The sequence below is a fragment of the Klebsiella aerogenes genome, from assembly GCA_029027985.1.
GTDB classification, from domain to species: Bacteria; Pseudomonadota; Gammaproteobacteria; order Enterobacterales; family Enterobacteriaceae; genus Klebsiella; species Klebsiella aerogenes_A.
Genome location: CP119076.1, coordinates 3,341,650 through 4,264,395, shown reverse-complemented (window position 1 = coordinate 4,264,395; position 922,746 = coordinate 3,341,650). Strand labels below are relative to the sequence as shown.

Annotated in this window: 852 protein-coding genes, 23 tRNA genes, 3 rRNA genes, 1 other RNA gene, 8 pseudogenes, 2 riboswitches and 2 other annotated features (2 of these 891 cut by a window edge); of the genes and pseudogenes, 452 read left to right on the top strand and 435 right to left on the bottom strand. The window is 55.4% G+C overall.

Annotation, left to right across the window (positions count from 1 at the left end; translation table 11 throughout):
* The 4 genes in view from hpaD to PYR66_20290 are tightly spaced (at most 1 nt apart) and all read right to left on the bottom strand, a layout consistent with a single transcriptional unit that may run on beyond the window.
* Positions 1-242: the 5' portion of a 3,4-dihydroxyphenylacetate 2,3-dioxygenase gene (hpaD, locus tag PYR66_20305; protein WEF27598.1), read on the bottom strand. The gene continues 616 nt to the left of window position 1, outside the view; 242 of the gene's 858 nt are visible here — the first part of the coding sequence; the start codon lies at positions 240-242; its stop codon lies beyond the left edge, outside the window.
* 1 nt (position 243) lies between these two features.
* Complete coding sequence (gene hpaE, locus PYR66_20300; protein ID WEF27597.1) at positions 244-1,710, bottom strand: 5-carboxymethyl-2-hydroxymuconate semialdehyde dehydrogenase; 1,467 nt, start codon at positions 1,708-1,710, stop codon at positions 244-246.
* Positions 1,707-2,471 (bottom strand): fumarylacetoacetate hydrolase family protein, encoded by a 765-nt coding sequence (locus tag PYR66_20295; protein WEF27596.1) that lies wholly within the window; start codon positions 2,469-2,471, stop codon positions 1,707-1,709. The genes hpaE and PYR66_20295 overlap by 4 nt, the downstream gene beginning before the upstream one ends.
* Positions 2,468-3,100 carry a fumarylacetoacetate hydrolase family protein gene (locus tag PYR66_20290; GenBank protein WEF27595.1) on the bottom strand — a complete coding sequence of 211 codons (633 nt, stop codon included), beginning with the start codon at positions 3,098-3,100 and terminating at the stop codon, positions 2,468-2,470. Before PYR66_20290 ends, PYR66_20295 begins: the two co-directional genes overlap by 4 nt.
* A 288-nt stretch (positions 3,101-3,388) precedes the next feature.
* On the opposite strand from PYR66_20290, the gene hpaR reads away from it, so the two are divergent.
* On the top strand, positions 3,389-3,829 hold the full coding sequence (gene hpaR / locus PYR66_20285) for a homoprotocatechuate degradation operon regulator HpaR (protein ID WEF27594.1): 441 nt from the start codon (positions 3,389-3,391) through the stop codon (positions 3,827-3,829).
* A 3-nt stretch (positions 3,830-3,832) separates the two neighbouring features.
* On the opposite strand, the gene PYR66_20280 is transcribed toward hpaR, so the two are convergent.
* The 4 genes from PYR66_20280 to PYR66_20265 are packed head-to-tail and all read right to left on the bottom strand — an operon-like array spanning position 3,833 to position 7,389.
* The gene (locus tag PYR66_20280) at positions 3,833-5,095 is read right to left on the bottom strand and encodes an FAD-dependent oxidoreductase (GenBank protein WEF27593.1); all 1,263 of its coding nucleotides are present in this window, start codon (positions 5,093-5,095) and stop codon (positions 3,833-3,835) included.
* Positions 5,076-5,339: a (2Fe-2S)-binding protein gene (locus tag PYR66_20275; GenBank protein WEF27592.1), complete on the bottom strand. Its 264-nt coding sequence runs from the start codon at positions 5,337-5,339 to the stop codon at positions 5,076-5,078. The genes PYR66_20280 and PYR66_20275 overlap by 20 nt, the downstream gene beginning before the upstream one ends.
* Positions 5,336-6,445 (bottom strand): FAD-dependent oxidoreductase, encoded by a 1,110-nt coding sequence (locus tag PYR66_20270; protein WEF27591.1) that lies wholly within the window; start codon positions 6,443-6,445, stop codon positions 5,336-5,338. Before PYR66_20270 ends, PYR66_20275 begins: the two co-directional genes overlap by 4 nt.
* Positions 6,442-7,389 (bottom strand): 4-hydroxyproline epimerase, encoded by a 948-nt coding sequence (locus tag PYR66_20265; protein ID WEF27590.1) that lies wholly within the window; start codon positions 7,387-7,389, stop codon positions 6,442-6,444. The genes PYR66_20270 and PYR66_20265 overlap by 4 nt, the downstream gene beginning before the upstream one ends.
* 310 nt (positions 7,390-7,699) lie before the next feature.
* Here PYR66_20265 and PYR66_20260 point away from each other — a divergent pair, with 310 nt between their 5' ends.
* From PYR66_20260 to PYR66_20240, 5 genes are all read left to right on the top strand, one after another.
* Positions 7,700-8,524 (top strand): AraC family transcriptional regulator, encoded by an 825-nt coding sequence (locus PYR66_20260; protein WEF27589.1) that lies wholly within the window; start codon positions 7,700-7,702, stop codon positions 8,522-8,524.
* Between the two features lie 151 nt (positions 8,525-8,675).
* Positions 8,676-9,596, top strand: coding sequence for a dihydrodipicolinate synthase family protein (locus PYR66_20255; GenBank protein ID WEF27588.1), 921 nt, complete (start codon positions 8,676-8,678; stop codon positions 9,594-9,596).
* A 14-nt stretch (positions 9,597-9,610) separates the two neighbouring features.
* Entirely contained in the window at positions 9,611-11,215 is a 1,605-nt protein-coding gene (locus tag PYR66_20250) for an aldehyde dehydrogenase (NADP(+)) (protein WEF27587.1), read from the top strand.
* 15 nt (positions 11,216-11,230) lie between these two features.
* Positions 11,231-12,832, top strand: coding sequence for an APC family permease (locus PYR66_20245; GenBank protein ID WEF27586.1), 1,602 nt, complete (start codon positions 11,231-11,233; stop codon positions 12,830-12,832).
* An 11-nt stretch (positions 12,833-12,843) separates the two neighbouring features.
* Entirely contained in the window at positions 12,844-13,851 is a 1,008-nt protein-coding gene (locus tag PYR66_20240) for an Ldh family oxidoreductase (protein WEF27585.1), read from the top strand.
* Positions 13,852-13,874: 23 nt separating this feature from the next.
* Here PYR66_20240 and PYR66_20235 read toward each other — a convergent pair whose 3' ends face one another.
* On the bottom strand, positions 13,875-15,095 hold the full coding sequence (locus tag PYR66_20235; GenBank protein WEF27584.1) for an amino acid deaminase: 1,221 nt from the start codon (positions 15,093-15,095) through the stop codon (positions 13,875-13,877).
* Positions 15,096-15,138: 43 nt separating this feature from the next.
* Complete coding sequence (locus tag PYR66_20230) at positions 15,139-15,318, bottom strand: hypothetical protein (GenBank protein WEF27583.1); 180 nt, start codon at positions 15,316-15,318, stop codon at positions 15,139-15,141.
* Here PYR66_20230 and PYR66_20225 point away from each other — a divergent pair.
* The 5 genes from PYR66_20225 (at position 15,296) to PYR66_20205 (ending at position 20,279) form a co-directional block, all read left to right on the top strand.
* Positions 15,296-16,735: a D-aminoacylase gene (locus PYR66_20225; protein ID WEF27582.1), complete on the top strand. Its 1,440-nt coding sequence runs from the start codon at positions 15,296-15,298 to the stop codon at positions 16,733-16,735. The genes PYR66_20230 and PYR66_20225 overlap by 23 nt on opposite strands.
* 10 nt (positions 16,736-16,745) lie before the next feature.
* Positions 16,746-17,138, top strand: coding sequence for a RidA family protein (locus tag PYR66_20220; GenBank protein ID WEF27581.1), 393 nt, complete (start codon positions 16,746-16,748; stop codon positions 17,136-17,138).
* 185 nt (positions 17,139-17,323) lie between these two features.
* A complete protein-coding gene (locus tag PYR66_20215) occupies positions 17,324-18,811 on the top strand; it encodes a sodium:solute symporter family protein (protein WEF27580.1) in 1,488 nt (495 codons plus the stop codon).
* Between the two features lie 9 nt (positions 18,812-18,820).
* Positions 18,821-19,693, top strand: coding sequence for a 2-dehydro-3-deoxygalactonokinase (locus tag PYR66_20210; GenBank protein WEF27579.1), 873 nt, complete (start codon positions 18,821-18,823; stop codon positions 19,691-19,693).
* Positions 19,680-20,279, top strand: coding sequence for a 2-dehydro-3-deoxy-6-phosphogalactonate aldolase (locus PYR66_20205; GenBank protein WEF27578.1), 600 nt, complete (start codon positions 19,680-19,682; stop codon positions 20,277-20,279). The genes PYR66_20210 and PYR66_20205 overlap by 14 nt, the downstream gene beginning before the upstream one ends.
* Here the strand turns inward: PYR66_20205 and PYR66_20200 are convergent.
* The 52 genes from PYR66_20200 to PYR66_19945 all read right to left on the bottom strand — a co-directional run bounded on the left by PYR66_20200 (position 20,276) and on the right by PYR66_19945 (position 57,153).
* Positions 20,276-21,139, bottom strand: a complete 864-nt coding sequence (locus PYR66_20200) for a MurR/RpiR family transcriptional regulator (protein WEF27577.1) — start codon at positions 21,137-21,139, stop codon at positions 20,276-20,278. The two genes, PYR66_20205 and PYR66_20200, sit on opposite strands and share 4 nt — an antisense overlap.
* A gap of 135 nt (positions 21,140-21,274) precedes the next feature.
* Positions 21,275-22,033 carry a hypothetical protein gene (locus tag PYR66_20195; GenBank protein ID WEF27576.1) on the bottom strand — a complete coding sequence of 253 codons (759 nt, stop codon included), beginning with the start codon at positions 22,031-22,033 and terminating at the stop codon, positions 21,275-21,277.
* Positions 22,034-22,038: 5 nt separating this feature from the next.
* Complete coding sequence (locus tag PYR66_20190) at positions 22,039-24,267, bottom strand: hypothetical protein (GenBank protein ID WEF27575.1); 2,229 nt, start codon at positions 24,265-24,267, stop codon at positions 22,039-22,041.
* Positions 24,260-24,883: a tail fiber assembly protein gene (locus tag PYR66_20185; protein WEF27574.1), complete on the bottom strand. Its 624-nt coding sequence runs from the start codon at positions 24,881-24,883 to the stop codon at positions 24,260-24,262. Before PYR66_20185 ends, PYR66_20190 begins: the two co-directional genes overlap by 8 nt.
* On the bottom strand, positions 24,883-25,626 hold the full coding sequence (locus PYR66_20180; protein ID WEF27573.1) for a tail fiber protein: 744 nt from the start codon (positions 25,624-25,626) through the stop codon (positions 24,883-24,885). The genes PYR66_20185 and PYR66_20180 overlap by 1 nt, the downstream gene beginning before the upstream one ends.
* 11 nt (positions 25,627-25,637) lie before the next feature.
* A complete protein-coding gene (locus tag PYR66_20175) occupies positions 25,638-26,294 on the bottom strand; it encodes a DUF2313 domain-containing protein (GenBank protein WEF27572.1) in 657 nt (218 codons plus the stop codon).
* Positions 26,291-27,352: a baseplate J/gp47 family protein gene (locus PYR66_20170; GenBank protein ID WEF27571.1), complete on the bottom strand. Its 1,062-nt coding sequence runs from the start codon at positions 27,350-27,352 to the stop codon at positions 26,291-26,293. Before PYR66_20170 ends, PYR66_20175 begins: the two co-directional genes overlap by 4 nt.
* On the bottom strand, positions 27,352-27,708 hold the full coding sequence (locus PYR66_20165; GenBank protein ID WEF27570.1) for a phage GP46 family protein: 357 nt from the start codon (positions 27,706-27,708) through the stop codon (positions 27,352-27,354). Before PYR66_20165 ends, PYR66_20170 begins: the two co-directional genes overlap by 1 nt.
* 65 nt (positions 27,709-27,773) lie before the next feature.
* The gene (locus tag PYR66_20160) at positions 27,774-28,355 is read right to left on the bottom strand and encodes a phage baseplate assembly protein V (protein WEF27569.1); all 582 of its coding nucleotides are present in this window, start codon (positions 28,353-28,355) and stop codon (positions 27,774-27,776) included.
* Positions 28,339-29,574 (bottom strand): phage tail protein, encoded by a 1,236-nt coding sequence (locus tag PYR66_20155; protein ID WEF27568.1) that lies wholly within the window; start codon positions 29,572-29,574, stop codon positions 28,339-28,341. Before PYR66_20155 ends, PYR66_20160 begins: the two co-directional genes overlap by 17 nt.
* Positions 29,558-30,871, bottom strand: a complete 1,314-nt coding sequence (locus tag PYR66_20150) for a DNA circularization N-terminal domain-containing protein (GenBank protein WEF27567.1) — start codon at positions 30,869-30,871, stop codon at positions 29,558-29,560. The genes PYR66_20155 and PYR66_20150 overlap by 17 nt, the downstream gene beginning before the upstream one ends.
* Positions 30,871-33,021, bottom strand: a complete 2,151-nt coding sequence (locus tag PYR66_20145) for a phage tail tape measure protein (GenBank protein WEF27566.1) — start codon at positions 33,019-33,021, stop codon at positions 30,871-30,873. Before PYR66_20145 ends, PYR66_20150 begins: the two co-directional genes overlap by 1 nt.
* A 113-nt stretch (positions 33,022-33,134) precedes the next feature.
* Positions 33,135-33,530, bottom strand: coding sequence for a hypothetical protein (locus tag PYR66_20140; protein WEF27565.1), 396 nt, complete (start codon positions 33,528-33,530; stop codon positions 33,135-33,137).
* Entirely contained in the window at positions 33,530-33,904 is a 375-nt protein-coding gene (locus tag PYR66_20135; protein ID WEF27564.1) for a phage tail protein, read from the bottom strand. Before PYR66_20135 ends, PYR66_20140 begins: the two co-directional genes overlap by 1 nt.
* A gap of 13 nt (positions 33,905-33,917) precedes the next feature.
* Complete coding sequence (locus PYR66_20130) at positions 33,918-35,336, bottom strand: phage tail sheath C-terminal domain-containing protein (GenBank protein WEF27563.1); 1,419 nt, start codon at positions 35,334-35,336, stop codon at positions 33,918-33,920.
* Positions 35,336-35,506, bottom strand: coding sequence for a DUF2635 domain-containing protein (locus tag PYR66_20125; GenBank protein ID WEF27562.1), 171 nt, complete (start codon positions 35,504-35,506; stop codon positions 35,336-35,338). The genes PYR66_20130 and PYR66_20125 overlap by 1 nt, the downstream gene beginning before the upstream one ends.
* Entirely contained in the window at positions 35,496-36,146 is a 651-nt protein-coding gene (locus PYR66_20120) for a DUF1834 family protein (protein WEF27561.1), read from the bottom strand. The genes PYR66_20125 and PYR66_20120 overlap by 11 nt, the downstream gene beginning before the upstream one ends.
* Complete coding sequence (locus tag PYR66_20115; GenBank protein WEF27560.1) at positions 36,143-36,571, bottom strand: DUF1320 domain-containing protein; 429 nt, start codon at positions 36,569-36,571, stop codon at positions 36,143-36,145. Before PYR66_20115 ends, PYR66_20120 begins: the two co-directional genes overlap by 4 nt.
* A 12-nt stretch (positions 36,572-36,583) precedes the next feature.
* Positions 36,584-36,940 (bottom strand): HI1506-related protein, encoded by a 357-nt coding sequence (locus PYR66_20110; protein WEF27559.1) that lies wholly within the window; start codon positions 36,938-36,940, stop codon positions 36,584-36,586.
* Positions 36,941-37,849 carry a Mu-like prophage major head subunit gpT family protein gene (locus tag PYR66_20105; protein ID WEF27558.1) on the bottom strand — a complete coding sequence of 303 codons (909 nt, stop codon included), beginning with the start codon at positions 37,847-37,849 and terminating at the stop codon, positions 36,941-36,943.
* Between the two features lie 11 nt (positions 37,850-37,860).
* The gene (locus PYR66_20100; protein ID WEF27557.1) at positions 37,861-38,256 is read right to left on the bottom strand and encodes a hypothetical protein; all 396 of its coding nucleotides are present in this window, start codon (positions 38,254-38,256) and stop codon (positions 37,861-37,863) included.
* A complete protein-coding gene (locus PYR66_20095) occupies positions 38,249-39,334 on the bottom strand; it encodes a phage protease (GenBank protein WEF27556.1) in 1,086 nt (361 codons plus the stop codon). Before PYR66_20095 ends, PYR66_20100 begins: the two co-directional genes overlap by 8 nt.
* Before the next feature lie 234 nt (positions 39,335-39,568).
* Complete coding sequence (locus tag PYR66_20090; protein WEF27555.1) at positions 39,569-40,111, bottom strand: phage virion morphogenesis protein; 543 nt, start codon at positions 40,109-40,111, stop codon at positions 39,569-39,571.
* The gene (locus PYR66_20085; protein ID WEF27554.1) at positions 40,101-41,372 is read right to left on the bottom strand and encodes a phage minor head protein; all 1,272 of its coding nucleotides are present in this window, start codon (positions 41,370-41,372) and stop codon (positions 40,101-40,103) included. Before PYR66_20085 ends, PYR66_20090 begins: the two co-directional genes overlap by 11 nt.
* Entirely contained in the window at positions 41,365-42,933 is a 1,569-nt protein-coding gene (locus PYR66_20080) for a DUF935 domain-containing protein (GenBank protein WEF27553.1), read from the bottom strand. The genes PYR66_20085 and PYR66_20080 overlap by 8 nt, the downstream gene beginning before the upstream one ends.
* Positions 42,933-44,636, bottom strand: coding sequence for a phage terminase large subunit (gene terL, locus PYR66_20075; GenBank protein ID WEF27552.1), 1,704 nt, complete (start codon positions 44,634-44,636; stop codon positions 42,933-42,935). Before terL ends, PYR66_20080 begins: the two co-directional genes overlap by 1 nt.
* Positions 44,637-44,638: 2 nt before the next feature.
* On the bottom strand, positions 44,639-44,968 hold the full coding sequence (locus tag PYR66_20070; GenBank protein WEF27551.1) for a DUF6527 family protein: 330 nt from the start codon (positions 44,966-44,968) through the stop codon (positions 44,639-44,641).
* A gap of 3 nt (positions 44,969-44,971) precedes the next feature.
* Positions 44,972-45,181 carry a hypothetical protein gene (locus PYR66_20065; GenBank protein ID WEF27550.1) on the bottom strand — a complete coding sequence of 70 codons (210 nt, stop codon included), beginning with the start codon at positions 45,179-45,181 and terminating at the stop codon, positions 44,972-44,974.
* Positions 45,174-45,674 (bottom strand): DUF1804 family protein, encoded by a 501-nt coding sequence (locus tag PYR66_20060; protein ID WEF27549.1) that lies wholly within the window; start codon positions 45,672-45,674, stop codon positions 45,174-45,176. The genes PYR66_20065 and PYR66_20060 overlap by 8 nt, the downstream gene beginning before the upstream one ends.
* Before the next feature lies 1 nt (position 45,675).
* On the bottom strand, positions 45,676-45,990 hold the full coding sequence (locus PYR66_20055; protein WEF27548.1) for a hypothetical protein: 315 nt from the start codon (positions 45,988-45,990) through the stop codon (positions 45,676-45,678).
* Positions 45,987-46,232, bottom strand: a complete 246-nt coding sequence (locus tag PYR66_20050) for a hypothetical protein (protein WEF27547.1) — start codon at positions 46,230-46,232, stop codon at positions 45,987-45,989. The genes PYR66_20055 and PYR66_20050 overlap by 4 nt, the downstream gene beginning before the upstream one ends.
* Positions 46,229-46,864 carry a hypothetical protein gene (locus PYR66_20045; GenBank protein ID WEF27546.1) on the bottom strand — a complete coding sequence of 212 codons (636 nt, stop codon included), beginning with the start codon at positions 46,862-46,864 and terminating at the stop codon, positions 46,229-46,231. The genes PYR66_20050 and PYR66_20045 overlap by 4 nt, the downstream gene beginning before the upstream one ends.
* On the bottom strand, positions 46,854-47,102 hold the full coding sequence (locus PYR66_20040; protein WEF27545.1) for a DUF2644 domain-containing protein: 249 nt from the start codon (positions 47,100-47,102) through the stop codon (positions 46,854-46,856). Before PYR66_20040 ends, PYR66_20045 begins: the two co-directional genes overlap by 11 nt.
* On the bottom strand, positions 47,084-47,737 hold the full coding sequence (locus tag PYR66_20035; protein ID WEF27544.1) for a glycoside hydrolase family 19 protein: 654 nt from the start codon (positions 47,735-47,737) through the stop codon (positions 47,084-47,086). Before PYR66_20035 ends, PYR66_20040 begins: the two co-directional genes overlap by 19 nt.
* Positions 47,738-47,818: 81 nt before the next feature.
* Positions 47,819-48,316 (bottom strand): hypothetical protein, encoded by a 498-nt coding sequence (locus tag PYR66_20030; protein WEF27543.1) that lies wholly within the window; start codon positions 48,314-48,316, stop codon positions 47,819-47,821.
* A gap of 11 nt (positions 48,317-48,327) precedes the next feature.
* Complete coding sequence (locus PYR66_20025; GenBank protein WEF27542.1) at positions 48,328-48,762, bottom strand: Mor transcription activator family protein; 435 nt, start codon at positions 48,760-48,762, stop codon at positions 48,328-48,330.
* Positions 48,707-49,183: a regulatory protein GemA gene (locus PYR66_20020; GenBank protein ID WEF27541.1), complete on the bottom strand. Its 477-nt coding sequence runs from the start codon at positions 49,181-49,183 to the stop codon at positions 48,707-48,709. Before PYR66_20020 ends, PYR66_20025 begins: the two co-directional genes overlap by 56 nt.
* A 59-nt stretch (positions 49,184-49,242) precedes the next feature.
* Positions 49,243-49,461 (bottom strand): hypothetical protein, encoded by a 219-nt coding sequence (locus PYR66_20015; GenBank protein ID WEF27540.1) that lies wholly within the window; start codon positions 49,459-49,461, stop codon positions 49,243-49,245.
* The gene (locus tag PYR66_20010) at positions 49,439-49,678 is read right to left on the bottom strand and encodes a hypothetical protein (protein WEF27539.1); all 240 of its coding nucleotides are present in this window, start codon (positions 49,676-49,678) and stop codon (positions 49,439-49,441) included. Before PYR66_20010 ends, PYR66_20015 begins: the two co-directional genes overlap by 23 nt.
* Positions 49,679-49,680: 2 nt before the next feature.
* Positions 49,681-50,370 carry a hypothetical protein gene (locus tag PYR66_20005; GenBank protein WEF27538.1) on the bottom strand — a complete coding sequence of 230 codons (690 nt, stop codon included), beginning with the start codon at positions 50,368-50,370 and terminating at the stop codon, positions 49,681-49,683.
* A 148-nt stretch (positions 50,371-50,518) separates the two neighbouring features.
* Entirely contained in the window at positions 50,519-51,058 is a 540-nt protein-coding gene (locus PYR66_20000; protein ID WEF27537.1) for an HD family hydrolase, read from the bottom strand.
* Positions 51,055-51,279, bottom strand: a complete 225-nt coding sequence (locus PYR66_19995; protein ID WEF27536.1) for a hypothetical protein — start codon at positions 51,277-51,279, stop codon at positions 51,055-51,057. The genes PYR66_20000 and PYR66_19995 overlap by 4 nt, the downstream gene beginning before the upstream one ends.
* A 12-nt stretch (positions 51,280-51,291) precedes the next feature.
* The gene (locus PYR66_19990; protein WEF27535.1) at positions 51,292-51,810 is read right to left on the bottom strand and encodes a hypothetical protein; all 519 of its coding nucleotides are present in this window, start codon (positions 51,808-51,810) and stop codon (positions 51,292-51,294) included.
* On the bottom strand, positions 51,811-51,972 hold the full coding sequence (locus tag PYR66_19985; protein WEF27534.1) for a hypothetical protein: 162 nt from the start codon (positions 51,970-51,972) through the stop codon (positions 51,811-51,813).
* An 11-nt stretch (positions 51,973-51,983) separates the two neighbouring features.
* Positions 51,984-52,358: a hypothetical protein gene (locus PYR66_19980; protein WEF27533.1), complete on the bottom strand. Its 375-nt coding sequence runs from the start codon at positions 52,356-52,358 to the stop codon at positions 51,984-51,986.
* Between the two features lie 262 nt (positions 52,359-52,620).
* Complete coding sequence (locus PYR66_19975; protein WEF27532.1) at positions 52,621-53,259, bottom strand: DUF3164 family protein; 639 nt, start codon at positions 53,257-53,259, stop codon at positions 52,621-52,623.
* Complete coding sequence (locus tag PYR66_19970) at positions 53,252-53,443, bottom strand: hypothetical protein (GenBank protein WEF27531.1); 192 nt, start codon at positions 53,441-53,443, stop codon at positions 53,252-53,254. The genes PYR66_19975 and PYR66_19970 overlap by 8 nt, the downstream gene beginning before the upstream one ends.
* A 1-nt stretch (position 53,444) precedes the next feature.
* Positions 53,445-53,678 carry a hypothetical protein gene (locus tag PYR66_19965; GenBank protein ID WEF27530.1) on the bottom strand — a complete coding sequence of 78 codons (234 nt, stop codon included), beginning with the start codon at positions 53,676-53,678 and terminating at the stop codon, positions 53,445-53,447.
* Positions 53,679-53,691: 13 nt separating this feature from the next.
* A complete protein-coding gene (locus PYR66_19960; GenBank protein WEF27529.1) occupies positions 53,692-53,910 on the bottom strand; it encodes a hypothetical protein in 219 nt (72 codons plus the stop codon).
* A gap of 8 nt (positions 53,911-53,918) precedes the next feature.
* On the bottom strand, positions 53,919-54,812 hold the full coding sequence (locus PYR66_19955) for an AAA family ATPase (GenBank protein ID WEF27528.1): 894 nt from the start codon (positions 54,810-54,812) through the stop codon (positions 53,919-53,921).
* A 12-nt stretch (positions 54,813-54,824) separates the two neighbouring features.
* The gene (locus PYR66_19950; GenBank protein ID WEF27527.1) at positions 54,825-56,885 is read right to left on the bottom strand and encodes a Mu transposase C-terminal domain-containing protein; all 2,061 of its coding nucleotides are present in this window, start codon (positions 56,883-56,885) and stop codon (positions 54,825-54,827) included.
* Positions 56,886-56,889: 4 nt separating this feature from the next.
* The gene (locus PYR66_19945) at positions 56,890-57,153 is read right to left on the bottom strand and encodes a helix-turn-helix domain-containing protein (GenBank protein WEF27526.1); all 264 of its coding nucleotides are present in this window, start codon (positions 57,151-57,153) and stop codon (positions 56,890-56,892) included.
* 197 nt (positions 57,154-57,350) lie between these two features.
* On the opposite strand from PYR66_19945, the gene PYR66_19940 reads away from it, so the two are divergent.
* A complete protein-coding gene (locus tag PYR66_19940; GenBank protein WEF27525.1) occupies positions 57,351-58,076 on the top strand; it encodes a helix-turn-helix transcriptional regulator in 726 nt (241 codons plus the stop codon).
* Positions 58,077-58,324: 248 nt separating this feature from the next.
* Here the strand turns inward: PYR66_19940 and PYR66_19935 are convergent, their stop codons facing one another.
* On the bottom strand, positions 58,325-58,858 hold the full coding sequence (locus PYR66_19935; GenBank protein WEF27524.1) for a GNAT family N-acetyltransferase: 534 nt from the start codon (positions 58,856-58,858) through the stop codon (positions 58,325-58,327).
* A 32-nt stretch (positions 58,859-58,890) separates the two neighbouring features.
* Here PYR66_19935 and PYR66_19930 point away from each other — a divergent pair, with 32 nt between their 5' ends.
* A complete protein-coding gene (locus tag PYR66_19930; protein ID WEF27523.1) occupies positions 58,891-59,706 on the top strand; it encodes a GNAT family N-acetyltransferase in 816 nt (271 codons plus the stop codon).
* A 27-nt stretch (positions 59,707-59,733) separates the two neighbouring features.
* Here PYR66_19930 and opgB read toward each other — a convergent pair whose 3' ends face one another.
* The 6 genes from opgB to PYR66_19900 all read right to left on the bottom strand — a co-directional run bounded on the left by opgB (position 59,734) and on the right by PYR66_19900 (position 65,457).
* Positions 59,734-62,025: a phosphatidylglycerol--membrane-oligosaccharide glycerophosphotransferase gene (opgB, locus tag PYR66_19925; protein ID WEF27522.1), complete on the bottom strand. Its 2,292-nt coding sequence runs from the start codon at positions 62,023-62,025 to the stop codon at positions 59,734-59,736.
* A 255-nt stretch (positions 62,026-62,280) separates the two neighbouring features.
* Complete coding sequence (locus PYR66_19920; protein ID WEF27521.1) at positions 62,281-62,778, bottom strand: DUF2501 domain-containing protein; 498 nt, start codon at positions 62,776-62,778, stop codon at positions 62,281-62,283.
* 65 nt (positions 62,779-62,843) lie between these two features.
* Positions 62,844-63,581, bottom strand: a complete 738-nt coding sequence (dnaC, locus tag PYR66_19915; protein ID WEF30512.1) for a DNA replication protein DnaC — start codon at positions 63,579-63,581, stop codon at positions 62,844-62,846.
* A gap of 2 nt (positions 63,582-63,583) precedes the next feature.
* Positions 63,584-64,123: a primosomal protein DnaT gene (gene dnaT, locus PYR66_19910; GenBank protein WEF27520.1), complete on the bottom strand. Its 540-nt coding sequence runs from the start codon at positions 64,121-64,123 to the stop codon at positions 63,584-63,586.
* 93 nt (positions 64,124-64,216) lie between these two features.
* Entirely contained in the window at positions 64,217-64,690 is a 474-nt protein-coding gene (locus PYR66_19905; GenBank protein ID WEF27519.1) for a threonine/serine exporter, read from the bottom strand.
* Entirely contained in the window at positions 64,681-65,457 is a 777-nt protein-coding gene (locus tag PYR66_19900) for a threonine/serine exporter ThrE family protein (protein WEF27518.1), read from the bottom strand. Before PYR66_19900 ends, PYR66_19905 begins: the two co-directional genes overlap by 10 nt.
* Positions 65,458-65,742: 285 nt before the next feature.
* On the opposite strand from PYR66_19900, the gene pobA reads away from it, so the two are divergent.
* The 4 genes from pobA to bglJ all read left to right on the top strand — a co-directional run bounded on the left by pobA (position 65,743) and on the right by bglJ (position 69,411).
* Positions 65,743-66,927, top strand: a complete 1,185-nt coding sequence (pobA, locus tag PYR66_19895) for a 4-hydroxybenzoate 3-monooxygenase (GenBank protein WEF27517.1) — start codon at positions 65,743-65,745, stop codon at positions 66,925-66,927.
* 24 nt (positions 66,928-66,951) lie between these two features.
* Positions 66,952-67,821, top strand: a complete 870-nt coding sequence (locus PYR66_19890; GenBank protein WEF27516.1) for a helix-turn-helix domain-containing protein — start codon at positions 66,952-66,954, stop codon at positions 67,819-67,821.
* A 235-nt stretch (positions 67,822-68,056) separates the two neighbouring features.
* Positions 68,057-68,779, top strand: a complete 723-nt coding sequence (locus PYR66_19885) for a response regulator transcription factor (protein ID WEF27515.1) — start codon at positions 68,057-68,059, stop codon at positions 68,777-68,779.
* Entirely contained in the window at positions 68,740-69,411 is a 672-nt protein-coding gene (bglJ, locus tag PYR66_19880) for a DNA-binding transcriptional activator BglJ (protein ID WEF27514.1), read from the top strand. Before PYR66_19885 ends, bglJ begins: the two co-directional genes overlap by 40 nt.
* Positions 69,412-69,419: 8 nt before the next feature.
* Here bglJ and PYR66_19875 read toward each other — a convergent pair whose 3' ends face one another.
* Entirely contained in the window at positions 69,420-69,878 is a 459-nt protein-coding gene (locus PYR66_19875) for a YbaK/EbsC family protein (protein ID WEF27513.1), read from the bottom strand.
* 390 nt (positions 69,879-70,268) lie between these two features.
* On the opposite strand from PYR66_19875, the gene PYR66_19870 reads away from it, so the two are divergent.
* Positions 70,269-71,612 (top strand): PTS sugar transporter subunit IIC, encoded by a 1,344-nt coding sequence (locus PYR66_19870; GenBank protein ID WEF27512.1) that lies wholly within the window; start codon positions 70,269-70,271, stop codon positions 71,610-71,612.
* A 40-nt stretch (positions 71,613-71,652) separates the two neighbouring features.
* Here the strand turns inward: PYR66_19870 and fhuF are convergent, their stop codons facing one another.
* Together fhuF and PYR66_19860 are read right to left on the bottom strand one after the other, a co-directional pair.
* On the bottom strand, positions 71,653-72,441 hold the full coding sequence (gene fhuF / locus PYR66_19865) for a siderophore-iron reductase FhuF (protein ID WEF27511.1): 789 nt from the start codon (positions 72,439-72,441) through the stop codon (positions 71,653-71,655).
* 111 nt (positions 72,442-72,552) lie between these two features.
* Positions 72,553-73,599 (bottom strand): GGDEF domain-containing protein, encoded by a 1,047-nt coding sequence (locus tag PYR66_19860; protein WEF27510.1) that lies wholly within the window; start codon positions 73,597-73,599, stop codon positions 72,553-72,555.
* Positions 73,600-73,863: 264 nt separating this feature from the next.
* On the opposite strand from PYR66_19860, the gene PYR66_19855 reads away from it, so the two are divergent.
* Positions 73,864-74,103, top strand: a complete 240-nt coding sequence (locus PYR66_19855; GenBank protein WEF27509.1) for a DUF1435 family protein — start codon at positions 73,864-73,866, stop codon at positions 74,101-74,103.
* 21 nt (positions 74,104-74,124) lie between these two features.
* Here the strand turns inward: PYR66_19855 and PYR66_19850 are convergent.
* From PYR66_19850 to rsmC, 4 genes are all read right to left on the bottom strand, one after another.
* Positions 74,125-74,211 (bottom strand) — tRNA-Leu (locus PYR66_19850).
* Between the two features lie 29 nt (positions 74,212-74,240).
* A tRNA-Leu gene (locus PYR66_19845) sits at positions 74,241-74,327 on the bottom strand.
* Between the two features lie 28 nt (positions 74,328-74,355).
* Positions 74,356-74,442 (bottom strand) — tRNA-Leu (locus PYR66_19840).
* Positions 74,443-74,613: 171 nt separating this feature from the next.
* The gene (rsmC, locus tag PYR66_19835; protein WEF27508.1) at positions 74,614-75,642 is read right to left on the bottom strand and encodes a 16S rRNA (guanine(1207)-N(2))-methyltransferase RsmC; all 1,029 of its coding nucleotides are present in this window, start codon (positions 75,640-75,642) and stop codon (positions 74,614-74,616) included.
* A gap of 102 nt (positions 75,643-75,744) precedes the next feature.
* On the opposite strand from rsmC, the gene PYR66_19830 reads away from it, so the two are divergent.
* The 12 genes from PYR66_19830 to deoD all read left to right on the top strand — a co-directional run bounded on the left by PYR66_19830 (position 75,745) and on the right by deoD (position 86,827).
* Positions 75,745-76,158, top strand: a complete 414-nt coding sequence (locus PYR66_19830) for a DNA polymerase III subunit psi (GenBank protein WEF27507.1) — start codon at positions 75,745-75,747, stop codon at positions 76,156-76,158.
* Complete coding sequence (gene rimI, locus PYR66_19825; protein WEF27506.1) at positions 76,127-76,573, top strand: ribosomal protein S18-alanine N-acetyltransferase; 447 nt, start codon at positions 76,127-76,129, stop codon at positions 76,571-76,573. Before PYR66_19830 ends, rimI begins: the two co-directional genes overlap by 32 nt.
* 14 nt (positions 76,574-76,587) lie before the next feature.
* On the top strand, positions 76,588-77,265 hold the full coding sequence (yjjG, locus tag PYR66_19820; GenBank protein WEF27505.1) for a pyrimidine 5'-nucleotidase: 678 nt from the start codon (positions 76,588-76,590) through the stop codon (positions 77,263-77,265).
* Positions 77,266-77,356: 91 nt separating this feature from the next.
* Positions 77,357-78,946, top strand: a complete 1,590-nt coding sequence (gene prfC, locus PYR66_19815; protein ID WEF27504.1) for a peptide chain release factor 3 — start codon at positions 77,357-77,359, stop codon at positions 78,944-78,946.
* Between the two features lie 220 nt (positions 78,947-79,166).
* Positions 79,167-79,778, top strand: coding sequence for a molecular chaperone OsmY (gene osmY / locus PYR66_19810; GenBank protein ID WEF27503.1), 612 nt, complete (start codon positions 79,167-79,169; stop codon positions 79,776-79,778).
* Between the two features lie 122 nt (positions 79,779-79,900).
* Positions 79,901-80,062 carry a DUF1328 domain-containing protein gene (locus tag PYR66_19805; protein WEF27502.1) on the top strand — a complete coding sequence of 54 codons (162 nt, stop codon included), beginning with the start codon at positions 79,901-79,903 and terminating at the stop codon, positions 80,060-80,062.
* A 154-nt stretch (positions 80,063-80,216) separates the two neighbouring features.
* Positions 80,217-81,290: a patatin family protein gene (locus PYR66_19800; GenBank protein ID WEF27501.1), complete on the top strand. Its 1,074-nt coding sequence runs from the start codon at positions 80,217-80,219 to the stop codon at positions 81,288-81,290.
* A complete protein-coding gene (locus tag PYR66_19795; protein ID WEF27500.1) occupies positions 81,287-82,072 on the top strand; it encodes a TatD family hydrolase in 786 nt (261 codons plus the stop codon). Before PYR66_19800 ends, PYR66_19795 begins: the two co-directional genes overlap by 4 nt.
* 442 nt (positions 82,073-82,514) lie before the next feature.
* Positions 82,515-83,294 carry a deoxyribose-phosphate aldolase gene (deoC, locus tag PYR66_19790; GenBank protein WEF27499.1) on the top strand — a complete coding sequence of 260 codons (780 nt, stop codon included), beginning with the start codon at positions 82,515-82,517 and terminating at the stop codon, positions 83,292-83,294.
* Between the two features lie 113 nt (positions 83,295-83,407).
* Positions 83,408-84,730, top strand: coding sequence for a thymidine phosphorylase (deoA, locus tag PYR66_19785; protein WEF27498.1), 1,323 nt, complete (start codon positions 83,408-83,410; stop codon positions 84,728-84,730).
* A gap of 52 nt (positions 84,731-84,782) precedes the next feature.
* Entirely contained in the window at positions 84,783-86,006 is a 1,224-nt protein-coding gene (gene deoB, locus PYR66_19780; protein ID WEF27497.1) for a phosphopentomutase, read from the top strand.
* Between the two features lie 101 nt (positions 86,007-86,107).
* A complete protein-coding gene (gene deoD / locus PYR66_19775; GenBank protein WEF27496.1) occupies positions 86,108-86,827 on the top strand; it encodes a purine-nucleoside phosphorylase in 720 nt (239 codons plus the stop codon).
* An 85-nt stretch (positions 86,828-86,912) separates the two neighbouring features.
* On the opposite strand, the gene lplA is transcribed toward deoD, so the two are convergent.
* Positions 86,913-87,929 (bottom strand): lipoate--protein ligase LplA, encoded by a 1,017-nt coding sequence (gene lplA, locus PYR66_19770; GenBank protein ID WEF27495.1) that lies wholly within the window; start codon positions 87,927-87,929, stop codon positions 86,913-86,915.
* A gap of 17 nt (positions 87,930-87,946) precedes the next feature.
* Positions 87,947-88,579: a YtjB family periplasmic protein gene (locus PYR66_19765; protein WEF27494.1), complete on the bottom strand. Its 633-nt coding sequence runs from the start codon at positions 88,577-88,579 to the stop codon at positions 87,947-87,949.
* A 104-nt stretch (positions 88,580-88,683) separates the two neighbouring features.
* Between PYR66_19765 and serB the strand changes: the two genes are divergently transcribed.
* The 3 genes from serB to nadR all read left to right on the top strand — a co-directional run bounded on the left by serB (position 88,684) and on the right by nadR (position 92,347).
* Complete coding sequence (serB, locus tag PYR66_19760; protein WEF27493.1) at positions 88,684-89,655, top strand: phosphoserine phosphatase; 972 nt, start codon at positions 88,684-88,686, stop codon at positions 89,653-89,655.
* 9 nt (positions 89,656-89,664) lie between these two features.
* Positions 89,665-91,047: a DNA repair protein RadA gene (gene radA / locus PYR66_19755; GenBank protein ID WEF27492.1), complete on the top strand. Its 1,383-nt coding sequence runs from the start codon at positions 89,665-89,667 to the stop codon at positions 91,045-91,047.
* A 67-nt stretch (positions 91,048-91,114) separates the two neighbouring features.
* Entirely contained in the window at positions 91,115-92,347 is a 1,233-nt protein-coding gene (gene nadR, locus PYR66_19750; GenBank protein ID WEF27491.1) for a multifunctional transcriptional regulator/nicotinamide-nucleotide adenylyltransferase/ribosylnicotinamide kinase NadR, read from the top strand.
* A 96-nt stretch (positions 92,348-92,443) separates the two neighbouring features.
* Here nadR and ettA read toward each other — a convergent pair whose 3' ends face one another.
* Positions 92,444-94,111, bottom strand: coding sequence for an energy-dependent translational throttle protein EttA (ettA, locus tag PYR66_19745; protein ID WEF27490.1), 1,668 nt, complete (start codon positions 94,109-94,111; stop codon positions 92,444-92,446).
* A gap of 219 nt (positions 94,112-94,330) precedes the next feature.
* Here ettA and sltY point away from each other — a divergent pair, with 219 nt between their 5' ends.
* Complete coding sequence (gene sltY / locus PYR66_19740; GenBank protein WEF27489.1) at positions 94,331-96,268, top strand: murein transglycosylase; 1,938 nt, start codon at positions 94,331-94,333, stop codon at positions 96,266-96,268.
* Between the two features lie 87 nt (positions 96,269-96,355).
* Complete coding sequence (gene trpR / locus PYR66_19735) at positions 96,356-96,682, top strand: trp operon repressor (GenBank protein WEF27488.1); 327 nt, start codon at positions 96,356-96,358, stop codon at positions 96,680-96,682.
* On the opposite strand, the gene yjjX is transcribed toward trpR, so the two are convergent.
* Positions 96,669-97,184, bottom strand: a complete 516-nt coding sequence (yjjX, locus tag PYR66_19730; protein WEF27487.1) for an inosine/xanthosine triphosphatase — start codon at positions 97,182-97,184, stop codon at positions 96,669-96,671. The two genes, trpR and yjjX, sit on opposite strands and share 14 nt — an antisense overlap.
* Before the next feature lie 113 nt (positions 97,185-97,297).
* On the opposite strand from yjjX, the gene gpmB reads away from it, so the two are divergent.
* Complete coding sequence (gpmB, locus tag PYR66_19725; GenBank protein WEF27486.1) at positions 97,298-97,945, top strand: 2,3-diphosphoglycerate-dependent phosphoglycerate mutase GpmB; 648 nt, start codon at positions 97,298-97,300, stop codon at positions 97,943-97,945.
* Here the strand turns inward: gpmB and robA are convergent.
* Complete coding sequence (gene robA / locus PYR66_19720; protein WEF27485.1) at positions 97,942-98,811, bottom strand: MDR efflux pump AcrAB transcriptional activator RobA; 870 nt, start codon at positions 98,809-98,811, stop codon at positions 97,942-97,944. The genes gpmB and robA overlap by 4 nt on opposite strands.
* Positions 98,812-99,019: 208 nt before the next feature.
* Between robA and creA the strand changes: the two genes are divergently transcribed.
* Positions 99,020-99,493 (top strand): protein CreA, encoded by a 474-nt coding sequence (gene creA / locus PYR66_19715; GenBank protein WEF27484.1) that lies wholly within the window; start codon positions 99,020-99,022, stop codon positions 99,491-99,493.
* A gap of 125 nt (positions 99,494-99,618) precedes the next feature.
* Here the strand turns inward: creA and arcA are convergent, their stop codons facing one another.
* Positions 99,619-100,335, bottom strand: coding sequence for a two-component system response regulator ArcA (gene arcA / locus PYR66_19710; GenBank protein WEF27483.1), 717 nt, complete (start codon positions 100,333-100,335; stop codon positions 99,619-99,621).
* A 95-nt stretch (positions 100,336-100,430) separates the two neighbouring features.
* On the opposite strand from arcA, the gene yjjY reads away from it, so the two are divergent.
* The 7 genes from yjjY to PYR66_19675 all read left to right on the top strand — a co-directional run bounded on the left by yjjY (position 100,431) and on the right by PYR66_19675 (position 107,195).
* Positions 100,431-100,571: a protein YjjY gene (yjjY, locus tag PYR66_19705; protein WEF27482.1), complete on the top strand. Its 141-nt coding sequence runs from the start codon at positions 100,431-100,433 to the stop codon at positions 100,569-100,571.
* 396 nt (positions 100,572-100,967) lie between these two features.
* On the top strand, positions 100,968-101,654 hold the full coding sequence (locus tag PYR66_19700; protein ID WEF27481.1) for a tRNA/rRNA methyltransferase: 687 nt from the start codon (positions 100,968-100,970) through the stop codon (positions 101,652-101,654).
* 209 nt (positions 101,655-101,863) lie between these two features.
* Positions 101,864-101,935, top strand: coding sequence for a thr operon leader peptide (thrL, locus tag PYR66_19695; GenBank protein WEF30511.1), 72 nt, complete (start codon positions 101,864-101,866; stop codon positions 101,933-101,935).
* Positions 101,871-101,992, top strand: a sequence feature (Thr leader region). Its footprint overlaps the gene before it by 65 nt.
* Positions 101,993-102,017: 25 nt before the next feature.
* Complete coding sequence (gene thrA, locus PYR66_19690) at positions 102,018-104,480, top strand: bifunctional aspartate kinase/homoserine dehydrogenase I (GenBank protein WEF27480.1); 2,463 nt, start codon at positions 102,018-102,020, stop codon at positions 104,478-104,480.
* A 1-nt stretch (position 104,481) separates the two neighbouring features.
* Entirely contained in the window at positions 104,482-105,411 is a 930-nt protein-coding gene (gene thrB, locus PYR66_19685) for a homoserine kinase (GenBank protein ID WEF27479.1), read from the top strand.
* A gap of 3 nt (positions 105,412-105,414) precedes the next feature.
* The gene (gene thrC, locus PYR66_19680; GenBank protein WEF27478.1) at positions 105,415-106,695 is read left to right on the top strand and encodes a threonine synthase; all 1,281 of its coding nucleotides are present in this window, start codon (positions 105,415-105,417) and stop codon (positions 106,693-106,695) included.
* 194 nt (positions 106,696-106,889) lie between these two features.
* A complete protein-coding gene (locus PYR66_19675) occupies positions 106,890-107,195 on the top strand; it encodes a DUF2502 domain-containing protein (GenBank protein WEF27477.1) in 306 nt (101 codons plus the stop codon).
* A 36-nt stretch (positions 107,196-107,231) separates the two neighbouring features.
* On the opposite strand, the gene yaaA is transcribed toward PYR66_19675, so the two are convergent.
* Together yaaA and PYR66_19665 are read right to left on the bottom strand one after the other, a co-directional pair.
* Positions 107,232-108,005: a peroxide stress protein YaaA gene (gene yaaA, locus PYR66_19670; protein ID WEF27476.1), complete on the bottom strand. Its 774-nt coding sequence runs from the start codon at positions 108,003-108,005 to the stop codon at positions 107,232-107,234.
* Positions 108,006-108,083: 78 nt separating this feature from the next.
* Entirely contained in the window at positions 108,084-109,514 is a 1,431-nt protein-coding gene (locus tag PYR66_19665) for a sodium:alanine symporter family protein (protein WEF27475.1), read from the bottom strand.
* A 202-nt stretch (positions 109,515-109,716) separates the two neighbouring features.
* Here PYR66_19665 and tal point away from each other — a divergent pair, with 202 nt between their 5' ends.
* The 3 genes from tal to PYR66_19650 all read left to right on the top strand — a co-directional run bounded on the left by tal (position 109,717) and on the right by PYR66_19650 (position 112,786).
* Entirely contained in the window at positions 109,717-110,670 is a 954-nt protein-coding gene (tal, locus tag PYR66_19660; GenBank protein ID WEF27474.1) for a transaldolase, read from the top strand.
* Positions 110,671-110,780: 110 nt separating this feature from the next.
* A complete protein-coding gene (gene mog, locus PYR66_19655; GenBank protein WEF27473.1) occupies positions 110,781-111,368 on the top strand; it encodes a molybdopterin adenylyltransferase in 588 nt (195 codons plus the stop codon).
* A gap of 113 nt (positions 111,369-111,481) precedes the next feature.
* Positions 111,482-112,786: an MFS transporter gene (locus PYR66_19650; protein WEF27472.1), complete on the top strand. Its 1,305-nt coding sequence runs from the start codon at positions 111,482-111,484 to the stop codon at positions 112,784-112,786.
* A gap of 56 nt (positions 112,787-112,842) precedes the next feature.
* Here the strand turns inward: PYR66_19650 and satP are convergent, their stop codons facing one another.
* Positions 112,843-113,409, bottom strand: a complete 567-nt coding sequence (gene satP / locus PYR66_19645; GenBank protein WEF27471.1) for an acetate uptake transporter — start codon at positions 113,407-113,409, stop codon at positions 112,843-112,845.
* A gap of 442 nt (positions 113,410-113,851) precedes the next feature.
* Between satP and dnaK the strand changes: the two genes are divergently transcribed.
* From dnaK to nhaR, 4 genes are all read left to right on the top strand, one after another.
* Complete coding sequence (gene dnaK, locus PYR66_19640; GenBank protein WEF27470.1) at positions 113,852-115,768, top strand: molecular chaperone DnaK; 1,917 nt, start codon at positions 113,852-113,854, stop codon at positions 115,766-115,768.
* 87 nt (positions 115,769-115,855) lie between these two features.
* The gene (gene dnaJ / locus PYR66_19635) at positions 115,856-116,998 is read left to right on the top strand and encodes a molecular chaperone DnaJ (protein WEF27469.1); all 1,143 of its coding nucleotides are present in this window, start codon (positions 115,856-115,858) and stop codon (positions 116,996-116,998) included.
* Between the two features lie 342 nt (positions 116,999-117,340).
* Positions 117,341-118,516 carry a Na+/H+ antiporter NhaA gene (nhaA, locus tag PYR66_19630; protein ID WEF27468.1) on the top strand — a complete coding sequence of 392 codons (1,176 nt, stop codon included), beginning with the start codon at positions 117,341-117,343 and terminating at the stop codon, positions 118,514-118,516.
* 50 nt (positions 118,517-118,566) lie between these two features.
* Entirely contained in the window at positions 118,567-119,466 is a 900-nt protein-coding gene (gene nhaR / locus PYR66_19625) for a transcriptional activator NhaR (protein ID WEF27467.1), read from the top strand.
* A gap of 103 nt (positions 119,467-119,569) precedes the next feature.
* Here the strand turns inward: nhaR and rpsT are convergent, their stop codons facing one another.
* Entirely contained in the window at positions 119,570-119,833 is a 264-nt protein-coding gene (gene rpsT, locus PYR66_19620; protein WEF27466.1) for a 30S ribosomal protein S20, read from the bottom strand.
* Between the two features lie 330 nt (positions 119,834-120,163).
* On the opposite strand from rpsT, the gene ribF reads away from it, so the two are divergent.
* The 6 genes from ribF to rihC all read left to right on the top strand — a co-directional run bounded on the left by ribF (position 120,164) and on the right by rihC (position 126,963).
* A complete protein-coding gene (ribF, locus tag PYR66_19615; GenBank protein WEF27465.1) occupies positions 120,164-121,096 on the top strand; it encodes a bifunctional riboflavin kinase/FAD synthetase in 933 nt (310 codons plus the stop codon).
* 51 nt (positions 121,097-121,147) lie between these two features.
* Complete coding sequence (gene ileS / locus PYR66_19610) at positions 121,148-123,964, top strand: isoleucine--tRNA ligase (protein ID WEF27464.1); 2,817 nt, start codon at positions 121,148-121,150, stop codon at positions 123,962-123,964.
* Complete coding sequence (lspA, locus tag PYR66_19605) at positions 123,964-124,464, top strand: signal peptidase II (protein WEF27463.1); 501 nt, start codon at positions 123,964-123,966, stop codon at positions 124,462-124,464. Before ileS ends, lspA begins: the two co-directional genes overlap by 1 nt.
* Positions 124,465-124,580: 116 nt before the next feature.
* Positions 124,581-125,030, top strand: coding sequence for an FKBP-type peptidyl-prolyl cis-trans isomerase (fkpB, locus tag PYR66_19600; protein ID WEF27462.1), 450 nt, complete (start codon positions 124,581-124,583; stop codon positions 125,028-125,030).
* A gap of 1 nt (position 125,031) precedes the next feature.
* A complete protein-coding gene (gene ispH / locus PYR66_19595) occupies positions 125,032-125,982 on the top strand; it encodes a 4-hydroxy-3-methylbut-2-enyl diphosphate reductase (protein ID WEF27461.1) in 951 nt (316 codons plus the stop codon).
* 66 nt (positions 125,983-126,048) lie between these two features.
* Complete coding sequence (rihC, locus tag PYR66_19590) at positions 126,049-126,963, top strand: ribonucleoside hydrolase RihC (protein WEF27460.1); 915 nt, start codon at positions 126,049-126,051, stop codon at positions 126,961-126,963.
* On the opposite strand, the gene PYR66_19585 is transcribed toward rihC, so the two are convergent.
* A complete protein-coding gene (locus tag PYR66_19585; protein WEF27459.1) occupies positions 126,944-127,870 on the bottom strand; it encodes a LysR family transcriptional regulator in 927 nt (308 codons plus the stop codon). The two genes, rihC and PYR66_19585, sit on opposite strands and share 20 nt — an antisense overlap.
* A gap of 92 nt (positions 127,871-127,962) precedes the next feature.
* On the opposite strand from PYR66_19585, the gene PYR66_19580 reads away from it, so the two are divergent.
* From PYR66_19580 to PYR66_19570, 3 genes are all read left to right on the top strand, one after another.
* Positions 127,963-128,592 carry an alanyl-tRNA editing protein gene (locus PYR66_19580; GenBank protein WEF27458.1) on the top strand — a complete coding sequence of 210 codons (630 nt, stop codon included), beginning with the start codon at positions 127,963-127,965 and terminating at the stop codon, positions 128,590-128,592.
* A gap of 125 nt (positions 128,593-128,717) precedes the next feature.
* Entirely contained in the window at positions 128,718-129,281 is a 564-nt protein-coding gene (locus PYR66_19575; GenBank protein ID WEF27457.1) for a glucose-6-phosphate isomerase family protein, read from the top strand.
* Positions 129,274-130,056, top strand: coding sequence for a glucose-6-phosphate isomerase family protein (locus PYR66_19570; protein ID WEF27456.1), 783 nt, complete (start codon positions 129,274-129,276; stop codon positions 130,054-130,056). Before PYR66_19575 ends, PYR66_19570 begins: the two co-directional genes overlap by 8 nt.
* 42 nt (positions 130,057-130,098) lie before the next feature.
* Here the strand turns inward: PYR66_19570 and PYR66_19565 are convergent, their stop codons facing one another.
* From PYR66_19565 to PYR66_19545, 5 genes are read right to left on the bottom strand one after another with little or no spacing between them, the layout of a single operon-like run.
* Positions 130,099-130,917 carry a PTS system mannose/fructose/sorbose family transporter subunit IID gene (locus tag PYR66_19565; GenBank protein ID WEF27455.1) on the bottom strand — a complete coding sequence of 273 codons (819 nt, stop codon included), beginning with the start codon at positions 130,915-130,917 and terminating at the stop codon, positions 130,099-130,101.
* Positions 130,917-131,714, bottom strand: coding sequence for a PTS sugar transporter subunit IIC (locus PYR66_19560; protein ID WEF27454.1), 798 nt, complete (start codon positions 131,712-131,714; stop codon positions 130,917-130,919). Before PYR66_19560 ends, PYR66_19565 begins: the two co-directional genes overlap by 1 nt.
* A gap of 10 nt (positions 131,715-131,724) precedes the next feature.
* Positions 131,725-132,219 (bottom strand): PTS sugar transporter subunit IIB, encoded by a 495-nt coding sequence (locus PYR66_19555; protein WEF27453.1) that lies wholly within the window; start codon positions 132,217-132,219, stop codon positions 131,725-131,727.
* Positions 132,220-132,230: 11 nt separating this feature from the next.
* Complete coding sequence (locus tag PYR66_19550) at positions 132,231-132,659, bottom strand: PTS fructose transporter subunit IIA (protein WEF27452.1); 429 nt, start codon at positions 132,657-132,659, stop codon at positions 132,231-132,233.
* A 4-nt stretch (positions 132,660-132,663) separates the two neighbouring features.
* A complete protein-coding gene (locus PYR66_19545; protein ID WEF27451.1) occupies positions 132,664-134,409 on the bottom strand; it encodes a class I mannose-6-phosphate isomerase in 1,746 nt (581 codons plus the stop codon).
* Positions 134,410-134,598: 189 nt separating this feature from the next.
* On the opposite strand from PYR66_19545, the gene PYR66_19540 reads away from it, so the two are divergent.
* Positions 134,599-135,615, top strand: coding sequence for a LacI family DNA-binding transcriptional regulator (locus PYR66_19540; GenBank protein ID WEF27450.1), 1,017 nt, complete (start codon positions 134,599-134,601; stop codon positions 135,613-135,615).
* Positions 135,616-135,630: 15 nt separating this feature from the next.
* Here PYR66_19540 and PYR66_19535 read toward each other — a convergent pair.
* Positions 135,631-135,723 (bottom strand): annotated as a pseudogene (locus PYR66_19535) (response regulator).
* 216 nt (positions 135,724-135,939) lie between these two features.
* Between PYR66_19535 and dapB the strand changes: the two are divergent.
* The 4 genes from dapB to PYR66_19515 all read left to right on the top strand — a co-directional run bounded on the left by dapB (position 135,940) and on the right by PYR66_19515 (position 141,987).
* The gene (gene dapB / locus PYR66_19530) at positions 135,940-136,761 is read left to right on the top strand and encodes a 4-hydroxy-tetrahydrodipicolinate reductase (protein WEF27449.1); all 822 of its coding nucleotides are present in this window, start codon (positions 135,940-135,942) and stop codon (positions 136,759-136,761) included.
* A gap of 456 nt (positions 136,762-137,217) precedes the next feature.
* Positions 137,218-138,366, top strand: a complete 1,149-nt coding sequence (carA, locus tag PYR66_19525) for a glutamine-hydrolyzing carbamoyl-phosphate synthase small subunit (GenBank protein WEF27448.1) — start codon at positions 137,218-137,220, stop codon at positions 138,364-138,366.
* Between the two features lie 18 nt (positions 138,367-138,384).
* On the top strand, positions 138,385-141,609 hold the full coding sequence (gene carB, locus PYR66_19520) for a carbamoyl-phosphate synthase large subunit (protein WEF27447.1): 3,225 nt from the start codon (positions 138,385-138,387) through the stop codon (positions 141,607-141,609).
* 144 nt (positions 141,610-141,753) lie between these two features.
* Positions 141,754-141,987: a YgdI/YgdR family lipoprotein gene (locus tag PYR66_19515; protein WEF27446.1), complete on the top strand. Its 234-nt coding sequence runs from the start codon at positions 141,754-141,756 to the stop codon at positions 141,985-141,987.
* A 72-nt stretch (positions 141,988-142,059) separates the two neighbouring features.
* Here PYR66_19515 and idnO read toward each other — a convergent pair whose 3' ends face one another.
* Positions 142,060-142,824: a gluconate 5-dehydrogenase gene (idnO, locus tag PYR66_19510; protein WEF27445.1), complete on the bottom strand. Its 765-nt coding sequence runs from the start codon at positions 142,822-142,824 to the stop codon at positions 142,060-142,062.
* 276 nt (positions 142,825-143,100) lie between these two features.
* Here idnO and PYR66_19505 point away from each other — a divergent pair, with 276 nt between their 5' ends.
* The 6 genes from PYR66_19505 (at position 143,101) to folA (ending at position 149,741) form a co-directional block, all read left to right on the top strand.
* Positions 143,101-144,093 (top strand): LacI family DNA-binding transcriptional regulator, encoded by a 993-nt coding sequence (locus PYR66_19505; protein WEF27444.1) that lies wholly within the window; start codon positions 143,101-143,103, stop codon positions 144,091-144,093.
* Between the two features lie 163 nt (positions 144,094-144,256).
* Positions 144,257-145,207 (top strand): 2-hydroxyacid dehydrogenase, encoded by a 951-nt coding sequence (locus tag PYR66_19500; GenBank protein ID WEF27443.1) that lies wholly within the window; start codon positions 144,257-144,259, stop codon positions 145,205-145,207.
* A gap of 65 nt (positions 145,208-145,272) precedes the next feature.
* Complete coding sequence (locus PYR66_19495) at positions 145,273-146,577, top strand: MFS transporter (protein ID WEF27442.1); 1,305 nt, start codon at positions 145,273-145,275, stop codon at positions 146,575-146,577.
* Positions 146,578-146,672: 95 nt separating this feature from the next.
* The gene (kefF, locus tag PYR66_19490; protein WEF27441.1) at positions 146,673-147,206 is read left to right on the top strand and encodes a glutathione-regulated potassium-efflux system oxidoreductase KefF; all 534 of its coding nucleotides are present in this window, start codon (positions 146,673-146,675) and stop codon (positions 147,204-147,206) included.
* Entirely contained in the window at positions 147,199-149,064 is a 1,866-nt protein-coding gene (gene kefC, locus PYR66_19485; GenBank protein ID WEF27440.1) for a glutathione-regulated potassium-efflux system protein KefC, read from the top strand. Before kefF ends, kefC begins: the two co-directional genes overlap by 8 nt.
* Positions 149,065-149,261: 197 nt before the next feature.
* Positions 149,262-149,741, top strand: a complete 480-nt coding sequence (gene folA / locus PYR66_19480) for a type 3 dihydrofolate reductase (protein WEF27439.1) — start codon at positions 149,262-149,264, stop codon at positions 149,739-149,741.
* 178 nt (positions 149,742-149,919) lie between these two features.
* Here folA and apaH read toward each other — a convergent pair whose 3' ends face one another.
* The 6 genes from apaH to lptD form a co-directional block, all read right to left on the bottom strand.
* The gene (gene apaH / locus PYR66_19475) at positions 149,920-150,768 is read right to left on the bottom strand and encodes a bis(5'-nucleosyl)-tetraphosphatase (symmetrical) ApaH (protein ID WEF27438.1); all 849 of its coding nucleotides are present in this window, start codon (positions 150,766-150,768) and stop codon (positions 149,920-149,922) included.
* Positions 150,769-150,775: 7 nt separating this feature from the next.
* Positions 150,776-151,153 (bottom strand): Co2+/Mg2+ efflux protein ApaG, encoded by a 378-nt coding sequence (apaG, locus tag PYR66_19470; protein ID WEF27437.1) that lies wholly within the window; start codon positions 151,151-151,153, stop codon positions 150,776-150,778.
* Between the two features lie 2 nt (positions 151,154-151,155).
* The gene (gene rsmA / locus PYR66_19465; protein WEF27436.1) at positions 151,156-151,977 is read right to left on the bottom strand and encodes a 16S rRNA (adenine(1518)-N(6)/adenine(1519)-N(6))-dimethyltransferase RsmA; all 822 of its coding nucleotides are present in this window, start codon (positions 151,975-151,977) and stop codon (positions 151,156-151,158) included.
* The gene (pdxA, locus tag PYR66_19460; protein ID WEF27435.1) at positions 151,974-152,954 is read right to left on the bottom strand and encodes a 4-hydroxythreonine-4-phosphate dehydrogenase PdxA; all 981 of its coding nucleotides are present in this window, start codon (positions 152,952-152,954) and stop codon (positions 151,974-151,976) included. The genes rsmA and pdxA overlap by 4 nt, the downstream gene beginning before the upstream one ends.
* Positions 152,955-153,066: 112 nt before the next feature.
* Complete coding sequence (surA, locus tag PYR66_19455) at positions 153,067-154,353, bottom strand: peptidylprolyl isomerase SurA (protein ID WEF27434.1); 1,287 nt, start codon at positions 154,351-154,353, stop codon at positions 153,067-153,069.
* Between the two features lie 54 nt (positions 154,354-154,407).
* The gene (lptD, locus tag PYR66_19450) at positions 154,408-156,807 is read right to left on the bottom strand and encodes an LPS assembly protein LptD (protein WEF27433.1); all 2,400 of its coding nucleotides are present in this window, start codon (positions 156,805-156,807) and stop codon (positions 154,408-154,410) included.
* Positions 156,808-157,048: 241 nt separating this feature from the next.
* Between lptD and djlA the strand changes: the two genes are divergently transcribed.
* The gene (gene djlA / locus PYR66_19445) at positions 157,049-157,876 is read left to right on the top strand and encodes a co-chaperone DjlA (protein ID WEF27432.1); all 828 of its coding nucleotides are present in this window, start codon (positions 157,049-157,051) and stop codon (positions 157,874-157,876) included.
* 36 nt (positions 157,877-157,912) lie between these two features.
* Here the strand turns inward: djlA and PYR66_19440 are convergent, their stop codons facing one another.
* Together PYR66_19440 and PYR66_19435 are read right to left on the bottom strand one after the other, a co-directional pair.
* Positions 157,913-158,611, bottom strand: a complete 699-nt coding sequence (locus PYR66_19440) for a response regulator (protein ID WEF27431.1) — start codon at positions 158,609-158,611, stop codon at positions 157,913-157,915.
* Positions 158,601-160,226, bottom strand: coding sequence for a sensor histidine kinase (locus PYR66_19435; protein WEF27430.1), 1,626 nt, complete (start codon positions 160,224-160,226; stop codon positions 158,601-158,603). The genes PYR66_19440 and PYR66_19435 overlap by 11 nt, the downstream gene beginning before the upstream one ends.
* A 289-nt stretch (positions 160,227-160,515) precedes the next feature.
* On the opposite strand from PYR66_19435, the gene PYR66_19430 reads away from it, so the two are divergent.
* Together PYR66_19430 and citX are read left to right on the top strand one after the other, a co-directional pair.
* Entirely contained in the window at positions 160,516-161,880 is a 1,365-nt protein-coding gene (locus PYR66_19430) for a 2-hydroxycarboxylate transporter family protein (protein ID WEF27429.1), read from the top strand.
* A 169-nt stretch (positions 161,881-162,049) separates the two neighbouring features.
* Positions 162,050-162,589, top strand: coding sequence for a citrate lyase holo-[acyl-carrier protein] synthase (gene citX, locus PYR66_19425; GenBank protein WEF27428.1), 540 nt, complete (start codon positions 162,050-162,052; stop codon positions 162,587-162,589).
* Between the two features lie 57 nt (positions 162,590-162,646).
* Here citX and rluA read toward each other — a convergent pair whose 3' ends face one another.
* From rluA to araB, 6 genes are all read right to left on the bottom strand, one after another.
* Positions 162,647-163,306, bottom strand: a complete 660-nt coding sequence (gene rluA / locus PYR66_19420; protein WEF27427.1) for a bifunctional tRNA pseudouridine(32) synthase/23S rRNA pseudouridine(746) synthase RluA — start codon at positions 163,304-163,306, stop codon at positions 162,647-162,649.
* A 12-nt stretch (positions 163,307-163,318) separates the two neighbouring features.
* Positions 163,319-166,225: an RNA polymerase-associated protein RapA gene (gene rapA / locus PYR66_19415; GenBank protein ID WEF27426.1), complete on the bottom strand. Its 2,907-nt coding sequence runs from the start codon at positions 166,223-166,225 to the stop codon at positions 163,319-163,321.
* A 134-nt stretch (positions 166,226-166,359) separates the two neighbouring features.
* Positions 166,360-168,717: a DNA polymerase II gene (gene polB / locus PYR66_19410; GenBank protein ID WEF27425.1), complete on the bottom strand. Its 2,358-nt coding sequence runs from the start codon at positions 168,715-168,717 to the stop codon at positions 166,360-166,362.
* A 740-nt stretch (positions 168,718-169,457) separates the two neighbouring features.
* On the bottom strand, positions 169,458-170,153 hold the full coding sequence (gene araD, locus PYR66_19405) for an L-ribulose-5-phosphate 4-epimerase (protein WEF27424.1): 696 nt from the start codon (positions 170,151-170,153) through the stop codon (positions 169,458-169,460).
* Between the two features lie 53 nt (positions 170,154-170,206).
* A complete protein-coding gene (gene araA / locus PYR66_19400; protein WEF27423.1) occupies positions 170,207-171,709 on the bottom strand; it encodes an L-arabinose isomerase in 1,503 nt (500 codons plus the stop codon).
* Between the two features lie 10 nt (positions 171,710-171,719).
* Positions 171,720-173,429, bottom strand: coding sequence for a ribulokinase (gene araB, locus PYR66_19395; GenBank protein WEF27422.1), 1,710 nt, complete (start codon positions 173,427-173,429; stop codon positions 171,720-171,722).
* 335 nt (positions 173,430-173,764) lie between these two features.
* On the opposite strand from araB, the gene araC reads away from it, so the two are divergent.
* Both araC and PYR66_19385 read left to right on the top strand, forming a co-directional pair.
* Complete coding sequence (gene araC / locus PYR66_19390) at positions 173,765-174,610, top strand: arabinose operon transcriptional regulator AraC (GenBank protein WEF27421.1); 846 nt, start codon at positions 173,765-173,767, stop codon at positions 174,608-174,610.
* 128 nt (positions 174,611-174,738) lie between these two features.
* Positions 174,739-175,506: a DedA family protein gene (locus PYR66_19385; GenBank protein WEF27420.1), complete on the top strand. Its 768-nt coding sequence runs from the start codon at positions 174,739-174,741 to the stop codon at positions 175,504-175,506.
* Here the strand turns inward: PYR66_19385 and thiQ are convergent.
* The 4 genes from thiQ to sgrR form a co-directional block, all read right to left on the bottom strand.
* Positions 175,493-176,194 carry a thiamine ABC transporter ATP-binding protein ThiQ gene (thiQ, locus tag PYR66_19380; GenBank protein WEF27419.1) on the bottom strand — a complete coding sequence of 234 codons (702 nt, stop codon included), beginning with the start codon at positions 176,192-176,194 and terminating at the stop codon, positions 175,493-175,495. The genes PYR66_19385 and thiQ overlap by 14 nt on opposite strands.
* Positions 176,178-177,788, bottom strand: a complete 1,611-nt coding sequence (gene thiP, locus PYR66_19375) for a thiamine/thiamine pyrophosphate ABC transporter permease ThiP (GenBank protein ID WEF27418.1) — start codon at positions 177,786-177,788, stop codon at positions 176,178-176,180. Before thiP ends, thiQ begins: the two co-directional genes overlap by 17 nt.
* Positions 177,764-178,747, bottom strand: coding sequence for a thiamine ABC transporter substrate binding subunit (gene thiB / locus PYR66_19370; protein ID WEF27417.1), 984 nt, complete (start codon positions 178,745-178,747; stop codon positions 177,764-177,766). Before thiB ends, thiP begins: the two co-directional genes overlap by 25 nt.
* A gap of 31 nt (positions 178,748-178,778) precedes the next feature.
* A riboswitch (TPP riboswitch) is annotated at positions 178,779-178,869 on the bottom strand.
* A gap of 37 nt (positions 178,870-178,906) precedes the next feature.
* Positions 178,907-180,562 carry an HTH-type transcriptional regulator SgrR gene (gene sgrR / locus PYR66_19365; protein WEF27416.1) on the bottom strand — a complete coding sequence of 552 codons (1,656 nt, stop codon included), beginning with the start codon at positions 180,560-180,562 and terminating at the stop codon, positions 178,907-178,909.
* An 87-nt stretch (positions 180,563-180,649) separates the two neighbouring features.
* Here sgrR and PYR66_19360 point away from each other — a divergent pair, with 87 nt between their 5' ends.
* Positions 180,650-180,802, top strand: a complete 153-nt coding sequence (locus PYR66_19360; GenBank protein ID WEF27415.1) for a glucose uptake inhibitor SgrT — start codon at positions 180,650-180,652, stop codon at positions 180,800-180,802.
* Between the two features lie 164 nt (positions 180,803-180,966).
* Entirely contained in the window at positions 180,967-182,145 is a 1,179-nt protein-coding gene (locus PYR66_19355) for a sugar efflux transporter (GenBank protein ID WEF27414.1), read from the top strand.
* A gap of 76 nt (positions 182,146-182,221) precedes the next feature.
* On the opposite strand, the gene leuD is transcribed toward PYR66_19355, so the two are convergent.
* The 5 genes from leuD to leuL all read right to left on the bottom strand — a co-directional run bounded on the left by leuD (position 182,222) and on the right by leuL (position 187,083).
* Entirely contained in the window at positions 182,222-182,827 is a 606-nt protein-coding gene (gene leuD / locus PYR66_19350) for a 3-isopropylmalate dehydratase small subunit (GenBank protein ID WEF27413.1), read from the bottom strand.
* Between the two features lie 10 nt (positions 182,828-182,837).
* Positions 182,838-184,238 carry a 3-isopropylmalate dehydratase large subunit gene (gene leuC, locus PYR66_19345; GenBank protein ID WEF27412.1) on the bottom strand — a complete coding sequence of 467 codons (1,401 nt, stop codon included), beginning with the start codon at positions 184,236-184,238 and terminating at the stop codon, positions 182,838-182,840.
* Between the two features lie 2 nt (positions 184,239-184,240).
* On the bottom strand, positions 184,241-185,332 hold the full coding sequence (gene leuB, locus PYR66_19340) for a 3-isopropylmalate dehydrogenase (GenBank protein ID WEF27411.1): 1,092 nt from the start codon (positions 185,330-185,332) through the stop codon (positions 184,241-184,243).
* Complete coding sequence (gene leuA / locus PYR66_19335; GenBank protein WEF27410.1) at positions 185,332-186,903, bottom strand: 2-isopropylmalate synthase; 1,572 nt, start codon at positions 186,901-186,903, stop codon at positions 185,332-185,334. Before leuA ends, leuB begins: the two co-directional genes overlap by 1 nt.
* Before the next feature lie 93 nt (positions 186,904-186,996).
* Entirely contained in the window at positions 186,997-187,083 is an 87-nt protein-coding gene (leuL, locus tag PYR66_19330) for a leu operon leader peptide (protein WEF30510.1), read from the bottom strand.
* Positions 187,084-187,688: 605 nt separating this feature from the next.
* Here leuL and leuO point away from each other — a divergent pair.
* The 23 genes and pseudogenes from leuO (at position 187,689) to mutT (ending at position 215,019) form a co-directional block, all read left to right on the top strand.
* A pseudogene (gene leuO, locus PYR66_19325) lies at positions 187,689-188,656 on the top strand (transcriptional regulator LeuO).
* A 388-nt stretch (positions 188,657-189,044) separates the two neighbouring features.
* Positions 189,045-190,769, top strand: coding sequence for an acetolactate synthase 3 large subunit (ilvI, locus tag PYR66_19320; GenBank protein WEF27409.1), 1,725 nt, complete (start codon positions 189,045-189,047; stop codon positions 190,767-190,769).
* Between the two features lie 2 nt (positions 190,770-190,771).
* Positions 190,772-191,263: an acetolactate synthase small subunit gene (ilvN, locus tag PYR66_19315; GenBank protein WEF27408.1), complete on the top strand. Its 492-nt coding sequence runs from the start codon at positions 190,772-190,774 to the stop codon at positions 191,261-191,263.
* A 198-nt stretch (positions 191,264-191,461) separates the two neighbouring features.
* The gene (gene cra, locus PYR66_19310) at positions 191,462-192,466 is read left to right on the top strand and encodes a catabolite repressor/activator (protein ID WEF27407.1); all 1,005 of its coding nucleotides are present in this window, start codon (positions 191,462-191,464) and stop codon (positions 192,464-192,466) included.
* Positions 192,467-193,105: 639 nt separating this feature from the next.
* Positions 193,106-193,564 (top strand): division/cell wall cluster transcriptional repressor MraZ, encoded by a 459-nt coding sequence (gene mraZ, locus PYR66_19305; GenBank protein WEF30509.1) that lies wholly within the window; start codon positions 193,106-193,108, stop codon positions 193,562-193,564.
* A gap of 1 nt (position 193,565) precedes the next feature.
* Positions 193,566-194,507, top strand: a complete 942-nt coding sequence (gene rsmH, locus PYR66_19300; GenBank protein ID WEF27406.1) for a 16S rRNA (cytosine(1402)-N(4))-methyltransferase RsmH — start codon at positions 193,566-193,568, stop codon at positions 194,505-194,507.
* Complete coding sequence (gene ftsL, locus PYR66_19295) at positions 194,504-194,869, top strand: cell division protein FtsL (protein WEF27405.1); 366 nt, start codon at positions 194,504-194,506, stop codon at positions 194,867-194,869. Before rsmH ends, ftsL begins: the two co-directional genes overlap by 4 nt.
* A 15-nt stretch (positions 194,870-194,884) precedes the next feature.
* Positions 194,885-196,651 carry a peptidoglycan glycosyltransferase FtsI gene (locus PYR66_19290; GenBank protein WEF27404.1) on the top strand — a complete coding sequence of 589 codons (1,767 nt, stop codon included), beginning with the start codon at positions 194,885-194,887 and terminating at the stop codon, positions 196,649-196,651.
* The gene (gene murE, locus PYR66_19285) at positions 196,638-198,125 is read left to right on the top strand and encodes a UDP-N-acetylmuramoyl-L-alanyl-D-glutamate--2,6-diaminopimelate ligase (protein WEF27403.1); all 1,488 of its coding nucleotides are present in this window, start codon (positions 196,638-196,640) and stop codon (positions 198,123-198,125) included. The genes PYR66_19290 and murE overlap by 14 nt, the downstream gene beginning before the upstream one ends.
* Positions 198,122-199,480 (top strand): UDP-N-acetylmuramoyl-tripeptide--D-alanyl-D-alanine ligase, encoded by a 1,359-nt coding sequence (gene murF / locus PYR66_19280; GenBank protein ID WEF27402.1) that lies wholly within the window; start codon positions 198,122-198,124, stop codon positions 199,478-199,480. Before murE ends, murF begins: the two co-directional genes overlap by 4 nt.
* Positions 199,474-200,556, top strand: a complete 1,083-nt coding sequence (gene mraY / locus PYR66_19275; GenBank protein WEF27401.1) for a phospho-N-acetylmuramoyl-pentapeptide-transferase — start codon at positions 199,474-199,476, stop codon at positions 200,554-200,556. Before murF ends, mraY begins: the two co-directional genes overlap by 7 nt.
* A gap of 2 nt (positions 200,557-200,558) precedes the next feature.
* Complete coding sequence (gene murD, locus PYR66_19270; protein WEF27400.1) at positions 200,559-201,875, top strand: UDP-N-acetylmuramoyl-L-alanine--D-glutamate ligase; 1,317 nt, start codon at positions 200,559-200,561, stop codon at positions 201,873-201,875.
* Positions 201,875-203,149, top strand: a complete 1,275-nt coding sequence (ftsW, locus tag PYR66_19265) for a cell division protein FtsW (GenBank protein WEF27399.1) — start codon at positions 201,875-201,877, stop codon at positions 203,147-203,149. Before murD ends, ftsW begins: the two co-directional genes overlap by 1 nt.
* Entirely contained in the window at positions 203,146-204,216 is a 1,071-nt protein-coding gene (gene murG / locus PYR66_19260) for an undecaprenyldiphospho-muramoylpentapeptide beta-N-acetylglucosaminyltransferase (GenBank protein ID WEF27398.1), read from the top strand. The genes ftsW and murG overlap by 4 nt, the downstream gene beginning before the upstream one ends.
* Before the next feature lie 47 nt (positions 204,217-204,263).
* Complete coding sequence (murC, locus tag PYR66_19255) at positions 204,264-205,739, top strand: UDP-N-acetylmuramate--L-alanine ligase (GenBank protein WEF27397.1); 1,476 nt, start codon at positions 204,264-204,266, stop codon at positions 205,737-205,739.
* Positions 205,732-206,652 (top strand): D-alanine--D-alanine ligase, encoded by a 921-nt coding sequence (locus PYR66_19250; protein WEF27396.1) that lies wholly within the window; start codon positions 205,732-205,734, stop codon positions 206,650-206,652. The genes murC and PYR66_19250 overlap by 8 nt, the downstream gene beginning before the upstream one ends.
* A 1-nt stretch (position 206,653) precedes the next feature.
* On the top strand, positions 206,654-207,487 hold the full coding sequence (gene ftsQ, locus PYR66_19245; protein ID WEF27395.1) for a cell division protein FtsQ: 834 nt from the start codon (positions 206,654-206,656) through the stop codon (positions 207,485-207,487).
* Positions 207,484-208,746, top strand: a complete 1,263-nt coding sequence (ftsA, locus tag PYR66_19240) for a cell division protein FtsA (protein WEF27394.1) — start codon at positions 207,484-207,486, stop codon at positions 208,744-208,746. Before ftsQ ends, ftsA begins: the two co-directional genes overlap by 4 nt.
* Positions 208,747-208,808: 62 nt before the next feature.
* Positions 208,809-209,960 (top strand): cell division protein FtsZ, encoded by a 1,152-nt coding sequence (gene ftsZ, locus PYR66_19235; protein ID WEF27393.1) that lies wholly within the window; start codon positions 208,809-208,811, stop codon positions 209,958-209,960.
* Between the two features lie 100 nt (positions 209,961-210,060).
* Complete coding sequence (gene lpxC / locus PYR66_19230; GenBank protein WEF27392.1) at positions 210,061-210,978, top strand: UDP-3-O-acyl-N-acetylglucosamine deacetylase; 918 nt, start codon at positions 210,061-210,063, stop codon at positions 210,976-210,978.
* Between the two features lie 322 nt (positions 210,979-211,300).
* Positions 211,301-211,798, top strand: a complete 498-nt coding sequence (secM, locus tag PYR66_19225; protein ID WEF27391.1) for a secA translation cis-regulator SecM — start codon at positions 211,301-211,303, stop codon at positions 211,796-211,798.
* A 62-nt stretch (positions 211,799-211,860) separates the two neighbouring features.
* Positions 211,861-214,566, top strand: coding sequence for a preprotein translocase subunit SecA (gene secA, locus PYR66_19220; protein ID WEF27390.1), 2,706 nt, complete (start codon positions 211,861-211,863; stop codon positions 214,564-214,566).
* Positions 214,567-214,626: 60 nt separating this feature from the next.
* Entirely contained in the window at positions 214,627-215,019 is a 393-nt protein-coding gene (mutT, locus tag PYR66_19215; protein ID WEF27389.1) for an 8-oxo-dGTP diphosphatase MutT, read from the top strand.
* A gap of 53 nt (positions 215,020-215,072) precedes the next feature.
* On the opposite strand, the gene yacG is transcribed toward mutT, so the two are convergent.
* Genes yacG through coaE form a run of 3 tightly spaced genes read right to left on the bottom strand, consistent with a single transcriptional unit; the run spans position 215,073 to position 216,641 of the window.
* Complete coding sequence (gene yacG / locus PYR66_19210; protein ID WEF27388.1) at positions 215,073-215,267, bottom strand: DNA gyrase inhibitor YacG; 195 nt, start codon at positions 215,265-215,267, stop codon at positions 215,073-215,075.
* A 10-nt stretch (positions 215,268-215,277) separates the two neighbouring features.
* Positions 215,278-216,021, bottom strand: a complete 744-nt coding sequence (gene zapD, locus PYR66_19205; protein ID WEF27387.1) for a cell division protein ZapD — start codon at positions 216,019-216,021, stop codon at positions 215,278-215,280.
* Positions 216,021-216,641 (bottom strand): dephospho-CoA kinase, encoded by a 621-nt coding sequence (coaE, locus tag PYR66_19200; protein ID WEF27386.1) that lies wholly within the window; start codon positions 216,639-216,641, stop codon positions 216,021-216,023. Before coaE ends, zapD begins: the two co-directional genes overlap by 1 nt.
* Before the next feature lie 337 nt (positions 216,642-216,978).
* Between coaE and PYR66_19195 the strand changes: the two genes are divergently transcribed.
* Positions 216,979-218,022 carry a GMP reductase gene (locus PYR66_19195; protein WEF27385.1) on the top strand — a complete coding sequence of 348 codons (1,044 nt, stop codon included), beginning with the start codon at positions 216,979-216,981 and terminating at the stop codon, positions 218,020-218,022.
* A gap of 30 nt (positions 218,023-218,052) precedes the next feature.
* On the opposite strand, the gene hofC is transcribed toward PYR66_19195, so the two are convergent.
* From hofC to nadC, 4 genes are all read right to left on the bottom strand, one after another.
* Entirely contained in the window at positions 218,053-219,258 is a 1,206-nt protein-coding gene (gene hofC, locus PYR66_19190; GenBank protein ID WEF27384.1) for a protein transport protein HofC, read from the bottom strand.
* Positions 219,248-220,633, bottom strand: a complete 1,386-nt coding sequence (gene gspE / locus PYR66_19185) for a type II secretion system protein GspE (GenBank protein WEF27383.1) — start codon at positions 220,631-220,633, stop codon at positions 219,248-219,250. Before gspE ends, hofC begins: the two co-directional genes overlap by 11 nt.
* Before the next feature lie 10 nt (positions 220,634-220,643).
* Positions 220,644-221,075, bottom strand: a complete 432-nt coding sequence (gene ppdD / locus PYR66_19180; GenBank protein ID WEF27382.1) for a prepilin peptidase-dependent pilin — start codon at positions 221,073-221,075, stop codon at positions 220,644-220,646.
* A 180-nt stretch (positions 221,076-221,255) separates the two neighbouring features.
* Positions 221,256-222,149 carry a carboxylating nicotinate-nucleotide diphosphorylase gene (gene nadC, locus PYR66_19175; GenBank protein WEF27381.1) on the bottom strand — a complete coding sequence of 298 codons (894 nt, stop codon included), beginning with the start codon at positions 222,147-222,149 and terminating at the stop codon, positions 221,256-221,258.
* 137 nt (positions 222,150-222,286) lie between these two features.
* Between nadC and ampD the strand changes: the two genes are divergently transcribed.
* Together ampD and ampE are read left to right on the top strand one after the other, a co-directional pair.
* The gene (gene ampD / locus PYR66_19170) at positions 222,287-222,850 is read left to right on the top strand and encodes a 1,6-anhydro-N-acetylmuramyl-L-alanine amidase AmpD (GenBank protein ID WEF27380.1); all 564 of its coding nucleotides are present in this window, start codon (positions 222,287-222,289) and stop codon (positions 222,848-222,850) included.
* Positions 222,847-223,701, top strand: coding sequence for a beta-lactamase regulator AmpE (gene ampE, locus PYR66_19165; protein ID WEF27379.1), 855 nt, complete (start codon positions 222,847-222,849; stop codon positions 223,699-223,701). Before ampD ends, ampE begins: the two co-directional genes overlap by 4 nt.
* 161 nt (positions 223,702-223,862) lie before the next feature.
* Here ampE and PYR66_19160 read toward each other — a convergent pair whose 3' ends face one another.
* The 3 genes from PYR66_19160 to aroP all read right to left on the bottom strand — a co-directional run bounded on the left by PYR66_19160 (position 223,863) and on the right by aroP (position 227,766).
* On the bottom strand, positions 223,863-224,813 hold the full coding sequence (locus PYR66_19160) for a family 43 glycosylhydrolase (GenBank protein WEF27378.1): 951 nt from the start codon (positions 224,811-224,813) through the stop codon (positions 223,863-223,865).
* On the bottom strand, positions 224,813-226,219 hold the full coding sequence (locus PYR66_19155; protein WEF27377.1) for an MFS transporter: 1,407 nt from the start codon (positions 226,217-226,219) through the stop codon (positions 224,813-224,815). The genes PYR66_19160 and PYR66_19155 overlap by 1 nt, the downstream gene beginning before the upstream one ends.
* Before the next feature lie 176 nt (positions 226,220-226,395).
* On the bottom strand, positions 226,396-227,766 hold the full coding sequence (gene aroP, locus PYR66_19150; GenBank protein WEF27376.1) for an aromatic amino acid transporter AroP: 1,371 nt from the start codon (positions 227,764-227,766) through the stop codon (positions 226,396-226,398).
* Positions 227,767-228,411: 645 nt separating this feature from the next.
* Between aroP and pdhR the strand changes: the two genes are divergently transcribed.
* The 5 genes from pdhR to PYR66_19125 all read left to right on the top strand — a co-directional run bounded on the left by pdhR (position 228,412) and on the right by PYR66_19125 (position 235,981).
* A complete protein-coding gene (gene pdhR, locus PYR66_19145) occupies positions 228,412-229,191 on the top strand; it encodes a pyruvate dehydrogenase complex transcriptional repressor PdhR (protein ID WEF30508.1) in 780 nt (259 codons plus the stop codon).
* A gap of 139 nt (positions 229,192-229,330) precedes the next feature.
* A complete protein-coding gene (gene aceE, locus PYR66_19140; GenBank protein WEF27375.1) occupies positions 229,331-231,994 on the top strand; it encodes a pyruvate dehydrogenase (acetyl-transferring), homodimeric type in 2,664 nt (887 codons plus the stop codon).
* A 14-nt stretch (positions 231,995-232,008) separates the two neighbouring features.
* Positions 232,009-233,904, top strand: a complete 1,896-nt coding sequence (gene aceF / locus PYR66_19135; protein WEF27374.1) for a pyruvate dehydrogenase complex dihydrolipoyllysine-residue acetyltransferase — start codon at positions 232,009-232,011, stop codon at positions 233,902-233,904.
* Between the two features lie 206 nt (positions 233,905-234,110).
* Positions 234,111-235,535, top strand: coding sequence for a dihydrolipoyl dehydrogenase (gene lpdA, locus PYR66_19130; protein WEF30507.1), 1,425 nt, complete (start codon positions 234,111-234,113; stop codon positions 235,533-235,535).
* 161 nt (positions 235,536-235,696) lie between these two features.
* Positions 235,697-235,981: a hypothetical protein gene (locus tag PYR66_19125; GenBank protein WEF27373.1), complete on the top strand. Its 285-nt coding sequence runs from the start codon at positions 235,697-235,699 to the stop codon at positions 235,979-235,981.
* A gap of 44 nt (positions 235,982-236,025) precedes the next feature.
* Here the strand turns inward: PYR66_19125 and PYR66_19120 are convergent, their stop codons facing one another.
* Together PYR66_19120 and PYR66_19115 are read right to left on the bottom strand one after the other, a co-directional pair.
* A complete protein-coding gene (locus PYR66_19120; protein ID WEF27372.1) occupies positions 236,026-236,832 on the bottom strand; it encodes a DUF2950 family protein in 807 nt (268 codons plus the stop codon).
* A gap of 10 nt (positions 236,833-236,842) precedes the next feature.
* Positions 236,843-238,483 (bottom strand): DUF3300 domain-containing protein, encoded by a 1,641-nt coding sequence (locus tag PYR66_19115; protein ID WEF27371.1) that lies wholly within the window; start codon positions 238,481-238,483, stop codon positions 236,843-236,845.
* Between the two features lie 433 nt (positions 238,484-238,916).
* Between PYR66_19115 and acnB the strand changes: the two genes are divergently transcribed.
* Entirely contained in the window at positions 238,917-241,514 is a 2,598-nt protein-coding gene (gene acnB / locus PYR66_19110) for a bifunctional aconitate hydratase 2/2-methylisocitrate dehydratase (GenBank protein ID WEF27370.1), read from the top strand.
* Between the two features lie 186 nt (positions 241,515-241,700).
* Entirely contained in the window at positions 241,701-242,063 is a 363-nt protein-coding gene (gene yacL, locus PYR66_19105; protein ID WEF27369.1) for a protein YacL, read from the top strand.
* Positions 242,064-242,229: 166 nt separating this feature from the next.
* Here yacL and PYR66_19100 read toward each other — a convergent pair whose 3' ends face one another.
* Positions 242,230-244,278 (bottom strand): alpha-galactosidase, encoded by a 2,049-nt coding sequence (locus PYR66_19100; protein ID WEF27368.1) that lies wholly within the window; start codon positions 244,276-244,278, stop codon positions 242,230-242,232.
* 15 nt (positions 244,279-244,293) lie between these two features.
* Entirely contained in the window at positions 244,294-245,697 is a 1,404-nt protein-coding gene (locus tag PYR66_19095; protein ID WEF27367.1) for a sugar porter family MFS transporter, read from the bottom strand.
* Positions 245,698-245,940: 243 nt separating this feature from the next.
* Here PYR66_19095 and PYR66_19090 point away from each other — a divergent pair, with 243 nt between their 5' ends.
* Positions 245,941-246,939: a LacI family DNA-binding transcriptional regulator gene (locus PYR66_19090; protein WEF27366.1), complete on the top strand. Its 999-nt coding sequence runs from the start codon at positions 245,941-245,943 to the stop codon at positions 246,937-246,939.
* Between the two features lie 25 nt (positions 246,940-246,964).
* On the opposite strand, the gene speD is transcribed toward PYR66_19090, so the two are convergent.
* The 3 genes from speD to PYR66_19075 all read right to left on the bottom strand — a co-directional run bounded on the left by speD (position 246,965) and on the right by PYR66_19075 (position 249,338).
* Positions 246,965-247,759 (bottom strand): adenosylmethionine decarboxylase, encoded by a 795-nt coding sequence (gene speD / locus PYR66_19085; GenBank protein WEF27365.1) that lies wholly within the window; start codon positions 247,757-247,759, stop codon positions 246,965-246,967.
* 24 nt (positions 247,760-247,783) lie between these two features.
* Entirely contained in the window at positions 247,784-248,644 is an 861-nt protein-coding gene (speE, locus tag PYR66_19080) for a polyamine aminopropyltransferase (protein ID WEF27364.1), read from the bottom strand.
* A gap of 346 nt (positions 248,645-248,990) precedes the next feature.
* Entirely contained in the window at positions 248,991-249,338 is a 348-nt protein-coding gene (locus PYR66_19075) for a YacC family pilotin-like protein (protein WEF27363.1), read from the bottom strand.
* Between the two features lie 145 nt (positions 249,339-249,483).
* Between PYR66_19075 and cueO the strand changes: the two genes are divergently transcribed.
* Complete coding sequence (gene cueO, locus PYR66_19070) at positions 249,484-251,088, top strand: multicopper oxidase CueO (GenBank protein ID WEF27362.1); 1,605 nt, start codon at positions 249,484-249,486, stop codon at positions 251,086-251,088.
* A 78-nt stretch (positions 251,089-251,166) separates the two neighbouring features.
* On the opposite strand, the gene PYR66_19065 is transcribed toward cueO, so the two are convergent.
* Positions 251,167-253,557: a glucose/quinate/shikimate family membrane-bound PQQ-dependent dehydrogenase gene (locus PYR66_19065; GenBank protein ID WEF27361.1), complete on the bottom strand. Its 2,391-nt coding sequence runs from the start codon at positions 253,555-253,557 to the stop codon at positions 251,167-251,169.
* 202 nt (positions 253,558-253,759) lie between these two features.
* Between PYR66_19065 and hpt the strand changes: the two genes are divergently transcribed.
* Positions 253,760-254,296, top strand: coding sequence for a hypoxanthine phosphoribosyltransferase (gene hpt / locus PYR66_19060; GenBank protein ID WEF27360.1), 537 nt, complete (start codon positions 253,760-253,762; stop codon positions 254,294-254,296).
* A gap of 57 nt (positions 254,297-254,353) precedes the next feature.
* Here hpt and can read toward each other — a convergent pair whose 3' ends face one another.
* Positions 254,354-255,016 carry a carbonate dehydratase gene (gene can / locus PYR66_19055; GenBank protein ID WEF27359.1) on the bottom strand — a complete coding sequence of 221 codons (663 nt, stop codon included), beginning with the start codon at positions 255,014-255,016 and terminating at the stop codon, positions 254,354-254,356.
* 164 nt (positions 255,017-255,180) lie between these two features.
* On the opposite strand from can, the gene PYR66_19050 reads away from it, so the two are divergent.
* The 4 genes from PYR66_19050 to PYR66_19035 all read left to right on the top strand — a co-directional run bounded on the left by PYR66_19050 (position 255,181) and on the right by PYR66_19035 (position 258,749).
* Entirely contained in the window at positions 255,181-256,107 is a 927-nt protein-coding gene (locus tag PYR66_19050) for an ABC transporter ATP-binding protein (protein ID WEF27358.1), read from the top strand.
* The gene (locus PYR66_19045) at positions 256,104-256,874 is read left to right on the top strand and encodes an ABC transporter permease (GenBank protein ID WEF27357.1); all 771 of its coding nucleotides are present in this window, start codon (positions 256,104-256,106) and stop codon (positions 256,872-256,874) included. The genes PYR66_19050 and PYR66_19045 overlap by 4 nt, the downstream gene beginning before the upstream one ends.
* Before the next feature lie 123 nt (positions 256,875-256,997).
* On the top strand, positions 256,998-257,438 hold the full coding sequence (locus PYR66_19040; protein ID WEF27356.1) for a PTS sugar transporter subunit IIA: 441 nt from the start codon (positions 256,998-257,000) through the stop codon (positions 257,436-257,438).
* A gap of 57 nt (positions 257,439-257,495) precedes the next feature.
* On the top strand, positions 257,496-258,749 hold the full coding sequence (locus PYR66_19035) for a polysaccharide deacetylase family protein (GenBank protein WEF30506.1): 1,254 nt from the start codon (positions 257,496-257,498) through the stop codon (positions 258,747-258,749).
* Positions 258,750-258,784: 35 nt separating this feature from the next.
* On the opposite strand, the gene panD is transcribed toward PYR66_19035, so the two are convergent.
* From panD to thpR, 9 genes are all read right to left on the bottom strand, one after another.
* The gene (panD, locus tag PYR66_19030) at positions 258,785-259,165 is read right to left on the bottom strand and encodes an aspartate 1-decarboxylase (GenBank protein ID WEF27355.1); all 381 of its coding nucleotides are present in this window, start codon (positions 259,163-259,165) and stop codon (positions 258,785-258,787) included.
* Between the two features lie 79 nt (positions 259,166-259,244).
* A complete protein-coding gene (panC, locus tag PYR66_19025; GenBank protein ID WEF27354.1) occupies positions 259,245-260,099 on the bottom strand; it encodes a pantoate--beta-alanine ligase in 855 nt (284 codons plus the stop codon).
* Between the two features lie 11 nt (positions 260,100-260,110).
* Positions 260,111-260,902 (bottom strand): 3-methyl-2-oxobutanoate hydroxymethyltransferase, encoded by a 792-nt coding sequence (panB, locus tag PYR66_19020; protein WEF27353.1) that lies wholly within the window; start codon positions 260,900-260,902, stop codon positions 260,111-260,113.
* Positions 260,903-261,022: 120 nt separating this feature from the next.
* Positions 261,023-261,502, bottom strand: a complete 480-nt coding sequence (folK, locus tag PYR66_19015) for a 2-amino-4-hydroxy-6-hydroxymethyldihydropteridine diphosphokinase (protein ID WEF27352.1) — start codon at positions 261,500-261,502, stop codon at positions 261,023-261,025.
* Positions 261,499-262,899 (bottom strand): polynucleotide adenylyltransferase PcnB, encoded by a 1,401-nt coding sequence (gene pcnB / locus PYR66_19010; GenBank protein ID WEF30505.1) that lies wholly within the window; start codon positions 262,897-262,899, stop codon positions 261,499-261,501. Before pcnB ends, folK begins: the two co-directional genes overlap by 4 nt.
* Positions 262,900-263,075: 176 nt before the next feature.
* Positions 263,076-263,957, bottom strand: a complete 882-nt coding sequence (gene gluQRS, locus PYR66_19005; GenBank protein ID WEF27351.1) for a tRNA glutamyl-Q(34) synthetase GluQRS — start codon at positions 263,955-263,957, stop codon at positions 263,076-263,078.
* A gap of 60 nt (positions 263,958-264,017) precedes the next feature.
* Positions 264,018-264,473, bottom strand: a complete 456-nt coding sequence (gene dksA, locus PYR66_19000) for an RNA polymerase-binding protein DksA (protein WEF27350.1) — start codon at positions 264,471-264,473, stop codon at positions 264,018-264,020.
* Between the two features lie 163 nt (positions 264,474-264,636).
* On the bottom strand, positions 264,637-265,353 hold the full coding sequence (gene sfsA, locus PYR66_18995) for a DNA/RNA nuclease SfsA (protein WEF27349.1): 717 nt from the start codon (positions 265,351-265,353) through the stop codon (positions 264,637-264,639).
* Positions 265,353-265,889 carry an RNA 2',3'-cyclic phosphodiesterase gene (gene thpR / locus PYR66_18990; GenBank protein WEF27348.1) on the bottom strand — a complete coding sequence of 179 codons (537 nt, stop codon included), beginning with the start codon at positions 265,887-265,889 and terminating at the stop codon, positions 265,353-265,355. Before thpR ends, sfsA begins: the two co-directional genes overlap by 1 nt.
* A gap of 72 nt (positions 265,890-265,961) precedes the next feature.
* On the opposite strand from thpR, the gene hrpB reads away from it, so the two are divergent.
* From hrpB to fhuB, 6 genes are all read left to right on the top strand, one after another.
* Positions 265,962-268,391 (top strand): ATP-dependent helicase HrpB, encoded by a 2,430-nt coding sequence (hrpB, locus tag PYR66_18985; protein ID WEF27347.1) that lies wholly within the window; start codon positions 265,962-265,964, stop codon positions 268,389-268,391.
* 369 nt (positions 268,392-268,760) lie between these two features.
* On the top strand, positions 268,761-271,310 hold the full coding sequence (mrcB, locus tag PYR66_18980; GenBank protein WEF27346.1) for a bifunctional glycosyl transferase/transpeptidase: 2,550 nt from the start codon (positions 268,761-268,763) through the stop codon (positions 271,308-271,310).
* Between the two features lie 241 nt (positions 271,311-271,551).
* Positions 271,552-273,777: a ferrichrome porin FhuA gene (fhuA, locus tag PYR66_18975; protein WEF27345.1), complete on the top strand. Its 2,226-nt coding sequence runs from the start codon at positions 271,552-271,554 to the stop codon at positions 273,775-273,777.
* Positions 273,778-273,822: 45 nt separating this feature from the next.
* Positions 273,823-274,620 (top strand): Fe3+-hydroxamate ABC transporter ATP-binding protein FhuC, encoded by a 798-nt coding sequence (fhuC, locus tag PYR66_18970; protein ID WEF27344.1) that lies wholly within the window; start codon positions 273,823-273,825, stop codon positions 274,618-274,620.
* Positions 274,620-275,510, top strand: a complete 891-nt coding sequence (gene fhuD, locus PYR66_18965) for a Fe(3+)-hydroxamate ABC transporter substrate-binding protein FhuD (protein WEF27343.1) — start codon at positions 274,620-274,622, stop codon at positions 275,508-275,510. The genes fhuC and fhuD overlap by 1 nt, the downstream gene beginning before the upstream one ends.
* Positions 275,511-275,515: 5 nt before the next feature.
* Entirely contained in the window at positions 275,516-277,492 is a 1,977-nt protein-coding gene (fhuB, locus tag PYR66_18960; GenBank protein WEF30504.1) for a Fe(3+)-hydroxamate ABC transporter permease FhuB, read from the top strand.
* Positions 277,493-277,578: 86 nt separating this feature from the next.
* Here the strand turns inward: fhuB and hemL are convergent, their stop codons facing one another.
* A complete protein-coding gene (gene hemL, locus PYR66_18955; GenBank protein WEF27342.1) occupies positions 277,579-278,859 on the bottom strand; it encodes a glutamate-1-semialdehyde 2,1-aminomutase in 1,281 nt (426 codons plus the stop codon).
* 179 nt (positions 278,860-279,038) lie between these two features.
* Between hemL and clcA the strand changes: the two genes are divergently transcribed.
* Entirely contained in the window at positions 279,039-280,457 is a 1,419-nt protein-coding gene (gene clcA, locus PYR66_18950; GenBank protein WEF27341.1) for a H(+)/Cl(-) exchange transporter ClcA, read from the top strand.
* Between the two features lie 81 nt (positions 280,458-280,538).
* Positions 280,539-280,883: an iron-sulfur cluster insertion protein ErpA gene (gene erpA, locus PYR66_18945; GenBank protein WEF27340.1), complete on the top strand. Its 345-nt coding sequence runs from the start codon at positions 280,539-280,541 to the stop codon at positions 280,881-280,883.
* A gap of 40 nt (positions 280,884-280,923) precedes the next feature.
* Here erpA and PYR66_18940 read toward each other — a convergent pair whose 3' ends face one another.
* From PYR66_18940 to mtnN, 3 genes are read right to left on the bottom strand one after another with little or no spacing between them, the layout of a single operon-like run.
* The gene (locus tag PYR66_18940) at positions 280,924-281,547 is read right to left on the bottom strand and encodes a TRIC cation channel family protein (protein WEF27339.1); all 624 of its coding nucleotides are present in this window, start codon (positions 281,545-281,547) and stop codon (positions 280,924-280,926) included.
* A 34-nt stretch (positions 281,548-281,581) separates the two neighbouring features.
* Positions 281,582-282,382, bottom strand: a complete 801-nt coding sequence (btuF, locus tag PYR66_18935) for a vitamin B12 ABC transporter substrate-binding protein BtuF (GenBank protein WEF27338.1) — start codon at positions 282,380-282,382, stop codon at positions 281,582-281,584.
* A complete protein-coding gene (gene mtnN, locus PYR66_18930; protein ID WEF27337.1) occupies positions 282,375-283,073 on the bottom strand; it encodes a 5'-methylthioadenosine/S-adenosylhomocysteine nucleosidase in 699 nt (232 codons plus the stop codon). The genes btuF and mtnN overlap by 8 nt, the downstream gene beginning before the upstream one ends.
* Before the next feature lie 83 nt (positions 283,074-283,156).
* Between mtnN and dgt the strand changes: the two genes are divergently transcribed.
* The 3 genes from dgt to PYR66_18915 all read left to right on the top strand — a co-directional run bounded on the left by dgt (position 283,157) and on the right by PYR66_18915 (position 287,578).
* Positions 283,157-284,671, top strand: a complete 1,515-nt coding sequence (gene dgt, locus PYR66_18925) for a dGTPase (GenBank protein ID WEF27336.1) — start codon at positions 283,157-283,159, stop codon at positions 284,669-284,671.
* A gap of 141 nt (positions 284,672-284,812) precedes the next feature.
* Positions 284,813-286,246, top strand: a complete 1,434-nt coding sequence (gene degP / locus PYR66_18920) for a serine endoprotease DegP (GenBank protein ID WEF27335.1) — start codon at positions 284,813-284,815, stop codon at positions 286,244-286,246.
* A 174-nt stretch (positions 286,247-286,420) separates the two neighbouring features.
* Positions 286,421-287,578: a CdaR family transcriptional regulator gene (locus PYR66_18915; GenBank protein WEF27334.1), complete on the top strand. Its 1,158-nt coding sequence runs from the start codon at positions 286,421-286,423 to the stop codon at positions 287,576-287,578.
* Between the two features lie 70 nt (positions 287,579-287,648).
* Here the strand turns inward: PYR66_18915 and PYR66_18910 are convergent, their stop codons facing one another.
* The 4 genes from PYR66_18910 to map all read right to left on the bottom strand — a co-directional run bounded on the left by PYR66_18910 (position 287,649) and on the right by map (position 292,566).
* Positions 287,649-288,035: a DUF3461 family protein gene (locus PYR66_18910; protein WEF27333.1), complete on the bottom strand. Its 387-nt coding sequence runs from the start codon at positions 288,033-288,035 to the stop codon at positions 287,649-287,651.
* A gap of 107 nt (positions 288,036-288,142) precedes the next feature.
* A complete protein-coding gene (gene dapD, locus PYR66_18905) occupies positions 288,143-288,967 on the bottom strand; it encodes a 2,3,4,5-tetrahydropyridine-2,6-dicarboxylate N-succinyltransferase (protein WEF27332.1) in 825 nt (274 codons plus the stop codon).
* Between the two features lie 30 nt (positions 288,968-288,997).
* On the bottom strand, positions 288,998-291,661 hold the full coding sequence (gene glnD / locus PYR66_18900; GenBank protein WEF27331.1) for a bifunctional uridylyltransferase/uridylyl-removing protein GlnD: 2,664 nt from the start codon (positions 291,659-291,661) through the stop codon (positions 288,998-289,000).
* 110 nt (positions 291,662-291,771) lie between these two features.
* Positions 291,772-292,566 (bottom strand): type I methionyl aminopeptidase, encoded by a 795-nt coding sequence (gene map / locus PYR66_18895; protein ID WEF27330.1) that lies wholly within the window; start codon positions 292,564-292,566, stop codon positions 291,772-291,774.
* Positions 292,567-292,889: 323 nt separating this feature from the next.
* On the opposite strand from map, the gene rpsB reads away from it, so the two are divergent.
* The 20 genes from rpsB to tilS all read left to right on the top strand — a co-directional run bounded on the left by rpsB (position 292,890) and on the right by tilS (position 316,715).
* Positions 292,890-293,615, top strand: a complete 726-nt coding sequence (rpsB, locus tag PYR66_18890) for a 30S ribosomal protein S2 (protein WEF27329.1) — start codon at positions 292,890-292,892, stop codon at positions 293,613-293,615.
* Positions 293,616-293,734: 119 nt separating this feature from the next.
* A complete protein-coding gene (gene tsf / locus PYR66_18885) occupies positions 293,735-294,586 on the top strand; it encodes a translation elongation factor Ts (protein WEF27328.1) in 852 nt (283 codons plus the stop codon).
* 147 nt (positions 294,587-294,733) lie between these two features.
* Complete coding sequence (gene pyrH, locus PYR66_18880; GenBank protein WEF27327.1) at positions 294,734-295,459, top strand: UMP kinase; 726 nt, start codon at positions 294,734-294,736, stop codon at positions 295,457-295,459.
* A 151-nt stretch (positions 295,460-295,610) separates the two neighbouring features.
* Entirely contained in the window at positions 295,611-296,168 is a 558-nt protein-coding gene (gene frr / locus PYR66_18875; protein WEF27326.1) for a ribosome recycling factor, read from the top strand.
* Positions 296,169-296,386: 218 nt separating this feature from the next.
* Entirely contained in the window at positions 296,387-297,583 is a 1,197-nt protein-coding gene (ispC, locus tag PYR66_18870; GenBank protein ID WEF27325.1) for a 1-deoxy-D-xylulose-5-phosphate reductoisomerase, read from the top strand.
* 255 nt (positions 297,584-297,838) lie between these two features.
* Entirely contained in the window at positions 297,839-298,600 is a 762-nt protein-coding gene (ispU, locus tag PYR66_18865) for a (2E,6E)-farnesyl-diphosphate-specific ditrans,polycis-undecaprenyl-diphosphate synthase (protein WEF30503.1), read from the top strand.
* Positions 298,601-298,612: 12 nt separating this feature from the next.
* Positions 298,613-299,470, top strand: coding sequence for a phosphatidate cytidylyltransferase (gene cdsA / locus PYR66_18860; GenBank protein ID WEF27324.1), 858 nt, complete (start codon positions 298,613-298,615; stop codon positions 299,468-299,470).
* Positions 299,471-299,481: 11 nt separating this feature from the next.
* Entirely contained in the window at positions 299,482-300,834 is a 1,353-nt protein-coding gene (rseP, locus tag PYR66_18855; GenBank protein ID WEF27323.1) for a sigma E protease regulator RseP, read from the top strand.
* 31 nt (positions 300,835-300,865) lie between these two features.
* Positions 300,866-303,295, top strand: a complete 2,430-nt coding sequence (bamA, locus tag PYR66_18850; GenBank protein ID WEF27322.1) for an outer membrane protein assembly factor BamA — start codon at positions 300,866-300,868, stop codon at positions 303,293-303,295.
* A gap of 123 nt (positions 303,296-303,418) precedes the next feature.
* Positions 303,419-303,904, top strand: coding sequence for a molecular chaperone Skp (gene skp, locus PYR66_18845; GenBank protein ID WEF27321.1), 486 nt, complete (start codon positions 303,419-303,421; stop codon positions 303,902-303,904).
* A gap of 3 nt (positions 303,905-303,907) precedes the next feature.
* Positions 303,908-304,933: a UDP-3-O-(3-hydroxymyristoyl)glucosamine N-acyltransferase gene (lpxD, locus tag PYR66_18840; GenBank protein WEF27320.1), complete on the top strand. Its 1,026-nt coding sequence runs from the start codon at positions 303,908-303,910 to the stop codon at positions 304,931-304,933.
* A 106-nt stretch (positions 304,934-305,039) separates the two neighbouring features.
* The gene (fabZ, locus tag PYR66_18835) at positions 305,040-305,495 is read left to right on the top strand and encodes a 3-hydroxyacyl-ACP dehydratase FabZ (protein WEF27319.1); all 456 of its coding nucleotides are present in this window, start codon (positions 305,040-305,042) and stop codon (positions 305,493-305,495) included.
* Between the two features lie 3 nt (positions 305,496-305,498).
* Positions 305,499-306,287: an acyl-ACP--UDP-N-acetylglucosamine O-acyltransferase gene (gene lpxA, locus PYR66_18830; GenBank protein ID WEF27318.1), complete on the top strand. Its 789-nt coding sequence runs from the start codon at positions 305,499-305,501 to the stop codon at positions 306,285-306,287.
* On the top strand, positions 306,287-307,435 hold the full coding sequence (gene lpxB / locus PYR66_18825) for a lipid-A-disaccharide synthase (GenBank protein WEF27317.1): 1,149 nt from the start codon (positions 306,287-306,289) through the stop codon (positions 307,433-307,435). Before lpxA ends, lpxB begins: the two co-directional genes overlap by 1 nt.
* On the top strand, positions 307,432-308,031 hold the full coding sequence (gene rnhB / locus PYR66_18820; GenBank protein ID WEF27316.1) for a ribonuclease HII: 600 nt from the start codon (positions 307,432-307,434) through the stop codon (positions 308,029-308,031). Before lpxB ends, rnhB begins: the two co-directional genes overlap by 4 nt.
* 18 nt (positions 308,032-308,049) lie before the next feature.
* Positions 308,050-311,532 (top strand): DNA polymerase III subunit alpha, encoded by a 3,483-nt coding sequence (gene dnaE / locus PYR66_18815; protein WEF27315.1) that lies wholly within the window; start codon positions 308,050-308,052, stop codon positions 311,530-311,532.
* Between the two features lie 12 nt (positions 311,533-311,544).
* Positions 311,545-312,504, top strand: coding sequence for an acetyl-CoA carboxylase carboxyl transferase subunit alpha (accA, locus tag PYR66_18810; protein ID WEF27314.1), 960 nt, complete (start codon positions 311,545-311,547; stop codon positions 312,502-312,504).
* A gap of 250 nt (positions 312,505-312,754) precedes the next feature.
* The gene (locus PYR66_18805) at positions 312,755-314,893 is read left to right on the top strand and encodes a lysine decarboxylase LdcC (GenBank protein WEF27313.1); all 2,139 of its coding nucleotides are present in this window, start codon (positions 312,755-312,757) and stop codon (positions 314,891-314,893) included.
* 62 nt (positions 314,894-314,955) lie between these two features.
* Positions 314,956-315,345, top strand: coding sequence for a VOC family protein (locus PYR66_18800; protein ID WEF27312.1), 390 nt, complete (start codon positions 314,956-314,958; stop codon positions 315,343-315,345).
* Positions 315,346-315,413: 68 nt separating this feature from the next.
* Entirely contained in the window at positions 315,414-316,715 is a 1,302-nt protein-coding gene (tilS, locus tag PYR66_18795) for a tRNA lysidine(34) synthetase TilS (GenBank protein ID WEF27311.1), read from the top strand.
* A gap of 15 nt (positions 316,716-316,730) precedes the next feature.
* Here tilS and rof read toward each other — a convergent pair whose 3' ends face one another.
* On the bottom strand, positions 316,731-316,991 hold the full coding sequence (gene rof, locus PYR66_18790) for a Rho-binding antiterminator (GenBank protein WEF27310.1): 261 nt from the start codon (positions 316,989-316,991) through the stop codon (positions 316,731-316,733).
* Positions 316,978-317,226, bottom strand: coding sequence for a YaeP family protein (locus PYR66_18785; GenBank protein ID WEF27309.1), 249 nt, complete (start codon positions 317,224-317,226; stop codon positions 316,978-316,980). The genes rof and PYR66_18785 overlap by 14 nt, the downstream gene beginning before the upstream one ends.
* 196 nt (positions 317,227-317,422) lie before the next feature.
* Here PYR66_18785 and PYR66_18780 point away from each other — a divergent pair, with 196 nt between their 5' ends.
* From PYR66_18780 to nlpE, 3 genes are read left to right on the top strand one after another with little or no spacing between them, the layout of a single operon-like run.
* Positions 317,423-317,968, top strand: a complete 546-nt coding sequence (locus PYR66_18780; protein WEF27308.1) for a YaeQ family protein — start codon at positions 317,423-317,425, stop codon at positions 317,966-317,968.
* Positions 317,965-318,378 (top strand): alternative ribosome rescue aminoacyl-tRNA hydrolase ArfB, encoded by a 414-nt coding sequence (gene arfB, locus PYR66_18775; GenBank protein ID WEF27307.1) that lies wholly within the window; start codon positions 317,965-317,967, stop codon positions 318,376-318,378. Before PYR66_18780 ends, arfB begins: the two co-directional genes overlap by 4 nt.
* 42 nt (positions 318,379-318,420) lie before the next feature.
* Positions 318,421-319,119 (top strand): envelope stress response activation lipoprotein NlpE, encoded by a 699-nt coding sequence (nlpE, locus tag PYR66_18770; GenBank protein WEF27306.1) that lies wholly within the window; start codon positions 318,421-318,423, stop codon positions 319,117-319,119.
* 69 nt (positions 319,120-319,188) lie between these two features.
* Here the strand turns inward: nlpE and proS are convergent, their stop codons facing one another.
* The 6 genes from proS to metN all read right to left on the bottom strand — a co-directional run bounded on the left by proS (position 319,189) and on the right by metN (position 324,776).
* Positions 319,189-320,907, bottom strand: coding sequence for a proline--tRNA ligase (proS, locus tag PYR66_18765; protein ID WEF27305.1), 1,719 nt, complete (start codon positions 320,905-320,907; stop codon positions 319,189-319,191).
* Positions 320,908-321,019: 112 nt separating this feature from the next.
* Positions 321,020-321,727 carry a tRNA (N6-threonylcarbamoyladenosine(37)-N6)-methyltransferase TrmO gene (tsaA, locus tag PYR66_18760; protein ID WEF27304.1) on the bottom strand — a complete coding sequence of 236 codons (708 nt, stop codon included), beginning with the start codon at positions 321,725-321,727 and terminating at the stop codon, positions 321,020-321,022.
* Entirely contained in the window at positions 321,724-322,131 is a 408-nt protein-coding gene (rcsF, locus tag PYR66_18755) for an Rcs stress response system protein RcsF (GenBank protein WEF27303.1), read from the bottom strand. The genes tsaA and rcsF overlap by 4 nt, the downstream gene beginning before the upstream one ends.
* Before the next feature lie 108 nt (positions 322,132-322,239).
* Entirely contained in the window at positions 322,240-323,055 is an 816-nt protein-coding gene (metQ, locus tag PYR66_18750) for a methionine ABC transporter substrate-binding lipoprotein MetQ (GenBank protein WEF27302.1), read from the bottom strand.
* Between the two features lie 43 nt (positions 323,056-323,098).
* The gene (locus tag PYR66_18745) at positions 323,099-323,752 is read right to left on the bottom strand and encodes a methionine ABC transporter permease MetI (protein ID WEF27301.1); all 654 of its coding nucleotides are present in this window, start codon (positions 323,750-323,752) and stop codon (positions 323,099-323,101) included.
* Positions 323,745-324,776 carry a methionine ABC transporter ATP-binding protein MetN gene (metN, locus tag PYR66_18740; GenBank protein ID WEF27300.1) on the bottom strand — a complete coding sequence of 344 codons (1,032 nt, stop codon included), beginning with the start codon at positions 324,774-324,776 and terminating at the stop codon, positions 323,745-323,747. The genes PYR66_18745 and metN overlap by 8 nt, the downstream gene beginning before the upstream one ends.
* Before the next feature lie 188 nt (positions 324,777-324,964).
* Here metN and gmhB point away from each other — a divergent pair, with 188 nt between their 5' ends.
* From gmhB to dkgB, 8 genes are all read left to right on the top strand, one after another.
* Entirely contained in the window at positions 324,965-325,531 is a 567-nt protein-coding gene (gene gmhB, locus PYR66_18735) for a D-glycero-beta-D-manno-heptose 1,7-bisphosphate 7-phosphatase (protein WEF27299.1), read from the top strand.
* A gap of 372 nt (positions 325,532-325,903) precedes the next feature.
* A 16S ribosomal RNA gene (locus tag PYR66_18730) occupies positions 325,904-327,443 on the top strand.
* Positions 327,444-327,514: 71 nt separating this feature from the next.
* Positions 327,515-327,591, top strand: a tRNA-Ile gene (locus PYR66_18725).
* A 106-nt stretch (positions 327,592-327,697) separates the two neighbouring features.
* Positions 327,698-327,773, top strand: a tRNA-Ala gene (locus tag PYR66_18720).
* 171 nt (positions 327,774-327,944) lie between these two features.
* Positions 327,945-330,849 (top strand): 23S ribosomal RNA (locus PYR66_18715).
* Positions 330,850-331,044: 195 nt separating this feature from the next.
* Positions 331,045-331,160, top strand: a 5S ribosomal RNA gene (gene rrf, locus PYR66_18710).
* The 16S, 23S and 5S rRNA genes sit together here with 3 tRNA genes alongside, the layout of an rRNA operon.
* A 55-nt stretch (positions 331,161-331,215) precedes the next feature.
* Positions 331,216-331,292 (top strand) — tRNA-Asp (locus PYR66_18705).
* A gap of 168 nt (positions 331,293-331,460) precedes the next feature.
* The gene (dkgB, locus tag PYR66_18700) at positions 331,461-332,264 is read left to right on the top strand and encodes a 2,5-didehydrogluconate reductase DkgB (GenBank protein ID WEF27298.1); all 804 of its coding nucleotides are present in this window, start codon (positions 331,461-331,463) and stop codon (positions 332,262-332,264) included.
* Between the two features lie 49 nt (positions 332,265-332,313).
* Here the strand turns inward: dkgB and yafC are convergent, their stop codons facing one another.
* The gene (gene yafC / locus PYR66_18695; protein ID WEF27297.1) at positions 332,314-333,216 is read right to left on the bottom strand and encodes a DNA-binding transcriptional regulator YafC; all 903 of its coding nucleotides are present in this window, start codon (positions 333,214-333,216) and stop codon (positions 332,314-332,316) included.
* A gap of 173 nt (positions 333,217-333,389) precedes the next feature.
* Here yafC and PYR66_18690 point away from each other — a divergent pair.
* From PYR66_18690 to PYR66_18680, 3 genes and pseudogenes are all read left to right on the top strand, one after another.
* Positions 333,390-333,497, top strand: a pseudogene (locus tag PYR66_18690) (hypothetical protein).
* A gap of 103 nt (positions 333,498-333,600) precedes the next feature.
* Positions 333,601-334,398, top strand: a complete 798-nt coding sequence (locus PYR66_18685; protein ID WEF30502.1) for an endonuclease/exonuclease/phosphatase family protein — start codon at positions 333,601-333,603, stop codon at positions 334,396-334,398.
* Between the two features lie 86 nt (positions 334,399-334,484).
* Complete coding sequence (locus PYR66_18680) at positions 334,485-335,255, top strand: methyltransferase domain-containing protein (protein WEF27296.1); 771 nt, start codon at positions 334,485-334,487, stop codon at positions 335,253-335,255.
* Positions 335,256-335,311: 56 nt separating this feature from the next.
* On the opposite strand, the gene mltD is transcribed toward PYR66_18680, so the two are convergent.
* Entirely contained in the window at positions 335,312-336,679 is a 1,368-nt protein-coding gene (gene mltD, locus PYR66_18675; GenBank protein WEF27295.1) for a murein transglycosylase D, read from the bottom strand.
* 71 nt (positions 336,680-336,750) lie between these two features.
* Entirely contained in the window at positions 336,751-337,506 is a 756-nt protein-coding gene (gloB, locus tag PYR66_18670) for a hydroxyacylglutathione hydrolase (protein WEF27294.1), read from the bottom strand.
* A 33-nt stretch (positions 337,507-337,539) separates the two neighbouring features.
* Here gloB and PYR66_18665 point away from each other — a divergent pair, with 33 nt between their 5' ends.
* Entirely contained in the window at positions 337,540-338,262 is a 723-nt protein-coding gene (locus PYR66_18665; GenBank protein ID WEF27293.1) for a class I SAM-dependent methyltransferase, read from the top strand.
* On the opposite strand, the gene rnhA is transcribed toward PYR66_18665, so the two are convergent.
* Positions 338,259-338,726 (bottom strand): ribonuclease HI, encoded by a 468-nt coding sequence (gene rnhA / locus PYR66_18660; GenBank protein WEF27292.1) that lies wholly within the window; start codon positions 338,724-338,726, stop codon positions 338,259-338,261. The genes PYR66_18665 and rnhA overlap by 4 nt on opposite strands.
* Before the next feature lie 64 nt (positions 338,727-338,790).
* Here rnhA and dnaQ point away from each other — a divergent pair, with 64 nt between their 5' ends.
* Both dnaQ and PYR66_18650 read left to right on the top strand, forming a co-directional pair.
* On the top strand, positions 338,791-339,522 hold the full coding sequence (gene dnaQ, locus PYR66_18655) for a DNA polymerase III subunit epsilon (protein ID WEF27291.1): 732 nt from the start codon (positions 338,791-338,793) through the stop codon (positions 339,520-339,522).
* A gap of 133 nt (positions 339,523-339,655) precedes the next feature.
* A tRNA-Asp gene (locus PYR66_18650) sits at positions 339,656-339,732 on the top strand.
* 109 nt (positions 339,733-339,841) lie between these two features.
* Here the strand turns inward: PYR66_18650 and PYR66_18645 are convergent.
* Both PYR66_18645 and fadE read right to left on the bottom strand, forming a co-directional pair.
* A complete protein-coding gene (locus PYR66_18645) occupies positions 339,842-340,612 on the bottom strand; it encodes an amidohydrolase (protein WEF27290.1) in 771 nt (256 codons plus the stop codon).
* Between the two features lie 179 nt (positions 340,613-340,791).
* Positions 340,792-343,236, bottom strand: coding sequence for an acyl-CoA dehydrogenase FadE (gene fadE / locus PYR66_18640; GenBank protein ID WEF27289.1), 2,445 nt, complete (start codon positions 343,234-343,236; stop codon positions 340,792-340,794).
* A 240-nt stretch (positions 343,237-343,476) separates the two neighbouring features.
* On the opposite strand from fadE, the gene lpcA reads away from it, so the two are divergent.
* Positions 343,477-344,058: a D-sedoheptulose 7-phosphate isomerase gene (gene lpcA, locus PYR66_18635; GenBank protein WEF27288.1), complete on the top strand. Its 582-nt coding sequence runs from the start codon at positions 343,477-343,479 to the stop codon at positions 344,056-344,058.
* Between the two features lie 208 nt (positions 344,059-344,266).
* Entirely contained in the window at positions 344,267-345,034 is a 768-nt protein-coding gene (locus tag PYR66_18630; GenBank protein ID WEF27287.1) for a class II glutamine amidotransferase, read from the top strand.
* Here PYR66_18630 and dpaA read toward each other — a convergent pair.
* Positions 345,005-345,745, bottom strand: a complete 741-nt coding sequence (gene dpaA / locus PYR66_18625) for a peptidoglycan meso-diaminopimelic acid protein amidase (protein ID WEF27286.1) — start codon at positions 345,743-345,745, stop codon at positions 345,005-345,007. The two genes, PYR66_18630 and dpaA, sit on opposite strands and share 30 nt — an antisense overlap.
* 410 nt (positions 345,746-346,155) lie before the next feature.
* Here dpaA and PYR66_18620 point away from each other — a divergent pair, with 410 nt between their 5' ends.
* The 9 genes from PYR66_18620 (at position 346,156) to PYR66_18580 (ending at position 353,919) form a co-directional block, all read left to right on the top strand.
* The gene (locus PYR66_18620; protein ID WEF27285.1) at positions 346,156-347,502 is read left to right on the top strand and encodes a Na(+)-translocating NADH-quinone reductase subunit A; all 1,347 of its coding nucleotides are present in this window, start codon (positions 346,156-346,158) and stop codon (positions 347,500-347,502) included.
* A 3-nt stretch (positions 347,503-347,505) separates the two neighbouring features.
* Positions 347,506-348,744: an NADH:ubiquinone reductase (Na(+)-transporting) subunit B gene (locus PYR66_18615; GenBank protein ID WEF27284.1), complete on the top strand. Its 1,239-nt coding sequence runs from the start codon at positions 347,506-347,508 to the stop codon at positions 348,742-348,744.
* The gene (locus PYR66_18610) at positions 348,737-349,531 is read left to right on the top strand and encodes a Na(+)-translocating NADH-quinone reductase subunit C (GenBank protein ID WEF27283.1); all 795 of its coding nucleotides are present in this window, start codon (positions 348,737-348,739) and stop codon (positions 349,529-349,531) included. The genes PYR66_18615 and PYR66_18610 overlap by 8 nt, the downstream gene beginning before the upstream one ends.
* A complete protein-coding gene (locus PYR66_18605; protein ID WEF27282.1) occupies positions 349,524-350,162 on the top strand; it encodes an NADH:ubiquinone reductase (Na(+)-transporting) subunit D in 639 nt (212 codons plus the stop codon). The genes PYR66_18610 and PYR66_18605 overlap by 8 nt, the downstream gene beginning before the upstream one ends.
* A 6-nt stretch (positions 350,163-350,168) precedes the next feature.
* Positions 350,169-350,765 carry an NADH:ubiquinone reductase (Na(+)-transporting) subunit E gene (gene nqrE / locus PYR66_18600; GenBank protein WEF27281.1) on the top strand — a complete coding sequence of 199 codons (597 nt, stop codon included), beginning with the start codon at positions 350,169-350,171 and terminating at the stop codon, positions 350,763-350,765.
* Positions 350,766-350,777: 12 nt separating this feature from the next.
* The gene (gene nqrF / locus PYR66_18595; protein ID WEF27280.1) at positions 350,778-352,001 is read left to right on the top strand and encodes an NADH:ubiquinone reductase (Na(+)-transporting) subunit F; all 1,224 of its coding nucleotides are present in this window, start codon (positions 350,778-350,780) and stop codon (positions 351,999-352,001) included.
* Between the two features lie 2 nt (positions 352,002-352,003).
* The gene (nqrM, locus tag PYR66_18590; GenBank protein WEF30501.1) at positions 352,004-352,219 is read left to right on the top strand and encodes a (Na+)-NQR maturation NqrM; all 216 of its coding nucleotides are present in this window, start codon (positions 352,004-352,006) and stop codon (positions 352,217-352,219) included.
* A 180-nt stretch (positions 352,220-352,399) separates the two neighbouring features.
* Positions 352,400-353,455 (top strand): DNA polymerase IV, encoded by a 1,056-nt coding sequence (gene dinB, locus PYR66_18585; protein ID WEF27279.1) that lies wholly within the window; start codon positions 352,400-352,402, stop codon positions 353,453-353,455.
* Positions 353,456-353,457: 2 nt separating this feature from the next.
* Positions 353,458-353,919, top strand: a complete 462-nt coding sequence (locus PYR66_18580; GenBank protein ID WEF27278.1) for a GNAT family N-acetyltransferase — start codon at positions 353,458-353,460, stop codon at positions 353,917-353,919.
* 195 nt (positions 353,920-354,114) lie between these two features.
* Here PYR66_18580 and pepD read toward each other — a convergent pair whose 3' ends face one another.
* Positions 354,115-355,572, bottom strand: coding sequence for a cytosol nonspecific dipeptidase (gene pepD / locus PYR66_18575; GenBank protein WEF27277.1), 1,458 nt, complete (start codon positions 355,570-355,572; stop codon positions 354,115-354,117).
* 257 nt (positions 355,573-355,829) lie between these two features.
* Between pepD and gpt the strand changes: the two genes are divergently transcribed.
* From gpt to crl, 3 genes are all read left to right on the top strand, one after another.
* Complete coding sequence (gene gpt, locus PYR66_18570; GenBank protein ID WEF27276.1) at positions 355,830-356,288, top strand: xanthine phosphoribosyltransferase; 459 nt, start codon at positions 355,830-355,832, stop codon at positions 356,286-356,288.
* 107 nt (positions 356,289-356,395) lie between these two features.
* Entirely contained in the window at positions 356,396-357,640 is a 1,245-nt protein-coding gene (frsA, locus tag PYR66_18565) for an esterase FrsA (GenBank protein WEF27275.1), read from the top strand.
* A 57-nt stretch (positions 357,641-357,697) separates the two neighbouring features.
* Positions 357,698-358,096, top strand: a complete 399-nt coding sequence (gene crl, locus PYR66_18560; protein WEF27274.1) for a sigma factor-binding protein Crl — start codon at positions 357,698-357,700, stop codon at positions 358,094-358,096.
* Between the two features lie 140 nt (positions 358,097-358,236).
* Here crl and csiR read toward each other — a convergent pair whose 3' ends face one another.
* From csiR to ampR, 12 genes are all read right to left on the bottom strand, one after another.
* The gene (csiR, locus tag PYR66_18555) at positions 358,237-358,947 is read right to left on the bottom strand and encodes a DNA-binding transcriptional regulator CsiR (protein WEF27273.1); all 711 of its coding nucleotides are present in this window, start codon (positions 358,945-358,947) and stop codon (positions 358,237-358,239) included.
* A gap of 45 nt (positions 358,948-358,992) precedes the next feature.
* Complete coding sequence (gabP, locus tag PYR66_18550) at positions 358,993-360,393, bottom strand: GABA permease (GenBank protein ID WEF30500.1); 1,401 nt, start codon at positions 360,391-360,393, stop codon at positions 358,993-358,995.
* A 113-nt stretch (positions 360,394-360,506) separates the two neighbouring features.
* The gene (gabT, locus tag PYR66_18545) at positions 360,507-361,790 is read right to left on the bottom strand and encodes a 4-aminobutyrate--2-oxoglutarate transaminase (GenBank protein WEF27272.1); all 1,284 of its coding nucleotides are present in this window, start codon (positions 361,788-361,790) and stop codon (positions 360,507-360,509) included.
* Between the two features lie 14 nt (positions 361,791-361,804).
* Positions 361,805-363,253 carry an NADP-dependent succinate-semialdehyde dehydrogenase gene (gene gabD / locus PYR66_18540; protein WEF27271.1) on the bottom strand — a complete coding sequence of 483 codons (1,449 nt, stop codon included), beginning with the start codon at positions 363,251-363,253 and terminating at the stop codon, positions 361,805-361,807.
* 23 nt (positions 363,254-363,276) lie between these two features.
* Positions 363,277-364,545 carry an L-2-hydroxyglutarate oxidase gene (gene lhgO / locus PYR66_18535; protein ID WEF27270.1) on the bottom strand — a complete coding sequence of 423 codons (1,269 nt, stop codon included), beginning with the start codon at positions 364,543-364,545 and terminating at the stop codon, positions 363,277-363,279.
* 27 nt (positions 364,546-364,572) lie between these two features.
* Positions 364,573-365,550: a glutarate dioxygenase GlaH gene (glaH, locus tag PYR66_18530; protein WEF27269.1), complete on the bottom strand. Its 978-nt coding sequence runs from the start codon at positions 365,548-365,550 to the stop codon at positions 364,573-364,575.
* A gap of 287 nt (positions 365,551-365,837) precedes the next feature.
* Positions 365,838-366,542: an EAL domain-containing protein gene (locus PYR66_18525; protein ID WEF27268.1), complete on the bottom strand. Its 705-nt coding sequence runs from the start codon at positions 366,540-366,542 to the stop codon at positions 365,838-365,840.
* Positions 366,543-366,551: 9 nt separating this feature from the next.
* Complete coding sequence (locus PYR66_18520; protein ID WEF27267.1) at positions 366,552-367,586, bottom strand: fimbrial protein; 1,035 nt, start codon at positions 367,584-367,586, stop codon at positions 366,552-366,554.
* Between the two features lie 19 nt (positions 367,587-367,605).
* Complete coding sequence (locus tag PYR66_18515) at positions 367,606-370,131, bottom strand: fimbrial biogenesis outer membrane usher protein (protein WEF30499.1); 2,526 nt, start codon at positions 370,129-370,131, stop codon at positions 367,606-367,608.
* Between the two features lie 90 nt (positions 370,132-370,221).
* Positions 370,222-370,905: a molecular chaperone gene (locus tag PYR66_18510; GenBank protein WEF27266.1), complete on the bottom strand. Its 684-nt coding sequence runs from the start codon at positions 370,903-370,905 to the stop codon at positions 370,222-370,224.
* Positions 370,906-370,960: 55 nt separating this feature from the next.
* Positions 370,961-371,488: a fimbrial protein gene (locus tag PYR66_18505; protein ID WEF27265.1), complete on the bottom strand. Its 528-nt coding sequence runs from the start codon at positions 371,486-371,488 to the stop codon at positions 370,961-370,963.
* A gap of 432 nt (positions 371,489-371,920) precedes the next feature.
* On the bottom strand, positions 371,921-372,823 hold the full coding sequence (gene ampR, locus PYR66_18500; protein WEF30498.1) for a LysR family transcriptional regulator AmpR: 903 nt from the start codon (positions 372,821-372,823) through the stop codon (positions 371,921-371,923).
* 141 nt (positions 372,824-372,964) lie between these two features.
* On the opposite strand from ampR, the gene ampC reads away from it, so the two are divergent.
* Positions 372,965-374,110 (top strand): CMY2/MIR/ACT/EC family class C beta-lactamase, encoded by a 1,146-nt coding sequence (gene ampC / locus PYR66_18495; protein ID WEF27264.1) that lies wholly within the window; start codon positions 372,965-372,967, stop codon positions 374,108-374,110.
* Between the two features lie 900 nt (positions 374,111-375,010).
* A complete protein-coding gene (locus PYR66_18490; protein ID WEF27263.1) occupies positions 375,011-375,637 on the top strand; it encodes a helix-turn-helix domain-containing protein in 627 nt (208 codons plus the stop codon).
* Positions 375,638-375,707: 70 nt separating this feature from the next.
* Here the strand turns inward: PYR66_18490 and PYR66_18485 are convergent, their stop codons facing one another.
* Positions 375,708-377,048 carry a carbohydrate porin gene (locus PYR66_18485; GenBank protein ID WEF27262.1) on the bottom strand — a complete coding sequence of 447 codons (1,341 nt, stop codon included), beginning with the start codon at positions 377,046-377,048 and terminating at the stop codon, positions 375,708-375,710.
* Positions 377,049-378,606: 1,558 nt separating this feature from the next.
* Between PYR66_18485 and PYR66_18480 the strand changes: the two genes are divergently transcribed.
* Positions 378,607-379,815 (top strand): site-specific integrase, encoded by a 1,209-nt coding sequence (locus PYR66_18480; GenBank protein ID WEF27261.1) that lies wholly within the window; start codon positions 378,607-378,609, stop codon positions 379,813-379,815.
* A gap of 59 nt (positions 379,816-379,874) precedes the next feature.
* On the opposite strand, the gene PYR66_18475 is transcribed toward PYR66_18480, so the two are convergent.
* The 10 genes from PYR66_18475 to PYR66_18430 form a co-directional block, all read right to left on the bottom strand.
* Complete coding sequence (locus PYR66_18475) at positions 379,875-380,276, bottom strand: hypothetical protein (protein ID WEF27260.1); 402 nt, start codon at positions 380,274-380,276, stop codon at positions 379,875-379,877.
* Positions 380,277-380,375: 99 nt separating this feature from the next.
* Positions 380,376-380,588 carry a hypothetical protein gene (locus tag PYR66_18470; protein ID WEF27259.1) on the bottom strand — a complete coding sequence of 71 codons (213 nt, stop codon included), beginning with the start codon at positions 380,586-380,588 and terminating at the stop codon, positions 380,376-380,378.
* Positions 380,589-380,659: 71 nt separating this feature from the next.
* A complete protein-coding gene (locus PYR66_18465) occupies positions 380,660-381,685 on the bottom strand; it encodes a major capsid protein (protein ID WEF27258.1) in 1,026 nt (341 codons plus the stop codon).
* 11 nt (positions 381,686-381,696) lie between these two features.
* A complete protein-coding gene (locus PYR66_18460) occupies positions 381,697-382,029 on the bottom strand; it encodes a hypothetical protein (protein WEF27257.1) in 333 nt (110 codons plus the stop codon).
* A 639-nt stretch (positions 382,030-382,668) separates the two neighbouring features.
* Positions 382,669-384,834 (bottom strand): chemotaxis protein, encoded by a 2,166-nt coding sequence (locus PYR66_18455; GenBank protein WEF27256.1) that lies wholly within the window; start codon positions 384,832-384,834, stop codon positions 382,669-382,671.
* Positions 384,834-385,181 (bottom strand): hypothetical protein, encoded by a 348-nt coding sequence (locus PYR66_18450; GenBank protein ID WEF27255.1) that lies wholly within the window; start codon positions 385,179-385,181, stop codon positions 384,834-384,836. The genes PYR66_18455 and PYR66_18450 overlap by 1 nt, the downstream gene beginning before the upstream one ends.
* Before the next feature lie 117 nt (positions 385,182-385,298).
* Positions 385,299-385,841, bottom strand: coding sequence for a hypothetical protein (locus PYR66_18445; protein ID WEF27254.1), 543 nt, complete (start codon positions 385,839-385,841; stop codon positions 385,299-385,301).
* 15 nt (positions 385,842-385,856) lie between these two features.
* Entirely contained in the window at positions 385,857-386,447 is a 591-nt protein-coding gene (locus tag PYR66_18440) for a hypothetical protein (protein ID WEF27253.1), read from the bottom strand.
* Positions 386,422-386,598 (bottom strand): hypothetical protein, encoded by a 177-nt coding sequence (locus tag PYR66_18435; GenBank protein WEF27252.1) that lies wholly within the window; start codon positions 386,596-386,598, stop codon positions 386,422-386,424. The genes PYR66_18440 and PYR66_18435 overlap by 26 nt, the downstream gene beginning before the upstream one ends.
* A 152-nt stretch (positions 386,599-386,750) precedes the next feature.
* Entirely contained in the window at positions 386,751-387,197 is a 447-nt protein-coding gene (locus PYR66_18430) for a hypothetical protein (protein ID WEF27251.1), read from the bottom strand.
* Between the two features lie 1,899 nt (positions 387,198-389,096).
* Between PYR66_18430 and PYR66_18425 the strand changes: the two genes are divergently transcribed.
* Together PYR66_18425 and PYR66_18420 are read left to right on the top strand one after the other, a co-directional pair.
* Entirely contained in the window at positions 389,097-389,717 is a 621-nt protein-coding gene (locus tag PYR66_18425; protein WEF27250.1) for a tyrosine-type recombinase/integrase, read from the top strand.
* A 204-nt stretch (positions 389,718-389,921) separates the two neighbouring features.
* Positions 389,922-390,386 carry a GNAT family N-acetyltransferase gene (locus PYR66_18420; GenBank protein WEF27249.1) on the top strand — a complete coding sequence of 155 codons (465 nt, stop codon included), beginning with the start codon at positions 389,922-389,924 and terminating at the stop codon, positions 390,384-390,386.
* A gap of 90 nt (positions 390,387-390,476) precedes the next feature.
* On the opposite strand, the gene PYR66_18415 is transcribed toward PYR66_18420, so the two are convergent.
* The 4 genes from PYR66_18415 to proB form a co-directional block, all read right to left on the bottom strand.
* The gene (locus tag PYR66_18415) at positions 390,477-391,904 is read right to left on the bottom strand and encodes a carboxylesterase family protein (protein WEF27248.1); all 1,428 of its coding nucleotides are present in this window, start codon (positions 391,902-391,904) and stop codon (positions 390,477-390,479) included.
* 728 nt (positions 391,905-392,632) lie between these two features.
* Positions 392,633-392,705: transfer RNA gene (locus PYR66_18410), tRNA-Thr, on the bottom strand.
* A gap of 114 nt (positions 392,706-392,819) precedes the next feature.
* Positions 392,820-394,073: a glutamate-5-semialdehyde dehydrogenase gene (gene proA, locus PYR66_18405; protein ID WEF27247.1), complete on the bottom strand. Its 1,254-nt coding sequence runs from the start codon at positions 394,071-394,073 to the stop codon at positions 392,820-392,822.
* A 10-nt stretch (positions 394,074-394,083) separates the two neighbouring features.
* Positions 394,084-395,187 (bottom strand): glutamate 5-kinase, encoded by a 1,104-nt coding sequence (proB, locus tag PYR66_18400; GenBank protein WEF27246.1) that lies wholly within the window; start codon positions 395,185-395,187, stop codon positions 394,084-394,086.
* 288 nt (positions 395,188-395,475) lie between these two features.
* On the opposite strand from proB, the gene phoE reads away from it, so the two are divergent.
* Positions 395,476-396,528 (top strand): phosphoporin PhoE, encoded by a 1,053-nt coding sequence (gene phoE / locus PYR66_18395; protein WEF27245.1) that lies wholly within the window; start codon positions 395,476-395,478, stop codon positions 396,526-396,528.
* A gap of 64 nt (positions 396,529-396,592) precedes the next feature.
* Here the strand turns inward: phoE and PYR66_18390 are convergent, their stop codons facing one another.
* Both PYR66_18390 and PYR66_18385 read right to left on the bottom strand, forming a co-directional pair.
* A complete protein-coding gene (locus tag PYR66_18390; protein ID WEF27244.1) occupies positions 396,593-397,159 on the bottom strand; it encodes an NlpC/P60 family protein in 567 nt (188 codons plus the stop codon).
* Between the two features lie 238 nt (positions 397,160-397,397).
* A complete protein-coding gene (locus tag PYR66_18385) occupies positions 397,398-398,183 on the bottom strand; it encodes a helix-turn-helix transcriptional regulator (protein ID WEF27243.1) in 786 nt (261 codons plus the stop codon).
* 101 nt (positions 398,184-398,284) lie between these two features.
* Between PYR66_18385 and PYR66_18380 the strand changes: the two genes are divergently transcribed.
* The 3 genes from PYR66_18380 to PYR66_18370 all read left to right on the top strand — a co-directional run bounded on the left by PYR66_18380 (position 398,285) and on the right by PYR66_18370 (position 401,009).
* Positions 398,285-399,091, top strand: coding sequence for a sulfite exporter TauE/SafE family protein (locus tag PYR66_18380; protein ID WEF27242.1), 807 nt, complete (start codon positions 398,285-398,287; stop codon positions 399,089-399,091).
* Between the two features lie 279 nt (positions 399,092-399,370).
* The gene (locus tag PYR66_18375; protein ID WEF27241.1) at positions 399,371-400,240 is read left to right on the top strand and encodes a DMT family transporter; all 870 of its coding nucleotides are present in this window, start codon (positions 399,371-399,373) and stop codon (positions 400,238-400,240) included.
* 103 nt (positions 400,241-400,343) lie between these two features.
* The gene (locus tag PYR66_18370; protein ID WEF27240.1) at positions 400,344-401,009 is read left to right on the top strand and encodes an HAD-IB family hydrolase; all 666 of its coding nucleotides are present in this window, start codon (positions 400,344-400,346) and stop codon (positions 401,007-401,009) included.
* Positions 401,010-401,697: 688 nt separating this feature from the next.
* On the opposite strand, the gene phnE (PYR66_18365) is transcribed toward PYR66_18370, so the two are convergent.
* The 4 genes from phnE (PYR66_18365) to phnC form a co-directional block, all read right to left on the bottom strand.
* A complete protein-coding gene (phnE, locus tag PYR66_18365; GenBank protein ID WEF27239.1) occupies positions 401,698-402,582 on the bottom strand; it encodes a phosphonate ABC transporter, permease protein PhnE in 885 nt (294 codons plus the stop codon).
* Positions 402,579-403,451, bottom strand: coding sequence for a phosphonate ABC transporter, permease protein PhnE (gene phnE, locus PYR66_18360; protein ID WEF27238.1), 873 nt, complete (start codon positions 403,449-403,451; stop codon positions 402,579-402,581). The genes phnE (PYR66_18365) and phnE (PYR66_18360) overlap by 4 nt, the downstream gene beginning before the upstream one ends.
* Positions 403,452-403,519: 68 nt before the next feature.
* Complete coding sequence (gene phnD / locus PYR66_18355; GenBank protein ID WEF27237.1) at positions 403,520-404,461, bottom strand: phosphonate ABC transporter substrate-binding protein; 942 nt, start codon at positions 404,459-404,461, stop codon at positions 403,520-403,522.
* 32 nt (positions 404,462-404,493) lie between these two features.
* Complete coding sequence (phnC, locus tag PYR66_18350) at positions 404,494-405,336, bottom strand: phosphonate ABC transporter ATP-binding protein (protein ID WEF27236.1); 843 nt, start codon at positions 405,334-405,336, stop codon at positions 404,494-404,496.
* An 841-nt stretch (positions 405,337-406,177) separates the two neighbouring features.
* Between phnC and PYR66_18345 the strand changes: the two genes are divergently transcribed.
* Genes PYR66_18345 through PYR66_18320 form a run of 6 tightly spaced genes read left to right on the top strand, consistent with a single transcriptional unit; the run spans position 406,178 to position 412,944 of the window.
* Positions 406,178-406,720 carry a LuxR C-terminal-related transcriptional regulator gene (locus PYR66_18345; GenBank protein WEF27235.1) on the top strand — a complete coding sequence of 181 codons (543 nt, stop codon included), beginning with the start codon at positions 406,178-406,180 and terminating at the stop codon, positions 406,718-406,720.
* A gap of 60 nt (positions 406,721-406,780) precedes the next feature.
* Positions 406,781-407,368 carry a common pilus major fimbrillin subunit EcpA gene (locus tag PYR66_18340; GenBank protein WEF27234.1) on the top strand — a complete coding sequence of 196 codons (588 nt, stop codon included), beginning with the start codon at positions 406,781-406,783 and terminating at the stop codon, positions 407,366-407,368.
* A gap of 59 nt (positions 407,369-407,427) precedes the next feature.
* A complete protein-coding gene (locus PYR66_18335) occupies positions 407,428-408,096 on the top strand; it encodes a hypothetical protein (GenBank protein ID WEF27233.1) in 669 nt (222 codons plus the stop codon).
* Between the two features lie 25 nt (positions 408,097-408,121).
* Positions 408,122-410,647, top strand: coding sequence for a CS1-pili formation C-terminal domain-containing protein (locus PYR66_18330; protein ID WEF27232.1), 2,526 nt, complete (start codon positions 408,122-408,124; stop codon positions 410,645-410,647).
* A 40-nt stretch (positions 410,648-410,687) separates the two neighbouring features.
* Entirely contained in the window at positions 410,688-412,280 is a 1,593-nt protein-coding gene (locus PYR66_18325) for a hypothetical protein (GenBank protein WEF30497.1), read from the top strand.
* Entirely contained in the window at positions 412,249-412,944 is a 696-nt protein-coding gene (locus tag PYR66_18320; GenBank protein WEF27231.1) for a fimbria/pilus periplasmic chaperone, read from the top strand. The genes PYR66_18325 and PYR66_18320 overlap by 32 nt, the downstream gene beginning before the upstream one ends.
* Positions 412,945-412,961: 17 nt before the next feature.
* On the opposite strand, the gene PYR66_18315 is transcribed toward PYR66_18320, so the two are convergent.
* On the bottom strand, positions 412,962-414,143 hold the full coding sequence (locus tag PYR66_18315) for an amidohydrolase (protein ID WEF27230.1): 1,182 nt from the start codon (positions 414,141-414,143) through the stop codon (positions 412,962-412,964).
* Positions 414,144-414,154: 11 nt separating this feature from the next.
* Positions 414,155-415,348: an MFS transporter gene (locus PYR66_18310; GenBank protein ID WEF27229.1), complete on the bottom strand. Its 1,194-nt coding sequence runs from the start codon at positions 415,346-415,348 to the stop codon at positions 414,155-414,157.
* A 133-nt stretch (positions 415,349-415,481) separates the two neighbouring features.
* Between PYR66_18310 and PYR66_18305 the strand changes: the two genes are divergently transcribed.
* Positions 415,482-416,390 (top strand): LysR substrate-binding domain-containing protein, encoded by a 909-nt coding sequence (locus PYR66_18305; protein WEF27228.1) that lies wholly within the window; start codon positions 415,482-415,484, stop codon positions 416,388-416,390.
* Here the strand turns inward: PYR66_18305 and PYR66_18300 are convergent.
* Genes PYR66_18300 through PYR66_18285 form a run of 4 tightly spaced genes read right to left on the bottom strand, consistent with a single transcriptional unit; the run spans position 416,350 to position 419,429 of the window.
* Entirely contained in the window at positions 416,350-417,054 is a 705-nt protein-coding gene (locus PYR66_18300) for an ABC transporter permease subunit (GenBank protein WEF27227.1), read from the bottom strand. The two genes, PYR66_18305 and PYR66_18300, sit on opposite strands and share 41 nt — an antisense overlap.
* Positions 417,044-417,796, bottom strand: coding sequence for an amino acid ABC transporter permease (locus PYR66_18295; protein WEF27226.1), 753 nt, complete (start codon positions 417,794-417,796; stop codon positions 417,044-417,046). Before PYR66_18295 ends, PYR66_18300 begins: the two co-directional genes overlap by 11 nt.
* On the bottom strand, positions 417,793-418,611 hold the full coding sequence (locus PYR66_18290; GenBank protein ID WEF27225.1) for an amino acid ABC transporter ATP-binding protein: 819 nt from the start codon (positions 418,609-418,611) through the stop codon (positions 417,793-417,795). Before PYR66_18290 ends, PYR66_18295 begins: the two co-directional genes overlap by 4 nt.
* A 5-nt stretch (positions 418,612-418,616) precedes the next feature.
* Complete coding sequence (locus tag PYR66_18285; protein ID WEF30496.1) at positions 418,617-419,429, bottom strand: ABC transporter substrate-binding protein; 813 nt, start codon at positions 419,427-419,429, stop codon at positions 418,617-418,619.
* Positions 419,430-419,720: 291 nt separating this feature from the next.
* Between PYR66_18285 and PYR66_18280 the strand changes: the two genes are divergently transcribed.
* From PYR66_18280 to tauD, 7 genes are all read left to right on the top strand, one after another.
* Positions 419,721-419,882 (top strand): hypothetical protein, encoded by a 162-nt coding sequence (locus tag PYR66_18280; protein ID WEF30552.1) that lies wholly within the window; start codon positions 419,721-419,723, stop codon positions 419,880-419,882.
* 227 nt (positions 419,883-420,109) lie between these two features.
* Positions 420,110-421,519, top strand: coding sequence for an S-methylmethionine permease (gene mmuP / locus PYR66_18275; protein WEF27224.1), 1,410 nt, complete (start codon positions 420,110-420,112; stop codon positions 421,517-421,519).
* Positions 421,506-422,438 (top strand): homocysteine S-methyltransferase, encoded by a 933-nt coding sequence (gene mmuM / locus PYR66_18270; protein WEF27223.1) that lies wholly within the window; start codon positions 421,506-421,508, stop codon positions 422,436-422,438. Before mmuP ends, mmuM begins: the two co-directional genes overlap by 14 nt.
* Positions 422,439-423,733: 1,295 nt before the next feature.
* Entirely contained in the window at positions 423,734-424,696 is a 963-nt protein-coding gene (gene tauA / locus PYR66_18265) for a taurine ABC transporter substrate-binding protein (GenBank protein ID WEF27222.1), read from the top strand.
* An 11-nt stretch (positions 424,697-424,707) separates the two neighbouring features.
* Positions 424,708-425,475 (top strand): taurine ABC transporter ATP-binding subunit, encoded by a 768-nt coding sequence (gene tauB / locus PYR66_18260; GenBank protein ID WEF27221.1) that lies wholly within the window; start codon positions 424,708-424,710, stop codon positions 425,473-425,475.
* Complete coding sequence (gene tauC / locus PYR66_18255; protein WEF27220.1) at positions 425,472-426,299, top strand: taurine ABC transporter permease TauC; 828 nt, start codon at positions 425,472-425,474, stop codon at positions 426,297-426,299. The genes tauB and tauC overlap by 4 nt, the downstream gene beginning before the upstream one ends.
* The gene (gene tauD, locus PYR66_18250) at positions 426,296-427,147 is read left to right on the top strand and encodes a taurine dioxygenase (protein WEF27219.1); all 852 of its coding nucleotides are present in this window, start codon (positions 426,296-426,298) and stop codon (positions 427,145-427,147) included. Before tauC ends, tauD begins: the two co-directional genes overlap by 4 nt.
* A gap of 52 nt (positions 427,148-427,199) precedes the next feature.
* On the opposite strand, the gene PYR66_18245 is transcribed toward tauD, so the two are convergent.
* The 3 genes from PYR66_18245 to PYR66_18235 form a co-directional block, all read right to left on the bottom strand.
* The gene (locus PYR66_18245) at positions 427,200-428,900 is read right to left on the bottom strand and encodes a GNAT family N-acetyltransferase (GenBank protein ID WEF27218.1); all 1,701 of its coding nucleotides are present in this window, start codon (positions 428,898-428,900) and stop codon (positions 427,200-427,202) included.
* A 233-nt stretch (positions 428,901-429,133) separates the two neighbouring features.
* Positions 429,134-429,625, bottom strand: coding sequence for a transposase (locus PYR66_18240; GenBank protein ID WEF27217.1), 492 nt, complete (start codon positions 429,623-429,625; stop codon positions 429,134-429,136).
* Between the two features lie 75 nt (positions 429,626-429,700).
* Complete coding sequence (locus PYR66_18235; GenBank protein WEF27216.1) at positions 429,701-430,132, bottom strand: hypothetical protein; 432 nt, start codon at positions 430,130-430,132, stop codon at positions 429,701-429,703.
* A 204-nt stretch (positions 430,133-430,336) separates the two neighbouring features.
* Here PYR66_18235 and PYR66_18230 point away from each other — a divergent pair, with 204 nt between their 5' ends.
* Complete coding sequence (locus PYR66_18230) at positions 430,337-430,591, top strand: hypothetical protein (protein ID WEF27215.1); 255 nt, start codon at positions 430,337-430,339, stop codon at positions 430,589-430,591.
* Here the strand turns inward: PYR66_18230 and hemB are convergent.
* Both hemB and ampH read right to left on the bottom strand, forming a co-directional pair.
* The gene (gene hemB / locus PYR66_18225; protein WEF27214.1) at positions 430,588-431,562 is read right to left on the bottom strand and encodes a porphobilinogen synthase; all 975 of its coding nucleotides are present in this window, start codon (positions 431,560-431,562) and stop codon (positions 430,588-430,590) included. The genes PYR66_18230 and hemB overlap by 4 nt on opposite strands.
* A 108-nt stretch (positions 431,563-431,670) precedes the next feature.
* Positions 431,671-432,831, bottom strand: coding sequence for a D-alanyl-D-alanine-carboxypeptidase/endopeptidase AmpH (gene ampH / locus PYR66_18220; protein ID WEF27213.1), 1,161 nt, complete (start codon positions 432,829-432,831; stop codon positions 431,671-431,673).
* A 199-nt stretch (positions 432,832-433,030) separates the two neighbouring features.
* Here ampH and PYR66_18215 point away from each other — a divergent pair, with 199 nt between their 5' ends.
* The 3 genes from PYR66_18215 to PYR66_18205 all read left to right on the top strand — a co-directional run bounded on the left by PYR66_18215 (position 433,031) and on the right by PYR66_18205 (position 436,023).
* A complete protein-coding gene (locus tag PYR66_18215; protein WEF30495.1) occupies positions 433,031-433,564 on the top strand; it encodes an isochorismatase family protein in 534 nt (177 codons plus the stop codon).
* Between the two features lie 116 nt (positions 433,565-433,680).
* Complete coding sequence (sbmA, locus tag PYR66_18210) at positions 433,681-434,901, top strand: peptide antibiotic transporter SbmA (protein ID WEF27212.1); 1,221 nt, start codon at positions 433,681-433,683, stop codon at positions 434,899-434,901.
* An 18-nt stretch (positions 434,902-434,919) separates the two neighbouring features.
* The gene (locus PYR66_18205) at positions 434,920-436,023 is read left to right on the top strand and encodes a DUF1615 domain-containing protein (GenBank protein WEF27211.1); all 1,104 of its coding nucleotides are present in this window, start codon (positions 434,920-434,922) and stop codon (positions 436,021-436,023) included.
* Here PYR66_18205 and PYR66_18200 read toward each other — a convergent pair.
* Entirely contained in the window at positions 436,020-436,325 is a 306-nt protein-coding gene (locus tag PYR66_18200) for a DUF2755 family protein (protein WEF27210.1), read from the bottom strand. The genes PYR66_18205 and PYR66_18200 overlap by 4 nt on opposite strands.
* 252 nt (positions 436,326-436,577) lie before the next feature.
* On the opposite strand from PYR66_18200, the gene PYR66_18195 reads away from it, so the two are divergent.
* Together PYR66_18195 and PYR66_18190 are read left to right on the top strand one after the other, a co-directional pair.
* A complete protein-coding gene (locus PYR66_18195) occupies positions 436,578-436,781 on the top strand; it encodes a DUF2754 family protein (protein WEF27209.1) in 204 nt (67 codons plus the stop codon).
* A 109-nt stretch (positions 436,782-436,890) separates the two neighbouring features.
* Positions 436,891-437,352: a hypothetical protein gene (locus tag PYR66_18190; protein ID WEF27208.1), complete on the top strand. Its 462-nt coding sequence runs from the start codon at positions 436,891-436,893 to the stop codon at positions 437,350-437,352.
* On the opposite strand, the gene ddlA is transcribed toward PYR66_18190, so the two are convergent.
* A complete protein-coding gene (gene ddlA, locus PYR66_18185) occupies positions 437,341-438,438 on the bottom strand; it encodes a D-alanine--D-alanine ligase (protein WEF27207.1) in 1,098 nt (365 codons plus the stop codon). The genes PYR66_18190 and ddlA overlap by 12 nt on opposite strands.
* 302 nt (positions 438,439-438,740) lie before the next feature.
* Between ddlA and PYR66_18180 the strand changes: the two genes are divergently transcribed.
* The 4 genes from PYR66_18180 (at position 438,741) to PYR66_18165 (ending at position 442,433) form a co-directional block, all read left to right on the top strand.
* Positions 438,741-439,940, top strand: a complete 1,200-nt coding sequence (locus PYR66_18180) for a multidrug efflux MFS transporter (protein ID WEF27206.1) — start codon at positions 438,741-438,743, stop codon at positions 439,938-439,940.
* Positions 439,941-440,253: 313 nt separating this feature from the next.
* Positions 440,254-440,514 carry an anti-adapter protein IraP gene (gene iraP, locus PYR66_18175; GenBank protein WEF27205.1) on the top strand — a complete coding sequence of 87 codons (261 nt, stop codon included), beginning with the start codon at positions 440,254-440,256 and terminating at the stop codon, positions 440,512-440,514.
* 100 nt (positions 440,515-440,614) lie between these two features.
* Positions 440,615-442,030, top strand: a complete 1,416-nt coding sequence (gene phoA, locus PYR66_18170; protein WEF27204.1) for an alkaline phosphatase — start codon at positions 440,615-440,617, stop codon at positions 442,028-442,030.
* A 91-nt stretch (positions 442,031-442,121) separates the two neighbouring features.
* Complete coding sequence (locus tag PYR66_18165) at positions 442,122-442,433, top strand: PsiF family protein (protein WEF27203.1); 312 nt, start codon at positions 442,122-442,124, stop codon at positions 442,431-442,433.
* 42 nt (positions 442,434-442,475) lie between these two features.
* Here the strand turns inward: PYR66_18165 and proC are convergent, their stop codons facing one another.
* Positions 442,476-443,285, bottom strand: a complete 810-nt coding sequence (gene proC, locus PYR66_18160; protein ID WEF27202.1) for a pyrroline-5-carboxylate reductase — start codon at positions 443,283-443,285, stop codon at positions 442,476-442,478.
* Between the two features lie 115 nt (positions 443,286-443,400).
* On the opposite strand from proC, the gene PYR66_18155 reads away from it, so the two are divergent.
* On the top strand, positions 443,401-443,859 hold the full coding sequence (locus PYR66_18155; GenBank protein ID WEF27201.1) for a YaiI/YqxD family protein: 459 nt from the start codon (positions 443,401-443,403) through the stop codon (positions 443,857-443,859).
* Here PYR66_18155 and PYR66_18150 read toward each other — a convergent pair.
* Positions 443,856-444,566, bottom strand: coding sequence for a DUF2076 domain-containing protein (locus tag PYR66_18150; GenBank protein ID WEF27200.1), 711 nt, complete (start codon positions 444,564-444,566; stop codon positions 443,856-443,858). The genes PYR66_18155 and PYR66_18150 overlap by 4 nt on opposite strands.
* A 335-nt stretch (positions 444,567-444,901) precedes the next feature.
* On the opposite strand from PYR66_18150, the gene aroL reads away from it, so the two are divergent.
* From aroL to ppnP, 3 genes are all read left to right on the top strand, one after another.
* Positions 444,902-445,432, top strand: a complete 531-nt coding sequence (aroL, locus tag PYR66_18145) for a shikimate kinase AroL (GenBank protein ID WEF27199.1) — start codon at positions 444,902-444,904, stop codon at positions 445,430-445,432.
* 282 nt (positions 445,433-445,714) lie between these two features.
* Entirely contained in the window at positions 445,715-446,392 is a 678-nt protein-coding gene (locus PYR66_18140; GenBank protein WEF27198.1) for an AroM family protein, read from the top strand.
* A gap of 87 nt (positions 446,393-446,479) precedes the next feature.
* Positions 446,480-446,764 carry a pyrimidine/purine nucleoside phosphorylase gene (ppnP, locus tag PYR66_18135; GenBank protein WEF27197.1) on the top strand — a complete coding sequence of 95 codons (285 nt, stop codon included), beginning with the start codon at positions 446,480-446,482 and terminating at the stop codon, positions 446,762-446,764.
* 55 nt (positions 446,765-446,819) lie between these two features.
* On the opposite strand, the gene rdgC is transcribed toward ppnP, so the two are convergent.
* Positions 446,820-447,731 carry a recombination-associated protein RdgC gene (gene rdgC, locus PYR66_18130; GenBank protein WEF27196.1) on the bottom strand — a complete coding sequence of 304 codons (912 nt, stop codon included), beginning with the start codon at positions 447,729-447,731 and terminating at the stop codon, positions 446,820-446,822.
* 91 nt (positions 447,732-447,822) lie between these two features.
* Here rdgC and mak point away from each other — a divergent pair, with 91 nt between their 5' ends.
* Complete coding sequence (gene mak / locus PYR66_18125; GenBank protein WEF27195.1) at positions 447,823-448,728, top strand: fructokinase; 906 nt, start codon at positions 447,823-447,825, stop codon at positions 448,726-448,728.
* 48 nt (positions 448,729-448,776) lie between these two features.
* Here mak and sbcC read toward each other — a convergent pair whose 3' ends face one another.
* Both sbcC and sbcD read right to left on the bottom strand, forming a co-directional pair.
* The gene (gene sbcC, locus PYR66_18120) at positions 448,777-451,911 is read right to left on the bottom strand and encodes an exonuclease subunit SbcC (protein WEF27194.1); all 3,135 of its coding nucleotides are present in this window, start codon (positions 451,909-451,911) and stop codon (positions 448,777-448,779) included.
* Positions 451,908-453,110, bottom strand: coding sequence for an exonuclease subunit SbcD (gene sbcD / locus PYR66_18115; protein ID WEF27193.1), 1,203 nt, complete (start codon positions 453,108-453,110; stop codon positions 451,908-451,910). Before sbcD ends, sbcC begins: the two co-directional genes overlap by 4 nt.
* A gap of 220 nt (positions 453,111-453,330) precedes the next feature.
* Here sbcD and phoB point away from each other — a divergent pair, with 220 nt between their 5' ends.
* From phoB to malZ, 5 genes are all read left to right on the top strand, one after another.
* The gene (gene phoB, locus PYR66_18110; GenBank protein WEF27192.1) at positions 453,331-454,020 is read left to right on the top strand and encodes a phosphate response regulator transcription factor PhoB; all 690 of its coding nucleotides are present in this window, start codon (positions 453,331-453,333) and stop codon (positions 454,018-454,020) included.
* A 21-nt stretch (positions 454,021-454,041) separates the two neighbouring features.
* Positions 454,042-455,337, top strand: a complete 1,296-nt coding sequence (gene phoR, locus PYR66_18105) for a phosphate regulon sensor histidine kinase PhoR (GenBank protein ID WEF27191.1) — start codon at positions 454,042-454,044, stop codon at positions 455,335-455,337.
* Positions 455,338-455,749: 412 nt separating this feature from the next.
* Positions 455,750-457,069 carry a branched-chain amino acid transporter carrier protein BrnQ gene (brnQ, locus tag PYR66_18100; GenBank protein ID WEF27190.1) on the top strand — a complete coding sequence of 440 codons (1,320 nt, stop codon included), beginning with the start codon at positions 455,750-455,752 and terminating at the stop codon, positions 457,067-457,069.
* Positions 457,070-457,192: 123 nt separating this feature from the next.
* The gene (gene proY, locus PYR66_18095; protein ID WEF27189.1) at positions 457,193-458,566 is read left to right on the top strand and encodes a proline-specific permease ProY; all 1,374 of its coding nucleotides are present in this window, start codon (positions 457,193-457,195) and stop codon (positions 458,564-458,566) included.
* A 147-nt stretch (positions 458,567-458,713) separates the two neighbouring features.
* A complete protein-coding gene (gene malZ / locus PYR66_18090) occupies positions 458,714-460,531 on the top strand; it encodes a maltodextrin glucosidase (protein ID WEF30494.1) in 1,818 nt (605 codons plus the stop codon).
* Here the strand turns inward: malZ and PYR66_18085 are convergent.
* Positions 460,528-461,430 carry a LysR family transcriptional regulator gene (locus PYR66_18085; GenBank protein WEF27188.1) on the bottom strand — a complete coding sequence of 301 codons (903 nt, stop codon included), beginning with the start codon at positions 461,428-461,430 and terminating at the stop codon, positions 460,528-460,530. The two genes, malZ and PYR66_18085, sit on opposite strands and share 4 nt — an antisense overlap.
* A 280-nt stretch (positions 461,431-461,710) precedes the next feature.
* On the opposite strand from PYR66_18085, the gene PYR66_18080 reads away from it, so the two are divergent.
* From PYR66_18080 to PYR66_18070, 3 genes are all read left to right on the top strand, one after another.
* Entirely contained in the window at positions 461,711-462,352 is a 642-nt protein-coding gene (locus PYR66_18080) for a hydrolase (GenBank protein ID WEF27187.1), read from the top strand.
* 185 nt (positions 462,353-462,537) lie between these two features.
* Positions 462,538-463,083, top strand: coding sequence for an antibiotic biosynthesis monooxygenase (locus PYR66_18075; GenBank protein WEF27186.1), 546 nt, complete (start codon positions 462,538-462,540; stop codon positions 463,081-463,083).
* Between the two features lie 21 nt (positions 463,084-463,104).
* Positions 463,105-464,973 (top strand): amidohydrolase, encoded by a 1,869-nt coding sequence (locus PYR66_18070; protein ID WEF27185.1) that lies wholly within the window; start codon positions 463,105-463,107, stop codon positions 464,971-464,973.
* Between the two features lie 352 nt (positions 464,974-465,325).
* Here the strand turns inward: PYR66_18070 and PYR66_18065 are convergent, their stop codons facing one another.
* Positions 465,326-466,174: an SIS domain-containing protein gene (locus PYR66_18065; GenBank protein WEF30493.1), complete on the bottom strand. Its 849-nt coding sequence runs from the start codon at positions 466,172-466,174 to the stop codon at positions 465,326-465,328.
* Between the two features lie 229 nt (positions 466,175-466,403).
* Between PYR66_18065 and PYR66_18060 the strand changes: the two genes are divergently transcribed.
* Genes PYR66_18060 through pbp4b form a run of 5 tightly spaced genes read left to right on the top strand, consistent with a single transcriptional unit; the run spans position 466,404 to position 471,774 of the window.
* On the top strand, positions 466,404-467,486 hold the full coding sequence (locus PYR66_18060) for a porin (protein WEF27184.1): 1,083 nt from the start codon (positions 466,404-466,406) through the stop codon (positions 467,484-467,486).
* Between the two features lie 52 nt (positions 467,487-467,538).
* Positions 467,539-468,120, top strand: a complete 582-nt coding sequence (locus tag PYR66_18055) for a DUF2057 family protein (protein WEF27183.1) — start codon at positions 467,539-467,541, stop codon at positions 468,118-468,120.
* Positions 468,121-468,135: 15 nt separating this feature from the next.
* Positions 468,136-469,044: an N-acetylmuramic acid 6-phosphate etherase gene (gene murQ / locus PYR66_18050; GenBank protein WEF30492.1), complete on the top strand. Its 909-nt coding sequence runs from the start codon at positions 468,136-468,138 to the stop codon at positions 469,042-469,044.
* Positions 469,044-470,465 (top strand): PTS N-acetylmuramic acid transporter subunit IIBC, encoded by a 1,422-nt coding sequence (murP, locus tag PYR66_18045; GenBank protein ID WEF27182.1) that lies wholly within the window; start codon positions 469,044-469,046, stop codon positions 470,463-470,465. The genes murQ and murP overlap by 1 nt, the downstream gene beginning before the upstream one ends.
* 10 nt (positions 470,466-470,475) lie before the next feature.
* Positions 470,476-471,774 (top strand): penicillin binding protein PBP4B, encoded by a 1,299-nt coding sequence (gene pbp4b / locus PYR66_18040; protein WEF27181.1) that lies wholly within the window; start codon positions 470,476-470,478, stop codon positions 471,772-471,774.
* Between the two features lie 45 nt (positions 471,775-471,819).
* Here pbp4b and PYR66_18035 read toward each other — a convergent pair whose 3' ends face one another.
* On the bottom strand, positions 471,820-472,422 hold the full coding sequence (locus tag PYR66_18035) for a peroxiredoxin (protein WEF27180.1): 603 nt from the start codon (positions 472,420-472,422) through the stop codon (positions 471,820-471,822).
* Positions 472,423-472,591: 169 nt separating this feature from the next.
* Positions 472,592-473,173 (bottom strand): ACP phosphodiesterase, encoded by a 582-nt coding sequence (gene acpH / locus PYR66_18030; GenBank protein ID WEF27179.1) that lies wholly within the window; start codon positions 473,171-473,173, stop codon positions 472,592-472,594.
* Between the two features lie 208 nt (positions 473,174-473,381).
* Between acpH and queA the strand changes: the two genes are divergently transcribed.
* The 7 genes from queA (at position 473,382) to PYR66_17995 (ending at position 480,115) form a co-directional block, all read left to right on the top strand.
* On the top strand, positions 473,382-474,446 hold the full coding sequence (gene queA / locus PYR66_18025) for a tRNA preQ1(34) S-adenosylmethionine ribosyltransferase-isomerase QueA (GenBank protein WEF27178.1): 1,065 nt from the start codon (positions 473,382-473,384) through the stop codon (positions 474,444-474,446).
* A 109-nt stretch (positions 474,447-474,555) separates the two neighbouring features.
* Entirely contained in the window at positions 474,556-475,683 is a 1,128-nt protein-coding gene (tgt, locus tag PYR66_18020; protein ID WEF27177.1) for a tRNA guanosine(34) transglycosylase Tgt, read from the top strand.
* Between the two features lie 22 nt (positions 475,684-475,705).
* On the top strand, positions 475,706-476,038 hold the full coding sequence (gene yajC / locus PYR66_18015; GenBank protein WEF27176.1) for a preprotein translocase subunit YajC: 333 nt from the start codon (positions 475,706-475,708) through the stop codon (positions 476,036-476,038).
* Between the two features lie 26 nt (positions 476,039-476,064).
* Positions 476,065-477,912: a protein translocase subunit SecD gene (secD, locus tag PYR66_18010; GenBank protein ID WEF27175.1), complete on the top strand. Its 1,848-nt coding sequence runs from the start codon at positions 476,065-476,067 to the stop codon at positions 477,910-477,912.
* Between the two features lie 10 nt (positions 477,913-477,922).
* Positions 477,923-478,894: a protein translocase subunit SecF gene (secF, locus tag PYR66_18005; protein ID WEF27174.1), complete on the top strand. Its 972-nt coding sequence runs from the start codon at positions 477,923-477,925 to the stop codon at positions 478,892-478,894.
* 135 nt (positions 478,895-479,029) lie between these two features.
* Positions 479,030-479,395 (top strand): VOC family protein, encoded by a 366-nt coding sequence (locus PYR66_18000; GenBank protein WEF27173.1) that lies wholly within the window; start codon positions 479,030-479,032, stop codon positions 479,393-479,395.
* A gap of 24 nt (positions 479,396-479,419) precedes the next feature.
* On the top strand, positions 479,420-480,115 hold the full coding sequence (locus PYR66_17995) for a YafY family protein (GenBank protein WEF27172.1): 696 nt from the start codon (positions 479,420-479,422) through the stop codon (positions 480,113-480,115).
* Positions 480,116-480,169: 54 nt separating this feature from the next.
* On the opposite strand, the gene PYR66_17990 is transcribed toward PYR66_17995, so the two are convergent.
* Both PYR66_17990 and PYR66_17985 read right to left on the bottom strand, forming a co-directional pair.
* The gene (locus PYR66_17990) at positions 480,170-481,054 is read right to left on the bottom strand and encodes a nucleoside-specific channel-forming protein Tsx (GenBank protein WEF27171.1); all 885 of its coding nucleotides are present in this window, start codon (positions 481,052-481,054) and stop codon (positions 480,170-480,172) included.
* Between the two features lie 291 nt (positions 481,055-481,345).
* Positions 481,346-481,885: a DUF3251 domain-containing protein gene (locus PYR66_17985; GenBank protein WEF27170.1), complete on the bottom strand. Its 540-nt coding sequence runs from the start codon at positions 481,883-481,885 to the stop codon at positions 481,346-481,348.
* Positions 481,886-482,032: 147 nt separating this feature from the next.
* Between PYR66_17985 and nrdR the strand changes: the two genes are divergently transcribed.
* The 6 genes from nrdR (at position 482,033) to pgpA (ending at position 486,132) form a co-directional block, all read left to right on the top strand.
* The gene (gene nrdR, locus PYR66_17980) at positions 482,033-482,482 is read left to right on the top strand and encodes a transcriptional regulator NrdR (GenBank protein ID WEF27169.1); all 450 of its coding nucleotides are present in this window, start codon (positions 482,033-482,035) and stop codon (positions 482,480-482,482) included.
* Between the two features lie 3 nt (positions 482,483-482,485).
* Positions 482,486-483,589, top strand: a complete 1,104-nt coding sequence (ribD, locus tag PYR66_17975; GenBank protein ID WEF27168.1) for a bifunctional diaminohydroxyphosphoribosylaminopyrimidine deaminase/5-amino-6-(5-phosphoribosylamino)uracil reductase RibD — start codon at positions 482,486-482,488, stop codon at positions 483,587-483,589.
* Positions 483,590-483,676: 87 nt separating this feature from the next.
* Positions 483,677-484,147, top strand: coding sequence for a 6,7-dimethyl-8-ribityllumazine synthase (ribE, locus tag PYR66_17970; GenBank protein WEF27167.1), 471 nt, complete (start codon positions 483,677-483,679; stop codon positions 484,145-484,147).
* A gap of 21 nt (positions 484,148-484,168) precedes the next feature.
* Entirely contained in the window at positions 484,169-484,588 is a 420-nt protein-coding gene (gene nusB, locus PYR66_17965) for a transcription antitermination factor NusB (GenBank protein ID WEF27166.1), read from the top strand.
* Between the two features lie 73 nt (positions 484,589-484,661).
* On the top strand, positions 484,662-485,639 hold the full coding sequence (gene thiL, locus PYR66_17960) for a thiamine-phosphate kinase (protein ID WEF27165.1): 978 nt from the start codon (positions 484,662-484,664) through the stop codon (positions 485,637-485,639).
* 25 nt (positions 485,640-485,664) lie between these two features.
* On the top strand, positions 485,665-486,132 hold the full coding sequence (gene pgpA / locus PYR66_17955; GenBank protein WEF30491.1) for a phosphatidylglycerophosphatase A: 468 nt from the start codon (positions 485,665-485,667) through the stop codon (positions 486,130-486,132).
* A 46-nt stretch (positions 486,133-486,178) separates the two neighbouring features.
* Here pgpA and PYR66_17950 read toward each other — a convergent pair whose 3' ends face one another.
* From PYR66_17950 to xseB, 4 genes are read right to left on the bottom strand one after another with little or no spacing between them, the layout of a single operon-like run.
* Positions 486,179-487,153 carry an aldo/keto reductase gene (locus tag PYR66_17950; GenBank protein ID WEF27164.1) on the bottom strand — a complete coding sequence of 325 codons (975 nt, stop codon included), beginning with the start codon at positions 487,151-487,153 and terminating at the stop codon, positions 486,179-486,181.
* Positions 487,154-487,213: 60 nt separating this feature from the next.
* Positions 487,214-489,076: a 1-deoxy-D-xylulose-5-phosphate synthase gene (gene dxs / locus PYR66_17945; GenBank protein WEF27163.1), complete on the bottom strand. Its 1,863-nt coding sequence runs from the start codon at positions 489,074-489,076 to the stop codon at positions 487,214-487,216.
* Positions 489,077-489,094: 18 nt separating this feature from the next.
* Positions 489,095-489,994 carry a (2E,6E)-farnesyl diphosphate synthase gene (gene ispA, locus PYR66_17940; protein ID WEF27162.1) on the bottom strand — a complete coding sequence of 300 codons (900 nt, stop codon included), beginning with the start codon at positions 489,992-489,994 and terminating at the stop codon, positions 489,095-489,097.
* Entirely contained in the window at positions 489,995-490,237 is a 243-nt protein-coding gene (gene xseB / locus PYR66_17935) for an exodeoxyribonuclease VII small subunit (GenBank protein ID WEF27161.1), read from the bottom strand.
* 236 nt (positions 490,238-490,473) lie between these two features.
* On the opposite strand from xseB, the gene thiI reads away from it, so the two are divergent.
* Positions 490,474-491,922 carry a tRNA 4-thiouridine(8) synthase ThiI gene (gene thiI, locus PYR66_17930; GenBank protein ID WEF27160.1) on the top strand — a complete coding sequence of 483 codons (1,449 nt, stop codon included), beginning with the start codon at positions 490,474-490,476 and terminating at the stop codon, positions 491,920-491,922.
* 64 nt (positions 491,923-491,986) lie between these two features.
* Here thiI and PYR66_17925 read toward each other — a convergent pair.
* The 3 genes and pseudogenes from PYR66_17925 to panE all read right to left on the bottom strand — a co-directional run bounded on the left by PYR66_17925 (position 491,987) and on the right by panE (position 493,582).
* Positions 491,987-492,070 (bottom strand): annotated as a pseudogene (locus PYR66_17925) (polyketide cyclase).
* A gap of 44 nt (positions 492,071-492,114) precedes the next feature.
* Entirely contained in the window at positions 492,115-492,708 is a 594-nt protein-coding gene (gene yajL / locus PYR66_17920) for a protein deglycase YajL (GenBank protein ID WEF27159.1), read from the bottom strand.
* The gene (gene panE, locus PYR66_17915; GenBank protein WEF27158.1) at positions 492,671-493,582 is read right to left on the bottom strand and encodes a 2-dehydropantoate 2-reductase; all 912 of its coding nucleotides are present in this window, start codon (positions 493,580-493,582) and stop codon (positions 492,671-492,673) included. The genes yajL and panE overlap by 38 nt, the downstream gene beginning before the upstream one ends.
* 138 nt (positions 493,583-493,720) lie before the next feature.
* Between panE and PYR66_17910 the strand changes: the two genes are divergently transcribed.
* Positions 493,721-494,212, top strand: coding sequence for a YajQ family cyclic di-GMP-binding protein (locus PYR66_17910; GenBank protein WEF27157.1), 492 nt, complete (start codon positions 493,721-493,723; stop codon positions 494,210-494,212).
* A gap of 65 nt (positions 494,213-494,277) precedes the next feature.
* Here PYR66_17910 and PYR66_17905 read toward each other — a convergent pair whose 3' ends face one another.
* The 8 genes from PYR66_17905 to PYR66_17870 form a co-directional block, all read right to left on the bottom strand.
* Complete coding sequence (locus PYR66_17905) at positions 494,278-495,642, bottom strand: MFS transporter (GenBank protein WEF27156.1); 1,365 nt, start codon at positions 495,640-495,642, stop codon at positions 494,278-494,280.
* 214 nt (positions 495,643-495,856) lie between these two features.
* The gene (gene cyoE / locus PYR66_17900) at positions 495,857-496,744 is read right to left on the bottom strand and encodes a heme o synthase (protein WEF27155.1); all 888 of its coding nucleotides are present in this window, start codon (positions 496,742-496,744) and stop codon (positions 495,857-495,859) included.
* An 11-nt stretch (positions 496,745-496,755) separates the two neighbouring features.
* Positions 496,756-497,085: a cytochrome o ubiquinol oxidase subunit IV gene (locus PYR66_17895; GenBank protein ID WEF27154.1), complete on the bottom strand. Its 330-nt coding sequence runs from the start codon at positions 497,083-497,085 to the stop codon at positions 496,756-496,758.
* Positions 497,085-497,696, bottom strand: coding sequence for a cytochrome o ubiquinol oxidase subunit III (locus PYR66_17890; protein ID WEF27153.1), 612 nt, complete (start codon positions 497,694-497,696; stop codon positions 497,085-497,087). The genes PYR66_17895 and PYR66_17890 overlap by 1 nt, the downstream gene beginning before the upstream one ends.
* Positions 497,686-499,680 carry a cytochrome o ubiquinol oxidase subunit I gene (gene cyoB / locus PYR66_17885; GenBank protein WEF27152.1) on the bottom strand — a complete coding sequence of 665 codons (1,995 nt, stop codon included), beginning with the start codon at positions 499,678-499,680 and terminating at the stop codon, positions 497,686-497,688. Before cyoB ends, PYR66_17890 begins: the two co-directional genes overlap by 11 nt.
* A 19-nt stretch (positions 499,681-499,699) precedes the next feature.
* A complete protein-coding gene (gene cyoA / locus PYR66_17880) occupies positions 499,700-500,644 on the bottom strand; it encodes a cytochrome o ubiquinol oxidase subunit II (protein ID WEF27151.1) in 945 nt (314 codons plus the stop codon).
* Between the two features lie 480 nt (positions 500,645-501,124).
* Positions 501,125-502,600 (bottom strand): muropeptide MFS transporter AmpG, encoded by a 1,476-nt coding sequence (gene ampG / locus PYR66_17875; GenBank protein ID WEF27150.1) that lies wholly within the window; start codon positions 502,598-502,600, stop codon positions 501,125-501,127.
* Positions 502,601-502,644: 44 nt separating this feature from the next.
* Positions 502,645-503,223, bottom strand: a complete 579-nt coding sequence (locus tag PYR66_17870) for a lipoprotein (GenBank protein ID WEF27149.1) — start codon at positions 503,221-503,223, stop codon at positions 502,645-502,647.
* Positions 503,224-503,604: 381 nt separating this feature from the next.
* Between PYR66_17870 and bolA the strand changes: the two genes are divergently transcribed.
* The 9 genes from bolA (at position 503,605) to PYR66_17825 (ending at position 514,045) form a co-directional block, all read left to right on the top strand.
* Complete coding sequence (gene bolA, locus PYR66_17865; GenBank protein WEF27148.1) at positions 503,605-503,922, top strand: transcriptional regulator BolA; 318 nt, start codon at positions 503,605-503,607, stop codon at positions 503,920-503,922.
* A 345-nt stretch (positions 503,923-504,267) separates the two neighbouring features.
* The gene (gene tig / locus PYR66_17860) at positions 504,268-505,566 is read left to right on the top strand and encodes a trigger factor (GenBank protein ID WEF27147.1); all 1,299 of its coding nucleotides are present in this window, start codon (positions 504,268-504,270) and stop codon (positions 505,564-505,566) included.
* A 313-nt stretch (positions 505,567-505,879) separates the two neighbouring features.
* Positions 505,880-506,503: an ATP-dependent Clp endopeptidase proteolytic subunit ClpP gene (clpP, locus tag PYR66_17855; protein ID WEF27146.1), complete on the top strand. Its 624-nt coding sequence runs from the start codon at positions 505,880-505,882 to the stop codon at positions 506,501-506,503.
* Positions 506,504-506,637: 134 nt separating this feature from the next.
* Positions 506,638-507,912, top strand: coding sequence for an ATP-dependent protease ATP-binding subunit ClpX (gene clpX / locus PYR66_17850; GenBank protein ID WEF27145.1), 1,275 nt, complete (start codon positions 506,638-506,640; stop codon positions 507,910-507,912).
* A 183-nt stretch (positions 507,913-508,095) separates the two neighbouring features.
* Entirely contained in the window at positions 508,096-510,450 is a 2,355-nt protein-coding gene (gene lon / locus PYR66_17845; protein WEF27144.1) for an endopeptidase La, read from the top strand.
* Between the two features lie 206 nt (positions 510,451-510,656).
* Positions 510,657-510,929, top strand: coding sequence for a DNA-binding protein HU-beta (gene hupB, locus PYR66_17840; protein WEF27143.1), 273 nt, complete (start codon positions 510,657-510,659; stop codon positions 510,927-510,929).
* 214 nt (positions 510,930-511,143) lie between these two features.
* The gene (gene ppiD, locus PYR66_17835) at positions 511,144-513,018 is read left to right on the top strand and encodes a peptidylprolyl isomerase (protein ID WEF27142.1); all 1,875 of its coding nucleotides are present in this window, start codon (positions 511,144-511,146) and stop codon (positions 513,016-513,018) included.
* 148 nt (positions 513,019-513,166) lie between these two features.
* A complete protein-coding gene (locus PYR66_17830; GenBank protein ID WEF27141.1) occupies positions 513,167-513,532 on the top strand; it encodes a helix-hairpin-helix domain-containing protein in 366 nt (121 codons plus the stop codon).
* Positions 513,533-513,643: 111 nt separating this feature from the next.
* Positions 513,644-514,045 (top strand): YbgC/FadM family acyl-CoA thioesterase, encoded by a 402-nt coding sequence (locus tag PYR66_17825; GenBank protein ID WEF27140.1) that lies wholly within the window; start codon positions 513,644-513,646, stop codon positions 514,043-514,045.
* Positions 514,046-514,522: 477 nt separating this feature from the next.
* Here the strand turns inward: PYR66_17825 and queC are convergent, their stop codons facing one another.
* Together queC and PYR66_17815 are read right to left on the bottom strand one after the other, a co-directional pair.
* Positions 514,523-515,224 (bottom strand): 7-cyano-7-deazaguanine synthase QueC, encoded by a 702-nt coding sequence (gene queC, locus PYR66_17820; protein ID WEF27139.1) that lies wholly within the window; start codon positions 515,222-515,224, stop codon positions 514,523-514,525.
* A gap of 66 nt (positions 515,225-515,290) precedes the next feature.
* The gene (locus tag PYR66_17815) at positions 515,291-516,991 is read right to left on the bottom strand and encodes an SgrR family transcriptional regulator (protein WEF27138.1); all 1,701 of its coding nucleotides are present in this window, start codon (positions 516,989-516,991) and stop codon (positions 515,291-515,293) included.
* Positions 516,992-517,099: 108 nt separating this feature from the next.
* Between PYR66_17815 and cof the strand changes: the two genes are divergently transcribed.
* On the top strand, positions 517,100-517,918 hold the full coding sequence (gene cof / locus PYR66_17810; GenBank protein ID WEF27137.1) for an HMP-PP phosphatase: 819 nt from the start codon (positions 517,100-517,102) through the stop codon (positions 517,916-517,918).
* A 44-nt stretch (positions 517,919-517,962) separates the two neighbouring features.
* Here cof and PYR66_17805 read toward each other — a convergent pair whose 3' ends face one another.
* Complete coding sequence (locus PYR66_17805; protein ID WEF27136.1) at positions 517,963-519,015, bottom strand: PLP-dependent cysteine synthase family protein; 1,053 nt, start codon at positions 519,013-519,015, stop codon at positions 517,963-517,965.
* 115 nt (positions 519,016-519,130) lie between these two features.
* On the opposite strand from PYR66_17805, the gene PYR66_17800 reads away from it, so the two are divergent.
* From PYR66_17800 to amtB, 5 genes are all read left to right on the top strand, one after another.
* The gene (locus tag PYR66_17800) at positions 519,131-519,589 is read left to right on the top strand and encodes an Lrp/AsnC family transcriptional regulator (protein ID WEF27135.1); all 459 of its coding nucleotides are present in this window, start codon (positions 519,131-519,133) and stop codon (positions 519,587-519,589) included.
* 43 nt (positions 519,590-519,632) lie between these two features.
* On the top strand, positions 519,633-521,402 hold the full coding sequence (locus PYR66_17795; protein WEF27134.1) for a SmdA family multidrug ABC transporter permease/ATP-binding protein: 1,770 nt from the start codon (positions 519,633-519,635) through the stop codon (positions 521,400-521,402).
* Complete coding sequence (locus PYR66_17790) at positions 521,395-523,173, top strand: SmdB family multidrug efflux ABC transporter permease/ATP-binding protein (GenBank protein ID WEF27133.1); 1,779 nt, start codon at positions 521,395-521,397, stop codon at positions 523,171-523,173. The genes PYR66_17795 and PYR66_17790 overlap by 8 nt, the downstream gene beginning before the upstream one ends.
* Positions 523,174-523,541: 368 nt before the next feature.
* Positions 523,542-523,880: a P-II family nitrogen regulator gene (gene glnK, locus PYR66_17785; protein ID WEF27132.1), complete on the top strand. Its 339-nt coding sequence runs from the start codon at positions 523,542-523,544 to the stop codon at positions 523,878-523,880.
* 32 nt (positions 523,881-523,912) lie between these two features.
* Positions 523,913-525,202 carry an ammonium transporter AmtB gene (gene amtB, locus PYR66_17780; GenBank protein WEF27131.1) on the top strand — a complete coding sequence of 430 codons (1,290 nt, stop codon included), beginning with the start codon at positions 523,913-523,915 and terminating at the stop codon, positions 525,200-525,202.
* Positions 525,203-525,277: 75 nt separating this feature from the next.
* On the opposite strand, the gene tesB is transcribed toward amtB, so the two are convergent.
* A complete protein-coding gene (tesB, locus tag PYR66_17775; GenBank protein ID WEF27130.1) occupies positions 525,278-526,141 on the bottom strand; it encodes an acyl-CoA thioesterase II in 864 nt (287 codons plus the stop codon).
* Positions 526,142-526,361: 220 nt separating this feature from the next.
* Between tesB and PYR66_17770 the strand changes: the two genes are divergently transcribed.
* Positions 526,362-526,874, top strand: coding sequence for a YbaY family lipoprotein (locus PYR66_17770; GenBank protein ID WEF27129.1), 513 nt, complete (start codon positions 526,362-526,364; stop codon positions 526,872-526,874).
* Between the two features lie 38 nt (positions 526,875-526,912).
* Here the strand turns inward: PYR66_17770 and PYR66_17765 are convergent, their stop codons facing one another.
* A complete protein-coding gene (locus tag PYR66_17765; GenBank protein ID WEF30490.1) occupies positions 526,913-527,224 on the bottom strand; it encodes an MGMT family protein in 312 nt (103 codons plus the stop codon).
* A 59-nt stretch (positions 527,225-527,283) separates the two neighbouring features.
* Positions 527,284-527,682 (bottom strand): dTDP-glucose pyrophosphorylase, encoded by a 399-nt coding sequence (locus tag PYR66_17760; protein ID WEF27128.1) that lies wholly within the window; start codon positions 527,680-527,682, stop codon positions 527,284-527,286.
* 287 nt (positions 527,683-527,969) lie between these two features.
* Between PYR66_17760 and PYR66_17755 the strand changes: the two genes are divergently transcribed.
* From PYR66_17755 to PYR66_17740, 4 genes are all read left to right on the top strand, one after another.
* Positions 527,970-528,209: a late histone H1 gene (locus tag PYR66_17755; GenBank protein ID WEF27127.1), complete on the top strand. Its 240-nt coding sequence runs from the start codon at positions 527,970-527,972 to the stop codon at positions 528,207-528,209.
* A 145-nt stretch (positions 528,210-528,354) separates the two neighbouring features.
* Positions 528,355-528,451: signal recognition particle sRNA small type (ffs, locus tag PYR66_17750), an RNA gene on the top strand.
* 311 nt (positions 528,452-528,762) lie between these two features.
* The gene (locus tag PYR66_17745) at positions 528,763-529,020 is read left to right on the top strand and encodes a hypothetical protein (protein ID WEF27126.1); all 258 of its coding nucleotides are present in this window, start codon (positions 528,763-528,765) and stop codon (positions 529,018-529,020) included.
* The gene (locus PYR66_17740; GenBank protein WEF27125.1) at positions 529,017-529,232 is read left to right on the top strand and encodes a hypothetical protein; all 216 of its coding nucleotides are present in this window, start codon (positions 529,017-529,019) and stop codon (positions 529,230-529,232) included. Before PYR66_17745 ends, PYR66_17740 begins: the two co-directional genes overlap by 4 nt.
* A 132-nt stretch (positions 529,233-529,364) precedes the next feature.
* Here PYR66_17740 and PYR66_17735 read toward each other — a convergent pair whose 3' ends face one another.
* Positions 529,365-530,792: a PLP-dependent aminotransferase family protein gene (locus PYR66_17735; protein WEF27124.1), complete on the bottom strand. Its 1,428-nt coding sequence runs from the start codon at positions 530,790-530,792 to the stop codon at positions 529,365-529,367.
* Between the two features lie 87 nt (positions 530,793-530,879).
* Between PYR66_17735 and PYR66_17730 the strand changes: the two genes are divergently transcribed.
* A complete protein-coding gene (locus PYR66_17730; protein ID WEF27123.1) occupies positions 530,880-531,494 on the top strand; it encodes a hypothetical protein in 615 nt (204 codons plus the stop codon).
* Positions 531,495-531,584: 90 nt separating this feature from the next.
* Complete coding sequence (locus tag PYR66_17725; protein WEF27122.1) at positions 531,585-531,938, top strand: DUF1428 family protein; 354 nt, start codon at positions 531,585-531,587, stop codon at positions 531,936-531,938.
* A 41-nt stretch (positions 531,939-531,979) separates the two neighbouring features.
* Here PYR66_17725 and PYR66_17720 read toward each other — a convergent pair whose 3' ends face one another.
* Positions 531,980-533,539 carry an EAL domain-containing protein gene (locus tag PYR66_17720; protein WEF27121.1) on the bottom strand — a complete coding sequence of 520 codons (1,560 nt, stop codon included), beginning with the start codon at positions 533,537-533,539 and terminating at the stop codon, positions 531,980-531,982.
* Between the two features lie 331 nt (positions 533,540-533,870).
* Between PYR66_17720 and PYR66_17715 the strand changes: the two genes are divergently transcribed.
* Both PYR66_17715 and ykgO read left to right on the top strand, forming a co-directional pair.
* Complete coding sequence (locus tag PYR66_17715; GenBank protein ID WEF27120.1) at positions 533,871-534,131, top strand: type B 50S ribosomal protein L31; 261 nt, start codon at positions 533,871-533,873, stop codon at positions 534,129-534,131.
* A 2-nt stretch (positions 534,132-534,133) separates the two neighbouring features.
* Positions 534,134-534,274, top strand: a complete 141-nt coding sequence (gene ykgO, locus PYR66_17710) for a type B 50S ribosomal protein L36 (protein ID WEF27119.1) — start codon at positions 534,134-534,136, stop codon at positions 534,272-534,274.
* Here the strand turns inward: ykgO and PYR66_17705 are convergent.
* On the bottom strand, positions 534,271-534,981 hold the full coding sequence (locus PYR66_17705; GenBank protein WEF27118.1) for a GNAT family protein: 711 nt from the start codon (positions 534,979-534,981) through the stop codon (positions 534,271-534,273). The two genes, ykgO and PYR66_17705, sit on opposite strands and share 4 nt — an antisense overlap.
* A 101-nt stretch (positions 534,982-535,082) precedes the next feature.
* On the opposite strand from PYR66_17705, the gene PYR66_17700 reads away from it, so the two are divergent.
* Positions 535,083-536,534: a PLP-dependent aminotransferase family protein gene (locus tag PYR66_17700; GenBank protein WEF30489.1), complete on the top strand. Its 1,452-nt coding sequence runs from the start codon at positions 535,083-535,085 to the stop codon at positions 536,532-536,534.
* On the opposite strand, the gene PYR66_17695 is transcribed toward PYR66_17700, so the two are convergent.
* The 6 genes from PYR66_17695 to acrA form a co-directional block, all read right to left on the bottom strand.
* Positions 536,512-536,979 (bottom strand): YlaC family protein, encoded by a 468-nt coding sequence (locus tag PYR66_17695; protein WEF27117.1) that lies wholly within the window; start codon positions 536,977-536,979, stop codon positions 536,512-536,514. The genes PYR66_17700 and PYR66_17695 overlap by 23 nt on opposite strands.
* A gap of 125 nt (positions 536,980-537,104) precedes the next feature.
* A complete protein-coding gene (maa, locus tag PYR66_17690; GenBank protein ID WEF27116.1) occupies positions 537,105-537,668 on the bottom strand; it encodes a maltose O-acetyltransferase in 564 nt (187 codons plus the stop codon).
* A gap of 133 nt (positions 537,669-537,801) precedes the next feature.
* A complete protein-coding gene (locus PYR66_17685; protein ID WEF27115.1) occupies positions 537,802-538,020 on the bottom strand; it encodes an HHA domain-containing protein in 219 nt (72 codons plus the stop codon).
* Positions 538,021-538,046: 26 nt separating this feature from the next.
* The gene (gene tomB, locus PYR66_17680) at positions 538,047-538,421 is read right to left on the bottom strand and encodes an Hha toxicity modulator TomB (protein WEF27114.1); all 375 of its coding nucleotides are present in this window, start codon (positions 538,419-538,421) and stop codon (positions 538,047-538,049) included.
* Positions 538,422-538,869: 448 nt separating this feature from the next.
* Entirely contained in the window at positions 538,870-542,016 is a 3,147-nt protein-coding gene (gene acrB / locus PYR66_17675; protein ID WEF27113.1) for a multidrug efflux RND transporter permease subunit AcrB, read from the bottom strand.
* 22 nt (positions 542,017-542,038) lie between these two features.
* Positions 542,039-543,238 carry a multidrug efflux RND transporter periplasmic adaptor subunit AcrA gene (gene acrA / locus PYR66_17670; GenBank protein ID WEF27112.1) on the bottom strand — a complete coding sequence of 400 codons (1,200 nt, stop codon included), beginning with the start codon at positions 543,236-543,238 and terminating at the stop codon, positions 542,039-542,041.
* A 141-nt stretch (positions 543,239-543,379) separates the two neighbouring features.
* On the opposite strand from acrA, the gene acrR reads away from it, so the two are divergent.
* Both acrR and mscK read left to right on the top strand, forming a co-directional pair.
* Entirely contained in the window at positions 543,380-544,030 is a 651-nt protein-coding gene (gene acrR / locus PYR66_17665; GenBank protein ID WEF27111.1) for a multidrug efflux transporter transcriptional repressor AcrR, read from the top strand.
* A gap of 127 nt (positions 544,031-544,157) precedes the next feature.
* Complete coding sequence (gene mscK, locus PYR66_17660) at positions 544,158-547,502, top strand: mechanosensitive channel MscK (GenBank protein WEF27110.1); 3,345 nt, start codon at positions 544,158-544,160, stop codon at positions 547,500-547,502.
* Between the two features lie 37 nt (positions 547,503-547,539).
* On the opposite strand, the gene rsmS is transcribed toward mscK, so the two are convergent.
* Positions 547,540-547,713: a pleiotropic regulatory protein RsmS gene (rsmS, locus tag PYR66_17655; protein ID WEF27109.1), complete on the bottom strand. Its 174-nt coding sequence runs from the start codon at positions 547,711-547,713 to the stop codon at positions 547,540-547,542.
* Between the two features lie 12 nt (positions 547,714-547,725).
* A complete protein-coding gene (priC, locus tag PYR66_17650) occupies positions 547,726-548,253 on the bottom strand; it encodes a primosomal replication protein N'' (GenBank protein WEF27108.1) in 528 nt (175 codons plus the stop codon).
* A 69-nt stretch (positions 548,254-548,322) separates the two neighbouring features.
* On the opposite strand from priC, the gene PYR66_17645 reads away from it, so the two are divergent.
* The 9 genes from PYR66_17645 to PYR66_17605 all read left to right on the top strand — a co-directional run bounded on the left by PYR66_17645 (position 548,323) and on the right by PYR66_17605 (position 557,718).
* Positions 548,323-548,700 carry a DUF454 family protein gene (locus PYR66_17645; GenBank protein WEF27107.1) on the top strand — a complete coding sequence of 126 codons (378 nt, stop codon included), beginning with the start codon at positions 548,323-548,325 and terminating at the stop codon, positions 548,698-548,700.
* 150 nt (positions 548,701-548,850) lie between these two features.
* The gene (gene apt, locus PYR66_17640; protein ID WEF27106.1) at positions 548,851-549,402 is read left to right on the top strand and encodes an adenine phosphoribosyltransferase; all 552 of its coding nucleotides are present in this window, start codon (positions 548,851-548,853) and stop codon (positions 549,400-549,402) included.
* A 92-nt stretch (positions 549,403-549,494) separates the two neighbouring features.
* A complete protein-coding gene (dnaX, locus tag PYR66_17635; GenBank protein ID WEF27105.1) occupies positions 549,495-551,405 on the top strand; it encodes a DNA polymerase III subunit gamma/tau in 1,911 nt (636 codons plus the stop codon).
* Positions 550,738-550,802 (top strand) — a sequence feature (DnaX frameshifting element). (Overlaps the previous gene by 65 nt.)
* Before the next feature lie 57 nt (positions 551,406-551,462).
* A complete protein-coding gene (locus PYR66_17630; protein WEF27104.1) occupies positions 551,463-551,795 on the top strand; it encodes a YbaB/EbfC family nucleoid-associated protein in 333 nt (110 codons plus the stop codon).
* Positions 551,795-552,400, top strand: coding sequence for a recombination mediator RecR (gene recR / locus PYR66_17625; GenBank protein ID WEF27103.1), 606 nt, complete (start codon positions 551,795-551,797; stop codon positions 552,398-552,400). Before PYR66_17630 ends, recR begins: the two co-directional genes overlap by 1 nt.
* Positions 552,401-552,514: 114 nt before the next feature.
* Positions 552,515-554,389, top strand: coding sequence for a molecular chaperone HtpG (htpG, locus tag PYR66_17620; protein WEF27102.1), 1,875 nt, complete (start codon positions 552,515-552,517; stop codon positions 554,387-554,389).
* A 225-nt stretch (positions 554,390-554,614) separates the two neighbouring features.
* A complete protein-coding gene (gene adk / locus PYR66_17615; GenBank protein WEF27101.1) occupies positions 554,615-555,259 on the top strand; it encodes an adenylate kinase in 645 nt (214 codons plus the stop codon).
* A gap of 128 nt (positions 555,260-555,387) precedes the next feature.
* Entirely contained in the window at positions 555,388-556,350 is a 963-nt protein-coding gene (hemH, locus tag PYR66_17610; GenBank protein ID WEF27100.1) for a ferrochelatase, read from the top strand.
* 63 nt (positions 556,351-556,413) lie between these two features.
* On the top strand, positions 556,414-557,718 hold the full coding sequence (locus PYR66_17605) for an inosine/guanosine kinase (GenBank protein WEF27099.1): 1,305 nt from the start codon (positions 556,414-556,416) through the stop codon (positions 557,716-557,718).
* Positions 557,719-557,780: 62 nt separating this feature from the next.
* Here PYR66_17605 and ybaL read toward each other — a convergent pair whose 3' ends face one another.
* Both ybaL and PYR66_17595 read right to left on the bottom strand, forming a co-directional pair.
* Positions 557,781-559,457: a YbaL family putative K(+) efflux transporter gene (gene ybaL, locus PYR66_17600; protein ID WEF27098.1), complete on the bottom strand. Its 1,677-nt coding sequence runs from the start codon at positions 559,455-559,457 to the stop codon at positions 557,781-557,783.
* A gap of 235 nt (positions 559,458-559,692) precedes the next feature.
* On the bottom strand, positions 559,693-560,913 hold the full coding sequence (locus PYR66_17595) for an MFS transporter (GenBank protein WEF27097.1): 1,221 nt from the start codon (positions 560,911-560,913) through the stop codon (positions 559,693-559,695).
* A gap of 170 nt (positions 560,914-561,083) precedes the next feature.
* Between PYR66_17595 and ushA the strand changes: the two genes are divergently transcribed.
* A complete protein-coding gene (gene ushA / locus PYR66_17590) occupies positions 561,084-562,736 on the top strand; it encodes a bifunctional UDP-sugar hydrolase/5'-nucleotidase UshA (GenBank protein ID WEF27096.1) in 1,653 nt (550 codons plus the stop codon).
* Between the two features lie 61 nt (positions 562,737-562,797).
* Here ushA and ybaK read toward each other — a convergent pair whose 3' ends face one another.
* The 3 genes from ybaK to copA all read right to left on the bottom strand — a co-directional run bounded on the left by ybaK (position 562,798) and on the right by copA (position 566,903).
* Positions 562,798-563,277 (bottom strand): Cys-tRNA(Pro)/Cys-tRNA(Cys) deacylase YbaK, encoded by a 480-nt coding sequence (ybaK, locus tag PYR66_17585; GenBank protein WEF27095.1) that lies wholly within the window; start codon positions 563,275-563,277, stop codon positions 562,798-562,800.
* 201 nt (positions 563,278-563,478) lie between these two features.
* Complete coding sequence (locus PYR66_17580) at positions 563,479-564,273, bottom strand: TraB/GumN family protein (GenBank protein WEF27094.1); 795 nt, start codon at positions 564,271-564,273, stop codon at positions 563,479-563,481.
* Positions 564,274-564,401: 128 nt separating this feature from the next.
* A complete protein-coding gene (gene copA / locus PYR66_17575; GenBank protein WEF27093.1) occupies positions 564,402-566,903 on the bottom strand; it encodes a copper-exporting P-type ATPase CopA in 2,502 nt (833 codons plus the stop codon).
* Between the two features lie 106 nt (positions 566,904-567,009).
* On the opposite strand from copA, the gene cueR reads away from it, so the two are divergent.
* Positions 567,010-567,420: a Cu(I)-responsive transcriptional regulator gene (gene cueR, locus PYR66_17570; GenBank protein WEF27092.1), complete on the top strand. Its 411-nt coding sequence runs from the start codon at positions 567,010-567,012 to the stop codon at positions 567,418-567,420.
* Here the strand turns inward: cueR and PYR66_17565 are convergent.
* Positions 567,417-567,875 carry an NfeD family protein gene (locus tag PYR66_17565; GenBank protein WEF27091.1) on the bottom strand — a complete coding sequence of 153 codons (459 nt, stop codon included), beginning with the start codon at positions 567,873-567,875 and terminating at the stop codon, positions 567,417-567,419. The two genes, cueR and PYR66_17565, sit on opposite strands and share 4 nt — an antisense overlap.
* A complete protein-coding gene (locus tag PYR66_17560) occupies positions 567,872-568,789 on the bottom strand; it encodes an SPFH/Band 7/PHB domain protein (GenBank protein ID WEF27090.1) in 918 nt (305 codons plus the stop codon). Before PYR66_17560 ends, PYR66_17565 begins: the two co-directional genes overlap by 4 nt.
* A gap of 203 nt (positions 568,790-568,992) precedes the next feature.
* On the opposite strand from PYR66_17560, the gene fetA reads away from it, so the two are divergent.
* Together fetA and fetB are read left to right on the top strand one after the other, a co-directional pair.
* Entirely contained in the window at positions 568,993-569,670 is a 678-nt protein-coding gene (gene fetA, locus PYR66_17555; GenBank protein WEF27089.1) for an iron ABC transporter ATP-binding protein FetA, read from the top strand.
* Entirely contained in the window at positions 569,657-570,439 is a 783-nt protein-coding gene (gene fetB, locus PYR66_17550) for an iron export ABC transporter permease subunit FetB (GenBank protein ID WEF27088.1), read from the top strand. Before fetA ends, fetB begins: the two co-directional genes overlap by 14 nt.
* A gap of 98 nt (positions 570,440-570,537) precedes the next feature.
* Here fetB and PYR66_17545 read toward each other — a convergent pair whose 3' ends face one another.
* The 3 genes from PYR66_17545 to tesA are packed head-to-tail and all read right to left on the bottom strand — an operon-like array spanning position 570,538 to position 572,870.
* Entirely contained in the window at positions 570,538-571,392 is an 855-nt protein-coding gene (locus PYR66_17545; protein WEF27087.1) for a co-chaperone YbbN, read from the bottom strand.
* Between the two features lie 58 nt (positions 571,393-571,450).
* Positions 571,451-572,257: an SDR family oxidoreductase gene (locus tag PYR66_17540; protein WEF27086.1), complete on the bottom strand. Its 807-nt coding sequence runs from the start codon at positions 572,255-572,257 to the stop codon at positions 571,451-571,453.
* A complete protein-coding gene (tesA, locus tag PYR66_17535; protein ID WEF30488.1) occupies positions 572,247-572,870 on the bottom strand; it encodes a multifunctional acyl-CoA thioesterase I/protease I/lysophospholipase L1 in 624 nt (207 codons plus the stop codon). The genes PYR66_17540 and tesA overlap by 11 nt, the downstream gene beginning before the upstream one ends.
* Between tesA and PYR66_17530 the strand changes: the two genes are divergently transcribed.
* The 3 genes from PYR66_17530 (at position 572,841) to PYR66_17520 (ending at position 577,265) form a co-directional block, all read left to right on the top strand.
* Positions 572,841-573,527, top strand: coding sequence for an ABC transporter ATP-binding protein (locus PYR66_17530; GenBank protein ID WEF27085.1), 687 nt, complete (start codon positions 572,841-572,843; stop codon positions 573,525-573,527). The genes tesA and PYR66_17530 overlap by 30 nt on opposite strands.
* Positions 573,524-575,938 (top strand): ABC transporter permease, encoded by a 2,415-nt coding sequence (locus PYR66_17525; protein WEF27084.1) that lies wholly within the window; start codon positions 573,524-573,526, stop codon positions 575,936-575,938. The genes PYR66_17530 and PYR66_17525 overlap by 4 nt, the downstream gene beginning before the upstream one ends.
* A 181-nt stretch (positions 575,939-576,119) precedes the next feature.
* Positions 576,120-577,265: a porin gene (locus PYR66_17520; protein WEF27083.1), complete on the top strand. Its 1,146-nt coding sequence runs from the start codon at positions 576,120-576,122 to the stop codon at positions 577,263-577,265.
* Between the two features lie 106 nt (positions 577,266-577,371).
* Here the strand turns inward: PYR66_17520 and mnmH are convergent, their stop codons facing one another.
* The 5 genes from mnmH to ppiB form a co-directional block, all read right to left on the bottom strand.
* Positions 577,372-578,448 (bottom strand): tRNA 2-selenouridine(34) synthase MnmH, encoded by a 1,077-nt coding sequence (gene mnmH / locus PYR66_17515; protein WEF27082.1) that lies wholly within the window; start codon positions 578,446-578,448, stop codon positions 577,372-577,374.
* Positions 578,449-578,557: 109 nt separating this feature from the next.
* Positions 578,558-579,625 carry a 5-(carboxyamino)imidazole ribonucleotide synthase gene (gene purK / locus PYR66_17510; protein WEF27081.1) on the bottom strand — a complete coding sequence of 356 codons (1,068 nt, stop codon included), beginning with the start codon at positions 579,623-579,625 and terminating at the stop codon, positions 578,558-578,560.
* On the bottom strand, positions 579,622-580,131 hold the full coding sequence (purE, locus tag PYR66_17505) for a 5-(carboxyamino)imidazole ribonucleotide mutase (protein ID WEF27080.1): 510 nt from the start codon (positions 580,129-580,131) through the stop codon (positions 579,622-579,624). Before purE ends, purK begins: the two co-directional genes overlap by 4 nt.
* A 119-nt stretch (positions 580,132-580,250) precedes the next feature.
* Positions 580,251-580,973 carry a UDP-2,3-diacylglucosamine diphosphatase gene (gene lpxH, locus PYR66_17500; GenBank protein WEF27079.1) on the bottom strand — a complete coding sequence of 241 codons (723 nt, stop codon included), beginning with the start codon at positions 580,971-580,973 and terminating at the stop codon, positions 580,251-580,253.
* 3 nt (positions 580,974-580,976) lie between these two features.
* The gene (ppiB, locus tag PYR66_17495) at positions 580,977-581,471 is read right to left on the bottom strand and encodes a peptidylprolyl isomerase B (GenBank protein ID WEF27078.1); all 495 of its coding nucleotides are present in this window, start codon (positions 581,469-581,471) and stop codon (positions 580,977-580,979) included.
* A gap of 173 nt (positions 581,472-581,644) precedes the next feature.
* On the opposite strand from ppiB, the gene cysS reads away from it, so the two are divergent.
* The gene (gene cysS, locus PYR66_17490; GenBank protein WEF27077.1) at positions 581,645-583,030 is read left to right on the top strand and encodes a cysteine--tRNA ligase; all 1,386 of its coding nucleotides are present in this window, start codon (positions 581,645-581,647) and stop codon (positions 583,028-583,030) included.
* Positions 583,031-583,090: 60 nt separating this feature from the next.
* Here cysS and ybcJ read toward each other — a convergent pair whose 3' ends face one another.
* Both ybcJ and folD read right to left on the bottom strand, forming a co-directional pair.
* The gene (gene ybcJ / locus PYR66_17485) at positions 583,091-583,303 is read right to left on the bottom strand and encodes a ribosome-associated protein YbcJ (protein WEF27076.1); all 213 of its coding nucleotides are present in this window, start codon (positions 583,301-583,303) and stop codon (positions 583,091-583,093) included.
* A 1-nt stretch (position 583,304) separates the two neighbouring features.
* Entirely contained in the window at positions 583,305-584,171 is an 867-nt protein-coding gene (folD, locus tag PYR66_17480) for a bifunctional methylenetetrahydrofolate dehydrogenase/methenyltetrahydrofolate cyclohydrolase FolD (GenBank protein WEF27075.1), read from the bottom strand.
* 321 nt (positions 584,172-584,492) lie between these two features.
* Between folD and PYR66_17475 the strand changes: the two genes are divergently transcribed.
* Together PYR66_17475 and PYR66_17470 are read left to right on the top strand one after the other, a co-directional pair.
* A tRNA-Arg gene (locus tag PYR66_17475) sits at positions 584,493-584,569 on the top strand.
* Positions 584,570-584,782: 213 nt separating this feature from the next.
* Positions 584,783-585,544 (top strand): IclR family transcriptional regulator, encoded by a 762-nt coding sequence (locus PYR66_17470; GenBank protein WEF27074.1) that lies wholly within the window; start codon positions 584,783-584,785, stop codon positions 585,542-585,544.
* 12 nt (positions 585,545-585,556) lie between these two features.
* Here PYR66_17470 and PYR66_17465 read toward each other — a convergent pair whose 3' ends face one another.
* The 5 genes from PYR66_17465 to PYR66_17445 form a co-directional block, all read right to left on the bottom strand.
* On the bottom strand, positions 585,557-587,173 hold the full coding sequence (locus PYR66_17465; protein ID WEF27073.1) for a glycoside hydrolase family 43 protein: 1,617 nt from the start codon (positions 587,171-587,173) through the stop codon (positions 585,557-585,559).
* 10 nt (positions 587,174-587,183) lie between these two features.
* A complete protein-coding gene (locus PYR66_17460; protein ID WEF27072.1) occupies positions 587,184-588,563 on the bottom strand; it encodes a glycoside-pentoside-hexuronide (GPH):cation symporter in 1,380 nt (459 codons plus the stop codon).
* Between the two features lie 330 nt (positions 588,564-588,893).
* Complete coding sequence (locus PYR66_17455) at positions 588,894-590,861, bottom strand: YjhG/YagF family D-xylonate dehydratase (protein WEF27071.1); 1,968 nt, start codon at positions 590,859-590,861, stop codon at positions 588,894-588,896.
* Positions 590,862-590,877: 16 nt separating this feature from the next.
* On the bottom strand, positions 590,878-591,786 hold the full coding sequence (locus PYR66_17450; protein WEF27070.1) for a dihydrodipicolinate synthase family protein: 909 nt from the start codon (positions 591,784-591,786) through the stop codon (positions 590,878-590,880).
* Positions 591,787-592,191: 405 nt separating this feature from the next.
* Complete coding sequence (locus tag PYR66_17445; protein ID WEF27069.1) at positions 592,192-592,965, bottom strand: SDR family oxidoreductase; 774 nt, start codon at positions 592,963-592,965, stop codon at positions 592,192-592,194.
* 125 nt (positions 592,966-593,090) lie between these two features.
* On the opposite strand from PYR66_17445, the gene PYR66_17440 reads away from it, so the two are divergent.
* Positions 593,091-594,005 (top strand): LysR family transcriptional regulator, encoded by a 915-nt coding sequence (locus PYR66_17440; GenBank protein WEF27068.1) that lies wholly within the window; start codon positions 593,091-593,093, stop codon positions 594,003-594,005.
* A 34-nt stretch (positions 594,006-594,039) separates the two neighbouring features.
* On the opposite strand, the gene PYR66_17435 is transcribed toward PYR66_17440, so the two are convergent.
* Genes PYR66_17435 through PYR66_17410 form a run of 6 tightly spaced genes read right to left on the bottom strand, consistent with a single transcriptional unit; the run spans position 594,040 to position 600,077 of the window.
* Positions 594,040-595,050: a fimbrial protein gene (locus PYR66_17435; GenBank protein ID WEF27067.1), complete on the bottom strand. Its 1,011-nt coding sequence runs from the start codon at positions 595,048-595,050 to the stop codon at positions 594,040-594,042.
* Positions 595,050-595,568, bottom strand: a complete 519-nt coding sequence (locus tag PYR66_17430) for a fimbrial protein (GenBank protein WEF27066.1) — start codon at positions 595,566-595,568, stop codon at positions 595,050-595,052. Before PYR66_17430 ends, PYR66_17435 begins: the two co-directional genes overlap by 1 nt.
* Positions 595,559-598,087 carry a fimbrial biogenesis outer membrane usher protein gene (locus PYR66_17425; GenBank protein WEF27065.1) on the bottom strand — a complete coding sequence of 843 codons (2,529 nt, stop codon included), beginning with the start codon at positions 598,085-598,087 and terminating at the stop codon, positions 595,559-595,561. Before PYR66_17425 ends, PYR66_17430 begins: the two co-directional genes overlap by 10 nt.
* A 15-nt stretch (positions 598,088-598,102) precedes the next feature.
* On the bottom strand, positions 598,103-598,783 hold the full coding sequence (locus PYR66_17420; protein ID WEF27064.1) for a molecular chaperone: 681 nt from the start codon (positions 598,781-598,783) through the stop codon (positions 598,103-598,105).
* 55 nt (positions 598,784-598,838) lie between these two features.
* Positions 598,839-599,423, bottom strand: a complete 585-nt coding sequence (locus PYR66_17415) for a fimbrial protein (protein ID WEF27063.1) — start codon at positions 599,421-599,423, stop codon at positions 598,839-598,841.
* A 51-nt stretch (positions 599,424-599,474) separates the two neighbouring features.
* Positions 599,475-600,077, bottom strand: coding sequence for a LuxR C-terminal-related transcriptional regulator (locus tag PYR66_17410; GenBank protein WEF27062.1), 603 nt, complete (start codon positions 600,075-600,077; stop codon positions 599,475-599,477).
* An 880-nt stretch (positions 600,078-600,957) separates the two neighbouring features.
* On the opposite strand from PYR66_17410, the gene PYR66_17405 reads away from it, so the two are divergent.
* The 7 genes from PYR66_17405 to PYR66_17375 all read left to right on the top strand — a co-directional run bounded on the left by PYR66_17405 (position 600,958) and on the right by PYR66_17375 (position 607,814).
* Positions 600,958-601,806: a winged helix-turn-helix domain-containing protein gene (locus PYR66_17405; protein ID WEF27061.1), complete on the top strand. Its 849-nt coding sequence runs from the start codon at positions 600,958-600,960 to the stop codon at positions 601,804-601,806.
* A gap of 1 nt (position 601,807) precedes the next feature.
* Positions 601,808-602,275 (top strand): hypothetical protein, encoded by a 468-nt coding sequence (locus PYR66_17400; GenBank protein ID WEF27060.1) that lies wholly within the window; start codon positions 601,808-601,810, stop codon positions 602,273-602,275.
* Positions 602,276-602,549: 274 nt separating this feature from the next.
* Positions 602,550-603,551, top strand: a complete 1,002-nt coding sequence (locus tag PYR66_17395) for a helix-turn-helix domain-containing protein (protein WEF27059.1) — start codon at positions 602,550-602,552, stop codon at positions 603,549-603,551.
* Positions 603,552-603,988: 437 nt separating this feature from the next.
* Positions 603,989-604,987, top strand: coding sequence for a 2-keto-3-deoxygluconate transporter (gene kdgT / locus PYR66_17390; protein ID WEF27058.1), 999 nt, complete (start codon positions 603,989-603,991; stop codon positions 604,985-604,987).
* Positions 604,988-605,045: 58 nt separating this feature from the next.
* Entirely contained in the window at positions 605,046-605,882 is an 837-nt protein-coding gene (gene kduI / locus PYR66_17385; GenBank protein ID WEF27057.1) for a 5-dehydro-4-deoxy-D-glucuronate isomerase, read from the top strand.
* A gap of 144 nt (positions 605,883-606,026) precedes the next feature.
* The gene (locus tag PYR66_17380) at positions 606,027-606,593 is read left to right on the top strand and encodes a YceI family protein (GenBank protein WEF27056.1); all 567 of its coding nucleotides are present in this window, start codon (positions 606,027-606,029) and stop codon (positions 606,591-606,593) included.
* An 18-nt stretch (positions 606,594-606,611) separates the two neighbouring features.
* A complete protein-coding gene (locus PYR66_17375; GenBank protein ID WEF27055.1) occupies positions 606,612-607,814 on the top strand; it encodes a lactate oxidase in 1,203 nt (400 codons plus the stop codon).
* 55 nt (positions 607,815-607,869) lie between these two features.
* On the opposite strand, the gene PYR66_17370 is transcribed toward PYR66_17375, so the two are convergent.
* Positions 607,870-608,736 carry a GNAT family N-acetyltransferase gene (locus tag PYR66_17370; protein ID WEF27054.1) on the bottom strand — a complete coding sequence of 289 codons (867 nt, stop codon included), beginning with the start codon at positions 608,734-608,736 and terminating at the stop codon, positions 607,870-607,872.
* Positions 608,737-609,133: 397 nt separating this feature from the next.
* On the opposite strand from PYR66_17370, the gene PYR66_17365 reads away from it, so the two are divergent.
* The 6 genes from PYR66_17365 to PYR66_17340 all read left to right on the top strand — a co-directional run bounded on the left by PYR66_17365 (position 609,134) and on the right by PYR66_17340 (position 614,616).
* Positions 609,134-609,919: an alpha/beta hydrolase gene (locus PYR66_17365; protein ID WEF27053.1), complete on the top strand. Its 786-nt coding sequence runs from the start codon at positions 609,134-609,136 to the stop codon at positions 609,917-609,919.
* A gap of 5 nt (positions 609,920-609,924) precedes the next feature.
* Entirely contained in the window at positions 609,925-610,299 is a 375-nt protein-coding gene (locus PYR66_17360) for a RidA family protein (GenBank protein WEF27052.1), read from the top strand.
* 45 nt (positions 610,300-610,344) lie between these two features.
* Positions 610,345-611,538: an aspartate/tyrosine/aromatic aminotransferase gene (locus PYR66_17355; protein ID WEF27051.1), complete on the top strand. Its 1,194-nt coding sequence runs from the start codon at positions 610,345-610,347 to the stop codon at positions 611,536-611,538.
* Positions 611,539-611,549: 11 nt separating this feature from the next.
* Positions 611,550-612,959 carry an amino acid permease gene (locus PYR66_17350; protein ID WEF27050.1) on the top strand — a complete coding sequence of 470 codons (1,410 nt, stop codon included), beginning with the start codon at positions 611,550-611,552 and terminating at the stop codon, positions 612,957-612,959.
* A 358-nt stretch (positions 612,960-613,317) separates the two neighbouring features.
* The gene (locus tag PYR66_17345) at positions 613,318-614,238 is read left to right on the top strand and encodes an LpxL/LpxP family Kdo(2)-lipid IV(A) lauroyl/palmitoleoyl acyltransferasee (protein WEF27049.1); all 921 of its coding nucleotides are present in this window, start codon (positions 613,318-613,320) and stop codon (positions 614,236-614,238) included.
* Positions 614,239-614,343: 105 nt separating this feature from the next.
* On the top strand, positions 614,344-614,616 hold the full coding sequence (locus PYR66_17340) for a DUF1471 domain-containing protein (GenBank protein WEF27048.1): 273 nt from the start codon (positions 614,344-614,346) through the stop codon (positions 614,614-614,616).
* 270 nt (positions 614,617-614,886) lie between these two features.
* On the opposite strand, the pseudogene PYR66_17335 reads toward PYR66_17340, so the two are convergent.
* Positions 614,887-615,146, bottom strand: a pseudogene (locus tag PYR66_17335) (hypothetical protein).
* A gap of 204 nt (positions 615,147-615,350) precedes the next feature.
* On the opposite strand from PYR66_17335, the gene cadC reads away from it, so the two are divergent.
* From cadC to lysS, 5 genes are all read left to right on the top strand, one after another.
* Positions 615,351-616,865 (top strand): lysine decarboxylation/transport transcriptional activator CadC, encoded by a 1,515-nt coding sequence (gene cadC / locus PYR66_17330; protein WEF27047.1) that lies wholly within the window; start codon positions 615,351-615,353, stop codon positions 616,863-616,865.
* A gap of 365 nt (positions 616,866-617,230) precedes the next feature.
* Positions 617,231-618,565: a cadaverine/lysine antiporter gene (cadB, locus tag PYR66_17325; protein WEF27046.1), complete on the top strand. Its 1,335-nt coding sequence runs from the start codon at positions 617,231-617,233 to the stop codon at positions 618,563-618,565.
* An 82-nt stretch (positions 618,566-618,647) separates the two neighbouring features.
* Positions 618,648-620,795 (top strand): lysine decarboxylase CadA, encoded by a 2,148-nt coding sequence (cadA, locus tag PYR66_17320; protein ID WEF27045.1) that lies wholly within the window; start codon positions 618,648-618,650, stop codon positions 620,793-620,795.
* 60 nt (positions 620,796-620,855) lie between these two features.
* On the top strand, positions 620,856-622,373 hold the full coding sequence (locus PYR66_17315; GenBank protein ID WEF27044.1) for an oligopeptide:H+ symporter: 1,518 nt from the start codon (positions 620,856-620,858) through the stop codon (positions 622,371-622,373).
* Positions 622,374-622,595: 222 nt separating this feature from the next.
* Positions 622,596-624,113 (top strand): lysine--tRNA ligase, encoded by a 1,518-nt coding sequence (gene lysS, locus PYR66_17310; GenBank protein ID WEF27043.1) that lies wholly within the window; start codon positions 622,596-622,598, stop codon positions 624,111-624,113.
* A gap of 192 nt (positions 624,114-624,305) precedes the next feature.
* Here the strand turns inward: lysS and PYR66_17305 are convergent, their stop codons facing one another.
* The 6 genes from PYR66_17305 to PYR66_17280 form a co-directional block, all read right to left on the bottom strand.
* Positions 624,306-625,694 carry an amidohydrolase family protein gene (locus PYR66_17305; protein ID WEF27042.1) on the bottom strand — a complete coding sequence of 463 codons (1,389 nt, stop codon included), beginning with the start codon at positions 625,692-625,694 and terminating at the stop codon, positions 624,306-624,308.
* Between the two features lie 31 nt (positions 625,695-625,725).
* Positions 625,726-626,676 (bottom strand): carbamate kinase family protein, encoded by a 951-nt coding sequence (locus PYR66_17300; protein ID WEF27041.1) that lies wholly within the window; start codon positions 626,674-626,676, stop codon positions 625,726-625,728.
* A gap of 127 nt (positions 626,677-626,803) precedes the next feature.
* Positions 626,804-628,222, bottom strand: a complete 1,419-nt coding sequence (locus PYR66_17295) for a DUF1116 domain-containing protein (protein WEF27040.1) — start codon at positions 628,220-628,222, stop codon at positions 626,804-626,806.
* Positions 628,222-629,769, bottom strand: a complete 1,548-nt coding sequence (gene fdrA / locus PYR66_17290; GenBank protein WEF27039.1) for an acyl-CoA synthetase FdrA — start codon at positions 629,767-629,769, stop codon at positions 628,222-628,224. Before fdrA ends, PYR66_17295 begins: the two co-directional genes overlap by 1 nt.
* Positions 629,759-630,622, bottom strand: coding sequence for a DUF2877 domain-containing protein (locus PYR66_17285; protein WEF27038.1), 864 nt, complete (start codon positions 630,620-630,622; stop codon positions 629,759-629,761). Before PYR66_17285 ends, fdrA begins: the two co-directional genes overlap by 11 nt.
* A gap of 39 nt (positions 630,623-630,661) precedes the next feature.
* On the bottom strand, positions 630,662-631,267 hold the full coding sequence (locus tag PYR66_17280; GenBank protein ID WEF30487.1) for an ankyrin repeat domain-containing protein: 606 nt from the start codon (positions 631,265-631,267) through the stop codon (positions 630,662-630,664).
* 262 nt (positions 631,268-631,529) lie between these two features.
* Here PYR66_17280 and PYR66_17275 point away from each other — a divergent pair, with 262 nt between their 5' ends.
* From PYR66_17275 to PYR66_17245, 7 genes are all read left to right on the top strand, one after another.
* On the top strand, positions 631,530-632,024 hold the full coding sequence (locus tag PYR66_17275) for a DUF1097 domain-containing protein (GenBank protein ID WEF27037.1): 495 nt from the start codon (positions 631,530-631,532) through the stop codon (positions 632,022-632,024).
* Positions 632,025-632,126: 102 nt separating this feature from the next.
* Positions 632,127-633,065 (top strand): LysR substrate-binding domain-containing protein, encoded by a 939-nt coding sequence (locus PYR66_17270; protein ID WEF27036.1) that lies wholly within the window; start codon positions 632,127-632,129, stop codon positions 633,063-633,065.
* Between the two features lie 118 nt (positions 633,066-633,183).
* Positions 633,184-633,825, top strand: coding sequence for a helix-turn-helix domain-containing protein (locus PYR66_17265; GenBank protein WEF27035.1), 642 nt, complete (start codon positions 633,184-633,186; stop codon positions 633,823-633,825).
* Between the two features lie 95 nt (positions 633,826-633,920).
* Positions 633,921-634,256, top strand: coding sequence for a DUF3302 domain-containing protein (locus PYR66_17260; protein WEF27034.1), 336 nt, complete (start codon positions 633,921-633,923; stop codon positions 634,254-634,256).
* Positions 634,256-635,398, top strand: coding sequence for an HlyD family secretion protein (locus PYR66_17255; protein ID WEF27033.1), 1,143 nt, complete (start codon positions 634,256-634,258; stop codon positions 635,396-635,398). Before PYR66_17260 ends, PYR66_17255 begins: the two co-directional genes overlap by 1 nt.
* Before the next feature lie 127 nt (positions 635,399-635,525).
* On the top strand, positions 635,526-635,951 hold the full coding sequence (locus PYR66_17250) for a hypothetical protein (GenBank protein ID WEF27032.1): 426 nt from the start codon (positions 635,526-635,528) through the stop codon (positions 635,949-635,951).
* Positions 635,952-636,127: 176 nt separating this feature from the next.
* Complete coding sequence (locus tag PYR66_17245) at positions 636,128-636,568, top strand: RcnB family protein (GenBank protein ID WEF27031.1); 441 nt, start codon at positions 636,128-636,130, stop codon at positions 636,566-636,568.
* Between the two features lie 153 nt (positions 636,569-636,721).
* On the opposite strand, the gene PYR66_17240 is transcribed toward PYR66_17245, so the two are convergent.
* Positions 636,722-637,312 carry a YSC84-related protein gene (locus PYR66_17240; protein ID WEF27030.1) on the bottom strand — a complete coding sequence of 197 codons (591 nt, stop codon included), beginning with the start codon at positions 637,310-637,312 and terminating at the stop codon, positions 636,722-636,724.
* A 235-nt stretch (positions 637,313-637,547) separates the two neighbouring features.
* Here PYR66_17240 and PYR66_17235 point away from each other — a divergent pair, with 235 nt between their 5' ends.
* From PYR66_17235 to PYR66_17225, 3 genes are all read left to right on the top strand, one after another.
* On the top strand, positions 637,548-638,726 hold the full coding sequence (locus PYR66_17235; GenBank protein WEF27029.1) for a M20 family metallopeptidase: 1,179 nt from the start codon (positions 637,548-637,550) through the stop codon (positions 638,724-638,726).
* Positions 638,727-638,745: 19 nt separating this feature from the next.
* Entirely contained in the window at positions 638,746-639,522 is a 777-nt protein-coding gene (locus PYR66_17230) for an ABC transporter substrate-binding protein (protein ID WEF27028.1), read from the top strand.
* A gap of 128 nt (positions 639,523-639,650) precedes the next feature.
* Positions 639,651-640,604, top strand: a complete 954-nt coding sequence (locus tag PYR66_17225; protein ID WEF27027.1) for an aldo/keto reductase — start codon at positions 639,651-639,653, stop codon at positions 640,602-640,604.
* Between the two features lie 989 nt (positions 640,605-641,593).
* On the opposite strand, the gene PYR66_17220 is transcribed toward PYR66_17225, so the two are convergent.
* The 4 genes from PYR66_17220 to PYR66_17205 form a co-directional block, all read right to left on the bottom strand.
* Positions 641,594-642,385, bottom strand: a complete 792-nt coding sequence (locus PYR66_17220; protein WEF27026.1) for a MoaF C-terminal domain-containing protein — start codon at positions 642,383-642,385, stop codon at positions 641,594-641,596.
* Positions 642,386-642,406: 21 nt separating this feature from the next.
* Entirely contained in the window at positions 642,407-643,183 is a 777-nt protein-coding gene (locus PYR66_17215; GenBank protein WEF27025.1) for an SDR family NAD(P)-dependent oxidoreductase, read from the bottom strand.
* 88 nt (positions 643,184-643,271) lie between these two features.
* Complete coding sequence (locus PYR66_17210) at positions 643,272-645,005, bottom strand: arylsulfatase (GenBank protein WEF27024.1); 1,734 nt, start codon at positions 645,003-645,005, stop codon at positions 643,272-643,274.
* 45 nt (positions 645,006-645,050) lie between these two features.
* Positions 645,051-646,238 (bottom strand): anaerobic sulfatase maturase, encoded by a 1,188-nt coding sequence (locus PYR66_17205; GenBank protein ID WEF27023.1) that lies wholly within the window; start codon positions 646,236-646,238, stop codon positions 645,051-645,053.
* 425 nt (positions 646,239-646,663) lie between these two features.
* On the opposite strand from PYR66_17205, the gene PYR66_17200 reads away from it, so the two are divergent.
* From PYR66_17200 to PYR66_17180, 5 genes are all read left to right on the top strand, one after another.
* Positions 646,664-647,347: a helix-turn-helix transcriptional regulator gene (locus PYR66_17200; protein ID WEF27022.1), complete on the top strand. Its 684-nt coding sequence runs from the start codon at positions 646,664-646,666 to the stop codon at positions 647,345-647,347.
* 116 nt (positions 647,348-647,463) lie between these two features.
* Positions 647,464-648,657, top strand: a complete 1,194-nt coding sequence (locus PYR66_17195; protein ID WEF27021.1) for an MFS transporter — start codon at positions 647,464-647,466, stop codon at positions 648,655-648,657.
* Entirely contained in the window at positions 648,654-649,769 is a 1,116-nt protein-coding gene (locus PYR66_17190) for a class II histone deacetylase (protein ID WEF27020.1), read from the top strand. The genes PYR66_17195 and PYR66_17190 overlap by 4 nt, the downstream gene beginning before the upstream one ends.
* A gap of 84 nt (positions 649,770-649,853) precedes the next feature.
* Positions 649,854-650,156, top strand: coding sequence for a type II toxin-antitoxin system HigB family toxin (locus PYR66_17185; protein WEF27019.1), 303 nt, complete (start codon positions 649,854-649,856; stop codon positions 650,154-650,156).
* A 3-nt stretch (positions 650,157-650,159) separates the two neighbouring features.
* Positions 650,160-650,519, top strand: coding sequence for a helix-turn-helix domain-containing protein (locus tag PYR66_17180; GenBank protein ID WEF27018.1), 360 nt, complete (start codon positions 650,160-650,162; stop codon positions 650,517-650,519).
* A gap of 18 nt (positions 650,520-650,537) precedes the next feature.
* Here PYR66_17180 and PYR66_17175 read toward each other — a convergent pair whose 3' ends face one another.
* The 4 genes from PYR66_17175 to PYR66_17160 form a co-directional block, all read right to left on the bottom strand.
* Positions 650,538-651,092 (bottom strand): DUF3156 family protein, encoded by a 555-nt coding sequence (locus PYR66_17175; GenBank protein ID WEF27017.1) that lies wholly within the window; start codon positions 651,090-651,092, stop codon positions 650,538-650,540.
* Positions 651,070-652,569, bottom strand: a complete 1,500-nt coding sequence (locus tag PYR66_17170; GenBank protein WEF27016.1) for an APC family permease — start codon at positions 652,567-652,569, stop codon at positions 651,070-651,072. Before PYR66_17170 ends, PYR66_17175 begins: the two co-directional genes overlap by 23 nt.
* A 316-nt stretch (positions 652,570-652,885) precedes the next feature.
* Positions 652,886-653,251 (bottom strand): cupin domain-containing protein, encoded by a 366-nt coding sequence (locus tag PYR66_17165; protein WEF27015.1) that lies wholly within the window; start codon positions 653,249-653,251, stop codon positions 652,886-652,888.
* Positions 653,252-653,264: 13 nt separating this feature from the next.
* Complete coding sequence (locus tag PYR66_17160) at positions 653,265-654,566, bottom strand: FAD-binding oxidoreductase (GenBank protein ID WEF27014.1); 1,302 nt, start codon at positions 654,564-654,566, stop codon at positions 653,265-653,267.
* Positions 654,567-654,724: 158 nt separating this feature from the next.
* Between PYR66_17160 and PYR66_17155 the strand changes: the two genes are divergently transcribed.
* The 5 genes from PYR66_17155 (at position 654,725) to pheP (ending at position 663,037) form a co-directional block, all read left to right on the top strand.
* A complete protein-coding gene (locus PYR66_17155; GenBank protein WEF27013.1) occupies positions 654,725-656,209 on the top strand; it encodes an aldehyde dehydrogenase family protein in 1,485 nt (494 codons plus the stop codon).
* A gap of 331 nt (positions 656,210-656,540) precedes the next feature.
* Complete coding sequence (locus tag PYR66_17150; GenBank protein WEF30486.1) at positions 656,541-657,845, top strand: NAD(P)/FAD-dependent oxidoreductase; 1,305 nt, start codon at positions 656,541-656,543, stop codon at positions 657,843-657,845.
* Between the two features lie 368 nt (positions 657,846-658,213).
* A complete protein-coding gene (locus PYR66_17145; protein WEF27012.1) occupies positions 658,214-659,296 on the top strand; it encodes a YncE family protein in 1,083 nt (360 codons plus the stop codon).
* A 59-nt stretch (positions 659,297-659,355) separates the two neighbouring features.
* On the top strand, positions 659,356-661,554 hold the full coding sequence (locus PYR66_17140) for a TonB-dependent siderophore receptor (protein ID WEF27011.1): 2,199 nt from the start codon (positions 659,356-659,358) through the stop codon (positions 661,552-661,554).
* 106 nt (positions 661,555-661,660) lie between these two features.
* Complete coding sequence (gene pheP, locus PYR66_17135; GenBank protein WEF27010.1) at positions 661,661-663,037, top strand: phenylalanine transporter; 1,377 nt, start codon at positions 661,661-661,663, stop codon at positions 663,035-663,037.
* Positions 663,038-663,074: 37 nt separating this feature from the next.
* On the opposite strand, the gene PYR66_17130 is transcribed toward pheP, so the two are convergent.
* The 3 genes from PYR66_17130 to PYR66_17120 form a co-directional block, all read right to left on the bottom strand.
* Entirely contained in the window at positions 663,075-663,491 is a 417-nt protein-coding gene (locus tag PYR66_17130) for an Exc2 family lipoprotein (protein WEF27009.1), read from the bottom strand.
* A gap of 140 nt (positions 663,492-663,631) precedes the next feature.
* A complete protein-coding gene (locus PYR66_17125; GenBank protein ID WEF27008.1) occupies positions 663,632-664,876 on the bottom strand; it encodes a mechanosensitive ion channel family protein in 1,245 nt (414 codons plus the stop codon).
* Between the two features lie 77 nt (positions 664,877-664,953).
* A complete protein-coding gene (locus PYR66_17120) occupies positions 664,954-666,381 on the bottom strand; it encodes an MFS transporter (protein ID WEF27007.1) in 1,428 nt (475 codons plus the stop codon).
* A gap of 109 nt (positions 666,382-666,490) precedes the next feature.
* On the opposite strand from PYR66_17120, the gene PYR66_17115 reads away from it, so the two are divergent.
* Together PYR66_17115 and PYR66_17110 are read left to right on the top strand one after the other, a co-directional pair.
* Complete coding sequence (locus PYR66_17115) at positions 666,491-667,360, top strand: helix-turn-helix transcriptional regulator (protein WEF27006.1); 870 nt, start codon at positions 666,491-666,493, stop codon at positions 667,358-667,360.
* A 25-nt stretch (positions 667,361-667,385) separates the two neighbouring features.
* Complete coding sequence (locus tag PYR66_17110; protein WEF27005.1) at positions 667,386-668,423, top strand: DUF2157 domain-containing protein; 1,038 nt, start codon at positions 667,386-667,388, stop codon at positions 668,421-668,423.
* 92 nt (positions 668,424-668,515) lie between these two features.
* Here PYR66_17110 and nfsB read toward each other — a convergent pair whose 3' ends face one another.
* From nfsB to PYR66_17095, 3 genes are all read right to left on the bottom strand, one after another.
* On the bottom strand, positions 668,516-669,169 hold the full coding sequence (gene nfsB, locus PYR66_17105; protein ID WEF27004.1) for an oxygen-insensitive NAD(P)H nitroreductase: 654 nt from the start codon (positions 669,167-669,169) through the stop codon (positions 668,516-668,518).
* A gap of 120 nt (positions 669,170-669,289) precedes the next feature.
* A complete protein-coding gene (locus PYR66_17100) occupies positions 669,290-669,658 on the bottom strand; it encodes an MmcQ/YjbR family DNA-binding protein (GenBank protein ID WEF27003.1) in 369 nt (122 codons plus the stop codon).
* Entirely contained in the window at positions 669,658-670,239 is a 582-nt protein-coding gene (locus tag PYR66_17095; GenBank protein ID WEF27002.1) for a TetR/AcrR family transcriptional regulator, read from the bottom strand. Before PYR66_17095 ends, PYR66_17100 begins: the two co-directional genes overlap by 1 nt.
* A 173-nt stretch (positions 670,240-670,412) precedes the next feature.
* Here PYR66_17095 and PYR66_17090 point away from each other — a divergent pair, with 173 nt between their 5' ends.
* Together PYR66_17090 and PYR66_17085 are read left to right on the top strand one after the other, a co-directional pair.
* Positions 670,413-671,528 carry an MBL fold metallo-hydrolase gene (locus PYR66_17090; protein WEF27001.1) on the top strand — a complete coding sequence of 372 codons (1,116 nt, stop codon included), beginning with the start codon at positions 670,413-670,415 and terminating at the stop codon, positions 671,526-671,528.
* A gap of 32 nt (positions 671,529-671,560) precedes the next feature.
* The gene (locus PYR66_17085; GenBank protein ID WEF27000.1) at positions 671,561-671,902 is read left to right on the top strand and encodes a RamA family antibiotic efflux transcriptional regulator; all 342 of its coding nucleotides are present in this window, start codon (positions 671,561-671,563) and stop codon (positions 671,900-671,902) included.
* Between the two features lie 71 nt (positions 671,903-671,973).
* On the opposite strand, the gene PYR66_17080 is transcribed toward PYR66_17085, so the two are convergent.
* The gene (locus PYR66_17080) at positions 671,974-672,222 is read right to left on the bottom strand and encodes a DUF1158 domain-containing protein (protein ID WEF26999.1); all 249 of its coding nucleotides are present in this window, start codon (positions 672,220-672,222) and stop codon (positions 671,974-671,976) included.
* A 500-nt stretch (positions 672,223-672,722) separates the two neighbouring features.
* Between PYR66_17080 and PYR66_17075 the strand changes: the two genes are divergently transcribed.
* Positions 672,723-675,446 carry a cation-transporting P-type ATPase gene (locus tag PYR66_17075; GenBank protein ID WEF26998.1) on the top strand — a complete coding sequence of 908 codons (2,724 nt, stop codon included), beginning with the start codon at positions 672,723-672,725 and terminating at the stop codon, positions 675,444-675,446.
* A 55-nt stretch (positions 675,447-675,501) separates the two neighbouring features.
* Here the strand turns inward: PYR66_17075 and PYR66_17070 are convergent, their stop codons facing one another.
* Complete coding sequence (locus tag PYR66_17070; protein WEF26997.1) at positions 675,502-676,230, bottom strand: phosphodiester glycosidase family protein; 729 nt, start codon at positions 676,228-676,230, stop codon at positions 675,502-675,504.
* A gap of 136 nt (positions 676,231-676,366) precedes the next feature.
* Between PYR66_17070 and PYR66_17065 the strand changes: the two genes are divergently transcribed.
* Positions 676,367-677,062, top strand: a complete 696-nt coding sequence (locus tag PYR66_17065) for a GNAT family protein (protein ID WEF26996.1) — start codon at positions 676,367-676,369, stop codon at positions 677,060-677,062.
* A gap of 136 nt (positions 677,063-677,198) precedes the next feature.
* Here the strand turns inward: PYR66_17065 and betA are convergent, their stop codons facing one another.
* From betA to betI, 3 genes are read right to left on the bottom strand one after another with little or no spacing between them, the layout of a single operon-like run.
* Entirely contained in the window at positions 677,199-678,863 is a 1,665-nt protein-coding gene (gene betA, locus PYR66_17060; protein WEF26995.1) for a choline dehydrogenase, read from the bottom strand.
* A gap of 14 nt (positions 678,864-678,877) precedes the next feature.
* The gene (gene betB / locus PYR66_17055; GenBank protein WEF26994.1) at positions 678,878-680,350 is read right to left on the bottom strand and encodes a betaine-aldehyde dehydrogenase; all 1,473 of its coding nucleotides are present in this window, start codon (positions 680,348-680,350) and stop codon (positions 678,878-678,880) included.
* Between the two features lie 11 nt (positions 680,351-680,361).
* A complete protein-coding gene (gene betI / locus PYR66_17050; protein WEF26993.1) occupies positions 680,362-680,955 on the bottom strand; it encodes a transcriptional regulator BetI in 594 nt (197 codons plus the stop codon).
* Positions 680,956-681,083: 128 nt separating this feature from the next.
* On the opposite strand from betI, the gene PYR66_17045 reads away from it, so the two are divergent.
* Together PYR66_17045 and PYR66_17040 are read left to right on the top strand one after the other, a co-directional pair.
* Complete coding sequence (locus PYR66_17045) at positions 681,084-683,117, top strand: choline transporter (protein WEF26992.1); 2,034 nt, start codon at positions 681,084-681,086, stop codon at positions 683,115-683,117.
* A gap of 148 nt (positions 683,118-683,265) precedes the next feature.
* Positions 683,266-684,165 (top strand): SGNH/GDSL hydrolase family protein, encoded by a 900-nt coding sequence (locus tag PYR66_17040; GenBank protein WEF26991.1) that lies wholly within the window; start codon positions 683,266-683,268, stop codon positions 684,163-684,165.
* Here PYR66_17040 and PYR66_17035 read toward each other — a convergent pair.
* Together PYR66_17035 and PYR66_17030 are read right to left on the bottom strand one after the other, a co-directional pair.
* Positions 684,158-684,259 (bottom strand): annotated as a pseudogene (locus PYR66_17035) (LysR family transcriptional regulator). The gene PYR66_17040 and the pseudogene PYR66_17035 sit on opposite strands and share 8 nt — an antisense overlap.
* A 111-nt stretch (positions 684,260-684,370) precedes the next feature.
* Positions 684,371-684,952, bottom strand: coding sequence for a cytochrome b/b6 domain-containing protein (locus PYR66_17030; GenBank protein ID WEF30485.1), 582 nt, complete (start codon positions 684,950-684,952; stop codon positions 684,371-684,373).
* 121 nt (positions 684,953-685,073) lie between these two features.
* Here PYR66_17030 and chrA point away from each other — a divergent pair, with 121 nt between their 5' ends.
* Positions 685,074-686,273: a chromate efflux transporter gene (chrA, locus tag PYR66_17025; protein ID WEF26990.1), complete on the top strand. Its 1,200-nt coding sequence runs from the start codon at positions 685,074-685,076 to the stop codon at positions 686,271-686,273.
* Between the two features lie 142 nt (positions 686,274-686,415).
* Here chrA and PYR66_17020 read toward each other — a convergent pair whose 3' ends face one another.
* From PYR66_17020 to PYR66_16975, 10 genes are all read right to left on the bottom strand, one after another.
* Positions 686,416-687,447: a methionine synthase gene (locus PYR66_17020; GenBank protein ID WEF26989.1), complete on the bottom strand. Its 1,032-nt coding sequence runs from the start codon at positions 687,445-687,447 to the stop codon at positions 686,416-686,418.
* A 29-nt stretch (positions 687,448-687,476) separates the two neighbouring features.
* On the bottom strand, positions 687,477-688,460 hold the full coding sequence (locus tag PYR66_17015) for a DUF1852 domain-containing protein (GenBank protein WEF26988.1): 984 nt from the start codon (positions 688,458-688,460) through the stop codon (positions 687,477-687,479).
* A 339-nt stretch (positions 688,461-688,799) separates the two neighbouring features.
* Positions 688,800-689,585, bottom strand: coding sequence for an SDR family oxidoreductase (locus PYR66_17010; GenBank protein WEF26987.1), 786 nt, complete (start codon positions 689,583-689,585; stop codon positions 688,800-688,802).
* Between the two features lie 89 nt (positions 689,586-689,674).
* The gene (locus tag PYR66_17005) at positions 689,675-690,472 is read right to left on the bottom strand and encodes an SDR family oxidoreductase (GenBank protein ID WEF26986.1); all 798 of its coding nucleotides are present in this window, start codon (positions 690,470-690,472) and stop codon (positions 689,675-689,677) included.
* A gap of 64 nt (positions 690,473-690,536) precedes the next feature.
* Positions 690,537-691,604: an ABC transporter permease gene (locus tag PYR66_17000; protein ID WEF26985.1), complete on the bottom strand. Its 1,068-nt coding sequence runs from the start codon at positions 691,602-691,604 to the stop codon at positions 690,537-690,539.
* Between the two features lie 17 nt (positions 691,605-691,621).
* Positions 691,622-693,166, bottom strand: a complete 1,545-nt coding sequence (locus tag PYR66_16995) for a sugar ABC transporter ATP-binding protein (protein WEF26984.1) — start codon at positions 693,164-693,166, stop codon at positions 691,622-691,624.
* Position 693,167: 1 nt separating this feature from the next.
* Positions 693,168-693,788, bottom strand: a complete 621-nt coding sequence (locus PYR66_16990) for a DUF2291 domain-containing protein (protein ID WEF26983.1) — start codon at positions 693,786-693,788, stop codon at positions 693,168-693,170.
* A 43-nt stretch (positions 693,789-693,831) separates the two neighbouring features.
* Positions 693,832-694,767, bottom strand: a complete 936-nt coding sequence (locus PYR66_16985) for a D-ribose ABC transporter substrate-binding protein (protein ID WEF26982.1) — start codon at positions 694,765-694,767, stop codon at positions 693,832-693,834.
* 171 nt (positions 694,768-694,938) lie between these two features.
* Positions 694,939-696,459, bottom strand: a complete 1,521-nt coding sequence (locus PYR66_16980) for an FGGY-family carbohydrate kinase (protein WEF26981.1) — start codon at positions 696,457-696,459, stop codon at positions 694,939-694,941.
* A gap of 350 nt (positions 696,460-696,809) precedes the next feature.
* On the bottom strand, positions 696,810-697,760 hold the full coding sequence (locus PYR66_16975) for a sugar-binding transcriptional regulator (protein ID WEF26980.1): 951 nt from the start codon (positions 697,758-697,760) through the stop codon (positions 696,810-696,812).
* Positions 697,761-698,192: 432 nt separating this feature from the next.
* Between PYR66_16975 and PYR66_16970 the strand changes: the two genes are divergently transcribed.
* A complete protein-coding gene (locus tag PYR66_16970) occupies positions 698,193-699,023 on the top strand; it encodes a transketolase (GenBank protein WEF26979.1) in 831 nt (276 codons plus the stop codon).
* Complete coding sequence (locus PYR66_16965) at positions 699,016-699,957, top strand: transketolase C-terminal domain-containing protein (protein WEF26978.1); 942 nt, start codon at positions 699,016-699,018, stop codon at positions 699,955-699,957. The genes PYR66_16970 and PYR66_16965 overlap by 8 nt, the downstream gene beginning before the upstream one ends.
* A gap of 46 nt (positions 699,958-700,003) precedes the next feature.
* Here the strand turns inward: PYR66_16965 and fepA are convergent, their stop codons facing one another.
* The gene (fepA, locus tag PYR66_16960) at positions 700,004-702,232 is read right to left on the bottom strand and encodes a siderophore enterobactin receptor FepA (protein ID WEF26977.1); all 2,229 of its coding nucleotides are present in this window, start codon (positions 702,230-702,232) and stop codon (positions 700,004-700,006) included.
* A 284-nt stretch (positions 702,233-702,516) separates the two neighbouring features.
* On the opposite strand from fepA, the gene fes reads away from it, so the two are divergent.
* From fes to entF, 3 genes are read left to right on the top strand one after another with little or no spacing between them, the layout of a single operon-like run.
* Entirely contained in the window at positions 702,517-703,737 is a 1,221-nt protein-coding gene (gene fes / locus PYR66_16955) for an enterochelin esterase (GenBank protein WEF26976.1), read from the top strand.
* A 3-nt stretch (positions 703,738-703,740) separates the two neighbouring features.
* Complete coding sequence (locus PYR66_16950) at positions 703,741-703,944, top strand: MbtH family NRPS accessory protein (GenBank protein ID WEF26975.1); 204 nt, start codon at positions 703,741-703,743, stop codon at positions 703,942-703,944.
* A 10-nt stretch (positions 703,945-703,954) separates the two neighbouring features.
* On the top strand, positions 703,955-707,836 hold the full coding sequence (gene entF / locus PYR66_16945; protein WEF26974.1) for an enterobactin non-ribosomal peptide synthetase EntF: 3,882 nt from the start codon (positions 703,955-703,957) through the stop codon (positions 707,834-707,836).
* 123 nt (positions 707,837-707,959) lie between these two features.
* Here entF and fepC read toward each other — a convergent pair whose 3' ends face one another.
* From fepC to fepD, 3 genes are read right to left on the bottom strand one after another with little or no spacing between them, the layout of a single operon-like run.
* Positions 707,960-708,754 carry an iron-enterobactin ABC transporter ATP-binding protein gene (gene fepC, locus PYR66_16940; protein ID WEF26973.1) on the bottom strand — a complete coding sequence of 265 codons (795 nt, stop codon included), beginning with the start codon at positions 708,752-708,754 and terminating at the stop codon, positions 707,960-707,962.
* On the bottom strand, positions 708,751-709,740 hold the full coding sequence (gene fepG, locus PYR66_16935) for an iron-enterobactin ABC transporter permease (protein WEF26972.1): 990 nt from the start codon (positions 709,738-709,740) through the stop codon (positions 708,751-708,753). The genes fepC and fepG overlap by 4 nt, the downstream gene beginning before the upstream one ends.
* On the bottom strand, positions 709,737-710,744 hold the full coding sequence (fepD, locus tag PYR66_16930) for a Fe(3+)-siderophore ABC transporter permease (GenBank protein WEF26971.1): 1,008 nt from the start codon (positions 710,742-710,744) through the stop codon (positions 709,737-709,739). Before fepD ends, fepG begins: the two co-directional genes overlap by 4 nt.
* A 112-nt stretch (positions 710,745-710,856) precedes the next feature.
* Here fepD and entS point away from each other — a divergent pair, with 112 nt between their 5' ends.
* The gene (gene entS / locus PYR66_16925) at positions 710,857-712,098 is read left to right on the top strand and encodes an enterobactin transporter EntS (GenBank protein WEF26970.1); all 1,242 of its coding nucleotides are present in this window, start codon (positions 710,857-710,859) and stop codon (positions 712,096-712,098) included.
* Positions 712,099-712,156: 58 nt separating this feature from the next.
* Here the strand turns inward: entS and fepB are convergent, their stop codons facing one another.
* Complete coding sequence (gene fepB, locus PYR66_16920) at positions 712,157-713,083, bottom strand: Fe2+-enterobactin ABC transporter substrate-binding protein (GenBank protein ID WEF30484.1); 927 nt, start codon at positions 713,081-713,083, stop codon at positions 712,157-712,159.
* Positions 713,084-713,303: 220 nt separating this feature from the next.
* On the opposite strand from fepB, the gene entC reads away from it, so the two are divergent.
* The 7 genes from entC (at position 713,304) to PYR66_16885 (ending at position 720,783) form a co-directional block, all read left to right on the top strand.
* Complete coding sequence (entC, locus tag PYR66_16915; protein WEF26969.1) at positions 713,304-714,479, top strand: isochorismate synthase EntC; 1,176 nt, start codon at positions 713,304-713,306, stop codon at positions 714,477-714,479.
* Between the two features lie 9 nt (positions 714,480-714,488).
* On the top strand, positions 714,489-716,096 hold the full coding sequence (entE, locus tag PYR66_16910) for a (2,3-dihydroxybenzoyl)adenylate synthase EntE (protein ID WEF26968.1): 1,608 nt from the start codon (positions 714,489-714,491) through the stop codon (positions 716,094-716,096).
* A gap of 13 nt (positions 716,097-716,109) precedes the next feature.
* The gene (entB, locus tag PYR66_16905; GenBank protein WEF26967.1) at positions 716,110-716,961 is read left to right on the top strand and encodes an enterobactin biosynthesis bifunctional isochorismatase/aryl carrier protein EntB; all 852 of its coding nucleotides are present in this window, start codon (positions 716,110-716,112) and stop codon (positions 716,959-716,961) included.
* Positions 716,961-717,716 carry a 2,3-dihydro-2,3-dihydroxybenzoate dehydrogenase EntA gene (gene entA, locus PYR66_16900; protein ID WEF26966.1) on the top strand — a complete coding sequence of 252 codons (756 nt, stop codon included), beginning with the start codon at positions 716,961-716,963 and terminating at the stop codon, positions 717,714-717,716. The genes entB and entA overlap by 1 nt, the downstream gene beginning before the upstream one ends.
* A complete protein-coding gene (entH, locus tag PYR66_16895) occupies positions 717,717-718,130 on the top strand; it encodes a proofreading thioesterase EntH (GenBank protein WEF26965.1) in 414 nt (137 codons plus the stop codon). It begins immediately after the preceding gene.
* Positions 718,131-718,415: 285 nt separating this feature from the next.
* Positions 718,416-720,521, top strand: a complete 2,106-nt coding sequence (cstA, locus tag PYR66_16890; protein WEF26964.1) for a pyruvate/proton symporter CstA — start codon at positions 718,416-718,418, stop codon at positions 720,519-720,521.
* A 64-nt stretch (positions 720,522-720,585) separates the two neighbouring features.
* A complete protein-coding gene (locus PYR66_16885; GenBank protein ID WEF26963.1) occupies positions 720,586-720,783 on the top strand; it encodes a YbdD/YjiX family protein in 198 nt (65 codons plus the stop codon).
* Here the strand turns inward: PYR66_16885 and PYR66_16880 are convergent.
* Positions 720,780-720,932 (bottom strand): annotated as a pseudogene (locus PYR66_16880) (transcriptional regulator). The gene PYR66_16885 and the pseudogene PYR66_16880 overlap by 4 nt on opposite strands.
* 119 nt (positions 720,933-721,051) lie before the next feature.
* Between PYR66_16880 and PYR66_16875 the strand changes: the two are divergent.
* Positions 721,052-722,197: a pyridoxal phosphate-dependent aminotransferase gene (locus PYR66_16875; GenBank protein WEF30483.1), complete on the top strand. Its 1,146-nt coding sequence runs from the start codon at positions 721,052-721,054 to the stop codon at positions 722,195-722,197.
* Here PYR66_16875 and PYR66_16870 read toward each other — a convergent pair whose 3' ends face one another.
* The 4 genes from PYR66_16870 to dsbG form a co-directional block, all read right to left on the bottom strand.
* Complete coding sequence (locus tag PYR66_16870; protein ID WEF26962.1) at positions 722,198-722,824, bottom strand: ParB/RepB/Spo0J family partition protein; 627 nt, start codon at positions 722,822-722,824, stop codon at positions 722,198-722,200.
* Positions 722,809-724,032 carry a DUF3440 domain-containing protein gene (locus PYR66_16865; protein WEF26961.1) on the bottom strand — a complete coding sequence of 408 codons (1,224 nt, stop codon included), beginning with the start codon at positions 724,030-724,032 and terminating at the stop codon, positions 722,809-722,811. Before PYR66_16865 ends, PYR66_16870 begins: the two co-directional genes overlap by 16 nt.
* 148 nt (positions 724,033-724,180) lie before the next feature.
* Positions 724,181-725,083 (bottom strand): LysR family transcriptional regulator, encoded by a 903-nt coding sequence (locus PYR66_16860; protein WEF26960.1) that lies wholly within the window; start codon positions 725,081-725,083, stop codon positions 724,181-724,183.
* 189 nt (positions 725,084-725,272) lie between these two features.
* Entirely contained in the window at positions 725,273-726,028 is a 756-nt protein-coding gene (dsbG, locus tag PYR66_16855; protein WEF26959.1) for a thiol:disulfide interchange protein DsbG, read from the bottom strand.
* A 401-nt stretch (positions 726,029-726,429) separates the two neighbouring features.
* On the opposite strand from dsbG, the gene ahpC reads away from it, so the two are divergent.
* Positions 726,430-726,993, top strand: coding sequence for an alkyl hydroperoxide reductase subunit C (gene ahpC, locus PYR66_16850; GenBank protein ID WEF26958.1), 564 nt, complete (start codon positions 726,430-726,432; stop codon positions 726,991-726,993).
* Between the two features lie 239 nt (positions 726,994-727,232).
* The gene (gene ahpF, locus PYR66_16845; protein WEF26957.1) at positions 727,233-728,798 is read left to right on the top strand and encodes an alkyl hydroperoxide reductase subunit F; all 1,566 of its coding nucleotides are present in this window, start codon (positions 727,233-727,235) and stop codon (positions 728,796-728,798) included.
* Positions 728,799-728,866: 68 nt separating this feature from the next.
* Here ahpF and uspG read toward each other — a convergent pair whose 3' ends face one another.
* Positions 728,867-729,295, bottom strand: coding sequence for a universal stress protein UspG (uspG, locus tag PYR66_16840; protein ID WEF26956.1), 429 nt, complete (start codon positions 729,293-729,295; stop codon positions 728,867-728,869).
* 199 nt (positions 729,296-729,494) lie between these two features.
* The gene (gene rnk, locus PYR66_16835) at positions 729,495-729,905 is read right to left on the bottom strand and encodes a nucleoside diphosphate kinase regulator (GenBank protein ID WEF26955.1); all 411 of its coding nucleotides are present in this window, start codon (positions 729,903-729,905) and stop codon (positions 729,495-729,497) included.
* A gap of 240 nt (positions 729,906-730,145) precedes the next feature.
* Between rnk and PYR66_16830 the strand changes: the two genes are divergently transcribed.
* Positions 730,146-730,976 (top strand): alpha/beta hydrolase, encoded by an 831-nt coding sequence (locus PYR66_16830; GenBank protein ID WEF26954.1) that lies wholly within the window; start codon positions 730,146-730,148, stop codon positions 730,974-730,976.
* 29 nt (positions 730,977-731,005) lie between these two features.
* Here the strand turns inward: PYR66_16830 and rna are convergent, their stop codons facing one another.
* Both rna and dcuC read right to left on the bottom strand, forming a co-directional pair.
* Entirely contained in the window at positions 731,006-731,803 is a 798-nt protein-coding gene (rna, locus tag PYR66_16825; GenBank protein ID WEF26953.1) for a ribonuclease I, read from the bottom strand.
* A gap of 93 nt (positions 731,804-731,896) precedes the next feature.
* Entirely contained in the window at positions 731,897-733,270 is a 1,374-nt protein-coding gene (gene dcuC / locus PYR66_16820) for an anaerobic C4-dicarboxylate transporter DcuC (protein WEF26952.1), read from the bottom strand.
* A gap of 292 nt (positions 733,271-733,562) precedes the next feature.
* Between dcuC and pagP the strand changes: the two genes are divergently transcribed.
* Together pagP and cspE are read left to right on the top strand one after the other, a co-directional pair.
* Positions 733,563-734,138 carry a lipid IV(A) palmitoyltransferase PagP gene (gene pagP / locus PYR66_16815; GenBank protein WEF26951.1) on the top strand — a complete coding sequence of 192 codons (576 nt, stop codon included), beginning with the start codon at positions 733,563-733,565 and terminating at the stop codon, positions 734,136-734,138.
* A 193-nt stretch (positions 734,139-734,331) separates the two neighbouring features.
* Positions 734,332-734,541, top strand: a complete 210-nt coding sequence (cspE, locus tag PYR66_16810; GenBank protein ID WEF30482.1) for a transcription antiterminator/RNA stability regulator CspE — start codon at positions 734,332-734,334, stop codon at positions 734,539-734,541.
* A gap of 57 nt (positions 734,542-734,598) precedes the next feature.
* Here cspE and crcB read toward each other — a convergent pair whose 3' ends face one another.
* The gene (crcB, locus tag PYR66_16805; GenBank protein ID WEF26950.1) at positions 734,599-734,982 is read right to left on the bottom strand and encodes a fluoride efflux transporter CrcB; all 384 of its coding nucleotides are present in this window, start codon (positions 734,980-734,982) and stop codon (positions 734,599-734,601) included.
* Between the two features lie 89 nt (positions 734,983-735,071).
* Here crcB and PYR66_16800 point away from each other — a divergent pair, with 89 nt between their 5' ends.
* Both PYR66_16800 and tatE read left to right on the top strand, forming a co-directional pair.
* Positions 735,072-735,860: a deaminated glutathione amidase gene (locus tag PYR66_16800; GenBank protein WEF26949.1), complete on the top strand. Its 789-nt coding sequence runs from the start codon at positions 735,072-735,074 to the stop codon at positions 735,858-735,860.
* A gap of 138 nt (positions 735,861-735,998) precedes the next feature.
* On the top strand, positions 735,999-736,205 hold the full coding sequence (gene tatE / locus PYR66_16795) for a twin-arginine translocase subunit TatE (GenBank protein ID WEF26948.1): 207 nt from the start codon (positions 735,999-736,001) through the stop codon (positions 736,203-736,205).
* 219 nt (positions 736,206-736,424) lie between these two features.
* Here tatE and lipA read toward each other — a convergent pair whose 3' ends face one another.
* From lipA to leuS, 15 genes are all read right to left on the bottom strand, one after another.
* On the bottom strand, positions 736,425-737,390 hold the full coding sequence (lipA, locus tag PYR66_16790; protein WEF26947.1) for a lipoyl synthase: 966 nt from the start codon (positions 737,388-737,390) through the stop codon (positions 736,425-736,427).
* A gap of 181 nt (positions 737,391-737,571) precedes the next feature.
* On the bottom strand, positions 737,572-738,522 hold the full coding sequence (locus PYR66_16785; GenBank protein WEF26946.1) for a YbeF family transcriptional regulator: 951 nt from the start codon (positions 738,520-738,522) through the stop codon (positions 737,572-737,574).
* Between the two features lie 143 nt (positions 738,523-738,665).
* Positions 738,666-739,307 (bottom strand): lipoyl(octanoyl) transferase LipB, encoded by a 642-nt coding sequence (gene lipB / locus PYR66_16780; protein ID WEF26945.1) that lies wholly within the window; start codon positions 739,305-739,307, stop codon positions 738,666-738,668.
* A gap of 99 nt (positions 739,308-739,406) precedes the next feature.
* The gene (gene ybeD / locus PYR66_16775; GenBank protein WEF26944.1) at positions 739,407-739,670 is read right to left on the bottom strand and encodes a DUF493 family protein YbeD; all 264 of its coding nucleotides are present in this window, start codon (positions 739,668-739,670) and stop codon (positions 739,407-739,409) included.
* 113 nt (positions 739,671-739,783) lie between these two features.
* Positions 739,784-740,983, bottom strand: a complete 1,200-nt coding sequence (gene dacA, locus PYR66_16770; protein ID WEF26943.1) for a D-alanyl-D-alanine carboxypeptidase DacA — start codon at positions 740,981-740,983, stop codon at positions 739,784-739,786.
* A gap of 142 nt (positions 740,984-741,125) precedes the next feature.
* Positions 741,126-742,247: an endolytic peptidoglycan transglycosylase RlpA gene (rlpA, locus tag PYR66_16765; GenBank protein WEF26942.1), complete on the bottom strand. Its 1,122-nt coding sequence runs from the start codon at positions 742,245-742,247 to the stop codon at positions 741,126-741,128.
* Between the two features lie 10 nt (positions 742,248-742,257).
* Positions 742,258-743,370 (bottom strand): peptidoglycan glycosyltransferase MrdB, encoded by a 1,113-nt coding sequence (mrdB, locus tag PYR66_16760; GenBank protein ID WEF26941.1) that lies wholly within the window; start codon positions 743,368-743,370, stop codon positions 742,258-742,260.
* Positions 743,370-745,271 carry a peptidoglycan DD-transpeptidase MrdA gene (mrdA, locus tag PYR66_16755; protein WEF26940.1) on the bottom strand — a complete coding sequence of 634 codons (1,902 nt, stop codon included), beginning with the start codon at positions 745,269-745,271 and terminating at the stop codon, positions 743,370-743,372. Before mrdA ends, mrdB begins: the two co-directional genes overlap by 1 nt.
* A gap of 27 nt (positions 745,272-745,298) precedes the next feature.
* Complete coding sequence (gene rlmH, locus PYR66_16750) at positions 745,299-745,766, bottom strand: 23S rRNA (pseudouridine(1915)-N(3))-methyltransferase RlmH (GenBank protein WEF26939.1); 468 nt, start codon at positions 745,764-745,766, stop codon at positions 745,299-745,301.
* Positions 745,767-745,769: 3 nt separating this feature from the next.
* On the bottom strand, positions 745,770-746,087 hold the full coding sequence (gene rsfS / locus PYR66_16745; GenBank protein WEF26938.1) for a ribosome silencing factor: 318 nt from the start codon (positions 746,085-746,087) through the stop codon (positions 745,770-745,772).
* A 243-nt stretch (positions 746,088-746,330) separates the two neighbouring features.
* Positions 746,331-746,939, bottom strand: coding sequence for an adenosylcobalamin/alpha-ribazole phosphatase (locus tag PYR66_16740; GenBank protein WEF26937.1), 609 nt, complete (start codon positions 746,937-746,939; stop codon positions 746,331-746,333).
* 52 nt (positions 746,940-746,991) lie between these two features.
* Positions 746,992-747,642 (bottom strand): nicotinate-nucleotide adenylyltransferase, encoded by a 651-nt coding sequence (gene nadD / locus PYR66_16735; GenBank protein ID WEF26936.1) that lies wholly within the window; start codon positions 747,640-747,642, stop codon positions 746,992-746,994.
* The gene (gene holA / locus PYR66_16730) at positions 747,635-748,666 is read right to left on the bottom strand and encodes a DNA polymerase III subunit delta (GenBank protein ID WEF26935.1); all 1,032 of its coding nucleotides are present in this window, start codon (positions 748,664-748,666) and stop codon (positions 747,635-747,637) included. Before holA ends, nadD begins: the two co-directional genes overlap by 8 nt.
* Entirely contained in the window at positions 748,666-749,256 is a 591-nt protein-coding gene (gene lptE / locus PYR66_16725) for an LPS assembly lipoprotein LptE (GenBank protein ID WEF26934.1), read from the bottom strand. Before lptE ends, holA begins: the two co-directional genes overlap by 1 nt.
* A gap of 14 nt (positions 749,257-749,270) precedes the next feature.
* Positions 749,271-751,853, bottom strand: a complete 2,583-nt coding sequence (leuS, locus tag PYR66_16720; protein WEF26933.1) for a leucine--tRNA ligase — start codon at positions 751,851-751,853, stop codon at positions 749,271-749,273.
* A gap of 226 nt (positions 751,854-752,079) precedes the next feature.
* Here leuS and PYR66_16715 point away from each other — a divergent pair, with 226 nt between their 5' ends.
* Positions 752,080-752,562 (top strand): zinc ribbon-containing protein, encoded by a 483-nt coding sequence (locus PYR66_16715; protein WEF30481.1) that lies wholly within the window; start codon positions 752,080-752,082, stop codon positions 752,560-752,562.
* 56 nt (positions 752,563-752,618) lie between these two features.
* Here the strand turns inward: PYR66_16715 and PYR66_16710 are convergent, their stop codons facing one another.
* The 4 genes from PYR66_16710 to PYR66_16695 all read right to left on the bottom strand — a co-directional run bounded on the left by PYR66_16710 (position 752,619) and on the right by PYR66_16695 (position 755,833).
* Positions 752,619-753,344 carry an amino acid ABC transporter ATP-binding protein gene (locus PYR66_16710; GenBank protein WEF26932.1) on the bottom strand — a complete coding sequence of 242 codons (726 nt, stop codon included), beginning with the start codon at positions 753,342-753,344 and terminating at the stop codon, positions 752,619-752,621.
* The gene (gene gltK, locus PYR66_16705; protein ID WEF26931.1) at positions 753,344-754,018 is read right to left on the bottom strand and encodes a glutamate/aspartate ABC transporter permease GltK; all 675 of its coding nucleotides are present in this window, start codon (positions 754,016-754,018) and stop codon (positions 753,344-753,346) included. The genes PYR66_16710 and gltK overlap by 1 nt, the downstream gene beginning before the upstream one ends.
* The gene (locus PYR66_16700) at positions 754,018-754,758 is read right to left on the bottom strand and encodes an amino acid ABC transporter permease (GenBank protein ID WEF26930.1); all 741 of its coding nucleotides are present in this window, start codon (positions 754,756-754,758) and stop codon (positions 754,018-754,020) included. The genes gltK and PYR66_16700 overlap by 1 nt, the downstream gene beginning before the upstream one ends.
* A gap of 163 nt (positions 754,759-754,921) precedes the next feature.
* On the bottom strand, positions 754,922-755,833 hold the full coding sequence (locus tag PYR66_16695) for an amino acid ABC transporter substrate-binding protein (protein WEF26929.1): 912 nt from the start codon (positions 755,831-755,833) through the stop codon (positions 754,922-754,924).
* 310 nt (positions 755,834-756,143) lie between these two features.
* On the opposite strand from PYR66_16695, the gene PYR66_16690 reads away from it, so the two are divergent.
* Positions 756,144-756,266: a hypothetical protein gene (locus PYR66_16690; GenBank protein WEF26928.1), complete on the top strand. Its 123-nt coding sequence runs from the start codon at positions 756,144-756,146 to the stop codon at positions 756,264-756,266.
* Here PYR66_16690 and lnt read toward each other — a convergent pair.
* The 5 genes from lnt to miaB form a co-directional block, all read right to left on the bottom strand.
* Positions 756,263-757,801, bottom strand: coding sequence for an apolipoprotein N-acyltransferase (lnt, locus tag PYR66_16685; GenBank protein WEF26927.1), 1,539 nt, complete (start codon positions 757,799-757,801; stop codon positions 756,263-756,265). The genes PYR66_16690 and lnt overlap by 4 nt on opposite strands.
* Positions 757,802-757,824: 23 nt before the next feature.
* Positions 757,825-758,703, bottom strand: coding sequence for a CNNM family magnesium/cobalt transport protein CorC (gene corC / locus PYR66_16680; protein ID WEF26926.1), 879 nt, complete (start codon positions 758,701-758,703; stop codon positions 757,825-757,827).
* A 97-nt stretch (positions 758,704-758,800) separates the two neighbouring features.
* Positions 758,801-759,268, bottom strand: coding sequence for an rRNA maturation RNase YbeY (gene ybeY, locus PYR66_16675; protein ID WEF26925.1), 468 nt, complete (start codon positions 759,266-759,268; stop codon positions 758,801-758,803).
* Complete coding sequence (locus tag PYR66_16670) at positions 759,265-760,311, bottom strand: PhoH family protein (protein WEF26924.1); 1,047 nt, start codon at positions 760,309-760,311, stop codon at positions 759,265-759,267. The genes ybeY and PYR66_16670 overlap by 4 nt, the downstream gene beginning before the upstream one ends.
* A 156-nt stretch (positions 760,312-760,467) precedes the next feature.
* Positions 760,468-761,892, bottom strand: a complete 1,425-nt coding sequence (gene miaB / locus PYR66_16665) for a tRNA (N6-isopentenyl adenosine(37)-C2)-methylthiotransferase MiaB (GenBank protein ID WEF26923.1) — start codon at positions 761,890-761,892, stop codon at positions 760,468-760,470.
* Positions 761,893-762,075: 183 nt separating this feature from the next.
* Here miaB and ubiF point away from each other — a divergent pair, with 183 nt between their 5' ends.
* Positions 762,076-763,251 carry a 3-demethoxyubiquinol 3-hydroxylase gene (gene ubiF, locus PYR66_16660; GenBank protein ID WEF26922.1) on the top strand — a complete coding sequence of 392 codons (1,176 nt, stop codon included), beginning with the start codon at positions 762,076-762,078 and terminating at the stop codon, positions 763,249-763,251.
* Positions 763,252-763,363: 112 nt separating this feature from the next.
* Here ubiF and PYR66_16655 read toward each other — a convergent pair.
* The 12 genes from PYR66_16655 to nagB form a co-directional block, all read right to left on the bottom strand.
* Positions 763,364-763,438: transfer RNA gene (locus PYR66_16655), tRNA-Gln, on the bottom strand.
* A 35-nt stretch (positions 763,439-763,473) separates the two neighbouring features.
* Positions 763,474-763,548: transfer RNA gene (locus tag PYR66_16650), tRNA-Gln, on the bottom strand.
* 46 nt (positions 763,549-763,594) lie between these two features.
* Positions 763,595-763,671, bottom strand: a tRNA-Met gene (locus PYR66_16645).
* 23 nt (positions 763,672-763,694) lie between these two features.
* Positions 763,695-763,769: transfer RNA gene (locus PYR66_16640), tRNA-Gln, on the bottom strand.
* Positions 763,770-763,805: 36 nt separating this feature from the next.
* Positions 763,806-763,880, bottom strand: a tRNA-Gln gene (locus PYR66_16635).
* Between the two features lie 23 nt (positions 763,881-763,903).
* Positions 763,904-763,988: transfer RNA gene (locus PYR66_16630), tRNA-Leu, on the bottom strand.
* A gap of 8 nt (positions 763,989-763,996) precedes the next feature.
* A tRNA-Met gene (locus PYR66_16625) sits at positions 763,997-764,073 on the bottom strand.
* A 224-nt stretch (positions 764,074-764,297) separates the two neighbouring features.
* A complete protein-coding gene (gene asnB, locus PYR66_16620) occupies positions 764,298-765,962 on the bottom strand; it encodes an asparagine synthase B (GenBank protein ID WEF26921.1) in 1,665 nt (554 codons plus the stop codon).
* Between the two features lie 280 nt (positions 765,963-766,242).
* Positions 766,243-766,995 carry an HAD-IIA family hydrolase gene (locus tag PYR66_16615; GenBank protein ID WEF26920.1) on the bottom strand — a complete coding sequence of 251 codons (753 nt, stop codon included), beginning with the start codon at positions 766,993-766,995 and terminating at the stop codon, positions 766,243-766,245.
* 45 nt (positions 766,996-767,040) lie between these two features.
* On the bottom strand, positions 767,041-768,261 hold the full coding sequence (locus tag PYR66_16610) for an ROK family transcriptional regulator (protein WEF26919.1): 1,221 nt from the start codon (positions 768,259-768,261) through the stop codon (positions 767,041-767,043).
* 8 nt (positions 768,262-768,269) lie between these two features.
* Complete coding sequence (gene nagA / locus PYR66_16605; protein ID WEF26918.1) at positions 768,270-769,418, bottom strand: N-acetylglucosamine-6-phosphate deacetylase; 1,149 nt, start codon at positions 769,416-769,418, stop codon at positions 768,270-768,272.
* 57 nt (positions 769,419-769,475) lie between these two features.
* Positions 769,476-770,276 carry a glucosamine-6-phosphate deaminase gene (nagB, locus tag PYR66_16600; GenBank protein ID WEF26917.1) on the bottom strand — a complete coding sequence of 267 codons (801 nt, stop codon included), beginning with the start codon at positions 770,274-770,276 and terminating at the stop codon, positions 769,476-769,478.
* Positions 770,277-770,591: 315 nt separating this feature from the next.
* Here nagB and nagE point away from each other — a divergent pair, with 315 nt between their 5' ends.
* Positions 770,592-772,544, top strand: a complete 1,953-nt coding sequence (gene nagE / locus PYR66_16595) for a PTS N-acetyl glucosamine transporter subunit IIABC (GenBank protein ID WEF26916.1) — start codon at positions 770,592-770,594, stop codon at positions 772,542-772,544.
* A 63-nt stretch (positions 772,545-772,607) separates the two neighbouring features.
* Here the strand turns inward: nagE and PYR66_16590 are convergent, their stop codons facing one another.
* On the bottom strand, positions 772,608-773,522 hold the full coding sequence (locus PYR66_16590) for a LysR substrate-binding domain-containing protein (GenBank protein WEF26915.1): 915 nt from the start codon (positions 773,520-773,522) through the stop codon (positions 772,608-772,610).
* Positions 773,523-773,755: 233 nt separating this feature from the next.
* Between PYR66_16590 and PYR66_16585 the strand changes: the two genes are divergently transcribed.
* From PYR66_16585 to glnS, 5 genes are all read left to right on the top strand, one after another.
* Positions 773,756-775,117 carry an MFS transporter gene (locus PYR66_16585; protein WEF26914.1) on the top strand — a complete coding sequence of 454 codons (1,362 nt, stop codon included), beginning with the start codon at positions 773,756-773,758 and terminating at the stop codon, positions 775,115-775,117.
* A gap of 20 nt (positions 775,118-775,137) precedes the next feature.
* The gene (gene fae / locus PYR66_16580) at positions 775,138-775,641 is read left to right on the top strand and encodes a formaldehyde-activating enzyme (GenBank protein WEF26913.1); all 504 of its coding nucleotides are present in this window, start codon (positions 775,138-775,140) and stop codon (positions 775,639-775,641) included.
* Positions 775,642-775,652: 11 nt separating this feature from the next.
* Positions 775,653-776,696: an aldo/keto reductase gene (locus tag PYR66_16575; GenBank protein ID WEF26912.1), complete on the top strand. Its 1,044-nt coding sequence runs from the start codon at positions 775,653-775,655 to the stop codon at positions 776,694-776,696.
* Positions 776,693-778,138, top strand: coding sequence for an NAD-dependent succinate-semialdehyde dehydrogenase (locus PYR66_16570; GenBank protein WEF26911.1), 1,446 nt, complete (start codon positions 776,693-776,695; stop codon positions 778,136-778,138). Before PYR66_16575 ends, PYR66_16570 begins: the two co-directional genes overlap by 4 nt.
* A 156-nt stretch (positions 778,139-778,294) precedes the next feature.
* On the top strand, positions 778,295-779,962 hold the full coding sequence (gene glnS, locus PYR66_16565) for a glutamine--tRNA ligase (GenBank protein ID WEF26910.1): 1,668 nt from the start codon (positions 778,295-778,297) through the stop codon (positions 779,960-779,962).
* Between the two features lie 250 nt (positions 779,963-780,212).
* On the opposite strand, the pseudogene PYR66_16560 reads toward glnS, so the two are convergent.
* Positions 780,213-780,290: pseudogene (locus tag PYR66_16560) on the bottom strand (methionine synthase).
* A gap of 110 nt (positions 780,291-780,400) precedes the next feature.
* Between PYR66_16560 and chiP the strand changes: the two are divergent.
* Both chiP and chiQ read left to right on the top strand, forming a co-directional pair.
* Positions 780,401-781,801, top strand: a complete 1,401-nt coding sequence (gene chiP / locus PYR66_16555) for a chitoporin (GenBank protein WEF26909.1) — start codon at positions 780,401-780,403, stop codon at positions 781,799-781,801.
* Between the two features lie 53 nt (positions 781,802-781,854).
* The gene (gene chiQ / locus PYR66_16550) at positions 781,855-782,187 is read left to right on the top strand and encodes a ChiQ/YbfN family lipoprotein (GenBank protein ID WEF26908.1); all 333 of its coding nucleotides are present in this window, start codon (positions 781,855-781,857) and stop codon (positions 782,185-782,187) included.
* A gap of 65 nt (positions 782,188-782,252) precedes the next feature.
* Here chiQ and fur read toward each other — a convergent pair whose 3' ends face one another.
* From fur to ybfF, 4 genes are all read right to left on the bottom strand, one after another.
* On the bottom strand, positions 782,253-782,705 hold the full coding sequence (gene fur, locus PYR66_16545; GenBank protein ID WEF26907.1) for a ferric iron uptake transcriptional regulator: 453 nt from the start codon (positions 782,703-782,705) through the stop codon (positions 782,253-782,255).
* A gap of 291 nt (positions 782,706-782,996) precedes the next feature.
* Positions 782,997-783,527 (bottom strand): flavodoxin FldA, encoded by a 531-nt coding sequence (fldA, locus tag PYR66_16540; GenBank protein WEF26906.1) that lies wholly within the window; start codon positions 783,525-783,527, stop codon positions 782,997-782,999.
* A gap of 150 nt (positions 783,528-783,677) precedes the next feature.
* Complete coding sequence (gene ybfE, locus PYR66_16535; GenBank protein WEF26905.1) at positions 783,678-783,971, bottom strand: LexA regulated protein; 294 nt, start codon at positions 783,969-783,971, stop codon at positions 783,678-783,680.
* A 133-nt stretch (positions 783,972-784,104) separates the two neighbouring features.
* Entirely contained in the window at positions 784,105-784,878 is a 774-nt protein-coding gene (gene ybfF / locus PYR66_16530; protein WEF26904.1) for an esterase, read from the bottom strand.
* Between the two features lie 227 nt (positions 784,879-785,105).
* Here ybfF and seqA point away from each other — a divergent pair, with 227 nt between their 5' ends.
* Together seqA and pgm are read left to right on the top strand one after the other, a co-directional pair.
* Entirely contained in the window at positions 785,106-785,666 is a 561-nt protein-coding gene (seqA, locus tag PYR66_16525; GenBank protein ID WEF26903.1) for a replication initiation negative regulator SeqA, read from the top strand.
* 32 nt (positions 785,667-785,698) lie between these two features.
* Complete coding sequence (gene pgm / locus PYR66_16520; protein ID WEF26902.1) at positions 785,699-787,339, top strand: phosphoglucomutase (alpha-D-glucose-1,6-bisphosphate-dependent); 1,641 nt, start codon at positions 785,699-785,701, stop codon at positions 787,337-787,339.
* A gap of 58 nt (positions 787,340-787,397) precedes the next feature.
* Here the strand turns inward: pgm and kdpE are convergent, their stop codons facing one another.
* Genes kdpE through kdpF form a run of 6 tightly spaced genes read right to left on the bottom strand, consistent with a single transcriptional unit; the run spans position 787,398 to position 795,183 of the window.
* Positions 787,398-788,075, bottom strand: a complete 678-nt coding sequence (kdpE, locus tag PYR66_16515) for a two-component system response regulator KdpE (protein WEF26901.1) — start codon at positions 788,073-788,075, stop codon at positions 787,398-787,400.
* Complete coding sequence (gene kdpD, locus PYR66_16510; protein WEF26900.1) at positions 788,072-790,759, bottom strand: two-component system sensor histidine kinase KdpD; 2,688 nt, start codon at positions 790,757-790,759, stop codon at positions 788,072-788,074. Before kdpD ends, kdpE begins: the two co-directional genes overlap by 4 nt.
* Positions 790,760-791,335 carry a potassium-transporting ATPase subunit KdpC gene (kdpC, locus tag PYR66_16505; protein WEF26899.1) on the bottom strand — a complete coding sequence of 192 codons (576 nt, stop codon included), beginning with the start codon at positions 791,333-791,335 and terminating at the stop codon, positions 790,760-790,762. It abuts the gene before it with no gap.
* Between the two features lie 10 nt (positions 791,336-791,345).
* A complete protein-coding gene (kdpB, locus tag PYR66_16500; protein ID WEF26898.1) occupies positions 791,346-793,394 on the bottom strand; it encodes a potassium-transporting ATPase subunit KdpB in 2,049 nt (682 codons plus the stop codon).
* A gap of 20 nt (positions 793,395-793,414) precedes the next feature.
* Positions 793,415-795,094 carry a potassium-transporting ATPase subunit KdpA gene (gene kdpA, locus PYR66_16495; GenBank protein ID WEF26897.1) on the bottom strand — a complete coding sequence of 560 codons (1,680 nt, stop codon included), beginning with the start codon at positions 795,092-795,094 and terminating at the stop codon, positions 793,415-793,417.
* Positions 795,094-795,183 (bottom strand): K(+)-transporting ATPase subunit F, encoded by a 90-nt coding sequence (gene kdpF, locus PYR66_16490; protein WEF26896.1) that lies wholly within the window; start codon positions 795,181-795,183, stop codon positions 795,094-795,096. The genes kdpA and kdpF overlap by 1 nt, the downstream gene beginning before the upstream one ends.
* A gap of 312 nt (positions 795,184-795,495) precedes the next feature.
* Here kdpF and PYR66_16485 point away from each other — a divergent pair, with 312 nt between their 5' ends.
* Complete coding sequence (locus PYR66_16485; protein WEF30480.1) at positions 795,496-795,705, top strand: DUF2517 family protein; 210 nt, start codon at positions 795,496-795,498, stop codon at positions 795,703-795,705.
* Between the two features lie 169 nt (positions 795,706-795,874).
* On the opposite strand, the gene dtpD is transcribed toward PYR66_16485, so the two are convergent.
* Positions 795,875-797,353: a dipeptide permease DtpD gene (gene dtpD / locus PYR66_16480; protein ID WEF26895.1), complete on the bottom strand. Its 1,479-nt coding sequence runs from the start codon at positions 797,351-797,353 to the stop codon at positions 795,875-795,877.
* A gap of 268 nt (positions 797,354-797,621) precedes the next feature.
* Between dtpD and PYR66_16475 the strand changes: the two genes are divergently transcribed.
* The 8 genes from PYR66_16475 (at position 797,622) to nei (ending at position 803,949) form a co-directional block, all read left to right on the top strand.
* A complete protein-coding gene (locus PYR66_16475) occupies positions 797,622-798,365 on the top strand; it encodes a type 2 GTP cyclohydrolase I (GenBank protein WEF26894.1) in 744 nt (247 codons plus the stop codon).
* 14 nt (positions 798,366-798,379) lie between these two features.
* Positions 798,380-799,036: a 5-oxoprolinase subunit PxpB gene (gene pxpB / locus PYR66_16470; protein ID WEF26893.1), complete on the top strand. Its 657-nt coding sequence runs from the start codon at positions 798,380-798,382 to the stop codon at positions 799,034-799,036.
* The gene (locus tag PYR66_16465; GenBank protein WEF26892.1) at positions 799,030-799,965 is read left to right on the top strand and encodes a biotin-dependent carboxyltransferase family protein; all 936 of its coding nucleotides are present in this window, start codon (positions 799,030-799,032) and stop codon (positions 799,963-799,965) included. Before pxpB ends, PYR66_16465 begins: the two co-directional genes overlap by 7 nt.
* Complete coding sequence (gene pxpA / locus PYR66_16460; GenBank protein WEF30479.1) at positions 799,955-800,698, top strand: 5-oxoprolinase subunit PxpA; 744 nt, start codon at positions 799,955-799,957, stop codon at positions 800,696-800,698. The genes PYR66_16465 and pxpA overlap by 11 nt, the downstream gene beginning before the upstream one ends.
* A gap of 72 nt (positions 800,699-800,770) precedes the next feature.
* Positions 800,771-801,496 (top strand): DUF969 domain-containing protein, encoded by a 726-nt coding sequence (locus tag PYR66_16455; protein ID WEF26891.1) that lies wholly within the window; start codon positions 800,771-800,773, stop codon positions 801,494-801,496.
* Positions 801,493-802,488, top strand: a complete 996-nt coding sequence (locus PYR66_16450) for a DUF979 domain-containing protein (protein ID WEF26890.1) — start codon at positions 801,493-801,495, stop codon at positions 802,486-802,488. The genes PYR66_16455 and PYR66_16450 overlap by 4 nt, the downstream gene beginning before the upstream one ends.
* Before the next feature lie 9 nt (positions 802,489-802,497).
* Positions 802,498-803,142, top strand: a complete 645-nt coding sequence (gene pcp / locus PYR66_16445) for a pyroglutamyl-peptidase I (GenBank protein ID WEF26889.1) — start codon at positions 802,498-802,500, stop codon at positions 803,140-803,142.
* Positions 803,143-803,157: 15 nt separating this feature from the next.
* A complete protein-coding gene (gene nei, locus PYR66_16440) occupies positions 803,158-803,949 on the top strand; it encodes an endonuclease VIII (GenBank protein WEF26888.1) in 792 nt (263 codons plus the stop codon).
* Positions 803,950-804,049: 100 nt separating this feature from the next.
* On the opposite strand, the gene gltA is transcribed toward nei, so the two are convergent.
* Positions 804,050-805,333, bottom strand: coding sequence for a citrate synthase (gene gltA, locus PYR66_16435; GenBank protein WEF26887.1), 1,284 nt, complete (start codon positions 805,331-805,333; stop codon positions 804,050-804,052).
* Between the two features lie 638 nt (positions 805,334-805,971).
* On the opposite strand from gltA, the gene sdhC reads away from it, so the two are divergent.
* The 8 genes from sdhC (at position 805,972) to sucD (ending at position 815,650) form a co-directional block, all read left to right on the top strand.
* The gene (gene sdhC / locus PYR66_16430; GenBank protein WEF26886.1) at positions 805,972-806,376 is read left to right on the top strand and encodes a succinate dehydrogenase cytochrome b556 subunit; all 405 of its coding nucleotides are present in this window, start codon (positions 805,972-805,974) and stop codon (positions 806,374-806,376) included.
* A complete protein-coding gene (gene sdhD, locus PYR66_16425) occupies positions 806,370-806,717 on the top strand; it encodes a succinate dehydrogenase membrane anchor subunit (GenBank protein WEF26885.1) in 348 nt (115 codons plus the stop codon). Before sdhC ends, sdhD begins: the two co-directional genes overlap by 7 nt.
* Positions 806,717-808,483, top strand: a complete 1,767-nt coding sequence (gene sdhA, locus PYR66_16420; GenBank protein ID WEF26884.1) for a succinate dehydrogenase flavoprotein subunit — start codon at positions 806,717-806,719, stop codon at positions 808,481-808,483. Before sdhD ends, sdhA begins: the two co-directional genes overlap by 1 nt.
* Before the next feature lie 15 nt (positions 808,484-808,498).
* Positions 808,499-809,215 carry a succinate dehydrogenase iron-sulfur subunit SdhB gene (sdhB, locus tag PYR66_16415; protein ID WEF26883.1) on the top strand — a complete coding sequence of 239 codons (717 nt, stop codon included), beginning with the start codon at positions 808,499-808,501 and terminating at the stop codon, positions 809,213-809,215.
* A gap of 255 nt (positions 809,216-809,470) precedes the next feature.
* Positions 809,471-812,278, top strand: coding sequence for a 2-oxoglutarate dehydrogenase E1 component (gene sucA / locus PYR66_16410; GenBank protein ID WEF26882.1), 2,808 nt, complete (start codon positions 809,471-809,473; stop codon positions 812,276-812,278).
* 14 nt (positions 812,279-812,292) lie between these two features.
* Entirely contained in the window at positions 812,293-813,510 is a 1,218-nt protein-coding gene (gene odhB, locus PYR66_16405; protein ID WEF26881.1) for a 2-oxoglutarate dehydrogenase complex dihydrolipoyllysine-residue succinyltransferase, read from the top strand.
* A gap of 104 nt (positions 813,511-813,614) precedes the next feature.
* Entirely contained in the window at positions 813,615-814,781 is a 1,167-nt protein-coding gene (gene sucC, locus PYR66_16400; GenBank protein ID WEF26880.1) for an ADP-forming succinate--CoA ligase subunit beta, read from the top strand.
* On the top strand, positions 814,781-815,650 hold the full coding sequence (gene sucD / locus PYR66_16395; protein ID WEF26879.1) for a succinate--CoA ligase subunit alpha: 870 nt from the start codon (positions 814,781-814,783) through the stop codon (positions 815,648-815,650). Before sucC ends, sucD begins: the two co-directional genes overlap by 1 nt.
* Positions 815,651-815,849: 199 nt before the next feature.
* Here the strand turns inward: sucD and PYR66_16390 are convergent, their stop codons facing one another.
* Positions 815,850-816,566 carry a GntR family transcriptional regulator gene (locus tag PYR66_16390; protein ID WEF26878.1) on the bottom strand — a complete coding sequence of 239 codons (717 nt, stop codon included), beginning with the start codon at positions 816,564-816,566 and terminating at the stop codon, positions 815,850-815,852.
* A gap of 172 nt (positions 816,567-816,738) precedes the next feature.
* Here PYR66_16390 and mngA point away from each other — a divergent pair, with 172 nt between their 5' ends.
* The 22 genes from mngA to pnuC all read left to right on the top strand — a co-directional run bounded on the left by mngA (position 816,739) and on the right by pnuC (position 834,480).
* Positions 816,739-818,655 carry a PTS 2-O-a-mannosyl-D-glycerate transporter subunit IIABC gene (gene mngA / locus PYR66_16385; GenBank protein WEF26877.1) on the top strand — a complete coding sequence of 639 codons (1,917 nt, stop codon included), beginning with the start codon at positions 816,739-816,741 and terminating at the stop codon, positions 818,653-818,655.
* Between the two features lie 23 nt (positions 818,656-818,678).
* The gene (gene mngB, locus PYR66_16380) at positions 818,679-821,312 is read left to right on the top strand and encodes a mannosylglycerate hydrolase (GenBank protein ID WEF26876.1); all 2,634 of its coding nucleotides are present in this window, start codon (positions 818,679-818,681) and stop codon (positions 821,310-821,312) included.
* A 683-nt stretch (positions 821,313-821,995) separates the two neighbouring features.
* Complete coding sequence (gene cydA / locus PYR66_16375) at positions 821,996-823,564, top strand: cytochrome ubiquinol oxidase subunit I (GenBank protein ID WEF30478.1); 1,569 nt, start codon at positions 821,996-821,998, stop codon at positions 823,562-823,564.
* Positions 823,565-823,579: 15 nt separating this feature from the next.
* Positions 823,580-824,719: a cytochrome d ubiquinol oxidase subunit II gene (cydB, locus tag PYR66_16370; protein WEF26875.1), complete on the top strand. Its 1,140-nt coding sequence runs from the start codon at positions 823,580-823,582 to the stop codon at positions 824,717-824,719.
* 15 nt (positions 824,720-824,734) lie between these two features.
* Positions 824,735-824,851 (top strand): cytochrome bd-I oxidase subunit CydX, encoded by a 117-nt coding sequence (cydX, locus tag PYR66_16365; GenBank protein ID WEF26874.1) that lies wholly within the window; start codon positions 824,735-824,737, stop codon positions 824,849-824,851.
* Positions 824,851-825,141: a cyd operon protein YbgE gene (gene ybgE, locus PYR66_16360; protein WEF26873.1), complete on the top strand. Its 291-nt coding sequence runs from the start codon at positions 824,851-824,853 to the stop codon at positions 825,139-825,141. The genes cydX and ybgE overlap by 1 nt, the downstream gene beginning before the upstream one ends.
* 160 nt (positions 825,142-825,301) lie before the next feature.
* Positions 825,302-825,706 (top strand): tol-pal system-associated acyl-CoA thioesterase, encoded by a 405-nt coding sequence (gene ybgC, locus PYR66_16355; protein ID WEF26872.1) that lies wholly within the window; start codon positions 825,302-825,304, stop codon positions 825,704-825,706.
* A complete protein-coding gene (gene tolQ, locus PYR66_16350; GenBank protein ID WEF26871.1) occupies positions 825,703-826,395 on the top strand; it encodes a Tol-Pal system protein TolQ in 693 nt (230 codons plus the stop codon). The genes ybgC and tolQ overlap by 4 nt, the downstream gene beginning before the upstream one ends.
* Positions 826,396-826,398: 3 nt before the next feature.
* Positions 826,399-826,827: a colicin uptake protein TolR gene (gene tolR / locus PYR66_16345; protein ID WEF26870.1), complete on the top strand. Its 429-nt coding sequence runs from the start codon at positions 826,399-826,401 to the stop codon at positions 826,825-826,827.
* A gap of 87 nt (positions 826,828-826,914) precedes the next feature.
* Entirely contained in the window at positions 826,915-828,210 is a 1,296-nt protein-coding gene (gene tolA, locus PYR66_16340) for a cell envelope integrity protein TolA (GenBank protein WEF26869.1), read from the top strand.
* A 132-nt stretch (positions 828,211-828,342) separates the two neighbouring features.
* Entirely contained in the window at positions 828,343-829,635 is a 1,293-nt protein-coding gene (tolB, locus tag PYR66_16335; GenBank protein ID WEF30477.1) for a Tol-Pal system beta propeller repeat protein TolB, read from the top strand.
* A gap of 34 nt (positions 829,636-829,669) precedes the next feature.
* On the top strand, positions 829,670-830,194 hold the full coding sequence (gene pal / locus PYR66_16330) for a peptidoglycan-associated lipoprotein Pal (protein WEF26868.1): 525 nt from the start codon (positions 829,670-829,672) through the stop codon (positions 830,192-830,194).
* Between the two features lie 9 nt (positions 830,195-830,203).
* Positions 830,204-831,007 carry a cell division protein CpoB gene (gene cpoB / locus PYR66_16325; protein ID WEF26867.1) on the top strand — a complete coding sequence of 268 codons (804 nt, stop codon included), beginning with the start codon at positions 830,204-830,206 and terminating at the stop codon, positions 831,005-831,007.
* Positions 831,008-831,168: 161 nt separating this feature from the next.
* A tRNA-Lys gene (locus tag PYR66_16320) sits at positions 831,169-831,244 on the top strand.
* 137 nt (positions 831,245-831,381) lie between these two features.
* Positions 831,382-831,457 (top strand) — tRNA-Val (locus PYR66_16315).
* Positions 831,458-831,459: 2 nt separating this feature from the next.
* Positions 831,460-831,535: transfer RNA gene (locus PYR66_16310), tRNA-Lys, on the top strand.
* 151 nt (positions 831,536-831,686) lie between these two features.
* Positions 831,687-831,762, top strand: a tRNA-Val gene (locus PYR66_16305).
* A gap of 3 nt (positions 831,763-831,765) precedes the next feature.
* Positions 831,766-831,841 (top strand) — tRNA-Lys (locus tag PYR66_16300).
* Between the two features lie 146 nt (positions 831,842-831,987).
* Positions 831,988-832,063: transfer RNA gene (locus PYR66_16295), tRNA-Lys, on the top strand.
* Between the two features lie 141 nt (positions 832,064-832,204).
* Positions 832,205-832,280: transfer RNA gene (locus PYR66_16290), tRNA-Lys, on the top strand.
* Between the two features lie 401 nt (positions 832,281-832,681).
* Complete coding sequence (gene nadA / locus PYR66_16285) at positions 832,682-833,725, top strand: quinolinate synthase NadA (GenBank protein ID WEF26866.1); 1,044 nt, start codon at positions 832,682-832,684, stop codon at positions 833,723-833,725.
* Between the two features lie 35 nt (positions 833,726-833,760).
* A complete protein-coding gene (gene pnuC / locus PYR66_16280) occupies positions 833,761-834,480 on the top strand; it encodes a nicotinamide riboside transporter PnuC (GenBank protein WEF26865.1) in 720 nt (239 codons plus the stop codon).
* Here the strand turns inward: pnuC and zitB are convergent.
* A complete protein-coding gene (zitB, locus tag PYR66_16275) occupies positions 834,477-835,415 on the bottom strand; it encodes a CDF family zinc transporter ZitB (GenBank protein WEF26864.1) in 939 nt (312 codons plus the stop codon). The two genes, pnuC and zitB, sit on opposite strands and share 4 nt — an antisense overlap.
* A gap of 322 nt (positions 835,416-835,737) precedes the next feature.
* On the opposite strand from zitB, the gene aroG reads away from it, so the two are divergent.
* On the top strand, positions 835,738-836,790 hold the full coding sequence (aroG, locus tag PYR66_16270) for a 3-deoxy-7-phosphoheptulonate synthase AroG (GenBank protein ID WEF26863.1): 1,053 nt from the start codon (positions 835,738-835,740) through the stop codon (positions 836,788-836,790).
* Between the two features lie 110 nt (positions 836,791-836,900).
* Here aroG and gpmA read toward each other — a convergent pair whose 3' ends face one another.
* The 7 genes from gpmA to modE form a co-directional block, all read right to left on the bottom strand.
* Entirely contained in the window at positions 836,901-837,653 is a 753-nt protein-coding gene (gene gpmA, locus PYR66_16265) for a 2,3-diphosphoglycerate-dependent phosphoglycerate mutase (GenBank protein ID WEF26862.1), read from the bottom strand.
* A gap of 203 nt (positions 837,654-837,856) precedes the next feature.
* The gene (galM, locus tag PYR66_16260) at positions 837,857-838,900 is read right to left on the bottom strand and encodes a galactose-1-epimerase (GenBank protein WEF26861.1); all 1,044 of its coding nucleotides are present in this window, start codon (positions 838,898-838,900) and stop codon (positions 837,857-837,859) included.
* Positions 838,894-840,042, bottom strand: coding sequence for a galactokinase (gene galK / locus PYR66_16255; GenBank protein WEF26860.1), 1,149 nt, complete (start codon positions 840,040-840,042; stop codon positions 838,894-838,896). The genes galM and galK overlap by 7 nt, the downstream gene beginning before the upstream one ends.
* The gene (gene galT / locus PYR66_16250) at positions 840,039-841,091 is read right to left on the bottom strand and encodes a galactose-1-phosphate uridylyltransferase (GenBank protein WEF26859.1); all 1,053 of its coding nucleotides are present in this window, start codon (positions 841,089-841,091) and stop codon (positions 840,039-840,041) included. Before galT ends, galK begins: the two co-directional genes overlap by 4 nt.
* Positions 841,092-841,123: 32 nt before the next feature.
* Entirely contained in the window at positions 841,124-842,140 is a 1,017-nt protein-coding gene (galE, locus tag PYR66_16245) for a UDP-glucose 4-epimerase GalE (GenBank protein ID WEF26858.1), read from the bottom strand.
* Positions 842,141-842,346: 206 nt separating this feature from the next.
* Complete coding sequence (modF, locus tag PYR66_16240) at positions 842,347-843,822, bottom strand: molybdate ABC transporter ATP-binding protein ModF (protein WEF26857.1); 1,476 nt, start codon at positions 843,820-843,822, stop codon at positions 842,347-842,349.
* Positions 843,823-843,889: 67 nt separating this feature from the next.
* Positions 843,890-844,678, bottom strand: a complete 789-nt coding sequence (gene modE, locus PYR66_16235) for a molybdenum-dependent transcriptional regulator (GenBank protein WEF26856.1) — start codon at positions 844,676-844,678, stop codon at positions 843,890-843,892.
* Between the two features lie 153 nt (positions 844,679-844,831).
* Between modE and PYR66_16230 the strand changes: the two genes are divergently transcribed.
* The 4 genes from PYR66_16230 (at position 844,832) to modC (ending at position 847,644) form a co-directional block, all read left to right on the top strand.
* Positions 844,832-844,981 (top strand): AcrZ family multidrug efflux pump-associated protein, encoded by a 150-nt coding sequence (locus PYR66_16230; protein ID WEF26855.1) that lies wholly within the window; start codon positions 844,832-844,834, stop codon positions 844,979-844,981.
* Between the two features lie 139 nt (positions 844,982-845,120).
* Positions 845,121-845,897, top strand: coding sequence for a molybdate ABC transporter substrate-binding protein (modA, locus tag PYR66_16225; GenBank protein ID WEF26854.1), 777 nt, complete (start codon positions 845,121-845,123; stop codon positions 845,895-845,897).
* Positions 845,894-846,583, top strand: a complete 690-nt coding sequence (modB, locus tag PYR66_16220; GenBank protein ID WEF26853.1) for a molybdate ABC transporter permease subunit — start codon at positions 845,894-845,896, stop codon at positions 846,581-846,583. Before modA ends, modB begins: the two co-directional genes overlap by 4 nt.
* Positions 846,584-846,585: 2 nt before the next feature.
* Positions 846,586-847,644 (top strand): molybdenum ABC transporter ATP-binding protein ModC, encoded by a 1,059-nt coding sequence (gene modC, locus PYR66_16215; protein ID WEF26852.1) that lies wholly within the window; start codon positions 846,586-846,588, stop codon positions 847,642-847,644.
* Here the strand turns inward: modC and PYR66_16210 are convergent, their stop codons facing one another.
* Positions 847,645-848,463, bottom strand: a complete 819-nt coding sequence (locus PYR66_16210) for a pyridoxal phosphatase (GenBank protein WEF26851.1) — start codon at positions 848,461-848,463, stop codon at positions 847,645-847,647.
* A gap of 367 nt (positions 848,464-848,830) precedes the next feature.
* Here PYR66_16210 and pgl point away from each other — a divergent pair, with 367 nt between their 5' ends.
* Positions 848,831-849,826, top strand: coding sequence for a 6-phosphogluconolactonase (gene pgl, locus PYR66_16205; GenBank protein ID WEF26850.1), 996 nt, complete (start codon positions 848,831-848,833; stop codon positions 849,824-849,826).
* A 60-nt stretch (positions 849,827-849,886) separates the two neighbouring features.
* Here pgl and PYR66_16200 read toward each other — a convergent pair whose 3' ends face one another.
* Genes PYR66_16200 through PYR66_16190 form a run of 3 tightly spaced genes read right to left on the bottom strand, consistent with a single transcriptional unit; the run spans position 849,887 to position 851,765 of the window.
* Complete coding sequence (locus PYR66_16200; protein ID WEF26849.1) at positions 849,887-850,684, bottom strand: hypothetical protein; 798 nt, start codon at positions 850,682-850,684, stop codon at positions 849,887-849,889.
* Positions 850,681-851,223, bottom strand: coding sequence for an RNA polymerase sigma factor (locus tag PYR66_16195; GenBank protein ID WEF26848.1), 543 nt, complete (start codon positions 851,221-851,223; stop codon positions 850,681-850,683). The genes PYR66_16200 and PYR66_16195 overlap by 4 nt, the downstream gene beginning before the upstream one ends.
* A 2-nt stretch (positions 851,224-851,225) precedes the next feature.
* Positions 851,226-851,765 carry a tetratricopeptide repeat protein gene (locus PYR66_16190; protein ID WEF26847.1) on the bottom strand — a complete coding sequence of 180 codons (540 nt, stop codon included), beginning with the start codon at positions 851,763-851,765 and terminating at the stop codon, positions 851,226-851,228.
* Between the two features lie 454 nt (positions 851,766-852,219).
* On the opposite strand from PYR66_16190, the gene PYR66_16185 reads away from it, so the two are divergent.
* Positions 852,220-852,726: a hypothetical protein gene (locus tag PYR66_16185; GenBank protein ID WEF26846.1), complete on the top strand. Its 507-nt coding sequence runs from the start codon at positions 852,220-852,222 to the stop codon at positions 852,724-852,726.
* 13 nt (positions 852,727-852,739) lie between these two features.
* On the opposite strand, the gene PYR66_16180 is transcribed toward PYR66_16185, so the two are convergent.
* Genes PYR66_16180 through PYR66_16170 form a run of 3 tightly spaced genes read right to left on the bottom strand, consistent with a single transcriptional unit; the run spans position 852,740 to position 857,865 of the window.
* A complete protein-coding gene (locus PYR66_16180) occupies positions 852,740-853,663 on the bottom strand; it encodes an acyltransferase family protein (protein ID WEF30476.1) in 924 nt (307 codons plus the stop codon).
* 54 nt (positions 853,664-853,717) lie between these two features.
* On the bottom strand, positions 853,718-856,780 hold the full coding sequence (locus PYR66_16175) for an efflux RND transporter permease subunit (GenBank protein WEF26845.1): 3,063 nt from the start codon (positions 856,778-856,780) through the stop codon (positions 853,718-853,720).
* Positions 856,780-857,865, bottom strand: coding sequence for an efflux RND transporter periplasmic adaptor subunit (locus tag PYR66_16170; protein WEF26844.1), 1,086 nt, complete (start codon positions 857,863-857,865; stop codon positions 856,780-856,782). The genes PYR66_16175 and PYR66_16170 overlap by 1 nt, the downstream gene beginning before the upstream one ends.
* 532 nt (positions 857,866-858,397) lie before the next feature.
* Between PYR66_16170 and PYR66_16165 the strand changes: the two genes are divergently transcribed.
* Together PYR66_16165 and PYR66_16160 are read left to right on the top strand one after the other, a co-directional pair.
* Positions 858,398-858,829, top strand: coding sequence for a universal stress protein (locus PYR66_16165; GenBank protein WEF26843.1), 432 nt, complete (start codon positions 858,398-858,400; stop codon positions 858,827-858,829).
* Between the two features lie 51 nt (positions 858,830-858,880).
* A complete protein-coding gene (locus PYR66_16160) occupies positions 858,881-861,568 on the top strand; it encodes a cation-transporting P-type ATPase (GenBank protein ID WEF26842.1) in 2,688 nt (895 codons plus the stop codon).
* Positions 861,569-861,607: 39 nt separating this feature from the next.
* On the opposite strand, the gene PYR66_16155 is transcribed toward PYR66_16160, so the two are convergent.
* Positions 861,608-862,891 carry a putative acyl-CoA thioester hydrolase gene (locus tag PYR66_16155; GenBank protein ID WEF26841.1) on the bottom strand — a complete coding sequence of 428 codons (1,284 nt, stop codon included), beginning with the start codon at positions 862,889-862,891 and terminating at the stop codon, positions 861,608-861,610.
* Positions 862,892-863,105: 214 nt separating this feature from the next.
* Between PYR66_16155 and hutI the strand changes: the two genes are divergently transcribed.
* The 6 genes from hutI (at position 863,106) to PYR66_16125 (ending at position 870,968) form a co-directional block, all read left to right on the top strand.
* Positions 863,106-864,365: an imidazolonepropionase gene (gene hutI / locus PYR66_16150; GenBank protein WEF26840.1), complete on the top strand. Its 1,260-nt coding sequence runs from the start codon at positions 863,106-863,108 to the stop codon at positions 864,363-864,365.
* The gene (gene hutG / locus PYR66_16145) at positions 864,362-865,318 is read left to right on the top strand and encodes a formimidoylglutamase (GenBank protein WEF26839.1); all 957 of its coding nucleotides are present in this window, start codon (positions 864,362-864,364) and stop codon (positions 865,316-865,318) included. Before hutI ends, hutG begins: the two co-directional genes overlap by 4 nt.
* A gap of 79 nt (positions 865,319-865,397) precedes the next feature.
* A complete protein-coding gene (locus PYR66_16140; protein WEF26838.1) occupies positions 865,398-866,123 on the top strand; it encodes a histidine utilization repressor in 726 nt (241 codons plus the stop codon).
* A 142-nt stretch (positions 866,124-866,265) separates the two neighbouring features.
* Positions 866,266-867,954, top strand: a complete 1,689-nt coding sequence (hutU, locus tag PYR66_16135; GenBank protein ID WEF26837.1) for a urocanate hydratase — start codon at positions 866,266-866,268, stop codon at positions 867,952-867,954.
* Complete coding sequence (gene hutH, locus PYR66_16130) at positions 867,951-869,486, top strand: histidine ammonia-lyase (GenBank protein ID WEF26836.1); 1,536 nt, start codon at positions 867,951-867,953, stop codon at positions 869,484-869,486. The genes hutU and hutH overlap by 4 nt, the downstream gene beginning before the upstream one ends.
* Before the next feature lie 99 nt (positions 869,487-869,585).
* Complete coding sequence (locus PYR66_16125; protein WEF26835.1) at positions 869,586-870,968, top strand: amino acid permease; 1,383 nt, start codon at positions 869,586-869,588, stop codon at positions 870,966-870,968.
* Between the two features lie 84 nt (positions 870,969-871,052).
* Here the strand turns inward: PYR66_16125 and PYR66_16120 are convergent, their stop codons facing one another.
* The gene (locus PYR66_16120) at positions 871,053-871,529 is read right to left on the bottom strand and encodes a kinase inhibitor (protein WEF26834.1); all 477 of its coding nucleotides are present in this window, start codon (positions 871,527-871,529) and stop codon (positions 871,053-871,055) included.
* 70 nt (positions 871,530-871,599) lie between these two features.
* Entirely contained in the window at positions 871,600-872,889 is a 1,290-nt protein-coding gene (bioA, locus tag PYR66_16115; protein WEF26833.1) for an adenosylmethionine--8-amino-7-oxononanoate transaminase, read from the bottom strand.
* Positions 872,890-872,974: 85 nt separating this feature from the next.
* Here bioA and bioB point away from each other — a divergent pair, with 85 nt between their 5' ends.
* The 5 genes from bioB to uvrB all read left to right on the top strand — a co-directional run bounded on the left by bioB (position 872,975) and on the right by uvrB (position 879,213).
* Entirely contained in the window at positions 872,975-874,015 is a 1,041-nt protein-coding gene (bioB, locus tag PYR66_16110; protein WEF26832.1) for a biotin synthase BioB, read from the top strand.
* A complete protein-coding gene (gene bioF, locus PYR66_16105) occupies positions 874,012-875,169 on the top strand; it encodes an 8-amino-7-oxononanoate synthase (protein WEF26831.1) in 1,158 nt (385 codons plus the stop codon). Before bioB ends, bioF begins: the two co-directional genes overlap by 4 nt.
* Positions 875,153-875,908, top strand: a complete 756-nt coding sequence (bioC, locus tag PYR66_16100) for a malonyl-ACP O-methyltransferase BioC (GenBank protein ID WEF26830.1) — start codon at positions 875,153-875,155, stop codon at positions 875,906-875,908. The genes bioF and bioC overlap by 17 nt, the downstream gene beginning before the upstream one ends.
* Entirely contained in the window at positions 875,901-876,581 is a 681-nt protein-coding gene (gene bioD / locus PYR66_16095) for a dethiobiotin synthase (GenBank protein WEF26829.1), read from the top strand. The genes bioC and bioD overlap by 8 nt, the downstream gene beginning before the upstream one ends.
* A 610-nt stretch (positions 876,582-877,191) precedes the next feature.
* The gene (gene uvrB, locus PYR66_16090; GenBank protein WEF26828.1) at positions 877,192-879,213 is read left to right on the top strand and encodes an excinuclease ABC subunit UvrB; all 2,022 of its coding nucleotides are present in this window, start codon (positions 877,192-877,194) and stop codon (positions 879,211-879,213) included.
* Between the two features lie 205 nt (positions 879,214-879,418).
* Here uvrB and pmrB read toward each other — a convergent pair whose 3' ends face one another.
* From pmrB to yvcK, 4 genes are all read right to left on the bottom strand, one after another.
* Entirely contained in the window at positions 879,419-880,516 is a 1,098-nt protein-coding gene (gene pmrB, locus PYR66_16085; protein ID WEF26827.1) for a two-component system sensor histidine kinase PmrB, read from the bottom strand.
* A gap of 4 nt (positions 880,517-880,520) precedes the next feature.
* Positions 880,521-881,192: a two-component system response regulator PmrA gene (gene pmrA, locus PYR66_16080; protein ID WEF26826.1), complete on the bottom strand. Its 672-nt coding sequence runs from the start codon at positions 881,190-881,192 to the stop codon at positions 880,521-880,523.
* Positions 881,189-882,832 (bottom strand): phosphoethanolamine transferase EptA, encoded by a 1,644-nt coding sequence (eptA, locus tag PYR66_16075; protein WEF26825.1) that lies wholly within the window; start codon positions 882,830-882,832, stop codon positions 881,189-881,191. The genes pmrA and eptA overlap by 4 nt, the downstream gene beginning before the upstream one ends.
* A 110-nt stretch (positions 882,833-882,942) precedes the next feature.
* Positions 882,943-883,848, bottom strand: coding sequence for a uridine diphosphate-N-acetylglucosamine-binding protein YvcK (yvcK, locus tag PYR66_16070; GenBank protein ID WEF26824.1), 906 nt, complete (start codon positions 883,846-883,848; stop codon positions 882,943-882,945).
* A gap of 208 nt (positions 883,849-884,056) precedes the next feature.
* A riboswitch (molybdenum cofactor riboswitch) is annotated at positions 884,057-884,194 on the top strand.
* Here yvcK and moaA point away from each other — a divergent pair.
* The 6 genes from moaA to PYR66_16040 all read left to right on the top strand — a co-directional run bounded on the left by moaA (position 884,182) and on the right by PYR66_16040 (position 887,643).
* Positions 884,182-885,171 (top strand): GTP 3',8-cyclase MoaA, encoded by a 990-nt coding sequence (gene moaA, locus PYR66_16065; protein ID WEF26823.1) that lies wholly within the window; start codon positions 884,182-884,184, stop codon positions 885,169-885,171. It overlaps the preceding riboswitch by 13 nt.
* 23 nt (positions 885,172-885,194) lie before the next feature.
* Positions 885,195-885,707, top strand: coding sequence for a molybdenum cofactor biosynthesis protein B (gene moaB, locus PYR66_16060; protein ID WEF26822.1), 513 nt, complete (start codon positions 885,195-885,197; stop codon positions 885,705-885,707).
* A gap of 3 nt (positions 885,708-885,710) precedes the next feature.
* A complete protein-coding gene (gene moaC, locus PYR66_16055) occupies positions 885,711-886,199 on the top strand; it encodes a cyclic pyranopterin monophosphate synthase MoaC (protein WEF26821.1) in 489 nt (162 codons plus the stop codon).
* Positions 886,192-886,440: a molybdopterin synthase sulfur carrier subunit gene (moaD, locus tag PYR66_16050; GenBank protein ID WEF26820.1), complete on the top strand. Its 249-nt coding sequence runs from the start codon at positions 886,192-886,194 to the stop codon at positions 886,438-886,440. Before moaC ends, moaD begins: the two co-directional genes overlap by 8 nt.
* A 1-nt stretch (position 886,441) precedes the next feature.
* Complete coding sequence (gene moaE, locus PYR66_16045) at positions 886,442-886,894, top strand: molybdopterin synthase catalytic subunit MoaE (protein ID WEF26819.1); 453 nt, start codon at positions 886,442-886,444, stop codon at positions 886,892-886,894.
* Between the two features lie 44 nt (positions 886,895-886,938).
* Positions 886,939-887,643, top strand: a complete 705-nt coding sequence (locus PYR66_16040; GenBank protein WEF26818.1) for a Bax inhibitor-1/YccA family protein — start codon at positions 886,939-886,941, stop codon at positions 887,641-887,643.
* 211 nt (positions 887,644-887,854) lie between these two features.
* Here PYR66_16040 and clsB read toward each other — a convergent pair whose 3' ends face one another.
* Positions 887,855-889,090, bottom strand: a complete 1,236-nt coding sequence (clsB, locus tag PYR66_16035; GenBank protein WEF26817.1) for a cardiolipin synthase ClsB — start codon at positions 889,088-889,090, stop codon at positions 887,855-887,857.
* Positions 889,091-889,372: 282 nt separating this feature from the next.
* Here clsB and PYR66_16030 point away from each other — a divergent pair, with 282 nt between their 5' ends.
* Positions 889,373-889,783, top strand: coding sequence for a YbhQ family protein (locus PYR66_16030; GenBank protein ID WEF26816.1), 411 nt, complete (start codon positions 889,373-889,375; stop codon positions 889,781-889,783).
* On the opposite strand, the gene PYR66_16025 is transcribed toward PYR66_16030, so the two are convergent.
* The 5 genes from PYR66_16025 to cecR form a co-directional block, all read right to left on the bottom strand.
* Entirely contained in the window at positions 889,745-890,851 is a 1,107-nt protein-coding gene (locus PYR66_16025) for an ABC transporter permease (protein ID WEF26815.1), read from the bottom strand. The two genes, PYR66_16030 and PYR66_16025, sit on opposite strands and share 39 nt — an antisense overlap.
* A gap of 127 nt (positions 890,852-890,978) precedes the next feature.
* On the bottom strand, positions 890,979-892,112 hold the full coding sequence (locus PYR66_16020) for an ABC transporter permease (GenBank protein WEF26814.1): 1,134 nt from the start codon (positions 892,110-892,112) through the stop codon (positions 890,979-890,981).
* Entirely contained in the window at positions 892,102-893,841 is a 1,740-nt protein-coding gene (locus PYR66_16015) for an ATP-binding cassette domain-containing protein (GenBank protein ID WEF26813.1), read from the bottom strand. The genes PYR66_16020 and PYR66_16015 overlap by 11 nt, the downstream gene beginning before the upstream one ends.
* Positions 893,834-894,829: a secretion protein HlyD gene (hlyD, locus tag PYR66_16010; GenBank protein WEF26812.1), complete on the bottom strand. Its 996-nt coding sequence runs from the start codon at positions 894,827-894,829 to the stop codon at positions 893,834-893,836. The genes PYR66_16015 and hlyD overlap by 8 nt, the downstream gene beginning before the upstream one ends.
* Positions 894,826-895,503 carry a transcriptional regulator CecR gene (gene cecR, locus PYR66_16005; protein WEF26811.1) on the bottom strand — a complete coding sequence of 226 codons (678 nt, stop codon included), beginning with the start codon at positions 895,501-895,503 and terminating at the stop codon, positions 894,826-894,828. The genes hlyD and cecR overlap by 4 nt, the downstream gene beginning before the upstream one ends.
* Positions 895,504-895,761: 258 nt before the next feature.
* Here cecR and rhlE point away from each other — a divergent pair, with 258 nt between their 5' ends.
* The 3 genes from rhlE (at position 895,762) to ybiB (ending at position 900,463) form a co-directional block, all read left to right on the top strand.
* Positions 895,762-897,102, top strand: a complete 1,341-nt coding sequence (rhlE, locus tag PYR66_16000; protein ID WEF26810.1) for an ATP-dependent RNA helicase RhlE — start codon at positions 895,762-895,764, stop codon at positions 897,100-897,102.
* Between the two features lie 197 nt (positions 897,103-897,299).
* The gene (gene dinG, locus PYR66_15995) at positions 897,300-899,444 is read left to right on the top strand and encodes an ATP-dependent DNA helicase DinG (GenBank protein WEF26809.1); all 2,145 of its coding nucleotides are present in this window, start codon (positions 897,300-897,302) and stop codon (positions 899,442-899,444) included.
* A 50-nt stretch (positions 899,445-899,494) separates the two neighbouring features.
* Positions 899,495-900,463 (top strand): DNA-binding protein YbiB, encoded by a 969-nt coding sequence (gene ybiB, locus PYR66_15990; GenBank protein ID WEF26808.1) that lies wholly within the window; start codon positions 899,495-899,497, stop codon positions 900,461-900,463.
* 101 nt (positions 900,464-900,564) lie between these two features.
* On the opposite strand, the gene ybiJ is transcribed toward ybiB, so the two are convergent.
* The 4 genes from ybiJ to PYR66_15970 all read right to left on the bottom strand — a co-directional run bounded on the left by ybiJ (position 900,565) and on the right by PYR66_15970 (position 902,533).
* Positions 900,565-900,825 carry a DUF1471 family protein YbiJ gene (ybiJ, locus tag PYR66_15985; GenBank protein WEF26807.1) on the bottom strand — a complete coding sequence of 87 codons (261 nt, stop codon included), beginning with the start codon at positions 900,823-900,825 and terminating at the stop codon, positions 900,565-900,567.
* Positions 900,826-901,108: 283 nt separating this feature from the next.
* Positions 901,109-901,375 carry a DksA/TraR family C4-type zinc finger protein gene (locus PYR66_15980; protein ID WEF26806.1) on the bottom strand — a complete coding sequence of 89 codons (267 nt, stop codon included), beginning with the start codon at positions 901,373-901,375 and terminating at the stop codon, positions 901,109-901,111.
* 118 nt (positions 901,376-901,493) lie between these two features.
* On the bottom strand, positions 901,494-901,757 hold the full coding sequence (locus tag PYR66_15975; protein WEF26805.1) for a DUF1471 domain-containing protein: 264 nt from the start codon (positions 901,755-901,757) through the stop codon (positions 901,494-901,496).
* A gap of 161 nt (positions 901,758-901,918) precedes the next feature.
* Positions 901,919-902,533, bottom strand: coding sequence for a flavin reductase family protein (locus PYR66_15970; GenBank protein WEF30475.1), 615 nt, complete (start codon positions 902,531-902,533; stop codon positions 901,919-901,921).
* A 97-nt stretch (positions 902,534-902,630) separates the two neighbouring features.
* Between PYR66_15970 and rlmF the strand changes: the two genes are divergently transcribed.
* Positions 902,631-903,545, top strand: a complete 915-nt coding sequence (gene rlmF / locus PYR66_15965; protein WEF26804.1) for a 23S rRNA (adenine(1618)-N(6))-methyltransferase RlmF — start codon at positions 902,631-902,633, stop codon at positions 903,543-903,545.
* Positions 903,546-903,660: 115 nt separating this feature from the next.
* Here the strand turns inward: rlmF and glnQ are convergent, their stop codons facing one another.
* The 5 genes from glnQ to rhtA form a co-directional block, all read right to left on the bottom strand.
* Positions 903,661-904,383, bottom strand: a complete 723-nt coding sequence (gene glnQ, locus PYR66_15960) for a glutamine ABC transporter ATP-binding protein GlnQ (GenBank protein WEF26803.1) — start codon at positions 904,381-904,383, stop codon at positions 903,661-903,663.
* Positions 904,380-905,039 carry a glutamine ABC transporter permease GlnP gene (gene glnP, locus PYR66_15955; protein WEF26802.1) on the bottom strand — a complete coding sequence of 220 codons (660 nt, stop codon included), beginning with the start codon at positions 905,037-905,039 and terminating at the stop codon, positions 904,380-904,382. The genes glnQ and glnP overlap by 4 nt, the downstream gene beginning before the upstream one ends.
* A 127-nt stretch (positions 905,040-905,166) precedes the next feature.
* Complete coding sequence (gene glnH, locus PYR66_15950) at positions 905,167-905,913, bottom strand: glutamine ABC transporter substrate-binding protein GlnH (GenBank protein WEF26801.1); 747 nt, start codon at positions 905,911-905,913, stop codon at positions 905,167-905,169.
* Between the two features lie 391 nt (positions 905,914-906,304).
* Positions 906,305-906,808 (bottom strand): DNA starvation/stationary phase protection protein Dps, encoded by a 504-nt coding sequence (dps, locus tag PYR66_15945; protein ID WEF26800.1) that lies wholly within the window; start codon positions 906,806-906,808, stop codon positions 906,305-906,307.
* Positions 906,809-907,047: 239 nt separating this feature from the next.
* Positions 907,048-907,935 (bottom strand): threonine/homoserine exporter RhtA, encoded by an 888-nt coding sequence (rhtA, locus tag PYR66_15940; protein ID WEF26799.1) that lies wholly within the window; start codon positions 907,933-907,935, stop codon positions 907,048-907,050.
* Positions 907,936-908,289: 354 nt separating this feature from the next.
* On the opposite strand from rhtA, the gene ompX reads away from it, so the two are divergent.
* Positions 908,290-908,805 carry an outer membrane protein OmpX gene (gene ompX / locus PYR66_15935; GenBank protein ID WEF26798.1) on the top strand — a complete coding sequence of 172 codons (516 nt, stop codon included), beginning with the start codon at positions 908,290-908,292 and terminating at the stop codon, positions 908,803-908,805.
* 100 nt (positions 908,806-908,905) lie between these two features.
* Here the strand turns inward: ompX and PYR66_15930 are convergent, their stop codons facing one another.
* Together PYR66_15930 and mntS are read right to left on the bottom strand one after the other, a co-directional pair.
* Entirely contained in the window at positions 908,906-910,483 is a 1,578-nt protein-coding gene (locus PYR66_15930) for a phosphoethanolamine transferase (protein ID WEF26797.1), read from the bottom strand.
* A 268-nt stretch (positions 910,484-910,751) separates the two neighbouring features.
* A complete protein-coding gene (gene mntS / locus PYR66_15925; protein WEF26796.1) occupies positions 910,752-910,877 on the bottom strand; it encodes a manganase accumulation protein MntS in 126 nt (41 codons plus the stop codon).
* Between the two features lie 185 nt (positions 910,878-911,062).
* On the opposite strand from mntS, the gene mntR reads away from it, so the two are divergent.
* The 5 genes from mntR (at position 911,063) to PYR66_15900 (ending at position 916,107) form a co-directional block, all read left to right on the top strand.
* Positions 911,063-911,530: a manganese-binding transcriptional regulator MntR gene (gene mntR, locus PYR66_15920; GenBank protein WEF26795.1), complete on the top strand. Its 468-nt coding sequence runs from the start codon at positions 911,063-911,065 to the stop codon at positions 911,528-911,530.
* Positions 911,527-912,639: an anion transporter gene (locus PYR66_15915; protein ID WEF26794.1), complete on the top strand. Its 1,113-nt coding sequence runs from the start codon at positions 911,527-911,529 to the stop codon at positions 912,637-912,639. Before mntR ends, PYR66_15915 begins: the two co-directional genes overlap by 4 nt.
* A gap of 107 nt (positions 912,640-912,746) precedes the next feature.
* Positions 912,747-913,787 (top strand): aldo/keto reductase, encoded by a 1,041-nt coding sequence (locus PYR66_15910; GenBank protein ID WEF26793.1) that lies wholly within the window; start codon positions 912,747-912,749, stop codon positions 913,785-913,787.
* A gap of 157 nt (positions 913,788-913,944) precedes the next feature.
* Positions 913,945-915,321, top strand: a complete 1,377-nt coding sequence (locus tag PYR66_15905; protein WEF26792.1) for a glycoside hydrolase family 1 protein — start codon at positions 913,945-913,947, stop codon at positions 915,319-915,321.
* A gap of 69 nt (positions 915,322-915,390) precedes the next feature.
* Complete coding sequence (locus tag PYR66_15900) at positions 915,391-916,107, top strand: GntR family transcriptional regulator (protein ID WEF26791.1); 717 nt, start codon at positions 915,391-915,393, stop codon at positions 916,105-916,107.
* Between the two features lie 115 nt (positions 916,108-916,222).
* Here the strand turns inward: PYR66_15900 and ldtB are convergent, their stop codons facing one another.
* The gene (ldtB, locus tag PYR66_15895; protein ID WEF26790.1) at positions 916,223-917,137 is read right to left on the bottom strand and encodes a L,D-transpeptidase; all 915 of its coding nucleotides are present in this window, start codon (positions 917,135-917,137) and stop codon (positions 916,223-916,225) included.
* Positions 917,138-917,335: 198 nt separating this feature from the next.
* Complete coding sequence (locus tag PYR66_15890) at positions 917,336-918,118, bottom strand: tyrosine-protein phosphatase (GenBank protein WEF26789.1); 783 nt, start codon at positions 918,116-918,118, stop codon at positions 917,336-917,338.
* 179 nt (positions 918,119-918,297) lie between these two features.
* Here PYR66_15890 and PYR66_15885 point away from each other — a divergent pair, with 179 nt between their 5' ends.
* The gene (locus PYR66_15885) at positions 918,298-919,890 is read left to right on the top strand and encodes an ABC-F family ATPase (GenBank protein ID WEF26788.1); all 1,593 of its coding nucleotides are present in this window, start codon (positions 918,298-918,300) and stop codon (positions 919,888-919,890) included.
* A gap of 224 nt (positions 919,891-920,114) precedes the next feature.
* Here PYR66_15885 and PYR66_15880 read toward each other — a convergent pair whose 3' ends face one another.
* Both PYR66_15880 and PYR66_15875 read right to left on the bottom strand, forming a co-directional pair.
* The gene (locus PYR66_15880; protein WEF26787.1) at positions 920,115-922,478 is read right to left on the bottom strand and encodes a glycoside hydrolase family 31 protein; all 2,364 of its coding nucleotides are present in this window, start codon (positions 922,476-922,478) and stop codon (positions 920,115-920,117) included.
* 15 nt (positions 922,479-922,493) lie between these two features.
* Positions 922,494-922,746 carry the 3' portion of an MFS transporter gene (locus PYR66_15875; GenBank protein WEF26786.1) on the bottom strand. Its footprint extends 1,049 nt past the window's final position, so only the last 253 of its 1,302 coding nucleotides appear in the window; its start codon lies beyond the right edge, outside the window; the stop codon is at positions 922,494-922,496.

Genomic DNA, 922,746 nt, shown 5'->3' with positions numbered 1-922,746 from the left:
AGTTCGTTACTGGTGTAGATGCCCTGGAAATGGTCAGCGCAGTTGATGTGATAGGCGCTATTCACCAGCCAGTGGGTATCGAACACGATGATGGTGTCGACGCCCATTTCGCGGCACCGCTTGCCAATCTCTTTATGACCGTCGATGGCGCCCTGACGACAGCCGTGGTTTTTCCCCGGCAGCTCAGAAAGATACATTGACGGTACGTGAGTGATTTTTGCTGCTAACGCTAACTTACCCATATCAGACTCCCCATTTCGGGATCGGATGGTCGCCCATCGAGATGCAGACGTTTTTCATTTCGGCGAACACTTCAAAGCTGTACTCGCCGCCTTCGCGGCCGGTGCCGGAGGCCTTCACGCCGCCGAACGGCTGACGCAGGTCACGCACGTTCTGGGTGTTGACGAACACCATCCCGGCTTCAATGCCGCGGGCCAGACGCAGCACTTTGCTGACGTCCTGGGTCCAGATGTACGACGCCAGGCCGTACTCCACATCGTTGGCCAGGCGTAACCCTTCTGCTTCGTCTTTGAACGGCAGCAGACAGGCGACCGGGCCAAAAATCTCTTCCTGGGCGACGCGCATCCGGTTGTCGACATCCGCCAGTACCGTCGGGCGCAGGAAATTGCCGGATTTGAGGTGTGCTGGCAGATCGGACGGCTTATCCGGGCCACCTGCCAGCAGGGTCGCGCCTTCTTCGATACCAAGGCGAATGTAGCCGGACACTTTTTCCCAATGCTGCTGGCTAATCAGCGCGCCGACCTGGGTATTCGGATCGGTCGGGTCGCCGACGCGCAAGCGGTTGGCGCGCTCGGCGAAGCGTTTGACGAATTCCGGATAGATGCTTTGCTGAATGAAAATGCGCGAACCGGCGGTGCAGCGTTCGCCGTTGATCGAGAAGATGGTGAATAGCGCGGCGTCGAGCGCGCGCTCGATGTCGGCGTCTTCAAAAATCAGCACCGGCGACTTCCCGCCGAGCTCCATCGAGTACTTTTTCAGGCCGGCGTTTTTCATGATGTTGCGCCCGGTGGCGGTGCCGCCGGTGAACGACACCGCGCGCACGTCATGGTGACGTACCAGCGCATCGCCCGCCGTCGCGCCGTAGCCCTGCACGACGTTGAGCACGCCTGCCGGGATCCCGGCTTCCAGCGCCAGCTCGCCCAGACGATCGGCGGTCAGCGGCGACAGTTCGGACATTTTCAGTACTGCGGTATTGCCCAGCGCCAGGCACGGCGCCACCTTCCAGGTGGCGGTCATAAACGGTACGTTCCACGGCGACACCAACGCGCACACGCCGACTGGCTGTACGAGGGTGTAGTTGAGCATTTTGTCATCGACCGGATAGGTCTTGCCGTTCATCTGCTGGCACACTTCGGCGAAAAATTCGAAGTTGTGCGACGCGCGTGGGATCAACACGTTTTTGGTCTGGTGGATCGGCAGGCCGGTGTCGGCGGTTTCCATTGCCGCGATCTCCGGGACGTTCTGATCGATCAGATCGCCTAAACGGCGCATCAGACGCGCGCGCTCTTTCATCGGCAGGTTAGCCCACTTCGGGAAGGCCTCTTTCGCCGCCGCTACCGCCTGGTTAACTTCGGCTTCACCGCCGGAGGCGACGTCAGCCAGCACCTCGCCAGTGGCCGGGTTGGTGGTATGAAAATAGTCTGCGCCGGCAACGTTTTTCCCGTTGATCCAATGGTTAATCTTTTTCATGACAGTGTCTCCTCATACGCTTGCTGGCTGATGATATGGTTGACCAGGCGGCCCACGCCCTCGACTTCGACGATCACCTCGTCGCCCGGCACCACATCGGACAGCCCTTTCGGCGTGCCGGTGGCGATCATGTCGCCCGGTTGCAGGGTCATAAATTCGCTGAGATAGGCGATGAGGAACGGCACGCTGAAGATCAAATCGGCAGTAGTGCCCTGCTGGCGCAGTTCGCCATTAACCCAGGTACGCAGGGCCAGGTTGTGCGGATCCGGGATCGTCTCTTTCGCCACGATCCACGGGCCGATCGGCGTCAGGGTGTCGCGGCTTTTTACCCGCAGGTTCGGGCGATAGTAGTTTTCCAGATAGTCGCGGATCGCGTAGTCGTTGCAGACGGTATAACCCGCGACGTAGTCCATGGCATCGGCTTCGCTGACGCGGCGCGCGGTTTTCCCAATCACCACCACCAGCTCGGCTTCGTAGTGCATGTACTCGACGTTATCCGGGCGCACCGACTGCTGCTGGTGGCCAATAAAAGTATTCGGCGCTTTGATAAACACCAAAGGCTCGGTTGGCGGCTTAAATTCCAGTTCGCTGGCGTGGTCGGCGTAGTTCAGTCCCAGCGCGAACAACGTACCGTCGGCAGGCGGCAGCCAGCGGAATTCACCAGCTTGCAGCACGGTGCCGTCGTTCAACTGTACCTGGTCGCGTTCATCGACCAGTACGTCGCGAACCTGTCCCTGCCATTCAATGCGTGCCTGTTTCATGCCAGTTCTCCTTCTGCGACAACCGGGTTTTCGAGCGCCGGGAAACCGTCGGCGAGAATACGTACGCGATCGCCCGGGCGCAGCGTGACGCGAGAGTGGGGCGTACCGATCAGAATCGCATCGCCGGGATTGAGGGTCGCAAACTCGCTCAATGCGCTCAGCAGCTGCGCGGCGTTGCGCTGTAGATCGGCGGTGTGCCAGCTATCCGCTTCGCGGCCGTTGATTTCGGTGATGATGGTCAGGTCATCGACGTTGCGTACCGCCGAGAGCGCGCCGACGGGGCAGAAGCCGTCGCGGCACTTAGCTTTGATCGCCGGGCGATAAAAACTCTCTTCCGGCAGGCTGACATCGTTGGCCAGCGCGTAACCGGCGATATAGTCCGCCGCCTCTTCTGCCGTCACTTTACGCGCGGTTTTGCCGACGATCAGCGCCACGGTCGCGCCGCTTTGTACGGTTTCGCCCTGCGGATGGGGAATCGCATCGCCATTGCCAATCACGGTGTTGCGGGGCTTGATGAACCACACCGCGGTTTTCGGCGGCGTCTTGTAGGGGGCCTGTTGAAACGCCTCGCGCCAGGCGTCGAGCTGGCTGCGATGATTTAGCGCAACGGCGAAGATGGTACCTTTCATTCACCACTCCTCTGGTACTGATTTCGGATTCGAAGGGATTTCATTAATATGTTAATGATCATCTTTTATTCTTTGCCGAACGGTTTGGCAACTGGAAGTGAATGTTTTGTGATCTGATTAACACAATATTTACATGATTAAAATTTATTATTTATATTTCAATTTAATATGTGTTTTTTGCGGCGTGACTGGTACTTTTCAGGTGCAGAAACCGGTTGTACATGGCAGGATGACGGCTAATTATTAAATTGTTAATAAGTTTTTTGTGAGCGTTGTTGAGGGGATACCATGCATGATTCATTAACCATTGCGCTGCTGCAGGCGCGGGAAGCGGCGATGGGGCATTTTCGGCCGATTGTGAAACGTCATAACCTGACGGAACAGCAGTGGCGTATCGTGCGTATCCTTGCGGAAAATCCGTCGATGGATTTCCACGACCTGGCGTGGCGGGCCTGCATTCTGCGCCCCAGCCTGACCGGTATTCTGACGCGCATGGAGCGTGATGGTTTAGTGCTGCGCTTAAAGCCGGTTAACGATCAGCGCAAGCTCTATCTGTCGCTGACGCCTGCCGGACTGACGTTGTATGAAAGCGCGCAGGCGCAGGTGGAAGAGGCGTATCGGCAGATAGAAGCACAGTTTACGGCGGAAAAGATGCAGCAACTGACGATGCTGCTGGAGGAGTTTATTGCGCTCGGCGTCCCTACCGGGCGCAATGATGAAGAAGCGTAGCGTTTACGGCTCGGGCCTCAGGTTAGCAAGGGCGATAAGCGTTTCCGCGCGGGCGGGAGCCAGCGGTTCTCTCGGCTGCGGCAGCGGCCAGCCGTACAGCCAGCGGGCGCTGGTGGCGCAGGTTCGCCCCTGACAGGCGCCCATTCCGCAGCGCTGGTGAAGCTTGGCCTGCTGCCAGCCGTCGGCGGCGGATACGTCGCCGCAGCGCACATCTTCGCAGCGGCACAGCAGGCTCTCCGGCGTGGCGGCGTTTTTCAAGGACTCCGGCAGTTGGAAGGCGCGATTTATCGCATTGGCGAAACGCTGCCAGCGGGCGCGGCGGGCAAATACGGCCTGCGCTTGTTGGCTGGCGTCAGCGGCGGCAAAACCGGCGATTTCCCCCTCCGCCAGCGCCAGCTCGCTACCGCCGAAACCGGTACATTCCCCCGCGGCGTAAACATCCGCGACGCTGGTTTGCTGCCAGCGGTTAACCTGTATCGCGTCTTGCCTTATCTCGCAGCCAAATAGCAGTGCCACCTCGATGTTAGGCACCAGCCCATAGCCGATGGCCAGCCGATCGCAGGCGATGGTCCGCTCAACGCCGCGCTGGCGCAGCGTGACGGCTTCCAGCCGCGTTGTGCCGTGGGCGCGGATCACCTGCGCGCCACTGAGATAGCCTGTGGGCGCCAGCGTCGCTAACTGGCGCAGTTTCTGCGGCCAGCGCCAGAGTCCTGCGGCGAAGCGCAGCAGCGCAGCGAGCGGCGCTTGCTCGACGATTTGCACCACCTGCGCCTCGGCCTTGTTCACCGTCTCCGCCACCGCCAGCAGCAGCGGGCCGCTACCGGCAATCACCACGTTTTCCCCTTTCAGGGTCAGGCCATGTTTGATTTGCGCTTGTAGACCGCCCGCGCCGGTCACGCCAGGTAAGGTCCAGCCGGGGAACGGCAGCGAAAGTTCGCGCGCGCCGCAGCAGATAATCAGTTTGTTCCAGTCGATCATGCCGCTGGCGTCGGCGGTTTCAAACAGCACGCTGTGTGCTGAAGGGCGGGCAATCAGCCGCGCGCCGTTAAAAACACGGATAGCCGATGAGGCGGCGACGGCATCGCGATATCGCCGGGCCAGTTCGGGTAGCGCCGCCTGCGGCCCGGCGCGCCAGATTTGTCCGCCGGGGGAGGGGTTATCGTCCAGCATAATGACCTGTTTATGACAAGCGGCAGCGGCGAGCGCGGCCGCCATGCCGGCAGGCCCCGCGCCGAGGATTAACATGTCACAACGCAGCGTTTGCATAACTGCTCCTTTCTATTTGCATGCCTGTCCGACACAGGGTCTGGCAGGCCAATACCCGCCGCCCGTCGACGGTGACCCGGCACTCCTGGCATACGCCCATGCCGCAAAATGGCGCGCGGTCGTCGCCGCTGACCGCCTGGCGGGTCGTGGGGTTACCGGTTAACGCCAGCGCCGCCGCCACGCTAATCCCTTCCGGCACCGCCAGCGCGTCGCCATCGATAGTGATGTTGAGCAGGGTATTCATGCGATCGCCTCCTGTTTGTACAAACGGGCGGGTAGCCAGGGCTCGGGGGCCAGTGGGCAGCGTTCGCCGAGGATCTGTGCGGCCAGCAGCTCTGCCGTCGCCGGGGCGGTGGTCACCCCCAACCCTTCGTGGCCCAGCGCCAGCCACACACCACGGCGCGTGGGATGCGGGCCGATCAGCGGGTTGCCGTCCTGTGACGCGGCGCGCAGGCCGCTCCAGCAGCGAATGATATTCAGCGTCGCCAGCGCGGGCAGGAAATGGCGGGCGCGGTCAAGCATCTGCGCCAGTAGCGGTAGATCCAACTGGCGATCGGTATTATCGAACTGGCGGGAAGAACCAATCAGCAACTGGCCGGTTGGCCGCGGTTGCACATTGAAGGCCACCGAAGTGCCGCCGCCGTGGGCGCTGGCGCCATAACCCAGTTCGACCAGTTGGTGGCGTACCAGCGGGCCGTAGCGATCGGTAATCGCCAATTGGCCCTTCTTCGGCCGCAACCAGTGTTCCGCCAGCAGCGCATTGGCCTCAAGGCCGCAGGCCGCCACAATCGCCCGCGCCTGCAGTCGTTTGCCGCTGGCGAGCAGCACCTGCGGCTCTTCAATCGCCTGCGCGCTATCGTTCAGGCAGGTAAGATTGTCTCCGGCATCGGCAATCAGCCAGCGGGCGACATTCGGCGCGTAGACGATCCCGTCGCCGGGAACCCACAACCCGCCTGCCAGCCCGCTGCGCAACAGCGATTCGCGCCCGGCGATCTGCTGCGCGGTTTGTAATTCGCTGTGCGCCTGATAGCCAGCCATCCGCTGCTGTTTTTCGCGGGCGACGGCCATCTCTTCATCGTTTTCCGCCAGCCACAGCGTGCCGCAGCCGCGCCAGGCACAGCTGTCCGGCAGCTGCGGGGTGATGGCGCGCCAACGCGCCAGTGACCAGGCTGATAGCGCAAGCTCGGTGGGGTCGTCATCCATGCACACCAGATGACCCATACCAGCCGCCGTCGCGCCGGGCTGACCGTTGTCGATCAGCACCACGTTCTGCCCCCGCTTCGCCAGCTGCCACGCGCAGGCGGCGCCGATGATCCCGGCGCCGATCACGATGACATCGCTCTGCTTCACGGCACGATCCCCCAGCAGAAAGGATCGTCAGGGTTGAGGATCAGCCGGTTGTCGCCGCACACCCAGGCTTCGCCGCGGATCGTCGGAATAATGCCCTCGGCGGCGTGCTGGTAGCTGGCGGTGAACTGGCTGCCGATGATGCTGGCCTGATGCCAGGTTTCTCCCGGTTGCAGTTTGCCATCCTGCGCCAGGCAGGCGAGCTTGGCGCTGGTGCCGGTGCCGCACGGCGAGCGATCCCAGGCTTTACCCGGGCAAAGTACGAAGCTGCGGCTGTCGGCGACATCGTCATCGGAAAACAGCTCAATATGGTCGATAACGCCGCCGTCGTCGCCACGGATCCCCGCCGCTTCCAGCCCTTCGCGTACTGCCCAGGCGTAGTCGGTCAGCTGTGGGATGTGCGCAGGCGCAATGCTGAACGGGTGGTCGTTAATCAGGAAAAACCAGTTGCCGCCCCAGGCGATATCGCCGATGACGGTGCCGACCGCGGTTTCGACGCTGACCTGCTTTTTCCAGCGGCGGGCAGGGACGTTTTGCACCGATACGCTGCCATCTTCATGCAACGTGGCGCGAACGTCGCCAACCGGGGTTTCAATCAGATGCACGCCGGGCTGGATACGGCCAAGCCAGGCCAGCGAGGCGATAAGTCCAATGGTGCCGTGGCCGCACATATTCAGAAAACCGGCGTTGTTAAAGAAAATGACCCCGGCGGTGGCCGCCGCGGAGACCGGTTCGCACAATAGCGCGCCCACCAGCACATCGTTGCCGCGCGGTTCGAGGATGGTCGCCTGACGCCAGTGGTCGAAGTCGCGAGCGAAGCGTTCGCGGCGTTCCGCCATGCTGCCGCCGCCGAGGTCGGGGAATCCGTCAACGATCAGGCGGGTGGGTTCGCCGCCGGTGTGTGAATCAATGGCTCTCAACGCAATAGGGGGGCGTGTCGCGGTCATCTGGCTCTCCGGAAGTTAACAACATGTTTCATCATGCTGGCGCAACCTGTCCTGGCCCGCTTGAGCGCTTTCGTCAGTGGAAATGACGAAATCAGCATAATAGCGATCCTGCTATTTACCCATGCAACATCATTATTTCTTATTAATCATTCAGTTAATGTTGTGGTAAACCGAAAGTCGCTATCGCGCCAGTAGATAAACCAGGGGAAGACGTAAAGCGGATCCAGGATCGCAAAACCGACGGTTGCCGCTTGAGGTGTTAACGGAAAGTGAATAAATATCCTTCGGTCACTTACCATGAGGAGGCCTTATGATCGGTGTTTCTGATGCGGCGCCGCAGCGTGCTGTTAACCAACCGGAGCTGGCCGTCGATGAACTAAGCCAGATCTGCGAAGGTCTGGCGCGCCAACGGCCGGACAATATGCCAGCGCTGCTGAATGCGTTGGCGTTGATTGCGCCCCTGCTGAATGCCATCCCCAACGTGGTCTTTTTTATCAAAGATAGCCAGGCGCGTTATCTGCTGGCGAACCTGACGTTGGCTCGTCGCTGCGGTTTTAAAACCGTTTCTTCGCTGCTGGGGAAAACCTCCGCCGATGTCTTTCCTTCCGCGCTGGGCCAGGGCTATACCGAACAGGATCTGCGCGTATTGCGGGAAGGCGTGACCCTGCGCGATCAGCTGGAAATGCATCTGTATAACGGCCGCGAACGCGGCTGGTGCCTGACGCAAAAGCTGGCCCTGCGCGATGTCAGCGGCCAGGTGATCGGCATGGCTGGGATCTCGCACGATCTGCAGGAGGCTCATGCCCGTCACCCGGCGTGGCAGCGGCTGGCGATCGTCGACGATCATATTCGCCGCCACTATCATCGGCCGATCGCCATGGAGGAGTTGACCGCGCTAAGCGGCATGTCGATTGCGCAGATCGAACGCTACTGCAAACGGATCTTTCACCTCACGCCGCGGCAGATGATCCATAAAGTTCGCCTGGAAAAAGCCACCGAGCTGCTGGCCGGCGATACGCCGATTACCGATATCGCGCTGCAGTGCGGCTATACCGATCACAGCGCATTTAGCCGTCAGTTCAAGGCCATGACCGGCTCGACGCCGCGTGATTTCCGCGTGACATTGCTGGGATAAACGCTGGCTCACACTTTTGTCGACTGTGCTAATTTCGTCATCGTATTGAGGGAAAACCGACAAGCCGCCGGTTCCGCGAAACGTCAATCTGTCAGTGAATATTCACCATTCATTCACCTCGACTTAACAAAATGACGACAAGGAACCGAGCATGAGCAAAAAAGCGATTCACTGGAGCGGCGTATTCCCGGCGGTCACCACGCAGTTTCGTAGCGATTACTCCCTCGATTTAGACGCCACCCACGCGGTGATGAAAAACCTGGTTAAAGATGGCGTTTCCGGGCTGGTGGTGTGCGGCAGCGTAGGGGAAAACACCTCGCTGAGCACCGATGAAAAATTGCAGATTATCGAAGTGGCGAAGGATGCCGCTGGCGGCAAAATCCCGGTCATCGCCGGGGTCGCCGAATTTACTACCGCCTTTGCCCAAAAGATGGCGAAAGAGGCGGAGCGCGTCGGCGTTGACGGGATCATGGTGATGCCGGCGCTGGTGTACTCATCAAAACCCCACGAGACCGCCGCCCATTTCCGCAGCGTGGCGACTGCCACCGACTTGCCAATCATGGTCTACAACAACCCGCCGATTTACAAAAACGACGTGACGCCGGACATTCTTGCGACCCTGACCGACTGCGACAACATCGTCTGTTTTAAAGATTCCTCCGGCGATACCCGTCGCTTCATTGACCTGCGTAATACCGTTGGCGACCGCTTCGTGCTGTTTGCCGGGCTGGACGATGTGGTCGTGGAAAGTATCGCCGTTGGCGCGGAAGGGTGGATTTCCGGGATGTCCAACGCCTTCCCGCGCGAGGGCGAGACGTTGTTCCGTCTGGCGCGCCAGCAGCGTTACGAAGAGGCGATGGCGCTGTATCGCTGGTTTATGCCGCTGCTGCATCTCGATGCGCGTCCGGATCTGGTGCAGTGCATCAAGCTGTGCGAAGAGCTGCTTGGCCGCGGCGGCGCCATTACTCGTCCGCCGCGTCTGGCGCTGGAAGGCGAAACGCGCCAGCAGGTGGTGGCGATCGTTGAACAGGCGCTGGCGACCCGCCCAACGCTGCCGGATGTCGGTCTCTGAACACAGGAGCGAGTATGAATTCATCTCAGACCACGGCGGGACGGCAATTTATTGCCGGACGCCGCATTGCCAGCGGTGAGGCGACGCTATTGAGCCTGCGGGCGGTGGACGGCGAAGCCACCGGCCACCGCTTTTACCCGGCCTCCCGTGAGGAGGCCGCGCTGGCGGCGCAAGCGGCGCAGAGCGCTTTTACCGCCTATTCGCACACCACGCCGCAGCAGCGGGCGCATTTTCTCTGCGCCATTGCCGATGAACTGGATGCGCTGGGCGAGGCGTTCTTCGCCATCGCCGGGCAGGAGACCGCGCTGCCGCTGGCGCGGCTGCAGGGGGAAAGGGCGCGTACCAGCGGCCAGTTGCGGATGTTTGCCGAGGTTATCCTGCGTGGCGATACCTTCGCCGCCCGTATTGATACCGCGTTGCCCGACCGCCAACCGTTGCCGCGTCCGGATCTGCGTCAGTATCAATTCGCGCTGGGACCGGTGGCGGTGTTCGGCGCCAGTAACTTCCCGCTGGCCTTCTCCACCGCGGGCGGCGATACCGCCTCGGCGCTGGCGGCCGGTTGTCCGGTGGTGGTGAAGGCCCATCCGGGCCACATGGCGACCGCCGAGCTGACCGCGGAGGCGATCGCCCGGGCGGTTGCGCGGTGCGGGTTGCCCGGCGGCGTGTTCAATATGATTTTCGGCACCGACATCGGCGCGGAGTTGGTGCGCCATCCGGCGATCCAGGCGGTCGGCTTTACCGGCTCGCTGGCTGGCGGCAAGGCGCTGTATCAGCTGGCGCAGCAGCGCCCGCAGCCGATCCCGCTGTTTGCCGAAATGTCGGCGATTAACCCGCTGATTATTCTGCCGCAGGCGCTGAGGACGCGGGCCGACGTGCTGGCGAAAGATCTGCTGGCGTCGTTTACCCTCGGCGGCGGACAGTTCTGCACGCGTCCGGGGCTGATTCTGGCGCTGCGCGGCGAAGGACTGGAACGCTTTAAATCGGCGCTGTGTACCGCGGTGGAGGCGTCCGCGCCGCAGGTGCTGCTCAATGCGCCAACGCTCAGTCACTATCGCCAGGGTGTCGCGGCATTGCAGGCGCATCCGCGCGTTGCGTTGTTGGCAAGCGGTCTCGCCGCCAGCGAGGGACAGGCGCAAACCCTGTTGTGGCAGGCTCAGGCTGAGGATCTGCTGGCGCAGGATACGCTGCTGCAAACCGAAGTCTTCGGCCCGTTGTCGCTGCTGGTGGAAGTGGATGACGACGCGCAGCTTCAGGCGGTGGTGAAAGGGCTTCAGGGGCAGCTTACCGCCACGCTGCATGCCGATGCGGACGACGGCCCGCTGGCGGCGAACCTGCTGCCGTTGCTGAGCGAAAAAGCCGGACGGGTGCTGTTTAACGGTTATCCCACCGGGGTGGAAGTGTGCGATGCGATGGTGCACGGCGGACCGTGGCCAGCGACGACCGACGCACGCGGGACGTCGGTCGGCAGTCGGGCGATTGAGCGTTTTCTGCGCCCGGTATGCCTGCAAAACGCGCCCGCCGCCCTGTTACCACCAGCGCTGCAGGATGCGAACCCATTGAACCTGCTGCGCCTGGTCAACGGCCAGTGGACCCGGGAAGCGATTTCCCCCTCTCATTGACGCAAGGGCATCACCATGACCATTCACTCTACGCATAACAGTCAAACCCGCGTTGTTGAGTCGGGTAAGTTTAAAAAACAGCTGACCCTAACGGATCTCACGTTTATTGGCCTGGGGGCAATTTTTGGCTCCGGATGGTTATTCGCCGCCAGCCACGTCGCGTCGATAGCTGGCCCGGCCGGTATTGCCTCGTGGGTGATCGGTGGTTTTGCGGTGCTGCTGCTGGGGATTGTCTACTGCGAATTGGGGGCGGCCCTGCCGCGCGCTGGCGGTATTATTCGCTACCCGGTTTTTTCCCACGGCGAGCTGATGGGCTATCTGCTGGGGTTTATCACTCTGATCGCCTTCTCCAGTCTGATCTCAATTGAAATCGTCGCCGCCCGACAATATGCCGCCGCCTGGTTCCCGGCGCTAACCCAGCCGGGATCCAGCGCGCCGACGCTACTGGGGTGGGTGGTGCAGTTCCTGCTGCTGTGCTTCTTCTTCGCGCTCAATTACTACAGCGTGAAAACCTTCGCCCGCTCGAACAACTTCATCAGCGTGCTCAAGTTTCTTGTGCCGCTGCTGGTGGTGGTGACGTTATTCACCTTCTTTAAACCAGAAAACTTACATGCTCAGGGTATTGCGCCGTTTGGCATGTCCGGGGTGGAAGCGGCGATCAGCGCGGGCGGTATTATCTTTGCCTACCTTGGCCTGACGCCGATTATCTCGGTGGCAAGCGAGGTGCAAAAACCGCAGCGGACTATTCCCATCGCGCTGATTTTATCGGTGGTGTTGTCGACGATTATCTATGTGCTGTTACAGCTGGCGTTTCTCGGCAGCATTCCTGGCGAGATGCTGCATGGCGGCTGGGCAGAGGTGAGCAAACAGTTCTCGCTGCCGTATCGCGATATCGCCATTACCCTCGGGATGGGCTGGCTGGCCTTTATGGTCATTAGCGACGCGATTATTTCGCCGAGCGGTACCGGCAATATTTATATGAACGCGACGCCGCGCGTGATCTACGGCTGGGCGAAGGCGGGAACCTTCTTTAAGGCCTTTACCCATATCGATAAAGCGTCCGGTATTCCACGCCCGGCGCTGTGGCTGACCTTCGCGCTTTCTATCTTCTGGACGCTGCCGTTCCCCTCCTGGGAGCAGCTGATCAGCGTGGTGTCGGCGGCATTGGTGCTAAGTTACGCCATCGCGCCGGTGACCGCCGCCGGGTTACGCCGCAATGCGCCCGATCTCCCGCGTCCGTTCCGCGTGCGCGCCTTCGGCATCATCGGCCCGGTGTCGTTTATGATCTCGGCGTTGATTGTCTACTGGTCCGGCTGGAGTACGCTCTCCTGGCTGCTGGGGCTGCAGATTGTGATGTTTGTGGTGTACGTAATGTGTAAAGGTAAGGTGCCGGAACATACCGTTAGCCTGGCGCAGCAGGTGAAGTCGTCGCTGTGGCTGATTGTTTTTTATGCGCTGATTATCCTCTTTTCCTGGCTGGGAAGCTTCGGCGGGCTTAATGTCATTGGTCACCCCTGGGATACGGTGCTGGTGGCGGCGATGTCGTTAGGGATTTACTACTGGGGCGCGCGTAGCTGCCTGCCGCAAGCTAACTTTAGCGGAGACGAAGAAGAGTAGAGGAGAGCACTATGGAGTCGGTAACCCTTTCGTTACCTGAAGCTTATGCCCTGGCGTTGCAGGTGCTAAGCGCCAATGGATTCAGCGCCGACCATGCGGCGGCTATCGCCCGCAATGTGGCCTCCGGGGAGCGCGACGGCTGCGCTTCCCACGGTCTGTGGCGGTTATTGGGCATTGTCGATACCTTGCGTAAAGGCAAGGTATCGCCCGACGCCGAACCGCAGATTAACGATCGGGCGCCGGCGATTGTGCGGGCGGATGCCGACGGCGCCTTTTCGCTGCTGGCCTTTGAACGCGCGTTGCCGTTGCTGGTGGAGAAGGCGCGGCACAGCGGCATCGCGGCGTTGGCGATTAACCGTTGCGTCCATTTTTCCGCGCTGTTTGCGGATATCGAACCGCTGACTGACGCGGGTCTGGTGGGGTTGGCCTGCACGCCAAGCCATGCCTGGGTCGCGCCAGCGGGCGGCATTCGCCCATTGTTCGGCACTAACCCTATCGCCTTTGGCTGGCCGCGGCGGGAAAAGCCGCCGTTTATTTTTGATATGGCGACCAGCGCCGCGGCGCGCGGCGAGATCCAGCTGCATCAGCGCGCCGGTAAACCCTTGCCGGAAGGCTGGGGCATCGATAGCCAGGGGCAGCCGACGACCGAAGCCGCTGAAGTGCTGAACGGCGCGATGTTGACCTTTGGCGGCCATAAGGGCTCGGCGCTGGCGGCGATGGTCGAGCTGCTGGCCGGGCCGCTTATCGGCGATATGACCAGCGCCGAATCGCTGGCGTGGGATAACGGCGCGGGCGGTTTACCCTACGGCGGCGAGCTGATCCTGGCGCTGGACCCGCAGCGTTTTCTGGGCGCGCAGGCGGAGGAGCAACTGGCGCGCGCCGAAACGCTGTTTAGCGGCATGCAGGAGCAGGGGGCGCGGCTGCCGGGCGAGCGGCGTTTCGCCTGTCGCCAGCAGAGCGAACGACAGGGAGTGACCATCAGCCGTTCATTGCATGATGAGATTTGCGCTTTGCGGTAACCTGACCTTATCCGGGATCTTGATCAAAACAGCGTATCGAGCTCGTCCAGCACGTTGTAGTCGTCGTCAACCAGCAGCAGCGTCTTCCACTTGTCAAAAGTCAGGCACGGGTGCGAGGTGCCGAACAGCAGAATATCGCCGACCTGTACATCGCTGTCCGGCGCCAGACGCAACATACAGTGCTGATCCATAATACCGATGCTGACGATCGCCTCCGCCCGCAGCGGCAATGCCCGCCCGTTGCGATAGTGGGCGATCGGCTGTGGTAACCCGGCGTCAAAGGCGCAGTCGCGCTTGCCGAAATTCACCACCGCACGATCCGCCTCCGGTACCGATTGCACCATTGCCATCAGTTCCAGCGCCGAGGTGAGATCGCCGGCGAGATCGCAGGCTATCGGATCGCGAGCGATCAACTCCTGCTGAGCGAGATCGTAGATCCCGCGATCGTGAGTGATATAACACCCCGGGCGGATCACTATCCGGCAATGGCGCGGTTTTTCCGCCGCCAGCCAGATGTTGCAGACCACGTCATACCACACGGTGCCCGCGCCGGTGAGGATGAATTCGCCGTCAACTAGCGGTTCCATACGGCAGGCAAGCGCTGCGGCCTGCCGCAGTAGCGCTTCCACCTGCGGCTGTGGATCGTCGCCGTGCAGCACCCCTTCATACAATTCCAGGCCGCGTAGCCGCAGGCCCGGCAGGCCGCTAACCAAATTCGCCAGCGCCAGCGCGTCATCAACGCTGCGACAGCCGCAGCGCCCGCCCGGTACGCCAAGCTCGATCAACACATCCAGCGTCTGGCCCCGATCGGCGAAGAAAGCTGAGAGGGTGCGGACGTTGCTTTCGCTATCGACGCAGCAGATAAAATCGACCGCCCGGTAGTGCGCTTTTAGCTGGGCGACGACCTGCATATTGGCTTTGCCGACCAGCTGATTGACCATCAGAACACGATGAATGCCGCTGGCCATCGCCGCGCTGGCCTGCCACGCGCTGCCGACGCCGATCCCCCACGCCCCCGCCTGTTGCTGCGCCTGAAAAATCCATGGCGTCATCGTGGTTTTACCGTGCGGCGCCAGCGATACGCCGCGGGCGTCGGCATAGCGTTGCATCCAGGAAATATTATTTTCCAGCGCCTTTCTTTTGAGCAGCGCGGCGGGCAGACAAACCTCTTCGGCCAACAGATTCGCAGGTGCGGACATGACGGCGGATTTGTGCGGGATGAGCGGAGTGGAATGGTATTTCATAACACTATCCTTACAGGGTTTATAATCGGATGTTATTGCGGTATCAGTTATAACTAATTGATAAATATTGTTTTAATATAATATTGTTATTCGTTTTGAATAAAAGTATCACAAAATGATCTGGATTTTGCGTAGTTTTCCACTGTTTTTTGCGCTTGTAAATGGTTAACTTGTCGGCATGTCGAAAGGGAGTAATTGCTATGAAAGTTGACTGGCTTTTCAAAAACGTCACGGTGATCGACGGGAGCGGCGGGCCGCAATACCGTGCTGATGTGGCGGTGAAGGGCGATCGGATTATCGCTATCGCCCCGGCGTTGGACGTCGCGGCGGAGCGGGAGATTGACGGCCAGGGGCGGGTACTGGCACCAGGTTTTATCGATGTCCACACGCATGACGATATCAACGTTATTCGTATGCCGGAGTATCTGCCGAAGCTCAGTCAGGGGGTGACGACGGTGATCGTCGGCAACTGCGGGATCAGCGCGGCGACCGCCACCATGCGCGGCGAGGTACCGGACCCGATGAATCTGCTCGGCGAGCCGCAGCACTTTATCTATCCCACCGTGGAGGCTTACGCCCATGCGGTGGAGGCGGCGCGGCCATCGCTAAACGTCGGCACGCTGATTGGCCATACCGCGCTGCGCAATAATCATATGGATGACCTGTTCCGTCCGGCGAACGAGACGGAAATCGCCGGTATGCGCGTACAATTGCGCGATGCGCTGCGCCAGGGCGCGCTGGGCCTGAGCACCGGCCTGGCCTACGCCAGCGCCTTCCAGTCGACGACCGAAGAGGTGATGGCGCTGGCGGAAGAATTGGCCGCGGGACAGGGCGTTTACACGACTCATTTACGCTCGGAGTTTGAGCCGATTCTTGAGGCGCTGGACGAAGCCTTCCGCATCGGTCGTCACGGCAACGTGCCGGTGGTGGTCTCGCATCACAAATGCGCCGGAGCGAAAAACTGGGGGCGTACCAAAGAGACGCTGGCGTTCTTTGATGAGATGCGCCAGCAGCAGGATATCGCCTGCGACTGTTACCCCTATTCCGCCAGCTCGTCGACGCTGGATATGAAGCAGGTCACCGATGAGTTCGATATCGTGATCACCTGGTCAGAAGCGCAGCCGGAGCAGGCGGGGAAAACGCTGCGGCAGATCGCCGATGAGTGGCAGGTCAGTCTGCATGATGCCGCGGCGCGGCTGATGCCCGCTGGCGCTATCTACTACAACATGGACGAGCAGGATGTACGGAGAGTGATGCGCTATCCGGTGACCATGATCGGTTCGGACGGCCTACCGAACGATCCGATGCCGCATCCGCGCCTGTGGGGAGCCTTCCCGCGCGTGCTCGGCCACTACAGTCGCGACGAGCAGCTATTCCCGCTGACGACCGCAGTGCACAAGATGACCGGGCTGTCGGCGGCACGCTTCCAGCTGGCGGATCGCGGGCTGGTGAAAATCGGCTACTTTGCCGATCTGGTGCTGTTTGACCCGCAGACGGTGCGCGATGTCGCCAGCTTCGCCGACCCGAAACGACCGGCGGACGGTATTGAGGCGGTGATGGTAAATGGCGTGATGAGCTACGGCAGCGACAAAAAAATTACCGGGCGGGCAGGGCGTTTCCTGCGCCGTCGGATGGACTAAGGAGTTGAGTATGAGTATTAAACGTTATGGCGTAGAAGGCGGTACCGGAACCGGCGGTCAGCATCTGCCTTTCGCCCGCGCGGTGGAAGCGGGCGGCTGGTTGTATGTCTCCGGGCAAACGCCGATGAAAAATGGCGAAGTGGTGGAAGGCGGGATCGTCGAGCAGTCGCGTCTGGCGATTCAGAACTGCGTCGACATCATGACCGAAGCAGGCTACGGCCTGGCGGATGTGGTGCACGTCAAAGTGATCCTCACTGATTCGCGCTACTTCCAGTCGTTCAATAAAGTATTCCGCGAGTTCTTTGGCGATAACCCGCCGGCGCGTATTTGCTGCGTGGCGGATCTGGTGGTGGATTGTAAAGTTGAAGTTGATGTGACCTGTTTTAGCGCCGCGCGTCTGTAGCGTCCGACGCCAAAAATAAATCCCTCCCTTCCCGGGAGGGATCGTCAAAAAAGTGTGATATCGGCACCAGAGTGAATAAATAAATCGGTGCCACTGGGTTCGCTATGCCTTTTTTCAGGCATGGTTCCTGTTAACTCATAATATTCAGCGGCACGAATATTATTTATTACGTCTGGATGTGAGCAATGAATAATATGTCATTTCTGATTTGGTTTTCCATTTATGCCTGCGCGATGATTACCTTAGGCTGGTACGTTTCGCGTAAACAAAAAACCGGTGAAGATTTTTTACTTGGCGGCCGTTCGCTGCCGATGATCCTGACCCTCGGGTCGACGGTCGGCACCATGGTGGGTACCGGCTCCAGCGTCGGCGCCGTCGGCTTTGGCTACAGTAACGGCTGGGCCGGAATGCTGTACGGCCTCGGCGGCGCGGTGGGCATTCTGCTGGTGGCATGGCTGTTCGCCCCGGTACGTAAACTTCGCTTTATGACCATGAGTGAAGAAATGTCTTATTACACCGGCGGCAGCAAAATTATTAAAAACCTCGTCGCGGTGCTTATTTTTATTGCCTCTATCGGTTGGCTGGGGGCGCATATATTAGGCGGCGGCTTATATCTGGCGTGGGCCAGCGGCATTGATATTAATGTCGCGAAAATTATTATCGCGCTGGCCTTTGTGGTTTATGTCGGTATCGGCGGCTATTCCGCGGTGGTGTGGATCGATACCATTCAATCGATCGTATTGTTCGTAGGCTTTATTTTAATGGCGGTACTGGCGGTGCATCATGTTGGCGGCTGGAGCCACATTCAGCAGGCGGTAGACCCGGCGGCGCAAAGCCTGTTTGCGGTCGACAAATTAGGCGTGCTGCCTGCGCTATCGCTGGCAATGGTTATCGGCGTCGGCGTGCTGGCGACCCCTTCCTATCGCCAGCGTATTTATTCGGCGAAAACCGTCTCGTCGGTACGCCAGTCCTTCACTATTACCGGCCTGCTGTATCTGGGCTTCTCCTTCCTGCCGGCGATCATCGGCATGGCGGTATGGACCATGAACCCGCAGTTGGAAAACAGCGGTTTCGCTTTCCTGTTTGCCACTCAGGTGCTGCCGCCGGTGCTGGCGATGGCGATCCTGATTGCCGGGATGTCGGCGAACATGTCTTCCGGAAGCTCTGATGCTATCGCCGCGGTATCCATTATGCTGCGTGACCTCTATACCCTGGTTACTGGCCATATGCCTGCGCCGGAGAAGGCGATTCGTCTGTCGCGGATTTTCCTCGTGCTGGTGATTGCGTTGGCGCTGCTGTTCGCGCTGACTTCCAACGACATCATCAGTTACATCACCAAAATGATTTCGATGATTATGTCCGGGATGTTTATCTGCACCATGCTTGGCCGTTTCTGGAACCGCTTTAACTGGCAAGGTGCGGTCGCCGCACTGGCTGGCGGCGCTGGGGCATCAATTGCGGTGCTGATGGATAGCGACTGGTTGGCCTTCTGGGGCAACCCGTGCATTCCGGCGGTACTGAGCAGCCTGGTGGCATCGGTTGTGGTGACGCTGCTGACGCCGGCCAGCAGCATGAGCCGCGAGCAGGCGCTGGAGATGATCACCCGCGAGCGTGAAAGCCGCCCAACGCCGCCGCCGTTGCCGATCGGCAAACGCCACACCTCGCGTGGTTAAGGGGCGACGATGAACGAGTATATTGCCGTTGACTGGGGCTCGACGCAGCTGCGCGCCTGGCGTATCCGTAACGGGGAGTGTATTGATAGCCGACAGTTGCCCTACGGGGTGACGCGTCTGAACGGGCAAAGCGCTGAGGCCATTTTCAACCAACATCTGGCGCCCTGGCGCGGCGATGATTCTCTGCCGGTAGTGATGGCGGGAATGATCGGCAGCGACGCTGGCTGGCGCCCGGTGCCCTATCTGGCTTGCCCGCTGGCGATAGACGCCCCTGGCGGCGAACTGTATGCGGTGGCTGAAAACGTGTGGATCGTACCGGGACTCAAGGTGGCGCAGGCCGGGGATTATGATGTGATGCGCGGCGAAGAGACGCAGTTGCTGGGAGCCTGGCAACTGATGCCCGCAGAGTGTTACGTGATGCCCGGCACCCACTGCAAATGGGTACAGGTACAGGATGGCGTGGTGCGTCATTTCGCCACCGCAATGACCGGCGAACTGCACCACCTTCTGCTTAACCACTCGCTGCTGGGTAAACAGCTGCCCGCGCAGCAGATTGATGAGACCGCTTTTGCACTCGGCCTGGAAAAAGGGCTGACTCAACCAGCGCTGCTGGCCGGGCTGTTTAGCGCCCGCGCCGCACGGGTGTTGGGGGCGCTGGCGCCCACTTCGGTTAGCGATTATCTCTCCGGGTTGCTGATTGGCGCGGAGGTGGCGACCTTTAGCGAGCGCTACCGCGCCAGCCGCGTGGCGCTGGTTGGCGATCCGGCGCTGAATGCCCGCTACCAGCGGGCGATGCTGGCGCGTGGGATGACGGTTTCCTGCTGCACCGGCGATGCGGCGTTTCTTTCTGGTATGGCGAGGATGATTGATGGACAAGGTTAAACTGGTGGCGATTTTACGCGGCATTCTTCCCGTTGAGGCAGCGGAGCATATTGCGGCGCTGATCGATTCGGGTTTCCGCTATATCGAAATCCCGCTCAACTCACCGGACTGGCAGCACAGTATTCCGGATATGGTGCGCCAGTTCGGCGAACGCGCGGTGATTGGCGCCGGTACGGTGCTTAAGGTTGAGCAGGTCGATTTTCTGGCTGACGCCGGGGCGAAGCTTATCGTGACGCCGAATACGGCGCCGACGGTGATCCGCCGTGCGGTAGACCGCGGGATGTTGGTTTGCGCCGGTTGTGCGACAGCATCGGAGGCGTTTAGCGCGCTGGATGCCGGGGCGCAGTGGCTGAAAATCTTCCCGTCATCGGCATTCGGCCCGGAGTATATTCGCGCGCTGAAAGCGGTATTGCCGCCGGAGGTTCCGGTGCTGGCGGTAGGCGGCGTGACGCCGGAGAATCTGGCTAGCTGGCGGCAGGCGGGCTGCGCGGGGGCTGGGTTAGGCAGCGATCTGTACCGCGCCGGGCAGTCGCTGGCGCGCACACGCCAGCAGGCGCAGCGCTTTATCGCCGCCTGTGACGACTAGTCGCCGAGCGGCAGGCGGTCGACGCCGTCGCGGTGGTCGTCGAGCGCCAGTTTGATGCGGCGCAAACGATCTTTCGCCTGCGGTTTGTTGGCCATCGCCAGTTCGGTGGCCAGCACATCGACCATCGCCAGCATCGCGTAGCGCGAGGCGCTGGGCTTGAAGATATAGTCGTTTTCGCTGACCAGCAGCGGCAGCAGCAGATCGGCCTGCGCCGCCAGCGGCGTATCCGGCGGGGTAATGGCGATAACTTTCGCCCCATACTGTCTGGCGATGGCGGCGCTTTCAATCATCTCTTTGGTATAGCCGCCCAGCGACAGCACAATCACCACGTCTTTCGCCGTGACCGCGGAGCTCATCATACGCACCAGCAGGCCATCGCTTTGGCTGACGACCGGTAAACCGAGGCGGAACAGGCGATACTGGATCTCCTGCGCGCAGATGGTCGAGCCGCCGCCCATGCCAAGGGCGAGCACCTGGCGCGCGTCGCTAATCCAGGCCACCGCGCGTTTCAGGGCCTCCAGATCCAGCGCCCGACGGTTGGTCTCCAGCACGCTGATGATGGATTCATAAATTCCCTGAACCCCTTCCAGGTCCGGCACATCGAGAATAAAGCGTTGACCAATCGCCAGCGACTGGGCGAGCTTCATTTTTAGTTCACGTACGTCTTTACACCCCAGCGCGCGGGCGAAGCGGGTCACTGAGGCCTGGCTGGCGTGGGTCAGGCGCGCCAGTTCGGCAATCGGCATTTCCGCCGCGGCGGCGACATCGTCGAGAATAAATTGCGCGATGCGTTTTTCGGTCGCCGTCAGCGCCATAAAGCGGTCGGTGATGCAGGAAATGATATCGATCGAATAGGCCATACGGGGTTTCAGATTATTTATAATGGTACTTGTAGCGCGGCGATTTTTTTTGCATTAAAACGCACAAAAAAGTGCACTACCAACATTACTGATAATGCACTATGCAAAAACAAATAAGTAACTACCCTATACGCTCTAAAGCGTAACTCCATAACAGGCTTTAAGGTATGCTTTAATTTTATTCAGTAGAGTGGCTCCATCTGTTGTATTCAGCGCAACGTTGCACATAAATAAATCACCTACATCACCATCCCAGAACTGTGATCCGCCTGGTAATGCGCCAAGGGCAAATGCTGATAATGACGGACTGCCGGCAGCGGCGACAGAGGAGGCGATGCCGTTAACGCGCAGGAAAATATTTGTGCCGTCGTATCCACATACGAACGCAAACGGCGTATCCAACTCCAGCGTCGGGCCAACACATGTCGCCGTACCAACCTGAAACGTTAATTTTCCTGCATTACCACCGGATACCGATACATTGAGAATGGCCCGTACTGATTGGGATGTGAAAGTACCGCAAAGGTTGCTGGTTGCCGCCAGAGTACGTAGTGTTGCAACACCAGCCCAACTAAATGACTGAGTTAAATCCAGTGCATCGCCATTGAAGATCGAGCGATCCGACTCTGATGAATTAAATCTGGCCCCAGAATAGTCCCCGAACAATTCACTTACCAAGGTTGCCCCGGAGGTATCGGATGAGCGAGTAAGTTTGCTGGCTGTGTCTTTTCTGTCATTAAACGAAAGGATATCGTTTCCACTCAGTGTCACATGGCTGGCGTCAGCCTGAAACCAGTGAAGCAATCCCGTATCGGCTTTTAAAGCCTCTGCGATACTTCCCCCAGGCAGTAATGCGGGATTGTTAAATCGTTGAGGAATTCTAAAACCGGCCATAATAGTTACTCCGTAACTGTGATCTCAAATCGGATTAAATAGTGACGAACGTTGCGCGGGATATTCACCCCCTGCCCGTTCCACCAGGATTTTCGGTTGGTTTCGACCATGAGGTTACCGCGGCGAGTCGGCCAGTACGTGACATCATCAAATGCGTCGATCGCATATCGCAGCGTTCTGTTACCTGCCGCCGGCGCTGACGAAAGTGTCAGGCGCGCTGTTTTGACTCCAGTGACTTCAACAGCTGTGATGGTCGCGCCGGGGAAAGAAAATCCATGGTTAAGCGTATCAGGCACCCAATCGCTATCGATTTCGAGTTTCGCACCGAACTGCTCCAGTGGTGTCCCCTCTAACGTCACATCAATAACGTTGCCGGTCAGTACGGCAGATGCAGGCTGTACCGGTTGCCATCCCCCTTTATCCACGATACTGCTGTAAACGTCCGCGTAGGTTTCACCCAGCATCAGGCGACCCTCAGGCCCGGTGTGGACCGTACTCGGGCCTGTTGACTCGTCGCCGAGTTTAAACTGATACATAGGCCCTGCGAGGAAACAATCAGAACGGTTGTTGGCTACGTCCCATTGTCCCTGGCTGGCGTAGTTCTCTCCGCTAGCTGCTTTGCTCATGTTGGTTTGCCAGATAGCGACCTTAACGTCACCAGCCTGACCAGTTGCTGCTTTAAAACCGGGAAGAACCGTATTGAACAAATCATTCAGCTGCGTGGCGTAGTTCTCCCGCCCGGTCGGTCCTGCCTCTCCCTGAATCCATTGCAGCACGTCAAGAATAGCTGTACGCCCATACTCCGCAGCAATCTCTACAGCACGTTGCAGGAACGTCACGGCATTCTCGTAGTTCCAGTAGCCTGACTGTGCATTTGGGTAAAATGAGCTGATTGGCTGACTACCATGCCAGGCTGTTGCGGCAATATAGCCGGGGTCATCCCGTCCAAGCTCTGCGTTTCGTTGCGTAATGCTGTACACCGAGCAAATTGCCGGGGACTGCGCCGCAGAGTAATCCAGCGCTGGTACGAAATCGGTGAGTGATGCAGGGGATAGATGAACCGTCCCCTGCTGGCTGCTGCCGTTGACTCCCGAAAAACCCCATGTAGAAAAAGCCCAGGGTGCAGTATCAACAATGCGGCCGGTTGAGCCTCCCAGCCCGGCATTTGACTGCCCGTATACGAGCGCAATGCGGATTGCCGTAGCCAGGGGCGAGGCCATAACCAGCGTATCCTGTACACCATCACGCAGTTGGCGCGCGTCGAAAGTGCGAGAGCCTTTATCTAAAATTGATGCCGTATTGAATTCGTCGCCGATATAGTGCCGGGGATTAAAAACACGTGCCCCCCATTCCCCACGGATGTCTGGGACAGTAGTTCCGCCTCCGCCGATTCGGTCAGCGATATACGCTACGGAATCATCATCCAGTAGCGCGAACGTTAATCCTGTTTTAGGGTTAAAGCCGATACCGACGAACCCATCCAGTGTCGAATCGACGATGGGGACACAAAGTGGGGCATCGCGAGGAGGGATTTTTTCGAAACTCGGTATTTCGACGCCTCCGACAGCAAGGGACCCGTCATCTTTGAATCCAACCACCGTCCCGTCTGCAGATAAAACAGGGACAGAAAAACCGGCCACACCATCACGATAGAGAGACTGACCTTGCATTTGCTGAATAATGCTCAGGAGTAAGTCAATGATCGCTTGCGACGGAATTTTCCGCCCGGTAGCCTCCAGCGTACCGCCGTTGTTGATATACTCGTCTGCAAGGGTGATATCTTCAATGCTCGTTACCCAGCATTTAGAAGCATTCAGAATATTGCCGACAAGAACATCATTTTGAGCCTCAGGCAAGATGGTATAAAAGCGGACGTTATTAGTTATTGACCCCATGCCAGGCATGGATGCAATGTTAAATGCCACTCCATCATCATTGAGGTAATAATTGAAGGACAAACTGCTGCCAACTCCCTCAGCAACACGAAATATTTTACCACGCGGCGTATTAGCCAGGCCTGTGATTGTACCATCCGGGTCTGATACAGTTTTATAGAACGTATATTCACGGTAATCACTGGCTGATTCTACCAGATTACGTAGCCAGTTAGTCCTATTGGCAAGTTGTAACGCCTGAAGGTTCAATATACCACCAGGACCAGCTTTAGCTCTTTCTGACTCTTCAAGTTGATGAATACCGGATTCCCATGCTGATGTTTCAGGTAAACTAGCCATTATCAACCTCCGAATAGGTAATAAGCGGCCAGACAATATCAGGGGCAAGCGAAGTATCAACACGGTTAATTAGCACTCGGTACGCCTGCAAAGAAGTCAGTCGGGATTTTTCTTCATCAGTCGCCATATTAAGAGCCACTGCATCCTGAAGAATGGAAATATCAGCCGATGCCTGAGCAATCAGCTCTTTTTTCTGCAAATCAGCAACAGCAACATCAGCCGCATGCTGAGCGTCTGCGTCGGTTACCCAGGCAGAGCCGTCCCATTTGTCGTATGGGGTTGATGGTGCAGAGGTGGTTACAGTGTCAGGTATGGGGCCGGGCTCGGTAATAACGTGGCTGGCCAGCGTCTGAATGTCATAGACGGTGATACCGCGATAATCATCAGTAACAGACCAGGACGAATTATCTTCAGAACGAACAGCAACCTGATATTCACTTTGTACCGGTGGTTCTTCAAGGCATGAAAATGCAGGCAGTCCGACACCAAAATGAATATAAACATCCTCGGTACCGATAAACTCACGGGAAGTCATATCAAAATGAAATACCTGAACAGTACCTGCCTGAGTTGCAATCAGATTGCTGTCAAATACTGCTTTAATATCTCCAGACATTATGCCGCCCTCACAATATAATGAAATGCCATGTTTTTAACCGTGGTTTCGGAATTACCGGACGCATCAATAGTTATCGTGTGACCATGTGGGCCGATATAAACTGTGTGTGAATGCGGGGGTTGCACAGAGGTCCGCCCGAATCCAGTACCGCCATTGCTACCAACTTCCTGGTCGCTGCCACCTTGTTTTTGCATCGCGGACCCCCAGCCGTGATCGTGCTCGTTGTCTTCGCTGGTGGTTTTTGTGCCCAGGTCAGTCTGGGACGCTGATGCTCCATGGGTATGCGTTTTATTGCCGTCAGCTTCAAGACTGAGCAGCGCACGGCCAGAGGCCGGTAACCCTTTGATGGTTTGTCCCCGTAAATCAGGTAACACGCCCCCGGTATAAACTGCAGCCAGATTCGGATAGGTCGCCGCGCTGAATGACGCACCGTTGCAGATTAAATATCCCGTCGGCGGTGTACTGGTTGGCCAGGGTAGCGGTATGCCGTAAGGTACCGACATATTTGAATCGACCATGATTTTATTAATGGCCTGCAAAACCTGCGTATTACTGTCGCCATCAGGATTGATATTTGCAGCAGCCAGAATAGACAGCAGTTCACTTTGTACAGACCGGATGGCACCCTGCACATTATTCAGGAACAATGCTCTGACAATGGTTCCCAGCGTCCCCAGCGAGGGGTTACCGTCGCTGAATTCATTATTTGGCGCATCAACCGGAGGCATCAGGCTTTGCATATAATACTCCGTTAATCGTTGGTTTTTTCTACGTAGCCGGTCATTGGCTGTTCGCCATCCAGCGCAAATGAACCATCCAGATAAAGCGGATAGGTCATTTCGGATTCGTAGAGGAAATAACAAAGGGTATGTGCGGGCTTTAATTCATTGAATGTCGTTTCAAGAACTTTATCGCCCAGCGTCATGAGCCGTTCGCCAACACGGGAAGTCCCGGTGCGGAAATAATAAAGCGGAACCTCTAACCCATAGACGTTTACCCGCCACGTAAAAATAATATCGTCGATATAGAGCGTGTCACCGCAGCGACTGGAACCGACCCTGAAGGGCTGTAATTCATCAATGGTGATGGTGTAACCAATCCTGCTGGCCATGGTGATGAAATACGGAATACTTAAACCACCAATTTCTGACAGCTTAATCAGGACGCGATCGAGACGCTGCTGATAACCGTCATCCTCATTAGGCGTGACATCTAAAACACGCTCCCAGTCTGTCAGCAGGTTATCAGCAAAAAATGGTGCAACAGCATTCAGTGCATTATTTGCGGATTCATCCGTTGCATCGAATGCGTTACCTTCTGCCGATAACTCAGCAGATAGGGCTGGCTGCTGCGTATCGTAGGCAACCGGCGGCAGTAACAGGGATAAGAGGCTCTTCGCATTGCTCATAGCTGCGATACCTCGATGCTGCCGACACGGATCCATTCCACGACGGTTTCACTGACGTCAGGAAATACGTTCGACGTCGGCGAGACGATGACACGGTCCACGACACCGGTCACGATAGAAATTAACATCTCGGCCTGAGAACGAATAAAGGGCTCACCCGGCGGTAATTTATTGATATAGTCGGTCAGCGTGGAAATAATATTTTCACGCGCCACATCAATTGTTACACCATCAAGCGAAACCTGAATAACGAGGTCTACCGTTTTAATCGTTGGCCCCAGTACCAGGCAGTTCTTTGCCGTTACCGGACGTACATCGTCGATATATGCCTGCGTGGCGGCGATAATTTCGGCTGAGGGTAAGCCGTCGGCCGAGGTAATAACCACATCAACGGTACCCAGACCGCGCCGCAGAGGATAAACATAAGCGGCCGTGACGCCATCCACGGACATCGCCCAGCGGCGGTAGTCGTACTTATTCCCGCCGGCTGGAGCGCGACGAATAATGTCAAGCAGACGGTCCAGCAGCTCGGTATCCGATTCCTGGTCAGTCCCCCCGGACATAATCCCGATAATAACGGTACTGTCGAACCCTGTCGGCGTGCTGGTAAACGTGCCTGTTGTGATAGCCGTGGTATTACCGGCAGCGCCGGCAGTGGAATAGCTCGCCGCTACCGTGCCGTTACCGTCACTATCAAGCGTCACGGCAGCCGTGGTGGTATACGTCAGGCTACCGCGCGTCACACTGTAGCCGGCCGCTGCCGTCGCGCCGGGTTCGCCGGTGACCGTCAGGGTGCCGCTGGCCGTAGTGGCCGACTTGCGATACAAGCCGCGTGTGCGGGCGTGCCATTCGAGAAACTCGGTATCGGCGGTGTCGGGAAATATCTGGCGAACTATCCAGCCCTGATACTGATAAATACCGGTGGCCACGCTGGCTACTGCGCTGGCCCGGATATATAAGTCGCTGTCAACGCCGATATCCGCGTCTGTATTCAGGTTTTTAATATCGCGCAGAATATCACTGCGGATATTGTCAAACGTCGGCGTGATAAACGGCATTAAATAACCCTCACAAAATGCTTAAAGGTGACGGTAATACCATCGGCCTGAATAACGGTGATCAACAAAAGGAGCCAGCCCGGCTCCCCCTGAAAGGTTTCTACTGTGATACTTTTTGCCCGACCGTCGGTATCGGCCGTCAGCGGTGCCAGCGCCTCTTCGGCATACTGGCGAGCGAGCTTATGTACGCGGGTTACATCTTTCTCTCTCCTCAGCAGGTAAAGCTTTGAACCGACAGCCGGCTGCGCCCACCACGAGCCGAGCGGGATGGTCAGACGCAGATACACTGCGTTAGCCAGGGTGCTGGTGCTCGTGCCGGCGTAGTCGCCGGTTGTCGGGTCTAATAGTCTGTCCACGCTGCCATGATGGCAGCGCGGTATACACGGATTAAGCTGAAGAGGTTCAGTGGGTTCGGAGGGGGTTACATCTGCTGGTTCGGTTTATCCGTTGTGCCGGCGTCGCCGCCATGTTCGTGGTCATGGTCATCATAGGTCTCGCGTATCGCATCGAGCGTCGATTTACCGTCGGCCAGCTGGTCAGAGGCTTTGAGTAATGGCGTCTCAAATGTTGCGCCGGCGGTGGCGGTGACGCCATAGTCCTCTGCGTCCACGGTATATTTTTTTGTCTTCACGTGGTACTCGTCGCACTCCACCTCGACAATACGGCCCTTTTTGATATGCACAAAAGCGCCTTCGTCAGAGTAGATGGCCACTTCACCGCTCGCCACCTGCAGGCGGTATGCGCCGTTCTCCGTGGCGATGATGATGGAATGGGACGTCTGGCCACCGATAGGGAGCACGATACACTGAGTGCCGGCAGGCGGGCAACTGGTAAACCCGAAGTGCTGGAACAGTTCGGCGTCCTGCAGCTTCTCGCCGGCGAGGCCGTTAACCTGCACCTGCTGGATACTTAAATCGCTTTTAACACGGGTTAAACGCCCCCTGAAAGCGAGCCTGATACCGCGCAGTGCGGAGCGGATACGTTGATCAACCTGGTTCCACATCGACTATTCCCGTTTCCAGTTTTTTCTTTTTCCGTCCCTTACGGGCCTTTTTCTTCTTCGGCCACGCGTCAGGTATCCAGACGCCGTCTTCTTTCAGCCTGAGCGTGGTCACCGCGCCGCCCGGACGTCCGCCGGTGAACTCCCGCCCCATCAGAAAATAGACGGCATCGATGCCGTGAGGCTCGCTGATAACGTGGATGCGCTGCCCGGGCTCCCATAACACGCCGTCGCTGGTACGGTGGCCCTGAACCCGGGCAATCAGGCTGTAACCCTCCAGGCGAGCATCGGCCATCATCTTGCGGGCGCGGTAGCGGACCTGGTCCAGGTCATCGGCGTCATGCATAACCACCACCTGCGGCCGGTAATACGTGACCGTCGGATCCTCAACGATAAACTGCAGACCGTGCTGTCCGGTCTCGGCGATGCCGGTTTCCATCTCGATCGCGGTGTCATCATCTTCTGCCACAGTCGCAGTGGTCACACTGTCAACATCAACTATCCCCAGTTCTTTCTTGTTGTTAGTCGAATGTGCATGCCCCTGCGCCAGCACGGTGAGCCGGGAGAAGCTGCGCTCCATGCTGCTTTCATCGGTGAGGCTGAGCAGGTTATTGCCCTCGCCGGAACGGCGCATCACCAGCGTGGCCACCGGCGCAGTGGTGTAATCCGGGCCACCGATAACCAGCGTGCCATCCGGGCGGAACCACGGCCAGAGCCCGCGACCGGCACAGGCCCGCAACAGGATATCCCAGGCACGCTCGCCCGGTTCGGTGGTGATTTTGTCATTGCGGATCGAGCTCTCGGCGTGCAGCTCGATGTTTTTGATACCCAGCGGCCGCACGACCTGGGCGATGACTTCTTCCAGGCTGGCCTGACGGCTGGTCAGCAAAGGTGATGCGCAGTCCACCAGGATGGCTGCACCGTCACGGCCGGTGACGGACAGCGATACCTGATCCCGGCTGACTGTACGGGAAACCCGGTCTATGCGCCCGGACATCACAACATCCGGCCCGACGCGAACCTGAACAGGAACACCCCGGGCCACGCCTTCAGGGAAGATGCCGGCCGGCAGACCGAGACGCATCGACCAGGCATCGGCGGGGATAAGAAAGTCGCTGTCGATACCGTAGCCGGACCAGTCGGAATGCACCTTACCACCGACGATCACAGAGACTTTGTCGAGGTCGATATCCTGCGCGGCCTGTTTATTCTGCGTAGCCATTCAGCACGTCCCCCGGGATGATGTTGTTAGGGTCCCGGAGGGACGGATTCAGGAGCTTCAGCTCGCCGGCGCGGGTGTAGTCGCCGTACCACAGGTGCGCAAGCAGGTGCAGGTTCGAGGCGCTGGCCACAGTGCGCTGAATCATCGGCGGCCGGGCATTAATCAGGGCCACAGCCATCGACTGCAGGGATAGCGCAGTATCGCGCAGGCCATCAATCACCGGCTGATACTGCAGGGCGATCGACGTCTCTGAACTGCTGACGTTTTCCATCTCCGCCGCCCAGGTACTGCGCACGCTGTCGATGGCGTTCTGTACCGCCTGACGGGCATCACCGGCGATCAGACTGATATCAGCGGGACTGAGTGAAGCCGTGATGGTCTCATCACTAAGAAGGTCTGACGCCTGCTGCGCCAGCTCGATGGCCACGCTGATCATGGTCATCGCGATGAGCTCGCGGATATCACTGGTGGTCACGTTCGCCGGCATCTCGACTGATGCGGTTACATCGCCAGTGACCAGACCCGCCGGCAGTGCGGCCACTTCATCGGCCTGTGTTTTTACCGCCGCCCAGTCCGCGATGACCACGGCCGGCGCTGACGCATAGACGGCAGAGTCGCTGCTGATAGAGCTCATCGCCGCTGAGCTCTGCAGGCTAAGGGCTGACTGAATATCGTTCATAAAGGCCGACGGGAAATTCACAAAATCGGTGGTGCTGCTGATAAAACCGGTGATATCGCCGCGCAGAACAGCAACCATATTCAGCGCCGTCACGCCCAGCGCTTTGGCCCGGGCCAGATACTGCCGCGCCGTTCGTAGCGGCTTCATGGCGTTATCCAGCAGCGTCGCGGCGTTATCGAGAATCCCCTGGGCCTGGTTAAAGATGGCGTCAGCCTGGCTGAGTGGCCACTCGCGTACAAAGAACTCGACATCCAGACCATCCTGCAGGAACTGCAGATCAACGGTGCAGTAATCGGGGTTCTCCGCGTCGTGGTTTACCTGGTAGACGTAACACAACATATCCGGCATGGAGCCGAACACAGGGTGAATCAGCTCGCCCGGGCCACGCGTATCGAGGGCGGCGATAAACGCCTGCAGCCTGCTTTCGTAGTCGTCACCAAAGAACACCGCCTGGCACTGCAGGCTACGGGGTTTACCGCCGAGGTCTTCAATATTAGCCCCGTTGCGATACGGGTATTCATGTTGGGCGATATCGCGCTGCACGCTGTCACGCGCGGTAATGATATCGAACGCGACGCCCCGGAAGCTGGCGTCCTGCAGGTCTGTTTCCCATGCCATCAGTGCGGTCCTCCCTGCGGCCCACGCGCAGCAGACTGGCCGTTAGCTTCGTTAACAACCTCTGCCAGTACCCGGCCATCGACCTGTAGCTGGGTGGTGATGTTGATGAGGGGCTGCGCCGCTGGCTGCTGCGCGAACGGAGGCACCGGGTAACCGTTGGCAGACTGAGGGATGCTGATACTTGATGGTGAAGCCCACCAGGCTTTTACTTCATCCCATGCATCCATGAGCCCCGGGCGGGATTTCAGTGCATCAAGCATCCTGGCCTGATCGTTAGGGTAATTACCTTTTTCAAGCCGGGCGCGCGCCTCGGCATCACCACGACTGACCTGCAACAGTGGCGCGGCGTCAGCACCTTGCCAGAGTGCAAACGGTGCCAGTACACGACCACCGATGAGGCCGAGCCGGCCAGCCCAGCCCGGAATACGGCTGGCTGCTCCAGCACCTGCCGCTGCAGTACCGCCGGCTGTTGCTGCCGCACCTGCAGAGGAAAGAAACTTGATGCCGGCGAACGCCCATGCTGCGGCCGTCATTGCTTTGATTGCGGTTTCAGCGCCAGCTAGTGCTTTTGTCAGGCCCGGATACGCGCCAGCGTAATCGTTGAGTTCGCCAGAGAGCTTACCCAGCACATCTGACAGCGGCTGGATAGAGTCCATCTGCGCAAAATCCCGGGTATTGTTGAGCTGGTTGACCTTGAAAAGGTTTGTCCCTTTGATTAACTCAAAGTTCTGCTCACCAGCTGTCTGCCCTTCAGGCAAATCCCGCTGAAGGTTGGCGCTATCTCGGACATCGTAGGCATATTTGCGATTCGCTCTGTAGGCAACCAGGGCCATCAGTGCTTGCTGATCTGCGATAATTCGCCCAACAGAAGAGCCTTCCAGTACTTTTGCCTGAGATGCCATTATTTGTTGGCGGGTAGACCCGTCAGTCGTACCCGCTAGTTGTTTCTCAAGTTTCTGATATGCAGGATTACTCGCGACGATCTTGTCTACTATCCCACTAAATGCATCAAGAGCATTCAATCCCTTACCCTGGGCGGCAACAATGGAGCCCGGAAGATCAATACCTTTACCGTTATAAACGATACGGGCAGCAGCATTTGCTGCATCCTGGCTCGTTATTTTTGCCAACAATTGAGTTACGTTCGTACCCGCCTGATCACTGGAACCTGCAGTAATAGCAGCTGCCTGATTAAAACCCAGGAGGGAAGCGAAATCGTCCAGGCCTCTCATGCCGGCATTACTCGCATTCGCAAGCTGAGCCGGTAAGAACTTCGCCATATCGGCAAGCTCGAATGAGCCAGCCTGGCCAGCACTTATCGCCATGTTGAGAGCTTTAGGTATATCACCATCATTGAGGCCGAAAGTTTGCTTCAGACGAATCGCTATCATGGCGAGGTCTTTAGAATCAGCACCTGTTGCCGTTGAATATTTTTGCAGTGTGGGGAGTAGACGTTCTGCTGAACCGTAATCAACAGCCCCGGAGGCCAGGAGCGTATCAAGCGTATCAGCAGCCGTCTCCTTACTACCACCACCAACAGAAACGGCACGGCGGATCAACTTATCCATCGACTGCATGCCTGCCTGACGGCCGGCAAGGTTATCATCTGCAAACGCAGTGTTGGCCATCATGGCCAGACGTTGCTGATACGTCATCTGGTTACGCACTGAGGGGGCGACAATAGCCCCCGCGGCTGCGATACCGCCGGCGAACGCTGTGACATTACCACCCCACATACGGGCGCGTTCCATGCGTGACATTGACTGACCGGCACCATTGAGCTCGGTGCGCAGCTGCGCGACCTGGTTCGTCATCGCACGAAACGCGCGGGTCTGTTCATTAGCGGTGAGGGTGCCGGTTCGGAGCAGACGATTATAGGCGGCCTGCGTCTGCGCTATCTCGCGCTGGATGTCGCGTTCAGAACGGATCCCCAGCACAGAACGGGCATTCGCTGCCCGCTGATACTCCTGCTGCAGGGTTCGGGATGCGCGGATGCCGCTCTGTGCCGACTGTTCACGGACGCGGGCGGCTTCTTCCTCGGCTTTCTTATTGGCATTGGTCTGCTTTAAGACGTCGGCCAGAGTCTGGCGCAGTACCTTAGACCCCTGGTCTTTTGCCATCAGGGTCATGGCAAGCTGTAGAGCACGCATTTACCTTTTCCCCTTCTTTTTCCTGCGGGATTTTACATGAGGAGTACGGGAAGCCGGCTTCCTGCCGTGCAACCCGTCGAGATCGTCAAGCCAGTTGGTCAGCTCGCTGACTGTCATTCCTTCGATGCGGTCTGCGCTGATGCCAAATCGTCCGAGGATGAGGGTGGCTCGTCGGAGCCCTGAGAGACCGGCGGTACGCGCATCCGCTTTTTTTTAAGCCCGGCCAGCTCTGCATCTAGGAGGTCCATGTCGTCATCGGTCAGGCCATCCAGTAACAGCTCTGCCGTGATGTCTTCCTTTTTCAGGTCGCCCAGAGACTCGATGACTTCAGCCATGACCGCCACGCGGTAGTACATCGAGGCTGCAGGCGATTCCGTTTCGCCAAAGGCTTCGTTTGTCGCCGCCAGGGCATTGACGGTATGCCGTATTACCGGAACCGTCACGGTGTAGTCGTAGAGGATGACGTCACCGTGAGGCACGCCGTAGAGTAATTGTCCTGATGCTTTCATTAGCCTTGTACCTTACGCAGTGACTGGATCGTGATATCGCGGCGGGCTTCGTTATCCACGGTGTACTGTTCGCCGGTCTGGGTGGAGAAGCAGTCCAGGTAGCTATACAGCGGGTTACCGTCCATATCCATGGTGGTCAGTTTTGCGCCCACCATTTCATCCCAGTCCGGCTGCGCGACGTTTTTCGGCATCACAACGGTGATCTGCAGCTGGTGCTCGGCGATACCTTTTGCGTAACCTTTAGCGCGGCCGGTGCGGTTCATGGTCTTCACCAGCTTGCGGCCGGTGTTCGTCTGAGGACGAATATCGGTAACCTCAATCTCCTGGCCGTCCACGTACAGGACGATTGAGCCGACGTATTCTTCAAGTGCCATTTACATGCTCTCCTTACAGAAGCAAATCGATACGACCGGCGAAGACGTGGAGACCGTTCACCACATCCGACGGAATACGGGCATTCAGGCGGTTAACATCCTGGCTGTCGCGTTCGACAATCAGCGCATCCTTATTGGCGTCAACTTCCTCAATGATTTCGAGCTCTTCCAGCTTCAGCAGCACGTCATAGAGCTCGCTGCGGACCAGTGGCGGCGTACGCGTAGAGAGCTTTTCACGCGGGAAGCGCAACGCAATGCGCTCACGGCAGGCTTTACGCACGTAATCCAGGGTTCGGATGGTCGTCAGGTCCAGCAGAGACACGTCATCGACGCCGCTGGCATTGCGGGTATAGGTCGTGATGGCGCGGACGATCTGCACCGTCTCACCGGAACCCACTTCAAACGGAGTCAGGCCGTTATGCAGTGCGTTTTCCTGCTCGGTTCGTCCCGGGCGGCTGGCGAGGTCCGTCACATCCAGCGCGAGCGTCAGGGTGTTCAGCGGTCGGGCCGGGTCTTCTTCACTGGCAATACGTGCGCCATATGCCGCCGCAATCTCTGCCGGCAGCATGACGGAACCGTTATGCCAGCCCACCGTAATACGTCCGCTGTTGATTTGTGACGCCAGCGTGGTACCGGCGGCAAGCGTACCCGACCAGCCGGCGACGCCCACCGCGCCACGTTGCTCCATCGGGCCGGAAACAAAATCCAGATGGGTACGCAGTGCCGTCAGTGTTGCCTGGGTGCAGAACGGACTGATGATGATGTTGTGACCTGCAGCCACGACGTTCGCCAGCGCCGGCGCGATATCCGGGTCAGTCGCTCCGCTGGCCATCGCAACGATGGCAGTCGTCGTACCTGACGCGCTGGTCTGTGCACGCAGGCGAATATCGTTGCCGGCGGTACCTTTGTTCTTCGCGGTCAGCGTAAGGACACCAGCAGCCACTGCAGCAGTAACTGGCAGTTCCGGCTGATTGTCGATCGCAGTTTTCATTGCTGCGGCGATGGCCGTTGCAGTGTCTGCCGCACTGACGGCCACATCCACACGGGTTTTACCGACCCACAGGCTGACAACGCCCTGCGAACTGGCAGGCCCTGTGATGGTCAGCGTACCGGCGGCGGCAACGCCTGCGCTCGCATCGCTGACACCGATAACGGTCAGGTCAAGATAGGCATAGGTGCTAATGGCCGTCACGACCATAAGGTGCGCAACGGACCCGTAGCCAAAGTAAACCGCAGCCTCATCGCCGCTGAAGACACTGGTAGCCACAAGCGGATCAAGGCTACCGCTGGCGAGCATCGGGGCGACAATCAGTACCTTCTGCGCATTCGCCGGCAACGTGCGTACCGCAAGTCGCGTGTTGAACTCGAAATACTGCCCCGGCTTGCGGATGCTCGACGGGATATTGTCGAAAGAAATATTCGGGCTGGACATTATTTAGTTCCTTTGCCGGTAGTCGCTTCAGTCACTTCGACCAGGTCGCCCTCGTTAAGACGGCGCTGGTAATAGGTGCTCCCGGGAACCTCTACAGGCTCCTGCTCGATGTAGCGGCGGGGGTTATCCTCGCGCGGTACTCGGATCCCTTCACGGGCTTTAACTTTCATGATGAATAATGTCCTCAGCAGCGAACGGCTCCCGGCCGTTCAGGAAATACTGCAAATCAGTGGTTAGCCAGGCCGGATCGTCTTCGCTGCTTGCACCGCCATACTCGCCAAAAATCTGGTCAGGATGGCCGGGCGGCAGGTCTGCAGGAGCCAGCGGGAAGCGGCCATTTTGCAGTGATTCAGAATCAAAACGGGTGTCGAACTCGCAGGCAAATACGGACATAGCGGCCTTCTGGACCTGCGTGTTAAACAGGGTTCGCACCTTGCCGGGCATCAGGTGGTCAATCGGTAACCCTAAATCCTGCCGCGCCAGCAGCCGGCGTATGGCGTAAACCAGCTGGTAGGAGCCGACCTCGTTGAATGACGGCCCACCGTGCCGGGTAGCCTGGTCACTGCGCACGCTTCGCGCGCCCGCGATGACCACAAAACGCCCGGTATCACGCCACTTATTACGGGCGGTGCTCAGCAGCTCTGAACCCTGTACACCGCCAAACGTGACCCATACCCCCGGCAACTGGCGAACCACCTCAGCAGGTTCGCCATCGAGTTCGCCACTGTAGGAACGCACCTCGCGGACCAGTTTGCCGAGCCCCCGGGTGAGCCTGTCGATAATGGCGGATTCGATTTGCGTGATAATCAAAATGCACCCCCATCCGTTTCACTGCGCCCGAAAACCCGGCCATTCGAGGAAAAGCGGGAAACACTCCCGCCCTGAGCGACTGAGCCATCCGGGAGACGGCCCAGCGTGATGCGGCCATCAGCCACACGCTCCAGATACCTGATTGCGTCTTCATAACGTTGACGTATCTCCTCCGTGTTCTGCGTCTGTGCGCCGGTCAGTTCGTACCGGGCGATATCGCAACATTTACCCGTCAGGATCCCGGGCGTATCGGTCCATGGCACCGGATAACGGCCAGCAAGGTAGCTGTCGATGGTGGCGGTGGCCCGTTCTAGGCCACCGTTCAGCACGTCGTCGTCAATCTCACCGGTATAGTCACGATCGGAAAGCGCGATACATTCCGTTTCACCAAACTGACTGACCATATCGTCCCGGGTTGCGTACATAGCTGGCTCCACTTACTTTTTCGCTTTAGCCGAAGACTCAGCCGCTGCAGTATCGTCAGCAGCGTTATCCTTCGCCTCCGGTGACAGGCTCGCCGTCTGAAGTGCCAGCGCTGCCTGCAGACGATCGCGGTCAGTGGTCACTTCCTCCAGCTGGGTCTCCAGCTCCTGAATGCGTCCCAGTGCGGCCTTCAGCTTGTCATCATCGCCGCTGATCGCGCCGGTATGCACGACCAGCGCAGGCTCGGCACGCAGGATGGCGATCTGCTCTTCGGTAAAACTGCCATCCGGCCAGGTCACAGGCACGTCACGGTGTGCCACGCCACAGCGACGGAACCCGTCGCGCTTGGAGGTAATCGTAATTTCAGGCATTTATGCATCCACCCCGGTTGAACCAAAAGCCATCTGCCAGAAGCCATAACCGCCGTTGGAGCGGGCTTCGGCACCAAATTTGTATTTCTTCAAAAGGAAAACGTCGTCGCTGTCCATATTCGTCTGCTCAACGAATACCGGCTTTTTACGCTCCTGGTAGACCAACGGCTTGACGGGCTTGGTGGTATCAAAGAGATACCATTCGGTATCCGTCGCCAGCCCTGGCCAGACCAGTACTTTCGCTGTCCCCTTGTAGATGTTCGGCGTGTTATCCGGGAATCGGTCAGCCGTCATCAGGTAGTTGGCGGTATCTTCCAGCGCCGGCGGGACAACCAGTACGCCAGGATTGATACGCAGACTTTCCCCTTCATCGTCCTTGAAATCACGCATCGCTGAACGACCGGCACCGTAGGATGCCTGAGCCGCTGCGAACGTCGCCGCAGACAGTTTTTTGGTCCCTTTGTTGGAAGCCGAGTTTTTACCCACCGGATGATCGGTATCGAAGAAATACTGACCGTCATAGCAAAGGTTGGTGAAACCACCACTCATCAGTCGCCCGATGATATCGGCCGGCAGTTCTGCTGCCGACTGGCCCGCGCCCTGTGCCTGCTGTGCATAGCCCAGCATAGTGTCGTCTTCGATGTCGTTACGCTCGACCTCAATGGTCGCTTCCCAGTCTTTGTTACGGATGGTGTAGCTGAAGCCTTCAAGGGCTTTCACCACTTTTTCACCAATCCACTCGCGCATTTTCGGGAAGCGCGAAAGCCAGGCGTAGTTTTCTTCTTTGGTGGTGGACGGCACGACCATCGCAATCTGCTGCCAGTCGTTTGGCGTCTGATCAAACGCATTCTGAAAGGTCTTCTTGAGACCGATAAAAATGGTTTTCAGGTTCTGCTTGTTAACAATCACGGCTGCTCTCCTTAAATTTCAACCCAGACGCCGTCGGACTCGACGGCAATAACTTTACCGGCCACCGGTCGTGCATCGGTGTTGCTGGTTTTTGCCACGGTGATACTGTCGGCGACATAACAGGACTTACCGACATCTGCCTGGGTTACGGCGTCCCCGGACAGGTTCGCCAGCTTCCACGCCTTACCTCGACGCACGAGAACAGACGTCGCCCCGGCCGCGCCGGCAGTGTTATCGGCATACTCATCGGAGACGCCGAAGATGGTCAGGGTCGCAGTGGCTGCCCCCGGAACGGCCAGACCACTGGCGTTAACGCCGACCAGGTGTCCGCCATAAATCATCGTGGCCGCAGCCACAGGCACGGCGACCAGATCGCCGTTACGCCAGGGAGTGTTACGATCAGGCATTGCCGGATTCCTCTTTAAAGTTGTTCGGATCAAGCCCCATGATGCTGAGCATCGCCGGATTCAGCTCATCGTCCGGGGCGGAAATAGTGCGGGATGGCTGACCTGCAGGAGCACGGCCACCAGTCTGAGTAGTCGTCAGCGCGGCGATGCGAGGCTGCTTACTCAGATGATCACGGAGTTTGTCGGGGCTGGATTTGGCCAACGCCTCCGCCCATCCTTTTTGCGCCGGCAACAGACGGCCGTCAGACAATGCAGCCTGAATCAGGTCAGCGGACTGCTGGTTCGTCAGCTGTGCAATCTGCTCTTCACCAGAGGCGCGGGCCTGCTCGATAGCCTGATTCATGACTTCAACAGAGACCCAGCGGGACGGGTCCGGAGTTTCAACCTGAGATGTCAGCGCAGCGACGCTGGCTTCCAGCCCATTAATCCAGGCAAGACCGGCGGCAGCCTGGCTGTCCGAAGCCTTAATTTTGTTAATGAGCTTCTGCAGCTCGTTTAAAATGTCGGCTTCCGTTGACGAAAGCGGCAGTCCCAGAAACCAGCGGAGCTGCTCCAGTAAATCTTCCATTGTTGAATCCTCAGTTGAATTGATGGCCAGCAGAGACGCGGCGGCAAGCATCGCCTCATCCATACCGTCCAGGGCGGGCGTATTGGTCAGGGCCGCGTTGATTAACGTGGTGACCAGACCACTGGTGTCGTACAAAAATACGGGGGAAATAAATTTGTATTCGCCGGCGTCGATAGCGGCGGCGGCGGCCTCAGTCCATTCGACATCGACCGCGAACAGACCCACACCCTCGCGCCATTCCAGCTTTTTGAACCAGCCGGAAGCCGGAGCCGGCAGACCGTTCTTCGCCGATCGCAGGGTCTGGTGTTCGTAGTCGATGACATAGGGGGTCTGGCGGGCGTCAGCCGCCGCGATAAGCGCGGCCGCGATAGTGCCGTCAATAAACCAGCCGTCAGGGCATTCAGCCGGGCGACCATCGCCGGCACGGAAGGTGCCGGCCGGTAACAGCTGGATCACGCCGCGAGTGGCGGCGTTGATAACCTGTGAGAGTGACGCGATACGAGTTTTCATGACGCTGACATTACGGGGATGCCGGCGACGATTTCAGTTGAAGGACTTCAGTGGGTATATAAAGGAAGGAACCGCGTCAACATCATGTCACTCTGTCAGGGTGCAGGGCAATAGCGCTAAACGCTTTTAAACCGCTTTTAAAAACGCCTGAACACCCTTTGAAGGTAGTTCCGTTCCGTTTAAGACAAAGAAACGCCCTGTGATGCGTTACAGAGCGTTTTTGGTTTTCGCGGGTTATCGGTAGATCTGACTGAAATAATTCGCCGATTTTTCTTCCATAGCGCTGACGTCGGATTCGGCCAGAAAAAGAAACGGGCGGGCAGGCATTTTAATCTCATACGCCGGGATGGTATTCCACTCTGCGTAATTAGCTTTACTCTTGCGGGCAAACTGATTGTTCAGGGTGCCGTCCTTGTTCTGGTGGTAATAAGCCTGCTGGCTACGGGCAGGGATGCTAATCTTACCACCCGACTGGTGAATGCCGGCATAGATGACATTGGTCCCGACGGTCGCCATATCGTTGTCGCTGTACTGAACGATGCTCGAAGCCAGCCGACCAGACCGCTGCAGTATCTGACCTGGCCCCCGCCGCTTAGCATAACGTGGGCTCCATCCGAGCCACTTAGGCCGGCCTTGTTGCTCGAAGTTCTCCTGTACGGCATCCTCCATCATCCCGGCCAGCATTCGCATCAGTGGCGCACGATCCTCAAAGCTCCTGATGAGCTCGCCCAGCGAGCGCTCAAAGTCGGTGACGTCAAAAACGATTTCATAGGCCATTTAACGCGCCCTCCAGTAACGGTAATTCAGCCAGCGACTGCAGGGACGTCGGTGTCAGTTCTGCGCCGCCGTCCGGTAACTGCAGCGTGTAACCGGCAGCGTTCTGCCCGGGAACGGCCCGCACCTGGTGGAGTGACTCGCCATTGCGGATGACATAAAGCAGATCGTCACCATCAGCCAGTACCGCTGCAGGCTGGCGCAGCTGTGCCGGCAACAGCTCCCAGAGCGGCCCGGGTGACTGTACCACCGCGCTGTCGGTCACCGTCATCACTGCGGCGTCGGGCATTCGGCCACGACCGGCCAGCGCATCAAGCGTGCGGGTACTGAGTGCGCCGGCATGACGGAAAGCACCGGCGGGCTCACGCAGCAGCGACTGGTTCACGAAGCGGCGCATGTCGGACGTGATCGCGTCAAGCAGCTGCGGCTCCGAAAGTGTGTGCTGAACAGCCAGCGCGGCCATCTGTGGTGGTGCTGTGGTTGAGCGGTCCATCAGGCGTTGACCGAGACCAGCCAGCCAGCCCTGACCCGGATTGTGGCCAAAGCCGGCATCAGGGGTATAGAGCTGGCCGTTGTAGCGGAACGCCTGCACCTCGCGGGTATCCTGCGGCCCCCATGCCTGCTGCACGGTTTCCAGATGCCCCTCGCTCGACCAGACGGAGATGCTTTTGCTGTCGATATCGTTTTGCGAACGTGCCCGGACGCGGCAGCGGCATCCCCAGCCATCGGGCGGATAGGCAAACTGCCAGATGGGATCGTCATAACGGGCCGTCAGTCCGTTCAGCGCCGCGTGTGCGGGCCGTGTGCGCAGGTCCATGACCGCCACGCGCGTCCAGTACGGGCGGTCGGCGGCGTTCTCCATCTGCTGGGCGTAGCGGCCGGCACCATAGGAGGACTGCATATTGGTTTCAAAGATGGTGCGTAGCCGGCGCGGGGTTAACTGCTTGCCCTCCAGTACGCCATCCTCATCGGCGACCAGCTTCGCCTTATCGGCCAGCCAGCCTTTCTGCGTCAGCTTCTGCGTCATCTGCCGGCGGAACTGTTCCAGCGTCAACCCGTTGTCCAGTGAGTCCTGCAGTCCTGCGCGAACGTCCTGCAGGATATCCTGGCGAAGGATGCCGGCGACGGTGAACGCCGTCGCGTGCGCCCGCGCCTCCACCTCATGCCAGTTAAAGCCTATGGTGTAGCCCTTGGACTGGAAATACTCGATGGCCTGCGCCGGCTTCAGGCCAATCGCATAGCTCAGGTCAACGCTGTCAGGCATCGGAATTCAGCCGCCCCCATACGTCCGCGACAAAAAGCGCCTGCTCCAGCAGGGTCACCAGCTCGCTGTCGTCCAGATCCGGGTAACTGCCGGCAATAATATCCATAGCCTCATCAGGCAGGCGGCCATCCTGCAGGGCAGCGACCAGCGGCGCAATGAGGTTCTGCATGGCGGCGGCGATCTTCTCCGGCACCGGACGGCCGTTATCCAGCGCCTCCTGCGCCGGGTCTGACAGCTCTGCGGCGGTGGTCAGGGCAGCAATGCGCCGGAACCGCTGACTCAGTGCAACGGGTAACGGTGTGCCGGTCTGGGCCGGGGCCACCAGTACGGCCTCATCTTTCTGGGGAACAGGAATACCCAGCTTTGTATGCACCCAGGATGCCGGAATGGTTTTCACACCCGATTCCACCAGGTTTTTCACCCCTGCAGAGAAGGTTTCGATATCTTCGATATCCCGGGTATCAAATACCAGTTTAGGCAGCTTGCGGCGTGAAACCTCATACCCGTTAATCCGCAGCAACATATCAATCATGTTGCGGAAGAAACCCTCCAGCTGGCGGGCATCCGCGACCAGGATATCGTGGCGGACGTCGTTATGGACGTTACCCAGCGCATTGGTGGAGGTCTTGCCATCGGCCTGGCTGGTAAGCGTGGCCCCGAGAATGACTTTGGATTCGGTGCGTTCACACCAGTCCATCATCGCGACGAACGGGTCGGCCTGGCCGGATGCTGCCGATTTGAAGTCAATATCAGTACCCTGCGGAATAATACCGGCCGCGTTATGGCCCAGGGTGACCAGCGCTTCGAACAGAGCGTCTTTGTCCTGGTCCGTTGCGCCGGCCATATATTTACCGACTCGTGCCGGCAGACCATAAATCTCCAGAAACTCCGCCAGATCACGAACCGCAAAGTTCTTGAACAGGTACGGCCAGACCAGCACGCGATACAGGCCAGACTGACCGGTAAAGCCTGTTTTCGCGTTATGCTTATGTACCATCCAGCCGAACGGCATCAGCTCGGCACCCTCGATGCTGCCATCATTCAGGCGGATAATATCGCCACGGTCGGGGCGAGCCTGGAACCAACGATGCGGCCGCAGGTGGGCTTCGCTGGGTAGCCAGACATTCTCTTCAAGCTCCCACTCCAGCTCCTGACAGCTGAAACCATGCCCGATCGCGTCCGCTGCCTGCAGGATGATATCTTCCAGATTATCCAGTGAGTCGAACCACTCCTGAACCATCGCCGCGAGGTTCTTCTCTTCAGCTGTCGCGTTACGGCGCGGCTCGATGCTCCAGTCGAGACCCAGCAGCGCATTCTTACGCTTGGCCATCTCCGAGAAAATATGGCCGTCCTTTTCAACCATATCGTCAAAAAGGTCTGCCTGCGCGGAAAGATAACCTTGCTCGGCTTCCTGCAGTAGCCGGGGCAGACGGCGAATCGTCAGCCCCCGCGACGGGTGATCGGGATACGTGCTGTTAAGCTGAATCATCCGTGCTGTCTGCGGCGCTTTGGTTACCGCCTTATCAAATGGGCGGCCCCACTGATCAACTATCTTGCCCATTACCATCCTCCGTTACCAAAGCGCGAGCGGGAACGCTGGCGCTGCTGGCCTGAATGTCTGTTGTCATCATCTCTGTCATCGTCCTGCCGGCGAGGAACGTGGCGGAAACCGTCGCGCGTCCCAAAGGAATTGCACAGCGCCCAGAGCATATGCAGGGCATCCGGGCCATCGTCATGGTCTGCCATCGGAAAATGGCGGAGCTGCTCTATCAGGGTGACCTGAGTCGGGCTGAGCCGAATTAGTTGGTTGAACACGTAGGGCTGCAGCGACTCGATACGCAGGATTTTGTCCGAGTGCGGAATAACCGGCATCGCCGGTACCGGGACCCCGAGTTCTGCCGACTGTCGGACCAGCTCGGTACGCAGGAACTCCTGAAACTGGACCGCCTCAACCGACCAGCACAGGCATCCGTATTCGCGCTGTAGCGCGATGGTGTCGCTGATAATCACGCTCGGCAGACGCTTTTTGATGCGGGCTTCGACGACATCCAGGACTCCGGTCATCCGGTTAAACCCGCCAACCAGGATCGCCGACGGGTCGCGGGAATTGCCGTTCTTACCCAGGCTGGGGTCGATGCTGCCAAAGAATGACCATTCCTTCAGCCGGTTAACCCAGAAGGAGATACAGGTGGCGAACGGCGCATCATCGCCGCTGACCGGGTCATTCTGGTATTCACTGTCGAAGGTGCTGTGACCGTCACGGGCGCGGATCAACATCAGGGTATAGAGTGGCCGCGCTGACCAGGAAACTACCGCGCCGGCTTCCATTGCCTCCCGATGTTCATCGTAGAACGCCCGGGCCAGCAGCTCGCCGTCCTCGTCATTGTTACGCAGGACTTCTTCCCACTTATCCCACAGTGTCATGTCTGACGGCCAGGTGATCAGCGCTTTAAAGCGTTTACGTTTCCACAGGGGATTCTTCAGGGTGCGTGACAGCACCGAGTCGTAATGCAGAATAGTCCCGATGTAGATCACATCGAACTTGGCCCCCGCGCCACCCAGCGGCAGGACGGTCTTTTTCAGCCAGTTATCCAGCTTGTCGCGCTGGTCCGGGTTGCGGACCAGCTCATCGTTCTCGATATCATCCAGTACAGCCAGATCGGGACGATACGGACCATGACGCAGGCCGCGCAGCTTTTTACCGCTGCCGGCAACCTGCACCTTGATGTCGGTGGCGGTCAGGATGGTACCCATCTGCCAGACACGGCCAGCCCCACACGCTTCGGGAAAATCCATCTTCAGACGCGGGTTCCAGCAGAGCTCAGCCTTAATGGCTTCCAGCATCGGATACGCCTGGTCGATACTGTCCATGATGATGACCGGGTATTTTTTCAGCTCCAGGATGATGCACCAAAGCGTACAGAGCTGGCTGACAATGGTCGATTTGGCCTCACCGCGCGGGGCCGCTATGGCATCCTGCTGACTGACGGTCGAGGTGACGATTTCAGGCAGACGCTGAAACAGGAACTTATGCAGCTCCGACTCATCTTTATGGCGGATATAGTGCGGGAAGTAATTCTGCACGAAGTAACGAAAGCCGTTAACCGGATCCCTGACCGCCTCACGGCGCTGATTGACGGCCTCCTGAGACGGGTCAAAGCCGACCTGTTCCGCCTCGATGGACCGGCGCAGCGATGCGGCCAGCTCGTTGAGCTGGGCCTCAAACTCCTTTTTGTTCAGGGAGACATTCTTTTTACGCGCCACAGTTATTCCCCGATACGCGAAAGCGGGACCGTCTGCCCGGCCAGTTCGTGCGTGCAGTCCGCCAGATACTGGATAAGGCCATCGCGCACAAAACTGTGACAGACACGGTGCTGGTCCTTAGCCCGGTCATCAAAAAATGCCGGGTTATCGCTCGGCTCTTCCCAGGTCACCAGGATACTGGGGTTAAAAGTCGGGCGAACATAATCATGGCTCCAGTCCCAGCGCGGGCCGTCGCCCTGGCCAATGGTCACCTGATGGGGAAAACCGCAGCCCGGGCAGATGAAAGACAGGCGATCGTGAGACACATTTTTCACAACGGCGGAAATAAACATGATTTATTCCCCCTTTAAAGCGTCGTTAACAGCCTGTTCAAAGCGGTCTTTAGCGCTCCAGCGTTCGTTACGCATAGAGTATTCCAGCTCTTCAACGCGGCCATCGAGCAGGTGAACGTCGATACGATCCTTAAACTCCGGCGCGATGACGTAAGCCACCTGGCTGGCCATCACGCTGACGCGGGAATTCACCCGGATTAATTTGTCAGCCATAGTGTTTTTGCACCTCATTACCAAAGGGTTCCAGCACCTGGACAAAGGCTTCCATATGCTTAGGGTATTTTTCACTGATGAAGGTACTGAGCATCGTCAGCACTTCCATTGCCGTGGCCAGTTGCGAGGTCTCCGGCAAAACGCGCTTGCTCGCCACCGTCGCTTTGTTGAAGGCATCACTGAGACTGGCCAGCAGCTCAACCCGGGCCTGTGGTGGCAGCTGTGAATCAACGTTGAGCTGTTCAATGGTGGTCTGATACTGGACCAGCAACCCCATCAGGATGGCCCGGCCGACGTCCTCCATACCATTACCCGCCAGCACGTTCGCGGCACGGAGCTTGTCCCAGTCGTCGCCGCTGTCCTGCGCGTCTTTCTTCCAGCGGGCGGCCGTCGCAAAACTGACGCCGCATTGCGAAGAAACGATCTGCAGGGACAGCTGGCTCTGAATATAAAGCCGCCGTACTTTTTCCCTTGTCTCGGGCGGATGCGCCATATCAGAACCCCATCTTGGCCTTGATTAAGGAAATGGTCGTCACGACCAGCCCGCCCGACAGCGCCCCGGTCAGCCCGCCGGAGATAGCACCCTGACGGATAACCCGGCTTTCCATCGCATCAATACGCCGATCGATACGCATCACCGCCCCGGATATTTTCTCCAGCTCCGGCATGATGTCGGGGGAGAACGGCCGGCGCTGTTCCGTCAGCAACTGCTGCAGAAGCATTAACGGGTCATCGCTGGCCAGCCTGACCGACGGCGTCACGTTTGCTGTGGTAATACGACGCTGCCGCCGCTTTTGTCTGGCCTTCATGTCCTGTCTGCCTTCTTGTCCAGTTTGTCGAGGATGCGGTTCAGTGAGTTCTTGATGTCCCGGATGTTGTCCGATACCAGGCTGTAATCACGCGAGGCATCGTCCCGGCGCTGGTATTCGGTTCTGATACGGTCAACCGATTCTTCCAGATCGCGGATATCGAGCTGCAGGCGGCGGATCCAGATACCGCCGAACAACGTGACAAGACCGAGAAGTAACTGGTAAAGCTGGTCTGGGTTCATTGTGGCTCCTTACCGTAGAGCTGGCGGATGGTGTTCAGTTTGTTGCGGATGAGCTGGCACCATTCGCCGTATTCGTTGCTGTGGCCGAGGATTCCCCGGGGAGAGAGTCCGCCGCCGGCGCTGCCGGCATCGCCGGAATATCCAGCATTTCCGCTGTTGGCTGCTGACAGGTATTGACTACAACCGGGTCCGGCTGGATAGCCGAGGTTCTGCTGGTACAGGCACAAAGCGCCAGGACCGATGCCAGTCCAGCCAACACCATCTTTGCGTGCGAGTTCATCAATTTTTTCCTTCAGTTTTTGCTGTGCGATCGTCAGCGCTTTGCCTTTGGCCAGCAGCTCCCCGGACAATTTGTCCGCCTGCTGGCGGTAGTGTTCAGCAAGATTTACCTGAGCCTGCAGCTGTGACTGGTTCTGCCTGGCCTGATCGGCATCCGTTTTTTCGCGCTCAATCTTGTAATCGTCGAACGCCTTCTGGACGGTCGCCGTCGCGTTGTTCGCCGTCTGTACATCTCCACGCATCTGGCTGGCGCATACCTGAATACCAATCCAGATCCCCGCAAACAGAATCAGCGCTATAGCAACCAGCCAGGGGAGCAGCGGTTTAACCAGCGTCCAGAGTTTACTGACCATCAGGAGAACCTCCGTTTGTACCGGTGGCAGGCTGATCGCGCTTCATGGCCACCAGTTTTGACCCGATGTTATGGCCCGCCCACGCGACGATGTAGGCGGTAAACATCCACTCCTGCAGCTGCAGGCTGTAGCCGTACCAGATGACGATCGCGGACGTGACCAGAAAGGTAAAAAACGTAATAGTGTCGCTGGTGCTGAGCCGGCCCGACGGGTTAGAAATCAGTTCTTTGAGGGACATAACGCCCTCCGGGCTTTCTCGAAGAGCATGGCGCGGTCGTTAAGTCCGACCAGCGCGGGGTTAATCTTGCGCGTGACTTCGACCACGTTGGCCGCATCCGCCGGCGCATTACAGCCGTGCTGATACCAGTACCAGGCGGCAGAACGGGAGGCATTCACCGGTTCAAGTAACAGGTCGGGATTGTTCAGCAGGTCCAGCCCCAGCGCCTGCCCGCAGGCCCGATAGTTGTTTTTGAGGGTGACCTGAATTAGGCCACGGCCGCGATAGCGCCAGCCGTCGCCGGAGGATTCCGGGCCGTTCCCGCCCTGGTTGGCATAGACAAAGTTAGCTGTGGCCTGCGGTTTACCGACAAAGCCCTTGGCAAACTCCAGCTCAGCCGGATCAATCTTGCGGTTTTTATTGCTGTCGAAGTCAGAGCGAAAAATCAGCGCCAGACGCGCAGCGTCACGGTAGTTCAGGTTTTCGCTGATGACGGCAAAACGGGTGCTTTCATGGCCGAGCTGCGCGATAAAGCCAGCCTGACGCAACGGGGTATTGATAAAGAATTCGGCCATGGCCGCATTCAGCGGATCAAGCCATTGCTGCGCTCGCTGTTGCGTAATGCCGGCGGCACGCTGGAAGTCGTTGAGATTCATGTACTGACACCACGGAAAATAAAGGTGGTGTCAGTATCGCGGGAGGGGGATCAGGGAATCAGGTGAAGGGGTTCAGTGGGTTTAATTATCGAATTTAACAACGAACTGATCTTTATCTTCACTGTACCATTTGACTGTGTAGGAAAAAACTTGCTCTGACGTTGTGAGGTTACAGTGTCTAATTTCATCTACCTTATCGTAACTAACCTGTGCCGCATCGCTAAATTGTTGACCATTTAGAAGCTTGGTAATGACGCTGGCTACTTCTGGCGAGTTACATCCAGGAAGATCACCTTTGACAAAACCCAAAAAAGGCCCAATAAAAGACAGTACGAACATCAAAATGTAAGCGGCAAAGGGGTTAAGATTTTTCCCTCCCTGTATACCCGGAGCGTCTGTAATCTCCAGAGCAGAACCTGCTATTTTTTTTCGTTTAAAAAGATACAGGGGTAAAAAAATAATAAAAATAAAAGCTACGCCAATACCCCATCGTGCCGGACGTGCAATATTCTTCGCAAGAGCATCTTTGTACACTGCGACAGAAAGTCCAAAAATAATCAGTGCTACTAAAAATTCCATTTTATTAACCTTTAAAAAAGTGCTTGTTGTCTGGTTGATAAATCTTGCCTACGTTTGCTAAGCAATTCCCATCCAAAGCGATCACTAAAACCATAACGCGGGCATAGCAGAGTCATGGCCATCAGTGAAGACGTCCCATCCTGACGAACGGTGTCAAACTCAGCCAGGAACCGACGGTTACGCAACTCACGTAACGCCCGATCGCAACGAGGAAGATAAAGCACCTCACCGCCAAAGTTTTTGATCAGGAGTTGGGTATTGTGGTCGCCGATGGTATCGCGGAGAAGAGCGGCGCGGTTAGCGCCGAGAGCGCGGAGACCTTTACCAATCGGGAAAGTGGTACCACCGAACGCGGATAGCAGCTGCTCGGTGGCCGGGAAGCCAATCAGGTCAGCTATCTGTATTACTGCCGGGGGCAGTAGTTCTGTCACCTGTTGCAGATTCATCTGTTGTCTCCCGTTTTTTACGCCGTTTTGCGTCTATGGCCAGCGCCTGCATCAGCTTGGTTAACTGTTCATCCGTCAACCATTCCACACGCTTTACCTGAAACATATGATCGCACATTTTCTCGGCATAATTCCACGGGCGTTTTGCATCTGCAAGCAAAGCTTCAATTTTGCTGAGCATCGTTTTGCGCGAACGGGCCACATTTGGCCGCTTGCCGTGACGGGCTGACTGGCGGGGGAAGCCCTGCTCATGCATGTATTCACGCACGGCCTGCAGTTCGTCGAGAGAACATTTTGTGGATGAGGTTTTGCCGTTACACAGGCGGGCCAGAACAGCGCGATATGTCGCGTCATCCCAGCCCAGATGAGCCTGACCGGCTTTGATGGCCCCGATAAGGCCGCGTTTTGCTGGAGTGGACATATTACCTCCTGTTGGTTGCCATTACGGCAGGCACTCCGCAAAGTGCCTGCAAGAATGACTCACTGAATGGGTTCGAGTTTATTAACCGACACGCCCCCGATTTTCCCGGCAACCCGGACGACCAGCCGGCCGCTGCGTACATGCCAGGCTTCAGAGGTGGTGACGACTTCTTCTACTTCAGGCATCCCGGGAACGATGTAATACCGGAAACGGGAGCCCACCGGATAACGCCGGTTAAAGTTACCGGCGGTCATATTACGCAGGAGACTCTTCATCATCGTCATCCCCTAGTTGAAATAACTCTACCCGCTGATTAACTACAATATGCGTACGCAAATACTCGATGTTTGCTGCATTTTTAGCTAGCTCAGAAGTAATCATGTAATTACTGGATTTGAGTTCTTCGTTTATTTGAAGCTCTAACCGGTCAAGATGTACCGCAAGTGCATCGGTAATAACATTGCCCATGACGGTAGAAATATATTCCCGACTCATAATTACTCCTTTTTCATGTTAACGAACTGAAAGGCCAGCAAAGTATTGATTGCTTTGTCCGTCAGTTTGGCGGTGCGGTAACGCTCAACTCCCCACACAATCGCATAACAGACCCAGAGATAGTGGACGCTGTACGCCTGGAGACCTTCAATACCATCCCAGATGTCGAATGCACTGACATTGCCTGGAAAATAGGCGCTATCGAGGGCATGATACGCATCGCTCTCTGTGGTGAAGTTGTTACCCTTCAGCTCATCTATAGCGTCTCTGACCTCTTTAGCGTCATCATCGTCGTCACACTCTTCGAGATAAGCATCAAGCCACTGCTGTAACCCGCTATCAAAGGCCTGTGCATCGAACTCGAAACAAGGCGACTCACGCCGACCACGACCTGCACCCGCTTCAAATTTCTCTGACCAATAGCCAGGGTTAATAAGAAAACTTTCCTGCCGCCCGAAATGGCTGGCCGTGAAAAAATCGAACATGTCTGTGATGCGGCTAAAGGTCCACGTTCCCATATCGCCGGTGACGCACAGATAGCCTGGCCATGTAACCAGATCAAACCGATAACTGTTACTGCCATTACGTGAAAACTCCAGATGACGATAAATACCATCATCGCGGTGAACCTTCATTGTGTGATTGGCAGTATTTATCAGGAATCTATTTAAAACATCTTTGTCATGACTCATTTGGTAATTTTCCTAAAAAATAAAGTTAAAAAGGACGATAGCTAATGCTGAAATAAACGTGATGAAGATGACTGACCAGAAACTACGACGTTCGGCCGGATCCCTGAATCTCGATGCGTCAGTCATCAGCTTTTGTTTATCGATATCTTTATGCTGCTGGTTTAAGTTCATGCCAACGCTCCATAAACAACTTTCTGGCCTGACGTGGATTAAGCGGGCTGATGATAAATTTATCCGTAGGCTGAATGCCCCTGAGAATGGCCCACTCGGTATCGTCGTCAATAAACAGGTCACGGCGTTCTGTGGCCAGCATGATGAGATCAGCCTGTTTGACTACCGGACTCATGGTTTCGGGAAGGCCAAACTTCTGGCTGATTAAGCCCTCAACCCATTTTTCAATACCGCGATAATCCGGCAGTAAGGCTTTAAGCGGCGCGGCAATATCATTGCAATAAGCCTCGCTGGCGTCGTGCAGCAGCGCTTCAAGTGCCAACTCAGGCGGCACCAGATAGCTCGCCAAAACCGAATGCTGAGCGACGCTATAGAACTCATCGAGATGACCCGTAAAGCGACACAGGTTGGAAAGCGCCTGGGCGATATCATCAATATAAATAACGTCAATACCTGAATTACAAAAATAAAAGTGCTGACCTGACCAGGTGGTAATAAAACGGTTTTCGGTATTCATGCTAATCTCCAACGTTTCTTATGACGTTCTACGGCTTGTTTCATTGCGGTTTTATCAGCCGGTTTACGGATTGACTGACCGCTACGGGTATAAAATTGAAATCTTGTCTTTCCTGGGTAATCGGGATGCTCAATTACAACGGAATTATCGTTAAGGTGATAAATACGCTTACTACCCATATCCTGAACTTCGCACCCGGAGACACAGAGATATCCAGCCATAATCGCCCCCTGTTATGAGCCCAATGTTTTTTCAGCGGCTTTAAATTCCGATTCAACAATTTCTATTGCACCGGAATCCGGGGATGGTCTGGCTTCGGTTTTGAAATAAATCACATCCCCGACCCGATAGTGGGTAATGCCACACAGGATCAACATTCCCCATTCAAGACCCAGGGCTTTCCAGTAAGGCTCCCTTGAGATTCTTTCCGTGGGGCGACCGTCATCCCATGCGTCCAGCAGCTGCTGATGTTCCTCGCGGCGCTCGCGGGGAATGCGGGTCTTACCACGGGGCTTGCGGGTATAACCATTCTGCGAACGGGAAAGCGTCCAGAGACTGCTATGTCCAATAAGTGGCGCGACATCGAATGACAGACCGTGAAAGTGATAGTCTGTAGCGCTACCAGAAAAGACAGGCTTACCGCCAAATTTTTTAGCGAATGCGTCCGCTTTTTCTTTTAGAGAAATTCGTTGGTTAATTTCATTATCCCATGCGCCAAGCGCCTTTTTTGTGGATGTTTTATAAAAGCCCATTTAAGCCTCCTTAAATACGGTTAATAACAGCTCAATCATTTTCAGGCTGTAGTGAATACCTACACCCCATACAGCGATGCAAAATAAAACGCATAAAGTTAAGGTCACCGGACGAAGGTAAGGATTGAGCATAATCCGATCGTAAAATGATAATGCTTTCATTTTATTAACCTTTAAAAGTCGATGGTTTTGGTGATTTTCAGAGTTACACTCTCTGAATAATAACCATTACTTTCACCACACCAGCGAACAACAACATGTCCTTTCGCTGTTCCAAACTTGAAAAAAGTCCATGTTCTGGAATCGCAGGAATCATCAGTTTCTTTATTACTTACCACCTCTGCTTCAAGAATGGGTGAATCTTCAAGGTCGCTCAGGTCACCTTCGATATCTTCAATCCAGACGCTTTCACAGCAATCCTGCTCATGGAAGAAAGTAAATATTTCATCCCATCCGTTATTACGAAAAATGAGTTCTGTACCCTCATTGTTTTTTTCAACAGAGCCAAAAACCTTAAATAGCATTTCGTCTATGACAGTTACTGACATGGTCTTATCCTCGGTTCAGGCGTAAGCGTGCCCCTGACGCATTACGCCATTTAATAAGTAATTAAGGTTTAATTAGTCCTGACGCGTAAGAGAGTTCACGTTTGCAAGCCAGGGCTCTACGTTAATTTCCACAATTGTCGCTGACTTCAAATCCATAGCCGCAGCAACAGTTCTTACTGCCCGACGTTCGGTTTCTTTTGGGCGTTGATGCCAGAACGCGGTACCTGATTTATATTTACGGTTAAACTCATTCGCGTTCATATCACACCGCCGCCATATCCAGAGAAATCGGCCTGTACTGACCATTATCACCAACCCGCTCATAAATGCGGATATATGAACTGGTGTTCAGAACCTGCAACGACTCGCCGATAATCACCATTGCTTTTTTCCAGCGCTCATCGTCGAATTCATAACGACGCAGGGAAAGAACTGCACTGACACTGATTTTCCCTTCTTTATCGACATCGAACGCACGATCAATGATCGCCTTTATTTCCTTGCGGGCATTCTCTGTCCACTCATTGAGACACGCATCAATTAACGCTTTTGCTGCCTGGATGCGTTCGTCAAACTGCATTCTGTCAGCCATTGCCCGCTGAATTTTATAACGACCGTCAAAGGTAAAGAGGGTGACATTCCCCTTTTTACCACCAACTGTCACGCCATATTCATTAGCCGAAAGGTCAACAAACGCCGCAATATCGGCAAATGTCACCGCTTTGAAAGCCGCCATCAGTTTATTCAACTCAATAGCTTTAGTTACAATCTCACCAACCAAAGCATCACGAGCCTTGTCAATGGGCTTAAGGAGTTTCTCCGGGATTAATGCACCTTTAGCATCAACCCAGTAATCAGCCGGAACAGTCGTTGCAGTAAATTGTGTTTCTTTCTTATCCATGATGGACCTCATTTAAATGTTGAAAAAATTTAGCGATTTCAGCACTCGCAGCCGCCAGCATTAACGGTGCAATAATGTTTGAAACATCTTTAACTAAACGGGAGTCCTTTTTCTCTGCGGATATAATCGCGGATATATTCAGGTTCTCGCCGCTTTCACTTATCGTAATAACTATCTCAGCCATGCTACCTCCAGATAACATGCATCCCGCGCCAGATAAGCATCTTGACCTGCGAGCTTTTACCGTCCTTGCGCTCGGTAATCTCGACTTCCTTTCCGCGCCACGCCTCAAACGGACGGTCTACTTCAACAATCGGACGGCGAAATCGGGTGTTAATGTCCAGAACCTGCAGGCCACCGCGCATAAGACGATTAATCGGGGCCATCATTTTTGGATCGTTTATAGGTAAACGGCACATAGTGACTCCTGAATTAATGAAATGAATCATTACCTTTCACTGGAACGGTCGAAAAATCTTTAACCGTTCCGAACATTTTTCTCAGAATTGAATGGATAAAACCGCCGAGTGAAACCAGAATAACCCGAGCTGCTTTCTTAACCAGTTCTGAGTCAGAATCGTCTTTGATCATGCGGCACTGGACATCAATGCCGTTTCCTTTTCGGGTTACAGATATTTCAATCTTTGCCATAGTTCCCCCTAATTAATCAGCATTTCAGCAAACTTACGTACCGCACCAGCACTGACAGCATTACCACTAATCTCGCTGTGACGGCTGACGCCACGAACCAGCTTGAACAAACGACGCGCATTGCCGTTGCTGGCTTTAAACAGGGCATCATTCACATCGGCCTTACTGGCATCAGGCAGCATGCTGATCGCAATATCGCTAATATCGTCCTGTGGCAGTGAATCACCGATGCAGAAAGCCAGGCCAACACGGCTATATAACTGCTGGTACTCACCGCGCTTACCCTTCAGGTTAATAATCAGGCGGTGCATTCCTGCGAGAACAAGGCCAATACCAGACTTATCATGGATACGTCGCAGGGTCTCAAGTGCCCGGTATGGCAGGTTTTCCGCTTCATCCACCATCAGAATGCGACCAGACTCGCGTAACGCAGCAATACAGGCTTCACTGAGTTCGTGCATGTTGCCACGCTTGCTTAGCCCCAGCAGGCCACAGAGCTCTTCCAGTACCACGCGGGCGGTATATCCCGGGTCTGCTTCAATAAGCAACGCATCACGATGCTGTGCGGCGTACTCACGTAGCATCATGGTTTTGCCAAGCCCGGCTGCGCCATAGATAACGTTAAGGTCACCATCAAGATGAGCCAGGCGGATAACTTCCATTCCTTTTCGGGAAGTGATGGTGGGAATAAAGCTGGCGGTAATACGCTGTGATTTTTCTTTTTCTACTTCACGGTTAATAAAGCTACGAGCCAGCTTATCAATAGCGGGAACATCACCGGCATATTTCCCCTGCAGGTATTGATTAATGGTGGCGGTACTTTTGCCAATTGCTCTGGCTACCTGAGTCTGGCTGTAGCCTTTGCGGGTCATCAGGTCATTCAGTTCAACATGTATGCTCATATTTTCTCTCTCTTACCGGGTATTACCGATTTTTTTCAGATATTCATCGCGGTCAGTCTCAAGGAAGAAATAAGGTTCTTCTTCTTTCTCAACGGTATATTCAGCAGGGATGAAACTCCCCAGGTCATCGAATCGTTGCCCCGGTAACACAGAGCGGCCCTCGGCTTCGATCTCCTGAACTTTATCTTCAACGCGTTTCATACGACGCTGACGGCGTTTCTCAACGGCCACATCCATTGCACTGACCGGAATCGCAGCACGTTTATTGCCGTTCCAGATTGCAGTACAGACATAAGAACCATCCATCCGGCGCACGATGACGGACTGCGGGTCGTGGATATCGAAGGCCACACGCACATCTTCGCTGTCGACCTGGATCAACTCTTCAGAGAAATAATCGTTATTGAACAGACGAAGCCAGCCACGCTGCGCGGTGCGCACCATCTCAGGCATGAACGCCTCCCGAAGTTCAACGTCGGTCAGATACTCTGTTTCGTCACCTTCGAGCTCAAGAACGGCCCGGCGGTACGCTGCTGGCGTCATATGTTTACCGTTGCGCCTGGGCAGTTCGCTGTGTTCGTGGGTATTGTTGTAGACGTCCACTTCCTCAGCGATGGCGTCAAGCAGCTGCTGCCACGAAGGGAGTTTCCCCAAAGCAGTACGCTGTACTGGTGTTAGTTCGCGGCCGTTCTCCTGCGCTTTGACGGCCGACTGAATAGCACGAGCGGTAATGCGTGCGTGCTCACGGTCGGCGCTGTCGCCGCTGAAGGTGTCAAACTGCATCGCTACGCGGCGTGGAATGCCCTTATTCAGACGCTCAATGATCCCGCGAGACTGAGGACGTCCTGGAATGCTGGTCGGGTGCTCAATACCCAGGCGGCTGAAAATACCAGTCACGTCAGCATCAAGCGTTTTGTTGGTTTCACCACCACCGTTATCGGAGTAAACAAACAATGGCTTACCGAAGTGGCGCATGGCGTACCGGTAGGCATCGGCCACCGCGATTACGCTTTCAGATAATGCCAGGCTCCAGCCAACGACAAAGCGTGTCCGGCCATCAATAATCAGGGTCAGCTCGGGTGTGAACGGACGACCATGATCGGGGTGGGCGACCTTCATTTCCAGCGACTTACCGTCCGCAATCCAGCAACCATTAACCGGCATTTGCGACCAGTCACGTTTTTGGAAGCATTCATATGCCAGCGCAGCAGAACCACTGACACGGCCACGCGCTTTCTCTCGGCGCGGCAGCTTCTCCATCGCCCGGCGAACCGCGTCATAGGAGGGACACGCCGCAATCATTGCCGGTTGGTCAGCATAGAGAGCTGTCCATTCGGCTTTAAAATCTCGGTACGCCTCAGTAAGACAAGGACCTTTGCGACTGCGCCAGTGAGCCAAGAAGTCAGGAAGCCACTTAATCTGCTCTGGTTTCTTCGCTTTAAGATGACCGGGAGCCAACATGGCCATACGCTCGATACCTGGTTTCGTTGACTCAAAAACGCTGACCCATTCCTGAAGGCTGCGGGTACCGACGCCAGCACGACTGCTGCCTTTACGGGCATTGGCCAGTTCAGAGGCTTTCATCAGATGTTCCGGGAGCGTTCCTTTGCGTGAACCCATGGAGACGAAATTAACCGCTGCTGTGCGTGACAAACCCGCATCTCTGAGCTTTTCGACTTCCATGGCCAACACCGCCCGGGCATCTGCGATTTGCTTTTGCTTCACTGTAAGTGAGTTCACTTCACGCTCCAGCAATGCAGGACATTGACGAATCAGCGTCAGCTCCCTACGTGGCTTTAGGCTCTTAATATCACTTGAACGATCGACCACCATCGTCGTCTTATTCGCTAAGACCGATTGATAAATTTTTTCCCTAAGAGCGTTCTGGGCCTCGTTAGGTAAACTATTAATCGAATATTCGTTTCCACCTCCACGACCAGCCCTTGCTCGTGAATCCCATCCATGGCTTTTGGCCCTTGCAACAATTCCAGGCCTGGTTTCAGGTAATCCAGGAAGCCGCAAATCAGCTAATTCCTGAGCGGTATAATGCGTTTTCAGGTTAATCTGGTTCATATGCTTAATTCCATTCACCTGAAAATGCTTTATGATAACGAGTGGGCCATATCTCATCGGGAGAGATCCCGATAGCATCAGCGATGATTTTTTGGCCTTTTGGCCATGGGCGATCTAGGGCATTCTTCAAAGCCCCGGCGCTTTTGTAACCATGATGCAGGGACAGACGACGCAACGACCATCCTTGCTTATGAAGAGCTGCAACGATATCGGCCCTGTGCCAGTCAGATTCTTTCTGGCTTTTTTTTGCGCTCTCTAATGTACTCATTGGTTAATCTCCGTGATTCAACTCATAAGTACAATATGATCAAAAACGAGTTATATCAACCCGAAAACAATCTAAATTTTCTGTTTTCAGGTTTGCCTGTGACCGTAAAAGCCAAGATAAAGTCTTATTTGTATTGAAAACAGATACTTGAAAACAACATGAAACACTCGAAAATAAACCAGAGGAATTTGCGTGATATGACGGATAAACCTGAAAACAACCTAAAGAGTGAAATAGGTAAGCGTATAAGAGCTCAAAGAGAAGGTTTAAAACTGTCCAGGCAGCTTGTGGCCGAACAGCTGGGTGTGGCGTTATCAACCTTGCAAGCATGGGAGAACGAGGATAGAGAGCCAAGCGCTACACATATCTTAAAGCTTTCTGAATGCTTAAAGGTATCTGTGGAATGGTTGATTACTGGCGACGAAAAGAACGACGCCTTACAACTCCCTGCGCCAATAAACGGTTCAACAGCCGTTGATGTGCAAGGGAACCATGTTGATCTGGAAGAGTTTGTTTTTGTTCCTCGATACAACGTATCTGCTTCTGCCGGGTATGGGGCGTGGAACGATGATGAAAGTCCAATGTTTACAGTTAGTTTTCGCCGCTATTGGGTCATAAACCATCTGAAAGCTGACCCACGAAAGCTTTCCGTCATTAGTGTAATCGGCGATTCCATGATGGGCGTCCTGAACGACAAAGATATCATTCTCGTAAACCATGATGATAGGGACCCAAGAGAAGGCATTTATGTTATCCGCCTGGATAGCCAGCTGCTGGTGAAAAGGGTACAGCGCTTGCCTGGCTCTCAGTTGCGCATAAGCAGCACTAACCCTGCGTTCGAGCCTTTTGTTATTGATCTGGATAACATACCCAGTGATTTTGATGTTGTCGGAAAGGTTGTTTGGTATGGGCGGGTTATTTAAAAGCGATTAAAACACTATTAATAACTAACACTAACAATCAAGAATAGTGCAAAACTCATCGCATAAATCATAAAAAAATCTCATTTTCCGACCAGCCGTGCAGATACGGCTTGTCCGGCCCCAAGCCTTGTCCCGTAAGGCTTCTCGCTGTTTTCGCGGCGACGATCCATCCATGCATAAACGATCACCTCCCCACATACTTTGTACCATAGACAGGCGACAAAAGCAGTGCGGCGCTTCCCGTGGTGTTAAAAATCCAGACGCATCGCGCAGCGGGTTTCCGCCGCCAGACCGTGTTCGGTTTCCAGCGCGCGTTTCGCCGCGAGGCCTTCGGGCAGCTGTAGCTCATTGAGCATGCTGAATCCCAGCCGGGTATAAAACGGCGCGTTCCACGGCACTTCGCGGAAAGTGGTGAGCGCCACCGCCGGGAAGCCGACGCGGCGGGCGTTATCAATCGTTCGGGTCAGCATGGCGCGACCGATGCCTTGCCCCTGCCACTGCTGATGTACCGACACCTCAACGATAAACAGCGCATCGTCCAGCGGCTCGCTTAACAGAAAGCCGACTGGCTGGTTGTCGGCGAGCGCCAGCAGACTGTGACCGGTTTCCAGATACTGGCGATGGCTTTCGACGCTCATCACCGGGCTTTCCGCCAGCCAGGCGAAAGCCGGGATGCGCGCAAAGGACAGCGCTGCCGAACGCTCCAGCACGGGCAGTAGCGGCAGATCGCGTTCTTCGGTCAGGCGAAAAGTGATAGCGGGGTTTATAGTGTTAGTTTTCATCGCCTCAGCATAGCAGTCCCGGGGAGAAATGCATGGAATTCACCGCCGTTCCCGCCGTCCAGTTTAGCGGCGCGCAGTTGACTACGATTCTGAACGACTGTTTTGACGATTATCTGCTTCCTGTATCAATGTCGGTGGAACTGTTTGTGCAGCGCTTTTGCGCCGAAGGTTTGAGCCTGCTGGAATCCCGCGTCTGGCTGGCGGGGGATGAACCCGTCGCCATCGCCCTGATCGCTCGTCGCGGGCGCGAGGCGCGGCTGGCGGCATTCGCCATTCGTCCCGCTTTTCGCGGTAAGGGACGTGGGCGACAGTTGATGGCACCACTTATCGCTGATTTACGCGCTCAGGGCGTGCAGCGCATGTGGCTGGAAGTGATCCGCGATAACCATTCGGCGGTGGCGCTGTATCAGTCATTGGGGTTCGAGGTGCGCCATGGGCTGTGCGGCTATGTCAGCGAGGCGCAAGCGAGAGAACACGAATCCACGCTGGCGGATTACGATCTGCTGAACCTGATGCGCCATGCTGGCGCGGAGCTGGGAGGACAACTGCCATGGTTGCTGGATCCGCTGACGTTTATTACCTTGCCCTGCCGGGTGCTGACGCTGCAGCAGCAGGCGTTCGCCGTACTGGCGACCACCAGCAGCAAGCCGCAGCTGCAGTTTTTGTGGCTGACGCCAGCGGCGCGAGGACGTGGGCTGGCGCGGGAAATGCTGCTGACCCTGGCGCGACAATTTCCGGGGTTGAGTACCTCGGTGACGATCCCGGAAACCTTTACGCCGTTGTTTACATCGGCGGGCTATGTGCCGATGGCGTTGCAGCAATATGAAATGTGTCTGTCGCTGAACTAGCCCGGCGGAGGCGCCGGGCTGGAGGGATTAGCCTTCGCGACTGACGATTTTAATGTCCACCATGCCGATACCCAACTGGCGCGGCGCGTGGCCGACGATATTGCCTTCGTTGGTGGACTGCGGGTCCGGCGGAGTGATGGTCAGGGTATGGCTATGCGACGGGTTGTCGAAATGCAGCGTGGTGGTGGTCACCTCATTGGCTAAAGTAAGCACTTGCTCACTTTTCCCGACGCGCACTGGTATCGGCTGGTTGGCGTTCGGGCCAAAGGCTTTGGCGGTGATCACCACATCGAATTTTTCCGGCAGCGGCGCTTTATACTCAATCTTCACTTCGTGACCGAGCTGGGCGTTGGACCAACGTCCCCACAGTTCAGGACGCGAGATGCCGCTGAATTGTTTGACCTCTTCCGGCGCGCCTGCAACGTTAAACACAAAGCTGTCGGCCTTGTAGCGAATATCGTTATCGACGATTTTCAGCGTATCAACGTTGCCTTTATAGCGTTCCATATCGATGACGGTATCTTTGAAGGCGGTTTTGCCCTGCCACTGCGCTTTATCGACGTGCTGTACCTTTTGTTCGCCGCCCAACTGCCCCTGAGAAACGCACCAGTCGGTGGACAGCGCCAGCTCCGGTCGCCACAGTTGGCCCATCTTGTAGCAACGGTCAACCCACACGAAGTTATCGCGAGGGGCGAAGTCCGCTAACTGGAAACGCAGCGGCGCGGAGTACTCGCTTTCAGGAATTGGCTCGACGCGCTGATCCGAAACGCGCAGCAGCAGCGGCAGGCGGAAATGGCTGCCGGAGAACGACATCATGTTTTTCTGCGAGTCGATACTGAAGTTCTTAATCTCTTTCGGGAAATTCCACAGGCGGATGACGTCCGGTTTCCATGCCAGAACTTTCTCTTTCATGTTAATGAAAATACCGGAGAGCGACTGGCCGGAGAGGCTGCTGCGGCCAAGGCCGATATAGTTATCGCCGCCGAGGATATCCAGCACCGTCGCGCCATTATCCATGGTGTTGCGCTTCACCCCGAGAATGCTTTGCTCGGGCTGGTCGCCGCGCAGAATAAAGAACAGATTGCTGCGATCCTGCTTATTCAGGTAATCCCAGGCGGTGTTTTTCATCGCCAGGTGATCGGACGAGACCACGATGACCGTGTTTTTGAAGTACGGTGAGGCCTTAATTTTTTCAATCAGCGCGGCGATGTGCTCCTGGCTACAGGCCACCGCGCTGAAGGAGAGGTTCTTTTTGCCATCGATGTCATAGCGTTTACGCTCGCAGGTGCGCGAGATAAAGCCGTCAGGATGGTGGGTATCGACGGTGAGCGCGAACAGCGAGAAACGTTTGCCGGATTGGGACAGTGCTTCGAATTTTTTCCAGGTCTCGTCGAGCACGGTGTCGTCATAGAAACCCCAGTCGTTACGGTAAGCCGGATCGGCAACCGTGGTTTTCAACTCGTCCGCGCCGTACAGGTGATCGAAGCCGTGGGATTTGAGGAACACGTCTTTACCAGCAAAGCGCAGGTTGGCCCCCTGCACAAAGTAGTTTTCGTAGCCGGAGTTTTTCAGGATATCGCCAAGGCAGATATTCTGCGGGAAGAAGCTGGATACCGCGGCGGAGGCGTTACCTTCGAACGGCGCAAAGAGCGGGATACCGCACTGGGAAGCGACCATCCCGGCGATGGTGTAGTCGGTGCCGGGAAGCTGCGTGGTATTGCTGAAATCCAGTCCTTCGTTTTTGATTTTACCGAGTTCCGGCGTCAGGTCCGGGAAAGCATCGTTATTAAAATAGGTTCTCTCCAGACTTTCGCCATAGATATAAACCAGGTTCAGCTTAGGGTTCGCGATGCTTTTCGACGGCTCTTTGTAATAGGCCGCGAAGTCAGGATCGCCGTCGCGAGACTGTGATTTCACCAGTTCGCTGATTTGGCGGAAAGCCGGGCTGGCGTCAACGGAAGCCAGTGCCAGCACCAGCGCAATCAGGCTGTAGCCAAAATGGTGCGGATGGTGGCGACGACGGCGCAATACCCAACCAAGGGCGCCGAAAACAGCAACCAGCGCCAGCACCAGACCGATGCCGGGCAGAATATATTTACTGACGCCCGCGCCGGTCAGGCTGTTGGTCAGGGTGTAGAGTACCGCGTCGTTAATCCCGTCGCCGGTGAAGTAGTCGCTGGCGTACAGGGTGATATTGAGCACGACAAACAGCCCCAGCACCGTAAGCGTAGCGGAGAACCACCAGGTGTTGCGACCGGCTTTCCAGGCATAGATCACCACCGAGGCGAGAAACAAGGCGATGGATAACAACTCTGACACAGCTAATCCTCATTAGCGCCAGCGGGAGGCTGGCCGGATAGATCGATTTTCACGCTACACTGTAATGGCAGTGCCATTCTGCTGCAATTCTAGTGTCATGAAAGTGTGCTGTGATTCAGAATTGGTTTAGAAAACGTCTTTTTTGAACGAGATCTCATCCTGCCGTCGTGCGGGAAAATGGCGGCAGAAAAGCGAAAACAGCGATTGCGGCCGCGTTGGCGATGCTAAAGCACCAAACGCGGCATTGGCGGGATATCAGGAGAGGAAGTTAACGCCCTGTTTCAAGACCAGATCGCAGGCTTTCGTTTTCACTTTCTCCGCCAGCGGGCTGCTGCCGAGCGTTTCAAGGTTCAGCTGTTGGCCGTTACTGCTGCTCAGCAGCCCCTGCAGGCCTTCCAGATAGCCGGTATCCTGTTTCTGTTTCTCTGGCGTGCTCAGACCCAGCTTATCCAACACCTGATCTTTCACGTTGTCGGCGTTGGTGACTGAGGTCAGCTTTTGCTGAGCGCAGTAGGAGAGGATGCCTGCGGCGTTATTCATGCTGCTGGATGAGAGCGACTGGCTGCCGCCGTTGAGCAGACTGGTTAAGGACGACATCGACATGCCGCTGCCGTTCTGTTGGGCGCTACCGCTACCGGTGAGCTGGCTGGCGGCGCTATTCAGGGAGTCCTGCCAGGAGGTGGCGTGAGCGCCTGCCGCCATCAACGCGCCGGCTGCGATAGCGGCGCAAAAAGCTTTCTTCAAAGATTTCATGGACGTACTCTTCGTCGTGACTTAAGAATCTCTTTAGTATAACGCTGCTTGAGTTCGGAAAACTCTCAATACTCTTTACCGGTAACCCGATCGCGATAGCTATCCCAGGTGAAATTCACCCACAGGCTATTGCCAAGGCGCATGCGGTCCATGACGCGCTCGCCGAGCAGCTTGTTCATTTCATCCATCGTACTGTTGGTCAGCATGCCGGTGGGGCGTTTTGATGACGAACGACGATCGACGATCTGGTTGATAATCACTTTTTCGTAGCGCGATTCGGTCTGCATGCCAATTTCATCGATAACCAGCAGATCGACCCGGCTCAGGTCGCTCAGTAACTGCTCCTCGCTGGTTTCGCGATTGCCGAAGGTATCTTTCATCGCCGACATAATATCGGCCACGGTAATGATTAATACCGATTTGCCGCGCAGCAGCAACTCATTGCAGATGGCGGCGGCAAGATGGTTTTTACCGGTGCCAGGTTTGCCGGAGAAGATGAAGCTGGCGATGTTGCCGTCAAACTCTTCCACGTACTGGCGGGCGCGGGACAGGGCGATCATCTGACCGTCGGACTCGACCCGGTAATTATCGAATGAACAGTTCTGATGCAGCGGACGAATACCGGAACGGTTAAAGGTGCGCTGCATTTTCATGGCGCGATTTTCCCGCTCCAGCGCTTCCGAACGCAGTTTCCCTTGCTCTTTCTGCCAGGCCAGCAGCTCTTCGCCCGTTTTGAAGGCCGGTTGGACGTGGGCTGGCATCATTTTTTGCAGGCGTTTCATCAGGTCGCCAACGTTTTTCATGCTCATCCTCGGAAACCTCGCGGGATCTGGTTATCGGGCTCGCTGATGGCGTTCACATCGCGCTTCGGCTGTCCGCCATTGCTGGCGCGGCCAATTTGCACGCTGCGCGCCAGCTTCTGCTGCCACTGCACGTGGTGGAAGACTTTGCCCTCGGCTTGCCAGTAGGCCACGAAGGCGGCCAGTTCTTCCGGCGTGACCGACTGCGCCAGAGCGATGCCCCACAGCGCGGCCAGGCGTTGGAAATCCGCGTCCGGCTGCCAGCCGGCGTACATGGCGAATTTACCCATCGGCACGGCGACGGGCGCGGCGCTCGGCTCTTCAAAAAACTGCGCGTCCAGGGCGATATCGCTGGTGGGACGAGCCAGCCTGGCTTCCAGCTCCAGCAACTGCGCCAGGCGTTCCGGCGTCAGTGCGTAAAACGCCGGGGCGTTATTAGCAAATACGGCAACGGCGCCGCTGGCTGATTTCTGCAGTCGGGCCGCGTGGTTCTCGACGAAATCGTCAAGACCGCAAAAGTCGGTGGTTAAAATTCGCGAAGACATAACTCTATCTCAACTCTGAACAGCAAAGAGTGGGGTAACTGCTGACATAGTAGCATAGTGAGAGGTCAGGAAGCAGCGCCGCGGCGCTGCCGGTTATACGCGCGGGCGCTTGCGATACAACCATAGCCCTGGAATAGACAGCCCGATAGAGAGCGCGCCAACGATTGACGAGGCTTTTAAAAAGTTACTCAGCAGCATAATCATCATCTCTTCAGAATAGCCAAAATGACTGATTTTTACTGCGGAGATCATTGCTGTATAAGCCGGGATCCCGGGGAACATCGGGATCACCGCGGCGACGGTAAAAATCTTCGGGTGCGCCAGATACCAACGCGACCACTGAATGCCGATACTGCCGACAAGCAGTGCGGCGAGAAAGGTCGCCCATTCGATATTGAACCCGGCGCCCATCATCACCATTCGCGAACCGTGGCCGATGGCGCCGAGTAGGGCGCACCAGCGCAGCGCGCGCTGTGGAACGTTGAACACCATCGCAAAGCCGACGGCGGGGATCGCCGCTAGCGCCATATCCTGCGCCAGAGCGAAAAGATAAGAGATTATGCCCATCCGCGCAGCCCCCACATGGTCATTGCCATCACGACCCCAATACAGGTCGCCAGCGTTAACAGACTGGCGATAGCCCAGCGGGCTAGCCCGGTATTGATATGGCCTTTGAACATATCGGCCACGGCGTTAATTAACGGAAAACCGGGGACCAGCAGCAGCACGCTGGCGGCCATCGCAATCGTCGGCGTGTCGCTAAACGCCGGTAGGCGCAGCATCAACCCGGAAATAGTCGTGGCGACAAAAGCGGTAATGCAGAAGTTAATCTGCGGATGCAAGGAGCGATGCGTCAGCAGTTGGCGAATATACATGGCGACGGAGCTGGCGAAGAAGGTCACCACCGCGCCATCCCAACCGCCGTTGTTCAGCTTGCAGAAGCAGGCGCAGGAGAGGCCGACCATCAACACCAGCAGCCAGCGCGGATAGCGTAAGGGTTTAATTTGCGTAAAACGCTTCTCGACGTCTTTATAATCCAGCAGCTTATGCTCGGCCATGATCACAATATGCTGCACCTCCGTCACGACGTGCATGTTAATACCGCGATCGCTGTTTTTACGTGTGGAGGTCAGGCATTCACCGTCTTTGATCGTTGTCAGCACAATGGCGTTAGAGGAGATGGCGCTCTCTACGCTGTCCATGCCTAACGCCCGCCCCAGGCGGGTTGACAGCTCTTCAACCAGCGCGCTTTCCGCGCCGTGCTGGAGTAAGTAAAGGCCGCACTGAATGCACAGTCGGGTGACTGCGCGTTGCTCTGATTTGTCTGCCTGCATAAATACCTGCTGTCCGTCACGCCCGCTGCCCAAGTCTCTGCAGATACTTTTACCTGAACTCCGCCCCTTCGTGTGGCGGGCGGGATCAAACAATGTGCAAAAATCATTCTGTCGGCGCGTCTGGCGAATATTTGAACTGCACCACACTTTCATCAGTTTGTTGGAAAGTGCAATTTTTGCCGCCATTCATCCCTTCTTTTTCCCCGTTGAGTTATCAAAAATGCAGGAGAACACTTTTAACAAACAAAAAATAAACAAATAATTAACCTTCGCGAGTAAATACCTATGAAAACACAGGTTGCTATTATCGGCGCTGGCCCTTCCGGACTGTTGTTAGGCCAGTTGCTGCATAACGCCGGGATCCGTACCGTTATCCTCGAACGCCAGACCCCGGAGTATGTGCTCGGACGCATTCGGGCAGGCATTCTCGAAAGCGGCACCGTCGATCTGCTACGCGAAGCGGGTGTGGCGCAGCGAATGGATGCTGAAGGGCTCATTCATCATGGGGTTGAGTTTTTATTTGAAGGTCAGCGGATAGCGGTGCCGCTGAGTGAATTGACCGGCGGTAAAAGCGTGATGGTCTATGGGCAAACTGAAGTCACGCGCGACCTGATGGCGGCGAGACGCGACTGCGGCGCGCCGATTATTTATGGCGTTAACGACGTTGAGATTGTGGATGTCAGCAGCGATCGGCCATCGGTATCTTACGTGAGCGGCGGTGAAAAGTGCCGACTGGAGTGCGATTTTATTGCTGGCTGCGATGGCTTTCACGGCGTTTCGCGACAGAGCATCCCGCGTGAGGTGCTGAAAGAGTATGAAAGCGTCTGGCCGTTTGGCTGGTTGGGGCTGTTGGCGGATACGCCGCCGGTTAACCCGGAGCTGATTTACGCGCATCATGAGCGTGGGTTTGTATTGTGTAGTCAGCGCTCACTAACCCGTAGTCGCTACTATTTACAGGTGCCGTTAAGCGATAGCGTGGAGATGTGGTCCGATGAACGCTTCTGGGGCGAGCTGAAACGACGTTTGCCGGAGGAGCTGGCAAATAAGTTAGTGACTGGTCACTCACTCGAGAAGAGCATCGCGCCGCTGCGTAGTTATGTGGTTGAACCGATGCAGTATGGCAGGTTGTTCCTTGTCGGCGATGCCGCGCACATCGTGCCGCCAACCGGCGCTAAGGGGCTCAATCTGGCGGCGTCGGACGTCAATTATCTGTGGCGGATCCTGCGTGAATATTATCATCACGGGCGCGATGATCTGTTGGCCAGCTATTCACGCTTTGCTCTGGATCGCGTGTGGAAAGGGGAAAGATTCAGCTGGTTTATGACCCGACTGCTGCACGACTTTCCGCAGCAGAATGAATTCGATACAAAAATGCAGGCCGCCGACCGCCGCTACTATCTGGGGTCGCGCGCCGGGCTAACGACCATCGCCGAAAACTACGTCGGTCTGCCGATGGAGCGTGTCGTGTAACGACTGACAAAAACTGGAGGCGAGATGTCAACCGCGAGCACGGTTCCTGTTTTTAAATTGTATGGTGAAGAGCTCGGCTGGCCGACGCCGGATCTGCTGCACTGCGAGTCTATTTTACAGCGCAGCAGCCTTTATGAGTGGCACATCCGCGTGCATCAACATGCGGAAATGGTGCAGCTTTTGTATCTGCATAAGGGACGGGCGGAAATCGAAATAGAAGGGGTGACCAGGGTGATGAGCGAGTCCTGCATCCAGGTTGTGCCGGCGCTCTGCATCCATGGTTTTCGTTTCTCTCCCGGTACCCAGGGGTTTGTCTTGTCGCTATCTCTGCCGTTGCTGAGCCGCTTTGAAAGCCAGTTTGGCCGCCCGCTTGATGTGTTGGCGCAGCCGCAGTGCGTGACGGTGAAACGCTCTCGCGGCCATATTCGTTCGTTGTTTACCGCGCTGCGTGAAGAGTACTGCGAAGAGCACGATGCGCGTGAAATGATGCTGCATTCGCTGTTAGGCGCGCTGCTGGTGTGGTTGAACCGCCAGTGTCAACCGGCCAGGGTAACGGAGGATAAAGCCGAACGTAAGCGCAGCGTGATGCGTCATTTTTCCCGTCTCATTGAAAGTCACTACCGTGAACATCTGCCGTTGGCGGAGTATGCCAGGCTGGTGGGGCTTTCCGCGACGCATTTAAATTATTTGTGTCGTGAATTTCATGGCTGTAGCGCATTAGGTGTATTACATCAACGTTTAATGTTAGAGGCACGGCGTAACCTGCAATATACCAGCATGACTATTACACAACTTTCTGATTATTTAGGGTTTACAGATGCCGCCTATTTTTCCCGATTCTTTCGGCGTTATAATGGGGTATCTCCTAAATCATTTAGGAAAGAAATGAAATAATGGTAATTTTTTCTAACGGGGATGTTAATTTTTTCTAATTTATTGATGACGCTGTTTTGTGTTAGTGTGAATTTTTAGGTTATATATCCTCCACTGTTATGGAGTTAACGTCAGGATATATATCCTGTCCATCAGGGACGATAAAGATTTATATGGTGAAATAATATTAATAGCAACCATATGTTCATCCATTATTTATTCCGGATGTGAATCTTTGACAGAAAATGGAGGATTTATGTTACCAGGGCACGGTAAATTTGGCGTCATCATCAGTAGAATTCCGGTCATGCAGTCCGGTCTGAAGGCTATATTAAAGGAACACCTTCCTGATTATGAGCTTAGTTTCTGCGGTTCGCAGGATGAGCTCACACTCCTTCAGCTTCGCCGCGCAGTGTTGGTTCTTGTCGATCTTTCCGGTCACATAGAACACCCACGGAATATTTGTGAACATTATTATTCGTTAATGAATCAATACCGGGATATTCACTGGATTTTTATGATTGGCCAGTCGTGTTTCCCACTGGCGGTCGAATTCCTGATACGGCCAGACAGCTCCCTGGTGTCGGATAACGAACCGGTCAGGCATCTTATCGACGTGATTCGTACGGGTGGGCTTTCCGCTGAGAGAATCAGCCAAATGCTATTTTCACCCGAGATGGAAAACTTAGGCGATGAAGCGAGTGGTATGGTTATTTTGACGCCTTCTGAGCGGAAGGTGTTACGGCTGTTGGCAAAAGGGTGGGGCATAAACCAAATTGCTGCGTTGCTGAAAAAAAGTAACAAAACGGTAAGCGCACAAAAAAATAGTGCAATGCGTCGGTTATCATTGCGCAGCAATGCAGAGATGTATGCCTGGATTAACAGCGCTCAAGGAATGAAGGAGCTGAACCTGTATTCAGCCTATGGAGATCACACGGAATGGAAAAAAATCTCACAACACAATGTGTCGCTATCGTAGAAAAATGCGCAATGACTGAAACGGCGCTTCGTTATATTCTGAATAACGAAGCTGGAAAGAAATATACAATTTCTTTTTACAAAGATATCCAGGAATTAAGACGCGAATTCTCTTCCAAAAAATTTAGCGCCGTTATTTTTTCTCTTTCCGGCAGCCGTTGTTCCCGGCTGGAAAGCCTGCTTTTTTTACACGAGATTGCCCGAATCTGCCCAGAGATGCAGCGTATCGTTCTGGCGGATAACTCGGCGGAAATGAGTCTGATTAGTCATCTGACGTCCTTAAGCACGCAGACTATTCTCAATAAATCATCATGCCTGAGCCACCTGCAGGAACGTTTATTACAACTGATTGAACAGGCGCCGCTAGACAAAGACGGCCACAGCCACAGCTCCTGTGGGCAGATACTTAGCCCTACGGAGCAAACGATATTGCGTTACATGACCTACGGCTATTCTTTACCTGAAATCGCCACCCAGCTTGATAGAAATATCAAAACCATTCGCGCGCATAAGTTTAACGCAATGACTAAACTGGGTGTCAATTCCGATATTGGCCTGCTCAGCGCGGCAGATATACTGCTGTGCCTGCCAGTCAATAACAATGACGGCAGAGGGCTGTGCCTTGCACAGTAAGCGGTCATTTACAGGCAGACGTCTACCCAATCTGCTTCCGTCAACTGCGCCATGCGCTCAGGCGAAATACGTACGGCGCTATGAATAGCGCCTGCTGCCGGTAGAACTTCGGGATATTGTTTGAGTGAGATATCGCAATACACCGGCAGCGGATTCTCGAGTCCAAATGGGCAGACGCCGCCGACGGGGTGGCCGGTGAGTATAACCACTTCATCGCTGCTGAGCATGCGCGCTTTCGCGCCAAAAGCATCCTTCAATTTTTTGTTATCCAGGCGAGCATCGCCTTTGGCGACGATCAATATGACCCGGTCTTTCACCTTTAAGGATAAGGTCTTAGCGATTTGTCCCGGCTCGACCTGGTGCGCAGCGGCGGCAAGCGCAACGGTCGCTGTACTTTGATTCAACTCGATAATTTCAATATCGGGGGCATGTTCAGCAAAAAACTGCCTCACGGACTGCAGACTCATGGGGTTCTCCTGATTATACCCGTCATATTTCAAGCGGCAGGTGTATTGGCTTTCCTGCGACTGGAATTATTTAGGGTATAAATCTGTCATAAGCCTGGAAATCTGTAAATATTGCCGATGGATAATCAAGAATTATTCTGATTTCTGGATCTTCTTCACAATCGCTGCAACCGGTTACTGTAACCGGTTGCGGTTGCGCATTCGACGATGAATACTGGAACGGTAACTCCCTGCGTCACTGATAACTAAGAGCCGCGCATGAGATGCCACTGCTGAACAGTATAGCGACCCGATACCCCGGCCAGCCAATATCCGTACACAGTCAATTTCAGCATAGCGGCAAGATTACCGTTGTTGGGCCTGTTTCTATAGCCTGTCAGGAGGGCTGCTATGTCTGCTAACCATGCTGCGTTTAATCTGATATTTCGCTTTGTAGAAAATTACATCAGCCCCGTCGCCGGGCGTATTTCATCGCAGCGCCACGTCATGGCTATTCGTGACGGTTTCATCTCGGCCATGCCGTTTATGATTGTCGGTTCATTTCTCTTAGTCTTCGCTTATCCGCCGTTTTCCCCAGATACCACCTTGGGCTTTGCTCGCGCCTGGTTGGATCTGGCCAAAGAGTTCGAAGGGCGCATTTTGACGCCGTTTGATATGACAATGGGCATCATGTCCATTTATATCTGCGCGGCGATCGCTTACAACCTGGGCAAACACTATGAAAAGGCGAATCAACTTGATCCTTTCATGTGCGCCATGCTCTCGATCATGGCATTTCTGCTGATCGCAGCGCCGAAAACGAATGGCAGTCTGCCGGTAGATAGCCTGGGAGGAACCGGGATCTTCACCGCGATCCTGGTCGCGATCTACTGTGTGGAGATGATGCGCTTTTTGAAAGCGCACAATATCGGGATCCGCCTGCCGGATCAGGTGCCGCCGATGATCAAAAACTCTTTCGATCTGCTGATCCCGGTTTTAGTGGTGGTGCTGACGCTTTATCCGCTGAGCCTGTTTATCCAGCATCATTTCGACATGCTGATCCCGCAGGCCATCATGGCTATCTTTAAACCACTGGTTTCTGCTGCTGATTCATTGCCGGCAATTCTGCTGGCGGTGCTGATTGGCCATCTGTTGTGGTTTGCGGGGATTCATGGCGCGGCGATTGTTTCCGGTATGTTGCAAATGTTCTGGCTCACGAACCTTGGTATGAACCAGCAGGCCCTGGCGCAAGGCGCGCCGCTGCCGCATATCTTTATGGAGGCGTTCTGGACATTCTTTATTGTCGTTGGCGGCTCTGGCGCGACGATGGGATTGGTATTCTGCTATCTGCGGAGCCGTTCCGCGCATTTGCGATCTATCGGTCGTTTGAGCGTGGTGCCGAGCCTGTTTAACATTAATGAACCGGTTATCTTCGGTACACCCATCGTGATGAACCCGGTGTTCTTTATCCCATTCTTGCTGGCGCCAATGGTCAACGCGGTGATCGCCTGGGTGGCAATGAAGCTGGATCTGATTGGCCGAGTGATTTCTGTGGTGCCGTGGACGGCGCCAGCGCCAATTGGCGGCGCATGGGCACTGGGCTGGGATTTCCGCGCGGCGATTCTGGTGATTATTCTTGCCTGCATATCGGCCGTCATTTACTTCCCGTTCTTTAAGGTTTACGAGAAGCAGCTGTTGGCGCAGGAAGCGGAAGAGGCGCAGCGCGCGGCGCAAGAGAGCGAACAGACGGCGTAAAATGACCGCGGGCGGCATATTCATTGCCGCCCGTCGCCGATTATTTTAACGTACAGTCACCACATTGCTGCACGTCCGGCAGCCGATAGCGCTGGCAGCAGGTACGACGTACCAATAGCCCTTCGCGCAACACCACCGTCCGCCACAGCGGATTATCCTGACCGTTGGCCAGCTGTTTTTCAAAGAAACAGTGCTGACGCAACGCGTTCACCTGTTCCTCGCCGAGCAGGGATTTCATTTCACCGAGATACCAGTTAATCAGATAACCGGTATTGCTCCAGATAAGCTTGCCGTTAATCTCGCCGGTGGCTTCCAGTGCTTCAACCACCGGCGTCAACGCTTTTGTGATCAGCGTTTCCATACGCGTCTGTGGAGAATGGGCATGCGCATCGCGATCGGCATGGACATCGATCCAGAAACAGGCTGCTCGCCCGGTTTCATGGAATTCAACGCGAAAATGTTCCGGCTCAAGGCTAATCGACTGCGTTTCACTTAATAGCGCCAGCATCAGCGGCGGCACCAGCAAGCCGATATACCATTGCGCCCAGAGAGAAAGTAGCGGTTTCTGCTCGCGTGGTTGGGTTGGCTGATGGCGATAAATATGGTCGGAATAGGTGGCCAGCAGAGAATGCAGGGCGACGGGTTGCGACCATTCGGCGAGCGTTAAGGCGTGCTGAGGCGCGTCTTCATCCAGACGCAGGAAATCCAGCAGATGTGGACGCAGGGCGGTGATTTTTTCCCGTATGGCATTCGCCAACGCATGCTCAGCTGGTACAAGCGGCGCTCGCCAGATGATTTCATCGCTGAATGGAATGGTACGGTAAGCCATCAGATTTCCAGATACAAATCTAAATGATAATGATTTCTGATACTAATTGTTCATGGCAGGGAGCGCAAGCGTTTTTCCACGCCGCGCATCCCGCGCGGCGGGTCGGGAGGATTAGTGGACCAGGATGATATTGCGTCCTTGATTTTTGGCCTCGTACAGTGCGTTATCGGCGCGTTTTATCGCGCTGTCGATGTCGGCGTCGATAAGTGGCGTCATGCCGATGCTGATGGTGACGTTGGTGGCGACGCTGTCGTTAAAGCGATGGGCGATTTTTAAATCGTAAACCCGCTGGCGAATGCGTTCGGCAGCCTGGAAGGCGATTTCCGCCGAGCTACCGGTCAGAATCACCATAAACTCTTCGCCGCCAAAGCGAGCGACAATGTCGCGTGAGCGTACGGAATTACGAATCGCCGTCGATACTTGAATCAACGCCTGATCGCCCATCATGTGACCGTAGTGATCGTTGTAGGCTTTGAAATGGTCAATATCCAGCAGCAGGATGAAATGTTCGCTGTTATCCAGCGCCAGGAGAGTATCCATGCGGTTTTGCAGGCCGCGCCGGTTATACAGGCCAGTAAGGGGATCCAGCATGCTGAGATCGTTCAGCGTGTTACGTTCTTTCAGCAGTTTATCCATTAGCCCTTGGGTAAAGCTATCACTGCGTTTCTGCATGATGCTCTGCAAGGTAATCCCGGCAACAGGCAGGACGAAGCAGTAAAACATCCGCAACCACTGTTCACCGCCATCCAGAGCCAGACAAGCAACAAAGGTCGGGAGAGAATGTAGCGTAAAGGCAATGATATTGTTAGAAAAAGCGATAGTGCCAATAAACAGAATGCTTAATAAAGCGATGACCAAAAAGTTAAAATGCGGCGGTGGCAGCAGCGAGGCTTTTATTACGACATGCCATGCCCACAGCATGCCAAATAACAGAGAAATAAAAGGAATATTTATTTTATGTTTTGGGAATTTCCAATTCCACGATAAGAGGGCAATGCTGGCCGCGCAGATCAGTGCGCTGGGAAGCGTGAGGGCAACGATAGTAAACAGCGGGCTAAGTAAGGATAGTGCGGCGGAAACAGAATTAAGAAGCAAAAAAAGTCGTAAGGAATACTGATATTTTTGCTCATAGTGAGCCCGCCAGGTTTGTGCAGTCATATTGGTAGTATCATTATTAGTAGTTAAATTTCAAGATGATGGCTGCCAAAGATGAAAAATAAAAAACAATAAATAAAATAAGGCTATCTGCAAAAATAATCAGACAATTTAATGTATAGATTTAACTTGCTTAATTTATCATCTCGATGAATGTATGTCATTACCCTGGTTGAAAGAGTAATAAAAGTTAAACGCTGCGGCATGACAAATGATAAAAATTACCATATGATATTGGTTATCATTATCGTTGTAAGAGGCGAAACCATGTTACAGCGAGCGTTAGGTAGCGGTTGGGGGATTTTGCTCCCGGGCGTACTGGTGATGGGGTTAGGGGTGGTAGGCCTGCCGGCGGAAGCCTGGCGTGCGATGATGACACTGGGATTATTGCTATCAGCGGCGATGATCTGGCACCGTCAGTTACGTCATTTCGTACTGTTGCCGTCAAGCGTCGCGTTAGTTAGCGGTGTCATGTTGATAATATTGAATTTGAAACTGATGGGATAAAACAGAGAAGGGTAAGAATATTGGTGCGAGGGGGGGGACTTGAACCCCCACGTCCGTAAGGACACTAACACCTGAAGCTAGCGCGTCTACCAATTCCGCCACCTTCGCACAGTATTCTTAATTTGATATCGCCTCGTTGGTGCGAGGGGGGGGACTTGAACCCCCACGTCCGTAAGAACACTAACACCTGAAGCTAGCGCGTCTACCAATTCCGCCACCTTCGCACAGTGCGAGCGATATCATCGTGGATTATGGTGCGAGGGGGGGGACTTGAACCCCCACGTCCGTAAGGACACTAACACCTGAAGCTAGCGCGTCTACCAATTCCGCCACCTTCGCATACCATCGACACTATGAAAGTATCGTTACCACGGAGGCGCATTCTAGTGGTTTTCGGCGACACGTCAATAGTTAATTATGCAGGTTGCATCGATTGCTGCAAAAATGGACTGATCTGCGGTGGGGAGGTACCGACGGCACATTAGCGGCGCCGCCGGAGAGAGGCAAAGATTATTTTTTCGCCTGACGCGTCATCACCGTACGGTAGACTTTGAAACGACCAGTCTGGGCGATGACCTCATGGAAACCGAATGTTTCATCCAGCACCTGCGGATATGGCAGGAAGGCGTTGGCGACGATACGCAGCTCGCCGCCGCTATTCAGATGGCGAACCGCGCCGCGGATCAGCGCCTGTGCCGCTTCGAGGCTGGTCTGCAGACCATCATGGAATGGCGGGTTCGAGATGATCATGTCGAAGCGACAGTTGACTTCCGAAAAGACATTGCTGGCAAACACATCGCCTTCAAAACCGTTTGCGGCAAGCGTGGCGCGGCTGGCTTCGACCGCCGGGGCGCTCACGTCGCACAGCGTCAGGCGAACCTTCGGCGAATGGCTGGCTAACACCGCGGCGAGCACGCCCGCGCCGCAGCCCACGTCCAGCACTTTTCCTTTGGTATGTGGCTCAAGGGTTGAAAGCAGCAACTGGCTGCCGACGTCGAGACCATCGCGGCTAAAGACGCCCGGCAGGGTTTTGATAGTCAGATTATCCAGCGCGTACTCGTTCCAGTGCTTCTCGGCGTCGAAGGACGGCTGTTTTTCCAGACGACCATGGTAGAGACCGCAGCGGCGGGCGCTATCCACTTTGTTCAGCGGTGCATATTCGGCGAGCATTTGTTCGGCGCTACGCACGCCGCTACGGTTTTCACCGATCACGAAAATATCGCTACCCACTGGCAGCAGAGAGAGCAGATTCATCAACTGGAACTGCGCTTCCGGCTTGTTCTTCGGCCAGTAGTAGATCAGGGTATCGCACTCGGCGACGTCCGCGGCCTGCGCCACTAGACTAAAACGAACGTTGTCGCCCATCTGGCGGTTCAGTACCTGCCAGTGGTGGAACTGTTGGGTGTGAGCGCGGCTGGCCGCGGTATCCAGACGCGCAGGCAGGTCATCCTGCAGGTCACCGGCAAACAGAACGCGGGCGGACTCGAAATCATCACTGTGGCGCAGCAAGACTTCACTTGCCGGGGTAAAAGCAGACATGAAACACTCCTTCAATAAGACTGGCGCCGATTATAGTAGTTTGTTGGCGCAGATACGACGGATTTGCTATATTGCGCGCTTGTTTAACAGGAGTGTTTCGCTATGACTTCCCGACGAGACTGGCAATTACAGCAACTGGGGATTACCCAGTGGTCGCTGCGTCGCCCGGCGGCGTTGCAGGGTGAAATCGCTATCTCGCTTCCTGAACATATTCGTCTGGTGATGGTGGCGGAAACCCCGCCGTCGCTGACTGAACCGCTCATTAGCGACGTCCTGCGCGCGCTTTCTCTTCGCGCCGAGCAGGTTCTGCAACTGACGCCGGATCGCGTGGCGATGCTGCCGCAGAATAGCCGCTGCAACAGCTGGCGACTGGGCTGCGAGGCGCCGCTGTCGCTGGCGGGCGCCCAGGTCTCGACGCCCGTTTTCGATGAACTCCAGACCAGCGCGCCGGCTCGCATCGCGCTCTGGCAACAAATCTGCGCACATGAACACGATTTCTACCCTCAGCACAGCTGATTTATCCAAAGCCTGGCAAATCGAAACACGCGCCCACGCTTTTCCGTGGAGTGAACAAACTTTTGCCAGTAATCAGGGCGAACGTTATCTGAATTACCAGCTGGCGGTTGATGGGGAAATGGCGGCATTCGCGATTACCCAGATCGTCCTCGATGAAGCGACGCTCTTCAATATCGCCGTCGACCCGGCTTACCAGCGTCGCGGCCTGGGACGGGCACTGCTGGAACATGTCATTGATGAAGTAGAAAAACGCGGCGTTGTCACGCTGTGGCTGGAGGTGCGGGCATCTAATGTCGCCGCCATCGCGCTTTATGAAAGCTTAGGCTTTAACGAGGCGACCATCCGCCGCAATTATTACCCTACGGCCGACGGGCGTGAGGACGCAATTATAATGGCTCTGCCAATCAGTATGTAAGACAAGGTGATACGATGAAATGGGACTGGATTTTCTTTGATGCCGATGAAACGTTATTTACGTTTGATTCCTTTACCGGTTTACAGCGGATGTTTCTCGACTATAGCGTGACGTTTTCCGCCGAAGATTTTCAGGACTATCAAGCCGTTAATAAGCCGCTGTGGGTGGATTATCAAAACGGCGCGATTACCTCGTTGCAGTTGCAGCACCAGCGTTTTGATAACTGGGCGGAGCGCTTGAATGTGTCGCCGGGCGAACTCAACGATGCCTTTATGAATGCGATGGCGGAAATTTGCGCGCCGTTGCCTGGTGCGGTGTCGCTGCTTGATGCTCTGCAGGGCAAGGTCAACATGGGGATTATCACCAATGGGTTTACCTCGTTGCAGCAGACTCGCCTGGAACGTACCGGCTTACGCGATCACTTTGATTTGCTGATTATTTCTGAGGAAGTCGGCGTCGCTAAACCGGATGCGCGGATCTTCGATTATGCGCTGGCGCAGGCAGGTAACCCGTCGCGTTCAAGGGTGCTGATGGTCGGCGATACCGCCGAGTCGGACATTCGCGGCGGCGTCAATGCCGGGCTGGCGACCTGCTGGTTGAATGCTCATCAGCAAGCGTTGCCGGCCGACCTGCAGCCTGACTGGACGGTGGCCTCTTTAAGCGAACTGGAGCAACTCCTGTGTAAACACTAATTGCCTCCCCCCCATTGATGGGTAAAATAGCCGCAATTTTTCGTATTCCACATGCGCGGCCCATTGCCGCGTTTACTTAGAAGATTGAATTATGACGTTGTCTCCTTATCTGCAAGAGGTGGCCAAACGCCGCACTTTTGCCATTATTTCTCACCCGGATGCCGGTAAAACCACCATCACGGAAAAAGTGCTGCTGTTCGGACAGGCGATTCAGACGGCGGGTACCGTGAAAGGTCGCGGCTCCAGCCAGCATGCTAAATCCGACTGGATGGAAATGGAAAAGCAGCGTGGTATCTCGATTACCACTTCTGTGATGCAGTTCCCGTATCACGACAGCCTGGTTAACCTGCTGGACACCCCGGGGCACGAAGACTTCTCCGAAGATACCTATCGTACTCTGACAGCGGTCGACTGCTGCCTGATGGTTATCGATGCGGCGAAAGGCGTCGAAGATCGTACCCGTAAGCTGATGGAAGTGACCCGTCTGCGCGATACGCCGATCCTCACCTTTATGAACAAACTTGACCGTGATATCCGCGATCCAATGGAACTGCTGGATGAAGTCGAAAACGAGCTGAAAATTGGCTGCGCGCCGATTACCTGGCCTATCGGCTGCGGCAAGCTGTTTAAAGGCGTTTATCATCTCTATAAAGATGAAACCTATCTGTATCAGACCGGTAAAGGTCACACGATCCAGGAAGTGCGCATCATTAAGGGATTGAACAACCCGGACCTGGATGCGGCAGTCGGCGACGATCTGGCCCAGCAGCTGCGCGATGAACTGGAGCTGGTGCAGGGCGCCTCGAACGAGTTTGATAAAGAGCTGTTCCTGGCAGGCGAAATCACGCCCGTGTTCTTCGGTACGGCATTAGGTAATTTCGGCGTTGACCATATGCTCGACGGTCTGGTGGAGTGGGCACCTGCACCGATGCCGCGTAAAACGGACAGCCGCGAAGTGACGGCAGCCGAAGAGAAATTCACCGGCTTTGTCTTTAAAATTCAGGCCAACATGGATCCGAAACACCGCGACCGCGTGGCGTTCATGCGTGTGGTTTCCGGAAAGTATGAGAAAGGCATGAAGCTGCGTCAGGTACGTATCGGTAAAGACGTGGTGATTTCCGATGCCCTGACCTTTATGGCCGGTGACCGTTCTCATGTTGAAGAAGCGTATCCTGGCGATATCATCGGCCTGCATAACCACGGCACCATCCAGATTGGCGATACCTTCACCCAGGGTGAAATGATGAAGTTCACCGGTATTCCGAACTTCGCGCCGGAGCTGTTCCGCCGTATCCGCCTGAAAGATCCGCTGAAGCAGAAACAGCTGCTGAAAGGGCTGGTTCAGCTGTCTGAAGAGGGCGCCGTGCAGGTGTTCCGCCCGATCGCCAACAACGATCTGATCGTCGGCGCCGTCGGCGTGCTGCAGTTCGACGTGGTCGTGGCGCGTCTGAAAAGCGAATATAACGTTGAAGCGATTTACGAATCCGTCAACGTGGCTACCGCGCGTTGGGTTGAATCGACTGACGTGAAGAAATTCGAAGAATTCAAACGTAAGAACGAAATTCAGTTGGCGCTTGATGGCGGCGATAACCTGACCTATATCGCTCCAACGATGGTTAACCTGAACCTGACGCAAGAACGTTATCCTGACGTGGTGTTCCGCAAAACGCGCGAGCACTAATATCTCTCTGGAGCGCGGCCACGCTGCGCTCCAGTCTGTTTTTCCCGTCTTAATCCTCACGATAGAAAGTTCTGAAAGCAGTGCGATCTGTATGTTTTTTGTTCATATCGCCCGCGATGCCGCTCACCATCTACTATATTTATTAAGCACTTTCCAGAAACCAGGCCTGATAAACGACTTGTTTTTGCCGTACTGAAGTAGAGATTGCGAGGGCATAACAATGACCAGACAACAGAACGCCAGGCTGCTGCTGGCCCTGTTCTTGAGTTCAGCCATGATCGGCGCCTCAGCATATGCGGAAACTACTGCAACCGATAGCGCTAAAGCCGCGGCCGTCAGCGCCGGACAGAGCGTCGATAAATCAATCAATAAAATCGGCGACTTTATGGATGACAGTACGATCACCGCGCGCGTCAAAGCGGCGCTGATCGACGATAAAAGCATCCATAGTACCGATATCTCGGTGAAAACGGAGAACAAAGCGGTGACCTTAAGCGGCACCGTTGAGAGCGATGCGCAAAAAGCGCAGGCGATCGGCGTGGCGAAAGGAATTGAAGGCGTAGCTTCGGTGAGCGATCGACTAACCGTTGCCGCCGAAAAATCGGCGACCCTGAAGGGTTATGCCGGCGACACCGCGATTACCAGCGAAGTGAAAGCCAAACTGCTGGCGGACGATCTCGTTCCGTCACGCAAGGTGACAGTAGAAACCAGTAATGGGGTGGTACATCTCTCCGGAACCCTGGAATCCAGCAAACAGGTGGATCGCGCGGCAGATATCGCTAAAGCGATCGCCGGCGTCAAAAGCGTGAAAAACGATCTCAAGGTGCAATAAATCCGTTCATTACCAGACAGTCGCCTGCGGCGGTATCGCCGGCGAATGGTACGCAGTGTTGATGTATGCGCGGCCTGAGCGCGCAGAAAAACGACCGTTAATCATATGGTAAGGAGAACAGTATGTTTAGATGGGGCATTATTTTTCTGATCATCGCGTTAATTGCCGCCGCATTGGGGTTTGGCGGCCTGGCGGGTACCGCGGCATGGGCGGCTAAGCTTGTCTTTATCGTCGGTATTATTCTGTTCCTGGTTAGCCTGTTCACCGGGCGAAAACGGCCCTAGACGCGTTGGCTAACCCATTGTGCGAATCGATAAAAACGCGTTAAAGACATAACGTCTTACATAAAGCCAGTCCATGTGACTGGCTTTTGCAGTTTCAGGGGGTAACAATTTGCGTTACTTTATTGTTAGAAAATAAGCAGCACAGGAAAGCAGGGTGGGGCATCGAATTCCCGTTACGCTGGGCAATATTGCCCCGTTGGCGGTAAAACCCTTTCGTCCAGGCAAACTTGCTCTGGTGTGCGAAGGCGGTGGTCAAAGAGGTATTTTTACAGCCGGGGTTCTGGACGAATTCATGCGCGCCGGATTCAACCCTTTTGACTTGATGCTCGGCACCTCCGCCGGGGCACAAAACCTCTCCGCTTATATGTGTAACCAGCAGGGCTACGCCCGCAAAGTGATTACACGTTACACCACTTCACGGCAGTTTTTCGATCCCATGCGCTTCGTGCGCGGCGGCAACCTGATCGACCTCGACTGGCTGGTAGACTCTACCTCCCGGCAGATGCCGCTGGCGATGAACTACGCCGAAGAGCAGTTTGCGCTGGGCAGAGAACTGTGGATGTGCGCCTGTCGCGGCGATGATTACTCGGCCAACTACTTTTCTCCCACCCGTCATACCTGGCTTGATCTGATCCGCGCCTCCAGCGCCATTCCCGGATTTTATCGCAGCGGCGTGATGCTGGACGGTGTGAGTTATCTGGATGGCGGCGTAAGCGATGCTATCCCGGTGCAGGAAGCGGCGCGGCGCGGCGCACAGACGATTGTGGTGATCCGTACCGTCCCTTCGCAGATGTTCTACACCCCGCAGTGGTTTAAGCGGATGGAGCGTTGGCTTGGGGAAAGTAGTTTGCAGCCGTTTGTGAACCTGGTGCAGCACCATGAAATGACCTATCGCGAGACACAACAGTTTATCGAGAAACCGCCGGGCAAGCTGCGGATCCTGGAAATTTACCCGCAGCGGCCGCTCAGAAGTATGGCGCTCGGCAGCCGCCTGCCAGCGCTGCTGGAAGACTATAAAACCGGACGCCAGTGCGGCCGCTACTTCCTGGCGACGGTCGGTAAGCTACTGACCGACCAGCCGCCGCTGTTGCGTCATGCGCCGCGCGTGGCAAGAGCGGCGCCGGTGGTGGTGCCGCCGTTGCCGGTCGCGAATGAAACACCGCAGCCGGCGATGACGACCGCGCCGCAGGCTAATGACTCCAGCTTTGATAATGAGGATCTGGCGTGACGTTACGCTTTATCGATACCCACTGTCATTTCGACTTTCCCCCGTTTACGGATAATGAAATCGCCAGTATCGCAAGAGCGGCGCAGGCTGGCGTCGGGCGCATCATCGTGCCGTCGATTTCCGCCGCGCGCTTTGCCCGCGTGCTGGAACTGGCGGAGCAACATGAGGCGCTATATGCCGCGTTGGGGATGCACCCGATAGTTATCGAGCAGCATGATGACCGGGGTTTGGCGCAGCTGGAAAGCTATCTTGCGCAGCGTCATCCGAAGCTGGCGGCGGTAGGGGAAATTGGTCTCGATCTTTATCGCGACGATCCGCAGTTTGACCGCCAGCAGGCGCTGCTGGAAGCGCAGCTGCGGTTGGCGAAGCGTTACGATCTGCCGGTGATCCTGCATTCACGACGTACTCACGACAAACTGGCGATGCTGCTGAAAAAACACAATCTGCCGCGCGCTGGCGTAGTGCATGGTTTCGCCGGTAGCCTGCAACAGGCCGAACGCTTTGTGCAACTGGGCTATAAGATTGGCGTCGGCGGTACGATTACCTATCCTCGCGCCAGCAAAACTCGCGAGGTGATGGCTCGCCTGCCGCTCACGGCGCTGTTGCTGGAGACCGATGCGCCGGACATGCCGCTGAACGGTTTCCAGGGGCAGCCGAACCGCCCGGAGCAGGCGGCGCGCGTATTTGAAACTCTTTGTGAACTGCGCGCGGAACCGGCGCAGGCGATCGAAGCGGCGTTGCTGGCGAATACGACAAACCTGTTTTCCGCGCTGGCGCGCTAACTAATCATCTACAGCGCCCGATCGGTATACCATGCTGGATACCGCAGACGGTGCGGCGTGCCTTACGTCGCTATTGTGATAATCCCATCATTTTTTCCTGAAACTAAAATTAATTACATTTCAATGCGTAGGTATATTTTCTGCCTGCATAACGCACAAATCGTGCGCCATGATGTCGAGAATTCTTAGCTGGTTATGTTAGAATAATAACATTGTCGCGGAATAGACTTTGCTGATTATGCTTAGAATGAGTCTGGCGATAAGAGCAGCAATACATCATGATTAAATGTGATAAATATCACGTTACAGCAATGCAAATTAGTAATTAGTTTTCATTAACTGTGATGAATGTCGAAGTGTGGCGGCGAGTGGATGTTACAATAGTAACAGGCTCGCAAAGTGAACAAACTATTGAACCGGCAATACGCCGTCGGAGTATGAAATGACTGATTTAACTGCAAGCAGCCTGCGCGCGTTGAAACTGATGGACCTGACTACCCTGAATGATGACGACACCAATGAGAAGGTGATCGCGCTGTGTCATCAGGCGAAAACCCCGGTCGGCAATACCGCCGCGGTCTGCATCTACCCACGCTTTATCCCGATTGCCCGTAAAACGCTGAACGCGCAGGGAACGCCGGATATCCGTATCGCGACGGTCACTAACTTCCCGCACGGTAACGACGATATTGATATTGCGCTGGCGGAAACCCGCGCGGCAATCGCCTATGGCGCGGATGAAGTTGATGTGGTCTTCCCGTACCGCGCGCTGATCGCCGGCAACGAACAGGTTGGTTTCGACCTGGTGAAAGCCTGTAAAGATGCCTGTGCGGCGGCCAATGTACTGCTGAAAGTGATCATCGAAACTGGCGAACTGAAAGAAGAAGCGCTGATTCGTAAAGCGTCTGAAATCGCTATCAAGGCGGGCGCCGATTTCATCAAAACTTCGACCGGTAAAGTGCCGGTGAATGCGACGCCGGAAAGCGCACGCATCATGATGGAAGTTATCCGCGATATGGGCGTTGAGAAAACCGTCGGCTTTAAGCCAGCGGGCGGCGTACGCAGCGCGGAAGATGCTCAGCAGTTCCTGGCGATTGCCGATGAACTTTTCGGCGCTGATTGGGCCGATTCCCGTCACTACCGTTTCGGCGCATCCAGCCTGCTGGCTAGCCTGCTGAAAGCGCTGGGCCACGGCGACGGCAAGAGCGCCAGCAGCTACTAATCCCTTGATTTGCCGGATGGCGCTGCGCTTATCCGGCCTGCGAATTGATGCCTGTAGGCCGGATAAGGCGCTCGCGCCGCCATCCGGCAATTTATTCCCTTTGGGAGGTTACCGTGTTTCTCGCACAAGAAATTATTCGTAAAAAACGTGATGGTCATGCCTTGAGCGATGAAGAAATTCGCTTTTTCATCAATGGCATCCGCGATAATACTATCTCTGAAGGACAGATCGCCGCACTGGCGATGACGATTTTCTTCCACGATATGTCTATGCCGGAACGCGTCTCGCTGACCATGGCGATGCGGGATTCAGGAACCGTTCTGGATTGGAAGAGCCTTAATCTGAACGGCCCGATCGTGGATAAACATTCGACCGGCGGTGTCGGCGATGTCACGTCGCTGATGCTGGGCCCGATGGTTGCCGCCTGCGGCGGTTACGTACCGATGATCTCCGGGCGCGGCCTTGGCCATACCGGCGGTACGCTCGATAAACTGGAAGCGATCCCGGGCTTCGATATCTTCCCGGACGATGCGCGCTTCCGCGAAATTATTAAAGACGTCGGCGTGGCGATCATCGGGCAAACCAGCTCGCTGGCGCCGGCAGACAAACGTTTCTACGCCACCCGTGATATTACCGCGACGGTGGACTCCATCCCGCTGATTACCGCGTCGATTCTGGCCAAAAAACTGGCGGAAGGTCTGGATGCGCTGGTGATGGACGTGAAGGTCGGCAGCGGCGCCTTTATGCCGACCTATGAACTTTCTGAAGCACTTGCCGAGGCGATCGTTGGCGTCTCTAATGGCGCTGGCGTGCGCACCACTGCGCTGCTGACTGACATGAACCAGGTACTGGCGTCCAGTGCCGGTAACGCCGTTGAAGTTCGCGAAGCGGTGCAGTTCCTGACCGGTGAATACCGCAACCCGCGCCTACTCGACGTCACGATGGCGCTGTGCGTGGAAATGCTAATTTCCGGCAAACTGGCCGCGGATGATGCCGATGCTCGCGCCAAACTGCAGGCGGTACTGGATAACGGTAAAGCAGCGGAAGTCTTTGGCCGGATGGTCGCGGCGCAGAAAGGGCCGAGCGATTTCGTGGAAAACTACGCGAAATATCTGCCGACGGCGATGCTGAGCAAAGCGGTCTATGCTGAAGGCGCCGGTTTTGTCTCCGAAATGGATACCCGCGCGCTGGGGATGGCGGTGGTGTCGATGGGCGGCGGTCGTCGCCAGGCTTCCGACACCATCGACTACAGCGTTGGCTTTACCGATATGGCGCGCCTTGGCGATAACGTCGATGGCGAACGTCCGCTGGCGGTGATTCATGCAAAAGATGAATCCAGCTGGCAGGAAGCGGCCAAAGCCGTGAAAGCGGCAATTAAACTGGACGCTAAAGCCCCAGAAATTACACCGACGGTCTATCGCCGAATCACTAAGTAGCGATATACTGATCTGATCGCTTTTTTGCAGCGCATGATGTATGGAGAACAAGATGAAACGTGCATTTATTATGGTGCTGGACTCCTTTGGGATTGGTGCAACGGAAGACGCTGACCGCTTTGGCGATGTCGGCGCCGATACGATGGGCCACATTGCAGAAGCCTGCGCCAAAGGCGAGGCTGACAATGGCCGTAAGGGCCCGTTGAATTTACCTAACCTGACCCGTCTGGGTCTGGTGAAAGCGCATGAAGGCTCTACGGGGAAAATTGCCGCCGGTATGGACGGTAATGCGGATGTGGTTGGCGCATACGGCTGGGCGCACGAGCTCTCTTCCGGTAAAGATACGCCGTCTGGCCACTGGGAAATCGCCGGCGTGCCGGTACTGTTTGATTGGGGCTACTTCAGCGACCATGACAACAGCTTCCCGCAGGAGCTGCTGGATAAACTGGTTAAGCGCGCCAACCTGCCGGGTTACCTCGGCAACTGCCACTCTTCCGGTACCGTGATCCTCGATCAACTGGGTGAAGAGCATATGAAAACCGGGAAGCCGATTTTCTATACCTCTGCCGACTCCGTGTTCCAGATCGCCTGTCACGAAGAGACCTTTGGCCTCGACAAGCTGTATGAACTGTGCGAAATCGCCCGTGAAGAGCTGACCGAAGGCGGCTATAACATCGGCCGCGTAATCGCGCGTCCGTTCGTTGGCGATAAAGCCGGTAACTTCCAGCGTACCGGTAACCGTCACGACCTGGCCGTCGAGCCGCCTGCGCCGACCGTGCTGCAGAAGCTGGTTGACGAGAAAAACGGCCACGTGGTTTCCGTGGGGAAAATTGCTGACATCTACGCGAACTGCGGCATCACTAAGAAAGTGAAAGCTACCGGGCTGGATGCGCTGTTCGACGCGACCATCAAAGAGATGAAGGAAGCGGGCGACGAGACTATCGTCTTCACTAACTTCGTCGATTTCGACTCCTCCTGGGGTCACCGTCGCGACGTCGCGGGCTATGCGGCTGGTCTGGAGCTGTTCGACCGTCGTCTGCCGGAGCTGATGGCGCTGGTTGGGGAAGATGACATTCTGATCCTCACCGCCGACCACGGCTGCGACCCGACCTGGACCGGTACTGACCACACCCGTGAGCATATCCCGGTGCTGGTTTACGGCCCGAAAGTCAAACCGGGTTCGTTAGGCCACCGCGAAACCTTCGCGGATATCGGTCAGACGCTGGCGACCTGGTTTGGTACATCGCCAATGGAATACGGTAAAAACATGCTGTGATGCAATTGCCCGGTGGCGCAAGCTTACCGGGCCTACGATTTTGTAGGCTTGATAAGGCGTAGCCGCCATCAGGCATGAACAATTCATATAAGGATAAAACGATGGCAACTCCACATATTAACGCCGAGATGGGTGATTTCGCTGACGTCGTGCTGATGCCGGGCGACCCGCTGCGCGCAAAGCACATTGCAGAAACCTTCCTCGAAGACGTGCGTGAAGTCAACAACGTGCGCGGCATGCTTGGCTTCACCGGCACCTATAAAGGCCGCAAAATCTCCGTGATGGGCCACGGTATGGGTATCCCATCCTGCTCTATCTACACCAAAGAGCTGATTACCGATTTCGGCGTCAAGAAAATCATCCGCGTGGGTTCCTGCGGCGCGGTACGTGAAGATGTCAAACTGCGTGACGTGGTTATCGGCATGGGCGCGTGCACCGACTCGAAAGTGAACCGTCTGCGTTTCAAAGACCACGACTTTGCGGCGATTGCCGATTTCGGCATGGTACGCAACGCGGTAGACGCCGCGAAAGCACTGGGCGTTGACGCGCGCGTCGGCAACATCTTCTCCGCTGACCTGTTCTATACGCCGGACCCGTCAATGTTCGACGTGATGGAAAAATACGGCATCCTGGGCGTGGAAATGGAAGCGGCTGGTATCTACGGCGTGGCGGCTGAGTTTGGCGCGAAAGCGCTGACCATCTGCACCGTTTCCGACCATATCCGTACCCACGAGCAGACTACTGCCGCTGAGCGTCAGACGACCTTCAACGATATGATCAAAATCGCGCTGGAATCCGTACTGCTGGGCGATAAAGAGTAAGACCTGTTATGCCGGGTGGCGGCTTCGCCTGACCCGGCCTACGGTTTGGTAGGCCCGCTAAGCGCAGCGCCAGCGGGCTTTTTTATTAGCGCACGGCAAGTGCAATCCACGCCGACAGCTCCCGCAGCTCTTTTTCCTGTTCCGGGAAATCCCCAATCAACGCGTCGCATTTCTGCTGCAGCATATCCGCCCGGTACAAACAGCCCTGCAAACGTGCTGCCAGCGCCTCCAGCGGCGCCGGATTCAGGCTATCGGTAAAGGCCTGCGCGCGGGTGATATGGCCCTTCTCGACGTCAAAATGCAGCTCGACGCCGCCCCAGCGAAAGCGTTCGCTCAGCAGGTGAGAGAAGGCTGGCGCCTGGCCGAAATTCCATTCCCAACTGCTCTGGCGGGCGAAGGTCTCGGCAAAGTTCGGTAGATTCGGCGTGTTGTCCGGTGAAATCACTTCGGCTTCTACCCGCTCGCCGTAATGGCTGAAGAACGCCTCCTGAATGGCTTCGCTAATCTGCTGGTGGGTAATACCCGGCAGCAGTTCAACGAGGTTGGCGACGCGTCCGCGCACTGAAGTAATGCCTTTGGCCTGCAGCTTTTTCTTGTCCGGGTTGAGGTAGTTGGCAAGACGGCTTAAATCGGCGTTCAGCAACAGGGTGCCGTGGTGAAAGCCGCGATCCAGGGTTTCGCGATAGGCAGAACCTGAGACCTTGCGATCGCCGTTGTCGGTTTTCACCACCAGATCGTTGCGCCCGGAGGCCTCGGCGGTGACGCCGAGCGAATTCAGCGCCGCCAGTACGATATGGGTGGAAACGGTTTTGTCGTACTCTGGTTTGCCCGCCATAAAGGTAAAACAGGTGTTGCCGAGGTCGTGGAAGACCGTGCCGCCGCCGCTGCTGCGGCGAGCCAGACGCACGTTGTCTTCTTCCATACGCCGGGTATTACACTCTTTCCACGGGTTCTGCGCGCGGCCGATGACCACGGTATCGGCGTTACGCCACAGAAATAAGACTCGCTGGGTCGCGGGCATCTGGCGGAAAATACACTCCTCGACCGCCAGGTTAAACCAGGGGTCGTAAGAATCGGAGAGCAACAGGCGTAGCGTCGGCATGGGATATCCTTGTCTGGTTAATCTTTATCTTCGTCCTGGACGGGCTTATTGGCGGTAAGCAGGAAGGGCGATTGTTGCCAGCGGGTACGTTTACCCTGCAGCAGCGTGCGGGTCAGCACCACGCCGATAGCCAACGACAACAGCAGCATCAGGCGTAAGATGTTGGTGGTATTATCCACCTGTTTCGCCTCGGTAGCCAATGTATGGGTATCCAGCGTCAGGCGCAGATAGCCAACCGGGCCGTTTTTCCCGAGGATCGGCTCGACAATTTGCTGGTTAAAGTAACCGCCGGCTTTTTTGCCATCCAGCGCCAGTCTGTCGCGCACGTCGACACGTTCGCCAGAGCGGGCCACCAGATAGCCCTGTTCATCATAGACCCCGGCATCAAGCACCCGGCTTTTATTCGTCAACTGTTCCAGCAGGTGAGTCATGCGTTTTTCGTCGGGCGTTTCGCTGCGCATCATCGGCGCCAGGTTCAGCGTAACCTGCTGCGCCAGCGTCCGCGCCAGCTCTTCTAACTGCGGATTACGCTGCTTTTGGCTATTCTGACTAAACCACGAGGCGCCCTGCATCAGAGCGACGAGAAGCGCGAGACAGATCAGAACAATGACGGCGCGATGCAGCCGGAATTTCAGTTTTGCTCGTACCATATTCCACCTTTGAAAATTTGCAGCTTAATGTTGCCAGAAGCGCTGGTTACAAGGTAGCCTCATGCGTTATTTTCCTCGCCTGAATGAAGAGATGTGGAGCCGTAATGCCTAACAGTTTGACCTGGTGCGACCTGCCCGAAGATGTTTCCTTGTGGCCTGGGTTGCCGCTTTCCCTGAGCGGCGACGAGGTCATGCCGCTGGATTATCACGCCGGGCGCAGCGGCTGGCTGCTCTATGGTCGCGGTCTGGATAAGCATCGGCTGACGGCCTGGCAGCGCGAATTAGGCGCGGCGTTGGTTATCGTCTCCTCCTGGGTGGTGGAAGACTATCAGGTGATTCGCCTGGCGGGCTCGCTGACGCTGCGCGCCACTCGCCTGGCCCATGACGCCGGGCTGGACGTCGCGCCGTTGGGGAAAATCCCACACCTGCGCACGCCGGGCCTGCTGGTGATGGACATGGATTCCACGGCGATCCAGATCGAATGTATCGACGAAATCGCCAAGCTGGCGGGTACCGGCGAGCTGGTCTCGGAAGTGACCGAACGCGCGATGCGCGGCGAGCTCGACTTCACCGCCAGCCTGCGTCAGCGCGTCGCCACCTTGAAAGACGCCGATGCCAATATCCTGTTGCAGGTGCGTGAAGCGCTGCCGCTGATGCCGGGGCTGACCCAACTGGTGCTGAAGCTGGAAACGCTGGGCTGGAAAGTGGCGATCGCCTCAGGTGGCTTCACCTTCTTTGCTGAGTACTTGCGCGACAAGCTGCATCTGGACGCGGTATTCGCCAATGAGCTGGAAATCATGGACGGTAAGCTCACTGGTAACGTCATCGGCGATATCGTCGATGCCAAATATAAAGCCAACACCCTGCGCAAACTGGCGGAGAAATATGAAATTCCGCCAGCGCAAACCGTGGCGATTGGTGATGGCGCCAACGACCTGCCGATGATCAAAGCGGCGGGCCTCGGCATTGCCTATCATGCTAAACCGAAAGTGAATGAACAGGCGGAAGTCACCATCCGCCACGCTGACCTGATGGGGGTATTCTGTATTCTCTCCGGTAGCATGAATCAAAAGTAAGAGGTTAACGTGGCGAAAGCTCCAAAACGCGCATTTGTCTGTAATGAATGTGGTGCAGATTATCCGCGCTGGCAGGGGCAGTGTAGCGCCTGTCATGCCTGGAACACCATCACCGAGATGCGCATCGCCGCGTCGCCGCAGGTGGCGAGAAACGAGCGTCTATCAGGCTACGCCGGTAACGCCGGCGTCTCAAAGGTGCAGAAGCTATCGGATATCAGCCTTGAGGCGCTGCCGCGTTTCTCCACCGGGTTTAAAGAATTCGATCGCGTGCTCGGCGGCGGCGTGGTGCCGGGAAGCGCCATCCTGATTGGTGGTAACCCCGGTGCGGGGAAATCTACGCTACTGCTGCAAACCCTCTGCAAGCTGGCCGAGGGGATGAAAACACTGTATGTCACCGGGGAAGAGTCCCTGCAGCAGGTGGCGATGCGCGCGCATCGTCTCGGGCTGCCGACGGCGAACCTGAATATGCTGTCGGAAACCAGCATCGAACAAATCTGCCTGATTGCCGATGAAGAAAAGCCGCAACTGATGGTGATCGACTCCATCCAGGTCATGCACATGGCCGACGTCCAGTCATCACCGGGCAGCGTCGCCCAGGTGCGTGAAACCGCGGCTTATCTGACGCGCTTTGCGAAAACCCGCGGCGTGGCGATTGTGATGGTCGGCCACGTCACCAAAGATGGCTCGCTGGCGGGTCCGAAGGTGCTTGAACACTGTATCGACTGTTCAGTGCTGCTGGATGGCGATGCCGATTCCCGCTTCCGCACCCTGCGTAGCCACAAAAACCGCTTTGGCGCGGTCAATGAACTCGGTGTTTTCGCCATGACCGAACAAGGTCTGCGCGAGGTCAGCAACCCATCCGCTATCTTTCTGAGCCGCGGTGACGAAGTCACCTCCGGAAGTTCGGTCATGGTGGTGTGGGAAGGCACGCGCCCGCTGCTGGTTGAGATTCAGGCGCTGGTCGATCACTCAATGATGTCTAACCCGCGCCGCGTGGCGGTGGGATTGGAGCAGAACCGCCTGGCGATCCTGCTGGCCGTGTTGCACCGCCATGGCGGCCTGCAGATGGCCGACCAGGATGTCTTCGTTAACGTGGTTGGCGGGGTGAAGGTCACTGAAACCAGCGCTGACCTGGCGCTGCTGCTGGCGATGGTCTCCAGCCTGCGCGATCGTCCTCTGCCGCAGGATCTGGTGGTCTTTGGCGAAGTTGGGCTGGCTGGCGAGATCCGTCCGGTGCCGAGCGGCCAGGAGCGCATTTCCGAAGCGGCGAAGCACGGCTTCCGTCGCGCCATCGTCCCGGCGGCCAATGTGCCGAAAAAAGCGCCGGAAGGGATGCAGCTCTTTGGCGTAAAAAAACTGGCCGATGCGCTGAGCGTTTTTGACGACTTATAATGATACCCGTCATACTTCAGGGTATGACGGGTATCAAACCCAAGTTTGCAGGAGGCACGCATAAATTATGTCGTCATTCGACTATCTGAAAAACGCCATTAAGCAAAAGGGTTGTACGCTGCAGCAGGTGGCGGACGCCAGTGGGATGACCAAGGGTTATCTCAGCCAGCTGTTGAACGCGAAAATCAAAAGCCCGAGCGCCCAGAAGCTGGAAGCATTGCATCGCTTTCTCGGCCTTGAATTCCCGCGCAAGCAGAAAAGCGTCGGGGTGGTTTTTGGCAAGTTCTACCCGCTGCATACCGGCCACATTTATCTGATTCAGCGCGCCTGCAGCCAGGTTGATGAGCTGCATATCATCATGGGCTACGACGATCCGCGCGATCGCGAGCTATTTGAAGAGAGCGCCATGTCGCAGCAGCCGACGGTGCCCGATCGTCTACGCTGGCTGTTGCAGACCTTTAAGTATCAGAAAAACATTCGTATTCATGCCTTCAACGAAGAGGGGATGGAGCCGTACCCGCACGGCTGGGACGTCTGGAGCCATGGGATCCGTACGTTCATGAGCGAAAAAGGGATCGAGCCGAACTGGATCTATACCTCGGAAGAGGCGGATGCGCCGCAGTATCTGGAGCATCTGGGGATCGAAACCGTGTTGATCGATCCGAAACGTACCTTCATGAGCATCAGCGGCGGCCAGATCCGCGAAAACCCGTTCCGTTACTGGGAATATATTCCAACCGAAGTGAAACCGTTCTTTGTCCGTACGGTGGCGGTCCTCGGCGGCGAATCGAGTGGTAAATCGACGCTGGTGAATAAGCTCGCTAACATCTTCAATACCACCAGCGCCTGGGAATATGGCCGCGATTACGTTTTCTCGCACCTCGGTGGAGACGAGATGGCGCTGCAATATTCCGATTACGATAAAATCGCGCTGGGTCATGCACAGTACATTGATTTTGCAGTGAAATATGCCAATAAGGTGGCGTTTATCGATACCGACTTCGTCAGTACCCAGGCCTTCTGTCTGAAGTACGAAGGTCGCGAGCATCCGTTCGTGCAGGCGCTGATCGATGAGTATCGCTTTGACCTGGTGATTCTGCTGGAAAACAACACGCCGTGGGTGGCCGACGGGTTGCGCAGTCTCGGGAGCTCCGTGGACCGCAAAGAGTTCCAGACGCTACTGGTATCGCTGCTAAAAGAGAACGAGATCGAGTTTGTGCATGTGGAAGAATCGGACTACGACGCCCGGTTCCTGCGCTGCGTCGAGCTGGTGAAGCAGCTGATGGGCGAGCAGGGATAAACTTTTTGCCGGATGGCGGCGTAAACGCCTTATCCGGCCTACAAGCGACACATGCCTTGCAGGCCGGATGGCGCAGCGCCATCCGGCATTGACAGATTACTTCGCGATACGCTTGTACTTGATACGCTTCGGCTCCAGAGCATCGGCGCCAAGGGTGCGTTTCTTGTACTCTTCGTACTCGGTAAAGTTACCTTCGAAGAACTCGACCTTGCCTTCATCCTGGTAATCCAGAATGTGAGTGGCGATACGGTCAAGGAACCAACGGTCGTGCGAGATAACCATGGCACAGCCCGGGAACTCCAGCAGGGCGTTTTCCAGCGCGCGCAGGGTTTCGATATCCAGGTCGTTGGTCGGTTCATCGAGCAGCAGTACGTTGCCGCCGACCTGCAGCAGCTTCGCCAGATGCAGACGACCGCGTTCACCGCCGGACAGCTCGCCAACGCGTTTACCCTGATCAACACCTTTGAAGTTAAAGCGGCCTACGTAGGCGCGGCTCGGCATTTCGGTGTTGCCGATCTTCATGATATCCAGCCCGCCGGACACTTCTTCCCACACGGTCTTGCTGTTGTCCATCGCATCGCGGAACTGATCGACGGAAGCCAGCTTCACGGTGTCACCCAGCGTGATGGTGCCGGAATCAGGCTGTTCCTGACCGGACATCATGCGGAACAGGGTGGATTTACCCGCGCCGTTCGGACCGATGATGCCGACAATGGCGCCTTTCGGCACGGAGAAGCTCAGATCGTCGATCAGCAGACGGTCGCCGTAGGATTTACGCAGATTGCTGACTTCCAGAACTTTATCGCCCAGACGCGCTCCTGGCGGAATGAACAGCTCGTTGGTCTCGTTACGTTTCTGGTATTCCACGTTGTTAAGCTCTTCAAAGCGCGCCAGACGGGCTTTGCCCTTGGACTGACGGCCTTTCGCGCCCTGGCGAACCCACTCGAGTTCTTTCTCGATAGATTTGCGACGCGCGGCTTCCTGAGAGGCTTCCTGCGCCAGACGCTGATCTTTTTGCTCCAGCCAGGAGGAGTAGTTGCCTTCCCACGGAATACCTTCGCCGCGGTCAAGTTCGAGGATCCAACCGGCGACGTTATCGAGGAAGTAACGGTCGTGGGTAATCGCCACAACGGTACCTTCGAAGTCGTGCAGGAAGCGTTCCAGCCAGGCGACGGATTCGGCGTCAAGGTGGTTCGTCGGTTCGTCGAGCAGCAGCATGTCTGGTTTTTCCAGCAGCAGACGGCACAGCGCGACGCGGCGGCGTTCACCACCGGAAAGGTTGGCGATTTTCGCCTCCCAGTCCGGCAGGCGCAGGGCATCGGCCGCGCGCTCCAGCTGCACGTTCAGGTTGTGGCCGTCGTGCGCCTGGATAATCTCTTCAAACTTGCCTTGTTGCGCGGCAAGCTTATCGAAGTCGGCATCCGGCTCGGCATATTTAGCATAGACTTCGTCCAGGCCTTTCAGCGCGTTAACCACTTCGGCGACCGCTTCTTCCACGGATTCGCGAACGGTGTGTTCCGGGTTCAGCTGCGGCTCCTGCGGCAGATAGCCGATTTTGAGACCAGGCTGCGGACGCGCTTCGCCTTCGATCTCGGTATCGATACCGGCCATGATGCGCAGCAGGGTGGACTTACCGGCGCCGTTCAGACCGAGAACACCGATTTTTGCGCCAGGGAAGAAGCTGAGGGAGATATTTTTCAAAATATGACGTTTCGGCGGAACCACTTTGCCGACACGATGCATGGTATAAACGAATTGAGCCACGTTGGACTTCGCCTCTTTCTATTCTGATAGATAGTTCAAAGGCGAAGTGTAGCCTTTTTCGCGCTTTAATCCCAGCGAGGCGACAGGATTCACAGAAGCGTAAAAAAATGTTCAGGACGTGGCATGTTTGCCGTTGTCTGATTAGCATATCTAATCAACACCCTGATTTTTTTGAAGCGGCACGACGCCGCTGTGATGCACCAACTAGAGGAAGAGCTTGTGGAAAAAGCCAAAATTACGGCATGGCGTCTTCTGGCTGCCGGCGTGAGCCTGCTGACGTTAAGCCAGCTGGCGCATGCGGATTCACTGGATGAACAGCGCAGCCGCTATGCTCAAATTAAACAAGCGTGGGACAGCCGCCAGATGGATGTCGTCAACCAGCTGATGCCCACGCTCAGCAGCTATCCGCTGTATCCGTACCTGCAATACCGACAAATCACCGATGATCTGATGAACCAGCCCCCGCTGGTGGTCAAAAACTTCATTGAGGCGAACCCGACGCTGCCAGCGGCACGTTCGCTGAAATCACGCTTTGTTAATGAGTTGGCGCGGCGCACTGACTGGCGCGGCCTGTTGGCGTTCAGCCCGGATAAGCCAGCGACCACCGAAGCGCAGTGTAACTACTACTATGCCAAACTCAGCGTCGGCCAGTCGCAAGAAGCGTGGAGCGGCGCGAAAGATCTCTGGTTGACCGGGAAGAGCCAGCCAAATGCCTGCGACCCGCTGTTCAGCGCGTGGCGCGATTCGGGTCAGCAGGATCCGCTAGCCTATCTCGAAAGGATCCGTCTGGCGATGAAGGCTGGCAATACCAGCCTGGTCAGAGTCCTCGCCCAGCAGATGCCGTCAAATTACCAGAGTATCTCTTCAGCGGTGGTCGCGCTGGCCAACGATCCTAATAGCGTGATGACCTTTGCCCGCACCACCGGAGCGACCGATTTTACTCGCCAGATGGCGGCGGCCGCTTTTGCCAGCGTTGCGCGTCAGGACGTGGAAAATGCCCGCCTGATGATCCCATCGTTGGTACAGGCGCAGCAGTTGAATGACGATCAAACCCAGGAACTGCGCGATATTGTCGCCTGGCGTTTGATGGGGACTGATGTAACCGAAGCGCAGGCGGAGTGGCGCGATGATGCGATCATGCGCTCGCAGTCGACCTCTCTGGTAGAGCGTCGGGTACGTATGGCGCTGGGCAATGGCGATCGCCATGGCCTGAATACCTGGCTGGCGCGTCTGCCCATGGAGGCGAAAGAGAAAGATGAGTGGCGCTACTGGCAGGCGGATCTGCTGCTGGAGCGTGGGCGCGATGATGAAGCGAAGGCGATCCTGCGTTCCCTGATGCAACAGCGCGGCTTCTATCCGATGGTCGCCGCTCAGCGTCTGGGCGAAGAATATACCTTCCGCATCGATAAAGCCTCCGGCACCATTGACCCTACGCTGGCCTCCGGCCCTGAGATGGCGCGCGTTCGCGAGCTGATGTACTGGAATATGGATAACACCGCGCGCAGTGAATGGGCGAACCTGGTGAGCAGCCGCAGCAAAGCGCAGCAGGCGCAGCTGGCGCGTTACGCGTTCGATCAACATTGGTGGGATCTCAGCGTACAGGCGACGATCGCCGGTAAACTGTGGGATCAGCTGGAAGAGCGCTTCCCGCTGGCGTACAACGATCTGTTTGCGCGTTACATTAGCGGCAAGGATATCCCGCAGAGCTACGCGATGGCGATTGCGCGTCAGGAGAGCGCGTGGAACCCGAAAGTTCGCTCGCCGGTCGGCGCCAGCGGCTTGATGCAGATTATGCCCGGCACCGCGACGCATACCGTCAGTATGTTCAGTATTCCCGGCTATAGCAGCCCATCGCAGCTGTTGGATCCGGACACCAACATCAACATCGGCACCAGCTATCTGCAATATGTCTACCAGCAGTTCGGTAATAACCGCATCTATGCGTCAGCGGCCTATAACGCCGGCCCTGGGCGCGTACGGACCTGGCAAGGCAACAGTGCCGGGCGTATTGATGCCGTGGCCTTTGTCGAGAGCATTCCGTTCTCGGAAACTCGCGGTTATGTGAAGAACGTCCTCTCCTACGATGCCTATTACCGTTACTTTATGGGCAAGCAGGATAGCTTGTTGAGCGACGCGGAATGGCAACAACGTTACTGATCGTCTGGAAGTATGTTATCCTTTGTACTCGTTGATGAGTACACTCGACGGGCAGCCTGGCTGCCCGTCTCAACATGGCGACGTAACATGACCCAACAATCCCCTTATTCAGCGGCGGTGGCCGAACAACGTCATCAGGAGTGGCTGCGCTTCGTGGCGTTGCTGCAGCAGGCCTACGCTGAGGATCTTCACCTGCCGTTGTTGCAACTGATGCTGACGCCCGACGAGCGTGAAGCGCTGGGCACCCGAGTGCGTATTATTGAAGAGCTGCTGCGCGGCGAGATGAGCCAGCGCGAGCTGAAAAACGAACTCGGCGCCGGTATCGCCACCATTACCCGCGGCTCCAATAGCCTGAAATCGGCGCCGGCGGAGCTGCGCCAGTGGCTGGAACAAACGCTGCTTAACGATAAATAGCGTTATGGAACGGACTGAGCGCCAGCACGACCGCCTGATGGTAGACGCTGCTGCGCGTTAGCCTGCCGCCGGTAAAGACGCCGATAGCGCCTTCTTTACGGCCGATCTGGTCGATACCGGTATGCTGTGACATGACCGGCCCCAACGCCTCCCCGGCGCGAACCTGTTCAAGAATCACCTCCGGCAGCGGCAGCGTGGCCGAGCGCGCTTCACCGCGCTGATGCCGATCCTCAATCACTACCCAGCTGAAGGTGCTGCCTTCATCGATCCCGGCTTCAATCGCGACCCAAAAATCGGCTTTCGGCTGCGCGAGACGGGCATTGGCGACGCGATTTCGTGCGCCAGCCCGCGTTTCCTCGCTGCCGAAGGGCTGTTCCGGCACGCCGCTCTCGACGGCGACGGACTCAATGTGGCAGGATCCTTCGCCGAAGATCTCGTTAAAAGCCTGCAGAATTGCCTGAATTTTGGCGGGATTAGTGGTAGCTGAGACAACATGGTGCATAATCAAAACAACTCAGAATTAATTAACGTCATCGCAGTATACTCCAAATCATTCTGACGACAGGCAATAGCGCCGATCGACAGCTGATGAAGGGTTCAGAACGGAAAATAAGCATGTTACAGGTATACCTTGTTCGCCACGGTGAAACGCAGTGGAACGCCGAGCGACGTATTCAAGGCCAGTCCGATAGTCCGCTGACCGCCCACGGTGAGCGCCAGGCATGGCAGGTTGGCGAGCGCGCCAGAACGTTGGGGATCACCCATATTATCGCCAGCGACCTCGGGCGTACCCGCCGCACAGCCGAAATTATCGCCGAAGCCTGCGGCTGCGGCGTAGTCACCGATTCGCGCCTGCGCGAGCTGGATATGGGCGTGCTGGAGAAACGCCATATCGACTCGCTGAGCGAGGAAGAAGAGGGCTGGCGCCGTCAGTTAGTCAACGGTACGCCGGACGGACGTATTCCACAGGGTGAGTCAATGCAGGAGTTGAGCGAGCGTATGCGCGCGGCGCTCGCTACCTGTCTGGAGTTGCCAGCCGGTAGCCGACCGTTGCTGGTCAGTCACGGGATGGCGTTGGGCTGCCTGGTCAGCACGATCCTCGGGCTACCTGCTTATGCCGAACGTCGCCTGCGTCTGCGCAACTGTTCGATTTCACGCGTTGATTACCAGCAGAGCCCGTGGCTGGCGTCGGGTTGGGTAGTCGAGACGGCGGGGGACATTTCGCATCTCGATGCCCCCGCAATGGACGAACTGCAGCGTTAACGGCGAATCGGAATCAGGTACTCGCAGCGCAGCTGAATTGGCGTGGCCTGGTTCCGGTTGTCATCTTCCGGATAGAAGCGCTCGATATCGAGCCCTTTGCGGCGGGTGAGGTTCAGCATCGGCATACAGGTGCCGTATACCGTCAGGATAAACTCCTGCAACCCGGTTCCTAATCCTTCGTAGGTGAACATCACATATTCGCCGCCTTCCAGAATCACCGGCTGGGAGTTATGCAGGTGGCCGTTAGCCATCTCCGGCGTCAGCGCGGTGGTGTAGAACACCTCCTGCTCATCGTCTTTTTCCAGACTTGGACGCGGTTCATGCAGACCGTACAGCGTCGGTGGAATGCTGGGCGCGTTGCCGAGGAATTCGCGCCAGAACTGGACCCGCATCTGATTACGGAATTCAGAAATTTCTTCCAGCTTGCAGGTATAGCTTTGGGTGACGCCGACCAGCTGTGTGGTGTTCAGCGTCACGAACTCATGCTTCGGCATGGCAAATTCACCGAGACGCAGCGGCGGACGCATACCAAACGAGCTCCAGTCCGGAGAGCGGCGATACAGCGCAGGGGTCAGGTTGAACTGTTTTTTAAAGGCGCGGGTGAACGTTTGTTGGGAATCGAAACGATACTGCAGCGCGATATCGAGAATCGGACGAGCGGTCAGGCGGAGCGCAACAGCCGACTTAGACAGACGACGCGCGCGAATATAGGCACCAATAGCTTGACCCGTGACGTCTTTAAACATACGTTGCAAATGCCACTTGGAATAACCTGCCTTCGCCGCCACATTATCCAATGAAAGTGGCTGATCCAGGTGACCTTCCAGCCAGCTCAGGAGATCGCGAATAATCCCAGCTTGATCCATAAAATGTCCCCATCCTTTAAACTCAGGTACCTATATTAAGGTAGCGGATAATAGCATTTTTTGATGTTTTAGCATTCAGTGTTTTTTTTGCTTTTAAATGCGATCATCTGGCAGCGATCGTGGGTAATTTTGTAAAGCTGTGATCTTTAAACCTTTTCCACAACGTTGCTGATCATCACGTAGCGGAATTTTAAGAAATGGTAACAATATGAAATACAAGAAGTTAGTGGCAGGACTGTTTTTACTCGCCGCGGGCCAGCTGGCGCATGCCGAGCAAATCGGCTCCGTCGATACGGTATTTAAATGGCTGGGTCCGGATCATAAAATCGTGGTCGAAGCCTTCGACGATCCGGATGTGCAAAACGTCACCTGCTATATCAGCCGGGCGAAAACCGGCGGTATTAAAGGCGGGCTGGGGCTGGCGGAAGATACCTCTGACGCCGCGATTTCCTGTCAGCAGGTCGGGCCGATCGAACTGACCGACAAAATCAAAAATGGTAAAAGCCAGGGCGACGTCGTGTTCCAGAAACGCACCTCGCTGGTATTCAAAAAGCTGCAGGTCGTCCGTTTCTATGATGCGAAGCGCAATGCACTGGTTTATCTGACTTATTCGGATAAAGTGGTCGACGGTTCGCCGAAAAATGCCATCAGCGCCGTGCCGATCATGCCATGGAATAAATAAACGGCAGCGCCGTCGCCGCTACGCTTTGCGGATGGCGCCACGTGACATATCAGGTAGTAAAAACCGTAATAAAAAACGGCGCCGAAGGGCGCCGTTTTTGCGTTGTGACTGCGGGATAAACTGAATTATTCCTGCAGATCGCCACAGAAACGGTAACCTTCACCGTGAATGGTCGCGATGATTTCCGGGGTGTCCGGAGTGGATTCGAAATGCTTACGAATGCGACGAATAGTCACGTCCACGGTACGGTCATGCGGCTTCAGCTCGCGACCGGTCATTTTCTTCAGCAGCTCTGCGCGTGACTGAATTTTGCCCGGGTTTTCGCAGAAGTGCAGCATCGCGCGGAATTCACTGCGCGGCAGCTTGTACTGCTCGCCATTTGGGCTCACCAGCGAACGGCTGTTGATATCCAGTTCCCAGCCATTGAACTTGTAGCTCTCAACGCTGCGACGCTCTTCGCTCACGGTACCCAGGTTCATGGTACGGGAGAGCAGGTTGCGCGCGCGGATAGTCAGTTCACGCGGGTTAAACGGTTTAGTGATATAGTCATCGGCGCCGATTTCGAGGCCGAGAATTTTATCCACTTCGTTGTCGCGGCCGGTAAGGAACATCAGCGCGACGTCAGCTTGTTCACGCAGTTCACGCGCGAGCAGGAGACCATTTTTACCTGGCAGGTTGATATCCATGATCACCAGGTTGATATCATTTTCAGACAGGATCTGATGCATTTCCGCGCCATCGGTCGCTTCGAATACATCATAACCTTCTGCTTCGAAAATACTTTTTAACGTGTTGCGTGTTACCAACTCGTCTTCAACGATAAGAATGTGCGGGGTCTGCATGTTTGCTACCTAAATTGCCAACTAAATCGAAACAGGAAGTACCAAAGTCCCTGACCTGCCTGGTACATGCTACAAATTAACATGTCCGGCGTAACATGACTAAAGTACGTAATTGCGTTCTTGATGCACTTTCCATCAACGTCAACAACATCATTAGCTTGGTCGTGGGTACTTTCCCTCTGGACCCGACGGTGTCAAAAACGGCTGTCATCCTAACCATTTTAACAGCAACATAACAGGCTAAGAGAGGCCGAACACCCAATAAAACTACGCTTCGTTGACATATATCAAGTTCAATTGTAGCACGTTAACAGTCTTGTGAAATCATTGCATCGATTTGCGATTTATCGTCACATTTCTTACACAGCTCAATTAGTTGCAGCTATGAATTAATAAATGCAATGAATCCAAAGTCTGTGGGCAAATGAAAACTGAAATATCATTGCCAAACATATGGATAAATGCGTTCTGTTAACATACTCCGTATTGGTGTCCAATGTGAACAGTTTAGTTTTTTTTAAGAGTAATAAAGCCCATTTTTAGTGATTTTTGTTGCAAATTTGTAAATTTTCGCCGCGTAAAATGGGGGTAACCGCAGATTAGCGCCGCGTAAGAGGATAAAGAGAAGCACAATGCGTTTATCGATTGTTTTGGTGGCGCCCGCCAGGGCTGAGAACGTCGGCGCGGCGGCGCGGGCGATGAAAACGATGGGATTCAGCGAATTGCGGATCGTTGATAGCGAGGCGCATTTGCAGCCCGCGGCCCGCTGGGTCGCCCACGGCTCGGGAGATATTTTAGATAATATAAAAACTTACCCGACGCTTGCTCAGGCGCTACACGACGTTGATTTTACCGTCGCCACCACCGCCCGCAGCCGTGCGCGTTTCCATTACTACGCGACGCCGCAACAGTTGCTGCCGCTGCTGGAAGAAAAAGCGCAATGGATGAATCACACCGCGCTGGTATTTGGTCGCGAGGACTCCGGCTTAACCAACGAGGAGCTGGCGCTGGCCGATGTGCTTACCGGCGTGCCGATGGTTGCCGATTATCCTTCCCTGAATCTCGGACAGTCGGTGATGGTGTATTGCTATCAGTTGAGCTCATTGCTACAGCAAGCGGCCCCACAGGGGGGCGACACTGATGAAAATCAGCTGCAGGCCTTACGCCAGCGGACATTGTTGCTACTTGGTCGTTTAGGGGTGGATGAAGACGTTAAACTCGTCGACTGGTTGCAGCAGCGGATCGGACTGTTACAGCAACGCGACACCGCGATGTTGCATCGTTTGTTGCATGATATTGAAAAAAATCTACCAGAGTAAAACTCTATCGTAATGTGTTTATATGGATGTATCTGCTAATTGCAACCGCAACCTTTTGGCTATATGGCGGAATTCACGGGGTGCTGTGGCGGAATGCCAAGGTTGGCCGGAAAAGGACGAATTTAGAAATTCGTTGACTTAAGCAGGCAGATACTTTAACCAATATAGGCAGGACACAGACAGATAAAAATACAGAGTACACAACATCCATGAATCGCATCGGCATGATGACTACCATTATCACAACCATCACCATTACCACAGGTAACGGTGCGGGCTGACGCGTACAGGAAACAACAGAAAAAAGCCCGCACCTAAACAGTGCGGGCTTTTTTTTTGACAAGAGATCAAGGGGTAAGAACCATGCGAGTGTTGAAGTTCGGCGGTACATCAGTGGCAAATGCAGAGCGCTTTCTGCGAGTTGCCGATATTCTGGAGAGCAATGCCAGGCAGGGGCAGGTTGCGACCGTGCTGTCTGCCCCGGCGAAAATCACCAACCATCTGGTCGCGATGATTGAAAAAACGATTAGCGGTCAGGACGCTCTTACCAATATCGCCGATGCCGAACGCATCTTTGCCGACCTTCTGCAGGGACTGGCCGACATTCAGCCTGGCTTCCCGCTCGCACAACTGAAAACCTTCGTTGACCAGGAATTCGCGCAGATTAAACACGTCCTGCACGGCATTAGCCTGCTGGGCCAGTGCCCGGACAGCGTTAACGCCGCGCTGATCTGCCGCGGTGAAAAGCTCTCTATCGCCATCATGGCGGCGCTGCTGGAGGCGCGCGGCCACAAGGTGAGCGTGATTAACCCGGTCGAAAAACTGCTGGCCGTCGGCCACTACCTTGAATCCACTGTCGATATCGCTGAATCCACCCGTCGCATCGTCGCCAGCCAGATCCCGGCTGACCACATGGTGCTGATGGCGGGCTTTACCGCTGGTAACGAGAAGGGCGAGCTGGTGGTGTTGGGCCGCAACGGCTCCGACTACTCCGCCGCCGTACTGGCCGCCTGTTTACGCGCCGACTGCTGCGAAATCTGGACCGACGTCGACGGCGTCTATACCTGCGACCCGCGCCAGGTGCCGGACGCGCGCTTGTTGAAATCGATGTCCTATCAGGAAGCGATGGAACTGTCCTATTTTGGCGCCAAGGTGCTGCACCCGCGCACCATCGCGCCTATCGCTCAGTTCCAGATCCCTTGTCTGATTAAAAATACCGGTAACCCTCAGGCGCCGGGCACGCTTATCGGCGCCAGCCTTGATGAAGACGGCCTGCCGGTCAAAGGGATCTCGAATCTTAACAATATGGCGATGTTCAACGTTTCCGGGCCGGGAATGAAGGGCATGGTCGGCATGGCGGCGCGCGTCTTCGCGACGATGTCCCGCGCCGGTATCTCCGTGGTGCTGATTACCCAATCCTCCTCGGAATACAGCATCAGTTTCTGCGTGCCGCAAAGCGACTGCGCGCGGGCGAAGCGGGTGATGGAAGATGAATTCTACCTTGAACTGAAAGAGGGGCTACTGGAGCCGCTGTCGATCATGGAGCGGCTGGCGATCATCTCCGTTGTGGGCGATGGGATGCGCACGCTGCGCGGTATCTCGGCGAAATTCTTCGCTGCGCTGGCGCGCGCCAATATCAATATCGTGGCAATAGCCCAGGGCTCTTCCGAACGCTCTATCTCGGTGGTGGTGAGCAATGATGACGCCACCACTGGCGTGCGTGTGACGCACCAGATGCTGTTTAACACCGACCAGGTTATCGAAGTCTTCGTGATCGGCGTCGGCGGCGTCGGCGGCGCGCTGATCGAACAGATTAAGCGCCAGCAGAGCTGGTTAAAGGGCAAGCATATCGATCTGCGCGTGTGCGGCGTGGCGAATTCACAGGCGCTGCTGACCAGCGTGCACGGTCTGAATCTGGAAAACTGGCGCGCCGAACTGGCGGAAGCCAAAGAGGCCTTTAATCTGGGACGCCTGATTCGCCTGGTGAAAGAATACCACTTGCTGAACCCGGTTATCGTCGACTGTACCTCCAGCCAGGCGGTGGCCGATCAGTATGCGGATTTCCTGCGTGAAGGTTTCCACGTGGTGACGCCGAATAAAAAGGCCAATACCTCTTCGCTGGACTACTATCACCAGCTACGTCACGCCGCCAGCAGCTCGCGGCGCAAGTTCCTCTACGACACCAACGTCGGCGCGGGCCTGCCGGTGATTGAAAACCTGCAGAACTTGCTTAACGCCGGTGATGAACTGCTGCATTTCTCCGGGATTCTCTCCGGCTCGCTATCGTTTATCTTTGGTAAGCTGGATGAAGGCATGAGCCTTTCTGAAGCCACCAAATTGGCGCGTGAGATGGGCTATACCGAACCAGATCCGCGCGACGATCTTTCTGGCGTGGACGTGGCGCGTAAACTGCTGATCCTCGCTCGCGAGACCGGCCGCGAGCTGGAGCTCTCCGATATTATTGTTGAACCTGCGCTGCCAGCCGACTTTGACGCCAGCGGCGACGTCGAGAGCTTTATGGCCCGCCTACCGACGCTTGACGATCAATTTGCTTCGCGAGTTGCTAAAGCGCGCGACGAGGGTAAAGTCTTACGTTACGTCGGCAACATTGAAGAAGATGGCGTCTGCCGGGTGAAAATTGCCGAAGTGGACGGTAATGATCCGCTGTATAAAGTGAAAAACGGCGAGAACGCGCTGGCGTTTTATAGTCATTATTATCAGCCGCTGCCGCTGGTGCTGCGCGGCTATGGCGCGGGTAACGATGTCACGGCCGCCGGTGTGTTCGCCGACCTGCTGCGTACCCTGTCATGGAAGTTAGGAGTTTAAGATGGTCAAAGTATACGCCCCGGCTTCCAGTGCCAATATGAGCGTCGGGTTTGATGTGCTGGGCGCGGCGGTCACGCCGGTCGACGGCACGCTGCTGGGGGATAACGTTTCGGTAGAAGCGGCGGCGCAGTTCAGCCTGCGTAACGTAGGCCGCTTCGCCAGCAAATTACCGTCGGCGCCGCAGGAAAATATCGTCTATCAATGTTGGGAAACCTTCTGCCGGGAGATTGGCAAAACGGTCCCGGTGGCGATGACTCTTGAAAAGAATATGCCGATTGGCTCGGGCCTCGGTTCCAGCGCCTGTTCAGTCGTCGCCGCGCTGGTGGCGATGAACGAATATTGCGGCAAGCCGCTCAATGAAAACCGGATGCTGGCGCTGATGGGCGAGATGGAAGGGCGCATCTCTGGCAGCATTCACTATGATAATGTGGCGCCGTGCTATCTTGGCGGCATGCAGCTGATGATCGAAGAGAATGGCATTATCAGCCAGCAGATCCCGGGGTTTGATGAATGGTTGTGGGTGCTGGCCTATCCTGGCATTAAAGTCTCCACCGCTGAAGCGCGCGCGATTCTGCCAGCGCAGTATCGTCGTCAGGATTGCATCGCCCATGGTCGCCATCTGGCGGGCTTTATTCACGCCTGCTATAGCCGCCAGCCGCAACTGGCGGCAAAGTTAATGAAAGATGTGATTGCCGAACCGTACCGTACCAAACTGCTGCCGGGCTTCAGCGAAGCGCGTCAGGCGGCGATGGAAATCGGCGCGCAGGCTTGCGGGATCTCCGGCTCCGGCCCGACGCTGTTTGCGTTGTGCGATAAACCGGATACCGCGCAGCGCGTCGCCGACTGGCTGGCCGCGCATTATCTGCAAAATCAGGAAGGCTTCGTTCATATTTGCCGGCTGGACACGGCGGGCGCTCGAGTAGTGGGATAAGTGATGAAACTGTATAACTTAAAAGATCATAATGAACAGGTCAGCTTCGCGCAGGCCGTGACACAAGGGCTTGGCAGACAACAGGGGCTGTTCTTCCCGCACGATCTGCCGGAATTCAGCCTGACCGAAATCGACGAGATGCTGGCGCAGGACTTCGTCACCCGTAGCGCAAAAATCCTGTCGGCGTTTATTGGCGACGAGATCCCGCAGGATCAACTGCAGGCTCGCGTCGGCGCGGCGTTCGCCTTCCCGGCACCGGTAAGTAAAGTGCAAGACGATGTCGGCTGCCTGGAGCTGTTCCACGGCCCGACTTTGGCTTTTAAAGATTTTGGCGGCCGCTTTATGGCGCAGATGCTGACGCATATCGCGGGCGACAAACCGGTGACTATTCTGACCGCCACCTCCGGCGACACCGGCGCGGCAGTCGCGCATGCCTTCTACGGTTTGCCGAATGTCAAAGTGGTTATCCTCTATCCGCACGGCAAAATCAGTCCGCTGCAGGAGAAGCTGTTCTGCACCCTGGGCGGCAATATTGAAACCGTAGCGATCGACGGTGATTTCGATGCCTGTCAGGCACTGGTGAAGCAGGCGTTTGACGACGAAGCGCTAAAAGCCGCTTTGGGCCTCAACTCCGCCAACTCCATTAACATCAGCCGCCTGCTGGCGCAGATCTGTTACTACTTCGAAGCGGTCGCACAGCTGCCGCAGGACGCGCGTAATCAGCTGGTGGTATCGGTGCCGAGCGGCAACTTCGGCGATCTGACTGCTGGCTTGCTGGCGAAATCGCTGGGGCTGCCGATTAAGCGCTTTATTGCCGCGACCAACGTTAATGATACCGTGCCGCGCTTCCTGCAGGACGGTAACTGGGCGCCGAAAGCGACTCAGGCGACCCTGTCTAACGCCATGGACGTCAGCCAGCCGAACAACTGGCCGCGCGTGGAAGAGTTGTTCCGCCGTAAGGTCTGGCGTCTGAATGAGCTGGGCTATGCCGCAGTTGATGATGACACCACCAAAGAGACCATGCGCGAACTGAAAGCCATCGGCTATACCTCTGAACCGCACGCGGCGATTGCTTACCGCGCGCTGCGCGATCAGTTGCAGCCGGGAGAATACGGTTTGTTCCTCGGTACCGCGCATCCGGCTAAGTTCAAAGAAAGCGTAGAAGCGATCCTGCAGGAGACTCTGCCGTTGCCGAAGGAGCTGGCCGATCGCGCCGATCTGCCGCTGTTGTCGCATAACCTGCCGGCCGATTTTGCCGCGCTACGTAAGCTGATGATGGGCTAACGTTGCCGTTCAGTCGCTAGCGAAACCGGGCTTCGTGCCCGGTTTTTTTGCGTCTGAAAATGGAGAAATTGTGCATAGATGACCAATAAATGCGGCTGGCTGTAGATTAGGATTGCGGAGAATAATCAGAATAATTTTGCGGGGGTAATATTTTACTATCGACCCATAATGGGCACTGATGGAAGGAGTAACCTATGTCAACGCTGAAACCTGTATTACTGGCGCTTTCTATGCTGCTGGTGGCTCCTGCGGTAGTTCATGCTGATGAAATCACGCTGATCCCGGCGGTAAAACTGCAAATCGGCGATCGCGATAACTACGGGCATTATTGGGATGGCGGCCACTGGCGCGATCATGACTGGTGGGCGCGCCATTATGACTGGCGTGACGATCATTGGCGCCCGCACGATGATTATCGCCATCACGATCGCGGCGATGATAACGATCAGGGTCATCATGGGCATGGCCACGATCGCGACTGGCATCATCACGACAACTAATTATCCCGCCCCGGTCTCAGGCCGGGGCCTTCTGGTTTATTGCTCGCGGCGCTTAAAGACCAGTTCGCCTTTCTCCGACGCTTCCCCATCAAAGAAATAGCCTTCGCTATTAAACGCCTGCAGCTGCTCCGGCTGAGTTAAACGGTTTTCAATGATGTAGCGGCTCATCAGACCGCGCGCTTTTTTCGCATAGAAGCTGATAACCTTGAATTTGCCGTTTTTCTCATCAAGGAACACTGGCTTAATCAGCTGGCCCTGCAGTAGCTTCGGTTTCACCGACTTAAAATACTCATCAGAAGCCAGGTTGATGACGACATCGTCGCCCTGAGCCTGCAGCGCCTGATTCAGTTTATTGGTAATGGTATCGCCCCAGAACTGATACAAGTCTTTGCCTTGCGGGTTCCCGAGCTTAATTCCCATTTCCAGGCGGTATGGCTGCATCAGATCCAACGGACGCAACACGCCGTAAAGGCCGGAGAGCATACGCAGATGCTGCTGAGCAAAATCGAAATCCGCTTCGCTAAAAGTTTCCGCCCGCAGGCCGGTATAGACATCGCCTTTAAACGCCAGAATCGCCTGACGGGCATTTTGCGGCGTGAAATCCGGGTGCCAGTCGTGAAAACGGGTGGCGTTGAGGTCGGCCAGTTTATCGCTGATGCTCATCAGCTTGCCGATTTGCGGCGCCGTCAGTTGGCGGGCGATACCGATAAGCTGTTGAGAATGCTCCAACAGTTCGGGCTGGGTATAGCGAGTCGTCGCCAATGGGCTTTGATAATCGAGCGTTTTTGCAGGTGAAATCAGAATCAGCATATCCAGTCCTTGCAGGGAATTTCGACGAATTTTAACAAAAAAAGACCACGGTGGGAGCGATTGCTGCGATTACTCGCGCTATTCGCGCTGAACCTCATCCCAGGCGCCGGGCGCCAGATGTTGTTGGATTTCCGGATAGCGCGCAGGGTCAAATACCGGCTGCACGCCGAGTTTGCGCTGACGCAGGTAGTCGCTGGCGAGGATCCGTACCGTTGGCGACAACAGCAGAATCGCCGTTAAGTTAGTGATCGCCATCAGCGCCATAATAATATCCGCTAACTGCCAGACGACCGGTAGGCTCACCAGCGTTCCTGTCAGAACCATCAGCATGGTGATAATCCGCAACGTCCAGATATGCAACGGTTTATTGAGCTGCAGGAAAATCAGATTATTTTCGGCATAGATATAATTGGCGACAATCGAGCTGAAAGCGAAAAACAACAAGATAAACGCGACCAAACCCGGCCCCCAACCGCCGATCAGATCGCCCATTGCGTGCTGCATGGCTTGAATGCCGTTGGCGACGTTATCGCGGTTATCGCGCGGCGCCAGCATGATGATCACCGCGCTGGCGGTACAGATAACGATGGTATCGATCAACACGCCAATCATTTGCACGATGCCCTGCGCAGCCGGATGCGGAGGCCAGGAAGCCGCTGTCGCGGCGGCGTTTGGCGTAGAACCCATACCGGCTTCGTTGGAAAACATGCCGCGCTGAAAACCGCTGGTTAACGCCTGACTGATGGTATAACCCACCGCGCCAGCCGCCGCTTCCTGCCAGCCAAAGGCGCAGCGGAAGATAGTTTCAAAGACCGCCGGTAGGGCGGTGAAGTGCCAGAAGCCAATCAGTAAGCTGGTGCCGACCCACAGCAGAGCCATCAGCGGTACAAACCACTGCATCAGGCGCGCTACGCCGCGTAACCCGCGAATAATCACCAGTAGCGTCACGGCCGCCAGCGCGCCGCCGACGGCGACCATCGGTAAATCGAAGGCATAAGCCATGGCATGCGCTACCGAATTGGCCTGCACGGTGTTGAAAATAACGCCATAGGCCAGCAGTAACAGTACTGAGAAGACTACGCCCATCCAGCGCATCTCCAGTCCGCGCGCCATATACCACGCCGGGCCGCCGCGGAATTGCCCCTCGGCATCGCGTTCTTTGTACAGCTGGGCGAGAGAGCACTCGGCAAAACTACCGGCCATACCGAGCAGCGCGGAGACCCACATCCAGAACACGGCGCCGGGCCCGCCCGCGGCGATCGCCAGCGCTACGCCTGCCAGGTTGCCGCTGCCGACGCGCGCCGCCAGGCTGGTACACAATGCCTGGAAAGAGGTCAGTCCGCCGGGTTGGGGACGCAGGCTTTTTTTAAGACTTTGGCCGAACTGGCGAATATATCGGAATTGAATGAATTGCGTTCGCCAGGTAAACCAAATACCGGCGCCCAGTAACAGGTAAATCATTACCGAGCCCCAGAGTATTTCATTGATAAACGAGAGAAAATCAGGCATTAAACATCCTCTTGTCCATGCCGGCGCGCCCGATCAGCGTTCCCACTGCGGTGACAATCCTTTAGCATTCAGATAATTAATATGTCGAGTTTATCACACTCTGCGCTCTTGCATTGTCGGCGGTTGCGCTGACCCGATGGCGTGTTATCATCTTGGCAGACCGGTTACATCCCCTTAACTGCTGTTTAAGAGAAACACTATCATGACGGATAAATTGACTTCTCTGCGTCAGTACACGACTGTCGTAGCTGACACCGGAGATATTGCGGCAATGAAGCTGTATCAGCCTCAGGATGCCACCACCAACCCTTCTTTGATTCTCGGCGCGGCTCAGATTCCTGAGTACCGTAAGCTGATTGACGACGCTGTTGCCTGGGCTCGCGGCCAGAGCAGCGATCGCGCGCAGCAGATTATCGATGCTTCCGACAAACTGGCGGTGAACATCGGTCTCGAAATCCTTAAGCTGATCCCAGGCCGTATTTCTACCGAAGTTGATGCCCGTCTGTCCTACGACACCGACGCATCCATCGCCAAAGCGAAACACCTGATCAAACTGTATAACGATGCGGGTATCAGCAACGATCGTATTCTGATCAAGCTGGCTTCTACCTGGCAGGGCATCCGTGCCGCCGAGCAACTGGAAAAAGAAGGCATCAACTGTAACCTGACTCTGCTGTTCTCCTTCGCTCAGGCTCGCGCTTGCGCCGAAGCGGGCGTATTCCTGATTTCTCCGTTCGTTGGTCGTATCCTCGACTGGTACAAAGCGAACACGGACAAGAAAGAGTACGTTGCCTCTGAAGATCCGGGTGTGGTTTCCGTGAGCGAAATCTACGAGTACTACAAGCAGCACGGTTATGAAACCGTGGTGATGGGCGCAAGCTTCCGTAACGTTGGCGAAATCCTTGAACTGGCTGGCTGTGACCGTCTGACCATCGCGCCTGCGCTGCTGAAAGAGCTGGCGGAAAGCGAAGGCGCTATCGAGCGTAAACTGGCGTTCAGCGGCGAAGTGAAAGCGCGTCCGGAACGCATCACCGAATCCCAGTTCCTGTGGCAGCACAACCAGGATCCGATGGCGGTAGACAAACTGGCGGAAGGTATCCGTAAGTTTGCCATCGACCAGGAAAAACTGGAAAAAATGATCGGCGACCTGCTGTAATCATCCCAGCGTGACCGGGTTCCCGGTCACGCTACTTCTTTTGAATCCTGTCTGTAATTCTCTCCAGCGTGTATCATTCCGACTAATTGCACTATTTGAACGGAATGAATATGAATAAATTACGCATCGGCTTAGTTTCTATTTCTGACCGCGCCTCCAGCGGCGTTTACCAGGATAAAGGCATTCCTGCGTTGGAAGAGTGGCTGGCGCGTGCGCTGACAACGCCCTTTGAGCTGCAAACTCGCCTGATCCCCGACGAACAGCCGATCATCGAACAAACGCTGTGCGAGCTGGTTGATGAGATGGGTTGCCATCTGGTGCTGACCACCGGCGGCACCGGTCCAGCGCGTCGTGATGTGACCCCGGACGCAACTTTAGCGATTGCCGATCGCGTGATGCCCGGTTTTGGCGAGCAGATGCGTCAGGTTAGCCTACACTTTGTGCCGACAGCTATCCTATCCCGGCAGGTTGGCGTCATCCGCAAGCAGGCGCTGATCCTCAACTTGCCCGGCCAGCCGAAAGCCATTCAGGAGACCCTGGAAGGGGTTAAAGATGCTGACGGCAAGGTGCTGGTGCATGGTGTCTTCGCAAGTGTACCTTATTGTGTACAGCTGCTTGAGGGGCCGTATGTGGAGACGGAAGCGAGCGTGGTAGCAGCTTTTCGCCCGAAAAGCGCACGACGTGAAACTTTATCCTGAATTTTATTCATTGCTGATATAACCTGAATTGCCGGTGGTGTGCTGTTTTATTTACGGTATAGTGTTTTTTACTTTACACATTGCGTAATATTACTGCGGACGAAGCGCCAGTTATGTCACAACACACTCGACCTCTGAATCGACAAGATTATAAAACTCTGACGCTGGCCGCCCTCGGCGGGGCGCTGGAGTTTTATGACTTCATTATCTTTGTCTTCTTCGCCGCCGTTGTCGGCGAATTGTTCTTCCCGGCCGATATCCCTGAATGGTTGCGCCAGGTGCAAACCTTCGGCATTTTTGCGGCAGGTTATCTGGCTCGTCCGCTGGGCGGGCTCATCATGGCCCACTTTGGCGATCTGGTCGGGCGCAAGAAAATGTTTACTCTCAGTATTCTGCTGATGGCGCTGCCGACGTTGGCGATTGGCCTGCTGCCGACCTATGCCTCGATGGGCATCGTCGCGCCGCTTCTATTACTCCTGATGCGTATTTTGCAGGGGGCGGCGATTGGCGGCGAAGTGCCGGGCGCCTGGGTTTTCGTCGCCGAACATGTACCGGAAAAGCGTATCGGGATTGCCTGCGGTACTCTGACGGCTGGATTGACGGTCGGGATCCTGTTGGGTTCGGTGGTGGCGACGCTTATCAATACCAGCATGACACCGCAGGGCATCCATGACGGCGGCTGGCGTATTCCTTTCCTGCTTGGCGGCGTCTTCGGCCTGGTGGCGATGTATCTTCGCCGCTGGCTACAGGAGACGCCGGTCTTCCTCGAAATGCAGCAACGTAAAGCGCTGGCCCAGGAACTGCCGGTAAAAGCGGTGGCGCTCAAACATCAGAAGGCGGTGGTGGTGTCGATGCTGCTGACCTGGCTGCTCTCCGCCGGTGTGGTGGTGGTGATCCTGATGTCGCCGGTCTGGCTGCAAAAACATTATGGCTTTGCGCCAGCGATAACCCTGCAGGCCAATAGCATCGCCACGATCATGCTGTGTATCGGCTGTTTGCTCGCCGGACTGGCGGCGGACCGCTTCGGCGCCAGCCGCACCTTTATTGTCGGCAGCCTGCTGTTAGCGGCCGCCAGTTGGGCCTTCTATCACCTGTCCGGCGCCAGCTCGCAGCGGCTGTTCTTGTTGTACGGCACCGTCGGGCTGTGTGTCGGTGTGGTTGGGGCGGTACCTTATGTGATGGTGCGCGCCTTCCCGGCGGAAGTGCGTTTTACCGGTATCTCGTTTTCCTACAATCTGTCATACGCGATTTTCGGCGGTCTGACGCCGATTGCCGTCACGATGTTGATGGGCGTCTCGCCGATGGCGCCGGCCTGGTACGTACTGGCGCTGTCGCTGATGGGGCTGGGATTAGGTATCTGGCTGCGCCAGGGGCTGGCGACGCAGGCGGTGTTGCCGGAAGGGGAACTGCAGCGTTAATCCTCTTACGAGGAAGGTGAAAGGCCGCCGCTCTGTGTCAGGGCGGCGGCAGAGCATTAGCGTGGTTCGCCAATCGGCAGAACGGTACGGCCGAACTGCTCGTTCAACACTTCACCCATCGCCAGATAAATAGCGCTCGCGCCGCATACCAGGCCGATCCAGCCGGCAATTTTCACAATGCTTTCGTTATCAATCAGGTGACCAATCGCCAGCAATGCGAACAGCACGGTCAGGCTCAGGAAGACGAACTGCAGCATCCGCGGGGATTTCAGCGTGCCGAAGAACATGAACAGCGTGAAGATACCCCACAGGCCGAGATACATGCCCAGGAAGTGCGCATTCGGCGCATCAGCCAGGCCCATTTTCGGCATCAGGAGGATCGCGACCAACGTCAGCCAGAAGGCGCCGTAGGACGTAAAAGCGGTTAAACCAAAGGTATTGCCTTTTTTATACTCAAGCAGGCCTGCAAAAATTTGCGCAATGCCGCCGTAAAAAATGCCCATCGCCAGGATAGCTACATCGAATGCGAAAAGGCCGCTATTCGCCAGGTTAAGCAGAATAGTGGTCATGCCGAAACCCATAAGGCCCAGCGGTGCCGGATTAGCCAACTTAGTGTTGCCCATAATTCCTCAAAATAATGATTAGAAAGGGAAGCATTACCCCGCCACTTACGGTGGGGCGCGGCATAATAATGAGGCGCGTAAATACTGTCTATGATCTGGCGGGGTATTTTTCATCAATTTACTTTTCGCGGCGATAATGACGAATTCTTCCGCGAACGTAGTCGATATCCCACCAATATGTTCTTATTTATTATTTATGTTTCACAGATGTTATGAGTGTGATTTTATCCGTCAGAATCGCTTTTTGCGCCCGCGCCGCCGTTTTGCCATAAAAATTTTTTTTGCCTTCCCCCTTGAGGAAAAGAAGGGCGACCCCATCTTGTAGTCAACCGCAGTGAAGAACCTGAAAAAAAATGATGTTTGGGCAGTTGAAACCGCACGTTTCGCCCTTATTACAGGTTCACAACCACATGTTGATCGAATTTTTAGTGGAGACGTTTAGATGGGTAAAATTATTGGTATCGACCTGGGTACTACCAACTCTTGTGTAGCGATTATGGATGGCACTACCGCTCGCGTGCTGGAAAACGCCGAAGGCGATCGCACCACGCCTTCTATCATTGCTTATACCCAGGATGGTGAAACTCTGGTTGGTCAGCCGGCTAAACGTCAGGCAGTGACAAACCCGCAAAACACCCTGTTTGCGATTAAACGCCTGATTGGTCGCCGCTTCCAGGATGAAGAAGTTCAGCGTGACGTTTCCATCATGCCGTACAAAATCGTTGCTGCAGACAATGGCGACGCCTGGCTTGATGTGAAAGGCACCAAAACCGCACCGCCGCAGATTTCTGCTGAAGTGCTGAAGAAAATGAAGAAAACCGCGGAAGATTACCTGGGTGAGCCGGTAACTGAAGCTGTTATCACCGTACCGGCGTACTTCAACGATGCTCAGCGTCAGGCCACCAAAGATGCCGGTCGTATCGCGGGTCTGGAAGTCAAACGTATCATCAACGAACCGACTGCCGCAGCGCTGGCTTACGGCCTGGATAAAGAAGTCGGCAACCGTACTATCGCGGTATACGACCTCGGTGGTGGTACCTTCGATATCTCTATTATCGAAATCGACGAAGTTGACGGTGAAAAAACCTTCGAAGTACTGGCAACCAACGGTGATACCCACCTGGGCGGCGAAGACTTCGATACGCGTCTGATCAACTACCTCGTTGACGAGTTCAAGAAAGAGCAGGGCATTGACCTGCGTAACGACCCGCTGGCGATGCAGCGTCTGAAAGAAGCCGCAGAAAAAGCGAAAATTGAGCTGTCTTCCGCTCAGCAGACCGACGTTAACCTGCCGTACATCACTGCAGATGCGACCGGTCCGAAACACATGAACATTAAAGTGACCCGTGCGAAACTGGAAAGCCTGGTAGAAGACCTGGTTAACCGTTCCATCGAGCCGCTGAAAGTTGCGCTGCAGGATGCCGGTCTGTCCGTTTCCGATATCAACGACGTTATCCTCGTTGGTGGTCAGACGCGTATGCCGATGGTGCAGAAGAAAGTTGCTGAGTTCTTTGGTAAAGAACCGCGTAAAGACGTTAACCCGGATGAAGCTGTCGCTATCGGCGCAGCGGTTCAGGGCGGTGTACTGACTGGTGAAGTTAAAGACGTTCTGCTGCTGGACGTTACCCCGCTGTCGCTGGGTATCGAAACCATGGGCGGCGTGATGACTGCGCTGATCAACAAGAACACCACCATCCCGACTAAGCACAGCCAGGTGTTCTCTACTGCGGAAGACAACCAGTCTGCAGTAACCATCCACGTGATTCAGGGTGAGCGTAAACGCGCTTCCGATAACAAATCACTGGGTCAGTTCAACCTGGATGGGATTAACCCGGCGCCGCGCGGTATGCCGCAGATCGAAGTCACCTTCGACATCGATGCTGACGGTATCCTGCACGTTTCCGCGAAAGACAAAAACAGCGGTAAAGAGCAGAAGATTACCATCAAAGCGTCTTCCGGTCTGAATGAAGAAGAAATTCAGAAAATGGTTCGCGAAGCAGAAGCTAACGCTGAATCTGACCGTAAGTTTGAAGAGCTGGTGCAAACCCGTAACCAGGGCGACCATCTGCTGCACAGCACCCGTAAGCAGGTTGAAGAAGCAGGCGACAAGCTGCCGGCTGACGACAAAACTGCCATCGAGTCTGCGCTGACCGCGCTGGAAACTTCACTGAAAGGCGAAGACAAAGCGGACATCGAAGCGAAAATGCAGGCGCTGGCTCAGGCTTCCCAGAAGCTGATGGAAATTGCTCAGCAGCAGCATGCACAGCAGCAAGCTGGTGGCGCTGATGCTCAAGAGAGCAACGCGAAGGACGACGATGTTGTCGACGCCGAGTTCGAAGAAGTGAAAGACAAAAAATAATCGCCCTTTGAACGGGTAAAACACTGGCACGGGCGAAGAGGTTTCCTCTCCGCCCGTGCACGCATGTTAAGGGGCTGAAAAACACCAATGGCAAAGCAAGATTATTACGAGATTTTGGGCGTTTCCAAAACAGCGGAAGAGCGTGAAATCAAAAAGGCGTATAAGCGCCTGGCCATGAAGTATCACCCGGACCGTAACCAGGGTGACAAAGAGGCCGAAGCCAAATTTAAAGAAATCAAAGAAGCGTATGAAATCCTGACCGATGCCCAGAAGCGCGCCGCTTACGATCAATATGGTCATGCCGCGTTTGAACAAGGTGGTATGGGCGGTGGCGGTTTCGGCGGCGGCTTTGGCGGCGGCGCGGATTTCAGCGATATCTTTGGCGATGTGTTCGGCGATATCTTTGGCGGCGGTCGTGGTCGTCAGCGGGCGGCGCGCGGCGCGGATCTGCGTTACAACATGGATCTGACGCTGGAAGAAGCGGTCCGTGGCGTCACCAAAGAGATCCGTATCCCGACGCTGGAAGAGTGTGAAGTCTGCCATGGCAGCGGCGCCAAATCCGGCAGCCAGCCGCAAACCTGTCCAACCTGCCATGGTTCCGGCCAGGTGCAGATGCGCCAGGGCTTCTTTGCCGTTCAGCAGACCTGTCCGCACTGTCAGGGGCGCGGTACGCTGATTAAAGATCCGTGCAACACGTGTCATGGTCACGGTCGTGTCGAAAAAACCAAAACGCTGTCGGTGAAAATCCCGGCGGGCGTCGACACCGGCGATCGCATTCGTCTGGCTGGTGAAGGTGAAGCAGGCGAGCACGGCGCGCCGGCAGGCGACCTGTACGTTCAGGTGCAGGTGAAACAGCACGCCATCTTCGAGCGTGAAGGTAATAACTTGTACTGCGAAGTACCGATTAACTTCACGATGGCCGCACTGGGCGGCGAGATCGAAGTACCGACTCTGGATGGCCGCGTCAACCTGAAAGTGCCAGGTGAAACGCAGACCGGTAAGCTGTTCCGCATGCGCGGTAAGGGCGTGAAGTCCGTGCGTGGCGGCGCGCAGGGCGATCTGCTGTGTCGCGTGGTTGTTGAAACGCCGGTTGGCCTCAACGACAAGCAGAAGCAATTACTAAAAGAGCTGCAGGAAACGTTCGGCGGCCCGACGGGTGAGAAAAACAGCCCGCGTTCCAAAAGCTTCTTCGATGGCGTGAAAAAATTCTTCGATGATTTGACGCGTTAATCGCGTTTACCCACGTTATGAGCATAAGCCTGAACATTCCTGTTCAGGCTTTTTTCGTTATGAGAGGCTGACAGTGGATGGGATCGAAGGTGCCAATAAGAGCTTTGATTGTAATTTAATCAAAATTCTTGACGCTGTCATTTCGGCATCAGCGGCACGTTGTTGGCTCGAAACTTGATGAAGACAAACCGCTGACGTTGCAGCGCGTGGTCTATGATTAACGGAGTAATATAATAGATCGGAAAAAATGAATGTAATGGCAATTTTAATCTGATTTTTTCGATGTGTTTGCGGCGGTATCATACTTTTATCGAGTTATTGACCTACAAGGTGAGAGTAAAAGTGAAACATCTGCAACGATTCTTCAGTAGCGATGCTTCCGGGGGCATTATCCTAATCTGCGCCGCCGTGCTGGCGATGATCATGGCCAACAGCGGTATCACAAGCGGCTTGTATCACGCCTTTTTAGACACGCCGGTGCAGCTGCGCGTCGGCGCGCTGGAAATCAACAAGAACATGCTGTTGTGGATCAACGATGCGCTGATGGCGGTGTTTTTCCTGTTGATTGGCCTGGAAGTTAAGCGTGAGATGGTTCAGGGGGCGCTGGCCAGTCGCCGTCAGGCGGTCTTCCCGGTGATTGCCGCCATTGGCGGTATGGTCGTGCCAGCGCTGGTGTATCTGGCGTTTAACGCCCAGGACCCACTGGCGCGGGAAGGGTGGGCTATTCCGGCGGCAACCGATATCGCCTTTGCGCTTGGCGTACTGGCGCTATTAGGCAACCGGGTACCGGTGGCGCTGAAAATTTTCCTGATGGCGCTGGCTATCATCGATGATCTCGGGGCGATCGTCATTATCGCGCTGTTCTATACCCACGATCTGTCGGTGCTGTCGTTGGTAGTCTCCGCCGGAGCGATTCTGGTACTGGCGGCGCTGAATCTGAGCGGCGTGCGCCGTACCGGCATTTATATTCTGGTTGGCGCGGTGCTGTGGACCGCGGTGTTGAAATCTGGCGTACATGCGACGCTGGCGGGGGTCATCGTCGGCTTTATGATTCCGCTGCAAGAGCAAAATGGCAAGTCGCCGGCGAAGCAGCTTGAGCATGTGCTGCACCCATGGGTTGCCTTTCTGATCCTGCCTCTGTTCGCCTTTGCCAACGCTGGCGTTTCGCTGCAGGGCGTCACCTTTGAAGGGCTGACCTCGCTGTTGCCGCTGGGCATTATCGCCGGGCTGTTCATCGGTAAGCCGCTGGGCATTAGCTTGTTCTGCTGGCTGGCGGTGAAATTGAAGTGGGCTTCGTTGCCGCCGGGGACGAGTTTCCCACAGATCATGGCGGTCGGCGTGCTGTGCGGAATCGGCTTCACGATGTCGATTTTCATTGCTTCGCTCGCCTTCGGCAGCGTAGACCCCGGACTGATCAACTGGGCTAAGCTGGGCATTCTGATTGGCTCTATCTTGTCGGCTGTCACGGGATATATGATTCTGCGTAAGCGCGTAACGGATTTGGCTCATAGCGTGTAACTTCATCAGGGGAGCCTGCGGGCTCTCCTGGGCATATCAGGGAGAGAAGCATGTCGCATATCAACTACAACCACCTGTACTACTTCTGGCACGTCTACCGGGAAGGTTCGGTCGTCGGCGCGGCCGAGGCGCTATTTCTGACGCCGCAGACGATTACCGGGCAGATTAAGGCGCTGGAAGAACGGCTGCAGGGGAAGCTCTTTAAACGTAAGGGGCGTGGCCTGGAGCCGAGCGAACTGGGGGAACTGGTGTTTCGCTACGCGGATCGTATGTTCACCTTAAGCCAGGAGATGCTTGATATCGTCAACTATCGCAAGGAATCGAACCTGTTGTTTGATGTCGGCGTCGCCGACGCGCTATCAAAACGGTTGGTGAGCGGGGTGCTGGATGCTGCGGTAGTGGAGGATGAGCAAATTCATCTGCGCTGTTTTGAATCCACTCATGAGATGCTGCTGGAGCAGCTTAGCCAGCACAAACTCGATATGATTATCTCGGATTGCCCGATTGACTCAACCCAGCAGGAAGGGCTGTTCTCGGTAAAAATCGGCGAGTGCGGCGTCAGCTTCTGGTGCATGAATCCACCGCCGGAAAAACCGTTTCCGGCCTGCCTGGAGGAGCGTCGTTTGCTCATCCCGGGCCGCCGTTCGATGCTGGGTCGCAAGCTGCTGAACTGGTTTAATTCGCAGGGACTGAAGGTGGAGATTCTCGGCGAGTTTGACGATGCGGCGTTAATGAAGGCGTTCGGCGCGGCGCACAATGCTATTTTCGTGGCGCCTACGCTCTACGCTCACGATTTCTACTCTGACGAGTCGATTATTGAAATCGGGCGTATGGAGAACGTAATGGAAGAGTATCACGCTATTTTTGCCGAGCGGATGATTCAGCACCCTGCGGTACAGCGTATCTGCAACCGCGATTACGCCTCGCTGTTTGCCCAACCGCAAAGCTAACCGTAAGGGTTCTTCCGGACGGTGTTTGTTCGCCTGGCTAAACGGCAGACATAAAAAAACCCGCTTTCGCGGGTTTTTTTAACAAAGTTCAGCAAGCGGGCGATTAAGCCAGTTTGTTGATCTGTGCAGTCAGGTTTGCTTTATGACGCGCAGCTTTGTTTTTGTGGATCAGACCTTTAGCAGCCTGACGGTCCACGATTGGTTGCATTTCGTTAAATGCTTTCAGTGCAGCAGCTTTGTCGCCAGCTTCGATAGCTGCGTATACTTTCTTGATGAAAGTACGCATCATAGAGCGACGGCTTGCGTTGTGCTTGCGAGCCTTTTCAGACTGAACGGCGCGCTTCTTAGCTGATTTGATATTAGCCAAGGTCCAACTCCCAAATGTGTTCTATATGGACAATTCAAAGGCCGAGGAATATGCCCGTTTAGCCTTCTTTTGTCAATGGATTTGTGCAAATAAGCGCCGTTTAAGATAACGAGGCTTCATTACGTATTGATGGCGCAAGATTCTACCAGCTTGTTGTGGTCGAATACAGCCTTTCCGCCATAAAAATCGACGGCTGCACCGAGTTTTTCCTGCATTTTTACGCTGAGTGAATGAATTAGCGGGAACTTTCGTAGATGAGGTGCAATCGCTGGTTAACGTCGCCAGTTGTACAAGGTATACTCGGACGATTTTCACTGTTTTGAGCCAGACATGAAGCTGATACGCGGCATACATAATCTCAGTCAGGCCCCGCACGGGTGCGTGCTGACCATTGGCAATTTCGACGGCGTGCATCGCGGGCATCAGGCTCTGCTGCAGCGCCTGCGCGCAGAGGGCCGCCAACGCGGTCTGCCGGTTGTGGTGATGATTTTCGAGCCGCAACCTCTGGAGCTGTTTGCCGCCGATAAAGCGCCGGCGCGAATAACACGGCTGCGCGAAAAGCTGGGTTACCTGGCGGAAAGCGGCGTCGACTACGTGCTGTGCGTGCGTTTCGATCGGCGCTTCGCGGCGCTGACCGCGCAAGATTTTATTAGCGAGCTGCTGGTGCGCCGCCTGGGCGTACAGTTCCTCGCCGTAGGCGATGATTTCCGCTTTGGCGCTGGTCGCCAGGGGGATTTCTTGTTATTACAGAAGGCTGGGGCGGAGTACGGTTTTGATGTCACCAGCACCCAAACCTTCTGCGAAGGCGGCGTGCGTATCAGCAGCACCGCGGTGCGTCAGGCACTGGCCGACGATGACCTCGCGCAGGCGGAAAACCTGCTGGGGCATCCGTTCACTATCTCCGGCCGCGTCGTCCACGGCGACGAGCTGGGGCGCACCATCGGTTTCCCGACGGCGAATTTACCGCTGCGTCGTCAGGTTTCCCCGGTGAAAGGGGTCTTTGCGGTAGAAGTGACAGGGCTCGGCGATATGCCTTTACCCGGCGTCGCCAACATTGGCACCCGTCCGACGGTTTCCGGCGTGCGTCAGCAGCTGGAAGTTCACCTTCTGGACGTTGTAATGGACCTCTACGGTCGCCATATAGATGTAATACTGCGTAAAAAAATACGTAACGAGCAGCGATTTGCATCGCTGGATGAGTTAAAAGCGCAAATCGCGCGTGATGAGTTAACGGCCCGCGAGTTCTTTGGGCTCACCAGGTAGGGATAATCCTACTGGTATTTATCAAACCGAAATAACGGAACCGAGAATCTGATGAGTGACTATAAATCCACCCTGAATTTGCCGGAAACAGGGTTCCCGATGCGTGGCGATCTCGCCAAACGCGAACCGGGAATGCTGGCGCGTTGGACCGATGATGACCTGTACGGCATCATCCGTGCGGCGAAAAAAGGCAAAAAAACCTTCATTCTGCATGATGGCCCTCCTTATGCGAATGGCAGCATTCATATTGGTCACTCGGTTAACAAGATTCTGAAAGACATTATCGTTAAGTCCAAAGGACTGACGGGCTATGACTCGCCTTACGTTCCGGGTTGGGACTGCCATGGTCTGCCGATCGAACTGAAAGTCGAGCAGCAGTATGGCAAACCGGGTGAGAAATTCACCGCCGCTGAATTCCGCGCCAAGTGCCGCGAATATGCCTCTGAGCAGATCGACGGTCAGCGTAAAGACTTTATCCGCCTGGGCGTACTGGGCGATTGGTCGCGTCCGTACCTGACCATGGACTTCAAAACCGAAGCCAACATCATCCGCGCGCTGGGTAAAATCATCGGCAACGGCCACCTGCACAAAGGCGCCAAGCCGGTGCACTGGTGTGTAGATTGCCGTTCCGCGCTGGCGGAAGCGGAAGTGGAGTATTACGACAAAACGTCTCCGTCTATCGACGTGGCCTTCCACGCGGTAGACAAAGCGGCCGTGCTGGCGAAATTCGGCGTAGCCGACGTCAATGGCCCGGTTTCGCTGGTTATCTGGACCACCACTCCGTGGACCCTGCCGGCTAACCGCGCTATCTCCCTGTCCGCGGAGTTCGACTACGCGCTGGTGCAGGCTGACGGTCAGGTTCTGATCCTGGCGAAAGATCTGGTTGAAAGCGTTATGAAACGTATCGGCGTCGCGGATTACACCATCCTGGCGGCGGTGCAAGGCGCTGAACTTGAGCTGATGCGCTTCAAGCATCCGTTCCTCGACTTCGACGTGCCGGCGATCCTTGGCGATCACGTGACGCTGGATGCCGGTACCGGTGCGGTGCATACCGCCGGTGGCCACGGCCCGGACGACTACACCATCAGCCAGAAATACGGTCTGGAAATCGCCAACCCGGTTGGCCCGGACGGTTCTTACCTGCCTGGTACTTACCCGTCTCTGGACGGTATCAATGTCTTCAAAGCCAACGACATCATTGTTGACATGCTGCGCACCAGCGGCGCGCTGCTGCACGTCGAAAAACTGCAGCACAGCTATCCGTGCTGCTGGCGCCACAAGTCGCCGATCATCTTCCGCGCTACCCCGCAGTGGTTCGTGAGCATGGATCAGAAAGGCCTGCGCGCGCAGTCGCTTTCCGAGATCAAAGGCGTGCAGTGGATCCCGGACTGGGGCCAGGCGCGTATCGAATCGATGGTTGCGAACCGCCCTGACTGGTGTATCTCCCGTCAGCGTACCTGGGGCGTGCCGATGTCGCTGTTCGTGCACAAAGAAACCCACGAACTGCACCCGCGCACCCTGGAACTGATGGAAGAAGTCGCTAAGCGCGTTGAAGTTGACGGCATCCAGGCGTGGTGGGATCTCGATTCCCGCGACATCCTCGGCGATGACGCTGACAGCTACGAGAAAGTGCCGGATACCCTTGACGTCTGGTTTGACTCCGGGTCTACCCACTCCTCGGTGGTTGACGTGCGTCCGGAATTCGCCGGTCACGCTGCGGATATGTATCTGGAAGGCTCCGATCAGCATCGCGGCTGGTTCATGTCTTCGCTGATGATCTCGACGGCGATGAAAGGCAAAGCGCCGTACCGCCAGGTGCTGACCCACGGTTTCACCGTTGATGGTCAGGGCCGCAAAATGTCCAAGTCTATCGGTAACACTGTTAGCCCACAGGACGTGATGAACAAGCTGGGTGCCGACATTCTGCGTCTGTGGGTGGCATCCACCGATTACACCGGCGAAATGGCGGTCTCTGATGAGATCCTCAAACGCGCCGCGGACAGCTATCGTCGTATCCGTAACACCGCGCGCTTCCTGCTGGCGAACCTTAATGGTTTCGACCCGGTCAAAGACATGGTGAAACCGGAAGAGATGGTGGTGCTGGATCGCTGGGCGGTCGGCTGCGCGCAGGCGGCTCAGGAAGATATCCTGAAAGCCTACGAATCCTACGACTTCCACGAAGTGGTGCAGCGCCTGATGCGCTTCTGCTCCATCGAAATGGGCTCGTTCTATCTCGACATCATCAAAGACCGCCAGTACACCGCGAAAGCGGACAGCGTGGCGCGTCGTAGCTGCCAGACCGCGTTGTTCCACATCGTGGAAGCGCTGGTGCGCTGGATGGCGCCGATCATGTCCTTCACCGCGGACGAAATCTGGGGTTACCTGCCAGGCGAGCGTGAGAAATATGTCTTCACCGGCGAGTGGTATGAAGGTCTGTTCGGCCTGGCCGACGACGAAGCGATGAACGATGGCTTCTGGGACGAGCTGCTGAAAGTGCGTGGCGAAGTCAACAAGGTGATCGAACAGGCGCGTGCGGATAAGAAAGTCGGCGGTTCTCTGGAAGCGGCGGTGACGCTGTATGCCGATGCTCAACTGGCGGCTAAGCTCAACGCGCTGGGTGAAGAATTACGATTTGTCCTGTTGACCTCCGGCGCCAACGTTGCCGATTATGCGCAGGCGCCGTCTGATGCCTGGCAGAGCGATCTGCTGAAAGGGCTGAAAGTGGTCCTGAGTAAAGCCGAGGGCGAGAAATGCCCACGCTGCTGGCATTACACCAGCGATGTCGGCAAGGTAGCGGAACACGCAGATATCTGCGGTCGCTGTGTTAGCAACGTCGCCGGTGACGGCGAACAACGTAAATTCGCCTGATGAGTAAATCGATTTGTTCAACGGGGCTACGCTGGCTGTGGGTCGTCGTAGCCGTGCTGATTATCGATCTGGGCAGTAAATTCCTGATCCTCCAGAACTTCGCTCTGGGGGAAACGGTATCGCTGTTCCCGTCGCTTAATCTGCATTATGCGCGCAACTATGGCGCGGCCTTTAGCTTCCTCGCCGACAGCGGCGGCTGGCAGCGCTGGTTCTTCGCCGGTATTGCCGTGGGCATCTGTGTGGTGCTGACGGTGCTGATGTACCGTTCGAAGGCGACGCAAAAGCTGAACAACATTGCCTACGCGCTGATTATTGGCGGCGCGCTGGGTAACTTGTTCGACCGCCTGTGGCATGGCTTCGTGGTCGATATGATCGACTTCTACGTCGGCGACTGGCATTTCGCCACCTTCAACCTTGCCGATAGCGCTATCTGCATCGGTGCGGCGCTGATCGTGCTGGAAGGCTTCTTGCCGAAACCGACCGCGAAAGAGCAGGCGTAAATGTAAATGCCGGGTGGCGCTACGCTTACCCGGCCTACAGAATTTGTGGCCCCCGTAGGCCCGGTAAGCGTAGCGCCACCGGGCAACAGGCGGCTTAAAACAAGCGAGCAATTGGCATGTCTAACTCTGTACAGAGCAACAGCGCGGTGCTGGTGCACTTCACGTTGAAACTGGATGATGGTTCCACCGCCGAGTCCACACGCGGCAACGGTAAACCGGCGCTGTTTCGTCTTGGCGATGCGTCGCTTTCTGAAGGTCTTGAGCAGCATCTCCTGGGGCTGAAAGCGGGTGATAAAACCACGTTCTCGCTGGAGCCTGACGCCGCGTTCGGCGTGCCGACCCCTGACCTGATCCAGTATTTTTCTCGTCGCGAGTTTATCGACGCCGGCGAGCCGGAAATTGGCGCAATTATGCTCTTTACCGCAATGGATGGCAGCGAAATGCCTGGCGTGATCCGCGAAGTGAACGGCGATTCCATCACCGTTGACTTCAATCATCCGCTGGCCGGGCGCACCGTTCATTTTGATATTGAAGTGCTGGAAATCGATCCGGCGCTGGAGGGGTAAGATGCAGATCCTGTTGGCTAACCCGCGCGGTTTTTGCGCTGGCGTTGACCGCGCTATCAGCATTGTAGAGAACGCGCTGACGCTGTATGGCGCGCCGATCTACGTACGTCACGAAGTTGTCCATAACCGCTATGTCGTCGATAGCCTGCGCCAGCGAGGCGCGATTTTTATCGAGCAGATTAGCGAAGTGCCGGACGGCGCGATCCTGATTTTTTCCGCGCACGGCGTTTCACAGGCGGTGCGTAATGAAGCGAAGAGCCGCGATCTGACGGTCTTCGATGCCACCTGTCCGCTGGTGACCAAAGTCCATATGGAAGTCGCCCGCGCCAGCCGCCGTGGCGAAGAGTCGATTCTGATCGGCCACGCCGGGCACCCGGAAGTCGAAGGTACCATGGGCCAGTACAACAACCCGGAAGGGGGGATGTACCTGGTCGAGTCGCCGGAAGATGTGCTGACGCTGGAAGTCAAAAACGATGCCCGCCTGTCGTTTATGACCCAGACCACGCTCTCCGTCGATGATACTTCCGACGTCATCGATGCGCTGCGCGAGCGCTTCCCGAAAATCGTCGGTCCGCGTAAAGACGATATTTGCTACGCCACCACCAATCGTCAGGAAGCGGTGCGTGCGCTGGCCGAGCAGGCCGACGTGGTGTTGGTGGTTGGTTCGAAAAACTCCTCTAACTCCAACCGCCTGGCTGAACTGGCTCAGCGGATGGGGAAAGCGGCCTATCTTATCGACGATGCGACCGATATCCAGGAGCAGTGGGTTAAATCCGCAGGTTGCGTCGGCGTCACTGCGGGCGCCTCAGCGCCGGATATTCTGGTGCAGAACGTGATTGCCCGCCTGCAGGAATTGGGTGGCGGCGAGGCGGTACCGCTGGAAGGCCGTGAAGAGAATATCGTTTTTGAAGTGCCGAAAGAGCTGCGTGTGGATGTCCGTGAAGTAGAGTAAGTTCTTCCACCCGTCAGTATGAGAAGATGCCAGACTTAACGTCTGGCATTTTTTTTGGAGAAAACCATGCGCTTACCGATTATTCTCGACACCGATCCGGGTATTGACGATGCCGCGGCGATTGCCGCCGCGCTTTTCTCACCGCAGCTGGATTTGCAATTGATGACCACGGTGGCAGGCAATGTCTCGGTGGAGAAGACCACCCGCAACGCGCTGCAGCTGCTGCATTTCTGGAATGCCGATGTACCACTGGCGCAGGGGGCGTCGATGCCGCTGGTGCGCCCGCTGCGCGATGCCGCCTCGGTGCACGGTGAATCCGGCATGGAAGGCTATCATTTTGTCGAACATAACCGCCAGCCGCTGGCGAAACCGGCCTTTCAGGCGATTCGCGATGCGCTGATGCATGCGCCGGAGCCGGTCACGCTGGTGGCGATCGGCCCGTTGACCAACATTGCCCTGCTGCTGACGCAGTATCCGGAGTGCCAATTCAATATTCGTCGGCTGGTGCTGATGGGCGGCTCTGCCGGGCGCGGCAACTTTACCCCTAACGCCGAATTCAATATCGCCATTGATCCGGAGGCCGCCGCCAAAGTCTTCCAGAGCGGGCTGGATATCGTGATGTGTGGGTTGGATGTCACCAACAAGGCGATGCTGGCAGCGGACTACCTCGCGACCCTGCCGACGCTGAACCAGACCGGCAAAATGCTCCATGCGCTGTTTAGCCACTATCGTAGCGGCAGCATGGCCAGTGGCCTGAGAATGCACGATTTATGCGCCATCGCCTGGTTAGCGCGACCGGAGCTGTTTACGCTCAAATCGTGCTTTGTGGCGGTAGAAACACAGGGGACCTGGACTTCCGGCGCCACCGTTGTGGATATCGAAGGGCGTCTGGGGCAACCGGCGAATGCGCAGGTGGCGTTAGATCTGGATGTCGAAGGCTTCCAGCGTTGGGCGGCGGAGGTTATCGCTCTGGCGCCATAGTCGGTAGCAGCGCCGGCACCTTCTCGTTAAGATAATCAATCATCGCCCGCATTCTGGCGGGCATATGCTTATGGCCCGCCCACAGCAGCCACAGGTTGCCGGAGTAGCTGCTGATAAACTCCCACTCTGCTAACACCTGCACGATTTCACCGCGCGCCAGCGCCTCACGGGCGGTAAACAACGGCAGGCTGCCGATACCCAGGTGTTGCTTAACGGCATCAAGGCGAACGGCGGTATGGTTGGCGGCGTAACGCCCGTGTGTTTGGATGGTTTCGGTTTTGCCCTCGCGACGGAATTTCCAGCGCGCGTCGGCGGGCGTTTCGCCAAGGCTGATGCAACTATGCGCGCGCAGATCCTGTGGTGTGTGCGGCATGCCATGGCGCTGTAAATATTCCTCGGTGGCGCAGATAACATGGGTGACCGGCATCAGCGGTTTGCCGTGCAGACCGGGGGAGGGGGTATGGGTGATGCGCAGCGCTAAATCAATGCCGTCGTCGATAAAGTCGAGATCGCGATCTTCCAGCCGCAGGCAGACGTCCACCTGCGGATAACGGCTGAAAAACTCCATCATCAGCGGATGGATCACAAAGCGCCCGACGGCTTTTGGCACGCTCAGGGTCAGCTTACCCTGCGCCACCGCCTGGGTGCTGCCGGCGGAGTCCATCGCCTGCCGCGCCGCCTCCAGCATCTCCAGCGCATGTTCATACACCGTTTTTCCGGCATCGCTCAGGCGAAGCTTGCGGGTAGTGCGATGCAGTAGTTTGCAACCCATTTCCTGTTCCAGTCGCGAGACACTGCGGCTGACGGCGGAAGGAGTGAGTCCGTTCTGGCGGGCGACGGCGGAAAAGCTTCCTTGTTCGACGATCTGTACGAAGAGGGCGAGGTCCGGCAGGAGGTTCAGGTTCATTTGTGCTCTCAAAGCAAAAGTGCATTGGTTGTCGATGGGATTATCGCTGTCGGTAATATCAATATACTGTGTTGACAGAGAGGAGAACAACCATGACTGAACGTCTTTATTACACCAGCGACGCCACTGAAGGGCGCGCGCAGGTTGTTGGCTGCACCGCCGAAGCCGATGGCCGTTACGCTATTGAACTGGACCGCACCCTGTTTCATCCGCAAGGCGGTGGCCAACCGTCCGATGGCGGCTGGATTGCCGGTCAGGCGGTGATGGCGGTCGCCGCACGCGGCGATAGCGTACTGCATATCGTCTCACAGCCGCTGCCGTTGGGCGAGGTGGAGATGCGAATTGATGCACCTGCGCGGCAGTTGCATGCCCGCCTGCATTCCGCTGGCCACCTGTTGGGTCTGGCGGGCGAGCAGTTTGGCTGGCGGCCGGTGAAAGCGCATCACTGGCCGGGAGAAGGACGGATTACTTTTACCGCCGGGGCCGGCGCGGTGTTGCCGGAAGCCAGCGCCCTGCTGGCGCAGGTTGCGGCGTGGCAGAGGCAGGATTTACCGCGCCGCGTGACCTTCGCCGACGGTTTGCGCACGGTGGGGTTTGGCGAGCTGCCGGCTTATCCCTGCGGCGGCACCCACGTTGCCAGCCTTTCTGAGCTAGGAAAAGTGATGGTGACTCAGGTGAAGATGAAGAAGGGCCAGATGATCGTAAACTACGCTCTGGAGTGAAAAAGAAGAGCATGCGGCTGCGATCTGTTTGTGTGATTTCGCCAGCAAAGCCGCCATTTTGATAGAAGGTTAATCGATTAATCTGCTATTCTGACAGTGCTGTTCTCCTCGGGCCGGAGACACATATGAACCCTGTTTTTATCCAGCCACCGCAGGTGGCATGGGCCAGCGGAGCATTATCCGACGGCCCGCTATTACGTAAATCAACGCGAATCGGAGATCTTGCTGGGGTTTTTGTTGATGAACTCGCCCGGCAGGCAATGCCCGGCGATCTCAGCGTTTATGATGTTGAAATGCTAGCCACTTCACCGGCAGAGGGAGAACTCTACACCGGTGTAACTCACCTTTATCCCGGCAAAGTCGGCCATGAATTTTTTATGACCCGCGGCCATTTCCATCACCGTCGCGAGCAGGGCGAAGTCTATTTCGGCCTGCGCGGAAGCGGCTTGCTGTTATTGCAAAATGAGCAAGGTGAGGCACGACTGGAAAAGGTCTTTGCCGGTTCGGTCCATATCATTCCTGGTTTTACCGCTCACCGGCTTGTCAATACCGGTGACGAGGTGCTTTCCGCGCTGGCGGTTTGGCCCGCCGTCGCCGGGCATGATTATGCCGCGCTGGCAGACGGCTTTGCGCTGCGGGTGATTGAGGAAAATCAGACCTTTCAGGCAAAGGAGGTGCAGAATGGTTGACTCAGCCCGCCGTTACGGCCTGGATATGGCGATTCATCATCAGCCGCTGGGTTTTAGCTATGGCGAAGATGTCACCGGGCCGATGCCGGAGATCCGCCGCCTCGATCAGATTCGCGCATCGCTGCGTGACCCGAATTGCGACGGGCCGCAGGACGTTTACGCTATCGCTATGGATGTGGCGCGCATGCAGGATCGCGACGAGCTGCAAAAGCGGATGCTTTTGTTCGGCGTGGTGACCTATACCGCCGGACGCTTGGGTGAAGAGCCGATTCGCAGCCAGGGGCATATTCATCGCGTCAGCCAGCATAGCGGCTGGTCGCCGCCGGAGCTATATGAAATCTGGCAGGGCAGCGCGATTATCTATATGCAGGAGTACGTTGAGGACGATCCGGGCCGCTGCTTTGCGGTGATTGCTGGGCCAGGAGAAAAAGTACTGGTCCCGCCGGGATGGGGGCATGCCACAATATCAGCTAACCCGGAAGTGCCGCTTACCTTTGGCGCCTGGTGTGACCGTGAATATGGTTTTGAATATGAGGCCGTACGGGCGCATAAGGGGCTGGCGTGGTATCCGCTATTGCAGGATAAGCATGTGGTCTGGCAGCACAATCCGCGCTACGTTCCGGGACGTTTACAGGCGGTCACCCCTCGGGAGTACACCGAGTTTGGTATAACCTCCGCCCCGATTTATCAGCAGTTTATTGACGATCCGGCACGCTTTCAGTTTATCTCCCGCCCGGATAAAACGGCGGAGCTGTGGCGCAACTTCCATCCATAAAAAACCGGGGCTGAACGCCCCGGCGTGTCACATCCACAAAAATTAACCGGCAAACAGGCCGCTGGCGACGCCAAGCGCTGCCAGCACCAGCAGCAGTACCATCGCTTTCACCGGTGAAACGCCGCGCTTCGCCATTAAATACCAGGTCCCTAACACCACCACCAGCGGCAGCAGCTGCGGGAAGATGCCGTCCAGCATCTGCTGAACGTGGATATTGACGCCATCCTGGGTGATAAATTCCAGCCCGGTACCCAGCTTAACGTAGCTGGCCGCCACGCCGCCCATCACAAAAACACCTAATAGCGACAAGGCTTCGCGCAGGCGGGTTGATTTGCTGCTGACCAGCATCTCCACCGAGCCGGAGCCCATCTTGTAACCTTTGAGAAACAGGAACCACGAACCGGGCAGGATAATCGCCAGCCAGGCGACGGTGTAAAACAGCGGCCCAAGAATATTACCGCCCGCCGCTAGCGCCATGCCGATACTGAGCAGAATAGGGATCAACATTCCAGGGATCATCGAATCCCCGATCCCGGCAATCGGCCCCATCAGACCCACCTTAAGGGTGTTGATCGTCTCGCCGTCGATTGGTTCGCCGTTGGCCTTTTTCTCTTCCAGTCCCAGTGCCATACCGTTAACGATCGCGCCGATCTGCGGCTCCGTATTATAGAACGAAGCGTGGCGACGCAGCATCTCGGTACGCTGGGTGGCATCCGGGTAGAGTTTTTTCGCCACCGGCAGCATGCTCAGGCAAAAGCCGAAGGACTCAAGGCGCTCAAAGCTCATTGACGACAAATTATGCATCATCCACGCCCGCCAGCAGCGGCGCAGATCTTTACGGGTAAGAGTGCGGTCTTCCATCAGAATTCATCCTCATCATCGACCACCGGTCTCGCGCCCGCAGCCTGCGGTGGTTCCGGCTTATAGTTGTAATGAATAAGCGCCAGTAGCGAACCGACGATCACCAGTGCGACCATGTTGAGCTTTAAAAAAACGATGCAGACGAAACCGACCAGAAAGTAGATCAGCATGGTGTAGTTTTTAATGATTTGCTTAAGCAGGATCGCGATCCCGACGGCAGGCAGGATGCCGCCCAGCACGTTCATCGTCGACAGCACGATTTTCGGTAGGCTGTCCATAAAACCACTGATGTACTGTGCGCCGAAATAGACCGCGATAAACGTGGGTACGAAACGTAAAATGAAGTTAGTCACCTGAGGCCAGATAGCGCTGTTCAGATACAGCCCGCGCTCATCGCTACGATCCAACGCCACGTCGGCCCGGTGGTTCCAGAAGGAGTTCAGCACCATCATCGCGTTGAATAAAATGGTTCCGGCGATACCGATTGTTGCCGCCAGCGCCACCGCCACTTCCGGCCCTTTGCCCGACAAAATACCCAGCGCGATGGCCGGATAAGCGACAAAGTTGAGATCCGCAGGCATTGAGCCGCCTGGCGTCACCATTGCGATATATACCGCCTGTACCGCAACGCCTATCAGGATCCCGGTTTTCAGATCGCCGAGAATAAGCCCGACCAGCATTCCGGAAACCAGTGGTCGGGTAATCAGGTACCAGCCGCCGGTCAACCCCAGAAGCCAGGGACTGCTCAGCGCACCCAGGTAACAGAGAATGCCAATTAGCGTAGCTTCGATAATCATCGTTTGCTCCTTATTTCAGCTTCTGTCGGGCGTCCTGCCAGCTGTAGCAGCTGGCATCCGGTACCAGGCGGAATTCCACGTGATGCCCGTGCTGAACCAGCCAGTCAAAGGCAGCGATCTCGTCCGCGTTGACCGACTGATTCGGGCCGATGGTGGTGGTATCGGCACGTGCGCTCATCGGGCCAACGTTGATTTTGCCGTTGGCGTTTTTTAGGCTAATCCCCGCTTGCTCAATGCGTTGCAGAGTGAGCGGGGATTTGCCGATAACGAAATAGTGCTTCTCGCTGGCGATCACCTTGGGCAGCTTTTCAATTGCCGTTGCGGTATCGAACAGCCAGACTTTGGTGTCCTGTACGGCTCCTTTCATCACCGATGAGAGCAGCGGGTCGGCCGCGACGGCATCATCAATAGCGATAATCCCATCGCAGGGCAGCTCTTTGGCCCAACGTGTCACGAGCTGCCCGTGGATAACGCGGTCATCAATACGAACAAAAGAGATACTCATAGCGGTTTCCTTTAAAAATCATCTGACTGAATAGATAAAACCGGGGCGGCTTTTATCAGCGTCGGGACGGCCATTTCCAGCAGTTGCTCGGCTGCGGCATGAACGTCAGTGAAATGGCTAATGTCTTCACTTTGCAGCAGCATGGGAAAATTCACTCCCGCGATGACGGCGAGCGGAGGCGTTGTTCCAGCGGAAAATGCATACTGGCAGGCGACGTTCCACGGGGTCCCGCTTTGCATATCGCATAACACCAGCACGCCATCAGCGTTGTGCCCTGCGTTTTTCAGCGTCGTGGCGAAATCCTGTTTAAAGCCTTCAATGCCCGCCTGCTCGCTAAGCGTCACGGTGAAAACATGCGGTAATTCACCGTAAACCATCCGACTGCTGGCGAGCAGAGCGTCAGCGAGAGGACCGTGGCTGGCGACAATCACGTTGATCATGTATTTATCCTCTTACCCAGGCTTTTATAGTGGCGAGCGGTTGCCTGACGCCTTCGCCTGCGGGTGAAATCCGGTATTCACCGACTGCGGCGGGAATAATAAAGGTCTCGGCATAATGAACGGTGAAGGGCTCGAATGCTCCGCTTGGGCTATCGACCACCGCCTTCGCGCCCTCCACCAGGTTCAGCACGTTAACGCCGCCTTGCGTGTGGTGAATAACCGGTTTGGTGAACCAGTGGCGACGGGTTTCGATAAACTCGCGTTCGTGCATCCCGGTTCGCTCTTCCCGCCAGCCTTCACCTTCGGCGATGAGATCGATACGGTTCACCAGGTTCTCCTCGACCCACTGTGTATCACGCTGCCAGTCTATAACCTGCTCGCCGTGATCGAGATGTACGGGACGTGGTAAACCATCGAGGCCCAGTCGGCCCCAGTCCCATAACTTGAAGGTGAAAATATACGGTGTGGCGCTGATCTCCAGTACCATCGTGCCGCTACCGGAGCAGTGGACCGTTCCGGCCGGGATCAAAAAGTGATCGTGCTTCTGCGCCGGGATCGAGTTAACAAAACGCGCATCGTTGAACGCTTTTTCTCCACGACCGGCGGCGCGAAGGTCGTCCAGCATCGCCTGCGGCTCAATGCCGGTTTTGGTGCCGAGATAAACGACCGCATCTGGCTCTGCTTCGAGAATGTAGTAGCTCTCATCCTGGGTGTAATGCATACCAAACTGCTGCTGGATATATTCGGTTAGCGGGTGGACCTGAAAACTCAGATTTTGCCCGCCGATGGTGTCGAGAAAATCAAAGCGAATCGGAAATTCCGCTCCAAATCGGGCGTGAACCTTTTCACCAAGCAGCGCACGAGGGTATAGCAGTACCAGGTCCTGAGAGGGGATCTCGATCCGCACGTTGCCAAAACGCAGTAACAGGCTGTTTTCCTCGGGCACGCAATCAAAACACCATGCGTAGTTGGGCGCCGTGGGATCGAGATCGAACTGTTGTTTCATCCACTGCCCACCCCAGACGCCGGGGTCGAAGAAGGGAGCAACGCGGAATGGACGAGTGGTGGTTTGTTGCAGTCCGGCGCGCAGCGCGTCTCCGCTGATCAGCATCGGGACATTCTCTATGGTGGTATCGAGTAAAAAATCGGTTCGCTTGAGCAGCGGTGTTTTATGGCGATCGAAGACCCGCCATTCAATAAAAAAGGCGCGCTTGTAGCGGCGAAGAATATCTTCATCCTGGTTCTTAGCCCCCCAGTTGCCCAGCCCATCGTGGCGCATACGTTGCTGAATTTCCCAGCGCGGCAGGTCGGCGTAAATCAGAACATCGCCCGGATGAACTAATGTCGCGCCTGGCCCGTAGACGACAATGACGCCCTTGCTAGTGGCGTCGATTTGCTGGCGCATCCGGCATAGTTTTTCCTCATCAAAAAACTCATTCAGATGATGACAGGAGAGGACGCCGAATACGCGGTCGTCGGTGAGGTTGCGGGCCAGCAGGTCGTGTAGCGCTTGTTCATCCCGGCGGGCAGATTCGACGTTGAGCGCCAGTGTGGCATTGAGTAACGGCAGCAGGCGTTGCTCCAGCTCAGCAAGCCAGACGCCTGGATAACAATCCACAACCACAATAGTTCTGGACTGGGTGGCGATTCGGGTATTAAGCGCCGTGGAGATGGCCTCCCAGCCTTGCCAGGCTTGGTCGTCGTAACCCTGAACAACCACTTCAGGGAATTTATCATAGGTCGTTTGCATATTTTCTCTCCGTATTCGCTAAATTAAGATTAATCGATTAACCTCATTTTGATAGTGTGGTTAACGCGATTAACCCGGCATAACCAGCAACGTAGTGGGTGAAATGGGTGTTAATGTGAGTGTGGTCACAGGGAAAAATGCAATTTTTAGGTTATTCGATTAATCTGATGTGAACGAACAGGAGGAATCATGACGACAGTGACGCTGGCGCAGGTTGCCGAACGGGCCGGGGTCTCTACGGCAACCGTCTCAATGGTATTGCGTAATCGGGGACGTATTTCGCAGGCCACGCGGGACCGGGTATTGAAAGCGCTGGATGATACCGGCTATGTCTACAACCAGACTGCCGCCAACTTACGCAACCGTAGCAGTAACCAAGTTGGATTACTGTTACATGACATCACCAACCCGTTTTATGGCGAGATGACGGCGGGACTGAGCCATGAAATGGAACGCCATGATTTACTGCTGTTTCTGGCTAACAGTGAAGAGTCTGGCGAACGCCAACAGAAGTTTGTTGATTCGCTGATGCGCAATAGTGCCTGCGGGATGGTGCTGTGCGCGGCACGGGAAACACCGTCCTCGTTTTTCGATGCGCTGAAAAGACGCAATATCCCGGCCATTATGGTGGTACGTCCGCTGAGCGATCCGGACTTTGATTTTGTCGGCACCGATAACTTTCTTGGTACCCAGATGGCGACGACGCATCTGCTAAAAATGGGTCATCAGAATATCGCCTTTATTGGTGGTAGCCCGAGTTCCGGCACCCGGGCGCAACGCATTGGCGGTTTTACCAGCACGCTGTTGGAAAGCGGTATTTCTCCAAATCCACAGTGGATCGTCACCGCGCAGGCAAGCCAGATTGATGGTGCCAAAGTGGCGGAGTCGCTGTTATCCCAACATCCGCAAATTACCGCTGCCGTTTGCTATCAGGATATTGTCGCTCTGGGAGTGATGCAGGCGTTGCGTAAAATGGGCCGCGAGCCGGGGCGAGATTTTGCGTTGGTGGGCTTCGATGATATTACCGAAGCGGCGTTGGTCCAGCCTGCGCTAACCACCGTTTCGGTGGCAGCGAAAGAGATTGGGCGTAAAGCCGGCGAGCTGCTATATAGCCGTATTCAGGGCAATGATGAGCCGCCGAAACGTATTATTCTTCCGCCCGCGCTGGTGATCCGCGAATCTTGTGGTTTTCGCCGGGGCGATTAAACGGTATCGGTCACTTTACCGTGTATAAAGGCGCTCCAGTCTGTCGACTTTGCCATAACTGATTTCCGCTTCCAGAAAATCGCTTTTAACCCCTTGCTCCAGATGGCGGGGGACGGGGCCTCGCCCCTATGGGGCCAGCGCAAGCGCCGTTCAAAACGGCCAGCCGTTTTGTCCTGCAACTCGAATTATTTAGGGTATAGTTTTTACTGATATCGACCGCCGTTTGTCATAAATTTCTAATTATCGGCGTTTTTGAGTAGCGGCTATGCAATGGGCTGGTTACTCTGAAAACAATTCACGTGAAGTTAACAAAAGAGAATAGCTATGCATGATGCACAAATCCGCGTGGCCATCGCGGGCGCGGGCGGCCGGATGGGGCGCCAGTTAATTCAGGCCGCGCTACAGATGGACGGCGTGGCGCTGGGCGCGGCGTTGGAGCGCGAAGGTTCAAGTCTGGTCGGCAGTGACGCGGGTGAACTGGCGGGCGCGGGAAAAGCTGGCGTTGCGGTACAAAGCAGCCTGGCGGCGGTTCAGGGCGATTTCGACGTGCTGATTGATTTTACCCGCCCGGAAGGCACGCTCAACCATCTTGCTTTCTGCCGTCAGCACGGTAAAGCGATGGTTATCGGCACCACCGGCTTTGATGACGCCGGCAAACAGGCGATCAACGATGCCGCACAGGAGATAGCGATCGTCTTCGCCGCCAACTTTAGCGTTGGCGTCAACGTCCTGTTAAAGCTGCTGGAGAAGGCGGCGAAGGTGATGGGCGACTACACCGATATCGAAATTATCGAAGCTCACCATCGGCATAAAGTGGATGCGCCGTCAGGCACTGCGCTGGCGATGGGCGAAGCGATCGCCGGGGCGCTGAACAAGGATCTGAAGGACTGCGCGGTCTACAGCCGTGAAGGCTACACCGGCGAGCGCGTGCCGGGTACCATTGGCTTTGCCACCGTTCGTGCGGGCGACATCGTCGGCGAACATACGGCGATGTTCGCCGATATCGGCGAACGTATCGAAATTACCCATAAAGCCTCCAGCCGAATGACTTTTGCCAATGGCGCCGTTCGTTCCGCATTATGGCTAAAAGATAAGAAAAATGGTCTTTTCGACATGAGGGATGTGCTTGAACTGAACACTTTATAATGATTATTACCCATCGTGATGTGGTTATTGCATTCAATATGTGATTGATTGCAAAGGGCAATATTTTATTGCCCTTTTTTATTTTACCTTTATCTCATGTTTTATTTATTTAAACCGGTATAAAACTAACTTATCTATTGTTTTTTGGTTATTGAATTGTAAATTTTGACCATCTGGTCCACTTTTTTAGCGCCCCTCGCCCGATTTTACAATCTTTCTCGCCCGCAAGCGTTTTCTCAACCAGGTTAGTTGATCTTTTTAGCGTTAAAATCGACAGTTACGCTCCAGTGACGTAAAAGAAGATTAAAAATATCCGCTTTAAGTTGACTTTTACCCGACATCTCTCCAGAATGCCGCCGTTTGCCAAAATTCTGCGGGCAAAAATTTGCATTGATTCAGATCTAGTTTCTGCATTAATATGCAAATAAAGTGAGTGAATATTCTCTGGAGGGTGTTTTGATTAAGTCAGCGCTTTTGGTTCTGGAAGACGGAACCCAGTTTCACGGTCGGGCCATCGGGGCAACCGGCACGGCGGTTGGGGAAGTCGTTTTCAATACTTCAATGACCGGTTATCAAGAAATCCTCACTGATCCTTCCTATTCCCGCCAAATCGTCACTCTTACTTATCCCCATATTGGTAATGTCGGCACCAACGCCGCCGATGAAGAATCTTCTCAGGTACACGCTCAGGGTCTGGTCATTCGCGACCTGCCGCTGATTGCCAGCAACTTCCGCAATACCGAAGACCTTTCTTCTTACCTCAAGCGCCATAACATCGTGGCGATTGCCGATATCGATACCCGTAAGCTGACGCGTCTGCTGCGTGAGAAAGGGGCGCAGAACGGCTGCATCATCGCGGGCGACAACCTCGACGGGCAGCTGGCGCTGGAAAAAGCGCAGGCGTTCCCGGGCCTGAATGGCATGGATCTGGCGAAAGAAGTCACTACCGCAGAGACTTACGCCTGGACGCAGGGGAGCTGGTCGCTGGCAGGCGACCTGCCGGAAGCGAAAGCGGAAAGCGAGCTGCCGTTCCATGTCGTGGCTTATGACTTCGGCGCCAAGCGTAACATCCTGCGTATGCTGGTTGACCGCGGCTGCCGCCTGACGGTGGTACCGGCGCAGACCTCTGCGGAAGAGGTTCTCAAGCTCAATCCGGACGGTATTTTCCTGTCCAACGGTCCTGGTGACCCGGCGCCGTGCGATTACGCTATCGCGGCGATTGAAAAATTCCTCACCACCGATATCCCGGTATTTGGCATCTGCCTCGGCCATCAGCTGCTAGCGCTGGCGAGCGGTGCGAAGACCATTAAGATGAAATTCGGCCACCACGGCGGTAACCACCCGGTTAAAGATATTGATAACAACGTGGTGATGATTACCGCCCAGAACCACGGTTTTGCGGTTGACGAAGCCACGCTGCCCGCCAACCTGCGCGTGACCCACAAGTCGCTGTTCGACGGCACCCTGCAGGGGATTCATCGTACTGACAAACCGGCGTTCAGCTTCCAGGGGCACCCTGAAGCGAGCCCGGGGCCGCACGATGCCGCGCCGCTGTTCGATCACTTTATCGAACTTATCGAGCTTTACCGTAAGACCGCTAAATAATCAGGAGCCGAGAAGACCATGCCAAAACGTACAGATATAAAAAGCATCCTGATCCTCGGCGCTGGCCCGATTGTTATCGGCCAGGCGTGCGAGTTTGACTACTCCGGCGCGCAGGCATGTAAAGCCCTGCGTGAAGAAGGCTACCGCGTCATTCTGGTGAACTCCAACCCCGCCACCATCATGACCGACCCGGAAATGGCCGATGCGACTTACATTGAGCCGATTCACTGGGAAGTAGTACGTAAAATCATCGAAAAAGAGCGCCCGGATGCGGTGCTGCCGACCATGGGCGGCCAGACCGCGCTGAACTGCGCGCTGGAACTGGAACGTCAGGGCGTGCTGGCAGAGTTCGGCGTGACCATGATTGGTGCTACCGCCGATGCGATTGATAAAGCCGAAGACCGTCGCCGTTTCGACGTAGCGATGAAGAAAATCGGCCTCGACACCGCGCGTTCCGGTATCGCGCACACCATGGAAGAAGCGCTGGCGGTTGCCGCTGACGTCGGCTTCCCATGCATCATCCGCCCAAGCTTCACCATGGGCGGCACCGGTGGCGGTATCGCTTACAACCGTGAAGAGTTCGAAGAAATCTGCGAACGTGGCCTGGATCTCTCGCCAACCAACGAGCTGCTGATTGATGAATCGCTGATCGGCTGGAAAGAGTACGAGATGGAAGTGGTGCGTGATAAAAACGACAACTGCATCATTGTCTGCTCGATTGAAAACTTCGATGCGATGGGCATCCACACCGGCGATTCCATTACCGTTGCTCCGGCGCAGACCCTGACCGACAAAGAATACCAAATCATGCGTAACGCCTCGATGGCGGTACTGCGTGAAATCGGCGTAGAAACCGGTGGTTCTAACGTGCAGTTCTCGGTGAACCCGAAAGACGGTCGCCTGATTGTTATCGAAATGAACCCGCGCGTATCCCGCTCCTCGGCGCTGGCCTCGAAAGCGACCGGCTTCCCGATTGCTAAAGTGGCTGCCAAGCTGGCAGTGGGTTACACCCTCGACGAGCTGATGAACGACATCACCGGCGGCCGTACTCCGGCGTCGTTCGAACCGTCCATCGACTACGTTGTGACTAAGATTCCACGCTTCAACTTTGAAAAATTCGCTGGCGCCAATGACCGCCTGACGACTCAGATGAAGTCCGTCGGCGAAGTGATGGCGATTGGCCGCACGCAGCAGGAATCGCTGCAGAAAGCGCTGCGCGGCCTGGAAGTGGGCGCGACCGGCTTCGACCCGAAAGTGAGCCTCGATGACCCGGAAGCGCTGACCAAAATCCGCCGCGAGCTGAAAGACGCCGGCGCTGAGCGTATCTGGTATATCGCTGATGCCTTCCGCGCGGGCCTCTCCGTCGATGGCGTGTTCAACCTGACCAATATCGACCGCTGGTTCCTGGTACAGATTGAAGAGCTGGTGCGTCTGGAAGAGAAAGTGGCGGAAGTGGGCATCAACGGCCTCGACGCGGACTTCCTGCGTCACCTGAAGCGTAAAGGTTTTGCCGATGCGCGTCTGGCGAAGCTGGCGGGCGTGCGCGAAGCGGAAATCCGCAAGCTGCGTGACCAGTACAACCTGCACCCGGTCTACAAGCGTGTGGATACCTGCGCGGCGGAATTCGCTACCGACACCGCCTACATGTACTCCACCTATGAAGACGAGTGTGAATCCAACCCGTCCGTCGACCGCGACAAAATCATGGTCCTCGGCGGCGGCCCGAACCGTATCGGCCAGGGTATCGAATTTGACTACTGCTGCGTACATGCCTCGCTGGCGCTGCGCGAAGACGGCTACGAGACCATTATGGTCAACTGTAACCCGGAAACCGTCTCTACCGACTATGACACTTCCGACCGCCTGTACTTCGAGCCGGTAACCCTGGAAGACGTGCTGGAAATCGTGCGCATCGAGAAACCAAAAGGCGTTATCGTGCAGTACGGCGGCCAGACTCCACTGAAACTGGCGCGCGAACTTGAAGCCGCAGGCGTACCGGTTATCGGCACCAGCCCGGATGCGATTGACCGCGCAGAAGACCGTGAGCGCTTCCAGCATGCGGTTGACCGTCTGAAGCTGAAACAGCCAGCCAACGCCACGGTGACCGCGATTGAACAAGCGGTTGAGAAGGCGAAAGAGATTGGCTACCCGCTGGTAGTGCGTCCATCCTACGTACTCGGCGGCCGCGCGATGGAAATCGTCTACGACGAAGCCGACCTGCGTCGCTACTTCCAGACCGCGGTGAGCGTTTCCAACGATGCGCCGGTGCTGCTGGACCGCTTCCTTGACGATGCGGTGGAAGTCGATGTCGATGCCATCTGCGATGGTGAAATGGTGCTGATTGGCGGCATCATGGAGCATATCGAGCAGGCAGGCGTACACTCCGGCGACTCCGCGTGTTCTCTGCCAGCCTACACCCTGAGCAAAGAGATTCAGGATGTGATGCGCGAGCAGGTGCAGAAGCTGGCCTTCGAACTGCAGGTTCGTGGCTTGATGAACGTACAGTTCGCGGTTAAAAACAACGAAGTGTACCTGATTGAAGTCAACCCGCGCGCAGCGCGTACCGTACCGTTCGTCTCGAAAGCTACCGGCGTGCCGCTGGCGAAAGTGGCGGCGCGCGTGATGGCCGGAAAAACCCTGGCGCAACAGGGCGTCACCAAAGAGATCATCCCGCCGTACTACTCGGTGAAAGAAGTGGTGCTGCCGTTCAACAAATTCCCGGGCGTGGACCCGCTGTTAGGGCCGGAAATGCGCTCTACCGGTGAAGTGATGGGCGTGGGCCGCACCTTCGCGGAAGCATTCGCTAAGGCACAGCTCGGCAGTAACTCCACCATAAAGAAACAGGGCCGTGCGCTGCTCTCCGTTCGCGAAGGCGATAAAGAGCGCGTTGTCGACCTGGCGGCGAAGCTGCTGAAGCAGGGCTTCGAGCTGGATGCGACCCACGGTACCGCGATTGTGCTGGGCGAAGCGGGTATCAACCCGCGTCTGGTGAACAAGGTGCATGAAGGCCGTCCGCACATTCAGGACCGTATCAAGAATGGCGAGTACACTTACATCATCAACACCACCGCAGGCCGTCAGGCGATTGAAGACTCCAAGCTGATTCGCCGCAGCGCGCTGCAGTACAAGGTGCATTACGACACCACCCTGAACGGCGGCTTCGCGACGGCGATGGCGCTGAATGCCGACGCCACCGAGAAGGTGACTTCGGTTCAGGAAATGCACGCGCAAATCACCAAATAAGCGCGCCGGGCCGACGATATCGTCGGCCCGTTTTTTTTTGTGTCGGTCATCTTCGGAGAGTTCTGCTTTTATCCACCTGTCGGGTCAGGCTAACTAGAGTTAGCATGATAACGATATCAATTGATGAAAAGACAGGAGGATACAATGCGGAACAACATTCTGGTGGCATCCGCGCTGGCGGCAACGGCGATATTATTTGTTGCTGGTTGCTCATCGAATCAGTCGATCAAAACGACGGACGGCAAAACGATTGTGACCAGCGGTAAGCCACAGGTCGATGACGATACTGGACTAGTGTCCTACAAAAACGCCGAAACCGGCCGCGTGGAGCAGATTAATCGCGACCAGGTGAAGTCAATGGACGAACTGGATAACTAAGTTTACGCGGCTCCGCAACAGGTTGCAGAGCCGTTGTCCGCGCCCTGTTATAAGCCAGGGCGCGGTCGATCCTCAGACAGCGACCAACATGCCGCCGTCAACAAACAGCAGATGGCCGTTGACGAAGTCGGATGCCTTCGATGAGAGAAATACCGCCGCGCCGACCAACTCCTGCGGATCGCCCCAGCGGGCTGCCGGTGTGCGTTTGCATAACCAGTCGGTGAAGGCGCGATCGTCGACTAATGCCTGCGTCATGGCGGTTTTGAAGTAACCCGGGGCGATACCGTTGACCTGAATATTGTGCCGCGCCAGCTCAACGCACATGCCGCGAGTCAGCATTTTTACCGCCCCTTTGGCTGCGGCATACGGAGTGATGGTGTCGCGGCCAAGTTCGCTTTGCATCGAACAGATGTTGATGATTTTTCCTTGTTCCCGTTTCACCATGCGCTTCGCAACAGCCTGAGAGACGAGGAACACCGCCGTTTGGTTAACGGCAATCACATCATTCCATTCCTGTACCGGAAATTCGGTAAAGGGATGGCGGCGTTGAATACCGGCGTTATTAAAGAGCACGTCGATGGCGCCGATTTCGTTTTCGATGCGGGTAATCGCGTTTTCTACCGAATCGGGGTCGGTGACGTTAAACACCGCAGCGTGCGCCGCAATGTCTTCATCGCGTAATTTCATCACCGCTTCATCGGCGCGCGGCGCGGAAATATCGTTGATAATAATTTCTGCGCCGTACTGCGCCAGCCCCTGCGCCATCACGAAACCAATTCCCTGTCCTGAGCCAGTAATTAAAATGCGTTTGCCTTGTAAGCTGAAAAGATCTTTCATCCTGATATCCTGATTAACCGCTGAAGATAAATGACGTTGCTGATTTCACGCATCGTGGAGTCGGAATCGCCTGACCTCTATCTCACGGATTTTTACCCGGTAAAACCGTGATGGCGATCACTCAAAACCGTGTTACGAAAAGGGGTTACGCTAAACGTGAAGCAGGATAGAAATTCCTCCAGTTCAAAGGGTTAACTCCGCCGCGGCGAGATTCTCTTTTTCCGCGCCGACAGGCATAATGGCTTGATGCTGTGGAAGTAATTGACGGGTCGAAAGATGAAAGCACAACGTATTACGCTCAATGATATTGCCGCGCTGTCCGGCGTAACCAAAATGACCGTCAGCCGTTATTTACGCACCCCGGATAAGGTTAAACCGGAGACGGCGGAGCGTATCGCCAGCGTCATTGCCGAGATTGGCTATCAGCCCGATCCGGATAACCCGGCGATGAGCAGCGTCAGCGTGCCGCGCATCGGCGTGCTGATCCCTTCCTTTCATAACCAGATTTTTGCCGATTTACTGGCCGGTATCGAAGCGGTCACCGCCGTTCACGGTTACCAGACATTGGTCGTTAATTATGACTATGACCGGCAACGGGAAGAGGAACAGATTGCCGCCGTGCTGGCCTTTAACGTTAAAGGGATACTGCTCACCGATTCCGTGCATACTTTGCGGGCGGAGAAGTACCTCAATGCGGCGAAGATCCCGGTGGCGGAAGTGATGGGGCTGGCGGATAACCCCGGGCGCATCAATGTCGGTTTCGATAACGTTAAAGCGGGATTCGATATGACGGCGATGCTGCTGGCGAGCGGTAAACGGCAGGTCATCTATTTTGGCTCCATGTCGGATGTTCGTGATGAACAGCGCTACGCTGGCTATTGCCAGGCGATGGAAAACGCCGGATTAACGGCCGGGCGTATTGCACCGAACAAGGTGTCGTCGGTTTCTATTGGCACCGGCATGATGACCCTTGCGCGGCAGATGTATGCCGACATGGACGCTATCCTCTGCACTAACGACGATCTGGCGGTCGGCGTGTTGCAGGAGTGTCTCGCCAGCGGCATCAGGGTGCCGCAGGAGATGGCGATTGCGGGTTTCCACGGTCTGGAAATGGGGCAAATCGTCTCCCCGCGCCTCGCCAGCGTGCTGACCCCGCGTTTTGAAATGGGGAAGGTCGCGACTGAAATCCTGATTAAGAAAATGAAAGGATTACCGACTATCGAGAAAGTCGATCTCCATTATCGTCTGTCGATGGGCGAAACCATCTAACCATCTCCTGATGCCCGCCAGACGCGGGTTTTGCCTTAGCGATCACGGACGGCGTAACAGCTATTTTTAACACGATCCAGCGTGATGTAGGTCGCAAAATCCCCCACAGAAAACCCGTTTGATAATGGCAACCGTCATTAAGCAAAGTTAAACAGGTGATCTGATGAAACACGTTCTAACCCGCGCCGTACTGTTGGTGGCTCCTGTCGTTGATTCGCTGCAGGCGCAGCTGGCCGCCGACTATCCGCTATTCCGCCTGTATGAGCAGGATGATCCGATCGCCTTTCTGCGTGAGCAGGGCGAAAATATCGCTGCCGTCGTGACCCGCGGCGATGTGGGCGTCGCCAACAGCATACTGGAGTTACTGCCGCACCTTGGGCTGATCGCGATTTTTGGCGTCGGAACCGATGCGGTCGATTTGCACTATACCCGTTCCCGTGATATCGCCGTCTCGATTACCTCCGGCGTGCTGACGAATGACGTCGCCGATCTGGCGATGGGACTACTGCTGACAGGCGCTCGTCAACTGTGTCAGGGCGATCGCTTTGTGCGTGAAGGCCGCTGGGCGAATGGCGGTATGCCGCTGGCGACCCAGGTTAGCGGTAAACGCATCGGTATTTTCGGCATGGGCAACATCGGTCAGGCGATCGCCCGCCGCGCCAGCGGTTTTGATATGCAGGTGCGTTATACCGACCGTAAGCCACAGGAAGCACTGGGTTATCAGTGGTGTGCCGATCTGCACACCCTGGCACGGGAAAGCGATTTTCTGGTGATCGCCGCTTCCGCAGGCGAGGCCAATCGGGGAATTATTGATGCCTCGGTATTCAACGCGATGCCAAAGCACGCCTGGCTTATCAATATTGCTCGCGGTTCGTTGGTCGATGAACCGGCGCTGATTGCGGCGTTACAAAACGGTGTTATCGCCGGCGCCGGGCTGGATGTTTTTGCCGAGGAGCCGTGGGTACCTGCCGAGCTTATCGCGCTGGATAATGTGGTTCTGCAACCTCATGTCGCCAGCGCCACGCACGAAACGCGGCAAAAAATGAGTGACGTCGTATTCGCTAATATCGCAGCCTATTTCTCCGATCGCCCATTGCCGAACGCTATCGACTAACGCCTGTTGCTGTACCCCACTCGATTTTCATTACAACGTTAACCTCTGTAGAGAGCGTGCGAAATATGAACGATAACATTCCCGGCACTCGCTGGCTGCGCATCATCGCGCCAGTTTTAATCGCCTGTATTATTTCGTTTATGGACCGGGTCAATATTAGCTTTGCGTTGCCCGGCGGTATGGAAGAGGATTTAGGCATCACCAGCCAAATGGCGGGGGTGGCGAGCGGGATCTTCTTTATTGGTTATTTATTTCTGCAAATTCCCGGCGGGCGGATTGCGGTTAACGGGAGCGGTAAAAGGTTTATCGCCTGGTCGTTGGTTGCCTGGGCCATTGTTTCGATAGCGACCGGTTTCGTCACCCATGAATATCAGCTGCTGGTTTTGCGCTTTATTCTCGGCGTTTCTGAAGGCGGTATGCTGCCGGTGGTGCTGACGATGGTAAGCAACTGGTTCCCGGAAAAAGAGCTGGGCCGGGCCAATGCCTTCGTGATGATGTTTGCGCCGCTGGGCGGCATGCTGACGGCGCCGGTCTCAGGCGCGATTATCGCTGCGCTCGACTGGCGTTGGCTGTTTATTATCGAAGGTCTGCTATCGCTGATCGTGCTGGCGGTATGGTGGCTGACGATCAGCGACCGTCCGGAACAGGCCCGCTGGCTGCCTACGCGTGAACGGGAGTATTTGGTCGCGACGCTGGCAGCAGAGCGGGCGGTGAAAATGGCGGAAGCGCCGGTCAGCAATGCGCCGGTGAAGGATGTCTTTCGCAACAGTGGCCTGATGAAGCTGGTGGTTCTCAACTTCTTCTACCAGACCGGCGACTACGGCTATACCCTGTGGTTGCCGACGATCCTCAAAGGGTTAACCAGCGGCGATATGGCCAGCGTTGGTTTTCTGGCGGTGCTGCCATTCGTCGCTACCCTGGCGGGAATCTACGTCATTTCTCTGTTCAGCGATCGCAGCGGCAAACGCCGACTGTGGGTGCGTTTCTCGCTCTACAGCTTCGCGGCGGCGCTGGTGGCGTCCGTCGTGCTGAGGGAGCAGGTTGTCGCGGCCTACGTGGCGCTGGTGGTATGCGGTTTTTTCCTCAAATCGGCCACCAGCCCTTTCTGGTCGATGCCGGGGCGTATCGCCTCGCCGGAAGTGGCCGGTAGCGCCCGTGGAGTGATCAATGGTCTGGGGAATCTTGGCGGCTTTTGCGGTCCGTATTTGGTCGGGGTGATGATCTATTTGTATGGTCAGAATGTGGCGGTCTGCGCGCTGGCGGGGTCGTTAATCATTGCCGGGACTCTGACTTACCTGTTGCCGAAGCGGTGTGATCTCGATGCTGATGTATCTGCCAACGCGGTCAATAAACAGCCGCGAAATGCGTAAATAGGTGAGATATAAATCACATTTATCATTGTAAGCGCTTTGATTAACTGTCTACACTCTTGCTGATTACAACAAGAGCTAACGCAGGCTAATCAATGATTCTGATAATTTATTCGCATCCCTATCCGCATCACTCGCATGCGAATAAGCGGATGCTTGAACAAGCAGGGACGCTTGATGGCGTAGAGATACGCTCCCTCTATGAGCTTTACCCCGACTTCAATATCGATATCGCTGCTGAACAGGCGGCGCTGGCGCGCGCCGATCTGGTTATCTGGCAGCACCCTATGCAGTGGTACAGCGTTCCGCCGTTGTTCAAATTGTGGATGGATAAAGTGCTAGCCCACGGCTGGGCGTACGGCCATCACGGCATTGCGCTGCGAGGTAAATCGCTGATGTGGGCGGTGACTACCGGCGGCGGTGAAAGCCATTTCGATATCGGTTCATTCCCCGGCTTTGACGTGCTGGCGCAGCCGCTGCAGGCAACCGCGTTGTACTGTGGGATGACGTGGTTGCCGCCGTTTGCGATGCACTGCACCTTTGTCTGCGACGATGAAACGCTGCAGGCGCAGGCTCGTCATTATCGTCAACGTTTAATCGAATGGCAGGAGGCGCACAATAATGGATAGCCATACGCTAATACAGGCGCTGATTTATCTTGGATCCGCTGCGCTTATCGTCCCGATTGCCGTGCGCCTGGGGTTGGGGTCGGTGTTGGGATACCTGATCGCCGGCTGCATTATTGGCCCGTGGGGGCTACGTCTGGTGACCGACGCCGAGTCGATTTTGCACTTTGCGGAGATCGGCGTGGTGCTGATGCTATTTGTGATCGGCCTTGAGCTGGATCCGCAGCGTTTGTGGAAACTGCGCGCATCGGTCTTCGGCGGCGGTGCGCTGCAGATGGTGGTGTGCGGCGCATTTATCGGCCTGTTCTGCATGTTGCTTGGTCTGCGCTGGCAGGTTGCGGAGCTGATTGGCATGACGCTGGCGCTGTCGTCGACGGCAATTGCGATGCAGGCAATGAATGAGCGCAACCTGACGGTGACGCAGTTGGGACGTAGCGCCTTTGCGGTGTTGTTGTTCCAGGATATCGCGGCGATCCCATTAGTGGCGATGATCCCGCTGCTGGCGGCCAGCGGCGGGTCGACCACGCTTGCCGCGTTTGCGCTGTCGGCGCTGAAAGTGGCTGGCGCGCTGGCGTTGGTGGTGCTGTTAGGGCGTTACCTGACCCGGCCGATGCTGCGCTTCGTCGCCCGTTCCGGCCTGCGCGAAGTATTCAGCGCCGTGGCCCTGTTCCTGGTTTTCGGCTTCGGATTGCTGCTGGAAGAAGTGGGGCTGTCGATGGCGATGGGCGCGTTCCTGGCCGGGGTACTGCTGGCGAGCTCGGAATATCGCCATGCGCTGGAGAGTGATATCGAGCCATTTAAAGGGCTGCTGCTGGGGCTGTTCTTTATTGGCGTCGGCATGTCTATCGACTTCGGTACGCTGATGACCCATCCGCTGCGCATCCTGATTCTGTTGGTTGGTTTCCTGGTGATTAAAGCGGTGATGTTATGGTTGATTGCCAAACCGTTGGGCGTACCGCGCGCGCAGCGCCGCTGGTTTGCCGTGCTGCTGGGGCAGGGGAGTGAGTTCGCTTTCGTGGTCTTCGGCGCGGCGCAGATGGCCGATGTGCTGGATAGCGAGTGGGCGAAGGCGCTGACCCTGGCGGTGGCGCTGTCGATGGCGGCAACGCCGATCCTGCTGGTGCTGCTGACCCGGATGGATAAATCTGCCAGCGGGCAGGAACGGGAAGCGGACGAGATTGACGAGGAGCAGCCGCGGGTGATTGTCGCGGGTTTCGGTCGCTATGGGCAGATCGCTGGCCGTATGTTGCTCTCCAGCGGCGTGAAGATGGTGATCCTCGACCACGATCCGGATCACGTCGATACGCTACGCAAGTTTGATATGAAAGTGTTTTACGGCGATGCCACGCGGGTGGATTTGCTGGAGTCGGCGGGGGCGGAAAAGGCGGAAGTGCTGATTAACGCCATCGACGATCCTCAGGCGAGTTTGCAACTGGTGGAACTGGCAAAAGAGCACTTTCCGCATCTGCAGATCATTTCGCGCGCCCGCGATGTCGATCACTATATCCAACTGCGCCAGGCTGGGGTGGAGGCGCCGGAACGTGAGACCTTCGAGTCGGCGTTGAAAAGCGGCCGTATGACGCTGGAAGCCTTAGGGCTGGGCGCTTATGAAGCCCGCGAGCGCGCCGATCTGTTTCGTCGCTTCAACCTACAGATGGTGGAAGAGATGGTGGCGCTGGCGGAAAATGATGCCGCGTCCCGCGTGGCGGTGTACAAACGTACCAGCGATATGCTGACCGGAATCATCAACGAAGACCGCAATCATCTGTTGTTGGTACAGCGTCATGGTTGGCAGGGCACCGAAGAGGGGCGGCATACCGGAGACATGCGCGATGAGCCGGAAAATAAGCCATCCGCCTGACCCGGTGAATAAATGTTACGTTAACTTTACAGCTAACATTTTGTTTTCAATTTAGTTCCTGAACTGGCGGCTCACAAGGCTTACGTGGGCTCGCCAGCAAATCGAAAAATTTTCTTATTCTTTACTCTTCGTTCAGTCGACGAAGTATTACGCTTTCCGTATAGTGGCGGCAATTTTTTGCACTCGGGAAATTTTCAATGATTAGTCTGATTGCGGCGTTAGCTGTAGATCGCGTTATTGGCATGGAAAACGCCATGCCATGGGACTTGCCTGCCGATCTCGCCTGGTTTAAACGTAACACCTTAAACAAGCCTGTCGTGATGGGGCGTCTGACCTGGGAATCCATTGGTCGCCCGTTGCCAGGACGTAAAAATATCGTGATCAGCAGCAAGCCGGGCAGCGACGATCGCGTGCAGTGGGTGAAGTCTGTTGAGGAAGCGGTTGCCGCCTGCGGCGACGTGGAAGAAATTATGGTTATCGGCGGCGGCCGCGTTTACGAGCAGTTCCTGCCGAAAGCGCATAAGCTGTATTTGACCCATATCGACGCGGAAGTGGAAGGCGATACCCATTTCCCGGATTACGATCCGGACGAGTGGGAATCCGTGTTCAGCGAGTTTCACGATGCTGACGCGCAGAACTCGCATAGCTACTGCTTCGAGATCCTCGAACGCCGTTAAACAGGTATCGTGCGGATTAAAAAACCCCGGTCGCGTGATGCGCGGCCGGGGTTTTGTTTTATCGGGAATCACCTGCGAGTTTGTAGCCCGGATCAGGCGCAGAGCGCCGCCATCCGGGAATATCCCGGCTCGCGCTACGCTTAGCCGGGCTACCGAATACTGCGCATCCCGGATGAACTCAGGAGGCGACCGCTTCGCCCTCGTCGAGGCTTTTCTGCCGGTTCGAGCGTTGGGTAAAATATGTTTTATCTTCCCAGCGCAGACAGGTGAGATCGCCGCCCCAGCAGCAACCGGTATCCAGCCCGTAAATCCCTTCCGGCGTGCCGCGACCTTCCAGCGACGCCCAGTGACCAAATACGATGCTGTACTCGCGTGAGACCGGACCGGGAATGGCGAACCAGGGTTTAAGCGGCGCAGGCGCGTCTTCCGGCGCCTCTTTACTGTACATATCCAACTGGCCGTTCGGGAAGCAGTAGCGCATGCGGGTGAAGGCGTTGGTGATAAAGCGCAGGCGCGCCAGACCGCTGAGCTCAGTGCTCCAGTGGTTCGGCATATCGCCGTACATCGCGTCGAGGAAGAACGGATAGGAGTCGCTGGCCAGCACGGCTTCAACATCGCGCGCGCACTGTTTGGCGGTGTCTAAATCCCACTGCGGCGTGATGCCGGCATGAGCCATCACCAGTTTTTTCTCTTCGTCGATCTGCATCAGCGGCTGGCGACGCAGCCAGTTGAGGAGCTCATCGGCGTCCGGCGCTTCCAGCAGTGGCGTCAGACGATCTTTCGGCTTGTTGCGGCTGATCCCCGCAAACACCGCCAGCAGGTGCAGGTCATGATTGCCCAGCACGATGCGTACGCTATCGCCAAGCATTTTAACGAAGCGCAGCACTTCCAGAGAACCCGGGCCGCGTGCGACCAGATCGCCGGTGAGCCACAGCGTATCCGTATCAGGATTAAACTCCACCTGCTCCAATAATGCGATCAGTTCATCGTAGCAACCGTGGACGTCGCCAATAAGGTATGTAGCCATTGTGTTTTTAATGTATGAGCGTTGGGACTGCGAGACGGAAGACAGGGATCTCGATATGGAACGGCACGCCGTTAATATCGATCATCTCATAATGACCCTGCATGGTGCCCAGCGGCGTTTCGATAACTGCGCCGCTGGTGTATTGATACTCTTCGCCGGCAGGGATGTGCGGCTGTTCGCCGACCACCCCTTCACCCTGGACTTCCGTCTCGCGACCGTGACCATTGGTGATTAGCCAGTAGCGGCCGAGAAGCTGAACCTGACTCCGCCCCAGGTTGCGAATGGTAACGGTGTAAGCGAAGACGTAGCGCTCCTCTTCCGGGGAAGATTGCGATTCGATATAGACGCTTTGCACCTGAACGCAAACACGAGGCGAATTAATCATGGTTAGCTCTCCTTCGAAGGCAGATGGTTGGATAACCAGTTGGCCATCTTACAGTACTGCTCGACAGAAATATTTTCCGCACGCACGGCCGGGTCGATGCCCAGCTCCGTCAGCACTTCAACGCTAAACAGGTTGCCGAGACTATTGCGAATAGTTTTGCGGCGCTGGTTGAAGGCTTCAGTGGTGATGCGGCTCAGTACGCGGATATCCTTCACCGGATACGGCATGGTGCTGTGTGGCACCAGGCGAACGACGGCGGAATCCACTTTTGGCGGCGGCGTAAAGGCGGTCGGCGGTACTTCAAGTACCGGGATCACCTGGCAGTAGTACTGCGCCATGACGCTTAGTCGACCATACGCCTTACTGTTCGGCCCGGCAACCAGACGATTAACCACTTCCTTCTGCAGCATAAAGTGCATATCGGCAATGGCATCAGTATAGCTGAACAGGTGGAACATCAGCGGCGTAGAGATGTTGTACGGCAGGTTGCCGAAAACGCGCAGCGGCTGGCCCATTTTCTCCGACAGTTCGCCGAAGTTCATGGTCATCGCATCTTGCTGATAAATCGTCAGTTTCGGCCCGAGGAACGGATGTGTTTGCAGACGGGCCGCCAGATCGCGGTCCAGCTCGATAACGGTCAACTGGTCGAGGCGTTCGCCGACCGGCTCGGTCAACGCGGCGAGACCTGGGCCGATTTCGACCATCGCCTGACCTTTTTGTGGATTGATGGCCGAGACAATGCTGTCGATCACGAACTGATCGTTGAGAAAGTTTTGCCCGAAGCGTTTACGGGCTAAATGGCCCTGATGGACTCGATTATTCATTGGGTATTAACAATCATTTTGATGGCGAGATTAAGCGCCGTGATAAAACTGCCGACGTCCGCCTTCCCCTGACCGGCTAATTCCAGCGCGGTACCGTGGTCGACGGAGGTACGAATAAAAGGTAAACCGAGCGTAATATTCACGCCACGGCCAAAGCCCTGGTATTTTAGCACGGGCAGGCCCTGATCGTGGTACATCGCGAGCACTGCATCGGCATTATCGAGATATTTTGGCTGAAAAAGAGTATCCGCAGGCAGCGGGCCGCTGAGATTCATGCCCTTCGCGCGCATTTCTTCCAGCACCGGAATAATGGTATCTATCTCTTCCGTTCCCATGTGGCCGCCTTCGCCAGCGTGGGGGTTCAGGCCACACACCAGCACATGAGGCTGGGCGATACCGAATTTATGCCGCAGATCGTCATCCAGGATGGTGATCACTTCGCGCAGCAGCTCTGGCGTTATTGCTTCGCTTATCGCTTTCAGCGGTAGATGGGTCGTCGCCAGCGCCACCCTCAGCTCTTCGGTAGCCAGCATCATCACCACTTTGCTGGCATGCGCGCGCGCTTCAAAGAACTCGGTATGGCCGGTGAAGGCGATGCCCGCATCGTTGATATTGCCTTTATGCACCGGCCCGGTAATCAGCGCCGCGAATTCGCCATTCAGGCAGCCGTCGCAGGCACGCGCCAGGGTCTCTACCACGTAGGCGCCGTTGTCCACATTCAGTATGCCGGGTTGTACGGGCGCGTGGAGGGCGACGGGAAGGAGAGTCAGAGTGCCTGCCCGCTGTGGCTGCGGTGGGCATGACGGATCGTAGGGAAGGAGCGATAAAGGAAGACCGAGCTGGCGGGCTCGGTCCGTTAACAGGGCGCCATCGGCGCAAATCACCAGCTCAACCGGCCAGTCGCGCTGCGCAAGCTCGGCGACAAGGTCAGGACCAATCCCCGCGGGTTCGCCGGGAGTGATAACAACACGTTGCATAGAAACGTTCCTTCGGGCTATTTGTTGCCCGGCTGCGCAGTCAGCCCCAGCGACTGCTGGGGCGACCGGTCTGCCGCCTCAATACGCCATCATAGCGCCGAGGGGCAGAACTTTAGTTGCTCAGAATTTTCACGTAGGCGCTGGCGCGCTGTTCCTGCATCCAGGTGGCCGCTTCTTCAGAGAATTTGCGGTTCATCAGCATGCGGTAGGCACGGTCTTTCTGCGCCGCGTCGGTTCTGTCGACGTTGCGGGTATCCATCAGTTGAATCAGGTGCCAGCCGAAGGAGGAGTGTACCGGCGCACTGGTCTGGCCCTTGTTCAGGCGCATCAGCGCATCGCGGAATGCCGGATCGAAGATATCAGGCGTTGCCCAGCCTAAGTCGCCGCCCTGGTTGGCGGAACCGGGATCCTGAGAAAACTCTTTCGCTGCTTTATCGAAAGTGGTCTTGCCGCTCTTAATGTCAGCCGCAATCTGCTCCAGCTTCGCCTGCGCCTGCGCGTCGTTCATGATCGGCGACGGCTTCAGCAGAATGTGACGGGCATGGACTTCAGTCACGGAGATGTTCTGGCTGCCGCCGCGCATATCGTTAACTTTCAGGATATGGAAGCCGACGCCGGAACGAATCGGGCCGACAATGTCGCCTTTCTTCGCGGTGCTTAACGCCTGAGCGAAGATGCCTGGCAGCTCCTGAATACGGCCCCAGCCCATCTGGCCGCCTTTCAGCGCCTGTTGGTCAGCGGAGTAGGTGATAGCCAGTTTGCCGAAGTTAGCGCCGCTACGGGCCTGTTCGACGATGGACTTCGCCTGCTCTTCTGCCGCCGCCACCTGATCGGAGGACGGGTTTTCCGGCAGCGCAATCAGGATGTGGCTCAGGTTCAGCTCGGTGCTGGCATCATTCTGATTGCCAATCTGTTTGGCCAGCGCTTCAACTTCCTGCGGCAGCACGGTAACGCGGCGGCGCACTTCGTTGTTACGCACTTCAGAAATCAGCATCTCTTTGCGGATCTGGTTACGGTAGGTGTTGTAGTTAATACCTTCGTAAGCCAGACGGCTGCGCATCTGATCCATGCTCATGTTGTTCTGCTTAGCGATGTTGGCAATCGCCTGGTCGAGCTGATCGTCGCTGACTTTCACGCCCATTTTCTGACCCATCTGCAAAACGATCTGGTCCATGATCAATCTTTCGAGGATCTGATGACGCAGGGTGGCGTCATCCGGCAGCTGCTGTCCCGCCTGACCGGCGTTGAGCTTCACCGACTGCATCAGACCATCGACGTCGCTTTCCAGAACAACGCCATTATTGACGACAGCCGCTACTTTATCGACCACCTGCGGGGCGGCGAAACTGGTATTCGCGATCATGGCGATACCGAGAAGCAGCGTTTTCCAGTTCTTCATACTTTTTCCATTTCAATTAACCGCCAATGCGGGTTACGTTTTAAACCAGACGCCTTACAGGGAGCTCTGGTACGGCAAAATGTTCGAACGCAGCATCTGCTGGGTGCCGAGACCGTAGTTGGAGCTCAGACCACGCAGTTCGATGTTGATACCGAAGGTGTTGTCGTATTTGCTCTCGCCGCCGTTGTTGGTATCCCAGCCGTTGATCTTACGTTCGTAGCCAAGGCGGATAGCGTAGCAGCAAGAGTTGTACTGCACCCCTAACATCTGGTTAGCCGCTTTTTTGGTATTGGTATCGAAGTAGTACGCGCCGACCACCGACCAACGATCGACAATCGGCCAGCTTGCGGTCATACCCACCTGAGAAATACCCTCTTTATACTGCTGAGAGGTGGAATACGAAGGCAGCGTCGCCTGAATGTATTCCGGACTCGCATAACGGTAATTCAGTTGTACTAAGCGGTTTTCGTCGCGGCGGTATTCAATGGTTCCGCTGCCGGTCGCGACGTTATCCAGACGTGTATCGTACTGAATTCCCCCGCGTAAACCCCAGTCATCGGAGATGCGCCAGTAAGTATCGCCGGCCCATACCAGTGAACCCGTTGTGTCGTTATTCTCCCAGTTGATGTTGTCCGCACCGGTACGAGACTCGGTGAAATAGTAGATTTGACCAACGGAAATATTAAAACGTTCAACCGCCGCATCATCATAAACGCGAGATGTGAGGCCGGTAGTCACCTGGTTTGCCGATGCGATACGGTCAAGGCCGCTGTACGAGCGGTCGCGGAACAGGCCGCTATAGTCAGACTGCAGCAGAGTCGAGTCGTAAACGCCGATGCTGCTCTGGTCGCGATACGGGATGTACAGGTACTGCATGCGCGGTTCCAGGGTCTGGGTATACCCTTCCTGCATATTGCGCTCGAAGACCATTTTGCCGTCGATTTTGAATTGCGGCATCACGCGGTTAACAGAGTCTCTTAACGCATTCGCTGAGTTAAGGGCGTACTGATTATCGCTGGTCGGATTATTGTTATATTGACGCTGCGCGTAAGCGCGGTATTCATCGACATTGCTCTGCTGGTAGTGCGTCGCCAGCAGCTTAGCCTCGGTGTTGATGCTTCCCCAGCCGTTAGATAACGGCAGGTTGATCGTCGGCTCAACGTGCAGACGCGTCGCTTCCGGCATATCGCCGTTGGTGTTAATGAAATGCACGGCCTGAGCATAGAGATGCGTATCGAACGGGCCGACGTCATTCTGGTAGAAGTTAACGTCCAGCTGCGGTTGGGCCGCATAGGAGTTGCTTGAGCTACGATCGAAGACCTGGAACTGTTTGGTCGACACGGTCGCATCGAAGTTCTGCACCACGTAGCCGGCGCTGAATTTCTGCGTCGCATAACCGTCGGTACTGGAACCGTATTTGGAGCTGAAGTCGTTAAAGTAGTCCGGGTCGCTGACTTTGGTGTAGTCAGCGTTCAGGCGCCAGACCTGATCGATCACGCCAAAGTGATTCCAGTAGAACAGCCAGCGGCGGCTGTTGCTGTCGTTGGAGTGGTCGTCTTCGTAGACTTTATCGGACGGCAGGTAGTCGAATTCGAACACACCGGTACCGGCCTTCGTCAGGTAACGGAATTCGTTTTCCCACATCACGCCGCCACGCTTATTCATATAGTGCGGGGTGATGGTGGCATCGAAGTTCGGCGCGATGTTCCAGTAATAAGGCAGCGAGAACTCTACGCCGTTTTTGGTGCTGTATTTGGCGTTAGGGATCAGGAAGCCGGAACGGCGCTTATCGCCAACCGGCAGCTGCAGATACGGGCTGTAGAAAATTGGTACCGAACCGAGCTTAAAGCGCGCGTTCCAGATTTCGGCAACCTGCTCTTCGCGGTCGTGGATCACTTCGCTGCCGACGACGCTCCAGGTGTCAGAACCCGGCAGGCAGGAGGTAAAGCTGCCGTTTTCCAGAATGGTATAGCGGTTTTCGCCGCGCTGTTTCATCAAGTCGGCGGTGCCGCGCCCCTGGCGACCCACCATCTGGTAGTCACCCTGCCAGACGTTGGTATCCTTGGTATTCAGGTTCGACCAGCCTTTCGGCCCCTTCAGGATGACCTGGTTGTCGTCGTAATGCACATTGCCTAGTGCGTCAACGGTGCGCACCGGCTGCGGTTGCCCCGTCGGTTGCTGCTGATGTAGCTGAACCTCGTCAGCCTGCAGGCGGCTGTTCCCCTGATTAATATCAACATTGCCGGTAAATACGGCGTTATCAGGATAGTTGCCTTTCGCATGATCGGCGTTAATCGTCACCGGCTGATCGTTGGACTTCCCTTCAACGAGGGGACGATTATAGCTTGGTACGCCAAGCATACATTGCGTGGCGAGATCGGCGGCCATGCCCTGTTGGCTATACAAGGCGCTGGCGATCATGGTGGCCAGGAGGCTGGGAATACGTTTTTTCATACGTTTTATTTGTTGTTCCGTCATCTTGTGGCAGCGGCTTGCAAACGGTCAGAGCCTAACGTACTCATCTTAATCGCGCTAGTCTTAATCCACTCGTTTCGTTTCTGAGCGTTAGGCACCGTGTAGAATGGCGAGTATGATAAAGCAAATTATAGGCGATGTCCCACATGACCGTGGCGTCAGCGCTTGGTAACGTGCGGTCAGATATAGCTTAACTGGTAGCGGAAAGATTGGGGAGTCTATGCAGTATTTGGGTAAAGTGATTGGGGTTGCGGTCGCATTATTGATGGGCGGCGGCTTTTGGGGCGTGGTGCTGGGCTTACTGGTGGGGCATATGTTTGACCGCGCCCGTAGCCGTCGACTGAATTTATTTGCCAACCAGCAGGAACGGCAGTCGCTGTTCTTTTCCACCACTTTTGAAGTGATGGGGCATCTGACCAAATCCAAAGGGCGCGTGACGGAAGCCGATATTCACGTGGCTAACGTGCTGATGGACCGTATGAACCTGCACGGCGAGTCGCGCACCGCGGCGCAGCAGGCTTTTCGCGCCGGTAAGGCCGATAATTATCCGCTGCGCGAGAAAATGCGTCAGCTGCGTAGCGCATGTTTCGGTCGTTTCGATTTAATTAGGATGTTTCTGGAAATTCAGCTCCAGGCGGCTTTCGCTGACGGCGAATTACATCCTAATGAACGTGAAGTGCTGTTTGTTATTGCCGACGAGCTCGGCATCTCCCGCGCCCAGTTTGATCAGTTCCTGCGCATGATGCAGGGCGGCGCGCAGTTCGGCGGCGGCTCGCAGCAACAATCTTATGGCCAGCGCGGCGGTCATGCCGGATGGCAGCAGGCGCAACGTGGGCCGACGCTTGAGGATGCCTGCAACGTGCTCGGCGTGAAGCCGACCGATGATGCGACAACCGTAAAACGCGCTTACCGCAAGTTAATGAGCGAGCATCACCCGGATAAACTGGTCGCGAAAGGGCTGCCGCCGGAGATGATGGAAATGGCGAAACAGAAAGCGCAGGAAATCCAGAAGGCCTGGGAACTTATCAAAGAGCAGCGCGGCTTCTAAACGCCGTCGCGGGCTTCTCCCCGCTGGGGAGAAGCTTCAGCTCGCGCCGCTTGCCCGGCGATACATTCGCCGCGGATGGCCAATCTTGCCGTACAGCATTTCCACCTCCAGAAAACTCACTTCTACGCAGTGCTCCAGATAACGGCGGGCGGTCGTTTTGCTGAGCCCCGTTTCGCTCACCACTTCGTCAACCGAAAAACAATGCGCTTCGCGGCCGTGAAACAGATTTTGCACCAGCGCCAGCGTCTTTTCTTCGATGCCTTTACTGCCGGTATCGGCACGGAAATTTTTCGCCTGCAGTTGATACAGGGAATCAACGTTTTGCTGGTCGACGATTTTCCATTCGCGCTGCTGGTCGTAAAACTGAATAAAACGTTCCAGCGACTGGCTCAGACGCTTCCAGGAGACCGGCTTAAGGATATAGTCGAAAGCGCCATTGCGGATCGCCAGGCTGCAGGTTTCCATATCGCTGGCGGCGGTGATGAAAATCACCGAGCAGTTGGCATTGGCCAGAACCGGGTCGGTCATCAGCGTGACCCCTTTGCCATCCGGCAAATAGTTATCCAGCAGGACCAATTGCGGCGGTTTGGCGTTGAGCATCTGCCGCGCCTGGGACAGCGACGCGGCCATGCCTGCCAGCCGCATGCGCGGGTGTTTCTGAATGAGCTCGGCGTGCAGGCGGGCCAGCTCGTTTTCATCTTCGATGATCAGAACATCGACCAGGTCATGATGCATCGTTGGCCTCCAGTGGCGGATGGGCTGGCGTATCGGCGGGAATAAACAGAGTGAATATCGTTCCGCGCGGCGCGTTATCGGCGACTTCAATCGTGCCGCCAGCCTGAGTGACATAATGTTCAATAAGATACAGCCCAATGCCGTGATCGCCACGCGTTTTAGTGGTCATCCCACGTTCAAAGATGCGTTCGCGGATATCCGGGCGGATGCCGACGCCGCGGTCGGCAACCTCAATCATCAGCTCGCGAGCGTTGAGCTGAATCAGCACTTCGACCGGCTCGTGCGGCAGCTCGGCGCGTTGGGTGGCTTCGATGGCGTTATCCAGTAGGTTGCCGATGATGGAGATAAGTTCGGACTCCATTAGCGACGGCAGCGGGCGGTCAAAGCAGCAGGCCGGGTCAAAGCTGAGTTCGACGCCTTTTTCGTAGGCGCGGGTGGCTTTGCCGAGCAGCAGGCCGCACAGCGTTGGCGAGCGGAAGCGTGAAGAGATGAAATCCAGTAGTTCCTGGGCATGTTCCGACTGTGCCTGAATATAGCGAATGGCGTCGTCGTAGTGACCCATATGCAGCAGGCCGGAGAGGGTCGTCATGCGGTTGAGCTGCTCGTGGCGCATAATGCGCAGGTTATCGACGTAGCGCTTCACCTGGCTGAGTTGAGCGGTGAGGGCGTTGATTTCATCGCGGTCGCGGAAGGTGATCACCCAGCCCTGTAGTGAATTTTCCAGCATGATGCGCACCCGGCTGGCGAGCACCGTCAACTGGTTGAAACGGCAGAGTTCGTCATGGGTATCGTTCTCCAGCATCGCGCCGCTGGCGAAGAACGGCTGCGGTGCGATCACGCTATCAATCGATTTGCCGCGCAGCATATGGGCGGGTTGTTTAAGCCCCAGCAGGCTACGGGCGGCGTGGTTGATGACTTCAATCCGCCGCTGGCTGTCGATAACGATAACCCCCTCGAAAATAGATTCCATCATCGCTTTTTGCTGGCGGACCAGCAGGCCTATCTCTCGTGGTTCCAGCGAAAATATCTGCTTTTTGATACTGCGGGTAAAGTACCAGGAGAAGATAAACAGGGCGATTAGCAGCAGGATGGCGGCAACAAAAATATTCACCACCTTTTGCACGGTGATGCTGTCGAGATAGCTGGTCAGGTAGCCGACGGAGACGATGCCGATCACCCGTCCTTGGCCGTCGATAATCGGTGTTTTACTGCGTAGCGAGACGCCCAGGCCGCCTTTGCGGATAGTGGTGATGGTCTTACCTTCCAGCACCGCCTGGTTATCGCCGCCAACCAGTCGCGTACCAACCCATTCAGGGTGCACGGAATGAAACAGGTGGATACCTTTATCATTGCCGATAACGATGAAACTGGCGTCGCTATGGGCGGCGATTTGTTTCATGAAAGCGCCGATCGCCTGTGGGTCATGCTGGCTCACCTGCTGGCGCAAATCGGGCATCAGCGCGATCTCTTCGGCCTGAATTCTCGCTCGGGCGCTCATTTCCTGATAGAGCTGGCGGCTGGCGTCGAGATAATAATAGACGCCCAGCAGGGCAAATAAGATGGAGAAAAACGCCACCAGTGAGACAAACAGCTTAAATTGAAATGAAACTTTCATATATTTTGTGCACAGTATCTGAGATGCGGTACGGTATCGCGTTCACAATACCGGCATCGGCCCGAAGGAAAATGTATCTGCTGGCGCATATTTATAAAGGGCAATTATCCGGTTATGAAAAAAACCATAAAAACCACGTTAAAAAATCAGATATGTATCACGAGGGCCAATAGAAACCATAAAAACCATAATGACCATTAAAACTTCTTTTTTAATCTGCCTCCTCTCACATTAACGTCTCGCCCGGCCCTCTACCCTGAAAATGAATAATAACTACAGGGCTGAATTTATGAGCACCACAGACAACGCATTCTCTGCAACCCTCGAACCCATCAACAAACCGAAAGCCTCGCTGAAGCAGCGCTGGTGGCACGTCATGGATAGCTGGAAAGTCGGAATTATTCCGCTGCCGCTATTTTTGCTGGCCGGCGGCTTAATTGCGCTGGATTGCCTGGGCGGCAAGCTGCCGAGCGATATCGTGGTGATGGTCGCGACGCTGGCCTTTTTCGGTTTTGCCTGCGGCGAATTCGGCAAGCGCCTGCCGGTGCTGGGCAAGCTCGGCGCGGCGGCGATTTGCGCCACCTTTATCCCTTCCGCGCTGGTCCATTACGGCCTGCTGCCGGATGTGGTGGTTGAATCCACCACGAAATTCTATAAATCGACCAACATTCTCTATCTCTACATCTGCTGCATTATTGTCGGCAGTATCATGAGCATGAACCGCACCACGCTGATTGAAGGCTTCCTGAAGATTTTCTTCCCGATGCTGTGCGGCGAAGTCGTCGGTATGCTGGTAGGCGTGGGTGTTGGTAGCCTGCTAGGGATGGATCCGTTCCAGGTCTTCTTCTTCATCGTGCTGCCGATTATGGCTGGCGGCGTGGGCGAAGGGGCAATCCCGCTGTCGATTGGCTATGCCGCGCTGATGCACATGGATCAGGGCGTTGCGCTGGGGCGCGTGCTGCCGATGGTGATGCTGGGCAGCCTGACGGCGATTGTGATCGCCGGCTGCCTGAACCAGTTGGGCAAACGCTTCCCGCATCTGACCGGCGAAGGCCAACTGATGCCGAATCGCAGCAACGAAACCCGCGTTGAGAGCGAGAGCGAAGGATTTGGCGGTAAAGCCGATGTCGCGACGCTGGCCTCCGGCGCGCTGTTGGCGGTGCTGTTATATATGATGGGGATGCTGGGGCAAAAGATGATCGGCCTGCCGGCGCCGGTTGGGATGCTGTTCCTCGCGGTACTGCTGAAACTGGCGAACGTGGTCTCGCCGCGTCTGCAGGAAGGTTCGCAGGTGGTCTATAAATTCTTCCGTACGGCAGTGACTTACCCGATTCTGTTCGCTGTCGGCGTGGCGATTACGCCGTGGCAGGAACTGGTGAACGCCTTCACCCTGACGAACCTGGTGGTGATTATCTGTACCGTCTCAGCGTTAGTCGCCACCGGATTCTTTGTGGGTAAAAAGATTGGCATGCACCCGGTCGACGTGGCGATTGTCTCCTGCTGCCAGAGCGGGCAGGGCGGCACCGGCGACGTCGCCATCCTGACTTCCGGCAACCGTATGAACCTGATGCCGTTCGCCCAGATTGCGACTCGCATCGGCGGCGCGATTAATGTGTCGTTAGGCCTGCTGTTCCTGAGTCATTTCCTGTCGTAATTTAGCGTCACGCTAGCCGTAACATCCGCCATTTCCCTCCACAGGACGAAGAAAATTTCTTTGTCCTGTGTCCTGAATGTTGTGCAATTAGCGATACAATAGACGGCGTTATCAGCGATAGCGACGGCAGCTCCGTGCTGTCTTTTTCATCATTAAAGGAGAGGTAAGAATGTCAGTGCATACTCCCGCCCGGGCGGGCGTCAGCATGGAAAATCTGCTGGCGGCGAAAGAGCAGCGCGCAGCCCGTCAACAAGACTGGCTCAACCATTATCAGCAACCGATTATTTCCCTCACCCTGGTGACGCCAGGCGCGATAAAAGACAGTATCCGCTATCGCAATATGATGGGCGTCGCGCTTCAGGTGTGCGACCAGCTTCTGTGGCAGCAGCGCTGGAAAGCGTTGGACCGTCAGGTGCTGTGGTTGCCGACCGGGCCGGAAGCGATGTGGTGCGTTGAGCACTCTGCGGAAGAAATTAAAGCGCTATGCACCGAACTGGAACAGCACCATGCGCTGGGTCGTCTGTGGGATATTGACGTGATTTGCCCGCAGGCAGGACTGATTGGCCGTCAGGCGCAGGGCGAAGCGATGCGCCGCTGCCTGTTGTGTGATGAACCGGCGCATGCCTGCGCGCGCAGCCGTCGTCATGATACCGAGCAGGTGGTCGCTCGCGTTGAGCAGATGATTGATGCGTGGTTTGCCCGCGATTAACTAACGGTACCGTGAGGATGTCCCCGGCGGCATAACGCTACCGGGGCTGCGGTTGGCTTAAAAATCGACCGGCGCGCGGAACGTCATCGCGTTACCGTAAGCGGGGTGGGTGATGGTGAGCATCTCGGCGTGCAGCAGCAGCCGCGGCGCCATAGCCAACGCTTCCGGCGTGGCGTAAAAGCGGTCGCCGAGGATCGGATGCCCCAGTGCCAGCATGTGTACGCGCAGCTGGTGCGAACGCCCGGTAATCGGCTTCAGGCGCACGCGGGCGGTGTTATCGTCCGCATACTCCAGCACTTCATACTCGGTTTGCGCCGCTTTACCGGTTTCATAACACACTTTCTGCTTCGGCCGGTTCGGCCAGTCGCATATCAGCGGTAAATCCACCAGACCCTCCGCGGGATGCGGATGGCCCCAGACACGGGCGACATACTGTTTTTTCGGCTCGCGTTCGCGGAATTGACGCTTTAGCTCGCGCTCGGCCGCTTTGGTCAGGGCTACCACAATCACGCCGCTGGTTGCCATATCCAGCCGGTGTACCGACTCCGCCTGCGGGAAATCGCGCTGAATGCGCGTCATCACGCTGTCTTTGTGCTCTTCCAGCCTTCCTGGTACAGACAACAAGCCGCTGGGCTTGTTGACGACCATAATGTGTTCATCCTGATACAGGATAACCAGCCAGGGATCCTGCGGCGGATTGTAGTTTTCCATCGCCATATTTGCGTTCCGTTACTGGTGGGTGACGACGATCAGACGCAGCGCGTCCAGGCGCCACCCGGCCTGCGCCAGCGCATCCATTACCTGCTGGCGATTGCTTTCGATCGCCGCCAGTTCGTCGTCACGGATGTTCGGGTTCACCGCCTTCAGCGCTTCCAGACGCGACAGTTCCGCCGTCAGCTTATCGTCGGCTTCGCTGCGTGCCGCGTCGATCAGTGTCTGCGCTGCTTTGGCGATCTGCGCTTCACCCTGCTGCAGAATCGCGTGAACGTCCTGCTGCACGGCGTTGACCAGTTTGCTGCCGGTGTGGCGATTGACCGCGCTCAACTGACGGTTGAAGCTTTCGAACTCTACCTGAGCGGCCAGGTTGTTGCCGTTTTTATCCAGCAGCATGCGCACCGGGGTCGCTGGCAGGAAGCGGTTGAGCTGTAGCTGTTTCGGCGCCTGCGCTTCGACCACGTAGATCAGCTCCAGTAGCAGGGTGCCGACCGGCAGCGCCTTGTTCTTCAGCAGCGAAATGGTGCTGCTGCCGGTATCGCCGGAGAGGATCAGATCCAGGCCATTGCAAATCAGCGGGTGTTCCCAGGTGATGAACTGCGCGTCTTCGCGAGACAGCGCTACGTCACGCTCGAAGGTGATGGTGCAGCCGTCTTCCGGCAGGCCCGGGAAATCCGGCACCAGCATATGGTCCGACGGCGTCAGGACGATCAGGTTTTCGCCGCGGTCGTCCTGGTTGATACCGACGATATCGAACAGGTTCATCGAGAAAGCGATCAGACTGGTATCGTCGTCCTGCTCTTCGATGCTTTCCGCAAGCGCCTGCGCTTTCTCGCCGCCGTTAGAGTGGATTTCCAGCAGACGGTCGCGGCCCTGCTCCAGCTGCGCTTTCAGCGCTTCATGTTGCTGGCGGCAGGATTTGATCAGATCGTCGAAGCCGTCGGTAGATTCCGGCGCGGCCAGATAGGTGATCAGTTCGTTATGCACGCTGTCGTAGACGGTACGGCCGGTCGGGCAGGTATGTTCGAAAGCGTCGAGGCCTTCGTGATACCAGCGCACCAGCACCGATTGCGCGGTTTTCTCAAGGTACGGTACGTGGATTTGGATGTCGTGCGCCTGGCCGATACGGTCGAGACGGCCAATACGCTGCTCCAGCAGATCCGGGTTAAACGGCAGATCGAACATCACCAGGTTGCTGGCGAACTGGAAGTTACGTCCTTCAGAGCCGATTTCAGAACACAGCAGCACCTGCGCGCCAGTGTCTTCTTCGGCGAACCACGCCGCGGCGCGGTCGCGTTCGATAATCGACATTCCTTCGTGGAATACGGCGGCGCGGATGCCTTCACGCTCGCGCAGGACCTGCTCAAGCTGCAGCGCGGTGGCCGCCTTAGCGCAAATGACCAGCACCTTCTGTGAGCGGTGGCTGGTCAGGTAGCCCATCAGCCATTCGACGCGCGGGTCGAAGTTCCACCAGGTACCGGTATCGCCTTCAAATTCCTGATAAATCTGCTCCGGGTAGAGCATGTCGCGTGCGCGCTCTTCTGCGGTTTTACGCGCGCCCATAATGCCGGAGACCTTGATGGCCGTTTGGTACTGGGTCGGCAGCGGCAGGCGAATCGTGTGCAGTTCGCGTTTTGGGAAGCCTTTCACGCCGTTGCGGGTGTTACGGAACAGCACGCGGCTGGTGCCGTGGCGGTCCATCAACATGGCGACCAGCTCCTGACGCGCGGCCTGTGCGTCTTCGCTGTCGCTGTTCGCGGCCTGTAACAGCGGCTCAATGTCCTGCTCGCCGATCAGATCGCCCAGCGTATTGAGCTCGCTATCGTTCAGCTTATTGCCCGCCAGCAGCAGGGCGACGGCGTCGGCGACCGGGCGGTAGTTTTGTTGTTCTTCAACAAACTGCTCGAAATCGTGGAAGCGGTTCGGATCCAACAGGCGCAGACGCGCAAAGTGGCTCTCCATGCCCAGCTGCTCCGGCGTCGCGGTCAGCAGCAGGATGCCCGGCACGCGTTCGGCCAGCTGTTCGATAGCCTGATATTCGCGGCTTGGCGCGTCTTCGCTCCACACCAGGTGGTGCGCTTCGTCGACGACCATCAAATCCCACTCGGCGTCGCACAGGTGCTCCAGACGCTGCTTGCTGCGGCGCACGAAGTCTAAAGAGCAGATAACCAGCTGCTCGGTTTCAAACGGGTTTAAGGCATCGTGCTGCGCTTCGGCATAGCGTTCGTCGTCAAACAGCGAGAAGCGTAGGTTGAAGCGGCGCAGCATTTCCACCAGCCACTGGTGCTGGAGGGTTTCCGGCACCACGATCAACACGCGTTCGGCGGCGCCGGAGAGCAGTTGCTGATGCAGGATCATCCCGGCTTCGATGGTTTTACCGAGGCCGACTTCATCCGCCAGTAAAACGCGCGGCGCATGGCGACGGCCGACATCGTGAGCGATGTTCAACTGATGCGGGATCAGGCTGGTGCGCTGGCCGCGCAGGCCGCTCCACGGCATGCGGTATTGTTCGCTCTGGAACTTACGCGCGCGGTAGCGCAAGGCAAAGCGATCCATACGGTCGATTTGGCCGGCGAACAGGCGGTCCTGCGGCTTGCTGAACGCCAGCTTACTGTCGAGCAGCACTTCACGCACGGTCACGTTTTCTTCTTGTGTATCCAGGCGGGTGCCGGTGTAGGACAGCAGTCCGTTTGCTTCATTCACTTCGTCAACGTGGAGCTGCCAGCCTTCGTGGCTGGTGATGGTATCGCCCGGATTAAACATCACGCGGGTAATCGGGGAGTCGTTGCGAGAGTACAGACGGTTTTCACCGATGGCGGGGAAAAGGAGAGTGACCATGCGCGCATCCAGCGCTACCACCGTCCCTAGTCCTAGTTCGCTCTCTGTGTCGCTGATCCAGCGTTGACCAAGTGTAAAAGGCATATATGTTCGGCTCTTTGTTCTTTAATTAGCAGGCAATAGTTGAACATCTCCATGAATAATCGGAGATGGGTCAAAATTGGGTCCAGGAATGGAAAGGGCGCTATGGTACTGGATGCCGCGGTGTTAGTCACCTGTCAAAATAGCCCCAGTTGCCCTGTCACTATTGTAGCAAAATCGTCGTTGACGAAGGGAAGTATTCCTTCCGCAACGGGTTCCAACTGCTTTGATAAATAGTGATCGTAATCGAGCGGTGATTGTTGGTAATCCACCGGTTCCGGGCCGCTGGTGGTCCAGACGTATTTAATGGCGCCGCGCTGCTGATACTGCTGCGCCCGGCCAAGTTTCAGATTTTGTTCATCGGCAAGCCTCGCGGCGCGGACGTGCGGCGGTACGTTGCGCTGATATTCCGCTAGCGGGCGGCGCAGGCGTTTGCGATAAATCAACTGGTCGTCAAGTTCGCCGTTCATCAGCCTGGCGATAGTCTCACGTACGTAATCCTGATATGGCTGATTGCGGAAAATGCGCAGGTACAGTTCCTGTTGGAACTGCTGGGCCAGCGGCGTCCAGTCGGTGCGTACGGTTTCCAACCCCTTAAACACCATGCGCTGGGCGTCTCCTTCCTGAATCATCCCGGCGTAGCGCTTTTTGCTGCCGGTGTCGGCGCCGCGGATAGTCGGCATCAAAAAGCGGCAGAAGTGCGTTTCAAATTCCAGCTCCAGCGCGCTGGTCAACTGGCTTTTCCCCAGCTCCTGCGCCCACCAGCCGTTGACGTAGTCCACCAGTTCGCGGCCGATTTCCGCCGCCTGCGCTTCGCTATGCGGGCGCTTCAGCCAGACGAAAGTGGAGTCGGTATCGCCGTAGATGACATCATAACCTTTGGCTTCGATCAGCGCTTTCGTCTGGCGCATAATCGCGTGGCCGCGCATGGTGATCGACGAGGCCAGTCTGGGATCGAAGAAGCGGCAAGCGCTGGTGCCCAACACGCCGTAAAAGGCGTTCATGATGATCTTCAGCGCCTGCGACAGCGGCTTATTTTTATGGCGCTTGGCTTCGTCACGCCCGTGCCAGATCTGCCCGACGATGCCGGGCAGGCAGTGTTTATCGCGCGAGAAACGGGCGCCGAGAAAGCCTTCGGTGCTGTGCTGCTCATCGGGTTGCGCCAGCCCTTCGATAAGACCAACCGGATCGATTAAAAAGGTACGGATGATCGACGGATACAAGCTTTTGTAGTCCAGTACCAGCACCGAATCATACAGGCCGGGGCGGGAGTCCATCACGTAACCGCCAGGGCTGGCCTGCGGCGGCACTTCGCCGAGATTAGGCGCCACGTAGCCTAACCGGTGCATACGTGGAAAATAGAGATGGCTGAAGGCGGCTACCGAGCCGCCGTGGCGGTCGACGGGCAGGCCGTTAACCGTCGAGCGTTCGAGCAAAAACGGCATGATTTCCGTGTTGTGGAATATTCTTGTCACCAGCTCGCAATCCTGCAGGTTATAGGTCGCTAATGCCGGTTTATCTTGATTGAAGCGGCGATCGATTTCATCCATGCGATCCCACGGGTTGTCGATAGATTTACCTTCGCCCAGCAGTTCGCGGGCTACCGCTTCCAGCGAGAAGGAGGAGAAGTTCCAGAACGCGGATTTCAGCGCCTCGATACCGTCGATGATCAGTCTTCCATTGGCCTGAGCAAAGAAGACGCCGTTCTTGAACCCATGCTCGCGCCACTCCAGTTCGCTATTGCCGCGGCCGAGCAGCAACGGGATGCGGTAGCGCTCGGCGTGATTTTGCAGGACGCGAAGATCGAACTGCACCACGTTCCAGCCAATCAGAACGTCGGGGTCGTATTCGGCAAACCAGGCGTTAAGTTTTTCCAGCAACAGCGGGCGGCTGGCGACATAGACCAGCTCGAAATCGACGGCCGGGGGCGCTTCTGGTTCAGGGCCGAGCATGTAGACCACCCGCTGGCCGCAGCCTTCGAGACCGATACAGTAGAGCTCGCCATGGCGACTGGTTTCGATATCCAGCGATACCCATTTCAGCGGCGGGCGATAGTCAGGGTTGGGTTTCATGCGGGCGTTGACCAGCTGCGATCCGCGTGTGTCGCCTTCGACCCAGACCGGGGCGGTGATAAAGCGCTCCATGAGATAGCGTTCCGGCGGACGGATATCGCCTTCGTAGACGGTCACGCCATTTTCACGTAGCTTTTTTTCCAGCCGCATCAGCTGGCGATGGGCGCGGCAATAGAGGCCGAAAACCGGTTGGCGGTGGAAATCTTTGAGAGAAAGCCCGGCGAGGCGATAGCCGTTCTCGCCTTGCAACAGGCGTTCCGCCTGCGCTCGTTGTGCCTCAGGGATGAAAGCGACGGATTCCTGCGGCGGCAGCGTGACCTGCAGCGGGCCGTTATCGGTCGCCAGCCAGAAGGCCAGTTCTGTCCCTTGCGGAGTATCCCGCCAGTGACGAGTTAGTAAAAAACCTGCTTGCGGCTGCGTCACGCGTGCCCTCACCCATACAAAACCAGGCCTGATTATAGCCTGGTTTTACGATGAGTGCTGGGGTTTTATACAGTTATTCAGGCCGAAATTGCCCCGGATTTCGGCACGGCCTCATCCGGGCTACTCGTCCCGTAGCCCTGCTAAGCGTAGCATGAGCAGGGAAACTCCCGGATTTCGGCACGGCCTCATCCGGGCTACTCGTCCCGTAGCCCTGCTAAGCGCAGCGTGAGCAGGGAAACTCCCGGATTTCGGCACGGCCTCATCCGGGCTACTTGTCCCGTAGCCCTGCTAAGCGTAGCGTGAGCAGGGAAACTCCCGGATTTCGGCACGGCCTCATCCGGGCTACTTGTCCTGTAGCCCTGCTAAGCGTAGCGCGAGCAGGGAAACTCCCGGATTTCGGCTTGCGCCTTATCCGGGCTACTTGTCCTGTAGCCCTGCTAAGCGCAGCGTGAGCAGGGAAACTCCCGGATTTCGGCACGGCCTCATCCGGGCTACTTGTCCTGTAGCCCTGCTAAGCGCAGCGTGAGCAGGGAAACTCCCGGATTTCGGCACGGCCTCATCCGGGCTACTCGTCCTGTAGCCCTGCTATGCGCAGCGTGAGCAGGGAAACTCCCGGATTTCGGCACGGCCTTATCCGGGCTACCTGTCCTGTAGCCCTGCTAAACGCAGCGCGAGCAGGGAAACTCCCGGATTTCGGCTTACGCCTCATCCGGGCTACAAAATGGCCCAACCAGCGGCCGTTATTGACCGTAGTAGGCTTTGGCTCCGTGCTTGCGCAGATAGTGTTTATCCAACAGCGTTTGCTGCATATCCGGCAACTGCGGCGCCAGTTGGCGGCAGAAGATCCCCATATAGGCGATCTCTTCCAGCACGATGGCGTTATGCACCGCGTCTTCGGCGTTTTTTCCCCACGCGAACGGCCCATGAGAATGCACCAGTACGCCGGGCATCTGCGCTGGATCTATCGCCTGCTGACGGAAGGTTTCGACAATCACATTGCCGGTTTCCCACTCATATTCGCCATTGATCTCCGCGTCGGTCATCAGTCGGGTGCAGGGAACCGGGCCATAAAAATAGTCGGCGTGGGTGGTACCGGTCGCTGGAATCGGTTGCCCGGCCTGCGCCCAGATGGTGGCGTGGCGCGAGTGTGTATGCACAATACCGCCCAGCGTTGGGAAGGCCTGGTACAGCAGGCGATGCGTCGGGGTGTCGGACGAGGGTTTCTTATTACCTTCGACCACGTCGCCGGTTTCCAGGCTGACCACCACCATGTCGTCGGCGGTCATCACGCTATAATCCACGCCGGAGGGCTTGATAACCAAAACGCCTTTATCGCGATCGACAGCGCTAACGTTGCCCCAGGTTAAGGTCACCAGATGATGCTGCGGCAGCGCTAAGTTGGCTTCCAGCACCTGACGTTTCAGATCTTCTAACATCTTGCTCTCCCTGCCCGATGAGCGGATCGCCATCGGGCATGCTGCTTATGCGCTTAGCGTTTGCTGCCGTAATAGACTTCATTCCAGCGCAGCGCGTCTTTGAACGATGGCAGGCGGGTGTCGTTATCGATAACCGTCAGCTCGATATCCTGCAGTTCGGCAAACTGGCGCATATCGTCAAGCGTCAACGCATGGCTGAAGACGGTATGATGCGCGCCACCCGCGATGATCCAGGCTTCCGAGGCGGTGCGTAGATCCGGCTGGGCTTGCCACAGGGCGTTAGCCACCGGCAGCTTCGGCAGATCGTGCGGCGTCGGCACGGTTTCGATGGTGTTGACCAGCAGGCGATAGCGATCGCCCAGGTCGATCAGGCTGGCGACGATCGCCGGACCGGTTTGGGTGTTGAAGATCAGGCGTGCCGGATCGGCTTTGCCGCCGATCCCCAGCGGTTGGACGTCGAGGATCGGTTTCTCGGCGGTGGCGATCGTTGGGCACACTTCCAACATATGCGAGCCCAGCACCAGATCGTTGCCGTTCTCGAAGTGGTAGGTGTAATCCTCCATAAATGAGGTGCCGCCCTGCAGACCGGTCGACATCACTTTCATGATGCGTAGCAGAGCGGCGGTTTTCCAGTCGCCTTCGCCAGCAAAGCCGTAGCCCTGCTGCATCAGGCGCTGCACGGCGAGACCCGGTAGCTGTTTCAGGCCGTGTAGATCTTCGAAGGTGGTGGTGAAGGCGTGGAAGCCGCCCTGTTCAAGGAAGCGTTTCATCCCCAGTTCGATGCGCGCGGCATCGAGAACGTTCTGGCGCTTATCGCCGTGAACCTGTGCCGCTGGGGTCAGGCGGTAGCTGCTTTCGTACTCATCGACCAGTGCGTTGATATCGCCGTCGCTGATACTGTTGACCACCTGTACCAGATCGCCGACTGCCCAGGTGTTAACCGAGAAGCCGAATTTAATCTGCGCCGCGACTTTATCGCCATCAGTCACCGCGACTTCGCGCATGTTATCGCCGAAGCGGCACACTTTCAGATGGCGGGTATCTTGCTTAGAGACCGCCTGTCGCATCCACGCGCCAATACGCTGGTGCGCCTCTGTATCCTGCCAGTGGCCAGTTACGACGCTGTGTTGCTGACGCATCCGCGCGCCGATAAAGCCGAACTCGCGGCCGCCGTGTGCGGTCTGGTTGAGATTCATAAAGTCCATATCGATGCTGTCCCACGGCAGGGAGGCGTTGAACTGAGTATGGAATTGCAACAGCGGCTTGTTGAGGATCGTCAGGCCGTTGATCCACATCTTGGCTGGCGAGAAGGTATGCAGCCAGACCACTAGCCCGGCGCACTTATCATCGTAGTTGGCATCGCGGCAGATATGGGTGATTTCATCCGGCGTGGTGCCAAGCGGTTTCAGCACCAGCTTGCACGGCAGTTTCGCTTCCGCATTCAGGCTATTCACCACATGTTCGGCGTGTTTCGTCACCTGGCGCAGGGTTTCCTGGCCATACAGGTGCTGGCTGCCAATTACGAACCACACTTCGTAGTTATCAAAAATCGTCATTTTCGTATCCTTAATGGGTGAGCGCTGCCTGAGATTGCGGGGCGTTTTCCGCCTTTGCAGCCGAAGGGAGATAGTGTTGTTCCGCGCTAGCCGACCACTGCTGGTAGCGCTGATACAGTTGTTCGAAACGTTGCGCCTGCTGTGGGCGCGGCTGTAGCGTGCTTTCCACTTCGCTTGCCATGTTGCGCTGCGCGGCAGGGATATCCTGATAGACCCCGGCGGCAACGGCGGCGAAGATAGCGGCGCCCAGCGCGCAGCACTGATCGGAGGCGACAATCTGCAGCGGGCGATTCAGTACGTCGCAGCAGGCCTGCATGATGACCGGGTTCTTGCGCGCGATGCCGCCCAACGCCATCACGTTATTGACCGGGATGCCTTGTTCGGTGAAGCACTCCATAATGGCGCGCGCGCCGAAGGCGGTGGCGGCAATCAGCCCGCCGAACAGCGCCGGCGCATCGGTGGCGAGATTAAGATCGGTAATCACGCCTTTCAGACGCTGGTTGGCGTTCGGCGTGCGGCGGCCGTTGAACCAGTCCAGCACCACCGGCAGGTGATCGAGAGACGGATTGGCGGCCCAGGCTTCGGTCAGCGCAGGCAGCAGCTGTTTTTGACTGGCGCTGATCTGTTCGCGCAGTTCCGGATGCTGTTGGGCAAGCTGCGCCAGCGGCCAACCGAGAATGCGGCCGAACCAGGCATAGATATCGCCGAAAGCTGACTGCCCGGCCTCCATGCCGATGAAGTCCGGCACCACGCTGCCGTCCACCTGACCGCAAATGCCTTTAACCGTGCGGTTGCCGACGCTGTTTTTATCGGCGATCAGGATGTCGCAGGTGGACGTGCCGATGACTTTGACCAGCGCATTGGGCTGCGCCCCGGCGCCGACCGCGCCCATATGGCAGTCGAAGGCACCGCCGGCAATGACGACCGTCTCCGGCAGACCCAGGCGCTGCGCCCACTCGGCAGTCAGGTGGCCAACCGGGAGATCGGCGGTCCAGGTGTCGCGGAATAGCGGCCAGTCGAGGTGTCTGTTGATAATCGGGTCGAGCTCGTCGAAGAAGCTGGCGGGCGGTAGGCCGCCCCAGCTTTCATGCCACAGTGATTTGTGTCCGGCGCTGCAGCGGCCGCGGCGGATATCCTGCGGGCGGGTGGTGCCGGAAAGCAGGGCAGGTACCCAGTCGCAGAGTTCAATCCACGATGCCGCCGCCTGCGCGACGGCGCTATCTTCGCGGGTGACGTGAAGGATTTTGGCCCAGAACCATTCGCTGGAGTAGATACCGCCAATGTAGCGCGAGTAATCCTCTTTACCCGGCGTGTGACACAAGCGGGTGATGGCTTCGGCTTCTTCCACCGCGGTATGGTCTTTCCACAGCACGAACATGGCGTTTGGGTTGTCGGCGAATTCTTCGCGCAGCGCCAGCACGTTGCCGTCAGCGTCAATGGGGGCCGGGGTTGAGCCGGTGCTGTCGACGCCGATGCCGACGACCGCCGCGCGCTGTTCCGCGTTTAATGCCGCCAGCACGCTTTTCACTGCCGATTCCATGGATTCAATGTAATCGCGCGGATGATGGCGGAAGCGGTTATTCGGCCCATCGCAGAACAGACCTTCCTGCCAGCGCGGATACCACTCTACGCTTGCCGCCAGCTCCGCGCCGGTGGCGCATTCCACCGCCAACGCGCGTACAGAGTCACTACCAAAATCGAGGCCAATTGCAATTGCCATCCTGTTACTCCATGCAAAAATCATTCATAAAGCAACAGTAGATAGCCACGGCAAAATCCGTCAGGCCGTATTCGCTAATCTTATGGATTATTTTGCTGTCACCTCGCAAAGTGTGACGTCGTGCAAATATTCGATGTGGACTTTTCTGCCGTATTTATAGACACTTTTGTTATGCGCTCAATCCGCAAAGAAAGCATGCTGTGGGCGGTTTTTCGGTCGCCATGCGGGTTTTTGCTTAAATTTCCACCGGCGTCGCAGTCGGCGTGGCGCAGTTGGCGATAAAATGATGAATATGGACAATTGGTGTCAAAGTTACCCTGGGGAGAACGACGCTTATGGCCGAAACGCAAAACGATCCGCTGTTGCCGGGTTACTCCTTTAACGCCCATCTGGTCACCGGCTTGACGCCGATTGAGGCGCAAGGATACCTGGATTTCTTTATCGACCGTCCGCTGGGCATGAAAGGCTATATTCTTAACCTGACGATCCGCGGCGAGGGGGTGATCAAAAACCACGGCGAGCAGTTTGTCTGTCGTCCCGGCGACATGCTGTTGTTCCCGCCGGGAGAGATTCACCATTACGGCCGTCATCCGGACGCCAGCGAGTGGTATCACCAATGGGTTTACTTCCGTCCGCGCGCCTACTGGCATGAGTGGCTTAACTGGCCGACGATCTTTGCGCAAACCGGTTTCTTCCGCCCGGATGAGCAATGGCAGGCGCGGTTTGGCGAACTGTTCGGGCAGATTGTCGATGCCGGGCAGGGCGCGGGGCGTTATTCCGAACTGTTGGCGATTAATCTGCTTGAGCAATTGCTGCTACGGCGCATGGAAGCGATTAACGAATCGCTGCACCCGCCGTTGGATAACCGGGTGCGTGACGCCTGCCAATACATCAGCGACCATCTGGCGGACAGCCATTTCGATATCGCCAGTGTCGCCCAGCACGTCTGCCTGTCGCCTTCGCGTCTGTCGCACTTGTTCCGCCAGCAGTTGGGGATCAGCGTGCTCGGCTGGCGGGAGGATCAGCGAATTAGCCAGGCCAAATTACTGTTGAGCACCACGCGGATGCCGATTGCCAGCGTAGGGCGCAATGTCGGCTTTGAGGATCAGCTTTATTTCTCGCGGGTATTTAAAAAATGCACCGGCGCCAGCCCAAGCGAATTCCGCGCAGGATGTGAATAAAAAGTAAAGAAAGTGAAATGATGACCCGCTTAAATGTCACAGCCAGTAAACTATTAAGACAATTGGTGGCTTGACGGCGCCGCGATGGCTCCGGAGAATCCGGACTTCGTTTTTTAACCGGGTACATTATGCAGGCATTGCTGGAACATTTTATCACCCAATCACCGGTCTACTCTTTGCTCGCCGTGATGCTGGTGGCATTTCTGGAGTCACTGGCGCTGGTGGGGCTTATCTTACCCGGAACGGTCATGATGGCCGGTCTCGGGGCGCTTATCGGTAGCGGCGAGGTTAACTTCTGGCAGGCGTGGCTGGCGGGGATCATCGGCTGTTTGCTCGGCGACTGGATCTCATTCTGGCTTGGCTGGCGTTTTAAAAAGCCGCTGCATCGCTGGTCGTTTATGAAGAAAAACCGCGCGCTGCTGGAGAAAACCGAGCATGCGCTGCACCAGCACAGCATGGTGACGATACTGATTGGCCGTTTCGTCGGGCCGACGCGCCCGTTGGTGCCGATGGTCGCCGGGATGCTCGACCTGCCGGTGGCGAAATTTGTGTTGCCGAATATCATTGGCTGCCTGTTCTGGCCGCCGCTCTATTTCCTGCCCGGTATCCTTGCCGGCGCGGCAATTGATATTCCTGCTGATGAAAACAGCGCCAGTTTTAAATGGCTGCTGTTGGGCGCGGCGTTGCTGATATGGCTGGCGGGATGGTTATGCTGGCGGCTATGGCGTAGCGCGAAAGCCTCCGGCGATCGTCTGACCCGCTGGTTACCGCGTGGCCGTCTGCTGTGGTTGGCGCCGCTAATAGCCGTGCTGGCGGTGGCGGCGTTGATCCTGGTGCTCCGCCATCCGCTGATGCCGGTCTACCTTGAGATCCTGCATAAGGTTATCTCGCGCTAATCCCCAGCAGAGGCGAGGCGCTGCTGTTGCCGCTTAACAGCTCGGCAGTGGCGCCATCCCAGGCGATCCGCCCATCGGCCACCACGACGGATCGCGGCGCGATCCGCGCTGCATCTTCGACGCTGTGCGATACCATCAGTAAGGTTAGCTGTTGCTGCTCGCACACATCGGCGACCAGCGTGAGCATTTCCTGCCGCAGCGCCGGATCGAGCGCCGAGAAGGGTTCATCGAGCAGCAGCACCGGCTGCTGACGCACCAGGCAGCGAGCCAGCGCCGCACGCTGGCGTTGGCCGCCGGACAGCTCCCCCGGCAGGCGCTCCAATAGTGCATCAATCCCCATTTGTCCGGCAATCGCCGTCACCTTCTCCTGCTGTTCGCGGCTTAACTTGAGCCCCGGGTGGATCCCGAGACTAATATTCTGCCGGATGGTCAGGTGATTAAACAGGTTATTCTCCTGGAACAGCATGGAGACCGGGCGTTGCGCTGGCGGCGTTGTCGTATGCGCTTCGCCGTTAATCAACAGGCTGCCGCTGGCGGGCGGCAGAAAACCGGCAATCAGGTTCAGCAGCGTGCTCTTCCCGGCGCCGCTGGGGCCGAGCACGGCGATGCGTTCGCCGCGTGCGACGCTGAGGGTAAAACGCATCGGCAAATGCTGATACAGCCAGGTGACATCATTGAGTTTTAGCATCGCGCCCCGGTAGTTTTTCGATCACAGTAAAGAGTACAAAACACAGTAATAACAGCAGGAGCGCAGTCACCGCGCCGTCCTGGCTGCGGTAGGAGCCTATCTGCTGATACAGGTAGAATGGCAGCGTGCGGAAAGCGTCGTTGCCGAACAGCGCCACAACGCCGAAGTCGCCGATCGACAGTACGCAGGAGAATGCTAATGCCTGCGCCAGCGGTTGTTTAAGCGCTCGTAGTTCGACCACTCGTAAGCGGGTAAAGCCCTGCATGCCTAAAGAGTGGCACAAGGCGCCATAACGGGCGGCGATATCGCGCATCGGGTTTTCCAGCACTTTCATGGCGTAAGGGATCGCCATCAGGGCGTTGGTGAAGATGACAATACCATCGGCGGATTCCGGCAGACCGACGCTGTTATTGAGCAACAGGAAGAAGCCGGTCGCCAGCACAATCCCCGGCATCGCGAGGATGAGCATGCCGCTGAGCTCCAGCGTCTGCCCGGCCAGCGGCAGGTTGCGGGCGCGCAGTTCTCGGCTGCTCCACAGCAGCATCATGGTTAGAGTGACGCTAAGCAGACCGGCAGCGATGGCGATACGCAGCGAGGTCCATAGCGCCTGCCATAGCGCGGGTTGGCTCAGCACCTTCGGCAGGTTGACGTTCAGGCCATCGACGAGGACCGCCAGCAGCGGCGGTAGGAGCAGCAACAGGGCGATGGCGATCAGCGCGCCATCGCATAAGCGGCTATGCAGACGGTCGTCGGGGTCGCGCCAACCCTGGACCTGGCTGGCGCCAATCGCCAGCGCTTTGCTCAGCCGCTGACTCAGTAGTACCAGCCCAAGACAGCAGATCATTTGAATCAGCGCCAGCAGCGCCGCCCGTGCCGGGTCGTAATCGAAGCTCAACGCCTGATAGATGGCCAACTCGATGGTTGTCGCTCGCGGCCCGCCGCCGAGCGACAACACGGTGGCGAAGCTGGCGAAGCACAGCATAAAAATAAGCGCGGCCACCGGTGGGATCTGCCGACGTAGCCACGGCCACTCGACGAAACGGAAGAACGCATAGCCGCGCATACCTAATTGGGCGGCGATTTGCCGCTGTTCGCCGGGAATGTTTTCCAACGCCTGCAACAGCAGACGGGTCGCCATTGGCATATTAAAGAACACGTGGGCCAGCAGAATGCCCTGTAACCCGTAAGGCGAGAAGTCCCACTGCCAGCCGAGCGTATGAAACAGCGCGGCCAGCCAGCCCTGACGGCCATAGACGCTGAGAATGCCAAACACCGCTACCAACACCGGCAGAATCAGGGTCATCGCGCACAGGCGCAGCAGCAGCGTGCGCCCCGGGAAACGGCGGCGATACAGCGCGCGAGCAAGAAATATCGCCGGTACGACGGAAAACAGCGCCGATAGAAACGCCTGCCAGAATGAGAAGCGTATAACGTGCCAGAGATAGCTATCGCTGAGGATCGTCCGCCAGGGTGCCTGCGGCGCTTCCAGCCACAGCGCCAGAAAGGCGGCCAGCGCCACCACCGCGAGTAAAAAGGCGGCCGCGGCGCCTGGTATGAGCCAGCCGAAACTTAGCGGCTGACGGCGCGTTGCCATGAACCAACCCAGTTTTGACGTTCAGCAGAGACCTGCTGCGGAGTGAACTGCAGCGTCGTTTGCGGTTTGACCAGCGTAGCGAAACCGGCCGGTAGCGCGACCTGGGTCACCGGATACATCCAGTTGCCGGTGGGAATGGCGTTCTGGAAGCCAGGGGAAACCATGAACTTGAGGAATTTCTCCGCCAGTTCCGGCTGCTTGCTGGCGGCGGTACGCGCGGCCACTTCAACCTGCAGATAGTGGCCTTCGGTAAAGTCGGCCGCCGCATAGTTGTCTTTTTTCTCTTCGATGATGTGGTAGGCCGGTGAGGTGGTGTAGCTCAGCACCAGATCGCTTTCGCCTTTCAGGAACAGACCGTAGGCTTCGCTCCAGCCTTTGGTGACGGTAACCGTTTTCGCCGCCAGCTTCTGCCAGGCCTCCGGCGCCTTATCGCCATAAACTTTCTGCATCCACAGCAGCAGGCCGAGCCCCGGGGTACTGGTGCGTGGATCTTCATAAATCACACGCCATTTTTGCGGGCTCTCAACCAGTTCTTTCAGGCTTTTGGGCGGGTTTTTCAGCCGGTTTTTGTCATATACGAAAGCGAAGTAACCGTAGTCGTAAGGCACGAAAGTGTCATTCTCCCAACCTCCGGGTACGTTGACTGCGCTGACCGGAACGCCGCTTTTGGCGAACAGTTTGCTCTGCGCCGCTGCCGCCAGCAGGTTATTATCAAGACCCAGCACAACATCGGCCTTGCTGTTTTTACCTTCCATCCGCAGGCGGTTAAGCAGCGATACGCCATCTTCCAGAGCGACGAATTTCAGTTCGCAACCGCAGTCGGCTTCAAACGCTTTTTTCACCGCAGGACCAGGACCCCAGTCGGCGGAGAACGAATCGTAGGTGTAAACGGTCAGGACGGGTTTAGCAAAGACCGGCGCGGCAACCAGCGCCAGTAGGGGAAGCAGTTTTTTCAACACTTTGCACCTCAGTAAATGGGGAGGCAAAGGATTTTGAGTCAGCCTCAAATCCCTTCGCTGGCGTTATCCGGATCAGGTTCGACGGGTATTTTCTCAGCCTTTCAGCACCCCGTTGAGAACGGCGATAGTGTAATGATTTTGTCAGATGACGGAAAGTCTTCAGGGCTCCGGCGGGGCGAACCATGCCGATTTGAAGTCAAACCAACCGAGGGTGTTCATACGCACCCCGCGCATACTGCGCTGTCCCTGAATCATCAGCCAGTGGTGAATCAGCGGCACGATATGCTGCTGGACCAGGAGTTGCTGGCTCCAGGTCGCCGGGTTGAATTCACCCGCGCGCCAGCGGCTGGCGTCCGCTTCCCAGTCGATGGGGATGCAGTGATGGATAAGCGGCACTTCATATAAATAGGCGAACAGGGAAAAATCGATCGGCAGCGTGAAGTTGGCGCTGTTGAGCCAGATATCGCTCACCGCTTCACCGCGATGCCAGTCGTCATACTCTAGTTCCTGTATTTCTAGCTTCACCTGATGTTCCGCCAGCAGCGTGCGCATGATCCCGCCGATCACGCGATGTTCGACGTGATCGCGGTAGTAGGTGAGGGTGACCGACTCCAGTCCCGCTGGTTTCTCGCAGGTGTGGCTGCGGGCATGGTGCCAGCGCGGCAGCAGGCCGTAGGCCGGGAACCAGTTGCCCTGATAGTGCTCGCCCGCGTGGTAGAGCAGGTTGGCGGGCTGGAATAGATGGCTGAGCCAGCGGCGAACCTCATCGTTGCGACCCAGCGGGCTGCGGCAATCAAACAACAGGTAGTAGCAGCCTTCTTCCAGGCGACTCTCCACCGCTTTTTCGCTTTCGGTATTGCCCTGTAGGGTTAACCCGCAGCTGGGCTCTTCGCTAATTTCCGGCAGCACCCAGACGTTGACCTCATCGATAAGCGCCCGGTAGCCGAAGTAATCCTCGAAGGCGTGGATTTTCAGCTGGTTTTGATTGTTGCGCGCCACCGCATAGGGGCCGGTACCAATGGGCATACTGGAAAAGCGGTTCATCGTCCGCCATTCGTGCGGCAGCATCATCGCCGGGACCTGACCCAGCAACCACGGTAGCCAGCGATCCGGCTGACTGAGGTGAATATCCAGCGTCCAGGCGGTCGGTGAGATGATGCGCGTGATATGTGAAAACAACGGCAGCTCTCTGCTGCGCTGCAACGAAGAGATGACGTCAGTCATTTCCAGTTCGCGGCCGTGATGGAAATGAATGCCGGGGCGCAGGAAAAAGCGCCAGTGGGTTGGCGAAATCTGCTGCCAGTGGTGAGCGATGTCGGCCTCCAGTTCCCCGTTTTCCTCATTTACCCGCGTCAGGGCGCTAAAAATCTGCCGGGCGATGTGGGTCTCCGAGCGGCGCAGCGCGCTGCCGGGCAGCAGATTTTTCATCGGTCGATAGTAGAGCACGCGCAGGATATGCCGCCCCTGGCGGAAGCTACGGCCAAGATGTGAAATCAGCATTTGCCTGACGGCCGCTTTATCGCCGACCAACTGCACCAACTGGTCGATGCGGTCCTGCTCCAGCAAATCCTCGGCGCGCTGCTGCTGCAACGCCAGCCCGGTATAGAGGAAAGTCAGCCTGGAACGCTTGCCGCGTCCGGCTTCGGATTCCCATGCCAGCCAGCCGCGTTCCGCCATCATATTGAGCAGCGTGCGCATATGGCGGCGCGAGCAGCTGAGCATTTCCGCCAGCTCGTTAAGGGTCGTCTCTTGCGACTTACCCTCGCAGCACTGCCATAAGCGGATGAACTGTTGTTGCAAACGACTGGAAGACATAAAAGGGGAACTCCTGACGAAAACTCAGCAATTTATGAGTTCCTATATTAGGTCAATAATGAATCTCGATGAAGTAAGGAGATGAATATGACGAGGTCAACCACCAGACAGTTCTATCAACGGTACTTTTCTGCGACGCAGGATGCGTCCTGGCTGGCCCGCCTGTTGGCAGGAAAACAGCAGAAGATGCTGGAGGAACTGATGCAGTGGGGAGTTACGTCGCCGACCTCCGATCGTTGACTTGCAGACATCATGTGTGACTGAGTATTGGTGTTATACTCGCCGTCTTTCAGGCTGTAGGCAGCATTGGCTGCAACTCGAAATCCATAGAGTATAGAATCACCCGCCAGCAGATTGCTTCTGCTGGCTTTTTTCGTTTACTTCGCGTGTGTTAAGGATATTTCATGCTGTGGTTAATGACGATGGGGCGACGGCTAAACGGCGTGTATGCCGCTTTTATGCTGGTGGCTTTTATGATGGGCGTGGCGGGAGCCCTGCAAGCGCCGACGCTCAGCCTGTTCCTGAGCCGTGAAGTCGGCGCGCCGCCGTTTTGGGTTGGCCTGTTTTATACGGTGAATGCGATTGCCGGCATCCTGGTGAGCCTGGCGCTGGCGAAACGATCGGACAGCCGCGGCGATCGGCGGCGCCTGATTATGTTCTGTTGCCTGATGGCGGTGGGCAACGCCCTGCTGTTCGCTTTCAACCGCCACTACCTGACGCTTATCACCTGTGGCGTGATGCTGGCCTCAATCGCCAACGCCGCGATGCCGCAGCTGTTTGCGCTCGCCCGTGAATATGCCGATAGTTCGGCGCGGGAAGTGGTGATGTTCAGCTCGGTGATGCGCGCCCAGCTGTCGCTGGCGTGGGTTATTGGCCCACCGCTGGCCTTTATGCTGGCGCTCAACTATGGCTTTACTGCCATGTTTTCTATTGCCGCCGCCATTTTCGTGATTAGCCTGACGCTGATTGCCCTGACGCTACCGTCGGTGGCGAGGGTCGAACAGCCCGCCGACGTGGTGCAGAACCAGATTAGCGGCTGGAAGGACAGCAACGTACGGATGCTGTTTATCGCTTCCACGCTGATGTGGACCTGCAACACCATGTATATCATCGATATGCCATTGTGGATCAGCAGCGATCTCGGTCTGCCCGATAGTCTGGCGGGGATCCTGATGGGGACGGCGGCGGGGCTGGAAATTCCGGCGATGATCCTCGCGGGTTACTACGTGAAGCGCTTCGGTAAGCGGCGGATGATGGTGACGGCGGTGGCCGCTGGTGTGCTGTTCTACGTCGGGCTGATCTTCTTCCACAGCCATACCTCGCTGTTGGTGCTTCAGCTATTCAACGCGGTGTTTATCGGTATTGTCGCCGGGATCGGCATGTTGTGGTTCCAGGATCTGATGCCCGGTCGTGCGGGGGCAGCGACCACGCTGTTTACCAATAGTATTTCAACCGGGGTAATTCTGGCGGGGATTATTCAAGGGGCGCTGGCGCAGAGCTTTGGCCATTTCTCGGTGTACTGGGTGATTGCCGGGATTTCGCTGGTGACGCTGGTGCTGACCGGGAGGGTCAAGGACGTTTAGTCTGGTGCCGTCCCGGCATCGCTGCGCTCGGCCGGGCTACCAATGAATGTCGGTAGCCCGGACAAGGCGTTACGGATTACTGCATAAACGCCGGCTGCTTGTTTTCGTAAGCCGAAATAGCGTCTTCATGCTGCAGCGTCAGACCGATGCTATCCAGCCCGTTGAGCATGCAGTGGCGGCGGAAGTCATCGATTTTAAAGCTGTAGGTTTTATCCCCTGCTTTAACCACCTGTGCTTCCAGATCCACTTCAAACTTGATGCCTGGGTTAGCCTGTACCAGCGTGAACAGCTCATCGACCTGTGCATCGCTAAGGGTGACCGGCAGCAACTGGTTGTTGAAGCTGTTGCCGTAAAAGATATCGGCAAAGCTTGGCGCGATCACCACTTTGAAACCGTAATCGGTCAGTGCCCACGGCGCGTGCTCACGCGAGGAGCCGCAGCCGAAGTTTTCCCGTGCCAGCAGGATCGACGCCCCTTTGTATTGCGGGAAGTTGAGCACGAACTCCGGGTTTGGCTGCTGTCCCTGGTCGTCAAGGAAACGCCAGTCGTTGAACAGATGCGCGCCAAAGCCGGTGCGGGTGACTTTCTGCAGGAACTGCTTCGGAATGATCGCATCGGTATCGACGTTTGCGGCATCCAGCGGAACCACCAGGCCAGTATGTTGGGTAAATTTCTCTGCCATGATGGTCTCCTTATTTCATGCTACGGATATCGGCGAAATGGCCGGTAACGGCTGCCGCCGCGGCCATGGCCGGGCTGACTAAATGGGTGCGCCCGCCGCGGCCCTGACGGCCTTCAAAGTTACGGTTGCTGGTAGACGCGCAGCGTTCGCCCGGGTTCAGGCGGTCGTTGTTCATCGCCAGACACATCGAGCAGCCTGGTAAGCGCCACTCAAAACCGGCTTCGATGAAAATCTTATCCAGACCTTCCGCTTCCGCCTGTGCTTTTACCGGACCGGAGCCAGGAACCACCAGCGCCTGCACGCCTGGAGCCACTTTACGGCCTTTGGCGATTTCCGCCGCCGCGCGTAAATCTTCGATTCGCGAGTTGGTGCAGGAGCCGATAAAGACTTTATCGATCGCGACTTCGGTCAACGGTACGCCGGATTTCAGACCCATATAGGCCAACGCTTTTTCGGCGCTGGCGCGCTCGACCGGATCGCTGAACGAAGATGGATCCGGGATGATGTCAGTGACCGAGATCACCTGGCCCGGGTTGGTGCCCCAGGTCACCTGCGGCGCAATCTCTTCCGCCTGCAGCGTCACCACGCTGTCAAAGGTCGCGCCATCATCGGTTTTCAGGGTCTTCCAGTATGCTACCGCGTCGGTGAAATCCTGACCCTTCGGCGCGTGCAGACGGCCCTGCACATAGTTGAAGGTGGTCTCGTCCGGAGCGACCAACCCCGCTTTGGCGCCCATTTCGATCGCCATATTGCACAGGGTCATACGGCCTTCCATGCTCAGATCGCGGATGGCTTCGCCGCAGAACTCCACTACGTGGCCGGTACCGCCGGCGCTGCCGGTTTTACCAATGATCGCCAGCACGATATCTTTCGCGGTAATGCCCGGCGCTGCTTTGCCTTGCACTTCAATTTTCATCGTCTTCGCGCGGCCCTGTTTCAGGGTCTGGGTCGCCAGGACGTGCTCAACTTCGGAGGTGCCGATACCGAACGCCAGCGCGCCGAACGCGCCGTGGGTGGCGGTGTGGGAATCGCCGCAAACAATGGTCATTCCTGGCAGCGTCACGCCTTGTTCCGGCCCCATGACGTGAACGATGCCCTGGAACGGGTGGTTCAGGTCATACAGCTCAACGCCGAACTCGTTACAGTTTTTAATCAGTTCCTGCATCTGGATGCGGGCCATTTCGCCGGACGCATTGATATCTTTGGTCTGCGTAGAAACGTTGTGATCCATGGTGGCGAAGGTTTTACCCGGCTGGCGCACCGGGCGACCATGCGCGCGCAGGCCGTCAAAGGCTTGCGGCGAAGTCACTTCGTGCACCAGATGGCGGTCGATGTACAGCAACGGGGTTTCGTTTTGCGCTTCATATACCACATGCGCATCAAACAATTTTTCGTATAACGTTTTCGCCATGATTACACCCCTTCAGCGACATAGCGGGCAATGATATCGCCCATTTCATCAGTACCGACCGCCGCCGCGCCGCGCGCTAAGTCGCCGGTGCGGATGCCTTCTTCTAAAACGCGGTTGATAGCGTGTTCAATGGCGCTCGCCGCGTCGTCAGCATCGAAGCTGTAGCGCAACAGCAGCGCCAGCGACAGGATTTGCGCAATGGGGTTGGCGATATTTTTGCCGGCGATGTCCGGCGCAGAGCCGCCAGCCGGTTCATACAGGCCAAAACCTTGTTCATTGAGGCTAGCGGAGGGCAGCATGCCCATCGAACCAGTGATCATGGCGCATTCGTCTGACAGGATGTCGCCAAACAGGTTGGAGCACAGCAGCACGTCGAACTGGGACGGGTCTTTAATCAGCTGCATCGTCGCGTTATCGATATACATATGCGCCAGCTCAACGTCCGGATACTCTTTGCCGATTTCGCTGACGATTTCGCGCCACAGAATAGACGACTGCAATACGTTGGCTTTATCGATAGAGGTTACTTTATGGCGGCGTTTACGCGCGGATTCAAAAGCGATACGCGCGATGCGTTCGATTTCAAAGCGATGGTACACCTCGGTGTCGAACGCTTTTTCGTGCTGACCGCTGCCTTCGCGGCCTTTTGGCTGACCGAAGTAGATGCCGCCGGTCAGTTCGCGAACGCACAGAATGTCGAAGCCGTTGGCGGCGATATCGGCGCGCAGCGGGCAGAATTCTTCCAGACCCGGATACAGTTTGGCCGGGCGCAGGTTGCTGAATAATTTGAAGTGCTTACGCAGCGGCAGCAGCGCGCCGCGTTCCGGTTGCTCGGCCGGCGGCAGATGTTCCCATTTTGGGCCGCCGACGGAGCCGAACAGAATCGCGTCAGCCTGTTCGCAGCCTTCGACGGTGGCTTTCGGCAACGGGGTGCCCTGACGGTCGATGGCGATGCCGCCGACGTCATACTGGCTGGTGGTGATACGCATAGAGAAACGGTTACGTACGGCTTCCAGTACTTTCATCGCCTGGTTCATCACTTCCGGGCCAATACCATCACCCGGCAAAACGGCAATATGGTAATTCTTCGACATTACACGGTTTCCTTATTGTTTTCTTTATTCTGAGCCTGGCGTTGCAATTCTTTTTCAACTTCGGCGGCGCGCCAGATGTTGTTCAGCACGTGCACCATCGCTTTGGCGGAGGATTCAACGATGTCGGTCGCCAGACCGACGCCATGGAAGCGGCGGCCGTTATATTCAACGACGATATCGACCTGGCCCAGCGCATCTTTACCGTGGCCTTTGGCGCTTAAGCCGTATTTCACTAAGTCGATGTTGTAGTCGGTCACGCGGTTAATTGCCTGGTAGATAGCATCAACCGGGCCGTTGCCGTTAGCGGCTTCGGTTTTCACTTCATCGCCGCATGCCAGCTTGATAGAGGCGGTGGCGATATCGCTGGAGCCAGACTGGACGTTAAAGTAATCCAGGCGGAAATGCTCTGGCTCTTCCTGCTGCTTATTGATAAACGCCAGCGCTTCCAGATCGTAATCGAAGACCTGGCCTTTTTTATCGGCCAGTTTCAGGAATGCGTCGTACAGATGATCCAGGTTGTAATCGCTCTCTTTGTAGCCCATCTCTTCCATACGGTGTTTCACCGCCGCACGTCCGGAACGTGAAGTCAGGTTCAGCTGTACCTGGTTCAGACCAATGGACTCCGGGGTCATGATTTCGTAGTTTTCGCGGTTCTTCAGCACGCCGTCCTGGTGGATACCGGAGGAGTGGGCGAAAGCGCCAGTGCCGACGATGGCTTTGTTGGCCGGGATCGGCATATTGCAAATCTGGCTAACGGTCTGACTGGTGCGCCAGATTTCGTTGTGGTTGATGTTGGTGTGCACGTTCATGATGTCTTTGCGCACTTTGATCGCCATGATCACTTCTTCCAGCGCGCAGTTACCGGCGCGTTCGCCGATACCGTTCATGGCGCCTTCTACCTGACGAGCGCCGGCATGGACGGCGGCGAGGGCGTTGCCGACGGCGATGCCCAAATCATCATGGGTATGAACGGAAATAATCGCTTTGTCGATATTTGGCACACGCTCATACAGGCCGCTGATGATATTGGCGTATTCAAACGGCATGGTGTAGCCAACGGTGTCCGGAATATTAATGGTGGTGGCGCCAGCGCGGATAGCCGCTTCGACGACGCGAGCCAGATCGTCAATCGGCGTACGCCCTGCGTCTTCACAGGAGAATTCGACGTCGTCGGTATAGTTACGCGCACGTTTCACCATATGAATCGAGCGCTCGATGACGTCATCCAGGGTGCTGCGCAATTTGGTGGCGATGTGCATCGGCGACGTCGCGATGAAGGTGTGAATGCGGAACGCTTCGGCAACTTTTAAGGATTCCGCCGCCACGTCGATATCTTTCTCAACGCAGCGCGCCAGAGCGCAAACGCGGCTGTTTTTGATCGTGCGGGCAATGGTCTGCACTGATTCAAAATCGCCCGGGGAAGACACCGGGAAACCGACTTCCATCACATCGACGCCCATACGTTCAAGGGCCATGGCGATCTGCAGCTTCTCTTTCACGCTCAGGCTGGCCTGTAACGCTTGTTCCCCATCACGTAAGGTCGTATCGAAAATAATGACTTGCTGGCTCATGGTTTAGATCCTTAATCTGTTGCCTGGCGCCTTGCTTCGAGCATAAAAAAACCCGCGCAATGGCGCGGGTTTAGTGTCTTGCTGGAAGATGACTTAACGCTGAACGTCGCCCAACAGCCTACCGCGCATAATGGATGCGTTTAGTAGTAGTAGGCTGGTGAAGCGAGTGGTGCGAATCATGCGTCATACTCCAGTGGAAATCGATATGCTTTTAGAGTTACTGGATAGCGGTTTTGATGTCAACCCCAGGGAACATAAAAACTGCTTTTAGCCGGTCAGGTGAATTAGCTAATTGTGCTGGTTTATATGTCGTTTGTCGGACGATCCTATTTGAGACCCTGGCCCTGTTTTTGAAAAAAAGAGAACATTTTGAAAAAATTATTTTCATTCAGGGACTCAATACGTATTGGCGCCGCCTAAGTAGTATCATAATGAAATACAAGCGATTAGAGGAGAGACGCTATCTGATTTTGCGACGTTATTGCCCGGGAAAAGATAATGAAGTGTTAATTTCTATCAGGCGAAAACTAGATAGTTAATTAATGCTTAAATTGGAATTCACTGTTAGTGGTGTTGTTTATTTTTATGATCTATGGGTACACTTTATATCATCAAGTAAACGATATGTTTTGGGCGGGTTCCGGTGATGTCCAGTGCGGTTTTTCGTCGCCACTCATAACCTTGATATATTCCTAAAATTCAATTTTGCCCTTTTGCAGATTTAATATACATGATAAATGATATTGTCTTAATTAATTACTGCACTTTGGTAAAAGGAATTTAGCGTGACGGTGGAGTCAGATATGTTAATTGAAAATACTGAATATAAATCAGCCCCGGGACAGGAAGTCGTCAAACCACAACTGCGAATGGTGGATCTTAACCTCCTGACAGTGTTTGATGCGGTGATGCAGGAGCAAAATATTACCCGTGCGGCCCATTCGCTCGGGATGTCGCAACCGGCGGTGAGCAACGCGGTATCACGTCTTAAAGTGATGTTTAATGATGAACTGTTTGTCCGCTATGGCCGCGGTATTCAGCCGACAGCGAGGGCCTACCAACTATTCGGCTCCGTGCGTCAGGCGTTGCAGTTGGTGCAGAATGAGCTACCGGGTTCCGGCTTCGAACCGCTGAGCAGCGGCGGGCATTTAACCTCTGCGTGTGTAGCCCGTTGGATAATTATTTAACCTCTCTTATATTTAATAAAGTGAGTGCAATCGCGCCAAATATTCATTTGGTCTTTAAATCAGCGCTACACCAAAATACTGAACATCAGCTGCGCTATCAGGAAATTGAATTTGTTATCGGGTATGAAGAGTTCCGTCGCCCGGAATTCGCCTGTATCCCTTTATTCAAAGATGAAATGGTTCTGGTTGCCAGTCGTAAACATCCGCGTATTTCCGGCCCGCTAACGGAAGCGGATATTTATCAGGAAGAGCATGCTGTTGTCTCATTGGATCGCTATGCGTCATTTAGCCAGCCATGGTATGACTCCGTTGATAAACAATCCAGTATCGCTTATCAGGGCAATGCGATGGTCAGCGTTTTAAATGTGGTTTCGCAAACCTATATGGTGGCTATCGCGCCGCGCTGGTTAGCGAGTGAATTTGCTGGGAAATTAGATTTACAGCTATTACCGCTGCCGTTGAAGGAAAATAATCGCACCTGCTTCCTGTCCTGGCATGAAGCGGCCGGGCGCGATAAAGGCCATCAGTGGATGGAAGAATTACTGGCGAATATTTGCCAGCGCTAATACATTATCCGAAAACGGGAGCGAAAGCTCCTGCTTGTATTGTTGTTTAATAAAAAATCAGAATATTATTCTGTTTATTGCTGTGGGTTATGGCGGCTCGACGGTGAAAAATGGATGATTTTCTGCCGTAAGCCATTTTCCCCGAGTATTGGCTATCCCATTTTCTTATTCTTGAAGCAATCCTCCATATATTCTACCAGATGCTTTCTTTTCTGCTTTTAACGCGGGCGATATACGCCGGGAGGCTAATTGCCTGCCTGTTGGCGAGCAGTTATGGTAATGCTCAGCAAGTCGTTCACCTCAATGCACTGCCTGTGGCTTTGCATCATACGACGGGCGCGGAAAATGACTTCTGCCGTCGTGAAAACCATAAGCCTGGAGGCAAACCATGGAGATGTTGTCAGGAGCCGAGATGGTCGTCCAATCGCTGGTCGATCAGGGCGTCAAGCAAGTATTCGGCTATCCCGGAGGCGCAGTCCTCGATATCTATGATGCGTTACATACCCTTGGCGGCATCGACCACGTGCTGGTACGCCACGAGCAGGCTGCGGTGCATATGGCTGACGGCCTGGCGCGCGCAACCGGCGAAGTCGGCGTCGTGCTGGTGACCTCCGGCCCGGGGGCGACAAACGCGATTACCGGTATCGCAACGGCTTACATGGATTCCATTCCGCTGGTGATCCTTTCCGGGCAGGTCGCTACTTCGCTGATTGGCTACGATGCCTTCCAGGAATGCGACATGGTTGGCATCTCGCGCCCGGTGGTCAAACACAGTTTTTTGGTGAAGCAGACTGAAGATATTCCGGGGATCCTGAAAAAGGCTTTCTGGCTGGCGGCCAGCGGTCGTCCTGGCCCGGTGGTGGTTGATTTGCCAAAGGACATTCTCAATCCGGCGAATAAACTGCCTTACGTCTGGCCGGATGCGGTGAGCATGCGTTCCTATAACCCGACGACCAGCGGTCATAAAGGGCAAATTAAGCGCGCGCTGCAGACGCTGGCGACGGCGAAAAAACCGGTCGTCTACGTCGGCGGCGGGGCGATCAACGCGCAGTGCGAGGCGCAGCTGCGTACGCTGGTCGAAAAACTCAAGCTGCCGGTGGTCTCTTCTTTAATGGGCCTGGGGGCGTTTCCGGCGACCCATCAGCAGGCATTGGGCATGCTGGGCATGCATGGCACCTATGAAGCCAACATGACCATGCACCATTCCGACGTCATCTTTGCCGTCGGCGTGCGTTTTGACGATCGCACGACCAACAATCTGGCGAAGTACTGCCCGAACGCAACGGTGCTGCATATTGATATCGATCCGACATCGATCTCCAAGACGGTGCCAGCGGATGTGCCGATCGTTGGCGATGCGCGGCAGGTGCTCGATCAAATGCTGGAACTGCTGGAGCAGGAAGAAAGCCAACAGCCGCTGGATGAGATCCGCGACTGGTGGCAACAGATTGAACAGTGGCGTTCCCGTCACTGCCTGCAATACGACACGCAAAGCGGCAAGATCAAGCCGCAGGCGGTGATCGAGACTATCTGGCGCCTGACGAATGGCGATGCCTACGTCACGTCCGACGTTGGTCAGCATCAGATGTTCGCCGCTCTCTATTATCCGTTCGATAAGCCAAGGCGTTGGATTAACTCCGGCGGCCTCGGCACGATGGGTTTTGGCCTGCCTGCCGCGCTGGGCGTGAAGATGGCGCTGCCAAACGAAACCGTTATCTGCGTCACCGGCGACGGCAGCATCCAGATGAACATCCAGGAGCTTTCCACTGCGCTGCAGTACGAGCTGCCGGTACTGGTGTTGAACCTCAACAACCGCTACCTCGGGATGGTGAAGCAGTGGCAGGATATGCTCTATTCCGGCCGTCATTCGCAGTCCTATATGGAATCGCTGCCGGACTTCGTCCGCGTCGCGGAAGCCTATGGTCACGTCGGTATTCGCATCAGCGAGCCGCAAGAGCTGGAAACGAAGCTGGCGGAAGCGCTGGAACAGGTGCGCAATAACCGCCTGGTGTTCGTTGATGTCACGGTGGATGGCAGTGAGCATGTGTACCCCATGCAGATCCGCGGCGGCGGCATGGACGAAATGTGGTTGAGCAAAACGGAGAGAACCTGATTATGCGCCGGATATTATCGGTATTACTGGAGAACGAATCGGGGGCATTATCCCGGGTGATCGGCCTGTTTTCGCAGCGTGGCTACAATATTGAAAGCCTGACCGTCGCGCCGACCGACGATCCGACACTGTCCCGCATGACGATTCAGACGGTGGGCGACGAGAAAGCGATTGAGCAGATCGAAAAGCAGCTGCATAAGCTAGTGGACGTACTGCGGGTGAGTGAGCTCGGCCAGGGATCCCACGTTGAGCGTGAAATCATGCTGGTTAAAGTACAAGCCAGCGGCTATGGCCGCGAAGAGGTGAAACGTAACACTGAAATCTTCCGCGGGCAGATCATTGACGTGACGCCTTCTATCTATACGGTTCAGCTCGCCGGGACCAGCGATAAGCTGGATGCCTTCCTGGCCTCTTTGCGCGATGTCGCGCGCATTGTCGAAGTGGCGCGGTCCGGCGTGGTCGGGTTGTCGCGCGGTGATAAAATTATGCGTTAACAACCGGAAACGCTGACGTAAAAATAGCCCGACACAAACTGTCGGGTTATTTTTTTGCGAATTCGGTGGGAACTGTGGACGAAAGCGGTTGCCGCGCTAACTATTCTGCGTTTAGATGTTATAAAAATGAATCTGTATACTCTAACGAGTATATTTGCTGAATGGTTATGTTTTGTACTTCTTACCCAAGGGGCAATTGTGAAACTGGATGAAATCGCCAGGCTGGCCGGTGTTTCAAGAACCACCGCGAGCTATGTGATTAATGGCAAAGCGAAGCAGTATCGCGTCAGCGATAAAACGGTCGAAAAGGTGATGGCAGTGGTGCGTGAGCATAACTACCACCCGAACGCGGTTGCTGCTGGCCTGCGTGCAGGACGTACGCGTTCTATCGGTTTGGTGATCCCCGACCTCGAAAATACCAGTTATACCCGTATTGCGAACTATCTGGAGCGCCAGGCGCGTCAGCGCGGCTACCAGCTGTTGATCGCCTGTTCGGAAGATCAGCCGGATAACGAAATGCGTTGTATTGAGCATCTGCTGCAGCGCCAGGTGGATGCGATCATCGTGTCGACGTCGCTGCCGCCGGAGCACCCGTTCTACCAGCGCTGGGCGAACAATTCTTTCCCGATTGTCGCCCTCGACCGTGCGCTTGACCGCGAACACTTCACCAGCGTGGTCGGCGCGGATCAGGATGATGCTGAAATGCTCGGCGCCGAGCTGCGCCAATTCCCAGGCGACACGGTGCTGTATCTCGGCGCGCTGCCGGAACTGTCGGTAAGCTTCCTGCGCGAGCAAGGGTTCCGTACCGCCTGGAAAGACGATCCGCGTGAGGTGAACTTCCTGTATGCCAACAGCTACGAGCGTGAAGCCGCAGCCCAGCTGTTTGAAAAATGGCTGGAAACGCATCCGATGCCGCAACTGCTGTTCACCACTTCTTTCCCGTTGCTGCAGGGCGTCATGGACGTCACGCTGCGTCGTGAAGGGAAGCTGCCGTCTGAGCTGGCCATCGCCACCTTCGGCGATAATGAACTGCTCGATTTCCTGCAGTGTCCTGTACTGGCGGTCGCTCAGCGCCACCGCGATGTTGCTGAGCGCGTGCTGGAGATTGTTCTGGCCAGCCTTGATGAACCGCGTAAGCCAAAACCTGGTTTAAGCCGTATTCGTCGCAACCTGTATCATCGCGGCAGTTTGAATCGTCGTTGATGCCGACAGTGATGAAAGACCAGGATTATTCGTAGGTTATTCGCCAGATGGATTAGCATCTGGCGATATTCCATACAATTTACGTAGAGAATCGTAAATCTATTCGCTTTCAGACAAATCCCTAAACTTCTTTACGCCTTATTTTGTTTTATTCTGGAGAACAATTTTTTTGTATCGAAATGGTGCAAGAAAAAGCGCAGCGGCATTCATTTGTATTATTTTGTTACATTCACCGGAATAATTGTTGAATTAACAATCGCTTTATCGCTCCTTCGCGGATGACGATTGCGCCAGGCCGCGGCACATGTGCTTCTCCGTCCACAAGTGGTACTGTTAACGGGCATCATAATGGCCTAAAATGCCGCTCGCGTCGCAAACTGACACTTTATATTTTCCCGCCGAAGATATTTTGTCGCTTTTAACTGTTACGAGTTTGTCGGTTATTTTCTTACACGTATTCATAACGTTAATTTGCCTCGTTTGTTGGTGATTTTTTCATCAGGGCTAATATCGGCTGTAAATAATGGGTTTTTGCGCTCTGTTGGCATTAGTGCTGGCTTGACAAGCTTTTCCTCCGCTCCGTAAACTCCTTTAGGTGGGAATTTGTGGGGTAAAGTGGCGAAAAGGGGTGAGGCTGGCATGTTCCGGGGAGCAACGTTAGTCAATCTCGACAGTAAAGGCCGTTTGGCCGTACCGACGCGTTACCGTGACGGGCTGATCGAGGATGCTTCTGGTCAAATGGTATGCACCATTGACATTCATCACCCGTGCCTGCTGCTTTATCCCTTGCCTGAATGGGAAATCATTGAGCAAAAATTGTCGCGTTTATCGAGCATGAATCCCGTTGAGCGGCGTGTACAGCGCCTGCTTTTGGGGCATGCCAGCGAATGTCAGATGGATAGCGCCGGACGATTGCTGATCGCGCCGGTGTTACGGCAACATGCCGGGCTGACAAAAGAAGTGATGCTGGTCGGACAGTTTAATAAATTTGAACTGTGGGATGAAACGACCTGGTATCAACGGGTCAAGGAAGATATCGACGCTGAGCAGTCCGCTACCGGTGAACTGTCGGAGCGCCTGCAGGATTTGTCTTTATAAAATGATGGAAAATTTTAAACACACTACGGTACTTTTGGATGAAGCCGTTAACGGCCTGAACATTCGTCCGGATGGTATCTACATTGATGGAACCTTTGGCCGCGGCGGTCACTCGCGTTTGATCCTCTCCCAACTGGGGGCGGAAGGACGCCTGCTGGCAATCGATCGCGACCCGACGGCTATCGCCGTTGCGCAAACCATCGATGACCCTCGCTTTTCCATCGTGCATGGTCCTTTTTCACAGCTGGCTGACTACGTCGGCGAGCGCAATCTTACCGGCAAGATCGACGGTATTCTTCTCGATCTTGGCGTGTCTTCACCGCAGTTGGATGACGCGGAGCGCGGATTCTCCTTTATGCGCGACGGTCCGTTGGACATGCGTATGGATCCAACCCGCGGTCAATCTGCCGCTGAATGGCTACAGACCGCTGAAGAGGCGGACATCGCCTGGGTGATTAAAACCTTTGGCGAAGAGCGTTTCGGCAAACGTATCGCGCGTGCGATCGTTGAACGCAACCGTATTGAGCCGATGACCCGCACCAAAGAGCTGGCGGAAGTCATTGCGGCGGCGATGCCGGTGAAAGATAAACACAAACATCCCGCGACCCGTACCTTCCAGGCGGTGCGCATTTGGGTGAACAGTGAACTGGAGGAGATAGAGCAGGCGCTAAAAAGCTCGCTCGGCGTGCTGGCCCCGGGGGGGCGGCTGTCGATAATCAGTTTCCATTCGCTGGAAGACCGTATTGTGAAGCGCTTCATGCGTGAGCAAAGCCGCGGTCCGCAGGTTCCAGCAGGGATCCCGATGACTGAAGAGCAGCTCAGGAAACTGGGCGGCCGTCAGCTGCGAGCACTAGGCAAGTTGATGCCGGGCGAAGAAGAGGTGGCAGAGAATCCACGCGCTCGTAGTTCAGTGCTGCGTATTGCAGAGAGGACGAACGCATGATCGGCAGAGTGACAGTAGCCTTAAGCAAAGTTAAAGGATCGTTAGGAAGCACCGAGCGTCATGCTTTGCCTGGCGTTATCGGGGACGATCTTCTGCGGTTTGGGAAGCTGCCACTCTGTCTGTTCATTTGCATCATCATTACGGCGATTACCGTGGTGACGACGGCGCACCATACCCGTCTGTTAACCGCGCAGCGTGAACAACTCGTTCTGGAGCGTGACGCTCTGGATATTGAATGGCGCAACCTGATCCTCGAAGAGAATGCCCTTGGCGATCACAGTCGGGTTGAGCGGATCGCGACTGAAAAGTTGCAGATGCAACACGTTGATCCATCACAAGAAAACATAGTGGTACAGAAATAAGGATTATTGCGACGCATGAAAGCAGCGCCGAAAACGCCAAAAGCAAAACGTCAGGAAGAACAAGCCAACTTTATCAGTTGGCGTTTTGCGTTGCTGTGCGGATGTATTTTAATCGCTCTGGCCTTCCTGCTTGGCCGCGTCGCCTGGTTACAGGTGGTCAGCCCGGACATGCTGGTGCGTCAGGGGGATATGCGTTCTCTGCGCGTGCAGGAAGTGTCGACCGCGCGCGGCATGATTACCGACCGCTCCGGTCGCCCGCTGGCGGTGAGCGTACCGGTGAAAGCCATCTGGGCCGACCCGAAAGAGCTGCATGACGCCGGTGGCGTGACGCTCGATAACCGCTGGAAAGCGTTAGCCGATGCGTTGAAAATGCCGCTGGATCAGCTGGCCTCGCGCATCAATAGCAACCCGCGGATGCGTTTTATTTATCTGGCGCGTCAGGTTAACCCTGACATGGCGGATTACATCAAAAAATTGAAACTGCCGGGTATTCATCTGCGTGAAGAATCACGCCGTTATTATCCGTCAGGCGAAGTAACCGCTCACCTCATTGGCTTCACCAACGTCGATAGCCAGGGGATTGAAGGGGTCGAGAAAAGCTTTGATAAATGGCTCACCGGCCAGCCGGGCGAACGTATTGTGCGTAAAGACCGCTATGGCCGCGTCATTGAAGACATCTCTTCCACTGACAGCCAGGCGGCGCACAACCTTGCGTTGAGCATCGACGAACGTCTGCAGGCGCTGGTGTATCGCGAGCTGAACAACGCCGTGGCCTTTAACAAAGCGGAGTCGGGTAGCGCGGTTCTGGTCGATGTCAGCACTGGCGAAGTCCTGGCGATGGCCAATAGCCCGTCTTACAACCCGAATAACTTCGCCGGTACGGCAAAAGACACGATGCGTAACCGCGCCATCACCGACGTGTTCGAACCGGGTTCTACGGTCAAACCGATGGTAGTGATGACGGCGCTGCAGCGCGGCATCGTTAACGAAAATACCGTATTGAACACCATTCCTTATCGAATTAACGGCCACGAAATCAAAGACGTGGCGCGCTACAGCGAATTGACCCTGACCGGGGTGCTACAGAAGTCGAGTAACGTTGGCGTTTCCAAGCTGGCGTTAGCGATGCCGTCCTCAGCGTTAGTAGATACTTACTCACGTTTTGGGCTAGGAAAGGCGACCAATTTGGGGTTGGTCGGAGAACGCAGTGGCTTATATCCTCAAAAACAACGGTGGTCTGACATAGAGAGGGCCACCTTTTCTTTCGGCTACGGGCTAATGGTAACGCCGTTACAGCTAGCGCGAGTCTACGCAACGATTGGCAGCTACGGCATCTATCGCCCGCTGTCGATTACCAAGGTTGATCCACCGGTTCCGGGCGAGCGCGTGTTCCCGGAATCACTCGTACGTACCGTCGTTCACATGATGGAAAGCGTGGCGCTGCCCGGCGGCGGCGGCGTGAAAGCGGCGATCAAAGGCTATCGCATCGCGATTAAAACCGGTACGGCGAAAAAAGTGGGGCCGGATGGCCGCTACATCAACAAATATATTGCTTACACCGCAGGCGTTGCGCCCGCCAGCCATCCGCGCTTCGCGCTGGTGGTGGTGATCAACGACCCGCAGGCAGGTAAATACTACGGCGGCGCCGTTTCCGCGCCGGTCTTCGGTGCCATCATGGGCGGCGTATTGCGGACCATGAACATCGAACCGGATGCGCTGGCAACGGGCGAAAAAAGTGAATTTGTGATTAATCAAGGCGAGGGAACAGGTGGCAGATCGTAATTTGCGCGACCTTCTCGCTCCGTGGGTGCCAAATGCGCCGGAGCGAATTCTGCGAGAGATGACGCTGGACAGCCGTGTGGCGGCGTCCGGCGACCTCTTTGTCGCGGTACAGGGTCATCAGGCGGACGGGCGTCGTTATATCCCGCAGGCGATAGCGCAAGGTGTTGCTGCCATTATTGCTGAGGCGCAGGGCGAGGCCGAAGACGGCGAAGTGCGCGAGATGCACGGCGTACCGGTCATCTACCTGAGCCAGCTGAATGAGCGTTTATCGGCGCTGGCCGGGCGTTTTTACCATCAGCCTTCGCAGCAGATGCGTCTGGTGGGCGTCACCGGCACCAACGGTAAGACCACCACTACTCAGCTGTTGGCGCAGTGGGCTAAGCTGCTGGGTGAAACCAGCGCGGTGATGGGGACCGTCGGTAACGGTCTGTTGGATAAAGTGGTGCCGACTGAAAACACAACCGGTTCCGCAGTGGATGTACAGCACGTCCTTTCCGGCCTGGCAGGGCAGGGCGCGACTTTCGGCGCGATGGAAGTGTCCTCTCACGGTCTGGTCCAGCACCGCGTGGCGGCGCTGCAGTTTGCTGCCTCGGTGTTTACCAACCTGAGCCGCGATCACCTCGATTACCATGGCGACATGGAACATTACGAAGCGGCAAAATGGCTGCTGTATTCCACCCACCATTGCGGCCAGGCCATCGTCAACGCTGACGATGAAGTTGGGCGTCGCTGGCTGGCGAAGCTGCCGGACGCGGTCGCAGTATCGATGGAAGATCATATCAATCCGAACTGTCACGGTCGCTGGCTAAAGGCGACAGCGGTTAACTATCACGACAGTGGTGCGACGATCCAGTTTGCCTCAAGCTGGGGCAATGGTGAAATCGAAAGCCGCCTGATGGGCGCATTTAACGTCAGCAACTTGTTGTTGGCGCTGGCGACGCTGCTGGCGTTGGAATACCCGCTGGCAGATTTGCTGAAGACCTCCTCGCGTTTACAGCCGGTTTGCGGCCGCATGGAAGTGTTCAGCGCGCCGGGTAAACCCACCGTCGTCGTCGATTACGCCCACACGCCTGACGCACTGGAAAAAGCGCTGCAGGCCGCGCGTCTGCACTGCAGCGGCAAGCTGTGGTGCGTCTTCGGCTGCGGCGGCGATCGCGATAAAGGTAAGCGTCCGCTGATGGGCGCGATTGCTGAAGAGTTCGCCGATATTGTGGTGGTGACCGATGACAACCCGCGTACTGAAGAGCCGCGGGCGATTATCAACGACATTCTGGCCGGCATGCTCGATGCGGGGCAGGCGCGGGTGATGGAAGGCCGCGCGGAAGCGGTCACCAACGCCGTCATGCAGGCGAAAGAAAACGACGTCGTGCTGGTGGCGGGTAAAGGCCACGAAGACTATCAGATCGTTGGCAACCGCCGTCTGGATTATTCCGACCGGGTTACCGTCGCGCGTCTGCTGGGAGTGGTGGCATGATTCGTTTTACGTTAAGTCAGCTCGCCGATATCACGCGCGGCGAACGGCAGGGTAGCGATATCGCTATCAATGAAGTGACGTCCGACACCCGTAAAGTTACGGCGGGTTGCCTGTTCGTGGCGCTGAAGGGTGAACGTTTTGACGCCCATGATTTTGCCGAGCAGGCGAAAGCGGCGGGCGCGGGCGCGTTGCTGGTCAGCCGTCCGTTGGACTGTGATTTGCCGCAGGTTGTGGTGAAAGACACCCGCCTGGCGTTTGGCGAATTAGCCGCCTGGGTACGTCAGCAGGTGCCGACTCGCGTCGTCGCGCTGACCGGATCTTCCGGCAAAACCTCAGTTAAAGAGATGACGGCGGCGATCCTCAGCCAGTGCGGCAAGACGCTGTATACCGCCGGTAACCTGAATAACGATATCGGGGTACCGATGACGCTGCTGCGTCTGAACAAAGAACATCAGTATGCGGTCATTGAACTGGGCGCTAACCACCAGGGCGAAATTGCCTGGACCGTCGGTCTGACGCGTCCGGAAGCGGCGCTGGTCAATAATCTCGCTGCCGCTCACCTTGAGGGTTTCGGCTCGCTGGCGGGGGTGGCGAAAGCGAAGGGTGAAATCTTTAGCGGCCTGTCGCAAAACGGTATTGCTATTTTGAACGCCGACAACAACGACTGGCTGAACTGGCAGAGCGTGATCGGCGATCGCAAAGTGTGGCGCTTCTCGCCAAATGCGGCGAACAGCGACTTTACGGCGACCAATATTCACATCACCAGCCACGGCACAGAATTTACGCTGCAGACCCCAACCGGGAATGTCGATGTGCTGTTGCCGCTGCCGGGACGCCACAACATTGCTAACGCGCTGGCGGCGACGTCGCTGGCGATGGCGGTAGGCGCCGATCTGGCGGCAGTGAAAACCGGACTGGCGCAGCTGCAAGCGGTGCCGGGACGCCTGTTCCCGATCCCGTTGGCGGAAAACCAGCTGTTGCTCGATGACTCCTACAACGCGAACGTCGGGTCGATGACCGCCGCGGTGCAGGTACTGGCGGAAATGCCGGGCTTCCGGGCAATGGTGGTTGGCGATATGGCGGAGCTCGGCGCGGAAAGCGCGGCATGCCATCGCGAAGTCGGCGAAGCGGCGAAAGCGGCGGGACTGGATTGCGTCCTGAGCGTGGGGTCCCTGAGCGCGGATATCAGCAGCGCCAGCGGTGTTGGCGAACATTTTAATGATAAAGCCGCCGTGGTGGCTCGCCTGCGCGAGCTGCTGGCAGAGCACAAAGTTATGACCATTTTAGTGAAGGGTTCACGTAGTGCCGCCATGGAAGAGGTAGTACGCGCATTACAGGAGATTGCGACATGTTAGTATGGCTGGCCGAACATCTGGTCAAATATTATTCCGGCTTTAACGTCTTTTCCTACCTGACGTTTCGCGCCATCGTCAGCCTGCTGACCGCGCTGTTCATCTCTTTGTGGATGGGCCCGCGCATGATCGCCCGCCTGCAAAAACTGTCCTTTGGCCAGGTCGTGCGTAACGACGGTCCGGAGTCCCACTTCAGCAAACGCGGCACTCCGACCATGGGCGGGATCATGATCCTGACCGCGATTACCGTTTCCGTTCTGTTGTGGGCTTATCCGTCCAACCCGTACGTCTGGTGCGTGCTGACGGTTCTGATCGGCTACGGCATTATCGGTTTTGTCGACGACTACCGTAAGGTTGTGCGTAAAGATACCAAAGGCCTGATTGCTCGCTGGAAGTACTTCTGGATGTCGGTGATTGCGCTGGGCGTGGCGTTCGCGTTGTATCTGGCGGGTAAAGATACTCCGGCGACCGAGCTGGTGGTCCCGTTCTTTAAAGACGTGATGCCGCAGTTGGGTCTGCTGTATATCCTGCTGGCCTACTTCGTGATTGTCGGCACCGGCAACGCGGTCAACCTGACCGATGGCCTCGATGGCCTGGCGATTATGCCGACTGTCTTCGTCGCGGCCGGCTTTGCGCTGGTGGCGTGGGCGACCGGTAACATGAACTTCGCCAACTACCTGCACATTCCTTATCTGCGCCACGCCGGCGAGCTGGTTATCGTCTGTACGGCGATTGTCGGCGCGGGCCTCGGCTTCCTGTGGTTCAACACCTATCCGGCGCAGGTCTTCATGGGCGACGTCGGTTCACTGGCACTCGGCGGCGCGCTGGGCATTATCGCCGTGCTGCTACGTCAGGAATTCCTGCTGGTGATTATGGGCGGCGTTTTCGTGGTGGAAACCCTGTCGGTGATCCTGCAAGTCGGCTCCTTTAAGCTGCGCGGTCAGCGCATCTTCCGTATGGCGCCGATACACCATCACTATGAACTGAAAGGCTGGCCTGAACCGCGCGTTATCGTGCGCTTCTGGATTATTTCGCTGATGCTGGTGCTGATTGGCCTGGCGACGCTGAAGGTACGTTAATCATGGCAGATTATCAGGGTAAAAAAGTCGTCATTATTGGGCTGGGTATGACCGGCCTGTCATGCGTGGACTTTTTCATGGCGCGCGGCGTCACCCCGCGCGTGATGGATACCCGCGTCGCCCCTGCCGGGCTTGAGAAGCTGCCGGAAGCCGTTGAGCGCCACGTTGGCGGTCTTAACGACGACTGGCTGCTGGCGGCGGATCTGATTGTCGCCAGTCCGGGGATCGCGTTGGCGCATCCTTCGCTGAGCGCGGCAGCGGACGCTGGCGTGGAAATCGTCGGCGACATCGAGCTGTTCTGCCGTGAGGCGCAGGCGCCGATTATCGCGATTACCGGCTCGAACGGCAAAAGCACCGTCACCACCCTGGTGGGTGAGATGGCGAAGTCGGCGGGCGTTAACGTCGGCGTCGGCGGCAATATCGGCCTGCCAGCGCTGATGCTGCTGGATCCGGCGCGCGAACTGTATGTGCTCGAACTCTCCAGCTTTCAGCTGGAAACAACCTCCAGCCTGAAAGCCGTCGCGGCGACCATCCTCAATGTGACCGAGGATCATATGGATCGCTACCCGTTGGGTCTGCAGCAGTACCGCGCCGCAAAACTGCGGGTATATGAAAATGCCAAAACCTGTGTGGTGAATGCCGATGATGCACTCACCATGCCGGTACGCGGCGCTGACGATCGCTGCGTCAGCTTCGGCGTTGACGTCGGCGACTATCATCTCAACCGCCAGCAGGGTGAAATCTGGCTGCGGGTGAAAGGCGAAAAAGTGCTGAACGTGAAAGAGATGATCATCAGCGGCCAGCATAACTACAGCAATGCGCTGGCGGCGCTGGCGCTGGCCGATGCCGCCGGTCTGCCGCGCGCCAGTAGCCTGAAGGCGCTGACGACGTTCACCGGCCTGGCGCACCGTTTCCAACTGGCGCTGGAGCATAACGGCGTGCGTTGGGTTAACGACTCAAAAGCGACCAACGTCGGCAGCACCGAAGCGGCGCTGAACGGCCTGCATCTCGACGGCACGCTGTATCTGCTGTTGGGTGGCGACGGTAAATCCGCTGACTTCGCGCCGCTGAAGCGTTATCTGGGCGGCGATAACGTCCGTCTGTACTGCTTTGGCCGCGATGGCGCTCAACTGGCGGCTCTGCGCCCGGAAGTCGCGGTACAGACCGAAACGATGGAACAGGCGATGCGTCAAATCGCCCCACAGGTGAAATCCGGCGATATGGTCTTGCTGTCGCCTGCCTGCGCGAGTCTGGACCAGTTTAAAAACTTTGAACAACGGGGCGATGTCTTTGCCCGTCTGGCGAAGGAGTTAGGTTGATGCGATTCTCTCTCCCACGCCTGAAAATGCCGCAGTTGGGGCTGCCCCGGCTGAATCTTCCGCGACTGCCGGGGATGTTTATCTTCGCCTGGCTGTTCGCCGCGCTGAAAGGCTGGGTGATGGGCTCGCGCCCGAAAGATAACGACAGTCTGGTCATGTATGACCGGATGCTGCTGTGGCTGACTTTCGGCCTGGCGGCCATCGGCTTTATTATGGTGACCTCGGCGTCGATGCCGGTTGGACAGCGTCTGGCGAACGATCCGTTCCTGTTTGCCAAGCGTGATGGTCTGTACATTGTGCTGGCCTTCGCGCTGGCGATGGTGACGCTGCGCCTGCCGATGGACTTCTGGCAACGCCACAGTACCGCGATGCTCATCGCCTCGATTGTGATGCTGCTGATCGTACTGGTGGTGGGGAGCTCGGTTAACGGCGCGTCGCGCTGGATCGCGCTTGGGCCGCTGCGTATTCAGCCTGCGGAATTCACCAAGTTGTCGCTGTTTTGCTACATCGCCAACTATCTGGTTCGTAAGGCGGATGAAGTCCGTAACAACCTGCGTGGCTTCTTGAAGCCGATGGGCGTGATTTTCGTGCTGGCGATCCTGCTGCTGGCGCAGCCTGACCTCGGTACGGTCGTCGTGCTGTTCGTGACCACGCTGGCGATGCTGTTCCTGGCCGGTGCGAAACTGTGGCAGTTCATCGCCATTATCGGCATGGGGATCTCGGCCGTCGTGCTGCTGATCCTCGCCGAACCGTATCGTATTCGTCGCGTTACTTCTTTCTGGAACCCGTGGGAAGATCCGTTCGGCAGCGGCTACCAGCTGACCCAGTCACTGATGGCCTTTGGCCGTGGTGAGATGTGGGGACAAGGGCTCGGCAACTCGGTGCAGAAACTGGAGTATTTACCGGAGGCGCACACTGACTTCATCTTCGCGATTATCGGCGAAGAACTCGGTTATATCGGTGTGGTACTCGCGCTTTTAATGGTATTCTTCGTCGCCTTTCGCGCCATGTCGATTGGCCGCAAAGCGCTGGAGATTGACCACCGCTTCTCCGGCTTTTTGGCCTGCGCTATCGGCGTATGGTTCAGTTTCCAGGCGCTGGTTAACGTCGGGGCGGCAGCGGGGATGCTGCCGACCAAAGGTCTGACCCTACCGCTGATTAGTTATGGTGGTTCCAGTCTGCTGATTATGTCGACGGCCATCATGTTGTTATTGCGAATAGATTATGAAACGCGCCTCGAAAAAGCGCAGGCGTTTACACGGGGTGTTCGATGAGCGGTCAGGAAAAGCGGTTAATGGTAATGGCAGGCGGTACCGGCGGACATGTGTTCCCGGGACTGGCGGTCGCGCACCATTTAATGGACCAGGGCTGGCAGGTTCGCTGGCTGGGTACCGCCGATCGTATGGAAGCGGATTTAGTGCCGAAGCACGGCATCGATATCGATTTTATCCGCATCTCCGGCCTGCGTGGCAAAGGGGTAAAAGCGCAGCTGTTAGCGCCGGTGCGCATTTTCAACGCCTGGCGTCAGGCACGGGCGATCATGAAGCGTTTCCAGCCGGATGTGGTGCTGGGAATGGGCGGTTACGTTTCAGGTCCCGGCGGCCTGGCGGCGTGGTCGCTGGGGATCCCGGTGGTGCTGCACGAACAAAATGGTATTGCCGGCTTGACCAACAAATGGCTGGCGAAGATTGCGAAGAAAGTGATGCAAGCGTTTCCCGGCGCGTTCCCGCACGCTGACGTGGTAGGTAACCCGGTGCGTACCGATGTACTGGCGCTGCCGTTACCTGAACAGCGTCTGGTCGGCCGTCAGGGGCCGATTCGTGTGCTGGTGGTCGGGGGGTCTCAGGGCGCCCGCGTGCTGAACCAGACTATGCCACAGGTCGCCGGGAAGCTTGGCAATGCGGTGACTATCTGGCATCAGAGCGGCAAGGGTGGCCAGGAAACGGTACAACAGGCGTATGCCGCCGCCGGTCAGCCGCAGCATAAAGTGACTGAATTTATTGATGACATGGCGGCGGCTTATGCCTGGGCCGATGTTGTCGTTTGCCGTTCCGGCGCGCTGACGGTGAGCGAAATCGCCGCCGCTGGTTTACCGGCGCTGTTTGTGCCGTTCCAGCACAAAGATCGTCAGCAGTACTGGAATGCGCTGCCGCTGGAGAAAGCTGGCGCGGCGAAAATTCTCGAACAACCTGAGTTTACGGTAGACGCCGTGGCGGCTACCCTGGTCGGTTGGGATCGGGAAACGCTGTTGGATATGGCGGAACGAGCGCGCGGCGCTTCGATTCCGGACGCTACCGAGCGGGTAGCAGAAGAGGTCAGCGCCGTAGCTTTGGCGCGCTAATCGCGGTGATTTTCACCGCCCGAATAAAGAAGTTGATGGCGTAAAGAATGAATACACAAGATTTGGCAAAACTGCGTTCCATAGTGCCCGAGATGCGTCGCGTCCGGCACATTCACTTTGTCGGCATCGGCGGTGCCGGTATGGGCGGTATTGCCGAAGTGTTGGCGAATGAAGGCTATCAGATTAGCGGCTCCGATCTTGCGCCGAATCCGGTAACCCAGCAGCTGTCGCAGCTTGGCGCCACGATTTATTTCAACCATCGCCCGGAAAACGTGCGCGATGCCAGCGTCGTTGTGGTTTCCAGCGCAATCTCCGCGGATAACCCGGAAATCGTCGCCGCGCACGAAGCGCGCATCCCGGTGATCCGTCGCGCCGAAATGCTGGCGGAGCTGATGCGCTTCCGTCACGGGATCGCGGTTGCCGGTACCCACGGCAAAACCACCACCACCGCGATGGTATCGAGCATTTACGCGGAGGCCGGGCTCGATCCGACCTTCGTCAACGGCGGGCTGGTGAAAGCCGCGGGCGTGCATGCGCGTCTCGGCCATAGCCGTTACCTGATTGCGGAGGCGGATGAGAGCGATGCGTCGTTCCTGCATCTGCAGCCAATGGTCGCCATTGTGACCAACATCGAAGCCGATCACATGGATACCTACCATGGTGACTTCGAAAACCTGAAGCAGACCTTTATTAACTTCCTGCACAACCTGCCGTTCTACGGGCGCGCGGTGATGTGTGTGGATGACCCGGTGATTCGTGAACTGCTGCCGCGCGTCGGCCGCCAGGTAACTACCTATGGTTTTAGCGATGATGCCGACGTACGAATTGAAGAATATCGCCAGGTTGGCGCGCAGGGGCATTTCCGTCTGGTGCGCCAGGACAAAGAGGTGATGCTGGTGACGCTGAATGCGCCGGGGCGTCACAATGCGCTTAACGCCGCCGCGGCCGTTGCCGTCGCGACGGAAGAGGGCATTGAAGACGAAGCGATTCTGCGCGCGCTGGAAAGCTTCCAGGGTACCGGCCGTCGTTTTGACTTCCTCGGCGAGTACCCGCTGATGGAAGTCAACGGTAAGAGCGGTAGCGCGATGCTGATCGACGATTACGGTCACCACCCAACGGAAGTTGACGCGACGATTAAAGCGGCGCGTGCCGGCTGGCCGGAGAAAAATCTGGTGATGGTCTTCCAGCCGCACCGTTATACCCGTACTCGCGACCTGTACGATGATTTCGCCAACGTGCTGACTCAGGTTGACGCGCTGCTGATGCTGGATGTGTATCCGGCAGGCGAAGCGCCGATCCCGGGTGCCGATAGCCGTTCGCTGTGCCGCACGATTCGCGGCCGCGGCAAAGTCGATCCGATTCTGGTTTCCGATCCGGCGCAAGCTGCGGAAATGCTGGCATCGGTGTTGACCGGCGACGATCTGGTGCTGGTGCAGGGCGCCGGCAACATAGGAAAAATCGCACGCCACCTGGCTGAAATCAAACTGGTGCCGCAAAAAACGGAGGAGGACCGCCATGGCTGATAAAATCGCGGTTCTCTTCGGCGGAACCTCCGCTGAACGCGAAGTGTCGCTGAATTCAGGCGCCGCAGTGTTGGCGGGGCTGCGTGAAGGCGGAGTGGATGCCCACCCGGTCGACCCGCGCGATGTTGATATCACCCAGTTGAAAAACATGGGTTTTCAGAAAGCGTTTATTGCTCTGCACGGTCGCGGCGGCGAAGATGGCACGCTGCAAGGCCTGCTGGAACTGATTCAACTGCCATATACCGGCAGCGGCGTAATGGCTTCCGCCATTTCGATGGATAAACTGCGCAGCAAATTGCTGTGGCAGGGAGCTGGGTTACCGGTCGCGCCGTGGGTTGCGTTGACCCGCGTTCAGTTCAACGCAGGACTTTCTGCTGCTGTTGAGCAGCAGATTGCGGCGCTGGGGCTGCCGGTCATCATCAAGCCGAGCCGCGAAGGGTCGAGCGTCGGCATGTCGAAAGTTAGCGAAAGTTGTGCAATGCAGGATGCGTTGGCTCTGGCTTTTCAGCATGATGATGAAGTTCTGATTGAGAAATGGCTCAGTGGGCCGGAATTTACCGTCGCTATCGTCGGTGAAGATATTTTACCGTCAATCCGTATCCAGGCGGCTGGAACCTTCTATGATTATGAGGCGAAGTATCTCTCTGATGAGACGCAATATTTCTGCCCTGGCTTTGAAGAACCGGCACGTGAGACAGAAATCCAGGACCTGGTACTTAAAGCCTGGGGTGTTCTGGGTTGCAAAGGATGGGGACGTATTGACGTGATGCTGGACCGCGATGGCCAGTTTTATCTGCTGGAAGCGAATACCTCACCTGGCATGACCAGCCACAGCCTGGTGCCGATGGCGGCCCGTCAGGCGGGGATGAGCTTCTCGCAGCTTGTTGTACGAATTCTGGACCTGGCGGGGTGATATGTCGCAGGCGGCGCTGAATACGCGGAACCAGGAAGAAGAATCTATTGCTTCTTCACGTCGGAATAATGGAACCCGACTGGCAGGGATCGTTTTCCTGCTGGCGGTGTTGTGTACCGTGTTGGTCAGCGGGTGGATGGTTCTTGGTTGGATGGAAGATGCGCAGCGTCTACCGTTGTCGAAAATGGTTGTCACCGGCGAGCGTCACTATACGCGCAACGATGATATCCGCCAGGCGATTCTGGCGTTGGGCTCGCCGGGCACCTTTATGACGCAGGATGTGAACATCATCCAGAGTCAAATTGAGCGTCTGCCATGGATTAAACAGGCGAGCGTAAGAAAGCAATGGCCTGATGAATTGAAGATTCATCTGGTTGAATATGTGCCGATTGCGCGTTGGAATGATCAGCATATGGTCGACGTCGAAGGAAATTCTTTCAGCGTGCCGGCGGATCGTACCAGCAAACAGAACTTACCGATGTTATATGGTCCTGAAGGCAGCGAAAATGAAGTGCTTCAGGGGTACCGCGACATGGGGCAGGTACTGGCAAAGAATAAGTTCACGTTGAAAGTGGCGGCAATGACCGCGCGTCGTTCCTGGCAGTTGACGCTTAATAACGATATTAAGCTCAATCTTGGCCGCGGCGACACCATGAAACGGCTTCAGCGCTTTATGGAACTCTACCCGGTTCTTCAGCAGCAGGCACAGACTGACGGCAAACGGATAAGCTACGTTGATTTGCGCTATGACTCGGGTGCGGCGGTAGGTTGGGTACCTGCTCCCGCAGAGGAAAATAATCAACAACAGAATCAGGCACAGGCAGAACAACGATGATCAAGGCGACGGACAGAAAACTGGTAGTTGGACTGGAGATTGGCACCGCGAAGGTTGCCGCTTTAGTAGGGGAAGTTCTGCCCGACGGTATGATTAATATCATTGGCGTGGGCAGTTGCCCATCGCGTGGTATGGATAAAGGCGGGGTGAATGACCTCGAGTCGGTAGTCAAATGCGTACAACGCGCTATCGACCAGGCTGAACTGATGGCCGATTGCCAGATCTCTTCAGTGTATCTGGCGCTTTCAGGTAAGCATATTAGCTGTCAAAATGAAATTGGTATGGTGCCGATTTCAGAAGAAGAGGTGACGCAGGATGACGTTGAAAACGTCGTTCATACCGCGAAGTCGGTTCGCGTGCGCGACGAGCATCGCGTACTGCACGTCATCCCGCAGGAATACGCCATCGACTACCAGGAAGGGATTAAAAATCCGGTAGGGCTATCCGGCGTGCGTATGCAGGCGAAGGTTCATTTGATTACCTGCCATAACGATATGGCAAAAAACATTGTTAAAGCGGTTGAACGTTGTGGTCTGAAAGTTGACCAACTTATTTTCGCCGGTTTAGCGGCCAGTTATTCCGTATTAACGGAAGACGAACGTGAGCTGGGAGTCTGCGTTGTCGACATCGGCGGTGGTACAATGGATATCGCCGTGTATACCGGCGGCGCGCTGCGTCATACCAAAGTGATCCCGTACGCGGGTAATGTGGTGACCAGCGATATCGCCTATGCCTTCGGGACGCCGCCGAGCGACGCCGAAGCCATTAAGGTTCGTCACGGTTGCGCATTAGGTTCAATCGTCGGTAAAGACGAGAACGTGGAAGTACCGAGCGTGGGCGGACGTCCGCCGCGCAGCCTGCAGCGTCAGACGCTGGCAGAGGTCATTGAACCGCGCTACACCGAACTGCTCAATCTGGTTAACGAAGAGATCCTGCAGTTGCAGGAACAGCTCCGTCAGCAAGGCGTGAAACACCACCTGGCGGCGGGGATTGTATTAACCGGCGGCGCCGCGCAAATTGAAGGCCTGGCGGCCTGCGCGCAGCGCGTGTTCCATACGCAGGTGCGCATCGGCGCGCCGCTGAACATTACCGGTTTAACGGATTATGCCCAGGAGCCGTATTATTCGACGGCGGTTGGGTTGCTGCACTACGGAAAAGAGTCTCATCTCAGTGGTGAAGCAGAAGTAGAAAAACGTGTGACGGCGTCAGTCGGGTCGTGGATTAAGCGACTCAATAGCTGGCTGCGAAAAGAGTTTTAATTTTTTAAGAGAACGCAGACAATTAGCGTTCTCAGGCGACAGGCACAAGACGGAGAGAAACTATGTTTGAACCTATGGAACTGACCAACGACGCGGTGATTAAAGTCATCGGCGTCGGTGGCGGCGGCGGTAATGCCGTTGAACACATGGTGCGCGAGCGCATTGAGGGTGTTGAATTCTTCGCGGTCAACACCGATGCGCAGGCACTGCGCAAAACGGCTGTTGGCCAGACTATCCAGATTGGTAGCGGTATTACCAAAGGTCTGGGCGCAGGCGCGAACCCGGAAGTCGGCCGTAATGCGGCGGATGAAGACCGTGAAGCGCTGCGCGCTGCGCTTGATGGCGCGGACATGGTATTTATCGCGGCTGGTATGGGCGGCGGTACCGGTACCGGCGCGGCGCCCGTTGTCGCGGAAGTGGCGAAGGATCTGGGGATCCTGACCGTTGCGGTCGTCACTAAGCCATTTAATTTCGAAGGCAAAAAGCGCATGGCGTTTGCTGAGCAGGGGATCACCGAGCTGTCCAAGCACGTTGACTCACTGATCACCATCCCGAACGACAAGCTGCTGAAAGTGCTGGGTCGCGGTATTTCTCTGCTCGACGCTTTCGGCGCGGCAAACGACGTACTGAAAGGCGCAGTGCAAGGTATCGCCGAACTGATTACCCGTCCGGGTCTGATGAACGTCGACTTCGCGGACGTCCGCACCGTTATGTCTGAAATGGGCTACGCGATGATGGGCTCTGGCGTGGCGAGCGGTGAAGACCGTGCGGAAGAAGCGGCTGAAATGGCTATCTCTTCCCCACTGTTGGAAGATATCGATCTGTCCGGCGCGCGCGGCGTTCTGGTCAACATTACCGCTGGCTTCGACCTGCGTCTGGATGAGTTCGAGACCGTGGGTAACACTATTCGCGCCTTTGCTTCGGATAATGCGACCGTGGTTATCGGTACCTCTCTGGATCCGGATATGAACGACGAACTGCGTGTTACCGTTGTTGCTACCGGTATCGGTATGGACAAGCGTCCGGAAATTACCCTGGTGACCAACAAACAGGTTCAGCAGCCGGTGATGGATCGCTACCAGCAGCACGGTATGGCGCCATTGACTCAAGAGCAGAAACCGGTCGCAAAAGTGGTGAACGACAATACGCCGCAAACCGCGAAAGAGCCGGATTATCTGGATATCCCAGCGTTCCTGCGTAAGCAAGCTGATTAAGAATTGGCTGGAAGTTGGGCATCTGCGCTCTTTGTGCTAAACTGGCCTGCCGAATGTATAGTACACTTCGGTTGGATAGGTAACTTGGCGAGATTATACGATGATCAAACAAAGGACTCTTAAACGTATTGTTCAGGCGACTGGTGTCGGTTTGCATACCGGCAAGAAAGTCACGCTGACTTTACGCCCTGCGCCGGCAAATACCGGGGTCATCTATCGTCGCACCGACTTGAATCCACCGGTTGATTTTCCGGCTGATGCCAAATCTGTGCGTGATACCATGCTCTGTACTTGCCTGGTGAACGAGCATGACGTGCGGATTTCGACAGTCGAGCACTTGAATGCCGCCCTGGCTGGCCTGGGTATCGACAACATTATTGTTGAAGTCGATGCGCCGGAAATCCCGATTATGGACGGCAGTGCCGCTCCGTTCGTTTATCTGTTGCTGGATGCCGGCATCGATGAACTGAACAGCGCCAAGAAATTTGTGCGTATTAAAGAGACGGTTCGCGTTGAAGATGGCGACAAATGGGCTGAGTTTAAGCCGTATAATGGTTTTTCGTTGGACTTTACCATCGACTTTAACCATCCGGCGATTGACTCCAGCACCCAACGCTATGCGCTGAACTTCTCGGCTGATGCGTTCATGCGCCAGATTAGCCGTGCTCGTACTTTCGGTTTCATGCGTGATATCGAATATCTGCAGTCCCGTGGTTTGTGCCTGGGCGGCAGCTTCGATTGTGCCATCGTTGTTGACGATTATCGCGTACTGAACGAAGACGGTCTGCGCTTTGAAGATGAATTTGTTCGCCACAAAATGTTGGATGCGATCGGTGACCTGTTTATGTGTGGTCACAACATTATCGGCGCATTCACAGCGTTCAAATCTGGTCACGCGTTGAATAACAAATTGCTGCAGGCTGTTCTGGCAAAACAGGAAGCCTGGGAGTATGTGACCTTCGAAGACGACGCAAAACTGCCGCTGGCATTCCGCGCACCGTCGATGGTTCTGGCGTAAGCCTGACCATTCAGTAAATTCGACTGGTAACCTGGTACTCTCTCCGACCAGGGGGCCAGTCGTTTTTCTTTTTTAACCCTCCCAAATGATTTTCTGCCGGGATTCACTGGCGATAATCACCGTGCGTTCGCTGCTTTATTAAGCGTTTTCCCGCTGCTTAAGCCTTCATTCATGCTGTCTCGACGCGGTATTAATGTTAGTATTTGGGCGCAAAATTATTTCTCTGGGTTGCTTGGCCCGTGGATATCAAGTTGCACTGCGAAGACCGCCAATAAAAAGGCAGCTTGAAAGACGACGGGTATACCAACTAAAGGTAACGAAAGTGAGTGGATTGCTGACGCGTTGGCGACAGTTTGGCAGACGGTACTTTTGGCCGCATCTCCTGTTGGGGATGGTCGCGGCTAGCCTCGGCCTGCCTGCGCTAAACAACAGCCATGAAACCACGATGCCGGCGAAGGCGACGGCCAGCAACCCTCATCCGAACAAAGTTAATTTCTCCCAGTTGGCGCTGCTGGAGGCTAACCGTCGGCCGAACTTCACCGTCGATTACTGGCATCAGCATGCGATCCGCACGGTCATTCGCCATCTGTCATTCGCGATGGCGCCGCAGGCTTTGCCGGTGGCGGAGGAATCTTCGCCGTTACAGGCCCAGCATCTGGCGCTGCTCGATACGCTCAGCGCGCTGTTGACTCAGGACAGCAAACCGCCGGTGGTCATCCGCCAGGCGGCTTATATCCCTTCTTCTTATTCTGCATTCCGCGTTTCCGCCTGGATTAGCCAGGTGGCGGGGATCCGTGCAGGACCTCAACGCCTCAGCTGAAAATAAACACGGACCATCCTATTTTTTGTGACTCCGCACCGCGGGGCGTTTGAGATTTTATTATGTTAATTAAAATGTTAACCAAGGTTTTCGGTAGCCGTAACGACCGTACGCTGCGCCGTATGCGCAAAGCTGTCAATATCATCAACGGTATGGAACCGGCGATGGAGAAGCTGTCTGATGACGAGCTGAAAGCAAAAACCGTTGAATTCCGTGCGCGTCTGGAAAAAGGCGAAAGCCTGGAAAGTTTGATCCCGGAAGCGTTTGCTGTGGTGCGTGAAGCGAGTAAGCGCGTATTTGGTATGCGCCACTTTGACGTACAGCTGCTGGGCGGCATGGTATTGAACGACCGCTGCATCGCGGAAATGCGTACTGGTGAAGGTAAAACCCTGACCGCGACGCTGCCGGCATACCTGAACGCGCTGTCCGGTAAAGGCGTACATGTAGTTACCGTCAACGACTATCTGGCGCAGCGTGATGCCGAAAACAACCGCCCGCTGTTTGAATTCCTCGGCATGAGCGTCGGTATCAACATGTCTGGCCTGCCTGCGCCAGCGAAGCGCGAAGCTTACGCGGCCGATATCACCTACGGCACCAACAACGAATACGGGTTCGACTACCTGCGCGACAACATGGCATTCAGCCCGGAAGAGCGCGTACAGCGTAAACTGCACTATGCGCTGGTGGATGAGGTGGACTCGATCCTGATCGACGAAGCGCGTACGCCGCTGATCATTTCCGGCCCGGCTGAAGACAGCTCCGAAATGTATCGCAAGGTGAACAAGATCATTCCGCACCTGGTTCGCCAGGAAAAAGAAGACTCTGACACCTTTACCGGCGAAGGCCATTTCTCCGTTGATGAGAAAGCCCGCCAGGTGAACCTGACCGAACGTGGTCTGGTGCTGATCGAAGAACTGCTGGTGCAAGAAGGCATTATGGAAGAGGGCGAATCGCTGTATTCCCCGACCAACATCATGCTGATGCACCATGTGACCGCCGCGCTGCGCGCGCATGCGCTGTTCACCCGCGACGTTGACTACATCGTTAAAGATGGCGAAGTTATTATCGTCGATGAGCACACCGGTCGTACGATGCAGGGCCGTCGCTGGTCCGATGGTCTGCACCAGGCAGTAGAAGCCAAAGAAGGCGTGGATATCCAGAACGAAAACCAGACCCTGGCATCGATTACTTTCCAGAACTACTTCCGTCTGTACGAGAAGCTGGCAGGGATGACCGGTACTGCGGATACTGAAGCCTTTGAATTCAGCTCTATCTATAAACTGGATACCGTGGTGGTCCCAACCAACCGTCCGATGATCCGTAAGGATATGGCGGATCTGGTCTACATGACCGAAGCGGAAAAAATTCAGGCGATTATCGAAGATATCAAAGATCGTACCGCTGCCGGTCAGCCGGTGCTGGTAGGGACCATCTCGATTGAAAAATCAGAAGTCGTCTCTCGCGAACTGACGAAAGCTGGTATTAAGCACAACGTGCTGAACGCCAAGTTCCACGCCAGCGAAGCGGATATCGTTGCTCAGGCCGGTTATCCGGCGGCAGTGACCATCGCCACCAACATGGCGGGTCGTGGTACCGATATTATGCTTGGCGGTAGCTGGCAGGCGGAAGTCGCCGCGCTGGAAGAACCGACGCCGGAGCAGATTGAACAGATTAAAGCTGACTGGCAGGTACGCCATGATGCAGTACTGGCTGCAGGCGGTCTGCATATCATCGGTACCGAGCGCCATGAATCCCGCCGTATCGATAACCAGCTGCGCGGCCGTGCGGGTCGTCAGGGCGATGCTGGTTCTTCCCGCTTCTACCTGTCGATGGAAGATGCCTTGATGCGTATCTTCGCCTCCGATCGCGTATCCGGCATGATGCGTAAACTGGGGATGAAACCAGGCGAGGCTATTGAGCATCCATGGGTGACCAAAGCGATTGCCAACGCACAGCGTAAAGTGGAAAGCCGCAACTTCGATATCCGTAAACAGCTGCTGGAATATGATGATGTGGCTAACGACCAACGCCGCGCGATCTACACCCAGCGTAACGAACTGCTGGATATTTCCGACGTGAGCGAAACCATTAACAGTATCCGCGAAGATGTGTTCAAAGCTACGCTCGATGCGCATATTCCGCCGCAGTCGCTGGAAGAAATGTGGGATATTGAAGGCCTGCAGGAACGTCTGAAAAACGACTTCGATCTGGAGCTGCCTATCAAAGAGTGGCTGGATAAAGAGCCAGAGCTGCACGAAGAAACCCTGCGCGAACGTATTCTGCAGAGCGCGGTAGAAACCTACCAGCGTAAAGAAGAAGTCGTCGGCGCCGAGATGATGCGTCATTTCGAGAAAGGCGTCATGCTGCAGACATTGGATTCCCTGTGGAAAGAGCATCTGGCGGCGATGGACTACCTGCGCCAGGGCATCCACCTGCGCGGCTATGCGCAGAAAGATCCGAAGCAGGAGTACAAGCGTGAATCCTTCTCAATGTTCGCCGCGATGCTGGAATCGCTGAAGTATGAGGTGATCAGTACCCTGAGCAAAGTTCAGGTACGGATGCCGGAAGAGGTCGAAGAGATGGAGCAGCAGCGCCGTGAAGAGGCTGAACGTCTCGCGCAACTGCAGCAGTTGAGCCATCAGGATGACGATACCGTGGCTGCCGCGGCGCTGGCGGAACAAACTGGCGACCGTAAAGTCGGCCGTAACGATCCTTGCCCGTGCGGTTCCGGTAAAAAATACAAACAGTGCCATGGCCGTCTGAGCTAAGGGCTGATAAAAAGCAAACAAAGGCGCAGATATCTGCGCCTTTTTTATGGAGCTAACGCAATGAAAAAACTGCAAATCGCTGTCGGGATTATTCGCAATCCGCAGGGCGAGATCTTTATCACTCAGCGTGCTGCTGACGCCCATATGGCCAACAAGCTGGAATTTCCAGGCGGGAAAATTGAGGCTGAGGAAACGGCGGAGCAGGCGCTGGTTCGTGAACTGCAGGAAGAAGTTGGGATTACGGTCACGTCGTCTACGCTGTTCGATAAGCTGGAGTATCAGTTTCCTGACCGCCATATCACGCTGTGGTTCTATCTGGTGGAAAGCTGGCAAGGCGAGCCATGGGGCAAAGAGGGGCAGCCGGGACAGTGGATAGCGCAGCAGGCGCTGGTTGCAGATGCGTTTCCGCCCGCGAATGAGCCGGTCATCAGCAGGCTTATTGCGCTGGCCTGAATGCGCCAGCCTGAGACGCTAATCCGGCGCGATCCGGATTAGCGATAGAGGGATTACTGCTGCGGTTCGCTCCAGTCATCGCTATCGGACAGATCGCCGGAGCTGGGGATGCGTTTCTCTTCCGCCGCCCATTCACCGAGATCGATCAGCTGGCAGCGCTTTGAGCAAAATGGGCGAAATGGGCTTTGTTCGCCCCAAATGACGTTTTTGCCGCAAGTTGGGCAGTTAACGATAGTCTCTTCAGACATAGTTGTCTCCTTAGCAACAGGCCAGTTCAAAATCAAAGCGCTCCGGAACGATGCCGTGCTCGCTGTCCAGCGGCAGGAAGCGAATCGCGAAGCGGCTTTTATGGCCGGATATTTGCGGATACAGTTGGCTGGCGAGATCCAAACGCAGACGCAGCAAGTCGGCGTCGTCGCCGTTATCCTGATAGAAACCGTTGAGGCTCGTCTGCTTGCGGAAAGGCGCGGAGTTGCGGATAAGATCGAGGATCAGATCCAGAGACTGCATCATCGGCGTTAGGCTTGCCAGCCACTTCGCCACCTGCTCATCGCGATACTCCTGCGGCATATGCAGCCAGATATGCAGCGTGGGTAAATCAAAACTGCAGCAGCCGCCCGGAATACTCAGGCGTTGGCGCACCAGGCCTATCAACCGGTCTTCACGCAGAAACTGACCAAGGCGCGGGGCGGAAATCAGGACGCTGCCGGACTGTTTAAGCTGCTGACGCAAAGCATCAATACGCTGTTGGTCGACGCCGGGAACTTCGGCCCAGGATTGCAATTTCCGCTGTTGTCGTTCCAGCTCTTTCAGTAGGTCGGTACGGACTTCGCCACGTTCAAAGACGTCCAGTAGATCGCCAGTATTGCGGAAAAAATGGAGCGCGTCCGCGTAGGTGGCGATGGTTGGGCGAGAAGAGATCTGCTGAAGCAGAAATTCGATGCGCAACCAGGTACGCATTTTCTCATTGAGCGGATGTTCGAAGAGAACAGGGGTATGCATTACGGTTTTTCCTGTGAGACGGCCTGCGATGCCAGCATTAAATACTTTTCGTGCAGGCGGGCGACGTGGGATGCGACGGCATCCGCAGGGCCCATGTTTTCAATAACATCATCCGCTGCAGCCAGGCGCTGTTCGCGCGTCGCCTGAGCGGCAAGAATATGTTCGGCATGTTCGCGACTGACCCCATCGCGGCGTATCGTGCGCTCGATTTGCGTTTCTCTCGGCACATCGACGACCAGTACTCGATCGGCTTTATCGGTCAGACGGTTTTCGACCAGCAAGGGTACGACCCAGAGAAGATAAGGCGAGGTAGCGGCTTGCATCTGGCGGCGCGTTTCTTGCTGAATCAGCGGATGCAGCAGCGCGTTGAGCCAGGCTTTGTCCTCGTTATTGGCAAAAATGCGTTCGCGTAAGCGGCGGCGATCCAGGCTGCCATCGTCGTTGATCATCTGCGGACCAAACTGTGCGGTGATGGCGAGCAGGGCGGGGGTACCGGGCTCAACAACCTGACGTGCGATAATATCGGCATCGATAACGGCCACGCCCAGGTGAGCAAATTCGTCGGCGACGGTACTTTTACCACTGCCGATGCCGCCTGTTAACGCTACCGTATACCCCATACACTTCAATCCCGATGTCACATTATTGTTCAAAACCTTTGAGATTCACCGCGCCAGCCAGGCGCAACGGATAGATTAATCGAGATTCTGTTAAATCGAAAAACCATCAGCGGTGTGAATCATTATTTTCTTTATATATAAAAATCAATTGGTTAAAAATGATACGCTGGTAAGGAAAGCACATGAACGTGTTTTTCGCTATTCACCAGGTAAATTTAAACGATTGTAGCGTAAAAAAAGTGAAAATCGCAGTCTTGCGCGGCTATGATTCGTGCGTATGATAGCGTCACTGGAGTTGTGCTCTCACAATAATGCAATTAACCCCAGGAATTCGCACATGCGTATTGAAGAAGATCTGAAGCTTGGTTTTAAAGACGTTCTTATCCGTCCGAAACGCTCTACCCTCAAAAGCCGTTCTGATGTTCAGCTGGAACGTGAATTCACCTTTAAACATTCTGGCCAGACCTGGTCCGGTGTGCCGATTATCGCTGCCAACATGGATACCGTTGGGACCTTCAGCATGGCGAAAGCTTTGTCTGCCTTTGGTATTCTGACCGCCGTGCACAAGCACTATACCGTTGAAGAGTGGCAGACGTTTGCGCAGAGCGAATCCGCAGAAGTCCTGAAGCATGTGATGGTTTCTACCGGCACCTCCGATGCAGACTTCGACAAGACCCAACAGATCCTCACCCAGAACCCGCAGCTGAACTTCGTGTGCATTGACGTCGCCAACGGCTACTCTGAGCACTTCGTTCAGTTTGTCGCGAAAGCCCGTGCCGCCTGGCCGCAAAAAACCATTATTGCCGGCAACGTGGTGACTGGTGAAATGTGCGAAGAGTTGATTCTCTCCGGCGCCGATATCGTTAAAGTCGGCATTGGCCCAGGCTCCGTATGTACGACCCGTGTAAAAACCGGTGTCGGCTATCCGCAGCTCTCCGCGGTGATTGAGTGTGCCGATGCGGCACACGGCCTTGGCGGCCAGATCATCAGCGATGGCGGCTGCACCATGCCGGGTGATGTCGCGAAAGCCTTTGGCGGCGGCGCTGATTTCGTCATGCTCGGCGGTATGCTGGCAGGTCATGAAGAGAGCGGCGGTACCGTGGTTGAAGAAAACGGTGAAAAATTCATGCTGTTCTACGGCATGAGCTCCGAGTCTGCGATGACTCGCCACGTCGGCGGCGTTGCGAAGTACCGCGCGGCAGAAGGCAAAACCGTTAAGCTGCCGCTGCGTGGCCCGGTTGATAATACCGCTCGTGATATCCTCGGCGGCCTGCGTTCAGCGTGCACCTACGTGGGCGCGTCTCGCCTGAAAGAGCTGACCAAACGTACGACCTTTATCCGCGTACAGGAACAAGAGAACCGCGTGTTCAATAGCCTGTAATGCCGCTCGCTGGCGCTCCGGCGCCAGCGTTTATCCTCCCATCCCGCCAAGCGCATCGCCCAGATGAAAAATGGGAAGATACATCGCTACCACCAGTACGCCGACCATCGTTCCGGTCACCACCAACAGCATGGGCTCCAGCAGCGTCGCCAGGTTATCCGCCTGCTGATAGGTTTGCTCGCTATGATGACGCGCCAGGTTATCGAGCATCGTATCCAGCGCCCCCGATGCCTCGCCGGTACGAATGAGTTGGAGGCAGAGTGAGGTAAATCCGCCGCAATTCGTCAGCGCCTGCCAGATAGGTTTACCGTGGGTAATCTCCGCGTGCGCCTGTGCAATCCGCTGTCGCCATAGCGGACAATTCACGCTTTCCTGCACACTTTCCAGCCCCTGCAAAAAGCTGATACCCGCGCTTTGGGTTAGCGAAAGAATGGTAAATATCTGGCTTAGTTGCTGGCCGTTAATCAACGGACCGGCCACCGGTATAGCGTGTAATACCTTTTGTCTCACGAGTCGCCAGCGCGGCTGGTGCCGGGTTAACCGGTCGAGTAATACGGGAAGGCTGATAACGAGCAGCAGCAACGGCCAGTACCGCGTCAGCGCCTCGCCGGCGTTGATGACGACTTGCGTCAGCAAGGGGAGCGGCGTATTGAAGGTCTGATAGATGGCGGCGAATTCCGGTAGAACGAAAAACAGCATTGCGCTTACCATCGCCAGCGCTAACGTCAGAATAATGATCGGGTAGCGCAGCGCTTTCTTTACCTTGGCCGTCAGCCGCTGTTGCTCTTGTTGTTGCTGCGCGAGTTGAAAGCAGCAGCGTTCGAGCTTACCGGTGAGTTCCCCGGTGCGAATCATCGCCAGATAGAGCGGCGGGAAGATCTGCGGCCATTGAGCTAACGCGCTGGAGAGAGAAACGCCTTGCGCCAGTTCCTGCGCCAACATTTGCAGCAGCGCCTGCCACTGTTTATACGGTTGCTGTTGGGACAGCAGTTCCAGCCCTTCGGCAAGCGGTAAACCGGCCCGCAGTAGCGTGGCGAGTTGGCGGATAACCCCGCCGCTGTAGCGTGGACGCCACAATGAGTCCTGTACCGGTTTACGGTGCAGCGCCAGTAGCAGGATTTGCTGTCGTTCCAGTGATTCCAGCGCCTGTGTGCGTGTTTCCCGCCACAGTACGCCTTCACATGGCATTCCTTGTTTATCCATCCCACGCCACTGCCAGAGCTGCTTATTCGCCATGTGGGAGCCCCAGAACCCGGATAACCTCTTCGAGGCTGGTCAACCCGCGTTCCACCGCTTCGCATCCACTTTCAAACAGCGTCATCATGCCTGACTCGCGGGCCAGCGTTTCGATTTCCGCCGCGCTAAGATCGCGGTTGATGGCCTGACGTAGCGCGCTGTCCACTGGCAGCAGTTCGAATAATGCCAGGCGGCCATAGTAGCCGTGGTAGCACTGCGGGCAGCCTACCGCCTGCCAGCCGGGCAACGGGCGCGGCCACAGGCTGTGCGGCACTTCGGTGGGGCGGCCATCATCACGGCGGCAGTGCGGGCAAAGCTTACGCACCAGACGCTGGGCCACCACCAGTGATAATGCTGAGGAGATCATCCAGCGCGCCACGCCCATCTGTTGTAAGCGAATTAGCGTTTCGCTGGTGGAGTTGGTATGCAGTGTAGACAGTACCAGGTGCCCGGTTTGCGCCGCCTTAATGGCTATTTCGGCCGTTTCGGCATCGCGAATTTCACCGACCATGACGATGTCCGGATCCTGACGCAGCAGCGCCCGCAGGACGCTTTGAAAAGTGAGGCCGGATCGCGGGTTGATCTGCGTTTGGTTTAGTCCGGCAAGGGGGATCTCCAGCGGATCCTCTACGCTGCAGATATTAACTTCTTCGTGATTTCTTGCCTGCAATGCGCTGTACAGCGTGACGGTTTTACCGCTGCCTGTCGGCCCGGTAACCAGCAGCAACCCCTGCGGCTGATTCAGCGCGGCGCGAAAAAAAGCGAGCTGGCGAGAAGAGAGCCCCAGGGCTTCCAGATCCAGGGTCTGTTCCACCTGGTGTAATAAACGTAGGACGATTTTCTCCCCGCCGCGACAGGGGAGGGTAGCAATGCGAAACGAGACCGGACGCCCGGCGAGCGTCAGGGTGAATTGCCCATCCTGCGGCAAGCGGTGTTCGGCGATATCAAGATTACCCAGCACTTTCAACCGGGCGGCCATTGGCGCGGCCAGGGCTGGCTTCAGCAGCGGTAGGGCATGTAGCACGCCATCGATCCGTAAGCGCACCCGTAGCTGATTTTCTGCAGGCTCAATATGGATATCAGAGGCGTGTTGACGTAGAGCTTGCTCCAGCATCTGGTTCACCTGCTCAACCACGTCATTTACGCCAGTCGTGACGGAATCTGGCGCAGACTGCAGCGCTTCATGCTGGCGCTTATCCATTTTATCCTGGCTCCAGCATTCGATATCGATACGCTTTTGGGTGGCGAAGCGCAGCGCTTCCATTAATTCAGGCGCTGGCGTATCAGCGACGGCGATAACAATAGTCTGATCGTCGCTATTCAGCAGTAGGGCGTGATGGCGTTGGCAGAGGGTGAGTAACTGTTCGATTTTCATCGTCGCCACCTTAGTTAAAGCGGAATACGTCTTCGCAGGCCTGTTGCAGCGCGCTGTCTTCACCGATGGCGCAGACGCGCTGCCAGCCGGTGATGCCGCTGGCGTTATCCCAGGATGGCGTCAGGGTAACGGTAAGTCCGTTCAGGCTCTCCTGGCCATCCAGGGTGACGACGCCCCGGGTGACGTTCATCGCCGATACGTAGCGGGTGGTGGTCGGGGAGGGAATACCGTTGCTGCCGCCGTCGCAGCCGGTTAGCCCCCCGTGATCCAACGCGCAGAGTTCTATCGCGGTGCGGTAGGGGACAAAGGTCTGCAGCATGTCGGTGAGCGCGGCTTTACGCAGGTAGTTCTGGTAGGCCGGGATGCCGATGGCGCTGAGGATGGCAATAATGCCGATGACCACCATTAATTCAATCAGGGTAAAACCACGTTGCTTGTCCATAAGTCGCTCCTTGTTGGTAGAGGCGTGACTTTGGCGCGATTTCACCACGGCGGCGAGGGGAGAAAAAGAGCTTAGGATGCGAGCTTCCAACCTTTCGACGTCGCTTTCAATGATGCAACGTCTGAGTGTAAGAACGCTCGCAAAAAGCAGTCCCGATACCCGCCGGGTATCGGGGGAGATTTAACGAAAACGCATGGACAGATCGAGTGCGCGCACATGCTTGGTCAGCGCGCCGACGGAAATGTAGTCAACGCCCGTTTCAGCAAATTCGCGGATGGTATTAAAGGTGACGTTGCCGGAAACTTCCAGCGCCGCCTGGCCGTTGGTACGTTTTACCGCTTCGCGCATCAGGTCGGTGGTGAAGTTATCGAGCATGATGATGTCAGCACCGGCTTTTAACGCCTCGTCCAGCTCATGCATGGTTTCGACTTCCACTTCCACCGGTACATCAGGGTGCAGCCAGAAAGCTTTTTCTACCGCCTGGCGTACCGAGCCGGACGCGATGATGTGGTTCTCTTTGATCAGGAAAGCGTCGAAGAGGCCCAAACGATGGTTAGCGCCGCCGCCGCACAGGACTGCGTACTTCAGTGCGGTGCGCAGGCCTGGCAGCGTCTTGCGCGTGTCCAGCAGCTGGGTTTTGGTGCCTTTCAGCAGATCAACATAGCGGCGTACTTCGCTGGCTACACCGGAAAGGGTCTGCACGAAGTTCAGCGCGGTGCGTTCACCGGTCAGCAGCACCCGCGACGGGCCATCCAGCTCGAACAACGGCTGATCGGCCTTGACCGTATCGCCGTCGGCTACGTGCCAGGTAACGTTGACATCGTCTCCGGCAAGTTGAATAAAGACCTCTTCTACCCAGCGCTTACCGCAAAATACGCCATCTTCGCGAGTAATAATGACGGCATGAGAACGCGCATCCGATGGCAATAATTGCGCGCTAATGTCGTTGTTGGCATCAACTTCGCCACCCAGATCTTCGCGCAGGGATTGAGCGACAGCATCGGTAATATCGAGATTAATACGTTCCAGCAGCGCGTCACGGCGGCGGTCGGGGTTGTAGCGACGAGGCGTCATGATAAAGCTCCAGATAGATAAGATTCAGAAGTGGGAAACATGCTAACCTGAAGCTCGTTTCTGTACCACACATACCCAATGGATTTCGCGTTGCGTTGAGGCGACCCGGGATCCAGGTTTGCGAAAGGAGATTCCCCATGCAGTTGAATGGTGGATGGCTGGTGGGCGCGCGTCGGGTTCCTTCGCCGCATCATGATGGCCGCCCGGATGATGAAAACCCTTCTTTACTGGTGGTACATAATATTAGCCTGCCGCCGGGCGAGTTCGGCGGCCCGTATATTGACGCGTTGTTTACCGGCACTTTGGATGCTGACGCGCATCCTTTCTTCGCCGAGATTGTCCATCTACGCGTTTCGGCGCATTGTCTGATTCGCCGCGACGGCGAGATAGTTCAATATGTGCCTTTCGAGAAACGCGCGTGGCATGCGGGCGTCTCCAGCTATCATGGCCGTGAACGTTGTAATGATTTTTCTATCGGCATTGAGCTGGAAGGGACTGATACCCAGGCTTATACCGAGGCGCAGTATCGGCAGTTGGCGGCGATCACTCAGACACTCATCCAGCGTTATCCTTCTATTGCTGATAATATTACCGGCCATTGCGATATCGCGCCGGTGCGCAAAACGGATCCCGGCCCGGCGTTTGATTGGGCAAAATACCGCGGTATGTTGGCCGCATCGTCACATAAGGAGATCCCATGACGTTGTTTACTACGCTGCTGGTTCTCATCGCTGAGCGTCTGTTCAAACTTGGCGAACACTGGCAGCTCGATCACCGCCTTGAGGTACTGTTCCGCCGCGTGAAGCATTTTTCGCTGTTCGGCACGTTACTCATGACCGTTGTTATGGTTGCGGTGGTGTTTGTGATTCAACGCCTGCTACAGGGGCAGTTGTTTAACGTACCGCTGCTGGTGTTCTGGATTTTACTCGGCCTGTTGTGCATCGGCGCAGGTAAAGTGCGTCTGCATTACCACGCCTATCTGAAAGCGGCGGCTAACAACGATAGCCATGCTTGCGACTCCATGGCCAGCGAGTTGACGCTTATCCACGGCGTGCCGCCCGGCTGCGATCGTCAGGAGTATTTGCGCGAGCTGCAAAACGCGCTGCTGTGGATTAACTATCGTTATTATCTCGCGCCACTGTTCTGGCTGGTGGTCGGCGGCCCGTGGGGGCTATTGACGTTGACGGCCTACTGCGTGCTGCGCGCCTGGCAGACCTGGCTTGCGCGCTATCAGACGCCGCGCCATCGTTTACAGTCCGGTATTGACGGCATTCTGCATATTGTCGACTGGGTGCCGGTACGGCTGGTTGGCGTGGTGTATGCGCTGCTTGGCCACGGAGAGAAAGCGCTGCCGGCCTGGTTCGCCTCGCTGGGCGATCGCCATTCGTCGCAGTATCAAGTGTTAACCCGTCTGGCGCAGTTCTCACTGGCTCGCGAACCGCACGTCGACGCGGTCGAGACGCCAAAGGCTGCGGTGTCGATGGCAAAGAAAACGTCGCTGGTGGTGGTGGTGATTATGGCGCTGCTGACGATCTACGGGACTTTGATTTAACGATCTGGCCGGGCTCTGCCGGGCTTGGCGCACTCATGTTGCCGGATGGCGCTGCGGTAAGCACAGGAGCTGTATCCCTGCTAAGCGCAGCGCGAGCAGGGAAAATCCCAGTGGTGGCGTTATTTTGTCAGGTGGATCCCGGGCGACCTGCTGTTAATTCGCTACAACGTATCAGCAGGGGGGATGCCGAAGTCGGGCATCCCATTTTCTTGCCAGCAAACCAGCTTCAGTCGGGTGTGGCGATTAGGATCGTACAATGGGTCGCCTTCAATTTCGGTGTAGTTGCGCGCATGATAGACCAGCACATCTTCTCCTTCCGCCGTTTGCGTAAAGCTGTTGTGGCCTGGGCCATACTGGCGGTTTTCATTACTGGTGCGAAAGACCGGCTGTAGCGCTTTATGCCAGTTTGCCGGTTGCCGCGGATCGTCCTGAACATCGATCCACAATAATCCCATACAGTAGTTTTCATCGGTGGCGCTAGCAGAGTAGCTGATAAACAGCTTATCGCCATGCATCAGTACCGCCGGCCCTTCGTTGACCATAAATCCCCTGCATTCCCAGTCGAATTCAGGTTTGCTCAGCATTACCGGCTTGCCTTTTAGCGTCCACGGGTTTTCCAGTTCCGCTAAATAAAGATTGGTATTGCCGGCGATCTGCGGGTCTTTTTGCGCCCACAGGTACCAGCGTTTACCTTGATGAGAAAAGGTGGTGGCATCGAGCGCGAAGGTATCGAGCGGGGTGACGATTTGTCCTTTTTCCTCCCAGCGACCGCTGAGCGGATCGCTGTCGGTACACTCCAGCGCGAACATGCGATGCTGAAACATGCCCTGGGCATCAAGGTCATGGGTATGGGCCGCGGCAAAGTAGATAATCCATTTACCGTCGATTTCATGCAGTTCCGGTGCCCAAATCAGCTGGCTCATCGGGCCGCTTTGCGGTTTACGCCAGACGATAACCGACGTGGCCTCGCGCAGACCCTCCAGCGTTGGGGCGCGGCGAATTTCCAGCCGGTCATATTCCGGCACCGAGGCAATAAAATAGTAATGGTCGTGATGGCGCAGGATAAAAGGGTCCGCACGCTGTGCAATAAACGGGTTTGGCCAGTTGTTCATCAGGCTTTCCTTACGTGTTCGCTGGTTTTTAACTCCTGGTATTCATTCAGCTCGCTATAGGCGCTACGGCGTTTTTCGAGATCGCTCTGGATTTGGCTCATCAGCTTACGGTCCACTTTCAGCAGAAGCACGACGCCTGCGGTAATCAGATAGCCAACGCCGGGGATCACCGTAAACAGCAGAACGATGCCGTTCAGCGCGGAGGCGCTTTGTTGCTTCGCGCCGGCATCGTAGCCGTACCATGACAGCAAGAAACCGACCATCGCCCCGGCGACCGCCAACCCGACTTTCAGGAAGAACAGGTTACCGGAGAAGCTAATGCCGGTAATGCGTTTACCGGTTTTCCACTCGCCATAGTCGTCAACGTCGGACATCAGCGACCAGTGCAGCGGCGACGGGATTTGATGGAGAATATTGAGCAGGAAGTAGAGCGCCATAATCAACGTGGTGGCATGTGGATTAAAGAAATAGAAGGCGCAGGAGAAGATCGCCAGCACGATGTTGGTCCAGAAGAAGACCTGCAGCTTACACCAGCGGTCGGTGAGCACTTTCGCCAGCATACTGCCGATCATCATGCCGACGACGCCGAGGCTGATAAACAGAGTGGCGAAGTGGGTGCTTTGCCCCATCACCCAGGTGACGTAATACATAGTGGCGGCCATGCGGATAAAGCCCGGGCAGACGTTGCACAGGGTTAACAGTAAAATGCGTACCCACTGGTCGTTCTTCCAGACGTCTTTGAGGTCTTTTTTCAATTCGTCGTTGGTCTGCACTGCCGGGCGTACGCGTTCACGAACCGTGGCGAAGCAGAATAAAAACATACACATGCCAATGATGGCGAGTACGGTCATCGCCATTTGATAACCTTTGGCTTTATCGGCTCCGCCGAACCACTCCGCCATGGGAAGCAGGGTTAGAGAAAGCAACAGCGTGGCGATGCCAACCAGCACAAAGCGGTATGACTGACAGGCCACGCGTTCTTTTGGATCGCTGGTCATTACCGTACCCAACGAGCAGTAGGGGATGTTGATGGCGGTATAGGTTATCGACAGCAGGAAGTAGGTGACGAAGGCATAAATCACTTTACTGTTATAGGTCCAGTCGGGGGTCGTGAACATCAGCACGCTGAACAGGGCATAAGGGAAGGCCATCCACAGTAGCCATGGACGAAAGCGGCCATATTGACTGCGAGTGCGGTCGGCCATCGCCCCCATAATCGGGTCGGTAACGGCGTCAATCACGCGGACCGAAAGCAACAGCACCCCGACCAGCGCGGGTGCAAGACCAAAAATATCGGTATAAAAATAGTTAACGAACAACATGATGGCGCCAAAGATAATGTTACATCCGGCATCGCCCATCCCATAACCAATCTTCTCTTTAACCGAAAGCGTATTGCCTGTCATCCTGGCGCTCTCCCCATTGCAGTATGGAGAGAATTATTGGTTGCGACGCCGGGAATTACGTTGCAGTAATCCGTCAACGATATGGATAAAACGGTTATAGAAAGGAAAGTGTGAGGTAGATAACAATGCGCCGTGCCCGTCAGCAGCGAACGAACACGGCGTTAAGAGATGTATTATTATGCTTTTACGATGCCCGCACTTTTCTGTTTAAACAGATAACCAATGCCGAGAATCACAATCCATACCGGGATCAGCCATACCGAAATCGCCATCCCCGGGGTGATCAGCATGATGACTAATACCGCCACCATAAACAGCAGGCACACCCAGTTGCCCAGCGGATAGAACAGCGCCGGGAAACGCGTCTTCACGCCTTCCTGTTGCTTCGCCCGACGGAACTTGATGTGCGCGAGGCTGATCATCGCCCAGTTAATCACCAATGCGGAGACGACCAGCGCCATCAGCAGGCCGAATGCCGATTCCGGCGCCAGATAGTTGATCAATACGCACAGCGCGGTGACCACCGCTGACACCAGGATGGTGTTGACCGGCACGCCGCGTTTGTCGACGCTGAGCAGCGCTTTCGGCGCATTGCCCTGCTGCGCGAGGCCAAACAGCATGCGGCTGTTGCAGTAGACGCAGCTGTTATAGACCGAGAGCGCCGCCGTCAGCACCACGATGTTCAGAGCGTTCGCCACCAGCGTGTCGCCGAGTTCATGGAAGATCAGAACGAACGGGCTGGTATCCGCGGTCACGCGCGTCCACGGCAGCAGGGAGAGCAGCACCGCCAGCGAGCCTACATAGAAAATAAGGATACGGTAGATTACCTGGTTAGTGGCTTTCGGGATGCTCTTTTCCGGGTTGTCTGCTTCCGCTGCGGTGATCCCCACCAGCTCCAGGCCGCCGAACGAGAACATAATGATCGCCATCATCATCACCAGGCCGGTGAAGCCGTGCGGCAGGAAGCCGCCTTGATCCCACAGGTTACGCACGGTGGCCTGCGGGCCGCCGTTGCCGCTGAACAGCAACCAGGCGCCGAACAGGATCATTGCGACGACCGCGACCACTTTGATAATCGCGAACCAGAACTCCATTTCACCGAAGACTTTCACGTTGGTCAGGTTAATCGCGTTAATGGCGATGAAGAAGACCGCAGCGGAGACCCAGGTGGGAATTTCCGGCCACCAGAACTGGATATATTTGCCGACGGCGGTGAGCTCCGCCATGGCGACCAGTACGTACAGCACCCAGTAGTTCCAACCGGAGGCGAAGCCAGCAAAGCCGCCCCAGTATTTGTAGGCGAAATGACTGAACGAACCGGCAACCGGTTCTTCAACGACCATTTCGCCGAGCTGACGCATGATCAGGAAGGCGATAAACCCGGCGACAGCGTAGCCGAGGATAATACCAGGACCTGCAGATTGAATGACTGACGCACTACCCAGGAATAAGCCCGTACCAATAGCGCCTCCTAGCGCAATGAGCTGTATATGGCGGTTCTTCAAGCCGCGCTTGAGTCGATCGCCATGCTGTTGACCTTCCATCATGAAACCTCGTGTGTGGTTATTATGTTTATACGCTTCATCCTTCAGGTTGCTGCTTCGCTGTCCGTCTCTGCCAAATAGCATAGTTAGCTAATTTCAAGGCGTTTGAGGCCAGTTTTTACCCAAGTGACGCAACGCACACATTGTTGTGTTTGTGTAATTATGAAATTCCGTCTTTGTATTAATTTCTTTACGGCAGGCGAGGCATAAATTATCTCGAAGGCCTTTCGTGTTATGGAGAATAATGGTAAGGGCGTGCGAATGCACCTGCTTTATGAAGGGATGATGACGGAGTGAACAAAAAGACACCATTTGTCATCTTTTTATATATCTCTTCAAGATGACCCAAATTGATTATTCATTCATAAAATGTGCTTTTGATTGCGTTTATATGGCGGGTGAATCGGTTCAGAAAGCGTATTTTTTCGTTTATATAACGTTAATGATACCTCTTACTGGGTAAATGTAATTTTTGTGCAAGGTTACATTTCTGAAACGTTATTTCTGTAAGGTTGTTAAAAAAGGCCTGGTTTACTGATTTCAATCAAAACCTGTATGGACAGAAGGTGAATACTTTGTTACTTTAGCGCTACGAACTTTAAATTGGTAAGACCAATTGACTCCGGGCGAATGGCAGAGACAGGGAATATGGCCTACAGCAAGATCCGCCAACCAAAACTATCTGATGTGATAGAGCAGCAGCTGGAGTTTCTGATTCTTGAGGGGACATTGCGCCCCGGTGAAAAACTCCCGCCTGAACGCGAACTGGCAAAACAGTTCGACGTTTCCCGTCCCTCGCTCCGTGAGGCGATTCAGCGCCTTGAAGCCAAGGGCCTGTTGCTTCGTCGCCAGGGCGGTGGAACCTTTGTACAGAGCAGCCTATGGCAGAGCTTTAGCGACCCGCTGGTCGAGCTACTGTCCGACCACCCTGAATCCCAATTCGATCTGCTGGAAACCCGTCACGCGCTGGAAGGCATCGCAGCCTATTATGCGGCGCTGCGCTGCAATGATGAAGATCGCGACCGTATTCGCGAGCTGCATCAAGCCATTGAACGGGCCCAACAGTCCGGCGATCTCGACGCCGAATCCGACGCTGTCGTCCAGTACCAAATCGCCGTCACCGAAGCGGCGCATAATGTGGTGTTGCTCCATCTGCTAAGGTGTATGGAGCCGATGCTGGCACAGAACGTTCGTCAGAACTTTGAATTGCTGTATGCCCGCCGGGAAATGCTCCCGTTGGTCAGCAACCATCGTACTCGTATTTTTGAGGCGATAATGGCCGGGGAGCCGGAGCAGGCGCGTGAGGCGTCGCACCGTCACCTGGCGTTCATTGAGGAAATTTTGCTGGATCGTAGCCGTGAACAGAGTCGTAGAGAGCGTTCACTGCGTCGTTTACAGCAACGAAAGGACGAGAACTCCGGTTCTTAAGCGCCATTTTTTAGAGCGCGGCAACTAAACGCAGAACCTGTCTTATTGAATTTTTGGTTGTTCAGAATAGAGAAGAACAAAGAGTTCAATGGGACAGGTTCCAGTTAAATCAACGATTAGATAGATAAGGAATACCCCCATGTCAGAACGTTTCCAAAATGACGTGGATCCGATCGAAACTCGCGACTGGCAACAGGCGATCGAATCGGTCATCCGTGAAGAAGGTGTTGAGCGTGCTCAGTATCTGATCGACCAGCTTCTTTCAGAGGCCCGCAAAGGCGGCGTGAAAGTAGCGGCCGGTGCGGCAGCTCATAATTATGTCAACACTATTGCCGTTGAAGATGAACCGGAATACCCGGGTAATCTGGAGCTGGAACGCCGTATTCGTTCAGCGATCCGTTGGAACGCCATCATGACCGTTCTGCGCGCATCGAAGAAAGATCTGGAACTGGGCGGCCACATGGCATCCTACCAGTCTTCCGCGACCTTCTACGAAGTTTGCTTCAACCACTTCTTCCGTGCGCGCACTGAGAAAGACGGCGGCGATCTGGTTTACTTCCAGGGCCACATCTCTCCGGGCGTTTACGCACGTGCCTTCCTGGAAGGTCGTCTGACTGAAGAGCAGATGAACAACTTCCGTCAGGAAGTTCACGGTAATGGTCTGTCCTCTTATCCGCACCCGAAACTGATGCCGGAATTCTGGCAGTTCCCGACCGTATCGATGGGTCTGGGGCCGTTGGGCGCAATCTATCAGGCTAAATTCCTGAAATATCTGGAACACCGCGGTCTGAAAGACACCTCTGCACAAACCGTTTACGCCTTCCTGGGCGACGGCGAGATGGATGAGCCGGAATCTAAAGGCGCCATCACCATCGCGACCCGTGAAAAACTGGACAACCTGGTCTTCGTCATCAACTGCAACCTGCAGCGTCTGGATGGCCCGGTCACCGGTAACGGTAAAATCATTAACGAACTGGAAGGCATCTTCGGTGGTGCTGGCTGGAACGTTATCAAGGTTATCTGGGGCGGTCGTTGGGATGAGCTGCTGCGTAAAGACACCAGCGGTAAGCTGATTCAGCTGATGAACGAAACCGTTGACGGCGACTACCAGACCTTCAAATCCAAAGATGGCGCGTATGTTCGTGAGCACTTCTTCGGTAAATACCCGGAAACCGCAGCGCTGGTTGCTGACTGGACCGATGAGCAGATCTGGGCACTGAACCGCGGTGGTCACGATCCGAAGAAAGTCTTTGCCGCACTGAAAAAAGCGCAGGATACCAAAGGCCAGCCGACCGTGATTCTGGCGCATACCATCAAAGGTTATGGTATGGGCGACACCGCTGAAGGTAAAAACATCGCGCACCAGGTTAAGAAAATGAACATGGATGGCGTTCGCTACGTCCGCGATCGTTTCAATGTGCCGGTGGCTGATGCCGATATCGAAAAACTGCCGTACGTGACCTTCCCGGAAGGTTCCGAAGAGCACTCCTACCTGCATGCTCAACGTGAGAAGCTGAACGGCTACCTGCCGACTCGTCAGCCGAAATTCACTGAGAAACTGGAGCTGCCGACCCTGGCCGACTTCAGCGCGCTGCTGGAAGAGCAAAACAAAGAAATCTCCACCACTATCGCTTTCGTTCGCGCCCTGAACGTGATGCTGAAGAACAAGTCGATCAAAGATCGTCTGGTGCCGATCATCGCCGATGAAGCGCGTACTTTCGGTATGGAAGGTCTGTTCCGTCAGATCGGTATCTATAGCCCGAACGGCCAGCAGTACACCCCGCAGGACCGTGAGCAGGTTGCATACTACAAAGAAGACGAGAAAGGCCAGATCCTGCAGGAAGGTATCAACGAGCTGGGCGCAGGCGCATCCTGGCTGGCTGCTGCGACCTCTTACAGCACCAACGACCTGCCGATGATTCCGTTCTACATCTACTACTCGATGTTCGGCTTCCAGCGTATCGGCGATCTGTGCTGGGCGGCTGGCGATCAGCAGGCTCGCGGCTTCCTGATTGGCGGTACTTCCGGTCGTACGACGCTGAACGGCGAAGGTCTGCAGCACGAAGATGGTCACAGCCACATTCAGTCTCTGACTATCCCGAACTGCATCTCCTACGACCCGTCTTACGCATACGAAGTTGCTGTCATCATGCATGACGGTCTGGTACGTATGTACGGCGAAGCGCAAGAGAACGTTTACTACTACATCACCACGCTGAACGAAAACTACCACATGCCGGCCATGCCGGAAGGCGCCGAGGAAGGTATCCGTAAAGGTATCTACAAACTCGAAACCCTCGAAGGTAGCAAAGGTAAAGTTCAGCTGCTGGGCTCCGGTTCTATCCTGCGTCACGTCCGTGAAGCAGCGCAGATCCTGGCGAAAGACTACGGCGTTGGCTCTGACGTGTACAGCGTCACCTCCTTCACCGAACTGGCGCGCGACGGCCAGGATTGCGAACGCTGGAACATGCTGCACCCGATGGAAACTCCGCGCGTTCCGTACATCGCTCAGGTGATGAACGACGCTCCGGCAGTGGCATCAACTGACTATATGAAACTGTTCGCCGAGCAGGTTCGTACTTACGTACCGGCTGATGATTACCGCGTACTGGGTACCGATGGCTTCGGTCGTTCCGACAGCCGTGAAAACCTGCGTCACCACTTCGAAGTGGATGCTTCCTACGTGGTTGTTGCGGCGCTGGGCGAACTGGCTAAACGTGGTGAAATCGATAAGAAAGTCGTGGCTGACGCCATCGCTAAATTCGACATCGATGCAGATAAAGTTAACCCGCGTCTGGCGTAAGAGGTAAGAGAACAATGGCTATCGAAATCAAAGTACCGGACATCGGGGCTGATGAAGTTGAAATCACCGAGATCCTGGTCAAAGTTGGCGACAAAGTTGAAGCTGAACAGTCGCTGATCACCGTAGAAGGCGACAAAGCCTCTATGGAAGTCCCGTCTCCGCAGGCTGGCGTCGTGAAAGAGATTAAAGTCTCCGTCGGCGACAAAACCGAGACTGGCAAACTGATTATGATTTTCGATTCCGCCGAGGGTGCAGCAGCCGCTGCGCCTGCGCAGGAAGAGAAAGCGGCCGCTCCGGCACCGGCAGCAGCGCCGGCAGCGAGCGCGGCGAAAGAAGTTCACGTACCGGATATCGGCGGCGATGAAGTTGAAGTCACCGAAATCATGGTTAAAGTGGGCGACACCATCGCCGCTGAGCAATCCCTGATCACCGTAGAAGGCGACAAAGCTTCTATGGAAGTTCCGGCACCGTTCGCGGGTACCGTGAAAGAGATCAAAATCAACACCGGCGACAAAGTGTCCACCGGCTCCCTGATCATGGTCTTCGAAGTGGCGGGCGCTGCGCCTGCAGCCGCTCCGGCACAGGCTGCCGCTCCGGCTGCCTCGGCACCGGCAGCAGCGGCTGGCGTGAAAGACGTTAACGTACCGGATATCGGCGGCGACGAAGTTGAAGTCACCGAAGTGATGGTGAAAGTCGGCGATAAAATTGCCGCTGAACAGTCACTGATCACCGTCGAAGGCGACAAAGCCTCTATGGAAGTTCCGGCGCCATTCGCGGGTACCGTGAAAGAGATCAAAATCAGCACCGGCGACAAAGTGTCCACCGGTTCCCTGATCATGGTCTTCGAAGTAGAAGGCGCAGCACCTGCTGCCGCTCCAGCTGCCGCGGCGGCTCCAGCCCCTGCTGCTGCACCGGCTCAGGCTGCTAAACCCGCTGCCGCACCGGCTGCGAAAGCAGAAGGTAAAACCGAGTTCGCTGAGAACGACGCTTATGTTCACGCGACTCCGCTGATTCGCCGCCTGGCGCGCGAATTCGGCGTTAACCTGGCGAAAGTGAAAGGGACTGGCCGTAAAGGTCGTATCCTGCGCGAAGACGTTCAGGCTTACGTGAAAGACGCGGTTAAACGCGCTGAAGCTGCACCGGCTGCTGCCGCTGGCGGCGGTCTGCCAGGCATGCTGCCGTGGCCGAAAGTCGACTTCAGCAAGTTTGGTGAAATCGAAGAAGTGGAACTGGGCCGTATCCAGAAAATCTCTGGTGCTAACCTGAGCCGTAACTGGGTGATGATCCCGCACGTTACGCACTTCGACAAAACCGATATCACCGATCTGGAAGCGTTCCGTAAGCAGCAGAATGCTGAAGCTGAGAAGCGTAAACTGGACGTGAAATTCACCCCGGTGGTCTTCATCATGAAAGCCGTTGCCGCTGCTCTGGAACAGATGCCGCGCTTCAACAGTTCTCTGTCTGAAGATGGTCAGCGTCTGACGCTGAAGAAATACATCAACATTGGCGTCGCGGTTGATACTCCGAACGGTCTGGTGGTTCCGGTCTTCAAAGACGTGAACAAGAAGAGCATCACCGAGCTGTCTCGCGAACTGACGACCATCTCTAAGAAAGCGCGCGATGGTAAGCTGACCGCTGGCGAAATGCAGGGCGGTTGCTTCACCATCTCCAGCATCGGCGGCCTGGGGACGACCCACTTCGCGCCGATTGTTAACGCGCCGGAAGTGGCCATCCTGGGCGTATCTAAGTCCGCGATGGAGCCAGTATGGAATGGTAAAGAGTTCGTTCCGCGTCTGATGATGCCGATCTCTCTGTCCTTCGACCACCGCGTGATCGACGGTGCTGATGGTGCCCGCTTTATTACCATCATTAACAACACCTTGAGCGACATTCGCCGCCTGGTGATGTAATCGAAAAAGCCGGCCTGACGGCCGGCTTTTTTCTGATAATCTCAGTATGTTTGGGATTATCAGCAACAAAGGACAAAATCGTTTGCCGTTTGTTGTTTAAAAATTGTTAACAATTTTGTAAAATACACGCGGATAGAACGTCCCGGTGGACTTGGGCGTAAGAATAATAGCGTCAGACCCGCCGGATATAAATTACAGAGGTCATGATGAGTACTGAAATCAAAACTCAGGTCGTGGTACTTGGGGCAGGTCCTGCAGGCTACTCTGCAGCCTTCCGTTGCGCTGATTTAGGTCTGGAAACCGTCATCGTAGAACGTTACAGCTCCCTGGGCGGCGTTTGCCTGAACGTTGGCTGTATCCCTTCTAAAGCACTGCTGCACGTTGCTAAAGTTATCGAAGAAGCGAAAGCGCTGGCCGAACACGGCATCGTTTTCGGCGAACCGAAAACTGACATTGACAAGATCCGCACCTGGAAAGAAAAAGTTATCACTCAGCTGACCGGTGGTCTGGCTGGCATGGCCAAAGGTCGTAAAGTGAAGGTGGTTAACGGTCTGGGTAAATTCACCGGCGCTAACACCCTGGAAGTGGAAGGTGAAAACGGCAAAACCGTCATCAACTTCGACAACGCGATCATCGCGGCGGGCTCCCGTCCGATTCAGCTGCCGTTTATCCCGCATGAAGATCCGCGCGTATGGGACTCCACCGACGCTCTGGAACTGAAATCTGTACCGAAACGCATGCTGGTTATGGGCGGCGGTATCATCGGTCTGGAAATGGGTACCGTATACCATGCGCTGGGTTCAGAGATTGACGTGGTTGAAATGTTCGATCAGGTTATCCCGGCTGCCGACAAAGACGTGGTTAAAGTCTTCACTAAACGCATCAGCAAGAAATTCAACCTGATGCTGGAAACCAAAGTGACTGCCGTTGAAGCGAAAGAAGACGGTATTTACGTTTCCATGGAAGGCAAAAAAGCGCCGGCTGAAGCGCAGCGTTACGACGCGGTGCTGGTGGCTATCGGTCGCGTACCGAATGGTAAAAACCTCGAAGCAGGTAAAGCAGGCGTTGAAGTTGACGATCGCGGCTTCATCCGCGTTGACAAACAAATGCGCACCAACGTGCCGCACATCTTTGCTATCGGCGATATCGTCGGTCAGCCGATGCTGGCGCACAAAGGCGTGCACGAAGGTCACGTTGCCGCAGAAGTTATCTCCGGCCTGAAACACTACTTCGATCCGAAAGTTATCCCGTCCATCGCGTACACTGAACCAGAAGTTGCATGGGTTGGTCTGACTGAGAAAGAAGCGAAAGAAAAAGGCATCAGCTACGAAACCGCCACCTTCCCGTGGGCAGCTTCCGGCCGTGCTATCGCTTCCGACTGCGCAGACGGTATGACCAAACTGATCTTCGACAAAGAGACCCACCGTGTTATCGGCGGCGCGATTGTCGGCACCAACGGCGGCGAGCTGCTGGGTGAAATCGGTCTGGCTATCGAAATGGGTTGCGACGCTGAAGATATCGCGCTGACTATCCACGCTCACCCGACACTGCACGAGTCCGTGGGCCTGGCGGCAGAAGTCTTCGAAGGCAGCATCACCGATCTGCCGAATGCCAAAGCGAAGAAAAAGTAACTTTTTCTTTCAGGCAAAATGGATAAGCGGCTCCTGGAGCCGCTTTTTTATGTCTGATGTTTAGAACTATGTCTACATTAATAAACCGCTACACCTTATACATAATTTGCACATAATAACTTCCTAAACTAGTAGGTAGTTAATTATGTATGAGGTGTAAAATGAAACGCTTTTTAACCACGGCGCTGTTAGCCACGACGTTCGTATCCGGTCTGGCCTGCGCGGCTGATGTAACGATTCCCTGGGCTGCGAACAGCGGCGGTACCGAAAGTACGCATATTGCGGCGATGGGGCAGAATCTGAATGCGCAGCATCAGCTGATAACGAAGACCCATGAAGGCGTGTGGGCGGCGAACTCGGGGAGCATCAGTTCTGATGAAGCGGCGCTGACCAGCGCAAAACCGGCTTTCGCTGGCTATCCATCATTGATGCCGCATCAAGGTTAAGCAAATGAAGATGCCCGGTTGCTATGGCGCAACCGGGCTTTTTTTTATTGCTTGATTGCCTGCCATCCGGCATCTGCGTCGGGGGCAAAATGGGTCATCGACTGCGCTTTGGTGGCGCTTTCCTCGCCCAGATTTGCCTGATAGACCTGGTCGTTCTGATCGATCATAAAGCTCATCACGCCGCTTTCTCCCCATTCCACCGGCCAGGCCACTAATGCGACGCCCTGATTATCGCTGTCGGCGATAATCCGGAAGTGATAGCCATGGTAGCCGGTGCCGGGCGTCGTTGGGCTAAAGGCCGGACCAAGCGGGCTAGGTGGTTCGCCCGGCGATGTCGGCCAGTACAGCCCATCTTTTTGACCTTCGCTGCTGATGATTTTCTGCGCCCAACGATGATTCAGCCGGTAGTAGTCTTGCTGCGCATCGACGTAGGCGTGCATGGCGGCAATCGCCGACAGTTCATTGCGGCCGATGGCGCGAGTGAGTATTTCATCCTCGCCGGCTGCCATATCAAAGCGCCAGCCTTGCGCCTCTTTGACGATGGGAATCGGCAACCGCCATGCTTCGCTGCCGACATCGAGCCAGGCGTTATTGTCCTGCTGTACGATGACGTGTTTCACCCGCCAGTCGCGCTGAAAACGATCGACGGCGTTGGGGTCGATGCCATCGGAGGGTAAAAACTGCTGCCAGTTATCGCCGAGCAGGTTGGTCAGCGCGGCGTCGTTATGTTGACCGATCGCGTCAGCCAGCGCGCTGGCCGCCTGTTCCGGCGTGGCGAACTGCTGCTGGGCGAAGGCGGCGAACGGCGACAGCATTAACGTGAATAGGGCTACCTGTAATGGTTTTCTCATCTGCTGATCCTCAACGACGACGCAATTCATGGTGTTCGGCAAGACGCTCTCTGCCGGCGCTGCGCTGCTCGCTACTTAAGCCGGAAATCTGACGGCTCTGCAGTCCACGCGCCTGCTGCGATTGCCAGGAAGGCGAGCGACTTTCGTTGCCGCTAAGGGCGTTAGCGCGCAGGTGGCTGACCGTCTGCTGACGCTGAGCCGGGGTCGCGGATTGGATCTGCTGGCGGCGCTGCTGCTGTTGAGGCGTAGGGTTCTGTACGCGGCTCTTCACCGCCTCGCGATGTTGCTGCTGCTGTGGCGTAGGGTTTTGCAGCTGCGTTTTTGCCGCGGCGCGATGCTGTTGTTGGGCCGCGGTCGGCGTGCTGTCGTAACCGCGGTAGTTGCTACGCTGCGTGACCTGCTTCAGCTGTTGTGAGGCCGCCTGACGCTGGGCATCGCGCGAGGCATTATTCGCCGCCAGGTTGCCCGCGGCGGCAACCGGCGCGTTGTGCTGCGGGAGCTGATTTAACGCCGCCTGGCGCTGAGCGCTGCGATCGACCGGCGCATGCTGCGTGGCGCTCAGTCCGCCGGGGACGTTGGTCTGATGGAAGCGCTGAGAGACATTGTTATTCGGATAAGGCACATTGCCACGATAGGCGGGATTGTGCTGCCAGTTAACCTGATTGCCTGGCAGATTTTGCCCGGTAATGTGATTGAAATTATTCACATTAATATTGATGTTATCACCATTATGCTGGTAACCGCCATGATGGTAATCGTCATCATGATGGTAGTAATCATCATCATGATGATCCCAGTCGATGCTGCTAAACAGCGCCCAGGTAGTGGCGACGCCGAGGCTATAACCGAAACCTTTGACGAAGCTGTCGGTAAACTGTTCCCCGGGAGGGGGTGGCAGATAAACCGGCGGATAGGCGCTATTCGGCCAACTGCCGTAGACGGTGGTGGGGTTATAACTGGGGACATACACCACTTCCGGATTCGCCGGTTCAATTTTAATGATCTGTGAAGGGGCGGGCGCCGTGGTGGTGGTGGAAGTCGATACGGTGCTGCTTCTCGATGACGTTGAGGCCGTCGGCGTGGTCACGATCACTTTTTGCTGCGGCGTGGATTTCAGCGTACCGGTCTGCTGCGCAATGGCGCGCAGGCGTTGTACCGAGTCCATCACATCATGCGGCTGAGCTAAAAACGCGTTGCCGAGGTTTTCAACCCACGGCGGATTCTCGCCCATCATCGCCAGCAGAGCAGGGAAGGCGACGAGCGATTTTACGCTGGGATCCCACGGCTGATTGGCTACTGCCTGAACGGCCGCATCGCCTTTCATGGACGGATTATCCTGCGACCACTGTACCGCCTGCATAACGTTATCCGGGTAGGTGGAGGCCATCAGCACCTGTGATAGCAGGCTATCCGGGTAGAGCGCGATTGGCGCCACCCATTGGTCAATTTGCGCTTGCGTGTAGGTAGCCGCGACCGGTTGAGCAGCCGCGGGCGTCGGCGTCGGCGTCGGTGTCGGTGCGGGTTGCGCCGTCACCGGTGGTTCGGTGATAGTCTCCGGGGCTCGGCTTTTAACATATAGCGTTCCCGCCGCCGCGAGTAAGCCCGCGCTGCAGAGCAGGGCAATAATATGGGGTTTGAACGGTAGTGACATGGAAGCTCCTGACACAAAAAAGTTACCCATCTCGCTAAAGTATCGGCGAAAACGGCGCAGTTTAGTGAGTATATGAATGTCAGATTGGTTTTTTTGATTTTTGTTGGGATTCCATTGATAAATCTGTAACAGAAATAAATTTATCTACCGGGAATTGAACGGAAAGCCTGCAATATCCTGCCCTTAACGATTCAGCTAAATTTTAATGTTGCTTTTTTGTAAACAGATTAACACCTTTCAAAAATCCTGCTATGCTGCCGACGCGGTATCGGGCATTTACCCTACAAACTACTGTCTCACAGGAGCGTGAAGAAAATCGCCCAGCCACTAAATCATTCAAGATGCGTCAAGGCGGCAAGAGAAGCCAACGCAGAAGCAGATTGATTGAAGACGTGTAGGCCGCATTATGACAATGAGAGCGAGGAGAACCGTCGTGCTAGAAGAATACCGTAAGCACGTAGCTGAGCGTGCCGCCATGGGGATTGTTGCCAAACCCTTAGACGCAACCCAAATGGCCGCGCTGGTAGAACTGCTGAAAAACCCGCCTGCGGGTGAAGAAGAATTCCTGTTAGATCTGCTTATCAACCGTGTACCGCCAGGCGTCGACGAAGCCGCCTATGTTAAAGCTGGATTCCTTGCCGCTATCGCTAAAGGCGAAGCGACCTCTCCGCTGATTACTCCTGAAAAAGCCGTTGAACTGCTGGGCACTATGCAGGGCGGTTACAATATCCATCCGCTGATCGACGCGCTGGACGACGCTAAACTGGCGCCGATCGCCGCGAAAGCGCTGTCCCATACCCTGCTGATGTTCGATAACTTCTACGACGTAGAAGAGAAAGCCAAAGCGGGCAACGAGTACGCGAAACAGGTGATGAAATCCTGGGCTGACGCCGAGTGGTTCCTGAACCGTCCGCAGCTGGCGGAAAAGATCACCGTCACCGTATTCAAAGTGACCGGCGAAACCAACACCGATGACCTGTCTCCGGCACCAGATGCCTGGTCCCGCCCGGATATCCCGCTGCACGCGCTGGCGATGCTGAAAAACGCCCGTGAAGGCATTGAGCCGGATCAGCCAGGTGTAGTTGGCCCAATCAAACAAATCGAAGCGCTTGCGCAGAAAGGTTTCCCGCTGGCCTACGTCGGCGACGTTGTGGGTACCGGTTCATCGCGTAAATCCGCCACCAACTCGGTGTTGTGGTTCATGGGCGACGATATCCCGAACGTGCCGAACAAGCGCGGCGGCGGTCTGTGCCTGGGCGGCAAAATCGCGCCTATCTTCTTCAACACTATGGAAGATGCGGGCGCACTGCCCATTGAAGTGGACGTGAACAACCTGAACATGGGCGACGTGATTGACGTTTACCCGTTCAAAGGCGAAGTGCGCAACCACGAAACTAACGAACTGCTGGCAAGCTTTGAGCTGAAAACCGATGTACTGGTTGATGAAGTTCGCGCTGGCGGCCGTATTCCGCTGATCATCGGTCGCGGCTTGACCACTAAAGCGCGCGAATCGCTGGGTCTGCCGCACAGCGACGTATTCCGTCAGGCGAAAGACGTAGCGGAAAGCAGCCGCGGCTTCTCTCTGGCGCAGAAAATGGTTGGCCGCGCCTGCGGCGTTGCCGGTATTCGTCCGGGCGCTTACTGCGAGCCGAAGATGACTTCCGTCGGTTCTCAGGACACCACCGGTCCGATGACCCGTGATGAACTGAAAGACCTGGCGTGCCTGGGCTTCTCCGCTGACCTGGTGATGCAGTCCTTCTGCCACACTGCGGCCTATCCGAAGCCGGTTGACGTGACCACGCACCATACTCTGCCGGACTTCATTATGAACCGCGGTGGCGTTTCTCTGCGTCCGGGCGATGGCGTCATCCACTCCTGGCTGAACCGTATGCTGCTGCCTGATACCGTGGGTACCGGCGGCGACTCCCATACCCGTTTCCCGATCGGTATCTCCTTCCCGGCGGGCTCTGGTCTGGTGGCCTTCGCCGCCGCGACCGGCGTGATGCCGCTGGATATGCCGGAATCGGTACTGGTGCGCTTCAAAGGTAAAATGCAGCCGGGTATCACCCTGCGCGACCTGGTCCACGCTATCCCGCTGTACGCTATCAAGCAGGGTCTGCTGACCGTTGAGAAGAAAGGTAAGAAAAACATCTTCTCTGGCCGCATCCTTGAAATCGAAGGTCTGCCGGATCTGAAAGTGGAACAGGCATTTGAGCTGACCGATGCGTCTGCTGAACGTTCTGCCGCAGGTTGTACCATCAAGCTGAACCAGGAACCGATCGTTGAGTATCTGAACTCCAACATCGTTCTGCTGAAGTGGATGATTGCTGAAGGCTACGGCGACCGTCGTACTCTGGAACGTCGTATTCAGGGCATGGAAAAATGGTTGGCGGATCCGCAACTGTTGGAAGCCGATGCTGACGCGGAATACGCGGCGGTGATCGACATCGATCTGGCGGATATCAAAGAGCCAATCCTGTGCGCGCCGAACGATCCGGACGATGCTCGCCTGCTGTCTGACGTGCAGGGCGAGAAGATCGACGAAGTGTTCATCGGTTCCTGCATGACCAACATCGGCCACTTCCGTGCGGCCGGTAAGCTGTTGGACAGCCACAAAGGCCAACTGCCGACGCGTCTGTGGGTGGCGCCGCCAACCCGTATGGATGCCGCGCAGCTGACTGAAGAAGGCTACTACAGCGTGTTTGGTAAGAGCGGTGCGCGTATCGAGATCCCTGGTTGTTCCCTGTGTATGGGTAACCAGGCGCGTGTTGCTGACGGTGCGACGGTCGTTTCGACCTCGACCCGTAACTTCCCGAACCGTTTAGGTACTGGCGCGAATGTCTACCTGGCTTCTGCCGAACTGGCAGCGGTGGCTTCCCTGCTGGGTAAACTGCCGACGCCGGAAGAGTACCAGACCTTCGTGGCTCAGGTTGATAAGACGGCGGAAGATACTTACCGTTATCTGAACTTTAACCAGCTGGATCAGTACACTGAAAAAGCTGACGGCGTGATCTTCCAGACCGCAGTGTAATACATTCGGTCAGCCTGGCTGACCGTTTGTCTACAAACTCTCCAATGCCCGGTGAACATTGCATCACCGGGCATTTTTATTTCCAAACCTCCCACCCGTTACGCTTTTTTTCTTCCTGTCTGCTGCGATAATTACTCTATGGGTACAGTGCAGCGGTGACGCATTGCCCTTGCAGAGGAAAAGACTATGGATTACGAATTTCTGCGCGATATTACCGGTGTGGTAAAGGTGCGAATGTCGATGGACCACGAGGCAATTGGCCACTGGTTCAACGAAGAGGTGAAAGACAACCTGGCCCTTCTGGATGAAGTGGAGCAGGCCGCGCGCACCGTGAAAGGCAGTGAACGTTCCTGGCAGCGGGCCGGCCATGAATATACGTTGTGGCTGGATGGCGAAGAAGTGATGATCCGCGCCAACCAACTGGAATTTTCCGGCGATGAAATGGAAGAGGGGATGAGTTATTACGACGAAGAAAGCCTCTCACTGTGCGGCGTAGAGGACTTTCTGCAGGTGGTCGCCGCGTACCGTGAATTTATGCAGCAACGTTAATGCCGGGCGGCGGCTGACGCCTGACCCGGGCTACCGGACGGCGCAAAACCGTAGCCCTGCTGAGCGTAGCGCGAGCAGGGAAAATCCCCGGGCGGGTTACCGGACGGCGCAAAACCGTAGCCCTGCTAAGTGTAGCGCGAGCAGGGATATCTCCATCAATGGGGCATTAGCCGAACGTCAGATGAAACAATCTTGCCGTCATTTTTTGCGGTAGGGCGACGTTGACGGTTTGCAATTGCACAACAGGCTGACAGCGTTGTTGTTCGGCCCGCGGATAAACGCAGGTCATCGTTTCAACGTGGGGAAGAGGGAGCGTGATGACCTCCTGATCGCTCTCCATCCGCCACACCGCCAGCCACGCTTCCCGTGCATTACGTAGCCCGAACACCAGCCAGGGAGATGTGAAAGAAGGCATTCCCAGAGGCCAGAAAGGCTCCAGATGCGGGATGTGTTGACGATAGGTTTTATACAAGGCTATTCCTTCGCAAACTAATGCAAAACGTTCATCGCTCAATTCCGCCAGATGACCGCTCTGATGCACCCGCAGTAGCAGGCTGTTGACCATATTCATGATCACCTCTTCCCGGTCGCCCTCGCGCAACGGATATGACCAAATCGCCGCCTGTTCCGGCGTGACCGCGGAAGCAGAGGCGGCGGCGATACAGGCCATCAATCGATAGTCGGTTTGATCCGACACCGATTGAATACTGTGCTGCTGTAACAGGGCATAATCCATCCGCAGCCCGCCGCTGCCGCAGTTTTCAATGACCAGTTGCGGATAGCGATCCAGCGTTTTTTTCAGCCATGCCAGCCACGCGCGGTTATGCTGCAACAGACCGTCGCCGGGGCTATCGGCGGCCAGTTCGGTGCCGCTGCCCGCGTTAATGTTGTAATCCATTTTGATATAGCTAACGCCATATTCTTCTACCAGTCGTGTGATGACCCGATCGGCGTGGGCCTGCACCAGAGGGTGGCGGAAATCGAGCTGATAGCGTTGATGATCGATGACTCTTTTGCCGTGGCGGATAAAAAAGCATTCATCGGGCAGGGTATGCGCTAACTGGCAGGCGATGCCCATCACTTCAAGCTCCAGCCACAGACCTGATTTCATCCCTTTGGCGGCGATATATTGCAGCGGTTCGCGGATCCCGCCGGGAAAACGCGCGGCTGAAGGCTGCCATTCGCCGACGCCATCCCACCATTCACCATCCGAATACCAGCCACAGTCGATACAGAAATATTCACAGCCGGCTTCTGCTGCCGCATCGATGAGCGGGAAGAGCTTTTCCGTGGTCGGATCGCCGGAAAGACAGTTCATATAGTCGTTAAAGATCACCGGCAGGGTGGTATTGTCCGCCGATGGACGCAGGATTCGCCGACGGTAGCGGGTTATCTCACGCAGCGCCGCGTCGAGCCCCCCGGGAACCAGGGCTATGGCGACCGGCACGGAGGTAAAGCTGTCGCCGGGCGCCAGCTGCTTCCACCAGTGGTTCTCATTTTCGGTTGGGCCGCTGACCTGCAGGTACAACTGGTCGCGATAGTCGCCGATCTCCCACTGCCATGAGCCATTATGCTCGATTTGCCACAGCAACGTGGTCCCTGCGGCGGTATCTTCAAAAGCGGCGCAGGGTAGATAACCGATACTTGACCAGGTGCTGGTATTTTCAATCGAGATACGATCGAGCGAGAAGCGGTTCACCTTTTCCAGACCGAGTTCGGCAAGCGAGTTACTTTTCCATTGCGCTTCGCCATACCAGTTATTGTGCGGCAGATGCAGGCGAGCGGATTTTTCCCACGGCAGGCTGCCGATAGCATACAGCGCCAGGGAACTGACGTATTCCAGTCCAATAGGTTCATCGCTATGGTTGAAAACGTCGCACCAGATGCGAGCGGCGGCCAGCCCGCGAAAGTGCTGTAAATGCCAGCAGGCATGGAGTTCTTCTCCCTGTAGCTCGATTTCCAGCTTGCTTCCCATCGCGTTTTCGCTCTTACGGTGCGTCTGGTAACGAAGTGAAGATCCGGGTTCGCTGCCGGTATGTTTACGCGCATGGTGATCGTTTTGGTTGTAGCCGCTGGCGTGAATCTGCAGCAAGGGGAACTCGCCGCGGGTTTCCGCATGAGGATGCGTTGCAAATCGACTGATATATATATTTCCGTTATGGTTAAGTTCAAATGAAATATAAAAATTATCGTGGTTAAACTCTAAAAAACTCATCTCCGGGCTCCATGTTTAGCGGCCAATATTACGCAACGGCGTTCCTGCCATCAGATTTTTTTCAATCTGCTCCAGAGAGATATTTTTCGTCTCAGGGACAAAACGGAAAATAATAATCAGCGCAACGATGTTTAATAGCGCATACAGGTAAAAGGTGTGGGCACTTCCTAATGAATTTAACAATGATAAGAAGGTAGCGCTGACGACCATTCCGGCAATATGGCAGGTAAATGTGGAGCAGGTGATGCCGAATTCGCGACCCTTCAGCGGCTGAATTTCCGAGCACAGCAGCCAGATAAGCGGACCGGCTGACATTGAGAACCCAACGATAAACAGCAGCAGCATGGCGACGGTGATCCCTTTCTCCGCCACTGACAGCGCCTCGCCGCCTAACAACGTACCGACTACTGCCATCGCGATACCCATTGTTATAAAACCGGTATACAACATGGGCTTGCGCCCCCAGCGATCGACGAAACCGACGGCGATAAAGGTTGCAATGGTCATGACAAAACCGACGATCACCGTTCCCCACATTTGATCCGCCGTCGAAGCGAAGCCGATTTCATGAAAGATACGCGGCGCGTAGTACATCATGACGTTAACACCGGAAAACTGCTGCATGATCTGCAGGGTAATACCCAGACCAACGCTACGGCGGAAATTGCGGTTTTCTTTAAATAAATGCCAACCCTGTTGTTTGACCTTGAGCTGCTCTTTAATTTCTCGTAATTCGTTTTCTACTTCATCACGGTGATTACGCAGGCGCAGCAGTACGTTACGGGCATCTTCCTCCCGCCCATGGATCATAAGCCAGCGGGGGCTGCGGGGAAGAAACAGCGCGCCAAACAGAAAGATTAACGAAGGGATCGCGACCACCAGTAACATCCCGCGCCAGTTGCCGCTGTAGCTGAATGCGGTATTGGTCAGAAAGACGATAAGAATACCGAGAGCGATCATCAGCTGGTAGGCGGAAATCATGGCCCCACGAATATTTTTCGGCGTTATTTCAGAAAGATAGAGAGGCGTTGCATAGGAGGCGACGCCAAGCCCCACCCCGAGGATCAAGCGGCCGATAATCAGCATATCGGCACTCGCTGCGCAGGTGCAGATAATCGCGCCAAGGCAGAAAGAGGCGGCGGCAATCAACAGCGCATATTTGCGGCCGAAGCGATAGGCCAGAAAACCGCTACATAGCGTCGCTGCCGCTGCGCCGACCATCATCGAACTGACGATCCACTCCTGTTGCCGATCGAGTAAATGGTACTCTTTAGCGATAAGCGGCAGCGCGCCGGAAATGACGCCGATATCCAGGCCGAACAGGAGGCCTGCCAGCGCCGCAAGCAGGCATATCCAGATAACCTGCGGCCGGGTTTTGTGACGTGTTGCTGAGACTGAAAGGGTGTTATCTAGTTGCATTTGAGATGACCTTTGTCAGCGATTAAATTATAAATAAGATGTTTTTAAAAAAATACTTAATCGATTTCGTATTGTTTTATGCTAGATCTGAAAAATATTGCGATCAACGATCTTTAACACACAATTGTGATCGCTATTGCACAATTAAATCGTCTATTACGGATTTCTTATTGTCAGTAAAAAGTTAATGGTTTAGATTGGCAGGAATATCCTTGTTGGAAGCTATTTAGTCCATAACGAACGATGAATATTAAAGAACTGGCGGCGTCTCTCGGTCTTTCCACGGCAACGGTGTCGAAGGCGTTAAATAATAAAAGTGATATCAGCAGCCATACCCGGAAAAAGGTTCTTGCTGCGGCTGAGCAACTGGGCTACCGGCCAAATGCTTCCGCACGGCATCTGCGCAGCGGTAAGGTCGGGGTTGTCGCCTTGTTGTTGCCCGCGGCTGACGGCGGCAACATCCACACGGCGTCCTTCTTTATGCGTATCGCCAGAGGGCTGCAGGCTAGCCTGAAAGAGAGCGGGATCGATCCGGTTATCCATATCACCACCGACCGTGACGGCGAGCGCCAGCTACTGCACAAGATAATTGAGCAAAATCGCGCTGATGCCATCATTCTGACCGATACTCGCATTCACGATGAGCGTATCGCGTTACTCAATGAATTGCAGTTTCCTTTTGTCACGATGGGGCAGAGTCTGACGTTGGAGGGGCATTTCAACTGGGTTGATTTTCATCATCAGGAAATGGGGCGCAGTTGTGTTCGCTATGCGTTAAGTCAGGGTGCGCAGCGACTGGCGATTGCCACATTAGGCGCGGATAGCATGCATGGTCGGCAGTTTCTTGAAGGCTGCCTGGAGGAAATGCGCAACGCTCATCTTGAGGTCGATGAGGCGCTCATTTTCTTCGGCTCCGTGACGGAGTCTTCGGGTGAAATGGCGGCGCGCCAGTTTATGCAACACCAACATCATCCTGATTTTATTATCTTTATAAACGACTTCCTGCTAATGGGGGCGAGCCATTACCTGGCGACATTGCCGGGTGGCGGGTTGAATGAACACGCGATGCTGTGCGCCGCCGCGAGCAGTGATTTCTCCTCAAGAATTATCGCCTCGCCTTGTTTGTTTACGGTCGATCATGAGGTTATTGGCCGCCAGTTGGGTGATGCGGTGCTGCGGGTGGTCGCGGAAGAAGAGTCCGTTGACTCCGTTCTGCTGAGTTTCCCGGCGAACCGGTGTTAGAAGGGGGCATCCTTACCCCCATCAATTACACTGCGGGAATATTGCGGGCGTAGTAAATTTCGCGCATCTCTTTCCACAGCAAGTCGGTAATCACTTTGCGCTCTTCTTCGCTTAAATCTTCCGGCCTGGTGTGGAACATGTAGTGTTTCAGATCGAACTCTTTCAGTAGCAATTTGGTATGGAAGATATTTTCCTGATAGACGTTCACGTCCACCATGTCATAGAGCGCTTTCATGTCCTCGGACATGAAGTTTTGAATGGAATTGATTTCATGGTCGATGAAATGCTTCATTCCATTGATATCTCTGGTAAAGCCGCGTACACGGTAATCGATAGTCACGATATCGGATTCCAACTGGTGGATAAGATAATTCAGCGCCTTCAGCGGTGAAATGACCCCGCAGGTCGAGACTTCAATATCCGCGCGGAAAGTACATAACCCACCTTCCGGGTGACTTTCCGGGTAGGTATGCACGCAGATATGGCTTTTATCGAGATGGGCGACCACGGTTTCAGGCAGCGGGCCCGGATGTTCGGTTTGGTCGATAAGCTGCGGGTCGATCGGCTCTTCGCTGACCAGAATGGTGACGCTCGCGCCCTGGGGTTCATAATCTTGTCGCGCGATATTCAGAATATTAGCGCCGATGATAGAACAGGTCTCGGAGAGGATTTCCGTCAGGCGGTTGGCATTATAGAGTTCATCGATATAGGCGATATAGCCATCGCGCTCGTCGGCTGTCTTGGCGTAGCAGATATCGTAAATACAAAAACTCAGGCTTTTGGTCAGGTTGTTAAAGCCGTGCAGCTTAAGTTTTTTCAATTTGGTTCACCTCCTCAATTCAGGTTAGCTGGCGGCCAGAGCATCCAGCAGGTACTGCGGTAGGGCGAAGGCCGCGGTATGAATCGCCGGGTTGTAGTAGCGGCATTGCAGGTTGGCGCTATGGAAGCGGGCCTGAATAATTTCTGTCGACAGATGGCGCAGGGCTTCATTATCGGTCGCCCAGGCGAAAGTCATCATGCCGCCGTAATAGGTCGGGATCGCCGCCTGATAGAAACTGACGTCGCTAAAATAGTGGCTGAGTTTGCGATGGCTGCCGACGGCCTCATCCTGCTGGAGGAAACTCACGCCGTTCTGAGCGACGAATATCCCACCAGGATTCAGGCAGCGTTTACAACCGGCATAAAACGCCGAGGTAAACAGGCTCTCGCCGGGGCCGATCGGATCGGTACAGTCGGAGATAATGACATCAAAGGTTTGTGACGTTTGGGTGACGAAGTTCACGCCGTCATCAATCACCAGCGTAAAACGCGGATCGTCATAGGCACCGGCATTATGGTTTGGCAGGTATTGGCGACAGAATGACACCACGCCAGCGTCGATTTCCACCATGGTAATGGTGTCGATGTGAGGATGACGGGACACCTCGCGTAACATCGCGCCATCGCCGCCGCCAATGATGAGCACGTGCTTCGCCTGACCGTGGGCCAGCAGCGGGACGTGGGTCATCATCTCATGATACACAAACTCATCGCGCTCGGTGGTTTGTACCACGCCATCCAGCGCCATCACGCGGCCAAATGCCGCGTTTTCGAAGATGATTAAATCCTGATGATCGGTCTTCTCATGGTACAGCACGTTATCAACGGTAAAATATTGACCAAAATGGTCATGCAGCGTCTCATGCCACTGATTGCTATCGGCCACGGCGTACTCCTCCTTTGTTAACTTCTGTAGTGCCCGCAAAGCGGACACCACATCATAGCCAACTATAGATAGAGATTGATATGGTGAATAGTAAACCGTCGGCGAACCGGTTCTTTAAAATAACGGTGAGCAAAAGTACGCGAATAACCGGAAAAATATTTAACGTGCCAGCCTGTTGTAATAGAAGAGTGGCCGCTGGCGAGGTTAATTTTACAATTAACCGCAAGTTGAATGCGTTATTATCGAAAGTGCTTTTTATCGATAAATTAATCTACCAACAAAATAAGACGCGCGGGAGAAGATGATCACATGTCTGACAGCCGCCGTTGGGCGGCTGGGGTAAAACTTACTTCACGTAGGACAGCAGGCTAAGGGAGTCGCGCGCCAGGGCTTTGCATTTTTTGGAGGTAGGAATTTTGATACCGCTGAGATCGCGATAGCTGTCTTCACCCAGCGCTTTCATATTAAAGCTGTCGTAGTTACTGAGGTCCCATTGGTTTTGTTGGGCAAAAAAGACCAGCGCGCGGCGAATTTGCGTATTTGGCAAATTTTGATAGCCGCAATCGTTTTTCAGGAATACAAATACCGCCGTTAAATCAGCCATATCTTCCGCTTCGGACTCGCTTAGTGCATAGCTATTGGCGGAGAGGGCGAGCAGGCTGCCAAACAGCATTGTTCTGAAAAACGTCTTCATTTTTTCTACCATTGGAACACGGACAACCAAAGTTAGCACACTTCTTTACACCACGCAGAGCTTTATTCACAACCTTCTGCTTGACCTTCCCGTTGCGGGAGGGTTTAAGCTTAAATATTCACCAGCAGAATAAAAGGATGTGAAAATGCAACGTCGTGAGTTTATCAAATTAACCGCCGCGATCGGGGCGGCCAGTGCCTTACCGCTCTGGAGCCGTTCGGTGTTCGCCGCTGGCCGCCCGGCTTTGCCGGTTCCGGATTTATTGACCGCCGACGCGCGCAATCGCATTACGCTGACTATTCAGAGCGGAAAAACGCAGTTTGGTCCGCATCTCGCTCCCACCTGGGGCTACAACGGTAATCTGCTGGGGCCTGCGCTAAAACTCAAGCAAGGCGAGGCGGTGACGGTTGATATTCACAACCGCCTGACGGAAGAAACCACCGTTCACTGGCATGGGCTGGAGGTTCCCGGTGAAGTTGATGGTGGTCCGCAGGGGGTGATCGCGGCGGGGGGGTCAAGAACGGTAAGTTTTACCCCGACGCAGCGGGCGGCCACCTGCTGGTTCCACCCACACCAGCATGGTAAAACCGGCCGCCAGGTGGCAATGGGGTTGGCGGGACTGGTGCTGATTGACGATGTTGAAAGCGGGCAACTGCTGTTACCGAAGCAGTGGGGAATCGATGATGTTCCGGTGATCGTGCAAGACAAAAAGTTCACTGCTAACGGGGAGATCGATTATCAGCTCGATATCATGAGTGCCGCGGTGGGGTGGTTCGGCGACACTCTCCTGACGAACGGCGCGCTGTATCCGGAGCACGCTCCGCCGCGTGGTTGGTTACGTTTGCGTCTGCTTAATGGTTGTAACGCCCGCTCACTGAATTTCGCTACCAGCGATCGCCGCCCGATGTACGTTGTGGCCAGTGATGGCGGCCTGTTGGCCGAGCCGGTCAAAGTCAGTGAATTGCCGGTGCTGATGGGAGAACGTTTTGAAGTTTTGATCGACACCAGCGACGGTAAGGCATTTGACCTGATGACGTTGCCGGTCAGCCAGATGGGAATGGCGATCGCGCCATTTGATAAGCCGCAGCCGGTACTGCGCGTACAACCGGTGTTAATCCCCGCTTCCGGCAAATTACCGGATACGCTGGCGGCGATGCCCGCGCTGCCATCCATGGACGGTTTAACGCAGCGGACGCTGCAGCTCTCAATGGACCCAATGCTCGATATGATGGGCATGCAGGCGCTGATGACGAAATATGGCGACCAGGCAATGTCCGGCATGAACCATGGCATGATGATGGATCATGGCGACATGAGCAGCATGGGGAATATGAATCACGGCAACATGAAGAATATGAACCATGGCGGCGGAATGGGGCATGGCGTTTCGTCAGAGAAGGGCTTTGATTTCCACAACGCCAATCGCATCAACGGTAAAGCCTTTGATATGAATGTGCCGATGTTCGCGGCTGCCAGCGGGCAGCATGAGCGCTGGCTGATTTCCGGCAAGGGCGACATGATGCTACATCCTTTCCATATTCACGGTACTCAGTTCCGTATCCTCAGCGAAAATGGCCAGCCGCCAGCGGCGCATCGCAGCGGTTGGAAAGATACGGTACGCGTGGAGGGCGGCGTCAGTGAAGTGCTGGTGAAGTTCGAGCATCAGGCACCGAAAGAGTTTGCTTATATGGCCCACTGTCATCTGCTGGAGCATGAAGATACCGGTATGATGCTTGGCTTTACGGTGTAAAAAAGCCCGGTGCGATACCGGGCTTGCATTGTCCCCGGAGAAGGCGTTTTCGCCGACTCCGGGTATCATCTTTCAGTCTTACTTCGCGTCATCCGGCAGCGCGTAGGCAACGATATAATCGCCCATCTTCGTACCAAACGAACCGTGACCGCCAGCAGAGATGACAACGTACTGTTTGCCATTCACTTCATAGGTCATCGGCGTCGCCTGACCACCGGCTGGCAGACGCGCTTGCCACAGTTTTTCACCATTGCTCATGTTGTATGCGCGCAGGTAGTTATCCGCGGTGGCGGCGATAAACAGCACGTTACCGGCCGTCGAGATTGGGCCACCCAGCATTGGCATACCCATGTTGAAGGGGACGGGAACCGGCAGCGGGAACGGCAGGCTATCCTGCGGCGTACCGATACGTTTTTTCCACACCACTTCGTTGGTTTTCAGGTCCAGCGCTGAGATATAACCCCAGGCAGGCTGTTTGCACGGCAGACCAAACGGCGACAGGAACGGGTTCAGCGTCACGCCGAACGGCACGCCGTACTGCGGCTGGACGCCAGCCTCGGTACCTGAGCCTTTGGCATCTTTCGGCGGTTCCATCGGGTTGCCCGGGCCGCGTGGGATCAATTTAGAGACGAATGGCAGCGCCATTGGGTTGGCGATAGCGACCTGACGGTTTGGATCGACGGAGATACCGCCCCATTCAAACATCCCCAGGTTACCCGGGAAGACCAGCGTGCCCTGCTCAGACGGCGGGGTGAAGATCCCTTCATAGCGCATCTGGTGGAAGATAACGCGGCACACCAACTGGTCGAACATAGTGGCGCCCCACATGTCTGCGCCAGTCAGGTCTTTCTTCGGACGGAAGCTCAGCTCAGAGAACGGCTGAGTTTTCGCGACGTAGTCGCCTTTCGCCGCGCCCTGTGGAACCGGTTTTTCCGGTGCGGGCACCACCAGTTCGCCGTTACGGCGATCCAGCACGAAGATGTTGCCGGTTTTGGCTGGGGCGTAGATAACCGGTACGGTCTTACCGTTAACATCAATGTCGGCCAGCGTCGGCTGCGACGGCATATCCATATCCCACAGATCGTGGTGTACGGTCTGATAACTCCATGCCAGTTTACCGGTCGTTGCATTCAGCGCCACGATGGAGCTGGCGTAACGTTCCTGTTCCGGCGTACGGTTGCCGCCCCAGATATCCGGAGTGGTCACGCCCATCGGCAGATAGACTAAGTCCAGCTTGGCGTCGTAGGCGGCAGGCGCCCAGGAGTTAGGTGAGTTGAGGGTGAAGTGATGCTCATCGCTTGGGATCGCATTCGGGTCTTTCGCGCCCGGGTCGAAGGCCCACAGCAGTTTACCGGTATTCACATCAAAGCCGCGAATAACGCCTGACGGCTCACGGGTTGAGAAGTTATCGGTGACCGCCCCGGCAATGACGATGGTTTTGTCGGTGATAATCGGCGGCGAGGTTGGTTCATACATGCCAGGGGTAGTGACCGGCATATTGGTCTGCAGGTTGAGAATACCTTTGTTGGCAAAGGTTTCGCACAGCTTACCGTTATCGGCGTTAATGGCGAACAGACGACCATCGTTGACCGGCAGAATAATGCGGCGCGGACAATCCGCGACGACGTCGGCAGGCGCGCTATCGGCCTTGGCTTCATGATAAGAGACGCCGCGGCAGGTGACGTGCTGGAACGACGGATCGGCGTTCAGCTGCGGGTCAAAATGCCATTTTTCTTTACCGGTGGCGGCATCAAGCGCGAACAGGCGCTGGTGCGCGGTACACAGATAGAGCATATCGCCGACTTTAATCGGCGTGACTTCGTTGGTGACTTCACCCGGATCGTTCGGCAGCTTCAGGTCGCCGGTGCGGAATACCCAGGCTTCTTTCAGGTTCTTCACGTTGTTGGCGTTGATCTGCTTCAGCGGCGAGTAACGCTGGCCTTCCTGGTTACGACCATAGGCCGGCCAATCGCTGTCGGCGACGGCGGAGATCGGCGCGGCAGGCGTCGCGTCGGCGCTCAGCGTGCCGTTCACTTCTTGTGGGTCATGGAAACCGGCCCAGGTCAGGATCCCGCCGCTGATGAGCAGGGCTACCACCAGACCGCTCACCGCGCCGGCAGACGGTACTGGCAGACGACGCCAGACAAACGGTAGGATCAGCCAGATGCCGAAGAAGACCAGGATGTCGCTGCGCGGCGTCAGCGCCCAGAAGTCAAAACCAACTTCCCATACCCCCCAAATCATGGTCGCCAGCAGCAGGGCGGCATATAGCCACAATGCAGCGCGCTTGCCGCGGAACAGCATGACGGTGACGGCCAGCATGACCAGGCCTGCGATAGGGTAGTACCAGGAACCGCCGATAGCGGCCAGCCATACCCCTCCAACTAACAGATACAGACCACAGAACGCCGCGAACAGCGCCGTCAGCGTCACCAGTAGCCGTGATTGTTGAGATTTTGTTTCTGCCATAGAAAGACACTCTTTTGTTGTTAATATTTTAACTGCAATTAATTATAGGATTTAACAACTGTGATCGGAATCACAAATATGGCTTTATTATTCACTGCACCGCTGATTTCGTTTTGCTGGTATACTGTATCGCTTGCCGGTCAACGTCGATGCGATAGCAGCGGCTTTGATGATTTATCCTAAGAATCAAATGGTTAGTTTAATGAAACATACTGTAGAAGTGATGATCCCGGAAGCCGAGATCAAAGCGCGTATCGCCGAACTGGGTCGTCAAATTAATGAACGCTATCAAGACAGCGGCAGCGAAATGGTGCTGGTGGGTCTGTTGCGCGGTTCATTCATGTTCATGGCCGATCTGTGCCGCGAGGTGCAGGTACCGCATGAAGTCGATTTCATGACCGCCTCCAGCTACGGCAGCGGCATGTCCACCACCCGTGATGTCAAAATCCTCAAAGATCTGGATGAAGACATTCGTGGTAAAGACGTGCTGATCGTCGAAGACATCATCGACTCCGGCAACACGCTGTCTAAAGTGCGTGAAATCCTTAGCCTGCGCGGGCCGAAATCTCTGGCGATTTGTACGCTGCTGGATAAACCGAGCCGCCGTGAAGTGAACGTGCCGGTTGAGTTCGTGGGCTTTGCGATTCCGGATGAGTTCGTGGTCGGCTATGGTATCGACTACGCCCAGCGCTATCGTCATCTGCCGTACGTCGGCAAAGTGACGTTGCTGGACGAGTAATGATATTCGCTGTCCCGGATAGGGCTCAGATGCTATCCGGGGCGGTGAGCGCGACGGCTATTTGTGGTTGGCGTGCTTGCTTTTGAGGTTGGAAATTCCCTGGCGATAGCGCTGTTCGAGGGTTTCCCGGCTCACGGCAGTCACATCAAGGTCGCGAAGCAGACCGTCGTGAATACCGTAGGCCCAACCGTGGATTGTAACCTTTTGTCCACGCTTCCACGCCGACTGCATAATCGTCGAGTGTCCCAGGTTGTACACCTGTTCCATCACGTTCAGTTCGCAAAGAGTATCCAGACGGCGCTCTTCCGGCATTTCGCCAAGCAGCGAGCTGTGTTTAAACCAGATGTCGCGAATATGCAGCAACCAGTTATCAATCAGCCCTAGTTCCGTGTTTTCAACCGCTGCCTGTACGCCGCCGCAGCCGTAGTGGCCGCAAATAATAATGTGTTCGACTTCCAGGACATCAACCGCGTACTGCACGACCGACAGACAGTTCAGGTCGGTGTGAATCACCAGATTGGCGACATTGCGGTGAACGAACAGTTCGCCGGGCTCCAGGCCGGTCAGGCGCTCCGCGGGGACGCGGCTATCGGAACATCCAATCCACAAAAAACGCGGTTTTTGCGCTTGCGACAGTGTCGCAAAAAAGCCGGGGTCCTCTTCTACCAGCATTTTTGACCATAGTGCATTGTTGCTGATGAGTGTATCTATGTCATTCATGGACGTTTACGGCCTGTAACCAAGTAAGTGCGTTGCGCTAATATAGGGTAAGCTCACCTTTTTGAAAACAACCTTTACCCGTCATACTTCATGCTGCAGGTGCGTTGGCTGCAACATGAATTATTTGGGGAAATTACGTGCTATGACACGAGAAGAGACATTTAATGACCATTGCTCTGGAATTAAAACAGCTCAAGAAAACCTATCCCGGCGGGGTTCAGGCGCTGAAAGGCATTGACCTGCAGGTCGAAGCTGGCGACTTTTATGCGCTGCTGGGTCCTAACGGCGCGGGGAAATCCACGACTATCGGCATTATTAGTTCGCTGGTGAATAAAACCTCCGGCCAGGTCAACGTCTTTGGTTATGATCTGGAAAAAGACGTGGTGAATGCCAAACGCCAGCTCGGGCTGGTGCCGCAGGAGTTCAACTTCAACCCGTTCGAAACCGTGCAGCAGATCGTCGTTAACCAGGCGGGTTACTATGGCGTTGAGCGCAAAGAAGCGGTCCTGCGCAGCGAAAAGTATCTAAAACAGCTCGATTTGTGGGAAAAACGCAACGAACGCGCGCGGATGCTCTCCGGTGGGATGAAGCGTCGTTTAATGATCGCGCGTGCGTTAATGCATGAACCGAAGTTGCTGATCCTCGATGAGCCGACCGCGGGCGTGGATATCGAACTGCGCCGCTCGATGTGGGGGTTCCTGAAAGATCTTAATGACAAAGGCACCACCATTATCCTTACCACCCACTATCTGGAAGAAGCGGAGATGCTGTGCCGTAATATCGGTATTATCCAGAGCGGCGAGCTGGTGGAAAATACCTCAATGAAGGCGCTGCTGGCGAAGCTGAAATCGGAAACTTTTATCCTCGATCTTGCGCCGAAAAGCCCGTTGCCGACCCTCGACGGTTACCAGTACCGGTTGGTCGATACCTCGACGCTGGAAGTCGAAGTACTGCGTGAGCAGGGGGTCAACAGCGTGTTCGCCCAGCTTAGCGCTCAGGGCGTGCAGGTATTAAGTATGCGTAACAAAGCCAACCGTCTGGAAGAACTGTTTGTCACGCTGGTGCACGATAAGAAAGGAGAATCAGCATGATGCAGCTTTACTGGGTCGCGCTGAAAAGCATCTGGACCAAAGAGATCCACCGGTTTATGCGTATCTGGATCCAGACTCTGGTGCCGCCGGTGATCACCATGACGCTCTATTTCGTCATCTTCGGCAACCTGATCGGTTCGCGGATCGGCGAAATGCACGGCTTCACCTATATGCAGTTTATCGTGCCGGGCCTGATCATGATGGCGGTGATCACCAACGCCTACGCCAACGTGGCGTCGTCGTTCTTCAGCGCCAAGTTTCAGCGCAACATTGAAGAACTGTTGGTGGCGCCGGTGCCAACCCATGTAGTCATTGCCGGTTATGTCGGCGGCGGGGTTGCACGTGGTTTATGCGTTGGGATTCTGGTGACGGCGATTTCACTGTTCTTCGTGCCATTCCAGGTCCACTCCTGGCTGTTTGTCGCCCTGACGTTGATCCTGACGGCGATTCTGTTCTCGCTTGCCGGTCTGCTTAACGCCGTCTTCGCCAAGACCTTCGATGACATCAGCCTGATCCCCACTTTCGTGCTGACGCCGCTGACCTACCTTGGCGGGGTGTTCTATTCGCTGACGCTGTTGCCGCCGTTCTGGCAGGGGCTGTCACACCTGAACCCGATCGTCTACATGATTAGTGGCTTCCGCTACGGTTTCCTCGGCATTAACGATGTTCCGCTGGTCACGACGTTTGGTGTGCTGGTCGTGTTCATCGTGGCGTTTTACCTGCTGTGCTGGTATCTCATCCAGCGCGGTCGTGGCCTGCGCAGCTAATTCTTTGTGCCAGCGCCCCGGTTCATTGCACTTTGCCGGGGCGCTAAACGTTAATCTTTGATACCCATCACCCCGCCTCAACGCTTCCCTTGCTAAATTGTTTGCCTGCTAAGGAGGTAGGCGATGTTAGGTTGGGTTATTACTTGTCATGATGAGCTGGCGCAGGAGATGCTGGATCGTCTGGAGAAAAAGTTTGGTCCGCTGGCGCAATGCCGGGCGGTGAACTACTGGCGGAATCTGAGCAGTAATATGCTCAGCCGCATGATGTGCGACGCGCTGCACGCGACGGACGGCGGCGACGGGGTGATTTTCCTGACCGATAAAACCGGCGCTGCGCCGTATCGCGCCGCCGCATTGATGAGTCACAAGCATACCCATTGCGAGGTGATCTCCGGTATTCGTTATCCATTGCTGGAGGAAATGTATTTGCTGCGCCACACCCTGAACAGCGAAGCCTTTCGTGAGGCTATCGTCAGCGCCGGAGGCTCGACAGTGAGCAGTCTATGGCACCAACAACAAAAAAATCCGCCCTTCCGCCTGCTGCACGATACGTTTGGAAATTAAGCATTAGCATTGATAGCGCTTTTGTTACAATGGCGGCAATCCAGGTTTATCGGTGTGATACGTATGCTTGCTCGGGTCATTGCGTTCTTCTTTCTGCTGACTTCAATCAGCGTTTCCGCCAGTTTGCTCAGTCAGCAGGGTGTCCCTGCTCGTTATATGCAGATTACCGAGGATGCGGATATCTGGGCGCAGGTGGGCAATCACGTGGTGAGCGTTGGCAACGTTCGTGCCGGGCAAATTCTGGCGGTGGTGCCGAGCAGCGCGGACTATTACGAATTCAATTTTGGCTTTGGCACCGGTTTTATCGATAAGGGACATCTGGGGCCAGTTCAGGGGCGCAGGCGCGTTGAGGATAGTCTTGGCGATTTAAATCGGCCATTGAGCAACCAAAATCTGCTGACCTGGAAAGATACCCCGGTTTATGACGCCCCGTCAGTAGGCAGCGCGCCGTTCGGGACGCTGGCTAACAATCTGCGCTATCCCATTATCAGCAAGCTGAAAGACCGCCTCAATCAAACCTGGTATCAAATCCGCATTGGTAACCGGCTGGCGTGGGTGAGTAGCCTGGATGCGCAGGAGGATAACGGCATTCCGGTACTGACCTATCACCACATTCTGCGTGATGAGGAAAATACCCGTTTTCGCCATACTTCAACAACGACGTCGGTGCGCGCTTTCAGTAATCAGATGACCTGGTTGCGCGACCAGGGCTATACCACGCTGACCATGTATCAGTTGGAAGGCTATCTGCGTAATAAAATCAATCTGCCGGCGCGTTCGGTGGTCATCACCTTTGATGATGGTCTGAAGTCGGTGAACCGCTACGCTTACCCGATCCTCAAGCAGTATGGTTTCCACGCCACCGCGTTCATCATCTCTTCGCGCATTAAACGCCACCCGCAGAAGTGGGATCCGAAATCGCTGCAGTTTATGAGCATCTCTGAGCTTAGGCAGATTCAGGACGTATTTGATGTGCAGTCGCATACCCATTTCCTGCATCGGGTTGATGCCGCCCGCCATCCGATTTTACTCAGCCGCAGCTATCACAATATTCTGTTCGACTTTGCCCGTTCGCGGCGGGCGCTGGCGCAGTTTAATCCGCATGTGCTCTACCTTTCGTATCCGTTTGGCGGCTATAACGCTGCGGCGATCCAGGCGGCTAATGATGCCGGTTTTCACATGGCGGTAACGACGGTGAGAGGGAAGGTCAAACCGGGGGATAATCCATTTTTGCTGAAGCGGGTGTATATCCTGCGCACTGACTCGTTAGCGACGATGTCGCGGCTGATCAGCAATCAGCCGCAGGGGTAAACCGGCGCCGCGGCTGAACGCAGCGCCGTGAGGGATCAGGCGACCTGAACCGGAATGGCTTTCGCCTGGCGTTTCATTTCGTTGTCGCCTTCGAAGTAGGCGACTTTCGGCTGCCAGCTACGCGCCTCTTCATCAGACATGGTGACGAAACTGGCGATGATCAGAATATCGCCAACGCTGGCGCAGTGTGCCGCCGCGCCGTTGACGGAAATAATCTTTGACCCGCGCTCGGCGGCGATCGCATAGGTGGAGAAACGGTTACCGTTGGTCACGTTCCACAGATGAATGGCTTCGTTTTCCAGAATACCGGCCGCTTCAAGGAAATCCTGGTCAATGGCGCAGGAACCTTCATAGTGCAGGTCAGCCTGCGTGACTTTAACGCGATGGAGTTTGCCCTGCAGCATATTACGCATCATAACTTCTACCTTCCAACCTTTGTGTAGCAAAGCGGATACGGCACCCGCTTTGAGAAAATTACCCGATTGTAACTCTGGCCTACTGGCCCAGCTCAACAATTTTGTTATCGATCAGGCGCGCCTGGCCAAGCCATGCCGCCATCAGGATCACCGCGCGTTTGCTGGCCTCCGTCAGCTCCAGCAGAGTGTCGGCATCGCGGATCTGGATATCGTCGGCACGAAAACCTTTCTCGTTGAGCGCCTGCTCGGCGATGGCAATGATCTCTTCGAGGTTACGCTCGCCAGCCGTCAGTTTTTCCGCCACTTCGCTCAGTACCTTGTACAGGCCCGGGGCGGTTTTACGCTGCTCGGCGGTCAGATAGCCGTTGCGCGAGCTCAGCGCCAGGCCATCTTTGGCGCGGATAATCGGTACGCCGACGATCTCGATGTCGTAGCCCATATCGGCGACCATTTTGCGGATCAGCGCCAGTTGCTGGAAATCTTTCTCGCCGAAGCAGGCGACATCCGGTTGCACCAGGTTGAACAGCTTGCTGACGATGGTCGAGACGCCGCGGAAGTGACCCGGACGGCTGGCGCCTTCCAGCATGGTCGACAGGCCAGGGACGTCAACGAAGGTTTGGCCTTCGGTACCCTGCGGATAAACTTCCGCCGGTGCTGGCGCAAAGACAAAATCGACTTTGCGCTTGTTCAACTTTTCACAATCTTCCTGCAGGGTACGCGGATAGCGCACCAGATCGTCAGGGCGATCAAATTGCATGGGATTCACGAAGATACTGACCACCACGACATCCGCGCTGGCTTTGGCTTCATCAACCAGCTTCATATGACCATCGTGCAGGTTGCCCATGGTGGGAACCAGCGCAATGCGCTTGCCTTCCTGGCGTAAACGACGGATATGCTGGCGCAGCAGCGGCAGGGTTTCAATAATCAGCACAACAAGACTCCTTAATGGAAACTATGTTCTTCGCCCGGATAGACACCGGATTCGACTTCGGCAATATACTGCCGTACCGCGGCGCGGATGTCGCCCGCTTCTGCGAGGAAATTCTTCGCGAATTTGGGGATATGGCCGCCGGTAATGCCGAAAGCGTCATGCATCACCAGGATCTGTCCATCGGTCACGTTACCCGCGCCGATGCCGATAACCGGAATAGTCAGGGCTTCGGTGATGCGTTTGGCCAGTTCTACCGGTACGCACTCCAGTACCAGCAGCTGCGCGCCAGCCGCTTCCAGCGCCAACGCGTCATCAAACAGCGTCTGCGCCGCATCGCCGCGACCCTGCACTTTATAACCGCCGAAAACATTCACCGACTGTGGCGTTAAGCCGAGGTGACCGCAGACCGGTACCGCACGTTCCGCCAGCATCTTAACGGTGTCCGCCAGCCAGGCTCCGCCTTCGATCTTCACCATATTGGCGCCAGCGCGCATCACCACGGCGGCATTGTCGAAAGTTTGCTCCGGCGTGGCGTAGGCCATAAACGGCAGGTCGGCGAGCAGCAGGCTGTTCGGCGCGCCGCGGCGTACCGCGCGGGTGTGATAGGCGATATCTTCAACGGTCACCGGCAGCGTGGAGTCGTGGCCCTGTACCGTCATTCCCAGCGAATCGCCAACCAGCAGAACGTGAATGCCTTCATCGGCAAAAAGCTTAGCGAAGCTGTAGTCGTAGGCTGTGATAGTAGCGAAGCGCTTTTTCTCCTGTTTGCATTTCTGCAGCAGGGCAATGGTGGTCGGTTTCATAACGTTTCCTGATGATGAAAGTCATATTAACCGGCATTCTAACAGCAGCATTCAGGGGGGCAATGATTTTGGGCAACCGATTACCACTATCGCCGTAAATGCTAAAAAAGGAGTAGGGGATTACCAGATGGCAGGTTTTTCCGCGCCAAGAGTGGCTAGCGCCGCGCGGAGGGAAAGACCGTCAGGGAAGTGGAGTTGCGGGGCGATTTCGAACAGCGGCCAGAGCATAAAGCCGCGGTTTTTCATATCGTAGTGCGGTACCGCCAGGCGTTCGCTGCTGATGACGGCATCGCCAAACAACATGATATCGAGGTCCAGCGTGCGCGGACCCCAACGCTCCGCTTTGCGCACGCGCCCTTGCTGCAACTCGATACGTTGGGTGTGATCGAGCAGCGCTTCCGCCGACAGCGACGTTTCAAGCGCGACGGCAGCGTTGAGGTAGTCAGGTTGATCCTGCGGCCCCAGCGGCGGCGTCCGGTACAGCGAAGAGACGCGAACTACGCGGCTGTCCGGGATCCCGGACAGCGCGCGAATAGCAGCGTTCACCTGCTCAAGAGGCGAGGCGAGATTGCTGCCAAGGGCGATATAGACCAGGGTCATGCGCTGCCTTCGCGGCGCGGCGCGCGTTTGCGCGGACGGCGGTGACGACGGCGCGGGGCCGGATCGTCGCCGAGATCGTTGAGCATATCCTTCTGCGCAGGCGGCGCGGCCACCTGGAACTCGCCCCACCATTTGGTCAGACGCTGCAGTTCGTGGTTGTTCTCGGCGCTGGCGCGTAGTTCAAGCAGGTCATAGGCGGCGCGGAATTTCGGATGCTCCATCAGCTTCCACGCGCGCTTACCCTGACGGCGGGACATGCGCAGCTGCAGCTGCCAGATATCACGGACCAGGGTGGTGATACGTTTGGGGATCGCCAGGGTACGGCAGGCTTCATCCAGTACATCGTTCATCGCCAGCGCGAAGGCGTCGTAATAGGCCAGCCCGCTCTCCTGAGCGATTTTCTGCGCCATTTCCAGCAGCGGATACCAGAACATCACCGCGAACAGGAACGCTGGGTTAACGCGCATGTCGTTATGCAGGCGATTATCGGTGTTCTTCAGCACCTGGATAATGATGCGTTCCATCGGGCTATCGCCGCGCTCGGTGAAGTAGCGGGTGATGGTCGGGAACAGCGGCTGGAACAGGTTGTATTCGCGCAGCAACTGGTAGGTTTCATAACCATAACCTGCCTGTAGCAGCTTCAGCACTTCTTCAAACAGACGTGCGGGCGGCACGTCGTGCAGCAGGGTCGCCAGACGCGGGATCGGTTCGGCGCTTTCCGGGCTGATGCGCATATTGAGCTTGGCGGCGAAGCGCACTGCGCGCAGCATGCGCACTGGATCTTCACGGTAGCGGGTTTCCGGATCGCCAATCAGGCGGATCACGCCTTCCTGCAGATCGCGCATGCCGCCGACGTAGTCGCGCACGGTGAAGTCTGCCACGCTGTAGTAAAGACTGTTGATGGTGAAGTCACGGCGCTGGGCATCTTCTTCGATGGAGCCGAAGATGTTATCGCGCAGCAGCATGCCGTTCTGACCGCGCTGTGACGTGACGCGATCGGTGGTGTGGCCTTCATGATGGCCGCGGAAAGTGGCGACTTCAATGATTTCCGGCCCGAACATCACGTGCGCCAGGCGGAAGCGGCGGCCGACCAGGCGGCAGTTGCGAAACAGTTTACGTACCTGATCCGGGGTGGCGCTGGTGGTGACGTCGAAATCTTTTGGTTTTTTGCCCAGCAACAGGTCGCGAACACCGCCGCCGACCAGGTAAGCTTCGTAGCCCGCCTTGTTCAGTCGATAGAGCACCTTGAGCGCATTTTCACTGATATCTTTGCGGGAAATTGCATGCTGTTCACGCGGGATCACCGTCATATGCGTTTGTTCGACGGCGGCGGCCTCTGCCTCGCGCTCTTCACGGCTTAGCACCTTGCGGCAAAAATTAGCGACTCGGGTAAAAATGGTGCACCTCGTAGTGTCAGACGAACTTCGGATAAAACATTACTCTATGGGCTTCAGGCTGCATTTAGATGGCAAACTTGCGAGTCCCGCAGGCATAGCAAACTATGCGGCTGGAGTGAACAAGCGCGGCCAATACAGGGGCAACTTGAAGGGCGACGAGCAAAAATAGCGGCTAATCATAGCTCAGCAGGAGCCATTTGAGAATGCTGGATTTTTGCTGGTCGCCAGTTGGCTACCGCTTGTTTGAGTAAATCGTCAATATTCAGCGCTTGCCAATCCTCGGCGACATCCTGATTCAAAAATGTTAATGCCCGCACAATTTCCGGGCGCGGATCGCCTTCCGATAGGGCTGGGGCGTGGTTCTGTTTGGAAAGTTTATTGCCTTCGGCGTTCAGCGCCAGCGGCAGGTGAACGTAGTTCGGTACCTGCCAACCGAAGTGCTGATACAGGGAAATCTGTCGCACCGTCGGCTCAATAAGATCGGCGCCGCGGACGATTTCGCTGACGCCCTGAAAATGATCGTCAACCACCACCGCCAGATTATAGGCGAACAGCCCATCGCGGCGATGGATAATGAAATCCTCGCGCGCCAGCGGCTCGTCGGCAACAAGGGTGCCGCGCAGTTGGTCGTAAAATGCCAGTACCGGACGAGTCTGGCGCAGGCGTAGCGCGGCGTTATCGGCGCCGAGGCGTAAATCGCGGCAGTGGCCGTCGTAGATCCCGCCAACCGTATGAATGCGCGCGCGGGTGCAGGTGCAGTAGTAGCAGAGTCCCTGGTCGCGCAACCAGGCGAGACGTTCGCGGTAGGCATCGTGGCGCTGGGATTGCCACAGCACTTCGCCGTCCCAATGCAGGCCGTAATGGTCAAGCTGTCGCAGAATCGTGTCGGCGGCGCCAGGCACTTCACGCGGCGGGTCGATATCTTCAATGCGCACGCGCCAGATACCGCCTTTCGCGCGCGCCTGCAGATAGCTGCCGAGGGCGGCGATTAATGAGCCGAAGTGAAGTTCGCCGGAAGGTGAGGGAGCAAAGCGCCCTATATAGTCTGAATCGGTCATGTTAAACACAAAGGGAATCAGGCGGGAGAAACTCCCGCCAGAGAGTGAGGTAGCTGGGAATTAACCCGCCATCTGTTTTTCGCGAATTTCCGCCAGCGTCTTGCAATCAATGCACAGATCAGCTGTTGGACGCGCTTCCAGACGGCGAATGCCAATCTCCACGCCACAGGATTCGCAGAAGCCGAAGTCTTCGTCTTCGACTTTTTTCAGTGTTTTCTCAATCTTTTTGATGAGTTTACGTTCGCGGTCGCGGTTACGCAGCTCCAGGCTGAACTCTTCTTCCTGAGCGGCACGGTCGACCGGATCCGGGAAGTTAGCAGCTTCATCCTGCATATGCGTTACGGTGCGATCCACTTCATCCCTGAGTTGATTACGCCATGCTTCAAGAATGCGCTTGAAGTGCGCCAGCTGGGCTTCGTTCATATACTCTTCGCCCGGTTTCTCTTGGTACGGCTCCACCCCAGCGATGGCGAGAATACTCAGGGACGATGTTTTACGGTTTTGCCCTTCTTGCATGTTGCTTCTCCTTAACACGCACTATCGATCCCCATGTGGGGGAAAAATCAGGCCGCTATAAATAGCAGATGCTTTTCCGGATAGCAATTATCTAAACGTTACACTTGACAACGCTGTGAAGAAAAGCGTATTTGCGCTCGCGAACCGGACATAATTTAGCCTTTTAATTACCGGGGGTTAACGCCACGGCGATCGGCTTATTCAGAGTCATCATTTCGGTAGAAAGTTCCGCTTTCCAGGCGAGAATTTCTACCCCCTTTTCCTGCGCCTCTATCAACAGCTGTGCGTATTTGGCATCAATATGATGCGCGGGTGAGAAACGGTTTATCGCCGAATGCAGTACGGCGAATAAAATCACTGCCCGATGGCCTGCGGCCGCCACGCTCATCAGCTCCCGCAGGTGCTTCTGACCGCGCTCGGTAACGGCATCGGGGAAGTAACCGTACTCTTTTTCCGCCAACGTAACCGATTTCACTTCAATATAGCAGTTGCGGCGGCCTTCTGCCTGTAACATAAGGTCAATACGGCTATTTTCTTCGCCATATTTTATTTCACTTTTCAGAATGTTATACCCGGTCAGCGCGGGTATGTTTCCAGCGAGTACCGCTTCTTTCGCCAGGGTATTTGCCCGCAGCGTATTGACGCATATTACGGCACCTTGCTGGGTTTCCGTTAGTTCCCATGTGTGCGCGTATTTACGTTTAGGATTATCGGAAGTGGAATACCAGACAGTATCGCCCGGCGTAGCGCAACCGGTCATGGCGCCGGTATTCGGGCAGTGTAACGTTAACTCCTGACCCTCCGGCGTGATGACATCAGCCAGAAATCGTTTGTAACGTTTAATTAAGGTGGCGGACTGCAAAGGCGGAGTGAACTGCATCAGGCATCCTTGGTAAATGGATAACGTTCCAGCGCGCGGTAGCGGGTGCGCCCGCGGCTAAAGCTGGACTCATAAAGCACAAAATCATCGACCGGCACTTGCCATTGAAAACCCGGCGGCGGGATCGGCACCGCATGGCGCGCATCGCGCAGCAGGGTGATATGGGGGTGAAACGGCTGCGGGCTTTGATAGCAGCCGCTACGCGCCGCCTGAGCGCGCAGCATGTTGGCTAATTGCAGCATGCCGCGCGGCGGCTGGCGGGTGCCGAGCCATACCACTCGCGAGCGCAGCCACTGGCCAGCATCGTCGAGCGTGAGGGTAAACGCCGGCTGCTGAATGCGCCCGGCCATGGCCGACAGCGCGCGCTGCTTTTCAGCGCTAACATCGCCGAGAAACGCCAGCGTCAGGTGCAGGTTATCGGCGGCGACCGGCCTTCCGGCATCATCGGCAAAATGGGTGGCGCGCCAGTGGATAATCTGTTTTTGTATCGCTTTCGGCAGCTCAAGGGCGAAAAACAGCCGTTTCGGCTCGGACATGATAGAGACTCGGTAATGAATTACAGGGATGCTACAATGCTTGCCCTCGAATGTTAACCTCCGGAGCCTTTCGTGTCCTCATTGCCGGTTGCCGCCATCCTCCCTGAACTTCTCATTGCTTTGCAGCAGGCGCCGCAGGTGCTGCTTAATGCGCCCACCGGTGCGGGTAAATCGACCTGGCTGCCGCTACAGATCCTCGCTGAGGGTAAAATTAACGGCCGGATCATCTTGCTGGAGCCGCGGCGGTTGGCGGCGCGTAACGTCGCCCAGCGACTGGCGGAACTACTGGGCGAAAAGCCAGGTGAAACGGTGGGCTATCGCATGCGCGCTGAGACCTGTGTGGGGCCGAATACCCGCCTTGAAGTGGTGACTGAAGGGATCTTAACCCGCACTTTGCAGCAGGATCCGGAACTTTCCGGCGTGGGGCTGGTGATCCTCGACGAGTTTCATGAACGTAGCCTGCAGGCGGATCTGGCATTGGCATTGTTGCTTGATGTACAGCAGGGGCTGCGCGATGACCTCAAACTGTTGATCATGTCGGCGACGCTGGATAACGATCGTCTGCAACGCCTGCTGCCGGATGCGCCGGTAGTGGTCTCCGAAGGGCGCGCCTTCCCGGTCGAACGTCGTTATGCGCCGCTGGCGAGTCATCAGCGCTTTGCCGAAGCGGTGGCGAGCGCTGCGGCGGATCTGTTGCGCGGGGAGCAGGGTTCAATGCTGCTGTTTCTGCCCGGCGTCGGCGAAATTCAGCGCGTGCAGGAGCAATTAAGCGAGCGAGTGGCCAGCGATGTGCTGTTATGCCCGCTGTACGGCGCGTTGCCGCTGAGCGAACAGCGTAAAGCGATCCTCCCGGCTCCGGTCGGAATGCGCAAAGTGGTGCTGGCGACCAATATTGCCGAAACCAGTTTGACGATTGAGGGCATTCGCCTGGTGGTGGATAGCGCCCAGGAACGGGTGGCGCGTTTCGATCCGCGCACCGGCCTGACCCGGCTTATCACCCAACGTATCAGCCAGGCCTCGATGACCCAGCGCGCGGGGCGTGCCGGGCGTCTGGAGCCCGGGATCTGCCTGCATCTACTGGCGAAAGAACAAGCCGAACGCGCCGCGGCGCAGAGCGAGCCGGAAATCCTGCAAAGCGATCTATCAGGTTTGCTGCTGGAGCTATTACAGTGGGGCTGTCGCGATCCGGCAGAGCTGTGCTGGTTGGATCTGCCGCCAGCGGTGAATCTGGCGGCGGCGCGCCGCCTGCTGACGACGCTGTCGGCGCTGGAGGGCGAACGGCTTTCCGCTCATGGGCGCAAAATGGCGACGCTGGGTAACGACCCGCGTCTGGCGGCCATGCTGACGGCTGCCGATTCCCCGGCCGACGCGGTGACGGCGGCAAAACTGGCGGCGATCCTTGAAGAGCCGCCGCGCGGCGGTAGTTGCGATTTAGGCGCCGCGTTTGCGCGCCAACAGGGCAACTGGCAGCAGCGTTCGCAGCAGCTATTGAAGCGACTGGCTCGTCGCGGCGGCCAGCCTGACGCTCGGCGGATGGCGGCGCTGCTGGCGCCGGCGTTTGCCGACCGTATTGCCCGTCGTCGCGGCCAGGAGGGGCGTTATCAGTTGGCTAATGGCATGGGCGCGATGCTGGATGCCGATGATGCGCTGAATCGCCACGAGTGGTTAATCGCGCCGCTGCTGCTGCAGGGGAGTTCAGCGCCCGATGCACGCATTCTACTGGCGCTGCCGGTGGATATCGGCGAGTTAGTGGAACAGTGTCCCGCGCTGGCTGCGCGTTCTGACACCGTTGAGTGGAATGAGGCGCAGGGAACGCTAAAAGCCTGGCGGCGCACCTGTATCGGCCAATTGGTCATAAAAAACCAGCCGCTGGCGAAGCCGTCGGAAGAGGAGCTGCACCAGGCAATGCTCAACGGTATTCGCGATAAAGGGCTCGGGGTGCTGAACTGGACGCCGGAGGCCGAGCAGTTGCGCTTGCGTCTGCACTGCGCGTCGCAGTGGCTGCCGGAAGCCGGTTGGCCCGCCGTTGACGATGCTTCGCTGCTGGCCTCCCTGGAAGCGTGGTTGTTGCCGCAGTTGGGCGGCGTGCATTCGCTGCGCGCCTTAAGGGCGGTCGATCTGTGTCGGGCGCTACAAAACTGGCTGCCGTGGCCGCTGCGACAGAAACTGGATAACGAACTACCGACCCATTACACGGTGCCGACCGGCAGTCGTATCGCCATTCGCTATCATGAAGATAATCCCCCGGCGCTGGCGGTGCGGATGCAGGAAATGTTCGGCGAGGCGACAACGCCGCAGATCGCGGAAGGGCGGGTGCCGCTGGTGCTGGAATTACTGTCGCCAGCGCAGCGGCCGTTGCAAATCACCCGCGATCTCAGCGCCTTCTGGCAGGGGGCCTATCGCGAAGTACAAAAAGAGATGAAGGGGCGTTACCCGAAACACGTCTGGCCGGATGACCCGGCGAATACCGCGCCGACCCGGCGGACGAAGAAATATTCCTGAGTTCTCGCGCCCGGCGTCGGACGCGACTCTGAAAAGCGCTGGCGCGCGTCATCCGGCGTAATATTCATGTTATTAAAAAACATCATATTTTACCGATTATTGCGTTTTGCGGTTGTAAAATGCTGGTTAAGAATGTCGCGGATTAGTGCTATTCTCTGTGGCCTGGACAATTCGTGCTATGTCCGGAGACATTCTTCAGCTTAAACAGATAATCATATGATTTGTTTAATGAATTATTCTTCGATGATTACATGAAAGACGTTGGTCGCGGTAGCGCGGCGGATGTGAAATTGAGAGATATCTTCTTCCTCGCCAAAGGGGAAGTATTGAGAATCAGGCCTTTACGCCTGAAAGTTGCGGAGAGAAAGCATGGCGGGAGATGACCGCGAGCCTATCGGACGTAAGGGGAGACCTTCACGACCGGCAAAACAAAAAGTCACCCGTCGCCGGGTCCGGGAAGAGGACTACGACGATGATTATGATGACGATTATGAGGATGAACGACCAATGCCGAAGAAAGGGAAAGGCAAAGGCAATAAGCCTCGTCGTAAGCGCAGTTGGCTGTGGTTCCTGGTCAAGCTGGGGATTGTCTTTGCGGTCATTATTGCCGCCTATGGCGTCTACCTCGACCAGAAAATTCGCAGTCGCATTGACGGTAAAGTCTGGGAACTGCCGGCGGCGGTGTATGGCCGGATGGTCAACCTTGAGCCGGATATGCAGATCAGCAAAAACGAGATGGTGCGCCTGCTCAATGCCACCCAGTACCGTCAGGTTAGCGCGATGACGCGCCCTGGCGAATACACCGTGCAGGCTAACAGCATCGAGATGATCCGCCGTCCATTCGATTTCCCGGATAGCAAAGAGGGGCAGGTGCGCGCGCGTCTGACCTTCGATGGCGATCATCTGGATACCATCGAGAATATGGATAACAACCGTCAGTTCGGTTTCTTCCGTCTCGATCCGCGCCTGATCACCATGCTGCAATCGGCGAACGGCGAACAGCGCCTGTTCGTCAAGCGCAGCGGCTTCCCGGATCTGCTGGTGGATACCCTGCTGGCGACCGAAGACCGTCACTTCTACGAGCATGACGGCATTAGCCTGTATTCGATGGGCCGCGCGGTGCTGGCTAACCTGACGGCGGGGCGCACGGTGCAGGGGGCGAGTACCCTGACTCAGCAGTTGGTGAAGAACCTGTTCCTCTCCAGCGAGCGCTCCTACTGGCGTAAGGCTAACGAAGCTTACATGGCGCTGATCGTCGATGCCCGCTACAGCAAAGATCGCATCCTTGAGCTGTACATGAACGAGGTGTACCTCGGTCAGAGCGGCGATAACGAAATCCGCGGCTTCCCGCTGGCGAGCCTGTACTACTTTGGTCGCCCGGTGGAAGAGCTGAGCCTCGATCAGCAGGCGCTGCTGGTCGGGATGGTGAAAGGGGCGTCGATCTACAACCCATGGCGTAACCCGAAGTTGGCGCTGGAGCGACGCAACCTGGTGCTGCGTTTGTTGCAGCAGCAGAACGTTATCGACCAGGACCTGTACGATATGCTGAGTGCGCGTCCACTGGGCGTGCAGCCGCGCGGTGGGGTAATTTCTCCGCAGCCGGCGTTCATGCAGATGGTGCGTCAGGAGCTGCAGGCGAAACTGGGCGATAAAGTAAAAGATCTCTCCGGCGTGAAGATCTTCACCACCTTCGATCCTGTTGCACAGGATGCGGCGGAAAAAGCGGCCACCGAAGGGATCCCGGTACTGAAGAAACAGCGCAAGTTGCCGGATCTGGAAACCGCGATGGTGGTTGTCGACCGCTTTACCGGCGAAGTCCGGGCGATGGTCGGCGGCGCGGAGCCGCAGTTTGCTGGCTATAACCGTGCCATGCAGGCCCGTCGTTCGATTGGTTCGTTGGCGAAACCGGCTACCTATCTGACGGCGCTGAGCCAGCCGAACCAGTACCGTCTGAATACATGGATTGCCGATGCGCCGGTGACGATTCGCTTGTCGAACGGCCAGACCTGGTCGCCGCAGAACGATGACCGTCGCTTTAGCGGTCAGGTGATGCTGGTGGATGCTCTGACCCGTTCCATGAACGTGCCGACGGTTAACCTCGGGATGTCGCTGGGCTTGCCGGCGATCACCGATACCTGGCAGAAGCTGGGCGTGCCGAAAGAGCAGCTGAATGCGGTACCGGCGATGATCCTCGGCGCCCTGAACCTGACGCCTATCGAAGTGGCGCAGGCGTTCCAGACTATCGCCAGCGGTGGTAACCGTGCGACGCTGTCGGCGCTGCGTTCCGTTATCGCTGAAGACGGTACGGTGCTGTATCAGAGCTACCCACAGGCGGAACGCGCCGTTCCAGCGCAGGCGGCCTATATGACGTTGTGGACGATGCAGCAGGTTGTGCAGCGCGGTACCGGTCGTCAGCTCGGCGCCAAGTACCCGGGCCTGCATCTGGCAGGTAAAACCGGGACCACCAACAATAACGTGGATACCTGGTTCGCCGGTATCGATGGCAGCCAGGTCACGATTACCTGGGTAGGCCGCGATAACAACCAGCCGACCAAGCTGTACGGGGCCAGCGGTGCGATGTCGATTTATCAGCGCTACCTGGCTAACCAGACGCCGACACCACTGGTGCTGACGCCGCCGGAAGACGTGGTGGATATGGGCGTGGACAGCAACGGTTTCTTCCAGTGCAGCGGCGGTATGCGTTCTCTGCCGGTATGGACCACCTCGCCGGATGCGCTGTGCCGTCAGGGCGAAGCCCTGCAGCAACAGCAACAGCAGCAACAGGATGCGAACAACCCGTTTAACCAGTCCGGGCAGCAGCAACCTGCTAATCAGCCGCAGCAGCAACAGCAGCCGGCGAAGCAGGAGAAGAGCGACGGCGTTGCCGGTTGGATTAAAGATATGTTTGGCGGCAACTAAACGGTCTACGCTAAACCTTTGAACAGCCCCCTAATATGAAGGTATTAGGGGGCTTTTTTATTCCGCCCATCTGCGTAACACAGTAGTAACCCCTTAATAACCGTCTGGTTATTTATTAATCCTTTGACGATTCAGACCCGGCATACCGCTTGCCTTGGCTTCCGCGTTTCGCCTATTATGTCATCCGTTATAATAATAATTCTCGTTTACGTTATCATTCACTTTCATCAGAGATATATTAATGGCGCGTCCAAAAACTGCTCAGCCAAATCACTCGCTGCGTAAAATCGCAGTTGTAGTAGCCACGGCGGTTAGCGGCATGTCTGTCTATGCACAGGCTGCGGAACAACCGAAAGAAGAAACCCTCGTCGTTACTGCGGCACCAGCCAGCCAGGAAAGCGCCTGGGGACCCGCACCGACGATTGCGGCCAAGCGTTCCGCAACGGCGACCAAAACCGATACCCCGATCGAAAAAACGCCGCAATCTATCTCCGTGGTGACAAATGAAGAGATGCAAATGCATCAATTCCAATCCGTTAAGGAAGCACTTGGATATACGCCAGGGGTGACGGTTAGCAGTCGGGGGGCATCTAATACTTATGATTTTGTTATCATCCGCGGTTTCTCGTCAGTAGGTTTGAACCAGAATAACTATCTGGATGGGTTAAAGTTACAAGGCGATTTTTACAACGATGCTGTCGTTGATCCGTACATGCTGGAGCGTGTTGAGGTAATGCGCGGGCCAACATCGGTACTTTATGGGAAAAGTAATCCCGGTGGCATTGTCAGTATGGTTAGTAAACGACCTACGACTGAGCCACTAAAAGAAGTTCAGTTTAAGATGGGAACAGATAATCTGTTCCAGACAGGTTTTGATTTTAGTGACGTACTGGATGAGGATGGTGTGTTTTCGTACCGTCTGACAGGTGTTGCTCGCTCTAATAACGAACAGCAACAAAATGCGGAGCAGCAGCGTTATGCGATAGCGCCTTCTTTCTCATGGCGTCCTGACGATAAGACGAACTTTACTTTCTTATCTTATTTCCAAAATGAGCCGGAAACGGGTTACTACGGTTGGTTGCCGAAAGAAGGGACCGTTCAGCCACTTCCTAATGGCGGTCACCTACCAACCAGCTTTAACGAAGGCGCGACTAATAACACCTATTCACGTAATCAGAAGATGGTGGGTTATAGCTTCGAGCACGGTTTTAACGATACCTTCACAGTACGCCAGAATTTACGTTTCTCTGAAATGAAGGTTGCGCAAAAAAGCGCCTATGGCACCGGACTGTGTAACAACAGTATGAATTCCTTCAATTCCTACTGCCAGTCACTAACCTCAGAGCAGCAGGCTCATTATTTAGGTCGTGGCACAGTCGTTGATAACGAGCGTTTACAGAATTTTAGCGTTGATACTCAGCTTCAAAGCAATTTTTCAACAGGGGACGTCGATCATATTTTGCTGACTGGTGTCGACTATATGCGTATGCGTAACGATATCAGTGCCCTGTTTGGCAATGCACCGTCACTGGATCTTAATAATTTACCGTCTATGAGCAGCGTTGATTTTGGTGATGCTGTTCCTTATCAAATGAATGAAAGTAAGCAGACGGGAATTTATGTTCAGGACCAAGCCGAGTGGAATAAATGGGTTTTGACGTTGGGCGGGCGCTACGATTGGTCTAAACAAGCGACTACCGTACGCAGTGACAATGGCTACATTGAGCGTAATGACCATCAATTCACCTGGCGTGGTGGGGTCAACTATCTGTTTGATAACGGAATATCTCCATACGTTAGTTATAGCCAGTCCTTCGAACCGAATGCCTTTAGCTTGTATAGTACTCCACGTGTTGCCTATGCACCTTCTAAAGGTGAGCAGTACGAAGCGGGTGTGAAGTATGTGCCGAAAGATATGCCTGTTGTTGTTACTGGTGCCGTTTACCAGCTAACTAAGTCAGATACATTAATGGCGGATCCTAACAATGCGCTTAATCAGGTTCCAGCAGGTGAAATTCGTTCTCGTGGTGTTGAGTTAGAGGCGAAAGCGGCGTTGAATGCCAATATCAATATGACCGCTTCATATACATACACAGATGCTATCTATACCAAAGATACTAATCTGAAAGGAAATACTGTTGTTCAAGTACCTAAACATATGGCTTCCTTGTGGGGGGATTACACCTTCTACGATGGACCTTTATCTGGTTTAACCCTGGGTACCGGTGGTCGTTTTATTGGCTCCAGTTATGGCGATCCGGCAAACACCTTTAAAGTAGGAAGTGCAGCGGTGATGGATGCTGTTGTGAAATATGATCTGGCACGTTTTGGTATGGCAGGTTCAAGTATCGCGGTGAATGTTAATAATTTGCTCGATCGTGAGTATGTTGCCAGCTGCTTTGAAACATATGGTTGTTTCTGGGGCGCAGAACGTCAGGTCGTCGCCACTGCAACCTTCCGCTTCTAACTACTCACGGGCGCGGTTCGCCGCGCCCAACATCAGGTTGTCGCTATGCAGGAACAGACTTCGCACGCTGACACGACATTTTCGTTACATCGCGTGACCTTTCGCGTACCGGGTCGTACGCTGCTTCACCCTCTCTCGCTCACCTTCCCGGCTGGAAAAGTGACTGGCCTGATTGGCCATAACGGTTCCGGTAAATCTACCTTGCTGAAAATGCTCGGTCGCCACCAGCCGCCTTCCGAGGGCGATGTTTTGCTGGATGGGCAACCGCTGGAAAGCTGGAGCAGCAAATCCTTCGCCCGCAAAGTTGCTTATTTACCGCAGCAGCTACCGGCGGCGGAAGGGATGACGGTGCGTGAACTAGTGGCGATTGGCCGCTATCCGTGGCACGGCGCGCTGGGGCGCTTCGGCGCGGCAGATCGTGAAAAAGTGGAAGAGGCTATCGCGCTGGTGGGGCTGAAGCCTCTGGCGCATCGGCTGGTGGATAGCCTTTCCGGCGGCGAACGTCAGCGCGCGTGGATCGCCATGTTGGTGGCGCAGGATAGCCGCTGTCTGCTGCTTGATGAGCCGACGTCGGCGCTGGATATCGCCCATCAGGTCGATGTGCTGGCGCTGGTGCATCGTCTCAGCCAGCAGCGCGGCCTGACGGTGATTGCCGTCCTGCACGATATTAATATGGCTGCCCGCTACTGCGACTATCTGGTCGCGCTGCGTGGCGGCGAAATGATTGCTCAGGGAACGCCAGCGGAACTGATGCGCAGCGAAACGCTGGAGCAAATCTACGGCATCCCGATGGGTATCCTGCCGCACCCGGCTGGCGCGGCGCCGGTAAGCTTTGTCTATTGATGGAAAATTCGAATTTCTTCTCACGCCGGCGCTTGCTGATGGCGATGGCGCTGTCACCGCTGCTGTGGCAGATGCGCGGCGCGCAGGCGGCGAACGTTGACCCGCAGCGCGTCGTCGCGCTGGAATGGCTACCGGCGGAACTTCTGCTGGCGTTAGGCATCACGCCCTACGGCGTGGCCGACATTCCCAACTACAACCTGTGGGTGAATGAACCCGCGCTGCCCGCCTCGGTTATTGATGTCGGCCTGCGTACTGAACCCAATCTTGAATTGCTGACGCAGATGAAGCCGTCGTTTATCGTCTGGTCGGCGGGTTATGGCCCATCGGCGGAAAAGCTGGCGCGTATCGCGCCCGGGCGTGGTTTTACCTTCAGCGACGGTAAACGTCCGCTGGCGATGGCACAGCGTTCGCTGCTGGAAATGGCCGATCTGCTGGGTAAACCACAACAGGCGAAACGCCATCTGGCTGAATTCGAGGCGCTAATGGATAGCCTGCGTCCGCAGTTTATCGGCCGCGGCGATCGTCCGCTGCTGATGATTTCATTGCTCGATGCTCGCCACGCGCTGGTATTCGGCGAGAACTGCCTGTTCCAGGACGTGCTCGATCGCTTTGGCATTAAAAACGCCTGGCACGGCGACGCGACATTCTGGGGCAGTATCACCGTCGGGATCGACCGGTTGGCGGAATTTAAAGAGGCTGATGTGATCTGCTTCGATCACGGTAACGATCGAGAAATGGCCCAACTGCTGGCGACGCCGCTGTGGCAGGCGATGCCCTTTGTGCGCGCGGGGCGCTTCCAGCGGGTACCAGCGGTCTGGTTCTACGGCGCGACGCTGTCGGCGATGCATTTTGCCCGCGTGCTGGCCGGGGCGCAGGGGAGGGCGGGATGAAGAATATGCGTATTTCGCCATTAGCTGCCGTGTTGCTGGCGGCGCTGCTGGTAGCCGCCTTCGCGCTGAGTATCGTCAATCTCAATATCGCCTTGCCCTATGAGCAGTGGCGCCAGGCGCTGTGGCAGCCGGATATCGATAATATCGCCCAGATGCTGTTCCATTACAGCCTGCTGCCGAGGCTGGCGGTATCGCTGCTGGTCGGCGCCGGGCTGGGGTTAGTCGGCGTACTGTTTCAGCAGGTGTTACGTAACCCGCTGGCGGAGCCGACGACCCTTGGCGTTGCTACCGGCGCGCAACTGGGAATGACGGTCACCGCGCTATGGGCGATCCCCGGCGTGCTGGCATCGCAGTTTGCCGCGCTGGCTGGAGCATGCCTGGTGGGGGCGCTGGTGTTTGGCGTCTCGTGGGGTAAACGTCTGTCGCCGGTGACGCTGATTCTGGCCGGTCTGGTGGTTAGCCTGTATTGCGGGGCCATCAACCAACTGATGGTGATTTTCCACCATGACCAGTTGCAGAGTATGTTCTTGTGGAGCACCGGTACGCTGACACAGACCGACTGGAGCGTGGCACAGCGCCTGTGGCCGCAATTGCTCGGCGGGGCGATACTGACGCTGCTGCTGCTGCGTCCGTTAACCCTGATGGGACTGGATGACGGCGTGGCGCGCAACCTTGGGCTGGCGCTGTCGCTGGCGAGGCTTGGTGCCCTGACGTTGGCTATCGTGATCAGCGCATTGTTGGTTAACGCGGTGGGGATTATCGGCTTTATCGGCCTGTTTGCCCCGCTGCTGGCGAAAATGCTCGGCGCCCGCCGTCTGCTGTCGCGACTGCTACTGGCGGCGCTGATTGGCGCGTTGATTCTGTGGCTCTCAGATCAAATTATTCTCTGGCTCACCCGGGTATGGATGGAAGTGTCGACGGGCTCGGTCACGGCGCTGATTGGCGCGCCTTTACTGCTGTGGCTGCTGCCACGGCTGCGCAGCATCAGCGCGCCGGTGATGAACGCGGGCGATAAAGCGCTGATTGAGCGCCACAACGTGCAGTGGTTCGCGCTGGGCGGATTCGCATTGTTGTTGCTGGCGGTGACTGCTGCGTTGGCTTTTGGCCGCGATGCTCACGGTTGGCAGTGGGCGAGCGGCGATCTGTTGGATCAACTGATGCCCTGGCGTTGGCCGCGTGTACTCTCTGCGCTGTTCGCCGGAGTGATGCTGGCCGTCGCCGGCTGTATTATTCAACGTTTGACCGGTAACCCGATGGCGAGCCCGGAAGTGCTGGGGATTAGTTCCGGCGCGGCGTTCGGCGTGGTATTGATGCTGTTCTTCGTGCCGGGCAATGCCTTTGTCTGGCTGTTGCCTGCCGGTAGCCTTGGCGCCGCAGCGACGTTGCTCGTTATTCTGATTGCCGCCGGGCGCGGCGGTTTCTCGCCGCATCGCATGTTGCTGGCGGGGATGGCGTTGAGTACCGCATTTACGATGCTATTGATGATGTTGCAGGCCAGCGGCGATCCGCGAATGGCGCAGATCCTGACGTGGATGTCCGGCTCGACCTACAGCGCGACGCCGGAGATGGCGCTGCGCAGCGGCATGGTGATGCTGGCGTTGCTGGCGCTGGCGCCGCTCTGTCGCCGTTGGCTGACGATTCTGCCGTTGGGCGGCGAAGCCGCGCGGGCGGTAGGGATGGCATTAACCTCATCACGGGTCGCTTTATTGCTGCTGGCGGCGAGTCTGACGGCGACGGCGACGCTTACGATTGGGCCGTTAAGTTTTGTCGGCCTGATGGCGCCGCATATTGCGAGGATGGTGGGGTTCCGCCGGACGATGCCGCATATGGTGATTTCCGGGCTGATTGGCGGGATGCTGCTGGTCTTCGCCGACTGGTGCGGGCGAATGATCATGTTCCCTTACCAGATCCCGGCTGGACTGTTGTCGACCTTTATTGGCGCGCCTTACTTTATCTATTTGCTGAGAAAGCAGAGCCGCTAACGATCCCGGATAGCGGCGCGTTGCGCCTTATCCGGGCGACTAAACTGTAGCCGGGTAAGCGCAGCGCCACCCGGCATTAAGGTCTATTACAGTTTGGCAAACACCCGACGCGCCGCGTCGATGGTGTTGTTAATGTCTTCTTCGCTGTGGGCGACCGACATAAAGCCCGCTTCAAACGCTGACGGTGCCAGGTAAACACCTTCTTCCAGCATCAGGTGGAAGAAACGTTTGAAGCGCTCCACATCGCATTTCACCACATCCTGATAGCAGGTCACGGTTTCGGCATCGGTAAAGAAGATGCCGAACATGCCGCCGACGTTGTTCACCACCAGCGGGATCCCGGTGTCGCGCGCCGCGTTCAGCAGGCCTTCCGCCAGCTGGTTGGTCAGGTCGGTCAGGGTTTCATGTACGCCCGGTTGCGCCACTTCGCTTAAGCAGGCGAAGCCTGCAGCCATCGCGATCGGGTTGCCCGACAGGGTACCTGCCTGGTACACCGGGCCCGTTGGCGCCAGCGCGTCCATCACTTCACGACGGCCGCCGAATGCGCCTACCGGCATACCGCCGCCGATGATTTTGCCAAGGCAGGTCAGATCCGGCTCAACGCCGTAATAAGACTGAGCGCCAGCCAGCGCCACGCGGAAACCGGTCATCACTTCATCGATAATCAGCAGCGCGCCGAACTCATCGCACAGCGCGCGCAGACCTGGCAGGAACTCCGGCTGCGGCGGGATGCAGTTCATATTACCAGCCACCGGCTCGACGATGATGCAGGCGATATCCTGCGGATACTGTTCAAATGCCGCGCGCACCGAGGCGAGGTCGTTGTAGGTGCAGGTCAGCGTATGCTTAGCGAAATCGGCTGGAACGCCCGGCGAGTTCGGCTGGCCGAGGGTCAGCGCGCCGGAGCCGGCTTTCACCAGCAGACAGTCGGCGTGGCCGTGGTAACAGCCTTCGAACTTAATGATTTTGTCACGACCCGTGAAGCCGCGCGCCAGGCGTATGGCGCTCATCGTGGCTTCGGTGCCGGAGTTCACCATTCGCACCATATCCATCGTCGGCACCAGTTCAGTGACCAGTTCCGCCATTTTCACTTCCATTTCGGTTGGCGCGCCGAAGCTTAATCCGCGCTCCGCCGCTTCAATCACCGCGTTACGGATTGCCGGATGGTTGTGGCCCAGTACCATTGGGCCCCAGGAGCCGACATAATCGATATAAGCTTTACCATCGACATCGTACAGGTAAGCACCGTCAGCGCGTTCAATAAACAGCGGCGTTCCACCTACGCCGGTGAAGGCGCGGACTGGCGAGTTGACGCCGCCGGGGATGAGTTCGCGCGCGGCGTTATACAGACTTTCAGATTTGCTCATGGCCAGGATCCTGGTTCGTGAATAAAGTTATGCGGCTATTCTAAGTTATTCCATGAAGGTTATGAAAGTTTTGCCCAATTGAAACATTAAGCGGACGAAACAATTTTTTCGCGACGCGCGGCGCGGAGACGGCTAAAATGCCTCTTTTCTTATTTGTATTACCAATAGATGTTCAGGGCATGAAAGCAGAAACTCCCTCTTTTGAAGCACATCAATTCGTTCGCGTGCGCCGTAGCGATGCGGTCCGCCGTTTGATTCAGCGCGACAAAACGCCGCTGGCGGTTTTGTTAATGGCGGCAGTGGTCGGTACGCTGGCCGGGCTGGTGGGCGTGGCGTTTGAAAAGAGCGTGAATTGGGTGCAGAACCAGCGGATCGGCGCGTTGGTGCAGGTCGCGGACCACGGATTTTTGATCTGGCCGCTGGCCTTTATCCTGTCGGCGCTGCTGGCCATGATCGGCTATTTTCTGGTACGCCGCTTTGCGCCGGAAGCGGGCGGTTCCGGGATCCCGGAAATCGAAGGGGCGCTGGAAGAGCTGCGCCCGGTACGCTGGTGGCGCGTATTGCCGGTCAAATTCGTCGGCGGGATGGGAACGCTGGGCGCCGGGATGGTGCTCGGCCGCGAAGGGCCGATGGTGCAACTGGGCGGTAATCTCGGGCGCATGGTGGTGGATGTATTCCGCCTGCGCAGCCCCGAAGCACGGCACACGCTGCTGGCCACCGGCGCGGCGGCGGGGCTCTCCGCCGCTTTCAACGCGCCGCTGGCGGGGATCCTGTTTATCATCGAAGAGATGCGTCCGCAGTTCCGCTACAACTTAATCTCGATTAAAGCGGTGTTTACCGGCGTGATTATGTCGAGCATTGTGTTTCGCATTTTTAATGGCGAAGGGGCGATTATCGAGGTCGGCAAGCTGAGCAATGCGCCGGTCAACACCTTGTGGCTGTATCTGATTCTGGGGATGATCTTCGGCTGCTTCGGGCCATTGTTTAATTTTCTGGTGCTGCGGACTCAGGATATGTTCCAGCGCATCCACGGCGGCAATATCAAAAAATGGGTGCTGGTTGGGGGGCTCATTGGTGGGATTTGCGGCCTGTTTGGGCTGATGCAGCCAACGGCGGTGGGCGGCGGATTTAACCTGATCCCTATCGCCGCTGCCGGTAACTTCTCAGTCGGGCTGCTGTTGTTCATCTTTGTCGCCCGTGTGATCACCACGCTGCTGTGTTTTTCCTCCGGCGCGCCGGGCGGTATTTTTGCACCGATGCTGGCGTTGGGCACGCTGCTGGGCACGGCATTTGGTATGGCGGCCATCCCGCTGTTTCCGTCTTATCATCTGGATGCCGGAACCTTCGCTATCGCCGGGATGGGGGCGCTGCTTGCCGCTTCGGTACGCGCGCCGCTGACCGGTATTGTGCTGGTGCTGGAAATGACCGATAACTATCAGCTCATTTTGCCAATGATTATTACCTGTCTTGGGGCAACACTACTGGCGCAGTTCCTCGGCGGTAAGCCTTTGTATTCTACCATTCTGCAACGTACTCTGGCTAAGCAGGAGGCTGAACAGGCAGCGAAAGCGCAGCAGGTACCCCGGGAGAATACTTGAACGATTTACCAGGGTATTAGATAATGGCTCAAAAGGTCCGGTTATTCTTTAACCGGCCGGAAGTATCAATGGGAGCAAAAAATGAGTGATGACGTAGCGTTGCCGCTGGAGTTTACCGAAGCCGCAGCGAACAAAGTAAAACATCTGATTGCGGATGAAGATAATCCGAACCTGAAACTGCGCGTGTACATCACCGGCGGTGGTTGCAGCGGTTTCCAGTATGGCTTCACCTTTGACGATCAGATTAACGAAGGGGATATGACCATCGAGAAACAGGGCGTTGGCCTGGTGGTTGACCCAATGAGCCTGCAGTACCTGGTCGGCGGCGCCGTCGATTATACCGAAGGCCTGGAAGGTTCGCGTTTCATCGTGACCAACCCGAATGCGAAAAGCACCTGCGGCTGCGGGTCCTCGTTCAGCGTTTAACACGTGCCCCGGCCGACATCGCCGCGCCGGGGACGCTTTCCTACCGTCCGTTATCATCCAGCGCAAACGTCGGCAGCTTCAGGTGCCAGCGAATGGCCGCCAGACGAATTCCCAGCGTTACCAGCATCCCCAACATCGCCGAGTTTTCCAGCGACAGCTGGAAGGTGTAGTGTGCCGTAGCATGTACAATACCGCCGACAATACAGGCGGTGGCGTAGATTTCGGTCCGCAGAATCATCGGTACTTCGCGCGCCAGCACGTCGCGAATAATCCCGCCGCCGACGCCGGTGACCACGCCCATGCAGATAGCCACCAGCGGGCCGGTATGGGCGATAAAAGCTTTATTCACGCCAATGCCGACAAACACCGCCAGGCCAACGGCGTCCAGCACCGGCAGGACCCATTTCGGCATTCGCCGCGGCTGGCGCACCAGTAGAATCGTTAACATGCTGGTGACCATCGCCACCACCAGATCGGTGGGATCTTTGACCCAGAACACCGGGCCGTTGGCCAACGCCATGTCGCGGATCGTCCCGCCGCCCACGGCAGTGACCACGCCTAACACCAGCACGCCGAAAGGGTCCATGCGTAATTTTCCGGCCAGTAACACGCCGGAGATAGCAAATACGGCTGTGCCAATAATATCCAGCCAATAGACAAGCATCGTCAGTTCCCGCTCAAAGCCTGTTGCCAGGCCGTTATTTTACCTGCTCAAGCGCAGTACACAGTTGTTTTGCGGCAAGGATAATACGTGGGCCCGCGCGTTCAAACCAGTCGCTATGTAAGACGATGAGCGAAATGGTGAGCTGATTTTGCCAATAGCGCTCAACGGCGGGGATTTTACTGACGTCGCCAGTCATGACGATCGCCTGCGGATGCCTCGACAGCACTTGCTCGCGGCTGACCTGCGGCCAGGGCACGCGGCTGGCGGCAAAAATATTTTCTCCGCCGCAGAGGGTTAAAACCTGATTCTGAATGGAGGCGCTATTGCTGGTGAACAGCGGGTTGGAGCCAAACTGCAGGAAGACGCGCTTTTTCGGCGCGCTGGCATAGCGGGCTTTCAGCGACTCGTAGTCGTTCTGCATTTCCTGAGCCGCCTGGCGGGCTTTTTCCGGCTGCGGGCTCCATGATGCCAGCTGGCGCAGTGTGGCGATAATCGCTTCAATCGATCCCGTGTCCACCCAGATAACCTTGATGCCCAGCGAACTGAGCTGATTGACCTGGCGTTCGGCGTTGCCGCCGCGCCATGCCAGCACTAAATCGGGTTTCAGCGCGACGATGCGTTCAAGATTCATTCCCTGCCAACTGGCGATTTGCTCAATGTTAGCTGCTTCGGGAGGGTAGTCGGAATAGCTGCTGACGCCGACCGGGGTAATGCCGGCGGCAAAGGCCAGTTCGGTATTGGCCGGGGAGAGCGTGACCACCCGCGGCGTGGCGAAAAGCCACGCCGGGGCGAGCAACAGCAGGGCGATGAACGCCTTGTGTAGCGGCTTAGCCACGCGCCAGGTTCTGTACCAGGTTTTCCACCATCAGGGTGGACTGCTTGGCGGCAACGGCGAGGAACTCGTCAAAGCTCAGGTGAGATTGCTGGTCAGCGACGTCGGAGATCGCGCGCACCACCACAAAAGGAATGTTGAAGTTGTGGCAGACGTGGGCGATCGCGGTCGCTTCCATCTCGACGGCAACCGCCTGTGGGAAGTTATGGCGAATTTTCGCCAGCCCTACGGAGCCATTGATGAAAGCGTCGCCGCTGACGATCAGGCCGCGAACGGCGTTGAGGTTCAGTGCCTTGATGCAGGTTTCCGCGGCGGTAATCAGTTTGTCGTCCGCTTTGAAACCGGCCGGACAGCCCGGCAGTTGGCCATATTCGTAGCCAAAGGCGGTGACGTCGGCATCGTGGTAGCGCGCTTCGTCGGAGACGACGATATCGCCCACCGTCAGCGTCGGCGCCAGGCCGCCGGCGGAACCGGTATTGATAATCACATCCGGCTTGCAGCGTTCCAGCAGCAGGGTCGCGCCCATGGCGGCGGCCACTTTACCAATACCGGATTTCAGCAGCGCCACCTCGGTACCGTGAAGTTGGCCGGTATAGATTTCGCTACCGCCGATAGAGAGCGTCTGGCGGTTCTCGATTTTGTCGCGCAGAAGGGTAACTTCTTCTTCCATGGCGCCAATAATGCCAATTTTCATAGATTTACTCGCGATGTGTCAGGATTAGCTGCATAGTCTATCATGCGCTTAAGGGGAAGCGTATTGCTCGCGCGGGAGAGGCTATGGCAAATATTGATTTTCGCAACAAGATTCACTGGCGTCGGCGTTACCGTTCGCCGCAGGGCGTAGAGACGGAACGCGAGATCCTGCGGGTGTTCGAAAGCGATCGCGGGCGCATTATCAACTCGCCAGCCATTCGCCGTCTGCAGCAGAAAACCCAGGTCTTCCCGCTGGAGCGCAACGCGGCGGTGCGCACGCGTCTGACCCACTCACTCGAAGTTCAGCAGGTCGGGCGCTATATCGCGAAAGAGGTGCTAAGCCGCCTGAAGGAGCAAAAGCTGCTGGAGCGCTACGGGCTTGATGAACTGAGCGGTCCGTTTGAAAGCGTCGTGGAAATGGCTTGCCTGATGCACGATATCGGTAATCCGCCGTTTGGTCATTTCGGCGAAGCGGCAATTAACGATTGGTTCAGCAAACGGCTGGCGCCAAAAGACGCGGCCAGCCAGCCGTTGAGCCACGATCGCTGCGACGTCGATGCGCTGCGCCTGCACGAAGACGAGGGGCCGTTGAACGAGCTGCGGCGTAAGGTGCGCCAGGATCTGTGCTGGTTCGAAGGTAATGCCCAGGGGATCCGTATTGTGCATACGCTGATGCGCATGAACCTCACCTGGACTCAGGTAGGCTGCATTCTGAAATATACGCGCCCGGCGTGGTGGCGGGGAGAGACGCCTGCCAGCCATAGCTACTTAATGAAAAAACCTGGTTATTATTTAGCCGAAGAAGAGTATATCGCGCGGCTACGTAAAGAACTGGATCTGGCGCCTTACAATCGATTCCCATTAACGTGGATTATGGAGGCTGCCGATGATATTTCATATTGCGTCGCTGACCTTGAAGATGCGGTAGAGAAACGCATCTTCAGCGTTGAGCAACTATATCAACATCTGTATGACGCATGGGGTACTCATGAAAAAGGATCGTTGTTCGCGCAGGTGGTGGAAAATGCGTGGGATAAATCGCGGGCAAATTCACTGAGCCGCAGTACTGAAGATCAGTTCTTTATGTATTTACGGGTCAACACGCTGAATAAGCTGGTGCCTTATGCGGCGCATCGATTTATCGAAAACTTACCGGCTATCTTTAGCGGTGATTTTAATCATGCGCTGTTAGAAGACGACAGCGATTGCAGCCAGTTGCTTGAACTTTATAAAAACGTCGCGATAAAACAGGTGTTTAGCCATCCGGATGTTGAGCAGTTGGAATTGCAGGGCTACCGAGTGATCAGCGGGCTGCTGGATATCTACGAGCCATTGCTGAAATTATCGCTGGAGGAGTTCAGCCAATTAGTCGAGCAAGAACGCATGCGTAGTTTGCCTATTGCTTCAAGGCTGTTCCAGAAACTTTCGACCCGACATCGGCTGGCCTATGTTGAGGCGGTGAATAAACTTTCGCGCGACACCGAGGAATATCCAGTACTGGAATATTATTACCGCTGTCGATTAATTCAGGACTATATCAGCGGAATGACGGATTTGTATGCGTGGGATGAATATCGTCGCTTGATGGCGGTGGAATAAGCCCAGGTTTTGTAAAGACGGACAATAAATTTTTACTTTTAGCGAAAGTTAACTCCGGAACTTCGCGTTATAAAATGACTCTGAGAGTGCGTACACAGCAACTTTTTCGTTATCCGAAATTTGAAATTGAGATTGAAACCTATGAAAAAAACCACGTTAGCAATGAGTGCTCTGGCTCTGAGTTTAGGTCTGGCGTTGTCGCCGCTCTCTGCGAGCGCGGCTGAAACGGCCTCTTCGGCCACTACTGCACAACAGATGCCGAGCCTGGCGCCAATGCTGGAGAAGGTGATGCCATCTGTCGTGAGCATCAACGTTGAAGGTAGCACCACCGTTAACACGCCGCGGATGCCGCGTAACTTCCAGCAGTTCTTCGGTGATAACTCGCCGTTCTGCCAGGACGGTTCGCCATTCCAGAGCTCCCCATTCTGCCAGGGCGGCGGCCAGGGTGCCCCGGGCGATAATGCACAGCAGCAGAAATTCATGGCGCTCGGCTCCGGGGTTATTATTGATGCAGAGAAAGGCTATGTGGTCACTAACAACCATGTGGTAGATAACGCCAGCACCATCAAAGTTCAACTGAGCGATGGTCGTAAATTTGATGCGAAAGTCGTCGGCAAAGACCCGCGTTCCGACATCGCGCTGATTCAGATCCAGGACCCGAAAAACCTAACGGCGATCAAGCTTGCCGATTCTGATGCGCTGCGTGTTGGTGACTACACTGTGGCGATCGGTAACCCATTTGGTCTGGGTGAAACCGTGACTTCCGGTATTGTCTCCGCGCTGGGCCGTAGTGGCCTGAACGTGGAAAACTATGAAAACTTTATCCAGACCGATGCCGCGATCAACCGCGGTAACTCCGGTGGCGCGCTGGTGAACCTCAACGGCGAGCTGATCGGTATCAACACCGCGATCCTTGCCCCGGATGGCGGCAACATTGGTATTGGTTTTGCTATCCCGAGCAACATGGTGAAAAACCTGACCGAGCAGATGGTTAAGTTTGGCCAGGTGAAACGCGGTGAGCTGGGCATCATGGGTACTGAGCTGAACTCCGAGCTGGCGAAAGCGATGAAAGTCGACGCTCAGCGCGGCGCTTTCGTAAGCCAGGTGATGCCGGGCTCTGCGGCAGCGAAAGCGGGTATCAAAGCTGGTGACGTGATCACTACGCTGAACGGCAAGCCGATCAGCAGCTTTGCGGCGCTGCGTGCGCAGGTCGGCACGATGCCTATCGGCAGCAAAGTCGAGCTGGGTCTGCTGCGTGATGGCAAACCGGTGAATGCCACCGTTGAACTGCAGCAGAGCAACCAGAACCAGGTTGACTCCAGCAGCATCTTCAACGGTATTGAAGGCGCGGAAATGAGCAACAAAGGCCAGGATAAAGGCGTGGTGGTGAGCAACGTGAAAGCGGGCACCCCGGCTGCGCAGATTGGTCTGAAGAAAGGCGATATCATTGTCGGCGCTAACCAGCAGCCGGTGAAAAATATTGCTGACCTGCGCAAAATCTTCGATGCGAAACCGTCAGTACTGGCGCTGAATATTCAGCGTGGTGATACCTCTATCTATCTGCTGATGCAGTAATCGGTAAAAGCGTAACCGCCCCTTCCCTGACCGGGGAAGGGGCTTTTTTTATTCTGTTCCCGGTTCTGTGATTACCGCCACAACTCCATACTTCTCTGTCGTGCTTTGTGCATATGCACAATGCAGCGTCGTCTCAACTCTTCTATGCTGATGCCCTGCTCACGGGAGGTTTACATGGCTGGCTGGCATCTTGATACCAAAATGGCGCAGGATATCGTGGCGCGCACGATGCGCATTATCGATACCAATATTAACGTAATGGATGCCCGTGGACGCATTATCGGCAGCGGCGATCGTGAGCGCATTGGTGAATTGCACGAAGGTGCGCTGCTGGTGCTGTCGCAGGGGCGCGTTGTTGATATCGACGATGCGGTAGCCCGCCATCTGCACGGGGTTCGCCAGGGGATCAATCTGCCGCTGCGTCTGGAAGGTGAAATCGTCGGCGTGATCGGTTTAACTGGCGAACCTGAATCGCTGCGTAAATACGGCGAACTGGTCTGCATGACCGCGGAGATGATGCTCGAACAGTCGCGACTGATGTATCTGCTCGCCCAGGATAGCCGCCTGCGCGAAGAACTGGTGATGAATCTGATTCAGGCGGAAGAGAATACCCCGGCGCTGACCGAGTGGGCGCAGCGTCTGGGCATCGACCTCAATCAACCGCGCGTGGTGGCGATGATTGAAGTGGATAGTGGCCAGCTTGGCGTCGATAGTGCGATGGCCGAGCTGCAGCAGTTGCAAACGGCGCTGACGACGCCGGATCGTAATAATCTGGTGGCTATCGTCTCGTTGACTGAGATGGTGGTGCTGAAGCCGGCGCTAAATGCTTTTGGCCGCTGGGATGCCGACGATCATAGTAAGCGTGTCGAGCAGCTGATCGCCCGGATGAAGGAAAATGGTCAGTTGCAGTTCCGCGTTGCGCTGGGGAATTTCTTCACCGGCCCCGGCAGCATTGCACGCTCTTATCGTACCGCGCGGACAACGATGATGGTCGGTAAGCAACGAATGCCGGAGAGTCGCAGCTATTTTTATCAGGATTTGATGCTGCCGGTGCTGCTGGATAGCCTACGCGGCGGCTGGCAGGCCAATGAGCTGGCGCGCCCGCTGACGCGGCTGAAGGCGATGGATAACAACGGCCTGTTGCGCCGTACTCTGCAGGCGTGGTTTCGTCACAACGTACAGCCGTTGGCGACCTCAAAGGCGCTGTTTATTCATCGCAATACGCTGGAGTATCGACTCAATCGAATTTCGGAGCTGACTGGGCTGGATTTGGGCAGTTTTGACGATCGCCTGCTGCTGTATATTGCGCTACAGCTGGATGAGCAAAGGTAGCGTAGCACAGGCACAAAAAAGCCGGGCGGCGGCTTCGCCTTACCCGGCTCAGAAATCTATTCACCTGTGGCTATTTGCGCGTCAGTTTTTCCAGATCGGCTTCGATTTCGCTGATCTTATTGGTGACGACGCTTTCCAGATGGCGTAAGTCGTCAAGGATCTTACGTTTCAGATCGATTTCCGTGCGATCGCGCTGGCAGAGTTGATCCAGTTCGTCGATCACATAGCGCAGATTTGGGCTTATCTCCTGCACTTCTTTGTATCCCTGGCCGACGCCGTCGGCGACCACGGTTTTACGCTGACGCGGATATTTAAATTTCACGCTCTTGGCGAAGAACTCGCCTTTATCTTTCTGGAAATAGATTTTCAGGATGTCGTTGTTAGCTTCCTGGCGCAGGCTATAGCGATCGATTTCATCAGGATTGGTAATGCCAAGACTTTTCAGATTATCGTACATAACGGTACCTTTGATATCATCATAACCATTGAATAATTAACGAAAAAATCCATTTTCGCCAGCGTCAGATATAAAAAAAGCGGGGTATCTCCCGCTTTTTGTTCTGCTTAGTCGATGGTACGCAGCAGTTCGTTGATGCCAACCTTACCGCGGGTCTTCGCGTCGACTTTCTTCACGATCACCGCACAGTACAGGCTGTATGTGCCATCTTTCGATGGCAGGTTGCCGGAAACGACCACCGAGCCCGCCGGAACACGGCCGTAATGGACTTCGCCGGTTTCACGATCGTAGATTTTGGTGCTCTGGCCGATGTACACGCCCATGGAGATCACCGCGCCTTCTTCAACGATAACGCCTTCTACGATTTCAGAACGCGCGCCGATGAAGCAGTTGTCTTCGATGATGGTCGGGTTAGCCTGCAGCGGCTCGAGAACGCCGCCGATGCCAACGCCGCCGGACAGGTGTACGTTTTTACCGATCTGCGCGCAGGAGCCAACGGTGGCCCAGGTGTCCACCATGGTGCCTTCATCCACAAAAGCGCCGATGTTGACATAGGATGGCATCAGAACGGTGTTGCGAGCAATGAATGCGCCCTGACGGACCGCTGCTGGCGGCACCACGCGGAAGCCTTCTTTCTGGAAACGCGCTTCGTCGTAGTCAGCGAATTTCATCGGTACTTTATCGAAGTAGCGGCTTTCCGCACCATCGATAACCTGGTTATCGTTAATACGGAAAGAGAGCAGTACCGCTTTCTTCAGCCACTGATGCGTCACCCACTGACCATCGATCTTCTCAGCAACGCGCAGCGCGCCGGAATCCAGCAGGGCAATGACCTGGTTTACCGCTTCGCGGGTTACGGTATCCACATTTGCCGGCGTGATGTCGGCGCGACGCTCAAAGGCGGACTCAATAAGGTTCTGTAACTGCTGCATTGTTTCTTTCCATTCACTTAAAAAAATACGTCACCCTTTATCGTTTGGATTGAGGGCCTCTGTCAACCGTTGTTGCACTTCTTGTTGCAGCTCATTATTAAGGGCACGCCGGTCGGCGGTAGCGATTATAAATAAATCTTCTACTCGCTCGCCAATTGTCGTAATTCGTGCGCCGTGAAGCGAAATTCCGAGGTCGGCGAACACCTGGCCGACGCGGGCGAGCAATCCAGGCTGATCGAGTGCAATAAGCTCAAGAAATGATTTTCGGTCGGTATGGGTCGGCAGGAAATTGACCTCGGTGGCGACGGAAAAATGGCGCAGTTTTGCCGGCTGGCGACGCGGCGCCGGCGGCTCCCAGCTACGCTGAGTAATCGTCTGCTCAAGACCGTGGCGAATCGCCTCGTGACGGTCGGCGGAAAGCGGGCTGCCGTCAGGCTCGAGGACAATAAAGGTATCCATCGCCATGCCGTCGCGGGTGGTGAAGATCTGCGCATCGTGGACGCTGAGGTTGCGCCGGTCCAGCTCGCCGCAGACGGCGGCGAACAGGTAAGGGCGATCCGGGCTCCAGATAAAGATCTCGGTGCCGCCGCGGGTGGCTCGCGAACTGAGCAGGATCATCGGTTTAGTGAGATCGTGCTTCAGCAGGTTACGGGCGTGCCAGGCGAGCTGGTTCGGCGTATGCCGCACGAAGTAGTTTGCCCGGCAGCGGTTCCAGATCTGATGCAGCGCTTCTTCATTGATATTGTCCATCCGCAGTAAAGCCAACGCTTGCAACTGATGGTGGCGAACGCGCTCGCGCATATCCGGTGTGCTCTGCATGCCGCGGCGTAGCTGTTTTTCGGTGGCGAAGTACAGCTCGCGCAGCAGGCTCTGCTTCCAGCTATTCCATAGCGTTTCGTTAGTGGCGCAGATATCGGCAACGGTCAGGCATACCAGATAGCGCAGTCGGTTTTCCGTCTGCACCTCTTCGGCGAACTGCTTAATCACCTCCGGATCCTGAATATCGCGGCGCTGGGCGGTCACCGACATCAGCAAATGCTGACGAACCAGCCAGGCGACCAGCTGCGTTTCCCGTGAATTGAGCCCGTGCAGCTCGGCGAACTTCAGTACGTCTTCGGCACCGAGAATCGAATGGTCGCCGCCGCGGCCCTTGGCGATATCGTGGAACAGGGCGGCGATCAGAATGAGTTCCGGATGCGCCAGCCGCGGCCACAGCTCGACGCACAGCGGATGGCGGCTGCGCGTCTCCTCTTTAGCGAAGCTTTCCAGCTTTAACAGCACGCGAATCGTGTGTTCATCAACGGTATAGGCATGGAACAGGTCGAACTGCATCTGGCCGACAATATGCGACCACTGCGGCATATAGGCCCACAGCACGCTATGGCGATGCATGGGCAACAGGCCGCGGCTCACTGCGCCCTGATGGCGCAGCATACTCAGAAAGAGGGTACGCGCTTCCGGGATATAACATAGTGGCTGCGTCAGATGACGGCGCGCGTGGCGCAGATGACGCAGCGTCGTGGAGTAGATACCGGTAATGCTGCTGTTGCGCACCATAATAAAGAACATGCGCAGAATTGCCTGCGGCTCGCGCATAAATAGCGTGTCGTCGCGCAGGTCGATGAGCGTGCCGCGTAGCTGAAAGTCATCATCGATCGGCCGCGGTTTTTCATCCTCGGTGAGCGCGAGGATCGCTTCATCAAACAGCTGCAGCAGCATGTTGTTGAGCTCGCTCACCCGGCGGGTGACGCGGAAGAAATCCTTCATCATATGTTCGATCGGCCGGTTGCCTTCACCCTCATAGCCGAGGCGATGAGCGACATTCAGCTGACGGTCGAACAGCAGACGGTTATCGTAGCGATTTACTTCCAGATGCAGGGCGAAACGGATACGCCAGAGTTGATGCAGACACTCGTTAAGTTCGTTGCGCTCGGCGTCGGTGAGAAAACCGAAACCGACCATTTCATCGAGCGATGTCGCGCCGAAATGGCGGCGAGCCACCCACTGCAGAGTATGAATGTCGCGCAGGCCGCCGGGGCTACTTTTGACGTCCGGTTCCAGGTTGTAGCTGGTGCCGTGGTAGCGCTGGTGGCGGACATTCTGCTCCTCGACCTTGGCGGCAAAGAACTTTTCCGACGGCCAGAAGCCATCGCTGAAAATATGCTTTTGCAGTTCAAGAAACAACGCGACGTCGCCAATCAGCAGGCGCGATTCAATTAAGTTGGTGGCGACGGTGAGATCCGAAAGCCCTTCCAGCAGGCACTCTTCGAGCGTACGCACGCTGTGGCCGACTTCGAGCTTGACGTCCCACAGCAGAGTTAACAGCTCGCCGACCTTTTGCGCCTGCTCGTCCGGCAGCTTTTTGCGGCTCAGAATCAGCAGGTCAACGTCGGAGAGCGGGTGCAGTTCGCCGCGGCCATAGCCGCCGACCGCGACCAGCGCTATATCGTTTATCGCATTAAAGCCGTAGTGGGCCCATAGTCGCTGCAGCAACTGGTCGATAAACTCGGTACGTGCCGCAATGAGTTGTTCTGCGGCTACGCCGCTATCAAACGCGTCGCCAAGCCAGCGCTGGAAGGTATCCAGATGCGCTTTGATCGTCGCGCAGTTTATATCGCTCTGCGGCCAGCGGTTTGGATTAGCCGGCGGGTTTAGCAGAGTCGGGGAGACAGTGTCAGGTACAGAGTTGCTCATCGCGTCACCATAAGAAAAAACTATCACCCGGTTAAAAATCGCCGGGAGCGACTTTTAACGTTGTCTGCGGGACGCCCATCATAAAAAAGCCGGCGGGTGCCGGCTCTTCATTATGCATCGTGCGAGATTATCGCCGGGATGGTGTCATCTTTGCGTAGCGTCAGAATTTCGCAGCCGTTATCGGTTACCACAATAGTATGCTCGTACTGCGCAGACAAGCTACGGTCTTTGGTTTTCACCGTCCAACCGTCCTTCATACTACGGATTTCTTTCTTACCGGCATTCACCATCGGCTCGATGGTGAACGTCATGCCCGGTTTGAGCACCACATTAGTTTCCGCAGAATCATAGTGCAGTACCTGTGGTTCCTCATGGAAGCCGCGACCGATACCGTGGCCGCAGTATTCGCGAACCACGGAGAAACCTTCCGCCTCGACGAATTTCTGGATAGCCGCGCCGATGGTACGCAGGTTGATGCCCGGTTTGACCATTTTCAGCGCCAGATACAGGCTTTCCTGGGTGATGCGGCACAGGCGCTCGCCGAGGATCGTCGGTTTACCGACGATGAACATTTTTGAGGTGTCGCCGTGGAATTCATCTTTAATGACGGTCACGTCGATGTTGACGATATCGCCGTCTTTCAGCAATTTACCGTCATCCGGGATCCCGTGGCACACCACCTCATTAATAGAGATGCAGACCGATTTCGGGAAGCCGTGGTAGCCGAGGCAAGCGGAAACCGCTTTTTGCTCGTTTACGATGTAGTCGTTGCAGATGCGATCCAACTCGCCGGTGCTGACGCCCGGTTTGACGTAGGGTGCGATCATTTCCAGCACGTCAGCGGCCAGGCGGCCAGCGATGCGCATTTTTTCGATGTCTTCAGATGTCTTGATAGATATAGCCATGGAATATGTCCAGCAGTGTCGATTTTTTCGACAATAATAGATTAAGTCCTGTCAATGGTAACAGTCCGGGTACGTTGGTGCCAAATTGAGAATCATTAACAGCACGTGACGCCAACAAGAGTTGGTGTCTGGGTCGATTTTGTGGTATAAAGCGCGCCGGACTTCCGTTCCATCTTCAGATACACAAGGATGGACGTAAGCGACATAGCTCACTTTGTGTAATAACACACACGTATCGGCACATATTCCGGGGTGCCCTTTGGGGTCGGTAATATGGGATACGTGGAGGCATAACCCCAATTTAATCTATAGAGGTTTTAAACATGGCAACTGTTTCCATGCGCGACATGCTCAAGGCTGGTGTTCACTTCGGTCACCAGACCCGTTACTGGAACCCGAAAATGAAGCCGTTCATCTTCGGTGCGCGTAACAAAGTTCACATCATCAACCTTGAGAAAACTGTACCGATGTTCAACGAAGCTCTGGCTGAGCTGAACAAAATCTCTGCCCGTAAAGGCAAGATCCTGTTCGTTGGTACTAAGCGCGCTGCAAGCGAAGCGGTAAAAGAAGCTGCTAACAGCTGCGACCAGTTCTTCGTGAACCATCGCTGGCTGGGCGGTATGCTGACTAACTGGAAAACCGTTCGTCAGTCCATCAAACGTCTGAAAGACCTGGAAACTCAGTCCCAGGACGGTACTTTCGAGAAACTGACCAAGAAAGAAGCGCTGATGCGCACTCGTGAGCTGGACAAGCTGGAAAACAGCCTGGGCGGTATCAAAGACATGGGCGGCCTGCCGGACGCACTGTTCGTTATCGACGCTGACCACGAGCACATCGCTATCAAAGAAGCAAACAACCTGGGTATCCCGGTATTTGCTATCGTTGATACCAACTCTGATCCGGACGGCGTAGACTTCGTTATCCCGGGTAACGACGATGCAATCCGCGCAGTTAGCCTGTACCTGGGCGCTGTTGCTGCTACCGTTCGTGAAGGTCGCTCTCAGGACCTGGCTTCTCAGGCGGAAGAAAGCTTCGTAGAAGCTGAATAATAAGGTTTAAGCCCTTATTAGTACCGTGTATGAATAGGGGCCAATTATCGGCCCCTTTTTTCAATTTACGCTGTTTGGCCGCTGGCCGGGCAGTTTCCACATCTCCCGAGGATTTTAGAATGGCTGAAATTACCGCTTCCCTGGTAAAAGAGCTGCGCGAACGTACTGGCGCAGGCATGATGGATTGCAAAAAAGCACTGACTGAAGCTAATGGCGACATCGAGCTGGCAATCGAAAACATGCGTAAATCCGGCGCGATCAAAGCGGCGAAAAAAGCAGGCAACGTTGCTGCTGACGGCGTGATCAAAACCAAAATCGACGGCAACTACGGTTACATTCTGGAAGTTAACTGCCAGACTGACTTCGTTGCTAAAGATGGTGGTTTCCAGGCATTTGCTGACAAAGTACTGGACGCGGCTGTTGCGGGTAAAATCTCCGACGTTGAAGTTCTGAAAGCACAGTTCGAAGAAGAACGTGTTGCCCTGGTTGCTAAAATCGGTGAGAACATCAACATCCGTCGTATCGCTATCCTGGAAGGCGACGTTCTGGGCAGCTACCAGCACGGTGCTCGCATCGGCGTTCTGGTTGCCGCTAAAGGCGCTGACGAAGAGCTGGTTAAGCAGCTGGCAATGCACGTTGCCGCAAGCAAGCCGGAATTCGTTAAGCCGGAAGACGTTTCTGCTGAAGTGGTAGAAAAAGAGTACCAGGTTCAGCTGGACATCGCGATGCAGTCTGGTAAGCCGAAAGAAATCGCAGAGAAAATGGTTGAAGGCCGCATGAAGAAATTCACCGGCGAAGTTTCTCTGACTGGTCAGCCTTTCGTTATGGAGCCGAGCAAATCTGTTGGTCAGCTGCTGAAAGAGCACAACGCAGACGTGACTGGCTTCATCCGCTTTGAAGTGGGCGAAGGCATCGAGAAAGTTGAGACTGACTTTGCAGCAGAAGTTGCTGCGATGTCCAAGCAGTCTTAATTTTTAAAAGGAGCCGCCTGAGGGCGGCTTCTTTTTGCGCCTCTCTTGTAAAATCAGCCAATCACTTATAGTGGCTGCGCTGAACGATGACATACAATGTCGTCAGAATTAACTCATCTCAATCGTTGACAGTCTCAGGAAAGAAACATGGCTACCAATGCAAAACCCGTCTACAAACGTATTCTGCTTAAGTTAAGTGGCGAAGCTCTGCAGGGTTCAGAAGGCTTCGGTATTGATGCAAGCATACTTGACCGTATGGCTCAGGAAATCAAGGAACTGGTTGAACTGGGTATTCAGGTTGGCGTAGTGATTGGTGGCGGTAACCTGTTCCGTGGTGCTGGTCTGGCGAAAGCGGGTATGAACCGCGTTGTGGGCGACCACATGGGCATGCTGGCAACGGTCATGAATGGCCTGGCAATGCGTGATGCGCTCCATCGCGCCTATGTGAACGCTCGCCTGATGTCCGCTATTCCGCTGAACGGCGTGTGCGACAACTACAGCTGGGCAGAGGCGATTAGCCTGCTGCGCAACAACCGCGTGGTGATCCTTTCCGCGGGTACCGGCAACCCCTTCTTCACCACCGACTCTGCAGCCTGCCTGCGCGGCATTGAAATTGAAGCCGACGTGGTGCTGAAAGCGACCAAGGTCGATGGCGTGTTTACCGCTGACCCGGCGAAGGATCCTTCCGCGACTATGTACGATCAGCTGACCTACGGCGAAGTGCTGGATAAAGAGCTGAAAGTGATGGATCTTGCCGCCTTCACCCTGGCGCGCGACCACAAACTGCCGATTCGCGTCTTCAACATGAACAAACCTGGCGCACTGCGTCGTGTGGTCATGGGCGAAAAAGAAGGCACATTGATTACGGAATAATTCCCGTCGGCGCTAATTCCGGGTAATATTCCGCTTTACTTTAGCGGGGGAAGTTGCCCGGTTAATTGAATTAATCCGGACTATACTTAGCTCACTTTTGCGGTGGGCGACCGTGTGGTCTGTCTGAGACAAGTTTTCAAGGATTCGTAACGTGATTAGCGATATCAGAAAAGATGCTGAAGTACGCATGGAAAAATGCGTTGAAGCATTCAAAAACCAAATCAGCAAAATACGCACGGGTCGTGCTTCTCCAAGCCTGCTGGATGGCATCGTCGTGGAATATTACGGCACGCCGACTCCGCTGCGTCAGCTGGCGAGCGTGACGGTAGAAGACTCCCGCACGTTGAAAATCAACGTTTTCGACCGCTCTATGAGCCCGGCCGTTGAAAAAGCGATCATGGCGTCTGACTTGGGTCTGAACCCAAGCTCTGCCGGTAGCGATATCCGCGTTCCGCTGCCGCCGCTGACCGAAGAACGTCGTAAAGATCTGACCAAGATCGTGCGTGGCGAAGCTGAGCAGGCTCGCGTAGCCGTGCGTAACGTTCGCCGCGATGCGAACGACAAAGTGAAAGCGCTGCTCAAAGAGAAAGAGATCAGCGAAGATGACGATCGCCGTTCTCAGGACGACGTGCAGAAAATGACTGACGCCGCCATTAAGAAAGTGGATGCGGCGCTGGCAGATAAAGAAGCGGAACTGATGCAGTTCTGATTTTCTGCCGCTACGCAGGTCGGGCCTGCGTGAAATCTGAAACGCCGTACAGAAGACCGTACGCTCAATATTTGGGATTGCGTTAAAACAGCCGGCCTTGTAGCCTTCCGTTTTATACTGAAGGCCATTCGCCGCCGTTTTAACCCTGAGAATTGATGCATAGGGGCTTGCTGGCGGCGTTTTGCTTTTTATCCTGTCTCAATTCTTCTGGACGTCTCATGAAGCAATTAACCGTTCTCGGTTCGACCGGGTCAATTGGCTGCAGCACGCTGGACGTGGTGCGTCATAATCCCGATCGCTTTTCCGTCACCGCGCTGGTCGCGGGGAAAAATGTCGATCGTATGGTTGAACAATGTCTGGAATTTACCCCTCGATTCGCGGTAATGGACGATGCGCAAAGCGCTGAACGTCTGCGTGAGCGCCTGCGTGAGCATGGCAACCGCTGCGAAGTGCTAAGCGGCCAACAGGCGGCCGCTGACGTCGCCGCGTTGGATGAGGTCGATCAGGTGATGGCGGCTATCGTTGGCGCGGCCGGTCTGGTGCCGACGCTGGCGGCTATTCGTGCAGGTAAAACGGTGTTGCTGGCGAACAAAGAGTCGTTGGTCACCTGCGGGCGTTTGTTTATGGATGCCGTTCAGCAACACGGCGCGCGTCTGTTACCGGTAGATAGCGAACATAACGCTATTTTTCAGAGTATGCCGGAAACAATTCAAAACCATCTGGGATACGCTGACCTGACGCAGAACGGCGTCTCGTCGATTCTGCTGACCGGTTCCGGTGGTCCTTTCCGGGAAACGGCGATTTCTGAGCTGGCGGCAATGACCCCCGATCAGGCCTGCCGTCACCCGAACTGGTCAATGGGACGCAAAATTTCCGTTGATTCTGCCACGATGATGAATAAAGGGCTGGAGTACATCGAAGCTCGCTGGCTGTTTAATGCTTCCGCTCAACAGATGGAAGTCATTATTCACCCGCAATCGGTGATTCATTCTATGGTTCGCTATCAGGACGGCAGCGTACTGGCGCAATTAGGCGAGCCGGATATGCGTACGCCGATCGCGCATTCGATGGGGTGGCCACAGCGCTTGAATTCTGGCGTGAAACCGTTGGACTTCTGTCAGCTGAGCAACCTGAACTTTTCGGCGCCGGATTACGATCGCTATCCGTGCCTGAAGCTGGCGATGGACGCTTTTGATGTCGGTCAGGCGGCGACGACGGCGCTGAATGCGGCGAACGAAGTCTCGGTGGCCGCCTTCCTGAATAGCGAAATCCGCTTTACCGATATTGCAGCGGTTAATCAGGCTGTGCTGGATACGATGGCACTGAATGAACCGCAAAGTATTGATGAAGTCCTGATGATTGATGCCGAAGCGCGCGTCGCCGCGCAGCGACAACTACGCCAACGAACGGTGTAGGACAAGTCCTTACAGTGCATTGTGATATTTGTGGGCGCTGGGCTTCAGTGATATAGTCTGCGCCACCCGATCGTTGCATTTTGTTGTGAAAGATTACGGTGGCCGTGGCAAGACACGGCTTTTTTGCGTAAAGCTTTTGGTTGTTCTCTGCGATTAGCTGTCGCTCCGACGCCGGATAAAAATGCGTGTTCAGCGCTGCCCGGCGGCGTGCGTGTTGTGGCTTAGCTGATCCTTATTATGGACTTAAAACGCGTTATGTTGTCTGCTAATCAAACTGTCAGCGAAATGTTGCCTGCGCATGGTTGTCGCCATGTCGCCATTATTATGGACGGCAACGGTCGTTGGGCGAAACAACAAGGTAAAATTCGCGCCTTTGGCCATAAAGCTGGAGCGAAATCCGTTCGCCGTGCGGTTTCCTTCGCGGCGAATAATGGTATTGAGGCATTAACGCTTTACGCATTCAGTAGTGAAAACTGGAATCGCCCGGCGCAGGAAGTGAGCGCGCTGATGGAGTTGTTTGTCTGGGCGTTGGATAGCGAAGTGAAGAGCCTGCATCGCCATAATGTCCGTCTGCGGATTATTGGCGACACGGCGCGCTTTAATGCCCGTTTGCAGGAACGTATCCGCAAGGCGGAAGCACTGACGGCAAACAACACCGGGTTAACGTTGAATATCGCCGCCAATTACGGCGGGCGCTGGGATATTATCCAGGGCGTGCGCCAACTGGCTGAAAAAGTACAAAATGGGTTACTTAAACCTGAAGAGATCACGGAAGACTTACTGAGCCAGCAGGTGTGCATGCACGAACTGGCTCCCGTTGATTTAGTTATTAGGACCGGGGGAGAGCACCGAATAAGTAACTTTTTGATTTGGCAAATTGCCTATGCCGAACTTTACTTTACGGATGTTCTTTGGCCCGATTTTGCTGAACAGGACTTTGAAGGTGCACTCCATGCATTCGTTAGTCGAGAGCGTCGTTTTGGCGGCACAGAAGAGCCGGGTGGCAGTCATGCCTGATGGGGGTCACTTTTGCTGAAGTATCGCCTGATATCTGCTTTCGTTTTAATCCCCGTTGTTATTGCGGCGCTTTTTCTATTGCCGCCCGCGGGCTTTGCTATTGTCACATTAGTCGTTTGTATGCTCGCCGCGTGGGAGTGGGGGCAATTAAGCGGTTTCACCTCAACGACGCAGCGCGTGTGGCTGGCGGTGCTTTGCGGTCTGCTGTTGGCGCTGATGCTCTTCATGTTGCCCGAATACCATTATGATGCTCATCAACTGATGGTTGAGGGATCGTTATGGGCATCGTTTGGCTGGTGGATTGTCGCTCTGGTGCTGGTGCTGAGTTATCCGGCCTCTGCGGCGTTCTGGCGCAACTCGAAGACGCTGCGCCTGATCTTTGGCGTACTGACCATCGTCCCATTCTTCTGGGGCATGCTGGCGCTGCGCGCCTGGCATTATGCTGATAACCACTACAGCGGCGCGGTATGGCTGCTGTACGTGATGATTTTGGTGTGGGGGGCGGATTCTGGCGCTTACATGTTCGGCAAAATGTTCGGTAAGCATAAACTGGCGCCAAAGGTTTCCCCGGGCAAAACCTGGCAGGGCTTTTTTGGCGGCTTGCTGACAGCGGCGGTCATATCCTGGGGCTACGGCGTATGGGCCCATCTGGATGTCACGCCGACCGTACTACTGGTCTGCTCGGTCGTCGCGGCGCTGGCTTCGGTGCTGGGCGATTTGACCGAAAGTATGTTTAAGCGTGAAGCCGGCATCAAGGATAGCGGTCATCTGATCCCAGGACATGGCGGTATTTTAGACCGCATTGACAGCCTGACGGCTGCGGTGCCGGTGTTCGCTTGTCTGCTGTTGTTAGTCTTCAGGACGATTTGACGGAAGGTTTTATGCTGAGCGTTCTCTGGAATCTGGCCGCTTTTATTATTGCGCTTGGCGTACTGATCACCGTGCACGAGTTTGGCCATTTTTGGGTGGCTCGTCGCTGCGGTGTTCGCGTTGAACGTTTTTCAATTGGCTTTGGCAAGGCGTTATGGCGGCGCCTGGATAAGCAGGGTACCGAGTTCGTCATCGCCCTGATCCCGCTTGGCGGTTACGTGAAAATGCTCGACGAACGCGTCGAGCCAGTAGCGCCGGAAATGCGCCACTACGCTTTCAATAACAAAACCGTCGGCCAGCGTGCGGCTATCATTGCCGCAGGCCCTATCGCCAACTTCATTTTCGCCATTTTTGCCTACTGGCTGGTGTTTATCATCGGCGTCCCTGGCGTTCGTCCGGTTGTTGATGAAATAACGCCCAATTCCATCGCTGCGCAAGCACAAATTGCAAAAGGTACGGAACTTAAAGCGATAGATGGCATCGAAACGCCTGATTGGGACGCAGTGCGTATGGCGTTAGTCGCGAAGATTGGCGACCAACAAACAATACTTACCGTCGCCCCTTTCGGGAGCAACCAACGTCAGGATAAAATCCTCGATCTGCGCCACTGGGCGTTTGAACCGGATAAGCAAGATCCGGTGACGTCGTTGGGTATCAAGCCGTACAGCGCGCAGATTGATACCGCGCTGGCTGAGGTTCAATCTCAGTCGGCCGCGCAAAAAGCAGGTTTGCAAGCGGGAGACAGGATCGTTAAAGTCGATGGTCAACCGTTAACGCAGTGGATGATGTTTGTTAATCTGGTACGTGATAATCCGGGTAAGGCGCTGGCGCTGGAGGTTGACAGACAAGGTACGCCGTTGTCGTTAACCCTGACTCCGGATACGAAGTCGGTGAAAGGCAAGGCTGAAGGGTTCGCAGGGGTAGTACCAAAGGTTATCCCGCTGCCTGATGAATACAAGACAGTGCGTCAGTACGGGCCGTTTGCCGCCATCGCTGAAGCCACGGATAAAACCTGGCAACTGATGTCGTTAACGGTCAGGATGCTGGGTAAATTGATAACCGGTGATGTCAAACTGAACAACCTCAGCGGGCCGATTTCTATCGCCCAGGGGGCTGGAATGTCAGCGGAGTTTGGGTTGATTTACTATCTGATGTTCCTTGCGCTGATTAGCGTGAACCTCGGAATAATCAACTTGTTCCCGCTACCTGTTCTTGACGGGGGACATCTGCTGTTTTTGGCGATTGAAAAGCTGAAGGGCGGACCGGTATCCGAGCGAGTTCAAGACTTTAGTTATCGCATTGGCTCAATACTGCTGGTGCTGTTAATGGGGCTTGCACTTTTCAATGATTTCTCTCGGTTGTAAGAGAGTTTGTTAGGAAGAACGCATAATAACGATGGCGATGAAAAAGTTGCTCATAGCGTCGCTGCTGTTTAGCAGCGCGACTGTATACGGTGCTGAAGGGTTCGTGGTGAAGGACATTCATTTCGAAGGCTTGCAGCGTGTCGCTGTTGGTGCGGCCCTCCTCAGCATGCCAGTGCGTCCTGGCGATACGGTGACCGATGATGATATCAGTAACACCATTCGCGCTCTGTTTGCCACTGGCAACTTTGAGGACGTCCGCGTCCTGCGCGATGGTGATACCCTGCTGGTGCAGGTGAAAGAGCGCCCAACAATTGCGAGCATTACGTTCTCCGGCAACAAGTCGGTGAAAGATGACATGCTCAAGCAAAACCTTGAGGCATCCGGCGTTCGCGTTGGGGAATCTCTTGATCGCACCAAACTGGCCGATATCGAAAAAGGGCTGGAAGATTTCTACTACAGCGTCGGTAAATATAGCGCCAGCGTAAAAGCTGTTGTTACGCCGCTGCCGCGCAATCGCGTCGACCTGAAGCTGGTCTTCCAGGAAGGCGTCTCAGCGAAAATCCAGCAGATCAACATTGTCGGTAACCACGCGTTCACCACTGACGAACTGATCTCTCACTTCCAACTGCGTGATGAAGTGCCGTGGTGGAACGTAGTCGGCGATCGCAAATACCAGAAACAGAAACTGGCGGGCGATCTTGAAACCCTGCGCAGTTACTATCTGGATCGCGGTTACGCGCGTTTCAACATCGATTCGACTCAGGTTAGCCTGACGCCGGATAAAAAAGGTATCTACATCACCGTTAACATCACCGAAGGCGAGCAGTACAAGCTTTCCGGCGTGCAGATAACGGGCGATCTGGCTGGCCATTCGGCAGAAATCGAATCGCTGACCAAAATTGAGCCGGGCGAACTGTATAACGGCACCAAAGTGACCAAAATGGAGGATGACATTAAGAAACTCCTTGGTCGCTATGGCTATGCCTATCCACGCGTCCAGTCGCAGCCGGAAATCAACGACGCGGATAAAACCGTTAAGCTGCATATCAACGTCGATGCGGGTAACCGCTACTACGTGCGTAAAATTCGCTTTGAAGGCAACGACACCTCAAAAGATTCCGTTCTGCGTCGCGAAATGCGCCAGATGGAAGGAGCGTGGCTGGGCAGCGATCTGGTTGACCAGGGGAAAGAACGTCTCAACCGTTTAGGTTATTTCGAAACCGTTGATACCGATACCCAGCGCGTGCCGGGCAGCCCGGATCAGGTCGATGTCGTCTACAAGGTGAAAGAGCGTAACACCGGTAGCCTCAACTTCGGTATCGGTTACGGTACTGAAAGCGGCGTCAGCTTCCAGGCGGGCGTACAGCAGGATAACTGGTTAGGGACGGGTTACTCCGTTGGTATCAACGGGACTAAGAACGACTACCAGACCTACGCTGAACTGTCGGTGACCAACCCATACTTCACCGTAGACGGCGTAAGCCTCGGCGGGCGCATCTTCTATAACGACTTTGATGCGAACGACGCGGACCTGTCTGACTATACCAACAAAAGTTATGGCACGGACGTTACCCTCGGCTTCCCGATCAACGAATACAACTCGCTGCGCGCAGGTTTAGGTTATGTTCATAACTCCCTGTCCAACATGCAGCCGCAGGTGGCGATGTGGCGTTACCTGAATTCGATGGGACAGTATCCGGATAACACTAACGATCGAAACTCGTTTAGCGCTAACGACTTCACCTTCAACTATGGCTGGACGTATAACCGTCTTGACCGTGGTTACTTCCCGACGGAAGGTTCGCGTATTAACCTGAATGGTAAAATCACCATTCCAGGCTCTGATAACGAATTCTATAAGGCGACGTTGGATACGGCGACTTACGTGCCGATTGATAACGATCACCAGTGGGTTGTTCTTGGCCGTACGCGCTTTGGTTACGGTGATGGGCTCGGCGGCAAAGAAATGCCGTTCTATGAGAACTTCTACGCCGGTGGTTCGAGTACCGTGCGCGGCTTCCAGTCGAATACGATTGGTCCGAAAGCGGTTTACTTCCCGTCAACAAGTCGTCACGACGGCGATAGCGGCTACGATAACGAGTGTGCGAGCACAAACTCCGCGCCTTGTAAATCGGACGATGCGGTGGGCGGTAACGCCATGGCGGTCGCCAGCCTTGAGCTGATTACCCCAACACCATTTATCAGCGATAAATACGCAAACTCGGTTCGTACTTCCGTGTTTATGGATATGGGTACCGTATGGGATACCAACTGGGATTCTTCGAAGTACGCCGGCTACCCGGATTACAGCGACCCGAGCAACATTCGTATGTCTGCGGGTATCGCGGTACAGTGGATGTCGCCGTTGGGGCCGTTGGTCTTCTCCTACGCCCAACCGTTTAAAAAGTACGATGGAGACAAAGCCGAGCAATTCCAGTTTAACATTGGTAAAACCTGGTAATTGTTGGCAACAACGGAATGTAAGTGCAGTATAGCGCTGACTGTAGGCGATAACGGATGTTATCGCCTGGCCACGCAAATAAACGGTACCCCTGGGTACTCATGGGATGGTAAGGAGTCAATTGTGAAAAAGTGGTTATTAGCTGCAGGTCTGGGTTTAGCAATGGTAACTTCCGCTCAGGCGGCAGACAAAATTGCAATGGTTAACATGAACAACCTGTTCCAACAGGTTGCCCAGAAAACTGGCGTTTCTAACACGCTGGAAAACGAGTTCAAAGGCCGCGCTAGCGAACTGCAGCGTATGGAAGGCGACCTGCAGTCCAAAATGCAGCGTCTGCAGTCCATGAAACCGGGCGCAGATCGTACCAAGCTGGAAAAAGACGTGATGTCTCAGCGTCAGTCTTTCTCTCAGAAAGCACAGGCTTTTGAGCAGGATCGCGCACGTCGTTCCAACGAAGAACGTGGCAAACTGGTTACCCGTATCCAGACTGCTGTTCAGAGCGTAGCGAAAGATCAGAGCATCGATCTGGTTGTTGACTCTAATGCCGTGGCATACAACAGCAGCGATGTTAAAGACATCACCGCTGATGTACTGAAACAGGTTAAATAAGTAATGCCTTCAATTCGACTGGCTGACTTAGCACAGCAGTTGGATGCAGAGTTACACGGTGATGGCGATATCGTCATCACCGGCGTTGCGTCCATGCAGAGCGCTAAAGCAGGCCAAATTACTTTCATGGTAAATCCTAAATACCGTGAACACCTGGCCGCTTGCCAGGCCTCCGCCGTTGTGATGACGCCGGACGATCTACCGTTTGCCCAAGGCGCCGTGCTGGTAGTGCGTAATCCCTACCTGACCTACGCGCGCATGGCTCAAATTCTGGATACCACGCCGCAGCCGGCAAAAGACATCGCGCCAAGCGCCGCGATTGATCCGACGGCGAAGCTGGGTAACAACGTAGCGATCGGCGCCAACGCCGTGATCGAATCCGGCGTCGAGCTGGGCGATAACGTGGTGATTGGTGCGGGCTGCTTCGTGGGTAAAAATACAAAAATCGGTGCCGGCTCGCGTTTATGGGCCAACGTTGCCGTTTACCACGAGATTGAGATCGGCGAAAATTGCCTGATCCAGTCCAGTACCGTGATCGGTGCGGATGGCTTCGGCTATGCCAACGATCGTGGCAATTGGGTGAAGATCCCGCAGCTTGGTCGCGTGATTATTGGCGATCGCGTCGAGATCGGCGCCTGCACCACCATTGACCGTGGCGCGCTGGACGACACCGTGATCGGCAACGGGGTTATCATTGATAACCAGTGCCAGATTGCGCACAACGTGGTGATTGGCGACAATACCGCAGTCGCAGGCGGGGTCATTATGGCCGGCAGCCTGAAAATTGGACGTTACTGCATGATTGGCGGCGCCAGCGTGATTAACGGCCATATGGAAATCTGCGATAAAGTCACCGTAACAGGGATGGGGATGGTTATGCGTCCTATCACTGAACCTGGCGTTTATTCCTCAGGTATTCCGCTGCAGCCGAATAAGGCGTGGCGTAAAACTGCGGCGCTGGTGATGAATATTGATGAGATGAGCAAGCGCCTGAAAGCCATCGAGCGCAAGGTTAATCAACAAGACTAATTCATCATTCGGTCACGTTACATTCCCGGCCTGTTGCATTCGTTAATAAGATTGCCGCAGGCCGTGTTATTATTGCCTTTTAGTATATTTAGACAGGAAGAGTATTTTGACTACTGACACTCATACTCTGCACATTGAAGAGATTCTGGAACTTCTGCCTCACCGTTACCCGTTTCTGCTGGTAGACCGCGTGCTGGATTTTGAAGAAGGTCGTTTTCTGCGCGCAGTAAAAAATGTTTCCGTAAACGAGCCGTTTTTCCAGGGGCATTTCCCTGGTAAACCGATTTTGCCTGGCGTTCTGATTCTGGAAGCGATGGCGCAGGCCACCGGTATTCTGGCATTCAAAAGCGTCGGGAAACTTGAGCCAGGCGAGCTGTACTACTTCGCTGGCATCGATGAAGCACGTTTCAAACGTCCGGTGGTTCCTGGCGACCAGATGATTATGGAAGTCACTTTCGAGAAAACTCGCCGCGGCCTGACCCGTTTCAAAGGCGTTGCGCTGGTTGACGGTAAAGTGGTTTGCGAAGCGACGATGATGTGTGCGCGTAGCCGGGAGGCCTGATACGTGATTGATAAAACCGCCTTTATTCATCCTACCGCCATTGTAGAGGAAGGCGCCGTTATTGGCGCTAACGTCCACATTGGTCCGTTTTGTATTGTTGGCGCCAACGTCGAAATCGGCGAAGGCACCGTACTGAAGTCTCATGTTGTCGTGAACGGGCACACTAAAATCGGCCGTGACAATGAGATCTATCAGTTCGCTTCCATCGGCGAAGTTAACCAGGATCTGAAATACGCTGGCGAACCGACCCGGGTGGAAATTGGCGATCGCAACCGCATCCGCGAAAGCGTCACCATTCATCGTGGCACAGTACAGGGTGGTGGATTAACGAAGGTGGGCAACGATAACCTGCTGATGATCAACGCCCATGTGGCGCATGATTGTACGCTTGGCGATCGCTGCATTCTGGCCAACAATGCGACGTTGGCTGGTCACGTATCTCTCGATGATTTCGTCATCATCGGCGGTATGACTGCGGTACACCAGTTCTGCAGCATCGGCGCACACGTCATGGTTGGCGGTTGCTCCGGCGTCGCTCAGGACGTTCCGCCGTTCGTGATTGCCCAGGGCAACCACGCTACGCCGTTTGGCGTCAACATCGAAGGTCTGAAGCGCCGTGGCTTTAGCCGCGAAGCGATTACCGCGATTCGTAACGCGTATAAGCTGCTGTACCGCAGCGGTAAGACGCTGGACGAAGCGAAGCCGGAAATCGCTGAGCTGGCGGCTCAGCACCCTGACGTTCAGCTGTTTGTCGATTTCTTTGCCCGTTCTACTCGCGGTTTGATTCGTTAATGGTCGAACAGCGTCCCCTGACGATTGCCCTGGTCGCCGGAGAAACCTCCGGCGATATTCTTGGCGCAGGTCTCATCCGCGCCCTCAAAGCGCGCATCCCCAATGCGCGTTTTGTCGGTGTGGCGGGCCCGCTGATGCAGGCGGAAGGGTGCGAGGCCTGGTACGAAATGGAAGAGTTGGCGGTGATGGGCATTGTTGAAGTGCTCGGTCGCTTACGCCGCTTGCTGCATATTCGCGCCGATTTAACGCGCCGTTTTGGCGAACTGCGTCCTGATGTGTTTGTCGGCATCGATGCCCCTGATTTCAACATTACCCTCGAAGGTAATTTGAAAAAGCAGGGTATCAAAACCATTCATTACGTCAGCCCGTCCGTCTGGGCCTGGCGACAAAAACGCGTTTTCAAAATTGGCAGATCCACCGATCTGGTCCTGGCCTTCCTGCCTTTCGAAAAAGCGTTTTACGACAAATTTAACGTTCCCTGCCGCTTTATCGGCCACACCATGGCGGATGCGATGCCGTTGGATCCGGATAAGGGCGCTGCGCGTGAGCGTTTAGGTATCCCGCATGACGTACACTGCCTGGCGCTACTGCCCGGTAGTCGCGGTGCGGAAGTCGAAATGCTCAGCGCCGACTTCCTGAAAACTGCACAGCTTTTGCGTAACACCTATCCTGATTTGCAGGTCGTGGTGCCGCTGGTCAATGCCAAACGGCGGGAACAGTTTGAACGAATCAAAGCGGAGACGGCGCCGGACATGACGGTGCATATGCTGGACGGTCAGGCGCGTGATGCGATGATTGCCAGCGATGCGGCGCTGCTGGCCTCGGGAACGGCGGCGCTGGAGTGCATGTTGGCTAAGTGCCCGATGGTGGTTGGCTACCGCATGAAGCCGTTTACCTTCTGGCTAGCCAAACGGCTGGTGAAGACCGATTACGTCTCCCTGCCGAATCTGCTGGCCGGCCGCGAGCTGGTCAAAGAGCTGCTGCAGGATGAATGCGAGCCACACGCGTTGGCCGCGGCCCTGGAGCCGCTGCTGGCGGATGGCAAAACCAGCCACGATATGCATGATACTTTCCGCGCGCTGCATCAGCAGATCCGCTGCAACGCGGATGAGCAAGCGGCGGACGCAGTACTGGAGTTAGCAAAATGATGGAGTTCGTTTATCCACATACTCATCTGGTCGCTGGCGTCGATGAAGTTGGCCGCGGGCCGCTGGTTGGCGCGGTGGTCACCGCTGCGGTGATCCTTGACCCAATGAAGCCCATCATTGGCCTGAACGACTCAAAAAAATTAAGCGAAAAGCGCCGCCTGGCGTTGTTCGATGAAATCACAGACAAAGCGTTATGCTGGAGTCTGGGGCGCGCCGAGCCGCATGAAATTGACGAGCTGAATATTCTGCATGCCACTATGCTGGCGATGCAGCGCGCTGTCGCCGGCTTGAGCATTATCCCTGAGTTTGTGCTGATCGACGGCAACCGCTGTCCGTCGCTACCGATGCCATCGCAGGCCGTAGTGAAAGGCGATAGCCGGGTGGCGGAAATCAGCGCAGCGTCTATTCTGGCTAAAGTCACTCGTGACGCCGAAATGACCACGCTGGACCTCGCATTTCCGCAATATGGGTTTGCCCAGCACAAAGGCTATCCTACCGCTGTACACCTGCAAAAGCTGCAGGAACACGGCGCAACAGAGCACCACCGGCGCAGTTTTGGCCCGGTGAAACGCGCACTGGGCCTGGCGTCCAACTAAGTCACTGGGATTCTAAAGATGTCTGAACCACGTTTCGTACACCTACGGGTGCACAGCGACTATTCCATGATCGATGGGCTGGCGAAAACCGGGCCGCTGGTGAAAAAGGCGGCCGCTTTGGGCATGCCTGCGCTGGCGATCACCGATTTTACCAACCTTTGTGGTCTGGTTAAGTTCTACGGAACGGGCCATGGTGCCGGGATTAAACCCATTGTCGGCGCCGACTTTCATGTTCAGAGCGAGCTGTTTGGCGATGAACTGAGCCAGTTAACGGTACTGGCTGCTAACAATGTTGGCTATCAGAATCTGACGCTGCTTATTTCAAAAGCTTACCAGCGCGGCTACGGCGCAGCAGGCCCGATTATCGACCGCGACTGGTTGGTTGAATTAAAAGAAGGGCTAATTTTGCTCTCCGGCGGGCGTATGGGCGACGTGGGCCGTAGCTTGCTGCGCGGAAATACGGCGTTGCTGGATCAGTGCCTTGATTTTTATGAAGAGCATTTCCCGGATCGCTACTATCTGGAGCTAATCCGCACCGGTCGCCAGGACGAAGAAAGCTACCTTCACGCCGCCGTGCAGCTGGCGGAAGCGCGCGGTTTGCCGGTGGTCGCGACTAACGATGTGCGTTTCCTGGAAACCGGCGACTTCGACGCCCATGAAATCCGCGTCGCTATCCACGATGGCTTCACCCTTGACGATCCTAAGCGTCCGCGCAACTACTCTCCGCAGCAATATATGCGTAGCGAAGAGGAGATGTGCGAGCTGTTCGCCGATATCCCGGAAGCGCTGGAAAACACTGTCGAAATCGCCAAACGCTGCAACGTGACCGTACGCCTCGGCGAATACTTCCTGCCGCAGTTCCCGACCGGCGATATGACCACGGAAGACTTCCTGGTCATGAAATCGAAAGAAGGCCTGGAAGAGCGTCTCGAATTCCTGTTCCCGGATCCAGAGGAGCGTGTGAAGCGCCGTCCGGAATACGACGAACGTCTGGATATCGAGTTGAAGGTTATCAACCAGATGGGCTTCCCGGGCTACTTCCTGATCGTAATGGAATTTATCCAGTGGTCGAAGGATAACGGCGTGCCGGTAGGGCCGGGTCGTGGTTCCGGCGCCGGCTCGTTAGTCGCCTATGCGCTGAAAATTACCGACCTCGACCCGCTGGAATTCGACCTGCTGTTCGAACGCTTCCTCAACCCGGAACGTGTCTCGATGCCCGATTTCGACGTCGACTTCTGTATGGAGAAACGCGACCAGGTTATCGAGCACGTGGCGGATATGTACGGCCGCGATGCGGTATCGCAGATCATCACCTTCGGCACCATGGCGGCGAAAGCGGTTATTCGCGATGTTGGCCGCGTACTGGGCCATCCGTACGGCTTTGTTGACCGAATCTCCAAGTTGGTGCCACCGGATCCGGGGATGACGCTGGCAAAGGCGTTTGAAGCAGAACCGCAGCTGCCGGAAATCTACGAAGCGGACGAAGAAGTTAAAGCGCTGATCGACATGGCGCGTAAGCTTGAAGGCGTAACGCGTAACGCCGGTAAGCACGCGGGCGGCGTCGTTATCGCCCCGACCAAAATCACCGACTTTGCCCCGTTGTACTGCGATGAGCAGGGGCTGCATCCGGTGACCCAGTTTGATAAGAACGACGTAGAATACGCCGGGCTGGTGAAGTTCGACTTCCTTGGCCTGCGTACGTTGACCATCATTAACTGGGCGCTGGAGATGATCAACAAGCGCCGGGCGAAAAATGGCGAAGAACCGCTGGATATCGCCGCCATCCCGCTGGATGACAAGAAAAGCTTCGACATGCTACAGCGCTCGGAAACCACCGCGGTCTTCCAGCTTGAATCGCGCGGCATGAAAGATCTGATTAAGCGTCTGCAGCCTGACTGCTTCGAAGATATGATCGCACTGGTGGCGCTGTTCCGTCCGGGTCCGCTACAGTCGGGGATGGTAGATAACTTTATCGACCGTAAACACGGCCGTGAAGAGATTTCCTACCCGGACGTGCAGTGGCAGCACGAGTGTCTGAAACCAGTACTGGAGCCGACTTACGGCATTATCCTGTATCAGGAACAGGTGATGCAGATAGCCCAGGAGCTTTCCGGCTACACCCTCGGCGGCGCGGATATGCTGCGTCGCGCGATGGGTAAGAAAAAGCCGGAAGAGATGGCCAAGCAGCGCGGCACCTTCGAAGAAGGGGCGAAAAAACGTGGTGTTGACGGCGAACTGGCGATGAAAATCTTTGACCTGGTGGAGAAATTCGCCGGGTACGGATTTAACAAATCACACTCCGCCGCCTATGCGCTGGTCTCCTATCAGACGCTGTGGCTGAAGGCGCACTATCCTGCCGAGTTTATGGCGGCGGTGATGACCGCGGATATGGACAACACCGAGAAGGTGGTCGGCCTGGTGGATGAATGCTGGCGCATGGGGCTTAAGATCCTGCCGCCGGATATTAACTCCGGTCTATACCATTTCCACGTCAACGATGACGGTGAGATAGTGTATGGTATCGGCGCCATTAAGGGCGTTGGCGAGGGGCCGATTGAAGCGATCATTGAAGCGCGCAACAATGGCGGTTACTTCCGCGAACTGTTTGACCTGTGCGCCCGCACCGATATTAAAAAGCTTAACCGCCGGGTACTGGAAAAACTGATTATGTCCGGGGCGTTCGACCGCCTCGGCCCGCATCGCGCGGCGTTGATGAACTCGTTGAACGATGCGCTGAAAGCTGCCGATCAGCACGCCAAAGCCGAAGCCATCGGCCAGGCGGATATGTTCGGCGTGCTGGCGGAAGAGCCGGAACAAATCGAACAATCCTACGCCAGCTGCCAGCCGTGGCCTGAGCAGGTGGTGCTGGATGGTGAAAGGGAAACGTTGGGGCTGTACCTGACCGGCCACCCGATTAACCAGTATCTAAAAGAGATCGAACGCTATGTAGGCGGCGTGAGACTCAAAGACATGCATCCGACCGATCGTGGTAAAGTGACCACGGCGGCGGGGCTGGTTATTGCTGCGCGGGTAATGGTCACCAAGCGCGGCAATCGTATCGGCATCTGTACCCTGGATGACCGTTCCGGGCGTCTGGAGGTGATGTTATTCACCGACGCGCTGGATAAATATCAGCAGTTGCTGGAAAAAGACCGCATACTTATCGTCAGCGGACAGGTCAGCTTTGATGACTTCAGCGGGGGTCTTAAAATGACCGCCCGTGAAGTGATGGATATTGACGAAGCCCGGGAAAAATATGCTCGCGGGCTTGCTATCTCGCTGACGGACAGGCAAATTGATGACCAGCTTTTAAACCGACTCCGTCAGTCTCTGGAACCCCACCGTTCGGGAACCATTCCAGTACACCTCTATTATCAGAGGGCGGATGCGCGCGCGCGGTTGCGTTTTGGCGCAACATGGCGCGTCTCTCCGAGCGATCGTTTACTTAACGATCTGCGTGGCCTTATCGGCTCGGAGCAGGTGGAACTGGAGTTTGACTAATACAGGAATACTATGAGTCTGAATTTCCTAGATTTTGAACAGCCTATAGCAGAGCTGGAAGCGAAAATCGATTCCCTGACTGCGGTAAGCCGTCAGGATGAGAAACTGGATATTAACATCGACGAAGAAGTGCATCGTCTGCGCGAAAAAAGCGTAGAACTGACGCGCAAAATCTTCGCCGATCTTGGCGCATGGCAGGTAGCCCAGCTGGCACGCCATCCGCGTCGTCCCTATACCCTGGATTATGTTCGCCTGGCTTTCGACGAGTTTGACGAACTGGCAGGCGATCGCGCCTACGCTGACGATAAAGCTATTGTCGGCGGTATTGCGCGTCTTGATGGTCGTCCGGTGATGATCATCGGCCACCAGAAAGGTCGCGAAACCAAAGAGAAGATCCGTCGCAACTTTGGTATGCCGGCGCCGGAAGGTTATCGCAAAGCGCTGCGCCTGATGGAAATGGCTGAGCGTTTTAAAATGCCGATCATTACCTTCATCGACACCCCGGGCGCTTATCCGGGCGTGGGCGCGGAAGAGCGCGGCCAGTCAGAAGCGATTGCCCGCAACCTGCGTGAAATGTCGCGTCTGAGCGTTCCGGTCATCTGCACCGTGATCGGCGAAGGTGGCTCCGGCGGCGCGCTGGCGATTGGCGTTGGCGACAAGGTCAACATGCTGCAATACAGTACCTATTCGGTGATTTCACCGGAAGGCTGCGCTTCCATTCTGTGGAAAAGCGCGGATAAAGCGCCGTTAGCGGCGGAAGCGATGGGCATCGTCGCGCCGCGCCTGAAAGAGCTGAAGCTGATTGACTCCATCATTCCAGAACCGTTGGGCGGCGCCCATCGCAACCCGGAAGTGATGGCGGCGTCCCTGAAGGCGCAGCTGTTGGCCGATCTGGCTGACCTTGATCCCCTCAGCGAAGAAGAGCTGCGTAATCGCCGCTATCAGCGTCTGATGAGTTACGGTTACGCCTGATAACTCAGTTTATCAACACACGCTAAAGGGCCGGATTTCCGGCCCTTTTTTATCATTTTGCCGTTGAGGCAAGATGATGCTTTCTCCCGTAACACTGCGCTTCCCACTGGGGACAACGCCTGAGTAGGGGAGAGGTGTGGAAGGTGCTGCAATCTTGCTTTCCATGATGTAGGCCTCAGATAAATCCGCCAGTGCTAAGCACTGGCGCGATTGATATTATGCTTACCTTAGGTAAATCCAGGAGGAAAGCGTGAATATCATCGCCATCATGGGGCCCCACGGCGTCTATCATAAAGACGAACCGATCAAAGAGCTGGAAATCGCTCTGCAGAAGCAAGGATTCCAGACTATCTGGCCGCAGAACAGCGCCGACCTGCTGCAGTTTATTGAGCACAACCCACGCATCTGTGGGGTCATCTTCGACTGGGACGAATACAGCGTTGATTTATGCAGTGATATCAATCGCCTGAATGAATATCTGCCGCTATATGCCTTTATTAATACGCACTCGACGATGGATGTTAGCAGTCAGGACCTGCGTATGGCGCTCTGGTTCTTCGAATATGCATTAGGGCTGGCGGAGGATATCGCTACGCGCATTCGTCAGTACACCGATGAGTACCTGGATAACATCACGCCGCCGTTTACCAAAGCGTTGTTCAACTATGTGCAGGAAGGCAAATATACCTTCTGTACCCCTGGGCATATGGGCGGGTCCGCCTATCAGAAAAGCCCGGTCGGTTGTCTGTTTTATGATTTCTTCGGCGGTAATACGCTCAAGGCCGATGTTTCTATTTCCGTCACCGAACTGGGGTCGCTGCTCGACCATTCCGGCCCGCATCTGGAGGCGGAAGAGTACATCGCCCGTGCTTTCGGCGCCGAGCAGAGTTACATGGTGACTAACGGTACCTCTACCTCGAATAAAATTGTCGGCATGTATTCGGCGCCCGCTGGCAGTACGTTGCTGATTGACCGTAACTGCCATAAATCGCTGGCTCACCTGCTGATGATGAGCGATGTGGTGCCGCTATGGCTGAAACCGACGCGCAATGCGCTGGGGATCCTCGGCGGTATCCCGAAACGTGAATTTACCCACGATAGTATCCAGTACAAAGTTGAGGCTACCAGCGGCGCGCAGTGGCCGGTTCATGCGGTGATCACCAACTCGACCTATGACGGGTTGCTGTATAACACGACCTGGATTAAGCAGACTCTCGACGTGCCGTCAATTCACTTTGATTCCGCCTGGGTACCTTATACCCACTTCCACCCGATCTATCAGGGAAAAAGCGGTATGAGCGGCGATCGCGTGCCGGGGAAAGTTATCTTCGAAACCCAGTCAACGCACAAAATGTTGGCGGCGCTGTCGCAGGCCTCGCTGATTCATATCAAAGGCAGCTACGATGAAGAGACCTTCAACGAAGCCTTTATGATGCACACTTCTACCTCGCCGAGCTATCCGATTGTCGCCTCGATAGAAACCGCGGCGGCGATGCTGCGCGGGAATTCCGGTAAACGCCTGATTCAACGTTCTATTGAGCGCGCGCTACACTTTCGTAAAGAGGTCCAGCGTCTGCGTGAAGAGTCTGATAGTTGGTTCTTCGACATCTGGCAGCCGGAAAACGTCGAAGAAGCGCAGTGCTGGCCGGTTTCGCCGGGGGAAGCGTGGCATGGCTTCAAGGATGCTGATGCCGATCACATGTTCCTCGATCCGGTGAAAGTCACGATCCTCACGCCGGGGATGGATGAACAGGGCGATATGGCTGAAGAGGGGATCCCGGCAGCGCTGGTGGCCAAATTCCTCGATGAGCGCGGTGTGGTCGTGGAAAAAACCGGGCCGTACAATCTGCTGTTCCTGTTCAGCATCGGTATTGATAAGACCCGGGCGATGGGGTTGCTGCGCGGGCTGACCGAGTTTAAGCGCGCTTACGATCTCAATCTGCGGGTGAAGAATATGCTGCCGGATCTGTACGCCGAAGATCCTGATTTCTACCGCAATATGCGTATCCAGGATCTGGCGCAAGGGATCCATCGCCTGATCCGCCAGCATCAGCTTTCCCAATTGATGCTGCGTGCTTTTGATGTGTTGCCAGAGATGAAAATGACGCCGCATCAGGCCTGGCAGCAGCAGATTAAGGGCGAAGTCGAAACCATCGAACTGGAAAACCTGGTCGGGCGTATTTCGGCAAACATGATCCTGCCGTACCCACCAGGCGTGCCATTGTTGATGCCGGGAGAGATGATCACCGAAGAAAGCCGCGCGGTGCTTGATTTCCTGCTGATGCTCTGTTCGATTGGCCGTCACTATCCTGGCTTTGAGACCGATATCCACGGGGCAAAGCGTGACGAAGACGGCGTGTATCGGGTACGAGTCTTAAAAAATAATTAGGGGCTTGCGCCACGGCGGGTGGCGCGAGTAACGTGTTGGGCTTCAACAGGAGGAGAGCAACCATGCTGGGTTTAAAACGGGTTCACCATATTGCCATCATTGCGACTGATTATGCGAAGAGCAAAGCCTTCTATTGCGATATCCTCGGATTTACGCTGCAGAGCGAGTTTTACCGCGCCGAGCGCGATTCGTGGAAAGGCGATCTGGCGCTGAACGGCGAGTATGTCATCGAACTGTTCTCGTTCCCGTTCCCACCTGCGCGCCCAAGCCACCCGGAAGCCTGCGGCCTGCGACATCTGGCGTTTAGCGTCGATGACATTGATGCCGCGGTTGCGCATCTACAGGCGCACGGTGTGGCCTGTGAAGCTATCCGCATCGATCCGTTTACCGATAAGCGCTTCACCTTTTTCAACGATCCCGACGGTCTGCCGCTGGAGATTTACCAACAGTAATACTTGCCAGAGCCAGCCCGGGCGCGTAACGTGCCAGGCTATCTCTCTTAGCCTGCACGTGCACGATCATGACGCCGGATATTGCCTCAACGCTTCAACCACACCGTCAGTTTTTACTGGCCTTCAGCGGCGGCCTGGATTCTACCGTCCTGCTGCACCGGCTGGCGTGCTGGCGCCAGCGTGACCCCGCGATTCAACTGCGCGCTATTCACATTCACCATGGCCTTAGCGCCAATGCTGACCTATGGGTTGAGCACTGCCAGCAGATTTGCCAACAGTGGCGGGTGCCGTTGCAGGTAGTGCGCGTGACGCTGGCGGACGAAGGATTGGGGATTGAAGCACATGCGCGTCATGCGCGTTATCAGGCCTTCCGCGATGTGCTGCTGCCTGGTGAGGCGCTGGTGACGGCGCAGCATCTGGACGATCAGTGCGAAACCTTCCTGCTGGCGCTCAAGCGCGGCAGCGGGCCGACCGGGTTGTCAGCCATGGCTGCCAGCACCGATTTTGCTCACGGAAAATTATTGCGTCCGCTGCTCAATGAAAGCCGAGAATCGTTGCATCAGTGGGCGCTGGCTCATCAATTGCAGTGGATCGAAGACGAAAGCAATCAGGACGATACCTACGATCGTAACTTTTTACGTCTGCGGGTGCTGCCACAGCTGAGCGCGCGCTGGCCGCACTTTGCCGAGGCGGTCGCCCGCAGCGCCAGCCTGTGCGGTGAACAAGAGCAGTTGCTGGATGAAATGCTGGCGACGGAGTTAGCCAGGCTGATGGACGACAACGGCACGCTGGCGATCGAACCGCTCACCGCTATGAGCGCACCGCGCCGCGCGGCGTTGTTACGCCGCTGGCTGGCGGCTCAGCAAGCACCGATGCCCTCGCGCGACATGCCGGAACGCATCTGGCAAGAAGTGGCGTTGGCGCGAGAAGACGCCGCCCCCTGTTTACGGTTAGGCGACTTTGCCGTTCGGCGCTATCAGCAGCGTTTGTATTGGGTGAGATTTATGGCAAGCCTGGTCGAGCGTGAAATCCTATGGGACGAGCCGATAAAACCGCTGGTTTTGCCAGCATCGCTGGGTGAGCTGAGTCTGCTCCCGGGCGGCCCACTGCGTGTGCCGCGGTCGGATGAGCCGGTATCAATACGCTTTCGCGCCAGCGGCAACCTGCATATTGTTGGGCGCCGCGGTGGACGTAAGCTGAAGAAAATCTGGCAGGAACTTGCCATTGCCCCCTGGCATCGCGATACCACGCCGTTACTGTTCTATGGTGAAACCTTGATTGCCGCGGCTGATGGGCTGTTTATCACGCAGGATGGGGTAGCGCAGGAAGGTGAGAGCGTACAGCTGGTGTGGCGGAAAACGGGCGGCTGAGCCGCCCGATTGGCTTCAGGATTCGCTGACCACCACGGTGCCGATTTCCGGGTGGCTGAAACTGGCGATTTTATCCAGGCGTAGCTCGCGGGCATGGCCAGCAAGTTCCACCACCAGATACTCGACATTCTTACGCGAGATGAGATCGTTCGCTTTGGCCTGCAGCTGTTCACCATCTTTCAGGGCCAGCGCCAGAACCAGGTGGTGCTGGCAGGCAAGCTCGAGGTTGTCATAATCATCGCAGTTAATGGGTTGATAAGTATCATTCATTGACATAATCGCTCACCAATAAGTTTGCCGCCGCATAAGCGGCCTTCTCCCTGACTGATTCCGAAAGGGCCTGATCCGCCGCATAAGCGGCCTTCTCCCTGACTGATTCCGAAAGGGCCTGATCCGCCGCAACCTCATTTAATACTTTCAACACGCAGCCCAGCGCATCCGGGATATACCCTAAGTCTCCGCTGGCTATTTCCGCATACCGCTTGCGTATTAACTCACAATAGTGATCCACATGCCCTCCTGTCAGCATTCTGACTTAACCGTGGGATGCAAGTTTAAGCCTACGAAGATAAACTCTGTTTAGCAAGGTGACTATACCATAGTCACCTAAGCAATATCAGCAGGATGAATGGCGTCGCGGCGATTGCTGACAGCCTTTTGTCGCCAGTTTCGCTACAATGTACGCCATTTTTTTCAGGAGTTTATTCATGGCGCTGAAAGCGACGATTTATAAAGCTGTGGTTAATGTTGCCGATCTGGACCGCAACCAGTTTCTGGATGCTAATCTGACACTGGCGCAACATCCCTCCGAAACACAGGAGCGTATGATGCTGCGCCTGTTAGCGTGGATTAAATATGCCAACGAGCGTTTGCAGTTCACCCGCGGGCTGTCATCGGACGATGAAGCGGAACTATGGCAGTTGAACGACCATCTGGGCATCGACCTGTGGATTGAGCTGGGTCTACCGGACGAAAAACGGATTAAGAAAGCCTGTTCGCGGGCGCAAGAGGTCGCGTTGTTTGCTTATAATAGTCGGGCGGCTGAAATCTGGTGGCAGCAGAACCAGACTAAACTGGCGGCATACTCGAAACTTACCGTTTGGTATCTTGATGATGCGCAGCTGGCACAGCTTAGCGCCTTTGCCGACCGCACGATGACGCTGCAGGCGACTCTACAGGACGGCGGTATCTGGTTATCTGACGATCGGAATAATCTGGAAATTCATTTAACGGCGTGGCAGCAGCCGGCATGATTATCGTTAGCCGCAGCGTCTCTATCCCGGATGAGGAGATCTCGCTCACCGGGGTTCGCGCGCAAGGGGCGGGCGGTCAGCATGTGAATAAGGCGTCGACGGCGATCCATTTACGCTTTGATATTAAAGCATCAAGCCTACCGGAGTTTTATAAAGATCGTTTGCTTGCCGCCAGTCACCACTTAATTTCTGCTGACGGTGTGGTTATCATTAAGGCTCAGGAATATCGCAGCCAGGAGATGAACCGCGAAGCGGCGATCTCACGACTGGTTGCGCTGATAAAAGAATTAACCGCAGTGCAGAAAAGCCGTCGGGAGACGCGACCGACTCGGGCGTCAAAAGAGCGGCGGCTTGCCTCCAAGGCGCAAAAGTCTTCAGTCAAAGCGCTGCGTGGGAAAGTTCGTCATTAACAGACGTGGCGGACGGGTGGAATGGATTATAAGGAATTCACAGTGAAGAAAATTGTCTTTTCTCTGGCAGCGGCTTGCTCGCTCTTTGTACTGTTTGGTTGTAACCATCGCGCCGATGTTGAAACCGTGCAGCCGACGGCGATGGAAGAACTTAAACCGATGCAGCAAAGCTGGCGCGGCATTTTGCCTTGTGCGGATTGCGAAGGTATTGAAACCTCGTTATTTCTTGAGAAAGACGGGACCTGGGTGATGAACGAGCGTTATCAGGGCGTTAGCCGTGAGCCGTCATCTTTCGCTTCGTACGGCACCTGGGCGCGTACTGCGGATAAGCTGGTACTCACCGACAGCAAAGGCGAGAAGTCCTACTATCGGGCGAAAGGCGATAAGCTGGAAATGCTCGACCGCGATGGCAATCCGATTCAGTCAACGCTTAACTATACGCTGGAGTCAGTGAAGGCTAGCCTGCCCACGACGCCGATGGCGATGCGCGGGATGTATTTCTATATGGCCGATGCGGCAACCTTTACCGATTGCGTGACCGGTAAAACGGTGGCTGTTGCTAATAATGCTCAGCTTGAGCGGGATTATGCCGCTGCGCGCGGGAATGATACTCGCCCGGTGTTGCTGGTGGTGGAAGGGCATTTCACCCTCGAAGCGAATCCGGATACCGGTGAAATGATGAAAACGCTGATGGTGGATAAAGACAGTAAATTTATCCCGGGTAAAGACTGCAACAACTAATTCCTGTTGTTGATACATAAAAAGAAAGGCCTCGCGATGACGAGGCCTTTTTATATTTAAAGGTAATGATTAACCTTTAATTTGCTGCACCAGGTAGTTCACAATATCCCCGGTCTTAATCAGCTGCTTCTCGCCGTTGCGACGATATTTGTATTCGATATCGTCGTTGTCGAGGTTACGGTCGCCCAACACGATGGTGTGTGGGATACCGATCAGCTCCATGTCGGCGAACATGACGCCCGGGCGCTCTTTACGGTCATCCATCAGCACTTCAATACCCTGCGCGCGCAGCTCAGCGTACAGCTTCTCGGCCAACTCCTGCACGCGATAGGATTTGTGCATGTTCATCGGCAGGATCGCAACCTGGAACGGCGCAATAGCGTCCGGCCAGAGGATACCGCGATCGTCGAAGTTTTGCTCGATAGCTGCGGCAACTACGCGAGTTACCCCGATACCGTAGCAGCCCATGGTCAGGATCTGGTTACGGCCATCTTCGCCCTGAACGGAGGCATTCAGCGCCTGGGAGTATTTGGTGCCGAGTTGGAAGATGTGGCCCACTTCGATACCGCGTTTGATAAGCAGGGTACCTTTGCCGTCCGGGCTTGCATCGCCGGCAACAACGTTACGAATATCCGCCACTTCTGGCGTCGCGACGTCGCGATCCCAGTTGATGCCGAAGTAGTGTTTGCCATCGATGTTGGCGCCAGCGGAGAAGTCGCTCATTGCCGCGACGGTACGGTCGATGACTACCGGAATCGGCATATTCACCGGGCCGAGAGAACCCGGGCCGGCGTTCACAACGGTGCGGATTTCGTCTTCAGTTGCAAAGGTAAGCGGGCTGGCAACCTGCGGCAGTTTTTCCGCTTTCACTTCGTTCAGCTCGTGATCGCCGCGAATCAGCAGGGCAACCAGCGGATAGCTGCTATCTTCAACCGCTTTCACCAGCAGGGTCTTCACGGTTTTCTCAATCGGCAGATTGAACTGCTCAACCAGCTCGGCGATGGTTTTGGCGTTCGGCGTATCGACAAGCGTCATTTCTTGCGTTGCAGCAGCGCGCGGCTCTTTTGGCGCGACGGCTTCGGCAAATTCGATATTTGCCGCGTAGTCGGAGCTGTCGGAGAAGATCACGTCGTCTTCACCGCTCTGCGCCAGTACCTGGAACTCATGAGACGCGCTACCGCCGATAGAACCGGTATCAGCCTGCACCGCGCGGAAATCCAGACCCATGCGGGTGAAGATTTTGCTGTAGGCGGCATACATCGCATCGTAGGTTTCCTGCAGCGATTCCTGTGAGGTATGGAAAGAGTAAGCATCTTTCATCAGGAACTCGCGAGAGCGCATGACGCCGAAACGCGGACGCACTTCGTCACGGAACTTGGTCTGAATCTGGAAGAAGTTCAGCGGCAGCTGCTTGTAAGAGTTCAGCTCGTTGCGAATCAGGTCAGTGATGACTTCTTCGTGGGTCGGGCCGAGGACGAAGGGACGTTCGCCGCGGTCAACAAAGCGCAGCAGCTCCGGGCCGTACTGCTCCCAGCGACCGCTTTCCATCCATAAATCGGCTGGCTGCACGACTGGCATCGACACCTCGATAGCACCGGCGTTATTCATCTCTTCACGCACGATGTTCTCGACTTTTTTCAGGACGCGCAGGCCGGTCGGCAGCCAGGTGTATAAACCTGAGGCCAGCTTGCGGATCATCCCGGCGCGCAGCATCAGCTGATGGCTGATGACTTCGGCGTCGGCAGGTGTCTCCTTCAGAGTGGAGAGCAGATATTGGCTAGTACGCATGTTGTTACGGTTCCATTTGGACGATCGGAACAGGCTGGGGAACCAGCCTGAAACAAAAAAAGTGGTTTAGTTTACCAGTGTGGCAAAGATGCCAAAAGAGAGGAAAATAAAATTAGCGTGGTTCGAGAGAAAAGACTTCAAAACCGGATGGAATTACCCGCCAGCGCACGTTGAAATCGAGCAGCCAGACGGCGTAAGTTTTCCCTGCTTCTTCCGCCTTCCGATATGCCGGGCGCGGATCCTGCGCCAGGACTTCACGAATAAACGCTTTGATATGCGGATAGCGCTTGTCCAGCGCGAGCAACTGCGCATCTATTTCCGGCGTAAAGCTGACGGCCATGCTGGCCTGCGGCGCCTGTTGCGCATAGCTGGCATGGGCATCCGGCAGGGCTTCGGCAAAGGGAAGGTAAGGCTTGATATCCACCACCGGCGTGCCATCGACCAGATCGAGACTGCCGAGCTCCAGGATGACCTGATCCTTCTGACTGCGAATGCCTTTTAGTTCAACCAGCGACATACCGATAGGATTAGGGCGAAACGTGGAGCGGGTTGCGAAGACGCCCATCCGCGCATTACCGCCAAGGCGGGGAGGGCGTACGGTGGGGCGCCAGCCGCCTTCCATGGTCTGATGAAACACAAACAGTACCCACAGATGGCTGAAGCTTTCCAGGCCGCGCACGGCGTCGGCCTGGTTATAGGGCGCTAATAGATGTAGTTCGCCGCCGCCGTGTTCAACCAGCCCAGGCTGGCGGGGAACGGCAAATTTCTCTTTATACGGCGAGCGGATGACGCCTATTTGCGCGAACTGAAAGGCACTCATTGCGCCGAGACGTTAAGCGCTGAACCCAGGCACACGGCCTGACGGTAGCAGCCCGGCGTACCGCTGGTAACTTCACAGCTGTGCAGCAGAACGGCGTTGGCCTTCATTTTGGCCGCGTTGATTTGCATACGTTTACGGGCGGTCGGGATGTTCGGCGGAGAATCCTGGTTTGATGCCTGGCATGACTCGCCGCTCACTTCACCCAAATCGCGGAAGGGTTTACCGACCAGCGCTGAGGCGTCGGTATAGATTCTTACCGGCGCGGGACGTGAGACTTTAGGTTTAGCCGTTTCCGTCTGGACTGGCGTGGTCGCGGTGCTTTTAACAGGCTCAACGGGAGATCTGCTTAGCATAGAACAACCGCTTAACATGAGTGCTAACAAACAGACCGGTAAAGCACGCATAGTATTTCCTCAATGAATTATAAAACAGGGCGCTATTGAATCAGGTGCTTGCATAAATGACAAGACGGGCATAAAGCCCGTCCTGAATGATATTACGGTGAAAGCAGATTACCAGCCTTTCACTGCACCGCCGTTAAAGATTTTGTTAGCGGCTTCGAAAACTTCGTCGCTCTGGTAAGCCTGAACAAATTTCTTAACATTTTCCGCGTCTTTGTTATCTTCGCGGGCCACGATCAAGTTCACGTACGGCGAGTTTTTGTCTTCAACGAAGATACCGTCTTTCGCCGGGGTCAGGCCAATCTGGCTGGCGTAGGTGGTGTTAATGACCGCCAGAGCGATCTGCGCGTCGTCCAAAGAACGTGGCAGCTGCGGCGCTTCCAACTCAACAATCTTCAGATTCTTCGGGTTGCCCACGATATCCAGAGAGGTTGGCAGCAGGCCCACGCCTTCTTTCAGTTTAATCAGACCCACTTGCTGCAGCAGCAGCAGGGAACGGCCGAGGTTGGTTGGATCGTTAGGGACGGCGATTTGCGAGCCCGGCTGCAGTTCATCCAGAGATTTGATTTTCTTCGAATAACCGGCAATTGGGTAAACGAAGGTGTTACCGACCGGCACTAATTTGTAGCCGCGGTCTTTAATCTGCTGGTCGAGATACGGTTTGTGCTGGAAGGCGTTAACGTCGATATCGCCTTTGCTCAGGGCTTCGTTCGGCAGCACGTAATCGTTGAAGGTGACCAGTTCAACGTCGAGGCCATACTTCTCTTTTGCTACCTTCTGCGCGACTTCAGCAACCTGCTGTTCCGCGCCGACGATAACGCCGACCTTAATATGGTTCGGATCTTTTTCATCCTGACCGCAACCCACCAGAGCCAGAGAACCGATTAACGCGCCAACTGCCGCAAAGGTTTTGAAATTAAAGGCCATGTTATTTCCTTCCTGTAAGAATTAGTGTTGTGTGTAAATAACGTTATTTGTGAGTTACAGCCCGAACGATACGATCGCCAGAGAATTGAATTAAATAAACCAGAATGACCAGCAATACCAGTACGGTATTCATTACCGTCGCGTTGTAGCCGATGTAGCCGTACTGGTAACCAATCTGCCCCAAGCCGCCAGCGCCAACCGCGCCGCCCATGGCGGAGTAGCCAACCAGGGTAATAAGCGTGATAGTTGCGGCGTTTACCAGACCCGGCAGCGCCTCAGGCAGCAGGACTTTACGTACGATCTGCAGCGGGGTCGCTCCCATCGCGCGTGATGCTTCAATCAGACCGGTCGGGATTTCCAGCAGGGCGTTTTCCACCATACGGGCGATGAACGGTGCAGCGCCAACCGTCAACGGCACGATCGCCGCCTGAAGGCCGATAGACGTGCCGACGATAACGCGGGTAAATGGAATCATCCATACCAGCAGGATAATGAATGGAATCGAACGGAAGATATTAACCAGCGCCGACAGCGTACGGTATAGCCTGGCGTTGGCGGCAATCTGCCCCGGACGGGTGACGTACAACAGTACGCCGACCGGCAGACCGAGGACAAAGCCAAAGAAGCCGGAGACAAACGTCATGGCCAGCGTTTCCCATACGCCGCGAACCAGCAGCCAGATCATTGGTTCAGACATATCCCAGTACCTCTACTTTTACATGATGTTCCTGCAGCCAGGCGATCGCTGCCTGGGTATCTTCCTGTGTGCCGTGCATTTCAGTCAGCATGATGCCGAACTTCACGCCTCCGGCGTAATCCATCTGCGCGCTAATAATGTTGTTATTCACATTAAAGCGACGAGCGGTTTCCGAAAGCAGCGGCGCATCGACAGAGTGGCCGGTAAACTCCATGCGCAACATGGGTACGCTATCAGGCAGCGGCGTTGGTTTCAGGCGCGCCTGATAGTCATCCGGAATATCCAGGTGCAGGGTTGATTGAATGAACTGCTGCGCCAGCGGCGTCTTCGGATGCGAGAAGACTTCGCTAACGGTGTCCTGCTCAATCAGTTGACCGTTGCTAATGACCGCCACGCAGTCGCAGATGCGTTTAACGACGTCCATTTCGTGGGTGATCAGCAGAATGGTCAGCCCCAGACGACGGTTAATGTCTTTCAGCAGTTCGAGAATCGAACGGGTTGTTGCCGGATCCAGCGCGCTGGTGGCTTCATCGCACAGCAATACTTTTGGGTTGCTGGCCAGCGCACGGGCAATCGCGACGCGCTGTTTCTGGCCGCCGGAAAGGTTGGCCGGGTAGCTGTCGTGTTTATCGCCGAGACCGACGAGATCCAGCAGCTCGGTCACGCGACGCTTAATTTCCGCGGGCGGCGTGTTATCCAGCTCAAGCGGCAGCGCTACGTTGCCGTAAACGGTGCGTGAAGCGAGCAGGTTAAAGTGCTGGAAGATCATGCCAATCTGGCGGCGTGCACGAGTCAGCTCTTTTTCGGACAGCGCTGTCAGTTCCTGGTTATCGACCTGAACGCTACCCTCGGTTGGGCGTTCCAGCAGGTTAACGCAGCGAATCAGCGTACTTTTACCTGCGCCAGAAGCGCCGATTACGCCGTAAATCTGCCCGGCAGGGACATGCAGGCTGACATTATTCAGCGCCTGTATGGTGCGGTTCCCCTGCTGGAACACTTTGGTAATATTCGAAAGTTTAATCATCAGTTATTTATTATCGTTTAGCCGTTTGCCGTGGCATTTTCTTCTGCCGTGTCCAGGCGATGCCTGTCAATGAAATGGATGTTAAGGCATCCAGACGTCTAAATCAATCTGACTCTTTATAATGAGCACTTTCCTGCATGCCGAAACATGCGATACTAACGGCATTCGCCTTTTTCAGGAGCAAACCGGTGGCAAAGTCTGTACCCGCAATTTTTCTCGACCGTGACGGCACTATTAATGTTGATCATGGTTACGTCCACGAAATCGACAACTTTGAGTTTATCGATGGCGTCATTGATGCCATGCGCGAATTGAAAGCGATGGGATTTGCGTTAGTGCTGGTGACCAACCAGTCGGGCATTGCTCGCGGCAAATTCACGGAAGCGCAGTTCGAAACCCTCACCGAATGGATGGACTGGTCACTGGCGGACCGCGGTGTGGATCTGGACGGTATCTATTATTGTCCGCATCACCCACAGGGAAGCGTTGAAGAATTCCGCCTGACCTGTGATTGCCGTAAGCCGCATCCGGGGATGCTCATTTCCGCACGCGATTTCCTGCATATTGATATGGCTGCTTCTTATATGGTGGGGGATAAAGTTGAAGACATGCAGGCGGCTGCGGCGGCGGATGTTGGAATGAAAGTCCTGGTGCGTACCGGTAAACCGGTTACTGAGGAAGCGGAAAATGCCGCTGATTGGGTGTTAAATAGCCTGGCGGACCTGCCTGCAGCGATCAAAAAGCAGAAAAAATAAGCGCTGCGTATAAAAGATGAGCGGTTGAAATAAAATTGTATTTTTCCGCTTGTCATTCCCGGCGAGCTCCCTATAATGCGCCTCCATCGACACGGCAGATGTGAATCACTTCACACAAACAGCCGGTTCGGTTGAAGAGAAAAATTCTGAAATTCAGGGTTGACTCTGAAAGAGGAAAGCGTAATATACGCCACCTCGCGACAGAGCGCTAAAGCGCGTCGCACCTGCTCTTTAACAATTTATCAGACAATCTGTGTGGGCACTCAAAGTGACATGGATTCTTAACGTCCTCGGACGAAAAATGAATACCAAGTCTCAACGAGTGAACATACGTAATTCATTACGAAGTTTAATTCATTGAGCATCAAACTTAAATTGAAGAGTTTGATCATGGCTCAGATTGAACGCTGGCGGCAGGCCTAACACATGCAAGTCGAGCGGTAGCACAGAGAGCTTGCTCTCGGGTGACGAGCGGCGGACGGGTGAGTAATGTCTGGGAAACTGCCTGATGGAGGGGGATAACTACTGGAAACGGTAGCTAATACCGCATAACGTCGCAAGACCAAAGTGGGGGACCTTCGGGCCTCATGCCATCAGATGTGCCCAGATGGGATTAGCTAGTAGGTGGGGTAATGGCTCACCTAGGCGACGATCCCTAGCTGGTCTGAGAGGATGACCAGCCACACTGGAACTGAGACACGGTCCAGACTCCTACGGGAGGCAGCAGTGGGGAATATTGCACAATGGGCGCAAGCCTGATGCAGCCATGCCGCGTGTATGAAGAAGGCCTTCGGGTTGTAAAGTACTTTCAGCGAGGAGGAAGGCGCTGAGGTTAATAACCTCAGCGATTGACGTTACTCGCAGAAGAAGCACCGGCTAACTCCGTGCCAGCAGCCGCGGTAATACGGAGGGTGCAAGCGTTAATCGGAATTACTGGGCGTAAAGCGCACGCAGGCGGTCTGTCAAGTCGGATGTGAAATCCCCGGGCTCAACCTGGGAACTGCATTCGAAACTGGCAGGCTAGAGTCTTGTAGAGGGGGGTAGAATTCCAGGTGTAGCGGTGAAATGCGTAGAGATCTGGAGGAATACCGGTGGCGAAGGCGGCCCCCTGGACAAAGACTGACGCTCAGGTGCGAAAGCGTGGGGAGCAAACAGGATTAGATACCCTGGTAGTCCACGCCGTAAACGATGTCGACTTGGAGGTTGTGCCCTTGAGGCGTGGCTTCCGGAGCTAACGCGTTAAGTCGACCGCCTGGGGAGTACGGCCGCAAGGTTAAAACTCAAATGAATTGACGGGGGCCCGCACAAGCGGTGGAGCATGTGGTTTAATTCGATGCAACGCGAAGAACCTTACCTACTCTTGACATCCAGAGAACTTAGCAGAGATGCTTTGGTGCCTTCGGGAACTCTGAGACAGGTGCTGCATGGCTGTCGTCAGCTCGTGTTGTGAAATGTTGGGTTAAGTCCCGCAACGAGCGCAACCCTTATCCTTTGTTGCCAGCGGTCCGGCCGGGAACTCAAAGGAGACTGCCAGTGATAAACTGGAGGAAGGTGGGGATGACGTCAAGTCATCATGGCCCTTACGAGTAGGGCTACACACGTGCTACAATGGCATATACAAAGAGAAGCGACCTCGCGAGAGCAAGCGGACCTCATAAAGTATGTCGTAGTCCGGATTGGAGTCTGCAACTCGACTCCATGAAGTCGGAATCGCTAGTAATCGTAGATCAGAATGCTACGGTGAATACGTTCCCGGGCCTTGTACACACCGCCCGTCACACCATGGGAGTGGGTTGCAAAAGAAGTAGGTAGCTTAACCTTCGGGAGGGCGCTTACCACTTTGTGATTCATGACTGGGGTGAAGTCGTAACAAGGTAACCGTAGGGGAACCTGCGGTTGGATCACCTCCTTACCTGAAAGAACCTGCCTTTGTAGTGTCCACACAGATTGTCTGATGAAATAACAGCAGTAAGTAATCTCTGCAGGCTTGTAGCTCAGGTGGTTAGAGCGCACCCCTGATAAGGGTGAGGTCGGTGGTTCAAGTCCACTCAGGCCTACCAAATTTCTGCTGATGCTGCGTTGCGGCGACACTCACATACTTAAGTATGCTTCGTGTCACCACGCCTTGCCTCAACAGAAATTACGGGTAAATGAGATAACTACGATGGGGCTATAGCTCAGCTGGGAGAGCGCCTGCTTTGCACGCAGGAGGTCTGCGGTTCGATCCCGCATAGCTCCACCATCCTTACTGCACAAAACAAGAAAACTTCAGAGTGTACCTGAAAAGGTTCACTGCGAAGTTTTGCTCTTTAAAAATCTGGATCAAGCTGAAAATTGAAACGACACACTGTTAATGGTGTGTTCGAGTCTCTCAAATTTTCGCAATCAGAAGTGAAACATCTTCGGGTTGTGAGGTTAAGCGACTAAGCGTACACGGTGGATGCCCTGGCAGTCAGAGGCGATGAAGGACGTGCTAATCTGCGAAAAGCGTCGGTAAGGTGATATGAACCGTTATAACCGGCGATGTCCGAATGGGGAAACCCAGTGTGATTCGTCACACTATCGTTAACTGAATACATAGGTTAACGAGGCGAACCGGGGGAACTGAAACATCTAAGTACCCCGAGGAAAAGAAATCAACCGAGATTCCCCCAGTAGCGGCGAGCGAACGGGGAGCAGCCCAGAGTCTGAATCAGCTTGTGTGTTAGTGGAACGGTCTGGAAAGTCCGACGGTACAGGGTGATAGTCCCGTACACCAAAATGCACAGGTTGTGAACTCGAAGAGTAGGGCGGGACACGTGGTATCCTGTCTGAATATGGGGGGACCATCCTCCAAGGCTAAATACTCCTGACTGACCGATAGTGAACCAGTACCGTGAGGGAAAGGCGAAAAGAACCCCGGCGAGGGGAGTGAAAAAGAACCTGAAACCGTGTACGTACAAGCAGTGGGAGCACCTTCGGGTGTGACTGCGTACCTTTTGTATAATGGGTCAGCGACTTATATTCTGTAGCAAGGTTAACCGTATAGGGGAGCCGCAGGGAAACCGAGTCTTAACTGGGCGTTAAGTTGCAGGGTATAGACCCGAAACCCGGTGATCTAGCCATGGGCAGGTTGAAGGTTGGGTAACACTAACTGGAGGACCGAACCGACTAATGTTGAAAAATTAGCGGATGACCTGTGGCTGGGGGTGAAAGGCCAATCAAACCGGGAGATAGCTGGTTCTCCCCGAAAGCTATTTAGGTAGCGCCTCGTGAACTCATCTTCGGGGGTAGAGCACTGTTTCGGCTAGGGGGTCATCCCGACTTACCAACCCGATGCAAACTACGAATACCGAAGAATGTTATCACGGGAGACACACGGCGGGTGCTAACGTCCGTCGTGAAGAGGGAAACAACCCAGACCGCCAGCTAAGGTCCCAAAGTCATGGTTAAGTGGGAAACGATGTGGGAAGGCACAGACAGCCAGGATGTTGGCTTAGAAGCAGCCATCATTTAAAGAAAGCGTAATAGCTCACTGGTCGAGTCGGCCTGCGCGGAAGATGTAACGGGGCTAAACCATGCACCGAAGCTGCGGCAGCGACACTATGTGTTGTTGGGTAGGGGAGCGTTCTGTAAGCCTGCGAAGGTGGCCTGTGAGGGTTGCTGGAGGTATCAGAAGTGCGAATGCTGACATAAGTAACGATAATGCGGGTGAAAAGCCCGCACGCCGGAAGACCAAGGGTTCCTGTCCAACGTTAATCGGGGCAGGGTGAGTCGACCCCTAAGGCGAGGCCGAAAGGCGTAGTCGATGGGAAACAGGTTAATATTCCTGTACTGGGTGTTACTGCGAAGGGGGGACGGAGAAGGCTATGTTAGCCGGGCGACGGTTGTCCCGGTTTAAGCATGTAGGCGGGTGTTCCAGGTAAATCCGGAACGCTGTTAACGCTGAGGTGTGATGACGAGGCACTACGGTGCTGAAGTAACAAATGCCCTGCTTCCAGGAAAAGCCTCTAAGCATCAGGTAACATCAAATCGTACCCCAAACCGACACAGGTGGTCAGGTAGAGAATACCAAGGCGCTTGAGAGAACTCGGGTGAAGGAACTAGGCAAAATGGTGCCGTAACTTCGGGAGAAGGCACGCTGATATGTAGGTGAAGCCCCTGCGGGTGGAGCTGAAATCAGTCGAAGATACCAGCTGGCTGCAACTGTTTATTAAAAACACAGCACTGTGCAAACACGAAAGTGGACGTATACGGTGTGACGCCTGCCCGGTGCCGGAAGGTTAATTGATGGGGTTATCCGTAAGGAGAAGCTCTTGATCGAAGCCCCGGTAAACGGCGGCCGTAACTATAACGGTCCTAAGGTAGCGAAATTCCTTGTCGGGTAAGTTCCGACCTGCACGAATGGCGTAATGATGGCCAGGCTGTCTCCACCCGAGACTCAGTGAAATTGAACTCGCTGTGAAGATGCAGTGTACCCGCGGCAAGACGGAAAGACCCCGTGAACCTTTACTATAGCTTGACACTGAACATTGAGCCTTGATGTGTAGGATAGGTGGGAGGCTTTGAAGCGTGGACGCCAGTCTGCGTGGAGCCGACCTTGAAATACCACCCTTTAATGTTTGATGTTCTAACCTGGCGCCGTAATCCGGCGTGGGGACAGTGTCTGGTGGGTAGTTTGACTGGGGCGGTCTCCTCCCAAAGAGTAACGGAGGAGCACGAAGGTTAGCTAATCCTGGTCGGACATCAGGAGGTTAGTGCAATGGCATAAGCTAGCTTGACTGCGAGCGTGACGGCGCGAGCAGGTGCGAAAGCAGGTCATAGTGATCCGGTGGTTCTGAATGGAAGGGCCATCGCTCAACGGATAAAAGGTACTCCGGGGATAACAGGCTGATACCGCCCAAGAGTTCATATCGACGGCGGTGTTTGGCACCTCGATGTCGGCTCATCACATCCTGGGGCTGAAGTAGGTCCCAAGGGTATGGCTGTTCGCCATTTAAAGTGGTACGCGAGCTGGGTTTAGAACGTCGTGAGACAGTTCGGTCCCTATCTGCCGTGGGCGCTGGAGAATTGAGGGGGGCTGCTCCTAGTACGAGAGGACCGGAGTGGACGCATCACTGGTGTTCGGGTTGTCATGCCAATGGCATTGCCCGGTAGCTAAATGCGGAAAAGATAAGTGCTGAAAGCATCTAAGCACGAAACTTGCCCCGAGATGAGTTCTCCCTGAGACTTAGAGTCTCCTGAAGGAACGTTAAAGACGATGACGTTGATAGGTCGGGTGTGTAAGCGTAGCGATACGTTGAGCTAACCGATACTAATGAACCGTGAGGCTTAACCTTACAACGCCGAAGCTGTTTTGGCGATTTGAGATGATTTTCAGCACTGATTCAGAGTTGAGTACGCAATAATTTGCGCAGCAGCAAGGCGGCAAGCGAAGGAAAGGAAGGAGCATACTGAAGTATGTGACTGAGTTTACGAGCGCAGGCAACGCAGCTGATGCGATAAAGAATGGCGTACTGAGCACAAAGAATTTGCCTGGCGGCGATAGCGCGGTGGTCCCACCTGACCCCATGCCGAACTCAGAAGTGAAACGCCGTAGCGCCGATGGTAGTGTGGGGTCTCCCCATGTGAGAGTAGGGAACTGCCAGGCATCAAATTTGCAGTAAAACCGGGGTGTTAAACCGGCAGATGTAGAAAAATTCGGTGGAGCGGTAGTTCAGTCGGTTAGAATACCTGCCTGTCACGCAGGGGGTCGCGGGTTCGAGTCCCGTCCGTTCCGCCACTTATTTAAAGCCCTGAGCATTTGCTCAGGGCTTTTTTGTTTTCTCAATAGCTAATTATTGCTAAATCAGCAAAAATTCTCTGCATTTATCGATCTTTTTCCAATTACCGCCCTCAGCCATAATGGCCTCAGTTAACCGAAACGAATAATTAACGAGGAACATCTATCATGGCAATCCCTGCATTTGGTCTTGGAACTTTCCGTCTGCAAGACGACGTTGTAATCAACTCTGTAAAAATGGCGCTGGAATTGGGCTATCGCACTGTTGATACTGCGCAGATCTATGAAAATGAAGCCGCTGTTGGTCAGGCTATTGCAGAAAGCGGTGTGCCGCGTGATGAGCTGTTCATCACGACCAAAATCTGGATTGAAAACCTGAGTAAAAACAAGCTGATCGCAAGCCTGAAAGAGAGTCTGCAGAAGCTGCGCACTGATTATGTTGACCTGACTTTGATCCACTGGCCGTCACCGAACGATGCGGTTGCTGTTGAAGAGTTTATGGCTGCGCTGATGGAAGCGAAGAAACTGGGCCTGACCCGTCTGATCGGTATCTCTAACTTCACGATTCCGCTGATGGAGCGTGCGATTGCTGCCGTAGGCGCTGAAAACATCGCGACCAACCAGGTTGAACTGTCTCCGTACCTGCAGAACCGTAAAGTGGTGGATTGGGCGCGTGAGCACGGTATTCATATCACCTCTTACATGACGCTGGCCTACGGCAACGCGCTGAAAGATGAAGTGATTGCACGTATTGCTGCTAAACATAATGCAACCCCGGCGCAGGCTATACTGGCATGGGCGATGGGTGAAGGCTATGCGGTTATCCCGTCTTCCACCAAACCTGAAAACCTGGCCAGCAACCTGAAAGCGCTGGATCTGCAACTGGATGATGAAGATCGCAAAGCGATCGCCGCGCTGGATTGCAACGATCGTCTGGTGAGCCCGGAAGGTCTGGCTCCTAAGTGGGATTAATCTACTCACCCCGGCATGCGATTTACGCCGCAGCCGGATGGTCGTGTCGCTACAGCTCCTTCGGGAGCTGTTTGACGTGCTCGCTCAGAAAATCAATAAACGCCCTGATGCGTGTGCTTACGGCTCTGTCGCTGTAATACACCGCACTGAATGGCATCTCGACCGGCAAGCGTTTGTCGGCAAGCAGTTCTACAAATTCCCCGCTGACAATCTCTTTGTCCACCATATAGTCCGACAGACAGGCAATACCATTCCCGGTAAGGCAGAGCTGTTTGAGCGTTTCGCCGCTATTAGATGTAATTTCGCAGCTGACTTCCAGTAATTGCCCATCGCTTGCTGAAATTGGCCAGGTATTTAAAGAGGCCGGTTCGGTGAACCCCAGGCAGAGATGATCTTCGAGATCTTCCGCTTTCTCCGGCATACCGTAGCGCGCGATATAATCAGGCGAGGCGATGATCTTGCGATAACTATTGAACAACGGGCGGGCGCGCAGGCTGGAATCCGTTAAGGCGCCAACGCGGATCGCCACGTCGACTTTGCGCTCAATAAGATTAATGAAGGTTTCTGAGGAGACCAATGAAAGCGTCATCTCTGGATAACGTTCACGGAAGGGTTTTACCAGCGGCATTAAGAAATGCAGCATCACCGGGGTGGCTGCATCAACGCGAAGCAATCCACGGGGCGTGGTGCGCGTTTCTAAAAGCTCATTCTCAGCGGCAGCCATTTCCTGCAACACCACCTGCATACGGCGGAAATAACGTTCGCCTTCTTCCGTCAGACTCAGCTGGCGCGTCGTTCGGTTAAGCAGACTTACGCCCAGCTTGGATTCCAGCTTCTTTACTGCCCGGCTGACAGCAGAGTTAGCCTGCCCGAGTTGCTCCGCAGCACGGCTAAAGCTGCCGCTCTCTACCACGGCGACAAAGATAGCGATCTCTTCTGACGTTGCTCTCATTGTTGCACCTATAGCAAAATTCTATTGAGACTTTGATGATTTTTGTTATTTAAACACCCCGGCATGCTACGTGTCATCTTAATCCTGATGCTACGGAGTAAATTATGCCACTGGCGCTACTTGCATTAACCATCGGTGCCTTTGCAATTGGCACTACCGAATTTGTGATTGTCGGTCTGGCACAGACGCCGTGGATTGGCGCGGTGATTGTGCTGGTTGTCCTGGGCGGTCGTTTAGATAAACTTCAGCGTCGTACGGCAGCCGTTTCTCTCGAAGGATAAGGGTTTCTCACGAATTGCATTGAAAGTGTATGGGAAAGTCCCTATAACAGAAGAACCAGCCGTAGTCGGGCTGGTTTTCTGTTATCGAGGTTTCATGCCCAAATTGCGAAAAAATACCTATGCCATGCGCTATGTCGCCGGACAACCTGCGGAGAGAATATTGCCTCCGGGAGCGTTTGCGGGCGTCAGTCCGGTGTATCCGGCGGGTACGCCGTTAAGCAGCGATGAGAAAATTCGCGTGCTGGTATGGAATATCTTCAAACAGCAGCGCGCTGAGTGGCAGTCTGTCCTTAAAAATTTTGGCAAAGACGCACATTTAGTCCTGCTGCAGGAGGCACAAACGACGCCCGAATTGGTCAGATTTGCGACCTCTAACTATCTGGCTGCCGATCAGGTTCCCGCCTTGGTGCTGCCGCAGCATCCTTCCGGCGTGATGACATTGGCCTCTGCCCATCCTATCTACTGCTGCCCGCTGCGCGAGCGTGAACCTATTTTACGTTTGCCTAAATCGGCGCTGGTGACGGTTTATCCGCTGCCGGATGCTCGGTTGTTGATGGTGGTGAATATTCATGCGGTCAACTTTAGTCTCGGCATTGATGTTTACAGCAAACAACTGCTGCCGATTGGCGATCAAATTGCCCATCATAGCGGGCCGGTGATCATGGCGGGGGATTTCAATGCCTGGAGTCGCCCGAGGATGAACGCGCTGTATCGCTTTGCGCGTGAGATGTCGTTACGTGAAGTTCGTTTCTCCGACGATCAGCGCCGCCGCGCGTTTGGTCGCCCGCTTGATTTTGTGTTCTACCGTGGCTTAAACGTGCACGATGCCTCTGTGCTGGTGACCCGCGCCTCCGATCACAACCCGCTACTAGTTGAATTCAGTCCCGGCAAGCCTGATTAATTAAGGTATGTCAGGCCTGCCACCGGGCAGGTCTGCGTTCAGCGCGATGCTGCCCTTTATTACTCAAACCACCGAAGGACAACACAATGACAACACGCTCTCATCATGACAACGTCGAAAAACAGTTTGGCTCACAGGCAAACGCCTATTTGACCAGCGCTGTGCACGCTTCCGGGCGCGATCTGCAACGACTGGCGGAACGGCTGGCCGATTTCCCGCAGGCGAAAGTGCTGGATATGGGCTGCGGGGCGGGGCATGCCAGCTTTACTGCCGCAGGGCAGGTTGCTCAGGTCACAGCCTATGATTTATCAAGCCAGATGCTGGAGGTCGTTGCCGAAGCGGCAAAAGATAAAGGTTTCACCAATATCGCGACTCAGCAGGGATATGCTGAAACGCTGCCGTTTGTCGATGCCAGTTTTGATATCGTGATTAGCCGCTATTCTGCTCACCATTGGCATGACGTTGGTCAGGCGCTGCGTGAGGTGAAACGCGTGCTGAAGCCGGGCGGGGTGATGATTATTATGGACGTAATGTCGCCGGGCCATCCGGTGCGCGATGTCTGGTTGCAGACCGTTGAAGCCCTGCGTGATACCTCGCATGTGCGTAATTACTCCAGCGGCGAGTGGCTGGCGCTGGCCAATGACGCAGGTCTGGTGATTAATCATCTGTTGACCGATCGCCTGCCCCTGGAATTCAGTTCCTGGGTGGCGCGAATGCGTACTCCAGAAGCATTGGTAGAAGCGATTCGTTTGTACCAGCAGAGTGCGTCGGCGGAGGTCAAAGCCTACTTTGAATTACAGCAGGATGGCTCGTTTAGCAGCGATACCATCATGTTTGAAGCGCATAAAGCGGTTTAGCACAGGCAATAAAAAAGGCACCGGGGGAATCGGTGCCTTTCTCATTATCCTGAAGGTCAGGATTCAGGTCTGTCGTTGTTTTTCACAAACAGTGTCAGCTGATCGCCTGGCTTCAGATTATCGGTATCGCTATTCCAGCGCATGACGTCACGAATATTGACGCCATGGCGTTTTGCAATACTCGATAACGAATCGCCTTTGCGTACGCGATAAGTGATGCTATCGCTGTTGTTCGCCAGACGTTGCGCGCTGCTACCTGCGCCGATAGTCAGATTTTGCCCGACCTTCAATCCTGAACCACGCAGGTTATTCCACTGCTGCAAATCCCTGGTGGTGACGCCGAGACGCGAAGCGATCCCGGAAATCGTGTCGCCAGAACGTACCTTATAGCTACGGCTGGTCAGCGGAGCATTGTCAGCAAGCTGCGTGGGCTGTACGGCGGCAATGTCGCCAGAGGCCAGAGATTCACGCAGCTGAGCGGCATGCTTCTGTGGCACCATGACATACTTTGGCCCGTTAGCGCCCAGCGTTGACCCCTTTACTCCGGCATTGAAGGTCTTCAGTTTGTTGACCGGCATTCCTGCCATGTCCGCAAGCTGAGAAATATCAACCGGACTGTCGAGGCGCACGCGCGCCAGCGCACGGCTTTCATCGGCCGTTGGCAGCTTCACGCCATAACGCTTGCTGTTTTTGAGAATCTCGCTCAAAGCCAGCATTTTTGGTACATAGACCTTGGTTTCACGCGGCAGCGAGAGCGACCAGAAATCGGTGGGTTTCCCACGCGAACGGTTTGCTTTCACTGCCTTCATGACCCGGCCTTCGCCGCTGTTATAGGCGGCGACGGTTAATAACCAATCGCCGTCGAACATTTTGTTCAGACGTTGCATCATGTCCAACGCCGCGGTAGTCGACGCGACGACGTCACGACGCGCATCATAACTGCGGGTCTGTTTTAAACCATAATTGCGCCCTGTGCTCGGAATGATCTGCCAAATGCCTGCGGCATTGGCACCAGACGTCGCGTGTGGGTCAAAAGCGCTCTCCACTATGGGTAGTAATACCAGTTCCATTGGCATGTTACGTTTCTTAACTTGCCCGGCTATCCAGTACATATACGGTTCAGCCCGTAAAGTTACATCGTGGAGATAGCTCTTATTACGTAAGTACTTCTGTTTCTGTTCGCTAATCCGGGGGTTTTCCGGAATGCCCATCTTCAGCTCGTCGCTTATGGAAGTCCACAGATCCTGGTCTTGCGCGTAGAAGGTTCCATCATCTAACCAGCGCGCTTGACTTGTGAACTTGCCTGCTTCCCCTTGACCAGCTGCAGAAAGGCTCTGTGCTCGCTGTTGAACGGTGCCGTCGTGCTTTGACGCCTGGCACCCTACCAGCAGGACAGAGGCGAGTAATATCGCTCGTGCCTTCATGTGTGTGTCAATAGTTGCTTAAAAGACGACCAAGGATAACGGCGAAGGCTGAGGATGACAAGTGTTAAATCTCAGAAGTCATCTTTCTTTGACCTCAACCATGCGAATCTCTGTGCAGAGTGTTGCAAATTTGTTTCTTTAGATATTTTTTCAATTAAATCATTGTCATCCGTACGTAAAAATAAATTTATACGGCGTTCATTTTTCAGAATAACGGGTAGTGTCTTTTGTTTTTTTGCACGTAACTCATTAACTTTATGATAGTAATCCTTTATGTCCATATCATCTGGCAGGATACTCAATGCAAACTTCATATTTGCTAAAGTATATTCGTGCGCACAACAAATGAGAGTGTCATCAGGAAGGGCGTTTATTTTCACAAACGATTGATACATCTGCTCTGCAGTGCCTTCGAACAGTCTGCCACAACCGCCGGAAAACATTGTATCACCACAAAATAGATAAGGCTGGCTGTAGAAACAGACATGTCCTAATGTGTGTCCTGGGGTGGCAAAAATAGAAAATTCGCGGCCTAAAACAGCAATGCGATCGCCATCCTTCACAATCCGGGTGGCTCCTTTATCCTGGGTTTCTGCCGGTCCGTAAACCACAATCTGCGGGAATTTTTGCTGCAGTTCTTTCACGCCGCCAACGTGATCGTGGTGGTGGTGGGTCAATAAAATCGCCTCTGGTTGCCAGGCGTTTTCTTCGATAGCTGCGAGCACTGGCGCGGCTTCGCCTGGATCGATAATTAAGCAACGATGCTTATCGTCGCTCAGAACCCAGATGTAGTTGTCCTGAAATGCAGGAATGCTGATAAGATTCATAAATTACCTCTCAAAGCGTTGCGGAAGGTTGCGATGAAGCCGGCAAGGATACCCCATACAGTTACAGCTCCAGAGCATTGGTCCAGTATGCCGTGGGGCGAGTACTATCGCGAGTCGCTGGAACGGCATATGAAGCCATGGCTGGCTAAATTATATGGCTTTCATTTACTTAAGATTGGCAATCTGAGCGCGGAAATCAATACCGAGGCCTGTGCTATCTCTCACCAGGTGAACGTTTCGCTGGAGGGAAGCCCGATGCAGGTTAAAGCTGACCCGCTGTCTCTTCCTTTTGCCGCTAAGTCGGTAGATGCCTGTTTACTGGCGCATACCTTGCCGTGGTGCAGCGATCCGCATCGCCTGTTGCGTGAGGCCGATCGCGTGTTGATTGATGATGGCTGGATAATATTGACCGCATTTAACCCGATAAGCCTGATGGGGTTGCGCAAGGTGACGCCGATACTGCGTAAAAGCATGCCTTATAACAGCCGGATGTTTACCATGACGCGTCAGCTAGACTGGCTGGCGCTGCTTAATTTTGAAGTCTTGCATTATGGCCGCTATCAGGTTCTTCCCTGGTCAAGGCAGGGGGGGAAAATGTTGAGCACGCATTTACCGGCTCTGGGCTGCCTGCAGCTCATCGTCGCCCGGAAAAGAACCATTCCGTTGACGTTAAATCCGATGAAGTCCGGGAAGGCGAAGACGCAGCTGCGTCCGGCCGTTGGCGCCACCCGGCAGTGGCGCGATGGGGGAAATTAGCTTTCCGGCTGGTAGCCGACATCATCCTGCGTTGGGTTAGACGCCGCGGTACGAGCCAGTTCATCGCAGCGTTCGTTTTCCGGGTGCCCGGCATGGCCTTTGACCCATTCCCATTTAATCTGATGCTGGCCGAGAGCGGCATCAAGACGTTTCCACAGATCGACATTTTTAACCGGCTTTTTGTCCGCGGTTTTCCAGCCACGCTTTTTCCAGTTATGGATCCATTGGGTGATCCCCTGGCGGACGTACTGGCTATCGGTACTCAGCACCACTTCGCAATGCTCTTTAAGCGCTTCGAGAGCGACGATGGCCGCCATCAGTTCCATGCGGTTGTTGGTTGTCAGGCGATAGCCTGCGCTGTAGGTTTTTTCGTGTTGGCGATAGCGCATAATGGCGCCGTAGCCACCGGGCCCTGGATTACCCAGGCAAGAACCATCGGTGAAAATTTCTACCTGTTTGAGCATCTCTGGTAGACTTCCTGTAATTGAAATCGATATGTAAACGATAAGTCTGACATAAATGACCGCTATGAGCACTGCAATTACACGACAGATTGTTCTCGATACCGAAACCACCGGTATGAACCAGATTGGCGCCCACTATGAAGGGCACAAGATTATCGAGATCGGCGCCGTAGAGGTGATCAACCGTCGCCTCACCGGCAATAACTTCCATGTGTATCTGAAGCCCGATCGGCTGGTGGACCCGGAAGCCTTCGGCGTTCACGGTATCGCCGATGAATTCCTCATGGATAAACCGACCTTTGCCGACGTCGCTGATGAGTTTATGGACTATATCCGCGGCGCGGAGCTGGTTATCCATAATGCGTCGTTCGATATCGGCTTTATGGATTATGAATTCAAAAAGCTGAACCGCGGCATTGAGAAAACGGAAACCTTTTGTAAGGTCACCGATAGCCTGGCGATGGCGCGTAAGATGTTTCCCGGCAAGCGTAATAGCCTTGATGCGCTCTGCTCGCGTTATGAAATAGATAACAGCAAGCGTACGCTGCACGGCGCGCTGCTCGATGCCCAGATTCTGGCCGATGTGTATCTGATGATGACCGGCGGCCAGACCAGCATGGCGTTTTCGATGGAAGGCGAAGGCCAACAGCAGGTCGGCGATATTGGAATACAGCGTGTTGTCCGCGCCGCCAGTAAATTACGCGTGGTTTATGCCTCTGATAACGAGCTGGTGGACCATGAATCACGCCTCGATCTGGTGCAGAAGAAGGGCGGTAGCTGCCTGTGGCGCGCCTGATCGACGACGATATGCGCTAAAAATAAGCGAGTGGGCGAATTTTGCAGCAAACGATTCAAAAGTGAAGAAAAAGCGTTGACGGCACTGTAGGGAAACCGTAATATTCGCCTCGTTCCCAACGGAACAACAACGCGGAGCGGTAGTTCAGTCGGTTAGAATACCTGCCTGTCACGCAGGGGGTCGCGGGTTCGAGTCCCGTCCGTTCCGCCACTATTCAGAAGGCCTGAATCAGCAATGATTCAGGCCTTCGTCGTTTTTGCTATTTTTCACGGCACGATCGTGAAATAAACCGGGAGCGCAGCGGCTCCCGAAAAAGTGATTAGCCGACCGTGAAGGGATCGGCGTCCTGCCAGGCGGGGAATTTCTCGCGGTACTCTCGCAACGCAGCCAGTGAGAGCTCGGCGTCGAGTCGCGTCGCCTGGTGCGGCTCAGCGGTGGCGATAATCTCCCCCTGTGGGTTGATGATACGGCTATCGCCGCGGTAGTGGTGGCCGTTGCCATCGGTACCAACGCGGTTGCAGCCAGCGACATAGGCCTGGTTTTCAATCGCCCGGGCGACCAGCAGTGATTGCCAGTGTAGCGAGCGTGGCGCAGGCCAGTTGGCAACATACAGCGCTAAATCGTAATCATTATGGTTACGCGACCATACCGGGAAACGCAGGTCATAACAGACCAGCGGCAGAATCCGCCAGCCGCGCCATTCAAAGACCACTCTCTGCGTGCCTGCTTCATAATGGTGGTGTTCATCCGCCATGCGGAACAGGTGACGTTTATCATAGAAGTGGATTTTACCGCCAGGCTCGACCAGCAAAAAGCGGTTCACCGGCCCGCGTTCGGTTTGCAGCGCCGCGCTACCGGCGATGAGCGCATTGGTCTGCACCGCTTTCGCCAGCATCCAGCCAACGACCTCTTCCTGCGGCATCGACTGCTTCGCTGCTTCCATCGCAAATCCGGTTGTGAACATTTCAGGCAGCACAATAATATCGCGGCCGCTAACGTCTTCCAGTTGGCGGTCGAAATGGCGCAGGTTGGCGGGACCATCCATCCACACTAGCGGTTGCTGCAACAGCGTAATTTTCAAGCCAGGCACAGTGGTGAGCTCCATTATGATGAGGGCGTTAAGATAACTTTAACACCATATCAGCAGCGGGCGGTGGCGTGGAATATTTTGTTAAAAAAATGCTAACTATCACCTTGCTGAGAAAGGTGAGGGTAAAAAGAAAGGCGGGGAGAGCCCCGCCTTAGTCGTGATGTGCAAGATTTCTTTTATTATGCTGCTTCAACTTTGCGAGTTTTCTCCGGCAACTTTACCGGCTTGGTCGCCAGTTCGTCCGCCGCGAAATCGTCAACGTTGATACTGCGCAGACGGCTGGTTTCCGCGCGGGTCAGGATATCGGCCTCATCCTGGTTGATTAACCCTTTCGCCAGCGCATTGGTCGCTAACTCATCCAGGCGAGTGAACGGCAGGTTTTTACCCAGCTCTTTGCAGATGCGCTGGTGGATTGGGTCCGCTGCCATCACATCCAGCAGCGCCGCTTCCAGCAAGCCTACCGGGTTGTGTTCGCTTGGCGTCAAGTACTGACCACGGCCGATACGAGAACGGGTCGCGCCTGGAATCTGCAGAATCTTCGCTACTTTATGATCCAGTTTATCGGACGGCGCATTGTAGTGGCGACCGGTCGGGAAGATGACGATACGCATCGCACCGGCGATGAAGCGGTTCGGGAAGTTTTTCAGCAAGTCGTCGATAGCCTGCTCCGCCTGATACAGCGCATCCTGCACGCCCCAATGCACTAGCGGCAGATCGGCTTCATTGCGGCCTTCATCGTCATAGCGTTTCAGCACTGCCGAAGCCAGGTACAGCTGGCTCAGGACATCGCCGAGGCGTGCGGAGATACGTTCGCGACGTTTCAGGCTGCCGCCCAGGACCGCCATGGAAACGTCCGACAACAGGGCCAGGTTGGCGCTCAGACGGTTCATATGTTGATAGTAACGGCGAGTCGTATCGCGGGTCGGCGCGCTGCTGGTCAGACCGCGAGTCAGACCGAGCCAGAAGCTGCGCACTTTGTTGCTGCCGACATGGCCGATATGCTTAAACAGCAGTTTATCAAAGGCGTTTACGTCGTTGTTTTGCGCTGCGGCCATTTCATCGAGTACGTACGGATGGCAACGAATCGCCCCTTGACCAAAGATCATCATACTGCGGGTCAGGATGTTCGCCCCTTCAACGGTGATCGCGATAGGTGCCCCCTGATAAGCGCGGGCGAGGAAGTTGCCTTCGCCCAGCATGATGCCTTTACCACCAGTAATATCCATGGCATCAATAATTGAGCGCTGGCCGCGGTGGGTACAGTGGTATTTAACTATCGCCGACAGTACTGCTGGTTTTTCGCCAAGCATAATGCCGTAGGTAATCAGCGAGGCGGCGGCATCCATGACGTAGGCGTTGCCTGCGATACGCGCCAGCGGCTCTTCGATCCCCTCCATTTTACCGATTGAGATTTTGAACTGACGGCGAATATGGGCGTAAGCGCCAGTCGCCATCGCCACGGATTTCAGGCCGCCAGTGGCGTTGGACGGCAGGGTAATGCCACGGCCGACGGACAGGCATTCAACCAGCATGCGCCAGCCCTGGCCGGCCATGCCGGGGCCGCCAATGATGTAATCGATCGGCACGAAAATATCTTTACCGCGAGTGGGGCCATTCTGGAACGGTACGTTTAGCGGGAAGTGACGGCGACCGATTTCTACGCCCGGCGTAGAGGTTGGGATCAGCGCACAGGTGATCCCCAGTTCTTCCTCGCCGCCCAGCAGACGATCCGGATCAGAGAGTTTGAACGCCAGTCCCAGTACGGTAGCGATGGGTGCGAGGGTGATATAGCGTTTGTTCCAGGTCAGGCGCATACCCAGTACCTGCTGACCTTGCCAGTCGCCCATACAGACCACCCCGGTATCGGGGATCGCACCGGCATCGGAACCGGCTTCCGGGCTGGTTAGCGCGAAGCACGGGATCTCCTGGCCACGTGCCAGGCGTGGCAGATAGTGATTTTTCTGCTCGTCAGTACCGTAATGCTGCAGTAGCTCGCCCGGGCCTAAGGAGTTAGGCACGCCAACGGTGATCGCCAGGATCCCGGATACGCCGGACAGTTTTTGCAGCACGCGAGACTGGGCATAGGCTGAGAATTCCAGGCCGCCGTACTCTTTCTTGATGATCATCGCGAAGAAACGATGCTCTTTCAGGTACGCCCACAGCTCCGGCGGCAGATCCGCCATTTCGTGGGTAATTTCGAAGTCGTTAGCCATACGGCAGGCCTCTTCTACCGGCCCGTCAATGAACGCTTGCTCTTCGGCGGTGAGGCGCGGCTGCGGATAGTTATGCAGCTTGTGCCAATCCGGGTTGCCGCGGAACAGATCGCCTTCCCACCAGGTGGTGCCGGCATCGATAGCTTCTTTTTCTGTGCGCGACATTGGCGGCATCACTTTACGGAAGGCGCGGAAGGCCGGAGCGGAGAAAAGTGATTTACGCATCGGCGCGAAGTTGAACGGCAGCAGAATAATTGCCAGCGGCAGCAGCAGCCAGACATTCCACAACCCCGCCACGCTAAGCGCCGCAGTCCAGGCGAGCAAAATCACGCTGCTGAGAAGCAGGCTGACTCGGTGATAGAAGAGCACGCCGAGTAACACCACGGTTGCAACAATACTCAAAATCATCATAGAGAAATGCTCCCTTATCTTGTAGGAGGTCTGACCACTTGTGATGTATTGGTTGTAGTGGATGTAATTTGTTTTAGCAATGTGTTTACAAAATAATTACAACCTTGCTCACATTGTTGTACGGAAAAGCGGCACGTAAAATCAAAAGGGCGGGGGATAACCTTTCCTGCTGCTTCTCGCTTCGGCGGCTATCCGGTACACTGCCAGAGTTATTCCAACCAATACTGAAGGATTATCCTCATGTACCAGGATCTTATTCGTAACGAACTGAACGAAGCCGCGGAAACGCTGGCCAACTTTCTGCAGGACGAAGCCAACATTCACGCTATTCAACGCGCGGCGGTGCTGCTGGCGGATAGCTTCAAAGCTGGCGGTAAAGTCCTCTCCTGCGGCAACGGCGGTTCCCACTGCGATGCGATGCACTTTGCGGAAGAACTGACCGGGCGCTATCGTGAAAACCGCCCTGGTTATCCGGCGATCGCCATTTCTGACGTCAGCCATCTGTCCTGCGTGAGTAACGATTTTGGCTATGAATATGTCTTCTCCCGCTATGTCGAATCTGTCGGCCGCGCAGGCGATGTTCTGTTGGGGATCTCTACCTCCGGCAACTCCGGCAACGTGATTAAAGCCATTGAAGCGGCTCGCGCGCAGGGGATGAAAGTCATCACCCTGACCGGTAAAGACGGCGGCAAAATGGCGGGTTCCGCCGATGTAGAAATTCGCGTACCGCATTTCGGTTACGCCGATCGCATTCAGGAAATTCACATTAAGGTGATTCATATCCTGATTATGCTGATCGAAAAAGAGATGGTTAAAGCTTAACAGGCTATTTTGTTTGCCATTTTGAACCCGGGCAGTGCTCAGACAAAACTCACCGAGTTTTGAACGCCCTTCAGGGCGGCCCGAAGGGGGAGCGTAGCGAATCATCCTCACGTACATGAAGTACGTTCCGGTTTTTGTGCGCTGGCCGTGTCCAAACTGACTGCACCAATAACGCCTTTATGTTTCAGTAAGTTGTATGAGGTGACGTATGTGCGAATTGCTCGGGATGAGCGCCAATGTGCCGACCGATATCTGTTTTAGCTTCACCGGGCTGGTTCAGCGCGGGGGCGGAACCGGGCCGCATAAAGACGGTTGGGGCATTACCTTCTATGAAGGGAAAGGGTGTCGCACATTCAAAGATCCGCAGCCGAGCTTTCAGTCGCCAATCGCGAAATTAGTGCAGGATTATCCGATCAAATCCTGCTCAGTCATTGCCCATATCCGCCAGGCTAACCGCGGCATGGTGGCGCTGGAGAACACCCACCCGTTCACTCGCGAGCTGTGGGGGCGCAACTGGACTTATGCGCACAACGGCCAACTTAAAGGCTATAAATCGCTGAAAACGGGTAACTTTCATCCGGTAGGCGAGACCGACAGCGAAAAAGCCTTTTGCTGGCTGCTGCATCGTTTAACCGAGCGTTATCCGCGTACGCCGGGCAATATGACAGGCGTATTTAAGTATATCGCGACGCTGGCGGGCGAAATGCGCGAGAAGGGCGTGTTTAATATGCTGCTATCGGATGGGCGCTACGTGATGGCGTACTGTTCAACCAACCTGTACTGGATCACGCGTCGGGCGCCGTTTGGCGTGGCGAAACTGCTGGATCAGGACGTGGAAATTGATTTTCAACGTGAGACCACACCGAACGATGTGGTCTCCGTTATCGCTACTCAGCCGCTGACTGGCAATGAGGCCTGGAATAAAATCATGCCAGGCGAGTGGGCGTTATTTTGCCTCGGGGAGCGTGTAGTTTGAGGCCAGCTGCGGCTGGATAACCTCGTGGCTGAGCGGTTTGCTGACGATATAGCGCCCATCCATTACCGAGACCACCGGCGGTTTGTGGGTTTGCTGGAAGTAATCGTAGCCTGGCTTCAGCTGCTTCCAGAAATCCGAGTAGTAAGAGAACTTATGTCGCGCCATATTGGCGTCGGTCATGCGGAACGGATAGATGCTGACCTGCACACTTGGCTGGCCAAACACCAGCGCGCCGGTGACAAACTGGAAGATCTCGTCAATGCTGGTATCGGTCATCGCATAGCAGCCGACGGAAACGCAGGCGCCGTGGATCATCAGGTATTTACCTTCATAGCCGTGCGCGCGATCGTAGGCATTCGGGAAGCCGATATTGATCGCTTTGTAAAAGCGGCTGTCCGGTTTTAGCTGGTTGCGCGAGACGTTATAAAATCCTTCCGGACTTTTAAAGTCGCCCTGACGCTGCTTCGGCCCGAGGCCGCCGGAGTAATTACAGATCCGGTAGCTGTCGAGCAGCTGGTAGTTTTCACCCATTTTGACGTAGAGATCGAGCATCCGCTCTTCTTTAAAGATCTCGATATAAACGGGGGAACCCATTAATTGTTGCTTATATTCTTTGCTAACCGGCGTTGTCGGACTGTTACTGCTGAGTAACCCAGCAAATGACACGCACGGCAACAGAAGCATCGCAATAAAGAATGCGATTTTGCGCATACTGCTTGTTCCTTGATAAAACAAAAAACCACATGCCAGGACGGCAATAGAGACCCGAAATCAGAGTTTTCTGGATTTAGAGCGCTCACATTAGCATCACGGCAGTTTTTCGCAAGCACGGTGTGGCTGCGTTTACAATTTAATGTTCCTTTATAGCGAATATTCCCGCAAAACGCAGTGAGAACTTTGCGCAATAGCTCGCATTTTAGAAGCACTTATTGGCGCTTTTCCTACTGCTGGTACTCACAAAATGTTACACTCTTGCCGCTTATGAACAGGGTAAGAAAGGATGCTTCTCTCCCGTCTCGTGTCTCTGTGACACCGCTATTCCTTTCTTGTTCTGAATTTTCATCAATGATGCTGGCCTCGGTTTGATGCCGGGGTTTAGGTTACGGATACCTGCTAACGATATGATTAAAATCACGAAAGGGCTAGATTTGCCCATAGCTGGCATGCCATTACAACAGATCTCTTCCCGGCCTGCGGTGAAGCGGGTCGCTCTGTTAGGCGAGGAATACGTCGGAATGCGTCCCTCGATGGCGGTTAACGAAGGCGACCAGGTACAAAAAGGCCAGGTGCTGTTCGAAGATAAAAAGAACCCAGGGGTGCGTTTTACCGCGCCTGCCAGCGGGACGATTAGCGCTATTCATCGCGGCGAGCGCCGGGTGCTGCAATCGGTGGTGATTGACGTTGACGGCCGCAATGATGCCGTACCGTTTACCCGTTTTGAATTAGACGAACTGAATGATTTGCCGCGGGAAACCGTGCAGCAACAGCTGCTGGCTTCCGGGCAGTGGACGGCATTTCGCACCCGTCCTTTCAGCAAAACGCCCGTGCCGGGCAGCGTGCCGGCGGCCATCTTCGTTACCGCTATTGATACTAACCCGCTGGCAGCAGAACCGCAGCCGATCATCCTTGCCCAGCGCGAAGCGTTTGACGCCGGTCTGACGCTGCTGACGCGCCTGACGGACGGTAAGGTTCATGTCTGCCAGGCTAGCGGCGGCAAGCTGGGTGGTCATCCGGCAGGGCAGGTCTCTTTCAACCAGTTTAGCGGCCCGCATCCGGCGGGGCTCGCTGGCACGCACATCCATTTCCTTGAGCCCGTCAGTCTGACGAAACAGGTCTGGCATCTCAACTATCAGGACGTTATCGCCATCGGCAAGCTGTTCCTTGACGGCGAGCTGTACAGCGAGCGCGTGATTGCCCTTGGCGGCCCGCAGGTTAAAGAGCCGCGGCTGCTGCAAACCTGCCTCGGCGCCAGCCTTGATGAGCTGCTGGCCGGCGAGCTGGTGGATGATGAAAACCGGGTGATTTCCGGTTCGGTGCTCGGCGGCGCCCACGCCCACGGTCCTCACGCGTTCCTTGGCCGCTTCCATTTGCAGGTGAGCGTCGTCAGGGAAGGGCGTGAAAAAGAACTGTTTGGTTGGGTGATGCCGGGCAAAGAGAAATTCTCGATTACCCGCACCACCCTTGGCCATTTCTTCAAGCGCAAGCGGTTTAATTTCTCCACCGATGCCAACGGCGGCGAGCGAGCAATGGTGCCTATCGGCAACTATGAGCGGGTGATGCCGTTGGATATTCTGCCGACGATATTGCTGCGCGATCTACTCGCCGGCGATAGCGATAGCGCCCAGGCGCTGGGCTGTCTGGAGTTGGATGAAGAAGATCTGGCGCTCTGCACCTACGTTTGTCCGGGCAAATATGAATACGGCCCGGCGTTGCGCAGCGTGTTAACCCAGATTGAGCAGGAAGGATAAGAGATGGGCTTAAAGCAACTGATTGAGAAAATTGAGCCGCATTTCACGCACGGCGGCAAGTTGGCAAAATATTACCCGCTGTATGAAGCGGCGGCGACGATTTTCTACACCCCGGGCCTGGTGACGCGCGGCGCGGCGCATGTTCGCGACGCCATTGACCTCAAACGAATGATGATCCTCGTCTGGTTCGCCGTGTTCCCGGCGATGTTCTGGGGTATGTACAACGTCGGCCTGCAGACCATTCCGGCGCTGCATAAGCTGTATGGCGCAGAGCAGTTGCAGCAGGTGATCGCCAACAACTGGCACTACAGCATCGCCCGGTGGTTAGGGGTGAGCTTCAGCGCCGATGCCGGCTGGCTCAGCATGATGATGTTGGGGGCGGTCTTTTTCCTGCCTATCTACATCACCGTGTTTATCGTCGGCGGTTTCTGGGAAGTGCTGTTCGCGATTGTGCGCAAGCATGAAATCAACGAAGGTTTCTTCGTCACCTCGATTCTCTTTGCGTTGATCGTGCCGCCAACGATGCCGTTATGGCAGGCGGCGCTGGGGATCTCCTTCGGTGTGGTGATCGCGAAGGAGATTTTCGGCGGCACCGGGCGCAACTTCCTCAACCCGGCGCTGGCGGGGCGCGCGTTCCTGTTCTTCGCTTACCCGGCGCAGATCTCCGGCGACCTGGTGTGGACGGCGGCAGATGGTTTCTCCGGCGCGACGCCGCTCTCGCAGTGGGCCAGCGGCGGCGGTGAAGCGCTGGTGAACATTGCGACCGGCATGCCGGTGAGCTGGATGGATGCCTTCCTCGGCAACATTCCGGGTTCGATTGGCGAAGTGTCGACGCTGATGATCCTGATTGGCGGCGCCTTCATTATCTTTGCCCGCATCGCCTCCTGGCGTATCGTCGCCGGGGTCATGGTGGGCATGATCGCCACCGCCACGTTGTTCAACTTCATTGGTTCCGATACCAACCCGATGTTTGCGATGCCGTGGTACTGGCATCTGGTGCTCGGCGGCTTCGCCTTCGGCATGATGTTCATGGCGACCGACCCGGTCTCGGCCTCCTTTACCGATAAAGGTAAATGGAGCTACGGCCTGCTGATTGGCGTGATGTGTGTGCTCATTCGGGTCGTAAACCCGGCCTACCCGGAAGGGATGATGCTGGCGATTCTGTTCGCCAACCTCTTTGCGCCGCTGTTCGATTACCTGGTGGTGCAGGCCAATATTAAGCGGAGGAAGTCGCGTGGCTGAGAAGAAAAGTAACGATAGCATCGGCAAAACGCTGCTGGTGGTGCTGGTGCTTTGTCTGGTGTGCTCCATTGTTGTCGCCGGCTCCGCCGTGGGTCTCAAGTCGCGCCAGCAGGAGCAGCGCGCGCTGGATAAACAGCGCAACATCCTGGCCGTCGCTGGTCTGATGCAGCAGGGGATGGACGCCGATGCGGTAGCGGAAACCTTTGTCGCACGCATCACGCCGCGGTTGGTCAATCTGGCGACCGGCGAGCTGCTGGATAAGGATCCGAGCAAATTTAATCAGGCCCAGGCGCTGAAAGATCCGCAGCAGAGCATTGCGCTCGACGCCAGCCAGGATCCGGCAGGGATTAAACGCCGCAGCAACCTGGCGGAAATCTATCTGGTGCGCGATACGCAGCAGCAGATCCAGAAAATCGTTCTGCCAATCTACGGCAATGGCTTGTGGTCGATGATGTACGCTTTTGTGGCGCTGGACGTCGATGGCCGTACGGTGAAAGGCATTACTTATTACGATCAGGGGGAAACCCCGGGTCTGGGCGGCGAGGTCGAAAACCCGAACTGGCGTCAGCAGTTCGTTGGCAAGCAGGTGCTGGATGAGAACGGCATGCCGTCGCTGAAGGTGGTGAAAGGCGGCGCCCGTGCAGGCGACATTCATGCTGTCGACGGATTATCCGGCGCCACGCTGACTTCCAACGGCGTACAGCATAGCTTCGATTTCTGGATGGGCGAACTGGGCTTTGGTCCGTTCCTGAAAAAGGTTCGTGAGGGAGAGCTGAATAATGGCTGAACAGAGCGATATGAAAGAGGTGAGGCGCGTGCTGGTGGGGCCGCTCATTGCGAACAACCCCATCGCCCTACAGGTGCTCGGCGTCTGCTCCGCGCTGGCGGTGACCACCAAACTGGAAACCGCCTTCGTGATGACCATTGCGGTCACGTTGGTGACGGCGTTCTCCAGCATGTTTATCTCGATGATTCGCCACCATATCCCCAACAGCGTGCGCATCATTGTGCAGATGGCGATTATTGCCTCGCTGGTTATCGTGGTGGATCAACTGCTGCGGGCTTTCGCCTATGAAACCTCGAAACAGCTGTCGGTGTTTGTTGGCTTGATTATCACCAACTGTATTGTGATGGGCCGCGCCGAAGCTTACGCCATGAAGTCGCCACCGCTGGCAAGTTTTATGGATGGTATCGGCAACGGTCTGGGCTACGGCGCAATCCTGATTGTCGTCGGCTTCCTGCGCGAGCTTATCGGCAGTGGCAAGTTGTTCGGTATTACCGTGCTGGAAACGGTGCAGAACGGCGGCTGGTATCAGCCGAACGGCCTGTTCCTGCTGGCGCCGAGCGCGTTCTTCATTATCGGTTTGCTGATTTGGGCCCTGCGTTGCTGGAAGCCTGAACAGCAGGAAAAGGAGTAACCGATTATGGCTCATTACATTAGCCTGTTTGTCCGCGCGGTGTTCGTTGAGAACATGGCGCTAGCCTTCTTCCTCGGGATGTGTACCTTCCTTGCCGTGTCGAAGAAGGTCTCCACTGCTTTTGGTCTTGGCGTGGCGGTGACGGTGGTGCTCGGCCTGGCTGTGCCGATCAACAACTTGGTCTATAACCTGGTGCTGCGCGACGGCGCATTGATGGAGGGCGTTGACCTCAGCTTCCTCAACTTCATCACTTTTATCGGCGTCATTGCGGCGTTGGTGCAAATTCTCGAGATGATCCTCGATAAGTACTTCCCGGCGCTGTACAACGCGTTGGGGATCTTCCTGCCGCTTATTGCCGTGAACTGCGCCATTTTTGGCGGCGTGTCGTTCATGGTACAACGCGATTACAACTTCCCGGAGTCTATCGTCTATGGCTTCGGCTCCGGTATTGGCTGGATGTTGGCTATCGTGGCGATGGCGGGGATCCGTGAAAAAATGAAATATGCCAACGTGCCTGCCGGTCTACGCGGGTTAGGGATCACCTTTATTACCACGGGTCTGATGGCGCTGGGCTTTATGTCATTCTCCGGTGTGCAGCTATAAGGGCGGAAAAGTATGGAAATTATTCTTGGCGTCGTGATGTTCACGCTGATCGTGCTGGTGCTATCCGGGCTTATCCTGGTGGCGCGCTCGAAGCTGGTGAACGCGGGCGACGTGGTTATTGAGATCAATAACGAAGCGGATAAACAGATCCGTACGCCGGCGGGCGATAAGCTGCTCAATACACTCTCCAGTAACGGTATCTTCGTCTCCTCCGCCTGCGGCGGCGGCGGTTCCTGCGGCCAGTGCCGGGTGACGATCAAAGAAGGCGGCGGCGATATCCTGCCGACCGAGCTTTCTCATATCACCAAGCGTGAAGCCAAAGAGGGCTGTCGTTTGGCCTGCCAGGTGGCGGTGAAGCAGAATATGAAAATTGAGCTGCCGGAGGAAATTTTCGGCGTTAAAAAATGGGAGTGTGAAGTTATCTCCAACGATAACAAAGCCACCTTCATTAAAGAGCTCAAGCTGCGGGTACCGGACGGCGAAGCGGTGCCGTTCCGTGCTGGTGGTTATATTCAGATCGAGTGCCCGTCGCATAAAGTGGCCTATGCCGACTACGATATTCCGGATGAATACCGTGCCGACTGGGACAAGTTCAACCTGTTCCGCTACGTATCCGACGTGAAGGAACCGGCCCTGCGTGCCTACTCGATGGCTAACTACCCGGAAGAGAAGGGCATTATTATGCTCAACGTACGTATCGCCACGCCGCCGCCGAAGGTGCCGGATGCACCGCCGGGGATCATGTCATCCTATATCTGGTCGCTGAAGGCGGGCGATAAGGTGACGATTTCCGGGCCGTTCGGTGAGTTCTTCGCCAAAGAGACTCAGGCCGAAATGGTGTTTATCGGCGGCGGCGCCGGTATGGCGCCGATGCGCTCGCATATCTTCGACCAGCTCAAGCGCTTGCACAGCACGCGTAAGATTAGCTTCTGGTATGGCGCTCGTTCGTTGCGCGAAATGTTCTACGATGATGAGTTTGAACAACTGGCGCGCGAGAACCCAAACTTCACTTTCCACGTTGCGCTGTCCGATCCGTTAGCGGAAGATAACTGGACGGGTCATACTGGCTTCATTCATAACGTTCTGTATGAAAACTATCTGCGTGACCATCCGGCGCCGGAAGACTGCGAGTTTTATATGTGCGGGCCGCCGGTAATGAATGCCGCAGTGATTAAAATGCTCAAAGATCTGGGCGTCGAAGATGAGAACATCATGCTCGACGACTTTGGAGGCTGATGATGCTGACGGTATTTGTCGCGACCTTTGTGATATTTGCGCTGGTGATCCTGGGGATGTCTTTGGGCTACCTGGTGAAGCGTAAAAGCATTCAGGGCAGCTGTGGCGGGATCGCGTCACTGGGGCTGGAGAAAGTTTGTGACTGCCCCGAGCCCTGCGATGCGCGCAAAAAACGTCTCGCCCGCGAGGCGCAGCGCCAACGGCAACGCATCTTGTGATCTTTAGCCCTCAATACCCGGTGGCGCTACGCTTGCGTGTTTTGTAGGCCGCCATCCGGCAACCATATACCATCACCTGCAGGCCGCATTCGCGGCCTTTGTTATTATTCACGTTAAAAAAGCATAAAATTTGCGCGCAGTTTTGCTATGCTGTATGGGTATACAGTATTGGGTCAGGCGATGCGTAAAATTATCCATGTCGATATGGACTGCTTCTTCGCCGCGGTGGAAATGCGTGACAACCCGGCGTTGCGCGATATCCCCATTGCGATTGGCGGCAGTCGGGTGCAGCGTGGTGTGATTAGTACCGCGAACTATCCTGCGCGTAAATTCGGCGTGCGCAGCGCGATGCCGACGGCGACGGCGTTGAAACTGTGTCCTCATCTTACGTTGCTTCCCGGGCGTTTCGATGCCTACAAAGAGGCCTCTAACCATATTCGCGAAATCTTTTCCCGCTATACCTCGTTAATTGAGCCGCTGTCGCTGGATGAAGCCTACCTCGACGTGAGCGACAGCGTACATTGTCACGGATCGGCCACACTGATGGCGCAGGAGATCCGCCAGACCATCGAGCGCGAGCTAAACCTGACCGCTTCAGCGGGCATCGCGCCGGTCAAATTCCTCGCCAAAATCGCCTCTGATATGAACAAACCTAATGGCCAGTTCGTCATTGCCCCGCACCAGGTGGCGGAGTTCGTGCAGGCGCTGCCGTTGGCGAAAATCCCCGGTGTCGGTAAAGTGTCGGCGGCGAAGCTGGAAAATATGGGGCTACGTACCTGTGGCGACGTGCAGAACAGCGACCTTGCGATGTTGCTTAAACGCTTTGGCAAATTTGGCCGTATCCTGTGGGAGCGCAGTCACGGTATTGACGAACGTGAAATCCATAACGATCGCCAACGCAAATCGGTCGGCGTGGAGCGCACTCTGGCGGAAGATATCCACGAGTGGCCAGAGTGTGAAGCGATCATCGAAAATCTCTATCCCGAGCTGGAACGTCGGCTGGCGAAGGTGAAACCGGATCTACTTATCGCTCGTCAGGGCATTAAGCTGAAGTTTAACGATTTCCAGCTCACCACTCAGGAGCATGTCTGGCCGCGGTTGAATAAAGATGATCTGATCGCAACCGCCCGCAATGCCTGGTTTGAGCGGCGCGGTAGCCGTGGTGTGCGATTGGTGGGGCTGCACGTGACGCTGCTCGATCCGCAGCTCGAAAGACAACTGGTTCTTGGACTATAGCAATGCTAACCATCAGGGCTTATGTAGAAGAGGATTTCCCGGCGCTATGCACGATATTTTTGCGAGCCGTCAGGGAGACGGCCAGTCAGGATTATTTGCCCGCGCAAATCGCCGCCTGGGCGCAAGTTGATGAATCACGCTGGCGGTGGAAAATAGCGGATTCGCAGGTGCTGGTGGCGGTGGTTGATAACCAACCGGTTGGATTTATCACCGCCATTAATGATTATATCGACCTCTTTTTCGTCTCGCCGGATTATGCCCGTCGTGGAATAGGTCGGGCGCTTCTTGAGGCGTTATGCGCTTCACATCCAGGGAAGGTGCTGACGGTCGATGCCAGCATCACGGCAAAACCCAGCTTCATTCGCCAGGGATTTCGTGTCGTATCTGAGCAACGCGTAGAAGTTCGCGGGGAGTGGTTCACCAACTATCGGATGGAAAAACGCGGTTCGGGGAAGGTTGAATAGGTCGGGTAAGGCGTTAGCCGTCACCCGACAAAATAACGACATTAGCGGGATTTTCCCTGCTTAGCAGGGCTACGGTACCGGGGCGACAAACGGCACGAAACGTAGGTCAGGTAAGCGAAGCGCCACCTGACAAAAAACGGTAAAGGTAGAGTAGCCCGATAGAAAACCGGCGGCCTGGCGCCGCCGGTTTATCGCTTACTTAGTCGGAATGGCTTTCAGCAGTTCGGTCAGCAGCGTCCAGTACTGGCCGACGCTCTCGATATGAACCTGCTCATCCGGGGAGTGCGGGCCGGTAATGGTTGGGCCGATGGACACCATATCCATCTCCGGATACGGTTTTTTGAACAGACCGCATTCCAGGCCAGCGTGGATGATCTGGATGTTCGGCGTCTTGTTGAACAGACGTTGATAGGTCTCACGCACCAGGTGCATCACCGGAGAGTTCGCATCTGGCTGCCAGCCAGGGTAAGCCCCTTTCGCTTCGGTTTTCGCGCCCGCCAGTTTGCCCAGTGAATCCAGCATGCTGACGACATAGTCTTTACCGCTGTCGATCAGGGAGCGAATCAGACAGTGGATCTGTACGTTGTCATCGGTCATGGTGACGACGCCGACGTTCAGTGAGGTTTCCACCACGCCTTTCGCCACGTCGGAGTTGCGGATAACGCCGTTCGGCGTGGCATTCAGCAGACGAACAAAACCGTCGCGGGAAGCCGGGGTCAGCGCCGCTTTGTCGTTATCCACCGCTTCCAGCAGCACGACCAGATTCTTCTCTTTCGCCGCCAGTTCGTTTTTCAGGATATCCTGGTAGGTCTTCACCAGCGCCCTCAGCGCATCCGCTTTGTCTGCGGCGACGGCGACGGTCGCGAACGCTTCACGCGGAATCGCGTTGCGCAGCGTACCGCCGTTGAAATCAACCAGACGCAGATCCAGTTCATCCGCGTGGCCTGCCAGGAAGCGTGCCAGCAGCTTGTTGGCGTTGCCCAGGCCGACGTGGATTTCGCCGCCGGAATGGCCGCCTTTCAGCCCTTTTAAGGTCAGCTTAAAGCTCTGGAACCCAGCCGGAACCGCTTCGCGGGTCAGCGCCAGGTTAGAGGTGAAATCGATACCGCCAGCGCAACCCATATAGATTTCGCCTTCTTCTTCTGAGTCGGTATTGATCAGGATATCCGCCTGCAGCCAGTTGGCCTGCAGGCCGAAAGCGCCGTCCATGCCCGCTTCTTCGGTCATGGTCAGCAGTACTTCCAGCGGGCCGTGAGCGACGCTGTCGTCGGCCAGCACCGCCAGTGCGGAAGCCATACCGATGCCGTTATCCGCACCCAGGGTGGTGCCGCGCGCTTTCACCCACTCGCCGTCGATGTATGGCTGGATCGGGTCTTTCGCAAAGTCGTGGACGGTGTCGTTGTTTTTCTGCGGCACCATATCGAGGTGCGCCTGCAGAACCACCGGTTTGCGGTTTTCCATACCGGCGGTCGCGCCTTTACGAATCAGAATGTTGCCAACCTGGTCGCGTTCCGCGTGTAAGCCTTTTTCTTTTGCCCAACCCATGATGTGCTCGGCGAGCTGTTCTTCGTGATAGGACGGGTGCGGGATGGAGCAAATTTTGGCAAAAATATCCCAAAGCGGTTGCGGGGATAATTGAGACAATTCAGACACGATGAGTCTCCTTACAGTCACCTGCAAAAGTCGTTTACAGGTCGAGGGTTAGCAATAAGATTCGCTACAAGCGTGGGCTTGCGCGATGTGGTTGAGAATACCACTTTCCGTGTACTCCGCTAGTGTAAAGCACGCAAAAAGCGTTGCCGAAGGCGCTTAATACTGGTTTTTAGCGCGTCAGGTCTCTATAATCTCGCGCAACCATTTTCCCCCTCGAACAATATTTAAGCCGTTAAATACAGGCTGGGACAATTCACATGAGCGAAAAATACGTCGTCACCTGGGACATGTTGCAGATTCACGCCCGCAAACTGGCAAGCCGTCTGCTGCCGGTTGAACAATGGAAAGGCATTATTGCCGTTAGTCGTGGCGGTCTGGTACCGGGAGCTTTACTGGCGCGTGAACTGGGTATTCGTCATGTTGATACCGTATGTATCTCTAGCTACGACCACGACAACCAGCGCGAGCTGACCGTTCTGAAACGCGCTGAAGGCGATGGCGAAGGTTTTATCGTTATCGATGATCTGGTCGACACTGGCGGCACCGCGGTCGCCATCCGCGAAATGTATCCTAAAGCGCACTTTGTGACTATTTTCGCTAAGCCGGCGGGGCGTCCGCTGGTTGACGATTATGTTGTTGATATCCCGCAGGATACCTGGATTGAGCAGCCGTGGGATATGGGCGTCGTCTTCGTCCCGCCAATCGCTGGCCGTTAATTCCAGCCAACAGTGAATAATGACCACGCCCGGTTATGCCGGGCGTGGTTTTTTTTGCCCTCACGCAGGTTACAATAGCTATAGCGGCAACATGATGGAGGCGGCACATGTCACAAGCTAACCTTAGCGAAACGTTGTTTAAACCCCGATTCAAATATCCGGAAACCTCAACGCTGGTCCGTCGATTTTCCTCCGGCCAACATCAGGGGATGCAGACCGCACTGAGCGGTAATCATGTCGATCACTGGTATCGTCTGATCAATCGTCTGATGTGGATCTGGCGCGGCGTGTCGCCGCAGGAGATTTGGGATGTCCAGGCGCGGATCGTGATGAGCGATGCCGAGCGATCCGACCCGGAGTTGTACGATACGGTGATCGGCTATCGCGGCGGCAACTGGGTGTTTGAGTGGACTAAGCAGGCGATGATGTGGCAGCAAAAAGCGACTCAAGAAGCCGATCCGCTGCTGAGCGGCCGCCACTGGCTGCACGCCTCCAACCTGTATAGCATTGCCGCTTATCCGCATATTAAAGGCGATGGGCTGGCCGATCAGGCGCAAACCCTGGCCAATCGGGCCTATGAAGAGGCGGCGCAGCGGCTGCCGGGCGAACTTCGCGAGCTGGAGTTTGCTATTCCCGGCGGTTCGCCGGTCACTGGTTTCCTGCATATGCCGAAAGGCGAAGGCCCGTTCCCGACGGTGTTGATGTGCGGCGGCCTGGATTCGCTGCAAACCGATTACTACACCCTGTATGAGAAATATTTCGCGCCGTTGGGTATCGCCATGCTGACCCTGGACATGCCGTCCATTGGTTTCTCAAGTAAGTGGACGCTGGCTCAGGACACCAGCATGCTGCACCAGTACGTGCTGCAACATCTGCAGAACGTGCCGTGGGTCGATCATACCCGGGTGGCGGCGTTTGGTTTCCGCTTCGGCGCCAATATCGCCGTTCGTCTGGGGTATCTGGAATCGCAACGGCTGAAGGCGGTGGCCTGTCTGGGGCCGGTGGTGCATAACCTGCTGGTTGACTCGCAATTGATGGGACGGGTGCCGGAGATGTTCCTCGATGTGCTGGCATCCCGCCTCGGCATGCACGATGCGTCTGACGAAGCGCTGCGCGTCGAACTGAATCGCTATTCATTAAAAACACAGGGGTTGTTAGGTCGCCGCTGCCCAACGCCGATGCTATCCGGTTACTGGAAAGACGATCCGTTTAGCCCGGAAGAGGAATCGCGGTTAATCACCTCATCTTCTTCGGACGGCAAGCTGATTGAGGTGCCGTTTAAACCGGTATACCGTAATTTCGATCACGCATTGCGTCAGATTGCCCGCTGGATCAATCATAGATTTAGTTAATATATTGCTAAATTTTATTGGTTTGGTAAAACAGGTGCATCACTAAAGGAGATCGCAATGACGTTACCGAGTGGACACCTGAAGAGTAAGCTGATTAAAAAATTCACGGCGCTGGGCCCCTATATCCGTGAAGGGCAGTGTGAAGAGAACCGCTTCTTTTTCGATTGCCTGGCAGTTTGCGTCAACGTTAAACCAGCCCCGGAGAAACGAGAGTTCTGGGGATGGTGGATGGAAATGGAAGCGCAGGAATCACGCTTCACCTATAGCTACCACTTCGGTCTGTTTGATCAAGAGGGGATCTGGCAGGCTGTCGCCATCGACGATCCTGAAGTCCGCGAAAGGCTCGAAAAAACGCTGCGTGAATTCCACGAGCGCGCGGCGGCGTTACTGACCACCTTCAATCTGAAGCTTGAACCGGCTGACGATTTCAGCGAGCCGGTTCGCCTGCGCGCGTAAACCATTTCCTAAGATCCGCTTTCTTTTTCGGGAAGCGGATAGTCGTCAAATTCAGACTCAGGGATCATATTCCTACGAATCCCAGGCGGCTGTGCGCTTCGAACGCCCCCGAGGGCGTTGCGCGGCGATAAAAATGAGAATTATTCCTGAGAAGTGACGCCGGATTGCTGCGACAGCAGTTTACCGGCCATCGCCTGTTGGATAATCGGGATGGGGGTTAATAAGTGCTCGCGCATCAGCGCGCTGGCCCGCGCGGCGTCGCGCGCCAGAATCGCCTCCAGCAGCGTTTGGTGCTGGACATGTTTATCTTCCAGCATTTCCACCGACAACACGGTGGTGCGTAGCCAGATGAAACGGTAACGCGCCGCCAAATCGAATAGCCGTTCGCGCATCTGCAGCAGATACTGCGAGCCGCAGCCCGCGACGATGGCGGTGTGAAACGCCTGGTGGCGCTGATCCCATTCATCGAGCAGATGTTCGCTGGCCTCGCAGGACTCCAGCTTATTGAGCAGATGCGCGCGGGCCAACAGCTCGGCTTCCCATTCATCGCCGCCGCGCTCAATGGCGAGGCGCACCAGCATGGCTTCCATATTGGCGCGGGCATCAAAGATATCGAGGAGTTCCGCCTCGGACATCGAGGCGACGCGGTAGCCTTTTTGATTGACCACCGTGACCAGCCGCTCGGCCACCAGCTGTGAGAGCGCTTCTCGCAGCGGCCCGACGCCAAGCTCATAGCGTGACGTCAGCAGGCTCATACGCAATTTTTCATCAGGCTGATAAACGCCGCGAATGATGTCGTTCTTTAGCCAGCGGTATCCATCAATGGCCGTCGCTTGCGGAATGGCGGTCATGGTCTTACTCCTGAACAAACTTCCCGGCTTGCGCCGGGAACAGGGTTAACGCGTATTTTGCAGCGGTAGTTTTTGCCACAATAGCAGCTTTTTCCAGCGCGACATAATCGGCACGGTGCAGATGATGGCGATCGCCAGCACACCGGTGGAAATCACTTCCAGCTGCTGCGCCGGACGGAACAGCATCACCACCAGAACGAAGGTGATAAAGGCGATAACCAGCCAGGTGAGCCACGGGTACAGCCACATTTTGAGGCGAATCTCGCCGCCTTTCGCCAGCAGGATTTTACGCATCCGTAGCTGCGAAATCGCGATAACCAGATAGACCAGCAGGGCGATAGCGCCGGAGCTGTCGATCAGGAACTTAAACACTTTGGCTGGCGCATAGTAGTTCACCACGACGGTAAGGAAGGCCGCGCCGGTAGAGAGCAGCACCGCCACGTACGGCGTTTTGCTGCGATTGGTTTTGCCCATCATTGCTGGCGCATCGCCGCGACGGCTCAGGGAATAGAGCATCCGCGAAGCGGTATACAGTGCCGAGTTCAGGCAACTGGTTACCGATAACAGGATCACGCCGTCCATAATCAGTTTGGCGTACGGGATATGCAGTAACTCCAGCACTGAACGGTATGAACCCACGCTTTTCAGTCCCGGCATGTTCCACGGGATCAGCGCGACCACCACGAAAATCGAGCACAGATAGAAAATTGAGATACGCCAGATGACCGAATTGGTCGCGCGGACGATGTGTTTGTCCGGCGTATCCGATTCGGCGGCGGCGATGGTGACGATTTCCGCGCCCATAAACGAGAACATGGTGATAAGCATCGCACTGAGTACCGCGCCGAAACCGTTAGGCATAAAGCCGCCGTGGTCCCACAGGCGGGAAATTCCGCTCACTTCGGCGTAAGGGTAGAAGCCGGTGATGGCGATCGCACCCAGCACGATAAACGCCAAAATGGCGATCACTTTGCAAATAGCCAACCAGAACTCGAATTCGCCGTAGTTCTTGACGCTCAGCAGGTTGCTGCCGGTAAGGGCGAGGGTGATGACCAGCGAGAACAGCCACACCGGTACGCCGGGGATCCATGAGTTGAGAATAATGGCGGCAATATTGGCTTCCAGCGGGATCACCAGTACCCAGAACCACCAGTATAGCCAGCCGATGGTATAGCCAGCCCAGCGCCCGATCGCTTTATCGGCGTAGGTCGAAAAGGAGCCGGTATCCGGGGTGGCGACGGCCATTTCGGCCAGCATCCGCATAATCATCACCACCAATAACCCGGCAAACAGGTAGGAGAGCAGCACCGCCGGGCCTGCTTCGGCAATGGCGACGCTGGAACCGACAAACAAACTTGCGCCGATAACACCGGCAATAGATAACATGGTGACGTGCCGTGATTTCAGCCCGCCCCCTAACTCATGTGATTGCGACAGTTGCCCCATCATTAACCCCTTTTCTTGTTTTTTGGCACCGTTTGCCGGATGGCGGTTGCGCCTTATCCGGCCGACAGGCGACCGGATGGGACGTCTTCGCGTCGCCACCCGGTGGAGGAGTGTTAGCGTTGTTTAGCTTCGTTGAAGCAGTCGGCGATAATCTTCAGCCCCTGCTCGATCTGCGCATCTTCAATAGTCAGCGGCACCAGAATACGCAGGACGTTGTAGTACGGCCCGCAGGAGAGCAGGATCAGGCCTTTGTCGCGCGCGCGGGCGACGATATCCGCGGTGAGTTTGGCGTTTGGTTTGCTGTGGTCGCCTGCTTCAAAGAGCTCGATGGCAATCATCGCCCCCAGTCCGCGAACGTCGCCGATCTCGCAGTGCGCTTCAGCGATATTCAGCAAACCTTTACGCAACTTGTCGCCAAGCTGATTGGCTTTTTCCAGCAGATTCTCCTGCTCGAAGATTTTCAGTACCGCCAGCGCGGCGGCGCAGGCGACAGGGTTACCGGCATAGGTGCCGCCCAGCCCGCCAGGGGCGATGGCGTCCATCACTTCCGCGCGCCCGGTGACGCCCGCCAGCGGGAAGCCGCCGGCGATCGATTTCGCGAAGGTGGTGATATCCGGCGCGACGCCCATTTGTTCCATGGCGAACAGCGTACCGGTACGGCCCGCGCCGCTCTGCACCTCATCAGCGATCAGCATAATGCCGTGTTCGTCGCACAGCGCGCGCAGGCGCTGCATAAAAGCCGGGGAGGCGGCGTAGAAACCGCCTTCGCCCTGTACGGGTTCAATGACGATGGCGGCGATATCTTCCGGCGCGGCATCGTTTTTGAAGATCCGCTGAATGCTGGCGATAGCGTCGTCATCGCTGACGCCGTGCAGCGCACACGGGTAGAGAGCGCGATATACGTGGCCCGGCATCAACCCCATGCCTGCGGAATACGGGTTGACCTTACCGGTCAGCGACAGGGTGTAGTGGGTACGGCCATGATAGGCGCCGGTAAAGGCGATGGTGCCGCTGCGCCCGGTCGCCGCGCGGGCGATTTTGACCGCGTTTTCCACGGCTTCCGAGCCGGTGGTCACCAGCAGTGTTTTCTTCGCGAAATCGCCGGGCACTTTCTGGTTCATGATTTCGCAGAGTTGCAGATAGGGTTCATAGGCCAGGACCTGGAAGCAGGTGTGGGTGAGTTTCTTCAGTTGGCTTTCTACCGCGGCGATCACCTCCGGGTGCAGGTGGCCGGTGTTCAGTACTGCAATGCCGCCGGCGAAATCGAGATATTCACGGCCTTCAACGTCCCATACCCGGCAGTTCTCTGCACGTTCGGCGAAGATGGGGTGGATTTGCCCGACGCCGCGCGGCACCGCGTCGCTGCGACGCTGCATTAACTCTTTATTGCTGGTCATGTCCTGTTCTCCTGTTAAAGGCCGATACACATGTATTTGATTTCTAAATAATCTTCGATGCCGTACTTCGAGCCTTCGCGGCCTAGCCCCGAGGCTTTAATACCGCCGAACGGCGCGACTTCGTTGGAGATAATGCCGGTATTGATGCCGACGATGCCGTACTCCAGCGCTTCGCCGACGCGGAAGACGCGGCTCAGATCGCGGGCGTAGAAATAGGCGGCGAGGCCGAATTCGGTATCGTTGGCCTGCGCGATCACATCGGCTTCATCTTTAAAGCGGAACAGCGGCGCCAGCGGGCCGAAGGTCTCTTCTTTCGCCACTTTGGCGCTACTCGGGACGTCGACCAGAATCGTCGGCTGGAAGAAGTTGCCGCCGAGCGCATGGGGTTTGCCGCCGGTGACGATGCGCGCGCCTTTGGCAAGGGCGTCGGCAATATGTTCTTCGACTTTGGCCACCGCTTTATCGTCGATCAGCGGGCCGGTGGTGATACCGTCCTGCAGGCCGTCGCCGATTTGTAATTTTTCCACCGCCTGCTGCAGTTTTTCGGCGAAGCGGTCATACACGCCGTCCTGTACGTACAGGCGGTTGGCGCAGACACAGGTCTGCCCGGCATTGCGGAATTTTGACGCCAGCGCCCCTTCGACGGCCTTATCAAGGTCGGCGTCGTCAAAGACGATGAACGGCGCGTTGCCGCCGAGCTCCAGCGACACTTTCTTGATGTCTTTGGCGCACTGTTCCATCAGCAGACGGCCGATTTCCGTTGAGCCGGTGAAGGAGAGCTTGCGTACCAGCGGGTTGCTGGTCAATTCGTTGCCGACGGCCCCGGCGGAGCCGGTAACCACGTTGAAGACCCCGGCCGGGATGCCGGCGCGATTAGCCAGTTCGGCGAGCGCCAGGGCGGAAAACGGCGTCTGGCTGGCGGGTTTCAGCACCATCGTGCAGCCAGCGGCCAGCGCCGGGCCTGCTTTACGGGTGATCATCGCCGCCGGGAAGTTCCACGGCGTGATAGCGGCGGTGACGCCGATTGGCTGCTTAATAACGATCAGGCGTTTGTCGGCCTGATGGCCCGGAATGGTGTCTCCATAAATGCGTTTGCCTTCTTCGGCGAACCATTCAATAAAGGAGGCGGCGTAGCTGATTTCGCCTTTGGCTTCCGCTAGTGGTTTACCTTGTTCGAGCGTCATCAGGCGCGCGAGGTCGTCCTGGTGCTCCATCATCAAATCAAACCAGCGGCGCAGAATCGTGGCGCGTTCTTTGGCGGTCAGGGCGCGCCAGGCGGGCAGGGCGCGGTTGGCGGCGTCGATGGCGTCGCGGGTTTCGTCGGCGCCCATTTTCGGTACGCTGCCCAGCTGCTGGCCGTTGGCGGGGTTGGTCACCGCAATCACGTCGCTATTTCGCGCATCGCGCCACTGGCCGTCAATCAGCGCCTGCTGGCGAAATAGAGTTGCATCTTTGAGTTGCATAATCGCTTCCTGTCTTAAGGGGGTTAACGAGTAAAAGCGGCGTGTAGTGTCTCCACGCTACGTGCCGCACGCAGCGTGCGTCCGGGATTGCTCTGGCTTTCCAGCAAGGTTTGTACCTTGCTGACGATATGCGCGCCGATCGGGATAGCCGAAGTGGCTGCTGGCGACGGTGCGTTGCAGGTATGAATCGATCGTGCGGTGGTCACGAAAAGGAAATCGTCGATCAGCTTGCCCTGCGGCGACACCGCCTGCGCGCGCACGCCAGCAGGCCACGGACGCAGATCGTTCAGCGTCAGGCTCGGGCAGTATTTCTGCACCAGCCGCAGATAGCCGCTTCGACATAGCGAATTTTTCATTTCGCCAAGCCCGGAGCGCAGGTTGTTTTGCAGTACCCGGCGGATGCCGGGCGAAGTCAGAATTTCCAGGGTGTCGCTCAGCGAAATGTCACGCTTGCGATAGCCTTCGCGTTTCAACGCCAGCACCGCATTGGGGCCCACGGTGACGCTGCCGTCGATCATGCGGGTCAGATGGACGCCGAGGAACGGCATCGCCGGATCGGGGATCGGATAGATCAGATGGTTGACTATCTGATTATGCTGCGGCGCGAGCTGGAAATATTCGCCGCGGAACGGGCAGATGATAAAGCCGGGATCGACACCGAGCATTTTCACCAGCCGGTCTGCCATCAGACCAGAGCAGGTTATTAATGTTGACGCTTCATATTCCTCGCCCTGACGAGTGTGGATCGCCACGCCGTCGGCGTGTTCTTTCAGGGCGCTGACTTCAGCGCCGTAGACGATCGTGCCGCCTTTGGATTCGAAGATCTTCGCCATCGCTGCGGTCACTTCGCGGTAGCTGACAATGCCGCTGGATGGGACGAAGATCCCGCCAAGTCCGCTGATGTTCGGCTCACGTTCGTGTAACTCACCGGCGCTTAGCCATTCCCGCTGCAGGCCATTGGCGGCGGTGCGGTCCCACAGCGCGCGCATCCGCTCCATTTCCAGCGGCGAGGTGGCGACCAGCATCTTGCCGCAAACGTCATAGCGGATGCCGTTCTGCTCGCAAAAGGCTTTGGTGGCGCGGTTGCCGGCGAGGCAGAATTGCGCTTTTAGGCTGCCGGGGGTGTAATAAACCCCGGCATGAATCACGCCGCTGTTATGCCCGGTCTGATGACAGGCCGGGGCGGACTCTTTTTCCAGCAGCGCAATGCGGGCGTCCGGGTAAATCTCAATTAACTGCATGGCGGTCGACATGCCGATAATGCCGCCGCCGATAATCACGAAATCATACATCCGCTCAATTCCTTCGCCTGAAAAACCTTATTGATGAGTCTGGTAATGATTCGTGGAATACGCAAAGTAGCCGCGCTGGCGCATCAATTCACGACGCAGGTCCGGATGCGGGGTAAAGCGGTCGCGGCCGTGCAGCCAGAACAGGTTGTTAATCAACAGGAATTTCCCCACCGGCACCGGTACGGAAAGAATGTTTTTGCTGGTTTCCAGCGCGTCGGACAGGCGGCTCAGCCAGGTGCCTTCTTCGAAATCTTTCGGCTGTACGAATTGGTCGATATAGCGCATCACCGGGCGACCCTGCTGGTCGGCGTCGAAAACCGGATGGAAGACATCTTTGCTGACATTTTTGCTCGGCGGCGCGGCCCAGCGCATCGGGCGACGCGCCAGCGGATCGCGGAAGAATTCGTCGATATGCTCCCAGTCATCAAGGTGCAGCAGCAGCGAGTTGCCGCCCTGCATGTTCTGCTCGTCGATTTTCATCATCAGTACGTAATCGGTTTGTTCTTCGACGTAGGTACCGTCGTTGTGCAGTTCCATGACGCGATGCGGCTGGCGTAAGTAGCTATCTGAGTTATCGACGTTTTTAACAACAAAACGGGCATAGTACTGGCTGCTCATGGCGTCGAAATTGGAGCGGCCGATTAAATGTGCGACGGCGGTGGCCAGCTTGACCATCTCATCGGCCTGGGCAACGTTATCGATCCCTTCACCGTTGATCAGCAGCGCGCCTTCCGCACGATCGAGCAGGGTTTTGAGCAACAAAGGCTGTAGTTGGTTGCCGCACAGATCGTCGAGGATCTTGCCGACCTGGAAGCGTAAGAAAGATTTATATTCCAGCGCCTGCACCGGCCACTGCGCGACCTGTTTGATGAATTGCGCAGTTGTGGCGGCGGTGAACGTCAGTTCCAGCAGACGCGGCGATTGCGCCGAGGGGGCGAAAGAAAAACCGGTGTCGCTGCGGGCCAAATCATCAGCATGAGATTTTACGGCGGTCAGTGCATTCATCAGAATCATTCCTCAGGTAGCGTCAGAGAGTCGGGGTGATGCTCATTTCGTAGCCATAAATTAAAAATATCTACATTTTTGAAAAATGCGTATGAAATGGCCATATTGTTTAATTTTTGTGATCTTCAGCAACAATAAATTAACAATATGAAGGGCGGGGGTATTGCGGAGAAATGTGAATAAAAGAGAGCTAAATTAGTTGGTTATATTGATTTTGACGGCGTGCGAGAACAACTGAACAACCCGGATAGTCGGTGCGATGGGCTTATCCGGGGAAAGAAAGGAGATTACTCGTCAACGCTGGCGACTAAGGCTTCAATGGTTTTCTCGCGCCATAACAGCCCCTGCAGGGCGAACCACGGCATATTTTCCAGCCACTGCAGGTGAGCTTCGGTTTCAATACCTTCGACGACCACCTGATACTGATTGGCGTGAAAATAGTGCAGCAGCGAATCCATCAACTGCTGGCCGTTTTTCTTTTCCAGCAGGCTCCAGAGTAGGTTTTTATCGGTTTTGATATAGCGAAACGGCTGCGCCGTCAGGGCGGCAAACCCGGCGTAACCGGCGCCGAAATCATCCAGCCAGAAGGAGTATTTGTCCGTCAGGGCATCGATCGTCGGGTTACGCTTCACCAGGGTGTTGGAGAATTCATTGACCTCAAAATGCAGGCAGCCGATGGTTTGCACGCACTCGGCGATAAAATCATCCTGCAGCATCGGGAGCGTTGACTCATCGACGTTTAGCGTGACTATCACTTCATTTTGGCGGAACCACTGCTGGTGTTGCCTGACCAGCTCAATCTGTTCGAGCAGGATGCGGGCGCGCAGTGATTCCGATGCCTCACTGAAAAACCGTTCTATTTCTTGCGGACTGGCAGGCTCGTGACGAGCAAACCGGGTCAAACATTCCACTGCGATCATTTTGCCTTCGCGGTTGAACATCGGCTGAAAAACATAGCGTAACCCGGTAGATTCGGTGGTGGTCAGCGGCATTTGGCTTCACTATTTAAAAGTAACGTCGATATTGGCAGTCGCATTAAAGGTGCCGATTTTAGGCTTCGCGCTTAGCCATTTCAGGCTGGCCAGGAAGTTGCTCTCGACGACGCTGCCGTTGATAAAGCCCAGCGGCGTCGGTGTGTTCATGGTCAACCAGGCGGTCGGCGCATCCGCGCGGGAGAGCAGGATGCCAAAACCGCTATCGTTGGATGGCAGAATGGTGGTGGCGTCCTGGGTCGGCTGCATGGTGCTGAAGCTGGCCATTAAGGTCTGCCCCTGGCAATCCTGGCCGGCGCCGGTCAGGTCGGCGCGTACGCTGAACGGAACCTGTTTTTCGATGGCGCCGACCACGGCGTTGCGCGCCGGGATGCTGCCGAAGTTGACCGTTGAACCGTTGTTCGCCGATACGGTGATTTTCGGGTTACAGGCGATAAAGCGGATGTTGCCTAAGCCATTGACATAAGCCCGGAAGTTGCTGCCTTCTTTGTTGTTCAGACCGCCCACGCCATCGACCTGGAAGATGGCATAGGTGTTCGTATCGTTAATGACGCCGTTAGACGGCGGCGGGTTGCCGGTCGCCTTAATGTAAACGGAGTAGGTCACCGTGAAGGTCTGTGAGATCGCTGGCGGTTGGCAGCGGCCGTTGCGTCGGTTACAGACAGTACCTGGGCCGATGTCGGTTCGGCTGCCCTTTACCGGCTTAATATCCGTACTCAGGTAAGTCACGCCGACCTCCAGAGAGTTGTGGATACTCTGCATACGGCCGACAGGGTCCCAGTACAGATAGGCATCTTCGCCTTCCGGATGGTTCTCGGTATCTTTACAGGTAAAGGTGGAGGTAAATGTCGGCGAACGCCATAACACCGCACCTGCCGTTAAGTTGGCCGTGGAGACATTAATTTGATCGTTCAACGTAATAATCTGGCTGACTTCGGTACCGTTTTTCTTACAGCTCAGCGCGAAGCTGCTGGTGGAAAACAGCGCGCTTGAGAGTACCAGCAGCGTCAGTCCGGCGCGGGATAAGAGGGTAAACTTCCACATCACTAATTGTCCTTTCATGTTATTGACAGGTCAGTGAGACGACCTGATAACCACCGGGTTGATCGGCTTGAATCGCAGGTAACTCTGGTACCGTCAAGCTGCAGGAAGCGTCGGCATCGTCGCCCCATTTCATCTGCAGACGGTCGCCGCTCTGGACGCCGGAAACGTAGGCTTCGCCGCGGGTACCGACCACGCCGACATGTTCGCCGTTCTGGCCGAAAATGTTCGCGCCAATCACAGGTACGCTACCGTCCGCCAGTTTGGCGTGGATCAGCAGACTCTGGCCGAGGTGCGTTTCAAAGGTTACGCGGCCGATGGCGCGCTGAGTCGGTACGATATCTTTCGCCGCCAGCGGGATTTCCAGACCGTTGCCGATATCCGACGTACGCAGCGCGACGCGGTTATGGCGATACGGCATGGCGGAGGTCAGCACCGCGTAGCCGAAGCGGTCAATCGCCACCCCTGGCTGGTTTTCCAGACGCACACCTTCCGCGCCTTTCGCTTTCACCACCACGAAAGTGTTTTGCAGCGGCTGCGACAGCGTCACCCCGCCGGAGTGCGCGACCACACCGCCGGAGACGTTCAGCGAGGTCTGCTGATAGTTGTTGTTGTAGCTGTAGCCCAGATCGACGTTGCCCATGCTACCCAGATAACCGAGGTTCACCAGGCTGGTGTCGCCGCCGTGCTGGGTGTGGCCGCTCTGCACGAAGTAGTTCATGCGGTTGTCGTCCAGCAGCGTACCGCTCATCCCCGCGCTGTAACCGCTACCGCTCTGCTTGCTGTTGGTGGCGTTAAAGTTAACGGTGCTTTCGTGGTCCGGGCCGAAAATATTGATCGGAATCGAGACGTTCAGGTTAACGCTGTTGTCGCTGTAGCCGTAGTTACTGCGGCTGTTCTGGTAAAACACGCCCAGGCTCACCCGATTCCAGGTGGTGTTAAAACCGGTCTGGATGGTGCGGTCATAGGCTTGAGTATTCCAGTAGTTCTGACGAATAAAGGTCGCGTACAGCGACGCGCCGGCGATGTGCTGGTTGACCGTCATCTCAACGCGCTGGCGTTTGTTGTTGTACTGTTGTGAGTCGTAGTAACGACGACGCTGATTTTGCGTGGCCCAGTCCGGCGCGCCGCTCCGATCGTCGCTCTGATCGTAATACTGGGTGTGGTAGAAACCATTCTGCCAGTTGTTGCGTTCCGCTACCGCGTCGGAGAAGTCATAGAAGCCTGACGTCGAGTACCGATAACCGGCGATTTGCACATCGGTACCGAGGGTGTTCAGCGATTTGGAGTAGAGGAAACGCACGCTGGCGCCGCGCTTATTGTCGCCGGACGCCAGGTCGGTATCGGACCATGAGGCGTCAACCGAAGCCGCGCCGTATTCGCCCATGTTTTTACCCAGCCCGACCACGCCGGAGCGATAGTGCTCGGCCATGATAATCCCGCCGTATGGCGTATAGTCGGAGCCCGCGCCGTGAGCGACGGTGCCCTGGATAAATTGCGGCTGATAGTTATTGGTGCCGTCGTGGTATTTACCCGCGGTCACCTGGTATTCCCAGATCCCGTCACGCAGCATGTTCGGCACGGACGAGAAGGGCAGGGTAAAGCTGTGGCGTGATCCATCCGCCTCGATAACCGTGACGGCTAAGTCGCCGCTGAGGGTGCTCGGCGAGATATCGGTTAGCGCGAAGGGGCCTGGCGGCACCACGGTGCTGTAAACGGTGTAGCCGTTCTGACGGACTTCGACGCGGGCGTTGGTATTGGCGACGCCGCGCACCACCGGCGCGTAGCCGCGACGGCTGTCCGGCAGCATTTCCGGGACGCTGGAGATCTGCGCGCCGCGGAACTGGAAGCTGTCGAAGACGTTGTTATTGGTGTTGCTCTGGCCAATTTGCACGCGGCTGCGCCACGACACGATATCGGTTTCCGCCCAGGTGGAAATCGGGTTCCACTGCTCTTTTTGCCCGGTCTGTTTCGACAGGGAAGAAGTATTGCGAAAACGCCACGCGCCGAGGTTAATACCGTTGTTCAGGCTCAGGAAGTAATAGTCGCTGTCCTGCTTGCCACTGCCGCTGGAAAAACGGGAGTGACTGCCGCTAAACGCATAGTTGACGAAGCCCGCATTGATGCCGTCGTCATAGACCAGCGGCGAAATCTCGCCCTGCGGACGCGCTTCGAGTTCGGTTTGCGGAACGGAGATGTTCAGCTCCTGCAGCGCGGCGTTCCAGCTGACGCTACTACCGGCAATGTTTTTCACCAGGTCGTAGCAGGCGCCGCTGCCGGCAGTTTCCGGCACCAGCACGCCGTATGAACGATAGCTGTCAGCATCTAAACAGAAATAGCCGGGAGTGTTGGGGGCATCTTTTTTAAATTCTATTTCCCGGTGATCGACGCGATTTTTATTCAGATAAATATCGAAGGCATATTTACCCGGTAAAATATCATCGCCGTTGGAGAGATTTTGCACCAGCGAGGCGTTATTTGCCCCGCGGATGAAAGAGGTATTGAATTGCTCTTCGGCATTGACAAATGGTGTCGCCAGTAATGACATTGTCGAGGCGTAAACAGCATAGCGAACTTGCTGCGCCAGACATCCAGGGATCGTCCTTATTTTATTATGGCTAGCCATTGTATTGCTCTCTTACTGAATGCGGATATCTTTAATTTCCGTATGTCCGCCAAAATCATTAATAAAAGTGAATGACATCTGATCGGCTGCCGCCGCGCCGGCTGGCAATTTGATGTTCAGAGAGTCCATGGGATTCACCATGTCAGCATTCACTTTCCAGGTCTTCGCGCCGCTCTTTAGCGTCAGTACGCCGAAAGTCACGTGCAGCGGACCTTTGTTGGTGACCACCAGCTGGTTGCCTTGCTTGCGCCAGGTTAGAGCCTGCGCTTCCTTCTGCAAGGTGGTTTTCAGCGTTGTTGGGCGATAGAACAGCTTCACCCGAGTACGGATGGCAATCTGCAGCACGTTCTCTTGTTTCGCCGACGGTGGAATTTCCTGCACGTTAATCCAGTACACGGATTCACGGTCGGTCGGCAGGCCGCTGCCGGAATAGACAAAGCGCAAAATAGCGTCTTTATTGCCCGCCAGTTTTAAAATTGGTGGGATTGCCTGCATCGGTAAATTAGTTGGCGTAGCGGTGGCGTCACCGGTATCAAGCCAGGTCTGAACCATCCATGTTTCATCGGTATCATTGTGAATGGATAACGCCGCAGATTTTTCCCCGCCGTTATAAATAACCCGAGTCTGATCAACCTGAATACCGGCAAAGGTATCCAGCGAGACGAATAATAATAAAGCGGTTAATAACTTTTTCATTTCACGTTCCAAATAATGTTACCAGCCATCCATGGCCAAATACGTTTATCCGTAATTATTTGTATTCGATGGTGAAGGTGGCGTTTGCGTTAGCAGAACCAGCTTCTACTGTTTGCAGGAAAGATTTGTAGCGTGCTTTCAGGTTGAATACCGCAGTGCCGCTGTTGTCGTCGGTGGCTGCAACGTTAACCCACGGGGAATTTTCGTCTGCGCTCTGGTTGATCGGCACGATTTTTTCGTCGTTGGTCAGGATTTCGATACCAACGCCTTTTGCGTTGTCAACGGACAGCAGGTTCGGGTTACCTGCAACGGTTGCACCGTCGAAACGCAGGGAGTAATCACCGGCTTCGCATTTTTCCAGGTTGATGGTGAACGCTTTAGACGCGGTCACATCGCCAACAGCGTTGAATGCGGTAGTCGGGTATTTACCGATGAAAACGTCTTTGTTCTGGTCGGTAGAAGTTACCGTACAGGTTGACTGGATGATTTCACCGGTAAAGTTTACCTTGCCGTTAACTGCGTAAGCACTGGTAGCGGACGCGGACAGGATCAGTGCTACTACTGGCAGTAATTTCTTATTCATTTTAACTCCATGTACTTAAGGGGATAACCATTGTGGTAATCAAACACGGCAAGCGAATACCGTGCAGATGGGTATCCATAAACCGTTGTTGGCGTGTTGATCGCGTTGAAATATACCGCAACAGTTTTCGTGTTATGATTGCTTCGGTGACTTAATTACAGGAAATTAATAGACATAAACGATGCACTTGATCGGATTTATCTGATATTAGCGGTGATAATAATTTTATAGTCAGCCAGCCGCTGGAGCGGGGGTTGCGGGAGCGGGAAAACGAATAATCTGGTATTTTTCATCGTCTTGATAGCGTTTGCTTTCAGCGTGACCCGATGACCCTGGCCTGATCTTATCGGGCTAACGCGCCGCTTTATTGATCGTTCTGAATATTATGTAGATAATATTTCCAAATATTTCTAATGGCTGCGAAAGCCGCCTTCAGACGGCGGATGACTCCGCTGCATTCACCCCTTTTAATGCCTCTGTCAGCCAGCGGGAAAAATCCAACATCGCTGGCGTTTCCGCGCGTGATTGCAGACGCGTTAACCAATAGCTGCCGAGGTCGATATGGATCTTAAAAGGCTGCACGATACGTTTGTTCTCCAGCAAATGGCCGAACATTTTTACCGGCGCGATGGCGATACCTAATCCGCTCTGCGCCGCCTCCAGCATCGTAACCGAAGAGTCAAAAACGATGACCCGATGCGTCGGCGACGGGGGATGTTCACCCGCGGCCTGCATCCACGCCGACCACTCATCGCGACGATAAGATCGCAGCAGCGCGAACTGCAAAATATCTTCCGGCTTGCGCAGCCCGGCGGCCAGCGATGGGGCGCATAGCGGAGAGAGCGGGGCGGCGCACAGATACTGCGCTTCAGTATCGTGCCAGGCGCCGCCGCCGAAACGAATTACATAATCCAGACCTTCGGCGGCGGGATCGACGCGGTTATTATGGGTGGAGATCTGTAAATCGATATGCGGAAACTCGCGCCAGAAGGTTGGCAGCAGCGGGAACAGCATGCCTGTTGCGAAGGTGCCGACGACGCCAATCTTCAGCTTCTCCTGTGTCTGGTGGCCGGTAAAGCGGTCAAGCATTCCGCCGATCCTGTCAAACGAATCGTTAAGCACCGGTAGCAGGCCTTCACCCTCGGTGGTGAGTTTGAGGCCGCGCGACACGCGGACAAACAGTTGGCAGTTGAGATGGTCTTCCAGCGCTTTCACATGTTGGCTGATGGCGGAGTGGGTAACGTTGAGCTCGATCGCCGCGCGGGTAAAGCTCAGATGCCGGGCGGCCGTTTCAAAGGCCCGAAGTGAATTCAGAGGGAGGTAGCTGCGGGTCATCATATTATCCGTTAGAAAAACTAAAGCCTGCTGCTAAATTTAACAGTTTGTCACTGTGTTGCAAAACCTCGACACTGATCGCGTCTGAAGGGCCCGGACGATATTGGATATTGAGCGAAAATTAATAACGGAAAAAACGTCATGATGAAAAAATCCCTCTCTGGCGCGCTGCTGCTGGGCGCTTCATTTTCGACTATCGCCGCGCCGCAAACGGCGGAACAGCTGCATGAACTGGTGAATAAGACCATTGCGCCATTAATGAAACAACAGGCGATTCCGGGCATGGCGGTAGCGGTGATTTATCAGGGTAAACCTTTTTATTTCACCTGGGGCCAGGCTGATGTCGATGGACAGCGCCCGGTGACACGACAAACATTATTTGAGCTGGGCTCTGTTAGTAAGACTTTCACCGGCGTGCTCGGCGGCGATGCCGTGGCGCGTGGTGAAATTAAGCTGAGCGATCCGGCGCAAAAGTACTGGCCTGAGCTGAGCGGCAAGCAGTGGCAGGGCATTTCGATGCTGCATCTCGCCACCTATACCGCAGGCGGCCTGCCGTTACAGGTGCCGGACGAGGTCGCCGATGAAGCGGCTCTGCTGCGTTACTATCAGAACTGGCAGCCGCAGTGGGCGCCGGGCAGTAAACGCCTGTATGCCAATGCCAGCATCGGTCTGTTTGGCGCGTTGGCGGTTAAACCCTCTGGCATGAGCTTCGAACAGGCGGTGAACCAACGAGTGTTGCAGCCGCTAAAGCTAAGACATACCTGGATTAACGTGCCGCCCTCCGAGAATAAGGATTACGCCTGGGGCTACCGCGACGGTAAAGCGGTGCGAGTTTCGCCGGGGCAACTGGACGCCGAGGCTTACGGCGTGAAGTCGAGCATTGAGGATATGGCGCACTGGGTGCTGGCGAATATGAACAGCGATGCGGTGCGGGAGAAAACCCTGCAACAGGGGATCCGGCTGGCGCAGTCACGCTACTGGCGTGCTGGCGAGATGTATCAGGGGCTCGGCTGGGAGATGCTGAACTGGCCGGTATCGGCTAATGTGGTTATCAACGGCAGTGATAATCGCGTGGCGTTGGCCGCCACCCCGGTCATGGAGGTGAACCCGCCAGTGCCGCCGGTAAAAGCTTCCTGGGTGCATAAAACCGGCTCCACCGGCGGCTTTGGCAGCTATGTGGCCTTTATCCCACAAAAGGATCTTGGCATCGTGATGCTAGCGAATAAAAGCTACCCGAATACGGAGCGGGTGAAAGCGGCGTATCACATCCTTGAAGCGTTGCAGTAAGGCCCCGGTCGCGTTTCGCTTACCGGGGCTACAGATTGGCACTAACCGGGAACCCCCCGGTTGCGCTTCGCTTACCGTGGCTACAAATGGGCGCTAACCGGGGAAAACCCCGGTCTCGCTTCGCTTACCGTGGCTACAAATGGGCACTAACCGGGGAAAACCCCGGTCTCGCTTCGCTTACCGTGGCTACAAATGGGCACTAACCGGGGAAAACCCCGGTTGCGCTTCGCTTACCGGGGCTACAAATGGGCACTAACCGGGAAAACCCCGGTTGCGCTACGCTTACCGGGGCTACAGATTGGCACTAACCGGGAACCCCCCGGTTGCGCTTCGCTTACCGGGGCTACAAATGGGCACTAACCGGGAAAACCCCGGTCGCGCTTCGCTTACCGGGGCTACAGATTGGCACTAACCGGGAACCCCTGGTCTCGCTTCGCTCACCGGGGCTACAAATGGGCACTAACGGGGAAAACCCCGGTTGCGCTTCGATCATCGGGGCTACAGATTGGCACTAACCGGGAAAACCCCGGTCGCGCTACGCTTACCGTGGCTACAAATGGGCACTAACCGGGAAAACCCCGGTCGCGCTTCGCTTACCGGGGCTACAGATTGGCACTAACCGGGAACCCCCCGGTTGCGCTTCGCTCATCGGGGCTACAAACTGGCACTAACCGGGAAAACCCCCGGTCTCGCTTCGCTCACCGGGGCTACAAACTGGCACTAATCGGTAGCCCGGATGAGGCGCAGCGCGCCGCTATCCGGGAGAGGGCCCACTAATTGATAAAGCGAGCGGGCCTTTTGTTTTTCAATCATCAATTCACGTTGCTAAATACCGTGACTTGCGAATGTGTGCAATCTGCTGAAAACTAGCGGGGAGATGGCGAACCACAGGGAATGGCAATGGCTGGACGTATCGACTACCAGATTGAAAAATTTCAGTTCATCGAGCGTAATGAATCCCCGCGTATTACCCGGCAGTGGGTGGAAGTGATCGCAGAATGCCAGCAGGAAAAGGCTAATAGCGAAACGCGCCTGCGTACGGCTTTACTGAACGTGGATTATGTCACCAGCTTCGAACTTCCCTTTCGCTTATTGCTCATTCGCGCCCCGCAGCTGGTGGATCAGTTACGTCATGCTCTGGCGCTGAATCAGAAAAACGTGGTGATCAATGGCAAGAAACGCGGCTGCGTTTATAGCCTGAAGGCCGATCTCAGCACGGTGCCGGAGGAATTCCGTTATCGCTTCGTTAGCCGGGTTATTCGCAGTGGGGATGAAGCGGTTTCTGCCGCGCCTTTCCTGCAGGTGGCGAAGGAGGTTAAGGCGCCGCGTGAACGTCTGCGTCTGGCTCTCGAAAATGGGCTGCAGGTGAATGCGCTGGACGGGTTGTTCTGGTTTGGCATCCAGCGTATCGCCGCGGATATCTCGGCGCTGCGATCGGCGGGAATGGCGATTGTGACGTCAGAAGTGGCGGTAGTAGACAGCCTGACCAGAACGAGGCGAATGATAGCGGCGTATCAGGCAGGGTGATTTTTCCATCATGCCGAATAAAAAACAACGGCCTTGAGGCCGTTGTTTTCGGTATCAAACACTCAGCATATCAGAACGCGATGTTCGCGCTGATGCCGCCAACAAACGCGTCATCAACTTTGCTCACCGCGCCCGGCGCGGAAACATATTGCAGATTCGGTCGGACCTGCAGCCATTTCGTCGCCTGAACGTTGTAATAAACTTCGTAGTTATATTCTGCGCCATCCTGAATCGGCAGATAGGTCGGGCTGTTATAGTCCGTCTCGCCATTGAAGTCGTTTTGTTGGCGGAGCATGCGGGTATAGGCCGAGTTAACATGAATACGCGCTGCGCCAACGCCGATTTCATCCTGTGGTCGGGCGTCGAACGGGCCTTTCCAGGTCATCGCGATAGACTGGTAGTTATCCGTTTTCGACGTTTTGTGATCGTTCATCACCGCCTGAAGGGTTAACGTAATACCGCGATCGGTGCTGCCGCCCTGAGCGGTTAGCTGTTGCTGCGCCAGAATATAGCCGCCGTAGGCGTGGGCGGTATCATTATAGCCGCCGTTATGCCATGAGCCGTAGACATTGTCGTTGACGGAAGAGTAGTAATAACCGATGCGGTAATTGCCCGGCAATTTATCACTGCCCAATTTAGGCTGCCAGCCCAACTCAACGGGAACCAGATTACCTTCTGTCGGGCTGAAGTCGAGACGGAAGCCATTTCCGGTATCGTAGTTCTTAGGGTTCTGATTATAGAAGCCCACCTGCATAAACACTTCTGGCGTAAAATTCAGACGTACGCGTCCGCCCCATTGGGAGACCGGCCAGTTGTACCAGTGATCGCCGCGCCAGTTACCTGCCTGTCCGCTGCCGAACGCCAGGTTCTGGAACTTGCTGTCAAAGTTATCGAAATCCTCGCCAACGGTGACGCGACCTGCTTTCAGGTCAAGGACATCGTCAAAAAGCCCTTTTCTCAACCAGAATTGCGTCAGTCGCCAGGTCTGGCCGCGACCATAGACTTCCTGCACCGATGACAGCATACCGGTACGGGGATCGGCTATTTGGTCAGACAGGTTTTGCCCATTACGATCGGTTATCGTCATCTGGAATTCCGTATCCTGCCAGTTCAGCAGTTTTTCCAGATCGAGGTTAACGCCAAATGCCCATTGATCGCTGTAGCGGGCGGTGGTGGATGAGTGATATCCCCCTGCTAAATTGGACGCTGCTTCCATGGTATAGCCAACCTGGAAATTCACGCCGTCTTGTTGCAAGTCCGAACGTAATCCTCCCCAGTCGCCGAACATCCAGGGAGAGTCAGCGCTGAAGGCGTCTGCGGCCTGTGCCGTGTACGGTTGCAGAGCGAGGAATAATAAACCGGGTACGAATGCCTTTATTGAGTGTTTAGCCACTGATTTTATCACTTTCATAATTTTATTCTTACTATTGAAACCAAGTGAAATTCGAGTGTAATCCCGGGGTGGTGGTTTTTTTATGGTTTTGTGCCTTTAAAAAATAAATACATTAAGGTTTTTGATGAGATTCACGAATTTTATATATTATTATTTTGAGTGTGTTTTTTACAAAGTGATTATAAGTTTAAAATTTTGATTTCATTTTATTTTATTATGTAAGATTTATCGTCAGTAATATCGTTGCGATATCTGATAATGACGCGAGGTTATTAAAATTATAGATTTTCTCAGGCACCGTCATTGGCGGGAGTTGATGTTAACCCTCGGAGGGAGAGTAATACCCTCATTTTATTACGCTGTTGGGGACCGTTATGACAGTTAAATTTACCCTGACAGACCACTACGGAGTATTGGGAATGTCAGACCATAGCAGCGAGTTTCGATTAATAAAAGGGGCATTTTTCCCCTTATTCTTTGGGATAAGAAAATTCAGCCGTGACTAAATGTGACTCTGATTTATCAGATTGAACATCATAGGTGAATGAATACCGTTCACCAGACGTAAATTTAAATCCGAACACCGGAAGACACTCACCTTTAGGTACATAAACAGGCTTGCCATCAAAGGTCTTGTGAAAGGGGGGCTTTTATCGCTGTTGATTTGAATAGCCGTAATCCGCTCTTGTGGCTTCAGTGGCGATACCACACATACATGATGCTCTTTAATAAGTGCCGTTGTAGATTCGCGATCTACTATTCGAACCCCTGGTCCCGGGCATCCGGTCAAGAGAATTACGCTAGCCAGCAACATACTCTTTCTCATGATTACCGCACTTTCCCCGTTACTATTTTTGGTAAAGCGAGGGGACAGTCCACACGAATATAAGGTTACCACTGTCTGTGCGTTAAAATTTTAGGGATGCCCTCGGTTATTTGTACCGACGGTTAGCTACCCAAACTATGAGCAAAGAGAGCACTGCGGATGCACCCAGCTTGATGAGCAGAACAACAGATTCAAAGTTATCCATCGCTACCTCACCGTCACCGCTAATCTCCACGTTTTTCTCTACATAGTGATAGATGAAACTGTCAGGCAGGATATACACGAATAGGATCGTCAGCACGATAAAGGCAATAACACATAAGCTCTTTCTCATCGTGATACCACGCATTTGCTATAATCTGGTATGCCTTGAACGTCAATACTCGCGTAAGCCATAAGGCCACGTCCACCGGGAACCCGGACTTTCTTACGATTCAACAGTGAGTGCCGGAGAACCTGAAACTCAGCAGATTTATAGAGAGTGACGCACCCCATATGTTGTACGATGCCAAAGCCAGTACAACACGCAGGCGTTTGGATGTGATTTTAGAAGATAAAATCTCTTAAGGAGTTTTCCCTAAGACGTTGATTTTCTTATAGAGTGCCGATAATAGGAGTCGAACCACTTAGCGATTAAAATCGCTGCGACCTTCGCAAGCCATTGATTCTTCGAACCGAATGCGCTGCTCCTGAAAGGCAAAACTGACACAACTGATCACAGTTGCCCCTGAATAATAGATCGGGGGAAAGATGAAATACAAGCCTAATGCGTATCTTGTTAAAGAAAACTCTTCGGTGTACTCCGTCAAGGTCACCATACCGCATTATATGCGTTCCCTTTTTGGGAATCGAACAGCATTCATGCGTACAACTGGCACGACAGATATTAGGGAAGCCCGAATCATTCGGGACAGAATCATGCACGAATTTTTCACTCTGCGTGAGCAACTCAAGCCTAAGCAGCAAGGAAATTGCGTTGAGCGCGTCCTGAAGGAACTACGCTCAATCCACCAGTATGTAAACCAGAATGCGGGAATAGACTTCGCAACGGCTCGTGTTTGTCCTTCACTTGTCCAGTTACGTGATGAATTTATTGTTCAGCACAACGACAGGCGTAAGCTGTCTACGCTCAGCAAGTACATTAAAGCGGTTGAAGTCTTTACGGCTCATTTCCGATGCAAGGATTTTCGCTTGCACGACATCAACAGAACAATGGTGACTGATTGGCTCGACAGGGCAAAACAGGAGAAAGCTAGCCAGACGCTGGCTAATTATCTTGGTTGCCTGTCCCAGCTTGTGGCACTGGCTCAGAACCGCTATCACGATGCGCCGAAGGAGAATGTTTTTACAGGCCATAAGCTGGATGTACGCCATGATCGGGAAAGCTATGAGCCGTTTACTAGGGATGAACTCTCCACGGTGCTGGAGCTACTTGATGAAGAAATGAAAGCCGTTGCAATGGTGGGTATGTATAGCGGTATGCGTCTTAACGAAATCTGCTCTCTGCAAATCAGCAATATCAAAACCGTTGAGGGGGTATGGTGTTTCGAGGTGACGGAAGGTAAGACACGCAATGCGGCTCGCTTGGTTCCAATTCATAGCAGACTGATCGCTCTCGTCAAACGGCTTATTCAGGACAACCACAACGGCTTTCTGTTCTACCATGCCAGTATCACAGAGCGTGCAGACGGCAAGCGCTCAACGTGGCATACGCAGCGATTTACACGAGCTAAGCGTAAAGCTTTAGGAGAGCAGGGGACAGAGCGTAAGGTATTTCATAGCCTCCGGGGAATGTTCATCAGTCAGCTTGATCGAAAGGGTGTACTTGAGGACCGTGTGGCCTTGATTGTGGGCCATGAGCGGGGCAAGACGGAGGCATTCCGCACCTATAGCCAAGGGGCTAGCATGGAAGAGTTATCGAGGTATGTAGAGCTGGTTGATTATGAATTTCGTCCTTAGTATTACATTGCCGCCATCTTAATGGCGGCAAACTAAGGTGATCACTTACGGTTAAAAAATTACCCGTCGAATCTTCCCCATTTCGCGATACCAGCGCGAGCCTCAACTTCTCCTTCGCGGCTAACCAAAGAGTCAGCGAAAGCTAAGTGTGCATTCATGTAAGCATCAAAATCTTTCTGAGGAACACCGTTTTGAAGAGCGCGGCTCCACCATGAGTAAACAACAACCAATTTTCCAAGTTCTGGATCTTCATTCTTGAGCCGCTCAACACCGCCGTCGTTATGAGCAACAGCCCAGCCGAAAGCCTTAGAAAAATCTCGGACTTTACGTGGCTGTATACCTGAAGCCAGCTTTTTATGCCACGCCGCGTGGTGCTTCTTGTCATCCGTATCAGAATGGTCATACACCATTCCGCATATTCTACAAGTTATCATGTCACTATCCTTTTTAAGTTTAATCATTACATCCAGAGGATAAAACGATTACATGATTTGGGGCGTTTATCCATAGCGGGATAGTTCACAGACACAAAAAAAAAAACCGGGCGGTTTCCCGTCCGGTTAGTTAATCATCTTCTTTCGTTTCTCGTTGAGGTAGTGCTTAATTGCTGCCTCCAAGCCCATACTGGCAACTTTTTCCATGAAGGAAGAACGCGGAATGTTGCCAAGCGCTCTACAAAGGCCGCTGATATTTATCAGATCATTATCACCCAGCGTTTTAACGTGAGAGACAACCAAAGGCACGCCACCAACACCCGAAATTGTAATTCTCATTCTATCCCCTCTTTATCTATAAATTCGACGGGGGAGCAAATCGCTCCCCGAAATCTGTAGCCTGTCGCTACTTACTCACCAGTGGAGGTGGTCAGTTTGGTAATCATCGATAGATCATAGATGAGCGGCAAAACGCCAAATTCTGACATCACAGTTTTATTGCCCAGGCGGTCATCAAAGCTGTACTGGAAGAACTCAGCGCGAGTGCCCGCAGCGGCAATCTTCGCATTACGTGACGCAGGACCGGAGACAACTTCCAGCGGTGTGTGATCTGACGGCACAATGTTGTCAGCAAATACCGGAACCATTACAGCGCTACCAGCAGGTAGATAATCCTCGTAACCGATAACGTTAACGAAGACTAGACCGTCCAGTTCAAACGCACTAAACGCCGGGAGGTTTGCCCGTACAGCACTATTAAACAGCGTGGACTGCGGCAGAACGCCGTGAGCGACTAAGGTACGAATCTCCGCGTGATATTTCACTGACTTATAGAAAGTCGGGTCACACAGGATCACAATACCCTTAAGCGCTTTAACCCAGCCACCGAGGTTTACTCGTAGTGCAGTTGCGGCGGTGTCCAGAGACTCTAGCGGACCAGTTGAACCAACATCGATCACAGCACTGGAATAATTCTCGCCGAACTCTTCGGAGAAATCGACCACCTGCTGTTGTGTATATGGGGCGTTGACAATACCAGCAAACAGCGCCCTAGCAAGCACATCCTCTTTAGTGGTGCGGAACTTCATATACTGGCGAATGGATTCATCGCTAACCAGTTCATCCATATTTTGTTGGCGCTGCGTACCGGGACGGCGAATCCCCTGGAACATACTTGCATCAACCTCCCCAGAAAATACCCAATGTGGGATCTCCAGGAGTCGATTTGTTGCTAAATCCCGCTCTGTGCCAACTAGCTCAGTGCCGTACCTATTCACAGATTCCGCAACGGAGATTTTGCCCGCTCGAAGGTCATCTGTCTCGATCTTCGGGGTGTCGTTATATTTTTCTTGGAAGATGCCTAATTCTTGAATCAGGAAATTATTGCCAAAAGGTTTGGTGAATACACCAGTAAAATCATTATATTTAAAATCCATTTTCAAATTCCTTATTCAGAAACACGGTTCAGGCCAGCGGCCTCAATCTGGGAGATAGCATTCGCAACGGCGGTAGCATCGGTGCCAATTAACCCAGCACGGCTCAGCACGCAGCCACGATCAACCACAATCACCGGAACATTAGAGCCAGACTTATGACTATCCAGCGCGATTAGCAGATCGCTACCGCTGGCGTATGCCTCACCAGTTGAGGTAAGCAGCGTACCAGGAACCGTGTCCACCGCTAGTGTGGCAAAGGTTTTGGTCTTGTGTGAAAAGACGGGGTCATCACGGTAGATTACGACATCCCGGAATGAACGTTCCTCTGTAGATACAATCATCATTACTCCTAAAAATATTCTTAGTTATATTTCCCGACGTTTTCGCCGGGTTGAGTTGAAAAAATACCGCCCATTGGACGGCATTCTTTTATTCGTGTTCCACGAAGAAAAAACACCCGGAAGCAGGAGCGCCTGCCCCGGTGGTAGAGAAATAAACAGCGTTTATTATTTTTCTGATGGAGAGATTAGGAAGGAGGGAGCGGCAGCGGCGGGAGACCTCTGAAATCTTCGCCGCGCGCTCGATGCCAGTTAACATCATAGCGAGATGGCCTGGAAGGAGAGCCAGGACTTTTGGCTAATCCGAGGGTTAACCCCGGATGTAGTACGCCCTATGACATCGCAGCGCGATTAAAAACTTTGTTTTAAACCCGTCCACGGGTGCTAGAGGCGAATCTTTTATTATGCCACCGTCGCCGCTGTTCCAACCTCTTAAACTGGACAACAACAGGAGCATAATAAAAGCGGTTCTGACAAAACCGCTTTAGTATCAAGGAAAAATGACATTATGGCATTAATATCACCTTGTATATAATTTTATCACTAAACTATTTCTTTTGCAACAAACACTTGGCAAATTTAACGGTGATTTATTGACTTAGTGACGAAATTGATATAATGGCGACAGATTCGCCGCCATGATGATTAATCGGCTATACCCAGTATCATATTCTGCTGTCTGACGTTATTATCGTTGATCTTTGTATCAATGAGATTATCTAAAACGCCAGCATTCAGAGTCTGCTCAACCTCGACTTTAACCGTCGCCTCACCAGTCAGATTAAACCTGGAGCTGTCTGGCCTCCATCCCGTAGAACCGAATGGCTCAGGCGGAGTAAAGGTGAGTTGTGGTTGACTGAATCCTGCAACCCCACGGGTTAACCCCGGATTTGTCCAGGCCTGTCCACTGCCGATGTTGTTCTGTGCAGAACTATCCAGCCACGGGTAAATTTGTTTAAGCGTCTGACCGATGACACGAGGATCAAAACCTGTCTTATCTTTAATCCACTGCGCTGCGGCATTGCTGCCTTCATCAACAGTGGTGTTATAGATAGCGCTCGGTAATGTCGCACCTTTCTGGAGTTCTCCACCAATTTGCGAGGCCCACGCGATAACGTTAGTCGTGAGTTCACCTAGCGATTGGCCCAGGTTGTCAGCTATCGGGATTAATCCTGTCATTGACTGACGGAGTGTATCCGTATTGGTGGCGTATTCTCCAAGACCCTGAACAAATGATGCAGAGAAGTGATCCGCAAGGCTGGTTTGCACTCGGTTGTACTCAGCTCCTAATGCTGCCAACTTATCGAGGTTGGCTTGCTGAGCTTCTGATAATGTCCAACCTTCAGCAGAAAGTTTCTGCATACGATTTATCAAGCCCTGGCCTTCATCGTTGAAAACCTCAAGGAAGACCGAACCATCGTTTACGGCTTCAGCCAGGTGCCGGGTCTGGTTATCCGTCCATTTAAAAGTTTTCTGCAACTGCTTCAAGTATGTAATGAAAGTTGGAAAAGACAATTTTTGCAGTTCCCCAATCACTTTCTGGGCTACCTTTTGGTTGCCATTGGTGGAAGCAAGCACATTATTGATGATATCTGCGAACTCACCTCCGCCGCTGAAGTTCACCTGTCCTGTTTTCTTGTTACGTTTGAAAGAGCCGGTATTCAGCAATTCCCCGGCCTTTTCAGTCGTGTCCTTGTTGAGGTCAGCGAGTTTGTCAGCACTCAGTGAGTAACCGACACGGCTCATAGCCAGATCCTGAAGTGCGGTAAACTCCAATTGTGAGATTCCATACTGTTGCAGCTTTTTCACATCGCGTGAACGTTCGAGGCTCCCTTGTAGGGTCTGACCAACACGAGCAACACCCATTGAGCCAATCAGGGAACCACCTGCAATAACGCCTGCCGTCGTCAGTCCACCATAACCGCGCTCTTTGCGCTCACGGGTCAAACGTTCGGCATTAATGCGACCAGCACGCTCAGCTTTCGCTTTATCCTTAACAATCTGGCGGTTTAATCGTGCCTGGCGTCTGGTTTCCAGAGTCGTTTTCGCTAGCTCGTGTCTCATCTCTGCAATGGTATAACGCTGCTCGGCGTAGCCTTTTGTAGCTTCTTTGATTGCCTGCACCGCTTTCATTTTGTCAGCCAGGCTGGCACCTTCGATATGGCTGATCGTCAAGCTAGCCCGGCGCAGAGTATCGTATGCAGTGCTCTGGCGCTTGAGGCTGGCTTCTTTCTCACGCTGGCGCTTCTCTTCCAGGGCGATCGCCTTTTTCGTCTGGATAATATCGTTAGTGATAGAAGCATGACCGCGATTCATTGCTGCTGTTTGCGCTGCTAATAATCCTGGTTCGGGAGCTGTGCCGCCCATGCTGGGGTTATAGGGCATCGATCTTGACCGTGCCGCCGCTCTGACCTTCGCGCTAATACGGGCAAGGCGCTCATTCTGTTTCGCCAGTTGATCGGCCTGATTGATTTGCTGGACTGCACCACGAGCGTTAATAGCAGCCATCTTTTTAGCGTGGGCCTGCTCTTGTTGGGCAACCTTGGCTGAAAGTTGTGCTTGTTTCTGCTGTTCAGCGCTGATCTGTTTGGCCTGGCGTAGCTTCGCTGTCTGGGCTTTCGCTGCGGCTAATGCTGCTTTGCCTTCACTCTGCGAGGCACGTTTCTGTGCAGCCTCCAGCGCTTTAGCAGGCTTCTCGTGAGCGCTCTTTAGGGATTTAATCCGCTTGAGCGCCCGTTTGTAACTTGACTCATCAACCAGCCACTCCACCTGATTTACGGTTTTAGTTACAATAATGTTGCCGTTAGACATTACACCTCCTGATTAACTTCATAGCCCAGACGCTTGAGTGCGGCGAGAATCTCAGGAGCGGCATTATCAAGAGCGGCTTTATTAATTTGAATGCTAATGCCTGATTTCATTAGGAGTGACACCGGGCGGTTGTTTGCACTATAACCCTGTAATTTGTGAGTGATTGCGATCCCTGGTCTGCCACGCCCCGGAGCTGGTTCACTAGTGGCGACACTCGGTGCTGACAGGTATTCCTGGACAGCGTCAGCTAGCACGTCTTCAGCACTTTTGTTTAATTCTACGGGATCGGCTGCTGTGCTCATCGCCTCCAGGAGGCTGGCGCGAAGGTCTTCTAAAGTAGTTCTCATGTTTGTTTTTATTCCTGTAGAGGTTCAGGCCGTCACGTAGCCATAGGAAAACAGCTACCGATAACGGCAGGTAGGGTAAAATTTCAAATAGGTTCAAAACTGTGCAATCAAGCCGTGCTATCGGGCAGTAGTTGCCTGCGCCACGATGACTCGTTGGACCGGATTGATTTGGATAGCCTTATATCTGCTGGTAGACTTTCTTTTGCAGACGCGTTGGTATTCGATTAGCAAGGGGTCGCCCTCAGGGGGTAATCGCTGCTCAATAGCGGATTCAGCAAGGCCATTTTGCCGGAGAGACATCACCACCGTGTACAGGTGTAGGCCACCCAGCGCAGCACAGATATCTGCGAGGGACTCGCCCTGTTGAAACATAGTCAGTGCTAGTTTTGAATCCTGGTAGGAATTGCGGTTGGCAAATCGCCTGCATTTCGGATTGTAGGAATTATCATATAAATCAATAACTTTCTCTATCGGCAGGCGCAGCAAAAGTGCTGTTTTCTGGGGGCTATACCCGGCGATGAGCATGGTTTTGCATTTTTTTATTACGTCGCTATCTCGTGCGCGATTTTTGAAAAGTCGAGTTAGATCGGGAAGTTGTTCTTCTTGGTCAGCCTGGCGGCTGTTGGTAGTCTGGCTATCACCAGTTGCTTGCGTACACAATTGTCCTCCGTATTATTAGTATGGGATCTCATTAAACATTTCATCCAGGTTCATCGCATCATCATTGGCAGGTACATCAGCATCGACAGGAATATCCACAACAGGTACGCCGTCTGGTTTTCCAGCAGCAGGCGCGGCAAATTCCACGACATCACGTTTTTGTTCATTCTTACCGCTCTCCTCGACAGTTGAATATTTAGAAGCATTTGGATGAGGTGGAGTGATGCCACGCGCAACCACTTTCGAGGGTTTCAACACAACGTAATTGTTGGACTTAAACCCGCTCCCAACCTGAATTTGGTCCTTAATCAACACCCCCGCCCGCATCAAATCATCCACAGCCTTTTGCGCCGTGGGTTTAGTAATGCCATTTTCCCACGCGATTATTTCCATATTGGGATGGATTGGCTCAGGGTAGTTTCTGCGGTCTTTGTTCGTCTGGAAGGTGTAGAGGTATGCATAGACTACTTTCATGTTCGCGCTGAACGGGATTTTGGTTCCATCGTCGGCAATCAAGACTTTCAGGCGCTTAACCTCGGTGTAATTGCGATCAAAAGTGCCGTCCTGTTCGTCTGGCTGATTAGTTTCTACTGTCTCGGTTGTCATTGTATCCTCGCTGGTTATCTGTTTTGCTCTTTTCAATTATTTTTGCTGCCGTTTGCAGCAATTCGCTGCATAATTTCGCCATTGGCATGTCTCGGCGGTTGGCCTCTTTCAGCAATGTGCGGTACGTTTCATCCGGAAATGAAATATTCATAATCATCTCTCCTGTCTGTCAGATATGGGAATACGCCCCTGCAATCGTGGATTAACGATCAGGATTCTGGCTGGCCTTGTGCCTGCATTTATTCGTATGGTTTGCCGGGTTTTTCGGCTATCTGGTCTGTTCGGCGACGTGCCGAATTGGTATTAGTGGCGGGTAGTTGTAGCGGTTGGAAAATCACCGATTACGCTATAACCGTACTTTTCGAGTTGTTCCACACCATCAGTAGCGACCAACAACATTATGATCTGCTCATGAGTAAGGTCGAGACCCAGCTTTTCAAGATACATCTGGCGATAGCCCTTCAGCACGGGGGCTAAAATCTCTGTCAATGTTTCCCCTGCGGCGTATTTCTGGGAAAACGGACGGAGAAGATCCTTGAAGGCTTTACAATCACGCGCCTTTTTACGCTCCTCACCAATTAATCGAAGTGCCTCGCGCGTCTCCGGATAAATCCTGTCGGCCTGCCTTGCGCCGCCGGGTACACGATTACGAAAAGCGTGGAGATTTTGAATAGATGTAACGCCGTTTAATACGGCCCATGCGATAGATTGTGCATCCTGTGTATAATCAAATTTGGCAGGTTTTCCCATTTGTTCTCCTTCTGTAGTTAAAATCAGTTCATTGCATTGAGTCACCTCAATCGATAATGTATATTTTATAACAAATGAGAATAATTGTCAATCTCATTTATCATTTTAAAGGCGCAGTTGTGGCAGTGTTATATGTCAACACCCAGTCACATTACACGGAACGATTCCACTTGTCAATCACTTTGTCATAAAACGCCTTCAGAGGCTCCAGATTCAACGCTGCAAGCGAAGCGGTACAAAGTCACCAGCAACAGGAGAGAGACGCTCTGAACGCGACAGGGAGCGTTACAGGGCCGCTGTGCATCATAGCATCGCCACCGAATCACAGGGCCGTTATAGCCTTGTGAGATTGAGGGGGGAGCGCCGACCCTCCAAGGGGGGAGTTACGTCGCGTTTAAAGCTCCTGGCTTCATCGAAGCCGTTCACATTGACTGACGCGCTTGCGCTTGTCTTCCACACATATCTGAAGTGGCTTAGCCATTCAGAGCGGAGCGATAAGACATCACTCCTGTAACACCCCCAACAAAATAGACGCATGTCTATTCCTGCTTTTAACCTTAATGTTTTTACTGATATAGGTAGTGATCTAGAGATGATCTAGTAAGTGATATAGTACGGTTAAGATTCTTTACGAATGGTTAGCTAAGATTCTTTGCTAATGTTAGTTAAGGGACTTTACTAATAGCCTCTGTTGGTTAAGCGCCTTTACTAATGGCTCTCTGGGTTCAAAGTGAATCAACCCCGGCCTACCAGGGAAAGAAATCTCTGGCGATCAGTTCGAGATATCTCCCGTTAGTTCACAGGTGCAAATTCAATTCTCCGCGCTGACCAAAGATTCGCAACCTCATACTGCTTTTCTTTGAAAATTTGGTGGATAATCTTTACCATTGGCTATCCTGCGAACAAAATAGATTAAATGCACCTCAAATAGCCTATAATCCGTAGTTAATCATTCTGAAGTGGTCGCTAAGCGTACAAATCACAAGTCTGTACCTATGAGCGCTATGGTGTGGTGCATGCAGTGAGGACAGTAATGGCGCGGCCTCGGCAGATCTGTCACTCGTGGCGCAGCTAAACACAATCACCTTTCTGAACCATCTTTTTATAAAAAATAAAAAAGATACATTAAAACTAAAACAGATGCCCTCTGGAGGCTCCTCTATCGCGCTGTGGGAAGTCGTGGATCATGGTGTTGTCAGTTCACAGTTGTGTAGATGTAACGCCGCTAAGGGTTTCTGGTGAAGCGTGGTAAGGGTTGCCGGATGGTGGAAGGGTTGAGGCCGGAAATGTTGTGGGATAAGACAAAGACTAGGGCCGGAGGTCGGGCCATATCGCCAGCGCCTGGCCTCTTGTTGGTGGGGAAACCTGGCCCGTAGGGCAGAGGGAAAAGCGAAGTCGTGAAAGTGAAGACTAACAGTCTCCACTCTCCAAGTGATTGATAATACGCGGATGAGCCTGATCACATTATTAGACAGCCTTTATATGCATCGTTTATGCAGGATCAGGCAAGGTTTATTCACTTCTCTGATCTGGTGCTCGGGACTCGGGCGGTACTCGATGACTCAACCACCAAGATATTTTGTAAAGACTCTTGACAACCCTCGAGGGGTGTAAGTGTACGTCAGGCAGATCAGGTAATGTGACAGCACATCAGACATAGAGACAGCAGATCCACCAGGTGTGCATCAGATATTTCCCGCCCAGCCAGCCCCAGGCGCTGGCCTTGTTGATGTGTCTCCCCGGCGGGCGGGGGCAGGTATACCTGCTCTAAAACCCTATCAGGTTATTGTTTGATCATTTTGTGCGATCATCAAATAAATACACTTTCCAAGTTACTGTTTTTGATCAAAAATAAATCAACTGAAAAATTCGCAACCGCACAGCGGCAGGGAGAAAAATATGGGTAACTCAATGGCGGCGTTGAAGACCGCCGACGAAGTGAAGGCAGTCAGCGCGGAGCTGGCACGGAATACAAAAACCAACCTGTTCCGCTGCCTCTGGGCGATGCAGTTCGAAAGCGCGTTACGGTTCTCTGACGTGGTTAAATTGACGTGGGATCAATTCGCTGAGGGCAAAACTCACCTCCTCATTATTCAGCAGAAGAAGACCCGCAAAGGGGCTGACGGTGCGCCAGTGAAGCCGAAACCTCTCAAGATCGCTATTACCCCGGCTATGCGGTCTATCGTGCAGGCACGCCGGGAGGAGGCCGCAGGCCGTCCACTGTTTGGTGAGTACATCTTTAGCTTGTCCGATCTGAGGTCGAAGGGCCTGCCAGTTTCACACAACGCAGTGCTGACGGAGTACGGCAAGTGCGGACGCCGTGCAGGTTTCCAGGATGTGGGGAGCCACACACCACGCAAGAGCAAAGGCCGCATCCTCTTTGAAAGTGGCCTACCTCTGGAACAGATCAGCAACCTGCTGGGCCACTCCAGCCCAGCTTCTACACTGTTTTACATCGGGTTCACGCAGGAGACTGCGGACACGATATCGGAAGAATTTTCCCTCGGGGAGGAATGGTAACGATGAAAAAGCATATAGCAAAAGCAGTTCACCGCACCGCAGCAGAGAAGACGGCACGTTAATAGAAGTGTTTAGCCTTGAAATTTAAACGATTAGTGCTATTGCAGAACCTTTCTTATCGAAATTATTGACAGTGCTCCATTGAATTAGTAGGAAATATATTTTTCATATAAACTGAGCTAACTTACTGAGGACAATAGCCTTATGTCAAATGTGGAAATTGTGGGATGGAAAGATGACTATCACAATGATTTTATTTCGTTATCTTTAGAATGGTTGGAAAAATACGTTTCAGTTGAACCCGTTGATCTCGAAATGCTGAATGATCCACACGGGTATATTTTATCTCGTGGTGGTTCTATCTTTTTTGCTCGGCTCGATAAAGAGATAGTTGGAACAGTCTCTATGATACCTCATGGTTCAAGCGCATATGAGTTAGCAAAACTCGCAGTGACAGATAAACACAAAGGGCTTGGAATTGGTCATCTCCTGATGCAGCGCTGTATTCATTTCGCCCGTGAGCAGGGAGCGGAAAAAATCATTCTGTTTACAACAGATGTCCTGATTGCGGCTGTAAAACTTTACAAGCATTATGGCTTCATTGAAGTGAAACTGGAGGATAACAAATATCTTGAGGCTGATATGCGCATGGAACTCATACTAAAATAACCTTCATCAACATAGTACCATTGATATTAGCTGTATTAGCACCACAGCTTACGGATTTTCCGCCTCCATTCAGGAAGCGGATCTGTTATTTCAGTCAAACAAATGGGCGCTTACAGTCTCTCTCATTTCATCAGTGATATCTGTCATTGCAGGCTTTTGCATTTGGTATTTAGGCCAAGTATAATCCCTGCAAAGTGGAACACCCTTACTTGCAAATTCGATCCATGCAGTTTGCATTTCTTCGGCTAAAGAATAATCCGCCTGTTCGTAAAAATCTGAGTTTTCAAGATTGCCAAATACATAGCGAATCTCAGATGTATGTTTCGCTCGCTCGTTATTAGCGACAGCGCCTGGTGCTGTGCGGCTAAAACGATAGAGATAAACACTTGCCCCAATTTGCGTTATATCATTTGCCATCTCCAATGCAGGGACAGAAAACACATATCGAGTCATCAGATAATCCAACTTCTCAAATACAGAGGAGTTATTTTTCTCCAGTTGAGCCAGAATGGCATTTTTTTCTGTTCCTGCCAACGCCAGAGCCATTCCTTCCAGCATAGCTGGGTTATTATGAATTTCTGGTTTCAAGAAGTAACGCCCTTCGTTTTCCGTACAACCAATCATAACCTGAATATCTTTAATCCATGGTTGATAACTGATATCCGGAATCACCACTCCATCTACAACCGGAGACCAGACAAGATTTTCAGGTGTATGAACTCTGCCCGGTTTTGGCGGTAGTCCGGACATTTCAGATGATGCCTTGAGTATCGCCATGGTCGGAATATTTTGTAGTTCATCTGCTGCGACATAATGAAGCGCTTCCAGTACTTTTTCCGATTCCTGTGAAGTCAGGGCATATTTGTCGGCTCGCAGACGACCCGCGCTCTGGATTATTGCACGTTGAAATAGACCTTCGGCTGACGGACATGAAAGTAACGCCCTGATGGCCACAGCACCCGCCGACTGTCCAAACACAGTGACATTCGATGGATCCCCCCCAAAAGCCGCTATATTATTTTTCACCCATACCAGCGCTGCGATAATATCCTGAATACCAAAGTTAGCACCGATAGTTGGTTCGGCTAAAAATCCAAATGCGCCTAAGCGATAGTTCAGCGTGACTAAAGTCACACCTTTTTTTGCAAAGGCAGTGCCATCATAACCATCCTCAGAGCCAGAACCGCCCAGAAAACCGCCCCCGTGAATCCAAACCATCACAGGTTGTTTTGCTGACTCACAGGTATTCTGAGTCCAAACGTTCAAATATAGGCAATCCTCACTTTGTGCTTTTGAACGCTCGGTATACACAGCTCCAGCAAATTGTGGACTCACAGGAGAAAATGATGTCGCAGACTTCACCCCCTCCCAAGGTTTAACAGGTTGCGGTGGTGACCAACGTAACTGAGCAACAGGTGGTTGCGCATACGGGATACCATAAAACTTTAAAATTCCATCTTCCTTCTTGCCTTCCAAGACTCCTTGATGGATTTTCACTTGATTTTCATTATTCATCATATCCCCTCGATAAGATTCACTATCGCCGATAGTTTCCCACTACCTCTTTATCATAGTATTTGCTTATCTTGCTATCGATCTACAGCTCTCGTTCATCACAAAAAAATGAAAATATCACCTAAGATAGCGTCTATAAGTCTTCTCCCTGATTTCAGACAATAGCAGCCATAAAGCGCCGTGATGGGACACTATAAAAGCGCCGTGGGCGCATCATCAGGGGTGTTTGTCAGTTAACCGTTCTCTTATCGAGTACCGTTAGTTTATGGCACGGTGAACACCACGAGAGAGCCAGCCCCTTTCCCGGACTAGTTAGGATTCCCATCATTTGCTCGTTTATCCGTGGCGTGTCATCACGACAGGCTGTTACGGGACACCGCGCTAAGTGTGGAACGGTTAAAAGTTGCGGGATTGATTAAAGACGTTGGCAGCGTCATCAGCTTCGAGTTGATAGCGGTTCATGTGGACTGTTATCCGGTTCGATAATAAGCAGGTTACAACCCTACGATAAAAATTATCGAATGAACCAATGGTTCACCGAGCATCGGCCCCGTTCACGCTTTATACCTGTTCGAGCTTTACAACTACAGGCCGCTACGTGCTAACATCCCTGAATAGCCACTGTTAACCATAGCGGCAACTGTTGGTCAAAGAATCCCTTAAAAGAAGATCGTAGCTTAAGAGCAAAAACCTCTTTAAGTTATTGTTTTTAATGGGATTTGTTGTGTTGATGCCGATAATAGGAGTCGAACCTACGACCTTCGCATTACGAATGCGCTGCTCTACCAACTGAGCTATATCGGCCCTGAAAGGACGTCTTCACCTGTGTGAAGCACGGGGTAGAAGGTTAAAACTAAGTGAGTGATGCGTCAATGCCCTTTCGAATCAAACGGCTACTTTTGCATCACCCGCTTAGCGTTAAGCACGAATGGTATCGTCGCCGAAGCCAACCCACTTATAGGTCGTCAGCGCCTCCAGGCCCATCGGGCCGCGGGCATGCAGCTTCTGGGTGCTGACCGCGACTTCTGCGCCGAGGCCGAACTGGCCGCCGTCGGTGAAGCGGGTAGAGGCGTTAACGTATACCGCAGATGAGTCCACTTCGTTGATAAAGCGGTTCGCGTGGCTCAGGGTACGCGTCAGAATGGCATCGGAATGCTGGGTGCCGTGCTCGCGAATATGAGCAATCGCTTCATCGAGATCGGCTACGATTTTAACATTCAGATCCAGCGACAGGTACTCATCGTCATACTGCTCCGCTTTTACCGGTTCAACCTTCGCCGGGCCGTTTTGCAGCACGGGTAGGGCGGTTGGGTCGGCGTGCAGAGTTACGCCGCTCTCCGCCATCTGTTTGCTCAGCGCAGGCAGGAAGGTGTCGGCGATATTGCGGTGTACCAGCAGCGTTTCGGTGGTGTTGCAGGTACTCGGGCGCTGGGTTTTGGCGTTAACGATGATCTTCAGCGCCGGTTCGATCTCGGCCGAGTCGTCGACAAAAATATGACACACGCCGATACCGCCGGTGATCACCGGGATCGTCGACTGCTCGCGGCACAGCTTATGCAAACCTGCGCCGCCGCGTGGGATCAGCATATCGATGTATTTATCCATCTTCAGCATCTCGCCAACCAGCGCGCGATCCGGGCTTTCGATGGCCTGCACGGCCGCGGCTGGCAGGCCGCACTCCTGCAGCGCCTGCTGAATCACTTTCACCGTCGCGGCGTTGGTGCGCCAGGTCTCTTTACCGCCGCGCAGGATCGCCGCATTGCCGGTCTTCAGGCACAACGAGGCGACGTCGAGGGTGACATTCGGACGCGCTTCATAAATCACCCCGATCACGCCTAATGGGACGCGACGGCGTTCGATACGCAGGCCGCTATCCAGCAGGCCGCCATCGATCACCTGGCCGACCGGATCCGCCAGGCTGCACACCTGGCGTACATCGTCGGCAATGCCGCGCAGCCGTTCTGGCGTCAGCGCCAGACGGTCGAGCATCGCTTCGCTCAGGCCATTGGCGCGGGCTTCCGTCAGATCCTCGGCATTGGCGCGCAGAATATCCTCGGTTTGCGCTTGCAGATAATCCGCAATCTTATTCAGAACCTGGTTTTTCTCGCGGCTGGAGAGCAGCGCGAGTTGGTAAGAGGCCGCTTTGGCCGCAATGCCCATTTGTTCCAGCATTTTCAGCTCCTTAACGGGTGATCATATCGTCACGATGGACGGCCACCGGGCCGTATTCATAGCCGAGGATGGCATCGATTTGTTGCGAGTGCTGTCCGGCGATAAGGCGCAGGGCATCGCTGTTATAGCGGCTGACGCCATGGGCGATATCGCGGCCTTCGCTACTGCGGATACGGATAACTTCGCCGCGGGAGAAATTACCGCTGACGGTTTTGATACCTTTTGGCAGCAATGAGCTTCCTCTTTCCAGAATAGCCTGAGTCGCGCCCGCGTCGACGGTGATTTCACCGGCCGGCGGCGCGCCGAAGATCCAGCGTTTGCGGTTCTCCAGCGGCGATTGCTGGGCGTGGAAGCAGGTGCCGACCGGCAGACCTTCCATCGCGTGGCCGATAACGTCCGGGCGGTTACCGGCGGCGATAATGGTATCGATACCCGCGCGGCAGGCCACGTCCGCCGCCTGCAGTTTGGTGCCCATACCGCCGGTGCCGAGGCCGGATACGCTATCGCCGGCAATGGCGCGTAACGCGTCGTCGATGCCGTAGACATCTTTAATCAACTCGGCTTGCGGGTTGTTGCGTGGGTCAGCGGTAAAGAGGCCTGGCTGATCGGTCAGCAGCAGCAGCTTATCGGCACCCGCGAGGATCGCCGCCAGCGCGGAAAGGTTGTCGTTATCGCCGACTTTGATTTCAGCGGTGGCGACGGCGTCATTCTCATTGATAACCGGCACAATGTTGTTATCCAGCAGCGCACGCAGGGTATCGCGGGCGTTCAGGAAGCGCTCGCGATCTTCCATATCGGCGCGGGTCAGCAGCATCTGGCCGACGTGAATGCCGTAAATAGAGAAGAGCTGTTCCCACAGCTGGATAAGACGGCTTTGGCCGACTGCCGCCAGCAGCTGTTTCGAGGCAATGGTGGCGGGCAGTTCAGGGTAGCCGAGGTGTTCACGCCCGGCGGCAATCGCCCCGGAAGTCACAATCACAATGCGGTGCCCCATCGCGTGCAGCTGCGCGCACTGGCGCACTAACTCAACGATATGGGCGCGGTTCAGGCGGCGGGATCCGCCCGTTAAAACACTGGTGCCCAGTTTTACCACCAGCGTCTGGCTATCACTCATGATTTTCTGCCGTTCAAAAGGAATATCGAGATCGAGCTGATGTTGTAACAGGAGTGAGGCCGATTGCCAACTCCTGGCGTATTGGTCAAGCCATTTTATTGCGCGGATCGGGCATTCTGCGTAGGGAAGGTGACAAATTTATGATGGAAACATTTAAACACTCTTTTTTATAAAAAGTTCCATTTTGTCATAAATTTTTAATACTGCAGCGTTAAAAAACCTCCTGTTTTTCACAGGGCTTCGCCCGGAATTGATTAGCGCGTATAAATAAATCACCAGGACCACATAATGAAAAAGCGTTCACTGGCATTAATGATGATGGGTGTTGTTGCTTCTACGGCTACACAGGCAGCGGAAGTTTACAATAAAGATGGTAATAAGCTGGACGTGTACGGCAAAGTCCGTGCGATGCACTACTTCAGCGATTACGACAGCAAGGATGGCGACCAGACCTACGTTCGTTTTGGTATCAAAGGCGAAACGCAGATCAACGATCAACTGACCGGTTATGGCCGCTGGGAATCTGAGTTCTCCGGCAACAAAACCGAAAGCGACTCCTCGCAGAAAACCCGTCTGGCGTTTGCTGGCGTGAAGTTAAAAGACTTTGGTTCATTCGACTACGGCCGTAGCCTTGGCGCGCTGTACGATGTTGAAGCCTGGACCGATATGTTCCCGGAATTCGGCGGCGACTCTTCCGCGCAGACCGATAACTTCATGACCAAACGCGCCAGTGGCCTCGCGACTTATCGCAATACCGACTTCTTCGGCCTGGTGGATGGTCTGGGTATGACCCTGCAGTATCAGGGTAAAAACGAAGGCCGCGACGCGAAGAAACAGAACGGCGACGGCTTTGGTACCTCTTTAAGCTATGACTTCGGCGGCAGCGATTTCGCCGTCAGCGCAGCTTATACCAGCTCTGACCGTACCAACGATCAGAACCTGCTGGCTCGCGGCCAGGGTTCGAAAGCGGAAGCCTGGGCGACCGGCCTGAAGTATGACGCCAACAATATCTATCTGGCGACGATGTACTCCGAAACCCGCAAGATGACCCCGATCAGCGGCGGTTTTGCTAATAAAGCGCAGAACTTTGAAGCGGTCGCGCAGTACCAGTTCGATTTCGGTCTGCGTCCGTCTCTGGGCTATGTGCTGTCGAAAGGCAAAGATATTGAAGGCATCGGTAGCGAAGATCTGGTCAACTATATTGATCTCGGCCTGACCTACTACTTCAACAAAAACATGAACGCCTTCGTCGATTACAAAATCAACCAGCTGAAGAGCGATAATAAACTCGGTATCAACGATGACGACATCGTCGCGCTGGGTATGACCTATCAGTTCTAATAACGCTGAGTGCTCAGAAAAAGAAAACCGCGGCCTGAGCGTCGCGGTTTTTATTTATTGGCGATTAGCGATTTTTCGCCAGATGCAGATTGTCATCGTTCATCGTTATCTGCGCGTTATATTCTTTCGGCAATCGGCGCGCCTGATAAAATACGCGATTCCAGTACGGATTATCCAATGACGAACGCATCACGCCCTGGCTGGCGGAAGCGTGTAGGAAATTGTGGTCGGTATCGTAGAAACCCACGTGCATACCGCCGTGGATCCGGAAGAAGACTAAATCGCCAGGGCGCAGCTGCTGTTTGTTGACGCGCACGCCCATATGCAGGAGATCGCCGGTGGTCACACGGTCCATTGGCAGGTTGAAACGGTCCTTCAACGTGCGCCAGACAAAGCCAGAGCAGTCTACGCCGCTCTGGTCGGTACCACCCCATTCATAGGGGGTGCCGTCCCAGGTGTGCATCTGGTCGTGCAAAGCGGCCAGTACCGGGATGAGGTCGTCGGAGCCGCCGTCGATCGGCTCATAGTGATGTTGCGCCACCGCCGTGGGCGGTTTTTTCGGTGAAGATGAACATCCTGCCAAAATCAATAAAGGAACCAACAATAAAGCATGGGAGAGTCTGGGCTTCATATCGTTATTTTCATGTTAGGGATCGGCCGTCGCCTTTTATAACGTATTCACTGAAACGTCAGAATGATTAAACTCAAAATTTACGAAAACTTACGCACAAAAGTCATCAATTCGCGAGTAACGAAATGCGCAAGATGTAAAAGAAGTCTGTGCTGAGTATCTTGTTTATTAATAAATTATTGCTACATAAATCAAAATATAACAACTCTGAATCAGTATATTCTTATTTGCCTGGCGCTTATTTAAGATGGCCTTCTTTAAGACGGCGGATAAACGTTGCCGGCGCATAACCCATCGTTTTACGAAACATCGCGGTAAAGGCCGCCGGATATTCATAACCCAGACTCAGCGCCACATCGGTAATGCTGCGGCCTTCGCGCAGAGCGGTGAGGGCGTACATCAGGCAGGCTTTATTACGCCAGTCGCGAAACGCCATCCCAGTCTCCTGCAGAAAGTGCCGGTTGAAGGTACGCAGGCTTTTATTGCTCTCTTTCGCCCACTGTTCCGGCGTACTGTGAATATCCGGCTGGCGTAAAAAGGCGCTGCACAGTTCTGCCAGATGAGGATGTTGCGGCAATGGGGTGAACATGGGCAGCGGCGAGGCGGCTTTAAGTTCCAGCATCAGTAACGCAATTAGCGCCGCATCATGGCCATGCTCTTCATACAGTAGGGGCAGCTGGCAGGCGGCTAGCAGGAGCTGATGCAGCAGCGGTGAAACCTGTAGTACTTCGCAGCGCGGGCTGTCGCGCGGCGCATCCTGTGGCTCAATATACAGACTATGGGTGCTGACGCCCGGCATCCACACGCGGTGCGGCTTGGTCGCCGGGATCCACACGCCGCTGAACGGCGGCACCAGCCACTGTCCATCATCGGTTTCTACTTTCATTAACCCGTTCATCGCATACAGAAACTGCGCCCGCCGGTGGTGGTGGCGCGGCAAAAGCGTGTCTGGCGGGTAGTCGCTACCCAAACCCAACACCCGGCGTGGAAGATGATCGACTTCGTTAATCGCAATATTACGCACCTGCTGCCTCCTGGCTGAAAATCGTAAGAAATTGGCCTTTAATCGTAAGTCAGCCATTTCACTATTCTATATCGTTACCTCTCTGAATGGAGGAATGGCAGATGATTTACGGACTTTTTGCGTGTGGGTTGCTATCCGGGGTGACCACCTGGCTGTTCGGTTTCGGCGGCGGTTTTGTCACCGTGCCGTTGCTTTACCTGTTGCTGAGCCATCAGTGGGCGGCGAGCGATGTGGGCGGGCAGGCGATGCAAATCGCGGTGGCGACCTCAGCGCTGGTGATGCTGTGTACTTCGCTACTGGCCAGTGGGCGGCATCTGCTTGCCGGGACGGTCAACTGGCGTCCTCTGCTGCCGATACTCGCCGGGATTGCCATTGGCGGCATCGTTGGCGCGGCGCTGGCGCTGCGGGTCAACGGCGAGTGGATCCGCTGGCTGTTTATCTTCTATCTGGCAGCGACCATTGCGGATTGCTATCTCCGTCCCGGTTTTATGGCGCCGCCATCACGGCGTGCGCAGGCGAACGTGGGGCAAGAGTTTACCCTCGGCGGGGGGATTGGCCTGATTGCGGCATTCCTCGGCGTTGGCGGCAGCGTGATGACCGTGCCGCTGATGCGCCGCCGCGGCGCGACGATGGCGCAAGCCGCAGCAATGGCCAATTTGCTGACGCTGCCGCTGGCGGCGACCGCTTCTTTAACGTGGCTGCTGATGACGTCACCCGTGGCGCTGCCGTCCGGCTTTATCGGCAATATTTGGTGGCTGGCGGCCGGGTTGCTGGTGGCCGGGAGCTGGCTGGGGCTGCGTGCGGCGTCGCGCTGGCTGGCGAAATGGCCAGATCGCTGGCATGCGCGGATCTATCCACTCTTATTGCTACTGGTTCTGTTGGCGATGGGCGTCGGCGGGACAGCCTGAAATTGAGTATTGTAAACAGAATGTTGGGCATGCTAGTGTGCATAAACTTCTTTCAACAGGGCGACCGATGATGACCCATGTACTCTCAGGACCACATTTCTCCCGTGCCGATCTTCTGGCAGGGCGAGTGGCGTCGCTGCGTCGTCGTCTGTTTTCCTGTACCTGTCCTCCGCCTCCGATTTCTGACGTGGTTGTGTCCGGAGTTTAAGCTCCGCCATTGTCGATAGTCGTCAAACTAACGGCTATTCCATTGTTTAAATTCAGAAATCTGGAGTCTTTATGCACTCTCGTTATGCATTGCTGGCCTCACAGGCGGCAACGGCTATTTTTGTTCTGCTGTGGGGCAGCGCGGCGATTTTTACCCGCTGGGGATTAGACCACGCTTCGCCGATGGCGTTATTAATCGTCCGCTTTCTGGTCGCGCTGGCCGCGCTGCTTCCTTTCATGCTGTGGCGTAAGCGCTGGCTACCGGCGCCAGGCACCCGGCGGCAGGTGGCGGCGACCGGCTTTATGCTGATCGGCGGTTATTCCGTCTGCTACTTTGAAGCGATGGCCAATGGCGTGACGCCGGGGCTGATTGCCACCATCATGGGAATTCAACCGATCCTGACGCTCTGCGTGGTGGAACGGCGCCTGCAGGGGCGGCGGCTGCTGGGGTTGCTGATCGCGCTGGCGGGGCTGATCCTGCTGGTGTGGCGTAGCCTCGCGGCATCGCAGATGGCGATAAGCGGTATGCTGTTTGCGCTGGCGGCGCTGCTGCTGATGACATTTGGCGCGATCCTGCAAAAACGCAGCCGCCAGGCGCCGGTGGACGTGCTGCCGCTGCAATATGTTGTCAGCCTGCTGCTGTGTCTGGTGATGGCGCCGGTGAGCGGCTTCCATCTTGAGTTCAACGTCGGTTTCATTATTCCGGTACTGTTCCTCGGTTTGCTCATCTCAGTGGTGGCGCAACTGCTGCTGTACCGGCTGCTGAGCGCGGGTAATATCGTCAACGTTACCAGCCTGTTTTACCTGGTGCCGGTGATCACCGCGCTGCTTGATTATCTGTTGCTTGGCAATCGCCTGCCGTGGGCGGCGATGATCGGCATGCTGGCGATCCTGGGCGGCATTATGCTGGTCTTCCGCGCGCCTAAAGCGAGCGTCGCGTAGCTGTGACCCGGGAGCGGTAAAAAGCCGCTCCCGGGTCATTCTCCTGTCATCTTCCTTACGCATGCTCTCGCGGGCTTATGTTGCTGATTATGGAAAATTACCGATGTCTAATGCTCTGACGATTTTCGATCTGGATAATACCCTGATTAAAGGGGACAGCAGTACGCTGTGGAGCCAGTTTATGCTGCGAGAAGGCTGGGTCAGCGATCCGGATTACCTGGCGCGCGAAGCGATGCTGATGGCGGATTACGACCGCGGCGAAATGAATATTGCCGACTACGTGGCGCTGATTCAGGCTCCGTTGATTGGCATCCCGCAAGCGCAGGTGGATGCGCTGGTGGCGCGGTTCGTGCGTGAAAAGGTGTTACCGCGCGTGTACCCGCAGGCGTGGGAAGTGATTCGTACCCTGCAGGCGCAGGGGGAGAAGATGCTGGTGATCTCCGCCTCGGTGACGCTGCTGGTGCAAGCGGTGGCGGCCGAGTTGGGTATTGAGCAGGCGCTGGGGATTGATGTGGTCATGGCGGATGGCGGCTACAGTGACGTGATTGCGGGTACGCCGAGCTATCAGCAGGGGAAAGTGACGCGTCTGGCACAGTGGCGCGAGGCGCATCCGCAATATAACGGCGCGCTGACTTTCTACACCGATTCGATCAACGATCTGCCGTTGTGCTTGCATGCAGACCACGTGCGGTTGGTTAACCCGTGCCCGCAGCTGGCGGCGGCCAACGCGCAACACGGCTGGCCGGTACTGGCGTGGCGACTGGGATAAACGATGCTGCCACGGAACGTTTCCCCGGATAGCGGCGCGATGCGCCTTATCCGGGCTACCTTTCAGCACCGATATGTAGTTTGTAGCCCCGGTAAGCGCAGCGCCACCGGGGGATGTTCCCGAACAGCGGCGTGGCCTGTAGCCCCGGTAAATGCAGCGCCACCGGGGGATGTTCCCGAACAGCGGCGCGACCTGTAGCCCCGGTAAGCGTAGCGCCACCGGGGGATGTTCCCGAACAGTGGCGTGGCCTGTAGCCCCGGTAAGCGCAGCGCCACCGGAGATGTTCCCGAACAGCGGCGTGGCCTGTAGCCCCGGTAAGCGCAGCGCCACCGGGGGATGTTCCCGAACAGCGGCGTGGCCTGTAGCCCCGGTAAATGCAGCGCCACCGGGGGATGTTCCCGAACAGTGGCGCGACCTGTAGCCCAGCGCCACCGGGGGATGTTCCCGAACAGCGGAGTGGCCTGTAGCCCCGGTAAGCGCAGCGCCACCGGGGGATGTTCCCGAACAGCGGCGTGGCCTGTAGCCCCGGTAAGCGCAGCGCCACCGGGGGATGTTCCCGAACAGCGGCGTGGCCTGTAGCCCCGGTAAGCGCAGTGCCACCGGGGGATGTTCCCGAACAGCGGCGCGACCTGTAGCCCCGGTAAGCGCAGCGCCACCGGGGGGATGTTCCCGGACTGTAGCCCGTCTTTTATTGTCCGCTTTGGTACAGCGGCACGACGTTACCGCCGATGTAGCGGCGGCGCAGCCAGGCGGAGAGGGCGTCCATCATCATCACCACCACAACCAGCAGCAGGGTGATAAACATCACCACGTCCCAGTTCCACAAGCGCATGTTTTCCGCGTAAATCAGGCCAATCCCGCCAGCGCCGACAAAGCCCAGTACCGCCGCCGAACGGGTGTTGGATTCAATCTGATACAAACTGAGAGCCAGAAAAGTCGGGAATGACTGGGTGAAAATACCGAAGCGGTGCTTCTGCAGGCCATTGGCGCCCACGGCGGTTAAACCGCGCCCCGGTGAGCGGTCTACGGCCTCGTGACCTTCGGCATACAGACGTCCCAGCAGACCGGTATCCTGCATAATAATCGCCAATACCCCGGCCAGCGGTCCAAGCCCGACGGCGCGCACAAATATCAGACCCCAGATAGCCATATCGATACCGCGCAGCACGTCGAACAAACGGCGCATCAGCATGGCGATAATACCGGGTATTACACCGCGCATAATATTGCGCGCCGCGAGGAACGACAGCAGCAGCGCGATGACTGTGGCGGTAATGGTCCCGGCAAAGACGATCGCCAGCGTAATCGCGATTTGCGTAAAGTAATAGGCAAACGGCCAGTTCCAGAAATCATGCCAGACGAACATGCGCAGCAGATAGCGACCAATCTGCTGTATGCCGGTGGTCAGCTGTTCGCTGCTGATGCCAAACTGCATAAAGAACCAGACGTAATAGAGCACACTTGCCAGCGCCAGCAGGCCGACATAGCGCAAATAGCGTCCTTGTGTCTGATACAGCGCCCGGTGCTGGCGGCGACTGGCGGCGATATCCGGTTGATGTTGCCACTGACTCATTTTTTCCCCTCCAGAACCCACTGGCGTAGCCGGCCGGAAAGCATATCCAGCAGCGATACCACAATAATGATCAGCAGCAGCGTCATGCTGACCTGATCGTAACGATCCAGCTTGATGTTAGTCATCAGCTCCTGACCAATTCCCCCCGCGCCCACCAGGCCAAGAATGGTTGATGAACGGAAGTTAATCTCCAGACGCATAAAACCGTAGGAAAGAAAAATCGGTTTCACCTGCGGCCACAGCGCGAAGCGCACCTTCTGCAGCGACGATGCCCCACAGGCCGCCAGCCCGCGTACCGGTTTATCCTGGGCACTTTCCACCGCTTCGTAGAACAGTTTGGTCAGGCTGCCGATGGTATGCAGCATCAGCGCCAGAAAACCGGGAATCGAGCCGATTCCGAAGGCCATAACGAAAATCACCGCCCAGGCCAGTTCCGGCATGGTGCGCAAAAAGGCTACCAGTACGCGGACGGCAAAGCGCAGCGGCGCGGGTGACCAGGCATTATTGGCGGCAAGGAAAGCTAGCATCGTCGCGATCGCCACCGCCACCAGCGTGGAGGCCAGCGCCAGTTGAAGCGTCTCCCAAATCAGCGGCAACTGAATCGGCAGGCGGTAGCCCCAGTACGCCAGCGAACCCTTGGTATGTGAGTCGGCAAGCAGATCGGCCGGGTGCAGTGTCGGCAGCGTCTCGAACATATAGTCGAGGAAATTCGGCAGAGAATGCCAGATGGTGAACAGATTAAACTCGGCCGCGTGCCCGGCGGCGAAATAGAGTACCAACAGCAGTACGGACCAGCTGAAGGTATCGCGCTTTTGCCGCGTTCTGATCTGCTGATAGTAACGTTCGAATTCGGTATGAGTATTATTCATGCGGCGAAGGGTCTTCAACGTAGCGCCGCCGCTTGCGGTCAATGGCGAGCGGCGGCGTCAGGGCGGGATTAACGCGCGCTAACCAACTCGCGTTTCATATCAATAATCTGTTGGAAATCGGCCACGCTGCTTGGGCCGATATGCTGGGTGCCGCCCATTGCTTTCACGAAGCAGGCGTGATCGTCGGTATCCAGCTTTTTGATCGCCGTAACGACTTTAGCTTTGAAATCTGCTGGTAATGCGTTGCTGACGAGGATCGGGCCATTCGGGATCAGCGGTGATTGCCAGATGATGCGGATCTGCTTCATTAGATCCGGATGATCCATACGAATCAGTCGGTTAAATGCGCCAGCGCTGTAGCCGCTGTTGTAGTCGCCGACCATTGATGTCCAGGTGACCGCGCCGGCAAACTGGCCGTTCAGTACGCCAAGAATGTCCTGCTCGTGGCCGCCGGAGAAGGTAACGCTGGAGAAGAAGTTATTGTATTTGTTATCCGCGTCGCCGCCGAACTTCTGTTTAAAGGCGTGGTTCGGGATCAAATAACCGGAAGTGGAATCCGGGTCGGCGAAGCCAAAAGGTTTTCCTTTCAGATCGTCCAGCGTTTTATACGGGCTGTCAGCTTTCACCACGACCACCGAGTGATAGCCGCGGGATTGATCTTTATCGTCAACGGCGATCCCGACAATATCGACGGCTTTCGGGTTATTGAGATATACCGAAGCATAAGATGAAGGCGACATACTTAATACGACGTCAACTTTACCACCCAGCAACCCTTGAATAACGCCGGAATAATCGGATGAGTTGCGTAATTTCGTATCGACCTTCAGCTCCTTATCAAGAAACTGTTTAACGCACTGGTTGTCACCAATTTGCTGCGTTGCGTTTTGACCGCCGAGGATCCCCAAATTTAATTCCTTCGGCTGCTCAGCAGCGCTTGCCTGCCATGTCAGAAGAAGACCTGCGATTGCTGCGGATAAACGAACTGCACCATTTATATGTTTGTTCATTATTTTGCCCGTGTATTTTTAACTAAAGGAAATTAATGCAATTGGCTAATTTCATCGCCATACAACCGATGCAGGACATCCTGATCCAGCTGCGAGGGATGGTCGTCAAAAATAATATTGCCTTTGGCTACGCCGATGACCCGGGTGCAGTACTCTTTCACCAGTTCAACCGAATGCAGGTTGACCATCACGCTGATCCCCTGGCCGCTGATCTCCCGCAGTACATTCATGATTCGCTGGGTATTTTTCGGATCGAGTGAGGCAACCGGCTCATCGGCCAGCAGGATACCCGGGTTCTGCATCAGCGCGCGGCAAATCGCCACGCGTTGCATCTGGCCACCGGAGAGATTCTCCGCTCGCTGTAGCGCGTGCGGCAGCATATTCATCCACTCCAACAGAGCGATGGCGCGCGCCCGGTCGGCATCGGGGAAAACTTTAAACAGTGATTTCAGCGTTGAGGTTTGGCTCAGGCGGCCGAGTAGAACGTTGGTCAGTACATCAAGACGTGGCACCAGGCAGAAATCCTGGAAGATCATGCCGCATTCGCTGCGCCAGGTATTGAGTGCTCGTCCTTTCAGGCGCGAAACATCATGCGGCATACCCACTTCCGGGAAACTCAGGATTTCCCCACCGGTCGCGCTGTGGGTGCCGTTCAGTACATGGAGCAGCGTGGATTTCCCGGCGCCGGAGCGGCCAATGACCCCGACCAGTTCGCCTGCGTGCAGGTCAAAGCTGATGTTATCGAGGACGGTTTGTTGCGCGCTGTAGGATTTACTCAGGTTGCGCACGCTTAAGACTTTCCGCTGCCGGGCCGTGGCGGTGTGCGTAAACGGCGAAAATTCAGTTTCCGCCACCGCGGCAAGAGAGCTGTTCATAAGAGTGTCCTGGTTCGTCATAAACTGGCCACTATTAATGGCGTTTTGTGTGAACCTTCGATGACAGTAAGGCGAACAAATAATGAAAGTGCCGTGTAATGCGTCGCGCAGCGCTGAAAAGATATTGACTGGGGTGTTTAGCAGATAACAAAGGCATGCTTTATTCATTTATTTAATTCATTCGTGGTCTACACTAATGGAAATGAGACACAATAATGAATGGTTCTGAGAGCTAATATCATTCTCGTAGTGACCGCCATTTCATCGTATTGATAATGCTTAGGGGCTGGAAATTTTTTTATAGGTTAGGCTTTTTGTGCGGCGCTTAAAACTATTCATGAGGCTTATTTGTGGGGTTAAAACCTTCATATGAAGGTTTTGTTGGTTTAATGCTCTATTAATTGATGCTTATTAAGACTTTTCGCTAACAAATCATTAACTGGTATTAAGAATATTCCTAATAGACCAGGGGTATGATCCTGGACGATATAATAACTGGCTAAGAATTCATCTATTTACGTCCAATAACCACATGAAATTAAATGTTTTTTGTTTTCGAATAAAAAATGAAGTTGTGGAAAATTTGAAAAAATTGACCTGGATGATAAATAGCATCGCTCTCCCTCTTATTGACACTCAATGAGAAAAAACTTAAATTTAAATCCAACAAGAAAATTAATTTCTAATTAACTTTAGACGCTATTTAAATTGAGCGCGTCAGCGGTATTTTATTACTGGTGGTTTAAACAGAGGACAATTGCAGGTTTATATTTTGCAGCCTTGGCTATCGGCAGTGTGGTGATAAAGGTAGTATTTCCGGGATGAAGAGGATAAACAGTATATGGATTATCAATGCTCCTTAGACAAGTGCATTTGGCCTGCGCATGATGCTTATTTTTTAAAAGGTTTATCAGAACTTATCTTAGATATCGATGAGCTGATTTATCTGTCGCTTGATAAAGTGTGCAAGGATTTTTTGTTTATCAATCTGAGCACTAATGCATTAAATTATTTTATTAGATACGACAACGAATGGTTAGCGAAGGCTAAAGGAAAGCAAATCATCCTGATTGCCGCGAGAAGATCAGAAGCGTTAGCGAATTATTGGTATTACAACGGTGATATTCGCGGTGTGGTTTATGTTGATCTTACGCGTGATATTAGAAAAGAACTGGCTTATGTCATTAACGGCCGTTTCCTGCGTAAAGATATAAAGAAAGATAAAATTACGGATCGGGAAATGACGGTAATTCGCATGACCGCGCAAGGCATGCAGCCGAAATCAATAGCCAGAGTTGAAAATTGTAGTGTCAAAACCATTTATACCCATCGGCGAAATGCCGAGGCCAAGCTGTATTCGAAAATTTATAAGTTAGTTATCTGACATTTATTTAGTGGTACACCGGGACGACTTGTCCTTAATTAAACTCAGGATGAAAAAGCGATGAAAAAAAAGGTTCTTGCTATTGCTCTGGTAACGGCGTTTGCCGGAATGGGTGTTGCTCAGGCGGCTGATGTTACGGCTCAGGCTGTGGCGACCTGGTCTGCGACCGCGAAAAAAGACACCACCAGCAAACTGGTTGTCACCCCGCTCGGCAGCCTGGCGTTCCAGTATGCTGAAGGGATCAAAGGTTTTAACTCACAAAAAGGTCTGTTTGATGTTGCGGTTGAAGGCGATGACACCGCAACGGCGTTCAAGCTGACTTCTCGTCTTATCACCAATACCCTGACCCAGTTGGATACCTCGGGTTCCACGCTGAACGTGGGTGTGGATTACAACGGCGTCGCGGTTGAGAAAAGCGCTGACACCATCATGATCGACACCGCTAACGGCATACTGGGCGGCAACCTCAGCGCATTGTCTACCGGCTACAACGTTGCAGGCCGCACCACGGCTCAGGACGGCTTTAACTTCTCCATCATCGGCGGCACCACCGACGGTACCACGGCGGTGACTGATTACAGCACATTGCCGGAAGGGATCTGGAGCGGCGACGTCAGCGTACAGTTCGACGCGACCTGGACCAGCTAATTCCCTGGTTGTACCGGGCAGGGGGGATACCCCCTGCTTTCTTCATGGACTGAACGCATATGAAAAAACACCTTTTGTCCCTTGGCCTGATGCTGGGGTTGGCTAACCCTGCTCTGGCGCTGGATGTCGGCGATATTTCTTCATTTATGAACAGCGGCAGCAGCGTGCTGAGCAAAGAGATTAAAAACACCACCGACAGCGGCCGCTTAATCAACATTCATCTGGAACGACTCTCTTCGCCGCTGGAAGGTGGAAAAGCGATCCCGATGGATAAACAGGATGAAATCCTGCTGACCCCGGCCAGTCTGCTATTGCCCGCGAAGGCCAGCGAAGTGGTTCGCTTTTTCTATAAGGGCCCGGCCGATGACAAAGAACGCTACTACCGCATCGTCTGGTTCGATCAGGCGTTAAGCGATGCTCAGCGCAATGGCGCCGAACGTAGCGCCGTGGCTACGGCTTCAGCCCGTATCGGCACCATTCTGGTGGTGGCGCCGCGGCAGGCGAATTTCCGCTATCAGTTCGCCGGCGACGCGCTGACCAACACCGGCAACGCCACCCTGCGCATTATCGCCTACGGCCCGTGCCTGAAGGCCGCCGACGGCAAAGAGTGCAAAGAAAACTACTACCTGATGCCGGGGAAATCGCGCCGTTTCACGCGCGTCAATATTGCCGACAAAAAAGGGCGGGTCGCGCTTTGGCAGGGCGAGCAGTTTGTTCCCGTGAAATAGACATGTGTGCTGATGGACGAAGACTATGCCTCTACGACGGATCACCTCTGGACTGAACGCGCTGCTTGCCTCCGGCATGGTTATCTTGCTGGCGCCGTATAGCGATAGTGTTGCCGCCGAGCGCGTGCAGCAGATCGGCGGCGTTATTATCCCGCAGGCCTTCAGTCAGGCGTTGCAGGACGGCATGAGCATTCCGCTTTTTATTCATCTCGAAGGCAGCCGTGATAATCAGAGCGATCAGCGTATTGGCGCGGCTTATATCTGGCTCGACGGCAGTGTGCTGCGGGTGCGACAGATCACCCTTGAAGAGAGCGATGATAACGCTCGCGTCAGTGACGCGACCCGCCAGCAGTTGACCAGGCTATCAAACGACGCTTTCAACGAGACGCTGAAGATCCCCTTAACGGATGCTGCGCAGCTGCAGCTCAGCTTACGCCAGCTCCTGCTGCAGCTGGTGGTGAAGCGCGAGGCGCTGGGTACCGTTTTGCGCGCGCGCAGCGAAGATATTGGCCAGTCGAGCGTTAACGCTTTCAGTAATAACCTCAGCTACAACCTCGGGGTTTACAACAACCAGATGCGCAATGGCGGCAGTAACACCTCCAGCTATTTGTCATTAAACAGCGTTAGCGCGCTGCGCGAGCATCACGTGGTGCTCGATGGTTCACTGTACGGAATGGGGACCAGCCATCAGGATAACGAGCTGTATAAAGCAATGTATGAGCGCGACTTCGCCGGGCACCGCTTTGCTGGCGGGATGCTGGACACCTGGAACTTACAATCGTTAGGGCCGATGACCGCCATTTCGGCGGGTAAGATCTACGGCGCGTCGTGGGGCAATCAGGCCAGCTCAACGGTATTTGACAACAGCCAGTCGGCGACGCCGGTGGTGGCGTTTCTACCGGCGGCAGGCGAAGTCCACCTGACGCGCGATGGACGCCTACTGAGCGTGCAAAACTTCGCCATGGGTAACCATGAGGTTGATACTCGCGGGCTGCCCTACGGTATCTACGACATTGATGTGGAAGCGATCGTCAACGGACGCGTTGTTAGCAAACGCACCCAGCGAGTCAACAAACTGTTTAGCCGCGGGCGCGGCGCCGGTGCGCCGCTGGCCTGGCAGGTATGGGGCGGCAGCTTCCATATGGACCGTTGGTCGGAAAGCGGCAAAAAAACGCTACCGGCGAAAGAGAGCTGGCTGGCGGGGGCGTCCGCTTCCGGATCCCTGAGCACGCTCAGTTGGGCGGCGACCGGTTACGGCTACGATAATAACGCCGTTGGTGAAACCCGCATCACGCTGCCGCTGACCGAGGCGGTGAATATTAACCTGCAAAACATGCTGGCCAGCGACAGTTCATGGAGCAGCATCAGCAGTATCAGCGCCACGTTGCCTGGCGGTTTTAGTTCGCTGTGGGTCAACCAGGAGAAGACCCGTATCGGCGACAGATTGCGGCGCAGTGATGCCGACAACCGGGCGATCGGCGGCACGCTGAACCTCAACGCGCTGTGGTCGCAACTGGGCACCTTCAGCATCAGCTACAACGATGACCGCCGCTACAACAGCCATTACTACACGGCGGATTACTACCAGACGGTTTATAGCGGCGCATTTGGCTCGCTAGGACTGCGCGCGGGCTTACAGCGTTATAACAACGGCGACAGCAACGCCAACACCGGGAAATATATTGCCCTCGATTTATCGCTGCCGCTGGGTAACTGGTTCAGTGCCGGAATGACCCATCAGAACGGTTACACCATGGCCAACATTTCAGCGCGTAAGCAATTTGATGAAGGGGCGATCCGCACTATCGGCGCCAATATTTCACGAGCGATTTCGGGCGATACCGGCGATGACAAAACGTTAAGCGGCGGTGCTTATACGCAGTTTGAAACGCGCTACACCAACGGCACGCTGAACGTAAACAGCGGCGCTGACGGCTATGTGAACACCAACCTGACCGCCAGCGGCAGCGTCGGTTGGCAGGGGAAAAATATCGCCGCCAGCGGACGAACCGACGGCAACGCCGGGGTGATTTTCAATACCGGGCTGGAAGATGACGGCAAGATCAGCGCCAAGGTCAACGGGCGTATCGTACAGTTGAGCGGCAAACGCAACTACCTGCCGCTGTCGCCGTACAGCCGCTATGAAGTGGAACTGCAGAACAGCAAAAACTCGCTCGACAGCTACGACATTGTTAGCGGACGTAAGAGCCACCTGACGCTCTATCCCGGCAACGTCGCGGTGATTGAGCCGGAAGTGAAGCAGATGGTGACCGTATCCGGGCGCATCCGCGCCGAGGATGGCACGCTGCTGGCCAACGCGCGCATTAATAACCATATCGGGCGTACCCGCACCGATGAGAAGGGCGAGTTTGTCATGGACGTCGATAAAAAATATCCCACCATCGATTTTAACTACGGCGTGAATAAGACCTGTGAAGTGGCGCTGGAACTCAGCCAGGCGCGCGGTGCGGTCTGGGTAGGGGATGTGGTATGCAGCGGCCTTTCGTCATGGGCGGCCGTACAGCAGACAGGAGAAGGAAATGAAAGCTAAGTGGCTGACTGCATTGGTGACGGTTATTGCCGCGCTGTCAATGACGCGCGCCTACGCTGCGATATCGAAAACCACCTGGAGCGATGCGCCAGCGCGCGAATTCGTGTTCGTCGAAAACAACTCCGATGATAACTTTTTCGTTACCCCTGGCGGCGTGTTGGATCCGCGCATGACCGGCGCCAACCGCTGGACCGGTTTAAAATATAACGGTTCGGGGACTATCTACCAGCAGAGCCTGGGTTATATCGACAATGGCTATAACACCGGGCTTAACGCTAACTGGAAGTTTGATATGTGGCTGGAAAACTCGCCGGTTTCTCATCCGCTACTGGGGCTGCGCTGCATCAACTGGTATGCCGGTTGCGATATGGCGACCAGCCTGATCCAGCCGCAGACCACCGACGCCAGTGGGTTTTATGGCGCGACGGTAACCAGCGGCGGCGCGAAGTGGATGCACGGCATGATGTCCGATGCCTTCTATCAGTACTTACAGCAGATGCCGGTCGGCGGCAGTTTTACGATGACCATCAACGCCTGCCAGACTTCGGCGGCCTACGACGCGAGTAACGGTGAACGCTGCAAGGATCAGGCCTCGGGAAACTGGTACGTCCGTAACGTCACCCACACCAAAGCGGCGAACCTGAAACTTATCAACACCCACTCGCTGGCCGAAGTGTTTATTAACAGCGACGGCGTACCGACGCTGGGCGAAGGCAACGCCGACTGCCAGACGCAAACTATCGGCTCTCGTGCGGGTTTAAGCTGCAAGATGGTGAACTACAGTCTGCAGACCAACGGCTTAAGTAATACCTCGATTCACATCTTCCCGGCGATCGCGAACTCGTCGCTGGCGTCGGCGGTAGGGGCCTATGATATGCAGTTCAGCCTCAACGGTAGCTCGTGGAAGCCGGTGAGCAATACCGCCTATTACTACAACTTCAACGAAATGAAGAGTTCGGATTCGATCTATGTCTTCTTCTCGAGCAACTTCTTTAAACAGATGGTGGCGTTGGGGATCAGCGATATCAACACCAAAGATCTGTTTAACTTCCGCTTTCAGAACACCACCTCGCCGGAGTCGGGCTGGTACGAGTTTTCCACCTCCAATACGTTAGTGATCAAGCCGCGCGATTTCAGCATCAGTATCATTTCCGATGAGTACACGTCGGCGCCGTCGCGTGAGGGTTACGTCGGCAGCGGCGAACCGGCGCTGGACTTCGGCTATATCGTCACCACCAGCGGTAAAACCGCCGCCGATGAGGTATTGGTGAAGGTCAGCGGGCCGTCGCAGGCGATTGGCGGGCGCTCGTACTGCCTGTTCAGCTCGGCGGATGGTACCGCGCAGGTGCCGTTTCCGGCGTCGCTCTCCTTCATCACCAGTAATGGGTCGACGAAAACCTATGACGCCGGCTGTGATGATAGCTGGCGTGATATGACCGACGCGCTGTGGCTCACCACGCCATGGACCGATATCTCCGGCGACGTTGGGCAAATGGATAAAACGACGGTACGCTTCTCAATTGCGATGGACGATCCTATTTCGCTGCGCACCATCACGGATAACGGCTGGTTTGGCGAAGTCAGCGCTTCAGGAGAGATTCATGTTCAGGCGACGTGGCGTAATATTAATTAAGCTGGCGCTGGTTAGCCTGTGGCTGCTGGCCGCACCGCTGGCGCAGGCGATTTCCGTCGGCAATCTGACCTTTTCGCTGGCCTCCGACGATGAGTTCGCCGCCAAACGGGTGCTGAATAACAATAAAAGCGCGCGCTTGTATCGGGTGTCGCTGATCGCCATCGACCGGCCCGGCGGCCGGGAGGTTCGGTCGCGTCCGGCGGACGGCGAGCTGCTGTTCGCCCCGCGCCAGCTGACGCTGCAGGCGGGCGAAAGCGAGTTCTTTAAGTTCTATTACCACGGGCCGAAGGATAACCGCGAGCGCTACTACCGGGTCTCGTTTCGCGAAATTCCGACTCGCAATCTGGTGATGCGCGCCCCGGCGGGCGGCCAGGTCAGCATGGAGCCGGTGGTGGTAATGGATACGATTCTGGTGGTTCGCCCGCGACAGGTACAGTTTAAATGGGCTTTCGACAAGGCGGCAGGGACCGTCAGCAATACCGGCAATACCTGGTTTAAGCTGCTGATCAAACCGGGGTGCGATACCACAGAAGAAGAGGGCGACGCCTGGTATTTGCGTCCTGGCGACGTGGTTCGCCAGGCGTCGCTGCGCCAACCAGGGAACCACTACCTCATCTATAACGATAAATTTATTAAAATCAGCCACGATTGCCCGGTGAAATAGCCGGGCAATCGCCTTATCTATTCATCGTTGAGTAACGGGCTTACCAGCGCGATGTGGGTCTTAATGCCGACCGCCAGCGCATCTTCATCGATGCGAAAATGTGGATTGTGCACGTTCCACGTCGCGCCTTTTTGCGGATTGCCGCAGCCGATAAACAGGAAGGTACCGGGGATTTTCTCCTGATAGGAGGAGAAATCCTCGCTGCCAAACAGCGCTTTATCCTGCAACTGTAGCGTACCCGCCGGGAAGTGGCGGGCAATGGCTTCGCGGGCGATATGGTTCGTCGCGTCGTGATTGTTGCCCACCGCATAACCCTGCTGCCATTTGATTTCGTAGCTGGCGCCGTGGGCGGCGGTGATGCCGTCGAGGATCCGCGCCATCAGCGGCGGCACCGCCTCGCGTACCTGCTGGCTATGCGTGCGCAGCGTGCCGGCCAGACGCGCGCTATCGGGGATAACGTTATAGCTGTCGCCGGCCTGGAAGGTGGCGATAGTCAGTACCGGCGCGTTCGCCGGATCGATATTGCGCGCGACGATCTGCTGCAGCGCGCCGACGGCTTCCGCGCCGATAGTGACCGGATCGATACAGTGCTGCGGCATTGAGCCATGGCCGCCTTTACCGCGGATGGTAATATCAAAGTTATCGCTGGAGGCGACATATACCCCTTCTTTCAGCGTAATGACGCCGACCGGGCTGGTGGGGAAAACATGCAGTCCGAAAATATGTTCGACGTCGTCAACCACACCCAGCTCAACGAGTTCACGCGCACCGCCCGGCGGTACCTCTTCTGCGGGCTGGAAAATGAATTTGATACTGCCGTGTAGCTTTTCGCGCAGCTGGCACAGCACTTTCGCGGCCCCCATCAGCATCGCGGTATGCGCGTCGTGGCCGCAGGCGTGCATCACGCCGGGCTTTGTCGAGCAAAACGTTTCTCCGCTCTCTTCCTGTAGTGGCAGCGCGTCGATATCAGCGCGCAGCGCCCACATCGGCCCCGGATGCGCGCCGTGCAGCACGGCGATAACGCTATTTTCCAGCGGTCGGCTTATCTCCAGGCCGGTAAACGGCGCCAGCTCGCGGGCGATATAATCGGCGGTCGGCTTTTCGTTAAACGACAAATCCGGGTGGGCGTGGATGTGGCGACGCCAGCGCAGCGCTTCCTCGGCCGCGACGGAAATTAACTGTTCAGTAGCGTGATGCATCAGAGACTCCTTCAATCAATAACGGGCTGGCTGACGATGGTTTTACGCTTCATTAGCGGCAGTACCGCCAGCGCGGAGCAGACCATCGCCAGTGAAAGAAACAGGAAGGCGCTGGCGTATCCATGGGTTTTCTCCACCAGATAGCCAATGACGATCGGCGATACAAAACCGCCGAGGGTGCCGCCGGTATTAATTAGACCGATGGCCGACCCCATCATATTTTCCGGCAGGCGCTTCATCGGCAGGGTGAAGGCGGTGACAAAGGTCGACATCAGGAAAATTTCGCCGATAAACAGCAGCAGGCTAGCGCTCAGCGGCGTCTGTGCACGGGAAATGGCGAAGATCGCCGCGGCGCTGATCAGCGCGCTAATAGCAATCACCAGCGGCTCGCGGTTGAGAAAATATTTACCGACCAGCCAACCAGTGCCGAGCGAAGATATCCAGATCCCCAAACCACCTGCGGCTACCACATAGCCGGAAGAGGCCAGCGACATGCCCATACTCTGAACGAAGAACTTCGGTAGCCAGGCCATCAGGCCGTAGCTGGGAATATTGACGCAGAAGATAGCCAGAAATAACAGGATCACCGTGGGGTTACGCCACAGCCCGGTACCAGCGGCGCGCTTCTTCGCCGTGATGGCCGTCGGCTGCTGACGCGGCACGCGCAGGGCGATCAATAATGCGATGGCGCAGGCCATGATCCCCAGTACGGTGAACGACAGATGCCAACCGAGCAGCGCCAGGGCGTTGACGGCGATAATTGGCCCGATGGTCATCGCCAGCCCCGCTGACGACAGTAAAATCGATTGAGCGAAGGTGCGCTGCTCAAGGCTGAAATTGCTCACCACCGCCTTGGCGCAGGAACAGGGGTAGCCGGAGTGGCCCACGCCCGATAGAAAACGGAACAGCAGCAGCAGGCCAAAACTCAATCCCAGCAAGCCGAAGCACAGCGCGAATACGCCTAGCGCCGCCAGCGACAGCACCAGCATGGTTTTGTAGCCGATGCGATCGTTAAGCCAGCCTGCCGGCACCTGAAACAGCGAATAGGCAAGAAAAAAGATGCCGGTGATATAGCCCAGCTGTTCGGCATTGAGCCCGAACTCCTTTTCGATAGGCAGCAGCGCGAAGCCGGTCACGGTTTTGTCGATATAAACGACCACGTAGCCGATAAACAGTAAGAAGATCATCTGAGACTGACTTTTCATTTTTTTCCGCCTGGTGTCTCATGGTTGCGTGTGTTGTCGTGGGGAGTCCCCAACTGCATCCTCAGGCTTTACCAACGCGGCGGGAAGATATAATTTTTCTATAGGTGATGCTTTTTTCTGATAGGGGTAAACGGTGAAATATCTTCCCAAATTGAGCCAGCTGCAGGCGCTAAGGCAGGTGGCGCGTAGTGGCAGCATCCGCTCGGCGGCGCGTGAGCTGGGGCAATCTCAGCCGGCGCTGAGTCGAACATTGCGTGAGCTGGAGCAAACCCTGGGGACACAACTTTTATTGCGTAGCAAAGAGGGGATTGCCCTGACCGAAGCGGGTATTGCCTTTTTACAGCGCGCGGAGTGGGTGCTGGAGGAACTGCGGCGCGCGGCGGATGAGGTCGAGCAGATTAACCACATCACCCACGGGCGACTGACGATCGGTTTTTCTTCGCTCATTGCGCTGACGGTTTTCCCGCAGGTTGCCAAAGGATTTAAGCAGGCGCTGCCGCAGGTGCAGATGACGGTGAAAGAGGGGCAGCTTTCGTCGCTGCTGCCGGGCGTTCGCAGCGGAGAGATCGATCTGGCGATCGGTTCGGTCGATCCAATGCATCCACCGGAAGGCGTAATACTGGAACCGCTATTTACCGCGCCGTTTTGCGTGGTGGCGCGCAAGGATCACCCGTTGGCGCAGGAAAGCGATCTACTGGCGCTGCGTAAAGCCCGCTGGCTGCTGCCGGAATCGCCGATGGGTTACTACCAGCAACTGCAAAACGAGCTGATCCACTTTTATCGCCAGGTATCGATTACTCCGCTACGCACCGACTCGGTGATAGTCGGTCTACAGATGGTACTGGAATCCGATTATCTGACCATTGTCGCGCGCGCCATGAACCAGCCGCTGCTGCTGGGCGAGAAACTGGTTACGCTACCGGTGTCCACGCTACCGGCGGCGCAGTATTGCGCGGTGTGGTCGCAGAAATCGGCGCTGACCGCCAATGCCAGATTGTTTCTCAATCGGCTGCGAAGCGCCTGTCAGCGCTACGCCTGGTAAAGCGGCGGCTCGCCAGTAGGCTCAGGGAGCAGCACAGCAGATAGTAAACCGCGCCGGTAAAGACGAATATCGCCAGCGGGTAGATTTGTACCCGATTATTGACCTGCCCGGCGACGGTAGTGAGCTCAGGCACGTTGACGATAAACGCCAGCGAGGTGTCTTTTAGCAGGCCGATAAAGATACCGATCAGCGATGGCTGTACGTTGCGTAGCGCCTGCGGCAGCAAGATTAAACACAGCGTCTGCCCGGGGGCGAATCCCTGGGTCAGCGCGGCCTCATACTGTCCGCGCGGCAGGGCGTGCAGCCCTGCCAGCACTGAGTGCATCACCGAAGCGGCGGTAAACCACGCTAGCGCTAACGCCACCGTTACCGCGCCCGGCAGGTCGCCGCCGGTGAGCATCGGCAGCAGATACCAGAGCCAGAAAATAACGAAGATTAATGGAATACCGCGAATAATTTCCGCCCACAGGAACAGCAGGCGACGAATGACGCCGCCGTAGCGCCAGGCGGCGCAGGCCAGCAGGATCCCACCAGGCAACGCCAGCGCGGTCGCGCCGATAGCCATCAGCAAGGTCAGCGCTACGCCGCCGGGCTGGCCTTCCGCCAACCGTCCCCACAGCAGGTAATCCAGATTGTCGGCGATCACCGCGAGGTTAGCGTTCATGTTGTGCGCTCCGTGGCTGACGATGTCCCGGGCCGAAGCGCGTCAGCGCCAGTCCCATAACGATACCCAGCGCCAGATACAGCGCGGTGCCGATAGCAAAGGCCTCCAGCGCATGGGCGTTATAGCTTTCGATTTGCCGCACCTGGTAGGTCAGCTCGGCAAAGCCGATACCGCTCGCCAGCGACGAGAGTTTCATCAGGTTCAGATACTGACCGACGATCGGCTGCCAGGCGTTCGCCAGCCCCTGCGGCAGCAGGATAAAACGCAGCTGGCCCCATGAGCTAAATCCTTGCGACAGCGCCGCTTCGCGCTGGCCGCGGCTTACTGCCCGCAACCCGGAGGCAATTTCTTCCACCAGAAATGCCGAAGTGAACACGCCGAGCCCCCACATTGAACAGAGAAACTCCGGCGTCAACCACCAGACGTTGCCGGGCAAAATCGACCAGCTGTGGGAGTCGTTGATAAAATCGCGCGCCGCCAGCGGCAGTAGGTTCCACGCGGCGAAGTACCAGAACAGCAGCTGGACCAGCAACGGCGTATTGCGAAACAATGATACCCATGCCGTCACCAGCCAGCGGCCTGGGCGCCCGCCGCCGAGTCGCAAGGCCAGTAGCAGAACCGCTAACGCGGTGGCGAGCAGGATCCCCGCGATGCTGACCCAGATGGTGGTAAGAAAGCCGGAGATAATCCACTGCAGCGGCTGCCCGCTGAGTACGCCATGCCAGTCGAGAATCGCCATCACTCAAGATTCTCCTGATGCAACGGGTCGAGGACCTTCTGCAGAAAACGACGGGTGCGCGCATGCTGCGGGCGGGCGAAAAATTCCGCCGGCGGCGCGGTTTCGAGGATTTCGCCACCGTCAATAAACACCACCCGATCGGCAATTTCACGGGCAAACTGCATTTCGTGCGTGACGACCACCATCGTGATACCGCTGTGGGCCAGCGCTTTCATTACCTGTAATACCTCGCCGATCATTTCCGGATCCAGCGCCGAGGTGGGTTCGTCAAAGAGGATGATTTGTGGCGAAGAGGCAAGGGCGCGGGCGATAGCCACCCGCTGCTGTTGACCACCGGAAAGCTGAGCGGGCATCTGCCGGGCTTTATCGGTGAGACCAACCTGAGTGAGTAATTCCAACGCTCGCTGCTGGGCCGCGGGTCGTTGCCAGCCGTGCACGCGCTCCAGCGCCAGGGTGATATTCTCCTGCGCCGTCAGGTGGGCATAGAGATTGAATTGCTGGAAGACAAAACCAACCCGGCTGCGCAACTGGCGTAGTGCGCTGCCGGTCAAACGGCGAGTCGCTTTGCCATCGATCAGGATCTCACCGTCGCTTAGCGATTCCAGTTGGTTGATCAGGCGGATCAGCGTTGATTTCCCCGATCCTGAAGGCCCGAGGATCGCCACTACTTCGCCGGGATTGACCGTTAAATTAATCCCGTTGAGTACCCGATGCTCGCCGTAGCGTTTGACCACGTCGCGAAAGGTAATACTGGCCTGCTGCAGATGTGAGAAATCCGCGGCCGAAGCCGCGGAACGTGAAAATAGGGCGGAAAACATGAGGATTATTTCGCTTCTATGGTGAAGGCGCGCGGCTGCGGAGAGGAGGTGCCAGGGCCAAACCAGGTGTTGTAAATTTTCGCCGCCTGGCCTGATTTCTCTAGCTTAATCAGCTCGTCGTTCACCGCTTTCAGCAGCGCCGGTTCGCCTTTTTTCACGCCGACGCCGATCTCTTCTTTACTCAGCAGGTCCGGCAGAATTTTAAAGTTGGCTTTATCCGGTGCGCCAGCCAGCAGCCCGAAGAGAATGGTGCTGTCCTGGGTAATGGCCTGCACGTTGCCGTTACGCAGGGCGGTTAGCGCCAGCGGAATATCGTCATAGGAGAGCACGCGTGACTGCGGGAAACGCTGATGCAGAGCTTGCTCACCGGTCGTGCCTTTCACCGCGCCGATTCGTGCCTTGCTGTAGTCATCCAGCTTGTCCGGCGATTTGGCCGGGACCAGGAACTGCTGGCCGGTCACAAAATACGGCGTTGAGAAATCAATAACCTGCGCGCGTTCCGGGGTAATGGTGATGTCGGCGACGATCAGGTCGGCTTTGCCGGACTGCAGCAGCGGAATACGGTTTGCCGGGTTAGTGGCGACCAGTTCAAGCTTTACGCCGAGTGACTTTGCCAACGCCTGGGCGAAATCAACGTCATAGCCTACCAGCTGGTGGGTTTTGGCATCCACCGAGCCGAAGGGCGGGTTGGCATCGAAGGTGGCGACCTTGACCACCCCGGCGGCTTTGATATCGGCCAATTGATCGGCCTGTGCCTGGGCGGCCAGCAGCAGCGCGCCCAGCGTGAAAGCGATTTTAGTATAGGTTTTATGCACCATCATTCCCCTGAATCCCTGTTTTGTTTTGTGTTTATCACGCTCCCATAAAAGCGCCTCGCCCGGCAAAGAAGAAAAAATTCTTATCTATAACCAAAAATGCTTAATAACAATGTGGATATTGTTGATGAGCAAATCGCTTCTTCAGGAAGGGCTTAGCAACTCAAGCGCCGTGGTGAATATGCTTCTTTCAGGATTGCAAATTCGGAATTGATATTTCCTGCCGCCCGGCAACTGTGGTTGAAATAACCACAACGCAAACCCGACCGAGGGAGGAAAAATGAAAGTAGCGCTGTGGCAACGGATTACCGGCTGGCTGGCTTTTTATCTAACGGAGAAGCCGGGCAGCAAGATGGTCAACGGATGATGGAGGCGATCTTGCCGGTCGCCAGCCTGTATGGCGTGGATCTCGGCAACGTGGAAACCCGGTGGTTTCGCCATGACAAAACATACTGAGCGGCGCTGGACGCGCGAAGCCTACTGGAACGAGGTGTGCTCTGTGTAGCCGAAGACGGCCTGCGGTTGCGGCACAAGGAGAGTCGCCGCAGCCCCGGTCGTTTTAAACCGCGGTTACCGCTACGCGATCGATATGTTTTTACTCCCCCGTTTTGCAATTTCCCCGCGCTCACGGTATAAAAGACCTTCATTTGGATGTTTAGACGTCCATACATAAAGAAGGCAATATGCAAACAACATCACAACAACAAGGTGGGCAACTCAAGCGCACCATGAAAACGCGCCATCTGATTATGCTCTCATTGGGCGGCGTGATCGGCACAGGGTTATTCTTCAATACCGGATATATTATTTCGACTACTGGCGCGGCGGGTACGTTGCTGGCGTATCTGATTGGCGCGTTGGTGGTCTGGCTGGTGATGCAGTGCCTCGGCGAGCTGTCGGTGGCGATGCCGGAAACCGGCGCTTTCCACGTCTATGCCGCGCGTTATCTCGGCCCGGCGACCGGCTATACGGTGGCGTGGTTGTACTGGCTGACCTGGACCGTTGCGCTCGGCTCCAGCTTTACCGCCGCCGGATTCTGTATGCAGTACTGGTTCCCGCAAGTGCCGGTTTGGATCTGGTGTGTGCTGTTCTGCGCGGCGATCTTCGCCCTCAACGTTATCTCTACCCGTTTTTTCGCCGAAGGCGAATTCTGGTTCTCGTTGGTCAAAGTCATCACTATTATCGCGTTTATCGTTCTCGGCGGGGCGGCTATTTTCGGCTTTATTCCGCTGACTGACGGCGCGCCGGCTCCGGGATTGCATAACCTCACCGCCGAAGGTTGGTTCCCGCACGGCGGGTTGCCGATCCTGATGACCATGGTGGCGGTCAATTTCGCTTTTTCGGGAACGGAACTTATCGGCATCGCCGCCGGGGAAACGCAAAACCCGCATAAAGTCATTCCGGTGGCGATCCGCACGACGATTGCCCGGCTGATTATTTTCTTTATTGGTACCGTTTTCGTGCTCGCCGCGCTGATCCCCATGCAGCAGGCGGGGGTAGAAAAGAGCCCCTTTGTGCTGGTCTTTGAAAAGGTTGGCATTCCCTATGCGGCGGATATGTTTAACTTCGTGATCCTGACGGCGATTCTATCGGCGGCGAACTCCGGCCTGTATGCTTCCGGGCGGATGCTGTGGTCGCTATCGAACGAGAAGACGCTGCCGGCCTGCTTTGCCAAAGTCAACCAACGCGGCGTACCGCTGACCGCGTTGTCGGTGAGCATGCTGGGCGGCGTGCTGGCGCTGTTTTCCAGCGTCATTGCGCCGGATACGGTGTTTGTTGCGCTGTCGGCAATATCCGGTTTTGCGGTGGTGGCGGTGTGGCTGAGCATCTGCGCGTCGCACTTTGTCTTCCGTCGCCGCCATCTTCAGCAGGGTAAAGCCCTAAGCGAACTGCACTATCGCGCGCCGTGGTATCCGCTGGTGCCGGTGCTGGGCTTTGTACTGTGCCTGGTGGCCTGCATCGGCCTGGCCTTTGACCCAAGTCAGCGCATTGCGCTGTGGTGCGGGATCCCATTCGTTGCGCTGTGTTATGGTGCTTACTATCTGACTCATACACGGAAATTAACCCAGGAGCCGCAACATGCCGCAGAATAACCCGCTAACTTCTCTCCTTGAGACGCAACCTTTCATTCTGTTGGACGGTGCGATGGCGACGGAACTGGAAGCGCGCGGCTGCAATCTGGCCGATAGCCTGTGGTCGGCGAAGGTCTTGCTGGAGAACCCGCAACTGATCCGCGACGTGCATCTCGACTATTTTCGCGCCGGCGCGCAGGTGGCGATCACCGCCAGTTATCAGGCGACCCCGGCGGGCTTTGCCGCCCGCGGGCTGGATGAAGCGCAGTCGAAAGCGCTGATTAGCAAAAGTGTCGAACTGGCGCGTAAAGCCCGCGAGGCGTATCTCGCGGAAAACGTCGGGGCGGGAACGCTGCTGGTGGCCGGTTCGGTCGGGCCGTACGGCGCGTTCCTCGCGGACGGTTCTGAATATCGCGGTGATTATCAGCGCAGCGCTGAGGCGTTTCAGGCTTTCCATCGCCCGCGCGTCGAGGCGCTACTGGATGCCGGCGCGGATCTGCTGGCCTGCGAAACTCTGCCATCGTTCGCCGAAATTAAGGCGCTGGCGGCGCTGTTGCGCGACTATCCACGCGCCCGCGCCTGGTTCTCGTTGACCTTGCGCGATGCCGAACACCTTAGCGACGGCACGCCGCTGCGCGATGTGGTCGCGGCGATTGCCGATAACCCACAGGTGCTGGCGCTGGGAATAAACTGCATCGCTCTTGAGAACACCACTGCCGCGTTGCAGCACTTGCAGCGCCTGACGTCGCTGCCGCTGGTTGTTTATCCCAACTCCGGCGAGCACTACGACGCGGTGAGCAAAACCTGGCACCATCATGGCGAGTCTTGTGAAACATTAGCGGGCTATCTGCCGCAGTGGTTGGCGGCAGGCGCGAAGCTGATTGGCGGCTGTTGCCGCACCACGCCGCAGGATATCGCTGCGCTGGCGGCAGACCGCTAATTCTTGTTTTTCTTTTTCCCCGGCTAAGTGCAGCGCGGGTCGGGTTATTTCCCGGATGGCGGCGCTCCGCGCCTGATCCGGGCGACAACGACAACATCCGCTGCTTTTGGTAGCCCGGCTAAGCGCAGCGCGAGCCGGATTATTTCCCGGATGACGGCGCTCCGCGCCTGATCCGGGCAACAACGACAACATCCGCGGCTTTTGGTAGCCCGGCTAAGCGCAGTGCGAGCCGGGTTATTTCCCGGATGGCGGCGCTCCGCGCCTGATCCGGGCTACAACAACATCCGCCGCTTTTGATAGCCCGGCTAAGCGCAGCGCGAGCCGGGTTATTTCCCGGATGGCGGCGCTCCGCGCCTGATCCGGGCGACAACGACAACATCCGCAACTTGCGGTAGCCCGGCTAAGCGCAGCGCGAGCCGGGTTATTTCCCGGCTGACGGCGCTCCGCGCCTGATCCGGGCGACAACGACAACATCAGCAGCTTTTGGTAGCCCGGCTAAGCGCAGCGCAAGCCGGGTTATTTCCCGGATGGCGGCGCTCCGCGCCTGATCCGGGCGACAACGACAACATTCGCAGCTTTTGGTAGCCCGGCTAAGCGCAGCGCAAGCCGGGTTATTTCCCGGATGACGGCGCTCCGCGCCTGATCCGGGTTACAACGACAACATCCGCCGCTTTTGGTAGCCCGGCTAAGCGCAGCGCGAGCCGGGTTATTTCCCTGATGGCGGTGCTCCGCGCCTGATCCGGGCGACAACGACAACATCCGCTGCTTTTGGTAGCCCGGCTAAGCGCAGCGCGAGCCGGGTTATTCCCCGGATGGCGGCGCTTCGCGCCTGATCCGGGCGACAACGACAACATCCGCCGCTTTTGGTAGCCCGGCTAAGCGCAGCGCGAGCCGGGTTATTTCCCGGATGGCGGCGCTCCGCTTCTGATCCGGGCTACAACGACAACATCCGCCGCTTTTGGTAGCCCGGCTAAGCGCAGCGCGAGCCGGGTTATTTCCCGGATGACGGCGCTCCGCGCCTGAACCGGGCGACAACGACAACATCCGCAACTTGCGGTAGCCCGGCTAAGCGCAGCGCGAGCCGGGTTATTTCCCGGATGGCAGCGCTCCGCGCCTGATCCGGGCTACCAGTAGCGCAAGCCGGGGGAACCCGTTTCTTTAATCCCTGTTTTTAACTATCTAATCCCGCTTTTCTTCTAAAAACGATTCGCTATTAGGCAGAATTTTTAATTACTTCATCTCAATCCTGATGCCGGAAATACTGCGCCTATAACAATTCAAGGGAAGCAGACATTATGGCACTCACATCGCGAATCACTCTTTTGGCGGCGCTGGCATTGGCCGCATTCCAGGCGCAGGCGGTAAACGTCACCGTCGCGTATCAAACGTCGGCTGAACCGGCGAAAGTCGCACAGGCGGATAACACCTTCGCCAAAGCCAGCGGCGCCACCGTCGACTGGCGAAAATTTGACAGCGGTTCCAGCATCGTGCGCGCGCTGGCCTCCGGTGATGTGCAAATCGGTAATCTCGGCTCTAGCCCGCTGGCGGTCGCCGCCACCCAGCAGGTGCCGATTGAAGTGTTCCTGCTGGCGTCAAAGCTCGGTAATTCCGAAGCGCTGGTGGTGAAGAAAAACATCACGAAACCGGAAGACCTGATTGGCAAACGCATCGCCGTACCGTTTATCTCCACCACCCACTACAGCTTGCTTTCAGCCTTAAAACACTGGGGCATTAAGCCGGGTCAGGTGCAGATTATTAACCTGCAGCCACCAGCGATTATCGCTGCCTGGCAGCGCGGGGATATCGACGGCGCTTACGTTTGGGCGCCTGCGGTTAACGAGCTGGAAAAAGAGGGCAAAGTGCTGACTGATTCTTCTCAGGTGGGCGAGTGGGGGGCCCCGACGCTGGATGTCTGGGTGGTGAGAAAGGATTTTGCTGAACAACATCCGGAGATCGTGAAAGCCTTCGCTAAAAGCGCCATCGACGCCCAGCAGCCGTATATTGCCAATCCGGATGAGTGGCTGAAACAGCCGGAAAACCTCAGCAAGCTGTCGCGCCTAAGTGGCGTACCGGAATCTGATGTTCCGCTGCTGGTGAAAGGCAACACCTACCTGACCGCCGCCCAGCAGGCGCAGGCGCTCAACGGCCCGGTGAATCAGGCGATTATCGATACGGCGGAATTCCTCAAAGAGCAGGGCAAAGTGCCTGCGGCAGGGACCGACTATAGCCAGTTCGTCACCGACCGTTTTGTGAAATAAAGGGGGTTCTGATGCTACAAATCTCGCATCTCTCCGCTGATTACGGCGGTAAACCGGCGCTGGCGGATATCAACCTGACGCTGGACAGTGGCGAATTGCTGGTGGTGCTGGGCCCCTCCGGCTGCGGCAAAACCACGTTGCTGAACCTGATTGCCGGATTTGTGCCTTATCAGCATGGCAGCATCACTCTCGAAGGCCGACGTATTGATGGGCCGGGAGCCGATCGCGGCGTAGTGTTTCAAAACGAAGGCCTGCTGCCGTGGCGCAACGTACAGGATAACGTCGCGCTGGGGTTGCAGTTAGCGGGTATCGAGAAGGCGCAGCGGCGGGACATCGCCGCGCAGATGTTGAAAAAAGTCGGCCTCCAGGGGGCGGAGCAACGCTTTATCTGGCAGCTTTCCGGCGGCCAGCGTCAGCGCGTCGGGATTGCGCGCGCGCTGGCGGCAAATCCGCAGCTTCTGTTGCTGGATGAACCGTTCGGCGCGCTGGACGCCTTCACGCGCGAGCAGATGCAGACTCTGCTGCTGCGCCTGTGGCATGAAACCGGCAAGCAGGTGCTGCTCATTACCCACGATATCGAAGAGGCGGTATTTATGGCCAGCGAACTGGTGCTGTTGTCGCCAGGGCCGGGACGGGTGCAGGAGCGCCTGCCGCTGGCGTTTGGCCGCCGTTTTGTCGCGGGCGAATCCTGCCGCAGCATTAAATCCGATCCGCAATTTATCGCGCAGCGCGAATACGTGCTCAGCCGGGTGTTCGAACAACGGGAGGCTTTCTCATGAGCGTAGTCCTCAATGATAAACCGCGTCAGCGCGCGTTGAAGTGGCGCTGGCCGCTCTCGCGACAGCTGACCTTAAGCGTCGCGACGCTGGCGACGCTGCTGGCCATCTGGTGGGCGGTGACTGCGCTACAGCTGATTAGCCCGCTGTTTTTACCTTCGCCGTGGCAGGTATTGCAAAAGTTACTGACCATTGCCGGGCCGCAGGGATTTATGGATGCGACGTTGTGGCAGCATCTGGCGGCTAGCCTGACGCGGATCGCCATCGCGCTGGCGCTGGCGGCGATCGTCGGCGTACCGGTGGGGATCGCGATGGGATTAAGCCCGACGGTGCGCGGGATCCTCGACCCGTTGATCGAACTGTATCGCCCGGTCCCGCCGCTGGCATGGTTGCCGCTGGTGATCATCTGGTTCGGCATTGGCGAGACGCCGAAGATCTTACTGATTTATCTGGCTATCTTCGCGCCGGTGGTGATGTCGACGCTGGCTGGCGTCAAGAGCGCGCAGCAGGTCCGTATCCGCGCCGCGCAATCGTTAGGGGCTAATCGTGCCCAGGTGCTATGGCTGGTCATTCTACCCGGCGCGCTGCCGGAAATTCTGACCGGCCTGCGTATTGGTCTTGGCGTGGGTTGGTCGACGCTGGTGGCGGCGGAGCTGATTGCCGCCACCCGCGGCTTAGGTTTTATGGTGCAATCCGCTGGCGAATTCCTGGCGACCGATGTGGTGTTGGCCGGGATCGCGGTGATTGCGATAATCGCATTTGTCCTGGAACTGGGACTGCGCGCGTTACAGCGTCGTCTGACGCCCTGGCATGGAGAAGTACAATGAGTGAACGACTGAGCATTACCCCGCTGGGGCCGTATATTGGCGCGCAGATTGCCGGGGCCAATTTGACCCGTCCGTTAAGCGACAATCAGTTTGAGCAGTTGTACCACGCGGTACTGCGGCATCAGGTGGTGTTTCTGCGCGAGCAGAATATTACCCCGCAGCAGCAGCGCGACCTGGCGTTACGTTTTGGCGATCTGCACATTCATCCGGTCTATCCGCATGCGCCGGGCGTGGACGAAATTATCGTGTTGGATACCCACCATGATAATCCGCCGGATAACGATAACTGGCATACCGATGTGACCTTTATCGACACGCCGCCTGCCGGAGCGATTCTGGCAGCGAAAGAGCTACCGTCTACCGGCGGCGATACGCTGTGGACTAGCGGCATTGCCGCCTGGGAAGCACTCTCCGAGCCGTTCCGCCAGCTGTTGAGCGGGCTGCGCGCGGAGCACGATTTCCGTAAATCATTCCAGGAGTATAAGTACAACAAGACGGAAGCGGAGCATCAGCGCTGGCGGGAGGCGGTGGCGAAGAACCCGCCATTGCTGCACCCGGTGGTGCGTACCCATCCCGTCACCGGTAAGCAGGCGCTGTTCGTTAATGAAGGGTTTACCACCCGTATTGTCGATGTCAGCGAGAAAGAGAGCGAAGCGCTGCTGAACTTCCTCTTTGCTCACGTCACCAAACCGGAGTTTCAGGTGCGCTGGCGCTGGCAGCCGAATGATGTCGCCATTTGGGATAATCGGGTGACGCAGCATTACGCTAACGCCGACTATCTGCCGCAGCGGCGCATCATGCACCGGGCGACCATCCTTGGCGATAAGCCGTTTTATCGCGCGGGATAACGCGTTGCCTCCGGCTGAGGCGCGACGCGCCGCCAGCCGGGAGCATAACCGTCTACAAATGTGCGCCAATATAGCGCTGGTAACGGTTGGCTTTCAGGTAAGTTAAATCCACCAGTACCAGCCCATCGACGCAGTTATTAAAATCCGGGTCGCTGCCGAAATCGATAAACTGCACGCCGCCCGGTTCGCACACCTCCGAATACTGCTTATACAACGGCGGGATGCCGCAACCGAGGTTGCCGAGCAGCGATTTCAATCGCGTCAAATCCTCGTTGTAATCCTCGCCGCTAAATTGCGCCAGCACATCAGGCAACGAGGCCGGGTAAGGGCGGCGCGATTCCGCCAACGGATGCGTCGCCGGGAACCATAAGCGGTAGAACGCGACCAGCAGATCACGGGCATCAGGCGGTAGTCCGCCGGAAATCGAAACCGGGCCAAAAAGGTAGCGATAATGCGGGTTACGCGCCAGCCAGGCGCCGATGCCTGACCACAGGTAATCGAGCCCGCGACGACCCCAGTAGCGCGGTTGAATAAAGCTGCGTCCCAGCTCAATCCCGTGCTGCAGAATATCGTCCATCCGCGCGTCGTAGTGGAACAAACTGTAACTGTAGATGCCCTCCAGACCGCGTTTTTCCAGTTGCATGGCGGTGGGCATAAAGCGATAGGCGCCGACGATTTCAAGATCCTCTTCATCCCATAAAATCAGGTGCAGGTAATCATCGTCATAGCTGTCTACGTCGCGGCGTTTGCCGCTTCCTTCGCCGACCGCGCGGAAAGCGATCTCCCGCAGGCGGCCTAGTTCGCGCAGCAGCGGCGCCTCTTCCTGACCGTTACGTTGCCATAGATAGATCAGTTTGCCATCCGCGGTTTTGCCCAGACACTCGGTTTTCGCCAGCTCGCGTTTGATCAACGCGCGGTCTTCCGGACGGGCGATCGCGCTCTCCGTTTTAAAGATGCCGGGCAACCCTTTGCTTAAGCGTTCGACGTGGCGATAGCACTGATCTGCCAGCGCTCGGGATGAGACCTGCGGCTGATACCACGACGACCAGGCGATTTGCTGGCCGATGCGCAGCGGCAGACTGCTATCGCGGCGGCGGAACATTTGCTGCATCAATAGCAGGAGCGGCAGGTTATCCGAGACCAGGGTGCTGGCGTAGAACAGCGCGCTGTTGTGGGCGCGGATCCATGCCGGGAGCAGCGGGGCGCGGTATTTTGCCGCCAGTTTGATGAATCCGGGGTGCCATTTTTTATCGCGAATGCCGCGGCGAGTCAGACGCGAGACTTCGCCTGCCGGGAAGAAGATCAGCACGCCGCCCTGTTGTAGCTGGCTATCCATTTGCTGTAGCGCCGCTTTGGCGGTTCGGCCGTTGATATTGTCGACCGGAATAAACAGTGAACTCAGCGGTTCAAGATGGGTCAACATTCGGTTAGTGACGACTTTAACATCACGGCGCACGCGGGAGACCGCGTAAAGCAAGGCCAGTCCATCGAGGGTGCCGGTCGGGTGGTTGGCGATAATCACCAGCGGGCCGTGTTCGGGGATTTGTTCGAGGTCGTGAGCCGGAATGGCGCAGCGGATGTTGAGATGTTCCAGCACCTGTTCGACCGTATCCAGTCCTTTCAGGTGGCGGTGATGAGCAGCAAACTGTTGAAATTCTTCCTCATGCAGGAGCTTTTTCAGCACCTTTTTCTGCCAGGGGGCGGGCCTCGCCTGAGGCCACAGGTCATCGAGTACGTTGTCGAGACTAAACATAGTGGCTCCTCCTCCGTCCTGCCCAGACAGTAGAAGGCGCAGATGTCGCTCAGATTACAGTTCGGTGAATATTCGGTCTCAGCGGGGGTGGGCGACGGATTAGGTATTCGGTCAGTAGCCCCGGTCAGCGCAGCGTGGGCAGGGAGTGTTCCCGGATATCGGCTAACGCCTCATCCGGGCTACGTTTGGTGCCGATTGGTAGCCCCGGCAAGCATAGCGCTGCCGGGGAGGGGCTACCGGCGTTCGCCACAAGAAAGATCGAGATTATCGCCAGCCCAATCCAGGGGATATAGACCGTGTTGGACATCACGATGAAAGGTTGAATAGGGCCAGTCGATAACTTTCGTCACCCAGCCATGCTTAAGTGGATTGATATGGATGTAATCCACATGGCGACGGTAATCTTCTTCACCTCGTATGGCATGTTCCCAGAAGCGGGGTTGCCAGATGTGGTTTTGTTTCAATGCGTGGGTAAAGCAACCTTTGATGTCTCGCCAGCGGGAGGAGAAATCGTATTCGTTGTTTGGTAATGTCCAGATGCAGTGCAGATGTTCGGGTAATACCACCCAGGCGTTAATCAAAAAGGGTCGACGTTGTTTAATCACGGAGACGGAGTAGCGGAGTAATTCGATATTTTCAGTCAGCAACCGGCTGTTACGGTCTTTTAAATTGACGGTAAAGAACCAGGTTCCACCCTTGATGTAATAACGTCGATAAGCAACCACAAGTTCTCCCGATAGGCTGTATTTATGATGTGGTTTAACACATTAGAAGGGAGATACAGGTTCGCCAAGGAGGAGTCACGGAAGATGGAAAGCGGTACGCAAAATATCATCCCGGATGTCGGCTAACGCCTCATCCGGGCTACGGTTGGCACTGATTGGTAGCCCCGGTAAGCGCAGCGCCACCGGGGAGAGCTCCCGGATGTCGGCTAACGCCTCATCCGGGCTACGGTTGGTGCCGATGGGTAGCCCCGGTAAGCGCAGCGCCACCGGGGAGAGCTCCCGGATGTCGGCTAACGCCTCATCCGGGCTACGGTTGGCGCAGATTGGTAGCCCCGGCAAGCGCAGCGCGACCGGGGAGCATTCCCGGATGTCGGTTAACGCCTCATCCGGGCTACGGTTGGCACCGATGGGTAGCCCCGGTAAGCGCAGCGCCACCGGGGAAAGCTCCCGGATATCGGCTAACGCCTCATCCGGGCTACGGTTGGCGCAGATTGGTAGCCCCGGCAAGCGCAGCGCGACCGGGGAGCGTTCCTGGATAGCAGCTAACGCCTCATCCGGGCTACAGTTGGTGCCGATTGGTAGCCCCGGTAAGCGCAGCGTGACCGGGGGAGCGTTCCCGGATAGCGGCTAACGCCTAACGCCTCATCCGGGCTACGGTTGGCGCCGATGGGTAGCCCCGGTAAGCGTAGCGCGACCGGGGAGGGTTCCCGGATGTCGGCTAACGCCTCATCCGGGCTACGGTTGGCACTGATTGGTAGCCCCGGTAAGCGCAGCGCGACCGGGGAGCGTTCCCGGATAGCGGCTAACGCCTCATCCGGGCTACGGTTGACACTGATTGGTAGCCCCGGTAAGCGCAGCGCGACCGGGGAGCGTTCCCGGATAGCGGCTAACGCCTCATCCGGGCTACGGTTGACACTGATTGGTAGCCCCGGTAAGCGCAGCGCGACCGGGGGAATGACCGGTTAACGCAGGATTTTCTTTTCGGCCAGATCGAGCGCGAAGTAGCTGAAGATCAGATCCGCGCCTGCGCGTTTGATCGCGCCAAGGCTTTCCAGCACGACTTTCTCTTCGTCGATAGCGCCGGCCTGAGCGGCAAATTTGATCATCGCGTACTCGCCGCTCACCTGGTAGGCGCCGAGCGGTAGGTCGGTGCGTTCGCGAATATCGCGCAGGATATCCAGATACGCGCCAGCCGGTTTCACCATCAGGCAGTCAGCGCCCTGGGCTTCATCAAGCAGCGACTCGCGGATCGCTTCACGGCGATTCATCGGGCTCATCTGGTACGTTTTACGATCGCCTTTCAGCGCGGTGCCGGCAGCTTCACGGAACGGGCCGTAAAACGACGATGCGAACTTGGTGGAGTAAGACATAATCGCGGTATTGCTGAAGCCCGCGGCATCCAGCGAACGGCGGATAGCCTGTACCTGGCCATCCATCGCAGCGGATGGGGCGATGAAATCAGCACCGGCGGCTGCGGCGACAACCGCCTGCTTACCGAGGTTTTCCAGGGTAGCATCGTTATCGACGCCGTGCTCGCACAGCACGCCGCAGTGGCCATGGGAGGTATATTCGCAGAAGCAGGTATCGGACATCACGATCATTTCCGGTACCGCCTGTTTGGCGATACGGGTCATGCGCGCCACCAGACCATTTTCATTCCAGGTATCGCTACCGGTCGCATCGGTGTGGTGGGAGATACCAAAAGTCATCACTGAGCGGATCCCGGCATTGGCGATGCGTTCAATCTCACGCGCCAGATGTTTTTCCGGAATACGCATGACGCCAGGCATCGCTTCGATGGCTTTGTAATCGTCAATTTCTTCTTCAACAAAGATCGGCAACACCAGGTCGTTCAAACTCAGTGTTGTCTCTTCAAACATGGCGCGCAGCGAGGCGGATTGACGCAGGCGGCGTGGGCGAGTGATTAAATCTGTCATGGTTTGCCTGATTTTGTGAAATGAAAAAAAGATAGTGTACCGCAAACGGTAGCGGGATGTTTCGCCAAAACGATCCTTAACTCTCGGTGGCAAAACATCCCGGAAGAGTTACTGGCTGGCGGTTTCCATATTTGGCTGCACGCCGCTTAACGCGCTGACGAGATCGTTAGTGCCATCGCTCATGGCGCTAAAGCGGGTCAGCGAAGAGCGAGTGACCACCACGAAAACACCGACGTTGGCCTGCGGGTTCATCGCCATATAGGTAATAAATCCGCCGCCGCCGCCGGTTTTCTGAATAATACCCGGATGGCCGTTTTTCGGTTTCATGTAAACCCAGCCGAGACCCAGCGCGTCGGCTTTACCTGGCACATCCATGCCGATCACCCTTTTAAGCTGGGCGCGCTGATAAATAAGCGTCTGCATGCGGTCGGCCTGCTGGCCGCGGGTGTAGAAATCAGAAGAGAGGAACTGCTGCATCCAGCGCATCATATCGCCCGGCGTCGAGTACACGCCGCCGCTGCCGATCGCCGCGAGGGTGTTATCGCACGGACTGGCGCCTTTCTCCGCCACCATCAGGCGCTGGCACTGATCCGGCGATGGTGTAAAGGTGGTGTCCTTCATGCCCAGCGGACGGGTAATTTGTTCTTCAAACAGTTGCGGGTAAGGCTTGCCGGCTGCGGTCGATAGCGCATCGGCAAGGAGATCGAACGCGAGGTTGGAATAGGATGCCTGTGAACCCGGCGCGGTCTTCAGCGAGGCCGTCGATAGCCAGTTCCAGCGCTGCTGATGCGTCGGCCAGACGAAGACCGGGCGATGCGCCGCGCCGCCCGGTTGCTCACGCGGCAGGGCGCTGGTGTGGGTCGCCAGGTTGACCAGCGTAATCGGTACGCCCTGATAGGTTGGCACGCGCGCGCCAGGCGGAGCGTATTTGCTCAGCGGATCGTTTAGCTTGACCACCCCCTGGTCGAGCAATTTTACCAGCATTTCACTGGTCATCAGCTTGCTGAGAGAGGCGATGCGGATCACCGAGTCCAACTGCGGACGCTGGTTGTTGCCCGGGCGCGTTCCGCCGAAGCTGCGGAATACGCGCTGGTTGCCATCAATGACGACCATCGCCATCCCGGTCGCGCCGCTACCGTAATAAATATGTTCGGCGAAACGATCGACAACATCTGAAGTAAATACCGGATCAACGCTCGGCTGAGCCGCCTGGGCTGATGTCCATGACGCCGCGCACAGCGCAGCAAAAATGAGCAAACTACGTTTCAACGGGGGCATCCATCGTTTATTAGGGGAATATACATTGTATTTATACTACGAAGTCGCGGCGAGCAAAGTGGGAATAACGACAATATTTCACAGAAAAGCGTAACGGTGCGTAAAAATGACTTTTTTCCGCTTTAAGATATCTGCTTTTGTGGCTGACGCGTATGATTAATTTCTTATTTATCTAATGACGAGATGGATGATGGCAACTCAACGTGTGCTGGTAGTAGTGGATATGCAAAACGGGGTATTCGAGACACCGCGTATTGAACGCGAACGCTGCGTGGCGCAAATAAATCGCCTGATTCGCGCCGCCGATAGCGTCATTTTTATTCAGCATGCGGAAGCGGGTGGGCTGGAAGAGGGAAGCGACGGCTTTGCTCTGCTGCCTGAGCTGGAACAACCTGTCGGAGCGTGTTACATCACCAAAACGGCCTGCGATGCGTTCTATAAAACCAGGCTTGAACAGGCGCTGCAAGATAACGGCTCCACCGCCTTTGTTATCTGCGGCTGCGCCACTGATTATTGCGTCGATACCACCATAAAAAACGGTGCCAGCCGTGGCTATGCCATCACCGTCGCCGAGGATGCCCATACTACTGCCAACCGCGCCGCCGCCGAGGCAAAAACGCTGATTGCCCACTATAACGAGGTATGGCGAACGCTCACCCTACCCGACAATCCTTTACACGTGAAACCCGTAGAAACAATTCTTGCCGCATGGCAGACGAACTAAGCTGCTGATATCCGGTCTCATCATGGGTCCGCTTTACTTCGCCGCTGCGCGTTGCGGCGGGCGTACGTGTGGCACACAGCAAAAACAGAACGATAAGAAGTTAGCAGGAGAGTACGATGTTTAAAGCTTTTTTCCCCAAACCGGGGCCGTTTTTTATTTCTGCCTTTATCTGGTCGCTGCTGGCGGTGATCTTTTGGCAGGCGGGCGGCGGCGACTGGCTGCTGCGGTTAACCGGCGCGTCGCATGACGTTGCCATCAGCGCGGCGCGGTTCTGGTCGCTCAACTACCTGGTGTTTTACGCCTATTATGTCTTCTGCGTCGGCGCGTTCGCGCTGTTCTGGTTTATCTATAGCCCGCACCGCTGGCAATACTGGTCGATTCTCGGCACCTCGCTGATTATCTTCGTCACCTGGTTCCTGGTTGAAGTCGGGGTGGCGATTAACGCCTGGTACGCGCCGTTCTACGATTTGATCCAGAGCGCGCTGGCGACGCCGCACAAGGTCAGCATCAACCAGTTCTATCACGAGATCGGCATTTTTCTTGGCATCGCGCTGATTGCGGTCGTTATTGGCGTACTGAATAACTTCTTCGTCAGCCACTATGTGTTCCGCTGGCGTACCGCGATGAACGAACACTATATGGAACATTGGCAGCATCTGCGTCATATCGAGGGCGCCGCTCAGCGTGTGCAGGAAGACACCATGCGCTTCGCCGCGACGCTTGAAGATATGGGGGTGAGCTTTATCAACGCGGTGATGACCTTGATCGCTTTCCTGCCGGTGCTGGTTTCGCTGTCGGCGCATGTGCCGGATCTACCGATTGTCGGCCATCTGCCCTATGGCCTGGTGATCGCCGCTATCGTCTGGTCGCTGATGGGCACCGGGATGCTGGCGGTGGTCGGGATTAAACTGCCGGGACTGCAATTTAAAAACCAGCGCGTGGAAGCCGCGTATCGTAAAGAGCTGGTCTATGGTGAAGACGACGCGGCCCGCGCCACGCCGCCGACCGTGCGCGAGCTGTTTAGCGCGGTGCGTCACAACTATTTCCGCCTCTATTTCCACTATATGTATTTCAATATCGCCCGTATCCTTTACCTGCAGGTGGATAACGTTTTCGGCTTGTTCTTGCTGTTTCCGTCGATTGTCGCCGGTACGATTACGCTCGGCTTGATGACGCAGATAACCAACGTGTTCGGCCAGGTACGGGGTTCGTTCCAGTATCTGATTAGCTCGTGGACCACGCTGGTGGAACTGATGTCGATCTATAAACGTCTGCGCAGCTTTGAGCGCGAACTGGATAACCAGGGACTGCAGGAAGTCTCTTCAACCGTTAATTAATGATTGCAAGGAAGGTTTATGGCGCAGGTTTCTCGCGGTGCTTCACTCTCTTTAACGCTGTTAGCCGGTCTGGTGCTCAGCGCCTGTACCAGCCAGCAGGCGCCTAAGCTGAAAGAAGGCGAGAAGCCGGTGGATGTCGCCGCCGTGGTGCGGCAAAAAATGCCCGCCAGCGTCAAAGATCGCGAGGCTTGGGCGCAGGCGATCGCGAAAACCTTCGCCAGCCAGAAGCTGGCGCCGACGGAAGAAAACGTCTGTTCGGTGCTGGCGGTGGCGCAGCAGGAATCGAATTACCAGGCCGATCCGTCAGTGCCGGGCCTGAACAAAATCGCCTGGCAGGAGATCGATCGTCGGGCGGAGAAGATGCATATCCCGGCGTTCCTTGTGCATACCGCGCTGAAAATCACATCGCCGAACGGCAAAAGCTATAGCGAACGCCTGGATAGCGTCAAAACCGAAAAACAACTGAGTGCGATTTTCGATGACTTCATCGGCATGGTGCCGATGGGGCAGAAGCTGTTTGGCTCCCTCAATCCGGTGCATACCGGCGGTCCGATGCAGGTGAGCATCGCTTTTGCCGAGCAACACACCAGCGGCTACCCGTGGAAAATGGAAGGTACCGTGCGCCAGGAAGTTTTCAGCCTGCGCGGCGGGCTGTGGTTTGGCACCTATCATCTACTCAACTACCCGGCCAACTACAGCGTGCCGCTGTACCGCTTTGCTGATTTTAATGCCGGTTGGTACGCCAGTCGCAACGCTGCCTTCCAGAATGCGGTCGTCAAGGCCACCGGCGTCAAGCTGGCGCTGGATGGCGATCTGATTCGTTATGACAGCGATGAGCCCGGGACGACTGAACTGGCTGTGCGCCGGTTAGCCGGGCAGTTGGCGATGAGTGATGATGATATTCATCGTCAGTTGAAGAAAGGGGATAGTCTGGCCTTTGAAGAGAGCGATTTGTATCAGAAGGTGTTCCGTATCGCAGATAAAAAGGCCGGTAAAACCCTGCCGCGCGAAATGCTGCCAGGTATTCAGCTTGAGAGCCCGAAAATCACCCGCAATCTCACCACCGCGTGGTTTGCTAAGCGGGTCGACGAACGTCGCGCCAGCTGCATGGCGCGTCATTAACGGTTGTGATACCAGCGCAGGATAAGTCCCAGCGTGCCGACCAGCAGACTGCCGAACAGGAATGGAACGAAGCCGAATAGGGTACCGACGCCGAGGCTGATCTCAACATGCGGCCGGTTGGTATCCTGAATCTGAATTAAATGCTCGAACACGCCGGGCGCGTGTACCAGCATGCTCAGCATTTGCGCGCCAGCCCAGATGCACAGCAGAACAAATAGCGCGTAGGCGATATTACCGCTGCTGATCGAGCCTTTCTTTTTGTTGCTCCCCATCAGCGTCTTTGAAAACGTAAACTCAGCCATATAAACCTCCGCAATACCTGTACCCGCTGGTTTTCCCCCAGCTCTATTGCAGAAATTTTGGCAGCGTTTGGCGCATCCCTGTATCGGATTGCTGGTAATTTTAGCCAGGAATAATCCTGTTTTGACAAAACTGTCGATGGGCCCACATGGCGTAAAAGAGAGAGCAGCTTCGCATTGTGCGAACAATCTTGTCGGCGCTGCTGACCGTGGCTGACGGCTATGCGATGATGATTTTTTTCTGCAGGAGTCGTTATGAAGCTGACCGACAAAATCCGCCGTGACTGGCACTACTACGCGTTCGCACTGGGGTTGATTTTTATTCTTAATGGCGTAGTCGGTCTGTTGGGATTTGAAACGCAGGGCTGGCAGTCTTACGCGGTGGGTCTGGCGACGTGGGTGGCGAGCTTCTGGCTGGCCGGGTTTGTGATTCGCCGTCGCCCGGTAGAAGAGGCTTAACGCCTGGCGTAAATCTCAACCTCGCTTGCGCTACGCTGAGCGAGGCTACTGTTCTGCATCGTCCGGTAGCCCGGATGAGGCGTTAGCCGCAATCCGGGAGCTTTCCCCGGTGGTGCTGCGCTTACCGGGGCTACCAATCAGTGCCAACCGTAGCCCGGATGAGGCGTTAGCCGACATCCGGGAGCTCTCCCCGGTGGCGCTACGCTTACCGGGGCTACCAATCGGCGCTAACCGTAGCCCGGATGAGGCGTTAGCCGACATCCGGGAATGCTCCCCGGTGGCGCTACGCTTACCGGGGCTACCAATCGGCGCTAACCGTAGCCCGGATGGGGCGTTAGCCGACACCCGGGAGCTCTCCCCGGTGGCGCTACGCTTACCGGGGCTACCAATCGGCGCCAACCGTAGCCCGGATGAGGCGTTAGCCGATATCCGGGAGCTCTCCCCGGTGGCGCTACGCTTACCGGGGCTACCAATCAGTGCCAACTGTAGCCCGGATGAGGCGTTAGCCGACATCCGGGGGCTTTCCCCGGTGGACCGGGATTTCACCCCGGGAAGGCGCTTAGTTCATTGAGGTTTTCAGCGCGCGGTCAGCGGCGTGGCGTTCCAGCGCCAGTTCGATCAGGCGGCTAATCAGGCTGGTGTAATCCAGACCGCTGGCCTGCCACAGTTTCGGATACATGCTGATGTTGGTAAAGCCTGGCAGCGTGTTGATCTCATTGATGACGACATCGTTATCCTCCGTCAGGAAGACATCAACGCGGGCCATTCCGCTGCAGCCGAGCGTCTGATAAGCGCGGACGGCGATATCACGGATCTTATCGTTGATTTCCGGAGCGATCGCAGCCGGAACAACCACTTGCGCGCCTTTATCATCGATGTACTTGGTATCGTAGGCGTAGAATTCGCTATTGAGCACGATTTCACCGCAGGTACTGGCTTGAGGGGAGTCATTGCCAAGCACCGCGCATTCAATTTCACGTCCCTTAATACCTTGCTCCACCACGACTTTATGGTCGAATTCGAAGGCCAGCGCCACGGCTTGCTGATACTGTTCTTCGTTCTTCACTTTGCTGACGCCGACGGAAGACCCCTGGTTGGCTGGCTTCACGAAGAGCGGCAGGCCCAGCTGTGCTTCGATATCGGCAAAGCGATATTGCTGGCGGTTGGCGCGGGTGAGGGTGATGAATGGCGCAATTGACAGTCCGGCGTCGCGCAGCAGACGTTTGGTGACGTCTTTATCCATACAGGCGGCGGAGCCCAGCACGTCTGAGCCGACGAACGGCAGATTCGCCATTCGCAGCATCCCCTGCAGGGAGCCATCTTCCCCCAGGGTGCCGTGGACAATCGGGAAGATGACATCAAGAGCCGCCAGCGGCTGGCCGCTATCGGCGTTGATCAGCTGATGGGCATCGCGACCGGGGATTTGCGCCAGCGTCACGTCCGACGGTCGCAGCGCGATATGGGCAGGATCCTGCGGGTTCAGCAGATAGTTGCTGGCATCGTTGATATGCCAAAGCCCCTGTTTATCGATACCCAGCAGAACGACATCGAAGCGCGTTTTATCAATTGCTTCGACGATATTTTTTGCCGATTGCAGCGACACTTCATGTTCTGCCGACTTACCGCCAAAAACGATCCCAACCCTCATTTTAGCCATTTCAACTTCCATCCTGATTACATCAAAGCACATAACATAGCATGTGAATTGGCGCGATGGCTGCCAGAATCTTTCCCCTTTAAAGCAGGGGGTTAAATGCTGCGCATTTAGCGACGTGCTCCGCTGCGTGCCAGCACATCGCGCTGATGAGATCGCGGTTATCTCTGATTATGCTTGTTTGCCCCCCGGCAGAGGCGATAAAACACCAAACTCGCGGCAAGCGCATCTCTGGTAATACATGGCGGGACGGAAATTGCTAAGCTAGATAATAATTAACAAAACACTAATGAATACGCGTAGTTATGGAATCCTGGAAGGTTAATCTCATTTCTGTCTGGTTCGGCTGCTTTTTCACCGGACTCGCCATCAGCCAAATTCTCCCATTCTTGCCGCTGTATGTTTCGCAGTTGGGCGTGACGTCACATGAAGCGCTGTCAATGTGGTCGGGATTGACCTTTAGCGTCACCTTCCTGGTGTCGGCGATTGTTTCGCCGATGTGGGGCAGCCTGGCGGACCGCAAAGGGCGTAAGCTGATGCTGCTGCGCGCTTCTCTCGGCATGGCCATTGCAATTCTACTGCAGGCTTTCGCCACCAATGTCTGGCAGCTGTTTATTCTGCGTGCGGTAATGGGGCTGACCTCCGGCTATATTCCCAACGCGATGGCGCTGGTGGCCTCGCAGGTGCCGCGCGAGCGCAGCGGCTGGGCGTTGAGTACGCTCTCGACGGCGCAAATTAGCGGCGTGATCGGCGGCCCGCTGCTCGGTGGCTTCCTCGCGGACCACGTTGGACTGCGGGCGGTCTTTTTCATTACCGCGATTTTGCTAACGGTCAGTTTCCTGGTGACCTTGTTTTTGATTAAAGAGGGCGCTCGTCCACAGATGAGCAAAGCCGAACGCCTGAGCGGCAAGGCGGTATTCGCTTCGCTGACGCACCCGGGGTTAGTGATTAGCCTGTTTTTCACGACGCTGGTTATTCAATTATGCAACGGCTCTATCGGCCCGATTCTGGCGTTGTTTATCAAGTCGATGGCGCCGGATAGCAACAACATCGCGTTTCTCGCCGGGATGATTGCCGCCGTACCGGGGATCTCGGCGCTGATTTCCGCGCCGCGACTGGGGAAACTCGGCGACCGTATCGGTACTGCGCGCATTCTGGTTGCGACGCTGTGCTGTGCGGTGGTGATGTTCTTCGCCATGTCGTTTGTGACCTCGCCGCTGCAGCTCGGGGTACTGCGTTTCCTGCTGGGTTTTGCCGACGGCGCGATGCTGCCGGCGGTGCAAACTCTGTTGTTGAAATACTGTAGTGATAACGTCACCGGGCGTATCTTCGGCTATAACCAGTCGTTTATGTATTTAGGCAACGTCGCCGGGCCGCTGATTGGCGCTTCGGTGTCGGCAATGGCTGGCTTCCGCTGGGTGTTTGTTGCCACCGCGCTGATTGTCCTGATTAATATCTGGCAACTGGCGATTATGTTACGCCGCAGCCGCCGCGCGGCGGTATAAATAACGATGAGTAGGCGCTCATAAGGGCGCCTTATATTTATCGCCTCATTCCCGCTTTAACTATCACTATTAGTTATCTTTAAATAATGCGACGCATATTCCATTTTATTATTTACTATTAAATTTGGTTATAGAATTATCTTGCTGGCATTATTAATGGTGCTTTTTTGTTCGTGTTATATCGCGATAATAAAAACGTTTCGCTGAATATTATTGCGGAAATAACCCCATTATTTGAAAATAATTCTGGTATCGCGGCGCTGACTTATGACATAACTAGGCCATTATGGATGTCGCTTAAGGATAACGCGTAATGAAAAATCTTATTGCTGGATTGTTGGTAAATCTGGCGCAAAAAGAAGAAGAAGCCAAGGAACTGACGGTACAAGTTGAAGCATTGGAAATTGTTGTTACCGCGCTCCTGCGCCATATGGAACAGGGTACGCAGCAGTTGTTGATTCGGGACATTGAATCGGCAATGGAACAGGTTAAACCCGGGCCACTGGTGGACGATCGCGATACCCAACGGCTGCGGCAATATATAAAAAAGCTGCTCCGGCATCCTCGTAGCTAACCGTGTGGCCGGTAAGGATGCTGTCATTTTTCTGTCACACCACTTTTATAAAGTCTCCCTCGTTTTGTTTTTTAAGTATTTTTTACATGGAGACGACAAAGTGAAATTAAAAGCCCTCGTTATTGCTCTGCTACCTCTGCTGGGCGCCCCGGTTATTCATGCTGAAACCACAACGACACCGGTACTGGAAAATCGCGCGGCTCAGGGCGATATCACCACGCCTGGCGGCGCGCGTCGTTTAAACGGCGATCAGACTGAAGCGTTGCGCGCGTCGTTAATCAATAAACCGGCGAAAAATATTATTTTGCTGATTGGCGACGGCATGGGTGATTCAGAAATTACCGCAGCGCGTAATTATGCCGAAGGCGCCGGCGGTTTCTTTAAAGGTATTGATGCGCTGCCATTGACCGGGCAATACACCCATTATTCTCTGGATAAAAAAACCGGTAAACCGGATTACGTGACGGATTCAGCGGCGTCGGCAACCGCCTGGGCTACCGGGGTGAAGAGCTATAACGGCGCGCTGGGCGTCGATATCCACGAAAAAGATCATCAAACTATTCTAGAGCTGGCGAAAGCGGCGGGGCTTGCCACCGGCAACGTGTCGACAGCTGAACTGCAGGACGCGACCCCGGCAGCGCTGGTTGCCCACGTAACTTCGCGTAAATGCTATGGCCCAAGCCTCACCAGTGAAAAATGCGCCAGCAACGCGCTGGAAAAAGGCGGCAAAGGGTCGATCACCGAACAGCTGCTGAACGCTCGCCCGGACGTGACGTTAGGCGGCGGCGCGAAAACTTTTGCTGAGACGGCGACGGCTGGCGAGTGGCAGGGTAAAACGCTGCACGATCAGGCGGTTGCTCGCGGTTACCAGATGGTTACCGATGCTGCTTCTCTTGCCGCTATCAGCGAAGCCAATCAAGACAAACCACTGCTGGGTCTCTTCTCCGACGGCAATATGCCGGTACGCTGGGAAGGGCCGAAAGCCTCTTATCACGGCAATATCGATAAGCCGCCGGTCACCTGTACGCCAAACCCGAAACGCGATGCTTCCGTACCGACGCTGGCGCAAATGACTGAAAAAGCGATTGATCTGCTGAGCAACAACGAGAAAGGTTTCTTCCTGCAGGTGGAAGGGGCATCTATCGATAAACAGGATCACGCGGCAAACCCGTGCGGCCAGATTGGCGAAACGGTTGACCTCGATGAAGCGGTGCAGAAGGCGCTGGAATTTGCCAAAAAAGACGGCAATACCCTGGTTATCGTGACCGCCGACCACGCCCACTCCAGCCAGATTATCCCGGCGGATACCAAGGCTCCGGGTCTGACTCAGGCGTTGACCACCAAAGACGGCGCAGTGATGGTGATGAGCTACGGCAACTCTGAGGAAGAGTCGATGGAGCACACCGGCACCCAACTGCGTATCGCCGCCTACGGCCCGCATGCGGGCAACGTGGTGGGCCTCACCGATCAGACGGATTTGTTCTACACCATGAAAGACGCGCTGGGCCTGAAATAACCCACTGCCGGTAATGAATTTTCGTTACCGGCTGGTTTTTTTGCTGATAGCGACCAGACTTACAGAGATCCACTAACAGAGGGATGGTGTGATGAAAATAACATTTCTGGTAACCCTACTTTTTGGCTTGGTCTTTGTTGCCGCGGTGAGTGCCGCAGATAAAACGTTAACGCCTCAGCAGCAGAAAATGGGCGCATGTAATACCGAAGCGGCGTCAAAGTCGCTGAAGGGTGATGAACGTAAAACCTTTATGAGCAATTGCCTGAAGAAAGATGCCTCAGCGACCGGCAAGACGCTGACGCCTCAACAGCAGAAGATGAGCACCTGTAGCAAAGAGGCGTCATCGAAATCGTTGAAGGGCGACGATCGTAATAAGTTTATGAGCGCTTGTTTGAAGAAATAAGCAGACGGGTGGGGCGGCACCTCACCCGTTTTTCATTTCTAATCAGGAACGGCTCAACTGCTCTGATTTTTCCATACACTTCGCCATTGCTTCGATGACCGCCGAACGGAACCCTTTTTCTTCCAGTACGCGAACCGCTTCAATCGTGGTGCCGCCAGGCGAGCACACCATATCTTTCAGCGCACCCGGGTGTTCACCGCTTTCCAGCACCATCTTCGCCGACCCCATTACCGCTTGAGCGGCGAATTTATAAGCCTGCGCGCGCGGCATGCCGCCGAGTACGGCCGCATCAGCCATGGCTTCGATAAACATAAACACGTAAGCCGGCGCGGAGCCGCTGACGCCAACCACCGGATGAATCATCTGCTCGGCGATGATTTCCGCCTGACCAAAGCAGCGGAAGATCGTGAGCACGTCGGCGAGTTCTTCTGTGCCGACCAGCGCGTTCGGCGTGACGGAGGTCATCCCGGCGTTAACCAGCGACGGGGTATTGGGCATCGCGCGAATGATTTTACGATCGTGGCCTAGCGCACGCGCCAACTGCTCCAGCGTGACGCCTGCGGCAATCGATACGACCAGCGACTCTTTATTCAGGCTGGAGGCGATATCGCTCAGCACCTTGGTCATGATCCCCGGCTTCACCGCGCCGAAGACGATATCGGCCACCTGAGCGACTTCCTGGGCGCTTTCCGCCGCATTAATGCCGTACTGGTCATGCAGGGCGGCGACTTTATCCGCCGACGGGGTATAGACCCAGATTTGTGCCGGTTGTACTTGTCCGCTGGCGATCAGGCCGCCGAGAATGGCTTTACCCATGTTGCCGCAGCCGATAAAGCCAATTTTCTTCTCCATTACCTTTCCCCTCTGCATTTTTCGTTACGATCCAGTTAGCTTATCATCCTGGCGCTTTTCTGGGGGAGAAAAGCAGGTGACAATGTCGCATCCCTTGCAGACAACAGGAGCCGACATGGCGATTTGGGTTGATGCGGACGCGTGTCCGAATGTGATTAAAGAGATTTTGTTCCGCGCCGCCGGGCGCACGCAGACGCCGCTGACGCTGGTGGCCAATCAGTCGCTGCGGGTTCCGCCGTCGCGCTATGTGCGTGCGCTGCGCGTGGCGCAGGGTTTCGATGTTGCCGATAACGAGATCGTGCGCCTGTGCGAAGCGGGGGATTTGGTGATTACCGCTGATATTCCACTGGCGGCGGAAGTGTTGGCGAAAGGCGGGGCGGCGCTGAACCCGCGCGGTGAACGTTACAGTGAGGCGACCATTCGCGAGCGTCTGACGATGCGTGATTTTATGGAAACAATGCGGGCCAGCGGCGTACAAACCGGCGGCCCGGATAGTTTATCCCAGCGCGATCGGCAACTGTTTGCCGCCGAGCTGGAAAAGTGGTTGCTTGCGCTTAAACGTCAGCAGGATTAAACCCAGCTGTCGTCATCGCTACCGAAATCGTCGTCATTGCCAAAGCCGGAGTCGAAATCGGAATCCCAGGTGTTGTTGTCTGCCTGGAACGGATCGTCCTGCTGGCGGAACGGATCCTCCGCGGCGGTGTTATCCAGCGTCGGGCTGACATCCTGCTGCTGTGGCTGTTGTTCATCAATAATGTTAACGATCTCCTGCGGATGCGAACCGCTGAACATATTGGTCAGCATATTGCCCAGGACTACGCCGCCAGCGACGCCTGCCGCGGTTTGCAGGGCGCCCGCCATAAAGCCGCCGCCGCTGCGTCCTGCCGCCTGTGGGGCATAGTTTTGCGGAGACGTCGGCGCATACTGCGGCTGTGAGCTATTCGCCTGCGGACGGCCATATTGCTCGGCTCCCGGTATCGAATCGGCGCCGCGAGACTGACCGCCGCCGAACAGGCCTGACAGGAAGCCGCCGCTGCTGGGTTTCGCCACCTGCAGTTGGCCGACCTGGGTCTCCAGCGCCTGGATGCGATCGTTAAGCTGTTTGATAGCCGCTTCCTGAATCAGGATTGTCTGCGCCATATAGTAAGGGGCTGCCGGCTGTTGGCTGACATGTTGGGCAATCCGCTCCTCGGCGCTGGCGTCGCGCGATGCGCTCTGCGTCTCGGCTTCTTTCAGCCGGGAAAACAGTCCATCAATAAGGCGTTGTTCTTCAGATTGCATGGTACATTCCTCTGTCACACGGGTCATTTACCGTCAGAGTGCGACTGACGGCCGGTGTTGTAAATATGTTGCAGCGTAAAGCTGTGCATAAATGTGTTACCGTTTACGGCAAACCCTGAATGAAAAATAACCCCTTCGCTTTAGGTAAAGCTGGCATAACACCAAATGCAATGATAAGTTTACATGCAGAATCCATTCAAACTCTGTGGTAAACAGGGTGATCTTATAAATGTAACGATTATTTTACGGTTATCGTGGCAGGTTTTTGCAGGTATCATGACATATCTTTTCGTCTTTATTTCTCCGCGATGAGCGGAACCAGAGGGTCTTCGGTAATGACACAACCAATTTTTCTCATCGGGCCGCGTGGTTGCGGCAAAACGACGATCGGTCACGCCCTGGCGCGCGCGCTGAACTTCCAGTTTTCCGATACCGATCACCGTTTGCAGGCCCATGAGAAACGCACCGTGGCTGAGATCGTGCAGAGCGAAGGCTGGGATCGCTTCCGCGAATTGGAGACGCTGTCGCTGAAGGCCGTCACGCTTGCGGATACGGTCATCGCGACCGGCGGCGGGATCATCCTCGCCGAACGTAATCGGCTATTTATGCGTGAAAACGGCGTGGTGCTTTATCTGCAGGCTTCGGTTAATGCGCTGATTGACCGCCTGGAAGCTTACCCGCAGGCGGAACAACGTCCGACGTTGACCGGCAAAGCAATCCGCGATGAAGTGGGTGAAGTGCTGGCGCAGCGGGAAGCGCTGTATCGTGAAACCGCACACCATATTATCGATGCAACCGTCTCGCCGGAGAAGGTCGTGGAACAGATCATGGCGACGTTGCCCGGCGAGTGCATCAGCGAATCCTGAGTTTCCCCTTACGCCTTGTTGTCCATTCATCCTGCCGTGCCTGGTTCTGGTGTTGAAAAGCGCAATACCGGGCACAGGTCACATTTTTAATTCATGATCGGGACTAATGAATATCTAACACACGGATTTTTCAGGAGCGCCTATGAAGCTTCTGGAATCTTTACATTCCGCAGCCGCGCTGAGCTGCTACGCTTCTGGACGGTTGATTTTTACTCACCAGGGGGGCGGATGTCGTGTGTGAAAAGCCTGTGTTGAAGCAGTGGTAGTGAAAAGGTACATGATATGAGTGCAACGATGGCAATTTTGACCATTGGCGTGGTGCCGGTGGCAGAAGTTTTGCCGCTGTTAACCGAACATATCAAGGAAGAGCAGATCACCCATATTAGCCTGTTAGGCAAAATGACGCGTGAAGACGTTATGGAAGATTATGCCGTGGAATCCGGCGACCAGGGGCTGCTGACCTTACTCAATGACAACCAGCTGGCGGAGGTTTCTCGCCAAAAGGTTGAGCGCGATCTGCGCTGCGTTATCGAGATGCTGGATCGGCAGGAATATGATGTCATTCTTTTTCTCAGTTCCGAACAGTTGAGCGGCCTTGCGGCGCACAACGCTATCCTTCTTGAGCCTGAGCGGATTATCCCGCCGCTGGTGGCATCGATCGTCGATGGTCACCAGGTTGGCGTCATTGTGCCCGTTGAAGAAGTCCTGCCGCTGCAGCGACAAAAATGGCTCACCTTAGAAAATACGCCTTACTACGCGCTGGCGAACCCGGTGGGCGGCAGCGACAGCGATCTACTGGATGCCGGAAGAGGTTTAGTCGAACAGGGGGCTGATGTGCTGGTGCTCGACTGTTTGGGCTACCATCAGCATCACCGCGACGTATTACAAAAGGCGCTGGATGTCCCGGTTTTACTGTCAAATGTGCTGGTTTCACGACTGGCGGCAGAACTATTAGTTTAACCTGACGTTATCGATTAATTTTACGTGACAGGGGCAAGGAGCGCCCCCTATATTGAAGCTTCAACCAACGATGATAAGGTCTTGTTTATGCTTCAAAGCAATGAGTATTTTTCAGGGAAAGTGAAATCTATCGGCTTCACCAGCAGCAGTACCGGCCGCGCCAGCGTTGGGGTGATGGAAGAGGGTGAATACACCTTTGGCACCGCCCAGGCGGAAGAGATGACGGTAGTGAGCGGCGCGCTGAACGTGCTGCTGCCGGGCGAAACCGAATGGAAAGTTTATGCGGCAGGTGAGGTGTTTAACGTGCCGGGTAATAGCGAATTCCACCTGCAGGTGGCGGAACCGACTTCCTATCTGTGCCGTTACCTGTAATTTAAGCGCCTTCCTGCCGCGTCCGCTTTCCGGGTCCGGCAGGAAGGTATCGCGATTAACGTTGGGCTTCGCCGCCCAGGCCTTCCACCAGGCTTTGAATCAATGCCGCCAGCTCGCCGGTCATTAAGATAAAGTCGGCATCAAAGCGCTGCGCAAAATCTTCGCGGTCAATATCTTCGTTCTGGTCACGTAACTCATCACAGAATTTCAGACGCTTGATTGAGGCGTCGTCGCAGATCATAAACTGGATGCGCTGCTGCCAGTCGAGCGCCAGCTTGGTGACCACTTTGCCCGCTTCGATGTGTACGGCGATCTCGTCGCTCACCAGATCCTGTTTCTTCGCGCGGATCACGCCGCCATCTTCCAGCATCGCTTTCAGCTCGGCTTCGTCGAGCAACTGGAAGCCCTGAGCCACGCTACCGGAGCGTACCCATTCGGTCAGCGTCAGCTCGATCGGGTTCTCCAGGGTCAGCGGGACGACCGGCAGCGAGCCCAGCGTTTTACGCAGCAGCGCCAGCGTATCTTCTGCTTTCTTCGCGCTGGCGCAGTCCACCATGATCAAGCCGTTGACGGTATCGATCCACATCATCGTCTGGCTGAAGCGGCTGAAGGCGCGCGGCAGCAGAGAGTGCAGGACTTCATCTTTCAGCGAATCTTTTTCGGTCTTCTTTAGCTTACGGCCCTGATCGGCTTCGAGCTTGAGGATCTTCGCTTCCAGCGCCTGTTTGATAACCGGCGACGGCAGGATCTTTTCTTCTTTACGCGCACAGATAACGATCTGGCCGTTCGTCGTATGCGTCAGCGCGTCGCTGTGCGATCCCATTGGCGATACCCAACCGGTTTTCGCCATATCCTGGCTGCCACACGGGGTAAATGTCAGCTCGGCCAGCTGTTTTTCCATCTCCTCGGCGCGCAATTCGATATCGCGGCTGAGACGGTAAACCATTAAATTTTTGAACCACAGCATGATAATTTCCACGGCTTTGTCGTTAAATCAGGCGGGCATAATAGCGAATTGTCGCTATGCTTGCATTGTTAATCGGGGTGAGGAGCAGACTGTGCGTATTGGTATTGATTTAGGTGGAACAAAAACGGAAGTGATCGCCCTTAGTGAGCAGGGCCAGCAGTTATTTCGCCACCGTTTGCCGACCCCGCGGGAGGATTATCGCCAGACCATCGAAACTATCGCTGCGTTGGTGGAGATGGCCGAGCAGGCGACCGGGCAGCGCGGAACCGTCGGCATGGGGATCCCCGGCTCGATTTCGCCGTATAGCGGCGTGGTGAAAAACGCGAATTCGACCTGGCTTAACGGCCAACCCTTCGATAAAGATCTGAGTCTGCGTCTCAATCGCGAGGTGCGACTCGCCAACGACGCCAACTGCCTGGCGGTCTCAGAAGCGGTGGACGGCGCGGCGGCCGGAGCGCAAACCGTGTTTGCGGTGATTATCGGAACCGGCTGCGGCGCAGGCGTGGCGTTAAACGGGCGCGCGCATAGCGGCGGTAACGGTACCGCTGGCGAGTGGGGGCACAATCCGCTACCGTGGATGGATGAAGATGAGCTGCGCTATCGTGCGGAAGTACCGTGTTACTGCGGTAAGCAGGGTTGTATCGAAACCTTTATTTCCGGTACCGGCTTTGCCACGGATTATCAACGACTGAGCGGTCAACCGCTAACCGGCAGCGAGATTATGCGCCGGGTTGGCGAGGGTGATGAAAAGGCCGAACTGGCGCTGAGCCGTTACGAACAACGGCTGGCGAAATCGCTGGCGCACGTGGTGAATATCCTCGATCCGGATGTCATCGTGTTGGGCGGCGGGATGAGCAACGTCGAGCGTTTGTATCAAACGGTGCCTGCGCTGGTGAAACAGTGGGTATTCGGCGGCGAGTGCGAAACGCCGATTCGTCAGGCGATGCACGGCGATTCCAGCGGCGTGCGTGGCGCGGCATGGCTGTGGCCGCTATAGCTAAACCCACGATGAGCCCCTCTTCGGCAGGAAGAGGGGCAGCCGACATTACTCAACGGCAAATGTTTTATCCAACCGGCTGTATCCCAGACCGTTTATCTTCTTCACCTTAATCTGCACCGGTATACGCTCTTTCATCGCTTCGACGTGGCTAATCACGCCGATAACCTTGCCGCTGGCGTTCAGCGCGTCGAGGGCATCCAGCGCGGTATCCAGCGTCTCGCTATCCAGGGTGCCGAAACCTTCATCAAGGAACAGCGAATCAATCCGCGTCTTGTGACTGACAAGGTCGGAAAGCGCCAGCGCCAGCGCGAGGCTGACGAGGAAGCTTTCGCCGCCGGATAGCGTGCGGGTATCGCGCACCGCGTCCGCCTGCCAGGTGTCTACCACTTCCAGCTCCAGCGCCTCGCTGGCTTTTCGCTGTAGCAGATAGCGGCCGTGCAGGCGGTTTAGCTGTTGGTTCGCCAGCCACACCAGATTATCCAGCGTCAGCCCCTGAGCAAATTTACGGAATTTATCTCCCTCTTTTGAGCCAATCAGCGCATTCAGCCAGGACCAGTCTTCTAACTGCTGTGCGGCCTGTTCTATTTGCTGGCGCAATGAGAGCTGGCGCTGCTGGTTATCGTTGTTTTGCTTCAACTGCTGACGGATCTCGCCCTGGCGGGCGCTGTTTTCCCGCAGCTGTTGCGCCAGTTGCAGTTGCGCTGTTTGTAGCTGCTCCAGCGGCTGGTTGATATCGACATCGGCAGGCGGCTGTTGGGTATGATGTGTGAGCGAGGTCTGCGCCCGCAGCGCCAGCGTCTGGTTCTGCTGCAAGGTTTTTTCCAGCGTCTGCTTTAGCTGCTCAAGCCGCTGGCGGGTCGGTTCGTCGAGCAGGGCGGCAAGATACGCGGTTTGGTCGGCAAATGGGCTGGCGGCCAGCGCGGCGGCGAACTGATTTTCGCTTTCCTGCGCCTGTGTCTGCTGTTGTCTTTCCTGCTGAACCAGCGTTTGCCACTGGCTCTGTAGCGACAGACAATCATCGTGTAGCTGACGCCAGCCTTCCAGCGGGGCGGGATCAACGGTTTCCTGCGATTCAGGCAGCGTCTCCAGCAGCGGCGTTAACTGCTGGCGCTGTTCCTGCAGCGCGGCCGCTTCGTTATGTTTAGTCTGCCAGCTGCGGCTTTCGGCCTCTCGCTGCGCCAGCCAATCGTCAGCTTCCGCGGCTCCCGGCAGGTGCAGCGCATAAACGGTAAGTTCCGCCTCCAGCGCGTTGCGGCGCTGATCGAGATCCTGCTGTAACTGCTGGAGTTGTTGTTGGCTTTCATGTTGTTGCGCCTGCCAGGCCAGACGCTGTTGATGTTGGTACAGCTGCTGTTCGTGCTGCTGGCGGCTGTCCAGCCAGCTGGCAATATCGTCCTGCGGCGTTAATGCGATAGCCAATTCCGCCGCGGTGGTTTGCCATTGTGATGTGAGTGCTTGCTCCTGCTGCAGCAAGGACGCTTTCTCGTCCGCTTCTTTTTGCTGTTGTTTAAGCAATGCTTCAAGCTGGCCTCGTAGCTGGGCGCCTTCTTCCGCCAGCTGTCTGACTTCTCGCTCCAGTGCGTCGCGCCGGGTTTGGTTGATGCCGGGCACCAGCGCCTGATATTCCGCGACTGCCGGATGGTGCTCGGAACCGCACAGCGGACAAGGCACACCGGGCTGCAGGCGGGCGCGCTCGGCTTCCAGACCGGCGATACGCGCTTCCAGTTCGCAAATCGCTTTTACATCGCTGAACTGCTGGTTTTTGTCCTTCCATGCCTGACGGCGTTGATGTAGCGCAGCTTCAAGTTTCTCTTTTTCCTGCTGTGCCGCATTTTCCGCGTTCTGAAGCTGCTGCAGACGCAGGTATAGCGGCTGCAGACGGCTATGAAGGGTAGAAAGCTGCTGGCGCAGCGGGCGAGCGGCGGCATGCTGCGCTAGCTCGCGGCTCACTTGCTCCGCATCAAGGGGCAGCGCCGTACCCGGTAACTCCCCTAGTTTACGGGCGGCATCCTGCTGGCGCTGTTGCAGTGCGGACTGCTGCTGCCTGTCGCGAGCGAGTTGCTGGAAGGTGGCTTTCCAGCCCGCCAGTGCGGTACTCCACTGTTGAAAACGGTCGTGCGTTTTTAGCCAGTCGTTCAGAGCCTGCTGGCGAGACGCCAGTTGCGCTAACTGTTGTTGCGCAGTCAGGCGGATCCCCGCCCGGCGGCGTAGGTTGTCATGTAAGCGAGCATTTACTTCTTCAACCTGACGGCGGGTCTGTGCCAGCGCGGTATGTTGTTCTTGTAGGCGTGCCCATAATGGACGCAGCAGCTCCGCCGGTTGCGCGCTGTGTAGCGTTGCCAGCTGCGGGGCGGCGGCTTCCAGCGCCAGCTGCGCCTGCTGCAAGGCGGCCTGCGTTTGACTGGATTCCGCCTCCAGTTCCTGACGGCGGCGCAGCCACTGCAGGGCGTTTTGCTGGCGGGTTTGTTCGGCAACCTGTTGCTGCTCTTCAGCAGTAAGTACTTGCAAACTTTGTTCCAGCGCTTGCCGCTGCTCATCGCTCAGTAGTAAGACGCCGGAAGCCTGTGCCTGCAGTTTTTCTAACTCAATGCGAGCGAGCTTATGTTTTTCAAATACCTGTGTGGAAATTTGACCGTAGATCTCGGTGCCGGTCAGTTCTTCCAGCAGTTCGGCGCGTTCCTTTGGCTTGGCATTCAGAAAGGCAGCGAATTGCCCCTGCGAGAGCAGCATGGAACGGGTAAAGCGGCCGTAATCAAGACCAGTGAGCGAGGCGGTCAGTTCCAGCTTGTCCTTAACCTTATCGGCGAGGATTTTACCGTCGTCGCAGCGAGCCAGTTCAACGCGCGGAGCCTGTAGGTTGCCGTCCGGTTGGTTGCGGGCACGGTTCTGGCTCCAGAACGCGCGGTAAGCGGTGCCTCTGACCTCGAATTCGACCTCCGCCAGGCATTCGGCGGTGTCGCGGGTCATCAGATCGTTTTGCGACTGCGATACGCTGCTCAGGCGCGGCGTTTCGTGGTAGAGCGCGAGGCAGATGGCATCCAGCAGGGTAGTTTTCCCGGCGCCGGTCGGCCCGGTGATGGCGAACAGACCGTTGCTGGCGAACGGTTCGGCGGTAAAGTCGATTTTCCATTCGCCTTTCAGCGAGTTGAGGTTTTTCAGACGTAAGCTCAGGATTCTCACAGGTGTTCCTCACCGTTCAGGCTATGCAGCGTTTCATTAAACAACTGCTCCAGACGCTGTTGTTGCGGAGCATCGAGGGTTTCCAGCGCCAGACGGCGGGCAAACACCTCTTCCACCTGCAGTTCGCTCAGCGTTTCTCGCCGCTCGCCGGCCAGGATGCGTTCGCGCTGGGCGCGACTGCGGCGCACCAATAGCACTTCAACCGGTAATGATTCGGCCTGCTCCTGAATTTTTCTTTGAATATCATGCAGGTATTCATCGCTGGTGATTTCGATGTCCAGCCACACCGGCGGTTGCTGCGCGCTATCCTGCCACTGCTGGAGCTGCGCGGTGATGCTGGCGAAATCGCCTTTTAGCACCGCCAGCGGCTGGCTGATAGGCACCGTCAGCGGCGTCACCTCGTTGAGTTTGCCGTTGTTGAACGACACCAGATTGACGCTCTTGTTTTTCCCGGTTTCATCAAAGCTCAGCGGCAGTGGCGAACCGCTGTAGCGAATATGTTCGCAACCGCCAACGACCTGCGCGCGGTGAATATGGCCAAGTGCAATGTAATCGGCGGGGGGAAAGTGGCTGGCCGGGAAGGCGTCGAGGGTGCCGATGTAAATCTCGCGTACCGCGTCGCTTTTGCTGGCGCCGACGGTGGTGAGATGGCCGCTGGCGATAATTGGCAGCGCGCGTTCGCCGCGGAGCTCGCAAGCCTGCTGATATTGCTGTTGATAGTAGTCGCTGATGGCGGTTAGCAACTGCTGCTGCTTTTCACCGCTGGAGTGGCCGGCCTGGCTAACAACCAGTTCGCGCGGACGTAAAAACGGCACCGGGCAGAAGACCGCGCCGGGCGTACCGTCACGCAACGGTAGGATAAACGGCGCGTGACCGGCATTGGCGACAACGGTCGTTTTCAGGAAGGCGAGAATTTCGCGCGATTCGTTTAGTGTCGCCACCGAATCGTGGTTACCCGCCAGGACCACCAGGTGGCAGCCGATTTGCTGCAGCTGGACGACAAAGCGGTTGTACAGCTCGCGGGCGTAGCTTGGCGGCGATCCGGTATCAAAAATATCGCCGGCGACGATAATCGCATCCACCTCATGTTCCTGCGCGCGGGCCAACAGCCAGTCGAGAAAGGCGGCGTGTTCGTCGGCGCGGCTTTTGCTGTAGAAGTTCTGGCCGAGATGCCAGTCGGAGGTATGTAGGATGCGCATAGAAATTCCGTTGCGATGAAAGCCTGGCGGCCATTATACCGTTCATCCCGCGGCTCGCATTCCTTTTGCCATATTACAGCGGCGGAGGATGTGTTAAGTCCGTGTCATAATTCAAAATCCACGTTCATCAGGCGGTCATTTTTTTCATAAATCTGTCATAAATCTGACGCATAATGGCCGCGCACTTCTATACTGATGGCTAAAAAACACAGGGTAAATAATGGCGAGAAGAATTCTGGTCGTTGAAGATGAAGCTCCAATCCGCGAAATGGTCTGCTTTGTTCTGGAGCAAAACGGCTTTCAGCCCGTCGAGGCGGAAGATTTTGACAGTGCGGTGAATCAACTCAACGAACCCTGGCCTGATTTGATTCTCCTCGACTGGATGTTGCCGGGCGGATCAGGGCTGCAGTTTATTAAACAGCTTAAACGCGAAGCGATGACCCGCGATATACCGGTAGTGATGCTGACGGCGCGCGGCGAAGAAGAAGATCGCGTACGCGGCCTGGAAACCGGTGCGGATGATTACATCACCAAGCCATTCTCGCCGAAGGAGTTGGTGGCGCGGATTAAGGCGGTGATGCGACGTATTTCGCCGATGGCGGTAGAAGAGGTGATTGAAATGCAGGGCCTGAGCCTGGATCCCTCCTCGCATCGCGTGATGACTGGTGAAAACCCGCTGGACATGGGGCCGACCGAGTTTAAATTATTACACTTCTTTATGACTCACCCGGAACGCGTATACAGCCGCGAACAACTGCTGAATCACGTTTGGGGAACGAATGTTTATGTTGAAGACCGCACGGTGGATGTGCATATCCGCCGCCTGCGTAAAGCGCTGGAACACAGTGGCCATGACCGGATGGTACAGACGGTTCGCGGCACGGGATATCGTTTCTCCGCCCGTTTCTGAATTTTGACAGGAGTGTGACCCGTGCTGGAACGGCTGTCATGGAAAAGGCTGGCGCTTGAGCTTTTCTTATGTTGTATCCCGGCCCTGATTCTCGGGGCATTTTTTGGTCATCTGCCGTGGTTTTTACTGGCGGCGGTGACCGGGTTGTTAATATGGCATTTCTGGAATTTATTACGTCTGTCATGGTGGCTGTGGGTTGACCGCAGTATGACGCCGCCGCCGGGGCGCGGCAGTTGGGAACCGCTGCTGTATGGTCTGCATCAAATGCAGATGCGTAATAAAAAGCGCCGCCGCGAGTTAGGCAGCTTAATCAAACGCTTTCGCAGCGGGGCGGAGTCACTGCCCGATGCCGTGGTGCTGACCACGGAAGAGGGCGCCATTTTCTGGTGCAACGGCCTGGCTCAGCAGATCCTCAATTTGCGCTGGCCAGATGATAGCGGACAGAATATCCTCAACCTTCTGCGTTACCCGGAATTCGCTAACTATCTGAAAAACCGTGATTTCACGAAGCCCCTTAATCTGGTGCTCAATAGCGCGCGTCATCTGGAAATTCGCGTCATGCCCTACAGCGATAAGCAGTGGCTGATGGTGGCACGCGATGTCACTCAGATGCACCAGCTGGAAGGGGCGCGGCGTAACTTCTTCGCCAACGTCAGCCACGAGTTGCGTACGCCGCTCACCGTGTTGCAGGGCTATCTTGAGATGATGCAGGAGCAGGTACTGGAAGGGCCAACGCGGGAAAAAGCGCTACATACCATGCGCGAACAAACGCAGCGAATGGAAGGTTTGGTTAAGCAACTACTGACGCTTTCGCGTATTGAAGCCGCGCCGGTGCTGGCGATGAACGATAAAATCGACGTTCCGATGATGCTGCGGGTGGTCGAACGTGAGGCGCAAACCCTCAGTCAGGGCAAACATCAATTGCACTTTAGCGTCGATGAAACGCTGAAGGTCATGGGCAACGAAGAGCAACTGCGTAGCGCGATCTCCAACCTGGTATATAACGCCGTCAACCATACACCCGCCGGAACCGAGATTCGCGTTAGCTGGCAGCGAGCGCCGCATGGCGTGCTGTTCAGCGTCGAGGACAATGGTCCGGGGATCGCGCCTGAGCACTTGCCGCGATTGACCGAACGGTTTTATCGCGTCGATAAAGCCCGCTCGCGGCAAACCGGCGGTAGCGGTCTGGGGCTGGCGATCGTCAAACATGCGGTCAGTCATCACGAAAGTCGCTTGGATATTGAAAGTACGTTGGGTGAGGGAACACGCTTTAGCTTCCTGCTTCCGGAACGTTTAATTGCCAAAAATGTTGCCTGACAGGGTATCTGTCAGCTTTCCTTGCCAATGACCAGCTTCGGCTGGTCATTTTCATTTGCAGTCAACTTTGTGCTGAGCATTTAACGAACGCCTGGTTATTTATTGTTCGCATGATTAGCCATGCGTTTTGCGTCACTCTGGTCAATTAATCCAGGTTCAAAATCATAGTTAGCATAATCATCTGGTTTTGCGATCCCACCTTGCTTTAAAACGTTATAAGCGTTTAAATTGCCCCCTATGCAGTGCCGTTAAGACTGCTTTTGCGTGGTAATTCAAAAAACAATTCTTTTCCACGCCGCTTCGAGAGCATATCTCGCTGAGTTTACAGGCAATGGCCGCTGTATCATCCCGAAAGGAAGGCACGGTATTTTTCCGTTTTTACAACACCACATCCACAGGCAGTAATGAATTTATGACCCATCAGTTAAAATCTCGCGACATCATTGCGCTGGGCTTTATGACCTTCGCGCTGTTTGTCGGCGCAGGCAACATTATTTTCCCTCCGATGGTTGGCTTACAGGCCGGCGAACACGTCTGGACCGCAGCTATTGGCTTTCTGATTACCGCCGTGGGTCTGCCGGTGCTAACGGTGGTCGCGCTGGCGAAAGTCGGCGGCGGCGTTGAGCGTCTGAGCTCGCCGATCGGCAAGGTCGCGGGTATTCTGCTGGCGGTGGTGTGCTATCTGGCGGTTGGGCCGCTGTTCGCGACCCCGCGTACCGCGACCGTCTCATTTGAAGTGGGGATTGCCCCGCTGACCGGCGACGGCGCGCTGCCGCTGCTGATTTATAGCATCATCTATTTCGCGCTGGTGATTTTGGTTTCCCTCTATCCGGGCAAACTGCTGGATACCGTTGGTAACTTCCTGGCGCCGCTGAAAATTATCGCGCTGATCGTGCTGGCCGTCGCCGCCGTTATCTGGCCGGCAGGCCCGATTAGCGATGCGATGGAAGCCTATCGTACCGCGCCGTTCTCGAACGGCTTCGTCAACGGTTATCTGACCATGGACACCCTGGGCGCGATGGTCTTCGGTATCGTGATCGTTAACGCGGCGCGTTCCCGTGGCGTTAGCGAAGCGCGTCTGTTGACCCGCTACACCGTATGGGCTGGCCTGATGGCTGGTGTGGGCCTGACGCTGCTGTACCTGGCGTTGTTCCGCCTGGGTTCCGATAGCGCGACGCTGGTGGAGCAGTCTGCAAATGGTGCGGCAATCCTGCACTCCTACGTGCAGCATACCTTCGGCGGCGCAGGGAGTTTCCTGCTGGCGGCGTTAATCTTCATCGCTTGTCTGGTCACCGCGGTTGGCCTGACCTGCGCCTGTGCTGAGTTCTTTGCGCAGTATCTGCCGCTGTCATACCGTTCGCTGGTCTTTATTCTTGGCCTGTTCTCGATGGCGGTCTCTAACCTGGGTCTCAGCCACCTGATTCAGATTTCGATTCCGGTGTTAACCGCTATCTATCCGCCGTGTATCGCACTGGTGGTATTAAGTTTTACCCGCGGTTGGTGGCATAATTCCTCCCGCGTTATCGCACCGGCAATGTTTATCAGCCTGATGTTTGGTATCATTGACGGCGTTAAAGCGTCGGCATTTGCCGATATTCTGCCGAAATGGTTCGAAAGCCTGCCGCTGGCAGCGCAAGGTCTGGCATGGTTAATGCCGACCGCGGTGATGGCCGTGCTGGCCGCGATTATCGATCGCGCAGCGGGTAGCCAGGTGGTCTCGAAAGCCCACTAACCGACGCTTGACTCAGGTGTTTAACCACGGGACTTAAGGTCCCGTGGTTTTTTGTTTTTTTGGTCATTCCCTTTTGCGCTTTGCCCCTGCAAAGCACAAACGAGAAAAACGGCATGGAACACGATGGAAAGTAGTAACAAGCTTAAGCGCGGGCTAAGTACCCGGCACATTCGCTTTATGGCTCTTGGTTCCGCTATTGGTACCGGCCTGTTCTACGGTTCGGCAGACGCCATTAAAATGGCGGGCCCGAGCGTACTGTTGGCATACATTATCGGCGGCGTGGCGGCATATATCATTATGCGCGCGCTGGGCGAAATGTCGGTGCATAACCCTTCAGCCAGCTCCTTTTCGCGCTATGCGCAGGAAAACCTCGGTGGGTTGGCGGGTTACATCACCGGCTGGACATACTGTTTTGAAATCCTGATCGTCGCGATTGCCGACGTCACCGCCTTTGGTATCTACATGGGCGTCTGGTTCCCGGCGGTGCCGCACTGGATATGGGTACTGAGCGTGGTGCTGATTATCTGCGCCGTCAATTTGATGAGCGTGAAGGTCTTCGGCGAACTGGAGTTCTGGTTCTCCTTCTTTAAAGTCGCCACCATCATCATCATGATCCTCGCCGGTTTCGGCATCATCATTTGGGGTATCGGCAACGGCGGCCAGCCAACCGGTATTCACAACCTGTGGAGTAACGGCGGCTTCTTTAGCAACGGCTGGCTGGGTATGGTGATGTCATTGCAGATGGTGATGTTCGCCTACGGCGGGATTGAGATTATCGGTATTACCGCTGGTGAAGCGAAGGATCCGGAAAAATCTATCCCGCGCGCCATCAACTCGGTGCCGATGCGTATCCTGGTATTCTATGTGGGGACGCTGTTCGTCATTATGTCGATCTATCCGTGGAACCTGGTGGGCACGAGCGGCAGCCCATTCGTGATGACCTTCCAGCACATGGGGATCACCTTTGCTGCCGGGATCCTTAACTTCGTGGTGCTCACCGCGTCGCTGTCGGCGATTAACAGCGACGTCTTCGGCGTTGGCCGTATGCTGCATGGGATGGCCGAGCAGGGCAGTGCGCCGAAGGTGTTCGCCAAAACGTCGCGTCGCGGTACCCCGTGGGTGACGGTCATGGTGATGACCGTCGCGCTGCTGTTTGCGGTGTATCTTAACTACATCATGCCGGAAAACGTCTTCCTGGTGATTGCCTCACTGGCGACCTTCGCCACGGTGTGGGTGTGGATTATGATCCTGCTGTCACAGATTGCTTTCCGCCGCCGTCTGTCGCCGGAAGAGGTCAAAGCGCTGAAATTTAAAGTACCGGGCGGCGTCGCGACCACCGTGGTCGGCCTGCTGTTCCTGGTCTTTATTATCGCCCTGATCGGCTACCACCCGGATACCCGTATTTCGCTGTACGTGGGCTTCGCGTGGATTGTGTTGCTGCTGATTGGCTGGAAAATGAAGACCCGCCGCGATCGCCAACTGGCGCAAGCGCAGTAATTTTTCGCTCTCCCGGGCCAGGTTTTCGCTGCGGCCCGGGAATATCACTCCTCCTCCTTTCTCCTCCCCCAATTATTCTATCGATGATGAGTCATCCGTTTGCCCGCTGTGGCAAGGTGTGGTTATTACGCAAAAAGAGGAATAATGATGTTGAAGGCCTGGCACCTGCCGGTTGCTCCTTTTATTAAGGAGCAGCAGGAACGACTCTTTATTACATTGTGGCTCAGTGGCGAAGCTATGCCGCAGCGGGTCACGCTGCGTGCAGAAGAGGATAATGAAGAGCTGTCATTGCCGATGCGGCGCCTGCGTCAATCACCGCGCCCCGGCGTCGTCGTATGGCGCGGAGAGATCAATCTGGCGAATGGCCAACCGCGCCGCCGCTATAGCTTTAAGCTCTTATGGGCGGATCGTCAGTTGTGGTTTACGCCGCAAGGGTTTCAGCGTTTCCCGCCCGCGCGGCTGGAGCAGTTTGCTGTTGATCTACCGGATAGCGGCCCACAGTGGGTCACCGACCAGGTCTTTTATCAAATCTTTCCCGATCGATTCGCCCGTAGCGAAGCGCGTGAAGCCGGACAGGACCCGGTTTATTACCACCATGCGGCAGGGCAGGATATTGTGCTGAAAGCGTGGGATGAGCCGCTGACCGGCGAGGCGGGCGGCTCGACTTTTTACGGCGGCGATCTCGATGGTATCAGTGAAAAACTCCCCTACCTGAAGCAGCTTGGCGTCACTGCGCTGTATCTGAATCCGGTCTTCGTCGCCCCCAGTGTACACAAGTATGATACCGTGGATTACCGCCGCGTTGACCCGCAGTTCGGCGGTGATGCCGCGCTGCTGCGTTTACGGCAGAACACGCATCACGAAGGGATGCGTCTGATCCTTGATGGTGTGTTTAACCACACCGGCGACTCACATCCGTGGTTCGATCGTCATCAGCAGGCGAGCAGCGGCGCCTGTCATCACCCGGATTCGCCGTGGCGCGAGTGGTTTACCTTCTCTGAGGAGGGCATGGCGCATAACTGGTTGGGCTATGCTAGCTTGCCAAAGCTTGATTACTGTTCCGCGAGTCTGGTTAACGAGATTTATGCTGGTGAAGACAGCGTCGTGCGCCACTGGCTGAAAGCGCCGTGGAGCATGGATGGCTGGCGACTGGATGTGGTGCATATGCTGGGCGAAGGCGGCGGGGCGCGCAACAATCTGCGCCATATTGCCGGTATCACTCAGGCGGCGAAGCAGGAGCAGCCGGAGGCCTTTGTTTTCGGTGAACATTTTGGCGATGCGCGCCAATGGTTACAGGCCGATGCTGAAGACGCGGCAATGAATTACCGCGGTTTTACGTTCCCACTGTGGGGCTTCCTGGCCAATACCGATATCTCTTACGATCCGCAGAACATCGATGCACAGACCTGTATGGCGTGGATGGATAACTATCGCGCCGGGCTGTCGCACCAGCAGCAGTTGCGCATGTTTAACCAGCTGGATAGCCACGATACCACGCGTTTCAAATCCTTGCTGGGTAAAGATGCGGCGCGTCTGCCGTTGGCGGTGATATGGCTATTCTGCTGGCCGGGCGTGCCGTGCATTTACTACGGTGATGAAGTTGGCGTCGATGGCGACAACGATCCCTTCTGCCGTAAGCCGTTCCCGTGGGATCCGGCGCGACAGGATGAAACGCTGCTGGCGTTGTATCAACGCATGATCAGACTGCGTAAAGGCCATCAGGCGCTGCGTTATGGCGGTTGTCAGGTGATGTACGCCGAAGATAACGTGGTGGTGTTTGTCCGCGTCTATAAACAACAGCGGGTGCTGGTGGCGATTAACCGCGGCGATGCCTGCGAGGTGGTGCTGGAGGCGTCGCCGCTGCTGGAAGGGAAAACGTGGCAGCGTAAAGAAGGGGCGGGCGACCTGCACGATGAGGTGCTGAGTCTGCCCGCGATTACCGCCAGCGTATGGTGTAGCCGCTAACGATAGAGCTGGCTCAGACACGGCTCCTGCAGGATAGCCTCCCGCCACCAACGCTGAGCCAGACCGTCATTGCCACTGCGCCAGGCCATATAGGTGATATCTTTCTCGCGACAGGAGATAACGGGTTTCTCTACCAGTTCGCCGTTCTCCAGCCACGGGCGGGCGATGTGGCGCGGTAAAAAACCGCACCCCAGACCGGCGCGCAGCAGAGCGACTTTGGTGGCGAAATCATCCACCCGGATTTGCGCTTGTTCATCGAGCAGATTGCTGTTCAGCGGATGGCAATAACGGGCGCTATCGCTAATAACTATCGCACGGTGCAGGCTGAGTTGCTTATTGGTGAGCGACTGCGTCGTTGCCGCCAGAGGATGGTTTGGCGCGACGACGAAAACATTGTCCATTGCGCCGAGCATTTTCCACGACCACTCCGCCGATGTCGGCGGCTCGTTAATTGCCCCGAGAATAATGTCCGCGCCATTATGGGTGAGTTCTTCCCATGAGCCCGCAAGGGTGTGATGGGTAAAATTAAGACGGGTTTGCGGATGTTGTGCGTAAAAGGCATCAATGAGCGGCAGCAGGGCCTGGAAGGGGAAGGAGTCGTCAAGCGCGATGGCCAGATCCCGCTCCCAACCGGCGCTCAGCAACTGCGCCTGTTTTTCCAGATCGTTGGCGGCATTGAGCAGTAAACGTCCCTTTTCCAGCATCATCTTGCCGGTATCGGTAAATTTCGCACGATGGCCGGAGCGATCCAGCAGGCTGATGTTCAGATCGCTTTCTAGTTTTTGGATCATGTAACTCAACGCCGCGGGCGTTTTAAAAAGTGACTCCGCAGCGAGCGCAAAGGAGCCATGTTTATCCAGCGCATCGAGTATCAGAAGTACATCAAGGTTTAAACGCATCAGTCCTGGTCCGCCAGTGAAATAATAGTGATGTTTTACCGAAGGCTGATGTTCAATACCAGTGAATAAATTAGAACGGTTTCCCGTAATTTTTTGATGGGCCGTTTATATTTAATAATAAAACTGTCATTAATTTATGTTTAGAAAATTAAATGGAAAGATTTATTTAATAACTCGTTAGAAATTACTGACTATACTCACTCTGCGTTATTGGCCACAATCAGCTCAGAACAACGGTAGTGCACGTTTCTTACTAACAAATTGATTAATAGGGTGTATTATGTCTATTCGTGAACTGATTGATCCGTCTAACTCCACTCTTATTTTTATTGATCACCAACCGCAGATGGCTTTTGGCGTGGCCAATATCGATCGCCAGACGTTGAAGAATAATACCGTCGCGCTGGCCAAAGCGGGTAAGATCTTTAATGTTCCGGTTATTTATACTTCTGTCGAAACGAAAAGCTTTAGCGGCTATATCTGGCCGGAGCTGCTGGCGGTTCATCCTCAAGTAAAACCGATTGAACGGACTTCCATGAACTCCTGGGAAGACGACGGTTTTGTGAATGCCGTGAAAGCCACCGGGCGTAAAAAACTGATTATTTCCGCTCTGTGGACTGAAGTGTGCCTGACCTTCCCGGCGCTGATGGCGCTGGAAGCAGGCTATGAAGTGTATGTGGTGACCGATACCTCAGGTGGTACCTCCGTTGACGCTCACGAGCGCGCTATTGACCGCATGGTGCAGGCTGGCGCCGTGCCGGTGACCTGGCAGCAGGTACTGCTTGAGTACCAGCGTGACTGGTCGCGTAAGGAGACCTACGACGCGGTGATGGATCTGGTCCGTGAGCATAGCGGCGCATACGGTATGGGCGTGGATTATGCTTATACGATGGTGCATGGCGCGCCGGAACGTAAAGCCTAAATACACTTCATCCTTCAAGCTGCCTCTTTGTTGGCTTCGTTTGTCCGCCCCGGTCACTGACTTATGTCAGCTCCCGGGGACGTGCAATCTTGCCGCCTTGATGCAGCATGAATGACTTTGTGTATTGTCATTTATGGCTGATGGCGGGGGAAATCCCGTCATTCCCCTGAAGCAAGGAACTCTTTATGGCGCAACAGAAATCGGTGACGCTGGTCATTAGTCATCTGCTCGATCCACAAAACGGCCAGCGGTATGAAGAGTGGTTGGGGAAAATCATGCCGGTTGCGGCGGAGTTTCCCGGCCATCTTGGCGCCAACGTCATTCGCCCGGCGGCCGGGCAAAATCTCTGGAGCGTGATTATCCGCTTCGACACCATTGAACATCTTTATGCCTGGACACAGTCGGAAACTCGCCGCGAGCTGGTGGCGGAAATCGCACCGCTCCTCAATGAAGGCGATCGTACCGAAGTTCGCACTGAACCGGCATTCTGGTTCACCCCGCCGGAGGTCAATGTCCGCCAGCCGCTGCGCTGGAAACAGTTTCTGATAACCCTGCTGGTCATTTTCCCCAGTACCAACCTGGTGCCCTGGCTGACCGGGATGCTGCTGCCCATGCTGCAGGGGAGCTTGTTATTGCATCTGATTAACGATGCGCTGGTGGTTGCGTTGGTGGTCTGGTTGTGGATGCCCATCGTGACCCGTCTGTTTGCCGGCTGGTTGAAAAAAGCCTGACTGGTTTCTCAGGAGATTGTTATGTCGCAAACTGCCACACTGATTCTGACCCACGGGCAGATTCATACCCTCGATCGCGCGAATCCGCTGGCGGAAGCCGTGGCGATCGCCAACGGAAAAATTCTGGCGACCGGAAGTCACGATCGGATCATGAGTTTCGCCGCTGACGGCACGCAAGTCGTCGATCTTAAAGGGCATACGGTGATCCCGGGCCTTAACGACTCGCACCTGCACCTGATCCGCGGCGGCCTGAACTACAACCTTGAACTGCGCTGGGAAGGGGTACCTTCGCTGGCCGATGCGTTGCGTATGCTCAAAGATCAGGCCGATCGCACCCCGTCGCCGCAGTGGGTGCGGGTGGTCGGCGGCTGGAGCGAATTCCAGTTTGCCGAACGACGCATGCCGACGCTGGAAGAGCTTAATGAAGCGGCGCCGGATACGCCGGTATTCGTACTGCATCTCTACGATCGCGCGTTGCTTAACCGTGCGGCGCTGAAGGCCGTTGGCTATAGCAAAGAGACGCCGGATCCGGCGGGCGGCGAGATCGTTCGTGATAACCACGGTAATCCGACCGGGATGCTGATCGCCAAGCCAAATGCGATGATCCTTTATGCCACGCTGGCCAAAGGGCCGAAGTTGCCGCTGGATTTGCAGATCAATTCCACCCGCCAGTTTATGCGTGAATTGAACCGTTTAGGTTTGACCAGCGCTATTGATGCCGGGGGCGGTTTCCAGAACTACCCTGAAGATTATGAAATTATCGAGCAGCTGCACGCCAAAGAGCAGATGACCGTACGTATCGCCTACAACCTCTTTACCCAGCGGCCGAAGCAGGAGCTGGAGGATTTTGAACGCTGGACCGACATGCTGAAGCCGGGACAGGGCACTGATTTTTATCGCGCCAACGGTGCTGGCGAAATGCTGGTCTTCTCGGCGGCGGATTTTGAAGACTTCCTGCAGCCGCGCCCGGATCTGCCGGAAGGGATGGAAGATGAGCTGGAGCGCGTGGTACGCCACCTGGTGGAGCACCGTTGGCCGTTCCGCCTGCATGCTACCTACGACGAGTCGATCGGCCGGATGCTGGATGTTTTCGAAAAGGTGAACCGTGATATTCCGTTTAACGGCCTGCACTGGTTCTTCGACCATGCAGAGACCATTACGGAACGTAATATCGAACGGGTGAAAGCGCTGGGCGGCGGTATCGCGGTGCAGCATCGAATGGCCTTCCAGGGGGAGTATTTTGTCGACCGCTACGGTAAAGAGGCGGTAAAACATACGCCGCCGGTGGCGAAAATGCTTGAGCTGGAGGTGCCGGTAGGGCTGGGTACCGATGCGACGCGCGTCGCCAGCTATAACCCGTGGACTGCGCTGTACTGGCTGGTTTCCGGGCGTACCGTTGGCGGGATGGCGATGTACGACGATAACAACCGTCTGCCGCGCGATGTTGCCCTTGAGCTGTGGACGGCGGGTAGCGCGTGGTTCTCCAGTGAACAGGGTAAAAAAGGGCGGATTGAGAAAGATCAGCTGGCTGACCTGGTGGTGCTGTCAAAAGACTACTTCAGCGTCGCGGAGGAAGAGATTAAGGGCATTGAGTCGGTATTGACCATTGTCGATGGCAAAGTGGTCTATGCCGCCGGTCACTTCTCGCCGCTGGCGCCGCCGCCGATTCCGGTATTGCCGGAGTGGTCGCCGGTAGTCAAGGTTCCGGGTCATTACCGCTCTGCACCGCCGACAGCCGCGAAAATTGGCGCGATAGTGCAGATGCACCAATGCTGCGGCAGTTGTGGCGTGCACGGTCATCAGCATGATATTGCACGCAAATCGTCGATTCCGGTGGCCGATGAGCAGGCGTTCTGGGGCGTATTAGGCTGTTCATGCTTTGCCTTCTGATACTTCTTGCCCGGTGGCGCTGCGCTTACCGGGCCTACGGTCCGGGCAAACATCTTGCCGCCCGGTAATATTCCCGGATTTACGGCGAATTCGCAGGCATAAAAAAAGCTCGCATTTGCGAGCTTTTTTACGTTTTATTTTGTTCTGGTGTTTAGTGTGAGGGGGAATAACAGTCAGCATACAAAATTTACAGGGAAAACCAAAGTGAAGTATGCTTTTATATTTCGATGACGGGAGATTAACTGGTGCAAAGGAATAGGCTAAGGCGTTAGCGCCATTGTTATAATCTGCTCTTTTCATAGTATAATGTCTATGTTTTTAGCCATGTTTAGATGCCGATTTTTTCTGTAATTTATTCTAATCTATTAATCAAGTCACGACTTTGTTTAATCATCGAAAGCGACCGCACATCGTTAATCTGTAATAGGCCAATAAATATTAAATCTGTAATGCAGTTTTGGGCGGTACGGGATGATATCGAGGAGCTACGCCACTCATCCTCATTCGAAAGTGTTTCGATGACATAATGAGCTATTCGTTTTAATGGACTTTTATTTAATGATGTAATGGCAATTATCCTGGCGCCATTCCCTTTCGCTGCGTTTGCGGCCATATTGATTTCTTTTTTTCTGCCTGAATATGAGATGACAATTTGTACATCATCTTTTGTCAATGCTTGCGCCACTGTTAACTGAACATGTGAATCTATTTCACAGGTGATGTTGTATCCTATTTTCATTAATTTAAAAGCAAGGTCTTTTGCTGTCAATGCCGATCCGCCAATACCTGTTATTTGTATTTTTCTGGCACCATTGATTAAGCCTATAATGTGAGCGAGCTGTCCAAAGTCAATATAGTTCGTCGTTCTTTCAAGAGCATTATTCTTTTCAAGGATAAGCTTGTTTGCGATTTCCTTTAATGAATCGGATTTATGAATGGAGCTGTGTAATACGGGTTCGTTATCTTGTGGAGTATTATTATATTCTACAATCATTGCTAGCTTTAATTCAGTAAATCCTTTTGCACCTAACTTTTGTGAGAATTTTGTGATTGCTGACTGAGCTATGCTTAATCGCTCTGCCATCAAATGAGTAGTGATATTTTGAAAATTAGCAATATTGTTAATAATGAATGCCGCAATTTTTCTGTCAGTATTTGAGAAGCTTGTTATTCCTGATTTTATTTTTTTTAAGTATCCCATAACGTTACCTTTATCACTAATAATCATTTTAGAAATATAATTCATCACATTCATAAATACAAACTATAAATCATTTTTTAAATGTAATTTATTTTGATGGCCGTCACAAGACCTTAAAAAAGAAATCTTAATCCTCTTTTAGATTATAAAAAAGTGATCAACGATTATTGTTGTTCTAAATATGTATTTATCAATTTTATAAGAATATTATTAACTATGAGGATGATTTATGAATAAGGGATTTAAATATTTAGTAGGATTATTATTTGTGGCGTCAACATCTCAGGCAGCGGTCATCTATAACGCAGATGATGGGTCGAACATAGATCTGTATGGTCGCCTTGGATTTAACGTTTCAGATAAAAAATCCGGTGATACATCGGGGGATTTCGATGCGCGTATTGGCTTCTCCGCGCGTCAGATGATCAATGACAAGTTCGCTGTTATTGGTTTCACACAGTATCAGGTTAATGCCGCTGAATATGCGAACAACATTAAAGCAGAGAACCCCAACGATTTTACCGCCCGCTATGTGTGGGCTGGATTTGATTTTGCAGAGTACGGCAAAATCACCGCCGGGCGCGTATCGTCCGGCCTGATTATGTTTACCGATATTGGTGATGTGTTCGCGTCGTCTGATGTCGCTATGGCCCGTCAGGCTAACTTTGTGGATTCAACCGCGGTACAGGTTTTTCGCCAGGACGGCACCGTTCAGTATCAGAATACCATTGGTGATTTTGATATCTCAACGGCCTATATCATCGGTAACAATACATCATCTCTGGATTACGGCGCGAACTCGGCAGTACGTTATACGCTCGATCTCGGAGCGGCTGGAAAACTCCAGCCAGTCATCGCCGTTCAGCAGGATAAAGCGAAACACGGCGACCAGTCAGGCCAGTCAGATGATAACGCCGATAAATACACAATGTGGGGTGTTGGTAGCCGTTATTACCTCGGGGATTTTATGTTTGGTCTGCTCTACTCGCAGGATGAAGTAACATATCTCGATGGACGTCCGGACAGCACCGATAAAGACTGGGAAGCAACCATTGTGTATTCGCTGACTCCGGACTGGTGGTTCAGAACCGGTTACCGTCATTTAATTAATAGTGATGGTGATGGTCTCGAGCTCCGTGACACGACATTTGAAGTTCAATATAAGCTCACAGCTAAAAGTTCGCTGTACGGTTCCTATTCCTGGCGTAATGGTGAAGCTGGCGAAAACCGTGTAACAGGTAAAATGGTGTCATTCGGTGGGAATAATCCTGAAGACGATTATTTCCACCTGGGATTACGTTACGAATTCTAATTTATAGCTCTGTATAAGGGCAATTCGTTGCCCTTATTAAAGTGAGGTAATCATGAAGACAATATTTCTATTAATGACATTCATTATATCATTCCCGACGTTCGCGAACGTTAACCTGGAGTTGGGGGATACGGTTGTTGCGCTGGCGGCTAAGGGGGCAAAAGTATCGATGTTTTCAAAAGATATTTCACTGCCGACAGGTGATGAAAAATTAGTTATTAAATTTGATAGTGCTGTTAACCCTGAATCGGTCAACCAGAATCGGGGCCGGATTACATCCACTCCTTATATTATTTCATTTAACTACATCGGCGCTGACAAATTGGTTTTATCAGCACAAAAAGTCATGGATGAAAAAAGTGCGAAAGAGCAAGCCATCAACCCGCAATTTATTCTAACGGCAAATGGTAAACCCGTTCCCTTCACATTAAAGAAAATTGATCAGGAAGCATTTAATATATTTTCTGATTTTAAAGCTTTTTTAAAAGATGAAAATAATAGCTCTGAAATCTCTAGTTCTGATCCGGTAATAACTCCAGGAAGCAGCGATTCGCTTGATAAAATCAAAAGCGATTATAACAGGCTAACTGATAAACAACGTTTGTCATTCATGAAATGGTTATTAAATAACTAAGAGGTATTTATGAATCTGGATTTAAATAAAATGATTACTGAAGGCGCAAATCCTGCATCAATGGAGATTGATCGCCTTAGTAACCTGGAAATGTGCAGGGTTATTAATAGCGAGGATAAAAAAGTCGCGCTGGCGGTAGAGAAATGTCTCCCGGACATTGCTGATGCCGTGGAAATTATTTCTAATGGGGTGGCACAGGGAGGACGTCTAATTTATGTTGGCGCGGGTACATCCGGACGGCTTGGTATACTGGATGCCAGTGAATGTCCTCCGACATATGGTGTTCCACGCGAACTGGTTCAGGGCATTATTGCAGGTGGTCAACACGCGATCCAAAATGCTGTTGAAGGCGCAGAGGATAATCGCAGCGACGCAATTCTCGATATTGGCAATATCGATCTTAACGAAAACGATGTTGTCGTCGGCATTGCCGCGAGTGGAAGAACGCCGTACGTCCTTGCTGTTCTGAACCATGCAATGCACTCTGTAGGTTGTAAAACCATTTCTATATCCTGCAATCCGGGAAGCGATATTGAGAAATTTGCTAATATCGCCATTACTCCCGTTGTTGGCCCGGAGGTGATCGCCGGCTCATCGCGCATGAAAGCCGGAACGGCGCAAAAAATGATCCTCAATATGCTATCAACTTCGCTCATGATAAAAATGGGAAAAGTTTACGGTAATTTAATGGTGGATGTTGTTGCCACCAATATGAAATTATTTGAACGTCAGGTTTTAATTGTCACTACTGCGACTGGTTGTAATCGTGTTGAAGCGGAACGGGCTTTACGTGACAGTAATCGGAATTGTAAAACCGCAATCGTTATGGTTTTGAAGAAATGTCCGGCGACGCATGCCCGGTTGTTATTAAAAAACAACAATGGTTTTATTCGCGCTGCAATTGAATATGGGGAAATAAACTAATGTCTAAAAATATTAGCAAGGAATTGCTGACTAAAATTGTTGAACTGGTGGGAGGGGCTGACAATATTATCAATTGTGGGAATTGCATGACCCGCTTACGATTAAAAGTTGCTGATATTGCACTTATTTCCCCTGAGCTACAGACTGCGCTTAAAGGTTCAGTTAGCGGGGCTGTTATTAATGGTAATGAAGTGCAAATTATTTTTGGTGTTGGAAAAGCGCAACGCGCAGCAGAAAGCATGAACACATTGCTAGGTGTGAAAGATTTAAATGCCATTGCTGCCGAAAACAAAAACCAAATGAAGAATAAACAACAATCTTCTCTACAGCAATTCCTGGCAAACTTCGCAACAATTTTTACACCATTAATTCCAGGATTTATTGCCGCAGGGTTAATGCTCGGCATTGCCACATTAATTGGCACACTGGCGCATATTGCGCCGGATGCTAAGGGATTTTTACCTGATGCGCTGAATTTCCTGAAAATATTCAGCAAGGGATTGTTTACTTTCCTGGTGGTGCTGATTGGTTATAATGCGCAAAAAGCGTTTGGTGGTACCGGTGTGAATGGTGCGATTATCGCCGCATTATTTATACTCGGTTATAATCCAACGGCAACTGTAGGCTATTTTTCCGGGCTGCAGGATTTTTTCGGCCACACGATTGACCCTCGTGGTAATATTATTGGTGTGTTGCTGGCGGCGTATGTCGGTGCCAAAATTGAGCGGTTCTTCAGACGCTATATTCCAGACGAACTGGATATGATTTTAACCTCAATGTTGACATTAATTGTCACTGCTATTCTGACGTTTATTGTTATTATGCCTATCGGCGTCTGGCTGTTCCAGGGAATGTCCTGGCTGTTTATGCACTTAAACAGCAATCCATTCGGTTGTGCGGTTCTGGCTGGCGTATTCCTGATTGCGGTTGTGTTCGGCGTTCACCAGGGCTTTATTCCTGTCTACCTGGCGCTGATGGACTCTCAGGGCTTTAATTCGCTTTTCCCTATCCTCTCGATGGCTGGCGCTGGTCAGGTTGGCGCATCACTGGCATTGTACTGGAAAGCGGATAAAGCCTCCGTGCTGCGTACACAGATTCGTGGCGCGATTATCCCCGGCCTGTTGGGGGTTGGCGAACCACTGATCTACGGTGTGACCTTACCCCGTATGAAACCGTTCGTGACTGCCTGTATTGGCGGGGCTGTTGGCGGGTTATTTATCGGTACCGTTGCCTGGTTTGGGTTGCCTGTTGGCCTGAACAGTGCATTTGGCCCGTCCGGGCTGGTTGCATTACCGCTTATGACGTCTAATAGTGGAATTCTCCCGGCGATCGCCGTTTATGGCGGCGGCGTGCTGATTTCATATATCGCTGGGTTTATCATCACGGTGCTGTTCGGTTGCAAAAACGTGGATCTGGATTGAGGGATAAATCATGAAATTAAATATCATTGCGGCGGTTTTACTGACATTTTCTATCTCCGCTTTTGCCGTTGATTATCCGGTATTGACAAACACAAGCCCGGAAAAGGTTGGTTTTGATGTTAAAAAGCTTAATCGACTGGATAGTTGGGTACAAAATCAGATTGATGCTGGATATTCCGGTATGAACATTCTGGTAATAAAAGATAACCATATTGTTCTGCAAAAAGCCTGGGGCTATGCAAAAAAATATGAGGGTTCCACACTGCTCACTGATCCTATCAGGGCCACAACCAGCACAATGTATGATCTGGCGTCAAACACTAAAATGTACGCGACAAATTTTGCATTGCAAAAACTGGTGTATGAAGGAAAAATAAACGTAAACGATTTAGTCTCAAAATATATCCCAGGATTCAGCGATTCACCTGGTGATAAAATTAAAGGAAAAAATACGTTACGGATTTCCGACATTCTTCATCACGTCGCTGGTTTCCCGGCAGATCCACAATATCCTAATCAGAAAGTGGCGGGTGATTTATTCTCACAGGATAAAAATACTACACTGGAAATGATAAAGAAAACGCCGCTTGAGTATCAGCCTGGTACCAGGCATATTTATAGCGATGTTGATTATATGATCCTCGGCTTTATAATCGAATCGGTAACCGCGATGCCGCTGGATCGCTATGTTGAAACTCATATTTATAAACCACTCGGATTAAAACATACGGTATTTAATCCGCTGGTTAAGGGATTTACACAACAACAAATTGCCGCCACTGAACTCAATGGCAATACCCGCGATGGAGTGATCAGCTTTCCCAACATTCGTACCCGTACCATCTGGGGCCAGGTACATGATGAAAAAGCCTGGTACTCAATGGGGGGAGTGTCAGGTCATGCCGGATTGTTCTCTAATACGGGCGATATGGCAGTACTGATGCAGGTTATGCTCAACGGGGGCGGTTACGGCAACGTGAAGCTGTTCGACGCTGCCACGGTTTCTCAATTCACACATAGCTCAAAAGAGGACGCGACATACGGCTTAGGATGGCGTGTAAATGGCAATGCCTCGATGACGCCGACGTTTGGCGTTCTGGCAAGCTCACAGACGTATGGCCATACCGGATGGACAGGGACACTGACCGCGATTGATCCGGTAAATCATATGGCTATCGTTATTTTGGGGAACAGGCCGCATTCACCTGTTGCAGATCCTAAAGCAAATCCAAACGTGTTTGTCAGCGGCTTATTGCCAGCGGCGACCTACGGCTGGATTGTCGATCAGATATATGGCGCCTTGAAATAAAAAAAAGCTCGCATTTGCGAGCTTTTTTACTAAAACGTGTGCCGATTACAGGCTGGAGACGTTCTCGGTCAGGTATTTAGCAACGCCTTCCGGAGAAGCGGCCATACCTTCTTTACCTTTTTCCCACTGTGCCGGGCAAACTTCACCGTGCTCTTCGTGGAACTGCAGCGCGTCAACCATACGCAGCATTTCGTCGATGTTACGGCCCAGCGGCAGGTCGTTAACAACCTGGTGGCGAACGATGCCGTTAGCGTCGATCAGGAAGGAACCGCGCAGCGCAACGCCTTCGTCCGGATGCTCGATACCATAAGCTTTCTGAATTTCACGTTTGATGTCGGCAACCATCGCGTATTTAACCGGGCCGATACCGCCCTGGTCTACCGGAGTGTTACGCCATGCGTTGTGAACGAACTCGGAGTCGAAGGAAACGCCAACAACTTCTACGCCGCGTTTCTGGAATTCTTCGTAGCGCTTGTCGAAAGCGATCAGTTCAGACGGGCAAACGAAAGTGAAGTCCATCGGCCAGAAGAACAGGACGGTAGCTTTACCGTTGGTGTGCTGTTTGAAGTTGAATTTCTCAACGATTTCGCCGTTACCTAATACTGCTGCAGCGGTAAAGTCCGGAGCCTGACGAGTAACCAGAACCATATGATTCTCCTGTTATTACTAAGGTTAATTGGAACGCAACGCGGGCCAGTATAGGGAGAGATAGGGAGGAACTCAATGCGGCGCTGACAATCGATGAGATAGGTTTTACCTATTGATAATTATTCAATAGCGCTCTCAGAATAATCGTTTTGTGAGAAAGCGCAACCTTTCATAAGGTGCCTTTTTTCGCTTGTTCCATCATTTGCGGATAAAAACGCCAGAACTGCTGTTCGAGTTGCTCATAATGATTGTCGAGGTCGTGCCATGAATCACGCAGGGCATCAAGACGCGGTCGGCGGCTGGCCATGCCGTTCAGTACGCGCTGAATAAACTCCATATCCTGATAGCGTTCCAGCCAGCGCTCAGACCACATATATTCGTTGAGGTTAACGAAACGCGGGGGCGAAGCGGGCAGAATTTGCGCGACCTGAGCGTGGGCGTAGCGCACGAACTCGCTCAGCGGTAGGTCAGGGGAGATCTGAGCCCAGTGGTGCGACAAGAAGTGATCCCACATGACGTCGAGAGAAATCGGCGCGACGCGGCGGGTCTCGGGGCGAAACCACTCGCGGGCCTCTTTGACTTCCGCCAGGTTGTCGGTCATCACGTCGATACGCCGGTGCATATAAATGCCGTCAACGACGTCGGCGGGATACTCGCCTTGTGGGTTACCACGGACGAAATCGGCCAGCAGATTACCCGACAGCGAGCTATCCGCGAGGTGGGCGAGGTGTAAATGCGCGAGAAAATTCATATTACCTTTTTCCTTCGAACTGCCGCTGACAGGTTTACCGTTCTTGCCGGGCGATTAATGTACTCTGCAAGCCGGGGTTACTTGCCGTTGTCTTCATGCCGCCGGGATCATTTCGCCTATTATATCCCGTGTTGAATAGGGTAACGGTTGCAGGGAGCCCCTCCCGGCACTAGACTACCCGCCTCTTTATTTAGTCTGAGTCATCGTCATGCGCGTTACCGATTTTTCCTTTGAACTACCTGAATCCCTGATTGCCCACTATCCGCAACCGGAGCGCAGTAGCTGCCGCTTGCTGTCGCTGGACGGGCCGACGGGCGCGCTGACGCACGGTACTTTCACCGATTTGCTTGATAAGCTCAACCCTGGCGATCTTCTGGTCTTTAACAATACCCGGGTGATCCCGGCGCGTCTGTTTGGCCGTAAAGCCAGCGGCGGCAAGATTGAAGTACTGGTTGAGCGGATGCTGGATGATAAACGTATTCTGGCACACATTCGCGCTTCCAAGGCGCCGAAACCGGGCGCGGAACTGCTGCTGGGCGATGACGAAAGTATTAATGCCACCATGCTGGCGCGCCACGGCGCGCTGTTTGAAGTTGAATTCAACGATGAGCGCCCGGTGCTCGATATTCTCAACAGCATCGGCCATATGCCGCTGCCGCCGTATATCGATCGTCCTGACGAAGATGCCGACCGCGAACTGTATCAGACCGTTTATGGCACCAAGCCTGGCGCGGTGGCCGCGCCGACCGCTGGCTTGCACTTTGACGATCCGCTGCTGGAAAAACTGCGCGCCAAAGGCGTCGAGATGGCGTTTGTGACCCTGCACGTAGGGGCGGGAACCTTCCAGCCGGTGCGCGTCGACAGCATTGAAGAGCACATCATGCACTCCGAATATGCGGAAGTACCGCAGGATGTGGTGGACGCGGTGCTGGCGGCGAAAGCTCGCGGCAACCGCGTTATCGCGGTGGGCACGACCTCTGTGCGTTCGCTGGAAAGCGCGGCGCAGGCGGCGAAAAACGAGCTGATTGAACCGTTTTTTGCCGATACGCAGATCTTTATCTATCCGGGATATCAGTACAAAATCATCGATGCACTGGTGACGAACTTCCATCTCCCTGAATCAACTCTGATTATGCTGGTCTCCGCTTTTGCGGGCTATCAGCACACCATGAACGCCTATCAGGCTGCGGTAGCGCAAAAATATCGCTTTTTTAGCTACGGGGACGCGATGTTTATCACGTACAATCCGCAGGCTATTTCTGAGCGTCCGTAATCAGGCTATCTCACTTGCCATTTTGACGCCATGACGCATTTTTTAGCCACGGAATCATTCCGTGGCGAGTATTTAAACGTCGGACTGTTTTTCTGACGCAGGAGCAATAATGAAATTTGAACTGGATACCACCGATGGCCGCGCGCGTCGCGGCCGTTTGGTGTTTGATCGCGGCGTCGTTGAAACGCCAGCCTTTATGCCCGTTGGCACCTACGGCACCGTAAAAGGGATGACGCCGGAAGAGGTCGAAGCCACCGGCGCGCAAATCATCCTCGGCAACACCTTCCACCTGTGGCTGCGCCCGGGTCAGGAGATCATGAAGCTGCACGGCGACCTGCATGATTTCATGCAGTGGAAAGGACCGATCCTGACCGACTCCGGCGGTTTCCAGGTCTTCAGCCTCGGCGATATCCGTAAGATCACCGAGCAGGGCGTGCACTTCCGTAACCCGATCAACGGCGATCCGATTTTCCTCGATCCGGAAAAATCCATGGAGATTCAATACGATCTCGGTTCCGATATCGTGATGATCTTCGACGAATGTACGCCGTACCCGGCGGACTGGGATTACGCCAAGCGTTCGATGGAAATGTCTCTGCGCTGGGCGAAGCGTAGCCGCGACCGTTTCGATGGTCTCGGCAACAAAAATGCGCTCTTTGGCATCATCCAGGGCAGCGTTTACGAAGATTTACGAGATATCTCAGTTAAAGGTCTGGTAGAGATTGGCTTTGATGGCTACGCTGTCGGCGGTTTGGCTGTCGGCGAGCCGAAGGAAGACATGCACCGTATCCTGGAGCACGTTTGCCCGCAGATCCCGGCAGATAAACCGCGATACCTGATGGGCGTCGGGAAACCGGAAGACCTGGTGGAAGGGGTACGTCGCGGCATCGATATGTTCGACTGCGTTATGCCGACGCGCAACGCGCGCAACGGCCACCTGTTCGTGACCGATGGCGTAGTGAAGATCCGCAACGCGAAGCATAAAAGCGATACATCGCCGCTGGATGCCGAGTGCGATTGCTATACGTGTCGCAATTATTCACGTGCTTACTTGCATCATCTTGATCGTTGTAACGAAATATTGGGCGCGCGCCTCAATACCATTCATAACCTGCGCTATTATCAGCGTTTAATGGCTGGTTTACGCAAGGCTATCGAAGAGGGTAAATTAGAGAGCTTCGTGACCGATTTTTACCAACGTCAGGGGCGTTCCGTACCTCCTTTGAACGTTGATTAATTTTAATAATGAGGGAATTTCAATGAGCTTTTTTATTTCTGATGCGGTAGCAGCAACCGGCGCGCCGGCGCAGGGCAGCCCAATGTCTCTGATTCTGATGCTGGTGGTGTTCGGTCTGATTTTTTACTTCATGATCCTGCGCCCACAGCAGAAACGTACTAAAGAGCACAAGAACCTGATGAGCTCTATCGCCAAAGGCGATGAAGTCCTGACTAACGGCGGTCTGGTTGGTCGTGTGACTAAAGTCGCGGAAAACGGCTACATCGCTATCGCACTGAACGATACCACCGAAGTGGTTATCAAACGTGACTTCGTCGCTGCCGTTCTGCCGAAAGGCACCATGAAGGCGCTGTAATTACCATTTTCCCGAAGGGAACTGCCGTGTTAAACCGTTATCCTTTGTGGAAGTACGTCATGCTGGTCGTCGTGATTATCGTCGGCCTGATCTATGCGCTTCCCAACCTGTATGGTGAGGATCCGGCTGTTCAAATCACTGGCGCGCGCGGCGTCGCCGCCAGTGAGCAAACGCTGATCCAGGTCCAGAAAACTTTACAAGAAGAAAAAATTACCGCGAAGTCTGTGGCACTGGAAGAGGGCGCAATTCTTGCGCGCTTCGACACCACCGATACTCAGCTGCGTGCGCGTGAAGCGCTGGTAAACGAGCTGGGTGACAAATACGTCGTGGCGCTAAACCTTGCTCCGGCGACCCCACGCTGGCTGGCGGCAATGTATGCCGAGCCGATGAAGCTGGGTCTTGACCTGCGCGGCGGCGTGCACTTCCTGATGGAAGTGGACATGGACACCGCATTAGGCAAATTGCAGGAACAAAACATCGATAGCCTGCGCAGCGAGCTGCGTGACAAAGGCATTCCTTACTCCACCGTGCGTAAGGAAGACAACTACGGTCTGAGCATCGTCTTCCGCGACAGCGCGGCGCGCGATCAGGCTATCTCTTATCTCGGCCCGCGCCATCGCGATCTGGTTATCTCAAGCCAGGGTAACAACGCGCTGAAAGCGGTGATGACCGACGAACGTCTGAAAGAAGCTCGCGAATACGCCGTTCAGCAGAACATCAACATTCTGCGTAACCGCGTTAACCAACTGGGCGTCGCCGAACCGCTGGTTCAACGTCAGGGTTCCGACCGTATCGTTGTTGAGCTGCCGGGTATCCAGGATACCGCTCGTGCGAAGGAAATCCTTGGTGCGACCGCGACGCTGGAATTCCGTCTGGTGAACACGAACGTCGATCAGTCCGCTGCCGCCTCTGGCCGCGTACCGGGCGACTCGGAAGTAAAAGAGACCCGTGAAGGCCGTCCGGTCGTGCTGTATAAGCGCGTGATCCTGACCGGTGACCATATCACTGACTCCACCTCCAGCATGGATGAGTACAACCAGCCGCAGGTTAATATTTCCCTGGACAGCGCTGGCGGCAATATCATGTCTAACTTCACCAAGGACAATATCGGTAAACCGATGGCGACCCTGTTTGTGGAGTACAAAGACAGCGGTAAGAAAGATGCCAACGGCCGTGCAATCCTGGCGAAAGAGGAAGAGGTGATTAACATCGCCAACATCCAGTCTCGCCTGGGCAACAGCTTCCGTATTACCGGTATCAGCAACCCGACCGAAGCGCGTCAGCTGTCGCTGCTGCTGCGTGCGGGCGCCCTGATTGCGCCGATTCAGATCGTGGAAGAGCGTACTATCGGCCCAACTCTGGGTATGCAGAACATCAAGCAGGGTCTGGAAGCGTGTCTGGCCGGTTTGGTGGTCTCTATCCTGTTTATGATCTTCTTCTATAAGAAGTTCGGCCTGATTGCGACCTCTGCGCTGGTCGCCAACCTGGTGCTGATTGTCGGCATTATGTCCCTGATTCCGGGGGCGACGCTGACCATGCCGGGGATCGCGGGTATCGTCTTAACCCTTGCGGTGGCGGTCGATGCTAACGTACTGATTAACGAACGTATCAAGGAAGAACTGAGCAACGGACGCACCGTTCAGCAAGCGATTGACGAAGGTTATAAGGGGGCGTTTAGCTCCATCTTCGACGCCAACGTGACGACGCTAATCAAAGTTATCATCCTGTACGCAGTCGGTACCGGTGCCATTAAAGGGTTTGCGATTACGACCGGTATCGGTATCGCGACCTCAATGTTTACCGCTATCGTCGGCACCCGTGCCATCGTGAACCTGCTGTACGGCGGCAAGCGCGTTAAAAAGCTGTCTATCTGAGGAGTGCGTTGTGGCACAGGAATATACTGTTGAACAATTGAACCATGGCCGTAAAGTCTGGGACTTTATGCGCTGGGACTACTGGGCCTTCGGCATTTCAGGTTTTCTGCTGATTGTGTCGATCGCCATCATCGGCGTCCGCGGGTTTAACTGGGGTCTGGATTTCACCGGCGGTACGGTGATTGAAATTACCCTCGAAAAACCGGTTGATATGGACCAGATGCGCGACGCGCTGCAGAAAGCGGGCTTTGTGGAGCCGCAGTTGCAGAACTTCGGTAGCAGCCGCGACATCATGGTGCGTATGCCGCCGGTACATGATGCCAACGGCAGCCAGGAGCTGGGTAGCAAGGTCGTTAACGTGATTAACGAAGCGACCAGCCAAACCGCGACGGTGAAGCGTATTGAGTTTGTTGGCCCAAGCGTGGGCGCAGACCTTGCGCAAACCGGCGCCCTGGCGCTGATCGCCGCGCTGGTGTGTATCCTCATCTATGTCGGTTTCCGCTTTGAATGGCGTCTGGCGGCCGGGGTGGTTATCGCACTGGCGCACGACGTGGTGATTACCATGGGCGTACTGTCGTTGTTCCATATCGAGATTGACCTGACCATCGTCGCTTCGCTGATGTCGGTTATCGGTTACTCGTTGAACGATAGTATCGTGGTATCGGATCGTATCCGTGAAAACTTCCGTAAGATCCGTCGCGGTACGCCGTACGAAATCTTTAACGTGTCGTTGACCCAGACGCTGCACCGTACGTTGATCACCTCCGGTACCACCTTGATGGTGATCCTGATGCTGTTCCTCTTCGGCGGCCCGATTCTGGAAGGCTTCTCGCTGACCATGCTGATCGGTGTTTCCATCGGTACGGCTTCTTCTATCTACGTCGCGTCCGCGCTGGCGTTGAAACTGGGCATGAAGCGCGAGCACCTGCTCCAGCAGAAGGTCGAAAAAGAAGGGGCGGATCAGCCGTCTATTCTGCCGTAATACGGTTCAGTTGATAGAAAGCAATCCCGGCCCCGGTGGCCGGGATTTTTTTGCCCGCATAAAACCTGCTGACAGTATGCTGTCAGGAGCCCTCCCGTACACTGCCTCTGAACTCACTAACGAGCTGGAGGAAGTATGAACAACGTGATTAACTGGTTTGAAATTCCGGTCGCTGATATGGATCGCGCCGTCGCGTTTTATGAGCCGGTGCTGCAGGTGACGCTGCGTCGTGAAACCATGGATTGTGCGGATTTGGCCGTCTTCCCGCATCAGGACCCGGCTCCTGGCGGTGCATTGGCCAAATTTGACGGTATCGCGCCATCGTCGCAGGGCGCTATTATTTATCTGCATACCGCCAATCTCGCCGCCACCCTGGATCGTGTCGCCTCGGCGGGCGGAGCATGTGTTTTTGGCCCTCTGGTGCTGCCAAACGATATTGGCACTATTGCCCTGTTTACCGACAGCGAAGGCAACCGTGTCGGCCTGCATCAGCCGGCATAACCCTAACTTTTTGCGAAACGAGAAATGACCCGACGCGCCGACCGTTTATTTCAGATAGTGCAGATCCTGCGCGGCAGACGGCTGACTACCGCCGCGTTGCTGGCAGAGCGGTTGGGCGTGTCGGAGCGTACCGTCTATCGCGATATTCGCGACCTTTCACTGTCCGGCGTACCGGTAGAGGGGGAAGCCGGGAGCGGCTATCGGCTGCTGGCTGGCTATGACCTGCCGCCACTGATGCTGACCAGCAAAGAATCGGAGGCGCTGATCGCAGCGATTCGATTGTTGAAAACCTGGGGCGGCGAGGCGCTGTCACAGTCGCTGGAATCGGCGCAGGAAAAAATGCTGGCGATCCTGCCGGAAGAGCGGCGGCGTAAAGCCGAGCAAACCCGGTTGTTTGCCCCGGATCTCGGGGCGCATCGTTACGCTAAAACGCATTTTGATGTGATCCACCAGGCGGTGTCTGGCCAGCAGGTGTTACGACTGTATTATCAGGATGAGTCAGGCCAGGTGACGCAGCGCGAGGTGCTGCCGCTGGGCTTGTTTTTCTGGGGCGAACGCTGGCTGCTGGTGGCCTGGTGTGAGCTGCGCAATGATTATCGTAGCTTTCGTCTCGACCGTTGCCTGGAGGTGCTGGCGACCGAACGCCGCTTTAGCGAGTGCGCTGACCGCTCATTAAGCGATTTTTTGCGTAAGGTGAGATGCGATGTACGGGAAAAATAAAAACGCCCGGGCTGCGTAGCACGCGGTCCGGGCGGTATCTTGCGCTAAAGGCGATTAGAAGTTGTAACCCGCGACGAGGTAACCACCCCAGCCGGTAGAGCGAACGCTGAAGTCGCCATCGCCGAAGTTCAGCTTAGCATCATCAGCCCACTGGCCGCCGTTATGGAAGTAACGTGCGACGATCGAGTAGTGCCAGTGCGCGTAGTTCAGCGCCAGGATGTGGCTGGACGCGATCGAGTTGCCGGTACGCGCGTGCTTACCGTTCAGATCGTAGAAGTTGTCATTGCCGAGATCGGAACCCCAGTCGAAGTTGGTGAAGCCGATATAGCTCAGCGAACCACCCCACAGGTCGGTCAGCGGAACGAAGTATTTCACCTTGAAGCGGTAGCCGTCCCACTCGTTTTCGTTGGACGCGCCGTAGTTCTGCCACTGGTATTTTGCATAGACGTTCAGCGACAGGCTCATCGGCAGACCGGTATCGATATCGGTACCCAGACCCATGTACCAGGTGCTCTGCTGCTGGGATTCGTTACGACCCATATCGTAGATGTAGTTGTTCGCGAAGTACCACTCTTTGAATGGCCCGAAGCTCAGGTCGGTATTGGTCAGCTTATCGATAGAGAAACGCGGCTCGATTTCCATAAACAGCGGGGAACCGTCGTTCCAGATACCCTGGGCAGAGCTGTTGCCGCCGAAGAATACCGGCAGGTCGACGTAGCCATAGAAATCAAACCAGTCTTTTTTAGCAAACGCTTCGTATTCCAGGTAAGTATCGTTACGGAGCTGCGGCCCAAAACGGGTGTGGTAGCTGCCAACTACGTTCACACTCTGGTGCCACCAATCAGACAGGTACTGCGGTTTTTCAGTTTCCGCTGCGCCAGCGGTGAAAGAAGCGGAAAGCGCCACAACCGCGCTCGCTGCCAGTAATGTTTTTTTCATATTGATGCCACTGTTTAAATTAAGCCAAAAGGCGTTAAGAAAATTGCCGAAGCGTTTCTAAATATGTCGTCTTTCTGTGGGGGTCTATTATAGAAATCATTGCTCACAAAAATACGTGTTGTTTCACAGAAACAAAACATGCGTAATCGATTGCGTTCACGATTTTATGCATTTCTTGACAAAATGCTACTGAAAATCGTTATGACGAACGATTTCTAATGAACTCTTGTGAAAAGTTGTAAGTGGATAGGTCGAGCGGGGCGCCGGGCTGTGTTTGCCCGGCGTGAGCGCTTATTGCGCGTTGGCAGGCTGAATGTCGTGGATACGAATAAAGCCGACTTTATCGGGAGCCGCATTCAGGCGCAGCGGAATATCGACATCGCTTGGCGCGAGGATGCTGGCCGGGGCGCTAATCAACTGATCCTGGACGTTAACTTCCTGATAGCTGTGGGTGGTGCCGCTGATCTGCCCGGAAGCCACGGTAGCGGTAAAGGCCGGGAGCGGATCGTTGGATTCACCCTGGATGCGTAAGGTCACGCGTGAACCATCGCCATCTGGCGTAATGCTGCCCACCGACATCCGCAGAGTGCCGATTTGGCTATCCAGTCGCGCTGGCGTTTTGGCGTCCGGCAGCAGGTAAACGCCGCTGGTGGATTTAGCATTCAGTGCGTTTTGCTGAGTGATTTTTATCGTTTGCTGATTCAGTTGGGTCATCTCCTGACTCAGCGTGCTGACGCTCTGGTTCATTTGGCTCATTTCGCTTTGCTGGGCGCAGGCGGTAAGGGTGAACAGGCTTCCGACGATAGCCAGTTTTATGTAACGTCTTGTCATGGTCAGGATTCCGTTTACAGAGGATGCTTAATGGTAGCTAAACCGACCGGGCCTACCATAGATCCTTTGTCTCAAAAGCTCTTTCTTTGTAGTCCGCAGACTTCAGGGTAAACTACCCTTCAGATTAACTACCTGTCAGGACGCGCTATGCATTGCCCTTTCTGTTTCGCCGTGGATACCAAAGTTATCGATTCTCGCCTGGTCGGCGAGGGCTCCTCCGTGCGTCGTCGTCGGCAGTGTCTGGTCTGTAATGAACGTTTCACCACCTTTGAAGTGGCCGAACTGGTGATGCCGCGGGTGGTGAAAAGTAACGATGTGCGCGAACCTTTCAATGAAGATAAGCTGCGTAGCGGCATGCTGAAAGCGCTGGAAAAGCGCCCGGTCAGCGCCGATGACGTCGAAATGGCGGTCAACCACATTAAAACGCATTTGCGTGGTACCGGCGAGCGTGAAGTGCCGAGCAAAATGATCGGCAATCTGGTGATGGAGCAGCTCAAAAAGCTCGATAAGGTCGCCTATATCCGTTTCGCTTCCGTCTATCGCAGTTTCGAAGATATTAAAGAGTTCGGCGAAGAGATCGCCCGTTTACAGGACTAAGCCATGCAGGACGAAATGTACATGGCGCGAGCGCTGAAGCTTGCTGCGCGCGGACGCTTTACCACCCATCCTAACCCGAACGTCGGCTGCGTGATCGTAAAAGACGGCGAGATCGTCGGCGAGGGCTTTCACTATCGGGCCGGTGAGCCGCACGCTGAAGTACACGCGTTGCGTATGGCCGGCGACAAAGCCAAAGGCGCGACCGCCTACGTCACGCTAGAACCCTGCAGCCACCATGGGCGCACACCGCCGTGCTGTGACGCATTGATCGCCGCAGGCGTAGCGCGCGTGATCGCCGCGATGCAGGACCCGAATCCGCAGGTGGCGGGCCGCGGCTTGTACCGCCTGCAGCAGGCGGGCGTTGAAGTCAGTCACGGGCTGATGATGAATGAAGCGGAAGCGCTGAATAAGGGCTTTCTGAAACGGATGCGTACCGGCTTTCCGTGGATTCAACTGAAAATGGGCGCTTCGCTTGATGGCCGTACGGCGATGGCTAACGGCGAAAGCCAGTGGATTACCTCGCCGCAGGCGCGACGCGACGTGCAGCGTCTGCGCGCGCAGAGCCACGCGATTCTCACTACTAGCGCGACGGTGCTGGCAGACGATCCCGCGCTGACCGTGCGCTGGCAGGAGCTGAGCGCTGACACTCAGGCTCTCTATCCGCAGGAGCATCTGCGTCAGCCGCTGCGTGTTGTCATCGATAGTCAAAATCGCGTGACGCCGGAGCACCGTATCGTACAGCAGGACGGGGAAACGTTGTTTGCCCGCACGCGCGCTGATGAACGTCAATGGCCGGAAAATGTGCGTACCTTGCTGGTGCCGGAACATAACGGCCATCTCGACCTGGTGGTGCTGATGATGCAGCTCGGTAAACAGCAGGTGAATAGCATTTGGGTGGAAGCGGGGCCGACGTTGGCCGGTGCATTGCTGCAGGCCGGATTGGTGGATGAGCTTATCGTCTACATTGCGCCTAAACTGTTAGGAAGCGACGCGCGTGGTTTATGCGCGCTGCCGGGGCTTGAGAAACTGAGTGAGGCGCCCCATTTCACCTTCAACGAGATACGCCAGGTTGGCCCGGATGTCTGCCTGCATTTAACGACTGCGTGATGCTTTCCTGATTATTAGGAAGCAGCGCCCAGAATATTATGATAAAATCCGCCCCCCTTGCGGGGCACATGAACCCGAAGGAAGAGTATGAACATTATTGAAGCTAACGTTGCTACCCCGGACGCTCGCGTCGCCATCACCATTGCGCGTTTCAACAACTTTATCAATGACAGCCTGCTGGAAGGCGCGATTGACGCCCTGAAACGCATTGGTCAGGTAAAAGATGAAAATATCACCGTTGTTTGGGTTCCAGGCGCGTATGAGCTGCCGCTGGCGGCTGGCGCACTGGCGAAAACCGGTAAGTATGACGCGGTGATCGCGCTGGGTACGGTGATTCGCGGCGGTACCGCCCACTTCGAATATGTGGCTGGCGGTGCAAGCAATGGCCTGGCGCACGTCGCTCAGGACAGCGAAATCCCGGTAGCCTTTGGTGTTTTGACCACTGAAAGTATTGAACAAGCCATCGAACGCGCTGGCACCAAAGCGGGTAACAAAGGCGCAGAAGCCGCGCTGACCGCGCTGGAAATGATTAACGTATTGAAAGCCATCAAGGCCTGATTTTTTTGTAAGGGGAATTCCGTGAAACCTGCTGCTCGTCGCCGCGCCCGTGAGTGTGCCGTCCAGGCGCTCTACTCCTGGCAGTTGTCCCAGAACGACATCGCTGATGTTGAATACCAGTTCCTGGCGGAACAGGATGTAAAAGATGTAGACGTTCTGTATTTCCGTGAACTGCTGTCCGGAGTGGCGACTAACAGCGCGTACCTCGACGGTCTGATGAAGCCATACCTGTCCCGCCAACTGGAAGAGCTGGGTCAGGTAGAAAAAGCGGTACTGCGTATCGCGCTGTTTGAGCTGTCGAAGCGTGACGATGTGCCGTACAAAGTGGCCATCAACGAAGCTATCGAACTGGCGAAGACCTTCGGCGCTGAAGATAGCCATAAGTTTGTCAACGGCGTGCTGGATAAAGCAGCCCCGGTAATTCGTCCCCACAAAAAGTAAACTCCAGGCCGGGCTTTGCGGGATGTCATCCTGCGAACCCGGCCTTATTCTTTTCTTTGCTGAGGCATAACGTATGGCATGCGGCGAATTTTCCCTGATTGCCCGTTATTTTGATCGCGTTAAAAGCGCCCGCCTTGATGTTGAAACCGGCATCGGCGATGACTGCGCGCTCCTGAATATCCCCGAGAAAAAAACGCTGGCAATCAGCACCGACACCCTGGTGGCGGGCAATCACTTTTTAGCCGATATCGATCCTGCCGATCTGGCGTATAAAGCGCTGGCGGTGAACCTGAGCGATCTGGCGGCAATGGGCGCGGAACCGGCGTGGCTCACGCTGGCGCTCACCTTACCGGAAGCCGACGAAGCATGGCTGGAAGCCTTCAGCGACAGCCTGTTCGTCCAGCTTAACTATTATGATATGCAGTTGATCGGCGGCGACACCACCCGCGGGCCGTTGTCGATGACGCTGGGTATCCATGGCTTTGTACCGCCGGGCCGCGCGATGAAACGTTCCGGGGCTAAACCGGGTGACTGGATTTATGTTACCGGTACGCCGGGCGATAGCGCCGCGGGACTGGCCATTTTACAAGACCGGCTGACGGTTGATTCTCCGGCCGATGCCGATTATCTGCTGGCGCGTCATTTACGTCCGATGCCGCGCGTCCTGCAGGGGCAGGCGCTGCGCGATCTGGCGAATTCGGCAATCGATCTCTCTGACGGTCTGATTTCCGATTTAGGTCATATTCTGAAGGCCAGCAACTGCGGCGCGCGCATCGATCTCGACGCGATGCCGTACTCCGATGCGATGCTACGCCAGGTCGATCCCGAGCAGGCGTTGCGCTGGGCGCTCTCCGGCGGCGAAGATTATGAACTGTGCTTTACCGTGCCTGAGCTGAACCGCGGGGCGCTGGATGTCGCTATTGGCCAGCTTGGCGCGCGCTTTACCTGTATCGGCCAGATTGTGGCGGAAGCCGATGGACTGCAGTTTATCCGGGAAGGTAAGCCGATTAAATTGGATTTAAAGGGGTACGATCATTTTGGCACGGAGTAAAGACGAGGCCAAAAGCCGCCTCAATATGCGTAATCCCTGGCATCTGCTGGCGACCGGCTTCGGTAGCGGCCTTAGCCCGGTAGTGCCGGGTACGATGGGCTCGCTGGCGGCGATTCCTTTCTGGTATCTGATGACATTTCTTCCCTGGCAGCTCTATTCGCTGGTGGTGATGATGAGCATCTGCATCGGCGTCTATTTGTGTCACCGAACGGCCAAAGATATGGGAGCCCACGACCACGGCAGCATCGTCTGGGACGAGTTTGTCGGGATGTGGATCACCCTGATGGCGCTACCGACGATGGACTGGCAGTGGGTGGTAGCCGGCTTCGTTATTTTCCGCATCTTTGATATGTGGAAGCCGTGGCCGATCCGCTGGTTTGACCGCAATATCCACGGTGGTATGGGGATTATGGTCGATGATATCGTCGCTGGGGTGATCTCCGCGGGCGTGTTGTACCTGATTGGCCATCATTGGCCGATAGGCCTTATCTAAGGCACAGACCCCGGCATTGCCGGGGTTTTGCATTTCGCCGCGGGCGCTATTTGAAGCCGACAATCGGGTGGGGCTGATAGGGCGCCTCCAGTTTCTCAATCTGTTCCGGCGTCAGCGTTAAGTCGATGGCATGCAGGAGCTCATCCAACTGCTCCTGACGGGAGGCGCCGATAATCGGCGCAGCCACGCCGGGCTTACTTAATAGCCAGGCCAGCGCTACCTGCGCACGGTTGGCCTCGACTTCCTCTGCCACTTCCTCCAGTTTCCCGGCGATTTGTTCATCATTCGCGTCGGTGGCGCTATACAGCGACTTGCCGAATTCGTCCGAAACCAGCCGTGCGGTGGTTTCTCCCCATGGACGCGTCAGGCGTCCACGCGCCAGCGGGCTCCACGGCATCACCGCAATACCTTTACGATGACACAACGGCAGCATCTCGTTTTCTTCTTCGCGGTAAATCAGGTTGTAATGATCCTGCATGGTGACGAAACGCGCCCAGTTGTTTTGTTCCTGCAGCGCGAGCGCCTGTGCGAACTGCCGGGCGTGCATCGACGATGCGCCGATGTAACGTGCTTTCCCTGTCCGTACGACGTCACTGAGCGCCTCCAGCGTTTCTTCTATTGGCGTGGCGTAATCCCAGCGATGGATTTGCAGTAGATCGACATAGTCCATTCCCAGGCGGTGCAGGCTATCGTCGATGGATCGCATAATCTGCGCGCGTGAAAGCCCCTGCGGCAGGTCGCCGACCTGGTGATAGACCTTGGTGGCGACGATCACCGAATCGCGGCGAGCGTATTCGCGTAGCGCTCGGCCGAGGATCTCCTCGCTGCTGCCGTCGGAGTAGTTGTTCGAGGTATCAAAGAAGTTAATTCCGCCTTCCAGCGCATGTTTAATCAGCGGGCGACTGCTCTCTTCAGGGAGCGTCCAGGCGTGATTGCCGCGGTCTGGTTCGCCGAAGGTCATACAGCCGAGACAAAGCCGGGAAACGCGGAGGTGGGTATCGCCAAGAGGGATATAGTGCATAAGACGCTCCTGCTACTGTTAAAGGGTATCCTTTAAGCATAGCAGGAGCGATACAGGCAATTATGCCAACCAGTCGCGGATTTTGGCTTCGATGCCGGCAGCATCCAGGCCGAGGTCGGCGCGAGCTTCTTCCTGAGTTCCCTGCGGGATAAAGAAGTCCGGTAGGCCGATGTTCAGCACCGGCACCGCGCGGCGGTGGGACATCAGCAGCTCGTTCACGCCGCTGCCCGCGCCGCCCATGATGGCATTCTCTTCGATCGTAACCAGCGTGTCGTGATCGGCGGCAAGCTGCAGGATCAGCGCGTCATCAAGCGGCTTCACGAAACGCATATCGACCAGCGTAGCGTTGAGCTTTTCCGCGGCCTGAGCGGCTTCCGACAGCAGAGTGCCGAAATTGAGGATCGCGACCTTCTCACCGGTACGTTTTACCACGCCTTTGCCGAGCGGCAGTGACGCCAGCGGCTGGAGTTCGGCGCCAGTACCGGTGCCGCGAGGATAACGTACGGCGCTAGGCCCGGCGTTATAGTGATAACCGGTGTAGAGCATCTGGCGACATTCGTTTTCATCGCTCGGCGTCATGATCACCATCTCCGGGATACAGCGCAGGAAGGAGAGATCGAATGCCCCCTGATGCGTCTGGCCGTCGGCGCCAACGATGCCCGCGCGATCGATAGCGAACAGTACCGGCAGCTTTTGAATGGCGACATCGTGAATCACCTGATCATAAGCGCGCTGCAGGAAGGTGGAGTAGATCGCCACGATCGGCTTATAGCCGCCAATCGCCATCCCGGCGGCAAAGGTCACCGCGTGCTGTTCGGCAATCGCGACATCAAAATATTGATCCGGGTATTTCTTCGAAAACTCGACCATGCCGGAACCTTCGCGCATCGCCGGGGTGACCGCCATCAGTTTGTCGTCTTTGGCGGCGGTTTCACACAGCCAGTCGCCGAAGATTTTTGAATACGAAGGCAGGCCGCCGCTGCTTTTTGGCAGCACGCCGCTGGTATGATCGAATTTGGGTACCGCATGGAAGGTAATAGGGTCTTTTTCGGCCGGTTCATAGCCGCGGCCTTTTTTGGTCATGATGTGCAGGAACTGCGGCCCTTTCAGGTCGCGCATATTCTTCAGCGTATTGACCAGACCCAGCACATCGTGGCCGTCTACCGGGCCGATATAGTTAAAGCCCATCTCTTCAAACAGCGTGCCGGGCACCACCATGCCTTTGATATGCTCTTCGGTGCGCTTGAGGAGTTCTTTGATCGGCGGTACGCCGGAGAAGACTTTCTTGCCGCCTTCGCGCAGCGAGGAGTACAGCTTGCCGGAGAGCAGCTGTGCCAGATGGTTGTTCAGCGCGCCGACGTTTTCTGAAATCGACATTTCATTGTCGTTCAGCACGACCAGCATGTCTGGTTTGATATCGCCCGCGTGGTTCATCGCCTCAAACGCCATCCCGGCGGTGATGGCACCATCGCCGATGACGCAAACGGTACGCCGCTGTTTGCCTTCTTTTTCGGCGGCAATCGCCACCCCGATCCCGGCGGAAATGGAGGTAGAGGAGTGCCCGACGCTCAGTACGTCATACTCGCTCTCGCCGCGCCATGGGAATGGATGCAGCCCGCCTTTCTGCCGGATGGTGCCGATTTTATCGCGGCGGCCGGTCAGAATTTTGTGCGGGTAAGCCTGATGGCCAACGTCCCAGATTAAGCGGTCGAAAGGCGTGTTATAGACATAGTGTAACGCCACGGTCAGTTCAACCGTGCCAAGGCCAGAGGCAAAATGGCCGCTGGAGCGGCTCACGCTGTCCAGAAGATAACGGCGCAGCTCATCGCAGAGCTTCGGCAGGCTATCTTTTGGCAACAAGCGCAACTCCTGGGTGGAATCTACCAGCGCCAGGGTTGGGTATTTGGCAATATCAAAACTCATCAGAGACTCATTTATTGTTTATTTATCGCGCTGAATAATGTAATTCGCGAGCGCTTCCAGTGCCGTGGTATCCAGCGATTGCGCCGCCAGTTCATCTAATGCCCGGCGGGCGTCGGCAATCAGATCGCGCGCTTTCTGCTGGGCTTGCTCAAGTCCCAACAGCGCCGGATAGGTACTTTTGCCTAACTGCTGGTCGGCACCCTGACGTTTGCCAAGGGTCGCAGTATCACCCACCACATCAAGAATGTCATCCTGCACCTGGAAGGCGAGACCGATATTTTCTGCAAAGCGATCGAGCGCCGGCAGGGCCTGACGACCACGTTCGCCTGCGCTTAACGCGCCAAGACGGACTGCCGCGCGGATCAACGCGCCGGTTTTATGGCGGTGAATGCGCTCAAGCGCCTGCAGGTCTACGTGTTGGCCTTCGGCTTCCAGATCCAGCGCCTGACCGCCGCACATGCCCGCGACGCCGCTGGCATGGGCCAGCTCGGAGACCATCGCCAGACGATCGCGATCCGGCACTTCCGGCATCGGCGTATCACTCAGTATAGAAAATGCCAGCGTTTGCAGCGCATCTCCGGCAAGAATCGCATTCGCTTCGCCAAACTTAATGTGGCAAGTTGGCTGACCGCGGCGTAGATCGTCATCGTCCATCGCCGGCAGGTCATCATGTATCAGCGAGTAGGCGTGGATACATTCGACGGCGGCGGCCGGAGCATCCAGCGTTGCGCGGCTGACGCCGAACATCTCGCCGGTGGCGTAGACCAGGAAAGGGCGCAGGCGTTTGCCGCCCAATAATGCGCCATAGTGCATGGCTTCAACCAGCGGAGTGTTCTGAAACGGCAGCGGGGAAATAAAACGGCGCAGCGCGTCATTAGCCTGCGCGACGCAGGCCTGTAATTGTTGCGGGAAGTCCATTTATTCAGCGTCCGGCGTAAAGGGAGTCAGCGGCGCGTCTTCGCTATCGGCCAGCAGGATTTGGACACGCTGCTCGGCCTGTTGCAGTTTTGCCTGGCCCTGGCGCGCGAGTTGCACGCCGCGTTCAAATTCGCTGAGCGCTTCTTCCAGCGGCAGCGCGCCGCTTTCCAGACGATTAACGATCTGTTCGAGTTCGCCTAACGCGGTCTCAAAGCTGGCCGGGGCCTCATTTTTCTTTGGCATAGTGAATATAGACTCTTGTTATGTCTCGATGGCTATCAGTATGGTAACGGAGTCGGGCGGTTAAGCAAACTCGCGGCGTTAATGCCGGCAGATTCATTTTCGCGAAAACGCGCAATGCCAGGCGAAAAGCGAACAATGATGGTATACTTCGCGCCCTGGATGCAGACGCTGTGTCGCGCCTGTACAACTTTATTTGCTTAAAGCCCCGTCGGGCTTGCCAACGAACTATTGTCGCCATGAAGTTTATCATTAAATTGTTCCCGGAAATCACCATCAAAAGCCAATCTGTGCGGTTGCGCTTTATTAAAATTTTAACCGGGAACATTCGTAACGTTCTCAAAAACTATGATGAGACGCTCGCCGTCGTTCGTCATTGGGATCATATCGAAGTTCGCGCGAAAGATGAAAATCAGCGTCCGGCTATTCGCGACGCGCTGACCCGCATCCCGGGCATTCACCATATTCTGGAAGTGGAAGACGTTCCTTTCACCTCGCTGCATAACATCTTTGAGCAGACGTTACCGCTGTGGCGCGATCAGCTCGAAGGCAAAAGCTTCTGCGTACGCGTGAAGCGTCGTGGTAAACATGAGTTCACTTCTATTGAGGTTGAGCGCTATGTCGGCGGCGGCCTGAATCAGCACATTGAATCGGCGCGCGTGAAACTCACCGATCCGGACGTGACGGTGAATCTGGAGATCGAAAACGATCGCCTGCTGCTGGTGAAAGGGCGCTATGAAGGTATCGGCGGCTTCCCTATCGGCACTCAGGAAGATGTGCTGTCGCTTATCTCCGGCGGTTTCGACTCTGGCGTGTCCAGCTATATGCTGATGCGTCGCGGCTGCCGCGTACACTACTGCTTCTTTAATCTCGGCGGCGCCGCGCATGAAATCGGCGTTCGTCAGGTCGCGCACTATCTGTGGAACCGCTTCGGCAGCTCCCACCGCGTCCGCTTCGTGGCCATTAACTTCGAACCGGTTGTTGGCGAAATTCTCGAAAAAGTCGATGACGGCCAGATGGGCGTGGTGCTCAAACGTATGATGGTACGCGCGGCGTCGAAAGTCGCCGAGCGCTACGGCGTGCAGGCGCTGGTGACCGGCGAAGCGCTGGGCCAGGTATCCAGCCAGACGCTGACCAACCTGCGCCTTATCGATAATGTCTCTGACACGCTGATTCTGCGTCCGCTGATTTCGCACGATAAAGAGCACATCATTAACCTGGCGCGTGAAATTGGTACTGAAGATTTCGCCCGTACGATGCCGGAATATTGCGGCGTTATCTCGAAGAGCCCGACCGTCAAAGCGGTAAAAGCGAAGATCGAGGCGGAAGAAGAAAACTTCGATTTCAGCATCCTTGAGAAAGTGGTTGAGGAAGCGAATAACATCGATATTCGTGATATCGCTCAGCAAACGCAGCAGGACGTGGTGGAAGTGGAAACCGTCAGCGGCTTTGGCGCTAATGATGTGATTCTCGATATTCGTTCTATTGATGAGCAGGACGATAAGCCGCTGAAAGTGGAAGGCGTCGAAGTGGTGTCGCTGCCGTTCTACAAGTTAAGCACGCAGTTCGGCAATCTCGATCAGAGCAAAACCTGGCTACTGTGGTGCGAACGTGGCGTTATGAGCCGTCTGCAGGCGCTGTATCTGCGCGAGCAGGGCTTTAGCAACGTGAAGGTTTATCGCCCATAGCCCGGCGGTCATCATAAAAAAGCCTTCCGTGATGGAAGGCTTTTTTTATCTTTTGGCGGGGGCCTCAGCGTAGCGTCAGCGCCAGCTCATTCAATTGATCGATGACGATATTCCAGCCCTCAAAAAATCCCATCTTTTCATATCGCTCCATGCGCGCCAGAGGGCCGATACTGGCGCGGCGCGGACCGGCTATCAGGCTTCGTAGTAATTATAGATGCCAGCCGCCATCACTAACTGCGAGGCGACTTCGTACGCTTTCTCACGACCAACCAGCAGGTCTATCATTTTGAGGGCGAAATCAATGGATGTTCCTGGCCCCTGGCTGGTTAATAGATTAACCCTTGGGTCCCAGACGACGCGTTTATCCTGCCACTGTTCGGCCGGGATGCGCTCTTTCAGTGCCGGGAAACCGGTGATGTTGCCGATCGGGAATAGGTTATGCGGCACCAGCACGGTTGCGGGCGCGGCGCAAATGGCTGCGACGATACGCCCCGAAAGATGAAATTGCCTGACAGTCTCAACCAGCAGGGGGCTGTCGTGGAAATACTCTGCGCCTTTAATGCCGCCAGGCAGGACGATCATATCAAAATCGCCGTCGGCGACTTCAACCAGCGGCGCATCGGCGAGCAGTTTCACGCCGCGTGAGCAGACAATGGTCAGGTTGCCGTCGCTGGCGACGCTGGCGGTCGTGACTTGCACACCGCCACGCACTAATAAATCGATAGTGGTGACCGCTTCGGCCTCTTCGCTACCAGGGGCGAGGCAAATCAGTGCCGACGCGCTCATAAACATTCTCCTTTCGCTTTACCTGTTCAAATAAACGGGCATTTTCCGGTACTGACAGACCGTGGGCCCGGGCGCGATTAAGCAGAAAACCGGTAATGTAGTCGATTTCCGTATGCCGCTGCGCGCGGATGTCCTGCAGCATGGATGAGATATTTTCTGCCGTACTTTCAATCACCTGCTCTACATACAATAACAGGTTTTCCGCAGACGTATGAATGCCTTCGCGCTCCATCACTGAGGCGACTTCCTGGCAGATGCGTTTGATCTCTTGCGGGTAATCACGCAGTTCGCCGTTTCTGCAATCCTTTAGCGCGGTCAATGGGTTAATCACGCAGTTAACCGCCAGCTTGCTCCATAACGCCGGATGGATATTGTCGTGCCAGGCAACGTCCGGCAGTACGTTTTGCAAAACATCGGCCAGATAGCTGTAATCCTTGGGATAGTGTTTGGCAGGTCCAATATGCGTGGTTCCCTGAGCAACGTGAATGATGACGTTGCCATCGCGGCGGGCCGCATGCGTGGTGGACGCCAGCAGCAGCGGTTGTTTAACGCTCCTTAATTCCTCAAGGGTACCCATACCGTTATGGATAAGCAAAATCGGCGCTGAAGCCGGTAAGATGGCCGCCAGATTTTTGACCGCCTGTGAGACCTGCCACGCTTTGAGCGTCACCAACAGCAGATCGCTGGCGGCGAGAAAATCAGGATCGTTAGCGGTCATTGATTCGTTGAAGGTACTGCCATCGGTTTCGATGAGATTAACGCTACAAAATGGTTGAGGGACGCGTAACCAGCCCTGGACCTCATGTCCGTTTTTACGCAGCGCGGTTAACCATAGTTGCCCCAGTGCACCGCATCCGAGTACGGTTACTTTCATTATTCCTCCTCACCTGCGACTCCCCAGGCGCTTGTAGCTAAAGTATAGCGTTATCAGCTAAGCTTCCGGGATAACAAGTTGAGTTATGCCGCGTTGTGGGTATTATGCAACGCAAAAGAAACGGAAGGAGAGGAAAAGATGCCATCTTTCGATATTGTCTCTGAAGTCGATCTTCAGGAAGCGCGTAATGCGGTCGATAATGCAAGCCGCGAAGTCGAATCACGATTTGATTTTCGTAATGTTGAAGCCACCTTTGAGCTGAATGAAACCAGCAAAACCATCAAGGTGCTGAGCGAATCTGATTTCCAGGTTAATCAGTTGCTGGATATCCTGCGCGCCAAGCTGCTCAAGCGCGGCATTGAGGGGAGCTCGCTCGACGTGCCGGAAACCTTCGTGCATAGCGGTAAAACCTGGTTTGTCGAAGCCAAGCTGAAGCAAGGCATTGAGAGCGCCATCCAGAAGAAAATCGTTAAGCTGATTAAAGACAGCAAACTGAAAGTGCAGGCGCAAATTCAGGGCGAAGAAATTCGCGTTACCGGTAAGTCTCGCGATGATTTACAGTCCGTTATGGCGCTGGTTCGCGGCGGCGACCTCGGTCAGCCATTCCAGTTTAAGAACTTCCGCGATTAACTGAGCACACTCGCGCGAGTGTGCCAGGCGTTTGAAGCGAAAAAGCGGGGAAATCCCCGCTTTTTTTAAACCCCGCTGATGGCTTGCTCTATCTCGAAGCGATTGGTCACTTTGCTGTCTATTTTGATATAGGCAGAACGTTCAGCCGCGACAATCATCACTTGTTCGACGCCAGGCTTCGACTGCAGACGGGTTTGCAGTTCCTCTGTGATGGCGATGTCTTCCGGGATCTCCACTCGCAAACTGCTTACATACGGCGGTTCGCTCATGGTGCTGGCAACCAGCAGCCACAGCATTGCCAGCAATGCCCCAAGTAAGAATACCGTTTGTGAATCGAAGAAGCCGTCGACCCAACCGCCCAGCGCGCCGCCGATCGCGACGCCGATAAACTGACTGGTGGAGTAGATGCCCATCGCCGTGCCTTTGTAACCTGCCGGAGACTCCTTGCTGATTAGCGAAGGCAATAAGGCTTCCAGCAGATTGAAAGCGAGGAAGAATAGCTGTACGCCCGCAACCAGCTCCCAGAAATAGCCGCCCGCGCCCCAGAGAACGATTTCAGCAACGAGTAGTAGGGCGACGCAGAACAGGAAAACGCGTTTCATCTTGCGTTTGACTTCCGCGTAGATGATGAATGGCACGACGGCGACAAATGATACCACCATGGTGACCAGATAGATTTTCCAGTGTTCGGCCGCCGGGAAGCCGGCGGCTTCCAGTTGGCCTGGTAACGCGACAAAAGTCGACATCAGCATGATGTGCAGGCACATGATGCCGAAGTTAAGCTTGAGTAGTTTCGGTTCGGCAAGAACTTTGCTGAAGCAGCCCTTCACCATGCCGGATTCACGGTTAAGCACGTGGTTATGGCTATTCGGTACGACCCACAGGGTGAGCAAAATACCGATGCTTGCCAGAATAGCAATCATCCAGAAAAGCGCGTGCAGCCCCAATTGATGAGTGACAATAGGGCCGAGCACCATGGCGATAGCAAAGGTCACGCCAAAGCTGATGCCAATGAAAGCCATCGCTTTGGTACGGTTCTGCTCGCGGGTTAAATCAGAAAGCAGCGCCATGACTGCCGCGGCGATAGCGCCGGAACCCTGTAGCGCGCGGCCGAGAATAATGCCCCAGATTGAATCGGTCAGAGCAGCAATGATACTGCCAATGACGAAGATAAGCAGCCCGCCGACAATCAGCGGTTTACGCCCGATACGATCGGAAAGCAAGCCAAATGGAATCTGGAAGACAGCCTGCGCGAGCCCGTAAATACCAATCGCCAGACCAATCAGCGCTTCACTCGCTCCCTGCAGCGCCATGCCGTACGTGGTCAGAACTGGCAGGACCATAAACATGCCGAGCATACGCAGCGAAAATACGGTCCCTAAACCCCAGGTCGCGCGCAGTTCCCCTGGCGTCATTTTGTTATCGTTCATTACCACCTCAATATTAAAACTGCGACTAGTGTAGTGGGGGGACAAGGAAGCGTAAATAAATGTTTGTTTAGCAGATATTACGGTTGTGTTGCGTAAGGTGAAAATGAAAAGGGCAAGTATTCTTACGGGCGTCAGTAGGGGAGGGGGATACCAGGCGTAAATATAAAAAAGCCCCCGACTGGCGGAGGCTTTTCATTGCACATAACGCGTAATCTTATCTGACGTAAGCCAGCAGATTATGTGAATCCGGCACCATGAAGTCGACGGACATCATCACCGACAGCGCGGTAATAGCGACGATGGAGAAGACGAACAGCTTACGCGCCCAGACTTTATCATCCGCTACTTTGTAACCACGCAGCGCCATGCCCAGCCACCAGACGCTCACTGCAGCCGCCACGACCAGGTATTTGTACCCGGCGTAACCGCCCAGAGAAAGCATCAGCGTTGCTACGGCAAAAGCCACGATGTACAGCGTGATATGGTTTTTCGCGACCGAGATACCTTTCACCACCGGCAGAACCGGAATATTCGCCGCCTGATAATCCTTGAAACGGAAGATCGCGATGGCGTAAGAGTGAGGCATCTGCCACAGGCTAAAGATAGCCAGTAGAATTGCCGCGCCGCTGTCGAAGTCACCGGTGACCGCACAGTAGCCAATCACCGGCGGCGCAGCGCCGGAGAGAGAACCAATCAGCGTGCCGTAGACGGAGTGGCGTTTCATGTACAGGCTGTAGACGCCGACATAAACCACAAACCCCATTACGCCCAGCCAGCAGGCCAGCGGGTTCGCGCCGAACCACAGAAGCATGAAGCCAGCAATACCCAGCAAGGTGGCGTATACCAGCGATGATTCTGGCGAGATCAGCCCTTTGACCAGCACCCGGTTTTTCGTCCGTTCCATCTTACGATCGATATCACGGTCGATATAGTTGTTGAAAACACAACCCGAGGCGACCACCAGGGATACTCCGAGGAGCGTCCAGACGAACAGCGGATAGTCGATGTGGCCTTTGGAGGCCAGCAGGAAACCGCCGATCACGGAGATCAGGTTGCCAAAAATAATGCCTGGTTTCGTTACTTGCAGGTATTGCTTAAACATACTCGCCGCTCTTAGTGCATCATCATGTTGTAGTTCAGGTTCCACATAATCCAGATGGAGCCGACAACTACGATAGCAATGATGATTACGGTGAAGATAAACGCGGTCAGGTTCCAACCTTCGTCAGATTTGCTGTTCATGTGCAGGAAGTACACCAGGTGCACCACAATCTGCACAACAGCGGTCACCAGGATGGTTCCCAGCATCGCTGCATGCGAAGCAGAGCCACTCATAACCATTGCAAACGGGATAGCCGTCAGAATGATCGACAGGATAAACCCTGTCATGTAGCTCTTCACGCTGCCGTGAGAAGCGCCGCTATGATCGGTAGAATGACTCATTACATCGCCCCCATCAGATAAACAACAGAGAACACGCAGATCCAGACCACGTCCAGGAAGTGCCAGAACAGGCTCAGGCACATGATACGGGTACGGTTGGTGTTGGTCAGGCCGCGACGCGATACCTGAACCATCAGCACAACCATCCACAGCAGGCCGGAGGTGACGTGCAGACCGTGGGTACCAACCAGCGCGAAGAACGCTGACAGGAAGCCGCTGCGATCCGGACCCATACCTTCAACAATCAGGTGATGGAACTCATAGATTTCCATCCCAACGAACCCTGCACCGAAGAGGAAGGTCAGGGCGAGCCAGGAAACAACCTGGCTCTTGTTGTTTTTGTACATGGCGATAGCCGCCATGCCGTAGGTGATGGAGCTGAACAACAGCAGTGCGGTTTCAACCAGAACAAACGGCAGTTCGAAAATATCTTTACCCGCCGGGCCGCCCGCTGTGCCGTTCACCAGAACGGCATAGGTTGCGAACAGCGTAGCAAAGATAATGCAGTCGCTCATCAGGTAGATCCAGAAACCGAATACCTTCATCGGTCCTGTATCATGGTGCCCGTGTTCATGCGCGTGGGCATTATGCGCAAGAGTATCAGTTGCCATTTTTCAGCCCTGCTTTGTTAATCTCATCGAAATGCTGATTTTCCAGTTTTTCGACTTCCGCAACCGGTACGTAGTAATCCACGTCCTCGTCAAAGCTCTTGATAATCCAGGTCACTACGATGCCGGCGAAACCAACAATCGCCATCCACCAGATATGCCAGATCATCGCGAAGCCAAACACCGTTGCGAATGCAGCAATGATGATGCCCGCGCCGCTGTTTTTCGGCATATGAATTTCTTCATAATGCGCTGGCTGCTTATACGCTTCGCCTTTCTCTTTCATTTCCCAGAACGCATCGCGCTCGTGAATTTCAGGAACGATAGCGAAGTTATAGAACGGCGGAGGAGAAGAGGTTGCCCACTCCAGCGTACGGCCGCCCCATGGGTCACCGGTCAGGTCACGGTTCTGATCGCGATCGCGGATAGAAACGTAGAACTGAATCAGCTGGCACAGGATACCGCAAGCGATCAGCGCCGCGCCGCATGCTGCAACCACCAACATGGAGTGGAACTGCGGGTCAATGTCCTGGCTCAGGCGACGGGTCATACCCATGAAGCCCAGCACGTACAGCGGCATAAATGCAACGAAGAAGCCGATGATCCAGAACCAGAATGCGCGTTTACCCCAGGTTTCGTTCAGGGTGAAACCAAAGGCTTTCGGCCACCAGTAAGTCAGACCTGCGAAGCAACCGAATACCACGCCGCCGATGATGACGTTATGGAAGTGCGCAATCAGGAACAGACTGTTGTGCAGGACGAAGTCTGCGCCCGGTACCGCCAGCAGAACGCCGGTCATACCACCAACAGAGAAGGTCACGATAAAGCCGATAGTCCACATCATCGCCGAGTTGAAGACGATGCGACCCTGGTACATGGTGAACAGCCAGTTGAAGATCTTAACCCCAGTCGGGATGGCGATAATCATGGTCGTAATACCGAAGAAGGCGTTTACGTTCGCGCCAGCACCCATGGTGAAGAAGTGGTGCAGCCAAACGATGAACGACAGGACGGTAATACATACGGTTGCCCACACCAGAGAGGTGTAACCAAACAGACGCTTACGCGAGAAGGTTGCAGCGACTTCGGAGAAGACCCCGAACACCGGCAGAACCAGAATGTACACTTCCGGGTGACCCCAGGCCCAAATCAGGTTGATGTACATCATCATGTTGCCACCCATATCGTTGGTAAAGAAATGGGTGCCCAGGTAGCGATCCAGGGTCAGCAGCGCGACGGTGACGGTCAGAATTGGGAAGGACGCGATAATCAGGATGTTGGCGCACAGAGATGCCCAGCAGAATACCGGCATCTTGAACATGGTCATGCCAGGGGCACGCATCTTGATAATGGTCACGAAGAAGTTGATACCGGTCAGGGTAGTACCGATACCGGAGAGCTGAAGTGCCCAAATCCAGTAGTCGACCCCTACGCCAGGACTGTACTCAATTCCCGAGAGCGGCGGATAGGCCAGCCAACCGGTCTGCGCGAACTCACCGACGCCCAGAGACAGGTTAACCAGAATTACGCCCACAACGGTGAACCAGAAGCTCAGGTTGTTGAGGAACGGGAATGCAACGTCACGCGCGCCGAGCTGAAGCGGAACCACCAGGTTCATCAGGCCGATAACGAATGGCATTGCTACGAAGAAGATCATGATAACGCCGTGGGCGGTAAAGACCTGATCGTAGTGGTGAGGCGGCAGGAATCCTCCTGCGTCCCCGGCTGAGGCCAGTACCTGCTGGCTACGCATCATAACGGCGTCAGCAAAGCCACGCAGCAGCATGACGATTGCCACGATAACGTACATGATACCGAGACGTTTGTGGTCGACGGAAGTCAGCCACTCGTTCCATAGGTAGGACCACTTACCGAAGTAAGTGATGGCAGCCAGAATCGCCAGCCCCCCAATGATAATTGCAGCCACCGTAACCACGATAATGGGTTCGTGGTAGGGCACTGCATCCAGTGTAAGTTTTCCGAACATCGTTTTCTTCCTCGGCCCCTTAGTGAGCGGTTTCCGCGTGGCTCATGTCCATGCCTTCCATCCCGTCGTGAGCAGCGTGCTCGCCTTCAGGTTTGGACATGTTCATGCTCTCGTGAGACATGAATTTGTTAACAACATCTTTAAACAAATCCGGTTTCACGTTAGAGAAGTATTCCACTTTGTTGTTTTCGCTAGGCACAGCCACTTTGTCGAATGCAGCCATAGAATCCATAGAATTCGAAGACTGTTTCGCTTTTTCTACCCACTGATCGAAGGTTGCACGATCCGGAGTAGCAATCGCTTTGAACTTCATACCAGAGAAGCCCGGGCCACTGTAGCTTGCGGAGATACCGTCATAAGTGCCTGCTTCATCAGCGATGAGGTGCAGCTGAGTCTGCATCCCAGCCATCGCATAAATCTGGCTACCTAAGCGCGGAATGAAGAACGAGTTCATCACGGAATTGGAGGTTACTTTGAAGTGCACCGGTACGTTCGCCGGGAAGGCGATTTCGTTGACGGTAGCGATACCCTGTTCCGGGTAAATAAAGAACCATTTCCAATCCATCGATACGACTTCGATGGTGATTGCTTTCTCGTCATGGGCAAGCGGTTTGCTTGGCTCCAGTGCGTGAGTGGTTTTCCAGGTCAGAACGGCCAGGAACAGGATGATCAGAATAGGCACCGTCCAGACCACAGCTTCAACTTTGTTGGAGTGTGACCAGTTCGGGCTATACTTCGCATCTTTATTGCTCGCGCGATACTTCCAGGCAAATCCTACTGCCATTAAGACGGCGGGAATAACGACAATCATCATCAGGCCGAAGGCCGTCAGAATCAAAGAGCGTTGCTCCAGTCCAATCTGTCCTTTTGGGTCAAGGAGCGCAGAATCACAACCACTGAGTAAAACAGTACCTGCGATTAATGACATCCATCCCAAACTTTTATTGTATTTCCTGAGTCTCATTGAACGACCTCAATTCCACGGGATCTGGTGGCGTTTAAAGTGTACGGGCATTTTACGGTAAGGTTGCATTACTGTAAACACGATTGGATCTGTGTCAGTTCTGTGTTAGCGGGTTCTGCTTAGATTGTCACATATGTTACGGAATGTGACATAATTGCTTGCAAAGCCTGATTTGCGCTGGATCTATAACGAAAGGGATAAGAAAGATAAGGCTTATGGGATTACTGATATAAACATCGGCAAAATAACACAAATAATTAACATTTAATTATCAAATAAAAGACATTGAGAAAACGTAAAAATAAAATAACGCTGCTGAATCGGTTAAATTAATTAAAGAATTGAATGAAAATTGTCAATAATTTCCAGAAATCTAAAACGCACAAAACAACAAATCCGCTCTCGGGAAAAATAAAATCGCTAATAAGCCGTTATAATTACCTCGGGTAATTAAAACGGCTATTAACATATTGGTGAAAATTAAATCAGTTGCGTTTTGCGTAGCGCCATATAGTCCAGAATCGCGCCGAGTAAAATACCGCCAATAGCGGTTAACGCGGCGACTTCCAGCAGGCCGGGCAGGAAGGAAAAGGCGGTGTAATCCAGCGCGTTCAGCGCCAGCAGCAGCAGCCATACCGCCAGCATCAGGCAACCCACCGCCAGGATAATCAGCGCCAGGGCATAAGTTTGCGGATATTGCGTGCGCGGTAAGAAACTTTCCGTGCGTTGGGTATATTCCAGCGTGCGCCGGCACAGTAGCAGGAGCAAAATTCCCGGTACCGCGGCAACGACGGAGAAAAGATAGAACGTCGGCCAGCCATTCGCTTCGACAAACCAGCCGGCGATCGGTCCAACGTAAACGCGACCTACCGCTGACAGCGCCGACAGTAGGGCAAACTGGGTGGCGGAAAACGACTTGTTACAGAGCGTCATTAACAGCGCGACAAACGCCGCTGTTCCCATTCCCCCGCACAGGTTTTCAAAAAATACCGCCGCGGCCATTGAATAAAGGTGCTTATCGGTCACCGACAGAATCCAGTACCCGGCGTTGGACGCCCCCTGCAGCAGGCCAAAGATAAGAAGGGCGCGGAACAGCGTCAGGCGCTGCATCAACACGCCGCCGTAGAGTGCGCCAACGATGGTGGCGAACAGGCCTAGTGATTTATTCACCATCCCCACTTCACCGGCATCAAAACCGACGCCGCGAATAAGGAAAGTGGTGGTCAGACTCATGGCGAACGCGTCGCCGAGCTTATAAAGGACAATCAACAGCAGGATAAGCCAGGCATTATTGCGCCCGAAGAAGTCGCGCAGCGGCGCGGCGACGGCCTGCTCAAGAGATTTCGGCACCGGAATAACGTCGCTGGGCTCCGGCGCCAGCAGCGTGGCGATAATGCATGGAATGAGCAATACGGCCATCAGCCAGTACATGCCTTGCCAGCCGAGCCAGCGGTCGGCCAGCCACAGCGCCAGTCCGCCGGAGACCAGCATCCCCAGGCGGTAGCCGAGCACGCTTATCGCGGCGCCGGCGCCGCGTTCTTCCGCCGGGAGGACATCTGTTTTCCAGGCGTCAAAGACGATATCCTGCGACGCGGAGCAGAAGGCGATCACGACCGCCAGCGCCGCCATCCAGCGCAGCTGCGTTGAGGGTTCAAGGAAGCCCATTGCCGCGATGGCGATAAGCAGAGCTAGCTGCGTGGTCAGCAGCCAGCCGCGGCGACGGCCTAAAAATGGCGGCGTGTAGCGGTCCATTAATGGCGACCACAAAAATTTAAACACGTATGCCTGACCGACGAGAGAGAAGAAGCCGATAGTTTTTAGATCGATATTTTCAACGGTCATCCACGTTTGCAGCGTGCCGGAAGTCAGGGCGAGAGGTAAACCAGAAGCAAAGCCGAGGATCAGCAAAATGGCTGATTTAGGCTGCTGAAAAATACGTAAGTAGTGATTGGACATGGCATATAGAGCAGACCCGGCGTGATACCGGGTCTGCTAATTAATTAACGAGCGTTTTGTTTGATGAAGTCATGAATGCTGGTGTCCTGCGCCATGTCGGCGATGGTATCCGTCAGCACGCTGTTAACTGCATTCGCAATGTTCTGGTTGGAAGCCTGGAAAGCGCCCTCAACGGAGTAGCTGGCGCGGTAGTTTTTGGTCATCTTAGTGCCGTTGGCGGCAGTGGCGATGATAGCGATATCCGCTTTGGTAGCGATGTTATAACGCACGTTGCCCTGAGATACGTCAGCATACAGTTTGTTGACGATGATCTGCAGGTCGACGGCGCCATTCGGGCCAATCATGTAGCCGCGCGCGGTCATCTGTTTCTCAAGCACTTCCTGCAGCAGGAAACGCAGATCGCGAGAGGCAGTCAGGGTGACCAACTGGTTGTTGCGGGTCACTTTCGCCAGCGCTTGATCCGGACGCTGGTCAGCGCCGTTGATGCTGACGGTGACGCCCATCAGGCTCGGATCCTGCTGCGGCAGGGTGATTTTCGGCGATACTTCGATAGTCGTCGGTGGGGTAGCGCATCCTGCGAGTACAAACATCGCGACCAACGGGAATAGAATTTTCTTCAGCATGTTCAGGGTCTCAACGCACGGTGTTGTTATACCCGTCATAATTCAGGTTTCAGCCGCCGCACAGTACCGCGGGCGTTTTTTTCTGCAACTCGAAGTAGTTAGGGTGTTTAAGAAAAATTCCCGCCATCATAACATTGCCAACGGCGAGGGGAAGTGGCTACGAGTGGAAAATCATCGTGTTGTGCGTTTTATGACCTCGTCCCATTTCCGATAGCGATTTGGCCGGGAGATTTAGCGTTCATCATCAGTAAACCTAATACTTTTGCGTGAAAATATCAGAGGAATGCTAATTTTTTGTTGTTTTCCGCCAATGGAAGCGGTAAAAGCGGCTAACATTTAAAGGGAATGGCGGCATCTTAGCGTTGTCGGAGGAGAAAATTCATGATGATACGTGAGCAGATCGAAGCAAAACTTAGGGCAGCGTTCGACCCGATGTATCTGGAAGTCGTGGATGAAAGCTATCGGCACAACGTCCCCGCGGGCTCTGAAAGTCATTTTAAAGTGGTGTTGGTGAGCGATCGTTTCACTGGCGAACGTTTCCTTAATCGTCATCGTATGATCTACGGTACGTTGACCGAGGAGCTGTCGAGCACCGTGCATGCCCTGGCGCTGCATACATACACGATAAAAGAGTGGGAAGGGCTACAGGATACCGTCTTTGCCTCTCCGCCTTGCCGCGGAGCGGGAAGTATCGCGTAGAAATCACATTTGCAACCGCTGGCGCTTTTCCAGTATGTTGCGTGAAGATTTAGCAAAAACGGCCTGCGGGCCGTTTTCTTTTGCCTGGAAAATGCGCAAAGTCAGCACATTTACAGACAAATTTGAGCGGGAAATGTGAAAAATGCCGCAACAGTGGGCGACAACCGTTCTCGACTCACAAAAGTGATGCCGCTATAATGCCGCGTCTTATATATGAATGTCTTCGGGATGATTCTGACGACAGGGAATGTGTTTCTGATTTGAAGAGGGCATCCCGGTTCTGCGAAGCCACTTACACGCGCTTCCAGAGTTGACCGAGCACTGTGATTTTTTTGAGGTAACAAGATGCAAGTTTCAGTTGAAACCACTCAGGGCCTTGGGCGCCGTGTAACGATTACTATCGCCGCTGACAGCATCGAGAATGCTGTCAAAAGCGAGCTGGTCAACGTAGCGAAAAAAGTTCGCATTGACGGCTTCCGTAAAGGCAAAGTGCCGATGAATGTTGTTGCTCAGCGTTATGGCGCATCCGTTCGCCAGGACGTGCTGGGCGACCTGATGAGCCGTCATTTCGTTGACGCGATCATCAAAGAGAAAATCAATCCGGCCGGCGCGCCGAACTACGTTCCGGGCGAATACAAGCTGGGTGAAGACTTCACCTACGCGGTAGAGTTCGAAGTGTATCCGGAAGTTGAGCTGAAAGGCCTGGACGCGATCGAAGTTGAAAAACCGGTTGTTGAAGTGACCGACGCTGACGTTGACGGCATGCTGGACACCCTGCGTAAGCAGCAGGCGAACTGGAAAGAAAAAGAAGGTGCAGTTGACGCCGAAGATCGCGTCACCATCGACTTCACCGGTTCTGTAGACGGCGAAGAGTTCGAAGGCGGCAAAGCGTCTGACTTCGTACTGGCAATGGGTCAGGGTCGTATGATCCCGGGCTTCGAAGACGGTATCAAAGGCCACAAAGCGGGTGAAGAGTTCACCATCGACGTGACCTTCCCGGAAGAATACCACGCTGAAAACCTGAAAGGTAAAGCCGCTAAGTTCGTTATCAACCTGAAGAAAGTTGAAGAACGCGAACTGCCGGAACTGACTGAAGAATTCATCAAACGTTTCGGCGTTGAAGATGGTTCCGTCGCTGGTCTGCGCGCTGAAGTGCGTAAAAACATGGATCGCGAGCTGAAAGGCGCCGTGCGTAACCGTGTTAAATCTCAGGCTATCGACGGTCTGGTGAATGCGAACAACATCGACGTTCCGGCTGCACTGATCGACAGCGAAATCGACGTACTGCGTCGCCAGGCTGCTCAGCGTTTCGGCGGTAACGAGAAGCAGGCTCTGGAACTGCCTCGCGAACTGTTCGAAGAGCAGGCGAAGCGCCGCGTTGTTGTTGGCCTGCTGCTGGGCGAAGTCATTCGCACCAACGAGCTGAAAGCTGACGAAGAACGCGTTAAAGGCCTGATCGAAGAGATGGCTTCCGCATACGAAGATCCGTCAGAAGTGGTTGAGTTCTACAGCAAGAACAAAGAACTGATGGACAACATGCGCAACGTCGCGCTGGAAGAGCAGGCTGTTGAAGCCGTGCTGGCGAAAGCTAAAGTGTCTGAAAAAGCCACTTCCTTCAACGAACTGATGAACCAGCAGGCGTAATTTCGCCCGGCTGTTCAAGGTTCGCGCAAAAAGCCCGTTGCCGAAAGGTGGCGGGTTTTTTTTATTGCAATGATAGGCTTAGGATGAGTGCTAAAACACATTTTCAGTGATAGCGTTACTCCAAAAGGTTGTTATGCTTGAATTATGGCTGTGCCATCCCCATAAACGGGTGACGTATCTGCATTCGCAGCGTCAGGCATCATGACGACATTAACGTATCGATGCCCTGCGGATAGAAACTCTGGCTGATAATCCGTCCATAAGGTTACAATCAGTGCAGCAGGTTTTTTCAAAATTAATCCAGGAGACGGAAATGTCATACAGTGGCGAACGAGATAACTTTGCACCCCATATGGCCCTGGTGCCGATGGTCATTGAACAGACCTCACGCGGCGAACGTTCTTTTGATATCTACTCCCGTCTGCTTAAGGAACGCGTCATTTTCCTGACCGGCCAGGTGGAAGACCACATGGCTAACCTGATTGTGGCGCAGATGCTGTTTCTGGAAGCGGAAAACCCAGAAAAAGATATTTACCTGTACATTAACTCTCCGGGCGGGGTGATCACCGCCGGGATGTCAATTTACGACACCATGCAGTTCATCAAGCCGGACGTTAGCACCATTTGTATGGGCCAGGCCGCTTCGATGGGCGCTTTCCTGCTGACCGCAGGGGCGAAAGGCAAGCGTTTCTGCCTGCCGAACTCCCGCGTGATGATTCACCAGCCGCTGGGCGGCTATCAGGGTCAGGCGACGGATATTGAAATCCACGCCCGTGAAATTCTGAAAGTGAAAGGGCGCATGAATGAACTGATGGCGCATCATACGGGTCAATCCCTTGAGCAGATTGAGCGCGATACCGAGCGTGACCGTTTCCTGTCTGCGTCGGAAGCAGTGGAATACGGCCTGGTCGATTCCATCTTGACCCATCGTAATTGATGCCCATGGCGTAAGGGTGCCGCTATACTTGTTGTAAAACCAGGGCGGCACAACACGTCATCGCGACTTGCGCCTGAGAATGGCATTTGCGTCGTCATCTGCGGCACAAAGAACTTAAGAAGAGGTTTGGACTCATGACAGATAAACGCAAAGATGGTTCGGGCAAACTGTTGTACTGCTCTTTTTGCGGCAAAAGCCAGCATGAAGTGCGTAAGCTGATCGCCGGGCCATCCGTGTATATCTGCGACGAATGCGTTGATTTATGTAACGACATCATTCGCGAAGAGATTAAAGAAGTCGCGCCGCACCGCGAGCGCAGCGCGCTGCCGACGCCGCACGAAATTCGCCACCATCTGGACGATTATGTTATCGGCCAGGAGCAGGCGAAAAAAGTGTTGGCGGTGGCGGTATACAACCACTACAAACGTCTGCGCAACGGCGACACCAGCAATGGCGTAGAGCTGGGTAAAAGCAACATTCTGCTGATCGGGCCGACAGGTTCCGGTAAAACGCTGCTGGCTGAAACGCTGGCGCGCCTGCTGGATGTTCCGTTTACTATGGCCGATGCGACCACGCTGACCGAAGCCGGTTACGTGGGTGAAGACGTTGAAAATATCATTCAGAAGCTGCTGCAGAAATGCGATTACGACGTACAGAAAGCGCAGCGCGGCATCGTCTATATCGATGAAATCGACAAAATTTCCCGTAAATCGGATAACCCGTCGATTACCCGCGACGTGTCCGGCGAAGGCGTACAGCAGGCGCTGCTGAAGCTTATCGAAGGCACCGTAGCCGCTGTTCCGCCGCAGGGCGGGCGTAAACATCCGCAGCAGGAATTCCTGCAGGTTGACACCTCTAAGATCCTGTTTATCTGTGGTGGTGCCTTTGCCGGTCTGGATAAAGTGATTTCCCACCGTGTCGAAACCGGCTCCGGTATTGGCTTCGGCGCGACGGTTAAAGCGAAATCCGACAAGGCAAGTGAAGGCGAGCTGTTGGCTCAGGTTGAGCCGGAAGATCTGATCAAGTTCGGTCTGATTCCGGAATTCATCGGCCGTCTGCCGGTAGTGGCAACCTTGAATGAACTGAGTGAAGACGCGCTGATTCAGATCCTGAAAGAGCCGAAGAACGCCCTGACGAAGCAGTATCAGGCGCTGTTTGGCCTCGAAGGCGCTGAGCTGGAATTCCGTGATGAAGCGTTGGATGCGATCGCCAAGAAAGCGATGGCGCGCAAAACCGGCGCCCGTGGTCTGCGTTCTATTGTTGAAGCCGCGCTGCTCGACACCATGTATGACCTTCCGTCGATGGAAGATGTCGAAAAAGTGGTGATTGACGAGTCCGTCATCGAAGGTCAGAGCAAGCCGCTGCTGATCTACGGCAAGCCGGAAGCGCAACAGGCATCTGGCGAATAATTCGCCAATTCACACAAGCAGTTAAACAAAAAGGGGGGATTTTATCCCCCCTTTTATTTTTCCTGCATTCCCGGCGTTGAATGTATGGAATACATCCCCATATACTGGATTACATATTAACGGCGACGCGTTAATGAAGGTGTCGTCGGCTACCTGGCGGACTTTAAACTAAGAGAGAGCTCTATGAATCCTGAGCGTTCTGAACGCATTGAAATCCCCGTATTGCCGTTGCGCGATGTGGTGGTTTATCCGCACATGGTCATACCCCTGTTTGTAGGGCGGGAAAAATCTATCCGTTGTCTGGAAGCGGCCATGGACCATGATAAAAAAATCATGCTGGTCGCACAGAAAGAAGCGTCGACGGATGAGCCGGGTGTAAACGATCTTTTCACCGTCGGGACCGTGGCGTCAATTTTGCAAATGCTGAAGCTGCCGGATGGCACGGTCAAAGTGCTGGTGGAAGGCTTGCAGCGCGCGCGTATTACTGCGCTGTCTGATAATGGCGAGCACTTCTCCGCCAAAGCAGAGTACCTTGCCTCGCCGGTTATTGAAGAGCGCGAGCAGGAAGTGCTTGTGCGTACGGCTATCAGCCAGTTTGAAGGCTACATCAAGCTGAACAAAAAAATCCCACCGGAAGTGCTGACGTCGCTGAATAGCATCGACGATCCGGCGCGTCTGGCGGACACCATCGCCGCGCATATGCCGCTTAAGCTGGCGGACAAACAGTCTGTGCTGGAGATGTCCGACGTGAACGAACGTCTGGAATATCTGATGGCGATGATGGAATCAGAAATCGATCTGCTGCAGGTTGAGAAGCGCATTCGCAACCGGGTGAAGAAGCAGATGGAAAAATCTCAGCGTGAGTACTATCTGAATGAGCAAATGAAAGCCATCCAGAAAGAGCTCGGCGAGATGGACGACGCCCCGGATGAAAACGAAGCGCTGAAGCGTAAGATCGATGCGGCAAAAATGCCGAAAGAGGCGAAAGAGAAAACCGAAGCGGAACTGCAAAAGCTGAAGATGATGTCTCCGATGTCGGCGGAAGCGACCGTCGTACGCGGCTACATCGACTGGATGGTGCAGGTTCCGTGGAACGCGCGCAGCAAGGTCAAAAAAGACCTGCGTCAGGCTCAGGAAATCCTCGATACCGACCACTATGGCCTTGAGCGGGTGAAGGATCGCATCCTTGAGTACCTCGCGGTGCAGAGTCGCGTGAACAAGCTGAAAGGGCCGATCTTGTGTCTGGTAGGGCCGCCGGGGGTGGGTAAAACCTCGTTGGGTCAATCCATTGCCAAAGCCACCGGACGTAAGTACGTGCGAATGGCACTGGGCGGCGTGCGTGATGAAGCGGAAATCCGTGGCCATCGCCGGACTTATATTGGCTCAATGCCGGGCAAACTGATCCAGAAAATGGCGAAAGTCGGGGTTAAAAACCCGCTGTTCCTGCTTGATGAGATCGACAAAATGTCCTCCGACATGCGCGGCGACCCGGCTTCAGCGCTGCTTGAGGTGCTGGATCCGGAACAGAACGTGACCTTTAACGACCACTATCTTGAAGTGGATTACGATCTCAGTGACGTGATGTTCGTGGCGACCTCTAACTCCATGAATATTCCAGCCCCGCTGCTGGATCGTATGGAAGTGATTCGCCTCTCCGGTTATACCGAAGATGAAAAACTGAACATTGCCAAGCGTCATCTGCTGCCGAAACAGATCGAACGCAACGCGCTGAAAAAAGGTGAACTGACGGTCGACGATAGCGCCATTGTCGGCATTATCCGTTACTACACTCGTGAAGCGGGCGTTCGTAGCCTGGAGCGTGAAATCTCCAAGCTGTGCCGTAAAGCTGTTAAACAGCTGCTGCTGGATAAGTCGCTGAAACACATCGAGATCAATGGTGAAAACTTGCATGATTATCTCGGCGTACAGCGCTTTGACTACGGCCGCGCGGATAGCGAAAACCGCGTGGGTCAGGTGACCGGTCTGGCGTGGACGGAAGTGGGCGGCGATTTGCTGACCATCGAAACCGCCTGCGTCCCGGGCAAAGGCAAGCTGACCTATACTGGCTCGCTTGGCGAAGTGATGCAGGAATCTATCCAGGCGGCGCTGACCGTGGTGCGCGCGCGCGCGGAGAAGCTGGGTATCAACCCGGACTTCTACGAAAAACGCGATATCCACGTTCACGTGCCGGAAGGGGCGACGCCGAAAGACGGCCCGAGCGCCGGTACGGCGATGTGTACCGCGCTGGTGTCTTGCCTGACGGGCAACCCGGTACGCGCCGATGTTGCGATGACAGGGGAAATTACCCTGCGCGGTCAGGTGCTGCCGATCGGCGGTCTGAAGGAAAAACTGCTCGCGGCGCATCGTGGAGGCATCAAGACAGTCCTGATCCCTTACGAAAACAAGCGTGACCTTGAAGAAATTCCGGAAAACGTTATCGCCGATTTGGATATCCATCCGGTGCAGCGAATTGAGGAAGTTCTGGCGCTTGCCCTGCAAAATGAACCGTTTGGCATGCAGGTTGTGAGCGCAAAATAGTGATATCGCGCAAATAGCGTTAAGAAAAGTGGGGCTGGTAAGTAAATTCGTACTTGCCAGCCTTTTTTTGTGTAGCTAACTTAGATCGCTGGCAGGGGTCATCGACAACTCTGTTGTAAGGGCATGACAGTCCTGATATAACTGCTGCGCGGTCGCGCCATGAAGGATTCTGGTGCGATATAAATTATAAAGAGAGGAAGAGAACAGTGAATAAATCTCAACTGATTGACAAAATTGCTGCGGGTGCGGACATTTCTAAAGCTGCAGCTGGACGTGCGTTAGATGCTTTAATCGCTTCTGTTACTGAATCTCTGCAGTCTGGGGATGATGTTGCGCTGGTAGGGTTCGGTACTTTTGCTGTTAAAGAGCGTGCTGCCCGTACTGGTCGCAACCCGCAAACAGGTAAAGAAATCACCATTGCTGCTGCTAAAGTACCGGGTTTCCGCGCAGGTAAAGCGCTGAAAGACGCGGTAAACTAATCGGCTCTCCCGCCAGGGAATGTGACGAAGTACAAGGGCGCATCGCGAGATGTGCCTTTTTTATTCGTCCAGAACGCGACTTTATGTGTGTTTATGCGCACTTGTGGGCTGACAATTGCCCCGTTTTCTTGTCAAAATACGTCCTCACGCGCGGCAGCCATCACGTGCTATGCTGCGCGAGCTAAAGTCATCTACAGCGGAGCGTTGTTACACCATGATGGACAACCTACGCACGGCCGCCAACAGCGTCGTGCTCAAGATTATTTTCGGTATCATTATTGTCTCGTTCATCTTGACCGGGGTGAGTGGTTACCTGATTGGCGGCGGCAACAACTATGCCGCAAAAGTGAATGGTCAGGAGATTGGCCGCGCGCAGTTTGAAAATGCCGTTGCCAGCGAGCGTAACCGCATGCAGCAACAGCTTGGCGATCAGTTCTCTGAACTGGCGGCTAACGAAAACTACATGAAAACCATGCGTCAGCAGGTGCTGAACCGCCTGATTGATGAGTCGCTGCTGGATCAGTATGCGCGCGAACTGGGCCTTGGCATCAGTGACAACCAGGTGAAGCAGGCTATCTTCCAGACCCAGGCCTTCCAGTCGAATGGCAAATTTGATAACGAACGCTTCAGCGGTATCGTGAATCAGATGGGGATGACCACCGATCAATACGCACAGGCGCTGCGTAACCAACTGACGACTCAGCAACTGATTAACGCGGTTGCCGGTACCGATTTCATGCTGCCGGGTGAATCCGATCAACTGGCGGCGCTGGTATCCCAGCAGCGTGTGGTTCGCGAAGCGACCATCGACGTCAACGCGCTGGCGGCGAAGCAGACCGCCAGCGATGAAGAGATCAACGCTTTCTGGCAGCAGAATCAGGCCCGCTTTATGGCGCCGGAGCAGTTCCGCGTGAGCTACATCAAGATGGATGCCGCCAGCATGCAGGAAAACGCTTCTGACGAAGAAATTCAGTCATGGTATGACCAGCATAAAGATCAGTTCACTCAGCCGCAGCGCAATCGCTACAGCGTGATTCAGACTAAAACTGAAGCCGATGCAAAAGCGGTGCTGGGCGAACTGCAAAAAGGCGCTGATTTCGCCACGTTAGCGAAAGAGAAATCTACCGACATCATCTCCGCGCGTAACGGCGGCGATATGGGATGGATGGAAGATGCTTCCACCGTGCCTGAGCTGAAAGAGGCTGGTCTGAAAGATAAAGGCCAACTCTCCGGCGTGATCAAATCTTCCGTAGGCTTCCTGGTGGCTCGTCTGGATGATGTTCAGCCGGCGCAGGTAAAACCACTGGCAGACGTGCGTAACGATATCGCGGCAAAAGTGAAGCAGGAAAAAGCGCTGGACGCGTACTATGCGCTGCAGCAGAAGGTGAGTGACGCTGCCAGCAACGATAACGAGTCCCTGGCGGGCGCGGCGCAAGTCGCTGGCCTGAAAGTGGTTGAGACCGGCTGGTTCGGCCGCGACAATCTGCCGGAAGAGCTGAACTTCAAACCGGTCTCCGACGCTATCTTTAACGGCGGTCTGGTCGGCGAGAACGGCACGCCGGGCAGCAACTCGGACATCATTACCGTTGACGGCGATCGCGCCTTTGTACTGCGTATCAGCGAGCACAAAGCGGAAAGCGTTAAGCCGCTGGCTGACGTGAAAGCGCAGGTGAGCGACATCGTTAAGCACAACAAAGCGGAGCAACAGGCGAAGCTGGATGCCGACAAGCTACTGGCCGACCTGAAAGCCGGTAAAGGCGATGAAGCGATGAAAGCCGCTGGGCTGAGCTTCGGCGCGGCGCAGACGCTGTCCCGTACCGGTCAGGATCCGCTGAGTCAGGCGGCATTCTCTCTGCCGCTGCCGCAGAAAGATAAAGCCAGCTATGGCGTGGGCACTGACATGAAAGGTAACGTCGTGCTGCTGGCGCTGGACGAAGTGAAAGCCGGATCCATGCCGGAAGAGCAGAAGAAAGCGATGGTTCAGGGGATCACCCAGAACAACGCTCAAATTGCTTTTGAAGCACTGATGAGCAACCTGCGTAAGGAAGCGAAAATCAAGCTCGGCGACGTCGTCGACCAGCAGCAATAATTTCGCGCCGCCTCGCAAAACGAGGTAACGTGATGCAATATCCAAAGGCCGCTTTCGCGGCCTTTTCCATTTCTGATATTCGCCTTTTGTACTCTATTTTCACAGCCGTTATCGTGACTTTGCTGTCAACAAACAAGGAGATAACAGCATGAAAAGAGGAATCAAAATGGTTTTTGTCGCTGCGTTGCTGGCTTGTGCGGCGGGTTCTCAGGGGGCGCTGGCGGCGTCGGCGAGCGGCAAGACGGCATCGGCAAAAGAGAGCGTTCAGCCACTGCAGACGAAGGCGCCAGAGGCGGTTAAAGCAGTGGAAAGCGATGGGGCGCGGGTTAGTATCAATACTGCCAGCGCGGAGGCGTTGGCGCAGGCCATGAACGGTGTTGGGCTGAAGAAAGCGCAGGCCATCGTCAGCTACCGCGAAGAGTACGGACCGTTTAAGACCGTCGACGATCTTAAACAGGTGCCTGGGATGGGCAGTTCGCTGGTAGAGAGAAACCTGTCACATCTAACGCTGTAATTTTGGCTTGCTGGTTTGCACAGTGGCAAATCTTTGCCATGCTAAAGAGGTCACGCTATCTGGTGTGACCTCTTACCTGATTGACAACAATAATCGTAAGGCATGTGCGCTATGCAGACCCAAATTAAAGTTCGCGGTTATCATCTGGATGTTTACCAGCACGTTAACAACGCCCGTTATCTGGAGTTTCTTGAGGAAGCGCGCTGGGACGGCCTCGAAAGCAGCCCGGCGTTTCACTGGATGACCAGCCACAATATTGCTTTCGTGGTGGTAAACATCAATATCAACTACCGCCGCCCGGCGGTTCTGGGCGATGTGCTGACCGTCACCAGTAAGCTGGAGCAGCTTAACGGCAAAAGCGGCACCCTGAGTCAGATTGTGACGCTTAACCCCAATGGCGAAGTGGTGGCCGATGCGCTGATTACTTTCGTCTGTATTGATTTGAAAACGCAGAAGGCGCTGCCGTTGGACGGAGAGTTGCGCGAAAAACTCGACCAGATGAACTTACGCTAACAACAGTCGTGTGAGAGTCGGACCGCGGAGAGCCGTGAACCCATAGCCCCGGTAAGCGTAGTGCTACCGGGGATGTTGAACTAAGGCTTCGTGCCAACAGTTTCCCGGAGGCGGCGGCTGACGCGCCTTGTCCGGGCTACCGGCTGGTGGGACGCTGTGAACCCGTAGCCCCGGTAAGCGTAGCGCTACCGGGGACGTTGAACTAAAGCTCCGTGCCAACAGTTTCCCGGAGGCGGCGGCTGACGCGCCTTGTCCGGGCTACCGGCTGGTGGGACGCTGTGAACCCGTAGCCCCGGTAAGCGTAGCGCTACCGGGGACGTTGAACTAAAGCTCCGTGCCAACAGCTTCCCGGAGGCGGCGGCTGACGCGCCTTGTCCGGGCTACCGGCTAGTGGGACGCTGTGAACCCGTAGCCCCGGTAAGCGTTGCGCCACCGGGGACGTTGAACTAAAGCTCCGTGCCAATAGCTCTCCGCAGGCTATGCCTGGTTCAGCCCGGTTTTTTGCTTCATTATCGCCATAATACCTGGCCGATCGGCCTGGTACTGATGCAGACCATTGGCGCGCAGGTTGCAGGCGGCGCACTGGCCGCAGCCATCGCCTTTAATGCCGTTATAACAGGTGAGAGTTTCGCGGCGCACCAGATCCAGCTGGCCCCAATAATCAGCCAGCGCCCAGGTTTCGGCTTTGTTCAGCCACATCAGCGGCGTTTCGAAGCGAATATCTTTTGCCATACCGAGGCTGACGGCATGGTGCAATGCTTTAACAAACTCGTCGCGGCAATCCGGGTAGCCGGAGAAATCGGTCTCACAAACGCCGGTAATAATCGCTTCGGCTTTCACCTGGTAGGCATAGATGGCCGTCAGGGTTAAAAACAGAATATTGCGCCCGGGAACGAAGGTATTGGGAATACCGTCGGCATCCGGTTCGTAATCCGGTACCGGGATACTATCGCGCGTCAGGCTACTGACCGCCAGTTCGTTAAGCAGCGTGACGTCCAGCACCTTATGCGCCACCGCGCCCAGTTTCAGCGCCAGCTCGCGAGCCACGTCAATCTCGGCGCGGTGGCGTTGACCATAATCAAAAGTGACGCAATGCACTTCATCATATTGTTCCAGTGCCTGCACCAGGCAGGTTGTTGAGTCTTGTCCTCCGCTGAAGACAACTACGGCGCGTTTCATGGCAATTCCTGACTAAATAAGTGAAAGCAATATGGTAGCGCCAGACGCGCGCGGCGACCAGCTCTCTCACGTCGATGATGCCGGCAGCCAGGCGCTGGCGAAATCGAACCAGCCTCGGGCGTTGAGGCGCAGGCCATTGACCCCCGGCGGCGCGCTGATCCGATAATTATATTTGAACAGCGGCGTCATAATGGCGTCATCCATCAGCGTATTGAACACATTACGCAGAGCATCGTTGCGGCCACGGGCCTCGGGCTGCGCTTGCACCGCGTCCAGCGTGGCCTGCAAATGGGCATATTGCGCCCCGGTCAGCAAATTAGGCCACAGGGTGTCGCAGCGTAACCACTGTTCAAGCGTATATTCCGGCGCTTCGCCAATCAGACGGTCGCCCATCATCAGATCCGCCTGTGCCAGGTGCTGGCAACCGTCCCAATTTTTCGCGTCGTGAAAAATGATTGTCAGTTCGCAGCCAAGGGTGGCAAGCCGTAGCCGCAGCTGTTCAGCCATCGCATGTAGCTCAACCGGCAGGTGATAGAGCAGGGTTAACTGCGACGGCAGCGGTACCTCATGGTTTTCCGGCCCCTGCGGAATCGACCATCCCGGCAGCACTTCGTGACTTGGCGTGATCAGCCCTTCATCCAGCGGCAGCGTCTCCAGTAGCGACGAGCGGTGGATAATTGACACCAACCGTTGAGCCTGCGCCTTGCTAAGGCGAGGGCTATGACGCAGGGTCAAATAGCAGAAACCCAGGCTGATGCTCTTGCTGACCTGGCGCAGATTATCGAGTTCTTCGGGATCGCCGATAGTGATCTGCACCGGATGCCGACAGCTGGTGCCGAGATCGCGTTCGAACAGCTGCGGCGTGATCCAGAACTCCACCGCCTGGATGAGCGGATGTTGCAGGTGGTAGCGGGGATGGTTCTCCAGCCGTACCAGTTCCGGGCTGAATAGCTTCAGGCGGAACGGGCCGCAGCCGATAGCCGGATCGTCAGGATGGGCCAGTACGCTACAGTAGCTGGCTAAACGGAACGGCAGCCAGTAGTCGGCGCGGTGCAGCGTAATGGTCAGACACTGGGCATGAGTGATGTCGATTCGGCTAATGCTGGCAAAGAGCGTGCGTAAGGCCGGTAGTTCAAGCAGCAGCAGTAACCTTTGCCGCAGCTGCGCGGTTTCTACGGCATCGCCGTTATGCCAGCACAGGGTGGAGCGGATATAAAAATGCCAGCGCAGGCCATCGGGCGACACCTGCCAGTGGTGCGCCAGATCGCCCACCGGGGTATTGTCGCGATCGTCAAAACGCGTCAGGCCGGCATAGATCTGTCCGGCCAAATGTTGTTCCGCGCGCCCGGGGAGGAAACCGGGGCGCAGTGGTTCCAGTGGGCGATAGTAAGGGATACGCAGCGTTGGGGTATTGTTTTGCCACTGGCCGCCGAGGAAGGGATGCAGTAGCGCTTTCAGTTCTACCGGCGCCAGCTGCGCCAGTTCCAGCGCATTCTGCTGCTGCCCTTTATTCAGCGCGTGTTCCATCATCTCGTTACGCAGGCTCTCGGGGGTTTTGTGAAAACAAAGTTGCCCGCGCTTGCCACGCCCGGAGCTGGCCTGCCAGCTTAACCACCCGGCTTCCTGCGCCTGGCGCAGCAGAGTGCGAATATGGCGTTCGCTGCAAAAGCAGCGCTCCGCAAGCTCGCCGACGGTAACCTGCTGCGGTGCGCCGGATGAGGGCTGCCACAGCCGCTGGTACTGATTTAAACGGTTTAATAATCTCATCTTGCCGTAAACCCGGAACAATAAAAAATATCTATTCACTATTACTTCCGTATATCCCAGGCGATACTGCAACACAAGCGAAACCCATCACACATCGGGGAAAATACCATGGCAAAACTGGCGGCATTTGATATGGACGGCACCTTGCTGATGCCGGATCATCGTCTCGGAGAGCAGACGCTTACGGCGCTGAAACGGCTGCGTGAACGCGATATCGCCCTGACGTTCGCCACCGGTCGCCATGCCCTGGAAATGCACCGCGTAGTCGGCGAGTTCTCCCTCGATGCCTTTCTGATTACCGGCAACGGCACGCGCATCCATTCGCTGGAAGGCGATGAGCTGTACCGCCAGGATCTGAACCCTGAGGTTGCGGAAGAAGTGCTGCATAGCGCGTGGGATACCCGCGCCAGCATGCACGTCTTTAACGATGGCGGCTGGTTTACCGGCCAGGCAAGACCCGAAATGCTCCACGCCCATGCCTTCAGCGGTTTCCATTATCAGCTGTGCGATCCAAAAAGGATGCCCGCGCATCACGTCACAAAGATCTGTTTCTGCGGCGATCATGACGATCTGCGTCGCCTGCGGATCCAACTGAATGACGCGTTAGGCGATCGCGCGTCGCTCTGTTTCTCGGCGATGGACTGTCTGGAAGTGTTGCCGGTCGGCTGTAATAAAGGCGCCGCGTTGGCGGTACTGAGCCAACATTTAGGCTTCACTTTGCAGGACTGCATGGCGTTTGGCGATGCGATGAATGACCGTGAGATGCTCGGCAGCGTAGGGCGAGGTTTTATCATGGGCAACGCGATGCCGCAGCTCAAAGCCGAGCTGCCGCATCTACCGGTTATCGGCGACTGCCGTCACCAGGCGGTCTCCCACTTTTTAACTCATTGGCTGGATAATCCTGATCTTCCTTATTCCCCCGAATAGAGAGACTCTTCCAGCAAGCCAGGTAGCACGCTATCTGGCTTTTTTTATTTTGCGCTGATCAGTTGCGCGATCTGCGCCTGCCACGGGGCGATGTCGCCGATATTGGCCGCCACCCACTGCGGGTTGTAATAGCTTTCCAGATAGCGCTCGCCGCTGTCGCACAGCAGGGTGACAATAGAACCCGTGCGTCCTTCATCGCGCATGCGCGCGGCCAGTTGCAGTACGCCCCACATATTGGTGCCGGTAGAGGCGCCGACCTTCCGCCCAAGCTGCGTTTCCAGCCACAGCGCGGTGGCAACGCTGGCGGCATCCGGCACGCGCAGCATCTCGTCGACAACATCGGGAATGAACGACGGCTCGACGCGCGGGCGGCCAATCCCTTCAATTTTGCTGCCGACCGGGCTGCGCAGGCTGGCGTCGCGGCTTTGCCAGTAATTGAGGAATACCGAGTTCTGCGGGTCGACGACCATCAGTTGGGTTTCGTAACCCTGGCAGCGAATGTAGCGGCCAATGGTCGCCGAGGTGCCGCCGGTGCCGGCACTCATGACGATCCATGACGGCTGCGGGTGCGGCTCATGGGTCATCTGGCGGAAAATACTGTCGGCGATGTTGTTGTTGCCACGCCAGTCGGTGGCGCGTTCGGCGAAGGTGAACTGATCCATATAGTGGCCGTTCAGCTCGCGCGCCAGCGTTTCGGAAGCAGCGTAGATTTCGCAGGCGCTGTCCACGAAATGGCAACGCCCGCCGTAAAACTCGATTTGTTCGATTTTACGTTTCGCCGTGCAGGAGGGCATCACGGCAATAAACGGCAACCCCAGCAGGCGGGCGAAATAGGCTTCCGAGACCGCTGTCGAACCGGAGGACGATTCGATAATGGTGGTGCCTTCTTTGATCCAACCGTTGCACAGGCCGTAAAGAAACAGTGAACGCGCCAGGCGGTGTTTGAGGCTGCCGGTCGGATGGGTGCTCTCATCTTTAAGATAAATTTGGATCCCCGGGAAACCGGGCAGCGCCAGGCGAATCAGGTGTGTATCGGCGGAACGCTGATAGTCGGCGTTAATTTCACTAATGGCGTGTTTTACCCAGGCGCTATTCATCTCGGTTTCCTGTTTGTCATTTTGTGCCCAGCTTAGCGGAAAGTGCGGGAAAAATTGTTGCTATTTAGCCTTTCAATTACAATTACGGGAGTAAATTATTCTCTCAGGTGGTCTTATGCTAGATAAAATTGACCGTAAGCTGCTCTCATTGCTGCAAACAGACTGTACCCTCTCTTTGCAGGCGCTGGCGGATGCCGTTAATCTGACCACCACACCCTGCTGGAAACGGCTCAAGCGCCTCGAGGATGAAGGCATCCTACGCGAGCGCGTCGCCATACTGGATGCGGAAAAACTCGGACTTGGGTTAACCGCCTTTGTCTTGATTAAAACCCAGCATCACAGCAGCGACTGGTACTGCCGCTTTGTCAGCGAAGTGACGCAAATGGCGGAAGTGCTTGGCTTCTGGCGCATGGCCGGGGAATACGATTACCTGCTGCGGGTGCAGGTCGCGGATATGAAGCGCTATGACGACTTTTATAAACGTCTGGTGAACAGCGTACCGGGCCTTTCGGATGTCACTTCGAGTTTCGCCATGGAACAGATAAAATACACCACAGCTTTGCCTATTGATTAACGGCTATTCGCCGCCACGATTTACAGATTCAGGATTCTACCGTTTGCGATTATTTGCTCAACTTAGCTGGTACTTTCGCCGGGAGTGGCGCCGTTACCTCGGCGCCGTTGCTCTGCTAGCCGTCATTGCCGTACTTCAGTTGATCCCGCCGAAAGTGGTGGGCATTGTGGTCGATGGCGTGACCAAAGAACATTACACCGCAGAGAAGGTGTGGATGTGGATTGGCGCGCTGGTGGTCATTGCGGTGATGATATATCTGCTGCGCTACGTCTGGCGCGTCCTGTTGTTCGGCGCATCTTATCAACTGGCCGTTGAGCTACGCGAAGATTTCTATCGCCAACTCAGTCGTCAGCACCCGGCCTTTTATCTGCGCCACCGTACCGGCGACCTGATCGCCCGTGCGACCAACGACGTTGACCGCGTGGTCTTCGCCGCCGGGGAGGGCGTTTTGACATTAGTGGATTCGCTGGTGATGGGTTGCGCGGTGCTCATTGTCATGTCGACGCAAATCAGCTGGCAGTTGACCCTGCTGGCGCTGTTGCCGATGCCGTTTATGGCGCTGGCGATCAAGCGCAACGGCGATGCCCTGCATGAACGCTTCCGCGTGGCGCAGGCGGCTTTTTCCAGTCTTAACGATCGCACTCAGGAGAGCCTGACCAGTATTCGCATGATTAAAGCCTTCGGTCTTGAAGACCGTCAATCGGCGCAATTCGCCGCCGATGCGGCAGATACCGGGGCCAAGAACATGCGGGTGGCGCGTATCGACGCCCGCTTCGACCCCACTATCTATATCGCTATCGGCGCGGCCAACCTGCTGGCGATCGGCGGCGGCAGCTGGCTGGTGCTGCAGGGCGAGCTGACCCTCGGCCAATTAACCAGTTTTGTGATGTACCTCGGTTTGATGATTTGGCCAATGCTGGCGCTGGCGTGGATGTTTAACATCGTCGAGCGCGGCAGCGCCGCCTACGGGCGCATTCGCTCGATGCTGGAAGAAGCGCCGGTGGTCAATGACGGTAGCGAAACGGTACCGGAAGGGCGCGGCTCGCTCAATGTGGCGGTACGTGAGTTTACCTATCCGCAGGCCAGTAAACCGTCGCTGGAGAAGGTCAATTTTACCCTACAGCCGGGGCAGATGCTCGGTATCTGCGGGCCGACGGGAGCGGGTAAAAGCACCATTCTGGCGCTTATCCAGCGCCACTTTGATGTGACCGACGGCGATATCCGTTTCCATGATATCCCACTGACTCGCCTGCAGCTCGACAGCTGGCGCGGGCGGTTGGCGGTGGTCAACCAGACCCCATTCCTGTTCTCCGATACCGTCGCGAACAACATTGCGTTGGGTAAGCCGGATGCGACGCAAGAGCAGATCGAACACGTCGCGCGGTTGGCCAGCGTCCATGACGATATTCTGCGTCTGCCGCAAGGTTATGAAACGGAGGTCGGCGAGCGCGGCGTCATGCTCTCCGGGGGGCAGAAACAACGTATTTCCATCGCCCGCGCGCTGTTGCTGGAAGCGGAAATATTGATCCTTGATGATGCGCTTTCGGCGGTTGATGGGCGAACAGAGCACGATATTTTGCATAACCTGCGCCAGTGGGGCGAAGGACGGACGGTGATTATTAGCGCCCACCGTCTTTCGGCGTTAACCGAAGCCAGCGAAATTCTGGTGCTGCAGCACGGTCATATTGCCCAGCGCGGTCGCCATGAGCAGTTGGCTGCTCAGGCCGGGTGGTATCGCGATATGTATCGCTATCAGCAGCTGGAAGCGGCGCTCGACGATGTGCCGCAAGATGAGGAGACGGTCGATGCGTAGTTTCGCTCAACTCTGGCCGACCTTAAAACGTCTGCTGGCCTACGGTTCACCGTGGCGCAAGCCGCTGATGATTGCGGTGATCATGATGTGGGTCGCCGCGGCGGCGGAAGTGAGCGGCCCGCTGCTGATAAGCTACTTCATCGACAATATGGTGGCGAAGCAGTCGCTGCCGGTGAAGGTTGTCAGCGGACTGGCTGCCGCCTATATCGGCCTACAGATCCTTGCGGCTACGCTGCACTATAATCAGGCGCTGCTGTTTAACCGGGCAGCGGTCGGCGTGGTGCAGCAGTTGCGCAGCGATGTGATGGATGCTGCGCTGCGCCAGCCGCTCAGCGAGTTCGATACTCAGCCGGTCGGTCAGCTGATTTCACGCGTGACCAACGACACCGAAGTGATTCGCGATCTGTATGTGACAGTGGTGGCGACGGTGCTGCGCAGTGCGGCGCTGATTGGCGCGATGCTGGTGGCGATGTTTAGCCTCGACTGGCGAATGGCGCTGGTGGCGGTGGCTATCTTCCCGGCGGTGCTGATCGTGATGACAGTCTATCAGCGTTATAGCACGCCAATCGTCCGTCGTATGCGCGCCTGGCTTGCCGATATCAACGACGGCTTTAACGAAGTGATCAACGGTATGGGCGTTATTCAGCAGTTCCGTCAGCAGGCGCGATTCGGCGAGCGCATGCGCGAAGCCAGCTACGGTCACTATCTGGCGCGTATGCAAACGTTGCGTCTGGACGGGTTCCTGCTGCGTCCGCTGTTGAGCCTGTTCTCATCGCTGATTCTTTGCGGTCTGCTGATGCTGTTTGGTTTTAGCGCCTCCGGAAGCATTGAAGTCGGGGTGCTGTACGCCTTTATTAGCTACCTTGGAAGACTGAACGAACCGCTGATCGAGTTAACCACCCAGCAGTCGATGCTGCAGCAGGCGGTAGTGGCGGGAGAGCGCGTCTTTGAGCTGATGGACCGCCCGCGCCAGAGTTGGGGCGACGATAGCGCGCCGCTGCGCAGCGGCACGGTGGCGATTGATAACGTGTCGTTCGCCTATCGCGACGACCGACTGGTGTTGCAGGATATTAATCTGGATATTCCTTCACGCGGTTTTGTGGCGCTGGTCGGTCATACCGGTAGCGGCAAGAGCACATTGGCCAGCCTGATGATGGGTTACTATCCGCTGACCAAAGGCGAAATTCGCCTCGATGGCCGCCCGTTGTCAACGCTAAGCCACAGTGCGTTACGTCAGGGCGTCGCCATGGTGCAACAGGACCCGGTGGTGCTGGCGGATACCTTCTACGCCAACGTGACGTTGGGGCGCGATATCAGCGAGCGGCAGGTTTGGGAGGCGCTGGAAGCCGTGCAGCTCGCCGAACTTGCCCGCGAGATGAGCGACGGTATCTATACTCAACTGGGTGAGCAGGGCAATAACTTGTCGGTGGGGCAGAAACAGTTGCTGGCGCTGGCTCGCGTGCTGGTAGAGACGCCGCAAGTGCTGATCCTCGATGAGGCGACGGCCAATATTGATTCCGGCACCGAGCAGGCTATCCAGCAGGCGTTGGCGAAAGTGCGTGAGCACACGACGTTGGTGGTTATCGCCCACCGTTTGTCGACAATCGTGGAGGCCGATACCATTTTGGTGCTCCACCGCGGTCAGGCCGTGGAGCGCGGTAACCATCAACAGTTGTTGGCGGCGAAGGGCCGCTACTGGCAGATGTACCAGTTGCAGTTGGCTGGCGAAGAGCTGGCTGCTAGCGTGCAGGAAGAGTCGCTTAGCGCCTGATGCACCATCAACAGGCATCGGGCGCGATGCTGGTGTGAACGGGTGCAATCCGGCTGTTGGCTATGCACCAGGTTGGTGCATTTTTGTGCATTCCTGTGCAATCTTCGTTCAGGCACCAGCGTTGTTACTCTTTTTCCCCTTCAAAAGGGCCGATATACCCTAAATAATTCGAGTTGCAGAAAGGCGCGACGCAGCGAGTCCTCAGGAGCTTACTCCAGTAAGTGACTGGGGTGAGCGAGGAAAGCCAACGCACCTGCAGCTTGAAGTATGACGGGTATAAGCGGCCCTTTTTCATTTTTGGCATATCCCTTGCTTTATCCCCTGTGTGTTAGCTGCGGCCACGATCAAATACTGACTGGAGGGGATTTATGAAGCTGGTTACCGTGGTAATCAAACCATTCAAACTGGAAGACGTTCGCGAAGCGTTATCTTCCATCGGCATTCAGGGCCTGACGGTCACGGAAGTGAAAGGCTTTGGCCGCCAGAAAGGCCATGCGGAGCTCTATCGCGGCGCGGAGTACAGCGTCAATTTTCTACCCAAGGTAAAAATTGATATTGCGATTGCCGATGACCAGTTGGATGAGGTTGTCGAGGTGATAGGCAAGGCCGCCTGGACCGGAAAAATTGGCGACGGCAAAATTTTTGTCGCCGAACTGCAGCGCGTGATTCGTATTCGTACCGGCGAAGCCGACGAAGCGGCACTGTAATTGCCTGACCACACAGCGATGGGGAAGAAGAGATGATGAGAACGACGATGAAAACGGGGCTGGGAGCGCTGGCGCTGCTCCCGGGGCTGACGCTGGCGGCAGAACCGGCGGTGGCGGACAAAGCCGATAACGCTTTTATGATGATTTGCACCGCGCTGGTGCTGTTTATGACGATCCCCGGCATTGCGTTGTTCTACGGCGGCCTGATTCGCAGTAAAAACGTACTCTCAATGCTGACTCAGGTGATTGTCACTTTTGGCCTGGTCTGTGTGCTGTGGGTCATTTACGGCTACACCCTGGCCTTCGGTAGCGGCGGCAGCTTCTTCGGCAGTTTGGACTGGGTGATGCTGAAAAATATTGAGCTGAAAGCGCTGATGGGCTCGTTCTATCAGTATATCCACGTCGCTTTCCAGGGCTCGTTCGCCTGTATTACCGTGGGATTGATCGTCGGGGCGCTGGCTGAACGTATCCGTTTCTCTGCGGTGTTGATTTTCGTGGTGGTCTGGTTGACGCTCTCCTACGTGCCGATTGCCCATATGGTATGGGGCGGCGGCTTGCTGGCGACGCATGGCGCGCTGGATTTCGCCGGTGGTACCGTCGTACACATCAACGCCGCGGTCGCAGGGCTGGTGGGCGCGTACATGATGGGCAAACGCGTGGGCTTCGGCAAAGAAGCGTTCAAACCGCATAACCTGCCGATGGTCTTCACCGGTACCGCGATTCTGTATGTCGGCTGGTTTGGTTTTAATGCCGGTTCCGCCAGCGCCGCGAACGAAATTGCCGCGCTGGCCTTCGTGAACACCGTGGTGGCGACGGCGGCCGCGATTCTGGCCTGGACCTTCGGCGAATGGGCTACCCGCGGTAAACCATCGCTGCTGGGCGCCTGTTCCGGTGCGATTGCCGGTTTGGTTGGCATTACTCCAGCATGCGGCTATGTTGGCGTCGGCGGCGCGCTGATTATTGGTCTGCTGGCCGGTCTGGCCGGGTTATGGGGCGTCACGATATTGAAACGTTGGCTGCGAGTCGATGACCCATGCGATGTGTTCGGCGTACATGGCGTGTGCGGCATTATTGGCTGTATCCTGACCGGGGTTTTCGCTTCTACCGCACTGGGCGGCGTCGGCTATGCCGAAGGCGTGACCATGTGGCATCAGCTGCTGGTACAGTTGGAAAGTATCGCCATCACCGTGGTCTGGTCTGCCGTGGTCGCGTACATCGGTTTTAAAGTCGCGGCGATGACCGTGGGCTTGCGCGTACCGGAAGAGCAGGAACGCGAGGGGCTGGACGTCAACAGTCACGGGGAAAACGCCTACAACACCTGATGAATTGAGCGATCGCCATGAACAACAAAGCCTCCCGGTCAGGGAGGCTTTTTCTTATAGGAACCAGATGGCGGACTAGCTGTTGCGGTTACGCATGACCCCTTCCTGCACCGTCGAGGCGACCAGCGTCCCATCCTGGGTGTAGAACTCGCCGCGTACAAAGCCGCGAGCGCTGGAGGCGGAGGTACTTTCCACGCTATACAGCAGCCACTCGTTGATGTTGAACGGGCGATGGAACCACATAGAATGGTCAATGGTGGCGACCTGCATTCCCGGTTCGAGGAAACCGACGCCATGCGGCTGTAGCGCCACCGGCAGGAAGTTGAAGTCGGACGCGTAACCCAATAGATACTGGTGAATACGAATATCATCCGGTACCACGCCATTAGCGCGGATCCATACCTGACGGGTCGGTTCGGCAACGTGGCCTTTCAGCGGGTTGTGGAACTCTACCGGGCGAATTTCCAGCGGTTTATCGCAGAGAAATTTCTCTTTCGCCTGTGGCGGCAGCAGGTGCGCCAGCTTACGGGCAATATCGGTTTCAGAAGGTAGACCTTCCGGCGCTGGCGCGGACGGCATCGCTTTTTGATGCTCGTAGCCCGGTTCCGGCGCCTGGAATGAGGCGGTCATGTAAAAGATTGGCTTGCCGTGCTGGATCGCCGCTACCCGGCGGGCGCTGAAGCTATTGCCGTCGCGCAGCACTTCGACATCGTAGACGATCGGCTTTTGGCTATCGCCAGGGCGCAGAAAATAGCTGTGGAACGAATGGATTAAGCGTTCGGCAGGCACGGTTTCTTTGGCGGCATACAGCGCCTGGCCGACCACCTGGCCGCCGAAGACCTGACGTAATCCCAGATCTTCGCTCTGCCCGCGAAACAGCCCTTCTTCGATTTTTTCCAGATTTAATAATGCCAGCAGATTGGTTAGTGCCTGACTCATAATTACCCTCAATCAATGATAGCGGCGCTGACGCCGCGCGTATTGAGGGCAAGTATAACCTGGAATCTCAAGTGGTCCGATGGGTGTAAAAATCTGAATAACTGCCCATTTCCGGGAATTATTCTGAGATCTGTGCCACACTTATTCACGATACTAATGTCTTAGCCATCATGATGGCAGGACGTACTCCTGTGACTAAAGGGATGGAAAGGAGAACATAATGAAATTTGCCTATATGTTAAGTGCTATCGCCGTTGCGGCGACGTTATCTGCTTGCGCGAATAACCCAAACGGCAACGCCGCTAATCGGACGACGGCACCCGATCCTTATGGCATTGCCTCACTGAGCTCCTCGCAGCAACAACCTAATGTTTCCGGGACCATCAATATTCGTCAACGTATCGCGTTACCGCCGGATGCGGTACTGACCGTAACGTTGTCGGATGCGTCGTTAGCCGATGCGCCAGCCCGCGTGCTGTCGCAGAAGGCGGTTCGTACGGAAGGTAAGCAGGCGCCATTTAACTTCGTGCTGCCGTACAACCAGGGGGACATTAGACCGAATGCTCGTATCCTGTTGAGTTCGGCGATCACCGTGAATGGCCAGCTGATGTTTATTACCGATACCGTGCAGACGGTGATCACCCAGGGCGGTAACCGCGCCGATCTGGTGCTGGTTCCGGTACAGCACGCGCCTGTTCCGGTCGCCAGCGACACGGCGCCAATGGCGCAATAAACGTCTCAATGCCCCTGACCAGGGGCATTTTTTTGTCCTTAATAAATCCAGCGATAGTGCTGTAGGTCGATATGGCCGCTGCCGGAGACCTGTACGCCTTCCGCGAGCAGCGCCTGACGCTGGCGTTGTAAATCCGGACCGGTCAGGGAGATATCGCCATGGCGATTCACCACCCGGTGCCAGGGCAGGGTCGAGCCTTCCGGTAGACGCTTCAACACGCCGCCAACCTGACGCGCCGCGCGCGGTGAACCCGCCAATTGGGCGACATCGCCGTAGGTGGTGACGTAACCTTCCGGAATCGAGGCGACTATCTGCCAGACCCGCTGGGGAAAGCTGTCGTGGGCGTCCATCATCACTCCTTCACGCGAAAACATTCAGGATAAGCGTTCACCCATGCGCTGTACAGCCGTCAGGCGACGGTGAATTCCAGTGCTAACCCGAGGATCTGCATCCCGTGGATATTATCGTGCGGGCTGTTGGCGATCAGGCTTTCGAGGAATTTCAGCCGTCGTGATTGGGCGTTGATAATAAGCTTGCAGCGTAGCGTCGGGTGCATCAGCGATGAAATGGGATAAACCACCCGGCCCTTAACTTCTACCGGCAGCTTACGCAGCTCGACGTGTTGCAGCACGCCCACCGTCGAAAAAAGCAAGGCGACAGGCGTTACCGATAGCAGCGGCGCGCTGCTGACGCTGACGAAATCCAGCAGCAGTTCGGGGCGCAGAAAATTCATGCCGTGAAAGGGCACCGTTACGCCATCAATGGCCGGCATCGGCAGGGTGGTGGTGGGGCGCGGTGATTGAGTCATGCGATTACCATAGCGATAACTTTTTGATTAAAAAGAAAACAAATGATGAGGTACAGTATGATGGGCAATTCGTAAATCTACTGCGATAAGGCTCGCAATCCCTTCATTTGCCTAAGAGGGATTGTATCGAAAATTAAGTAATTGCGTTGAACAGTAAAAAAACCATTTTTATCGTGTGGTTATGATGTGTTGATGTTGAATCTTAAGCTTTTCTGAATCATTCATTTTTACGATGCGGTTCTCTGAGCATAAGCCCAGTAGAAACTTATCCCATTTAAGGACGTAAAATGAAAAAATCTGCACTGTTGTTCGGTCTGTTCGCTATTTTTGTTTGTTCGGCTGCGAATGCGGCGCAAGGACAGGCCGTCGCGAATGCGAAAGCCGCTTGTCAGAACAACCCGACACAATGCGCCAACGCGAAGGGCGCCGCAAAAAAAGAAGCCCAGGCGGCTAAAAATGCCTGCGCTAAAAACCAGAGCGCGTGTAACAACGCTAAAGCCAAAGTAAAAAGTGCGTCTCAGCGATAATTGATGCTTAACAAAGCAGCAAAGTCTGTTTTCTGCGCTGCTTTGTGTAATAAACCAGCACCTGGACGATGTTGGCTTGCAATTCAGTAGTGCTATAGGGATAATGCGCCAGCGCGTTGGTTATCAACGCTCTCAATGGGGGCTCTGTTGGTTCTCCCGCAACGCTACTCTGTTTACCAGGTCAGGTCCGGAAGGAAGCAGCCAGAGCAGACGACGTGTGTGCCGGGATGTAGCTGGCAGGGCCCCCACCCATTTCTGGTATCTTGTTTTAATCCCCTCTTTTTTTATGCCTTTATTCTCTGCTACTATTATTAGCAGGTAAGCTCTGTTTATTGTTTTTAGTTACTAAAACGACTCTTTTTTATTCCTCAATTTTTAATTGTCACAATACTGAAATAATAGTGACATATTAATGTCATTTGCATGTCACATATAACGGGCAAATTATTGCTGGGAATTTGTTGGTATTATTAAGCGAGAAATAATATCTCTGGATCAATATGTTAACTTCGTGTATTAATTATGATGATTTTATTGCACGGGAAGCGTGACCATGACCACAGTAGTTCTGAATGTGAAAGTTGATGCAGAGTTAAAAGAGAAGCTGCGTCATTATGCAGAAGTCAATAACGAGAATTTAGGCACGGCAACGGAGAAGCTGCTGCAACTGGCCTTTGCGGCCGTTGATTCAGCAGACGAGGCGGGGGTTTCGGAAGAGGATATTGATAGCCAGCATACCGAAGAGGAAGCGTCTCCATTAACCCCTAAAGAAATCAAAGCATTAAGAAAACTTCTGAAGAAGAAAAAATGAAACAACAATTCTCTACAGCCAGCAGTTACAGTGAAGCCTGTGACCTGCTGCGTTCGGGGTACGTCAAGCATGTACGCCTGAACTGGAATATCGGTAGTGATGAGTTCTTTCGCATTGCCTCCGACTGGTGTGATACCGGCGCAAAAATTAAAAAAGATGACGATGGCTTTATTATTTCGCTAAAAGGTTTTCCTATCCCGCGCCAGCATTAATGAATTAGTTCACTTTTGTCATCGTAGTGACATCTGACGTTGGCAAGATTGAACGGCAATTTTATAAAAACATCTCATATGCGTCATGGATGATGGATTTTGACGGGCTGACTCCAGCCCGTCGATATTTTATTATATTATTTTACGTATTCGCGTAATTTCTTTCTGTTGCGTAAGTTCTTGCCATAAAGGTTGTAAAATGGCGAAGGCGTTGCGCAATTCCATATCCGGCAACGTAAAAGGCAAACGCAAATAACGGTCAAAAGCGCCCGCAAGGCCGAAGCGCGTCCCGGTACCGATATGAATCCCGGCGTTTTCCGCACGCACAGAGAATTGCGTCGCCAGCATCCCCGGTAACTCCACCCAAAACGACAGTCCACCTTCCGGCAGCGAAAAACACCAGTGAGGAAAATACTCCGTCATCAGCGCGGCGCACATATCACGGCGCGCGGCCAGCATAGCCCGACGCGGTGGTAACAGCCGGTGTTCGTTTTCCAGCAGCCAACAACAGGCCAGCTGTTCCAGCAGCGGCGTACCGAGGTCGAGCGTATCGCGAGCCTGGATTAACGAGGCGATAGTCTGCGCTGGCGCGCGGATCCAGCCAATCCGCAGCCCGCCCCAAAACGTTTTGCCCGCCGAACCGATGGTGATAATCGGCGCTTCGTGATGAAAGGCCGCCAGCGGAGGCGGCGGCGGGGCGCTGTACCATAAATCCCCCATGGTTTCGTCGACGACCAGCGTTGTCCGCGTGTTGGCGGCCAGAGCGGCGATACGCTGGCGGGTCTCGCTATCCATGCAGCGGCCGGTAGGATTATGAAAATCTGGCATCATAAAGGCCAGCCGCGGCGAGGTTTGCGCAATTGTCGCCGCCAGGCCGTCGACGTCCCATCCCTGCTCGGGAAGCGCCACGCCTACTGGTCGACAGGATGCCCCCTGAATGGCGTTAATCGCCATCGGATAGGTGGGGGCGTCAACCACCACCCGATCGCCAGGCCCGGTCAGCAGACGCAGTACCAGGGCAAATCCGCTCAGTGCGCCGTTGACTACCATCACTTCATCCGCCTGAGTTGCTAGTCCACGCTCGCTGTAGCGGCGGGCAATCGCCGTGCGCAAATCAACTAATCCCTGCTGGTCATAGCCGGTATTGGATAAATATTGCGGCATCAGCGTCAGGGCATGGTTATAGGCCTGATGAATTTCTGGCCCGGCGCTTAGCGCGGCGGTGGCGAGATTGACCGACGGCGCCGCTAGCGTCTGCTCGCCGGGGTGTCGCGGGCCTGCCGGCAGCGCAATACGCGAACCGCTACCCTGACGGCTTTGCAGATAACCCTCTTCGCGTAATGAGCCCAATGCGCTGGCGATGGTCGTGCGGCTGACGTTCAGCGCTGTCGCCAGCTCGCGCTCGCCGGGCAAACGGCTGTCCAGCGCCAGTCGCCCGTCAAGGATCAGCAGACGCAGCGCTTCCGCCAGCTGTCGCCATAGTGGTGCGCGCGAAGAAGAAGCCTGCCAGTTGCCGAGTAGGCGCACCAGCGATTGAGTCCCGAAGCGACGTAATGACATAGCGATCCACTTTCCTAAAACTGGCCATTAATTATCAATCCATTTTTGCTGATGATGGCCTTATTCGCAATGCACACTGAGGTGAAAATGGTTCGTCGTTTGCTGCAGCTATACATCGGTCTGGTTCTCTACGGCGTGTCGACCGCGCTATTTGTCCATGCCAATCTCGGCGCCGATCCGTGGGACGTCTTCCACCTTGGCGTCGGTAAACAGTTCGATCTGGATTTCGGCACGGTGATGATCCTGACCGGCGCGGTGGTATTGCTGCTATGGATCCCGCTGCGCCAGATGCCGGGGCTTGGCACCATTAGCAACGTAATCGTTCTGGGGTTGGCGGCTAATGCCACTCTTGCGCTATTACCGCCGCTGGAGTCCCTGGCCGCGCGTAGTTTGCTGCTGGGCGGGGCGGTAGTGATGAACGCGTTGGCGACCGGGATGTATATCGGCGCTGGATTTGGCCCCGGCCCGCGTGATGGGTTGATGACCGGGCTACATGCGCGTACCGGCTGGTCTTTGCGTGGAATCCGCACCGCAATTGAGCTCTCGGCGCTACTGGTTGGCTGGCTATTGGGCGGAAAAGTGGGAGTGGGAACCCTGGTCTACGCTTTCGCTATTGGGCCGCTGATTCAGCTGTTTTTACCCTGGTTTCGCCAGCCGACGTCGGCAAGTACAGTGAACAAAAGCCGGGAGTTGACGTCCTGACTTTCTCCGTCCTCGGGACCAGCGACTAAACTTATCCATTCAGACGCCAGCGGATTTGCCGCCAGCGCTGTTCACTTCGGAGATTGACTCATGAAGTATGTTGATGGTTTTGTCGTTGCCGTCCCCGCGGAAAATAAGGAGGCGTATCGCGAACTGGCAGCAAAATCTGCACCGCTGTTTAAAGAGTTCGGCGCAACGCGTGTGGTGGAGTGTTGGTCGGACGACGTGCCTGACGGTAAGCTAACCGACTTCCGTATGTCGGTTAAGGCGCAAGCGGATGAAGAAGTGGTGTTCAGTTGGATTGAGTACCCGTCAAAGGAGGTTAGAGATGCGGCGAACGCTAAAATGATGAGCGACCCGCGGATCAAAGCGTTAAGCGATAGTTTGCCTTTTGACGGTAAACGGATGATCTTTGGCGGTTTCGCCCCGCTCCTCGACGAGTAAATCCGGCGGCGCGTCTGGCTGCCAGCGCGCCGCACATGGCATTAATCGCCTTTCATATTATCTTCCGCCCACGGAATAAATTTCTCTTTCGGCAGCGCCTTACAGTACAGCCAGCCTTGCGCGTAGTGAACGCCATGCTCGCGCAGCCAGTCACGCTGGACGGGGGTTTCAACGCCTTCTGCAACAATCGCCAAATTGAGCGCCTTCGCCATCTCGATAATATGCGGCGTCAGCGGTTTGTATTCGAGAGTATCGACGAAGGACTTATCAATTTTCAGCGTATCGATATCGAGCGTTTGCAGGTAGCTGAGACTGGAGTAACCGGTACCGAAATCATCAATTGAGATCCGATGTCCCGCCTGCCGATAGCCGATAATCACTGGCAAGGTGGTTTGCGGATCGACAAATCCGCGTTCGGTAAGCTCTAGCGTAATTTGTTCGGCGCGGAGTCCCCAATGCGCCAACTGTTCATGCAGAAGTTTTGGCAACGCAGGCGAGCGCAGGTCGTCAACAGACAGATTAATGGAAATATGGATTTCCGGATGATGACGTAGCCAGTGGCCGAGGTCGGCAAATATTTTACGTACGATATCTTCGGTCAGGCGGGTGATGAGCCCGGTTTGCTCGGCCAGCGGGATGAAAATATCCGGCGATAAGAAAGTGCCATCCGGCTGCTCCCAGCGGGCCAGCGCCTCGGCGCCGACGATTTTGCCGTCCTGCAGCGAGACAATGGGTTGGTAGTAAACCTGAATAGCGTTGGATTGCAGCGCATCCAACATACCGTAACGTGGTGAACGTAGCCTACGCAGCAGGCGGAGAAGCAAAAAAGAGGCGAGCAGACTGGTAAAGAGACCTATCGGCAACCATAGCATGAGCTGCTGATGCAGGCGTTCATGCAACGGCCGGGTCGATGACCAGCTGGCGACACCGAGACCCAGTTCAGGAATAACGTGTACGCGATACACGGTGTTATCCAGCGTTAAGGTCTTGCTATTGAGATTTTTGATGCGTGCCCAAATCGCGGGATCGAGCGGCTGGCTGCTGATCACGATCCGATTATGCTCGGCGCCAAACACAATCGTATGGATCGTCTCCTGGCCGGTGGCGATGACATCAATAAACGACGCCGGGTCGATCATCACGATATGGTTTTTACTCCCGAAAGCGGTCATTCGATGCTCAAGGCCGAGATCGCTGATCGACGTAAGCCAGGTGCTGTAACCATCGGTGGTGATGTGATCGGGTTCAGGGAAAGTGACCGAGACGCTGTGGTCCTCAAGCGAGGAGCACATAGGGACGGAATCGCGCAGCCACAGGACTTCCTGAATATAGCGATGGGTGTAGGCGACGCGGCGCATATTCAGCAGATGCTCCGGCGTACAGGCATAGGCGCTGTGCGCATTCGCTTCCTGTAATGCTTCTTTGGCCTGATCGGCAACCTTCTGTACGCGCATCACAATCCGCATGGAGTAGTTGTCGAGCTCACTATAAAACTGCGTTTGCGCCTGCCGCGTCGCCAGCCAGATACTTAAAGCGATGGGTAAGACAATAGCGAGAATAAGCACCCCTGTAACCAGACTCATTAAATAGCGAGTCGTCATGGGTATGTCCTTATTTTAACGAGGGATTGCACTGAGTATACGTGAAAGCGGGAAAAAGACCCGAGACGTGAGAGCCGACGTCTCGGGTGAAGCGTTGTGGATGATAAAATAAGTGTGCTTTACGCAATGAGGGCCTGAGCATTGGCCGCGCCAGCCGCCAATATTCTCGTTGAGTTTAGCGTTTTAAGATGACAGTAATGTGTTGAATCAATTCCCCTGACACGGTGTTTTACCGCGATGAATCGATATCCCTCTTGTCTGCAGGGTTGATCTTTGGCGATGAACGGCGTACCGTAATTGTTATGTTATAACATATTAATTGGAGTTTGCCATGAAAGCCAATATCCATCCGCACTACCGCACCGTGGTGTTCCACGATACGAGCGTGAACGAGTACTTCAAAGTGGGATCGACCATTAAAACCGAGCGTGAGATTGAACTGGATGGCGTGACTTATCCGTACGTCACCCTCGACGTGTCGTCGAAATCGCATCCTTATTACACCGGGAAGCAGAAGACCCATGCAACCGAAGGCAGCGCCGCACGTTTCCGTCAGCGCTTCGGTGGTTTTATTGATGCTAAAAGGAGCTAAAAATGCAGGTACTGAACTCATTGCGTAGCGCTAAACAGCGCCACCCGGATTGCCAGATAGTGAAACGCAAAGGGCGGCTGTATGTTATCTGCAAAAGTCATCCGCGCTTTAAGGCGGTGCAGGGACGGAAAAAAAGACGTTAAGCCGCCGGGTTGCGTAAACTCTCCAACGTACGGCATTGCTGGCCGTCAGCATCGAAGTTGCTGGCGGCCAGCCACTGGCGCATCGCGCTATCAATCTGCGGCCACTCGCCATCGATAATCGAAAACCAGTCGGTGTCGCGATTGTGGCCCTTTACCACCAGCGCTTGTCGAAAGCGCCCTTCAAACTGAAAGCCTAAGCGCCGCGCTGCGCGCTGCGACGGCTCATTCAAGCTGTTGCATTTCCACTCATAGCGGCGGTAGCCGAGCGTCTCAAAGACATAACGCATCAGCAGCCATTGCGCCTCGGTGGCCATCGCTTTGCGGCTCAACAGCGGTGAAAAGTGAACGTGACCGACTTCGACGACGCCGTTTTTGGCATCGATACGCATGAGCGCTAACGAGCCGACCGGCAAACCGCTGTGTTCATCTATAACCGCAAAATGCAGCGGATCGTTCAGTTCGCTGATGCTGGCTATCCAGGCGCTGAACTCGGCAACGCTGTTGTCCGGTTCACGTAGCAGCCAGGTCCAGGCGCGGGTATCGGGCGCCAGCCGATAGGCGCTGAACAGGGCGTCGGCGTGCTGAACGGCAAGCGGCTCAAGGCGGCACAGGCGTCCCTGCAGCATCTGACGCTGCGGCCACGGGCGCGGCTGCCAGTCAGGTAAAGCGTCGCCAACGGCCTGGTCGAAGTGGTTATATTGCGTCATACATCGTTCCTTTTCTCGGTAGGTGACCCGAGATTAGATGCTCTGTGGTTCCATAAAAAGAGCCAGAGTAGTATGTTTTCATGGTGCCACGAGGAGTGATGATGAATATCCCGGATGATGCCTTTTTTACCCTGCTTACGCGCGGGATACAGCAGCGGGGAGACGATACGCTACAGCGTACGTTGTACAAAGTGCTGCGTAACGCCATCCTGCAGGGCAGGTTACTCAGCCATAGCCGTTTGCCGGGCGCGCGTGTCATTGCGCAGCGTGCTGGCGTATCGCGTAATACCGTCAATAGCGCGCTGGAGCAACTGGCGATCGAAGGGTATTTAACCCGCAACAGGCAGGGAACACACGTCGCAGCGCTGCCTGTACAGCAGGAGAACGAACCGGCGTCGCCAGCGTTTATCCTGCCGGAGCGATTGCGGATGCTACCGCTGCCGGGACGGCGAGATTCTCCGGCGCTGTTACTGACCACCGGGATGCCCGCGGTGAACTATTTCCCGCTGGCTATCTGGCGGCGTTTGCTCGATCGGGTGCTCCGTGAGGACGGTAGCGCAATCCTTGGATATGGCGAAGCGGCTGGCGAACCGGCGCTGCGCGAGGCGATTGCGCGCCATTTGACGTTATCGCGCGGCATTCGCTGTACGGCCCGGCAAATTGTGGTGACTGAAGGCGCGCTGGAAGGTGTTAATCTTTGTACGCATCTGTTGAGCGTGGCGGGCGATACCGCCTGGGTTGAAGATCCGGGGTATTTCGGCGCCAAAAGCGTGTTTATCAAAGCCGGGCTGCAGATAAAGGGGATGCCTGTCGATGGGGATGGGATGCGGCCCGATAGCGCCAATGGCGCACCGCCGCGGCTTATTTTTACGTCACCGTCACACCAGTACCCGAGCGGGGCGGTAATGAGCGCCGGACGCCGTCTGGCGTTGCTGGAATATGCCCGCCAGCACGATGCGTGGATTATTGAAGATGATTATGATAGCGAATTTCGCTACAGCGGCGAGCCGATTCAGGCGATGCTCGGCATGATCCCGCAGGCGCCGGTGGTGTACCTTGGCACCTTCAGCAAAACGCTATTTCCATCGTTAAGGATAGGATTTGCGGTGATGCCGCCGGCGCTGGCGGAGGCGGCGCAGGACGTTATCGGCGCGCTGCTGCGCGGCGGGCATCGTCTGGAACAGCGCGCGCTGGCGCTATTTATCGAAGAGGGCCATTACGCGCGCCATCTGGCCTCGATGCGCCGATTATACCGCCGACGTCAGCTGTTGCTGCGCGAAGCCGTTGAAACAGAATTCACTCTGCCGAAAGAGATTTTGGGCGGTGAGGGCGGACTGCATTTAACGGTCGCCGTCGATGGTATTGATGATGTGCAAATTGTCGAGCAGGCGCGCCAGTACCAGATGGCGCCAGCGGCGTTAAGCCGCTTTTACCTTAATCAACAAGCGGCGCGTAGCGGGTTGGTTCTGGGCTATGGCAATACGTCCGCCGCGCACTTCGCACCGGCGCTGCGGACGCTGAATCGGCTGATCAGGCGGCAGCAACGCGGGTAAGGGTGAAAACGTCGTAGAAGGAGAGTTCGCCTTTGGTATCGATCATTTTTTGTAGCTGCGCTTTTTGCTCATTGGCGACCTGCGGCGATTGCAGAATACCGTCGATCAACTGTGCGGGTACGAAGCGGGTGTTATACCATTCACCGTTATAACAGACGCGAAAATCGAGCACGTCGATATCTTCATAACGGTAGCGTGGGTAGACGTCAAAAAAGAAGAAACCATTCAACAGCACAAACAGGACTACCAGCAACCAAACAGAATCGACCAGCGTTTCGGAGCGCAACATGACGATAAGCGTCGCCAGAAAGGCGGCGTACATGGCAACAAATAGCCACGGGTGATTGCGAATAAAACTGATACTAAAACGTGGGCGGTTGTCGCGTTTTTCTTTTACGTTTAGCTCATCGATGGTGTTGGTCAGCAGGCGCTGTATTTCTGTCATTTTAGTCCCCGAATTCTTCGTAGAGCCTGGCGTGTCAGGCTCTACGGCTCAGTCTGACCGCTATTTTATGTCGCCGGGGACGGGGAGGAAAGTAACAGATCAGTTACGGAAAAGCATAACAGTTACTATTTTTCGGTTACTAGCATCTTAATGATTTGTGCCGGGTTACCGCCGATGACCGCATTGGCCGGGACGTCTTTCACCACCACGGCGCCCGACGCGATGACGGCATTGTCGCCAATAGTCACCCCTGGATTGATAACCGCGCGGCCGCCAATCCACACATTATGGCCAATTGACACGGGTTTGCCGTACTCGACGCCGCTAGCGCGTTCCGTCGGATCCAGCGGGTGGGTAGCGGTATAGATATGAACGCCAGGCGCCAACATGCAGTTATCGCCAATGCGGATAGGGCAGACGTCAAGCATTACGCAGTCAAAGTTGGCGTAAAAATTCGCCCCCAGCCTGATGTTATAGCCGTAGTCACAGCGGAAAGTGGGTTCGATATACGCGTCTGTTGTCTTGCCAAACAGGTCTGCCAGCAGGGTTGTACGTAATTCGCGATCATCCGGAGTTGAATGGTTGTAGCGGTGCAGTACCTGCCGGGCGTGCAGGCGGTCTGCTTTTAGCATTGCGTCTCCAGCATGATACCGCTCGCCGGCGATCATTTTCCTTTTTTCTTCGCTCATGATCTTCTCCTTTCCTTCTAAAGAAGAAACAGTATAAAGCGAAACCGGTTTCATATGCAGCACTGTATCACTCGGGTATTGAATATCCTGAGCGGCGCTGAAAACGTGACTGGATCACGAACAGAAAAATGAACTAGCGGATAAATTTCCATACTGAAGTGGGGATTTTGTCGTATAGCTTATTCATGGTCAATTCAGCAAGACGATGGTCAGCGGCGGAGTAAAATACCGCCAGTTCATTGTCGGAAAGTTCGTATTTATTCTTTTCAATTACGCGCTCCAGCGTATCAATTGTCTGACAGCGGCGTAAACGCATCAAATAGTCTGTTTTAGTTAATGGTTTACCAGACATCATTTCACCTTTTGAATGTAATATTTCTAACAAGAAAGACTTGCCGGATTCTCCCGGCTAGCGCTCACGAAGCAACGGAATAACCGATTGCCGGATTTGCGCCATTTCTGTAGATCGCTTGTGTTTATGCCATAGCTACTGAACAGCATAAAAGTGTCATCCAAGTATTCGTCAAGCTGGGAAATCAGTTTATTATCCTCAGCGTACTTAATTTTATAATTAAGCGCGAAAGTTGCTATGTGCTCGATCAATTCATTTATTTGAAGATTCACTGCCGAGGTTGGATCGTTGACCCAGCCGCGGTTGCTTTCTTCCAGGTTTGCAAGGCAGTCATGATACAGAGTTTCGCAGAGGAATCTCAGCTGCGCGATATCATGCCTTTTTGGTGAGTACTCGTCCATAACACATCCCCTTGTAAGTGGTTTAAACGACGACTAACAAACACCGTTGTGGGATGAAGAGCTGGCTCAAACATTGTAATCCTGTGATTTAACTATAATCCAGTCTTAAAAATATTTCACCGTGCTATTACGAAAAATTACAATAAATACGGTTAATTTATCTTAAAAATTGGACCTTATTATACCGGCCCCTTTTATCTTTTGGAGTCACTGAGTTGTCTGCCTTATATATCATCAGGTTATCAGATAAACGCTGATAATTAAGAATATTCCGAGGGAGGCCGGATGGGAGACGCGGATAACAGAACTCTGAATAAAAAAAAGTGCGATATTCATCAATTGATATTATATGTCAGAACGTAAAATAAACAATGACAATGTGTGCGTTTAAATACCCCGAAAGAAAAAGGGCCGCAAATGCGGCCCTTAGCTTAAGACTTAAGGAAGATTAATGATGCTCAGTCGGGTGACTATGCTCAAGATCTTCAGTTTTCTTACTGAAGCGGCGACGAACCACCACGAAGAAGACCGGCACGAAGAAGATTGCCAGAACTGTCGCGGTAACCATCCCGCCCATTACGCCAGTACCTACGGCGTTCTGCGCGCCGGAACCTGCGCCAGAGCTGATAACCAACGGCATTACCCCGAGGATAAACGCCAGCGAGGTCATCAGGATTGGACGCAGACGCATACGTACTGCTTCCAGCGTCGCTTCAACCAGACCTTTACCTTCTTTTTCCATCAGGTCTTTGGCGAATTCGACGATAAGTATCGCGTTCTTCGCCGACAGGCCGATGGTGGTCAACAGACCGACCTGGAAGTAAACATCGTTAGTCAGGCCGCGGAAAGAGGCCGCCAATAGTGCGCCAATAACGCCCAACGGTACAACCAGCATAACGGAGAACGGAATCGACCAGCTCTCATACAACGCTGCCAGACACAGGAAGACCACGATAAGCGAAATAGCGTACAGCGCTGGCGCCTGGTTACCGGACAGACGTTCCTGGTAGGACATACCGGTCCAGTCGTAACCAATACCGGTTGGCAGTTTACCCGCCAGCTCTTCCATCAGCGTCATCGCTTCACCGGTACTCTTACCTGGCGCTGCCTGACCGAGGATTTCCATGGATGGCAGACCGTTGTAGCGTTCCAGACGCGGAGAACCGTATTCCCAACGCGAGGTGGAGAATGCTGAGAACGGCACCATCTGGCCATCACTGCCGCGCACGTACCAGTTGCCGATATCTTCCGGCAGCATGCGGTATTTGGCTTCCGACATGATATACACTTTTTTCACACGGCCGCGGTCAATGAAGTCGTTGACGTAGCTGCCGCCCCAGGCCGCGCCGAGGGTGGTGTTGATATCACTGATCGAGACGCCAAGCGCCTGCGCTTTTTCCTGATCGATATTGATTTTGAACTGCGGCGTATCTTCCAGGCCGTTTGGACGCACGCCAGTTAAGACGTCCGGGTGCTGAGCGACCATGCCGAACAGTTGGTTACGCGCCTGAGTTAATTTCTCATGCCCTAAACCACCCTGATCGATAAGCTGGAAGTCAAAGCCGGTAGCGGTACCCAGTTCAACGATCGCCGGCAGGTTAAAGGCGAAGACCATCGCATCTTTAATCTGTGAGAATCGCGCCATCGCACGACCGGTAATCGCTTCAACTTTGTTTTCCTCGCCCGGACGTTGACTCCAGTCTTTCAACGATACGAAGGCAATACCGGTGTTCTGACCGCGGCCTGCGAAACCAAAGCCGTTAACGGCGAACACCGATTCAACGTTGTTCTTTTCTTTGGTCAGGTAGTAGTCGGTCATCTCATCGAGGACTTTCTGCGTACGTTCCTGCGTCGCGCCAGCAGGCAGCTGCGCCATACTCAGGAATACGCCCTGGTCTTCATCCGGTAAGAAGGAACTTGGCAGACGAACGAACAGATACGCCATACCGACGACGATGATCAGATACAGAACCAGGTAACGACCGGTACTGCGCAGAATGTTGCCTACGCTGTCGGTGTAGTGGTGCGTGCTCTTGTCGAATACGCGGTTGAACCAGCCAAAGAAGCCTTTGTGCTCGCCGTGGCCGCCTTTCTTAATCGGTTTCAGCATCGTGGCGCACAGCGCCGGGGTCAGGATTAATGCGACCAGTACCGACAGCGCCATCGCGGAAACGATAGTGATGGAGAACTGACGATAAATCGCCCCGGTAGAACCGCCGAAGAAGGCCATCGGGATAAATACCGCGGACAGTACCATCGCAATACCGACCAGTGCGCCCTGAATCTGCCCCATCGACTTACGGGTCGCTTCTTTCGGCGGCAATCCTTCTTCCGCCATGACACGCTCGACGTTTTCTACAACGACGATGGCGTCATCCACCAGCAAGCCGATGGCGAGCACCATCCCGAACATCGTCAGGGTGTTTATCGAGAAGCCAAACGCCGCCAGGATGGCGAAGGTCCCCAGCAATACGACAGGTACCGCGATGGTTGGGATCAGTGTGGCGCGGAAGTTCTGCAGGAACAGATACATGACCAGGAACACCAGGATGATCGCTTCAACCAGCGTTTTGACAACTTCGTGAATAGAGATTTTTACAAACGGCGTCGTGTCGTACGGATAAACAATTTTCATCCCGGCAGGGAAGAACGGTTCCATACGTTTCAGTTCGGCACGGATCGCGTTAGCGGTATCCAGGGCGTTAGCGCCGGTCGCCAGTTTAATCCCCAGACCGGAGGCTGGCTGGTTGTTAAAGCGAGCAACAACGTCATAGCTTTCGCCGCCCAGTTCGATTTTGGCAACATCGCGCAGACGAACCTGCGAGCCATCCTGGTTGACCTTCAGCAGAATTTTGCCGAATTCATCAGTATTGGTCAGACGTGTCTGCGCAACGATGGAGGCGTTCAACTGTTGGCCTTTCACCGGCGGCGTACCGCCTAATTGGCCAGCCGCCACCTGGGCGTTCTGCGCTTTAATCGCGTTGATGACGTCAACCGGAGTCAGCTGGAAGTTATTCAGTTTGTTCGGGTCCATCCAGATACGCATCGCGTACTGGGAACCGAACAGCTGAACGTCGCCCACGCCGTTGGTACGGCTGATTGGATCCTTCATGTTGGCGGCAACATAGTCAGAAATATCATCCTGCGTCATGGTGCCGTTGGTGTTGATCACCCCGACAACCATCAGGAAGCTGCTGGACGCTTTTTCTACGCTAATACCCTGTTGCTGTACTTCTTGCGGCAGCAGGGGCGTCGCCAGCGCCAGTTTGTTCTGAACCTGGACCTGAGCGATATCCGGATCGGTACCGGATTCAAAGGTCAGAGTAATCGTTGCTGTACCGGTGGAGTCGCCATTCGAAGACATGTACATCAGGTGATCGATACCGTTCATGTTCTGTTCGATAACCTGAGTCACGGTGTTCTGCACCGTTTCGGCATCCGCGCCGGGGTACATGGCGGTAATGGAAATTGCCGGCGGCGCAATCGTTGGATATTGCGCCACGGGGAGTTTCAAAATCGAAAGCCCCCCGGCCAACATGATGATGATGGCGATCACCCACGCAAATATGGGTCGATCGATAAAGAAATTAGGCATGTCTTAACGGCTCCTGTTTAAGTTAAGACTTGGTTTGTTCAGACTGAGCGTTCGCGTTGCCAGCGGCCTGCTGTTGGTTGTCTGAAGCTACTTCCTGCGCTTTTACCTGTACGCCTGGTCTTACTTTTTGCAGCCCGGTCACGATGACGCGATCGCCGGTTTTCAAACCGTTGGTGACTAACCATTTGTCGCCGATAGCCTGAGTCGCGGTAACCTGACGAACTTCGACTTTATCACCTTCGCCAACCAGCATGACGCTCGCATCGCCGCGCGGGGTACGGGTGACGCCCTGTTGCGGAACCAGCAGCGCATCCGGATTAACACCTTCTTCCAGACGCGCGCGAACGAACATCCCTGGCAGCAGAGTGTGGTCCGGGTTCGGGAAGATAGCGCGCAGAGTGATAGAGCCGGTGGTCTGATCAACGGTCACGTCGGAGAATTCCAGCGTACCATCCTGCGGATATTTCAGACCGTCGTTGGTCACCAGTTCGACTTTCGCCTTGCCGTTTTCCTGCTTCAGCTGACCGTTAGCCAGTTCCTGTTTCAGACGCAGGAAATCGTTGCTCGATTGCGTCACGTCAACATAGATAGGATCCAGCTGCTGCACGGTTGCCAGCGCGGTTGATTGACCGTTCTGCACCAGCGCGCCTTCGGTAACCGCGGATTTACCAATGCGTCCGCTGATCGGTGACGTCACTTTGGTATAGGCCAGGTTGATACGTGCCGTTTCAACAGCCGCTTTCGCCGCGACTACGGCCGCGTTGTTTTGCTGAGCATCAGCAACGGCGGTGTCGTAGTCTTGTTGACTGATGTATTTCGTGCCAAGCAGTTTCTGATAACGTCTGACCGTCAACTGAGCGATGTTTGCGGCGGCCTGGGCTTTCGCTAAATCGCCTTTGGCGCTTTCATAGCTGGCCTGATAGGTTGCCGGATCGATCTGATAAAGAGACACCCCTGCCTGAATATCGCTGCCTTCAGTGAAGTTACGTTTCAGAATAATGCCACTTACCTGAGGGCGGACTTCTGCGACACGATAAGCATTGGTACGACCAGGAAGTTCAGTGGTGATTTGTAGAGGTGCGGATTTGAGCGTGACAATGCCGACTTCTGGCATTTGCTGGGCCCCTTGTTGAGCCGGTTTATCGTCACATCCTGTTAGCGCTAAGCTGCCTGAGAGCATCAGAACGACCGCCAGAGGCGTTAACCCTCTGTTTTTGTTCATATGTAAACCTCGAGTGTCCAATTTCAAATTTTCAGTGGCTCAAACGTCCACAAACCCACTACAGTCTTTCTATTATGGTCATGCTATGGTACATACATTCATAAATGTATGTAAACGCAACCTCTGTAAAGTCATCAACCTATGGCACGAAAAACCAAACAACAGGCACTTGAAACCCGGCAACTGATCCTTGACGTTGCCCTGCGTTTGTTTTCGCAGCAAGGCGTATCATCTACCTCGTTGGCAGCGATTGCAAAAGCTGCTGGGGTGACCAGGGGGGCTATCTACTGGCATTTCAAAAACAAATCCGATTTGTTTAATGAAATATGGTCTCTCTCTGACGCCAGCATTAGCGATCTCGAAGTTGAGTATCGGGTAAAATTCCCCAACGATCCACTGTCTGTTGTTCGTGAAATACTAGTTTATATCCTCGAAGCAACGGTAATAGAGGAACGTAGACGCTTGATGATGGAAATCATCTTCCATAAGTGCGAATTTGTCGGAGAAATGGCGGTTGTCCAACAAGCGCAGCGTAGTTTATGGCTTGAAAGCTACGATCGTATTGAGCAAACATTAAAAGAGTGTATCACCGCCCAACAATTACCTGCGAATTTACTTACCCGCCGTGCGGCAATTCTTATGCGCAGTTATCTTTCCGGGTTAATGGAAAACTGGCTCTTCGCACCGGATACCTTTAACCTCCAGGCTGAAGCCCGCGCTTACGTCGATACGCTGATTGAGATGTATCAGACTTGTCCGTCGCTGCGCAGTCCGTCTACGGTTGAGGCCTGAAGCCGAGGGGGAAATAGCGGCAAATTTTCCTTATCTCTCCCGCTATTCGCGCGCGGAGAGAAGTGCTATTCTGCGCGCTGCGACGACCCCCGGTATTCTCCGGCATTTGCAACCATTCATGTATACTATGCAGCACACTAATCGTTGGCCTCATGCCATTTCCGCTATAGTTTTTGCACTCATCCTTCTTGTTGGCTCTTTGAGTTTCAACCAGGCTCTGGCTGCAGATTTACCTGAGCGTACTGACGTTCAAAGTCAGCTCACTACGCTTAATAAGCAAAAAGATCTCACACCGCAGGAAAAATTAGTTCAGCAGGACCTGACACAGACGTTAGAAACGCTGGATAAGATTGAGCGTATAAAAACGGAAACGGTCCAACTGCGCCAGCAGGTTGAACAGGCGCCAGCGAAAATGCGTCAAGCGGTCGACAGCCTGAATGCGCTGAGCGACGTTCCTGATGATGAAGTCACGCGCAAAACGCTTAGCACGCTGTCGCTGCGTCAGCTTGAATCCCGCGTTTCGCAGGCGTTGGACGATCTGCAAAACGCGCAGAACGATCTGGCGACCTACAACAGTCAATTAGTGTCGCTGCAGACCCAACCGGAGCGCGTACAGAACGCGATGTACTCCGCTTCCCAACAGTTGCAGCAAATTCGTAACCGTCTGAATGGCACTGCGCCGGGCGAAGAGACGCTACGCCCGACTCAGCAAGGTTTGTTGTTGGCGCAACAGGCGCTGCTGAATGCGGAAATCGAACAGCAGCGTAAGAGTCTGGAAGGCAACACGGTGCTGCAGGATACGCTGCAGAAACAACGTGATTACGTGACCGCCAACAGCAACCGGCTTGAACATCAGCTGCAGTTACTGCAGGAAGCGGTGAACAACAAGCGACTGACATTGACCGAGAAAACCGCTCAGGAAGCGGTCTCGCCGGATGAAACCACGCGTATCCAGAATAATCCGTTGGTGAAACAGGAGCTTGAAGTCAACCATCAACTCAGCGAGAAGCTGATTCAGGCAACGGAAAACGGCAACCAATTGGTGCAGCGCAATATCAGAGTCAAAAACTGGCTCGATCGCGCGCTGCAGTCTGAACGGGATATTAAAGAACAGATTTCGGTGCTGAAGGGCAGTTTGTTGCTGTCGCGCATCCTTTATCAACAGCAGCAGACCCTGCCGTCGGCGGATGAGCTGCAGGATATGACCAACCGCATTGCTGACCTGCGCCTCGAGCAGTTTGAGGTCAATCAGCAGCGCGACGCTCTGTTCCAGAGCGACACGTTTGTCGCCAACCTGGAAGAAGGGCACAGCAGCGACGTGACGCCGGAAGTTCACGATGCGTTGCTGGAAGTCATCGACATGCGCCGCGAACTGCTGGACCAGTTCAACAAGCAGCTGGGCAACCAACTGATGATGGCGATCAACCTGCAGATTAACCAGCAGCAGTTGATGAGCGTCTCCGGCAATCTGAAATCCATTCTGACCCAGCAGATCTTCTGGGTGAACAGCAATAAGCCGATGGATTGGGAGTGGATTAAATCCTTCCCGGAAGCGCTGAAAGGTCAGTTCAAATCGATGAAAATCACCGTCAACTGGGAAAAAGCCTGGCCGGCGGTATTTATCGCATTCCTTGCCGGATTACCGTTATTGCTGATTGCCGGCCTGATTCGCTGGCGCTTGCAGTGGTTACGCGACTACCAGGCGAAGCTGGCCTCTCAGGTGGGGCAGTTACGCAACGATACCCAGCTCAATACGCCGAAAGCGATCTTTATTGACCTGATCAGAGCGCTGCCGGTGGTGCTGCTGATTCTGGCAGTCGGGCTGATCCTGCTGACGATGCAGCTGAATGTCAGCAGTCTGCTGTGGGCTTACAGTAAGAAACTGGCGGTGTTCTGGCTGGTATTCGGCTTGTGCTGGAAGGTGCTGGAAAAAGACGGCGTGGCGGTGAAGCATTTCAATATGTCCCCGCAATTGACCAGCCACTGGCGGCGGCAGATTGTCCGCGTCAGCCTGGCGCTGCTACCGCTGAACTTCTGGTCGGTAGTTTCCGAGCTGTCGCCGTTGAATCTGATGGATGACGTGCTCGGGCAGTTCGTGATTTTCGTCAACCTGCTGCTGATCGCGGTACTGGTGTGGCCGATGTGTCGTGAAAGCTGGCGCGATAAAGAGTCGCATAGTCTGCGATTGCTGACGGTGACCGTGTTGTCGATCGTTCCCGTCGCGCTGATGGTGCTGACGGCGACCGGTTACTTCTATACCACGCTGCGTCTGGCTGGCCGCTGGATTGAGACCGTCTATCTGGTGATGATGTGGAACTTGCTGTATCAGACCGTGCTGCGCGGCCTGAGCGTGGCGGCGCGGCGTATTGCCTGGCGTCGTGCGTTGGCGCGTCGCCAGCATCTGGTGAAGGAAGGAGCAGAAGGCGCCGAGCCGCAAGAGGAACCGACGATCGCCCTCGAACAGGTGAACCAGCAGACGCTACGTATCACTATGCTGGTGATGGTGGCGCTATTCGCTGTGATGTTCTGGGCAATTTGGTCCGATCTGATTACCGTCTTCGCCTATCTTGATAGCATTACTCTCTGGCACTACAACGGCAGCGAAGCCGGCGCCAGCGTGGTGAAAAGCGTCACCATGGGCAGCCTGCTGTTTGCGATCGTCGCCTCAATGGTCGCCTGGGCGCTGATCCGTAACTTGCCGGGCTTGCTGGAAGTGCTGGTGCTATCGCGCCTCAATATGCGGCAAGGGGCTTCCTATGCGATCACGACGATCCTCAACTATGCGATTATCGCCATTAGCGCAATGACGGTATTCGGCTCGTTAGGGGTCTCGTGGGATAAACTGCAATGGCTGGCAGCGGCGCTGTCGGTCGGTTTAGGTTTCGGCTTGCAGGAAATTTTCGGTAACTTCGTCTCCGGTTTGATCATTCTCTTCGAACGCCCGGTGCGTATCGGCGATACGGTGACTATCGGCACCTTCTCCGGTACCGTCAGTAAGATCCGTATTCGTGCGACCACGATTACCGACTTTGATCGTAAAGAGGTCATCATTCCGAATAAAGCCTTCGTGACCGAACGTCTGATTAACTGGTCGCTCTCCGATACCATCACCAGGGTGGTGATCCGCCTCGGCGTGGCCTATGGTTCCGATCTCGATAAGGTAAAAGAAGTGCTGTTGCAGGCGGCGCATGAGCATCCGAAAGTGATGCAGGATCCCGCGCCGTCAGTCTTCTTCACCACCTTTGGCGCCAGCACGTTGGATCATGAACTCCGGCTTTACGTGCGTGAACTGCGCGATCGCAGTTATGCAGTGGACGAACTGAACCGCGCGATTGACCGCCTGTGCCGTGAAAACAATATTGATATCGCCTTTAATCAGCTGGAAGTCCATCTGCGCAATGAGAAGGGCGATGAAGTCACGGAAGTGAAACGTGACAATAAAGGTGATGATGCGGCGCCGACCGTCGCGTAATCGCGCATCGGGGCGGCTTTAGCCGCCCCGAATCATTTTATTTTCCCGTCGCAGGCGAATCCGCCTGCGCATTTTTCAGTTTGTTCTCATAATCGCGCTTAATAATATCCAGCGCTCCCAGTACCGTTCTGGCGCTGACCTGGTTTTCTTCCAGCAGCATGATTAAATCAACAGCCAGCTTGACCTCGTCCGGGGCATTTTCCAGCGACATAGCTCTCTCCTGTTAGCGCGTTAAACGCGCCAGTACATTCTCTATATTTTCCAGCGCATCGCGACAGCGAGCCAGACGCCCGGCGTAGGCGTCGACTTCTTTGGCCAGCCGCTGCTGGTCGGCAAGCGTCGTCGCTTGCGCCAGCTGACGTTGGCGATCGTTGCGCATTGCCAGCAGGCGGCGTTCATACTCCTGGTGCTGTAAGCGGCGACGCTGCCAGCGGTTCAGCGTTGACGAGGCGCTATCCCAGCTACGCAGTGACCAGGTCGCCGTCTCGCGGCTCATCGCGGCAATCTGAGCCAGCAACCGTTCGGCAAGCCAGATCACTTGGGGTAGCTGCTGGTGCGCCACGGCCTGCTGTAATTCGGCGAAATTTTGCTGCGCCTCGTCGAGGTAGGACTGCATCTGCGTGTCGCGGGTACGGAACAGCTGACGGTCGAAACGCGGACTCAGCGTAGCGTGATTGGCCAGCGGCGCGACCTGGGCCGCCAGGTCAGCCAGCTGATTTTTCAGCGTTTGTAAAAGCCGGGTTGTTTTCAAAGAACTCCTCCATTCCCTGCCGAGCAGTTGTGTTACAGTAGCGACATCTACTTGATAACGATTCGCATCATGCCACGTCTTATTTTAATCATTATTGGCTGGCTGGCGGTAGTACTGGGGACACTGGGCGTCTTTTTACCCCTCCTGCCAACAACGCCGTTTATTCTGCTCGCCGCCTGGTGTTTTGCTCGCTCGTCGCCGCGCTTTCACCACTGGTTGCTATACCGCTCGTGGTTTGGCGGCTATCTGCGCCACTGGCAGCAATATCGCGCGATGCCGCCGGGTGCCAAGCCGCGAGCCATTATCATGATTTTGCTAACCTTTGCCATTTCGCTGTGGCTGGTTAAGCTTATGTGGGTGCGCATCCTCCTGTTGGTGATTCTCGCCGGCTTGTTGGTCATGATGTGGCGCATTCCGGTGGTTGATGCAAAGCAACAAAAGCACTGATGCGCAATAATGCCTGTTGCAATTGTTGCCGACAGCCAGTAAATTCTGGCGTTTTCGAGCGCGGGTAAGCCTGGTCAAAGGTTAAACAAATGTTTCTTTGGCCCATTTTGCACGCCCGTGGGTAACACCGTTTCAATCAGGCATACACTTATGACCGCAACTGCACAGCAGCTTGAATATCTGAAGAACAGCATCCAGAGCGTCCAGGATTACCCGAAGCCGGGCATCCTTTTCCGCGATGTCACCAGCTTGCTGGAAGACCCGAAAGCCTACGCGCTTAGCATTGAACTGTTGACCGAGCGTTACAAAAACGCGGGCATCACCAAAGTGGTGGGTACCGAAGCGCGTGGTTTCCTGTTTGGCGCGCCAGTTGCGCTAGCGTTGGGCGTTGGCTTTGTTCCGGTACGCAAGCCGCGCAAGTTGCCGCGTGAAACTATCGCTGAAAGCTATGAGCTTGAATATGGCACCGATCAGCTGGAAATCCACGTTGATGCCATTAAAGAAGGCGATAAAGTGCTGGTGGTCGATGACCTGCTGGCGACCGGCGGCACCATTGACGCTACCGTGAAGCTGATTCGTCGCTTGGGCGGCGAAGTTCACGACGCCGCTTTTATTATCAATCTGTTCGATCTGGGCGGCGAGCAGCGCCTGGAAAAACTGGGGATCAACTGCTTTAGCCTGGTCCCTTTCCCGGGCCACTAAGCAAATCCCGACACATAGCCTCGCCGATCCGGCGGGGCTGTGATAGCATTACCCCCTCGAAAATTCACCTTCCAGCGTTTCAGAGCCAGCCCATGAGTTATCAGGTCTTAGCCCGTAAATGGCGCCCACAAACCTTTGCTGACGTCGTCGGCCAGGAACATGTGCTGACCGCACTGGCGAACGGCTTATCGTTAGGGCGCATTCATCACGCTTATCTCTTTTCCGGCACGCGCGGGGTAGGGAAAACCTCTATCGCCCGTCTGTTGGCGAAAGGGTTAAACTGCGAAAGCGGCATTACCGCTACGCCGTGCGGCGTCTGCGATAACTGTCGCGAAATTGAACAAGGCCGCTTTGTCGATCTGATTGAGATCGATGCCGCCTCGCGCACCAAAGTTGAAGATACCCGCGATCTGCTGGATAACGTCCAGTACGCGCCGGCTCGCGGCCGCTTCAAGGTCTACCTGATCGATGAAGTACACATGCTGTCGCGCCACAGCTTCAACGCGTTATTAAAAACGCTGGAGGAGCCGCCTGCGCACGTCAAATTCCTGCTGGCGACCACCGATCCGCAAAAACTGCCGGTGACGATTTTGTCCCGCTGCCTGCAGTTCCATCTGAAGGCGCTGGATGTCGAACAAATCCGTCATCAGCTGGAACACATTGTCGGCGAAGAGCAGATTGCTTTTGAGCCCCGGGCGCTGCAGCTACTGTCGCGCGCCGCTGACGGCAGCCTGCGCGATGCGTTAAGCCTGACCGATCAGGCGATCGCCAGCGGCGATGGCCGCTTAACCGCGGAGTCCGTCAGCGAGATGCTTGGCACCCTCGACGACGATCAGGCGCTATCCTTGATAGAAGCGCTGGTGGCTGCCGACGGCGAACGCGTCATGGCGGGCGTCAGCGAGGCCGCCGCGCGCGGCGTTGAGTGGGAAGCGCTACTGGTGGAAATGCAAAGCTTGCTGCATCGCATCGCCATGGTTCAGCTTTCGCCATCGGCGCTGGGGGCGGATATGGCCGCCGTCGAACTGCGGATGCGTGAACTGGCGCGTACCGTACCGCCGAGCGACGTCCAGCTTTACTACCAGACGCTGCTGATTGGCCGCAAAGAACTACCTTATGCGCCGGACCGCCGTATGGGCGTTGAAATGACGCTGCTGCGCGCGCTGGCGTTCCATCCGCGTCAGCCGCTGCCGGAACCGGAAGTGAAGCCGGCCGCCGCCGCGCCAGCGCCGATGCCACCAGCCGCGCCGGTTGCTCCGCAACCGGCGTCATCGCCGCCGCAGAATCTGCCGCAGAGTACCAGTCAAGTGCTGGCGGCGCGCAATCGGCTGCAACGGGCTCCGGGAGCAACCACCCCAAAAAAGAGTGAACCGGCAGCCGCATCCCGCGCGCGGCCGGTGAATAACGCTGCGCTGGAACGACTGAGTTCGATTACCGAGCGCGTACAGGCTCGCCCGGCTGCTGCTGCGCTTGAGCAGGCCCCGGCGAAGAAAGAAGCATACCGCTGGAAGTCGACGGCCCCGCTTGAAGAGGTCAAAGTCGAAGTCGCTACGCCCAAAGCGCTGAAAAAAGCGCTGGAGCATGAAAAAACGCCGGAACTGGCAGCGAAGCTCGCGGTGGAAGCGGTCGAACGCGATAGCTGGGCGGCAGAGGTGAACCAACTGGCGGTGCCAAAACTGGTGGAACAGGTGGCGCTCAATGCGTGGAAAGAGCAGGACGGCAATCGTGTTTGCCTGCACCTGCGCCCAAGCCAGCGGCACCTGAATTCGGCAGGCGCGCAACAAAAGCTGGCCGAAGCGCTGGGCGTGTTGTACGGTGCGCCAGTTGAATTGACTATCGTTGAAGACGATAATTCGGCGATGCGCACGCCGCTGGAGTGGCGGCAGGCAATTTATGAAGAAAAGCTTGCGCAGGCGCGCGAAGCGATTATTGCGGATAACAACATCCAGACCCTGCGGAGATTCTTCGATGCCGACCTGGATGAAGAGAGTATCCGCCCCATTTGATCGCCAGTCTGACTGGCGTTCAGCATCCTTAACGATGACTTACTGAGAGAGAAGCCTATGTTTGGTGGAAAAGGCGGCCTGGGTAACCTGATGAAACAGGCCCAGCAGATGCAAGACAAAATGCAGAAAATGCAGGAAGAGATCGCGCAGCTGGAAGTGACCGGTGAGTCCGGCGCGGGTCTGGTTAAAGTGACCATCAACGGCGCGCACAACTGCCGTCGCGTGGAAATCGACCCAAGCCTGTTGGAAGACGACAAAGACATGCTGGAAGATCTGGTGGCAGCCGCGTTCAACGACGCCGCGCGCCGCATTGAAGAGACCCAGAAAGAGAAAATGGCTTCCGTTTCTGCCGGCATGCAGCTGCCGCCAGGCTTCAAGATGCCGTTCTGATGCAAACCAGCCCGCTGTTAACTCAGCTTATGGAAGCGCTGCGCTGTCTGCCGGGCGTGGGCCCGAAGTCGGCTCAGCGTATGGCGTTTACCCTGCTGCAGCGCGATCGCAGCGGTGGTATGCGTCTGGCGCAGGCGCTGACGCGCGCGATGTCGGAAATCGGCCACTGCGCCGATTGCCGCACCTTCACCGAGCAGGAGGTGTGCAACATTTGCAGCAACCCGCGTCGCCAGGAAAACGGCCAGATCTGCGTGGTGGAGAGTCCGGCGGACATCTACGCCATCGAACAGACCGGGCAGTATTCCGGCCGCTACTTCGTGCTGATGGGCCACCTGTCGCCGCTTGACGGCATCGGGCCTGATGACATCGGGCTCGATCGCCTCGAACAGCGTCTCAACGCGGAGTCGATCACTGAGGTGATCCTCGCCACTAACCCAACCGTTGAGGGCGAGGCGACGGCCAACTACATTGCCGAGCTGTGCGCGGAGTCAGGCGTTGACGCCAGCCGTATCGCTCACGGCGTACCGGTTGGCGGCGAGCTGGAAATGGTCGACGGCACCACGCTGTCCCACTCTCTGGCTGGTCGTCACAAGATTATTTTCTGAACAAACGGAGGCTGCTTTCGCCGCCTCCGCTTGAAAAAACCCGCGCCGATCCCCATCTCCTCCCCAACACGTTATTTCCATTAATAATAAATGGCATTGTTGAGGTCGACTTACATGAAAGGACAAGAAACCCGTGGTTTCCAGTCAGAAGTGAAACAGCTTCTGCACCTGATGATCCATTCTCTTTATTCCAACAAAGAAATCTTCCTGCGCGAGCTCATCTCCAACGCTTCGGATGCGGCGGATAAGCTGCGTTTCCGCGCGTTGTCCCAACCGGATCTGTATGAAGGCGACGGCGAGCTGCGCGTGCGTGTGTCATTCGACACCGATAACCGTACGCTGACTATCGCCGATAACGGTATTGGTATGAACCGTGATGAGGTTATCGACCATCTTGGCACGATTGCAAAATCGGGCACCAAAGCGTTCCTCGAATCAATGGGATCCGATCAGGCGAAAGACAGCCAACTGATTGGCCAGTTCGGCGTCGGTTTCTACTCCGCCTTTATCGTTGCCGATAAAGTGACGGTGCGCACCCGCGCGGCGGGCGACAAGCCGGAGAACGGCGTGTTCTGGGAATCCGCCGGTGAAGGCGAATATACCGTTGCCGATATCGTCAAGGCCGATCGCGGGACCGAAATTACGCTGCATCTGCGCGAAGGCGAGGACGACTTCCTCAACGACTGGCGCGTGCGTTCCATCATCAGCAAATACTCTGACCATATCGCGCTGCCGGTTGAGATTGAAAAACGCGAAGAAGTGGACGGCGAAACCGTTATTTCGTGGGAGAAAATCAACAAGGCGCAGGCGCTGTGGACACGCAGCAAATCTGAAGTCACCGACGACGAATACAAAGAGTTTTATAAGCACATCGCTCATGATTTCAGCGACCCGCTGACCTGGAGCCACAACCGTGTGGAAGGTAAGCAGGAGTACACCAGCCTGCTGTATATTCCGTCGCAGGCGCCGTGGGACATGTGGAACCGCGATCACAAACACGGTCTGAAGCTGTACGTGCAACGCGTCTTCATTATGGACGACGCCGAACAGTTTATGCCGAATTACCTGCGCTTCGTGCGCGGCCTGATAGACTCCAACGATCTGCCGCTGAACGTGTCGCGTGAAATCCTGCAGGACAGCAGCGTCACTCGTAATCTGCGCACCGCGCTGAGCAAGCGCGCGCTGCAGATGCTGGATAAGCTGGCGAAAGACGATGCCGAAAAATATCAGACCTTCTGGAAGCAGTTTGGCCTGGTGCTGAAGGAAGGCCCGGCGGAAGACGCCTCCAACCAGGAAGCGATTGCCAAACTGCTGCGCTTTGCTACAACGCATACTGACTCTTCCGCGCAGACCGTTTCGCTGGAAGAGTACGTTTCGCGCATGAAAGAAGGGCAGGAGAAGATCTACTACATCACTGCCGACAGCTATGCGGCGGCGAAGAGCAGTCCGCATCTCGAACTGCTGCGTAAGAAAGGTATCGAAGTTCTGCTGCTTTCCGATCGCATCGATGAGTGGATGATGAGCTACCTGACCGAGTTCGACGGTAAAGCATTCCAGTCAGTTGCGAAAGCCGATGAATCGCTGGATAAGCTGGCGGATGAAGTTGACGAGTCCACCAAAGAAGCGGAAAAAGCGCTGGAGCCGTTCGTTGACCGCGTGAAAGGCCTGCTTGGCGAACGGGTGAAAGAGGTGCGTCTGACCCATCGTCTGACCGATACCCCGGCGATCGTCACCACTGATGCTGACGAGATGAGCACCCAGATGGCGAAACTGTTCGCCGCTGCCGGTCAGGCGGCGCCGGAAGTGAAATACATCTTCGAACTGAACCCGGCGCATCCGCTGGTGAAACGCGCCGCGGATACTCAGGATGACGCTCAGTTCGGTGAATGGGTTGAGCTGCTGTTGGATCAGGCGCTGCTGGCGGAACGCGGCACGCTGGAAGATCCGAACCAGTTCATCCGTCGCATGAACCAACTGTTGGCATCATAAATCGATCCTGACCAGATAGGCCCGGCCGAGCAACGCGACGCCGGGGCTCTGCATAAATGCCTCACCCGGGCGATTTGTTCGGGTGGGGCATTTACCCATAGGTTTGCATAAATATCTCGCCATTAACCGTTTCAGCCGCGCCGCCTTCCTTGAGCCATGGGCGTTCTGGTGGTATGGTTTATCGTTTTTTGAAAAATTGAAACAACTTTTGAGGGGATTTTCGTAATGCGTATTATTCTGCTTGGCGCTCCGGGCGCGGGTAAAGGAACTCAGGCTCAGTTCATCATGGAGAAATACGGTATTCCGCAAATCTCCACCGGCGACATGCTGCGCGCCGCGGTAAAATCCGGCTCCGAGCTCGGTAAACAAGCGAAAGACATTATGGACGCCGGCAAACTGGTGACCGATGAGCTGGTCATCGCGCTGGTGAAAGAGCGTATCGCCCAGGAAGATTGCCGCAACGGTTTCCTGCTGGACGGTTTCCCGCGTACTATCCCGCAGGCTGACGCCATGAAAGACGCCGGCATCGCTGTTGACTACGTGCTGGAATTCGCTGTACCGGACGAACTGATCGTTGACCGCATCGTTGGCCGCCGCGTGCACGCTGCTTCCGGCCGTGTATACCACATCAAATTCAACCCGCCGAAGGTTGAAGGTAAAGACGACGTGACCGGCGAAGAGCTGACCACCCGTAAAGACGACCAGGAAGAGACCGTACGTAAGCGTCTGGTTGAATACCATCAGATGACTGCGCCGCTGATCGGCTACTATCAGAACGAAGCGCAAGCGGGCAACACCCAATACGCGAAAGTCGACGGCACCAAAGCGGTTGCTGACGTTCGCGCCGATCTGGAAAAAATCCTCGGCTAATTAAGCTCTTTCTCATCCTGCTGTGGCAGGATGAGAATTTCTCTCATCTCTACCTTTTGCTATGATTGGTTCCGTTTAACGCCATTTACGCTACAATTGTCAGCGATTCAAATGGTTAAGAGGCGGTAATGCATCAGACGAAAACAGGTATCTTGCTGGCCAATTTAGGCACTCCCGATGCGCCCACGCCCGAAGCGGTGAAGCGCTATCTGCGACAATTTCTCAGCGACAAGCGGGTGGTGGATACGTCTCGTCTGTTGTGGTGGCCGCTGCTGCGCGGCGTCATTCTGCCGATTCGTGCCCCCCGGGTGGCCAAACTTTATCAGTCCGTATGGATGGAAGAGGGATCGCCGTTGATGGTTTATAGCCGTCAGCAGCAGCAGGCGCTGGCGGCCAGGCTGCCGGATACGCCGGTGGCTTTAGGCATGAGCTACGGCTCGCCATCGCTGGCAAGCGCGGTGGATGAACTGCTGGAGCAGGAGGTTGACCATATCGTGGTGTTGCCGCTGTATCCGCAATATTCGTGTTCTACTGTGGCGGCGGTGTGGGATGAGCTGGCGCGGATCCTCGCGACAAAGCGCGCCATTCCCGGCATCTCTTTTATCCGTGATTATGCCGATGACGCCGACTATATTCACGCGCTGGCGGCCAGCGTGCGCGCCTCGTTTGCGGTTCACGGCGAGCCGGATGTGCTGCTGCTATCGTATCACGGTATTCCGCAGCGCTACGCCCATGAGGGCGATGATTATCCGCAGCGTTGCCGGGTGACCACCCGAGAGCTGGTTTCAGTGCTTGGTTTGCCGCCGGAACGGGTGATGATGACCTTCCAGTCGCGCTTTGGTCGTGAGCCCTGGCTGACGCCCTATACCGACGAAACGCTAAAAATGCTGGGCGAGAAAGGGACGAAGCATGTGCAGGTTATCTGTCCGGGCTTCTCCGCCGATTGTCTGGAAACGCTGGAAGAGATAGCCGTTCAGAATCGGGAATTTTTCCTTGAGGCGGGCGGTAAGCAATATGAGTACATTCCGGCACTTAATGCCGATCCTGCGCATATTGAAATGATGGTGAACCTGACCGCGTCGTATCGCTGATCGCGCGGGCCGCGGGGAATATGCTACTATTCCCCGCTTGTTCCCTGTCATTAAATCGCCACTATGAAATTTCCCGGTAAACGCAAATCTAAACACTATTTCCCCGTCAACGCTCGCGATCCGCTGTTGCAACAAATTCAGCCAGAAAATGAGTCCAACGTCTCCTGGGTGGTCGGTATTGACCAAACGCTGGTGGATATCGAAGCGAAAGTGGATGAGGCGTTTATCGTACGCTACGGCCTGAGCGCTGGTCATTCCCTGGTGATTGAAGATGATGTCGCCGAAGCCCTGTATCAGGAGCTGGTACGCAACGGCCTGATCACCCATCAGTTTGCCGGCGGTACTATCGGCAATACCATGCACAACTATTCGGTACTGGCGGATGACCGCTCGGTGCTGCTTGGCGTAATGTGCCGCAATATTGAAATTGGCGGCTATGCCTACCGTTATTTGTGCAACACCTCCAGCCGTACCGACCTTAACTACCTGCAGGGCGTTGATGGCGCCATTGGTCGCTGTTTTACGCTGATTAGCGATAGCGGCGAGCGTACCTTCGCTATCAGTCCGGGCCATATGAACAAGCTGCGTCCGGAAAGCATTCCGGAAGAGGTGATTGCCGGGGCTTCCGCGCTGGTGCTGACGTCGTACCTGGTACGCTGTAAGCCAGGCGAACCGATGCCGGACGCGACGATGAAAGCCATTGAATACGCCAAGAAGCATGACGTGCCGGTGGTGTTGACGCTGGGGACCAAATACGTAATCGCCGATAACCCGGCATGGTGGCAACAGTTCCTGCAGGAGCACGTCTCTATTCTGGCGATGAATGAAGAGGAGGCGGAAGCGCTGACCGGCATTGCCGATCCGTTAACGGCTGCGGATAAAGCGCTGGACTGGGTTGACCTGGTGCTGTGCACCGCCGGACCAGCGGGCCTGTACATGGCGAGCTTTACCGAAGAAGAAGCCAAGCGTAAAACCCAGCATCCGTTGCTGCCGGGGGCGATTGCCGAATTCAACCAGTACGAATTCAGTCGCGCGATGCGCCATCAGGATTGCGTTAATCCGCTGCGTATCTATTCGCATATCGCGCCTTATATGGGCGGCCCGGAGAAGATCATGAACACCAACGGTGCTGGCGACGGCGCGCTGGCGGCTTTGCTGCATGACATCACCGCCAATAACTACCATCGCAACAACGTGCCGAACTCCAGCAAACACAAATGCAAATGGCTGACTTATTCATCGCTGGCGCAGGTGTGTAAATACGCCAACCGCGTTAGCTATCAGGTGTTGAACCAGCATTCGCCGCGTTTAACCCGCGGTCTGCCGGAGCGTGAAGACAGCCTGGAAGAGGCTTACTGGGATCGTTAAGCCGTTCAGCGGATACCGAACCTGAAAGAGACGCCCCGAGCTAAATGCCGGGGCGTATTGCATTAACCGGTTACGATCTCGCCAGCGGGCGGCGTTTCCAGCAGACGTAACATCGCGCGCGCGATTTCACGCTCGCCCATCACCACCTGATTGGCCCCACGCTCGGTAATATAATTCACCTCATCGTCATAATGGGCGCGAGCGATAATCTCAATATTCGGGCATTTTTCCCGCGCGGAGGCGACGATCTCCCCGGCTTCATAGCCGTTAGGAATTGTCAGCAGCAGCCAGCGAGCGCAGTCGAGATGTGCCAGATTCATGATTTCTTCATTGGCGGCATTGCCCAATACGGCGCTGATACCGCGCTCACGTAGTTCATCCACGCGGGTGCGCGACGTTTCAATCACCACCAGCGGGACGCCCTGCGCCATCAGTTTCTCGCCAAGCAGGCTGCCGACGCGGCCAAAGCCGACCAGCAACGCATGGTTGCAGATATCGACCGGGACCTGCTTTTCGTCTTCCAGTACCTCTTCCAGCGTTTGCTCGTCCAGGGTTTCGGTTTTATCGAGGTATTTTTCCAGCAAGGTAAACAGCACCGGGTTAAGCATTATCGAGATGATCGCCCCCGCCAGCACCAGGTTTTGCCCGGCCTGTGGCAGCAGATTCAGCGCCATGCCGAGACCGGCAAGGATAAAGGCGAATTCACCGATTTGCGCCAGGCTAGCGGCGATAGTCAGCGCGGTACGTGGCGAGTGGCCGAACATGCGGACCAGGAAAAAGGCGGCGGCGGATTTACCAAAGATGATAATCGCCAACGTCGCCAGCACGGCCAGCGGCTGTTCAAGCAGGATCATCGGGTCAAACAGCATCCCGACGGAAACGAAGAACAGCACTGCGAAGGCGTCGCGTAGCGGCAGGGTATCGTGAGCGGCGCGGTGGCTGAGCTCGGATTCGTTGAGCACCATTCCGGCGAAGAAGGCGCCAAGGGCGAAGGAGACGTCAAACAGTTCTACGGCGCCAAAGGCGATACCGAGCGCCAACGCCAGCACCGACAGGGTAAACAGTTCGCGAGAGCCGGTCGCCGCGCTGCGCGACATAATCCACGGCACCAGGCGGCGGCCGACCAGCATCATAATGGCGATAAAGGCGACCACTTTCCCGATGGTAATGCCCATATCGACGGCCAGCGAGGCCAGGCCGACATCGCCTTTTTCCGCCATCCCGGCGATAGCGGGCAGCAGGACCAGCGTCAGCACCATCACTAAATCTTCGACAATCAGCCAGCCAATGGCGATTTGCCCACGCTGGCTATCAATTAGCTGTCGTTCTTCCAGCGCGCGCAGCAGCACCACGGTACTGGCGGTAGAAAGACACAGACCAAAGACGATGCCGGTCATCAGCGACCAGCCTAACAAGGAGGAGAGCGCCATCCCGAGCAGCGTCGCCACGGCTATCTGGGCGATGGCCCCGGGAATGGCTATCGACTTTACCGCCATCAAATCTTTGAGAGAGAAGTGCAGCCCGACGCCGAACATCAGCAAAATGACGCCAAGCTCGGCCAGCTCAGGCGCCAGTTTAGTGTCGGCGACAAAACCAGGGGTAAAAGGACCGGCCAGCACGCCCGCTAATAAATATCCCACCAGTGGAGAAATACGTAGCTTATTGGCAATCATGCCGAGAATAAAGGCGAGCACAAGGCCGCCGACAATGGTGGTGATTAGCGGTGTTGCGTGGTGCATTCCGTCTCCTTGCGTGTGGTGAGCCGATCCATTTTCGCGACTAAAAGCAAAAAACCGATTAATAGTTTATGACACTTTTAGTGGTTTTGTTTATGAATAATTATTGAAATTTGCGAAAAATTGGAATTAGGCGCGCAAAAAGCACAGATCGGAAAATGATGGTAGGTAATGGCGACGTAATGCTGATGGGATAAGGGATTACGGCGGCCAAACTTTCATTTTGACCGCCGGATAATCAGGCCTTTTGATGGTTATTAGGTAGGAATATCGTCAGAATGCCGAGAAGCGGTAGGAAAGCGCAGATTTTATAGACCAGGTCGATGCTGGTATGGTCGGCTAACAGTCCTAACACCGCGGCGCCAAGGCCGCCCATACCAAACGCAAAGCCGAAGAACAGGCCGGAAACCATGCCGATTCGGCCCGGCAGGAGCTCTTGCGCATAGACCAGGATGGCGGAAAAGGCCGAGGCAAGGATAAAACCAATGATCACGGTCAGGATCCCGGTCCATTCCAGTGATGCGTACGGTAAAATAAGGGTAAACGGCGCGACGCCGAGGATAGAGCCCCAAATAACGTATTTACGGCCAATCTTATCGCCGACAGGCCCGCCAATCACCGTCCCGGCGGCAACCGCAAACAGGAACGCAAACAGGTGAAACTGCGCATTTTGCACCGATAATCCAAACTTACTCATCAGATAAAAGGTGTAATAGCTGCTGATGCTCGCCATATAGAAGTATTTGGAGAAAATGAGCATCAACAGGATGCTCACGGCCAGAATAACCTTGTTACGCGGCAGCGGATTCACAATCACCGGCTTCGGTTTGCCTTTATTCATACGGTGTTGCGCGGCGTACCAGCGGCTGATTTGCGACAGCACGACGATCGCCAGCAGCGCAGCCAGGACGAACCAGGCGACGTTGCCTTTACCATACGGGGCGATGATCACCGCCGCCAGCAAGGGGCCGAGCGAACTGCCAAAGTTGCCGCCAACCTGGAACAATGATTGCGCCAGGCCGTGACGGCCGCCGGAGGCCATACGCGCCACGCGTGAGGATTCCGGATGGAACACCGAAGAACCGGTGCCGACCAGCGCGGCGGCAAGCAGCACCATGCCGAAACTCCCGGCCAGCGCTAAGAGAATTAAGCCGCAGAGGGTGAAACACATGCCCACCGGCAATGACCACGGCATCGAACGTTTATCGGTGATGTAACCAATCACCGGCTGAAATAGCGATGATGTCAGCTGGAAGGTGAGGGTGATCATACCGATCTGCACGAAGGTTAACGAGAACTCCGCCTGCAGCAATGGGTAAATCGCCAGGATCAGCGACTGGATCATGTCGTTGAGCAGATGGGAAAGGCTAATCGCGCCCAGGATGCCAAAAGAGGTACGGGCTTTTTGCGGTGGCGCGCTACTGCCGGGTAAAGTTTGAGCGGTTTGATGAGTTGTCATAGGTTCACTTCAGCGAGTTCTATTTGTTGTAGAGAATGCAGGTTGAATAATTATCCGACTAACATACCTGTCGATAAGGTTTGAAGGAAGTCGCATTTCTGAAAACATATTTGTTAAAGCCGCTGACTCGCTATACTTTCGGCACTTGTTATTAAGTCAGGGAGTGAAACATGGATTCTTTAAAACGAGGCGTGGCACTGGCGTTATTCGCCGCCTTATCGCTGAGCAGCCTGTCTGCACAGGCCTATGAGCAGGACAAAACCTACAAAATCACCATCCTGCATACCAACGATCATCATGGCCATTTCTGGCGTAACGACTATGGCGAATATGGTCTGGCAGCACAGAAGACGCTGGTGGACGGTATTCGTAAAGAGGTGGCCAGCGAGGGCGGCAGCGTGCTGCTGCTGTCTGGCGGCGACATTAATACCGGCGTGCCGGAGTCCGACTTACAGGATGCGGAACCGGATTTTCGTGGGATGAATCTGATTGGCTATGACGCGATGGCGGTTGGCAACCATGAGTTTGATAATCCGCTCAGCGTGTTGCGCCAGCAGGAAAAATGGTCAAAATTCCCGTTCTTGTCGGCCAATATTTATCAGAAAAGCACCGGCGAACGCCTGTTTAAACCCTGGGCGCTGTTTAAGCGCAGCGGTTTGAAAATCGCGGTGATCGGGTTAACAACCGACGACACGGCGAAAATCGGCAACCCGGAATATTTCACCGATATTGAGTTCCGCAATCCGGCGGCAGAAGCCAAGCTGGTGATTCAGGAATTGCAGCAAAATGAAAAACCGGACGTGATTCTGGCAGCGACGCATATGGGTCATTATGACAACGGCAACCACGGATCTAACGCGCCGGGCGACGTCGAAATGGCGCGTAGCCTGCCTGCGGGATCGCTGGCGATGATCGTCGGCGGCCACTCGCAGGATCCCGTGTGCATGGCGGCGGAAAATAAAAAGCAGGTTGATTATGTCCCAGGTACCCCGTGTACGCCGGATCGCCAGAACGGCATCTGGATCGTGCAGGCTCACGAATGGGGGAAATATGTCGGTCGCGCTGATTTTGAATTCCGCAACGGCGAGATGAAGCTAGTGCGCTATCAGCTGATTCCAGTCAATCTGAAGAAGAAAGTCACCTGGGATAACGGGCAGAGCGAGCGCGTGTTGTATACGCCGCAAATTGCTGAAAACCCGCAGATGCTCTCACTGTTAACGCCGTTCCAGAATAAAGGCAAAGCGCAGCTACAGGTGAAGATCGGTAGCGTTAATGGCCATCTTGAAGGTGACCGTAGCAAGGTGCGTTTCGTACAAACCAATATGGGCCACCTGTTATTGGCGGCGCAAATGGCGCGCAGCAATGCCGATTTTGCGGTGATGAGCGGCGGCGGCATCCGCGATTCTATCGAAGCGGGCGATATTACCTATAAAGACGTGATGAAAGTGCAGCCGTTCGGCAATGTGCTGGCGTACGTTGATATGAGCGGTAAAGAGGTTATTGAGTACTTGACCGCTGTCGCACAGATGAAGCCGGATTCCGGCGCGTATCCGCAGTTCGCCAATGTGAGTTTCGTTGCTAAAGATGGCAAGCTTAACGATCTGAAAATCAAAGGCGAACCAGTCGATCCGGCTAAAACCTATCGTATGGCGACATTGAGTTTTAACGCCACCGGCGGCGACGGGTATCCGCATATCGATAATAAACCCGGGTATGTGAATACCGGTTTTATCGATGCTGAAGTGTTGAAAGAGTATATCCAGAAGAATTCGCCATTGGATGCGGCCTCCTACGAGCCGAAAGGCGAGGTGAGCTGGCAGTAAGCGTGAGGAGATGGGCCGGGTAACCCGGATGAGGCTTTAGCCGCTATCCGGGATCCTGTGACTAATCGCGGCGGGCGATATCGGCGAACTTAGCATCCAGCAACTGCGCCAGATCGCTTGCCGCCAGCTCGATATCCAGCCCGCGTCTGCCGCCGGAAATATAAATAGTGGCAAAATCCTGGGCCGGCGCGTCAATCACCGTCGGCAGACGCTTCTTCTGCCCCAGCGGGCTAATCCCGCCGACCAGATAACCGGTAACCCGCTGCGCCGCCATCGGGTCAGCCATATCGACCTTTTTCGCGCCCAGCGCTTTAGCCACTTTTTTCAAATCCAGCTGCCCGGCAACCGGCGTGACGGCGACCGCCAGATGTTTCATATCGCCATTAACGGCGACCAGTAGCGTCTTATAAACCTGATCCGCATTAAGCCCCAGCTTACGTACCACTTCATCGCCAAAATTAGTTTCATTGGGATCGTGATCGTAGCTGTGGATCTGAAAGGTAATTTTGTTTTTTTCGAGTAATTTAACGGCGGGAGTCATCGTAATCCTTCTTACCAACCGGCCTAACGTAGGACCAGCATACGCGTGAGGGTTGTATAAAAAATAGTACCATCTTGCGCAATAGTATTGGCAGTGATGGTCACTTTGAGCGACAATCAGACGATCCGGGATGTCTATCCCGGGATAATAATAATGATGAAATTCCTCTTTGACGGGCCAATAGCAATATTGGCCATTTTTTTATGTCAACATATCCGGCAGGTTCCCTTCGCCATACAGATGTAGTGCGCCAACGGCGACCACGTAGCGTCCAGGCGGCAGCGCGAGCAGCATCTCACGCCAGGCGACATTGCGCTGAAGCATCAGCACATCATATAAAGACTGGCTGAAGGTCGTCGGTAGCGTCGCCGCGCCGCGCGACGGCGGTTGCTCCAGCCACCAGCCAATCATCACCTGCAGCAGGCGCGCGTTGGTGCGCCAGTGGGTCAGCGTATCTTCCAGCAGCGCTTGCCCGCCGTCGGGCAGGTCGCGCAGCAGGGCAATTTGGCTCTCAGCCCCTTCCAGCTCCATCACCTTGATGTCGCTTTCGCGGGCGGCCATCAGCAACTGGTAATCAATGCCGTAATCCGGACGGAGTCCCAGCTTTTGCGCCTGAGTGGCCTGTAACACCATTGCTACCTGCCACAGCGGCTGGCTATCAAATAGCGCGACCGACAATCCGAGTTCGCCGGCGCGCGCTTGCAGCTCAGCAAGTTGCGTTTCGCTGAGGCGTTCAGCCAGCGGCGGGTAAACGGGGAGGTTGCTAAACGGGGTTTCGTTGCCGGTAATGTCGGCCTCGACGATCAGGGCATCGGCCTGGCGTATTTTTTTCAGTAGCTTAGCTGGCGGCGGCGCCATGTCGCGGGTGCCCATATGAATGCTGCCGACGAGGTGTAAATAACGTTCGCCGGGCAGAACGATATCCATTGCAGGCCAGGAATAAGACGAGCCGACAGCGGTTCGCCACAGCATTTTTATTCGGTTTAACAAGCCCATACGCGCTCCGAAGTGTGAGGCGTCCATGCTAGCGCATATGGCGCCAGGCGTCACTCTTCAGGCGGGCTTTTATTGTTTCAGATAAAAAGCGGGCGCAGAACAGTGTCTGCGCCCGGGTTTGGCTGAGCTTACTCTTTAGGTTTAAAGCGCAGCAGGCGGTTAGCGTTACTCACCACGGTGATTGACGACAGCGCCATCGCCGCCCCGGCGACGACCGGGTTCAGCAGCGTACCGGTCAACGGCCAGAGGATCCCGGCGGCAATCGGGATGCCCAGCGAGTTGTAGACAAAGGCGCCCAGCAGGTTCTGTTTCATATTGCGTAACGTCGCTTTCGAAATCGCCAGCGCATCGGCTACGCCGCCCAGGCTATGGCGCATCAGGGTAATCGCCGCGGTTTCAATGGCGACGTCGCTGCCGCCGCCCATAGCGATACCGACATCCGCCTGCGCCAGCGCCGGGGCGTCGTTAATACCGTCGCCGATCATTGCGACTTTATGCCCCTGGCTCTGCAACCGTTTAATCGCCTCGGCTTTACCGTCCGGCAGTACGCCGGCAATCACTTCATCAATGCCCGCTTCTTTGGCGATAGCGTTGGCGGTGGTAGGGTTATCTCCGGTCAGCATCACCAGCCGGTAGCCCTGACGATGCAGACGCGCCAGCGCGGCGACGCTATCTTCACGTAGTGGATCGCGAATCGCGAACAGCGCCGCCGCCTGGCCATCAACCGCCAGCAGCACTGGGGTAGCGCCGAGCGAAGCCTGAGCCGTCATCTCGCTTTCCATGTCGGCAGTGGCGATCTGCTGTTCGTTGAGCAGCGCCTGGTTGCCGAGCAGCAGACGATGGTTTTCCGCTTCGCCGCTCACCCCGAGACCGCGCAGCGTGCGGAAACTGCTGACATCCGGCAGCGGGCCGTCAGCGGCTTTATCGAGGATCGCTCGCGCCAGCGGATGGCTTGATCCTTGTTCCAGCGCGGCGGCAAGGCGTATGACGGTGGTTTCATCAAATCCCGAGAAGGTTTTCACAGCCACAACCTGCGGCTTACCTTCGGTCAGGGTGCCGGTTTTATCGAACACCAGGGTGTCGAGCTCGCTGGCGCGCTGCAGCGCATCAGCATCGCGAACCAGCACGCCATATTCTGCCGCCCGGCCGACGCCGGAAATAATCGACATCGGCGTTGCCAGACCTAAAGCGCATGGACAGGCGATAATCAGCACCGTGGTGGCGATGACCAGGGTATAGACGATTTGCGGCGCCGGGCCAAAGAAGTACCAGATTGCGGCGCTGATCAGCGCAATGGCGACCACTGCCGGGACGAACACCGCGGAGATTTTATCCGCCAGTTGGCCGATTTCCGGTTTGCTGCTTTGCGCCTGACGCACCATACGGATAATGCGCGCCAGTGTTGTCTGGCTGCCGACGGCGCTGGCGGTAAACAGTACGCTGCCGTCCTGCACTACGGTACCGGCATGAATAGCTTCGCCATCGCCTTTTTGCTGCGGTACCGGCTCGCCGGTCAACATCGCTTCATCAAACCAGGCTTCGCCCTGGCTTATGACGCCGTCAACCGGGACGCGATCGCCCGTCGTCAGGCGCAGGGTCATTCCGGCCTGGACGTCGGCGAGCGGCAGATCTTGCTCTCCCTCGGCGGTAACGACGCGCGCCGAAGGCGGTGTCAGGTCGAGCAGTTTCTCCAGCGCTTTTGAGGAACGCTGGCGCGCGCGGGCTTCCAGCATATGGCCGAGGTTAATCAGACCAATAATCATCGCGCTGGCTTCGTAATAAAGGTGGCGCGCTTCCATCGGGAACCACTGCGGCCACAGGTTGACGCTCATGGAGTAGATCCAGGCTACGCCGGTGCCCAGCGCCACCAACGTATCCATGGTGGCGGTGCCGTTTTTCAGGCTTTTCCAGGCGCTGCGGTAGAAGTGGCCGCCGGCGAAGACCATTACCGCGAGGGTAATCAGGCCGATAACCAGCCACAGCGAACGGTTGTCGTCGCTGACCATCATGTTATCGCCGATCATGCCCCAGACCATTACCGGCACGCCAACCAGCAGGGCGACAATCGCCTGCCAGCGAAAACGTTTCATGGTGGCGATGGCGGTTTCCTGCTGACGCTCGCGGCGTGCTAAGTCGTCTTCGATCGCCTCTGCGCCGTAGCCGACTTTCTCCACCGCCTGCACTAATTCTGCGGCGGACGCGCTGCCCATCACCAGCGCCGTGCGCTCCGCCAGATTGACCCGCGCCTGCGAGACTCCCGGTACCGCGGCAAGTGCGTTTTGTACCCGGGAGACGCAGCTGGCGCAGCTCATGCCGTTGATCAGCAGCTGTTGACTGTCATCCTCGTCATGGGCTGCCGGAAGCTCAGGAGTGGCCGCTGTCAGTGCTTCCGACGGGATTGATGATTCTGCCAGCGGTTTAGCCTTTGGGTGGCTGAGCTCCGCGCCGTATCCGGCTTGTTTAATGGTCGCAATCAGATCTTCCGCGCTAGCGCTGCCCGTCACGTGAGCTTCGCTAACGGTAACATCCGCCTGTTCAACGTCGGGACGTTGCTCCAGGCTCTCTTTCACGCGTTTAACGCAGTGGCCGCAAGAAAGGCCATCGAGCGTCAGGTCGATAGTGTTAGACATAAATAACTCCTGAATAATTTTCCGGTTAATGATTGACCGAACACACTCTTTCATCGAGTATTAAGAAGGTTAAACCTTCCAGCAAGGGGAAGGTCAAGGGGGAAAAATGAATATTAGCGATGTCGCGAAAAAAACCGGTTTAACCAGCAAAGCGATTCGTTTTTACGAAGAGAAAGGGCTGGTTACGCCGCCGCTGCGTAGCGACAACGGCTATCGCAGCTACAGCCAGCAGCATCTGGATGAACTGACGCTGCTACGCCAGGCGCGGCAGGTGGGGTTTAATCTGGAAGAGTGCCGCGAGCTGGTGGCGTTGTTCAACGACCCGTCACGGCACAGCGCTGATGTGAAACGGCGTACCCTGGAGAAGGTCGCGGATATTGAGCGTCATATTGGCGAGCTGCAAAATATGCGCGCGCATCTCCTGGCATTGGCGGACGCCTGTCCCGGCGACGACAGCGCGGATTGCCCGATTATCGATAACCTCTCCGGCTGCTGTCACCGCAAGGCGCAGGCTTAACGGACGGCGGCTCTCACCCGCAAAGTGATCCCTTCGACGGCGATCACTTCCACCTTGCTGCCCGCCGCGAGGTCTTCATCGGCGATCACCGGCCAGGAGCTGTCGCCGACGCGTACGTGGCCGCGACCATTCTCCAGCGCATTGTCGAGGGTAAAATGGCGACCGACGAGCTGCTGACCGCGTTGATTAAGCTGTGCATCGGCGGGGCGCTGCTGTTTCATACGCTTACGTAACCATTTTGACCACAGCCATGCCGCCAGGAGAGTGAGGGCGGCAAACAGCGTCCCCTGCCACTCCCAACTGAACGGAATAACCCAGGTCAGCAGGCCGGTGAGCACGCCGGCCACGCCGCTCCACAGTAGATAACCGTTGCTGCCGAGCATCTCCGCCGCCAGCAGAAGGCCACCGAGGCAAAGCCAAAAAATATGCGGATGGGCGAGGATCAGGGCAATCATGATTTTTTCCGTTCGGCGCTGCTTTCTTTCAGCAGTTCGCTGATCCCGGCAATCGAGCCCATCAGGCTGCTGGCATCCAGCGGCATCATCACCACTTTACTGTTGTTGGCGGCGCCAATTTGTTGCAGCGCATCGGTGTATTTCTGCGCCACAAAGTAGTTAATCGCCTGAATATCGCCGGAGGCAATTGCCGATGACACCATCTGGGTCGCGCGGGCTTCCGCTTCGGCAGAACGTTCGCGGGCCTCCGCCTGCAGGAACGCAGACTGGCGTTCACCTTCGGCCTTGAGGATCTGCGATTGTTTTTCGCCTTCCGCTTTGAGGATTTCCGCCTGACGAACCCCTTCAGCCTCAAGGATATAAGCGCGTTTGGTACGTTCGGCTTTCATCTGGGCGTTCATCGAGGAGATAAGCTCCGCTGGCGGGCGAACATCGCGGATCTCGACGCGGGTAATTTTCACCCCCCACGGATTGGTGGCGTCGTCGACGATATGCAGCAGACGGGTGTTGATGCTGTCGCGCTGGGAAAGCATTTCGTCGAGTTCCATCGAACCGAGCACGGTACGAATGTTGGTCATCGTCAGGTTGACGATCGCCAACTCAAGATTACTGACTTCATAGGCCGCTTTTGGCGCATCGATCACCTGGATGAAGCAGACGGCGTCAATGGTGACGTTGGCGTTATCGCGGGAAATAACCTCCTGCGAAGGGATATCCAGCACCTGCTCCATCATGTTCACTTTGCGGCCGATTCGGTCCATAAACGGCACGACTAAACTTAAGCCCGGCTGAAGCGTTTGCGTGTAGCGGCCAAAGCGTTCGACGGTCCATTGGTATCCCTGCGGCACGATTTTTACTGCCGCCCCCACAATGACCAACGCGACGAAAATAAGAACGGGGATAAAAATCAGCATCAAAAACCTCCTGTCTTGTTGCCTGAGGGCGCGCCGCAGAGAAATGGCGCATGTTTAAACAGAGTATATCTTTCTCCTTGTTCAGGCGAAAGAAAACTGGAGTAAACTGTACCCGTCATACTTCAAGTTGCATGCGCGTTGGCTTCCTGCAACTCGAATTATTTAGGGTATACCTGCGTTTTAGGAAATAAACTGGACATATAATGAAGGAAAATAACGCGATTTTACGCCTCGAGGGGGTTGGTTTTAAAACCGACGATGCGGTCATTCTGAATAATATCGACCTGCAGATTAGGGCCGGGGAATTTAAGCTGATTACCGGGCCATCCGGTTGCGGTAAAAGCACCTTACTGAAAATTATCGCTTCGTTGCTGAGCCCGACTTCCGGACAGATTTTTTTCAACGATAAAGATATCGCTACGCTTTCGCCGGAAAGCTATCGTCAGCAGGTTTCCTATTGCGCGCAAACCCCGGCGCTGTTCGGCGATTCGGTCTACGACAACCTGATTTTCCCGTGGCAGATCCGCAATAAGCAACCGGAACCGCAGGCGCTGGCTGCTGACCTTCAGCGCTTCGGCCTGGCAGAAAATACGCTGGAAAAATCCATTAACGAGCTTTCCGGCGGTGAAAAGCAGCGGGTATCGTTGATTCGTAATTTGCAGTTTCTGCCGCAGGTGCTGCTGCTTGATGAAATTACCAGCGCGCTGGATGAAAGTAATAAGCGCAACGTTAACGAGATTATTCATCGCTATGCGACGGAACAAGGTATTGCCATTCTGTGGGTGACTCACGATCAGAACGAAATTGCCCACGCCGATGAAGTGATCACGTTGCAACCTGCTGGCGGGAAAATGCAGGAGATGAAAAATGAACGGGCATAATATTACCAACGAATCGCTGGCGCTCTCGATGGTATTGGTGCTGGTGGCGATCGTCGTCAGCTATCGGGAAAAGCTTGCGCTGGAAAAAGATATTATCTGGAGTATTTGCCGGGCGGTTGTGCAGCTGGTCATCGTCGGCTATGTGTTGAAATATATCTTCAACGTCAATCATGCGGTACTGACGCTATTGATGGTGCTGTTTATCTGCTTTAACGCAGCGTGGAATGCGAAGAAGCGCAGTAAATATATCGACAAGGCTTTTATCTCGTCGTTTATCGCCATTACCACCGGCGCCGGGCTGACGCTGGCGGTGCTGGTGTTCTCGGGATCGATCGCTTTCGTACCGATGCAGGTGATCCCGATTGCCGGGATGGTAGCCGGTAACGCGATGGTGGCGGTGGGGCTGTGCTACAACAATATGGGCCAGCGTTTTAGCAGCGAGCAGCAGCAGATTCAGGAGAAGCTGAGCCTGGGGGCCACGCCGAAGATGGCCTCTGCGCGGCTGATTCGCGACAGCATTCGCGCTTCGTTGATTCCGACGGTGGATTCGGCAAAAACGGTGGGGCTGGTGAGCTTACCGGGGATGATGTCGGGGCTGATTTTTGCCGGGATTGACCCGGTGAAGGCCATTAAGTATCAGATTATGGTGACGTTTATGCTGCTGTCGACCGCCAGCCTGTCGACGATTATCGCCGGCTATCTCACCTACCGTAAGTTCTTTAACGCCCGTCATCAACTGGTGGTGACGCAGTTGAAAAAACGCCCATAAGCATTCCCGGGTTGCGGCGTACGCGCCTTACCCGGGCTACTGGTTCGCACGGTCTGTAGCCCGGATAAGCGCAGCGCTATCCGGGTAAGAGCATAGAATTAGTACAGCAGTGAATACAGCTGGCGGCGGTATTTGGCAGCCAGCGCGTCGCCGGTACCGAGCGCGGCGAGGATCTCCTGCAGCATCTTGCGCACCTGGCCATCACCGGCGTCCAGATTTTTCTGCAGATGGCTGAACAGCAGCGCCAGCGCTTCTTCGTTACGCCCGACCTGATGCAGCTGCAACGCCAGCTGCGCCGCCAGTGCCGCGTCATCCGGGTTCTGTTCTACCTGCTGCTGAAGTTGCTGGATTTCCGGGGTATCAGCAGCCTGCTTAAGCAGTTCAATCTGCGCCACCAGGCCTTGATAACGGGTGTCCTGATCCTGCAGCGGCACGGTTTTCAGCACGCCTTCGGCTTCATCGGAACGCTGTAGGGCAATCAGCGTTTCCGCGAGCAGCAGGCCAATTTGGCTATCCTGATTCGACAACTGCCAGGCCTCTTTTAGCAGCGGCAGCGCGTCGGCGTATTTTTCTTCCTGCATCAGCGCCAGCGCCTGCTGGGCTTTCAGTTCTTCTTCGCGCGGCAGCACTTTATCCAGCAGGGCGCGGATCGCCTCTTCCGGTTGCGGGCCCTCAAAACCGTCGACCGGCTGGCCGTTCTGGAACAAATACACCGTCGGAATGGCGCGCAGACCAAACTGCGAGGCCAGCATTTGCTCAGCATCGCAATCCACCTTCGCCAGCGTAAACTGGCCGTTGTACTGCGCGGCCAGACGCTCAAGCACTGGTGTCAGTTGTTCGCAGTGCTGGCTGCGAGCGGACCAGAAATAAAACAGCACCGGCGCGTTCATGGATTGCTGTAGCGTCTGCTGCAGGTTAGCTTCGGTAATATTGACGATATTCTGTTCGGACATGGGCGTCTCTCGTTAGTCGATTTCTGTTTTAGATGGGGGCGACATTTGGCGCTTCAACTCAGCCCTGGATAATTTTGTCCATGGCGCGGGCCGGCAGCAGGCGTTTTAACCACGCCACCACATGCGTGACCAGGGTCACCGGATAGCGTAATTTCGGCCTGTCGCTGACAAAGGCGTGGCGCACTTTTTCCACCACCGCTTCCGGACCGAGGGTAAAGCGGGCGGCAATACCGGGATTCTCTACCGCTTTGTCGCTGGTCTGGTTGACGTTAGTGGTAAAACGGGTGCGAATCGGCCCTGGTTCAATCAGGCTGACTTTAATGCCGCTATGGCGCAGTTCCATGCGTAGCGCATCGGACCACGCCTCCAACGCGTATTTGCTGGCGGCATAGGCGCCGCGTCCGGGGCTTGAAATCAGGCCCATCACCGAAGAGGTCATCACAATCCGTCCTTCGCCGTGCGGCTGCATGGCGGGCAGCAACAGCATGGTGAGCTGATGCGCGCCAAAAAAGTTGGCGGAAAACTGTTGTTCCATCTGCTGGCGACTGATGGTGAGCAGCGGGCCGTAGACGCCGTAACCGGCATTATTGAACAGGCCATACAGGCGGTTATCGGTCAGCGCGATGACGGCGGCGGCGGCGTGTTCGACGCTTTGCGGATCATTGAGATCCAGCAAAATACCGGTCAACCCCAGTTCCTGCATCCGCGCGACATCTTCCGGCTTGCGGCAGGCGGCCAGCACCCGGAAGCCCTGGCGCTTTAAATCGAGTGCGCTTTCCAGGCCAATTCCGCTGGAACATCCTGTAACTAAAACCGATTTTTGCATAACTTTACCTGTAAATGACTCCCGGCGTTCAGGAGTCATGATTAACTAAGGGAGCCAACCGGGTTGCCATCCAGTTGGCAATAAACGGTTGTGCATCGCGATTGGGGTGAATGCCATCGTCCTGCATCCATTGTGGTTTCAGATAAACCTCTTCCATAAAAAAGGGCAGCAGAGGAATAGTAAACTCTTTGGCCAGTTGCGGATAAATCGCGCTAAAGGCTTCATTATAACGACGCCCGTAATTGGCGGGCAGGCGTATTTGCATCAGCAGCGGTTGAGCGTTCGCCGCTTTGATATCCTGAATAACGGTGCGCAGCGTTTGTTCTGTTTGCTGTGGCGGGAAACCACGCAGCCCGTCGTTGCCGCCCAGTTCCACCAGTACCCAGCGCGGCTGATGCTGTTTAAGTAGCGCGGGCAGGCGCGCCAGTCCCTGCTGTGCGGTGTCGCCGCTAATGCTGGCGTTGACCACTGGCGTTTTCGTCTGCCACTTTTCATTGAGCAGAGCAGGCCAGGCGGCGTTGGCCGCCATGCGATAACCGGCGCTCAGGCTGTCGCCGAGTACTAACAGCGTATCTGCCGCCATAGCGCGGCAGGTAAACAGGATCATAAACAGGAAAGGCAAATGCCAGCGGAAAACATACTTGAAGTTCATCATCTTAAGAAATCCGTCGGTCAGGGAGAGAATCAACTGTCCATCCTTACCGGAGTTGAGCTGGTTGTCAAACCGGCGCAAACTATTGCCCTGATTGGCGAGTCTGGTTCCGGGAAATCGACGCTATTGGCGATTCTGGCCGGGCTCGACGACGGCAGCAGCGGCGAAGTCTCTCTGCTGGGTCAGCCGCTGCATCAGATGGATGAAGAAGCGCGGGCGAAGCTGCGCGCGAAGCATGTGGGTTTTGTATTTCAATCGTTCATGCTGATCCCGACGCTGAATGCGCTGGAGAACGTCGAGCTGCCGGCGCTGCTGCGCGGCGCCAGCGATAGCCAGAGTCGGGGCGATGCGCGCGCGCTGCTCGAACAACTGGGGCTTGGCAAACGCCTGCATCACCTGCCGGCACAGCTTTCCGGCGGCGAGCAGCAGCGAGTGGCGCTGGCTCGCGCCTTCAACGGTCGCCCGGCGCTGCTGTTTGCCGATGAGCCTACCGGCAACCTCGACAGGCAGACCGGCGATAAAATTGCCGATCTGCTGTTCTCGCTTAACCGTGAACACGGCACCACGTTGATTCTGGTGACTCACGATCCGTTGCTGGCGGCGCGCTGCGATCGCCGGCTGCGTCTGGTGGATGGCCTGTTGCGGGAGGAAGCATGATCGCCCGTTGGTTCTGGCGCGAATGGCGCTCGCCTTCGCTGCTGATCGTCTGGCTGGCGTTAAGCCTGGCGGTGGCCTGCGTGTTGGCGTTGGGGTCAATCAGCGACCGCATGGAGAAAGGGCTTAGCCAGCAAAGTCGCGAGTTTATGGCTGGCGACCGCACGCTGCGCAGTTCGCGCGAAGTCCCTGCTGAGTGGCTCGCGCGGGCGCGGGAACTCGGACTGACCGTTGGCGAACAGCTGAGCTTCGCCACCATGACTTTTGCGGGTGATACCCCGCAGCTGGCGGACGTTAAGGCGGTTGATGATACCTATCCGCTATACGGTACGCTGGAGACGGCGCCCGCAGGGTTAAAACCACAACGCGGCAGCGTGTTGTTAGCGCCACGACTGATGGCGCTGCTGAACCTGAAAACCGGCGATAATATTGATGTCGGCGACGCCACGTTGCGTATCGCCGGCGAGGTGATCCAGGAGCCTGATGCCGGGTTTAATCCCTTCCAGATGGCGCCGCGCCTGATGATGAATATCGCCGATGTCGCGAAAACGGGCGCAGTACAGCCCGGCAGCCGCGTCTCCTGGCGCTATAAATTTGCCGGTAACGCGCAGCAGCTAGCGGCTTACGAGCAGTGGCTGTTGCCGAAGCTTGGCCCGGAGCATCGCTGGATTGGGCTGGAGCAGGACGATAGCGCGCTGGGGAAATCGCTGGAGCGTTCGCAGCAATTCTTACTGCTTTCCGCTTTGCTGACCTTGCTACTGGCGGTCGCCGCGGTGGCGGTGGCGATGGGGCACTACTGCCGTAGCCGCTACGATCTGGTTGCCATCCTTAAGACGCTGGGCGCCGGACGGGCGCAGCTACGTAAACTGATCGTCGGCCAGTGGCTGATGCTACTGGCGCTGGCCGTTGTGGCGGGGGGCGCCATGGGGCTGCTGTTGGAAAACGCCTTGCTGCTGATGTTAAAACCGGTGCTGCCCGCCGCGTTGCCGCCCGCCAGCGGCTGGCCGTGGCTGTGGGCCATCGGCGCGATGGTGGTGATTTCGCTGCTGGTCGGCTGGCGGCCATATCGCTTACTACTGGCAACGCTACCGCTGCGAGTGCTACGCCAGGACGTGGTGGCCGATGTCTGGCCGCTGAAACACTATATTCCCGTGGTGTGCGCGATAGTGGTCGGTGGGTTGGCCTGGTTGATGGGCGGTAGTCCGCTGCTGTGGTCGGTGCTGGCCGGGGTGGTGGTATTGGCGCTGCTCTGCGGGCTGGTGGGCTGGGGGCTCCTGTGGTTACTCAAGCGTTTAACGCTGAAGGCGCTGCCGCTGCGTCTGGCGGTAAACCGCCTGCTGCGTCAGCCATGGTCGACGCTTAGCCAACTGGCGGCGTTCTCACTGTCGTTTATGCTGCTGGCGTTATTGCTGATCCTGCGCGGCGATCTGCTCGAACGCTGGCAGCAGCAGTTGCCGCCGGAAAGTCCGAACTATTTCTTGATCAATATCGCCCCGGAACAGGTGATACCGGTGAAGACGTTCCTTGCCGAACACCACACCCGTGCAGCGGAATTTTACCCTATCGTACGGGCGCGTCTGACGCAGATTAACGGTCAGGCGACAGAGGGAAATAAAGACGAAGCGCTGAATCGCGAGCTCAATCTGACCTGGAGCGCGCAGCGTCCGGATCATAACCCTCTGGTGGCCGGTAGTTGGCCGCCAAAAGCGGGCGAGGTGTCGATTGAAGAAGGGTTGGCGCAGCGTCTGGGTATCAAGATCGGCGATAGCGTCACCTTTACCGGCGATACTCAGGAATTTAGTGCGATGGTCACCAGCGTGCGAAAGGTGGATTGGGAGAGCCTGCGGCCTAACTTCTTCTTTATTTTCCCGACCGGCGCGTTGGATGGCCAACCGCAAAGCTGGCTAACCAGTTTCCGTTGGGATAACGGCAACGCGATGCTGACTCAGCTTAATCGCGAATTCCCGACTGTTAGCCTGCTCGATATCGGCGCCATTTTGCGACAGGTCGGCCAGGTATTGACGCAGGTGAGTCGGGCGCTGGAGGTGATGGTCGTGCTGGTGACGGCCTGCGGAGTGCTGTTATTGCTGGCTCAGGTGCAGGTCGGGATGCGCCAGCGGCATCAGGAGCTGGTGGTCTGGCGTACGCTGGGCGCCGGTAAAACCTTGCTGCGCACCACGCTGTGGGCGGAATTCGCCTTACTTGGCGTGGTTTCCGGGTTGGTGGCAGCAATCGGCGCTGAAGTCGCGTTGGCGATGCTGCAAACGAAAGTGTTTGATTTCCCGTGGGCGCCGGACTGGCGTTTGTGGGTGATGCTGCCGCTTTCCGGCGCCATTTTATTATCGCTGTGCGGCGGTTGGTTGGGATTACGCTTATTAAAAGGCAAAGCGTTATTCCGCCAATTTAACCAGTAAAATTATTTCATTTTTATGATGCGCCGCGCAAATTCGCGGCGCTTTTTTATTAACGGCACAAAATGATAATTACTTGATTTTTAAGCGCACAAAACATTAAAAACCGGACAACACTTCATGCTAATTCGCAGTTAATATTCAACTGGCAAATATAAGGTTGTTTATTACTCAAGGAAAAAGCATGGCACATAAAATAAAAGCGTTGGCGATCACGATCGGCGCAGCATTAGCGTTAACTTCTTTTGCATCCCAGGCTGAGATTACGCTACTGAAACAAGATCCACAGGCGGGCGATCCGTTAAGTCGCCTTAACTTCACCGTCGGCGGCAGTATTCGTCCGCAGTTCAACATGATGACCGGCGATGGCGATAAAGGTTCCTACAAACGTAACGGTTTCGACGGCGGCACCCGTTTCCGCTTCGCCGCTGATTACTATCTGTTTGATGATATTAGCTGGATCAGCTACTACGAACTGGGCGTGAACATTCCGGCGCTGTTTGACTGGGATAACCACTATGCGGAAGGCGCGAATAACACCTCTCGCCGTATGCTGTATACCGGTCTGAAGAGCGATACCTGGGGTACACTGACCTACGGTCAGCAAAACAGTATTTACTATGATGTGGTTGGTGTGAAAACCGATATCTGGGACTACGATATGATCGGCCAGGCCCCGGGTAACGGTATTAACGGCGACTACGATGGTTCTTATCGTTCACGCAGTATGCTGAAATATAAGAAAACCGTTGGCGATGTTGATCTGTACGCCTCTTATCTGTTCGCAGACAATGAATACCTGCCGGGCAACGGCCTGCGCTACAAGCGTAAAGGCGGTGGTTCAATCGGTGCGGATTACCACATCATGAAGGATCTGACCTGGGGTACCGCGTGGAACTACACCCGTGCCGAAATGCGCGATCCGTCAAGCTCTGACAGCAAAACCTATGACCAGAATATCGTCGGTACCGCGCTGAGCTGGACTCCGGATAACTGGACCTTCTCCTTCGGCGGCGGCTGGTATCAGAACTTCCTGACTACCAAGAAAACCGATGTTTACAACTATTTTGCTGGCGATGCCTGGGGTATTGAATACTTCGCGGGCTATAAATTCCCGATCAACCAGTACGCAGTCAAATCTATTCAGCCGTACTTTATGGGCGACCGCCTGCAGTACGTGAATGGCCGCAACTACCAGCGTATCGATAACGGTCTGGGTATTAGCTTCCAGCTGGATTATGGCTTCCGTGTTGACTACGAACACGTATTCACTTCCAGCACCGATAACCTGGGTGATATGAACCTGGTACGTCTGCGTTACGACTTCTAAGGAACTTCCCCGGCTTGCGCTGCGCTTAGCCGGGTTACTTATCTGCAATTTGAGTAGCTCGGGTAAGGCGATAGCCGCTACCCGGAACGCCGTCTGGTTGGGGACACTACTTTGCCAGCCAGGCGGCGACTTCCTGCCAGTTGCCGCGAAAGATAATCTTCTCGGCTTTTTTCCCCAACTGATAGCGATACATCGGGTCGTAGTATTCATTTAATAGCGGCACCAGCCAGGCGAAATGCGCCTCGGTACTGGCGGTACGCTGCTGCTGCGCCAGCGCCTCGTCGAGCAGGCTGGTCAACTGCGCAAAACGCTGTAGCCCCAGACGGCGGCGGATAGCAAACAACCCATGATGCAGATATTCGCCGTACTCCTGCCAGCCTTTCTCCTCACCGTAAGCGGCGATAAAATCGTGATACATGCGATCGAAGTACTCTTCACGCAGTCGTTCGAGACGTACTTCAAATGGATCTTCCACCACCGCCAGCGGCGACTGCGCCATGCGGATGCGCATGCACTCCGGCAAGTGGTTGGCGCCGATCATATGGCCTTCATCTTCCAGCACCCAGCGCGCCTGCTGTTCGGCTTTTTTGATCAAGGAGACCGCCAGATGGTTTTCGAAAGTCGCCTGCGGGTGCTGCTGTTGCAGCGTGCGGCCAAATGAAGAGCCGCGATGGTGGGCGTGGCCTTCGAGATCGATACCGTCGGGGCGCGAGCAGACCAACTGGGTTTTACCGTTGCCGGTACAGCCGCCAATCAGCACGATAGGGCGCTGTACCAGCTCTTCGGTGGCCTGAATCGCCGCCTGGCGTAAGGCTTTATAACCGCCGACAATCAGCGGGTAGTCGATGCCCGCCTCGCGCAACCACTGCTGCGCGATATGCGAGCGCTGGCCGCCGCGAGCGCAACACAGGTAGCCCTGCGGATGACGGGCGCAGGCCGCCATCCACGCCTTGAGGCGGCTGGCGCGAAGCTCGCCATCAACCAGCTTATGGCCGAGAGCGAGTGCCGCCTCCGGCCCCTGACGTTTATAACAGGTGCCGACGGCGGCGCGTTCATCGTCGTTCATCAGCGGCAGGTTAACCGCCGCGGGCATCGCGCTTTGGTTGAATTCCACCGGCGCGCGGACGTCGATAAGCGGCGTATCCGCGCTGAGGATGGCGCGATAATGTGTCCCATTTTCCATGGGTCGTCCTTTTGAGTTAAAACCGGATGTGCTTATTGCGAGGAGGGGATTCTACGCGCCGAAGGGCGTGCCGGGGAAGGGGGGAGATCAATTCTCCGGCACGAATGGTTTAATTGAGCTGCGATTGCGCCCAGAAAATACCGCTGGCGTATTCGGCTGGCAGCAACGGCTTCAGCGCTTCCAGGGTCGCGCTCAGACGGTCGGTATCGCTGTCGGTTAGATTCAGGTGTCCGACTTTACGCCCCGGACGAACCTCTTTGTCGTACCAGTGCAGATGTACTAGCGGCAGCTTCAGCCAATCGTAGTTCAGATCGCTGCCGATCAGGTTGATCATCACCGAAGGGCTGTTGACCACCGGCGGCGGCAGTGGCAGGCCGGTAATGGCGCGCAGATGCAGTTCAAACTGGCTGATGGAAGCGCCGTTCTGCGTCCAGTGGCCGCTGTTGTGGACGCGTGGTGCCAGCTCGTTGATCAGTAGTCCTTCGGCGGTAACAAAGCACTCCATCGCCATCACGCCGACGTAGTTCAGCTCGCCCATGATGGCCGACAGCATACTTTCCGCCTGCTCCTGTTGGCGCACATTGGCCTGCGGGAAGGCGACGCTGGCGCGCAGAATGCCGTCCTGGTGCAGGTTGCGGGTCAGCGGATAAAACACCGTACTGCCGTCGCGCCCGCGAGCGCCGACCAGCGACACTTCGCCGGAGAAGTTAATCCCCTGCTCGACGATACACTCACCGTAATTATCGTCTGGCAGTTGTGCGGTTTCGTTTTCACGTAAACGCCACTGGCCGCGGCCGTCATAACCACCGACGCGGCGCTTGACGATCGCCAGCTCGCCCAGACGGGCAAACACGGCTGGCCATTCGCTTTTATCCGCCAGCAATTGCCAGGGCGCGGTGGCGAGGCCAAGCTTGTCGAACAGCTGTTTCTGTGTCAGGCGGTCGGCGATAATCGGAAAGACATCACGGTTGACGAACGCCGGATGGCGGGCCAGTTCGCGGGTCAGAGCGGTTTCCGGCCAGCGCTCGATTTCAGCGGTGATCACGCTTTGCTGGAACGGTACCGCCTCCGGGTCAGCTTCCAGCCCGACCGGCCACACGGCGATGCCCAGTGGCTCGCCAGCTTGACGCAACATGCGACCTAACTGTCCGTTGCCGAGGACGCAAACCTGCTTCATGCCTCACCCCGCGGGTCCGGGTTATCCAGCACCTCATCGGTTTGCGCCTGGCGCCAGGCGCTCAGGCGCTGGTGCAGTTCGGCATCATGCTGCGCGAGAATTTGCGCGGCGAGCAGAGCGGCGTTAGCGGCACCGGCTTTGCCGATGGCCAGCGTGCCGACCGGGATCCCGCGCGGCATCTGGACAATAGAATAGAGGCTGTCAACGCCGCTTAATGCCGCGCTCTGTACCGGCACGCCGAGCACCGGCACCAGGGTTTTCGCTGCAATCATGCCCGGCAGATGCGCCGCGCCGCCCGCACCGGCGATAATCACCTGATAACCATTGCTTTCAGCACCTTCGGCGAAGCTAAACAGTTTATCGGGAGTACGGTGGGCAGAGACCACTTCAACATGGTGCGGAACGTTCAGGGTATCGAGGATTTCTGCGGCGAACTGCATGGTAGCCCAGTCGCTTTTGGACCCCATCACGATGGCGATACGCGCCGGATTATTGCGGGAAGACATGCGTCTGAAAACTCCTGTGGGTGTGCTTCACACTGCTTTAGAGGCCACAGAGAATAGCACGATATCTCGGCAAGGAAAACGGTTGCGTCGGCGGAAAACGCCGGAAGTTGTCGGCGAAATTAAAACGGGAAGTGGATGAGTTCGACGTCGTCTTCGCTGACTTTGACCATCGAGCCTTCGCGGTGCCAGGCGCCGAGGACAACGCGCCATGCGGGCTGACCGTTCGCCTGCAGTTCGTGGACGGCGGGGCGATGGGTATGGCCGTGAATCAGCCACTGAACCTGATGTCTTTCCATGGCGTCAACGACCGCCTGCGGGTTCACATCCATGATGTCCATTGATTTGCTGCTGTTAGCGGCTTTGCTATCGGCGCGCATTTTAGCGGCGATGCGGCGGCGAATAAACAGCGGCAGCGCGAGGAACAAACGTTGGATCCACGGGGTATGGACCTTGGCGCGAAACGCCAGATAGCCTGCGTCATCGGTACACAGTGTGTCGCCGTGCATAATCAATACGTCACGGCCATACAGATCCAGCAATACTTCTTCGGCAAGCAGGGTCATGCCGCTCTGGCGGGCAAAACGCTGGCCGACAAGAAAATCACGGTTGCCGTGGATGAAGTAACAGGGGATGCCGCTGTCGACGACGGCTTTGATAGCTGCGGCGATTTGCTGATGTAGCGGGTTCGGATCGTCATCGCCGATCCAGGCTTCAAACAGGTCGCCGAGGATATACAGCGCATCCGCCTCGCGGGCGCTGCCAGCTAAAAAACGCAGAAAACCGGCGGTGATCGCCGGTTCTTCTGTTTGCAGATGTAGGTCCGCAATAAAAAGTGTCGCCACGAATTATTCGCTGACGGTGACGCTTTTGATCACCACATCTTCTTTCGGCACGTCCTGGTGCATGCCGCTGCGGCCGGTGGCAACCGCTTTGATTTTGTCAACTACGTCCATGCCTTCAACGACTTCGGCAAATACGCAGTAACCCCAACCCTGCAGGCTCTCGCCAGAGAAGTTCAGGAAGTCGTTATCGGCCACGTTGATGAAGAACTGGGCGGTAGCGGAGTGCGGCGCCTGAGTACGGGCCATGGCCAGCGTACCGCGGGTGTTTTTCAGGCCGTTGTTCGCTTCGTTCTGAATCGGAGATTTGGTTTCTTTCTGATTCATGCCCGGCTCGAAACCGCCGCCTTGAATCATGAAGCCGTTGATAACACGGTGGAAAATGGTGTTGTCGTAGAAACCTTCGCGGCAGTAGTCCAGGAAGTTTTTAACTGTTTCCGGCGCTTTGTCGTCAAACGTTTTGATTACGATATCGCCATGATTGGTGTGGAAAGTAACCATTTTTGCATCCTGTTCCGATGATTGTAGTGCTGAACCCAAGGTTGGGTATGACATAGGTGGCTGTTATAGCATAACCTCGGGGGTCGATGCACCTTGCAATGTGTGCTGCTTCCGGTTTGAATTAGGGTTAGAATAAGCGACTTATATCCACACACGTCTACACGGAATCTTCGATGTTAAAAATTTTTAATACACTGACGCGCCAAAAAGAAGAATTTAAACCTATTCATGCCGGGGAAGTTGGCATGTACGTGTGTGGTATTACCGTTTACGATCTCTGTCATATCGGTCATGGCCGTACCTTCGTCTCTTTTGATGTCGTGGCTCGTTACCTGCGTTTCCTCGGCTATAAGCTGAAGTATGTGCGCAACATTACCGATATCGACGATAAAATCATTAAGCGCGCTAATGAGAATGGCGAAAGCTTTGTCGCGCTGGTCGATCGCATGATCGCCGAAATGCACAAAGATTTTGACGCTCTGAACATTCTGCGTCCGGATAACGAACCGCGCGCCACCCACCATATCGCCGAGATTATCGACATTACCGAGCAGCTGATCGCTCGCGGTCACGCCTATGTCGCGGATAACGGCGACGTCATGTTCGACGTCCCGACCGATCCGAACTACGGTTTGCTGTCGCGCCAGGATCTCGACCAACTGCAGGCGGGCGCACGTGTCGATGTGGTTGACGTGAAGCGCAACCCGATGGACTTCGTTCTGTGGAAGATGTCGAAAGCGGGCGAGCCGAGCTGGCCGTCGCCGTGGGGCGAAGGTCGTCCGGGTTGGCACATTGAGTGCTCGGCGATGAACTGCAAACAACTGGGCAACCATTTCGATATCCACGGCGGCGGTTCGGATTTGATGTTCCCGCACCACGAAAACGAAATCGCGCAGTCTACTTGCGCCCATGATGGCGAATACGTCAACTACTGGATGCACTCCGGCATGGTGATGGTCGATCGCGAGAAAATGTCAAAATCGTTGGGCAACTTCTTCACCGTTCGCGATGTGCTGAAGTACTACGACGCCGAGACGATTCGCTACTTCCTGATGTCCGGTCACTATCGCAGTCAGCTGAACTACAGCGAAGAGAACCTCAAGCAGGCGCGTTCGGCGCTGGAACGTCTGTATACCGCGCTGCGCGGCACCGACGCATCCGCACAGCCCGCAGGCGGCGAAGCCTTTGAAGCGCGCTTTATCGAGGCGATGGACGATGATTTCAACACCCCGGAGGCTTACTCGGTGCTGTTTGATATGGCGCGTGAGGTCAACCGCCTGAAGGGTGAAGATACGGCGGTGGCGAATGCGATGGCGGCTCACTTGCGCAAGCTCTCCTCGGTGTTGGGTCTGCTGGAGCAGGAGCCAGATGTCTTCCTGCAGAGCGGTGCTCAGGCCGATGATGGCGAGGTAGCGGAAATTGAATCGCTGATCCAACAGCGTCTGGACGCGCGTAAAGCGAAGGACTGGGCGGCGGCGGATGCGGCGCGCGATCGTCTTAACGAAATGGGTATCGTACTGGAAGATGGCCCGCAGGGTACTACCTGGCGCCGTAAGTAAGCGTAATACAGCCGATGCCTTTTCCGCCGTCGGTGATGGCGGAAAAGGTGCCAGAGAAGATTATGCGGTAACGGTAATGCTTTGACCTTCAAAGGTTACCGTCTGACCCGCGACAATCTTGCAGCGTTTGCGGGTTTCAACGGCGCCATCGACTTTCACCAGCCCTTCAGCGATGACAATCTTCGCCTGCGCGCCGCTTTCGCTCCAGCCTTCCAGCTTCAGCAGGTCGCACAGTTCAACATGCGGGTGTTTGCCCAGAGAAAAAGTCGCCATCTTAGGCCTCCTGAATGTCGTGATATTCTTCGCACGCCTGTAGCGTGTTCTGAATGAGGGTGGCCACGGTCATTGGGCCAACGCCGCCCGGGACGGGAGTGATGTAGGAGGCGCGTTCCGCCGCGTCTTCAAAGACCACATCGCCGACCACTTTGCCGCTTTCCAGACGGTTAATGCCGACGTCCACGACGATCGCGCCTTCTTTGATCCACTCGCCCGGAATAAAGCCCGGTTTACCAACCGCGACGATCAGCAGGTCGGCATTTTCGACATGGTGACGCAGGTTTTTGGTGAAGCGGTGGGTGACGGTGGTGGTGCAGCCCGCCAACAGCAGCTCCATGCTCATCGGGCGGCCAACGATGTTGGACGCGCCAATCACAACCGCATTAAGGCCATAGGTATCAATGTTGTAGCGTTCAAGCAGCGTGACAATACCGCGCGGAGTACATGGGCGCAGGCGCGGAGCGCGCTGGCACAGGCGACCGACATTATAGGGATGGAAGCCATCGACGTCTTTGTCCGGCGCGATGCGTTCAAGAACTTTGACATTATCGATGCCGGCAGGCAGTGGAAGCTGCACCAGAATACCGTCGATGGCGCTATCGGCGTTCAGGGTGTCGATAAGTTCCAGCAGCTCTGCCTCGCTGGTGGTTTCCGGGAGATCGTAGGAGCGGGAGACGAAGCCGACCTCTTCGCATGCCTTGCGTTTGCTGCCGACATAAATCTGCGACGCAGGGTTGCTGCCAACTAACACGACGGCGAGCCCAGGAGCGCGTTTTCCGGCCGCAACGCGAGCCTTCACTTTTTCCGCGACCTCAGAGCGCACCTGCTGCGCAATCGTTTTACCGTCAATAATTTTTGCTGCCATCAGAGAGAGGATTCCATCTGTAACTTTACGAAAGGGGGATAGTGATATTTTGTCAGAAGCCAGCCTCGCTGTCAGTCATCGTTTACGTTTTTATCTGTTTTCAGCGCTGGAGGCGGGGGAGAGGTGGCAATTTTTAGGGATCAGGGCGGAGCGTACGGTAGAGCAAGGGAGAACGATGCGAACAATCCTTAACCAGACATCGCGTTAATATTCGACAAGCTCGCTATGCTGCTGTCTTTTCCCGGCAAAATGAATTGACTCATTGAAGCTTGACCGTATAATTTCACGCGATTGCACCCCTCGAAGCTCCCGCTTCTCAGTGCGCCCTTAGCTCAGCTGGATAGAGCAACGGCCTTCTAAGCCGTAGGTCACAGGTTCGAATCCTGTAGGGCGTACCATTTAAAATCAACCAGTTACGTTAATTTTAATCCAGCCTGATTTTCCCCTGGTGTCGTATTTGTGTCGTTATTGCCAAAATGGCGTCAATTTTCCGCGCGTGTTCCGTGAAATGATCGCCGGATACCGTGTTTACGCCGCCATCCGGCATTGCTTTTCGGCAGCGAAAATAGTACGGTCTCACGAGGAGAACTCTTCGTGGACGGTAATAAATAATGCCAATAATTCAGTCTGTTGAACGTGCTTTACAGATCCTCGGCCTGTTTAATGAGCAGGCGACGGAGCTCAAAATCACCGAAATCAGCAAACAGATGGGATTGAGCAAAAGCACCCTCCACTCGCTTCTGAAAACCCTTCAGCTTCATGGCTACATCGATCAGAATCCGGAAAACGGCAAATACCGTCTGGGAATGAAACTGGTTGAGCGTGGGCACTTTGTGGTTGGCACCATGGATATTCGCCAGAAAGCAAAAAGCTGGCTAACGACCCTTTCTCAGGAAACCGGACAAACCACCCATCTGGGGATTCTGGATGGTAACGAAGGCGTCTATATCGAAAAAATCGAAGGTAAGCAGGCGGCTATCGCCTATTCACGTATCGGTCGCCGTTTGCCCGTGCACGCCACCGCCATCGGTAAGGTGCTGCTTGCCTGGCTTAGCGAGGAAGAGTGTGCCGCCGTACTGGAGGGATATGTGTACCAGGGTTTTACGCCGTCAACGCTTACCAGCCGCGCCTCGCTGCTTGCCGCTTTGCAAGAAACCCGCAACAGCGGCTACGCCATGGATAATGAAGAAAACGAGCCGGGCGTGCGCTGCATCGCGGTTCCGGTCTGGAATCATGAGTCGCGAGTCATCGCGGCGCTAAGCCTCTCAACGCTGACATCACGCGTCAACGACGACAGTCTGGCAACCTATCGCCAGATGCTGATCGACGCCGGGATGGGGTTATCGAAAACGCTGGGCTACCGCGAGCGCTAGCCCAGCCGACAGTTAACTTTCTGGCTGATAAGAGAACGAGGCAAAATCAGCGTAGCAGCCGTCGCCGCTGATATCCTCGCAGTGCAGCCCCACAAACGCGCCGGTAAAGAAACCTCTACCACCGATGTAGTCATCGGAGAGTTTCCACGCCTCGAACGTCAGCGGGATGGTCTGCCAGTTCTCACCATCGAATGAATAGCTATAGCGGTACGCCAGTGCATCCACCTCCACCCGCAGCCAGACATTTTCCACTTCATCCGGTACCGGAATCGGGTGGTCATAAAGATGCCAGTGCGCCACGTTGTGATCGAGCTGAATAATCTTCAGCGTTCGCCCGCGATCTTCTTCCCGGTCCATAAAACAGTAGGTCCAGTTTTTGCTGTTGTAATAACAGGTTAGCCCGGCGCTCTGTTGGAAATGACGTGGTGAAAAGGCCATCTGCGTTTCCGCGCGGAAACGGAAATGTTGCCAGCGGCGAGCCACGGTAGATTGAGTAAAGGTGGAATTCAGCGAATCATTGCCGTACAGGCGCAAAAACCCCGGCCGTGCGGTGAGCGAACCGAGCGTTTCATCAAACGGAATACGCAGCGTTTGCAGCTCCGGGTCGAGCCTGTCGCTGTCGAAATCGGTGCGCCATGCCCCCGAGCCTGAAGCCGCCTGCTCCGTCATCCGTGGCCCCGGCACCGTGAGCGCCGCGTGTTTGCCGCCTTCTACATAAGGCCAGCCATCACGCCATTCAATGCGGGTGATGCCCGTCTCACGGCCGAGCGGGCAGTATCCGCGTCCACCGGCAGCTAATCGCGGGATACCCGGAAGATGCAGTGGGCGGCTGGTCAGATACGCCATATACCATTCACCGGTATGGGTTTCGAGTAGAGAGCCGTGGCCGCTCTTTTGCAGCGGATTCTCCGGCAAATGCCAGCTGGTCATCATGGTGACGTCAGGATGCAGCTCATACGGCCCGGCCAGCGTTTTAGCGCGTAGCACCACCACCGCATGCTCATAGCTGGTTCCACCTTCCGCCACCAGCAGATAGTAGTAACCCTCGCGGCGATAAATATGCGCCCCTTCGGTGTAGCCCAACGGCGTGCCGGTAAAGAGCGTAGTCCGTTCTGGCGATAGCGTCTGCGTATCGGCGAAAAATTCCTGCATCACAATAGTGTTATGCGGGTTGCTGTGGTGACGCGGCCCCCACGGGCGATAGATATAGTATTTCCGCCCGTCGGTATCGTGGAACAGCGAAGGGTCAAAGCCGCCGTTGCCCATCGGGATCGGGGCGCTCCACGGCCCCTCTATAGACGGCGCGGTGACCAGGAAATTACGGCCATTTTTCCACGGCGAATCGACAATTTTTACGTCAGTATAAAGCAGCCAGAATTTGCCATCAGCGTAACTCAGACAAGGTGCCCAGATGCCGCCGGAATCCGGGTTGCCTTTCATATCCAGCAGCGCCACGCTGTTGAGCGGCGTACTGACCAGCGACCAGTTTTTCAGATCGCGGGAGTGATATATACGCACACCAGGGAACCACTCAAAGGTCGAGGTGGCGATGTAATAGTCTTCCCCTACGCGACACAGCGATGGATCCGGGTTGAAACCGGTCAAAATGGGGTTTTCAATCTGGTACATAGTGCTCTCCTCAGTTCACCGCCGCAGCGGTATCGGTAGGGGGTATTTCAGGCTGTGCGGTACGCTGACGTTGCAGCTGCTGGCTGATTTCTTCCACGCGTTTGCTGCTCAGTTTGTAGAATGACAGCAGCGTAAACATACCGACATAGAGCACGACAGGAACGATACAGAAGAGAATTTTGATGGTGGTCAGTACGTTATCAGGCTGCACGGCATTGCCTGCGGAGTAGCTGGAGAATGCGAGGATCCAACCCACCAGCGCGCCACCAATCGCCAGGCCCATTTTTAGGCTAAAGAGATACGTCGAGAAGACCAGGCCATCGAGGCGCCGTCCACTGCGGCTCTCTTCGTAATCCACCACATCGGACGCCATCAACCATTGCAACGGCGTCGTGGTATTAAAGACGAACAGGAACAGAATATTCAGCGCGAAGATCGCTACGATACTGTCCGACGGTACAAAGAAAATACTCAGGCTAATTAGTGAATAAATACCGATAATCCATTTAAACGAGGTCACACGGTCGAAGCGCCCGAGCAGGCGAGACGAACAGAGCGATCCAAACATGGTTGCCAGGCTGCCGTAGAGCAGAAATTGCGTGGCCAGCTCCGGGTGATCCATGACGTATTTCACGAAATAGAGTGTTGCGCCACCACGTACTACGTTAGAACCGGTCGCCATCATTTTAAAGGCGCACATGATGCGCCACTGGCTGTTGCCCATTAATAGCTTGAGGTCCTGCTTAACAGAAGTTCCCGGTTGAACATCAAAGGTATAACGTTCTTTGGTCGTGAAGAAGCAGACAAATAGCAACACCACGCCGCAAATGCCCAACACGCACATTGCGCCGAAATAACCGAGTTGTTCATTACCTTTACCAATAATATTAACCAGCGGTAAGGCAATACCGCTAATCGCTAATGAACCGGCGGCAGCGAGGAAAAAGCGCCACGACTGTAACGCATGACGCTCTTTCGGGTCAGCGGTAATCACGCCAGGCATGGCGCAGTATGGAACGTTGACGAAGGTATAGACTAAGGTCAGTAAAATATAGGTAATGGACGCATAGATAATTTTCCCGTTAACCGATAAGTCTGGCGTATAGAACGTTAATATGCAGATGATGCCAAATGGAATCGCCCCCCACAGCAGATATGGGCGGAACTGGCCGTAGCGGGTGCGGGTACGGTCTACCACCAGCCCCATCAACGGATCGGTTACCGCATCCAGCACGCGTGAAATCAGGAATAGCGTACCCATGACGCCCGCTGACAGGCCAAAGACATCCGTATAGAAGTACGCCAGCAAAAACATGGTGGCCTGCCAGACAAAACCGCAGGCGGTATCACCCAGCCCGTAGCCGATTTTATCTTTCATGGTTAACTGCATTTTTACCTCCAGGTCATATGAGAGGAATTCATTCCGAATGGCCGGGACCTACAAAATAAAATGCCTGCTTGTGCATTTGTGAGGAATACACCCTTTATTCGTATGCTTATTAGATAATTATTGCGAGATAGATTGTAAGAAGGGATGGTATGCAGCAACAATTACCATTTTTAATTTATTGATTATGTATTTTAACTTCTGTGATAACGATTCACTTTGCCTGGAAATAGAAACAACGAAACCTCCCGGGAAGGATGATATATTTTTATAAATACGTTTTTGGCCGCCAAATATATTTATTTAGCGGCCTGTTAAATAGAATCTAATGAATTAAAGGCCCAAAGCTTTTTTACCGGCGTTAATCACTTCGATAATTTTATCCGTATCATAAATACAACCTTTCCAGGTACCGCCACTGACCGCCTGCAACGCCGCCCACAAGCGTGTATCATCCGGCAAGTAGTCATGTGCTTTCAGGCCTGGATGAAGCTTGCGTTCCGCCAGCACGACAGCGCCTTCTTCCGGCGTTATACGCCCCTCCGGACTACCGATAAAGTTCACGCTACCTTTAAGGGACAGGCGATCGACGACTATCTCAATAATATCGCCATCGCGCAGCTTGCCAATCGGCCCACCTGCCAGCGCTTCTGGCGCAACGTGCCCTAAACATGCACCGGTAGAAACGCCCGAGAAACGCGCATCCGTAATCAGCGACACGGTTTTCCCCCACGAAATATGTTTAAGCGCAGACGTGAGCTGGTAAGTTTCTTCCATCCCGGTGCCCGATGGACCGCCGCCGATGATCACCATGATATCGCCTTGCTGGATTTGTCCCTGTTTGATGGCTTTGATCGCCGCCTCTTCCGATACAAAGACGCGAGCCGCGCCCGTATGGCGATACACACCGTCCTCATCGACAACGGAAGGATCGATCGCCGTGGCCTTGATCACTGAACCTTCTGGCGCGATGTTACCTACCGGGAAGGCCACCGTTGACGTCATCCCTTTCGCTTTTGCGCCTTCCGGCGACAGAATCACCTCATCAGGCTCCACGCCGTCCTGTTCACGCAGACACTGACGGAACTTCGTGCGACGCTCGGAGTGCTCCCACCAGTCAAGGTTTTCACCGAGCGTCTGCCCGGTCACCGTCAACACATCTTCATGCAGTAACCCGAGTTGACGCAGATGTAGCATTACCTCCGGCACGCCGCCCGCAAGGAACGCACGTACCGTCGGATGATAATCCGGCCCGTTGGGCAGCACGCTCACCAGCCGTGGTACTTTGCGGTTAATAGCGCTCCATTGCGCCACATCCGGCAGGCGACACTTCGCCGCATGGGCGATGGCCGGAATATGCAGCAGTAGGTTCGTTGATCCGCCAAAGGCCGCATGCACCACCATCGCATTCTCAATCGCTTTATCGGTCAGAATATCGCGTGCAGTCATTCCCTTTTCATCCAGTGCCATCACCGCGCGTGCCGACTGACGGGCTATTTCCAGCCACACGTCCTGGCCCGACGGCGCCAGCGCCGAATGCGGCAATGCCAGGCCTAATGCTTCCGCTACCACCTGCGAAGTGCCCGCAGTGCCAAGGAACTGGCAGCCGCCGCCGGGCGATGCGCAGGCGCGACAGCCCAGCTCAGATGCCTCTTTCAAACTCAGCTCATGATTAGCGTAGCGCGCGCCGATGGTCTGAACCTTTCCAGCATCTTCACCAAAAGTCGGTGGCAATGTCGCCCCACCCGGCACGAGGATCACCGGCAGATCGTGCATCGACGCCAGGGCGATCATCGTCGCAGGGAGACCTTTATCGCAGGTTGCCACGCCAATTACCGCGCGCCGCGTTGGCAGCGAACGGATCAAACGGCGAAAAACGATCGCTGCATCGTTACGGTAGGGGAGTGAATCGAACATCCCATGCGTACCCTGCGAGCGCCCGTCACACGGATCGCTGACAAATGCCGCAAACGGAATGCCGCTCAGGCGCGTAATCTCTTTCGCTGCCGCCGACATTTGCAGGCCAATTTCCCAGTGCCCGGTGTGATAGCCCAGTGCGATCGGGCGGCCATCCGAGTGGCGAATACCACCCTGAGTGCCAATCAGCAATACTTCACGCCCGGTAAGCTTGTTGGCGTCCCAGCCCATTCCTGCGTTTTGCGTCATGCCGAACAGATTGCCACTCGGCGACTCCAGTAGCATCTGCGGCGTCAGCGGCAACGCGCCCTGTGGCCCTGCTGCATGGGTTTTCACCGCATAAAACAGTTCATCCTGCGGTGTAAAAATGGTGTTGATAGACATCTTTTCGCTCTCCCGCTCAGCAGAGTTCAAGGCGTTTCAGCAGCGCTTTTAACTGCTGGCGATGCGCATCATCCAGCACGCCCGCGGGCGGCATTGTCCAGGTTGACATATCACGTCCGCACAGCACCATCGCCTCTTTAATCACATTCACAAACGGGGTGTCCAGTTGATAAATCTGCGGCACCTGTACCAGCTTTTGGTGAATTTTCGCCGCAGTGCCGAGATCCCCCTCAAGGAATGCGCGATGCAGATTCACCGACAGCTGCGGGGCAAAGTTTACGCTTGCTGAAATCGCGCCATCACCGCCCAGCATGAGAGTGTTGAACAGATGGTCGTCATAGCCACACAGCACGCTGAAGTACGGATGCTCCGCTTTCACGATGTTAACCATGCTGCGGATGTGGGCGATGGAGTCTATGGTATCTTTAATGCCGACGATGTTTTTACGTGACGCCGCCAGACGTTTCACTATGGCTGGCGTGAGATCCTGCCCGGTCAGAGCAGGGAAGTTATACAGGATTATCGGCAGCGTGACGCTATCCGCCACCTGCTGGTAGTAATTCACCAGGTTCTCTTCCGACACTTTCCAGTAGTAGGGGTTGATAACCACGATCCCATCTGCGCCACACTCTTGTGCATGCTGGCTAAGAGCAATCGTTTCGCGCGCGTTGGTGCCGCCAGTACCAATGAGCACCGGTACACGCTTATTAACATGTGACGTCACAAACTGCGCAACCGCCTTGCGTTCATCCACCGAAAGCTGGGAAAACTCACCGCCACTGCCGAGGAAGAAAAGCCCATCCACACCCGCGGTAATAAGATCGTCAATCAATACGCCGGTGCTTTTCGCATCAAGTTGCCCATTTGGCGTGAACAACGTCGACACCGGAGGAATGATGCCTGAGAACTGCACTGCTGGTTGCATGGAGACCCCTTAATTTTTATTTTGTTCTATATTATAGAACTGTGTTCTTATTAATGGATTTACTGTAATCCAGGGCAGTCGTAGAGGTAAATCAGAGAGAGGGAAAGGTTGTGCGTTTTTTAGGTTTGCTCACAAAATGGGAGCAACGTAATGTAACGGGGATGTAGCGGTTCACCAAAAGCACAATGCTAATCGGCGATGATCAAATAGTGGGCATTAACAATGGCGAAAGGTCATAAACCCTGGTGTTGATCGGCCGTTATCCCCAACCTATGAATGGTATCGAGAGCCAGATTGAGTGGCATAAAAAATCCGGAAACGGGTGAGCATTTCCGGATGCTTATACTACCACTGGAGCGGTCAAGGGATCTTTAACTGACCGGCCTTAGACAATCCGCCAGCGACTTATTTGGTCGTATAACCACCATTGACCAGAATTGTCTGCCCGGTCATCCACCAGCCGTCGCTAACCAAAAAACGAATCCACGGGACAATGTCCTGAATATCCGTCAGGCCTGTTTTGCTAAAGGGGGACAAGGCTGCGGCTGTCTTATGGTAAGCCACCGCATCAGCCCCTTCGGCGGGATAAAAGAAAGGCGTATCCATGGGGCCAGGTCCGATAGCCGTGACCGAAATTCCACGTTCTCCCAACTCCTTAGAGGCTGCGCGCGTGAAGTGTTCTACCGGCGCCTTCATACCGGCATATGCCGAATAAAACGGCGTATACGCGCCGAGGAGAGAGGTGACTAGCGTACAGATTTTTCCATTGTCTTTAACATGCTTACCGGCTTCTTTCAGAAAGAAGAAGGCCGTTTTTGCATTCACGGCGCTCATGTCATCAAATTCCGTCTCGGTGATCTCCGCCATCGGCTTCTTGAGCACTTTACCTACGGTATTGATGGCAATATCTGGCGCTCCCACTGCAGCAACGACATCAGAAAAAAGTTTTTCCATGGCGGCAACGGAAGTGAGATCGGCCTGGAGCGCTACGGCCTCAGCGCCAACGGACTTGATCGCGGCGACAGTGGCTTCCGCTTCTGCACGTGTCGCGTCACTGTTGTAATGGACTGCGATAGCTCGCGCGCCTTGCTGAGCGAAATCTCGGGCTATGAGCCCACCCAGATTCTTTGCCCCGCCAGCGATAAGAATGGTTTTACCTTTGATAGCGTGATCGACCATGGTTTGGCTCCTGTTTCGGTTATTGTCCGGGCAAGCCCCGTTAATAACAGCTTAATAAATGCCCGTAATGTATAAAGAGGCTAATTCTGCATACACTATTCAGGGTTATCGAATAATGAGGCGATATGGATACGATTGATCTTTTTCGGATATTTATCCGGGTGGCGGAAAACGGTAGCTTTATTCGCACGGCAGAGACGATGAATCGCCCGGCCTCAACGATTTCTGCTGCGATAAGGGAACTGGAAGCGCGTCTGGAAACCCGCCTGTTACACCGCACCACGCGGAGTGTTTCCTTAACTTCCGACGGAAGCGCGTTGTATGCGCGCTGTCTGCTGGTGGTACAGGACGTGGAAGAGACTGAAAATCTTTTCCGCCAGACCAGCGGGCAGGTGACGGGGAAAATTAAAGTTGACGTACCTGGGCGGGTTGGAGGACATATCGTTGTGCCCGCGCTACCCGACTTTTTTGCCCGCCAGCCGTCAATTCAGGTGGATCTTGGCGTCACCGATCGCAGCGTGAATCTCCCGGAGGAAGGCATTGATTGCGCTGTCCGCGTGGGTGTATTAAATGATTCAGGGATGGTGGCGCGTAGAGTGGGTTACCTGAAGTTGATTAACGTGGTCTCTCCTGGCTATATCTCTTCTTTTGGCACGCCTGTGAGCCCGGAAAAACTCGATAACCACGTTGTTGTCGGGTACGTCTCGCCGACGACCGGGCGTAAGGAACGTTGGGAATGGGAGCAAGCCGGGGAGACGTTGACGACGGATGTGAATAGCTACCTGACCGTCAATAGCGCGGACGCGTATATTGCCGCCTGCGTGTCAGGGATGGGAATGATTCAGATCCCTGAATACGATGTGCGTGAATTATTGGATGCGGGAATTCTCCTTGAGGTGATGCCCGCATTCCTACCACGTTTGCTTCCTGTGAGTATTTTGTATCCCAGCCGACGGCATCAGTCACGCCCGCTTCAGCTGTTTATCGCCTGGCTTGAGCCGCTGTTGCGGGAAAAAATGCGGCTCGCCACGATCGGTTAGTCTAAGCATTATGCCAGTCTAAAAGAAGACGGCGCTATTGATATGAGAACGTGATGCTTGCCAACGCATTGGCGCGACCGGGCGTGAGCGCGCCCGTACGAATGTATTGCGCCTGGAAGGGGAGCAACAGGGTTTGCGCGGCCGTGGTGGTTTGAATGAAGAACTGGTTCGTCGTGCCGGATGCAGAGCTATCCGGCCCCATCAGCAGCGGCCCGCTGCCGTTATAAAAGAACTGTACCCCAACTCCGGATGCGGTGGAGTCGCCGGTTAGCGAGACCACTGCTGTCGTGTTCGACGGCGTTGTCTGATCGGTCATCACCGCATTAACGGAGACTTGCTCATCGCAAGTCAGGCCGACGTTGAATGTACCCGATGGCGATACGCTGCCGATGTTGGGCAGGGTACGGACATCAATGGTCCCGAGATTAACGTTGGCGCTTTTGGTGTCGACGGTACAACCGCTGGCCGTAACCGTAATCGTGGTGGGATTAATGATAACCTGGGCTGTTTTGGTCTCGTTATTATAGGCGGTGAGGATCGCGGCATTGAGCGTCGAGGTCTGGTAGACACCGGATTTTAGCGCGGTTCCTGTTTTAATAAATGTCACCTTCGCCGACCAACCCAGATCGTAGGCAAGCCCGCTTGTGCCATCGGCCGGGTAGCTTTGCGTGATACCGGTTTGCAGCGGCACCCACGTCGTACCATTAAAATCCTTGAGGCCGATGATATAGCCGATGCCAGGGACGCCGGTTTCAAAGACATTATAATTAACGCCGTCAACATTTACCGTAATGCCTGCCGAAATCGCGCTGCCGCTTGGCTCCAGGGTGCCTTTGGAGCAAGTGAATATTAATCCGCACCAGAATACCTGCTGGACGCTGGCGGTGGCGCTCCAGGTTGAACCAATGATATTTCCGGGTACAACGGAATCAGCAGGGCCGGTATAAGTCATCGGTTGGGGAGAGAGGGTGATATCCGATTTCCAGTCCAGCGCCATGGCATTTGAACTGAGGCATAACCAGCCGATAAGTAGAAAAAAACGCATTATTGATACTCCGTAGTCCAGGTCGCGGTGGCCGAAACGTCTCCGGGATTAACCGCATCGCCGTTAGCCGCCAGACGGGCATAAAATGTCATTCCCACACTTTCATCCCCGGCGTTACCGTAGGCTGCCGTTTGGCTTTCCAGCGGAATGAGTTGACTATCCTTATCCAGAATTTGTACGGCAACGCCGGTGGCCCCGCCTTCTGCGACTTTAATTAATTGGGGATCTCCGGCATCAGGCGTACCGCTGAAGCGTATTTTTACGCCGCTAAACGTAGGGCCGCACTCTTCGAGTTTGAGCGTAAAGGCCGTTTTGATATTGCTGACCGCGCCTGCGCGGCTAAATTGCTTTACTCCAATGGTGCCTAACGGCACGGTCTGCTCTTTGGCGTCGGCGGAAACCACGCAGGTATTGCCGATGAGATTCCCGGTGACGGAGACCAGCACGTCATAACCATATCCAGGTGAAGAGATCGCAAGGAGTAGCGCTATCGCGGCGCGAGGCCGATTTACTGACATACCACCTCCTGTGAGTAAAGCCCGGTACGGGGAGCGTAATCCTGTTGTGTTAATTGATAATTGATGGTGCATTTTTGGTGGTTGTCTTGCCCCCAGACTGCGCTAAGCGACCCCTGTAGCGGCAAACCAGAAAGGTACAGACTCCCGCCGTCGCCAACGATACCGCTGGTTTTGTTATCACTCAGGGATACCACCGTACCGAACGGCAGTACTTCCTGGTTATGGCGAATCACCAACAGCGCTTTTGCGCCCTGACGAGTTACGATGTTTGCGCGAACCAGCGCGCCATCGGTCGGCGTTTTGTTGACGATGGCATTCTCCAGTTCAACATCATCGCTGGCGGTAGTGACATCCATCGCCACCTGATTGACGCGGTAGGGGGTGGCATAGGGGATGACGGCGTATCCCCGGCTGTCTGTTTTTATACCTTTATGATTGAGAACGGCGACATTGCTGGCGCCCGGAGCTTTGATCAAAATATTGGTATTGCCCAGCGGTTGACTCAACGTCAGGCCATCTTCATGCAGTACCGCGCCGCCGCTGATGCCGTAGTTCAGATTGCGGGAATCTTTGCTGTAGCTGTAGCCCAGGTTGTAATCGCCCCACTGGCCTTCATATTGCAATGCGGCATCCGCGCCGTACTGCTGTTGCGAACGGTAGCGCTGGTTAACGCTATAAAACAGATTCTCCTTTCCTGGCATATATCCGCTGATACCTGCGCTGTTGGTCGTTCCCGTCGACCTGGCCTGGGTACTGGCCAAACGTACCCGCGAGGCTAATTGCGGGTTGCCAAATGGGATGGATAGCGACATGGCCAGCACGTTATCCTGCTGGTTGCCAAATAGCATGGCGCTGCGCTGGAAACTGACGCCGAGGGAAAACTGGCGAAACGTTGAATTCCATGCGAACTGCATGCTCTGTGTTTTATTTGCCGTGCGCCAATAGGTTTGTTGATCCCACGACAAGGAAAGCGCGCCGTATGCTCCCAGCGGCTGCGATAACAAGAGCTGGTTTTTGGCTTTGCGCGACATATGCAGGTTATAGACATTCTCGTAGCTGGTGGTAATGGTGCCGTCGGCTTCCACCACCTGTTTGCGCGAGCCGCCAGCCATGTTCTGCCAGGTAGTATCGCTAAGGGTATAGAAACCTTCTGTTGAATAGCGTAGCGAGTAGAAGTTAAACCGTGTTCCGAGATTGTTCATCAGCTTGCTGTAGCGCAGCCGGACTGAATCGCCGCGATAGCGCTGGTCATCCGCCAGCAGGCTACGCGCATGAGTCATATCGATAGAGTAGGCGCCCAGATAACCAAGATTTTGCCCGGCGCCAACGGCCAGCGCGTTGTAATGGGCGGAATATTGCACGCCGCCGTAAAAAGTCAGTCCGAATTCCCAGCCGAAAAATAACTCGCCCTGAACGAACGTGGGGGCGTCCTGATTGCCGACAGGGCGGAATTTCCCGGCGCTGAAAGCATACTTAGTCTGCCCGCTACGCACGAGATTCGGCACGCTGGCGAAGGGCACGGTGTATTGCGTGGTGCTGCCATCGCTTTCCTGGATTGTCACCGCCAGATCGCCGCCAGACGCCGTGGGGTAGAGATCCTTCAGAACAAATGCGCCCGCCGGGACGCTGGTCTGGTAAATGATGTTGCCATTTTGGCGGACGGTCACGGTCGCATTACTGCGCGCGATGCCGCGAACCTCCGGCGCATAGCCGCTGAGACTTGCTGGCAACATATTGTCGTCGGTTTTTAGCGCGATGCCTCGCAGGCCGACGGAATCAAACACCTGCGCAGAGGTATAGGTCTCTCCGGCGTATGCCTGAGCGCGCAGCGCAGGGATATCGCGTTGCGCCCAGCTTTGGACGTGGGTGAACGTATTGCTCTGTTTCGTCCACGTCGTGAAGTCGCGTAACCGCCATGCGCCCAGGTTTACACCGCTGTTCAGGCTGACAAACAGCTGCCGATCGTGGGTATGAGTGGTTCCCTGATAGCGGTTCTCGGCGCCGTTGACGACATAATTAAGCCACGCTGCAGGAATGCCGTACTCCCAACTTTCCGGGCTGACGTAGCCGCGCGGTAAATTGAGCATATCGCTTTGCGGCAGGCTGAAGTTAAGGGTCAGCGTTTTTTGATCGAAATCGAAACGGGCGCCAGGAAAACGACGATTTAAAAAATAGCAGGCCTGAGTTTCTACCTGCGCTTCCTCTTTCGCCTGACGGTCGTTGATACCTAAAGCCACGATCTGTTGAGGCGTGATGCAGGGCATCGCGCCATCTTGTGAACGGTGCTGATCGAGGCTGAATTTCACATTGCCGGTGAAAGCATACTGACTATTGATATAGACATGAATATTGTATTCACCCGGCGGCAGGGCGCTTCCTGCATTCACCCATGAGAGGTCGGCATTATTCCCGCTTTCACCATTGAGGAACGCGGGGTTAAAATGCAAATCGCTCTCAGTGGCGGCAGTTTGCCGTACTGCATAGAAAATCAGCAGGGCACAAATGAATTTTGCTTTCACACGGTCTTACCTTATTTATTTTCGGCTCAACGGCAAACCGTTGACGGGAGTCCAGGCGCCATAATCGTTAATGGTTTGATAACTAAAGTTGTTCGCCTGTCTGAAAGACTCCTCAAGCGCGAGACTTGTTTTTGGCGGGATCATCACCGGTTGAACAGACTTGCCATCAACTTTTACGTTGATCGTGGTGAGGTAATAGGGCGTCGGATTATTGAGCGTCACTTTGCCGGCGGAATAACTGCCCGTGATTTTTTTCCATGCCTCTGCCGTATCGTCTTTAATCGCTTGCGGCCGATAAAATATTTTTATGCGGTTCGCTGAAGCAAATTGCAGCGAATTACTGGCGCTATTTTTTAATTGCTGTGGAATGGCCTTTACCGTTATCCAGTACAGCGTTTCACGATCCTGCGGCAGTGATTTGCCGTTAAACATGACCTTGACCATGCTTTCTGTTGCCGGTTTTAAAACGTAAAGCGGAGGGGTAATGACGAAATCATTCGTCCGATCGCCTTTCTCATTCTCGATCCACGACTGAATAAGAAAGGAGGATTCCGGGTGCGTATTTCTGACTTGCAGCATGGCTTGCGTTGTCGCACTGGAGTAAATCAGGCGCGTGGCGCCCAGTCCAACGCCCCCCGCGTACGCCGCCGATGAGCACAGTGAGGCAGCAAGACCAATCCATGTTAATGAGCGCATAGTGGCTCTCCTTTAATAGCTTTTTCAGGCCCGAACGTGCGCCGGGCCTGATGGATTACGAGTAAGTGACGGTGTAGGTCGCGACGGCGCTGGCGTCGCCCGGAGTCGCATTGCCTTCCGGGGAGTAGTATTTCGCGCTGAAATTCAGGGTATTTGAGCCTGTACGCAGCGCAACCGGGGCTGCCGCTTCACCTAATCTGACGACATTGCCTTGTTCGTCATATAAACGAATGGCTACGTTTTGCGCCGATGAGCTGCTGCCGTTTGAACCGACAGCCAGACTGTCGGCATCAGCGTTATCTGGCGTACCGGTAAAGGTCACTGCGACAGAGGTTGCGGCAATGGGGTTTTCCTCTGTAGAGCCAGAGGTATCGGCAATTTCACAATCTTCCAGGGTGATAGAGAACGCTTTGGCAGTGCTGGCTTCGCTACCTGCTGCCGCTAGGGTTGCGGTACGCACTTCGCCCATATCGACGTCAATATTGGCGCTATTGGCGCCGATCGCACAGGCGGAGGCCACGACACTACCATTGAAATTAACCGTTCCTCCACTGGTGCCCGCCGCTAACGCAGAGCCGGCAGGTAACAGCGCTGCGATAGCCAATGCCAGCAGCGTTTTGTTGTTTACATAAACTTTCATCTTCTTGATTCCATAGTATTGTTATTGCGTGAATGACTCTGAATTGCGGAACTAGCTGGTTAAAAAAACCAACAGGTCCGTTTTATTTCTGAGCCCGAGTTTTCTTATTGCTGAGCTTTTTAACGCACTGACGCGGCGATATGAAAGCTTCTCAATTTCGGCGATATAACTTAGGTCTAATCCATTTCTTATTTCTTTTAATACCCTCCATTCTCCTGGTGTCAGCGACAGCGCGACGGGTTTCCTTTTGCTTTGATAGCGACAATCGATCATCTTCAATAGGCTGGCTCTCCAGTGATAAAGAGGGTCTTGCAACGAGATATAAGCGTCGATGTCGCCATGTATCCACAATAATGAGTTTGCTGATGTTGAATACATACAGATTTGCATCTCTGGATAATTTCTTTTTATTGCCTTTATGTAACGTAAATTATCAAAGCCAGTATGGTATTTATCGGTTCCTGATATGAAAACGATATTAAATTTTTCATGATTGAGGAAAAAACCAAATTGCTGATAATCATTTCCGAAATCATGTATCTGAGTCGTGCGGTTAATGCTTTTCAATACTGCCGTAATACCGCTGCGTGAAAAGCTGTCTCCGCCTACCAGTGCAATATTAAAGTAAGGTTTTGGATCAGTCCTGTACACCATGTTACTCCCTCGATTTATAGTTTTAATGAGATGATCCGACAGACAGATACCAATCTGTGTTATTCGAAGCAATTAAGTAAGCATTGCACGGTGTGGTATTACTATACCCCAAGCGATGCGCGGGTAATCTGAATTAATCTTAACTTTTATTAATTGCTGATTTTACAATTGCTAATCAGTTTTTTCTGATTGATTAGCATTGTCTCAATTGCCTTTGAATTAGGATAGCTCCATTTTTCAATGAAAATTTAGCTTTGATAAAAGTTTTGTAAGTGATTCGTCATTTAGTGTTTTTCAGGCGTGGTGGTTGCTTACGGTGACTAACAAATATCGAATGGTTCGTTCGGTTTTTACTGATGGTTTGTTTTTTTATTAACAGTGTTTTTATTTTGTTTGTCATTGTTTTTTAATGGTTTTATGTTTTTTTAATTATTTTGCACTTAGAACGATTAGGACAAGTCTGACCAATGTATTCAAAGTGAACGGCGATCTGTTTTGTATGGAATTGTCAATGTCAAGGCTGTTGTTGGTGGCAGGTCAGGTAGCTAATAAGAAGTAGTTCGCGCACGCGTCGAATAATACACTTTTAGTATGCTAACTATTTAAGCCCAACACTTAAGAAAAAATAAGAAAACGGGTTCCAGCCCAGTTGGCAGGCGGGCTGAGTGAGCGTTTAAGCATGTTGTTATGCATACATCATCTTCAATTAAGTGCCGAGTGCCATCAGAAAATAAGATTTTTCGCTAATGCCAGTGATATACAGGTCAAAAAGTTTCCGCCATATTGGTTCTACCAGGAATAGTCTGTATTAATTTCAAAACAAAATGTGATGAGGTCCGTGGATTTGCAACACGCTTGAGGGAGGTTTCTTGTCTGCCATATGCATAAGTATTATATCATTAATGGAATAGTTGAATTCCATCCTGCAGCCAGTACGTTACGCTTGCTTAGCCAACCGGATAATGTGGTTGTTTTAAACTCCCCAGCGGGGCGCTGTTTATTATTATTAATAGAACGTGCTGGCACGATTGTTACCCAGCAGGAATGTATGAACATCGTTTGGCAACAGAGAGGGATGCTGGTATCGCCCAATACCTATTACCAGAATATTTCTATCCTGCGGAAAGGGTTGAAAAAAGCAGGTATTGCGAGTGACCCTGTTGTCACCATTCCTCGTATTGGATTAACGTTGGCAAGCGATACACAAATCGCAGTTAAGGAAAGCCAGTTACAGGACGCGCAATGCGCGATTGAAACAGAAACAGAAACAGAAACAGAAACAGAAACAGAAACAGAAACAGATATTGTCTGTTCTGCTGCTATTCCGCACCCATTACCTGAATCGGTAGAAAAAATACCGCGCAGCGTTAACTATCGTGCGGTGAAGTGGGGGTTGTCTTTGACTGGCGTCGTGTTGGCATCGATGTTGCTGGCATGGATGAGTTTCGCGACGGATTATCTTTTCCGGGATAATTATTTTGTTGATGGCTATCGTTTTGCGGCTGCCAGTGGCGAATGCCATGTCTATCTGGCTAAGGGGATCCAAACCCAACGTGAGCAAGCGCAAGCGTTAATCTATGTTGAGCCGTTTAAGACGCAGTGCAAAAATTATCCCTGGGTCTATGTTGCCTGGTTTTCAATGCTACCACGGGCATCCCTTATTCGTTGCGATCGGCCAATGGAGGAGTCGAATCACTGTATCTCTGATTACTTTATCGAGGATCATTAACATGATTCAGCATTGTCGACGGTTTTATCCCTTTTACCTGTTTCTTCTCATCGCAACGGCGCTGGGTACTTATTACATCTGGCATCGGGATGCAGTGCAAACCTTTTCCTGCCAGGCGAGTTTTGTTCAGCATCATCCAAATGAGACGCTTACGCTGTGGTTAAATTACACACTGAATGCGAAGAGTGGAATGCTCAGCATTAACGGCCGGATACAAAGTGACCCTCGCAAGGTGATCAATAGAAAGATCTCTTTTCAGGTTCAACGTAAAGATCATGTTTATTATTTGACGTCTGAGAGGAACATTAAATTTCCGGATGATAATATAGATGATGTCTGGCTTGAAAAGTATGAACCGCTTTTTTTCCTCTATCCAGGTAAACACATTTATATGCGAATTACGGCACAGAGTAATAATAGCTATCTGTTTATGTTGGGGACGTTACCCACTTATATATGCCATGCTTAAACATGGTGAATAGCGGAGGGTTAGTGGCGAGAAGGGGAGACTGGCTATGTTACAATAATGTTCCTAATGAGAAAATATTTAACACGTCTTACCTGTTTTTGTTGTGAACGGTATATGCGATTACATAAAGTGTGTTTTTTAGCTGTGAAATTAAAAAACATTTTAATTTCTCAGTGCTCTCCTTTATGCTTAATAAAGATATAGGGATTTATCTTATAACATTCAAAAAAGAATTAATGTTGCAATAATGTAATTACAATTTTATTTTGGCAAGATGATGAGTAAAATAGAAAAATCCCATACTGAAAACGTGCCTTTAATTCAGTGCCAGTTACATATTGGTTTGCTGCTTTGGCCCAATTTTTCATTGCTGCCCTTATCCGGGCTAATGGATGCGTTGCGTTATGCGACTGCCGTGCAAAAGCAGCATCATAAAATTATCTTTAAACTCAGCTTGATAAGCGAGCATCCTGATATACCGATAGCGAGTAGTTCGGGAATCAGCATCCGGCCCGATAGGGCGCATTGCCCACCTGAATGCTTTAACTATATTGCCGTCATCGGTGGCGGCCTTGAACATCTTGAGCAGGGATATCGCGGGGACAGGCTTTATCTTGCTGAAGCCCGTCAGGCTGAAGTCCCCTTAATCGGGATAGGGACGGGGAGTTTTGTATTGGCGCAGGAAGGGATGTTGAATGAGAGGAGAGCCTCGGTGCATCCCTTCTATCTTGAGGCCTTTAGACATCGTTTTCCTCATGTTTACGCCGAGCAGGGTTATGATTATATCGATGAAGGTGATGTACTGACCTGTCCTGGCGGAGTGTCCACGATAACGCTGGCAACGGAATTAATCCGCACGTATGGCGGGAACGACGTTGCGGCGATGGCGTGCCAGCGTTTATCCCTCGGGTCTCAAGATGCCGTCACGCCAAGGCCGGCGAATATCGCGCTCATCCCCGATCACCGTTTGCGCCAGGCAGTTCTTATTATTGAGCAATATCTGAATCGTCCCGTTACCGCAGCATGGGTCGCGAATCATGTGCACTTAAGCGAGCGGCAGCTTAACCGCCTGTTTCATTCCGAATTTGGTAAAACGACCCGCGAATTTATTCGTAGCGCCAGATTACGCTACGCCTGTTGGCTATTGAAAAACTCGCCGCGAAGCGTCACCGAAATTGCTTTGCGGATGGGGTTTAGCGACTGCGCCCATTTTATTCGCCACTTCCAGGCTGAGTATGGTTGTACGCCTGGCGTGTGGCGTCTATCTCCCGGGTGAGTGTGACGATAAATTTGCGCCTGCGGATTGCATCTCCATGAGCCTGGTAGAGGCAATTCGCTGCAGACTCGGCGATATAAGCAAACTCTCACGCATTTTCTCTGCATTGATTTTTAACATTTCCCCATGAAAAGAGACAGTTGCAACATTCGTGTTGTTCCCGCCTCTATTCATCTTGTCTGCGCGATAAAAACCCCCTCGATGATTTCTTTCCGATATGTGATGTTGATAACTAAAACACCGTTTTATTTTCATTGAATCGTAATTTCACCTGATCAATGATAATTGCATGGTATCAGCGTGGTGCGCACAACCTGAGACTCCTGACTTTTCTTTCTTGTTCATAACGCAATGAACAGAAAGAGTTTTTTCAAACATTATTGAAAGAATAAGTCGCATCCTGGCCGCTTCCGGCCGGATGGAGATGAGGATAAAAAATGAAAATCAAAGCAACCATCGAACGTATCCCTGGCGGCATGATGCTGATCCCACTGCTGCTTGGCGCCGTTCTCAATACTCTGGCGCCGGATACCGGGAATTACTTTGGTTCATTCACCAAAGGTATGATTGGCGGCACGGTACCGATTCTGGCGGTCTGGTTCTTTTGCATTGGCGCATCGATTGATTTACGCGCCACCGGTACCGTATTACGTAAATCCGGGACATTGGTGATCACCAAGATTGCCGTTGCCTGGATAGTCGCACTCATCGCGGCGATGATTATTCCTGAAAATGGCGTCCAGACGGGTTTCTTTGCCGGATTGTCGGTGCTGGCGATTATCTCGGCAATGGATATGACTAACGGTGGACTGTACGCCAGCCTGATGAACCAGTACGGCAGCAAAGAAGAGTCCGGGGCATTTGTGCTGATGTCGCTGGAGTCGGGGCCGTTGATGACCATGGTGATCCTCGGTTCCGCCGGGTTGGCATCATTCGAACCTCACCATTTTATCGGCGCCGTTCTGCCGTTCCTGGTGGGCTTCGCTTTAGGTAACCTGGATCACGATTTCCGCGCTTTCTTTAGCAAAGCCACCCCAGTACTGATCCCATTCTTCGGTTTTGCGCTCGGTAATACCATCAACCTGAGCGTGATTATGGATACCGGTCTGTTGGGGATCGTTCTGGGGGTTGCCGTTATCGTGATTACCGGCATTCCGTTGATTATTGCTGACCGTGTTATCGGCGGCGGTAATGGTACTGCGGGGGTCGCGGCCTCTTCCGCGGCGGGGGCGGCGGTCGCGAACCCGGTGATTATCGCGCAGATTAACCCGGCCTTTGAACCCGTGGCCGCTTCGGCGACGGCGCTGGTCGCGGCAAGCGTTATCGTGACCGCGATTTTGGTGCCGATTATCACCGCCCTGTATGCCAAACGCTTTGGCAACGCGCAGGCGGCGAAAGCGCTTAGCGCCAATATAGCGCCGTCCGCGCATCACTAACTCATTCTCGCCCTCCGTCGGAGGGCTTTATTATTCAAGAATCTGCCTGGAGGCTAATGTGGACGTAAGACAAAGTATCCACAGTGCGCATGCGAAAACTCTGGATACTCAGGGGCTGCGTAACGAATTTTTAGTTGAACAAGTGTTTGTCGCTGATGAGTACACCATGGTGTACAGCCATATCGACCGCATTATCGTCGGCGGTATTATGCCGGTGCAGCGCGGCGTATCAGTAGGCGGTGAAGTGGGTAAACAGCTTGGAGTCAGTTATTTTCTTGAACGACGTGAATTAGGGGTGATCAATATCGGCGGCCCTGGTTGTATTACCGTTGATGGCCACTGCTACGAAATTGGCCATCGCGAGGCGCTGTACGTTGGTAAAGGTGCGAAAGAAGTGGTGTTCACCAGCGTAGAGAGCGGCAAACCGGCAAAGTTCTACTATAACTGCGCGCCAGCGCATACCGCATATCCGACCAAAAAGGTCACGCCAGCCGATGTGGCGCCGGTTACTCTCGGCGACAATCTCACCAGCAACCGCCGTACCATCAACAAATACTTCGTACCGGATGTGCTTGAAACCTGCCAACTGAGCATGGGATTAACCGAGTTGGAACCGGGGAATCTGTGGAACACGATGCCGTGCCATACCCATGAACGACGCATGGAGGTCTACTTCTATTTCAACATGGATGAGGACGCCTGTGTGTTCCATATGATGGGGCAGCCGCAGGAGACCCGCCATATCGTGATGCATAACGAACAAGCCGTGATTTCACCAAGCTGGTCGATTCACTCTGGCGTTGGCACCCGCGCCTATACCTTTATCTGGGGAATGGTCGGGGAGAACCAGGTCTTTGACGATATGGACCACGTCGCGGTACGCGATATTCGTTAAATTCCAGCAGCAAACAAACCCGATGATTCGGGTTTGTTTGATTGTTCCATATTCAGAACGCTGAGTCCCCCGTCTGAATATAGATGGTTGATAGATCTGATGTTAAATTAGATAAAAATATCAATACCATCCGGGAACATAAATATGAAAACTCGCTTACTCCTTCCTGTCGCCGCGTTATTATTATCTGGCGCTGCGCATGCTGACATCTATAAACTCGACAATACCCATACGAATGCCGTATTTAATATTGACCATTTCCAGACATCGACTAATCACGGTGGGTTCTATGCTATCACTGGTGAAGTTGATTATCAGCCAGAAAATAAAATGGGCCACCTTCAGGTAACTATTCCGCTAAAAGCGCTCAATACTGGGGTGCCAGCTTTTGATAAGCATATTCTTAGCAGTGATATTCTGAATGCGGAGAAATATCCGACGATCGTTTTTACCTCGAGCAAGTGGCATTTCGCTGACGACAAACCTACGGCCATCGACGGACAGTTGACCATGAAAGGCATCAGTCGTCCGGTAACCCTTAAGGCAACCAGGTTTAACTGCTACGAGAGCCCGGTCTTTAAGGCTCAGGTATGCGGCGGTGATTTTGTCGCGCAGATCGACCGTACACAATGGGGAGTCGATTATCTGGTGGATATGGGGATGAGCAAAACGGTGGACATTGCTATCCAGGTTGAAGGGATTAAACAGTAAGTAGAGGGAATGACGATAATGAAAAAGCAAAAATTGGCCACCGCATTTGCCGCGCTGGCGTTAGCCCTGACGTCAACGATGGTTCAGGCAGCGGAATATAAAGCCAGTAGCGAAGAGAAAACGCTGAAGATAACTAACCTGTCGTCGTTGGAGGCGCAGGTTAAGGCGCGAATGGATAAAGGGGCGTTCGGTTATATTCGTGGCGGCGCGGAAGATGAAAATAATCTGCGGAGTAATACTGCGGATTTCGATAAAAAATATATTATGCCGCGCGTGCTGCAGGGTATTGAATTAAAGGATATCAACTTGTCGACCAGTCTCCTGGGGATCAGGCTAAAAACGCCGATTATTCAGGCTCCGATGGCGGCACAGGGATTGGCGCATCAAAACGGTGAGTTAGCGACAGCGAAAGGTATGGCACAGGTGGGTTCGATTTTCTCCTTAAGTACCTATGGCAATAAAACTATCGCCGAGGTGGCCAAGGCCTCAGGGGAAAATCCATTTTTCTTCCAGCTTTATATGAGTAAAAACAATCAGTTCAATGAGTTTATTCTCGGTGAAGCGGTTAAACATGGCGCGAAAGCGATTATTCTGACCGTTGATTCTCCGGTTGGCGGCTATCGTGAAGACGATATTAAAAACAACTTCCAGTTCCCGCTCGGTTTTGCCAACCTTGAGATGTTTGCCCGACAAAATGATGATGGTTCGAAGACCGGTAAAGGCGCTGGGATCAGTGAAATCTACGCTCAGGCGAAACAGGCATTTACACCAGAAGATATTCAGTATGTTCAACGTATCTCCGGATTGCCGGTGATTGTGAAAGGCATTCAGTCTCCGGAAGATGCTGAAGTCGCCATTCAGGCCGGGGCGGCAGGGCTATGGGTCTCTAACCACGGCGGTCGCCAGTTAGATAGTGGCCCATCGTCATTCGATTTGCTGCCAGCGATTGCGAAGGTGGTGAATAAGCGCGTGCCGATAATTTTCGACAGCGGCGTGCGTCGCGGTTCTCATGTCTTTAAAGCACTTGCCAGCGGTGCGGATATCGTTGCTGTAGGGCGCCCGGTGCTGTACGGGCTTAATCTCGGCGGCGCCCAGGGGGTAGCTTCGGTTATCGAACAACTGAATAAAGAGTTGGTGATCAATATGATGTTGGGCGGTGCCAAAGATATTGAACAGGTGAAGAAAACCAAATTACTGACAGAAAAAGATCTGCAGTCGTAAGTCGAAACCTGCTGGCGCCCGCGCATTCAGCTGAGCGGGCGCCAGCAGGTTTGCGTCAGGCATGCGCCAGCAATGGGAACATCAGTTTATTATCGTGAAAGATGTTCTCTTTCGTTGAATAGATAAACAGCATATCTTCGCCATCTAATTTTTCGTACTCGCCAAGGCGGGCTTCCTTCGGCGTAAAACCGAGAACTGCCTGTTGGGATTGCGGCTGGGCCAGTTCGTTAATAATGGTTGCCATGGATTGCCCGGCATCGCAAAAAATATCAAAGCAGATAAGCTCATGGGCGCTTTGCATGGCAATGGCGATGGCCTGGTTTTTCTCCGAGTAGTAGACGAAATGCTTCATAAACGCCGAGCAGTAAAACATCAGCAGGCCGAAATTATTCTCCACCCGCAGCTGCGAGAAAGGGTTCGACTTCTGGTAATAACGTTTGAGTAGGGTAATATCGTCAGCGTTATCCATATCCAGCTTACGGAAGTCGCCGCTTGTCGGTGAGACCGGCGCAACATATTGATATTCATCGGTCTGTCTGAAACCGAATCGGGGGTAAAAGTCAACGGTCGTTGAGTTGGCAAACAGGAAAAAGGCATCCGCTTTGTCGCGCCAGTCGTCAAGAATATGTTGAATCAACTGACCGGCGAGGCCTCTATTGCGGTAATCGATGTTGGTCATCACCGTACCAATTTGAATATAGCGTCTGCTCTGCCCTTGCCAGACTAAATCAATGATATTGGCTGATGCATTGGCAATAACTTTATTCTTATCAACGAAAGCGTAGGGGATATATGATTCGGTCCAGTACCCTTGCTGGTACCAGTCATCAAAGGATAAATCGAACGTCTTGATGGCTAAATCAATAAAGCTTTTTCTTAATGTATTATCATCTTTGAGTTGCTTAACCAATTTGTAGTTCATCGCGGTCATTCCCTTCTTATCCGTTTTGCTATCCGACATTGCTACAGGCAAATTTTACCCCTTGAAAATCACAGGTTTTGTGCCTGAGTATGGCGTTTTTCTGTGGTTTGTACAGCATTGGGCGAGGGGTATCGCTCAGGACGTTGCTCAGGTCACAGTTAGGGTTTGCTGCAGACTGACTGCGATGATGCGGAGGGGGAGGATGCCATACCGTGTTATCAAACAGGAGAAAATAACAGCCGATAATTTCGGCAAAAAGTTTCACAGGTAAAACTTATTCAGCTGGAGTTTTATTTTATATAGGTCATCACGCATTTCATCTTTGGCATGCTTGACAACATTATTACCCGTTGCTAATAGTTAAGCCACATCTTAAATAATAAACAAAGTTTAATATATGAAACTTGCAAACGGGAGTTATGATAATAGTACAACCGTGAAAGATGAGGCGGGGATCCTCGCTGAATTCCAGTTTCGTAGCCAACAGGTGTATCAAGATAATAATTCAGTGCGCCGTATTGCTTATGGCGATGATGAACGGGAAAATATTGATTGGTTTATTTCATCGCAACCAGCGCGCGGAACCATTATATTTATTCACGGTGGTTACTGGCAGTCCTGCAATAAAGAGGATTTTGCTTTTATTACCACCGGGCCGTTGATGGCGGGATTTGATGTGATGCTGGTGGAGTATAGTTTGGCGCCGCGGGTGACGTTACAACAGATATATCAACAAATTGGCGCTGCTCTGGATACCATTTATCTTTTGGCTGATATAAAAATGCCCGTTTATTTGAGTGGTCATTCAGCGGGAGGGCATCTTGCCGCCTGTTGGCAAACGCATCCGTTGATCACTGCAACGCTGGCGATCAGCGGTATTTTTGAATTATCGCCGCTATTAGCAACGACGGTTAACCGGCAGCTACAATTGACGGAACAGGAAGTTAGCGTTCTGAGTCCGTTGCGCCATCCTCCGGAATGCTCATCAGCGATAACGTTATTTTATGGTGCCGATGAATTATCTGAGCTTATTGCGCAGAGTGAAAACTATGCACAATGGTTTTCACAGAATAATGTACCGGTTGAGTGCGTCGCGGTCGCCGGGGCTAATCATTACAATATTCTTGATACGTTATTTTCTACCGATGGATTACTCCTGGAATCTATCATTAATAGCAGGTGAGCATCATGCGCAAGGTAATTAACACCGGGTTGCCGGAAATAGGCCAACCATTTTCATGGGCAACGCGTGGCGGTGGCCTTTTATTTACAGCCCATGGCCCCGTTCTTGCTGATGGTACAATCGAAACGGGGGCAGTGGAAAAACAAATCAGTTTAACATTTGATAACTTGAATCATACCTTACAGGCAGCGAATAGTCATAGTGATAATGTATTACAAATAATAGTTTATTTGACTGATGTTAACGATGTTCCCATGCTTGATAAAATTTACCGGCGCTATTTCAATGCACCTTACCCGAATCGCTCAACGGTCATTGTCGATAAGCTAGTGGTGCCGGGAATGAAAATAGAAATCACCGTAACTGCTACTGATAATTAAAAAACCTCACCTGCTAGCAATAAATAATGATAGCTAAGGATAACTATGTTCGCAGAAATCAAAGCCTCGCTACCCGATCCGATTATGTCGTTGATGGAAGCCTATTTACAGGATAGTCATCCGCAGAAAGTGAATTTAGGTATCGGTTTATATTATGACGAACAAGGACGAATTCCATTAATGAATGCCGTAAGGCAAGCGGAGCAGCGGTTACTTGCCGCACAGCAACCTCATGGCTATCCGCCCATTGAAGGTAGCGCTGGTTTTGCCAGGGGCGTGCAAACTTTGCTGCTGGGAGAAATCGCGCAGCAACAAGCCTTGGCGACGGTTCAGACTATCGGCGGTTCCGGCGCGCTTAAGTTAGCGGCAGATTTTCTGGTTGGCTTCCTTCAATGCCGGGCTATTTGGGTGTCTGATCCAACGTGGGCTAACCATCAGGCCATTTTTGCCGGCGCTGGATTGGAGGTTAATCATTATCCCTGGTTTGATAATGCGAGCGGCGAGCTACGTTATGCCGAGATGATTGACACGCTGCAATCATTACCTGCGGGAAGCGTCGTGTTATTGCACCCTTGTTGCCATAACCCAACCGGGACCGACCTGAATCCGCAACAATGGCGAGAAGTGATTACCCTAATGCAGAGGCAGCGTCTGTTGCCACTATTTGATATCGCTTATCAGGGATTCGGCGAGGGGCTGGATGAAGACGGCTATGCGTTGCGACTAGCGCAAGAAAGCGATTTGCAGTTCATTATTGCGAACTCATTTTCGAAAAACGTTTCACTCTATGGTCAGCGAGTCGGCGGTTTAACCGTGCGCTGCGCTAACCAGGGGATTGCCGACAATGTGTTGGGAGCGCTGAAAACACTGATCCGCCGCAGTTACTCCTGCCCACCGACTTACGGAAGCCGAATCGTCGAACTGCTATTAACCGATCAAATGCTTAATCATCTGTGGCGAGAAGAACTTAATAGTATGCGTCAACGTATCAAACAGATGCGCCTGCGATTGGCCGTGGGTCTGGAAGAAGGGGGATCTACGTTGGACTATCGGCGCATACGCGATCAGCGCGGCATGTTTAGCTACACCGGCTTGAATGAACAACAACTCAATGATCTGCGCCAGCGTTACGCTATCTATCTGGTTGCTCCGGGAAGGATGTGTTTACCGGGACTGAATAGTGACAATATTGATTATGTCACTGCCGCCATTCTGGATGTGACCACTTCCCGTCGCTAAGGCAGGTTGAGATGAAAGACCCTAAACATTTTGCAAAAATTGCCCAGCGGCAGGGCGGATTAAAACAGCAACTCACTGCCGGGCAGATGTCGATGTTAGCGATTGGCGGGGCGATAGGCACCGGATTATTTCTGGGAAGCGCCTACGCCATTCAGATGGCAGGTCCCTCGGTGTTACTCAGCTACTTGATTGGCGGGGTCATTGCCTTACTGTTAATGGGCTGCCTTGCCGAGATGACATCGGAGCATCCCACTCCAGGATCATTTGGCGATTACGCGGAATTCTATCTGAGCCCACTGTGTGGATATCTGGTGCGTTACTCTTACTGGTCCTGTGTCGTTCTGGCAGTAGGAACGGAGGTCACAGCGATCGGCATGTATATGCAGTATTGGTTCCCGGGGTCCGCTGCCTGGCCGTGGGTATTAATGTTCTCGGCAATGGTGGTGGTGATAAATATTATTGGCGTGAAATGGTTTGGCCAGGTGGAATATGTGCTGTCGACAATTAAAGTCTTAGCGATTATCGCTTTTATTGTTATTGGCATCGGCATTTTGGCATTTTCGGCTAACCCGACCTATGGCGTGCATAATTTCACCAGCGGCGGCGGGTTCATGCCATTTGGTATTAGTGGAATGTGGTTTGCAACGATTGTTTCGATCTTTAGCTACCTGAGTATAGAAATGATTGCGGTTGCCGCAGGGGAAGCTAAGAATCCGGTTGTGGCAGTAAAATCCGCTTTTAAAGGCACTATTCTGCGCCTCTTTATCTTCTATATGTTATCCATTGCGTTAATGCTGGCTATTGTTCCATGGCGACAATCAGGAACAGCGGAAAGTCCGTTCCTGGTAGCAATGAATGTGATTCATCTGCCTTATGCCGGAGGCATCTTTAATTTCATTGTGCTTATTGCGGCACTGTCAGCGATGAACAGCCAGCTCTATATCACCACGAGAATGATGTTCTCATTGTCACGCGCAGGTCAAGCCCCCGCGACTTTTGGACGTGTGAGTCGCCGGGGGATCCCGGTGAATGCGCTAGCAATATCCTGCGTAGGCATCATGGTTTCCATTGTATTAAGTATATTCTGGCCTGAACAATCTTTTGCGGCAATGATGTCAATCTCAGTGTACGGCGCCTGTTTTACCTGGTTGATGATTTTTATGACTCATCTGTTTTTCCGGCGTCAGCATACTGCAACGGCGTTGAAGTTTCGTCTTTGGGGATATCCATTTACCACGCTGCTTGGCGCCGGTTTGATGTTGGCATTGTTAATCTCAACGGCTTTTACCGATTTCTTCCGTATGACGTTGTGGTTTGGCATTCCGTTTACTTTATTATTAGTCGCCACCTACTTTTATAGCCGTCGTGGGAAAGCCGTACTATCCACGCCTGCGCAACGTGACATCGAACGGGTATCCTAACCCTTGTGCTTATACACCTGCGACTTCAGTCGCAGGTGTTCGCATTCGCATTTTGTGGCGGCGAAGTTAGCGCAATCTCCCATCAGTAAAATCCATTGTTGTTATTAATCTCGTCGGTTAGATGAGAGCATTTCTCAATTATCGCGTACTGGCGACGACCTTTTGTTAATTAATAATAAATTTGTTACACAGTTCGCTTAATTCACCAGAGAACGTTTAGGTTATAGTCTGCCCCTGGTCGCGGATTACCGCACAAATAGAAAAAAACCAACCGTTGTGGATCGGGTAAATTATTCCGGAATATGGACTGAAGCCACCTGCGGATGATAAATCAAGGATCCTGAAGAGCAATAATCAGATGTCGCATTTACCCAAATTCTCACTTTCGCTATTACACCCGCGTTACTGGCTGGCATGGCTGGGTATTGGCCTGTTGTGGCTGGTGGTACAACTTCCTTATCCGCTTATCTATCGCCTGGGGAATGGGCTGGGGCGGCTATCAATGCGCTTTTTGGGCAAACGCGTTCGTGTAGCCGAGCGCAATCTGGAACTGTGCTTTCCGCAACTGACTCCCTCCCAACGCCGTGAAATGGTGGTCAAGAATTTTGAATCTTTGGGAATGGGGTTGATGGAAACCGGCATGGCCTGGTTCTGGCCCGCCCATCGCGTAGAGCGCTGGACTGAGACCAGCGGCGTTAACGACGTCGTCGAGCTGCAAGAACAAAAACAGGGTATTTTGCTGATTGGCATTCACTTTCTGACGCTTGAGCTTGGTGCGCGGATGTTTGGTATGTTCACGCCGGGGATTGGTGTCTACCGCCCGAACGACAATCCGCTGATCGACTGGCTGCAAACCTGGGGCCGGCTGCGTTCTAACAAGACGATGCTCGATCGCAAAAATCTGAAAGGAATGGTCAAGTCATTGAAAGAAGGCGAGATACTCTGGTACGCCCCGGATCACGATTATGGACGCGCCAGCAGCGTATTTGTTCCCTTTTTCAATGTCGATAACACCGCGACCACCACCGGTACCTGGATGTTGGCGAGAATGTCGAAAGCCACTATCGTGCCTTTTGTGCCACGGCGGAAAGCCAACGGTGCCGGTTATGAACTCATTGTGCTACAACCTGAGGCGACGCCGCCGTTGGAATCCGCGGAAGCGACTGCCATCTGGATGAACAACATTATTGAACAATGTATTCTGATGGCGCCGGAACAGTACATGTGGTTGCACCGCCGCTTTAAGACTCGCCCGGAAGGGGTTCCTTCGCGGTATTAGTCCTGTCGACAGTAAAAAAAATAGCCCAATAAATAGCGCGCTTATTAATCCTCTGACTATACTGAAAGAGCCTAAATTAAGGCTCTTATCCAAGGAGAATGTAGGATGAAAAAGGTATTAGTCGCTTTAGCTCTTTCTGCTGTTGCCTTTGGTGCTTCTGCTGCGCAATTAATTACTAAAGAAGAAGTCTCGCATTTTAAACTAACCCATGTTGGTAGTGTTTCGGTAGGGCCTTCCGGCGGGCAATTCTCGTCGCCATCCGATCTTCACGATCAGCTGTCTAAACTGGCTGATGAGAAAGGCGGGAAATATTACGTGATTATCGCTGCGCGTGAACATGGGCCAAACTTTGAAGCTACGGCTGAAGTGTATAAGTAAGCACTGATATACTCGTCATACTTCAAGTTGTATGTGCGTTGGCAATAACTCGGCCCATCCTTGGGCCTCGCCTCTACGGGGCCAGCGCAAGCACTGTTCAAAACGGCTAGCCGTTTTGTCCTGCAACTCGAATTATTTAGAGTGTAGCAAAATTCTTAACCTGGCCGCCCTTTGGGGAGCCGGGTTTTTTATTTTCTGAATACAGGAAGATAGCCTGAAGAAATCAATGAGCAGTGCGAGAAATAGGATTCGGCGCATGATAACGCCAGTACGTTGGTTTTCACGAGAATCAATAAACTGATTGATCAGGTAGCCGTTCGCGCCGTGCGGCTCTACACCGTCGAAGCCGGCAGCAATTGCGTTGCGTGCAGCCTGGGCATAGCCTTGGCCCTGTTGGCTAATTTGTGTGCCTTCGCTGATAATTAAACCCGTACTGGCGCGTTGAGCGTAATACCCCGCCATCTGCTCGGTGGCATCACGATACGGTTTTTCCGCGACAGAGCCTGCAGGGAATAGTGGTCGCATAACACATGCGTCTCCTTAACGACTTGATGGACGCAGAATAGACCCTTGTTATTGTGTATTAAATAGCAATGGTGTTCATAGACTATTAACTATTTTGTTTATAAAGGGAGTAGCTTATGCTTAACGTGTGGGGTATTGACCACCCGCATAATTAGGTAGGCTAAATGTGGTATTATCGCGCCTTTCCCTTTTCGTCCTGGGGTTTTTTTATGCAACAACCTGTTGTTCGCGTTGGGGAATGGCTCGTTACTCCTTCTGTAAACCAAATTAGCCGGAACGGACGTCAGCTGACCCTTGAACCGCGTTTAATCGATCTTCTGGTCTTCTTTGCTCAACATCCTGGCGAGGTACTCAGCCGGGATGAGCTTATCGATCACGTCTGGACGCGCAACGTGGTGACCAGTCATGTTGTCACGCAGAGTATTTCCGAACTGCGAAAATCGCTAAAAGACGGCGATGACGGCAGCATGGAGTACATCGCGACGGTACCGAAACGCGGCTACAAGCTCACGGTTCCGGTGATGTGGTGTACGGAAGAGGGCGAAGAGCTGGCGCCAGTCGCGCCGGTTGCCGTGCCGGAAACCTCGCCACCGACCCTTCCTCCCGGGCAAACTTCACCTGTGGCGGCCGCTGCGCCGGAAAAACGTAAACGTATTACCGCCTTCTGGGTGTGGGCGCTGTTTCTGCTGGCGTTGGGGAGCTGCGTGGCGCTTATCGCGCTGTCGTCGATGGAATCACGTCCGCCGGAAACGAAAGCGCGCCTGTTGCTGAATCCGCGTGATATCGACATTCACCTGCTGAACGGGAGTTCGTGCAACAACTGGGCGTCGCAGCATGCCTATGCGGTAGGGCTGGGCAGCCTGATAACCACTTCGCTCAATACCTTCTCGACCTTTATGGTTCACGATAAAACCAACTACAACATCAACGAGCCCAGCAGCTCGGGTAAAACGCTGACCATTGAGTTCGTCAATCAGCGCCACTATCGAGCGCAGCAGTGCTTTATGTCCGTTCAGTTGGTTGATAACGCTGACGGCTCGACGATGCTCGACAAACGCTACTTTATTACCATGGACAACCAGCTCACCATCCAGAACGACCTGCTGGATAGCCTGTCGACGGCGTTAATGCAGCCATGGCCGGATCGTATGAAAGCGATGCTGACACAATATCAGCCTTCACAAAGCGCTTCATTAACCAGCCTTTATCAGGCGCATCAGCTTCTTATGAAGGGTGATGTTGATTCATTAGGCAAAGCCAGTGACGTGCTGGACGACGTGATTAAACAGTCGCCGGATTTTATTTACGCTTATGCCGAGAAAGCGCTGGTGGACGTGTTACGTCATTCGCAGCAGCCGCTGGATGAAAAACAATTAGCCACGCTGTACGCCGAGGTTGAAAAAGTGGGTGAAATGCCCGGCATTAAAGATATGGCGATTTTCTATCAGATAAAAACGGTAGATATGCTGGGGAAAGGGAAAATAGATGAGGCGTATAGCGCCATCAACACGGGCATTGATTTAGAAATGTCATGGATGAATTATGTGCTGCTCGGTAAAGTCTATGAGATGAAAGGGCAGAACCGGGAAGCTGCCGATGCCTATCTGACAGCCTTTAATTTACGCCCTGGTGAAAATACCTTGTACTGGATTGAAAACGGCGTATTCCAGACCTCTGTTACCCGCGTAGTACCGTATCTCGACAACTTCCTCGCTTCAGAATAAGTAAACCCTCATCATGCTCATGGTTTTGAGTATGGTGAGGTTAAAATTATGTATCTCATGAGCACTTCAGTTGTTATCTTTAATAAGCATTTAATTCCTTCATGGTAACACAATTCCAACACATCTGTAGTCATCTAACTCATTGTAAGTAGGCGGTGTTTATCTTTTTTTGATATCAACATGTCATGTTTATATGTTAATTGAAAAAGGTCAAAATATCATTTGTCTGATGTTTGTGGTTATTTCACTTTATCTTTAGGACTTGTCTCGTACTAATCAGTAATCTTGTTGGCAGTTGGTCGGGTCAATAAATGGTTCTATATCATGATCTGTACCTCCCAAATAAACTTAGGAGAAAAGCAACCATGAGTTCTGCCAAGAAGATCGGGCTATTTGCCTGTACCGGTGTTGTCGCCGGTAATATGATGGGGAGCGGTATTGCATTATTACCTGCGAACCTCGCCAGCATCGGTGGTATTGCCATCTGGGGTTGGGTGATTTCTATTATTGGCGCGATGTCTTTGGCTTATGTTTACGCCCGACTGGCGACCAAGAACCCGCAGCAGGGTGGTCCCATTGCGTACGCCGGGGAAATTTCCCCAGCATTTGGTTTCCAGACCGGTGTGCTTTATTATCATGCGAACTGGATTGGTAATTTGGCAATCGGGATTACCGCCGTCTCTTATCTCTCTACATTCTTCCCTATTTTAAATAACCCGGTGCCCGCAGGTATTGCCTGTATTGCCATCGTGTGGATCTTTACTTTCGTTAATATGCTCGGCGGGACCTGGGTAAGTCGCCTGACGACGATTGGTCTGGTGCTGGTGCTTATTCCGGTAGTGATGACTGCCGTCGTCGGCTGGCACTGGTTTGATGCGGCAACTTATCAGGCGAACTGGAACACCTCCAGTACCACCGACAGCCACGCGGTCATCAAAAGTATTCTGCTCTGCCTGTGGGCCTTCGTCGGCGTAGAATCCGCCGCCGTCAGTACCGGGATGGTGAAAAACCCGAAACGTACCGTACCGCTGGCAACCATGCTGGGTACCGCAATGGCTGGTATCGTCTATATTGCCGCGACCCAGGTTATTGCCGGTATGTATCCTGCGTCTGAGATGGCCGCATCCGGCGCGCCGTTCGCCGTCAGCGCCTCCACCATTCTTGGCGGCTGGGCTGCGCCGATGGTTTCCGCCTTCACCGCCTTTGCCTGCCTGACGTCTCTTGGTTCCTGGATGATGCTGGTTGGTCAGGCCGGTGTCCGTGCCGCCGACGACGGTAACTTCCCGAAAGTGTATGGCGAACTGGATAGCAACGGTATCCCGAAAAAAGGCCTGCTGCTGGCGGCGGTGAAAATGACCGCGCTGATGATCCTGATTACCCTGATGAACTCCGCCGGTGGTAAAGCATCCGACCTGTTCGGCGAACTAACCGGTATCGCGGTACTGCTGACCATGCTGCCTTACTTCTACTCCTGTGTTGACCTGATTCGCTTCGAAGGCATCAACATCCGCAACTTCGTTAGCCTGATTTGTTCGGTTCTGGGTTGCGTGTTCTGCTTCATCGCGCTGATGGGCGCAAGCTCCTTCGAACTGGCCGGCACCTTTATCGTTAGCCTGATTATCCTGATGTTCTACGGCCGCAAAATGCACCAGCGCCAGAGCGATTCAACGGATAACAACACCACCGCTAGCGCGCACTAATCCGTAACCCTTTTTCCTGAGGCTCCTTCCATCACCTGTCATATCGCGACGGGAGGGGCTTTCTACATCTGGAGATTTGACTATGAACGTTATTGCAATCATGAATCACATGGGGGTTTACTTCAAAGAAGAACCCATCCGTGAACTGCATCGTGCTCTCGAACGCCTGGACTTCCGCATTGTCTACCCGAACGACCGTGACGACTTATTAAAACTGATCGAAAACAACTCTCGTCTGTGCGGCGTTATCTTCGACTGGGATAAATACAATCTCGAACTGTGCGAAGAAATCAGCAAAATGAACGAGTACATGCCGCTGTACGCTTTTGCTAACACTTACTCGACGCTGGACGTTAGCCTGAACGATCTGCGTATGCAGGTACGTTTCTTCGAATATGCGCTGGGCGCCGCGGAAGATATCGCGAACAAAATCAAACAGAATACCGATGAATACATCGACACTATTCTGCCGCCGCTGACCAAAGCGCTGTTCAAATATGTGCGTGAAGGTAAATATACTTTCTGTACTCCAGGCCACATGGGCGGTACCGCCTTCCAGAAAAGCCCGGTAGGTAGCATCTTCTATGATTTCTTTGGCCCCAACACCATGAAGTCCGATATCTCCATTTCGGTTTCTGAATTGGGTTCTTTGCTTGATCACAGCGGCCCGCACAAAGAAGCGGAAGAGTACATTGCCCGCGTATTCAATGCTGAACGTAGCTACATGGTGACCAACGGTACGTCTACCGCCAACAAAATCGTCGGTATGTACTCCGCGCCTGCCGGCAGCACGGTGCTGATTGACCGTAACTGTCACAAATCGCTGACTCACCTGATGATGATGAGCGACATTACGCCGATCTACTTCCGTCCGACCCGCAACGCCTACGGCATCCTTGGCGGTATCCCGCAGAGCGAATTCCAGCATGCGACTATCGCTAAGCGTGTAAAAGAAACGCCGAACGCGACCTGGCCGGTACACGCGGTTATCACCAACTCAACCTATGATGGTCTGCTGTATAACACTGATTTCATCAAGAAAAACCTGGATGTGAAATCCATCCACTTTGACTCTGCCTGGGTGCCTTACACCAACTTCTCTCCGATCTATGAAGGCAAATGCGGGATGAGCGGCGGCCGCGTTGAAGGGAAAGTGATTTATGAAACCCAGTCCACGCACAAACTGCTGGCGGCGTTCTCTCAGGCTTCGATGATCCACGTAAAAGGCGACGTTAACGAAGAAACCTTCAACGAAGCCTACATGATGCATACTACCACCTCTCCGCACTACGGTATTGTGGCTTCCACAGAAACCGCCGCAGCGATGATGCGTGGTAACGCCGGTAAGCGTTTGATCGACGGTTCTATCGAACGCTCTATCAAGTTCCGTAAAGAGCTTAAACGTCTGAAAGGCGAGTCTGAAGGCTGGTTCTTCGACGTCTGGCAGCCGGAACATATCGATGGCCCTGAATGCTGGCCGCTGCGTTCTGATAGCGCATGGCACGGTTTCAAAAACATCGATAACGAACACATGTACCTCGACCCGATCAAAGTCACGCTGCTGACACCGGGGATGAAGAAAGACGGCACCATGGATGAGTTCGGTATTCCGGCGAGTATTGTAGCGAAATATCTCGACGAACACGGCATCGTGGTGGAGAAAACCGGTCCTTATAACCTGCTATTCCTGTTCAGTATCGGTATCGATAAAACGAAAGCGCTGAGCCTGCTGCGTGCGCTGACCGACTTCAAACGCGCGTTCGACCTGAACCTGCGGGTGAAAAACATGCTGCCGTCGCTGTACCGTGAAGATCCTGAATTCTATGAAAACATGCGTGTTCAGGAACTGGCGCAGAACATTCACAAACTGGTTGAGCATCACAACCTGCCGGACCTGATGTTCCGCGCATTCGAAGTGCTGCCGTCGATGGTGATCACGCCATATGCCGCGTTCCAGAAAGAGCTGCACGGCCAGACTGAAGAGGTTTACCTCGAAGAGATGGTCGGCCGCGTCAACGCCAACATGATCCTGCCGTATCCTCCGGGAGTACCGCTGGTGATGCCTGGTGAAATGATCACCGAAGAAAGCCGACCGGTGCTGGAATTCCTGCAGATGCTGTGCGAAATCGGCGCTCACTATCCGGGCTTCGAAACCGATATCCACGGGGCGTATCGTCAGGCGGATGGTCGTTACACCGTTAAAGTGCTGAAAGAAGAAAACAACAAGTAATAGACGCACACAAGGGAAGTGGCTTGCCACTTCCCTTTTTTCACGCTGCAAGGAGAACCTATGAAAACACCCTCACAGCCGCGCGCGATTTACTACATCGTGGCGATCCAGATCTGGGAGTACTTCAGCTTTTACGGCATGCGCGCCTTACTCATCCTCTATCTCACCCATCAACTTGGCTTTGACGACAGCCACGCCATCAGTCTGTTCAGCGCTTACGCATCCCTGGTTTACGTTACCCCTATTCTCGGCGGCTGGCTTGCCGACCGCCTGCTCGGCAACCGCACGGCGGTGATTGCCGGGGCGCTGTTGATGACCCTCGGCCATGTGGTGCTGGGCGTCGAATCGGATTCCATCTGGAGCCTCTATCTGGCGTTGGCGATCATTATTTGCGGCTATGGCTTGTTCAAATCCAACATTAGCTGCCTGCTCGGCGAACTGTACGCCATTGACGATCACCGTCGCGACGGCGGCTTCTCGCTGCTGTATGCCGCCGGCAACGTCGGCTCGATCGCCGCGCCTATCGCCTGCGGTTTGGCGGCGCAGTGGTACGGCTGGCATATCGGCTTCGCGCTGGCGGGGATTGGTATGTTCATCGGCTTGATGATCTTCTTAAGCGGCAGCCGTTACTTCCGCGGCACCCGCGGTGTCGATAAACAGGCGCTGCGCGCGGTGACATTTGCGCTGCCGACCTGGGGTTGGCTGGTGGTCATGCTGTGCCTGGCGCCGGTGTTCTTCACGCTGCTGTTAGAACACAACGGGGCCGGTTATCTGCTGGCGATCGTTTGCCTGTTCGCCGCGCAAATGGTGGCGCGGATCATGATCAAATCGCCGCAGCACCGCCGCGCGTTATGGCAAATCGTCCTGCTGATGCTAACCGGCACGTTGTTCTGGGTGCTGGCGCAGCAGGGCGGTAGCTCAATTAGCCTGTTTATCGATCACTTTGTGAATCGTCGCCTGCTGAATATTGAAGTGCCGACCGCGCTGTTCCAGTCGGTTAACGCGGTGGCGGTGATGGCGGCGGGCGTTGTGCTGGCGTGGTTGATCCGCCCGGAGGGGCGTACCCGTTCGGTGTTGAAAACATGGCTGAAATTTGCCTTTGGTCTGCTGCTGATGGGGGGCGGATTTATGTTGCTGGCTCTCAATGCCCGCCATGGCGCAGTGGATGGTCAGGCGTCGATGGGCATGATGATCGCCGGATTAGCGATGATGGGCTTTGCCGAACTGTTTATCGATCCGGTGGCGATGGCGCAGATCACCCGCCTGAACATGCCCGGCGTCACCGGGGTATTGACCGGCATTTATATGCTGGCCACTGGCGCTGTCGCCAACTGGCTGGCGGGCGTGGTCGCACAGCAAACCACTGAATCGCAAATCAGCGAGACGGCGATCGCCGCTTATCAACATTTCTTCTCGCAGATGGGCGAGTGGACCCTCGGCTGCGTAGCGGTCATCGTGCTGCTGGCGCTGGTGGCCAGCTGCAGCGTTGGCAAACGCCGTACGGCTGCTCAGGGTGACAAACTCGTGTCACCTGGTAGTCCGGCTAAGGCGTTTACGCCGCGAGCCGGGGGGCAATAAATCAACAGCGCTAAATGAACAGGAGGGAGATAGTCTGGCAGGCGCGGAAGCCAACGATAAAAAATACCGTTAGTTAGGCCATAGCTGAGTGAGATCAGCTTGAGGTGAACCCAGGGTCGTTAAGATTGTGTTCTGGCGTAATGCCAGAGACAGGCCGCGCTGAATGGTGACCTGGTTCAATTTATCGAAGCTAGTTTGAAAGCAGGGTTATGAGGAACCAACATGTCTGAACAACAAGCACAAGGTGCCGATGAGGCAATTGACCTTAATAATGAACTGAAAACTCGTCGCGAAAAATTGGCTGCGCTGCGTGAGCAAGGCGTCGCCTTCCCGAACGATTTCCGTCGCGATCATACCTCTGACCAATTGCACGCTGAATTTGATGCGAAGGATAACGATGAACTCGCTTCCTTGAACGTTGAAGTCTCTGTTGCTGGCCGTATGATGACCCGCCGTATCATGGGTAAAGCCTCCTTCGTCACCCTCCAGGACGTCGGCGGCCGTATTCAGCTGTACGTCGCGCGTGACGATCTGCCGGAAGGCGTCTACAACGAACAGTTTAAAAAATGGGATCTCGGCGACATCATCGCCGCCCGCGGTAAGTTGTTCAAAACGCAAACCGGCGAACTGTCTATTCACTGCAGTGAGCTGCGTCTGCTGACCAAAGCTCTGCGACCGCTGCCGGATAAATTCCACGGCCTGCAGGATCAGGAAGTCCGCTATCGTCAGCGCTATCTGGATCTGATCGCCAACGAAGAGTCGCGCCATACTTTCCGTATCCGCTCGCAGATCCTGGCGACGATGCGTCAGTTCATGGTCGCCCGCGGTTTTATGGAAGTCGAAACCCCGATGATGCAGGTGATCCCGGGCGGCGCTTCCGCGCGTCCGTTCATCACCCATCACAATGCGCTGGATCTGGATATGTACCTGCGTATCGCGCCGGAACTGTATCTGAAACGTCTGGTGGTCGGCGGTTTTGAACGGGTGTTTGAAATCAACCGCAACTTCCGTAACGAAGGGATCTCTGTACGCCATAACCCAGAGTTCACCATGATGGAACTGTACATGGCGTATGCGGATTACAAAGACCTGATCGAACTGACCGAGTCGCTGTTCCGCACGCTGGCGCAGACGGTGCTGGGCAAAACCGAAGTGCCGTATGGCGACCAGATGTTTGACTTCGGTAAGCCGTTTGAAAAACTGACCATGCGCGAAGCCATCAAGAAACACCGCCCGGAAACCAGCATGGCGGATCTGGATAACTTTGATGCAGCGAAAGCGCTGGCGGAATCTCTCGGTATTCAGGTGGAGAAAAGCTGGGGGCTGGGACGTATCGTCACTGAAATCTTCGACGAAGTGGCGGAAGCGCATCTGATTCAGCCGACCTTCATCACCGAATATCCGGCAGAAGTTTCACCGCTGGCGCGCCGCAATGATCTGAATCCGGACATCACCGACCGTTTCGAATTCTTTATCGGCGGCCGCGAAATCGGTAACGGTTTCAGCGAGCTGAACGATGCGGAAGACCAGGCGCAGCGCTTCCAGGATCAGGTCAATGCCAAAGCGGCGGGTGATGACGAAGCGATGTTCTACGACGAAGACTACGTGACCGCGCTGGAGTACGGCCTGCCGCCGACCGCCGGTCTGGGCATCGGTATCGACCGGATGGTGATGCTGTTCACCAACAGCCACACCATCCGCGATGTGATCCTGTTCCCGGCCATGCGCCCGCAGAAATAACCGCGATTCGTCAAATGCATAACCCCGGCTTGCCGGGGTTTTTTGCATCGGTCAGTACAGGAGGGGTAGCCCTGCTAAGCGCAGGGCGAGCAGGGAAAATTCCGGTTGTGCCGTTATTTTTTCGGGTGGCGCTACGCTTACTCGACCGACAAAACCCCCGCAAGCGCTGCGCCGACGGGCGAAAGCGCCGGTTTACGCGCCGACGCTGCCCCAGACCATGTTGCCTTTATGGAAGGTAGCGGTACGTGGGGAGATCCGCGCCACGGCTTCGGCGGAGCAGGAGGCATCGACCAGCACAAAGCTGGCGTCATCTTGCGCCTTCGGCCAGACTCGCTCGCCTTTATCATTCAGCGGCAGCACGTCGCCGGTAGCGATCGCCAGCGAGCGCGACAGGGTCTGCTCATTCGGGCGGATGTACAGCTGGGCGTAGAGATTGGCTTTTTCCAGCATGTCGCCAAGGCCGTACGGCGACCAGTGGTCAATCACGCTATCGGTGCCGGTCATTAAGAAGACCCCCTTTTCACGCAATTGCTGCAGCGGCATGTGCAAGGTGCCGATTGGCACGGTAGAGGCGATGGTAATTTGCTGCGCCGCCATGCGGGTGGCGATCGCGTCAACCTGCTGCTCATTCATGGTCGCCAGCGCGAAGGCGTGGCTGATGGTCAGCTTACCTTTCAGCTCCGGCGTCTTTTCCACGGTTTCCACCATATAGTTCACCGCCGCCACGCCCGCCGGGCTGGTTTCATGGAGGTGAATATCGACCCCTTTATTGTAATCCAGCGCAATCTGGAACATGGTATCGAGCGACTTTTCCATCGCGCCATCGACGTTGGTCGGATCGAGACCGCCCACGTAGTGCGCGCCAGCCTGCATGGCTTCGCGTACCAGCGATTCCGATTTCGACAGCAGCAACCCGTGCTGCGGGAAGGCGACGATTTCGCAATCGAATCCCGGTTTACGCCGCGCTAGCACTTCTTGCAGGTTTTCGAGGTTTTTTAGCCCGGATACCGGTTCGATATTACAGTGGCTGCGGGCGATGCTGGAGCCTTTGGATTGAATCAGATCGATAAGCTTCTCAGCATGCGCCTGGGTGTATGGCTGTAGCTCCGGCAACAGTTTTTGCTCGAGCTTGATCATATCCTGAATCGTGGTGCCTGCCGGACGGTTCAGCGAACGCCACGGGCCGCCGTAAAAGGTTTTATCCAGATGGATATGCATGTCGCGCATTGCTGGCAGCATCAGCTTACCGCCCGCGTCGTAGCGCGGCAGCGTGGCGTCCGGGTGGCTCTTATTGCCGCGCAGAGCGATGATTTTGCCGTCTTTTATTTCCAGCGTTTGCAGTTCGGTACGAGTATGAACGACCACGCCGTTTTCATACTCGAAGCCGCTTTCCAGCAGCACATTATCGAGGTAGTAATGCTTATCGGCGATGTTGACCGCGCCTTTATTATCACAGGTGGCGGTGGATGGCTGGCTGCCAGCGGCATACACCGCAGGCGCGCCCGCTGCCAGCAGGGCGGCGGCGGTGACCATTTTTCCGCTTTGAGTTAGAAATTCACGACGGCTATTGTCTTTGTTCATCCTTTCTTCCTTATCGCCTGGCGAACCAGGCTTAGTCATGCACAATATGGGTTCCCGTTTCGCCGCGCAGCGCGGCAGGCAGACATTCCGGCGTGGTGATGATCACCCGCTTGCCGCCGTGTTGCAGGAACGCGAGGCTGGCGACGATTTTTGGCAGCATGCTGCCCGCCGGGAAGTGGCCTTCCTGCATATAGCGGGTCATTTCACTGATGCCGACGGTATCCAGTGCCTGCTGATTAGGCTTGCCGAAATTGACGCACACTTTTTCAACGCCGGTGGTGATCACCAGAATATCAGCATGAATTTCGCGGGCCAGTAGGGCCGTTGAGAGATCTTTATCGATCACCGCATCCACACTCTGGTAGTCGCCTTGCGGGCTGCGAACGACCGGGATCCCGCCGCCGCCGGCGCCGATCACCACAAACCCTTGCTGGGTCAGCGCCTTGATGGCCTCGGCTTCGACGATGCGCTTCGGCTCCGGCGAAGCGACAACCCGACGATAGCCGCGGCCGGAATCTTCGACAAAGCGCCAGTCAGGATGCGCCTGCTGCAGTTCGTCGCGCTGGCTTTCGCTAAAGAAAGCGCCGATAGGCTTGGTCGGGTGGGTAAAGCCCGGATCGTTTTTATCGACCTCCACTTGCGTGACGACGGTGACCGCCTTTTGCTCGCCGCGCTGGGCGAGGCGGTTATTTAGCGCCTGCTGAATCAGGTAGCCGATGCCGCCCTGGGTATCGGCGACGCAGTTAGCCAGCGGCGTCAGCGGCAGGCCCTCACGCTCGTGGGCAATCTCGGAACGGCGTAAATCAAGCCCGACCTGCGGGCCATTGCCGTGGGTCAGCACTACGTTATAGTCTGATGCCAGCATCTCCAGCACCGTGCTGGCCACCGACTTGACGGCCTCAGCCTGATGTTCGATCGACTGGCTGGCGTTGTCTTTAATAATGCTGTTGCCGCCAATGGCAACGACGATGAGTTCTTTCATATCTGACTTCCGATACAGAAGGTGATGTGGTTATTGTTATTGTGAGGTTGTCGTGGGAACCCGGCCTGGCGTCGCGCCGCCGGGGATTTCCCGGGGTCGGCGTAACCGCCTCGCCCGGGCTACCACGTTATACGTCGTAACGTTCGCACCAGCGGAGGATCGCTTTTTCGAAACAGGCGAACGGCGGGTGGACGATACCGGCGCCGATCATGCCGATCCCGGCGTCTTTATGGGCGATAGCGGTGTTGATCACCGGTAAAATACCGCTGCCGCCGACACGGGTGATGTCGATAGCGGTCGGGATCCCCATAAAACCGAGCAGCGGAATGGTCACGTTCGGGTTTTCGCCAAGGGTGATTTCACGCATCTGGCGTGAGAAATCGACCGCTTCTTCCACCGTTCCGCCAACCAGCGCGACGATAGCTGGCGCCGTTGCCATGGCGAAACCGCCGATGCCGTAGGTTTCGGTGATGGCGCTGTCGCCGATATCCAGACCGGAGTCTTCCGGTTTAAATCCGGCGAACATCGGGCCGATAACCTGCTGGGCCGGCCCGGTAAACCACTGCCCCGGCAGACCGCTGACGCGCAGACCGAACTCGACACCGTTACGCGCCATGGTGGTCACTACGGTGCTGTATTCAATGCCGTGGGCTGCGTCCATCGCCGCTTTACACATCGCCATCCACGTCGGGCCGGAGAAGTAATCGCTGCTGGCGACGAATTCGAACACCTCGCGCTGCTGCTCTACCGAATAGCCTGCCTGGATGATCCCCGGCGTCAGTGCCTGAATCAGCAGGGTGGTGCCAGCGTTGTTGCGGTTATGGCACTCGTCGCCCATGTGCAGCGCCTGCGCCAGCATTAAGCGCAGATCGATTTCGCCGATGATCTTCATGGCGTCACGCAGCATGGGGCCCTGCACATCGCGCATCCAGTTCAGGCGATCGATAACGCTCTGATCGTTGGCGCCCATGCGCAGGATCTTGGCCATCTGTTCGCTCATGTTGGTATAAGCGATGTTGCCGTAGGTTTTGTTCTCGACGATGTGCATGAACATCGATGCCGAGGTTACGCCCGCCATCGAGCCGACGCAGTCGTGTTCGTGGCACGGGGAGAAGGTGATTTCGCCGGATGCGGCCAGTTCGGCGGCTTCATCCAGATCCTTCGCCAGTCCTTCGAAGACCAGCGCGCCGGTGACTGCGCCTTTCATTGCGCCGCACATGTTTTTCCATTCAACCGGCGGACCGGCGTGAAGAATGGTTTTCGGCGTCATGCCCGGAACGACGTTGATTGCCTGGTCGAAGCCAATCAGCACCGGGTGAGATTGAATAATACGCTCCAGCGCCTGCTGGTTAGCGGCGGCGATTCTGTCCGCCAGCGCTGAGTCGGCGATGCGGTCCAGCGCCTCGACAACCTGCATATTGCCCTGGCCCGGCGGCGTCCAGTCGAGCTGGGTGACGGCGGTGTGTTGTTTTTTCAAATCGTCGCTGAACATGGCGATACCGACGTTAATCACGTTCAACGGTTGGTTAAATAGCGACTGGCTCATCAGGCTTCCTCCCCTTTGCAGATAAATTCACGCGCCAGCAAACCGGTATTGGTGCTGCTGCTTGCCAGAATGACGCCCGCATCGAGCAACATCTGGCGCTGTTGTTCCAGCGATGGCGTATCGATATCGGTGCCTAAAACGTAAGCGAGGATCGTCAACGAACGGCCATCGGCGGCGGCAATCGCCTTCGCTTCTTTGATCGCGTCGATCGTTGAACCCACCGGATCTTCGTGCGATCCAAAGCCGAGCACGAAGTCCATCACGATAACGGCAACTTCGGGATCGCGCGCTTCCTGCAGCAGGCGGCTGATGCGGTTGGTCGGGTCGATCATCGGGTGCGGTTTACCGTTGGTGAAATCGTCATCGCCGAAATCGAGGAAGGTGTGCTTGATGCTACGGTTGATGTCGCTCAGGCGATAAGCCGGATCCGGCTGAATGTTGCTGTAAACGTCAGCGTGTTTTTCCAGTACCGCGAACATGGTTTCATCGCACAGAGTACCGCCGCAGAACAGGCCGCGAATGTACTTCTGTTGCGGCGTCAGTTGCGCGCGAACGTCGGCGATGAGCGCCTGGTTCAGCGGATGTAGGTCGAGGCTCTCTTGCTTAATGCCGCTCAGCAGAACGGCTTTCAGCGCCGCTTCTTTGGTGCCGCGGGCGAATTGTAGCCCTTGCTCGTCGGCTGGCGGTTCGGCGCGGCCCAGGAAGCAGACAACCACCGGTTTACGGCAGGCGCGGGCGCGTTCCAGCACTTTTTTCGCCACTGCCGGAGCAGGTGGCTTAGAGACGAGGGCGATAATTTCCGTTTGCGGATCCGCTTCGAGCATCTGAATCGCGTCGAGCATCATCAGGCCGCCGATTTTTTCGCTCAGGTCGCGACCGCCGGTGCCGATAAGCTGGGAGATGCCGCCGCCGAAATCATGGATGCGTACGCTCAGTTCCTGGCTGCCGGTGCCGGAGGCGCCGATGATGCCGATGTTGCCGCGGCGTACCGCGTTGCCGAAGCACAGCGCCGCGCCGTTAATAATGGCGGTGCCGCAGTCCGGCCCCATCATCAGCAGACCTTTCTCGTGGGCCAGCTGTTTCAACGCCAGCTCATCGTCAATGGAAACGTTATCGGAAAACAGCATCACGTTGAGATCGTTTTGCAGCGCCTGGCGCGCTTCGCGAGCGGCAAACATACCGTTGACTGAAATAATGGCCAGGTTGCTTTCCGGAATATGCTTTTTGGCGCTGCTCAGGGTGGCATAGCGCGCTTCGTGCTGGCCGCTTTCCGCTTTTTTGCTGAACAATTCTTCAATTTCGGCCAGAATCTGCTCGTTATCGGCGCCGTCTTTGCCATTGATGACAATCATCAGGTCGCCGTTTTTCGCCGCTTCCAGCTCCGGCGTCAGCAGTCCCAGGTTATTCAGAACCCCTTTGTTCATTTCGGTCGCCATCGCCACAAATGCCTGCTCCACGCCGTCGAGCTTATTGGCGCGGGTGGATATCGACATTAATGAGACGGAATCAAAATAGGTATTCTTCTTCACGACTATTTTAACTGACATAATTCCCTCCATACGTTTGGCTCAGCGCGCAGGCATCCGCCATGCCCAATAGCATGTCGCTGCCAGAACTTGAGCCAATATTTTTAATATCGGCAATAGCCTCAATAGAAAAGGTTGTGGGTTGATTAATCATGAGGTTAATCAACCCGGCGATACTTTCGCGATAACGCTGGTTAATGGCCGCCTCCAGCGTAATCGCGCTGAGCGGCGTGGTATTATTCCTGGCGCACTGCAGCGCCGCTAAAAATACCTCCCGGAATGAATTGGCCGGGTGTCCGTCAATAAATAAAATAACGCTAAGCCCCACCAGATAATCATCCGCCGATGGCGTCAGGCCAATACCTAATCCGAGCATGTTGGCGATGGCAGCGCTGATATTTTTATTTTCATAAAGCGCGCTAAATAATACTTCTCGTCGTTGCTGTAATTCTCGCCCCATCGCTTTATAAAACGGATTATCGCCGCGATAGAGAAATAGCGTGTCGTCCTCATGGAGTTGCTCAACGATAATGTCTTGCCATCGTCGCCAGGCTATCCGGGTAAAGTCTGCGGGGCTTAATGCGGCCCTCGGCGTATGCCAACGATGACAGTTGCGGATGTCTATCCATTTATCATCGCCAATGTAAATACCTGAATCGGTAAACCGGACGCTTTCCCCTGGCCGGAACAGGTGGTCAAAGTGGGTGAGCGCTAACCGACAGCTATTGGGTGCATTGTCGTAGGCGGCGCACAGTAGCGTCATGAGCCCGGGCTTGCCGGGGATGAGCAGGTTGACCGCACGCGAGAAGACCTGCTCGACCCGTCCGCCGCCGCGTTGCGAGAGGAAACTCTCATCCGCAGTTAGCGCTTGCACACACCGCCGTAAGGAGGTGTCGATAGTGGTGCTCCTTCCTCAGGCTCCGGCGGCGACCAGCAGTTGGGCAATCTCGGTGAAGCCCTTGTCCCATGCCAGTTCCAGCGGCGATTTACCATATTTATCGGTCATATGCGGATTGGCGCCGTGGTCCAGCAGGAGCTTAACGATCTCCTGCTGCGTCGCGCCGCCGTCGTTTAAGACAATGGCTTCCAGCAGCGGCGTCCAGCCGACGAAATTGGTGTGGTTGACGTTAATCTCGGTTTCAGCCAGCAGTATCTTCACGATTTCCAGATGACCTTTTTCGCAGGCCGGCGTCAGGCCGACGCCGCCAAAGCGAGTTAAACGTTCGAGGTCAGGGTTTGCTGGCAGAATTAAACGCAGTAGCTCGACGTCATTATTCAGGCAGCTCAGTAAAAACGGGTTAAAACAGGTTTGGTCCTGTTTATCAATATCGACGCCAGCGGCAATCAACACAGCAACGCAGGCATAATGTTTATTCAGGCTAGCCAGCGTAATGGCGGTTCGCCCCTGGCGATTGCAGGCGTTAATATCCACGCCGCGTGCTAAACAGGCTTTTAATTTTTCGACATTTCCCTGATCCGCAGCCAAAAGATATTCAGCAATACTATTTTCCGTCGCCATCATCTTACTCCTGTTGTTGCGGCTGAGACTTTTTTTGATGGATTGAGCATAGCAACCAAAAATCGATAAAAGAACCCGCTTAAATTTTATTCGCCATAACTCGGCTGATTATTGAATGGATTTTAATAATCGATACAGACTGTGCGGTAGAGCAATGTTTAATTCTTTGCGGCTATGCCCCTTAACTCAATCGGGTTTTATTTCGATATAGTTGCAGCCAGAAAGTAACGCCATTGACCTATTTTTTTCAGAGGGGAAAGATATGAACGGACTCACCGCTACGGGGATCACCGTCGGTATTTGCGCAGGCGTCTGGCAGCTGATTTCCTCGCACGTTGGGCTGCAGCACGGTTGGGAATTATTGGGAACCATTGGCTTCGTCGCGTTTTGTAGTTTCTATGCGGCAGGAGGCGGCAAGGCCGGGTTTGTTAAGAGTCTGTTCGTCAACTATTCCGGGGCGGTGTGGGCCTGGTTAGCGACGCTGGCCGCCGGGGCCATTGCGTCGGCCAGCGGTATCTCGGGTTTCTGGGCAAGTGTTATCACCACGGTGCCATTTTCTGCGGTTATCGTCTGGCAAGGGCGCTTTACGCTGACCTCGTTTATTCCCGGCGGTTTCCTCGGCATGACGCTGTTTTTCGCCACCGGGTTGAACTGGACGGTGACCCTGTTGGGCTTTCTGGCGGGCAACTGCGTCGGCTTTATTTCGGAGTATACCGGGCGAAAACTCAGTGAGGCGACCAGCAAAGGCGACGCCTGAATCCGTCTCTGGTATTAAAAGTTTTTCAAAAATGATTGCCCAACCATCATGGCAGCAAATACATTCAACCCAGGTATGGGTTAATGGAGGCGGGAAGGGCGCATGAACTCAATTTTTACTGAAGAAAACCTGCTGGCGTTCACCACTGCGGCGCGTTTTGGCAGTTTCAGCAAGGCGGCTGATGAGCTGGGGCTCACCACCTCAGCCATCAGCTATACCATCAAACGGATGGAGGCCGGGCTGGACGTGGTGCTGTTTACCCGCAATACCCGCAGCATCGAACTGACCGAATCCGGCTACTACTTGTTTCGTAAGGCGACCGACCTGCTTAATGATTTTCATGCCATTAAGCGTAGCATCGACACGATCTCTCAGGGGATCGAGGCGCGTGTGCGCATCTGCATTAATCAATTACTATACACACCGCGCCATACCGCCCGCCTGTTGCAGGTGCTGAAAAAACAATTCCCCACCTGCCAGATCACGGTGACCACCGAGGTGTACAACGGGGTCTGGGATTCGATCATCAACAATCAGGCAAATATCGCCATCGGCGCGCCGGACACGCTGCTCGACGGCGGCGGCATCGATTACACCGAGATCGGTTCGATCCGTTGGGTATTCGCCATCGCTCCCGATCATCCGCTGGCGTTTATGCCGGAACCTATCTCTGAAAGCCAGCTGCGGCTCTATCCCAATATCATGGTTGAAGACACCGCCAGCACCATTAATAAAAAAGTCGGTTGGCTGCTGCACGGCCAGGAGGCGATCCTGGTTCCGGATTTCAACACCAAGTGCCAGTGTCAGATCCTTGGCGAAGGGATCGGCTTTTTACCTGACTATATGGTGCATGAAGCCATGGCCGAAAAGCTGCTGGTGATCCGCCAGATCCATAATCCGCGTCAGGATTCCGGTATGCTGCTGGCGACGCAGCATGCGGCGACCGGCCAGGTGACGCAGTGGATCAAAAAGGAATTTCGTCCCGGCGGGGTGTTAACCGCGATCTATCGTGATTTATTACATCGCGAATGGGGAAAATAACCCCGGCACACATATCTTTACGTCAAAACTCCAGCTGTGGACTTTCCCCCTCGCTTTGTCTTATATATATTTCCTTGGGTCGGTGAGACAGGATAGTACGACGGTGGACACGGGGAAGATGAATAGCAGTTTTGGCCATATTCATGCTTGCTACCAGAAGCTGCGGCTTGACGCGCATCTGCCGGAAGTGACGGCCTGCAGCGAGAGCGTCGAGTTTGCCGCCGGCGAGCCGTTTCAGCCGCAGAGCGGGTTCATTTACTTTCTGCTGTCCGGGCAAATCACCCTGGCCGTCAGCGATCGGGAGAATCTGTTGGGTATTGTGATCGAGCATATGCCGCTTGGCCTGCTTGAACACTATTGTCCGCTGCTAGCGTTACGGTATCAGTGCCTCGACCACTGCCGTTTTGCCCGAATCACGATGGAGAATTTTGAGCGTATCTTCTTTCACTCTTCGCCGGAGTATATGAAAGAGCTGGCGACGATTCTGGCTTACATGGGGATTTTCGCCCTGGATGCGCACAATGAGCGCAGCAACCTGTCCGGTTTTCAGACCATAAAGTCGATGCTATCCCGCTATCTGTACCGTAATGAGATCGATAGCGGAAAACGCGAAAGCCTGTCCGCTTTTATTATTAAACGGACCCATCTTTCCCGCAGCTATGTTTATCAGGTACTGGCGGCGTTGAAAGAGGGCGGCTATATCACGGTAAAAAAAGGTCGGCTGATATCAATTGACCGGAAAATACCGGACAAATTCTGACTACGATGATGCGTCACAAGGGCAATGCATGCCCGGTATGCTGACGCCTGAAGAAAACTAAATTTTAATTTTATTAAACTCTCTGGAGTTATTTTATGACCCTGGATTATATTGCTTTAGCCATCCTGATTGCGGTGGTATTGATACTATTTTATGGCATTATCGTGATTCACGATATTCCTTATGAGATTGCCAAAAAACGCAACCATCCGCATCAGGATGCGATTCATTACGCCGGTTGGGTGAGTTTGTTTACCCTGCATGTGCTGTGGCCGCTGCTGTGGATCTGGGCGACGCTGTGGCGCGAAGACCGCGGCTGGGGAATGCAGAAGCTTAATGAAGAACAAAGTGATTTGCATCTGCGTCTGGACGCGATGCAGGTGGAATTGAATCGTCTAAAAAATAGCGCCGCGAATCAGGAGGGGAAATAATGGAAACGTTATTACTGCTGTGTTATGCCGCTTTATGTATCGTTATTTTTAAAATATTCCGTATTCCATTAAATAAATGGACGGTACCGACTGCGGTATTAGGCGGGGTGGTGATTATCGGTACGTTGATTCTCGGAATGAATTATAACTTCCCGTATACCGAAGTGGGTAAACAGGTTTTTCGTACAGTGCCGATTGTTTCGCAAACCCGTGGCCGGGTAACCAGCGTACCGGTACAAGCGAATCAAATGCTGCATAAAGGCGACGTCCTTTTCACCATTGACCCGACGCCGTTTCAGGCGAGGGTGGATGACCTGAGCGCTCAGGTGAAAGCCGCCAGTCAGGATGCGCTGTCGCTTGATGCTTCGCTGAGCAGCGCGCAGGCTGATTTAAGCAAAGCGGTGGCCGAACGCGATCAGGCCCAGCGTGAATATGCTCGTTTCCAGGCCGGTCATGATAAAGGCGCATTCTCCGATCAGATGGTCGATACCCGCCGTCAGAGCTGGAAAGCGACGCAGGCGGCGGTTGACGCGGCCCAGGCGAAAGTGGCTCAGGCGCGTAACGATCTGAATTCCGTGGTTCACGGTGAGAACACCAAAGTCGCTTCGCTGCTGGCGCAGCTGCGCGAGGCGCAATTTAAGCTCGACAATACCGTGGTGCGTGCGCCGTCTGATGGCTATGTGAGTACCGTCGGCCTGCGTCCGGGGACCATGTCTACTGCGTTGGGGCTGGCGCCGGTGATGACGTTTGTGCCGGTGAATAATGTGAATTCGCGTGAATACGTCGCCGCTTTTCGCCAGAACGCGCTACAGCGTTTGCAGAAGGGCGAGCAGGCTGAACTGCTGTTCCCGTCGATTCCGGGCACCGTCTTTAAAGCACAGGTAGCGGATGTCTTACCGGCGATTGGCGAGAGCCAGTTTCAGGGACAGGGTAAACTGCTGACCGCAAACGATCTGGATACCCATGGCCGCGCGTTGGTGGTATTGAAAGTGACCGACGATCGTCTGGCGAGCTATCAGCTGCCGCAGGGCGCCGATGTTGAAGCCGCAGTCTATTCCGAACATTTTGAGCATTTGTCGCTGATCAGAAAGATCCTGATCCGCATGAAAAGCTGGGAGAGCTATCTTTATCTCGATCACTAAGCCTGCAGATGCTGAGGGAAAAAACGATAGGGCAGTTTTAAGAACTTTTCCTAAAGCAAATAACAGAGGCTTATGCCATGCTGAATGTGACTCGTAACATAAAGCATGCGTTAAGAGAGGATAAAATATGAAAAAAGCAATGATTGCACTATCAGCTATTCTGGTCGCTTCTCCGGTATTTGCGGCAACCACTACACATGCAACCGATGATACCGTCGCCGCCGCGCATGAAGGCGCGAACACGGCGAAGGAAAAACTACACCAGGCGCAGAATCAGGGCGAAGAGATGAAACTCAAGTCCAAACATGCTGCTGAAGGGAAAACCGATAGCGTCGGCAGCCAGGTGAGTGAAGGCGCGCAGAAAACCTGGGATAAAACCAAAGAAGGTGCCGAGAAGGGTTGGGATAAGACCAAAGAAGGTACTGAGAAAGGCTGGAACGCCACCAAAGAAGGCGCCAGTAAAGGTTGGGATAAAACCAAAGAAGTCAGCGAAAAAGGCTGGGATAAAACCAAGCAAGGCGCTGAAGATTTAAAGAATAAAGTCTCTGAGTAAATATTGACTCACGGAGATTAAAAAAGGTCGCGAAAGCGGCCTTTTTTGTCTCTGGCGATCGTGAAATAGGCTCTCTGGCGTATCTCTGATTTAGCCAGGAATAGTCCTGGATGTTTTTCTCATCACTATTTCTCCACATTTACGGGGTAAAAAAGAGATATATCAGGAGGTGTACGATGAAAAAGATTATTTCTCTGGCGGTTATTTTATCTTGTGTGCTGAGTGCTCAGGCTTTTGCTGATGGCCCGAATGACGGCCATCGTCCGGGGCAGCAGCAGGTCTGGCAAAATGGCCCGGATCACGGCGGCCAGGATGGGCACCATCAACAGGGCGGCAATGACCACCGCGGCGCGGATCGCAACGGTCGCGACGATCACCATCAGGAGCGTCATGAGCAGGATCATTTCGCCTGGAACGGTAACGACTTCCGCAAAGGTCATCCGGCGCCGGAACATTACCGTGGCGATCATTATCGCGTCAACGACTGGAACGGCCGCGGCCTGCCGCGCCCGCCGGAAGGCCAACATTGGTCTTATATCAACGGTAACTACGTGCTGATTGCCGCGGCGACCGGAATTATCACTTCGATTCTGGTGAGCGGCGCACTCGGCCACTAAATGCAGATACCCGTGGCTCCGGGGTATCGCATCAGAGCCGGGTCAGGCTAATGTCTGACCCGGTTTTTTTATGCCCGCGATTCGTAATAGCTGTTGAGCCGCGCTAAGGCAGAAAACGGATCCGCAGCCTTCCCGGCGCGAACCACAGAACGATTACTTTTTGTTCAGGTCGTCATCCGGCCAGTATTTGTAACCGTTTACCATCGCCTGGGCCGCCAGCCCTTTCTCGGTAATTTCGTAAACGTTCACTTTTGACGGCAGCGAAGCGGTGTCTTTTGCCACGCCGTTGGCCGATGCGCCGACCGGAGCCACGCCTTTGTCGTCATATTTCGCCGCCGCGTTGGCGTCTGCGCCGACCATATAACCATGGGTAATAAAATTATTCAGCGCCGCTTTGTCGTGGAATACCAGCACGGTACGCAGCTGTTTTACTCCCATCCCGAGGCCTGCGCCGCCCTGGGCCATCTTCATATAGGTCTCTTTGCCGGTGGCGCTATTTTTCACGATGCCGTAGCCGCTGCCGAATCCGAAGAGCAAAATTTTGCTGCTATTGCTGGCGAAGACCGCGTAGCCGTCCGAATGCTGGATATCGCTACGCGCTTGCGGATGCAATGTGTAGAGCTTGCTGAGCGTATCGCTACGCATCTTTTGAATACTGGCGCGTTGCTGGCTGGCGGTGTCGCCCTGCGCGCTACAGCCTGCCAGCGCTACAGCAGCTGCGAGTAAAAGTGTTTGATATTTCATGGTGTTATTTTATTTAAATCTGCAACAAAGCGGTGATGGTAGATTAAATACTGGTAAGTGGCCCATAAAATAAACGTTTATATTTAAATTTTGCTATTTTAAATGGCTATTATTCTGTCGGTTGGTCTTATTAAAAAATAAGATGAGTAGCCTTCCAGGAATTAGAAATCCTGCTTGCATAAACTTTCTGTCACGATAACTTGGTAACTCCTTAATTTATTTCCCGGAGAACGGCATGACTGATTGTGTAATTCCAGAAATTAAAGCGACAGAAGATGAAATGATTTCTATCCGACATTATTTACATGCCAATCCGGAATTAAGTCTTGAAGAGTTTAATACCAGCGAGCTGGTTGCCGGGAAGCTGGCGGAGTGGGGGTATCGGGTGACCCGTGGTCTCGGCAAAACCGGCGTTGTCGGTAGCCTGAGCAAAGGCGATTCGCCGCGCACCATCGGCCTGCGTGCGGACATGGACGCGCTGCCGATTGATGAAACGACCGATTTACCCTGGGCCAGCACTGTACCGGGGAAAATGCATGCCTGCGGCCATGATGGCCACACGACGATTTTGCTGGCGGCGGCCAAATATATTGCTTCGCCAGCTTGCCAGTTTAACGGCACGGTCCATCTGATTTTTCAGCCGGCGGAAGAAGCCATCGGCGGTGCCGATCTGATGATTAAAGATGGCTTGTTCGAACAATTCCCCTGTGAACGCATTTTTGGTCTGCACAACATGCCGGGGCTGCCGGTTGGCAAGCTGGGCTTCTATGCTGGCAACTTTATGGCGTCGGCGGACACAGTCAAAATCACGATTACCGGCTACGGCGGCCACGGTGCGCATCCGGAACGTACCGTTGACCCGATCGTTGCCGGTGCAGCGTTGGTGATGGCCCTGCAGAGCATTGTGGCGCGCAACGTGCCGCCGGGTGAAACGGCGGTGGTTAGCGTGGGGACTTTCCAGGCCGGGATCGCTTCTAACGTTATTCCGGAAAGCGTGGTGATGGAGCTCAGCGTGCGGGCAATGAAGCCGGAAATCCGCGACCTGCTCATCAAGCGTATTAACGAACTGACCGAATTTACCGCCAAAAGCTATGGCGCCAGCAGCGAAGTCGAGATTTACGACTCCTACCCGGTATTAACCAACAGCAGCGAAGAGACCGATTTCGCCCAATCTCTGGCGCTGGAAGTATTCGGCCGCGAAGGGGTGCTGGAGTCGGTATCGCCGATGAACGCCAGCGAGGATTTCGCTTTTATGCTGCGCGAACGTCCAGGCAGCTACTTCTTGCTTGGCAATGGCGAGAAAGGCGAGAAGGGCGGTTGCATGGTGCATAACCCCGGCTACGATTTTAACGATGACATTATTAGCACCGGCGCGACGCTGTTCGCTCGCTTAGTCGAAACGCACTGCCGTTAATCTCTGGAGGAGACCTGGAATGAAAAAATCACTACTGCTATGGCTGGCATTAACGGCTTCGACGTCGGCGCTGGCCGATGGGGTGAAAGAAATTCGCTTTGGCGTCGACCCGACCTTCGCGCCATTTGAATGGAAGGATCCGCAGGGCAAGCTGGCGGGTTTTGATATCGATTTGGGTAATGCGATTTGCCAGCAGCTGCAGGCGAAATGCGTGTGGGTGGAAAGCAATTTCGACGGCATCATCCCGGCGCTGAAGGCGCGTAAATTCGACGCGATTCTGTCGGGGATGTACATGACCGAGAAGCGGAAAGAGCAGATTGCCTTTAGCGATAAACTGTACAACGGGCCCGTTTTTCTGGTGGCGCGCAAAAATACCCTTAAGGGCAACACGCCGGAACAGTTGAAGGGAAAAACCATCGGCGTGGAGCAGGGATCGGCGCAGGAAACCTATGTTAATCAATACTGGCGACCGCAGGGGATTGATATTGTCGCCTATCAGGGCGCCGATAGCGTGGTCCGCGATCTGGAATCCGGCCGCCTCGACGGCGCGGTGCTCTCCGGCATGATGGCCGACTACAGCTTCCTGCAGCAGCCGCAGGGCAAGGAATTCACCTTTGTCGGCGGGCAGTTGCAGGATAATAAACTGTTTGGCGCCGGGGCGGCGATTGGCCTGCGTAAAGATGACAATGCGCTGCGCGAAGAGATTAATGGCGCGATTGCGAAGATCCTCGCCGATGGCAGCTACAAAAAATTGGCCGGGAAATATTTTAGCTTTGACGTTTATTCCGGGACATAATGTCAGAGTGTACCCTGCGGGCATGGACTGCCCGCCGCAAGATTCCTTTTCTGATTATCCAATCGACATCCTCTTCTGACCCTACGGTTATCTGAGGGAAACAGAATATAAGCTAAGGAGTAATCGGCATGATGACACGTCCATTGGGCAAAACGGGATTTTCCATCGCCCCATTAGTATTTGGCGGTAACGTTTTTGGCTGGACCATTGATGAGAAAACCAGTTTTGCCATTCTTGATGCTTTTGTTGACCACGGTTTTGATGCTATCGATACGGCGGATGTTTACTCCCGCTGGGCAGATGGCAATCAGGGCGGCGAATCCGAAACCATTATCGGCCGCTGGCTGCAGGCGCGTCCCGGCATGCGCGATAAAGTTAAAATTTTCACCAAAGTCGGTTCGGATTTAGGCCTTCCCGGCCACAAAGGGCTGAAAAAAGCCTGGATTCACCAGGCGATAGACGACTCTCTACGCCGCCTCAATACCGATTATGTCGACCTCTATTTCGCCCACTGGCCGGATGCGGAAACACCCATTGACGAAACGCTGGAAGCCTTCCAGGCCTTGCAGCAGGCGGGCAAAGTGCGGGCGATTGGCGCTTCGAATCTCGACGCCGGGCAGCTGTCGTCGGCGCTGGAAGTGGCGCGTAAAGGCGGTCTACCCGCCTGGCAGGTGTTGCAGCCGGAATATAATCTCTATCATCGATCCGCTTTCGAAGGGGCGCTGCGCGATCTTTGCGTGAGTCGCGATATTGGCGTGGTCACCTACTACAGCCTGGCCTCCGGCTTCCTGAGCGGCAAGTACCGTCAGCAGTCCGATCTGGCGCAGAGCCAGCGCGGCGGCGGAATCGGTAAATATCTTAACCCGCGCGGAATGCGGATTATCGATACCCTGGTGGCGGTGGCGGAAGAACACAACGCGAAGCCAGCCGAAGTGGCGTTGGCGTGGCTGATGAGCCGTGAAGGTGTCACTGCGCCGATTGCCAGCGCCACCAGCCTGGCGCAGGTGGAGAGTTTCGCCCACGCGGCGGCGCTAAGTCTGAGCGGCGAGCAGGTGACGCGGCTGGACAGCGCCAGCGCCTGAGTGTCCCCCTCCCCGTTCTCTCCCTGCTTGCGCTGCGCTTAGCAGGGCTACGGGGGCGATAAATGGCACGAAATGTAGGTCGGGTAAGGCGAAGCCGCCACCCGACAAAATCGGCACCACCGGGGCTTTCCCTGCTCGCGCTGCGCTTAGCAGGGCTACGGGGTAACAAATGGCGCGAACCGTAGGTCGGGTAAGGCGTAGCCGCCACCCGACAAAATAACGGTACCGCCGGGTTTTTCCCTGCTCGCGCTGCGCTTAGCAGGGCTACGGGGTAACAAATGGCACGAAATGTAGGTCGGGTAAGGCGTTAGCCGCCACCCGACAAAATAACGGCCCCACCGGGAATTTCCCTGCTTGCGCTGCGCTTAGCAGGGCTACGGGGCGATAAATGGCACGAAATGTAGGTCGGGTAAGGCGAAGCCGCCACCCGACAAAATAACGGTACCGCCGGGAATTTCCCTGCTCGCGCTGCGCTTAGCAGGGCTACGGGGCAACAAATGGCGCGAACCGTAGGTCGGGTAAGGCGTTAGCCGCCACCCGACAAAATAACGGTGCCACCGGAATTCTCCCTGCTCGCGCTGCGCTTAGCAGGGCTACGGGGTAACAAATGGCGCGAACCGTAGGCCGGGTAAGGCGAAGCCGCCACCCGACAAAATAACGGTGACACCGGAATTCTCCCTGCTCGCGCTGCGCTTAGCAGGGCTACGGGGGCGATAAATGGCACGAAATGTAGGTCGGGTAAGGCGAAGCCGCCACCCGACAAAATAACGGCACCGCCGGAATTCTCCCTGCTCGCGCTGCGCTTAGCAGGGCTACGGGGTAACAAATGGCACGAAATGTAGGTCGGGTAAGGCGAAGCCGCCACCCGACAAAATAACGGTGACACCGGAATTCTCCCTGCTCGCGCTGCGCTTAGCAGGGCTACGGGGTAACAAGTGGCGCGAACCGTAGGCCGGGTAAGGCGTTAGCCGCCACCCGGCAACGCAATATTACCCCTGATGATGCGTCACATTCAGGATTTTGGCGCTCGCGCCGACGGGGAAATTGCTTAAGGCGCCAAAATCGCTGCCCTGATAGCCCATGATCTTACCGTCGGTGCGCATCTGTTGCAGATCGATAAGGATCACCCCAAGCGTCGGAATGATTTTTTCCCGCCAGACGAACAAATACAGATCCTCTGCAACCTGCACATAGTGGCAGCGATCGACATCCGCCAGCCCCTTTTCCACACCATCCAGACACTGCCAGGCGTAAAAGTTATCGTTGAGATACACGTGCTCATAACGCTCGGTCGGGCTATAGGTGTACTGATTGCGCATGCCGACCAGCGCATGGGTAAATGTTGGTAGCGGTCCCGGTTGTGCATCCAGGCGAGCGAAGACAAAGCGCGCCTCGACCGCGGTGAGTGGCAGTCCTTGCTCGACCCGGCTAAAGGCGTCCAGCCGCGCGGCCGCTTCATCCGGTAGCTGGCCATAGACCAGCGTGGCGTTACGCTGCGTCAGGTTGCATATGGCGCTGATGCTGGCGTTATTACGCTCCGGGTCAAGGATATCGATAAACAGAATATCGGGGCGCAGGGCAGTGGCCCGCCAGGGCGTGCGCTTGCCGTTCCAGCGTAGCGTCTGCTCATCTTCAATCACCAGTTGCAGCGGTTCGTTGTCAGCGACATAAAAGGTCAAGCGCTCGCCTACGGGTAGGTGAGCTGGGGCCAGCAGGTTGCCGTGGGGGGCAAAACCATCGGCCAGCGCGCCAACCTGGATAAATACGGCTTCTGAAGTCATGTGGGCTCCTTAATAGGGGGGTCAACAAAAGGCGAGCGTGGGAACATCAACGATACTGGCGCCGCCATCGGCGACCAGTGTGGCGCCACTGATGATGGCGGCCTGCGGTGAGCAGAGAAACTGACAAGCCTGAGCGATCTCCTCCGGGCTGGCGGGGCGGCGCAGCGGAACATCGCGGCACACCCGTTGATAAGCCTCGGTAAGCGACAGTCCCTCAGCCTGCATCAACGGGGCCATCTCTTCATCCGCCATCGGAGTGGTGACCCAGCCGGGGCAGATGGCATTGGCGCGCACGCCTTGTGGGCCGTAATCGCGGGCGATGGAACGCATCAGGCCGATTAATGCGTGTTTGGCGGTGACGTAACCGCAGGCCTGCGGCCCGGCGGCGAGCGAGGCGATTGAGGCGACAAACAGTACGTTGCCGCGGCTGGCGATAAGCGAGGGCAGGCAGGCGCGGACGCTGGCAAATGCGCTATTCAGATTACCGTCCAGCGCTTCACGCCACTGGCGGTCGCTGGTCTCGGCAGCAGCACTGTTGCCCATCCCCCCGGCGCTACAGATGGGCGCGTCGATGTGTCCCGCCTGGTCGATAATCGCCGGCAGCAGCCGTTCACGCCAGACTTCTCCGTCGGCGGCATCGCCCGCCAGCGCCGTCGCGCCGGTTTCATCGGCAATGGCCTGCAGCAGCGCTTGCCGTCGTCCGGTGATAAATACCCGATCGCCCGCTGCGCTCATTCTCCGCGCGCAGGCGGCGCCAATTCCGCTACCGCCGCCGGTGATAACCACAACTCTCGTCATTCGTGTACTCCTGGAAAGAGGGTTCCGACTACCTTAAAAAGCGAATCAATTCCCGGCTATCGTCCGGAAGAACGAGAGCCGGGTACGATCAGTGGCTCTCGCTCACAGGAATCGCCTGTGGCGCCGGAACCGGCTTCATGGTTGAGGGATCGACCGCCAGATAGCGCCCGGTTTTACTGTCAATACCGACGTAATCAATCATCTTGCCCTGCGCTTTAGTAACCATGGTGCGTTTAGCAAATGCCTCGTAGGCGTCGCTCATGGCTTTGACCCGGTCGGGATGAAGGGCCGCGACATCGTGCGTCTCCAGCGGATCGTCATGCAGATTAAACAGCTGCCACGGCGCGTCGCCGGCGTTGAGACCAAGCTTCACCAGCCGCCGCAGCTTCCAGTCGCCATCGACCCAGGCCGCCTGATTATGCAGCTCGACGCCGTATTTTGAGCGCGGCGGCGTCTGCGTTTCACCGGTCAGATAGCGTTTAAAGCTGACGCCGATCATCGGCAGCACCGGCTTACTGGACAGCGATTTGTTCGGGTCAATGCCGGCAAATTCGTACAGCGTCGGCGCGACGTCGTAGACCGCCATTGTCGAGGTGTCGATTTTGCCGCCGTGAGTAATTCCCGGGCCCGAGATCATAAAGTCGGTGTTGATACCGCCCTGGGCGCTGGTGGTCTTATGGTAGTTGGCGTAAGGCGCGTTGCTGACGTTGGCCCAGTGCGGGCCGTAAGAGACGAACGAGCCTTTGCGGCCAACGTTGTCATAGCTGTTATCGAACTGCTTCCAGAACTCCGGCGTAGATTCGTAATAGAAGCCCTGCGCCGGGTTGGCGCCGTTATCGGTTAAGAAGACCAGCAGGGTGTTTTTATCGCGCCCGGTCTGTTTCAACGTCTCCATCAACGTGCCGATTTGCGCGTCCATATTGGCGATCATCGCGGCATATACCTGCATCACTTTCGCCGTATATTTCTGCTGCTCCGGCGTCAGCGCGTCCCACTCTTTATCTAGTTCCAGATGCGGCAGCGGGGTATCGTCATGAATTATCCCCAACGCTTTCAGGCGGGCGATACGCTGGCGGTAGACCTCGGCGTAGCCCTGCTCATACTGGCCTTTGAAGCGTTTAATCCATTCATCCGGCGCCTGCAGCGGGTCATGCGGCGCGGTGAAGGCCAGCCAGGCGAAGACTGGCTGAGCCTGAGGAGTGTCCTTAATCCAGCTATTCATCTGGCGGGCGTAGGCTTCGCTGGAGTAGAAATCGTCCGGCAGGGAGACGCGCTCGCCGTCGCGGGTATAGTAGGTATGGAACGCTTCGACGGTACCCAGCGGTATCGCGTCATTGAAGTGGCTGGTGCCGCCGCCCATAAAAGCAAAGGAGTGATTAAAACCGCGGTCTTTCGGCGTGGAGCCGGCGACGAATCCCAGGTGCCATTTGCCCGCCATCAGGGTGTTATAGCCGGCATCTTTAAAGCGCTCGGCCATAGTGGTGACGCGATCGGTCAGGCGCAGTTCGTAGCCCTCTTTGCCGATGGTACTGTCGTACCACCACATGCCGCCCATTCCGGCCTGCTGGTTGCTGTTGCCGGTGAGCAGCATCGAGCGGGCGGGAGCCGACATCGGTGAGGTGTAATACTGACTCATGCGGATACTCTGCTCGGCCATCGCCTGGAGATTAGGGGTAGGGATCTCGCCGCCGAAGGGGCTGATGTCTGAATAGCCCATATCATCGGCGATGATCACGATGACGTTCGGATGCGTATTCTGCGCGCCGTACGCGCCGCCAGCGAGGATCATGCTGACCGCCGCGGCCATGGCTTTTTTGTTCAAGACGGATTCTCCTGTTCAGAGGGGGATTATCATCAGGGCAAAGGGCTACGCCGGATGCGCGGCCCCGACAAATGCGGCTCGCCAGGCTTTCAGGCCGTTAAGATCGCGGGAAAAGGGGTGCAAGGGGGCGAGAATTTCGCTAAAGAAGCGGTAATAACCGCCGCAGAGTCGGTTGTGACCGGCGGCGTTAAGGTGGGCGGGGCAGCCGCCCTGGCAGACCATTTTTACTGCGCAAGCACGGCATTCACGGCGCAGGCTTTTTTGTTGGCCAAAAGGTAACTTCACGGCGGCATCGACGGCTTCGTTCAGCGTCTGCTCGTCGAGGCGGCCAACCCGGTGCCCGGCATTGATCAGGTGATCGCAGGCGTAGAGTTGCCCGTTGGGCTCCATCACCAGATTGGTGCCGCAGCGGGCGCTGTGAACGCAACTGCCGCTGGTGTGGGTGAAGTATTGCGCCCACGCCTGCTCGATGTTTATCACAAATACCCGGCCCCTATCGCAGCGCTTCTGCCATTGTCGCCAGATGCCGACCATAAAGCGCCCCCAATTATCCGCGCTCAGCTGATAGCCCTGCCGCAGCGCCTCGCCTTCGCTCATCAGCGGCTGGAATTGCAAATAGCGCGCGCCAAGGCTGACAACCTGGTCATAAATCGCCGCCGCGTGCGCGGCCATTTCGTTATGCACCACCACCAACAGGTTAAATTCCACCTGATGCTGGTGGAGCAGGGCGATACCGCGCAGCGCCGCCGGCCAGGTCGCCTGCCCGCGTTTATCCAGACGATGGTGATTTTGCAGCGCTTCATTGCCCTCGAGGCTAACGCCGACGATAAAGCGATGCTCGCGAAACAGCCGACACCAGGCATCGTTGATCAAGGTACCGTTGGTTTGCAGGCTGTTGCTGATGGTCACCCCATCGGGGGCATAGCGTTGCTGCAAGGCTATCGCTTTTTTATAGAAGCTCAACCCGGCCAGTAGCGGCTCGCCGCCCTGCCAGACGAAGTTGATTTCACGCGCGCTGGCGGGCTGCGCGGCAATATAGCGACGGATAAACTGCTCCAGCCGCGCCTCGTCCATCTTCTTGACCGGCGCCCCATCCTGCGGGTAGTAGCAGTAGCGGCAGGCGAGGTTACAGGCGGGGCCAATCGGCTTCATCAGAATATGAAACGGCACCGGCGAGCGCGGTTCAACGGCCAGTGGAATTTGCTGCTGGCGTAAGGCGGCGATATTCAGCATCGGCTTATCCTCAATTAATTGCTGGCACGGTTAGTCGTATTCAGGCAACAGCAAGTCAGGCGTAATCAATTGATTAAGCCGTGGCGTTAAATTATCGACATCCTTTTTAGGGTATAAATGAAAAAATGCTAAAAGCTATCGTTCTAAAGAACGAGAACGGACCTGTCGATATAAGGACTTTTAATCCCTAATGAAAAATAACGGATGATGTTAATAAGTTTTGTTTATGTTTTAACGCAATCACGTTATCAGAGAATAGGGCTGTTTTTAAATGCTTTAAATAACAATGCATTGATGAAAATTTTGTAATCGATATCACATTGTTAATATGTTAATGATTGTGTTACTTAAATGTGAAATGTATGCTTCATCTAACCAGGGTAATCCGCGTGTAACGCACCAGCACCTCGACGGGGGGAAATATCATGTCTGCTTTATTAAAAGCCAGTCGTAATGATGCGATAATAGCCCGTTGTTTACAGACTATTTCACAGTTAATTCCACTGTCTTCAGCGGTGTTTTATCGAGTAAATAATCGTTTAAAACCCGAAAACTATATATTGCATAATATTTCGGATAATACCCACCAACAATATCTGGACAGCTTCCAGCCGTTGGATCCGCATCTGCCATCGCACTTCAGTCACCAGAGTACCACCATGGCGGCGATGACGCCGCGGCTCTGTGACCGCAACCGGCATTACTATCATGAGTTTATGTTGCCGAATAATGTGCGCGACATGACTGAAATCTTTATTCGCCGCGAACGACGGATTATTGCTGGTATCTCGCTGATGCGCGATGTGCCTTTTTCCAGCGAAGAACGCCTGCGGGCGCAGGCGGTACTGCCGCTGGTGGAACTGGCGATCCGCGACTTCCTGCAAGAAGAGGATGAGTTACCCGCTATTCTGACGGCGAAAGAGCGTGAAATCGTCGGCATGGTGCGTGAAGGCGCCAGCAATAAGCTGATTGCCCGCCAACTGGATATTTCGTTATCGACGGTGAAAACCCACCTGCGCAACATTTTCGCTAAGACTGAAGTCGTCAATCGTACAGAACTCGTTTCCCGAACCTGGATGCCTGCTGCTCAGCGTACGCTGCATCTGTAATCTGACTATCGCATCCCGCGCGCGCCGTGGCAGCACGGCGTTTTCCTGATGCCTGTAGGTATCACTCCCTGGAAAACCTTCCGGGGGGAGGCTTTTTGACTGGAGCACGCCCTACGATGTCGAGTACCCCTCTTACTGATAATACGCTTTCCCGGCCTGCGGGGCTGGTGATGTCGCTGCGTTTACTGGCGGCGATTGTCATTTTTGCCGCCATCGCGCCGGGAATTTTAATGACCGCGCCAGCGGTGGCGGCGCAGCTGGCCAGCGAATGGCAGCTAAAACCGGGACAAATCGGCTGGCTGTTTTCGGCGGAACTCGGCGCGATGAGCCTGGCGACGCTCCCGGCATGGTGGTGGATGAGCCGCCTCGACTGGCGACGGGTTGCCCTCGCGGCGGGCGTGGTATTTCTGGCCGCCAACCTCGCTTCGGCGGCAGTGACCCAGTATGAGTCGCTGTTGGTGGTGCGTTTTATCGCCTCACTGGCGGGCGGCACGTTGATGATCCTGTGCATCAGTTGCGCGGCGGGGACGCCGAATCCATCGCGGGTCTACGCCTTTTGGGTGCTGGGACAGTTGCTGTTGGGGATGCTCGGCTTGCTGGTGTTGCCCGGTCTGTTCGTGATCTTCGGCCTGAAGGTGGTCTATCTGATCCTCGCCGCCATCATGCTTTGCTGTTTACCTCTGATATCCGCCTTCCCGCCGCGTTTTCAACCGCTGTCGTCCTCCCGCCGTCAGCCATCAGCGGCATCGTGGCGTAAGACACTGGCGGTGTTGGCGGTACTGACTTTCTACATAAGCCTCAGCGCAGTGTGGACTTTTATCGGCACCATTGGCAGCGCGGCGGGACTGAGCCCGCCGCACGTCGGTATGGTGCTGGCGGTGGCGACGGTGTTCGGCATTATCGGCGCGGGCGGGGCGGCGCTGCGCGGGACTCAACGCCCGGACCGGCTGGTGGTGTGGCTGGGCTATGCGTTGCTGATTGCCAGCGTCCTGTTGCTGACCGGCCATCCGCTGCTGGTGCGCTACGCCATCGCGGCGCTGTTGTTTAAGTTTACCTGGACCTTCGTGCTGCCCTTTATTCTTGCCCGCGTGGCCGGGCTTGATAACAACGGCCGGTTGATGAACAGCATTAATCTGGTGATCGGCGGCGGGATGGCGGCCGGTCCGGCGTTAGCGGGCGCTTTACTGCAGCATTTCTCCAGCGCCGATCCGCTGCTGGCGGCGGCAGGCGCCTGCGCGCTGTTATCACTGATTTTGATTGCGGCGGCGTCGTCCGCCGGGAAAGGTTTAGCCAACGGGAGGATAGAGTGAAAAGAAAAACCGGTTTCTTCTTTGATGAACGTTGTTTCTGGCACAGTACCGGCCTGCATGCGGTGACGCTACCGGTTGGCGGTTGGGTTCAGCCGCCCGCTGGCGGCGGCCATGCAGAATCGCCGGAGACCAAGCGGCGGATGAAAAACCTGATGGACGTCTCCGGGCTGACGCCGCAATTGGAACTACGCAGCGCAGCGGCGGCGAGCCTGGAAGACTTGCGGCGGATCCACCCCGATAGCTATCTGGAGCGCTTTAAGGCAATCAGCGATAACGGCGGCGGCCTGCTCGGCAAAGAAGCGCCGCTGGGGCCAGGGAGCTATGAAATTGCCTGTCTTTCCGCCGGGCTGGCCTGCGCCGCCGTGGAAGCGGTGTTTAAGGGCGAGCTGGATAACGCCTACTCGCTGTCGCGCCCGCCGGGACACCACTGCCTGCCGGACCAGTCGATGGGCTTTTGTTTCCTTGCCAATATCCCGATTGCCATCGAGCGGGCGCAAGCGCAGCTCGGCCTCGGCAAAGTGGCGATTATTGATTGGGACGTCCACCACGGTAACGGCACGCAGCATATTTACCTGCAGCGTGATGATGTGTTGACCATCTCGTTGCATCAGGACGGCTGCTTCCCGCCGGGTTATTCCGGCGAGGCGGACCGCGGCGTTGGCGCGGGAGAAGGCTACAACATCAATATTCCTCTGCTGGCCGGAGCGGGCGACGACAGCTGGCGCTATGCGCTGGAAACCATCGTCATTCCGGCGCTGACGCGTTTTGAGCCGGAGCTGATTATTATCGCCTGTGGCTATGACGCCAACGCCATGGACCCGCTGGCGCGGATGCAGCTGCATAGCGATAGCTTCCGTGCGATGACCGAACAGGTCCAGCAGGCGGCGGAAAGGCTGTGCGGCGGGAAACTGGTAATGGTGCACGAAGGCGGCTACGCCGAGTCCTATGTGCCGTTCTGCGGCCTGGCGGTGATGGAAACGCTGAGCGGGGTGCGCACCGAGGTTCAGGATCCGCTGCTGGAATTTATTCAACAGCAACAGCCACGTGCCGCGTTCGCACAGTTCCAGCGCCAGGCTATCGATCAACTGGCGCAGCAGTTTGGATTAAAATAACCACCTGAACCCCGCTTTTATCTGTAAAGTCCCATAACGGGACTTTTTCTTTACTTAGTCCCGCTTTGGGACTAATCTCTGTCCATGAAGATAATCTCAGTGAAAGTACTCAGGGATTTCTGGGCGGAGAATCCCGATGCGGAACAACCGCTAAAGGCTTGGGTGGACGAAGCGACAAAGGCTAACTGGAAAACCCCGGCGGAGATAAAGGACCAATATCGCAGCGCAAGTATATTGAAAAGTAAGCGGGTGGTATTCAACATAAAGGGAAATGATTATCGATTAATTGTAGCTGTTGCTTATTTGCGGGGATGGATGTTCGTTAAGTTTATCGGGACGCATAAGGAATATGACGCGATAGACGCTGAGACGATAGAGAGGAAGTAAGTGATGAATATTAAACCTATCCGCACGGAACAAGATTATGAAGCCGCACTACGGGCGGTTGAACCTTTGTTCGATAATGAGCCCGCGCCGGATACTCCGGAGGGCGATTTTTTTGAAGTGATGTGCCTGCTCATTGAAGAGTATGAGAAAAGGCACTATCCCATTGAACCACCGACGCCCATTGAGGCCATAAAATTTCGCATGGAGCAGCAAGGGCTGACCGTAAAAGATCTGGAACCGGCGATTGGTAAATCTAATCGTGTTTATGAAATACTGAACGGCACGCGTAACCTGACGCTCCCGATGATCCGTCGCCTGCACGCTCAGTTCGGCATCCCGCTGGAGAGCCTGATCGGCGCGTGATAGCGCGGCCATTACGGCTCACTTCTTCTGCATTTCATGCATCCACTGACTTATCGCCTGATGGATCATCGCCAGCACGCTCAGCAGCAGCATCCGCTGCTGCGCTTCGAGCTTCAGATAACGGCGCAGCGGCGGCATTTTACAGACCACTTCGCTGGCGGCCCAGGGTTCAATGCAGCAGCGCCAGCCATCGTCGCCGAGCGTCAGCGAAAAGCGGCGGTAGTCCAGCTCGCTTAAGGTCTGTTGAAGATTAGGAAACCCGTTGAGATAACCGGCGAGTTCAGCGCTACTTTTGTTGCCAATAAAACGGATCGGCTGGCGCTTTAGCCAGCCGGATTGGTGGGCGCGGATCTTGCCGCGAGCAGGCCGGGTAACCGGCCCCTCGACGACAAATTCGCAGCTGTGAATGCTGGCCATAAACAGCCGCTTCTGGCGCACGCTGAAGGTGACGGCGGTGGCGTCGTTAAGCCTCAGCGCCGCGCTGCGTTCGCTCAGTTTCTCGCTGCGCCAGCCGGCTAAGTCGCGCTGGACCGCATTCATTAATGGCGTTTCAAACCAGGGGACGGAGGGCATCAGGCGTCATCTCCCCGCGAGTCTGTTTTTCATAGTTGCCGATGGCGCGATCGACTACCTCTTCTACCGGCAGCGGCTTGAACGGATTGACGCGCTGTACGCATACCGTCCAGAACAGGGCGTAGGCGGCGGTCAGCCCGAGCATTACCCCGAACGGCACCAGCACCTCGCGGCTGTCCATCCCCGGCGGCGTGATATTCACAATAGCGATAATAATCCCGACGCTGGAGACAATCTGCGGCAGCGGGAACCACGGCGAGCGGTAGGCGCGCGGCAGGTCCGGGCGGCGAATTCGCAGCATCACCACCGACAGGGTGACCAGCAGATAAGCGACGCCCCAGGCGCAGACCGCCGCGAGGATCAGCGGTACGATGCGATCCAGATCGCCGTTGAGATACCAGGCGTGCAGGCAGGGGATTGCCACGCCGATGGCGATGGCGATCACCGGCGTTTTAAAACGCGGATGCAACCAGGTGAGGAAGCGTGGCAGCGCGCCGTCCAGCGCCATGCCGTAGATGATGCGCGGCACGGCGGCCATCAAGGTATTAATGGTTGCGCAGCCTGCCAGCAGTAGTCCGACCCCCAGCCAGTACTGACCGGCGTGACCCATTACCCGCTCGGCGAAGGCCGGGATAGCCATCGGCGTATCCAGCAAATGCACGTTGTTCGCCGCATCGATCACCACGTTTTCGACCTGGCGGTTAATCGCCGCGCCGTAGATAAACATACAGCTGGCGACGCCGAACAGGCCGAGCGCCATCGCGCGCGGAATGGTGCGGTGCGCCTTTTTGATTTCCGGCGCCATCGGCGTGACCAACTCGCAGCCGACGAACATAAACATCGCCATGCCGATATAGCCGAACAGGCCGGAGATATCGCTGACGTTTAGCGGCGTGCCGAACCAGCCGGAAAGGTGGGTCACCGGCGCCATAAAAATACCGCACAGGCCGAAAATGGTCAGCGTCGTCCACATGCCGAAGGTGAGGACCACTTCGACCTTGCCGAAGATTTCCACGCCGATGGCGTTCAGCAGGCCGAAAATCACCACCATGCCGACACCGACCATCCAGGTGTTCTGATGAGAGGCCATCTGCGCGTTGATCGATTCGAAGTTCACCAGCGCCATAATCCCGGCGAGGATGGTCTCCGCCGTCCCGGCGAAGATATGCACGATCAGGTAGGCACACAGCGCGCCGGTAATGGCGAAGAAGCGCCCCATACCGCAGGAGATGTAATCGTAGACCGAACCGGTCGTGGGGATAAGCGTTGCTGCTTCGGCGAAGGTGGTGACCTGCGCCTGCATCATAATAAACGCCAGCAGCACCGCCAGCGCGAAGGTGTCGCCGCCCATGCCGAAGCCGCTGGTGACCGTCAGGATCACCGGGCTTGCCATGATAAGCCCGACGGAGCTGGCGAGGGTAGTCGGAAAGCCGACGACGCCGCGCTCAAGATGGCTGGCGAGTCTGTTACTAAACATAGTCAACCTCTGCACAATGTAGGGGAGGGCAGGGAATAGCCAGCGCCACTCCCGGATAGTCATAATTTAGGCGGGCATCCGGCTCAACGAATATCGTCCTGAAGATGGATAGCGGTGGCTGATTCTGTGACGCAGTCCATGATTGTGACGGCGAGTAAACAAGATGGCCCCGGAAACCGGGGCCATCTATCTTGCCACGTTGCACGTATTTCTGCCGGGCGGCGGCCTACGGTCCGTGCCATTTGTTACCCCGTAGCCCTGCTAAGCGCAGCGCCGCCGGGCATTGCCAGCGATCGCCGCGGGATCGACCATCGCGTTAGCGCGTTTCGACGTTTGCCAGGTAGTGTTTGACGAAGCGCGGAGTGAGGATTTTCCATTCCACTTCGGTACCCTGTTTGACAAACCAACTGTCGCCCGGCGCAAAGCGCTGCGGCTTGCCGCCAGCGACGGTCAGCTCCACTTCGCCTTCCAGCACGGTGGCGTGTTCGGTAAACGGATAAGTCATGGTAAAGCTCCCCTGAGTGGACGAAAACAGTCCGCAGGTGAATGCATCCTGCGGCTCGCCGTAGATCATCGCGCCCGCGACCTGCGGATCGCCAGCGGTTGGCGTGGCGCCCAGCAAACTCACGCTACCGATGGGCTGCAGTTCAGGTACCGGTTGTTCGAGTTTAAAAGCGTGCATAACGTTCTCCTGATTAACTCCGGCCTTTCCAGAAACCGGCGGTTTGGTGCATAAGTTTTCCAGCGGTGACCAGCAGCAGGCGCAGGCTGTCACGGCCGTGGATGGTCGCGTGGGGGATACCGCTCATCAGACGATAGCGGTCGGAACCGCCGTTAATCCCTTCGGCGAGGATTTTGCACACGATGTGCGATGGGGTAACGCCGAAGCCGGAGTACCCCTGGACGTAAAAGACGTTGTCGTGATCGCGTAAGGTGCCGATCTGCGGGAACAGGTTGGCGCTACAGGCCATCGGCCCGCCCCAGGCGAAATCGATTTTCACATCCTTCAGATACGGGAAGACTTCCGCCAGCAGCGTACGGTTCCAGGCGGCGAAATCGTTCGGCGTATATTCCAGGAAGCGGGTGGCGCTACCAAACAACAGGCGGTTTTCGCGGGTGACGCGGTAGTAGTTAATGACCGGGCGAATGTCGCTGAAGGCGCCGCGCAGCGGGCTAATGCGCTCGATCAGCTCGTCGGAAAGCGGTTCGGTCGAGACCTGATAGGAGTAGGTGACCAACGTTTTGTTGTAGATCTCCGGCTCCATATTGTTGAGGAAGCTGTCGCAGGCCCACAGCAATTTGGCGGCCTTGACGCTGCCCATTGCGGTGCGTACCCGAACCTGTTTGCCGTAATTCACCTCCACCACCGGCGAAGATTCGAAAATCTTGACCCCCAGCGAGTGGGCGGCCTTTGCCGAACCAAGCAACATATTCAGCGAGTGGATCTGCCCGCCGCCCATATGTTTCAGCGCGCCGCAGTAGACGTCGGAACCGACGACCTGCTGTACCTCTTTACCGGTATACAGTTCGATATCTTCATCCGGGGTGGCGGCCTTAAACTCTTTTTCCCACTGGCGCAGCGTTTTTAGCTGTCGCTGGTTATAGGCAAGGTAGCCGTAACCGGGCACGAAATCGGCATCAATGTTGTATTTGCGGATACGTTCGCGAATGATGCCCGCGCCCAGGTTAGAGATTTTAAACAGTGTCTCCAGCCCCTCTTTACCGACGTGCTTTTTCACCGCTTCAATATCGTGACCGATCCCGGCCATGACCTGGCCGCCGTTGCGCCCGGTACCGCCGTAACCGAGGTGGCGCGCTTCCAGCACCACTACGTTGGTAATGCCCTGTTCCGCCAGCTCCAGCGCGGTGTTAATGCCGGAGAAGCCGCCGCCGATAATCACCACGTCGGCTTCAATATCTTCCCGCAGCGCCGGGAAATGAAGGTGGTATTTCTTCGTCGCACCGTAGTAGTTCAGCGCATCGATTTTAATGTTCATCGCGTTACCTTGTCGTCTTGCCTGGCTCAAGGCGCTCATCACAGCACGCCGCGCGGGCGGTGAATATCGTCCGGAAGAATGACGTTCTTTAGAACGATGGGCGGCGGAGAACCGCCGTGCTGTGATGGGTTAACTTTGCTGAAAAACGGGTGCCGACGATGAGCGATGTAACCTTACTGGCGGAAGTGACCGCCTTCTTACGCCAGCCGCACGGGCAGTTTATTGCCGGTGAGCGAGAGGTGGGCCGCGGCGCGCTGTTCGCGGTGATTAACCCGGCGACCGGGCAGGCGATTGCTGAAGTCACGGCGGCGGATGTCAGCCAGGCGGATCGCGCCATGGAGAGCGCCAGTCAGGCATTTAGTCAGTGGCGTGATATGCCGACGCTGGCGCGCGGGGCGTTGCTGCTGAAGCTGGCCGACATGCTAGCGGCGCATCGCGAAGAGCTGGCGCAGCTGGAGAGCCTCTGTTCCGGTAAGACTATTATGCTGGCACGGATGCTGGAGCTGGATCAGTCGGTGGCGTTTCTGCGCTACTTCGCCGGGTGGGCGGGGAAGGTGACCGGCGAAACGCTGGATGTGTCGCTGCCGTCGATGGCCGGGGAGAAATACACCGCCTTTACCCGCCGTCAGCCGCTGGGCGTGGTGGTGGGCATCGTGCCGTGGAACTTCTCGATTATGATCGCCATCTGGAAGCTGGCGGCGGCGTTGGTTTGCGGCTGCACCATCGTGCTGAAACCGAGTGAATATACGCCGCTGACGCTGCTGCGCGTGGCGGAGCTGGCGAAAGCCGCCGGTATCCCGGATGGGGTGATTAACGTGGTCAACGGGGCCGGCGGCGAGATAGCCCAGCGTCTGATAACCCACCCCGATTGCGCCAAAGTCAGTTTTACCGGCTCGGTGGCGACCGGTGAGAAAGTGCGGCAATCGGCTGGCGTCGCGGGTAAACGGGTGACTCTTGAACTCGGCGGGAAAAATGCCGCGCTGTTCCTCGACGATCTGTCGCCGGAGGCGATGGTCAACGGCATTATTGAAGCCGGATATCTGAACCAGGGGCAGATTTGCGCCGCGGCAGAATGTTTTTATCTGCCGCAGGGGAAACTGGATGTGGTGCTGGAGCTGCTCAAGGCGAAGCTTAGCGCCTTTGCGCCGGGTTCGCCGCTGGATGAACAGACCCTGATGGGGCCGTTGGCCAACCGCCAGCAGCATGAGAAAGTGCTGAAGCTTATCCAGACTGCGCGCGAAGAGGGCGACACCATCGTCTGCGGCGGCGAAGCGCTCCCCGGCGAGGGTTATTTCCTGCAACCGACGGCGGTAAAAGTACGTAGCGAAAATAGCACGTTAATGCGTGAAGAGACTTTCGGCCCGTTGTGCAGCTTTATCGGCTACCACAGCGAAGACTCGGCGCTGTCGAGCATCAACGCGTCGCCGTATGGCCTGTCGGCCAGCGTCTGGTCCGATAACATTCGCAAAGCGCTGCGTTTCTCTGACGCCATTGAGGCCGGGATCGTGTGGGTTAACATGCACACGTTCCTCGACCCGGCGGTGCCGTTTGGCGGCATGAAAGGTTCGGGCATGGGCCGTGAATTCGGCAGTGCTTTTATTGATGATTATACGGAACTTAAATCAGTGATGCTACGCTATTAAATAAAAAAAGTACTCTGTTGTGGCTAATTATAATTAATTAGTCAGATGTAAGACTTGATGGTTATTATTATCTAATCCACCTCCAGGCCGCTAAATAATAATTTAGTGGCCTTTTTGTTTACCTCGGATATGTGTGCAAGCTAATGGTCATAAAACTTGTACAATAATATCCAGATTAAAGTTTGCCGCCAATTAAATTTGCGATTACCAATATGCACCAATAAATCATCTATCTAATGGATGACTGGCTTTTTATTGTTTGGATTATTGTTAACTAAAAATTACCAGAGAGTTTTTAATTAACATTTAATTAATTATTTTGGAGGTCATGTTGACTGCGCCATTAAAAGAGATCGTTATTGTCGGCGGCGGCGCCGGCGGACTGGAGTTGGCTACTCAGTTGGGACATAAATTAGGTCGTCGCCGGAAAGCGAAAATCACCCTCGTCGATCGCAGCCACAGTCATCTGTGGAAACCGCTGCTGCATGAAGTGGCCACCGGTTCGCTGGATGAAGGCGTGGATGCGCTGAGCTTCCTGGCGCACGCCAGCAAACACCACTTTTCCTTCCAGAACGGTTCGGTAATGGATATCGATCGGCAGAATAAAACCATTACCCTCGCCGCGCGGCGGGACGAGCAGGGCCAGATACTGGCGCCGGAACGCAAACTGAGTTGGGATACGCTGGTGATGGCGCTAGGCAGTACCTCTAATGACTTCAATACGCCGGGCGTTAAAGAGCATTGCATTTTTCTCGATAGCGCCGAGCAGGCGAAAGTATTTCATCAGAAAATGCTTAATCAATTTCTGCGTTATTCTGCGCACCCGGAAAGCACTGGCAAAGTCAATATTGCGATTGTCGGCGGCGGTGCGACCGGCGTTGAGTTATCTGCCGAATTGCATAATGCGGTGAAAGAGTTACGCAGCTATGGCTATAACGATCTGAGCAATGAAGTATTAAACGTCAGCCTGATTGAAGCGGGCGACGGTATTTTGCCCGCGCTACCACAACGTATATCCAGCGCGGTACACGATAAGCTGAGCAAGCTTGGCGTTAATGTGATGACCAACACGATGATCACCGGCGTCGAGGAAAATGGACTACATACCAAAGACGGCCAGTTTATTGCGGCGAATTTAATGGTCTGGGCGGCGGGCATCAAAGCGCCGGATTTCATGAAGGAGATTGCCGGGCTGGAGACCAACCGCATCAATCAACTGGTGGTGGAACCGACGCTGCAAACGACGCGTGATGCTGATATTTTCGCCTTTGGCGACTGCGCGGCGTGCCCGCGTCCGGAAGGCGGCTTTATTCCACCACGCGGCCAGGCGGCCCATCAAATGGCGCTGTTTACCGCTGAGAATATTATCGCCCGGATGAAGGGGCATAAGCTGAAAGCGTTCTCTTATCGCGATCGCGGCTCGCTGGTTTCGCTGTCCAGTTATACCACCTTCGGCAGTATTATGGGGCACCTGCCGATCGGCCCGATGATGGTGGAAGGGCGCCTGGCGCGGATGGTTTATGATTCGCTGTATCGAATGCACCAGGTGACGCTGCACGGTTATTTCAAAACCGGTCTGATGATGCTGTCCGGGGGGATTAACCGTATTATTCGCCCACGCCTGAAATTGCATTAAGCGTGCTAAGCCGCTCTTCGCAAGAAGCGTGCGGCTTAGCCTCCTGTCTCCCGGATAAGGCGTAATGCGCCGCTATCCGGGTGTGTATCGATCCCGCAGCTCCTTTCTTCCCCTATCAATCCGCCATTCCACGTTAAAAAATCAGCAGATTATCTTTTTTGCCCGCCGGGGCTTGTTTGACATCTGATAATGCGTATAGTTCTCATTCTCTTTTTTGTTAGCAGACTAAGCTGGGATCGATCTGCGTCAGTGAGTCGTTCACAAGGAACAGCGAAGGCGTAGGGTGGCGCAAAGACAGCAGGCCGGAAACACACAATATCGGCCGCTGCGCGACCATCGGGTCATTGTTTTTTTATAGGGTTGTTCCAATGAAATACACTCTTCCAGCGTTGGCGCTGGCCATCAGCGCGACGTTAGGCGGCTGCGCGACCCACCATTCCGCTGCCGTTGCGCAACCGGTTGTTAACTCTCCTGCGCCGAACGTGGCGCAACCGCTGCAGCGCCAGCTAGCGGAAGGGTTGTACGAGATGGCGCTAAGCCCGCAGGGCGATGCGCTGTACGTCGCCAGTGCCGAAGGCTTTAAAGATGTGCAGGGCGGGGCGGTCTACAAACTGGATCCGCAAACCCTCAACACCATCGGCCTGACGCATACCGATCTGAAAAACTTCGCTTTACAGCTCTCTGCAGATGGTAAAACGCTATACGTCAGCAATTCGCTCGACGGCGGCATCAGCGCTATCGACACCGCCACCGGCAAGGTAAAAAACCGCCTGCTGTTCAGCGAGCGCAATGAAAAAGGGCTCCCTTATGGGGCGCGTCAGCTGCTGTTGCTGAATAATACCCTCTACGTTGGCGCGGTCGCCGACCCGGCGCAAATCTGGGTTGTTGACGCCACCACCCTTAAGCTGAAAACGCGGATTAAAAACACCGGTAAATGGATGACCGGCCTGCACTACTCTGCACAAACCGGGCGCGTGTACGCCGCCAACGGCAGCGGTGAAATTCTGGTGATCAACCCGCGTAACCAACGCATTGAACAGCGCTGGAAGCCGCTGGGCGACAAGCCAGCGCTGCTGCTTAATATGGCCGAAGATAGCGACACCGGCCGTCTGTTCGTGACCGACAACTCGAAAGCGAAAACCACCCTGGTGCTGGATATCCACAGCGGTAAATTGCTTAAACAGCTTGACGTCGGCGATTCGCTGGCGGTGCTGTTCAATGGGAAACGCCACGAAATTTATATTTCACAGCGTGAATCCGGCAAGGTCATCAGCCTTGACGCCAGCCGCTACACGCTGAAGAAAAGCTGGGCGCTGCCAGCTAATCCCAACAGCCTGCTGCTTTCCGTCGATGGTCAGACGCTGTTTGTCACCGTCAAACAGCCCTTCAATAAAGACCACTCCACTAAAGGCCCGGACAGCGTCGTACGCATCGACCTGAACGCGCAATAAAAATAACTGGCCCGGCGACGGGCCCTTTGATCCATTTATCCTCATCCATGGGGCAAATTATGCACACCACGCGTTATTCATCCTTCCCGCTACGTAAAACGCTACTGGCTTTAGCCATCGGCGCCGCCAGTCAAACGGCGATGGCCGCGGACGCTGCCGCCACGAAGCAGCCTGGCGAAGAGACCATCATCGTCGAGGCTAGCGAAAACGGCGATTTTAAATCCGGCGGCGACCTGGTGGTTCCGGCATTTCTCGACGGCCAGATCGCCCACGGCGGCCGTCTGGGGATGCTTGGCGAACAAAAAGCGATGGACGTTCCGTTTAACGTCATCGGCTATACCTCGAAGTTGATTCAGGACCAGCAGGCGAAAACTATCGCCGATGTTGTCAGCAACGACGCTGGCGTGCAGGCCGTACAGGGCTACGGCAACTTCGCCGAGACCTATCGAATCCGCGGGTTTAAGCTCGATGGCGATGACATGACCATGGGCGGCCTGGCGGGCGTAGTGCCGCGTCAGGTGATGGACACCCAGATGCTGGAGCGCGTTGAAATTTTCAAAGGGGCTAACAGCCTGCTTAACGGCGCGGCCAGCAGCGGCGTCGGCGGGATGATTAACCTCGAGCCGAAGCGGGCGGAAGATCTGCCGACCGCACGCGTTGGCGTCGACTATACCTCTGATTCCCAGGTCGGCGGTACCCTCGACCTGGGACGCCGTTTCGGCGATAACAACCAGTTCGGCGCCCGGGTCAACCTGGTGCATCGCGAGGGCGAAGGTGCTATCGATAACGATAAACGCCGTACCACGCTGGCTTCGCTGGGGCTTGATTACCGTGGCGATCGTTTCCGCTCCTCGCTCGATTTCGGCTATCAGAAGAAAACGTTCCACGGCGGTACGATGGGCGTCAATATCAGCGGTGTGGATTTCGTCCCGGCGCTGCCGGACAACAGCAAAAACTACAGCCAGAAGTGGGGCTATAGCGATATCGAAAGCGAGTTCGGCATGGCGAAGGCGGAATATGATCTGACCGATAGCTGGACAGTATACAGCGCCCTCGGCGGCCAGCATTCGCATGAAATCGGCACCTACAGCGCGCCGAAGCTGCTCAATAAAAACGGCGATGCGACGGTTGGCCGCCTTGATACTAACCGCATCATCGACGCGATCAGCGGCATGGGCGGGGTGCGCGGCGATTTCAATACCGGCGCGATTTCGCATAAGGTGAATCTCGGCTATGCGGCGCAGGTGCATACCGATGCGACCGCCTGGCGGATGTCGGCGAAAAATCCGACCACCAATATCTATGACAACCACGATGTGGCAATGCCGGATAACGCCTATTTTGGCGGCAACTACCACGATCCGCTGGTCACCTCGCGCAGCCGTACGCAGGGCTGGCTGCTGAGCGATACCCTCGGCTTCTTTAACGATAAAGTGCTGTTTACCGCCGCTGCTCGTCATCAGAAGGTGGTCGTGCGCAACTACAGCAACGCCACCGGGCTGGAAGATACTTCGTCGCGTTATACCCAAAGCCGCTGGATGCCGACGTTTGGCCTGGTGTACAAACCGTGGGAGCAGCTGTCGCTGTATGCTAACCATACCGAAGCGCTGCAGCCGGGCTCTGTGGCGCCGACTACAGCGGCCAATGCCGGGCAGAGTACCGGGATCGCGCACTCGAAGCAGGACGAAGTGGGCGTCAAGATCGACTACGGTACGATCGGCGGATCGCTGGCGCTGTTTGAAATCAAAAAACCGAACGCCATTTCCGATACCGCTCGCAATTACGGCCTCGACGGCGAGCAGCGTAACCGCGGCGTAGAGATGAACGTCTTCGGCGAGCCGATGCTGGGGCTGCGTCTTAACGCCAGTACTGTGTGGCTGGATGCCAAACAGACTAAAACCGCTCAAGGCGCAACCGACGGTAAAGATGCCATCGGGGTGGCTAACTTCTATGCGGTGCTCGGCGCCGAGTATGATATCAAACCGGTGGAAGGCCTAACCGCGACCGCGCGTGTCAATCATAGCGGCTCGCAGTATGCCGATGCGGCCAACACCAAAAAGCTGGATAGCTACACCACCCTGGATTTAGGCCTGCGCTATCGTATGCGTCTGAACGCCGACCAGAACGAAATGACCTGGCGCGTTGGGGTGACCAACGTGACTAACGAGAAGTACTGGTCCGGCATTGACGATACCGGTACCTATCTGTTTGAAGGCGATCCGCGTACCGTTCGTGTCTCAATGAGCTACGACTTCTAACGCTAAAAAGGCGGGGCGGGCGGTTGACGCCTGCCCCGTGCAACTTGCGACAATCCCCCCTAAGTGATAAAAGGTGCCCCTTCACAAAAACACACAGGGGAACGACGTGAAAGACGCGTCAACGTCGTCGGATGCCGTAGAAGAGAGCGGACCGACGCTGCACCGCGGTTTACAAAACCGACATATTCAACTTATCGCCCTTGGCGGCGCGATTGGGACCGGCCTGTTTCTCGGCATTGGTCCCGCAATCCAGATGGCCGGCCCGGCGGTACTACTTGGCTACGCCGTTGCCGGTATTGTCGCTTTTCTGATTATGCGCCAGCTTGGCGAGATGGTGGTGGAAGAGCCGGTATCCGGCTCCTTTGCCCACTTTGCCTATAAATACTGGGGCCCGTTCGCTGGTTTTCTTTCCGGCTGGAACTACTGGGTGATGTTCGTGCTGGTGGGGATGGCGGAACTGACCGCCGCCGGGATTTACATGCAGTACTGGCTCCCCGACGTACCGACCTGGGTCTGGGCGGCAGCCTTCTTTATCATTATTAATGCCGTCAACCTGGTTAACGTGCGCCTGTATGGCGAAGCGGAGTTCTGGTTCGCGCTGATTAAAGTGCTGGCGATTATCGGTATGATTGCCTTTGGCCTGTGGATGCTGTTTGGCGGCCACGGCGGCAGCAAGGCTGGATTCGACAACCTGTGGAAACACGGCGGATTCCTCGCCACCGGTTGGCACGGCCTGGTGCTGTCGCTGGCGGTCATTATGTTCTCCTTCGGCGGGCTGGAGCTTATCGGCATTACCGCCGCGGAAGCGCAAAACCCGGAAAAGAGCATCCCGAAAGCGGTTAACCAGGTGGTTTACCGTATCCTGCTGTTTTATATCGGCTCGCTGGTGGTTCTGCTGGCGCTTTATCCGTGGGTGGAAATTAAATCCGATAGCAGCCCATTTGTGATGATTTTCCATAATCTTGACAGTAACGTGGTGGCTTCCGCGCTGAATTTCGTCATTCTGGTGGCCTCGCTGTCGGTCTACAACAGCGGCGTCTATTCCAACAGCCGGATGCTGTTTGGCCTGTCGGTTCAGGGTAATGCGCCGAAGTTTCTCGCCCGCGTCAGCAAACGCGGCGTGCCGGTGAATTCGCTGCTGCTGTCCGGCATCATCACCTCGCTAGTGGTGGTGTTGAACTATCTGCTGCCGCATGAGGCGCTGGGGTTGCTGATGGCGCTGGTGGTGGCGACTCTGCTGCTGAACTGGATTATGATCTGCATGGCGCACCTGAAATTCCGCGCCGCACAGCGTCGTAAAGGTCGCGAGCCGAAGTTCAAAGCGCTGCTGGCGCCGGCCAGCAACTACTTCTGCATCGCTTTTCTGGCCTTGATTCTGGTGCTGATGTGCACCATTGACGGGATGCGGCTGTCGGCGGTACTGCTGCCGGTATGGATCCTGTTCCTGTTTGCCGCCTTTAAATTGCTGCGCCGCCCGGCGTAATGCTTATCGCCCCGCTCACCGGCGGGGCGACATTTCACTATTTTATGCCCTGATAGCCGTCCAGATAGGCGCCAGCCAGTTCATTGCCGAACAGGCGGGCATCTTTGGCTTCCATGGTCTCGCTCCAGCGATCGTTGGCATTGCCGTTGAAGGCGTGCTTTGATTCAGTCCCTTCCAGGATCTGCTGTTTGATGGCGTCGGCGACGCGCCGCGCGTCGGCTTCGCTCAACCCTTTTTTCCGATCCGCCTCTCCGCGGGCATAAATATCGCGGAAGGTCGGCAGGTTAATTTGATAGTTCTGCTGACGATTAACGGTAAAGTTGCCGCCGACGAAATCGGAACGGTGAGCGACGAAGCTATAAGCATGGCGTTCAGGTGAGGATTTTGTTGAGGTACAACCGGAAAGTAAGGTTAAAGCGCAGCCCAGCGCGAGAAAAGTCGTTATTAATTTCATGATGTAGTGCGTCCTTTAGCGATTATCCATGATGGCGAAAAGATCATCGCGCCAAAAACCGCGGACAGCTAGCCCTGAGAAATGATAGTGACGTTCGGAGGGGAAGGGCTGGCGCCCGAAACAATGCGCCAGCCTGGAAGCTAGGACGAGAGTGCGCCCGACAGCGAACGGATATCGTTGCCGGTTGGCGTCTGGTGAATACGCAGACCGAACTCATCAACCACCGCAAAAATATGGTCGAAGATATCCGCCTGGATGCCTTCATACTCCGCCCACACCACGGTATTGGTGAAGCAGTAGATCTCAATCGGCAAACCGTTGGTGTCCGGTGCCAGCTGGCGCACCATCATGGTCATATCCTTACGCAGCCGCGGATGGTTACGCAGATACTCCTGCAGATAGGCGCGGAAGGTACCGATATTGGTCATTTTGCGCAGGTTGAGTACCGAAGGTTCGTTCGCATACTGCTGGTTCCACTCGTTAATTTCCTGATGGCGCGAGTCCATATACGGCTTCAGCAATTTAGCCTGAATCAGGCGCTGCTGCTCCTGCTCATCAAGAAAATGGATGCTGGTGGTATCGATATTCAGGCTGCGCTTAATGCGACGGCCGCCTGAGGCCGACATGCCGCTCCAGTTTTTAAATGAATCCGAGACCAGCGACCAGGTAGGGATCGTGGTAATAGTGTTGTCCCAGTTGCGTACTTTCACCGTTGTCAGCCCGATATCGATCACCGCGCCGTCGGCGCCGTATTTCGGCATCTCCAGCCAGTCGCCGAGCTTCAGCATGTCGTTGGCGGAAAGCTGAATACCGGCCACCAGACCAAGAATTGGGTCTTTAAACACCAGCATCAGTACGGCGGCCATCGCGCCAAGACCGCTGATCAGAATCGCCGGCGACTGGCCTATCAGCAGCGAAATAATCAGGATGCCGATAATAATCGCGGTGACCAGCTTAATGCCCTGGAAGATGCCCTTTAGCGGCAGTTGCGAAGCGGTAGGGAATTTTTGCGCCAGATTGAAAATAACGTCCAGCAGCGAGAAGAAGGACAGCATGGCGTAAATCATCACCCACAGCTGGGCGCAGGTGGTTAAGATTTCCGCCGCTTCGCTGCCTTTTTGCAGCCACAGCACTGCCTGCACGTTGACGATAATCCCTTGCAGGGTGAAGGCCAGACGGTGGAAGAGTTTATTTTGCGTGATGATCTGCAGCCATAAATGGCTACTGGCCTGTGCCCGTTTTTCGAAGGTTCGTAGCACCACTTTGTGCAGAATCAGGTGAACGACAATCGCCGTCAGAAAAATAATGCCAAAGATGATGATGAGCGAGGTAGTGGGGGTGATTTTGATGCCTAATGCGGCGATTTGCGATATTAATTCCTGCATAACGTCTCCTGTACATCCAGCGGTTATGATGACCGCTGGATGACTATTATGCAAATTAGAGGTTACATGGTTGTGAATCAGGACGCCGTCGCCGCGGGTTGTAGATTCAGATGATGGCGCAGCCAGAGGGCGATGGCGCCCAGTAACAGCATCATCGCCACCTCGACCAGCAGGAAGACAATCAGCGCCTGCGAATAGTTGCCGCCGCCGCGCTGGGCCAGGGTTAAGAACAGCGAACCGAGAATCGCCGGTCCCAGCCCCAGCGTGGCCTGCTGCAGGGTACTGAGGATAGCGCTGCCGGCTCCGGCATCGCAGGCGCTAATATCCCGCATCCCGATACGATAGAAGCTATTGACGATCAGCGCCTGACCATAGCCGATAAGCGTGGTGGCAGGCACCATCGCCAGCGTCGTGGTCTGTACGCCAAGATGATAAAACGTGGCGCTCAGCAGCAGCAGGCCGCTTATCTGCACAGCCAGACCGATCAGCAAAATACGCCCCATACTGTAGCGGGCAATAAGCTTCGGCGCGTACAGTGCGGAGATAAAATAGGCCACGCCGAGGGCGATAAAACTATTGCCGGACTGCCACGGCGCCATGCCAAGCCCCGCCTGCATGGTCAGCGCCATACAGAACATAAAGCCGGACCAGGCGCTGAAAAACAGCAGGGCGATAGCCATGCCGAAGCGAATGCTGGCGAGCTTCAGTAAGCGCGGTGGCAGGAGCGGTTGCTCGCCGCGCTGCTGTTTGCGCAGCGCGCTCAGACCCATCCAGGCTAGCAGCGGCAACACGGCGAGCAGCAGCAGTCGCAGCGACCACGGCCAGTGCAGTTCCGGCCCCAGCGCCATCGGAAATAGCAAGCAGCAGAGGATCAGCGCCAGGCTGAAGGTACCCTGCCAGTCGATGCTGGAGTGGCTTTCGCGGCGCGTTTCCGGTACGTAGCGGCGGCTGAAGGCCAGTACCAACAGGCAGATAGGCACGTTGATAAAGAAGGCGTTGCGCCAGCCGAGTCCGGCGATGTCGGCGGAGACCAGCCAACCGCCGCCCATCTGGCCGACGATAAAGGCGATGCCGCCGATACCGCCATACAGGCTGATCGCCCGGGCGTGGGCGGTGCCTTTCAGGGTGACGTGCAGGGTGGCGAGGATCTGCGGCACGATCAGCGCTGCACCCGCACCCTGTAGCGTTCGTGCGGCGAGCAGGGTGTTAATCGAGTTGGCCATCCCGCACAGCAGCGAGGCGATGCCGAACACCGCCACACCCCACAAGAACAGGCGGCGGCGACCGTAGTTATCGCCAAGCTTGCTGCCCATCGCCAGACAGACGGCGAAGGCCACGCCATACAGCGCGACGATAAGCTCCAGTTGGGTAGCGCTGGCGTTGAGGGAGTGGGTTATTGAATCCAGCGCCACGTTGGTGATTGACGTATCGATTAACGGCAGCATCTGGCCGGTCAGTAACAGCAATAAACCGGCGCGGCCGGGTGAAACAGCAGACGAATTCATCGGATCTCTCCATTGCGTCATTCAGCGGATGGTCGTAGCATCACCGATTAATTAAACGGGTACCAGTTCCTGTCTATACTGGTATTGGTACTACCATGCTGGAGAAAATATGACGGTGATGCTGCAACGCGAAGCGCTAACCCTCGCGCCCGATGATAACCGCAAACAGTTGGGGGCGTTTTTGCGCGCCCGCCGTGAAAGCCTTGACCCACAGCGTCTTGGCTTGCCGCGTGTCGGACGGCGCCGGACGCCGGGTCTACGCCGCGAGGAAGTGGCGATGCTGGCGGATGTCGGCGTCACCTGGTACACCTGGCTTGAGCAGGGGCGGGAAGTGAATCCGTCAGCGGCGGTATTGAACGGCGTGGCCAGCGCGCTCCAGTGTAGCCCGCTGGAGACCCGGCATCTGTTCGTGCTGGCTGGGTTAACGCCGCCGGAGAATACGCAGGCCACGGTCTGCGAGGGGATCAGCCCCGGCGCCCGGCGTATGCTCGATAGCCTGGCGCCGCAGCCCGCCAGTATTCAGAAAGCGAATTTTGATATCGTCGCCTGGAACGATAGCTTTTGCCGTCTGATGGGCGTCGATTTTGCCGCCATGGCGGAAGAAGACCGCAACTGCATCTATCTTTATCTCACCTGTGAGGCCTGGCGCAGCCGTATTGAAAATCGCGACGTGCTGCCGACTTTCGTCTCCTATTTCCGTGCGGCGATGGCGGAGCATCGCGGCTCGCCGCAGTGGGAAGACAAGCTAGCGCGCTTTTTCGCCGCTTCAGCGGAGTTCGAGGCATTGTGGCACCAACGCTACGAAGTCCGCGGCGTCGAGAATCAGGTGAAAAACTTTAACCATCCTCAACTCGGGCGCTTTAGTTTACAGCAGATGTACTGGTACTCCGCGCCGCGCAACGGTTCGCGACTGCTGGTCTATTTACCGCTGGATGAAGCCGGAGAACAGGCGCTGGCCTGGCTGGACAAACAGGGCTAAGCCCTCAACGCGACAAGGAACGCCTATGAACGTCACCCGTAAACAGCAGCGTATTATTCAACGCGCTATCGACCACTGGCAGCAGGAGGGGGCGTTGAGCAGTCTCGACGGACAGCGCCTGTCGGACTCGCTGCGTATCCGCGCTTTCGACTGGCAGCGCCTGAGCCGCTACGCTTTCTGGACGGCGATTGCCTGCGTACTGATTGCGCTGGGCAGCCTGTTCGCTGATGCCGAACTGATTGAGGCGATAATCAATCTGTTCAGCGACTCCGCCGTCGCGCGGATTATCCTGCCGACGCTGCTGGCGATAGCTTTCTATTTTTGGGGATTCCGCCGTCAACGGCGCGAGTCGCAGTGGCACTACAGTACTGAGGCGATTTTATTCCTCGGCGTGGTCTGTACCGCCATCGCTTTATGGCAGTTGGGAGACCGACTGGATGATGGCAGCGGTCACGTGGCGCCGCTGATCCTGATCGGCTGCGCGATTTACGGCGTGATTGGCTATGTCGCCCGTTCCGGGCTGGTGTGGCTGTTCTTCCTGCTGGCGCTGGGTAACTGGTTTGGCGCGGAAACCGGTTATATGTCGGGGTGGGGGGCTTACTGGTTGGGTATGAGCTTCCCAATTCGCTTCGTGCTGTTCGGCGGCGCGCTGCTGGCGTTGTGTTTCACGCTGCAGACGCTGTTACGTCAACGGCAGCTGTTTACCGTCAGCAAGGCGATGGGGCTGACATATCTGTTTGTCGCCCTGTGGATCCTGTCGATTTTCGGCAATTATGATACCGATGGCTGGTACGGCGTGAGCCAGGCGCGGTTGTTGCCGTGGGCCTTGCTGTTTGCCGTGGCAGCGGTTGTCTGTATTTATATCAGCCTGAAAACCGATGACGGCATGCTGCGCGGTTTTGGCCTGACTTTCCTGGCCATTAACCTCTACACCCGCTTTTTCGAGTTCTTCTGGTATAGCCTGCACAAGGTCGTATTCTTCTTGATCCTTGCCGCCTCGCTGGCGATGATTGGCCGCTACGCCGAGCGGATCTGGCACGCCGGCGAGGGGGAGAAAAAGTAACCCTCCCCGGTGACTGGCTACCAACTGAGTGCCGGACCGTAGCCCGGATAAGGCGCAAGGCGCCGCCATCCGGGGAGGGCGGCGCGCGGAGATTAGATCTCGGTGATGGTGGTGGACTGCGGCAGGCGCGATTTTGGCAGAGCGGCGTTGAAGTCTTCCACGCTGTGGTGGCCGACCGGGACCACCACGAGGCTGGTGTAACCCTGCGCCTGCAGACCGAATTCTTCATCAAGGATGGCGAAATCGACGCCTTCAATCGGCACGGCATCCAGACCCATCGCCGCGACGCCGAGCAGGAAGTTGCCCACGTTCAGGTAAACCTGTTTCGCCATCCACTGATCGTCATCCTTCAGCTCTTTACGGTGCATATCGGCAAAGAAGGTACGGCCCTTGTGGTTACCGGCTTTTGCTTCCGGGGTGGCGAAACGGCCATCGGCATCTTCCTGATTGACCACTTTTTCCAGCCAGGCATCGTCCATCGCGGTTTTTGCACAGAAGACGACAACATGGGAAGCGTCGAGGATTTTACGCTCGTTGAACACGTAGGTGCCGCTGGCCGCTTTCGCGATGCGGGCTTTCCCTTCATCCGTGCTGGCGACGATAAAGTGCCACGGTTGGGAATTGGTGCTCGACGGGCTGTACTGCAGCAGCGTTTTCAGGTTTTCCGCCTGTTCTGTCGTCAGCTTTTTCGCCGGATCAAAGGCCTTAGTGGAATAACGTTTTAAGGCAACTGAGATGATATCCATGACTCTTCCTCACAATTTTCAGCCCCTTACGGGCACATTTCGTGGGAGGAAGAGTACAGCGATGCGCGGGAAATGATAAGGGTGAAAAATGCGATAACACTTATCGCATTTTAGTGAAAATCAGCCGGGGCGCAGTCGGCGCTGATCTTTTTTCGCCAGCTTGTTGACCACCTCATTCCAGGAGTCATCAATAAGCTCAGCCAGCAAATCCGCGCTGATATCGTCGCCTGGCACCACGGTGATCCAGTGTTTTTTATTCATGTGGTAACCAGGCTCAATGCTGCGATAAATTTCCTGATTAAGCAGCGATTTTTGCGGATCGGCCTTCAGGTTCACCATCGCCCGCCCGCGAATGGTCATGGTCAGCATAAAAATACGCCCGCCCACCTTAAATACGTCGTACTCCGGGCCGAATGGCCAACAGTGCTCGGTGAAAGGATAGGTCAGCGCAATACGGCACGCGTGACGATGCAGGGCGACGCTATCCATCAAGCGATATCCTCGTGGAGGGCGTTCCACATGGCTTCAAAACCCAGTGCGATCAGGTCGCGGGCGCGCTGCGGATCGTGGCTGGCGAACTCGATAGTGGTCTCGGCCAGCGACAGGAACAGGGCGTCGCCGAAAGCGCGGTAGGCATCGCTAAGGAAAATCTGCTTCACCGATAGCTGACACATCTCATTAAGCTCCGGAAAGCTCTCTTTCACCCGAGCGCGGGTCTCCTCGGTAATACGCTCGCTCAGCGACATACGGCGAATGGCACGGTGTTCAATAGGGTTGCGTACTCCCCAATCGATATAGCTGTTCCAGATATTGCGCGCGTTCTCTTTTGGGCGCCTTTCGTCAGGATTCAGCCCGTCGATCATGGTTTGTACTAAGCGCAGTTTGATAGCGAGGTACAGTTCGTTAAGCAACTCATCCTTGGTGGCGAAATAGCGAAACAGCGTCCCCTCGGCAACCCCTGCGCTGCGGGCTATCGCCGACGTTGAAGCGGCAATGCCGGACTGGGCGAAAGCGGCCGTGGCGGCTTCCAGTAACGCTTGCTTTTTATCTTCACTCTTAGGACGAGCCACTACATTTTACCTCGCTGAAAGTTAAACGCCGATCTAACCATGCCGGACCGCGCGACTGCAACGGCGGATGTCAAAAATTGAAAATAGTCTTGACGATTTTCTACTCCTTCCTAATAATGAGTGCTTACTCACTCATAATCAAGTTATATCATAAAGCCTCCGGGACGGGGCTTTTGTCTGGTCAGGATATGAACAGTGTCACCTTTAGCGTGGTCGCCATTATGTTATTAGCAGCAACAACGACATTACCGTTTGTCCTTAATGCCGGTTTTGGCAAAGCGCCGCAGGGGGCGCAGTTGAGCCTCGTCGAACAGTCGCCGAACTACCGCGACGGCCAGTTCCACAACCAGCTGCCGACGCCGGGATTTACCGGGCAGAAAAATATGCTGGCCGCGTGGTGGGACTTTCTGGTGACCAAACGGGAAAATGCCCGTCCGCAGCAGCCGCTGCCGCTGGTGAACACCGATCTTGCCAGCCTGCCGATTGGCCAGGACGCGATGGTGTGGCTGGGCCATTCCTCGTGGTATCTGCAACTGGCGGGTAAACGCATCCTGATCGACCCGGTGTTCAGCGACTACGCGGCGCCGTTCTCTTTCATCAATAAAGCTTTTCCGGGCGACTATCCGTGGAGCGCGCAGCGGATGCCGGAGATCGATGTGCTGATCATCTCCCACGATCACTACGACCATCTCGACTACGCCACCATCAAAGCGCTGATGCCGAAAATCAAATGTGTGGTGACGCCGTTGGGCGTGGGTTCGCACCTGCGCTACTGGGGAATGGACGCTGCGCTTATCGATGAAGTGGACTGGAATCAGACGGTAAAAATTAGCGATGAGTTGACCATACACGCGCTGCCCGCCCGCCATTTCTCCGGCCGCGGGCTGAAACGCAACCAGACGCTGTGGGCCAGCTTTATGTTCGTCACCCCGCAGCAAAAGATTTACTACAGCGGCGATAGCGGTTACGGCCCGCACTTTAAGGCGATTGGCGACCAGTTCGGCGCTATCGATCTGGCGATCATGGAAAACGGTCAGTATGACCAGGACTGGAAGTACATCCACATGATGCCGAATGAAACGGCGCAGGCCGCTGATGATTTACGCGCCCGGTCGGTATTACCGGGGCACGCCGGACGCTTTGTGCTGGCAAAACACAGCTGGGACGATCCGTACCAGCGGCTGGCGGCAGCCAGTGAAGGGCGGGAGTGGCGTTTACTGACGCCAATGCTGGGCGAACCGGTGTGGGTCGCTGATAAGACACAGTCATTTAACGCCTGGTGGCGCTAGCCGCCAGAGTGGTTCAGGAGGAGAGAGGAGATATGACTATATCCGCTCAGGTGATTGAGACTATCGTGGAATGGATTGATGACAATCTGCATCAACCACTGCGCATTGATGATATTGCACGCCATGCCGGTTACTCGAAATGGCATCTGCAACGGCTGTTTTTACAGTACAAAGGGGAGAGTCTCGGGCGCTACATTCGCGAGCGTAAGCTGCTGCTGGCGGCGCGCGATCTGCGTGATACCGACCAGCGGGTCTATGATATCTGCCTGAAATATGGTTTTGATTCACAGCAGACCTTTACTCGCATCTTTACCCGTACCTTTAATCAGCCGCCGGGCGCCTATCGGAAAGAGAACCACAGCCGTGCGCACTAAGCGCTGGCTGCATCAAGTCCGCCTCTTCGGCGGGCTTTTTTTTACCCTTTTTACCCGACAGCGGAATGCGATTAACCTTCCAGCGAGAACCAGCGGCGCCATACCCAGCGCAGTACCAGATACTCGATCACGCCTAACATCAGGAACCACAGGCAGAAAATCAGCGTGTACAGCTGGTTGAGGTCCATCAGGTGGAATAAGGTCACCAGCTTTTGCGCCAGCGTCAGGCCAAGCGAGGGCGCCGGCAGTAACAAGCAGGAGAGCAGGGCCAACAACAAAATGCCGGCGGCGGATAATAGTGTTTCGAGCGGGTGTTTCATTATATTGTTAATCGCCAGTTAAAAAACATATTGTCCGGTAAAAAGACCGTTAACGCAATATTCTTTATCTTACGGTTATTTTACGTAATCTGTATTATATCCAGCGCCGTTTCTCAATCTATTACTGTTAATTTATCTGGCGATTTTTGTGATTAAGTTAATTACATCGCAATGTAAATTAACGTCATTATTAGCCCAGCGCTTTTACAAAAGAATAGGTGCTATATCCCACAATCGTAGCGATAATGATTGCCAGCGCGATGTACAGCGCCAGACGGCGTCCGCGATAGATTCCAAACATGTTACACCTCGTTTAAAAATGGTTTAGAAACGCTCTGTAATATTTGTTTTGAAGAATTAACTTACCATGTATTTTTTAATTTGCGAGCAAATAAATACTGTTGTGGAATAATTTTTAGGTCGCTCGCAAAAATATTACCTCATTGGCCAGAAATGATTTCAGGCTTTCCGATTCACGGAATTTAGAAGGAAACTTTATTTTGACCAAAATGATTCATCCCCACAACGTCACCCCCTCGGGCGACGCTGCGCCGCGCCAGGCCTATCAGCAGACAGTCGAGGCGGTACTGGCGCAAAAAAAGAGCTATGTCGATGGTCTCAGCTCCGCTGAAGCCGCCGGACGCCTGAAAGCATACGGCCCCAATGCCTTGCCGGAAAAGAAAGGCAAACCGGCCTGGCTGCGTTTTCTTGCCCACTTCAATGATGTCCTGATTTACGTTCTGCTGGCCGCCGCCGCGCTCACGGCGGTGATGGGGCACTGGGTCGATACCCTGGTTATCCTCGGCGTGACCGTCATTAACGCGCTGATTGGCCACATCCAGGAGAGCAATGCTGAAAAATCCTTGCAGGGGATCCGCAACATGCTCTCCAGCGATGCCCGTGTGCAGCGTAATGGCAAGCATGACACTATCCCTACCCGCGACCTGGTACCGGGCGATATCGTTATTCTGCGCGCGGGCGACCGTGTACCGGCGGATATGCGTCTGATTGAAACCCACAACCTGCGGGTGGAAGAGGCTATTCTCACCGGTGAATCGACGGTAGTGGATAAAACCACTGCGGCGCTTGAGGGGGAACTGCCGCTGGGCGATCGTATCAATATGGTCTTCTCCGGTACCACCATCAGCGCCGGCGGCGGTGTTGGCGTGGTTACCGCCACCGGTAAAGAAACCGAGCTTGGCCACATTAACCAGATGATGGCAGGGATCGAAAAGCACCGTACTCCGCTGCTGGTGCAGATGGATAAACTGGGGAAAGCGATTTTCGCCATTATTCTCGCGATGATGGTGGCGCTGTTCTTTTTCAGCCTTGCGTTGCGTGATATCCCGCTGGGTGAGTTGCTGCTGTCGCTGATTAGCCTCGCGGTGGCGGCGGTGCCGGAAGGCCTGCCGGCGATTATTTCGATTATTCTGTCGCTTGGCGTACAGGCGATGGCGCGTAAGCGAGCGATTATTCGTAAGCTGCCGACGGTGGAGACCCTCGGGGCGATGACGGTAGTGTGCTCGGATAAAACCGGCACCCTGACCATGAACGAGATGACGGTTAAAGCGATCATCACCGCTGACTGCTGCTACCGCGTTGAAGGCGACAGCTACGAGCCGCAGGGGCGCATTTGCCTGGAAGGTAGCGACGAGCCGGTGGTTATCCAGCCGGGCAGCGTGCTGGAAACCTACCTGCGCGCCATCGACCTGTGCAACGACAGTCAGATGATTCAGGACGAGCGCGGTCTGTGGGGTATCACCGGCGGCCCGACCGAAGGGGCGCTGAAGGTGTTGGCGGCGAAAGCCCAGCTAGCGCCGGTTGCCACGCGGCTAGTGGCGAAAATTCCGTTCGACTCACAGTACAAATACATGGCCACTCATCAGCAGATTGGCGATGAGGAGCAGGTGCTAATCACCGGCGCGCCGGATGTCATCTTCGCCATGTGCGGCCAGCAGATGAGTAAGCAGGGGGCGATGCCGTTTGCGCGTCAGTACTGGGAAGACGAGATGGCGCGCTTTGCCCGTCAGGGGCTGCGCATGGTTGCCGCCGCCTGCAAACCGGCAACCGCTGGCAGCACCACCTTGAACCACGACGATCTGCGCGAGGGCCTGGTGTTCCTCGGCATCGCCGGAATGATGGATCCGCCGCGTCCGGAAGCGATTGACGCCATCCACGCCTGTCAGACTGCCGGGATCCGCGTGAAGATGATCACCGGCGACCATCCGCAGACGGCGATGAGCATTGGCCAGATGTTGGGGATCACCAACAGCAGCCAGGCGATGACCGGCTATCAGCTGGAGCACATGGATGAGGCTGAGCTGGCGAAGGCGGCGGTGGAGTTTGATATCTTCGCCCGCACCAGCCCGGAGCATAAACTGCGTCTGGTGAAGGCGTTGCAGGATAGCGGCGAAGTGGTCGGGATGACCGGCGACGGTGTTAACGACGCTCCGGCGCTACGCCAGGCCGACGTTGGCATCGCGATGGGGATTAAAGGGACCGAGGTGACCAAAGAGGCCGCCGATATGGTGCTCACCGATGACAACTTCGCCACCATTGCCAGTTCGGTGAAAGAAGGACGTCGCGTCTATGACAATCTGAAGAAGACCATTCTGTTCATCATGCCGACCAACCTCGCGCAAGGGTTGTTGATCATCATCGCGCTGTTGGCGGGCAATATTATTCCGCTGACGCCGGTGCTGATTTTGTGGATGAACATGGCGACCTCCGCCACGCTCTCCTTCGGCCTTGCCTTTGAAGCCGCCGAGCGCAACGTGATGAATCGTCCGCCGCGTAAGACCGGCCAGCACGTCATGGATGCCTTCGCCGTCTGGCGTGTCGCTTTCGTCGGCTCGATGATTGCCGTTGCCGCCTTTATCCTTGAGGCCTGGTTGGCGCCGCGCGGCCACAGCGCCGAGTTCATCCGTACCGTGCTGTTGCAGATGCTGGTGACCGCGCAGTGGGTGTACATGATTAACTGCCGCAGCAGCGACAGCTTCTCCCTGAACATAGGCCTGCTGCGCAACAAAGGCATCTGGCTGGTTACCGGCGTTCTGCTGCTGATGCAGCTGGTCATTATCTATGTGCCGCTGATGCAGAACATGTTCGGTACCGAAGCGCTGCCGCTGCGTTACTGGTTCGTCACCCTGGTGATTGGCGTAGCGATGTTCCTGGTGGTCGAAGTTGAGAAGCGTCTGACTCGTCGTTTCCGTAAACCTGCCTGATACCGCCCGGCGCCCCTCCAGGATGGAGCGGGCGCCGTCCCGGCTGGCGTTGTGTCTAACCGTTTTTTTTACTTTCTACGGTTATCATGGTGACGAAGGAATGGTACTGCCACGGCACGCCGCCGCCTTTTTGATACATTTTTGAGATGGTGCCGTCGAGGTACAGCATCTGGCGCACGTTGAGTTTTGAGTGGGCATAACAGGCGAAATCATAGAAATTCGTTTCGCGCTCGCTGAGCATAAACACCACCCGTCCTTGTTTATCAATACCAACGCCGTTACGCAGCTTGCGTGAACTGGCGGAGGGTTTCAGCCGCCAGTTGATGGCGCCGTTCTCGATAAGCATCGGCCCGGATTGTACCGCGTAGCTCATCGCAGGCGATGGTTTGAATTTATTGATGCTCGTCACCCCGGCCTGCTGGCCTTTCAGCCAGAACACGCCGCCGGGGCGAATGAAAAAGTTGCCGCCGCCAGAGGCTCGGTTGAGCGGCGCCAGCTGTTCGCCGTTTTCGATATACAGTCCCAGCGGCTCATGGGCTTTATCGTAAATACCGCCATTCATCGCCATTTGCACGCTGTCGTTTTTGTTGATATCCGACAATAGCGAGCGCAGGGATCCCCAGGCTTTACCGTCTTTATTTTGCCAGTACATCACGATGCGCTCTTTCTGCGGATTGACCGTATAACTTTGCAGCGTCAGCGATGGATCGGTGAGTGTACAGGCCGCGCTGGCAACGGCGGTGAAGGGCAGTAGCGTCAGGGGAATAAGACGGCGTAATAACATGAACAATCCTTTTAAATATCCTGCGCCGAGTATACCCGTTTCGCGTCCTTATGCCGCCCAAATCTCATGTCCTTCACTGGCGAGCCGCTACGCTTCTTGCTATAACCAGTTGATTACCCTAACAGGAGGCGTCGCCATGCCGGAAATCAACCCATTTGGTCAAATCGTTAATGACAGTGTTCCCGGTTGGCAGGGTGCCCAACTCCTCAAACGCGCGGCGCTGGATGGCCGTTTCTGCCGTCTGGAACCACTGGATGTCAGGCGCCATGCCGCCGATCTTTTTGCCGCCTACGCCCAGGGCGATGACAGCGACTGGACCTGGCTTGCCAGCACGCGCCCGACTAGCGTTGAGGCAACCGCGCACTGGGTCGCTGGCAAAGTGAATGATGAGCAACTGGTACCCTACGCGGTGATCGACCGGCAGGCGGAGCGGGCGGTCGGTATTGTCAGCTATCTGGCTATCGAGCGGGCGATGGGGTCGGTGGAGATCGGCCACGTTACCTGGTCGAGAAGCATGAAACAGACGCCGCTCGGTACCGAGGCCGTGTGGCTTTTGCTGCAAAACGGCTTTGATTGTGGTTATCGTCGGCTGGAGTGGAAATGTGATTCCATGAACGTGGAGTCCCGTCGTGCTGCGGAACGTCTGGGTTTTACCTGGGAAGGGAGGCTGCGGCAGAAGCTGGTGCGCAAAGGGCGTACCCGCGATAGCGATATTTTGTCGATTATTGATGGCGAATGGACCGAGCGGGATACGGCGCTGCGGGCGTGGCTGGCGGAAGACAACTTTGATGCCGAAGGGCGGCAGATCAAGCGGTTGGAAGCGTTTCGTTGATTCCCTATCTACCATCTGTGCCGTTTTTGCCGGGGGGGCGGCTAACGCCTTACCCGGCCTACGGTTCGTGCGAGCGCGCCCGCACGAACCGATTTGTAGCCCGGATAAGCGCCGCGCAATCCGGGGACCTGCTCGTTTAGCGGCGAACCGGCGCGTCGCCAGCGACATAATACGCCGCGGTGCTGCGTGGCAGCGGCTGATGGCCGCGAATGGCATCAGCCATCTTCTCGCCAATCATGATGGTGGTGGCGTTCAGGTTGCCGGTGATAATCTGCGGCATAATCGACGCATCGACCACCCGTAACCCTTCCAGCCCGTGGACGCGACCCTCGCCGTCGACCACGGCCATCTCGTCGTAACCCATCTTACAGGTCCCGCATGGGTGGAACGCGGTTTCGGCATGGTTACGGACGAATTCATCCAGCTCGGCATCGCTCTGGCACTCGATACCCGGGCTAATCTCGCGGCCGCGATACTTATCCAGCGCCGGCTGATTCATGATCTCGCGGGTGATGCGAATGGCGTCGCGGAACTCCTGCCAGTCCTGCTCATGTGACATATAGTTGAACAGGATTGCCGGGTGATCGTGCGGATCGCGCGACTTCAGGCGCACGTGTCCGCGGCTCGGCGAGCGCATCGAACCGACGTGGCACTGGAAACCGTGCTCTTTGACCGCGTTGGAGCCGTTGTAGTTAATCGCTACCGGCAGGAAGTGGTATTGAATGTTCGGCCAGCTAAACTCTGCACGGCTGCGGATAAAGCCGCCTGCTTCAAACTGGTTGCTGGCGCCGATGCCGGTACCGCCGAACAGCCACTCCGCGCCGATTTTCGGCTGATTCCACCACTGCAGAGCCGGATACAGCGACACTGGTTCTTTGCATTCATACTGCAGATACATTTCGAGATGGTCCTGCAGGTTTTCACCGACGCCGGGCAGGGCGTGAACCAGCGGAATAGCAAACTGGCGTAAGAGTTCCGGATTGCCGACGCCGGAACGTTGCAGGATCTGCGGCGAGGCAATCGCCCCCGCGCACAGCAGTACTTCTTTCCTGGCCGTCGCTTTCGACGGCGCGCTGCTGTCGCCTTCCAGCCACTCGACGCCAATGGCTCGTTTGCCGTCAAAAATAATATGATCGGTCATGGCGTGGGTGCGGATAGTCAAATTCGGGCGACCGCGCGCCTGATCGAGGTAACCGCGCGCGGTGCTGGCGCGACGCCCCTGCGGCGTCACGGTACGGTCCATTGGGCCGAAACCTTCCTGTTGATAGCCGTTGAGATCGTCGGTGCGCGGATAGCCCGCCTGTACGCCAGCCTCTACCATTGCATGGAACAGCGGATTGTTGTTCTGCTTCGGCGTGGCGACGCTCACCGGGCCGTCGCCGCCGTGATAATCGTTGGGACCGATATCGCGGGTTTCCGCTTTACGATAGTAGGGCAGACAGTCGAGGTAGCTCCAGTGCTCCAGTCCCGGCGCGGCGGCCCAGTTATCGAGGTCCATGGCGTTGCCGCGGATATAGCACATGCCGTTAATGAGCGAAGATCCGCCCAGCCCTTTACCGCGTCCGCACTCCATACGGCGATGGTTCATATGCGGTTCTGGCTCGGTCTCGTAGGCCCAGTTATAGCGTTTGCCCTGCAGCGGGAAAGCCAGCGCGGCAGGCATCTGGGTGCGGAAGTCAAAACGGTAATCCGGGCCGCCCGCTTCCAGCAGCAGGACGGTAGTGTCGGCATCTTCCGTTAAACGCGTCGCAAGGACATTGCCGGCGGAGCCGGCGCCAATAATGATGTAGTCAAACTGCAAAAATGACCTCCTGGTTAAAATATGGATTGAAACTGACCCATCTCAACCTGGATGGATTTCACTTGGGTGTAGTTCTGTAGCGTCATAACGCCGTTCTCGCGGCCAATGCCGGAGTGTTTATAGCCGCCGACCGGCATTTCCGCCGGGGATTCGCCCCAGCTGTTGATCCAGCAGATCCCGGCTTCCAGCTGGTGGATAATGCGATGGGCGCGGTTCAGGTCCGGTGTTACGATGCCAGCGGCGAGGCCGTATTCGGTGGCGTTGGCGCGGCGAATTACTTCGGCCTCGTCGTCGTAGCTAAGGATCGACATCACTGGCCCGAAGATCTCTTCGCGCACAATGGTCATCTCGTCCGTACAGTCGGTGAAGACGGTCGGGGCGACCCACGCACCGTTATCGAAGCCTTCGCCTTTTAGCACATCGCCGCCGCACAACAGGCGCGCGCCTTCATTTTTACCGCTCTCGATATAACGCAGTACGTTTTGGCGGTGTGGGAAGCTGACCAGCGGGCCGAAGTTGGTGCTGTCATCGAACAGATCACCTGCGCGGATACGGCCCACGCGTTCAACGATTTTCTGCTCAAACTCGGCCTTAAATTTCGCCGGTACGAAGACACGAGTGCCGTTGGTACATACCTGACCGGAACTGTAGAAGTTGGCCATCATGGCAATATCGGCAGCGAGGTCGAGGTTGGCATCGTCAGCGATAATCAGCGGCGATTTACCGCCAAGCTCCATGGTGACGTCCTTTAGCGACGAGGCGGCGGAGTTCGCCATCACTTTTTTACCGCTGGCGACGCCGCCGGTGAAGGAGATTTTGGCGATATCCGGGTGCTCGGTCAGATACTGGCCGGTTTCGGCACCGATCCCTGGCAGGACGTTGAAGACCCCGTCCGGTAGGCCCGCTTCACGGTAGATTTCCGCCAGCTTCAGGGCGGTGAGCGGAGTGACTTCACTCGGCTTAAAGATCATCGCGTTGCCTGCAGCCAGCGCCGGTGCTGATTTCCACAGGGCTATCTGGATCGGGTAGTTCCAGGCGCCGATACCGGCGACGACGCCCAGCGGTTCGCGGCGGGTATAAACGAACGAACTTTCGCGCAGCGGGATCTGGCTGCCTTCCAGCGCCGGGATCAATCCGGCGTAGTACTCCAGTACGTCAGCACCGGTAACGATATCGACGGCGGCGGTTTCGCTCAGCGGTTTACCGGTATCAAGCGTCTCCAGGCGCGCCAGCTCATCGTTGCGTTCGCGCAGGATATCCACCGCTTTGCGCAGGATGCGCGAACGTTCCATCGCGCCCATCGCCGCCCACACTTTTTGCCCCTGTTGGGCGCTTTTTACCGCGCGGTCGACGTCGTCGCGCCCGGCTGCCTGTACTGTCGCCAGCACTTCCCCAGTGGCAGGGTTGATGGTCTCGAAAGTTTTACCGCTGGTGGCGGCGACAAACTTGCCGTGAATATAAAGTTGCTGTTCGGCCATTCGGGACATGGTTTCCTCCATTATTGAGAAGTCGATGGCAGGTACTGGCTGATGAAATGGTCGGCGAGCGTTTCAGCGCGCGCTTTGTCGAGCGGTTTGCCGCTCAGCGCCGCGCGCAGCCAGAGTCCGTCGATCAGCGCCGCCAGGCCGTAGCCCGCCTCTTGCGCCTGTTCGCGCGGCAGCTGGCGGTGAAATTCGTAGACGATGTTCGACATCAGCCGTTTGCTGCTGACCTGTTGCAGGCGATAGAGCATAGGTTGATGCATGCTGCTGGCCCAGAAGGCGAGCCAGGCCTTCATTGCCGCGCCGCTTATCTGGCTGTCGTCGAAGTTGCCGGCGACAATCGCCCGTAAGCGCTGCTCCGCGCTGGCGCCGGGCAGCGCTCGCAATCGTTGCAATACCGCATGGCGCAACTGGCCGGTGATGTCGCGCATCGTTGCTTCCAGCAGGCCGTTCTTGTCCTTGAAATAGTGGCTGATGATGCCTGTCGATACACCCGCCCGACGGGCGATCTGCGCGATCGTGGCGTCGTGCATGCCGACCTCATTAATCGCCGCCAGCGTAGCGTCAATCAGCTGCCGCCGACGTATCGACTGCATCCCCAGTTTTGGCATTTCTCAGACTCCATCCATCAGATTTGTTTAACTATTAAAGCGGTTTTTGATTGGACGTTCAATATAAAATGTGTCTTAATTGTTGCCGATTTGCTTTTTAATAGTTGCAATAAATGTAAGGAGAATGGATGACAGACCTTTCGCCGAGCAGAGAAAAGGACAAAATCAATCCGGTGGTTTTTTACACTTCCGCAGGACTGATTTTGTTGTTTTCCCTGATGACTATCTTCTTCAGCGATTTTTCCGCGGCCTGGATTGGCCGTACCCTGAACTGGGTTTCCAAAACATTCGGCTGGTATTATCTACTTGCCGCGACGCTGTATATTGTGTTCGTTGTCTGTATTGCCTGCTCGCGCTTCGGTTCGGTGAAGCTGGGGCCGGAACACTCGAAACCAGAGTTTAGCGTACTGAGTTGGGCGGCGATGCTGTTTGCCGCTGGTATTGGTATCGACCTGATGTTCTTCTCCGTGGCTGAACCGGTGACGCAATACATGCAGCCGCCGGAAGGCGCGGGGCAGACCATGGAGGCGGCGCGCCAGGCGATGGTCTGGACGCTATTCCACTACGGTCTCACCGGCTGGTCGATGTATGCCCTGATGGGGATGGCGTTGGGATACTTTAGTTATCGTTATAATTTACCCCTCACTATCCGCTCCGCGCTCTATCCTATCTTCGGTAAAAAGATTAACGGCCCCATCGGCCACAGTGTCGATATCGCCGCGGTCATCGGTACCATTTTTGGTATCGCTACTACGCTTGGTATCGGCGTGGTGCAGCTCAATTACGGCCTGAGCGTGCTGTTCCATATCCCCGATTCATTGGGCGCCAAAGCAGCGCTGATTGTGTTGTCGGTGGTTATCGCCACCATTTCGGTGACTTCCGGTGTGGATAAGGGCATTCGTATTCTTTCCGAGCTGAACGTGGTGCTGGCGCTGGGGCTGATCTTATTCATCCTGTTCATGGGCGACACCGAGTTTCTGCTTAATGCGCTGGTGCTGAACGTCGGGGATTACGTCAACCGATTTATGGGGATGACGCTGAACAGCTTCGCCTTCGACCGTCCGGTGGAGTGGATGAACAACTGGACGCTGTTCTTCTGGGCATGGTGGGTGGCGTGGTCGCCGTTTGTCGGCTTGTTCCTGGCGCGTATTTCGCGCGGGCGCACTATCCGTCAGTTCGTCGTCGGCACGCTGATTATTCCGTTCACCTTTACGCTGCTGTGGCTGTCGGTATTCGGTAATAGCGCGCTGTACGAAATCATCCACGGCAACGCTGCGTTTGCCGCCGAGGCGATCGCTCACCCGGAGCGCGGGTTCTATAACCTGTTGGCGCAGTACCCGGCGTTTACCTTTAGCGCCTCAGTCGCCACCATTACCGGCCTGCTGTTTTACGTCACATCGGCGGATTCCGGGGCGTTGGTGCTGGGTAATTTCACCTCGAAACTGAAGGATATCAACAGCGATGCGCCGAACTGGCTGCGGATCTTCTGGTCGGTGGTGATTGGTCTGTTGACCCTCGGCATGCTGATGACCAACGGTATTTCCGCGCTGCAGAACGCGACGGTGATTATGGGGCTGCCGTTTAGCTTTGTGATCTTCTTCGTGATGGCGGGATTGTATAAGTCTTTGAAGATAGAAGACTATCGACGTGAAAGCGCTAACCGCGACACCGCGCCGCGTCCGTTGGGCGTGCAGGATCGCCTGAGCTGGAAGAAGCGCCTGTCGCGGCTGATGAACTATCCCGGTACGCGCTATACCCGCCAGATGATGGAGACGGTGTGCTTCCCGGCGATGGAAGAGGTCGCGCAGGAACTTAAGCTGCGCGGCGCGTATGTCGAGCTGAAAAGCCTGCCGCCGGAAGAGGGGGATAACCTCGGCCATCTCGACCTGCTGGTGCATATGGGCGACGAACAAAACTTTATCTACCAGATTTGGCCGCAGCAGTACTCGATTCCGGGCTTTACCTACCGGGCGCGCAGCGGTAAATCGACCTACTACCGTCTGGAGACTTTCCTGCTGGAAGGCAGCCAGGGCAACGACCTGATGGACTACAGCAAAGAGCAGGTGATTACCGATATTCTCGACCAGTACGAGCGGCACCTGAACTTTATCCATCTGCACCGGGAAGCGCCGGGAAATAGCGTGACGTTCCCGGGAATGTAAGCCGCTATCTAACCTATGGCGGGGCCTGAGTCGTGGATACTCAGGCCCCGTTTTCCTATGTTATCCTTTAAATACCAACACCATGATTGCATGGCGTACCTTGTTTATAGACAACGTGACATGTTGTTCATCTTCAATAGAGGTTGTTATGGGTAAACAATTAGCGGTACGCAAACAACTTCGCGATAGCGTCGCTCAGGATATTCAGGCGCGGGTTGCCATTCATAAAGAAAATATTGCCAGACTGCATTCTGCAAATTCAGGAGCACAATATTTTACCGGGGAGATAACAAGACGCCCCCTGGTTTTATTTGCTAATGGGGATTCGTGGTTCGACTATCCTTTGCATGGTAATATCCCGCTACCCGGCGATACGGATATTATCGCACAACTCAGAAAGCTCGGCGCAGTACCGCCAACCATCTTAAATTTAGCCGTTGCTGGCGATACTTCAGTCGGTGAAATGTCGTTAGATCGGCAAGCCGAAATGATAAAACAACTCAGTGACAAATCGAACTGGATTGACGGTAAACCTGATGCGATTCTATTTTCAGCTGGCGGTAATGATATTGCCGGAGAAGCGTTTTGTATCTTCCTGGATTTTAATGATGGAAAATCAACAGGGCTGAATGTCGATCGGTTTACAAAGGCATTGGGGATGGTTGAAGCGTGTTATCTTGATCTATTCACCATTCGGGATCGCATTGTTCCCGGTGTTCCAATCATTGGGCATTGCTATGATTTCCCTATACCAAATGGTTCCCATCCAATATGTGCTGGTCCATGGTTAAAACCTTCACTGGATTTTTGTCATTGGTCACTGGCGGACGGCACGCGAATTGTGCATAACGCATTGGCTGAGCTTCGAAATAGGTTGAAAAAATTAGCGGCGGATCCGGATAATAATTTTCACCTCGTGGAAACGCAGGGTACCTTTAAGCCCGAAGACTGGGCGAATGAGCTTCATCCCTATCCGGACGGTTTTAAAATCATGGCGAATAAATTTGCGGCTGAGTTGGATCGATTACTGGGGCCAACGTTCAGCTAGCCCCTGTTATCTCCGGTAATAATCGTTCGATCACGCCAACAATGTTTCTGACCCTTTGCAGGATAAAACGCGCGTCGGGATAGACCGCGCAGATGAGAGCGGCGCGCATTATCCCCTGATAACGTCTTATTCCCGGCTTGCCATGACGAAGGGGCCCCGCGCGGTGCGGCGGGGACGACGGCGGAATAGCGCTTCGCAACGGGCGTTATTCAATGAGTGGGTTTTTCCGTTTGTCCCTCACCGTAAGGAAAATATGAAGTAATCCCATGGCGCCATGGGCCCAGAAATAAGTTTCAATAAATACGGTGAGAAACTTATGCAAAGACAAGACATCGTGCGTCAGCATCGATGACGGGCCAAGCGTTGTATTCAGGACAAACCAGCATCCGCCGCATATTGCGACGCCCAGCAGCGCCAGTACGCCAAGCCCCTGGATCAAGGCCGCCATTCCACCGGCATGCGCTTCGGGAAGGCGCAACGAAATGAGCGTTTTAATGTCTTCAGCCACGCCGCGAAAATCCAGTTTCAGCCAGCAAAAATAATAATGAAAACCGCGTTGCGTCAACATCCAGACCAGCATGGCGCAACCCAGCCCAATCAGCGCGAATCCGCTGACAATGTGAAACCATGTCACGATCCCCGTCAGGGTGAAGCCGCCAGGTATCTCGCTGTCCGTAAAATTAGAGTTAACGATCTGCAGCAAGATCAGCACGGCGACGATGAGGTGCAGCAGCCGAAAAAAGGGGCTGTCTTTGTGAGGGAGCGCATTGCGTAACGGTTCGTTCATCATCTCGCCATTTCATTTGTGGGGATTTAATTTCATCACTATCGTACTTATTAATTAACGAAACCTTAACGTCGCAATGCCAGTATCTTGCGTCATACCGTCGACAGAGGAATAACATGAGATGAACCATGACGTTAGCGCTGACCGCTCCCCTGTGGCCGTATTTTTGATATTTCTGCGGCTTGGCCTGACGTCCTTTGGTGGGCCGACGGCCCATTTAGGTTATTTTCGCGATGAGTTCGTAGTGCGGCGTAAATGGGTTAGTGAGCAGGGATATTCTGACCTGGTGGCGCTCTGCCAGTTTCTTCCCGGCCCGGCAAGTAGCCAGGTGGGCATGGCGCTGGGGTTGTCCCGGGCAGGCTATTCCGGGGCTTTGGCTGCCTGGGCTGGATTCACATTACCTTCGGCGATGTTACTTATCCTTTTTGCGCAGGGACTGTCCCGCTACGGTGAATTTGTTCCTTCTGGTGTCCTGCATGGCCTGAAGGTGGTCGCCGTAGTGGTGGTTGCGCAGGCGGTATGGGGGATGGCGCGTCATCTGTGTCCGGACCGCGCGCGTGTCGCCATCATGGCCGTGTCGGCCTGTATCCTCCTTCTTTTCCCGGCTGCGCTGAGCCAGGTCGGCGTCCTTTGCGTCTCGGCTATTGTGGGGCTTTTGGTCTGTAAACCGGGGCAGAACGAAAGACATGAACCGTTGAATGTCTCGTTACGGCTTCACGTCGGCGTGTTCTGGCTGTCGCTTTTTTTGCTGCTTCTGGCCGGGCTACCGCTGCTCGCCGTACTTGACCCCAGCCATACGCTGGCGATGGTGGACGCTTTCTACCGGACTGGCTCGCTGGTTTTTGGCGGCGGCCATGTGGTACTGCCATTACTCCAGGCGGAAGTGGTCCCAACTGGTTGGGTCGGCAATGACACTTTTCTCGCGGGCTACGGCGCCGCCCAGGCGGTTCCTGGTCCGTTATTTACTTTTGCCGCGTTTCTTGGCGCGTCGATGAGTCAGTCTCCTTCCGGCTGGGAGGGCGGTGTGTTATGTCTGCTGGCAATCTTTGCGCCCTCTTTTCTGCTCGTGGCTGGCGCATTGCCGTTTTGGGAGCGGTTACGAGGAAACTTACGGATCCGCGCTGCCTTGTCGGGTATCAATGCGGCAGTGGTCGGTTTACTGTTGGCTGCGCTTTATGACCCCGTCTGGACCAGCGCTATCCATACTCCGTCAGACTTTTGTTTAGCACTGCTGGCCCTGGTGGCGCTCGTGTCCTGGAAATTACCGCCCTGGCTTGTTGTGGTGTGCTGCGGCGTGGTGGGAGGGATAATTGGAATCTGAGCGCTGCGTTTGTGCGGAGAGACAAGAAAATATGGACTCAACATCGTAGACAGGGATCGACAGGTTGAAGTGAATCACTCGCAGCAGGAGCCGGGGATATCCGGCTCCTGCTTCATCGCGAGATACTGCAAACGGGCGGCTGTTATTTCGCCGCCAGCTCCCGGCGGATGATGTCAGCGCCTGCGCTTAACGCATGTAGCTTGCCGCTGGCGACCTGACGCGATAACGGCGCCATCCCGCAGTTGGTTGAAGGATAGAGATTTTCGGCATCAACGAACTGCAGCGCTTTACGCAGCGTGTTGGCGACTTCTTCCGGCGTTTCAATGGCGTTGGTCGCCACATCAATCGCGCCAACCATCACTTTCTTACCGCGGATCAGCTCCAGCAGGTCCATTGGCACGCGTGAGTTATGGCATTCCAGCGAGATGATATCGATGGACGATGTCTGTAGTTTCGGAAACGCCTCTTCATACTGGCGCCACTCGGAGCCGAGCGTTTTTTTCCAGTCGGTATTGGCTTTGATGCCATAGCCATAGCAGATATGCACGGCCGTTTCGCATTTCAGCCCTTCAACCGCTTTTTCCAGCGCGGCGATCCCCCAGTCATTGACTTCATCAAAGAAGACGTTAAACGCCGGTTCATCAAACTGGATGATATCCACGCCGGCCGCTTCTAATTCCCGGGCTTCCTGGTTGAGAATTTTGGCGAATTCCCACGCCAGCTTTTCGCGGCTTTTATAGTGGTTGTCATACAGCGTATCGATCATCGTCATTGGCCCTGGCAGGGCCCACTTAATCGGCTTGTTGGTGAGCTGACGTAAATATTTGGCATCTTCCACAAATACCGGTTGTTGACGCTCGACGGCGCTGACCACCGTCGGGACGCTGGCATCATAGCGGTTACGAATTTTAACGGTCTGGCGTTTCTCAAAATCGACGCCGCTGAGGTGCTCAATAAAGGTGGTGACAAAGTGCTGACGCGTTTGTTCGCCGTCGCTGACGATATCAATACCCGCGCGTAGCTGATCGTCCAGCGACAAACGCAGCGCATCGCGTTTTCCCAGCACCAATTCTTCATTCTGTAATTTCCACGGAGACCACAGCGTCTCTGGCTGCGCCAGCCAGGTTGGTTTCGGTAAACTGCCAGCGGTGGAAGTCGGGAGCAATGTTTTCATACAGGTGACCTTGAATTATGACGGGGATATCAGAGAGCGTAGTTAGCTGACCATTGCTCAAGAATATGTTGGTACGGCTTAATAAACTGTTGTTCAGTAAATTTGCCCTGTTCAATCGCTAACCGGCTGCGTTCTTCGCGGTCATAAACAATTTTGGTTAACGAATGATCCTGATTATTCAGGTTGGGTTGATAGCACTGCCCGGCGGCGGCATTCGCGTTGTAAATCTCCGGGCGATAAATCTTCTGGAATGTCTCCATGGTGCTGATGGTGCTGGCGAGCTCAAGATTGCTGTAATCACTGAGCAAATCGCCCGCGCAGAAGAAGGCTAACGGCGCCACGCTATTGGCAGGCATAAAATAGCGAACCTGCAGGCCCATCTTGTTAAAATAGGCTTCCGTCAGGGCTACGCCATCCTGCTGGTATTCGATCCCCAGAATCGGGTGCTGATTCCCGGTCCGGCGGTAAGTGTGTTTATTGGATACGCTCAGACAAATGACCGGCGCTTTTTTAAAACACTCGTTGTATTCACTGGAGTGAGTGAAGTGCTTGAAAATATTGCCATGCAAATCACCGTAATGATCAGGCACGCTGAACGTCGCCTTATCTTTATTATATTCCGGCAATAAAACGCTAAAATCGTAATCGCGCACGTAAGAAGAGAAGTTATTCCCCACAATGCCCTCAATACGCGTATCCGTGGCCTTATCCACAATGCTCGTTTGCAGGATCTCAATCACCGGGAAGCTGGCGTTCCGGCCGTTATCAGCGATATTCATTTCCACCGAGATGATATCGAGTTCGACCGCATAACGTTCGCCTTTTGGGTTGTCCCAATGCACCAGGTTATTAAAGCGATTATCAATCATCGCCAGCGTGTTGTGCAGATTCTCCTGGCGGTTTTCACCCCGCGCCAGGTTAGCGAAGTTGGTCGTAATACGCGTGTTTTCCGCAGGGTTATAGTTTTCATCGAAACGACTGCGTTTAATCGTAAAGGTAAAATTTGTTTTCATCGTCGCTTTACATCCTGGGTTCTGATATGAACATGCGTCTATTTCATTTCCCAGAATGACCTTACGATTTTTCTGGATTTATTATTCAGTAGCATTCATATTGTCTGTGGTTGATGAGGACTATTTTTGCCAGAGTCACCGGACGAGTGAAAGCGAGTTAATTTCAATGCTGCATGAGCTATCTTCATGATCTGTCATTGAGTCAGAAACGATGTGGTATTGATTGCGTTCAGGAAGAAGGGAAGGCAGAGAGATAAACGTTTTTTTTCTTTTAAAAAAGACAGGCTGCGACTGGAAATAGCCCCGGATAATTAATGGTTATCCAGGGCGTAGCTTATTTTACCAACAGATAAATCCGCCATCGACCACCAAATCAACGCCGGTGCAGAATGAGGCGGCGTCGCTGGCGAGGAACAGCGCCGGGCCAGCCATCTCTTCCACCTTCGCCATTCGCTGCATTGGGGTCTGACTTTCAAATTCGCGCGTCTGATGCACCATCTCCGGACGGGTATTCATCGGCGTGGCGGTATAGCCGGGGCTGATGGAATTCACGCGGATCCCTTTGCCAACCCATTCCATCGCCAGGCTTTTCGACAGGTGGATAACGCCGGCTTTGGAGCAGTTGTAATGCGCCTGGTCGAGGCCACGGTTCACGATAATCCCCGACATCGAGGCGATATTGATAATCGACCCGCCGCCGAATTCCTGCATGAGTTCCGCTTCTGCCTTACAGGAATTCCACACGCCGGTGAGGTTGATATCGATAACCCGCTGCCACTGCTCGCTCTCCATCTCTAATGCTGGATTAGCATTGGCGATGCCAGCGGCATTGACGGCGATATCGAGGCGGCCAAAGCGGCTTTTCGCCAGCGCAACGGCGGTGCGTAGGTCGGCAAGCTGGCGGACATCGCCGGTGTAAGCGCAGGCCTGGCCGCCGAAGGTTTCAATATGGTTGACCGTTTCCGCCAGTCCGCCGTCGTCGCGAAGATCAAAACAGACCACCCGGGCGCCCGCGCTGGCAAGCGCGCAGGCGATGGTTTGGCCAATGCCGCTGCCAGCGCCGGTCACGAAAGCGACGCGGTCTTGCAGGTTAAACAGTTGCTGCGCAAAGTCTTTGCCGATCATAGTGTTCACTCTCTTCAATGTATTGCCGAACGTCGGGATCTCTGTTTTCCGGATGGCGGCGCCCGGCGTCTTATCCGGGCGACATGTGCTCAGGACATAATTAAACCGCCATCGATATTGATGGTCTGTCCGGTGAGATAGCGCGCGTCGTCGGAGGCGAGGAAGGCCACCAGACCTGCCACGTCTTCCGGCTTGCCAGCGCGTTTCATTGGGATCCCTTCAACCCATTCCGCCATGAGTTCGCCTTTGCCGTAGCGCTTCTGATCGGTGCTGAGAATCTCGCCCCATACGCGATCGTTGTAATCCCACATTTCGCTTTCAATGATGCCGGGGCAGAAGGCGTTGACGGTGATGTTCCACGGTGCCAGTTCGTGTGCCAGGCTCTGGGTAATACCGATTACGCCCATCTTGCTGGCGGCATAGTGCGGCGTGTAGATAAAGCCCTGGCGTCCCTGGCCGGAAGAGGTGTTAATCAGGCTGCCATGGTTCTGTTTCACCATATATTTGGCGGCCTCGCGACAGCACAGCCAAACTCCGGTGGTGTTAACCGCGAGTACTTTTTCAAAATCCGTTTTTGGCATCCGGTCGTAGTAATCGATGGTGATCACTCCGGCGTTCTGGATGGAGACGTCGATGGTGCCGAAGCGCGCGGCGGCCTGTTCATACAGCGCCTGCACCTGCGCTTCGTCGGTGACGTCGACCTGCAGCGACAAAATATCCGCCTGATAGCGCTGACGGAGTATTTCAGCCGTTTCATGAACGCGCTCGGCGTTGGAGACCATCACCAGATTGGCTCCGTCACGGGCAAAGCGATCCGCAATGCCTGCGCCAATTCCGCGGCAAGCGCCGGTAATCACCACCGTTTTATTATGGAAATCTCGTTGCATGTTTTTTTCCCTTTCGATGAGCCGGGCGTGAGGGCCCGGCGGAATACGTGAATACGGTTGTCAATTAGCTGGAAGTCGCGCCATTCGGCGGGATAGCGGCCAGTTTCTCTTCATGGCGGCGCATCAGGATGACCTTGTTCTGCAGCTTCTGCTGGAACTGGTCGACGACGACGGCAGTGACGATCACCAGACCTTTAATTACCATCTGCCAGAAGTCGCTGACGCCCATCATCACCATGCCGTCAGCGAGGAAGACGATCACGAAAGCGCCGATAATCGAGCCGGTCACCCGGCCGCGTCCCCCCGCCAGCGCGGTGCCGCCAAGTACGGTGGCGCCGATGGCGTCCATTTCGAACATGTTGCCGGTCATCGGGTGTGCGGTTTGCAGCTGCGAGGCGACAATTAAGCCGACGAAGGCGGCGCACAGACCGGAGAAGGCATAAACGAAAATTTTGGCTTTGACGATCGGTACGCCAGCCAGGCGGGCGGCGGATTCGTTGCCGCCGATGGCGTAAATATAGCGGCCGAGCGGCGTTTTGCTGGTCAGCCAGTAACCCAGAATCAGGAAGCCGATCATCAGCCAGATCGGCAGATAAATACCGAGCAGGGTGCCGGATCCCAGCGTGGCGAAGCCGGTGTTGCCCAGCGCTTCCATGCCGTTGAGGTTCGGGTAGGTGCTGCCGTTGTTAAACAGCAGGGCGGAGCCGCGGGCGACATACATCATCCCCAGAGTGCAGATGAACGGCGCAACGCCGAAGCGGGTGATGACCGCGCCATTGACTAGCCCAACCAGTATGCCGAAGACCGCGACGCAGAGGATCACCTCCGGCACGTTAAAGAAAATGATATCGCCGTTCCACAGCGGCAGGCCGTTGGTGAGGAGGGCACCCGCGACCATGCCGCAGATCCCCGCCACCGCACCGACGGAAAGGTCAATGCCGCCGGTCAGGATCACCAGCGTCATGCCGATTGCCAGCAGGCCGGTGATCGCCACATGCTGGGTCATGATCAGCAGGTTAGAGGCGGTCAGGAAATTCGGCACCATCACGCTGAAGAACGCGATCACCAACAGCAGCGCGATAAAGGTTCTGGCCTTCAGCAGGTACATATAAATCATATATTTCTGGTTCATGATGGGTTCCAGCCTGATTAATCTTGAGGTGTTGAAGCCGCGATTAATTTTTCGCGGGTCACCGCATGACGCGGTAAATCGGCGGTAATGCGGCCATCGGCCATCACCAGGATGCGGTCGGCCAGCGCCATCACCTCATCCAGCTCCGAGGAAGAAAACATCACGGCCAGCCCCTGCTGGGCCATTTTGCCGATCAGATGATAGACGTCGGTTTTCGCGCCGACATCGATGCCGCGCGTGGGTTCGTCGAGGAAGACCACCTGCGGCTGGGTCATCAGCGCTTTACCCAGCACCACTTTTTGTTGATTGCCGCCGCTCAGCGAGGTGATCGGCAGATTGGCATCGCTCACCTTAATCGCCAGCTGCTGAATCATCTCTTTCACGCTGGCGTCTTCTTTCTGCGGATTGAGCCACTGCCAGGCGCGGCGGAAGCCCTGCAGGCTAAAATCAGACAGCGTCATGTTGGATTGGATCGACATCATTTGCACCACGCCTTCGCCCTGACGGTCTTCCGGCACCAGTGCCAGCCCCTTTTTCAGGCGGCGTTGAAAACGCGATTTACCGATGCTTTCGCCGTTCAGATGCACTTCGCCGCTCTGGCAGGGCATCAGGCCGATCAGCCCTTTAAATAGTTCGGTACGCCCGGCGCCGAGCAGACCGTAAATGCCGATCACTTCGCCTTTGCTGAGGGTGAAGGTGACGTCATTGAGTTTGTAGCCGCCGCTGGGGTGCAGCGCGGTCAGCCCTTTGACATCCAGCACCGCATCGCCTTTCGGCGCTGGCTGATAATCAAAGTGTTTTTTCTTATCGCCAACCATCTGCTCGATGATCCACGGTACGCTGGCTTCGCTGACACTGCGTTCGCTGATAAAGCGGCCATCGCGGAAGATGGTAATGTTGTCGCCAATCTCCATCAGCTCTTCGAGGCGGTGTGAGATATAGATAATCGTGACGCCGCGGCGCTTAAGCTGCTCGATCACTTTGAACAGCACTTTGACTTCGGACTGGCTCAGCGCCGACGTCGGTTCGTCCATAATCAGCACGCGAGTGTCTTTTGACAGCGCGCGGGCAATCTCAACCAGTTGCTGGTGGCCAATGCCCAGTTCGCCGAGCAGCGTGTAGGGATCGACATCGAGCTCAAGCCGTTCGAGTAGCGATTTTGCTAAGGCGTACTGATATTTTTCGTTGATGCGTCCTTTCTGAAAGAATTCATTAGCCATGAATATGTTGTCCATCACATTCATATTGGGGAATAAATTCAATTCCTGAAAAATAATGCTGATGCCGAATTTTTCTGCCTGATGGGTAGAATTTAACGAAACCGCTTCGCCATCGAGAATAATTTGACCGGAAGAGGGCGTTTCTACGCCAGCAAGCATTTTCATCATGGTGGATTTACCCGCACCATTTTCTCCGATCAGAACGTTAACCTTATTTCGATAGACCCGATAATTAACGTTATCCAACGCGGTAACGCCGGGATAAATACGCGATAACCCGCGGGTTTCGATAATAACTTCAGATTCGACTGGTTGGGGAGCGACGAGATCTTGCGGCGTCATATTATTGCCCTCCCGGATGAACGATTTTCGCCGGAGTAATTTCCGGGATGGTTTGCGGAATATCCCAGGCGGAGAACACGCCGTACACTTCCACGCTATCGCCGGTTTTTATGCTGGCGGCCTGAATCATCTTGACCGCCTGGCTATTGATATTTTTGCTGTATTCGCCGAACAGCACCTGGTCGTTAAAGTCCTGGTAACTGGTGCCGCTGTAGCCGTCGCGCAGCAAGGTGCCGCGCAGGGTGGGGCCAATCTGCACCACCACATTGCCGACGCTGCCGTCGGCGAGGGTCATCTTGCCGCTGCGCGAGGCGGTATCTACTTTGCTGACCGTCCCCGTCACCTTGACGTAAAAGATGCAGGGGTTTTCATCCTGCGCGCGGTAGCCCAGCGCCTTACAGGCGCTATCGATATCTTTCTCCGACTTCAGCGCGTTCATCAGTTCCGCTGCGGGCCGCGCTTTGGCGACCACCTGCGGCACGATGCTCTGTTGCCAGGTTTTATCGATGTTCGCCATATGCGGATTGGGCGGGGATTTCAGGTCTGCCAGCTCCTGCTGCGAGACGATGCGACAGCCCCCAAGCGCCAGAACGGCCAGCGCCAGACAGGTTTTCTTATACATAATACTCTCCTCTGCGCCCCCGCGGGGGCGCAACCACCCGAACTCAGGACTTGATATTGAAGTCCTGAACTTTATCTGCGTTATCCTGGGTAATCAGAATGCCGCGGAACATCACGCGCTGCTTAGCCGGCTTTTCGCCTTTCTGCAGATAGTTATCCAAATCAGTGACGCCCTGAGCGGCGATAGCCTGCGCCTGCAGCATCACGGTCGCTTGCAGGGTGCCAGCCTTCACGGCATCGCGTTCGTCGTTGCTACCGTCGATACCGACGACCACCACATCGCTACGATTCGCCGCTTTCAGCGCCGCAATCGCGCCGAGGGCCACCGGACCGTTGCCGCAGATCACGCCTTTCACATCCGGGTGAGCCTGCAGGATGCTATCCATGATGCGTTTGCCGTCGATCAGGGTGCCTTTGGCATCCTGTTTCGCCACGCTGACCATATCCGGGTACTGGTCGATCACCTGGTGGAAGGATTTAGAACGAGTGACGCAGTTGTTATCTGCGAGGTTGCAGGTCAGTTCGGCGTATTTGCCTTTTTCCGCCATTTTCTCCACGAAAACGTTGGCGACTTCCGAACCCGCCTGGAAGTTATTATGGGTAATTTGCTCAAGTGCGACGTCATCAACCGGAATTTCGCGGTTAATTAATACCACCGGAATACCGGCTTTTTGGGCTTTTTCAATGGCCGCGACGCTGGCGGTCGAGTCGGCATTATCGAGAATAATTCCCTGCACCTTTTTACCGATGGCGGTATCAATAAGCTCATTCTGCTTTTTAACGTCTTCGCCATGCGACAGCACGGTCGTGTTATAGCCGAGCGCTTTTGCTTTTTCGCTGGCGCCTTTGGCTTCTGAGGCGTAATAAGGGTTATCCAGCGAGTTAACCATAATCATAATGGTGCCTTTTTCTGCCGCATGAGCGGCGAAGGAAAGGGCGGTCAGGGTAGCGGCGGTGAAAAGTGTTGTGCTTAATTTCATGACTCTGTTCCTGTTTTTTTATAGTCGAACAAGTGGGCCCCTGAATGGGCAGGCTTTTACGGTCTGAAATTTCCCCCCGCGCAATGTCGGGGAGGTGATCATGGTTATGGGCCGGGGTTCTCCTGTGGTGGGTGAATAAGGTTCGTCGCACAATCTGACACCCGCTGGGCGTCAGGCCGGCGAATCCGGTTTCCATAATGTTCTGTCTACCGCACGGCGCCACTCCTGCCAGCGCTGCTGTAAGCGCTGGTGGCGGGCCATATCGGGATGAAAAGTGCTGTGTTCGGTTAAGAATGCTTGCAGATCGGTTGTCGTTCCCGGATTGAGGGCTTTGCGCGCTAACAGCGCCGCGCCGATGGCGGACAGTTCCGGGACATCGCTGCGCATGACCGGGCAGCCGAGTAGATCGGCCTGATACTGCATCAGCCAGTCGTTTTTGGTCGGGCCGCCGTCGACCATCAGCGCCGTCAGGGTGAATTCGTCATGCTGGCGCATCGCCACGACCACGTCGGCTATCTGATAAGCGATGGATTCCAGCGCTGCGCGGATAAGGTGCGCGCGTTTCACGCCGCGGCTCAGGCCGCAAATCACACCGCGGGCGCTGTCGTCCCACCAGGGGGCGCCGAGGCCGGTCAGCGCGGGCACGAAATAGACGCCTAAGGTCGAATCGACGGAGGCGGGCAGGGTATTCAGCTCATGAGCCAGATCGGTTGCGGAGAGTTCGCTCAACCCGGTGCTGTCCGCCATCCACGCCACCGCATCGCCGGTGTGGGGAATATTGCCTTCCAGCCCCCAAACCAGTTGGTCGCCATCATGCCAGGCGACAGTGGTCGCCAGCGCTTCAATATCGCACTGCGCCGATTTGACCGGAGCCATCACCGAAGAGCCGGTGCCGTAGGTGGCTTTCACGCAGCCGGGTTCGCCCAGCGCGTGGCCGAATAATGCGGCGTGGGAGTCGCCGACCATCGCCATCACTGGGATACCGTCTGGAATCGCGGTCAATCCTTTGGTGTAGCCGAACAGGCCGCTCGACGGTTTAATTTCCGGCAGCGCGGCGAGCGGGATGCCGAACAGCGCCAGCATCTCATCATCCCACTCGCCGCGCTGCAAATTCAGCAGTTGGGTGCGCGCGGCGTTGGAGTAATCGCAGGAAAAGGTTTCGCCGTGAGTCAAATTCCACAGCAGCCAACTGTCTATAGTGCCAAGACAAATCTCGCCGCGCTCGGCCCGCTGGTAGCCGTTGGGGGTGGCGTCCAGCAGCCAGCGCATTTTGGAGGCGGAAAACAGCGGCGCAATTGGCAGGCCGGTGGCGTGCTTAATGTGTTGTTCCTGGTGGTCCCGGCGCAGGGTGTCGCAGAAAGCGGCGCTGCGGGTGCACTGCCAGGTGATGGCCGCGTTAATGGGCTCTCCGCTGTCGCGATACCAACCGATGGCGGTTTCCCGTTGATTGCTGATGGCCAGCGCAGCGACGCTTTCCGCGCCGACGTGAGCCACTGCGCTGGCGATCACCTCAAGCGAGGCGGCAACCAGCGCTTTGCCGGACTGTTCTACCCAGCCGTCCCGGGGTGTTTGAATGGCCAGCGGCTGAGAGAATTTGACGATAACCTTGCCCTGGTCATCCAGCACCACGGCTTTCGCGTTGGTTGTGCCTTCATCCAGCGCAATGATGAACTTTTTCGGTGTCGCCTGCATAAGATGCTCTCCTCGGTCACACTGCAACTTTCCGCGGCGGAGACAGGCTGGAGCTCAGGCTATCGCATGCGTCTTAGTCGGTCATGATGTGACATTTCGTTATCACTTTTTTAATCACTGAATATATATTCGATAGTGATTATTTATTTGATACCTTAAGCCACAAACCCAGTCATGGGCTACCGGAAAAATCATCAATTGTGCTGGCAATCACATTTCACATGTTGGGAAGATGGTGCGCAAGCGGCGAGGGAAGTTATTTAGTTTTATGAATTATAAGCATTTATCTGGCAAGCCCTGATGCTGGAAAAACAGACACAGGGCTTGAGGCCGGGGGAAATCGCGGCGAGTTAGTCGCTGACCAGCTGCCGGGCAGTGGGGTAATCGGTGATTAAAACGTCAATATAACCGCCGGTCAGGGCACCTTTGATCGCGGCGACTTTGTCGGTGCCGCCAGCAAGCGCGACGACGTTAGGGCATTTTTTGACTTTCTCCAGCGCCATGCCGATAACAGGATCTTCATCATCGCGTAACACTGGCTGGCCGTTTTTATCGTAGTAGTGCAGGCAGATATCGCCGACCGCGCCGCGCGCCGCCAGTACGTGCAGCATATCTTCGTGATAGTAGTTGCCGGAGGTTTTCAGCAACTGGGACGGTTCGAGAATCCCGATGCCGACAATCGCGATATCCACTTCATCAAAGCGTGACACCACGTCGGCGACATCCTTGCTGGCCAGCAGGCGATTGCGTTCTTCCATCGACCCTTCGATGCTCTGCGACGGCAGCAGCCAGGCATCGCAGTTAAGATGCTGGGCAAGGGTTTGGGTGAGGATGGTCGCCTGCACATTGCCGTTCGGCCCGACGCCGCCGAGCAACTGAATCACGCCGCCGGCTTTCAGGTTTTGCGCATGAACTTCATCGACCATGGCGCGAATGGTTGAGCTCCACGAGGAGACGCCAATCAAATCTTTCGGCCGCAGACGAGTTTCCAGGTAGTGAGCGGCGGCGGAGCCAATTGCCCGCTTGATGGTGTGGTCGCTGGCGTCTTCTTCGGTATCGACCACCACCGCCTGCTTAAGACCGTAGCGATCTTCCAGCCCTTTTTCGAGGTTGAGAAAAATATTCGATGGCTGCACGACGCTGATTTTCACCACCCCCTCCTTTTGGCAGCGGGTAATGGCGCGAGAGACAAATGACTGAGATAGCGAGAGAAGTTGGGCGATATCAGACTGCTTTCGTCCTTCCAGGTAGTAAAGCGTGGCAATCTTAACCAATAGCCGTTGTTCATCCTGCTTAGCCATATTAATCCTCGAAAATCATTTATCGCCTGCTTTCAGGCTCTCTTCTGCGCAACGAGCATCCAGACCGCTTGCAACAATTACGCCGTGAGTCAGGCGGTTACGTGCAGTCATTATGTTAGAGGCTTCTATCATACGCGAAAAAAAATCAGACTTAAGTGTGATGGGCGTCTAACTTTTGCCAATCCTCAAAATCGACTATGGACAAAAACAAGACAGCCAGGCCATAATCGAATAAAGAATCATTAATGAATATATATTCATGGTGACTTTGAGTCAATGAAATTCTCCAGGTATACGTCTGGAGCGGGAGGCAGAATGTTCCTGAGTATGGCGCTGTGGCGGAAGGCTAACCACCCGGCATGGGGATATCTGGTTTTTTTAGTTCCTGGTGGAATAAATATTCCATATTGAAAATAAATTCAGAGGTATTAAATGAATCCCTATAGATTTGATGTCCAGACGCTTGAGCGCAAAGCGCGCGCGGTGCGCCGCCATATTGTCCGTTTAAACGCCAATAGCCCGGCGGGCGGCCATACCGGGGCCGATCTGTCGCAGGTTGAACTGTTAACCGCGCTCTATTTCCGCGTGCTCAATGCCGCGCCAGACCGTCTTGATGACCCGCAGCGCGATATCTACATTCAGTCGAAAGGCCATGCGGTGGGCTGCTATTACTGTGTACTGGCGGAGGCCGGGTTCTTTCCGGTCGAGTGGTTAGAGACTTACCAGCATGCGAACTCGCATCTTCCTGGCCACCCGGTACGGCAGAAAACGCCGGGCATTGAATTGAATACCGGCGCGCTGGGCCACGGTTTGCCTGTTGCGGTGGGGCTGGCGCTGGCCGCGAAGAAAAGCAACAGCGCCCGCCGTATCTTTTTAATCACCGGCGACGGTGAGCTGGCAGAAGGCAGTAACTGGGAAGCGGCGCTGGCGGCGGCCCATTACGGTCTCGATAACCTGGTCATTATTAATGATAAGAACAATCTTCAGCTGGCCGGGCCGACCCGTGAAATCATGAATACCGATCCGCTGGCCGATAAATGGCGTGCCTTCGGCATGGAGGTCAGCGAATGCGAGGGCAACGATATGGCCTCGGTTGTCTCAGCCATCGAAGGGCTCCAGCAGAACGGTAAACCTAACGTCATTATTGCCAACACCACGAAAGGCGCGGGCATCTCCTTTATCCAGGGGCGCCCGGAGTGGCACCACCGGGTGCCGAAAGGCGAGGAAATCGCTCTGGCGCTGGAGGAACTGAAAGATGAGTAATGCAGAACACCTGGCGAATGTGATGGTCGAGGCGTTTATCGCCGCCGTAGAAAACGGCGTCGATCTGGTGCCAGTGGTGGCGGACTCCACTTCTACAGCCAAAATCGCCCCCTTTATTAAACAGTTTCCCGGACGGCTGGTGAACGTCGGCATTGCCGAGCAGAGCATGGTTGGCACTGCCGCCGGTCTGGCATTGGGCGGCAAAGTGGCGGTGACCTGTAACGCCGCGCCGTTCCTTATCTCGCGCGCCAATGAACAGATTAAAGTCGATGTCTGCTACAACAACACCAACGTTAAGCTGTTTGGCCTCAATGCCGGCGCCAGCTATGGTCCGCTGGCCAGCACCCACCATGCCATTGACGATCTGGCGGTGATGCGCGGCTTTGGCAATATCCAGATTTTCGCCCCCTCCACGCCGCGTGAATGTCGGCAGATTATCGACTATGCGCTTGCGTACCAGGGGCCCGTCTATATCCGCCTTGATGGTAAGGCTCTGCCGGAACTGCACGACGAAGAGTACCGTTTTGTTCCCGGCGCGGTGCTGACCCTGCGTGAAGGCGAAGATGTGGCGCTGGTGGCGACCGGTTCGACGGTACATGAAGTGGTGGATGCGGCGCAGCAACTTGCCGATCTTGGCATTCAGGCGAAGGTGATCAGCGTGCCATCGATTCGCCCCTGCGATACCGCGGCGCTGCTGGCGGCGCTACAGCCTTGCCGTTCCGTGTTGACCGTTGAAGAGCATAACGTCAACGGCGGGCTGGGCAGCCTGGTGGCTGAAGTGCTGGCGGAAGCGGGGGCGGGGACGGCATTGCAGCGTCTGGGGATTCCGGATGGCGAATACGCGGCGGCGGCCGATCGCGGCTGGATGCGTCAGCATCACGGTTTTGATGCGTCGTCGATTGTCGCGCGGGTGCAAAAGATATTGCAGGACTGAAACAAAACGCCCTCCCACTGGGGAGGGCGAAGACGTGTTGACGGTATCAGAAGTGGGTGTTCACGCTCATATACCAGGTTCGACCGGATTCGTTATAGGTCTCGGCGCCAGCGCCGTACATAGAACCGGTTGCGCCGCCGGTAGTCTGGGCATTACCCGCGCGCCAGTGGCGCTTATCGAAGACGTTATCCACGCCACCGGTCAGGCTGACGTTTTTGGTCACGTCCCAGGTCGCGCTCAGGCCGAGGATGCTATACGGGCTTACCTCGTTCTTCTCGCTGCCGGTGACCGGCTGGCCTTTGTAGTTGTACTTCTTCGGTTCCTGCTTGCCGTACCAGGTGAAGGTCGATTGCAGAGAAACATCCTGATGTACCTGCCAGCTCAGCGTGGAGTTCAGCGTGTACTCCGGGATAATCGACAGGCGATCGCCGGTCTCTTTGTTCTTACTCTGCAGCATGTAGGTAATATTGTTGGTCCAGTTTACCGTCTCGCTAACCGGAACATTTAATGTCCCTTCCAGACCTTCCACTACCGCTTTCGGCACGTTTTCCCATTGGTACAGATCGGTGCCTTTAGAGTTGTGATAAACCGGGGCATAGCCCGCTTCAATCTTGTTGCGGTAGTCGTTACGGAACCAGGTTACACCCGCCAGCCAGCCGTCGCGCTTAAACTCCAGGCCGACTTCTTTGTTGATGCTGGTTTCCGCTTTCAGATCGTCATTCCCCTGCAGATAACAACCCTCTTTACTGGCGTAGCATCCCTGACCTTTACTGTAGAGAATATAGTTCGGGTTAGTCTGATACAGGCTCGGCGCTTTATAGGCGCGGGCGATACCCATCTTCAGGGTGAAGTCATTGCCCAGACCCTGCGACAGGTTCAGCGACGGACTCCAGTTATTACCGACGATGCTGTGGTGATCGAAACGCAGCGCTGGCGTCAGCATGGTCGAGTCGGTCACTTCCATGTTGTTCTCAGCGAACAGCGAGAAGATTTCCGCTTTTGAATACGGGCTGCGTCCGGTGCTGTCATAGCCCGGGACTTCACCGCCTGAAAGGGCCTGGGTATTAGAGGCGTTATCCTTCATGCGCTGCTGGTTCCACTCGGTACCCAGCGTCAGGTTCTGGTTAACCCACAGATCGAACGGAATGTTGACTTCACTGTGTAGCATCACGTCGGACAGATCGATATCCGAGAACTGGTTGCTGTTGAAGATCCCCTCGGTGCCGCCAGCCAGCCCTTCGCCTTTGCGTGAGTTGCGCGTATGTTCGTACTGCGCCCAGTTGCTGGTGGTGACGCCGTTATCCCAGCCGCCGTTCCAGGTGATGGAGTAAGTATTGCGGTAGAGACGGTTGGTCTCTTTGCCGTAGTTTTCTTTCACCAGATCATTGGTGTTGGTGTTTTGGGTATCACCGGCGTACAGGTTGCCCTGACGGCTATAGCCAGCTTCAAACTCCAGCGATTGCATCGGCGCGAAGTCCCAGCGCACGACGCCGTTGATATTTTTGTTTTCGACCCCCTCACGCCCGGCGGGCAGGGTATCGGCGTAAATCCCGGTCCGTTCTGATTGATGGCCCTGGTTAATGTCCCAGGCGTCGGCCTGGGTTTTATCAAGGCTGCCGTACATGCGGAAGCTGAAATCGCCGCCCAGCGGGCCGCTGAGGCTAAAGTCGGTACGCTTGGTCGCGCCTTCGTCTTTATGCTCCGGCATGTTCATATAGGCGTTCCACGAACCGTGCCACTCGTTATCGAATTTCTTGGTGATGATATTGACCACGCCGCCCGCCGCGCCGTTACCGTAACGCGCCGCCGCCGGGCCGCGAATCACGTCGATGCGTTCGATCATTTCCGGCGGTACCCAACTGGTATCACCACGGGTATCACGCTCGCCGCGCCAGCCGAGGCGAATAGAGTTACGGCTGGTGACCGGTTTACCGTCAATCAGGATTAAGGTGTTTTCCGGGCCCATGCCGCGAATATCAATCTGGCGATTGTTGCCGCGCTGGCCGCTGGTGGAGTTGCCGGTCAGGTTGACGCCCGGCATGGTGCGGATGATTTCAGAGACGTCGCGCGCTGGCGGGCGTTTACGGATCTCATCGGCGGTAATCGTCGACACGCCCGGCGCCTGCAGATTCTGAACCTCAGCGGTGACCACCATGGTCTCCTCGCTGGCGGATGATTTGCTATCGGTGGTCTCTTCCGCCGCGCACAGCGGGAATGCCACTCCGTAAATACCCAGATTGACCATTAAGGCCAGGGACTTAATCCTGTTATTCATTGTAAATAAGTTCCGCTTTTCTGTGCCGCTTTCCCCAGAAACCCCTTCCCACCGGGAGGGGAGACGGCATAAATGTTGCCAGTAGAAGGTGAACGCTTTCCGTAGCCAACCGAGCGCAATGCTCTGAAAAGACCCTCTCTGGCATTGATTTAATGTAGTTAGAAGACGCGCTACCCTTAGGCGCGTTAATACGCTATTGCAAATGCAAATAGTTATCAATAATATTATCAATAATTATTACGTTTATTGATAAAAATCACGGTAAACATAGGGTTACTGACGGAATGCATATAACAGGAAGTGACGACGGGTGGCAGGGCATCATCGGCCCGCAGACTGAGGCGCTGGGCGACGCGTATCGGGTGACCTTCTGGTGGCGCGATCCGGCAGGCAGCGAAACCACCTCGCGGACACGGCGGGTGTGGATTTACATCACCGGCGTTACCGATCATCATCACAACGCTGTGCCGCAAACCCTGCAGCGTATCCCCGGTACCGATGCCTGGTGCTGGCAAACCACGCTTCCGGCCACCTGGCGCGGCAGCTACTGTTTTATTCCCTCCGAACGCGATGACGATTTCTCCCCACAGTTATTTAACGGCAATACGCCAGACCGCGCGTTGCTGCGCGAAGGCTGGCGCAAACTGTTGCCGCGGGCGATAGCCGATCCGCGCAATCCGCAAAGCTGGAAGGGCGGGCGCGGCCATGCGGTTTCGGCGCTGGAACTGCCGCAGGCGCCGGAGCAGCCGGGTTGGCACTATCGTGAACCGGTTTCGCCCCCGCCGCGTTGTATCGAATGGCGCAGCCAGCGGTTGGGTAATTGCCGCCGGGTGTGGGTTTACGCCACAGGCGTGGCGGCGGATCGCCCGTTGGCAGTGCTGCTTGATGGTCAGTTCTGGGCGGAAAGTATGCCCATCTTTTCGCCTCTGGCGGGGCTGACGCGCGACGGTCGCCTGCCGCCGGCGGTCTATCTGCTGATTGACGTCATCGACAACCAACACCGCAGCGTCGAGTTGCCCTGCAACCGTGATTTCTGGCTGGCGGTGCAGGAAGAACTGCTGCCGCAGGTACGGGCGTTGGCGCCGTTCAGCGATCGCGCCGATCGAACGGTGGTGGCGGGGCAGAGCTTCGGTGGTCTGGCGGCGATGTATGCCGCGCTACACTGGCCGCAGCGCTTTGGCTGCGTGCTGAGTCAGTCGGGGTCGTACTGGTGGCCGCAACGTGGCGGCACCCAGCCTGGCCTCTTACTTGAGCAACTACAGCGTGGCGAGCTTCAGCCGCAGGGGCTGCGCATCTGGCTGGAAGCCGGCGTGCGCGAGCCGATTATTTTTCGCGCCAATCAGGCGCTTTTAGCGCAACTACAGCAGACACAGCAGTCCACTTTCTGGCGTCAGGTTGACGGCGGACACGATGCGCTTTGCTGGCGCGGTGGGCTGACGGCGGGGCTTATCCAGCTGTGGCAGCCTTTGCGCTGCGGGCAAGAACACGCGCTTAACGAGGAGTGATAGATGCAATTCAGTAACCCCTTCGACAATCCGCAAGGGCAGTTTTACATTCTGCGCAACGAACAGCAGCAATACAGCCTGTGGCCGTGCCACTGCGCGCTGCCGGCTGGCTGGTTGGTGGAATGTCCGCCGCAGTCATTAGACGCATGTAACGCCTGGCTTGCCGCCAACTGGTCAACCCTCACCCCGGCGCATTACGCCTCCTAAGGAGCTTTAGATGACCACTCGTTTACCGCTGGTTGCAGCGCAGCCGGGGATTTGGATGGCTGAACGCCTCTCCACGTTGCCAGGCGCCTGGAGCGTGGCCCACTATGTTGAACTGCGCGGCAATCTTGACCCGGCGCTGCTTGCCCGGGCGATCGTCGCCGGACTGAAGCAGGCCGATACCCTCAGCATGCGCTTTTGCGAAGATAACGGCGAAGCGTGGCAGTGGGTCGATGAGGCGCGCGAGTTCGCGGAAGTGCAAACCATTGACCTGCGCCAGCAGGCGGATCCCCATGCGGCGGCACTCACGCTGATGCAAGGCGATCTCGGGCAGAATCTGCGCGTTGATGGCGGTAATCCGCTGGTCTACCATCAATTGTTACGTGTCAGCGACGACGGTTGGTACTGGTATCAGCGTTATCATCATTTGCTGGTCGATGGTTTCAGTTTCCCGGCGATTACCCGCCAGATTGCTGCGATTTATCGCGCCTGGCAGCGCGGCGAAGCGACGCCGGCTTCGCCATTTACGCCGTTTGCCGAGGTGGTGGAAGAGTATCAGCGCTACTACGGCAGCGATGCCTGGCAGCGTGACAAAAACTTCTGGCAGGAGCAGCGCCAGGCGTTACCGTCTCCGGCTTCGCTCTCTGCCGCGCCGCTGGCCGGGCGGGCGACCAGCACCGACATCTGGCGTATGAAGCTGGAGGCCGATCCGGCTATCTTCAGCCAACTGGCGGCCAATGCGCCGCAGTGCCAGCGCGCCGATCTGACGTTGGCGCTGACTACCCTGTGGCTGGGGCGGTTGTGTAACCGTATGGACTACGCGGCGGGCTTTATCTTTATGCGCCGCATGGGCTCGGCGGCGCTGACCGCCACCGGCCCGGTGCTTAACGTGCTGCCGCTGGCGGTGAAGATCGACGCGCAAGAGACGCTGGCGGAGCTGGCGACCCGGCTCTCCGGGCAGCTGAAAAAAATGCGCCGTCACCAGCGCTACGATGCCGAACAGATCGTCCGCGACAGCGGTAAAGCCGCGGGTGACGAACCGCTGTTTGGCCCGGTGTTGAATATCAAAGTCTTTGATTACCAGCTGGATATGGACGGGGTACAGGCGCTGACCCATACCCTCGCCACCGGCCCGGTGAATGACCTGGAGCTGGCGCTGTTCCCGGATGAACACGGCGGACTGTCGCTGGAGATCCTCGCCAATAAAGCCCGCTATGATGAAGCAACGCTACGACGCCATGTGGCGCGGCTGACCGCACTGCTGGCGCAGTTCGCCGCTAACCCGGCGCTGCGCTGCGGTGAAGCGGAGATGCTGTCGGCGGAAGAGACCGCGCAACTGACATTGATCAACAATACCGCGATGCCGCTGCCATCCACGACGCTCAGCGCGCTGGTGGCCGAACAGGCGCGAAAAACGCCGGATGCGCCAGCGCTGGCGGACGCCCACTGGCGCTTTAGCTATCGCGAAATGCGCCAGCAGGTGGTGGCGCTGGCGAGCCTGCTGCGCCAACACGGCGTTAAACCGGGAGATAGCGTGGCGGTCGCCTTACCGCGTTCGGTGTTCCTGACGCTGGCGCTGCACGGGATCGTCGAAGCGGGCGCCGCCTGGCTGCCGCTGGATACCGGCTACCCGGACGATCGTCTGCGGATGATGCTGGAGGACGCGCGGCCGTCGCTGCTGATTACCTCTGACGATCAGTTGTCCCGCTTTAGCGATATTCCCGGGCTTGCCAGTGTGTGTTATCAGCAGCCGCTGGCGGCTGGCGATGAGGCGCCACTGGCGCTCTCAACGCCGGATCACACGGCCTATATTATCTTTACCTCCGGATCGACCGGGCGACCGAAAGGGGTGATGGTCGGCCAGACCGCCATCGTTAACCGCTTGCTGTGGATGCAAAATCACTACCCGTTAACCGCTGCCGACGTGGTGGCGCAGAAGACGCCGTGCAGCTTTGATGTGTCGGTATGGGAGTTCTGGTGGCCGTTTATTACCGGCGCGCAACTGGTGATGGCGGAGCCAGAAGCGCATCGCGATCCGTTGGCGATGCAGCAGTTCTTCGCCCATTACGGCGTGACCACTACCCACTTTGTCCCGTCGATGCTGGCGGCGTTTGTCGCCTCGCTGGATGCTGATAATGTGGCGGCCTGCCGCACGCTGAAGCGGGTGTTCTGCAGCGGCGAAGCGCTGCCGACCGAACTGTGTCGCGAATGGGAAACGCTAACCGGCGCGCCGTTACATAACCTGTACGGACCGACGGAAGCGGCAGTAGACGTCAGTTGGTATCCGGCCTGTGGGCCAGAGCTGGCGGCAGTGACCGGCAACAGCGTGCCGATCGGCTGGCCGGTATGGAACACCGGATTGCGTATTCTCGATGCCACGATGCGCCCGGTACCACCGGGCGTGGCGGGCGACCTGTACTTAACGGGCATTCAGCTGGCGCAGGGGTACATGGGGCGTCCGGACCTTACCGCCAGCCGCTTTATCGCCGATCCGTTTGCCCCGGGCGAGCGGATGTACCGCACCGGCGATGTGGCGCGCTGGCTGGATAACGGCGCGGTGGAATACCTTGGCCGCAGTGATGACCAACTGAAAATCCGTGGTCAGCGTATTGAACTGGGTGAGATCGACCGGGTCATGTCGGCGCTGCCGGACGTCGCGCAGGCGGTATGCCACGCCTGCGTCTTTAACCAGGCGGCGGCGACCGGCGGCGATGCCCGCCAGCTCGTCGGCTATTTACTGAGCGAGTCCGGGCAGCCGCTGGACGTTGCGGCGCTGAAAACACGTCTCGGTGAACAGCTACCGCCGCACATGGTGCCGGTGGTGCTGATCCAACTGGACTCCTTCCCGCTCAGCGCCAACGGCAAGCTGGACCGCAAAGCGCTGCCGTTGCCTGCATTAAGCAGCGAGCGCAGCGGCCGTCCGCCGCAGTCGGCAACGGAAATCGCCGTTGCCGCGGCATTCAGCCAACTGCTGGGCTGCGAGGTGAATGACATCGACGCTGATTTCTTCGCCCTCGGCGGCCATTCGTTGCTGGCGATGCGCCTGGCGGCGCAGCTTAGCCGCGAGCTGGAGCGGCAGGTGACGCCAGGGCAGGTGATGGTCGCCTCGACGGTTGGCAAGCTGAGCGCGCTGCTGGCTGCCGATTTGAGCGATGAACAGACCCGGCGTCTGGGCTTTGATTCCCTGCTGCCGCTGCGTGAGAGTGACGGTCCGACATTGTTCTGCTTCCATCCGGCATCCGGTTTCGCCTGGCAGTTCAGCGTGCTGGCGCGTTATCTCAGTCCGCGTTGGTCGATTACCGGGATTCAGTCGCCGTGCCCTGAAGGGCCGATGGCTAGCGCCGCCACTCTCGATGAGGTCTGCGAGCATCATCTGCGCACGCTACTGGCGCAGCAACCGCACGGGCCGTACTACCTGTTTGGTTATTCGCTCGGCGGGACCTTAGCGCAGGGGATTGCCGCCCGGTTGCGCCAGCGCGGAGAAAGCGTGGCCTTCCTTGGCTTACTGGATACCTGGCCACCGGAGACGCAAAACTGGGCGGAGAAAGAGGCGAACGGTCTGGATCCGGAAGTGCTGGCGGAGATTGACCGCGAGCGCGAAGCGTTCCTCGCTGCCCAACAGGGACAGACCTCTGGCGAGCTGTTTAGCGCCATCGAAGGCAACTATGCCGACGCGGTACGTCTGTTAACTACCGCGCACAGTGCGACGTTTGATGGTAAGGCGACGCTGTTCGTGGCGGAGAAAACGCGCCAGGAAGGGATGGATCCGCAGGTGGCCTGGGGGCCGTGGGTCGGCGAGCTGGAGGTGTTTAGCCAAAACTGCGCCCACGTTGAGATAATCTCGCCGCAGGCCTTTGAGGCGATCGGCCCGGTAGTGCGAGAAATCCTCGGATAACGGTAGCGCAGTCCCGGGCTACCCGTTTTGGTAGCCCGGCTCAGCGTAGCGCCAGCCGGGGATGCGGTGATATGTAGCCCGGCTCAGCGCAGCGTCAGCCGGGAATGTGGTGTATAGAAAAGATTAACGGCGCCCCAGCGGCACTACCAGCGGCGTATGCGCTACCGGATCGTCGATGATCGTGCAGCGCAGGCCGTAAATGCGTTCAATCAGTTCCGCTGTGACGATCTCTTTCGGCGCGCCTTCGGCGACGATCTTGCCGTCGCGTAGAGCGATCAGATGGGTGGCGTAACGGCAGGCCTGGTTCAGGTCGTGCAGCACCGCCGCCAGCGTATATCCCTTCTCTCGATTTAGCTCGCTTAACAGCTCCAGCAGATCGATCTGATGGCTGATATCCAGCCAGGTGGTCGGCTCGTCGAGCAGCATAATCGCCGTCTCCTGCGCCAGCACCATCGCAATCCATGCTCGCTGTCGCTGGCCGCCGGAAAGCGTATCGACGCTCTGCAGCGCGAGGTCGACGATCCCGGTCGCCCGCATTGCGTTATTCACCGCTTCTTCATCCTCTTTACGCCAGCGGGTAAACATCGGCTGGTGCGGATAGCGGCCGCGTGCCACCAGCTCCTGTACGGTGATATCGCCAGGCGTGGTGGCATTCTGCGCCAGCAGACCGATGCGCTTCGCCACTTCTTTGCTGGCGTAGTGCTGGATCTGTTCACCGTCGAGGAATACGTGGCCGCTGGTTGGCGTCATCAGGCGGCTCAAGGTACGCAGCAGGGTAGATTTACCGCAGCCATTGGGGCCGATAATCGCGGTGAAATGGCCGTCAGGAATCGTGACATTCAGCGATTCGGCGATGGTCTTTTTGCCGTAGGCCAGGGTCAACTGGTCGCCGCGCAAACGGGAAGTGACAGCGGTCATTTTTTGCGGGACTCCTGAATTAACAACGCGATAAGGTAGATGCCGCCAAGACTGACGGTGACTACCCCTACCGGTAATTGATAAGGCATAAACAGGCGCTGGGCGCAGTAATCGGCGAGCGCCAGCAGCAGTGCGCCGCACAGCGCCGACTGGGTTAATCCCCAGCGCGCGGTGCCGCTAAGACGACGAGCGATATGCGGCGCCACCAGCGCGACAAAAGAAATAGGCCCGGCCAGCGCGGTGGCGGAAGCGGTCAATAATACCGCCACCAGCATGAGCAGCAGGCGTGAGCGCTCGACCTGCACGCCCAATGCGCAGGCGGTATCGTCGCCCATTTCCAGCAGGCGCATCCGCCGCGCCAGCAGCGCGCTGCACACCAGCATGAGTAAGATCAGCGGTGCTGACGGCCAGGTTTTGCCCCACGTCAGGCCGTTGAGTGAACCGGCGTTCCACAGTCCGGCGGAAAGGGCGGTTTCCAGCGAGGCGCGTAACAGCAACCAGGTGTTGAATGCCACCAGCATCGCACGCACGCCGATGCCGATAATGATCAGGCGGAAAGTCTCGATACCGTTGCGCCATGCCAGCAACCACACCACCAGCGAGGTCAGTACGCCGCCGAGCATCGCTGCCAGCGCGATAGCGGCCAGGTTCTGACCGAACATCACCATCGCCACCAGTACGCCGCTCCAGGCACCGGTGTTGAAGCCCATCACATCCGGGCTGCCCAACGGGTTACGCATGAGCGACTGAAATATCGCGCCGCTCACACCCAGCGCGGCGCCGATCAGCAACGCCATCAGGATGCGCGGCAGACGCCATTCGGTCACCACCATGCTGACGTTGCGCGGCGCGTCGCCGAGCAGGGCGGAAACCACCTGCTTAATACTGAGCGGCACCAGCCCGCTGCCCAACCCAAGCAGGGAAACCAGCAGACTGGCGGCAATGAGCAGCAGGCAGCAGAAGATCAGGCGGGAGGGGACTATCACAGCGAACCTCCCCGTGGCTGGCGGCGCACCAGCCAGATCAGCACCGGTGCGCCGATAAACGCGCTAACGACAGAGACGCGTAGCTCGCCAGGCACCAGCAGACGGCCAATCACGTCGGCAATCAGCAACAGGGTAGGGGTAGCGAGCAGGGTCACCGGCAGCGACCAGCGGTGGTCCGCGCCCACCAGCCAGCGTGCCATATGCGGCATCATCAGGCCAATAAAGGCGATAGGGCCGACCACCGCCGTCGCGCTGCCGCACAGGACGGTGATCGCCAGCAGGCCGATAAATTGCGTGCGCGCCACACGACTGCCGAGCGCGGTGGCGGTGTCGGTCCCGAGACTCAGGTTGTTTAATGCCCGGCTGAGAAACAACGTCACTGCGGCGGCAACCAGCACCGGCAGCAGGACGATTTTCAGCGTTTGCAGAGTACGGATATCGAGTGAACCGGCCTGCCAGAAGCGCAGCTGATCATAGACGTCAGGGTTGAGCAGGGCGATACCGTTGGATAAGCCTTCCAGCACCGCCGCCAGCGCCACGCCTGCGAGCGTCAAACGCACCGGACTCAGCTGCCCGCCGCCCTGGCTGCCGGTAAAGGCCACCAGCAACGAGGCGACGAAGGCGCCGCAGAAGGCCATCAGCAGTTGTTCCTGCGGCGACGTTATGCCAAACAGCGCCGCGCCGAGCACGATGGCGAAGCTGGCGCCGGAGTTGACGCCGAGCAGACCCGGATCGGCCAGCGGGTTACGGCTTAAGGTTTGCATTAATGCGCCAGCGAGACCCAGCGCGCAACCGGCCAGCAATCCGGCCAGCGTACGCGGCAGGCGGGCATCGAGCACGATGGTGCAGTCGGCGCTTTGGCAACTGCCGGAAAAGGCATCGACAATCACGGAAAACGGCAGAGGTTTGGCGCCGATAAGCAGGCTGAGCGCAATCGCGATAGCTAAGAGCAATAAGAGACCAGGCACGGCGACGGCGCGCACCGTGGTCGTAGAAAACGACATAATTCAAATCCCTGACATGATAATGATAGTAATTATCGTTATCGATTCTATTCAGTTATGTTACCATGAGAAACCATAAAAATGGTATGAAAAATAACGACAAGGCCCCAGCATGAACCGACCTTCCCGGCTGCTTGACGTCAGCCTCCTGCGCACCCATCCGGCGTTTCGCGCCGTCTTTATCGCCCGTTTTATTTCGATCCTGTCGCTTGGCCTGTTAGGCGTGGCGATCCCGGTGCAAATCCAGATGATGACCCATTCGACCTGGCAGGTTGGGCTCTCGGTGATGCTGACCGGCTGTTCGATGTTTGTTGGTTTGATGGTTGGCGGCGTGTTGGCCGATCGCTATGAACGCAAGCGCCTGATCCTGCTGGCGCGCGGTACTTGCGGTGTTGGCTTTGTCGGCCTGTGCCTGAATGCCATGCTGCCCGAACCGTCGCTGGCGGCCATTTATTTGCTGGGGATCTGGGATGGCTTCTTCGCTTCCTTAGGCGTGACCGCGTTGCTGGCGGCGACGCCAGCGTTAGTGGGGCGTGAGAATCTGATGCAGGCCGGGGCGATCACCATGTTGACGGTGCGTCTTGGCTCGGTCATTTCGCCGATGATCGGCGGCCTGCTGCTGGCCACTGGCGGCGTGGCGTGGAACTACGGGCTGGCGGCGGCCGGGACCTTTATAACCACCTTAACGCTGTTGCGCCTGCCGTTACTGCCGCCACCGCCGCAGCCGCGCGAGCACCCGCTGAAATCGCTGCTGGCGGGGCTGAAATTCCTCTTTAGTAGCCCGCTTATCGGCGGCATTGCGCTGCTTGGCGGCCTGCTGACCATGGCCAGCGCGGTGCGCGTACTGTATCCGGCGCTGGCGGAAGGCTGGCAGATGTCGAATTCGCAAATTGGCCTGCTATATGCCGCTATTCCGCTTGGCGCGGCGCTGGGGGCGTTAACCAGCGGCCAGCTGGCGCATACCGCAAAACCGGGGGCGCTGATGCTGATGACCACCGTGGGGTCGTTCGTAGCGATCGCGTTGTTCAGTCTGATGCCGTTTTGGGCGCTGGGGGCGCTATGTCTGGCGCTGTTCGGCTGGCTAAGCGCGATCAGTTCGTTGTTGCAGTACACCCTGATTCAGACGCAAACCCCGGAAAATATGCTCGGGCGTATTAACGGCCTGTGGACCGCGCAGAACGTCACCGGTGATGCCATCGGTGCGGCGCTGCTCGGCGGGTTGGGGGCGGTGATGACGCCGATGGCGTCGGCCAGCGCCAGCGGCTGGGCGCTGACTATTGTTGGCGTGCTGCTGGTGGGATTATTGCGTGAGCTGCGACGTTTTCAGCGCCCGGAGATAGTCAACGAAAGTTAAGCGCGGCGGGTTTTCCCGGACAGACGCAACGCGCTGCCGGGAAATCTCGGAACCGGAATTAGCCGAAGAGAGCGGAAAGGCGTTGCAGTACCTGCATCGCGCTGTAGTAGTCGAGGCGGAAGGTTTCGATGCCCAGCGGGTAAACGCGCTTTGCGGCAACCGACGGCAGGTGCGCCAGTAGCGGGTTGGCATAAATGGCCTCGGCGTCTTTCTGGTCGCCGGCGAACAGGAACAGGCTTTCGCCGTTAATACCGGTAGCCAGGTTTTCGCCGCCCAGCTGCACGATGTCGTGGCGTTTGCCCTGGCTCTGGCTGGTATGCAGGCCGGACGGCAGCGTCGCCAGCGTAAAGCCAAGCTGTTCGAGCATCTGGCCCTGTGCCGATTCCGGCGTCCAGATATTGGCGTTATGCGCCGCGGCGGTATAGACCAGCGCGGTGACCGGCTGCGGCGGCAGCTTCATTTTTCCTTTTAACGAAGCGAGCTGTTTGTTGAAGTCGGCAATGCGCGCTTTGGCCTGCGATTCATGGCCGGTGATGCGTCCCAACTGGGTCAGCAGCGTCTGCCAGCTTTTGTCGTCGTAGTTGATAACCAGCGTCGGCGCGATGGTTGAGAGCTGGTCATACAGCGGTAGGGCGGAATCGCCGCCGGTGGCGCTAATCAGGATCAGATCCGGCATCTGGGCGGCGACGGCTTCTGCGCTTGGCTCGCCAATGTACAGGCGCGCCAGTTTGCGTTCTTTTGCCACGTCGCTCCACTGGCGCAGAAAGCCTTGCGCATCGGCCACGCGGTTGTTCGGCGTGGTGGCGCCGCTGGCGACCACCGGCGCATCAATGGCCAGCAGCGAGCCAGTGAGGGTGACGCTGGTGGAGACAATGCGTAACGGCTGGCTTTCCAGGGTATGGGTTCCGCGACTATCGGTGATCTGACGCGGCCAGTCCGCCGCCAGGGCTGAGGTAATTCCTAAAAAGCATAGCCCGCTGGCCAGAAACGTACGACGGCAAAAAGTGGAAAAATTCACGAATTCGCATCCTGAGTAAGTAGTAGTAAATACTTCTCATTTTCAACATTGCGCTACGTGGATGCAAGCTTAAGTCGCATAACATGAAGTTTGTGCGGTTGACATGGCGGGCAATACCTTTTAGGTTAGCCAACAAAAATACAAATGATAATTATTCGTAATATTTTTATCGTTTTTGGAGGATGATATGGAAACGTCACTGGCCGAGGATGTACAGGAACAAAAAATGACCCTGTCGCCGCAAAGCTTCTTCTTTATGTCGCCGTACCGTAGTTTCAGCACGTCCGGCTGCTTCAGCCGTTTCTCCCACCCTGCCGTCGGCGGCGATTCGCTGAGCGGTGAATTCCAGCAAAAAATGGCGGCCGCTTTTGCCGAGGCCCGCGCCGCGGGGATCCGCAAGCCGGTGATGGTCGGGGCGATCCCGTTTGATACCCATCAGCCTTCCGAGCTGTATATTCCCGAGCGCTGGGAATCCTTCTCCCGTACCGATAAACAGCAGTCCGCGCGCTTTGCCGCACCGCTGGAGGCGATGGATGTCGTCGATCGCCAGGAGATCCCGGAGCAGGACGAATTTATGGCGATGGTTGAACGCGCCACCGCGCTGACTGCCTCCCCGGAAGTCGACAAAATCGTCCTGTCCCGGCTGATTGATATCACCACCCGCGAACGTGTTGACAGCGGCGCGCTGCTGGAACGCTTGATCGCACAAAATCCGGCGAGCTTTAACTTCCATGTCCCGCTTTCCGATGGCGGCGTACTGCTGGGTGCCAGCCCGGAGCTGCTGTTGCGTAAAGAGGGTCAACACTTCAGTTCACTGCCGCTGGCGGGCTCCGCTCGTCGCCAACCGGACGATCTGCTGGACCGGGAAGCGGGCAATAAATTGCTGGCTTCCGGCAAAGATCGCCATGAGCACGACCTGGTCACTCAGGCGATGAAAACCGTACTTGGTCCGCGTAGCAGCCACCTGTCGCTGCCGGAATCGCCGCAGTTGATTACCACGCCAACCTTATGGCACCTGGCGACGCCTATTGAAGGCACGGCGCTGGCTGAGGAAAACGCCATGTCGCTGGCCTGCCTGCTGCACCCGACCCCGGCGCTGAGCGGTTTCCCGCATCAGGTCGCCAAACGTCTGATCGCTGAACTTGAGCCGTTTGACCGTCAACTGTTCGGCGGTATCGTCGGCTGGTGCGATGACGAAGGCAACGGCGAGTGGGTGGTGACCATCCGCTGCGCACGCCTGCATCAACGCACGCTGCGCCTGTTTGCCGGCGCGGGCATTGTCCCGGCGTCCTCGCCGTTGGGCGAATGGCGCGAAACCGGCGTCAAACTGACCACCATGCTCAACGTATTTGGCTTGAATTAAGAGGCAAGGATGATTGCATTTACTCGTTGGCCGGAAGAGTTCGCGGCCCGCTATCGTCAAAAAGGTTACTGGAAGGATCTGCCGTTAACCAATCTGATTACCCGCCATGCGGAAAACGACGCCATCGCGATTATCGACGGCGAACAGCAGATAAGCTATCGCCAGTTTAACCAACGGGTGGATAACCTCGCCTCGTCTCTGCAGCGCCAGGGACTGAAGCGCGGAGAAACCGCGCTGGTACAACTTGGCAATGTCGCCGAGTTTTACATTGCCTTGTTCGCGCTGCTGCGTATCGGCGTTGCGCCGGTGAACGCATTGTTTAGCCATCAACGTAGTGAGCTCAATGCCTACGCCGCGCAAATCAAACCGGTGCTGTTGATTGCCGATCGCGATCATGCGCTGTTCGCTGACGATAGCTTCCTCGACAGCTTTATTGTTGAACATCCTTCGCTGCGCGTCGCGCTGCTGCGTAATGATAGCGGTGAGCGCTCTCTGGCGGCGGCGATTGCGCGGACGGCGGATAACTTCGTCGCCAACCCGACACCCGCCGATGAAGTGGCTTTTTTCCAGCTCTCCGGCGGCAGCACCGGGACGCCGAAGCTTATCCCGCGTACCCACAACGATTACGACTACAGTATCCGCCGCAGTAATGAAATCTGCGGGATCAGCGCTGAGACCCGTTATCTCAACGCGCTGCCGGCGGCGCATAACTATGCGATGAGCTCACCGGGCTCACTGGGCGTTTTCCTCGCCGGCGGGCGAGTGATCCTCGCCGCGGACCCGAGCGCCACGCTGTGCTTCCCGCTGATTGAAAAACATCAAATTAACGTTGCCTCGCTGGTGCCGCCTGCAGTTAGCCTGTGGTTGCAGGCGATCCACGAATGGGGCGGCAACGCTCAACTGCAATCGCTGACATTGCTGCAAGTCGGCGGAGCGCGCCTGTCTGCGACGCTTGCCGCGCGTATTCCGGCGGAAATCGGCTGTCAGTTGCAGCAGGTCTTCGGTATGGCGGAAGGGTTGGTTAACTACACCCGCCTCGACGACAGCCCGCAGCGGATCATTCATACCCAGGGACGCCCGATGTGCCCGGACGACGAAGTATGGGTAGCGGATGCCGAGGGCAACCCGCTGCCGCGCGGCGAAGTTGGCCGTCTGATGACCCGCGGCCCCTATACCTTCCGTGGCTACTACAACAGCCCGCAGCATAACGCGGAAGCTTTCGACGCCAATGGTTTTTACTGTTCCGGCGATCTGATTTCGATCGACGAAGAGGGCTACATCACCGTACAGGGGCGGGAAAAAGATCAGATCAACCGCGGCGGCGAGAAGATCGCCGCCGAAGAGATCGAAAACCTGCTGCTGCGCCATGACGCGGTGATCCACGCCGCGTTGGTCAGCATTGAAGACAACCTGCTGGGCGAGAAGAGCTGCGCTTATCTGGTGGTGACATCGCCACTGCGCGCGGTAGCGGTGCGCCGCTTCCTACGCGAGCAAGGCGTGGCGGAATTTAAACTGCCGGACCGTGTGGAGTGCGTTGCCGCGCTGCCGCTGACGCCGGTAGGCAAAGTCGATAAAAAACAATTACGTCAGTGGCTGGCTGCAGGCAAGCTGGGCTGAAGGAGAACAGAGAATGGCAATCCCTAAATTACAGGCTTACGCGCTGCCGGAAGCCAACGATATTCCCGCGAACAAGGTGAACTGGACGTTTGAGCCGTCACGCGCCGCGCTGCTGATCCACGATATGCAGGAGTACTTCCTCAACTTTTGGGGAGAAAACAGCGCGATGATGGAAAAAGTGGTGGCGAATATCGCTGCTCTGCGCGACTTCTGCAAACAGAACGGTATTCCGGTGTATTACACCGCGCAACCGAAAGAGCAGAGCGATGAAGATCGCGCCCTGCTGAACGATATGTGGGGACCGGGACTGACTCGCTCGCCGGAGCAGCAGCAGGTGATTGCCGCGCTGGCGCCGGACGAACAGGATACCGTGCTGGTGAAATGGCGCTACAGCGCGTTTCACCGCTCGCCATTGGAAGAGATGCTGAAAGAGACCGGGCGTGACCAGCTGATCATCACCGGCGTTTACGCCCATATCGGCTGCATGACCACCGCGACGGACGCCTTTATGCGCGACATTAAGCCGTTCTTTGTTGCCGACGCGTTGGCTGACTTTAGCCGCGAAGAGCACCTGATGGCGTTGAAATACGTCGCTGGCCGTTCCGGTCGCGTGGTGATGACTGAAGAACTGCTGCCGCTGCCAGCGACGAAATCCGCGCTGCGCGCGCTGATCCTGCCGCTGCTTGATGAATCCGACGAGCCGCTGGATGATGAAAACTTGATCGATTACGGCCTCGACTCCGTGCGGATGATGGCGCTGGCCGCCCGCTGGCGCAAAGTGCATGGCGACATTGACTTCGTGATGCTGGCGAAGAATCCGACCATCGACGCCTGGTGGACGCTGCTTTCCCGCGAGGTGAAATAATGGCGGCGCTGGATTTTCACGGTCAGACCGTGTGGGTGACCGGCGCGGGCAAAGGGATTGGCTATGCGACTGCGCTGGCTTTTGCGGAGGCCGGGGCGAATGTCACCGGTTTCGATCTCGCCTTTGACGGCGAGCGCTACCCGTTTGCGACCGAAACGCTGAACGTCGCCGATGCAGACCAGGTGCGCGACATTTGCGCTCGTCTGCTGAACGGCCTCGAACGACTGGACGTGCTGGTAAACGCCGCGGGGATCCTGCGGATGGGGGCGACGGACCAACTGAGCGCGGAAGACTGGCAGCAGACCTTCTCGGTCAACGTCGGTGGCGCGTTTAACCTGTTCCAGCAGACGATGGCGCAGTTCCGTCGCCAGCGGGGCGGGGCGATCGTCACTGTGTCTTCCGATGCCGCGCATACGCCGCGCATCGGCATGAGCGCTTACGGCGCTTCGAAAGCGGCGTTGAAAAGCCTGGCGCTAACCGTCGGCCTTGAGCTGGCAGGTAGCGGCGTGCGCTGTAATCTGGTTTCTCCGGGCTCCACCGATACCGATATGCAACGTACCCTGTGGGTTAGCAACGACGCAGAACAGCAGCGTATTCGTGGTTTTGGCGAACAGTTTAAGCTGGGTATCCCGCTGGGTAAAATCGCTCGCCCGCAGGAAATTGCTAACACTATTCTGTTCCTGGCCTCTTCCCATGCCAGCCACATCACGCTGCAGGATATCGTGGTGGACGGCGGCTCGACGCTGGGGGCGTAAATGGCCTGGAAGCGAAAGCTGTCGCTGGAAGCGCTGAACGCCAGCAGTAAAGACACCATGGTGGCGCATCTCGGCATCGTTTATACGCGGTTGGAAGCTGGGGTGCTGGAGGCGGAGATGCCGGTGGATTCGCGGACACATCAACCGTTTGGCCTGTTGCACGGCGGCGCATCGGCGGCGCTGGCGGAAACGCTGGGGTCGATGGCCGGGTGGTTGATGACCGAAGAGGGGCAGTGCGTGGTGGGAACCGAGCTCAACGCGACCCATCATCGAGCGGTTTCCAGCGGTAAAGTGCGCGGCGAGTGTCGCCCACTGCATCTTGGCCGTCAGAGCCAGAGCTGGGAGATTGCGGTGTATGACGAAAAAGGGCGGCGTTGCTGTACCTGCCGTCTGGGAACCGCAGTACTCGGTTAAGGCCTGATATTTCCCGCACCATAGGTAACCCGGGCGAGGCGTTAGCCGTAACCCGGGGTTTCCCCGCTCGCGCTGGGCTTAGCGGGGCTACGGTTCTGTGTCGTTGGGTAGCCCGGGTACGGTAATCCTTTCATCTATTTCCCTGCCTTAAGTGATCTCGCTAGCAATGTGAGACAAATCTCTGCTTCTGCGCGCCATCTGCGCTGTTTCGAAGTTGTTAAATCCTGCGTTGTGTTCTAGAAACAAACTGTAACATCCTGATTACCCTACCGGTGGACCACAACAATGAATAACTCAGGGAAATACCTAATCTGGACATTGCTCTCCGTTCTCGGAGCCTTTGCCCTCGGCTATATCGCATTAAACCGGGGTGAGCAGATAAACGCGCTGTGGATTGTCGTCGCGGCAGTCTGTGTTTATCTGATCGCGTATCGTTTCTACGGCCTGTATATCGCCAAAACTGTGCTCGGCGTTGACCCGACGCGGATGACGCCGGCGGTGCGCCATAATGATGGCCTCGACTATGTCCCGACCGACAAAAAAGTGCTGTTCGGTCACCATTTTGCCGCTATTGCCGGGGCCGGACCGCTGGTTGGCCCGGTTCTCGCCGCGCAGATGGGCTACCTGCCGGGGATGATTTGGATCCTCGCCGGCGTGGTGCTGGCTGGTGCGGTGCAGGACTTTATGGTGCTGTTTGTTTCCACGCGTCGCGATGGCCGTTCGCTTGGCGAATTGGTTAAAGAGGAGATGGGGCCGACTGCCGGGGTACTGGCGCTGGTGGCCTGCTTTATGATCATGGTGATCATCCTCGCGGTGTTGGCAATGATTGTGGTGAAAGCATTGACCCATAGCCCGTGGGGGACCTATACCGTGGCCTTCACCATCCCGCTGGCGATCTTTATGGGGATCTACATTCGTTACCTGCGTCCGGGACGTATCGGCGAGGTGTCGGTGATCGGCCTGGTCCTGCTGGTATTCGCGATTATCTCCGGCGGTTGGGTCGCGGAAAGCCCGACCTGGGCGCCGTGGTTCGACTATACCGGCGTACAGTTGACCTGGATTCTGGTGGGCTACGGTTTTGTGGCGGCGGTGCTGCCGGTCTGGTTGCTGCTGGCGCCGCGCGACTATCTCTCCACTTTCCTGAAAATCGGCACCATCGTCGGTCTGGCGATTGGTATTCTGATTATGCGCCCGACCCTGACCATGCCCGCATTGACTAAATTTGTCGACGGCACTGGCCCGGTGTGGACCGGTAATTTGTTCCCGTTCCTGTTTATCACCATTGCCTGCGGCTCGGTTTCCGGTTTCCATGCGCTGATCTCTTCAGGCACCACGCCGAAAATGTTGGCTAACGAGGGGCAAGCCTGCTTTATCGGTTACGGCGGCATGCTGATGGAATCTTTTGTGGCCATTATGGCGCTGGTGGCGGCCTGTATTATCGATCCGGGCGTGTACTTCGCGATGAACAGTCCGATGGCGGTACTGGCGCCAGCGGGAACCACCGACGTAGTCGCCTCGGCGGCGCAGGTCGTCACCGGCTGGGGCTTTAGTATTACCCCGGATACGTTGCACCAAATAGCCAGCGAGGTCGGCGAGCAGTCGATTATTTCGCGGGCGGGCGGCGCGCCGACGCTGGCTGTGGGGATGGCTTACATCCTGCACGGTTCGTTGGGCGGGTTAATGGATGTCTCCTTCTGGTATCACTTCGCCATTCTGTTTGAGGCGCTGTTTATCCTGACGGCGGTTGATGCCGGGACTCGCGCGGCGCGCTTTATGCTACAGGATCTGCTGGGCGTGGTTAGTCCAGGGCTCAAGCGAACCAGTTCGCTGCCCGCCAACCTGTTGGCGACCGCACTGTGCGTGCTGGCGTGGGGGTACTTCCTGCATCAGGGTGTCGTTGACCCGCTGGGCGGTATTAATACCTTGTGGCCGCTGTTCGGTATCGCCAACCAGATGCTGGCGGGGATGGCGCTGATGCTGTGCGCGGTGGTACTGTTTAAGATGAAACGCCAGCGCTACGCATGGGTGGCTCTACTGCCGACGGCCTGGCTGCTGATTTGTACCTTGACGGCGGGCTGGCAGAAGTCCTTCAGTCCGGATACCAAAGTCGGTTTCCTGGCCATCGCCAATAAATTCCAGGCAATGATCGACAGCGGTAATATACCGTCGCAGTATACGGAGTCACAGCTGGCGCAACTGGTGTTTAACAACCGTCTTGATGCCGGGCTGACCATCTTCTTTATGGTGGTGGTAGTGGTGCTGGCGCTGTTCTCGATTAAAACCGCGCTGGCGGCATTGAAAGAGGACAAACCGACGGCGAAAGAGACGCCGTATGAAGCGATGCCTGCCGACATGCAAGGTTTAGCGGCTCAGGCGAAACGCGCACACTAACTCTGGGGCCGGGGCCGGGGGCGTTTGCGTTTACCCGGCCTGCATTTTCAGTGAGAGATAAATTATGTTTGATACCCTGTCAAAAGCGGGAAAATACTTAGGTCAGGCAGCAAAGATGATGATCGGCGTACCGGATTACGACAACTACGTCGAGCACATGCGGATCACCCATCCGGATCAGACGCCGATGACCTATGAAGAATTCTTTCGCGAACGTCAGGATGCGCGCTACGGCGGCAAAGGCGGGGCGAAGTGCTGTTAGCCCTCTTTGGGTAAATAGAGGCTGATTTGTTCCTGGGTACGGCCATAAATCGCCGCGAGTTTTTCGCGGGTGCGTTTCTACGGGCGGGAGCCGACGGATTCGAACTGTGACACGGCGGATTGGCTGATGCCGGGCTTCAGGAATATTTCTGCCGGCCAGATAATGAAATTTAGCCATCTAAACGTCTTGATTGCCAAATATTAACATCGTGATATAGTGGCCTCAACAACCGCATTACAATCGGAACAAAAAAATGAGCAGTAAGCCACTGATTCCTGAGAGTAAACTCCCTGCATTAGGTACCACGATTTTTACCCAGATGAGCGCGTTGGCGCAGCAGCATCAGGCCATTAATCTATCACAAGGGTTCCCGGATTTTGACGGTCCGCGTTATCTGCAGGAGCAGTTGGCCTGGCACGTTGCCCGGGGAGCCAATCAATATGCGCCAATGACCGGTGTACCGGCGCTGCGCGAAGCTATTGCGGATAAAACCGCTGAACATTATGGCTACCGTCCGGACGCCAACAGTGATGTGACCGTTACCGCCGGGGCCACCGAAGCGCTGTATGCGGCGATTACCGCGTTGGTGCGAGCCGGCGATGAGGTGGTTTGTTTTGACCCGAGTTACGATAGCTACGCGCCGGCAGTCGAATTGTCCGGCGGAATTTTGCGACGGATTGCTTTGCAACCGCCGCATTTTCGCGTCGACTGGCGGCAGTTTGCCGCGACGCTCAGCGACCGCACCCGGCTGGTTATTCTTAATACACCGCATAATCCGTCAGCTACCGTCTGGCAGCAGGATGACTTCGCTGCGTTGTGGCAGGCGATCGCCGAGCGGGAAATTTACGTGATTAGCGACGAAGTGTACGAACATATTTGTTTTGCTGAGCAGGGGCATGCCAGTGTGTTGGCCCATCCGCAGTTGCGCGAACGGGCGGTGGCGGTCTCTTCATTCGGTAAAACCTTTCATATGACCGGCTGGAAAGTTGGTTACTGCGTGGCGCCCGCCGCCATCAGCGCCGAACTGCGTAAAGTGCATCAGTATTTGACGTTTGCCGTCAATACGCCGGCGCAACTGGCGCTGGCGGATATGCTGCGCACGCAGCCGGAACACTCGCGCGAGTTACCGGCGTTTTATCGCGAGCGTCGGGATCTGTTTATCGATGCGCTGCGCGATAGTCGGCTGAAGATCCTGCCGTGCGAAGGGACCTATTTCTTGCTTGCCGACTATAGCGCAATATCCGATCTTGATGATGTCAGCTTCTGTCGTTGGCTGACGACCGAAGCCGGTGTGGCGGCGATCCCGTTATCTGTGTTCTGCGCCGAACCGTTCCCGCATAAGCTTATCCGCCTGTGTTTCGCGAAACAGCCGGAAACCCTGCAGGCGGCAGCGGAACGACTGTGCCGCCTGTAGTTATTTGACGGTCCATGCCTGGGAAAATTGACGGTCGCCGAACAGCTCGGTCAGACCGTTAATTTGCTTCAGGCGCAGAACTTCATCGGCATCCATACCCAATTCTTTGCTGATTTTACTGTTGTTCCAGCCGAGATTCGCCAGTTCGCGAATGATTTCCGACATGGCGTGAATCTGATGGCGCCCACGAGCCCGGTTGTGACGGATGGTGGCGGCCATTAACGCATCGCGTGAGTGGCTGTTTTCCGTCAGGCAGGTTACCGGCAGATATCCCTTCAGCTGTTTTTTCAGCGTCATTTTGCTGCTCGCCAGTTCATGGCGATGAAAGCCGTCGACGATGGTGTAGCGCGTTGACGGCTGTTCTAGCACCACAATAGGCTGCGTAAAACCATTTGCTTCAAGGGAGGTTAATAATAGACGTTTTTCCGGCGGCGCAAGATTGTTGGGGTTGTAGTCGTTAGGCGAAACCTCTTCTTGCTTGACCCACAGCACGCAGTCGACTGGCTGCGCACGAAAGGGACTGTGGCGATGCAGGGCCTGGCGAAACTGATTGAGCGCGCTAATTTTTTCTTCTTCCGGCAGCGAATCCAGGTACGCTTCCATTTGCGTAATTAATTGTTGCTGCATAACAGCCCCCATTGCTGACGTTTTTTGCTCATGCGTTCGCAGTAGCTTTTATAGTGGGTGGTTTTCGTCGGGCTAAACGAAAGCTGGCGGCACCAGTAATCATTATTTAACAGAACTTTGCAGATCCTCCGCCATGAAGGAACATCCCGGGTACCGATATCACTATCCTGGCTATCGGGGATATCTTCTATCCCTTGCTTGCGGTACCAGTTTAGATAGACGGCGATTTTGTTGCGGTAGTGTTCTGCGGTTTTGTGCGGCATGCTGTCGAGCAGGAACAGTGCATAGCTTTTCCAGTTATGGTGAGCGGGCTTATCGAGCTTGCGGTGACCGTAAAATTTGTTGTCGTATCCCGCGTAGATGCCGCCGCTATGTACGCCGCTCACACGATGGCAGATAGCCGCCCAGCGTTCAGGTTCAAGTACGTGATAAAGCCAGAGCCCCTGGCGTTGTTCCGGGCCAAACGGTTCGCAGATCCGCATATAACGTAGAGGTACGCCAGCCTGATACATCAGATCGTAGAGGGGGTTATAGGTATGGCTGCTTTTACTAAACCAGGTCCAGATATCCGCAGTTTTCCAATCATAGATAGGGTAAATATACCAGGTATGGCCGCCTGGCGCCGAGGTGGTCCAGGGTTTGTCGTCAGCAAAACGCAGTTTGCGTTGCGACGAAATAGTCATGAAACGATTTAACGACTCATCCGCCCGAATGCCGATCATCATGGCTGCGGGGCGGCTTTGTGAAAACCAATCGGCGAAGCCGCGTACGAACTCTTCAAAGCTCATCCCGGCGGTGTAAAATGGGAAATAGTCAGGATCGGTAATGGCATCTGTGGGTGGTTGGCGTACCCAGTCAACTCCGGGTTCCCAGCACTGCCATTCTGGCGAGAATTGGGTCAACGCGTTTTGGGTGGTTAGCGGCAGAGCCACCCAATAAAATGTCTCAATGACATCCTGGTATTCGGTACGGATTTTTTCACAATGGGCGATGGTGCAGGAAAATTGCGCCTCCCAGTCAATAAACAGTACGCTAAATTTTTTCCCCTGCTGCCGTGCGTGAAGCGCGGCCAGGTGCAACATAGTGGTAGAATCTTTTCCGCCGGAAAAAGAAATACAGATACGCGAAAAATTGTCTAATACCCACGTTATCCGCTGCTGACTGGCCTGGAGCACGGACTCGGGTAATGGAATTTTCATTAACGACATTACCATTAATCCTTTAATGTGATATATGCGATTTTGTGGTTAGTGTAGAACAAATTAATGGTAAGGTTAATATGGAATGGTCATTTTTTAAAATGGTTTAATGTTGTTTATATAAAAGCATTTATTTAATGAATGTATTTGTGGAAAGTTAACCGTCGGCGGTATATTGCGCAATAAGTTCAGCGAATCCTGGATTCGTTAATGAGGAGCGATTATAGATGATATAGGTAGTGACTGGCGGAATGGGATCGGGTAGGGGGATTTCACGAAGTTTAAACGAGGCGCTAAAATAATTTAGAATATTTTTAGGAATAAAACCAATGAGATCGCTTTGATTAATCATGGTTAAAATGGCGATGAAAGAATTACTGCGAAAGGTAACTCTTCGTTCAGGCATTAATTCGCGGGTATGTCCCTGAAAGGTTTTGACATAGGGATCGGTGGCGACATAAAGCGTAAAACCTTCGCGTGCGATACTTTCATAGCTATTAAGCTGTTCCGCTCTCGGGTGACCTTCGCGACACACCAGAACGATCTCTATTTCCTGAAACGGCTGGCAAATGGTGCTGTGGTTTGAAAGCGGCGTAATGCTATAGATCAGGTCGGCTTTGTGATGGGCCATGAGGTCTTCAACGCTTTCCACCGACAGCAGCAGATCGCGGTGTTCGATTTGCAAATTAGGATCCAGGTTTAATTGATTAATTAAATCCATGGCGCCAGGTGACATAAGCAGTTGCGGACTATAAATGACGAACCGCTTACTTAATGCAGAATGATTGGCAATATTAATGGTTTTTTCTAATTGGTTGAGGTTTTTTTCCAGATGATGATGGAGATTCATGCCAATTGTCGTAGGCGTAATGCCTTTACCTGAGCGGACAAATAACGGATCGTTTAATTGATTACGTAGCCGCTGCAGCGACTGACTGACGGCAGAAGGGGTAATAAACAGCGTTTCGGCTGCTTTACTAATGCTAAGATGTTGATAAATGCACTCGAAGATAACCAGCAGGTTTAGATCGAATTTTTTTAAATCATAAAGGTTAGCCATGATTAACGTCCTGTGTATGTTGCATCGAGGCGAGCTGGTTTTATTTTCTATCGCTATACATCTATAGAAATTATCATTTCCGTTGTTACTATAACTAAATATGTTATTAATCCCTACTAAATATATACCAGTGTATTGTATTTCGCCAGATCCTTTTGTGTCCTTAACTCTCTGGCGAAAATACGCTATTTATTGTGCCGGGTTTTCACCCATCATTACCTGCAACTTTTCTTTATCAGGCAGACCGACCACCTGTTGCAGCATGTTGTCTTTATTCATGTAATAAATGGCTGGGGTGGCGTTCGCGCCAAGATCGTCCATGAGTTGCTGGTTGATATTCAGCGTCTTCATCAAGGTTGTTGGGATATCGGCCGGTACGTTTAGCTTCATTTTGCCGTTAGACAGCTCATAATCATGCCAGGTTTTCGCCGGGTCTTTGCTTGCCAGAATCGCTGCCGCGGTGGCCGGACTTTCTGGTTTAATCACGCCGACTAATAATGTGCGGATCTGCACCTTGCCGGCTTCAACCCAGGGACGTGCCTGTTGCCAGAACTGTTTGCAGTACGGACAGAATGGGTCGGCGAAGACGTATAAGACAATGGTAGCCTCTTTTTTGCCATCCTGCAGCCAACTGGCGGACTCCAGCTTTTTCCACATTTCCTGGCCGGCAGGGGTATAGAGCTCCTTCTGGAAAAGTTGCTCGCTCAGGTTATTGCCGTTTTCGTCGTACATATAGCCGGAAATAGCGTGCTTGCCATCAGGCGTTAGGTAGATAGCGACGCCCATGTCCTGGTATTTCCCGAGCCAGCCTTTGACGCCGCCGGGGGCTTCGAAGGGCTTAATAATAGTAATCCCCTGTTTTTCTATCGCTTTTACGGGGGCGGGAAGATCGTCGGCATAGCTGCAAAACGGCAGCACGCTCAGGAGAAACAGACGTTTTAACATGAGTATTCCTTTTAAATCATAAGCTAATGTGAAATTGAGGGGATACCTATCACAGTCATAGATAAGACCTGCGGGGCGGTTGATTGCCCTTTGGTTCTGCAGATGATGTAATCGCCCATGCTGTTACATTAAGGTGTAGAGCGCAACATATTGCCAGCTATTCTGGCGCTGAAGCTACCTGCGGGTATTTCAGGTAACGGGGCCGCCTGAGAGGGCGGCCTTTTTACTTTCAGCGATATGAAGCGAAAAACGGAGAAAAACCGCGATCGCACGGCAGGTTCACCACGTTGTCTTGTTACGGTTGTTAGATAACGCTTATTGATTTGATAATGCAAACGCATTGGTCGGGTCAGGAAAAATTCGTTAACGTAGGCTTCAACAAAAACACGGAGGAAGTATCGATGTCTTTAATTAATACCAAAATCAAACCTTTCAAAAACCAGGCGTTCAAAAACGGTGAATTCGTAGAAGTTACCGAGAAAGATACCGAAGGTCGCTGGAGCGTCTTCTTCTTCTACCCGGCTGACTTTACTTTCGTTTGCCCGACCGAACTGGGCGACGTAGCAGACCATTATGAAGAGCTGCAGAAGCTGGGCGTGGACGTTTATTCCGTTTCTACCGACACCCACTTCACCCACAAAGCGTGGCACAGCAGCTCTGACACCATCGCTAAAATCAAATACGCGATGATCGGTGACCCGACTGGCGCCCTGACCCGTAACTTCGACAACATGCGTGAAGATGAAGGTCTGGCTGACCGTGCAACCTTCGTGGTTGACCCGCAGGGTATCATCCAGGCTATCGAAGTTACCGCTGAAGGTATCGGCCGTGACGCGTCTGACCTGCTGCGTAAAATCAAAGCAGCTCAGTACGTTGCTTCCCACCCAGGCGAAGTTTGCCCGGCTAAATGGAAAGAAGGCGAAGCGACTTTAGCTCCATCCCTTGACCTGGTTGGCAAAATCTAAAATTCGCTGCGCCTTTCGCGCTGCAGGTGCGTTAGCTTCGCTTAATCACCCCGGTCACTTACTTATGTAAGCTCCCGGGGATTCATAAGCTTGCTGCCTTCCTGTCACGCGAAATACTGGCGAATTAATCCTCAAGCGGGTGCGCCGCACCCGTTTTATTCCAACACCATGATGCAAGCGTATTCAGCTGCCTGACAAAGGCCGCTTGCATGATGATGTTTTAAGCCCAGGAGATAAAAATGCTCGACACCAACATGAAAACCCAGCTCAAGGCTTATCTTGAGAAGCTGACCAAACCTGTTGAGCTGATTGCCACGCTGGATGACAGCGCTAAATCGGCAGAGATCAAGGAACTGTTGGCTGAAATCGCTGAACTGTCAGACAAAGTCACCTTTAAAGAAGACAACACGCTCGCGGTACGTAAGCCATCATTCCTGATTACTAACCCAGGTTCCCACCAGGGCCCACGTTTTGCAGGTTCCCCGCTGGGCCACGAGTTCACCTCGCTGGTGCTGGCGCTACTGTGGACCGGCGGCCATCCGTCGAAAGAAGCGCAGTCTCTGCTGGAGCAGATCCGCGATATCGACGGCGATTTTGAGTTTGAAACTTACTACTCGCTCTCTTGCCACAACTGCCCTGACGTGGTGCAGGCGCTGAACCTGATGGCGGTACTGAACCCGCGCATCAAGCACACGGCGATTGACGGCGGGACTTTCCAGAACGAAATCACCGATCGCAACGTGATGGGCGTACCGGCCGTGTTCGTTAACGGTCAGGAGTTCGGCCAGGGTCGTATGACGCTGACTGAAATCGTCGCCAAAGTCGATACTGGCGCGGAAAAACGTGCGGCGGAAGAGCTGAATAAACGCGATGCTTATGATGTGCTGATTGTCGGCTCCGGCCCGTCCGGCGCGGCGGCGGCGGTGTATTCTGCCCGTAAAGGTATTCGTACCGGTCTGATGGGCGAACGCTTCGGCGGCCAGGTGCTGGATACTGTAGATATCGAAAACTATATTTCAGTACCGAAAACCGAAGGTCAGAAACTGGCTGGCGCATTGAAAGCGCATGTGAGTGAATATGATGTTGATGTGATTGATTCGCAAAGCGCGTCAAAACTGATCCCGGCAGCGGTAGAAGGCGGCCTGCATCAGGTGGAAACCGCCTCCGGCGCGGTGTTGAAAGCACGTAGTGTGATCATCGCCACCGGCGCCAAATGGCGTAATATGAACGTGCCGGGTGAAGATCAGTATCGTACGAAAGGCGTGACCTACTGTCCGCACTGCGACGGCCCGCTGTTTAAAGGCAAACGCGTGGCGGTGATCGGCGGCGGTAACTCCGGCGTAGAAGCGGCGATTGACCTGGCGGGCGTTGTTGAACACGTTACGCTGCTGGAATTCGCTCCGGAAATGAAAGCCGACCAGGTGCTGCAGGATAAAGTGCGCAGCCTGAAAAACGTCGATATTATTCTCAACGCGCAGACCACGGAAGTGGTTGGCGATGGTAGTAAGGTTACCGGTCTGCAATACCGCGACCGCGTGAGCGGCGATGAGCATCAGGTCGCGTTGGCCGGTATCTTCGTGCAGATTGGTCTGTTGCCGAACACGACCTGGCTGGAAGGCACGGTTGAGCGTAACCGCATGGGTGAAATCATCATCGATGCTAAATGTGAAACCAACGTGAAGGGCGTATTCGCCGCCGGCGACTGCACCACGGTACCGTACAAACAGATTATTATCGCGACGGGCGAGGGGGCGAAGGCTTCTCTGAGTTCGTTTGATTACCTGATTCGCACCAAAACAGCATAATAAGTAAGACAACACCTGCGTACAGCAAAGAGGCGACCTTAAGGTCGCCTCTTTTTTTACCGCGCCGTTTATCTGACGACCATCACCGGAATATGCGCGTGACGGATAACGCTTGAGGCGTTAGAACCCAGCAGATGGGTACTGATCGACGGATTGCGTGAACCAATCACCACGACGTCAGCTTTGATTTCATTGGCGAGTTCATTAACCATGTCGCGCACGTTACCAAAACGAACGTGGCTCTTAATACGCGAAGGGTCAATGCTGAAGTGGCCTACCATCGTTTGCAGACGGGTTTCCGCTTCATGCTGCAGATGCTCTTCAAAGCGGCGTAAATCGGCGGTGAAACGGCTCATGGTGAAGCTGGATGAACCGGGTAATACGTGAAGTAGATGAATAACGCCGTCCTGCTGGGCCAAAAACTCCGCGTGGCGGACGGCCTTGTCGCTTAACTCCATCTCAAAGACATCAACCGGCATAATGATAGTTTTATACATATGCATTTCTCCTTGTTCGTCTGTTTCTATATCAACATATTATACAAGGAATAAGTGTCATTCAGGTCGCAAAACTGTTTGCGCCATCACGGGACGACGTAAAAATTTGTCAGAAGCTGAAAGGCAGGGGAAGAGGGCAGAAAGAGGATGGCGAAGCATCCTCTGAATAAAGCGTAATACGCCTCAGGCAGCGGGGGACTTAGCGGTGAAATTCGCCTGCGGCTTCCGGCTGGTACAGCAATTCCAGAACCTCAAGATGCGCTGATGCGCCGCCGGGTAATTCCCAGTGAATAGCGGTGCCGACTTTCAGCCCAAGCAACGCCGCGCCGACCGGGGCCAGAACGGAAAGTTGGGTGGCGCTGTCAGTGGCTTGAGCAGGGAAAACCAGGGTCCGCACACGCTCTTCACCGTTGGTCAAGTCACGGAATCGGACTTTACTGTTCATACTGACGACGTCGTGCGGCATGGCTTCCGGCGCCAGCATCTGCGCGCGATCCAATTCATCGTTCAGGGCGTCGGCGACCGGCGAATTAGCATAAGCCGGTTGTTCAAGCAGTCTGTCGATGCGTTCTGCATCGAATTCGTTAATGATGATTGCGGGTCTGGTCATCGCATACTCCATGTTATCCAGGAACCTTTTCCGTAAAAGAAAACCCTCGCCAAAAAGGGCAAGGGTTAATGTCCTCTCATCATACTGAGACTTGCCTGATGTTTGAAGTGATTAAACGCACATTCACAGCGATAGCCCACCGGGCCAGATGAAATTTCTGCTACCGCCATCACGGAAGGGAAATCTGTCTTATCCTTTGTAAGCTGCATAGGGCAGCAGTCTTCCAGTACAGGAGAGTCTATGAGCGGTTTTGATAAACTTACGCTGAATGACGGAAGCTATCTCTATTTTAAAGACTGGGGAAGCGGACAGCCGGTGGTGTTTAGCCACGGCTGGCCGTTAACGTCAGATGCGTTTGAAGATCAGATGCTATTTCTGGCATCAAACGGTTATCGCGTCATTGCGCACGATCGCCGCGGACACGGGCGCTCAGCGCAGCCCTGGGATGGCCATAACATGGACCAGTACGCCGACGATCTGGCACAGTTGACCGCGCATTTGAATGTGCATGATGCGGTACATGTCGGGCATTCAACCGGCGGCGGCGAAGTGGCGCGGTATATTGGTCGGCATGGTACAGGAAGGGTCGCGAAAGCGATACTGATTGGCGCTGTCACACCGATTATGATCCAGACTGATTTCAACCCTGATGGTGTGCCGAAAGCGGTATTCGATAGCATCAGGGAAGGGGTGATCAACGATCGCGGCGCTTTCTTTTATGAGCTGACGGCGGCTTTCTACGGCTATAACCGCGTTGGAGCGCAAGAGTCCAAAGCGGTGCGCGAAGGTTTTGTTGAGCAGGGGCTGCAAGGTTCAATCAAAGCGCTGTATGACTGTATCAAAGCCTTTTCGGAAACCGATCTGCGTGAAGATCTACGCAAGATGACGATTCCGACGTTGGTGATCCACGGCGATGACGATCAGATTGTGCCTTTCGAAACCTGCGGCAAGGTGGCGGCGGAGATCCTGCCTGACGCGAAGCTGACCGTTTATCAGGGCGGCTCGCATGGGATCTGCACAACTCATAAGCATCAAATCAATGACGATCTGCTGGCGTTTATTCGCGCATAAAGAAAACGGCGGCCTGCGCCGCCGAATTTTCAGGTACCGGCTTTATCCACCACAAACTGCTTCGCACAGTTGCCTGGATGCGGCTGTGGCAGGAATGAATCTGCACTCAGCGGGGCGTTTATCGCGCCCGCTTTGATGGAGATTTGCATCTCGGTTAAATAAGCCGGGTTGCCATCACAGGTCAACTTAAAAGCTTTAACGTTTTGCGCGCCATAGGCTTTGGCGACGGCGGCATCAAAATCATTGCGGCTGACGGTTTGCCCGTAGTGTTTTGCCAGGAAATCGCCTACCGCGCTTTGCTTCACTTCACCATTCAGGCGCACCATCGCGCCAAAATAACTATCCGGGTCAAAGCCGAAACAGACGCCGTGTTTGGCATATTCATAACGTTCAAGACAAGACTTACCGCCGGAACCTGGCATCACGCTATTGAGCTTATTGGCCATTTCCAGCGACAGACCGGTTTCGGCGGCCTGGCATTTACGCCCGGCTTTAACTTCCGGCATGTTGGGAATGGGGCGCGTCGCGCAGCCATAGCGCATCCAACGCCGCTCATCAACGCCGCGTACGGCGATAGACTTCGGTAAACCTGGCCATAGACCGTGAACCGTCAGAAAGTCGGCTTTGTTGCGGGTTTCCTGCTGCAGTCGGCACTCTTCAGGCTCGTTACGGTTTCTATCCTGCATGCTCTGGCAAAAGCCGGTTTGCCAGGATAAAGCCAGCACGTAGCGGTCGAAATCACCGTATTGCGTCGCGGTTAGCGGCTCTGCGTTGACCTGGGTTGCGGCAAGTAAGAGGGCGATGGCGACGACATCCTTCCTGAACATTTTTATTCCTGATCGTGGGAGATTATTGATAACAGGGAATTATTAAAGCATAAAAAAGGCGCCTGCTGGCGCCTTTTCATCGTGGTTTGCCGTTTATTGAAGCGCAGAGGCAGGAACCAGTATTTCCGTGGCGATAATGACCACCAGCAGGCCGACGATGACCGGCACGGAAGTGCGCTTAACGACTTCAAACGGCGATATTTTTGCCATTCCGGCAACCGCGACCACCACGCCGGAGACCGGTGAAATGGTGCGTCCAAGATTCGATGCCTGCAGCATCGGAATCGACAGATAAGCCGGGTTAATGCCGGAAGAGTGGGCCAGTTTAGGGATCATCTCGACGAAGGCGTAAAACGGTGCGTTGCCGGAACCGGTGGTCATCGCCGCCAGCATAGTCAGGATCACTAATACCAGCATCAGAATGATGCTTGCGGAACCGAACGAGGTGGCGATGGAGATAAGACCGTCGATAAAACCAATAGTGCTTAGACCCTGGGCAAAGACGCCTGCCGCGACCAGTAGCATGACCACGCTGGCGAAGGCGTCAGCCATGCCGCGATAGGCGGCTTCCAGCCCGCAGAACACTTTTTTGGTATCGAAACTGCGTAGAAACTCCAGAACGGATGCTAGCACCATGCAGATCACCAGAATCGTGATGATGTGTAATTCCGGCCCCCATTTACCGTCAAACACCAGGACGCCGATAATCGGCGTGAATGGCAGGATGGCGTACAGCGCCGGCGCAGTGGTGGTTATCTCATTGATATCGAGCATTTCGTGCGAGGCGTTTTCTTTTTTATCCAGGTAGCGCTGCCAGAAGAAATGGGCAATGGCCATACAGACGATGGCGGCAATCGAGATAGGCAACGTGGTTTTGAAAGCGAAATCGATCAGCGGCATTTCAGCCGCCTTGGCCGCGAGCACTACGTCGCCGGAGGTGGGTGACAGGATCAGCGCAGCAGGGGAGGCGCAAATCGCCGCCGCGGCGCCGCGGCTGATGCCGACGTTGACCATAACCGGAAACAGCGTCGCCATCAGCAGTACGCCGAGACCGGTCGCCGAAGAGACCGCCAGCGACATCAGACAAGCGAGGAAGTAGGCGGCTATCATCAACAGATAAGGCGAGTTAATATAACGCAGCGGTTTGGAGGCCAGTTTGACCACCATATCGTTGGCGCCGATGTGGGTCATGTAGGTGGCGAAACCGCAGAGCATCATGATCATCATACCGAGGTCGCCGCCGCGGCTCATGAGCAGTATTTTGATGTATTCGACGATATCGGTCGCGGTATAACCGGTGCTGGCGGCGCTGGCAGGCAGAACCTTATGCCCCATGATCGCGCTGGCGATAAGTAAGGTTAACCCGCCGACGAACAGTACCCCGGTAGCGGAATAACCTTTAATGATGTAGCGGGCGACGCCCACAATAACGACGATCCCGATAAGGATCTCAACAAGCGTAAGCATACTTTACCCCTAAGCCATTAACCCAAAGAATCTGCTGATATCTAAAGTGGTACCAAAATTAAGTGAGGGAATGTGCCTAAAAAATGGGCTGAACTTGCTGACCCAAATCAATAAACTACATAGAATTGACTAATCAGCGATGGGCGCGCGGGGAACATCACAAAAGCCGTGTCATGAACAGGCGATTTTGCCCGGAGAGCAATTCAGGATTTTGCCTTATTTCGTTAAGGTTATATTAAGATTACATTTGTTACTTTACTTCGTTTTTAAAATTGGAATCGGTAATAGAGAAGTGTTGAAACTACGTCAATTTGCATTGTTAATTTTTGTTGTGTCAGGTCTGTTGTTATCCTCCGGATATGCTAATGCTTCATTTTCGTCAACGATCCGTGACGGTTATAACACGTTGACGGACAACGTCGCACAAACCTGGAACGAACCGGAGCACTACGATCTGTACATTCCGGCGATCACCTGGCATGCCCGCTTCGCCTACGATAAAGAGAAAACCGACAAGTATAACGAACGCCCGTGGGGCGCCGGTTTTGGCATGTCGCGCTGGGATGAGAAAGGCAACTGGCACGGTCTGTATCTGATGGCGTTTAAGGACTCCTTTAATAAATGGGAGCCGATCGGCGGTTATGGCTGGGAAAAAACCTGGCGTCCGCTGGCCGATGATAACTTCCACCTTGGCCTTGGTTACACCCTTGGGGTGACGGCGCGCGATAACTGGAACTATATCCCGATCCCGGTCGTGCTGCCGCTGGCGTCTATCGGCTATGGCCCGGCGACGTTCCAGATGACCTACATCCCTGGCACCTATAATAACGGCAACGTTTATTTTGCCTGGGCGCGCATTCAGTTTTAATTGCCATAACTTAGCAACAAAAGTGATAAGTTCTTTGTCTTGTTGAAAAACAATGACTAACGTAGCCTTCGGGTATAAAGATAGAGACTTTTATCACTTTTTAAGAAACTTACGCTGGACAAAAGGCACCACAATTGATGTACTGGTATCCGACACAGCATTAGTGTCGTTTTTTAATTTAAAGGTAATTTTGATGTCTAAGATTAAAGGTAACGTTAAGTGGTTTAATGAGTCCAAAGGATTCGGTTTCATTACTCCGGAAGATGGCAGCAAAGATGTATTCGTACACTTCTCTGCAATCCAGTCCAACGGTTTCAAAACTCTGGCTGAAGGTCAGCGCGTAGAGTTCGAAATCACTAACGGTGCCAAAGGCCCTTCTGCTGCAAACGTAATGGCTATCTAACCAACGCGTCAGTAGAATATAAAAACCCGCTTCTGGCGGGTTTTTTTTTGCCTGTTGTTAGCGTGCGGCTGACTGTGAAAACAGCCAAAAGGCTATCGCCGTCATGGTAAACGAGCCCAGCAAGTTGACCACGACGTTCAACAGCGCCCAGCTGAAACGCCCCTGCTGCAGCAGGAAGACCACTTCGGCAGAAAAAGTTGAGAAGGTCGTCAGGCCGCCGCAGAAACCGGTGGTGATAAGCAATTTCCACATTGGATCGACAGTGGTCAGGCGGTTAAACCATGCCAGCCCAGCGCCGATAATAAATGCGCCCAGTAGGTTTGCCGCCAGCGTACCGATGGGAATAGCATGATGCATGGGATTAAACTTCATGCCCAGCCACCAGCGCAACACGCTGCCGGTTCCGCCGCCAACAAAAACGGCCAAAAAGAGTTGTAACACGCGTAGTTCCTGCTATTTGGTTAGGTAGAGTGTCGAGTGTAGCGCGGTAAACGCGTGATTGGCTATGAATTCGCAAGCGGGAGAAAAAGATGCGGGTAGCAGCCGGACAATTCGCCGTAACAGCGCAGTGGCAAACAAATGCGCAGACCTGCGTTGCACTGATGCGTCAGGCAGCAGAACGCGACGTATCGTTGCTGGTGCTGCCTGAAGCGCTGCTGGCGCGAGCCGATAACGATCCTGATATGTCAGTGAAGTCCGCGCAGGCGCTGGATGGCGGCTTTATGCAGTGCCTGCTGGCCGAGAGCCGGCATAATGACTTAACGACGGTATTGACCCTGCATGTGCCGTCAGGCGAAGGGCGGGCGACCAATACGCTGGTCGCAATACGCCGGGGCGCGATTAGCGCACAATACCAGAAACTCCATTTGTACGATGCGTTTACTATGCAGGAGTCGCGACTGGTGGATGCAGGCCAGCAAATCCCACCGTTAATCGATGTTAATGGGATGCGTATCGGCTTAATGACCTGCTACGATTTACGCTTTCCTGAATTAGCGCTATCGTTAGCATTAAGCGGCGCTGATATTTTGGTGCTGCCGACGGCGTGGGTTCGCGGCCCGCTGAAAGAGCACCATTGGTCTACGCTGCTGGCGGCGCGGGCGCTGGACACTACCTGCTATATCATTGCGGCAGGCGAGTGCGGAACGCGAAATATTGGCCAGAGCCGGATTATCGATCCGCTGGGGACGACCCTCGCCGGGGCGGCAGAGCAGCCGCAGATGATTTTTGCAGAGATATCCGCGGATTATGTTCGTCAGGTGCGCGAACGTTTACCGGTGCTGCAAAACCGCAGGTTTGCGCCACCGCAATTATTGTGATGTTTTTTTAAACAAGGCTTGATTCACCTTGTTACAGATTGCTATTGTGTCGGCGCGTCAAATAGCCGTTAATTGTATGCGTGTATGTGTATGATGGCGTATTCGCAGCTTGAGCTTGTATAGAGAAGAAGGTTAGCTATGGGTGAGATTAGTATTACCAAACTGCTGGTAGTCGCAGCGCTGATTATTTTAGTGTTTGGTACCAAAAAATTACGCACGTTGGGTGGAGACCTGGGGTCGGCCATCAAAGGCTTTAAGAAAGCCATGAATGATGACGATGATAGTGCGAAGAAAACCAGTGCTGAGGAAGAAACGCCAGCACAGAAACTCTCTCATAAAGAGTAATTAATCACGGGTTCCCGAGGACGGGGGCGTGTTGCGGCCGGGTGAGATGCTCAGGCGGCAAAGAGGCGGCAGCGTATTCGTTGTCGCCTTTTTTATGGTCAGCGCTTTTTTACTACGAAAAAATGCAACGGATTGTTTCCAGGGACATCCGGTACAGAAAAGGATATTGGCGGGGTAAAGCAGGCCGCCGGCGAGCGGCGGCCAGAGAGGAAGGGAAGCTTATTTAACTTCCATACCTTTTGCTTGCAGGTCAGCGTGGTAGGAAGAGCGGACGAACGGGCCGCAGGCAGCGTGGGTGAAGCCCATCGCCATTGCTTCGGCTTTCATCTCTTCAAACTCTTCCGGGCTTACGTAGCGCTGGACCGGCAGGTGGTGACGGCTCGGCTGCAGGTACTGGCCTAGCGTCAGCATCGTGACGCCATGGCGACGCAGGTCGCGCATCACTTCAATGATCTCTTCATTGGTTTCACCGAGACCGACCATTAAGCCTGACTTCGTCGGGATTTCCGGATGCACTTCTTTAAAGCGCTCCAGCAGCTTCAGTGACCAGTTGTAATCTGCGCCCGGACGAACCTGACGATACAGACGTGGTACGTTTTCCAGGTTGTGGTTAAACACATCCGGTGGAGTGACTTTCAGAATATCCAGCGCGCGATCCATACGGCCGCGGAAATCCGGGACCAGAGTCTCAATCTTGATCGACGGGCTCTTCTCGCGGATAGCGCTGATGCAGTCGGCGAAGTGCTGTGCGCCGCCATCACGAAGATCGTCACGGTCAACGGACGTCACGACCACGTAGCGCAGGCCCATGTCAGCGATAGTCTGCGCCAGCTTTTGTGGTTCGTTGGCATCAGGCGTCACCGGGCGACCGTGGGCGACGTCGCAGAACGGGCAGCGGCGGGTACAGATGGCGCCGAGGATCATAAAGGTCGCGGTGCCGTGGTTGAAGCACTCAGCAAGGTTCGGGCAAGAGGCTTCTTCACACACGGAGTGCAGGCCGTTCTTACGCATCGCTGCCTTGATCCCCTGAATACGGGACGAGTCAGCCGGAAGTTTGATTTTCATCCATTCCGGTTTTCTGAGCAGAGCTTCACGCTCAGTTGCCACGTTTTTCACCGGGATAAGGGCCATTTTATCGGCGTCGCGGTACTTAACACCGCGTTCCATCACAATGGGTTTACTCATAGCGTGCGTGTTCCAGTTGCGAGTCACGAAGGAAAGCGAATTAATTCAATGAAATGTTGTATTTATCAACTATTTTTGAACTAAGGACAGGCAGTATACCATTGATACGGGGTTGAAAGCAGCCTGGTTACCCGGCAAATTGTAAAATAGTTGTTGTTTTATACTTTTCCCTCCCGTGCGGTTAGCACGAAAAAGTCTGCAGAATGGTGTCGATAATTTCTTTCAGCAATGGTTCCTGCGCGCTTTGCCGGTTGTAATGCAGCGAGATATCGATGCGCTGCTCCTGTAGCGGCGGGAAATGAATTGCCTGTAGAGGCCAGATTTTAGCCACCAGCGCGAACATACGCTCAGGCGTTAACCCCAACATATCGCTGTCATTTATCATTGCTGCCTGCGTCAGCAGGTTATAGCTACTAAAGCCGCAGCGTCGCTCGCCGACGTATTCTTCAAGCTGCCGATTCAGGGTGGGGTAGCGTTGCCCTTCCGGTAGCAGCAGCGCGAACTCATATTGCTGCAGATTTCCTTTCGTCAGGGGGAGATGCAAAATGGGGTGATCCTCACGGCAAAACATCACGACCGGTTCGGAAAACAGGACCTGATGCGCAATGGTCAACCCACTGTGGGTGTAGGTATCAATCAGCAAATCGACCTGTCGCTGATTGAGCTGGCTGGCGGCATCGGCAATGGCGATGTTATGCAGTAACACCTGGGGAAATCGCGACTTAAGGGCTTTGGCAATGACTGGCATGACCAATGCGCCAACGGTCGGGGTGGTAGCGATGGTCATGACTCGCTGCTGGTGCGAGCTGTTGCTCAAATCCAGCGCATTAAGGAAGGCCTCCATTCCCTGACTAATGTATTGATGCAGGTGGGTCGCGTATGCCGTTGGCGTCACTCCCTGTCCTTTACGAATAAATAACGGATCGGGAAACAGCGCCCGTAGTTTATTGATGGACTGGCTGATAGCCGAGGGGGTGATATTGAGCACCTTCGCTGCGTTGACGATGCCTTTATGTACGTACACCGCTTCGAAAATCGTCAGTAGATTGAGATCGATATTACGCAGGATGCGAAAAATCTGCCGATCTTCAGGCCGATCATGGGTTTCCGATGGGGGATGATTTTCTGCCACTCAGCGCGTCCGGTTGTCGGGTGTATCGCGCTATTATAGCGGGCCATTACGTTGCGGAACGTGACAATTGATTGCAAATCCGAAGTATTAATAATGACTTGCGCTATTTAGCGGCGCTCTGAACGTGCAGAGCGCAAGGCTTATCAAGCGGCTACATATTCATGAGGCGGATTATTGAGCAACGCCAGCAGGTTAGCGACCAGGCGCGGCGCCACGTTTTCCGGAGTGGCCTGCGGCTGCCACTGGCGCATTTGCGTCATTTCCATACCGGCATAGCCACAGGGATTAATGCGCAGGAAAGGCGTCAGATCCATCGCGATATTCAGCGCCAACCCGTGGAACGAGCAGCCCTTGCGGATACGCAGTCCCAGAGAGCAGATTTTCTGTTCGCCAACATAAACTCCCGGCGCATCGGCGCGCGGGTGGGATGCAATCTGGTACTCGGCAAGCGTATTAACCACGGTTTGCTCAAGCAGCGTCACCAGTTCACGCACACCCAGCTTACGGCGCTTGAGATTCAGTAACACGTACATGACCTGCTGACCCGGTCCGTGGTAGGTCACCTGGCCGCCGCGATCGCTCTGAATCACCGGAATATCGCCGGGAACCAGGACGTGTTCCGCTTTACCAGCCTGACCCTGGGTAAATACCGGCGAGTGTTCTACCAGCCAGATTTCATCCAGCGTGGCGTCATCGCGGCTGTCGGTAAATTCGTGCATTGCCTGCGAGATGGGTTCGTAAGGTTGCAGGCCGAGTTGTCGGATAAGAATAGTATTGTGCTGCAAAACAACGTCTCCGCAGAGAGAGATGGCTTAAGTGAGGGAGAGTATATCACAGCAGAAGGAGGGAATTACCCGGCGGTTGAGGCCGGGTAACAAGATGGGTTACAGCACCATCCGGACGATGTCGATATTGCCCAGTTCTTCATACAGGGCTTCTACCTGCTCGATATGGGTTGCGGTAATGGTGATGGAGACCGAGTGGTAGTTACCTTTGCTGCTCGGTTTTACTGACGGAGAGTAATCACCAGGCGCATGGCGCTGTACCACTTCCACCACCTGATCAACCAGCTCAGGCAACGCCTGCCCCATTACTTTGTAAGTAAATGGAGTAGGGAATTCAAGCAGTTCGTTAAGTTTGGTTTTCATGTCAGCTCCGGTGTGACGACTAAAAATAATAACTCCCACGTGAGGTGGGAGTTATCAGGTTTCTTGATGAATAGTATATGGGGATGGAAATCACACTTTCAAGTGCTCAATTTTTAACCAAACCAGTGATGGAACATTAACTTAATGTAATCAATGATTTTGCCGAAGAAATTACCTTCCGGAATTTCCTGCAGCACCACTAACGGACGCTGATCGATGGTTTTGCCATCCAGCTGGAAGTTAATCGTACCGACGACCTGGTTTTTCTGCAGCGGCGCGTGCAGTTCGGTGTTGTTCAGTACATAGCTGGCTTTCAGGTCTTTCATGCGCCCGCGTGGGATAGTCAGATAGACATCTTTATCCACGCCCAGAGAGGCGCGATCGCTATTACCAAACCAGGCTGGCTCAGAGGCGAATTCTTTACCGGCTTTAATCGGGTTCACGGTTTCAAAGAAACGGAAACCCCAGGTCAGCAGTTTCTTGCTTTCAGATTCACGACCTTTGTAGGTACGCCCGCCCATCACCGCAGAGATCAAGCGCATCTGCCCTTCGGTGGCGGAAGCGACCAGGTTGTAGCCTGCTTTGTCGGTATGACCGGTTTTAATACCGTCGACGTTGAGGCTGTTATCCCACAGCAGGCCGTTACGGTTGAGCTGGCGAATACCGTTGAAGGTAAACTCTTTCTCACGGTAGATAGAGTATTCGTTCGGTACGTCGCGGATCAGCGCCTGGCCGATCAGCGCCATGTCGCGCGCGGAGCTGTACTGGCCGTCAGCGTCCAGACCATGGACGGTCTGGAAATGGGTATTTTTCAGACCCAGTGCGTTAACGTAGTTATTCATCAGGCTAACGAACGCATCCTGGCTGCCAGCGACATAGTCGGCCATCGCCACGCAGGCATCGTTACCGGACTGCAGGTTGATACCGCGGATTAGCTGAGAAACCGGTACCTGCATACCGGGCTTCAGGAACATCAGTGAAGAACCTTTGAACACCGGATTACCGGTCGCCCACGCGTCGTTGCCTACGGTGACCAGATCGGATTCTTTGAATTTGCCCGCCTTCATGGCCTGGCCAATGACGTAGCTGGTCATCATTTTGGTCAGGCTCGCCGGATCGCGGCGGGAGTCGGCGTTGTTTTCCGCCAGCACTTTACCTGAGTTGTAATCGATAAGAACCCAGGATTCGGCATCGATCTGCGGAGCGCCAGGGATCATGGTTTTCATATTCAGGTCATCAGCGCGGGCAGCGGTGGACAGTGCCGCAACGGAGAGGGCCGTAACGAGTAAACGAGCGGTGAAAGAGGTCTTCATGGTTAGAACAACGGCATCCGTGATGAAATTAAAAAAAGTGCCTTACTATAGCAAATGCGTTTCGCAGCGGCATCCGACATTGCACATGACTTTGTTAACGACTTTTACATATGCAGTAGCGCGAGATGCCGCAACGGCGCGTTTAGTTGGCGCGAGTAATAAATGACTGCAGTTGTGCTTCGTTTTGCAGGCGCTGTTGTACCGTGGCGGCCTGCGACTTACTGGCGAATGGGCCCAGTTGGATCCGCCACACTGCGCCGTTTTGCATCACGCGGCCCGGGACGGAGAACTGTTGGCTTAAACGCTGCTGATACTGCTGTGCGCGAGCCTGATCGCTAACGGCGCCGACCTGTACGACGACCTCGCCATTGGCGCTGGCTGCAGGAGCAGCAACCGCGGCGGTTGCGGTAGCCGCCGCCGGAGCGACGCTCCCCTGAATGGAGCCTGGCGCGGTGACCGGCGCGTTTGGCGTCGCAGCGGCTGGCGCTACGGCGGGTTCACTGCTTTCCAGCACGCCATTATTGAGCGGCGTTGGCGCACCGAGGAATCCACTGCTGTTGACTGGCGCGCCCACGCCATCTTCCGGCTTCAACGTCGAGTTACTGATAGCGCGCACGTTCGACTGGTCGGCAGGCGCGGCGATAGCGGCGGAACCGTCGCCGTCAAGGTTCGGGCGCGAAGGCAGGGCGTAGGTTTGCTTAGCGACGGTCGTACACGCCATACCGGGGCCGGACAACGCGCCGTCCTGTGCGACGATAATCGGGTCGATACGAACTTTGGTGTTGTTCGAGGTATTCAGGCGGTCAGCGGAGGCGCGCGACAGGGAAATGACCCGGTCGTTGCCATACGGCCCGCGATCGTTAATGCGCACCACGATCATCCGGCCGTTAGCCAGGTTAGTGATGCGCGCATAGCTTGGGATGGGCAGCGTCGGATGCGCAGCGGTGAGCTGCGTCGGGTCAAAGGCTTCGCCGGAGGCGGTCAGGTTGCTGTTCGGTTCCGCGTCATAAATTGCGGCCAGACCGGTTTGGGTAAAGTTAGCCGGGTCCTGGACGATTTTATAACTTTTACCGTCACGCTGATAATCCTGGTTGGCGGTGGCGTTTAGCGTTTCGAAATGCGGATCCGCGCCGCTGATTTCTACCGTCGGACCATTACAGACGGCCGGCTGCGGGACGCTAACCGTCTTCTGTTGAACGTCTTCACCCGAACATGCCGCCAGCAGCCCAGCTGCTATGCAGATCCCCAGCCATTGCTTACGCATTGCGAACCCCTTAAACGCTTTTCGACAACATTTTTCTGTGGGTATGGATCGACATCACGATACCAAACCCGGCCATCAATACGATGAGGGCCGAGCCCCCGTAGCTGACCAGCGGCAAAGGTACCCCCACCACCGGCAAAATACCACTTACCATACCAATATTTACGAAGACATAAACGAATAAAATCAACATTAAACCGCCAGCCATGACCCGCCCGAAAGTGGTTTGCGCCTGAGCGGCGATCCACAGTCCGCGCATAATAAGCAAAATATACAACGCCAGTAGGATCAATACGCCGATAAGCCCTAACTCTTCCGCGAGAACCGCGAAGATAAAGTCAGTATGGCGCTCCGGTAAGAATTCGAGCTGCGATTGGGTGCCGTGTAGCCAACCTTTGCCGCGTAAGCCGCCGGAGCCAATGGCGATTTTGGATTGAATAATATGATAGCCCGCGCCTAACGGATCGGTTTCCGGATCGAGCAGCATCATCACACGCTGACGTTGGTAGTCGTGCATCAGGAAGAACCACAAAATCGGAATAAAGGCGGCGACCAGCAGTACCGCGATGCCGATCAGACGCCAGCTCAGGCCGGAGAGGAACAGAACGAACAGGCCTGACAGGGCGATCAGAATCGAGGTACCAAGGTCAGGTTGCGCCGCGACCAGCAGGGTCGGCAGGAATATCAGCACCAGCGCGATAGCGGTATTCTTCAACGATGGTGGGCAGACATCGCGGTTAATAAAGCGCGCCACCATCAACGGCACGGCGATTTTAGCGATTTCCGACGGCTGGAAACGGACTACGCCAAGGTCGAGCCAGCGCTGAGCACCTTTGGAGATAGCGCCGAATGCGTCTACCGCCACCAGCAAGATAATACAGAAAATATAGAGATAGGGGGCCCAGCCTTCGTACACACGCGGCGGGATCTGCGCCATGACGATCATAATCACCACACCCATGGCGATTTGACCAATTTTACGTTCCATCATCCCAACGTCCTGACCGCTGGCGCTCCAGATTACCAGCGCGCTGTAGGTCAGCAGCGCCAGCAGGATCAGCAGCATGGTTGGGTCGAGATGGATTTTATCCCATAGCGATCTTTTATTCGGATTATCGGTCATTACTGATCCTCCCCCGCCGTCACGGCCGGGTTTTCACTCGGCAGATTGGTGTTGTTATCACCCAGCATAATGTGATCGAGGATCTGGCGCATAATGGTGCCGACCGCTGGGCCGGCGCCGCCATTTTCCAGGATCATCGCTACCGCGACCTGGGGGTTGTTGTAAGGTGCAAACGCCGTCATGAGTTTATGGTCACGGAGACGTTCAGAAATTCTGTGCGCGTTATAGGTTTCGTTGGCCTTCAGACCGAACACCTGCGCGGTACCGGATTTCGCCGCGATTTTATACGGCGCGCTGGCAAAGTATTTATGCGCGGTGCCGTTGCCGCGGTTGGCGACGCCATACATTCCGTCTTTGGCGATTTCCCAGTAACCGGAATGAATATCGCCGACCGGCGGTTCATGCGGCTGCATCCACGGTACCTGCTTGCCATCTTCGAAGGTACTTTGCAGCAGGTGAGGCACTTTAACGACGCCATCGTTTATCAGGATCATCAACGCTTTGTTCATTTGAATCGGCGTAGCGGTCCAGTAACCCTGGCCGATACCGACCGGGATGGTGTCGCCCTGATACCAGGGTTTCTTAAAGCGCTTCAGCTTCCATTCGCGGGTTGGCATGTTGCCGGAGCGTTCTTCCGCCAGGTCGACGCCGGTGTAGTGGCCGTAACCGAATTTGCTCATCCATTCGGAAAGGCGATCAATACCCATATCATAGGCAACCTGGTAGAAGTAGGTATCCGCAGATTCTTCCAGCGCTTTGGTGACGTTAAGGTGGCCATGGCCCCATTTTTTCCAGTCACGGTAGCGTTTTTCCGAACCAGGCAACTGCCACCACCCCGGGTCAAACAGGCTGGTGTTGCGCGTAATGACGTTAGCGCTCAGGGCTGACACGGCGACGTACGGCTTCACTGTCGACGCTGGCGGATAAACCCCTTGCGTCGCGCGGTTGACCAGCGGGGTGTTAGGATCGTTCAGCAATCCGGAATAATCTTTGCTGGAGATGCCATCGACAAACAGGTTAGGGTCATAGCTCGGCGTAGAAACCAGCGCCAGAATAGCGCCGCTGCGCGGATCGGTAACCACCACCGCCGCACGACTGCCAGCCAGCAGCGTTTCGATGTACTGCTGCAGTTTCAAATCGAGCGTTAAGTAGATGTCGCGCCCGGCCTGCGGCGGGACTTCTTTCAACTGGCGGATGACGCGGCCGCGGTTGTTGACTTCAACCTCTTCGTAACCGGTCTGGCCGTGCAGAACGTCTTCGTAATAGCGTTCGATCCCCAGCTTGCCGATATCATGGGTCGATGCATAGTTGGCCAGTTTCCCTTCTTTATCCAGGCGATCGACGTCTTTATCGTTAATTTTAGAGACGTAGCCGATAACGTGAGTCAGGGCGGAGTTATACGGATAGTAGCGACGCTTATAGCCTTTGACTTCGACGCCGGGGAAGCGATACTGGTTAACGGCAAAGCGCGCTACCTGTACTTCATTAAGATTGACCTTCACCGGGATCGAGGTGAAGCGATGGGAGCGCGCGCGCTCCTTTTTAAAACCGGCGATATCGTCGTCGGTCAGGTCGACGACGCCGCGCAGCGCATCCAGCGTCTGCTGCACGTTATCGACTTTTTCCGGCATCATTTCCAACTGGTAGATGGTGCGGTTCAGCGCCAGCGGCGTACCGTTGCGATCGTAAATAATACCGCGGCTTGGCGGAATAGGGACCAGCTTGATGCGGTTTTCATTGGAACGTGTTTGGTAGTCGTTGAAACGGACAACTTGTACGTTGTACAAGTTGGCAATCAGCACGCCGGTAAGCAACAAGATGCCCGTAAAAGCGACTAGCGCCCGGCGTACAAACAGCGAGGATTCGGCCGTATAGTCGCGGAAAGAATTCTGTAATTTCATTCGCTGCTTAGTCTACCCTGGTCATCATTACTCACGGTGGTAAGGGTGGTTAGTCGTAATGCTCCACGCACGATACAGGCTCTCTGCCACCAGGACGCGTACCAGCGGATGAGGCAGGGTAAGCGTGGAAAGCGACCAGCTCTGTTCCGCCGCTGCTTTACAGGCCGGAGAAAGACCTTCCGGACCGCCGATGAGTAAACTGACATCCCGGCCATCCTGCTTCCAGCGTTCCAGCTCTCGCGCCAGCTGCGGTGTATCCCACGGTTTGCCGGGGATATCAAGGGTCACGATGCGGTTCTTGCCTGCGGCCGCCAACATCATTTCACCCTCTTTTTCGAGGATGCGTTTGATGTCGGCGTTTTTACCGCGCTTGCCGGCAGGGATCTCTACCAGTTCGAACGGCATATCTTTTGGAAAACGACGCAGGTATTCGCTAAAGCCAGTCTGAACCCAGTCCGGCATTTTGGTGCCAACGGCCACCAATTGCAGCTTCACGCATTAACTCCAGAGTTTTTCCAGCTCGTACAGACGACGGCTCTCTTCCTGCATGACGTGAACCATAACGTCGCCCAGATCGACGACGATCCAGTCGGCGGCGGCTTCACCTTCAACGCCCAGCGGCAGCATGCCGGCGGCGCGGGATTCCTGTACCACGTGGTCAGCGATAGACATAACGTGGCGCGTAGACGTGCCGGTGCAGATAATCATGCAATCGGTGATGCTGGATTTGCCATGTACATCAATGGCGACGATGTCCTGACCTTTCAGGTCATCAATTTTGTCGATAACAAAATCCTGGAGTGCTTTACCCTGCAAGTGTTCCCCCTGGGTGCGTGAAAAGTGATAACAATAAAGAGCCTGACAGTATACCCGAAGTCATGGCAATGTCGGGAGAAAAGTCAGATTTTAGCCCTTGAAAGCGGGCTATCATCCCATCCCTCGCTGACGATTGCATCGCCATTTTTGTAAAACAATCTCTGCGGCATGCGTGTAGCGGGTATCGCCTGGCAGCGGAGAATAACAGTCTGCTTTGGGCTGTCAATGGGCGGCCATGAATTCTTATTCCACGCGCCATTTTGCCTGGCTATTTAATACTCTCAAGGTCGCGAAATCATCGCGCAGTTCGATAAGACTCCAGCCGCCGTGGGCGATCGGAAAATGCCACATCGCCGCTGCCGGCATGTGTAATAGCAGTGCGGTTAACAGGCTTAATACCCCCTGATGACCGACGATCAGCAGATTATCCCACTGCTGGTATTGCGGCAGGGTTGCGGCAAAGGTCGAGATACGTTGCGCGAATGCCTGGAAGCCCTCGCCGTTGGTCGGCACGGCGTGTTGCCAGTCGTTGCACCAGGCGGCGTAGTTTTCAGGATCCTCTTTTTGCAGATCGCGGTGATGGCGCATTTCCCAATCGCCAAAAAACATCTCATTCAACGCCGGAATAATTTGCCGCGGGATCTGCCGTTCGGCGAGCAACACGTTGGCGGTGTGCTGGGTTCGCGCCAGTTCGCTGCATAACACGCAGTCGAAAGGCACCGCCTGTAGACAATCGCCCAGCGTACGAGCCTGTTGGATGCCGCGTTCGGTGAGGGGGGTAGGGGCATGACCGCTATATAGCCCGGCGACGTTAGCTTGCGTTTCGCCGTGGCGAACCAGCCATAATTTCATGATCAACTCCGTGGAAATGCCGTCGCGCTAACGATATCTCCGCGGCGGGTTATCAGCAATAGAGCTTCTGCTGCTGAATGTAGTCGAGTACCGCCGCCGGCAGCATGTCGGCACAGGAGATGCCCTGTTGCAGACGTTGGCGAATCAGGGTGGCGGAGATATCAAACCACGGCGTTTCCGCCAGGTAAATCACCCCGGCAGGGCGCTGGTGCAACTGCTCGACGTCGTGGGTCAGGTGTTTATCGAGCCAGCGCTGATCGTCTTCGCGCTTCATCGCCAACGGATAACCCGGGCGGCGGCAGACGATCAGATGGGCGTTATCGAGAATAGTGGCGTAGTTATGCCAGGTAGGAAAGGTCAACAGTGAATCCTGGCCGATAATAAACGCCAGCGGTTGATCCGGACCTTGCTCCTGGCGCCACTCTTGTAACGTTTGTGCGGTCCAGGATGGGGTATCGCGCTGCAGCTCGCGCTCGTCGAGCACGAACAGCGGTTTATCGGCAATGGCCAGCTCCAGCATATGTACGCGCTGAGCGCTGGTGGCTTCCGGCTGCGGACGGTGCGGCGGCACGTTATTGGGCACAATAATGACCCGGCTGAGGCCGATTTGGTTGGCCAGGATTTCAACTGGCTTGAGGTGGCCGTAATGCACCGGATCGAAGGTGCCGCCGTACATCGCCTGCAACTGAGTCATATCACCCATCAATAAAAACGTCCGCCAACGCTTTATGGCAGAGTAGTAACGAAAGACTTTCCAGCTCGGGCCAGATTGACTGGCCGTAATCCTGTTTGAACGTGAGCTCAGCGCGGGTCAATAACGTGACGGCCTGGCGCAGTTGCTCGGCGCTGAGGCGGTTTAGCGCGTCGCCGACCAGCTGGCGGCGGTTCTGCCAGACCCGGTGCTTGTCAAACAGCGCGCGCAGCGGCGTATGCGCGGACTGGCGTTTCAGGTTCACCAGTAGCAGCAGCTCGCGTTGCAGCGTACGCAGCAGAATGGCGGGTTCGCAACCTTCAAGACGCAGCTGCTGCAGGACGTGCAGGACGCGCTTGCTCTTCCCGGCCAGCAGAGCATCGACCCAGTGGTACGGCGTGAAGTGGGCGGCATCGTTCACCGCCTGCTCAACGCGCGGCAGGGTCAGCTTGCCGTCAGGCCACAGCAGCGAGAGCCGCTCCAGCGCTTGCGCCAGCGCCAGCAGGTTGCCTTCATAGCAGTAGCACAGCAGTTGGCTGGCCGCGTCATCTAGCTGCAGATTATTGTGTTTGGCGCGAGCAGCTAGCCAGCGCGGCAGCTGCGCGTATTCCGGCGTCTGACAGCTAATCTGCACGGCGCGGCTGGCAAGAGAGGTTACCCATGCCGCGTTCTCCTGCGCTTTGGTTAGTTTACTGCCGCGAACGATCAGCAGCAGGTCGTCATGCAGCATGCCGACCAGCGTCGCCAGCTGTTCGTTGATCGCCGCATTCGGGCCGTTTTCCGGCAGGATAAGGAGTAACGTCTGGCGGCTGGCGAAGAGGCTCAGCGCCTGACTTAATGAGAAAAGGGCGGGCCAGTCGGTGCTGGCGTCGATGGTCGCGGTATGGTGTTCAGTAAAGCCCTGAGCGGCAGCGGCGTCGCGGATCGCGTCCTGGCTTTCTTGTAACAGCAGTGGATCGCTACCAAGCAATAAATACGCCGCGCGCAGCCCTTCAGCGAGCTGCGCGCGGAGTTGTTCCGGGTACAACCGAATCATCAGTTACCCAGCGTAGTGGAAACGCGGTTGCCAGAGGTTGAGGTGGCCGGCGTACCAGACACCGGCTGCTCTGCCTCTTGAGTCGCTTCGACATCCGCAACATGGACGCTCGGCAGCTTACGGATTAATTGTTCCGCGGCTTTGTCGTACATCTCACGAATAATCATGTCCTGCTCGGCGTCTTTCGCCAGCGCCGCCTGCGGGTTATCGAAGAACGAACGGAACACCTTGGTGTTGATGGGGTAAATGTCATGACCCGGGATCAGCACGGTGGCGTTAACGGTCAGCACCATCTGGTATTCAGCAGTACGACCATCCTGGAAAATAGATGCCGTATCTTTCTGAATTGATGAGCTACCCAGACGCAGAGAAGGAACGTCCTTACGCAGCGTATCGGCATCGATCAGGTCAACGCCGTTCAGGCGTAGCTGATTGCGTACCGCGCGGCTAAGTGGACCATTCGGATCGCTTGACTGGAAAATCATAGTTTTCATTGTGGTTGGGACCTGCGTAGTACTACGCAGATGCCAGCCGCAACCGGCGGTGATTAACACCGCCAGAGATAACAGCATTGTTGCCAGATATCGCACGCTTCCTCCCGCGCTTAGCCAACGACCAGATTGAGCAGTTTGCCCGGAACGTAAATGACTTTACGTACGGTCACACCCTCGAGGTATTTCGCGACCAGATGTTCCTGGCCTGCACGTTCACGAACCTGCTCTTCGGTTGCATCTACCGGAACGGTAATTTTACCACGAACTTTACCATTTACCTGGACGACGACCAGAGTGGTGTTTTCAACCATTGCACTTTCGTCCGCTACCGGCCACGGCGCGTTGTCGATATCACCTTCGCCGCCCAGCTCCTGCCACAGGGTGAAACAGGCGTGCGGGGTGAACGGGTTGAGCATACGCACGACCGCCAGCAGAGCCTCGCGCATCAATGCGCGATCCTGTTCGCCTTCCTGCGGCGCTTTCGCCAGCTTGTTCATCAGCTCCATCACGGCGGCAATCGCGGTGTTGAAGGTCTGACGGCGGCCGATATCATCAGTCACTTTAGCGATAGTTTTGTGCACGTCGCGACGCAGCGCTTGCTGATCTTCGCTGAGGCTTGCGACATCCAGCGCGACCGCCGGGCCCTGGGCCGTGTGCTCGTAGACCAGTTTCCAGACGCGTTTCAGGAAGCGGTTCGCGCCTTCTACACCGGACTCCTGCCATTCGAGGGTCATGTCTGCCGGAGAAGCAAACATCATGAACAGACGCACGGTATCCGCGCCGTAGCGCTCAACCATCACCTGCGGGTCGATACCGTTGTTCTTCGACTTGGACATTTTGCTCATGCCGGTATAAACCAGCTCGCGGCCCTGCGGGTCGAAGGCTTTAACGATACGGCCTTTTTCATCGCGCTCAACGGTGGCGTCGATGGGCGATACCCAGTTACGTTCGCCGTTTTCGCCGACGTAGTAGAAGGCATCCGCCAGCACCATGCCCTGACACAGCAGTTGTTTGGCAGGTTCATTGGAGTTCACCATGCCGGCATCGCGCATCAGTTTGTGGAAGAAGCGGAAGTACAGCAGGTGCATAATGGCGTGTTCGATACCGCCGATATAGATATCCACCGGCAGCCAGTAGTTCGCGGCATTCGGATCCAGCATGCCTTTATCGTACTGCGGGCAGGTATAGCGCGCGTAGTACCAGGAGGATTCCATGAAGGTATCGAAGGTGTCGGTTTCACGCAGCGCCGGCATACCGTTAACGGTGGTTTTCGCCCACTCAGGATCGGCTTTGATCGGGCTGGTGATGCCGTCCATGACCACGTCCTCAGGCAGGATCACCGGCAGCTGATCTTCCGGCGTCGGCATGACGGTGCCGTCTTCCAGGGTCACCATCGGGATCGGCGCGCCCCAGTAACGCTGACGGGAAACGCCCCAGTCGCGCAGACGGTAGTTAACTTTACGCTCGCCAACGCCCAGCGCGGCCAGTTTGTCGGCAATGGCGTTGAAGCCCGCTTCGTAATCCAGACCGCTGAATTCGCCAGAGTTGAACAGCACGCCTTTCTCGGTCAGCGCCTGCTGGGAGAGATCCGGCTCGGAACCATCGGCGGCAAGGATAACCGGCTTGATGTTCAGACCATATTTGCTGGCAAACTCGTAGTCGCGCTGATCGTGACCCGGAACGGCCATGACGGCGCCGGTGCCGTATTCCATCAGGACGAAGTTTGCCGCCCACACCGGGATCGCTTCGCCAGTCAGCGGGTGAATGGCTTTAAAGCCGGTATCGACGCCTTTTTTCTCCATCGTCGCCATGTCCGCTTCGGCCACTTTGGTGTTACGGCATTCGTCGATAAAGGCGGCCAGCGCCGGATTGCTCGCCGCAGCCTGCTGCGCCAGCGGGTGACCCGCGGCGACGGCCAGGTAAGTGCAGCCCATAAAGGTATCCGGGCGGGTGGTGTAAACGGTCAGCTTGTTGGCGTATTCATTAACGTCAAAGGAGATTTCTACCCCTTCGGAACGGCCGATCCAGTTGCGCTGCATCGTCTTAACGGTATCTGGCCAGTGATCCAGCGTGTCCAGGTCGTTGAGCAGTTCGTCAGCGTAAGCGGTGATTTTGATAAACCACTGCGGGATCTCTTTACGTTCAACTTTGGTGTCGCAGCGCCAGCAGCAGCCGTCAATGACCTGCTCGTTGGCGAGAACGGTCTGATCGTTCGGGCACCAGTTCACTGCGGAGGTTTTCTTATAGACCAGGCCTTTTTTGTACAGCTCGGTGAAGAATTTTTGCTCCCAGCGGTAGTATTCCGGGGTGCAGGTCGCAATTTCACGGCTCCAGTCATAGCCGAAGCCCAGCTTTTTCAGCTGGTTTTTCATGTAAGCGATGTTGTCGTAGGTCCACGGAGCCGGCGCGGTGTTGTTTTTAACCGCTGCGCCTTCCGCAGGCAGACCAAACGCATCCCAACCGATCGGCTGCAGGACGTTCTTGCCCAGCATACGCTGATAGCGCGCGATAACGTCGCCGATGGTGTAGTTACGCACGTGACCCATGTGTAGTCGACCAGAAGGATAAGGAAGCATCGACAGGCAGTAATACTTCTCTTTGCTCTCGTCTTCAGTTACTTCAAATGTACGATTTTCGTCCCAGTGAAGCTGGACTTTCGATTCTATCTCTTCCGGGCGGTATTGCTCTTGCATGGCAGCCAGTGGTCCTGTTTTCAATACAGCTACAAAATGTAGCCAATGGATGTGTTATTTCAGATCGGCATAGCATAGCCCAAACGCCCACGTCAAAACAGCCTTTCGCACATTAACATCGGCAAAAGCGGCGCAGAATTTTTAGCGACTCTGTGGCGCGGCTGGCAAAGCAAATGGCCAATAACGTCTATTATTAGAAGAAGTTAATCACACCGGAGGCGAAATGATGAACAAGGTTGCTCAATATTACCGGGAACTGGTCTCCTCGCTCAGTGAACGGCTGCGCAATGGAGAGCGTGACATTGACGCTCTGGTGAAGCAGGCGAGGGTGAAAATCACCCAAGCCGGCGACCTGACGCAAAGCGAGGCTGAATCTCTTATTGCGGCGGTGAAGCGCGATCTGGAAGAATTTGCCCGCAGCTATGAAGAGAGCCAGGAGGACGAGAGCGATAGCGTGTTTATGCGGGTGATCAAAGAGAGTTTGTGGCAGGAACTTGCCGATATTACCGACAAAACACAGCTTGAATGGCGCGAGGTGTTTCAGGATCTGAATCACCATGGGGTTTACCACAGCGGCGAGGTCGTTGGCCTTGGCAACCTGGTATGCGAGAAGTGCCATTATCATCTGGCGGTGTATACGCCGGACGTCCTGCCGCGCTGTCCGAAGTGCGGACACGATCAGTTCCAGAGACGGCCGTTTGAACCCTGAGTGTTAAAAGCGGCGATGCGCGTTTAACCGCGCATCGCCGCTGAGGACGGTGGACATTAGTGCAGGATTTTGGCGAGGAAATCTTTGGCGCGTTCCGATTGCGGGTTGGCGAAGAACGCTTCTTTATCGACATCTTCGACAATCTTTCCTTCATCCATAAAGATCACCCGGTTGGCCACTTTGCGGGCGAAGCCCATTTCGTGAGTCACCACCATCATGGTCATACCTTCGTTAGCCAGCTCGACCATGACGTCCAGCACTTCGTTGATCATTTCCGGATCGAGCGCCGAAGTCGGCTCATCGAACAGCATGGCAATGGGGTCCATACACAGCGCGCGGGCGATCGCCACGCGTTGCTGCTGGCCGCCGGAGAGCTGCGCCGGATATTTTTCCGCATGCGCCGACAGACCGACGCGCTCCAGTAGTTTGAGGCCTTTGGCGCGTGAAGAGGCTTTATCGCGATTGAGGACCTTAATCTGCGCCAGCGTCAGGTTGTCGATGATCGACAGGTGCGGGAACAGTTCAAAGTGTTGAAACACCATACCGACGCGGGAACGCAGCTTGGCAAGGTTGGTTTTTTTATCATTCACCTTAGTGCCATCAACGATAATTTCACCCTGCTGTACCGGTTCCAGGCCGTTAACGGTTTTAATCAGCGTGGATTTACCGGAACCAGACGGCCCGCAGACCACCACGACTTCGCCTTTTTTCACTTCAGTGGAGCAATCGGTCAGCACCTGAAAGTGACCATACCATTTTGAAATATTTTTCAGGGTAATCATTACACAGTCCTTTTCTTCAACCAGCTGACCAACAGCGACGCGCTGAGGCTAAATACAAAATAAACGGCGCCTGCGAACAGGATCATTTCCACCTGGGTTCCGTCACGCTCGCCGATAGTGGAAGCAGTACGGAAGAAATCGGCCAGGCTCAGGACATACACAAGCGAAGTATCCTGGAACAGGACGATTCCCTGGGTTAGCAGCAGCGGGACCATGGCGCGGAAGGCCTGCGGCAGGATAACCAGCTTCATCGATTGCCAGTGGGTCATCCCCAGGGCCAACGAGGCGCTCGACTGGCCGCGAGAAATGCTCTGGATACCGGCGCGGATAATTTCCGAATAGTAGGCCGCTTCAAACATCGAGAACGCCACCATCGCTGAAATCAGGCGAATATCGGTTTTCGGCGATAATCCCAGTACGTTTTGCAGGAAGCCGGGAACGATCAGGTAGAACCACAGCAGCACCATCACCAACGGAATCGAGCGGAAAACGTTGACGTAGGTTTTCGCGAACCACGACAGCGGCAGGAAACTCGACAGGCGCATCACCGCCAGAATTGTGCCCCAAACGATACCAATAACAATCGCCGTGACGGTGATTTTCAGCGTAATAACCAGCCCTGCCAGCAGGTAAGGCATGGAAGGAACAATGGAACTCCAGTCAAAATCGTACATTATTTGCCTCCCATGTTGCCCGGCAGGCGAACTTTACGTTCAACCACGTACATCACCAGCATAATGACGGCATTGATGAAGACGTAGGCGAGGGTGATCGCGGTAAAAGATTCCCAGGCGTGGGCGGAGTAATCCAGCAGCTTACCCGCCTGCGCCGCCATGTCGGCCAGCCCGATAGTGGACGCGATGGCCGAGTTTTTCACCAGGTTCATCATTTCCGAGGTCATGGGCGGCACAATAACGCGATAGGCGTTTGGCAGCAGGACATAGCGGTAGGTTTGCGGCAGGGTCAGGCCCATCGCCAGGCCGGCGTTTTTCTGCCCGCGCGGCAGGGACTGGATCGCGGCGCGTACCTGTTCGCAGACGCGTGCGGCGGTAAACAGCCCGAGACACAGCATTGAGGAGACAAAGAACTGAATGTTCGGATCCAGCTCTGATTTAAACCACATCCCGATGTTTTCCGGCAGAAATTCCGGGATAACCAGGTACCAGGTAAAGAACTGAACGATCAGCGGAACGTTACGAAACAGTTCGACGTAGCAGGTGCCAATCCCGGATAACCAACGGTTAGGGACAGTACGCAGAATGCCGAACAGTGAGCCGACGAGAAAAGCGATAATCCAGGCGCTAACTGACAGGGCGACGGTGACCTGAAAACCGCTCCACAGCCAGCCTAAGTAGGTGGTGTTGCCGAACGGGGCAGGTTGCAGGAATATTCCCCAGTTCCAGTCTATTGACATAAATGGACTCCAGAAAAAAAAGGGTAGCAGCGCTACCCTCGAAGATTGTTGCCCTGCCTGTTTCGGTATTCGCGGCGGCTGGGGAACGACCAGCCACCGTATAGTCTGTCCGTGCGAAGGCAACAATCGGGAGGGCTACTTTGTTGAGCCCCTGTTTTTTTAATTAGTTAAGAGCCTTGTCGTTTGGTGATTTGAACAGCGCTTTCATGTCCTCAGACAGTTCGAAGTTCATGTTCAGGTTCTTCGGCGGAATAGGGTTCTTGAACCAGGTGTCGAACCATTTCGCTGCTTCGCCGGAAGTCTGCGCCTGAGAGACGGTGTCATCGATCAGGGTTTTGAACGAGGCGTCGCCTTTACGCAGCATGCAGCCGTAAGCTTCTTTCGACTGCGGCGTGCCGACGATTTCCCAGTTATCCGGTTTCTTCGCTTTCGCGCGTTCGCCAGCCAGTAGCGCGTCATCCATCATAAAGGCTACCGCGCGACCGCTTTCCAGAGTACGGAAAGAGTCGCCATGGTCTTTCGCGCTGATGATGCGCATGTTCATTTTCTTCTCGTCGTTCAGCTTATGCAGCAGCACTTCCGAGGTCGTACCGGAGGTCACGACTACCGCTTTGTCTTTCAGGTCCGGGAAGTCTTTAATCGGGCCGCCTTTTTTCACCAGCAGACGGGTACCGACCACGAAAATGGTATCGGAGAAGGCCGCTTGTTGCTGGCGTTCAAGGTTGTTGGTGGTAGAACCGCACTCAAAATCATAGGTGCCGTTTTGCAGCAGCGGGATACGGTTCTGCGAGGTCACCGGAATCAGCTTCACCTGCAGGTCAGGTTTGTTCAGCTTTTTCTTGATCGCCTCAACGATAGCGTTGGAGTAATCCTGGGAGTAGCCAACCACTTTCTGCTGGTTATCGTAATAGGAGAACGGCACTGATGATTCACGGTGACCGACGACAATGACGCCATTTTTGGCGATCTTATCCAGCGTGCTCTGGCCTGTGGCCGGGGCGGCATCTTCGGCGTGAGCCAGTCCGGCGGTCACTCCCATGACCAGCATTGCGGCGGCCAGTTTACGTAATTGCATATCCAACTCCTCATCCATAACGCCAGGGGCGTTAGTGGTACCCATTGTGATTGTGTGTGTTTTTTCTATTCCTTTCCGCGTTGCCGTTACGCCGCGCTTTCGGGAAACGTCTGCCATCTTGAAGTGCAGTATTTGTATGAGCTTGTTAGCATTTAGTTTGGCTTAATGTAAAGATTTTGCTGCGTTATTGTTTGTTTTTGCGAAGCGTACCGCACCATTTATGGGCAAAAATGGTTCGTTGCACCAACGTAGCGCGAAGCACGAACGCTTTCGGTGCAACGCCGGTACAACCGCTGGCAAAATCACGAATATGGATAGAATTAAGCAATGGCCGTGCCAGAGTGGCGAGAAAGAGATCCTGATACGGGGGATGGCTCACGGCGACGACCGCCGCCGTGAGCTGGCCGGGAAATACCCGGCTGAGAACGGTTAGTGACGACGCTGACGCAGGCTCATGACCAGTGCCGCAAAGCCGAACAGGGCGGTGAGCGCCCACAGCGGCCAGTTGCCGGTACGCGCATACGGCGTCAGACCAGTGGTTGGCGTCACCCGGGTCGTGAGTACTTCGCGGGTAAACTGCGGGATCATGTCCTGAATTTCGCCGCGCGGCCCAATAACTGCGGTAATGCCGTTGTTGGTGCTACGCAGCAGCGGGCGCGCCAATTCCAGCGCCCGCATACGCGCCATCTGGAAGTGCTGCCACGGGCCGATCGACTTACCAAACCACGCATCGTTGGAGATGGTCAGCAGATAATCGGTATCCGGACGGAAGTTATCGCGAACCTGCTCGCCGAGGATGATTTCGTAGCAAATCGCCGCTGTTAGCTTCATGTTATGCGCTACCAGCTGCGGTTGGACATACGGACCGCGGCTGAACGAGGACATCGGCAGATCAAAGAACGGCGCCAGCGGACGCAGAATCGATTCCAGCGGCACGAATTCGCCAAACGGCACCAGATGGTTCTTGTTGTAGCGATTGGTCGAGTCGTAGCTATACGGGTTGTCTTTACCCAGCGTGATGATGGTGTTGTAGGTATCGTAGCGGTTTTGTTTATTCAGCCGCGCATCGACAATACCGGTAATCAGCGAGCTATTTTTTGCGCGCATCAGGTCATCGACCATGCTAAGGAAATGCTGCTGATTGATTTCCAGATCCGGGATTGCCGACTCCGGCCAGATGATCAGCTGCGATTTACCCATATGCGGCTGGGTGAGATCGAGGTAGGTTTTCAGGGTATTAACCAGTTGGTGCTCATCCCACTTCATGGCCTGCGGGATATTTCCCTGCACCAGAGAGACTTCAGTTGCGCGCTCCGGCAGCAGTTGATACCACTGGATATAACGCAGCGGGAAGGGCAGGGCAAACAGCACTACAGCCATTACCAGTGGTTTCCAGTTACGCTGCGCGACAGCCAGCGCCAGCAGGCCGCTGACGACCATTAACAGGAAGTTGATCGCCTCAACGCCCATCAGCGGCGCCAGACCTTTCAGCGGGCCGTCAATCTGGCTATAGCCGAACTGCAGCCACGGGAAGCCGGTCAGTACCCAGCCGCGGAGGAATTCGGTAATTTGCCAGATCACCGGCGCAGCGATGGCGAGACGGATCCAGTGGGTTTTCGGCCACAGGCGTGAAAGGATCCCCGCGAACAGACCGGTATACAGCGACAGATAGGCCGCCAGCAGGACGACGAGGAAAACGTTGACCGGGCCGGGCATACCGCCGAACTGCGCGATACTGACGTAAACCCAGTTGATGCCGGTGCCGAATAGTCCCATTCCCCAGAAATAGCCAATCCAGGCGCTTTGCAGCGGGCGACGGTTAAGGGTGAGCGCTTGCAGGCCGAATAGCGAGACGATCGCCGCAGGCCAGAAGTCGTAAGGTGAAAAAGCCAGCGTTCCGCTGGCTCCGAATAACAGCGCCAGCAGCAGACGTATGCGCTGGCGTTCAAGTAAAGAGGCAAATACCATTTAGGTTAATCGTCCCGTTAAAATTAGTCTTCCAGTTTTGGCTGCGGCGCATCATCAGGAAGTTTGACATGGACCTGAATAATACGTCTGCTGTCAGCCATTGCGACCTTGAATTGGTAACCATCAATGTCTATCGACTCGCCGCGGGCCGGGAGATGACCGAAGGCCTGCATTACCAGTCCGCCGATGGTATCGACTTCTTCATCGCTAAAGTGGGTACCGTAGGCCTTGTTGAAGTCTTCAATCGACGCCAGCGCGCGCACCGTCCAGGTGTGACGGCTGAGTTGACGAAAATCGATATCTTCCTCTTCGTCATATTCGTCTTCGATCTCGCCGACGATAAGCTCAAGGATATCCTCGATAGTCACCAGACCAGACACGCCGCCGAACTCGTCGATGACGATAGCCATATGATAACGTTGTGAGCGGAACTCTTTCAGCATGCGGTCAACCCGCTTGCTTTCAGGCACGACAACCGCCGGGCGTAACACTTTTTCCATGCTGAAAGCCTCGGCGTCGCTGCGCATGAACGGCAGCAGATCCTTAGCCATCAGAATCCCTTCAATGTGATCTTTGTCTTCGCTAATGACCGGGAAACGCGAGTGAGCGGATTCGATGATCACATCGAGGCACTCGTCCAGAGTCTGGTTGCGTTTCAGGGTAATCATCTGCGAGCGCGGGATCATGATATCGCGGACGCGCTGGTCTGCGATATCCATTACCCCTTCAAGCATGTCGCGCGTATCTTCATCGATAAGCTCGTTCTGCCCGGAGTCACGGATCAGCGCCAATAATTCATCACGGTTTTTCGGCTCACCGTGAAAAAGTTGGCTGAGTAAGAGGGAGAAGAATCCCTTTTTGCTGTTTACTGTGTCACTACTGTGTGAATTGTCGTCGCTCATGGCGTCGTATGGGTTCTCGTGTTGGTTGATTACTGCTCAAAACGCGTAAACTCAGCGCCAGGCATGAGGGCCAGTCGCCGGCAAAGCCGGCGGCGGGTTATTCCTTCTCGGCAATGTACGGATCCTCATAGCCCAGAGCAAGCATTATCTCTGTTTCGAGGCCTTCCATTTCTTCCGCTTCTTCGTCTTCAATATGATCGTAGCCCAACAGATGTAGGCTACCGTGTACCACCATGTGCGCCCAGTGGGCTTCCAGCGGTTTATCCTGTTCTTTGGCTTCTTGTTCAACCACCTGGCGGCAGATGATCAGATCGCCGAGCAGCGGCATTTCGATTCCCGGCGGGGCTTCGAACGGGAAGGAGAGCACGTTGGTCGGTTTATCCTTCCCGCGATAAGTCAGGTTCAGCTCGTGGCTTTCTGCGATGTCAACCAGGCGAATGGTTAATTCTGACTCTTCCTGAAACTGCGGGATCACGGCATCCACCCAGCGTTGAAAGAGGGCTTCGTCCGGTAGACCGCTGGTGTCTTCGCAGGCCAGCTGTAAATCGAGAATCACCTGACTCATTTTTGCTCCTGTTCCTGGGCTTCGCGTTTACGCTCGGCGGCCAGTTCTGCTTTACGTTTTTGTTCTGCTTCTTCCCATGCTTCATAGGCATTGACGATGCGGGCAACGACCGGGTGGCGCACGACGTCTTCGCTATGGAAGAAATTGAAGCTGATTTCATCGACTTCCGCCAGCACTTCAATGGCGTGGCGCAGGCCGGATTTGGTGTTGCGCGGCAGGTCTATCTGGGTGACGTCGCCGGTGATAACCGCTTTCGAGTTAAAGCCGATACGAGTCAGGAACATCTTCATCTGTTCGATGGTGGTGTTCTGGCTTTCGTCGAGAATGATAAAGGCGTCATTCAGCGTGCGCCCGCGCATGTAGGCCAGCGGCGCGACTTCAATCACGTTGCGCTCAATCAGTTTCTCGACTTTCTCAAAGCCGAGCATTTCAAACAGCGCGTCGTACAGCGGGCGCAGATACGGATCGACTTTCTGGCTCAGATCGCCCGGCAGGAAGCCGAGTTTTTCGCCCGCTTCGACGGCAGGGCGGGTGAGCAGAATACGGCGGATCTCCTGACGTTCCAGGGCATCTACCGCCGCGGCAACCGCGAGGTAGGTTTTACCGGTACCCGCCGGTCCGACGCCGAAGGTAATATCGTGGTCAAGGATATTGGCGATGTACTGCGCCTGATTCGGAGTACGCGGTTTAATCACCCCGCGTTTGGTTTTGATATTGATGGCTTTGCCGTAATCCGGCACGCTCTCGGCGCTCTGTTCAAGCACGCGGGCTTCTTTGATGGCCAGGTGGATCTGTTCCGGTTCTATATCCTGAATCTGGCCGCGCATCGGCGCAGTATCGACATACAGGCTCGTCAGGATATCTGCGGCGGCGTGCACGCAAATCGCGCGACCGGTCAGTTTGAAGTGATTGTCGCGGCGGTTGATTTCAATGCCTAACCGGCGCTCCAGCTGTTTGATGTTGTCGTCAAACGGGCCGCACAGCCCCAACAGGCGCGCGTTATCCGCTGGCTCCAGGGTAATTTCACGGGTTTCTATGTTCAAACTGTTCCTCTTATTACGTGTGTTGCCGGATGACGTCAGTCATTCGACTAATAAGGAAATTATTCACGTCACGGGAATATGGCGCAAGCATTGCTGTAGATATAAGGGCGAGGAGGGGAAATGCAAGGCCTGCCGGAATCGGCAGACCTGCGGGGATTACGGCTGGTAGGTGCCAACACCCAGCTCGTTTTCTTTACGCGTACGCGCAATGACCGATTCCGGCGATTCCACGACGCGCAGCCCCATCTCGTCTTCGGTGCGGACAATGACGCCGCGCAGAGAGTTAGTGTAGACATCGACGATTTCAACGTCGACGAATTTACCCACCATATCCGGGGTGCCTTCAAAGTTCACCACGCGGTTGTTTTCGGTACGGCCGGAAAGCTCCATCAGGCTCTTGCGCGAGGTGCCTTCCACCAGAATACGCTGGGTGGTGCCGAGCATGCGGCGGCTCCAGGCCATCGCCTGCTGGTTAATACGCTCCTGCAGAATATACAGACGCTGCTTTTTGTCAGCATCCGGGACATCGTCAACCATATCCGCTGCCGGGGTACCCGGGCGGGCGGAGAAGATAAAGCTGAAGCTGACGTCGAAGTTGACTTCGCCAATCAACTTCATGGTCTTTTCGAAATCATCGTTGGTTTCACCAGGGAAGCCGACGATAAAGTCGGAGCTAATCTGGATATCCGGGCGCGCCTCGCGCAGTTTGCGAATAATCGCTTTGTATTCCAGCACGGTGTGGGTACGGCCCATCAGGTTCAGCACGCGGTCGGAACCGGCTTGTACAGGCAGATGCAGGAAGCTCACCAGCTCCGGCGTATCGCGATACACGTCGATGATATCGTCGGTAAACTCAATGGGATGGCTGGTGGTAAAGCGAATGCGGTCGATACCGTCGATGGCGGCGACCAGGCGCAGCAGATCGGCGAAGTTACCCGTTGTGCCATCGTAGTTCTCGCCGCGCCAGGCGTTAACGTTCTGTCCCAGCAGGTTGACTTCACGTACGCCCTGCGCCGCCAGTTGTGCTATTTCAAACAGAATATCGTCGCAAGGACGGCTGACTTCTTCACCGCGGGTATAAGGCACCACGCAGTAGGTACAGTATTTGTTGCAGCCTTCCATGATGGAAACGAAGGCGGTCGGCCCTTCGGCGCGCGGTTCCGGCAGGCGATCGAATTTTTCGATTTCCGGGAAGCTCACATCAATAACCGGTTTGTGGTTGTTGCGTACCGCATCGATCATTTCCGGCAGACGATGCAGCGTCTGTGGGCCAAAAATAATGTCAACATAGTGGGCGCGTTGGCGAATCAGCTTGCCTTCCTGAGAGGCGACGCAGCCGCCGACGCCGATGATGACGCCAGGTTTTTTGGCTTTCAGCAGTTTCCAGCGGCCAAGCTGATGGAACACTTTTTCCTGCGCCTTCTCGCGAATAGAGCAGGTATTGAGCAGCAGCACGTCCGCTTCTTCGGCCACTTCAGTGAGTTGATACCCATGGGTGGCATCCAGCAGATCGGCCATCTTTGATGAATCGTATTCATTCATCTGACAGCCCCAGGTTTTAATATGGAGTTTTTTTGTCATCGACTTGCTCATGCTCAGTTGTAGATATCCAAAAAGAAAGACGGGTACAGTTTAAGAATTAGAATTCATTCGCAGGGGAAGCATTGTAATGCTTTGACCGCCCCCTGACCAGTACGACCATGATCCCCGCAAGGACGCAAAAATCCGGTAAACTTAAGGAAATCAGGTTTAAGGATAATTGCCATGACAATTCATGCAACAGATGTCGCCATTGTCGGCGGCGGAATGGTCGGCGGCGCGCTGGCATTGGGGCTGGCGCAACACGGGTTTTCGGTTACGGTGATTGAAAAAAACGCGCCACCCGCGTTTGATGCCGTTGCGGCGCCGGATGTGCGTATTTCGGCGATCAGCGCCTCGTCGGTTGGCCTGCTGAAAAGCCTTGGAGTCTGGGAGGCGGTGCGCGGTATGCGCGCGCATGCCTATCGCCGCCTCGAGACCTGGGAGTGGGAAAGCGCGCACGTCGACTTTAATGCGGCGGAGCTGAAACTGCCGGAACTTGGCTATATGGTGGAGAACAATGTGTTGCAGCGGGCGTTATGGCAGGCGCTCGACGCTCATGACCAGGTCACTCTGCAAGTGGGCGTCTCGTTAAGCGAGCTGCAGCGCGAACAAGAGGGCGTGACGTTGCGTCTGAGCGATGGCGGCATTTGCGCGGCGCGACTGGCGATCGGCGCGGACGGCGCCAACTCTCAAGTGCGTGAGCTTGCCGGGATTGGCGTACAGGCCTGGCAGTATCAACAATCCTGTATGTTGATCAGCGTGCAGTGCGCCGACGAGCCCGGCGACAGCACCTGGCAGCAGTTCACCCCAAGCGGGCCGCGCGCGTTCCTGCCGCTGTTTGACCACTGGGCGTCGCTGGTGTGGTATGACACGCCGGCACGAATCCGCCAACTGCAGGGGATGTCGATGCCCCAGTTGCAGCAAGAGATTGCCGCGCACTTTCCGGCGCGGTTGGGTCGCGTGACGCCAATGAGTGCTGGCGCTTTTCCTCTAACCCGCCGCCATGCGTTGCAATATGTGCAGCCAGGACTGGCATTGGTTGGCGATGCGGCGCATACCATTCATCCGTTGGCGGGGCAGGGGGTGAATCTGGGTTATCGCGACGTTGATGCGCTGCTGGATATTTTGACCGAAGCGCGCGGGCGCGGCGAAGCCTGGTCCAGCCTGGCGGTGCTGAAGCGCTATCAGGCGCGGCGTCGGGCGGATAATTTTATTATGCAGTCAGGGATGGATCTGTTTTATGCCGGTTTCAGCAACGATCTGGCGCCAGTACGCGTGCTGCGCAACATTGGCCTGATGGCCGCAGAGCGCGCCGGGGTGTTAAAGCGCCAGGCGTTAAAGTATGCGTTAGGTTTGTAATCGATTTATTCCCGGTGAGGGGGGCGACAATCTATCACCGCCCTCGTGCCGGGAAAATAGCAAACCGCAGAAAGCAAAAAAGCCCACCGAGGTGAGCTTTTTTGCTGTTTAGTGGCTGGGGTACGAGGATTCGAACCTCGGAATGCTGGTATCAGAAACCAGAGCCTTACCGCTTGGCGATACCCCAACAGGGTGCGCTCACACGTGAACGTCTTTTGAATATGGCTGGGGTACGAGGATTCGAACCTCGGAATGCTGGTATCAGAAACCAGAGCCTTACCGCTTGGCGATACCCCAACAATTCTTTTTGGATTTATCGAAATGAATCGATAATTCCCTTGTATGGTGGCTACGACGGGATTCGAACCTGTGACCCCATCATTATGAGTGATGTGCTCTAACCAGCTGAGCTACGTAGCCAAATTATAGTACTGTTTCTTCGATGGCTGGGGTACCTGGATTCGAACCAGGGAATGCCGGTATCAAAAACCGGTGCCTTACCGCTTGGCGATACCCCAATACCGTTGCGGTGAACCGCTAATATCGAAGAAATATGGCTGGGGTACCTGGATTCGAACCAGGGAATGCCGGTATCAAAAACCGGTGCCTTACCGCTTGGCGATACCCCATCCGTGCAACGCTGATTGGTGAATGGTGCGGGAGGCGAGACTTGAACTCGCACACCTTGCGGCGCCAGAACCTAAATCTGGTGCGTCTACCAATTTCGCCACTCCCGCAAAAAAGATGGTGGCTACGACGGGATTCGAACCTGTGACCCCATCATTATGAGTGATGTGCTCTAACCAGCTGAGCTACGTAGCCATCTTTTTTCGCGTTACCTTATCGGCGTTGCGGGGCGCATTATGCGTATTGGGCCTGCGAGCGTCAACCCCTTTTTCAAGTAAAATCGTTGGAATGTGACTGTTTGGTTAGGTTGCGAACAGCATGCTGCAATAATCGGCAAGAATTGATTATTTATCGTTTTTATTTGTCGATTCCGGGGTAAAAAAACGGACCCTGTTGGGTCCGTTACGCTTGCCGATCGCTTATTGATAAGCCGACTGATGCACGCCGACCGCGCGTCCTGATGGATCGTTCATGGTTTTGAACGCTTCATCCCACTCGATGGCTTTAGCCGAGGAACAGGCGACGGATGGGCCGCCTGGTACGCATTGTGCAGCGCTCGGCAGCGGGAATAGCTCTTCGAAGATTTCGCGGTACAGATAGCCCTCTTTTGAGCTTGGGGTGTTATACGGGAAGCGGAAGCTTGCCGTCTCCAGTTGCTGGTCGCTAATCTGTTTTGCCGCCACTTCTTTCAGCGTATCAATCCAGCTATAACCCACGCCGTCAGAGAACTGCTCTTTTTGGCGCCAGGCGACGCTTGCCGGCAGATAGGCTTCAAAGCACTCGCGCAGAATGTGTTTTTCCATTTTGCCGTTGCCGCACATTTTATCCTGCGGGTTGATGCGCATCGCCACGTCGAGGAATTTCTTATCGAGGAACGGTACGCGAGCTTCAACGCCCCAGGCGGACATCGCTTTGTTGGCGCGGGCGCAGTCAAACATATGCAGCGCCTGCAGTTTACGTACCGTCTCTTCGTGCAACTCTTTCGCGTTCGGCGCTTTATGGAAGTAGAGATAACCGCCGAACACTTCATCGGAACCTTCGCCGGAGAGCACCATCTTGATGCCCATGGCTTTAATTTTGCGCGACATCAGGTACATCGGCGTTGAGGCGCGGATGGTCGTCACATCGTAGGTTTCGATGTGATAGATAACGTCGCGGATCGCATCCAGCCCTTCCTGCACGGTAAAGTGAATTTCGTGGTGTACGGTGCCGAGATGGTTAGCCACTTCCTGCGCGGCTTTCAGGTCAGGAGACCCTTCCAGACCAACTGCAAACGAGTGCAGCTGCGGCCACCAGGCTTCGCTGCGTTCCTGATCTTCGACGCGACGCGCGGCGTATTTCTTGGTGATGGCTGAAATAACGGAAGAATCCAGACCACCAGACAGCAGTACCCCGTAAGGGACATCGGACATCAGGTGGCTTTTCACTGATTCTTCCAACGCCTGACGTAGTTCGTTTTTATCGGTTACGTTGTCTTTTACCGCATCGTAGTCGAACCAGTCGCGCTGATAGTACTGGCGAATTTCGCCATCTTTGCTCCACAGATAGCTACCCGCCGGGAACTCTTTGATGGTACGACACACCGGCACCAGCGCTTTCATTTCGGAAGCAACGTAGAAGTTGCCGTGTTCGTCGTGGCCCATGTACAGCGGAATAATACCGATAGGGTCGCGGCCAATTAAATAAGCGTCTTTCTCGCTGTCGTACAGCGCGAAGGCGAACATTCCTTGCAACTCATCAAGGAACTCTGGTCCTTTTTCCTGATACAGCGCCAGGATCACTTCACAGTCGGAACCGGTCTGGAACTGATAGCGTTCGCCGTACTCTGCGCGTAGCGCCTGGTGGTTATAGATTTCACCGTTCACCGCCAGGGCGTGGGTTTTTTGTTGGTTGTAGAGCGGCTGCGCACCGGCGTTGACGTCGACGATCGACAGACGCTCGTGGACGAGGATGGCTTTATCGCAGGCATAGACGCCGGACCAGTCCGGGCCGCGGTGACGCATCAGGCGAGAGAGTTCCAGAGCCTTTTTACGCAGTTCGCCTGCGTCAGTTTTAATATCCAGTACGCCAAAAATAGAACACATAGCCTTCTCCGTTACCCTGTCGTGTGGTGATGTTGTGCAGACCTCGTCTTCTCGCAAGGCCTCAGTGCTTGTTAAAGAAAATGCCGTAAAGGGAGGAAGGGTGCAAGAGGTTTGCCCGCTGAAAAAGAAAAAGTGCAATCCTGATTGCCAGATGTTGAAAAATGAGTGTGTTTCAGGCGGATTTATTGATGATTGTTTACTAATTGGCGGTTTTTATTAGATGAATGTATTTTTGCCAGGGTTGAAAATGAAAAACCACGTCCAGGGACGTGGTTTTGGCTCAGAAAATGTCGATTTCAGCGACCGATGGGTAAATCCACGAGGGGCGGAACGGCATGCTATCGATATCGTCCAGCGTCGAGACGCCAGAAAGCACCAGAATGGTCTCGAGGCCCGCCTGGAACCCCGCGAGGATATCGGTGCGTAGGTTGTCGCCGACAATTACCGTCTGCTCGGAGTGGGCCTGCATTTTATTGAGCGCCGAGCGGATAATCCACGGACTCGGTTTGCCGACATAAAACGGCTTGCGCCCGGAAATTTTCTCGATGCCGGCGCACAGCGCGCCGCAGGCCGGATAGTAGCCGCGACCGTGGGTATCCGGGTTGGTGGCGATAAAGCGCGCGCCGTTGGCGACGAAGAAAGCCGCCTTGTGCATCATTTCCCAGTTAAAGGAGCGGGTCTCGCCAACGATCACGAAATCAGGGTTAACGTCGGTGATGGTGAACCCGGCTTTGTAGAGTTCGTGGATCAGCGCGCCTTCGCCGACGACGTAGGCCTTTTTCCCTTCCTGGCGGCGCAGAAAATCGGCGGTCGCCATGGCTGAGGTGTAGAACGCGGTGTCCGGCGCGTCAATGCCCGCAGTGGCGAAACGGTTGGCCAAATCCTGCCCGGTTTGCGACGGGTAGTTGGTCAGCATCACCAGCGGCATGCCTTTATCCAGGATGCGTTTGATAAACTCAGCGGCGCCGGGAACCGCCACGTTATCGTGCATCAGCACGCCGTCGATATCACAAATTACGTTTTGAATGGTCATGGACAGTCCAACATCATTAACGAAAGGCAAAACTATAAAGCTGGATTAACTTTCCAGCAAATGCTGTAGCAGAGTGCCGTTGAGCATCGCGCGTTTGACCAGCGCAAAGGCGCCGATGGCTGAGCGGTGATCCAGCGTTGAACGCACCACCGGTAGATTTTTGCGAAACGCCTTCAGCGCCTGGCCGTTAATACAGCCTTCGATCGCTGGCAGCAGCACTTTTTCCGCTTCGACGATCTCGCCGGCAATCACCACTTTTTGCGGGTTAAACAGGTTGATGGCGATGGCGATGGTTTTGCCCAGATGGCGGCCGACATACTCGACCACTTCACAGGCCAGCGCGTCGCCTTTGTTCGCCGCTTTGCAGATAGTCTTGATATTGCAGTCATCGAGCGCGATACGGCTTTGATAGCCCTGTTCCAGCAGATGGCGGACGCGATGCTCAATCGCGGCGTTGGCGGCGACGGTCTCCAGGCAGCCGAAGTTGCCGCAGTGGCAGCGTTCGCCCAGCGGGTCTACCTGGATATGGCCAATCTCGCCGACGTTGCCGTTACGGCCGATAAAAATACGCCCGTTGGAGATAATACCCGCGCCGGTGCCGCGGTGGACGCGCACCAGAATGGAATCTTCGCAATCCTGACTTGCGCCAAAATAGTGCTCCGCCAGCGCCAGGCTGCGGATATCGTGGCCGACGAAGCAGGTAACGTTAAAACGTTTTTCCAGCGCCTCAACCAGCCCCCAGTTCTCCACCTGAATGTGCGGCATATAGCGGATAACCCCGCTTTCCGGATCGACTAGCCCCGGCAGGATGACTGAAATGGCGATCAGTTCGCGGATTTTACGCTGACAGTGGTCAATAAAGGTGGCGATGATATTCAGCAGGGCGTGTTCCAGGGTCTCCTGGGTACGCTCCGGCAGAGGGAAGTGTTCTTCTTCCAGCGTCTTGCTGCTTAAATCATAGAGGGTCAGAGTGGCGTCATAGCGGCCAAGCCGCACGCCGATGGCGTTGAAATTGCGGGTCTCCGCAATGATGGAGATAGCGCGGCGGCCCCCGGTGGAGGCCTGCTGATCGACTTCTTTGATCAGTCCGCGCTCAATCAGCTGACGCGTGATTTTAGTCACGCTGGCAGGGGCAAGCTGGCTTTGTTCCGCTATCTGAATGCGCGAGATAGGACCGTGTTGGTCAATCAGCCGATAGACGGCCGCGCTGTTCAGCTGTTTTACCAGATCGACGTTACCAATTTGAGCTTGTCCGCCTGCTGTCATACTTTTACTTACTCAGTGACGACCTCGTTACCATTAACGATGGTCTTGATGATTTTATAATCGCGGCTAAACGCGGTCAGGTTAGCGACCATACCCGGCGCAATGCTGCCGAGCTGCTTGTCCACGCCAATCGCGCGCGCCGGGTAGAGCGTCGCCATACGCAACACTTCGTCCAGCGCCACGCCGCAATGTTCAACGAGGTTGCGCACCCCTTCAATCATGGTCAGCGAAGAGCCGCTGAGGGTGCCGTTTTCATCAACGCACAGTCCATTACGGTAGTATATTGTTTTACCAGCAAAAATGAACTGGTCAATATTAGCGCCTGCCGGCGCGGTGGCGTCGGTAACCAGGCACAGTTTGTCGCCTTTCAGACGCTTGGCGTTACGCACGTTGGCGTAATCGACGTGCATCCCGTCGACGATGATACCGCAGTAAACGTCCGGCTCGTCGAAAATCGCGCCGGCCAGACCGGGTTCACGACCGGTAATATACGGCATGGCATTATAAAGGTGGGTCGCGAAGGTGATACCGGCGCGGAAGCCGATTTTCGCTTCTTTCAGCGTGGCGTTGGAGTGTCCGGCGGAAACAACGATCCCGGCGGCGACCAGTTTACGGATCACTTCCGGTTCGACACGCTCAGGGGCGAGGGTCACTTTGGTGATCACATCGGCGTTGGCGCAGAGGACATCAACCAGGGCGGTGTCCGGTTTGCGTACGTAATCGGGGTTGTGGGTGCCTTTCTTAACGATATTCAGCCACGGGCCTTCCAGATGCAGACCCAGCGCCTGGTTTGGATATTTTTGCAGGTATTCGCGCATCACGCGGATGCCCTGTTTCATCAGGTCATCGCTGGAGGTAATCAGCGTCGGCAGGAAGCTGGTGCAGCCGGAACGTTCGTTCGCTTTCTGCATAATTTCCAGCGTTTCGACGGTGACCGCATCCGGACTATCGTTGAATTGCACGCCGCCGCAGCCGTTCAGTTGGACGTCGATAAAACCGGGGGCAATTATCGCACCGTTGACCGAGCGCTGCTCAATGTCAGACGATAAATCTGCCTGCGGACAAATACGTTCGATAAGGCCATTGGCGATAACAACCGCATGGTCATCCAGAATTTCATGACCGGTATAAATCCGGCCTTGGGTTAATGCATACATTACGACCCCCGGTTATAAAAATAATTGTCCCGCGGATAACCGCAGGACGAGACTACATTACAGACCTTTGATGTTTTCAGCTTCTAATTCGTTGAAATACTTCAGCGTCTTCACTTTCAGTTCCATGGTGGACGGCTCGTCGCAGACGACAACCGCTTTCGGATGCAGCTGCAGACAGGTAATGGTCCACATGTGGTTGACGTTACCTTCTACCGCCGCCTGCAGCGCCTGCGCTTTCTGGTGACCCAGAACCAGAATCATCACTTCTTCGGCATCCAGTAGGGTGCCCACGCCAACGGTCAGCGCATATTTCGGCACCAGATCCACGTCGCCGTCGAAGAAGCGAGAGTTTGCCACGCGGGTGTCATGGGTCAGCGTTTTAATGCGGGTACGGGACGCCAGTGAAGAAGCCGGCTCGTTGAACGCGATGTGGCCATCGTTGCCTACACCGCCCATGAACAGGTGGATTTTACCGTAAGAACGGATTTTTTCTTCATAACGGCGGCATTCTGCATCGATATCCGGCGCATTACCATTCAGCAGGTTGATATTTTCAGCAGGAATATCAACATGGTCAAAGAAATTGCGGTGCATGAAGCTATGATAGCTTTCTGGATGCTCTTTCGGCAGACCGACGTACTCATCCATGTTGAAGGTCACAACGTGCTGGAAGCTAACCTGGCCTGCTTTATGCATTTCAACCAGCGCTTTGTAAGCGGTAAGAGGCGTACCACCGGTAGGCAGACCCAGTACGAACGGACGGTCCGCGGTCGGTTTGAAGGCATTGATGCGGTTAACGATATGACGGGCAGCCCATTTGCCTACTTGTTCAGCTGTTACCAGGGGAATCAGTCTCATTCTTCACCTCTATAGTTAAATTAGAACCTGGCGGATTGGCGCCAGCATACTATTAAGAGTATTGCAGCAACTGCGCCGACCGGGGTCAATCCGTGTTGATTTTTTGAATGATAAAATAAGTTTTCGATGTTAGCCAGTCGAAGGGAGGGGTAAATACGATATTTGGTGATTATAGTCACAAAAAATGCTGGTTTAATTTGCGATACGAATTAATTTTTCACACACTTTGCCGGTAAGTGATAAAACCGACCTTGTTACACAATAAAAAAGTGGCTTTGAAAATGAGCCTCATCGGGGTCTCATAGGGGGAATAAGATGAATATTTTAGGTTTCTTCCAGCGACTGGGTAGGGCATTACAGCTCCCTATCGCAGTGCTGCCGGTCGCAGCATTGCTGCTGCGATTCGGGCAACCAGATCTGCTGAACGTACCCTTCATCGCGCAAGCGGGTGGGGCAATCTTTGACAACTTAGCATTGATCTTCGCCATCGGCGTCGCGTCAAGCTGGTCCAAAGATAACGCGGGTTCTGCGGCGCTGGCGGGCGCAGTAGGTTATTTCGTGATGACCAAAGCCATGGTCACCATCAACCCGGAAATTAACATGGGCGTCCTGGCGGGTATCGTTACCGGTCTGGTCGCTGGCGCCGTTTATAACCGTTGGGCCGGCATTAAACTGCCAGACTTCCTGAGCTTCTTCGGTGGTAAACGTTTCGTTCCTATCGCCACCGGCTTCTTCTGTCTGGTGCTGGCTGCCATCTTCGGCTACGTCTGGCCGCCGGTGCAGCACGCTATTCACTCTGGTGGTGAATGGATCGTTTCTGCGGGCGCGTTGGGTTCCGGTATCTTCGGTTTTATCAACCGTCTGCTGATCCCGACCGGTCTGCATCAGGTCCTGAATACCATCGCCTGGTTCCAGATTGGTGAGTTCACCAACGCGGCCGGCGCGGTCTTCCACGGCGACATCAACCGCTTCTACGCCGGTGACGGCACCGCGGGGATGTTCATGTCCGGCTTCTTCCCGATCATGATGTTCGGTCTGCCGGGCGCGGCATTGGCGATGTACATGGCTGCACCGAAAGAACGTCGTCCGATGGTTGGCGGTATGCTGCTGTCCGTTGCGATCACCGCGTTCCTGACCGGTGTAACCGAGCCGCTGGAATTCCTGTTCATGTTCCTGGCTCCGCTGCTGTATCTCCTGCACGCTATCCTGACCGGTATCAGTCTGTTCATCGCAACGGCGCTGGGTATCCATGCAGGCTTCTCCTTCTCCGCAGGCGCTATCGACTACGTGTTGATGTACAGCCTGCCGGCAGCCAGCAAAAACGTCTGGATGCTGCTGGTGATGGGCGTGGTGTTCTTCTTCGTTTACTTCCTGCTGTTCAGCGCGGTTATCCGCATGTTCAACCTGAAAACGCCGGGTCGTGAAGATCAAACTGACGACGTCGTCACTGAAGAAGCCAACAGTAATACTGAAGAAGGTCTGACTCAGCTGGCGACAAACTACATCGCCGCGGTAGGCGGTACCGATAACCTGAAAGCGATTGATGCCTGTATTACCCGCCTGCGTCTGACCGTAGTCGACTCGGCGAAAGTTAACGACGCAGCATGTAAACGCCTGGGCGCATCCGGCGTGGTGAAACTGAATAAACAAACCATCCAGGTCATTGTTGGCGCGAAAGCGGAATCCGTTGGCGACGCGATGAAGAAAGTGGTTGCCCGTGGTCCGGTTGCCGCAGCGGCTGCATCGACTGGCAGCGCTCCAGCTGCTGCGACTGTGGCAAAACCGCAGGCGGTCGCGAATGCCAAAACCGTAGAAGCGCTGGTTTCCCCGATTACCGGTGAAGTGGTTGCGCTTGAACAGGTGCCGGACGAAGCCTTCGCCAGCAAAGCGGTCGGCGACGGTATCGCGGTGAAACCGACGGATAAAATAGTTGTTGCGCCGGCGGCGGGTACCGTGGTGAAAATCTTCAACACTAACCACGCGTTCTGCCTCGAGACGGATAACGGCGCGGAAATCGTCGTCCACATGGGCATCGATACCGTGGCGCTGGAAGGTAAAGGCTTTAAACGTCTGGTCGAAGAAGGGGCGGAAGTGAAAGCGGGCGAGCCGATTCTGGAAATGGATCTGGACTTCCTCAATGCGAACGCCCGCTCGATGATAAGTCCAGTGGTCTGCAGCAACAGCGATGATTACAGCGCGCTGGTGATTCAGGCTACGGGCAACGTCGTCGCCGGTCAAACGCCGCTGTTCGAGATTAAAGGCAAGTAAGGCTCCTGAGTAGAGTTTTGCCTCAGCGGCGGAGGAATAACCTCCGCCGCTTTTTTATGGTTTTTATCCCGTCTGCTCCAGTTGAATGGCGTTTTCTTGCAGCCAGAATTGATGAATCTCCGCTTTTAGCCAGTCGCGAAAATAGATAATGCGTGACAGGTTCTCCTTCCCGGGCGCCGTCTCCAGCCAGTAACCGTTCTCACTTTGCAGCTCGTATGGCGAGATTTGCACCAGTAACCCGGCATCAAGCTCTTTGCGGATCATCATCACGTCGAGGACAGCATAGCCTGCCCCGGTTACGCAGGCATTGATCACCTGATCCTCGGTGCTGAATTCGAGCCCGCCAAAGGTCGCGGTATTGGCCTGTCCGCAGCCTTCCTGCCAACGTTCCCAGTTATCCAGCCGGGCGTCGCCGTTGAGGATATGTAGCTGCGGCTGGTTTTCTGGGGGAGGGAAAATACCGTTAATCATCAACAGCGGACTGGCGACCAGCACCAGACGTTCATGACATAACCATTCTCCCTGCAGCTGCGCCTGACGAGGCGTGCCAAAGCGTACGGCGCAATCAAAATCGCAATACTTCTGCCGGGTTTCGCTGACCAGCGCGATTTGTAGCTGGTTGTTGCGCTGGCGAAGAGTAACCAGCCGCGGCGCCAGCCAGCGGGTGGCGAAGGTCGGGGCGACCTGTAAACGCAGGTGTTGCAGTGGATTACGCAGCTGAATCTGGGCAATGCCATCCTCCAGCATATCCAGAGACTGCCGCACGATTGGCAGCAGCATCGCAGCGTCCTGAGTCAGCTGTAAGCCGCTGTGATGACGGACAAACAGCAATTTGCCAAGAAACTCCTCCAGATGTTTGACCTGCCGACTGGCTGCGCTCTGGGTAATGCAGAGCGTCTGGGCCGCTTTACTTAAACTCAGCGTGCGGCAGGTTTCTTCAAAAATACGCAGAGCGCTGAGCGATGGCAGTTTTCTCACAATAGGGTGCCTTTGGGTTGTTGCTTTGTTGTTACCAAATAGTGGAGTTCTCTGTTATGAGGCTATGACTATTTATCAGAAAGAAGAAGGCGATCACATGCTTTTTACTCATAGGGGTATGCCAAGAACTCGCTCGCCAGTCATGGGGTTTGTTGTCATGTTGTTAACCGAAAGAAAACATAAAAAACACATATACCCTACAAACAAACTCAGCTCCTGAGGGAGGAAGAGTCATGCAACAACTAACACAACAAGCCGTACGGATGGACGATGTTCCACTCAACCGTTTTCACTTGAAAATCGCCGGCCTGACGTTTGGTGCGCACTTTACCGATGGCTATGTGCTGGGCGTTATTGGTTTTGCCCTGGCGCAAATTAAACCGCAAATGGCGCTTACGCCGTTTCAGGAGGGCATGTTGGGCAGTTCCGCCCTGATAGGGCTGTTTATTGGCAGTCTGGTGCTGGGCTGGATCTCGGATTATGTGGGGCGGCAGAAGATCTTCAGCTTCAGTTTTGTGGTGATCACGCTGGCTTCCGCCGCGCAATTCTTTGCCACTACGCCGGAACAGTTGTTCTATCTGCGGGTGTTGGTGGGGATTGGTTTAGGGGGCGACTTCTCGGTAGGTCATACCATGTTGGCCGAATTTTCACCACGTAAACACCGCGGCGTGCTGCTGGGGTCGTTCAGCGTGATCTGGACGGTTGGTTATGTCGCCGCTGGGTTTGCGGGGCACTTCCTTGCGGATATGGGGCCGGATGCCTGGCGCTGGCTGCTTTCTTCCTCCGCCGTGCCGGCATTAATCATTCTTCTGTGCCGTATTGGCACGCCGGAATCACCACGTTGGTTGATGGGGAAAGGGCGTCGTCAACAGGCGATGGCGATTGTGCATCGCCATCTTGGGCCTCATGTCCTGCTGGTGGATGAAGATATTGTGGTGTCGCGTCAGCGGTTTATGTCGCTGTTTGGGCCAAAATATCGCCGCCGTACCGCGTTTAACAGCCTGTTTTTTGTCTGTCTGGTTATTCCTTATTTCGCTATTTACACCTTCTTACCATCGATTTTATCGGCGATGAAACTTGACCAAAGTTTCGGCACTGATCTCCTGCTGAATGGCCTGCTGATTGTCGGCGCCATACTCGGCATCGTCCTGACGGCGGTGTGCTCGCGGCGGGGCTTTTTAATCGGCGCATTTATATTCCTCGCCGTCTGTCTGACTCTGATGAGCCTCTTATCCGCGCATCATACCGGGTTGATTATTGTGCTTTTTGCAGCCTTTACCCTGGTGATGTCGGCGGTGAGCAATCTCGTTGGCGTCTTCCCCGCAGAGAGTTTTCCAACAGAAGTCCGTTCGATGGGGGTGGGATTCGCCACATCAATGAGCCGACTGGGATCGGCTATCGGTACCGCCTTTTTACCCCTGTGTATCGTGCATTTTGGTCTGTCTGTCACCATCGGCATTCTGGCGCTGGTTTTGGTTCTCGGCACCATCGTCTCCCTGGCCTGGGCGCCTGAAACCAAAGGGTTAACCCTGGTTGATGCCGCCCATGACCCAAAAAAACACGCGGGATCACGCGCGGCGATTCCGGCTAAATAACAATGTTGAAGGAGTTATTCATGGAAATGTATATCGGCGAAGGTTTTGAAGGCAGCGGCATTAACGCCTCACATATCAACATCATGATTGGCCCGCGCAGCGGCGTGGTTGGTCAGGCCTTTTCCACAAGTCTGGCATCGCCAAGCCAGGGACACTGCCCGTTTATGGTCGTGATTAAACCGAATATTCCGGCAAAGCCGATGACCCTTTACGTCAATAAGGCCGAAATTCAGGGCGAAGTCCACGCTAACGCGACCTGGGGCGCTTCGCAGGCAGCCATCGCCAAAGCGGTAACTGAATCACTGCTGGAGGGCATTTTACCGCCGCAGGCGGAAGATGAATGGTGCATCGTGACGGCGAATTGGGTCAACCCTGGTTGTGACGATCTGGACGAGGTGTATCGCAATAACTATCGCGCCTGTCGCAATGCGATTTATGCCGCGATGAACCGTCTGCCCGCGCGCAGCGAGATCGCCGATGTGGTGACGCAGCCGAGCAATCCATTCTACACCCCGAAAGCCTGAGGAGTTTTACCATGCAATATATACATCTTGGCCAGAGTGGTTTGAAGGTATCGCGTTTGTGCCTGGGAACCATGAACATGGGGAGCAAGCAATGGAAACCGTGGATTTTCGATGAGGCGCAAAGCGAGCCGCTAATCCGTCATGCACTCGAAAGCGGCATTAACTTTATCGACCTGGCGGACTTTTACTCCAGCGGCGCCGGGGAAGAGGTGGTAGGCCGGATCGTTTCCCGTATTGCGAAACGTGATGAGCTGGTGTTAACCACAAAAGTGGGTTATCCCATCGGCGGCGGAGTGAATAACCAGGGACACTCGCGCAAGCATATTATGGACAGTATTGATGCCAGCCTGCGACGCCTTGGCACCGACTATGTTGATGTCTATATGCTGCACTATTTTGACGTGAATACTCCCGTTGAGGAGACCTGGGCGGCGATGGATGCGATCGTCCGCGCCGGTAAAGCGCGTTATGTCGGCGTGTCCACGATGTACACCTGGCAGCTGGCAAAAATCCTCTGGTGCTGCGAGCGTAATGGCTTTACGCGGCCGATCAATATGCAGCTGCAGTTGAATTGCGCTTATCGAGAAGAAGAACGCGAAATGATCCCGTTTTGTCGCGATCAAGGGTTGGGCGTCTCCGTGTTCAGTCCGCTGGCGCGCGGGTTGTTGAGCTGTGATTTTAACTCAACCCGCAATAAAACCGACTTTTTCACCCAGGAAATGTATGCCGACAGCGCCTCGGTGCAAATCGCGCAATCCGTGAGTCGGGTCGCAGCCCTGCGTGGGGTGTCGCCGGCGCAGGTAGCGCAATCCTGGGTACTGAATCATCCTGGGGTTGACTGCATGCTGGTTGGCGCGGATACCGCCAATCAAATTGACTGCGCCATTGCGGCAATGGAAACCTGGCTTAGCGACGAAGAACGTTTTGAGCTGGAGCGCAACTATACGCCATGCGATGTGATTAATGATTATACCGCGGGTAAACGGATCTCGCGGGATGGTCGCCCGGCGCAAGGGATTTTCATTGATGAAGTCAATATAAGGAAAACAGCATGAGTCGCTTTCAAGAGTTAGTCAGAACGGGGTGGTATTGCCAGGGAGAGTGGCGCGAATTGGACGCGCGCTACCCGGTAATTAACCCGGCTTCCGGGGACGTTGTCGCCCAGGTGGCGCAGGCTGGCAGACAAGAGACGTTAAGCTCTATTGATGCCGCAGGGCAAGCGCTGACGACCTGGCGGGCGCTGACCGCGAACGCGCGGGCGAAAATTCTGCAGCGTTGGTATCACCTGATAATGGAAAACCAGCAGGCGCTCGCCGAACTGGTGGTGGCGGAACAAGGCAAGGTTCTTAGCGAGGCGATGGGCGAAGTAGCCTATGCGGCGAGCTTTATTGAATGGTTTGCTGAAGAAGCGAAACGCGCCTACGGTAAAACGATCCCGGAAACGAAATCCGGCAACCGAATCATGACCTTCAAAGAACCGGTTGGGGTCGTCGCCGCCATTACGCCATGGAATTTCCCTCTGGCGATGTTGACACGCAAGCTGGGGCCAGCTCTGGCGGCAGGCTGCACAGCGGTCATTAAACCCGCCAATGAAACGCCGCTATCGGCTTTTGCGCTGCTGGTGCTCGCGGAGCAGGCAGGCGTTCCGCCCGGGGTACTGAATGCCGTGACGGGCGACACGCAGGCTATCGGCGAAACGTTGATGGCCAGTCCCATCGTGCGAAAAATATCGTTCACCGGATCCACCGCGACGGGAAAATTGTTAATGCGCCAGGCCGCGGACACGGTGAAAAAGCTGTCTCTGGAGTTGGGCGGTAATGCGCCGATGATTATTTTCGACGATGCGGATGTCGATGCGGCGATTGCCGGCGCGATGGCGGCGAAATTCCGCAATAGCGGGCAAACTTGTGTCTGCGTGAACCGCTTTTATGTGCAGAGCGGTATTTACGATACCTTTGTCAGCAAACTGACGGCGGCGGCGAACGCGCTGGTTGTATCGTCAGGCATGACCCCGGGAGCACAGCAGGGGCCGCTCATTCATCCGCAGGCGGTCGTTAAAGTTGAGACCCATATCCGTGACGCTCTGGATAAAGGCGCGAGATTGTTGTGCGGCGGCGAACGTCATGTTCTTGGCGGATCGTTCTTTCAACCGACGGTGTTGGGCGAGGCGACGGAAGCAATGCTTATCGCCCAGGAAGAAACCTTTGGTCCGGTTGCCGCCTGCTTCCGTTTTGATTCCGAAAACGAGGTTATCGCTCGGGCGAACGATACGCCATATGGTCTGGCGGCGTATCTCTATACGCGGGATCTGGCGCGCGCGTTCCGCGTTGCCCGTCAGTTGGAAAGCGGTATGGTCGGTGTTAATGAAGGGATCCTCTCGACGGAGGTGGCGCCGTTTGGCGGTGTGAAAGAGTCCGGTTTGGGTAGGGAAGGGGCGGATATTGGTCTGGAGGAGTATCTTGAGACAAAGTACCTGAACCTGGGGCAGTTGCTTTGAGCATCGCGCGCTTATTTATAGCCCGGGTTATTACCCGGGCTTTCTCCGTGTTGATTTCTAACAATTCGTGAGTTTTCTTCAACTAATAGTTGTCACTCATCTCTGCTTGTAAGATCATGTGCCGTTATACGTTGTTTACGCTTTGAGGAACCCGTGATGAGTGAGGCTGAAGCCCGCCCGACTAACTTTATCCGTCAGATCATCGATGAAGATCTGGCTACCGGTAAGCACACCACCGTTCATACCCGCTTCCCGCCGGAACCGAACGGCTACCTGCACATTGGCCACGCGAAATCCATTTGCCTGAACTTCGGTATCGCGCAGGATTATCAGGGTCAATGTAATCTGCGTTTCGATGACACCAACCCGGTGAAAGAAGATATCGAATACGTAGAGTCGATTAAAAACGACGTGCAGTGGTTAGGTTTCCACTGGTCCGGCGACGTATGCTACTCCTCTGATTACTTCGATCAGCTGCATCAGTACGCGGTTGAGCTGATCAACAAAGGTCTGGCCTACGTAGATGAGCTGTCTGCCGACGAGATCCGCGAATACCGTGGCACCCTGAAAGCGCCGGGTAAAAACAGCCCATACCGCGATCGCAGCGTGGAAGAGAACCTCGCATTGTTCGAAAAAATGCGCAGCGGCGGTTTCGAAGAAGGCAAGGCTTGCCTGCGTGCGAAAATCGACATGGCGTCGCCGTTCATCGTGATGCGCGATCCGGTGCTGTACCGTATTAAATTCGCTGATCACCACCAGACCGGCAATAAGTGGTGCATCTACCCGATGTACGACTTCACCCACTGCATCAGCGATGCGCTGGAAGGCATTACCCATTCGCTGTGTACCCTGGAGTTCCAGGATAACCGTCGTCTGTACGATTGGGTGCTCGACAACATCAGTATTCCGGTTCATCCGCGCCAGTATGAATTCTCGCGCCTGAATCTCGAATACACCGTGATGTCCAAGCGTAAGCTGAACCAGCTGGTGACCGAAAAGCACGTTGAAGGCTGGGATGACCCGCGCATGCCGACCATTTCCGGCCTGCGTCGTCGCGGCTATACCGCTGAATCCATCCGTGAGTTCTGCAAGCGTATTGGCGTGACCAAGCAGGACAATACCATCGAGATGGCGTCGCTGGAATCCTGCATCCGCGAAGATCTGAACGAAAACGCGCCGCGCGCGATGGCGGTTATCGATCCGGTTAAACTGGTTATCGAAAACTACCCGCAGGGCGAAAGCGAAATGGTGGCGATGCCGAACCATCCGAATAAGCCGGAAATGGGCAGCCGCGAGGTGCCGTTTAGCGCTGAGATTTGGATCGATCGCGCAGACTTCCGTGAAGAAGCTAACAAGCAGTACAAGCGTCTGGTGCTGGGTAAAGAAGTACGTCTGCGCAACGCCTACGTCATCAAAGCGGAACGCGTTGAGAAAGATGCAGAAGGCAATATCACTACAATCTTCTGTACCTACGATGCGGACACCCTGAGCAAAGACCCGGCCGATGGCCGCAAGGTTAAAGGCGTTATCCACTGGGTGAGCGCAGCGCATGCGCTGCCGGTTGAAATCCGCCTTTACGATCGCCTGTTTAGCGTACCGAACCCGGGCGCGGCGGAGGATTTCCTGGCGGTGATGAACCCGGAATCGCTGGTTATCAAACACGGTTTTGCTGAGCCAAGCCTGGCGCAAGCGCAGGCGGGCAAAGCTTATCAGTTCGAGCGTGAAGGTTACTTCTGTCTCGACAGCCGCTATGCGACCGAGAGCCATCTGGTGTTCAACCGCACGGTGGGTCTGCGCGATACCTGGACTAAAGTCGGCGAGTAATTTGCTTGCCCATTTAAGAAACGCCGCGCAATGCGGCGTTTTTTTATCGCAGAATCAGTGGATTAAAAATCGATATTTTTTCGATGCGAATTAATTTTATTAAAAACCCTTAATATTTCATCCCCTTCTCAGTTGTCGCATTTACATTTAACCGTTTCAGCTTTCGAGCGACTTCGATTTTTTTCGATATAACCATGATTTATCTTCGAAATAGATGAGGAGTAAGCCTGTAACAAAAAGACATAAATTATGTGCGCTTTGTCATAATCTTAAGCTTTGCTCTGCGAAAGAGATTGATAATTCGCGTCACGAAAAATAGTCTATCCATAGTGGTTTCGCGGTCTTTTAACCGCACCGCTTTTAGCACTTTTCTTTATTTATTTTTTAGCGAGTTGCCTTTGGCAATCGCAATTTTAAAACGTCAAAGAGGATATGCACATGCGTACGTTTAGTGGCAAACGTAGTACGCTGGCGTTGGCTATTGCCGCCGTCACCGCGATGTCGGGCTGGGTTGTTGTTCCGCAGGCCAGCGCAGCAGGATTTATCGATGATTCAACGTTAACCGGCGGCATCTATTACTGGCAGCGTGAACGCGACCGTAAAAATGTCGAAACCGATAAATACGAAACGAACCTTTCCCATTCCACCTGGAACGCCAACCTGGATTTCCAGTCCGGCTACGCAGCCGATATGTTCGGTATTGATATTGCCGCCTTTACTGCGATTGAAATGGCGGAAAATGGCGACAGCGGCCACCCGAACGAAATTGCCTTCTCCTCCAGCAACCGCGCCTACAGCGAAGATTATTCCGGCGATAAGAGCGGGATTAGCCTGTATAAAGCGGCTGCTAAATTTAAATTCGGCCCGGCGTGGGCGCGTGCAGGTTATATTCAGCCGACGGGACAAACACTGCTGGCGCCGCACTGGAGCTTTATGCCTGGTACCTATCAGGGGGCGGAAGCCGGGGCTAATTTCGATTATGGCGATAACGGCGCGTTGAGTTTCTCCTATATGTGGACAAACGAATATAAAGCGCCGTGGCATATCGAGATGGATGATTTCTACCAGAACGATAAGAAAACTAAAGTCGACTATCTGCACTCCCTTGGCGCGAAATATGATTTTAAAAATGACCTGGTGCTGGAAGCCGCATTCGGCCAGGCGCAAGGTTATATCGATCAGTATTTTGCTAAGGCCAGCTACAAATTCGATATTGCCGGTTCCCCGCTGAGCACCAGCTATCAGTTCTACGGTACCCGCGATAAAGTCAGCAACGGCGGCATTAACGATATCTATGACGGTACCGCATGGCTGCAGGCGATCACCTTCGGCTATAAAGCCGCTGACGTGCTGGACTTGCGCCTGGAAGGAACCTGGGTTAAAGCTGAAGGCCAGCAGGGTTACTTCCTGCAGCGTATGACGCCAACCTATGCTTCTTCCAACGGTCGTCTCGATATCTGGTGGGATAACCGCTCCGACTTCAATGCCAACGGCGAGAAAGCGGTCTTCTTCGGTGCGATGTATGACATGAAAAACTGGGATATGCCGGGCTGGGCGTTTGGCGCTTCCTATGTTTACGCCTGGGATGCGAAACCGGGCAGAATGGCTACCCCGGATGCTTACTACGATCCTAACTACCGCCTGAAAGAATCTGCTTATAGCCTTGATGCTATCTACACCCTGCAGGATGGCCGCGCGAAAGGAACGATGTTCAAACTGCACTTCACGCAATACGACAACCACTCCGATATCCCAAGCTGGAGCGGCGGTTACGGCAACATCTTCCAGGATGAGCGCGACGTGAAGTTCATGGTTATCGCACCGTTCACTATTTTCTGATGCCTGTGCGGCGGGCGTAAGCGTACGTCTGCCGCCCCTCCGGGAGAACCACTATGAAAAAGCTGCTGCTCATCGCCATGATGACATCGGGTCTGGTTGCCTGCGCACAATCGCCGGCGCCAAAAGAAGATTCCAAACTCAAAGATGCCTATAGCGCCTGTATTAACACGGCGGAAGGTAATCCGGACAAAATAGAAGCCTGTCAGAGCGTGCTGAATGTGCTGAAAGAAGAGAAGCCGCATCAGCAGTTTGCGACGCAGGAGAGCGTCAGGGTGCTGGACTATCAGGCGTGTATTCAGGCGACGCGCACCGGTAATGACCAGGCGGTCAAAGCGCGCTGCGATAAAATCTGGCAGGAGATCCGCAGTAATAACACCCGGCCCTGATGGGGCTATCGACATAAAAAAAGCCAACCCTTGGGTTGGCTTTTTGCTGCCTGCGATACGATGGGTTATTTACCCGCCGCGTCGTGGGCGTGTTCGTCTTCGCGGCAGTCGCCTTCCGCACAGTGACCGTACAGGTACAGGCTGTGGTTGGTTAAGCGGATACCGTGCTGAGCGGCGATTTCACGTTGGCGGGACTCGATAGAGTCATCGCTGAACTCGATCACTTTGCCGCAATCGAGGCAAATCAGGTGATCGTGGTGATGCTGCTGGGTCAGTTCGAATACGGATTTACCGCCTTCGAAATTATGACGCGTCACGATGCCAGCATCGTCGAACTGGTTCAGCACGCGGTAAACGGTAGCCAGACCAATCTCTTCACCCATGTCGATCAGGCGTTTATATAAATCTTCCGCACTGACGTGATGGTTATCCGGTTCCTGCAACACTTCCAGAATTTTCAATCGTGGAAGTGTGACTTTCAGGCCAGCCTTCTTTAATGCGATATTGTTGTCAGTCATGCGGAATCTGTCCTGTTGCTAAAGATCGGCTTCCTTAAAGGGAAGCAATACAGAGAATCACCCGATGTAATGCGTCTCATTATAGAACTGCCACTCTGAAATGAAAACCGCAAGCATCGCGCCTTGTAAGCTGTCAAAAACGAATTACCAGCTACAAACTGTGTCACGTGACCTCGTGAATAAGAGGACATTGTACAGATATGTGATGAAAAGTTAAAAACTTGTAGCTATTAGTTTGATTGCTTTTATCTATTAACTCAGCGCAACTTAATCAGCTGCGCCGTTTGAAACTCAGGCGTTCTTGATTTCTTCCAGGTGCAGCTCGTCGGAAATCTGCTTCACCCACTTCTCAACGCGTTCGTTGGTCAGTTCTGGCTGACGATCTTCATCAATGGCCAGGCCAACAAAGTGGTCATCGTCCGCGAGGCCCTTAGAGGCTTCGAAGTGGTAGCCTGCGGTCGGCCAGTGGCCCACGATGGTCGCGCCGCGAGGTTCAATGATGTCGCGGATGGTGCCCAGTGCATCGCAGAAGTATTCAGCATAGTCTTCCTGGTCGCCGCAGCCGAAGACGGCTACCAGCTTACCGTTGAAATCGATCTCTTCCAGCGTCGGGAAGAAATCGTCCCAGTCGCACTGTGCTTCGCCATAATACCAGGTCGGGATGCCAAGCAGCAGAATATCGTGGCCTTCCAGATCTTCTTTGCTGCTCTTGGCAATGTCGTGAACATCAGCAACATCTTTACCGAGCTGCTTTTGAATCATTTTTGCAATATTTTCGGTGTTGCCGGTGTCGCTGCCAAAAAAGATGCCGATGATTGCCATGAGTAAAATAACCTCTTGAAACTTAATGATGTGGTAGTGGCGTTATGCCTACAGATAACGGCAATCATAGCAGAACAGGGAAGGGCGCGGAAACAGCAATAACGTCCTGGTGCACACTCTGCTACATGAAAGCGATTTTTTTGCGTTTTTTCAGACTTCGCCCTGGTTACGCAGGCAGGCCAATTGGTGCATCAGCATCTCTTCGATAAGATCGCTACGGCTCATATCGCGGGCTTCCGCCAGTTCATTGAGCGCGTCGACCGCATCAGCATTGAGCTTCAATTCAACGCGCTTCAAGCCGCGAACTTTGTCGCGTTTGAGCTGATTGCGCTTGTTGATGCGCAGCTGTTCATCGCGCGAAAGCGGATTGGTTTTTGGTCTACCCGGGCGACGCTCATTTGCGAACAAATCTAATGTCGTTCGGTCCGTTTGTTCTTTTGCCATGATTCAGAGTGACTTCGGGGAAACAAGCTGCCGGGCCATAGCCGGCGCAGATAGCGCGCCATAATACATCAGGCGAACCGTCGCGCCAACGACCGCGGGCATTATGCCGCGCGGTCGGGCATTTTTTAGCCATTCAGGCTTCAATTGCGCTCAGATAACGGCGAATTGCGCGTAAAACCGCCTCGGGTTTCTCGGCGTGAACCCAGTGGCCGGCTCCGGCAATGACGTGGGCGCGAGCCTGCGGGAACTGCGCCAGCAAGGCGTCACGGTATTCATCGGTCACATAAGGCGAGTTGCCGCCGGGGATAAACTGCGCGGGATGCGGCCAGGCCGGAACGTTTTCCCAGCCGACGATATGCGGGTATTGGTCCCACAGGGCCGGAACGTTAAAGCGCCATGCGCCGCCGACGAACGATTTTAGCAGGAATTGGATCACCCCTTCTTCATTAAGATGCTCGCGCATGACCTGCGCTGCCTGTTGGCGAGTGCTGGCCGCTGATTCGCTGACGGCATTGATAGCCGTAAAGATCTCATCATGGCGGCGGACGTGATAATCCACCGGTGCGATATCGATGGCTACCAGCCCGGTAATACGCTCCGGCGCCAGCGCGGTCAGCGCCATGACCGCTTTCCCCCCCATCGAATGGCCAACAAAGGTTGCTTTATCGATCTGATGCGCGTCGAGAGTATCCAGCAGATCCTGCGCCATCGCCCGGTAGGTCATCTCCGGCGAACGCGGTGATAAGCCATGATTGCGCATATCGACCTGCAAAATATCGTAGTCGGCGACCAGGTCGCGGGCGAGGATCCCAAGGTTGTCCAGGCTGCCAAACAGGCCGTGGACCAGGACGATTGGGGATTTATTGTGCGGGTTTTGTGCAGATTGCGCTCGGCTATTTAATTTCATGGCAAAGTTCTTTTTTTCGCTCCGTCGGGTTAGGGTATTATGTTGGACATTCTGCCATTAGGCTGCAAGACCCGGAAGCATTCTGAGTTTTTCCGCCATCCTGGTTTGACGCTATTCGCGGTCGGGATTTGTCCTATGTCCAATGGCTTTGCGCTGCGGCGTGAAAGACAGCGGATATAAATCCCGACGACTTGTATTCAGAAACAAAGAAATCGCACTGGATTAAGATGAAAACAATCGAAGTTGATGATGAGCTCTACCGCTATATTGCCAGCCACACTCTGCATATTGGCGAGAGCGCATCCGACATTTTACGGCGCATGCTGAAGTTTTCCGCCGTTTCCCAGCCTGCATCTGGCGCGCCAGCGGTGAAAGCCGCGTCGGCGCCTGCTTCTGCGGCGGTGCCTGTCGTCGACGCTAAGCCTGCCAACCCGGTTAAAGATAAAGTTCGCGCGATGCGCGAATTGCTGTTATCTGATGAATACGCCGAACAAAAGCGCGCGGTGAACCGCTTCATGCTGGTTTTGACTACGCTTTACTCGTTAGACAGTAAGGCATTTTCAGAAGCCACTGAATCTCTACACGGACGGACCCGCGTATACTTCGCCGAAGACTCACGGACGCTGCTGAAAAGCGGTAACCAGACTAAACCGAAACAGGTTCCGGGTACGCCGTGGTGGGTTATTACCAATACTAATACCGGCCGTAAATGCAGCATGATCGAACACATCATGCAGTCAATGCAGTTCCCTGCGGAGCTGATTGAAAAGGTTTGCGGCACGATCTAGTTAATTAAACTTTGCACCAGAAGGATCAGGCAATGGCAATCGATAAACGTGCGGGTCAGCCGGCACAACAGAGTGATTTGATTAACGTCGCCCAACTCACGGCTCAGTACTATGTACTGAAGCCGGAAGCGGGTAATGCGGAGCATGCGGTTAAGTTCGGCACCTCCGGCCATCGCGGTAGCGCAGGGCGCCACAATTTCAACGAGCAGCATATTCTGGCGATTGCGCAGGCGATTGCGGAAGACCGTGCGAAAAACGGCATTACTGGCCCATGCTACGTAGGTAAGGACACCCACGCATTATCCGAACCGGCGTTCATTTCCGTGCTGGAAGTGCTGGCGGCGAATGGCGTTGACGTGATCGTTCAGGAAAACAACGGTTTCACCCCGACGCCGGCGGTTTCCAATGCGATTCTGGTGCACAACAAAAAAGGCGGCCCGCTGGCGGACGGCATTGTGATCACCCCGTCACATAACCCGCCGGAAGATGGCGGTATCAAGTACAATCCGCCAAACGGCGGCCCGGCTGATACTAACGTCACTAAAGTCGTCGAAAACCGTGCCAACGAACTGCTGGCTGCCGGTCTGCAGGGCGTGAAACGTCTTTCTTTTGACGCCGCGTTGGCTTCTGGCCACGTTAAAGAGCAGGATCTGGTGCAGCCGTTTGTCGAAGGGCTTGCGGATATCGTCGATATGGCGGCTATCCAGAAAGCCGGTCTTAAGCTGGGCGTCGATCCGCTGGGCGGTTCCGGTATCGAATACTGGAAACGCATCGGCGAGTATTACAAACTGGATCTGACCATCGTGAACGATCACGTTGATCAGACGTTCCGCTTTATGCACCTCGATAAAGACGGCGCGATCCGTATGGACTGTTCCTCAGAGTGCGCGATGGCGGGCCTGTTGGCGCTGCGCGATAAGTTCGATCTGGCCTTCGCCAACGATCCGGACTACGACCGTCACGGTATCGTGACCCCGGCTGGTTTGATGAACCCGAACCACTACCTGGCGGTGGCGATCAATTACCTGTTCCAGCATCGCCCGCAGTGGGGCAAAGACGTTGCTGTCGGTAAAACGCTGGTCTCCTCGGCGATGATTGACCGCGTCGTTAACGATCTGGGCCGTAAGCTGGTTGAAGTGCCGGTAGGCTTTAAGTGGTTCGTTGATGGTCTGTTCGACGGTAGCTTCGGCTTCGGCGGCGAAGAGAGCGCCGGGGCCTCGTTCCTGCGTTTCGACGGCACGCCGTGGTCCACCGATAAAGACGGCATCATCATGTGTCTGCTGGCGGCGGAAATTACCGCGGTAACCGGTAAGAACCCGCAGGAGCATTACAATGAGCTGGCGGAACGCTTCGGCGCGCCGAGCTACAATCGTCTGCAGGCTTCAGCGACTTCTGCGCAGAAAGCGGCGTTGTCTAAGCTCTCTCCGGAAATGGTCAGCGCTGACACGCTGGCGGGCGATCCGATCACCGCACGCCTGACGGCGGCGCCGGGCAACGGCGCTTCCATCGGTGGCCTGAAAGTGATGACCAAAAACGGTTGGTTTGCGGCCCGTCCATCCGGCACCGAAGACGCCTACAAAATTTACTGCGAAAGCTTCCTTGGCGAAGAACATCGCAAGCTGATTGAAAAAGAAGCGGTAGAGATTGTCAGCGAAGTGCTGAAAAACGCGTGATCCTGATTACCCCGGCGGCCTTAACAGGCTGCCGGGTTCTTGATTAATTCCATTCCCTTCAAGGCATAAAACGATAACCAATACCGGTTTCCGTCAGCAGATGCTGCGGACGCGCCGGGTCTACCTCCAGCTTTTGCCGCAAGTGCCCCATATAAATCCGCAGATAGTGACTATGCTCCACGGCGTTAGGCCCCCACACCTGATTCAGCAGCTGGCGCTGGGTGAGTACTTTGCCGGGGTTATTCAGCAACGCTGCCAACAGGCGAAATTCAATCGGCGTCAGGTGAATTTCTTCACTGCCGCGCACGATACGGCGGGCAGGGATATCAACGGCAATATCGGCAAAACGGACGACCGGCTCATCAGCCTGGGCGCTGCCGTGGCGGCGCAGCGCGACGCGCAGCCGCGCTTGTAGCTCGCCGATACCGAAGGGTTTGCTTAAATAATCGTCTGCGCCGGCATCAAGGGCGGCAATTTTGTCGTGTTCTTCGCTGCGTGCCGACAGGACGAGAATCGGCATTTGGCTCCACTGGCGGACTTCGCGGATAAAATCATTACCATCACCGTCCGGCAGGCCAAGGTCGAGGATCGCTAAGTCGGGTTTGCGGGTGGCGGCTTCGAGCAGCCCGCGCTGCAGGGTTTCGGCTTCAAAAACGCGCATGCCGTCGGCTTCCAGCGCGGTGCGCAGAAAGCGGCGGATAGCGTGTTCGTCTTCGATGATCAAAACGTTAATCACATTTCCTCGACTAACTCTTCCAGTTCAGGGGGAGCTTCTTGCCGCAGTGTAACACGGAAACAGGCGCCGCCCTCCGGCCGGTTCATTGCGGTAATAGTTCCGCCATGTACTTCGACAATGGCCCGGCAAATCGCCAGTCCCAGACCAACGCCGGGAATGGCTGACTCTTTATTACCGCGGGCGAATTTATCAAAGATAGCCTGTTCCTGACCTGTCGGGATCCCCGGGCCGTTATCCCAGACCTCGACGACCAACTGTTGCGCATCGGCCTCGGCGTGAATACCAATCTGCGCCTGCGCGCCCGCATATTTATGCGCGTTCTCCAGCAGGTTGATCAGCACGCGTTCAAACAGCGGGCCGTCAACGTGTACCAGCAGCAGCGGATCCGGCAGCGCCAACTGGATATGCTGACCGCCGAGCCCCGGCTCCAGCATTCGCAAAGCGCTACCGATGACCTCTTCCAGCGTTAACCATTCTTTATGTAGATTAAAACCGCCAGACTGGATGCGCGCCATATCCAGCAGATTGTTAACCAGTCGGGTGGTGTTGAGCACATGTTGACGGATTTCATTCGCCTGCGGCGCATGCTTCGATCCTTCGCTGGCGAGATCGAGCGTGAGGATCTCCGCCTGGCCGAACAGTATCGTCAGCGGGGTACGTAGATCGTGGGAGAGGGCGGCCAGCAGGGAGTTACGCAGGCTTTCGCGTTCGCTGGTCAGCCGCGCTTGTTCCTCGCTGGCGGTGAGGGTCAGGCGTTCAAGGGCGCTGGCCACCAACAGGGTGAAGGTTTCCAGCAGTCGTTGTTGCTCCGGGATCATCAACTGACGTAGATTCTCCGGTTCGACCACCAGCAGTCCCCAGGTGCGGGCGGCGCTTTGCAGCGGCAGAATTTGATACGGCACGCCAGGAAGCGTGTCGGTACCGGCGCCGGCAGGTTGGCCTTTATCAAAGCTCCAGCGGGCAATCGCATCATCCCACGAGAAAACGCCGGACGGCTGGGTCAGGGGGCGCAGATGCCCGTGTTCATCAGGCAGCAGCAGCTGGCTGCGAGCCTGGAAAGTGGAGGTAATAAAACGTTCGCTGGTGGCGGCGATATCTTCGCGGCTGCGGCCGACGGCCAGCGCTTTTGACATTTCATACAGATGGCGGGTGCGGCGTTCGCGATAGCGCGCGACCCGCGCCTGATAGCGGACGCCAGCGGTCAGGTTGCCGATAACCAGACCGACGGTCAGCATCACGCCGAAAGTCAGCAAGTACTGGACATCGGAAACCGCCAGCGTGCCGCGTGGGGCGACAAAAAAGAGATCGAAACTGATGACGTTGACAAAGGTTGCCAGTACCGACGGCCAGCGGCCATACAGCAGGGCAATAATCACCACCCCAAGGAGATACAACATCACCAGGTTGGTGGCTTCAAAGGCCATCAGCCACTGCATGGCGACGACAGTGATAATGGCGCATAGCGCCACGGCCAGCAGACAGCCCTTCAACTGCTGGCGCCATTTATCGACCGCTGAACGCGTGTCGTTGGCGCGAGCGGGAAGGGAAGCTGGTTTTTCATCCAACGCGATGACGACCAGATCGAGGTCTGGAGCATGGCGCGCCAGACGGTCGGCAAAACCCGCTCTCTCCCACCAGCGGCGTTCCCCCTGGCGGCCAATCACTATTTTGCCGAGGTTGTGTTCGCGGGCGTAGTGCAGAACCGCTTTTTCTTCCGACGGATCGGAAAGGGTCGCGGTCTCGGCGCCCAGTTCCTGCGCCAGTCTTAGGGCGGCGAGGATCGCCCGTCGCTTGCTCTCCGGCAGGCGGTGCAGAGAGGGCGTTTCGACGTAGACTGCGTGCCAGACGCTGCCCAATCGTGCGGCCAGACGGGCGGCGGCGCGCACCAGTTTTTCGCTGCCGGTATTGTGGCCGATACATAACAAAATCGCGTCGCGGGTATGCCAGACTTTCTCTTGCCCCTGACGGTCGCGCCAGGCGCGCATCTGTTCATCCACCCGGTCGGCGGTACGGCGCAGCGCCAGTTCGCGCAGGGCGATCAGGTTACCTTTGCGGAAGAAATTCTCGATGGCGCGCTCGGCCTGACCGCCGATATACACCTTGCCCTCGTTCAGGCGCTGACGCAGATCGTCCGGCGGGAGGTCCACCAGTACGACATCGTCGGCGGCGTCAAAGAAGGGGTCGGGGACGGTTTCGCGGACCTGCACGCCGGTGATCCCGCTGACAACATCATTGAGGCTTTCGAGATGCTGGACGTTGACGGTGGTGAAGACGTCGATACCGGATTCCAGTAGCTCCTCGACGTCCTGCCAGCGTTTGGGATGGCGCGAACCCGGCGCGTTGCTGTGCGCCAGTTCATCGACCAGAATCAGCGCCGGGCGGCGCGCCAGCGCGGCATCGAGATCAAACTCGTGGACATAGCGTCCGCGATGGGAAATTCGCCGCTGCGGGAGGGTACCCAGCCCCTCCAGCATCGCGGCGGTCTCTTTGCGGCCGTGGGTTTCCGCCACGCCGATCAGAATATCTAACCCCTGAGCGCGTAGCCGCTGCGCTTCCGCTAACATCGCCCAGGTCTTACCGACCCCGGCGCAGGCGCCGAAAAACACCTTCAACTTGCCGCGATGCGGCGCGGCGGTTTGTTGCAGCAGGCGGTCAGGGTCCGGACGCAGCGGCTCGTCACTCATTTATTTATCCTTCAGGGCATCCAGCGCCATATTCAGTTGCAGTATATTTACCACAGGTTGACCGAGAAAACTGAGCAACGGTTTCTGCGTCGCTTTTTCGACCAGTTGCTTAACCTGGTCGTCGCTAAGCTGGCGAGCCCTGGCGACGCGTGGTACCTGCCATAACGCGGCGGCAGGGGTCAGATTATTATCGAGCCCGCTGGCCGACGCGGTGACCAGTTCCACCGGTACTGTCGGATTAGCATCCGGGTTGGCGGCGCGTAGCGCCTGTACCCGTTCGCTAATTGCTTTATCCAGCGTCGGATTGCTGACGGCGAGGTTGCTGCCGCCGGAGGCTAGCGGGTTGTCCGGTACCTCGGCGGTGGCGGAAGGGCGACCGTGGAAGTAGCCCGCATCGGTAAAGTTTTGCCCAATCAGGCTGGAGCCGCGCACCTCGCCGTTAATGCGGATCAGCGAGCCGCTGGCCTGCTGTGGAAACCACCACTGGCCTAACGTGGTGGTGAGCAGCGGGTAAAGACCGCCGGTAAGCAGGGTTAGCAAAATAAATAGCACAAGTGCCGGACGAATCAATGACATGGTAGTTTCCTCACACCAGACCGGTCAGGGTCAGCAACAGGTCGATGGCTTTAATACCGACGAACGGAACGATCAGGCCGCCGAGGCCATACACCCACAGGTTGCGGCGCAGCATCGCCGACGCCGACAGCGGGCGATAGCTCACGCCCTTCAGCGCCAGCGGGATCAGGCAGACGATAATCAGGGCGTTAAAAATGACCGCGCTCATGATTGCCGATGACGGCGAGTGCAGATGCATTACGTTAAGCATCGCTAACGGGGGATAAACGGCGGCGAAAGCGGCCGGAATAATCGCGAAGTACTTCGCCACATCGTTGGCGATACTGAAGGTGGTTAATGAGCCACGGGTCATCAGCATCTGTTTACCGATGTGCACCACTTCAATCAGTTTGGTCGGGTTGGAGTCGAGATCCACCATGTTGCCCGCTTCCTTCGCCGCCTGGGTACCGGAGTTCATGGCGACCGCGACGTCGGCCTGCGCCAGCGCCGGGGCGTCGTTGGTACCGTCGCCGGTCATCGCCACCAGTCGGCCTTCGGACTGATACTGACGAATGAGCGCCAGTTTGGCTTCCGGCGTCGCTTCGGCGAGGAAATCATCGACCCCCGCTTCCGCGGCGATGGCGGCAGCGGTCAGGCGGTTATCGCCGGTGATCATGACCGTTTTAATCCCCATTTTACGTAACTGGGCGAAACGCTCTTTAATACCGCCTTTAACGATATCTTTGAGTGAAATAATCCCCAGCACCCGCTCGCCTTCCGCGACCACCAGTGGCGTCGCCCCCTGGCGGGCGACCTCTTCCACCAGTTTATCGACATCGGCCGGGAAGTGGCCGCCGTTGGCTTCGATATGACGGCGAATGGCGTCCACCGAGCCTTTGCGGATCATGCGCTGGTCGATGTTGATGCCGCTCATCCGGGTTTGCGCGGTAAAGGGAACGAATGTGGCATGCAGTGATTGCAGATCGCGTTCGCGCAGATTAAAGCGCTGCTTCGCCAATACGACGATGCTACGGCCCTCCGGCGTTTCATCCGCCAGCGATGACAGCTGAGCGGCATCGGCCAGTACGCGTTCTTCGACGCCGCGGGCGGGCAGGAAGGCCGAGGCCTGGCGGTTGCCGAGGGTGATGGTGCCGGTTTTATCCAGCAACAGCACGTCAACGTCGCCAGCCGCTTCCACCGCGCGGCCGCTGGTGGCTATCACATTCGCGCCGAGCATACGGCTCATCCCGGCGACGCCGATGGCCGACAGCAGGCCGCCGATAGTCGTCGGGATCAGACAGACCAGCAGCGCGACCAGCACGGTGACGCTGACGGTATTACCGCTCCAGGCGGAGAAAGGCCAGATGGTGGCGGTCGCCAACAGGAAAACCAGCGTCAGGGCGATCAGCAGGATCGTCAGCGCGATTTCGTTCGGTGTTTTACGGCGCTGCGCGCCTTCCACCATGGCGATCATGCGGTCGAGGAAGGTTTCGCCAGGGTTGACGCTACAGCGGATCACCAGCCAGTCGGAGAGGATCCGTGTCCCGCCGGTCACCGAAGCAAAATCGCCGCCGGACTCGCGGATCACCGGCGCGGATTCACCGGTAATGGCGCTCTCATCCACCGAGGCGCCGCCTTCGATCACTTCACCGTCGCAGGGAATGATGTCGCCGGCTTCCACCAGCACGACATCGCCTTTGCGTAACTCTTCCGCCGGCACGTGATCCATCGGCGCACCGTGCTGCGGCGTGCGCAGTTTACGGGCGAAGGCGGTTTTCTTCACCCCTTTCAGGCTGTTGGCCTGTGCCTTGCTGCGGCCTTCGGCCATCGCTTCGGCGAAGTTGGCGAACAGGACGGTAAACCACAGCCACAGGCTAATGGCGGCGGTAAACCCGGCATGGCCGGCGATATGCCCGCTGGCCATTGCGATCGCCAGTAGGGTGGTCAGCAGGCTGCCGATCCAGACGATAAACATCACTGGGTTACGCCACTGCACCGAAGGACTGAGTTTTTTTACGGCATCCAGCAGCGCCTGGCGCACCAGCGTCGGCTCCAGCAGGGCTAATTGTTTGCGACTCATAACAGGTTGCTCCGCATCGCTTAAAGTAAGGATAAGTGTTCCGCCACCGGGCCGAGCGCCAGTGCGGGGATAAAGGTCAGGGCGCCAACCAGCAGGACAGTGCCGATAAGCAGGCCGATAAATAGCGCATCGTGGGTGGCCAGGGTACCGGAGCTGGCGGGCTGAATTTTCTTGTTCACCAGCGAACCGGCAATCGCCATTACCGGGATGATGACCCCGAAGCGGCCAACCAGCATGCAGAACGCCAGCAGCAGATTCCAGAAAGTCGTCCCGGCGCTTAAACCGCCGAAGGCGCTGCCGTTGTTGTTCGCCGCCGAGGTCACGGCGTACAGCACTTCGCTAAAGCCGTGCGGCCCTGGGTTTAGCATGGCGTTGCTCCCGGCCCCGGTCATCATCGCCAGCGCGGTGCCGAGCAGCACCAGCGTTGGGGTGACCAGAATCGCCAGCGCAATCATTTTCATCTCGCGAACGTCGATCTTTTTGCCGAGATATTCCGGGGTGCGGCCAATCATCAGCCCGGCGATAAATACCGCCAGCATCACGAACAGCAGCATGCCGTACAGACCGGAGCCGACGCCGCCGAAGACCACTTCGCCAATCTGCATCAGCCACATCGGCACCATGCCGCCCAACGCGGTAAAGGAGTCGTGCATAGCGTTAACCGCGCCGCAGGAGGCGGCAGTGGTGACCACGGCGAACAGGCTGCTGGCGAGGATGCCAAAGCGGCTCTCTTTCCCTTCCATATTCAGGCTGCTATCGGCGCCGAGGCTAAGCAGATGCGGATTACCGCGGGTTTCCGCCCACATCACTACCGCTACGCAGACCACGAAGATCAGCGCCATCGCCCACAGGATCGCCCGTCCCTGGCGGCGATCGCCGACCGCTTCGCCAAAGGCAAAGCACAGCGCCGCCGGGATCAGGAAAATGGCCAGCATCTGAACCAGGTTGGTTAACGCCGTCGGGTTCTCAAACGGGTGCGACGAGTTGGCATTAAAGAAACCACCGCCGTTGGTGCCGAGCATTTTTATCGCTTCCTGCGAAGCCACCGGCCCCATCGGCAACCACTGACGAACCCCTTCTAGGCTGGTGAACGCTTGATATGGCTGCAGATTCTGCGGCACGCCTTGTTGGATAAAGAACAACGCGATCAGCAGGGAGATCGGCAGCAGCAGCCACAGCGTGATACGGGTGAGGTCAACCCAGGCATTGCCGAGGGTGCTGACTTTTTGTCTCGCCCAGGCGCGCGTCAGCACAAAGATCACCGCGATACCGGTGGCGGCCGACAGGAAGTTTTGCACGGCCAGGCCAACCATTTGGCTGAGATAGCTCATGGTGGTTTCACCGGCATAGGCCTGCCAGTTGGTATTGCTGATGAAGCTCACCGCGGTATTCAGCGCTAAATCCCATGGCAGGCCAGGGAAATGCTGCGGGTTTAATGGCAGTGACCCCTGGCACATCAGCAGCGCAATCAGCGCCACCAGGCCGATGGCGTTAAACAGCAGGATAGCGATTAAGTATTGCCGCCAGTCCATCTCCTGGGGGCGGATACCCGCTAGCTGCCAGATACCGCGTTCAACCCTGGCGAGACCGGGCAGCGGTACATCGTTGATCATTCGCGCCAGCAGCGAGCCTAACGGCCGCGCCAGTACCATCAGCACCAGCAGGAAGCTGGCGATAAGTAAAAACCCTTGCGCCGCCATCAGAACGCCTCCGCATGTATCAGGGCATAGACCAGATACGCCAGCAGCAGGAACACCAGCGTTACGCCAGCAATGATGCCTGTAGTCACTTTCCACCTCCGGGTGTGTCTCTTTTTGTGTATATGAGGAGGGTAGGAATTTCGGCGCAAAGATTTCGCAAAAATCGCCGCGAGCAGTGTAAAAAAAGTATAAAAATGACTAAAGGCACAATTTAACTAATGGTTAGTATTAATTTAACTTTTATGTAACTTAATTACGCCGTGAATGTAAATTAAGTATAAATAAGTGCTTTTTAGTGGTCGGATGAGTAGTAAAATTACAACCTGCGCGGTACTATTTTGCTTAGACAAAAATGGTTACTTTTACCGGCGTTGATTGCCGGCCTGACAAAGGGGAGAGAAATTATGGCGTTGTATAAAACTTATCCTGCCCACATCATTTTGATGCGTCGCGCTTTCGCCGTCGCGGCTGGCGTAGCGGCACTGCCGGTGATGTTGTTCTGGAAAGATCGCGCACGTTACTACAGCTGGCTGCACCGTGTATGGGCAAAAACCAGCGAGCAACCGGTGTGGATGGCGCAGGCGGAGAAAGCCGCTCACGATTTTTACTGATAGCGCAATTCAGCCGTTGAATAAAGCGATAACCGTCGGTTTCCCCGGCGGTTTTTTTTCGTCTGCTGTCTATAGGTAAAGCCTGTATGCCATGTGTAATATCGACCTAAACCGACCACAAGCAGGTGCGGCTGGAGATGCTGGCGGCCTGGTAAGCCGCCAGATAGCTTTATTCTACCGCCAGTTGGCGGGTTTTGACCTTCACGGAATGGTACAGCCAGATGACCAGCACCAGGCCGACGCAGGCCAGCGCGCCCCAGGTGATTTGGCTAAAGACGTCGATGTAGGCCTCAATCGAATAGTTAACCGCGCCAGCTGCGTCAAACGACGCCTGGGACGTCTGATCGGCGATGACTCCAGCCAGATAGTTGGCGATCGCCCCGGAGAGCAGCATGTAGATACCGGTCAACACCCCGGTGACGCCGGGGATTTCGATACGGGTGATTTGCGACATCGCCACCGGGTCGATAAACAGTTCGGCGAAGCCCATCACCGCCAGCCCCAGGACCATCAGCGGCATTGAAGAGTGACCGTAGGCCGCAGACCAGCGGGCGCTGAGGGTCAGAATACAGAACCCGGCGCTCATCAGCCCCAGACCGAGGGCGAATTTCCCCCAGATACGCACGGTGCGGTTGCCTTTGATGTTCTCTTTCACCAGCCATGCCAGCACCATCCCGCAGAGCATCACCGCGAAGGCGTTGATCGACTGGAACATGGCGGTCGGCACTTCGTAATTCATCACATGACGGTTAACGAAGCGGTCGATATACAGACTTATCGAGCTGCCGCCCTGTTGGGCGAAGGCCCAGAACAGCAGGCTGAAACCAGTGAGGACGATAATCAGGCGCAGCTCTTTACGCTGTTTGTCGTTCTCCGCGCGCAGGTAAATCCGCGCCAGCACCACGAGGCCGATCACCGTCGCCACGATCAGCGCATACACCGACCACTCCTGCCAGAACAGGACGGTAATCAGCAGCGGCGTCGCCACCAGTAGCACCAGCAGCCAGCCCCAGTTCGGCAACACGAAGGTCCGCGCGCGCAGCGCTTCACGATTCACGCCAGTGGTATGACGGAAATGACGGCCGCCGCAGAGGAAAATGACCAGTCCCGCAATCATGCCGACTGCCGCCAGCGCGAAGCCCATCGCCCAGCTGTATTCTTCCTGCACATAGCCGCAGGCGATTGGTGCGATAATCGAACCAATATTGCCCGCGGCGTACATCAGCGAGAAGCCGCCATCACGACGCGGGTCGGTCGGTTCATAAAGCTCGCCAAGCAGGCAACTGACGTTGGATTTAAACAGCCCGTAGCCACATACGATGATCGCCAGCGACAGATAGAGGAAAGTGGGCGCGACTTCACTGGCGCCAAGTACCAGATGACCAATAGCCATTAATAGCGCGCCGATCATCACCGCCATGCGGTTGCCGAGCAGTTTATCGGCGAGGAAACCGCCGAGAATAGGGGTGACGTAAACGAGGGAACAGTAGGCGCTGAACAGGGTGTAGGCGTGGTTGTCGTCGTACTTGAGCTGGTTGGTGAGATACAGGATTAACAGCGCCCGCATGCCATAAAAACTAAAGTATTCCCAAATTTGCAGCGCGACGACGTAATAAATCGCCCGTGGCTGTGAAGTTTGTCTGTTCATGTAACGTTCATTTCCTGGCCGTAAAACGAAAGTCGATCTTTCTGCATGAATAGCGCTTTACTAGCGTTATTCATGGCCTAAATGGCTTTCTGATTATTTAATATGCTTTATAAGTGCATAAATATACACTAATGCACGGTGAGGGGAAGGGGCAAATTGCGCGATTGCGCGAAAAGTCAAAACCGGGCGTCAGGTACAGCTATCGACGACCCGGGCGGATGTCGTTATGTTATAGGATTGTACAAATAGATTTTCTGATGGAGCGACGATGAAAAATAGCGAACTGGAACAACTGATTAACGAGAAACTGAATAGTGCGGCCATCAGTGATTTCGCTCCTAACGGCCTGCAGGTGGAAGGGCGCGAGACGGTGCGGAAAATCGTTACCGGCGTCACTGCCAGCCAGGCACTGCTTGATGAAGCCGTGCGCCTGCAGGCGGATGCGGTGATTGTCCATCACGGTTACTTCTGGAAAGGCGAATCGCCGGTGATCCGTGGTATGAAGCGCAACCGGCTGAAGACACTGCTGACCAACGATATAAATCTGTATGGTTGGCATCTGCCGCTGGATGCGCACCCTGAATTAGGCAACAACGCCCAGCTGGCACAGCTATTGGGCATTAACGTGATGGGTGAAATCGAACCGCTGGTGCCATGGGGCGAACTGTCGATGCCGGTCTCGGGGTTGGAACTGGCGTCGTGGGTTGAGGCGCGTCTGGGGCGTAAACCGCTGTGGTGCGGCGATACCGGGCCGGATAAGGTGACGCGCGTCGCCTGGTGTACCGGCGGCGGCCAAAGTTTTATTGATAGCGCGGCCCGCTTCGGCGTTGATGCCTTTATTACCGGTGAAGTCTCTGAGCAGACGATTCATTCTGCGCGCGAGCAGGGGCTGCATTTTTATGCCGCGGGTCATCATGCGACCGAGCGCGGCGGCATTCGCGCCCTGAGCGAGTGGCTGACTGAAAATACCGATTTGGATGTCACCTTTATCGATATTCCTAATCCGGCTTGATGAGAGAGAGAAAAGTGCAGCGAGCGCGTTGTTATCTGTTAGGTGAAACGGCGGTAGTACTGGAGCTTGAGCCGCCGGTGACGCTGGAAAGTCAAAAACGTATCTGGGGGCTGACCCAGCGGTTGACCCACCACGAAGAGGTGATCGAAGTGATCCCGGGTATGAATAACATTACCGTCGTGCTGCGTCGCCCGCAGGAGATGGCGTGGAGTGCGATTGACCAATTGCAGCGCTGGTGGGAAGAGAGCGATGCGCTGGAGCCGGAATCCCGTGAGATCGCGATACCGGTGATTTACGGTGGAGAAGCGGGGCCGGATCTCGGCGACGTCGCGCGCCACAGCGGGCTGAGCGAAAAGCAGGTGGTCGAGCTGCACGCCTCGGTAGAGTATGTGGTGTGGTTCCTCGGCTTCCAGCCGGGCTTCCCTTATTTCGGCGGGCTACCGGAGCAGCTGGCGATGCCCCGTCGCGCGGAGCCACGCCTGCTGGTGCCGGCGGGGTCCGTCGGTATCGGCGGCTCGCAAACCGGCATTTACCCACTGGCGACGCCGGGCGGTTGGCAGCTGTTGGGGCGCACGCCGTTGGCGCTATTCGATCCCAATCGCAAAGATCCGGTACTGCTGCGTTCAGGCGATCGCGTGCGCTTTGTGCCGCAGAAGGAGGGCGTATGTTGAAGTTTATTCGCGCCGGTATGTACACCTCGGTGCAGGACGGCGGCCGGGAAGGCCAGCGTCAGTGGGGGATCAGCCGCTGCGGCGCGCTGGATAAACCGGCGATGACCATTGCCAACCTGCTGGTGGGCAATGCGCCGGAGGCTGCGGCGCTGGAAATTACGCTCGGTCAGATCGATGTGCAGTTTACCCGCGATTGCTGGTTCGCGCTGACCGGCGCCGCCTGTGAAGCGACGCTTGACGGTAAAGCCGTTTGGCTGGGCTGGCGAATGGAAGCGAAGGCCGGACAGCGGCTGGTGCTGAAAAATCCGCAGCATGGGATCCGTAGTTATCTGGCGGTGGCAGGCGGTATCGACGTGGCGGAGGTTTTAGGTTCCCGCTCCACCGACCTGAAAGTCGGTATCGGCGGCCTGGAAGGGCGGCGCTTGCAGGATGGCGATCGGCTGAAGTTGGGGAAATCGACCCGGCGCTTCAGCGCCTCGCGTGGGGTTAAACCATTGCCGATCGGCAATATTATTCGCGCGCTGCCAGGGCCGGAGTATCACGAGTTCGATAGCGCTTCACAGTCGTCTTTCTGGCGCTCGCCGTGGCGGCTTAGCCCGCAGAGCAACCGTATGGGCTACCGCCTGCAGGGTCAGCCGCTGAAGCGTACCACTGACCGGGAAATGCTCTCCCACGGCCTGCTGCCGGGGGTGGTGCAGGTGCCGCATAACGGCCAGCCTATCGTGTTGATGAACGATGCGCAGACTACCGGCGGTTATCCGCGTATTGCCTGCATTATTGAGGCCGACATGTATCAGCTGGCGCAGATCCCGCTTGGCCAGCCGATCCACTTTGTCCCCTGTGCGCTGGAAGAAGCGCTAAAAGCGCGTGCCGACCAGCAGCGTTATCTTGAACAACTGGCCTGGAGACTAAGCGATGATGAAGATTGATTTAAATGCCGACCTTGGCGAGGGTTGCGCCAGCGATAGCGCGCTATTACAGCTGGTGTCCTCCGCCAATATCGCCTGTGGTTTTCATGCCGGCGATGCGCTGCTAATGCAGCAGTGCGTGCGGGATGCGCTGAAATACGGCGTCGCCATCGGCGCGCATCCGAGCTTCCCGGACCGGGAGAATTTCGGCCGGACGGCGATGCAGTTGCCGCCCGAGACGGTCTACGCCCAGGTGCTGTATCAAATCGGCGCGCTGATGGCGATTGTCCGCGCGCAGGGCGGCGAGCTGCAGCACGTGAAGCCGCACGGCATGCTGTATAACCAGGCGGCGAAAGAGCCGCCGTTGGCTGATGCCATCGCTCGCGCAGTCCGCGATGTTGACGCAGGGTTGGTGCTGGTCGGGCTGGCTGGCAGCGAACTGATCCGCGCCGGGCAGCGCTATCAACTAACGACGCGTCAGGAAGTGTTCGCCGACCGCGGCTATCTTGCTGACGGTAGCCTGGTGCCGCGCAGCCAGCCGGGAGCGCTGATAGAGAGCGAAGAGCAGGCGCTGGCGCAAACGCTGGAAATGGTACAACACAATCGGGTGCGCAGCCTGACCGGCGAATGGGCGCACGTGGTAGCGGAAACCGTCTGTCTGCACGGCGACGGCGCGCATGCGCTCGATTTCGCCCGTCGCTTGCGCGCCGCCTTTGCCGGGCGCAATATCGAGGTGAGCGCGGAAAGCGACTAAAGGCCTGCGGGCCTGTTTTTATAATAATTAAATCAAACAATTAACAACACTAACAACAAACAGGAAGTGATTATGCAAGAGGCGATATCCCTCTGGCCGCTGATCGGCATTGCCGTGATTGTGGTCGGATTTGTTTTGCGCTTTAACCCGGTGCTGGTGGTGATTATTTCCGGGATCGTCACCGGCGTGGCGGCGCATATGCCGATAGCCACTATTCTGGAAAAGCTGGGCGAGGGGTTTCTCAATACCCGCAACCTACCGTTTATCCTGCTGCTGCCGCTGGCGGTGATCGGCCTGCTGGAACGTCATGGCCTGAAAGAACGCGCGCAGGCGTGGATCGCGAAGATCCATAGCGCCACCGCCGGTCGTCTGCTGATCGTCTATCTTTTGGTTCGCGAAGCAACGGCCGCACTGGGACTGACCAGCCTCGGCGGCCATCCGCAGATGGTGCGCCCGCTGCTGGCGCCGATGGCGGAAGGGGCGGCGGAAAAACGCTTTGGCCCGCTGCCGGGTAATGTACGCTATCGCTTGCGCGCGATGTCGGCGGCGACCGATAACGTCGGACTGTTCTTTGGCGAGGATATCTTCGTCGCCTTCGGGGCGATCATCTTTATGCATAACTTTATGCTGGAGTCTGGCGGCATCCAGACGGAACCCTTGCATATCGCTCTGTGGGGGATCCCGACAGCCGCCTGCGCGTTCCTGATCCACGCCGCGCGCCTGTGGCGCCTCGATCGTCATTTACAACGCGAGCTGGATAAGGTTAACGCCGCCCAGGCGAAAGGCGGTGCGGCATGAATTTCCAGCAAAACTATTTATATTGGCTGGCGGGCGCGGCACTGCTGGTGGTGGCCGTCATGTCCTGGCGCGATAAAAGCAACCCGCGTCGCCTGACGACCGGCCTGTTCTGGGGCCTGTACGGGCTGGTGTTCCTGCTTGGCGATTGGACATATCAACTGGTGGGCGATAAACGCGCGGTCAATATCGCCGTCGGCGGGCTGGTCGTCGTGTTGGCGCTGATCGCCGGTTTTGGCGGCGTGCGTCTTGGCAGCTACCATCAACGCAGTCAGGAAGAGAAAACCGCCAGCGCGAAACGCCTTGGCAACAAACTGTTTTACCCGGCGCTGGCTATCCCGGTGGTCACCGTTATCGGCGTGCTGTTGTTCAACAATTTGCCTTCGTGGCAGGCGGCGCTATTCGGGCCAGGCAACCATGCGACGCTGATTACCTTGTTCTCGATGACAGTGGGTACCCTGATTGGCCTGGCGATGGCGATCCGCATGACCCATGAAACGGTGGCACAGCCGATGCAGGAAGCGCGCCGTCTACTGGATTCCGTCGGCTGGGCCTTTATTTTACCGCAGATCCTCGCGGTGCTGGGCCTGCTGTTTACCACCGCGGGGGTGGGGACCAGTATTTCGTGGCTGACCGAACACTATCTGGCGGTGGACAACCGCTTTATCGCCGTTGCCGTGTACGCCATTGGCATGGCGGTATTGACCATGGTGATGGGGAACGCTTTTGCGGCCTTCCCGATTGTCACTGCCGGAGTGGGGATCCCGATTCTGGTGCTGCAGCACGGCGGTAACCCGGCGGTGATGGCGGCGATCGGCATGTTTTCCGGCTACTGCGGCACCCTGATGACGCCGATGGCGGCGAACTTCAATATCGTACCGGCGGCATTGCTTGAACTACCGGATAAAAACGCGGTGATTAAAGCCCAGATACCAACCGGCATTCTGCTGCTCATCGTTAACGTGTTCTTACTCTATTTCCTCATGTTCCTGTAAGGAGGGATGATGGCTGGCGTATTAATTACCGGTTTTGAGCCGTTCGGCGGCGAAGCGGTTAACCCTTCATGGGAAGTGGTCAAGCAGCTTGATGGCGTTATTATTAGCGGGCAGCAGGTTGTCGTAAAGCAGCTACCCTGTGTGTTCGGCGAAGCGCTGACCGTGCTGAATCACGCGTTGGATACACATCAGCCGCAGCTGACGATAGCCGTCGGACAGGCTGGTGGTCGTGTTGACATTACCGTCGAACGTGTGGCGATCAATGTCGATGATGCACGGATCCCCGACAATAAAGGGCAACAGCCAATTGACGAACCCATCGTCGCTGGCGGCCCGGCGGCGTGGTTCAGTTCATTGCCGATCAAAGCGATCGTCAGCGCGCTGCGCAAGCAGGGGATCCCGGCGTCGGTTTCACAAACGGCAGGCACTTTTGTCTGCAATCACGTGATGTATGGTTTGCTACACAAGCTGCAGGGGAAAGCCGGCCTGAAGGGCGGCTTTATGCATATCCCGTATCTGCCGGAGCAGGCGGCGGCCCATCCCGGCGAGGCGAGTATGGCGGTCGCGACGGTACGCGCGGCGCTGGAAACGGCGATTGCCGTCGCCCTTGAACAGGATGACGACGTTAAAATCGGCGGTGGTGCGACGCATTAACAAAAGGACAATACTATGCCGGAAGGCCCGGAGATCCGCCGCGCGGCGGATAACCTGGAAGCGGCTATCAAAGGCGAACCATTAACTGAAGCCTGGTTCGCCTTTCCACAGTTGCAACCCTATCAATCCCTGCTGGTCGGCCAGCGGGTTACCCAAATCGCTACCCGCGGCAAAGCCCTGTTAACCCACTTCTCCGGCGGGTTAACGCTGTATAGTCATAATCAGCTGTATGGCGTCTGGCGGGTGGTCGATGCTGGCGTTCAGCCGGAATCCAACCGTGTGCTGCGCGTCAGGTTGCAAACCGCGCGCAAGGCGATTTTGCTCTATAGCGCTTCGGATATTGAGATGCTGACGGCGCAACAGCTTGCCCATCATCCCTTTTTACTGCGGGTCGGGCCGGATGTGCTGGATATGGCTCTCACCGTGGGGCAAGTGAGGGAACGGCTGTTGTCGGCCAAATTCCGTCATCGTCAGTTTTCCGGCCTACTGTTGGATCAGGCGTTTCTCGCCGGGCTTGGCAACTATCTGCGCGTTGAAATCCTGTGGCAGGTGGGGCTAACCGGGCGGCATAAGGCCGCGGAGCTGAATGAAATGCAGCTGGATGCACTGGCGCATGCGCTGTTGGATATCCCGCGGCTTTCTTACCATACCCGTGGTCAGGTGGATGACAACAAACACCACGGCGCGCTATTTCGTTTCAAGGTCTTTCATCGCGATGGCGAGGCGTGCGAACGTTGCGGGGGTATTATTGAGAAAACCATGTTGGCATCGCGACCGTTTTACTGGTGCCCTGGCTGCCAGCATTAGTGAGTGAGATTTGGAAAATTAAAATTTATTTGCACGATTAAACAAAAAAAATCGGGGACATTCCCCGATTTTTTATCACTATAACCCGGCAGGGCAGAGATTATTTCTTGAGATCGGATTTGAAATCGCGCTTCTCGTAGCCGGTATACAGCTGACGCGGACGGGCAATTTTCATGCCGTCGCTGTGCATCTCGTTCCAGTGGGCAATCCAGCCGACGGTACGCGCCATCGCGAAGATAACGGTAAACATCGAAGACGGAATACCCATCGCTTTCAGGATGATACCAGAGTAGAAATCGACGTTCGGGTACAGTTTCTTCTCGATGAAGTACGGGTCGTTAAGCGCAATGTGTTCAAGCTCCATCGCCACTTCCAGCAGATCGTCTTTCGTACCCAGTTCTTTCAGCACTTCATGGCAGGTTTCACGCATCACGGTGGCGCGCGGGTCGTAGTTCTTGTACACGCGGTGGCCGAAGCCCATCAGGCGGAAAGAGTCATTCTTATCTTTCGCACGACGAACAAATTCCGGAATGTGTTCAACAGAACTGATTTCTTCCAGCATTTTCAGGGCCGCTTCGTTGGCGCCGCCGTGCGCCGGTCCCCACAGGGAGGCGATACCGGCAGCGATACACGCGAACGGGTTAGCGCCGGAGGAGCCTGCGGTACGTACGGTGGAAGTGGACGCGTTCTGCTCGTGGTCAGCGTGCAGGATCAGGATGCGGTCCATCGCGCGTTCCAGCACCGGGTTAACCTCGTAGGTTTCGCACGGCGTGGAGAACATCATATTCAGGAAGTTACCCGCGTAGGAGAGGTCGTTGCGCGGATAAACAAAAGGCTGGCCGATAGAATATTTGTAACACATTGCTGCCATGGTCGGCATCTTCGACAGCAGGCGGTAGGCGGCGATTTCACGGTGACGCGGATTATTGACGTCCAGAGAATCGTGATAGAACGCCGCCAGTGCGCCGGTAATACCGCACATCACCGCCATTGGGTGAGAGTCGCGACGGAACGCGTGGAACAGACGGGTAATCTGCTCGTGGATCATGGTGTGGCGGGTAACGGTGGTTTTGAATTCGTCGTACTGCTGTTGAGTCGGTTTTTCGCCGTTCAACAGGATGTAGCACACTTCAAGATAATTTGACTCGGTCGCTAATTGATCGATCGGGAAGCCGCGGTGGAGCAGGATACCTTCATCACCGTCGATAAAAGTAATTTTAGATTCACACGAGGCTGTTGAAGTGAAACCGGGGTCGAAGGTGAAAAGACCTTTTGAACCAAGACTACGAATATCAATCACATCCTGACCGAGCGTGCCTTTTAGCACATCAAGTTCAATAGCAGTGTCACCACCCAGGGTGATTTTTGCTTTAGCATCAGACATTTATGGTCTCCTTAGCGCCTTTTATTGCTTAAGGCTGCCGGGTGGTGGATTTGCATTCGGCCCGAACCTGACTACGTTACCAGATTGTTATGTTGCTCACAGCACTGTGTCGCGAAAATTGCAGGGTACAGAGCGTAGGCGCTTGATGGTACGTCTTCAGTCCGGGAGTGAAACGGCAGCAAATCAGCGTTTTAGCAGCCCGAATATTAAAACCTATATACCACTAATAACTGTCCTGATTACATCGGTCAATACCATCCACTGTTGCATAACTTATTCTCAGGTGAAAGCATGACCTCATAACTTTTGGGCATTATTGCATTAATCTAGTAATGGTTGTAACAAGAATGTTTAATATTTGTCAAATCAGGTGATTAAAATTTAAAATAATGTTGTAATCGTGACCTTGATCACTGTTCTGGACAAAACCCGACAAACTATATGTAGGTTAATTGTAATGATTTTGTGAACGGCCTATACTGCCGCCAGGTCTCCGGAACACCCTGCAATCCCGAGCCACCCAGCGTTGTTTGGTCATGCTTTTACTCCTGGAAAGGAGTTTTAATATGACTTCTGGTTATAGAAAGGACGCTGTCTGACCCGCAAGCAGACCGGAGGAAGGAAACAATAAGAACAGCATGTGGGCGTTATTCATGGTAAGAAATGTGAAAAAACAAAGACCTGTCAATCTGGATCTACAAACGATTCGATTCCCAATCACGGCGATAGCGTCCATTCTCCATCGCGTATCCGGTGTGATCACTTTTGTGGCGGTCGGAATTCTGCTTTGGTTGCTGGGCACCAGTCTTTCCTCTCCTGAGGGCTTCCTGACGGCGGCTTCCATTATGAATAGCTTCTTCGTGAAGTTTATCATGTGGGGCATCCTGACCGCGCTGGCGTACCACGCCGTTGTCGGTATCCGTCATCTGTTGATGGACTTTGGCTATCTGGAAGAAACCCTCGAAGCAGGGACACGCTCCGCCAAAATTTCTTTTGTTATTACTGTCGTGCTTTCACTTCTCGCAGGAGTCCTCGTATGGTAAGCAACGCCTCAGCACTGGGACGCAACGGCGTACATGACTTTATTCTGGTCCGTGCTACCGCCATCGTTCTGACCCTCTACATCATCTACATGGTTGGCTTCTTCGCCACCTCCGGTGAGATCTCTTGGGAAATCTGGACCGGATTCTTCTCCTCCGCGTTCACCAAAGTCTTTACCCTGCTGGCTCTCGTATCCATCCTGATTCACGCCTGGATCGGTATGTGGCAGGTGTTGACGGACTACGTTAAACCACTGGCTGTGCGCCTGATTCTGCAACTGATTATCGTTGTGGCGCTGGTGGCTTACGTTCTTTATGGATTTGTTGTGGTGTGGGGTGTGTAATGAAATTGCCAGTCAGAGAATTTGATGCAGTTGTAATCGGTGCCGGCGGCGCAGGTATGCGCGCGGCGCTGCAGATTTCCCAGAGCGGACAGACCTGTGCGCTGCTCTCCAAAGTTTTCCCTACCCGTTCCCATACCGTTTCCGCGCAGGGTGGCATCACCGTCGCGCTCGGTAATACCCATGAAGATAACTGGGAATGGCATATGTACGACACCGTTAAAGGGTCGGACTATATCGGCGACCAGGACGCCATCGAATATATGTGTAAGACCGGCCCGGAAGCGATTCTTGAGCTGGAACATATGGGTCTGCCGTTCTCCCGTCTTGATGACGGCCGTATTTATCAGCGTCCGTTCGGCGGCCAGTCGAAGAACTTCGGCGGCGAGCAGGCGGCCCGTACTGCGGCGGCAGCTGACCGTACCGGCCATGCGCTGCTGCACACGCTGTACCAGCAGAACCTGAAAAACCACACCACTATCTTCTCCGAATGGTATGCCCTTGACCTGGTAAAAAACCAGGATGGCGCCGTGGTGGGTTGTACCGCACTGTGCATCGAAACCGGTGAAGTGGTGTATTTCAAAGCCAACGCGACCGTGCTGGCAACCGGCGGCGCAGGCCGTATTTATCAGTCCACCACTAACGCCCACATCAACACCGGCGACGGCGTAGGGATGGCTATCCGTGCAGGCGTGCCTGTGCAGGATATGGAAATGTGGCAGTTCCACCCGACCGGTATCGCCGGGGCAGGGGTTCTGGTGACCGAAGGTTGCCGCGGTGAAGGCGGTTACCTGCTGAACAAACACGGCGAGCGCTTCATGGAGCGTTATGCGCCGAACGCGAAAGACCTCGCGGGTCGTGACGTGGTGGCGCGTTCCATCATGATCGAAATCCGTGAAGGTCGCGGCTGTGACGGTCCGTGGGGCCCGCACGCCAAGCTGAAACTGGATCACCTGGGTAAAGAAGTGCTGGAATCCCGTCTGCCGGGCATTCTGGAGCTGTCTCGTACCTTTGCGCACGTTGACCCGGTTAAAGAACCGATTCCGGTTATCCCAACCTGCCACTACATGATGGGCGGTATTCCGACCAAAGTGACCGGCCAGGCGCTGACCGTGAATGAGAAGGGCGAAGACGTGGTGATTCCGGGTCTGTTCGCCGTTGGCGAAATCGCCTGTGTATCCGTACACGGCGCCAACCGTCTGGGCGGCAACTCGCTGCTGGACCTGGTGGTCTTCGGCCGCGCGGCGGGCCTGCATCTGCAGGAATCCATCGCCGAGCAGGGCGCGCTGCGCGCTGCCAGCGAATCCGATGTCGAAGGGTCTCTGGACCGCCTCAACCGTTGGAACAACACCCGTTCCGGCGAAGACCCGGTTGCTATCCGCAAAGCGCTGCAGGAATGTATGCAGCACAACTTCTCGGTATTCCGCGAAGGCGATGCGATGCACAAAGGCCTGGAACAGCTGAAAGTGATCCGCGAGCGCCTGAAAAATGCGCGTCTGGACGACACCTCCAGCGAGTTCAATACCCAGCGCGTCGAGTGCCTGGAGCTGGATAACCTGATGGAAACCGCATATTCCACGGCGGTATCTGCGAACTTCCGTACCGAAAGCCGCGGCGCGCATAGCCGCTTCGACTTCCCGGATCGTGATGATGAAAACTGGCTGTGCCATTCCCTGTATCTGCCAGAGTCGGAATCCATGACGCGTCGTAGCGTCAACATGGAACCGAAACTGCGTCCGGCATTCCCGCCGAAGATTCGTACTTATTAATGCGGAGACAGGAATATGAAACTCGAGTTTTCAATTTATCGCTATAACCCGGATGTTGACGACGCTCCGCATATGCAGGATTACACCCTCGAAGCGGAAGAAGGTCGTGACATGATGCTGCTGGATGCGCTTATCCAGCTGAAAGAAAAAGATCCGTCGCTGTCGTTCCGCCGCTCTTGCCGTGAAGGGGTTTGCGGTTCCGATGGTCTGAACATGAACGGTAAAAACGGTCTGGCGTGCATCACGCCGATCTCCGCGCTGAATCAGCCGGGTAAGAAAATTGTTATCCGTCCACTGCCAGGATTGCCGGTTGTCCGCGATTTGGTGGTAGACATGGGGCAATTCTACGCACAATATGAGAAGATTAAGCCTTACTTATTGAATAATGGGCAAAATCCTCCGGCTCGTGAGCATCTGCAGATGCCTGAGCAGCGCGAAAAACTCGATGGTCTGTACGAGTGTATTCTGTGCGCATGTTGTTCGACGTCTTGCCCGTCGTTCTGGTGGAACCCGGACAAGTTCATCGGCCCGGCTGGCCTCCTGGCCGCGTATCGCTTCCTGATCGACAGCCGCGATACCGAAACCAGCGAGCGTCTGGAAGGACTGAGCGATGCTTTCAGCGTATTCCGCTGTCACAGCATTATGAACTGCGTCAGTGTATGTCCTAAGGGGCTGAACCCGACGCGCGCCATCGGCCATATTAAGTCGATGTTGCTGCAGCGCAGCGCATAAGCAACACGGTCTGTCCCGGATGGCGCTAGCGCTTATCCGGGCTACCAAAAGCAGTAGCCCCGGCAAGCGCTAGCGCCGCCGGGGGATATAGCAGGAAACCTCTAAAAACTGCCCCTGATAGTTAGACAGTTTTTAAAGGTTCCTTAGCGGATAGAAACCACAACTCGTCCGCAACAAGTGAACCCCGGCACGTACACTCGGTGTGCGTGGTAGTTTCTACGGCGAAATAAGCATAAAAATGCTTAAGGGATCACGATGCAGAACGGCGCAATGAAAGCCTGGCTGGACTCTTCTTACCTCTCTGGTTCGAACCAGAGCTGGATAGAACAGCTCTATGAAGACTTCTTAACCGATCCTGACTCTGTTGACGCCAACTGGCGTTCTATGTTCCAGCAGTTACCTGGCACCGGAGTTAAACCGGATCAATTTCATTCGAAAACACGTGATTATTTCCGTCGACTGGCGAAGGATGCCTCACGTTACACTTCTTCGATATCCGACCCTGATACCAATGTGAAGCAGGTTAAAGTCCTGCAGCTCATCAACGCATACCGCTTCCGTGGTCACCAGCAGGCGAATCTCGATCCGCTGGGACTGTGGCAGCAAGAGAGAGTGGCGGATCTCGATCCGACTTACCACGATCTGACCGAGGCCGATTTCCAGGAAAGCTATAACGTAGGTTCTTTCGCCATCGGTAAAGATACGATGAAGCTGGGCGACCTGATTGCGTCGCTGAAGCAAACCTACTGCGGCTCCATCGGCGCGGAATACATGCACATCACCTCTACTGAAGAAAAACGTTGGATCCAGCAGCGTATCGAGTCAGTAGCAGGCAAAGCGAGCTTTACTGCGGAAGAGAAAAAACGCTTCCTCGGCGAGCTGACCGCTGCGGAAGGTCTGGAACGCTATCTCGGCGCGAAATTCCCGGGCGCGAAACGCTTCTCGCTGGAAGGCGGCGACGCGTTAATCCCGATGCTCAAAGAGATCATTCGCCACGCTGGCAAGAGCGGCACCCGTGAAGTGGTGCTGGGCATGGCGCACCGTGGTCGTCTGAACGTGCTGGTCAACGTGCTGGGTAAAAAACCGCAGGACCTGTTCGACGAATTCGCGGGCAAACATAAAGAACACCTCGGCACCGGCGACGTGAAGTACCACATGGGCTTCTCTTCCGATATGGAAACCGAAGGCGGTCTGGTTCACCTGGCGCTGGCGTTTAACCCGTCGCACCTGGAAATCGTCAGCCCGGTGGTTATCGGCTCCGTACGCGCCCGTCTGGATCGTTTGGACGAGCCGAGCAGCAACAAAGTTCTGCCGATTACCATCCACGGCGATGCCGCGGTCACCGGTCAGGGCGTGGTTCAGGAAACCCTGAACATGTCTAAAGCGCGTGGTTACGAAGTGGGCGGTACCGTTCGCATCGTTATCAACAACCAGGTTGGCTTTACTACCTCCAACCCGCTGGATGCGCGTTCTACCCCGTACTGCACCGACATCGGTAAAATGGTTCAGGCGCCGATTTTCCACGTTAATGCTGATGACCCGGAAGCTGTTGCTTTCGTCACCCGTCTGGCGCTGGATTTCCGCAATACCTTCAAACGCGATGTCTTCATCGACCTGGTGTGCTACCGCCGTCACGGCCACAACGAAGCCGACGAGCCGAGCGCAACCCAGCCGCTGATGTATCAGAAAATCAAAAAGCATCCGACCCCGCGTAAAATCTATGCTGATAAGCTGGAGCAGGACAAAGTCGCGACGCTGGAAGACGCTACCGAGCAGGTTAACCTTTACCGCGATGCACTGGATGCCGGCGAATGCGTGGTGCAGGAATGGCGTCCGATGAATATGCACTCCTTTACCTGGTCTCCGTACCTCAATCATGAGTGGGATGAGAGCTACCCGGATAAAGTTGAACCGAAACGTCTGCAAGAACTGGCAAAACGCATCAGCACGGTGCCGGAAGCCGTTGAAATGCAGTCTCGTGTCGCGAAAATCTACGGCGACCGCCAGCTGATGGCTGCCGGCGAGAAGATGTTCGATTGGGGCGGTGCGGAAAACCTGGCTTACGCGACGCTGGTTGACGAAGGCGTTGCCGTCCGTCTGTCTGGCGAAGACTCCGGCCGCGGCACGTTCTTCCACCGTCATGCGGTTATTCATAACCAGAGCAACGGTTCTACCTATACTCCGCTGCAGCATGTGCACAACGGCCAGGGCCAGTTCCGCGTATGGGACTCCGTCCTGTCTGAAGAAGCGGTGCTGGCGTTTGAATATGGTTACGCCACCGCGGAACCGCGCACCCTGACCATCTGGGAAGCGCAGTTCGGCGACTTCGCCAACGGCGCGCAGGTGGTAATTGACCAGTTCATCAGCTCCGGCGAGCAGAAATGGGGCCGTATGTGCGGCCTGGTTATGCTGCTGCCGCACGGTTACGAAGGGCAGGGCCCGGAGCACTCCTCCGCGCGCCTGGAACGCTATCTGCAGCTGTGCGCTGAGCAGAACATGCAGGTTTGCGTACCGTCCACCCCGGCTCAGGTTTACCACATGCTGCGTCGTCAGGCGCTGCGCGGTATGCGCCGTCCGCTGGTGGTGATGTCGCCGAAATCCCTGCTGCGCCACCCGCTGGCAGTTTCCAGCATGGATGAACTGGCGAACGGCACCTTTATGCCAGCCATCGGTGAAATCGACGATCTCGATCCGAAAGCCGTGAAGCGCGTCGTACTGTGCTCTGGTAAGGTTTATTACGACCTGCTGGAACAGCGCCGTAAAAACGAGCAAAAAGATGTCGCTATCGTGCGTATTGAGCAGCTCTACCCGTTCCCGCACCAGGCGGTACAGGAAGCGCTGAAAGCCTATGCGCACGTGCATGATTTTGTCTGGTGCCAGGAAGAGCCGCTCAACCAGGGCGCTTGGTACTGCAGCCAGCATCACCTTCGTGAAGTAGTTCCATTTGGGGCCTCTCTGCGTTATGCAGGCCGCCCGGCCTCCGCCTCTCCGGCGGTAGGGTATATGTCCGTTCACCAGAAACAGCAACAAGATCTGGTCAATGACGCGCTGAACGTCGATTAATTAAAGGATACACAATGAGTAGCGTAGATATTCTGGTTCCCGACCTGCCTGAGTCCGTAGCTGACGCAACCGTAGCCACCTGGCACAAAAAACCGGGCGACGCGGTGGTTCGTGACGAAGTCCTGGTCGAAATCGAAACTGACAAAGTGGTACTGGAAGTACCGGCATCAGCGGACGGCATTCTGGATGCAGTACTGGAAGACGAAGGCGCCACCGTGCTGTCTCGTCAGATTCTGGGTCGCCTGCGTGAAGGCAACAGCGCAGGTAAAGCTGCGGATGCGAAAGTTGATGCGAAAGAGTCCACCCCGGCTCAGCGTCAGCAAGCGTCTCTGGAAGAGCAGAGCAACGATGCCCTTAGCCCGGCTATCCGTCGTCTGCTGGCTGAACACAACCTCGACGCGGCTGCCATTAAAGGCACCGGCGTTGGCGGCCGCCTGACTCGCGAAGATGTTGAAAAACACCTGGCGGGCGCGAAGGCTGAAGCCAAAGCGCCAGCCGCCGCTGCGGCTGCGCCGGTTGCTCAACTGGGCCACCGCTCTGAGAAGCGCGTACCGATGACCCGTCTGCGTAAACGCGTTGCCGAGCGTCTGCTGGAAGCGAAAAACTCTACCGCCATGCTGACCACGTTCAACGAAGTCAACATGAAGCCGATTATGGATCTGCGTAAGCAGTACGGCGAAGCGTTCGAAAAACGTCACGGTATCCGTCTGGGCTTCATGTCTTTCTATGTGAAAGCCGTTGTTGAAGCACTGAAACGCTACCCGGAAGTGAACGCTTCCATCGACGGCGACGATGTGGTTTACCACAACTACTTCGACGTGAGCATGGCGGTTTCGACTCCGCGCGGCCTGGTGACCCCGGTTCTGCGTGACGTTGACCTGCTGGGCATGGCGGATGTCGAAAAGAATATTAAAGAGCTGGCAGTGAAAGGCCGTGACGGCAAGCTGACCGTAGATGACCTGACCGGCGGTAACTTCACCATTACCAACGGCGGCGTATTCGGTTCTCTGATGTCCACGCCGATCATCAACCCACCGCAGAGCGCCATTCTGGGTATGCATGCCATTAAAGACCGTCCGATGGCGGTGAATGGCAAGGTAGAAATTCTGCCGATGATGTACCTGGCGCTCTCCTACGACCACCGTCTGATCGATGGACGTGAATCGGTAGGCTTCCTGGTAGCAATTAAAGAGCTGCTGGAAGATCCGACTCGTCTGCTGCTGGACGTGTAGTAGTCACAATGGCCCGGTGCGTATGCCCGGGCCAATAAAAACATCATCGGCCTGCAAGTTTGTTGGCTACATGATAACGATTACCTGAAGGATGGACTGAACACATGAACTTACATGAATATCAGGCAAAACAACTTTTTGCCCGCTATGGCTTACCGGCGCCGGTGGGTTATGCCTGTACTACTCCGCGTGAAGCAGAAGAAGCCGCTTCAAAAATCGGCGCGGGTCCGTGGGTAGTGAAATGTCAGGTTCACGCTGGTGGCCGCGGTAAAGCGGGCGGTGTGAAAGTAGTTAAGAGTAAAGAAGAGATTCGCGCATTTGCTGAGCATTGGCTGGGCAAACGCCTGGTAACCTACCAAACAGATGCCAACGGCCAGCCGGTCAACCAGATTCTGGTTGAAGCCGCGACCGATATCGACAAAGAACTGTACCTGGGCGCGGTTGTTGACCGTAGCTCCCGTCGCGTGGTGTTCATGGCGTCGACTGAAGGCGGCGTGGAAATCGAAAAAGTGGCGGAAGAAACCCCGCACCTGATCCACAAAATCGCTATCGATCCGCTGGCGGGCCCGATGCCTTACCAGGGTCGCGAACTGGCGTTCAAACTGGGTCTGGAAGGTAAACAGGTTCAGCAGTTCACCAAGATCTTCATGGGCCTGGCGACTATCTTCCTTGAGCGCGACCTGGCGCTGATCGAAATTAACCCGCTGGTTATCACCAAGCAGGGCGACCTGATCTGCCTCGATGGCAAACTGGGCGCTGATGGCAACGCACTGTTCCGCCAACCGGATCTGCGTGAAATGCGCGACCAGTCTCAGGAAGATCCGCGCGAAGCTCAGGCTGCGCAGTGGGAACTGAACTACGTGGCGCTGGATGGCAACATCGGCTGTATGGTTAACGGCGCAGGCCTGGCGATGGGTACCATGGACATCGTTAAGCTGCACGGCGGCGAACCGGCTAACTTCCTCGACGTTGGCGGCGGCGCAACCAAAGAGCGCGTGACCGAAGCATTCAAAATCATCCTCTCTGACGACAACGTTAAAGCGGTTCTGGTTAACATCTTCGGTGGTATCGTTCGTTGCGATCTGATCGCTGACGGCATCATCGGCGCGGTCGAAGAAGTCGGCGTGAACGTACCGGTTGTCGTACGTCTGGAAGGTAACAACGCCGAACTGGGTGCGAAGAAACTGGCTGACAGCGGCCTGAATATTATTGCAGCGAAAAGTCTGACGGACGCAGCACAGCAGGTTGTTGCCGCAGTGGAGGGGAAATAATGTCAGTTTTAATTAATAAAGACACCAAGGTTATCTGCCAGGGCTTCACCGGTAGCCAGGGTACATTCCACTCTGAACAAGCGATCGCTTACGGTACTCAGATGGTTGGCGGCGTAACGCCAGGTAAAGGCGGCACCACTCACCTGGGTCTGCCGGTGTTCAACACCGTGCGCGAAGCCGTTGAAGCAACTGGCGCGACCGCGACCGTTATCTACGTTCCGGCTCCGTTCTGCAAAGACTCCATTCTGGAAGCCATCGACGCAGGCATTAAGCTGATTATCACCATCACCGAAGGTATCCCGACGCTGGATATGCTGACCGTGAAAGTGAAGCTTGATGAAGCTGGCGTGCGCATGATCGGCCCGAACTGCCCAGGTGTTATCACCCCGGGCGAATGCAAAATCGGCATCATGCCGGGTCACATTCACAAGCCGGGTAAAGTGGGCATCGTTTCCCGCTCCGGTACGCTGACCTATGAAGCGGTTAAGCAGACCACTGACTACGGTTTCGGCCAGTCTACCTGCGTCGGTATCGGCGGCGACCCGATCCCGGGCTCCAACTTCATCGACATCCTGAAGATGTTCCAGGAAGATCCGCAGACTGAAGCGATCGTGATGATCGGTGAAATCGGCGGCAGCGCAGAAGAAGAAGCCGCAGCTTACATCAAAGAGCACGTGACTAAGCCGGTTGTCGGCTACATCGCGGGCGTTACCGCGCCGAAAGGCAAGCGTATGGGCCACGCAGGCGCCATCATCGCTGGTGGTAAGGGTACTGCTGATGAGAAATTCGCTGCGCTGGAAGCGGCCGGTGTGAAAACCGTTCGCAGCCTGGCAGATATCGGCGAAGCGCTGAAATCTATCATTAAGTAAATCCTCTCAGCTCTCCTTGCGGAGAGCTTTAAATACCCTAAATAGTTCGCGTTGCAGGAAGGCGGCAAGAGAGTGAATCCCCAGGAGCTTACTGAAGTAAGTGACTGGGGTGAGCGACCGCAGCCAACGTATCTGCAACGTGAAGTATGACGGGTATCGTCCGATTTCGACATGGTTGGCCGCTGTAAAGCGGCCTTTTTTATTGTCTACGTCGCGCAACCAGCGTGAATTTGTAATCGTCGCTATTAAAAACGTTACGGCTATATTCAAAGACTCTGCCATCTTTAAGAAAGCCGCGTGATACTTTTTCCAGAATCGGTTTTGCCGGATCCAGCGCGAGCGCCGCGATAGCTTCTGCCGAAGGCATCGTCGGCACCAGTTCCTGCTCGCTGCGGTCGATAACCATCTTTTTACTCTGTTCAATATAGTGATACTTCGAGTTTTCCATCACTTCCCAGGTGAGGTCGGCAAACATGGCCAACGGCATCCATGTCTCTTCGAGGTTAACAGGCTTTTGCTTGATGAAACGTACGCGTTTGACGTGCCAGATTTTGTCATCCGGATTGAGGTTGAGCTTTTCTGCCAGGCGCGCATCAGCCTTCACCACTTCGAACACTTTCACATCGCTGTGAGTTTCCACATTTCGATCAGCCAGTTTTTCGTAGAATCCGGTGAGCTGATAGACATCATAATTTACCCGCTCTTCTTTCACATACGAGCCGCTACCCTGGATACTTTCGATGATCTGTTCTTCTGTCAGCCGCTTTAATGCCTGCCGGACCGTCACGCGGCTGACGCTAAATGCCTCCTGAAGACTGGATTCTGTTGGCAAGGCGTCGCCAGGCTTTAATTCGCCGGTATTGATTTTCTCTCGTAGCGCATCGGCTATCTGCCGGTACCTTGGTTTATTACCCATTTTTGTATGACCTGTTTAATACTTTTCCCGAAATTATGCCTCCAATCTATAATTTGTAAACAATACAATTTTAATACAAATATGGCGTGGTTAGTGAAAATGATCACACAAATGTATTATTTTGTCTGCCACAATCTCTTCAGACAATAACAACATGAGTGTGAGGATCTTTATGAACCTGACGACCCTGACTCATCCTGGCGCAGTCTGTATACAGGCGCGATTTAGCAGCCGGGATGAGGCGATCCGCCAGTTGGCTGAGCGGTTGGCAGCGCTGGGCTGCATTACTAACTGTGATGAGTTTTTAACAGAAGTCTTTCATCGTGAATCTTTGGGACCGACGGCGTTGGGTGAAGGGCTGGCGGTGCCGCACGGCAAAACGGCAGCCGTGAAAAAAGCGGCCTTTGCCGTGGCGACGTTAAGCGAACCGCTGGAATGGGAAGGCGTTGATGGGCCGGAACACGTCGAGATGATCTTTTTGCTGGCTATTCCGCCGGATGAAGCGGGTTCCACCCATATTCAGATCCTGACCGAACTGACGACGCGCCTTGCCGATGACGATCTTCGCGCCCGGGTGATGGCGGCGACCAGCGTCGAAGCGCTGCTGGCGGCGCTGGAATCTGAAACGCCAAAAACCGAGAGCGCCGTGAACGCCAACGCGCCGACCATTGTCTGCGTGACGGCTTGCCCTGCGGGTATTGCGCATACCTACATGGCGGCGGAGTACCTGGAAAAAGCCGGGCGGCAGATGGGTGTGAACGTTGTCGTTGAAAAGCAGGGGGCCAATGGTATTGAAGGGCGTCTGACCGCGCAGCAGCTCAACGAGGCGCGCGCGTGCATTTTCGCCACCGAAGTGGCGATAAAAGAAAGCGAGCGTTTTGTCGGGATCCCGACGATCTCCGTACCGGTGGCGGAACCGTTGCGCCATGCTCAGGCGCTGATTGAGCGCGCGCTGGCGCTGCAACCGTCATCGGTTGAACACCAGGTTCAGGCCGAAACAGACGTCAAAAAGAGCCTTAAAACGGAACTCAAGCAAGCGCTACTTAGCGGGATCTCTTATGCGGTTCCCCTGATTGTTGCGGGAGGGACGGTGTTGGCCGTCGCCGTACTTCTGGCGCAAATTCTGGGCTTGCAGCATTTATTTGATCAGGAAAATTCGTGGTTGTGGATGTACCGTAAACTCGGCGGCGGCATGCTAGGTATTTTGATGGTCCCCGTGCTTGCGGCCTATACCGCGTATTCGCTGGCGGATAAACCCGCTCTGGCGCCGGGATTTGCCGCCGGTCTCGCCGCTAACATGATTGGCTCCGGTTTTTTAGGGGCGGTGGCGGGGGGTTTGATTGCGGGTTATCTGATGCGCTGGGTGAAAAACCGCATTCGCCTGAATAATCGCTACAACGGCTTTTTATCCTACTATCTCTACCCGGTGCTGGGCGTGTTGGGCGCGGGCAGCCTGATGTTGTTTGTGATTGGCGAACCGGTGGCATGGATAAACAACACGCTGACGGCCTGGCTTAACGGCCTATCAGGCACAAATGCGTTGCTGCTGGGCGCGATTCTGGGTTTTATGTGTTCATTCGATCTGGGTGGCCCAGTGAATAAAGCAGCATACGCGTTTTGCCTGGGGGCGATGGCGAATGGTGTCTATGGACCTTATGCCATTTTTGCCTCTGTCAAAATGGTCTCTGCTTTTACCGTCACCGCTTCAACGATGTTGGCTCCTCATCTCTTTAAACCATTCGAAATCGAAACCGGTAAATCAACGTGGCTGCTGGGGCTTGCGGGGATCACTGAAGGGGCAATCCCGATGGCGATTGAAGATCCGCTGAGAGTTATCGGTTCATTCGTTCTGGGCTCGATGGTCACAGGCGCGATTATCGGGGCGATGGGAATAGGGTTATCAACGCCGGGCGCAGGTATTTTCTCTCTCTTTTTACTTCACCCGGCCGGGATGGGCGCTATCACTGCGGCAGCGGGCTGGCTTGGCGCGGCGCTAGTGGGGACGGCTATCTCGACGATCATTTTACTTTTCTGGCGACGCCAGGCCGTTCAAAGCGGCAAATACATGACCGAAGACGTCATGCCATAAATACTCACGAACAGGAAACGAAGATGAAAGCTGTATCTCGCGTTCATATTACGCCACATATGCACTGGGACCGTGAGTGGTACTTCACCACCGAAGAGTCGCGTATTCTCCTCGTAAATAATATGGAGGAGATCCTTGCTCGGTTAGAGCAGGATGAGGAGTACAAATATTACGTCCTCGACGGACAGACGGCGGTGCTGGAGGATTATTTCGCCGTGAAGCCGGAAAACCGTGAGCGGGTGAAAAGGCTGGTCGAGGCCGGGAAATTGATTATTGGGCCGTGGTATACCCAGACGGACACGACCATTGTCTCCGGCGAATCGATCGTTCGTAATCTGATGTACGGTATCCGTGACAGCATGGCGTTCGGTGAGCCGATGAAAATTGGCTATCTCCCGGATTCATTTGGCATGTCCGGACAGCTCCCGCATATCTATAACGGATTCGGCATCACCCGCACGATGTTCTGGCGCGGATGCTCAGAGCGTCACGGTACCGATAAAACGGAGTTTTTATGGCAAAGCACGGATGGTAGCGAAGTCACGGCGCAGGTGCTGCCGCTGGGCTACGCGATTGGTAAGTACTTACCGGAGGATGAAGCCGGGCTGCGTAAGCGGCTTGATAGCTATTTTGAGGTGCTTGAAAAAGCCTCGGTGACGAAAGAGATATTGCTGCCAAACGGCCACGATCAGATGCCATTGCAGCAAAATATCTTTGCGGTGATGGATAAACTGCGGGAAATCTATCCCCAGCGCAAATTTGTCATGAGCCGCTTCGAGGAGGTCTTTGAACATATTGAGGCTCACCGTAGCGAACTGGCGACGCTGCGCGGCGAATTTATCGACGGGAAATATATGCGCGTGCATCGGACGATTGGTTCCACACGCATGGACATTAAAATTGCTCATGCCCGCATTGAGCACAAAATTGTTCATATTCTGGAGCCGCTGGCGACGCTCGCCTGGACGTTAGGCTTCGAATATCACCATGGCCTGCTGGAAAAAATGTGGAAAGAGATCCTGAAAAATCATGCCCACGACAGTATTGGCTGCTGCTGCAGTGACAAAGTTCATCGCGAGATAGTTTCCCGATTTGAACGGGCAGAGGATATGGCTGACAACCTGGCGCGTTTTTATATGCGTAAGATCGCCGACAGCATGCCGCAGACCGATGAAGACAAGTTGGTGATGTTCAACCTGATGCCCTGGCCCCGTGAAGAGGTCATTAACACCACGATTCGGCTGCGTGCCAGACAATTTCGTCTGCGGGATGATAAAGGCAATGACATCCCCTATTTTATTCGCAGCGCACGCGAGCTTGATCCTGGATTGATTGACCGACAAATTGTTCATTATGGCAACTACGAACCATTCATGGAGTTTGATATCCAGCTCAGCCGGATCCTGCCCTCAATGGGATACTGCACGCTTTATATTGAACCTCATACCGTCGGCAACGTGCGTCCGCCGGTCAAGGACCCCGAGGCGTTGCTGGAAAATGCTTTCTGGAAAATTGATATCAATAACGACGGTACGCTGCGTTTGTGCGATAAAGAATCGGGTCTTATTTATGACCGCGTGCTGGAAATCGAAGAGAGTTCCGATGATGGCGACGAGTACGACTACTCTCCATCAAGGGAAGAGTGGCGGCTTACTTCAGCGCAATGGAGGCATGACGTTGAGGTTGTTCATGAAGGGTGGCAAAGCCGAGCGACGATCCGGTATCAGATGGCGGTTCCCGCAAATCTGGCCGAGCGCGCAGCCCGTCAGCAAAATGGTCTGCTTGGCGTGGAGGCTGAGGTGACGCTCAGTCACAACAGCAGGCGTATTGATGTGCAGGTTCGCCTGAATAATCAGGCTGATGATCATCGTGTTCGCGTTTTGATTCCTACGCCGTTTCATACTGACGAGGTGTTGGCCGATACACAGTTTGGCTCTCTGAGACGCCCCGTTATCGATGAAGCGATGGCAAACTGGCGGGAGGAGGGGTGGAAAGAAGCACCGCTGCCGGTCTGGAATCTACTCAACTATGCCGTTCTTCAGGAAAGACGTAATGGAATGGCGTTGTTTACTGAGGGGCTGCGGGAATTTGAAATTGTCGGTGACGACAAAAAGACATTTGCCCTGACGCTTTTGCGTGGGGTAGGGGTGCTCGGCAAGGAAGATTTACTGCTGCGCCCGGGTAGACCGTCAGGCATAAAAATGCCGGTGCCTGATTCACAGGTTCGTGGTCTGCATCACTGCCGCTTTAGCCTCTTTAGCTTTAGTGGCGGGCCCGAAGGCGCGGGGGTTGCGCAGCAGGCGAAGGCATGGCTGACGCCAGTCCACTGTTATAACAAAATCCCCTGGGATGCGATGAAACTTAACCGTGCCGCGTTTACATCGCCGGACAGTTACAGTTTACTGACCCTGTCACCAACAGGGTGTCTGCTGAGTGCGCTGAAAAAGGCAGAAGACCGCGATGAGATGATTCTGCGCTTATTCAATCCATCGGAGTCAACTCCTTGTGATGTCGCCTTATCAGTGAATAGGGAGATGAAGCGGCTTTCTGAAACTGACATGAATGAGCGGATACAGGAGGCTGAGGATGAAAATAAACGCATTACGGGGGTGTTTCGCCCGGGGCAGTCGCGCACGTTTAGCATTCAGATAGCCTGATAACGTGAGAAATGAACAAAAGGCTGCGGACGATGCGGCCTTTTTTTATCGTTGAATAGTTACCTGTCGGTGTTAATTTTGTGGCTGATAAAAGTAAATTAAATGTAATTGCACCGAGTTGTAGCAAAATAATGGCAAAGTATGGAGAGGCGACTATCCTTATCTGTTTATGCGAATGTGAAAATAGGCCGTCCTCACAGGTTAATTAAAATTACGTCCATTTATCTAATTCCCCGCTTTTGATAACTACCCACACCTACTGTGTACATACTGTTAACATGGTTTTTACCATTCTTACCGCTATTAAACATGGTTAACAATGACGACTGTTTTTGATTTAAATCAATGTTTAATCCTTGGAAAAAGATGCCAAAAGACGTTAAATTGTCGCCGATCAAAATGGCTGAAAAGTAGTAGTTTTGCTATAAATTGATCACCGTCGTAAAACGTAAATGTGATTCAATAAAAACCTGTTTATTGTAAGGGTTTTGCAGCGTATTATATTTGCGGGATCAATTTGGGTTTTTTATTAACGTATTTGTAACCTATCGCCATTGCTTTTATCCTTCATCAGGTTAATAGCGACGACAAGGATGCGAATAATTTGTATTGGGGCATGCGTGTGAATCCTTATCTAACGGGGTTCACTCTCGGAGTCTTCATGCGATGAGCAAGGAGTCATGATGTTAGATATAGTCGAACTGTCGCGCTTACAGTTTGCCTTGACCGCGATGTACCACTTCCTGTTTGTGCCGCTAACGCTCGGTATGGCGTTCCTGCTGGCCATCATGGAAACGGTCTACGTCCTTTCCGGCAAACAGATTTATAAAGATATGACCAAATTCTGGGGCAAGTTGTTTGGTATCAACTTCGCTCTGGGTGTCGCAACCGGTTTGACCATGGAGTTCCAGTTCGGGACTAACTGGTCGTACTATTCTCATTATGTGGGCGATATCTTCGGTGCGCCGCTGGCCATTGAAGGTTTGATGGCCTTCTTCCTCGAATCTACCTTTGTAGGTCTGTTCTTCTTCGGTTGGGATCGTCTGGGCAAAGTCCAACACATGGCGGTAACCTGGCTTGTCGCTCTGGGCTCCAACCTCTCCGCGTTGTGGATCCTGGTTGCCAACGGCTGGATGCAGAACCCGATTGCATCGGATTTCAACTTCGAAACCATGCGTATGGAGATGGTCAGTTTCTCCGAACTGGTCCTGAACCCGGTTGCTCAGGTTAAATTCGTCCACACGGTGGCTTCCGGCTATGTGTGCGGCGCGATGTTCGTTCTTGGCATCAGCTCCTACTATATGCTGCGCGGTCGTGACTTCGCCTTCGCTAAACGTTCCTTCGCGATTGCAGCCAGCTTCGGCATGGCGGCGATTCTTTCCGTTATCGTCCTGGGTGACGAATCCGGTTACGAAATGGGCGACGTGCAGAAAACCAAACTCGCCGCCATCGAAGCGGAATGGGAAACGCAGCCAGCACCGGCCGCTTTCACCCTGTTTGGTATTCCCGATCAGGATGCGCAAACTAACCGCTTCGCGATTCAAATCCCTTATGCGCTTGGCATCATTGCCACCCGTTCAGTGGATAAACCGGTTATCGGTCTGAAAGATCTGCTGGCGCAGCACGAAGAGCGTATCCGTAACGGGATGAAAGCTTACTCGCTGCTGGAGCAACTGCGTGCCGGTTCGACCGATCAGGCGATTCGCGACGAATTTAACCATGTTAAGAAAGACCTCGGCTATGGCCTGCTGCTGAAGCGCTATACCCCGAACGTCTCCGATGCGACGGAAGATCAGATCGCCAAAGCGACCAAAGATTCAATTCCGCGCGTGGCGCCGCTGTACTTCGCCTTCCGTATCATGGTGGCGTGCGGCATCCTGATGCTGGGTATCATCGCCGCGTCCTTCTGGACGGTTCTGCGTAACCAGGTCGGCGAGAAAAAATGGCTGCTGCGCATTGCGCTGTACGCTATTCCGCTGCCGTGGATCGCCATTGAGTCTGGTTGGTTTGTGGCGGAGTATGGCCGTCAACCGTGGGCGATTGGTGAGGTGCTACCGACAGCCGTCGCGAACTCTTCGCTGACTGCCGGCGACCTGATCTTCTCGATGCTGCTGATTTGCGGTCTGTACACCCTGTTCCTGGTGGCGGAGCTGTACCTGATGTTCAAATTCGCACGCCGTGGGCCTAGCAGCCTGAAAACCGGTCGTTACCACTACGAGCAGTCCTCCGCGACTACTCAGCCGGCACGCTAAGACAGGAGTCGTCAAATGATCGATTATGAAGTATTGCGTTTAATCTGGTGGCTACTGATCGGCATTCTGCTGATTGGCTTTGCTGTCGCCGATGGTTTCGATATGGGGGTGGGCATGCTCACCCGTTTCCTCGGTCGTAATGACACCGAGCGTCGCATCATGATCAACTCCATCGCTCCGCACTGGGACGGAAACCAGGTGTGGCTCATCACCGCCGGCGGCGCGTTGTTCGCTGCCTGGCCGATGGTCTATGCCGCGGCGTTCTCCGGTTTCTATGTGGCGATGATTCTGGTGCTGGCGTCTTTATTCTTCCGTCCGGTTGGTTTCGACTACCGTTCTAAGATTGAAGACACCCGCTGGCGCAACATGTGGGACTGGGGCATCTTTATTGGTAGCTTCGTGCCGCCGCTGGTGATCGGCGTGGCATTCGGCAACCTGCTGCAGGGTGTGCCGTTCCACATGGATGAATACATGCGTCTGTACTACACCGGCAACTTCTTCCAGCTGCTGAACCCGTTTGGTCTGCTGGCGGGTATTGTCAGCGTGGCGATGATCCTGACTCAGGGCGCAACCTACCTGCAGATGCGTACCGCAGGCGAACTGCACCTGCGTACCCGCACCGTCTCTTCGGTGGCGGCGCTGGTGACGCTGGTCTGCTTCCTGCTGGCGGGCGTGTGGGTGATGTACGGTATCGATGGTTATGTCGTAACGTCGGCGATCGACCACTCTGCGCCGTCTAACCCGCTGACCAAAGAAGTCGCTCGTCAGGCAGGCGCCTGGTTGGTGAACTTCAACAACATGCCAGCGCTGTGGGCTATCCCGGCTCTGGGTGTGGTGCTGCCGCTGCTGACGCTGTTGATGACCCGTATAGATAAGGGCGCCTGGGCGTTCCTGTTCTCTTCGCTGACCCTGGCCTGCATCATCCTGACCGCGGGTATCGCTATGTTCCCATTCATCATGCCGTCCAGCACGATGATGAACGTTAGCCTGACCATGTGGGATGCGACGTCCAGCCAGCTGACGCTGAATCTGATGACTTACGTGGCTATCGTGTTCGTGCCGATTATCCTCGCGTACACCACCTGGTGTTACTGGAAGATGTTCGGTCGTATCACTCGCGAAGACATCGAAAAGAACACCCACTCGCTGTACTAAGGTAAGGAGCTATATATGTGGTACTTCGCATGGATTTTGGGAACGCTTCTTGCCTGTGCCTTTGGGGTTATTACCGCGCTGGCGCTTGAGCACGTGGAAGCCACCAAAGCAGGTAAAAAAGAAGAGCATTGATGAAAATTATCGCTACTCTTTACGCGATAATGGACAAGCGCCCGTTAAGGGCGCTTTCCTTACTGATGGCGCTGCTGTTGGCAGGCTGCATCTTCTGGGATCCGTCGCGTTTTGCGGCGAAGACCAGCGAGCTGGAAATCTGGCATGGTTTCTTGCTGATGTGGGCTGTGTGCGCTGGCGTCATTCACGGTGTCGGTTTCCGCCCGAGAGCCGTGCACTGGCAGGGGATTTTTTGTCCACTTATCGCTGATATTGTTCTCTTCGCAGGCCTGATTTTTTTCTTCTTTTGAAAGATAAGAGTATAAGAAAACTCTGTTAACCGCATGGGCTTGCATAAGCCCATAAAAATTTACTCGCCGTTTACTTTCTCCCATTCCAAACCACGATTCCCGCGCGTATAGTAGCGAAGTTTGAAAGCACTACTCTTTTTTTGCATTACCGGGATGTAAAGTGAATACAACGCTGTTTCGATGGCCGGTCCGGGTCTACTACGAAGATACCGATGCCGGTGGTGTGGTTTACCACGCCAGTTACGTCGCTTTTTATGAAAGAGCACGCACAGAGATGCTGCGCCATCATCACTTCAGTCAGCAGGTACTGTTGGCTGAACGAGTTGCCTTTGTCGTTCGCAAAATGACGTTAGAGTATTTTGCGCCCGCCAGACTCGACGACATGCTCGAAATCCAGACGGAAATCACCTCGATGCGAGGCACCTCTTTGGTTTTCACGCAGCGAATCGTCAACGCGGAGAATACAGTTTTAAACGAAGCTGAGGTTCTCATTGTGTGCGTTGATCCACTCTTAATGAAGCCTCGTGCGCTTCCCAAGTCTATTGTCGCGGAGTTTAAGCAGTGACTGACATGAATATCCTTGATTTGTTCCTGAAGGCGAGCCTTCTGGTTAAACTTATCATGTTGATTTTGATTGGTTTTTCTATCGCTTCCTGGGCCATTATCATTCAGAGAACGCGTATCCTTAATTCGGCCAGCCGCGAAGCTGAAGCTTTCGAAGATAAGTTCTGGTCCGGCATTGAGCTGTCTCGCCTGTATCAGGAAAGCCAGGGGCGTCGCGATAGCCTCGCCGGTTCGGAGCAGATTTTCTACAGCGGCTTTAAAGAGTTCGCTCGTCTGCATCGTGCGAACAGCCATGCGCCGGAAGCGATTGTCGAAGGGGCGTCGCGCGCGATGCGCATTTCGATGAACCGCGAACTGGAAAACCTGGAAACGCATATTCCGTTCCTCGGTACCGTCGGTTCCATCAGCCCGTATATCGGCCTGTTCGGTACCGTCTGGGGGATCATGCACGCCTTTATCGCTCTTGGTGCGGTGAAGCAGGCGACGCTGCAAATGGTTGCGCCAGGTATCGCCGAAGCGCTGATCGCCACGGCAATCGGCCTGTTCGCCGCGATCCCTGCGGTGATGGCGTACAACCGTCTGAACCAGCGCGTGAACAAACTTGAATTGAACTACGACAACTTTATGGAAGAGTTCACCGCCATTCTGCACCGTCAGGCGTTTACCAGCAGCGAAAGCAATAAGGGGTAAGCCATGGCCAGAGCACGTGGACGCGGACGTCGCGAACTGAAGTCCGAGATTAACATCGTTCCGCTGCTGGATGTCCTGTTGGTGCTGTTGCTTATCTTTATGGCGACAGCGCCGATCATTACGCAGAGCGTGGAAGTCGATCTGCCGGACGCCACGGAGTCGCAAGCGGTGAAAAGCAACGATGAACCACCGGTTATCGTTGAAGTCTCCGGTGTAGGGCAGTACAGCGTGAAAGTTGGTCAGGAAACGCTGTCTCAACTGCCGCCGGAGCAGGTGATTGCCGAAGCGAAACGCCGCCTCGAAGCGAATGAGAAGACGGTGTTCCTCATTGGTGGCGCGAAAGATGTGCCTTACGATGAAATTATTAAAGCGCTTAACCTGTTGCATAGCGCAGGGGTTAAATCGGTTGGCTTAATGACCAAGCCTATTTAATCGGCCCGTGAAGCGCGCGGCGGCGGAAATCGACAGTCTTCCGCCGCTGCTCAGCGGCAACAGGCGAACAGTTTTTGGGAACCGATAGTGTCAAAGGCAACCGAACAAAACGATAAGCTTAAACGAGCGATCATAGTTTCAGTGGTGCTGCACATCATATTGATTGCGCTGCTGATCTGGAGTTCGTTCGACGAGCATCTGGATGCTTCAGCCGGTGGCGGCGGAGGTTCTTCCATCGATGCGGTCATGGTCGATCCTGGGGCGGTGGTAAACAACTACAACCGCCAGCAGCAACAGCAGTCCAGCGCTCGTCGCGCTGCCGAGCAGCGTGAAAAACAGGCTCAGCAGCAGGCCGAAGAGCTGCGGGAAAAACAGGCTGCCGAACAGGAACGCCTGAAGCAGATGGAACAAGAACGTCTGCAGGCGCAGGAAGCCGCGAAAGAGGCTAAAGAGCAGCAGAAACAAGCTGAAGAAGCCGCAGCCAAGGCTGCCGCCTCGGCAAAAGCGAAAGCGGATGCTCAGGCGAAAGAGGCGCAGGAAGCCGCGGCCAAAGCGGCCGCCGATGCGAAAGCGAAGGCCGATGCCCAGGCGAAAGTCGCGGAAGCGGCTGCCGCTAAAGCTGCTGCCGATGCGAAGAAACAGGCTGAAGCCGAAGCGGCGAAAGCGGCTGCGGATGCGCAGAAGAAAGCCGAAGCGGAAGCGGCGAAGAAAGCTCAGCAAGATGCTGAGAAAAAAGCGCAGCAGCAGGCCGAGAAAAAAGCCCAACAGGAAGCGGCTAAACAGGCTGCGGCAGAAAAAGCCGCCGCCCAGAAAGCGGCAACTGAAAAAGCCGCTGCCGAGAAGGCCGCCGCGGAAAAAGCGGCAGCAGCAGAGAAAGCTGCTGCCGCCAAAGCCGCCGCTGCTGAAAAGGCTGCCGCCGATAAAGCAGCGAAAGCCGCTGCCGCTAAGGCTGCCGCCGCGAAGAAAGCCGCTGCAGCAAAAGAAGCGAATGGCGTTGACGACCTTCTTGGTGACCTGAGCTCAGGTAAGAATGCGCCGAAAGGTAACACCAGCGGTAGCGCTGGGGGCTCTTCTCCTGCTAAAGGAAGTAAGCAGGGGCAGGGTGGCGCTTCTCAGGCTGAGATTGCCAACTACATATCGCAGGTTCAGGCCGCGATTAAAGGCCATCTCTACGACTGGGATACGTACAAGGGTAAAGTCTGTACGTTGCGCGTTAACCTGGCTCAGGATGGAACATTGTTAAGTGTGAAATCGGAAGGCGGCGATCCGGCGTTCTGTCAGCAAATGCTGGCGGCGACAAACCGGATGACGAAGTTCCCTAAACCGCCGTCACAGGCTGTTTATGAAACATTCAAAAATGCGCCACTGGACTTTAAACCATAAATAGAAAATTCCCCGTGCAAGCGGGGAAAAACAATCTATGGTAGTCACAGGGTTTTGGTAGTTTTGTGTATTTGGGTTTGTTAACATTCTGCTAAATTATCGTGGGCTTTCCGCCCGGATAAGGGAGATATGATGAAGCAGGCATTACGAGTAGCATTTGGTTTTTTGATGCTGTGGGCGGCGGTGCTGCACGCAGAAGTACGCATCGAGATCACCCAAGGGGTGGACTCGGCTCGCCCAATCGGCGTGGTGCCATTCCAGTGGGCTGGACCGGGCGCTGCACCTGAAGACATTGGCGGCGTGGTTGCGGCTGACCTGCGCAACAGCGGCAAGTTTAATCCGCTGGATCGCTCGCGCCTGCCTCAGCAGCCGGGTAGCGCTCAGGAAGTACAGCCTGCGGCATGGTCCGCGCTGGGTATTGACGCCGTGGTCGTAGGCCAGGTAACGCCAAACCCGGATGGTTCTTACCAGGTTGCGTATCAGCTGGTGGATACCGGCGGCGCGCCGGGCACTACTCTGGCGCAAGGCTCTTTTAAAGTGACCAAGCAGTACCTGCGCTATGCCGCGCACACTGCCAGTGACGCGATATTTGAAAAGCTGACCTCAATTAAAGGCGCTTTCCGTACCCGTATCGCTTACGTGGTTCAGACCAACGGCGGCCAGTTCCCGTATGAGCTGCGCGTCTCTGACTACGATGGCTACAACCAGTTCCTGGTACACCGTTCATCACAGCCGCTGATGTCGCCGGCATGGTCTCCGGACGGTTCTAAACTGGCCTATGTAACCTTCGAAAGCGGCCGTTCCGCGCTGGTTGTCCAGACCCTGGCGAATGGCGCGATCCGTCAGATCGCTTCCTTCCCGCAGCATAACGGCGCGCCGGCATTCTCGCCGGACGGCAGCAAACTGGCGTTCGCTCTGTCGAAAACCGGTAGCCTGAACCTGTATGTGATGGACCTCGGTTCCGGCCAGATCCGTCAGGTGACCAACGGTCGCAGCAATAACACCGAACCAAGCTGGTTCCCGGATAGCCAGAACCTGGCGTTTACTTCCGACCAGGCCGGCCGTCCTCAGGTGTATAAAGTGAACGTCAACGGCGGTACGCCGCAGCGCATTACCTGGGAAGGTTCGCAGAACCAGGATGCTGACGTCAGCGCTGATGGTAAAATTATGGTAATGGTAAGCTCGGCCAACGGTCAGCAACACATTGCTAAACAAGATCTGGAAGCGGGTGGTGTACAGGTTCTGTCATCAACGTTTTTAGATGAAACGCCAAGTCTGGCACCTAACGGCACTATGGTAATCTACAGCTCTTCTCAGGGGATGGGATCCGTGCTGAATCTGGTTTCTACAGATGGGCGTTTCAAAGCGCGTCTTCCGGCAACTGATGGACAGGTCAAATTCCCTGCCTGGTCGCCGTATCTGTGATAATAAATAATTGATTATTAAAGGAATCAAAGAAATGCAACTGAACAAAGTGCTGAAAGGGCTGATGATCGCTCTGCCGGTTATGGCAATCGCGGCGTGTTCTTCTAACAAGAACGCCAGCAACGACCAGAGCGGTGAAGGCATGCTGGGTGCCGGCACTGGTATGGACGCTAACGGTAACGGCGGCAACATGTCTTCCGAAGAGCAAGCTCGTCTGCAGATGCAGCAGCTGCAGCAGAACAACATCGTTTACTTCGATCTGGACAAGTACGATATCCGTTCTGACTTCGCTGCAATGCTGGACGCGCATGCTAACTTCCTGCGTAGCAACCCGTCCTACAAAGTGACCGTAGAAGGTCACGCGGATGAGCGTGGTACTCCGGAATACAACATCGCTCTGGGTGAGCGTCGTGCTAACGCCGTTAAGATGTATCTGCAGGGCAAAGGTGTTTCTGCTGACCAGATTTCCATCGTTTCTTACGGTAAAGAAAAACCTGCAGTACTGGGTCATGACGAAGCGGCATATGCCAAAAACCGTCGCGCCGTACTGGTTTACTAAGAGAATTGCATGAGCAGTAACTTCAGACATCATTTATTGAGTCTGTCGTTACTGGTTGGCATAGCGGCCCCCTGGGCCGCTTTTGCTCAGGCGCCAATCAGTAGTGTCGGCTCAGGCTCGGTCGAAGACCGCGTCACTCAACTTGAGCGTATTTCCAATGCTCACAGCCAGCTTTTAACCCAACTCCAGCAACAACTCTCCGATAACCAAAATGATATTGATTCCCTGCGTGGTCAAATTCAGGAAAACCAGTATCAGCTCAATCAGATTGTCGAACGCCAGAAGCAGATCCTGCTGCAGATCGACGGCCTGACGAGCGGTGGCGGGGCAGCTGCCGCAGGCGCGCAGGCGCAGGCTCCATCGTCTTCCGGCGAACAGAGCTCGACTGCCAGCAGCGCAGCGCCGGCAGCCTCTTCAGGGGTTCCTGCGATGACTGGAGATGCCAACACCGATTACAACGCGGCTATTGCGTTGGTGAAGGATTCATCCCGCCAGGATGACGCGATGGTGGCGTTTCAGAACTTCGTCAAGAAGTACCCGGATTCAACTTACCAGCCGAACGCCAACTACTGGCTCGGACAGTTGAACTACAATAAGGGGAAAAAAGACGATGCGGCATATTATTTTGCCTCGGTGGTGAAAAACTATCCGAAATCCCCGAAAGCGCCAGATGCGATGTTTAAGGTCGGCGTCATCATGCAGGATAAAGGTGATACCGCAAAAGCGAAGGCGGTTTACCAGCAGGTGGTCAGTAAATTCCCTGGCACCGATGGTGCGAAACAAGCGCAAAAACGTCTTAACGCCCTGGGTTGATTATGGCATGACCAGAAATTGCATTATTTCTGGTCTTGTCGCACGAAACCCAAGCAGTTAAGTGATCTTTATCGAAATTTTAGTTGCGCTGAACTCTGAAATCAGTAATATATGCCGCCGTTGCCAAGGGATATCGACCAGGCCTAAAGCGACGTAAGAGTGGGTCGTTAGCTCAGTTGGTAGAGCAGTTGACTTTTAATCAATTGGTCGCAGGTTCGAATCCTGCACGACCCACCAATCGTTCTGGTGGAACACGATAGTAAAACGTGAAGGATAACGTTGCGATAGCAACGGCCCGTAGGGCGAGGCGAAGCCGAGTCATCCTACACGACCCACCACTAATTTAGTTAGTTAGATGTATCCAGCGTAGTTTCGGGTGATTAGCTCAGCTGGGAGAGCACCTCCCTTACAAGGAGGGGGTCGGCGGTTCGATCCCGTCATCACCCACCACCGGGTCGTTAGCTCAGTTGGTAGAGCAGTTGACTTTTAATCAATTGGTCGCAGGTTCGAATCCTGCACGACCCACCATCTTTAACACCGTACTTCGGTGTTAAACGTGAAGGATAACGTTGCTTCAGCAACGGCCCGAAGGGCGAGCGAAGCGAGTCATCCTGCACGACCCACCATCATTCCAGGTGGGGTTGGTGGCAGCATTAAATGTAGTATCCAACGCAGTTTCGGGTGATTAGCTCAGCTGGGAGAGCACCTCCCTTACAAGGAGGGGGTCGGCGGTTCGATCCCGTCATCACCCACCACTCGGGTCGTTAGCTCAGTTGGTAGAGCAGTTGACTTTTAATCAATTGGTCGCAGGTTCGAATCCTGCACGACCCACCAATTTCAACATTTAACTCAGATGTTGAACGTGAAGGATAACGTTGCGTCAGCAACGGCCCGTAGGGCGAGGCGAAGCCGAGTCATCCTGCACGACCCACCAATTTCAACGTTGGTGTCGAGTGAAATTATTCAGGTAGTACCAGAGCGGGTCGTTAGCTCAGTTGGTAGAGCAGTTGACTTTTAATCAATTGGTCGCAGGTTCGAATCCTGCACGACCCACCAATTTCAGCATTTAACTCAGATGTTGAACGTGAAGGATAACGTTGCGTTAGCAACGGCCCGAAGGGCGAGGCGAAGCCGAGTCATCCTGCACGGCTCACCAGTATTTCATCCTGAATGATTACAGCAGTAAAATCCCGCAAGGGGTCGTTAGCTCAGTTGGTAGAGCAGTTGACTTTTAATCAATTGGTCGCAGGTTCGAATCCTGCACGACCCACCAATGTAAAAAAGCGCCCTAAAGGCGCTTTTTTGCTATCTGCGATATAAACGATTCGAACCTGCAGCAGGCTCGGGCGAGCGAAGCGAGTCATCCTGCACGACCCACCAATGTAAAAAGGCGTCCTAAAGGCGCCTTTTTGCTATGCGCCATAACCCAAAATCCTACTTTAGCATGACTCCACGGTCGCGCTACGCTTACCGTGGCTACATAAGACACGAACCGGTAGCCCGGGTAGATGCGTAGCATCGCCCCCGGGAATACGTGCGGGGCACAAAATTCACCACGACTTCTTGCTTGCAATCGGTTATCTTGTTTAGCATATAAAACGCCATGACCGTGTAAAGGCCACAGTAAGCCAACTTTACGGTTTTAAAGTTAAGCCAGTAAAACGAGATTGCAAGATGAGCGTAATGTTTGATCCTGAAACGGCGATTTACCCTTTCCCGCCAAAACCGCAGCCGCTAAACCGCGACGAAAAGCAGTTTTACCGCGAGAAAATTAAACGCCTGCTGCGTGAACGCGACGCCGTGATGGTGGCGCATTACTACACCGATCCCGAAATTCAACAGCTGGCCGAAGAGACCGGCGGCTGCATTGCCGACTCGCTGGAAATGGCGCGTTTTGGCGCCCGCCACTCTGCATCCACATTACTGGTCGCCGGGGTTCGTTTCATGGGCGAAACCGCCAAAATTCTCAGCCCGGAAAAAACCATTTTAATGCCGACGCTCAATGCGGAATGCTCGTTGGATTTAGGCTGCCCGATTGAGGCGTTTAACGCGTTCTGCGATGCCCATCCTGACCGGACTGTGGTGGTCTATGCCAATACCTCCGCAGCGGTAAAAGCGCGAGCTGACTGGGTCGTGACCTCCAGTATTGCCGTTGAACTGATTGAGCATCTCGACAGCCTCGGGCAAAAGATCCTCTGGGCGCCGGACCGCCATCTGGGTCGCTACGTGCAACGCCAGACCGGAGCGGACGTGCTGTGCTGGCAGGGGGCCTGCATCGTTCATGACGAATTCAAAACCCAGGCGCTAACACGTATGAAGGCGCTCTATCCCGATGCCGCGATCCTGGTGCACCCGGAATCACCGCAGGCGATTGTCGACATGGCGGATGCCGTAGGTTCAACCAGCCAGCTGATCGCCGCGGCCAAAAGTCTGCCGCAACGTCAGCTTATCGTGGCAACCGACCGTGGTATTTTTTATAAAATGCAGCAGGCGGTACCGGAAAAAGAGCTACTGGAAGCGCCGACGGCGGGGGAAGGGGCAACCTGCCGCAGCTGCGCCCATTGCCCGTGGATGGCGATGAACGGCCTGAAAGCGATAGCGGAAGGTCTAGAACAGGGCGGTGTTGAACATGAAATCCACGTCGACGCGAAACTGCGCGCCGGTGCATTAATTCCCCTTAACCGGATGCTGGAATTTGCGGCTACACTACGGGGATAACTCATTATCGCGTCGCGTTACGCTTAGGGGATAAAATGGATTTTTTCAGTACGCAGAATATTTTAGTACACATACCCATCGGCGCCGGTGGCTACGATCTTTCGTGGATTGAGGCGGTGGGAACCGTCGCTGGCCTATTGTGCATCTGGCTGGCGAGTCTGGAAAAGATCAGCAATTACGCTTTCGGGTTGGTTAACGTCACGCTGTTCGCGATTATCTTCTTTCAGATCCAACTGTACGCCAGCCTGTTGCTGCAGCTTTTTTTCTTTGCGGCCAACGTTTACGGCTGGTATGCGTGGTCAAAACAGACCAGCGACAATGAAGCCGAATTGAAAATTCGCTGGCTGCCGCTGCCGAAAGCGCTGGCCTGGCTAGTGGGCTGTGTCGTGGCTATTGGCCTGATGACGGTGTTTATCAATCCGGTATTCGCTTTCCTGACCCGCATCGCGGTCAACCTGATGCAGATGCTGGGGCTACAGGTAGCCATGCCGACGCTCGAGCCGGATGCCTTCCCATTCTGGGATTCCTGCATGATGGTGCTGTCGATTGCGGCAATGGTGCTGATGACGCGCAAATACGTTGAGAACTGGCTGCTGTGGGTGATCATCAATGTCATCAGCGTGGTCATTTTCGCTCTGCAGGGCGTATACGCGATGTCGTTGGAATATTTACTGCTGACGTTTATTGCGCTGAACGGCAGCCGGATGTGGATTAACAGCGCGCGTGAGCGAGGTTCTCACGCGCTTTCTCGTTAATGGTGATGATGATGTCCGTGCCCGGAATGCGTCAAGTTAAGGTGGCATTCCGGGCCGCTGCAGGGCCTGTACTCCATCTGTACCGTTACATGCTCAATCTCATATTTCTGCTCAAGAAAGTGCTGGATGCTATCGAGCAGCGCATCGTGATCGTGCGGCGGTACCACCTGCACATGAAGAGTCATTACCGGTTTTTCCCCAACCAGCCAGACATGCACATGGTGCACGTCGCGAACTTCAGGGATAGAGCGGCGCAAGTCACGGCTTAAGGCTTCGACGTCCAGCGAACGCGGCGCCCCTTCCAGCAGCTCATTCATACTTTCCTGCAACAACCGCCAGGCGCTACGCAGCACTAAACATGACACCAGCACGGAAAGGATAGGGTCAATCGGCGTCCAGCCGGTTGTCAGGATCACGACAGCAGCCACAATAGCGCCGACGGATCCCAATAAATCACCCAATACGTGCAGCGCCGCCGCCCGGACGTTGAGATTACTTTCGGCGCTACCGCGATGCAGGATCCAGAACGCGAGGATATTGGCTAGCAGACCGGCCACCGCGATAACCATCATCGTTTTTCCGGCGACCGGTTGTGGATGGTTAAAGCGCTGTACCGCTTCCCAGAAGATAAAAATAGTAATAACGACCAGGGCGATGGCGTTGACGAACGCCGCAAGGGTGGTTAAACGTAGCCAGCCGAAGGTGTGGCGACTATTCGGCGGCCGGCTGGCGAAGCGTACCGCCAACAGGGCGAAGAGCAGGGCGGCGGAGTCGGTGAGCATATGTCCGGCGTCGGCCAGCAGGGCCAGCGAGCCGGAAATCACGCCGCCGATGGCTTCGATAACCATAAAACCGGCGGTAACGATGAAAGCCTGCAATAGACGCTTTGCGTTACCGGAATTCGGGCTGTCAGAAGCCGTGTGAGAGTGCGCCATGAATAAATCCTGTCGTTATTATTTGCATTGATGCTGACGTTATCCATTAAGCATACAAAACGCCAATCGATAAAACGAGCATGATGCCGTAGAAAACACTTCAGTTATGGCGATACATAATATTTATATCCACTATATTAATGGTGGTTATCACCAATTTATGGTGAATAGACCCCACTAAAATAATTGTTTATTTTGTTTTCTTCATGCTATTCAGCAAAATAGCCTTGTAACTGTAAAAGTCTGTTTACACTTTATGGACGGCGAGTTAGATTGAAGGCATTGCACTCAATTGTATAAGTATGGCAACGCTGGAAAGAAGATGAATTATCAGAACGACGATTTACGTATCAAAGAGATCAACGAATTATTACCTCCCGTTGCGCTCCTGGAAAAATTCCCCGCTACCGAAAATGCTGCTAACACCGTTGCACATGCTCGCAAAGCGATCCACAAGATCCTCAAAGGTAATGACGATCGTCTGCTGGTGGTTATTGGTCCGTGCTCGATTCACGACCCTGCTGCGGCGAAAGAGTATGCCAGCCGCCTGCTGACGCTGCGCGAAGCGCTTAAAGGCGAACTGGAAATCGTTATGCGCGTCTATTTTGAGAAACCTCGTACCACCGTCGGTTGGAAAGGGCTAATTAACGATCCGCATATGGATAACAGCTTCCGCATCAATGACGGTCTGCGTATCGCCCGTAAACTGCTGCTGGAAATTAACGATAGCGGCCTGCCGGCGGCAGGCGAATTCCTCGACATGATCACTCCGCAGTATGTGGCGGATCTGATGAGCTGGGGCGCTATCGGCGCGCGTACTACCGAATCTCAGGTTCACCGCGAACTCTCGTCCGGTCTTTCCTGCCCGGTTGGTTTTAAAAACGGCACTGACGGCACCATTAAGGTCGCTATCGATGCGATTAACGCCGCTGGCGCGCCGCACTGTTTCCTGTCGGTGACCAAGTGGGGTCATTCCGCCATCGTCAACACCAGCGGCAACAGTGATTGCCATATCATTCTGCGCGGCGGCAAAGAGCCGAACTACAGCGCGAAACACGTGGCAGAAGTGAAGGTCGGCCTGGCGAAAGCAGGGCTGCCGGCGCAGGTGATGATCGACTTCAGCCACGCCAACTCCAGCAAGCAGTTTAAAAAGCAGATGGAAGTGGGTACCGACGTTTGCCAGCAGATTGCCGGCGGCGAGAGCGCGATTATGGGCGTGATGATTGAAAGTCACCTGGTGGAAGGCAATCAGAGTCTGGAAAACGGCGAGCCGCTGACTTACGGCAAGAGCGTGACCGACGCCTGCATCGGCTGGGAAGATACCGAAACTATCCTGCGTCAGCTGGCGGATGCGGTTACCGCGCGCCGTGGCTAAATAGTCCTGGTTCTCACCGGCTGAGTTAGTGCAACGCCGGTGACAGCAAAGCAATAAAAAAGCGTGGAAGGTTCCACGCTTTTTTTGTCGCTGATTTTATCAGGCGAGCATTACTTGGCTTTACCCTGGTTGGCGACGGCAGCGGCTTTCGCAGCGATTTCGTCAGCATTACCCAGGTAGTAGTGTTTGATAGGTTTGAAGTTTTCATCGAACTCATAGACCAACGGTACGCCAGTTGGGATGTTCAGTTCGAGGATTTCGTCTTCGCCCATGTTGTCGAGGTATTTCACCAGCGCGCGCAGGGAGTTACCATGAGCGGCGATGATCACGCGCTCGCCGCTTTTCAGGCGCGGCAGAATGGTTTCGTTCCAGTAAGGTACGACGCGATCGATGGTCAGCGCCAGACTCTCGGTGGTCGGCAGTTCAGCATCGGTCAGTTTCGCATAACGCGGATCGTGGCCCGGATAACGTTCGTCGTCTTTGGTCAGCTCCGGCGGAGTGACGGCAAAGCCGCGGCGCCACTGTTTCACCTGCTCGTCGCCGTATTTCTCAGCGGTTTCCGCTTTATTCAGACCCTGCAGCGCACCGTAGTGACGCTCGTTCAGCTTCCAGGATTTTTCAACCGGCAGCCAGGCTTGATCCAGTTCGTCCAGTACGTTCCACAGGGTATGGATGGCACGTTTCAGCACCGAGGTATAAGCAAAATCAAAGCTGAAGCCTTCAGCCTTCAGCAGCTTACCTGCCGCTTTCGCTTCGCTCACGCCTTTCTCAGACAGGTCAACGTCGTACCAACCGGTGAAGCGGTTTTCGTTGTTCCATTGGCTCTCGCCATGACGGACGAGTACCAGCTTAGTTACAGCCATACACTTACTCCTCAAGCTTTATTTGAATGATAACAATTCTCATTATATTGCCGTGATTTACCTCACGGCAATGCTTATCCCTAACCATAGCGAAAATAGTGGCTCAGTGTAAGGTGCTTGTAAAACAGAGGTTATGTTTTTGCTGTAAGTGGCGTATTTTTCAGCGAAATGATAAAAAAGCCCTCCACCAGGAGGGCCGGGTATTATTTGGCGATAAATTGATATTCCGTCAGGCTGACGTATTCGGCGCCGGGGCGCAATACGCAATCCGGCTGCGGCCAGTGCGGATGATTCGGCGAATCCGGCAGGAACTCGCTCTCCAGCGCCAGACCTTGCCAGTCATCGTACGGTTGCGCCGTACGCGACGGCGTACCGCCAAGATAGTTACCGGAGTAAAATTGCAGGGCCGGGGCAGAGGTATACACCGCCATCTGCAGCTTTTCGTCCTGCGACCAGACCTGCGCCGCTGGCTGACGGGCGTCGCCTTTGGCCTGCAGTAGAAACGCGTGGTCGTAACCTTTCACCTTCTGCTGGTCTGCATCGGCGAGGAAATCCCCGGCAATGACCCTCGGCTCACGGAAATCAAAGCTGGTTTGCGCTACGTCGCGCAGATCGCCATAAGGAATGCCATCGCTCTCGACCGGCAGATACTGGTCGGCGAAAATCTGCAGGCGATGGTTGCGCACGTCGCCCTGGACGCCATCAAGGTTGAAATAGACGTGGTTAGTCATATTCACCGGACAGGGTTTATCCACGGTGGCGCGATACTCAATCGAAATACGGTTATCGTCAGTCAGGCGATAGTGTGCTGTCGCCTGCAGGTGGCCCGGATAACCCTGATCGCCGTCGGTGGATTCAAGAGCAAACAGCGCCTGGCTGTCGTCGTGGCGGATAAGTTGCCAGCGGCGCTTGTCGAATCCGTCCGGCCCGCCGTGCAGCTGGTGGCCCGCGTCGTTAGACGGGGACAGACTGACCGTATGGCCATCAAGCGCAAAGCGGCTGTTGGCGATGCGGTTGGCATAGCGGCCGACCGACGCGCCGAGATAAGCCGCCTGCTCGCCGTACTGCTGCGGCACCGCGCAGCCGAGCAGCGCTTCGCGTAAGCTGCCATCGGCAAGTTTCACCTCAGCCGACAGCAGGGTGGCGCCCCAGTCCATCACCGTGACCGTCATTCCTGCGTGGTTACGTAGGGTGATCAGGTTCCACGGCTGGCCGTCGGGTGCGAGGTCGGTGGTTTGCGTTAGCATTGGCCGGCCCCCTGGGATGGTTTGCAGACGTAGAAGGTTTCTTTAATGCCGGTTTTTGCTTCGTACTGCTCAGCGACCGCTTGCTGAACCTTATCAACCCATGCTTCCGGTACCAGTGCGACGATACAGCCGCCAAAACCGCCGCCGGTCATGCGTACGCCGCCCTGGTCGCCGATAACGCCTTTGACTATCTCAACCAGAGTATCAATTTGCGGCACGGTGATTTCAAAATCATCGCGCATGGAGGCATGGGACTCCGCCATCAGTTGGCCCATTCGCAGCAGATCGCCGCTCGCCAGCGCGCTTGCCGCTTCAACGGTACGGGCATTTTCCGTCAGGACGTGGCGCACGCGTTTCGCCACGATGGGATCCAGCTCGTGGGCCACGGCGTTAAACTGCTCCAGCTTCACGTCGCGCAGGGCGGGCTGCTGGAAGAAGCGGGCGCCGGTTTCGCACTGCTCGCGGCGGGTATTGTACTCGCTACCCACCAGAGTGCGTTTAAAGTTGCTATTGATGATGATCACCGCCACGCCTTTTGGCATCGACACCGGCTTGGTGCCGAGCGTGCGGCAGTCGATCAGCAGCGCGTGATCTTTTTTGCCCAGCGCCGAGATTAACTGGTCCATGATGCCGCAGTTGCAGCCGACAAACTGGTTTTCCGCTTCCTGGCCGTTAAGGGCGATTTGCGCGCCATCGAGCGGCAGATGATACAGCTGCTGGAACACGGTGCCGACGGCGACCTCCAGCGAGGCAGAAGAGCTGAGTCCCGCACCCTGCGGCACGTTGCCGCTGATCACCAGATCGGCGCCACCGAAGTGGTTATTGCGCTTCTGCAGGTGCTTGACCACGCCGCGCACGTAGTTTGACCACTGCTGGGTATCGTGGCTGACGATCGGCGCATCGAGAGAGAATTCGTCCCGCTGATTGTCGTAATCGGCGGCAATCACCCGCACTATGCGGTCGGAACGCGGCGCGCAGCTTACCACGGTTTGATAATCAATGGCGCACGGCAGCACGAAACCATCGTTGTAGTCGGTATGTTCGCCAATCAGGTTGACGCGGCCCGGCGCCTGAATGACGTGATTGGCAGGGTAGCCAAACTGTGCAGCAAACAGCGCCTGGGTTTTCTCTTTCAGACTCATTCTTCAACTCCTGATTCACGAAAATGGATATCGCTAACGGCGCGCAGTTTTTCGGCGGCTTGTTCCGCCGTCAGGTCGCGCTGGGTTTCGGCTAGCATCTCGTAACCGACCATAAATTTGCGCACCGTGGCGGAGCGCAGCAGCGGTGGGTAAAAGTGAGCGTGCAGCTGCCAGTGTGGATTATCTTCATTATTAAACGGCGCCCCGTGCCAGCCCATGGAGTAGGGGAAGGAACACTGGAACAGGTTGTCGTAACGGCTGGTCAGCTTTTTTAGCGCCAGCGCCAGATCGCGGCGCTGGGCATCGGTTAAATCAGTCAAACGCTGGATGTGCGCTTTCGGCAGCAACAGCGTTTCAAATGGCCAGGCCGCCCAGTAAGGCACCACGGCCAGCCAGTGTTCGGTGTCGACGACGGTACGGCTGCCGTCGGCCAGTTCGCGTTGCGCGTAGTCCACCAGCATCGGTGAACCCTGTTCAACGAAGTAACTTTTTTGCAGACGATCTTCGCGTTCCGCTTCATTCGGCAGGAAGCTGTTTGCCCAGACCTGGCCATGCGGATGCGGATTGGAGCAACCCATCGCCGCCCCTTTGTTTTCGAAGACCTGAACCCAGGGGTAGCTCTTCCCAAGGTCCGCGGTCTGCTCCTGCCATGCTTTAACCACGCCTTCCAGCGCTTCAACGCTCAGTTCCGGCAGCGTTTTGCTGTGGTCTGGCGAAAAGCAGATAACCCGACTGGTGCCGCGCGCGCTTTGGCAGCGCATTAGCGGATCGTCGCTTTCCGGGGCGTCCGGGGTATCGGTCATCAGCGCCGCAAAGTCGTTCGTAAACACGTAGGTGCCGGTGTAGTTCGGGTTTTTGTCGCCGGTGACGCGGGTATTACCCGGGCACAAGAAACAGTCCGCATCGTGCGCGGGCAACGTTTGTTTTGCCGGCGTCTCCTGCGCCCCTTGCCAGGGGCGCTTGGCGCGATGCGGTGAAACCAGAATCCACTGCCCGGTTAACGGGTTATAACGACGGTGCGGATGGTCGACGGGGTTAAATTGCGTCATGGTATTTCCTTAGAGCCTTACCTATCAGGCTATTAGTCTGGATAACCTTGCGGATGGCGGGACTGCCAGTGCCAGGTGTCCTGCGCCATTTCGTCAAGGTTGCGCGTCACGCGCCAGTTCAGGTCACGGTCGGCTTTGGCGGCGTCAGCCCAGTAGGCCGGGAGATCGCCGTCGCGGCGCGGCGCGAAGTGATAATTAATCGGTTTGCCGCAGGCTTTGCTGAACGCGTTGACCACATCCAGCACGCTGCTGCCGACGCCGGCGCCAAGGTTGTAGATGTGTACGCCAGCTTTATTCGCCAGTTTTTCCATCGCGGCAACGTGGCCGTCGGCGAGGTCCATCACGTGGATGTAGTCACGAACGCCGGTACCGTCTTCGGTCGGGTAGTCGTTACCGAACACCGCCAGCGATTCGCGGCGGCCAACCGCCACCTGCGCGATGTACGGCATCAGGTTGTTCGGAATACCCTGCGGGTCTTCGCCCATATCGCCCGATGGATGCGCGCCGACCGGGTTGAAGTAGCGCAGTAACGCGATGCTCCAGTCCGGCTGGGCTTTTTGCAGGTCGGTGAGGATTTGCTCAACCATCAGCTTGCTTTTGCCATACGGGCTTTGTGGCGTGCCGGTTGGGAAGCTTTCAACGTAGGGGATCTTCGGCTGGTCGCCGTAAACGGTAGCAGAGGAGCTGAATATGAAGTTTTTCACGCCAGCAGCACGCATAGCTGAGACTAATTTAAGCGTACCGGTAACGTTATTGTCGTAATATTCCAGCGGCTTGGCGACGGATTCGCCGACGGCTTTCAGGCCGGCGAAATGGATCACCGCTTCGATGGCGTGATCGTGCAGAATTTCCGTCATCAGGGCTTCATTACGAATATCGCCTTCGACAAAGGTGGCTTTCTTGCCGCCGAGACGTTCAATGATCGGCAATACGCTGCGTTTACTGTTGCAGAGATTGTCGAGAATAATCACTTCATGTCCCTGCAGCAGTAGCTGTACACAAGTATGACTGCCAATGTAACCGCTACCACCTGTGACCAATACTTTCATGATTCGCTCCAATAGGCTTATCGTGTGAGAGGAAGATAGCATATCAAAGAAGGAAAAAGTGTGACACAGGCTAAATTAGTGGAATCGTTTACACTTGAAGGTGTGATAAGTCGGGATTGTTATTTTTTAATATTAAACAATCAGTTAATTTGATTTCTGGTTATTACTCTGAAAAATAGCAGGGGTCCGCAGACCCCTGTATAGCCTCATTCAGTCAGTGGGCCGACACGATAAGTGTAACCGTCTCCACTACGGACAAACTCCAGACGGTGGGTAATGCAGTCCGGAGCATCTTCGGCATGATGTGAAACAAACAGCAGTTGTGTAGTCCCTTCGCTAATGAGCACATCGATGAAACGGCGTACCAGCTGACGATTTAACGGATCCAATCCCTGTAAGGGTTCATCAAGGATCAGGAGGGTAGGGTGTTTGACCAGCGCGCGGACGATCAGCGCCAGCCGCTGTTGCCCCCATGACAGACTATGGAATGGGGCGTCGGCAGTGCGTTTGTCGATGCCGAGGATATCGAGCCAGCGTTGTACCAGCTTGTGCTGTTTATCAGACACCGCCTGATAAATGCCGATGGAGTCGAAGTAACCGGAAAGGATGACGTTACGCACGTTAGTGCTGACGCGATACTCCAGATGCAGGCTACTGCTGACGTAACCAATATGTTTTTTGATATCCCAGATGGTCTCGCCGCTACCGCGACGACGGCCAAATAGCGTCAGATCGTTGCTGTATCCCTGGGGATGATCGCCCGTCACCAGGCTCAGCAGCGTTGATTTACCCGCGCCGTTGGGGCCGACAATCTGCCAGTGCTCGCCGGAATTCACCGTCCAGCTCAACTGATTAATGATGGCTTTATCGTTGTACGACACCATGCCATCGTTAAGAACAATAAGCGGGGCGTTGTCCGCTAAATCGTGCCGTGCAGCGGGAGCGTCCGGCTCCGGGAGCGCCATGCCGTCAAGTTTTTCGCTGTGCGCCAATTGGGCGATCAGCGCCTGTTGCAGTAACGCCTGTTTCTCACCAGTTTCGCTGAGCGTACAGTCCGCCAGTACGCCGGCATACTCGACGAAATCCGGAATTTCATCGAAGCGGTTGAGTACCAGTACCAGGGTGATCCCGGCGAGGTGCAGATTGGCTAACAGATCGGCTAACTGCTGGCGCGAGGCGACATCCAACCCATCAAAGGGTTCATCAAGGATAAGCAGGTCGGGCTCGCTCATCAGCGCCTGACAGAGCAGCGTTTTACGCGTTTCACCGGTCGATAGATACTTAAAGCGCCGCGTCAGCAGGTGACTGATGCCAAACTGTTCCGCCAGTTGGGCGCAACGCGCAGGATCCCGCTTTTCATCCTCGATGATTTCCGCGGTGGTGCGGCCGGTATCTTCTTCGCCGGGGCTGAGGAGATCGGTGTTATTACGCTGCCACTCGTCGCTGACCAGTTTCTGCAGCTGTTCGAAGGAGAGGCGGGTGATGCGCGGAAATCCGCTTTCGCGCTGTCCGCTCAGTAGCGTCAGTTCGCCAGCCAGGGCTCTGGCCAGCGCCGATTTTCCGCTGCCGTTGCTGCCGACAAACGCCCAGCTTTCGCCGGCGCGGAGGATGAGGTGCTCGATTTTTAAGGTTTTAGTGTCGCTAAGACGAAACGTGCCTTGCGAAATTTGCAATGATGACATTGTGTATCCCATTTTTTGCAGCGATGTGCTTCAGGGATACGTCTTCGCGGCGGTAATGTCAATGCCGTTAGCACAAGGTCGCGAGAATGATGTGGTCGGCATTAAAGTATGCGATCGCCTCGGCGCCCTCTTGCAACCCGTCGATGTGCACCAGCGGCAGCGTGGCACACAGGTTCTGGCCATCTGGCAGCGCCATTAATACTTCGCACTGCTCCGGGCCGCGTTCGATATGGCTGATACGTCCGTTGAGTTGGTTATCGGCCTGTTGTGCGACGACGCTATCCTGGGTGATACCGACCCATGGCGCTTTCAGCAGCACCAGCACTTCCTGACCTTCTACAAGTCCGAGCCGATCGGCGCTCTGTGCGGTAATGGCGACTTTAAAGCGGGTTTGACCGTCGGCCAGCAGAACCTCAACGTGCTGTTGCACCTGCTGGTGGTCGCGGCCGGTAATGGTGCCGAACCACTGGTTTCGGGCGCTGGTTTGCAGTGAGAAGCGGGAGATCGCGGCCAGCAGGCTGTCGAGAGGGAGAGCGTCATCGTCACTTAACACGTCGAACGCTTTTTGCTGAATTTGCGCCAACAGATCGTACAGTTGAATTAAGCGTTGGCCGTAGCGGGTCAGTATCGCGCCGCCGCCGCCTTTGCCGCCGGTGGCGCGATCGACCAGCGATTGTTCGCTGAGCTGGTTCATTTCGTTAATCGCATCCCATGCGCTTTTATAGCTGATGCCCGCGTTTTTCGCTCCCTGGCTGATGGAGCCGGTTTGATCAATCTGTTTCAGCAGGGCGATACGGCGAGGATCGGCGAACAGGCGCTGCTGCAGCTTAAGAGTAAGAAGAATTTCGGCCTGCATAATCAATTCCTGACGAAAAAAGAGTATTGTGAACGATAGCGCCCATCTTGCAACAGGCATCTGCCGCTGTCGTCATAAGGCACCGCACAAATGGGGCGTGTTTTTCCGGCTGAAATGGTTACAATGAAGTATTCGTACTATCTGGAGCAAACCATGTTAGAGCTGTTGAAAAGTCTGGTATTTGCTGTCGTCATGGTACCTGTGGTGATGGCTATCATCATGGGCCTGATTTACGGTCTTGGCGAAGTGTTTAACATTTTCTCTGGCGTCGGCCATAAAGACAACAGCCAGCAAAATCACTGATTCTCCAACGCCCGGTTAGCCGGGCGTTTTCTTTCCTCTTTTAAGTTGATCTTCATCCAGTTACCACCAAATCGCTCTGGGAAATCCTTACTGTTGTCGTTATATTGTCTGTTACATAACGCACTCACAGGAGTTTCAGATGGCACGTCAATGGTTACGTTTTCTGGCCGGAGCGACTTTAACGCTCTCCGTTACTGGTCATGCGCTGGCGCAGGACGGCAAAATCACTGTCTTCGCGGCAGCGTCGTTAACCAACGCAATGCAGGATATTGCGAAAGAGTACAAAAAAGAGAAGAACGTCGACGTTGTCTCTTCCTTTGCCTCATCTTCCACACTGGCGCGGCAGATAGAAGCTGGCGCGCCAGCCGATCTGTTTATCTCCGCGGACCAGAAATGGATGGACTACGCGGTAGAGAAAAAATCAATTGATACGACCTCTCGCGCCACCCTGCTGGGTAATAGCCTGGTGGTGGTCGCGCCGAAAGCCAGCGCTCAGGGCGATATCACCATTAATAATAAAACCGACTGGACCAGCCTGCTGAAAGGCGGCCGTCTGGCGGTAGGCGACCCGGAACACGTGCCGGCAGGTATCTATGCTAAAGAAGCGCTGCAGAAACTGGGCGCCTGGGAAACGCTGTCGCCGAAGCTGGCGCCGGCTGAAGATGTTCGCGGCGCGTTGGCGCTGGTGGAGCGCAACGAAGCACCGTTGGGTATCGTCTATGGCTCTGATGCCGTCGCCAGCAAGGGCGTAAAAGTGGTCGGTACTTTCCCGGAAGATTCGCATAAGAAAGTCGAGTATCCGCTGGCTATCGTTGATGGGCACAAAAATGCTACAGTATCAGCGTTTTATGACTATCTGAAGGGCCCTGAGGCCTCGGTTATCTTTAAACGTTACGGATTTACAACGCACGAATGATTTTGAGCGATCCCGAATGGCAGGCGGTACTGCTGAGCCTGAAAGTGTCATCCCTGGCGGTGGTTTGTAGCTTACCTTTTGGGATCTTTTTTGCCTGGCTGCTGGTGCGCCGCCATTTTCCCGGTAAAGCGTTACTCGACAGTATTATCCACCTGCCATTGGTATTGCCGCCGGTGGTAGTGGGGTATCTCCTGTTGATTTCGATGGGCCGACGCGGTTTTATCGGCAGTTGGTTATACGATTGGTTTGGTATCACCTTCGCCTTCAGCTGGCGTGGGGCAGTGCTGGCGGCGGCGGTGATGTCATTCCCCCTGATGGTGCGGGCGATTCGCCTTGCGCTCGAAGGGGTAGACGTTAAGCTCGAGCAGGCGGCGCGCACGCTGGGCGCTAACCGCTGGCGGGTGTTTTTCACCATTACGCTGCCGCTGACCCTGCCGGGCATTATTGTGGGTACGGTGCTGGCTTTCGCCCGTTCGTTGGGTGAGTTCGGCGCCACCATTACCTTTGTATCGAATATTCCAGGCGAAACCCGAACCATCCCTTCAGCTATGTATACCCTGATTCAAACCCCCGGCAGTGAAGGCGCCGCCGCGCGGTTGTGCATCATTTCCATTATTCTGGCGCTGATATCGCTGCTGGTCTCCGAATGGCTGGCGCGCCTTAGCCGTAAGCGGATGGGGAAATAATCATGCTGGAACTTGATTTTAGCCAGACGTTGGGCAACCACTGTCTGGACGTTCATGAAATGCTGCCCGCCAGTGGTATTACTGCCGTCTTTGGCGTCTCAGGTGCAGGAAAAACCTCGCTTATCAACGCCATCAGCGGGCTGACTCAGCCACAGCAGGGGAGAATCGTGCTCAATGGCCGGGTGCTCAATGACGCGCAGCAGCGGATCTGTCTGGCGCCGGAGAAGCGGCGTATCGGCTATGTGTTCCAGGATGCGCGTCTGTTCCCGCACTATAAAGTGCGCGGTAACCTGAAGTACGGCATGGCCAAAAGTATGGTCGATCAGTTTGATAAGCTGGTGGCGCTACTGGGGATTGAGCATCTGCTTGACCGTCTGCCCGGTGGTTTATCCGGCGGCGAAAAGCAGCGGGTGGCAATTGGCCGCGCTTTACTGACCGCGCCGGAATTGCTGCTGCTGGATGAACCACTGGCCTCACTGGATATTCCGCGCAAGCGTGAGTTGTTGCCTTACCTACAGCGGTTGGCGCGCGAGATCCATATCCCGATGCTGTACGTCAGCCACTCGCTGGATGAAATTCAGCACCTTGCTGATAACGTTCTGGTGCTGGAAGACGGTAAGGTGAAGGCGTTTGGCGATCTGGAAAGCGTCTGGAGCAGCAGCGTGATGCATCCGTGGCTGCCACAGGAGCAGCAGAGCACTATTCTTAACGTTTCGGTGATAGCGCAGCATCCGCAGTACGCGATGACCGCACTGGCGCTGGGTGATCAGCAGTTGTGGGTTAATCAACTGGCGCGGGCGCCGGGTGAGCCTGCACGTATTCGTATTCAGGCTTCGGATGTGTCACTGGTGCTGGAACACCCGCGACAGACCAGTATTCGTAATATCCTGCGTGCGCAGGTTGTCGAGTGTCTGGAAACCAACGGGCAGATTGAGGTACAGCTAACGGTCAGCGGACGCAAGCTTTGGGCGCGCATCAGCCCGTGGGCGCGGGATGACCTGGGCGTGGTCCCAGGTCAGTGGCTGTATGCGCAAATCAAGAGCGTATCAATCGCCGCCTGATTACAGCAGATGACGGTGGATGAAGTCGGCGATGCTGGTGGTTTCGTTTTCGCCGATTACCACGTTAGCCCGCGCTTTCACTTCCTCAACCGCGTTACCCATCGCCACGCCGGTTCCGGCTGCTTCCAGCATGCTGAGATCGTTATAGTTATCGCCGAAGGCGACGACGTCCTGCATCGATAGCCCTTGCGAGGCGACCCACTGGGCCAGGCGTTTACCTTTGCTATTGCCCGCGCGGGCGATATCCACCTGATCGTGCCACGACCATTCGCACTCCAGACCTAGCGTCTGGCCGACGTGCTGCGCGAACGCCTGCAGTTTAGGTATGTTTTCATCGGTGAGGGCGAATTTCCACACCGCGTTCACTTCACGTGCCGCCTGCGCCAGTGAATCCACTTGGGTGAAGACCGGGCGTTGTTCAACCGGCAGCGACTGCGCCCATTGGGTGGTACGGATCACGTGACCCGTCGGGTGTTCGTAGAGCATGGCGTTATCGACGTACATCAGGGCGTGAACGTCGTGTTCAGCGAGCATGTCCGTCAGGCTAAGCGCTTTATCAACGGCCATGGGATCGGCTTCAAGAACCTTTTTTGCCTGATAATCATACAAATAGGTGCCATTACAACAAATTGCAGGTGTATCGAGAGCCAGTGCCTGATAAAAAGGATGGATAGCGACGTGATGTCGGCCGGTTACGACGATCACCTGATATCCAGCCTCCCGGGCGCGCGCCAGCGCATCGAGTGAAGCCGGAAGAATCGTTTTTTTCGAGGTAAGCAGGGTGCCGTCTAAATCCAGGGCAATCACGCGTGAGGTCATGTGTTGTGTCCGGTTAATGGTGAAAAGTTATCTACCCTGATGGTACACGGCTTGGTGTCAGGGGCAAATTTTTCAGCATCTACCGTCAAAAGCGTCTATACCCGTCATACTTCAAGCTGCAGATGCGTTGGCTGCGTGCGTTCACCCCAGTCACATAGTTATCTATGCTCCTGGGGATTAATGAGGGACATCCTTGTCCCTCACCGAAGGCCAGCCTTTGGCTGGTCAAATTCGTTCCTGACGAATTTGTCGCGCCCTTGCCGCCTTTCTGCAACTTGAATTATTTAGGGTATGTACCATTCATCGAACACACCATACGGCAGATGAATGTATAACAATTTCCACGAGCAGTGAGGAAGGAGTAGTCATGAAACAAACCGTTTATACCGCTAGCCCGGAGAGTCATCAGATTCACGTCTGGAGCCTGAATGCAGAAGGCAACCTGACGCTGGTCCAGGTTGTTGATGCCCCGGGTCAGGTGCAACCGATGGTGGTAAGCCCGAATAAAGAGTATCTCTATGTCGGCGTTCGCCCGGAGTTTCGCGTACTGGCTTACCGCATTGCGCCAGATAACGGCGCACTGACCTTCGCTGGCGAGGCCGCACTGCCGGGCAGCCCGACGCATATCTCCACTGACCATCAGGGCCGTTTTGTTTTCAGCGCTTCTTATAATCAGGGCTGCGTGAGTGTTACGCCGCTGATTGATGGCCTGCCGGGCGAAACGGTGACGGTGGTCGAAGGACTGGAAGGCTGTCACTCGGCGAATATCTCGCCGGACAACCGTACCCTGTGGGTGCCGGCGCTGAAGCAGGACCGCATTTGCCTGTTTACCCTCAGCGACGACGGCTACCTGGCGGCGGAAGAACCCGCGGAAGTGACGACCGTTGAAGGCGCGGGCCCGCGGCATATGGTGTTCCATCCAAATCAGCAGTACGGTTACTGTGTTAACGAGCTGAATAGCTCTGTTGATGTGTGGGAACTCAACGATCCGCACGGTAAAATTGAATGTGTGCAGACGCTGGATATGATGCCGTCGGATTTCACCGGCGTGCGCTGGGCGGCGGATATCCATCTCACCCCGGATGGTCGTCATTTGTATGCCTGCGATCGTACCGCCAGCATTATCACCATCTTTAGCGTCTCTGAAGACGGCAGTGTGCTGTCTATCGAGGACTATCAGCCGACCGAAGCGCAACCGCGAGGTTTTAACCTCGACCACAGCGGTAAGTATCTGATTGCCGCAGGGCAGAAATCGCATCATATCGCGGTGTATGAAATCCAGGGCGAACAAGGGTTGTTAAAAGAGAAAGGGCGTTATGCCGTTGGTCAGGGCCCGATGTGGGTGGTGGTTAACGCGCATTAATTGCGCCCCGACGGAAAGTTGAACCCTCGGTTTTAAACCTCGCGCATGCGAGGTTTTTTTTCAGCTCAGGGCGGTTTGCAGCGCCAACGCCGTGCTGTGCAACTCGTTTACCGGCATGCGGCCAATCAAGACAAACTGGTAGCCACGTCGGCGCCACCAGTTAAGGTTCATCCCCTGACGCTGCTCGTTTTGCGGCGGCGAGGCGTTTTGCCGGGCGGCAGGCGATACACAAAGCGCTATCGGGCCGTAGCCGGTATGCAGCCAGACAATTTGTGTAATCGAGGTGCTTTCGTAGCGCAGCATGCGAACCATCTTCAGCTCCGCTCCCGGCAGCGCAAGCTGTTGCCGATCCAACCGCAGGCCAATGTCCTGCGCCGAACGCCATAAACCGCGGTCCAGCATCTCCGCTGAACTTTCCACGTCCGCCAGCGTTTCCGCGCTATACAGCGACATGTACTGCGCTTCAAGGCGGCGCATGTTCTCGTCATCGTCCCCTTCCCGCGGCGTCGGCCGCCAGAAGTATCCCGCGCCGCTGCCGATAACCAACAGGCTGAGCGATGCGGCAATCAGCGAACGACGGCTGACGCGCGCGTCCTCCCGCGGCTGGCTGGCGGAACCGGTGAGCGACGGCGCCAGTTTCGCCTGCATGCGCGCCATCGGCGCTTCATCCAGCAGGGCAGAGAAGGCGTGTCGATACGGCTGCTGGCTGCGCATCAGCGCGGCGACGCGGCTGGCGAGTTGCGGATCGCGCGTAAAAGTTTCGCTAAACTGGCGGGCATCCTCTTCGCACATTTCGCCGTCAAGCCAGGCGATAATGGCTTCGTCTTGCCAGGGGGGGGAAAAGCGGAGTGGGGTCATGAGCGTTTCTCCTGCGCCGGGGGTGAAAACGACTGCGCGTTGGCCAGCGTCTCTCGCGCCGCCGCCAGCCGGCTCATAATGGTGCCGACGGGGACGGACAGCGTCGCGGCCGCTTCCTGATAGCTAAATCCTTCGACATAGACCAGAAATACGGCATTACGCTGCGCTTCGGGAAGGTGATTAACCTGCTGCATAATTTGTCGATAGCGCCGCTGCGTGTCGTCCTGCTCACGGGGATCGGGAGCAATCAGTTCTTCGCATTCAACAACACCCTGGCCGAGGCGAACGTGGCGAGCGCGCAGTTCTGAAACCCAGATCGAATGCAGAATGGAGAATAACCACCTGTCGAGGCGAGTGTCTGGAGTAAACTGCGCGCTCTTTTCGAGCGCGCGAAGGCAGGTGGCCTGCACCAGTTCCTCGGCGATGTCGCGGCTGTGCGATAAGATGAGGCCGTAGCGCCACAAACGAGGAAGATGGGCGGCAAGTTGGCTATGAACGACACTGGTTGCGATGTTCTTCTCCTCATCTATACCCGTCATACTCAGGATTCAGGATGGCCGTTTATCGCAGACTGCAAATCCCGGTATTCTTCGCAGCTTTGGCCACAAATACCGGCGATCGCCGCCAGCTGCTGTTTGGCCAGATCCGGGCGTCCTTTGACCATCCACGCCTCGCCAAGATATTCGCGGGCTTTGGCATAGTCAGGCTTCAGCGCCAGCGCGCGTTGATAATAACCAATCCCTTCATCGGTACGTCCCAGTTTGCGGGTGGCGTAGCCGCGATAGTTCCAGGCCTCCGGCGTATTGGCGTTTTGCAGCGTATCCAGTAGGTTCAGCGCTGCCTGATACTCGCCTTTTTTCGCCAGATGCCAGGCATAGTTGGTTTTATCCTGATCGCTAAGGCTGCTGGTTTTTTGCGGGACGCATTTTTGACTCACGCTGTCGTAAGCCTGGCCGCTGGGACAATCCGGCGTTTGCTTGCTCGGGCTGTTATCGCCCATGGCAAAAACCGCTGGGGTATATAACAAAAATAGCAGTGCCGGGACGACTAAGCGCCGTACGGGAGAAAATTGCGCGTTCATGGTGGCCTCCTGGTGTGCGAAATACGCGATAGGCCAGCAATCGCTGCGGGCGGGTTATCGCGTTGTCGGTACTGAGGAGTAAACGCGCCAGCGGGGGATTTATTCGCCGGTGATGATACTTTTTTGCATGACGATATTCCGGCCAACGTCGCCTGGGGGATGACAATTTAGCAAAAGGTTCCGACGCGAGAAGCTGTACACAGCAACACAGTCGTCGACAGGATGCTTACCTCCGCGTCGGAAGATAAATATACAGAATAATACGTTGATATTTGTATGCTTATTGAACAGGCAGGTAAAGGCGCTGACACATTTAGTCTTATCTTCCGGGAAATAATTGCGGATATTTCCGGTTATTCGCGAGCGTCGGTGCTACGCTTTTTACTACCTTTGACGGCGGAATTCCTTCTATCTTACGTGGTCTTGCTGTATCCATAGTCTATGGAGGTGAGCAGTGCGCGTTAAAAATATAACACTCTTGCTAGCCTTAACCACGATGGCTCATGCTGATGAGATTAACCTGTACTCGATAAATACAGGTTCCTATGTTTACCATCTGACCCATAACCATGGCCAGTATACGGAAAATTTCGATAATAAGTTTTTCTCGGTCGAGCGTAAATTCTCCGAGGATTCGAAATACAGTGTTCTGGTCGGCACCATGAATAATAGCTTTAGCGACCGCTGCTTAGCGCTGGGCGTGCGTCGGGACTGGATCAAAAACGACCGCGGTTGGACATTTAAGGGCGTGTATGGTTATACCGGCGAGTTTTTCTTTGATTCCTTTAAGCATTGCGGCGACCACGGCTCTTATAAAGATTTTAAAGACGCTACCGGAATAGGTTTCTCTCCCTATATTTATCACGCGATTCAGTACAACTTTACCGATTACTTCGGCATCGAATCGGGAATTATCCTCCCCAGCGTTTTTGTTATCAGTATCCAGTGGAGTTTTCGCTAGGGAGGTTAATACCTTAAATGGTAATGACTTTCTTTGATATTCGATTAGATAGCGCCAGCAGTGAAATGGCGACGGAAAGCAAAAACGTTAAGGCGATGACGCCCAGTTTGGTTGCCAACGAGTTGATAGGGATCAGTAAAATAAGCAGATGGAATACCGAATAGTGCAGGATGTAGACCCCAGTCATCGCTTTGCTGATCGTCGCCAGGATAGTCTCTTTGATCTCTTTATGCTTATTGAACTGCACGCCGTTGGCGGCAATCACCAGTAAGACAATCAGAATATAGATTTGCGAACCGGTTAGCAGGAAGGCATTTCTGTCGACTTTAAAGATCGCGAAGAGGAAATGACGCTCATAGAACCAGGTGAAGATATAAACAAACGGCAGCAATATGATCGCGGCGTTAATCACCTTTCGTTGGCTTAGCCACTGGGATAATTGACGGTCGTTAAACAACTGTCCGGTTAAATAAAACAGTAACCAGGTCCAGAGTCGATACTGCGGCGGGAGGCTGAGCAGGTGTTTGTTGGGATAGATCGCCGCCAGCAGATCGTAACTATAAGAACATAGCAATAGTGTGAAAACTATTGCATAGAATACGCGTGGTCGTTGGCTGAGCCATTCAATAACGGGATGAAAGGTGTAAATAACAATCAACGCGAAGACGAACCACGGTTGGATCAGATAGCCGCGCTGGTAGGGTTCCCAGATATAATAGATTGACACCCAGAACAGAAATACGATCACCACGCTTTTGATTTTACCAATCTGCCATTTTTCATCGTGCCGCGTTTGCGAATCAAGATAACCGGCTACGACAAAGAACAGTGGGGTAGCAATGGTCGAGATAAATGTCAGAAAGCCGAGGACCCAGTGGTAGTCGTAATCATAGTTATCCCACGTATTGTAGATGGTGAAAAAGGTCACCGCGGTCATACATCCCAGTGTTTTAATGACATTCAATCCAGTACTATTCATTATTGTCGCTCATTATTGTTGTCCCTTCTCCTTGCGGTGAAAGCAGGCATATAACACCGGCAGAACCAGTAATGTCAGCGCCGTCGCAAAGCCAAGACCAAACATAATCACCACCGCCATACTCTGGAAGAAGACGTCACGCAACAGCGGCGCGAGACCCAATACCGTGGTGAAGGCCGTCAGCAATATGGGGCGTAAGCGCGATGTTGCTGCATAAATAATGGCGGCGTACTGATCCTTGTCCTTTTTTTGTTGTTCAATTTCTTCTACCAGCACAATACCGTTGCGAATCAGCATACCGCTGAGGCTCAGCAGGCCGATCAGCGCCATAAAGCCAAAGGGAATACCGGTGAGCAAGAAACCCGGCGTTACCCCAATCAGCGCCAGCGGCACCGTTAACCAAATGGCGATGGCGTTTTTGAGCGAACTGAACATTAATACGGTAATGACAAACATCACCAGGAAGCCTAGCGGCAGGGTAGTGAACAGCCCCTGTTGCGCCTCACTCGAGTTTTCCGCATCGCCGCCCCATTCAATGCTGTAGCCGTGCGGCAGGGGTAGGGCATCGATTTTGGGTTTGACCCGGGCGAGAATATCGCCGGAGGTCTGGTTGCTTAACGGATCCGGGTCGGTCTGCACGGTAAGTACCCGGCTGCGGTCGCGGCGCAGAATTAGCGGGTCCTCCCACTCCAGCGTGAATTGGCTGACCACATTACTGAGCGGGATATACTGCTGCCGGCTTTGGCTCCAGACCAACACGTTATTAAGATGGTTGGCATCCTGGCGCTCGGCCGGCGGCGGGCGTACCACTACCGGCAACAGGTCGGCGCCTTCACGATACAGGCCCACGCGACTACCAGAAAAATTCATCTCCAGGGCATTATCAATATCCTGTTTATCCACGCCGAGTTCCCGGCCGATGATTGGCGAATACTGCGGGCGGATCACCTTGCTGCGGTTCTGCCAGTCGGTGCGAACGCTATCGGTCGCGGGGTCCTGCGCCAGGATGTCGCGCGTCTCGCTGGCGATAAACCGCAGCTTATCAGGATCGGGCCCCTTGATACGTACTTCAATCGCGCTATCGCCTGAAGGGCCAAACATGACGCGCTTACTGCTGGCGTTGACCTGGGGATAGTTGCGCGCAATCCAGGCGTCAATATGGCGCGTCAGGGGGGCGATGCTGTGCTGATCGTCCATACGCACCATAATCTGCGCATAGTTGCTGTACTGGCGCTGGCCGCTGTAGGTCAGAATAAAGCGCATGCTCCCCTGGCCAATGGTGGCGATGGTGGTCACGACGCCGGGTTGGCCCTTAATCGTTTGCTCAATATCGCTGGCCATTTTTTCCGTCGCCGCAATATCCGTTCCGTAGGGCAACCAGAGGTCGACGAAGAAAATAGGCGTGTTTGAGGAGGGGAAAAAGTTTTGCCTGACGGAACCGAATCCCCAAATTGACCCGGCGAGGAGCGCGGCCAACACCACCAGCGTCACGCTTTTGTGCAGCAGCAGGGTATGCAATATCCTCTGATACCAGCGATAGAAGGCTCCGCCGTAGGGATCGGTGTTTGCGTTTGGCTCCGTGGCCGCAGCGTCGCCTTTAAATAACCACCATTTTATTAATACCGGCGTAATGGTCAGTGCGGAAAACCAGCTGAGCATCAGCGAAATCAACAGCACCTGAAACAGAGATTTGCAGTATTCCCCAGTCGAATCCTGCGACAAGCCAATTGGCGCGAAAGCGAGAATGGCAATGACCGTCGCGCCGAGCAGCGGTAGCGCGGAACGGCGGATCACATAGTTGATGGCGCCCAGCAACGGCGAACCTTGCTGACGCGAAATGAGCACGCCTTCGACAATAACAATCGCATTATCGACCAGCATACTCAGCGCGATGATTAACGCGCCGAGCGAGATCCGTTGTAGCTCGATCCCCCAGAGATACATGATAAGCAGGGTACCGAGCACATTCAGCGCCAGCGAGAAGGCGATGATGATCCCGCTTCGCACACCCATGAAAATCAGCAACACGCCGACCACGATCGCCAGCGCCATCAGGAAGTTACTGATAAAGCCATTGACCGAATGCGCGACCTCCGCCGCCTGATCGTAAAACAGGTCAATCTTAATACCGGCGGGTTTATCCGCCGACATTTGCTGGAGTTTTGCCTCCAGCGCGCGGCCAACGTCAATGACGTTCACGCCGGGAATAAAGGAGACGCCCATTGTGATGGCCTGGCGACCATTGGCGTGATAAATGCTGGCTGGCGATTCGTTCAGCCCGCGTGACAGCGTCGCGATATCGCGCAGTCGCGTGGCGGCGCTGGCGCCGTGGGGACTTATCAGCAGATCGCCCAATTCATCGATATTCTCAAATTCACCGGTAGGATGAAGGCGGATCGATTCGCTGCCGGAGCGGATATCCCCGGCGTTGGAGACCACGTTGAGGCGGCTGAGGAGTGTCGCGAGCTGATTGAGCGTAATCCCACGAGCGGCCATTTTAGGCAATGAGATATCGATATTGATCTGCTGCGGAATGGCGCCGCCGATCGCGACTTTGCCGACGCCCGGCACCAGAATCAGTTCCCGGCGTAATTGCTCGGCATAGCGCACTAATTCCGGGTTAGTAAAGCTGTCGCCGGATACGGCGAAGAAGAAGCCGAAAACATCGCCAAAATCATCATTAACAAATGGCGCCGCCACTCCCGGCGGGAAAAGCCGACTGGCGTCGCCGACCCGTCGCCGCAGTTCATCCCAAATTTGCGGTAGTTCGCTGGAATGGTAATGCGAGGCGATATTCACCGTGATCTGCGATAAACCATTCGAGGAGATAGAACTGACGTTATCAAGGTACGGCAGTTGCTGTAGGGCGTTTTCCAGCGGTAACGTCACTTCCTCCTCAACCTGTTGAGCGGAAGCGCCGGGGTATTGCGTAATAATGACGGCGGTTTTGATGGTAAACGCCGGGTCTTCGAGACGGCCAATATTCAGCAGCGCGAAGATCCCCCCGACGCCCAGCAGCAAAATAGCCAGCCAGACGCGGGTGGGGTTATTGATGAACTGGCGGGATATATCCATTACAAACCTCGTTCACGCGTCCAGATTCGCACCGGCTGTTGGGCATGCAGTTCATTGACGCCCGCGGCGACTACGCGTTCGCCCGCACTCAGCCCCTGTGTAATCACCACCCCCTGGGCGGTGACCTGACCGACGCTGACTTTGCGATCCTCAAGGTGTAGTTGGTTGTTTTCACCTTTTACCACCCACACATGAGGTTCATTGCGTGGATGGTTGTCGGGATTGAACACGGCTTCGACCGGCACCACCAGCGTTTCGCGCCCGAGGCTGGCGGGGAGCTCTGCCAAATTGATGGTCACGGTTCCGCTCACGCCGCCTACCGAAGGGAAACCTTCCGGGCGCGGCATGGTTAAAATCACCTGCCAGGTGAGGGTATTGTTATCGCTGCTGCCGGTATGTTCTTTGTATTGCGCGCTAAACTGGCGATCCGGCATGGCGTTAATTTTCACGATCGGGCGGTATTGCGTATTACGTATATCAAGAGTGGTAAACAGATTTTCCGGCACGCTGAAGACCACATCGAGCAGATCGGTTCGCGTCAGGGTGATCACCGGCTGGCCTGCGGCGACGACCTGATGATTACGGATCGCCACGCCAGCGGCAATACCGCTAAAGGGAGCGACCAGCGTCATCTGCGACAGTTCTTCGCGGGCGATTTTCAACGCCGCGTTGGCGGCGTCGCGGTTGGCGCGTTGAACATCCATTTCCGCCTGTGAAATGGCCTGGCGTCCGGCCAGGGTCTGGAAGCGGTCGAATTGCCGCTGGGCGAGCGTTGCCGCAGTCTGCCGCTCATTAACCCGCTGCTGGGCTTCCCGCGAGTTCAACCGCGCCAGCGTCTGGCCTTCGTGAATCGCGGCGCCCTGGCGAATATCCAGCGATTCTACCTGGCCGCCGCGCTTAAAGGATAATTCCGTGGAGTCCCCGGACTCAATGCGCGCAGGGAATATACGCTGCTGCGCATTGCCGATGGCGACGACCTCCGCCACTTTGACCATCCGTGGCGCCGCCTCAACTTGCGGCGTTTTCTGATCGCAGGCGCTGATGGTCAAAATAAGTACGGGAATGAGAGAAAAATAACGGTTCACTGTATTCCCCTCAACGCTAAAAGGTTCTTTGTTTTATCCATTGATGGCAGCATCCGAATTTAATTGCCGAGAGTCGACACCACCATATAAGTGATTAGGCCGACGACAGTACAGGCGACAATGGCCAGTACGACAAACAAACCCAAACGTGTCAGACTATAGCCGAACATGGTTTCCTCCCTTGGCGCCGCAGGCGAGGTGAGTCGATTATTTGCCACTGATTTAGCGGGTAATTACGCAATAGGTTATCGGTATCAGCTAAAGCATAGCCGTAGAAAACCTGAAGTGTTAAATATCGATAATGGCAGCGTCCAGATGATTAGCGATACGTAGTGATGTAACGTATTGTTAAAGCAGTAACTAACGATATTTATCAATATATTAATACGTAACTTAATAATGTTAATTATCCTGTGCTACGTTTAAATACATTCATTCCGCTATCCCCTTAAGTTGTTGAGATTGTATTCCTGCCCCGCCTGAGGGGGTATCAATTACTTCGTATTGTATTGGTAATAAAAGGATTCTTTCTATGTATAAAAATATTCTGGTGCCGGTTGATGTATTTGACGTAGGGCTGGCTGATAAAGCGCTATCTCATGCTAAGTTTCTTGCCCAGCACTCCGCGGGTAAAATTCATTTAGTACATGTTATTCCTGCTTTTTCTCCGGTATTAACCCGGGGATTTATCTCCGACGCGCGTAAGATGGAAGAGCATCTTATTCATACGGCAAAGGAAAAGCTGGCTGAACTCAGTCAAAAAAATTCGCTTTTACCTGATCACGTCCAGCCTCATGTTCGCAGCGGGAATATTCGCGACCAGGTGATATCGCTGGCGGATGAACTCCAGGCGGATGTGATCATTATTGGCTCGCGTAATCCTGGCATCCAGACGCATTTGCTGGGCTCGGAAGCCGCCAGCATCGTTCGCTATGCCCACGTGCCGGTTTTTGTGGTTCGTTAACGGCGGCTGACAGTCGCCTTGATTTCCCCTACAGGAGTCGAGGAAAAATCTATGAATGCAGACAAACCGGGCGGCCCGTTCTATCAGCTTTCCGTTGATGAAACCTTCACGAGTATTCATAGCTCGCCCGAAGGTATAAGCAACGCGGACGCCGTTTCGCGCCTGCAGCAATATGGCGAAAACGCCCTGCCGCAAAAGCCGGGTAAACCCGCCTGGCTGCGTTTCCTGGCGCATTTTAATGACGTACTGATTTACGTTTTGCTGGCTGCCGCATTGTTAACCGCGGTGATGGGGCACTGGGTGGACACGCTGGTGATCCTCGGTGTGGCGGTGGTCAACGCCCTGATCGGCCATATTCAGGAAAGCAATGCGGAAAAATCGCTACAGAGCATTCGCAATATGCTCTCCAGCGAGGCGGTGGTGATCCGACAGGGCGGACATGAAACGATCCCAACGACCAAACTGGTGCCGGGCGATATTGTGGTGATCCGCGCAGGCGATCGTATTCCTGCCGATCTGCGCGTCATTGAAGCGCATAACCTGCGTGTAGAGGAGGCCATCCTTACCGGCGAATCGACGGTCGTGGAGAAAACAACCGATGCCCTCAGCGGCGAATTGCCGCTCGGCGACCGCAGCAACCTGCTGTTTTCCGGCACCACGGTGAGCTCAGGCGGCGGTAAAGGCGCGGTGGTGGCCACCGGCGGCGATACCGAGCTCGGGCATATTAACCAGATGATGGCGGACATTGAAAAACACCGGACGCCGCTGTTGGTGCAAATGGATAAACTGGGCAAAGCCATTTTCATCATTATCCTGATCATGATGGCCGCGCTGTTCGTCTTCAGCGTGATGTTCCGCGACATGCCGGTCTCGGAATTGATGCTGTCGCTGATCAGCCTGGCGGTGGCCTCGGTACCGGAAGGGTTACCGGCGATCATCTCGATCATTCTCTCGCTGGGTGTGCAGACGATGGCGCGCCAGCAGGCGATTATTCGTAAACTGCCGACCGTTGAGACCTTAGGGGCGATGACGGTGATCTGCTCGGATAAAACCGGCACCCTGACGATGAACGAGATGACGGTGAAGGCGGTGATCACCGCCGATGATGTCTACCGGGTAGAAGGGGATAGCTACGAGCCGAAGGGCAATATCCACTCCGTTAACGACCCGGCGCCAGTTTCGGTAGCGACAGGTTCGCTGCTGGAACGCTATTTACGCACTATCGATCTCTGTAATGACAGCCAGCTCATCAAAGATGAAAGCGGGTTGTGGAAAATCACCGGCGGGCCGACTGAAGGGGCGTTGAAAGTGCTGGCGGCCAAGGTGACGCTGGCGCCGCTCACCAGCGAACTGCGCAGCAAAATCCCCTTTGATTCGCAGTATAAATACATGTCGACGCTCTATCGACTGGGCGATGAAGAGGTGATTTTACTCACCGGCGCGCCGGACGTCTTGTTCCGCCTGTGCCAGCATCAGCAAACGGAAAATGGCCTGCAGCCGCTCGATCAGCCCTACTGGGAAAGCAAGATTGAGGAGTATGCGCGGGAAGGGCTGCGGATGGTGGCGGCGGCGTGGAAACCAGCAGCGCCGGGGCAGAGTGAGTTGACCCATCAGGATCTGCAGCAGGGGATTATCCTACTGGGCGTAGCCGGGATGATGGATCCGCCGCGCCCGGAAGCGATTACCGCCATTGGCGATTGTCTGCAGGCGGGGATCCGCGTCAAAATGATCACCGGCGATCACCCGCAAACGGCGATGAGTATTGGTAAAATGCTGGGGATCGGCAATACCGGTAATGCGATTACTGGCCGCGAGTTGGAAGTCATGGATGATCGCCAGCTCAGCGAGGCCGCGCAGCAATACGATATTTTCGCCCGTACCAGCCCGGAAGATAAATTCCGTCTGGTGCAAGCGTTGCAGAGTCGCAAAGAGGTGGTCGGTATGACCGGCGACGGCGTCAACGACGCGCCGGCGCTGAAACAGGCCGATGTCGGTATCGCCATGGGAATTAAGGGCACCGAGGTGACGAAAGAAGCCGCCGATATGGTGCTGACGGACGACAACTTCGCTACTATCGCCAGCGCCGTCAGGGAAGGGCGTCGGGTGTACGATAACCTGAAAAAAACCATCCTCTTTATCATGCCGACGAACCTGGCGCAGGGGCTGCTGATCATCATTGCGCTGCTGGCCGGTAACTTGATCCCGCTGACGCCGGTGCTGATTCTATGGATGAACATGGCGACTTCCGCCACGCTGTCGTTTGGTCTGGCATTTGAAGCCGGTGAACAAAATATTATGAAACGGCCGCCGCGCGACCCGAAACTGCACGTGATGGATGGCTTTGCTATCTGGCGCGTCATCTTTGTCGGTTCGATGATTGCCATCAGCGCGTTTGTGCTGGAAGCCTGGCTGCAGCCGCGAGGCTATTCCCCGGAGTTTATTCGTACCGTGCTGCTGCAAACGCTGGTTACGGCGCAATGGTTTTATATGCTGAACTGCCGTATCTCGGATGGCTTTTCGCTGAGTAAGGGCCTGTTGGCGAATAAAGGCATTTGGATTGTGAGCGGCGTATTGCTGGTTTTACAACTGCTGATTATCTATGCGCCGTTTATGCAGATGCTGTTCGGCACCACCGGACTGCCGTTCCGCTATTGGGTCATCACCTTCATTATCGGGTTTATCATGTTCCTGATTGTGGAAGTTGAAAAACCGCTTACCCGCAGATGGCGTACTTCCTGAGGTAACACGCAGGGGGAGGCTTCCCCCTGCGTCCATCACTTACTGCTTCGGTACGGCAACGACAGCGCTGCCCACGCCGCGGTTGTTATATTCCCACATGCGGTTGAAGCCGTTGTCGTTGAGGTTGCGCTGCGGGTTGCCTTTGGCATCTTCCGCACCGACGTTGCCGTTGAAAGCGCGGTTGGAACCGACCGCCGCCGCCCACGGTTGGGCTATGTTGAAGCCTTCATTGATGGCGCTATCGCGGATCACCACCTGACCGTTGCTGTTGCCGTCGACATCCAGCGCACGGCCCAATTGGGCGACGTTATCACCGGAGGCGGTGAAGCGGCTGTTGGTCGCCAGGAAGCCGTAGGTCATGCTTTTCAGCGTTGCTGGCGCGAAAACGTAGCCTTCTTTCTGTGTACGTGAGTTCACGATACGGAAATCGGTATTATCAAATACCACCGCGCCGCGGCCGGAAACGATGTCCACATCGCCTTCAATATAGCTATTGGTCACCAGCGTGCGGGGCTGGCGGTTGTCCTGCAGACGGTTCTGCACGCCGCTATTGGTGACGAAGAAGGTATTCTGGCGGCCAAGAATATTGACCTTGTTGATCTGGACCTGGTCGCCATCGCTGCGCAGCGCGACGGCCTGGTGGGTACCGGCATCAACGCTATCGCCGAGGTTGTTGGCGATAGTCAGGTTCTGCAGCTGCAGGCCGTTATTCTGCGACCAGAAGACCGCGGAACACATCACGCCCACGGTGGCGGCGGATTTGCTCTGGCAGCTATCGAACATATACCACGCCGGTTTGCCCGGCATATATTTACCGGCTGGATTGACCAGATGACGCCAGCTATTGCGGTCCATTTCGGAATCAATCGCTTCGCTGATTTTTACGTCGATAGGCTTATCGCCGGTACCGTAAATGGTCAGCGCGCCTGGCGCGGCAGGGACATATACGGTACCCGCATACTCGCCTGGCATGATGGCGATGAACTGACGACGGGCGGAGTGACGGGCTATCGCCGCATCGACCGCGGCCTGAATGGTGGTGTGGGTCACGCCCTGCGTACCGGCCGGGCCGACGATGAAGTCAGGCTGCGCCGGTAGGCTGATAGCGGACGGCGTCCAGGCGGCGGCATTCGGCGTCAGCGACTGGAAATACGCCGCCGGGGTAAAGTTTTTCGCTTCATCGGCGCTGAGAATCGGACGCGCGGTGGTGCCCGGCGCGGTCTGCGTTGAGGGTCTTTGATCGGCAGGCGTTGAGCTACAGGCGGACAGCGTCACGCCGAAGGCCAGCGCCAGCGTCAGGCGGGAAACGGAATATGTGTTCATGTTGCTCCGGGCAAAAATCATGCGAAGTTACATACCCTCTGTCGGTGCCAGGGTATAAGTCCTTTAAAACCTGCTGTTTTATACTAACTTGAGCGAAACGGGAAGACGCCAGTTCAAAAACTTCACTTCTTTACGCAACGTGATACGTCGCCGGGGCGTCTTCAGTCACAAAAAAATAACATTTACCCGTGCTTTTATTGACATTACCGACGTTATGAAAATAAATGTCTATACAACCCATGACAAGTTGAACGCTATGACCGAAGCCACCTCTGAACTCGTTATCTGGCGAAACGCGCGTCTCGCCACCCTGAACCCTGATTATTCCCAGCCGTACGGCATGCTGGAGCGCCACGCGCTGCTGGTGCGCGACGGCCGCATTGTCGCGATCGTCGCTGATGATGAGACCCCTGCCGGGCGCAGCATCGACCTCGAAGGGCGACTGCTGACGCCGGGACTGATTGATTGCCACACCCATCTTATCTTCGGCGGCAGCCGGGCACAGGAGTGGGAGCAGCGGCTGAATGGCGTGTCGTATCAGACCATCAGCGCCAACGGCGGCGGGATTAACTCCACCGTGCGCGCCACGCGCGAAAGCAGCGAAGCCGAACTGTTAACTCTCGCGCAGCCGCGTCTGGCTCGCTTGCTACGAGAAGGGGTGACAACGCTGGAGATTAAATCCGGCTACGGTCTCGATCTGCAAAACGAACGTAAGATGCTGCGGGTAGCCCGCCAGTTGGCTGACGAAAATGTGGTAGAAGTTGCCGCCACGCTGCTTTCCGCTCACGCCACGCCACCGGAATACAAAGGTGATGCCGACGGCTATATCTCGCTGGTGTGCGAGACGATACTGCCGACGCTGTGGCAGGAGGGGCTGTTTGAAAGCGTTGATGTCTTCTGTGAAAACGTCGGCTTCAGTCCGCAACAAACCGAGCGCGTATTCCAGGCCGCGCAGGCGCTCGGTATTCCGGTAAAAGGTCATGTTGAGCAGCTATCGTCGCTGGGCGGCGCTCAGCTGGTGAGCCGCTATCACGGACTCTCCGCCGACCATATCGAATATCTGACGGAAGAGGGCGTGTCGGCGATGAGCCAAAGCGGTACTGTGGCGGCGCTGCTGCCCGGCGCGTTCTACTTCCTTAATGAAACCCGTAAACCGCCGGTGGAACTGCTGCGCAAGTATCAGGTACCGATGGCGGTGGCGACCGATTTCAACCCGGGCACCAGCCCCTTTGCCAGCCTGCATTTGGCGATGAACATGGCCTGCGTCAAATTTGGCTTAACGCCGGAAGAGGCCTGGGCCGGGGTGACTCGCCATGCCGCGCGGGCGCTGGGGCGTCAGGATAGCCATGGCCAGCTGGCGGCGGGCTTTGTCGCTAACTTTGCCATCTGGGATGCCGAGCATCCGGTCGAGATGGTGTATGAACCAGGGCGTACTCCGCTCTGGCATCGCGTCGTTCGAGGAGAAATGCAATGAAGCTGTGGCAAGCCACTCCCGCCAGCCTTTGGCAAGGGCGCGACGATAGCGCGGAAGCGCCAAATGCGCTGCGTTTGTTTCAGACCATCGCCCGCGCGGAACGCTTCGCGCCGCAGGAGATGCCCGGCGATATCGCGTTGCTGGGGTTCGCCTGCGATGAGGGAGTAAGGCGCAATAAAGGGCGTACCGGTGCCGGGCTCGGCCCGGAAACGCTGCGCCGGGCTTTGGCGAATATGGCCAGCCATCAGGGGCACGATCGCTGTGTAGACATGGGAACGATTAGCGTCGAAGGCGAGCAGTTGGAAGCCGCGCATCAGGCGTTGCGCGAGGCGGTCGCCGCCTGCCAGCGCGCCGGCAAACGCACGCTGGTGTTGGGCGGCGGCCACGAGACGGCTTTCGGTCACGGCGCCGGGGTGCTCGATGCGTTCCCGGGCGAAAAAGTCGGCATTATCAATCTCGACGCGCATCTCGATCTCCGTTTTGCCGAATGCGCCAGTTCCGGAACGCCGTTCCGCCAGTTGGCGCTGGAGTGCGATGCGCAGCAGCGTGGTTTTCACTATACCTGTATTGGCGTCAGCCGGACGGCCAACACCCAGGCGCTGTGGGACGAAGCGGCACGACGCGAGGTGGCTATCGTGGAGGATCTGGAGGTGCTGGAAGCCTTCGAAACCCGCGTGCTGGCGGAGCTTCAGCGCAATATCGCGCAATTCGATCGCCTGTACCTGACTATCGATCTCGACGTGCTGCCAGCGCGCGAAATGCCGGCGGTTTCCGCTCCGGCGGCGCTGGGCGTTCCGCTGGCGACGCTGTTACGCATCGTCGAACCATTGTGCCGCAGCGGTAAGTTGCAGGCGGTGGATTTGGTCGAATTCAATCCGCAATTTGATATTGATGGTCAGGGCGCCCGCGCGGCGGCCCGCCTGGCATGGCAAATCGCCCATTGGTGGCGCTAGCGATCCGGGGTATTATTTTCGTTTCGCCGCTCCGCTCATTTAGCATAAGGCGCTCATTTAGCATAAGGAAAGCCAGGTCATGTTTGCACAACAACCGCGTTCCGCGCCCGCGCCTTTCTATGAAAAGGTGAAGCAGGCGATCAGCGAAAAAATTTATCGCGGGGAGTGGCGTCCGCACGACCGCATCCCGTCGGAGGCTGAACTGGTCGCCCAGTTCGGCTTCAGCCGCATGACCATTAATCGCGCGCTGCGGGAACTGACGGATGAGGGCCTGCTGGTCAGGCTACAGGGGGTGGGTACCTTTGTCGCCGAGCCGAAAGGGCAGTCGGCGTTGTTCGAAGTGCGCAGTATTGCCGATGAAATCGCGTCTCGTCGCCATCAGCACCGCTGTGAAGTACTGCTGCTGGAGGAGACCGAAGCGGATGTGGTTCAGGCGGAAGCGCTTAACGTTGCCGAAGGAACCCGCATCTTCCATTCGCTGATGGTGCATTACGAAAACGACGTTCCGGTGCAAATCGAAGATCGTTGCGTGAATGCCGCGGTGGTGCCGGACTATCTGTTACAGGATTACACCACTACCACGCCGCACGATTATCTGTCGTTGATCGCGCCATTAACTGAAGGCGAGCATATTGTCGAGGCGGTGCAGGCGACGGCGGAAGAGTGCGCGCTGCTGCGCATTCTGCCGCACGATCCATGCCTGCTTATTCGCCGCCGCACCTGGTCGACGACGCATATCGTTTCTCACGCGCGCCTGCTGTTCCCCGGCGCGCGCTACCGTCTGCAGGGCCATTTCAGTTCCTGATCCTTCCTGGCGTCAGCAAAACGTGATTGCTGACGCAATATAACAAAATTGTATCATTTCTGTTAAATCCTGGCTTGCGTAGGGTTGTATAGACAAGTATATGTATCTACGTAAACAACGTTAATTGTCAGGAGAAACCCCGATGTCGCAAAGCAAATATCGCCAGCTGGATGTACGTGCACCGCGAGGCACGACACTGACCGCAAAGAGCTGGTTGACCGAAGCCCCGCTGCGTATGTTAATGAACAACCTCGATCCCGATGTCGCTGAAAACCCGCATGAGCTGGTGGTCTACGGCGGTATTGGTCGCGCAGCGCGCAACTGGGAATGCTATGACGCTATCGTGAAGGCGCTGAAAAACCTGGAAAGCGACGAGACTCTGCTGGTGCAGTCCGGTAAACCGGTCGGCGTATTCAAAACTCATGAAAACTCGCCACGCGTACTGATCGCTAACTCCAACCTGGTTCCGCACTGGGCGACCTGGGAACACTTCAACGAACTGGATGCCAAAGGGCTGGCGATGTACGGCCAGATGACTGCCGGCAGCTGGATCTACATCGGCAGCCAGGGCATCGTGCAGGGCACCTACGAAACCTTCGTCGAAGCCGGTCGTCAGCATTACCAGGGCAGCCTGAAGGGCCGCTGGGTATTAACCGCCGGTCTGGGCGGCATGGGCGGCGCGCAGCCGCTGGCCGCGACGCTGGCAGGCGCTTGCTCGCTGAACATCGAATGTCAGCAGAGCCGTATCGATTTCCGTCTGCGTACCCGCTACGTTGATGAACAAGCCACTTCACTGGATGACGCGCTGGAGCGCATCAAGAAATATACCGCCGAAGGTCGCGCTATCTCTATCGCGCTGTGCGGCAACGCCGCGGACATCGTGCCGGAACTGGTCAAACGCGGCGTGCGCCCGGATATGGTCACCGACCAGACCAGCGCCCATGACCCGCTGCACGGTTACCTGCCGAAAGGCTGGAGCTGGGAAGAGTATCAGCAGAAAGCTGAATCTGACCCGCAGGGCACGATTCTGGCGGCTAAACGCTCGATGGCTGACCACGTTCAGGCGATGCTGGCCTTTAATGAAATGGGCGTACCGACCTTCGACTACGGCAACAACATCCGCCAGATGGCGCAGGAAATGGGCGTCAGCAACGCCTTCGATTTCCCGGGCTTCGTACCGGCTTATATTCGCCCGCTGTTCTGCCGCGGTATCGGTCCGTTCCGCTGGGTAGCGCTGTCCGGCGATCCGCAGGATATCTACAAAACCGACGCTAAAGTAAAAGAGATCATCAGCGATGATAAGCATCTGCACCACTGGCTGGATATGGCGCGCGAGCGTATCAGCTTCCAGGGGCTGCCGGCGCGTATCTGCTGGGTCGGTCTGGAATGGCGTCAGAAGTTGGGACTGGCGTTTAACGAAATGGTCCGCAGCGGCGAAGTTTCCGCGCCGATCGTGATTGGCCGCGATCACCTGGATTCCGGTTCCGTCGCCAGCCCGAACCGCGAAACCGAAGCCATGCGCGACGGCTCCGACGCGGTTTCCGACTGGCCGTTGCTGAACGCGTTGCTCAACACCGCCAGCGGCGCGACCTGGGTGTCGTTGCACCACGGCGGCGGCGTCGGTATGGGCTTCTCGCAACACTCCGGAATGGTTATCGTCTGCGACGGTACCGATGAAGCGGCGGCGCGTATCGCACGTGTCCTGCACAACGACCCGGCGACCGGCGTGATGCGTCATGCTGATGCGGGTTACGAAATTGCTATTGAATGTGCAGCAGAACAGGGTTTGAATCTTCCGATGGTCGCGGCAACGCAGGGGAACGCTAAATGAAATCTTTAACGCTAATTCCGGGTCAACTCAGCCTGTCGCAGCTACGCGACGTTTACAGCCACCCGGTTAACATTACCCTCGACAGCAGCGCGTTCGCCGCCATTGACGAGAGCGTAGCCTGCGTCAACGCAATCCTCGCGGAAGGGCGTACCGCGTACGGCATCAATACCGGTTTTGGCCTGTTGGCGCAAACCCGTATCTCTACGGAAGACCTTGAGAACCTGCAGCGTTCGCTGGTGTTGTCCCATGCGGCAGGCGTTGGCGAGCCGCTGGACGATGACCTGGCGCGCCTGATCATGGTGCTGAAGATTAACAGTCTTTCCCGCGGCTTCTCCGGGATTCGTTTAAGCGTGATTCAGGCGCTGATTGGTCTGGTAAATGCGGGCGTGACGCCGTGGATCCCGGCCAAAGGTTCGGTCGGCGCGTCCGGCGACCTGGCGCCGCTGGCGCATATGTCGCTGACCCTATTGGGCGAAGGCAAAGCGCGCGTACGCGGCGGCGAATGGCTGCCGGCGACCGACGCGCTGCGTCAGGCAGGGCTGGAACCGATCACGCTGGCGGCGAAAGAAGGGCTGGCGCTGCTCAACGGCACCCAGGCGTCGACGGCCTTTGCGCTGCGCGGTCTGTTTGAAGCCGAGGATCTGTTCGCTTCCGCCGTGGTGTGCGGCGCGTTAACCACCGAAGCGGCGCTGGGTTCGCGTCGTCCGTTCGATGCGCGCATTCATGATGTGCGCGGCCAGCGCGGCCAGATTGATGCGGCGGCGCTGTATCGCCACGTACTGACCGACGACAGCGCGATTTCGCAGTCGCACCATAACTGCGCTAAGGTTCAGGACCCGTACTCTCTGCGTTGTCAGCCGCAGGTGATGGGCGCCTGCCTGACTCAGATTCGCCAGGCGGCGGAAGTGCTGTTCGCCGAAGCGAACGCGGTTTCTGATAACCCGCTGGTCTTCGCCGCCGAGAACGACGTGATCTCCGGCGGTAACTTCCACGCTGAGCCGGTGGCGATGGCGGCGGATAATATCGCGCTGGCGATTGCTGAAATTGGTTCGCTTTCCGAGCGCCGCATTGCGCTGATGATGGACAGCCATATGTCGCAGCTGCCGCCGTTCCTCGTGAAAAACGGTGGTGTGAACTCCGGCTTTATGATTGCCCAAGTGACGGCTGCGGCGCTGGCCAGTGAAAACAAAGCATTATCGCACCCGCATAGCGTTGACAGCCTGCCGACCTCCGCCAACCAGGAAGACCATGTGTCGATGGCGCCGGCTGCCGGTCGCCGTCTGTGGGCGATGGCCGACAACACCCGCGGCGTACTGGCCGTCGAGTGGCTGGCTGCGGTGCAAGGGCTGGATATGCGTGAAGGCTTGACCACCAGTCCGCTGCTGGAAGAAGCGCGCCATCTGCTGCGCGAACGCGTATCACACTATACTCAGGACCGTTTCTTCGCGCCTGATATCGATAATGCCACTGAGCTTTTGGCCGCACGTCATCTGACGCGTCTGCTGCCTGCCGTATTGCCTAGCCAGCACTAATCACCGTTGTTTTCTGTACCCGCGTCGGGGGGATTTCCTCCCCCCGACCGTCCTACATCGCATATTTGTCGTCATATAAAAAAACCAGGACACCTGTATATGCAACAACAACACAAGCCACATCTGTTGCGCGGGCTGAATGCCCGACACATTCGCTTTATCGCACTCGGTTCCGCTATCGGCACCGGGTTATTCTATGGTTCCGCCTCAGCCATCAAGGCTGCAGGCCCGGCGGTGCTGCTGGCCTATTTGATTGGCGGCGCGGCGGTCTTTATGGTGATGCGCGCGCTGGGTGAAATGGCGGTGCGCAACCCGGTGTCCGGATCTTTCGGCAGCTACGCGCGCCAGTATCTTGGGCCGCTGGCCGGGTTTATTACCGGTTGGACTTACACCTTTGAAATGGTGATCGTGGCGTTAGCCGATGTCACCGCATTCGGTATCTACATGGGATTGTGGTACCCCGACGTCCCGCGCTGGATTTGGATCCTCAGTATCATCTTCTTTATTGGCGCGATGAATCTGTGCCATGTGCGCGTTTTCGGCGAGATGGAATTCTGGCTGTCATTGATTAAGGTGGTGGCGATTATCGCCATGATGCTGGCTGGCGCTGGTATCATCTTCTTCGGTTTCGGCCATAGCTTCCCGGCCACCGGGCTGGAAAATCTATGGAGCCACGGCGGCTTTGCCCCTAACGGCTGGCAGGGGATAATCGCCTCGCTTGGCATCGTGATGTTCGCCTTTGGCGGCGTGGAAATTATCGGCGTCACCGCGGCGGAAGCGCAGAACCCGAAGAAGGTGATCCCGCAGGCCATTAATACGATCCCGCTGCGTATTATTCTGTTTTACGTTTGCACCCTGGCGGTGCTGATGGCGATTTTCCCATGGAATAGCTTTGGCGAGCAGGGCAGTCCGTTTGTGCTGATCTTCGATGGCCTGGGCATTCCGGCGGCGGCGACCGTTCTGAATATCATCGTGATTAGCGCCAGTATCTCGGCGATCAACAGCGATATCTTTGGCGCCGGACGCATGATGTACGGCATGTCGAAAGAGGGTCTGGCGCCGAAGTGCTTCCAGCGGATCGCCAGCAACGGTGTTCCCTGGATGACCGTTGTGGTGATGGGCGTGGCGCTGCTGGTCGCGGTGGTGCTCAACTATCTGATGCCGGAACAGGTGTTCGTGCTGATCGCATCGCTGGCGGCGTTCGCCACGGTATGGGTCTGGCTGATGATCCTGCTGTCCCATTTCTCAATGCGTCGCGGTTTGTCCGCTGAAGAGCGGAGTAAGATCGAGTTCCCTATCCCATTCTGGCCGGTTGGCCCGCTGCTGACCCTGCTGTTTATGGGGGTGGTCATTGCCGTGTTAGGAATGGTGGAAGAGACGCGCGTGGCGCTGATCGCCGGGCTGGTGTGGTTGGGGCTGCTGACGGTAGTGTGGTATGCGCGGGTCAGAAAAACCGCGCAGCAGGTAGTCACCGAGCAGTAAAGCAAATATCCCCGGTGGTGCTACGCCTACCGGGGATATTAGGTAGCCCGGATAAGGCTTTAGCCGCAATCCGGGAACGCAAGGTTAATTGAACAGGGCGGTAATGGAGGCGCTGGCCAGCGTATGGAAATGGACATTAAAGCCGACCATCGCGCCGCTGGCGCCAGCGTCAACCTCAATCTTATCGACATCTAACGCATACACGGTAAAGGTATAACGGTGGCTCTCGCCGTTCGGCGGCGCTGCGCCACCGTAGACGTTGTTGCCAAAATCAGTACGGGTATGCAGGGCGCCAGCGGGCAGGGAGGCATCGGATGAACCGGCGCCCTGCGGCAGCTCGCGCGTCTGTGCGGGCAAATTCGCGACCACCCAGTGCCACCAGCCAGAGCCAGTTGGCGCGTCCGGGTCAAAACAGGTGACGACAAAACTTTTGCTCCCGGCCGGAACATCGTCCCACGCCAGATGCGGCGACAGGTTATCACCGCTGTAGCCCATGCCGTTGAAGACCTGACGGTTAGGCAGTTTACCGCCGTCTTGTAGATCGTGACTGGTCAGTTTCATGCTTCATCCTCATTGATAATGCGCTGATTAGCAAAGAAGTGTAGCCTCCCCTGCGGTGCAATTCCGCTGTTTATTCGCTAAAAGATGTTTCTTCCAGCACCGCCGCGTTGACCGCGCGGGTCAGGCGGGTTAACTGTTCTGGCGTAATGATGTACGGCGGCATCAGATAAATCAGGCGGCCGAACGGGCGGATCCACACGCCTTGTTCGACGAAAAAGCGCTGTAAGGCGGCCATGTTGACCGGTTGACGGGTTTCGACCACGCCAATCGCCCCCAGTACTCGCACATCGGCGACCCATGCGGATTCGCGCGCCGGGGCCAGTTCGGCCTGTAGCTGGGCTTCAATTGCCGCCACCTGCTGTTGCCATTCGCCGCTCTCCAGCAGGCGCAGACTCTCGGCCGCCACCGCACAGGCCAGCGGATTGCCCATAAAGGTGGGGCCGTGCATAAAGCAGCCGGCTTCGCCATTGCTGATGGTTTCAGCCACCGTGCGGGTGGTCAGCGCGGCGGAGAGGGTCATGGTGCCGCCGGTCAGCGCTTTGCCAAGACACAGAATATCGGCGGTGATCCCCGCGTGTTCACAGGCGAACAGCTTGCCGGTACGGCCAAAGCCAGTGGCGATCTCATCGGCGATCAGCAGGATCCCCTCACGGTCGCACATTTTACGTACCCGCTTGAGCCATTCAGGATGGTACATCCGCATCCCGCCCGCGCCCTGGACGATGGGTTCGAGGATCACCGCGGCAATTTCGTGGCGGTGTGCGGCCATCAGACGAGCAAACGGCGCTATATCCATTTCATCCCACTCGCCGTCAAAACGGCTTTGCGGCGCGGGGGCGAACAGGTTATCGGGCAGGTAGCCCTGCCACAGACTGTGCATGGAATTCTGCGGATCGCAGACCGACATCGCGCCGAACGTATCGCCGTGGTAGCCGTTGCGGAAAGTCAGAAAACGACGACGTGGTTCGCCTTTGGCCTGCCAGTACTGCAGCGCCATCTTCATCGCCACTTCTACCGCCACCGAACCGGAATCCGCGAGGAAAACGCATTCCAGCGAGTCTGGCGTCATCGCCACCAACTGGCGACATAGCGCTACCGCCGACGGATGCGTTATCCCGCCGAACATCACGTGCGACATCTGGTCGATCTGCGTTTTCATTGCCGCATTCAGGCGTGGGTGATTGTAACCGTGGATCGCCGCCCACCAGGACGACATGCCGTCAACCAGCTGTTCGCCGCTGGCGAGGGACAGCTCGCAACCGTGGGCGGAAACAACCGGATAGACCGGCAGCGGGGATGTCATGGAGGTGTAGGGGTGCCAGATGTGGCGCCGATCGAAGGCGAGATCGTCCGTTGTCATAAGTGACTTGTAAACCATTTTGAAAACATTTAGGTTTACGAGTATAAACCGAACCGCAAATTAACAAAACCCTTTGGAGAGGCCAATGGCTCACCACGCACGCTGGACAATGTCGCAAGTCACTGAGTTATTTAATAAACCACTTATCGATCTGTTATTCGAAGCGCAGCAAATCCACCGTCAACACTTTGACCCGCGCCAGGTGCAGGTCAGTACGCTGCTGTCGATTAAGACCGGCGCTTGCCCGGAAGACTGTAAATATTGTCCGCAGAGCGCACGCTACAAAACCGGCCTCGAATCCGAGCGTTTAATGGAAGTCGAGCAGGTACTGGAGTCCGCGCGTCAGGCGAAAAACGCCGGTTCTACCCGTTTCTGCATGGGCGCGGCGTGGAAAAACCCTAATGACCGCGATATGCCGTATCTGGAGCAGATGGTAAAAGGCGTTAAGGCGCTGGGGCTGGAGTCGTGCATGACCCTTGGCACGCTCACCGACAGCCAGGCGCAGCGGCTGGCTGGCGCGGGTCTCGATTACTACAACCATAACCTCGACACGTCGCCGGAATTTTACGGCAACATCATCACCACCCGTAGCTATCAGGAACGCCTGGATACGCTGGGTAAGGTGCGCGACGCCGGGATTAAAGTATGTTCCGGCGGCATCGTCGGGCTGGGTGAAACCGTGAACGATCGCGCCGGACTATTGCTGCAGTTAGCCAACCTGCCAACGCCGCCGGAGAGCGTGCCGATTAACATGCTGGTTAAGGTCAAGGGTACGCCGCTGGCGGATAACGACGATGTCGATGCGTTCGATTTCATCCGTACTATCGCCATTGCGCGCATCATGATGCCGACCTCATACGTGCGTCTCTCCGCCGGTCGCGAGCAGATGAACGAACAGACCCAGGCAATGTGCTTTATGGCCGGGGCTAACTCCATCTTCTACGGCTGCAAGCTGCTGACCACGCCGAACCCGGAAGAAGATAAAGACCTGCAACTGTTCCGTAAGCTGGGGATTAACCCGCAGCAGACGGCGGTGCTGGAAGGCGATAACGAGCAGCAGCAGCGCCTGGAACAGGCCTTACTGACCCCAGATACTGAGGAATATTACAACGCGGCGGCGCTATGACCTGGCAGCAACGTATCGAGCGAGCGCTGGACGAGCGGCGGGCGGCGGATGCCTTCCGTCGTCGGCAGCCGGTCGACCACGGAGCCGGACGCTGGCTGGAAAGAGAAGGGGGGCGCTGGCTCAACTTCTCCAGTAATGATTATCTGGGGTTGAGCCAACATCCCGCGATTATCGCCGCCTGGCGGCAGGGGGCGGAACGCTATGGCGTTGGCTCCGGCGGCTCGGGCCACGTCAGCGGCTATAGCGAGGCGCATCATACACTGGAAGAGGCGTTGGCTGACTGGCTGGGCTACCCGCGCGCGCTGCTGTTTATCTCTGGTTTCGCCGCTAACCAGGCGCTGATTACCGCGTTGGCGGAAAAAGAGGATCGGATCGTGGCCGATCGCCTGAGCCACGCCTCTTTGCTGGAAGCGGCAAATTTGAGCCCGGCGCAGCTGCGCCGCTTTACTCACAACGACTCGCAACAGCTCGCGGAACGGCTGGCGAAACCGCTGAATGGCCAGCAGTTAGTCGTCACGGAAGGGATTTTCAGTATGGACGGCGATAGCGCGCCGTTGGCCGAGATCCATACGGCGGCACAGGCTGCCGGGGCGTTATTGCTGGTGGACGACGCTCACGGCATCGGCGTCGTCGGCGCTGAGGGCCGCGGCAGCAGCGCAGCGCAGGCCGTGCATCCGGAACTGCTGGTTGTCACCTTCGGCAAGGCTTTCGGCGTCAGCGGCGCGGCGGTACTGTGCAGCGAGGCGATGGCGGATTATCTCTTACAATTCGCCCGTCATTTGATCTACAGCACCGCGATGCCTCCTGCGCAGGCGGTGGCGCTGAGCGCGGCGCTGCGGGTTATCCGCAGCGGCGATGGCCAGCAGCGGCGTGAAGCGTTAGCCGCCCGCATCCATCAATTCCGTGAGGGAATGCGTGATACGCCGTTGGCCTTAACCGACTCCGCCAGCGCGATTCAACCGCTGATCGTTGGCGATAATGCGCGGGCGCTTGGCCTGGCGGCCAGCCTCCGTGACGCGGGGTGCTGGACTACCGCCATTCGACCGCCGACGGTTCCCGCCGGCAGTGCGCGTTTACGTCTGACGCTGACGGCGGCTCACGAGGCCGGCGACATCACACGTTTACTGGAGGTACTGCATGACCACGGTAAATAAGCAGGCGGTCGCCGCAGCGTTTGGTCGGGCGGCCAGCGGCTATACGCAGCATGATGAGCTGCAACGTCGCAGTGCTGAACGGTTGTTGCGCCAGCTGGCAAGAGACGATTTTGCGCAGGTACTGGACGCTGGCTGCGGCCCCGGCAGCATGAGCCGTTACTGGCGAGAGGCGGGAAGCGTGGTCACCGCGCTGGATCTCTCCGCCGGAATGTTAGCGGAGGCGCAACGCAACGATGCCGCGCAGCATTATCTGCAAGGCGATATTGAAGCGCTGCCGTTGCCGGATGCCTGCGTCGATCTGGCATGGAGCAATCTGGCGGTGCAATGGTGCGACGATCTGCGGGCGGCGATAGCCGAGCTGTACCGGGTCGTGCGCCCGGGTGGCCGAGTGGCGTTCACGACGTTGCTCGCCGACTCGTTACCGGAGCTGAATCAAGCCTGGCGAGCTGTCGATGATCATCCTCATGCCAACCGTTTTCTGAGTGAACAAGCGGTGTGGGCGGCGCTGCGCGGCCTACGCGCGGAAGGACAGGTTCACCGCATTAGCCTGTCGTTTAGCGATGCGCTGAGCGCCATGCGCTCGCTGAAAGGCATCGGCGCGACCCATTTACACCAGGGGCGCGCTTCTGCGCCGCTCAGCCGCGGTAAGCTGCGCGAGCTTCAGTTGGCCTGGCCGCAACAACAGGGCGCTTGCCCGCTGACGTACCATCTTTTTACAGGAGTCATTCAGCGTGACTAAACGTTTTTTTGTCACTGGCACTGATACCGAAGTCGGTAAGACGGTCGCCAGCAGCGCGCTGCTGCAGGCGGCAAATCAGTTGGGTTTTAATACCGCTGGCTATAAACCGGTGGCATCCGGTAGCGACATCACCGCTCATGGGCTGCGCAATGAAGACGCGCTAGCCCTGCAGCGCAATAGCCGGGTAGCGCTGCGTTATGAACAGGTTAACCCCTATACCTTCGCCGAACCGACCTCACCGCATATTATCAGCGCCGATGAAGGCCGGCCGATTGAAGCGGCGACGCTCTCCAGCGGATTGCGCGAACTGGAAAACCTTGCGGACTGGCTACTAGTGGAAGGAGCAGGCGGCTGGTTTACGCCGCTGTCGGAAACTCTGACTTTTGCCGACTGGGCGCAGGCGGAACGGCTGCCGGTGATTTTAGTAGTTGGCGTCAAGCTCGGTTGCATCAACCACGCCATGCTGACCGCTCAGGCGGTACGTGAGGCGGGTCTGCCTTTGGTCGGTTGGATTGCCAACGATATCCAACCGCCGGGTAAACGCCATCGCGAATATCTGCATACCTTAACACGGGTGTTGCCTGCACCACTGTTGGGGGAAATCCCCTGGTTGGCTGATGCGACGCAGTGTACGGATCTTGGCCAGTATCTGGATCTGAGCGTGTTGGCATAACTTTTCGTAACTCTGCGGGACGGCTGTATTTTTGGTTGACAGGACGATGAAATGTGGTCCAGAAAACGCGAAAAATCCAGCCATCTTTAGCAGATAAATATCAAAAAAAATTCGATAATTTTTTTTAGCTGACGGCTTTGGTCCGATGAGGGATTTTTGCCGGGTGGCAGACCTTGGGGCCTGCAGATAGTTATCCACTATTCCTGTGGATAACCTTGTGTATTAGAGTTAGAAAACTTGCGGTAAGCTAGAGAGTACGCGGCCTGCAAGCAAATTGACGCGAAACCCGTCTTTCAGTGAATTTAGTTTTATTTCAATAAGTTAAATAAAAGCAATGGTTGTCAGAAAAGTGTCACCGACTGCCATAAAAGATTCATTGCCTTGCTTGACAAATGTTAAATGATAAATTTTTCTGGGGATAACCACACTGTCTGGTGGATTATTCCGCAAAGCGCGCATTTTACGCCCGCTGACGCCGTGCAAACTATTCGTCAGTTGCCATACAATAATGCGATACTGGTTTTATATCCAGTATAATTTGTTGGCAAAAGTGAAACTGAAGGGTAGAATTAAACACCTGCTGGCCAATCCCATCTCCAGGTCCTGAAATATGAGCAAACCGTTCAAGCTGCACTCCGCATTCCGTCCTTCCGGCGATCAGCCTGAAGCCATTCGTCGCCTCGAAGAGGGGCTGGAAGATGGCCTCGCGCATCAGACGCTGCTTGGGGTGACCGGTTCGGGGAAAACCTTCACCATCGCTAACGTCATCGCGGATCTCCAGCGCCCGACGATGGTGCTGGCGCCGAACAAAACGCTGGCGGCGCAGCTGTATGGCGAGATGAAAGAGTTCTTCCCGGAGAATGCGGTGGAGTATTTCGTTTCCTACTACGACTACTACCAGCCTGAAGCCTACGTCCCGAGCTCGGATACCTTTATCGAAAAAGACGCCTCGGTGAACGAACATATTGAGCAGATGCGTCTGTCGGCCACCAAAGCCTTGCTCGAACGGCGTGATGTCGTGGTGGTGGCCTCGGTGTCCGCTATCTACGGCCTTGGCGATCCGGACCTGTATCTCAAGATGATGCTGCACCTGACCACCGGCATGCTGATCGATCAGCGTGCAATCCTGCGTCGGCTGGCCGAGTTGCAATATACCCGCAACGATCAGGCTTTTCAGCGCGGCACCTTCCGCGTGCGCGGTGAGGTCATTGACGTCTTCCCGGCGGAATCTGACGATATTGCGCTACGTATCGAACTGTTTGATGAAGAGGTCGAGCGGCTCTCACTGTTCGACCCGCTGACCGGTCAGGTGGAATCGACCATTCCACGCTATACCATCTATCCGAAGACCCACTACGTGACCCCGCGCGAGCGTATTGTGCAGGCGATGGAAGAGATCAAAGACGAGCTGGTGGATCGCCGCAAGGTGCTGCTGGCGAATAACAAACTGCTGGAAGAGCAGCGCCTGAGCCAACGTACCCAATTTGACCTCGAGATGATGAACGAGCTGGGTTACTGTTCCGGGATTGAGAACTACTCGCGCTTTCTCTCCGGGCGCGGGCCGGGCGAGCCGCCGCCGACGTTATTTGACTATCTGCCGGCCGATGGCCTGCTGGTTATCGATGAATCGCACGTGACCATCCCGCAAATCGGCGGTATGTATCGCGGCGACCGTGCGCGTAAAGAGACGCTGGTGGAATACGGTTTCCGTCTGCCATCGGCGCTGGATAACCGGCCGATGAAGTTTGAAGAGTTCGAGGCGCTGGCGCCGCAGACGATTTACGTATCGGCGACGCCGGGCGCGTATGAGCTGGATAAATCCGGTGATGAGGTGGTAGACCAGGTGGTTCGACCAACCGGGTTGCTGGATCCGGTGATCGAAGTGCGGCCGGTGGCGACGCAGGTTGACGATCTGCTGTCTGAAATCCGCATCCGCGCGGCGATTAACGAACGTGTGCTGGTCACCACCCTGACTAAACGGATGGCGGAAGACTTAACCGAATATCTTGAAGAGCATGGCGAGCGGGTACGCTACCTGCACTCGGATATCGATACCGTTGAACGTATGGAAATTATTCGCGACCTGCGCCTTGGCGAGTTCGATGTGCTGGTCGGTATCAACTTGCTGCGCGAAGGGTTGGATATGCCTGAGGTGTCGTTGGTGGCCATTCTGGATGCGGATAAAGAGGGCTTCCTGCGTTCTGAACGTTCGCTGATCCAGACCATCGGTCGTGCGGCGCGTAACGTTAACGGTAAGGCGATTCTCTACGGCGATAAGATCACCCCGTCGATGGCGAAGGCGATTGGTGAAACCGAACGCCGTCGCGAGAAGCAGCAGCGCTACAATGAAGAACACGGCATCGTGCCGCAGGGGCTCAACAAGAAAGTGGTCGATATTCTGGCGCTGGGTCAGAACATTGCGAAGACCAAGGCCAAAGGTCGCGGCAAAGCGCGTTCACCGGTGGAAGCCGATAGCGCAGAACTGGCGCTGACGCCGAAAGCGTTGCAGCAGAAGATTCATGAGCTGGAAGGTAAGATGATGCAGCATGCGCAGAACCTCGAATTTGAAGAGGCGGCGCAAATCCGCGATCAACTGCATCAGTTGCGTGAACTGTTTATTGCGGCGTCTTAGTCGTAGGGCTGGAGTCAGGGAAAAGGTGACGGTAATTATCTCTTTGTAACTGCCGTCACGCTTTTAGCTTAGCTTCTTAATGTTGGCTTAATCATAATCGGCAACACTATCCCCAGTTTAATGAGGATAGCGTCATGCAAAAACTTAACTTCCGTGAATATCTGGCTATTGCGATCGCATTCGTTATTGTGACCGCTTTCTTTCATCAGTGGGTATTAACTTTCTGACGTAAACTGCGCGGGAACTGCACCCAGGCGCGAACCCCCGGGCCGGGCTGGCGATTATGTAAAAAGAATTGTGCATCGTGGAGCTGAGCGATGCGGGTAACAATGCTCAGGCCGAGACCTATCCCACCGTAGCGGCTGTCCATGCGAACAAAGGCCTTGCTGAGTTCGCCGCTCTTCGCTTCATCGATCCCCGGGCCTTCGTCTTCTACTGCCATAATCGGCATATTTCCCGATTTCACCGAAATTTTAATCTTCGAACCTGCCGGACTATAGCGATGCGCATTTTCTACCAGATTGCGCAAAATGACCCGCAGCAGAGTGACATCGCCGGAAACCAGATCCTCACCTTCGCTGTTTGCTATCTCCAGCGTTTGCTGACGCCCATGCAGCATCGTTTCCAGCTCATCCTGCAGCGGTTTCACCACATCTTCCTGCAAATGTACCTGCTGGTAGCTACCGGCGGAGAAAGATTGCCCGACGCGCGCCAGTTGCAGTAGCTGTGAAATGCTGTTGGTCATCTGATCGAGACGCTGAATTAACGGGTCGACGTTGACGCTGTGTACTTTGGCCAGCAGTTCAAGGTGCAGACGCAGCCCGGCGAGGGGCGTGCGTAGCTCGTGAGCAACGTCGGCGGTAAACAGACGCTCGCGATCGAGCGTCAGGTTCAGGCGTGATACCAACTGGTTGATTGCCGTGGTCACCGCGGTAACTTCCGGCACCGATTCTTGCAGAATAATCGGCTGCAGGTTATCCGGCGTCCGGTTCTCCAGCTCGCACTGCAGATTCGACAGCGGGCGGGTGATTTTTTTCACCGCCATCAGGCTGATATACAGCGCCAGGCCGATAATCAGTAGACTTGGCACCAGCAGGCTGGCGACCGCTTCGCGCACTTCGTGCTCGATGTGCTTCTGATTATTGTGGCCTTCAATCGCGCTGGCAACCAGCAGTTGGATTTGCTCTTTGCTTTCATGCCACAACCAGAAGACACTGATTAACTGACACACCACCAGAATGATGCCAATGGTCAGCAGCAGGCGGTGGCGCATGGTCCAGGTTTCGGTTGCAAACAGTGCCATAGCGTTATTCTGACTCCGTATTATTCACCAGCATATAGCCAAAGCCCCGTACGGTGCGGATCCGCGTTTTACCGACTTTGTCGCGCAGATTATGAATGTGCACTTCCAGGGTATTGGTGGCCGGTTCGTTATCCCAGCTATAGATGTCATTGTAGAGAATTTCACGATGCACCGGGCTGCCAGCCTTCATCATCAGGCGTGAGAGCAGGGCATACTCTTTCGGCGTCAGCTCCAGCGACTCGCCGGCAAGCCAAACCTGGCGACGGGTGACGTTGAGGCGCAGGTTGCCGACAGTCAGTTCGTTATCGCCCTGGTTATTGTGACGGCGCAGCAGCGCGCGGATACGGGCGTTGAGCTCTTCAAGAGCGAAGGGCTTCACCAGATAGTCATCGGCGCCGGTATCCAGCCCGCTGATACGGTCGCTAACGGTATCGCGGGCGGTGAGGATTAACACCGGTTGGGTGAATTTTTCCCGGCGCATGCGCGCCAGGAAATGCAGACCGTCTTCATCCGGCAGGCCGAGATCGAGCACCACCAAACTGTAATGGTTGCTGGCTAAGGACAGGGCGGCTTCGTGCGCGGTGGCGACGCCATCGCAAACATAGCCTTCGCTTTGCATGGCCAGAATTAACCCTTGTAACAGGAGTGCATCGTCTTCAATGACTAAGATTTTCATCTGCCGGTCTCTCTACATGGCGTTAAAAGGTCGTCTTTTGCCTGATACTCGCGAGTATCTACCCCGAGCAGGCCAAGCAGGGTGGAGAACAGATTATCCTGCGAATAATCGTTCGTCTTTGCTTGTTGTTGCAAACACTGGTTGGAAACACCATAACGCTGTTGGTAATCCGGCGACAGCCACAGCAGCATCGGCACGTGTTTTTGCGTATCCGGCGCTATTGAGTACGGCAGACCATGCAGATACACGCCGTCTTCACCCAGCGATTCGCCGTGGTCGGACAGATAAACCAGGCTGGTGGTAAATTTATCCTGTTTTGATTGCAGCAATTTTATCGCTTTATCAACTACATAGTCGACATACAAAATCGTGTTGTCGTAGGTATTAGTCAATTGTTGCTGCGTACAGCTCTGAATTTCATTGGTATCGCAGGTTGGCGTGAATTTTTTGAATTCAGCCGGATAGCGGTTGTAGTAGGTCGGACCATGGCTGCCGATGGTATGCAGAACGATAATGCCATCCTGCTGTAAATTATCGATATAGCTGTCCAGATTATGGAACAGGACCTCATCGTAGCACTCGCCGTTGATGCACTGGCCGCTGAGATTCAGATTGGTGACATTTTCGTGCGGTACACGGTCACAGGCGCCTTTACAGCCGCCGTCGTTGTCATTCCACAGTACCTGTACGCCAGCGCGCTGCAGAATATCCAATACCCCTTCCTGATGGTGCGCCAGCTCTTCATCATAGTGCGCGCGCGGCATATTGGAGAACATGCAGGGAACAGAAACCGCGGTCGCGGTGCCGCAGGAGGTGGTTTTCGGGAAATAGACCACATCATCTTGTTTCAGGCGCGGGTTGGTCTCGCGATCGTAGCCGCCCAGCGAGAAGTTCTCGGCGCGCGAGGTTTCCCCCAGCACCACGATAGTCAGGTTTTTACGCGGACCGTTGAGCATCAGCGGCTTCTGTTTGGCATCTTCGCCGATCTTCACCAGCGGCAGGTTGTCCATCTTGTTGTGCGCATACCACGAGTTCAGCGCCACGATGCTGTTGGATGGGCTCAGGGATTTCACCAGCTCTTTGTTGTTACGGAATACCGAGGCGTAGTCTTTGTAGAACAGCGCCGCCACCAGAATAATCAGCAGCGCCGAAACCACGATATTCAGCAGACGCATGGCCGTACCGCGCCAGAAAGAGGCCGGTTTACGGACTTTAATCCACCAGGCGATGATGACCATCAACAGTCCGGAAAGTCCCAGCACGATGATCATTTTGGTCGACAGCAGCGCGAAGCTTTCCGCCGGGGTGGTATCGAAGATATTGGCGATCATCGAACGGTCGATAACCACGCCGAAGCTCCAGATAAAGTACTGCGCCGAGGCGCTCAGCAGGATAAACAGGCTGATCACGACCCGGTCGAGCTTAAAGAACGAGGCCAGGGTGGTAATGATGTTCATCACACTAATCGCGACGATCGGCATGCTGAGGAAGACCAGCCAGTTATGCAGGTTGTTCACCGGCAGCAGTGGGAAAACCTGACGATAAAAGGCCAGGTTGAGAATGAGACCGATATAGCAAGCAAAGAAAATCAAATAAGCCGTGCGGCCGAGTACTGGCCGACGTAAAGAAAAAAACGACATAACGAATACCCGTAGTTGTAGATGTTCGCTATGTTGACCGTTTTATTTTAAGACAACCTTAAGATTTTAATCTGAAGGGGAGTGCCGGTAAAAAAGCGATTGCCTGAACGTTAGCCCAGTGCCTGAATCGCCTGTTCCAGCGCCTGGCGGAGCAGGGCGCGGTCATGGCGGTAGGTGACGTCGCTGGCATCCAGCGCGGTCTGGATAACCAGGCGCGTTTCCATCCCCTGAACTTCGGCTTTTGGCCCGACAATGGCGGCATCAATCACCCGTTTACCGACGTAATGCTCCATAATTTCGATTCTGTCCGCCAGCGTCAAATTGGCCGCCGGGCTATGTTCCTTGCCGAGGTTATCGATAAACACCATTGGCGCTGGGGTGCGTCGCAGCGCTTGCGCCATTTCATCGAGTAGCAGAATGGGCAGTAGGCTGGTGTAGAAACTGCCTGGGCCAATCAGAATGAGATCGGCTTCGGCGATAGCCTCGACAGCCTCGCGGGTCGCCGGGACCGGCGGGGTGAGCATCAGTTCCTGTGGAACATGATCCAACTGATCAATATTCACTTCGCCATAAACTTCATGACCTTCATGATCGAGAGCCATCAGATCGACCGGTTGTTCTGACATAGGGATCAGGAAAGCATCGACTTTAAGGAGATTTCTGATCAGATTAATGGCTTCTAAAGGGCGTACGCTCAGGTGATCCAGCGCCTTTAACATTAAATTTCCGAGGTTATGCCCGGAAAGCTCGCCATTACCGCCAAAACGGTACTCAAACATCGCGGAAGCGACGCTGGGTTCGGCGATTAATTGGTTAATGCAGTTGCGCATATCTCCCCAGGCAATGCCGCCTTCCGAGCGGCGAATGCGCCCCGTTGAACCGCCGTTATCAGTGGTGGTCACAATGCCGGTCAGGCGCGAGCCGAGCGAAGAGAGTGACGACATCACCCGACCCAGACCGTGGCCTCCGCCGAGAGCGACTACGCGGTCCAAATCGGCGAAAGTGCGATTGCGCATACGAATTCCTTCTGTTCAATATTCGGGTTGAGCGTAGCGGATCTACCCCTAAAAGATAATGCCCGGTTTCCGTCAAACTGACCGATATCAATGTAAAAGTGTGATTTTTGGCTATTCTGTATCGAAAATGCAAGATATTAGCGATATATACACGATTATATAACGAAAATGAAAATGGCGAAACCACCGTTAACGCGCTACTATCGGCATAACCCGTTAACACTCTAGCCTTTGTGCCTGTGTCGCAAGATATGGTGCTCTGGCCGCGACGGCATCGCCGTCGCCAGGGCGTGGAAAGAAATTACCACGCCTCCCGTACTTGGAAAGGTGTATATGGCCTCACAGCTTACTGATGCTTTTGCGCGTAAGTTTTATTACTTGCGCCTGTCGATTACCGACGTGTGTAACTTTCGTTGCACCTACTGCCTGCCGGACGGCTACAAGCCCGGTGCCGTGACGAACAAAGGTTTCCTGAGCGTGGACGAAGTGCGCCGCGTAACGCGCGCCTTTTCTGCCCTTGGCACGGAAAAAGTCCGCCTCACCGGCGGCGAGCCCTCTTTACGTCGCGATTTTACTGAAATTATTGCCGCCGTGCGGGAAAACAACGCCATTCGTCAGATTGCGGTCACCACTAACGGTTATCGTCTGGCGCGCGATGTCGAACGCTGGCGCGATGCCGGACTGACGGCGATTAACGTCAGCGTCGATAGCCTCGACGCCCGTCAATTCCATGCCATCACCGGTCAGGATAAGTTTCAGCAGGTGATGGACGGTATTGATGCCGCCTTTGCCGCAGGCTTTGAAAAGGTGAAGGTCAACACCGTGCTAATGCGCGACGTGAACCATCACCAGCTTGATACCTTCCTTGCGTGGATCAAACCGCGTCGTATTCAACTGCGTTTTATTGAGCTAATGGAAACCGGCGAGGGCAGCGATCTGTTCCGCCGCCATCATATCTCCGGCATGGTGCTGCGCGACGAACTGCTGCGTCGCGGCTGGATCCACCAGATCCGCCAGCGTAGCGATGGCCCGGCACAGGTCTTTTGTCATCCGGATTACGCCGGCGAGATCGGCTTAATCATGCCGTATGAGAAAGACTTCTGCGCCACCTGTAACCGTCTGCGCGTTTCCTCCATCGGCAAACTGCATTTGTGTCTGTTTGGCGAAGGCGGCGTAGACCTGCGCGACCTGATGGCCGAAGACCAGCAGCAGGCTGCGCTGGAAGCGCGGATCGCCGAAGCATTAACGCATAAAAAACAAACCCATTTCCTGCATCAGGGCAACACCGGTATCACGCAGAACCTGTCGTATATTGGCGGATAATCGTTTTCGAAAGGAGCATTCAGATGAGCCAGGCTAGCGCTGAGTTTATCCCGACCCGTATTGCTATTCTTACCGTTTCTAACCGCCGCGGCGAAGAGGATGATACCTCTGGCCATTGGCTGCGCGACGCGGCGCACGAGGCGGGGCACGTCCTCGTCGATAAGGCGATTGTGAAAGAGAACCGTTACGCGATTCGCGCCCAGGTATCGGCGTGGATTGCCAGTGATGATGTCCAGGTGGTGCTGATTACCGGCGGTACCGGTTTTACCGATGGCGATCAGGCGCCGGAAGCGCTGTTGCCGCTGTTTGACCGCGAAGTTGAAGGTTTTGGCGAGGTGTTCCGTATGCTCTCGTTTGAAGAGATCGGCACCTCGACGCTGCAATCCCGCGCCGTCGCTGGCGTCGCCAACCGCACGCTGATTTTCGCCATGCCGGGGTCGACTAAAGCCTGCCGTACTGCGTGGGAAAATATCATTGCTCCGCAGCTTGATGCACGCACCCGTCCGTGCAACTTCATTCCTCATCTGAAGAACTAATTTATGTCACAACTGACCCATATTAACGCCGCGGGCGAAGCCCATATGGTTGATGTCTCCGGTAAAGCGGAAACGGTGCGCGAGGCACGCGCCGAGGCGTACGTCGAAATGCAGGCAACGACGCTTGCCATGATTATCGACGGCAGCCACCACAAGGGCGACGTCTTCGCCACCGCGCGCATCGCCGGGATTCAGGCGGCGAAACGTACCTGGGAGCTGATCCCGCTGTGTCATCCGCTGATGCTTAGCAAAGTGGAAGTGAATCTGCAGGCGCAGCCGGAGCATAACCGCGTGCGTATTGAGTCACTCTGTCGCCTGACCGGTAAAACCGGCGTGGAAATGGAAGCGCTGACCGCCGCCTCCGTCACCGCGCTGACCATTTACGACATGTGCAAAGCGGTACAGAAAGATATGGTTATTGGCCCGGTGCGTTTGCTGGCGAAAAGCGGCGGTAAGTCCGGCGATTTTAAGGTGGATGACGCTCATGATTAACGTCCTGTTTTTTGCCCAGGTGCGCGAACTGGTCGGCACTGATGCCCTGACGCTCGATGCCAGCGAACTGCCGACCGTCGAAGCCGTGCGCCAACAGCTTGTCGCCCGCGGCGACCGCTGGGCGCTGGCGCTGGAAGAGGGCAAGTTGTTGGCGGCAGTCAACCAGACGCTGACGTCATTTGATCATCCGGTCGTTAATGGCGATGAAGTGGCGTTCTTCCCGCCGGTTACGGGGGGCTAAGATGACGCAAACCCGTATCGTGGTGAGTTCGGCGCGCTTTCGCGTCGGCGATGAGTATCCATGGCTGGCCGAGCGCGATGAAGACGGCGCGGTGGTGACCTTCACCGGTAAGGTGCGCAATCACAATCTTGGCGATAGCGTGAAGGCGTTGACTCTGGAGCACTATCAGGGCATGACCGAGAAGTCGCTGGCGGAAATCGTCGAACTGGCGCGCGCACGCTGGCCGCTGGGGCGGGTGACCGTTATCCACCGTATCGGCGAAATGTGGCCGGGGGAAGAGATTGTGTTTGTCGGCGTCACCAGCGCCCACCGCAGCAGCGCCTTCGCCGCCGGAGAATTCATCATGGATTACCTGAAAACCCGCGCGCCGTTCTGGAAACGCGAGGCGACGCCGGAAGGCGAACGCTGGGTTGATGCTCGCGATAGCGATCATCAGGCGGCAGAGCGCTGGTAGTGTGATACGCTTACTGAGAGAAACTTGTTAATCAGGAGATAGTCATGGACAGATTCCCCCGTTCAGATTCGATTGTTCAGGGTCGCAGCGGCCTGCAGACCTACATGGCGCAGGTTTACGGCTGGATGACGGTCGGGCTGCTGTTGACTGCGTTTATCGCGTGGTTTGCCGCGAATACCCCGGCAGTCATGATGTTCGTCTTTTCGAGCAAAATTACTTTCTTCGGGCTGATCATTGCCCAACTGGCGCTGGTGTTTGTGCTGTCCGGAATGGTGCAGCGACTGAGCGCGGGTATGGCAACTACGCTATTTATGCTCTATTCGGCGCTGACCGGGCTGACTTTATCGAGCATCTTTATCGTTTATACGTATTCGTCGATCGCCAGTACCTTTGTGGTCGCCGGTGGGATGTTCGGGGCGATGAGCCTGTATGGCTATACCACCAAGCGCGACCTGAGCGGCTTTGGCAGCATGCTGTTTATGGGGCTGATTGGTATCGTGCTGGCATCGTTGGTTAACCTGTGGCTGAAGAGCGAGGCGCTGATGTGGGCCGTTACCTACATTGGGGTGCTGGTGTTTGTCGGCCTTACCGCTTACGACACCCAAAAACTGAAGAACATCGGCGAGCAGATCGATACCCGTGATACCGCTAATCTGCGTAAGTACTCGATTCTCGGCGCATTAACGCTGTATCTGGACTTCATCAACCTGTTCCTGATGCTGCTGCGTATCTTAGGCAACCGCCGCTAATCATCATCCTATCGCGCCGGGTGGCGGCTTCGCCTTACGGTGGCCTCAAAATCCCCGGTGGCGCTACCGCTTGCCGGGGCTACAGCACTGTGCGATTTGGCAGCCCGGACAAGGCGCAATGCGCCGCCTCCGGGAAAATCCCTGGCCGCCTTTTCCCGTGCCGAAATCGTTGCAAACCGATAACAGCATCGGCAACACGACGCCTATTACTTTATCCCTGATTTTGCGGTTCTACCCGATCCTGGGTTTCCATTTCCGGCTGCACCGGCGGGTTGACTCTGGCTAACTGTGGAGTATGGGCTGGCAGCCAGCCAACCCACGCCGGGAAGTGACGCAGAAAATGGAAGGCCAACACGCTCACCCCCAACCGCCACCAGTGGCGTTTCGGCAGCATCGATTTCTCTATCCGCAGGCAATCCCTGGCGATAAGCCCGTTGAGGTTATCACGCAGCGTCTGGTTGAACTCGCGGTCGTGGATAATCAGATTGGCTTCAAGGTTCAGCGACAAACTCAGCGGGTCGAGATTGCTTGAACCTACCGTCGCCCAGTGGTCGTCAGCCAGCGCCACCTTGCCATGCAGCGGACGGCGGCGGTACTCGAATATTTGTACGCCGCCCTTAATAAGATAGTGGTACAGCAGGTGAGCACCGAATTTCACAATCGGGATATCCGGCTCACCCTGGACGATCAGCTTCACCCGCACGCCGCGCCGGGCGGCATTGCGCATCGCATGCAGCAGACGGTAGCCGGGAAAGAAGTAGGCGTTGGCGATGATGACTTCCCGGCGGGCGCTGGTCAGCATCTTCAGGTAATGGCGCTCGATATCGTCGCGGTGTTCGTGGTTATCCCGCCAGACGAACAAAGCCTGCGCTTCGCCGGGGGCATGGTTGATCGCCGGTTGATGCCGACGGCGGCGCCACCAGCGGCGAGCGGCTTTGCTGTCCGGCAGATTTTCAAGCTCGAATTGGAGGATGTCGAGCACTACTGGCCCTTCAACCTGCACGGCATAATCCTGCTTCGCCTCCGGGCCGTAATCGCTCATATGCTCAGCGGAGTAGTTGATCCCGCCGACGAAGGCGACGGCGTCGTCAATGACCACAACTTTACGATGCATGCGGCGGAACAGGTTGGTGCGCATGCCGAGGAGCCTGGGGCGCGGGTCGTAGTAGCGGAAGATGACGCCAGCGGTGGTGAGTTCGCCCACAAAACGCTCACTGAGATCCGCCGAGCCGTAACCATCAAGCAGCACTTCTACCTGGATGCCGCGGCGGGCGGCGTTCAGCAGCACCGTATGTAGCTGCCAGCCGACGTCATCTTCAAACCAGATAAAGGATTCGAGGATCAGCTTGCGCTGCGCGCGTGCGACGGCGGCAAACAGCGCCGGATAATACTGGTCGCCGTTCTCCAGTAATGTAATACGATTGCCTTCCTGCCAGCGACATTTCACAGCGGTCACTCCATGCTCAAGGGCGCGCGCAGATGCCGCGAACGGCTGCGCGTCATGTACGTAACATAAAACGTCGATGACGTACGGTAAAGCATTTACAAGGGGATGTTGTCAGCACGTTCAACGATATTCGCGACGTTTTTTCGACTATGATTCTTCAGCGTATGTCACTTTCCTGAATAAAATAGTGTAGTAGACGTCACAAAAAGATGCGGTGATACGGAATTTTCCGTAAAGTGCGGTACTCTGAGTAGCAGAGAAAAATCCTTCAGGAGAGAAGCCATGAAGTGGCAACAACGTGTACGCGTCACAACTGGCCTCAGTTGCTGGCAGATTATGTTGCATCTACTGGTCGTGGCAGTACTGGTGATGGGTTGGATGAGTGGCGCGTTGGTGCGCGTCGGATTAGGGCTGTGCGTACTGTACGGTGTCACGCTGCTGGCGATGCTGTTTTTACAGCGTCATCACGAAGAGCGCTGGCGTGATGTGGGAGACTTCCTTGAGGAGCTCACCACAACATGGTACTTCGGCGCCGCCATGATAGTCCTTTGGCTGTTGTCGCGCGTGTTGCACAACAACGTGCTACTGGCCCTCGCCGGGCTGGTAATACTGGCAGGCCCGGCGGTGGTCTCGCTGCTGGCGAAAGATAAAAAACTACGCGATCTTTCTGCGGAACATCGCATACGCCGCTGAGCCGGTGGTGGCCGCTATGACCAATAGCGGCCACAAACTTCCCCACACAATCTTCAGACTCGCATCCTTCAGATAAATTTGCTTCGTGATATCGGTAAAATGACGGATTGGGTTTATCCAGGTGACATCCTGTAGCCATTGCGGCATGTTCTCTACCGGTGAAACGTAGCCGGAAAGCAGAATCGCCGGCATCATAAAGACGAACACGCCGATAAACGCTTGCTGCTGCGTTGAGCATAGCGACGAGATCAGTAGCCCAAACCCCACCAGTGACAAACCATAAATTACCATGGTGAAGTAGAACAACAGCAGCGAACCGGCAAATGGAATCTGATAGGCCCAGATACCAATCGCCAGCACAATCGTCGCTTGCAGGGTGGCGACAATCAGCGCGGGCACCGCTTTGCCAACAAAGATTTGCCAGGTAGCGAGCGGGGACACCAGCAGCTGATCGAGGGTGCCCTGTTCGCGTTCGCGGGCTACCGACAGCGAGGTGACGATCATCACCCCAATGGTGGTGATCATGGCGATCAGCGACGGCACCACGAACCACTTATAGTCCAGATTTGGGTTGTACCAGTTGCGTACTACCAGCTCGCTATTGTTCGGCTTTGCTTGACCTTCCAGCAGCTCCAACTGGTAATTTTTAACGATCTGCTGCAGATAGTTGGCGGCGATTTGCGCGCTATTGGAGTTGCGGCCATCGAGCAGTAGCTGTAGCGGGGCGGTTTGATAGTTGTCGAGATTGCGTGAGAAATCTTCCGGGAAGCGAACCAGCAGCAGCGCTTTCTGCTCGTCGAGGGTCGGCTGAATTTCCTGCGGGCTTTTCAGCAACAGAATGTGGGTAAACGCTTTGGCGCGGGCGAAACGCTGGGTGAGTTCTACCGCGTGGCGGCCGCTATCTTCGTTATAGATGGCGATAGTGGCATTGGTGACTTCAAGCGTTGCGGCAAAGGGAAACAGCAGCACCTGGATGAGCACTGGCATAATTAAAATTGCCCGCGTCTGCGGTTCACGCAGCAGCGACTGCAGCTCTTTACGGATTAACGTCCATAAGCGATGAAACATCTTATATTCTCTCTTTGTCATCCCCGAATTGCTTCCCCGGCTCGCGCTACGCTTAGCCGGGCTACCCAATCTGGCAGAAACGGTAGCCCGGGTAAGGCGATAGCCGCCACCCGGGAAACGCAACGTATTAATCCAGCCGCCGTTTGGTTTTCAGCCACGTCAGGCCGATGAACATCACCGCCGAGGCAATCAAAAACAGCACGTTTACCAGCAGCACCATCGGAATATTGCCCGCCAGAAATAGACTCTGCAGGGTGCTGACAAAATAACGCGCCGGAATCACATAGGTCACCGCGCGGATCACTGCTGGCATACTATCAATCTGGAAAATAAATCCGGATAGCATGATTGATGGCAGGAAGGCGGCATTGAGCGCTACTTGCGCGGCGTTAAACTGGTTGCGGGTGATGGTCGAGATCAGCAACCCCATCCCCAACGTACTGAGCAAAAACAGGCTGGTGATAACAAACAGAATTAGTAGCGAACCGCGGTAGGGAACGCCGAGAATAAACACCGACACCAGCATGCATAACAGCATCGCCAGCATACCGAGGAAGTAGTAGGGAATCAGCTTACACAGCAGCAGTTCGGCGCGGGTGATTTCGGTCGACAGCAGCGCTTCCATGGTGCCGCGCTCCCACTCGCGCGCCACCACCAGCGAGGTCAGAATCGCGCCGACGACGGTCATAATAATGGTAATCGCGCCGGGGATGATAAAGTGCTGGCTGATGGCCGCCGGGTTAAACCAGTAGCGCATCTGTACGTCGATAAGCGGCTCAAAGGTTTCGCCGCGGTCTTCCGCCCGCTGCTGCTGCCAGATTTGCCAGATCCCTTCTACGTAGCCCTGCGCGAAGTTGGCGGTATTAGGCTCGCTGCCGTCGGTAATCAGCTGGATTGGCGCGTCGGCGCCGGGGCGCGCCATCTGGCGATCAAAATCCACGGGGATCACCACCATGGCGCGGATACGCCCGGCCTGCATCATCTGAATCAGCTGCTGGCGATTATCGCTGACGGTGGCGTCAATATAGGGCGAGCCGGTCATGGTATGGACGAAATCCAGCGCCTCTTCGCTCTGCTGCTCCAGCAGTATGCCAACCCGCAGTTTGCTGGAGTCGAGGTTAATGCCGTAACCGAAGATAAACAACAACAGCAGCGGGATCACCACCGCGATGAGCCAACTGCTGGGATCGCGGACGATCTGCCGGGTTTCTTTCACGCACAGGGCGCGAACCCGTCGCCAGGAGAGGATGCTATTGCTCATGACCGTGCTCCTTATCCCACTGGTTAATCAGGGTAATGAACGCCTGTTCCATGGTGGGATCCTTCTGGCTATCATTCGCCGCCTGCGCCTTCAGTGCGTCCGGCGTACCGCTGGCGATCAGTTTGCCGTGATAGACCAGCCCGATGCGGTCGCAGTATTCCGCTTCATCCATAAAGTGGGTGGTAACCATCACCGTGACCCCTTTATCGACCATGCTGTTGATATGTAGCCAGAACTCGCGGCGGGTGAGTGGATCGACGCCGGAGGTCGGTTCATCGAGAAACAAAATGTCCGGCTCATGCATCAGCGAGCAGGCCAGCGCCAGCCGCTGTTTGTAGCCAAGCGGTAGCTCGTCGGCGGCGTGACGGGCAATACTTTTCAGGCCGAAGGCGTCGCTCATGCGCGCGATTTTTTCATTCTGCGCCTGGCCGCGCAGACCGTAGACGCCGGAGAAAAAGCGCAGGTTTTGCTCGACGCTGAGGTTGCCGTACAGCGAAAACTTTTGCGCCATATAGCCCAGATGCTGACGCGCTTTGCCAGAGCTGACTTTGAGATCCATGCCTAATACCAGCGCTTTGCCGGAGGTCGGTACCAGCAGGCCGCACATCATTTTGAAGGTCGTGGATTTGCCCGCGCCATTGGGGCCGAGCAGGCCGAAAATCTCGCCGCGTTTAACCTGGAAATCCACGTGATCGGTAGCGGCGAAATCACCGAATTTTTTGGTCAGCGACTGCGCCTCAATCACCGTTTGGTCCGTACTGCCATCAACGTGATGGATAATCGCGCCCAGCGGCGATTCGGCGGTTCCCGCGCCGCCTAACAGGTCGATAAACGCATCTTCAAAGCGCGGCGCGGTTTCGGCAATCTGCAACGGCGGCATATCGCTATGCTGCCGTACGGCATCAATGTGCGCTTCTTTTTTGAGGATCAGGCGTACCGATTTGCCCTGAATCACGCCATCGCTAATGTACGGTAGCTTTAGCGCCCGTTGCAGCAAGCGGCGGTTGTTTTCCTGTGAGCTGGAGACCAGAAAGCTGCGCCCGGCCATGGTTTGCGTCAGCGCCGTCGGCTCGCCCTGATAGAGCAATTTGCCTTCGTTCATCAGCAGCACGTCGCGGCACTGTTCGGCTTCATCGAGATAAGAGGTGCTCCACAGGATCAGCATGCCGTCGCCGGCCAACTCATGCACCATCTGCCACAGCTCGCGGCGTGAAATAGGGTCAACGCCGACGCCGGGTTCATCAAGCAATAGCACTTTCGGGTCGCCGACCAGCGTACAGGCGAGCCCCAGCTTCTGTTTCATACCGCCGGAGAGTTTACCCGCCAGCCGTCCGGTGAATGGCCCCAGGGAGGTGAATTCCAACAGACGTGCGAAAATTTTCTGCCGCGCCTCGCCGGTAACACTGCGCAAATCGGCATATAGCGTCAGGTTTTCCATCACCGTCAAATCTTCGTACAGGCCGAATTTTTGCGGCATATAGCCGAGCACCGCGTGTAACGCGCTGTCGTCCTTTAGCGGGTCAAAGCCGATGACGCTGGCGCTACCCTCATCGGGTTTGAGTAAACCGGCCAGCATCCGCATCAACGTCGTTTTGCCCGCGCCGTCAGGGCCGACCAGCCCGGTGACATAGCCGGGGCGAATCGTGCAGTTCAGCGGCGCGACCGCGGGCCTCTCCATGCCGGGAAAACGGCGGCTCAGGCCGTTTAGTGTAATCACGTCCTCAGTCATGTCCGCTTCCGTTGCTGAAAGAGACGGTGACCGGCATTCCCTGACGCAGTGCGCCGTCGGCGTCGGTCACGACGATGCGCAGACGATAGACAAGGTCGGTGCGTAGATCCGGTGTCTCAACGGTTTTCGGCGTGAATTCGGCGCTTGGCGAGACAAAACCGATTTTACCGTGATAGGGCTTATCCGGGCGGCTATCGGTATACAGCAATACTTCGCGCCCCGGCTGCGCCTGGCCGAGGTTTTTCTCGTCAACGTAAGCGCGCACCCAAACCGGGTGGGTTAACGACAGCGTGAGCACGGTACCACCGGCGCTCAGCATGGTGCCGGGCTCCACGGCGCGGGTCATCAGCGTGCCGTCGGAAGGTGCGGTCAGCACGGTATCGTGCAGATTCAGTTTGGCCTGCGCCAGCGCCGCCTGCGCCTGCTCAAGGCTGGCTTTTGCCTGCGCTATCTCCTGTGGACGATTACCGGCGCGATACTGACGCAGTTTATCCTGCGCCGATTTTAACGTGGCTTGCGCCTGGTCGCGTGAAGAACGGGCGTTTTCGAGGTCATTGGCGGAAATCGCGCTGCTGGCGCGCAGCCCGAGCTGGCGTTGATAAAAATTCTGCGCATAGTCGTAGGCGGCCTGCGCTTGATTAACCGCCGCGGCCGCCTGAGCAATTTCTTCGGCGCGGTAACCCGCCATCATCAAGTCGTACTGCGCCTGGGCGGTAGAGACGTTGGCCTGTGCCTGCTGCAGCGCATTTTCATACGGCGCCCGGTCGAGCTCGCCAAGGGTTTGTCCACGGTGAATGTCATCGCCTTCATCCACGTTCAATGTCGCCAGCCGCCCGCCGACGCGAAAGCTCATATTCACGGTGCGGATATCAACGTTGCCGTACAGCGTCAGCGCCTTCTGCTGGCTACTGTGGTACCACCACCAGCCGCCGCCGATCAGGGCGATCAGTATGACGACCAGTAGAACGACGATGACGGGTTTTTTCATGATCCCAGGCTCCTTTGCGCTAACCCTTGCAGAATGAAATCGATATGACAGGTAATGACCTGAAAAATTTGTTCGGTCTTTGGTTGGTCGAACTGCGTCCAGCCGGTACGCAGTAAAATGGTTTCTCGCCCAAGGCGGAAGGCCAGCACCTCGCCCAGCAGGGCGTGGGTGTGCAGAATCATCTGCGTGTCGTCGGCGTCGCACTCGGTCCAGGCGGCGATGAGCCGGGTTAAATAGCAGTGTAGCGGAGCGATGACCTGTTGATGAATAAGCTGGTAAGCCGCCGTGGGCGAAAGCTGCTCGCGCGAGATAAATTTGCTGAGGTTTACCGTGTCATCCTGAGTTAGCAGCAGGATCATATTGCGGCAGGCGCTCAGGATCAGGTCGCGAAGGGCAGGTTTGTCCGGTTTTGCTTGCGCCAGTAGGGCTTCTGCCGCTTCGGCGTGCGGGCGAAAATTCTCGCCGATAAAATCGGCGATCCACTGGGCGCAGGCAAGATATAAATCGTCTTTCGAACCAAAGTAATAGGTGATGGCGGCGATATTTTGCCCGGCCTGGGCGGCGATATCGCGGGTGGTGGCGTGCAGGCCGTATTCGCCGAACTGGGCGATGGCGGCGGCGATAAGCTGGCTTTTCGCCTGTTCGCCTTTGCTGGTGACGGAGGAGGTGTTCATCGCGCCCTAAAAATTAATCAATCGATTGATTAAGAATATGACCGATTCGCATATCTGTCCAGAATGATGAATACTGAGGTTATCGCAGCGCGGGCGAGCATTATTTTGCCGGTAAATCCTTCGGGGATATTTTATGTGGTTCGTCACAAAATCTGCTAGACTGCGCCCCTTCATGGCATTGTGGTTTTTGCCATCTCTATCGCAATAATCTCCCTGAAAACTACGCCCTTAAACGGGCCGGGGCGGTTCGGAGTTGTTATGTCTTTTGATTCCCTTGGCCTGAATCCCGATATCCTGCGCGCCGTTGCCGAGCAGGGCTACGTTGAGCCGACCCCTATCCAGCAGCAGGCGATTCCGGCCGTACTGCAGGGTCGCGATCTGATGGCCAGCGCTCAGACCGGTACCGGTAAGACTGCCGGTTTTACGCTGCCGCTGCTGCAGCGTCTGATTCAGAAAGAGCCTCACGCGAAGGGCCGTCGCCCGGTTCGCGCCCTGATCCTGACGCCGACCCGTGAACTGGCGGCGCAGGTGGGCGAGAACGTTCGTGACTACAGTAAATACCTGAATATTCGCTCGCTGGTGGTTTTCGGCGGCGTGAGCATCAACCCGCAGATGATGAAACTGCGCGGCGGCGTCGATATCCTCGTCGCAACCCCTGGCCGTCTGCTGGACCTCGAACATCAGAACGCGGTCAGCCTGGATAAAGTTGAAGTGCTGATCCTGGACGAAGCCGACCGCATGCTGGACATGGGCTTTATCCATGATATTCGCCGCGTGCTGGCTAAGCTGCCGCCGCGTCGCCAGAACCTGCTGTTCTCTGCGACCTTCTCTGACGAGATTAAAGCGCTGGCGGAAAAGCTGCTGCACAACCCGCTGGAGGTCGAAGTGGCGCGCCGCAATACCGCTTCCGAGCAGATCACCCAACACGTCCACTTTGTGGATAAAAAACGCAAGCGCGAACTGCTGTCGCAGATGATCGGCGAAGGCAACTGGCAGCAGGTGTTGGTCTTTACCCGTACTAAGCACGGCGCGAACCACCTGGCGGAGCAACTGAATAAAGACGGTATCCGCAGCGCCGCTATTCACGGCAACAAGAGCCAGGGCGCACGTACTCGCGCGCTGGCTGACTTTAAATCCGGCGGTATTCGCGTTCTGGTGGCGACTGATATCGCCGCTCGCGGCCTCGATATTGAAGAACTGCCGCACGTGGTCAACTATGAGCTGCCGAACGTACCGGAAGATTATGTTCACCGCATCGGCCGTACCGGCCGCGCGGCGGCGACTGGCGAAGCGCTGTCGCTGGTCTGCGTCGATGAGCACAAGTTGTTGCGTGACATCGAGCGCCTGCTGAAAAAAGAGATCCCGCGCATTGCCATTGCCGGCTACGAGCCGGATCCGTCGATTAAAGCGGAGCCGATTCAAAACGGCCGTCAGCAGCGTGGCGGCGGCGGTGGCCGCGGTCAAGGGCAGGGCCGTAGTGGCCAGGGCCGTAGTCAGCAGACTGCACCGCGTCGCCAGGATGGCGAAGCGGCGAAAGCGCGCACTCAGGACGGCAAACCGCCGCGCCGTCGCCGTCCGCGTAAACCTGCCGGCGAATAACTCGCCGATGCCTGAGCCGCCAGAAAGCGGTCAGGCATCGCCATGGCCCGTCTGTCGCTTGCGCGGCGGCGGGCCGTTTTTTTAGCTTTTCGCATCGCGATTTGTCGAGCACGCTTCCACCCTCAGTAGAAAGCAATACCTCCGGGCCAGCAAAAATGGCACAATAGTGGCTGTTTATACAGTATTCAGGTTTTCTCATGGCTTTGACCGCTGCGCTAAAAGCGCAAATCGCCGCCTGGTATAAGGCGCTTCAGGAACAGATTCCGGACTTTATCCCCCGAGCCCCGCAGCGGCAGATGATTGCCGATGTCGCGAAAACGCTCGCCGGGGAGGAAGGGAGACATCTGGCTATCGAAGCGCCGACCGGCGTCGGTAAAACGCTGTCATACCTGATCCCCGGGATCGCCATTGCCCGTGAGGAACAAAAAACGCTGGTGGTCAGTACCGCCAACGTCGCTCTGCAGGATCAAATTTACAGTAAAGACTTACCGCTGCTGCGCAAGATTATTCCCGATCTGCGCTTTACCGCCGCCTTTGGCCGCGGGCGCTACGTTTGCCCACGCAATCTGGCGGCGCTGGCCAGCACCGAGGCGACGCAGCAGGACCTGCTGGCGTTCCTTGATGACGATCTGACGCCGAAAAACCAGGCTGAACAAAAGCTGTGCGCGGCGCTGAAAACCGATCTCGACGGTTATAAGTGGGACGGCCTGCGCGACCATACCGATAAGGCTATTGATGATGCGCTGTGGGGGCGTCTGAGCACCGATAAAGCCAGCTGCCTCAACCGTAACTGCCATTACTACCGCGAATGCCCGTTCTTTGTCGCGCGGCGGGAAATTCAGGAAGCGGAAGTGGTGGTGGCGAACCATGCGCTGGTGATGGCGGCGATGGAGAGCGAAGCGGTGTTGCCGGAACCGAAAAACCTGCTGCTGGTGCTTGACGAAGGCCACCATCTGCCGGACGTCGCCCGCGACGCCTTAGAGATGAGTGCTGAGATAACCGCGCCCTGGTACCGACTACAATTGGATCTGTTCAGCAAGCTGGTGGCGACCTGCATGGAGCAGTTCCGCCCGAAGACGACGCCGCCGCTGGCCAACCCCGAACGTCTCAATGAGCACTGTGAGGAACTGTATGAACTTATCGCCTCGCTGAACAATATTCTCAATCTGTATATGCCTGCGGCTGAGGAAGCGGAACATCGCTTTCCAATGGGCGAACTGCCGCAGGAGCTGATGGATATTTGCCAGCGGCTGGCCAAGCTCACCGAAATGCTGCGCGGGCTGGCGGAGCTGTTTCTTAACGATCTCAGCGAAAAGACTGGCAGCCATGATGTGGTGCGTCTGCACCGCGTGCTGTTGCAGATGAACCGGGCGCTCGGCATGTTTGAAAGCCAAAGCAAGCTGTGGCGGCTGGCGTCGCTGGCGCAATCCTCCGGCGCGCCGGTGACCAAATGGGCGACCCGCGACGTCCGCGACGGCCAAATGCATATCTGGTTTCACTGCGTCGGTATTCGCGTCAGCGACCAGCTCGAACGCCTGTTGTGGCGCAGCGTGCCGCATATTGTGGTGACCTCGGCGACCTTGCGTTCGCTAAATAGTTTCTCGCGTCTGCAGGAGATGAGCGGCCTGAAGGAGAAAGCGGGCGATCGCTTCGTGGCGCTGGATTCCCCGTTCAACCATGTCGAGCAAGGTAAAATTATTATTCCGCAGATGCGCTACGAGCCGCTGATCGACAACGAAGAGCAGCATATCGCCGAAATGGCGGCTTTTTTCCGCGAGCAGGTAGAGAGCAAAAAGCACCTCGGCATGCTGGTGCTGTTTGCCAGCGGGCGGGCGATGCAGCGCTTCCTGGAACATGTCACCGACCTACGCTTACTGCTGCTGGTCCAGGGCGACCAGCCGCGCTACCGGCTGGTGGAGCTACATCGCAAACGCGTGGCAGGCGGCGAGCGCAGCGTGCTGGTCGGCTTGCAGTCCTTTGCTGAAGGATTGGATTTGAAAGGCGAACTGCTAAGCCAGGTACATATCCATAAAATCGCCTTCCCGCCGATCGACAGCCCGGTGGTGATCACCGAGGGCGAATGGCTGAAAAGCCTGAACCGCTATCCTTTTGAGGTGCAAAGCCTGCCGAGCGCCTCTTTCAACCTGATTCAACAGGTTGGGCGCCTGATTCGTAGCCATCAGTGCTGGGGGGAAGTCATTATTTACGATAAACGGTTGCTGACTAAAAATTATGGCGCGCGCTTGTTAAAGGCGTTACCGGTATTTCCAATAGAGCAGCCGGGCGTTCCCGAGGTTATAGTAAAAAGCAAAGCAAAACCGACGCGTCGCCGACGCCGCTAAGTACAAACGCGGTCCGGTCGGCGGAGCAAACCGCAGGAGGGAGCAAGTCGATGGATTACACCAAAATCATCAAAGAAGTCGGGCGAGGAAAAAATCATGCTCGCGATCTGGATTTAGCAACGGCCCGCGCGCTCTATACGCGGATGCTAAACGGCGAGGTGGACGATCTGGAATTGGGCGGGATCCTCATCGCGCTGCGTATTAAGGGCGAAGGCGAAGCCGAAATGCAGGGCTTCTATGAGGCGATGCAGCTGCAGACTATCCGTCTGACGCCGCCTGCGGCAAAACCAATGCCTATTGTGATCCCCAGCTATAACGGTGCGCGTAAGCAGGCCAACCTGACGCCGCTGCTGGCGGTTCTGCTGCATAAACTGGGTTTCCCGGTGGTGGTTCACGGGGTGAGTCATGATCCTACCCGCGTTCTGACGGAAACCATCTTTGAGATGATGGAGATCCCGGCCACGGCCCATGCCGGGCAGGCTCAGGCGCGCCTCGATGGCCATGAACCGGTGTATATTCCGGTCGGCGCGTTATGTCCGCCGTTGGAGAAACAGTTGGCGTTACGCTGGCGGATGGGCGTGCGCAATAGCGCGCATACCCTGGCCAAGCTGGCGACGCCGTTCGCCGAAGATGCCGCGCTGCGTCTGTCGAGCGTCTCACATCCGGAATATGTGGGTAAGGTCGCGAAGTTCTTTACTGAAATCGGCGGCCGGGCGCTGCTGATGCACGGCACCGAAGGCGAAGTCTATGCCAACCCGCTGCGTTGTCCGCAAATCAATCTGATCGATGCGATGGGGACGAGAGTGCTGCATGAACGAGCGGAAGATAATCTGCAGGAAAAGGTAACACTGCCGGAATCAAAAGATCCTGAAACCACCGCGCGTTGGATTGAACGTTGCGTGAGCGGCGGCGAGCCTATCCCGCAGTCGCTGAAAATCCAGTTGGCGTGCTGTCTGACGGCGACTGGCCAGACAACATCGCTTGCCAATGGTCTGGCGCAGGTTGCCGAACGCTGGTAAACAGGCAAAAAAAAGCCCGTCCGGTGGCTCGGACGGGCAAACAAGGGTATTTAAAGGTCTTTTCAGGGTTAATTCAGTGGCATTTCAGGGTGTTGTTGCGATTATTTATAGATAACCGCGGTACCGCTAACTTTGTTGTTGGTGTTAGCGGAGGTGATGCTATAGCCAGTTGCGCCAGCAGCATCTGCTTTAGCAGCCAGTTTGGCTTCCAGACCATCCAGAGTCGTTGCGCCTTCAGCGGAAACGACACCGATTTTATTCATGCTTTCTGCCTGTGCCGGAGTTACCGGCTGAGCGGCGAATGCGCCGAAGGACAGAGCGGAAAGGGCGATTGCAGCGGCAGCATATTTAATGTTTTTCATAATTAATCTCTCGCAGTGTGTTCTGTAGGGGACGATGTTCCGTCGATGTGATAAGTATCACGTTTTTTGCCGCGAGATAAAATCGAAGGAAATTCACAGTCTCAATCGAATTTTTTGAATGATGAATAATTTATTGAATATTAATAAATTATTTTTCGCACTCGAAGAGTATGAAGCGCAAACTTATTGCCATGGCAACTAATGGCACATTTTGCCACTTTTTTCACCAGAAAACGTGCGCGAAAAGATAACGCAATCGGCGGTAATGAACGGTAAAGGAAGGTCAGCGTAGCTGGCTATCTTTGGAACCGCGGCGATTATATCCTGAATATGTATTGTTGTGTAAATCTTTATCCTGTTGGCATTTCACGCAGTATTTGACCCCGGCAATCGCCTTGCGCCGTGCCTCGGGAATCGGCTCTCCGCATTCTTCACAAAATTTGTTGCTTTCACCACTTGGCAGCTCGCTACGGGCACGGGCGACAGCATCGTTTACCGTGCTGTCGATTTGATCCTGTACAGCTCCATCGTTTGCCCAACCTGACGCCATGATGCGCTCCTCATTTCATTTCTCAATATAGAGTATAGAAAATATGGGGGCGAAAAATGACCAGGCAAGGCGCCGACAGGATAGATTCCCGAGTCGCCGCGTCGTTTTTTAGGGGGCGTTACTTATACAGTATCGCGCTGCCCATCAATTTATTACCGCCGCCAGCGGCGTTAATTCGCCAGGCGAGGGCGCCCTGCTGGTGGGCTTTTTCCGCCAGCTGAGCCTGTAGATCATCCAGAGTGCTGGCGCCGGAAGCCGAAACGGAACCTGAGGGGCGCAGCGGGCCTGTTGCCGCGGGAGTATTTGTAGGCATGTCGGCCAGGGCATGGAAGGAGAGGGCGGCAAGTGCGATAAAGACCAGCGAGAGCAGAGATGTTTTCATCGGCATATCCTCATTAACAGCATGGGACATACCTTAAGTTTAGGCCGTTGCGCGAAGAACAGCAGGATAAAAATGGAGGGCAAACAATGACTTTTTTGCCCTTATGGTCATGCTGATGTTATCCAGACATGGCTCATGCTCAGCACGCCGGGATTTGCTGGTTAGCGTGCGTCCGGGCGAGTCAGATCGAAGCGCTGGCTTTCATCAATGCTGTAGTAAGCGGTTGGCCCGCCGGCGCGTAAAATCGGCTGGGCTTTGGCGGTTTGGTAGATGCCGTTTTCCAGTAGCGATTCATCAATATGTACGGCGACCACTTCACCCAACACTAACCAGGTGTCAATGGCATCGCCGCTGGCGCTGGTGAGCTGGATACACTGCGACAGGCGACATTCGAAGTTGACCGGGCTCTCCGCCACTCTTGGGGCGCTGACGATCCGGCCTGGCGCAGCGGTTAACCCGGCGCGCAGGAATTCATCTTCATGGCGCGGGAGGCTGGCGGAGGTCTCGTTCATCGCTTCCGCCAACGGACGAGTAGCCAGATTCCAGACGAACTCTTTGGTTTCAACAATATTCTGCACGCTATCTTTCCAGCCGGTGCTGGAAAAACCGATAATGGGTGGACGATAGTTAAAACAGTTAAAGAAGCTATAGGGCGCCAGATTGCGTTGCCCTGCGGCATCCAGCGAGGCGATCCAGCCGATGGGGCGCGGCCCGACGATGGCGTTAAGCGGGTCGTGAGGCAGGCCGTGGCCTTCTGCAGGTTGGTAGAAGTACATAGTGCACCAGAAACCGAAATAAGAAGATATCCAGACTCCCTTATTTACCGCGCCGCCGTCAACGGGTATCTTACGCGGCTGTTGAAAGGAGATTGCCATGAAAGCCGAGAAACCGGGGTTGCACCCGCGTAACCGTCATCACCAACGCTATGATTTGCAAGCGCTTTGCCTGACTCATCCTGAGCTGCAAAGCTACATCACCCTAAATCCGGTAGGTGAGCAAACCATTGACTTTGCTAATCCACTGGCGGTGAAGGCGCTGAATAAGGCGCTGTTGGCGCATTTTTACGCGGTTAAACACTGGGATATTCCGGACGGTTTCCTGTGCCCGCCGGTACCGGGGCGCGCTGACTACATCCACCATCTGGCCGACCTGCTGGCGCAGGATAGCGGCGAAATCCCGAAAAATGCCACCATTCTTGATATCGGTACCGGCGCGAACTGTATCTACCCGCTGATTGGTGCGCATGAGTACGGTTGGCGCTTTACCGGCAGTGAAGTGAATCCGGAAGCCTTTGCTAGCGCACAGGCGATTATTAATGGCAATCCAGGGCTGACGCGGCAGATTCGTCTGCGTCGCCAGAAAGAGGGACAGGCGATTTTCACCGGGATTATTCATAAGAATGAAACCTATGATGCCACCCTGTGCAACCCGCCATTCCACGACTCTGCCGCCAGCGCGCGAGCCGGGGGCGAGCGTAAGCGCCGCAATTTGGGGCTAGGTGAAGACAGCGTGCTGAACTTCGGCGGCCAGCAGCAGGAGCTGTGGTGCGAGGGAGGCGAAGTGGCCTTTATTTCGCAAATGATCCGTGAAAGCCAGCAGTTCGGCCGTCAGGTCAAATGGTTCACCTCGCTGGTTTCTCGCGGCGATAACCTGCCGCCGTTGTATCGCCTGTTGACTGAGGTGGGCGCGGTGAAGGTGGTAAAAAAAGAGATGGCGCAGGGGCAAAAACAGAGCCGCTTTATTGCCTGGAGCTTTATGGATGATGCTAAGCGCCGTCGTCCGTTTTAAGTTCCCGCGGTCGTCTCTGCCGCATTTCAAACCGGCATGTGTCGAAAGGGATGGGGACAGGACAGGGAAATGGGGCTGGAAAGCGGCTCTCCCCGCGAAGGGAGAGCCGGGCATATCAGGCAACGTGCTGTAGGAACTCGCGCAGACGCGGGCTTGGCGGGTTTTTGACCAGAACCTGCGGATCGCCGTCTTCAGCAATGCGGCCTTTGTCGATAAAGATCAGCCGTGACGCCACTTTTTCGGCAAAACCGATTTCGTGAGTGACGATGACCATCGTCATCCCTTCTTCGGCCAGGTCCTGCATTACCTTCAGCACTTCGTGGCGCAGTTCCGGGTCGAGCGCCGAAGTCGGCTCATCGAACAGCATCATTTTCGGTTTTACCGCCAGCGCACGGGCGATGGCGACGCGCTGCTGCTGGCCGCCGGAGAGCTCGGAAGGGTAGTGGTGCGCGCGCTCCGCGAGCCCTACTTTCTCCAGCAGCTCTTTCGCCAGCGTTTCCGCTGCCGCCTTTGACGCGCCGCGCACGCGCAGCGGGCCGAACATGACGTTTTCCAGCGCCGTCAGGTGCGGGAACAAATAGAACTGCTGGAATACCATTCCGGCTTCCTGGCGAATTAAGCGCTCGTCAACCTTCGGGTCGTTAACCTTCAGACCATCGACGATAAGGTCGCCGCTGGTGATCTCTTCCAACTTGTTAATGCAGCGCAGCAGGGTGGATTTCCCTGAACCAGATGGCCCGATGATGACCACCACTTCGCCTTTGTTGATCTTCAGATCGATATCGTGCAGCACCTTGGTCTGGCCAAAGTGTTTGGAAACGTTTTTAAATTCAATCACAGGATTTTCATCCTTCTTTCAAGACGACGCAGAATAAAGCTCAACACCAGGGTGATGATCAGGTAGATGACGGCAACGGCGCTCCAGATTTCCAGCGCGCGGAAGTTACCGGCAATGATCTCCTGGCCCTGACGGGTCAGCTCGGCGACGCCGATCACGATAAAGAGCGACGTATCTTTAATGCTGATAATCCACTGGTTGCCCAGCGGCGGCAGCATGCGGCGCAGCGCCAGCGGCAGGATCACGTGACGGATGGTCTCACGGCGCGAGAGGCCCAGAGCCAGACCCGCTTCGCGGAAGCCTTTGTGGATTGACAGCACCGCGCCGCGGGTGATTTCCGCGATATAGGCGCCAGAGTTGATCATGATAGTCACGACCGCGGCGGTAAACGGGTCGATGCGCAAATCGCTAAATGCCATCGGCAGCGCGAAGTAAATGAACATGACCTGCACCACAATCGGCGTGCCGCGGATGATTTCAATAAATACCAGCGCAACGTGGTTGGCTATCCAGCCGCCGAAGCAGCGGGCGAAGCCGGCCAGCAGGCCGATGATTAAGCCGCCAACCAGGCCGAGGACCGAAATCCACAGCGTCATTTTGGCGCCTTCCAGTAAAATAGGAATGGCGGGCCAGATGGCACTCCAGTCAAACTGCATAATGTCTTCCTGTTACTGTTACCGTGGTGAAAAGCAGAGAACTGCCTCTGCGAATACGGCGCCGGGGTTGATACCCTGGCGCCGTGGAACCCCACGGCGCGTTAACCGCGAGGAGAAGGCCTAATTATTATTTTGGTTCAGTACCGAACCATTTTTTGTAAATTTCGTTGTAAGTGCCGTTTTCACGCAGTGTTTTCAGCGCGCCGTTCACTTTTTCACGCAATTCGTCGCTGCCTTTCGGGAAGGCGATACCGTAGCTCTGCGCTTCCAGTGATTCGCCTACCGCTTTGAACTTGCCCTGACCGGCGGTTTTGATGAAGTACAGGATGTTCGGCGTGTCGTGCAGTACGGCGTCGGCGCGGCGGGTACCCAGTTCCATATAGGCATTATCGATGTTCGGGAACTGACGCAGGTCCTTGGTTTTGATATTGGCTTTCGCGTAATCAACCGAACCGGTGCCGCTCTTCACCGCCACCACTTTGCCGTTCAGATCTTTCACATCTTTGATGTCGTTGTTATCCGCGTTAACCATCACCAGCAGGCCGCTTTTGTAGTAACCGTCGGAGAAGTCGATCGCTTTTTTACGCTCGTCGGTAATGGTGATCCCCGCCAGCGCCAGATCGATGTTTTTGGTCTGCAGCGCGGGAATAATGCCGCTGAAGTCCATCGGCTTCAGGGTGTAATCCAGCTTCAGCTCTTTGGCGATCGCGGCCCACAGGTCAATATCGAAGCCAACGTATTGATCGCCTTGCTTAAATTCAAATGGAACAAATGCCGTATCGGTGGCGACCACCAGTTTTTTATCTGCGGCGTGAGATGAAACCGCAAAAGCCAGGGTCAGTGCAGCCAGTGAAACTTTTAATACAGACTTCATAGCATTTCCTTTTTTATCCACGGGACGAGCCCCTGCGAGAACATGTAGCCTAATGAAAAAATCGTGCCAGTTTTACAAGCTGTTGTTTTTCAACAGATGCCTTTACACCGCTTGCACAATTTCGGTTATTCAGTATGGCAAACGCACCGTAGTGGGGCGTCATTTTGGTGCGTTATGAACGCGGTGTATAACCAGAGCATTTTTAACGCAAACCCTGATGGGAAAACAATCTTGCTGTAACGATTGTGTGAGGTGATTATTACAATTGATTTACTTTAGTACGCATTATGTACAATGATGTGCACCAAAAGAGGGCGATTTATGCGGACAAGGGAGTGGAACAGGTGGGAGAACGAAAAAGCCGCCAGCAGGCGCTGACGGCATCGGGGGCTTACTCGATATTCGCTTCGATGAACCACAGGAATTTATCCAGGTCGCGAGAGGCTGCGGTAAAGATATCGGCGGTGTCTTCATCTTTCGCTTCGCTGATGGCTTTACGCACATCGTTGGCCACGATGGCATAACGCTCAGCCAGCTCTTTCAGGTGATCCTGAACGTTGTGAATGTCCAGTGGGTAGCTTTTCAGCGGGCTTTTGCTGTTGATGACCTGAGTGGTGCCCAGGGCGACGCCGCCTAACTGTACGGCGCGTTCAGCCATTGTATCAAGGTGATCGGTGAGTGCAGTGCGGAAGCCATCCAGCATTTCATGAACGGCGATAAAGTTAGCACCGCGCATATTCCAGTGAGCCTGTTTAGTTATCAGCGACAGGTCGATGAACTGGATCACCTGGCGATTGAGCAGCTCAACGGTGGCTTTCTTCTCGTTGTCTGCGACATCGTTACGGGTATAGAGCAGGTTAGACGCTTTAGTTTTAACCAGTTTTGCGGTACTCATAGTTTCATATCCTCTTGATATTGATACTCGTCATACTTCAAATTTGAATTATGTAGAGCGTTTGTCCCAAATGACTTCGGCACTAATTATAGCAAGGGATAGGAGGGGAGAGGCATCGGTAGTCCATATCAGTCCGATAGCGCAGATCGGCTGGTTATTTTAAAAGTATAGGTAAATCAAATGGTTGAACTCAGTGGCGTTAGCCCACACTGGCTGTGGGTTAACGCAGTAATAGAATACTAATTGATATCCACTTTCTCGATTTTGCATTGCCGCTGCATGGTGAGCGTCGAGCCCATCGAGGCTATAATAATCGCTCCCAGCGCCAGGGTTTGGGTCAGGGTGAGCGTTTCGCCGAGGAACACCATGCCCGACAGCGCCGCCAGCGCCGGTTCCATGCTCATCAGCGTGCCGAAGGTGCGGGTTGGCATGCGTGTCAGGGCGATCATTTCTAACGAGTAGGGCAGCGCGGTTGATAAGATGGCGATGCCTAGTCCCAGCGGCAGCAGCGACCACTGTAGCAGCGTGTCACTGGCCTGTATTACGCCGATCGGCACAAAGATCACCGCGGCAATCAGCGACCCCATCGCGACCGTGGCCGGGCCATGTTCTTCCCCGGCGCGCTGGCCAGTAAGAATATAGACAGCCCAAAACGCGCCTGCGCCGAGCGCGAACAACGCGCCGACCAGATCCACCTGACCGACGTTCTGCCCCAGCGGCAGCAGGAACCATAACCCCAGTACCGCCAATGCGACCCAGACGAAATCCAGCGGGCGGCGCGAACCGAACAGCGCAACCGCCAACGGCCCGGTGAACTCCAACGCGACCGCCACGCCGAGCGGGATGCGCTGCAGCGATAAATAAAAGAGATAGTTCATCGCCCCCAGCGCCACGCCGTAAAAGAACAGCGGCAACCGCTGCTGCGGGGCAAAGCGCAATCGCCACGGTTTGAAAATAACCACTAAAATTAAAGTACCGAGCGTCAGGCGCAGGGCGGTCACGCCCGGCGCGCCAACCAGCGGGAAGAGGGATTTTGCCAGCGATGCGCCGCTCTGAATGGAGACCATCGCTATCAAAATAACCAGTATCGGCAACCACGCCGGAACTTTACGGGACGAGCCGGGCATCCTTTCTCCTGTCAGGGTTTGTCAAAAAGAGGTAAAGGTTCCAGTGTACTGGAATTACCCGGTAACGGTTTAGCGATTGTTGAAAAAAGAGGGTGGAAAAACAGTACAATGGCGTAAAATGAGTGCGGGAATGTTCTTCCCGATTAAGAATTATCTGGATGCGCGGCTTGCGCGAGCGGCGATAGTTAAACGTTTTTTGATAAAAAAGCGATTGTTTTCCAGATTGTTACGAAATCGTGGAAACTTTTTCTTACATGAAAAAGTATGTTAGACAATGTAAAGTCAAAAGAGTTTCCCAAAAGTTTTTGATATATTTAAGACTTAGGACTTATTAGAAACACATTTGAGGTGGTTATGAATAAAATTGCACGTCTTTCAGCACTGGCCGTTGTTCTGGCTGCATCCGTAGGTACTACTGCTTTCGCTGCAACTTCTACCGTTACCGGTGGTTACGCTCAGAGCGACATGCAGGGTAAAGCGAACAAAGCAGGCGGCTTCAACCTTAAGTACCGTTACGAGCAAGATAACAGCCCGCTGGGTGTTATCGGTTCCTTCACCTACACCGAAAAAGACAACACCAGCAACGGTACTTACAACAAAGGTCAGTACTATGGCATCACCGCTGGTCCGGCTTACCGTCTGAACGACTGGGCGAGCATCTACGGTGTGATTGGTCTGGGTTACGGTAAATTCCAGAACAACGACTTCCCGAACCATAAATCCGACATGAGCGACTACGGTTTCTCTTACGGTGCAGGTCTGCAGTTCAACCCGATCGAAAACGTTGCCCTGGACTTCTCCTACGAGCAGTCTCGCATTCGTAGCGTTGACGTTGGTACCTGGATCGCGGGTGTTGGTTACCGCTTCTAATCACTTCGGTGATATAAAAAATCCGCCTCAAGGGGCGGATTTTTTTTGTCTGCGATTCGCTTATCAAAAAGGCTGCTCTGTACAGAACGGTCTTTTTTGGCTAGTTGAGGGTGAACTCGTCGCTGCCAAGATGGTTGTAGTCGACTTTCTGCAACTGGAAGTTGGTGATATACACCTGCCCGGCCTTCTGCTCGGAGACAAAACGGTAGCGTGGGGTAATTTCCTGCGCGCTGATGCCGGTCCATTGCGAGAAAAAGCTTAAGAAATCATTCGCCGAACGACGGGCTTTGACTATCTTATGCGCCTTATCATCGCTGGAGAGCACCATAAACGGCACCTGGAAGTTCTGCTGATATTTGTCATCATGCGCCAGATATTGCACTGCTTTACCGCGTTCTTTAAACGCCAGACCATGATCGGAAAAATAGGTGAGCGAGAAAGTGCTACCGGAATTTTGCAGTTGACCATAGAGCTTTGCCAGCAGCGTATCGGTTTGCGTTACGCTGTAGAGATAGCATGAGGTCTCTTTTGACTGCACAAAGGTCGTGTACTTGCCTTTAGTGCGATCGCAGGCTTGCGGGTGCGATCCCATCAGATGCAGCACGATCAGCTGCGGCTGGCTGCGTTCTGCCGTCAGTACCTGCTCAGTCAGCTTAAGCAGCTGTTCGTCCTGGGTGTTTTTATTGGCTTCGAAATCGCCGTTTTTCAGGAACTGCACCTCATCGGCGCGTTTGGCGATGCTGGCGATGGCGGTGTCATACTCGCCAATCTGCCCCTGATTAGAGAACCACCAGGTCTGGAAGCCCGCACGATTAGCGAGGGTGACAAAGTTATCCTGATACTGGGGTTTACCATCAACGACCCGGTTGAGGGTTAACCCGAGTGACTTCTGCGTCGATCCGCTGGCGGCTATGTAGTTATTGAACAGATAGCCGTTGACCGAACTGGCGAATGGCGTGTTATCCCAGTGGCCGCCGAAGGCGCCGAGCGCATCGCGGCGCGCGCTTTCGCCTATCACCACCACATACAGATGGTACTTCGGCTTCACTGCCAGTACGTGCCAGCTATCCTTCATGTTCGCCAGTTGCGTCATCCGCGCCTGTTCATCCAGCACTTCATTGTTGTTGACCACCACGTCCTTGACGAAGCGTACTGCGGGGTAGCCGCTATCGATCGCTTTAAAGACGCCGCCCCAGGCGAGGTTCTGGATCGGCTGCAGGAAGAAAATGCCGATGGTAAACAGCAGCCCCAGATATTCCAGTTTCCCAAGGCGTGCTGGCGCCTGCGGTTTACGCCGACACGCAATCACCCCGAGAGCGAAGATAAACACCGCCAGCAAATAGTTGTACCACGGGAAGATGGTGAGAATTTCCGTCGATTCTTCAACGTTAGTCGCATGCAGCGCCAGCAGGGTGTTGAAGTTCGGCGCGCCATAAGCCTGGCCGAAAGGATAGTACATGGCGGCCAGCAGCGAATAGATCCCGACCACCACTTTTTGCACGCGCGGGAAAGTACGCCACAGCAGATGGAGTACGCAGGTAAACGCGACGGTATATAACAGGCTAAATTCGTAGCCGAGCGCGAGATTAATCAGTAAGGACTGTAAAAAGTAGAATCCTGTCCACGGGTTCAGGGCCAGTCTGCGGGCAGCCAGCGTTTCTTTCAGAGTGACATTCATATTTTGTAATCAACAAGACGCCATGTTCGTCCCCTGGCATCAAGGGGTAAAACCTGCTGGACAGTGCGTGAAGAGGGTCTCTGCGAGCCGCAGTAGTGGCAGGGCTGACAAACGATAGGGCCTATGGATGGTAAGGTCAACTGTTCATAACAGATTGTTTTGCGAGGGTGCTTACAAAACTTGAAAAAAAAGCGGAGAGATAAGGCGAACCGGGTAGATTAGCGGGGGAAAATGACAGAAAAATGAAGCGGCGCACCGCGACGCCGCGTTAGTGATTAGGTTTGTCCTGCTGCGGTTTGCCGTTGATCATATCGCACAACATGCCGATCAGCATTAAGCGTACTTTAAAGGGTGAATGGCTAAACACGTGTAAGCACCTCTTGAATTCGTTCATCGTGATTCCTCCTGCGTTTTCGCTCCGTCAGTCCTTGATGGATGTTTGCATTACATACAGATATAGCACAGGCTATATTTTATAGCTATGGCTAAAACGTTAATTTTTTGTGCTACGGGCGCAATCCATTACAATGTGGATCCTGTTATATGATGCTTGACGCGTCACACGAATGAGGAAGCACAATGAACCGTCGCGCAGGTAAGCCCATAACTAAAAAAGTGACGCAGCTAGTTAATGTCGAAGAGCACGTTGAAGGGTTTCGTCAGGTGCGTGAAGCGCATCGTCGCGAACTGATTGACGATTATGTGGAGCTGATTTCCGATCTGATCCGCGAAGTGGGAGAAGCGCGCCAGGTGGATATGGCCGCGCGTCTTGGCGTTTCACAGCCGACAGTCGCGAAAATGCTCAAGCGTCTGGCAAGCGTTGGGTTGATCGAACAGATCCCGTGGCGCGGAATATTTTTAACCCCGGAAGGGGAAAAGCTGGCCCATGAAAGCCGCGAGCGCCATCAGATCGTGGAAAACTTCCTGCTGGCGATTGGCGTAAGCCAGGACATCGCCCGCCGCGATGCAGAAGGGATGGAGCATCACGTCAGCGAAGAGACGTTGGCGCAATTTAAGCTGTTTACTGAGAGATTACACGGAGAATGAGTCTCCCCTTTGTGCAGTCGCTGGCTCGCGACCGTTTCCTGCATTTGCTACTGATTATCGCCATAATCCTCAGCCTGTTTGTCCCTTTTGCGCCGCAGCGCTGGGGACAGGCTATCGACTGGCATACTATCATCACGCTCAGTGGGCTCATGTTGCTGACCAAAGGGATTGAACTGAGTGGCTATTTTGATGTGCTGGGGCGCAAAATGGCGCGCCGTTTCGTCACTGAACGCCAGTTGGCCATCTTTATGGTATTGGCCGCCGCCTTGCTCTCGACCTTCCTCACTAACGACGTGGCGCTGTTCATCGTCGTACCGCTCACCCTGACGTTGAAAAAATGGTGCGCCATTCCGGTGAACCGGCTGATTATCTTTGAAGCGCTGGCGGTGAATGCGGGGTCCCTGTTAACGCCCATCGGTAATCCACAGAATATTTTATTGTGGGGACGTTCCGGTCTCTCTTTCCCGGCTTTTATCGGCCAGATGCTACCGCTGGCGGCGGTCATGATGCTCACGTTGTTGGTGCTGTGCTGGTGCTGTTTTCCCACTGCACGGCTACAGTATCAAAGTCGTGATAAAACGCCGGAGTGGCGGCCGAAGCTGGTATGGAGCTGTCTGGCGTTGTACCTCATCTTCCTGGCGGCGCTGGAGATGAAGCAGGAGCTGTGGGGATTAGCGCTCATTACCGTCGGCTTCCTGTTGCTGGCGCGGGCGGTGATCGTCAATGTCGACTGGTCTCTGCTACTGGTGTTTATGGCGATGTTTATCGACGTTCACCTGCTGACTCAGTTGCCGGTGCTGCAACAGTGGCTGAATGGCGTCGCTCAACTCTCCTCCGGCGGGTTATGGCTGACGGCGATAGGTTTGTCGCAGATTATCAGTAATGTGCCGTCAACCATTCTGTTGCTCAACTATGTGTCGCCAACCGCGCTGTTAGCCTGGGCGGTGAATATCGGCGGTTTTGGTCTGTTGCCCGGCTCGCTGGCTAACCTGATTGCGCTGCGGATGGCCGGCGACCGCCGTATCTGGTGGCGATTCCATCTCTATTCCATTCCATTGCTCATCTGGGCGGCGTTCATTGGTTACGCCATGCTCGCGCTGTGGCGCTGATTTTCAGAGAATTGGGCAAGAAACAGGCAGGAACACCCCATTCGCGATAACGAGGCTCGGGCTATAACTATCTGGCTGACGTTAATCATCCGAATGAGGACACTCCTATGCGTTATCAAAAACTGGGAAATACCGGCCTGTTTGTTTCTGAGCTGTGCCTTGGCACCATGACCTTTGGCGGCGAAGAGGGCATGTGGGGGAAAATCGGCCAGCTGCGCCAGGCGGAAGCGGAACAGCTGGTGGGCCGCGCGCTGGACGCGGGCATCAACTTTATCGACACCGCCAATGTCTACTCCGAAGGACGCTCCGAGGAAATTACCGGCCAGGCGCTGAAGAATCTGAAGATACCGCGTGAAAACGTAATCGTGGCCACCAAAGTGTTTGGCGAAACCGGCACGGCGGGCGTGAACTCGCGCGGCAGTTCTCGTTTTCACATCATGGGTAGCGTGAAAGACAGCCTGCGCCGCCTGCAGCTTGATCATATCGATCTCTATCAATTGCATGGTTTCGATCCGGCTACCCCAATCGAAGAGACGCTGTCAGCGCTGGATACCCTGGTGCAACAGGGACACGTGCGCTATATCGGCGTGTCTAACTGGGCGGCCTGGCAAATTGCGAAAGCGCTGGGTATTTCTGAACGTCTTGGCCTCTCCCGTTTTGCTTCGTTACAGGCTTACTACACCATTGCCGGACGCGATCTGGAGCGTGAACTGGTGCCGATGATGCAAAGTGAGGGTCTCGGCTTGATGGTCTGGAGCCCGCTGGCAGGCGGCCTGCTGAGTGGTAAATATAGCCGTGAAGGGCAGGCGGAAACAGGTGGCCGCCGTCTGGCGTTTGACTTCCCACCAGTGAATAAAGACCGCGCATTTGACTGCATCGACGTGATGCGGGCGATAGCCGAGGCGAAAGGCGTCTCAGTGGCGCAGGTTGCGTTGGCATGGCTGCTGCATCAGCCGGCGGTGAGCAGCGTGATTATCGGCGCCAAACGAGCCGAACAGCTGAACGACAATATTGCCGCGACGACTATCCGCCTGAACGAAGAAGAGCTGCGTCAGCTTGATGCGATCAGCGCGCTGCCGCGCGAGTATCCGGGCTGGATGCTGGAACGGCAGGGCGAATACCGCCGCAATCAGCTCGACGCGCAATAAAGGTCGTGCCTACCTGAATAAAAGGATCGCAGTAACGGCGATCCTTTTTTATTTGTTCGGCTCACAGAAAACGATCCCCGGCTTTGCTTAAGACGTCGCTTTTCTGTATATGACTAGTCATAATATTTAAATGACTAGTCATATACAGGAACGAACCATGAAAGACACACTACCGGCGGATTTTTTATGGGGCAATTCGGTCTCCAGCATGCAGACGGAAGGGGCGTGGAACGAGGGCGGCAAGGGGATGTCGGTATATGATATCCGTGAACCGGCGGAGTTCGCCTCGGACTGGAAGGTGGCGACCGATTCCTATCATCGCTTTCGCGAAGATTTCGACTTGATGCAGGATCTCGGCATGAACTGCTACCGTTTCCAGATTGCCTGGAGCCGTGTCTGCCCTGAGGGGGATGGCGCGTTCAATGAAGAGGGGATCGCGTTTTATCACCAGTTTATTGACGAGCTTATTGCCCGCGGCATCGAGCCCATGATTTGCCTGTATCACTTCGATATGCCGCTCTCGCTGGCAGAGCGCTACAACGGTTTTACCGACCGCCGGGTAATGGATGCTTTTATTCGCTACGGTCAGAAAATGATCGACTGTTATGGCGATAAGGTGAAGTATTGGCTGACCTTCAATGAACAGAATTTATATCATTCACCGGAAGCCTTCCTGATCACCGGCTACCTGCGCGGTGAAAAAACGCTGCGCGAGCTTTACCAGATCCAGCATCACGTGATGATGGCGCATGTCCATCTGACCCACTATCTGCATCAGGCGAAACCGCAGTGTCTGATGGGCGGGATGCTGGCCCACGCGCTGGTGTACCCGGCGACCTGTAAACCGCGCGATATACTCTGCGCCCAGCAATTGGACGAGTTTTTAAACCAGAACCTGTTGCGCGCCTATGCGGGCGAGGGTTACAGCCCGGAGGTGATGCATTTTGTCGCCCGCGAAGGGTTTAACGATATCTACCGTGCTGAAGATCTTGCGCTGATGGCGACGGTGAAGGTCGATTATCTGGCCTTCAGCTACTACGCCAGCCGGGCGTTGGATAGCGATGCTATTCCGCAGGGGACGCCGGTAAACAACTATATGTTGTTTGGCAACCTGGATAACCCTTACCTGAAAGCGACCGAGTGGAACTGGCAGATCGATCCTCTGGGGTTTCGCATGATCATTACTCGCTATTACAACGACTGGCGCCTGCCGGTATTCCCGATTGAAAACGGCATCGGGGTGATTGAATCCTGGGATGGCGAGAACCCGGTTGCCGATGATTACCGTATTGCTTACCACCGCGACCATATCAACGCCATGAAAGCGGCGATGTTTGAGGACGGCGCGCAGGTGATCGGCTATCTCGGTTGGGGATTAATCGATATTCTTAGCTCGCAGGGCGATATGCGTAAGCGCTACGGCGTGGTGTACGTCAACCGCGAAAACCACGATCTGAAGGATCTCAAGCGGGTGCCGAAGAAAAGCTATGCCTGGCTGAAGCGGGTGATTCATAGCAACGGTGACGAGATGTAACCGCGGTATCGGCGGGCAGTTGGTGTATGCTGCCCGCTAGCCACTCACAGAATTGAAAAGGACCGGGGAATGACGGCGAAGTACCTTAATATCGCGCGGGAAATTAAAAAGCGGATCATTAGCCAGCAGTATCCTGCCAGCGCGCCGTTACCCGACCAGTTCGCGCTGGCGGCGGAGTTCAACACCAGCCGGATGACCATTCAGCAGGCGATGCGTCAGCTGATCGTCGAAGGGCTGATCTATACCCGCAAAGGGCAGGGCACCTTTGTACGTAAAAATTTCCTGCAGTTGTCGCAGTGGGAATTGCCCGGTAGCGATTATTTTGGCGCCACCAAAACCTGGGAACATCTGGGCGAGGTACACAGCGAAGTGGTGCGCTTTGAGCTGCGCTTTCCCGACGAGAAGGAGCAGAGTTCGCTGCTGATCGACGCTGATGCGCCGGTGTATGACTTTGTGCGCCTGCGGTTGCTCAACGGTGAGCCGGTATCGCTGGATTTGACGGTCATGCCGGTGGCGCTGGTGCCGGGGCTAAATAAAAGCCATCTTGAAAGCTCGGTATTTCGCTACGTGCAGGAGACGTTGGGGCTGAAGCTGATGGGATCGTATCGCGTCGTTCGGGCGATGAAACCGGATGAGCTGGATAAAAGACATCTTAATTGCGAGCCCACCGACCCGATACTGGAGGTTGAGCAGGTTATCTACCTGGAAGACGGTACACCGCTGGAGTACGCGCACTGCCATTATCGCTACGATCATGGCGGAGTTATTCTGGTGAATAACGGCTAGCCCGGAAACTTCCTCTGCTGGCACTGCTGTCTGGTAGCCCGGGAATCTTCCCCGCTGGCGCGCAGGTAAAAAAATGGCGGGCACCAGGCCCGCCATTTTTATGGAGTTGCTGAACTTAGTTCAGGCGCACCGGCATCCCGGAGCGGTTCTGAATCGCCTGATCCATTACGCTCTGGTCAACGTCAGATTGGCTGGTCACTGCCTGCACCGCTTGGGTCAGGCTAATCGGCACGATTTCGCCGCCCTTAAACTGCGCTTCGGTGGTCGACAGCGGGTTATGAACTTCGATATAACGGCTGCCATCTGGTTCGCTGGTCGCTTTAACCGGCTCATCGATAAACTGCACGCGGGTGCCGACCGGCACGCTATCGAACAGGAATTTGATGTCTTCGTTACGCAGACGCACGCAGCCATGGCTTACGCGCAGGCCGATACCGAAGTTGGCATTGGTGCCGTGGATCGCATACAGACGGCCGATGTACAGCGCGTACAGGCCCATCGGGTTATCCGGGCCAGCCGGTACGACTGCCGGCAGCGGGTTGCCTTCTGCTGCGTATTCCGCATGCATTTTCGCGGTAGGGGTCCAGGTCGGGCCCGCTTTCTTACGTTCAACTTTGGTGGTCCAGTTGATCGGCGTATCTTTGCCTAACTGGCCGATACCGATCGGCAGCACGATCACGGTGTTGGTGCCTTTCGGGTAGTAGTACAGACGCATTTCGGCGCTGTTGATCACGATACCTTCATGCACGGTATCCGGCAGAATCAGCTGCTGAGGGATGTTCAGCACGGTACCGCCTTTTGGCAGGTAGGTATCCACGCCCGGGTTCGCTTCCAGCATGTTGGACAGGCCCATCTGATACTTGGCAGCAAAATATTCCAGCGGCTGTTTATTGTCGTCTGGAATGGTGATGACCTGGTTCTGGCCAATCAGACGGCTGCCATCGGTCGGCAGAGGATATGTGACAGCTGAAGCTGTGTTGCAAAAGCCCACGATGGCGAAGGCTGCCGCTAAGAGTGTCGATAATTTCATATTCTTTATGTCGTGCGCGGTGTCAACGCCACACGGGCCTTGTTAGATAATCAGATAGTAGATGGGAGCGCATTATATGTGCTTTCCGACAAACAGGTAAATCAGATGTGTACGAAATCACAATTTTTTCCTGTTGCTAAATAGTGTAGTGCGTTGCGCGCCGCTTTCGCAGCAAATCGTGTCGTTATCAACAACGCGCTACTCTTCCAGCAGACGGGCCTGCAGTGCCTCGCGCGCCTGCGGCGTCAGGTTATATTCCTGCTCCAGCCAGACGTTAACGTTGCCATAACGCTGTTCAATACTGGAAAGCGCCGCGGCGAGATAGGACTCCTGGACGGTCATGATTTCCGCGAGGTTTTTACGTCCGTTATCGTCGAGTCCGTCGCCGAAAGCGTCGATCAGGAATCCCTCGACCTGAGCCAGCATCCCCTGGGTCAGCAGATACTCTTCCATCACCGTATGGCTATCACAGCCGAGCGCGAACAGCGTCAGGGCGCAGCCGACGCCGGTACGGTCTTTGCCGACCGCGCAGTGCTGTAGTAAGGCGCCGTCGAAGGGCTCCATCAACCACTGGGTCAGTTGCCGATAGGCGGCATTATCAAACGGCAACTGGCGATAGAGTTGTAGCATAAACTGCTCGCCGTCCATGGTGTTCAGCGTCGCGGCGTTAAATTCGGTCACCTTAGCATTGACGTTGCTTGCGAGCGGATTAGCCGGGGCGTTGAGGTAATGGGCCTCGTTGTTCAACCGATCGGGGCTGCGGTTGACCTCAACCGGGTCGCGGTAGTCCAGCACCCGGCTCAGCGGAATGGCGCTGAGCCGGCTGAGATCATCCGTGGTCATGTTATGCAGCGAGCCGGATCGCAGCAGTTTTCCCGGGCGTACGCGGCGGCCATCGGCGGCGCGTTGGCCGCCGAGGTCGCGAAAATTGATGCCGCCTTGAAGCGCGATAAAGGCAGGATGCCTGGTGCGGGTGGTCATAAATTCCCTCTGAAGTACGGATAATTATTATGCATTAGTAATCGGTCATTTTGCGGTAAAGCCCTGACCATAGCATAGTTATCGGCGAGCTTTTTACCGCAGGCCGTGAAAAGTGAACCATTTGCTGGCATAATGTCTGGTTCATCACATCCCTCATTCTCTATTTTCAGGATATCCTCGTGCTAGTATCCAGCAACGTCACCATGCAGTTTGGCAGTAAGCCGCTGTTTGAAAACATCTCCGTCAAATTTGGCGGCGGTAACCGCTACGGCCTGATTGGCGCCAACGGCAGCGGTAAATCCACCTTTATGAAGATCCTCGGCGGCGATCTCGAGCCGACGCTGGGCAACGTTTCTCTCGACCCGAACGAGCGCATTGGTAAGCTGCGTCAGGATCAGTTCGCCTTCGAAGCGTTCACCGTGCTGGATACGGTTATCATGGGCCACGGTGAGCTGTGGGAAGTGAAACAGGAGCGCGATCGCATCTACGGTCTGGCCGAAATGAGCGAAGAAGATGGCTACAAAGTCGCTGACCTGGAAGTGACCTACGGCGAAATGGATGGCTATTCGGCGGAAGCGCGTGCGGGCGAACTGCTGCTCGGCGTGGGTATTCCTGTTGAGCAACATTACGGTCCGATGAGCGAAGTTGCGCCGGGCTGGAAACTGCGTGTCCTGCTGGCGCAGGCGCTGTTCTCAAATCCGGACATCCTGCTGCTCGATGAACCGACGAACAACCTGGACATCGATACCATTCGCTGGCTGGAGCAGGTGCTGAACGAGCGCGACAGCACCATGATCATCATTTCGCATGACCGTCACTTCCTGAACATGGTCTGCACCCACATGGCGGATCTGGACTACGGTGAACTGCGCGTCTATCCGGGCAACTACGACGAGTACATGACCGCAGCGACCCAGGCGCGCGAGCGTTTGCTGGCCGATAACGCCAAGAAAAAAGCGCAAATTGCCGACCTGCAGTCCTTCGTCAGCCGTTTTAGCGCCAACGCGTCTAAATCCCGTCAGGCGACGTCTCGCGCCCGTCAGATTGATAAAATCAAGTTGGATGAAGTCAAAGCCTCCAGCCGTCAGAACCCGTTCATTCGCTTCGAGCAGGATAAGAAACTGTTCCGTAATGCGCTGGAAGTGGAAGCGCTGGCGAAAGGTTTTGAGAACGGCCCGCTGTTCAAAGGGGTTAACCTGCTGCTGGAAGTCGGCGAGAAGCTGGCGGTACTGGGGACCAACGGCGTCGGTAAATCGACCATGCTGAAAACCCTGGTTGGCGAACTGGAAGCGGACAACGGCACCATTAAGTGGTCCGAAAACGCCCGCATCGGCTACTACGCGCAGGATCATGCCGAAGATTTCGAGAACGACCTGACGGTCTTCGACTGGATGAGCCAGTGGAAACAGGAAGGCGATGACGAACAGGCGGTACGTAGCATCCTCGGTCGTCTGCTGTTTAGCCAGGACGATATCAAGAAGCCAGCGAAAGTGCTGTCCGGTGGTGAGAAAGGGCGCATGCTGTTCGGCAAGCTGATGATGCAGAAACCAAACATCCTGGTGATGGACGAACCGACCAACCACCTGGATATGGAATCGATCGAATCGCTGAACATGGCGCTGGAGATGTATCAGGGCACGCTGATCTTCGTTTCCCACGACCGTGAGTTCGTGAGCTCGCTGGCGACTCGCGTGCTGGAGATCACCCCAGAACGCGTGATCGACTTCAGCGGTAACTACGAAGATTATCTGCGCAGCAAAGGTATCGAGTAACCCCTGTCCGTTACCCGGGTTCGGCTTACGCCTTACCCGGGCTACCAAACCGCACAGAATCGTAGCCCCGCTCAGCGCAGCGCGAGCGGGGAAACCCCGGGTGGCGCTACCGCTTACCCGGGCTACCAAACCGCAAAGTGCTGTAGCCCGGATTAGCGTAGCGCAATCCGGGAACATCATTAAACGTAGGCCGGGTCAGGCGCCGCCGCCGCCCGGCACATTGTTCAGAACGCCCACTCAGCCCCTTCAACACCATTCACCAGCAGTTGGCGTTTTTCTCCCGCCGGTAATGACAGTTTTAGCGTTTCCCACGCCGGGCGATACTTACCACGCGCATTGATCTTCAGGTTCACCTGAGTCGCGCTGCATACCATTTCCCACTCCAGCCATAGCGCGTCGTCCTCTTGATAACCCCAGCTTTCGCCATCATCTTCGAACAACAGACCTCGGGAAGTTCCTACGCCTTTCAGCGGGAATAGCCGCAGTTCGCGACGATCGTCTTGTTGTACATCAACGTGGCTGATGCGTTCACTAAGCGGCAGCCCGGCGCCAGCGCGTACCAGCAGCGGCAGCTTTTCCAACGGCGCATCAAGGGTTATCCACTGACCGCCGGCGAACCACTGATGGCTATAAAAGTCGTACCAGCCGTCCTGGTTATCCGGCAGCCATACCTGGCGCTGACGGGCGCCGGGCTCGACCACGCTTGCCACCAGCAGATCGCGGCCCAGCAGAAAATCATCGCATTCGGCAAAGGTCTGGGCATCGTGTTCATGATCGAGGAACGTCGGGCGCAACATGGGTTCATCGTCGGCATGCGCCTGCCACAGCAGGGTATACAGATACGGCAGCAGACGATAGCGCAGTTCGATGGCCGAGCGGATCGCCGGGGTGATTTCCGGGTACATCCAGGCTTCGTTCACCGTCTGGTCATCGTTCCACGAATGGATGGTAAAGCGCGGATGCATCACGCCGTTTTGCACCCAGCGGACGAACAGCTCCGGTTCTGGTTTATCGCCGGAGAAACCGCCGACGTCATGACCGACGTTAAACAGCCCGGACAGGCTCATGCCCAGTCCCATGCGGGTGTTATAGCGCAGGGTATCCCAACTGGTGCGGTTATCGCCGCTCCAGGTTTGCACGTAGCGCTGCATTCCGGCGCAACCGGAACGCGAGATAAGATACGGGCGTTTCTGCGGCGCAAAGCGCTGCTGGGCCTCCAGCGACGCGCGCATCATCAGCAGCGGCATCACCGGGCGAATATGTTTAATGGCGATTTCGTGGCCAAAGCCGTGGCAGCGCGCTTCACCGTCCCAGACCTCAAACTCGTTGTTATCGTTCCAGGTTGAGTCGATGCCCATCTCCAGCAATTGAGTGGTGACGCCCTCCTGCCACCAGGCAATGGTTTGCGGATTGGTGAAATCGAGGTTTGATCCTTCATCGTCCCAGAAGCTGGAGCGCTCCGGCGCATCGGTTTGCGAATCGCGAATAAAGAGTCCACGCTCCGCCACTTCGTTATAACGTGGGTGATCCTGCAGCAAGCACGGCTTGATATTCGCGGCCAGTTTTAAGCCAGCATCGTGGAATGCCTGGCTCATCACTTTCGGCTGCGGCACCTTGTCGTAGTTCCAGTTGAAGACATAACGCTTACCGTTAATCGAGGTATAGCCGGAAGAGAGCTGGAACGAGTCGCAGGGGATCGCATGTTGTTCGCACAGGCGAATGAAATTCATCAGCTGGTTTTGCGCATCCGGCGCATCGGTGTAGTGCATCGTCGAACCGCTGTAACCGAGACTCCATTTCGGCCCAAACAGGGTTTTACCGGTCAGGCGAACAAATGCTTTGGTGACATCCAGCACTCGTTTGCCGGTAAACAGGTAGTAATCGATATCGCCCGCTTCCGCCTGCCAGCGGCGATAGGCGGTGTGGTAGTTGTCGATTTCGTTGCCGAGATCCAGCCAGCAGCTGCTCAGGTTATCGTAAAACAGGCCGTAGCTGATATCGCTGCGCTGAGCAATGGTAAACGGGATATGTTTATACAGCGGGTCGGTGCTTACGGCGTTGTAGCCCATGGCATCAAGATTGCGCATCTCGTAGCGCTTACCGGTGCGTTGCAGGTCGCCGGCCTTTTCGCCCAGGCCATAGAAACGTTCATCTTTGCGGCGGCTTTGATAATGGGCGACGCCGTCGCCATGCGCATTCGCCAGGTAGGCGCTGGTGGGACGGTCATTGACCAGCGCCTGCCACTCACCGGCTTCGTCGCGATAGCTCCATTCCAGCCACAGCGGCTGATGAACGGTGACGCGCAGCTGACGGGTGGCGATGGTCAGCGTGTCGTCATGCCGGGTAAGCTGCCAGGCGGGGAGACTAAAACCGCTGATATCTTCACGCGAGCGACCTTCCCACGGCACGTCCTGCTGCGGAGCGATGCTCCAGGTGCGATCCAGCGCCAACTGGCCCTGACGCTTCAGTAGCACGCGGAACAGATTCTCTTCCAGAACGTACAGGCACAGGGTGTGCTGACCGTCGACGGTCAGCTCCACGTGGTGGTCCAGCTGTTGGTGCAAACTCCAGTGTTTCAGCGTCTTCATATTTTATATCCACTCTCAGGCGCGCTTGGCGCGACGTTCAGCAATAAATGTCACCAGGAAAACAGCGCCAATCAGGTCAAAGAAGCCCATGGCGATAAACAGCGGGTTGAAGCCAATTTTGTCGGCGGTCACCCCGATTAATAATGAGAACAGGAAGCTGGCGATCCACGCGGCAGACCCGCGCATGCCATTAACCGTCGCCATCTGCCCTTTATCAAAGGACTCCACCACCAGCGCGCTGAGCATGCAGGAGATGATCTGGTGGCCG

Excerpts from the sequence above, each read along its gene's own strand:
- hpaE (WEF27597.1), bottom strand. The coding sequence starts at position 1,710 with ATGAAAAAGATTAACCATTGGATCAACGGGAAAAACGTTGCCGGCGCA.
- PYR66_20295 (WEF27596.1), bottom strand. The coding sequence starts at position 2,471 with ATGAAACAGGCACGCATTGAATGGCAGGGACAGGTTCGCGACGTACTG.
- PYR66_20290 (WEF27595.1), bottom strand. The coding sequence starts at position 3,100 with ATGAAAGGTACCATCTTCGCCGTTGCGCTAAATCATCGCAGCCAGCTC.
- hpaR (WEF27594.1), top strand. The coding sequence starts at position 3,389 with ATGCATGATTCATTAACCATTGCGCTGCTGCAGGCGCGGGAAGCGGCG.
- PYR66_20280 (WEF27593.1), bottom strand. The coding sequence starts at position 5,095 with ATGCAAACGCTGCGTTGTGACATGTTAATCCTCGGCGCGGGGCCTGCC.
- PYR66_20275 (WEF27592.1), bottom strand. The coding sequence starts at position 5,339 with ATGAATACCCTGCTCAACATCACTATCGATGGCGACGCGCTGGCGGTG.
- PYR66_20265 (WEF27590.1), bottom strand. The coding sequence starts at position 7,389 with ATGACCGCGACACGCCCCCCTATTGCGTTGAGAGCCATTGATTCACAC.
- PYR66_20260 (WEF27589.1), top strand. The coding sequence starts at position 7,700 with ATGATCGGTGTTTCTGATGCGGCGCCGCAGCGTGCTGTTAACCAACCG.
- PYR66_20255 (WEF27588.1), top strand. The coding sequence starts at position 8,676 with ATGAGCAAAAAAGCGATTCACTGGAGCGGCGTATTCCCGGCGGTCACC.
- PYR66_20250 (WEF27587.1), top strand. The coding sequence starts at position 9,611 with ATGAATTCATCTCAGACCACGGCGGGACGGCAATTTATTGCCGGACGC.
- PYR66_20245 (WEF27586.1), top strand. The coding sequence starts at position 11,231 with ATGACCATTCACTCTACGCATAACAGTCAAACCCGCGTTGTTGAGTCG.
- PYR66_20240 (WEF27585.1), top strand. The coding sequence starts at position 12,844 with ATGGAGTCGGTAACCCTTTCGTTACCTGAAGCTTATGCCCTGGCGTTG.
- PYR66_20235 (WEF27584.1), bottom strand. The coding sequence starts at position 15,095 with ATGAAATACCATTCCACTCCGCTCATCCCGCACAAATCCGCCGTCATG.
- PYR66_20225 (WEF27582.1), top strand. The coding sequence starts at position 15,296 with ATGAAAGTTGACTGGCTTTTCAAAAACGTCACGGTGATCGACGGGAGC.
- PYR66_20220 (WEF27581.1), top strand. The coding sequence starts at position 16,746 with ATGAGTATTAAACGTTATGGCGTAGAAGGCGGTACCGGAACCGGCGGT.
- PYR66_20215 (WEF27580.1), top strand. The coding sequence starts at position 17,324 with ATGAATAATATGTCATTTCTGATTTGGTTTTCCATTTATGCCTGCGCG.
- PYR66_20210 (WEF27579.1), top strand. The coding sequence starts at position 18,821 with ATGAACGAGTATATTGCCGTTGACTGGGGCTCGACGCAGCTGCGCGCC.
- PYR66_20205 (WEF27578.1), top strand. The coding sequence starts at position 19,680 with ATGGACAAGGTTAAACTGGTGGCGATTTTACGCGGCATTCTTCCCGTT.
- PYR66_20200 (WEF27577.1), bottom strand. The coding sequence starts at position 21,139 with ATGGCCTATTCGATCGATATCATTTCCTGCATCACCGACCGCTTTATG.
- PYR66_20195 (WEF27576.1), bottom strand. The coding sequence starts at position 22,033 with ATGGCCGGTTTTAGAATTCCTCAACGATTTAACAATCCCGCATTACTG.
- PYR66_20190 (WEF27575.1), bottom strand. The coding sequence starts at position 24,267 with ATGGCTAGTTTACCTGAAACATCAGCATGGGAATCCGGTATTCATCAA.
- PYR66_20185 (WEF27574.1), bottom strand. The coding sequence starts at position 24,883 with ATGTCTGGAGATATTAAAGCAGTATTTGACAGCAATCTGATTGCAACT.
- PYR66_20180 (WEF27573.1), bottom strand. The coding sequence starts at position 25,626 with ATGCAAAGCCTGATGCCTCCGGTTGATGCGCCAAATAATGAATTCAGC.
- PYR66_20175 (WEF27572.1), bottom strand. The coding sequence starts at position 26,294 with ATGAGCAATGCGAAGAGCCTCTTATCCCTGTTACTGCCGCCGGTTGCC.
- PYR66_20170 (WEF27571.1), bottom strand. The coding sequence starts at position 27,352 with ATGCCGTTTATCACGCCGACGTTTGACAATATCCGCAGTGATATTCTG.
- PYR66_20160 (WEF27569.1), bottom strand. The coding sequence starts at position 28,355 with ATGTGGAACCAGGTTGATCAACGTATCCGCTCCGCACTGCGCGGTATC.
- PYR66_20155 (WEF27568.1), bottom strand. The coding sequence starts at position 29,574 with ATGGCTACGCAGAATAAACAGGCCGCGCAGGATATCGACCTCGACAAA.
- PYR66_20150 (WEF27567.1), bottom strand. The coding sequence starts at position 30,871 with ATGGCATGGGAAACAGACCTGCAGGACGCCAGCTTCCGGGGCGTCGCG.
- PYR66_20145 (WEF27566.1), bottom strand. The coding sequence starts at position 33,021 with ATGCGTGCTCTACAGCTTGCCATGACCCTGATGGCAAAAGACCAGGGG.
- PYR66_20140 (WEF27565.1), bottom strand. The coding sequence starts at position 33,530 with ATGAAAGCATCAGGACAATTACTCTACGGCGTGCCTCACGGTGACGTC.
- PYR66_20135 (WEF27564.1), bottom strand. The coding sequence starts at position 33,904 with ATGGCACTTGAAGAATACGTCGGCTCAATCGTCCTGTACGTGGACGGC.
- PYR66_20130 (WEF27563.1), bottom strand. The coding sequence starts at position 35,336 with ATGTCCAGCCCGAATATTTCTTTCGACAATATCCCGTCGAGCATCCGC.
- PYR66_20125 (WEF27562.1), bottom strand. The coding sequence starts at position 35,506 with ATGAAAGTTAAAGCCCGTGAAGGGATCCGAGTACCGCGCGAGGATAAC.
- PYR66_20115 (WEF27560.1), bottom strand. The coding sequence starts at position 36,571 with ATGTACGCAACCCGGGACGATATGGTCAGTCAGTTTGGTGAAACGGAA.
- PYR66_20110 (WEF27559.1), bottom strand. The coding sequence starts at position 36,940 with ATGCCTGAAATTACGATTACCTCCAAGCGCGACGGGTTCCGTCGCTGT.
- PYR66_20100 (WEF27557.1), bottom strand. The coding sequence starts at position 38,256 with ATGCCTGATCGTAACACTCCCTGGCGTAACGGCGATCTGGTCGCCGTG.
- PYR66_20095 (WEF27556.1), bottom strand. The coding sequence starts at position 39,334 with ATGAAAACTCGTATCGCGTCACTCTCACAGGTTATCAACGCCGCCACT.
- PYR66_20090 (WEF27555.1), bottom strand. The coding sequence starts at position 40,111 with ATGGCCTATGAAATCGTTTTTGACGTCACCGACTTTGAGCGCTCGCTG.
- PYR66_20085 (WEF27554.1), bottom strand. The coding sequence starts at position 41,372 with ATGCCTGACAGCGTTGACCTGAGCTATGCGATTGGCCTGAAGCCGGCG.
- PYR66_20080 (WEF27553.1), bottom strand. The coding sequence starts at position 42,933 with ATGGGCAAGATAGTTGATCAGTGGGGCCGCCCATTTGATAAGGCGGTA.
- PYR66_20070 (WEF27551.1), bottom strand. The coding sequence starts at position 44,968 with ATGTTTATTTCCGCCGTTGTGAAAAATGTGTCTCACGATCGCCTGTCT.
- PYR66_20065 (WEF27550.1), bottom strand. The coding sequence starts at position 45,181 with ATGGCTGACAAATTAATCCGGGTGAATTCCCGCGTCAGCGTGATGGCC.
- PYR66_20060 (WEF27549.1), bottom strand. The coding sequence starts at position 45,674 with ATGGCGCATCCGCCCGAGACAAGGGAAAAAGTACGGCGGCTTTATATT.
- PYR66_20055 (WEF27548.1), bottom strand. The coding sequence starts at position 45,990 with ATGAAGGCCAGACAAAAGCGGCGGCAGCGTCGTATTACCACAGCAAAC.
- PYR66_20050 (WEF27547.1), bottom strand. The coding sequence starts at position 46,232 with ATGAACCCAGACCAGCTTTACCAGTTACTTCTCGGTCTTGTCACGTTG.
- PYR66_20045 (WEF27546.1), bottom strand. The coding sequence starts at position 46,864 with ATGGTCAGTAAACTCTGGACGCTGGTTAAACCGCTGCTCCCCTGGCTG.
- PYR66_20040 (WEF27545.1), bottom strand. The coding sequence starts at position 47,102 with ATGTCCCTCAAAGAACTGATTTCTAACCCGTCGGGCCGGCTCAGCACC.
- PYR66_20035 (WEF27544.1), bottom strand. The coding sequence starts at position 47,737 with ATGAATCTCAACGACTTCCAGCGTGCCGCCGGCATTACGCAACAGCGA.
- PYR66_20030 (WEF27543.1), bottom strand. The coding sequence starts at position 48,316 with ATGGAATTTTTAGTAGCACTGATTATTTTTGGACTTTCTGTCGCAGTG.
- PYR66_20025 (WEF27542.1), bottom strand. The coding sequence starts at position 48,762 with ATGAATCTGCAACAGGTGACAGAACTACTGCCCCCGGCAGTAATACAG.
- PYR66_20020 (WEF27541.1), bottom strand. The coding sequence starts at position 49,183 with ATGTCCACTCCAGCAAAACGCGGCCTTATCGGGGCCATCAAAGCCGGT.
- PYR66_20015 (WEF27540.1), bottom strand. The coding sequence starts at position 49,461 with ATGATGAAGAGTCTCCTGCGTAATATGACCGCCGGTAACTTTAACCGG.
- PYR66_20010 (WEF27539.1), bottom strand. The coding sequence starts at position 49,678 with ATGAGTCGGGAATATATTTCTACCGTCATGGGCAATGTTATTACCGAT.
- PYR66_20005 (WEF27538.1), bottom strand. The coding sequence starts at position 50,370 with ATGAGTCATGACAAAGATGTTTTAAATAGATTCCTGATAAATACTGCC.
- PYR66_20000 (WEF27537.1), bottom strand. The coding sequence starts at position 51,058 with ATGAATACCGAAAACCGTTTTATTACCACCTGGTCAGGTCAGCACTTT.
- PYR66_19995 (WEF27536.1), bottom strand. The coding sequence starts at position 51,279 with ATGGCTGGATATCTCTGTGTCTCCGGGTGCGAAGTTCAGGATATGGGT.
- PYR66_19990 (WEF27535.1), bottom strand. The coding sequence starts at position 51,810 with ATGGGCTTTTATAAAACATCCACAAAAAAGGCGCTTGGCGCATGGGAT.
- PYR66_19985 (WEF27534.1), bottom strand. The coding sequence starts at position 51,972 with ATGAAAGCATTATCATTTTACGATCGGATTATGCTCAATCCTTACCTT.
- PYR66_19980 (WEF27533.1), bottom strand. The coding sequence starts at position 52,358 with ATGTCAGTAACTGTCATAGACGAAATGCTATTTAAGGTTTTTGGCTCT.
- PYR66_19975 (WEF27532.1), bottom strand. The coding sequence starts at position 53,259 with ATGGATAAGAAAGAAACACAATTTACTGCAACGACTGTTCCGGCTGAT.
- PYR66_19970 (WEF27531.1), bottom strand. The coding sequence starts at position 53,443 with ATGGCTGAGATAGTTATTACGATAAGTGAAAGCGGCGAGAACCTGAAT.
- PYR66_19965 (WEF27530.1), bottom strand. The coding sequence starts at position 53,678 with ATGTGCCGTTTACCTATAAACGATCCAAAAATGATGGCCCCGATTAAT.
- PYR66_19960 (WEF27529.1), bottom strand. The coding sequence starts at position 53,910 with ATGGCAAAGATTGAAATATCTGTAACCCGAAAAGGAAACGGCATTGAT.
- PYR66_19955 (WEF27528.1), bottom strand. The coding sequence starts at position 54,812 with ATGAGCATACATGTTGAACTGAATGACCTGATGACCCGCAAAGGCTAC.
- PYR66_19950 (WEF27527.1), bottom strand. The coding sequence starts at position 56,885 with ATGAACCAGATTAACCTGAAAACGCATTATACCGCTCAGGAATTAGCT.
- PYR66_19945 (WEF27526.1), bottom strand. The coding sequence starts at position 57,153 with ATGAGTACATTAGAGAGCGCAAAAAAAAGCCAGAAAGAATCTGACTGG.
- PYR66_19940 (WEF27525.1), top strand. The coding sequence starts at position 57,351 with ATGACGGATAAACCTGAAAACAACCTAAAGAGTGAAATAGGTAAGCGT.
- PYR66_19935 (WEF27524.1), bottom strand. The coding sequence starts at position 58,858 with ATGAAAACTAACACTATAAACCCCGCTATCACTTTTCGCCTGACCGAA.
- PYR66_19930 (WEF27523.1), top strand. The coding sequence starts at position 58,891 with ATGGAATTCACCGCCGTTCCCGCCGTCCAGTTTAGCGGCGCGCAGTTG.
- PYR66_19920 (WEF27521.1), bottom strand. The coding sequence starts at position 62,778 with ATGAAATCTTTGAAGAAAGCTTTTTGCGCCGCTATCGCAGCCGGCGCG.
- dnaC (WEF30512.1), bottom strand. The coding sequence starts at position 63,581 with ATGAAAAACGTTGGCGACCTGATGAAACGCCTGCAAAAAATGATGCCA.
- dnaT (WEF27520.1), bottom strand. The coding sequence starts at position 64,123 with ATGTCTTCGCGAATTTTAACCACCGACTTTTGCGGTCTTGACGATTTC.
- PYR66_19905 (WEF27519.1), bottom strand. The coding sequence starts at position 64,690 with ATGGGCATAATCTCTTATCTTTTCGCTCTGGCGCAGGATATGGCGCTA.
- PYR66_19900 (WEF27518.1), bottom strand. The coding sequence starts at position 65,457 with ATGCAGGCAGACAAATCAGAGCAACGCGCAGTCACCCGACTGTGCATT.
- pobA (WEF27517.1), top strand. The coding sequence starts at position 65,743 with ATGAAAACACAGGTTGCTATTATCGGCGCTGGCCCTTCCGGACTGTTG.
- PYR66_19890 (WEF27516.1), top strand. The coding sequence starts at position 66,952 with ATGTCAACCGCGAGCACGGTTCCTGTTTTTAAATTGTATGGTGAAGAG.
- PYR66_19885 (WEF27515.1), top strand. The coding sequence starts at position 68,057 with ATGTTACCAGGGCACGGTAAATTTGGCGTCATCATCAGTAGAATTCCG.
- bglJ (WEF27514.1), top strand. The coding sequence starts at position 68,740 with ATGGAAAAAAATCTCACAACACAATGTGTCGCTATCGTAGAAAAATGC.
- PYR66_19875 (WEF27513.1), bottom strand. The coding sequence starts at position 69,878 with ATGAGTCTGCAGTCCGTGAGGCAGTTTTTTGCTGAACATGCCCCCGAT.
- PYR66_19870 (WEF27512.1), top strand. The coding sequence starts at position 70,269 with ATGTCTGCTAACCATGCTGCGTTTAATCTGATATTTCGCTTTGTAGAA.
- fhuF (WEF27511.1), bottom strand. The coding sequence starts at position 72,441 with ATGGCTTACCGTACCATTCCATTCAGCGATGAAATCATCTGGCGAGCG.
- PYR66_19860 (WEF27510.1), bottom strand. The coding sequence starts at position 73,599 with ATGACTGCACAAACCTGGCGGGCTCACTATGAGCAAAAATATCAGTAT.
- PYR66_19855 (WEF27509.1), top strand. The coding sequence starts at position 73,864 with ATGTTACAGCGAGCGTTAGGTAGCGGTTGGGGGATTTTGCTCCCGGGC.
- rsmC (WEF27508.1), bottom strand. The coding sequence starts at position 75,642 with ATGTCTGCTTTTACCCCGGCAAGTGAAGTCTTGCTGCGCCACAGTGAT.
- PYR66_19830 (WEF27507.1), top strand. The coding sequence starts at position 75,745 with ATGACTTCCCGACGAGACTGGCAATTACAGCAACTGGGGATTACCCAG.
- rimI (WEF27506.1), top strand. The coding sequence starts at position 76,127 with ATGAACACGATTTCTACCCTCAGCACAGCTGATTTATCCAAAGCCTGG.
- yjjG (WEF27505.1), top strand. The coding sequence starts at position 76,588 with ATGAAATGGGACTGGATTTTCTTTGATGCCGATGAAACGTTATTTACG.
- prfC (WEF27504.1), top strand. The coding sequence starts at position 77,357 with ATGACGTTGTCTCCTTATCTGCAAGAGGTGGCCAAACGCCGCACTTTT.
- osmY (WEF27503.1), top strand. The coding sequence starts at position 79,167 with ATGACCAGACAACAGAACGCCAGGCTGCTGCTGGCCCTGTTCTTGAGT.
- PYR66_19805 (WEF27502.1), top strand. The coding sequence starts at position 79,901 with ATGTTTAGATGGGGCATTATTTTTCTGATCATCGCGTTAATTGCCGCC.
- deoC (WEF27499.1), top strand. The coding sequence starts at position 82,515 with ATGACTGATTTAACTGCAAGCAGCCTGCGCGCGTTGAAACTGATGGAC.
- deoB (WEF27497.1), top strand. The coding sequence starts at position 84,783 with ATGAAACGTGCATTTATTATGGTGCTGGACTCCTTTGGGATTGGTGCA.
- deoD (WEF27496.1), top strand. The coding sequence starts at position 86,108 with ATGGCAACTCCACATATTAACGCCGAGATGGGTGATTTCGCTGACGTC.
- lplA (WEF27495.1), bottom strand. The coding sequence starts at position 87,929 with ATGCCGACGCTACGCCTGTTGCTCTCCGATTCTTACGACCCCTGGTTT.
- PYR66_19765 (WEF27494.1), bottom strand. The coding sequence starts at position 88,579 with ATGGTACGAGCAAAACTGAAATTCCGGCTGCATCGCGCCGTCATTGTT.
- serB (WEF27493.1), top strand. The coding sequence starts at position 88,684 with ATGCCTAACAGTTTGACCTGGTGCGACCTGCCCGAAGATGTTTCCTTG.
- nadR (WEF27491.1), top strand. The coding sequence starts at position 91,115 with ATGTCGTCATTCGACTATCTGAAAAACGCCATTAAGCAAAAGGGTTGT.
- trpR (WEF27488.1), top strand. The coding sequence starts at position 96,356 with ATGACCCAACAATCCCCTTATTCAGCGGCGGTGGCCGAACAACGTCAT.
- yjjX (WEF27487.1), bottom strand. The coding sequence starts at position 97,184 with ATGCACCATGTTGTCTCAGCTACCACTAATCCCGCCAAAATTCAGGCA.
- gpmB (WEF27486.1), top strand. The coding sequence starts at position 97,298 with ATGTTACAGGTATACCTTGTTCGCCACGGTGAAACGCAGTGGAACGCC.
- robA (WEF27485.1), bottom strand. The coding sequence starts at position 98,811 with ATGGATCAAGCTGGGATTATTCGCGATCTCCTGAGCTGGCTGGAAGGT.
- creA (WEF27484.1), top strand. The coding sequence starts at position 99,020 with ATGAAATACAAGAAGTTAGTGGCAGGACTGTTTTTACTCGCCGCGGGC.
- arcA (WEF27483.1), bottom strand. The coding sequence starts at position 100,335 with ATGCAGACCCCGCACATTCTTATCGTTGAAGACGAGTTGGTAACACGC.
- yjjY (WEF27482.1), top strand. The coding sequence starts at position 100,431 with ATGACTAAAGTACGTAATTGCGTTCTTGATGCACTTTCCATCAACGTC.
- PYR66_19700 (WEF27481.1), top strand. The coding sequence starts at position 100,968 with ATGCGTTTATCGATTGTTTTGGTGGCGCCCGCCAGGGCTGAGAACGTC.
- thrA (WEF27480.1), top strand. The coding sequence starts at position 102,018 with ATGCGAGTGTTGAAGTTCGGCGGTACATCAGTGGCAAATGCAGAGCGC.
- thrB (WEF27479.1), top strand. The coding sequence starts at position 104,482 with ATGGTCAAAGTATACGCCCCGGCTTCCAGTGCCAATATGAGCGTCGGG.
- thrC (WEF27478.1), top strand. The coding sequence starts at position 105,415 with ATGAAACTGTATAACTTAAAAGATCATAATGAACAGGTCAGCTTCGCG.
- PYR66_19675 (WEF27477.1), top strand. The coding sequence starts at position 106,890 with ATGTCAACGCTGAAACCTGTATTACTGGCGCTTTCTATGCTGCTGGTG.
- yaaA (WEF27476.1), bottom strand. The coding sequence starts at position 108,005 with ATGCTGATTCTGATTTCACCTGCAAAAACGCTCGATTATCAAAGCCCA.
- PYR66_19665 (WEF27475.1), bottom strand. The coding sequence starts at position 109,514 with ATGCCTGATTTTCTCTCGTTTATCAATGAAATACTCTGGGGCTCGGTA.
- tal (WEF27474.1), top strand. The coding sequence starts at position 109,717 with ATGACGGATAAATTGACTTCTCTGCGTCAGTACACGACTGTCGTAGCT.
- mog (WEF27473.1), top strand. The coding sequence starts at position 110,781 with ATGAATAAATTACGCATCGGCTTAGTTTCTATTTCTGACCGCGCCTCC.
- PYR66_19650 (WEF27472.1), top strand. The coding sequence starts at position 111,482 with ATGTCACAACACACTCGACCTCTGAATCGACAAGATTATAAAACTCTG.
- satP (WEF27471.1), bottom strand. The coding sequence starts at position 113,409 with ATGGGCAACACTAAGTTGGCTAATCCGGCACCGCTGGGCCTTATGGGT.
- dnaK (WEF27470.1), top strand. The coding sequence starts at position 113,852 with ATGGGTAAAATTATTGGTATCGACCTGGGTACTACCAACTCTTGTGTA.
- dnaJ (WEF27469.1), top strand. The coding sequence starts at position 115,856 with ATGGCAAAGCAAGATTATTACGAGATTTTGGGCGTTTCCAAAACAGCG.
- nhaR (WEF27467.1), top strand. The coding sequence starts at position 118,567 with ATGTCGCATATCAACTACAACCACCTGTACTACTTCTGGCACGTCTAC.
- ribF (WEF27465.1), top strand. The coding sequence starts at position 120,164 with ATGAAGCTGATACGCGGCATACATAATCTCAGTCAGGCCCCGCACGGG.
- ileS (WEF27464.1), top strand. The coding sequence starts at position 121,148 with ATGAGTGACTATAAATCCACCCTGAATTTGCCGGAAACAGGGTTCCCG.
- lspA (WEF27463.1), top strand. The coding sequence starts at position 123,964 with ATGAGTAAATCGATTTGTTCAACGGGGCTACGCTGGCTGTGGGTCGTC.
- fkpB (WEF27462.1), top strand. The coding sequence starts at position 124,581 with ATGTCTAACTCTGTACAGAGCAACAGCGCGGTGCTGGTGCACTTCACG.
- ispH (WEF27461.1), top strand. The coding sequence starts at position 125,032 with ATGCAGATCCTGTTGGCTAACCCGCGCGGTTTTTGCGCTGGCGTTGAC.
- rihC (WEF27460.1), top strand. The coding sequence starts at position 126,049 with ATGCGCTTACCGATTATTCTCGACACCGATCCGGGTATTGACGATGCC.
- PYR66_19585 (WEF27459.1), bottom strand. The coding sequence starts at position 127,870 with ATGAACCTGAACCTCCTGCCGGACCTCGCCCTCTTCGTACAGATCGTC.
- PYR66_19580 (WEF27458.1), top strand. The coding sequence starts at position 127,963 with ATGACTGAACGTCTTTATTACACCAGCGACGCCACTGAAGGGCGCGCG.
- PYR66_19575 (WEF27457.1), top strand. The coding sequence starts at position 128,718 with ATGAACCCTGTTTTTATCCAGCCACCGCAGGTGGCATGGGCCAGCGGA.
- PYR66_19570 (WEF27456.1), top strand. The coding sequence starts at position 129,274 with ATGGTTGACTCAGCCCGCCGTTACGGCCTGGATATGGCGATTCATCAT.
- PYR66_19565 (WEF27455.1), bottom strand. The coding sequence starts at position 130,917 with ATGGAAGACCGCACTCTTACCCGTAAAGATCTGCGCCGCTGCTGGCGG.
- PYR66_19560 (WEF27454.1), bottom strand. The coding sequence starts at position 131,714 with ATGATTATCGAAGCTACGCTAATTGGCATTCTCTGTTACCTGGGTGCG.
- PYR66_19555 (WEF27453.1), bottom strand. The coding sequence starts at position 132,219 with ATGAGTATCTCTTTTGTTCGTATTGATGACCGCGTTATCCACGGGCAG.
- PYR66_19550 (WEF27452.1), bottom strand. The coding sequence starts at position 132,659 with ATGATCAACGTGATTGTCGCCAGCCACGGTCCTCTCGCTGACGCTCTG.
- PYR66_19545 (WEF27451.1), bottom strand. The coding sequence starts at position 134,409 with ATGCAAACGACCTATGATAAATTCCCTGAAGTGGTTGTTCAGGGTTAC.
- PYR66_19540 (WEF27450.1), top strand. The coding sequence starts at position 134,599 with ATGACGACAGTGACGCTGGCGCAGGTTGCCGAACGGGCCGGGGTCTCT.
- dapB (WEF27449.1), top strand. The coding sequence starts at position 135,940 with ATGCATGATGCACAAATCCGCGTGGCCATCGCGGGCGCGGGCGGCCGG.
- carB (WEF27447.1), top strand. The coding sequence starts at position 138,385 with ATGCCAAAACGTACAGATATAAAAAGCATCCTGATCCTCGGCGCTGGC.
- PYR66_19515 (WEF27446.1), top strand. The coding sequence starts at position 141,754 with ATGCGGAACAACATTCTGGTGGCATCCGCGCTGGCGGCAACGGCGATA.
- idnO (WEF27445.1), bottom strand. The coding sequence starts at position 142,824 with ATGAAAGATCTTTTCAGCTTACAAGGCAAACGCATTTTAATTACTGGC.
- PYR66_19505 (WEF27444.1), top strand. The coding sequence starts at position 143,101 with ATGAAAGCACAACGTATTACGCTCAATGATATTGCCGCGCTGTCCGGC.
- PYR66_19500 (WEF27443.1), top strand. The coding sequence starts at position 144,257 with ATGAAACACGTTCTAACCCGCGCCGTACTGTTGGTGGCTCCTGTCGTT.
- PYR66_19495 (WEF27442.1), top strand. The coding sequence starts at position 145,273 with ATGAACGATAACATTCCCGGCACTCGCTGGCTGCGCATCATCGCGCCA.
- kefF (WEF27441.1), top strand. The coding sequence starts at position 146,673 with ATGATTCTGATAATTTATTCGCATCCCTATCCGCATCACTCGCATGCG.
- kefC (WEF27440.1), top strand. The coding sequence starts at position 147,199 with ATGGATAGCCATACGCTAATACAGGCGCTGATTTATCTTGGATCCGCT.
- folA (WEF27439.1), top strand. The coding sequence starts at position 149,262 with ATGATTAGTCTGATTGCGGCGTTAGCTGTAGATCGCGTTATTGGCATG.
- apaH (WEF27438.1), bottom strand. The coding sequence starts at position 150,768 with ATGGCTACATACCTTATTGGCGACGTCCACGGTTGCTACGATGAACTG.
- apaG (WEF27437.1), bottom strand. The coding sequence starts at position 151,153 with ATGATTAATTCGCCTCGTGTTTGCGTTCAGGTGCAAAGCGTCTATATC.
- rsmA (WEF27436.1), bottom strand. The coding sequence starts at position 151,977 with ATGAATAATCGAGTCCATCAGGGCCATTTAGCCCGTAAACGCTTCGGG.
- pdxA (WEF27435.1), bottom strand. The coding sequence starts at position 152,954 with ATGCAACGTGTTGTTATCACTCCCGGCGAACCCGCGGGGATTGGTCCT.
- surA (WEF27434.1), bottom strand. The coding sequence starts at position 154,353 with ATGAAGAACTGGAAAACGCTGCTTCTCGGTATCGCCATGATCGCGAAT.
- lptD (WEF27433.1), bottom strand. The coding sequence starts at position 156,807 with ATGAAAAAACGTATTCCCAGCCTCCTGGCCACCATGATCGCCAGCGCC.
- djlA (WEF27432.1), top strand. The coding sequence starts at position 157,049 with ATGCAGTATTTGGGTAAAGTGATTGGGGTTGCGGTCGCATTATTGATG.
- PYR66_19440 (WEF27431.1), bottom strand. The coding sequence starts at position 158,611 with ATGCATCATGACCTGGTCGATGTTCTGATCATCGAAGATGAAAACGAG.
- PYR66_19435 (WEF27430.1), bottom strand. The coding sequence starts at position 160,226 with ATGAAAGTTTCATTTCAATTTAAGCTGTTTGTCTCACTGGTGGCGTTT.
- PYR66_19430 (WEF27429.1), top strand. The coding sequence starts at position 160,516 with ATGAGCACCACAGACAACGCATTCTCTGCAACCCTCGAACCCATCAAC.
- citX (WEF27428.1), top strand. The coding sequence starts at position 162,050 with ATGTCAGTGCATACTCCCGCCCGGGCGGGCGTCAGCATGGAAAATCTG.
- rluA (WEF27427.1), bottom strand. The coding sequence starts at position 163,306 with ATGGCGATGGAAAACTACAATCCGCCGCAGGATCCCTGGCTGGTTATC.
- rapA (WEF27426.1), bottom strand. The coding sequence starts at position 166,225 with ATGCCTTTTACACTTGGTCAACGCTGGATCAGCGACACAGAGAGCGAA.
- araD (WEF27424.1), bottom strand. The coding sequence starts at position 170,153 with ATGTTAGAAGATCTGAAACGTCAGGTGCTGGAAGCCAACTTAGCGCTG.
- araA (WEF27423.1), bottom strand. The coding sequence starts at position 171,709 with ATGACGATTTTTGATAACTACGAAGTGTGGTTCGTAATTGGCAGCCAG.
- araB (WEF27422.1), bottom strand. The coding sequence starts at position 173,429 with ATGGCAATTGCAATTGGCCTCGATTTTGGTAGTGACTCTGTACGCGCG.
- araC (WEF27421.1), top strand. The coding sequence starts at position 173,765 with ATGGCCGAAACGCAAAACGATCCGCTGTTGCCGGGTTACTCCTTTAAC.
- PYR66_19385 (WEF27420.1), top strand. The coding sequence starts at position 174,739 with ATGCAGGCATTGCTGGAACATTTTATCACCCAATCACCGGTCTACTCT.
- thiQ (WEF27419.1), bottom strand. The coding sequence starts at position 176,194 with ATGCTAAAACTCAATGATGTCACCTGGCTGTATCAGCATTTGCCGATG.
- thiP (WEF27418.1), bottom strand. The coding sequence starts at position 177,788 with ATGGCAACGCGCCGTCAGCCGCTAAGTTTCGGCTGGCTCATACCAGGC.
- sgrR (WEF27416.1), bottom strand. The coding sequence starts at position 180,562 with ATGTCTTCCAGTCGTTTGCAACAACAGTTCATCCGCTTATGGCAGTGC.
- PYR66_19360 (WEF27415.1), top strand. The coding sequence starts at position 180,650 with ATGACGAGGTCAACCACCAGACAGTTCTATCAACGGTACTTTTCTGCG.
- PYR66_19355 (WEF27414.1), top strand. The coding sequence starts at position 180,967 with ATGCTGTGGTTAATGACGATGGGGCGACGGCTAAACGGCGTGTATGCC.
- leuD (WEF27413.1), bottom strand. The coding sequence starts at position 182,827 with ATGGCAGAGAAATTTACCCAACATACTGGCCTGGTGGTTCCGCTGGAT.
- leuC (WEF27412.1), bottom strand. The coding sequence starts at position 184,238 with ATGGCGAAAACGTTATACGAAAAATTGTTTGATGCGCATGTGGTATAT.
- leuB (WEF27411.1), bottom strand. The coding sequence starts at position 185,332 with ATGTCGAAGAATTACCATATTGCCGTTTTGCCGGGTGATGGTATTGGC.
- leuA (WEF27410.1), bottom strand. The coding sequence starts at position 186,903 with ATGAGCCAGCAAGTCATTATTTTCGATACGACCTTACGTGATGGGGAA.
- leuL (WEF30510.1), bottom strand. The coding sequence starts at position 187,083 with ATGATTCGCACCACTCGCTTCACCAGCCTACTACTACTAAACGCATCC.
- ilvI (WEF27409.1), top strand. The coding sequence starts at position 189,045 with ATGGAGATGTTGTCAGGAGCCGAGATGGTCGTCCAATCGCTGGTCGAT.
- ilvN (WEF27408.1), top strand. The coding sequence starts at position 190,772 with ATGCGCCGGATATTATCGGTATTACTGGAGAACGAATCGGGGGCATTA.
- mraZ (WEF30509.1), top strand. The coding sequence starts at position 193,106 with ATGTTCCGGGGAGCAACGTTAGTCAATCTCGACAGTAAAGGCCGTTTG.
- rsmH (WEF27406.1), top strand. The coding sequence starts at position 193,566 with ATGATGGAAAATTTTAAACACACTACGGTACTTTTGGATGAAGCCGTT.
- ftsL (WEF27405.1), top strand. The coding sequence starts at position 194,504 with ATGATCGGCAGAGTGACAGTAGCCTTAAGCAAAGTTAAAGGATCGTTA.
- PYR66_19290 (WEF27404.1), top strand. The coding sequence starts at position 194,885 with ATGAAAGCAGCGCCGAAAACGCCAAAAGCAAAACGTCAGGAAGAACAA.
- murF (WEF27402.1), top strand. The coding sequence starts at position 198,122 with ATGATTCGTTTTACGTTAAGTCAGCTCGCCGATATCACGCGCGGCGAA.
- mraY (WEF27401.1), top strand. The coding sequence starts at position 199,474 with ATGTTAGTATGGCTGGCCGAACATCTGGTCAAATATTATTCCGGCTTT.
- murD (WEF27400.1), top strand. The coding sequence starts at position 200,559 with ATGGCAGATTATCAGGGTAAAAAAGTCGTCATTATTGGGCTGGGTATG.
- ftsW (WEF27399.1), top strand. The coding sequence starts at position 201,875 with ATGCGATTCTCTCTCCCACGCCTGAAAATGCCGCAGTTGGGGCTGCCC.
- murG (WEF27398.1), top strand. The coding sequence starts at position 203,146 with ATGAGCGGTCAGGAAAAGCGGTTAATGGTAATGGCAGGCGGTACCGGC.
- murC (WEF27397.1), top strand. The coding sequence starts at position 204,264 with ATGAATACACAAGATTTGGCAAAACTGCGTTCCATAGTGCCCGAGATG.
- PYR66_19250 (WEF27396.1), top strand. The coding sequence starts at position 205,732 with ATGGCTGATAAAATCGCGGTTCTCTTCGGCGGAACCTCCGCTGAACGC.
- ftsQ (WEF27395.1), top strand. The coding sequence starts at position 206,654 with ATGTCGCAGGCGGCGCTGAATACGCGGAACCAGGAAGAAGAATCTATT.
- ftsA (WEF27394.1), top strand. The coding sequence starts at position 207,484 with ATGATCAAGGCGACGGACAGAAAACTGGTAGTTGGACTGGAGATTGGC.
- ftsZ (WEF27393.1), top strand. The coding sequence starts at position 208,809 with ATGTTTGAACCTATGGAACTGACCAACGACGCGGTGATTAAAGTCATC.
- lpxC (WEF27392.1), top strand. The coding sequence starts at position 210,061 with ATGATCAAACAAAGGACTCTTAAACGTATTGTTCAGGCGACTGGTGTC.
- secA (WEF27390.1), top strand. The coding sequence starts at position 211,861 with ATGTTAATTAAAATGTTAACCAAGGTTTTCGGTAGCCGTAACGACCGT.
- mutT (WEF27389.1), top strand. The coding sequence starts at position 214,627 with ATGAAAAAACTGCAAATCGCTGTCGGGATTATTCGCAATCCGCAGGGC.
- yacG (WEF27388.1), bottom strand. The coding sequence starts at position 215,267 with ATGTCTGAAGAGACTATCGTTAACTGCCCAACTTGCGGCAAAAACGTC.
- zapD (WEF27387.1), bottom strand. The coding sequence starts at position 216,021 with ATGCATACCCCTGTTCTCTTCGAACATCCGCTCAATGAGAAAATGCGT.
- coaE (WEF27386.1), bottom strand. The coding sequence starts at position 216,641 with ATGGGGTATACGGTAGCGTTAACAGGCGGCATCGGCAGTGGTAAAAGT.
- PYR66_19195 (WEF27385.1), top strand. The coding sequence starts at position 216,979 with ATGCGTATTGAAGAAGATCTGAAGCTTGGTTTTAAAGACGTTCTTATC.
- hofC (WEF27384.1), bottom strand. The coding sequence starts at position 219,258 with ATGGCGAATAAGCAGCTCTGGCAGTGGCGTGGGATGGATAAACAAGGA.
- gspE (WEF27383.1), bottom strand. The coding sequence starts at position 220,633 with ATGAAAATCGAACAGTTACTCACCCTCTGCCAACGCCATCACGCCCTA.
- ppdD (WEF27382.1), bottom strand. The coding sequence starts at position 221,075 with ATGGACAAGCAACGTGGTTTTACCCTGATTGAATTAATGGTGGTCATC.
- nadC (WEF27381.1), bottom strand. The coding sequence starts at position 222,149 with ATGACGCCTCGTCGCTACAACCCCGACCGCCGCCGTGACGCGCTGCTG.
- ampD (WEF27380.1), top strand. The coding sequence starts at position 222,287 with ATGCAGTTGAATGGTGGATGGCTGGTGGGCGCGCGTCGGGTTCCTTCG.
- ampE (WEF27379.1), top strand. The coding sequence starts at position 222,847 with ATGACGTTGTTTACTACGCTGCTGGTTCTCATCGCTGAGCGTCTGTTC.
- PYR66_19160 (WEF27378.1), bottom strand. The coding sequence starts at position 224,813 with ATGAACAACTGGCCAAACCCGTTTATTGCACAGCGTGCGGACCCTTTT.
- PYR66_19155 (WEF27377.1), bottom strand. The coding sequence starts at position 226,219 with ATGACAGGCAATACGCTTTCGGTTAAAGAGAAGATTGGTTATGGGATG.
- aroP (WEF27376.1), bottom strand. The coding sequence starts at position 227,766 with ATGATGGAAGGTCAACAGCATGGCGATCGACTCAAGCGCGGCTTGAAG.
- pdhR (WEF30508.1), top strand. The coding sequence starts at position 228,412 with ATGGCCTACAGCAAGATCCGCCAACCAAAACTATCTGATGTGATAGAG.
- aceE (WEF27375.1), top strand. The coding sequence starts at position 229,331 with ATGTCAGAACGTTTCCAAAATGACGTGGATCCGATCGAAACTCGCGAC.
- aceF (WEF27374.1), top strand. The coding sequence starts at position 232,009 with ATGGCTATCGAAATCAAAGTACCGGACATCGGGGCTGATGAAGTTGAA.
- lpdA (WEF30507.1), top strand. The coding sequence starts at position 234,111 with ATGAGTACTGAAATCAAAACTCAGGTCGTGGTACTTGGGGCAGGTCCT.
- PYR66_19125 (WEF27373.1), top strand. The coding sequence starts at position 235,697 with ATGAAACGCTTTTTAACCACGGCGCTGTTAGCCACGACGTTCGTATCC.
- PYR66_19120 (WEF27372.1), bottom strand. The coding sequence starts at position 236,832 with ATGAGAAAACCATTACAGGTAGCCCTATTCACGTTAATGCTGTCGCCG.
- PYR66_19115 (WEF27371.1), bottom strand. The coding sequence starts at position 238,483 with ATGTCACTACCGTTCAAACCCCATATTATTGCCCTGCTCTGCAGCGCG.
- yacL (WEF27369.1), top strand. The coding sequence starts at position 241,701 with ATGGATTACGAATTTCTGCGCGATATTACCGGTGTGGTAAAGGTGCGA.
- PYR66_19100 (WEF27368.1), bottom strand. The coding sequence starts at position 244,278 with ATGAGTTTTTTAGAGTTTAACCACGATAATTTTTATATTTCATTTGAA.
- PYR66_19095 (WEF27367.1), bottom strand. The coding sequence starts at position 245,697 with ATGCAACTAGATAACACCCTTTCAGTCTCAGCAACACGTCACAAAACC.
- PYR66_19090 (WEF27366.1), top strand. The coding sequence starts at position 245,941 with ATGAATATTAAAGAACTGGCGGCGTCTCTCGGTCTTTCCACGGCAACG.
- PYR66_19075 (WEF27363.1), bottom strand. The coding sequence starts at position 249,338 with ATGAAGACGTTTTTCAGAACAATGCTGTTTGGCAGCCTGCTCGCCCTC.
- cueO (WEF27362.1), top strand. The coding sequence starts at position 249,484 with ATGCAACGTCGTGAGTTTATCAAATTAACCGCCGCGATCGGGGCGGCC.
- PYR66_19065 (WEF27361.1), bottom strand. The coding sequence starts at position 253,557 with ATGGCAGAAACAAAATCTCAACAATCACGGCTACTGGTGACGCTGACG.
- hpt (WEF27360.1), top strand. The coding sequence starts at position 253,760 with ATGAAACATACTGTAGAAGTGATGATCCCGGAAGCCGAGATCAAAGCG.
- can (WEF27359.1), bottom strand. The coding sequence starts at position 255,016 with ATGAATGACATAGATACACTCATCAGCAACAATGCACTATGGTCAAAA.
- PYR66_19050 (WEF27358.1), top strand. The coding sequence starts at position 255,181 with ATGACCATTGCTCTGGAATTAAAACAGCTCAAGAAAACCTATCCCGGC.
- PYR66_19045 (WEF27357.1), top strand. The coding sequence starts at position 256,104 with ATGATGCAGCTTTACTGGGTCGCGCTGAAAAGCATCTGGACCAAAGAG.
- PYR66_19040 (WEF27356.1), top strand. The coding sequence starts at position 256,998 with ATGTTAGGTTGGGTTATTACTTGTCATGATGAGCTGGCGCAGGAGATG.
- panD (WEF27355.1), bottom strand. The coding sequence starts at position 259,165 with ATGATGCGTAATATGCTGCAGGGCAAACTCCATCGCGTTAAAGTCACG.
- panB (WEF27353.1), bottom strand. The coding sequence starts at position 260,902 with ATGAAACCGACCACCATTGCCCTGCTGCAGAAATGCAAACAGGAGAAA.
- folK (WEF27352.1), bottom strand. The coding sequence starts at position 261,502 with ATGACCCTGGTCTATATCGCCCTTGGCAGCAATCTCGCCTCGCCTCTT.
- gluQRS (WEF27351.1), bottom strand. The coding sequence starts at position 263,957 with ATGACCGATTCAGACTATATAGGGCGCTTTGCTCCCTCACCTTCCGGC.
- dksA (WEF27350.1), bottom strand. The coding sequence starts at position 264,473 with ATGCAAGAAGGGCAAAACCGTAAAACATCGTCCCTGAGTATTCTCGCC.
- sfsA (WEF27349.1), bottom strand. The coding sequence starts at position 265,353 with ATGCAGTTCACTCCGCCTTTGCAGTCCGCCACCTTAATTAAACGTTAC.
- thpR (WEF27348.1), bottom strand. The coding sequence starts at position 265,889 with ATGTCCGAGCCGAAACGGCTGTTTTTCGCCCTTGAGCTGCCGAAAGCG.
- mrcB (WEF27346.1), top strand. The coding sequence starts at position 268,761 with ATGGCGGGAGATGACCGCGAGCCTATCGGACGTAAGGGGAGACCTTCA.
- fhuA (WEF27345.1), top strand. The coding sequence starts at position 271,552 with ATGGCGCGTCCAAAAACTGCTCAGCCAAATCACTCGCTGCGTAAAATC.
- fhuC (WEF27344.1), top strand. The coding sequence starts at position 273,823 with ATGCAGGAACAGACTTCGCACGCTGACACGACATTTTCGTTACATCGC.
- fhuD (WEF27343.1), top strand. The coding sequence starts at position 274,620 with ATGGAAAATTCGAATTTCTTCTCACGCCGGCGCTTGCTGATGGCGATG.
- fhuB (WEF30504.1), top strand. The coding sequence starts at position 275,516 with ATGCGTATTTCGCCATTAGCTGCCGTGTTGCTGGCGGCGCTGCTGGTA.
- hemL (WEF27342.1), bottom strand. The coding sequence starts at position 278,859 with ATGAGCAAATCTGAAAGTCTGTATAACGCCGCGCGCGAACTCATCCCC.
- clcA (WEF27341.1), top strand. The coding sequence starts at position 279,039 with ATGAAAGCAGAAACTCCCTCTTTTGAAGCACATCAATTCGTTCGCGTG.
- erpA (WEF27340.1), top strand. The coding sequence starts at position 280,539 with ATGAGTGATGACGTAGCGTTGCCGCTGGAGTTTACCGAAGCCGCAGCG.
- PYR66_18940 (WEF27339.1), bottom strand. The coding sequence starts at position 281,547 with ATGCTTGTCTATTGGCTGGATATTATTGGCACAGCCGTATTTGCTATC.
- mtnN (WEF27337.1), bottom strand. The coding sequence starts at position 283,073 with ATGAAAATTGGCATTATTGGCGCCATGGAAGAAGAAGTTACCCTTCTG.
- dgt (WEF27336.1), top strand. The coding sequence starts at position 283,157 with ATGGCAAATATTGATTTTCGCAACAAGATTCACTGGCGTCGGCGTTAC.
- degP (WEF27335.1), top strand. The coding sequence starts at position 284,813 with ATGAAAAAAACCACGTTAGCAATGAGTGCTCTGGCTCTGAGTTTAGGT.
- PYR66_18915 (WEF27334.1), top strand. The coding sequence starts at position 286,421 with ATGGCTGGCTGGCATCTTGATACCAAAATGGCGCAGGATATCGTGGCG.
- PYR66_18910 (WEF27333.1), bottom strand. The coding sequence starts at position 288,035 with ATGTACGATAATCTGAAAAGTCTTGGCATTACCAATCCTGATGAAATC.
- dapD (WEF27332.1), bottom strand. The coding sequence starts at position 288,967 with ATGCAGCAGTTACAGAACCTTATTGAGTCCGCCTTTGAGCGTCGCGCC.
- glnD (WEF27331.1), bottom strand. The coding sequence starts at position 291,661 with ATGAGCAACTCTGTACCTGACACTGTCTCCCCGACTCTGCTAAACCCG.
- map (WEF27330.1), bottom strand. The coding sequence starts at position 292,566 with ATGGCTATATCTATCAAGACATCTGAAGACATCGAAAAAATGCGCATC.
- rpsB (WEF27329.1), top strand. The coding sequence starts at position 292,890 with ATGGCAACTGTTTCCATGCGCGACATGCTCAAGGCTGGTGTTCACTTC.
- tsf (WEF27328.1), top strand. The coding sequence starts at position 293,735 with ATGGCTGAAATTACCGCTTCCCTGGTAAAAGAGCTGCGCGAACGTACT.
- pyrH (WEF27327.1), top strand. The coding sequence starts at position 294,734 with ATGGCTACCAATGCAAAACCCGTCTACAAACGTATTCTGCTTAAGTTA.
- ispC (WEF27325.1), top strand. The coding sequence starts at position 296,387 with ATGAAGCAATTAACCGTTCTCGGTTCGACCGGGTCAATTGGCTGCAGC.
- ispU (WEF30503.1), top strand. The coding sequence starts at position 297,839 with ATGTTGTCTGCTAATCAAACTGTCAGCGAAATGTTGCCTGCGCATGGT.
- rseP (WEF27323.1), top strand. The coding sequence starts at position 299,482 with ATGCTGAGCGTTCTCTGGAATCTGGCCGCTTTTATTATTGCGCTTGGC.
- bamA (WEF27322.1), top strand. The coding sequence starts at position 300,866 with ATGGCGATGAAAAAGTTGCTCATAGCGTCGCTGCTGTTTAGCAGCGCG.
- lpxD (WEF27320.1), top strand. The coding sequence starts at position 303,908 with ATGCCTTCAATTCGACTGGCTGACTTAGCACAGCAGTTGGATGCAGAG.
- lpxB (WEF27317.1), top strand. The coding sequence starts at position 306,287 with ATGGTCGAACAGCGTCCCCTGACGATTGCCCTGGTCGCCGGAGAAACC.
- rnhB (WEF27316.1), top strand. The coding sequence starts at position 307,432 with ATGATGGAGTTCGTTTATCCACATACTCATCTGGTCGCTGGCGTCGAT.
- dnaE (WEF27315.1), top strand. The coding sequence starts at position 308,050 with ATGTCTGAACCACGTTTCGTACACCTACGGGTGCACAGCGACTATTCC.
- accA (WEF27314.1), top strand. The coding sequence starts at position 311,545 with ATGAGTCTGAATTTCCTAGATTTTGAACAGCCTATAGCAGAGCTGGAA.
- PYR66_18800 (WEF27312.1), top strand. The coding sequence starts at position 314,956 with ATGCTGGGTTTAAAACGGGTTCACCATATTGCCATCATTGCGACTGAT.
- tilS (WEF27311.1), top strand. The coding sequence starts at position 315,414 with ATGACGCCGGATATTGCCTCAACGCTTCAACCACACCGTCAGTTTTTA.
- rof (WEF27310.1), bottom strand. The coding sequence starts at position 316,991 with ATGTCAATGAATGATACTTATCAACCCATTAACTGCGATGATTATGAC.
- PYR66_18780 (WEF27308.1), top strand. The coding sequence starts at position 317,423 with ATGGCGCTGAAAGCGACGATTTATAAAGCTGTGGTTAATGTTGCCGAT.
- arfB (WEF27307.1), top strand. The coding sequence starts at position 317,965 with ATGATTATCGTTAGCCGCAGCGTCTCTATCCCGGATGAGGAGATCTCG.
- proS (WEF27305.1), bottom strand. The coding sequence starts at position 320,907 with ATGCGTACTAGCCAATATCTGCTCTCCACTCTGAAGGAGACACCTGCC.
- tsaA (WEF27304.1), bottom strand. The coding sequence starts at position 321,727 with ATGAGTGCCTTTCAGTTCGCGCAAATAGGCGTCATCCGCTCGCCGTAT.
- rcsF (WEF27303.1), bottom strand. The coding sequence starts at position 322,131 with ATGCGTGCTTTACCGGTCTGTTTGTTAGCACTCATGTTAAGCGGTTGT.
- metQ (WEF27302.1), bottom strand. The coding sequence starts at position 323,055 with ATGGCCTTTAATTTCAAAACCTTTGCGGCAGTTGGCGCGTTAATCGGT.
- PYR66_18745 (WEF27301.1), bottom strand. The coding sequence starts at position 323,752 with ATGTCTGAACCAATGATCTGGCTGCTGGTTCGCGGCGTATGGGAAACG.
- metN (WEF27300.1), bottom strand. The coding sequence starts at position 324,776 with ATGATTAAACTTTCGAATATTACCAAAGTGTTCCAGCAGGGGAACCGC.
- dkgB (WEF27298.1), top strand. The coding sequence starts at position 331,461 with ATGGCAATCCCTGCATTTGGTCTTGGAACTTTCCGTCTGCAAGACGAC.
- yafC (WEF27297.1), bottom strand. The coding sequence starts at position 333,216 with ATGAGAGCAACGTCAGAAGAGATCGCTATCTTTGTCGCCGTGGTAGAG.
- PYR66_18680 (WEF27296.1), top strand. The coding sequence starts at position 334,485 with ATGACAACACGCTCTCATCATGACAACGTCGAAAAACAGTTTGGCTCA.
- mltD (WEF27295.1), bottom strand. The coding sequence starts at position 336,679 with ATGAAGGCACGAGCGATATTACTCGCCTCTGTCCTGCTGGTAGGGTGC.
- gloB (WEF27294.1), bottom strand. The coding sequence starts at position 337,506 with ATGAATCTTATCAGCATTCCTGCATTTCAGGACAACTACATCTGGGTT.
- PYR66_18665 (WEF27293.1), top strand. The coding sequence starts at position 337,540 with ATGAAGCCGGCAAGGATACCCCATACAGTTACAGCTCCAGAGCATTGG.
- rnhA (WEF27292.1), bottom strand. The coding sequence starts at position 338,726 with ATGCTCAAACAGGTAGAAATTTTCACCGATGGTTCTTGCCTGGGTAAT.
- dnaQ (WEF27291.1), top strand. The coding sequence starts at position 338,791 with ATGAGCACTGCAATTACACGACAGATTGTTCTCGATACCGAAACCACC.
- fadE (WEF27289.1), bottom strand. The coding sequence starts at position 343,236 with ATGATGATTTTGAGTATTGTTGCAACCGTGGTGTTACTCGGCGTGCTC.
- lpcA (WEF27288.1), top strand. The coding sequence starts at position 343,477 with ATGTACCAGGATCTTATTCGTAACGAACTGAACGAAGCCGCGGAAACG.
- PYR66_18630 (WEF27287.1), top strand. The coding sequence starts at position 344,267 with ATGTGCGAATTGCTCGGGATGAGCGCCAATGTGCCGACCGATATCTGT.
- dpaA (WEF27286.1), bottom strand. The coding sequence starts at position 345,745 with ATGCGCAAAATCGCATTCTTTATTGCGATGCTTCTGTTGCCGTGCGTG.
- PYR66_18620 (WEF27285.1), top strand. The coding sequence starts at position 346,156 with ATGATTAAAATCACGAAAGGGCTAGATTTGCCCATAGCTGGCATGCCA.
- PYR66_18615 (WEF27284.1), top strand. The coding sequence starts at position 347,506 with ATGGGCTTAAAGCAACTGATTGAGAAAATTGAGCCGCATTTCACGCAC.
- PYR66_18605 (WEF27282.1), top strand. The coding sequence starts at position 349,524 with ATGGCTGAACAGAGCGATATGAAAGAGGTGAGGCGCGTGCTGGTGGGG.
- nqrE (WEF27281.1), top strand. The coding sequence starts at position 350,169 with ATGGCTCATTACATTAGCCTGTTTGTCCGCGCGGTGTTCGTTGAGAAC.
- nqrF (WEF27280.1), top strand. The coding sequence starts at position 350,778 with ATGGAAATTATTCTTGGCGTCGTGATGTTCACGCTGATCGTGCTGGTG.
- nqrM (WEF30501.1), top strand. The coding sequence starts at position 352,004 with ATGCTGACGGTATTTGTCGCGACCTTTGTGATATTTGCGCTGGTGATC.
- dinB (WEF27279.1), top strand. The coding sequence starts at position 352,400 with ATGCGTAAAATTATCCATGTCGATATGGACTGCTTCTTCGCCGCGGTG.
- PYR66_18580 (WEF27278.1), top strand. The coding sequence starts at position 353,458 with ATGCTAACCATCAGGGCTTATGTAGAAGAGGATTTCCCGGCGCTATGC.
- gpt (WEF27276.1), top strand. The coding sequence starts at position 355,830 with ATGAGCGAAAAATACGTCGTCACCTGGGACATGTTGCAGATTCACGCC.
- frsA (WEF27275.1), top strand. The coding sequence starts at position 356,396 with ATGTCACAAGCTAACCTTAGCGAAACGTTGTTTAAACCCCGATTCAAA.
- crl (WEF27274.1), top strand. The coding sequence starts at position 357,698 with ATGACGTTACCGAGTGGACACCTGAAGAGTAAGCTGATTAAAAAATTC.
- csiR (WEF27273.1), bottom strand. The coding sequence starts at position 358,947 with ATGACCGCCATTCCGCAAGCGACGGCCATTGATGGATACCGCTGGCTA.
- gabP (WEF30500.1), bottom strand. The coding sequence starts at position 360,393 with ATGGGGCAACTGTCGCAATCACATGAGTTAGGGGGCGGGCTGAAATCA.
- gabT (WEF27272.1), bottom strand. The coding sequence starts at position 361,790 with ATGACCAGCAATAAAGAGTTAATGCAGCGTCGCAGCGACGCGGTGCCG.
- gabD (WEF27271.1), bottom strand. The coding sequence starts at position 363,253 with ATGCAACTCAAAGATGCAACTCTATTTCGCCAGCAGGCGCTGATTGAC.
- lhgO (WEF27270.1), bottom strand. The coding sequence starts at position 364,545 with ATGTATGATTTCGTGATTATCGGCGGCGGCATTATCGGCATGTCGACC.
- glaH (WEF27269.1), bottom strand. The coding sequence starts at position 365,550 with ATGAATGCACTGACCGCCGTAAAATCTCATGCTGATGATTTGGCCCGC.
- PYR66_18525 (WEF27268.1), bottom strand. The coding sequence starts at position 366,542 with ATGCCGCTGACCACCACCGAATCTACCGGGTTACGCTATGTTTTTCAG.
- PYR66_18520 (WEF27267.1), bottom strand. The coding sequence starts at position 367,586 with ATGTGGAAGTTTACCCTCTTATCCCGCGCCGGACTGACGCTGCTGGTA.
- PYR66_18515 (WEF30499.1), bottom strand. The coding sequence starts at position 370,131 with ATGTCATTACTGGCGACACCATTTGTCAATGCCGAAGAGCAATTCAAT.
- PYR66_18510 (WEF27266.1), bottom strand. The coding sequence starts at position 370,905 with ATGAAAAAGTTATTAACCGCTTTATTATTATTCGTCTCGCTGGATACC.
- PYR66_18505 (WEF27265.1), bottom strand. The coding sequence starts at position 371,488 with ATGAATAAGAAATTACTGCCAGTAGTAGCACTGATCCTGTCCGCGTCC.
- ampR (WEF30498.1), bottom strand. The coding sequence starts at position 372,823 with ATGACCCGCAGCTACCTCCCTCTGAATTCACTTCGGGCCTTTGAAACG.
- ampC (WEF27264.1), top strand. The coding sequence starts at position 372,965 with ATGATGAAAAAATCCCTCTCTGGCGCGCTGCTGCTGGGCGCTTCATTT.
- PYR66_18490 (WEF27263.1), top strand. The coding sequence starts at position 375,011 with ATGGCTGGACGTATCGACTACCAGATTGAAAAATTTCAGTTCATCGAG.
- PYR66_18485 (WEF27262.1), bottom strand. The coding sequence starts at position 377,048 with ATGAAAGTGATAAAATCAGTGGCTAAACACTCAATAAAGGCATTCGTA.
- PYR66_18480 (WEF27261.1), top strand. The coding sequence starts at position 378,607 with ATGAAATACAAGCCTAATGCGTATCTTGTTAAAGAAAACTCTTCGGTG.
- PYR66_18475 (WEF27260.1), bottom strand. The coding sequence starts at position 380,276 with ATGATTAAACTTAAAAAGGATAGTGACATGATAACTTGTAGAATATGC.
- PYR66_18470 (WEF27259.1), bottom strand. The coding sequence starts at position 380,588 with ATGAGAATTACAATTTCGGGTGTTGGTGGCGTGCCTTTGGTTGTCTCT.
- PYR66_18465 (WEF27258.1), bottom strand. The coding sequence starts at position 381,685 with ATGGATTTTAAATATAATGATTTTACTGGTGTATTCACCAAACCTTTT.
- PYR66_18460 (WEF27257.1), bottom strand. The coding sequence starts at position 382,029 with ATGATGATTGTATCTACAGAGGAACGTTCATTCCGGGATGTCGTAATC.
- PYR66_18455 (WEF27256.1), bottom strand. The coding sequence starts at position 384,834 with ATGTCTAACGGCAACATTATTGTAACTAAAACCGTAAATCAGGTGGAG.
- PYR66_18450 (WEF27255.1), bottom strand. The coding sequence starts at position 385,181 with ATGAGAACTACTTTAGAAGACCTTCGCGCCAGCCTCCTGGAGGCGATG.
- PYR66_18440 (WEF27253.1), bottom strand. The coding sequence starts at position 386,447 with ATGACAACCGAGACAGTAGAAACTAATCAGCCAGACGAACAGGACGGC.
- PYR66_18435 (WEF27252.1), bottom strand. The coding sequence starts at position 386,598 with ATGAATATTTCATTTCCGGATGAAACGTACCGCACATTGCTGAAAGAG.
- PYR66_18430 (WEF27251.1), bottom strand. The coding sequence starts at position 387,197 with ATGGGAAAACCTGCCAAATTTGATTATACACAGGATGCACAATCTATC.
- PYR66_18425 (WEF27250.1), top strand. The coding sequence starts at position 389,097 with ATGGGTAACTCAATGGCGGCGTTGAAGACCGCCGACGAAGTGAAGGCA.
- PYR66_18420 (WEF27249.1), top strand. The coding sequence starts at position 389,922 with ATGTCAAATGTGGAAATTGTGGGATGGAAAGATGACTATCACAATGAT.
- PYR66_18415 (WEF27248.1), bottom strand. The coding sequence starts at position 391,904 with ATGATGAATAATGAAAATCAAGTGAAAATCCATCAAGGAGTCTTGGAA.
- proA (WEF27247.1), bottom strand. The coding sequence starts at position 394,073 with ATGCTGGAACAAATGGGCATTGCGGCCAAAGCGGCCTCTTACCAACTC.
- proB (WEF27246.1), bottom strand. The coding sequence starts at position 395,187 with ATGAGTGATAGCCAGACGCTGGTGGTAAAACTGGGCACCAGTGTTTTA.
- phoE (WEF27245.1), top strand. The coding sequence starts at position 395,476 with ATGAAAAAGCGTTCACTGGCATTAATGATGATGGGTGTTGTTGCTTCT.
- PYR66_18390 (WEF27244.1), bottom strand. The coding sequence starts at position 397,159 with ATGAAGCCCAGACTCTCCCATGCTTTATTGTTGGTTCCTTTATTGATT.
- PYR66_18380 (WEF27242.1), top strand. The coding sequence starts at position 398,285 with ATGATTTACGGACTTTTTGCGTGTGGGTTGCTATCCGGGGTGACCACC.
- PYR66_18375 (WEF27241.1), top strand. The coding sequence starts at position 399,371 with ATGCACTCTCGTTATGCATTGCTGGCCTCACAGGCGGCAACGGCTATT.
- PYR66_18370 (WEF27240.1), top strand. The coding sequence starts at position 400,344 with ATGTCTAATGCTCTGACGATTTTCGATCTGGATAATACCCTGATTAAA.
- phnE (WEF27239.1), bottom strand. The coding sequence starts at position 402,582 with ATGAGTCAGTGGCAACATCAACCGGATATCGCCGCCAGTCGCCGCCAG.
- phnE (WEF27238.1), bottom strand. The coding sequence starts at position 403,451 with ATGAATAATACTCATACCGAATTCGAACGTTACTATCAGCAGATCAGA.
- phnD (WEF27237.1), bottom strand. The coding sequence starts at position 404,461 with ATGAACAAACATATAAATGGTGCAGTTCGTTTATCCGCAGCAATCGCA.
- phnC (WEF27236.1), bottom strand. The coding sequence starts at position 405,336 with ATGAACAGCTCTCTTGCCGCGGTGGCGGAAACTGAATTTTCGCCGTTT.
- PYR66_18345 (WEF27235.1), top strand. The coding sequence starts at position 406,178 with ATGGATTATCAATGCTCCTTAGACAAGTGCATTTGGCCTGCGCATGAT.
- PYR66_18340 (WEF27234.1), top strand. The coding sequence starts at position 406,781 with ATGAAAAAAAAGGTTCTTGCTATTGCTCTGGTAACGGCGTTTGCCGGA.
- PYR66_18335 (WEF27233.1), top strand. The coding sequence starts at position 407,428 with ATGAAAAAACACCTTTTGTCCCTTGGCCTGATGCTGGGGTTGGCTAAC.
- PYR66_18330 (WEF27232.1), top strand. The coding sequence starts at position 408,122 with ATGCCTCTACGACGGATCACCTCTGGACTGAACGCGCTGCTTGCCTCC.
- PYR66_18325 (WEF30497.1), top strand. The coding sequence starts at position 410,688 with ATGACGCGCGCCTACGCTGCGATATCGAAAACCACCTGGAGCGATGCG.
- PYR66_18320 (WEF27231.1), top strand. The coding sequence starts at position 412,249 with ATGTTCAGGCGACGTGGCGTAATATTAATTAAGCTGGCGCTGGTTAGC.
- PYR66_18315 (WEF27230.1), bottom strand. The coding sequence starts at position 414,143 with ATGCATCACGCTACTGAACAGTTAATTTCCGTCGCGGCCGAGGAAGCG.
- PYR66_18310 (WEF27229.1), bottom strand. The coding sequence starts at position 415,348 with ATGAAAAGTCAGTCTCAGATGATCTTCTTACTGTTTATCGGCTACGTG.
- PYR66_18300 (WEF27227.1), bottom strand. The coding sequence starts at position 417,054 with ATGAACGCTAACCTCGCGGTGATCGCCGACAATCTGGATTACCTGCTG.
- PYR66_18290 (WEF27225.1), bottom strand. The coding sequence starts at position 418,611 with ATGTTTTCCGCCCTATTTTCACGTTCCGCGGCTTCGGCCGCGGATTTC.
- PYR66_18285 (WEF30496.1), bottom strand. The coding sequence starts at position 419,429 with ATGGTGCATAAAACCTATACTAAAATCGCTTTCACGCTGGGCGCGCTG.
- mmuP (WEF27224.1), top strand. The coding sequence starts at position 420,110 with ATGCAAACAACATCACAACAACAAGGTGGGCAACTCAAGCGCACCATG.
- mmuM (WEF27223.1), top strand. The coding sequence starts at position 421,506 with ATGCCGCAGAATAACCCGCTAACTTCTCTCCTTGAGACGCAACCTTTC.
- tauA (WEF27222.1), top strand. The coding sequence starts at position 423,734 with ATGGCACTCACATCGCGAATCACTCTTTTGGCGGCGCTGGCATTGGCC.
- tauB (WEF27221.1), top strand. The coding sequence starts at position 424,708 with ATGCTACAAATCTCGCATCTCTCCGCTGATTACGGCGGTAAACCGGCG.
- tauC (WEF27220.1), top strand. The coding sequence starts at position 425,472 with ATGAGCGTAGTCCTCAATGATAAACCGCGTCAGCGCGCGTTGAAGTGG.
- tauD (WEF27219.1), top strand. The coding sequence starts at position 426,296 with ATGAGTGAACGACTGAGCATTACCCCGCTGGGGCCGTATATTGGCGCG.
- PYR66_18245 (WEF27218.1), bottom strand. The coding sequence starts at position 428,900 with ATGTTTAGTCTCGACAACGTACTCGATGACCTGTGGCCTCAGGCGAGG.
- PYR66_18230 (WEF27215.1), top strand. The coding sequence starts at position 430,337 with ATGTCGGCTAACGCCTCATCCGGGCTACGGTTGGCACTGATTGGTAGC.
- hemB (WEF27214.1), bottom strand. The coding sequence starts at position 431,562 with ATGACAGATTTAATCACTCGCCCACGCCGCCTGCGTCAATCCGCCTCG.
- PYR66_18215 (WEF30495.1), top strand. The coding sequence starts at position 433,031 with ATGGCAACTCAACGTGTGCTGGTAGTAGTGGATATGCAAAACGGGGTA.
- sbmA (WEF27212.1), top strand. The coding sequence starts at position 433,681 with ATGTTTAAAGCTTTTTTCCCCAAACCGGGGCCGTTTTTTATTTCTGCC.
- PYR66_18205 (WEF27211.1), top strand. The coding sequence starts at position 434,920 with ATGGCGCAGGTTTCTCGCGGTGCTTCACTCTCTTTAACGCTGTTAGCC.
- PYR66_18200 (WEF27210.1), bottom strand. The coding sequence starts at position 436,325 with ATGGCTGAGTTTACGTTTTCAAAGACGCTGATGGGGAGCAACAAAAAG.
- PYR66_18195 (WEF27209.1), top strand. The coding sequence starts at position 436,578 with ATGAAGCTGACCGACAAAATCCGCCGTGACTGGCACTACTACGCGTTC.
- ddlA (WEF27207.1), bottom strand. The coding sequence starts at position 438,438 with ATGGCTAAAATGAGGGTTGGGATCGTTTTTGGCGGTAAGTCGGCAGAA.
- PYR66_18180 (WEF27206.1), top strand. The coding sequence starts at position 438,741 with ATGGAATCCTGGAAGGTTAATCTCATTTCTGTCTGGTTCGGCTGCTTT.
- iraP (WEF27205.1), top strand. The coding sequence starts at position 440,254 with ATGAAAAATCTTATTGCTGGATTGTTGGTAAATCTGGCGCAAAAAGAA.
- PYR66_18165 (WEF27203.1), top strand. The coding sequence starts at position 442,122 with ATGAAAATAACATTTCTGGTAACCCTACTTTTTGGCTTGGTCTTTGTT.
- proC (WEF27202.1), bottom strand. The coding sequence starts at position 443,285 with ATGGAGAAGAAAATTGGCTTTATCGGCTGCGGCAACATGGGTAAAGCC.
- PYR66_18155 (WEF27201.1), top strand. The coding sequence starts at position 443,401 with ATGGCGATTTGGGTTGATGCGGACGCGTGTCCGAATGTGATTAAAGAG.
- PYR66_18150 (WEF27200.1), bottom strand. The coding sequence starts at position 444,566 with ATGCAATCTGAAGAACAACGCCTTATTGATGGACTGTTTTCCCGGCTG.
- aroL (WEF27199.1), top strand. The coding sequence starts at position 444,902 with ATGACACAACCAATTTTTCTCATCGGGCCGCGTGGTTGCGGCAAAACG.
- PYR66_18140 (WEF27198.1), top strand. The coding sequence starts at position 445,715 with ATGAGTGCAACGATGGCAATTTTGACCATTGGCGTGGTGCCGGTGGCA.
- ppnP (WEF27197.1), top strand. The coding sequence starts at position 446,480 with ATGCTTCAAAGCAATGAGTATTTTTCAGGGAAAGTGAAATCTATCGGC.
- rdgC (WEF27196.1), bottom strand. The coding sequence starts at position 447,731 with ATGCTGTGGTTCAAAAATTTAATGGTTTACCGTCTCAGCCGCGATATC.
- sbcD (WEF27193.1), bottom strand. The coding sequence starts at position 453,110 with ATGCGCATCCTACATACCTCCGACTGGCATCTCGGCCAGAACTTCTAC.
- phoB (WEF27192.1), top strand. The coding sequence starts at position 453,331 with ATGGCGAGAAGAATTCTGGTCGTTGAAGATGAAGCTCCAATCCGCGAA.
- brnQ (WEF27190.1), top strand. The coding sequence starts at position 455,750 with ATGACCCATCAGTTAAAATCTCGCGACATCATTGCGCTGGGCTTTATG.
- proY (WEF27189.1), top strand. The coding sequence starts at position 457,193 with ATGGAAAGTAGTAACAAGCTTAAGCGCGGGCTAAGTACCCGGCACATT.
- malZ (WEF30494.1), top strand. The coding sequence starts at position 458,714 with ATGTTGAAGGCCTGGCACCTGCCGGTTGCTCCTTTTATTAAGGAGCAG.
- PYR66_18085 (WEF27188.1), bottom strand. The coding sequence starts at position 461,430 with ATGCGTTTAAACCTTGATGTACTTCTGATACTCGATGCGCTGGATAAA.
- PYR66_18080 (WEF27187.1), top strand. The coding sequence starts at position 461,711 with ATGTCTATTCGTGAACTGATTGATCCGTCTAACTCCACTCTTATTTTT.
- PYR66_18075 (WEF27186.1), top strand. The coding sequence starts at position 462,538 with ATGGCGCAACAGAAATCGGTGACGCTGGTCATTAGTCATCTGCTCGAT.
- PYR66_18070 (WEF27185.1), top strand. The coding sequence starts at position 463,105 with ATGTCGCAAACTGCCACACTGATTCTGACCCACGGGCAGATTCATACC.
- PYR66_18065 (WEF30493.1), bottom strand. The coding sequence starts at position 466,174 with ATGGGATACTTAAAAAAAATAAAATCAGGAATAACAAGCTTCTCAAAT.
- PYR66_18060 (WEF27184.1), top strand. The coding sequence starts at position 466,404 with ATGAATAAGGGATTTAAATATTTAGTAGGATTATTATTTGTGGCGTCA.
- PYR66_18055 (WEF27183.1), top strand. The coding sequence starts at position 467,539 with ATGAAGACAATATTTCTATTAATGACATTCATTATATCATTCCCGACG.
- murP (WEF27182.1), top strand. The coding sequence starts at position 469,044 with ATGTCTAAAAATATTAGCAAGGAATTGCTGACTAAAATTGTTGAACTG.
- pbp4b (WEF27181.1), top strand. The coding sequence starts at position 470,476 with ATGAAATTAAATATCATTGCGGCGGTTTTACTGACATTTTCTATCTCC.
- PYR66_18035 (WEF27180.1), bottom strand. The coding sequence starts at position 472,422 with ATGGTTCTGGTTACTCGTCAGGCTCCGGACTTTACCGCTGCAGCAGTA.
- acpH (WEF27179.1), bottom strand. The coding sequence starts at position 473,173 with ATGAATTTTCTCGCGCATTTACACCTCGCCCACCTCGCGGATAGCTCG.
- queA (WEF27178.1), top strand. The coding sequence starts at position 473,382 with ATGCGCGTTACCGATTTTTCCTTTGAACTACCTGAATCCCTGATTGCC.
- tgt (WEF27177.1), top strand. The coding sequence starts at position 474,556 with ATGAAATTTGAACTGGATACCACCGATGGCCGCGCGCGTCGCGGCCGT.
- yajC (WEF27176.1), top strand. The coding sequence starts at position 475,706 with ATGAGCTTTTTTATTTCTGATGCGGTAGCAGCAACCGGCGCGCCGGCG.
- PYR66_18000 (WEF27173.1), top strand. The coding sequence starts at position 479,030 with ATGAACAACGTGATTAACTGGTTTGAAATTCCGGTCGCTGATATGGAT.
- PYR66_17995 (WEF27172.1), top strand. The coding sequence starts at position 479,420 with ATGACCCGACGCGCCGACCGTTTATTTCAGATAGTGCAGATCCTGCGC.
- PYR66_17990 (WEF27171.1), bottom strand. The coding sequence starts at position 481,054 with ATGAAAAAAACATTACTGGCAGCGAGCGCGGTTGTGGCGCTTTCCGCT.
- PYR66_17985 (WEF27170.1), bottom strand. The coding sequence starts at position 481,885 with ATGACAAGACGTTACATAAAACTGGCTATCGTCGGAAGCCTGTTCACC.
- nrdR (WEF27169.1), top strand. The coding sequence starts at position 482,033 with ATGCATTGCCCTTTCTGTTTCGCCGTGGATACCAAAGTTATCGATTCT.
- ribD (WEF27168.1), top strand. The coding sequence starts at position 482,486 with ATGCAGGACGAAATGTACATGGCGCGAGCGCTGAAGCTTGCTGCGCGC.
- ribE (WEF27167.1), top strand. The coding sequence starts at position 483,677 with ATGAACATTATTGAAGCTAACGTTGCTACCCCGGACGCTCGCGTCGCC.
- thiL (WEF27165.1), top strand. The coding sequence starts at position 484,662 with ATGGCATGCGGCGAATTTTCCCTGATTGCCCGTTATTTTGATCGCGTT.
- pgpA (WEF30491.1), top strand. The coding sequence starts at position 485,665 with ATGCGTAATCCCTGGCATCTGCTGGCGACCGGCTTCGGTAGCGGCCTT.
- PYR66_17950 (WEF27164.1), bottom strand. The coding sequence starts at position 487,153 with ATGCACTATATCCCTCTTGGCGATACCCACCTCCGCGTTTCCCGGCTT.
- dxs (WEF27163.1), bottom strand. The coding sequence starts at position 489,076 with ATGAGTTTTGATATTGCCAAATACCCAACCCTGGCGCTGGTAGATTCC.
- ispA (WEF27162.1), bottom strand. The coding sequence starts at position 489,994 with ATGGACTTCCCGCAACAATTACAGGCCTGCGTCGCGCAGGCTAATGAC.
- xseB (WEF27161.1), bottom strand. The coding sequence starts at position 490,237 with ATGCCAAAGAAAAATGAGGCCCCGGCCAGCTTTGAGACCGCGTTAGGC.
- thiI (WEF27160.1), top strand. The coding sequence starts at position 490,474 with ATGAAGTTTATCATTAAATTGTTCCCGGAAATCACCATCAAAAGCCAA.
- yajL (WEF27159.1), bottom strand. The coding sequence starts at position 492,708 with ATGAGCGCGTCGGCACTGATTTGCCTCGCCCCTGGTAGCGAAGAGGCC.
- panE (WEF27158.1), bottom strand. The coding sequence starts at position 493,582 with ATGAAAGTAACCGTACTCGGATGCGGTGCACTGGGGCAACTATGGTTA.
- PYR66_17910 (WEF27157.1), top strand. The coding sequence starts at position 493,721 with ATGCCATCTTTCGATATTGTCTCTGAAGTCGATCTTCAGGAAGCGCGT.
- PYR66_17905 (WEF27156.1), bottom strand. The coding sequence starts at position 495,642 with ATGAACGATAACAAAATGACGCCAGGGGAACTGCGCGCGACCTGGGGT.
- cyoE (WEF27155.1), bottom strand. The coding sequence starts at position 496,744 with ATGTTTAAGCAATACCTGCAAGTAACGAAACCAGGCATTATTTTTGGC.
- PYR66_17895 (WEF27154.1), bottom strand. The coding sequence starts at position 497,085 with ATGAGTCATTCTACCGATCATAGCGGCGCTTCTCACGGCAGCGTGAAG.
- PYR66_17890 (WEF27153.1), bottom strand. The coding sequence starts at position 497,696 with ATGGCAACTGATACTCTTGCGCATAATGCCCACGCGCATGAACACGGG.
- cyoB (WEF27152.1), bottom strand. The coding sequence starts at position 499,680 with ATGTTCGGAAAACTTACACTGGATGCAGTGCCCTACCACGAACCCATT.
- cyoA (WEF27151.1), bottom strand. The coding sequence starts at position 500,644 with ATGAGACTCAGGAAATACAATAAAAGTTTGGGATGGATGTCATTAATC.
- ampG (WEF27150.1), bottom strand. The coding sequence starts at position 502,600 with ATGTCCAATCACTACTTACGTATTTTTCAGCAGCCTAAATCAGCCATT.
- PYR66_17870 (WEF27149.1), bottom strand. The coding sequence starts at position 503,223 with ATGCTGAAGAAAATTCTATTCCCGTTGGTCGCGATGTTTGTACTCGCA.
- bolA (WEF27148.1), top strand. The coding sequence starts at position 503,605 with ATGATGATACGTGAGCAGATCGAAGCAAAACTTAGGGCAGCGTTCGAC.
- tig (WEF27147.1), top strand. The coding sequence starts at position 504,268 with ATGCAAGTTTCAGTTGAAACCACTCAGGGCCTTGGGCGCCGTGTAACG.
- clpP (WEF27146.1), top strand. The coding sequence starts at position 505,880 with ATGTCATACAGTGGCGAACGAGATAACTTTGCACCCCATATGGCCCTG.
- clpX (WEF27145.1), top strand. The coding sequence starts at position 506,638 with ATGACAGATAAACGCAAAGATGGTTCGGGCAAACTGTTGTACTGCTCT.
- lon (WEF27144.1), top strand. The coding sequence starts at position 508,096 with ATGAATCCTGAGCGTTCTGAACGCATTGAAATCCCCGTATTGCCGTTG.
- ppiD (WEF27142.1), top strand. The coding sequence starts at position 511,144 with ATGATGGACAACCTACGCACGGCCGCCAACAGCGTCGTGCTCAAGATT.
- PYR66_17830 (WEF27141.1), top strand. The coding sequence starts at position 513,167 with ATGAAAAGAGGAATCAAAATGGTTTTTGTCGCTGCGTTGCTGGCTTGT.
- PYR66_17825 (WEF27140.1), top strand. The coding sequence starts at position 513,644 with ATGCAGACCCAAATTAAAGTTCGCGGTTATCATCTGGATGTTTACCAG.
- queC (WEF27139.1), bottom strand. The coding sequence starts at position 515,224 with ATGAAACGCGCCGTAGTTGTCTTCAGCGGAGGACAAGACTCAACAACC.
- PYR66_17815 (WEF27138.1), bottom strand. The coding sequence starts at position 516,991 with ATGAGATTATTAAACCGTTTAAATCAGTACCAGCGGCTGTGGCAGCCC.
- cof (WEF27137.1), top strand. The coding sequence starts at position 517,100 with ATGGCAAAACTGGCGGCATTTGATATGGACGGCACCTTGCTGATGCCG.
- PYR66_17805 (WEF27136.1), bottom strand. The coding sequence starts at position 519,015 with ATGAATAGCGCCTGGGTAAAACACGCCATTAGTGAAATTAACGCCGAC.
- PYR66_17800 (WEF27135.1), top strand. The coding sequence starts at position 519,131 with ATGCTAGATAAAATTGACCGTAAGCTGCTCTCATTGCTGCAAACAGAC.
- PYR66_17790 (WEF27133.1), top strand. The coding sequence starts at position 521,395 with ATGCGTAGTTTCGCTCAACTCTGGCCGACCTTAAAACGTCTGCTGGCC.
- glnK (WEF27132.1), top strand. The coding sequence starts at position 523,542 with ATGAAGCTGGTTACCGTGGTAATCAAACCATTCAAACTGGAAGACGTT.
- amtB (WEF27131.1), top strand. The coding sequence starts at position 523,913 with ATGATGAGAACGACGATGAAAACGGGGCTGGGAGCGCTGGCGCTGCTC.
- tesB (WEF27130.1), bottom strand. The coding sequence starts at position 526,141 with ATGAGTCAGGCACTAACCAATCTGCTGGCATTATTAAATCTGGAAAAA.
- PYR66_17770 (WEF27129.1), top strand. The coding sequence starts at position 526,362 with ATGAAATTTGCCTATATGTTAAGTGCTATCGCCGTTGCGGCGACGTTA.
- PYR66_17765 (WEF30490.1), bottom strand. The coding sequence starts at position 527,224 with ATGGACGCCCACGACAGCTTTCCCCAGCGGGTCTGGCAGATAGTCGCC.
- PYR66_17760 (WEF27128.1), bottom strand. The coding sequence starts at position 527,682 with ATGACTCAATCACCGCGCCCCACCACCACCCTGCCGATGCCGGCCATT.
- PYR66_17755 (WEF27127.1), top strand. The coding sequence starts at position 527,970 with ATGAAAAAATCTGCACTGTTGTTCGGTCTGTTCGCTATTTTTGTTTGT.
- PYR66_17745 (WEF27126.1), top strand. The coding sequence starts at position 528,763 with ATGACCACAGTAGTTCTGAATGTGAAAGTTGATGCAGAGTTAAAAGAG.
- PYR66_17740 (WEF27125.1), top strand. The coding sequence starts at position 529,017 with ATGAAACAACAATTCTCTACAGCCAGCAGTTACAGTGAAGCCTGTGAC.
- PYR66_17735 (WEF27124.1), bottom strand. The coding sequence starts at position 530,792 with ATGTCATTACGTCGCTTCGGGACTCAATCGCTGGTGCGCCTACTCGGC.
- PYR66_17730 (WEF27123.1), top strand. The coding sequence starts at position 530,880 with ATGGTTCGTCGTTTGCTGCAGCTATACATCGGTCTGGTTCTCTACGGC.
- PYR66_17725 (WEF27122.1), top strand. The coding sequence starts at position 531,585 with ATGAAGTATGTTGATGGTTTTGTCGTTGCCGTCCCCGCGGAAAATAAG.
- PYR66_17720 (WEF27121.1), bottom strand. The coding sequence starts at position 533,539 with ATGACGACTCGCTATTTAATGAGTCTGGTTACAGGGGTGCTTATTCTC.
- PYR66_17715 (WEF27120.1), top strand. The coding sequence starts at position 533,871 with ATGAAAGCCAATATCCATCCGCACTACCGCACCGTGGTGTTCCACGAT.
- ykgO (WEF27119.1), top strand. The coding sequence starts at position 534,134 with ATGCAGGTACTGAACTCATTGCGTAGCGCTAAACAGCGCCACCCGGAT.
- PYR66_17705 (WEF27118.1), bottom strand. The coding sequence starts at position 534,981 with ATGACGCAATATAACCACTTCGACCAGGCCGTTGGCGACGCTTTACCT.
- PYR66_17700 (WEF30489.1), top strand. The coding sequence starts at position 535,083 with ATGAATATCCCGGATGATGCCTTTTTTACCCTGCTTACGCGCGGGATA.
- PYR66_17695 (WEF27117.1), bottom strand. The coding sequence starts at position 536,979 with ATGACAGAAATACAGCGCCTGCTGACCAACACCATCGATGAGCTAAAC.
- maa (WEF27116.1), bottom strand. The coding sequence starts at position 537,668 with ATGAGCGAAGAAAAAAGGAAAATGATCGCCGGCGAGCGGTATCATGCT.
- PYR66_17685 (WEF27115.1), bottom strand. The coding sequence starts at position 538,020 with ATGTCTGGTAAACCATTAACTAAAACAGACTATTTGATGCGTTTACGC.
- tomB (WEF27114.1), bottom strand. The coding sequence starts at position 538,421 with ATGGACGAGTACTCACCAAAAAGGCATGATATCGCGCAGCTGAGATTC.
- acrB (WEF27113.1), bottom strand. The coding sequence starts at position 542,016 with ATGCCTAATTTCTTTATCGATCGACCCATATTTGCGTGGGTGATCGCC.
- acrA (WEF27112.1), bottom strand. The coding sequence starts at position 543,238 with ATGAACAAAAACAGAGGGTTAACGCCTCTGGCGGTCGTTCTGATGCTC.
- acrR (WEF27111.1), top strand. The coding sequence starts at position 543,380 with ATGGCACGAAAAACCAAACAACAGGCACTTGAAACCCGGCAACTGATC.
- mscK (WEF27110.1), top strand. The coding sequence starts at position 544,158 with ATGCAGCACACTAATCGTTGGCCTCATGCCATTTCCGCTATAGTTTTT.
- rsmS (WEF27109.1), bottom strand. The coding sequence starts at position 547,713 with ATGTCGCTGGAAAATGCCCCGGACGAGGTCAAGCTGGCTGTTGATTTA.
- PYR66_17645 (WEF27107.1), top strand. The coding sequence starts at position 548,323 with ATGCCACGTCTTATTTTAATCATTATTGGCTGGCTGGCGGTAGTACTG.
- apt (WEF27106.1), top strand. The coding sequence starts at position 548,851 with ATGACCGCAACTGCACAGCAGCTTGAATATCTGAAGAACAGCATCCAG.
- dnaX (WEF27105.1), top strand. The coding sequence starts at position 549,495 with ATGAGTTATCAGGTCTTAGCCCGTAAATGGCGCCCACAAACCTTTGCT.
- PYR66_17630 (WEF27104.1), top strand. The coding sequence starts at position 551,463 with ATGTTTGGTGGAAAAGGCGGCCTGGGTAACCTGATGAAACAGGCCCAG.
- recR (WEF27103.1), top strand. The coding sequence starts at position 551,795 with ATGCAAACCAGCCCGCTGTTAACTCAGCTTATGGAAGCGCTGCGCTGT.
- htpG (WEF27102.1), top strand. The coding sequence starts at position 552,515 with ATGAAAGGACAAGAAACCCGTGGTTTCCAGTCAGAAGTGAAACAGCTT.
- adk (WEF27101.1), top strand. The coding sequence starts at position 554,615 with ATGCGTATTATTCTGCTTGGCGCTCCGGGCGCGGGTAAAGGAACTCAG.
- hemH (WEF27100.1), top strand. The coding sequence starts at position 555,388 with ATGCATCAGACGAAAACAGGTATCTTGCTGGCCAATTTAGGCACTCCC.
- PYR66_17605 (WEF27099.1), top strand. The coding sequence starts at position 556,414 with ATGAAATTTCCCGGTAAACGCAAATCTAAACACTATTTCCCCGTCAAC.
- ybaL (WEF27098.1), bottom strand. The coding sequence starts at position 559,457 with ATGCACCACGCAACACCGCTAATCACCACCATTGTCGGCGGCCTTGTG.
- PYR66_17595 (WEF27097.1), bottom strand. The coding sequence starts at position 560,913 with ATGACAACTCATCAAACCGCTCAAACTTTACCCGGCAGTAGCGCGCCA.
- ushA (WEF27096.1), top strand. The coding sequence starts at position 561,084 with ATGGATTCTTTAAAACGAGGCGTGGCACTGGCGTTATTCGCCGCCTTA.
- ybaK (WEF27095.1), bottom strand. The coding sequence starts at position 563,277 with ATGACTCCCGCCGTTAAATTACTCGAAAAAAACAAAATTACCTTTCAG.
- PYR66_17580 (WEF27094.1), bottom strand. The coding sequence starts at position 564,273 with ATGGGCTTGTTAAACCGAATAAAAATGCTGTGGCGAACCGCTGTCGGC.
- copA (WEF27093.1), bottom strand. The coding sequence starts at position 566,903 with ATGTCTAACACTATCGACCTGACGCTCGATGGCCTTTCTTGCGGCCAC.
- cueR (WEF27092.1), top strand. The coding sequence starts at position 567,010 with ATGAATATTAGCGATGTCGCGAAAAAAACCGGTTTAACCAGCAAAGCG.
- PYR66_17565 (WEF27091.1), bottom strand. The coding sequence starts at position 567,875 with ATGATTGCCCTGATCCTCGCCCATCCGCATATTTTTTGGCTTTGCCTC.
- PYR66_17560 (WEF27090.1), bottom strand. The coding sequence starts at position 568,789 with ATGCTGATTTTTATCCCCGTTCTTATTTTCGTCGCGTTGGTCATTGTG.
- fetA (WEF27089.1), top strand. The coding sequence starts at position 568,993 with ATGAAGGAAAATAACGCGATTTTACGCCTCGAGGGGGTTGGTTTTAAA.
- fetB (WEF27088.1), top strand. The coding sequence starts at position 569,657 with ATGAACGGGCATAATATTACCAACGAATCGCTGGCGCTCTCGATGGTA.
- PYR66_17545 (WEF27087.1), bottom strand. The coding sequence starts at position 571,392 with ATGTCCGAACAGAATATCGTCAATATTACCGAAGCTAACCTGCAGCAG.
- PYR66_17540 (WEF27086.1), bottom strand. The coding sequence starts at position 572,257 with ATGACTCCTGAACGCCGGGAGTCATTTACAGGTAAAGTTATGCAAAAA.
- PYR66_17530 (WEF27085.1), top strand. The coding sequence starts at position 572,841 with ATGCCAGCGGAAAACATACTTGAAGTTCATCATCTTAAGAAATCCGTC.
- tesA (WEF30488.1), bottom strand. The coding sequence starts at position 572,870 with ATGAACTTCAAGTATGTTTTCCGCTGGCATTTGCCTTTCCTGTTTATG.
- PYR66_17525 (WEF27084.1), top strand. The coding sequence starts at position 573,524 with ATGATCGCCCGTTGGTTCTGGCGCGAATGGCGCTCGCCTTCGCTGCTG.
- PYR66_17520 (WEF27083.1), top strand. The coding sequence starts at position 576,120 with ATGGCACATAAAATAAAAGCGTTGGCGATCACGATCGGCGCAGCATTA.
- mnmH (WEF27082.1), bottom strand. The coding sequence starts at position 578,448 with ATGGAAAATGGGACACATTATCGCGCCATCCTCAGCGCGGATACGCCG.
- purK (WEF27081.1), bottom strand. The coding sequence starts at position 579,625 with ATGAAGCAGGTTTGCGTCCTCGGCAACGGACAGTTAGGTCGCATGTTG.
- purE (WEF27080.1), bottom strand. The coding sequence starts at position 580,131 with ATGTCTTCCCGCAATAATCCGGCGCGTATCGCCATCGTGATGGGGTCC.
- ppiB (WEF27078.1), bottom strand. The coding sequence starts at position 581,471 with ATGGTTACTTTCCACACCAATCATGGCGATATCGTAATCAAAACGTTT.
- cysS (WEF27077.1), top strand. The coding sequence starts at position 581,645 with ATGTTAAAAATTTTTAATACACTGACGCGCCAAAAAGAAGAATTTAAA.
- ybcJ (WEF27076.1), bottom strand. The coding sequence starts at position 583,303 with ATGGCGACTTTTTCTCTGGGCAAACACCCGCATGTTGAACTGTGCGAC.
- folD (WEF27075.1), bottom strand. The coding sequence starts at position 584,171 with ATGGCAGCAAAAATTATTGACGGTAAAACGATTGCGCAGCAGGTGCGC.
- PYR66_17470 (WEF27074.1), top strand. The coding sequence starts at position 584,783 with ATGCCAATAATTCAGTCTGTTGAACGTGCTTTACAGATCCTCGGCCTG.
- PYR66_17465 (WEF27073.1), bottom strand. The coding sequence starts at position 587,173 with ATGTACCAGATTGAAAACCCCATTTTGACCGGTTTCAACCCGGATCCA.
- PYR66_17460 (WEF27072.1), bottom strand. The coding sequence starts at position 588,563 with ATGCAGTTAACCATGAAAGATAAAATCGGCTACGGGCTGGGTGATACC.
- PYR66_17455 (WEF27071.1), bottom strand. The coding sequence starts at position 590,861 with ATGTCTATCAACACCATTTTTACACCGCAGGATGAACTGTTTTATGCG.
- PYR66_17450 (WEF27070.1), bottom strand. The coding sequence starts at position 591,786 with ATGCAACCAGCAGTGCAGTTCTCAGGCATCATTCCTCCGGTGTCGACG.
- PYR66_17445 (WEF27069.1), bottom strand. The coding sequence starts at position 592,965 with ATGGTCGATCACGCTATCAAAGGTAAAACCATTCTTATCGCTGGCGGG.
- PYR66_17440 (WEF27068.1), top strand. The coding sequence starts at position 593,091 with ATGGATACGATTGATCTTTTTCGGATATTTATCCGGGTGGCGGAAAAC.
- PYR66_17435 (WEF27067.1), bottom strand. The coding sequence starts at position 595,050 with ATGCGTTTTTTTCTACTTATCGGCTGGTTATGCCTCAGTTCAAATGCC.
- PYR66_17430 (WEF27066.1), bottom strand. The coding sequence starts at position 595,568 with ATGTCAGTAAATCGGCCTCGCGCCGCGATAGCGCTACTCCTTGCGATC.
- PYR66_17420 (WEF27064.1), bottom strand. The coding sequence starts at position 598,783 with ATGCGCTCATTAACATGGATTGGTCTTGCTGCCTCACTGTGCTCATCG.
- PYR66_17415 (WEF27063.1), bottom strand. The coding sequence starts at position 599,423 with ATGAAAGTTTATGTAAACAACAAAACGCTGCTGGCATTGGCTATCGCA.
- PYR66_17410 (WEF27062.1), bottom strand. The coding sequence starts at position 600,077 with ATGGTGTACAGGACTGATCCAAAACCTTACTTTAATATTGCACTGGTA.
- PYR66_17405 (WEF27061.1), top strand. The coding sequence starts at position 600,958 with ATGCATAAGTATTATATCATTAATGGAATAGTTGAATTCCATCCTGCA.
- PYR66_17400 (WEF27060.1), top strand. The coding sequence starts at position 601,808 with ATGATTCAGCATTGTCGACGGTTTTATCCCTTTTACCTGTTTCTTCTC.
- PYR66_17395 (WEF27059.1), top strand. The coding sequence starts at position 602,550 with ATGATGAGTAAAATAGAAAAATCCCATACTGAAAACGTGCCTTTAATT.
- kdgT (WEF27058.1), top strand. The coding sequence starts at position 603,989 with ATGAAAATCAAAGCAACCATCGAACGTATCCCTGGCGGCATGATGCTG.
- PYR66_17380 (WEF27056.1), top strand. The coding sequence starts at position 606,027 with ATGAAAACTCGCTTACTCCTTCCTGTCGCCGCGTTATTATTATCTGGC.
- PYR66_17375 (WEF27055.1), top strand. The coding sequence starts at position 606,612 with ATGAAAAAGCAAAAATTGGCCACCGCATTTGCCGCGCTGGCGTTAGCC.
- PYR66_17370 (WEF27054.1), bottom strand. The coding sequence starts at position 608,736 with ATGAACTACAAATTGGTTAAGCAACTCAAAGATGATAATACATTAAGA.
- PYR66_17365 (WEF27053.1), top strand. The coding sequence starts at position 609,134 with ATGAAACTTGCAAACGGGAGTTATGATAATAGTACAACCGTGAAAGAT.
- PYR66_17360 (WEF27052.1), top strand. The coding sequence starts at position 609,925 with ATGCGCAAGGTAATTAACACCGGGTTGCCGGAAATAGGCCAACCATTT.
- PYR66_17355 (WEF27051.1), top strand. The coding sequence starts at position 610,345 with ATGTTCGCAGAAATCAAAGCCTCGCTACCCGATCCGATTATGTCGTTG.
- PYR66_17350 (WEF27050.1), top strand. The coding sequence starts at position 611,550 with ATGAAAGACCCTAAACATTTTGCAAAAATTGCCCAGCGGCAGGGCGGA.
- PYR66_17345 (WEF27049.1), top strand. The coding sequence starts at position 613,318 with ATGTCGCATTTACCCAAATTCTCACTTTCGCTATTACACCCGCGTTAC.
- PYR66_17340 (WEF27048.1), top strand. The coding sequence starts at position 614,344 with ATGAAAAAGGTATTAGTCGCTTTAGCTCTTTCTGCTGTTGCCTTTGGT.
- cadC (WEF27047.1), top strand. The coding sequence starts at position 615,351 with ATGCAACAACCTGTTGTTCGCGTTGGGGAATGGCTCGTTACTCCTTCT.
- cadB (WEF27046.1), top strand. The coding sequence starts at position 617,231 with ATGAGTTCTGCCAAGAAGATCGGGCTATTTGCCTGTACCGGTGTTGTC.
- cadA (WEF27045.1), top strand. The coding sequence starts at position 618,648 with ATGAACGTTATTGCAATCATGAATCACATGGGGGTTTACTTCAAAGAA.
- PYR66_17315 (WEF27044.1), top strand. The coding sequence starts at position 620,856 with ATGAAAACACCCTCACAGCCGCGCGCGATTTACTACATCGTGGCGATC.
- lysS (WEF27043.1), top strand. The coding sequence starts at position 622,596 with ATGTCTGAACAACAAGCACAAGGTGCCGATGAGGCAATTGACCTTAAT.
- PYR66_17305 (WEF27042.1), bottom strand. The coding sequence starts at position 625,694 with ATGAACAAAGACAATAGCCGTCGTGAATTTCTAACTCAAAGCGGAAAA.
- PYR66_17300 (WEF27041.1), bottom strand. The coding sequence starts at position 626,676 with ATGAAAGAACTCATCGTCGTTGCCATTGGCGGCAACAGCATTATTAAA.
- PYR66_17295 (WEF27040.1), bottom strand. The coding sequence starts at position 628,222 with ATGAGCCAGTCGCTATTTAACCAACCGTTGAACGTGATTAACGTCGGT.
- fdrA (WEF27039.1), bottom strand. The coding sequence starts at position 629,769 with ATGTCAGTTAAAATAGTCGTGAAGAAGAATACCTATTTTGATTCCGTC.
- PYR66_17280 (WEF30487.1), bottom strand. The coding sequence starts at position 631,267 with ATGGCGACGGAAAATAGTATTGCTGAATATCTTTTGGCTGCGGATCAG.
- PYR66_17275 (WEF27037.1), top strand. The coding sequence starts at position 631,530 with ATGAACGGACTCACCGCTACGGGGATCACCGTCGGTATTTGCGCAGGC.
- PYR66_17270 (WEF27036.1), top strand. The coding sequence starts at position 632,127 with ATGAACTCAATTTTTACTGAAGAAAACCTGCTGGCGTTCACCACTGCG.
- PYR66_17265 (WEF27035.1), top strand. The coding sequence starts at position 633,184 with ATGAATAGCAGTTTTGGCCATATTCATGCTTGCTACCAGAAGCTGCGG.
- PYR66_17260 (WEF27034.1), top strand. The coding sequence starts at position 633,921 with ATGACCCTGGATTATATTGCTTTAGCCATCCTGATTGCGGTGGTATTG.
- PYR66_17255 (WEF27033.1), top strand. The coding sequence starts at position 634,256 with ATGGAAACGTTATTACTGCTGTGTTATGCCGCTTTATGTATCGTTATT.
- PYR66_17250 (WEF27032.1), top strand. The coding sequence starts at position 635,526 with ATGAAAAAAGCAATGATTGCACTATCAGCTATTCTGGTCGCTTCTCCG.
- PYR66_17245 (WEF27031.1), top strand. The coding sequence starts at position 636,128 with ATGAAAAAGATTATTTCTCTGGCGGTTATTTTATCTTGTGTGCTGAGT.
- PYR66_17240 (WEF27030.1), bottom strand. The coding sequence starts at position 637,312 with ATGAAATATCAAACACTTTTACTCGCAGCTGCTGTAGCGCTGGCAGGC.
- PYR66_17235 (WEF27029.1), top strand. The coding sequence starts at position 637,548 with ATGACTGATTGTGTAATTCCAGAAATTAAAGCGACAGAAGATGAAATG.
- PYR66_17230 (WEF27028.1), top strand. The coding sequence starts at position 638,746 with ATGAAAAAATCACTACTGCTATGGCTGGCATTAACGGCTTCGACGTCG.
- PYR66_17225 (WEF27027.1), top strand. The coding sequence starts at position 639,651 with ATGATGACACGTCCATTGGGCAAAACGGGATTTTCCATCGCCCCATTA.
- PYR66_17220 (WEF27026.1), bottom strand. The coding sequence starts at position 642,385 with ATGACTTCAGAAGCCGTATTTATCCAGGTTGGCGCGCTGGCCGATGGT.
- PYR66_17215 (WEF27025.1), bottom strand. The coding sequence starts at position 643,183 with ATGACGAGAGTTGTGGTTATCACCGGCGGCGGTAGCGGAATTGGCGCC.
- PYR66_17205 (WEF27023.1), bottom strand. The coding sequence starts at position 646,238 with ATGCTGAATATCGCCGCCTTACGCCAGCAGCAAATTCCACTGGCCGTT.
- PYR66_17200 (WEF27022.1), top strand. The coding sequence starts at position 646,664 with ATGTCTGCTTTATTAAAAGCCAGTCGTAATGATGCGATAATAGCCCGT.
- PYR66_17195 (WEF27021.1), top strand. The coding sequence starts at position 647,464 with ATGTCGAGTACCCCTCTTACTGATAATACGCTTTCCCGGCCTGCGGGG.
- PYR66_17185 (WEF27019.1), top strand. The coding sequence starts at position 649,854 with ATGAAGATAATCTCAGTGAAAGTACTCAGGGATTTCTGGGCGGAGAAT.
- PYR66_17180 (WEF27018.1), top strand. The coding sequence starts at position 650,160 with ATGAATATTAAACCTATCCGCACGGAACAAGATTATGAAGCCGCACTA.
- PYR66_17175 (WEF27017.1), bottom strand. The coding sequence starts at position 651,092 with ATGCCCTCCGTCCCCTGGTTTGAAACGCCATTAATGAATGCGGTCCAG.
- PYR66_17170 (WEF27016.1), bottom strand. The coding sequence starts at position 652,569 with ATGTTTAGTAACAGACTCGCCAGCCATCTTGAGCGCGGCGTCGTCGGC.
- PYR66_17165 (WEF27015.1), bottom strand. The coding sequence starts at position 653,251 with ATGCACGCTTTTAAACTCGAACAACCGGTACCTGAACTGCAGCCCATC.
- PYR66_17160 (WEF27014.1), bottom strand. The coding sequence starts at position 654,566 with ATGAACATTAAAATCGATGCGCTGAACTACTACGGTGCGACGAAGAAA.
- PYR66_17155 (WEF27013.1), top strand. The coding sequence starts at position 654,725 with ATGAGCGATGTAACCTTACTGGCGGAAGTGACCGCCTTCTTACGCCAG.
- PYR66_17145 (WEF27012.1), top strand. The coding sequence starts at position 658,214 with ATGAAATACACTCTTCCAGCGTTGGCGCTGGCCATCAGCGCGACGTTA.
- PYR66_17140 (WEF27011.1), top strand. The coding sequence starts at position 659,356 with ATGCACACCACGCGTTATTCATCCTTCCCGCTACGTAAAACGCTACTG.
- PYR66_17130 (WEF27009.1), bottom strand. The coding sequence starts at position 663,491 with ATGAAATTAATAACGACTTTTCTCGCGCTGGGCTGCGCTTTAACCTTA.
- PYR66_17125 (WEF27008.1), bottom strand. The coding sequence starts at position 664,876 with ATGCAGGAATTAATATCGCAAATCGCCGCATTAGGCATCAAAATCACC.
- PYR66_17120 (WEF27007.1), bottom strand. The coding sequence starts at position 666,381 with ATGAATTCGTCTGCTGTTTCACCCGGCCGCGCCGGTTTATTGCTGTTA.
- PYR66_17115 (WEF27006.1), top strand. The coding sequence starts at position 666,491 with ATGACGGTGATGCTGCAACGCGAAGCGCTAACCCTCGCGCCCGATGAT.
- PYR66_17110 (WEF27005.1), top strand. The coding sequence starts at position 667,386 with ATGAACGTCACCCGTAAACAGCAGCGTATTATTCAACGCGCTATCGAC.
- nfsB (WEF27004.1), bottom strand. The coding sequence starts at position 669,169 with ATGGATATCATCTCAGTTGCCTTAAAACGTTATTCCACTAAGGCCTTT.
- PYR66_17100 (WEF27003.1), bottom strand. The coding sequence starts at position 669,658 with ATGGATAGCGTCGCCCTGCATCGTCACGCGTGCCGTATTGCGCTGACC.
- PYR66_17085 (WEF27000.1), top strand. The coding sequence starts at position 671,561 with ATGACTATATCCGCTCAGGTGATTGAGACTATCGTGGAATGGATTGAT.
- PYR66_17080 (WEF26999.1), bottom strand. The coding sequence starts at position 672,222 with ATGAAACACCCGCTCGAAACACTATTATCCGCCGCCGGCATTTTGTTG.
- PYR66_17070 (WEF26997.1), bottom strand. The coding sequence starts at position 676,230 with ATGTTATTACGCCGTCTTATTCCCCTGACGCTACTGCCCTTCACCGCC.
- PYR66_17065 (WEF26996.1), top strand. The coding sequence starts at position 676,367 with ATGCCGGAAATCAACCCATTTGGTCAAATCGTTAATGACAGTGTTCCC.
- betB (WEF26994.1), bottom strand. The coding sequence starts at position 680,350 with ATGTCCCGAATGGCCGAACAGCAACTTTATATTCACGGCAAGTTTGTC.
- betI (WEF26993.1), bottom strand. The coding sequence starts at position 680,955 with ATGCCAAAACTGGGGATGCAGTCGATACGTCGGCGGCAGCTGATTGAC.
- PYR66_17045 (WEF26992.1), top strand. The coding sequence starts at position 681,084 with ATGACAGACCTTTCGCCGAGCAGAGAAAAGGACAAAATCAATCCGGTG.
- PYR66_17040 (WEF26991.1), top strand. The coding sequence starts at position 683,266 with ATGGGTAAACAATTAGCGGTACGCAAACAACTTCGCGATAGCGTCGCT.
- PYR66_17030 (WEF30485.1), bottom strand. The coding sequence starts at position 684,952 with ATGAACGAACCGTTACGCAATGCGCTCCCTCACAAAGACAGCCCCTTT.
- chrA (WEF26990.1), top strand. The coding sequence starts at position 685,074 with ATGAACCATGACGTTAGCGCTGACCGCTCCCCTGTGGCCGTATTTTTG.
- PYR66_17020 (WEF26989.1), bottom strand. The coding sequence starts at position 687,447 with ATGAAAACATTGCTCCCGACTTCCACCGCTGGCAGTTTACCGAAACCA.
- PYR66_17015 (WEF26988.1), bottom strand. The coding sequence starts at position 688,460 with ATGAAAACAAATTTTACCTTTACGATTAAACGCAGTCGTTTCGATGAA.
- PYR66_17010 (WEF26987.1), bottom strand. The coding sequence starts at position 689,585 with ATGATCGGCAAAGACTTTGCGCAGCAACTGTTTAACCTGCAAGACCGC.
- PYR66_17005 (WEF26986.1), bottom strand. The coding sequence starts at position 690,472 with ATGCAACGAGATTTCCATAATAAAACGGTGGTGATTACCGGCGCTTGC.
- PYR66_17000 (WEF26985.1), bottom strand. The coding sequence starts at position 691,604 with ATGAACCAGAAATATATGATTTATATGTACCTGCTGAAGGCCAGAACC.
- PYR66_16995 (WEF26984.1), bottom strand. The coding sequence starts at position 693,166 with ATGACGCCGCAAGATCTCGTCGCTCCCCAACCAGTCGAATCTGAAGTT.
- PYR66_16990 (WEF26983.1), bottom strand. The coding sequence starts at position 693,788 with ATGTATAAGAAAACCTGTCTGGCGCTGGCCGTTCTGGCGCTTGGGGGC.
- PYR66_16985 (WEF26982.1), bottom strand. The coding sequence starts at position 694,767 with ATGAAATTAAGCACAACACTTTTCACCGCCGCTACCCTGACCGCCCTT.
- PYR66_16980 (WEF26981.1), bottom strand. The coding sequence starts at position 696,459 with ATGCAGGCGACACCGAAAAAGTTCATCATTGCGCTGGATGAAGGCACA.
- PYR66_16975 (WEF26980.1), bottom strand. The coding sequence starts at position 697,760 with ATGGCTAAGCAGGATGAACAACGGCTATTGGTTAAGATTGCCACGCTT.
- PYR66_16970 (WEF26979.1), top strand. The coding sequence starts at position 698,193 with ATGAATCCCTATAGATTTGATGTCCAGACGCTTGAGCGCAAAGCGCGC.
- PYR66_16965 (WEF26978.1), top strand. The coding sequence starts at position 699,016 with ATGAGTAATGCAGAACACCTGGCGAATGTGATGGTCGAGGCGTTTATC.
- fepA (WEF26977.1), bottom strand. The coding sequence starts at position 702,232 with ATGAATAACAGGATTAAGTCCCTGGCCTTAATGGTCAATCTGGGTATT.
- fes (WEF26976.1), top strand. The coding sequence starts at position 702,517 with ATGCATATAACAGGAAGTGACGACGGGTGGCAGGGCATCATCGGCCCG.
- PYR66_16950 (WEF26975.1), top strand. The coding sequence starts at position 703,741 with ATGCAATTCAGTAACCCCTTCGACAATCCGCAAGGGCAGTTTTACATT.
- entF (WEF26974.1), top strand. The coding sequence starts at position 703,955 with ATGACCACTCGTTTACCGCTGGTTGCAGCGCAGCCGGGGATTTGGATG.
- fepC (WEF26973.1), bottom strand. The coding sequence starts at position 708,754 with ATGACCGCTGTCACTTCCCGTTTGCGCGGCGACCAGTTGACCCTGGCC.
- fepD (WEF26971.1), bottom strand. The coding sequence starts at position 710,744 with ATGTCGTTTTCTACGACCACGGTGCGCGCCGTCGCCGTGCCTGGTCTC.
- entS (WEF26970.1), top strand. The coding sequence starts at position 710,857 with ATGAACCGACCTTCCCGGCTGCTTGACGTCAGCCTCCTGCGCACCCAT.
- entC (WEF26969.1), top strand. The coding sequence starts at position 713,304 with ATGGAAACGTCACTGGCCGAGGATGTACAGGAACAAAAAATGACCCTG.
- entE (WEF26968.1), top strand. The coding sequence starts at position 714,489 with ATGATTGCATTTACTCGTTGGCCGGAAGAGTTCGCGGCCCGCTATCGT.
- entB (WEF26967.1), top strand. The coding sequence starts at position 716,110 with ATGGCAATCCCTAAATTACAGGCTTACGCGCTGCCGGAAGCCAACGAT.
- entA (WEF26966.1), top strand. The coding sequence starts at position 716,961 with ATGGCGGCGCTGGATTTTCACGGTCAGACCGTGTGGGTGACCGGCGCG.
- entH (WEF26965.1), top strand. The coding sequence starts at position 717,717 with ATGGCCTGGAAGCGAAAGCTGTCGCTGGAAGCGCTGAACGCCAGCAGT.
- cstA (WEF26964.1), top strand. The coding sequence starts at position 718,416 with ATGAATAACTCAGGGAAATACCTAATCTGGACATTGCTCTCCGTTCTC.
- PYR66_16885 (WEF26963.1), top strand. The coding sequence starts at position 720,586 with ATGTTTGATACCCTGTCAAAAGCGGGAAAATACTTAGGTCAGGCAGCA.
- PYR66_16870 (WEF26962.1), bottom strand. The coding sequence starts at position 722,824 with ATGCAGCAACAATTAATTACGCAAATGGAAGCGTACCTGGATTCGCTG.
- PYR66_16865 (WEF26961.1), bottom strand. The coding sequence starts at position 724,032 with ATGTCGTTAATGAAAATTCCATTACCCGAGTCCGTGCTCCAGGCCAGT.
- PYR66_16860 (WEF26960.1), bottom strand. The coding sequence starts at position 725,083 with ATGGCTAACCTTTATGATTTAAAAAAATTCGATCTAAACCTGCTGGTT.
- dsbG (WEF26959.1), bottom strand. The coding sequence starts at position 726,028 with ATGTTAAAACGTCTGTTTCTCCTGAGCGTGCTGCCGTTTTGCAGCTAT.
- ahpC (WEF26958.1), top strand. The coding sequence starts at position 726,430 with ATGTCTTTAATTAATACCAAAATCAAACCTTTCAAAAACCAGGCGTTC.
- ahpF (WEF26957.1), top strand. The coding sequence starts at position 727,233 with ATGCTCGACACCAACATGAAAACCCAGCTCAAGGCTTATCTTGAGAAG.
- uspG (WEF26956.1), bottom strand. The coding sequence starts at position 729,295 with ATGTATAAAACTATCATTATGCCGGTTGATGTCTTTGAGATGGAGTTA.
- rnk (WEF26955.1), bottom strand. The coding sequence starts at position 729,905 with ATGACCAGACCCGCAATCATCATTAACGAATTCGATGCAGAACGCATC.
- PYR66_16830 (WEF26954.1), top strand. The coding sequence starts at position 730,146 with ATGAGCGGTTTTGATAAACTTACGCTGAATGACGGAAGCTATCTCTAT.
- rna (WEF26953.1), bottom strand. The coding sequence starts at position 731,803 with ATGTTCAGGAAGGATGTCGTCGCCATCGCCCTCTTACTTGCCGCAACC.
- dcuC (WEF26952.1), bottom strand. The coding sequence starts at position 733,270 with ATGCTTACGCTTGTTGAGATCCTTATCGGGATCGTCGTTATTGTGGGC.
- cspE (WEF30482.1), top strand. The coding sequence starts at position 734,332 with ATGTCTAAGATTAAAGGTAACGTTAAGTGGTTTAATGAGTCCAAAGGA.
- PYR66_16800 (WEF26949.1), top strand. The coding sequence starts at position 735,072 with ATGCGGGTAGCAGCCGGACAATTCGCCGTAACAGCGCAGTGGCAAACA.
- tatE (WEF26948.1), top strand. The coding sequence starts at position 735,999 with ATGGGTGAGATTAGTATTACCAAACTGCTGGTAGTCGCAGCGCTGATT.
- lipA (WEF26947.1), bottom strand. The coding sequence starts at position 737,390 with ATGAGTAAACCCATTGTGATGGAACGCGGTGTTAAGTACCGCGACGCC.
- ybeD (WEF26944.1), bottom strand. The coding sequence starts at position 739,670 with ATGAAAACCAAACTTAACGAACTGCTTGAATTCCCTACTCCATTTACT.
- dacA (WEF26943.1), bottom strand. The coding sequence starts at position 740,983 with ATGAAGACCTCTTTCACCGCTCGTTTACTCGTTACGGCCCTCTCCGTT.
- rlpA (WEF26942.1), bottom strand. The coding sequence starts at position 742,247 with ATGCGTAAGCAATGGCTGGGGATCTGCATAGCAGCTGGGCTGCTGGCG.
- mrdB (WEF26941.1), bottom strand. The coding sequence starts at position 743,370 with ATGACCGATAATCCGAATAAAAGATCGCTATGGGATAAAATCCATCTC.
- mrdA (WEF26940.1), bottom strand. The coding sequence starts at position 745,271 with ATGAAATTACAGAATTCTTTCCGCGACTATACGGCCGAATCCTCGCTG.
- PYR66_16740 (WEF26937.1), bottom strand. The coding sequence starts at position 746,939 with ATGAAATTATGGCTGGTTCGCCACGGCGAAACGCAAGCTAACGTCGCC.
- nadD (WEF26936.1), bottom strand. The coding sequence starts at position 747,642 with ATGGGTGATATGACTCAGTTGCAGGCGATGTACGGCGGCACCTTCGAT.
- holA (WEF26935.1), bottom strand. The coding sequence starts at position 748,666 with ATGATTCGGTTGTACCCGGAACAACTCCGCGCGCAGCTCGCTGAAGGG.
- leuS (WEF26933.1), bottom strand. The coding sequence starts at position 751,853 with ATGCAAGAGCAATACCGCCCGGAAGAGATAGAATCGAAAGTCCAGCTT.
- PYR66_16715 (WEF30481.1), top strand. The coding sequence starts at position 752,080 with ATGAACAAGGTTGCTCAATATTACCGGGAACTGGTCTCCTCGCTCAGT.
- PYR66_16710 (WEF26932.1), bottom strand. The coding sequence starts at position 753,344 with ATGATTACCCTGAAAAATATTTCAAAATGGTATGGTCACTTTCAGGTG.
- gltK (WEF26931.1), bottom strand. The coding sequence starts at position 754,018 with ATGTACGATTTTGACTGGAGTTCCATTGTTCCTTCCATGCCTTACCTG.
- PYR66_16700 (WEF26930.1), bottom strand. The coding sequence starts at position 754,758 with ATGTCAATAGACTGGAACTGGGGAATATTCCTGCAACCTGCCCCGTTC.
- PYR66_16695 (WEF26929.1), bottom strand. The coding sequence starts at position 755,833 with ATGCAATTACGTAAACTGGCCGCCGCAATGCTGGTCATGGGAGTGACC.
- PYR66_16690 (WEF26928.1), top strand. The coding sequence starts at position 756,144 with ATGGATAGAATTAAGCAATGGCCGTGCCAGAGTGGCGAGAAAGAGATC.
- lnt (WEF26927.1), bottom strand. The coding sequence starts at position 757,801 with ATGGTATTTGCCTCTTTACTTGAACGCCAGCGCATACGTCTGCTGCTG.
- corC (WEF26926.1), bottom strand. The coding sequence starts at position 758,703 with ATGAGCGACGACAATTCACACAGTAGTGACACAGTAAACAGCAAAAAG.
- ybeY (WEF26925.1), bottom strand. The coding sequence starts at position 759,268 with ATGAGTCAGGTGATTCTCGATTTACAGCTGGCCTGCGAAGACACCAGC.
- miaB (WEF26923.1), bottom strand. The coding sequence starts at position 761,892 with ATGACAAAAAAACTCCATATTAAAACCTGGGGCTGTCAGATGAATGAA.
- ubiF (WEF26922.1), top strand. The coding sequence starts at position 762,076 with ATGACAATTCATGCAACAGATGTCGCCATTGTCGGCGGCGGAATGGTC.
- asnB (WEF26921.1), bottom strand. The coding sequence starts at position 765,962 with ATGTGTTCTATTTTTGGCGTACTGGATATTAAAACTGACGCAGGCGAA.
- PYR66_16615 (WEF26920.1), bottom strand. The coding sequence starts at position 766,995 with ATGACCATTCAAAACGTAATTTGTGATATCGACGGCGTGCTGATGCAC.
- PYR66_16610 (WEF26919.1), bottom strand. The coding sequence starts at position 768,261 with ATGACAGCAGGCGGACAAGCTCAAATTGGTAACGTCGATCTGGTAAAA.
- nagA (WEF26918.1), bottom strand. The coding sequence starts at position 769,418 with ATGTATGCATTAACCCAAGGCCGGATTTATACCGGTCATGAAATTCTG.
- nagB (WEF26917.1), bottom strand. The coding sequence starts at position 770,276 with ATGAGACTGATTCCCCTGGTAACAGCTGAACAAGTAGGCAAATGGGCT.
- nagE (WEF26916.1), top strand. The coding sequence starts at position 770,592 with ATGAATATTTTAGGTTTCTTCCAGCGACTGGGTAGGGCATTACAGCTC.
- PYR66_16585 (WEF26914.1), top strand. The coding sequence starts at position 773,756 with ATGCAACAACTAACACAACAAGCCGTACGGATGGACGATGTTCCACTC.
- fae (WEF26913.1), top strand. The coding sequence starts at position 775,138 with ATGGAAATGTATATCGGCGAAGGTTTTGAAGGCAGCGGCATTAACGCC.
- PYR66_16575 (WEF26912.1), top strand. The coding sequence starts at position 775,653 with ATGCAATATATACATCTTGGCCAGAGTGGTTTGAAGGTATCGCGTTTG.
- PYR66_16570 (WEF26911.1), top strand. The coding sequence starts at position 776,693 with ATGAGTCGCTTTCAAGAGTTAGTCAGAACGGGGTGGTATTGCCAGGGA.
- glnS (WEF26910.1), top strand. The coding sequence starts at position 778,295 with ATGAGTGAGGCTGAAGCCCGCCCGACTAACTTTATCCGTCAGATCATC.
- chiP (WEF26909.1), top strand. The coding sequence starts at position 780,401 with ATGCGTACGTTTAGTGGCAAACGTAGTACGCTGGCGTTGGCTATTGCC.
- chiQ (WEF26908.1), top strand. The coding sequence starts at position 781,855 with ATGAAAAAGCTGCTGCTCATCGCCATGATGACATCGGGTCTGGTTGCC.
- fur (WEF26907.1), bottom strand. The coding sequence starts at position 782,705 with ATGACTGACAACAATATCGCATTAAAGAAGGCTGGCCTGAAAGTCACA.
- fldA (WEF26906.1), bottom strand. The coding sequence starts at position 783,527 with ATGGCAATCATCGGCATCTTTTTTGGCAGCGACACCGGCAACACCGAA.
- ybfE (WEF26905.1), bottom strand. The coding sequence starts at position 783,971 with ATGGCAAAAGAACAAACGGACCGAACGACATTAGATTTGTTCGCAAAT.
- ybfF (WEF26904.1), bottom strand. The coding sequence starts at position 784,878 with ATGAAATTAAATAGCCGAGCGCAATCTGCACAAAACCCGCACAATAAA.
- seqA (WEF26903.1), top strand. The coding sequence starts at position 785,106 with ATGAAAACAATCGAAGTTGATGATGAGCTCTACCGCTATATTGCCAGC.
- pgm (WEF26902.1), top strand. The coding sequence starts at position 785,699 with ATGGCAATCGATAAACGTGCGGGTCAGCCGGCACAACAGAGTGATTTG.
- kdpD (WEF26900.1), bottom strand. The coding sequence starts at position 790,759 with ATGAGTGACGAGCCGCTGCGTCCGGACCCTGACCGCCTGCTGCAACAA.
- kdpC (WEF26899.1), bottom strand. The coding sequence starts at position 791,335 with ATGTCATTGATTCGTCCGGCACTTGTGCTATTTATTTTGCTAACCCTG.
- kdpB (WEF26898.1), bottom strand. The coding sequence starts at position 793,394 with ATGAGTCGCAAACAATTAGCCCTGCTGGAGCCGACGCTGGTGCGCCAG.
- kdpA (WEF26897.1), bottom strand. The coding sequence starts at position 795,094 with ATGGCGGCGCAAGGGTTTTTACTTATCGCCAGCTTCCTGCTGGTGCTG.
- dtpD (WEF26895.1), bottom strand. The coding sequence starts at position 797,353 with ATGAACAGACAAACTTCACAGCCACGGGCGATTTATTACGTCGTCGCG.
- PYR66_16475 (WEF26894.1), top strand. The coding sequence starts at position 797,622 with ATGAAAAATAGCGAACTGGAACAACTGATTAACGAGAAACTGAATAGT.
- PYR66_16465 (WEF26892.1), top strand. The coding sequence starts at position 799,030 with ATGTTGAAGTTTATTCGCGCCGGTATGTACACCTCGGTGCAGGACGGC.
- pxpA (WEF30479.1), top strand. The coding sequence starts at position 799,955 with ATGAAGATTGATTTAAATGCCGACCTTGGCGAGGGTTGCGCCAGCGAT.
- PYR66_16455 (WEF26891.1), top strand. The coding sequence starts at position 800,771 with ATGCAAGAGGCGATATCCCTCTGGCCGCTGATCGGCATTGCCGTGATT.
- PYR66_16450 (WEF26890.1), top strand. The coding sequence starts at position 801,493 with ATGAATTTCCAGCAAAACTATTTATATTGGCTGGCGGGCGCGGCACTG.
- pcp (WEF26889.1), top strand. The coding sequence starts at position 802,498 with ATGGCTGGCGTATTAATTACCGGTTTTGAGCCGTTCGGCGGCGAAGCG.
- nei (WEF26888.1), top strand. The coding sequence starts at position 803,158 with ATGCCGGAAGGCCCGGAGATCCGCCGCGCGGCGGATAACCTGGAAGCG.
- gltA (WEF26887.1), bottom strand. The coding sequence starts at position 805,333 with ATGTCTGATGCTAAAGCAAAAATCACCCTGGGTGGTGACACTGCTATT.
- sdhC (WEF26886.1), top strand. The coding sequence starts at position 805,972 with ATGTGGGCGTTATTCATGGTAAGAAATGTGAAAAAACAAAGACCTGTC.
- sdhD (WEF26885.1), top strand. The coding sequence starts at position 806,370 with ATGGTAAGCAACGCCTCAGCACTGGGACGCAACGGCGTACATGACTTT.
- sdhA (WEF26884.1), top strand. The coding sequence starts at position 806,717 with ATGAAATTGCCAGTCAGAGAATTTGATGCAGTTGTAATCGGTGCCGGC.
- sdhB (WEF26883.1), top strand. The coding sequence starts at position 808,499 with ATGAAACTCGAGTTTTCAATTTATCGCTATAACCCGGATGTTGACGAC.
- sucA (WEF26882.1), top strand. The coding sequence starts at position 809,471 with ATGCAGAACGGCGCAATGAAAGCCTGGCTGGACTCTTCTTACCTCTCT.
- odhB (WEF26881.1), top strand. The coding sequence starts at position 812,293 with ATGAGTAGCGTAGATATTCTGGTTCCCGACCTGCCTGAGTCCGTAGCT.
- sucC (WEF26880.1), top strand. The coding sequence starts at position 813,615 with ATGAACTTACATGAATATCAGGCAAAACAACTTTTTGCCCGCTATGGC.
- sucD (WEF26879.1), top strand. The coding sequence starts at position 814,781 with ATGTCAGTTTTAATTAATAAAGACACCAAGGTTATCTGCCAGGGCTTC.
- PYR66_16390 (WEF26878.1), bottom strand. The coding sequence starts at position 816,566 with ATGGGTAATAAACCAAGGTACCGGCAGATAGCCGATGCGCTACGAGAG.
- mngA (WEF26877.1), top strand. The coding sequence starts at position 816,739 with ATGAACCTGACGACCCTGACTCATCCTGGCGCAGTCTGTATACAGGCG.
- mngB (WEF26876.1), top strand. The coding sequence starts at position 818,679 with ATGAAAGCTGTATCTCGCGTTCATATTACGCCACATATGCACTGGGAC.
- cydA (WEF30478.1), top strand. The coding sequence starts at position 821,996 with ATGTTAGATATAGTCGAACTGTCGCGCTTACAGTTTGCCTTGACCGCG.
- cydB (WEF26875.1), top strand. The coding sequence starts at position 823,580 with ATGATCGATTATGAAGTATTGCGTTTAATCTGGTGGCTACTGATCGGC.
- cydX (WEF26874.1), top strand. The coding sequence starts at position 824,735 with ATGTGGTACTTCGCATGGATTTTGGGAACGCTTCTTGCCTGTGCCTTT.
- ybgE (WEF26873.1), top strand. The coding sequence starts at position 824,851 with ATGAAAATTATCGCTACTCTTTACGCGATAATGGACAAGCGCCCGTTA.
- tolR (WEF26870.1), top strand. The coding sequence starts at position 826,399 with ATGGCCAGAGCACGTGGACGCGGACGTCGCGAACTGAAGTCCGAGATT.
- tolB (WEF30477.1), top strand. The coding sequence starts at position 828,343 with ATGAAGCAGGCATTACGAGTAGCATTTGGTTTTTTGATGCTGTGGGCG.
- pal (WEF26868.1), top strand. The coding sequence starts at position 829,670 with ATGCAACTGAACAAAGTGCTGAAAGGGCTGATGATCGCTCTGCCGGTT.
- cpoB (WEF26867.1), top strand. The coding sequence starts at position 830,204 with ATGAGCAGTAACTTCAGACATCATTTATTGAGTCTGTCGTTACTGGTT.
- nadA (WEF26866.1), top strand. The coding sequence starts at position 832,682 with ATGAGCGTAATGTTTGATCCTGAAACGGCGATTTACCCTTTCCCGCCA.
- pnuC (WEF26865.1), top strand. The coding sequence starts at position 833,761 with ATGGATTTTTTCAGTACGCAGAATATTTTAGTACACATACCCATCGGC.
- zitB (WEF26864.1), bottom strand. The coding sequence starts at position 835,415 with ATGGCGCACTCTCACACGGCTTCTGACAGCCCGAATTCCGGTAACGCA.
- aroG (WEF26863.1), top strand. The coding sequence starts at position 835,738 with ATGAATTATCAGAACGACGATTTACGTATCAAAGAGATCAACGAATTA.
- gpmA (WEF26862.1), bottom strand. The coding sequence starts at position 837,653 with ATGGCTGTAACTAAGCTGGTACTCGTCCGTCATGGCGAGAGCCAATGG.
- galM (WEF26861.1), bottom strand. The coding sequence starts at position 838,900 with ATGCTAACGCAAACCACCGACCTCGCACCCGACGGCCAGCCGTGGAAC.
- galK (WEF26860.1), bottom strand. The coding sequence starts at position 840,042 with ATGAGTCTGAAAGAGAAAACCCAGGCGCTGTTTGCTGCACAGTTTGGC.
- galT (WEF26859.1), bottom strand. The coding sequence starts at position 841,091 with ATGACGCAATTTAACCCCGTCGACCATCCGCACCGTCGTTATAACCCG.
- galE (WEF26858.1), bottom strand. The coding sequence starts at position 842,140 with ATGAAAGTATTGGTCACAGGTGGTAGCGGTTACATTGGCAGTCATACT.
- modF (WEF26857.1), bottom strand. The coding sequence starts at position 843,822 with ATGTCATCATTGCAAATTTCGCAAGGCACGTTTCGTCTTAGCGACACT.
- modE (WEF26856.1), bottom strand. The coding sequence starts at position 844,678 with ATGCAGGCCGAAATTCTTCTTACTCTTAAGCTGCAGCAGCGCCTGTTC.
- PYR66_16230 (WEF26855.1), top strand. The coding sequence starts at position 844,832 with ATGTTAGAGCTGTTGAAAAGTCTGGTATTTGCTGTCGTCATGGTACCT.
- modA (WEF26854.1), top strand. The coding sequence starts at position 845,121 with ATGGCACGTCAATGGTTACGTTTTCTGGCCGGAGCGACTTTAACGCTC.
- modB (WEF26853.1), top strand. The coding sequence starts at position 845,894 with ATGATTTTGAGCGATCCCGAATGGCAGGCGGTACTGCTGAGCCTGAAA.
- modC (WEF26852.1), top strand. The coding sequence starts at position 846,586 with ATGCTGGAACTTGATTTTAGCCAGACGTTGGGCAACCACTGTCTGGAC.
- PYR66_16210 (WEF26851.1), bottom strand. The coding sequence starts at position 848,463 with ATGACCTCACGCGTGATTGCCCTGGATTTAGACGGCACCCTGCTTACC.
- pgl (WEF26850.1), top strand. The coding sequence starts at position 848,831 with ATGAAACAAACCGTTTATACCGCTAGCCCGGAGAGTCATCAGATTCAC.
- PYR66_16200 (WEF26849.1), bottom strand. The coding sequence starts at position 850,684 with ATGACCCCACTCCGCTTTTCCCCCCCCTGGCAAGACGAAGCCATTATC.
- PYR66_16195 (WEF26848.1), bottom strand. The coding sequence starts at position 851,223 with ATGACGGGTATAGATGAGGAGAAGAACATCGCAACCAGTGTCGTTCAT.
- PYR66_16190 (WEF26847.1), bottom strand. The coding sequence starts at position 851,765 with ATGAACGCGCAATTTTCTCCCGTACGGCGCTTAGTCGTCCCGGCACTG.
- PYR66_16180 (WEF30476.1), bottom strand. The coding sequence starts at position 853,663 with ATGACCGCGGTGACCTTTTTCACCATCTACAATACGTGGGATAACTAT.
- PYR66_16175 (WEF26845.1), bottom strand. The coding sequence starts at position 856,780 with ATGGATATATCCCGCCAGTTCATCAATAACCCCACCCGCGTCTGGCTG.
- PYR66_16165 (WEF26843.1), top strand. The coding sequence starts at position 858,398 with ATGTATAAAAATATTCTGGTGCCGGTTGATGTATTTGACGTAGGGCTG.
- PYR66_16160 (WEF26842.1), top strand. The coding sequence starts at position 858,881 with ATGAATGCAGACAAACCGGGCGGCCCGTTCTATCAGCTTTCCGTTGAT.
- PYR66_16155 (WEF26841.1), bottom strand. The coding sequence starts at position 862,891 with ATGAACACATATTCCGTTTCCCGCCTGACGCTGGCGCTGGCCTTCGGC.
- hutI (WEF26840.1), top strand. The coding sequence starts at position 863,106 with ATGAAAATAAATGTCTATACAACCCATGACAAGTTGAACGCTATGACC.
- hutG (WEF26839.1), top strand. The coding sequence starts at position 864,362 with ATGAAGCTGTGGCAAGCCACTCCCGCCAGCCTTTGGCAAGGGCGCGAC.
- PYR66_16140 (WEF26838.1), top strand. The coding sequence starts at position 865,398 with ATGTTTGCACAACAACCGCGTTCCGCGCCCGCGCCTTTCTATGAAAAG.
- hutU (WEF26837.1), top strand. The coding sequence starts at position 866,266 with ATGTCGCAAAGCAAATATCGCCAGCTGGATGTACGTGCACCGCGAGGC.
- hutH (WEF26836.1), top strand. The coding sequence starts at position 867,951 with ATGAAATCTTTAACGCTAATTCCGGGTCAACTCAGCCTGTCGCAGCTA.
- PYR66_16125 (WEF26835.1), top strand. The coding sequence starts at position 869,586 with ATGCAACAACAACACAAGCCACATCTGTTGCGCGGGCTGAATGCCCGA.
- PYR66_16120 (WEF26834.1), bottom strand. The coding sequence starts at position 871,529 with ATGAAACTGACCAGTCACGATCTACAAGACGGCGGTAAACTGCCTAAC.
- bioA (WEF26833.1), bottom strand. The coding sequence starts at position 872,889 with ATGACAACGGACGATCTCGCCTTCGATCGGCGCCACATCTGGCACCCC.
- bioB (WEF26832.1), top strand. The coding sequence starts at position 872,975 with ATGGCTCACCACGCACGCTGGACAATGTCGCAAGTCACTGAGTTATTT.
- bioF (WEF26831.1), top strand. The coding sequence starts at position 874,012 with ATGACCTGGCAGCAACGTATCGAGCGAGCGCTGGACGAGCGGCGGGCG.
- bioC (WEF26830.1), top strand. The coding sequence starts at position 875,153 with ATGACCACGGTAAATAAGCAGGCGGTCGCCGCAGCGTTTGGTCGGGCG.
- uvrB (WEF26828.1), top strand. The coding sequence starts at position 877,192 with ATGAGCAAACCGTTCAAGCTGCACTCCGCATTCCGTCCTTCCGGCGAT.
- pmrB (WEF26827.1), bottom strand. The coding sequence starts at position 880,516 with ATGGCACTGTTTGCAACCGAAACCTGGACCATGCGCCACCGCCTGCTG.
- pmrA (WEF26826.1), bottom strand. The coding sequence starts at position 881,192 with ATGAAAATCTTAGTCATTGAAGACGATGCACTCCTGTTACAAGGGTTA.
- eptA (WEF26825.1), bottom strand. The coding sequence starts at position 882,832 with ATGTCGTTTTTTTCTTTACGTCGGCCAGTACTCGGCCGCACGGCTTAT.
- yvcK (WEF26824.1), bottom strand. The coding sequence starts at position 883,848 with ATGCGCAATCGCACTTTCGCCGATTTGGACCGCGTAGTCGCTCTCGGC.
- moaA (WEF26823.1), top strand. The coding sequence starts at position 884,182 with ATGGCCTCACAGCTTACTGATGCTTTTGCGCGTAAGTTTTATTACTTG.
- moaB (WEF26822.1), top strand. The coding sequence starts at position 885,195 with ATGAGCCAGGCTAGCGCTGAGTTTATCCCGACCCGTATTGCTATTCTT.
- moaC (WEF26821.1), top strand. The coding sequence starts at position 885,711 with ATGTCACAACTGACCCATATTAACGCCGCGGGCGAAGCCCATATGGTT.
- moaD (WEF26820.1), top strand. The coding sequence starts at position 886,192 with ATGATTAACGTCCTGTTTTTTGCCCAGGTGCGCGAACTGGTCGGCACT.
- moaE (WEF26819.1), top strand. The coding sequence starts at position 886,442 with ATGACGCAAACCCGTATCGTGGTGAGTTCGGCGCGCTTTCGCGTCGGC.
- PYR66_16040 (WEF26818.1), top strand. The coding sequence starts at position 886,939 with ATGGACAGATTCCCCCGTTCAGATTCGATTGTTCAGGGTCGCAGCGGC.
- PYR66_16030 (WEF26816.1), top strand. The coding sequence starts at position 889,373 with ATGAAGTGGCAACAACGTGTACGCGTCACAACTGGCCTCAGTTGCTGG.
- PYR66_16025 (WEF26815.1), bottom strand. The coding sequence starts at position 890,851 with ATGTTTCATCGCTTATGGACGTTAATCCGTAAAGAGCTGCAGTCGCTG.
- PYR66_16020 (WEF26814.1), bottom strand. The coding sequence starts at position 892,112 with ATGAGCAATAGCATCCTCTCCTGGCGACGGGTTCGCGCCCTGTGCGTG.
- PYR66_16015 (WEF26813.1), bottom strand. The coding sequence starts at position 893,841 with ATGACTGAGGACGTGATTACACTAAACGGCCTGAGCCGCCGTTTTCCC.
- hlyD (WEF26812.1), bottom strand. The coding sequence starts at position 894,829 with ATGAAAAAACCCGTCATCGTCGTTCTACTGGTCGTCATACTGATCGCC.
- cecR (WEF26811.1), bottom strand. The coding sequence starts at position 895,503 with ATGAACACCTCCTCCGTCACCAGCAAAGGCGAACAGGCGAAAAGCCAG.
- rhlE (WEF26810.1), top strand. The coding sequence starts at position 895,762 with ATGTCTTTTGATTCCCTTGGCCTGAATCCCGATATCCTGCGCGCCGTT.
- dinG (WEF26809.1), top strand. The coding sequence starts at position 897,300 with ATGGCTTTGACCGCTGCGCTAAAAGCGCAAATCGCCGCCTGGTATAAG.
- ybiB (WEF26808.1), top strand. The coding sequence starts at position 899,495 with ATGGATTACACCAAAATCATCAAAGAAGTCGGGCGAGGAAAAAATCAT.
- ybiJ (WEF26807.1), bottom strand. The coding sequence starts at position 900,825 with ATGAAAAACATTAAATATGCTGCCGCTGCAATCGCCCTTTCCGCTCTG.
- PYR66_15980 (WEF26806.1), bottom strand. The coding sequence starts at position 901,375 with ATGGCGTCAGGTTGGGCAAACGATGGAGCTGTACAGGATCAAATCGAC.
- PYR66_15975 (WEF26805.1), bottom strand. The coding sequence starts at position 901,757 with ATGAAAACATCTCTGCTCTCGCTGGTCTTTATCGCACTTGCCGCCCTC.
- PYR66_15970 (WEF30475.1), bottom strand. The coding sequence starts at position 902,533 with ATGTACTTCTACCAACCTGCAGAAGGCCACGGCCTGCCTCACGACCCG.
- rlmF (WEF26804.1), top strand. The coding sequence starts at position 902,631 with ATGAAAGCCGAGAAACCGGGGTTGCACCCGCGTAACCGTCATCACCAA.
- glnP (WEF26802.1), bottom strand. The coding sequence starts at position 905,039 with ATGCAGTTTGACTGGAGTGCCATCTGGCCCGCCATTCCTATTTTACTG.
- glnH (WEF26801.1), bottom strand. The coding sequence starts at position 905,913 with ATGAAGTCTGTATTAAAAGTTTCACTGGCTGCACTGACCCTGGCTTTT.
- dps (WEF26800.1), bottom strand. The coding sequence starts at position 906,808 with ATGAGTACCGCAAAACTGGTTAAAACTAAAGCGTCTAACCTGCTCTAT.
- rhtA (WEF26799.1), bottom strand. The coding sequence starts at position 907,935 with ATGCCCGGCTCGTCCCGTAAAGTTCCGGCGTGGTTGCCGATACTGGTT.
- ompX (WEF26798.1), top strand. The coding sequence starts at position 908,290 with ATGAATAAAATTGCACGTCTTTCAGCACTGGCCGTTGTTCTGGCTGCA.
- PYR66_15930 (WEF26797.1), bottom strand. The coding sequence starts at position 910,483 with ATGAATGTCACTCTGAAAGAAACGCTGGCTGCCCGCAGACTGGCCCTG.
- mntS (WEF26796.1), bottom strand. The coding sequence starts at position 910,877 with ATGAACGAATTCAAGAGGTGCTTACACGTGTTTAGCCATTCACCCTTT.
- mntR (WEF26795.1), top strand. The coding sequence starts at position 911,063 with ATGAACCGTCGCGCAGGTAAGCCCATAACTAAAAAAGTGACGCAGCTA.
- PYR66_15915 (WEF26794.1), top strand. The coding sequence starts at position 911,527 with ATGAGTCTCCCCTTTGTGCAGTCGCTGGCTCGCGACCGTTTCCTGCAT.
- PYR66_15910 (WEF26793.1), top strand. The coding sequence starts at position 912,747 with ATGCGTTATCAAAAACTGGGAAATACCGGCCTGTTTGTTTCTGAGCTG.
- PYR66_15905 (WEF26792.1), top strand. The coding sequence starts at position 913,945 with ATGAAAGACACACTACCGGCGGATTTTTTATGGGGCAATTCGGTCTCC.
- PYR66_15900 (WEF26791.1), top strand. The coding sequence starts at position 915,391 with ATGACGGCGAAGTACCTTAATATCGCGCGGGAAATTAAAAAGCGGATC.
- ldtB (WEF26790.1), bottom strand. The coding sequence starts at position 917,137 with ATGAAATTATCGACACTCTTAGCGGCAGCCTTCGCCATCGTGGGCTTT.
- PYR66_15890 (WEF26789.1), bottom strand. The coding sequence starts at position 918,118 with ATGACCACCCGCACCAGGCATCCTGCCTTTATCGCGCTTCAAGGCGGC.
- PYR66_15880 (WEF26787.1), bottom strand. The coding sequence starts at position 922,478 with ATGAAGACGCTGAAACACTGGAGTTTGCACCAACAGCTGGACCACCAC.